Below are 922,746 nucleotides of genomic sequence, written 5' to 3'. Positions count from 1 at the left end.
AGCAGTCGGTTGATATTACTGAAGAAGAAGTGCGCGAATATTATGAACAGCGCCAACAACAGTATACGACAGAAGAAGAACGCCGTGTTTCTCACATTTTGATTGAGCATGACACTGAAAATGCGCAGCAGAAAGCGGAAGAGGCGCTTCAGGAACTACAAAATGGTGCTGATTTTGCTGACGTTGCTCAGTCCTATTCAGATGATACGTTCTCTGCTGAACAAGGCGGTGACCTTGACTGGATAGAGAAAGGCGTAATGGATGAAGACTTTGACGATGCAGCCTTTGCGCTTGAGAACGTAGGAGATACTTCTGGTGTTGTTGAGACCAGCTTCGGTTATCACATTATTAAGCTGACAGACTTACGACCTGGATCTGTGACGCCTTTCGATGAAGTCAAAGACGAAGTGAAACAGCAGTTATTGGCTCAGCAAGCGGAAGATCGCTATTTCGAGCTGCAGCAAAAGCTGGCGGAGATTTCGTTCGAGCAGCCAGACACGCTAGAACCTGCCGCTGAAGAGCTGGGTGTTGAAGTGAAGCGCACAGACTTATTTACACGAAACCGTGCTCCGACAACGCTGAGTGACGATGTCGTGCTGAACAATATTTTCTCTGAACAGCTCATTGAAGAGAAGTTGAACAGTGAAATTATAGAAACAACGGATGATCGTTCATTGGTTGTCCGTGTGACTGAGCACCAGCCAGAGCGTGTGAAAGATATGGCTGAAGTTCGTGATCAAATTGTCGAGCAATTGCGCGTAAAAAAGGCTCAGCAGCTTGCTTTGCAACAGGCACAGGCAACCGCTGAACAATGGCGAGCGGGTACAGAGCCGGGTGGAGAGGTCACTTTAGTGGATAGCATCCAACGGAATAGCCGTGAGTACTCAAGCACTTTAGTGCAGGAGCTGTTTAGGCTGACACCTAAAGCAAATGGCGAGCCTACTTATGAAGCCGTAACATTACCTAACGGGGATGCTGCAATCGTTGCATTAACCTCAGTAACAGCCGGTAACCCAGATGAAGCTCAAATGGATGGTTTAAAAGAGCAATTACAAAACCGTAAGGCTCAGGTAATGCTTCAGTCATTTATTGATACGTTAAAAGCGGATGCCGAAATTCGCAGAATGCGTCTTCAGTAAGTCACTACAGAGTAGTTGGAAGTTAAGAGCCCGGCTTTAGCCGGGCTTTTTTAGTTCTTAAGATGGGTAGAGTTGTGGCAAGTTTGAGTGTTGTCTTTTTACGTTCAAATTGTCTACTTGCTTTCTGACTTTCTGATAAAGCACTTTACCTTCTGTCCATTGAGAGCCACCAACATTGTATAGGGACGCCTGCAGTGGCGTTATTTCGTCCTCAATATTCAGATATTTAGCAATGTCCGCAAGGCTCTTAAAAGAACCGTCCAAATGCGTATGAGCCCAATTAATAAGGCTCTCTTGTGCTGCTTTAGCATCGTTGTTTTTGCAGGCTTTCTGAAAGTCTTGCCATGATTTACTGCGGTTTAAATTATCTGCACTTTCAGGCTTAACGGTTTTCTCCTGGCGTTTAACACTATTGCGCTTAATCAGCAGGTACAGGTTAAGCAGCAACGAAATGGCTAATCCGACCGCTAAGGCCCCGATGACCCAAATCGGAACCAACGGTTTAGGCGCAACCGTATTGCTGTTCGGTCTCTCAGAGGTGTTCGTAGTTTCAATACTTTCAGAGTCTGGCCTGCTGTCAGTCGGCGCAGCCTCAGTGATATCACTTTGCGTCATGCCCGCAGGCATGATCACGGGTAAGGTCATACTCTCCGTTTTAGCCAAGGTTCGTTGCTCGGTTTTGGTATTAAACCAAGGCAGCTCAAACTCAGGAATTGTTAAATTACCTGCTTGCTCTGGTACAAGCGCAAAACTGACGGTTTTTTGAGAAATCACCACACCATTTCGAGTGAAACTGTCGGTTTCATCGTTGTCTGGGTAGACTCTGAAGCTGCTCGGAAAATCCGGTGCTATTTCTGGTAGTTGCTCAGGTTTCACTCCCACTGCCGTCAGCATATAAGACAAGGTAATAGGCTCTCCAGCTTTGTACTCCTCCTGCTCTGGGCTTATTGATGCTGATAAGCTGACCAACTCGCTGGGTAACCAGTGTCCGGTCCATGAGTCCGGCACCGGTTGCACATTAACGTCAATGCCTTCGGCTATTGCGCTCACTGGTTGGGTGTTTGAAAAAGAGGAAAAGATTGAGCGCTGCCCCTGTGTGAAAACCTCACCGTCAAAACGAGCGCCGGGTATGGTGATAGAGCCTGATTTGTTAGGCGTTATTTGGTAAACGCGTTGGTAAACCTTATAACGGCGACCGTTGACCATTTGTGTGCTTTCTTCGTCACGGCCTATCTGTTGCACATCGGCATTGTCGACCTGAGGTGGCACCAGATTACCTTTATTTAAGTCGGCTGCCAGAAACAGGCGGGCAACATAGGTAATTGGCTGTTGAAAATAGACATTGGTTGAATCAATTTGCGCTTCAATAAAGGCAATTCTCTGCTCAGTGTTGCTGTCGCTTCCCTGTTCAAGCACACGCAAATTAATTGGTTTAGACGACACTCCTTTAATAGTAATTTCCGGAATGGTGTACTCGCCGGGAGACTGTGGAATCAGTACCGTGGTAAAGCGTGTTTGCTTGCTGAGGTTGCCATTTACCATAGAGGTCTGGCGGCTGACAGAAGTGCGGCCGACAACAAAGTCCTCGAGCAGTTTTGACGCCTCAAATGTGTTATTCGATACGTCATCGTTAACCGTGACTGTCAGCACAAAAGACTCGTTTGCGGTCACTGGGTTTCTGTCGACCGTTGCTGTTACCTCGGTTACATCAGCGTTTGCGAGGCCACTGATTAACATTAGTAAAACAACGAGCAAGTTTACGGCTCTTACCATTTTTTCTTCTCTCCTTGTGGCTGAGAAGCTCTACGCTGGTTGCGGCGCTGGCTTTCCAATAACATCTTATTTCTTAGCAGTATGCTGGGATCATCCGGTACACGGTTCATCCATTGCTCTAGTTGACGTGCTTTTTCAGGATCAATCTCTCCCTCTTTAAATTGAGCGTTTTGTTGCTCTGCTTGACCATCAGCACTGTCTTCTCTTTGCTCTTTCGCTTTTTTGCGCTCAGCGTCGTCCTGCGGCTCTTGTTCTTTCGGGTTTTGCCCCTGCTGTTGTTGAGCGTCTCTATTTTGGGGCTGCGATTGGGAATCTGAGTTGTCGCCTTGCTGGTTTTGGCCTTGGTTGTTGTTTTGGTTATTACCCTGATTATCATTCGACTGCTCAGAATTTTTATCTGACTCTGAGTTTTCATCGCCAGATTCACCAGACTGCTCTTGTTGCTGCTTTTCTTGTAGCTTTTTCACTACATCCAAATTTTCTTTGGCTTGTTGCCAGTTCGGGCGTTGCTCTAAAGCTTGTTGGTAAGCTTCTGACGCCTGCTCGAATTGCTGCTGCTGCGCCAGCGCATTACCCCGGTTATAATGAGCTTCGGCCGAGTTGCTTTGGGCAAAAGAATCAGCCGCTTCGGCATACTGGCCTTGTTTGTAAAGTGCAGCACCTTTTCGAAGCGGGTCAGAGCTGAGCTCCGATGCGCGCTCAAACTGTTCGTTCTGATAAAGCTGTTGGGCACGCTGTTCGTTGTTTAAAAATAGCGAACTTAGCGCACCCTCAGAGTTATTCGGCTTAGTCTCCTGAGCATAGGCCTTCGGGGTGGATAACGACATTGGTATGATGAATGTCAGTATGAGTGGCGTCAAAAGGGTACCTCGACGCCAGCTCGCCAGTAATAAAGGCAGAATGAAAAGGGCGAGATAAGGGCCCATATCTTTCCAGGCGTCTCCCCGCTGTTGCTGCTCGTTGTCTTTACCTTCACGGCTGAGTGGTGGCAATGCGGTGAGCGCTTCGATGTCATCGTTGGTTGATGTCGCCTGAACAAAAACACCGTTGGTTATTTGTGCTAAGTCACTTAACCGACCCGGAAACAGTTTCGCTATGACGACTCGGCCATTTTCTTTGACCAAACTGCCATTTGCGTTTCGCACGGGAGCTCCGTCTTCTGTTCCCACGCCTAAAATTGAGACTCTGTGTTCAATATCGCGCAAGTAGTCCGTTAATGGCTGTAGGTCGCGACTGCTGATACCATCTGTTAACCAGTAAATGTCGCCTTGCGGGTACCCGGCGTTCGCGAGAAGCTCGTTAGCCAGTTTAAGGGCGCGTAAGGGCTCACTCCCTTCCAACGGCATGATTTCCGGCGACAATGAGGGTATTAAGTTGATTAAATTTCGGTTGTCAGCGGTTAACGGGCTAATGGTAAATGCGTCGTCGGCATAGGCAATTAAGCCCGTATCGCCGTCAAGACCGGAGCGCACCAGATCAATGGCTTTAAAACGCAACTGGGTCAGTCGGTTAGGTGTAACGTCTTCGGCTAACAGTGACGGTGACATGTCCATAATAACCACCTGACCGGATTCTAACTGATAAACCGGTTGTGGCAGCTTTTCCCAAGTCGGTCCGGCAAGAGCCGCACTGGCAATAATTAGCATTAAAGCAAGTCGGTGAATCGGCCAGCTGGATGCTTTGCCTCCGGAGTTGACCAGCACCTTCGCTAAATGGCCAGGAAGAAACTGATTCCATCCGGCTTCATGTTTATTTTGTCTAAGCAGTCGCCAGTACATAAGGGCAACAGGGAGCAATGCAATAAGCCACCAGGGGCGAATAAAATGAAAGTCGCTCATTGTGACACCCTCCATGGCTTGTAGCGATTCAGGGCAAATGCCATTAAAGCAATAAAGCACAGTGAAAGCGGCCAGTGAAACAAACTGGCTCTGGGGCGAAGCTGCTGAGGGTCATCGTCCACGGGCTCCAGTTCATCCAGCAATGTATAAATATTTTCGAGCTCTTCGGTACTTCTGGCGCGGAAATATTCGCCACCGGTCTCGCTGGCTAACTTCTGCATTAAAGGTATGTCTAAATCGCGGCTTGGGTTAACCCGGCGCTGCCCGAAAAAGCTATCAACGACCACTTCTTCTGCGCCAACGGCAATTGGGTAAATAGTGACGTCATAACTTTTAGCCAGCTCTAAAGCTTGCTCCGGAGTTAAATTACCTGCGGTGTTTTGACCATCAGTGAGCAAAATGAGTACTCGATTGGTTTGCTCATCTTGCTGAAAGCGTTTAACCGCGAGGGCTATCGCATCGCCAATGGCGGTTCTTTCACCGACCAGCCCAAGTACCGATTCATTCAGCATTTGTGCAATAGTCTGTCGGTCATACGTCATGGGCGCCTGTAAATAGGCGGTGTCGCCAAATAAGATAAGCCCCAGACGATCGCCTTCGCGACGCGTAATAAAGTCGCTGAGCACATGTTTGACCATCGACAACCGGTCGACCGACTGGCCGTTAATTTCCATATCGGCAATTTCCATGCTGCCCGACAAGTCTACTGCCAACATCATCTCCCTGCCTTCAGAGCGGGTTGCAACCGGCTCACCTAACCATTGTGGACGAGCAGTAGCCGAAACGAGTGACACCCAGGCAATGGCTAGTAACGTTAAGAAAAGCCACTGGCTCTTTAGAGTTTGCTGCTCACTGGACAGCCCATATAAGTTGGGGAGTCGAATAGCTGAACGGGTGTTCTTGCGAGTGGGTATTAACCACCAGACCAACGCTGGCAGCGGTAAAAAAAGAAACATCCAGGGCCAGGCAAACTCAAACATTGTGTTCTCCCGGCATTTTACTCAGGTCTAACTGCAACCATTGGCAGCCAACTGCTTTGTATAGCTCACAAAATGCATTACTTGCTTGTCCGTATAGCTCGCTATTAATGTCGTACTGCTGTAATTCCGCGTTAAAGTGTTGCTGCGACTTTTCGCTCATACCTGAGAGTAAAAACGCGATCCACTCTTGTCCGTGTAAGTTAGAAACCGTTTGCTGAGGATAATATACAAGCGCCACGCGCTTAAGTAATCGGGTGATTTGCTCAGTGGTGGCTGGCGTTAATGTTTGTAATTGTTTGTAGGCTTCACGGCGAGCCCGTGCCCTTAACCGCCGTTGAACCAACCAATAACTAATGGACGCGACAATTGCGATGAATAGTAAGGCGGCACCAAGGCTCCACCAGGTCGGTGGCCACCAACTGGCATCAGCCGGCGGGACAATGTCATTGAGCTGACTGAGCGATGCTTGTTGTATCATGAAATATCGCTCCACTGTACTTCAATCGGTTGCGCACTGCTCACCGGTGTAAACAGCAGCTGCCGGTTTGCAAAACTCTTTTCAAGCGCCTGCCAGTGGCTCTGGGCCGCTTTTTCGTATGTGTCTGTCTGACGTTTATTGGTTAAGTCGATATCGACTTGTTGTTGACCACTAGACACAGCTAAAGGCTGAATGGAATGTCCTTGAGGAAGCGCTTTTTCCATCGGATCATAAACACCGTAGCAACGCACCATGTTATGTTTCGATAACACTTGCAGCCCATCAACAATGTTTTTGTCGGCATTATGAAAATCACTAATAACATGAATAATACTACCGGGCTTCACCAGTTGACGTAATCGCTTTAACGATTCGGACATCGGCTCTGCGGGAGCCGGCCCCTTTTTCTGCCAGCGCGCTAAGCTATCTTTACTCACGTCAACAAGACCGTGCAATAGCCGTAGTACGCCTTGTTGGCGCGCGGCCGGTTTAAACTCATTATGAAGCCAGCCATTGCTAATGAGTCCGCCGACACGGTCACCTTTGTGCTGCGCCTGCCAGGCAATGGCCGCAGCAAGGTGCGCAGCCTGGACCGACTTAAATACAAACTCACTGCCAAATAACTGAGACAATGACAAATCGACCCAAATGAACACGGGCTTTTCTTTTTCTTCCCGGTACAGCTTGGTATGGGCTTTACCGGTTCTGGCTGTTACGCGCCAGTCAATAGCACGAATGTCGTCGCCGGCCTGATAATGCCTCACTTCGTCAAACTCCATACCGCGCCCCCGAACTTTACTGAGTAAAGGGCCGGACACCGTTGTTCGCGGTAGCTTTTTTTTGTGCTTAGCAAAAGCGGCAATTTTACTGCGATAATACATAAGCTCCTGCATACCCAGTGAAATACCATCGGTATGCAGTTGTTTTAGCCATTGTGAAACGTCCAGTTGAGGCATTACGGCGCTGGCACCAGTTTCAGTATTGTATCGATAACTTGATCGTGCGTGACGCCGTCAGCTTCAGCCTGATAACTCAGTATGATTCGATGGCGTAATACGTTATGGCAAATGGACATAACGTCGTCCGGCGTGACAAAGTCACGACCTGCCAGCCAAGCTTGAGCACGTGCGCAGCGCTCTAATGAAATAGTGGCACGCGGGCTGGCGCCATAACCAATCCATGAAGCCAGGTTGGCGTCATAGTGCTGAGGTTGGCGAGTGGCGATAATTAACTGAACTAAATAATTCTCTACGGCGTCGTCCAGGTACACTTCCAACACTTCTTTACGAGCATTGAATAAGTCTGCCTGCGTCAGCGGTTTGGGCGCTGGCATTTGCTCGTTGAGCGCCTCCCCGCGGGTCAGTCTGAGAATTTTTTGTTCGGTTTCTGCGTCAGGATAGTCCAGCTTTAAATGCATTAAGAAGCGGTCTAATTGTGCTTCAGGAAGCGGATAGGTGCCTTCCTGCTCTAACGGGTTTTGTGTTGCCAGCACCATAAATAAGTCAGACAGCGGATAACTGCGTTGTCCCACGGTAATTTGGCGTTCGGCCATAGCCTCCAGCAACGCTGACTGAACCTTGGCCGGAGCCCGGTTAATCTCATCCGCTAAAATCAAGTTATGGAACAAAGGACCTTGTTGGAACTCAAAAGTCCCGGTCTCGGGACGGTAAATATCCGTACCGGTCAAGTCAGCGGGTAGTAAGTCGGGAGTAAACTGAATACGGTGAAAATCGCCCTCAATGCCATTCGCTAAACTCTGCACTGCGCGAGTTTTGGCAAGGCCTGGCGGTCCTTCCACCAATAAGTGTCCATCGGCTAATACCGCGATTAATAAATTACGGGTAAAGTCGGGTTGTCCCAGAACCTGCTGATTCAGGTAGTCTTGTAATTGTTGAAATGCTGTCGATGACATCTTGACTCCAGGCTGTCGAATCCGGTGAAAAGTGACTATGCTGTCAGTACCGTTTATGCAATGACAGTAACAATGTAGTCTTTGTTCCGAATTTTCAATTGTATTGCCATACTGTACCGAAAACGAAGGTTTTAATCTGCTCTATTAAGCGCTAGAATTTGTAACATATTTTGTGGTCAGACCAGTAATGGTTGATGAAGCGAGGAAAAGTTATGTCAGAAGCACAGCAAGTGCGTACCGTTAACGGTGAACGTATCGCCTTTGTGTCGGGGTTACGAACGCCGTTTGCTAAGCAGGCAACAGAGTTTCACGGCGTGCCGGCGGTTGATCTTGGCAAAATGGTCGTTCAGGAGCTGGTCAATAAAACCGGTATTGAAGGCGAGTGGGTCGAGCAGTTGGTATTTGGGCAAGTTGTTCAAATGCCGGAGGCGCCGAATATTGCGCGCGAAATAGTGTTAGGCACCAGCTTACCGGTGAACACCGACGCCTACAGTGTGTCACGTGCGTGTGCAACGAGCTTTCAGTCTGCGGTTAATATTGCAGAAGCAATGATCGCCGGACATATTCGTGGTGGTATTGCCGGTGGTGCTGATTCTTCGTCGGTATTGCCTATAGGTGTGAGTAAACGCTTAGCTCGCGCGTTGGTTGATCTGAATAAAGCCAAGACACTGGGTCAGCGCTTATCGATTTTAAAACGTCTTAAGTTTAAAGATTTAATGCCAGTGCCGCCTGCTGTGGCTGAGTACTCAACCGGTTTGAGCATGGGCCAGACTGCAGAGCAAATGGCTAAAACCCACAGTATTAGTCGTGCTGACCAAGACGAACTGACCGTGCGTTCGCATCAAAAGGCGCACGCAGCGTGGGAAGCAGGATGGTTGGACAGCGAAGTTATGACGGCCTACCCAGAACCCTATAAAAAGCACTTAAGCCGCGACAACAATATTCGAGGTGACAGCCAGGTCGACAAACTCTCAAAGCTGAAGCCAGTGTTTGACCGCAAGCACGGCTCGGTTACAGCAGCCAATAGTACGCCGTTAACCGATGGTGCTTCTGCCGTATTGATGATGACGGAAAGCCGGGCAAAAGAGTTAGGGCTACCTGTGCTGGGATATTTACGCAGCTACGCCTTTGCGGCGCTGCAGGTCGAAGAAGATATGCTGATGGGGCCGTCTTATTCTACGCCAGTTGCGCTCGACAGAGCGGGTATGACGCTAAACGATCTCGATTTAATTGATATGCATGAAGCTTTTGCAGCACAAACATTAGCCAATATGAAAATGTTTGCTAGTGACAAATTTGCGAAGGAAAAGCTAGGACGTGACAAAGCCATTGGCGACATTGATATGGACAAATTTAACGTACTGGGCGGCTCAATTGCCTATGGGCACCCGTTTGCAGCAACCGGTACGCGTATGATTACGCAAACGTTGAATGAATTACGTCGACGCGGCGGTGGTGTTGGTTTGACAACAGCCTGTGCCGCGGGTGGATTAGGTGCTGCAATGATTGTGGAGACAGAATAATGAGTCAGGATAAAGCATTCACGATGGATATACGCGACGACGGCGTAGCTGTTGTCACAATTGATGTTCCGGGTGAGTCGATGAATACCTTAAAAGACTCATTTGCGGATGAAGTTGGTTCGCTGCTGAACAAGCTGGAAAGCGACAGCTCAATTAAGGGCGTTGTTTTTATCAGTGGTAAACCCGGTTCGTTCATTGCCGGCGCTGATATTAATATGATCAACGACTGCGAAACCGCTGCGGATACAGAAAGCTTGGCTCGTAAGGGGCAGGCCATGTTTGACCGTATTGAGCAGTTGGATGTACCGGTCGTGGCCGCTATTAATGGTGCATGCCTTGGTGGTGGACTTGAGCTTGCTATGGCATGTCATGTCCGTGTTTGTACGGATAACTCAAAGACTGTGCTTGGTTTGCCGGAAGTGCAGTTAGGCCTTCTGCCAGGCAGTGGTGGCACGCAGCGTTTGCCGCGTCTGGTGGGTATTCAGCAGGGCTTAACCATGATGCTAACCGGCAAGCAATTGCGCGCTAAGCAAGCGAAGAAAGCGGGCTTAGTAACAGAAGTTGTGCCGCAAAGTATTTTACTGGATGTGGCGGTAGAGCATGCACTGAAACGCAAACCCAAAGCCAGTAAACCGCCTCTGAAAGGCTTTAGTAAATTGCTGGAAGCCACTAAATTTGGTCGCGATATTATTTTCAAAAAGGCGGGTGAACAGGCGCAGAAGAAATCACAAGGTAATTATCCGGCCATTGATAAGATCATACAGACAGTACGTGAGGGTGTTGAGAGAGGTCAGGAAGCAGGGCTTGACAAAGAAGCGCGCAGTTTTGGCGAATTAGCCATGACCCCTGAGTCGTATCAACTGCGCCAGATTTTCTTCGCAACCACCGAAATGAAGAAAGAAACCGGCGCTGATGGCGTCGAGCCTGATCCGATAAAACGCGTTGGGGTTCTCGGCGGTGGCTTGATGGGCGGTGGCATTGCCTATGTAACTGCGGCTAAAGCAAACATTCCTGCACGCATTAAAGACATTTCTGAAGACGGCGTGCGTCATGCCCTGCATTACAGCTACGAGCGTTTAATTAAGAAAGTGAAGCGCAAGCACATGCGCCGTGCAGAGTATGAGAAGACCATGCTGATGTTAAGCGGTACGCTGGATTACAGCGGTTTTGAACGCACAGACGTCGTCATTGAAGCGGTTTTTGAAGATCTTGAACTGAAGCAAAAAATGGTTGCTGACATTGAAGAGAATGCGAGTGAGTCAACGATTTTTGCCACTAACACCAGTTCTCTGCCAATTACGCAAATTGCGGCTAAGGCGAAGCGCCCGGAGCAGGTTATTGGTCTGCATTACTTCTCTCCGGTCGACAAAATGCCGCTGGCAGAAATCATTACGCATGAAGGTACCTCAGATAAAACCATTGCGACCACGGTGGCATTGGCTAAAAAGCAGGGTAAGACACCTATCGTGGTAAAGGATGGTGCGGGCTTTTACGTCAACCGTATCCTGGCGCCTTACATGAACGAAGCCGCACGCTTAATGCTTGCTGGTGAACCTATTGAGAAGCTGGATAAGACGTTAGTTAAGTTTGGCTTCCCGGTTGGCCCTATGACGTTATTGGACGAAGTGGGTATTGATGTCGCGGCGAAAGTGGCGCCTATTTTGGTCAACGAATTGGGTGATAGGTTCGAGGCACCAGAGGCGTTTGAAAAGCTGATTAATGACGACCGTAAGGGTAAGAAGAATCAGAAAGGCTTTTATAAATACGGTAAAGGCGTGAAAGGTAAGCCGGTGGACACGTCAGTTTATTCGTTACTGGGCGTTGACCCGAACGAAAGTAAATCAGCCGAAGATATCGTTGATATTTGTTTGCTACCGATGCTGAATGAAGCCGTTTATTGCTTGCAGGAAGGCATTATTCGTAGTCCGCGTGACGGCGATATCGGTGCCATTTTCGGTATTGGCTTCCCGCCGTTCTTAGGTGGACCGTTCCGTTATATGGACAGTCAGGGGATTGGTAGCATCGTTGCTAAGTTGGAAGCGTTAGCTGGCGAGCGAGGCGAACGTTACACGCCGGCGCCATTGTTAAAAGAAATGGCGAAAAACGGCGAGCGTTTCTACTCTTAAGTGAGCGGTTAAACGTCAATCACGTCTGCTGTGTGCTGTTTGATAAACTCAATAAAGTCGTCAGCAGGCATTGGTTTCGCATAATAAAAGCCTTGGATGTATTCGCATTCAAGGCTTTTTAATTGCTCCAGCTGAGCTTCAGATTCAACCCCTTCGGCAATCACTTTCAGACCCAGGTTATGAGCCATACCGATAATGGAGGCCACCATGCTGCGGTCTTTCGGGCTGGTGGTTATGTCATCAATAAAGGCTTTGTCTATCTTTAAGCTGTCCATCGGGAACCGCTTAAGGTACGCCAGTGACGAATAGCCCGTTCCAAAATCATCAAGAGCCAGCTTAACTCCCATATCTGACAGGTTCTCCATCATAATAATCGCGCGTTCAGGATCGCTCATGACCATGCCTTCGGTTATTTCAAACTCAACGTGGCGCGGCTGTAGGGACTCTTCACGCAATATACTCTCTATCTGCAATGCCAGACCTGATTGCATAAACTGACGAGCTGACAGGTTAATTGCAATGGTTTTTGGCGACCCAGCGTACTGCATGAAGGTTTTCATCGCTTGGCATGATTGACGTAAAACTTGTTCCCCAAGCTCAATAATCAGACCTGTTTCCTCCGCCAAAGGAATGAAGTCTGCCGGGCTTATCTGAGAGCCATCCTCACTTTTTATTCTTGCCAGCGCTTCTATACCGGCTATGTGTCCGGTATGCACTTCAATTTTAGGCTGGTAGTAGACTTCTACGCCGTTATTTTTTAACGCTGCGCGCAGTTGGTTCTCCAGCTTCAGTCGCTGCACGGCATTCTCATTCATTGACTGGCTGAAAAACTGATAGCAATTTCCGCCACGCTGTTTAGCGTGATACATCGCCATATCGGCCTTCTGCAGAAGTTCTTGTGAGGTAATGCCGTCATGTGGAAACAGGACAATACCAATGGAACTGCCAATAACAATATCGTGATTGTTAACAGAATAGGGCTCTGCAATGGTGCGGTTAATTTTGTGCGCTAAGTCACCAATAAGATGCAAGTCAGTACTGTCTTCGATCAATAAACCGAACTCATCACCACCCAGCCGGTACAGTGTGTCCTGCCGCCGACTAATATCCATAAGCCGCTCAGCGACCAGGCAGAGCAAGTCATCACCAACTTCATGTCCCAGCGAGTCGTTTATCTTTTTAAAGTCATCTAAGTCAAACAACAGCAGGGTGTGAGAGACTTTTTTACGCACTAAGTTCGAGTGACTTACCTGAAAGTATGAGCGGTTAGGCAAACCGGTTAAGGTGTCCGTATTTGATAAGCGGCGAAGTTCGCTTTCCGTGCGCTGGCGCTCAGTGACATCAGAGAAGCTGGCAACAATGAAAGATAAGTCGCCTTCATCATCGTGCACAGCGTCTAAGGTTAATTCCATTAAAAATTCGCTGCCGTCAGCTTTTAGGTCGCTTAACTCACCACGCCAGGTCCCTTCTTTAATAACCGTACGTTTAATCTGGTTAGTAAATTCTTCAGAGTATAAGTCGAGATGAAAGCTTTTACTCAACACCTGCTCCCGCGGGTATCCCAGTATGCGCTCAAAGGCTTTGTTGACCTCTACTTTCTTGAAGAAGCGATCGAAAATACAAATACCGTCAGAAATATTGGTAATGGACGCTGCCAGCATATCAATTCGGTCTTGTGAGCTGACGAGACTACTTATATCACTGAGTGTACCGTGCATGACCGTAGAGCTATTGCTACGCTCGAGACAACCCTGATCAAGCACCCAAAGCCAGTTGCCATTGTTGTTGATACGGTAAGAGCATTCATAATAATCAGACTCGCCGTTTAAATGTTTGTCCAGGGCGGACTGCATACGAAGAACGTCGCCGGGATGAATGTTCGATGCGGTACTTTCTGGTGACTTCAAGCGGCGGCCGTCGACGGGAAATGACGGGCACTGTGGCCAGATATACTGTCTTAAAAGTTCACCGGTCAATAAATCCCATTGCCAATATTGACTGCGACTAAACCGTAACGCTTTTGCCTGTCCGTCGAGAGAGGCAATAACGCTATTGATACGTTTCAATTTTTGGCGGTACAGGGCTACCACTATGACCAGTAGCAAGAAACTAATGGCTAAGTAACTAATATAAGCGTACGGCGTACCCCAGAATGAGTGAGAAATGCGATAACTTGTTTGGCTTTCAGTAGACCAATTTTCGCCATCCATAGAGGCCTGAACGGTTAACTGATAGGTGCCGGGTATTGATTGTTCAAGGCGCAGTGGTAACTCAGAATGAGTCAGATAAGCCCATTTGTCGGAGTCACTGTCGAGTCTGTAGCGATAAATGAGTTCGTCCACAGGACTAAAGAATGGAATGGAAAACCAGGCGTTGAGCGCCTGATTCGTTTGCGTTGTATCAATAGCGAGCGATGAATAGAACAATGATGGCGCATTATTTATTGTTTGTTTTGCGCCAATTTCTGAAAAGTCATCTATTGGGAACGCCGCTTTGTCAGAATGAAGCCAAAGTGTATCGCCTAGACGAGTAAGCCAAAAATCATCCATTGGAGAATGATTTAGGGGCATTTGCAGCCAGGTTTGGGTGACCGTGTTATACCGATACAGTTGATGACTTAATGTGAGTAAATACACATTGTCTGAGTAGGCTTCTATGTCTTTTAATTGCTCTTGGCTTGGAGGATTTACGATTTCGATGATTTCTTCTTTGGCGAAATCATAATGGACAATGCCTAAGTCGGATTCAACCCAATAATTATGATTGTTCACTCGGCTGAAAGTGCTTGCTTGTTTAAGCGGGCCAGGTAGGTAGGATTGAGTATTTCCACTCAGTCTATTGGGTCTCGTAAAACTTTTAAGGATGGCCGGCGCATAGTTTGTCGGAATTTCATAAAGCCCGTTAGACTCGGTTACAATGTATAAATCGCCGTTAACATTGAATGTTAACTTGCCCGTGATGTCGCCAGTCGTCAGCTGCTTTAATGCTCCGGAATTCAACGTGTAAACGGATTTTTCGGTTGCAATAAATAACTGCTTCTCGTGAACCTTTATATCAACAATAACTTCGTTGAGCTTTTCTATGGCTTTAGGCGTAGGCACTTTTCGTAGTTCATCATTGAGTACTTTGATGCCATTATCTGTCGCAAGCCAAAGGTTATCGTTAAAAGACGTCAAGGTGTATAGATTCGTTGCGTCGAGTTTGTCTGTAATCGGGTTGTTCTTTGTAATTGAAAATACATTTTTGGATGAGCCATCCCAAACGTAGATCCCGCCTGTCACCGTGCTTAACCAAAACCAATCGTTATGAAAATGGATAAAACGGATACCTGTAATGGATTGACCGCTGTACCTGAGTGGCTGCTCTTTGAAGGAGTGAGTTTGCGCGTCGAAAATAATCAGGTTTTCCGTTGTTGCTAAAAGCAGTCGGTTGTTCTTAGCTGAGCTGATATGGTTTAGCTGTACCGTCCTCTGGTTGTGGTTGGGCAAGGCGAATGAGGCCCATGAGCGATCCGATGATAGTATCCACAAGCGTTCTTTGTCTGCCGCCCATAGTCGGTCTTTAGTGCCCAACAAACGCGCTGAGGAAGGCTTTTCTATGGAATTAATATCGTTAGTTGAAGTAAACTTCTTGCCATCGTATCGAACAAGTTCTTTCGCTGTTGATACCCAAAGGAAGCCTTGAGGGCCGATCGTTACATCGTCCACATAGTTACTGGGTAACCCGTCAGCCGTCGTAATGAAATGTCCATTCTGTACCTGAAGGAGAGGTGGGACATCGGTCTCGGAATAGGCTAAGCCGGTAAACAAAAGTAAAAAGCATGCGTAGGTGCACTTCCACACCTTTGTTGGCAAAGTCATTATCACAAGAGATCCGATGGCCGTTTTAACGGCTCTTTTTGTTAGTTAAATGTTAATCTAATGGTTCGGCATTTTATTGTCAAAGCCTATTTTACTTGCCTTGCGAGGTAGTTTGAAGCCTTAACCATCCTGAATTTTGTGACAATTTTTGTTTTATGTCAGACAGCCAGTCAGCCAATTGATATTTGTCCAATGCGTCAAGGAGTCTTAATTGCCGATTAAATGAGGTGTCGCCGAGTTGTATTGCGCCCCATAAGCGCTGACTTTTAACTCGTAAACTTCTGTCTCGAGTGCGAATTTGTTGCTCCAGCACGGATTTACTGTGATGCCAGGCTTTCAGGGGTGTTGAGTCCAGTTGGACAAAGAGTTGCTCCAGACTGTTCAAAATTTCAGTCGTTAGTCTGTCGGTTGAAGCTGTGTTTGACTGAATAAAGAAGAGAATGCCTGGTAGTCGTTGTATCGGAAAATATTGACTTCCTGCTGCGTAGCCAAGCTGTTTCTTGGTGCGGATATCGTGAAAGAAGGGTTGATGCACCAGTTGTTGCAGCAGCATGTAGCACACCTGCTCTTGTTCACTGTCATTATTACCTTGTTGGTAAAACAACACGGCGTTATCCGAGTGAGAGCAGGGCACCTCCAGCGTTTTGCTCAGAAAATCGCCAACCCTTTTTACCGTCTCTCTGTCTTTTGCGGCCGGTTGCTGTGTGGGTAAGTTTTCACGAATAAGTGTTGCGAGTCTATCAGCCTGTTGGCTCTGCCAGTCTCCGTGCATAAAGGCCTGTACATAGACAGGTTCAAACATTTTTTCTAATGCCTGAGTAAACTCACGAAATGACAAAGACAGTAGCTGATTGGCCAGCTCAGGTAGTCTAAATAGTCCCGGCTGTAATTGTTGGTTTAGCTCTGCAAAGAGTTTGTTTAAGGGTTGATTTTGATGAGCCGACTGCCAATTGGCGACCAAAGTGTGTTTGATATCCCGGAAGCGACGATGAGCGAACTTTAATAGCAATGCTCGTTTCATTAAATGTGACATTAAAGGCAGTTGCCCTTCGGATAGCCCGGTAGTATGAATGACAATACCCTGTTGAGTGGGGTAGATATTAAAATGCAACCCGGCAACTTCAGCGTCGTAGAGGTCATCGTTTAACGCATCAATGATAAGCTCTGACCAAAGCCTTGCTATAGCAAAATAATAGGCTGAGCTAGTGACAGCTGGTAGCTTAAGGGCCAAGTAAATATGACCTTTTGGCACCCTAAATTCGTTATCTTGTAGGTGCCAAAGCTCCATTAAGTCCGAACTTGAAAGGCACGTGGGCAACGCATTTTCTGATTCCAGGGGTTGAGGGTGTAGCCGCTCGTTTATAAAGCGGTTACGTTTAGGCAACATGGCGTTGAAGTCACAGGGGGACCGAGTGAAAAGGTCTAACTGAGACTCGGTGAGCTTTGTTACGCTGTATTCGGTATCGTAAATGGGGGCCTTTAGGTTCGTTTCGACATCTGGCGAGATTAAGGTAATGCGGCTATGCGCTGGCGTCATGAGGGCTAAAAGCTTCGCTGCGTAATCATGATCGAGCCCATCCATTCGGTAATCGCCGTAAATGATATCGACTTTGCTGTAGTGAAAGGCGTTAATACTTAACTGACTAACTAATTCACCAACAGGAGTTGGCTCCTGATACAAAAAGCTCAGTTCTGATGTGACTTTCCTCTCTTGATAACGCCAGTCTTCAATTCCGTCGGTATTGATTTTGCCTAAGTAGGCGAAAACCCACTGGAGTATCGTCGTTATATTTTTGCGACCCGACTCCGTTAGCTGAATATTAACATTAAAGTCTTTAAAGTTACTGCCGCTAATACCGCCGCCGGCTGACAAAGAGTTTATCCAGCCTTTGTCACGTAAGCAGTTAAATAAACTGCCAGGCCCCTCGTACCCAACTATATGGGCGATAAAGCTGGTGGTCTTATTTCGGTAGTCTTGATCTATGCCTGGCAATGGAAAGGTGAGAATCAGGCGGTAGGCTTTTTTTAACGGTCTCACCTGCAAAAACAGTCCTTTTTGCTCGGCGGTATAAAGCGGAGCTTTAATCGATAGTTTGGGCTTTTTGTGGTTTTGTATGTCAGCAAAAAGCTTTTGAATGATATCCGCTAGCTTAGTTAATGATTGCGGTCCGGCAACCACCAATTGCATTTGATTGGCACTATAATGGTCCCGATAAAACTGAACTAATTTTTGTTGTAAGGTTCCGTGTTCATCATCTTTTAATGTATTCAGGTTCCCGACAGAGAACTGGGAAAAAGGATGGTTTTGATTTGCCGTGACTTTATGAACCTGGTAAAGCCGGCGTAGTTCATCTTTTTGCTTTAACCGAAACTCTGACTCGATCGATTGTTTTTCTTTTTGCACCCATTCATTAGAAAATAAAGGCTCTTTTAATATTGATGCGAAACGTTCTAAAGCGGCTTCCAAAGCGTTGGCGTTGCAGTCAAAATAAAAATTCGTGAACTCTGTACCTGTCCAGGCGTTATGCTGGCCGCCATGTGCACTAAGAAAGTCATTGAATGCACTAGGCTCTGGGTAAGACTGGCTGCCCATAAAAAACATGTGTTCTAAAAAATGAGCGAGACCTTGAGTATGAGATGGATCATCAAAGTGGCCTGCGTTTACGGCCATTGATGCGGCAGCCTTGGAACTATCAGGACAATGGACTAGCAGCACTTTAAGCTGGTTTTTTAAAACCAAGTGCTGATAGTCACGTTTGTCACTGGGACTTCGGACAACACGGACGAGCTCATCAGGTGTTGAGGAGTTCGCCATAATGCTCCTTAGTTCATGTTAGGGCTTATTATTGATCAAGAGGCTGATCAAATTGTTCTGATTTTGCAAAATCACCGCTTAAATCACTTAGCCGCTCGTTATTAAAAGTTAATATGAGCTCTTTACGGTATATTTTGCCTTCGTTCGGATTCATGTTGTAGAGGTAAACCCAACGGTCTGAGTCAAAACTGTTTTCAGCAACTGGCTTACCCAATACATAAATAACCTGCTCTTCGGTCATGCCAACACGAAGTTTATCAACATCGTCCTGCTCAAGGTAATTGCCCTGAGGAATATCAATTCTGTAAACCATACTATCAAGCACGGAGCAGCCGCCTAAACTCAGCAATGCGGCGATACAAACTGCAAATTTGGTCATGAAGTACCTATTCTTCTTTATTGTCACTGTATTCAACTTTTGACGATGATAAACAAAGCAGCCCCTGAACACCAGCACAGTCAGCGACTAACTTGCTAAAAGTTCTTTTGCGTTTGCTTTTGCCATATCGGTAACACTATCTCCGCCTAATAAGCGAGCAAGCTCTGTCACCCGCTCGTTATGACTGAGGGCGGTTACCGTCGTTTCTGTTTCATCATTGTCACTGTATTTACTGACCTGGAACTGATTATCAGCTTTTGCAGCAACCTGTGGTAAGTGAGTGACGCAAATAACTTGAGCGGTTTTTCCAAGCTCACGTAGCATCTTGCCAACAATAGCCGCAGTTGGGCCGCTTACACCAACATCAACTTCATCGAACATCATAGTTGGCACTGACTTCTGGGTTGCTGTCATGACTTGTATGGCAAGGCTAATACGTGAAAGTTCACCGCCCGACGCAACTTTACTGAGAGACTGTAGCGGCTGGCCTGGGTTGGTTGTCACTTCAAATTGAATATCATCGGTACCCAGACGAGATGCCTTTTTAGCCGAATCATGCTCGACATTAATAATAAATCGGCCATGAGGCATGTTGAGCTCATGCATTGACTGTGTAATTTTCTGGCTCAACTCATCAGCTGCTTTTTGACGACTGGAAGAAAGCTTCTGCGCCAATGCACGGTAATCCGTTTCAGCTTGTTGGCGATTGAGATCAAGCTGCTCAAGATTTTTATCAGCATTAACAATGTTATCCAGTTCGGCGTTCAACTTTTGATGGTGTTGCCATAAGTCGGCAGCTGCCACCTGATGCTTTTTCGCTAAGCTAATGGCTTTACTGAGGCGCTCTTCAACAATGTCCAGCTCAGCAGGGTCGAGCTCTAGTTCATCCTGATAATGCCTCAGTTCGAGTGCGGCCTCCTCAATATGGACTTTGGCCTGTTCCAATAACTGGCAAACTGGCTTTAGGTGCTGATCGATATCCGCCGCTTCTTCCAATCGTTGATTCGCTGAAGAGACCAGCCCTGTTGCATTGTTGTGCTCGCCCTCGTATAGCGCACTGATTGAAAAGGCACTGGCTTCCATTAAGTACTTACTGTGACTTAACTTTTTATGACGTAGTTCCAGTTCTTCAAACTCGCCTTGAGCAATCGCAAAGTCATTCAGCTCTTCTACCTGATATTGAAGTAATTGCCGCTGTGCTTCCAGTTCATCTTGTTGCTGAATAGAGTGTTTGTACTCTTTTTCAAGATCGAACCATTGGCGGTATTGCGCTGCAACCGCTGACAGCAGATCTGTGTGTCTTGCGTAGTTATCAAGTAGCTCTATTTGATGGTCTTCTTTTAATAATAATTGGTGTTCATGCTGCCCGTGGATATTCACCAAGAGCGGAGCCAACAGTTTTTGTTGGTTGAGTGCAACCGGGGTGCCGTTTATCCAGGCTTTTGAGCGACCATCGCGCTGAATGACACGCCGTAAAATACACTCTTCTTCCGAATCGAAGTCATTTTGATTAAGCCACTGGGCGGCTGGACTGTCTGAATCAACCGTAAAAACTGCGCTAATTTCTGCTTTGTCCTGACCTGGCCGAACCCAGCTAGCGTCTGCTCTGGCACCTAAACATAAGCTTAAAGCATCTAAAGCAATGGATTTACCCGCCCCGGTTTCGCCCGTGATGGCCGTCATGCCTTTTGCGAAATCGATATCTAAAGACTTTACGACAGCAAAATTGCGGATGTGTAACTGAGCTAACATAAATGCACCTTATATACGTGTACCTTCAGAGTACTGTTGATTTGTACAGTTTATACAGTATTTATACAGTACTATTTTTTTATTGCAAGCTCAGTTTGCTCGTCACGCTAAAATAGTCGGCTACCCCAGCCGAGTTTGTTACGCAGTACGTGGTAATAGTTATGGTCGACGGGGTGAATCATTTTTAACGCATGATCATGTTTTTTAAGAACAATATCATCGCCTGGATGCACTGCCATCCGCACGTGGCCATCGCAGCTAATTTGCAATAAATCGTTGTCGTAGGCGGCACGCAGCCGTATATGACTCTCTCCGTCGACAACAATAGGGCGGCTACTCAATGTATGCGGAAACATAGGCACTAACGTCATTGCGTTGAGGTTCGGGTGCAGAATAGGGCCGCCACCGGACAGTGAGTAGGCAGTAGAACCTGTAGGGGTGGCGCAAATTAATCCGTCGGAACGCTGACTAAAGACAAAGTGGTCATCAATATACAGCTCAAACTCTATCATATGAGCGACTTTGTCAGAGTGCAGAACAATTTCGTTAATGGCACGCCCTGCACCTGCAGGAGATCCGTTGCTAATCACTTCGGCGGAAAGTAGAAAACGTTTCTCAACATGGTATTCGCCTTCTAACACATTGAGTAAGTGGGTCATTACTTCGTCAGGGTCTAGGTCAGTCAAAAAGCCTAAATTCCCCCGATTCACACCAATAACCCCTATGTCGTATTCGCACAGGGCTCTGGCTGCTCCTAACATATTGCCGTCGCCGCCGACGACAACCGCAATATCAGCCCACTCGCCTAATTCAGAAAGACCTATGGTCTTTATTTTACCGGACTCGAGCAGCTTTTGAGGTAACTGTTCAGCGGTGCGGGATTCAAGTGCTATGTCATAGCCACGTTCGTTTAGTGCCGTCGTCACTGTTTCTAAAGTGAGTTGCGTGCCGCGGTCATTGACCTTACCGAGTAAGCCAATTCTTTGAAATGCGCTCATAATGACAGTTCCTGTAGTTTAGGCTGTTAACGCTAATATCAGGTGGAAAATTTATCAAGTCATAGAAAGCCCCTTGAAAGTAAAAAACTTGCCCCCATTAACTTGGCAACCTCAATTTAAACCCGACTGAAGAGAGTCAAATATGGCGGATAAGAAAGACCAACAGACTGAACAGAATGTTGACCAGACGGTTGAGCAACAGCAAGCAGAGCAGCAAGCTGCACAAGCGGCAGAAGACGCGTTGCAACAGGATGCTGCTGCAGCTGAAGCTGAAACAGCAGGCACATCAGCCGATCAAACTGACAAAATTGCTGAGCTTGAGCTCGCTCTGAGTAAAGCGGAAGCGCAGGTAAAAGAGCAGCGTGACTCAGTGCTTCGTACACAGGCGGAAATGGAAAATGTAAGACGCCGTGCCAGTCAGGACGTTGAAAAAGCCCATAAGTTTGCTTTGGAAAAATTCGCTAATGAGTTGCTCACGTCGGTGGACAATTTAGAGAGAGCGCTGCAACTGGCTGATCAGCAAGACGAATCAAGCCGGAACTTTATTGAAGGGATTGAGCTGACTTATAAAAGCCTTACCTCAACATTAGAAAAATTCGGCGTAAAAGCAGTGGGTGAAGAGGGCGAAGCCTTTAACCCTGATTTACACCAGGCAATGTCGATGCAAGAGTCAAGCGAGCACTCAAATAACACCATTATGGCAGTGATGCAAAAAGGCTATGAGTTAAATGGCCGCTTGCTACGTCCGGCAATGGTGATGGTTGCGCGTAATTCAGACTCAGGTGTTGATACGAAAGCATAACGATGAATCAAATATCCTGTTACAGGGTGTTGAAATCGAAATAGAGAGCCCCCAAATAAGGGGGAACGAAACAAATTTCATGAATCTGGAGTTGGAGACGAATCATGGGCAAAACAATTGGTATTGACTTAGGTACAACAAACTCTTGTGTTGCTGTACTGGACGGCGGTAAAGCACGCGTTATTGAAAACGGCGAAGGTGACCGCACAACCCCGTCAGTGGTTGCATTCACTGACGACGGCGAAATTTTGGTGGGTTCACCGGCGAAACGCCAGGCTGTCACTAACCCGAACAAAACCTTGTTCGCAATTAAACGTTTAATCGGTCGTCGTTTCCAGGACGACGAAGTACAGCGTGACATTGGCATTATGCCTTACAAAATTGTTAAAGCGGACAATGGCGACGCTTGGGTCGAAGTGGATGGCGATAAAAAAGCACCACCACAAATTTCTGCGGAAGTTCTGAAGAAAATGAAGAAAACCGCAGAAGAGTTCCTGGGCGAGAAAGTAACAGACGCCGTTATTACTGTCCCTGCATACTTTAACGACGCTCAGCGTCAGGCAACGAAAGACGCGGGTAAAATTGCAGGCTTGGAAGTTAAACGCATCATCAACGAGCCAACCGCTGCTGCTTTAGCTTACGGTATGGACAAGAAGTCTGGCGACAATGTTATTGCTGTCTATGACTTAGGTGGTGGTACCTTCGATATCTCTATCATCGAAATTGATGAAGTTGAAGGCGAGCACACGTTCGAAGTATTAGCGACTAACGGCGACACGCACTTAGGTGGTGAGGACTTCGATAACCGCTTAATCAACTACTTAGTTGAGCAGTTTGAAAAAGACCAGGGCATTGACCTGCGTAAAGATCCTTTAGCGATGCAGCGCTTAAAAGAAGCTGCAGAGAAAGCGAAGATTGAACTATCATCTGCTCAGCAGACCGAAGTTAACCTGCCTTACATCACGGCAGACAACACCGGTCCTAAGCACATGGCTATTAAAGTGACTCGTGCGAAACTTGAGTCGCTGGTTGAAGACTTAATTAAGAAGTCACTTGAGCCGGTTAAACAGGCACTGGCTGATGCTGACCTGTCAGTAAGTGATATCAACGACATTATTATGGTCGGTGGTCAGACGCGTATGCCGAAAGTGAGTGCTGCGGTGACTGACTTCTTTGGCAAAGAGCCACGTCGTGACGTGAACCCGGATGAAGCGGTAGCAATGGGTGCTGCAGTTCAAGGCGGTGTTCTTTCTGGTGATGTGAAAGACGTACTGTTATTGGACGTATGTCCGCTGTCACTGGGTATCGAAACCATGGGCGGTGTAATGACTAAGTTGATTGAGAAAAACACCACGATTCCAACCAAAGAATCGCAAACGTTCTCAACGGCGGAAGACAACCAGTCTGCGGTAACTATCCACGTTATCCAGGGTGAACGTAAGCGCTCAGCCGATAACAAGTCATTGGGTCAGTTTAACTTAGAAGGTATCCGCCCGGCAGCGCGTGGTGTACCGCAAATCGAAGTGACGTTTGACATCGATGCAGATGGTATCCTGCACGTATCGGCGAAAGACAAAGACACTGGTAAAGAGCAGAAGATCACCATTAAAGCGTCTTCTGGTCTGGATGAGTCTGAAGTCGAGAAAATGGTGAAAGACGCAGAAGCCCATGCTGAAGAAGACAAGAAGTTTGAAGAGATGGTGCAAGCGCGTAACCAAGCTGACGGCTTAGTTCATGCAACTCGTAACCAGCTGAAAGAAGTGGGTGACGCCCTGTCTCAGGAAGACAAGGATGCTATCGAGAAAGCGTGTGAAGAGCTTGAGCAGGCAGCTAAAGATGGCGATAAAGAAGCCATTGACGCGAAGTCACAAGCGTTGATGGAAGCGTCTCAAAAACTGATGGAAGCTGCTCAACAACAGCAAGCTCAGCAAGGTGCTGAAGGTGCAGCTGGCGGCGAACAGTCTTCGTCAAAAGCGGATGATGATGTTGTTGATGCTGAATTTGAAGAAGTCAAAGACGACGACAAAAAGTAAGCAGTAAGGCAACTTCGCTAATCAACACGGGTGTTGCCGCAAGGTAATGCCCGTGTATTCGTATCAGAGTAGGACAGAAGACGTAACATTATGGCGACACAAGATTTCTATCAAATTCTTGGGGTCTCAAAAGACGCCAGCGACCGTGATATTAAGAAAGCATACAAACGTATGGCGATGAAGTATCACCCGGATCGCACGAAAGGCGATAAAGACCTTGAATTAAAATTTAAAGAGATAAAACAAGCCTACGAGGTCTTATCTGACCCGCAGAAGCGCCAGATGTATGACCAATATGGGCACGAAGCCTTCGAACAGGCACGTCAGGGCGGTGGAGGCCCGGGCGCCGGCGGATTTGGCGGTGGTGCCGATTTTGCTGATATTTTTGGTGATGTATTCGGTGATATTTTTGGTGGTGGTAGACGGCAACAAGCACGTGCGCAACGTGGTGCGGACTTACGCTACAACCTGGATATGTCGTTGGAAGAAGCGGTACGAGGTAAAACCGTAGAGCTGAAAATTCCCACCTTGGTGGAATGCGAAGACTGTGACGGTAGCGGAGCCAAGAAAGGCAGCAAACCTCAAACCTGTGGTCACTGTCATGGTGCAGGCCAAATTCAAATGCGCCAGGGCTTTTTTGCGGTTCAACAAACCTGTCCGCAATGCCGGGGTACAGGTAAAATTATTAGTGACCCATGCCGTACTTGTCATGGACAGGGTCGCAAAGAAGAAACGAAGACCTTGTCAGTGAAAATTCCAGCCGGTGTGGATACTGGCGATCGTATTCGCCTAGCCAATGAAGGTGAAGCGGGCGAGCACGGCGCGCCGGCAGGGGATTTATATGTTCAAGTGCATGTCCGCGAACATCCAATTTTCTCTCGCGACGGTAACAACCTTTACTGCGAAGTACCGGTCAGCTTTACCAAGGCTGCGCTAGGCGGAGAAATAGAAGTGCCGACCCTGGACGGCAAAGTAAAGCTGAAAGTGCCTAAGGAAACGCAAACCGGCAAACATTTCCGTATGCGTGGCAAGGGCGTTAAGTCAGTGCGAACAGGAGCTGTCGGTGACCTTATCTGTAAGGTAGTGATTGAAACACCGGTGAACTTGTCTTCGAAACAGCGTGAAATGCTCGAAGAGCTGGAAGAGTCTATGGGAACCGGTGATGAAGCGGCAAAGTTCAGACCTAAGGAAAAAGGTTTTTTTGACGGCGTAAAACAATTTTTTGATGACTTACGTGGATAAATTAGCTATCTCTATAAGGTGTTAGTTAATGAACGGAGGCAGCAAATGCAGTTAAAAACAGCTTTGTTAGGCATTACCGCAGCAGTGACTTTGGCCAGTTGTGCGCAATCACCAACCGGCCGCTCACAATTGCAGTTATATTCAAGCAGTGAGCTGAACAAAATGGGCGCTGCCTCCTATGAAGAAATGCGAAAAGAAGGGAAGATCAACCAGGATGAGCAGGTTAACGCGTATGTACGTTGTGTAACGGATGCGTTGGTTGATACTTTACCTAATGAGTATTCTGAGAAAGAGTGGGAAGTGACGGTATTTGATGAGCCTACGGTTAATGCTTTCGCTTTGCCCGGCGGTTATATCGGTGTATACAACGGCCTTTTGGAAACGGCTGAAAATCAACATCAGTTAGCCGCAGTGATTGGCCATGAAATTGGTCACGTTATTGCTGAGCACAGTAATGAACGTATTTCCAGCAACATGCTGGTCGGCCTTGGTCTACAGATTGGCGGCGTTATCGCAAATAGCCAGCTTGATAGCAAAGAAGCGGGCTTGCTCATGGCGGCACTGGGTATTGGCGCGCAAGTGGGGGTTCTTTTACCGTATTCGAGAACGCATGAATCTGAATCTGACGAGCTGGGTCTTGAGTATATGGCTGATGCGGGTTTTCAGCTCGACCAGGCACCAGAATTATGGCGCAATATGAAGGCCGCTTCCGGCGGCTCTGCACCACCGGAATTATTGTCTACTCACCCGAATCCGGATACTCGTATTCGGGACTTAGAAGCGCAAATACCCTCGCTTCAAAGCAGGTATCAGCAAGCAGTTGCCGCAGGAAATACACCTAACTGTCAACGACCTGCATCGCTTGATAAAGTCTCCAAGTAAATTCTTCTTCTTTTCAGTATATAAAGCGCAGCTTGTTTTAGCTGCGCTTTTTTTATTTAAATGGTTATAAGGTATATCAACCGGTTCTTTCCCTTTAAACAGTGAGTCACTAATCTATCGCCCATTTATCCGACTAACGGGCAGTAGTATGTTAAAAGTGTGGTTTGCAATTCCATTTTGGCAGCGTGTTTTAGGCGCGTTTGTTGCGGGTATGCTGATTGGTGGATTGGCGCCGGACGTCGGTATAGCGCTTAAGCCACTTGGCGACCTGTTCATAAAAGCCATAAAGATGCTGGTGGCGCCGTTAATTTTTTGCGCCATTGTCAGCGCCATTACTGACCTAAACGACGGTAAAAAATTAGGACGACTGGGTGTAAAAACCATTGGTTTATTCATGTTCACAGCGGTTATTGCCAGTGCAATCGGTTTGACACTGGCGACCGTTATCGACATTAGCCCCGAAACCGTTTTGACCCCAACTGAACAAAATGAAAAAAACATTCCGAGTGTGTCAGACGTTTTTCTCAACTTTGTTCCTGATAACCCATTTGCGGCGCTGACAGAAGGTAATGTTTTGCAAATAGTGGTTTTTGCGGCGCTGGTTGGTATTGCGATCCAACGGTTAAGTCAAAAGGCAGAGCCGTTGCGTAAAACGATCAAATCGGGCGCCGAAGTTATGTATGAAATTACCCGCATGGTTTTGCAGTTAACGCCTATTGGTGTCTTTGGTCTGATGGCTTGGGTTATTGGTGAATATGGTTTTTCAACGTTGCTACCGCTGGCTAAGTTTGTTGGTGTTATTTACTTGGCATGCCTTATTCATATTGTGGTTGTTTATGGTGGTTTGGTTCGCACTGCCGGCGGTATGAGCGCCTGGCAGTTCTTTAAAGCCGTGTTTGACGCACAAGTTGTTGCGTTTACCACGTGCAGCTCATTCGGCTCGTTACCGGCCGCTCACAGAGCAGTAACGGAACGCCTGAAAGTATCAAAAGACTACGCAAGTTTCGTATTGCCGTTAGGTGCGACCATTAATATGGATGGCTGTGGTGGTATTTATCCCGCTGTTGCGTCAATATTTATCGCACAGTTGTATGGTATCCCATTAGAATGGATGGACTACGGGCTTATCATGTTAACCGCGACGCTCGCTTCTGTTGGGACAGCCGGCGTGCCGGGCACAGCTTTAGTTATGCTGACGGTGACATTGAATGTTATCGGTTTGCCACTCGAAGGCATTGCTTTTATTGCTGCTATTGACCGCATTATCGATATGGCGCGAACGCTGACAAATGTCACCGGTGATATGATGGTGTCTAGAGTAGTTGCACGCAGCGAAAACCTGTTGCAGGATGACAGCACAGCTAAAGTGGAGTCGTAATAATGTTGAAAGTTGGGGTTTTGGGTGCGTCCGGACGTATGGGACAAACGGTTGTTAGTGCGCTTAGCCAAAGTGAGAACGCGAAATTAACCGCTGCAGTTGTACGAGCAGCCAGTAGCTCCTATGGGAAAAAGCTGAAAGATGGACTTCAGTATACGTCGCTGCAAGACACTAACGCTCAGAATATTGACGTACTCATTGACTTTTCGTTACCTGAAGCGCTGGACGACAATCTTTCGTTTGCTTGCGAGAACGGTATTCCAATTGTTGTTTGCACGACAGGCCTGGACAATAATCACCAGCAACAGTTAATGAAAGCCTCTGAAGATATTCCGCTTCTCTACGCTCGCAACACCAGCGTCGGTATTGCGTTATTAGAGCAGTTAGTTGCTTTGGCGAGTGCTGCTTTATCAACGGCTGACATTGAGATATTTGAAGCTCACCACAAGCATAAGAAAGACGCACCATCCGGCACGGCTATTGCACTTGGAGAGGCCGCGGCAAAAGGACGCCATCAAGACTGGAGTACAGTAAATACTGGTGTGCGTGGTGATGGTGTCAGACAAGACGACAGTATCGGCTTCTCGGTCATGCGAGCCGGCGATATTATTGGTGAACATCAGGTGACTCTTGCCACAGAAGGTGAACGTATAGAACTGAGCCATAAAGTCAGCAATAGAAATACGTTTGCACAAGGTGCCGTCAATGCGGCTTTATGGTTACAAGACCAGAAGCCCGGCTACTATAGTATGCAGGACATACTGGAGCTCAATAAGGTGTTTAATCAGTTACTCAAGCAATAAATATAACTGGACGATTTGGGTAAAATTTCGTAGAATAAGTGCAATTTGCCTAAGTCAATTCGGGCAGTTAATTCAGTCAGTTAACGTGCTTTTGGATGTAACAGGCAAAATGCGCGGTTCAGGACGCAAGGCGGGCGAAGTCAAATTATTTGATTCACCCGTTTTTTTATGTACGGAGGTTGCCCTTGAGTATTCTAGCGAGTCAATCCGCTAAACGAGCGATTCTGGTGCTTGCCGACGGGTCCGTTTTTCGCGGAACCGCAATAGGAGCGGAAGGCTCCGCCGTCGGTGAAGTTGTCTTTAATACGGCAATGACAGGCTATCAGGAAATTCTTACCGACCCATCTTATACCGAACAAATTGTTACCCTCACTTACCCCCACATTGGCAATACAGGCACTAACTCAGAAGATCAAGAATCTGATAACGTCTGGGCGAAAGGTCTTATTATTCGTGATATGGCCATGAAAGCCAGTAACTTTCGAAAGGAAGAAACACTTAGTGCCTATTTGCAGCGCCATAATGTGGTGGGTATTGCTGATATTGATACGCGTCGTTTGACTCGAATACTACGAGAGAAGGGCGCTCAGAATGGCTGTATTATTGTCGGTGAGCTTGACGAGCAGAAGGCGCTGAAGTTAGCGCAAGAGTTTCCTGGATTAAAAGGCATGGATCTAGCAAAAGAAGTCTGCTGTGACCAGCCTTATGAGTGGAAAGGTGGCAGTTGGCAGTTGGGCGAAGGCTTCACCCAGCCAGAGCAGTCAAAATATCATGTTGTCGCATACGACTACGGCTGCAAACAAAATATCCTAAGGCTATTGGCTGACCGAAACTGTAAAATAACCGTGGTACCAGCGCAAACGACTGCAGAAGACGTTCTGGCTATGAACCCGGATGGCATCTTCTTATCGAATGGACCGGGCGACCCAGAGCCATGTGATTATGCAATAAAAGCCATTAAAACCTTTCTGGAAAAAGACATCCCAATTTTTGGTATCTGCTTAGGTCACCAGCTGCTCTCAATTGCCAGTGGTGCGCAGTCCGTAAAAATGAAGTTTGGTCACCACGGTGCGAACCACCCGGTTCAAGATCTTAAAACGAAGCAGGTTATGATAACCAGTCAGAACCACGGCTTTGCGGTTGATGAAGAAAATCTGCCGGCGTGCCTCGATGTTACGCATCGCTCATTGTTCGATGGAACCTTACAAGGCGTTCACCGTAACGATAAACCGGCCTTTAGCTTCCAGGGACACCCGGAAGCAAGTCCTGGTCCGCATGACGCCAGTGAGCTTTTCGACCATTTTATTGAATTAATGCAGGCTAATGCGTAATTCGTTGTTCAATAAGCAGTTACGTATAGCGAGAGGATAGACAGAGCGACTTATGCCAAAACGTACCGACATTAAAAGCATTTTGATTTTAGGCGCAGGTCCGATTGTTATCGGTCAGGCGTGCGAGTTTGATTACTCTGGAGCCCAGGCCTGTAAAGCGCTACGCGAAGAAGGATACCGAGTTATATTGGTAAACTCGAACCCGGCAACCATTATGACCGATCCGGAAATGGCCGATGCGACCTACATTGAGCCAATTCACTGGGAAGTGCTTGAGAAAATCATTGAGCGTGAGCGTCCGGATGCTATTTTACCGACGATGGGCGGGCAAACCGCACTGAACTGTGCATTAGATTTGGATCGTCATGGAGTGTTGGAGCGCTATAAAGTAGAAATGATTGGTGCCAACGCCGACGCTATTGATAAAGCGGAGAACCGAGATCGTTTTGACAAAGCCATGAAGGCTATTGGTCTGGAAACGCCCAATGCCGAAATGGCGCACAGCATGGAAGAAGCATTCGATGTCCTTGACCGCTTAGGCTTTCCTTGCATTATTCGTCCTTCGTTTACAATGGGCGGAAGCGGCGGCGGTATTGCTTATAACCGCGAAGAGTTTGAAGAAATTTGTCGTCGCGGACTGGACTTGTCACCAACGAATGAGCTTCTCATTGACGAGTCATTGCTTGGCTGGAAAGAATACGAAATGGAAGTGGTGCGCGATAAAAGCGATAACTGCATTATCGTATGTACCATCGAAAACTTCGATGCCATGGGTATTCACACCGGTGACTCTATTACGGTTGCTCCGGCGCAAACGCTGACCGATAAAGAATTTCAAATAATGCGTGATGCGGCGATGGCTGTACTGCGTGAAATTGGTGTGGAAACCGGTGGTTCTAACGTTCAGTTTGGCGTTAACCCCGACACTGGGCGCATGGTCATTATTGAGATGAACCCACGAGTGTCTCGTTCATCGGCGTTGGCGTCGAAAGCAACGGGTTTCCCAATTGCAAAAGTGGCGGCAAAATTAGCTGTTGGCTATACGCTGGATGAACTTGAAAACGAAATTACCGGTGGCGTTACACCAGCGTCGTTCGAGCCTGCGCTAGACTATGTTGTTACTAAAATTCCTCGTTTCAACTTTGAGAAGTTTGCGAACTGCAACGACCGTTTGACGACCCAGATGAAATCAGTCGGTGAGGTGATGGCCATTGGTCGTAACTTCCAGGAGTCCATGCAAAAAGCTCTGCGTGGCTTGGAGTTGGGGGCAGCTGGTTTTGACCCGGTTGTTGACTTACAGGCAGAAGACGCTCGCTCAAAGGTGATTCGCGAATTGAAAGAACCGGGTGCCGAGCGTATTTGGTACATTGCGGACGCCTTCCGTTTAGGTATGACGGTTCGCGAAGTATTTGAGCTGACACGCATAGACGAGTGGTACCTGATTCAAATTGAAGAGCTTATTAACCTTGAAAAAGAAGTTGATGAGCTCGGTCTGGCCGGACTGTCAGAAGAGGTCATGACCGTCCTGAAACGTCGCGGATTTGCGGACGCCAGAATAGCCGACGTACTTCATGTTAGCGAAGCCGAAGTACGTAAGAAGCGTCAACAGTTCAAAATACATCCAGTCTATAAGCGCGTCGATACTTGTGCGGCAGAATTCGCGTCAAGCACTGCATACATGTATTCAAGCTACGACGAAGAATGCGAAGCCGATCCGTCTGATAAAGAAAAAATCATGGTTATTGGCGGCGGACCTAACCGTATAGGACAAGGCATTGAGTTCGACTATTGTTGTGTTCATGCGGCGTTGGCGCTTCGTGAAGATGGTTACGAAACCATTATGGTGAACTGTAATCCGGAAACTGTTTCCACCGATTACGATACGTCTGACCGCCTGTACTTCGAGCCAATTACCTTAGAAGATGTACTGGAAATTGTTCGTATTGAGAAGCCGAAAGGCGTTATTGTTCAGTACGGTGGACAGACTCCGTTGAAACTAGCACGTGAGTTAGAAGCGAATGGTGTACCTATTATTGGCACCTCGCCAGATGCTATCGACCGCTCAGAAGACCGCGAACGCTTCCAAACAGCGGTTCGTCGTTTGGGCTTGAAGCAGCCTGAAAACGCAACTGTTACAGGTTTTAACGAGGCTCTGACCGAAGCGAAGCGTATCGGCTATCCGTTGGTCGTTCGCCCATCGTATGTTCTTGGTGGTCGCGCTATGGAAATAGTGTATGACGAGACCGACTTGCAGCGTTATCTGACTGATGCCGTAAAAGTGTCAAATGATGCGCCTGTGCTATTGGATAAATTCCTGGATAACGCAATTGAAGTTGATGTCGACGCCATTTGCGACGGTAAAGATGTGTTGATTGGCGGCATCATGCAGCACATTGAAGAAGCCGGTGTTCACTCAGGTGACTCGGCATGTTCGTTGCCGCCGTACTCTCTTAGTGACATCATTCAAGCGCAATTGCGTGAACAGATGCGTAAATTGGCGTTTGAATTGAACGTAAACGGCTTAATGAATGCACAATTTGCCGTAAAAGACGATGAAATTTATCTGATTGAGGTGAACCCTCGCGCCGCTCGTACCGTACCTTTTGTATCAAAGGCGACTGGTGTGCCGTTGGCGAAAGTAGCAGCGCGAGTTATGGTGGGACGTAGCCTGGAAGAACAAGGTTATGTAAAAGAAATTATCCCACCGTATTACTCGGTTAAAGAAGTGGTTATTCCGTTTGCGAAGTTCCAGGGAGTCGACCCAATTCGAGGTCCTGAAATGCGCTCAACGGGTGAGGTCATGGGCGTTGGCGAAAGCTTTGAAGAAGCTTACGCGAAGGCTAACCTTGGTGCCGGTGAAGCGTTGGCGAAAAAAGGTAAGGCGCTTATTTCTGTGAAAGACAGCGATAAACAGCGCCTTATGGATCTTGCTCGTGGTTTGTTAGCTTTAGGCTTTAGTTTAGAGGCTACCCGCGGTACCGCTAAAATGCTGGCAGAAGAGGGTATTGATTGCTCTATCGTCAACAAGCTTCAGGAAGGTCGACCAAATATTGTTGATGCCATAAAAAATGGCGAGTACAGTTATATCATTAATACAGTAGAAGGTCGTCAGGCGATAGAAGACTCTGTTTACATTCGCCGTGAAGCTCTATTGAATAAAGTGATTTACACCACCACATTAAATGCAGCGTTCGCGACGGTAAAAGCAAACACGGCGGACGACAGAGCAAGAGTAAGCTCAGTGCAAGAATTACATAAAAGGGTATCGTTAGTATGAACCAGATTCCAATGACGGAACGGGGCGCTCAGTTGTTAAGAGATGAGCTGAAGCGTTTAAAAACGGTAGAGCGACCTCGCATTGTTGAGGCGATTGCCGACGCACGAGAGCATGGCGACTTAAAAGAAAATGCCGAGTACCATGCAGCACGTGAACAACAAGGCTTTTGTGAAGGCCGAATTCAAGAAATTGAATCGAAGCTTTCTAACGCTCAAATTATTGATGTGACGAAAGTACCAAACAATGGCAAAGTTATTTTTGGTGCGACAGTCACTGTGTACAATACTAAGACCGACGAAGAGGTGACATACAAAATTGTCGGTGATGACGAAGCGGACATAAAATCGAATCTTATTTCTGTTAATTCACCGATTTCTCGTGCGTTAATTGGTAAAGAAATTGATGATGTTGCTACTGTTACTACGCCAAATGGTGAAGTTGAGTACGAAGTCGTTAAGGTAGAGTACAAGTAACACACTAAATTTCTTAAAGTTTTTAAGGGCTGGAAACTTAGGTTTACCAGCCCTTTTTGCTTTTTGGATCACGAGAGGTGGTTTTTTCGACAGGTTGTTGTATATTTCCGCATCTAATACAGGCTATTAACATTAAAAAAACAAAGAATCTAAACAATGGACACGGAAGCCCCTCAGTTCGATCCTCTCACTTATACTCAAATTGATGATTTGACCGTCAAAGAATGCTTTGAACGGCTTAAGCTCGTGACGAACAAAACAACTTACAAGGATATTGCCATATGGCTTGGTAAAACCCAGGCTGAGTATAATAATTGGAGACGGACGGGAAAATTGCCATGGCCTGATATCATTCGGGCATTATTGAAAGAGGGTATTTCATTAGATTGGTTTTGTGCTCCCGGTCAGCAGTTGAGTAAACCTCAATACAGCTACAGTATTGGTGACTATACCAAAGCGAGTGTTAGAGAGCATGAGCAGTGGCAGCGGTTAAACTTTCTCAATGCTCACCGTCGAGTTGTACCTTTGATGAAAAAATATGGGCTAGAAGGCAGCAGAAAAGCGGAGGCCTTTCTGCTGGACTGTTACTTATTGTCAAAAGACAACTTCCTGAACAAAGAACAAGCTGTTGAGCTTATTGCCAGAGCCTTAGCAATGCAGCCGCCGATACCTTCAGAAAAAAGCGAATAGATTAACGACGCGGTAGTTTTATTTGCGGCTCTTCAGCTTGCTTATACAGAATTTGAGTTTTACCAATAATTTGCACTTGCTCAGCGTCGGTATGCTGAACAATAGTTGCCATAATTTGCTGGCGTAACTCTTTGTCTTCTTCCGGCACTTTTACTTTTATGAGCTCATGGTGTTCAAGTGCTTGCTCTATTTCGGCAATAACACCTTCGGTTAATCCGTTTGCGCCTAATAACACAACAGGCTTTAACGGGTGAGCCAGTCCTTTCAAAAACTGCTTTTGTTTATTTGTTAATGACATTTGCTAATATTCCGGTTTACGACTTGAATTTTTGGTATTGTAACGCCAGATAAGGTGTTCTAGCCAGTTAATTGAGGAAACTTCGGTAAATCATGGGAAAAAAGCGCAGTGTCAGTAGTCAGCGTTGGCTGAAAGAGCATTTTGATGACCATTTTGTGCAAAAAGCGCAAAAAAAAGGCCTGCGTTCTCGGGCGGTTTTCAAACTGGAAGAAATTCAGCAAAAAGATAAGTTGATCAAAAAAGGCCAAACTGTCGTTGATCTAGGGGCTGCTCCCGGCGGTTGGTCACAATACGTGGCTGACTATTTCAATGGTGACGGGCAAATTATCGCCTGCGACATTTTGCCGATGGATCCAATCGCTGGTGTCGATTTCCTTCAGGGCGATTTTCGTGAAGAATCTGTACTGGAGGCGTTAACCGACAGAATTGGTGGCAAGAATGTCGATGTTATATTGTCGGATATGGCGCCCAATATGAGTGGTAATGGCACGGTTGATCAAGCTCGCTCTATGTACTTAGTCGAGCTTGCTTTAGATATGTGTCACCAAGTATTGAAACCTGGCGGCCATTTTGTCGTCAAAGTATTTCAGGGGCAAGGGTTCGAAGAGTTCCTGAAAGATGCAAGAGCCGCTTTTAAAACGGTCAAAACACGTAAACCAGATTCTTCTCGGGCTCGTTCCAGAGAAGTCTACTTGGTAGCGACAGATTATAAACTGTAGTACCCTGTTGGGTAGTGATTTTAATAGAGGTAATAGGCTTTGAGCGATATGGCAAAGAATCTCATCTTGTGGCTGGTAATAGCCGTTGTGCTGATGAGCGTTTTTCAGAGCTTCAGTCCAAGCGAATCGTCGTCTTCAACCATGGCGTACAACGAGTTTGTAAGTCAGGTTAACAATGGCAACATTCGCAAGGCTGAATTTGGTGATGACGGACGCACGATTTCAGGGGTAACTCGAAACGGACAATCTTATAAAACGGTTGTTCCAACCCAGTACGATCCAAAAATCCTGGACGATTTATTGGCGAACGACGTTCAAACACAAGGTACTCCTCCTGAGGAACAAAGTATTCTTGCGTCTATTTTCATTTCATGGTTCCCAATGCTGTTGCTTATTGGTGTATGGATATTCTTCATGCGTCAAATGCAAGGCGGTGGTGGCAAAGGCGCCATGTCGTTCGGTAAGAGTAAAGCCCGTTTAATGAGCGACGAGCAAATAAAAACAACGTTCAAGGACGTGGCTGGTTGCGACGAAGCCAAAGAAGAAGTAACCGAGTTGGTTGACTACTTAAAAGATCCATCGAAGTTCCAACGCCTGGGCGGTAAAATCCCGAAAGGCGTGCTAATGGTTGGTCCTCCTGGTACCGGTAAAACCTTGCTGGCGAAGGCAATTTCAGGCGAAGCCAAAGTACCATTCTTTAGTATTTCGGGTTCTGACTTCGTTGAAATGTTTGTCGGTGTTGGCGCCTCGCGTGTTCGCGATATGTTCGAGCAAGCGAAAAAGTCAGCACCATGCATCATCTTTATTGATGAGATAGATGCGGTAGGCCGTCAACGTGGCGCAGGCCTGGGCGGCGGTCATGACGAGCGCGAGCAAACACTGAACCAAATGCTGGTTGAAATGGACGGCTTTGAGGGCAACGAAGGTATTATTGTCATTGCCGCTACTAACCGCCCAGACGTACTTGACCCTGCATTACTCAGACCTGGACGTTTTGATCGTCAGGTTGTGGTGGGGCTACCTGACGTTCGCGGTCGTGAACAAATTCTGAAAGTACATATGCGCAAAGTACCTTTAGGTGATGATGTTAAACCAGAGCTGATCGCTCGTGGTACACCAGGCTTCTCCGGCGCAGATTTAGCGAACTTAGTGAATGAAGCTGCCTTGTTTGCTGCACGTGGTAATAAGCGTGTCGTTGCGATGGAAGAATTCGATAAGGCAAAAGACAAGATCATGATGGGCGCAGAGCGCCGCTCGATGGTCATGACCGATGATGAGAAAGCGATGACCGCGTATCATGAAGCGGGTCACGCGATTGTTGGTCGTTTAGTACCAGAGCACGATCCTGTCTATAAAGTATCTATCATTCCACGCGGTCGTGCGTTGGGTGTGACAATGTACTTGCCCGAGCAAGACCGGGTTAGTCACAGCAAGCAGCACTTAGAAAGTATGATTTCAAGCTTGTTTGGTGGTCGTCTGGCCGAAGCCATTATTTATGGCGATGAAAAAGTCACGACAGGCGCTTCTAACGATATTGAGAGAGCAACAGAAATTGCTCGTAAAATGGTGACTCAGTGGGGCTTATCGGAAAAAATGGGACCACTGCTTTATGCTGAAGACGAGAACGAGGTGTTCCTTGGTCGTCAGGTGACACAGCATAAGAATATGTCTGATGACACAGCGCGGGCTATCGATGAAGAAGTGAAATCTGTTATCGATAAGAATTACCTGCGCGCAAAACAGATTCTTGAAGAAAATGTCGATATTCTTCATGCAATGAAAGACGCGTTGGTAAAATATGAAACTATCGATGCAGACCAAATCGATGACTTAATGAATCGTCGTGAAGTTCGCCAACCTAAAGGCTGGACAGATAACAATAACGACGGTGACGGCACTAACGGTGGCGCTGCTAAAGCAGATGATACCGAAGAGCGTCCAAACAGACCTATCAATGTCGATAAGCCTGGTGACGCAACCTCGTAAGAAGTAGGTTAATTTAAAAAGCCACCGCAAGGTGGCTTTTTTGTAATAGGGAAGCAAATTGGGAGCTGCTATGCCTAAGAATCCAAAGCCTCTGCAAGTAATGGGTATTTTGAATGTGACGCCCGACTCGTTTTCGGATGGCGGTCGCTACAATCAATTAGACGTAGCCATCAGTCGAGCAAGTGAACTCATAGAGCATGGTGCCGATATTCTTGATATTGGCGGAGAGTCGACCCGCCCCGGTTCAGATGCGGTTAGTGAGGCTGAAGAGCTGGAGAGAGTTATTCCTGTTATAGAAGCAATAAAGCAGCGCTTTGAGATACCGGTTTCTATCGATACAACCAAAGCGGCGGTGATGACTGAAAGTGTTAATGCCGGTGCAAGCTTGATAAACGATGTGAACGCGTTAAGAGAAGCAGGGGCAGTTGAGGCGGCGGCTCGTTCTGGTGCAGAAGTGTGCCTGATGCACATGCAGGGCGAGCCGCGCACCATGCAAGAGCAGCCACATTATGACGATGTTGTCTGCGACGTTAAACGCTTTTTTCAAGAGAGAATCGATGTTTGCACGGCGGCGGGCATAGCAAGAGAAAAAATTTGGCTCGACCCCGGGTTCGGTTTTGGCAAAACACCCCGCCACAACTATCAGCTATTACAACGACTGCAGGCGTTTCATGAATTGCAACTGCCATTGCTCATTGGTTTGTCACGGAAAAGTATGATTGGTCATGTGACTGGTCGAGACGTGAGTGAACGATTGGCAGGCAGTTTAGCCGGTGCAACCATTGCAGCGATGAAAGGAGCACGTATAATTCGCGTTCACGATGTAAAGGAAACGGTTGATGCGATGAAAGTCGTCGCGGCAACATTAGAAGGAGAGCACATTTGAGTGAGCGTAAGTATTTCGGCACTGACGGTGTCCGTGGGCGAGTTGGAGACTACCCCATAACCCCTGACTTCGCGGTGAAATTAGGTTGGGCCGCGGGTCGAGCCTTAGCAGCAAAAGGCGCAAGTCGGGTATTGGTCGGAAAAGATACTCGCGTGTCAGGCTATATGCTGGAGTCAGCGCTTGAAGCGGGCTTGGCTGCTGCGGGTGTTGGCGTTGATTTTCTAGGGCCTATGCCGACCCCCGGAATCGCTTATTTGACCCGAACTTTTAGAGCGGCGGCTGGTATTGTGATTAGTGCTTCACATAATCCTTATTATGACAACGGTATAAAATTCTTTTCCGACAATGGTCATAAACTGCCTGATGCTACGGAGCTTGAAATAGAACGTCTTATCGATGAGCCGATGGACTGTGTTATTTCGGAAGAGCTCGGGCGTGCTCGGAGAATTAATGATGCAGCAGGTCGTTACATTGAGTTTTGTAAAAGCGTGTTCCCCAATGAGATGACCCTCGAAGGTCTGCATATTGTTGTCGACTGTGCCAACGGTGCAACCTATCACATCGCCCCTAATGTATTTCGTGAGTTAGGCGCAAAAGTGACGGAAATTGGTACAGAGCCGAACGGTTTAAATATCAATCATGAATGCGGTGCGACACACCTCGATGCGTTGCAAAAAACGGTGATTAAAGAGAAAGCCGATTTAGGCATTGCCTTAGATGGTGATGGCGATCGCATTATGATGGTCACCGAAAATGGACGTGCGATTGATGGTGATGAAATTCTGTACATGTTAGCAGTCACTGCGCAACAGCAAGGGCAACTGCAAGGTGGCATTGTCGGCACCTTAATGACTAATTTCGCTCTTGAACGCGAACTGAACAAGCGCAATATACCTTTTGTGAGAGCAAAAGTAGGCGACCGCTATGTGATAGAAGAACTGGTTAAACGCGACTGGTATTTAGGCGGCGAGAACTCCGGGCACTTAATCAATCGCCAACACCATACGACAGGCGACGGTATTATCGCCGGTCTGCAAGTGTTAGCGGCTATGTATCAGGAAGGAAAGTCATTAGAGCAGTTGAGTTGTGACTTTAAGAAAATGCCTCAGGTACTGGTGAATGTTCGTTTTGAAAAGGGGCAACAGCCACTTGAGTCATCGGCTGTGAAAAGTGTCGTTAAAGAAGTTGAGTCAGCTCTTGGTGACAAAGGCCGAGTACTGTTACGTAAGTCAGGCACTGAGCCGCTTATCCGAGTCATGGTAGAGGGAGAGGATGAAGGCAATGTGCGCGCTTATGCTCAACAAATCGCCAGCGAAGTTGAAGCGGCTACAAATTAAACACTTAGCGGCTTTGCTAAAAATGTTGCTTGTATCTTTGAGCGGGTTTCGCTACTATTCCCGCGCTCTGAAGTAGAGGACAAATTATGCCAAATGCATCGTTAGTGATTGCAAACTGGAAAATGAATGGAAATAAAGCGTTGGTCAAAGAAATGACGGCGTTTTTAAGAGATAACAAAGAGCAATTTAATGCTGTTGACGTTGTCGTTTGTCCTCCTTTTACGCTTATTTCTGATTTAACGCGTGAATGTTACTACGACGATATAGCCGTTGGTGCGCAAAATGTATCTGAGCATGAAAGTGGTGCTTACACTGGTGAAGTATCAACGTCCCAGTTAAAAGAAGCCGGTGTTGGTTGTGTGTTAATTGGTCATTCAGAGCGACGTCAGTTGTTTGCTGAAAATGATGAGCAAATTAACCGGAAAATTAAATCAGCATTGAGCGCGGATTTACAAGTGGTTCTTTGTGTTGGCGAAAATAAGTCACAAAGAGACGCAGGCGAAACCTGGAATGTGGTATCGCAGCAAGTGAAAAATGCATTGCAGGACGTCGCCACTGACAACGCAGGAAAAATTGTTGTTGCTTATGAACCTGTTTGGGCAATAGGAACAGGTGACACAGCAACACCTGAACAAGCTCAGGAAGTGCATGAAAATTTAAGAGCACTGGTTGTCGACTTGTTCGGTGAAATTGGCAATAAATTGCCATTGTTATACGGCGGTTCAGTCAAGCCTGATAACGCAAAAGAACTGTTTTCACAAAAAGACATTGATGGTGGCCTGATAGGTGGTGCAAGTTTAAAAACTGACGACTTCCTAAGCATCTGCCAGGCAGCACAAGGGTAATTTAATTATGTATGAATTTTTAATGATCGCATTTTTGGTCGTTGCCATTATCTTGGTCGGATCTATCATGATTCAACAAGGTAAAGGTGCAGACATGGGCGCATCGTTTGGTGCGGGTGCATCAAATACTGTATTTGGATCGTCAGGTTCGGGTAACTTCCTGAGTAGAACGACAGCGATCTTGGCCGTTGTGTTTTTTGTGTTGAGTTTGGCGCTAGGTAATTTATCAACGTCAACCGGTGAATCGACTGACGATTTCTCTGATTTATCGGTTCCAGAACAAGAAGAACAGTTACCGCCAGCGGAAAGTAAAGAAGACGAATCGTCGGACGTACCGCCGGTTAACTAAAGAATTTGCAGAAGTGGTGGAATTGGTAGACACGCTACCTTGAGGGGGTAGTGCTCTTACGGGCGTGCGGGTTCAAGTCCCGCCTTCTGCACCAATTAATTTCTCTCTGATTGTTGCTTCAGAGCTTGAAAATAAAAGAAAAAAACGTATAATGTGCAACAAGTTTCGGACGCGGGGTGGAGCAGTCTGGTAGCTCGTCGGGCTCATAACCCGAAGGTCGTAGGTTCAAATCCTGCCCCCGCAACCAAATTCAATGAAGTAGGACATGGTAATAGACTTCGTTGAATAACTGACAAAGGGTCCAGTGTTTAAAAAGCCCCGCAGCAGCTCGGGGCTTTTTGCTATGTGACCTTAGCTATCTTAAGATAGCCAGAACACTGGGCGCTTGCGCCCTTTTTTTGTTTTTAGGAGGCAGTAATTGGCAAATTTGCAGGAACGGTTAACAGACATTATTCGACCCGCGGTTGAAGCTCTGGATTACGAGCTATGGGGCGTTGAGTTTGTTCGCGCAGGTAAATTTTCGACATTGCGCGTATATATTGATCACCCCAACGGTATCAGTGTAGATGACTGCGCAGATGTTAGTTATCAGGTTAGTTCGTTATTAGATGTTGAAGACCCGATAAATGCTGAATATAACCTGGAAGTTTCTTCTCCCGGTATGGAAAGGCCGTTTTTTAATACCGAGCAAATGGTGCCCTATATCAATGAAACTGTTGCAGTACAGTTGATAGCCGCCCAGAAAAACAAAAGAAAATTTCAGGCATTATTGGAAGCAGTTGAAGACGACACACTGACTTTAACTGTCGATGACGATACGCTTCAGGTGAAAATGCGCGATGTAAAGAGCATTCACCTGGTCCCAAGATTTGATTAGATTGCGTTGGCGAGGCAGCACTCATGAGTAAAGAAATACTGTTAGTCGCAGAAGCGGTTTCAAACGAAAAAGCCGTCCCAAGAGAAAAGATTTTTGAAGCGTTAGAGTCAGCTTTGGCGCACGCGACTAAAAAGAAGTACGAAGGCGATATCGATGTACGTATTGATATTGACCGTCAAACCGGTGAGTTCGATACCTACCGTCGTTGGTTGGTGGTTGAAGATTCGGATGAAGGCTTGGAACATCCGTACCGCGAAATCAGTTTGTCAGCAGCGCAGTATGAAGATCCGTCACTGAATTTAGGTGACTATGTTGAAGAACAAGTTGACTCCATTCAGTTTGACCGCATCACCACGCAAACGGCGAAGCAAGTTATTGTGCAAAAGGTTCGTGAAGCTGAACGTGCACAAGTGGTTGATGAATATCGTGACCAAGTCGGTGAAATGGTCAGTGGTATCGTAAAGCGTGCTAACCGAGAGCATGTGATTTTAGATTTAGGTAACAATGCCGAAGCTATTATTTATCGTGACGAAATGCTGCCGCGTGAATCGGTTCGCCCTGGCGATCGCATCCGTGGTTTGCTTTACGATGTGAAGCCAGAAGCGCGCGGTGCTCAACTGTTTGTTAGCCGAACGCATCCTGAGTTTCTGTTAGAGCTATTCCGCATTGAAGTCCCAGAGATTGGCGAAGAAATGATAGAGCTTCGTGGTGCAGCACGCGACCCAGGCTCACGTGCTAAAATTGCTGTTAAGAGCAATGATAAGCGAATTGACCCGGTTGGCGCGTGCGTTGGTATGCGCGGTGCCCGTGTTCAAGCCGTTTCAGGTGAGCTTGGCGGCGAACGAGTTGATATTGTTCTTTGGGACGATAACCCGGCGCAATTTGTTATCAATGCAATGGCGCCGGCTGAAGTGGCATCTATAGTTGTTGACGAAGATGCCCACACCATGGATATCGCCGTGGCGGAAGATAATCTGGCACAGGCTATTGGTAAAGGTGGTCAGAATGTTCGCTTGGCAAGCCAGTTGACCGGCTGGACATTAAACGTCATGACAGAAGATGAGTTTAATGAGAAAAACGAAGCGGAAACGCAACGCTTGTTAAACTTGTTTATTTCAAGCTTGGATATTGACGAAGATTTCGCAACGGTACTGGTAGAAGAAGGCTTTTCATCGCTTGAAGAAGTCGCTTACGTGCCAGTTGCAGAGTTCCTTGAAATTGAAGGAATGGATGAAGATATTGTAGAAGAGCTTCGTGGTCGTGCTCGCGCTTACTTAACGACGAAAGCACTGGCTAACGAAGAGTCTTTAGAATCGGCTGAACCTGATGAAACCTTGTTAAACTTAGAAGGAATGGATCGCCACCTTGCTTACGTATTAGCAAGTAAAGGCGTGACCACCCTGGAAGAGTTAGCAGAGCAGGGCATTGATGACTTAGCCGATATTGAAGAACTTGATGAACAGCAGGCTGGCGATTTAATAATGAAAGCCCGCAATATTTGCTGGTTCAGTGAAGAACAGTAAAACGATCAGCGGAGGTACAACAGACTATGGAAGAAGTAACGCTCGAAAAGCTGGCCAAAGATGTCGGTACAACAGTTGATCGTCTGGTTCAGCAGTTCGCTGAAGCGGGCATGAACAAAAAAGCTGGCGACTCAGTTAATGAAGAAGAGAAACAAAAGTTGCTGGCTCACCTAAATCGCCAACATGGCGGTGGTGGCAGCTCTGAACCCAGCAAAATGACATTGAAACGCAAAACCAAGAGCACGCTGAGTGTTGGCGGTGGTCGTGATTCTAAATCGGTACAAGTTGAAGTTCGTAAAAAGCGGACTTACGTTAAGCGCTCAGCTGCAGAAGAAGCAGAGCGTGAAGAACAAGAGCGTGTAGCGAAAGAACAGGAAGCGGCAGAAGCGAAACGCCGCGAAGAAGAGCAAAAGCGTGAAGAAGAGCAGCGCAAAGAAGCAGAGGCAAAAGCCAAAGCGGAGCGCGAGAAAGCCGAAAAGGAAAAGGCTGAGAAAGAAAAAGCTCGAAAAGAGAAAGAAAAAGCACGCCAAAAAGCAGAAGCTGAAAAGCGTGCTGCGATGACGCCAGAAGAGCGTGAGGCGGCTGACAAAGCGAAAGAAGAAGCTGAAAAACTGAAACGTCAGCAAGAAGAAGAAGCCCGTAAAAAAGCGGAAAAAGAAGCGGAAGCGCAAGCGGAAGAAGCTCGTAAACTGGCAGAAGAGAACGCAAAACGCTGGGAAGAAGAAGAGCAAAAACGTAAGCAGCAAGAGCAGGAAGATGTGCACTTTACAACGTCTTCTACAGCTCAAGAAGCAGAAGACGCTCAGGACTTCGATGAAGAACGCAAAAGTCGCCGTCGTAATAAAAAACGTCGTCGTAAAGATGAAGAAAATGAAGACGCACCGCGTCGCGAGAAGCGTCGTAAGGGCGCTCGTAGAGGAGCTTCTTTGCAACAAGGCTTTAATAAACCCGCTCAACCTGTTGAGCGTGAAGTAAAAATTGGCGAAACCATTACGGTGGGCGAACTGGCAAACCGCATGGCGGTTAAAGCAGGTGACCTCATAAAAACCATGATGAAAATGGGCGAAATGGTCACTATCAACCAGATTCTGGATCAGGATACAGCCGCTCTGGTTGTTGAAGAGCTTGGTCATAAACCCGCATTGGTTAAAGACAATGCGCTTGAAGAAGAAGTGCTTTCTGATCGCCACGAAGGTGGTGAAGAAGCGCCGCGCGCACCGGTTGTCACCGTTATGGGTCACGTTGACCACGGTAAAACGTCACTGCTGGATTACATTCGTAAAGCGAAAGTGGCTTCTGGCGAAGCCGGTGGCATTACACAGCACATTGGTGCGTATCACGTAGAAACTGATCAAGGCATGGTGACTTTCCTGGATACTCCAGGACACGCTGCGTTTACGTCAATGCGTGCTCGAGGTGCAGGTGCTACGGACGTGGTTATTCTCGTTGTGGCGGCGGATGACGGCGTTATGCCGCAAACCAAGGAAGCTGTTCAGCACGCGAAAGCAGCTGGCGTTCCTTTAATTGTTGCTATCAACAAAATGGATAAAGAAGAAGCGGACCCTGACCGTGTAAAAAACGAGCTGTCTCAGTTGGATGTTATTCCAGAGGACTGGGGCGGTGATACCATGTTTATTCCAGTGTCCGCGCACAGCGGACTAGGAATTGACGAACTGTTAGAAGGCGTGTTGTTGCAGTCTGAAGTCCTTGACCTTAAAGCTGAAAAAACCGGCATGGCGTCAGGTATCGTGGTTGAATCACGTCTTGACCGTGGTCGTGGACCAGTAGCAACCATTCTTGTCCAGCGTGGTTTGCTGAAACAGGGGGATGTGGTTCTTTGTGGTCTTGAGTACGGCAAAATTCGCGCGATGCGTGACGAAAATGGCCAAGAAATTAAAGAAGCTGGCCCATCAATTCCAGTGGAAATACTGGGTCTGTCTGGTGTCCCTCAAGCAGGTGATGAAGCGACTGTTGTAAAAGACGAGCGTAAGGCCCGTGAAGTGGCAAACTACCGTCAAGGGAAATACCGTGAAGTGAAGCTGGCTAAGCAGCAGAAAGCGAAGCTGGAAAACATGTTTGCGAACATGGAAGAAGGCGATGTTTCAGAGTTGAATATTGTTCTTAAGTCAGACGTTCAAGGTTCACTCGAAGCAATTTCTGATGCATTGACCAAGCTGTCTACCGATGAAGTGAAAGTGAATATTATTGGTAGCGGTGTCGGTGGTATCACCGAAACTGATATTTCTCTGGCAAGCGCTTCTAACGCTATCGTCGTTGGTTTCAACGTTCGTGCGGAAGCAGCAGCCAGAAAACTGGTAGAGCAGGAAAACGTCGATCTCCGTTATTACAGTGTTATTTATGACTTGATTGACGAAGTAAAAGCGGCGATGAGCGGTATGCTTCAGCCTGAGTTCAAGCAGGAAATCATTGGTCTTGCTGAAGTTCGTGATGTCTTTAAGTCGCCTAAGCTTGGTGCTATCGCCGGCTGTATGGTCACTGAAGGTATTGTGAAGCGTTCAGCGCCAATTCGTGTCTTGCGTGACAACGTCGTTATTTATGAAGGTGAGCTTGAATCACTGCGTCGCTTTAAAGATGACGTTCAGGAAGTTCGTAACGGTATGGAATGTGGTATCGGTGTTAAGAACTACAATGACGTTAAAGAAGGCGACCAAATCGAAGTCTTCGAAACGGTTCAAGTTGAACGTAAGTTGTAAGGAAAGGTATGCCACAAGACTTTAGCCGCACCGAAAGGGTGCGGCATCAGTTACAACGTGAGATCGCACTCATCATACAGCGCGAGGTGAAAGACCCTCGCGTGAGCATGGTGACGGTTTCCGATGTAGAAATATCAAGAGATTTAGCGTACGCCAAAGTATTCGTTACCTTTTTCAATGATGACGAAGCAGAAACGAAAACAGCACTGAAAATTTTAAATCAAGCGACTGGTTTCATTCGTTCACTTTTAGGTAAGCGGATTAAAGCGCGCATTGTGCCAGAGCTGAAATTTCATCACGACACCTCCTTAAATGAAGGTATTCGTATGAGTAAGCTGGTGGCGGAAGCACGCGCACGTGACAACAAAAATAAGACCGATTCAGAGGACTAAGCAATGGGCAAAGCTCGTCCCCGTAAAGGGCGTCCTGTCTGTGGCGTAGTCTTTCTGGATAAACCGAAGGGCATGAGTTCCAATCATGCCCTTCAACGTGTTAAGCGCCTCTACAATGCTCAGAAGGCCGGCCATACCGGCGCTCTGGATCCTTTAGCAACCGGCTTATTGCCCGTGTGTTTAGGGGAAGCCACTAAATTTTCTCAATACCTGCTTGATGCGGATAAAAGCTATCGGGTTGAAGCCACTTTGGGTGTGCGAACAACGACGAGTGACGCAGAGGGCGAGGTAGTAGAGCGTAAGGCGGTCAATATTTCCGAAGACGATATTCGGAGAAAGCTGTCGGAGTTTATTGGGCAGCAACAACAAACTCCGTCTATCTATTCCGCGCTTAAGCACGAAGGCCGACCATTGTATTATTACGCTCGCCGCGGTATTGACGTCCCACAAAAAGTGCGTGAGATAACCATCCACTCCATTGAGTTTATTCAGTTAGTTGGTGAGGTTCTTGAGTTACAGGTCAGCTGCAGCAAAGGGACTTATATACGCACATTAATCGATGACCTGGGTCAGGCATTAGGGTGCGGAGCGCATGTTTCGTTACTGCATAGAAATGGTGTGGCGGATTTAAATGCGGACAATATGTTGGCTATAGAGCAGCTGGAGCAATTGGCTGAAGCGGGCGATCTGGACGCACAGCTCCATTCGGTTGATTGTCTGCTACATGCCTTACCAGAGCAAAAAGTCACTCGTTCTGAAGCAAGAGATTTACTTCATGGGCAGCCGGTAGATAATTGCTTAGATCGTGAGGTTGCCGTTGGCGATCAATGCCGTATGTGGAGTGAACGTATTGACGGAGGAAAAGAGTTTATTGGTGTCGGTGCTTTAAGAGATGATAACCGCTTTTGGCCAAAGCGCGTGTTAGCGCTTGAATTCTGCGAGTTCTCTCTCGATGATTTGAAATAATCATTGATTTTGGGCGCTGTCTCTATATAATACGCGCTTCTCCCGCCCCTGAATTAGTGATCGGAGGCGGATATTTCACATAATTAGGAGTTATTATGTCACTAACTGTTGAACAGAAAGCTGAAATCGTAAAAGAGTTTGGTCAAGGCGAGAACGACACAGGTTCTCCAGAAGTACAAATCGCTTTGTTGACTAAAAACCTGGCAGAGCTTCAAGACCACTTTAAATCGCACAAAAAAGACCACCACTCACGTCGTGGCTTGTTACGCATGGTTAGCCGTCGCCGTAAATTGCTTGACTACCTTAAGCGTAAAGACGAAAAGCGTTATTTATCAGTTGTTGAGCGTTTAGGAATCCGTCGCTAAGACACTGAACAAAGCAAAAATTTTGTAAGAAAGGGCTGAATTGAAAAATTCAGCCCTTTTTTGTGTTCTTTTTAGTCTTATGGGTCTTAATTTTGTCACAATTCCCTTATACTATGCGGCGAGACAAATAAAGAGAGAAGACGAACATCAATCCGGATGTTCTATATTTATTAGGTAAAGGAAAGACAACGTGAATCCAATTACGAAACAATTTCAGTACGGTCAGCATACAGTCACTTTAGAAACTGGCGTTATTGCACGTCAAGCCACTGGCTCCGTATTGGTCAGTATGGATGACACAACAGTTCTGGTAACTGTTGTTGCAAAAAAAGACGTCCGAGAAGGACAAAACTTTTTCCCGCTGACAGTTAACTATCAAGAAAAAACATACGCAGCAGGTAAAATTCCGGGTGGCTTCTTCAAACGCGAAGGCCGTCCAAGTGAAAACGAGACGCTGACATCGCGTCTTATCGACCGTCCAATCCGTCCTTTATTCCCTGAAGGCTTCATGAACGAAGTTCAGGTGGTTGCTACGGTTGTTTCAGTTAATCCACAAATTAACCCTGATATTGTTGCACTAATAGGTGCGTCAGCGGCGCTGTCAATTTCAGGTGTCCCATTCGCAGGCCCAATCGGTGCTGCGCGTGTTGGTGTGGTAAACGACGAGTATGTATTGAATCCAACCATGGATGAGCTGGAACAGTCTAAGTTGGATCTTGTGGTTGCAGGTACAGAAAACGCAGTATTAATGGTTGAGTCTGAAGCAGAACTGCTGTCAGAAGACCAAATGCTGGGGCTGTCATGTACGGTCATGAAGCCATGCAGGACGTTATCAAAGCCATTGAAGAATTTACTGCAGAAGCAGGTAAAGAAAAGTGGGACTGGAAAGCACCAGAGAAAAACGAAACTCTGCAACAGAAAGTTCGTGAGTTGGCAGAGCAAGGTATTGGCGAAGCTTACCGCATTACTGACAAAGCTGAGCGTAAAGGTAAGCTTGACGAAGTTAAACAGCAGATGACTGAAAAGCTGACAGCTGAAGACGAAAATGCTGACTTAGAAGAAGCTGGCGAGATTTTCCACGATCTTGAAAGCGAAATTGTTCGCAGCCGTATCATTGCTGGTGAAAAGCGGATCGATGGTCGCGACCCGGACATGGTTCGTGCTATTAGCGCAGCGACTGGTGTTTTACCACGCACTCACGGTTCTTCATTGTTTACTCGGGGTGAAACTCAGGCTTTGGTTACCGCAACATTAGGTACAGACCGTGACGCTCAAATGATCGACGAGCTAACTGGCACGAATACCAGCCGCTTCATGCTGCATTACAACTTCCCTCCATATTGCGTGGGTGAAACGGGCATGATGGGTTCTCCTAAGCGTCGTGAAATTGGTCATGGTCGTTTAGCGAAGCGTGGTATCCAGGCAGTAATGCCAAGCCATGATGAATTTCCATACACCATTCGTGTGGTTTCGGAAATTACAGAATCAAATGGTTCAAGCTCTATGGCGTCAGTGTGTGGCTCCTCACTAGCATTAATGGACGCAGGTGTTCCCATCAAGTCGTCTGTCGCCGGTATCGCGATGGGTCTGGTAAAAGAAGGCGACAAGCATGTCGTTCTGTCTGATATTCTGGGTGACGAAGATCACTTAGGCGATATGGACTTTAAAGTAGCGGGTAACAACGACGGTATTACTGCGCTGCAAATGGACATCAAAATCGACGGTATCACTCGCGATATTATGGAAAGTGCGCTGGCACAGGCGAAATCAGCTCGTTTACACATTTTGAAAGTGATGGACGAAGCGATTGGCGGACATCGTCAGGAGCTGTCTGCTTATGCCCCACGTTTTACCACAATCAAGATTGATCAGGACAAGATCAAAGACGTGATTGGTAAAGGCGGTGCTGTTATTCGCGAGCTCACTGAGTCGACTAATACCAACATCGAAATTGGTGATGATGGCACGATTAAAGTAGCTGCTAGTGACCAAGCTGATGCCGATGCGGCGATTGAGAAAATCAAGCAGCTGACGGCGAATGTTGAAGTTGGCAAAATTTATCAGGGTAAAGTCGCACGTATCGTAGACTTCGGTGCTTTCGTTACTGTGCTGCCGGGTAAAGATGGTCTTGTTCATATTTCTCAAATTGCAGAAGAACGTGTGAACGACGTAAACGAATACCTGAAAGTTGGTGATGTTGTTCCGGTTAAAGTACTGGAAATTGATCGTCAGGGTCGTGTTCGTCTGAGTATGAAAGAAGCGGTTGAGAAAAAAGAAGACGCTAACGACACAGCAAGTGGTGAGAGCAGTACTTCAGAAGAGAGCTCAACAGAAGAGTAATTTCTCAATTGACGAAGAAGCCCCGCTATTTTAGCGGGGCTTTTTTTTGCCTGAAAGGCGCTGAATGTGCTGTAATGTGGGCTATTGATAAATGAAAGGTATTATTATGCAGTTGGTTCGTTTCCATGCCGTCGTTGGCTTAGCTATTGTTTCGATGTTTCTATCCGGTTGCGCCTCGCTGGTGGGGCAACAGCCGTCGGCGATAAGTCAACTGGTTCTGGCTGAGCCAGAACGAGCCGAATTTCGTTATGAAATAGAATTGGCGCGGCTTGATCAAGTTTTAACGGAAGACTTAAGCCCCGAGCAACGCGCTGAACTGTACTATCGTCGTGGTGCTTTATATGATGCGGTTGGTCTTAGTACACTGGCCAGAATGGACTTTACGCGCGCCCTTGAATATAACCCACGGCTTGCCGATGCTTATAATTTTCTTGGCATTCAATACACTCAGCTACAAGAGTTTGACTACGCTTATGAAGCCTTTGACTCAGCGATAGAGTTAGAGCCTAAACATAACTATGCTTACTTAAATCGCGGTATAGCGGAATATTATGACTCGCGCTATGAGTTGTCGAAGGAAGATCTGGAATATCATCTGGAACGAGAACCTTCTGATCCATACCGAGTCATTTGGCTATATTTGACTAGCGTGGATATTAATGCCGAAAACGCAAAAAGTACGCTTCGCCAGAATATTAATGAGCTGGACAAATCTGATTGGGGTTACCAGATAGCGCAGCTATTCCTCGGTAACCTGCATGTTGATGAGTTCCTCGAAAAGATGACCCAGCAGCTTGGTGAAGATGAGCAACTGACAGAGCGCCTGTGTGAAGCTTACTTTTACCTTGGTAAGTACATGCAACTTAAAAATAAGCCGCTAGATGCGATGAACTACTTTAAGCTGGCACTTTCAACTAATGTGTATGAGTTTGTCGAACACCGGTACGCATCAGTCGAGTTAGATCGGATTCGACAGTCGCTTATCAATCGATGATAAAAAATTCACTCGCCGTTATTCTGCTTTTGGTGTTTGGTTATATCAGTCACCAATACCTCACTGAGGGTCAGGAACGCTATAGAAATGCGGTCAGCGGTAACATTCATGAACAACACATGCTAGCCAACGCATACTGGCAGCAAGGTAATAAAACAAACGCTTATTACTGGTGGGAAAGAGCGGCTCAGAAGGGGAGTGTAAAAGCCATTCACCAGTTAATGGCATACTTTCCTCAACAGACGGATGAATGGCTGTCGTTAGCTGCAAAAGCAGAAATACCATCAGCGATAAATGCAGTCGCAAAGCGCGAGCTTAACAGTGCAAGATTCTCTTTGGCAAGCTGGTTGACTCGTTGGGAGCAGAAGCAAACGACTTGGCTTGATAAGCAACGCAGCTTGCTGAACTCTTTTGAAAGCCATGGACAGTGTGATAGCACTTTGGCTGTCATTGGTCACAGCGACGCTCAAAAATCAGAGTACCTCAGAGTCTTGAGCGCATTGGACAACAGTGAATTTGAGCTTAACTGGTGTTCTCGCTGGGTGGTCGACGGGGCGCTTGAATGCACGCTTAAGGGGGAGAGAGACCGTGCAGAGTGCAATTCGGGTGAGCAAGCCGATTATCAAATCATTCTTGCTGATTCGGGGATTGCCAGTGCTTCCAGCCGTCAAATAGTATTAACGGAGCATAGCTCGCGCGCCGTCATTCAGCATGAGATTGCTCATTGGTTGGGATTAGCTGACGAGTACCCCATGTCAGGCGTTTTGGCGAAAAGATTTTGCCAGGGGCTTTATCAACATAAAAGTCTTAATGTCGTAGTAACCGATTCGACTGAGCAAGGTGTATCAGAGAGCGATATCAAAGCCTTATATCAACGCCTTCCCTGGCAAAATAGTCTAAGCTCCTGGAAAGACATTGCTCAGCATACCGGCCAATACTGGGTGTTGGGCTCCGATGCAAGCAAGCATAAAGTGGGGCTATTTAAAGCGGATACATGTAATGCTGAAGAGGGCTTTCAAGCCTGGAAGCCGGTTAAAGAAACTACCGCTATGGAACAGCATGCAACCGAATACTGGCCAAAGGTGTATCTGGAGCTAATAGAGGCTCAAAGCGAAACGGCTAATTGAGCCAGTATAATCACCGGACAGAAAGTCGCCATAAACCACAGTAAAGAACGCAGTTTGTCGTAGTTCGCTAAATAAGCAATATGGTAGAGCACTCGTAAAACGATAAAGGCGATAGCCAGAAACTCAATACGCTCTGTTACAGCGTTTGTTGCTATGGCCGCTAATAACGCAACTGCGTATAAAGGAAAGGCTTCATACGCGTTATAATGGCCAGCAACAGCGCGTGCACCGCGACCGATAAGCCGTTGTTGCTGAGCTCTTGGGTGTTTATTGTCGTAGCCGTTGTCGCGGTTTTGAAAGTAAACAACAGGCGCCTTGGCTAAAATAGGTAACAGCCCGGCAATGAGTAGACACCATATAAGTAAGCTCACAAAGCGCTCCTGTTGCTTTTAATGTTTTAACGAACGGTTTCACCAGCCGCTTGTAGATCGGCATGGTAAGACGAGCGGACCAACGGGCCACTGGCGATGTGTGAAAAGCCCATTTCTTCGCCAGCTACGCGCAGTTCTTCAAATTCGTCAGGGTGCACGTAACGCGCTACTGGTAGGTGATGACGGCTAGGCTGAAGATACTGTCCAATCGTCAGCATATCAACATCGTGCGCTCGTAAGTCTTTCATCACCTCAAGAATTTCTTCTTTGGTTTCTCCCAAGCCAACCATGAGTCCTGATTTGGTTCGAATGTCAGGGCGTGCTTCTTTATACTTTTTCAGCAAATCAAGTGACCACTGGTAATTCGCACCCGGGCGTGCTGCCTTATATAAGCGAGGCACAGTTTCCAGGTTATGGTTGAACACATCTGGTGCTTCGTCTTTTAAAATGTCTAAAGCAACTTGCATACGACCACGAAAGTCAGGTACTAAAACCTCGACTTGAATGTCGCCATTACAGTGGTGGCGAATTTCGCGAATGCAGTCAGCAAAGTGTTGAGCACCACCATCGCGTAAGTCATCACGGTCAACTGACGTGATAACCACGTATTTCACTTTCATGTCGCGAATGGTTTTACCTAATTTCTCTGGTTCTTCGGAGTCCGGAGGTAATGGACGACCGTGCGCAACATCACAGAAAGGGCATCGACGTGTGCAGATGTCGCCTAGGATCATGAAGCTGGCCGTGCCGTGATTAAAGCACTCCGGGAGATTAGGGCACGACGCTTCCTCACAAACAGAATGCAATCCGTGACTGCGCATCGCCTGCTTAATTTCGTCAATTCGCTCGGTTGAAGAGGGAAGTTTCACTTTCAACCATGATGGTTTACGCAGCATTTCGTCGCGCTCGGTTGGAATAACCTGCACGGGTATGAGGGCCATTTTGTCGGCGTCGCGCATTTTGACGCCAGGTTCAACTCTAACTGGCTTTGACATAATCTTGAGCGAGTCCTGTTTGTTGAAGAATGTTGCTGTATGACAGCGCATCTGTGAAATGCTTGATAACCGCATTTGCGGCTTCATCAAAACTTTGTGGTCCATTCATATCTTTCGTTTGGACCATTTGTATACCGGTTAAGCCACACGGGTTTATGCGGGCAAAAGGTTCCATATCCATATTAACGTTGAGTGCGAGACCATGGAATGAACAGCCTTTGCGAATGCGTAGTCCTAATGAACACACCTTGTCACCGCTGACATAAACGCCAGGCGCATCGCGTCTCGCTGCTGCCTCTATGTTATAGTCAGCAAGCATATCGACAATGGTTTGCTCGATGCGGTTGACCAGTTGTCTGACGCCATATTTTAAACGTCGAATATCCAGTAGAAAGTATATAACGACCTGACCAGGGCCGTGATACGTGACCTGACCACCGCGATCAACTTGTATTACGGGAATGTCTCCCGGGGCAAGGAGGTGCTCTTCTTTACCTGCTTGCCCTTGGGTAAAGACAGGATCGTGTTCAACCACCCAGAGTTCATCAGCGGTGGTTTCGTCACGTTGGTTCGTAAACGCCTGCATGGCGTGCCATACAGGTTCGTATGGCTGCCTGCCAAGTGTGCGTATGATAAGAGTGTCATTCATGCCGCAATTATAACGTTTGCAAAGCCCTACGGCTAGTCGTTACATCAAAGTACGTAACGAACGTCATCAATATCGGAAAGCGAACGGTACAATATTTCTATGTGCTCCTGACTTTCCACTCGAACCGATACAGACACTGAATGATAGTTTCCTTTGCTACTTGGCTTAATGGACGGTGTATAATCCCCGGGAGCATGCTCCTGGAGTACGGCTACTACTTGATCAGGTAAACTCTCAGTCGCGACGCCCATCACTTTAAACGTGAAGCGCGTCGGAAAGTCTACCAGTTTATCAAAGCGCGTTTTTTGCATGACTTAAACCTTTATTCTTCACTAAACTGTTGCTTAATATAGTCCATGATTTTTTTGAAAAAGCCGCCTTCCTCAACAGCTTGTAAGGTAACTAACGGGAATGATGCAACATCTTCGCCATTAAGCTGTAAATATACGGTGCCTACTTTTTGCCCCTTACTTAGTGGTGCTTGTAGCTTCTGGTCTAATTCGAAATTTGCGTTTAAATCATCTTTTTGACCGCGAGGCAAAGTGACAACAACATCCTCGCTGATACCTAACGCTACTTCGTCGATGTCGCCACCCCAAATGCGGTGCGCCACAAAGCTTTCACCGGCTTCATAGGCTTTTACTGTCTCGTAGTAACGGAAACCGTAGTTAAGTAGCTTTTTACTTTCTACTTTGCGTGCTTGTTCGCTGTTCGTTCCCATAACGACCGCAATGAGACGAGTGCCGTCTTCTACAGCAGAAGAAACCAGGCTGTAACCGGCTTCATTTGTATGCCCAGTTTTAATGCCGTCGACATTTAAACTTCTGTCCCACAACAACGAGTTGCGGTTGTACTGCTTAATGTTGTTATAGGTAAAGGATTTTTGCGCGTATAACTCGTACTCTTCTGGCGTTTCATTAATCAACGCGCTGGCCAAAGTTGCCATATCACGTGCCGATACGTACTGCTCTGGATCTGGCAGCCCATGGCTGTTTGCGAAGTGGCTGCTTGACATGCCAAGTTGTTGCGCGTAGTTGTTCATGAGGTCAGCGAAGGCGTCCTCACTACCGGCGATATGTTCAGCCATGGCCACACAGGCGTCGTTACCTGAAGAGATGATAATACCTTTGTTCAGCTTTTCGACAGGCACTTGTTTGCCAACTTCGATAAACATCTTTGATGACTCAGGAAAGTTCTTAGCCCAGGCATTCTCACTAATGGTGACTTGATCACTTGGTGAAATTCGGCCGGCAAGAATTTCTTTTCCAATAATGTAACTTGTCATCATTTTAGTCAGACTTGCAGGTGGTAAGCTTTCGTCTGCATTTTCTTGAGCCAGCACTTTACCGGTTGTGTGGTCAATCAAGATGTAAGCTTTCGCATTAACGGATGGTGCGCTAGGCACCAGAGATTGAGCTGCTGCTACGCTTGCAGTACTAAAGGTAATGGCAACGATGGCAAAAAAACGACAGATTTTTTTCATTGGAATTATCTTTTTAGTCAGGTGAAACAACATGTAAAACGCGAGTTTTAATTTAGCGCCGGATTATATCAGTTCTGCGCTGTCCCGTCAGGCGCAGCCGTAGTGTTTTGCGTTGCTTTTACACGAAAGGCTTTAGGGTAACCACTGGCTCTTACTTGTTCGAGTAGGTTGTGACTTTCGTGTTCCGGAACAGGCCCTAATACTAGTTTGTATAGACCATCATTTTGTTCGGTAGTTGCAATTTCTTTAAGCGTTGTCGGTAATTGGTCTTTTATTTGCGACAAACGTTGCTTATCGGACGATGCCACTAATTGAATATGGTAAGAACTCGTTGCTGGTTGCTCACCGGCACTGGCTAACGGTGTTTTCAGGTTTATCGCTTCGACCCGGACATGAGCGGTTCCAGAATCCAGCATATCAAGCTTATAAGCGGCGGCAAAAGAAAGATCAATAATGCGTTCGGGGTGGAAGGGGCCGCGGTCATTGACTCTTACGATAACGCTTCGTTCATTGCTTAGGTTAGTGACTTTTACATAAGTGGGTAAGGGCAGTCGAGTATGAGCAGCTGTCATACTGTACATGTCATAGTACTCGCCATTCGAGGTAAGATGGCCATGAAATTTATTGCCGTACCATGAGGCATACCCCTCTTCGACATAACCGTCGGCTTGCTCCATAACCTCATATTGTTTACCAAAAACTTCATAGTCGCGGTTGCCCTGAGGACTATGCGGCTCGGGAACCGGAACCGCATTTCTTAACTCTGCCTGAGTTGGTAAGCGAGTCGGCGCGCTATCGTGATGTTGGCTGTACCTTCCTGAGGGATCAGAACTGCAACCAACAACCAGAACAGTGATTAACGAGAAATAGAGCAGGCTAGCGGCGCGCATTTTTCAATTGCTCACTGAATTGGTAAACCGCCATGGCGTAGAGTGGGCTGTGGTTATAGCGCGTAATCACGTAAAAATTATTGTAGCCCAACCAGTATTCTGCAGCATTTTCAGTTTCAAACTCAAAGACCCGAACCTTGGTGTCCGGTGTCACGGTTTCGTTATTGGGTAAATCAAACCCTTGATTTTTCAGTGCTTGACGCGTGGTATTGGGCTTCATGCCCTTACTAATCACTTTTGACCAGTTCTCACTATGGTTCAGCGATTGAGCAACAGGCTGTCCCGCTTGCCATTTATGTTTTGCGAAGTAATTGGCGACACTGCCAATGGCATCGACCGGGTTGGTTAACAGGTTGCGCTCACCATCACCGTCAAAGTCGACGGCATAATGACGATAACTGGATGAAATGAACTGTCCGTAACCCATAGCTCCTGCATAGGAGCCTTTCGCTGAATTAATATCCCAATCCTCTTCAGAAGCTAACTGAAAGAACTCTGAAAGCTCAGAACGAAAGAATTTAGCGCGGGGGGGGTAATGGAAACCTAAAGTATAAAGTGAATCCAATATGGAATATTTTCCCATATAGTTACCATAAAAGGTTTCTACTCCAATAATTGCGACAATGATCTGAGCCGGAACACCGTACTCTTGCTCTGCTTTTTCGAGTGTGGCTTCGTGCTCTTCCCAAAACTTTAAACCGGCTTTTAGGCGTTTCTCAGTTAAAAAGATTGGATAGTACTGATACCAGGGTTTGGCTTCCCAAGGGCGCTGTATTGCTTCAAGGACTTCGTTGTTAACCTTGGCCTTGCTTAACCACTTATTCAATTGCTCTCTGTCAAGGTTATGCTGCTGAACTTGCTGCTCAATAAACTCATCAACACTTGGTATATTGTCCTGTGCTGCCAGACCAAAACTGAAAATAGATAGTGTAATGCCTGCTAATAAACGCATAACCAGCCTCTTTTTTAATTGTTTATAATGAGCCTGTGGTGAGTCGCTATCGACATTAATATGCCAAAACCTGCCATCAACGTCACCATTGAGGTGCCACCGTAACTAATTAAAGGTAATGGTACCCCAACAACAGGTAAGAGTCCTGAAACCATACCAATATTTACAAAAACATACACAAAGAAGGTCAGCGTTATAGAGCCGGCGAGCAACTTACTGAAAATATCCTGAGCGCGCATGGCAAGGATAAGGCCGCGCAAAATCACAAAACCGTATAAAGCCAGAAGCAACACAACACCGGTAAGACCGAATTCCTCGCTAAATACCGAAAAGATAAAATCGGTGTGCCGTTCAGGCAGAAACTCAAGTTGTGACTGAGTCCCCTGCAACCAGCCTTTGCCATCAATACCACCCGAGCCTATGGCTATTTGTGATTGAATAATGTGGTAGCCGCTACCAAGTGGGTCTCTCTCTGGGTTTAAAAAGGTCAGTACACGCTCTCGTTGATAGTCGTGCATGAGATAAAACCAAAGTACGGGTGCAAAGGCGGCGGCCGCTACAGCGGCGGTCATGACCAGTCGCCAACTGAGACCTGCTAGAAAAATAACAAACAATCCGGCACTGGCAACAATCAATGAAGTTCCTAAATCGGGCTGCTTCGCTATTAGTAATGTGGGTATCAACACAAGAAGCAGGCCGCCAAAAAGGTGAGTTAATGTGGGAGGAATTTGTCGTCTGTCCATATACCAAGCCAACATGAGTGGCATAGCAAGCTTCATTATTTCAGATGGCTGTATCGTTATGGGACCAATATCGAGCCAGCGTTGTGCGCCTTTACCCATTTCGCCAAAAGCAAGAACGGCCACCAGCAGTAGCACTGCCATAAGAAATAGCGGAACGGCAAGTCGGCTCAATGCCCGTGGTGGAACTTGTGCAAGAATAAACAGCACGACAAAGGACGCTAAAATTCGAACTGACTGACGCTGCATCATCGCTATATCTTGACCCGATGCGCTAAAAACCACGAATAAACTGACAACAGAAAGCGTAATAAGGGCCAAAAATAAAGGTCCGTCAATATGAATTTTTTTTAGTAGCGGGTTTCGCTGTCGTTCTTCAGTTGTCAGCATTGTCTTTCACCTGCTGGTTATCCTTTATCATGTAACGCGAATGCCATGCATCAAGCATTTTGCGAGCAACAGGAGCTGCCACGCTGCCACCACCGCCGAGTGAGTTCTCAATAGCAACAACGATAGTGACTTTTGGGTCTGTTGCCGGTGCATAACCAACGTACATAGCGTTATCGCGGTAGCGCTCTGCAATTTCTTCCGCATTGTACTCTTCGTCCTCGCCAAGGCTTCGAACTTGCGCCGTACCTGTTTTACCGGCTGAACTGTATTCAGCGTCTCTAAATGCTGAACGTGCCGTGCCGGTGTCACTCATGTTCACTTTCTTCATTGCGTCTTTAATAACTTGCCAGTGTGCCGTTTTTTCAATTTTTACGGGACGGTTATAAGTAATTAGCGCTTCTGATACTTGTTCCTCATCTAAAGTACCGCGAAGTAGTCGAGGAATAACATGTTTTCCTTCATTCGCCACAATGGCGGTGGCGACGGTCAGTTGAATGGGGGTCGCTGTCCAATAACTTTGTCCAATACCTACCGATAACGTCTCACCAGCGTACCAAGGTTGGCCAAATCGGGCCCGTTTCCAACCTCGGGACGGCATGAGTGCGGGGACTTCTTCGTGTATATCGATGCCTGTGATTTCACCAAACCCAAACTTTGTCATAAAGTCAGATATTTTATCGATACCGAGCTTGAGCGACATGTCGTAGTAAAATGTGTCACAGCTTTCGGTTATCGCACTGGTCACATCGACCCATCCATGCCCCCAGGCAAGCCAATCGCGGTAACGTCTGTCTACGCCTTTAATTTCGAACCAGCCAGGGTCCCAAATACGGGTATCTTTAGTAATGGTACCGTCTTCAAGACCGAGGAGTGCAATCTGCGGCTTAACGGTTGAAGCGGGCGGATAAGCGCCCTGAGTTGCCCGGTTGAGCAGGGGACTGTCTTTAGAATTCAATAAGGAGCGATACTGCTTGACTGAGATACCGTTTACAAACCAGTTCGGGTTATAGCTTGGGGTACTTGCCATAGCAAGAATAGCACCCGTATCGTTATCCATAAGAATAATTGAGCCTCGGCTTTCCCCAAGCAGCTCAACGGCCTTTTTCTGGAGTTCAATATCAAGCTCGAGAATCACGTCCACTCCAGGTTCAGGCGCTTCAATACTTAGCGTTCGAACGGCACGCCCCCGGTTATTCACCTCAACACTTTGATAACCGACAGTGCCGTGAAGCTGCTTTTCGTAATACTTTTCAATGCCTAGTTTACCGATGGTGCGACTGGCTGCGTAATTAGCAAGTTCGCCTTGTTCTTTAAGGCGATTGACGTCCTGTTGGTTAATTTTGGCAACGTAGCCGACAGCGTGGGTTAGTAAATCTGCATAGGGATAGCTGCGGATAAGGCGTGCTTCAAGGCTTACCCCAGGGAATTTATGTTGATGTGCTGCGAATGTAGCAAGTTCTTTTTCATTCACATTGTCGAGTAATGGAACATTGTTAAAGCGTCGTTGGCTTTTTAAGTTTTGTTCAAATTGCTCAAGAGTCTCATCGGGGAACCCTAGCAAACTCTGGAGGGATGTCAGGGTTGCGTCTAAGTCAGGTACTTCTTCCGGGGTAACATCAATACTGTAAATAGGCTTGTTTTCAGCTAATAAAACGCCGTTACGATCGTAAATCAGTCCTCGGTTAGGGGCTAAAGGAACAAGCTTAATTCGGTTGTCGTTTGAACGGGTTTGCAGTTCGTTATGTTCACTTACTTGTAAGTGGAACATATTGGATGCCAGCAATACGAATACAGCCACAACAATAACGATAGCGACCATCGCACGGCGGGCAAAAATAGCTGATTCGGCTTCGTGATCACGTATGGTTGTGCGCTGACGCATTATTATCGTTATTATTCTCTGTGATAAGGGTGATTATTATTCAAACTCCATGCTCGGTAAAGACTTTCAGCAACAATTAACCGAACCATTGGGTGTGGCAGCGTCAGCTTTGATAACGACCAACGTTGCTCCGCAAGCGCCAGACAGTCATTCGATAGCCCTTCAGGGCCACCAACCAGCAACGTAACATCGCGGCCATCCATTTGCCAGGCGGCGAGCTGTTGGGCCAGCTTCGGTGTATCCCACGCTTTACCGTTTACTTCCAGTGTAATGACTTTGTTGCCTTTGGGGATAGCTTGAATGAGCGCCTTGCCTTCTTCCTGCACAATTCGGTTCACATCGGCTTTCTTTGTACGCTTTTGAGCCGCAATTTCGGTTAATACAAATTTGCAGTCGTTAGGGAAACGCTTTTGGTATTGCTCAAAGCCTTCTTTTACCCAGGTTGGCATCTTAGTGCCAACCGCAAGTAACTGGATCTGCACTTACTGGCCCCAGAGCTTTTCAAGCTGATAAAAGTCGCGGATAGCTTCTTGCATAACATGCAAAACCACATCACCCAGGTCGACTAAAACCCACTCTGACTGCTCGCCGCCTTCAATACCGATAGGCGGGAAGCCTGCGTGTTTCGCTTCAGTTGCCAGATACTCGGCAATGCTTTTAACGTGCGTTTTTGAACTGCCCGAACAAATGACCATAAAGTCAGCAACGTCTGTTTTATCGTGAACATCTAAAACTTGAATGTCACGGGCTTTTATATCTTCAATTTTGTCGATGACAAAATCGCGTAATTCTTCTGCCTGCAAAGGAGGGTCTCCATTTGATTTAAAAAGGTTTTGCTTCAACCGGTAAGTTTAACAGAATATCGCAGGGCTGTTCAGCTACAAATACAGTTTGTTTGTTTTAATATACTCGTAAACCGAGGTTGGGATAGGCGGTGAAGCGGGACGCTCGTGTAATTGACTTCGAAGCTCTGTTGCTGAAATATCAATAAGTGGTGTTTGCGCTATATAAAGTTTACCGTCAGGACTATTTGCGAGGATACCGGGCTGATAAACTCGGTGTTGTTCAATGAAACGCTTCAGTTCACTGTCCTGCGGCTCAAAAGAAACACCGCTTCTTGGCATAACGACGATATGCGCATGCTTTATAATGTCGTGCCACTGATACCACTGATTTAAGCTCATTAGCGAGTCCATACCCATCACAAAAATGAGTGTGTCGCCTGGATAATGCTCAGAAAGTTCAGCGAGTGTCGATGCTGTGTAAGACGGACGTGTTTGCTTCAGCTCCCAGTCCTCAGCCTCAAAACCCGGATAGCCCTTGCAGGCAAGCCTGACCATATCGAGACGCTGCTTAGCTGAAGCTTCCGGTTGTGCACGGTGTGGAGGAGTGGCACTTGGCATGAACGCAAGGCGGTCAATTCCGAGCTCTTTCATTAGTGCGCTGGATGTCTCTAAATGCCCATGATGGATCGGGTCAAACGTGCCGCCAAAGACTGCTCTGATCATAATGAAATAAACGTATTTTCAAGCTGCAATGGTTGAGAGAACGGCTGCAAACTATGAGCAGCCGTTAAGCTGCTTTCCTTCTGACACAGCAGTCCAAGCAAGTGAACAGTAAGTACTAATGGCGACTCACCACTGTCCTGTTTTAATGCCATTTCTAAACGCTCAATGAGGTAGTGCAGTTGGTGCAGTGTTTCTACTGATAAAGACTCAGCTCGTTTAATATAACCTGGTTGTTGATTTGACCAAATCATATTACGACGAAAAAGAGCTGAAACGTCTGTGTTGCCAGCGTGACTTTTCAGCGTTGTCAGCAATTGAATTTCCCGTTGTAAGATCCAGACAAAGCGATGAAAATCGTTTTCCTCATCGAGTAAACGAGTCAGTTTGTGCAGAGCGTCTTTATAGTTACCAGCCTGAATACTTTCTTGCAGCGCAAACACATTAAAGCGGCTTGAGTCACTGCTCGCATCGGTTAGGAACTCGTGTGTAATAACGCCGGAATCACTGAGTAATTGCCATTTACGCAGTTCTTGATCAAGCGCTAACAAGTTGCCTTCAAACCAGTCAGACAGTAATTCAGGTACGCCTTCGGCTAGCGTCAGTTGGTACTTTTGGGCACGCTTATGAATAAACACCGGCAAACGAGCCTTATCGGGACTTTGGGTTCGAATAAGAGGGCCGTGTTCAGCTAGCGACTTAAACCAACGGCTATTCTGGTGCTCCTTTTTTAAGTAGCTTCCAATGACAACCAGTGTATGGTTTTCAGGCAGTTGATTTGCGTAACTGTGTAAAGCGTTTGAACCTTCTTTTCCGGGTTTGTTTTCCGGAAGCTCGAGTTCAATAAGTGTGTCGCTTCCGAATAAACTCATTGATTGTTCGAGTTCACTCAGTTGCTTCCATTCAAAGTCCTTTGACTGTATCCAATGATATTTTTCTGCGTCGTGGCCGAAATGTTGCCGGATAACGTCTATGGCATCCATCCGCAATAACAAGTCATCGCCAAACAGCAATAACACAGGGGGAACGCCTGAACGCTCAATGTATTGACTTAATTGTTCTGGGAACAATGTCTGCACTTAACGCTCCGTTATTGAGAGAGTTCAGAAACTATCTGCTGAAGGATAATTCGTGATGCTTCAGCGCGCATTTCATTCACTAGCATTTCTCGCTCACGCGTTTTTGCCAGTGCAAAGTTTGGATCATCCTGATAGTCTCTGGCTACTTCTGCTGTTCTCTCAACGATGACTTGATTGTCTTTCAACAGTTGGTAGCTGACCTGATACAACAGCTCGTATTCGGCAACCTGACCACTCTCAAAAAGTGATAGGGTGCGTCTCTCTAGCTTGTCAGAAAGCAGCGCTAATTGGTAACTGCTGTTTTTGGAAACGTTAATACCGGAGTGAACCAGTCGTTGCTCCATTTGAGAAGCAAGCTCTTTTGATACATTTGACTGTAATCGAATTGACTCCAGACTTTCCGGTAACTGATAATCGCCACGAAGCTGAAAGCCACACCCGGAGAGTATGGCTATCAATGAAAAACTCAAGAGTACCTGTGTGACTGTTCTCATCGAGGTTAACCAACAACAATGTTGAGAATTTTTCCGGGAACGTAGATTTTCTTACGAATCTCTTTTCCTTCAACGTGTTTTTGTACCGAATCGTCGTCAAAGGCTTGCTGTTCAACTTGCTCAGCTGACGCATCAGCAGACACGGTCAACTTAGCCCGAACCTTGCCGTTGATTTGAACAACAATCAGCTTTTCGTCTTCTACTAGGGCGCTTTCGTCAACGTTTGGCCACTTTGCGAATGACAATGGTTCTTCGTGGCCAAGTTCTACCCATAACTGCTCGCACACATGAGGGGTAATTGGCGCTAACATTCGAACCATTGCGTCAATGGCTTCGCCCAACACCTGGCGATCAGCGTTCGTCTCCATTGGCGCTTTCTGGAGGTGGTTTAGTAACTCCATTATTGCGGCAATAGCCGTATTAAAGTGCTGGCGTCTGCCCATGTCGTCGGTGACTTTGGCTATCGCTTTGTGCAACTCACGGCGCAGAGTCTTTTGCTGTGAATTCAGTGTTTCACCGGATGCATAGCCTCCGGCATTAATGAAGTCGAAAGTCAGTTTCCATAAACGACGCAGAAAACGTTGAGCACCTTCTACTCCGGAGTCAGACCACTCAAGCGTCATTTCTGGTGGCGCAGCAAACATCATAAACAGGCGAACGGTGTCGGCACCGTAACGTTCGACCATGGTTTGCGGGTCAATACCGTTATTTTTCGATTTTGACATTTTACTCATGCCACCAACTTCTACCGGTTTGCCGTCGGCTTTTAACGTAGCGCCGGAAATGGCGCCTTTATCGTCACGTTGAATATCGACATCTAATGGAGAGAACCATTCTTTACCGCCTTTTTCGGTGTCGCGGTAATAGCTGTCTGCTAACACCATGCCTTGGCATAGTAAGCGCTTAAACGGTTCGTCAGACTCTACTAAGCCGGTGTCACGAAGCAGTTTGTGAAAGAAGCGTGCGTACAGTAAGTGCAGTATCGCGTGCTCAATGCCACCGATGTACTGGTCGACAGGAAGCCAGTAATTCGCTTTCTCAGGATCTAACATTGCGTCGTGGGTTTGAGCACTGCAGTAGCGAGCGTAGTACCATGACGATTCCATAAAGGTGTCAAAGGTGTCTGTTTCGTGCTCAGCCGCTATGCCGTTGTATTCCGTTTTACGCCATTGAGGATCGGACTTGATAGGTGAGTTAACACCATCCATGACGACGTCTTCCGGCAATTTAACGGGCAGTTGTTCTTCTGGAACCGGCACGGACTCGCCATTTTCGAGGTTCAGCATAGGAATGGGTGTGCCCCAATAACGCTGACGAGAAACGCCCCAGTCGCGTAAACGGTAGTTGACTTTCTTCTCACCGATGCCTTTTTCGCTTAACTCTTTGGCGATAGCATCAAACGCGTCTGCAGAGCTCAGCCCGTTGAAACGGTCTGAATTGATAACGGTTCCTTTTTCCGTAATAGCAGCCTGGCTAATGTCACTGTCGCCTGAAAGTGGTTCAATAACGGGCTGAATCGGAAGTTTGTATTTGGTGGCAAACTCCCAGTCACGCTGATCGTGCGCCGGTACGGCCATAACGGCGCCTGAGCCGTAGTCCATTAGCACAAAGTTGGCGACCCATACCGGAATTTCTTCACCGGTCATTGGGTGAACGGCCTTGAAGCCGGTATCCATACCCAGCTTTTCCATGGTGGCGATATCGGCTTCTGCAACCTTGTTGTTTTTGCAGTCTTCGATGAATTCGGCCAGGGCAGTATTGTTTTTTGCCGCCTCTTTAGCCAGCGGGTGGCCAGCTGCAACACCCATATAAGTCACGCCATAAATAGTGTCAGGGCGCGTGGTGTAGACTGTTAGGGGCTGATCATAGCCATTGACTGAAAAGTCGACTTCAACCCCTTCAGAACGGCCAATCCAGTTGCGCTGCATGGCTTTAACCTGTTCCGGCCAGCCGTCAAGTTGGTCAAGGTCGTCCAGAAGCTCTTCGGCATAGTCAGTGATTTTTATAAACCACTGTGGAATTTCCTTTTGTTCTACGGTTGCCCCCGAGCGCCATCCTTTGCCATCGATCACTTGCTCGTTGGCTAAAACGGTTTGGTCGACCGGGTCCCAGTTAACTGTTGCGTTCTTTTTATAAACCAGACCCTTTTCATAAAGCTTAGTGAAAAACCATTGCTCCCAGCGGTAATAGTCAGGAGAGCAGGTCGCGACCTCGCGATTCCAGTCGTAACCAAAACCTAAACTTTTTAACTGGTCGCGCATGTAGTCGATATTTTGGTAGGTCCATTTCGCCGGTGCAGTCTTATTCTGTATTGCGGCGTTTTCAGCAGGCAAACCGAACGCATCCCAGCCCATTGGCTGTAAAACATTTTTACCTAACATGCGTTGATGACGACTGATAACATCGCCTAACGTGTAGTTGCGAACGTGCCCCATATGTAACTTACCGCTGGGGTAAGGGAACATTGATAGGCAATAGAACTTGTCTTTGCCAGGCTCTTCTTTCGCGGTAAAAACGTCTTGCTCCTGCCAGCGCTTTTGCATGGCAGCTTCAATTTTGCTGGGGTTATATTGTTCTTGCATAGTCCTGCTTACTTCCGTTGGTGCAATAAAGTGAATTAACTAATGGCGTACCACATGACCAGCATGACAACGATGCCAGCTAAGCCAAAAAAGCCATACTCAAACACAGAGCGTTGTTTGACTTCTGCAGGGGCTGACTTATCGATACCTAATAACATCAACCAGCTGCTTAGACCTAAACCGCCAGCGGCAACCAGAACGGCAAACAAAATAGCATCGAAGATATTTTCCATAATGATATTCCTGTAGAAAGTATAAATAATAACGGCAGATAAAGGCTCTGCTGACACACTGAATATACAGCTTAATAGTGTACTGATTTTAACGCGTTATGACTACGCTTGAGTTCGCTTATTGCGGGCTTTCGTTAAGCTGGCCGGCACCAGGCCGAGAAGTGCAAGTATTAACGCACCCCAAAGACCAAATTGTTTAAACCAGGTATTGCCGTTCACCGGATACAGCTCCGCAGAAACGGTGGTCGCCTTAAACTGCGGAGCTTTATCAATAAATTGTCCGAACTCATCCACTATCGCGGTGACGCCGTTATTCGTTGCCCGTAAAAGAGGACGTTGTAATTCGAGAGCCCGCATTCGGGAAATTTGCATGTGCTGCCACGGTCCGTGAGAGTCACCAAACCAGGTATCATTGCTTATGGTCACCAGAAAGTCGGTGTCTTCAAAGGTGTTGTCCCTAACTTGCTGAGGAAACGCAATTTCGTAGCAAATGGCCATTGAGAGCTTTCTGTTATTCGCTTCCAAATTAGGTTGTTGGTAACGACCGCGGCTAAAAGAAGACATGGGTAAATTAAATAGCGGGGCTATTGGGCGCAGAATATCCTCAAAAGGAACAAACTCGCCAATAGGCAACAGATGGTGTTTCTGATAACGGTTTTTGCCACTGTACTCATAGGTATCGTCATCAAGCACAATCACACTGTTATAGAAGGCGTCATTGAGTCTATCGTAATCGATGATGCCGGTGATCAGAGCTGAGCCGTTAACCGATGCCGATTGCTCCATAGTCGTTAAAACGTCTTGGGCATATGGTTCCAAGGCAGTGACTGCTGATTCTGGCCAAATCACAATGTCGTGATTAAATTTAGGTCGGGTTAAGTCGAGGTATCGCAAAATATTAGGCCACTGCTGTTCCGCTTGCCATTTTAGTGACTGCTGAATGTTGCCCTGTACCAGTAGGATGCTGGTTGACTCGGTGCTTCTCCAGGTTGGCTGTAATTTGTGACTGACTGACGACACCGTCATTAAAACCAGCGGGACAATGAATAGTAGTGGACGGTGGTACTTAATCGCCATAAAGATGCACAGTGCGGTCACCCAAAGGGCGACCGTAATGCCTGATTCACCGATAAGTGGCGCTAAATTGGCATAAATGCCGTCAGTTTGTGTATAGCCAAGGCTTAACCACGGGAAGCCAGTAAATAGCCAACCGCGAAGAAGCTCGAAACCCAGCCAAATGAGCGGTAATGAAAAGCGCCACTGGGGCTTTCTATGTGCGAGTTTCTGCCACAATCCAAATGCCATTGCTGGGAATAAGGACAGATAAAGAAACAGCAGCAAAAGGATTAATATAGTGGCATAGACGGGTAAACCACCGTACTGGTCGATACTGACGTAAATCCAGCTAAGGCCTGTTGCAAACCAACCCAGCCCAAAGGTTAGCCCCGCATAAAAGGCTCGCTTCGGAGCCATTGGCCAAATGATTTTTACAACAACGGGTAAGACAACAAACGGCAACCAGTGCCAGTTGAAAGGGGAGTATGCCAGCGTGAGCGATGCTCCTGACAATAATAGTAGCAGAGAGCTTAATTTACTCCCCCAGCGTTTTGTCATTATTCAGTACTCTCCGACGTCTCGACTTCCTGAATGCTGACCTGAAGCTGTTGAATCCTTCGCTTATCGGCGTTGGTGATGCGGAAAGTGAAGTTACCGAGCGTAATTTCTTCTCCGGCTTGTGGAAGGTGACCAAACCCATGAGCGACTAAACCACCAACAGTGTCGTGTTCTTCATCACTGAACTCAGACTTAAAGTAGTCGTTAAAGTCTTCGATAGTGGTTAGTGCTTTCACTGAATAACGGGTCGGACTTAAGCGACGAATATTTTGCTTGTCATCGTTTTCATTGATATCGGTTTCATCCTCAATTTCACCAACAATTTCTTCGAGAATATCTTCAATCGTTACGAGGCCTGAAACACCACCGTACTCGTCAACCACAATAGCCATGTGATAACGATTAGAGCGGAAGTCTTTTAGTAACACGTCAACCCGCTTGCTTTCGGGAACAATGACAGCCGGTCGCATGACCTTTTCTAACGAAAAGTCTTCTTCGTTTGAGTTAAAGCCATAACTGAGCAAGTCTTTCGCGAGTAGAATACCCTCAACCTGATCTTTATTATCCGTCACTACCGGATAGCGACTGTGTTGAGAGTCGATAACGATAGGTAAAAACTCTTCGACGCTTTGGTGCACATCAATAGTGACCATTTGCGAGCGCGGAATCATGATATCGCGAACTTTAAGCTCCGCGACATCGAGCACGCCTTCAATCATTTCTTTGGTATCGTTATCAATCAGATCACGCTCTTCAGCGTCCTGAATTAAATCGACGAGTTCTTCTCTGCTTTTCGGCTCACCGGTGAATATTTGTAATAACTTGGCTGCCCAAGATTTACCCGACGAGCCGTTGGCTGAGTGGGGGTTGTCGTCGCTCATTAAAGTGTATGCTCCGTGTTGCTTGTTGTTTCATATGGGTCTGGATAATCAAGAGAAGCCATAATTCGCTTTTCTATCGACTCCATTTCGACGGCATCTTCTTCTTGTATATGGTCGTAACCCAAAAGGTGCAGAGTACCGTGTATCACCATGTGCGTCCAGTGGGCGATAACGGACTTATTTTGCTCTTTTGCTTCGCGCTCAACGACGCTCTGACAGATGACTAAATCACCCAGTAACTGGATGGGTAATTCAACGGGACTTTCAAAAGGAAAAGACAGCACGTTTGTTGGGTAATTTTTGCTTCTGAACTGATGGTTGAGTTCAGCGGCTTCGCTATCTTTTACAACTCGAACCGTTAGCTCCACAGGCTTATCGATACTAAGGTGCTGAATAACAGCGTTGGCCGCAAGAGCAATGGTGCTTTCTTCCGGTGCGGCTTTAATACCTTCGGCAGTTTGATAATCCAGTGTGACCTTACTCATGAGCGCTTATCGAACTCGTCGTATGCTTGGACAATACGTTGAACCACTGGGTGCCTGACAACATCACCGGCCTGGAAAAAGGTAAAGCTGACATCGGATACTTTATTTAAAACTTCAATGGCGTGACGTAAGCCCGATCGTTGGCCGCGAGGTAAGTCGACCTGTGTAATATCGCCGGTAATTACTGCTCTAGAGTTAAAGCCGATACGAGTCAGGAACATTTTCATTTGTTCACAGGTTGTGTTCTGACTTTCATCCAGGATGATAAAGGCATCGTTCAAAGTACGACCACGCATATAAGCCAGCGGGGCAACTTCAATGACGTTTCTTTCAATTAGCTTCTCAACCTTTTCAAAGCCAAGCATCTCGAATAGCGCGTCATAAAGCGGTCTTAAGTAGGGGTCTACTTTTTGAGCCAAATCCCCCGGTAAAAAACCCAGTTTTTCGCCAGCTTCCACAGCCGGACGGGTCAGTAAAATACGGCGGACTTCCTGGCGTTCTAATGCGTCAACGGCACAAGCGACGGCTAAGTAGGTTTTGCCCGTTCCAGCAGGTCCAATACCAAAGTTTACGTCGTGTGCGAGAATGGCGCGGACGTATTCAGCTTGGTTATGGTTGCGTGGCTTAATCAGACCGCGTTTGGTTTTAATGTGTGTCATTTTTTCTGCGGCTGGGTCGCCCTTGTCGCGGTCTTGTTCAAGGACTTTGGCCTGTTGAATGGCTAAATGTACCTGCTCAGGCTCAATTTGACCGTCACGACCTTTCATTGGTGCCGTATCGACATATAAGTCAAGCAGCAACTTTTGCACAGCCGAAACCGTTTTAGCGTTGCCTATTAACCGGAACTGATGACCTCGGTGGGTTATTTCGACACCAAGGCGGCGCTCAATATGCTGCAGATTCTCGTCTAAAGGCCCGCAGAGGTTAGAAAGCCGACGAGAATCCGTCGGCTCCAATTCAAAATCTAGCGTTTGCGTTTGTGGACTCAATCGATTCCTCTTTAACTCGCTTGTGGAGGCATTTTTACAACACCTAATTCGTCAGGTTCGTTGACTTTGCCTCTTTGTAAAATCGTTTCTGGGGCGGTGTCGACACGCAGCCCCATGTCTTGTTCTTCACGGATAAGGTCGCCGCGAAGACTGTTCGGTAACACTTCCGTAATACGAACATCAACGAACTGACCTATCATATGGGGTTGTCCAACAAAATTTACAACCCGGTTGTTTTCTGTTCTTCCAGACAGCTCCATTGGGTTCTTTTTCGATGGTCCTGTCACTAATATTCTTTGCTCAGTATCCAACATACGTCGTGCATGCGCCATCGACTGCTGGTTCAAGCGTTGCTGCAAAATTTGTAAGCGTTGCTTTTTGGTTTCCTCGGAAACGTCATCAGGCAAGTCGGCGGCCGGAGTTCCCGGACGTGCGCTATAAATAAAGCTGAAACTCATGTCAAAATCAACGCTTTGGATCAAATCCATGGTTGCTTGAAAATCAGCATCGGACTCCCCCGGGAAGCCGATAATAAAATCCGATGACAAAGCAATGTCCGGACGTGCTTTCTTCAACGCTCGCATTTTGGACTTGTACTCAAGCGCAGTATGACCGCGTTTCATCATTGTCAGTACGCGATCAGAGCCGCTCTGTACCGGTAAGTGCAGATGACTCACTAGCTCTGGGATGGTTGTATAGGCTTCAATAATATCGTCAGTAAACTCGACTGGGTGCGACGTGGTGTATCGAATACGATCAATACCATCGATAGCGGCGACTAAGTGCAGCAGTTCAGCAAAGCGACACTGAGTACCGTCAAAGTGTTCGCCCAAATACGCGTTTACATTCTGACCTAATAAGTTAACTTCGCGTACGCCTTGATCTGCCAGCTGAGCGATTTCATAAATGACATCGTCAACAGGGCGGCTGACTTCTTCACCACGAGTGTAGGGAACCACGCAGAACGAGCAGTATTTGCTGCAGCCTTCCATAATCGAAACGAACGCGCTAGCGCCGTCTGCTTTGGGCTCCGGTAAACGGTCGAATTTTTCAATTTCAGGGAACGACACATCAACCATTGGCGCATGGGTTTCGCTGACCTGGTTAACCATTTCTGGTAAACGGTGCAATGTTTGCGGCCCAAATATAATATCGACAAAGGGGGCGCGAGAGCGAATTTCGTCGCCTTCCTGAGACGCCACACAGCCGCCAACGCCAATGAGCAAGTCTGGTTTTTTCTGCTTCAGGTTTTTCCAGCGACCTAACTGGTGAAAAACCTTTTCCTGAGCCTTTTCGCGAATGGAGCAGGTGTTCAACAGGATCAGATCAGCGTCTTCAGCTTCTTCTGCAACGTCGTACCCGTGTGTCGACTTAAGTAGATCAGCCATTTTCGCTGAATCATACTCGTTCATCTGACAACCCCATGTTTTGATATATAACTTCTTGCTCATGACTACTCGATGGTTGATAGGTTCTAATTAAGACCGCATATTTTATCGTTTATTGGGGCAAATTGCCAAACACGAATTTGTTAGCTCTTACGACGTGAACGTATCGCAAAATAGCCCGCCACAAATATAATCAGTGCGCCCCAGAGCATATGCCATGCAAGTGCTTCATCAAATAACCAAAAGCCCAGCAAGGCGGCGAAAATAACCGAACTGTAAGTGAAGACGCCGACTTTTGCGGGAGGCGCTATAGAAAACGCTTTTGTCATCGCCAGTTGACCGTAAACGGCAAGTAGACCAAGTGCGAAAACGCCAAGCCAATGATGACTGGGAATGGGCTCCCATAACCAAAGCAATGGCACACCAGAGGCAATGGTTGCTAACGTACTGAAGTAGAAAACAATTTTGCTGGTTGACTCGGTGCTCGACATACGCCGTATCACTGTTTTGGTAAAAGCGGCCAAGGCAGCCGCCAAAAACGCAACAGCAATAACCGGAGAGAGTTCACTGTTCATCGGGTCGAGGAAGATAAAGACGCCGACAAAACCGAGGGCAATGGCCAGCCAAGTTTGGCGGGCGACGTAGTCTTTTAACCAAAGCCAGCCAATGATTGGTATTAAAAAGGGCGATAAAAGTAGCACCAGTGTTGCCTGAGCCAACGGGATACTGGCTATGGCAAAGAAAAACAAGTACATGGCGGTAATGCCGGCAGCGGCGCGAATCAGATGCAAACCTAAACGGGTTGTTTTGAGCGACCCAGGTCCTTTTCGCCATAGCCAGGGCAGCAATACTAAAAATGCGGTTAGGTTTCTAAAAAACACCAGTTGTTCAAAGGGTTGGTCTTGGCTGATGAATTTTACCAAAGCACTGACACCGGCAAAGCTCGCCTCTGCGCTTAAAATTAAAAACGAGGCGAGAATAACGGCTTTTTGTGAGGTGTCTGTCGTTGCCATTGAGGTGCTCTTAAAAAATGTGGCATTTACACTGATGAATATGACTATGATAACGGAAATAAGACCGGAAATGTGTTATTTATAGAGAACTTATACTTACAGGCAATTCAGGTTCTATGCGAGATTTAACGGTTGTCATAAATGGCGGTGGCATGGTCGGTGCTGCGTCGGCGCTGGCATTTGCGAAAGCCGGGGCTTACGTCAAATTATTTGAAAGTCATCCACCAAAGCTCGAGGGTCAAACCAATGATTGGGATCTCAGAATTTCGTCCGTAAACTTAGCCAACTGGCAGTGGTTACGCTCACTGGGGGTTAATGAGGTCATTGCTCACAGCAAAGTAAGAGACTACCAGCGGTTAACGGTAACCACTCAGTCAGGAAAAAGCCTGACATTTGATGCCAGTGAAGTTGACCAAGCGTCACTGGGAGTGATGGTAGAAAATAACGCGTTGCAAACAGCACTTTGGCAGTGTCTGCGAGACTATGAAAATGTCGAACTTGTGACAGAGCAGCGTATTAACTCCTTGAATACTCATGACAGAACCGTCGAACTCACTCATGGTGAGCGGTGCAGCTTCGATGTCTTGCTGGGATGTGACGGTGCGAATTCCATTATTGCTCAGTTGACCCACACTGCTTACCGTGGCTGGGATTACGATCAACGCTGTTTGCTGGCTAATGTTGAGCTTGAACAGCCTGTTGCTTCCGAGACTTGGGAAGTTTTCAGACCACAGGGACCTTACGCATTACTGCCACTGTCTAACAATAAAGCTTGCCTTATTGATTATGACAAAAGAGCCGATATTCGCTCGCTTCAGCATGATAAAGCCGCGCTGCAAACTCATTTGACACAGTTGTTTGAGCCCCATATAGGACCATTTCAGTTGATAAAAGCCGCGAGCTTTCCGTTGCAGCGAAAGCATGCATTAACTTATTGTTCATATGGCTGCGTTGCGTTACTCGGAGACTCCGCGCATAGCATTCACCCGATGGCAGGGCAGGGCGTTAATCTTGGCTTCGCCGATATTCGTTGCTTGCTCAACGAATTATCAAACAAGCCAGTGACTCCAGCGCTTAACGCATACGAAAAACAACGAAAATTTGAGAACGCTAAAATGATGCGGTTAATGGATGCGCTTCAAATAAGCTGGCGCAGCAGCAATCCGATAGCTCGTCTATTGGCTGACGCCTCCTTGAGTGCCGCCAGAGCTCCGATATTGAAGCACTTCTTAATAAAGCAGGCCATTGGGGAAATAGAATAACTCGGGAAACGGGCACAAAAAAACCACCCTGAGGTGGCCATTGTCTGTTGTGGTGCGGAGGGAGGGACTTGAACCCTCACGTCCTTTCGGACACTAGCACCTGAAGCTAGCGCGTCTACCAATTCCGCCACCACCGCAACAGTAGTTAGTATGGCTGGGGCACCAGGGATCGAACCTGGGAATCGCGGGATCAAAACCCGCTGCCTTACCGCTTGGCTATGCCCCATCCAACTAAGGACAGCAATCACAAAATAAATTAAAGAAGCTAATGGCTGGGGCACCAGGGATCGAACCTGGGAATCGCGGGATCAAAACCCGCTGCCTTACCGCTTGGCTATGCCCCAATTTTAGCTACCCTGAGAGAGAGTTGGTGCGGACGGAGAGACTTGAACTCTCACGCCGTGAGGCACTGGAACCTAAATCCAGCGTGTCTACCAATTCCACCACGTCCGCACATTTCTCAGTTAAGTTGGTGGCTACGGCGAGATTCGAACTTGCGACCCCAGCATTATGAGTGCTGTGCTCTAACCAGCTGAGCTACGTAGCCAACTTTTTTAACTTTCCGCTCTCTGTGAGTGCGGCGCGTATTATGCAAATCGCTCCGCAACCCGTCAACCTATTTTTGAGAAAAAAAGCAATAAAGCAGCGCGTTTGTGCAAAAAAACAGTCATTTGATTAAAAAGGCGTCAAATCACCATGGGAGAGGGTCACCATTACTATGATAAAACTCGCCCGTCGACTCCATTGAGAGTTCGTCGATTCGCTGCATGAGTCGTTCGGCTGCGGTTTCTGCCGGAATATCGCCCGCATGGTTGACCATGTCGGTCTGGACGAAGCCTGGATGCAGTATCGCGACAGCAATACCCTTATCTTTCAAATCAATAGAAAGAGACTTGCCCGCCGCATTTAACGCAGCTTTAGACATTCTGTAACCATATCGGTTGCCTGATCCGTTATCAGCAATCGACCCCATCCGGCTGGTAATCAACGCAATTTTGCTGCCTTTTGATAAGTTATCCAGTAAAGCTTCGGTTACTCGCAAAGGCGCCAGTGCATTGACCTCAAATTGTGCCCGAATGGTACCAGCGTCCAGCTCACCTAAAACCTCTTTGTGCAGTAAACCAGCGTTATTAATCAAAATGTCCACTTTCTTGTCGCCTAATGTTTCTTTTAAACGCAACAAGTCTGAGGCTTTAGTAACATCGACACCTTCTATGATGTCGACATCCAATTCGGTCAGCTGCTTAGAGTTATTACGGCAAATGGCAGTGACTTTGTAACCTTTTTCGGCATACTGTTTGGCAAACTCAAAGCCGATGCCTCTGTTTGCGCCCGTTATAACGACGTGGGGTTGACTCATTCTACTGCTCCTTTAATCAGTTATTGGCTGACGCCACCTTCTGTTAGCTTTTTAGGGTCTAATAATTGTTCCAGGCGCTCACGACCTAAATCGGTCATTTCGTCTGCAACATCGATAATGGGGCGACCGTTTTGGTAAGCCTTCTTCGCTATCTCAGCCGCTTTACTGTAACCAATAACAGGGTTTAGCGCGGTCACTAAAATAGGGTTCTTAGCCAAGGCTTCATTAAGGCGATCTTCATTGACCTCAAAGTCCTTAATGGCTTTATCAGCTAAAGCATGACAGCTGTTTGTCAGAATCTCTATCGACTGCAGTAAGTTATAGGCCACAACCGGTAGCATAACGTTAAGCTGAAAGTTTCCTTGCTGAGCTGCCGTCGTAATCGTGGTGTGGTTGCCGTTAACTTGTGCAGCCACCATAGCGACGGCTTCCGGTATTACCGGGTTCACCTTACCGGGCATGATGCTGCTGCCGGGTTGAAGTGCTGTTAACTGAATTTCACCCAGGCCGGCTAGGGGACCGCTGTTCATCCAGCGTAAGTCATTGCTCATTTTTAACAGCGTCGTTGCCAGGGTGTTCAATTGGCCGTGTAACTGCAGGTTCAATTCTTGTCCCGCAATACCTGTAAATGGATTCGGGGATGCCTTAAATTCAGTACCGGTAAAGTCGCTGAGTTCTTTTGCAAAGGCTTCTGCGAACCCCTCTGGTGCGTTAATGCCAGTGCCTATTGCTGTGCCACCCTGAGGCAGAATACGGCTGTGTTGGAGCAGTTGTGGCAGTTGTTCAGCGGTGTGGCTGAGCTGACCCGCCCACGTTTCTAACTCCTGCGCTAGCGTCATAGGCATGGCATCCATCAAATGGGTGCGCCCGGTTTTTACGACGTCCCGAAGCTCGACAGCTTTACTCCGAATAACCTCCATTAAATGCTTAATGGCAGGCTGTAAGCGTTTTTCAATGGCTAACACGCTGGCCACTTGAATGGATGTGGGTATGACGTCGTTACTCGACTGGCTTTGGTTGACATGGTCATTCGGATGAACATCAACGCCGTTTCGTTTACACAAATTCGCGATAACTTCATTGACGTTCATATTCGAGCTTGTGCCAGACCCTGTCTGAAAAATATCAATAGGGAAGTGCTCTTTATGCTTGCCGTTAATAATTTGCTCGACCGCCTGAACAATCGCGTCTCGTTGCGTTTCTTCTAAACTACCGACCTGGGCATTTGCTTTGGCGGCGGCGGCTTTTACGCGGGCAATCGCTTTAATCATATCATCAGGCATTGTCAGCCCGCTTATCGCGAAGTTGTCGACGGCCCGCTGTGTCTGTGCCGCGTAAAGTGCCTCTTCCGGAACCTGAACTTCACCCATACTGTCGCTTTCGGTGCGATACTCTTGACTCATAAAGAAAACCTCCTGCGGCAAAGCATTTGTGTTTAATGTCATTTTAATAGGTATAACACATTACGAATTGACTGAGGTGAAGATCACGTTGTTGAAGATGAGAAAGTTGCGGAATTTGTGATGTGGGGTAATCTAGAGCTATCAATCTAAAATGGAGTGTCATTTGAGAGCACTTAAATGTCTGTTGGTCACTTTAGTGTGTTTGCTAACGGTTATGGAGGTTAACGCTGACGAATTGACTCTGACTATTGTCGATGAAAAGGGAAGCCCCTTGCCAAATGCTGTGATCATTGTTGATAACGCTTATGTTACTGACAAAGCAAAGCTTAAGGTCGAAAATAAGATCATTGATCAGGTTGATCGCCAGTTCACACCATTCATGACGGTTATAAAAGCGGGAAGTGAAGTCACTTTTCCGAATAGCGATAATATTCGTCACCACGTTTATTCGTTTTCTAAGCCGAAACCTTTTGAGCTCAAGTTGTACGCCAATGAAGAAAAACCGACATTGAGTTTCAATAAGCCCGGCTTAGTGACGCTGGGTTGTAACATCCATGATCAAATGATTGCCCATATTGTTATTACCGAGGACGAAACCGCCTGGATAACTGGCGAAAATGGTAAGGTGACGTTAGAACTAAATACAGCCGTTGAGTCATTGTTAAGCGCTCGTATCTGGCACCCGCTGATGAGTTCAGACTTAACGTCGGCGAAAGACGTCACTTTAGATAAGGTAAACGGCAAAACGCTAATGTTAGACGTAGTGAAGGAACAGGCCGATAAGGAGCCTAAGTCTCGTTTAGAGCAGCGCTTTAACCGAACGGGGAATTTATGATTCGGCGTTTTCGTACCAGACTGATAGTTATTCTCCTACTGCTTGTTTCAGGCTCTATAGCAATATCACTGTTCGCAATGAACTTCAGTGTAGAGCAACAGGCCGAACGCTCTATTGCTCAAGAGCTGAATGTGAGTGAACGAGTTTTCCGTGAACTTTTGAACAGCCGTAGTGAACTGTTGCTGCAGGCCGCACAAGTATTGACTGATGATTTTGGTTTTAAGCGAGCGGTGGCTACCGGCGATAAAGACACTATCGTTTCCGTATTGGTGAATCACGGGGAACGAATTAACACTGAGTTGATGGTGCTTCAAACGCCAGCAGGTGAGGAGATAGCTGCAACTCACCCTATCGGTAATGAAGTGACTAACGATTCACGTGGTCAGCAATTAGCTATTGTTGACGGTGAGCTGTTTCAATTGATAACGGTGCCAGTAAAGGCGCCACAACTGATTGCATGGGCAACTTTGGGTTTTCAAATTGACTCTAATTTAGCTGCTGAATTACAAAATTTAGCGAATGCTGATATCAGCCTCTGGCAGGAATCCTCGAAAAAGGTGATAGCGTCCAGTCTTGAGCCGGAGCTTCAGACTCATTTACAAAACGCACTTAAACGTAAAGGCTCGCTGAGTAACTGGCTTGAAGAACAAGCATTAGTGGGTAAAGAAACGTTGCTTGAAGCCTCCCAAGGCGATCAGGTACATGTGCTGTTGTCGTCGTCACTCGAGGAGGCAATGGCCGATGTTCACCGGGTTCAGTGGCAAATGTTGTTGATTGGTGCAGTGGCTGTACTGATTGCCGGCGCTGTTGCGTTACTAATGGCTCGCAGTGTTTCAAGACCGCTGTCGAGGCTAACTGAAGCGGCTAAACAATTGCAAAAAGGTGACTATGGCAACCTGAACCTAGAAAAACGAGCCGATGAATTTGGTGAATTAGCTATAACCTTTGAGTCAATGAAAGGGGCGGTGTCTGAGCGTGAGCGGCGCATATCTTTTCAAGCGACGCATGACCAGCTTACCGGATTACCGAACAGGGCTCAGTTTGCGGCGGACTTAGAGCGACTATTGAATAAAGGTTGTGAAGGAACGTTATTGCTCATCAATATCCGCAAATTCAGAACTCTCAATGACACACTCGGACAGGAGGTGGGCGATTTTGTGCTAAAACAAATTGCGCAGCGACTGATGGACTTTGGCGAACAAAGTCTTTCTGCCCGTATTGGAGGAGATGAATTTGCCTTGGTTTTTGAGGACAAGTTATCCGCTAACCACGATCTTATTAAAAGCCTTCGCTCATTTATAGAGAAGCCGGTAAAAGTCGGAGAAAGTGATTATCCGATACTGTTTAATACGGGAGCCGTGGAATTTCCCCGACAAGGTAGAGTCTTCGATACCTTGTTGCGCCGGGCACAGGTGAGTGCACAAGAAGCCAAGCGCCGGCAAGATTTCGTGTTCTTATACAGCGAGGGACTTGATGAACAGTACTTGCGTAAGCTCGATATTCTGGAGCATTTGAAGTACGCCGCTGATGAGAAGGAGCTGACCCTGCTTCTTCAGCCAAAAATAGAGACACAGACTGGAAAAACGATAGGTGCAGAAGCTTTATTAAGGTGGCACAACGAAAAGCTCGGCTTTGTGGGACCTGACGAGTTTATTCCATTGGCTGAACAGTCAGGGTTGATAAAAAGGCTGACAGAATGGGTGTTTAAGCAGTCAGTATCTTACTTAAAGCGCATCAATGCTGGAGGTGATTTTAGTTTAAGTATTAACCTCTCTGCTATTGATTTGTTGAGTGATGAAATTCTCTCTGTTATCGATGAGCTGGAGAGGGAAATGCCGGAACTCAATAAACACTTGATTCTTGAAGTGACGGAAAGTGCGATTGTGAGTGATCCGGACGCTGCAATTGAACGATTAAACTGGTTAAGGGGAAAAGGTTATCAGGTATCTATTGATGATTACGGCACCGGTTATTCTTCACTGGAACAGATGAGACGCTTACCGGTCACTGAATTAAAAATAGACCGAGCTTTTGTCCAGCCTTTGGTAAGCAGCGTAACGGATCAATCCATCGTTCGCTCAACGATTCAGCTGGCTCACGAGCTGGGCTTGAAGGTTGTCGCTGAAGGTGTGGAAGACGTTGAAAGCTGGAACTGGCTAAAAAATCAGAATTGCGATGTTTTACAAGGGTTCTATTTTAGCAAGCCGATTCCTTTTGATGATTTTAATGAAAGGCTACAGGGAGAGTCTCGTGACTAACCTACGATTATTGAGAAGTGCCGTTTTTGTACTTGCAGTATTCCCGCTAACAACGTTTGCGAATACCGGTTCAAAGTTACTGGCGACCGGCGGCGCGTCGACGATTGAAGGATCCGGTGGCGGAGGCATTGTTCCATGGGCGACGTTGAGTTCCTACGCTGATACTGGCGAGTGGGGGGCAACGGTTAATATGAGTGAAGTTGCCGTTGATGACTTTCGACTTAGCGTCCAGGGTGCCAGTGTTTCCTGGAACAATCGTGTCGAATTGTCTTATGCTCAGCAAACGTTTGATTTGTCGACGATTGGCGGAGAGTTGGAGCAAAACATCGTGGGTGCCAAAGTTCGCCTGTTTGGCAATCTGGTGTACGGTGACTGGCCTCAACTGAGTGTCGGCGCCCAACATAAGAAGAATAAAACGTTCACTCTACCTAGTGCCGTTGGGGCGTTAGATGATAGTGACACGGATTGGTATGTCAGTGCCGCCAAAGCTTGGCTAGATGGACCATTTCACCGAACCTGGGTGGCTAATCTAACGATGCGACGAACACGTTCAAATCAACTTGGTTTATTAGGATTTGGTGGCGATAAAGAGGCGGACTCAAAATGGGGGGCTGAGGCATCGGTGGCTGCTTTTTTAAACCGGTACTGGGCTGTTGGTGTGGAATTTCGCGATAAGCCTGACAATTTAAGCTTCGCTAGGGAAGAGGCCTGGAAAGATATTTTTGTTGCTTACTTTCCCTCAAAGCATGTCTCTCTTGTCGGTGCATATACTGAGCTTGGCTCTATTGCGGGCTTAGATGATCAAAGCGGTTGGTACCTGTCGTTGCAAGCGGCGTTTTAAAGGAAATAACTATGAGACGACTAAGTATTGTGTTTCTCCTCCTGTTATCGCCAATGGTGATGGGGCAAAGTCTTTATCAGCAATTGGGAGAAAAAGAAGGAATTTCTTCCATTGTCGAGGAGATGTTGTATCGCGTCGGTGGTGATGAACGCATTGTGCATCACTTCGACGGAGTAGATATTGTGCGTGTTCATAAACTTATTACTGAACAAGTTTGCGATGTGGTCGGTGGACCCTGTGAATACAGTGGTGAGACAATGAGAGTATCTCATGAAGGGATGGGGGTAACGCACGCCGATTTTAATGCGTTGGTAGAGCATTTGATTATTGCAATGGAAAAGCACAATATTCCTGTCTCTACTCAAAACCAGTTATTGGCAAAACTCGCCCCTATGTACGGGGATATTGTGGAACAATAAAAAAAGCCGCTCAACGGGAGCGGCTTTGAAGTAGAATTAATGTATTCTCAGACGTTAAAGCGGAAGTGAATGACATCACCGTCTTTAACGATGTATTCCTTACCTTCCAGGCGCCACTTCCCGGCGTCTTTTGCGCCTTGCTCGCCGTTGTTTTCGATGAAGTCGTCATAGCCGACAACTTCAGCACGGATAAAGCCTTTTTCAAAGTCCGTGTGAATACGGCCCGCCGCTTGTGGTGCTGTAGAACCGACTTTAACCGTCCACGCGCGAACTTCTTTAGGACCTGCTGTAAAATAAGTTTGCAGGTTCAAAAGCTCGTAACCAGAACGAATCACACGGTTAAGACCAGGTTCGTCCTGACCAATTTCCGATAGAAACTCTTCTTTATCGGCATCATCCAGTTCAGCGATTTCTGACTCAATGGCGGCACAAACAGGAACCACTACCGCATTTTCAGCCGCAGCAATTTCGCGAACAGTATCTAAGTGCGGGTTATTTTCAAAGCCATCTTCATTGACGTTGGCAATGTACATAGTTGGCTTCAAAGTCAGCAAGTTGTATGAGCGAATAGTCGCCCGGTCTTCTTTCGTTAACTCTACTGAGCGAGCCATGTGCCCCTCATCAAGAGCTGGTTTTAGCTTTTCCAAAACGGCAATTTCAGCCTTGGCCTGCGCGTCGCCACCTTTGGCTTTCTTACCTAACCGGTGTAGTGCCTTTTCGACAGAGTCTAAATCGGCTAATGCCAATTCGGTATTAATTGTGTCAATGTCATCAGCAGGGTTAATGCCGCCACTGACGTGTACAATGTTATCGTCTTCGAAGCAGCGGACAACGTGCCCAATCGCGTCAGTTTCGCGAATATTAGCCAGGAATTGGTTACCTAAACCTTCGCCTTTTGAAGCACCTTTTACGAGGCCTGCAATGTCAACGAACTCCATGGTCGTTGGCAGAACCTTCTCTGGTTTAACAATTGAAGCTAGCTTGTCCAGGCGTGTATCCGGAACCGGAACAACGCCGGTGTTAGGCTCAATCGTACAAAAAGGAAAGTTTGCTGCTTCAATACCCGCTTTGGTCAAGGCATTGAATAACGTGGATTTACCGACGTTGGGTAAACCAACAATACCACACCGAAATCCCATGATGAGTTAACCTTTCTGTTGAGGACGGTAGCTGTGGAGGCGTTGAAGCGCGTCCGTCCAGCCTTGTTCCATTAATGTGTCAATACTGCGACTGGCTTCATCGATACAATCATCAATGAGTCGCTGTTCAGTTGCTGGCGCCTTGCCGAGCACAAAACCGGTCACTTTCGATTTGTGACCCGGGTGTCCAATGCCAATTCGCAATCTGAGGAAATCCTGACTGCCAATTTGGGCGATAATATCTTTAATGCCGTTATGACCGCCAGCACCACCGCCTTTTTTAAACTTCGCTACACCGGGCGGTAAATCTAATTCGTCGTACGCGACGAGAATCGATTCAGGCGGAATTTTATAGAAGTTGGCGATATGTGCGACAGAAAAGCCGCTGCGGTTCATATAATTCTGAGGCATTACAATGCGCACATCGTGAGCGCCTTGTTGATAACGGCCAATTAATGCTTTTGATTTAGCGTCGACCGATAATGTAACACCGTGTCGCCTGCAAAAGTCGTCAACTAACCAAAAACCCGCGTTATGGCGGGTTTTTTCGTATTCGGGGCCTGGATTTCCCAGGCCCACTAATAGCTTAATGCTTGTTCCCATAGCTAGGACTAATGCTTACTCTTCGTCAGCGTCGTCTTTGCTCTTCTCTGCAGGAACTTCATCAGGAGCTACTGTTTCTTCTTCGTCTTCTTCTTTCTCTACACGTGGAGCAGAGATAGAAACAACTGCCTGGTCGTGGTCTTCGCCTTTAGTCAGCTCAACCAGCTCAACACCTTTAGGAAGGTTCAGGTCAGTCAGGTGAATCGTGTCACCAACGTTCAGTTCTGCAATGTCCACTTCCAGATACTCTGGTAAGTCTTTTGGAAGAACTAAAATTTCAACGTCATTGACGTGGTGAACAACAACACCGCCTTCTTCTTTAACGCCTTTCGCCGTCGTTTCATTCAAGAAGTGAAGAGGGACGTGAGTGTGCAGCTTCTGACCTTTCTCAACACGTTGGAAGTCTAAGTGAGTCAGCTTAGGCTTGAAAGGGTGACGCTGCATGTCTTTCAAAATGCACTGCTCTTTCTTGCCGTCGATGTCTAAGGTCAGAATGTGTGAATAGAAGGCTTCGTAGTCAGCCATGTTATTCACTTTGTTGTGATCCATTTCTAACGCTACTGGCTCACCTTTACCACCGTATAGGATGGCAGGTACTTTATCCGCATGACGCAGGCGGCGGCTCGCACCTTTCCCCTTGTCCGCGCGGACACTTGCTTTAATTGTGAAATCTAATTCAGCCATGATATTGGGCTCTCATTGTTAAATGTTTTAATTTGTCAGCACTCGCGACCAAGCTGCTGACCCAGATACTCAGAAACCGACGACGAGGCCGGTTTCCAAGGGCGCGCAATACTAGCACTGAAGTCTTAAAAAAACAACTGTATCAGTACTCGAACATTGCGGAGATAGACTCTTCGTTGCTGACGCGGCGAAGTGCTTCAGACAACATGCCGGACAGTGTCAGCTGACTGACTTTACCGGTGGCCTTCATTTCCTCGCTGAGAGGAATACTGTCGGTAACCACTAGCTCATCAATAGACGACTCTTCAATGTTTTTAACGGCGTTGCCAGAGAATACCGGGTGTGTCGCATAGGCGAAAACGCGTTTCGCGCCATGGCTCTTAAGCGCTTCTGCGGCTTTACAAAGCGTACCACCAGTATCAATCATGTCATCGACGATAATACAGTCACGCCCTTTAACATCACCAATAATGTGCATGACCTGAGAAACGTTAGCAGAAGGGCGACGCTTATCGATAATCGCCAAGTCAGTGTCATCCATTAATTTGGCAAATGCGCGAGCACGAACAACACCGCCGATATCCGGAGAAACAACCACCGGGTTGTCGAATTGTTGTTGACGCATGTGTTCAAGTAACACTGGGGTGCCGAATACGTTATCAACCGGAACATCGAAGAAGCCCTGAATTTGCTCGGCATGTAAGTCAACGGTGAGAACGCGGTCAACACCAACACTTGATAAGAAATCAGCAACGACTTTCGCCGTAATAGGTACACGAGCAGAGCGAACACGGCGATCCTGGCGGGCGTAACCGAAATAAGGCATTACCGCAGTAATACGACCTGCAGAGGCGCGACGCAGGGCGTCAACCATAACGATAAGCTCCATTAGATTATCGTTTGTCGGGGCGCAAGTAGACTGCAAAATAAAGACATCGGAGCCGCGGACATTCTCATTAATAGCGACACTGATTTCGCCATCACTGAAACGTCCAACAGACGCTTCACCCAGCTTAATGTATAAACGATCGGCGATTTTCTGAGCTAGCTCGGGGGTAGCGTTGCCAGCGAAAAGTTTCATGTCAGGCACAACATACCTCGACTTTTATTGGGTTAATGTTTGGAAAAGTGGTGAACGGTTCTGGCCTTGAGCGATAAATGAAAACAGTTCTCTGGGAACGTGTTTTTGAGCTTCCTCTGCCGCTTGCCTGCTCTCGAATGTCGAAAATAGACATGCTCCACTGCCAGTGAGCCGAGTCGGTGCGTATTCTAGCAAGGCATCACGTAATTTAGCAACTTCAGGATGCAGAGCACAGACCACTGGTTCGAACACGTTTTCGTGCTGGCTTATTTCCCAGGAAACAGGGGCAAGGGGGTTACTGTCTCGCTTTAGGTCAGGGTGATTAAACAGTTCAGCAGTGGATATATGTACGTTGGGTTTAACGATTAAATACCAGGGAGTGTCTGGTGAAACATCGGTAAATTGCTCACCAATACCTTCTGCGAAGCAAGTGTTGCCGTGAATAAATACGGGGACATCGGCACCTAGCTCCAGCCCTATCGCCTGGAGCTCTTCATTCGATAGTTTTTGCCCCCACAAGTAGTTAAGACCAACTAAAGTCGTGGCGGCGTCTGAGGAGCCGCCCCCCAATCCCGCACCTTGAGGAAGGTACTTTTTCAACTCAATTGTAACCCCGGGTAAGTTGCTCATGTCCTTTTTTAAGTAAGCACGTTGGAGTTGTTGGAGCGCTTTCCAAATCAGGTTGTCTTGCTTCGCCACATTAGAGCCATGATCGATCAGTTCGAATTGGTTTTCTGGCGCGGAATGGAAGTGTAACCAGTCTCCAAAGTCGAGGAACTGGAATACGGTTTGCAGCTCATGATAGCCGTCTTGGCGACGTCCGATTATATGCAAAAAAAGATTCAGTTTGGCTGGCGCAGGTAGTTTTAATTGTGGGTCTGCCATTCTTGCATTTGTACCTTTATTTTTAGTGTCGGGCTGTCAATATGGACTTGCTCTGGAAGAGGAAGCTCAGCGTTTGTTTGTGAATCATAAAACCATCGAATGCGCCATTGCTCATTATTTTGAACGACCGAGGCGCTGGCTAATGTACCGTTGTTATAATAGGTCAGGTTGTTCAGTCGAGCGGTTTTCTGGCCGATTAACCATTGGCGCAGCTGTTCAAATGGAATATAAACCTGTAACACATCTGCCAACAACACCGGTGCAGTCACTGCAGAGCGAGTGGCGCCATTAGAGTCTACTAGCGTTGCCTGGCGCTTGCTCACTGTTAGTTTCGCGAGCTGACCTTTCAGTGGATGCGAAAAACGAAGCTCTTGATACGTCGGCTGGTATCGCCAATTGACATAAAACGAGTCGCGTTCGTCGAGCTCTTTTTGTATTAATGCCATACGTCCGGACATTGACCAGTTATTAAAGGTGCTTAATTTATTTTGGTGGCTGTTAACTACGTCGATATTGACCTGGCGGCTGCTGTCCTGATGTGACGGCGTTGGTATTGAACAGCCCGTGACAAGCAATACAGTCAGCAAAACGGCTAATTTAGTAAGGTGTTGAATCATATTTTTCTATTGGCGTAATCGGTGAGTCGTTAGTTGACCAGAAAGCGCTGTGACTTTCAATGACTGGGGCTTTCACGTACAATCACTGCCACTTAAATATGATGACCGCGTTGAGATAACGAGTTACACAATCCGATGACCATTTCAGCTCTGGGAATAAACCACAAAACAGCCCCCGTTGATTTACGTGAGCAAGTTGCTTTTAACGCAGAGCAGCTGGATGCTGCGTTGCAGGCGGTTCGTGGTTTGCAAGGTGTACAGGAAGCGGTCATTGTATCCACCTGTAATCGTACTGAGCTGTATTGTCGCGGTGATGTATCCGATGACCTATTGTTAGGTTGGTTCACAGGCTTTCACAGTTTACCGCCCGATGCTCTGCAAAATCATCACTACCTGTTTAAGGATGACCAGGCGATTAGTCACTTAATGTCCGTTGCCAGCGGCTTGGATTCCTTAGTGCTGGGTGAACCCCAAATACTCGGTCAAGTGAAGCAGGCCTATCAAATAGCGAAACGACAGGCGGCTGTCGGTGGTATTTTAGAGCGTTTGTTTCAGCAAACATTCCGTGTCGCAAAAACCGTACGTAATGAGACAGCGGTTGGTCAAAACGCTGTGTCGGTGGCCTATGCCGCTGTGTCTATGGCACGACATATCTTTTCCAACTTAGCGAAATCTAAAGTCTTACTGATAGGCGCTGGGGACACCTCTGAATTAGTTGCCCAGCATCTAAAGCAACAGGGCGTAACCGACATAACCGTAGTGAACCGAACGTTGCAACGTGCCCGAGAGTTGGCTGAAAAAGTCGACGGTGCAGCACACAGTTTGTCAGAGCTTGCTGAGCTACTTCCTGATGCAGATATCGTGGTGAGCTCAACGGCAAGTACGCTGCCCATAGTTGGTAAAGGTACGGTTGAAAAGGCCCTTAAAAAACGTCGTCATAAGCCAATGTTGCTTATCGATTTAGCCGTTCCCAGAGACATCGAAGAACAAGTCAATGAGCTGGATGATGCTTATTTGTATACGGTCGACGACTTACAGAGCATTATCAGCGAAAACATAAGAAATCGTGAACAGGCGGCAAAAGAAGCGCAGGTGATTATTCGTCAGCAGGCGCAGGAATTTACCGACTGGTTACAGTCGCTCAATAGTGTCGAGCTAGTTCGAGCTTACAGACAGCATACTAAGGCCGTTGCTGACGAGCATTTGGAGCGGGCACTAACTCAGCTGCAGCAAGGTAAAGCGGCGGAAGAGGTGCTTAAACAGTTTAGTCATAGGTTGGTGCAGCAACTGACTCATCAACCCACCAATTTGTTAAAATCTGCCGGTGAAAATAATGACCAGTACACCCTGGCAGTGTTACAGCAATTATGGTCAGACGAGAGTTCTGACTCCTAAGAAGGCAAATAAAAATCTATGTTGAATCCATCCATTGAACGAAAACTTGAAGGTTTGCTTGAGCGTTACCAGGAAGTTCAGGCGCTGCTCGGTGAACCCGACGTTATTTCTGATCAGAACCGTTTTCGTGCGTTGTCGAAGGAATACTCGCAACTTGAGGAAGTGGTTGACTGCTTTGAAAAATATAAGCAGAACCAGGAAGACCAGATCGCCGCTAAAGATATGGCGGAGGAAGATGATCCTGAAATGCGGGAAATGGCTCAGGAAGAATTAAAACAAGCCAAGGAAAACGAAACTGAGCTTGAGCAACAACTGCAAATTTTATTATTGCCAAAAGACCCGAACGATGACCGCAACTGCTATTTGGAAATCCGGGCCGGAGCCGGTGGTGATGAGGCGTCGATATTTGCCGGGGACTTATTTCGAATGTATAGCCGCTATGCGGAAAAGCACGGATGGAATATCTCTGTAGTGAGCGCCAACGAAGGTGATCATGGTGGTTATAAAGAAGTGATTGCACAGATGAATGGTGACGGCGCTTATGGCCGTATGAAATTTGAGTCGGGCGGCCACAGAGTGCAGCGAGTGCCCGAAACGGAATCGCAAGGTCGTATTCATACGTCTGCTTGTACCGTGGCTATTTTACCAGAAATTCCGGAAGCGGAAGCCATAGAGATTAACCCAGCTGACTTACGAGTCGATACTTTCCGAGCATCCGGTGCCGGTGGTCAGCACGTTAACCGAACAGACTCGGCCATTCGTATTACCCACTTGCCGTCGGGCGTTGTTGTTGAGTGTCAGGAAGAGCGTTCACAACATAAAAACCGCGCCAAAGCGATGTCAGTTCTGCAAGCTCGATTACAGAAAATCGAGGACGAAAAACGTCAGCAGGAAGAAGCTAGCACACGTCGTAACTTGGTCGGCAGTGGGGACCGTTCAGAGCGTATTCGAACGTATAATTACCCGCAAAGTCGTGTCACCGACCACCGCATTAACTTGACCTTATATCGGCTCGATGAAGTGTTGCAGGGCGATTTGGATTTGATTATGGATCCGATTATTACTGAACATCAGGCGGATCAGCTGGCGGCATTGTCTGAAGGAGAAGAATGACCATAGAAGAAGCGCAACAGTGGGCGCGTCAGCAGCTAGCGCATATTGATGACGTTAGGGCTGACGTTTTTGCGTTGTTGGGCTTTGTGCTGGACAAAAACAAAACCTACCTAATGACTTGGCCGGAAAGAGCATTAACTGACGAACAGTTGGAACGCTTTGAGGTCGTGGTTCATGAGAGGGTTAACGGGAAACCGATAGCTTACATTACCGGACGTAAAGAGTTTTGGTCGTTAGAGTTGGAAACGAACGAAAGTACTCTCATACCCAGGGGGGACACAGAAACCCTGGTAGAGACAGCATTGAGTCTGGATTTGCCCGATAATGCTCGAGTACTGGATTTAGGTACCGGAACCGGTGCGATTGCGCTGGCTTTAAAGTCAGAGAGGCCGAACTGGCAGGTGTGTGGCTGCGATAAAAACGGTGCCGCGGTTGCTTTAGCCGTCCGTAATGCCATACGTAACGACCTCGACGTTGAGTTTTTTCAAAGTGACTGGTTTTCTCATGTTTCTGTCGGCAAGCCTTTTGACCTGATTGTTTCTAATCCGCCATACATCGAAGAAGCCGATCCTCATTTACGTCAGGGAGATGTTCGATTTGAGCCGTTAAGTGCTTTGGTGGCAACGGGCGACGGTTTAGACGATATAAAGAACATTATTATTCGAGCAAAGTCATATTTGGCGGACGGTGGTTGGTTACTACTTGAACAGGGGTGGCAGCAGGCTGACAGTGTCATTGAGCTACTCACAAAAAGTGGTTATAAAAAGGTTAACCGTTGGCAGGATTATGCTAGTGTAGAACGAGTATCAGGTGGACAATACGTCACGGCGGAGAGAGACAAGTAATGAGCAACCAGTTCATGTTTGCTGATGAAGCCAGCCAGCAAAATACAAAATTACCAACAGAATACTGGAAAATTCTAATTGTCGATGACGAGCCAGAGGTGCATGCGGTCACAAAACTGGCGTTGAACGACTTTAACTTTCTGGGACGCGGCCTAAAATTTTACAGTGCATTTTCTGGTGAAGAAGCCAGAAAACTCATTGATGAACATCCCGATGCGGCCATTCTTTTACTTGATGTTGTGATGGAAACGGATGACGCAGGTCTCCAAGTCGCTCGCTATATTCGAGAAAAAGCCGACAACCACTTTACTCGTATCATTTTGCGAACAGGACAGCCGGGGCAGGCGCCTGAACGTACCGTTATCGTCAATTACGATATTAACGACTATAAATCGAAAACCGAGTTGACCGCGCAGAAGCTATTTACGGCTGTTATGTCTTCATTGCGTTCATACCGCGACATTATGTCCATTGACCAAAGCCGCCATGGTTTGGAAAAAATCATTTCAGCGTCGACAAATTTGTATGCGCTGCAACCGATGAACAGTTTTGTTGATGGTCTGGTTCAGCAGTTGAGTTGGGTTATCGGTGGTGCTAAGCAAACGCTTTATGCAACAGCAAATGAAGACGGCACCTCTTATAAAGTATTAGCTGCGCACGGTGAAGATTCACAGGTTAGTGTCGGTCAAACGCTGCGCTCGGTCATTCCTTCAAAGGCATTAGCTGAGCTGGAGAACGTCATTGCAAATCATGGTTCGTTCTACGGAGAAGACTTTGTGCTGTTGTATTGCCGCAGTCATTGTCGTGCGCATGGCTCGGTTTTATTTATTGGTGGGCTTTCCCGCACGTTAACCGCTGATGACCACCATGTCTTGCAATTGTTTGCTGAAAATGTGCAGTTGGCTCAGGACAACGTTGTGTGCCTGGAGGACTCTGATCACTTCCTGGCACGCCTGGCGGATCAGCTGATGCTGCATCATGCCAATCATTTCAATAACGTCCTGGATGGCAGCAAAGAAGGGCGTATTGCTTATCGCCTGGCTCAGGCCGTTAATGCCGACGAAGCGGAAGCGACGGCTTTAGCCTGGTCGCTATTTGCACAAGCTCGTCCGCTGTTGGACTGTGCGTCGACACCTGTTGCTGCCAACGAAACAACTTGCCAACAACGTGTTGCTCGTTCACTAAGAGCGTTAACGCATGGTGAGCACGAAGCCACCCAAAAAGCGCATCGTGCGTTGATGGAGCGCTTGGAGCGCTGGGATGGTTTAGGCCTTCCAGAAGGAAAACAAGGCGGTGATATTGCACTGAGTACGCAAGTATTGTTGTTAACTGAACAGCTAGTGGACTGGTTTGAAGAAGACACCAGTGACGCGGATATCAAAACACGACTTGATGACGAAAAAGGTCGCTATTATTCGCCTGACTTCCTTGAGCAAGCATTGAAGCTACTGCCCGAACTAAGAAATATTTAATTCATTATAAAGGGGTTTTACTGTGTACGTTGTTTTTAAACACCTGCATGTTCTATTTGTTTTTATCTCTATCACTTTATTTCTATTCCGTTTCGTCTTGCGGTTGCTGGATTCTCCAGCGTTACAAAAAAAGTGGCTGAAAGTGGTACCACATATCAATGACACGCTTTTATTGGCGAGTGCCATTGGCATTATGGTGACGGTCGGTATGTATCCGATAGAAGTGCCTTGGCTGACGGATAAAGTCATCGGTGTTATTGGTTACATTGTTTTTGGTATTTTTGCCATGAAAGGTCAGTCTGCTGTGACTCGCTGGGTAGGCTTTCTCGGCGCGTGCGGCTGGATAGCTTTCTTATTGCACGTGGCTATGTCAAAAACAGCATTAATTGCTGGCTAGTTAAAAAGGATTTTGTTGTATGTTAGCACCGGAAACCGCCGTAACAGAAACGAGTGCGCTAATTACTAACGATGGCGTTATCATTGGCTTATTAATGGCCATTTTGGGTTTTGTTTTCTATACCAATAATAGTGACCATCCGGCGTTTAAGAAATTTTATCGCTTCGTACCCGCGTTATTGCTTTGCTATTTCCTGCCGTCGTTGTTGAACACTTTCGGTATTGTCGATGGCAATGCGACAGCCGTAACAGATATCACCATGGATTATCTGCTACCGGCCTGTATGGTGTTACTGACGTTGAGCTTGGATTTAAAAGCGATTTTGGGTCTGGGATCCAAAGCATTGATACTGTTTTTAACTGGTACCTTCGGTATTGTTATCGGTGGTCCCATTGCACTATTGCTGGTTTCTTTCATCTTTCCTGAAATGCTCGGCGGAGCAGGTCCTGATGCGGTTTGGCGTGGTATGACGACCATCGCCGGTAGCTGGATCGGTGGTGGAGCTAACCAGGCGGCTATGAAAGAAGTGTATGAAGTCGGTGGTGATATTTTCTCAGCGATGGTAACGGTCGATATTATTGTCGCTAACTTATGGATGGCTGTGTTGCTTTATATGGCAGCGAACGCTAAGCAAATTGATGCACGCACTGGCGCAGATACATCAGCTATTGACGCCATCCGTCATAAAGTTGAAAAGTACGAAGCCGAGCACGTTCGTAATCCAAGCTTGAGAGACTTAATGCTTATTTTAGCCGTTGGCTTCGGTGTGGCAGGCGTAGCTCATTTACTGGCTGACTGGATAGCACCGGCCATTGGCACGAACTACCCGGCTCTGAGTAAGTTCAGCTTAGACAGTTTGTTCTTCTGGGTTATTGTTCTTGCGACTGCGGGCGGTATTGCGTTGTCTTTTACCCGCGCTCGCTCGCTGGAAGCGGCTGGCGCTTCTAAAATTGGCTCTGTTTTTGTCTATGTTTTGGTGGCAAGCATCGGCTTGCACATGGACGTGACAAAAATTGTTGAAGCACCAAAATACTTCCTAATTGGCGCTATCTGGATGATTATTCATGCGTCGTTAATGCTGCTTGTTGCTAAAATTTTACGTGCCCCTGTTTTTTACATGGCGGTGGGCAGTCAGGCCAACGTCGGCGGAGCCGCTTCAGCTCCGGTAGTCGCATCGGCGTTTCACCCGTCACTGGCACCAGTGGGTGTTCTGTTGGCTGTTATGGGTTATGCGCTGGGGACTTATATGGCGTACTTCTCAGGCCAGGTGTTGCGTGTGGTTGGCAGTTGATCAAAAGGAATGAGCATGATTTCGAAGTTACATTTAAACGATATTGAAATAGCCAACGACCGTCCGTTTGTTCTTTTTGGCGGGATGAACGTACTGGAGTCGCGTGATTTAGCGCTTCGTATTGCCGAGCATTACGTTGAAGTGACGGATAAGTTAGGCATTCCTTATGTTTTTAAAGCGTCTTTCGACAAAGCCAATCGCTCATCGGTGCACTCATTTCGTGGACCGGGTCTCGAAGAGGGACTGCGAATTTTTGAAGACGTGAAACAGCAGTTCAATGTCCCGCTAATTACCGACGTACACGAGCCCCATCAGGCTAAGCCGGTATCGGAAGTTGTCGATATTCTCCAGCTTCCGGCGTTTTTAGCTCGCCAAACTGACTTGGTCGTTGCTATGGCTGAAACCGGTGCCATGATTAATGTCAAGAAGCCTCAGTTTTTAGCACCGCATGAAATGAAGCACATTATTAGCAAGTTCGCGGAAGCCGGTAACCAGAACATAATGTTGTGCGAGCGCGGTTCTTGCTTTGGTTATAACAACTTAGTGGTTGATATGCTGGGCATGGATGAAATGAAGACCATGGCGCCGGTCATCTTCGATGCAACCCATGCGTTACAGCGTCCGGGGGGCCGCACTGACTCTGCCGATGGTCGCCGTGCACAAGCCGCACAACTTGCTCGCTCTGGTATGGCGTTGGGTATTGCCGGTTTGTTTATTGAGGCACACCCTAACCCAGATGAAGCCAAGTGTGACGGGCCGTGCGCGTTGCCGTTACGCGCATTAGAAGGCTATCTAGAGCAGATGAAAGCCGTGGATGACTTAGTGAAGTCATTCAGCGCATTGGACACGTCTAATTAACCATGTCGCTTCAGGCCGGCAGCTCACTTAAGCAAACACCGCTTGATAAACGCCAGGCGGTGAAGCTCTTATTAAAAGCGGTCGGTGGTTTGCTGGCGCTGCTTTCTCTGGCGTTATTAGCACCATTTGTTATGGCCGTTATTAACGCGGAAAAGGAGCAGTGGACGTATTTAACATTGGCTATTATTGGTTTTGTCGTTGGTGTTGCACTTTTTCTACAGCCTGTGGGTGACGCCAAACTGAGAGCACGCCAGGTCTTTTTGTTAACCACCTTATGTTGGGTATCAGCCAGTCTTTTTGCGACGTTACCGTTTATTTTCGCTCAGCCTTATCTCGATTTTTCCAGTGCGTGGTTTGAGGCTATGTCGGCTATTACCACCACTGGAGCCACTGTTATTTCCGGGCTTGATGATCTGCCATCCAGTGTTTTGCTATGGCGGGCGATGCTGCAGTGGTTAGGCGGTATCGGGATCATCGTTATGGCCATGGCGATATTACCGTTTTTGCAGGTTGGCGGTATGCGACTGTTCCAGGCTGAATCGTCCGATATGTCGGGTAAATTTATGCCTCGCTCCAGTCACATGGTTTTAGCCATTGGTCGAGTCTACCTGATACTAACGGTTGCTGTTGTTGCGTTGTATCTTTTGGGTGGCATGACAAGCTTTGATGCCTTGGTTCATGGTATGACAACCATAGGGACCGCCGGTTTCTCAAATTATGACGCTTCTTTCGGTCACTTTTCCGATACACCGTTTTTGGTTATAACCGGTACACTGTTCATGGTGGCGGGGGCATTACCTTTTGTACTCTACATTCGAGTACTAAAAGGGGATTATGAACCACTTTGGAAGGACACCCAGGTACGCGCGTTTGTCACCTTTTTAATGATCGCCATTGTGCTTATTACTTTGGTGCAAGTGCTGAAAGGGCGCGAGGTCGGTGACGCTCTCATGCATACCGCATTTAATGTTGTATCTGTGGTGACCACAACAGGGTATGCGACGGAAGATTACGGCAACTGGGGTAGCTGGTCCCTGATGGTTTTCTTCTATCTCATGTTTATTGGTGGCTGTACCGGGTCAACCGCCGGTGGTATGAAAATATTCCGTTTCCAGCTTTCACAGTTACTGCTTAAAAAACAGTTTAGCCAACTCATTCACCCAAATTTAGTGCGGGTTGAAACGTACCAGGAACGACGAGTTAACGATTCACTGCTGGGTTCAATGGTTGCCTTTTGCTTCATGTATTTTTTACTGATAGCGGTTATTGCACTTGGTTTGTCATTGTTTGAGCTCGATTTTCTAACCGCTATTTCCGGAGCGGCATCCGCTGTGGGCAACGTTGGCCCTGGTCTTGGTGAAATTATTGGACCCGCAGGTAACTTTTCCAGCCTGGACGGTGGAGCCAAATTGCTGCTGATATTTGCCATGCTAGCAGGGCGTTTGGAGATTATGACGGTACTGATCTTATTTCATAGACATTACTGGAAGCACTAAAATAAATTTCAGCGAACACTTGCACGCTGAAACGACATGAATTAAATTAAACGCATGTTTAAATCATGCGTTTATTTATATCATGGCAGCACGCATTACGACTCAACAAAAAATACTCAACGCCGCTGAAGCGCTGTTTGCGCGAGACGGTTTTGAACAGACCTCTTTACGGCAGATAACCCACGAAGCGGGCGTGAATCTGGCGTCTGTTAATTATCACTTTGGCTCAAAAAAAGCGCTGATACAGGCGGTTATTGCCCGCTATTTAAGTGTTTTTATGCCGGCTCTAGAAGAACAGCTAAACGAAGCTGAAGCCCAAAAAGACCTTAAAACGCAAGCATTATTTGAGCGCTTCAAATTGCCACTGGCTAAACTGACCCAAATCAACAAGCGCGGCCCCGATACGTTTTTAAGGCTATTAGGTTTTGCTTATTCTGAAATACAAGGGCATTTGCGTAAATACACTCAGCAAGAATACGGCAATGTATTACAACATTTGCTGCAGCTTTTAAAGCGCACAAACCCGCATTTAGATGAACAGCAAATGTTCTGGCGTCTGCATTTTGTATTGGGCTCGGTTGTTTTCGCTCAGGTGTCCGGTCAGGCACTTATCGAAATAGCCCAAGCCGAGTTTAATCAGCAAATTGGCGCGCAGGATGTCATTGATCAACTTATTCCGTTTGTTTCGGGCGGACTCGAAAATTCGTAAATAAACTGTCGTAAGACGGAGTTTTGACTACACTTTTATTGTGATGGTGCACTGGAGATAACCATGGAAATTCTCATTTTGTTGTTGGTTTTAGTGGTACTGGTATTTGCAGTCGGAGATATCCGTCGCAGCCTTATCACGAAACCTGTTTTTGGTATTTTTAAGCGCATTCTGCCGCCTATGTCTGACACTGAGCGTGAAGCCATGGAAGCAGGGGACGTATGGTGGGACGGTGAATTGTTCAAAGGTCGCCCTGACTGGCAAAAACTGCTGGACATGCCGCAACCGAAACTGACTCAGGATGAGCAAGACTTCATTGATAACCAGCTGAACACCTTGCTGGATATGATCGATGACTTCAAAATTGTTCAACAGGACAGAGACCTGCCGAAACAAGTGTGGGACTTTCTGAGAAAGGAACGTTTCTTTGCCATGATTATTGGTAAAGAACACGGCGGTCTCGACTTCTCTCCGGCGGCAAACTCTTACATTGTGTCGCGTATTGCCAGCCGTTCAATTAGCGCCGCAGTATCGGTTATGGTGCCTAACTCATTAGGCCCAGGTGAATTGCTGACGCACTATGGGACGAAAGAGCAAAAAGAATATTGGTTGCCGCGTTTAGCGGATGGTACCGATATTCCATGTTTTGCCTTAACGGGTCCTGAAGCTGGGTCTGATGCGGGATCTATTCCTGATGAAGGTATCGTCTGTAAAGGCGAGCACGAGGGCGAAGAAGTTGTTGGTATTCGTCTGAACTGGTCAAAGCGTTACATTACTCTGGCGCCGTCTGCGACCGTGCTTGGTTTGGCGTTTAAACTGTACGACCCGGAAGGTTTAATGGGCGACAAAAAAGACATAGGCATTACTTGTGCACTTATTCCGACCAGCCACAAAGGCGTCGAAATTGGTGACCGTCACTTCCCGTTAAATCAGGCGTTTTTAAACGGTACAACGTACGGCAAAGACGTATTTATTCCGCTGAAATGGATTATCGGCGGCGAAGAGTATGCCGGTAAGGGGTGGCGTATGCTGGTCGAATGCTTGTCAGCCGGTCGCGGTATTTCACTGCCCGCGTTGGCGACAGCATCGGGCCACGTGACTCAGCGCATGACGGGTGCGTATGCTTACGTGCGTCAGCAATTCGGGCTGCCTATTGGTATGTTTGAGGGCGTGCAGTCATCAATGGGTAAAATTGGTGGCACGAACTATATTCTTGAATCCATGCGCCGCTTAACAATTTCATCACTGTGCCAGGGCATGAGCCCGTCAGTTGTGACGGCAATGACCAAGTACCACATGACGGAAATGGGGCGTGAAGTGATTGAACACGCAATGGACATTCATGCTGGTAAGGGCATTCAATTGGGGCCGCATAATTACCTGGGTCACAATTATATGGCAACCCCCGTTTCCATTACGGTAGAAGGTGCCAACATCTTAACCCGTAACCTGATGATTTTCGGTCAGGGGGCGACGCGTTGTCATCCGTATGTACTGAAAGAAATGCAAGCGGCCGCAAACCCGAATGAAGACGAGGGTATGCGCGAGTTTGACGGCTTGCTGATGAAACACATTGGCTTTGCTGCCAGCAACGTATTTGGCAGCTTATGGTTGGGTCTGACAGGCGCACGCTTTGGCGAGTCTCCGGTTAGCGGTGAAACCGCGCAGTATTATCGTAAATTGGGGCGCATGAGCCGTGGTTTGGCGCTAGCGTCAGACATCTCCATGCTGATGATGGGCGGTGATTTGAAGCGTAAAGAAATGATTTCAGCGCGCCTCGGCGATGTATTAAGTCATTTATACATGGGCTCTGCGGTGCTGAAGCGTTTTGAAGACGAAGGACGTCAGGTTGCTGACTTGCCGTATGTGCACTATGCATTACAGCACCACCTGCACAGTATTGCTGAAGCGTTCTATGGTTTCTTCGACAACTTCCCGAACCGTGCCGTCGCCTGGATGATGCGTTTAGTGATATTCCCTCTGGGTAATCACTTTAAGAAGCCAAAAGACGACACCCTGCAGGAAATTAGCCTAAGCATGATGGAGCCAGGCGTCACGCGTGACCGCCATACGTTCCTGTGTTACTGGAAAGACGACAAGAACGACCCGACCGGCCACATGGAAAAAGCGTTTTTATCAATGCTGGAAATGAAGTCGGTTTATAAAACCCTTCGAAAAGCACAGAAACGCGGTGAACTGTCGGCCAACCTAAACGGTCAGGAACTTGCCGATGCGGCTTTAGAAAAAGGCTTAGTGGATAAAGAAACGGCCGATAAACTCGCAGAAACCGAAGAGCTGCGCCTGCTTGCTATTGGTGTCGACAGTTTCGCGCCGGGTATTCTGGAAAATAACCAGTTTTATACGGCGAAAGGCGACTTAAGAAAAGCGGCGGTCAGAGACTGACCACCGCATTCATTGCAACTTAATAAAGTGTTCGACGTTTGTCTTTTAGGTTGAACACTGGGTCTACAAAAGAGCGCTGTTGAGCGCTCTTTTTCGTTTCTGCGCTGGCACTGGCTGTAGCCGGGCAACTGCCGGTTTCAATATAGCTGTATGCAGCGCCAGTCAGCGGATCTTGCCGACTTCCCCAATCAGCCCTAATTTGGTCCTGAACCTCGCAGGTAGGGACCAATCCGTTGTAATATTGGCCTTCACCCTCCGCATTAACCGTTTCAAAGTTAATAGCAAAAGTCACTTTGTCGCACAACGGTTCAGGCTGTTGGCCGACAGGTTTACCACAGGTGTTCTCACCAATAGTGACAACATTCACGTAAGGTTTTAAAGAGTTAATGATAATTTCCGAAGAAGAGCAGCTGCTGCCAGTCGTTAAAACATAAACGGTGTCTAAGTCGAGCTGCTGAGTGCCGTCGACTAAGCGAAATTGAAGGGTTTCGTTTTTATCGCTGTTTTGCTCATTAAAGCGGTAAGTCAAAAAGGTTTCGCCCAGTACGTTATTGCCTGCCGCCTGGCTGGAGGTTTGGTTGGCGTAACGAATGAGACCACCACCGTTGTAGCGCACATCGATAATTAAATGATCAACGCCTTCGTTAGCGAACAAGTCAAAAGCTTCGTTTAAGTCACTGCCCGTACGGTTAATGAAAGAGTCGAGAGTGAAGTAACCGGCGGTGTCTCCGTTATCGAGCGCCGTGGTTTGTGCGCCCATCACCGTGTTGGTTTCAACTTCCACTTTGCTGAGAATATCGGTTTGCTCTGGCTCTCCTGGTGTTTTCCAAGTAAGTTCTCTACTCAGACCTTCTTCGTTTGGCCCTAAGGCATCATCAAATTCGCCGTTGGCAAGCAGTTCAGAAACGGGGACACCATCAATAGCAATGAGCTCGTCAGCACGTTCTATACCTGCCGTAGCAGCCGGAGAGTCGTTATAAACAAAGCGAATTTTCACGCGAGTATCGCTTATCTGCTCCATTGAAAAACCGAAGCCAAAGTAGGTGGCGTTCACAAACAATTGTTCGTACTCTTCCTCGGTTAAAATGTAGCTGTAGCGGTCTTCCGGCACGCGTAACTCTTCAAGCACCGCGTAAACATCGTCAAATGCTTCCGGGTCAATACTGTCCTGTAGTTGGTCTGCCCAAAAGTAGTCCTCTTTCATATAATTGAAAAAGCGCTGGTTTTGGTCTTCGGCCGAGCACGTGGCGTAGCCGGAGCCTCCACCCGTACCGCCGGTGTCAGAGCTGCTGTCAGAGCCACCACAGGCTGATAATACCGCTGCCATGCTCAGTAGCAATAAAGGTTTCTTAAAGGTCATACTGCATCTCGCGTGTTATAAAAATGTTAACTCACAATTTAGCACAGAGAACGAAAAGATGAACATCCAGCGTGGCGCTTTTTACTGCATCGTGGCACACTGCCGACACTGACTATTTACCGTTAAACACAGACGGAGAACAACGACGTTATGGCACAAGTCATGATAGACATTGAGGGTACAGAGCTAACGCCAGAAGACAAAAAGCTATTGGCGCAGCCCTCGGTTAATGGGTTGATACTGTTTACACGTAACTTCGCATCGCTTGAGCAGTTGGCTCGATTAACCCAGGAAGCACGTATGGCGGCCGCTAAGCCATTACTTATTGCGGTTGACCACGAAGGCGGGCGTGTACAGCGATTTCGCGAGGGCTTTAGTGCGATTCCGGCAATGGGATCGTTACGCGGCATCGAGAATGCGGACGAACGCCACCGCGCTGCGCGAGACTTAGGATGGTTAATGGCAGCAGAAGTACAGGCGGTTGGCATCGATATTAGCTTTGCGCCAGTATTAGACGTTGATGATTGCAGCGAAGTGATTGCTGATCGCGCATTCTCTGATGTCCCCTCAGAGATTTCCGAGCTGGCATCGGCGTTTATAGAGGGCATGCATGAAGCCGGTATGGCTTCTACGGGCAAGCATTTCCCGGGTCATGGCTCGGTGCAGGCTGACTCACACATTGCCATTCCAGAAGACGACCGCACACTAGAGCAAATTCGTGCTCACGACTTAAAGCCATTTCTGTCATTAAGCCAAAAGCTCGATGGCATCATGCCGGCACACGTTATTTATCCGAAAATTGACCCACAGCCCGCTGGCTTTAGTGAGTTTTGGCTACAACAAATACTGCGCAACGAACTGCAATTTAACGGCACCATTTTCAGTGATGACTTGTCGATGCAAGGCGCCACGGTTGCGGGTGACATGCAACAACGCGTATTCGCCGCACTGAACGCAGGCTGCGATATGATACTGGTGTGTAATGACAGAGCAGGAGCCTTACAGGTTCTCGACGCAGAGCTTCCGGCAACAGAGCCTGAGAGTGCTCAGCGGGTGCAGCGTATGCTAATGAGCGAACCAGCGGTAGGCTTGGAAGCGTTAAAACGCACCGAGCGCTGGCAGCAAGCACAGCGCTGGCTTTCGGTGGTTAATTAAGCTTCGTAAGGAATGGGGTCTTCAACGCCGTTAGCAGCGAAGGCCTCTAACCGCTCCACACAGGCACCGCACTTACCACAGGCCTTGTCCCGGCCGTTATAGCACGTCCAGGTTTGGCTGTAGTCTAAGCCCATTTTCAGGCCGTCAGCTAAAATGGCGTTTTTATCGACGTCTAAATAGGGCGCATGAACCGCTACCGGTTCGTAATTGGCCATTTTACTGACCACATCCATTTGGCGCACAAACTCAGGGCGACAGTCCGGATAAATGGCGTGATCGCCTGAGTGCGCACCATAGTAAACCGCCGAAGCGTTTTCAGACACCGCATAACCAATGGCTAACGACAACAAAATCATATTGCGGTTGGGCACCACCGTCGACTTCATCGACTCTTCCTCGTAGTGTCCCTCGGGAATTTCAATGTCGTCGGTTAATGAACTACCCGCCAAAAGTTGGTTAATGGCAGTAATGTCGACCACTTTATGCGGAATTCCATGCTGTTTGCAGACGTTAGCGGCAACTTGTAGTTCTTTCACATGGCGCTGACCGTAGTTAAACGACAGTGCCAGCACCTCATTGCCTTCCTGCAATGCTTTGTGCAGCACCGTAAACGAGTCCATTCCACCTGAATAAATAACAACGACCTTTTGCGACATGCTGTAACTCTCCGTATAATCTGCGGTCTATTCACCTTAATAGAAGCCATTTTAACGAAAGCTATGTCTTACCGCATCAACGAAATTTTCGAGACCCTGCAGGGCGAGGGCACCTTTACCGGTGTGCCATCCATATTTGTGCGCTTGCAAGGCTGCCCCGTGGGTTGTCCGTGGTGCGACACCCAACACACCTGGGAAACCAACGACAGCGACAATGTCAGCGCCGACGAGATGATGGCAAAGACCGAAGCCTCATCGAAATGGGCAGAAATGACCGCCGAAGACATAGTCAAACGCTTTGAGCAAGAAGGTTACGCTGCCAAACACGTGGTAATAACCGGCGGCGAGCCCGCTATGTTCGACTTGCTGCCGCTAGGCGAAGCCTTAGAAGCTAAAGGCTACCAGCTGCAAATTGAAACCAGCGGCACCTTCGAGCTAAAAGTGACCAACAACACCTGGGTAACGGTGTCGCCTAAGTTGGATATGCCAGGCGGCTACCTGGTGCGGCCAGACTGCATGGCGCGCGCTAACGAAATAAAACACCCGGTTGCCATGCAAAAACACATAGACGCTTTAGACTCACTGCTAAAACGTTGCCCACCCAAAGCTGACGCAATTATTTGCCTACAGCCAATAAGCCAGCGCCCACGCGCCACTGAGCTTGCCATGCAAACCTGCATTGAGCGCAACTGGCGCTTGTCGGTGCAGATGCATAAATATCTTAATATTGAGTAAGGCTTCTATATTCCAATGACTGGCTGTTAAGTGCCAAGAGCGGACATTGGAGCCTCAATAACCGGCACGTGTTAGGCTCTCCGGCGCCGAAGGTGCGAAGTTAATTGATTTGTTAGGCTTTTTTGCATTTTGGGCACTCTATTACAACTAAGTTATCTCTAATGCTATACGCGTACGGTACCCAGTATGTTTTGCCTTCGATTGATACTGAATCATAGGCAAGACCATGTGGCTCATTTGGAAATACAAGAATATCCTTTAATTCCTCGTCATCTGGGTTATATATGTGTACTTCACCAGGCTGACGTTCATATGCCTCAATATTATCATCAGGTCTGCCGTACGCTATATCAAGCGCCTTGATCCAGTTAATAGTGTCTTGACCATCACAAGTATCAATAATTTTCTTTAAGGCTTCCTGTGATATTTCCCTAAGGTATTGCCCGTGTTTTTCACAATTGCCAACTTCTGCAAATGGGCCATAAGAGAAATTATAAGAAATGTCCCCTGATAAAAGAGGTAGTCTGATGTAGTTAGAAAGCTGAAATCCACCAAGCGTAGTATTGTCCAGCATTTCCATTAGCATGGAATAGAAACTGAGCAGACAGTCGCCATTATTTGGACGTCCAATGATTTCTGTTGAAGTCAGCTTATCTATATCAGGTGTTTGAAAGCAGCCTCGACTCCCATCAAATGGAACAATAAGGCCTTCATCTAGAATCACAACCGCATTAGGCCATTCGGTACTTGGCGCTTCAGCCATAAACTCTTTAATAGCATTTATGACCGTTAACCACTTAAGTGATGATTTATATGCAAATAAAATTCCGAACCCTCTTGTCGAGGGTGACTCAATAGTTAAGCCGTTTATTTTCTGTATTGCTTTTCCTGATTTCTTTAGCTTTTTAAATGATGCGATATTTCTTAATCCATCTTTAACTGTTTTTTTGTTTCTAAAGCAGGATTTTACTTGAATGACACCATGGACGTGTTCCACAGGGTAGAACTCTGAGCTTTGATATTTCAAAAGAGAAATGCTATTTGATTGGTCGTAGAACAATAAATCTAGCTCTTCGCTGTGGTGACCAGAACTTGATACAACTCGACCACTAGAAGAGGAAATCCCATATTTCTGTGGTATCAAGCCATAAGCAGAGAAAAAATTTCGCAGATAATCTTCTCGGGCATCACCACGATTTCCCGGATGCTTTAAACCAGAGGACTTTTCATATTCTCTTAGTAATTGTTCTTGGTATAGAAGAAACTCGCGTTCAAAGCCTTGGAATTCAAATACACCTTTCCTTAGCTCTGCGGCATCCTCAAGCATTTTTACTATGAATTCATTATCTGACATTGATACCTCAGTAGCCTAGCGCCTTGAATGATCCGCCAATTTGGAGCGGCTGCGGAAAATTGGTCGGCTTGATTCTCTGGTTAGCAGGGTTAAACATCCGCACCCTATTTCTTACTCAGCATAGATGTTACCCGGAAAATACCAAAGAATAGGTGATCCACTGTTATTGATGAGCGGAACTCTGGCATACCAAACACTTTAACCGAATATATCTTTTCATTCCGCGCATCTAGCTCGCCAAAATCCAGAAAATGCATCGGTGTTCCCGAATAGAGACGACTGATACTCTCTTTTAGAGCTCTGTACTCAGGGGTTTCATTATCATCTTTAAAATTATGATAGATGTGGGCTATAGAATAGGATTCAGGTAGTTGATTGTCACACGCCTTGTAGACTATCCCCATTGAAAGTGCGGTGAAAAAGTCATCAAATCGCTCTACATCAACACGGTATCGAACAGTGCCGTTGTCATAGCGCTCTGACCCTTTCAAAAGCATTTTTCTAAATACACTTTCGTTATATCCAAGTTGGGGGAGTATCTTTTGCGTGAAGATTTCACGCGCGCCATTGGATGGCGAAGCATTCATGCAGATATGAGCTAGAACATAAGTGTCGTCGTTTGTTTTAGAATTATTGTGAGACTTACACGAGGGAACGGTAAGAAGCTGATTTCGTTGATCCTTTGGGAAGAAAGCTTTAGGAGGAACGTGTTCCTTTGTGTCCGCTTCGTTATCGCAGCCTCTGTAGTAACAAGGCACCACTCATATCTCCTCTTGTCTTGCTAACCTTTGTATATTTTTCATGCATACTTTGTCATTCGTTAAGTTGGTAGTTAAATAGCTTTAAGTTACTGAGCTAAAAAATTCCAACCTTGAAACGCTCTGAATAAGCTACAACAATTTGAGCAAGCACAGTTACACTCTAACGGGCACACAATACCTAATTTTGATTTCCCATTATGTCATTGACAGTAAATGACTTAAATCCACAACACAACAAAAAAACGTGCCATATTGTAGAGATAAGTGTGCCGAGCCTGATTCCCGTCCCTCTTAGTTATTAATGGTAGGCGCGAAGTTCACTAGTTAAATTCGTGCAAAAAAACTAAGGTCTGTTCCTCGCTCATGGCGGACCGGCTTAACGCACTTCAGCCGGAAGTAAATGCTAGTTAATACTCCATTTAAATTTATTATCTCGATAAGCTTTGACTTTAGCGACTGTATCCTCGATGGATTTCACTTTATCTTTAAGAGGAATAACACCTGAATCATACTCAGCAGTTTCCTCAGCAACTTCTGATGCGAGAGTTTGTTCTCTCCTCTTCAAAGCATTTAGTAACTCATACGCGATCAAGTAATGTCTGGTAGCGATATCGGTGATTACTACAACATTCTCGTTCGGCCTGCTCCTCCAGTCATTTAGAGTTCGCAACTGAGTAGTGCGATGCTTCTTATAAATCATTTTAACCTTACCGAAGGGTAAAGCTCCGTTTTTCTCCTTTTTTCGTAACTCTCGACGCCAATCATTTTTGACACAATTCCTCAATATTAGGTCTGCTTCTGCCGTTCTGATTACGAACCCTTCGAGTGAAATCGAGACTTTTTCCTCCGGAATAAATCTGACTGAGGTATGAAGCGAGGGAATAAAATCTATCTCGTGCGCAAAGAAGTGCCGCAGAGCTTTTATTCCAAACCGCCAATGCTTAGCGGTATTGGTTAAATAATATTGCTTGATTTGCTTACTGTCAGTTAAGGACTGTGCAGATACGAAAAATGATTGAGCTCTCAACCAAAATGCTAAGTACTCATTCCTGCCTGCTAGTTGGTGAGTAGATTCACGAAACTCAGACAACATATGGCTTTCTAGCTCGATCATTTCGGCTATAGCGGCGGAAAGAACAAGGAGACGATTCAAAAGGCTACGATCTATAGAACTCATATATTATTAGAATTCCTTCGCTTTACTGAAATTGTCATAGTGTACAGCACGAACATTATCGAGAAAGGCAAAATTCAGCCTTTTGCTTATGCAAATCAGTCGGCTAAGAGCGAGCAGCGGATCTTCTGGCTCTCAGTATGCTCCAACTAGTGGCTAGCCGTCCCGTTATTAATAATTGTGGGTATCCTTAACGGTGCACGGCACATTCACTTCGGAAATATTGCTCGCTTTGTTATTGTGTTGTGTATTTAAGTCGTTTACTGTCAATGACATAACAAAAATAAAGGTTGGATATTGTGCGCTCGGTAGAGTGTAACTGAGCACGCTCAAATTGCCTTTGCTAACTCGGAACCTTTCAAATCAGGAATGGTTGCTTTAACAGTAAGTTATGAACCGAAAGTTATTAATTAGGCGAGGTTATAAATGCGCACGCACAATATACAAATGTTATACATCAATTCATTTATCAACATTCGAAAAGGAGTTTAAATGGAATCAATTTTAGATAAACTTGCTTCACTTTTAGATCACGCAAGCGTTGTGTCTGCCGTACTAGGGGTGTTCGTTTCGCTATTTAGCTCTTACATAACTACGAAAGCAGGACTAGTCCAGACAGTCGATAAGCTTATGAAATTAATCTCGAAAAGGCTTGTTAATCGAGATGATGAAACAGTAAGAGCTTATGACCGGTACTCTTCGGTTTATGGAATTATGTTTGCTCGGAGAATGAAAGAAGCAAACTTTGTTTCAGTAACTTTTTCTGTATTTATGGTTCTGTATTTGTCTTTCTCGATTTTTGCGGACAAGCCAATAGATTCAATAATTGTTTTCGTTTCTTTAGTTTTGTTGTTGCTACCTTGGGTGAAGATTGCAATAAGCGCTTATAGAGTAAGTAACGGATTCTTAGGGAATAGTGAATACGAAATACGACAGTTCCTTAAATATATAATTAGTGAAGCTTCGGACAATGATCTCAATGATGGAGATGGACCGAGAAAATTGATAGATCTGGATGAGTTTACAATTGAAAAAGCGCATAACTTTGGTAAAGGTGGAGTAGCTGCTCATGCCAAAGAGGTAGGAGTCTGATAATGAATAGGGATTTTAAAGATACTTCGTCAGATTGGATATCAAGAGCAATTGATATCTTATTTTGTACACACCCAAAAAGAACATCATTGGGTTTTGTGGTTGGCGCCCTGATTTACGTTATCGTGGGTGTTTTGTTCGCTCCGGTTTGGACAGGCATTCAATGGGTCAAATTATCGAGTTTGAAGTTGTGGCACTATCTCATCGTAGGCCTGTCTGTAATGCATATTCCAACCGTTAGAGAAAGTTACTCCAAAGATTCTGAATTGCCGAAAGAGATTGAGCAAGCATTATGCCTGATCAAAGATGCCGAAAAGAATGGTGTTCCAAAAAATGCGATTAAGAACATGCGGTTGGAACTATGTAACTCCTTAGTTAAGTCTTTGTCTATCAAACCTGAAAAAGGCGGAAAAAATAGCCAACAGAGAAATTAATTCTGTATAACCAGGCCATTATAGGGACATCGTATACTTCGCTGCGCTTTGGGGTGGCTTCGCTACTTTACCCCAAAGCTCCACTCCATAAACAATGCCCCATATGGCGGCGTTAACTGATTTGAAGAGGTGACTTTTGTATAGGAAGGAAGTCGAGAAACTCGAGAGTCAAACTTCACTGGATCTCAGATCTAGTGCGAGGTCGTATTACAAAATTGGCATAGATGCTTTTCATAACGCTAGAATGAAGGGTTGGGTTGATTTTCAGCCTGCAATTGGAAATTTGTGTATAAGTGTTGAGTTATTGCTGAAGTCGATCATTGCACATAAGTCGCTCTATATGCTTTATGCAGGCTTACCTGATGAAGCCAAGTTGTTATTGTGTTACCCGGAAAGCTTGACAAAAGAGCATAACTCCCTTTCTTACATTAATGACCTTAGGTATTTCTCATACAAAACCATTGAGCTAGATAAAGCTAGTTCTCTTTTCTTTCATTTTTACCCGGAAGTTAAACAGGAGTACAAAGGATTTCTCTCCTCGCTATCCTTAATAAGAAATGTAAGTGTGCATGCGTCAGTTCCTGACTTTCAAAGGTACGAACTGGAGAGCATTGCTTACCACTCAACGAAGTTGTTTCAAAAAATCTCTGAGTTAAGTGTCTTCAAATACTTTTCGTTTACGCCAGAGAAGAAAACCGCAAGCTTTTTACAACTTTACGAGGAAGAAAAGGTAAAGAAAGTTAAAAATGCCTTAGATAACGCTCGGAGAATTGTGAAAAGTGGGAAGTTTGGCGAGACATTTTATTACAGTGAGGATTGGACTCAGATGATGCAAGAGTGCCCTATATGTGGTGAAGGTGGTTTGTTTACAGGAGAGACAGAAGAGACCTCGGATGAGGATGGTATATCCCTTACCTTTCTATGTGAATCATTCCTTTGTGAAGCGTGCGGCTTGAAGTTGGACGATTTTGAAGAGCTAGAGCTTGCAGGTATGGAAACGAGTATTGATAGAGATAATGATGTTGAACAGTGGTGTCATGAAAACGGATACGATGATGATGATCGATGGTATTACAGTTAACAAGCAATTCAGTGCTAATAAGAGAGGAGAGCACCTTTGACGTTTAGTTATTTGATCAACCAGGTATTACTTCCTTTCGGAGGGGTTTCTGCCGTACTTATTGGTTTAGCATCGTTCCTCGCTCACATCAGCTCGAAGCGGATAATTAATGGCGAAGTAGCACGGCACAAACGGGACCTGGCAGAGTTTAAATCAACTGCAAGGCTGCAGATGGAAGCAATTAAGAGCGATTTTAAACTTGAGTTGCTGAAAAGCGAGAGCTACACGTCCATCTCTAAGGAAATGTACCAAGAGCTATTTAGCAAACGAATAGAGGCATACGAAAAGCTGATTAATTTAAAAAGGGATATCGGAAAATCACTCGTCGATAATGCTGAGTATATCGAGTTCCATGATGACGATCCAAGTTACTTTACAAACATCATAGAGAAGATAAATGCTGCTACTCGAGAGCACCCGATGTTGATATCAAACGATCTGGCAGAAATCTCTGATGAACTATATGAAAAGTCCATTCAGATCTTCTCGGACGCAAAAGTTAAGGCTTTCTATGCTGAGTTATCAAACTCTGGTGATGACTACGGAATGTACAACGCTATGATTGAAGCCGAGAATGACGAACTCCGTCGAATGCTTACTGAATGTGGCGACTTGTACGAAAAATGGCTGACCCAGCTTAATATTGATTTATCGAAAATTCGAGGTATTTTGGATTCGACGAATGCATTTCTGGAGTCAGAGCACTAACAATAAATCGCACGCGACCAGCAGTGTTGGCGCGTGAATGCGCGCGATAGGCAGAAAGGGTTAACAATGAGAAATAATGCTCTTTACTTTCCTTATATTTCGATTCCGGAAAGTCAATGGACAATAAAAACTTTACTTTATTGGGACAAGTTGAGCGCAATAGTTCCTATGGATCATATTGATAATCCAGAGCAACTAAGTCCGTTCATGAGAGCTTTATTGGAGAGAGATTTAGCTGAACAAATATTTCCGTCACAACACCTATATGAGATTCCTCAGTTCGAACAGAGTTTTATTAGATATTTAGAGCCTAAGGCTAGGGAGTATAGAGATAAGCCTATACGAGGAGTTTTTGATACTGGACGAATGCATGCAGAAAAATTTGGCTCTCGTATCCACCATGAAAAAATGATGCCAATGACAGGAATCCATGTAGAAAAAATGGGAGAACTCCCCCAGTATTTAATAGAAGAGGGCTTAGCCGACCAAGTGGATGGGACTTGGTTTAACGTGGATACCAGAGTTGCCAATATGTTTATGGCTTACTTAGCTATATGCTTAGGTGCTCTCAACACAGTAAGTGCAGCTCCTATTACAAGCGAAAGAAAGTACTCAAACTTTCTTGGTCACAACCTGTTTCAGCAACGAGATGCTAGATTTAACCATCACCGAAAGGCTCAGGATGTAGTGATAAACAATATCTTACCGACCCCTTCTGGGAAAATTGATTTAGATTTACTAGCTAAGTTTAAGATGGAGCATGGGCACCTTTTACCTAGATTGCGACAGAAGATCGAAAGTGAGACGGCCTATATTGCACTCTTAGAAAGTGCAGATGATCGATTAGACGCGACTAGTGACTTTATTCGGCGTTGTAAAGAAGACACTGATGAAATCATCGATGCAATGAAGCCATCCTGGTCAAAGATTATGTTGGGCTCCATTGCACCTTTATTCGGGACGGGATTAGCGATGGTAGCTGCTGAAACTGGAAATAAAGTAGCTTATGCAGGAGCTGGACTGTCCTTTGCTTCCACAGCATACCAAGCTTTAAATAGCATTCGCTCTGAGAGGAAAAAAGCGGAAGCATTACCATTGGCATATATTGCCCACCTTAAAATGCGAGCGGATTTTGCCTAACAAAGCATTTAAGACTGATTCCCAACGCTTGGCATTTTTCATTCCATCGTTGGGTTTTGTGTTTACGGCGGTATGGTTGAGATTTAGTGATAGCGTTGCTCACACCTTAATGCGGTGTTAACGTCCGCTCCTGGCACTAACCAGACAGTGGGGATGTCTGAGCCATCTGACGCAAATGTCTTACAAAAGCATCAGCATTAGGACTATATCAACAATAAACTTAGGGAAATAAAATAATTGGTTTTAAGGGAGAAAAGATATGCCAACAATTACAATTATTTCCGACGACGTGCTTTTAGGGAACTCAACTTATTCAAGAGTGCCATTTCGAGATGACGTTTTAATGCTTAATGAGGAGCCATATAGGGTTAGAAATGTTTTTTTGCTTGATGGTTCAACCAAAGATGTAGATGCATTAGTAAGTGTAGAGCCATTTAATAGCTGTAAAGAGTTACATTCGCCTATAACTTTAAATTAACGCATTAAATGCTCAATTATGAGGTGCTTTTGGCGTTGTAATTTATCTTCTTTAACGGTGTTGATTGCAATCATCTTGTTTAATTCGTGACTTTTTGATAGCGAACCCGGGCTGTTTTTGGGCTTGCGCTGCACTGGCGAAGACACCTGGTTCACTAGTTATTTATCCGCACTCAGTAAATAGCTTTCACGACTTTTAATGCTAAGTGCAAAGTTGTACTTTATTGATTTAACAATTAATAAGTTGTACCTTTGGTTAAGTAATATGTTAAAGGTACAACTCAATGAAAACGTTAAAGGCTATTTCAGAAAAACTCGTTGAAGAGCGAAAAAGAAGGAACTTGTCTCAAAAAGACATGCGCCTGCTTATTGGTATGTCCCAGCAGCAGTATCAACGGGTGGAGGCAGGGCAAGATATTCGACTGTCGACTCTGTTGCGCATATTGGCCGGGTTAGAGTTAGAGCTGGAGTTTAAAGACGCTAATTTAGTAGAAGTTAGAGAGCCGGAAACCGTTTATAACGAGTATGACTCTTGGGACAAATATCAAAAGCATTTAGAGGACTAATCGCCAATGGCGAGCATGAGAGTAGAAAAAGTCGAAGGGCTTCAAATAACACTGAATGATCAAAAAGTCGGTGTGTTGACGCATTACACAGGAGGGAAAAACATTCTTAGTTTTTCTCCTGACTTTGCCGTGCTCGATAAACGTGACCGTCCAATAGTTAGTTTCACTCAACTAATACGTGAGAACTATTTTGAGCTCCCTCAGGTGAGCACTCAACGCTTGTCACCAGTATTGTCAAACTTGCTACCCGAAGGCGCTTTACGAGAATTTATAAGTCGCGAACTGAAAGTCCACTCGGAAAATGAGTTTCCGCTTATGGTTCATTTAGGTGCGAACCTTCCGGGCGCACTTAAAGCGACTCCCATCGCTGCGGGAGAGCTACCGGCTTGGGCACTTGCCCATAGAGAGCAAGTAGAAGCTGTACAGGTTAATATCGACAAAGCCGTAAGCAAGCAGTCACTAGCAGGCATTCAAATGAAGTTTTCGTCGGTAAGGGCTCCTGACAAGCGTTTTAATATCAATGAAGAAGATAACTCTGACAGCTGGATTATCAAAGTACCGTCTAATGTTTATAAGCAAGTGCCGGCAAACGAATACACAGCCATGCGCTTAGCCGAGTCAGTGGGTATCGACATACCGGAAATACAGTTAGTGAAACTGACTCAGTTGCATAACCTACCAGACATTCGGCTACCCGATGAAGAATATGCCTATGCGATACGACGGTTTGATCGCAGTAAAGGTAAACGAATACATACCGAAGACTTTGCTCAGGTGTTTGAGCTGTATTCTCATGAGAAATATGAGAAGAAAAACTACGAGCAAATCGTTAACGCTATTTACCTGCACAGTCCGCAAGGCTTAAAGAATGCCCAGAAAATGGCGAAGCGTTTGTTGGTAAATATTCTACTTGCAAATGGTGATGCGCATCTTAAGAACTGGTCGTTGATATACCCAGACGGAATAACGCCTCAGCTATCACCGGCGTACGATATTGTGTCCACCTTGCCTTATGTGAAAGGTGAAAACGGGGCAGCGCTCAATATGGCGAAAGTTAAAAATTGGTATGAAACCAATATGGAGACCTTTAAAAAGTGGGCTGAGCGAGCGGATGTACCATGGCAACCTATAGCGGTTCACTTAAGTGAAACTATGGAGCAAGCAAGAGAGTTGTGGCCAACAATGCTCAATGAGTTACCTATGCTGGAGTCCAGTAAACAGGTGCTCAAAGAGCATTGGCGCGAATTGCATTCAGACTTTCGAATTGGCTGACGCTTTAGCTAACACCTTAACTAAAGGCCTAACGCACCGAATGCTTCAGTATGCGTGACTTCTGGCGTTGCCAGTCACGCTCTTTCACTGTGTCGCGTTTGTCGTGAGACTTCTTACCTTTGGCCAGGTGTATTTCCAGCTTGGCCCAAGGACCTTTCCAATACATGGCGGTTGCCACAATGGAGTAGCCTTCGCGCTCAGCGGCGCCAATAAGCTTGTCGAGCTCTCGACGTTTTAGCAGCAATTTACGGCTACGGTCAGGTTCGCAGTACACGTGTGAAGACGCCTGGTTCAGCGGTTGTATTTCCGCGCCCAGTAAATAGGCTTCGCCGTCTTTAATAATGACGTAGCTGTCGCTTATGTTCGCTTTACCGGCGCGTATACTTTTAATTTCCCAGCCTTGCAGACTAATGCCTGCCTCGAACTTGTCTTCGAGGAAATATTCATGGCGGGCTTTTTTGTTCAGCGCAATGGTATTAGACGATTGTTTTAGTTTCTTTTTGCTCATAAGCGCTATTATACCTATGCACACTGAAAAGAAAATTGCTTTAAGGGCTTCAAAGCATATCTGGTTGCGTTATTATTGCGCAGTTAAATTTTAGCGGTAGAGAAAAACATGCCCAGTATCGAAAAAAGTGCGTTAGTTTCATACAGTGCAGAGCAAATGTTCAACTTGGTTAACGATATTGACTCGTACCCGGAGTTTGTTCCGGGGTGCGCGGATTCGCGTGTGGTTGAGCAAAATGGCGACTATAAAGTGGCGTCGCTGCAAATAAGCAAAGCCGGCATTCAGAAAACCTTCACAACGCGCAATAGGTTGGTAAAGCCAGAGCGTATTGACATGGAGCTTGTCGACGGGCCATTTAAAAAACTGACCGGCGGCTGGGTATTCAAACCGTTGTCAGAGGACGCCTGCAAAGTAGAACTGAAATTAGATTTTGAGTTTTCCAGCAGGCTTTTAGGCATGGCGTTTGGCAAAATTTTTAGCGAAGTGACGTCGAGAATGGTCGATGCCTTTGTGAAGCGTGCAGACCAGGTATACGGAAACTAACATGGCGAATACGCTGACCATTGAAGTGGCCTACGCCACACCCGAGAAGCAACTCATTCTGACGGTGCACCCGCAAGAGGGCGCAACGGTAGAAGAGTGTATTTTACAGTCGGGCATTAAAGAGCACTTTCCGGAGATTGATCTTAGCACTCAGAAAGTGGGTATCTGGAATAAAGCGTCAAAATTAGATGCCACGCCGCGAGACGGCGATCGCATTGAAATTTATCGCCCGCTCATTGCTGACCCGAAAGCGGTACGCAAGCGCCGCGCCGAGGAAGCAAAGCAGTCTGGACGAGCTGACAAAGTAACCGGTGGCAGACCGGATGCTAAGCGCAAAGCGCAGGAGTCGAAACCCGAATGAAGCTGTACATAATGCGTCATGGAGAGGCTCACTACCCGAAAGGAAGCTATTCAGACAGAGAACGTCGCCTGACACCAGAGGGCGAGCGTGAGGTACTCACTACCACACGATGGCTGACAGATCTTCATCGTGAGGTGGACTGCGTCTTTGTGAGTCCGTATTTACGAGCGCAACAAACCGCAACGGTATTATTTACAGAACTGAAAACTAAGCATCGTGAAGACTGTGACGCGATTACACCCGACGGCCACGCCGCAGCGGTGGTCAGCTGGTTAGCGGCAGAAATTGAAACGCATGGCTATGAAAGCGTGGTGCTGGTGTCTCACATGCCGTTGGTCAGTTATTTGGTGCATGAGCTGGATGCCAGTGTACAGCCACCTATTTTCCCAACGGCAGGCATTGCGGTTATCGAATTTTCGCCAGAAACCTTAACGGGTAAGTTTCAGCAGTTAATGATTGCTGAAAAATGCGCCGGTTAATTGTCATTAACGCGAAGTAACACCAGTAACGACGCGTCGCCACCCCATTCACGAGGCGCCTGATGAAAGGCTCTGACTAGCGGGTGTTGCACCAACCAGTGTGGCACCTGTTGTTTTAACTTACCGCTGCCGTGTCCATGCATAATGCAGCAACAATCAATACGCTCTTTTTCACAGGCAATAAGCAACGCGGCGAGCTCCTGTCGGGCGGTTGCTAAGGTCATTCCGTGTAAGTCGAGCAGCAATTCTGGTGTATAGTCGCCACGCCTTAGCTGCTTGGTTAAGTAAGTCGACTCACCGTCGGCAGTAAATTGCATAGCGCCTTCGCTAAAATGTGCTTCAAAACCGTCTGAAAAATACTGGCTGGCTTCGCGGCTGGCTGCGGCTATGTCCTGAGGGCTGTTACCTTGTCTTTGTGTATTCCGTCGCTTTAATTCAGAAACTTTGGGTGGCTCGGGTGGTCGCTTGTCTTGCTCAATAGGAGCCGCGCCCTGAGCCGCCTCGCGAAAAAGCGCGATGTCGTCTTCTGAGAGCGAGGATGAAGAGCCTTTCTTTGCGACCATGAATAATGAAAACCGAGTAAAATTAAGGTATCTTTAACACCAATAAAGACCGTCAGTATAAAACATTCGTTGTTCAGGAGACAGCCCTTGCACGTTCGAAACCGGGAACAAGCTATTGAAGAGCTTCATAGTATCGATGATTTGATACGCTGGAGTGTCAGCCAACTTAACCAGTCCGATGTGTATTACGGGCATGGCACGGACAACCCTATTGACGAGACTCGGGCGCTTCTGAGTTATGCGTTACAGCTGACCACAGAGCAGTTGGCTGCGATGGGTCACTGTCGTGTGCTGACCAGCGAAAAACACGAGTTTATTGAGCTGTTGAACCAACGCATTGAACACAAAATGCCGGCTGCGTATTTAACTCATCAAGCGTATTTTGCCGGTTTACCTTTTTACGTGGACGAACGCGTTTTGGTACCACGCTCACCCATAGCCGAACTTATTGAAAACGCCTTCCAGCCTTGGTTAACCGAGCAACCTAAGCGAGTACTGGACTTGTGTACGGGCGGTGGTTGTATTGCGATTGCGTGCGCTTATGCGTTTCCTGAAGCCGAAGTGGATGCGTTGGACTTGTCGACAGAAGCATTGGAAGTGGCAGAGTTTAATATTAAGCAGCATGGGTTACTGAATCAGGTCACGCCTATTCAGTCAGACTTATTCTCCGCTGTACAAAATGAAAAATACGATCTCATTGTGACCAATCCGCCGTATGTGGATGCCGAAGACATGGCTGACTTGCCGGATGAATATCATCATGAGCCTGAGTTAGGTCTGGCAGCAGGCGAAGATGGCTTAATTCTGGTTGATAAAATGCTCATGGAAGCGGCTGACAGGCTTAATGACAATGGGCTTTTCGTCTGCGAAGTAGGCAACTCAATGCCAGCGCTGGCGCAAAAATATCCGCGCACGCCATTTACCTGGATAGAGTTTCAACATGGCGGTGATGGCGTATTTTTGCTGACTAAAGAGCAGCTTGAAGAACATAAGCAGCATCAATTAAATAACTCACAACAGGGCTAGCGCATGCCGGGAAATTCGTTTGGACAACTGTTTAAAGTTACAACCTTTGGTGAAAGCCATGGCCCGTCATTAGGTGCGGTGGTTGATGGCTGCCCGCCGGGTCTTGAGCTCTCTGAAGAGGACTTGCAGGAGGCGCTGGACAGACGTCGCCCGGGTCAAAGTCGTTATACAACGGCGCGTCGCGAAGCCGATGAAGTACGTATTCTTTCCGGTGTGTTTGAAGGCAAAACCACAGGTACGCCTATTGGCTTGCTGATTGAAAATACCGACCAACGCAGTCAGGACTACTCGAAAATTAAAGATACCTTTCGTCCGGGGCATGCAGACTACACCTACGAGCATAAATACGGCATTCGGGACTACCGAGGTGGTGGGCGCTCGTCAGCGCGTGAAACGGCAATGCGTGTGGCGGCCGGTGCTATTGCAGAAAAACTGTTAGCGCAGAAGGGCATTAAGATTCAAGCTGCGTTGACGCAAATGGGTAACATTAAAGCGGAGCAAATAGACTGGCAGGAAGTCAGAAATAACGAACTGTTTTGTGGTGACGTTAATGCTATTGAGCCTATGCAAACGCTTATTAAACAGCTATTAAAAGAAGGTGACTCCGTGGGTGCCCGCATTCGAGTGCAGGCAACTGGAGTGCCGCCGGGCTGGGGAGAGCCAGTGTTTGATCGTCTGGATGCCGACTTAGCCAAGGCGCTTATGAGCATTAATGCCGTAAAAGCGGTAAGTGTCGGTGACGGCTTCGATGTGGTGACCCAAAAAGGCTCTGAGCACAGAGATGAAATGACCAAGAACGGCTTTTTGTCGAACCATAGCGGCGGTGTATTGGGCGGTATTTCCAGCGGTCAGCCAGTTATGGCTGACATTGCACTGAAGCCGACGTCTAGCATATCCATAAGCGGACAAACCATCGACAAATGGGGCAATGACCAACCCGTTGTTACAAAAGGGCGTCATGATCCTTGCGTGGGTATTCGGGCGGTGCCGATTGTTGAAGCCATGACCTCATTGGTATTGGTTGATCACTGGTTGCGGCAACGGGCTCAGAACGCGCAGGTGAAAACAGAAACTCCCGATATTAGTCGTTAATCAATAGCATTTTAGACGTATGCCAAACGAGTCGACACATCATTATTCTTATTTAATTGATATATTTAGCGATTGTTTTCGTAATAGTTATGACACGGTCTTGGTGGCGGGTGATGACGAGCCATATTACCAACCAGGATCAGGCGATGAGCCGCATAAAGTGGTGTTTGCGCACGGCTTTTTTGCCTCAGCGTTACACGAAACCGCGCATTGGTGTATTGCGGGTGAACAGCGTCGGCAGCAGTTTGATTACGGCTATTGGTATGAGCCCGATGGGCGTAATGAGCAGCAACAGCGTGAGTTTGAGCAAGTAGAGCGAAAACCACAGGCGCTGGAGTGGCTGTTTTCGCTATGTGCTGGTTTTAAGTTTGACGTCAGTGTTGATAACTTAAGCGGTGTTGAGGTAGACAGGTATGCCTTTCGAAAAGAGGTTGCTCAGCAATTAAAGAGTTATTTGGAAACCGATTCGCTGCCACCAAGAGCAAAGACATTTGCAAAAGCGCTATGTAGGGCGTTTAATTGTGAATGGCCAAGCTGCCAAATGATTAAGGATTAACAAGGAGTTACTTATGTTTTTAAGAGCACTATTAGTTACTGTTGCTGTTTTAGGACTGAGCGCTTGTGAAACCATTGAAGGTGCAGGTCAGGACTTAGAAAAAGCCGGTGAAGCTATTCAGGACGAAGCAAACGAAGAGTAACAATGACAGCAGTAAACCGTTTAACGGTTGGCCTGGTGGTTAATCCGTACGCAGGTATAGGCGGCGCCATTGCTTTAAAAGGAAGTGATGGCGCCGATGTTCGTGAAAAGGCACTTAACGCGGGAGCAGAGCGTAAAGCAATGCAGCGTGCTGAAACGGCCTTGAAACTTCTTCAAAATTATCAAGAACAGCTCAATTTTGTCACTTGTGGTGGCGAAATGGGCGCAAATGTATTGAAGTCGCTTGGCTTTTCTTATCAAGCCGTATTTACCCCGAATGCTCAGGAAACGTCCCCGGAAGACACCAAGCAAGCGGTAAAAGCGATTGTTGATAAAGGCGTCGATATCTTGTTGTTTGCCGGTGGTGATGGCACGGCTCGCGATGTTTACTCTGTGGTCCCTGAAAACCAGTTAGTGTTGGGCATTCCCGCCGGCGTGAAAATACACTCGGGTGTGTACGCAATCAGCCCAACTGCAGCGGGTAGAGTCATTGAAAAAATCCTCAAAGGCGAGCTTTCAAGCATTCACGAGTCCGACGTGATGGACATAGACGAAAGCGCCTTTAGAGAGGGCATTGTAAAAGCACGGCGTTTTGGCGAGATGTCAGTACCGGCTGAGCTTGAATATGTTCAGGCAGTAAAAATGGGTGGCAAAGAAAGCGACGAACTCGTGCTGGATGATATTGCTGCGGAAGTCATAGAACGTGTTGAAGAAGAGCTGTTGGTCATGGGCTCGGGATCGACCGTTGCCGCTATCATGGATGAAATGGGAATTGAAAACACCTTGTTGGGTGTTGACTTGGTTCAGGACGACACCTTGATAAAAAGTGACGTCACAGAGAAAGAGTTGTTTGAGGCTGTTTCTAAAGTCAGCCCGAATGCATCAGGTTCTGTAAAATTGGTGATTACGCTGATAGGTGGGCAAGGGCACTTGTTTGGACGCGGTAATCAGCAGCTAAGCCCGCGGGTGATTCGTGCTATCGGCAAAGACAATATTTGGGTAGTGGCTACTAAGACCAAGCTGCAGTCCTTAAATAACCAGCCTCTACGAGTGGATACGGGCGACAGTGAGCTCGATAACGAGTTGTCGGGAACGATTCGGGTTATTACCGGCTACCACGATGAAGTGCTTATGCCCGTGGCAGCCGTCAGTTAATTTAAAACTGTGACTTAGGTAAATGAACGACTAAGCCGTCGAGTTCGTCAGTGACTTCAATTTGGCAACTTAGGCGGCTGTTATCCTGAGGCTCCATAACCATATCAATCATGTCTTCTTCTTGCTCAGATGGTTCTGGAATTTTATCCTGCCATTCTTTGGGAATGTAGCAGTGGCAGGTGGCGCATGACATAACCCCACCACACTCGCCAACAATACCGTCAATAAAATTATCGACAGCGGCTTCCATGACGTTGGTTCCGGCTTCTACGTCGGCTTCAAATTGGTTTCCGTCTGCATCAACAAAGTAAACTGTAGGCATGGTTAATTGGGTTTCCTGTAAATTATTTAAAAAGTGAACAACAAATTTTGTGCCAATTAGGATAAAATACCTGCCTTTTAACCACAACGCCTAACTTCAAGGTTTCTCATGTTGGAAAAACTGTTTTCGATAAAAGCCAGTGGCAGCACCATAAAGTCGGAAGTCATTGGTGGCTTAACGACCTTCCTGACCATGGCTTACATTATTTTTGTGAACCCCTCCATTTTAAGTGAAACCGGAATGGACTACGGTGCGGTGTTCGTTGCGACTTGTTTGGCAGCGGCTATTGGCTGTTTAGTCATGGGTTTTTGGGCAAACTATCCTGTGGCGTTGGCGCCTGGTATGGGCTTGAATGCCTTTTTCACCTATACCGTTGTTTTCAGTATGGGATACACCTGGCAGACGGCGTTAGGTGCGGTGTTCTTTTCGGGCTGTATTTTCTTTTTATTGTCGGCATTTCGTGTTCGTGAGTGGATTATTAAGTCCATTCCACCAACGCTTCGCTTAGCGATAGCGGCCGGTATAGGTGCGTTTTTGGCGTTAATTGGTTTGCAAAATGCCAATATCATCGTTGCTAATGATGCAACTATGGTGACTCTGGGTGAATTAGGTGAGCCTTCGGTGTTACTCGCGGCAGCCGGCTTCTTTTTAATTATTGGACTGGTTGCACGAGGGGTTCAGGGCGCAGCTCTTATTAGTATTCTGGCGGTAACTTTCATTGCCTGGTTGACAGGGTTAGTTGACTATAACGGTCTTGTATCTACACCACCGAGCTTAGCGCCAACCTTCCTTCAAATGGATTTAGCCGCTGCCTTCGATCTCGGTATGCTGTCGGTTATTTTTGCCTTTCTGTTCGTTGATTTATTCGATACATCGGGCACGTTACTTGCCGTTGCACAAAAGGCCGGTTTAGCGAAAGCCGACGGCCATATGCCTCGTTTGAACAAAGCGCTGATGGCGGACAGCACCGCGACCGTAGCGGGGTCAATGCTCGGCACATCGACTACCACCAGTTACATTGAGTCTGCGGCGGGGGTGGCCTCTGGCGGCAAAACAGGCTTAGCGGCAGTTGTGGTCGGTATCTTGTTTTTATTGGCGATGTTCTTTGCGCCATTGGCTGGAATGATTCCAGCTTACGCAACAGCGGGCGCTATTATTTATGTCGCCGTACTCATGCTTTTCACGTTAAAAGATGTGAAGTGGGACGACATTACTGAAGCAGCCCCCGTCGCTGTGGTTTTATTAATGACACCGTTGACGTTTTCGATAGCGGACGGTATCGCTTTGGGCTTCATTAGTTATGTGGTCGTGAAGCTTCTAGGTGGCAAATACAGTGACTTAACGCCAAGTGTGGTGCTGTTAGGTGCTTTATTTATCGCAAAATTCATTTGGTTAGGGTAGTAACATTATGGGATGGCATTCAAATCGCGAATTTTTTGTTTCATGGGAAGAATTACATCGAGCAACACGTGAGTTGGCGCGTCGGCAGTTACCAGCTGAACAATACAAAGGTATTATTGCGGTAAGCCGCGGTGGGTTGGTTCCCGCCGCTATTGTGGCTCGTGAATTGAACATTCGTGTGGTTGACTGTGTCGCTGTCAGCTCGTACGACCATGACGAACAGCGTGATGACTTGCAACTATTGAAAGACGTTACAGCAACCGGAGATGGTGAGGGGTTCTTAGTTGTGGACGATTTGGTTGATACGGGGAACACATTAAAGTTTCTGCGTGATCGTCTACCAAAAGCTAAGTTTGTGACTGTTTATGCAAAACCGGCGGGTATGGACTTAGTTGATGACTTTGTTGCCGACTTAGAGCAAGACACATGGATTCACTTCCCGTGGGACATGCACTTACACTATGTTGAGCCGTTAGCCGGGCAAGAGTCGTAAGAAATGCGTTTAAGTGCTTCATAAACAAAAAGGCCTGATGTAATCATCAGGCTTTTCTTGTTTTGGGTGTAGAGCGAATTAAGCGAATTGCTTAAGGACGAAATCAACACATTGATCAATGTCGACTTTCTGTTTCTCGCCACCGGCTCTAGACTGGTATTCAACCTGGTTTTCATCAAGGTTGCGCTCACCAACCACTATTTGATGAGGGACACCAATAAGCTCCATGTCGGTGAACATCACGCCAGGACGTTCTTTACGGTCGTCAAACAGAACATCAATGCCCTGAGACTTTAATTCTTCGTACAGCTTCTCAGCAGCAGTCTGAACGCGTGCAGACTTGTGCATGTTCATTGGCACAATAGCGACTTGGAATGGTGCTAATGCGTCCGGCCAGCGAATGCCTCGGTCGTCGTTATGTTGCTCAATAGCTGCTGCAACAATTCGGGACACACCAATACCATAGCAGCCCATGGTCAGCGTTTCGTGTTTACCGGTTTCTGAGAGCACACCGACTTTCATCGCGTCGCTGTATTTTTTGCCTAACTGGAAAATATGACCCACTTCAATACCGCGCGCAATTTTCACTTTACCCTTACCACACGGGCTGGGGTCGCCTTCAACGACATTACGAATATCAACGACATCAAAATCGTTAACATCGCGTTCCCAGTTGACGCCGGTTAACCACTGACCATTTTCGTTGGCACCACAGGCAAAGTCGGCTAAATGCGCAGCGCTTCTGTCGACCAATAACGGCAGTTTACTGTTCACTACACCAATGTACGCAGCTTCAACACCGGTTGCTTTCTCGGTTTTTGTCAGTACTTCTAGTGGTGCAGCGACTTGAGGTAGCTTCTCTGCTTTCACGCTGTTGAACTCGTGATCGGCACGCAGGACTAATTGAACGTATTCTGCTTCAATCTCGTCTGACGCTTTAACAATAACGGACTTAACCGCCTGTTGACTCTCAACTGACAAGGGTTGAAGTACAGCGGCTAATTCATCACCGTGTACTTCATGTTTAGCCATATCTTGAACACCCTCAGGGCGCTCGCCTGCAGGCGCCAGAGCTTCAGCCATTTCCACATTTGCTGCATAATCTGAGGCATCAGAGAACGCGATAGCGTCCTCGCCCGAGCTAGCTAAAACATGAAATTCGTGAGAGCTGTTACCACCAATAGAGCCGGTATCGGCAATAACCGGACGGAAATCTAAACCTAAGCGCTCGAATATACAGCTGTACGCTTTATACATTGCGTCGTAGGTTTTTTGCAGTGACTCCTGGCTCAAATGGAAAGAGTAGGCGTCTTTCATAATAAATTCGCGTGCACGCATCACACCAAAACGAGGGCGAATTTCGTCACGGAATTTGGTTTGTATTTGGAAGAGAGTTAAAGGCAACTGTTTATAGCTGCTGACTTCTTTGCGCACTAACTCACTGATGATCTCTTCATGCGTTGGACCCAGTAAAAAGTCACGCTGGTTACGATCCTTTAAGCGCAGCAGCTCTGGGCCGTAATCGTCCCAGCGACCAGATTCTTGCCAGAGGTCAGCCGGCTGAACCATCGGCATTAGTATTTCCAATGCATTAATGGCTTCCATTTCCTCACGGACAACCGCTTCCACCTTGCGCAGAACGCGCAAGCCCGTTGGAGTCCAATTATAAAGGCCGGCAGCGACTTTTCGTATCATACCGGCTCTTAACATCAACTTGTGGCTCGCAATTTCAGCGTCAGACGGAGTTTCTTTTAGCGTTGATAATAAATATTGGCTACTGCGCATAGTCTGGCAATTCTCTGCAAATTGGGTGGTCAAAAATTAGGGCGAAGTTTAGCAGTGTCTGTTGAAGGTCAAAAGCCTTTTACAGGGTATTTTGTATAATTTCTTCAACAAAAACCGTATTTTCCTCCACGTACCAACGAATATTATAGTCAAAAAGCGCCGTTCCGTAGCGTCTGTCGGTGCGTTTCTCTTTATGATACGCCGGACGGGGGTCTTGTTGAAGTACTTCGATTATAGCCGTCTCCAGAGCTTGAGGGGCGTTGGAGGTTTGCTCTAATTGATGTTTGGCGTTATCTAATAGCTGGACATTAAGGACATTGGGCGTGTTGTCAGCAAAACCACCTTTAGCATTGGGTACAGCGTCGACGTATGGAATATAAGGCTTAATATCGACAATAGGCGTGCCGTCCACAATATCAGCTCCGCGTACGGCTAACTTCACATTTGGGCTCGTTTCTACGCTAATAAGTTCAACAACAGACAGCCCTAACTGGTTGGGACGAAAAGGCGATCGCGATGCGAAAACGCCGACAGATTCGTTGCCCCCTAGTCTTGGCGGTCGCACCTTCTCTTGCCAATGGTTGTGTTGATGAAACTCGAACACAAGCCATAAATGTGAAAACTGCTCGATACCCTTTACGGCTTGGGCATGATCGTAGTCGCCGGTTAGCTCAACGGTCGCATAAATGTTAGGCGTAAGACGGCTTTGCCTGGGGACGCTGAATTTTTCAGGGTAGGGCGTTCTGATATGTGCAATAGGTGTCAATTCTTGCTGGCTTTTCATCGGTTTGCTTTGTCTGTCCAATAATAGTCGATTTGACCATATTATTGCGATTTTGCCTAACTTAAGAATTGATGTTTATTTAACATATTGAATTTTAAGAGTTAATTTTATTGGCACAGCGATTGCAGAATACCAGTAACCATTTGAGGTTATTACTGACTAATCATGAATACGTGCTACCAAAAAAGGAAAAGCAAAATGATGAAGCATAAAATTTGGCCGTTAACATTGGCGTTTATTGGTTTAGTGACTTTAAGCACAGCAGCCTTTGCGAAGGAAAAAGAATTATCGGAGAGCTATATCGTTGACTCTGAAACAGAGCTTCACATAGACGCTACGGTAGGAACGGTTGAAATTGAGCCGTCAGACAATGAAGCAGTAGAAATTGAGTTGCGCGTTGAGTCAGACGGTGACAGTTGGTTTACCAGCGGTGGTGACATTGACGCAGTGTTAATAAAAAGCGAAAGAAAAGGTAATAAGTTGATGGTATCGGCAACACCTGCGGACGATATGGTCCAGCACTGGGTGGTTCGAGTACCGAACGTTAAGCAACTGGATTTAGAGTTAGGTGTTGGCGAAATTAGCGGGCTTCTGCCTTTTGTAAACAGTGATATTGAGCTGGGCGTTGGCGATATCGACTTAGATCTGAGTGCTGGTGACTACAAAGAAGTGAAAGCATCGGTCGGTGTGGGTGATACGCGCTTGGATAATTTTGCTAACAGTAATGAGGAGCGCATGGTCGTGACATCTGAATCAAGCTATGAAGGCGCTGGCTCAGTGACGGTTGAAGTCGAAGTGGGAGTGGGCGACGTACGTCTTAGTAAGCTAGATAACTAAGACGTTTAATCGACCCACTGAATAGCACGCCCGGCGCAACTGACTTCACTATAACAAATGGAGTCCGCGTCGGGTTTTAAATGAAAACACTGTGTTTCAATAATGGCATCGGCTTTAAAGCGAGCCGCATCTGCTCTTAATGCTTTTAGTGCTTCGCTTTCTGACGCAGGTTCCGCTTTATACTCTCGCTGGCAACTTTCCCCATTAACAATACTGACCATTTTGTAGTTTGAACTGGGCAAACTTCCGAGCCGATAAATATCAGCGGAATGTGATGACCAACTCACAGGCGAACCAGAGCTGCTCGGTAGGATGGAGCAGCCTGTTAGTGTTATTAGTGGTATTGAAACTATCAGTAATGGAAAGCGCAATTTGTGTCCTTGCGTTTTTGTTTTTTCATAGCCTAATCAAGCTTTAGACTTTGTTCAACAAAAAGCGCTACTTAATTAAAAAAGACGCCAGCGGTTTGCCATTATCTAATGCCGTTTTCATCGGTTTTGGCATTCTACCTTGACCTGTCCAGGTTTGGCGGTTTCCTTCATCGTCGATGTATTCATATTTAGGTGGCTTCGGTGCGCGCTTTTTGGTGGTTTTTACGATGGGGTCACCACCTAGTTCTTGCTCAAGGATATCTGAAAGCTCAATACCGGCATCGGCCATGGCGGCTTTAAATTCTTTTATTTTTTTTGATTTTTCTTGTTGTTCCCGAAGTTTTGCGGCTTCTTCTTCTCTGCGCTTTGCGACGACAGAATCAAATTTTTCTTTTATTGCTTCTAACTCTTCAATTGAAAGAGACTTTAACGCCGACTTTAAACGTCTTTCGTGCCGAATAATATTTAAAAACTCACTCATACTGACTTTCCTAGTTTTAGTTATTTAATTATTTAGAATAATAACGCCTGATGAAAAAGGCAGCAATAAAATAAGGTCTAAAACAGAAAAAGAGCGATAAGCGCTCTTTTTCTATCTAATATTTAGTGGGCTTAAGAGATATTATTATTGCCATCCTTATTATCATCGTCACCTGAGTCATTATCCGAGTCGTCTTTCTTATCCTTTAGTGACTGACGCTTTTCTTTCATTTCATGTTTGCGTTTTTCTTTTTCAGCTTTCCACTTTTCTTTTTTCTCTTCTTTAGCGTACTTTCTTTTCTCTTTTTCTAATTTTCGTTCTTCTTTTTCATACTTCTGCTCTTCCTTACTTGCTTGCATTTCGGCTTTGTGTTCCGCCTTACGTTCCATCATCTCAGCCTTGTGCTCTTCATGCATCGCTTCCATTTCAGCTTTGCGTTCTTCACGCATGGCTTCCATATCAGCTTTTAGTTCCTGTTTATCTTGCTTCATTTCTGTTGTTTTTTTAGTTTCTTCCGCTTTTTGCTGAGCTAAAGCAGACCCGCTGAAAACCAATAAAACAGCGAAAATCGATGTTATTCCTAAATTGCTGTGTTTCATAATAGTCACCTCATTTCTTCGTCTTAATTAGGTTTAGTCCAGAACGTTTATTTCTACAAGCTCTAAAAAATAAAACACCCAGACATATAGCATGCCTGGGTGTTTTTATAAGTGACCTTTACAGAACAATTACATATTCGGGTAAGTTGGTCCGCCGCCACCCTCAGGAACGACCCACGTAATATTTTGGCTGGGATCTTTAATGTCACAGGTTTTGCAATGTATGCAGTTTTGGGCGTTTATTTGGAAAACTTCTTTTCCGTCTTCCTCGACAACTTCATACACTCCTGCTGGGCAGTAGCGCTGTGCTGGTTCAGCGTATACCGGTAAATTAACTTTTAATGGAATATCGTCATCTTTTAGTTTTAGATGACATGGTTGGTCTTCAGCATGGTTCGTATTCGATAAAAACACAGAAGACAGGCGATCAAAGGTTAATTTATTATCCGCTTTAGGGTAGTCAATAGGCTTAAAGTTGTCGGCTTTACCCGTTGCTTTATAGTCTGGTGTCCACTCTTTGAATTTAAACGGTAGTTTTCCGCCAAACCAGTTCTGGTCAACCATATTATAGGCACCACCGAGCATCGTACCGAGCTTATGAACCGCGCCACCGAAGTTGCGTGAGCGATACAACTCGTCGTACACCCAGGACGACTCAAAGCGTTCTGTGTACTGCGCTGCTTCAGTATTTGCGTTGCCAGCTTTTAATTCATCAAAAAGCGTTTCAGCGGCAATCATGCCTGACTTCATCGCGGTATGATTCCCTTTAATTTTAGAGAAGTTCAATGTGCCTGCGTTGCAGCCAACAATTAAACCACCAGGGAAAGTCATTTTAGGTAATGAATAGTAGCCACCTTTGGCAATAGCTCGGGCGCCATAAGAGACACGTTTACCGTTTTCGATAATCTGCTTAATCGCTGGATGCGTCTTGAAGCGCTGGAATTCCTGGAAAGGGTTCACGTACGGATTTTCATAGTTTAAATCGACAATCAGACCCAGGTACACTTGACCGTCTTCAGCGTGATAAAGGTAGCCGCCACCGTTCGCATGACCCTCTAAAGGCCAGCCGGCGGTGTGCACCACTTTACCGGGCTCGTGCAGCTCTTCAGGAATGTCCCATATTTCTTTAAAGCCAAGACCGTAGTGTTGTGGAGTGGCGTCTTTGTCTAGTTCAAACTGATTAATCAGCTGCTTGCCCAGATGACCGCGGCAGCCTTCTGCAAATACGGTGTATTTTGCTCTTAGCTCCATACCCGGCATGTAGCCGTCTTTTTCAGAACCGTCTTTTGCGACACCCATATCACCAGTTTGTACACCTGCGACAGAGCCGTCATTGTTGTAGAGTAGCTCTGCGGCGGAAAAACCAGGGAAAATTTCAATGCCTAACTGTTCAGCTTGTTCAGCCATCCAGCGGCACAGGTTTCCCATACTGGCAATATAGTTACCTTTATTGTGAAAGGTTTTAGGCACCGAAAAGTTGGGTAAACGACTGAAACTTTCTTCGTCTTTTAGTAACAGAATGTCGTCACCGGTCACTTCGGTGTTAAGCGGTGCCCCTCTATCTTTCCAGTCTGGAAATAGTTCGTTTAAAGCGCGAGGTTCAAATACCGCGCCCGATAAAATGTGAGCGCCAATGTCTGCACCTTTCTCAACAACACAAATCATCAGCTCTTGCTCGTTTTCCTGAGCCAGCTGACCGAGTCGACATGCCGTTGCTAAACCCGCAGGCCCAGCTCCAACTATAACGACATCAAATTCCATGCTTTCGCGTTCCACGTGAACCTCCACTTAATTCAGGCTATTTGTATTGGTATTAGCCCGTTGTACTGCTGTAATAATTGAGTCACTTGTTGAGCGGGAATAGGTTTGCTGAATAAGTAACCTTGACCGGTCGCGCACTCTCTATGCAGCAGGAACTCAACTTGTTCTTCCGTTTCAATGCCTTCTGCAACCAATTGGATATTTAAGTTGCGTGCTAAGCTAATAATTGTTTGAGTAATGGTCGCATCATCTTCGTTATCCGGTAAGTCTTTCACGAAGGAACGATCAATTTTCAGCGACGTTACCGGGAAGTTCTTCAAATAAGAAAGTGACGAATAACCCACACCGAAATCATCAATGGCTAATGACATGCCGTATTCACGCACTGAGTGCATAAAACGGGTGTGCGACTGTATATTCTCAATAAAAACTTGCTCGGTAAGCTCAAGTTCAACTTTATTTGGGGGCAGTTTGGCTTCCTTGACCTTTTCGATAACATCGTCGGCAAAGTCTGGCAGGTGCAGCTGCTTACCTGAAATATTAATCGCGATACTCAGCTCAGTGAAGCCAAGCTCATGCCATTGCTTCAGCTGTAAAAACGATTCGCGCATAACGTATTCCGAAATAGGAATGATTAAACCGGTATCTTCGGCTAACGGAATAAACTTATCCGGCGGAATGATCGAGCCGTCCTCACCTACCCAACGAACTAACGCTTCAAACCCGGTAATACGTCGACTACTAAGCTCGACTTTAGGCTGGTAATAGACAGTCAGCTGCTGTTTATTCACCGCATGACGTAAGCGTTTAACCAGTTCGAGTTTTTTAGTTAAATCTTTATGAATGGCTTTATCATAAATTTTGTAGGTATTACGTCCCTGTTCTTTAGCTTGATAAAGCGCGGTGTCGGCATTACGAATAAAGTACTCGGCATTAAAATCGGCGTCTTCAGCAAAGGTAATGCCAATAGAGGCGCTGATGAAAAGCTCATAAACATCGACAAAGAAGTGTGCATCCAAAGCCTGGAGTAATCGCTCTGCTAGTGTGACTACTTGTTCTCGACTTTCTGTGCTCTCAATTGCCAGCAGGAATTCGTCACCGCCAACACGGGCGAGTTGGCTGTCGGTTGGAGCCAGCTTATTAATTCGACGCGCAACACGTCTTAACAGCTCATCGCCGACTGTATGTCCCAGCGCATCATTCACCTCTTTGAATCGGTCGAGATCAATAAACAACAATGCTGAGTTTGTTCGGGTGTCGGTTCGCTCTAACCATTCGCCCAAAATACGTTTTAGTGCATTTCTATTAATCAGACCGGTAAGAGGATCGTGCTCTGCCAGGTAGGCCATTTGTTTTTCAACACGCTCACGCTCATCAATTTCACTGTAAAGCTCAATATTAGCATCCGCTAGTTGTTGTGCTTTAAAACGACTTTGCCCCAGTATATACAGTACAAAGGTCAGCGCTGCAGTGATAAACAATCCGGCAAGCAAAACCGCGATAGAAACGGCTCCACGAAGATCGCTCATGTGTTCAGTGGTTGGCCAAACCGACAGTTCCCAGCTATTGCCAACAACCTGCAAGCGGCGGCTGTGTGTCCAGTCATCTTTCAACGACGGGTCACCTGCAAATTCGTAGAGTACACCTGAATCGTTACTAATACTGACTTGAAAGCCTTCGCTGATATTGGTGCGAATGACGTTGTTGAACATGCTCTGCAAGCTTATGACAAAGCCTAAGAAACCTGGAGTGTCGGAACGTTGAACCCGAACAAAAATGGCAATATCACTGCTTAACTGACCCAAGTTCCCGGCATAGCCCATCATCGCGTGGCGGTTATTTTGTGATTGACTGAGCTGAGCGCTGAGTGAGCTACCGGAGAATACGGAGCCCACCAATGCAGTTTGTTCATTTCTTGGATACAGAAACTGGATTGTCTGGCTGTCATCAAGCCAAACCACATTCTGAACGTTGGGGTAGTAAAGCGTGACAATGTCTGCGTCAGCACTGCGTCGGGAGATCAAGTTTATTTCGCTTCGTTCCCACTCGCGAGCCAGCAGTTCAGCGACGAATAAATGTGACACAAGGCTCTGACGAATATCTCGCTGTAAACTATAGGCTTCCGTCTCAAGCGCTTCATGAGCCTGCTCATTTTCAGTGTATCGCAGATAGAAAAATGCGGTGAGAGTGACAGCCACTCCCACAACTGCCGCGATAACGGCTTGCCGCGACCCCTGAATAAACATCATTACTTAGCGTAGCTCCTCTCTGTCCCTGAAGTGTTCGAGTGCTTCAGGGTTCGCTAATGCGTCTGTATTTTTAACGGGCTCGCCATGAATCACATTGCGCACAGCCAACTCGACAATCTTACCGCTTATAGTACGGGGTATGTCGTCAACCTGCAAAATTACGGCTGGTACATGACGTGGCGTTGCGTTTGCCCTTATGGTCTTTGCAATAGTTTGCTTGAGGTCATCGTTAAGCTCAATACCTTCGCGTAATTTAACAAAAAGAACCACACGTTCATCGCCGTCGTATTGTTGTCCAACCGCAATACTTTCAAGTACCTCGTCAACTTTTTCCACCTGTCGATAAATCTCGGCGGTGCCGATACGAACGCCGCCAGGATTAAGAACGGCATCTGAACGGCCGTGGATAATAATACCGTTATGTTCAGTTAACTCAGCGAAATCGCCATGTGCCCAAGTGTTATCAAAGCGAGCAAAGTAGGCGTTAAAGTAACGCTCCCCGTTGTCATCGCCCCAAAAGCCTACAGGCATGCAAGGGAATGATTTTTCACAAACCAACTCGCCTTTTTCACCGCGTATGGGCTTGCCATTATCGTCATAGATATTCACTGCCAGGCCGAGACCACGACACTGAAGTTCGCCACGGTAAACGGGCAGAATAGGGCAGCCCAGTGCAAAGCATGAAATGATATCAGTGCCCCCTGAAATAGAAGACAAGCAGAGATCTTTTTTAATGTCCCGGTACACATAATCAAAACTTTCAGGTGGCAATACGGAGCCTGTTGTCAGTATGCTTCTTAGTTTTTCCAGTTGGTGGCTTTCTCTGGGTTTTACACCCGCTTTTTCAAGTGCGGCAAGATACTTAGCACTGGTTCCAAAAACAGTAATGTCTTCTTCGTCGGCTACATCCCATAGGAACTCCGGCTCTGGTGCAAACGGCGAGCCATCAAATAAGGTCAGGGTTGCACCAACCGCTAAGCCGCTGACGAGCCAGTTCCACATCATCCAACCGCAGGTGGTGAAATAGAAGAGGTTGTCTTCGGTGTCGAGATCAGTGTGTAAACCGTGTTCTTTCAGGTGTTGTAGTAATGTTCCTCCCGTGCCGTGGACGATGCATTTGGGAACGCCGGTTGTACCGGATGAGAACATGATATAAAGCGGGTCGTTAAAGTCGCGCTCGATAAACTCAATTTGAGTGGCGCTACTGTCGGAAAATTCGTCCCATGAAACGACGTTATCGCCGCTTAACGTTTCTTGTTGGTCACTGAAGTTAACAATGACGGTTCTTTCAATGCTCGGGATTTTTTCAACGATATCGGCCGTCTTGTCTTTTATATTGAGGTTTTTGCCGTTGTAGAAGTAACCATCTACGGTAATTAGCACCTTTGGCTCAATTTGACCAAACCGATCCAATACACCCTGCACGCCGAAGTCAGGTGAGCACGATGACCAAATTGCGCCCAAGCTGGTGGTAGCCAGCATACCAATAATGGTTTCGATGCAGTTCGGCATCATAGCCGCAACGCGGTCGCCAGTGGTGATACCTTGTTGACGAAGCCCGGCGGCAAAGGCAGCAACACGGCTATATAGCTCGGCGTAAGTCAGTTGCTGTCGAGCGCCATTTTCACCTCGGAAAATTAACGCAATTTTATTATCTTTATGTCGCAACAAGTTTTCTGCAAAGTTCAGCTTTGCATCAGGAAACCATCGTGCGCCAGGCATTTTATCTTTATCGGTGACAACGGTGGCGCCTTTTTCTCCAATGACATCAAAGTAGTCCCATATCATTGACCAGAAGCTTTCGTCATTATCAACCGACCATTGGTAAAGGTCGTGATAATTGGCCAAAGCGAGACCTTTTGCCGTATTAACTTGCTGCAGGAAATCAGTCATGCGGGCATCGGCAATGGTATCCGCTGACGGTTGCCATAATGCTTCTGAAGTCATTTTATTCCCCTTGTTTTGCTAATTCTGCAATAGCGACTTGCGAGCGAGGTCCGTGGTTGAGCTGTTTACAAATACCGGCGCCTGCAGCTATAAGCCTATTTAAATTGATGCCGGTTTTTATACCCATACCATTCAGCATGTAAACCACGTCCTCGGTAGCCACATTACCGCTTGCGCCTTTGGCGTAAGGGCAGCCACCAAGACCAGCAACGGCAGAGTCAATGGTTGCAACACCTAACGGTAGGCACGCCATGATATTGGCCAATGCTTGTCCATAGGTATTGTGGAAATGTAAGGCAAGCTTCTCCATCGGAACTTGGTCTGCAACCGCTGCCAACATTTCCTGAGCTTTAAGTGGTGTGCCGATACCGATAGTGTCACCTAAAGACACTTCATAACAGCCCATTTCATAAAGCGCTTTGGCGACTTTAACGACATTTTCCAGTGGCACTTCACCTTGGTAGGGACAGCCCAGTACGCAAGAAACATAACCCCGAACGGGTATGTTTTTCTCTTTTGCGGCGGCAATCACTGGCTCGAATCGCTCCAGTGACTCATCAATACTGCAGTTTATGTTTTTTTGTGTAAAGGCTTCCGAGGCGGCTCCAAACACGGCAACTTCGTCCATATTGGCAGCAACTGCCGCTTCAAAGCCTTTCAAATTCGGCGTGAGTCCGGCGTAAGTAACATCTGAACGGCGATTCACCTTTTCCATAACAGCAGTGCTGTCAGCCATTTGCGGCACCCATTTCGGGCTGACGAAGCTGGCGCTCTCAATGTAAGATACGCCAGCATCAGCTAAAGCCTCGATAAGAGCGACCTTAGCTTCAACAGACACAGTTGTTTCGTTCTGCAAACCGTCACGCGGGCCTACTTCAACAATTTTAATCTGTTCTGCAATAGCCATAGTTACTCCGTTTCGCTAACCGCAATGAGTTCATCGCCGTCGCTGACAAGGTCGCCAGCGGCAAAGAAAATATCGGTGATTTCGCCGTCATGGCCAGCGCGTATGGTGTACTCCATTTTCATGGCTTCCATAATGACAAGCGGCTGATCTTTTTCGACGGTGTCACCTTTCGTCACCAGCACCTCCATAATCGTGCCGTTCATAGGCGCAACGTGTCCGCCGTGCGCTGCATCATCAGAGAGGGTATCAGCTACGCGGTGGCGATGGAAAGTGACAGGACCATTGTCGGTAAAGACGGTAATTTGTTGGTCATCTGCGCTGACATAACGAGAGTAACGCATATCACCTGCGGTCAGTGTCAGCTTGTCATCGGTTAGGCTAGCCTGCCAATGAATCTTTTCTTCACTGATACGCTGGGTAAACTCACCATTTCCAACTTCTGTCAGTGAAATGGTGTAATTGTCATCATTGAATTGGAGCGGGATGCTGTGCGTCGCTGCTGAGTTCATTCTAAAGGCATTACCGCTTTGCCATGGAGAGCTGCCACGCTGCTGTTGGCGTTGAATAATATCGAACAGCGCCGCTTCCGTCGCAATTTGCTGATAGTTCACTGAGCTGTCAGGTGCTAAGTCGTTTTGGTGTTGTTGAATGAACTCGGTGGTTAAATTGGTATTCACAAACTCTGGGTGCGATGCCAAACGATGCAAAAAGTCGACATTGGTTGTCAGGCCAGTTAACCGGTATTCACGCAATGCTTTCTGCAGACGAAGCAGGGCGCGACTTCGGTCGGTATCCCAGACAATGAGCTTGGCGATCATGGGATCGTAGAAAGCTGAAATTTCGTCGCCTTCTTCTATGCCGGTATCAATTCGTACGCCGTTTACTTCAGCTGGTGTGCGTAAATGATTGATGGTGCCGGTGCAGGGTAAGAAGTCGTTGTCTGGATCTTCTGCATAAATACGCGCTTCGAACGCATGACCGTTAACCTGAATATCATTTTGAGCAAGCGGTAATGGTTGACCTGAAGCAACCAGTAATTGCCATTCAACTAAGTCCTGTCCAGTGATCATTTCCGTCACCGGGTGCTCTACCTGCAAACGAGTATTCATTTCCATAAAGTAGAATTCACCGCTTTGATCAAACAGGAACTCAACCGTACCAGCACCAACATAATCAATGGCTTGAGCCGCTCGAATAGCGGCTTCACCCATGTCCTTTCGGGTTTTCTCCGTGAGCGCCGGAGCAGGGGCTTCTTCCAGTACTTTTTGATGGCGGCGTTGGACTGAACAGTCACGCTCGGCCAAATAGACAGCATTGCCATGTTCGTCGGTAAATACCTGAATTTCTACGTGACGAGGGTTACGAATAAAGCGTTCCAACAGCACTTTGTCGTTACCGAAAGAGGACTTGGCCTCGCGCTTGGCTGAATTCAAGGCTTCGTCAAACTCACCCATGTTTTCGACGACACGCATGCCTTTACCACCGCCACCGTATGCGGCTTTCAGAAGCAATGGAAAACCAACTTTTTCGGCTTCTGCTTTGAGGGTGTCAGTGTCTTGCTCGCTACCATGATACCCCGGAACTAAGGGCACTCCGGCGTCCTGCATTATCGCTTTGGCGGCACTTTTCGAGCCCATTGCGGCGATAGAAGCAACCGGAGGCCCAACAAAGATGATGTCATTGGCCTGACAGGCGTCGGCAAAATCTTCGTTTTCTGATAAAAAACCATATCCGGGGTGTATAGCTTCGGCACCGGTTTGTTTGGCTGCGGCAATAATTTTGTCGCTGCGCAGGTAACTTTCTGTGCTAGCGGCAGGACCAATGTGAACGGCATTGTCAGCTAACTTAACGTGGCGGGCGTTACGATCGGCATCAGAATAAACGGCAACTGTTCGAATGCCCATTTTTTTTGCCGTTGAAATAATACGGCAAGCGATTTCACCACGGTTCGCAATCAGTAATGTGTTGATCATAATGGGACCTGTTTTTAATTCTTATTGAGCCAGGCAGCAGGGCGTTTTTCTAAAAACGAACTTAAGCCTTCCTGACCTTCATCCGATACGCGAATTTCCGCAATGGCTTTTATCGTATGTTCGCGTACGTCTTTATTAATAGGGCGCGAACCAACGTTGCGAATTAGTTCCTTACAGGCCGTTACGGCTTGAGGACTGTTATCTAACAGCGCATCGAGTAAATTATTTAGTGGTTCTTCAAAGTCGTCGACAACGTCACTCACTAAGCCGAGTTTCTGTGCTTCGTCAGCGAAAAAACGTTCTGCGGTGAGCATGTAACGACGAGACTGTCTTTCACCAATAGTGCGGACAACATAGGGACTAATAACTGCTGGTATGAGTCCAATTTTTACTTCACTTAAGCAAAAGCTGCTGCGTGGTTGCGCTAGTACCATGTCACAACAAGCGGCTAAACCGACGGCACCGCCAAAGGCGGCGCCTTGAACCAACGCAATACTTGGTTTGCTAAGCAAATCTAAACGCTCCATTAATAAACCAAGCTCACCGGCGTCTTCAACGTTTTCTTGATAGTTTTTATCCGCCATAGAGCGCATCCAGTTTAAGTCTGCGCCGGCAGAAAAGTTTTTGCCTGCAGAGCGTAGTACCAGAACGCGAGCCTGTTCACTCTCTTCGACGTCTTTTAACGCCTGAAGCAATTCTGAAATCATGACGTCGTCAAAGGCGTTATGAACCTCGGGACGATTTAATGTCAGCGTCGCAACACCCTTATCGTTGATATCAAGGTTGGTGTATTTTGCCATAATAAATAACCTCCGATTACATGCGGAAGACGCCGAAACGGCTGTCTTCAATCGGTGCATTTAATGAAGCGGCAAGGCTTAGTGCCAGAACTTCGCGTGTTTGTGCCGGGTCAATAATGCCATCGTCCCATAATCGGGCAGACGCATAGTACGGGTGACCTTGTTTCTCGTACTGCTCAACAATCGGCTTTTTCAGCGCTTGTTCTTTTTCTTCACTCAGGCTTTCGCCTTTACGGGCTAAATTATCTTTGGTGACCTGCGCCATAACGCCTGCAGCTTGCTCACCACCCATGACCGAGATACGGGCATTTGGCCACATGAACATCATGGTTGGATCATAAGCGCGACCACACATGCCGTAGTTACCGGCGCCATAGCTACCACCAATTAAAACGGTAAACTTAGGCACTTTCGCACAGGAAACGGCCATAACCATTTTCGCGCCGTGTTTGGCAATGCCTTCGGCTTCGTACTTTTTACCGACCATAAAGCCGGTAATGTTTTGTAGGAACACCAGTGGAATTTTTCGTTGGGCACAAAGCTCAATGAAGTGGGCACCTTTTTGTGCCGACTCGGAAAACAAAATGCCGTTATTCGCGACAATACCAACGGGGTAGCCGTCAATGCGGGCAAAACCCGTCACCAGCGTATTACCGTAGTTGGCTTTAAATTCATCAAAGTCAGAATCATCAACAATGCGCGCAATGACTTCGTGAACGTCATAAGGCTTGCGCAGGTCAGTACCAACAATACCGTACAGTTCCTTGGCATCGTAACGTGGCGGCTTCGCCGGTTGGCGATCCAATTGAGTTGGTTCACTACGGTTAAGACGTGCTACCGAACGGCGAGCTAACGCTAATGCGTGTTCATCGTTATGGGCAAAATGGTCGGCAACACCGGAAATGCGAGTGTGCACGTCGGCGCCACCAAGCTCTTCGGCGGAAACTTCTTCACCCGTTGCAGCTTTAACCAAAGGTGGACCTGCCAGGAATATCGTGCCTTGCTCTTTAACAATAACGCTTTCATCCGCCATCGCGGGTACGTACGCACCGCCAGCAGTACAAAGACCCATAACCACCGCAATTTGCGGAATGCCTTTGGCCGACATATTCGCTTGATTAAAGAAAATGCGGCCAAAATGTTCTTTGTCCGGAAAGACTTCGTCTTGGCGGGGCAGGTTAGCGCCGCCAGAGTCGACTAAATAGATACAAGGTAAGTGACAACGCTCGGCAATTTCCTGAGCACGCAAATGTTTTTTAACGGTCAGGGGGTAGTAGGTGCCGCCTTTCACGGTGGCATCGTTGGCGATGATCATGCACTCGGTGCCTTCGACCTGACCGATACCAGCAACGACACCTGCAGAAGGTACGTAGTCCTCGTAGCAGTCCCATGCCGCAAACTGACCCACTTCTAAAAATGGCGAGCCAGCGTCCAATAATTTATTAATACGGTCACGAGGCAGTAATTTACCGCGAGATAAGTGGCGCTCCTGATACTTAGGACCGCCACCTTGGTGTATTTGTGCTGCTTTTTCTTGCAAGTCGTCAACCACAGCCTGCATCGACTCGTAATTTGCAGTGTACTGCTCATCACGAGTGTTTACTTTACTCGATAAAATTGCCACAGCGCAGCCTCCCGTTATTTGGATTCGCTGAAGATTTCGCGACCTATCAGCATGCGGCGAATTTCTGACGTGCCCGCGCCTATTTCGTACAGTTTTGCGTCACGTAACAAGCGACCCGTTGGATACTCATTAATGTAGCCGTTACCGCCTAATAATTGAATGGCGTCTAGCGCCAATTGAGTGGCTAATTCAGCAGCGTATAAAATAGCGCCAGCTGCGTCTTTGCGAGTGGTTTCACCGCGGTCGCACGACTGAGCTACCGCATAAACGTAAGCTCGAGCCGCATTAGTACGAGTGTACATATCAGCAACTTTACCCTGGACTAATTGGAACTCGCCAATTTCTTTGCCGAACTGTTTACGGTCGTGAATATAAGGGACGCAAGCGTCTAAGCATGCTTGCATAATGCCTAATGGCCCCGCTGCCAGAACCGCGCGCTCGTAGTCCAGACCACTCATGAGTACAGCGACACCTTCGTTCAATTCACCCAAAATGTTATCTTCAGGAACTTCAGCATTTTCGAATACCAGTTCACAGGTATTTGAACCGCGCATACCCAGTTTGTCGAGCTTTTGCGCCTGGCTGAACCCAGGGGTGTCTTTTTCAACGATAAACGCAGTAATACCTCGAGAGTTTTTCTCAGGTTCCGTTTTTGCGTAAATGACGAAAACATCGGCATCCGGACCGTTAGTGATCCACATTTTGTTGCCATTCAGAATGTACTTGTCGCCTTTTTTCTCTGCGCGTAGTTTCATGCTGACAACATCCGACCCTGCGTTAGGTTCACTCATTGCTAGGGCGCCAACATGTTCACCAGTACATAACTTAGGTAAGTACTTTTTCTTTTGCTCTTCGTTACCGTTACGGTGAATTTGGTTCACGCAAAGGTTTGAATGTGCACCGTAACTCAGACCGACTGACGCTGAAGCTCGGCTAATTTCTTCCATAGCAATAACGTGCTCTAGGTAGCCCATACCCGAACCACCGTATTCTTCAGCAACGGTTAAGCCGAGCAGACCCATGTCGCCAAGCTTACGCCATAAATCGCTTGGAAACTCATTTTTCTCGTCGATGTCAGCTGCGCGCGGCGCAATTTCATCACGAGCAAAGGCATTAACTTGCTCACGGATCATGTCAGCGGTTTCGCCGAGGCCAAAATTAAAAGTGGTGTATTGACTAATCATAACGACTCCTGAGAGTGAACTTTGGATGTTGACTGCTGAATAACTTCAAGTTCGTCCTGGCACCGTTGTTCCAGACCGCTGAGTTCCGTCAGCAATACATTAATGTCTTCCATTTGTTGTTTGAGTGAGACTTTTTTCTCACTAATAAGCTCAAGTACCTTTTGTAGTTGTGCAGCGCTACTGTTATCTGCGTCGTAAAGCTCAAACAGGCGACGCGTTTCGGCCAAGGAAAAGCCTAAACGTTTGCCCCGCAAAATGAGTTTTAAACGGACTCTGTCTTTATTGGTATAGATGCGCTGTTGGCCCTGTCGCTTTGGTGAAAGCAGGCCTTCGTCCTCGTAGAAGCGGATGCTACGAGTGGTAATGTCAAATTGCTTTGCCAGTTCACCAATACTGTAGGTAATTTTATTGTTCATCGGTACTTGCTTTTTGGCTGCTCTGGGATCTAAGCTTAGAGGAAGTTTACGTTAACGTAAAGTGCATTTGGAGGAAAGATGTCAAGCGATTCCATCGTGATTGTGGCGGCTAACCGCACGCCAATGGGCGGTTTTCAGGGCAGTTTGAGTGATGTGGCAGCACCCAATTTGGGCGCGGCAGCGATAAAAGCAGCCCTTAGTAACAGCGGCTTAAGTGCCGATGATATTTCAGAAGTTATCATGGGTAATGTGTTACCCGCTGGCTTAGGCCAGGCTCCGGCTCGCCAGGCGATGCTATACGCTGATTTACCGCGTTCAACCGGGGCAACCACCATTAATAAAGTGTGTGGTTCTGGCTTGAAAGCCGCAATGATGGCGCACGACTTAATTAAGGCGGGGTCTGCTGATGTCGTGGTTGCTGGTGGTATGGAAAGCATGTCAAATGCACCGTATATGTTGCCAAAAGGCCGCAGCGGTTATCGTATGGGGCACGGACAGGTGCTTGATCACATGATGCTGGATGGTCTGGAAGATGCCTACGAGCATAAGGCGATGGGTGTTTATGCCCAGGGAACGGCCGATGATTATGGTCTTGACCGTGAGGCGATGGATGAATTTGCGATTCATTCACTGACTAAAGCTCAAACGGCGATTAAAGACGGTTTGTTTGAGGGGGAAATTACGCCGGTAACTTACTCGACTCGTAAAGGCGACGTGACCGTTGATACCGACGAGCAGCCAGGCAAAGCGCGTTTGGACAAAATTCCTGAACTTCGTCCTGCGTTCAAGAAGGACGGGACCATTACTGCAGCGAACTCAAGCTCTATATCCGATGGTGCAGCGGCACTTATTTTAATGCGGGAGGGTGATGCAAAAGCGAAAGGTCTTACGCCGTTAGCGCGGGTGATGGGTCACACGACACATTCGCAAGCACCTTCTGAGTTTACCATTGCCCCGATTGGCGCAATGAACTCGTTGTTGAAGAAACTGGACTGGACGAAGGACGACGTTGATTTATGGGAAATTAACGAGGCCTTTGCGATGGTTACCATGCTGGCAATTCAGGAAATGAAACTGGATGCGAGTAAAGTCAATGTGCATGGTGGCGCTTGTGCGTTAGGACACCCGATTGGCGCAAGTGGTGCTCGCTTATTAGTAACGCTGCTACATGCACTGAAACAAAAAGGCCAGAAACGTGGCGTCACCTCGCTGTGTATTGGCGGCGGTGAAGCCGTTGCTCTGGCTGTGGAAATGCTCTAATCGGCGTTGTTTATATAGGTTAGCGGGCGGGTTTTAGGTTTTGTACTCGCCCGGCTAACCAAACAGCCAGGACGATAACGGAAGCGCCAATGATTAAGCGGGTGTAGTCAAAAGACTGTTCCCAAAATAAGACGTTAACCAGAATTCCGGCAGGAATGAGCGCATTGTTCATGGTGGCGAGTTGCCCGGTGTTAACCCATTTGCTGGCGAGGTTCCAGCCAAGGTAGCCGAGGCCGGAGGCAATAATGCCAAGCCATAATAAAATGCCCCACTGGAGTTCAGTGGTGGGCAATAGGTTTAAGTCGGCGAACAGTAATACGCCAAGCCCGGCAATGACACTGGCGCCAAAGAAAAAAGCGGCAAACTGCTGACTTTGGGCGAGGGGTTTACCTGTCGGTAGACGTTTATAAGCAACTTGACCTAAGGCAAAGCACGCATTGGCTGCTTGAATTAAAAAGAAACCAGTGATGAAGTCGTCGGACAGTGGTTGATAGCGAATAATGGCAGCGCCGCCGACAGAGACCACTGCTGCTATCCACCATAGTAGGGGTAAGTGCTTGCGGTTGAGTATAAGCTCATCAATAAGAGTAATGTAGAGCGGCGTAAAAATAGTGAACAAAAGCACTTCAGCGACGCTCAAATACAAAAACGCGTGGTACAAGAATAAATACATGGCGCCAATTTGGATGGCTCCAATAATGGCAAGCTTGCCCAGTTGAGGCAGCTGCCCACTTTTGGGCGATAAGTGCCGCCAACGGAATAAGGGTAAAACGGTTAACAGTGCTAGAATCATGCGCACGAAAACAACAATGTAGCCGTCGACTTGTCCGGCAAGATAAACGCCAATGAGAGAAAAACTGGCGGCCCAAAGTAGAGTAATCAGAATTAAGAGGGTCACGTTAAAGGCTCACTTAACTAAATTCGTTCATTATGATGTGAACAAAATAACACAACAAGAAGGTGAATTATGTCTAAGAAAGTGCCTCTGTACATAGATGGCGAATTTGTCGCCTCGAAGTCGGAACAGTGGATTCCTGTCACCAATCCAGCGACACAGGAAGTTATCGCCGAAGCGCCCGTTGCTACTCAAAGCGAGATGGAAGCGGCGGTTGAGAGTGCGCGCGAAGCGTTTAAAACCTGGAAAGAAGTCCCTGTATCAGAGCGTGCTCGCGTAATGATGCGCTATCAGGCGCTGCTTAAAGAGCATCAGGAAGAAATTGCGGAAATTCTGGCTCAGGAAACCGGCAAGACATTTGAAGATGCGAAAGGCGATGTCTGGCGTGGTATTGAAGTGGTTGAACACGCAGCGAATATTCCGTCACTGCTGATGGGCGAAACCGTAGAAAACGTTGCTCGTAAAATTGACTCATACAGCTACACACAGCCGTTAGGCGTTTGCGCGGGGATTACACCGTTTAACTTCCCGGCAATGATTCCGCTTTGGATGTTCCCGTTGGCAATTGCCTGTGGTAATACCTTTATTCTTAAGCCGTCTGAGCAAGATCCTTTAACACCAACGCGTTTGGTTGAATTGTTTGAAGAAGCGGGCGCACCAAAAGGTGTTCTGCAAGTTCTACATGGTAACAAAGAGCAAGTTGACTTCTTACTTGACCACCCTGACGTTCGTGCATTGTCATTTGTGGGCTCAGTACCGGTAGCTGAGTACATTTACCGCCGGGGTACGGAAAACGGTAAACGTGTTCAGGCGTTTGCCGGTGCGAAAAACCACTGCGTTATTATGCCGGACGCAAACAAACAGCAAGTGATCAATAACTTGGTTGGTTCGTCGGTTGGCGCCGCCGGTCAGCGTTGTATGGCTATTTCTGTCGCTGTATTTGTTGGCGCAGCGAAAGAGTGGATTCCGGAAGTGGCTGAAGCTATTGCTAAAGTTCGCCCGGGTGCCTGGAACGATGAAAACGCCGCTTATGGCCCAGTCATTAGCCCACAAGCAAAAGAGCGCGTTGAAGCGTTAATTACTCAGGGTGAAAAAGAAGGCGCGACGCTTTTAGTCGACGGACGTAACTGTAAAGTTGACGGTTTACCAAACGGTAATTGGGTCGGCCCGACTGTGTTTTCTAATGTCACACCTGATATGGAAGTCTATAAAACGGAGATTTTCGGTCCGGTATTATGTGCGACTGAAGTCGACAGCCTGGAAGACGCGTTAGAATTGGTTAATAACAACCCTTACGGTAATGGTACATCTATCTTTACGGCCAGCGGTGCGGCTGCTCGTAAATATCAGCACGAAGTTGAAGTGGGTCAGGTCGGTATTAACATTCCAATTCCGGTACCTCTACCATTCTTCTCGTTTACTGGCTGGAAGCGTTCATTCTTCGGTGATCTCCACGCTTATGGCAAACAAGCGGTGCGCTTCTACAGCGAAACGAAGACTGTGACGGCGCGCTGGTTCGAGAGCGACATTGATGAAGTCGCGGGTCCAAATATGTCGATTAACCTTAGGTAGTAGGGAACAACGATGAATTTTGAACTGACAGAAGATCAACAAGCCTTTGTCGATACGGCAAAGGCCTTTGCTGAAAAAGAGCTGGCGCCTAATGCGGCAAAATGGGACGAAGAACACCATTTCCCAATAGAAGTGTTCCGTAAAGCGGGTGAAATGGGCTTTATGGGCATGTACACACCCGAAGAAGCAGGTGGTTTTGGTATGAGCCGACTCGACTCTGCTTTAATTTTTGAGCAACTGGCGGGCGGCTGTACGGCCACCACGGCGATGATGACCATTCACAACATGGTTACCTGGATGATTGGTTCGTTCGGTCAGCAGTCGGTAATCGACCAATGGGTGCCAGAATTGGTGACTGGCGAGAAGCTGGGTTCTTACTGTTTAACCGAGCCAGGCTCAGGTTCAGATGCAGCCAGCTTACGCACTAGTGCGAAAAAAGACGGTGACGAGTACGTTTTGAACGGTTCTAAAATGTTCATCTCTGGTGCGGGTGAGACTGACGTATTAGTCGTTATGGCGCGTACGGGTGAAGACGGTCCTAAAGGTATCTCGGCGTTTGCAGTACCTGCTGATGCAGAAGGTATCGTATACGGTAAAGCGGAAGACAAAATGGGCTGGAACGCTCAACCAACTCGCTTAGTGACGTTTGAAGATGTTCGTATTCCGGCAGAAAACCTGCTGGGTGAAGAAGGCGAAGGCTTTAAATTTGCCATGATGGGTTTAGACGGCGGACGTATTAACATTGCAGTTTGCTCTGTCGGTACCGCACAAGCGGCATTGAATACTGCTAAAGCCTACATGCAGGAGCGTACTCAATTTGGTAAGCCTCTGGCGGCATTTCAGGCATTGCAGTTTAAGTTAGCCGATATGGCTACTGAACTGGTGGCTGCGCGTCAAATGGTACGTTTAGCGGCGAGCAAAGTCGATAACAATGACGCAGATAAAACGACGTACTGTGCGATGGCTAAGCAATTTGCAACCGATGTTGGCTTTAAGGTGTGTAACGACGCACTGCAATTGCACGGTGGTTACGGGTACATCAAAGAATACCCACTTGAGCGCCACGTTCGCGATGTTCGTGTTCACCAGATTCTGGAAGGCACGAACGAAGTGATGCGTATGATCATTGGTCGCCGTATGTTGGCGGATAACGACCGCGAAATCTTGTAAGGAGACTCCATGCAAGACGTAGTAATTTTTGAAGAACTGAACGCCGGTGACAAAGTCATCGGCGTTGCTACATTAAATTCCGAGAAATCGCTCAATGCGCTGAGTTTGGCAATGGCTGAAAAGCTGCTACCACAACTCAAAAAGTGGGCAGAAGACGACAAAGTGGCTTGTGTCTGGTTACAGGGTGCTGGCGAAAAAGCATTCTGTGCCGGTGGTGACATTGTCGCTATGTATAAAGCTATGCAGGCAGAGCCTGGTAAACTGGTGGAGGAAGTGGAAAACTTCTTCACTCAGGAATATCAGTTGGATTACTTTATCCAGACATTCCCGAAGCCCTTCATTTGCTGGGGTGACGGTATTGTCATGGGCGGTGGTATGGGCTTAATGAACGGGGCCAGCCATCGTATTGTGACTGAGCGCTCGTTACTGGCCATGCCGGAAGTGACGATTGGCTTATACCCTGATGTTGGCGCAACCTATTTCTTGAATCGCATGCCTGAAGGCTGCGGGCTCTTTCTTGGAATTACTGGTGCCACAATGAATGCCAATGATGCACTTTACTTAAACCTGGCCGACCACTTTGTGGGGCACGACAGTAAAGAAGCTATTTTGACGGCATTAAAAGAGACTGAGTGGGGCGATACTGCGGCTCTTAACAAACAAAAAGTGACTGACTTATTAAGCTCAATTGCAAGCAGTGACACGACCGCATTACCGGCTCCTCAAGTCGAGCCGCACCAGTCGCTAATTTCGGAGTTAACATCAGGCAATGACATTGGCGATATTGTTGAGCGTATTGTAAATGATGAGACTGACGACAAATGGTTAGCGAGAGCGCGTAAAAACTTAGCGAATGGCTGTCCGTTCACCTCTCACTTAGTCTGGAATCAGTTGCAACAAGGCTCAGATTTGTCGTTAGCGGATTGCTTTCGTTTAGAGTTAACTCTGTCCTGTAATTGCGCGGTTCGCGGTGACTTTGCTGAAGGCATTCGAGCTTTGCTGATTGATAAAGACAAGAATCCACAATGGCAGCATAGCTCGGTAGCGGACGTACCCGCAGAAGAGGTTGATGCATTCTTTTTACCTCCATGGGGTGACAGAACGCATCCGCTGGCTGATCTTGATAAATAAAACGAATGAACAAGAAGGAGTGCCAACATGGCAACCGTAGGATTTATTGGTCTGGGTAACATGGGTGGCCCAATGGCCAGCAATTTGGCAAAAGCAGGCCACAAAGTTAAAGCGTTTGATTTGTCAGAAGAGGCGTTAAAAGCCGTTGTTGCAGATGGTGCGCAAGCTGCAAAAACCGCTGAAGAAGCTATCGACGGCGCTGAGTTTGTGGTTTCAATGTTACCGGCAGACCGCCACGTTAAAGGTGTTTATTTAGGTGACAATGGACTTATTAACAAACTGTCGAAAGAGCAGTTAGTTATCGACTGTAGCACCATATCTTCAGATACGGCGATGTATGTCGGTGAGGAGCTTGAGAAAGCGGGAATTGCTTTTATTGATGCACCGGTATCCGGTGGCGTTGGCGGTGCAAAAGCAGGTACGTTAACCTTCATTTGTGGTGGTACAGAGACAAATGTTGACCGCGCACGAACTGTGCTGAATGACATGGGTAAAAACGTGTTTCGCGCCGGCGATGTGGGTGCAGGGCAAATTGCCAAAATCTGCAACAACATGCTGTTATCGGTATTAATGGTAGGCACATCAGAAGCACTGCAGTTAGGCAAGGCGAACGGGCTTGACCCGAAGGTGCTGTCTGAAATTATGTTAGCAAGCTCGGGTCGTAACTGGACATTAGAGGTGTACAACCCATGTCCGGGCGTTATGGAAAACGTACCGTCAAGCAACGACTATCAGGGCGGCTTTCTGGTCGACCTAATGGCGAAAGACTTAGGCTTAGCACAGCAAACCGCATTAGAAAGTGGGGCGGCGACGCCAATGGGATCATTGACACGTAACCTTTACCACAGTTGGTCTGAACAAGGTCATGGTCGTCAGGACTTTTCCAGTATTTTTAACTATGTGGCGCCTAAGTCACAGAAGTAACTGAAGAATTGAGGAAACACATGCAAATTAAAGACAGTGTGATTGTAATTACCGGTGGCGCTCAGGGATTGGGTCTTGCAATGGCAGAAGACTTTGCCAAGCAGGGCGCTCAATTAGCGCTTATCGATATTAATGGCGACGTTCTGGGCGATGCTCAGGAGCATTGTGAGAAGTTAGGCGCGGCTAAGGTTGTCGGCTATGAGGTTGATATTACCGACGAAGAATCGGTAGAAACCGTTTTTGAACAAATTCAGCAAGAGTTTAATGGCATTGATGTATTAGTTAATAACGCCGGCTTGCTGCGTGATGGTTTATTGATTAAATACAAAGATGGCGAACTCAAGCAGAAAATGCCACTGCAACAGTTCCAGTCCGTGTTAGACGTGAACTTAACAGGTACGTTCTTATGCGGTCGTGAAGCAGCGGCGCAAATGGTTAAAGCCGGTAAAAAAGGCGTCATTATTAACATTTCAAGTGTTGCTCGCGCAGGTAATATGGGGCAAACCAATTACTCTGCAACGAAAGCGGGCGTAGTCGCTATGACCGTTACCTGGGCGCGTGAATTGGGTCGCTATGGTATTCGTTGTGGTGCTATTGCTCCAGGCTTTATTGAAACGCCAATGACCGCTCAAATGAAGCCGGAAGCGGTTGAACGCGCGTTGTCTATGGTGCCGTTAAAGCGCTGGGGACAGCCTAATGAAATCGCGCACAGCGCACGTTACATTATTGAAAACGACTTTTTCAGCGGCCGTGTCGTTGAAATTGATGGCGGCGTTCGACTGTAAATCGCATTAGATAAAGTAATGTAAATAGCCGAATGATGGGCGTCTCTGTTATAGTAGCGATTAATTAAAAACAGAGACGCTTTTTTATTGGCATGCGCAAATTACCTCCCTTAAATGCACTGAAATCCTTTGAAGTGGCCGCGCGTCATCTTAGCTTTACTAAGGCTGCAGAAGAACTATTCGTCACCCAGGCGGCAGTAAGTCATCAGGTTAAAGCACTAGAAGACTTTCTTGAGCTTAAGCTGTTTATTCGCCGGAATCGCTCGTTATTATTGACTGAAGAAGGGCAGGAGTACTATCTGGAACTCCGTGATATTTTTGAACAATTGGCGCAAGCTACGGATAAGCTACGTCTGGTATCAGAGCGCGGTGCGCTCACCGTCTCGGTGCCTCCCAGCTTTGCCATTTTATGGTTTGTTCCACGGCTAAGCAGTTTTCGGGAAGCTCACCCGGATATGGATATTCGTATTAAGGCGGTGGATGAAATTAGTGGCTCTCTCACTGATGACGTTGATGTCGCTATTTATTATGGGGACGGACGTTGGCCAGGCGTAAAAGCGTATCAGCTGCATGAAGAATACTTATGGCCGGTGTGTTCACCGTTATTGCTGAATAAAGCCGATATAAAAGAGCCTGCAGATTTATTCAAACAGACACTACTGCATGATGAAACACGTAATGCCTGGAAAGATTGGTTTCAGTTGGTTGGCTTGCCTCAGTATAAGGGCGATAACGGCCCAGTATTCAGCCATTCAAGTTTGGCATTACAAGCGGCGGTGCACGGGCAGGGCGTTGCATTAGCCAATAACGTATTAGTGAAACCTGAAATTGATAGTGGTCATTTGGTGAGAATATTCCCGCAGGCCTTACAGCGGAATAAAGCCTTTTATTTGGTTTGCCGTGACAACCAGGCCGAAATCGGTAAAATCGCGACCTTTCGACAGTGGTTGCTCGATATTGTGCAGCAGGAAGAGCGAGAGTTTAAGGAATGATGCGTTATCAGCGGCAAAACCCAGAGGGCACAATCCGGGTTGTGTTTTTACATGGCTCCGGCGGTGGTCCCGATACTGCGTTTATGAATTACTTTGCGGATCAGTGTGTAGCGCTTGGTGCCGAGGTTATACGACCTGACTTTCCATATTGGGAAAAAGTGCGGGAAACAGGAAAGCCCAGACCGCCAAACAGAATGCCGATATTAGTTGATGCGGTGGAAACGCTATTAAATGACTTGCAGCAAGACAATAAGCCTTTGGTGTTAATGGGCAAATCGCTGGGCAGTCGAGTCATGTTGCGGGTTGCTAATTCGTTCGACGCTAAGGCGGCTATTGCGTTAGGTTTTCCGTTCCATCCGCCACAAAAGCCTGAAAATTCGCGTCTGGAAGAGTTAGCAATGAGTACAGCGCCTGGCCTCATTCTGCAGGGAACGCGCGATCCCTTTAGCAAGCCTTTAATGAAGAAGAAAGAGCAAGGTGAATGTGTCACTTTGCCTGACAACTGGGCTCTGCATTGGCTGGAAGGGGCTGATCACAGCTTTGAAGCAACGAAAGCGAAATCGGCAGACACACCTGTAATTTGGCAGCAGGCGGCAACAGCAATTAAGGAGTTTATTCAATGAGTCAGTTATTTTTAATTGCAGCGGCTCTGCTAGGGGCAACGGGAGTCATACTAGGCGCGTTTGCAGCGCATGGCCTTAAGTCCAAGTTGACTGAAAACTTATTGAATGCGTTTGAAACCGGCGTTACGTATCAGTTTTATCACGCGTTGGCGTTAATGGCATTAGCCTTGTGGCTTAAACAATCCTCGTCAGGGTGGTTGGTCGCCAGCGGCTATTTATGGCTTGCTGGTGTTATTTTGTTTTCCGGCAGTTTATACGCGTTAGCGATTACCGGTATTAAATGGTTCGGGCCAATAACGCCGCTCGGTGGTCTATTATTTATAGCGGGCTGGATAAGCTTGCTAATTGGCGCAATAAAGTTAGGAGCAGTGAATTAATGAGCGGAATTATTTTATTGTGTCGCGCTGGTTTTGAAGGCGACTGTGCAGCAGAAATACAAGACAAAGCAACAGAACTTGGTATTTACGGTTATTGCCAGACACAGCCGAACCAGGCCTATGTCACTTATAACTGTCAGGCTGAAGAAGCGGAGCACATTGCGCGCAAACTGCCATTAAAGGACTTGGTGTTTGCCCGCGAAATGTTTGCGTTGTTAAGTCCGGTTAAACTGGCAGGTATTGAAGATCGCGCCAGTGAGGTCATAAAAGCGCTAGAGCCACACAGGGAAACCTTTGGTCTAGCTGGTGAGCTGCGGGTTGAAACGCCTGATACGAATGAAGCCAATCAGCTGTCGAAGTTTTGTCGTAAGTTTAGTGTTCCGCTTCGTCAGGCGTTGCGTAAAGAAGAGCTATTAAGCAATAAGCCTTTGGCAAAACGCCCTTTACTGCACGTGCTTTTTGTTAATTCTGCGCATGCCTTGGTTGGTTATTCTTATAGCTATAACCAGACCCCTTATGACGGTGGTATTTTACGTTTAAGAATGCCAAAGGACGGACCGAGCCGTTCAACGTTGAAGCTTGATGAAGCCTTTCAGGTTTTTGTGCCCGAAAATGAGCAGGAAAAACGTATCCAGCCCGGTATGAAAGCCGTTGATTTAGGGGCCGCGCCGGGGGGCTGGACCTATCAGCTGGTGCGTCGCGGCATGATGGTACAAGCGGTTGATAATGGTCCTATGGCTGACTCGTTAATGGAAACCGGGCAGGTTCAGCATATAAAAGAAGATGGCTTTAAGTTTCGCCCTAAGCGCAAAAATATTCACTGGCTTGTCTGCGATATGGTGGAAAAGCCTGCGAGAGTCGGCGAATTGATGACGAGCTGGTTGTTAGAAGGTGACTGTCAGGAAGCGATTTTTAACCTGAAGCTACCCATGCGTCAGCGCTACGCTGCCGTAAAAGAGTATTTGGATCAGATAAAAGATCAGCTACAAACAGAAGGCACGAAGCCTTTCGAAATTCAGGCGAAACACCTGTATCACGACCGTGAAGAAGTCACGGTACACTTACGTTGGTTGCCAAAGCAGTAAATGAAAAGAGGAAGCAGGCTTTCGCCAAGAAAGCCTGCTGTGTACTTATTAAAGGCGATCAATAACGGCTTGGGTAAAGTCCGTCGTACCGTGCGAGCCTCCGAGATCACGCGTGGTGCGGTCGCCAGACTCAATAACATCAGCCAAAGCCTTGGTAATTTTCTCAGCTTTGTCAGCCATCCCCAAATACTCCAGCATTTGAATAGAAGCCAGAATAACAGAGCTTGGATTGGCCAGGTTTTTGCCTGCAATATCTGGCGCGGATCCGTGTACGGCTTCAAAAATAGCGCAGTCTTTACCGATGTTAGCGCCTGGCGCCATCCCCAAACCACCGACTAAGCCTGCGCAAAGGTCGGATAGTATGTCGCCAAACAGGTTGGTGGTAACAATAACGTCGAACTCTTCCGGGTTCATGACTAGGCGCATACATGCCGCATCGACAATCATCTCGGCGGATTCAATATCCGGGTACTCTTCTGCAATTTCGCGAGCCACTTTCAGGAATAAACCCGACGTTGACTTCAAGATATTCGCTTTATGCACTGCCGTTACTTTTTTGCGACCTTCGCGACGTGCGGTTTCGTAGGCAAAACGTACGATACGCTCAGCGCCTTCGCGAGTAATTTTGCTGACGGCTTCGGCTTCGTTGCCGTCTTCTGAGACTTTTTGACCCAGGCCTGAATACATACCTTCGGTGTTTTCACGAATAGTGATGATATCAATGTTGTCGTAGCGAGCTTGGGTGCCTTTAAATGACAAAACAGGGCGCATATTTGCATACAGTCCGAAGTGTTTGCGCAAGCTAACGTTAATAGAGGTAAAACCTTCCCCTACTGGCGTTGTAAGGGGACCTTTTAAAGTAACACCGTTACGAGCTATGGCATCAAGCGTATTCTGAGGCAAAAGCTCACCAGTTTTTTCTAAAGCGGTTAAGCCAGCATCTACATATTCGTATTCAAAATCGCAACCTGCTTTATCAAGAATGGCTGTCGCCGATTTTACAATGTCGGGACCAATACCGTCGCCTGGAATAACTGTGATTGTCTTGCTCATTTAAAGAGTTCCTTCAAACCGTGTTACAACTAAATACAGGTAGTGATTCTACCACCCCTGCGGTTTATGTGACTAGAAAAGCATTATTCACTTAGTGAATAGGTGCTATAACGGAGAGTGACAGTGACTCTCAAACGCCGCTATTTTTTGAAACTTCTGCGCGTCACTAGTGGTTGCCGTTAACGCTTCATAACAAGAGTCTAGCAGCTTCTGAGCGGGTTCACTTAACGTTGCTTGTGGGTGATACACTTTAAGCGTAAGAAAGTGGGCAACGTAATACAATGCCGTCAGTTTTTTATCGGTTGTTTGCTCTGGATCAAGCAGCGCTTGTGTTTTACTGGATAACTGCCAACGAGCTGTCAGCTGACGGCTACGCCTAAAGTCTGCCGGGTCTAACGCGGAGCCAACCCAGCTAGTCGAGTAAAAGTGCTCTATTACTGAGACTTTTGGCCATTTAGAAGACTTCAACAACTCAGGATGGCGGAATAAATCGGACGCTGACAACAGCGCCAATAACGGGGCTGGCGTTGGCAGCTTAATACCACTGCTTTGACTGAGTGTTTCCAGTAAAGAGCACAATAAGTTAGTGCGTTGCATCAGTGCTTTGTGCAAAGGAATACTATTCTGTGCAAATTGATGCTGCAGGAACGCAGTGGCAAGAATAACCGAGGCACGCTTTGCTCCTAGCCATAAATAAGCTTGTTTGACGTCCATTTTCACCGCTTCGTCGTTGTTAATTCGCTCATTCTCAATAACGGATTGATGGACCGACTGACTTAAATAGGGGATTTTTCTAATTTGTTGAATGACCGCATTTAGTGAACCCGACGCATTGGCATATTGGTTGATGGCTTTAAGTAAAGGCTTGGGTGTTTGCAAGCTGGGAGCTGGGGCTTTTGCTGTCAGTAAAAAATCCCGGTGTTTAACCAGGGACTCCAGAACCTCTGAATCAATCGCTTCGGCACTTGGCTGCCAATGTGCTAGTTCCTCAACTCCTACATAAAAAGGCGTGTGGAGTTTATGAGGAAATGCCAGCAAAAACTGACCTTTTTGATAATCCATCAGAATGGCGGACCGTGATTTTTCAATGTGTTTAAATCGTTGACCAATAAAGTACCGGCAAAAATCGGAGCTTTGCTTCATTAACGGCCAGAGCTTGTATCGAAAAACGCTATTCAGGTGGGGGGCGAACTTAACTTCGGGCTTTGAACGCTGTTGTTGTACTGCCGACATAAGGCCAACCCAATGGCGGTAGAACGCAATATCATGTGAGTTAAAGTGCAACGGTTTGAGTGCCTCTAACCACAACGCTTGTCGCAATTGTTTCTCGCGCCAGTAGTCAACGCTTTCCTCAATGCAGCCGCTGAGACAGGCAGCCGCTAACACTCGTCGGTAATGCGTGTGCAGGGCTAACGTCTTACCGAGTTTCAAGGCATTAACGGCATTCGATAAGAACTCAACCAACGGTCTATTATCTACCGCATTAGTGTTAAAGCGAGACTCCGCGTAGCATGGCAGTAGTTCAGGCCAGCGATACTCCTGACACTCTTCGTCAAGTGATTTCACAAATTGATAAAGCTGGCGAATGTCATGCTTGTTCATTAGCCCGTAAGCTTTAGCACAACAATTAGCAAGCTTGTTCATTGCCGCCTCTGTGTATTTTGGAAGTCTCTGTACGAGTCATTGCCCCAGGCAATTAACTCATTGTTTTTAAAAACCAGAGGAGTGCATTCGTCTTTGGTGGTAATGCCATCCGATGTGACATGATGCGTTCGATAAAATAGAACCTGCATGTCACCTTCTTCAGACGACTTGGCTTCGTTAATATCAGGGGAGCCAAGCACGCGAATGACACTGTCTTTTGACATGCCTAAATCGAGTTGACCGATTTGACGTGCGTTATAAGTTTCGCGTTCCTGCCATTTAAGATCGGCCGGATCAGCCTGATAAAGCATCAGGACTAATCCGACTATCGCCAGGTAGCTTATAGCTCCAATGGCTAAAATGACAAAAACTTTGTTCTTCATAACGAGCTTAATCGGTAACGACTTTATAGCAAGGATAGTACACCGAACCCGGTAATTTCATACGTCCCTGTTCGACGAACGCTTGTAATAATACGTCCAGTCGTTTCATTAACTGGGTTTCGCCGTGAATGGTGAACACACCTTTATCGCGAATACGGCGAATACCATCATCTTTCACGTTACCGGCAACAATAGCGGAGAAGGCACGGCGCAAGTCAGCGGCTAATTCTTCTTTTGGTTGGTCAGGATGAAGGTTCAGCGCTGCCACATTATCGTGCGTGGGCACAAACGGACGCTGGAAATTGTCGTCAATGAACAGCGTCCAGTTAAAGTAATAAGCATCGCCTGAATCGCGGCGGTATTGTTTTACTGAAGCCATACCGGCGCTCATGTGCTGGGCAACACTGGCTGGATCCGCAATAATAATGCGATACAGCTGACGCGCTTCTTCACCAAGCGTCGCCACGATGAATTCATCCAATGCCTCAAAGTAGTCACGTGAGCTTTCCGGACCCGTCAGGATAACCGGCAGACTTTGCTGCTGGTTTTTAGGGTGCATAAGAATACCGAGTAAGTAGAGTAACTCTTCGGCCGTACCGGCGCCGCCTGGGAAAATAACAATACCGTGCGCACAGCGAGTAAAGGCTTCCAGTCGCTTTTCAATGTCCGGTAAAATGACCAGTTCATTGACAATAGGGTTCGGTGGCTCTGCGGCGATAATACCTGGCTCCGTTAGACCTAAGTAGCGACCACTGCGAATTCTTTGCTTGGCATGGCCTATAGTCGCTCCTTTCATTGGACCTTTCATAGCGCCGGGACCACAGCCTGTGCAAATATTTAAGCCACGCAGCCCCAGCTGATAGCCCACTTCTTTGGTGTACTTGTATTCGCCTTCGCTGATTGAGTGGCCGCCCCAGCAAACTACCATGTCGGGCTCCTGCATGGCCTGAACGGTACGTGCGTTACGCAGAATATCGAAAACCACATGGGTCAGGGTGGCGCTGTCAGCGCCCTTTAACTCTTCTTCTGAATAGCGTTCGCCGGTAAACAGAATGTCACGAAGTACAGACTCCAGCAGTTCGCGAATACCGACAATAAGTTCACCATCCACAAACGCTTCTTCTGGTGGCTCTATCAGTTCAATTTTAATGCCGCGCTCTTTGCGAATGATATTAACGGAGAAATCTTGATACTTGTCGTAAATTTCGGCACTGCTGTCAGTGTTACTACCGGCATTCAGGACCGCAAGGCAACAGTTTCTGAAAAGTTTATAGAGTTGGCTGTTTGAAGATTTTTTTAATCGTTCTATTTCTAACTGTGACAACAGAGACATCGTGCCTCTGGGAGAAATACTTGCTCTCATTATTATTTAATACTCCTTTACAAATAGTGACCCTTGTCACTTCATATGGCACCTCATCGTTCCTATCCGCCTGATGCCAACTTAACGTTATTTCGTCCGCTTTCTTTTGCCCGATACAGCGCTTTGTCTGCGCGCTCAAAAACGGAAACGGTGGTGTCGCTATTATTGTTAAACGACGCCACACCTGCCGATACCGTAATGCGAATATCGTCAGTTTTAAACTTAAATGGGATATTAGCGACTTTTTCTCGTGCTAATTCCATCTTTTCTTTTACTTGATTCTCATCAAGACAAAAGATAATAGCAAATTCTTCACCACCATAGCGACATACAAAGCCATCATTTTTCAATGCTTTGTTTAGCGTGCCCGCTATCACCTGAAGCGTTTTATCACCTGCAATGTGTCCGAAGCTGTCATTTATGTCTTTGAAAAAGTCAACATCGACAATGGCAATTGTTAGCGGTGTCTGACCATTCTGCCAACGAGAAAACTCCATATTAAGTCGTTCTTCAAACGCCGAACGGTTAGGAAGTTTCGTTAGCGAATCTTGTAAGCTACGGAATTTTTGTTGAGCTAACTCACGTTTGTAACGTTCAACTTCGGCTTCTGTCTCTCTCAGCTTAACTTCTAGTTCGGTGCTATTTTTCGTAAAGTTTTCGCGCTCTTGGTTTTGCAACAAAATATGCTGTTCTAGAGTAGCCCCTAACTGTTCAAGTCGGCTGCCTACATTTTCTTTTAACTCGAACAGTTCCGAAGCACCGTGCACGCAGTCTGAAATATCGGATACCCCAACTGTGAGTTGTTTGTTCAGCTTACTGCGCTGCTCGGCAAAGTAACCCGATGTACTGACGGTTGTGCCAAGAATATTGTTAACAGACTCCAGGGACGCGTTTAACTGTTGTAAGAAGCTCTGTGCCGACTTACGCTCTTCGTTGATACTGGTAAAAATAAGCCGCATGACTTTAAGACTTATGCCCATGAGCGTATCGAGGCTTTGAGGTTTCTGCAGAGCCGTTTTAACCTGCTGCAACGCCTCTGCCGAGTTACCACTAAACTCCACTTCACTTAACAGGTCAAATAACTGGGCTTGATAATTTTCAACCGGAACCGTTTCTGTTTTAGCGGTACTGCTATTCACTGCACACTGGTGCGATAAGTTCAGCAAGCGGTTGACCAATGGCAAGTAATGCATCAGTGCTGTGGTCGGCTTTTCAAACGCCGTGGCGATACTCGCAAACTCTCTTTCGGCCTGCCTTGTTGAGGGGGTTAGCTTCGCCAGAGTTTGTGAAATGGTATCTGTTGTTTGCCGGGTTTGTTGTTGAAACCGAATATTGTAATCAGCAATCGCATCGCTGAGTTTTTCAATTAGCGGGTCCAGTATGGCAGCCGACGCGTTTTGCTGAATTTGACTGCGAAGTTGATGAATAATAGTGTCGAGGTCGCTATCTACACCATTAAGCGCCAGACACAACTGATTAACAAACTCAGAATAGCGTTCTGAGTCGCGACGGTAATCGTCCTCGAGTTGTTTTCTGGACTGAATGCTTTGCTGCAACTTTTTGCTTAGGTGCTGCACCTGCTCTTGCGGTGTTTCAGGTATCGACACTACTCACCTTCTTACGTTTACGCTGATGGCTTAGGTTAATACGAACCTTAGGATGACAAAGTTTATCGTTTTCTGCATTAAATACTATTCACAGATTGTGGTAGTCTTGCCATTTATTTCCTAACAAAAAAGTCGAAAATAGCGGGGACGTACTGTGCGTATAAGCGTATTAGCATTATCGATTCTATTAACATCTTCTGCGGCGTGGGCAGATACTGAATATAAAATTGATCTCACTCAACCGGAGCACCAGCGAGGGGACGTTAGCATCACTTTTCCCGAAAGTGATGAACCGTTTCTGGATATTAAAATGCCGGCGTGGCGCACGGGCTATTACCGGATTTTAGATTTAGCCAATGGCGTCAGGGAGTTCACGGCTCAAACCGACGGGCAAAGCCTGCGCTGGGAAAAGGTGGATAAAAGTACCTGGCGTATCCATCTACCAAAAGATGCTGGGGAAGTGACCGTTAATTATGAAATTTACGCGGATCAGTTAGGGCGCAGAAGTCGCCACATCGATGACAGTCACGCGTATTTAGATGCTTCTGCAGTATTTATGTACGCTGATAAGTGGCGCAACGAGCCAGTAATAGTGTCTTTGAATGTACCGCAAGAGTGGCGCAGCTATTCTGGTATGGAGCGAGAAGGTGAACACCGCTTTTCCGCCGACAATTGGGATGTTCTGGTCGACTCGCCAATAGAAACCGGTATAAATAAGCACTTTGCCTTTGAACAGGACGGTCGTGACTATGAAGTGGTGTTCTGGGGCGAAGGTAACTATGACACTGAGCAAACCGTTGCCGATCTGGAAAAGTTAGTTGCTACCGGCGACTCTATTTGGAGCAGCTATCCTTACGAGCGCTATGTGTTTATGATTCATGCAACCTCTGGTGCCGGTGGTGCTACTGAGCATAAAAACTCGACAATTATTCAGCGCCCACGATATAGCTTCGCGAGCCGTGACGATTACTTGTCGTTTATGTCAACGGCATCACATGAGTTCGTGCATACCTGGAATGTGAAAGCGTATCGCCCCGACGGTTTGGTACCTTATGACTACCAAAAAGAAAACTACACTGATTTATTTTGGATAGCGGAAGGCTCCACCAGTTATTTCCAAAATCATTTGCTGCTGCAGGCAGGCATTATGGAGCCGGACGAATTCTTTGAACGGTTAGCGGGTAGCATTGATCGGCACAAAGCCAAGCCCGGTAGTCAAGTGATGTCGGTTGCAGAAGCTTCGTTTGAAGCCTGGATTGATCAGTATGGAGATCGAGGTCATAACGACTCGGTGAGCATTTACTCTGAAGGTGCTTTAGTTTCCTGGATGCTGGACAGCGCCTTACTTGAATCCACGGATGGCGAAGTCAGTTATCGTGACGTGCATGACGAGCTGTATCAGCGCTTTGACGCCGAGGAGCAGGGCTTTAAGGCCAGCGATGTGCTAGCCATACTCAAGGACTTGACCGGAAACTCCTGGCAGCAATGGTGGCAAGAGAATGTGGAAAACCCTGCAACCGATATCCCATTTGAAAAAATGCTGAACGATGCGGGCTTAGAATTGGTTTATGAAGAAAGCGAAGAGCCTAAGAATTGGACAGGGTGGCGTGCGTCAAAAGTGGATGGTGGCATGGAATTGACCCGGGTCAGTCGTGGTAGCCCGGCATGGGAAGCTGGTTTTAGGCCGGACGATGTGATTATTGCCTATGACGGACATACGGTAATGCATGGCCGCTTTGATGAAGCGCTTCAGGAATATAAAGCAGGCGATGAAGTTAAAGTCACGTTCTTCCGTCGCAATCAGTTGCATGAGAAAACGCTGAAGCTGGAACAAGCGCCGGCAACAGATGCGTCTATTAAGCCCTTAGAAGCGCCAACAGCAAAACAGCAAGCGCGCTTCTTACAATGGCTACAAACTCCGCACCCGAACGCGTAGTTTCACCAGCAACCGACTACTGACGAGCCATGCGCTGCATTTGCGGCGCTGGCTCAAAGTTAGAGCGGAACGGATTAATGTCCAGTCCGCCCCGTCGTGTGTAACGTGCGTACACACTCAGTTGACTAACCCCCAGAGCGAGTATGTCCTGAAAGATTCGCTCGACGCATTGTTCATGAAACTCGTTATGCCCCCGAAAAGAAACCAAATAGGCTAATAAGGCCGCTCTATCGATTTTTGGCCCTTGATAATGAATAGAGACTGAACCCCAGTCAGGCTGATTCGTAATAAGGCAATTGGATTTTAACAGATGGCTGTGAAGCTGCTCTTCCACCTGTCCCACATTGTTTTCAAGCTTCAGTAGCTCAGGGCGGTAATCGTAGTGCTCAACTCGGATATCCTGTGAATCGATACACTCGCCCTCGAAATCAGCAATTAATTCGTTCGTAACGTGACTTAACGGAGTGAGCCTGACGGATACTGAAGCACCGGCACAGGCGGATAAGTCGCTTTCCATGATATGTTGAACGTTTTCCCACGTATTGAAGCGGCTATCATTAAAGCTGTTTAAGTACAATTTGAAAGATTTTGACTCAATCAAATTAGGGCTTGAAGCGGGCACTTCAAAGTAGCCGATAGCCACTTGTGGTAAACCGTTAGCATTTAGCCATGAGAGCTCATATCCGGTCCATTGATCGACGCCGTCAAATGGCAGCTTTCCGGTAATACCGATAGGTTCACGATTCAATGAGCGAGGAACCGCCTGTAGCTGGTTTGCATCATATTGGCTGGGGTATTCAGTGTGCTGACCAAGGTTTAAATGGCTGAGAGCATCCTTTTTTGGCATTTGTATCACTCCATACGTACAATGACGCTATTGTAAAATGTCTGAGTAGGTAGTACCAGATGCAGAACTTAGAAAGTGCTTTAGACGACCTTATTGAACGCTATGTTGAGCAGCTGCCAATTCGTTACACCGAGTACGTTGCCGAATGGGATAGTCCCATTTATGGCTCTGTGATAGACGAGGACACGGTCGAGTGGGCTCCGGTAAAACAGACCTCTCCGTTATCTTTCAGTGAATTAGAAAGTGCGCTTGAAATAACCTTTCATGACAGCATAAAAGCGGTTTTTGGACGTTGGTTTGCCGGTGATTTATCGCTGGAATACGACGGGCATCCGGTTACTCTGCTGCAAGTCCAAAGCCTTGAAGACGGTGAACGTCTACTGGCAAATTTAACCGGCCATATCCTTATGAAGCGCCGCTTAAAGCAACCGGAGACGGTGTTTATTGGTTTAGGTGTTGAAAATGATGACTTACTCGTGTCAATTGATAACGCGACCGGTCAAGTTGGTTTAGAGTGGGTCGGCAAAGAGCAGCATGAATGTCTTGCAGACTCATTGGAGGAGTGGCTGGCTACTTGCCAACCGAAGAGCGAACTTTCTGATATTGAGTGACTCGACAGCCTGTTAAAAAAAGGTTAGCTTGACGTTTATCAAGAATAATTAAGAGGTTGTCTGTAATGCAGGGGCTGACAGAGGCTACAGAGCAGGAAATACAACACGCCAGCGAAAACGCGAGTAGTGACGTAAAAGGGGAGTTAACCTATTTGGTCGCTGAAGATTTGAAAATGGCAGCGTCACTGTTATTTCAAACGTACTACGATGATGCGTTATTACAGAAAATATTTCGTGCCGACAAACCGGATTACGATAAACGCTTGAGAGCGGCCATTCGAGAAGATTTGACGTCGTTTTGGGAGAGTGGACAGCCAATCATCGGTATTCGTGATGGTGGTACATTATTGGGTGTGGCTTGTCTGACCCGGCCCGGGAAAAGCTTTGGTCCTGGACGTTTTTGGCACTGGCGCATTAGCATGCTGATGACGGCTGGTTTTCTAAGCACCAAACAAGTCATGAAAAAAGAGCGCCGTATTCAGGAGGCTATGCCGGACGTGCCTTATCATATGCTGGCCTTTATTGCCGTAGCGCCACAGTATCAACAACAGGGCGTTGGTCATTTACTGGTTGAGGCCGCTAAATCAGCGTTTCAGGAAGATCCTGAATCTCAAGGTGTTGCCGTATTTGTGACCCGCGCCGACTACCAGGCGTTTTTCAAAAAGCGTGGCTACCGCCTGCAAGCGCAAATCGCGTTTGAAACACTGCCCGGAGAGTTACTGTTTTACCCGCGGGAGGAGGATGAGTAATGAGCTACTCGAGCTTTAAAGAGTTTTACCCTTACTATTTACAGGAGCACTCCGACACGCGTTGCCGAGCCTTACATTATATCGGTAGTACCCTGGTACTTATTGTACTCGCCTATGCGTTGTTCTCTCAAAACTTTTGGTGGTTGCTTGCGGTACCCGTTATTGGTTATGGCTTTGCCTGGCTGGGTCACTTTATATTCGAGAAAAACAAGCCCGCCACGTTTAAATACCCTTTATACAGCCTGATGGGCGACTGGGTGATGTATAAAGACGCGTGGGTTAAGCTATTGACCGGGCATTCGAAAGGGCGGTAGTTCCACACCGACTAACTTTTGGTTATGCAGAGTTAAGTCGCCTTCATAGCGAGTTTCACCATCACTGGAAAAACCAAGTTTAAAGGTGCTGCGCCAACCTGGTTGGTTGCCTTTAAACGACCAGCGAGTTTTGTCACGCCGAATGTCTAAGAACTGTAAGCCTTGCTGTTTGCAATAATATACCGCGTGTTTTTGAGCGCTTTCAGACTGCTGTCGGTGTTGCCAAAACACCCATACTGCAAGCAGTAAAACCAGAAAGATTATGACATCGAGTAAATTCATGCGCTTACTGCACCTGCGACTTCAAACGGTTTAGTGCCTGTTGTACTGGCTCCGATAATTGCTGCTGCGCAATCAGAGAAAGTAACTGAGGTCGTACAGTTGGCAGTGCGATGATGTCCTGGAAAAGCGTATCAAATAAGGTCATATCCAGTTTAGCAATAGCGTTGAGGTAGCTATTTAGGGTGGTTGGCTCTGCCAAAACAGGCCATAAACGAGCCGCTATCACGACCAGTTGGTCGGTGTTGGCGTTCTCAATCAGTGACGCAATTTGTTTCTGCACTCTTGGCTCATCTGATGTGCTTGCCAGTGCCCTTAACGCGTCTGTTGTGAGCTCTGAATCGTCTGTGTTGATCAGCTCCAGTAACGCGTTGCGTAAGTGCGCGGGTATGGACTGATGCTCGAGTGCTGCGGCCAGAGGCGAACGCACACCGCCGGGATAGCTCGCAAAATGCTCAGCAATAGCCGTACTGATATCGTTGTGTTGCATCAAACGTGCAGCAACATCATGAAGGCCTTGCAGGCCAATATTTTGCCAATCCAGACTATCGTTAGGATTTAGCAGATAGGCTTCTGCTGTTTCAAAATGAATGGAGGGCGATAAGTTATGTTGGCATTGAACGTGAGCGTGCAATGCGGCTCGCTGTGTTTCTGAGGGCGTCAATAAATACGGATTCTGCTGCAACTGCTGTTGTTGCTCCTCGGTAAGCTCGCCGGTAATTTCGTGCCCCAGAGCGTTAATGACATACTCAAGGTATTGATTTCTTGCTGCCAGGTTAAGCAATCCACGTTCATCTAATGGAAACTGGAGAAACCATAAATAGGGCGGTTGTTCGGCGCTTTTATGCTGAAACAACACGGCAATTTGTGCCTGGCGAGCAATAGGGTATGGGTAAGGCTGCTGCTGATGTTCTATAGCGTCGAACTGCTCTTGGGAGATCTCGGTCAAGCGGCGACCAATATCAAAGACTTGGTAATCGGTTTGGCCGGCTTTTAGAAAATCACCCAGGGTTGTAATGCTCTGCTCTGCCACAAAAACTCCATTTCACTTGAATTTTGGAACGTATTAAACCACTATTGCGCCATTATAACGATTTATAACCTTATGTGGTAACGGAGTCTGATATGGAGCAGTATCAGAAAGCGGCTCGGCTATTAGACAGGATTGAACGCGAGCTCAACAGTTTAGGTCTTTGGCAGTCACATCAACCGCCGGTTCAGGCATTGGAGAGTCAACAGCCTTTTGCGGTCGACACTCTGGAATTTCATCAGTGGCTGCAATTTATTATGATACCGAGAATGTGGTCATTAATAGACGGGCAACGGCCGCTCCCTGAAAGTACCTCTATCAGCCCAATGGCGGCTCATACCTACCGTAATGAACTGGAACAATACGAACAACTCATCGGCCTTATTCGTGAGTTTGACGTTCTGCTAAGTGGCACAGACCCTTTGCAGGATGATCTTTAATGCGCCCACCTCTGGATATTGTTTATCAGGATAATGATTTAGCCGTCATTAACAAACCCAGCGGTTTACTAGTTCACCGCAGTCGCATAGCGAGCGAGGCCAGAGAGTTTGCTATGCAAATGCTGCGCGACCAAATTGGTCAGCATGTGTACCCGGTTCATCGCCTGGACAGACCAACGTCAGGGCTTTTAATTTTCGCGCTAAGCAGTGAAGTAGCCACGAAAATGTCGGAGAGCTTTGCGACTAACCAAGTGAGCAAACAATACCACGCGGTTGTTCGTGGCTACTTGCCTGAAGAAGGTACTGTCGATTACCCGTTAAAAGAAGAGCTGGATAAAATTGCTGACGCGCAGGCCGATCAGAACAAAGAGGCTCAGGACGCTGTCACGCATTTCCGCTGCCTGGAGAAAATAGAGTTACCGTATAAAGTCAGTAAAAAGCACGATACCACACGTTATTCTCTGGTCGAGTTAACTCCTGAAACCGGGCGTAAGCATCAGTTGCGTCGACATATGGCGCATCTTCGCCACCCGATTATTGGTGACACGAACCATGGAGACGGTCGGCATAATCGCTTCTTTAGGGAGCATTTTGACAGTCATCGCTTACTATTAGCGGCAACGGCAGTAGAATTTAAACACCCGGTAAATGGCGAAATGATGTTTCTGACTGCGCCACTTCCGGATGAGTTTCTTAAGGTCTTTCAGCCAGCCGAAGCCGGCTGAGTTCCTGGTGTTTACTCTGCGCCCCGGAGGAGAGCATTGATTCCCACTTTGGCACGTGTTTTCGCATCAACGCGTTTAACAATAATAGCTGCATATAAGCTATGAGTGCCGTCAGCCGCTGGCAGTGACCCCGGAACAACAACCGCTCCAGCGGGTACACGACCATAGAGAATACGATCATTTTCACGGTCATAAATACGGGTGCTTTGACCAATGTATACGCCCATTGAAATAACGGCACCTTCTTCAACAATAACGCCTTCAACAATCTCAGAACGTGCACCGATAAAACAGTTGTCTTCAATGATAGTTGGGTTTGCTTGTAATGGCTCCAATACGCCACCAATGCCAACGCCACCCGACAAATGCACGTTTTTACCGATTTGCGCGCAAGAGCCGACGGTTGCCCAAGTATCGACCATGCTGCCTTCACTAACATAGGCACCAATGTTGACATAAGATGGCATGACGACAACATTACGCCCAATGTAAGCGCCTTTACGCACCATAGCGGGCGGTACGACACGCATACCCTCTGCACGGAAACGGGCGCTATCGTAGTCAGCAAACTTCGCAGGTACTTTGTCCCAAAAGCGCGTTTCACCGCCTTCAATTAAGTCATTGTCGTTCAGGCGAAAAGACAACAGAACGGCTTTTTTCAGCCATTGATGAACGACCCATTCACCCGATACTTTTTCGGCAACCCGAAGCTCACCACGATCGATCTCATCGATCACATAGCGTACGGCTTCTCGTAGCTCATCGTCATCGGTATTCGAGTTGATCTGGTCACGCTTGTCAAAAGCATCAATAATTAACTGTTTAATGTGTTCCATGGTTTTAATTTAAAACTCCAAGTCTTCGATAATCTGTTGTTTAAGCGCTTGTTTTTGTTGTTCATCCAGTGACGTATTATCTTCTGACGTGACAATGAACAAATCTTCAGCCTGTTCGCCAATCGTGGTGATTTTAGCCGCCAGCAGGGTCACGTTTTGTTGCTGTAAAATAGCCGCCAGTTTAGCAATAAGTCCCGGTCTGTCTAGTGTTACCAGCTCAAAAGTGGTACGGCCCTGATGTTTGCTGGGAATAAAGGATACCTCAGTTTTCACTGAAAAGTTTTTCATTCGGCGTGAAAGCGGGCGATTGGTTTTAGGAACCGGCACTCGTTTGTGCAATACGTCGAGCAGTTGTTGTTTGACCTCTTCAATGCGCTGCGGTTCGGTTAACGGCTTGCCGTCTCGCTGCAGAACAATGAAGGTGTCCATGACAAAACCATCGCGTGTTGCCAGTATCTGGGCGTCTAAAATACTCAGTTGCTGGCTGTCTAAAACCCCGGCAACAGACGCAAATAAATGGCTTTCCTCGTGGTGATAAATGAACAGCTCGGTGGTGCCGTAGTTGTTTTCATCGCCAATGAGGATGAGCGGCAATTGATCCGTCGGTAAATTAAGAATGTGTTGTGAGTGCCAACTAATTTGTTCTGCGGTGTGACGGAAAAAGTAGTCTGCAGTAAAGCGCCCCCAAAGGGCGTTAATGTTACCTTTATCAAAACCGGCACTGAGCAATAGTGCCATAGCGCTGGCTTTGTTTTCTTTTATTTTTTCACGGACATCCAGTGTGGGTTGGCTGCTATCTTGTTGCAGCAAATACGCAGTTGCGTTGTAGAGCTCCTCTAAAAGAGTCGCTTTCCAGTTATTCCACAATGACTGGTTGGTGGCACGAATGTCAGCAACCGTCAGGCAATAGAGAAAGTCCAGCCGTTCAACGGTTTGTACTTGGTTAGCGAACTCCTGAATCACTTCCGGATCATGAATGTCACGCTTTTGGGCGGTGACAGACATGGTTAAGTGGTGACGCACTAACCAGGCAACCAACTCGGCGTCATCTTCGGAATACCCGTGCTGATGACAGAAGTTGCGGGCGTCCATTTCACCAAGCTCGGAATGATCGCCACCACGACCTTTTGCGATATCATGGAATATGCCGGCCAGATACAAACAGTACTTACGTTCCATTTGCCCAACGATTTTTTCGCATAGCGGGAATTGATCGGCGTATTTTTCGTCGCTGTAACGATATAAATTTCGGACTAAGCGGAACGTGTGTTCATCTACTGTGTATGCGTGGAATAAGTCGAATTGCATTTGTCCGACTATCTGTTGCCATTGTGGTAGGTAACTGGCTAACACACTGTGGTGATGCATGAGTGAAAAAGCCAATCCGCAACCGCGCTCGTGCTGAATCAACTGATTAAACTTTTCACGACAATCGGGGTGATGGCTCAGTGGCTCGCCAAGCTGCCCGCGGGCGTTGCGAATCAGTCTTATCGTGTTCGAGTGAATCCCGGTTATTTGTGGGTACTCGGCAATACAAACGAAAGCGCGAATGAGATTAACTGGGTTATCGAAAACCTCATCGTGGCGTGCGGTTAATAGTGTATTTGAAATGGCAAAGTCGCGATCAATGAGCTCGGCATCCTGAAGGTCTTGTGTACCCAGAATGGCCTGATGAAAAAACTGCAGTAGCATTTGGTTAAGTTCACTGACTCGCAGTACGACTTTGAAATAGTCTTTCATCATGGTTTCGACAGACGATTTGCCTTCATTACCGTACCCTAAACGAACGGCGACGCCGGGTTGGAAATCGAACAGTAAGCGGTCTTCACGTTTTGCCGCTTCAATGTGCAGTGCAAAGCGAATGCGCCAAAGCCAATTCATACAGTCTCGCAGTTCGACGAATTCGTCAGCGGTCATGTAACCGTATTCAACCAGGTTTTCGTCCGAGTGAGTCTGAAAGTGTCGTTTAGCTATCCAACCGATGGTCTGGATATCGCGTAGCCCACCGGGACTCGACTTAATATTGGGTTCGAGGTTATAAGAGGTGCTGTGGTATTGTTGATGGCGCTGCTGTTGCTCGTCCAGCTTAGCTTGGTAAAAATCCCGGCTGCTCCATGGAAAGTCATTGATTAAGTGCTGCTGGAAGTCGTTGAATAATTCGTCTGACCCGGCCAGAAAGCGACTTTCTATCAGGTTGGTCGCAACCGTAATATCCTCAGCCGCTTGCTGAAAGCACTCATCGATAGAGCGAACAGAGTGGCCGATATCGAGATGTAAATCCCAGAGAAAGGTAATTAAACGACTCAGTTTGTCTTCAATCTTATGAAGCTGATTACTGGTGTTATCAATCAGTATTAATAAATCAATATCAGACCCCGGATGAAGGGTTTCTCGGCCATAACCACCGACGGCAATTAAGGTGGCGGGCTCTTCGGTAAGCTTAAATTGAGCCCATAACTGATTGAGCAGCTGATCAAAAAACGTCGCTCGATGATGCACCAACTCGTCAATGTCTGCGGTGACAAAGCGTGTGGCTGACCAGTTTTGGTAACTGGTCAGCAGCTCTTTATAATCCTTTGTCTGCGGGATGCTGTCGCGGCTTGGCCAATGGCCGTGAAAATCTTTGTCATTGTCAGCATTGACCATAAGCGTGACCTTTAATCGTTGTGTTCAATAACCCGCGGTAAGTCGGGCTCGTCATTGCGCAAAGTCAGTACTTCTACGCCGTTTTCTGTGACGAGCAAGGTATGCTCCCACTGAGCACTTAAACTGCGATCTTTTGTTAGTACGGTCCAACCATCTTTCATTAACTTGGTTTGGCGTTTGCCGGCATTTACCATCGGTTCAATGGTAAAGCACATGCCTGGTTTGAGTTCTTCACCGGTACCTGCTTGGCCATAATGAAGAATTTGAGGGTCTTCGTGGAATACCGCGCCAATGCCGTGCCCACAATATTCGCGTACGATTGAGTAGCCGTGGCCTTCTGCGTGCTTTTGAATAACTTCAGCAAAGTCACCAAGGCGAATACCGGGCTTCACCATTTCTATTGCTTTATATAAGGATTCTTGCGTAACGCGAATAAGGCGCTCAGCTAAAATGGAAGGCTTTCCAACGACGAACATTTTTGATGTATCACCGTGATAACCATCCAGTTTCACAGTGACATCGATATTCATGATATCGCCGTCTTTGAGTTTCTTTGGCCCTGGAATACCATGGCACACACAATGGTTAACTGAGGTGCAAATTGACTTAGGGAAACCGTGATAATTCAGCGGCGCAGGGTAAGCACCGTGATCGGTAATGTATTTATGGCAAATGTCATCAAGCTCTTCAGTGGTTACGCCGGGCTTTACATGCTCGCCTATCATTTCCAGTACACTGGCGGCGAGCTTGCCCGCTGCGCGCATCTTTTCAATTTCTTCCGGAGTCTTAATAGAGATGCTCATTTTGTTACTCGTCCATACCGCTCTTAAAAAACGACAGTTTAACAGCCGCAGCAAAACTTCGCTATGTTCGCTCACCAAGGGCTTTTAAAAACACGATTTAAGTGGTTTTTAGTTGTTGTTGCAGCGGCTTTATGGTATAAAACGCACGCTTTTTCGGTTGGCCGGATATTCTCTTTAATAAATGGTCACCGCAACGAGCAACTTAATAAACAATTGTATAATCCACACATACACCGGCACATAAGGCGGGGTGCTTAGTTCGACTAAGTCGTCTTATGGGGTGTATGGAGGCTTAACCCCTTACAAAAGGAAAATATTATGGCTAACGTGTCAATGCGTGACATGCTGAAAGCAGGTGTCCACTTCGGTCACCAAACTCGTTTCTGGAACCCGAAAATGAAACCTTACATTTTCGGTGCTCGTAACAAGATTCATATCATTAACCTCGAAAAGACTGTGCCAATGTTCAACGATGCGTTGAGCTACATGCAGCACGTTGCTTCAAACAAAGGTAAAATTCTGTTTGTTGGTACTAAGCGCGCAGCGTCTGAAGCGGTTAAAGAAGCAGCTAACAACTGTGGTCAGTACTACGTTAACCACCGTTGGTTAGGCGGTATGCTGACAAACTGGAAAACAGTACGTCAGTCTATCAAGCGTTTGAAAGACCTTGAAACAATGAGCCAAGACGGCACTTTCGACAAGCTTACTAAAAAAGAAGCGTTGGTTAACACCCGCGAAATGGAAAAGCTTGAGAAAGGTTTAGGCGGTATTAAGAACATGGGCGGCTTGCCTGACGTTCTTTTCGTTATCGATGCTGACCACGAGCACATTGCAATTAAAGAAGCGAACAACCTGGGTATTCCTGTTGTTTCTGTTGTTGATACTAACTCAGATCCAGACGGCGTTGACTACATTGTTCCAGGTAACGATGACGCAATCCGTGCGGTACAGTTATACCTGAACTCAGCTGCTGATGCGATTAAAGAAGCGCGCGTAGCACAGGTTGAAGCGAAAGACTCTGACGACTTCGTCGAAGCAAGTGAATAATCGAGGATAGAGATCATGGCAATTACAGCAGCTCAAGTTAAAGAACTGCGCGAGCGCACAGGCGCTGGCATGATGGACTGCAAAAAGGCATTGCAGGAAGTCGACGGCGATATGGAAGCCGCAATTGAACTGATGCGTAAAAGTGGTCAGGCTAAAGCCGCTAAGAAAGCGGGTCGTGTTGCCGCTGAAGGTGTTATCTTAGTTAAGTCTGAAGGCAGCCAGGCAACATTAGTTGAACTGAACTGTGAAACTGACTTCGTTGCTCGTGACGAAAACTTCTTAGGCTTCGGTGAGAAAGTTATCAACGCTGCGTTCGCTAACAAAGAAAACGACGTTGAAAAACTGAAAGCAACTGACATCGGTGGCGAAACAGTTGAGAAAACTCGTGAAGACTTAGTCGCTAAAATTGGCGAGAACATGAATGTTCGTCGCGTTCAAACGATTGAAGCTGGTGACGTTGTTGCAACTTACACACACGGTGCTCGCATCGGTGTTGCTGTTGCATTAACTGGCGGTGACGAAGATTTAGCTCGTGACCTGTGTATGCACGTTGCAGCAAGCAGCCCTCAGTTTGTTAAGCCTGAAGACGTAGACGCAGAAGTAGTTGAAAAAGAGCGTTCTATTCAGGTTGATATCGCTATGCAAAGCGGTAAGCCTAAAGAAATTGCTGAGAAAATGGTTGAAGGCCGTATGCGTAAGTTTACCGGCGAAATCAGCCTGACTGGCCAGCCTTTCGTTAAAGATCCATCAATGACTGTTGGTGAATTATTGAAGAAAGCTGGCGCAGACGTTGTTACTTTCGTACGCTTTGAAGTGGGCGAAGGCATTGAGCGTAAAGAAGAAGATTTTGCTTCTGAAGTTCAGGCTCAAGTGGCAGCAGCGAACAAAGGTTAATCTAGTGGTTTCGACCAACTTGATACCATAAAAATACAACCGCGTCTTGAGCGTTCAGGACGCGGTTTTTTTTAACCTAAATAAGAGTAGAGGCAATAATGACTACCCATCCTAAACCCAGTTATCGACGCATATTGTTAAAGCTCAGTGGTGAAGCGCTTATGGGCGATGAGCCATTTGGTATCGATGCCAAAGTGTTAGATCGCATGGCGCAAGAAATTAAAGAACTGGTTGAACTTGGGGTTCAGGTCGGTTTGGTCATTGGTGGCGGTAACTTATTCCGCGGTGAAGGTCTTGCAAAAGCTGGCATGAATCGAGTTGTGGGTGACCACATGGGTATGTTGGCGACGGTCATGAATGGATTGGCTATGCGTGACGCATTGCACCGTGCCTTTGTTAACGCTCGCCTTATGTCGGCCATTGAATTGACTGGTGTGTGCGACAGTTACAACTGGGCAGAAGCTATTAGCTTGCTTAAGTCTGGTCGCGTTGTTATTTTCTCTGCCGGTACGGGTAATCCGTTCTTCACAACGGATTCTGCAGCTTGTTTACGTGGTATTGAAATTGAAGCTGAAGCCGTTTTGAAAGGTACAAAGGTTGATGGTGTCTATTCAGATGATCCGGTTAACAATCCGGACGCCACTCTTTATAAGCACATAAACTATAATGATGTGCTTGAGAAACAGCTTAAAGTCATGGATCTAGCGGCATTCACTCTTGCCAGAGATCATGGTTTACCGATTCGGGTGTTTAATATGAATAAGCCCGGCTCTCTGCGATCAGTGATTCTTGGTGAAGAAGAAGGTACACTGATCAGTCACGATGCAGAATAAGACAGATTCTAAGATTAAAGGGTACAAACAGTGATAAAAGAAATTATTGAAGATGCAAAGTCGCGCATGGAAAAGAGTGTAGAATCACTGCGCAGTCAAATGTCAAAAGTACGCACGGGTCGTGCTCACCCAAGCATTCTTGATGGTGTCATGGTGAATTACTACGGTACAGATACGCCGCTTAAGCAGTTGGCTAATATCACGACTGAAGATTCTAGAACTCTGGCTTTAACTGTATTTGATAAATCATCATCACAAGCCGTCGAAAAAGCGATTATGGATTCCGACTTAGGTTTGAATCCAGCGTCTGCAGGTGCTGTTATTCGTATTCCGTTACCACCGCTAACGGAAGAGCGTCGTAAGGACTTAGTGAAGATTGTTCGTGCGGAAGCTGAACAAGGCCGTGTCGCCGTGCGTAACATTCGTCGTGATGCAAACGGTGACATTAAAGAGTTGTTAAAAGAAAAAGAAATCACTGAAGATGAAGAACGCCAAGCGGAAGATGAAGTTCAAAAGCTGACCGATAAATACGTCAAGCAAATCGACGAAGCGTTGAAAGCAAAAGAAGAAGACTTGATGGAAATATAAGCATCAGGCAATGACTTCATTGGTGTATGACGCCGTGTCAGGTATACTCGCACGGCGTTTTTTAATGTTCATGGCTGATACATGAAAGAACTACCGTCAATAAAACAGTTAGTCCCCAAACACGTTGCCCTTATTATGGACGGTAACGGACGCTGGGCGAAGCAACGAGGCAAAGCAAGGACATCGGGTCATAAGGCCGGTGCTGAAGCTGTGCGTCGTGCGGTCGCTTTTGCAAGGCGTAATGGCATAGAGTCGTTGACGCTTTTTGCGTTTAGCAGCGAGAATTGGAACAGACCAGCAACAGAAGTTTCGTTGCTGATGGAGCTGTTTATGTCGGTTCTCAAAAAAGAGGTCGTGAAACTCGACGAAAATAATATTCGGCTGCGAATTATTGGCGATAAAAGCCGCTTTTCTAAGCGTCTACAAAAACAAATTGCACAGGCGGAAGAAAAAACCGCAGGCAACGATCAGTTAACGCTGAATATTGCTGCCAACTATGGCGGTCAGTGGGACATTACACAAGCCTGTCGAGCCATGGCTCAAAAAGTCGAAAGTGGTGAATTAACGGCTGATGAGATAACAGGTGAAGCACTTGCGGACAACTTGATGCTGTCTAACCAAGCCACACCGGACTTACTGATTCGTACTGGTGGTGAGCACCGCATCAGTAATTTTCTGTTATGGCAACTGGCGTATGCAGAGCTGTTTTTTACGCCTGTATTATGGCCTGACTTTGACGATACCACCTTTGCAGAAGCCATTAACGACTTTGCACAGCGTGAACGTCGGTTTGGACTGACCAGCGAACAGCTAACTATGCTAATGCAAGACATAGATACTCGGACAGAGGAATAACACTTGCTAAAACAACGAATTTTAACGGCATTATTACTCATTCCAATTGCGCTCTACTGCGTCTTTTTGCTCCCACTTTGGGGCTTTTCATTGTTTATTCAGGCCGTCATTATGATGGGCGCCTGGGAATGGTCTCCGCTAATGGGGGTACGTCGTAAGTCAGCCAGAATTGCATACGTAGCCTTTATAGGAGCCATTATTGGTGTGTTGTCCTGGTTGGTACCCTTGGGCGATTTATGGGCGAACGACGGTGCATTAAACAGCGTGACTTATTACACAATCGTATTGGGCGGTGTTTGGTGGGTTGTGGCGTTGGCCTTAATCGTAAACTACCCATCAAGTCGCCGCGTTTGGTCCAGAACCCGCGCAATTGTTGGTGTTTTTGGGGTGCTTATTTTTATCCCTACGTGGGCGGCTTTAATGACCGTTCGCTCAATCAATTTTGAAGATAACCCTTATTTTGGTGGTTGGGTCGTTCTGTTTATTCTCTTACTGGTGTGGGCGGCTGACGTTGGCGCTTATTTTGCAGGTGTGCGCTATGGTCGCAATAAGATGATGCCCGCAGTGAGTCCTGGTAAAACCATGGAAGGGCTTTGTGGCGGCGTTACCTTGGCTTTTGTCGTGATGATGGTGGTTGCGCATTGGACAAAAGTACCTGCCGATCAATTTACCGGTTATTACCTGACCGGACTCTTTACTGTAGTCGCTTCGGTGTTTGGCGATTTAAACGAAAGTATGTTCAAACGCAGTGCCGGTGTTAAAGACAGTGGTTCAATTTTGCCCGGTCACGGCGGAATTTTGGATCGAATAGACAGTCTTACCGCGGCAGTACCGGTATTTACTTTGGCTTATCTGGAGTTTTTGCATTAATTCTATGCGCAGTATAACCATACTTGGAGCAACGGGCTCTATTGGGCAGAATACGCTGGACGTTGTGTCACGACACCCTGGTGACTTTTCGGTGTACGCGCTGACAGCCAATAGCCAGGTAGGTGCTATGGCTGAATTGTGCCTAACTTATAAACCACAATTCGCAGTGATGGGCTCTAAGAAAGTAGCGGACGAATTAGAGTCAGCGCTAAGTGGCAAGGTTTCAACTCAGGTTTTATACGGCGAGAAAGCATTAATCGACGTGAGTCAAAGTAACGAGGTTGATACAGTAATGGCGGCTATTGTTGGCTCCGCTGGCTTAAAGCCAACACTGGCAGCCATCGATGCGGGCAAAACTGTTCTACTTGCCAATAAAGAAGCTCTGGTCATGAGTGGGCAGCTGTTTATTGATCATGCCAATCGCTCAGGGGCGAAAATCTTACCCGTTGATAGCGAACATAACGCAATTTTTCAGTGTTTGCCTAAAGAAGCTCAGGAACAAGTTGGTTCAATGCAGTTGAGTGAACATGGTGTCGACTACTTACTATTGACTGGCTCTGGCGGTCCGTTTCGCGACTTGCCTGTTCACGAACTCGATAAACAAACCCCGAAAGCAGCCTGTAATCACCCTAACTGGTCAATGGGGCAAAAAATTTCGGTGGATTCTGCGACAATGCTGAATAAAGGGCTTGAGTATATTGAAGCGCGTTGGCTGTTTAATTGTTCAGAGTCTGAGTTGAAAGTGGTTATTCATCCACAAAGTGTCATTCACTCAATGGTGCAATTTACCGACGGTTCGGTTTTAGCGCAAATGGGGCAACCAGATATGCGCACCCCAATTGCACATACTCTGGGATACCCAGAGCGGTTACGAAGTGGCGTTGGAGGTCTCGATTTCAGTACGCTGAATGAACTGACGTTCAAACAGCCGGACTACGCACGCTACCCGTGTTTGAAGCTTGCTATTCAGGCGTGTTGGGATGGTCAATGGGCAACAACGACGTTAAACGCGGCCAACGAAGTCGCGGTGCAAGCTTTTTTGGAAGGCCATATCCTGTTTACTGATATCGCAAAAGTGTGTGATTACTCGTTGCAAAAAACAGAATCGGTTGTTGCTGACAACCTTGATGTATTGGCACAACTCGATGCCCAGTCTCGTCGGCAGGCCTCTAAGTGGATCAAGGAGTACGGGGTATGTTAGAGATTTTATGGTACGCCTTATCTTTCGTTGTCACTCTGGGCATTCTCGTTGCTTTTCATGAGTTTGGTCACTTTTGGGTGGCTCGTCGCTGTGGGGTTAAAGTACTGACATTCTCTATTGGTTTCGGGCGTCCTGTTTGGCAAAGAAAAGCAAAAGACGGCACAGTTTACCAAGTTAGCATAATACCGCTTGGCGGGTATGTCCGCATGCTGGATGAACGCGTTGATGACGTGCCAGATGCGTTAAAGGGCGTGAGTTTCAATGCACAGTCTGTCTATAAACGTTTCGCTATTGTTGCGGCAGGTCCCATCGCGAATTTTGTGTTAGCAGTGGCTGTTCTGTGGCTGATGTTTGGTGTTGGTGTTCCAACCGTTAAGCCCGTGGTAGGGGAAGTTGAGCCGGACTCTATTGCTGAAGAAGCCGGTATTCAAAAAGGCAGTGAAATACTTTATATCGACGACGTGGAAACTTATGATTGGCAGCAAGTCCAATTGGGTCTTATGTCAGCGATAGGCAATGAGCAGACAACCATAACGTTGCGAACGACTGACCAAGAAGAAGTTACGCGTGTATTAAATATCGAAAACTGGCAGTTTGATCCGGAAACTGAATCAACGTTTGGAAGTTTAGGAATTTCGGTGTATCAGCCAGAAGTTTATACCGTATTAGCTCGTGTTGAAGCTGACTCTCCGGCAGCTTTAGCGGGTTTAAAAGAGGGCGACGATGTCCTCGCTATTGATGGTCAGCGTATTGATGACTGGCGCTCCCTTCAACAGCGCATTGCTGAATCCCCGGGGGCTTTGCTTGACGTGTTAGTCCTTCGAGATGGGGAAAAAACAACCGTTCCAGTTAAAATTGGGGAACGCGATACTGAAAATGGTGTCATAGGGTATCTTGGCGTTGCGCCGAAAACGGACGCACTGCCGGAAGGGTACGTGTATAACCACCAATATGGGGTATTTAGCGGGCTCTTAAAAGGCGCTGAAAAAACTTGGGAGTTAATGGTTGTTAGCGTCAAAATGATAGGTAAACTGCTGACCGGTGATGTGTCAGTTAAGAATTTGGCAGGACCATTAAGCATTGCGGAAGGGGCCGGTGTTAGTGCAAGTAACGGCTTTGTTTACTTCTTGAGCTTTTTAGCCCTGCTGAGTGTCAATTTGGGGATTATAAATTTATTACCGTTGCCGGTTCTCGATGGCGGTCACCTGATGTTTTATTGCATTGAGTGGTTGAAAGGGAAACCGGTATCCGAAAGAGTGCAGGATATTTGCTATAGGATAGGCGGGATGTTGGTATTCGCGTTAATGGCGTTGGCAATATCAAATGATATCATCCGTTTTGCATTCTAAATCACGACATAAACAATAAGTAGCTAGTGATAATGACGTTTAAAAAGCTGTTAGTAAGTGCAATGATAGCGAGCGCTGTCGCTCCGGCTTATGCACAACAAGAAGAATTTGTTGTAGAAGATATCGAAGTTAAAGGGTTACAACGTGTCGCCTTGGGCGCTGCGTTAACTTACATTCCTGTGCGAGTCGGCGACGAAGTCAGCGAACTGCAAATTCGCAGCGCCATTCGATCTCTGTATTCATCGACTCATTTCGATTATATCGATGCAAGACGGGATGATAATACGCTTATTTTTAACGTTAGTGAGCGCCCAACGATTTCCGACATTACCTTTGACGGTAACAGCGATATTAAAGATGAGCAGCTACAAGAAAGCTTAACTGACAACAACATCGTTGTCGGGGAGCCGCTCGACAGAACGACAATTGCAGGTATCGAAAAAGGCCTTGAGGATTTTTACCACAGTGTCGGTAAATACAACGCGTCAGTTGAGGTTCAGGTCGTAGACTTACCGCGAAACCGTGTTGAACTGCGAATGACCTTTGAAGAGGGTGACGCGGCTGAAATTGCGCAAATTAATATTGTCGGCAACAAAGCGTTTTCTGATGCTCAGCTTCTTGACACCTTTGAGTTAAAAGATGATTTGCCTTGGTGGAACATTATCGGCGAAAAGCGTTATCAGAAGCAGCAGTTGAGTGGTGACCTGGAGACACTGGAATCCTTTTATCGCGACCGTGGTTACCTACGTTTTCAGGTAGAATCTGTTCAGGTATCTATGACCCCGGACCGCGAAGGCGTTTATATCACTCTGAATGTTAATGAAGGTGACAAATACAATGTCAGTGAAACGGATGTCATTGGTGATCTAAAAGGTCACGAGGAAATGATTACGCGTATCGCTCAGATTGAAGAGGGAACGCTTTATAACGCCGCGCAAATCACTTACATAGAAGACATGATAAGCCGCTTTTACGGGCGCTATGGCTATGCGTACCCAGAGGTACGAGCCATTCCGGAACATAATGAAGAAGAGAAAACGGTAAAAATTACGTTTTCCATAAATCCGGGTAAGCGCGTTTATGTGCGCCGTATTAAATTTGAAGGAAATAGCGCCACCCAAGATCGCGTTCTGCGCCGGGAAATGCGTCAGCTGGAAGGGGCATGGCTTTCGGATAGTAACGTAGAGCAGGGGAAAGTTCGTCTGGAACGTTTAGGTTTCTTTGAAACGGTTGAAACCTCAACAGAGCGTGTGGAAGGCAGTGAAGACGAAGTTGATATTACTTATAAAGTTAAAGAGCAGCCGTCTGGCTCATTTAATGCCGGTATCGGCTATGGTGACTATTCAGGTCTTCAGTTGAACGCTGGTGTACAACAAAATAACTTTTTAGGAACCGGTAACCGAGTTGGTTTTAATATCAGTACCAGTCGTTTTAATAAAAACGCTAATGTTTCTTACACCGATCCGTACTTCACCATTAATGGTGTGAGCCTTTCTGGTCAAATCTATATGAGTGAGTTTGACGCTGGGCGTGCTGAAAACTTAGTTCAGTATAACCAAAAAACTTACGGCGTATCGACAGGCCTGAGTTTTCCAATTGATGAAATTAATCGTCTAAACTTTGGCGTGGGATATAAAAACCAAGAAGTTGCTGCGGCTAATACAGATTCCTATGAGCAAATTAGTAATTTCTTTCAGCCGTTTTTAGATCCCGCAGCACCGGATGAAGCTGTCGGCTTTAATATTTACGAACTGAATGCGGGTTGGTCACGTGTAACATTAAACCGAGGAACTTTCCCTACCAGTGGGTCTTCGCAGCGTCTAGGGGTTGAAGTTGCGACACCATTGAGTGATGTGCAGTATTTTCGTTTTAACTACGACTATAAACACTACTTTCCGATTACTCGGGATCAACAATGGACTTTCTTAACCCGCCTGAATTTGGGCTACGGCAATGGTTACGGTGAAAGTGATGACGGTAATGAGTTTTTATTACCGTTCTGGGAAAACTTCCGTGTCGCAGGACAAGGTGACTTGCGTGGTTTCGAAGCTAACACCGTTGGGCCTAGAGCCGTGCAATTGGGTGGTGGTATGACGACACCTCCGGGCGTTGACGGCAGCCCTGGTGGCATTCCATCAACCAATCAGAGTGTCTTTGTCAGCCAATACGCGGTTGGTGGTAACGCCAAAGTTGTTGGTGGTTTGGAATTGATTGTACCGACACCGTTTATTGATGAAGGTATGCGCAATAGTGTAAGAACGAGCGTCTTTGTTGACTTTGGTATGGTTTGGGATACAGAATTCAATTACGATACCTATAAGGACCTGCCGATGAGCCCAAACAGTCGCTACGAATTAAGCGATTATAGCTCACCGGGAGACTTTAGAGCTTCTGCTGGTGTTTCAGTGCAGTGGATCTCCCCAATGGGGCCGTTAACCTTCTCATTAGGTCGAGCGCTTAAAGAAGTAGAAGGCGATGAAACCCAAGTGTTCTCATTTAACATTGGCACGACATTCTAATAATAAAGCTAAAATAGCAATTTGAAGGAGTAATATTTTGAAAAAGTTAATGAAATCAACAGCAGCAGCTGTCGCTATTTCAACCGCATTGTTTGCTGGTGCCGCTCAGGCGCAGCAGAAAATTGGTGTTGTTGACATGATGAACGTTTTTCAGCAGCTACCACAGCGAGAGCAAATTTCTGAAAGCCTGCAAAACGAATTTCAGGATCGCTTCGAAGAAATGCGTCAACTAGAGCAAAAAGTTCAAGAGCTTCGTCAGAAGCAAGAGCGCGACGCATCGATCATGTCAGAGGCCGAAAAAACTCAGCTGGCTCGTGAACTTGAGCAAACAATCTCTCAAGCTCAGCTTAAAAGCAAAGCATTGCAAGAGGATACTCGTCGTCGCCAGAACGAGGAGCGTAATAAGCTACTTGCTAAGGTTCAGGGCGTGATAACAGATGTTGCCGAAGAAGAAGGCTATGACATTGTTTTAGAAAGTAACGCAGTAGCGTATATGAAAAGCGACAACGACTTGTCAGACGAAGTTGTCGAGAAAATGTCTTCAGGAAATTAATATGTCTGAATACACATTGCAGCAGTTGGCTGACCATGTGGGTGGGGAGGTGCGAGGGAACTCGCAGCTCCCCATTTTGCGCGTGGCAACCTTGCAATCAGCGAGTTCTGATGCCATCGCATTTTTGGCAAACAGTCGCTATAAAAAACAGTTAGAAACAACCCAGGCCGGGGCGGTGTTAGTTAGCCCAAAGGATGATAACGATACAGTGGATAACGCGATTATCGTTAATAATCCGTATGCCGCATTTGCTCACATAGCTCAATTACTCGATACCACGCCAAAACCGGCAGAGGGCATCGCAAAAACCGCAGTGATCGCCGAGTCGGCGCACATTGGTAAAAATGTCAGTATTGGTGAGTATGCAGTAATTGAAGAAGGCGTTCATATTGGTGATAACACCCGTATTGGGCCACACTGTTATGTCGGGCGTGAAACAACAATTGGTTCTGACTGTACGTTATGGTCAGGAGTCAAAATTTATCATCAGTGCGTTATTGGTAATAACTGTCTTTTCCATTCCGGAGCGGTTGTCGGAGCTGATGGTTTTGGCTGGGCGCCAGAAGATGGTAAATGGGTTAAAATACCTCAGTTAGGTCGAGTCGTTATCAAAGACAACGTGGATATTGGCGCAAGTACCACCATTGATCGCGGAGCGTTAGACGATACCGTCATAAGCTCTGGCTGTATTATCGATAACCAGTGCCAAATCGCTCATAATGTCTTTATTGATGAAGACACCGCCATTGCAGGTTGTACGGTATTAGCCGGAAGCTGCCATATCGGTAAACGCTGCATGATTGGTGGCGCGTCAGCGATTAACGGACATATCAGTATTTGTGATGACGTCCAAATTATGGGCTTCGCCATGGTGATAAAAGAAATTACCGAGCCTGGTGTTTATGCATCGGGCATACCGGCAGCCAACCACCGTGAGTGGCGGCGCAACGGTGCGCGCTTTAGACAGCTGGATGACTTATTCAAGCGTGTAAAAGAGCTCGAGAAAAAAGCAGATTAACTTTCAAGGTGAATGGTTTGAAAATAAAGGACTCAGGATTTGATATTCAGGGCGTACTTGAGTTACTCCCGCATCGCTATCCATTTTTGCTCATTGACAGAGTTATTGAAACAAACTCAAAAGATTCGTTACATGCTATAAAAAATGTGAGCTTTAACGAGCCAATGTTTAATGGACACTTCCCGGAAAAACCTATTTTCCCGGGCGTTTTGCTGTTAGAAGCAATAGCGCAAGCCTGTGGTCTACTGGGATTCAAAATTACCGAAAGTAAGAAAAATGCGAACGACTTGTATTTGTTCGCGGGTATTGATAACGCACGTTTCAAACGCCAGGTTGTGCCTGGCGATACAATCGACTTTTATGTGACGTTTGAAAAAGAACGTCGCGGTATCTGGAAGTTTAGAGGTCGTGCCGAAGTCGATGGCGAAGTCGCGTGTACGGCTGACATTATCTGTGCAAGAAGAGAAGTGTAGTGATTCACGAAACAGCAATTATCGATCCTAAAGCACGTATTGGCGCGAACGTCAGTGTTGGTCCATGGACAGTTATCGGGCCGGACGTTGTTATTGGTGATAACTGTGACATTCGCTCTCATGTTGTTCTGAAAGGACCAACCACTATCGGGCAGAGTAATACGATTTATCAATTCGCCTCGGTGGGAGAGGACTGCCAAGATAAAAAGTACGCCGGTGAACCCACTGAACTGGTAATTGGCGATAATAACGTTATTCGTGAATCGGTGACCATTCATCGGGGGACAATTCAGGATAACAGTATCACTAAAATTGGCGATAATAATTTGTTCATGGCCTATGTGCATGTGGCGCACGATTGCATGATTGGCGACAACAATATCTTTGCTAACCAAGTGAGTTTAGCTGGGCATGTGCATATTGGTGACTGGGTTATTCTTGGTGGTATGACAGGCGTTCATCAGTTTTGTCATATTGGTTCTCATGCCTTTGCAGCCGTGAACTCCATTGTCGTACAAGACATTCCTCCGTTTGTGATGGCGCAGGGACATAATGCACGTCCCCGTACAATAAATGCAGAAGGATTGAAACGTCGCGGCTATACACCAGAGCAAATTCAAAATATCCGCCGAGCTTATAAGCTGCTGTACCGCGCGGGACACACGACCGAAGAAGCGCTAGAGCATATTGAAGCCTTAAATGAACCTGCTTTGGATGGCTTTACTGACTTTGTTCGCCATAGCAGTCGTGGCATTATTCGCGGCTGATTTGGCCGAGTTTATCCACCGGTAATTAGCGATCTTAAAATGAAAGATAGCACTGCACGCTCTTTGAAAATAGCGCTGGTTGCCGGTGAACATTCCGGCGACTTACTTGGTTCAGGTCTTATCAAAGCGTTAAAGCAACGACACACCAACATCGAGTTTATCGGTGTGGGCGGACCGTTAATGCATGAACAAGGCCTCGAGTCGTTTTTCCCGATGGATGACCTTGCCGTTATGGGCATTGCCGAAGTACTCAAGCAGCTTCCTAAGCTGCTAAAACACAGAAAGCAACTGGTTCAGTATCTTATTGATGAACAGCCCGATGTCATGGTGGGAATAGACGCACCAGACTTTAACCTTACGGTCGAAAAGCGTTTAAAGAGAGCCGGTATTCCTACCATACATTACGTCAGCCCTTCTGTATGGGCCTGGCGTGAAAACCGTATAAAAGGCATTAAGCAGTCGGTTAACCATGTATTGTGTTTGCTACCGTTCGAAAAAGAGTTTTACGATAAGCATCAATTACCGGCCACCTTTGTTGGTCATCCCCTGGCTGATGATATCCCTCTTGAATGGAGCAAAAACGACGCAAGAAATGAGCTGAACATAGAGCCACACGGAAAGTACTTAGCTATTTTACCGGGTAGCCGTTCTGGTGAAATTGAGCGCATGGCTCCTGTGTTTTTAAATGTAGCGAAACGCCTTGCTCAACAATATCCCGAGCTTAAGTTTGTTGCACCGATGATAAGCGAACAGCGGGCAGAGCAGTTTACTGAGCTAGTCAAGCAACACGCTCCGGAACTCGCAATAGATACGCCAATTGGTCATAGTCGTCTGACCATGGCGGCATCTGATTATTTACTGTTAACCTCGGGTACGGTTGCGCTGGAAGCGTTGTTAATAAAGCGTCCAATGGTTGTTGCATATCGCTTTCACTGGCTAAGTTATCAAATTATTAAGCGACTTTTTCATGCGCCTTTCTTCTCGTTACCTAACCTATTAGCGGGGCGCGAAATTGTTCCTGAGCTGGCTCAGGCTGAAGCGTCAGAAGACAACATTGAAAAAGAACTATCGAGCCTTATTGAGTCCGATAATCACGAGTTGTTAGAGCAGTTCACTCAGATACATCAGCAGCTTAAAGTCACCGCGAGTGAAAAGGCGGCGGATGTTGTTGAGTCCTTTCTATAATTTAGAATCTTAGCGCCGATAATCTAAACTCTTCTTTTGCCGTAATAACTTCTATTATAAGCGTAATGCTTTTAAAGGAGTTTATTATGGGTTTATTAGTTGATGGTCAGTGGCACGATAAGTGGTACGACACCAAAAAACATGGCGGTCGTTTTGTTCGTAGTGAGTCACAGTTTCGTTCGACCATAGAGAAAGACGGTGAGTTTGAGCCTGAATCAGGGCGTTACCATCTTTATGTATCTTATGCATGCCCGTGGGCGCATCGGGCGCTCATTTTTAGAAAATTAAAAGGCCTGGAATCTCATATTGACGTATCCGTCGTTAAGCCTCTGATGGTGGAAAATGGATGGGAGTTTGGCGAAGTACCGCTGAATGAGCCTTTGTATGGTCTCGACTTCATGTACGAGTTGTATTTGAAAGCGGACAGCAACTACAGCGGTCGCGTCACCGTGCCGGTGTTGTGGGATAAAAAGAAGCAGACCATTGTAAATAACGAATCTGCGGAAATCATTCGTATCTTTAATTCGAGCTTTAACGAGTTAACGGGCAACACGGAAGACTTTTACCCACAGCAGTTACGCAGCGACATTGATAGCGTCAACGAGTGGGTCTATCACAGTATCAATAATGGCGTGTATAAAAGCGGCTTCGCAACCACGCAGGAAGCGTATGAAGAAGCGTTCGATGAGCTTTTCACGGCTCTCGATCGTGTAGAAAGTATTTTATCGAAACAGCGCTATTTAGCCGGCAATCAAGTCACCGAAGCCGACTGGCGATTGTTTACTACGTTAGTGCGCTTTGACGCGGTGTATTTCGGACATTTTAAGACCAACAAAAAGCGCATTGTTGATTATCCGGCAATGTGGAATTACCTGCGGGAACTTTATCAGTATCCGGGCGTTAAAGAGACGGTGGTCATGGATCACATTAAAACGCATTACTATGCCAGCCATAAAACCATTAACCCGACGCAAGTGGTGCCGAAGGGGCCGGATATCGACTTTGAACAGCCACATAATCGGGAGACATTAAAGTGAGTGTCATTAAAAGCAGACATCGTGGTATGCCGGCGCAAGATGGTGCTGGCGTTAAGCTGACCCGGGTCATTAATCAGCCTGGCTTGAGGCATCAGGATCCGTTTCTGATGCTGGATGAGTTTCGATCAGACAACCCGGACGATTACATTGCGGGCTTTCCACCGCATCCGCATCGGGGCTTTTGTACGCTAACGTACATGCTGGCAGGCACCATGGAGCACAAAGACTCCGTGGGTAATACGGGGGAAGTGGAAGCCGGCGGCGTGCAATGGATGAAGGCGGCGAAAGGCATTATTCACGCGGAAATGCCAAAACAGGTCGAAGGTCTTATGTGGGGCTTTCAGCTGTGGGTTAATCTACCAGCCTCGGAGAAAATGAGCGACCCTGAGTGGTTTGACTTTCCTTCAGAGAAAATACCTGAAGTGCAAGCCGGTAACACAACACTGCGCTTAATCGCAGGCAATTACGGTAACGAGAAAGGACCGGTATCCTTGTCGGGTCGCGACTTTTTCATGGCGGACGTTAAGCTCAGTGGCGAGTTAGAGTTAAAGTCACAGCAACAGGAAAAGCGTTTAGCCTATGTTTACGAAGGCGAACTCGAATTAAACGGCGAGACCGTGTCTCGTGGCGAGCTGCTGCAACTCGACAGCAACTCCGATTTGGCGCTTAAAAGTGGCTCGGGAGCCGGGCTTATTGTGCTGGCTGCAAAACCCATTAAAGAGCCTATTGCACAATACGGTCCATTTGTTATGAATACGTCTGACGAGTTGGACTCGGCAATAAAAGACTATCAAAACGGAACGCTGGCTGCTAATCAGAAGCTTTAGCGCAGACCCAGCTCTTCGGTTTCTTCGAGTAACTGTTCGTAACGTTGTGTATGACTGCCGGAGAGCTGCAGCCCTTCGAGAACCTTAAAGCAATGCTCACATTCTTTTTTTAAAGTGGTTTTGTTGGCACTCGGGTTTTCTTCTGTAAATCGAACCGCGGCCTGAATAAAGTTCAGCGCAGCACCGCTATTGAGTGGCGCCAGTTCCATTGACTGACGAAAGTCATTTAACGCCTGTTGGTAAATGCCGGCTTGATACGCTTCAGCGCCTTGTCGATGAATTTTGAAGAATGCGTCCTGCTGTTGTTGAGCTGCTGCCATGCGTGATTTGAGAATTTTTAGTGTGTAACTGTCCAGCTTGACTTTCTCCGCTTGTTGGCCGGCTAGCATATTCGCTTTTTCGTATTCTCCAACGTCAAGCAATACGGCAATAACGTCGGGTAGCAAATTGCGGTCAATCTCACGGTTGTTGGCCAAATCTTCGCCGACCACTTCATTTAAGCGATGCTGAGCCTCGCGCAAACGCCCGTTGAAGGAATCAATACGGGAAAGGAGAATGGCTTCGAGGTCTTCAAAGGAAATGTTGGCGTGCAATAAATGCTCATCATAACGTGCGCGCTGAAGCTCCATCGTAGCCTCAGTCTGATACTTGCTGATTTGCTGCGGTGTGTCGCTGTTTTCGGCCGCATCGAGAATACTACGTAGATAGTTACATAAATGCTCCGCATTACGAAACACCGATTTACGCGCTATTTGTAGCACGTTATTCATGGCCTGTTTGGCTAAGTCAAAGTCGCCATTGTCGCGAGCAATGTGGGCCAGTCGGGTTTGTCTGTCGATTGAGAACGGCGCCATAGTAATGGCATCGCGAGCGCTGTTCAGTGCTTCCTCAAGCTGCTGTTGTTGTAAATAACATTCGGTTTTTAAATCCTGTGCTTCTATCGCGTGAGGCATCCGTTTAAGAATATGGTTAATAATATTCAATGCCTCTTCCGGGGAATTCTGTAGTAACCGAGTTTCAGCAAGCTTTAAAAACACCCAACTGTGAGAGTTATCCTCCAACAACTCTTTTATCGCCTTTTCTGCTTCGCGTAGCTGACCGGTTTTATTGTAGAGCTCTATTTGCAGCTTGCGGCAGTAATTACTGTAGCGGCTGTTCGTCGCAATGTGTTTTTCGCACGCCTTAATACAGTCTTCGTAATTATGAGAGGTAAGTGCCTGAAAGACATCTTTTAGCCACATACGGCGTTTGTAGGCACGGGTCAGACGAGAGCGTAGCACTCGGTGTGAGAATGGCTTCATTAAATAATCATCAGGCTGAAGCTCAAGGGCACTCAGTACCATAGGCCGTGAATTGTCGCCGGTAATGATAAAGAAAAGGGTATGTGGCTTCATCAGCCCACGCACTTGCAACTCTTCTAACACCTGACGGCCGTTTTTACCCGAGCCAAGGTTGTAATCGACCAATAGAATATCGTGTGGGTTCTTTACGTAGGCAGCAATGCCTGCTTCTCCCGTGCTTTTGACCTGGACCTCTTTTGCCCCCAAATTGAGCAGTGAGCCTTTAAGCATGACTTGAAAGGGCTTCTGATCATCAATCAGTAGCACACGCTTGTTATTGAGCTCCAGAGTTTTATCCATTCTTGTGGCAGGCACCTTTAATTAATCACTTAGCAACAGCATACTGTCTAAATACAACAATGTTAAGCAGCAACAGGATGATATATGCAAGCTTTACAACTGTCTGAAGGAAAAGTGCACTGGTCTGAAGTGCAGCCATTACCACAACCTGCCGGTAATGAGGTTACTGTCAAAGTGTCGAGCGTCGGTGTGAACCGAGCGGACTTAATGCAGATAGCAGGCAAATATCCACCGCCTCCGGGGGCATCTGACATACCCGGTTTAGAGGTCTCAGGCATTGTCGCAGAGGTTGGCTGCAGTGTGAGTAGTCTGCAAAAAGGGCAACGGGTTGCTGCTTTGTTGGCCGGCGGAGGTTTTGCTGAATACGTTAATGTGCCAGCTGAACAAGTGCTCTTTGTACCTGATAACTGGACGGATGAAATGGCCGCAGGTTGGCTGGAAACCTTCGCTACGGCCTATTTAAATGTCTTTATGCTGGCAAACCTGCAACCGAAAGAGTTGGTTATGACACATGCCGGGGCAAGTGGTGTCGGGTCGTCGCTTATTCAACTATGCAGAGAAAGTGGTAATCCAATAACAGCTGTTGTTGGCAGTTCTGATAAAGAGATCTTTTGTAAAGAACTTGGCGCCACGGACACTATTAATCGTTACCAGCAGGACATTATTGAAACCATGAAGGATATTGGCGGTGTCGATGTGGTGCTGAATCCAGTAGCAGGCGACTCCATCGGAAAAGATCAGCACTATTTAAACCAAGACGGTCGTATCATTCTTATTGGTTTGATGGGGGCGCGCGAAGGCACGGTCGATTTTGGGCGTATGCTTATGAAGCGGCAACGCATTATAGGCTCTACGCTGCGTTCTTTAGCGCCAGAGCGCAAAGGTGAAATACTGACACAAATGTGGCAGCAGTTTGGCCCTCAGTTTACGAGTGGTGCAATACAGCCAGTTATTGATAAAACATTTGAGCAGAAGGACATTCAGCAAGCACTTGATTATGTTGCTGCGAATAAAACACAAGGAAAAGTTATCGTGAAAATTGACGGGTAAGTCGAGAGAAATGAAAAGTGGTGGAGGGGGCAGGATTCGAACCTGCGAAGGCTGAGCCGTCAGATTTACAGTCTGATCCCTTTGGCCACTCGGGAACCCCTCCACTCAAGAGGCGCGTATAATAACAGCCAGAGCTGAGCTGTAAAGAGAAAACTTAAACTTTCCTGACTTTGGACGATAACAAGAGTATCTCAGGTTATTTTCTAAGGTCAGTATGAGCCAAGTTCAGTCGGTTCAGCACAGAGCATCGGACATTTTTGAGCAGCACGCGAGTGAAGCCGTTAATCATGGCTTCGCCGGCGAGTTTGCTTATTGGGTGTCGGTGTTGGGCGCTGACCCGGTCATTGAGGATAGCCAATACGACCAAACAAACTGGCAACGAACCATTGGTGCTGCTCGAGCTCGTCCTTTAGAGCCGAATGAAAACACAGTTTTAGCCAGCGGTATCTATAAGTCAGTCAGCCAACTGTCTGACTTTAAGCTTCAGGATGCCACACACCCTCAGCCGCTTGTGCAGGACGCAAGCCCTGACCGCTTGCCTATTGAGTTGCTTCATAATTTAGATTGGCGTGTGCGCCAGCGCGTTGAAAAGAAAAAGTCAAAGCAAGAAGAGTCAGAGCTGAACGATTATCGAAAGCGCGGCCCGGCGGGGCTTTACGATGTGCTACAAAAATTAGGTATTACGCACTAAGCATTTCATCGTTTCTCTGGTTCGGGCATAATGGCTGTGATGTTTCGCAACCAATAGCCTTGCAGCCACATGAAGCAATTACCTCCGGAAGACGAAGATCGCATTGATGCGTTTACTGAGCATTTATGGCTGCATCATGGCGCGAGTGAGAATACGCAAGCCGCTTACCGAAGTGATTTGCGCCGTTTTTGCGAGTATCTGCTTCCTAACAAAATACCGTTGCTTGAGGTTGATGAATTAACGCTTCAAGACTACTTGCTGTGGCGCCGCACTCAGGGGCTATCGCCTCGCAGTACTTCTCGCTTTCTAAGTTCGGCAAAGAAATTCTTTCAGTTCGCAGTAAAGCAGCAATGGGTATCGTATAACCCTACCGCTAAGTTAAAACGACCAAAGCTTCCACAGAATATTCCGCATTCATTGAGCGAGGCAGACGTTGAAAACTTATTGCAGGCACCGGAAGTTGATACTGCTATAGGTCTTCGCGATCGCACGATGCTGGAAGTGTTGTATGCAACCGGTTTGCGTGTCACTGAATTGGTTCGCTTGCAATATGATCAGGTAAGCCGACAGCAAGGTTTGGTGCGGGTGGTTGGTAAAGGCGATAAAGAGCGACTGGTTCCGTTAGGCGAAGAAGCGCTGGAATGGCTGGAGCGCTATTTAAAACACGGTCGCACCGCACTGACAGACAAACAAAGCCCCTGGGTGTTTGTGACCAAGCGTGGCTCACTACTGACTCGTCAGGCTTTTTGGTATCGATTGCGGTATTATGCGGAAACAGCCGGCATATACGCTCATTTATCGCCACATACGTTACGCCATGCGTTCGCCACTCACTTACTGAACCATGGCGCCGACTTAAGGGTCTTACAGTTGCTATTAGGACACAGTGACTTGTCGACCACCCAAATCTACACGCAAGTTGCCAGAGAGCGCCTGCAAGCCTTACACGCACAGCATCACCCGCGCGGATAATTGCATTTTAAGCGGTAACAGGGTAGGGTTCGGTCATCAATTATAAGAGGTATTTATGCAGTATTTGAAGACGTTATTGGCTGTATCTGCGATGGTTTTTTCGATGCTTTCTGCGCCAGTATTGGCTGACAAATTAGACACTCGCTATTTAAACCACAAGGGTATTGAAATCATCTCGACTGAGCCCGGCGAAATTGACGGCTATGTTCGCGCGGTAACGAATCAGGGCATATTTTATGTGTCAGAAGATGGTAAAAGGTTAATCAGTGGTAGTGTTTTTGATATTACAAAACCTGGGTATGAGAACCTGACAGAAAAGGGCAATGGAGCGGTTCGAAAAGAAATGCTAACGGACTTTGTAGACGATATGATCGTTTACAAAGCCGACGACGAGAAATACAAAGTAACGGTATTCACTGACACAACTTGCGGTTACTGCCAAAGACTGCATGAAAACCTCGACAGTTACTTAAGTGCTGGTATCACCGTTCAGTACTTAGCATTCCCGCGTGGCGGCCTAGATAGTAAAGGCGGTCAGGAACTGCAAGCTGTTTGGTGCGCAGACGACAAAAAGGCTGCAATAAGTGCTTTTAAAGACGAAGAAAGCTACCGTGGCAATAGCTCATGTAATAACCCGGTTGAAGCGCATTATGCTTTGGGTAAGTCGTTTGGTGTCACCGGGACGCCAGCAATTATTTTACCCGATGGCCGTTTAATTCCAGGTGCCGTGCCCGCCCGTCGCCTGTTGTCTGAATTAAGAAAGTAGTTCAGCAGTTACAATGACAGATTACACAATACGCCGTTACTCGACGGTCAGTGACGAGTTTCTGCCGCACAATGTGTCGCCATTGCTGCGGCAAATTTATGCACGCCGCGGTGTCAGTAACGAACAAGAACTTTCTCTTAAAGCTGCCGGGCTCACGCACTTTTCAAGTTTAAAAGGTATTGATTCTGCGGTTAATATCTTGGCAGATGCACTTGAAAAACAGTCACCCGTTTGTATTTGCGGCGACTTTGATGCTGACGGTGCGACCAGTTCAGCGCTTATGGTGTCGGCCCTAACTGCTTTTGGTTTCGCGCACGTTGGGTATCGTGTTCCCAATCGAATGACTGACGGCTATGGGTTGTCGGTATCTATGGTGGAAGAACTTGCCGCTAAAGACATTAAAGTTATTGTCACCGTTGATAATGGCATAGCGGCTCACGAGGCCATTGAACGGGCCAATGAACTGAATATGAAAGTGATTGTTACCGATCACCATTTACCTGCGCAGACTCTGCCTAATGCAGACGCTATTGTGAATCCAAACCAGCCCTACTGCTCGTTTCCCAGCAAAAACTTAGCCGGCGTTGGCGTTGCCTTTTATGTACTGCTGGCGTTGCGCGCCCATTTAAGAGAGAAACAGCCGACGCCAAATTTAGCAGATTGGCTCGATTTGGTGGCGTTAGGGACCGTGGCAGATGTTGTGCCTCTGGACTACAACAATCGGATTTTGGTCCATCAGGGGCTTGCACGAATAAAGCAGGGTCTTTGCCGTCCGGGCATTCAGGCACTGCTGGACGTATCTAATCGCAATGCCGCACAGCTTAATGCCAGTGATTTGGGGTTCGCGTTGGCACCTAGAATTAATGCGGCAGGGCGGCTGGATGACATAAGCCTGGGGATTGAGTGTCTGTTGGCAGAAAAGGAGCACGCACAGCGGCTGGCGCAGCAGCTGAACGAGCTTAATCTGCAGCGCAGAAATATTGAATCCGATATGCGGGAGCACGCTGAGGCTGTCGTTGCAAAATTGCAGTTCGATACTGGCCAGGTTCCTGACTTAGTGACCTTGTACCAGCCTGACTGGCATGCCGGCGTTATCGGTATTGTTGCCGGCCGAGTGAAAGAGCAGGTAAATCGTCCGGTTATTGCGCTGGCGCATGAAGATGATGAAGTATTGAAAGGTTCTGCACGTTCTGTCAGTGGTTTGCATATGCGAGATTTGCTTGAGCGCATACATACGCTTGAACCTAATATTATGGAACGCTTTGGTGGCCACGCGATGGCAGCAGGTTTAACCTTAAAGAAAAACAATTTAGAGCGGTTTTCGGAGCTAGCTCAACAAGTTGCCGGGGAGTGGCTGACGGAAGAGCAAAAGCAGCGTGTTTATTGGTCTGATGGAGAACTCACTTTATCAGAACTGTCGATAAACAATGTTGATATGTTGCAAAATGCTGGTCCCTGGGGGCAGCATTTCCCGGAGCCTATGTTCGACGGAGAGTTTGAAATAGTTGACCAGCGTATTGTTGGTGAGAAGCACTTAAAATGTGTGCTTAGGCACCCCCAGGGCGATGTGTTAGATGCGATTGCATTTAATGTCGATACCAACGAATGGCCGAATAATAGTGTCCAGCGCGTTGAGTTGTTATACAAGCCGCAATTAAATCACTTTCGCGGTAAAACTTCTGTGCAGTTGCTGGTAGAGCAAATTCGCGCAATACGTTAAACTACGCCCCTTTCAAAATTCAAAGAATTAGGTAGTCGAATGTTTGAGACCAACGCAACCTACAACAACATAAAAGAAATGCGTGAGCGCAGTGATGCGCTTAGGGGGTATCTTTGACTATGATGCTAAAGTAGAGCGTCTGGAAGAAGTTACCCGTGAAATGGAGCAGCCCGATGTCTGGGATGATCCGCAAAAAGCGCAAGCTCTGGGAAAAGAGCGAGCCAGTCTTGAACAAGTCGTCGAAACGCTAGACAAGTTACAGCAAGGCCTGGATGACGTAGAAGGTTTAGTTGACCTGGCGGTAGAAGCCGAAGACGAAGGCACATTCAACGAAGCCCAGGATGAATTGTCTGGCTTGTTAAAGCAGTTGGAAACGTTGGAATTCCGCCGGATGTTCTCAAAAGACAATGACAGTGCCGACTGCTATCTGGATATACAGTCAGGCTCTGGTGGCACTGAGGCTCAGGATTGGGCCAATATGTTATTGCGGATGTATCTGCGTTGGGCCGAAGCACATGACTTTAAAGCCGAAATTACCGAGCTGTCAGAAGGTGATGTAGCCGGTATAAAATCAGCAACAGTGCGAGTGGCGGGTGAATATGCTTATGGTTGGCTGCGTACCGAAACCGGTGTGCACCGTTTAGTTCGTAAGTCTCCGTTTGACTCGGGTAACCGTCGCCATACGTCGTTCGCGTCGGTGTTCGTTTATCCAGAAGTAGATGACGACATCGATATTGAAATTGATCCTTCAGACTTGCGTGTGGATACTTACCGTGCTTCGGGCGCCGGTGGTCAGCACGTCAACCGGACAGATTCTGCGGTTCGTATTACTCACGAGCCGACCGGCATTGTGGTGCAGTGTCAAAGTGACCGTTCGCAGCACAAAAACCGTGACTCAGCCATGAAGCAGTTAAAAGCGAAGCTTTATGAGTTTGAGTTACAGAAGCAGAACGAAGAAAAACAAGCGCTGGAAGACTCAAAAGCGGATATCGGCTGGGGCAGCCAAATCCGTTCGTATGTATTAGATGACGCGCGTATTAAAGATTTACGCACTGGCGTTGAAAACCGCAATACGCAAGCTGTATTAGACGGCGCTTTAGACCCATTTATTGAAGCCAGCTTAAAAAGCGGGCTGTAAGTTTAATTTAAGTATCCCGACAGAGGAAAATCGATAATGACTGATAAATCGCAAGCACCCGAAGTAGATGTAAACGAACAGATCGCGCAACGAAAGGCGAAACTGTCGGCGCTTCGCGATAAGGGCATCGCATTCCCGAACGATTTCCGTCGGGACTCGCTGGCAGCTGATTTGCACGCAGACTACGACAACGTCAGTAAAGAGGAGCTGGCAGAGAAGGGTATTCGCGTTAAGGTCGCCGGACGTATGATGACTCGCCGCATTATGGGTAAAGCAAGCTTTGCCACTATTCAGGACATGAGTGGCAAAATTCAGCTGTACGTTGCGCGTGACAACTTGGCGGAGGGTTTTTATAACAGCGAATTTAAGAAATGGGACTTAGGCGACATTATTGGTGCGTCAGGTACGCTGTTTATTACCGGTACCGGCGAGTTGAGTGTTCAGGTTGACGACGTTCGCTTGCTGACCAAAGCCTTGCGTCCGCTACCCGATAAATTTCACGGTTTGGCGGATCAGGAAACGCGCTATCGCCAGCGTTATTTAGATCTGATTACCAACGATGAGTCGCGTAATACTTTTGTCGTGCGCTCTCAGGTGATTGAATACATTCGTCGCTTCTTAAGTGAACGTCAGTTCCTAGAAGTGGAAACGCCAATGATGCAAGCTATTCCAGGTGGTGCGTCGGCACGCCCGTTCAGCACACATCATAATGCGTTGGATATGGAACTGTTCCTGCGTATCGCACCAGAGCTTTACCTGAAGCGCTTGGTTGTTGGTGGCTTTGAGAAAGTGTTTGAAATTAATCGTAATTTCCGTAATGAAGGGCTGTCGACACGCCATAACCCAGAATTCACAATGCTAGAGTTCTACTGGGGCTATGCTGACTACCATGATCTTATGGACTTAACGGAACAAATGCTTCGAGGTGCAGCCGAAGCGGTTCTTGGCTCTGCTCAGTTTACCAGTCAAGGCGTAGACTATGACTTTGGTAAGCCGTTTGAGCGTATGACCGTGCTTGAAGCTATTTTGAAGTACATGCCGGAAGTAAAGGAAGAGCAACTGAAACACATGGACAGCGCGGTAGAAATTGCCGAGCAGGTGGGTGTTAATGTCCAGTCTTCCTGGGGCTTAGGTAAAGTACAAATCGAAATTTTTGAAACGGTTGCTGAGCATCGCTTAATTCAGCCAACCTTTATTACGGCTTACCCGGCAGAAGTATCACCACTGGCGCGCCGTAATGACGAAGATCCGTTTGTGACGGATCGCTTTGAATTCTTTGCCGGCGGTCGCGAGCTGGCAAACGGCTTCTCGGAGCTTAATGACGCAGAGGACCAGGCTCAGCGTTTTCGTGAGCAGGTCGAGCAGAAGGAAGCAGGTGACGATGAAGCCATGTTCTATGACGAAGACTATGTTACCGCATTAGAGCATGGTATGCCGCCAACGGCGGGTGAGGGCATCGGTATTGACCGTTTAGTTATGTTGCTAACCGATTCAGCGTCTATTCGTGACGTACTGCTGTTCCCGCATATGCGTCCAAAAGTAGATTAAGCAATCGTTTATAAATTGCTCAAAAAACGCATTGGCTGTTATAGTCTTTTCTATAATTAGCTAATGCGTTTTTTTATGGACGGCTTTTATGTACTATTCTGAATTCTCTACCCCGCTGGGCACCATGTATGCGGTTGCCGATAGTCAACATATCCTTGGTTTGTACTATCAGGGACAAAAATACTGCCCGGATATGAGTCAATATCAATACGAACCAGAACAATGGTTATTAGAAGCCGCAACACGGCAGATTCAACGTTATTTTTCAGAGCCTGGTTACGAATTTGATCTTCCTCTAAACCCCAACGTTACCTCGTTTCAAAAGAGCGTCCTCGATGTACTTCAACAAATTCCTTCAGGGGAAACGTTGAGCTACCAGCAGGTGGCCTCGAAGCTTGGCAAACCAACCGCAACCCGAGCGGTGGCCAGTGCTATTGCAAAAAATCCGGTTATTATCGTTATTCCCTGTCACCGCGTTATTGGACAGGATGGCTCATTAAGAGGTTTTGCGGCGGGACTGGATCGTAAGCAGCAATTACTGGACCGGGAAAAGCAGGGGAGTAAGGCTGTAGCCTAAAACGAAAAAACCCGGCAAAAGCCGGGTTTCCTACAATGCTGTCAGCGACTTAGTGATCTTCGCCGTCAGTGTGCACGTGACCGTGCTCAAGCTCTTGCTCAGTTGCGTCACGTACTTCAACAACTTCTACGTCAAAGTTCAGGTTAACACCCGCTAATGGGTGGTTACCGTCTACAGTCACTTCGTCGTCTTTTACGTCAACGATAACAACAGACTGTTCGCCTTGGTCGGTGCTTGCGCGGAACTGCATACCAGGCTGAACTTCGTTGTCGCCGAATAAGTTACGTGGAACGGTTTGGATTAAACCGTCGTGACGCTCGCCGTACGCTTCTTCTGGCTTAACTTCAGCAGTGAAGCTATCGCCAGTTGCTTTGCCTTCCAGTGCATTTTCAAGACCAGGAATTAGCATTCCGCGGCCGTGAATAAAGCTAAGCGGGTTGCCTTCTTTAGACTGGTCCAGGGTCTGGCCATCTTCTGTTTTCACAGTGTAATGGATAGCCACGACTTTGTTCTGTGCAATGGTTTCGCTCATAAAATTTAACCTAATTGATAAGGCAGTGAGTGTATTTCCAGTAGACTTGCGTCGTCACCCTGAACTCGAATAGCGGTGTCAGCGTCAATGTCGCTGGGTAAAACCGCTAATAAGTCCGTTTGTGTGTCGGTGCGGTTCACTGCCATAATGACCGTACCTGCACGACGCCAGTTTTCACCAATGGCTTTCTCTAATTGTTGCCCCGGCTCCACAACTTGCGCTACTTTGCCTGACAATCGAAAGAGTGCCCGTTTCTGTTTGCCCAAGTATTTCATCCGGGCAATAGTCTCCTGGCCGATATAACATCCTTTGTCGAAACTGATTCCGTCCCACGCTTGTATGTTCAGCATTTGCGGCACAAACGCTTGACTGTTCTCTACTGTCAATTGCGGACGGACTCGTTCAATTTCCAACGCATCCCAAAAGGGCTGCGGATAGTCCGTAGATACTGCTTGTCGACTTAGTACAATAAATTGATCAGGTTGTTGACCAATGTGCAATGTCAGGCTGTCAGCAGGCAAAGCGTCTTTTGCCTTATTGCCTATAAAGCCGGCGATGTGCCAATCGTTGCTAACGTCCTGAATGTCGACTTTACTAAACACACCGTACTTTTTGAATTGTGCTAAAGAGCTCTCAAGAGCGCTTTTGTCCATGACAAAAAATGCAGTGTCGTCATGTTGAAACAACCAAAAGTTACTGAATGTTTTCCCCGTAGGGTCGCAATGTGCGCCATATAACCAATCTTCCTGGTCGAGTTTGCGCACATCACATGTCAGCTGTCCTTGTAAAAAGCTGTCAGTGTCTTCGCCAGAAACCGACAGGATACCATAGTCCGTTAGGTCAACGGAAAGGCAATCCTCATTCGAATCCATTAAAGCTTGTTTTAACTCGACCACAATGACTCCTTATTGGATAGCTTACATGCTAATATTAGGGCACTGGTTGAAATTACAAGGGCAATTGCTGCGGAGATTTTATGTTCCCGAAACAGTCTGAAGAAGTTTTAAAGGACAAGCGTCGTTTAATATGGGCCTGCCGCCGGGGCATGCTAGAGCTTGATGTGCTTTTTGAACCTTTTGTGAAAGAAGCTTACGACGAGCTCAGTGAAGAACAAAAAGCGGTATTCCGTCGTTTAGTAACCTGTGATGACCCCGATTTATTCGCTTGGTTTATGGGGCACAAAGAATGCCCTGATGAAGAATTAAAAGGGATGGTCGACTTTATGTTGTCACGCGTAAAGGTCTAAGCGCTGGACTTTTACTTACTCAACCGACCCCAACAACCGCTGTCTGGAAGCCTCTGTGGGCGTCATTGGTGGTGGCAGGGCATTGCCTGCAAATTGTTTGGCAAACCACTTGTCGTTGGAAATATATTGATTTTATTGCCGTTAGCGTCATTACCTGACTCTGGTGTTAATGTGAAATCGTGGGTGTGGATTTGGTGGTTTCGACAGCCGCCTGAGCAACAAGCACAGCTCAGACGGCAACTGTCACAACTAACTTAGTGATTTTTTAACGTGTTAGGTGTCAAGACCGTCGGCTCTGCTTCTTCCAGGGTGTCTGGATAATCTAACGTGTAATGCAAGCCGCGGCTTTCTTTTCGCTCTAATGCGCACCTGACAATTAGATCGGCCACTTGCACCAAGTTTCGCAGTTCCAGTAAATTATTACTGACTCGGAAGTTCGCATAATACTCGTGAATTTCTCGTTGCAGCAACTCAATTCTATGCAGAGCACGCTCCAAACGTTTTGTAGTACGCACAATACCGACATAGTCCCACATAAATAGACGCAGTTCGTGCCAGTTATGTTGAATTACAACCTCTTCGTCTGAGTTGCTTACCTGGCTTTCATCCCACTTGGGCAGGTGCGTTTGTGGTTTCTCTGACGACTGCTGAGATAAAATATCGTTCGCTGCAGCTCGGGCAAACACCAGACACTCCAACAATGAGTTGCTGGCCATTCGGTTAGCGCCATGCAAGCCTGTACAAGCCACCTCTCCAACGGCATATAAATTGGGCACATCCGTTTTTGCATTTAAGTCCGTACGCACACCACCGCAGGTGTAATGCGCCGCCGGCACGACAGGAATCGGCTCACGGCTCATATCAATGCCTAATGACAAGCATTTGTCCATAATGGTGGGAAAGTGCTGCTCGATAAACGCTTTGGGTTTGTGTGAAATATCAAGAAACATACAGTCAGCACCCAAACGCTTCATTTCATAGTCAATAGCGCGCGCAACAACGTCACGAGGTGCTAGTTCGGCTAGCTCATGAAAGTCTGGCATAAAACGGGAGCCGTCAGGGCGTTTTAAAACAGCCCCTTCACCACGGAGTGCTTCTGTTAACAAAAAGCTTTGCGCATTTGGGTGAAACAAGCAGGTAGGATGAAACTGATTAAATTCCATATTAGCGACACTGCAGCCTGCGCGCCAAGCCATCGCAATGCCGTCACCACTGGCGATATCCGGATTACTGGTGTACTGATAGACTTTACTGGCTCCGCCGGTCGCTAAAACCACAAAGTTTGCGGCAATCGTTTCCACCTGCTCTTCCATGCGGTTCCAAATGTAGGCGCCATAGCAGCCTGGCTGCTCACCAATACGCTGTCCGGTAATTAAATCGACGGCGTTGTAGCGCTCTAATACAGTAATGTTGGGGTGTTTAAGAACCTGCTCTTGCAATGTCGTTTGAACGGCGCGACCGGTCGCATCAGCCGCATGTAAGATACGTCGGTGACTGTGTCCGCCCTCGCGGTTCAAGTGGTACGTCGGCGACTTTCCGTTGCTTTTAACCTTGTCGAAGCCCACGCCAGCATCAATCAGCCATTGTAGACTGGCTCGTGCATTTTCTGTGGTAAACTTTACTGCTTCTGGGTCACAAAGACCGGCACCCGCTATAAGGGTGTCCTCAATATGGCTTTCAACGCTGTCGTTTTTATCAAACACAGCGGCAATACCGCCTTGAGCATAAAATGTTGAGCCCTCGGTGAGGGCGCTTTTACTTAATATTGTGACTTTTAACGTGTCGGCGAGCAGCAGGGCGGAGGTTAAGCCTGCGGCTCCTGAGCCAACCACCAGCACATCGCATTGATAATTTGCTGCAGGTTCCATAAAGTACTCATTAAGAATTTTGGATGATTTTACGCATTTGCTGAAATATTTGCGAACTTTTTACAAGCGGCTTGGTCACAGTCTGTACAAACAGGACGGGCCGCCAGTTCCAGCAGTTCCTGGGTAAAGGGAGAACAGGCTCGGATGAGCGAACAGGTGAACGACCAACAACTGGTCAAAAAAGTACAACAAGGTGACAATCGGGCTTTTGATCTGTTGGTAAAGAAGTATCAGCACAAAGTCATGAGTTTGATATCCAGGTACGTAAAGCAACCGGGAGACGTTGCTGATGTCGCGCAAGAAGCGTTTATTAAAGCGTATCGCGCACTGCCCAACTTCCGTGGGGACAGCGCATTTTATACTTGGTTGTATCGAATAGCGGTTAATACGGCGAAGAACCATTTAGTTTCACAAGGCCGGAAGCCGCCCGCATCAGACATTGATGCCGAAGACGCTGAATACTACGAAGGCGCCGGAGCGCTGAAAGACGGTGCATCACCAGAAAGCCATATGCTGACTGATGAAATCAGAAATGTGGTGATAAAAACCATTGAGGGACTGCCAGATGATTTGAGGCAGGCCATTACGTTAAGAGAAATTGAGGGGCTTGGTTACGAAGAAATCGCGTTAGAAATGGACTGCCCAATAGGTACGGTTCGTTCTCGTATTTTTCGTGCCCGAGAGGCCATAGATAACCAACTGAGACCGTTGCTGGAACGGTAAATTGAAGAGGGGCTTATGTCTCGAAAACTATCAGAAGTTACATCAGCTTTGTTTGACAGTCAGGACGTCGACGCAAAAGAGCTTGATGATGTATTAAATGATGAGCAGTCGACTCAAACGTGGCATCGTTATAGTGTTGCACGAGCTGCTTTGAAAAATGAATTAGATTCAAGCGTGGAGCTGGATATCAGCCAACGTGTAAGTGCAGCTATTGAAAACGAAAGTTCGAATGTTATAAAACCCGGTTTTGGTCAATCGAAAAGTCAAAGTAAAGCAGCATCAAAATGGTTCCAGCCGTTAGCAAAAGTAGCTGTTGCAGCTAGTGTTGCCGTTGTTGCGGTAATGACCGTTCAGGTTTATCAACAGCCTGTAACTGCCGACGGTGTCAGTGCAGAGCCCGCATTGTTGACTAACCCTATTGGTGGTCGTGAGCCGGTTAGTCTGAATCACGTTGAACCAATGTCACAAGTGAGTGACCAACAGCGTCGTCGTCAGGTGCAGTCGTATTTAATCGATCATCAGCAGCAATTAATGCTGCAGCAAAAAGAAAGCGATGAGAAAAAAGAGCAGGAGCTCAACAAAGGTAATTAATTCCATGATAACTCGGTTGTACCAGTCACTGATAGTCACTACTGCCATCGTATTTATGTCGCTGGCAAGTGCTCAGGAAACGCAAAAGGAACTTGACGGTGAGGGCTGGTTTGACCGTATGTCACAAGCACTGACAACCCTCAATTTTGAAGCCTCTTTAGTGCATGTTCATGGTCATCAGATAGAGCCTTATCAGTGGTTCCAGTCTGCTGATTCGCCGCAAAGTCAGGAGCTGCTCATTCGCATGAATGGCCCTGATTTTCGTATTTTAAGGCAAGGTAATCGTGTTGCCCATTTTCATACCTCGGCGAGTAACTACTCCTTAATTGCTGACTCCGTTTCTGTCATCCTTCCGGAGGCGTTCACTAAGCCTTTTGCGAATTTAAAAGACACCTATCAGGTAAGTATTGGTGGTGGTGCTCGAGTATTAGGTCGAAACGCTCAGCATCTGCGAGTGATTAGCCGCGACAACCAACGCTACAGCTATTCTCTTTGGGTCGACAGAGCGTCAGGCATGCTACTAAAAATGATCATGCATGATCAACGTGGTGATATTGTTGAGCAAATGCAGCTGACCAGCTTGTCTATTCGTCAGGACTCGCCTGGCGTTTTAAAAGAAATTACAAACTTGGAAATGCCGCCGTTACTAAGTGACATTCGCGTATTGAACAAACCTGGCTTTGCTGTTAAACCCAGTTGGCAACCTCAGGGTTTTGAACTGGTGAATAAACAAAGTCATCATCTTGTTTCGGAGTCGACATTGGTTGACCATTATTTGTATTCGGACGGTTTAACTGAATACTCTGTGTATATTGCGAGGCTGACCGAAGATATGGAAACGGATGTGGCGCTCTCTTCCTCACAAACTCTGTTCACAATGCGTTATAATGACTATTTAATTACCGTCGTCGGGCAGGTGCCGCTTAGCATCGCTCAGCGAGTAGCGCAAGAAGTGAAGTAATGAAAGAACTGGCAGAAGTGGTTGCCATCGACGGCAATCGGGTGACTGTAACTACGCAATTAAAAACCGCTTGTTCAGGCTGCGCACAAGTATCGACTTGCGGTGCGGGTATCCTTAGTAAAGTGTTTGCTGACCGAAATGCCCAATTTCATGTGGTGACAGACGAGCATGTTGCTGTTGGTGATCGAGTAGAACTCGATGTGCCGGAGCAAGCCGTTACTCAGTTCGCACTCATGTTATATGGTTTACCTATTGTCACTTTATTGGTTATTGCCATCGTGCTACAAAGCGCTGGGGCTGTTCATGAAGGCATTACCATTTTATTGTCCTTTGCGGGCTTCGCATTAACGTTTTTAGGCTTGCGGGCTTGGTTTCGGCGCAGAGACATTAAAATAAACCAGTTGGTACGAATAAAAACCGTATAACGTGGCTTTTTCAATTCTCACCAAATAAACCATAAAAACCTTTGTTCTTGCGCCTAACATGAGTATGATCGGGGCTAATTTTTGAAACTCAGAATTTAAGTTTTACAGAGGTATCATCAATGCCGGATAAGGCGTTCAAGCAAAGTAATATTCGCAACTTTTCTATTATCGCTCATATCGACCACGGAAAGTCCACACTATCTGACCGGCTTATACAGCATTGTGGCGGTCTGACAGACCGCGAAATGGCGGAGCAGGTCCTCGATTCCATGGACTTAGAGCGTGAACGCGGTATTACTATCAAGGCGCAAAGTGTAACGCTTTATTACACGGCAAAGGATGGTGAAACCTATCAGTTAAACTTCATCGATACCCCCGGGCACGTTGACTTTTCTTACGAAGTATCTCGCTCATTGGCTGGCTGCGAGGGGGCGCTGTTGGTCGTTGATGCGGCGCAGGGCGTTGAGGCACAAACCTTAGCGAACTGTTATACCGCTATTGAGATGGATCTGGAAGTGGTTCCGGTTCTGAACAAAATTGACTTGCCGCAGGCCGATCCAATGGCCGTGGCGCAGGAAATTGAAGAAATTGTCGGCATTGAAGCGGTTGATGCGGTTCAGTGTTCCGCGAAAACCGGCATTGGCATTGATGACGTTTTAGAGCGCATTGTGCGTCAAATACCACCACCGCAAGGCAGTGAAGAAGAGCCGCTACAGGCACTTATCATTGATTCTTGGTTCGATAATTACCAAGGGGTTGTCTCCTTGGTTCGTGTACGTAACGGTACGCTTCGAGCGGGTGAGAAAATGACCGTGATGTCCACGGGTCAGTCGTTCCAGATTGATAAAGTCGGTTATTTTGATCCCAAGCCTCACGAAACCGGCGTTTTACATACCGGTGAGGTAGGCTACGTTATTGCGGGTATTAAAGATATTTTAGGCGCACCGGTCGGTGATACTCTGACGAACACTCGAGCGCCAGCCAAAGAGCCTGTGCCAGGCTTCCAAAAAGTGAAGCCACAGGTCTACGCCGGTATGTTCCCAATTAGCTCTGACGACTATGAAGCATTCCGCGATGCGTTGGGTAAGTTGGCGTTGAATGACGCATCGTTATTCTATGAGCCTGAAAACTCGGCCGCGCTTGGTTTTGGCTTCCGTTGTGGCTTTCTCGGTATGTTGCACATGGAAATTATCCAGGAGCGACTGGAGCGAGAGTACAACATCGATCTTATTACGACGGCGCCAACCGTTGTGTATGAAGTTGAGAAAACCGATGGCTCGATTGTCAAAGTCGACAACCCCGTAAATCTACCTCCTGTTAATGATATTGAAACCATCTACGAGCCGATTGTGGAAGCCAGCATACTGGTGCCACAGGAGTTCTTAGGCAACGTTATTACACTCTGTGTTGATAAACGGGGTGTTCAAACTGGCATGACGTATCACGGTAAACAAGTGTCTGTGACCTACGAAATTCCGATGGCGGAAGTGGTGATGGACTTTTTCGACCGTTTGAAGTCCTGCAGCCGTGGTTATGCATCTCTCGATTATCAGTTCAAAAAATTTGAACCTGCGGACATGGTTAGGGTCGATATATTGATTAATGGTGACCGAGTGGATGCACTGGCAATGATAACGCACCGCGATCACGCAGAGGGGCGTGGACGTCTGTTGGTGGATAAAATGCGCGAGCTTATTCCACGACAAATGTTTGATATTGCTATTCAGGCAACCATTGGCAACCATGTTATTGCGCGTTCTACGGTAAAACAGCTGCGTAAAAACGTAACCGCGAAATGTTACGGTGGTGACATAAGCCGTAAGAAGAAACTATTACAAAAACAAAAAGAAGGTAAAAAACGCATGAAGAACCTGGGTAATGTTGAAGTACCTCAGGAAGCTTTCCTTGCGGTTTTAAAAGTAGGCAAATAGGAAATGGCCAATTATTTTTCATTAATTTTAACGGTAGTCACTATCGTATCGGGGCTGCTTTGGCTATACGACGCGAAGTTTTTAAAACCTAAACGTCAGGCAATAGTTGCTGAGGTTGAAAAGAAGACCACAAGTCCGCTGACAGAAGAGCAAGTAGAGCAGTTAGCACCGCAACCCAAATTAATGGAGCTGGGGCAGTCGATATTTCCGGTCATAGCCTTGGTTTTGGTGGTAAGAACGCTGTTGTATGAACCGTTCCAAATTCCCTCAGGCTCGATGATGCCGACGCTTCTGCGTGGCGATTTTATTTTGGTGCAAAAATTTGATTACGGTATCAAAGAGCCACTATTTCAAAACACCGTCATAGAGACGACTGAGCCTGAGCGTGGTGACATAGCTGTATTTAAATACCCTGAAGAACCAAGCATTGACTACATTAAGCGAGTTGTTGGTTTGCCGGGTGATCGCATTATTTACCGGAATAAAACCTTATACATTCAACCTGCGTGTGAAGAGGGTCGTCGAGATTGTCCTGAAATGACCGTTATTCGAACGCAATTAAAAGACGATGGTGCTTACTTTTCCGGCTCTTCACCACTTAAAACTTACGAAGAACGCTTAGGTGAGGTTAAGCATGACATTTTAGTCGATCCGAGAGTCGCATCACGTCGAGCCTTTTTCTATGACCAACCAGGTACCCAACGAGATGAATGGGTTGTGCCGGAAGGGCAGTATTTTGTCATGGGTGATAATCGAGACAACTCACGTGACAGTCGTTATTGGGGATTCGTGGACGAAACCTTGTTGGTGGGTAAAGCGGTATTTATTTGGATGAGTTTTGAAATGGACCGCGGCGGACAAGACAGTTGGTTGCCTTCGTGGGTGCCAACCGGTATTCGATTTGAAAGGCTAGGGAGTATCGAGTGAGTTTACCCAAACCACCGTTAACTGAACTGGAAAGCATTGTCGGGCATCAATTTCAAAAACAAGATGTGCTCAAACAAGCTCTCACGCACCGCAGTGCCTCATCAAACCATAACGAACGCCTGGAATTTCTGGGCGATTCTATTTTAGGCCTGGTAATAGCTGAAGCTTTATTCAAAAAATTTCCGAAAGTCGCTGAAGGTGACTTAAGCCGTATGCGCGCCGCTATTGTTTGTGGACGCTCTTTGGCTAAGCTTGGCAAAAAGATGGGTCTGGGGGACTTCCTGTCGTTAGGTCAGGGAGAACTAAAAAGTGGCGGCTATCGTCGGGAATCGATACTCGCCGATGCGGTAGAAGCCATTATTGGTGCTATCTATTTAGACAGTAATATGGATACGATTCGAGCCGTTATTCTTAAATGGTTTGAGCCACAGTTAAATGACATAAAGCCAGGCGTCAGCCAGAAAGATCCGAAAACACGTCTACAGGAATGGTTGCAGGCCAGACAGAAGCCTTTGCCGGAGTATGACGTTATCGCGACGCAAGGACAGGCACATAATCAACAATTTACGGTTCACTGTGTTATTGAGGGCTTAGAAGAGCCCTTCAAAGGCAGTGGAACCAGCCGTCGCAAGGCAGAACAAGCCGCCGCGACTTCAGCACTAGAACATTTACAGGAGCGTAAATGACGCTTGATATAGAACTCGACGACAACAAACACAGCGGCTTTGTCGCGATTGTTGGACGCCCGAATGTGGGTAAGTCGACGCTGATAAACCGCATACTCGGTCAAAAAATCAGCATTACCTCGAATAAGCCACAAACGACGCGCCATCGTATATTAGGCGTTGATACAGACGGTGACTGCCAGGCGGTCTACGTTGATACTCCTGGCATGCACATTGAAGAGCCACGGGCTATTAACCGGGTCATGAACCAAACGGCGTCCTCGGCGTTGAAAGACGTAGACTTAGTCTTGTTTGTTGTGGACAGCCTGAAGTGGCTGGAAGACGACAAAATGGTGCTGGAAAAAGTACAGCGCAGTAAAGCGCCGGTCGTATTGTTGGTCAATAAGGTTGATCAGGTTAAGAACAAAGAGAAGTTATTGCCGCATTTACAATGGTTAAGCACACAACATAAGTTTGCAGAAATATTGCCGATATCAGCCACCCACGGCGACAATCTTGATGAGCTGCGAAAAATTGTGCGCGGCCATTTGCAGCCTGGCTTTCATTACTTCCCGGAAGATTATGTAACGGACCGCTCGGTACGCTTCATGACCGCAGAAATTGTGCGTGAAAAACTGATGCGGTTTACCGGTGATGAGCTGCCCTATGAAACGACGGTGGAAATTGAGCAGTTCGGTCACTCGGAAAAAGGCACGACACATATTCATGCACTTATTCTGGTTGAGCGTGAAGCGCAAAAACGCATGATTATTGGTAAAGGCGGTGAGCGCCTTAAGACCATAGGCACTGAAGCACGCCGTGACTTAGAGCGCTTGCTTGACAACAAAGTACTGCTCAAGCTTTGGGTGAAAGTGAAATCGGGTTGGTCTGATGACGAACGTGCTTTAAAAAGCTTAGGGTATCGCGAGGACTAGGGCGTGATTCAGCGAGCCTTAGTGTTGCATCGCTGGGACTCTCAGGAAACCAGTCTGCTGCTGGACGTGTTCACAGAACAAAACGGGCGCGTCCGTCTTATTGCTAAAGGGGCAAAGCGCCCTAAAAGCCCCTGGCGAGGCTTGGCTCAGCCTTTTGTTCCCTTAAAAATTGAATATAAAGGCCGTAGCGACTTAAAAACACTAACGTTACTTGAACAAGACACTCAATTAGTTAATACAAGACTCAATGGTAACGCGCTCTATAGTGGTTTCTATTTAAACGAGTTATTACAGCGTCTTCTGCCGAACGAAGCCGAAGCTCAAGAGTTGTTTCAACACTACTGGTCTGCAATTGCAGCATTGGCTGAGTCAAGCTATGTCGAGCCAGCGCTGCGACGTTTTGAGTGGCAGCTACTTGAACATTTGGGCGCAGCGTTTGACTGGCATCACGACGCAGATACCGGCCAACCGTTAAAAGAGCTTGAGTACTGTTATTTCGTGCCTGATCATGGATTAGTGTCGGCGCCTCGATACAAAGGTGACAAAGCCTATGCTGTCAGCGATATTGAACGTATCGCTAATTGGGATATTAATGACGAACACCGCTTAAAACAGTTAAAGTGGATAATGCGCGAAGCACTTCACGTGTATCTGGGCGATAAGCCACTGCGCAGCCGCGAACTGTTTCAGCAAAGAAGGAAGTAATCATGAGAGCACTACGCTTAGGGGTAAATATCGATCACGTTGCGACGTTACGCAATGCACGCGGTGTACTCTATCCAGACCCGGTTGCGGCGGCCAGTATAGCTGAGCGAGCCGGCGCTGACGGTATTACTATTCATTTGCGTGAAGATCGCCGTCACATTACGGATCGCGATGTGGCGATGCTTAAGCAAACGTTAAATGTCCCCATGAATTTAGAAATGGCCGTGACCGATGAGATGCTGGAAATAGCCATAAAAACTCAACCAACATATAGCTGCTTAGTACCTGAGAAGCGCGAAGAGCTGACGACAGAAGGTGGTTTAGATGTTGCTGGTCAAGTCGAAAATATCGCTAATGCGACCAAGCGTTTAGCGGATGCAGGCATTCAGGTGTCTTTGTTTATTGATGCTGATCGCACGCAAATTGATGCGGCAAAAGAAGCCGGGGCTCCTATAATTGAATTGCATACAGGCCAATACGCTGAAGCCGATACGGAAGAAGAGCAGAAGAAAGAATTGGCCCGCTTGAAGGAAGCGGCAGAATATGCGGACTCTATTGGTTTGCAGGTTAATGCGGGTCATGGCCTTCACTACCACAACACATTCGACGTCGCCCAAATTCCGCAAATGGTCGAACTGAATATTGGTCACTCTATTATTGCCCGCGCAGTTTTAGATGGTCTGGATAAAGCTGTCCGCGATATGCGGGAAATACTTGATAAGGCAAGATAATGGCAATAGTAGGACTGGGTACGGACATTATTGAAGTGTCCCGTATCGAGAAGTCGTTAGCGCGTGGCGACAGTTTAACTAAGCGCGTACTGACGCCCAAAGAGCAGGAAGAAATGAGTGCATCGGTTGACGAGGCTGCGTATTTGGCCAAACGATTTGCCGCTAAAGAGGCTTGTGCTAAAGCCTTTGGGCGCGGTATTTCTGCAGGACTGTCTTTTCAGCATATGCAGGTTGTCCATGACGACTATGGAAAGCCCAGCTGGCACTTTACCGATACCGCTGCCGAGTGGATTAAAGAAATGGGGGTTGTTGCCAGCCATTTGTCCATCAGTGATGAAAAACATTACGCCGTGGCAACGGTTATTTTAGAGTCTGAATAAAATAGGTTAAACACAACCGAAATGGCGCAATTTTTTAAGCCGCAAAAGCGTGGCAAAGCCGTTAGTAAAACTCTTAAGGCTCAAGTCTCTGGGCTTGATCATCAGGCGCGAGCGGTGGTTCGCGGCTCTGGGAAAGAAGCGGGCAGAAAACCACAAACCCGTTTTATTATGGGCGCTTTACCCGGCGAGGTCATTCAGTACAAAACCACCGGCAAACACAGTGGTACGCTTGAACGCATTCTGGAGCCAAGCACAGACCGTCGTGATGCGCCCTGCAAATATTATGAGCAATGCGGTGGTTGTGACTTTCAGCATGTCGATGAAAGCTACCAACAGAGCCACAAACAGCAAGTGGTGGAAGAGTTGTTTCAGAAGTTCGGTGTGTTTGACGCTACGACTGAACCCCTTCCCTGGCAAGCACCATTAGTGAGTGAGCCGACTCGATATCGTCGGCGTGTCCGCCTGGCCATCCGCTGGCTCGGTAAAGAACAAAAACTACTTATTGGTTTTCGGGAAGCGCAAAGCCACCAGATTGTTGCGGTTGAAGACTGCTTAGTGGCTGAAGAAAGTTTATTGCAAGTAGTGAATAGGTTGTATCCAGTGCTAAACACCTCAAGTATTGCAACGAAGCTGGGGCATTTAGAAGCGATTCAAACGAATAAGCTGGTCATTTTGTTACGTATAACGGACGACCTGACAAAAGAGGCTATACAGTCACTTGAGAACTGGCAGGCAGAGCAGAATATCGATATATGGCTGCAAAGCGACAGCGAATTAACGCCTCTGAACAATGCAAGTTTACCTTTTGATACTTCCATAGACGGCGACAAGCTTTACTTTCAACCCGGAGATTTTTTACAGGTTAATGGTGGTATTAATGAACGTATGGTTCAGCAGGCGATAGACTGGCTTGCGCCGGAAAAAACACAACGTGTGTACGACTTTTTTGCGGGTATTGGTAATTTCAGCGTTCCTCTAGCGCGCCGCGCTCAGTCAGTGCTGGCTGTGGAAGGTGTGTATCGCATGGCGGAGCAAACGCGCAGTAACGCCGAAGTTAACGAGCTTACTAATTTAGATGCTTTAGCGGCAGATCTTAATGATATTACGTCGCCTGACTTAGCCGAACCGGCAGACTTATGGTGTTTAGATCCGGCAAGACCCGGCGCAGAAGGCGTTATGAAATTGCTGAAAAAGTTGAAGCCAGAACAACGGCCAGAGCGTATTGTTTACGTTTCCTGCGCGCCGGACACACTCGCGCGAGACGTTGCCGCTATTGTTGGTCTAAAAAGCAACAAAAAGACCTCCGACTACCGTATTAGCAAGCTCTGCACAGTTGACATGTTCCCGCAAACGCATCACATTGAAACCATGGTTTGTCTGGAGCGAGCGTCGTAAGTCATGGTCCATGTACGCAGTACCCACGTGGATGATCCCAAGTACAAAGACAGTGATCAGCATTGGCTGAGCGCTGTGAGTGATCCTGAGCCACTGGAAAGTACCTTAGAGCAGTTAAAACAACAATTTCCAAAAGAAGAAGCCGCACTGCTAAAAGGTCAGGAAATGGTCGAGATTCTGGCGCCGCTTAAGCTTGACGCGGAATCGCTGCTGGCAGCGCTGTACGTACCATTGCTGGAATCCGGTAAGCTCGACCTCGATAAGCTCACCGGCAAACAATCGAAAACGCTCATTGTGCTGTTGCGTAACGTACAGCAAATGCAAAGCATTGGTGACTTACAGCATTTTCAGCATGGTCAGCCAGACGGCACACAAATAGACAATGTACGACGTATGTTGCTGTCTATGGTGGAAGACGTGCGAGCGGTGCTCATTAAGCTTGCAGAACGTATTTGCTACCTGCGCGAAGTGAAAAACGCCGACGAAGAGACACGAGTCTTAGCTGCCAAAGAATGTTCAGAAATATACGCCCCTTTAGCCAATCGTTTGGGCATAGGTCAGCTTAAATGGGAGCTGGAAGACATAGCCTTTCGGTATTTGCACCCGAACACCTACAAAACCATAGCCAAACGCTTACATGAGCGTCGTACAGACCGAGAGCAATACATAGAAAACTTTGTTGCTGACCTGCAAAACGCGCTGGATGAGCAACAAATACAGGCCGAAGTTTATGGTCGGCCTAAGCACATTTATTCGATTTGGCGCAAAATGCAGAAAAAACATCTGCAATTTGAACAGCTATTTGACATACGTGCGGTCCGTATACTCACGCACAACTTAAAAGATTGCTATGCCGCGCTGGGCGTTGTGCATTCGCGCTGGCGACATATTGCGTCTGAGTTCGACGACTATATAGCCACACCCAAGCCGAATGGCTATCAGTCAATTCATACGGTAGTGGTCGGGCCCGAAGACAAAAGTGTCGAAATTCAAATTCGCTCGCATGAGATGCATGACGATGCTGAATTGGGGGTCGCCGCACACTGGATGTACAAGGAAGGTCCGGCAACCGGCAAACGTCACGGTTTTGAGGATAAAATTGCCTGGCTACGTAAGCTGCTGGCGTGGCATGAAGACATGGCCGGTAGCGAAGGCTTGGTTGACGAAATTCGCTCGCAAGTCTTTGAAGACCGGGTGTATGTGTTTACGCCGAAAGGTGAGGTTATGGACTTACCTATGGGCTCAACGCCGCTCGACTTTGCGTATTACATTCACAGCCAGGTTGGACATAAGTGCATTGGCGCCAAAATTGATGGGCGCATTGTGCCTTTTACTTATCAGTTACAAAACGGCGATCGTGTTGAAATTCTGACTCAGAAAAACGCACAACCACGCCGCGACTGGCTAAACCCGCAGCTGGGGTATTTACATTCCTCGCGGGCAAGAGCCAAGGTTCATACCTACTTTAAAAAAGAAGACCGGGATAAAAACCTACACGCGGGCAAAGAGCTGCTGGAAAACGAGCTACAGAAGTACGGCATTCCGCTGCATAAAGCCACAGACGTTTTAGCACGCTTTAATGTCAGTAACCTAGACGACTTATTGGCTGCCATTGGAGCCGGTGATGTGCGCTTGCATCAGGTTGTTAACCAGCTCAAGCCGGAAACAACCGAAGCTGAAAAAGTCGAGCAAATTAAGAAGCGCACTAAAGTCACCAAGCGTAAGGTCGGCAGCACGTCTGAAGTGGTTATTGAAGGTATTGGTAACCTCATGATGCAATTTGCGAAGTGTTGCGAGCCATTACCGGGCGAGCCAATACGGGGGTTTATTACGCAGGGGCGCGGCGTGTCGGTACACAGACGTGACTGTGAGCAGTTAGCGCACTTGCTGAATCAGCATCCGGAGCGGGGCATTGAAGTTAGTTGGCCCCGTCAGACGCATCAGGATTATCGAGCGGAGCTCCGCATTTCAGCGTTAGACCGCAGCGGGCTGCTGCACGACATTACCAGCGTGTTGGCAAACGAAAAAGCTGCTGTTATGCAAATGGACAGCGATGCTGACAGCCAGTCTCAAACCGCCACAGTAGTATTGGCTTTGGCTGTAAAAGATAACGAGAGCCTGCAGCGTATTAGTCAGCGCTTACGGCAAATTAATGGTGTTGAACAGGTACAACGGGTGTAAGCCCTAAAGGTTTTTTAATGACGAGTGAATTTAACGGTGTCGCCGAATTAACAGAAGTCATGCGTCGGTTGCGCGACCCCGAGGGCGGTTGCCCCTGGGACTTAAAGCAAAGCTTTGAGTCACTGCTGCCTTACACTATAGAAGAAACTTACGAAGTGGTTGACGCGATTCAGTCGGGTGACATGGCTGCGATTAAAGACGAGCTGGGTGACTTGCTGTTCCAGGTGGTGTTTTATGCACAGCTCGCGAAAGAGCAGGGCGACTTTGTGTTTGACGACATTGCAGCGCATACCGCCAATAAGTTGATTAGCCGCCACCCTCATGTATTTGGGAGTGATGCTGAACGCAACCTGTCTGACGCTGAAATTAAAGCCCAATGGGAACAAATAAAGCAACAGGAGCGTACTGAGAAAAACGCTCGTGGCTCCGTATTTGAAGACATACCCAGTCAATTACCGAGCATTTTAAAAGCCGCGAAACTACAAAAGCGTGCGGCCTCCGTCGGTTTCGACTGGCCAGAAGCTGAACCGGTATACGACAAAATCGAAGAAGAAATACAGGAAGTAAAAGACGCGACAGAGCAAGCGCATATTGAAGAAGAAATTGGTGACTTGCTGTTCGCTGTCGTAAACCTCGCACGCCACAAACAAGTGAACCCTGAAGCCGCATTACAACGCGCCAACGAAAAGTTCAAAAGCCGCTTCCAAAATATAGAGCAACGCCTCAGCGAGCAGGACAAACGCCCGTCTGACTGCAACTTGGATGAGCTAGAAGCCCTGTGGCTACAAGCTAAGAAGGTGTAAATTTTAATCAAAACCTGCCGATAATACGGTTACGGACTATACTGAAAGTCAGTGATAGCCGGTTTTGCAGGAACACCATCATGCCTATTAATCCAACCAACTCCGTAACAGGCTCTGGCAAGCCTAATCCTAATAGCGTAAGAGCAGAAGCTAACGCCGATAACCGCGATGTTAAAGACGCAAAAGCAGAATCGAAAAAAGCCTATAACGCTGCGATATTAGCGGCGCATGAAAAGGTCTCATTAAATAGTAATAATGATTCATTAAGCTTACTGTACAAGACCGCCCTCGAAGGTATTAATGCCGAGCTTGAGCCTGTCATGGGCAAGAACGCAGCTAAGAAAATTTACGAATCCGGCGTCGATACATCCCCTAAAGCCACGGCTGATCGCATTGTTTCCTTTGCCACCAACTTTTACAGCCGTTATAAAGAGTTAAATGAAGGCGACTCTACAGAGGAAACGCTGAATAACTTTCTGGAGCTCATAAAAGGCGGCATCGACAAAGGCTTTAAAGACGCGGTTACTATTTTGCAAGGCTTACAAGTCTACGAAGGCAAAGTGGAAAGCGATGCTGATGAAACCTATAAGCTAATAGAGCAAGGCCTTGAAAGTTTCCGCGAGCTGGTACTTGAAGAAGCCAAGAAACAGGGGGATTCTGATGGGGAAACTGACGACCAAAGATAGGTAGCCACCTGTTTGCTTTTCTGAGTCAAAGAAATTATCGTAGTTAACGTTTTTATAACGACTCGCTTAGCGCTTTATTTGTGCTGAGCGAGACTACTTTATACAGCACATAGGAAGTGGTATGACTAAACACTTTAGCGTTGTTTCTTTATTCAGCATTTTAGTAATTAGTGGCTGTGCAACCACTAGCTCTAACATTGAGTATCCCAACTTACCGGTTGTGGATAATGAACTTGGCAAATCTAAGTGGGCGCAATTAGAACGGTTCCCGGCAAGATATCCTCAGCAAGCCGTTATTAATTCGCTAGAAGGTTGCGCTACTGTTGAATACGTAATAACGCCTGAGAATAATATCAGAGACATCGTGGTTGTTAAGTCGACGAACAAACACTTCTCTACTGCAGCCAAAGACGTTGTTACTAACTGGAAGTGGGGTGAGCTGCCCAAAAACGTTACCTCTGAGCCAGTAAAAACACAAACGCGCTTCGATTTCTGTTTTGATAAAGCTAACCAGTCCTGCTCAACAATAGAGCCAGAATACTCTTGCCCGGGTGAAGATATTATTTATTCACGTGGAATGATGGTTCAGTAACAGGAGGAAGTAATGACGTCTTTAAAACAGCCTCTCTTGAATCTATTTGCGGGTATTTGTTTGCTTGTTTTTACTGTAGCAGTAATTGATATCGTGTTCTTTTGGCCTGATACCGGTTTTGACTGGATGTTTTTAGGTAAAAATGTGCTTTATGCAATTGCAACTGGCTATTGGGTCTGGAGGCTCTTAATTCAGCCTTATCGAAAATGAAAAGCACTTGAAGCGGAGAGTTCTTAGTGGAGATTATGAATACGTCAGGTTTATATCTGTTGGTGATAAAGGCAGGGGAATACCGTGTTTAACTTAACCCAGAAAGAGCTCAACTCAATTATTAAAAAACACACAGGGTTTGCTGTATTTCTAGCGGTAGTGCCTGTCGTTTTTATTCAAATCATTTCGATGTTTGCCGGAGATATGAATTACCTGCTTATTTTTCTGATGCCGATAATTATTGTTGGTGCATGTGCAAATTTAGTGAAGAACGTGCTAACGGATATTCGGGAGCATAGCCATGGGTGAACCAACTGCCCGACGGCCATTTGGGTCTACTATTGTACCTATTATTATCGCTGTGATTCTTACTGAAGCACTTATGTATAGCTTAGGTTCAAAATACAACCCACTCAGCGATAACTTTGATATCGCGAACTTCCTAATTGATTTAGGCGTGTTTGTGACAATTGCAGTGGCTGTCTCATGGCTATATCAGCAAGTATTTAAGTTGTTTCGAAGAAAAACTAAGAACAAGGAATAGTTAGAATATGACTATCCAGCTCAAACGCATCTATGACGAAGCATCATCTGACGACGGTTACCGAGTCTTAGTGGATAAGCTCTGGCCTCGCGGTATTTCAAAAGACGCAGCTAAACTTGATGAATGGATAAAAGACATAGCGCCGTCCGATGAGCTTCGTCAATGGTTTCATAGTAACCGCTCTGAGTGGGGCGAGTTCCGCAATCGGTATTTGTCTGAATTAAAAGAACACAAAGAGGACTTACGCGAGCTGGCCAGCAGGGCTAGTAGCGAAAAAGTCACACTGTTGTATTCTTCTAAAGATACTGAACACAACAATGCCGTAGTGCTGAAAGAGTATTTGAATAAGCTGCACTCTGAGCAATGTAACTAGGAGACTCTCATTAAATACCTCTGGGTAGTGATTTTTACCATAGTTTTAGTCTGGTCGGGTATTAACCCTAAAGACCCGTTTACCTGGTTGCTCGAAGTAGCTCCGGCGGTAATTGGGGCTGTGCTGTTGGCACTCACCTATAATTCATTTCGTTTAACACCTTTGCTGTACGCACTCATTCTGGCGCATTGTGTGGTTTTAATGGTGGGCGGACACTACACATACGCGGAAGTACCTTTTTTTGACGGATTATTCGGCGCAGAACGAAATAACTATGACAAGTTAGGTCACTTCTTTCAGGGCTTTGTGCCTGCGCTATTGGCAAGAGAAATATTAATTCGAAAAAATATTGTGAACGGGGCTGTCTGGCGCAACATTATTATAGTTTCAATATGCCTGGCCTTTAGCGCCTTTTACGAGTTACTGGAATGGTGGGTTGCCCTTGCAACCGGCGAGGATGCTGAAGCCTTTCTTGGTACTCAGGGTTACGCTTGGGATACCCAATCTGACATGGGGTTTGCCTTACTTGGCGCGATTCTTTCAGTACTTCTACTGTCGCATTATCACGATAATCAACTGAACAAGTTATAAAATTTATACGAGTGAACATTTAATTGTTCCTGAATCAAGATAATAAAAGGAGCGTCTTTATGGAACAACACGCACAATACGCCGGTTTTTGGATTCGACTACTAGCGGTCATCATTGATTCAATCATTATGCTCATTGTTTTCGCTTTACCAACATCGTTTATTTATGGACAGGTTTATTGGGAAGGCAATGAAATGATTTATGGTTTCTGGGACTTATTATTAAATTACATTTTACCTGTGGTTCTTACGGTTTTCTTCTGGGTGAAGTATTTAGGTACGCCGGGGAAAATGTTACTGAAGCTGCGCGTTGTTGACGAAAAAACGGGTGACAAGCTGAGCGTAGGTAAGGCAATTGGCCGTTACTTTGCTTATATTCCAGCGGCTATTCCGTTATTTTTTGGTTTTTTCTGGATTGGATGGGCGAAGCGCAAGCAAGGTTGGCATGATCTGTTAGCGGGCAGTGTGGTTGTCAGAAGTGAAACTAAAGGGCCGTTTAAATTCGAAGATATAGATCAATCAAACGACCAACTTAGTTAATACGATGTCGGGTGTTGGGTTTTTTAACCACAACACCCTGAAATATCGGCTTTATCACCTGCTTTTACTGCTCGCGCATCGCGAATAATGCGTATTGCAGAACGCAACACAACGACGGCAATTATTGTGGCTATCACTAAGTCGGGCCAGGCCATATTGAGCTGAGCGACCAAAAGCGCAGAAACAATGACACCGGTGTTCATGAGCATGTCGTTGCGAGAACATATCCAGCTGGCGCGAATATTAATATCACCGTTGCGGGAGCTGTAAAGAAGGGCAAAGCAAGCGACGTTAACCAGCAGTGCTAAACCCGCAATCCACAATATCATGTTGGCATTGGGTTGGCTGCCAAAAACTAAACGCTGGAGTACGTCTGCTAACACTAATAATGCTAATAAAGTTTGCAGCGTACCATTAAAAATAGCTGCGTTGGCTTTGTATTTAATGGCTTTACCAACCGCGTATAAACTCACGGCATAAACGAGTGTATCGGCCAGCATGTCAAGCGAATCGGCAATAAGTCCACTGGACTGTGCTAACCAACCGGCAATGAACTCCACGAAAAACATAACCCCGTTTAGGACTAACACCGTCCAAAGCAGTTTTCGCTGTGATTTATCGATATGATCTTGTGTGGTAGCACATGAACTGCCGCAGCAGGATGACATAAACGAACTCCTAAATAGACTTTTGCTGGCGGTATACTAGCAAATCGACGTAGTTAAAGACTAGGTTGCGTGCTTTTTCATTTGTCGTCATGACCGACTTTCGGTATACTACTTTCCCGTCTTAAAGCAATCCCAAATTCGACCTGACCAACTGGGTATCACATGGCGACAAACTATATTTTCGTAACCGGCGGAGTTGTATCCTCGCTGGGTAAAGGCATTGCTGCAGCCTCCTTGGCGGCAATTCTTGAAGCACGGGGCTTAAACGTAACTATCATGAAACTGGACCCCTACATTAACGTAGATCCAGGCACCATGAGCCCGACTCAGCACGGTGAAGTATTCGTTACCGTAGACGGGGCTGAGACCGACCTTGACCTTGGTCATTACGAGCGTTTCATTCGTACTCGCATGACCAGCAACAACAACTTTACCACCGGCCGTGTCTATGAAGACATTATTCGCCGTGAGCGTAAAGGAGAGTTTTTAGGGGCGACCATTCAGGTCATTCCGCACATCACCAACGAAATTAAGCGCCGTGTTATTGAAGGCAGCGAAGGCTTTGATATTGCCATCATTGAGATTGGCGGCACGGTAGGTGATATAGAGTCTCAACCTTTCCTGGAAGCTATTCGCCAGTTAGGCACGGAAATTGGTCGTGACCATACTTTATTTATGCACCTGACCTTAGTGCCGTTCTTAGGCGCAGCAGGTGAGGTGAAAACCAAGCCAACTCAGCACTCGGTAAAAGAACTGCGTTCTATTGGTATCCAGCCAGACGTTCTGGTGTGTCGTTCTGACCGTTCATTGCCGGCGTCTGAACGCTCGAAAATTGCTCTATTTACCAATGTAGAAGAGCGTGCAGTCATCGGCTTACGCGACGTTGACAGTATTTACAAAATCCCGTCTATGCTAAAAGCGCAGGGGCTGGATGAAATTGTGACGCACCGCTTCCGTTTAGACTGTCCTGAAGCTGACTTGCACGAGTGGGAAGAGGTTCTGTATCAGGAGTCGAACCCGAATGGTGAAGTAACTGTCGGTTTTGTCGGTAAGTACGTCGAACTGCCGGATGCCTACAAGTCGGTAAACGAAGCGCTGGCGCATGCGGGGCTTAAAAATCGCTTAACCGTTAATATTCGTTACATCGACTCACAAGACTTAGAAACCAAGGGTACGTCCAAGCTAGAAGATGTGGACGCGATTCTGGTTCCTGGTGGTTTTGGTGATCGTGGTATTGAAGGCAAGCTGATTGCCGCGAAATACGCGCGTGAAAACAATATTCCTTACTTAGGTATTTGTTTAGGCATGCAAGTGGCCATGATTGAGTTTGCACGCAACGTTGCGGGCTTAACGGGCGCGAACAGCACTGAATTTGACGAAAGTTGTAGCGATCCTGTTGTGGGTCTTATCACTGAGTGGATGGATGCAAACGGGCAGAAGGAACTGCGCGATAAGCACTCTGACTTAGGCGGTACCATGCGCCTTGGGTCACAGGAATGCCACTTGGAAAAAGGGTCAAAAGCGCTTGCAATGTACGGCAAAGAAGTGGTTGAAGAGCGTCACCGTCATCGCTACGAAGTGAACAATCATTACATTGAGCCGTTGGAAAAAGCGGGCTTAAAAATTACCGGTTACTCGCACGACAAGCAGTTAGTTGAAATTCTGGAAAACCCGAACCACCCATGGTTTGTGGCGGTGCAGTTCCATCCAGAGTTCACATCAACGCCTCGCGACGGACACCCGTTATTTAAAGGCTTTATTGAAGCCGCGGGTAAATTCCGCAAAGAGCGCATGGCTTAACTGAGTCACTTAACGAAACGTTACGCATTAAACAGGATTGAAGAATGAGCAAGATTGTTAAAGTTGTTGGTCGCGAAATTATGGATTCTCGCGGTAACCCAACCGTTGAAGCCGATGTGTATTTAGAGTCAGGTCACATGGGTCGTGCCGCAGCACCGAGTGGTGCGTCAACCGGCTCACGCGAAGCATTAGAACTGCGTGACGGCGACAAATCACGCTATTTAGGCAAAGGCGTACAGATAGCAGTGGCAAACATAAACGGCGCGATTGCTGAAGCTCTAATGGGCAAAGACGCTGACAGCCAGAACGCTATCGACAACATCATGTTGAAGTTAGACGGCACGGACAATAAAGAAAAGCTGGGCGCAAACGCCATTTTAGCGGTGTCTTTGGCGGTAGCTAAAGCAGCAGCGTTGAGTCAGGGCGTTGAGCTTTATGAGCACATTGCGAATCTGAACAACACCAGCGGTAAATACAGCATGCCACTGGCAATGATGAACATCTTAAACGGCGGTGAGCACGCAGACAACAACGTCGACATTCAAGAGTTTATGATTCAACCGGTCGGTGCGGACAGTTTTAAAGAAGGTCTGCGTATGGGCGCTGAAGTGTTCCATGCTCTGAAAAAGGTTCTGCAGAAGCGTGGTTTAAGCACGGCGGTGGGTGACGAAGGCGGCTTTGCACCAAACCTGGCATCGAACGAAGAAGCTTTGCAGGTTATTGTTGAAGCGGTTGAAAACGCGGGCTACAAAATGGGCAGCGACATTACGTTGGCATTAGACTGTGCAGCCTCAGAATTCTACCGTGATGGTAAATATGAGTTGTCTGGTGAAGGCAAATCATTTACTGCGGAAGAGTTTGCCGACTACCTGGCAGAGCTTTGCGACCGTTACCCAATCATCTCTATTGAAGATGGACTGGACGAAAGTGACTGGGACGGCTGGAAAGTCTTAACTGAAAAGCTGGGCAGCAAAGTTCAGTTGGTCGGTGATGACCTGTTTGTGACGAATACGCGTATTCTGAAAGAAGGCATCGACAAGTCGATTGCTAATTCAATTTTGATTAAATTTAATCAGATTGGTAGCCTGACAGAAACCTTAGCAGCTATTGCAATGGCACGTGAAGCAGGTTACACGGCGGTTATTTCTCATCGCTCTGGTGAAACCGAAGACGCCACTATTGCAGACTTAGCAGTGGGTACAGCCGCCGGACAAATTAAAACGGGTTCACTGTGCCGCTCTGACCGGGTTGCTAAGTACAACCAATTATTGCGTATAGAGGGCGATTTGAATGGCCAAGCGCCTTACCGCGGACGACAGGAAGTCAACGTTGGCTAATCAACAAGCTGACATATTTCAGCCGCTGGCACAGCAAGGCGACTTTGCCGAGCTGTGCTCTGCGCTGTATGAACGCGAATTGCAGCAACTGTCGCAAGTCGATGACATGCCGGTTGCTGCACTACAACGCCGTTTAGCCAGCTTACCTCACTATATACGTCATGCCGCTCACGGCTGTTTGAATGCCGCTAAGCAGTCTCCGCTAAAGCTGGACGTTCAAAATGCTAGTTGGCAGGCACCGCAGCCAACGAAAGTACCTTCATCGGGTACTTCAGCGGAAAAACAAATTCCCTGGTTCTCAAAGCATGCCGCGTTAGGTCTGGTGGTGCCGGTACTTTATAAAACTCCGGAATTTACGACTATCATGCTCGACAGCATTGATAGAGTGGATACAGACAAGCAGCGTTTGCGGTTGAACTACCGAGGCTGGCTAGACTTTGCCGGGCAGGGCGAGCACGCAGAAGACACCTTACTCAAACCCAATAAACGCATTATGACAGCTGCTTGCTGTGGACATCAGTGGAATCACAAAGGTCGAATTAACCCGCGCACTCTCACGCTGCGCGAGCTGTTATTGGTTGCTACTCTGGACTGGAAAAAGTTTCAGATGGCGTTGCGGATAGCTCATTAAGCCAGTCGGTCCAAACAGGCTGTAATCCTTTTGCCTTTATCGCATTAGCCACCTCATTAACTGAACGCCCATCGTCGATAGAAAACTGCTCTAGCTCCTCATTTTCATTAGCATACCCACCAGGCTGAGTTTTGGACTCTGCACTGACGGAAGTCACCCCTAAACTGAACAGACCATCTCGTAAACTTTGTTCCTCACGGGTTGAGAGGCTAAGCTCGACATCGGGAAACCGTAATCGATAGGCGCAAATAAGCTGTACCAGCTGTTTGTTGGTCATGTCTTTCACACCTGAAACGCCACCAGTACACGGGCGCAAACGAGGAAACGACAAAGAATACCGACTGCGCCAGTAGCGTTTACGCATATAGTCGAGGTGTATTGCCGTGAAGGTACTGTCGATACGCCAGTCTTCCAGTCCAATCAACGATCCAAGACCTATTTTGTCCATGCCACATGCACCGAGCCTATCCGGTGTTTCAAGCCGCCAACGGAAGTCGCGTTTTTTGCCTTTTAAATGGTGTTGGGAATAGGTGAAAGAGCTATAAGTTTCCTGGTATACCATTACTGCGTCTAAACCGTGTTGCCGAAGCTGGTTGTATTCATGAAAAGACAGCGGCTGAACTTCAAACATCACGTAACTAAAATAACGTTTAATAATTGGCATGGCTTGCCGGAAGTACTCGATGCCGACCTTGGTCTCGTGTTCTCCGGTCACAATCAAAATGGTATCAAAGCCCTTGGCCTTTATAGCGCGGCATTCTTGTTCAATTTCAGTCACCGACAAGGTTTTTCGTTTGAGCCGGTTGCTCATTGAAAAGCCGCAGTAGCTGCAATCGTTGGCGCACAAGTTGGATAAATACAAAGGAATGAAAAGCTGTAACGTATTACCAAAGCGTTGTCTCGTGAGCATTTGCGATCGCTCAGCCAAGGCTGGTAGATAACGCTCTGCTGCCGGCGATAGCAGCGCCATAAAGTCATCATTGTTTAGTCTGTTCTTATTGAGTGCACGCTCTACGTCATCAGCGTTTGAACTGTATAACTTGAGCGTCATGTCATCCCAGCTAAGCTGTTTCCAGACATCGTAAAAACTGTTGCTCATAACGTTTCTATAAACTCGGTCAGTGGGCTGGAGGCTTGGGCATGCATTGAGCTGTTGCGATTGTTCGGGGCTGTTCCCGAAACTATGCCCGAAAGGCCGGCTTCGAAGGCGGTTCTACCGGCATCAACGGTCTGACGAAACGCGTTGGACATCGCTATCGGATCATGTGCCGTTGCGATGGCCGTGTTGACCAAAACAGCGTCAGCACCTATCTCCATGGCTTCAGCCGCATGGCTGGGAGCACCAATGCCCGCATCGACCACAACAGGTACTGACGCTTGTTCGATAATAATGTTTAAGAAGTCCCGGGTGACCAACCCTTTGTTAGAGCCGATAGGGGAACCAAGTGGCATTACCGCCTCACAGCCTACTTCCTCCAACCGTTTGCATAACACGGGATCGGCGCCACAGTACGGCATAACAACAAAGCCTTCTTTAACCAGCTGTTCGGCTGCTTTCAGTGTCTCGATAGGGTCGGGCAGTAGGTAATTAGGATCAGGGTGTATCTCCAACTTCAACCAATGGGTTTGCAGTGCCTCGCGTGCCAATCTTGCAGCGTAAATGGCTTCGTCAGCGGTTTTTGCACCCGACGTATTAGGCAATATATCGAGACCCAACTCCTTAATTGGAGTGACAATGTCATCGGTTGGCTGATTGAAGTCAACGCGCTTTAAGGCCAGCGTAATCAGTTCGCTGCCGGACGCACGAATAGACGATTTCATTACGTCGGCGCTACTGTATTTGCCACTACCAATGAACAACCTTGAGCTAAAGGTTTTATTCGCAATGGTTAGCATTTTACCCTCCTGCAACCGCTTGAATAATGGTCAATGAGTCGTCGTGATTCAGCCTATGTTCATGCCAATTCTCACGATGGATAACAACGCCGTTGACGGCAACAGCAATAGCAGCAGTGTTGATTTGTTGATGTTCAAAAAACTCCGACAAACGCAAAACGCCATCGAATCGCATTGGTTTACCATTAACGGTTATTTGCATTTTCACCTCCGCAAATTGGGCACGTTGCTGACTTGGGTAATTCAGCTACGTGCCATTGGTGACCGAGACCATCAAATGACTGAAGCAACCCCCAGGGCAATTCGTGTTGTGTTAAGTATTGAATCGCAAGAAGCGACTGCATGGCGCCAATAATGCCGACGACAGGGGCAGCAATGCCGGCGTTACTGCAGTCCAGAGGTTCTTTAACTTCAGTAGGGTAAAGGCATTGATAGCACCCATGATCGTGACCAGGATGTAAAGCGACGACCTGTCCGTTAAAACCTCGGGCAGCGCCACTAATCAGTGGTTTGTTGAACCAATAGCAGTAACGGTTAATGAGATAACGAGTGTCACGGTTATCGGTGCAATCGAGCACGATATCGCACGTACCAATGTGCTCTCTCAGAGTATCTTCGGACGCCGCCTGCGATAATGTTGTTATATCGACGTCTGGATTTATATCGGCTAAGCGCTGTGCAGCTTGTGTGACTTTAGGTAAGCCAACATCCAAACCACTGTACAGCATTTGCCGTTGTAGGTTACTTAGCGATACTTTATCGTGATCCATGAGTGTCAGCTGGCCAACGCCAGATGACGCCAGATATTGACTGGCAGGAGTGCCTAAACCTCCAAGCCCAATAATGAGTACTTGGCTGTCCAGTAAACGTTGCTGTCCACTTTCTCCAATGGAGCCAATAAGTAGGTTGCTGCTGTAGCGCAGAGCTTGTTGATCAGTCAACATGGGCAGCCTCCAACTCTTGATGAAGTTCGTTAATGGCGGCTTCGGTGTTCGCGGCTTTTGTAATGGCGCTAACTAAAGCAATGCCGTTAACACCGGTTTGTTTGACTTTCGCAATGCGCGCTTTGGAAATACCACCGATAGCGACCGTAGGTATACCGGTCGGTTTTAATAAAGCGACATAACGTACCAAACGCTCCAGTCCTTGTGGTTTGGACGGCATCTCCTTAGTTTGGGTTGTGAAAATATGACCAAGCGCAATATACGATGGCGCGTATTGCAGGGCGATAAGAACCTCGGTGTAACTGTGTGTAGAAATTCCTAATCGAACTTCACTTGAGCGTAACGCTTCTAAATCCACCGTTTGTAAGTCTTCCTGTCCTAAATGGACACCGTAAGCACCGTGTTTTATGGCAAGCTGCCAATGGTCATTAATAAACAGTTGTGCTTGATACGAATGAGCCAGCTCGATACTGCGTTTTATCGCTAACTCAACCGCTTCCGTGGGGGCGGATTTTATCCGCAGTTGCAAGGTTTTTATGCCCAGCTGCAGCAAATGTTTAACCCACTCAAAGGAATCAACAACCGGGTATAGACTCGGTGACTTACTGAGCTTTGGAAATGCTGACGTTGGCGCTGGCAGGTTAGTAGCCCGTATATTCGGAAAGTGTTTAAGGTTGTTTGGCCAACGAGTATGAGCAACCGGGCCTGGGCCTTTGCCAATCCCCGCTGCCTCCAGTAAGCCCTTGTGAACATAGGCATTAGCCAGTGTCAGAGCGTCTTCCAGCGGATAGTCATGCGCTGAAACGGCGGCAATTGCTGATGAGAGGGTGCAGCCGGTGCCGTGGTCATGAATGGTTGTCACTTTCGTCTGTAAATAGGTCAGATACGGTTGGTCATAAATTGGCGTTTTAGGTACGTAAATATCAGCTATCGCTTCGTTATCGTGCAGCTCATCTTCGACGCCGGTTATCAGCACACCGTTTGCACCCAAGTTAACGAGTTTTGACGCAGCAGTTAAAGCATTTTCTTTATCGGAGACTCTAATGCCGCTCAGCCATGACACCTCATCAGTATTGGGGGTTATCAGGTCAACAAGCGTTAACAGTCTATGGCTTTGTTTTTGCGTTAAGGTCGACAACGGATCATTTTGGGTGGTGATCATGACCGGGTCCCAGACTACAAAAGGCTTCTCAACGTTTTTAGGCCAGGCTTTCAAAAATTCGACAATGGCATCCAATTGCTCGCTGTTACTGAGCAAGCCAATTTTAATGGCCGCTGGAGGCATATCCTTCAGCAGACAGTTAAGTTGTTGGCTAACCGCCTGATCACTTAATTCATACAACCCTGTTACTGCGACCGAATTCTGTGCCGTTACTGTAGTAATAACGCTGCAACCGTGGCAATCAAAGCTTCTAGCGGTGTGCAGATCGGCCTGAATACCCGCTCCACCACCGCTGTCAGAGCCTGCGATAGTCCATACCACAGGCTGTTCAGAGCGTGCGTCAGTCATGACTCAGCTCCAACTTCATCAGCCGCTGCATCTTTAAAGGTGACATCGATGCGCTCATTCGCTAAATGCCCTGAATACTGCCTTACCTCATGGGAAATTTTCATGGAGCAGAATTTAGGACCGCACATGGAACAAAACTGCGCCGTTTTATTGGACTCCTGTGGCAAGGTTTCATCGTGATAATTGCGCGCGGTTACAGGATCTAATGCGAGGTTGAACTGATCCTCCCAACGAAACTCAAAGCGAGCTTTGGACATGGCGTCGTCTCTTGCCTGGGCACCCGGGTGTCCTTTCGCTAAATCAGCGGCGTGTGCTGCAATTTTGTAAGCAATGAGCCCTTGCTTAACGTCTTCTTTATTGGGCAAACCTAAGTGTTCTTTCGGTGTAACGTAACAGAGCATGGCGCAGCCAAAGGCACCTATCATGGCGGCTCCTATACCGGACGTAATATGATCATAGCCGGGGGCAATGTCGGTGGTTAAGGGGCCGAGTGTATAAAAAGGCGCTTCATGGCAATGTTTGAGCTGCTCGTCCATGTTTTCCTGAATTTTGTGCATCGGGACATGGCCCGGACCTTCAATCATGACTTGTACGTCATATTCCCAGGCTATCGTAGTCAGCTCACCTAAAACACGGAGCTCAGCGAACTGAGCCTTGTCATTGGCATCAGCAATAGACCCCGGACGTAAGCCGTCACCCAATGACAGCGAAACATCATATTTTGCACATATCTCACAAATATCGCGGAAATGTTCGTACAGGAAGCTCTCTTTACGGTGCGCCATGCACCACTTAGCCATAATCGAACCACCGCGCGATACAATACCCGTCACTCGGTTAGCCGTCAGTTCGATAAAGTCATGTAACACGCCGGCATGAATAGTGAAGTAGTCAACGCCTTGCTCAGCTTGCTCCAAAAGCACTTCCTTAAATATCGGCCAGGTTAGGTCTTCGGCGATACCATTAACGCGCTCCAGTGCCTGATAAATAGGAACGGTACCAATGGGGACTGGGCTGTTGCGTAGAATCCATTCTCGGGTTTGGTGAATATTACGTCCGGTCGACAAGTCCATTACCGTATCCGCACCCCAACGAGTGGCCCAAATCAGCTTTTCAACTTCTTCTTCAATCGACGAACTGACCGATGAGTTGCCGATATTCGCGTTTACTTTCACTAAAAAGTTGCGACCTATGATCATAGGCTCAGATTCCGGGTGGTTCACATTGGCCGGAATAATGGCGCGACCTTTGGCAACCTCATCACGAACAAATTCCGGGGTTACCGGGTTGTCTAAATGCTCCCGACCCATGTTTTCCCGCAACGCAATAAATTCCATTTCGGGAGTCACAATGCCACGGCGCGCATAGGCTAGCTGTGTCACGCCGCTTTTGTCGGCATTTTTAGCCCTCGCGCTTATCCAGCCTGATCGCAGTGGTTTGAGTCCGGTTTTTACATCGACGACTGAGTTAGGATCACCATAGACACTGGATGTATCATAAACGTCGACGGGTAAATTGGGTGGTGGCGTTACGCCTGGTGTTGGCTGATGCAAAGTTTCGCTTAAATGAATACGGCGAAATGGCACATGAATATCAGGCTGACTGCCTTGAAGAAATTCACGGGTTGAATTAGGAAAATAGCTGCCCGAAACGGACGTTAAAAACGATTCTGCTTGTTGGCGGTTTTGACGATTAGTTGATGACATAGCATTCTCTCCAGCTAAAAATAACAGGGTTTAGAGATGCTTGTCAGGAGTGTTGAAAGGAACAATGGCGCTGAAAAGGGGAGACTCCCTGGCCACTGCTCTCTTGTTCCCTTCGCAGGTATTAGCCTGATCAGGTTCAACGGATCCCGCTTTTGCGGTCTCAGCCTGTTACTCTTTAAGCAACGAGGCACTCCGACAAGATTCTTTTTTAGTGGAACAAAATACGTAGCTTATTGCAACAACGAATGTGTGAACAGTTACTGCTGTATCAATTTATTAACGACTCTTCGGAACCTTCTCTTGGCTTGTTTAAATACTGCGAGCTTCGAGCTCAATTCGAGACGCCGCACCATAGATTTTGCTGGCATCACCTTGCAATTCACCTTCCGGAGTAATGGTCGGCCAAAGGTCTGTTAAAGACTTCAACACATTGCGAGTTTCATCAATAGCCGATGAGGCTTTTTTGGCTTCTTCGCTATTGATTCGCTCTAAGCGGTTCAGTGCAATTTCTTTAAAGCCGAGTGCGTCCTGATATTCATGTACTTGTGCAACTTTACCTTCCTGAATACCCACAGCGTACTCATCGGCGGTTGCCATTAGCATAGTAGCGACGCTTAATAGCACGCCTTTCGCTGTCATATCGGCGATAGGTTCGTGTGCGCTGATAGTATCAAGCAGTACGTTGTAATTATTCATGACAACGTCTTTGCTGTTGTCGTTAATAACGCTGTCAGCTAACGCTTCCAGTTCATCGGCGAAGCCCGGTTGTCCGCGGTCCGAAAAAGCTTTCTTGAGACCTGCGTAAAGTTCATCGCCAGGGTGCTTCATATGAGTTTTTGCCATTTCAATGTGGCCTTGCTCATAAAGCTTCATACCAACCCAAAGGTGGCCGCGAATAAACCCAAGCTGCGCTAAAAATGCGGTGTCATTGGAACTTAAGTCTATTTCAGGCGCGGCCATTTCGCCTTCCGCCATGGGGGCTGTCATAAAAGACGCCGGTGCTGCGTTTGGCTGAGTTAATGGCGCTGCATTAACGGTTGAGGCGGCTATTGTTGATGCTAAAACGCTGCCAACACCAACCCAAACTTTTTTCTTCTCAAACATAGAAAAACCTTATGTGCTTTTTTGAAAGAATGATCTGGTGTATATTTGCAGAAATGATAACTATTCGCAAGTTTAGGCTATGATATTTCACGTTCAAAAAGCGATTGATGAGGTCGTTATAGACAATCTCATTGCAGGACTGTCTGCAGAACAATTCAGTGACGGTAAAGCCACGGCGGGCTGGGCAGCCAAAGAGGTTAAAAACAATCAGCAACTGACCGGCAAAAAAGCCAAAGCAGCCACCGACTTATTGCTTGAAAAGCTCCATACTAACCCATTGGTGCAGTCGGCTATGCGACCAAAACATGTGGCTCGTTGCAGCATTAACCGCTATGAGCCGGGTCAGTATTATGGTACCCACATGGATGACTCTTTAATGAACGGTGTGCGTACTGACATTTCTTTTACGTTGGGGTTATCCGAACCTGAAGCCTTTGAGGGCGGTGAACTGGTTATTGAGGACTCCAGCGGCGAGCGAAGCTGGCGGCTGGGGAAAGGGGATATATTGATATACCCAAGCCACTACCTACATCGGGTTAATGAGGTGACCCAAGGGGCGCGTCTGGCAATGATAGGCTGGGTGCAAAGCGTGATAAAACACCCCAGCCACCGGGAGCTTTTGTTTGACGTTGAGCAGTCCTTGAAAGCCGAGTTTGAGGCGAACGGTAAGTCGGCAAACTTTGATCGGTTGGCGAAAGTGTTTCATAACCTAATGAGAGAGTGGGCGGACATTTAATGCCGCCCACAGTACTGTTTTAGCCCGCTAAGGTGACACCGCAAACTATTAGCAAAGCGATATTGGCGAACAGACCAATCATAAAAAAGTAACTGCGTGGACTTGGGTTCTTCTCAGTGGCAATAACGTAGTAAAGCACCATGTGAATAAGACGTGCACCCACAAATATCCAAACCAGCAGCGCTGTCCAGAACGCACTTGCGCCAACAAAGAACGCCAGAAAAGTCGTGCCCAGCATAAGAGGATAGTTTTCAAGTGAGTTCATGAAGGTTCGATGCGCACGAAAAACAAACGAGTCGTGACTCAGTGACTCGTTAATCTTTCCCGGCACGGCGCCGGGTTGTTTGGCTTTGCGTCCACTAGCGACCAGCCACTGAACTAGTAAAATAACCAGAGCTGCAAAAACGCCCCAGTAAGATAGTAAATAGGTTTCAGATCCGTTCATTGTTATCTCCTTCGTTATTATTTTTAATGCATATTTTCGTCAATTGGCTGCAGCACCGCAATTCCAGCAAACCTCAAAGGCTGAGCCGTTTAATTCCTGGCATTGGTTACAACGCCAGTCGTCACCATTTGCCTGTACTTCTATTTGCTCTATGAGTTTCTGCGCTGTGGCAAGTTGAGTGTCGTCAACTAACCAAAGCTCTGGCCACGTGTCCAGTGGCGCTAAGTCGCCAGCTGCACCACTTGAAAACTCATTTTTCATAACGGTTTCTATACCGTTCATGCGTAACACATTACGCACGTTTTCCACTAAAAGTTTGTTTTCATGGGTATAAATTAACGTCATGGCGACCTTCAGTTGGTTTACAGGCGAATACTTTGAGCCAATACACTCACACCGGACAGCATCATTAATCCGAGCGTTAATTGACGGAAACGATACTCGGAAACATGATGCTGGAGCTTGTGACCGACGGTTGCGCCAATCAGTGCGCCCGGCAATAGGCTCAAAATAAGGTAAAAGTGTGCTTCTGCGTAGATGGCCTGACGTGAAAAATTGAACACGTTAGCAATGGCAATACAGCAAAAAAACAGGCTTAAAGCGGCTCTGAACTGCTGCTTAGGAATACGGGCGTTTGCCAGAAACAGAACAATGGGCGGGCCTCCGAGGGTCATTAAGCCGTTTAAAATGCCTGAACTACTGCCTACCGCAATGTGACCTGGTGCGTGTTCTGCGGTTGGAAACTGTTTGCCGCTGGCAAGAGCAAGCGCCACTGCTAAAATAACACCACCAAGAACCAACTTAATGAGTTGGTCATCAATAGCGAGTAACAAGGAACCGGCAATAATTGATGTGGTAACGCCCGATATAATCAGCCACTTCCATTGTGACGGGCGGGCGGCTTCACGGTTTTTCCAATAGATCCAGGCACCTACCATGATATTTATGACCGACAAGGCTGGTGTCAGAACGCTGATAGGAAACCACAAAGCCAAAATGGGAACGGCGAGTAGGCCAGAGCCAAAACCACTAATGCCTTGCAGCATAGCGGCGAAAAAGAATACCAATGCGGCGGCAAAATACTCCAATTTAACCTCTTTTATCGCTAATGTTTGAAAACGGCTTTTCAGTCGCTGCAATAGTCTTCATAATGACAACAATAATAACAACGGAGCTGAGCATGCGGGTGACTCTGGTCGTGTTGTTGACCTTATTCCTGGCACTACAATACCGTCTCTGGTTTGGGAAAAACAGTTTGCCAGATTATTGGCGTTTGCAACAGGAAGTCAGCAACCAAAAAGTAACCAATGAAAATCTCGAACGGCGCAATCAACTGATTTACGCGGACATTGAAGACCTGCGTGACGGTGAAGATGCGCTGGAAGAGCGTGCTCGTAATGAACTGGGAATGATTAAAAAGGACGAAGTGTTCTTCCGTCTGGTTCCGGACAGAGCACAATAACGATATGACAAGCACCGAACCCACCGAACACTGCAACGTTAAAGCGGTTATACCGGCAGCCGGCCACGGCAGCCGAATGCAAAGCAATATTCCTAAACAGTTTTTAACCGTTGGCGGTAAAACCCTATTACAGTACAGCATTGAAGCGGTATGCGCTGATTCGCGTGTAACCGAAGTGATTGTTGCGGTGTCTGCTCCGGATTCAAATGACTTACCTGATGTTTCTGAGTTAGCGGTGTCGCAGACCGTTACTTATGTTCGTGGCGGCGAAACACGCGCTGAATCAGTGTGCAAAGGAGTTGAATACGCATTGGTTCAGGGGGCAACGCACGCACTGGTTCATGATGCGGCAAGGCCTTGCTTACCTAAAGAGGCGCTAGCCCGGGTCATTGATAGCGGGGTTGCCAGTCAACACGGCGCGATTTTAGCCATTCCGGTTCGGGACTCGTTAAAGCGAGCCATGTCGTTGAACAACAACGCTGCACATATTGAAGAAAGTGTTGAACGTGAGCACTTATGGCAAGCACAGACTCCGCAAGTGTTTCATGCACGAACGTTATTGAATGGTATTCATCACATGGGCGCGCACAATCCGCAACTGACCGATGAGGCCTCGGCAATGCAATGGTTGGGATATCAGCCGATTTTGGTTGAGGGCGCTTTTAAAAATCTAAAGGTCACTCACCCGGAAGACTTTGAATGTGTTGCCAACTGGCTGTTGGCACCCGTAACGACAGAATAAGGAAACAACTCAATGAAAATTCGAGTGGGTCATGGTTATGACGTGCACCGGTGGGGCGCTGACAAACCGTTGATTTTAGGTGGTATTGAAATTCCTCATTCACAGGGGCTGGAGGCACACTCTGATGGTGACGTGGTTCTCCATGCTGTGACCGATGCGTTGCTGGGTGCTATGGCATTGGGCGATATTGGCAAGCACTTTCCGGATACCGATGAACAATACAGAGGCGCGGACAGCGCGCAACTTTTAGAGCACGCTGTTAATTTGTGTCAGCAGAAAGAATTTCAGGTCGGCAATATTGATATTACCATTGTCGCTCAAGCACCGAAGATGGCCCCTCACATTGATGACATGCGTTCGCGCATCGCAGGCTGTTTAAAAACCTGCGTAGATAACGTCAATGTTAAAGCAACGACGACGGAGGAACTGGGGTTTGTTGGGCGGGAAGAAGGCATTGCCTGCCATGCAGTCGTGCTGATGGAGTCGTTTTAATGTTGGCACCAGACCAAGTGAATTGTCAGGCGTTAGCGGCTTTAAACGTCGGTGAAAAGCCAAATGCCGCTTCTAAAGCGTCGCCCGAAGACTTTCAGGTTATCGAACAACTCAATGTTGACGATGAGCAAGAGGGTGAGCATCAATGGCTATGGGTGAAAAAGAGGGGAGCTAATACGGCCTTTTGCGCTGAGAAAATTGCCCGTTTTGCTGGCGTGTCGCCAAAGCAGGTCAGTTATTCTGGTCTGAAAGACAGACAAGCGGTTACCTGGCAATGGTTCTCCATACAGCTACCGGGTAAAGATACGCTGGACTGGCAGCAGCTCAACGATAACGAAATGACAGTTGAGCGTGTCATCAGGCGCACGAAAAAGTTACGCAGTGGCCTACACACCGGCAATCGCTTTGTCATTCGCTTACACAATGTCAGCGATATGGCGCTTTTGAAAGACCGCTGGCATCAAGTCACACAGAGCGGTGCTATCAACTACTTTGGTGAGCAGCGCTTTGGCCGTTTCGGCGATAATGTGGCTGAAGCCGAAAAGTGGATATTGGCGAGTCGTCCTAAACGACTATCGAAAACCAAGCGAGGACTTTATTTATCGGCTTTGCGGAGTTATCTGTTTAATTTAATAGCGTCAGAGCGCGTTAAGCAATTGGGTGCAGATGCTTTATTAGATGGTGACTGTGCCGTATTGGCTGGTTCTAACTCGATGTTTACGATTGAGCAGTGGGACGATGAACTTAAGCAGCGGCTTACCAGTAACGATATTGAAATTGCATTGCCTCTGCCTGGTTCGGCTAAAAAGACGATGACTGCAGGTGAGTCAGCAGCGTTTGAAAATATGCTGCTGGCGCCTTACGAAAGCTGGATAGAGGCGTTAGCCAAGCTTCGGGTTGATGAAGGCCGGCGCGCCTGGAAAGTCATTCCCGCCGAAGCGGAACTCAATGAACTTGACGAAGCGACCGTTGAGCTGAGTTTTACTCTGCCTTCCGGTGCTTATGCAACAACGATTTTAAATGAAATTGCGACAATAAGTGGTGAACCCAAATGATGAAAATTTTGCTGAGTAATGATGATGGTGTGCATGCTCCGGGAATACGGGCGCTTTACCTGGCATTAAAAGAAGTAGCTGAAGTGCGGGTCATTGCGCCGGATAGAAACTGCTCTGGCGCAAGTAACTCGTTAACGCTGCACAATCCACTTCGTATTCGCAAGCTGGATAATGGCTTTTACTCGGTGAATGGCACACCAACAGACTGTGTTCACTTAGGCACGAACTCACCCATAGCGGAAGACGTCGATTTAGTGGTTTCGGGTATTAATGACAGCCCAAACATGGGTGACGACGTTTTGTATTCCGGCACGGTGGCTGCGGCGATGGAAGGGCGCTTTATGGGACTGCCGTCAATTGCTGTTTCTATGGGCGGTCGAGGTCACGATTATTATGAGACGGCAGCAAAAATTGTTGCAGATATTGTGTCTGACATGGAAAAAGCACCGTTGCGTTTAGATACCGTGCTTAACATTAATGTGCCATATACCACTTATGATAAATTGAAAGGTACGAAGGTAACGAAACTAGGACGTCGTCACCGTGCGGATACCATGGTGCACGATCGCGACCCTTTTGGTAACGAAATTTTTTGGTATGGTCCAATCGGACATCACACGAGTGATGAGCCTCAGACTGATTTTGCGGCAATTCATGACGGGTATGTGTCCATTACGCCGTTAAGTCTCGATATGACGGCTCAGCGCCATACCGATACGTTAACGGAGTGGTTAGATCAGAAAAAATGATGAAGACAATCAGTGGACAGGCGCGAGCCAAAAAGCTTATCCAGCAATTGAGCGATCTGGGTATTACCAACCAGCAAGTGTTGCAGGTTATTGCTGAAACGCCGCGCCATGTATTTATGCCGGAGTCGTTAGCCCATAAGGCTTACGAGAATACTGCATTGCCTATCGGTAACGGACAGACTATTTCGCAGCCGTTAATGGTCGCGACAATGACTCAGTTACTCATGCAGCATAATTGCCACAATGTATTGGAAATTGGTACTGGCTCTGGCTATCAAACCGCGATACTGGCTCAGTTGGTCGATAAAGTTTTTAGCGTAGAGCGCATTGCTCAGTTGCAATATCAGGCCAAGCGCCGACTACGTCAATTAGACTTGCATAATGTGTCAATGCGACATGGTGATGGTTGGAAAGGGTGGAGCAGTAAAGCGCCTTTTGACGGTATTATTGTCACGGCAGCCGCCAGCGAAATACCCTCTGACTTAGTGGCTCAGCTAGCCGACGGAGGCGTTATGATTATCCCTGTTGGCGGTACAAATGAAGCCCAAAGTCTGACGGTTATTCGTCGTTTTGGGGACAGCGTTGAACAGCAGCAAATTGGTGATGTTCGGTTTGTGCCTTTAGTGAAAGGAGAGCTCAGTTGAAGCTGTTTTCTGCGCTGTATGACAGAGTATTAAGTTGGTCTGAACACCCTCGGGCAAAAGCTATTTTAGCTTTACTCAGCTTTTCGGAATCCGTTATTTTTCCCGTTCCACCAGACGTCATGCTGGCGCCAATGGCGATGACGCAACCGGACAAAGCCTGGCGCTTAGCGTTCTTAACAACAGTAAGTTCTGCTGCTGGTGGGGTGCTTGGTTATTTTCTTGGGTTCTGGGCGTTTGAAACCGTGGTTTTGCCCGCCGTTGAAACTCTGGGTTATGAAAGTAAACTCGAGGTTGTTAAAAGTTGGTTTGCAACCTGGGGTTTTTGGATAGTCTTTATCGCGGGTTTCTCGCCGATTCCTTATAAGTTGTTTACGGTGACCGCGGGCGTTATGCAGATTGCGTTTTTCCCGTTTTTATTAGCGTCGGTTATTAGTCGCGGTTTGCGCTTTTATCTCGTGGCGTGGCTGCTTAAAACGGGTGGCCCTAAAATGGCTGTAAAACTTCGTGAATATGTTGATCGAATAGGCTGGTCACTGGTAATACTATTGATAGTAGCCTACATAGTGGTGCAATTGGTTTAGGGATGCGATTGAAAAACGGGATGTTACAGAGTCTTATAGTGCTTTCCTTGCTGCCAATTGTGCTGCAAGGTTGCAGCAGTCGCTCTCAACCGGCTCCCGTTGATACCTTGTATACTGGCAAAACATACCGGGATTTTCAGCCTGACTCGTTAGATGCCAAAAAGTACGAAGTACAAAAAGGAGAAACCCTTTATTCAATTGCGTTTCGCGCCAACATGGACGTTGATGACATAGCGAGGCTGAATAACTTAGCAAGGCCTTATACCATATACCCGGGGCAGACACTGGACTTAGTGGGCAGTGCCAAAAGTACTGGTACCAGTGAACCAACTCAAAGACCTCAAAGTAATAAACAAACAGCAAATCGCGCACAAAATAATATAAAAACGCCCGTTGCCAAGACTCAGAAGAAAGAGTATGGTCAAAAAGTAGACACGAAAAAAACAGTGAAAAAACAAACCGATACTCGCAAACAAAGGCGTCGAAAGCCGGTGCGGGTAAGGTCTGAAGCGGCAATGCCAAGTAATGCTGAGTTAGCCTGGCAATGGCCGTCGACAGGAAAAATTATAGAACGTTTTTCACTGAAAGACAGAGGAAATAAAGGGCTCGATTTTGCTGGTAACAGGGGTGACCCAGTAAAAGCCGCCGCAGCGGGTAAAGTGGTTTATGTCGGAAATGCGCTTAGAGGTTTTGGTAATTTAATCATTTTGAAACATAACGATGATTATATTACTGCCTATGCCCACAATGAGGACATTCTCGTCAAAGAACAAGAATGGGTGGACATAGGTGAAACGATAGCCCGCATGGGGGACTCAGGTGCAAAAGGTATTAAATTGCATTTTGAGGTTCGTTTCAGAGGTAAGTCGGTGAATCCTGAGCATTATTTACCGAGCTCTCGCTAGTGACGTGGAAATAATAATAACAAGATATGGAGGTCGACGTGTGCATTAACACGGTTTTCAGATTAACAGGAGCTTGTTATGAGCCAGATAAAGGAAGAAGCTGTCGACACTATCGAAATCAGCGAGGAAGAAGCGCTGCTTGAAAATGCAGATGAAGCGCAACAGTCTGCAACGAGCTCTGATGAGGAGTTAGAAGAGGCGCTATCATCGTCCTCAAGTCAATATCAAAAGAAAATGGATGCCACTCAGCTTTACTTAGGTGAGATAGGCTTTTCTCCATTACTGACCGCTGAAGAAGAGGTCTTTTATTCACGACGTGCGTTAAAAGGCGATAAAGCCGCTCGTCGGCGCATGATTGAAAGTAATCTTCGGTTGGTGGTTAAAATTGCCCGCCGCTATTCAAACCGGGGCTTAGCGTTACTGGATTTAGTGGAAGAGGGGAATTTAGGTCTTATTCGTGCGGTTGAAAAGTTTGATCCGGAACGAGGATTCCGTTTTTCAACCTACGCCACTTGGTGGATACGCCAAACCATTGAGCGGGCAATTATGAACCAAACCCGCACCATTCGTTTACCCATTCATGTGGTTAAAGAGCTGAATATCTACCTGCGCGCGGCACGTGAACTGGCGCACAAGCTTGACCATGAGCCAACAGCTGAAGATATTGCTAAGAGTCTGGATAAGCCGGTTGGTGATATTACTAAAATGCTGCGTTTGAATGAGCGCATAGCATCGGTCGATACGCCAGTGGGAGGCGAAAACGATAAAGCCTTGCTGGATATTCTGGCGGACGAAGATGATCACGGTCCTGAAGGTGTGCTTCAGGATGAAAACCTGAAAACGAATATTACTGACTGGCTGGAGTCACTCAACGATAAGCAAAAAGAAGTGCTTGCGCGTCGCTTCGGCTTGCTGGGATATGAAGCATCAACGCTTGAAGACGTCGGTCGTGAAATCGGCTTAACTCGAGAGCGTGTTCGTCAAATCCAGGTGGAAGCGTTAAGAAAGCTAAGAGATTCACTCAAGCAGCAGGGACTAACGTTGGACTCTCTTTTTGCCGGACAATAGTGGCTATTAGCTATCGGAGAAAGACGAAGGGCTCGGTATTTACCGGGCCCTTCTTCTTTTTATAGTTTACTTTTCCAACTAAAGAGTAACTCAAGCGCTTGCCTTGGACTTAAATCGTTTAAGTCGGTGGTTTGAAGGTGTTCGATAATTGGGTTTGGCCTTTCAGGTTCAAGCGGCAAACTCGGCTGCTTTTCATTGGGCTTTGCTGGCATTGATTTGTGGCTACCATGATGCGCTGTTTCCAACTCTTTTAACTTAAGTTTTGCTTGTTGAATAACATGCTCTGGGACACCGGCCAGTTTTGCCACTTGCAAGCCAAAGCTTTGGTTTGCCGCGCCCTCACTGACCGTATGCAAAAAGGCAATGGTATCGCCGTGCTCTTTAGCATTCACGTGAACGTTGCTGGTCGCAGGCAATTCGTCTGCCAGTTCCGTCAGTTCAAAATAGTGTGTTGCGAACAGCGTTAAGCATTGCAGTTTCTGCGCCAGATAATCAGCACAGGACCATGCCAGCGACAAACCGTCGTAGGTTGATGTGCCGCGACCAATTTCGTCCATAAGTACAAGGCTATTTGGCGTAGCATTATGCAAAATATTTGCGGTTTCCGTCATTTCAACCATAAAAGTCGAGCGGCCAGAAGCCAGGTCATCAGATGCTCCGATACGCGTGAAAATTCGATCAATACAGCCAATGCGAGCTGTCTTAGCCGGAACATAGCAACCCATATGCGCCAGAATCACAATAAGTGCGGCTTGACGCATATAGGTTGATTTACCGCCCATATTGGGGCCGGTGATCATGAGCATGCGCTGTGTGTTATTTAAGGCAACATCATTTGCTATGAATGGGGTTTCGCTAAGTTGCTCAATAACGGGGTGTCGTGCCTGTTCAAGCTCGACCAGACTGGAGTCGTCGGTAAGTTCAGGCCGGCAGTAGTCCCAATTGTTAGCCAGCTGGGCGAAGCAGCTGAGGGTATCCAGTTGCGCTAACGCTGATGCTGTTCTTTGCAAGTCAGCAACGTAAGGCATTAGCTGTTCGAAGAGTTGATCGTATAACCATTTTTCTCTTGCCAGTGATCGCGCTTGTGCGTTAAGAACCTTGTCCTCATGCTCTTTAAGCTCAGGCACAATGTAACGCTCTGTATTTTTTAATGTTTGGCGTCGTTGGTAATGATCAGGCACTAATTCCGCGTTTTGCCGGCTCACTTCAATAAAATAGCCATGCACCTTGTTATAACCGACCTTTAAGGTCGTAATACCGGTTTGTTGGCGCTCCCGCTGCTCCAGCTGATGAAGGTAGTCGGTGGCCCCGGTGGCTAGATCCCGCAGGTCATCCAGCTCACTGTCGTAGCCTTCGGCAATAACGCCGCCATCTCTAATCAATAAAGGCGGATTATCGATAACAGCACGCTCTAAGCGATCAACCACTTCAGGGAAAAGCAAAATAGCCTCGTTCAATTGGTTGAGGCTTCGGTGCTTTAATTGGCTTTTAATATCAGGCAGCTGCTTCAGACTGTCTCTTAAACGGGCAAAGTCTTTAGGGCGGGCGGTTCTTAAGCCAACCCGTGCAACGATACGCTCAATGTCTGATAGCGACTTCAGGCTGGTTTGCAAAGGCTCGTAAGCGTTATTTTCCAATAGGGCTGCAACCGCATCGTAGCGTTTATTTAAGGCGTACTGATTTCGAATTGGGCGCTGTAGCCAACGTTGAAACTGGCGGCTGCCCATGGCCGAGGCTGTTTTATCCAATACTGCCGATAAATGTGTGTTAGCGTCGCCCAGGCTTTGTTGTAATTCAAGGTTACGGCGAGTAGCTGCATCTAGAATAAGGGCATCACTAGGGTGCTCTGTAACAATCGACTGGATATGCGGTAACGCCGAGCGCTGAGTTTCTTTTACATAGTGAAGAATAGCCCCTGCCGCGCCTAGTGTTGGTTCGTCAGCTTTAAGCCCAAAACCTTCCAAGTGCTGCGTAGCGAACTGTCGAGTTAATAATTCGAATGCGGTTGTTTGTTCAAACTCCCAGGTTGGACGGCGTTTGCAGTTCGCCTTAGCAAGCGGTAATCCGGCCAGTGACATGGTATCGGGATACAGCAACTCGGCCGGTTCCAGACGTTGCATTTCTGCGGCAAGTTGTTCGTGGGAGTTAGCTTGCGTTAACCAAAAACGTCCGCTGCTAAGCTCTAGACTAGAAATTGCATACAGGTCGTCTTTCAAGGCCGATATAGCGACTAACAGTTTTTGTTGTCGTTCGGTCAGTAGCGACTCATCGGTTACTGTACCCGGCGTAACAATGCGAACGACCTTGCGTTCGACAGGCCCTTTGCTCGTGGCAGGGTCGCCAATTTGCTCACAAATAGCGACAGACTCACCTAAATTGACGAGTCGCGCTAAATAGTTTTCAACCGCGTGGTAGGGAACGCCGGCCATTGGAATGGGCTCGCCGTTGCTTTGTCCGCGAGCGGTCAGCGAAATATCGAGAAGTTCTGCTGAACGTTTTGCGTCGTCGAAAAATAGCTCATAAAAATCCCCCATACGATAGAATAAAAGCATGTCCGTATGTTGCGCTTTTATACGTAAGTATTGCTGCATCATTGGGGTATGTGATTGGATATGTTTTTCAGAAAAATCAGGCATAGTTGAGTTATTTTTATCTGGAGCCAATGTTATGGTAACAACCACAGTTATTACGCCGCAAACCTTAGAACTCGCGGAACAGCTCGGTCAATGCTTGTTGGAAAAACAGCAAACAATTGCCACTGCAGAGTCCTGTACCGGAGGGGGAATAGGATACGCTATTACGGAAGTGGCGGGAAGTTCTGCTTGGTTTAATGGCGGATTAATCACCTATACTAACGACCTGAAGCGACAGCTACTGAATGTGAGTCAGAGAACGCTTGAAAAAGATGGGGCTGTGTCAGCGGAGTGTGTGAAACAAATGGCACTTGGCGCCCAGGCTCAATGCAATACGTCCTGGGCTATTGCGGTCAGTGGTGTGGCAGGGCCCGGCGGTGGTACTGTCGAGAAGCCGGTGGGACTGGTTTGGATGGCTTTAGTTGGACCCGGTTGCGAGGAGGTTTGGTCGCAAACGTTCGCGGGGAATAGACAAAAGGTGAGAAGCCAAACCATCGATGAAGTCCTAACGAAGGCAATAAATCAGTTTTGATTACAGTAAGTTAGCTGTCACTTTATAAAACTTTTTAATGAACACTTGATACTGTAAAAACGTACAGTATACTGTGTATAAAACCAGTAATTAATGCGGAGCTTAAAATGAGCAATGATCGTCAAAAAGCGTTGGATGCAGCGCTCGGGCAAATTGAACGTCAATTTGGTAAAGGATCTATCATGCGGTTGGGTGACAACCAGACGTTGGATATTGCCTCTGTTTCAACAGGTTCTTTAGGGCTAGATATTGCTCTTGGCATTGGTGGTTTACCTTTTGGACGAGTGATAGAAATTTACGGACCGGAGTCTAGTGGTAAAACGACAATGACTTTAGAGGTTATTGCTGAAGCCCAAAAAATGGGGAAAACCTGCGCTTTTGTTGATGCCGAGCACGCACTCGATCCTATCTACGCTGAAGCTCTAGGCGTTAACGTAGATGACTTGCTTGTGTCTCAGCCTGATACGGGAGAGCAAGCACTGGAAATTTGCGATATGTTGGTTCGTTCCGGTGCTGTTGACGTTGTGATTGTTGACTCGGTAGCTGCCTTAACACCTAAGGCCGAGATAGAAGGCGAAATGGGTGATAGTCATGTTGGCTTGCAGGCTCGTTTAATGTCACAAGCGCTTCGTAAATTAACGTCAAATATTAAAAAGTCGAACACCATGTGTATTTTCATCAACCAGATTCGTATGAAAATTGGTGTGATGTTCGGTAACCCGGAAACCACAACCGGTGGTAACGCACTGAAATTTTATTCCTCTGTTCGTTTGGATATTCGCCGTACGGGTGCTTTGAAAGAAGGTGATGAAGTTGTCGGTAACGAAACTCGTGTGAAAGTGGTTAAGAACAAGGTTGCACCTCCGTTTAAAGAAGCAAACTTCCAAATTTTGTATGGTAAGGGCATCTCTAAAGAGGGTGAGTTGATTGACTTGGGTGTTAAACACAAGATGGTTGATAAAGCGGGGGCTTGGTACAGCTATAAAGGCGATAAAATTGGCCAGGGCAAAGCAAACTCAATGAAGTTCTTGCAAGAAAACCCTAAAATAGCGGATGAATTGGAAAGCAGAATACGTGAACTCTTGCTGTCTAAGCCTGAAAAGAAAACAAAAGAAGATCGTGAAGCAGAGAGAGCGGCTGCAAAAGAAGCAGAAAACTCTCCAGAGCCAAGCGATGACAATGTTTTGTAAGTTGAATTGTTAATGATGAAAGTAAAAAGGCCCTGGATGTATCCGGGGCCTTTTAAATTGAGGGATTTATTGCAAAGAGTTGTTGATACAGTTTTGCCGCATAAGCGTCGGTCATGCCGGATAAGTAATCTGAAATAACCCGAGGGGCATTGTTTCCATGCTCTTGCTCGTGCAGGTAGCGTAAGCGAGTATTTGCTGGAAGCAGTCTTTCTGGCTCGACAGAAAGCACATCAAATAGCTCCATGACTATTTGCTGCCCTTTAAACTCCTGCGCCTGCATTTCAGGTTTGCGAATAACCCACTTGAAAATGAATTCTTTTAATGCATTAAGCAGCTGCTTCTCGGCATCTCCAAGTGCAACTTGATACTGTAACAACGGACATTCAAAGTCGTTGTCTGTTTTTATCAAGGTTGCGGAAGTAACCAGGCGGTTGACCAAACTACCAATGGCGCCTTTGCGTTCATAATGATCATCAGAAAACAGTGCATGAGTCAGTGATTCAGCGTTAAAGCCAGACAGAGCGCTTTCTAAAGACTGCAACCTGTCAAACATATACTTCATCCAGTGCTCACGCTGAATAAGACCAACAACTATGGCGTCTTCTAGGTCATGTACACCATAGGCAATATCATCGGCTGCTTCCATAATAGACGCATCAACGCTTTTTAAAGCGCTGCGGCCGTGTTTAGTGGTTTGTGGCTCTGCTGAAAGTGACTGAAAGGCTTGTTTGTCACTAGTCGATAATGGGGCAAGCACCCAGTCTAATTGGGCTGTGTCATCGTTATATAAGGCTTTAGGGGGTAACCATTGCCGGGTCGGTAAATGCTTAAAGTTACTGACATCTTCAGGTAATTGTTCGCAGCGAACCTGGCTGGCTAGAACAGGGTATTTCAATAGCCCGAGTAAAGTACGACGGGTCAAATTCATGCCATGCTCTGGCGTGTAGGCTTCAAGTTTGGTGACTATACGGAAAGTTTGGCCGTTACCCTCAAAGCCACCGTTATTGCGCATCATGTAGTTCAAAGCAATTTCACCGCCATGTCCAAAAGGCGGATGTCCAATGTCATGCGCTAAGCACAGAGACTCTAATAATGGTTCTGAGAACTCAAGAGACGCTGAAAGCTCAGGGTGCCGGTGACTTAAATGAACAATAAGGCTTGCTCCAATTTGGCTAGCCTCTAATGAGTGGGTTAAGCGAGTTCTTGGAAAGTCGTGCATACCCACGTACATAACCTGAGTTTTTGCCTGCAGCCGTCTAAATGCTGCGCTATGCAATATTCTGGCTTTATCTCGCTGGAATGGGGTACGGGTGTCATTGGGTCGCGTGCTTGATGTGTTAACTTGACGGTCAGTCCAGGGCATAGATAGCTCAGGTAGGTTGTTGAAAACTCAGTAATCATAGTACGATACTTAAACAAATTAAAAAAGTGGGAAAAATCACATGTCGGAAGTGAAAGTTGCATTAGCTCTAGGCTCTGGAGCGGCTCGTGGTTGGTCACATATTGGGGTTATTAAAGCCCTCGAAGAAATGGGTGTGCGCATTAATATGGTGGCAGGTACCTCCATTGGCTCACTAGTTGGAGCGGGTTATGCGTCTGGCCGCCTGGCTGAAATAGAGCAATGGGTGCAGGGCATGAGTCGCTGGGAAGTTTTCAACCTACTGGACTTTGGCTTTAATCAGGGCGGCATTATTGGCGGTGAAAAAGTATTTAACCATGCTCGGGAGGAGTTCGGTCAACGAAATATTGAAGACCTGCCTATTACTTATGGTGCGGTGGCAACAGACCTCTACAGTGGCCGTGAAATTTGGTTACGTAAAGGGGATTTATACGACGCATCGAGAGCTTCCTGCGCTATGCCGGGCGTTCTCTCTCCCAAAGCGTTTGACGGGCGCTGGTTAATTGATGGTGGACTGGTTAACCCTGTTCCAGTGTCCCTGTGTCGCGCCTTGGGTGCTGACTTTGTTATAGCCGTGCATTTGAACTCTCAGTTGAACTCCCGGGCGGTAGAGAAAAGAGGTCGCAGTATTCCGCCGCAAACAGAGGCTGAACAACTTGAGAAGGAAAAAGCGGAAATAGAAAGACATGCGGAAGACGATAATGGCTTTTTCGATAACCTGTGGTCGGGCAGTAAAGAATACTTAGATAGCTTTAAAGAGCGTTTTAAAAGTAATGGGCATAAAGCTCCAGGTATGTTTAGTGTCATGGCAAGTTCTATTGATATTATGCAGGAGCGTATTACTAAGGCTCGTATGGCGGGCGATCCGCCGGATATTTTAGTGCAGCCCAAACTTGGCCACATCGGTATTATGGAGTTTTATCGTGGGCAGGAAGCGATTGATATTGGTTATGACACGACTACACGGATGCGTGATTTGATCATGGATGAAATTGAGTTATACCGAGAGCGCCGCGGTTAAGCGGCGCCCAAACTTTTAAACGTGTTCTTTAATAGCCAGCTGCGTGCCCGTCTTTGCGGCTTTCAGAGGCGCCAATATAAACATCCTGTTCGTGGTCTTTCCAAATAGCCTGATAGCCGCCATAAGGACCGACTGCTTCCTGCAGCGTATGTCCCATTTTTATCAGTTCGCGTCGAGTGTTCTTAGAGAAGCCGTTTTCCAGACTGACAACACCGCCGTCGGACATGACAGAGCCAGTTGGCTGGCTTGAACCTGTATGCAGAATGCGAGGCGCATCGCCGGCTTCTTGCAGGTTCATGCCAAAATCAATCATGTTAATAAGAATTTGTGCATGCATTTGAGGTTGTGTGGCGCCGCCCATAACGCCGTAACTCATTAATGGTTTCCCGTCTTTGGTCACAAAAGCGGGAATGATGGTGTGGAAAGGGCGTTTGCCTGGTTTAAACACATTGCGATGATTCGCATCCAGTGCAAACAGTTCGCCGCGGTTCTGCAAAACAAAGCCTAGGCCTGTTGGTGTCACTCCTGAGCCCATCCCCCGGTAGTTACTTTGAATGAGCGAGACCATATTGCCGTCTTTGTCAGCGGTTGTTAAATAAATGGTATCGCCTTCTGTCGGTGGATTACCCGGCTCGTATGAGCGGCCTGCTTTGTTTGGGTTAATGAGTTCAGCGCGCTCCTTGGCGTAACCTTTATCTAATAAACCTTCTACCGGCACATCGTGAAATGCTGGATCAGAATAGTATTTTGCACGATCCTCAAATGCTAGCTTCTTAGCCTCGACAAAATGATGAATATACTCAGGACTGTCAAAGCCCATGGCACTCAGGTCATATTGCTCAAGTATATTGAGTATTTGCTGCGCTGCTATACCTTGGGTGTTAGGAGGTAACTCCCAAAGATTATATCCGCGATAATTAGTAGAAACAGGGTTAACCCAAGTCGATTCATGCTCTGCTAAATCTTCGTATGACAGAAAGCCCCCGTGTTTCTCGACAAACTCGTCGATAGTACGGGCAATTTCGCCTTTATAGAATGCGTCACGACCTTTATTGGCCAACAGTTTGTAAGTGTTAGCTAAGTCGGGGTTTTTAAAGCGCTCGCCTTTTTCAGGGACGTCGCCGTCTTTCATAAACACGTCAGCGAACCCGGGTTGGTCAGCGAGTACTGCGGCGTTTCGATCCATGTAGTAGGCAATAACTTCAGTCACCGGAAAGCCGGACTCTGCGTAGTTAATAGCCGGTTGCAGCACGTTCTTCATGTCCAATTGACCGAAACGGTCATGAAGTTCAAACCAGCCATCGACGGCACCAGGAACCGATAGCGGTAGTACGCCACGAGGAGGAATTGACTCATAGCCGTTTTCTTTAAAGTACTTCAGCGACAAACTTTTTGGAGAACGGCCTGAGGCATTGAGTCCATAGAGTTTTTCTGATTCGGCATCCCATACAATGGCAAATAAATCACCACCTATACCATTTCCGGTCGGTTCAACTAAGCCGAGTACTGCGTTGGCTGCAATGGCGGCATCAATCGCATTTCCGCCTTCCTGCATAATATCCAGTGCGACTTGAGTGGCTAACGGTTGACTCGTCGCCGCCATTGCCGTTGGTGCCATAGCTTCCGAGCGAGTGGCAAAGTGATGACCTGTTATACGGTCACTGGCCGCAGCGGGTAGGGTAGACGCCGCGCATGTAAAAGCGAGAGCGGCTGAAGCGATAATATTCAATCGTGCCATAGTGTTTACCTTGTTAACTGTGTTGTATTCACTATAGACCGACAGTTAGAAACAAAAAAGACCAGCACGATAGGCTGGTCTTTTTATAGGTTTAAGGCCTGTTGTTATTTAGCCTTTTTTGTCACCGTGATAGTAATCATCGATAACGCTTTCCATTTCTTCGAACTTATCTTGTAGCTCTTTCTCTGGTTCAGCAGTGACTTTGCTGAAAATGATGATAGCCAGTGTAGATAAGATGAAGCCTGGTACAATTTCGTAGACGTAAGCAGATAGCTGTTCGCCACCGAAAGTTGGACCGTAAATCCAGAATAGCACTGTAATAGCACCTGCCAACATACCAGCAAGAGCACCATTACGGTTCATGCGTTTCCAGAACAGACTCAGAATAACCACAGGACCAAATGCGGCGCCGAAGCCGGCCCATGCGTTACTAACCAGGCTTAGAATGGTGTTCTCTGGGTTCCACGCTAACCAAATAGCCACTAATGAAACCGCCAATACAGACATACGACCGACGAATACCAGCTCTTTTTCACTCGCGTCTTTACGTAAGAAGGCTTTATAAAAGTCTTCCGTCAGCGAGCTCGAGCTAACCAGTAGCTGTGAAGAAATGGTACTCATAATGGCTGCCAGAATTGCCGCCAGCAGGAAACCACCAATTAATGGGTGGAATAAGAACTGCGAGAAAATAATGAAAATAGTTTCAGCATCCGGCAAACTCATTTTGGTTTCCGCAACATAGGCAATGCCGACGAAGCCTGTTGCCATAGCACCGATAATAGATACCGTCATCCACGAGATACCAATGCGGCGTGCGGCTTTCACATCACTGACTGAGCGAATCGCCATGAAACGCACAATAATGTGCGGCTGACCAAAATAACCAAGGCCCCATGCAAGCAGCGAGATAATACCTAAGGTACCCAGTATTTCGCCGGTTGCCCCATCCTTAAAGAATGCCAGGAAGTCAGGGTTAATCTCACCGACTTGGCCCACAACACTGCTGTATCCACCGAGCTCTGCAAAGGCGACAATAGGCACCAGAACCAGAGCGACGAACATAATGCAGCCTTGAACAAAGTCCGTCATGCTTACCGCTAAGAAACCGCCGAACAGGGTGTAAGCACATACCACACCGGCTGTTACCCAGAGGCCTGTGGTGTAGTCCATGCCGAATGAGCTGTCGAACAGCTTACCTCCGGCAACCAGACTGGCTGAAGTGTAGAGAGTAAAGAAGATAATAATAACCACAGACGAGAATATACGCAGTCTGCGGCCTTTATCATTAAAGCGGTTCGCAAAGTAATCGGGAATCGTGATGGAGTCGTTTGCGACTTCGGTATAGGTTCTTAAACGCGGTGCTACGATAACGTAGTTAAGATACGCGCCAATGACCAGACCCACTGCAATCCACAGCTGCGAGACACCTGAGACATAAATTGCACCGGGTAAGCCCATCAGCATCCAACCACTCATGTCAGATGCACCCGCAGATAACGCGGTAACGCCAGGACCGAGGCCTCGACCACCTAGCATGTAACCTGATACTGAGTCAGTTGACTTTTTGTAGGCGTAAAGACCAATACCTAGCATGACGATAAAATACGCTGCTAGTGATATCAGAGTACCTGTTTCCACATTAAACTCCTGTTGTTTTGGTTTTTAGTCAGCGATCTTTTTTGCTTTGTCGCTTTTGAATTTAATCTGCTTATTTAAGTGGTCATGCAGCAACTGATGAACATAAGGTTGCTGATCATCACCTAGTACTATGTCTGTTTTATCAAACACGATCATTTTACCACGATATAAAATTAATATCTTATCAGCAATGTGTTTCACGATTTGCGGTGAATGGGTCACTAAAATATACGAAATACCCATATCTTGCTGGAGATTGAGCATAAGGTTAATAATTTGAGCTCTAACGGATGGGTCGAGTCCAACCAAGGCTTCATCGGCAACGACAATCTGAGGCTCCAGAATGATAGCCCGAGCAATACAAACACGCTGCTTTTGACCGCTCGACAGCATATGCGGATAAAATTCACCGTGTTCAGTCAGCATTCCTACGCGACGCAGCGCAATGTCGATTTTTTCATTGCGTTCTTGCGCAGTTAAGTCCGTATTAAATTTTAACGGCTCTTCGAGTTGTTTACGAAGCGTCAAATGCGTATTCAATGAGTTTTCGCTGTCCTGGAAAATCATTCGAATATTATGACAACGCTGCTGATAATGCTGGTTATGGAGCTTTTGCCCATTTAACCAGAGCTCGCCTGAGCTGGGGCTATCAACGCCGGCAATGATCTTAGCCAGTGTTGATTTACCAGAGCCTGTCTCGCCCATTACCGCCAGTGTTTCGCCAGCCTCAATATGAAAAGACAAAGGCTCAATCGCCACGGATTTTTTGCTCCATGGCCACGCTTTGCGAGGGCGGTAGGTTTTCCCCAAATTTTTCACTTCCAGTAGATGGCTCATGATTCAGGCTCCACAAGTGGGAAGTGACAATGAAAAACCCGCTGTTGTTGGTGTGTTGCCAGAGGCGCTTTAACGCACTGCTTTTGAGCATAAGGACAACGCGGTCCGAGTCGGCAGCCAATGGGCATGTGACGTAATGTAGGAATAGCTCCGGGCAGAGTTGGCAAACGCGCTTTATGGGGCAGCTCCTGCTGAGTTTGTAGTGACATTCTTAACATTGAGTCAGTGTAAGGGTGAGCAGGGTTCGTTATGAGCGCTTCTGCTGGCCCGGTTTCCATGAGCTGACCACAATACAACAAGGTCAACTGTTTGGTTTCGGGCAAAATTGAGGTTAAATCCTGCGATATGAGCAGCACTGACATATCTTGGCTAACCGCCAGCCGGGCTAACAACCGATGAATTTGTAGTTTTGTCGATGGCTCCATTGCTGTGGTTGGTTCGTCCGCAATAAGAAGACGAGGGCGGTGAGCGATGGCAATAGCGATACTGACTTTTTGTGCGACCCCTTGTGAAAGCTCAAATGGGTAACTATCAATAACTGACTCGTGATCGCGAATACCTACGCGGTGCAATAATCGTTTAACACGTGTTTTTCTGTCCACACGGCGTCTCATAAAGGTACCGCGCACGTCGCCCTCAGGAATGGCTTCAACAATTTGCTGTTCGACAGTACTGTTTGGGTCTAAATAGGAATAGGGGTCTTGAAAAATCATCGCCATGTCACGGCCGGTAATGGCGCGGCGTTGTTTGGTGGTCATTGCTAATAAGTCCTGCCCATTCCACCAAAGCCTATCCGCAGTTACATCCCAGTTCGGGTTGGCAAAACCAACAATGGCTTTTGCCAGCAGGCTTTTACCCGAACCGGACTCGCCGACAAGACTGTGAATTTCGCCTTTACCAAGTTGTAAGTTCACTTTATCTAACACCCGGACGATGCCGTGCGGCGTTTTCATTTCAACGGTTAAATTGCGGATATCAAGTAACTGCATTAACTGTTCACCCTTTCGCTGAGCGCGCGGCGTAAGCTGTCGCCGACAATATTTATCGACATTATCGTGATGAATAGGGTAACGCCCGGCAACACCATTGACCAAGGCGATAAATAAACTTCGTCCAAGCTGCGGGCAAGCATGCTGCCCCATTCAGGCGTTGGGGACTGTATGCCAAGACCGAGGAAGCTTAGTGCCGCAATATCCATAATGGCAACCGATAAAGACACCGTCAGTTGCATGACCAATATGGGCGTTATATTAGGCAAAATCACCCGATACAATAGATAGCGTTTAGAGCAACCGTTAAGGCGTGAAGCGGTGACATAGTCTTTTTGCCATTCCTGATGCACGGCGTTGCGGGTCACGAAAATAAACTGCGGTATCAATGACAACGTAATGGCCAGCGCAACGTTAAATAATCCGGTGCCCAGTATTGCAATGATGATAAGCGCCATTAAAAAAGACGGAATAGACAGCAGGGTGTCAAATACCCGCGAAAATGTTTGATATTTAATGGTGCGGTCAATGCCCAACACAGCGCCGATAATCATGCCAACGATCGATGAACTGGCGACCATAAGAATAGGCAGTCCTAAACTGTAAATACTGCCAATGAGCAACCGAGACAACATGTCCCGACCCAAATCATCGGTTCCCATAAGGAACTGAATATTGCCTTGATCCGTCCAGGATGGCGGCAAAGACACTGCGTTAGCAAACTGCATGGAGGTGCTATATGGCGCAAGTAGGGGCGAGAAAATAACCACGAGAATCATTGCCAGCAGTATGTACAATGCCGTCATGGACAGCAGACGCTGATTAAAACGCCGCCATACTAACGTCAGCGGGCTTGGGTTCTCGTCTTTGTAGTAAAGGTTAATATGCGGCATGTTATTCGTGCCTTACAATAGGGAATCGCCATCCACGATAGAGATCCACGATTAAGTTAAACAGTAAAATGGTAAAGGCGATGATAAGTACACAGGCCTGTATGACCGGAAAGTCCCTTTCGAATATCGCTCGTACCAGCCAGTTGCCTATGCCGGGCCAGTTAAATATGGACTCAATAACAATACTGTTACTGAGTAGAAGACTGAAAATCAGTGGTACTTGCTGCAAAACCGATTGCGTTGCGTTGGGCACAGCGTGTTTTAATAAGACCTGAAACTCATTCAGACCACGTGCTCTTGCCGCTTTCACATAGGGTTTTTGTAGCATTTCCTGAGTGGCATTACGCATCAGCCTTAGCAGCAGCATCATTGGCATTATCGATAATATAATGACTGGCAGAATCAAGTGGTTGAGTGCATCCTGAAAGGCCGCTGCTTTATAGTCCGAGTCACTCAATGCGATATCAAACAAAATGGCTCCGGATTTAGGCGCAATGCCATACAGCGGGTTTATTTGTCCGGTTATAGGCAGCCAGTCTAGTTTGACGGCGAAAAATAAAATCAGTAGCTGAGCAAGCCAGAAGACGGGGATTGAATAGCCGGCCATTGCCAGGCTGATGACGCTTTTGTCAATGGGCCCTCGAAACTGAGTGGCGGCCAAAACGCCACTAGGTACGCCAATAATAACCGCCAGAATCAATGCGCCAATAATGAGTTCGAGCGATGCGAAGAGGTGTTGGTACGCCTGTTTAAAGACATAGTCACCTGAACTCAATGACGCTCCCCAATTGCCGGAGAGAAGGTGCTGCATGTAATTAATGTATTGTAAGGCAATGTTTTTATCCGTGCCTCTGGCCTCCGATAGGATCGGGTAGTAATCACTAAAAGTCCGTACCCCAGTCATGTTAGTGAGTGCGTCGCCAGGGAAGAAGAAGTTCAATGAGAAGGTGAATACCGTCAGCAAAAAGAACGCGATAATAAAGACAAATAAACGGCTGCTAAGGTAACGAATCATTGGGCGCTCTCCTCAGCCGGTGTCACTTTGGTGGCTAAACGAAAGTTAATGCCGCCATACGGCGGTAACTGCACACCGCGAACCGTTTTTTTCTGCGCCTGATAGCGACGTGAGTGAGCAATAGGCAAAAGGGGTAATTGTTGATTCAGAATGTGTTGTGCACTTTGATACAACGCTTTTCGCTCTGCGGCATCAGTGGTTGATATGGCTTCGTAGAGCAACTCATCAAAGCCTGGATGACACCAGTTGGCGCGATTTCCTCCGGTAGCGACGGCAGCGCAGCTTAGCAGTGGCCTGAAGAAGTTATCAGGGTCAGCGTTATCAGCGTACCAACCGATTAAAACGGTATCGTGCTCGCCCCGTGACAAGCGTCGTCTGAAGGTATTCCACTCATAAGAGACAATACGTGCATTGACGCCAATCTGGGCAAGATCTGACTGCATGAGTTCAGCCATGCGGCGTGCATTAGGGTTGTAAACCCGTTGTACCGGCATTGCCCAGATATTAATAGTTAATTGCTCATATCCGGCTTCTTCAAGTAGCTTTCTGGCTTTTTCGGGGTCGTAGCCGTATTGAATGCCCTGGTTGTCGTAAGCCCAGGATGTTGGGGGTAATATTGAGCGTGCCAGCTCTGCGTTACCGTAATAAATAGTGTCAATAATCGCCTGGCGGTTAATAGCATGACTAAGCGCCTGTCGAACTAACGGGTCATCAAACGGTGGCTTTTTTGTATTGAAAGCCCAAAAAGAGACATTAGGGCTTACTTCATTTGTGACCACAATATCGTCGCGATTGAGCGCTTGAAGCTCACTGATTAGCGGGTAGGGAATAACATCACATTCGCCGGTCACTAACTTCAGCATTCGCTTGTTGGCGTTAGGGGTAATTGAGTAAACAAGCTGCTCAATACCCGGACCCTCCCGCCAATATTCAGGGTGCTTTGTGTAGCGTATCAACACATCTTTGCGGAAGCTTTCGAAACGATAAGGCCCGGTGCCTATCGGCTTTAAGTCAATTAGATAGGGTACGTCTTTTACCGAGAGTTGTTGTGCATATTCCGCTGAGAGAATAATCGCAAAGTCGGTAGCCAAATTTGCCAAAAAGGAGCTATCGGCGTTATTCAGCACGATGTCGACTGTCATTTTATCGACTTTGATAACCTTCTGAATCAGTTTATCCAGACCGGTAGCGCTAAAGAATGGATAGCTGCCGCCACCGACGTTGTGATAAAGGCTGGTTTCATCAAGCCAGCGGTTAAAGCTAAAGCGAACGTCTTCTGCGTTAAAGTCACGGGTTGGTGAAAAGTAATCGGTTGAGTGAAACTTGACGTCTTCACGCAGATAGAAGCGATAACGGGTGCCGTTGTCGAGCGGCTCCCAGCGCTTGGCGAGCGCTGGTACAAAGGTTTGCTTTTCAGCGTCGTAGTCAATCAGTCGGTCATAAAGTTGGGCGGCGGTCGCATCAACAGTCGTGCCCGATGTGATGAGCTGTGGGTTGAAAGTGTCAGGGTTGCCCTCAGAGCAATAAATAATGCCTTCTGATAATGGCGTCACTTCTTCTGTACCAGGCTCGCAGCCAGCAAGTAATATCGTTGTTGCGGAAATGAGTAAAGAAAGCGCTTTAGTCATTATTTGCGGCTGCCCCGTCCAGCAGTTGGTATTTCTTTAAATAGCCTCTGAGCTGATGATAGGTTAAACCAAGATAAGATGCTGTCTTTTTTTGATTAAACTGCGATAGACGCAGCGCTTGTTTGAGTAATTCTTTTTCATAGTCCTGCGACAGCTGCTTAAATTCGACCGGCTCATCGGCTTTTAATACAGAAGTGACTTTTGAGTCATTAGCATCGCCAGGCGCTTCAGATGCTGAGCTCAGCGCTGACGAAGAAGCTGTGCGTGCCGTTGCTGAAACGCCGGGACGAAATGGGCTGTCAAACGGATCCAAGACAATATCATTGATAGGAACATGACCATTGCCTAAGCGGTAAAGGCTCCGTTCCACCGTATTTTTAAGCTCCCGAACGTTGCCGGGCCAATCATAATTCAGCATGATTTTACGCGCTTTTTCGGTAAAACCACTGAACAATTCTAATTCCATTTCCCGAGCCATAGACACCGCAAAATGCTCCGCTAACAACATAATGTCTTCACGTCGCTCTCTAAGCGGAGGCAGTGTTATAACGTCGAAGGCTAAACGGTCGAGTAAATCAGAGCGGAACTCACCTTGCGCTGCAAGCGTCGGTAAATCTTCATTGGTTGCCGCAATTAAGCGAGTATCGACTTTTACCGGCTGACGTCCTCCGACACGTTCAAATTGACCGTATTCGATGACGCGCAACAGCTTTTCCTGAACTCGTAATGATGTGTTCGCCAGCTCATCTAAAAATAAAGAGCCACCATCGGCTCTTTCAAAACGCCCTTCATGACGCTTAGCTGCGCCGGTAAACGCGCCGGCCTCGTGCCCGAACAGCTCGCTGTCTAATAAATTTTCGTTTAAGGCTGCGCAGTTGAGCGTTAGGTATTGTTGCTGCCAGCGTTGCGATAGGTAATGACAACGCGCTGCTATGAGTTCTTTACCGGTACCGCGTTCACCAATGATAAGTACGGGCTTATTCAGCGGAGCTATTTGCGAAACCTGCTCCAGAACTTCAACAAAGCTGTTGGATTGGCCAATTAAATTGTCTGACGGACGCGAGTTACTCATCGACTGAGCCTTAATTATAGTTATTTTTGCTAATTATTAGTCTATTTCACGAACCGAGGCAATACCCGACTCTGTCACAAAATATAAAAAACCTTAATATTCAGCTGATTACTAATTTTTTAAAAGTTGGCTCGATACTTGAATAATGTATGAGCGAATAAATCATTAGCTATGTAAGAGGTAATTTATTATGGGTATTTTTTCACGTTTTAGCGATATCGTGAACTCTAATATCAATGCGTTATTAGATAAAGCCGAAGATCCGCAAAAAATGGTGCGTCTGATTATCCAGGAAATGGAAGACACATTGGTTGAAGTTCGTTCAACATCAGCTCGACTGTTAGCTGAGAAAAAAGATATTCAACGCCAACAGGAGCGCATGGAAAAAGAAGTCGCGGACTGGGAAGCGAAAGCGGAGCTTGCTTTAAGTAAGGAACGCGAAGACTTAGCTCGCCAGGCGCTGATTGAAAAAAGCCGCGCGCAGGATAATGTTGATGCGTTACAGAATGAAATGCAGCGTGTTGATGAGTCGCTGGATAAACTGAACGATGAAATTGCGCAGCTTCAAGAAAAACTGGCTGATGCTAAGTCGCGTCAAAAAGCAATCCTTATGCGTCAGAAGACTGCAAGTAGCCGATTACAGGTGAAAAAACAGGTCGATAGCTCTAAAGTAGATGATGCCATGCAGCGTTTTGACCGCTACGAGGCAAAAATTGATGACTTAGAAGCACAAGTAGAGTCTTATGATATGGGTAAACGCAGCTTGCGCGACGAGTTTGCTGAATTGGAAAATGAAGGCAAAGTTGATGAAGAGTTGGAAGCTCTGCGCGCTCGCATGAAATCAAAGTCGTCTAAAGACTCTGAATAAATAGGCAAATCAAGATGGATATTGAAGCTATTTTCGGGATGTTAGTTGCGCCGCTGATTCTGTTTGTACTGATTGTTGCGCCAATTTGGATAATCTTGCATTACCGCAGCAAACGCCAAATGAACCAGGGGCTGAATGAGGAAGAGCGCGAGTCACTTGCGCTCTTAGCCGACCAGGCGAAACGTATTCGTGAGCGCGTGCAGACGCTTGAACGCATTCTGGATGCTGACTCACCAGGCTGGAGGGACAGACAATGAGTATTTCCAAGTCACGCAGGGAGCTGACTCGTGATGCAGAAAAAGGCAAAATAGCTGGTGTTTGCGCTGGCTTAGGGGACTACCTCAATATTGAGCCTTGGTTAGTACGAGTCGTATTCTTTACTGGGTTAATCTTTGCATCAGGCTTTTTCTTTGTGTTGTATTTAGCAGGGTGGTTGATTCTCGACAAAAAAAAGCCCGATATGAACTCGCACCGAGTCGACGTTAAAACCAGAGTTTGGCAAGGCGGTGAGCCACCAAGAGACGCCATACATGACATAAAGCGTGAGTTCGATGAGTTGGAGGCACAGTTGCAATCGATGGAAAAGTACGTAACCTCCAATCACTATAACCTTCAGCGAGAATTTAATCGTCTGTGAGCCGTATCAAGCAGTTTAAAAGCCAGACCCGCGATCTTATCCATCGCGGGTTTGATCGTCATATTAAGTTGGCCGTAACAGGCTTAAGTGGTGCCGGTAAAACCGCATTAATAACCGGTGTCTTAGAGCAGTTGCTGTATGCCAATGAGTCGCAAAACCTGCCTTATTTCAATGTACGCCAACATCAAAGGCTTATCGGTTGCCGGCTGCACACCAGCCCTAATTGGGATACTCCGCGCTTTGACTATGAAAAGGCAGTGGAGTGCCTGACCAGCGCACAGGGAAAGTGGCCGGCGTCGACCCGTGATGTCAGTGAAATTCGGGTGGAGCTGAAGTACCACCCAGAACGGGGAATTGCCGGTAGAGTGCTGGATGAGCGTCGCCTGACGGTCGATATTATTGATTATCCGGGCGAGTGGCTGCTTGATTTACCTTTGTTGTCGCTCACGTACAGGCAATGGTCCGAAAAGCAACGCACACTGATTGACTCAACGCCTCGACAAGAGATGGCTGAAGTGTGGTTAAAAAAGCTCTATGAGCTGAGTGAAGTCGCCACAGAAGACAACGCCGAAAATCAGTTGAAAATAGTTGCCAGTGCCTACCGAGCGTACTTATCTGAGTGTAAAACACGAGGACTGAAGCTTTTGCAGCCGGGGCGTTTAGTGTTACCCGGAGAGCTAGAGGGAACGCCGTCTCTGGACTTTTTCCCATGGCCATTAAAGCAACCCATACCCAACGCATGGCAAGGTTTGTTAGAACAGAAGTTTGAGTATTATAAAGAACACGTTATCAAACCTTTTTATCAAAACTACTTCAGGCATTTTAACCGACAGTTAATACTGGTCGATGTGCTGGGGGCACTTGAGGGGGGCGAGTCTCATTTTGACGAATTGAAGCTGGCGTTGACTGAAATCATGCAAAGCTTTAACTACGGTCAGAACAGTCTGTTAAAACGCTTGTTTTCGCCGCAGATTGATAAAGTGGCCTTTGTGGCGACGAAGACAGACAGTATTATTCCGAGTGATCATACAAAGTTAACTGGGTTGCTCAACGCACTGACATTGGAGGGAAGACAACAACTTCAGTTTGAACGTATTCCTTTTGAATTATTCAGCGTTGCAGGCGTGTCCACGAGCCAGTGGAAGCAGCTTAAAAACGGTACGAATGTGCTTGAAGGAATTGATGAATCAGGTGCGTTAGTTCGTGTCGGCGCCCCTCATGTTCCGGGTCGCTTACCTGCGAAAGATGATTGGCAACAAGGCTATGTCTATCCACATTTTCTTCCAAACTTTACGCTGGCCGATTCGCCGTTGCCGCATATTCGTTTAGATAAACTGCTGAATGCTGTCATTGGAGATAAATTACGATGAGCAAACATCGCGAGCTCACTTATTATTCCGTGGACGAGGACGCAGAGCCACGAGCAAATACCGAATCTGTTGATGAAACGGGCGACGTGCTATCAACGGTGCAAATGCAGACTAAGTTCGAGAGACAACTGCGTCGGTGGGGACGTTGGTTGCTGCTGGGCGTTGTCTTGGCATCGGTTGCCGGAATTATTGAGCTCGTGCTGGCTATTATTGAATCATGGCAGCAAAGTTGGGTATTGGGGACGCTATGGAGTGCTGGTTTTACATTAATACTGGGTTTGCTTGTCGGCTTTTTTGTCAAAGAATTCTGGCAGCTTCGCCAGTTAAAACGTCGCTGGCACGCTCAGAGTCAGGGTACAGAAAGTATTGAACAACAATTGAAGCTGCTGGATCATCCTGATTTAGAAGAACGCTGGATGCAGATCTACCAGCCCTACTGGTCTGACAGTGAAAAGCGTGAACGATTTGAATGCGATATTTTAAGTCGCGTTGACCAACAAGCCAGCCGACTTATCAGCCGTTGGTCCGCGGAAGCGGCTGCTATGATAGCAGTCAGCCCCTTTGCGGTCTTAGATATGCTGATTATTTTATGGCGTAATCAGCGCATGATTCATCGTATTGCCGGACTTTACGGCGTGAAACTAGGATACTTAGCGCGTATTCGGTTATGGCGGCAAGTGTTGGCGAATATCGCCTATTCAGGAATAAGTGAGGCTGCTGTCGATTTAGGCACACAATGGGTGAGCGCTGAACTGATAACGAAACTTTCCGTACGTGCCGGGCAGGGGCTGGGTGCGGGTCTTTTAACAGCAAGACTGGGTTATCAAGTAATGTCGCTGTGCCGGCCGCTGTCATTTCAGCACACCAAAAAGCCAGGATATGGGCAGCTTCAAAAAGACTTGCTGCGCCAATTAAAAGGCGTTCTTCCATCGCTGTATAAAGCCCAATTTTCTAAGGGTGTAAAGACGCCGGAGAGTAAAGTGGAAAACTAGCGTTACACTTTGTAAAAGGTTTGAGATAGCGCAAAGATTGCCAATATTGGGTTGCTCGTTGCACTCTGTTGCTCGTTAACATTTTACTGACAAACGAGTGCAATTTGTATGTCTGCCAAGAGCAACCACAATCATTCTAATAATAAGTGGCAACCTGCAACTCAGGTGATTCATGCTGGTGCGAACCATGACGACCCTCATGGTGCGCTGAGCAGTCCGTTATACCAAACATCAACCTTTGCTTTTTCCTCTTCAGAGCAGGGCTCACGCCGTTTCGCCGGAGAGGAAGAAGGCTATATTTACAGTCGCTTAGGCAACCCGACCACCAACGAACTTGAGCAACGCATGGCTGAGTTAGAGGGCTATGAAGCCGCTGCGGCTGCCGCCACTGGCATGGGAGCGATAGCGGCAACCACCATGGCGTTTGTGAAAGCTGGCGATCATATTATTGTATCTGATGCGATTTATGGTTGCAGTTTTGCGTTGTTTAGCGAGCTGTTCGAGCGTTTTGGTGTGCATGCTGACTTTATCGACTTAACGGATACCGAGCTCTTAGCATCTAGCATTAAAGACAACACGCGTCTGGTGTTTTTAGAAACACCCGCGAACCCGCATTTAAAAACAGTGGATATTGATGCTGTACATGCGGTTATAAAAGACAAAGACATTCGACTGATTGTCGACAACACCTTTATGACCCCGCTATTGCAGCAGCCGAAACAGCACGGTGCCGATATTGTGGTTCATAGTGCGACGAAGTTTCTTAATGGTCATGGTGATGTCGTTGCAGGCATTGTATGCGGAAGTGCCGAAGATATAGCGACAATTAAAGGTACGACATTAAAAGATATGGGCGCTACCATGAGTCCACATGACGCTTGGCTTATTTTGCGTGGTTTAAAGACGCTCGACGTACGCATGCAGCGACACTGCGAAAACGCCAATAAGGTGTATGAATTTTTAACTCAGCGCAGCGACGTAAAGACCATCTACTTCCCAGGGGCGCCTGATCATAATGCTCAGAAGCTGATGGGTCACCAAATGAAAGCGAACGGAGCGGTTATTGCGTTTGAACTGGATGGCGATGAAGCCATGGCGCGTTACTTTCTGGATCAGCTGCGAATGATAAAACTCGCCGTGAGTTTAGGGGATGCTGAAACGCTGATTCAGCACCCGGCGTCGATGACACATTCGCCTTATACGCCGGAAGCGAGGGCGAAAGCAGGCATCTCCGACACCTTAATTCGTATCGCTGTCGGCTTAGAGGCCGCAGACGATATTATCGCTGACATTGAGCAAGCGTTGGATGCGTGTAAAGCGCAGTGGCAACAGTCAGCGTGATTCTGAACTAATAATAACAATAACTATCAAAATTTAATGAGGAAGCAACAAGGTTGAATTATGGGTAAAGAAAGTCAATACGTATCGAAGCAACCGGACGAAAACGGTATTATTCACTGGACTGACGAAGAAAACGCGATATGGAAAGATCTCGTTGAACGTCAGCTAGAATGCATTCCGGGTAAAGCTTGTGACGAGTATATGAAGGGACTTGAATTACTCAACTTACCGAAAGATCGCTTACCGCAACTGCACGAACTGAATGAGGTTCTGGAGCGGGAAACGGGGTGGCAGGTTGCTGCGGTACCGGCGCTTATTCCGTTCGATGAGTTTTTCCGTCTGTTGGCGAATAAACAATTCCCGGTTGCGACTTTTATCCGAACTCGCGAAGAGTTTGATTACTTGCAAGAGCCGGATATCTTTCATGAGATATTTGGTCACTGTCCGCTGTTAACGAATCCAGCATTCGCTCACTTTACGCACCAGTACGGTAAACTCGGTTATGCAGCAACGCCGAAAGAACGTGTCTATTTGGCTCGCCTTTACTGGTTTACGGTTGAATTTGGGTTATTACAAACCAAAGAAGGCACGCGTATTTATGGTGGTGGTATCTTGTCATCGCCGGCGGAGACTGAGTATGCAGTGAACAGCGATAAACCGGAGCGGAAACCGTTAAAAGCGCTTGATGCGTTAAGAACACCGTACCGGATTGATATTATTCAGCCCATTTACTATACCATAGAGAGTGTTGATGAGCTGTTTGAAATTTCTGACATGGATATCATGTCACTGGTTCATGAAGCGATGGAACTTGGCTTATTTGAACCGAAGTTCCCGCCAAAAGATGCAGCTTAGTTTTGCCAAAATAAAGAACAACGAGGAGTAAGTTTAATGGCACAATTAGATCAAGAACGTTGTGAAGCTTGTCACGCTGACGCACCTAAAGTGAGTGATGACGAGCTAAAAGAGTTAATGCGTGAAATCCCTGATTGGACACCGGTCACGAATGACGGTGTGATGATGTTGCAGCGCGAATACAAGTTTAAAAACTTTAAGCAGGCTTTGGCGTTCACTAACCGTGTTGGTGAAATTGCGGAAGAAGAAAAGCACCACCCTGAAATTACTACTGAGTGGGGCAAAGTCACCGTAACGTGGTGGACTCACTCGATTAATGGTCTGCACAAAAACGACTTTATTATGGCGGCGAAAACCGACAAAGTAGTCGACGCCTAAGTAACTGCGTTTAATCAATCGATGTTAAAACCCCAAGTGAACGCGCTCGGGGTTTTTTGTTTTTAAATGCGCGTCTTTGGTGTATCATTTGCTTTACATTTAGACGGTAAAGCAAGGTGTTATGCGGCTAGAAATTACCTGTGATGATAGGCTTGGTATTTGTCAGGATGTCCTGCAGATTCTGCGTGATCACGAAATAGACCTACGTGGCATTGAAGTTGACCCTAAAGGAAAAATCTTTCTTAACTTTCCTGAGCTGGACTTCGATGATTTTCGTCATTTAATGCCGCAAATCCGTCGTATTCCTAATGTTATCGACGTAAAAACCATTCCATACATGCCGTTTGAACGAGAGCATTACGAGTTTAATCTGCTGCTTTCTACGTTACCGGATCCGGTTCTGTCCATAGACACCAAAGGCGTTATCGATATTATTAACGACGCGGGTTTGAAGCTGCTCTCGGACAGTCATGACGTGCTTAAAGGTGAGCCTCTTTCACAGTTTGTGCAGGGAATTGCACTACAACGCTGGCTCGATAAACAACCCAAAATGCCAATCTACGAAGCCGTAACCATAGGCAGTGATCAATATTACGCGCAATTGCTACCGATTTGGGTTAATGACGAGGAGGGGACGGAAGTCTTTGCGGGCGCCGTGATGACCTGCAAGTCGGAACCCGTTACCGAAAACTGGCAGCAAGCCAGTAATAAAGCGGCCTTTGATCGCCTGCTTACTGAAACACCTGCGATGAAACGAGTCATTAGCGACGCCCAACGTATGGCGGAGCTGGATGCGCCCTTGTTATTGGAGGGGGAAACAGGGGTGGGCAAAGAGTTGCTCGCAAAAGCTTGCCACTTGGCCAGCCCGCGCCATGAGCAACCCTTTCTAGCTATTAATTGTGCTGCACTGCCCGATAATGTTGCGGAGAGTGAACTGTTTGGTCATGCGGAAGGCAGTATTAGTGCCCAAAGCGCTAAGAAAACCGGAGTGCTTGAGCAAGCCGCCGGCGGAACCGTGTTGCTTGATTCTGTGGGTGAAATGTCGATTGGCCTTCAGGCAAAATTACTGCGCTTTCTGGAGGACGGTGTATTTCGCCGTATCGGCGAAGAGCAGGAAGTCAGTGTCGATGTACGAGTCATTTGTACGGCTCAGGGTAACCTTTTCGAGCTGGTTGAGAACGGTGATTTCCGGGAAGACCTGTACTATCGTTTAAATGTTTTAGCGCTAACGGTGCCGCCATTACGTGAGCGTAAAGCGGATATTGTTTTACTCGCTGAACACTTTGTCGCACAAGCGTGTAAAAAACTCGGGCGAAGCCAGGTCCAAATTAGTCGAACGGCGAAAGATCGCCTGAAAAATTATCATTGGCCGGGCAATGTTCGTCAGTTAGAAAATACCATGTTCCGCTCTGTTTCCATGTTGGAAGGGCAGACTCTGGAGCCTGCAGATATTCGTTTGCCGGAACTGGAAAGAAACGACGAGCGTCTGGCGGTAGATATTGAGGATATTAGCCTGGAAGAAGCGTTACGCCAGTTTGAAAGTCATATCATGAAGCGACTGTACCCGAATTACCCAAGTACCCGGCAGTTAGCGAAGCGCTTAGGACTCTCTCATACTGCCGTTGCCAATAAGTTGCGGGATTACGGTATAGGCAAGCAGCGCAAAGGACGTCCTAGAAAACCTAAGACGGAAACTTAACTCGTAAACTTAAAGTGCCAAAAAAGCTAGCTTGTACATTTAAGTTTACGCCAATAGCAGGATAAACCGTGATGCAAAGCAAGGATTTATCCTGTAATAATTACTTTACAATAAAACACTTTTGTTCAACTGACACTATTTCTTCTCTTAATTCGCATTGTTAGCACCTTTACGGCTACAGTCTTAGGGTTAATAAACGAATAACAAGAGGAAGTAATAATGTCAGAGCAAGTCACCAATCCCCTAAATACAGACGGTTTTGAATTCGTTGAGTACACAGCTCCGGATCAAAAAGGCATTGACGCATTAAAAGATTTATTCGATAAGCTTGGTTTTACTGAAGTAGCAAAGCATAAGTCAAAACAAGCGTGGTTATTCAAGCAAAACGACATTAACTTTGTGGTAAATGCGGAGCCAGGCGGTCAGGCTGAAGACTTTGCAAAAGATCACGGTCCGAGCGTATGTGGCATGGCATGGCGTGTTAAAGATGCTAACCACGCATTAACGCACTCTTTAGAGAACGGCGCTAAAGCTTTCCCTGAAGACAAAGGTGTTGTTGAAAACATTCCAGCGGTTTTTGGTATTGGTGAAAGTGCGCTTTACTTCATTGATAACTATGAAAACAATGAAATTTATAAGCAACATTTTGACTTCTACGACAACTGGGAAGGCAAAATGAAAGAGCATGCGGCAGGTCTTTATGAAATTGATCACCTGACGCATAATGTTTTCCGCGGCAACATGGATACCTGGGCAGGCTTTTATGAGCGCATTGGTAACTTCCGTGAAATCCGTTATTTCGACATTGAAGGTAAGCTGACAGGTCTTCTAAGCCGTGCAATGACCGCACCTTGCGGCAAAATTCGTATTCCTATTAACGAGTCGCACGACGACAAGTCTCAAATTGAAGAATACCTGCGCGAATACAAAGGCGAAGGCATTCAGCACATTGCACTGACGTCTGACAACATCTACAAAACCGTTGAAGACTTACGCTCAATCGGTATGGAGTTCATGGACACGCCAGACACGTACTACGAGAAAATCGACGAGCGTGTTGAAGGTCATGACGAAAACGTCGACGCACTGCGTAAGCAGCGTATTCTTATTGACGGTGCGCCAATGAAAGACGGTATTTTGCTGCAAATTTTCACGCAAACTGTGATAGGTCCGGTATTTTTCGAGATCATTCAACGTAAAGGTAACGAAGGCTTTGGTGAAGGTAACTTTAAAGCGCTGTTTGAGAGCATTGAAGAAGACCAAATTCGCCGAGGAGTACTAGACGATGCGTAAATGGATCAGCTTCCCGAAGCAGGAAGGGACGTCGTCACGACAAGCCCATGCTGACTTTCCGGAGCAGGCCATTTATGAGCGCGAAGCGGGTCGCAGCGGCTTTTTCGGCCCTGCGACACACTTCCATCATCAACATGCGCCGACCGGTTGGTCGGAATGGGAAGGTCCGCTTAAACCACGTGCCTTCGACTTTAATCAGCTTACCGAGCAAGCGCCGGAAAATCCGTGGTTGACGCCGGACTTGCTGTCAAACAGCAGTTGTAAGTTCCGTATTTGGCACTGTACTGAAAATATGCAGTATTTGGTGCGCAATGCCGACGGCGATGACCTGTTGTTTGTGCATGAAGGCAGCGGTCATTTGTATTGCGACTATGGCCATATTCACCTGGTTAAAGGTGACTACTTCTTAGTGCCGCGCTCGACAAACTGGCGCTTAGAGCCCGACGAGAAAATGGAACTGCTGATGATTGAAACCACCAATGGTTCGTATCAGCTGCCAGAGAAGGGCATTGTCGGTAACCATGCGGTATTCGACCCAGCGGTTTTGGATACGCCCGCCATTGATGACGAGTTTAAAGCACAGTACAGCGAAGACAGCTGGAAAGTGTATGTTAAGCGTCACCAGCAAGTCAGCGTTATTACTTATCCGTATAATCCGTTGGATGCTATTGGCTGGCATGGTGACTTAGCACCGGTGCGTTTGAACTGGCGTGACATACGGCCATTAATGAGTCACCGGTACCACTTACCACCGTCAGCACACACAACTTTTGTTGCTGAACGTTTTGTGGTCTGCACCTTTGTGCCAAGACCTATTGAGTCTGACCCTGGCGCACTGAAAGTGCCGTTCTACCACAATAACGACGACTATGATGAAGTGTTGTTCTACCACGAAGGCGACTTCTTTAGCCGCGATAATATTGACCGTGGTATGGTAACCTTCCATCCCGCAGGGTTTACCCATGGCCCACACCCGAAAGCTTTCAAGGCGGGCCGGGAACACAAAAAGAAATTCACTGACGAAGTCGCAGTCATGCTGGATACGCGCGACGCTCTGGAAATGAGTGACGCTGCGATGAAAGTTGAAAATCCAGATTATGTCTACAGTTGGCAGGAGAAATAACAACTTATGAAATTAGCCACTTATAGAAATGGAACGCGTGACGGCCAGTTAATGGTAGTCAGCAAAGACTTAACCCGAGCGGTTGCCGTACCGGCTATTGCGTCCTGTATGCAAGAAGCCATTGATAACTGGGATGACGTAGAGTCAAAGCTGAACGAGGTTTACACGCAGCTCAATAAGGGTAATGTTGATGGTGAAGTAACCTTTGAACAGGTTATGTGCGAATCACCGCTCCCTCGGGCGTATCAGTGGGCCGACGGTAGTGCTTATGTTAACCACGTCGAGTTGGTTCGCCGTGCGCGTGGCGCCGAAATGCCGCCAAGCTTCTGGGAAGATCCACTGATGTATCAAGGTGGCTCGGATGACTTCTTAGGTCCACATGATGAAATTCAGATGGGCAGCACCGAGTGGGGCATTGATTTTGAAGGCGAAATTGCTGTTATCACTGACGACGTGCCCATGGGCATTGATGCCAAGTCAGCGTCTAGTCATATTAAATTATTGATGCTGGTGAATGACGTATCACTACGTGGCTTGATTCCGGGCGAGCTGGGTAAAGGCTTTGGCTTTTTCCAGAGTAAACCATCGTCTGCGTTCTCGCCTGTGGCGGTAACACCGGACGAGCTGGGCAGTGCCTGGAAGGACAGTAAAGTTCACTTACCGCTGTTGTCAGAATATAACGGCAAGCCGTTCGGCAAGCCAAACGCAGGCGAAGACATGACTTTCGATTTTGGTCAGTTGGTTGCGCATGCCGCTAAAACTCGTAACTTGGGTGCTGGTGCTATTATTGGGTCGGGAACGGTGTCGAACAAGCAGGGCACAGACCACGGCACGTCAATTGAAGAAGGCGGTGTTGGGTACAGTTGTATCGCTGAAGTCCGCATGATCGAAACCATTCGTGATGGTAAGCCAACAACGGAATTCATGAAGTTTGGCGATACTATTCACATGGAAATGCAAGATGCCGATGGTGAGTCTATCTTCGGCGCGATTGATCAGAAAGTGGTGGAATATAAAGGACCTTCAGAATGATGAAGCTCTATGGATACTGGCGCTCTAGCGCCAGTTTTCGTGTCAGGCTGGCGCTTTATTTAAAAGAACTTGAATTTGAGTACCATCCGGTTCACTTGGTTAAAGACGGCGGCGAGCAACATACTCCAGAATACCGTAAGTTAAACCCAGCGGGCTTAGTGCCAACATTTGTCGATGACAAAGTCACGCTGAATCAATCGTTAGCCATTATTGAGTACTTGGATGAACGCTATGAGCAACATCCGCTATTGCCAAGTGCTACCGTTGATAAGGCCCGCGCAAGGGCTTTAGCCTATGACTTGGCGTGTGAGTTACAGCCGGTCACAAACTTGCGGGTGCTGAAATACCTTACTGGTGAACTGAATTGCAGTGACGAACAGCGCAATGACTGGATTCATCATTGGGTTCATCAGAGTTTCACCGCATTTGAACAGCGCCTGACCGAAACAGCGGGTGATTATTGCTATGGAGATTCGGTAACATTAGCGGATATCTGCTTGTTGCCTCAAGTGTACAATGCCGAGCGTTTTAAGGTACCGTTAGATAACTACCCAACGCTGGTGGCAGTGCATGACCGCTTACAAGAATTAAATGCGGTACAACAAGCACGCCCAGAGAATCAGCCAGACGCACAATAAGGAATAACTAAATGGTCAAATCACGTCTAGTGATGGCAATAGGGGCGGCATTAATGGCCGCCTCTTGCGCATCTACAACCCCTGCAAATGAAACCGCAAACACAACCAATGCAACGGCGCCACAGGTACAAACGTTAAGTGCTGACCCGCTAGCTTCCGCACAAGGCACTGCAGAACTTACCATGGAACAGATTATGGCTGACCCTGACTGGATGGGTCGCTTCCCGGAAAATGCTTTTTGGAGCATGGACGGTGAGCATATTCTGTTTTATCAGAAGCGCGAAGGCAGTGACATTCGCGACCTGATGATTATCAACAATGCTGAAGGCGAAGCCTCTAAAGTGGCACTGTCGGACTATCATCTTTACGTGGCCGATGAAAAAGAGCAATCGGTTGCTGGTAATTGGCTGTCCTACACTTACGAAGGTAACGTGTTTGCTCGCTTTGGCGACGGTAGTGTTAAGCAACTGACCCGCGACGAAGCCCGTCAGCATAACTTACAAGCCATGACGGATGGCTCTTTAAGCTATCAGCAAGGCAATGACTTTTATGTGGTTGACGTTAACTCCGGTCTGACGCGTCAGGTAGCCTCGATTAAATTTGAAGATGCGCCAAAAGCGAATGAAGAGCCAAAAGACTACTTAGCAAAAGAAGAGCAGCAGCTTATTCAGTACGTTCAGAAAGAGCGTAAAGCAGCTGAAGAGAGTTTTGAACGCCAACAGCAGCTGCAGTCGCAGAACTCGAGCCTGGCACCTAAGCCGTTTTATTTAGATAAGTCAAAAGAACTGGTCCAGGCGCGATTGTCGCCCCGTGGCGACAAAATTATTGCCGCTATTAGCGAGCCTAATAAGTGGCGTGAAGACGGCGATATCATGCCAAATTATATTAACGAAGATGGCCGTGTTTCCAGCGAACGCGTTCGTCGCCGTGTCGCTGATGCTCAACCGGATGAAGATCAGTTAGTGATTCTGGATTTAGAGAACCACACAGATACAGCACTGACTTACAATACATTGCCGGGCTGGAATGAAGACGTTCTGGCAGATGTTAAGCGGGAGAACCACGAGGCTCGTGGCGAAAGCTATGAGTCAGAAGAAAAGCCACGTCCTATTCACTTGATGGCTGACTGGGGCTGGGAAAACGGTGCGATTCAGTGGAATGAAAACGGCACTGAGTTGGCTGTGATGCTGGAAGCCTGGGACAACAAAGATCGCTGGATTGTGACTGTTGATTTTGCCGGCAAAAAATTAGTGCCACAGGATCGCCTGCACGATGACGCCTGGATTAACTACACCCATAACGAGTTTGGCTGGTTAAACGACAGTAGCTTATGGTTTATGTCTGAAGCCGATGGCTATTCGCATCTGTATGTTAAATCGTTGAATGGCGACACTCAGCAGCTCACTGAAGGCAACTATGTCGTCGAAACGGCGGAGTTAAGCAACGACGCTGAGTACCTGTATTTTCAGGCGAACATTGAGCACCCCGGTATTTACGAAGTTTACCGAGTAAAAACCGATGGTAGCGGTGAGCCGGAAGCTATGACCGATTTAGATGGTATGACCGCGTTTGAGTTGAGCCCGCAAGCAGACGAGCTGATTCTGACGCACTCAACGCCATTGATGCCGCCGGAGCTTTATCATAAAGAGGCTAACGTCAGCGATGCACCTGAGCGCATGACCCAGACGGTGTCTGAGAAGTTCTTAAGCATTGACTGGACAGCGCCGGACGTTGTCGGAGTAGAGTCTAGCCATGTTGATGAACCTATTTATACGCGTATATACACGCCGGAAGGTTTTGATGCCGAGCGTGCAGAGGAGTACCCAGCAGTCGTGTTTATCCACGGTGCGGGCTACTTGCAAAATGCGCACATGGGCTGGTCTGGTTACTTCCGTGAGTTTATGTTCCATAGCCTGCTGAACAAGCACGGCTACGTGGTTGCAGATCTTGATTACCGTGGCTCGAAAGGTTACGGACGCGACTGGCGTACGGCTATTTATCGTCAAATGGGCACGCCGGAAGTAGAAGATTTAGTCGACGTGGCGAGCTACCTGGAAACTAACCTGAATGTTGATGGTGACCGCCTTGGCACCTACGGTGGTTCCTATGGTGGCTTCTTAACCTTTATGGCGCTGTTTAAAGAACCCGGACTGTTTGAGGCTGGCTCTGCATTACGACCGGTAACGGACTGGGCTCACTACAATGTCGGTTATACGTCCAACATTCTGAACCTGCCGCAGGACGATACCATTGCGTACCGCCAAAGCTCACCGATCTACTTCGCAGAAGGACTTGAAGATGCGTTGCTCATTAACTCGCCAATGATTGATGACAACGTGTTTTTCCAGGACAGTGTGCGCTTAGTACAACGTTTAATCGAACTGAAGAAAGATGACTGGGAAACGGCTATTTACCCGGTTGAACCACACGGTTTCCGTCAGCCAGAAAGCTGGCTGAACGAATACCGTCGTATTTTCAAACTGTTCGAGGAAAACCTGAAGTAAGCGAAAACGCTTAATCTTTATGGGGAACGGCGTCGCTAATACGGCGCCGTTCTAGTTTATAAAGTAATAAAGCGGTTAATAGCCCTGCTGCATGAATGACGCTGACGTGCTGGCCCACGAAATGGTCGGGCTGCCAACCTAAAAGCTCAACAACCACTTTGCCGATGAGAGCAATAACAATGAGCCACATCCACTTTTTTCCGGCTTTTATGTCTTTAATTAAGCAATAGCCTAATAGTCCGTGCAGTACGCCGGACAGACCCACAAAAATAACCGTAAAGGGCAGCAGCCACAAAATGAGAGATGTGGCAGCCGAACTCAATAGTAATGCATTGACGAGCCAGCGCGTATTCCAGTACTCCCGCCAAATAACCACAATCAATGCTAGCCCGGCAAAGTTAAATAAGGCATGGGTCCAGTTTAAATGAATAAAGTGGGTGGTAATTAGCGGCCAGCCCTGTGACATAACGGTTTCACTGTGGAATGTGAGCTGTTGATGCCAATCGGGCATAAGCTGTAAAAAACAAGAAATGGCTAAAATGAGAACCAGACCAACCCAGTATCGATTTAAATAGTGCATCCAACTTCCTTTTCATTGCGTGGGCAAACTCAGCTTCGTATGATAGGGGAATTAAATGTGAATATGAATGAGGTTATATGAAATATCGCATTACTGCTTTAGCGGCGGCGTTACTAGCTGTTAGCGCCTGCCAACCCCAACAGCAGGAGGTTCGTGAGCCCGAGGCGGCGACTGGCTTTCAACAAAAACAATCCGTAAAAGCTGACGAGTTTATGGTTGCAGCAGCCAACCCGCATGCGGTTGAGGCTGGCTATAACGTTTTAAAGGCAGGGGGCTCAGCGGTGGATGCGGCTATTGCAGTTCAGGCAATGCTGGGTCTTGTTGAACCGCAGTCGTCCGGTATTGGTGGCGGTGCCTTTATTTTATATTGGGACAATGAGGCTAAAAAGCTGTATTCCATTGATGCTCGGGAAACAGCACCAATGGCGGCGACGGAAGCATTGTTTCTGGATGAAAACGGCAAACCAGCTAAGTGGATAGATGCCGTTGTTGGTGGACGCTCTGTCGGTACCCCGGGTATTTTGAGAGGGCTTGAGCTAGCCCATTCTAAGTGGGGTGAAAAAGAGTGGGGCAGCTTGTTTGACGACACGATTAAGCTGGCGGAACAAGGTTTTGAGGTATCGCCGCGTCTTGCTAAATTGGTCGAGCTGGAGATTAATCCCGGTGTTAAGAAAATGCCGGTAGCTAGTGACTACTTTTTTCCAAACGGTGAGCCGCTAAAAGCAGGTCAAGTTTTGAAAAATGAAGACTACGCCAATAGCCTGAGTTTGATCGCCTCGCAAGGCGTTGATGTCTTCTACCAAGGCGAAATAGCAAAAGACATTGTCGAGGCAGTACAAAACAGCTCAATTGAACCGGGCGTGTTAGCCTTAGATGACTTGGCAAATTACGAAGCGAAACTGCGTGAGCCGGTCTGCAGCGAATACCGTGCTTATCAGGTTTGCGGTATGGGGCCACCAAGCTCGGGCGGTATTACTACGCAACAAACCTTAGGTATGTTGGAAAACTTTGAAATTGGCAATTTAGAGCCGAACAGTGAAGAGTTTGTTCATCTGTTTACGCAAGCGTCTAAGTTAGCGTTTGCGGATCGAAACCAATGGATAGCTGATACTGACTTTGTGGAAGTTCCGGTTGAGGCGATGCTGAATAAAAATTACTTAGCTCAGCGGGCAAAGCTGATTACTGATTTGGATTTAGGCAAAGCGCAACCGGGTACCGAATTGCTGCCTAAATACCAGCAGGACATTGCTTACGAATTGCCAAATACCAGTCATGTTTCTATCGTGGATGATGAAGGTAATGTGGTGTCGATGACCACCAGTATTGAGATGGGCTTTGGCTCAACCGTTATGGTGAGAGGCTTTTTGCTGAATAACCAACTGACTGACTTTTCCTTAGCCCCCGGTGATGGTGAGAAAAAGTATGCCAATCGAGTGGAGCCGGGTAAGCGGCCGCGTAGCTCTATGGCACCGGCTATCGTGCTTAATGAAGAAGGTAAACAGGTGGTGCACGCCATAGGCTCACCCGGCGGTAGTCGCATTATTAATTATGTGACTCAAAGTCTGGTGGGACTTCTGGACTGGAATATGGATATTCAGGACGCTGTCAACCTGGGGCATGTGACCAACCGAAATGACTATACATCGCTCGAGAAAGGGCGCGACATCAGCAACTTAAAAGAGGCGCTTGAAGCTCGAGGGCATAACGTCAAAGTACTTGATTTAAATAGTGGTTTGCATGGTATAACCATAACTGACAGTGGCAAATTAATTGGCGCAGCTGACCCACGCAGGGAAGGTATCGCAAAGGGAGAATAAAATGAAAAAACTGTTAAGTGGTCTATTAATGGTTGGCGCTTTAATAAGCCTTGCGGGCTGTAGTGACGAAGAAGCGGTGGATTTAAATACAGCAACGCCAACAGAAGTCATTCAGGGATTTTATCAGGCGATTTATGAAGAGCGAGACTTAGAGAAAGCCAAGCGTTTTGCATCGCCACGCATGGTTGATCTGATTAACCACTACGCGGCTGTCAGCTCGGTACAGCGCTATGTGCTGGGGCGTTATTACGACAAAGTAGAGTTGGAAGTAGTCAGTGATTCACTGGGTGACTATCTCAACCATTCAGATGAACTTCGCGCGACAGTGCTGTTTGAAGGTGAATACAAAGGTGAGTACAACAAAGACAGCCGCGATGTTGTACTCATTGAAAACGGCGATAGCTGGTTAGTCGATAGAATTCTTGACCCCAGATACCGTCCTTGATTTAGCCCTGCTTCGGGGTGTCCGTGTACGGTGGCCAGCCAAGTGGTTTGCCTGCTAACAAGTGCAGGTGAATATGATAAACGGACTGGCCGCCGTGCTCATTACAGTTCATGACTAAACGATACCCGTCGTCGGCAACGCCGTATTGAGCAGCAAGCTTCGACGCAACCACATACAAATGTCCCACTAAATGCGCATTGTCTTCGTCAATGTCGTTAACGGTTGCGATGGGCTCTTTCGGAATAATCAAAAAATGTACCGGTGCCTGTGGGTTAATGTCCTTAAAGGCAAGCGCGCTCTCGTCTTCGTAGACGATATCCGCCGGGATTTCACGGTTTATAATTTTCGAAAAAAGGGTTTCTTCAGCCATGCCCAATTCCTTGTGTCTTAGTGTTACTTAATGGTAACCATAGCGCTGAAAAGGAGCAACTTTAGTTGAGGTTTTCGGCGAGTTTGTACTGTCCGTGTGACTTGCCGCAAAATACCAAGTCTATCATGGGGTGTTGAATTTCCTGCTCTGACAAATCGACATCCAGGCTGCTTTCACTAACATACGTTTGTATTGAAGAATTATTCACCAGGATATGATACCAAGGCTGTTGTTTGGAAGGCTTGGTAGTTGCCATTTTCTCATACCAACTGTCAGACAGGGTAAACTCGGGGTCGGCGTCAATAATAACACCGCGATATCCGTAAATTGAATGGGTTACCAGTTGTCCTATTGAAAATTTGGCCTCAACCATGATGACGGTTCCTTGTTATCCGATAATGTTTTTTTATCGGCCAAAGCGTGCTAAAACTGAAGTGACATTTACACTTTAATAACAGTTAAGGAAACTCATGCTTGAGTCGAATGACAATCGAAACTTTATGAGAATGTCGATAAACGCCGATGCGAAAGTCAGCTTTGATAAATCTGGCGAAGAACACTCTCTTGATGCGGTGTGTTTAGATTTAAGTGCGGAAGGACTGTCGTTGGAAGTACCGGTTGAACTGGAAAAAGGCCAGCAACTATCAGTGGCTATCGTTTCTAGTGGCGGGGTACCCTCGTTAAAAGCAACCGCTGAAGTCGTTCACAGCCAAAGACTGGACAACAACAGCGGCGATTATTTGCTAGGTTGTCGAATTATCTCAATGGATTAATCGACAGTGACTACATTACTCTCATGCCAGGTTTTGCGCCTTCGTGAGGGTTAAGAATGTAGATCTCATCTTTTCCAGGGCCTGCTGCTAATACCATGCCTTCAGACATACCAAAGCGCATTTTTCTCGGCGCTAAATTAGCCACCATAACAGTGTGCTGACCAATCAGCTCTTCAGGCTTATAAGCCGACTTAATGCCCGCAAAAACCTGACGCTGCTCGCCCCCCAAGTCCAACGTTAACTTAAGTAGCTTGTCTGCACCTTCAACGTGTTCAGCGTTTGCAATGAGTGCCACACGCAGGTCAACTTTGGCAAATTCATCAAACGAAATTTCATCGGCGAGAGGCTCTTTCTTTAATTCATCGTTTGCCACTGCCGGCTGCTCTGGCGCTTGTGGTTGTTGCTGTTTTGAATCTTCAATCATGGCGTCAATGTCTTTCATGTCAATGCGCTGCATTAGCGCTTTAAATTTGTTAATTGGGTGGTCAGTCAATGCGGTTTTATGACTTTCCCAAGTGAAGGTGTCATTCAGGAAGTGTTGAACGTCTGCTGAAAGCTTTGGCAGTACCGGCGTTAGGTAAACCATCAAAACACGGAATAAGTTAATACCTAACGAGCAAATTTCATGAACTTCCTGCTCGGCACCTTCTTTCTTAATAAGCTGCCAGGGTTCTTTGTCTGCAATGTACTGGTTGGCGCGATCAGCCAGCGCCATTATGTCGCGCATCGCTCTTGAAAACTCACGCTTTTCATAAAGCTCAGCAATATCTGAGCCTGCTGTTTGAAAGTCTTCCAGTAGTGCTGAGTCAGCGACACTAGAGGACAGTTTGCCGTCAAACTTCTTCTGAATAAAACCAGCGCAGCGGCTGGCTATATTTATGACTTTACCGACTAAGTCCGAGTTCACGCGTTGCGCGAAATCCGTCAGGTTCAGGTCTAAATCATCAATACGGCTCGTTAATTTGGCGGCAAAATAATAGCGCAAATACTCAGGATCTAAGTGATCGAGGTAGGTTCTTGCTTTTATAAAGGTACCTTTCGATTTCGACATTTTAGTGCCGTTAACGGTAATAAAACCGTGCGCCCAGACGTTAGTCGGTTGACGGAAGTCGGCACCTTTCAGCATGGCTGGCCAGAACAAGCTATGGAAATAGATAATGTCTTTGCCAATAAAGTGATACAGCTCTGCCTCGCTGTTGGCTTGCCAGTAGGTGTCCCAGTCAGCCTTGCCGGTTGTATCACAGTAGTTTTTAAAGCTACTCATGTAGCCAATTGGCGCATCCAGCCAAACGTAGAAATATTTGTTTTCGGTACCCGGAATTTTAAAACCGAAATAGGGGGCGTCACGGGAAATATCCCAACGCTGCAAGCCTTGCTCAAACCATTCGTTAAGTTTATTGGCCATTTCATTTTGCAGCGAGCCAGAGCGTGTCCAGCTTTTCAGCATGTCGCCAAACGCGGGTAAATCGAAGAAGTAATGTTCTGATTTACGCAGTTCGGGTTCTGCGCCAGAGACAACAGACTTCGGATTCTTTAAGTCTGTGGGGGCGTAAGTTGCGCCGCAAACGTCACAGTTATCGCCGTATTGGTCTTCCGCACCACAGTCAGGGCAGTCCCCTTTAACAAAACGGTCGGGCAGAAACATTTCTTTTTGCGGGTCATACAACTGCTCGATAACTTCGGTTTTTATATGTCCTGCCTTATCGAGACGGTTATAAATCGTTTCGGCCAGCTCTTTGTTTTCGTCACTGTGGGTGCTGTAGTAGTGGTCAAAGCCCACCAAAAAGTCGCTGAAGTCCGCTTCGTGTGAGCGCTGCATATCGCCTATCATTTGTTCCGGCGTAATACCCATTTGCTGAGCTTTCAGCATAATGGGGGTGCCGTGCGCGTCATCGGCGCACATGAAGTGACATTCATGGCCTCTTAGTTTCTGGAAACGTACCCAGATATCGGCCTGAATGTAGCCCAACATGTGGCCTATATGAATAGGTCCGTTAGCGTATGGTAATGCATTGGTCACTAGAATTTTTCGTGCGGATTGGCTCATGCGAAATTATGCTTCCGTATTCGTTAATTAATTTAAGTCAAACCCAAAGTTACTGTGACTCATGTTACCATAGCCTATGCTCGATACACAGCTACAACAGGACGTCCAATGGCAACTTTTTTCGACAGAATATTTCCGAACGGCATACCGAATGAGTGGGTAACTGGCTCTGGTAATACTCGAGTGCTGAATGTGCCTTTTGCAGCTGGTGAGCCGCTGTTAACGTCATTAAACGAGCAAGGCGAGCTGGCCGGGTTTGAGTGGGAAATAAACAGCCAAGTTGAAAAGCTTAAAAATTCGCAGCCCGATTTGCCGTTAACTACTGGTAATGTCATTGTGGTGTCGTCGGGCAAAGGCGGTGTTGGTAAGTCGTCTGTTAGCGTTAATTTGGCGCTCGCACTCAGTCAGCTGGGAGCCAAAGTGGGCTTGTTAGATGCCGATATTTACGGACCGTCTATACCAACCATGCTGGGTAAAGCTCATAAAGAACCTGAGCTAACCGCAAATAACAAGATGGTTCCCATGGAGCGCCATGGTATTTACGTGCATTCACTGGGCTATTTGGTGGATGAAAAAGACGCCACAATTTGGCGTGGTCCAATGGCCAGTGGCGCCTTGCAGCAGCTCTACAAAGACACTGCATGGCCCAATCTCGATTATCTGATTGTCGATATGCCGCCGGGCACTGGCGATATTCAGCTAACTATGGCTCAAAAACTGCCGGTAACCGGTGCGGTTGTGGTGACAACGCCCCAGTCGGTGGCGTTACGAGACGCTGAAAAAGGCATTGCCATGTTTAATAAACTGAACATTCCGATGATAGGCGTGCTGGAAAACATGAGTTATTATCAGTGTCCGAGTTGTGGGCATGAAGATCCCGTGTTTGGTGAGGGTGGCGGTGTTGCTATTGCCGAAGAAAATAAGCTGCCGGTGCTGGGGCAATGGCCGCTGTCGACAGAGCTACGCGACAGTCTGGACGGTAATGAACCATTACTGTTAAAACAGCCAGAGCACAAGTTAAGTCAATTAATTCTGGAGTCGGCACAATATGTTGCTGCCGAGCTCTATTATCAGCGGAAAAATTCGCTATAGTACGCGCTAGACAAAAGATAAAGACAACAGTCACAGGTGAATAAGAATGCGCTTAACCGATACCGAAATCGAACAACATTTAGCGGAAGGAAAAATAGGGGTAACACCGGCGCCTAAGGTGACGGATATTTCAGGTGTTACCCTGGATATCCATCTAGGTAATGAATTTCGGGTTCTGCAGGATCACGCCGCGCCATTTATTGACATCAGCGGCTCTCGGGAAGCGATTGAGGCGGCCATCCATGAGGTCATGAGTGATGAAATTAAACTCAAAGATGGTCAGGCGTTTTTCATCCATCCCGGCGAGTTTGCGTTAGCGGTCACGCATGAGTCTATTCAGCTTCCTGCTGACATGGTCGGTTGGCTTGATGGTCGTTCCTCATTGGCGCGCTTAGGATTAATGGTGCACGTTACGGCTCACCGCATTGATCCGGGTTGGTCAGGGCAGATTGTTCTTGAATTTTACAACAGCGGGAAACTGCCGTTGGCGTTGCGTCCTGGAATGAAAATTGGCGCCATCAGCTTCGAGCCGTTAGGGCAGGAATGTGCGCGCCCATATAATAAAAGGGATGACGCTAAATACAAAGATCAGCACGGCGCGGTTGCGTCACGCATTTCTGCCGACGGCGGTTAAGCGCTTTCCACCAGAAGCTGGTGTGCCGCCTGCTCTAAGGTATTCAGCAGGCTGTTGGTATTATGACGATAATGAACGTCGGTGTCGCTTGTCAGGCCGCCAATAACAGGTACTGGTAAACCCTTTTCTTGCTTGTTACTCAAAATTAGGTCAACTACCTGCTGGCCTAATTCAAATTTCATAAATTCCAGTTTTTCTGCTAGTGATAACTCGCCCGCAGGGCCATGCTCGTCGACCAAATTATCAATAAATACGATCTTCGCTCGAGTGTTTTTCAGCGCCTCACAAATTTCCGGCACTAATAGCGGTGGCATGACGGAGGTCATAAAACTGCCCGGTCCTATAAGAATGAGCTGACTGTTTTTAATATGGCGAACAGCCTCAGGGGTGGCTTTAACCTGACCAGAAAGCTCGAGTTTGTGAGGCATGCTGGGCAGTTTGTCGATATGAATTTCACCGTGACATTGAATGCCGTCACTAGTGGTTGCGATAAGATCCGTGGGGCATTCCGACATAGGAAGAATGCGGTTGTCGACATTAAGCAGTCGGCTTAAAAGCTGAATGCCATCGAGCGGGCGCGCGCTTAACTGATCCAGTGTATAGAGCAGTAAGTTACCTAAATTATGGCCTTTTAGCGCCGAATCCGAGTCAAAACGATAGTTAAGAACTTCGGCAGCCAACGGCTGCTCAACCAGTTGTGACAGGCAGTTACGAATATCGCCCCAGGCAATACAGTGCTGAGAGGCTCTGAGAAGCCCGGTGGCACCGCCATTGTCTGTTGTTGCAACAATACCAACCAGCTTATGCTTCATAAAAGACAACGTTGAAAGTACACGACCCAGACCGTGCCCGCCGCCAATCGCGGTGATACATCTTAAAGATTGAAGTTGCATGTGGCTCCTTTTACTGCCAAGGCCGTGCTGTTATTGTCTTTTAGCGCACCTTAGCTGATTCTTTGTTGGTTATGCAAGCCTCGTCTACTGTGTAACAATAGATACATCAGGAGGATGTATGCCACTACGTTTCGATAATCAATTCGCTGATAAGTTCCCTGAGCTGAGCCATGCTCAGTCAATACAACCTGACGGCAAAGGCCGCTTACGTTGGGTAAATGACACTTTGTGGAAGGCGTTGAGTGGTGGTGACAGTGTGCCGGGAGCCTTAGTGGATTGGGTTTCAGGTAACAAAGACTGGCCAGGTACTAAACCCGTCGCGCAGAAATACGCAGGACATCAGTTTGGTCACTTTAACCCTTATTTAGGTGATGGGCGAGGGCTCCTTGTCGGGCAGGTACAGGCGCCGGATGCTCTCTATGACTTACATGTTAAAGGTGCTGGGCCAACGCCTTATAGCCGCGGAGGCGATGGCCGAGCGGTTTTGCGCTCATCCATTCGTGAACTGCTTGCCAGTGAAGCCTTTTATGCGCTTGGTATTCCAACGACGCGAGCGCTGGCGTTAGTCTCGACTGAAGGTCAAATTCAACGAGAGACCGTCGAGCCCGGCGCTATGCTGGTTCGGGTTGCTCGCACGCACATTCGCTTTGGCCATTTTGAACATTGCCTTTACCGAAACTTAGAAGACAGTGCCAAGCGCTTGTGGCAACACAGTATTGAGTCGATATGGCCTGGCGCAGCAGACAAATCGGTATCTGAACAATTCCGCCATGTGGTCAAAGCTACCGCTGAGATGATAGCAAAGTGGCAGGCTTACGGTTTTGTGCATGGCGTGATGAATACGGACAACATGAGTCTGGCCGGAGAAACGTTTGACTATGGTCCCTATGCCTTCTTCGACGACTATAAGCCTGGCCATATTTTTAATCATACTGATCACGCGGGGCGCTATGGTTTTATGCAACAGCCTGGTGTGGGCTTATGGAACTTGAAACGACTTGCTCATGCGTTAGGGGGATTTGCAGACGACCAGTCTGTTAATAATGTACTGGAAGGTTATGAACCCGTGCTAAGAGAAACCTTTTTAAACGTTATGAAGCAACGACTCGGACTCACCGATGTCTCTAACAATGACACTTGTTGGTCGTTAATCAGTGGCTGGCTAATGCTCTTGGAAACTTATCAGCTTGACTATAACCTAAGCTACCGGGCTTTGGGCGCCGTATTGGAAGGTAATTGGCAGTCACTGAGCGGCAATTTAGGAGAAATCGCCCAGCGAATAAAGGAAAACGGGCAGAGCTGGCTGAATGATTACACAGAAGCCGTTGCGAATAAGCCCGATACGAACACAATGAAGCAAGTAAATCCACTGGTGATTTTACGTACTCATCATGCTCAATACGTTATTGAGCAGGCTGAACAAGGAAGTGATGAGGCTCTTAACGAGTATATTAACGCACTGATGACTCCATTTGAGGAAAAACATAAAAACACTCGCTGGGTTGTCCCTCCGGAGTCGGGGCAACCTCCTGCTGAGCTGTCGTGTTCAAGTTAATGAACATTGCGGTTAGCGCTGTGATAGGACAAAATCAATAAATAACGTCTAGCTCATTTAAAAAGGGAATACATCATGGGACGTATCAGCACGGGTTTAATGGCTATACTGGCCTTGGTGTCGGTATCGGCATGGTCTCAGCAGTGGTCAGTACCAGCACCTCAGCAGTTTGACAGAGCCGTGGCTTGCCTGGAAGGCGTTCAATCACCTCTGTTGGTTGAACTGGCCGATACTCAGGCTCAGCAGGCTCGTGGGCTAATGCAACGAGAATATTTAGGAAAATATGAGGGGATGCTTTTTCGATACGATCATAAACGACCAGGCTACGGTGGTTTTTGGATGTACCAAACCTTAATTCCTCTCGACATTGCGTATTTAGACAAACAAGGAAAAATCGTCAAAACTTTTACGATGAGACCTTGTGGTAGCAACGATCCAAACCAATGCAGAAGTTACTCGCCGGGTAAACCGTATTGGAGTGTATTAGAAGTGAATGCTGGTTTTTTCGAAGAGCACAATGTGCGCTTGGGCGACCGTATTTACTTAGCTGATGAAAACGGTTCGTGTAACAACAAGAAATAATAAACAAATAAAAGGAGATGCAATGAAATACGCACTAGCAGGTCTGATTGGCCTTACCGTATTAACCGGCTGTGGGCCGGCAAATGAAGAAGCTAAGCCGACTGAAAAGGCGACTGCTGATATTAAAGATTCCGCATTTAACCCTAATTATAAAAATTATCTAAAAACCTTGGCGTCAGATGAGTTCGAAGGTCGTGCGCCGGCATCAGAAGGCGGTGAGAAAGCGGTAAGCTTTATTGAAAACCATTTCCGCGAGTGGGGTTTAAAGCCATACGACGAAGAGAATAACTCGTATCGCCAGCCACTGCCGCTGGTTAAATTAATGCCTTATAAAGTCAGCTCGCTGAGTTTCTCGGGTGAGGCAGCTCCGGAGCCTATGCAATATCGCACAGAGATGATGGCGTGGACGCCTCGTGTTGTTGAAGAAGTGAGCTTAGATAACAGCGATGTTGTTTTTGTGGGTTACGGTATTGTCGCACCGGAATATGACTGGAATGACTACGAGGGGCTGGACGTAGAAGGCAAAACCGTGGTGATGTTTGTCAATGATCCGGGCTATGCAACAGGCGACCCGGAACTTTTTAATGGGAACGCGATGACTTACTACGGCCGCTGGACATACAAGTATGAAGAAGCGGCGCGCCAGGGGGCAAAAGCTGCTTTTGTCATTCACGAAACAGGTCCTGCTGGTTACGGTTGGGGCGTTGTAGCGGGTGGTTCACCTGTAAAATTTGACTTAAAGCGCGACAATAAAAATATGGATCGCGCCGCTGTTGAAGGCTGGATTACTGAAGAAAGCGCCAATGCCTTGTTTGCATCTGTTGGCAAAAATGTTGAGCAAATGAAAGAGCAGGCCATTAGCGGTAAGTTTAAGCCTCAGCCGCTGGGTATCCAGGCGTCCATGACCATCAATAACAAGTATGAATACTTAAATACTAACAACGTTATTGGTTACATTGAAGGCACTAAGTACCCCGAAGAGCACGTTATTTATATGGCGCATCATGACCATTTAGGTATGGATCCGGTGCGCGAAGATGATCCTATTTATAATGGTGCGCAAGACAACGCATCAGGTACGGCTGCATTGATGGCTATGGCAGAAGAGTTCTCGAAAGAACCTCGTCCTGAGCGCTCAATTGTTTTTGCCGCAGTGGGTGCCGAAGAGAGTGGTCTATTAGGCTCGGCCTGGTATGCCAACAACCCGTTGCTACCATTGGGCAAAGCTGTCGGCGGTATTAACATGGATGTGATGAATGTTTACGGTCCAATGAAAGACATGGTGGTTGTGGGTTACGGTAACTCAAATATGGATGATTACTTGAAACCTTACGTAGAGACCCAAGATAGATATATATCACCAGAGCCGACACCGGAAAAAGGCTTTTTCTATCGCTCTGATCATTTCAACCTGGCGAAGAAAGGTGTGCCAATGCTGTATGCAAAAGGCGGGAATGATCACTTCACGAAAGGACGTGAGTGGGGCGAAGAGCAGCGTGCTATTTTTAATCGCGATGCTTACCATAAGCCTGCTGACGAGTTTGATGAAAACTGGGATTTACGCGGCGTACAGCAGGATATGTCGTTATTTTATTCGGTTGGTAAAGAGTTAGCGAATTCACGTGAGTGGCCGAAGTGGGCACCGGGTAATGAATTTGAAGCTGCTCGTAAAGCGACTGAAGATATGCGCAAGTAAAACCGTAGATGACTTGGCTGGAACAGATATTCTGTCTTGTTGTCTTAACTGATGGAGAGTTGTAGGAGTCGTTATGACAGATAAACGAGATAAGCTTTATATACGTTTTAGCCAAGGCGGACAAAACAGCCGAACCGGAGGTTCACCGACCTCAGGAAACTGGCTTACCCGAATTCTTGGGTTATTACTGCTGATTGTTATTGTTGGCTTAGGGTTAGCTTTCGGTTTAGTGATTGCCGGAATTTTAGTGTTGTTAATGATTCCTGTGCTTTGGCGTCAGCGTCATACCATCAAGCAAGTGTGGCGTATGCGTAAACAAGCGAAACAACATTATCAAAGTCAACAACGCCAATATGAACAGCAGGAAAGTTATCGTCAGCAGAAAAATCATCAAAGTGATTATTCAGATGGTTCGGTTATTGACGGTGAATATGAAGTAAAAGATGACGACGAAACAAAACGTTAGTGCAATTTGTTTCGCATAAAAGAAAACCGGAGCTGCTAGCGCTCCGGTTTTTTTATGGCAGTTTATTGTTGGTTGCCGGACCTTGACTATTCTTCCGCTTCTTTCGGTGGGAAGATTTTTCTCACCACGTAGAAGAATAGCGGTACAAAGAAGATTGCCAGTACCGTTCCGCCTATCATACCGCCAATCACCCCGGTACCAATAGCGTTACGACTGGCAGCACCGGCACCATCACTTAACGCTAATGGCATAACGCCGAAGATAAATGCCAGTGAGGTCATTAGAATAGGGCGTAGACGCAATCTAACCGCTTCCATTGTGGCGTCGAGCAGTTCTTTGCCCTGAGCCTGTAAGTCTTTGGCAAACTCAACAATGAGTATGGCGTTACGTGCCGATACCCCGACAGTCGTTAACAGACCGACCTGGAAGTACACGTCGTTGGAAATGCCTCGTAGCATCACGGCGATTACCGCCCCCAAAATACCCAAAGGCACAACCAGCATGACGGAGAATGGAATTGACCAACTTTCGTACAGTGCTGCCAGGAATAGGAAGACAACGACAATAGAGACGGTGTAGAGTATCGGCGCAAAGTTACCCGATTGACGCTCTTGCAATGAGATACCCGTCCATTCAAAGCCAATACCTGGTGGCAATTGAGCAATAAGGTTTTCAATTTCGGTCATGGCTTCGCCGGTACTGATACCAGGCGCTGCCTGACCTTGTATTTCAAGTGCTGCGACACCGTTATAACTTTCGACACGTTGTGGACCATACGTCCATTCCCAGCTTGCGAAAGAGCTAAACGGCACCATATCGCCCTGGTTGTTGCGCACGTACCATTCGTTGATATCCTCAGGTAGCATGCGATCGTCAGCTTCCCCTTGTATGTAAACTTTTTTCACTCGACCACGGTCGATAAAGTCGTTGACATAGGCAGAGCCCCAGGCCGTACTTAAAGTGTCGTTAATACCGGCAATCGTTAAGCCCAGCGCTTGTGCTTTTTCAAAGTCGATATCAATGCGCAGCTGTGGCGCATCAGGCAGACCGTTAGGACGAACCTGTACTAATTTATCGCTTTGAGAGGCCATGCCCAGTAGCTGGTTACGCGCTTCAATAAGACCTGCGTGACCTATATTGCCACGATCTTGCAGGAACAGGTTGAAACCACTGGCTACACCAAGTTCCGGAATTGGTGGAAGGTTAAAAGCGAAGATCATGGCTTCTTTAATACCGGCGAAGAACCCAAAAGCCCGACCAATCACAGCTTCGACGCTCTGGCTCTCGTCACGTTCGCTCCAATCTTTCAAGCGAACAAACGCGATACCGTTGGCCTGACTACGGCCAGAAAAGCTAAAGCCAACCACTGAGAATACCGACTGGACGGCGTCTTCCTGATTGAGATAATAGTTCTCAATTTTGTCCATGGTGTCTACTGATTGCTGCAGCGTTGATCCAACAGGAAGCTGCATTTGCGTTAAGAAAACACCACGGTCTTCATCCGGTAGGAATGCGGCCGGCAGGCGCGTGAATAAGAAAATCAATACGCCAATAATACCTAAATAAATAAGCCCGAAACGCATCGTCCGGCGTAATATATAACCGACAGAGTTGGTGTACTTAACCGTCCACTTTTCCAGGGCACGGTTAAACCAGCCCAGTGGTCCCCAGCCTTCATTTTTGTCGTGTTTGACCGGCTTTAACAGGGTTGCACACAATGCTGGTGAGAAAATAATTGCGACAAGTACAGACAGACCCATAGAAGTAATAATTGTCAGTGAGAACTGTCGGTAAACGGCACCAGTTGAGCCGGGGAAGAACGCCATAGGCGCGAATACGGCTGCCATGACGACACCAATGGCTATCAATGCGCCGGTAATTTGTCCCATCGACTTAATGGTTGCCTGTTTAGGTGACAAGCCTTCTTCTGACATCAATCGCTCGACGTTCTCGACGACAACGATGGCATCATCCACCAGAAGACCTATCGATAACACCATGCCGAACATGGTTAGCGTGTTGATAGAAAAACCAGCCAGTGCCATAACGCCCATGGTACCAAGAATAACGACAGGTATAGCCAGCGTCGGGATAAGCGTTGCCCGCAGGTTTTGTAAGAAAACGAACATTAATAGGAATACGAGAATAATCGCTTCTATTAATACCTGAGCCACTTCCGAAATGGAGATTTTGATAAACGGCGTGGTGTCATAGGCCGTTACCATTTTCATGCCATCGGGGAAGAACGCTTGCAGCTCTTCTATACGAGCGTTAACCGCTTCAGCGGTTTCCAGTGCATTGGCGCCAGTTTGCAGATTAATTGCTAAACCGGTTGCTGGCTTACCGTTATAGTTCGCTTCAATTGAGTAGTTTTCAGCGCCTTTCTCAACGCGTGCTACGTCCTTCAAGCGCACTTGAGAACCGTCTGGCATGACTTTCAGAGTAATATTCTCAAATTCCGACGCTTCTGATAAGCGTGTTTGCGCAATAATCGTAGCGTTCAGCTGTTGACCGTCAACAGCCGGAGTCCCGCCAAGTTCACCCGCTGCCACCTGCGCGTTCTGTGCGCGAATTGACGACTTCAAGTCGTCCATGGTCATGCCATAGTTAACTAACGCTGAAGGGTCAACCCAAATGCGCATAGCGTAAGGCGCACCAAACAGTTGCACATTACCAACGCCGGTTGTACGGGCAATAGGATCCTGGATGTTTGAGGCGATATAGTCACTTAAATCGGTTTGATTATAACGATCATCAGTCGCAACCAAGGCTAAAACCATAAGGAAGGAGCTACTGGACTTACTGACGGTTATACCTTGCGCCTGAACTTCCTGAGGAAGCTGAGGCGTGGCCTGGGAGAGCTTATTCTGAACCTGAACCTGAGCAATGTCAGGGTCAGTGCCAGAGGCAAAGGTCAAGCTGATAGTCGCGTTACCAAAGTTACTTTGCGACGAGAAATAGAGCAGGTTATCGATACCTGTCATATTCTGCTCAATCACTTTAGTAACCGTATCGGAAACGGTTTCAGCGTTTGCGCCGGGGTAGTTAACTTGTATTTCTACGGCCGGAGGCGCAATAGTAGGGTACTGAGCTACCGGTAACTGAATGGTCGCGATAGCACCTGCCATCATGACTAATAGCGCGATAACCCAGGCAAATATGGGGCGATTAATAAAAAACTTAGCCATTGATGAATCCTTTACTGCTGTTCATTAGAGGCAGAGTTTGTAATTTGGACTGTCGCGCCTGGACGAACTTTTTGAAGGCCAGACACAATAATGGTGTCACCTTCTTTAACACCGCTGCTGATCAGCCAGTCACTGCCAATGGCTCGTTCGGTCGTTATCATGCGCTGCTCGACTTGGTTTTTGTCGTTAACCAGCATGACGTAAGGGCGACCACGCGGATCACGGGTGACGGCCTTTTGTGGTAGTAGGAGAGCCGTGTTAATAGTACCTTCACTGACTGCCGCTCTAACAAACATACCGGGATATAAGGTTTTGTCCGGGTTCGGGAAGACAGCTCTTAATAAAATTGCACCAGTATCTTCCTCAACGCTGACTTCTGAAAACAGCAGCTCGCCTTGCTGGTTAAAGTCTAAACCGTTTAGCTCTAAACGAACCGGCGCATTGCCTGATTCATTCGCTTCAATTCGACCGGACTGGATGTCAGCCTGAAGTTGCATGAATTGTTTGCTGGATTGGCTAATGTCTACGTAAATAGGGTCAAGCTGATTGATAGTAACCAGAGGTTCTTGCTGTGAAGCTGTCACTAAAGCACCTTCGGTAAAGTTTGAACGACCAATAATACCGTTAATAGGGGCATTGACCTTGGTATATTCAAGGTTGATACGAGCGTTTTTAAGTTGTGCTTCGGCTAATGCCACCGCCGCTTTATTTTGTAGATAAGTGGCTTCGGCACTGTCAAACTCGTCCTGACTGACCGCGTTTTCTTCGATAAGCTCCTGAAAACGGTTATAGCGAAGCTCTGAGCTGCGTAAAACCGCTTTTGCCCGTTGTACTTCCGCTTTGGCACTGGCTAATTCTGCTTCGTAAGTTGCCGGGTCAATTTGATACAACTGTTGACCTTTCTCGACAAAAGTACCTTCTTCAAAGGTGCGTTCTAGTAAAACACCGCTGACCTGTGGGCGAACTTCTGCAACGCGAAACGCGGCAGTACGGCCAGGCAACTGAGTGCTGAGCTCAAGAGACTCTGGTTGAACCGTTATCACTTCGACCTGTGGAGTCTGTTGCTGCTGGCTCTGCTGCGGCGCGTCACCACAGCCACTAAGGACGGCAGACGCTAAAATACCCGCTGCAAATAACGGCGCAATTTGAAAGCGCTTTTTCATCAAAATACCTCTAGCTGGTCTATTTTTAAGTACCGCAGAATTATACATACATTCATGTATGTTTGTAAAACTATTCCTCGACGGTTAAGACGATTTTGCCTATCGTTTTATGCGTTTCTAACGCCGCATGCGCCTGTTTCAAGTTTTCTGTATTCATTGAGCCAAGATTCTGGCCTAGCGTCGAGCGTATCTGATGGTTGTCGACTAAATTCGCTACCGATTGCAACAGTTCTTGCTGCTTTATCATGTCGGCGGTTGTGAACATCGAACGGGTATACATGAATTCCCAATGCAAACTGATGCTCTTCTGTTTCAATAAGCGGACATCCAAAGGCTCTGCGGGATCATCAATTAAGCTAAAGCGACCTTGGGGGCGATAAAGTCCATGCTTTGTTCGAAATACTGCTCGCTGTGCGTTAAACAGGCCACATCGGTTACCTGGCCAATATTGAGATTTTCAATTTGCTCACCCAGCGGCTTGCTGTGATCGATAACATGGTGTGCGCCCAAGGCTTTCACCCACTGTTGAGACTCAGGACGGGAAGCGGTTGCGATAACCGTAGCGTTTGTCAGTTGTACCGCCAATTGCGTAAGTATTGAACCAACACCGCCGGCACCACCTATAATGAGTAAGTTACGCTTCTCGTGAGGTGAGGGCGCATCAATCTGTAAACGGTCAAAGAGCAGCTCCCAGGCCGTAATAGTCGTTAGTGGCATAGCCGCCGCTTGAGTATCATCTAAAGTGCTAGGTGCGTGTGAGGCAATACGGTAATCAACGGCTTGATACTCTGCGTTACAGCCGGGGCGTGTTAAGTCGCCGGCATACCAGACACGGTCACCGGCGCTAAAGCCTTTCACCTTGCTACCTGTTTCAACCACTTCGCCAACAGCGTCCCAACCAATAACTTTATGACCGGACTCTGGCTCCGCGCGCATTCTGATTTTAGTGTCAACTGGGTTAACGGAAACGGCTTTCACTTTGACCAATAAGTCATGGTTACCCGCTGTTGGTTTGTCAATTTCAATGTCCTCTAAAGACTTAGGGTCATCAATAGGAAGAGATCGTTGGTATCCGACAGCACGCATCGTCTACTCCTTATTCTTGAGGTTAAATAGTTATATATACGCAGTTTAGGTCATAACGATGACTCTGCGATGAAAGAAATTAGAAAGGTTTAGGCAGAAAAGCCACTTTGTTCTAGCTCTTTGGCAAATGCGGAAAGGGCATCGACACCTTGAATATCTTCTTCTTGCAGATAAAGTCTGAAATTAGGCCACCGAGCAAACGTCTGCTCAATAGTCTCTAGATAGGCTCGCTCTTGTTCTTTACGCTTCGCCAGAAAACCACCGTCTGCTGACTCAGGTAAGATACGATTCACGACCACTCCTGAAACCGGTAGTTTTTCATCAGTCAGTGACAGTAAGGCACGTTGAGTTTCGTTAATTGGCAAACGCTCAGGCGTTAGCACGAACAAAATGCCGGTATAATTCGGGTCTTGTAACAGTCGGCGAGTACGTTGAAAAAGACGCTGTCGATTGAGTAGTTGTTCGGTAATCGCTTTGGTTTTATCCGACATTCCGTCACTGGCGTTGTCAGACGGGTTCGCCATAGGGTTATTAATGTCCTTACCGGCTTTCGGTGACAAATGCTCTAACACACTGTCGAATTCTTCTGAGCGCTTTTGCGAACGCAGCATGCCTTGTGTCCAGGCTGCCATAGCTTCGGGGAGCGATAATAAACGTAATGTATGGCCGGTCGGCGCAGTATCAAATATGAGCAAATCGTAGTCTTGCTCGGCCTGGTCAATAATGTTGCAAATGCGTTCGAGCATAGCGGCTTCCTGCGCACCCGGTGACTGCTGTGTCAATCGCATTTGCCGTTCAATTTCAGGAAATAGGTCGGGGTTGGTAAAACGCTTCATTTGCGAGCTAACACGAGCAATGTGCTCTTTCACTTCTTTATCAGGATCAATCTCCATAACCGTGAGGTTGTCAGAAACGTGGTGCAAACGATCACCGATATCCATATTGAAGACATCGGACAGGCTGTGAGCCGGGTCAGTGGATACCAGTAGCACTTTTTTGCCGTTCTTCGCAGCTAACATGGAAAGCGCGGACGAGACTGTTGTCTTGCCAACACCCCCTTTGCCGCCAACAAGTAAGATTTTTTTACTGGATAACTGCATACAACGAGCTCTTTAGTGGAGGGTGAAAAAATCGACTAGCAGCAACGGAAGTGGTCAAGCGGTGAGTGCTCCATCCCCATTCTTTTGTGCCATTCGTGAAAGCGTTCGAGCATTAACGGTTGTAATTCTAATGTGTAATAAGCGGCCGGATTCGGCACGCCCATTATCTCGGAGTAAACTAAGAGCATGAACAAGTCATCTTCGTCGCGTTTAGCGCGAGCGATGGCAGAGCGGTAGGGGGCGTTATAAAACTCGTTGACCAATTCGCCCGCTCGGCTGAACCATCGTTTTACCGAATGAATGTTCATGCTCATATCAATTACCCGTTACTTTTCTCAGCTTTTTGTTCCTTCTTAATCTTCGACAAGCTGGCACTTGCTTCCAGAGCAATCCAGATAGCTGCTACAAGAACCACAAGGTCAAGAGATAACAGGAACCAGTCGCCTTTATCGTAGAAGCCTTTCAGCTGAACGATAAGCGCGAATACCGTCATTATTAATAAGAAAATAAGCGGCAATAAGGTGTAATACATTGGACGGCCTAAACGTACCAACATAACGGTAATCACCAACAGTGTGAGCCCGGCAAGTAGCTGGTTAGTCGTACCAAACAGAGGCCAAATGACCAGACCGCCTGTACCGTCAGCTCCGCCGGCTCCGAAGGCTAGCAATAAACATGAACCGACGGCTAGTAAGGTGGCAGGCAAGGCTTTTTGCATCCAGCGAATGTTGTATAGACCTCCCCACTCCTGGAAAATATAGCGCTGCAGACGAAGACCGGTGTCCATTGTCGTACCGGCAAATAACACCGCCATGACGGTCAATAATGTTTCAGCAATATCGGCTTCCAGACCAATACCCTGACTAATAATGTTGGCACCACCTTCAACGAATGCCGAAACACCGCCTTGACCAAATGACGAGTAGACGGCTTCCCAGTCAGCCAGTGTCGCAAAACCTGCGGTAGCTGCAATAATGGTTGCCAGTGACAGCGAGCCTTCACCGATAGCGCCGAAATAACCAACAAAGCGTGCGTCCGTTTCTTTGTCCAGCTGCTTAGAGGTGGTTCCTGAAGCCACCAAACCGTGGAAACCGGAAATTGCACCACAGGCAATGGTAACAAAAAGCAACGGCAGCATGGATGGCGTGCCTTCAGGCGTATTGGTGTTAAACGCCGGAGCAGAAATCTCAGGCCCCAAGAGTAGGGTGGCGCCGTAAAGAAGAATCAGGCCAATAAATAGTTGCAGACCGTTAATGTAGTCACGTGGTTGTAACAGCACCCAAACTGGCAGTAACGAAGCAATAGCCGCGTAACCAAACAGAATAAGTACCCATTGCGCATTATCGCTGACACCCATAACGGTCTCAGGTAACTCCAGAGGCACTGATGGTCCAATCCAAATTAGTACGTACAAAGCGATGACACCAAGCACGGAAATCATGCCAAGCCCCATCCACTTGCGGAAAATGATTTGACCGATAATGAGCGCAACAAAGATGGCCCCCCATACCGGCACAACGGAGCTTGAGAATTTAATCAGCAAACCTGAAATTGCGGTGGCAAATACGGCGTTAACCATTAGCAATACCAGGAAAATGACAATCATAAATAATGTCTGCGAGCGTTTCCCAACAACATCACCAGTTAAATTACCGATAGACTTAGCTTTGTTGCGGTTACTTGCCCAAATGGCGCCAGCGTCATGAACACCCGCGAAGAAAATCGTACCAAAAACGACCCACAAAAATGCGGGAACCCAGCCCCAGATAACCGCAATTGCTGGTCCGATGATAGGAGCAGCACCTGCAACAGAAGTAAAATGGTGACCCCAAAGTACGTATTTATTGGTCGGAACAAAGTCGACGCCGTCTTCGAGTTCATGGGCGGGGGTTTTAAAATTAGGATCAAGCTTAAAGATTTTTTCGGCAATGAATTTTGAGTAAAACACATAACCGAGAAACATTGCGCCTAAACCTAAAAGCATCATGACGATAGCGTTCATGGCGTTAGCCTCGTTGTTATTGGGTTAGAATGACATTGATCAAATACAGTGCGCTAGTGTAGCGCATATTCAATAATAGTGTGCATTCGACCAATGTCTAATTGTTTGTCTAACCCCTTAATTACCTTCCCGATCCTCTCATGAGGCGAACAACCAGAGATATCGCAAACAGAATAATAAAGATATAGAAAATGATTTTGGCGATTTCAGCAGCGGCACCTGCAATTCCACCAAAACCAAATATCGCTGCGATGACAGCGACGACTAAAAAGATTAATACCCAACGTAACATAAGCACCTCTTTTTTATGAGATTTTAAGTGTCACTAGTTAAGGTAGACCAGGAATTTACGCTTTGCCAGCAAAGAAAATGTAAAGGTTGTGAGGAAAGAAGGATGATAGGGAAGAGATAAAAGACACTGCCTGGAATACCAGGCAGTGTCTGACTTTAAGGTTCTATGCAGACCTTAGTGTGATTGCGCCGCAGCTTCCTCATCCGCTGCTGCTTTATCTTTTAGCGGTTGTGCGTAAACGTCGATGCGATCGCCTAGGTAAATCGCATTGCTCAACAGTTTTGCTGTGCCCCAGAAATAAGCACGGAAGTTTACGTTATCCGTGAAAGCAATAACATGACCGTCACCAAAGCGATGTGCCGCAATGTTGGTTTTACCTTTCAGAATGTCGCGGTTGCGCTCGTCTGCATAGCCACTCAGTAAGAGTTTGTTGCTGTATTTAGCAACAGACACAAAAGGTGACTCTGGTGTTTCAAATGCTTCTAATGAGCTTTTGAATACCGGCATATTTTCGCGCGGGAAGCCATAGAACAACGGGTGTGAAGTGTCTACGTCCATCGAGAAAATAGCGCCGGCAATACGTTGCTCTGCGTAGAAGTCATCTCGCTCCTGGTAGGTCAGGCCGTCCTGTTTGAACGCATTTTGAAACACCTCGCTGTCCACATAGCGAGCGTGCAGCAAACCATTGTTTGACAGCCATTCAGCGCCGCCACGTTGACCAATAAGGACGCCACCTTGCTGAACCCACTGTTTTAGCTTCTCTTTGATGTCATCTGAAAGGTAACTGTTGTACCAGCCATCGACCATAATAATGTGGGAATAGCGGATTAAATCAACACGTGAGAGGCGATCGGTATCGACCATCGAAAGCGGAATACCCACATGGCGATCCAGGTAGTACCAAGCTTCGCCAGCTTCGTATAGGTTAACGCCGTCACCAGTCATCATCATCACGCTCGGCTTTTCGACCGGCTGAATGTTACGGCTGCCTAAATCGACGCCTTCAGGTGTCAGGCCTGTGCTAATTGAGGTAACCGCCACTTTGTGCTCTTTTGCCAGGGTGGCTAAAATGCGCTGCACCTGATGCCACTCTTTGTTCTGGTACGCCTTAGGCACAATAACCGCACCCGGCTCAAAAGTTTTACGTTGCCCCTGAGCTTTTACGGCAAATGACTTGGTTGATTGACGAGCGTGAATGTTGTTTTCAAGCAAGCTTTGTAACAGCGCCGGTGCATTGTAGTTGTCCCAGTTGAAAGCATAAGCGTAGGCGTCTTCCAATGTCGTTTGCTGTTGAACCGGCGCATCCCATGCGTTGTCTGCAATTTGGATGCGACCCCGGTGGGTCGTAAACGGTAAGTTGAACGCGTGCGCTAAGGTCCAGCCTGACACATCGTAGAAAGTGTTGTCGGGGAAGTCTTTGCGAGTGCTGAAGATACCCTGAATTAAGCCAAACTGGTCTTGCTTCGCTGGAATGAAGTAGCTTTGGCCAGCTTTGTACACTTCACCGTCTTTTTCGATGTCCTTTTCAATGCGATAGCCTTCGATTCCGTGCTGTTTCAAAATATCAACGAAGCCTTGCAGGCGTGAAGCGTCTGTTGCATCGCCAACCAGATAACCATCGAAGTTTTGGCTAGCGGCTGCTTCCAGTGCATTGTCGTACGCTTGCTCCTGAAAACGAATAAAGCGAGCTTTGCTTTTATGAGCGCCGTAAATGGTGCTAAGTGAGGCAACAAACTGATTGCGAATCGTGAATGGGAAGGCCACTTCACCGTTTACGGAATCCTGCAGGTGTCCACGACTTGATGCCTGCTCAAATAAAATACCAACGGCACCCTGAATATCAGGGTAGGTTGAACCTTTACCGTAATAGAAATCATCGAATGACTCTTCGGTATAATAAAGGCTACCAATATCATCCAGCGAGTCCGCATGCTCTGCTGCTAATATCTCGGTCAAACGTACATTCTCATCCGGTGTCAGCGGGTTTTTCCGTGACGGGATGCCTGGCTGAAAGAAGTAAGTGCTGTTAGTGCCCATTTCGTGGTAATCGGTGAGCACGTTTGGCTTCCATTTCTGGAAGTTAGCGATTCGAGCTCGTGACTCAGGGTGTTGCAACAGCAACCAGTCACGGTTCAGATCAAACCAGTAGTGATTCACGCGGCCACGAACAAACGGCTGTACGTGTTCACGACTTTGTGGGTCTGCGACCAGGTTTTGGCTTTTATGCTGGTTTGCCCATTGCGCAAAACGCGCCAAGCCGTCTGGGTTGAATGCCGGGTCTAAAAGCACCACTGAATCGTTTAATACAGCGTCAATAGCTTCGCCTTGCGCTGCCGCCAGGTAATAAGCCAATAAAATAGCCGCATTACTGCCACTGGACTCGTCACCGTGAATACTGTAGCCCATGTATAAGACTAAGGGCGTGTTGTTAGGATCGGCATCGCGAGAGGTATCAGCCGCCGCTAAGTGACGCTTGCGGACGTCTTCAATGTTTTTGTGGTTATCCGGTGACGTCACCGTTAGCAAGACTAACGGGCGCTGCTCATGAGTTCGTCCCGTTTCTTCAATGGTAATGCGATCAGACTCTTCCGCCAGTAGCTTCATGTAGTTAACAATCTGCTCTGGGCGAGCGTGCCAGTCGCCAACGTTATAACCCAGCGCTTCTTTAGGCTTGGTTATGCTTTCGTCATAGCTGACATCCGAGGGTAAGTAGTACGACAAGTTCTCGGCAGAGACTATCGATGGTACCGCAACGATAGCGACTGTGAGCGCACTGACGTAACGAATGCACTTTCGTAACATACGGGCTTCCTTCTTATTCTAGTGACTATTATGAGTGACTTTACCCTAACAGATACTGGTAGATAAGCGCTTCTTTTTCGGTGTTTCGTTTCATTCCTGAGGTAAATGACTAGACAGATTAAGGCTGCAAGTCACGTTTTATTGGCTGTTGTAACGAAATTAATGTTTCTGTTGACTGTATTTCTGGTATGGCTTGAATGCGGTTAATCAGAATATGCTGTAAGTCGTCAATTGAGCGGGTCAGTATTTTGATAAACACATTGTACTGACCGGTGGTGTAGTGTGCCTCGATGACTTCCTCTAACTTTTCAAGCTTAGCGATAGCAGCCGGATAATCACCGGCCTGACGCAAAGTAATACCAATAAAGCAGCATACTTCATAACCCAATGCTTTTGAGTTAACCAGCAAATGTGTACCGTCAATAATGCCTGCGGCGCGCATCTTTTCGACACGAACATGAATGGTTGCGGGGCTCACTTTGTAGCGCTTAGCGATGTCGCTGTAGGCTTTGCGAGCGTCGGCTAATAATTCTGACAGTATATTTTTGTCCAAATTGTCGATTTGATAATTTTGCGTTGCTTTTTTCATGATGCGTTAACGTTTTAATGAATATATTGGGTTTAATTTTAAATTATTCACAGTGAAACGCTAATTTTATTTTTACCTGTTGAATGCCTGTCGTTTTTTAGTGTTAATAAGTTAACAAACGGCGGGAGATACTTATGAAATATTCATTTTTAAAACGACAGCAACTCATTCGACAAATTAAAGCGCAATTTACCCAGGAACTGGCTGAGGCGCTCAACCTAGCTGAGGTTCAGGCGCCGTTACTAAGCGAGTGCGGAACCGGCGTGCAGGATGATCTTTCAGGAAAGGAGCAGTCCGTCAAAGTGTCCATAAAAGCGATTCCGAATAAAACCTACGAAGTGGTGCATTCGTTAGCGAAGTGGAAGCGACAAGTATTAGGTGAGTATGGCTTTAGCGAAGGTGAAGGCATTTTAACGCATATGACGGCGTTACGTCCGGATGAGGAAATACTGGGGCAAAAGCACTCCGTTTATGTCGATCAATGGGACTGGGAAAAAGTCATCACTGATAAACAACGAAGTGTTGGCTACTTGAAACACACGGTTGGGCTTATCTATTCAGCGTTGCTGAACACTATCGAGCGTATTCCTGACATTCGCTCTGTCGGGACAGCGTTACCAAAAAAGGTTTATTTTATTCACAGCGAAACCTTGGCTCAGCAATATCCGGAACTCAGCCCGAAGCAGCGCGAGCGAGCCATTACCCAAACGCAAGGCGCCGTATTTATTATTGGTATTGGAGCTCGTTTAAGTGATGGCAAACCTCATGATATGCGGGCACCTGATTACGATGACTGGAGCAGCATAGCCGAGACAGGTGAAACGGGACTAAACGGCGACTTATTGGTATGGCATGAGGCTATTGATGATGCGTTGGAGCTTTCGTCGATGGGAATTCGAGTGGATAAGAAATCATTGCAACGACAATTAGAGTTGAGCCATGTACCGTCTAAAGCAACGTTGCCCTGGCATCGCTCTTTGCTAGAGGGGAAGTTGCCATTAACGGTAGGTGGTGGTATTGGTCAGTCGCGAGTAGTGATGTTTCTAATGCAGGAAAACCACATTGCTAAAGTGCAAACCAGTGTCTGGCCTGACGACGTCCAACAAAGCGCAAAGCCGCCTCTTGAATTTAAACAGGCAACGCCAATATAAGAGGTATCAGTTATTGCTTTGAGTGGTTATGAAATATTCATTATTGGATTTAGCGCCGGTGACTGAAGAGGGAACCGTTGCTCAGGCATTGCAAAACTCGGCTGATTTAGCCCGGCACGCTGAAAAATGGGGTTACTCCCGTTTCTGGATGGCAGAGCACCACAATATGGAGGGCATAGCGTCAGCCGCAACGGCGGTGGCATTAAGTTATGTCGCCAGTAAAACAGAGCGTATCAGAGTGGGATCGGCCGGAATCATGTTGCCGAACCATGCACCTTTTATAGTGGCAGAGCAGTTTGGCACTCTAGATGCGCTATACCCGGGGCGAGTGGATTTAGGATTAGGCAGAGCGCCGGGCACGGATGGCGCGACACTACGAGCCTTACGCCGTAGCCCAAATGATGCGGAAAACTTTCCGCGCGATGTACAAGAACTGCTGAGTTACCTTGCTGAGGCTCAGCCCGCCGATGTCATAAAAGCGGTGCCGGGTTATGGGCAGAAGATACCCGTTTGGTTACTAGGCTCAAGTACCTTTGGCGCACAATTGGCTGCCCATTTAGGGCTGCCTTACGCCTTTGCCTCTCACTTCGCGCCGGATTATTTGCATCATGCATTAAAAGCGTACCGGGACAACTTTAAACCGTCACAATATTTAGATAAGCCTTACGCTGCCGCCGCGATGAACGTATTTGCTGCCGACACAGGAAACGACGCAAGGCAGATGATGACCTCTATGCAGCAACAATTTATTGCGCTTAGGCGGGGAATGCCAGGTAAATTGAAAGCACCAGTTTATGATATTAGTCGTGTTGGCTCACCTCAGGAAATTGCCGGCGCAAACCATGCGCTCACTTATACTGCCGTAGGTACCAAAGACACGGTCAGTCGTCATATGAATCAGTTTATCGAGGAAACCAGTATTGATGAGCTCATTGTAACCTGCCATGCGTACGACCATAAGGCTCGTTTAAGAAGCTTGGAGATTGCCGGTGAGATATTAAACGCGCGTTAAGCAAGAGGCTGATATGTGCTAAGCTGTCGGTCTTAATTTACCATTAGTTGAGTTTTCGATTTATGCGTATCGTTATTCGTTATTTCTTCCGCTTGGTTCGTCTTATTTTAATGCCGTTCATGATAATTGGCGAAAAGCTGACAACGCCAAAGGGTGTTGATCGCAGTGCAGAAGAGCAGAGTAAAGTGGACGAACAATGTAAAAGCCTGGCGTTATACCAATTTAAAACCTGTCCATTTTGTATAAAGGTCCGCAAAACCATTGCGCGTTTGTCACTACCTATTGAAACCCGTGATGCCCAGCATGATAAGACTCACAGAGCGGATTTGGAGCAGGGCGGCGGTAAGGTGAAAGTGCCTTGTTTACGTATTAGTGAAGATGACGGCTCAACTACCTGGATGTATGAGTCTGATGATATCAACCAATATTTGGAAAAGCGTTTCGGTTAAAGTGGCCACATTAACGCGGTCGGTTTGGACCTAACCAACGCTCTAACGCCCGTTGAAACTCTGAATTGCTTTGCACCGAGCTAATAGCGCTGTTCAGAGTTTCTATGGTGCGTTTACCCCATTCGTTTCGTGTACAGCCAACAGCGCCCTCTATGACCTCGCCGGCGTATTCTGCTATCGGAATAAAGCTGAGTTTATCACCGTCGTCGTGGGTGCGTTGATAGTAGGTTTTAACCATTTCGTAGTCGACGGTGTAGTCAATACGGTCGTTGAGTATCATGGCCAGGACATTAACATGCGATTGTTGTCCGCTAATGAAACTGAAATTACTGGCATTAAGCAGGTAGTCGTCGATAAATGGCTGTAATTTTCCATAGCGCCGTTCATCCGGTTGTCCAAACCGTAAATCAGTGTCTTTCGCAAGCTGTTCAAACTGAATCGGGTAACCATATTTGGCGGTGATGTACTGACCGGTGTCGCGATCGGTGATCACCCCATGTGGGGCATATTTGTGTGTCGTATCACTGTAGAGAAAAGTGGTGTTATAAGCGCTGTTTTTAATGACGCAGGGAAAGCACAGGTTCTTGTTGCGTTTCATTATCATGGTGATGCGTCGTGACGGAAGCTTTCTTATATTATGGACATGTTGGGGTAATTCTTGTTGAAACGCACTGACCAACGCATCGCAAACGCCAGCGTCTTTGTATTCACCATCGTAAATATGAAAAGGTGGTGCCGAGTTAACGCCCCAGGTAATATCGTTGTTCGCCACAGCGCTTGCCGACAGGAGGGCACCCGATAAAGCGGGTACTAACGCAAGTAGCGAGAAACCGTTTTTTATAGGCATAATCATCTCCTATGCGCACTGTGCTTTTTAGCTGAATCCATACTCTTAGTTTTAGCGTAAGTTAAACAAAAAATATAGGGCTTTGATATATGAATGTTGTTTTTAGTCATGGTAAGGAAAGTGGCCCATGGGGAACTAAAATCAAAGAAATGGCCAAGATTGCTGAAAGTAAAGGGTTTAAGGTAGCCAGTATCGATTATCAGGGCATTGATGATGTTGATAATCGTGTTAATAAACTTCGAGAAAAATTAACATTAGTTGATGGTTCTGTTGTTTTAGTTGGCTCCAGCATGGGTGGGTACGTGGCCACAGCTTGTTCCGAATTTTTGGCCTGCAAGGGACTGTTTGTTCTGGCACCGGCTTTTTACTTAGGTGGTAATGTGGACTTTGATGCGGTGACAGTACCTAAACGGACGACAGTTGTGCATGGTTGGCAGGACGATATAGTGCCCGTCGAAAATAGCTGGCGCTTCGCAAAGCAGCATTCAACAGAATTGCATATACTGAATGATGACCATCGTTTAATTACGACGCTACCTAAAGTTACTGAGTTGTTTTCTCAGTTTTTAGATGATATTGAGGCGTAAAACATTCAAAAGGAGTGATTGATGAGCGAATTTCCGATTGCAAAACCACTGCTCGAAGACAGTTATTTTTTAACGGACTGGCCATTGTGTCAGGTGAGGGTAATGGATGACGCTCAGTATCCTTGGTTTCTGCTCATTCCACGAGTGGAAGATGCCCGCGAAATCTGTGACCTGAATGAAGAGCAGCAACTGCAATTTTTGCACGAAAGTTCGTTTTTAAGTCATTGGCTAAAGGCTGAATACAAGCCCGATAAACTCAATGTGGCGGCATTGGGGAATAGAGTACCACAACTGCATATTCATCATATTGCGCGGTTTATTAGTGACGTTTCCTGGCCTGATCCGGTATGGGGCAAAAAACCAATGCAGCCGCTTTCTGATAAAGAAGTGGCGCGGCTGCAAGAGTTGTTTGCCGACATTACGTTTTAAACTGTTCCAGTTGTTTGCGAAGGCTATCAGCCAGTGACGACATTTGCTCGCACTCGCTATGGCTTTCGCGAACAGCTGTCGATACTTGTGTCGCAAAATCAGCAATGGACTGGATATTAGCCGCGACATCCTGACTCACTGACGCTTGCTCTTCTGTTGCGGTCGCTATTTGCGTGCTCATATCCGCTGTTTCCTGAATTAAGTTCACAAGTTCATTCAGTTTATTATCCGCATCGCTGAGTTTTTCACTGGTGCTTTGCGCTTGTTTACGATTATGCTCCATTGCTGAAACTGCATTGCGGGAGCCATCTTGTAAACGCGTTATTTTCTGGCGAATTTCTTCCGTTGATTGACTGGTTCGCTGTGACAAGGTTCTGACCTCATCAGCAACAACCGCAAAACCACGACCCGCTTCACCTGCCCGGGCTGACTCAATTGCCGCGTTCAGCGCAAGTAGGTTGGTTTGCTCCGAAATACCCTCAATGGTATCAATGACGGTCACAATGCTTTCGACGTCGTTGGCCAGGTTCTCTACCGAGCTAGCTGCTTTTTGCATCGAGTCGGACAACTCATGCATGGTATTGACCGCTTGGCGCAACTGCTCTTGATTCTGCTCGGTTGTCGAACGAGATTCTGACGCATGGCTGGCGGTTTGGTTCGCATTTTCAGCAATCTCACGAACCGTGGTTTCCATTTCATTCATAGCAACCGCGACTTGGTCTGTTTTGTTTTCCTGCTCATTCGATAAACCGTCAATTTGCGTCATCGATTTATCAATGGACGTGACTTTTTCATTGACTTCATACGCGGTATTGCGAACGTGGGTAATGATACTGCCCAGGTTTGCCACAAACGCATTGAACCCTTTTGCTAAGTCACCAATCTCGTCATTGCTGTCAATATCCAGTCGTTGCGTCAAGTCGCCGCCCTCGTTGGACATACGATTAAGGTTTTTGGCCACATATTTAATAGGGCGAACAATTTTCTTAGCGTAGAACCAGCTACCTACAACAAAGGCTGTGCCAATAACGATACTGAGAATAACAATGGCGGTAATGGTCTGGTTGAGGCCGGAATATAGCTCAGACTCTGGCATTTCAATAATAATGCGCCAGTTGGTGTTAGGCAGGTCAGTGCTGGCAACAATCCAGTCTTCACCTCCGTGAGAACTGTAGCCAGCTTCGAATTCGGAGTTGCTCAACATTTGATTGGCGACGTCAGCGTCTACTTCTGAAGAGAGACTTCTAAAGTCATTAATAGACGGGTGTACCTGAATTTTGCCACTTTCGTTAACGAGGTAAGCGATACCCGTCTGACCCACCTGAAAGTTCGCAATGGCGTCTTGTAATGCTTTCAAACTTTGCCCAATACCACCCACACCTAAAGTTTCACCATTGTCGCTAATGCGGACGTTCACAAAGACTGTCGGCGTGCCAGAATTTTCATCAACGTCAAAATTCAATGCTTGCTCGTCGTCACTTTCGACAAAGTTGTAAAACCAGTCATCGCGTTCTACCGACGGGGAGACTTGCTTTAAGATACCATCTGCGGTGTAGTAGTTTCGGCTTCGGGTACTGACTGCAAAGGCGGCAACAGCGTTTCTATTGGTATAGATGCGATTCAGGTACTGTGTGATGTCGTCCTGAACCTGTTTACTGTTGTCGTTTTTTAACGCATTAATAAGGTATTGATTGTTGGCAATTTCTTGTGAAACTAAGATGGGGGTATTAATCAGCTCGCTGATTTCACCTCTTATTTCACCTAAGGTAGCGGGTAATTCCTGCTCGATGACTCGCTCTTCAATCAGTGAGCGCATCATGTAAGTAGAAATACCGAGGGCGATAACGAGTAGCGTTGTTAAGGCAATGGCCATGCTCAGGGTTAATTTATTTTGCAAATTCATGCTTACCTCAATTAATACGAACTATTTGCTTGCCGGTGACGTATCCATTATTGATATCGGTCAAAAACGCCAAATGATTAGGAGAAGTTGCTGGTGTCATTCCCTGTACTAACTGAGCTTAGAACAAAGACTCAAAAACTGCACAGTCAGCTTGAACGAGAATCCGGTTTTAGTGACCTAATGAAAGCAACGGTAAGTTACGATCAGTACGTCAGCGCATTGAAAAATTTGCACTACTTCCTGTCAACGCTTGAACCCTCAATAGCATTCCATCTATCGGAGAACAAATACCGGTATCAGCGCCGCCTATGGTGTGTCGAAGCTGATTTAGCGTCATTAAATGGTTTGATTCATCCGACAATAGAGCCAACTGATTTGACTTATAACGAGGCGATTGGCGCTGCTTATGTTATCGAAGGATCGACTCTTGGAGGAAAGCTCCTGTATAAGCGGCTGCAAAAGCAGGATTTCATTGCTAAAGCCAGCGCCCTGAGCTACTTTAGTTTTTATAGAAAGAACACGTGGTCAGACTATATTGGGTGGTTAGAAAAACAGTCATTTAATCCTGAGGCAATTGATAGTATTTGCCTAGGAGCAACTCATGCGTTCGAGTTACTGCTCGAATGCAGCTCTACGGGGACAGGTCTATACAGCGCTAACCGGGAGTACGGCATTGACCGAACTGACTAAAGAACAACTGCAACAAGCGATGGAAAACTGTGCGACTGAGCCAGTGCACACGCCTGATGCCATTCAACCGCACGGTTATTTTCTAGCGTTCAATAATAATTTTGAGGTATTGACCCATTGCAGTGAAAATATTGAAGCGCTTCTGGGAGTTTCCGCGGAGCATTTGCTTGGACACAGTGCGCCCGATTACCTGAAATCCAGTTGGAAAGAGCACTTATTGAGGTTGCGTCAGTTAGCTTCTGACTCGGTGGGTTTTGACGATGAAATCAATAATAACGATGTTTATTGCACCATGTATGCCTCTGGTGACTCTATATGCGTTGAAGTTGAGCCTTTAGTTGGGCGTCTTAGCTCAAGTTTCTTGTCAGAGTTACAAGCGCATCAGGAGCAAATTCGGTTTTCAAACTCTCTTGATGAGACTTTAAATGCGTTGACGAAAAGTATCGGCGAGATTATCGGTTTTGAGCGTGTGATGGTGTATAAGTTCGATGAAGAGTGGAATGGTCAGGTAATTGCTGAGCTGTGCAAGCAGTCCACCATTCGTCGTTATTTGCATCAACGCTTTCCTGCGTCGGATATACCCAAGCAGGTACGAGAGCTGTACAGCAAAAACCCTTTGAGAAGCATTGTTAATTCAACTCAAAAGCCAGCTGGTATTATAGCCCACGAAGATAAACGGTCGTTGGATCTAACCAAAGGAGTATTGCGAGCAGTTTCACCGATCCACCTGACGTATATGCAAAATATGGGGCTTCACAGTTCGTTGTCGATTGCGATATTTCAGGAAGAAAAATTATGGGGACTGTTGTCCTGCCACGGACTTGAAGCACACCCGTTAAATATTCAACAGCGTCATGCAGCGCAGGCGTTAGTGACGCTTGCGAGCCAGAGGCTGATTTTACAGCAGCAATATGAGACGGCTGCGTTTTTCGAAGCCATTGAAAATACGCGCGGCGCTTTAATTAGTGACAATCAGGAAATTAATGAGCCTAAGGCGTTATTTGAAAGAGAAGGCAACAAATGGCTGGAATTGTTTAGGGGGAACCTCGTTGCGCTCGCCTATGGAAATAACGTACTGAAGTGCGGTGCTGAACTGCCGGATGAGCGTATTCTGGCATTTAAAAAATGGTTGAATAAGAAGTGTCGGCTGGTAGGCACTTTTGTTTCCCGGAACGTAATGGACTCAGAGGTTGCCGAGTACTTTGAAGAAACCGCTTTGAGAGGGGTTATGGCTATCGCTTTGCCGGCTGGGTCCAGCAGTCAGCAGGGGTGGTTGATGTTCTTTCGCCCAGAGCAAATAGAAGAGCTTGAATGGGCGGGAAGACCCAATAAAGACACGATCGAACATTATAAAGGTAAGGCCGTAATGTCACCGCGTACGTCTTTTGAAAGCTGGAAAGAAACCATAAAAGGGCAGTCATCGCTGTGGCTCGATAGTGAACGAAAAGCGGCCATTAGTTTAGCCGAAGACTTGGCTATCGCCTTATCCGCCTACGAGGTAGAAATATTGAATGAACAGCTCAGCGCGGCCAATGACAAACTGGAGCACTTGGTTCATACCGACGCACTGACCCAAATTTGGAATCGCTACCACATGGAATATGTGCTTGATGAGCAAATCAGTGCGGCGAAACGTTACAGCCATGAGTTGGGTGTTATCCTTTTTGATATCGACAACTTTAAAGACGTTAACGACAATTATGGTCACGATGCCGGCGATGCCGTGCTAATAGGCTTATCTAAGCTGCTTGAAAAAGAGTTGAGGGACACCGATGACTTTGGTCGCTGGGGTGGTGAGGAATTCATGATTGTCGCAAAGCATTCTGATTTAGAAGCCACTGTTGCGCTCGCTGAGCGACTGCGACAGCGCCTTGAGGCTGCAACTTTTGATGATGTTGGTGTCGTGACTGCAAGCTTTGGCGTTACTTTTTATAAAGGCGGCGAGTCCAGAGCGTCGCTGGTTAAACGCGTTGATGATGCCCTGTATGACGCTAAAGAAAATGGGCGAAATAGGGTAGTGGCGGTAGAATAATGGTAAATACTGAAGGTGTCTTGTCGACAAAAAGCGTTAATTTAGTGGCGCAAGTCAGTCATAAACTAGGGTATTTGGAGTGCTTGCTTGAGTATTCAGGTGCTGAACAGAAAAAATTAAGTAAAGCGACGTGTCAGAAAAAGCTAAATGCGTCTATTGGTATGGACCTGAATGCTTCACAGTTGACAGGGGTTTCCTTAGATGAAGCTTATGAGTCCTGTTCGCGCTGGCGCCTGAGCTCGGAGGAAAGTATTCAAGACGCTCACCGGAGTATTTATGCCGCGTTCTCTCCTGAAGCTGGGCGTTATCGCTCTGCAGGTATGGGCATTTACCAGTACAACAAGTTGGTTCATACCACAGCCCCAGCTGGGCAGGTTGCTAGACAGCTTCGCGCGTTATTGGCGTGGCTGGAGCAAGCCAATGATCACCCTCTGGTCAAAGCGGCGGTATTCTTACGCCAGTATGAATTCATTCAACCATTTTCGGTAGGTAATAGCAGTATTGGTCATCTCTGGGTCAGTTTAATACTGGGGCAGTGGCACGTTCTGCTGCGTTGGCTTAACTTTGAAAGTAAATTGAAAGAGCGGCGTGGTGAATATTACGATTGTTTGAGAGCGTCAATTGGTAATAATGATCTCAGTATTATGGTTGAGTTCGTATTACAGCGCTTAGATGAAGCCTTTGATGAACTTCTTGATGGGGTTGAAAAAGCAGCGAAAGATCAAAGTGAGCAATCAGGTTCACTAAAAAGTTCGGATTTAAGTTCGGTTATTGGTTCGGTGAATGTGCATTTCAAGGGAATAAAGCCTTATTTCACCACACGCGAAAATATTTTAGTACTACTGCAGGAGCATCCGGAGTGGAGTGCCGCACGATTATCGGAAATACTCGGAATTTCTGATCGTGCCGTTGAAAAACACCTAGCCAAATTAAAGTCTCGTGGACAATTAAAGCGAGTTGGCTCAGCACGAGGCGGATACTGGCGAGTGGTTGCGCCATTGAATGAACAATTGGGCTTGCTTCAGGGAGACAGTTAAAGGAAGAATTGGTCGGCGTGAGAGGATTTGAACCTCCGACCCCTGACACCCCATGACAATTCTCAAGTGAAAACCCATTAAATTTTTTCAATTGTCCCAGTTTAAAGAAGTTTGTCCTCTACAAGTAACCTCCTGATTAAGTTAGTGTTTTTGCTCGCTTTGCAACGGTTTTTACGTTGTCTCTATTCTAAGGTAAATGTCCCTTAGAAAGGCTCCGCATTAACTGTTGCAACACAGGTGAAACATAACTTGAGGATTTTAAAATGGGTGTGCAACATAGAAGCTCCGAGAATCAAATTACTCCGTCATTAGCGGCAACCGCGCAAACCACTACAATAACTAAGAAACTGACTAAGCACCTTTTGAATAAAGTTTCTGAAGAGGTAACCAGAATAAATGACCCTGAAATCCCCGGATTTCATGTTCGACTCGGCAGAGTAAATAAGCACGGTGTTAGATCCAAAGCGTTCTACCTTTACTACAGAACGAAAACGAAACCAGTAAAGTCGGTTAATTATCGAATAGGTGGAATGCCTGAAATTGATATTGAAACCGCTAAAAGCATGGCTAGAGAAAACCTGGAGAAAGTAAGGAATGGCATTGATATTCAGGTTGAACGAGAAAAGCTATCGTCAGGAAGTGATGCCTGGACAGTTGGAAAGCTTTACTCCGAATTTTTCAGAAATAAGATTTTGGGGAGAAAGCGTCCAGAGATTGTTGAAGCTAGCTTCAATAAGGATATATTGCCACGAGTAGGGCATGTACTACTTACTAATATTACCCGACACCAGCTTCATGAAGATGTCTTTAGCCCAATATTAGATAGGGGCGCTAAAAGCCAAGCTGGCAAAACACTTGCGTTGTTGAAGCAGATGTTTAGTTACGGCGTTGCAATAGGCTGTATGGACTTTAACCCTCTTGAGGGTGCGTCTAAATCAACCTACGCTAAATACACTCCGCGACGCAGAACGCCAAGCGTAGATGAGCTTAGAACAGCCTTAGAAGTCTTTTTAAGTGCAGGAATGTCAATTCAGAACTTCAATTGTTTTAAGGTTATTCTATTAAGTGGAGTAAGGAGCGGGGCGGCCATAACAGCTAAATGGAGTGATGTGGATTTTGAAAAGCGAGTTTGGTACGCAGTTAATGAAAAACACAGTACCAGAGATGAAGTTGTTTACCAGAAAGTCCCGATGTCAGACGAGCTATTGAAAGCTTTTCGAGATCAGGAAAGTCATAGTGCTTTACTCAAAAGCGAATTTGTATTCCCTGCAAAAAGAGATTCGGTGTCAGCGGTTAAAAGCATTAGCCATATGGATACTAAGACGCTGAATAGAAGTTTAAACCGAATTAGAAAGCAAGGAAAAGTTCAGGTACCGGAATTTCAGCCTCACGACATAAGGCGTTCCATTCGTAGTCATTTGATTTCAGTGAAAAGCGATAGTTCATCAGGTCGATATAATGCTTTTAGCCCTGCTTGCGCGGAAAAAATATTAGGGCATTCTTTAAGTGGTATGGAGAGGGTGTACGATCAGCATGATTACTTTGATGAAATGAAAGAGGCTTTGTCGTATTGGGGATCTCTTTTTAGTGATTTGGTTTAATTGAGATCTTGGCTAAAAGCTTTGCAGGTTCAACAAAAGACTTGGATTGTCTATTCAAAGTCGATGAGAAAGGCTCTGTTTAAGAGCCTTTTAACTTATTTCTATTTTTCATGCTTATGGGGTTTCAGGGGAGGGTGTTTAGGTTGATTTTCTGGTGTTACACGACGCCTTTTATCTCGAGTCCTGTCCTCTTTCCGTGGCTTAGGTCCTGGTTTTATGCTCATTCGAATAAGTCCTTCTAGTAATGATCTTCTAATAGAAGAGGTGGCGGAATGCCATGAACTTATATAGGACAAGTTTGGGTTATACTCAATTTTATGTGGTGTTCTTATTCTCTAATTAGGTCTGGCAGTCCGGTTTGTGCCAAGAGCGGACATATAAACTCATAAATAATTGGGTCAACTAAAGCAAGATCCTTATCCTCTACTGCAAACGCTAATAAAATCGGCGTGCCTCTACCATAAGTATTTGAATGGGGATCACCTTTAGGAAGTCGATACTAGTCTATCTATTCAGTTCACACTAGTAGTTCCTTTACTCAGCCATTTCTTTAGGCCAATAAATTTCGAATCTAGCTCCCTTGTCACTTGGAGCTAACTCGACACTTCCTCCAAACTTCTCTAGAATTCTTCTAACGATTGATAAACCGATACCACTTCCTTCAACCTCATCCTGAGATTTCAATCGAGAAAACATTTCAAATATATTCTGGCTATGCTTTTGAGGAATTCCCGGGCCATCGTCGGCAACAGTGAATAGATAACCGTGATTACTATCTTTAACCGTTAACCAAATATTCCCTTGACCAGTATCATGATGTTTCACCGCATTAGAAAATAAATTGCGGAGCACTATTTCAAACTCCTTAACTGGCATCCTTATAATTTCATCGTCAACATGAAGAGTAAATGCCCCGTTAGACGCACTCATGTTCAAGATATCCTTCGCGAAACCCTTGAGGTTGATTGTCTCATAGTCATGAGATACCTGGCTCATCGTGCTATACATTAGTAAGTCATTGAGCAGTTTTTGAAGTCTTTTTGCTCGAACTTTGATAATTTCAAAGTACGCTTTTACTTCGGGGGAAAATGAACTGGCATATTCGTTGTTTATCCATGTCACCACCTGTTCTATAGCAGCCAGTGGTGCTTTTAGATCATGAGAGGCAATTTGAGTAAAACTCTTGAGATCTTTGTTAGATTCCTCTAATTGCCGAATGGCCTCTTCTTGTCGAGTAATATCGGTCGCAATGCCAAGTATATAAAATTTTCCGCTGTCGGCTCTAAATCGTTTTTTCTTTGTCAAAAGTGTTCTTACTTTCCCATCAGGAAAAAAGATTGTTTCCACCGTCTCGCTATAGCCATCTTTAAAGGCTATTTTGTCATGATGAAGAAATGCGTCCCTGTCTTCTTTAGAGTATGACTCAACCGTCGTTGAGCCAATCACTGAGTCTCTTACATCGTCTGGGTAAAGGTTCAAAAAAGCCGTGTTGGCTTTTACGATTTCAAATGATTCATTTTTTACGAACGCCAGCCCCGGAATGGTGTTAAACACCAAAGAGAGAAATGACGAGCTATCTAGATCCTCATTAAGAGTATCAATATCTTCCATATTAGCCGCCCACCACTTAATCTGAAAACTAAAAGCAACCTACGCTAACCATTTTTGTTCAATCACATCGACTTCCGATGGCCGTCCAAAATAATACCCCTGAAGCCGATCAATATTTAGTTCGGCGCAAAGTTTGTGCTGCTGCTCGGTCTCAATGCCCTCAGCCACCGTTTTATAATTAAGTGATTTCGCGAAAGCGCAAACCGCTTTAAGCATGCACTCATCTTGCCCTGGCTTAGCCGATTGAACAAATGACTTATCGATTTTTAAAATCGAGAAAGGGTAAGCTTTCAAGTGCGATAATGAAGAGTAGCCAGTACCAAAGTCATCTAATGCAAGCTCGACGCCTATCTCAGCTAGTTCATTGAGCGTATCCACCGCATCAAGGCTGCTCACTAAGTTACTCTCGGTTAGCTCAAGTTCAAATCGCTTTGGTGGGATCTTGTAATGCTCAATACAATCTCTGCAGTAATCTATTAACCCTTTATCCTTTAATTGCTTAGCTGATAGGTTAACCGCGACTGAGAAATGAATTTCTGCTGTATTAAAACGCTCCAACCAATGGCTGAATTGCGCACAGGCAGTACGGATAACCCATCGGCCAAGCTCATTAATAAAATTCGACTCTTCAGCGATTGGAATGAACTCATCCGGGGAAATCATCCCTAACTGCGGATGTTGCCACCGAATCAACGCTTCAATTCCGACAAGCCGCTTCCCATCGACATCGACTTGAGGTTGGTAGTGAAGAATAAATTGGTCGTCATCAATAGCTTTTGATAAGTCTGTTTCTAAACGGGCTCGCTTTTCAATTTGCTCGTGAAAGTTTCTTGAATAATACTGAGCCTGGTTGCGACCAGCCTCCTTTGCACGATACATCGCAACATCTGCTCCCTTCATGAGCTCGACAGCGGTTTCGCCACATAGCGGAAACGTCGCTACTCCGATACTCGCGGATACGCGGATTGTTTCCCCCTCAATAACAAAAGGCTCAGCTAAGGTTTCTAACAGACGGTCGACCAGCAAACGAATGTGACTTGCGTGGGTAAGGGACTCAACCAAAATTGCAAATTCATCTCCCCCGAGGCGACACAGTCTGTCATCGGCTCGCAATGGGGTTTTGAGCCTTCGAGCAACTTGCTTTAATAACTCATCCCCAGCTAAGTGTCCTAAGGTGTCGTTGATGCTTTTGAATCTATCAAGGTCAATCATAATCAAGACGAGATTAGAGTTTTCTCTCTTCGCTCTCGGGATGGCATGTTTGAGCGATTCATCAAAGTAGTAGCGATTACTAAGCCCGGTTAAAGAATCCTCTTCAGCTAGCTTTCTCAACTGGTTGTGGCTTTTTTTTACTTGCTGCTCGAGTTCGTAGCGCTCTTTAGCCAGCAATATAGAGCGCTTTAACCGAGACGCAGTAACCTCTCCCTTCATCAAGAAGTCTTGCGCTCCTGCTTCGACACAACGGACTGCTAACTCCTCATCGTTACTGTGACTTACCATGACAATCGCAGAGGAAGATTCATTGCTTCCCCTGAGTTCACGCAGAACTTCGATTCCGTTCGATGGTGGAAGTTGGTAATCGAGAAGTATCAAATCGTAATTGTCTGTTGTGGCATAGTCCAACCCCTCGGTGGCGGTCGTCGCCTCAGTTATCGAGTCAATTGCCAAAGCAGAGTCTTGTAGAACTCTTTTCGTTGCCATGCGATCGACGACATCATCATCTACGATTAAAACGTTCATGTGCTCTTCCTGTTTGTTTCTGTTAATCCCTTACAGGCTTTGTCAGATTATTAACGAGCGATTACCCAGTGAATCACGAAGGTAACCCCCCGCGGGAGATTCTGCTCTATTTGGCAGCTACCGCCTCTTTTCTCCACTATCTTACGTACAATTGCTAATCCTAGACCACTTCCTTCTACTTCATCTCTAGGCCTTAATGTATGGAAAAGCTCAAATACCTTTTCCTTAAACTCTTCTGCAACTCCAGGTCCATCGTCGCTCACCCTAATCTCCACTCCTTTGTCAGTATAAGTGCTTGATACCGACACGGTACCGTTCTCTTTATCGTGGTGTTTGACCGAGTTGTTGATAATATTTCCTAAGACACGACTCAATGACTCTTTATCTGTCACTAGCTCACCAATATTGCTATCAAGCTCGAGTCGAAAACCTTTCGGAGGCGAATTTAAGTTGAATGTTTCCTCAACAAGCGCTTCGAAATCAATAACCTCTTCAGGTTGTTGCTTCTTATCGACCCGAGAATATTGAAGCAGTGCATTAAGAAGGCGTTCCAGTCTCAATATGCGGCTTCTTAATAAAGAGAAGTATTCCTTGGATGTAGCTGACAAACTGTTTTCTTTATCACTTTCAATCCACTCACTTAACTGCGCCACTCCTCTAAGGGGAGCCTTGAGATCGTGTGATGCCACAAAGGCAAATCTATCGAGCTCTTTGTTTGCCTCCACCAGCTCCTCATTTTGTTTAAGCAATTTACTCTTGGTTTTTTCTAGCTCATCTTTGCGCTTTTTCAAGTGTCGAGTTGTGCGCTCGGCTAACTCCGTTGCCTTATTTTTCGTTCGGGATAAAGCAATAAATAAAGCGATTAATAGGACATCGATAACGACACCTGTCACTAAGATTAGTTTGGGCTCTGAAGTTTCTGTTTGAGAAGTAAATTCAGGGGAAGACCTTAGGTTAAATGTCCAGGTTCTACCGTACATATCGATGTTTCTTGACTCACTGAACATGGGGCTGAAATCACCAACTTTGACTGAGATATCCTCATACAACTTGTCTTCCCCGTCATAGATGGAGAAACCAATTAAGTCGTTGAAGTTACTTAAAGTCCCCCCCATTAATCTCTCAACGATAAACGGAGCATAAACCAAACCAGCAAAGCCCGACTCTGAGTCTCCATAGTAAGGAGGAATAGAGTCGCTATACCAAGGTGCGAACAGCAAAAAACCAGGCGTTTTTCTTTGGTCTTGAACGAGTGTTATCGGGCCTGTCATCTGAGTCACTCGCTCATATCGTGCTTTCAAAGCCGCGGTATAGCGGTTTTCTTCATGTGCCATATCGAGCCCTACAGCTTTAGAGTTTGCTGACTCTGGCTCAATATAGGATATCGGCCACCATTCACTTTGATTATGGTCGGGATACGGTGCAAATCCCTCGAAGCTTTGTGTTTGCCAAGATATATAGCTATCTTGCTTATCTAGGGGAACATAGTGAATAACGCCAATACCATTAATGCCAGGAAACCGCTGCTCAATATTTAAAGACGCGGCGAAGGTGTTCCACTGTGCTCGTGTTACCGAGTCAGGCATTACGTGTAACATGGCGACACCTGCCCACAAGGCTTCTTCATACTTAGCCATGCGCTCATTTATGAGCTCGATAACTTGATCTGATTGAAACTTAAATCGATTATAGGCCTTTTCTTCGGCTTGTATTTTTGTCACCTGCCATGCTGTGAGAGTCAGGGCCAACGATAGAGCTACAACTAACCAGTGGTACCATTCTAGATAACGTAAAATATTCTTTTTCATTGCAGACTCAATCGGAAAATCATTTGATTAAAGCTCTAATCTAGCAAGCTCAGATTTCTAGGCAATCAAAAATTAAATTAAGCTCTTTAAACTGAGGACGTATTTTTAAGAAGTACTTGTCTCATTCTAGAGCGCCGCTCTATGAGCGTTCATTCATATTCTTGTGTTCTTACACTCACTGTGATTTATCCGCTCCTTAGTCAAAATTAGCAAATCAGCAGCGCCTCAATACCCTTAATTAGTTTCCAAACTTAGCCCTCCGCTATCAAATGGATGAACTACATACAAACTGATTTCGTCCATTGCCTTTCGCTAAATATAAATTTGAGTCGGCTTCGTCAACTAACGCTTGCCAGTCTTTGGGAGGGTGCTGATGTGTCACACCGCCGACGGACACGGTTACTTTTTCAAATGGAGACTCGTTATGAGCTATATTCAAACTTTCCACCGATTTTATCACTCTATTCGCTATCACATTCGCTCCTACGTCGTCAGTGTTTGGGAGGACAATGGCAAACTCCTCTCCGCCGAGTCTTGTGACAAAGTCTGTCGAGCGCTCCAAGCACTTTGTTAGGGCATCGGCCACTCTCACCAATACCGAATCTCCGGCGAGGTGACCGTATGTATCGTTGTATCGTTTGAACCAATCCACATCCACCATCAACGCAGAAACCTGAGGGCTTTCGAGGCGAGCATAAAGTTGCTTTGTCACTGATTCTAAGTATCGCCGGTTGAATACCTTTGTCAGGGAGTCAATCATTGCTTCATTGCGATAACGGTCGAGCATTTTTTGATATTTTAGGTGATGCTCTACACGCTTGATTAAGGTTGTTGGGTTAAACGGTTTTTTCACAAAGTCACTGCAACCTGCGTTCCAAAAGTCCAACTCGAGAGTAGCGTGCTCGTCACCTGTAACCATGAGGATAGGAGTTGACTCAAAACGGTTGTAGTCACGAAGTTCAGTACACAGCTCGATACCATTCTTGTTGGGAAGGTGGTAGTCGATAATTATTATATGAGGTTCAATGTTAAAAACCTTCTTTATAGCCTCCTCGGTCGAGTGACAGCGCTCTATCTTGCAGTAATCAGTTAACGCCCTGTCTACGACTGAAAAATCAACATCATTATCTTCGACAACTAAAACTGTACTTTCATCGATTTCCTCTTTGAGTTTAGACTCTATGTCGGGCGTATTAATTTTATCCACGGCAGTTTCCCCACAGTCAAATAGCGATAGGTTTACTGGTGAATTAAATATAGTCAGGCTATAGATGATATTCCAATCAATATAAAGATAGGGCAGCCCACTATTTAACTGAATTGCCTGTTGAGTGTTTCGACCGTATGGAAAGAGTTGGGCGATATTTTTAGCTAAAAATTACACTGACAAAGAAAATCGAAGGTTTCCCTTGAGGGGAGGGCCGAGAAAATTGAGATTCTATGAGTAGCCTGCTGCTCGCTCAAGGCGGACTTTTAATGGAGTGTTGTTGCGAGAGTTAAACAACTCAATTAAAGTTATTTAACAGGCACAAGAGGGCTAATTTTACTCGGATGGTAATATCAGCGATAGGATACTACTGAATGGAACACAGTAAAAAGGATATCGAACTATCGGCTAAAGTAAAAGAAGCCAGCGAGTTCGCGCGACACAAGAAATTTGATAATGCCATTAGGATCTTAGATGAATTGATTGGTGATTTACCCAATTACAATCTAGATCATTCTGCCATATGTGTGAAAATCATACCTTACTTTCAAAAGGCAGGACGTTTTCCTGAATTAGAAACGTATATTTCAAGTAAGCTCATTCCTGTGGCTATTGCTGTTCGTCAAAAGGCATTTTCGCACCAAAACGACATGATTCAAGACGCTTATTGCCACCTTTTACTTTCAGAGATATTTGATAAGGTTCGGTTGTGTGCCAAGAGGGAAAAAGTTGCTGATCTAGAAGCACTTTACAGTAGGAAGTCGAACGAGCACTATGAGTTTTATCTAAGCTCTTTAGAGAGAGGCGAGGCAGTTCAAAGTGAAGAGTCGGAAAAAGAACTTAAGAGAATTTTTGGGAGTGATAAATCTAAGTGGCCTGATTTGCTGAAATAGCGTTAATTAAATTCTTAGGATTTATACTGCATGAGCTCTCCCCCAGTCATGGAACCATGACTTAGGTTAGGTTTCCATTAAAATGGGTTAACTGGAGATCACAAAATGCCAAACCCGCGGGTGTACTTTGTCATTAGATATTTTAGGAAAACAGTTGAAAGACACTTTTGAAGAAATTTATAAGCGTATAGATAAAACGGCTAGTTGTAGATTCAATGCTAGCAATCGCATGCGGCGCCATAATATTTTATCTCTCGCGATTGTTATATTTTTTTCGCTGGGACTTATTTTCGTATCATTAGTGAGGGCCTTAGAGATAAACACTTCCATTAACGGACAGTCTCTAGATCTCATGTCTATATTTTTCAGTATTACTATTTTGGTAGTTTCCACAGCTTTAAGTAAAAGCGATTTCGGTATTCGATCCGAAAAGTTCCATGATTGCGGAAGAGAGCTTCACAGCTTGCTCATGAAGGTTAAAAAGAACTTAGATAACACCACTCTCCATACCGAACAGAATTACGATGACCTTCAAGCTATGTATGAGCGTGTGCTGGCTAAATACGATAACCACAAGCCAGTTGATTACTACCATGTTAAAGCGCAATGGACTGATTCATTTCAAAAACGATGGTATAGGGTCCCTGTAGCGCTTTTCCACAGCTTCCTTGAGTACTTTATTTATTTTATTCTTCTAATTATGGAAATTGTTTGGCTAGTCTATGTTTTTACATAATCGAACAAGTCAATAAACTAAGTGCCTATGCCGCCGGATTAGCTGAACCATACCGGTTATTTCGGGCGATAACCTTCACTTTTGGGATTAGGCAGTCAGACCGCGATGAGCTAGGGTTAGGATTTTTGCCTAACTCAACTGTTTATTCACCTCTCTCTTATTAGTAAGAGCGGGAGGTGAGAATCAGGAATGGCATACTTATCTCTGCAATATTGCGCGTTTTGTTATTGTGCTATGTATTTAAGTCGTTTACTGTCAATGACATTATAAAAAATCACAGTTGGGTAGTCTGCGCTTGTTAGAGTTTAGTTGATCATGCTCAAATTAGTTTTGCTGATTTATGGCGTTTCATGGTTGGAATCTTTTTAGCTCAGTAACTTAAAGCTAGGTACCGACCAATTTAATGGGTGACAAAGTGGGCACGCGCAATATACAAATAATGGTATGGACGCTCCCCTCTAAAAGTCCACTAAACTTGTTCCGTTAAGAACAGGGTTTTGAGGAGAGCGAAATGGACAAAGTTATATCGGTAATTGGAATTGATTTAGCTAAGAACGTGTTTCAGGTCTGCGCCGCTAATAATTCGGGTAAGCGCTTGTTCAACCGTTCGGTTAGTAGAGCTAAGATTTTACCTATGCTGGCTAATATTCCCAAATGTATTGTAGGAATGGAAGCATGCAGTAGTTCTCACTATTGGGCGAGAGAGATAGAGCAGTTAGGGCATGAAGTTAAACTTATGCCGCCGCAGTACGTTAAGCCTTATGTGAAGACGAATAAAAACGACGCAACTGATGCGGATGCTATTTGTGAAGCGGTCGTGCGACCCAGCATGCGTTTTGTCGCGATAAAATCAGTTGAGCAGCAAGCTCTTATGCTTCTGCATCGTGACAGAAGAGGATTGGTTCGGGATCGAACATCGCTGGTTAACCGGCTACGTGCAATGATGGGTGAGTTCGGCGTGATAGCACCAGTCGGTCTTCATAAGTTCAGGAGTTGGCTTAAAGAAGAATATGGCGCCGTTGAATCACAACTCCCCGAGCTATTGCGACGGCATATTCATGTGATGGTTTCTAGGCTTTGGGAAACGGACGAGCACATAGCGCTTCTGGAGTCAGAAATTCACGGAAACTCCAGTAGCGCGGAAGATTGTAAAAGACTGGGTGAAGTGCCGGGTATCGGCCCGTTAACGGCGTCCGCGCTGGTGGCCAGTTTCGGTGATATTAAGAGTTTTAGTAACGGCAGAGCGTTCGCTGCCTGGTTAGGTCTTGTACCTAAACAGCATTCGAGTGGTGGTAAAAGCAAACTACAGGGCATCAGTAAGCGCGGTGATAGTTACCTACGCAGTATGTTGATACACGGTGCCAGAGCGGTTATCCGTCACTTGAACCCGAAACGCACAGTAAGCCGGTGGCTCAGAGATTTACTCTGCCGACGACATAAGAATGTTGTGATAGTGGCGCTGGCCAATAAATTAGCAAGAATTGTGTGGGCGTTATTAAGTAAAGGAACAAAGTATCAGGAGTCATACTCCTGTTAAACAGCTCGCAACCGTGTTGCGCAGGTAAAAAGTAGAAGGCAAAGAGATGACATCGTCACTGGGTAAACCTGAACCTAACATAGCTCTAAAAAGAGCGTTCAAATGATTAGGCCCCAGTTCGCGAATACCGTCAGGGGCCGTCGAATAATCGACATCAAGAGCCCGGATAGATGGCTGCAACACACTCTTTTGGCTTCGATATTTTACTTGCACAATTGGGAGCGTCCATAGATGTTAGCAGTACCATGGAGTACAAATGAGTAACGGAAATATATCAGGAATAGATGGTGCTTTAGGTTTTTGCTCTGAGCGACTCAAGCACCATCAAATGAGATCACAATTGCACTTCATGTTTTCCTTAGCAGCATTAATTTTTGGTGGAATGGTTATATACCCCAGCTATGGGGTTGGCCCTGATGCGGCATCAACAAGTTCTACTTTAACTCTATCTGCATTCTGTGTTGTAGCTTTTGGAGTGCTAATGGCTCTTCACAGGTATCATTTAACCGAAATATCAAAGTATGAGCACTATAAATTGGCATTTGCTCGTTTAAATATCGCTCAGTCTTTTGATGAAAGAGCTATAGACCAAATTATTTCTTCACTAACTGTTGATGCCTTCAATGTTAAAAGTGGAGCTTCAAATAACGGTTCGGTTCAGAGTCCGTTGCCTGGTTATCCTACTTCTGACCTGTCGGCGCTGTTGGTAGGTAAGTTATTAGATAATGCAAAGGCTTCAGGTAGTACCGTTAACAAGCCAAACCAGCAGGGCAAGTAATTGTTGGCTTTTTGCTCCTGCGTCGCTAATTTTAGTCAACAATTATTTGCCTCTGTTTGGGGCGTTATAGGCTCAATGTAAGCGTCAGACCCAAACAATTTCTTAAATATCAATGTAGAGTTCTCTATGGCTGTAGCTGAAATGTTTTCTGATTTTCTGAATAATCTGAGAGTTGATAATGCTGACACTATCAGTTCACGTTACGGTGAAATTACATCCAGTCTCAATAAAAAGTTTAGGGACTCAGAATCAAAGACCAACAATAGCTTACAGGTAGGCTCTTACGGCCGCTGGACAGCCATTAAAGGCGTTTCCGATTTAGATATGTTGTATATTATGCCAGCAGGTCAATGGGATAAATATAAGAGTGGCGGCCAATCAAAATTACTGACCGACGCAAAGGATGCGATCAAGGCTAGATACCCGAAAACAGATGTACGCGTCGATAGGCTGGTAGTAACTGCAACTTACCAAAACTTTCACATAGAAGTGCAGCCAGTTTTCGAACAGGAAGATGGAAGTTTTAAGTACCCAGATACGTATAACGGTGGTCGCTGGTCGATCACCAAGCCTCGCGAAGAAATACGAGCAATGAAAGAGTTCGTCGAGCAAAAAAATAGAAATCTACGGCGATTGTGTAAGATGGCTAGGGCATGGAAAAACAAGCACGGAGTAGGAATAGGGGGCCTGCTTATTGATACTTTAGCACATAATTTTCTTAACTCTACATCTGACTACGATGGTAGAAGTTACTTGTATTATGATTGGATGGGCCGAGACTTTTTCAAATACCTGTCCGATTTGCCTGATCAAAGCCATTATAAAGCTCTTGGCAGCGGCCAGAACGTCAAAGTAAAAAGTAAATTTCAAAGGAAAGCTAAAAAAGCATATCAGCTTTGCTTAAGCGCTATCGAAGCCGGTGATTCGGATAGCGCCAATAACAAATGGAAGAAAGTTTATGGCCGTCCCTTCCCCGGCAAGACCCAGAAGGTTCAAGAATCTGCAGCGAAAAGTCAAAAAGCTTGGCGTGATACCGAGCAGTTTATTGAAGACCAATATCCCGTCGATATTCGGTATTCAATGACTTTGGAGTGCGAAGTTTCACAGCGCGGTTTCAGAGAGCACTATTTAACACACATGCTAGCAAAGGCGATACCACTACTGGCAAATAAAAAATTACTATTCACAGTGAAGTATTGTAGTGTGCCAGAGCCATATTTAATAAAATGGAAGGTTTTGAATAGAGGGGCTGAGGCTAAGAGAAAAGATTGCATCCGTGGTCAAATTTTTTCGGACGAAGGCTACAATAAGAGGAAGGAAAGTACAGACTTTAGAGGTGAGCACGTTGTAGAGTGTTATGCTATTAAAAATGGTGTTGTTGTAGCCAAAGACAGAATTGATGTTCCCATTCAGTGAAAAAAACTATGAAAAAAGATGAATTATTAAAAGCTATCGCTGAGACTGGTTATAATGTTGGGTTTGGTGCAAAAAAGCATTTTTCCACATATGACATAGTCGAGAAAACTCCTGGATTTATAAGTTTTTTTTCAATGGCTTTTGGCATTTATGCACTTGCGTTTGATGGTTTGTCGACCAAATTTCTTTCCGCTTCTTTTATAATTCTAGGCATCGTTGGGTTGTATATATCACTTTATGATAGCAATAAGTTAGAGTATGAGGTATCTGGAATAGCATTGACAAAGCTATACAATAAACTTGGAAATCTTTATCGAAAAGCAAAGAGCGCTGATGAAAAAGATATCACGGAGCTGGAAAATCAATTATCTGCGTTTCAGGCTGAATATTATTCATTGTGCCAAAGTAAACAAATAATGCTTAGCGATTGGTATGCTCATTATAAGTTTTTTTGGCAGCACCAGATAGATTGGGTAAATGAGCAAAAACAATTTAGTTTTTTTAGAGACAAAATTCCCCTGACCTTATCAGTCTTCGTGATCGGAATCTGTTTGGGAATCAGTATATGGTTTTTGAGTTGGGGAAGCTGACTTGTAAAATGGTTTCGCCTTGAGCAGCTATCACAAGTACAGGCATTGCGACGCCCACTACATTGCGTCTTCGGTTCCATTCCGTGGGCGCGTGTGCTGCAAGCGTTAAATTGAACATACACTGGATTCTAAAAGAAACTCTGAAAGGAAGGTCCGCAAGTGTCCGATAAAAACTCCTCACGCGATCCATTTTCTAACAGAAAGTTTGATGTCGAGCATGCCATTAGCATGTACGCATATAGCTACGTTAGCCTTCCTGCATGGGCAATCTATGAGTCCGATATGCTCGAACAGCATAAAGAAATCATCGACGCTTGCCACATCTACATGATCGGTTATGCACCTTCCATAAGCCTGCTGGCAGAGTCGCTTGAAGATAATATTTTGACAACTAGCTACTCAGTCCTTGGAGAAAACCACGAGTTAAAATGGCAAGCACCACATGGAGCAGAGCTGAAAGAAGATGGTGACCGTGTTTTTCTTCAGGACGCAGAAGGAAACACTTTTTGGCCTAACGATGAGCAAGTGGTGCTTCAATTGGGGCACCTAAGGAATATGGAATTTAACGTCAAGTATATAGGCCAAGCATACGGAAAAGACGGTTCAAGAAATGCTCTCGATCGACTATTAAGCCACGAAACACTTCAAAAAATATCGCTACGCGGTGTTCCTGATGGATATCAGTTGCGGGCTTTGCTAGTGCAGGTACAGCCCAACAATCAAATTGTTACTCAGTTCAATCCCAGAGCGGAAATCAAGGATTCCGGAGGCCTGCGTATACGGTCAGGATTAGACAAACTTTTCGGTACTGATGAGAAGGAAAGGGTCTCTCTATATGAGGCAGCTATGATCCGTTATTTTCAACCTGAGTTTAACAAAGAATTCAAAAACAGCTTCCCTTCCACGAACCTAAAGGTACTCCAAGATTGTTATGAAAAAGATTTCACAGGAGTTGTAGGTGAATTTTATTTGGAACCGTTTCCCTTTCAGTTATGTTCAGAAAAAGTGGAAAGCAAAGTTCATCATATTGCGTATTTCGATTTGCATAAAACCAGCGATAGGAAATCATTTTTTTCAATTTAACGAATATGTTAGCGGGGCCTGTTTGTTCCGCTGGCTCAGAACGAGCGCTTGAGCCAGACGCTAGACGGCTATCTACTTGAAACAAGGAAAAACATGTTAGTTTCATTTAACACAGTATTGGATTTCATTTGTTTGGCCGAGCCCAATCAGCTTAAACGTAAAGAAATAGTTGAAATAAATAAAGTTAAGCCTTTCACACACTATCAAGTGTGTGAGTTTAATCGTTTAAGAATAAAGCCAGAATCAGTTGTTAACACAAAGGACTATATTAGGTTTGTTGTCTCCAAGCAGATAAATGAATTTGATTGGAAAGAATACGAGCTATTCATGCAGGCTACTCATGAGGGTGTCACAGTTTCGATGGAAATCCGTGGGAAGTCTGTTGTTATTCACGATAGTAATGGCAGTGAACAAGGGTTTGAAACTGTTTTTATATTTCTTGAAATGGTTGGTTCCGAAATGGGGTGGCACAAACATCTTGAGGACCTTCTTAATATTAAAGTTATGTATATAGGACAAACAGAAATTACAGACGGACCTTATCTGAGATTTGACGTGCATGAAAAAATCAGCAAAGTCGCAAATGACATAATATCAAATAGACCGGAAAAAGAAGTAATTGTTAAGTTAATGTCATTTCAGCCACCGTTTGCTAGGGTGATGATGCTCCCGGAAATAGCAAGTGATGATTCTAGGAGTGACTGGATGCCCGGAAATGGGCTGTTAGAGGACGTTCCAAAAGAAGATTGGAAAACAGTAATTGAAGGAACCTTGATTAAATATTTTTACCCTGAGTTTAATGTTCACTATCGGGATAACTTCCCCTCTGATAAGCATACGAAGTATAAGTACTTTTACGAAAAAAATATTCGTTCAGTTTGTGTTGAACTTCATGAAGAATATCGGGCTTACATAACTAACAGTGGAAAAGTTGGCCCAAAGAGAATTCGTTTGATCGAATATGCTCTTAAAAAAGATGACTCAGGAGTGATGCTGGTAGACAATAGTAACCAAATGTCAGATAGCTTTTATGAAGCTATATCACCTAACAAATAACTGCACCGGAAAAACTTGGCGCTTAGCGAGCAATTTTTCCGGTGAGCTAGACGTTAACGTCTGTTCGTGGCACAAAACGACCTTTTTGAGGGGGAGCTATTTTTAGCTGCCTGCCTTTTGAAACAAAAAATTTTTGAGAAAAATCTGAAAGTTCATTTAGCTTTACGATCCAATATACATAGCTGTAATCTGTATTCGCTCATGTCCTAGCTCTCTGCTTAATTGCCTGCGAAATTTGTTATCAACCCCTTTCTCATCCGGTGACATTTCTCGTCTGGATTTTCCACCTCGGTGGGGACAACTGTAGCCGCTAATGTCTTCAAATCGATTTTGGGCGTAATGGTGTCGTAATCCGTGGTTTCTATTTAAACCTACACGACATGTTTCGTACTCATAAACTTTCATTTGTTCTTTAAAGTTACGGTTGTCAGCTATTAGCGACTTAGAGCCGAACTTTGCCTTAATTTCGTTGAGCAAATCTCGCTGCCCTTGAGTTTTTATAGGAACAGAACGGGCTTTGCCTCCTTTAGTCCATGTGCTTTTTAGATAAATGTGCTCCTCTTTATCAGCGTATGCTGCATTAAAGTGGATGCATTCAGCTTTTCGAAGTCCAAAGTGTGATTGGAGCAGTAAGGAGTATCTTGTTGGTATATCCTGAATACTTTGAAGCTTGGACATGTCCAGGTTGTGCGCTTTATTCGCCCCAACGAAGACCCTACGACTTATTGAGTATGCGTCATTCGTGCGATGGACGATATTAGGTTTACCTATTTGTGCACTGAGCCAGCGAAGCTCAGCCATTCTGTTTTTTATGGTGGCTGCTGAGAGCTCATTTTGACGCCACTTAGTCACCAAGTATTCTATGTGCTTTGGTTTGAGCTGATCAGGACTTTTTATCTTGTATCCTTTTTCAATAAGCTCTTTAGCTACTAAGTTTAGAATTCTCTTTGAAGCTGAACGAGTAGCGAACGATCCGCCTCGCTGCTTTTTTATTAGTTGATTCAGTGTATATCCAAGTTTGCTCATATGGGCTCCTAAATAAAAAAGAAAGAAAAGCCCGAATATTGAGTAATGTCAGTAGTAGGTGAGTTTTAAACCCCGCTATAAAGGCGCACCTTTAAAGCTATCTAAGATAAACAGGGGTAATTACTCAAGCGGCTAGCTAGCCGAAATATCTTAACGATATTATTTGGAAGGTTCGGGCGTTTTTTAGTATTTGTTTCTCCTTGTGGTGATTGCGACAGCCCGAGCGTCTTTTGTGATTATGCTATTAACTTAGCTTATTGACTTAAGAGCATCAACCTTTTTTATGCGGACATGTCCGCACAAATTATACAATCATTGTAAGACTTACTTTTATGTAAGTCATTGAAATATTTGACTTCTGATTAAAGTAAGACTTTACTTGTTTTTTCATGACTTTAAGAACCTCTATTTTTTTGCTTCTTCATTAACTTAATTTCCGCTCGACTGAGTCGCCACCGACTTGCTAGATATCGTGTTGTAAGAGTTCAGTTGGAACCGAGGATTACAGATCAAATGTACGCATCTAATGAAAGTCGAAAGCCTGCTATGTGCCAAAAGAGGACATTGGATTTTCTGACCTTACAAGGTAATGTAGCTTGCAAGGGAGCTGATCTCACACGATCGGTACAATACACTCTTAGGAACCGAAATGATTGATGTGCGCGAATCATACAAAGAAATGACATTGCGTATTCTCAGTAATTTCCAGTTACTGGAGCTGACGCTTAAGCTCTATATAGGGCGAGCCTATGAGTTTATCGACTTATCTCTGAATGGTCGTATGCACTTTGATTATTCGATATCAGACGTTGAGAACTTTCCCCTCGAAAGGCTGTTAAATGTTTTCGGCAAGCTAAACGGCAACAAAGAACTCCTGAAGCGCTTGAACAAGCTCAGAGCGCAAAGGAACCATGTGGCGCATGAGTCTCTCATCATCGTAACAGGCTCTGAATACAACAAAGAAGTCGTTCAGGAGAAGCATGGCGAGTTTTTCTACCTTGAAGATGAACTATCCGAATGTCTACAGCTTGTTGTTGAGGAAACAAAAGCCCTACACTTGGGCTTCGTGAAAAAGTAAGGCCTAACCATTCAATGAAGTCTTCTTCAACGGTAAGGTCCCTGTTTTCAGGGAGTACCGTTCAATGTGGGCGCAGTCTGTGAATGTATAAATTGAATCATCCGGTATTCACAAAGTGTCTCAAGACATTTCAGTGTTAGAGGATTTCATTGAGTATGTATTGTCTGGGATTCAGCCCAAAATTCGGGAACAGGTAGAGATTTTCATGCCGCAACGCGACTTAGGCAGGAACAAAGCTAACAATAGCCTCAGGGTTCTTTTTCCTGGCACAGTCGTTGATTTTTTTTGGGGGGTGTAGTGCCCGAAGGTAGGGACGCGAATAGTGATAGTTAAGCAAGATAAGTGGGCGTCGCCAACAAGCTGCTGCAGCGGAGAAATTTCGCTGCGCCCCATTTGCTGGCTGAGCGTTGGCTCTCTACTGTAGATAGCGTTAAGGGAAATTATGAAAACTGTATATGTCTTAGGTGCGGGGTTTTCGATTGATGCAGGCGGTCCTACTCAAGCTGAAATTATCCGTGAAGCCTTTAAGCTGCGTCAGGAACATCGAAATTACTATGATGATGCTAAATTCTCGGAATTTACCGGCTTCCTCAAGGAGCAGCTTAATATATCCGAAGATAAATTCGCTAGCGTAGATTTGGAAGATATTTTTACCCCTTTAGATAGGTGCTTAGGTGAAAGCTCTCAATTCAGAGGAATTGGTTTAGATAAAATAATGAAAGTCCGTGAATCGGTTTTCTATGTTGTTGGAAAGACGATTCAAATATTATTGAATAAAACTGATAAATCGAAAGATTATATAAATGAATTTGCCGAATTCTTAACCAAGAAATCTTCAGTGCGCGCAGACGTTAACTATAGAAGAAAAGATCCAGTAAGTGTGATAAGTACTAATTGGGACATTCTTCTTGATAATTCAATTTATAAGACTCTTCAGAGTAACCCGGAATATGACGGCGTAGTCGATTACTGTTGTTACATAAGCTCGAAAGATGAGAATGATGGTACGGTAAAGCCAGGGTTAGAAAAACTGGGGCAAGGAGGATTTAATGTTAAATTGCTAAAGCTGCATGGTTCACTGAATTGGTTGCAATGTCCTCGATGCTCTAGGCTTTATTCAAAGTTCTCAAGCAAGGAGGCAATGATAAATTATGATAACCCAACTTCATGCCGACATTGCGATAGAAACTTTCCAGAAGAAGGAGGCAACCATACCCTAGCTGCCAACTTGATAATGCCTACATATTTAAAGGATTTATCTAATCCTCAATATCGAATTATTTGGCAAAATGCTGGTATAGAGCTTTCTGAAGCTGATGAGATAGTTTTTATCGGTTATTCACTGCCTTACGCGGACTTTGAAATGCGACAGCTTCTGTCAAGGATGACAAGGAAAAACGCAAAGATTCACATTGTTGACTACCGTGAATCAGAAGAAAGAGAGGAATTAGAGAGTCATTGGAAAAAGTTTTTCGGTAATAGAAACATTACCTTCAGTTTTGGTGGCGCAAAGTCTTTCGTAAAAACATTAATGAATGAAGCTAACAACCCAATGCAGTTAAACGATACCGTGTCGGATGATTGAGAGGTTATGCAATGAAACTTAGAACCATTGAGGCTGGAAAATGAGAGAGTCAGGTTTATCATTTAGATTGGCGACTGAACATGATTTGGAAGCAATATATTCATGGCTTTTAGAGCACGCCCACCGGGATGTGCATGGCTCATTTTTATGCAATTGGGAATTAACGCAGCAAGTTCATGACGACCATCAGCTCTTCGTCGCCACTATCGAGGATGAGCCGGTTGCCTATATATGGGGAAATTTTGGCATACTCGAGGTTCGTGAAGACTTTAGAAAGAAGGGGATTGGAAAAGGGCTTGTAGAATATGCAATGCAATGTGCTATCAGCAATGGCAAAGTGGCTGTTTCCATCGAGTGTAACCCCGAATCGTCTATTCCTTTTTGGGAAAAAATGGGCTTCGAATTCCACAATGAAAACAAGGCGTCATTTGTTTTTGAAAAATCCTTGGATGTTCCTGCCGACGGTTCACCCGTAGACGTAGAGATAATGTTTTATCCAGAACAAGTAAAATGGATTACAGAAACGTTACCGATAAAGTTATATTCCCGAACCGCTGTGCTAGATCACCAGGGCACTATACACCTTCGAAATCGCGTGGCAGCCTATGTGGGGAGTGGAAACTATAACGGCGATGCGGTGATTAAAATATGCGTAGATAGTGAGCCTCTTTATTTTGATAAAGCCAAGTACTCCGAAGCAAGGGCAGTAGGGATTACCTATAACTCAGGCGCCTTTTACATAGACAAGGTGCATTACAAATCATTGCAGCGGAAAAGCCGCTGAATGCTGTGCTAACGTCCCTTCTTGGCACAAAGCCGAAGGTCAGCAATGAGCGAACAGCAGAGACCCGAAAACCTAAGCTAAGCGCCTTGTTAGAAATCACTCGGCCAACTCCATTAGTTCACTAACTGAGTAGTTCTTCGCTTCAGCATTAACATTAATCATCAAATTCAACTTTTCAGGAATTTCAAGATCATCAGAATATATAGTTACACTTGCTGATATTTGGCATGACCGCGAGATCTTAAGGCATAGATGTTCAGAGCATACTAGAGAATCTTTAGACTGCAGCTTCCCAAAGTCAAAATTGGCACGATAACCTTCAGGGATAGTCTTTATGCTTAAATAATAAATGGCAGGCGACATATTTAAATTATGTAAATATGGAATGTCAGTTTCTGCTTTTGGGCGATCCGGTAATTGACGCTCATGAAAAACAGCACTGCCTTCTGGTAATCCTTGGAAGTCCACTACTACTCTTACATCTCGAGCAACCAAATTCCCGTCATTTTTCACCCCGATTTTTAGGGCAAAAAACGATTGCATCTGCCTGAAGTACTCTGCGAATTCAGAGTAATACCCTTTGTTTTTACCTCCTAAAAGAGAAGACGTTATCGCAAGTGGGCGAAATTGGGTTGGATAAGCGGGCTCTCCATATTTCGGAAACTCGTCTTTTCCTGGAATGTTTGCAAGTATTACTGACTGTTCGATACTATCTAGTTGTATTTCATCATGCTCACCACTAACAATAAAAGCCTCTAGTTTCGGTGATTTTTTTACCTCACTATTGTCGCTTGAGCCCATACTTGCTATTTCGTCTGGAAGTGCAATCGAAGTGGATGATCCCCTCCTGACATAAACAGTGTTAGCCTTGAGACTAGAAAAATCCTTTTTAAGAAAAATTGGCCTGCCTTGAACGGGTATCGTAATGAGGGCTACTTTCTTACCTTCCACTTCTGTGGTTAGGTAGGAAAAATGTACTGGCTTATTGATTTTTGACTGAACAAACTGCTGCAATTGAGCATCATCAAGATCATCAGAAATCCCCTCAACTAAAGATTTTCCTCCTTTTATCTCTTTGACTCCGATAAGTATATACGCATCTGAACGCCTCCAGGCATTTGCGAACGCAACAATATCTTTTAGGAATTCAGCCTTTTCCGAGTCCTGAGCCTTCACAAACTTATATTGCTCAGACTTGAAATCAAGAGTGGTGCTTTCTTCTTCATATAGAAGGCTGTCAATAAGTTCTTCAGTGTTCATATACTTCTAACGCCCGCCATAAACGGCCGAGCGAAACGAGGTCCGGTGACCGAAGGGAATGAATGTAATGACTTTGTTAGGCATGCTCACAAGACATACCCTAGGTCACCTGCAAGGGCTCCATATTGTGAATCTCTATACCCAATTGGGTAAGTACTTTTCCCTGCTGGAGTGCGCTTAGCTTCCCCAATTATTTTAAATTCATCCTGTATGGCTTTAGCGTCTTCATTTGTAGAAACGCTTAATAAAAACCCACCACTAACCTTCGTTGCTGCCCACTCTCCGGTCAGATAGGCTTTGCACCACTCAACAAATAGGGCGTATGGTGTAGGAAGCTTTCTACCATTTTTATCAAGCTCTTGACCTTTCGGGAGGCTAGCCGAAACCCTAGCTATGAAAGTAATTCTCTTTGAGTGTTTTCCGACAAAATCGTTCCAACCAACTTTTGCCATCTATGATTCCCTCGTTTGATATGCCTAACGTCTGAAACAGAGGTACAGCTTGCTGTGTTCCAGTGCCTTGATTTGTTATGAATTACCCGGCTCGCTAACCAACTGAGCTAACTTTTGTTTTCGTTATGTCATTGACAGTAAACTACTTAAATACACAGCTCAATAACAAAACGTACAATAACGCAGGGATAGGATAATTGTTTCGTGGTTGATTCGCGCCCGCACTTACTAATGACAGGAAGGCGAGTAGCCAGTTCAGTTAGTCAAAAATCCTACGGTCCGATCCTCGCTCATAGCAGACTGCCCACTTCATGCTAAATGTTATTTGATACATCAGCTTAAGAGTAATCAAAGTTTAGTTTTATACCTTATTATTTTTCATGTCATTTGGACATCAAAAGTACATTTCTAAAATATCTGCTTACACTAATGAATTCGTTTGTTGCTAGTAAAGGATCTACCTTTCCCTTCTTACGCCAGTAGTCAGAGCTGTATTTCCAAACTGATTTTAGGTCTTCATATGTAAAATCAAACGACTCTTGTACTTGTTCGCTACCTATCGGCGAGGGATTTTCTAGTTCCAGTACTTGCCCAAACTCACTGATATACTGCCTCATATCGAATAAAAACTGCTCAGCCTCACGCTCTTTGCAAAAATCTAAAAAGTCGAAAATTGTCTTTTGACTGTTTTGCAACAATTTCATGAGACCTTCAAACTCTGCTATAGCAATATAGAACACATTCTCTAATTCAAATTCATCGCCGATCGCTTCATCAATTGTCGGTCCATAATCATTTCCAAGTAAGTTGCGAAGACGTAGACCGCTTCCAACAAAAAAGTCTTGATGGCTGATAACTAGTATGTAGCGACGTGACCTTGAAACTATGTTTTCGTAGCCTGACTGCTCTAGAGTAGAGGCACAAACTTGAGCTTGAACTAAAGCCCCTATCAGGTGATCTCTTAGCCTCTCCTTTATGCGCCTAGGCTCTTGTGTCGATAAAACTTCTTGTTTGGGTTCAACGGACTTTGCGTCGACGAATAGATTTTTATCATCAGTACTGTAAAAAAAATCAACGACTTTATTGTTTTTCATATCCTCGTCATACTTACCTTTCAATACGTGCTCTGGAACTACGTTAAGGTCGTATTCAATAAACAGTTGGTTGATGTACTTTTCAAACGCCATACTAAACGGTTTTCTAAAGACATTACCGCTGTTATCACAACTCTTTAAAGTTCGCAGGACAAACTCACATAAACCAATACATGCAATGTAGGAATGAGTTGTTGATATTCCTGACGGAAGTAGTAAAAGCGGCTTATCAAAAAGTAATGACTCCGAGAAATACCTTTCGGGGCGCGCAGGCCCAGCATGTGCTTTTCTAGACCTCACTATTTTTGACAATGTCTCAAAATCACCTCCCACCATACTTAGAAATCTAGCAAGGGTATCCAAGCTATAGCTTGGGTAAAGCTTAGTTAAAATGAACTCATACGTAATTTTGCTTTGTTTTTTTTCTAAAATGTTGCTGAAAATTACAGCGAAAAATAGGGAGAGCGTGAAGAAATCCTTAAGCTTTATACCTGTATTTTTTTCGAAAGCCTGAATCGGTTTCGGACTTGTGTTGTAATCCATTAAGATAAGTCGCATTCGAGATAGAAAATAGAGGTGAGTAACCTGACCTGATTGAAACCGCAATTGCTGAATCATGAAAGGACGCATTGTGAGCAGTATGTTTTTATCATCTTGAAATTGGAGAGCCTCATTTTGAAGCTCCCATAAGTCGTTTAGCAACTCTGATACCTTCCTGGAGTCTGCGTTTCGGGCGCCTCGCGCTTCATCTACTTCTAATATGAACTCCAGCATGATACAGCTTAACCAAGGGAGGCTCGCTTCCTCTACAAATGATGAATCTGGCGAGTGCAACCTCTTCATTAAATTTTCGATGAGAGAGGACCTAGTAAATTTTGATAGCCTACGCTTTATCGCATTGACTTTATTCGTGAAGCTCATGGGTGCCGTCTAAGTCCTAACTGATTTTTATGACTTCTAGATTGCTATAAAACCCAGAGCCAAGCAAACAAACTTCAGTCAGGAAACGTTTTAAAGTCTGTCCGCTTTGAGCGAGGAGCAGAAGTTCGATTTACTAAATCGCATACTAGGTTAAAGATTGCTATGGTAGGTCTGACGCAGGGAAAGTGTTGACGAATATCACGTTTTACCATCGAGGAGTATTCATGAGTAATGATTCTACTTGTCCGGAATGTGGACGCTCAAACTTGTACCTCAGCAAGGATATCTCGTCTGGAGGCGGCTATGCCCCCAACTATCTGCCAGGACTGGGCTCTTTTCTTTCGAGCGCCAAGTTCAGAGTGGTTGTGTGTGTCGACTGCGGACTTACTCGTTTCTTCGCCAGTAAAAAAGCGCTTGATAAACTTCCTGAGTCAAACGAATGGAATAAGCTCTGATGCATGGTTCAAACGTTAACGTCCGCTGTTGGCACGAAACCGAAGTTCAGCAACGCCCGAAAGCGGCTGTTGGATTTGTTGGCATTACACGGTAATCTAGTTTTCATAGCTCAAAGCCTGACGAGGTCCAGCTAAAACATTGTTAAATTACCTTGGAAGCGACATGGAGCACCTTCACTTAGACATTTACGACTCTAACCATGAAGAGCTATGCAGACTTTACTGGGAGGTTACCGACGAGGGTAAATTTTTGCTCAAAGTTTCTGAAGTAGCCAAAATGTTCGGAGTCAAACAATCAGATATAACAAAGATAGTCAAAAGTTCCTGTGTAACGTACTCACCCAAAACTCTATGCTGCGTATGCAAAAAACCAAGGAAGTTTGCATCCCGAAGTGAGTATCAAGCAAGTAAACCTAATCTCAGTTGGGAATGCAGTTACTGTAGTGTGGAAAGAGAACTTTCATTAGATGAAAAGAAACGTGAACTGCTTGGGAGATCTCTTAAAACAGCCTTATTAAATCCGCTAAATACTGATGAAATCGGATTTATGAGTGCTACTTTTTTCTTGGCTTTAGTCAGATATTCAGCAAATGAAAACTTAACAGAGATTAGTCCCCTCAGCGTTCGTCAAAAGGGCTTACTTAGTCCTCAATTTGATTTCGACATCAAAATAGTCAAGCACCTGTATCGAGAAGGAGTTATAGCTATTAGCCCTCTTTCGCCTTTAGATGCATTAGAGCTAAATGAAGATGGAGGGCTCGAATTTTACCTCGATCAAGTCGCATGGGAAGTACCGCTCAAAGATGATGATTCACTCTCAAAGGTTATAACTAGGATTGAGAAAAAGTTTGAGGAAATGGAATACATAGACAGCGAGTACGAGTCAGTAAAAGAAATCTGCCAAGAGCTTTGTCTACTAGAATGCTTGGAATATCTAGACCACGTTATAGAAGAGCATTATCTAAGCTTTAAAGTGGGGGAGAAGACGAAGTTAGTTTTGAATAGTGCTCTCGAAAAATTTTCAGTCGCTCAAGTCTATAATTTCATATGGCGCGCGGCAAAGGATGCTGCTGCATTCTATCTGCGATCTGGTGTAACCCGAATTCATGCTGCAAATACAATTGTTGGGAATATCCAAAAACAATACGAACGAGCGCTTGCAAACGGTTGGGATGTAAAAGCGTTTAGTCGCAATTATAATATGCCACAATCAATCATCAGTCAGGTCGTATTTAACTTGGCGCTTAAAACAGATGACGGCGGCTTTAATCAGCAAATAGACAAAATAATTTAACTTACTCCGTTGCCAATTTTTACAACGTTACCGCTTCTCAATTCAGCTTTTAACTGAGCATTTTCATTATTCAGCGTGGCGTTAATAGAAGTCAATTTACATATGTCTGATTCAAGCTGCTCTATGTATTCTCTAAGCTCTCTGTTCTTCGTTTTCTCAGACTTTAGCTTTTCATTTTTTTCATCCCGTTGAACCTTATGCGCTTTACCGGTGATTTCGCGTACCTTTGCTGCTATTTCTGGATAACGGTTATGAATAGCAGAGTCCGAGACGCCTGCTTCTTCTGCAAGCGCAGAGATGCTAATTTTGCGTTTTTTATCGACCACCTTAGGTCTGCCATGTTTGAGGCGCTTTAGAGCGTTCTGGAGTTCTTTTTCGGTTGAACTAACCATTAGACAATACCTTTTTCACTTCATCCCACAGACCAATATCCTTTAACACACGTTCACAACGCTCAATGTCTCGCTCTACACGTTGTTTTCCTGCCTCACCTATATCATCTATCTGCCTTAGCTCTATTTGTTGCATGTAGACACCTTTGAAATACGCACCATGGCGATTTTTCTCAATAATGGACTCCGAACAATCGACACAGGCAGTTCCCTCTATTAACGACCGGCCACCGCATCCTGCGTTATCAGATGTACACCACGAATGTCCCGTTGAACGTAAATGAACGGTATCTGAAATATGCTCTGCCATTTTTGCACGGCTATCAAAGGTTTTCACCGCTTCATTGCTTGAACGATATGAAATGAGCTTATTAGCAAGCCCGCCTGTAATGATCGTATCCTCATCTAAAAATTCTTCAACGCGAGCGACTTTGTAATTTTTTATCTGTATCGCAATCTCATCATAGAGCTCTTCGTCTTGGCTATTATTTGCAGAATAGAGTAAGGTCATATCCATTCCCCAATGCTTAAAATGTTGCTTAAGGTAGCGTAAGTCCCCATAAGCCGATCGGGCCACATAGACAGCAAAGGTGCGTCTAAAGCGGTGAGCGGTCAATCCCTTCACTTTTAATACATTACCAAGAGCTTTTAAACGCTTATAAAGAGCACTGCCAGTAATCACATTCACCTGGTTGCCCTGGCTCGGTGAACTAGTTAAAAAAAGATGATGTTTGAACCGTTCAATTTTTAATCCACGTGGGTCATGCGGGTCTTCTTTTAATAATGTCGATTGCTCGTGTAATAACCGCTCCTGAAATGGTTTGACATAGGCCTTTTGTACTTCAATCGCTTTGATCACAATCTCCGGCACCAGCCACTCGGTATAGCCTTCACCGGTTTTTCTGGAGTGGGACTTCAACCAATAATAGATATCCTCGTCATTATCTTCAATTCGATACGCATCGGTTTCAATAGCGCATAGTTCGTGAGCGCGAATACCACTGAATGTCAGAATAATGATGGCTGTTGCATCGGGAATACTTTCGTGTGAGCTGTTAAATTCTCTCAGCCCGGTGTAGCCTTTGGGTTTGAGAAAACGATTGCTGATGGCATTCATTATACTCGTTTCCGAATTAATGGTCTTAACCAACACACCTCTTTCGCGCGCTATTTCTGCTTGAAGCTTTATCAGGTCACTCGCCTGATTTAAAACCTTATTGCAATGGTTAATTAAAACCTTTAGCTCACCATCAGGTATGATTTTGGTTTTGGCAATTCGCTTACCTTGCCCCATTGTGCCGGCGAGGTAACCTGCTGAACTATCAACCCAGGGGTGCTCAAATGCCCATTGCGTGCCATTGAGATTGTGATAAAGACGTTCAACCGCTGAAAACCTCTGCATTAGTGCACTTTTAGACAGAGGCTTTTGGGTCTTTTTAGAGATGGTTTGCTTGCATTGATGAACATAGTTTGCACAATGCAGAGCGGTTATCGCTGCGGTGCTTTTCACATTAATGATGGATAAATAATTCAGAAAGGGTTCTAAAAATATGAAAGCATTACACAAAGTAAACCCTGATGGGCTGTGCTTAATATCATAGTGCTTTAGGGCGAATTTTACTGCATCGACAAACTGACTCGGTAGGGTATAGAAACGGAGTTTTTTTCGGCAATCTTTTACATTCGATGGAAAGCGCCCATCTTCTAACCGCCAGGTATTATCTCGATATTGACTGATAACCTGATACGTCCCATCGGGAAGCTGGTAAGACGATACAGGCAAGGCCAGAAGCTGGGCATTATCCATTTCATGCAATTTTTTAGGTCGACAATAATCGATAGCACTGATAGCCAGGACTTGGCTCATGCGACCTCCTCTAACTGACTGCGATGCTTCCATGCCGAATGAGGATTGACGTGTGCTTCAGCTTTGATGGTTTGCACATACACTTCATCAAACTGGGAGGCAATGTCTCTGTCAATGATACGAATTATATGCGCAAAATATCGACTCCAACGCTTCGCTCCAACTTGGTCACGCTCATGCACAATTAACCAGTAGAACGAGAACAGGCGATATAAGTCTTCTTTTGTTACCACCATATTTCGACAGCGAACACAGCTGAGAAAGTTGGTGCAGTAGATTTTTTTTCCATGCTCGTCTAAACGCTTTGAGGAGTCTGAGCATTTGGACACGGGCGTGTTGTTTTCAACAACCTCAACATTAATAAGTAACTCTTCGGTACGCACCTTGCCCATATAGTTGAAGTTTTTTTCTGCTTCTTTTGGGGCTTTGAGATAGTGGGTTTGCGACACTTTAACTGTATGGTTAGACAGTGCGGCGGTCACAAAAGGGTCACCACCGGAGAGCTCCCATATTCGGTTTTCAAAGGTCTTTCTAAAGCGTGAAACATTGACTTTCAGTGGGTCTCCATTGTCGTTTTTAAGTCCCTTTTTTTTGACCCACTTTAGGATATTATGAGATAGTCTAGTAGCTTCTAAAGTGGTGATTTCAACATAATTACTGTTCGCGTCTGGACGATAAGTAAACACTAAATCCGTACCGCTTTGCACTCGCACCGATTGGTTCATTTCAATAATATGCTGAACCATAACCGCAACATCTGCCAGAACCGTTTGCACGTTCTCTACACTAGATGAGCGACGAATACTCTGGATGTGAGTCGCATTTCCACGACGCTTATAAAGAACCAGTAGTTTGCGGTTATCCTTGAGTGGATGTGCTTGGATTGAGTCGGTGGTCATCTCCAAAAGCGGGGTGGTGTTCATTCCGCTGCGAAGCGCAATTGCCATTATAAAAATGGTTAGCTCATAACTCGTCAGTGGCTGACTTTTTTCAAGGATATGGTTCACATCGACGCGAAGCGCGTGAACCAAACGTTTACGCTCAGCTTTAGAAAAAGCAGGTTGTCCCTTTTTCTTTCGATTGGAGTTCGGAAAGGGGTTTTTGGGGAAATCGAAACGTTCAAGCCACCCTATTTGCTGCATTTTGACTAAAATAGATTTTATGTGGGTGTATTGGGTTCTAGCACTCACACTGTTAGGGGTATGCAACTTCATATGTTGAATGTAACACTCAATCAACTCAACGTTCACATCTGACAGTGTTAAATCCCGACCTAGTGCCTGAGTATAAATCTTTAAATAGTCGGCAAAGTATTTGAATCCACTTCTGCAATAACCTGATATCGTGCTCGGCTCTACGACTGACTCAGACAACATGATGTCAATGGTTTGCTGCATGGCGTTGGTAATGGCGTCAAAGCCTCGCCCATAGTACTTGGTAAAGTCGTAACTTCTAAGAGAACTATAATTTTTCGGCAAGGATAGGACTTTATTTTCAGGGATACCGGACTTTAAAATAGGCATCGTCATCAATACACCATCTTGGTCTTTGACCGGTGCTGATAGGGCTTGTTTAAAGTTTTTGCGCTTTTTCATGCTAAAGCCTTCGCTTCTTCACAGATTAGGTCAATATCCTGCTCATATTCAGTCATCAAGTCACCTTCTAGATCTTCAAGGTAATGCAGATAAACTTGGGTGGTGATAATACTTGAGTGCCCTAAGCGGTCTTGAACATAAACCAGCGGGTCTCCACGATAATTCGGGTTGTTTCCTAATCCATACAGCTTAAACGTAGCGTAGGTGTGACGTAGCTTGTGCAAGCTAACCTCTTTCCGCCCAACAATCTTTTTCAATTCGTTATTAAGTATTGTGCCTTTAACCGAATACGGTTGACCAAACCGGTTCAATAGTAAAGCCTTCTGGTCGCTGACTTCATTTATCATAAGCAGATGATTTCGCTCATGAAGCTTGTATTGCCAAAGTTGCTCATACAAACCTATCGGGATATGTATGGTGCGCTCTTTATTGCCTTTTGTACCGCCTTGGCCACTTTTAACTACCATGTCTTTAGAGCGCAGAACCACGGGCACTATCGCCTTGCCACGCTTTGCCTTTGGGTCTTGAATATAGCTATCCGGAAAAGTGAGCAGCTCTTCTTTACGCATTCCGGTTTGAAGGGCTAACCTATAAATTAAATGCTGAGAGATAAAACAAGGGTGATTCATTAAAGTCTTGACTTCTTGTTTCGTCAAAATCTGCAAAGCAGCTACTTTCTCTTTCAGCATCACATTGGCAGTGCTCTTCTGATTACCTGACTTATCGGTATGAGCCCAAAAACCTTTTTGCTTATTAATAACAACCGTTTCAATGTCATAAGGCACACACTCAACCCAGTGCTTTCTATAAGCAAACTGATAAAATTGAATAATAGTTCTTAAACGTCCATTGATAGTTTTAGACGATAGTCCGAGGCTTACCGACCAGTCTCGATAAGCAGCAATTACCGAGTGCTGAGAAGTAGCTAATCGTGAACGCCAATCTAAGCCGCTTCCTTCCAGGTAACCAAAGTAGTCATAGAGATCCTGTCCGTACCGCCACCATGTATTTTTACTTTCGACCCTTCCTCTCGTAATGCAAAAGTAGATTAAAAACTGATGAGCTTCTCTCACCAGATTCATTTCAGAGTCAACAATCAAAGGGAAGTCTTCGTAGGAGTGCCCGTGTAGTCGGAAGTCTGTTGTTGCCTTAATTAATCTCATAAAGAACGTATAGTTAAGTATATAATTCAACTATACATTGATAGTAAGGAATTAACAGCTACATATCATAAAAAATATCAAAAGAAAGAGTTGTTAAAATTACCGTCGAAGACAAAGGGAGTTCTTGATCAAGCGCTAGTAACAATCACTCAGAATAAAGCTTTGCATGTCGAGTATTCTTTATTATTTGCTGACGTAAATGATAGGCGAGCGGCACGAGAGATTATTACACGGTCAATTGATACAGAAGGAGGTACTTCACTAACGGTCATTGAAAAAAGCGTTTAACAGTTAATTCGACTTGAATAACCAGCTGTTGCGAAGTAGGTTGAAAACATAAAAGTATGCGGACATGTCCGCAAAAGGAGAATAGGAATGGAGCTTTTTGGTAAGTTTTTAGCCGCGGTTTTTGAAACGTTTGTAATGGATGATGCCCCGGAAGTTGAGGATAATGAATCGCTCTCAGATTCGTCTCCTGAAATGGTCAGAAGAGTCTCCGCTGACGGGGAGATAGAATGGGTTCCGATTGGAGAGGGGGTTGACTCTGGTTTGGATTAAAAAAGAGAGCTCAAGAAGAGCCCTTTGATTATTTACTGAAAAATTTTGATAGAAAACCTTTCATTGTTTTTTATGTCGGTTAAAAGAACAGCAGGAATAGTGTTTATCAGGTTGGTTGGATTGAGTTAGATGATAGGTACCAGGAAGCTTTTCAATATAAAAAGGTTGCGGACATGTCCGCATCGATCTTGTTGCCTCATTAGCTGCGATATTTGTAGCCCGCTTGATAGTTTTCTTGATGCAAGAACTTGAAACGAGTTACTAAGATTTCAAATGCGGACATGTCCGCATATTTTATAAATATTTAGGCTTTCTCCCAATTTTCACCATAATTTTATCGAGTTTCCCTTACTCGTAGTTTTAACCTGTGACATCAAAAAAGTGTCAATAAGAACTATAAACCTCTCTGATCACTTGCCCATCCCCTTAATTATTTTTCGTGAAACCCGCTGTTGAAGCGGCTTTCACGAATATGCTGCGCATCGTCCCTACCGAAAAGTAGGGACGATGCGAATTAAAAATAGTTCTATTTTTTCGCTTAAAAAACTCATAAAAAAACCCGCACCAAAAATTTCTCCGATTTTTGGAGGGCATAGATCTTCTGGATAAGATATATCCGTCCAACAAATGGAGGAAAGAATGGAAGACATTACATTACTCAAAAAAGTTCAGTTAGCTGAAAGGTTAAACACATCGGTTTCGTCAGTAGAGCGAATGATGAGGGATTACAACAGGCTATATCGTATTGGGCATAAATCTGATGCCAAGAGATGTTGCCCATCACCAATTTATTTATACGGAGGAGGGACAGTAAGGTTTAGTGTTCAAGATATTAGTCACTTTTTAAATCATTTAGACGACGTTGAAATTCTATAGGAGATAGTCATGAGCAAAGCTAAAAATTCAATGCAGCTAATAAGCGCACAAGACGTATGTGAGAAGTACTTCAATATAAGCCGTAAGACCTTGAGGCGCTGGCAAAAAGTTCGTGAAATGCACTTAGATGCGGGTCGGGTTGAAGAAGCAGATAAGGTATTGCCCCCTGCTAAACGCATACCGGGAAGCTCTAAGACTTTCTTTTTACTGGATGATCTCAGAGACTTCATTGCAAAGAACAAGCGAGCATGAGAATTAACTCAACTTTTTCAGAGGTCTCTCTGCCGGACTTCTTTAGTTCGGTAGTTGGTTACGAAACCAAAGCTCACAGGGACGTGAGGAGTTTATACGCTGACAAATTAAAGAAACATGTAGAAAAAGAGATAAGCTTTAAAGTTAAAAATAGCACTTTGTTCGGTTCGGTGAACTCGAAAAACATTAGGTCTTTGACTAAAAAATCATTCCGTGAAGCGGTTTATGGAAATCTAGACGTAGAAGATGATGATTTTTTAGGAGAAGAAGTTTTCTTCACTCCTAATGGTTTTTTTAGCGCTCCTATTTCAAGGATTGCGAGGTTGTCTGAGCTATGTTGCGTTTGGGTTGACCTCGATGTTCGAGATAAAAAGTTGGAAAGGAGACTCACGTTAATTGAAACGGCTCGTATACACAACTCTCTCTATACTGCTTTAGGTAGAGATGAAAACATACCTGAACCAGATTTAACTGTGGAGTCTGGCTCCGGAGGATTACATTTTTACTGGCTTTTCAAAACAGAAGAGGCAACTTCCAAAAATGTAAAACTTTGGTTTATGTTAAAAGAGCGACTTAATAGCCTATTTTTCGCTCTATGTATTGATAGAGAGCTGTTTGTCGATGATAAAGCTAATAAAAGCCCTAGAGGAGTGATGCGTCTTCCTGGGACGATAAACATTAAATATCACACAGCATGCAAGGCATATCGTAATAATAAAAGAAGAGAGAGAAGAACGCTTGGGAGCTTGATAGCGCAGTTAGGTATAAAAGATACTCAAAAGACCGTACCTAGAGTCTACAACAAGAACTTCAAACCTTCGCTAATTTCGTCTGAGGACTTCTGCCGAAACTATTTTCATGTTCCTGAGAGCTTAAGTAACCACCAGAAATGGTGCTTGAAATATGCGAACTTTGTAATTCCTATTCTTCTGAAAGGAAAAAGAGTAAAAGTTGGTTTTCGAGATCTAGTTGCTTACTCGGTTGTTGTTTGCTTAAAACAGCTGGCATGCCCACGTAACTTAATTAAAGAGCTTATTATTAAGATCAATAGGAGTTCAATTAAGCTACCACCGGGAACGCTTTTAAACTACATGTCTACGGTTATGATTAAGCGTTATCAGGCAAGCTCAGGGGAGTTCATTAAGAACTTCACTAAAGGTACAGGTGTATCTACTGGGCACTTAGTAAAAAAGAGAAAACCAAGTAAAAGGAATAGAGCGGAACATGCTCGGTATGTATCAAAGAAAATTAGAAAAGAATCAATGCATAAGGTTGTTGAAGCTATATCTAGCATTCAAAAGCAAGGTATTCCTGTTCATAAGGTACGATTAAAAAATGTTTCTGAGGCTTCTGGATTGGCGAACCAAACATTAAGAAACCTAGGTCTAAAGAAGTCTAACATCTGGGTTTGGTATTTGATTTGTAACCCCTCAACAAAGGCTCATAAGGTTTGTGATATTGAGATCACTGTGATGAAATCTGGTTACTATAGAATTAGACAAATATCTAATGCTAAAACTTAAAGTAGTTGTGTTTGAGAAAACGATGAGGTGTCGAGCAAATGCTTGGTCAGCCAACAGGATTAACTTTTATCCGCTTCTTTTCTGTCAAGCTTTGCAGCGAGAAACCATAACGAGGTTAACCCGATACACAGAATACCAACAGCAATAAAGAAGGCACCGTAACCAATTTCAAACAAGGTAAAGTCAAGTTCCATAAAATCCTCTCAGTCTCCTAGACTAAAGATACCTTACCTTAAAAATTCTAAAATATGTAGTTCTGAGAAAAAGCCAAATCCAGTTGCCTTATAGTGGGGGGAGGGGATTAATACCCAATAATACTTTCATAATTAGCAACGAATCAGTCTATAACCCTTTCAATTTAAGAGCTAGTAGAGAATCTTAGTGACGATACTGACAATACAGGGGAAACACATCCAAGTAACTTTATACACGATAAATTCTAATCTGAAGTAACTTTTAAAACGCGACACGAGAGCAACATTTCACTCTGAGAGACAATATTAGTGAAACATGGAATTTTAAAAGAGAGTTTGTAAGGTTCTGATATAAAAGAGATTAAACTAAGAAGAATTGGTCGGCGTGAGAGGATTTGAACCTCCGACCCCTGACACCCCATGACAGTGCGCTACCAGGCTGCGCTACACGCCGACCGAGGGAAGCTATCTTACTGTATTTGACGTATTACGCAAGCCTCAGCGGTCTGTTTGGTGCTCAACTGCTTCTATTTTCATCAATTTGCTGTATCTGGTGTTTCAGTAAAGCGTTTGAGATCTTTTAACGCATCAATTAATACCGGAACCGGTGGCTCGTCACCTTTCTTCAAAACGAATTCAGGGCTGCTGTATACGTTAAACTGTCCGCTGTTATCCAAAATGGTTATTTCAGCTTTGTCGTATATGACAATATAAGGGCTGTAGGTTTCTATCAGTGGCCATCTGTCTTTTTGTTCGCGTAAACTTTCGCCGTTTGTGTAGTTATTAAACGAGCCGGCGCACGAGATTCTGTCATCCAAAACGGTTGGAATAATATCCATAAGACCGGCAATAGGTTGCGTCGGTAACGGCATGTTCAATTGCCATAAAGGCACTGTCATATTTTCTAGCGCGAACTGTTCTTTCCCCAGTAACTCGGTTTTATTTTCAGGTGACAGGTAACTTACGAGCACCTGATGCTGTTTTGCTTTCTTCAGAATGTGGGTTAACTGCTTGGTATCATTAGCGGTCAGTAATATGACATTGATACGTTGATTATCGCGGCCATTAAAGCTGTTGAGGCTTTGTGGTTCAAATTCGCTGGCAAACTGTGACAATGAAAGACTTTCTTGCCAACTGTCACTGGTGTACCAATTCATTTCGATATTAAAGTCATTCAATGGTTTTAAATACGCAGGGGCGACTTTCTGACGCTCTATTGTGTCTTGATAAAAGTCAGGAAGTCCGTATAAAAACTGGAATAAGCCACCTTCTTGTTTCGGGTGAGCTAACATGCTGACCTCAGTTTCTCGTAAAGAAGTGGTAGCCAATACTGCGCTAATGTCTTGCGCGTACTCTTCAAACAGAATAATAGTCGCTGTTTGTTCAAAGTCTTTCTTAGAGCATAAAAGCGGTTGCTTAGGATACTTCAATTTAATTTTATCGGTCGCCATAAGCATTTGTTGGCGTGCCTGATAGCTTTCTACGTCAATAACCCCGTGTTTGGCCATTAATGTCTTGGCGGTTGTGGGGTAAGACAAAGGAAACATATCGTCCTGTTGAGTAATGGGGGTATATAAGGAGGCGTCTGCCCATACGTGAACGCTATGACTCACAAAAAAGCACAGAACAAATACCGCCGTTGCCGGCGCACCTATTTTTTTCCGCTGCAAGTCACTCAAGCGTTTCCAGGCAAGGTTAGCAAGCAGCAATTCGATACCGACAATGAGCAAGAAGCCTAAAAGCACGGCGGAAATAATGACAAAGCTAGCACCGGTAAATACCGCTTCAGCGTCTTTGGTCATTTGAGCCAGAGAGTAGGTGTTTAAGTGGTAACCGTACTGTCTGAAAAATAAGGCGTCGGCAATAAGTGCGATAAGTCCAAACGAGGCGACTAACGCAGCTAAGCCGCGCAATACCTTGGAGTAAGGAATAATAAGACAGAATGGGAATATGAGAATAATGAAGAATACGAATGGCAGGAAAGCGAAATGCCCCAACCAGCTGACCAGCATATACAAAGTACCAATAGCGGTAGATGACTCTGGTGACGCTTCGACATAGAGTAAACCAACAAATAAACACAGAATAATGTTGGCAAATGTGAACCAATGCCCCCAGCTAATCAGTCGCGCTATTTTGTCCCGGCGTTGGTATTTTCCGCGTTGGTCCTTTCCCATTGTTTACCAGTCTCGTGTTACAATCCGCTTATAGTAACACAGCAAAACAGCAAGGATAGTCCCTGATATGCAATTGCGAATTGAAGAAAGTATTATTCACCAGTTTTATCAAAATGACGGTCAGGTTGGGTTGCGGCTAGCACCTTCAGCGCTGAACGAAGATGAGCAATTGCATGATTTACTGGTCGAGCTAACTGACGTTTATACCAGTAAACCAGCTAAAGGTTACGCCAGTTTTCTGACCGAAAACGACGAGGGCGATGCCAGCCCGTTTCCTGAGCAACTGAAGTCCTGGTATGACAAAGCGCTCGACTTTGTCGAGTTCAGTCAGCAGTCGGCCAAGCTACTATTAGAGCAGCTGCAAAGTTATAACCTGCTGGAAGCCGGATTTTTACTGATTACCCGTTATCAGCATTTGAGTTCAGAGTACTTGTTGGTTTGTTTTCTGCCGGTAAAAGAAGGCGTGACTATCAGCCCGGACTTAGGGGTCGATCGCTCCTCACAGTTAGACATAAGTAAAGTGCAGTTGGCGGCCCGCATTGATTTGACCGAATGGCGAACTGCTCCAGATGCCGAGCGCTATATTTCTTTCATAAAAGGGCGCGCAGGACGCAAAGTATCTGACTTTTTCCTGGACTTTTTAGGTTGTACTGAGCGTGTGAATACCAAAGAACAGACTCAGCAGCTGGTGGATACCGTTCAGGAATACGCGAAACAATCGGGTCTGGAAGCTGAGCAGCGTCAGGCTTTGAGTAAAACGGCGTATGAATATTGTGATGAACAATGGAAGCAGGGTGACTCGGTCAAAATTAAGGACTTGTCGGAGCAATTCGCTGAGCAGTACCCGTCAGACAACTCTTTTGAAATGTTTTCTAAAGAGTTTGCTGAGCAGCGAGAAAAGGAAATTGCCGATGACTTTCCAGCTGATAAATCGACGCTGAGAAAGCTGGTTAAGTTTCAGGGCCAAGGTGGTGGTGTCAGTGTCGGTTTTGATCACACGGTTCTGGGAGAGCGAGTTCATTATGATCCAGCAACCGATACGTTGACTATTAATGGAACACCGCCAAATTTGCGTGATCAATTACGGCGCTACTTTGGTATTGATAGTTAAGTTCATTAATAGTTAGGGATAGTGAGAACTAAAAATAAAGGCGCAGATGAAGAGTCCGCGCCTTTATTTTGTTAAAGTTACCTCGGTTATTTTTCTGTGGAACCGGGAACAATGTTGGAGGCGTGCAAACCTTTAGGGCCTTCCTCTAGTTCGAACTCGACAGGCTGTCCAGCTTTCAGAGTGCGATAACCTTCCATTTCAATGGTTGAGTAATGTGCAAAGATATCGCCTTCGCGGTCTTCGCTCTCGATAAAGCCGAAGCCCTTCGAATTATTGAACCATTTGACTTTTCCGGTAGCCATACATCTACTTCCTTCTTTTGCAACAGACTATGTTTATTATTATTAAAGGTGTTAACTTGAAATTAAGCTGTTCAAACACCATCTTTAACTCTAGGTGACATGAGTTAATAGTCAAGCTTTTTTGGTTAAAAAATGCGCTCTGTTGTTAAAATTTTGAGTGGGTTTTTGCAAGTAATTACGAATTTTTAGACTACAATTTATGATAGGTTGTTAACAAATGAGTCAATTTGACCAACAACATCTTAGCGACACAGAGGAAAAGCAAGAGCTCAAGCCACCGTCCATGTATAAAGTCATTTTAAATAATGATGACTACACACCCATGGATTTTGTGATTGAAGTGTTGATGAAATTTTTTAAGATGGATCAGGAAAGAGCAACAGATACGATGTTGCAGGTACATTATAAAGGAAAGGCCGTTTGCGGTGTTTATTCTGCGGAAATCGCCGAAACAAAAGTAGTACAAGTCAACCAGTACGCTCGCGAAAATCAACACCCATTGTTATGCACAATGGAGCAAGAGTAAGTGAGTGAGACGGTAAGGAGTGGTGTATGTTGAACAAGGCCCTTGAACTGACGTTGAATGATGCGTTTCGGCTGGCACGAGAGCGCAGTCATGAGCTTATGACTGTTGAACATTTATTGGTGGCGCTTCTGGATAACCCCGATGCGTCGAAAGCGCTGCGTGCTTGTGGGGCTAATTTCCAGCAGCTTAAAGAAGAGCTGTTGAGCTATATTGACCGCAGCACTCCGCTATTTGGACCTGACGAAGAAGAACCGGACACACAGCCGACGTTAGGCTTTCAACGTGTTCTGCAGCGTGCGGTTTTTCATGTGCAGTCATCGGGTAACGCGGAAGTTACCGGGGCTAACGTATTAGTCGCCATTTTCAGTGAGCAAGAGTCGCAGGCGGTGTATTTACTGAACAAACACGACATTACTCGTCTGGATATTGTGAATTATATCTCGCACGGCATTTCACGAATTGACGAAGAGCCTGCGGAAGAGTCGCTGGAAGACGAAACTATTGAAACTCAGCAGGAAGAACAGCAGAGTTATTTACAAAAGTTCTGTACTAACCTGAATGAGCAAGCCAAAGAAGGCAAGATTGATCCGTTAATTGGTCGTGACTTTGAAGTAGAACGCTGTGCGCAAATACTTTGCCGTCGTCGCAAGAATAACCCTTTATTGGTTGGTGAAGCGGGGGTGGGTAAAACGGCCATTGCTGAAGGTTTGGCGTATCGTATTGTCAAAGGTGATGTGCCGGAGATTTTGCTGGACGCAAAAATTTACTCATTGGATATGGGCGACTTGCTGGCCGGTACTAAATACCGGGGCGATTTTGAAAAACGCTTTAAGCTCTTATTGAAAGAGCTGCAAAAGCAAGAGCACGCTATTCTGTTTATTGATGAAATTCATACCATTATTGGCGCAGGTGCCGCCAGCGGCGGTGTACTGGATGCGTCAAACCTCATTAAACCGTTATTATCGAGTGGTCAGCTGAAATGTATTGGTTCGACAACGTATAACGAGTTTAAGAATGTCTTCGAGAAAGATCGGGCGTTGGTGCGCCGATTCCAGAAAGTGGACGTAGTAGAGCCGTCGGTTGAAGACACGACTAAAATTCTGATGGGCTTGAAAGATCGTTACGAAAGCCATCATGGCATTCGTTATACGCAGCCAGCGATAAAAGCGGCGGCAGAGCTGTCGGCTAAATATATTAATGAACGTCATCTGCCAGACAAAGCCATTGATGTAATGGACGAGGCGGGTGCTTCCCAACGTTTGTTGCCGCCATCAAAACGCCGTAAAACGGTGGGCGTTTCTGACATTGAGACGATTATTGCAAAAATTGCTCGTGTACCCGAGCAATCGGTCTCTCAGTCTGATCAGGAAACACTGAAACAGTTGGATCGTAACTTGAAGATGGTCGTGTTCGGCCAAGATGAAGCCATTGATAAGTTAACGGCGTCTATTCGCTTGTCCCGATCCGGTTTGGCGAACGAGAATCAGCCTATTGGTTCGTTCTTATTTGCAGGGCCTACTGGCGTCGGTAAGACTGAGGTCACTCAACAATTAGCGAAAGCTATGGGTATAGAGTTACTTCGTTTCGATATGTCCGAGTACATGGAACGCCATGCGGTCAGTCGTTTAATTGGCGCTCCTCCAGGTTATGTGGGTTATGAGCAGGGTGGATTGTTGACCGACGCGGTTATTAAGAACCCGCATTGTGTTCTGTTACTGGACGAGTTGGAAAAAGCACATCCGGATGTCTTTAATATTCTGCTTCAGGTGATGGACAATGGTACGTTGACTGATAATAACGGCCGTAAAGCGGACTTCCGAAATGTCATTATTGTCATGACGACCAACGCCGGTGTTCGCGAAACCGTCAGAAAATCCATTGGCTTTAAACAACAGGATCACAGCCACGATGCCATGGCGGAAATTAATAAAACGTTCACGCCAGAGTTTCGTAACCGCTTAGATGGTGTTGTTTGGTTTAACCATCTAACACCGGAAGTATTGGAGCAAGTCGTCGACAAGTTTATTTGCGAATTACAGGCTCAGCTAGATAAAAAAGGCGTGTCGTTGGAAGTCGATCCGAGTGCGCATGCCTGGATAGCTGAAAAAGGTTACGATAAGGAAATGGGCGCGCGTCCAATGAGCCGCGTAATTCAAGAGCACTTGAAGAAGCCGTTAGCGAACGAAATTCTGTTTGGTCAGCTGTCCAAAGGCGGCAGTGTCAAAGTGAGTGTGTCTGATAAAGGCGAGCTGAAGTTTGATTACGACAGCAACAGCGAAACGGTGGAGAGTTAGAAGCAGTGCTTAAGGCCGGTTCGGTTGAACCGGCCTTAACCCCGAACGGATTAACGTGCGCGGAAGACGATGCGGCCTTTAGTTAGGTCGTATGGAGTCAACTGAACCGTTACTGTGTCGCCGGTTAAGATGCGGATGTAGTGTTTACGCATTTTACCAGAGATGTGTGCAGTAACCACGTGACCATTTTCCAATTCTACGCGGAACATAGTGTTGGGAAGCGTTTCCAGAACCGTTCCCTGCATCTCAATATTGTCTTCTTTCGCCATTAAAATCCTCTGATTTCTGTTAGTAGCCTAAAGTGTGTGCGATTTTAGCGCTTTTTTCCAATGATTGCCAACCAGTCGTTCATATGGGGCAAAACGAGTTTTGTAATTCATCTTATTGCAGGCATCGATTTGATACCCCAGATACAAATACTCAAGCTCTTGCTGACGACTGTATTCAATTAACTGTAAAATGGCATAGGTACCTAATGAACGCTTGTGAGCGGTTGGATCAAAAAACGTGTAAACAGCTGACAGCGCATTCGGAGTTTGATCGGCCACTGAGACCGCCAACAATTTTCCTTCGTGGTCTCGCCACTCAAAAATAAGTGGTGTCATCCAGTCACAGGATACCCACCGCCAGAAGTTGTCAGGATCAGGCGGGTACATCTCTCCGTCAGCATGACGCTGCTCGATAAACTCGCAAAATAAACGACTGTGTTCGTCGGTTGGCTCTGTCACTATCGTAAAGAACAAGTCTTTATTTTTGTTCGCGATGCGTTTCTGGTTTTTACTGGCCGTAAACTCGTTCACGATGACTCGCAGTGACTCACACGCACTGCATAATCGACAATGCGGACGGTAGACATCGTTATGGCTGCGTCTGAAGCCGTTTGCCATAAAGTACTCGTAAGCTTCAGGGTTTAGCCGTTGTTGTTCTTCAGGAACCGCAACAATCAGGCGTTCTTGCTTGTCCTTAAGATAGTTGCAGTTTGACTCATGGGTTAATCCGAACTGCATGTGGGGCTCCCGGAGGATTCTAGCTGTCTTGGTATCCAGAACTGACTAGGCATCGCCGATGTCTGCGAGGAGTGTAATTTTACCAAGAAGCGCTCACGAGAAAGCTCATGTGCACCTAGTGAGAATAAATGAGGGTTCCCGACCTGGCAGTCAATGAGCTGTCCGCCGTCACGATGAAAAGCGTTTGCAAACCGCATTAACGCAATTTTTGACGCGTTGGTGGCGGTATGAAACATACTTTCTCCGCAGAATGTTTGGCCAATTGAAACGCCGTACAAACCGCCAACCAAGTGTTCGTCCAACCACACCTCGACAGAATGAGCGTGACCCAAGTTGTGCAGATTTAGATAAGCGTTCATCATTTCGTCGGTTATCCAGGTGCCCTCTTTGTCTGCGCGTAGGCGAGCACAAGCATCGATAACGTCAGCGAAGCGGTTGTTTATAGTCACCCGCCAGGGTTTTTGGCGAGCGGCCTTAGCTAATGAGCGGCTAACGTGAATTTGGTCAGGATAAAATACAGCGCGGGGGTTGGGTGACCACCATAAAATCGGGTCGTTGTTTGAAAACCACGGGAAAATACCGTTTTGATAAGCGTACAGTAACCGTTCAGCCGATAAGTCACCTCCGACAGCGAGCAGCCCGTTTGGCTCGTGAAGTGCTGTCGCTGCAGGAGGGAAGCTTATCGATAATGGATCAAGCTGAACGATCACTGTTGTATCAGGACTTCGTTAACGCATCCAGATAGCGTTCAGCATCGAGCGCTGCCATACAACCAGTGCCGGCAGACGTAATAGCCTGACGGTAGACATGGTCCATAACGTCACCGGCTGCGAATACGCCTGGCACGCTGGTCGCCGTTGCGTTACCCTCTAAACCACTTTGAACACTGATGTAACCATTCTGCATTTCCAGCTGACCGTCAAAAATGCCGGTATTTGGCTGGTGGCCAATGGCAATAAAACAGCCTGCGACGCCCAGCTCTTCAGTGCCGCCGGTTTGTGTGTCCTTAATGCGGACACCAGTAACACCTGCATCGTCACCTAAAACTTCGTCTAAGGTTTTGTTCAAGTGGAAGATGATATTGCCGTTTTTCTCTTTTTCGTGCAGGCGATCAACCAAAATTTTCTCAGCACGGAACGTATCGCGACGGTGAATAACGTGAACTTCGCTGGCAATGTTGGACAAGTAAAGGGCTTCCTCTACCGCCGTATTACCACCACCAACAACACAGACCTTCTGTTTTTTATAAAAGAAGCCGTCACACGTTGCACAGGCTGACACGCCTTTGCCCATAAACGCTTCTTCAGAGTCTAAACCTAAATATTTCGCTGATGCGCCAGTACTGATAATCACTGAGTCCGCTGTATATTCACCCACATCACCTTTCAGTTGGAAAGGGCGCTTGGAGAAATCGACGCTGTTGATATGGTCAAACACAATTTCAGTGTTGAAGCGCTCTGCGTGCTGCTGCATGCGAACCATCAGGTCAGGGCCGGTTAAACCTTCGGCGTCGCCAGGCCAGTTTTCAACGTCGGTGGTGGTGGTTAACTGACCACCTTGTTGCATACCGGTCACCATGACCGGGTCTAAATTAGCGCGAGCTGCGTAGACTGCTGCGGTATAGCCCGCAGGACCCGAACCTAAAATTAATAACTTGCAATGCTTGGCGTCTGCCATTGATAACTCCTGACTGCTTTTATTCTTTTAATGTAAGATAAGTAGTGTATGGGGACTGATTGTAGGGTTTGCAAGCCTGTGGAACAAGTCAAAAATAAAAAAGCGAGGGTAAGTTAAACATGTTCGAGAGTATAAGGCGATGGACCGCAAACGTACCGTTAGGTTATCGCGCTGCGTTAATTACTGTAATCATTACAGCTGTTTTCTACTTTTGGGAATCATGGCCCTATTATTTGGGGGCGGCAATTATGTTATGCAGCTTTTTGTATGCACCGGAAAAATTTTTACTCGTATCAGATGAGCATAATGAGGTTAAAAACATTATGTCGCTGCTAGCTGTGCGAGGGGAGAACTTGCAAGTGGGTCTGGAACAGGTGCCAGCATGCAAATTAAAACGTGTGGCGTTGGGTGAATACAACAAACATTATGGGATTTTGCAATTTCCATTTAATTATCACATCAGTCATTCTCATATCTTTCCCATTCAGCAGGTGGATTCGGTTCGCGAATTTTTTAAAACGAACTACCCGCATGTTGATTTGATTATTTAGTCATAAAGAGAGTCTTATGTCGTTAACACATGAAACTACTTTTGGTTGTCCATACTGCATGGCACCGAACTCTTTAGAGGTTGATCCGATTAATGATCTTGGGCAACACCAAATTGTTGATTGCCAAGTCTGTTGTCAGCCGATTGAATTATGGATTCAGGAAACAGGCAATGGTGAGTTTGAAATTCAGGCGCAGACCGATGATGAATAAGTTATAAAAAAGCCCCGGTGAACGCATTCACCAGGGCTTTTTAGAAGCCTCTGAGTCGTTTGGGATCTGTTAACCCTGTAACGCTTCACGCGGATCTTGATAGTCAAGGCCTAGCTGTTCACCTAAGTCATCGTGAATCGCTTTGTAGGTGATTTTACCTTTGTGCATGTTCAGGCCCTTCAGCAAGTGATCGTTCTCCAGCATTGCTTTCACGCCCTTGTTGGCTAACGCAATACCATAAGGCAAGGTCGCATTATTCAGCGCGATAGTTGAGGTACGAGCCACGCCGCCCGGCATGTTTGCAACACAGTAGTGAACCACATCATCAATGACATAAACTGGGTCTTGGTGAGTCGTCGCTTTTGACGTTTCAAAACAACCGCCCTGATCGATAGCCACATCAACCAATACAGAGCCTGGCTTCATGTTTTTGATGTTCTCACGAGTGAGTAGCTTAGGAGCCGCCGCGCCTGGAATCAGTACCGCGCCAACGACTAAATCTGCTTCACGTGAATATTTGTCGATAGCATCAACGGTTGAATAAACGGTTTGTACGCGACCGGCGAAAATATCGTCCAGTTCACGCAGACGAGGCAGTGAACGGTCCAAAATAGTGACTTCTGCGCCAAGACCAATCGCCATTTTGGCTGCGTTAGTACCGACAACACCACCGCCAATAATTAATACTTTACCCGGAGCAACGCCTGGTACGCCGCCTAACAAAGTACCGCTGCCGCCGTGTGCTTTTTCTAAGTAGTGTGCACCCGCCTGAATAGACATACGGCCAGCAACTTCGCTCATTGGTGCTAACAGCGGTAAACCATTGCGGTTGTCAGTAACTGTTTCATAAGCAATAGCCGTACAGCCAGCCTTACCTAATAACTCGGTTTGAGTTGGATCAGGGGCTAAGTGCAAGAAGGTATAAAGAATTTGGCCTTCGCGCAGCATTTTGCACTCATTTGGCTGAGGTTCTTTTACCTTAACAATCATGTCAGCGCGTTCAAAAATTTCTTCAGGCGTATCGACAATGCTTGCGCCTGCCTCAGTATATTGTTCGTTAGTAAAACCGATTGCAGCGCCACCATTATTTTCAATAATAACGTCGTGACCGTTCTCAACGTATTCGCGAACCGCAGCTGGGGTTAAGCCGATGCGATATTCGTGGTTTTTAATCTCTTTTGGTACACCAATTAGCATTGTCTGCCTCTTACTTAGTTAACGGTTTTCGGTGAAATAATTTGGCGCAAATTATAGACGTAAAACTAAGTGCATGAGTTACTTTTTTTAAGTTATTTTTTAGTGTGATATTCTATAAATAAGCTAATTTTTCGAGATTTATTATGTTTAATGCTGAAATCCCCACAGAAATCACTGTTGATAAAATAGACAGGAAGATCCTGCGCTTGCTGCAAGAGGACGGGCGCATGTCTAATGTGGAATTGGCGAAGCGGGTCGGGCTCAGTCAAACCGCGTGTTTGGAACGAGTTCGCAAGCTGGAGCGTGAGCAGGTCATTGAAAGCTATCATGCCAAAATAAACCCTGCTAAATTAGGGGCTAACCTGATGGTGTTCGTGGAAATCACACTCACTCGAACGTCGGCCGATGCCTTTGCCGAGTTTAGTGAAGCGGCACGTAAAACCGATGAAATATTGGAATGTCATTTGGTGGCCGGAGACTTCGACTTCCTGATTAAAGCTCGTGTGCCCGATATGCGGGCCTACAGAAAGCTACTCGGTGAAACGTTGCTAATGATGCCGGGGGTTGATGAATCCCGCACTTATGTGGTGATGGAAGAGGTCAAACAAGAAAATAAAGTATTAGTAAAGGGGTAACATTAGGGCTGACATTCGCTACAATCATGCGATTATTAAAACAATAACTAACGAAGGCGCTACAACAGAATAATGACAGGTGTACAGAGAGTTCTAGAAGCCGGACTGCTTATTAGCGGTGCTTTAGCTATTTTTATTTTCTTGTCCTTAGTTAGCTTTAACCCGGCCGACCCTAGTTGGTCGCAAACAGGCTATGAGGGCAGTATTCATAATGCCGGTGGTGCGGTTGGTGCCTGGGTGTCTGATGTCCTGTTGTTTGCATTTGGTTTTGTTGCATACCTTATTCCCTTTGGCTTTGCGGGCTTAGGTTATTTGTTGTTCCGCAAAACCTACCATTTACTGGAAATGGATTATTTGGCGGTCAGCCTTCGGATGATAGGTGCGTTATTAGCGCTTATTGGCGCTTCTGCGCTTTCTTCCATTAACTTTGATGATATTTATTATTTTTCTGCCGGTGGCGTTATCGGCGATGTCATCGCTGCGTCTCTGCTGCCATATCTGAATTTTGTGGGCAGTACTTTATTGTTACTGACGTTCTTCTTTACCGGTATTACGTTGGTTACCGGCATTAGTTGGTTACACGTAGCGGATAAACTGGGCGAATGGGCCATTGTCGGCGTTTTGTGGTTGGTCGACAGAATTAAACAGACCTGGCAAAAGCGCGACAATAACGATGATGAGAGTGAGTCAGAAGAGAACACCACGGAGGCTTTAACTGATAACGAAGACAACGAGACAAAATCGCTCACCAGTGATTTATTCGGCGCAGATAAGCAAGAGCCTGTATTAAGCTTGCCGTCAATTAGTGCGGTCGACGAAGAAGAACCGGTGGAAGAAGAAAAAGCACCACGTTTTAGCAAAGAGGCCGCCGAACGTAAGCGTCAGTCGAAAGCCGTAAAGCAGGACGATAAAAGTGACGAGCCAGAAGTGGCAGAAAGCGATGTTGACCCCGAGGTGTTACCACCGTTGCCGTCAATTGAGTTGCTGGACCGTCCTAATAAAAAAGAAAACCCTATTACGCAGGACGAACTTGACCAAGTATCACGAACGGTTGAAACCGTTTTAAAAGACTTTGGTGTCGATGTTCGCGTAGCGCATGTTCAGCCGGGACCGGTCATTACTCGTTTTGAGCTCGACTTAGCACCAGGCGTTAAAGTATCAAAAATTTCTAACCTGGCTAAAGACATTGCTCGTACCTTGTCGGCTGTTGCTGTGCGCGTGGTTGAGGTTATCCCCGGGAAGTCATACGTGGGGCTGGAGTTACCGAATAAGCACCGTGAAATTGTGCAGCTGAGCGAAGTTATCAATAGTGACCAATTTGGTAATAGTCAGTCGCCGCTGACAATGATTCTCGGTAAAGACATTGCCGGCAAGTCCGTGGTTGTCGACTTGGCTAAAATGCCGCACTTATTGGTTGCGGGTACGACCGGTTCGGGTAAATCGGTGGGTGTGAACGTCATGATTCTAAGCTTGCTTTACAAGAGCACACCGGAAGACGTTCGTCTGATTATGATAGACCCCAAGATGCTGGAACTGTCAGTTTATGAAGGCATTCCACACTTATTGACGGAAGTGGTTACTGATATGAAAGATGCGGCCAATGCGCTGCGTTGGTGTGTCGGAGAAATGGAACGCCGCTATAAGCTGATGTCAGCCCTAGGGGTACGTAACCTAAAAGGCTATAACGCGAAGGTAAAAGCGGCAGAGGAAGCAGGGGAGCCGCTGCGTGACCCTATTTGGAAACCGGGCGATTCGATGGATGAGCTCCCCCCGGTGTTAGAGAAATTACCTAACATTGTTGTGGTTATCGATGAATTTGCCGACATGATGATGATTGTCGGTAAAAAAGTCGAAGAGCTTATTGCCCGTATAGCACAAAAAGCACGTGCAGCAGGCATTCATCTTATTTTGGCAACGCAGCGTCCGTCGGTTGACGTTATTACCGGTTTAATTAAAGCGAATATTCCAACGCGTATTGCGTTTCAGGTGTCATCAAAAGTCGACTCTCGTACTATTCTGGATCAGCCCGGCGCTGACCAATTGTTAGGGCAGGGTGATATGCTTTACTTACCACCAGGCAGTGGTTCACCAATACGAGTGCACGGCGCTTTTGTTGATGACCATGAAGTGCATGCCGTGGTGAAAGACTGGAAGAAGCGCGGTCGTCCTAACTACCTGGAAGAAATCCTCTCAGGTGATCAAGGCGAAGAGGCGTTATTGCCGGGCGAGCAACAGGAAATGGACGACGCCGAGTCAGACCCGCTTTATGACGAAGCTGTTGCTTTCGTTACAGAGACGCAACGAGTGTCGGTGTCGAGTGTTCAGCGAAAATTCCGTATTGGTTATAACCGCGCTGCACGCATTGTAGAACAAATGGAAATGAGCGGTGTCGTAAGTAGTGCAGGTAATAACGGCCAGCGCGATGTTCTGGCACCTAAACCACCAAGGGATTAATTCATGAAAGCAGTATGGTTCGCCGCCGTTATGGCGGTATCAATGAATGTATTTGCCAGCGACAATAACTCGGATAAACAAGAGCTGCAGCAGCTATTAGAGCAAACTCAAAGTTTATCGGCAGAGTTCGAACAGCAAGTGAAAGACGAGCAGGGCAATGTACTGCAAAGTTTAAGTGGTACTATGACGTTAAAGCGCCCGGCGAACTTGTATTGGCACACAATGCGCCCCGATGAAACGGTGATGGTCGCAAACGGAGAGAAGGTTTGGTATTACAACCCGTTCGTTGATCAGGTCACTATTTATGCGCAACAGGACATGGTTGATAACAGTCCGTTGCTGTTAGTATTGGACAGTAACACCAACCAATGGCAGAACTACTCGGTAACTTATACTGATGAGCGCTATCTTGTTAAACATAACAACGATAACAGCCAGTTAGAGTTGGCTTTCGATGGCAATAAGCTTAAAGAAATAACAATGATACAGGCGCATGGCGAGCGTACTGAACTGATATTGAACGACGTGGCATTAAATACTCAAATTGACGACCAGCAATTCACATTCAAAGTGCCAGCTGGTGTCGATGTGGACGATCAAAGCTAATTGTTGTGGCCAGTCTTGATCTAGATTTTCAGCCAGATTTCAAACCTCTTGCGGCGCGCATGCGTCCGCAAACCATTGAAGAGTATGTCGGGCAACAGCATTTATTAGCACCGGGGAAGCCGCTGCGAGTTGCGGTTGAACAAGGTCATTTGCACTCAATGATTCTCTGGGGGCCTCCGGGGACCGGTAAAACCACCTTAGCTGAGCTCATTGCTACCACCGCCAATGCCACTGTTAGTCGCATAAGTGCGGTTACTTCCGGTGTAAAAGATATAAGAAAAGCCATTGAGGAAGCAAAGCAGGTTGCCCAACAGCAGGGGCGCCGAACGATTTTGTTTGTCGACGAGGTGCACCGTTTTAATAAAAGCCAGCAGGACGCATTTTTACCACATATTGAAGACGGCACCATTGTGTTTGTTGGTGCGACGACAGAAAACCCCGGCTTTGAATTAAACAATGCGTTGTTATCACGTGCACGGGTGTATCGCTTGCAGGGGCTTTCAAAAGCAGACCTTGAGCTGGCCTTAAAACGAGCGCTGGAAGATACAGAGCGAGGCCTGGGTCAGCGTGGATTAAGGTTAGAAGGTGAAGCTCGGGCAAAGCTGTTGGACTTAGCGGGTGGTGACGCTCGCCGGTTGCTGAATTACCTTGAAGTAGTGGCCGACTTTGTTGAAAGTAGCAGTCAGCCTATTACGCCTGAGTTAATTACCGCCGCTATTGGCGAAAAGGCCACCGCATTCGATCATCAAGGTGACCATTATTACGATATTCTATCGGCGTTTCATAAATCGGTACGAGGCTCTTCTCCCGATGGCGCTTTATATTGGTACGCTCGGTTATTAACGGGTGGTGGTGATGCTCTGGTGATTGCGCGCAGGCTACTGGCCATAGCCTCTGAAGATATTGGTAATGCCGACCCAAGAGCCTTGCAGTTAGCGTTAAATGCCTGGGATACGTATCACAGAGTAGGCCCGGCAGAAGGCGAAAGAGCCATAGCTCAGGCCGTTATTTATTGTGCTTGTGCTGCTAAAAGTAACGCGGTGTACAATGCCTTTAAAAGCGCGATGCGGACAGCAAAAGAACACAGCGACGCTCCGGTACCTGAGCATTTACGCAATGCACCCACTAAAGTGCATAAAGAGCAAGGCTACGGGGCTGACTATCAATATGCGCACAACTACCCGAATGCGTATGTACCCGGTGAGCGTTATTTACCGTCAGAACTCGCGGAAATGACGTTTTATCAACCCGAACCTCGAGGCTTAGAAATTAAGTTGCAGGAAAAATTGCGCTGGCTGCAGGATATGGACGCTAAGTCAGACTGGAAAAGAGAACCCGATGAATAACTTATTGCTGCATTTTTTCTGCGTAGCCGCTGGTGGTGCTGTTGGTGCCTCGGGACGTTACGCTATTGGCCTTGCAATGCAATCAATTGGGCTGCGGGCATTCCCTTTTGCGACGCTGACCGTTAACATATTAGGCTCTTTTTTACTGGGGCTGTTATTGGCATATGGACAACAACAATCCGTGTCAGAGACAACCCGCTTATTCCTTGGTGTTGGCGTTTTAGGCGCATTTACAACCTTTTCAACTTTTTCGGTTGAGGTTGTAACGCTGGCCAGCCAGGGCGAAATGCTAAAAGCCGCCTTACACATAGGCTTAAACGTAATTATCTGTATTGCTGCTGTTGTTGCAGCAATGATGTTGTACTCAACAACGGTTAAATAGGACACTCATGCTAGACGCTAAATACTTCCGTGAGGAATTAGACAATACCGCAAAAGCACTTGCTAAAAGAGGCTTCGACTTAGACGTTGCTAAACTCAGCAAGCTTGAAGAGCAACGTAAAGAGGTACAGGTACGTACTGAACAACTTCAGGCTGAACGTAACAGTCGCTCCAAAGCGATTGGTAAAGCGAAAGCAGCGGGTGAAGATATACAGCCGTTACTCGATGCGGTGAGCGATTTAGGTGACCAGCTGGATAGCGCGAAAGAAGAACTTAAAGCCATTCAGCAGGAACTTAACGACATTATTATGGGTGTCCCTAATCTTCCGGCAGACGAAGTGCCGCAAGGTGAAGACGAAAGTAAAAACCAAGAAGTACTGACCTGGGGCGAACCTAAGTCGTTCGACTTTGAAGTAAAAGATCACGTTGATCTTGGCGAAGCGTTAGCCAAAGGGATGGACTTTGAAGCTGCAGCGAAATTAACCGGTGCGCGCTTTGTTGTTATGCGAGGTGGCATTGCTCGTCTGCATCGTGCACTGACTCAGTTCATGTTGGATTTGCACACACAAGAGCACGGTTATCTAGAAACCTACGTGCCTTATATGGTGAATCAGGATTCTTTGCTGGGAACAGGGCAGTTACCGAAATTTGGTAAAGACTTATTCCACATTGAGGGTGAATCGCAAGACCAAATTCCAATGTCACTGATTCCAACGGCCGAAGTCCCGTTAACGAATTTGTATCGTGACGAGATAGCTGATGAAGACGAATTACCGCTTAAGTTCACGGCGCATACGCCTTGTTTCCGCAGCGAAGCGGGTTCTCATGGTCGAGATACCCGTGGCCTTATCCGTCAGCATCAGTTTGATAAAGTCGAGTTGGTTTGGTTAGTAAAACCGGAAGAGTCAATGGATGCATTAGAGCAGTTGACCGGGCATGCTGAAACGGTTCTGCAGAAACTGGAATTACCGTACCGTAAAGTTTTACTGTGTACGGGTGATATGGGCTTTGGCGCCGCTAAAACTTACGACTTAGAAGTATGGCTACCAGCCCAACAGGCGTACCGTGAAATCAGCTCTTGCTCAAATATGCAGGACTTTCAGGCACGTCGTATGCAGGCTCGTTTCCGTCGTAAGGGCGCGAAAAAACCGGAGCTTATGCACACATTGAACGGCTCAGGTTTAGCAGTAGGCCGTGCATTAGTTGCTGTGCTGGAAAATTATCAGCAGGAAGATGGTTCAATAGTCGTTCCTGAAGTACTGCGCACTTACATGGGTGGTATTGACGTTATTAAGAGCTAAAGCCCTAAATACATTTAGCTGGTTTCGGCAGGCCCGCAATGCGTGTGGCCTGCTTAGCTGGGCCTTTGGGGAATAGTTTATACAAATAGCGACTGTTGCCTTTCTCTTCTCCCAGTTGCTTCTTCATGGCTTTTACCAGAACACGCATAGCCGGACTGGTATCGAATTCTCGGTAAAAGTCTTGTACAAAATTGACAACTTCCCAGTGTGCCGGTGTCATATCAATGCTTTCAAGCTCCGCAATATGCAGAGCCAGCTCTTCATTCCAGTCATCAATATTGGCTAAATACTCGTGCTTGTCGGTTTCGTATGTTTTACCGTTAAATTCAATCATGCTATTACCAGGTAACTTGTTGTTGAAAGCTGAGTACCAGCTCAACCCACTCTGCGTCGGATTTTAACACAAGGTAATTAGGTACGGTCGCTTTTGAGTTTTCAATATCACTTTTACGCGCATAAATAGTCTGCAATACAGGGGAACTGTCAGGAAGGGTTCCTAAAGCGCTTTCTGACACTAAAAAAGCATCTTCTTGCTCAAGCAGGTGGCTATGCATTTCTAACCATGCTGACAGTGAATTGTCCCGTATCCAATGCAAAGTTTTCATGAGAACTGCAGTACCTCGTCGAACTGATTCAGGTATTGTTTTAACTCTTCCTCGGTAATCCCGATAGCCTCAATATTGACTGGTAGGGCGTCAACATCAAACTCTTGGCTTGCACATATCGCAATAGGCTCAGCGTCTAATAAGTCCAACATGGCGTAGCGTTTTGATGGTGAGCTTAGTAACACGTCGGCAGCATCATCAATAAGAATAAGCTGCACTGGAGTATCAAAGCTTGCCAGTGCGAGGGCCACATCTAGCGCTTCGGTAGCTGTATCTGGATTATTACTGCTTTGTACTATGGCTATTTTTTTCATGGGGCTAAAATTGTAACGTCCGGTCACTAGTGGCTATGGCTTTGGATAGGGCGGTGAGTCCTGTCGCTTCAAAGCTAGGATGAAACTTATCGATACCCATACGCTCAGCCACGGTATGGCAAACGACCAAGGGAATGCCTGACTGGTTTTTAAAATCACTCCATTGCTGAATCAACGCCTCATTTTCTGCGGATGTTTGCGCAATAGCGTGATCAACCGCTTGGCGATAGAAGAATAGGCACGCTATTTCATGTCCTTTCTTAAGGGCGCTTTTTGCAAAGGTCAGAGCATCCAATGAACGCTTCTGATTCGATGCCGAGCTTTGAACAATAAGAGTGAATTTAGCCACACTTTCCACCCGTTAATAGCTTAGATACAAAAACGCCCCGCATTGCGGGGCGCATTACATTATGTGTAAATGACGATTACTCGTCGCCGCCAAATGCCATCAGTAATGTTAGCAAATTGACGAATAAGTTATAAATAGACACATACAAGGTAACGGTCGCCAGTATGTAGTTGCGTTCGCCACCGTTAATAATGTCGCTGGTTTGCCACATAATCAGCATAGCCATTAGCGGAATCATGATGGCTGACAATGCTAAGTGCAGTGCTGGCATTTGGAAGAACAGGTTAGCGATAGCCGCAACGATAACCATGATAATACCAGCTGTGACTAAACCGCCCAGTTTTGACATGTCTTTCTTCGTCGTCAGAACATAAGCTGAGGTCGCAAAGAAAGTAAGTGCGGTACCGCCTAGGGCCGTAGCAACCATTTCGCCGCCGCCTGGCATTGATAGAGCCATATTAATAATTGGACCTAAGGTGTATCCCAGGAAGCCTGTCAGAGCGAAGGTGAAAACCAAGCCCATAGCGCTGTCTTTGGTTTTATAAACACCAAACAGCAGACCAAAATAACCAACCAGAGTTAAAATCAACCCTGGGTGTGGCCAGTTCATTGCACTGCTAATAGCGGCAACAACAGCACTAAAGGCTAATGTCATTGCTAATAACGTGTAAGTGTTACGTAGTACCTTATTGACGGCCAGAGCCGATTCATTCTGACCGACATATACCTGACTGCGATTGTTCATAGATTTCTCCGTGTTGAACGACTGTCTGTTAAGACGCTTTATTATTAAAAAAGTTTCCTGAATACTACAGCATAAATGGGGGGTTAGGGCAGTAATTTCCAGTAAAAAGTAGACAGTTTGTCTAATAAACGCCCAAACAGTACCTTTATTTAAATTTTTACTTTACAAGCGGAATTTAGGTCTTTAATATTCGCATCGTTCTCAACGACACAGTCATTGAAAACAACAATTCGGAGAGGTGGCAGAGCTCGGTTGAATGCACCTGACTTGAAATCAGGCGTGGGTTCATACCCACCGGGGGTTCGAATCCCTCCCTCTCCGCCAAATTTAAACAAAAAAGCCCAGCTCATCGAGTTGGGCTTTTTTGTTTCTCGTCAGTAAGTGCTTCATTCGACAATTCCTTAATTGCTGATATATTTATCAAAAACGGAATTTGTCATGAACATCTCGACCCAAAACCTTTGTAAGAATTGCGATACAGAACTCCAGGGAGAGTATTGCCACCGATGCGGTCAGCAAGATAAGCAATATATGCGGAGTATTTTTGCTGTTGTCGGCGACTTGTTTGGTGAAATAGGTCACTGGGATTCACGCTTTTACCGAACGCTTCGCGGGCTTTTTCTTAATCCGGGCTTTTTGTCACTGGAATTCGTTCAAGGTCGCCACGCCTCTTACGTACCACCATTAAGACTCTATTTCTTTATCTCATTAATTGCTTTTATGGTGATGACGTCGTTAATTGATATCGATATCAGACCACCGACACCAGAAGACATCGAGCGCGTTAACCAAGTTCAGCAAGATGTGCAGGCATCGTTGCCGGATGAGGCAAAAGGATTGGTAGTAAGCAGCGCAGAGCCTTCTGAACCTTTACGGCTTTCTTTAGATGACACCGACATTCCCTTTCTCAGTGAGGCTGAAGAAGTTGAACTGGAAATAAAGCTAAGGCAATTAGCTGATAACCCAGCACAGTTTACGAAAAAGATCATTTCGATGACCCCTCAAATGATGTTACTTATGCTGCCGTTCTGGGCGTTGTTCTTAAAACTTATTTACCTATTTGGGCACCGCTATTACCTCGAACATTTGACGGTGGCGCTTCATACGCATGCCTTTATGCTGTTGACGTTAACACTAGTTACCATCATAAGTCAGGCCGTATCACCGCTTATTGGCGTTGCTGGTTGGAACTGGGTTGCGACCATCGGTGATTGGGTCACTGATTTGTTCATTATTTGGATTTTTGTCTACCTATTTATTACTCAGAAGCGCTTTTATCAGCAGAGCTGGCCCCTCACCGCGGTAAAATACCTCATATCTGGCATGGTTTATTTTGTGCTATTAACATCATCCTTTGTCATTATGGTGATAATTGGTATTCTTAATAGTTAATTCAAACAGCTGTTTAACAGGGAAGCACCATGCAATTTCATGAGACGTTAGCGTTAATAGAAAGTGACAAGAACAACCAAACGATAAGTCTGCCTGAAGGTTGGGCACAAGGGCGAGCGCTTTTTGGTGGTTTTAGTGCAGCAATAGCAGCACAGTTCTTATTGCAGCAATTCCCGAAGGATTATCACCTGCGTAGCTTTGCTATTTCTTTTGTTGCCCCGGCAGCACCGGGAGATGCAACGCTAAATTATCGGGTGTTGCGCCAGGGGTCCTCAGTTTTGCAAGTGGTCGTTGAGTTAACGCAAAACGATGACGTCATGCTTGCAGGGTTAGCGAGCCTGGGTAAGGGGCGCGAATCGTCAGTGTCTGTCAGCGGAGAAAATCCGCCTGACTTAAAGACGACTAACGATGGGCCCGGCCTGCCGGAAGCCGATATTGTTCCTGAGTTTGCTAAGAACTTTGACTACCGCATTACCTCCGGTGGCATGCCGTTTAGTGGGCAACCGGGCAGAACCTTTGGCGGGTGGGTGCGTTTTAGACAAGAGCAACAACAGCTGACCATTGCCGCTATTCTCGCTTTAGTCGATGCCTGGCCACCAGCTGTATTGCCGCACTTAAAGCAGCCGGCACCGGCGTCTTCATTGACCTGGACTATAGAGTTTCCGGATAAGCCACTGGAAAACTTCAATACTCACAACTGGTATCAGTACGAAGCGTTTATTGAGCATGCTGAAAATGGTTACGGGCACAGTCGAGCAGGCCTCTGGTCAGAAAAAGGCGAACTCCTAGCCATAAGCCGTCAAACCTTCACTGTATTTGCTTAACTCTATGCAAACAACTGCTCAGTCTATCAAGCAACACCTTATCGATACTCAACCAGGCTTCGATTTGGTGTTGTTACAATTGACGGAAAGAGCGCCGCTTAAGCCTTCAAATACTCCAGTCATTGACGCTTTACCGAGAATTATTATTCGGCAAATGCTGTCATTGAAAGCGTCTGCAACAATCATTGAACGCACTGAGAAAGAAGCAAAGTCGTTAGGCTTACAGTCGATTGCTTATTTACCAGCCGATAACCTACTAAATTGCGGAGTGAGTCGCACGAAAGCTGCCGCAATTCAAAGCGTTGCTCACTGTCAGCAAACCGAGCCGGAAAGAATTGCAAGCTGGGCGAGTATGTCCTCAGAAGAATTATTGAAAGATGTGACGAAGTTAAAAGGGATTGGTCCCTGGACAGCGTCAATACTCGCGATGTTTCATTTTGCACATGAAGACTTATTTCCTATTCAGGACTCCTCGCTAAGAAAAGCCATAGGTCAGCTTAAAGAGCAAGATGTATTGATTATTCCCGAAAGAGCCTCGCCTTACCGGACTTATTTAGCCTGTTATTTGTGGGACATATTAGACCAGTCACGCAGATAAAGCCCACGCCAACCGTGTTGTGTATAAACTCAGAGTTAAAGTTGTTGACGTAGGAACCGTGCAAATTTACGCGTTACCGTAAAGGTTTGTAAAAGCCATTTGCCAATCGTTAACAAACTGTTGAATATTCGCTCCCGAATTCGGATAAAGCGGTACGAGTTCATCAATTTAAGGACAATCATATTACCAATACGCGATAAGGAACGTGGCTAATGAACCGTATTATTTTGGCAATACCCAACCCGATTACCAGTGCCGGTATGGAAACGGTAATACAGCAGCATTTTCATACACAAATTGAAGTGGTTAGTTCTATGAACGAGCTGAGACAATGCTGCTATAAGTACGACGATGCACTGGTTATTCTCAGTAGTCAGCTATCAGGCGTTGCAACGGTTGAGCACTGGCGGCGCATAAAAAGGCGTCATGTCGACTTACAGCTCATTGTGTGGGGCAGGAGCCAGCAGGACATTCTCAATTTTCAATGCAGTGTGAGCCAGGTCGATGGCTATTTACTGGAGTCATCGAACAGTAAAGAGTTAGTGCAAGCGCTCAAGATGCTGAAAACCGGTAGTATTTATGTGGCAGCTCCCGTTGCTGAATACTTAGCGAGAAACCCTCGCAGTCGCCACAAACAAGATATGGTTGACTCTCTATCGGAAAGAGAGCTGCAAGTCGCGCAAATGCTGAGTCGAGGTATTCGCGTTCGAGAAATAGCGAAGCATTTATGCATCAGCAGTAAAACAATTAATACCTTTCGTTACCGCATTTTCTCTAAACTTGGCATTGATGGTGATGTACAATTGTCACATATGGCAATTCAATCGGGTCTTGTTGACCTAATCCAGTTTGAAGGTAATGACAGACAGCAATTCAATAACCTTTAATTACAAAGACTTTCTTCGGAACCTGACTCATCAACCGGGTGTTTACCGCATGTATGATGAGTCGGGTGACGTTATTTATGTTGGTAAAGCGAAGGATCTTAAAAAGCGGGTGTCCAGTTACTTCCGCGAAAAGGTCGATGCTGTTAAAACGCAAGTGCTGGTGAAGCAAATAGTGTCAATGGATGTTACTGTCACCGACACGGAAGCTGACGCACTGATTCTTGAAAACAGTTTCATTAAAAAGTACCACCCGCGTTACAACGTTTTATTGCGTGACGACAAGTCTTACCCTTATATTATTTTGACCTCCCATGAGCACCCAAGGTTAGGGTTCCACCGCGGTGCGCGGCGCGAGAAGGGCGATTACTTCGGGCCTTTTCCGAATGGCAGCGCGGTTCGCGAAAGCCTGAACTTAATGCAGAAGCTGTTTCCCATTCGTCAATGTCAGGACTCCTATTATCGTGCTCGTACGAGGCCATGTCTGCAGTATCAGCTTAAGCGCTGCCTGGCGCCTTGCGTAAGCAAGTGCACCAATGACGAGTACAACGAGCAAGTTCAACTGGCTAAGCATTTTCTCAATGGCAAGAACCAGCAGGTTATTGATGAGCTCGTAACTAAGATGGAGCAGGCCAGTGAAGCGCTGGAGTTTGAAAAAGCGGCTCGCTTTCGAGATCAAATAGCGGCACTTCGTAAAACTCAGGAGCGAAACTCGGTTACTGGGGCCCAACAAGAGCTTGACGTTATCGGTATGGCTCGTGGTAACGGCATGACAACTATTCAAATGATGTTCATTCGGGACAATCATTTGCAAGGGAGTCGCAGTTACTTTCCTAAAGTGCCAGCGGATACGAGTGACGAGGAAGTTTTGCGTGCATTCTTACTGCAGTTTTACCTTTCCGACAATGCGGGTCGAAAAACACCACGCGAAATTATCTTGCCAGATACGGTAGAGCCTGATGAAGTATTAGCCCAAGTGATGGGTCAGGCGCTGAATCGCTCGGTTAAAATGCAGAACAAGGTTCGTGGTGAACGCAAGCAGTATCAACAGCTTGCCGCTAAAAATGCCGTGAATGCGTTGGAAAGCCGTCTGAACCAGCAAAGCACCATGAACCGACGTACGTCGGCGTTACAGCAGGTGCTGGATTTTGGCGTTCCGATTCAGCGTATGGAGTGTTTTGATATCAGCCATACCATGGGCCAGCAAACGGTCGCTTCTTGCGTGGTGTTTGACCAAAACGGACCGAAAAAGTCTGACTACAGGCGCTACAACATTACTGGAATTACGCCAGGCGATGACTATGCAGCGATGGCGAAAGCATTGGCGAAGCGCTATGACAAAGCCCGAGAGCAGGGCAACATACCCGATATTCTCTTTATTGACGGTGGCAAAGGGCAGCTATCCCAAGCTGAAAAGTACTTTGAAGATTGGGGCAGTGACGCCCCCATGCTGATAGGGGTTGCTAAAGGCGAGTCTCGCAAGCCGGGGCTCGAGACGCTCATTATGGCCGGCAGCCACGAGACCATTGCGCTGAATAAAGACGCCAGTGCGTTGCATTTAATTCAGCATATTCGTGACGAGTCTCACCGTTTTGCAATAACCGGACACCGTCAGAAACGGGCGAAAGTACAGAAAACATCGACATTGGAGCAAATAGAAGGTATTGGTGCTAAACGTCGACAAACGCTTTTGAAAAATCTGGGTGGATTACAAGAGGTAAAAAACGCTAGTATTAGTAAACTTTCTAGCGTACCTGGTATTAGCCAGGCCATGGCGGAAAAAATTTATTACTCGTTCCGGGATGAGTAAAACCAAATAAGGAAACAGCGGATAATGAAGTGGAATATCCCTAATATTTTGACCAGCTTCCGGATTCTTTTAATTCCGGTGTTTCTGGTGGTGTTTTACTTGCCCTTTGAAGATGCACGCTTTTGGGCAGCGTTTATTTTCTGGTTGGCGGCTATTACGGATGCGTTGGATGGCTTTATTGCGCGTCGTTTTAATCAGTTCACTAAATTCGGTGAGTTTTTAGATCCCGTAGCCGATAAAGCCATGGTGGTGGCTGCGTTGGTGGTGATAGTTGAAGACTTTAACGCCGCTTATATAACGATACCTGCGTTGACTATGATTTGCCGAGAGTTAATTGTTAGTGCATTGCGCGAGTGGATGGCACAAAGTGGCAATCGTGGGAAAGTGGCCGTATCAAATTTGGGTAAGTTGAAAACCATTGCGCAAATGGTTGCGCTTATTGGTTTAATTTGGAACGCGAATATCTATATTTTCTGGATTTCTATTGTTTTATTCTATGGCGCTTTCGTTTTGACTGTGTGGTCAATGTGGGAATATTTGCGTGGCGCCAGCAAGGAATTGACTAGAAATTAGCAGCTTTGCCGTAAATTTGCGCAAACAGTCATAAATTTGATAAAAAGTCATTGACTGAAAAAGATTAAACAGTAGAATGCCTCGGCAGATGACGGTGCGGGAATAGCTCAGCTGGTAGAGCACAACCTTGCCAAGGTTGGGGTCGCGAGTTCGAATCTCGTTTCCCGCTCCAAATTCTGGCGGGTTGGCAGAATGGCTATGCAGCGGATTGCAAATCCGTGGATCTCGGTTCGACTCCGGGACCCGCCTCCATTATTCGAGAACACTTCTATGTAGTGCCCGGGTGGTGGAATTGGTAGACACAAGGGATTTAAAATCCCTCGCTGGTAACAGCGTGCCGGTTCAAGTCCGGCCCCGGGCACCAATTCCGATTTATATCTTAGCTGAAAAAAGAAGCACTAAGGCTTCTTCTTCCACTGGCCATCAACTTTCACGTAATGTCCTGACTGTGTGCGTTCAATGGCGCGTTTGCCAGCCAGTAGCTCAACATCAGCAACGGCAATGTCGTTTTCTTCTGCTATGCGGGCGTACTCCTGACGTCTGGCTTCATTTATTTGTTCTGCTATTTGCTTTGCCTGTAATGAAGACGCCACAACACCCAAATAACCATTAGGTTGTTCGCCAACCCAACCTTTATCTTTGGCTGCTGACAGCTGTTCCATCGCTTCTTGTAAGGTCATTTCCTGCGCGTAACTTGCTGTCGACACAGTCATACCCGAAATAGAGAGTAGGGCGACAAATGCGCTAATTGTTAGTTTTTTCATGTCACAATCCTTTGAAAATTAAAATAAACCGCTCGATTCTGAAATAACGTTGTCGAGTGCTTTGTCGACTTTGACGTAAATTTCGTGCTCAATTTTTACGTTCAAATTAATGGTTATCGGCTCTTTTGGAGCCGCCACCTGAACTGTTGGCGTACAGGCGGACATAAGCAGCGCAGATGCTGTAATGACTAGCAGATATCTCATATCGTCCTCTGGTTAATTGACCCGTTGCTGGATCCGTTTACGAATAACATCACTCACGCTATTACTCAGTTGTATGCCTTTTATTAACGCGGGCAAGTCTTCTTCTAATGTGACGTTTAATTTTACCTTACGACCATTCTCAACAGCCGGATTATAACCATTGAGCTGTAATTCTAAGGTTAGCTCACCGTTTTCGTCATAGCCAACAACGCTTGACAGCTCTTGGTAGTAAAAGTCTTCCAGTACGCTGGCAAGTGTTTTTAAGCTCGGGTTGCTACCAACGGCTGAGCGAAGCGCAGACGAATCAACTTTAAGGTGACCACCGGGTGCTAAGGCACTTAAGTAGCCTTTTTCTACCGTTAATTGCTGAGAGTCCCAGAGCAGAGGAATGATTCCCGATACCTCACCGTCAATAGCGATTCTATTAGTAGGGTATTGGCGCATCAGTTCGCCTAAGTTAATACGCTCGAAAACAACGGGAATACGCAATGGTTCAGAGAAATCATAGATTTGTTCAGGGATTCGGACGGAGCCCCCAACGCTTTAATGCTATGGTTTTTGAGAGTCATCGTGCTGTTTTGCAGGTTTCTATAAGGAACCTGCGCAGCGAGTTTGGCGCTAACTGGACCAATGGTGAAGCCCTGTTGGATACTGGCTAGAGACAAATTCGCCTGTTGAAGGCTTAAATGCTCTGAATTGGCAGTAAAGGTAGCGTGTAAGTTCGCATTGGTCACGGACGTTGTGTCGTATATTGCATTAACGTTATTTAAATCGACTTCTCCTTCATTAATTCTCCATTGGCCTGTCTTTAAGTTTCCTGACAATTTCAAGCTAACCGTAGCGTTGCCTTTGTCTAACGTGAGCAGTGGCAGGGTGTTTTGTAATAGCGGTGACAACTGTTCCTGTAGCGCTGTTTGCGTTAAATCGTTAAGGTTTATATCGACATTAGAGGTTAGGTCTTGTGTTGGTGTCAGTGTGCTGTGGTGATTTAGGCTAGCACCTCGCGCTAATTCAATGGTTCCCTGGGTGTTAATGCTGCCGCCTTTGTATTGAATTCTATGCGAGAGTTTAGGCTTTAAGCTTTCAAACTCTTCAACTTTTATAGCGACACTATTCACTTTCGTTGAGAGTTTTACGGTTGCCTCGTCGGGCGAAGCAAAAGGGATAGCGGCGGAAAACGTCGGAATTAAAAAGTTGGCGTTAGCAAACTGCGATTGAATATAAAGCGAAGACAGTTGTTCTGAGCTAAACATGACCTGGTCGTGTTCGACCATTATATCGGTGTTTAAGGCTAACTTAGTCAATGAACCAAGCGTTAGTGGATCCAAGGCATCGATACTAGTTGTTATGATCTTGTCGGCGGTTAACCTTGTTTTAGGGAGGCTGAGCCGAACAAACTGTGCGTCGCGTTGCATAACGTGACCAGCCATCGTTAGCTGAGCACCACTGATATCTTCTCCCTCAACGGCCAAACTGAGTTGAACCGGCCATTCGGTTTTACTGAACAGCTGCTGATAGTTTAATGGTTCAAGTGTCAGAGTATCCTGGCTGGCAAATTGCCACTTCACCGAGCTTATTTCTAAAGGTAGGGAAGGCCACTGAGTGAGCTCGCCACTAAGCTTTAGAGCGTAGTTTTCGATAACGCCACGATTAAAGTCAAGTCCCACATCGCCTTTGGAGACCAATGTCTCAACAGAAGCAACACCCGGTGAAGTGACATTAATGGGCTGTTGTAAACTGACAGTGAGTTTACCGGAAATGGCGCTAATGAGGCTTTCTGCACCTGTCATTTCAGTCTCTGGGGAAAGAGAGCCGTCAGCGCTGAGTGATAAGGCAATCTGTTCACTTTTTACAAACCCAGCTGCCTGAGCAAGATACTTTGTCGGTACCTTTGCTGACCCATTTATGTCCCATTGCCCGGTAGAAAAGCCATAATTGACGTTGAGGTTTCCTAGATCGTGGGTGATATCGGCTGATAACGTCGAATTAATGCGAGATAAAGTAACGATGAGTGTTTCAGGCTGAAATAGGTTTAAACTGACGTTTTGGTGTTTGGTATTCAATTTAAGTTCACCGTTAATTGGCGCGTACTGCTTAAATAACTCGCCTTTCAACGTTATGTGTTTAATAACGATAACCTTAGGCAGCCAGCTTGGTATCGGCGTGTTAAGTAGCTCTTTAATGGTAATCGGTGTGGCATTCGAGTTAGAAGTGAAAGATGACGGTAATTCGTTCATTGTCACGTTCAACTGCTCAATGACCACTCGCTCCCTGGACAGCGAGCCTATACTTATCGACCAGTCCTCGATACCGGCTTTTGCCAATTCACGGTCGGCTATCGACAGGACTATTAATAACGCAATACCAATAAACAGAACAGGCGTCAGCACAGCGCTGCCGGTAATGGCCAGTAATCGATAAACTCTGGAACTGGTGTTCGGCATTTACCTTACCCTAAACGTTAAATTAACACGCACATTCCCGGTCAAGGGATGTTGACCATCCGCCAACTTTTTAACTCCGTGGTATCGTAAGCGATCGGGTCCGCCCCAAACCAGAACGTCCCCATGTTGTAACGTAATTTTATGTGGGCTGCCACCGCGCTTTAGCCCGCCCCATAAAAAGGTGGCAGGCAAGCCCAGGGAGAATGAAACAATAGGTTGTGAGAAGTCGGACTCGTCTTTGTCCTGATGAAGTCCCATAGCAGCGCCTGGGTGGTAAACGTTAATTAAACAGGCATTGGGAGAAAATGATTCGAAGCCGCATTCCTTGGCAGCCGTTTCGGCAAGTTCTTTTAACTCTGCGGGCATAGCAGGCCAGGGCTCCCCGGTTATTGTATCGGTGTCTGTATAACGATAGCCTTTGCGATCGGTTATCCAGCCAAAGTCGCCACAGCTGCTGGTGCGTACTGACATTTTTCCGCCACCGGGAGTAACGAATTGCCGTAGTGGTGACTGTTTAATGACTTCCCGAAGCTGCTCTAAAATAGCGTTGGCATCACGTTCTACATAGCCGTGAAGTAGGTAGGCGCGTTCGCTAAACCGAGTCACATCGTTATTCTCACCTGCAAATAAGTCGAGAGACGCCATAGCTCACCAGAGAGGGATTAAAGTGTTCGGCGCATAATGAGACGGTCTTCGCCCGGACCGAGATAGTCCTTAACGGTGTTAACAGACTGAAAGCCAGCTCGCTTGTATAACTTTATTGCTGGCGCATTGTCGGGAGAGACGCTTAGTTCCAGCTCATGCCATTGATCTGCTGTGGCCGATTCTATCGCCTGCTCCAGCAAAACCTGACCGAGCCCCTGACCTTGAAAGCTTTTACCAATAAGCAAAGACATTAAAGTTGCCCGGCCGCCATCGAGCGGCACGACAAGGCTGTAACCGGCGACTTTTTCGTCACTTTTTATGGTTAAAAAGCCCTTCGGCCATTGGCGCAGGGCTTGATAAAAGAACAAGCTGGAGTAGGCGTCTTTGTCGTAAAGCTGTTTTTCAAAAAAAGCGATTCGGGCGATATCCTCGGAGGTAGCAATCTGCACCGTCACAAGGGGATCGCTTTTGTTCGCCTGAGGCAACGAACCCACACAAAGCCGGCACTCGTCGGTGTCAGGTGCAGAGCCCTCAACATACCGGAGTTTATGAGAGGCGCTCTCTCTGTTACTGGATACCTGATACACTCTATCTCGTGAAGGCGTGTCGCTGCTCATAAAGACCTTTGTGCTTTAAAAAGGGTGAACCCAACTGAGCCAGAAGAAATCAAGGCCGTCGTTAGGGCGCTTAATGTCACCATTAGAGTAATGAGTATAGCCAAAGTCAATGCGGGCGTCAGAGTTTTTACTGAACTGCCAGGACAATGAAATGCGATCTTCAAATTGGAATTTGGTCGAAAGGTTTCTGTTTCCAAGACTCGTCTTGTCGAAATAACTGCCGCCAATGCCTGCTTCTAAGTAAAGCGGGCGTTCTGAGCCGGCGATATGCCAAGAAACAACAGGGCTAACGGTAAATGCGGTAATGTTATCTGATGTATCATTCGAGTCTTGCCAATGATTTATCCCCATATCCACATACAGCTTAGGCGAGCCAAAAAAGCCGGGCATTTCTAGCGGGATGTCGGTAAACCGGTAGGCGACACGCGCGCCGCGAAACTGATCGGTTGAATAGGAAGCGGTATAGCTTATTTCATCAGCCAGCGCAGAAGCTGGCGCGAAACTACTTGATAATAATACGGCACTTAAAAGCGAAAGACGTCTTAACATGTCGCTCTCTTACTGGTTGGTGAAAAAAGTGCCCTTATTTTACATACAGTCATGACTGTATGTAAAATAATTTATTGATTAATTAACTGTAACCATTTGATAAAAGCGACAAGAGCAACAGACTGGCGTTTGCGCTTTTTATAAAATACTGAGAGTGGTGACTTAGTTGTTTGAGCATATTCTCTGAAAGGGGTTAAATGTGAAAATTGCGTTGTCAGCAAGCTGCTGTCAACTAAGGTGACCGCCTTTTCTGTTTGAGCTAAGTCCAGAGACATATAAAAGTCGTCACAGTGTATAATGCGTTGGTTTTTAAGTTTTGACTGGTAATGTTCCGTCAGCTTTAAGTGCCCAGGGTTGTCAGGGTTAATTATCCAATTTTGCTGGAAAGGCGTGTCATTGGTCGAGAGGCTCGAGACCGGCACCAGTTGTGTTTTCGATAAACGTTGGCTTTGTAGGTGCTTGTCGTTTATTGAGCCATAGCCTATTGCAATGTCCCAGCTTTGGTGTTGCACGGCTGATACCATATCGGCGACATGCTCACCTGAGAAATAGTCAGCGCAACGTGCAAAGTTTAATTGAATATGCGGATAAAGAGAGTGGAAGTCCTCAAGTTTATCGGCGAGCCAGAAGCGAAAACGCTCGGAACTAATAGCGACCGTTAGTTGTGTTGTTGTGTTGTCGCTGACACTTCGGGTACGCTCTATAGCACGTTCGAGTTGATCAAAGATTTGTTCAATTTGAGGAGCTAACTCAAGCGCTACCGGAGTTAATGAGTGTACTCGGTTATCGCGCTGAAAAAGTCGCATGTCGAGCTGCTCTTCAAGCGCTTGAATTTGTCGGGTAACCGCAGATTGAGTGACGCCGAGCTGCTGTGCAGCTTGCTTGAACGAACCACATCTGGCAGCAACATCGAACACTCTGAGTGCATTCAGTGATGGAAATTTGGTTTTTTTCATATTAATTATTTAGCATTTATAATTAACAAAATGTAACTCTAATTCTCGCAGGTAAGTTAATAGAAAACAAGGAAGCTCACATTGTCTTATTGGAATGAGTTTTTAACAATAGCCATCATTCATTTATTTGCGGTAGCAAGCCCCGGCCCCGATTTTGCGGTAGTGTCTCGTTATAGTTTGAGCTTTGGCCGTAAAGCGGGGTATTTGGTTGCGCTCGGTATAGCCGCTGGCATTATTATTCATGTTGCGTATTCATTAGTGGGCGTCGCCCTTATTATTCACCAAACGCCATGGTTATATCAGACGCTGCTGGTTATTGGTGCGTTGTATCTGGGTTTTATTGGTACGCAGGCGATAAAAGCGAAGCCGAGAACGTCTATGTCCGGCGATGAGTTTGAGTCAATACAACCGAGAAAACGTAAAGCTTTCATTGTGGGTTTTATTACCAATGGCTTAAATGTCAAAGCGACATTGTTTTTCCTAACGCTCTTTACCACCATTATTTCACCCGACACACCATTTTCAATTAAGTTTGGTTATGGAGTGTATTTGGTCATAGCAACCGGAACCTGGTTTTTATTTTTAACCTGGCTACTGACTCAGCCTGTCATTTTCAAACGCGTCTGGCGTTATAGTCACTGGGTTGATCGAGCAATGGGGCTGGCACTCATTCTGTTGTCGGCGAAATTGTTATGGGAATGGTTTTTACTTATCGAGCTTATCTGAGCCGTGCTTTCGGGTTATACTGAGTAAAATTTTAAAGAACTGAATGAGTCACCGTTTATATGCAGTTATTTGTGAATGACCTTACCGTTATCGATTGCTCTTACCTTTGTCCGCAGCGCGGTATTGTTGGTGAAAGCTGGATTGTCGATATTATTCTGGACGGAAACTTGAACGAGCAGTCGATGGTGCTCGACTTTGGTAAGGTCAAAAAGCAGGTGAAAGCCATTATCGATGACTCCGTTGACCATAAGTTACTGATTCCTGTTGAGCACTCCTACACGAAAGTCACTCACAATGACGATGACAGCTCTTATTGGGTTGATTTTAATCGCGATAGTTCGCGGTCAATACACTTATTTTGCCCGTCTGACTCGTTCGCGTTTATTGATGCCGATACGGTAAACATTGATACCGTAACGGATTACGTTAAAGCGGTAATAAAGCAAGAACTGCCGGTCAATGTGGAAGGGTTGAAGTTAACCCTGCGTCCTGAGCAAATTGATGGGTTTTATTACCACTACACACACGGTTTGAAAAAGCATGATGGCAACTGTCAGCGCATTGCTCACGGGCACCGGTCGAAGCTGCAGATATTTATTGATGGCATTCGCCAGCCGGCATTGGAAAAACAGTGGTGCGACAAGTGGGAAGACATCTACGTTGGCACGGAAGAAGATATTGTCGAGTTTAGTGAAATGACGCTGTCGAAAGCCGCCGGGTCTGTCGATGAGAGTACACATATTGCTTATAGCTATACCTCAATTCAGGGGCTGTTTGAACTGTTGTTGCCGCGCAGCGAAAACTACGTAATAAAGAATGATTCGACGGTCGAGTGTATTGCGCAGTATTTGGCGTCGACAATAAGCCAAGACTACGTTGGCAAGTCGATTGAAGTCAGAGCCTATGAGGGTGTTGGTAAAGGAGCTATTGCTTATGCTTAAACTGCGTATTTGGGGGCTATTGATTGGTCTAATAGCGTCGGCTTCCGTCTTTGCCAGCAACTCTTTGCCACTTGAAATAAAAGGGCCTTTCACTCAAGGAGCCCTGCATTTAGGTAAAACGGTTGCGGGGGCAGAAGTGACTTTAAATGGTGAACCCGTTGACGTAACCGATAACGGTTATTTTGTCTTTGGTTTTGGACGTAAAGCAAAGCTAGAGCACGAGTTAATCGTTTCCGCCAACGGAGAGACCCGCACTAAAACCCTTACACTCAGTGAACGGGAATACGATATTGATCGTGTGGACGGTGTTCCGCAAAAAACAGTGACGCCTGATCCCGAGCAAATCAAACGTGCCCGCAAAGAAGCTGAAAAGGTATGGCTGGCAAGACAAAAAGCGTCTCAAAATAAGCATTTTCTGACACCAATAGCGAAGCCGGCTGAAGGTCGCATTAGTGGGGTTTATGGCAGCCAGCGTATTTTTAATGGCGAGCCTCGTAACCCGCATTATGGTGAAGATATAGCGGTACCTACCGGCACACCGGTAACAGCGCCATGGACAGGTAAAGTGGTGTTAGCGGAGCCCGATTTATTTTACTCAGGCGGTACTATCATTATTGAGCACGGCTACAAGGTAAACACCACTTATTTGCACCTAAGTAAGTTGCACGTGGAAGCTGGCGATACAGTAAAGCAAGGTGAGGTTATTGGTGAGGTGGGGGCCACCGGACGAGCAACTGGCCCTCATTTAGATTGGCGGGTTAACTGGGGAAACACCCGGTTAGATCCGGCATTGCTCCCCCAATTATACGAAGATTAACTCTCTGGTGTTAGCCAACCATTCAATTTGCTGGCGTCTTTTATTGACAGCTTCCAGCAAGCTGGCGTTGGCTCTTCCCAAATTAAGTCCAGGGTTAACAATTCGTCACGGCGAAACGCATGGACGGTTACTTTTTCTCCCGGACGATAGCGTGATAATACAGACTTAACCGTCGCGTCAGTTACTTGCAGATGGTCGATGGCAATAATGCGATCATTGGCCGAAAGTCCCGCGTTGTAGGCGGTTTCGTCGTGATACACACTCATGAGTTCTAAGCCAGCAGAGGACGCTTTGTACTTCGCGCCTAAGCTGACCGATGCGGACTCGTCGGAGGCTTTTAGCGAGTTGTCATCCGAGGGGACCGATCGTGTTATTTGCAGCCCAAACTGATTGAGTAAACTCTCTAACGGTAAACTTTCTTTAGCGTAAAGCTGCTCTCGCAAAAAGTCGGCAATATCAATACCTGAATAACTGTCCAGCACATTCAGAACGGTGTCATCGGCAGTACCCACGCCGGTTTTGCCAAATTCATGCCAAAGTTTTTTCATCACGTGCGCCAGCGTCAACGAATGGCTGCTTTGTAAGCGCAACATTAAATCCAGACTTAGCGCTAAAAGCGCACCTTTAGCGTAATAGCTGACAATGCTGTTCGGCGCATTTTCGTTTTGCTGATAGAACTTCGTCCAGGTCAGGTAACTAGACTCTGTCACGCTTTGTTGGTACTGACCGGCGCCACGCTCGACCCGAGCTAAGGTTTCGGACAGCACGTTTAAGTATTGCTCGGCGCTGACTATGCCGCTGGCGTGTAAGAGGTAGTCATCAAAGTATGATGTCATGCCTTCATAAAACCAGAGCTGTTCGGTATAGCTTTCTTTGTCCAGCTGATAAGGAATAAACGCTTTAGGTTTTAGTGTTTTCACATTCCAGCTATGGAAATACTCATGGCAACAAAGACTCAAAAAGGTTTGATAATCGTCATTAACCTCGTGGTCATGCTCGCCAATAAGGCTCTTTCGGCTGCATAGAAGGGCGGTGGAGTTACGGTGTTCGAGCCCGCCAAAGCCCTCACCAACAACCATAGTCAGAAAGGTGTAGGACTTAAAGGGAGCTTCTCCAAACATCGATATTTGAGTTTCGCAGATGCGCGCTAAATCAGAGCAGATTTTGGAGGTGTCGGCAAAGTGGCGGCCGCTTAATACCAAAGAGTGTTTAATGCCGTGCGCAATAAATTCTTCAATGGTTAAGTCACCTATCAAAAACGGATAGTCGATAAGTGCGTCGTAGTTTTCTGCTTCGAAAGTTCCCCATGAATGAGGCTGCCCGGATACCCTCGGCATACCGGTCGCGACTTTCCAGTTAAATCGTTCAACGGGTGGGTGCAGAGTCAGTTGGCAGCGTTCATCTTCTTGCCCAACGACAGCAAGACACAAACTGGTATTATTAAAGAACCCTTGTAGCTGATCTAAATAGGCTGAGCGTACGGAGAGGTCCCACGCGTACACCTGATACTTCACCGTAACTTCATTAACAGCAGCGTTTTTAAGTTGCCAGCGGTTCTTGGTGATTTGTGTGACCGGGACAGGCTTTCCGTTTGACTCAGCATACAAACCGATAATGTGTTTGGAGAAGTCCCGGATTAAGTAACTGCCCGGAATCCAGTTAGGTAACCACAACTCCAGCTCTGGCTCGGGAGCATCAATGGTCAGAATGACTTCGAACAGGTGACCATGTAAATCGATAGGTGTTATATCGTAAGCGATCAAGAGCGTCTCCTTTGCTTGACACTGACTGACATCTAGCGATCATAGTAGCATACAGACAGCTAGCACGAGACCCGTATGAGCACCAAAAAAATCACTGAACTCGTTCCCGGACAAAGAATTGAAGTACAACTGACTAATTCAAACGTGCCCGCACGGTTTTTTACTGAGTTCATCGGCGCCTTAAAAGATCGCTGGCTTATTCTTAATATGCCGGATGCAAGAAAATACAGTGACTTACGGGACTATATCGAGGAAGCGATTCCCGTCGTAGTGCGATTTGTGTTAGAAGCGGGAAATGGGGAAATTTGTGCCTTTCGGAGTGACATCAATTACATCGTTTCACACCCAACGAAGATGCTGTTTATTCGTTGGCCTAACGAGGTTGAGTACCGTGTTATTCGAAAAGGTCGCCGTTTTGATGCGTTTTTACCAACCGTTGTTGAAGGACAGTCTACCGAAGGGGCTAAGGTTTCCTTAAAAGGTCATGTCTTGGATGTGTCGGAAACCGGTTGCCGGGTTAAACATGAGCTACCTCAGGATAATGACAAAGTACTGTGGGAAAACGGCAGTAAAGTCGACTTAGTTATTGAACAAAAGAATAATCGTCAAGTGACGTTAAAAGCCATTGTTCGTCAGGTGAAGCGAAATGACCACTATGAACTGGGTTTACAGTTTTTAGGCAACCAGAAAGACGAAGTGAATGCGTTGTTTTCCGGAAGCTTAGTTGACATTGAAGAGCTGTCTAAATTAGAGGCGTCAGGTAACGCATGAAGCAGTTGCTGAATCAGTGGCAAATGCTGATGGAAAATAGAAATCGATTCTTCTGGCTGTTACAAGCGGGTGGTTGGATTGGCTATGCGTTGGTGAATTATATTGGCTCACTGATGCATGAAATGCGCGATATTTACACGCTCATTATTATTCTCGGCGCGTATGCCGGCTTTCTTCTAACGATCCCTTTGCGATACTTTTATCGCAGAATATGGGAAATGGCACCACCGTTGATGGTGCTTATTGCTATCGTTGCGTCTTATGTTATCTCAGTGCTTTGGGCCATCATTGATAACGCAACTTACTGGGAGATTTATAAGTTTGGGTTCAGGCCTGACAGCCCATTCTTTTATTTAAAAAACAGCCTGGCGAAATTTTATATTATTTTAAGCTGGAGCGGTCTGTATTTTGGTATCAAGTATTACCAGATGCTGCAGGAGGAAAAGCAGAAAGCATTGTTGGCGTCGTCTATGGCTCATCAGGCACAATTGAAAATGCTGCGTTACCAGCTCAACCCGCATTTTCTGTTTAATACACTCAATGCAATATCAACGCTTATTCTGATAAAAGACTCAGACAAAGCCAACAAGATGGTTAATAAGTTGAGTCGATTCTTACGCTTTTCACTCGACAATGACCCGATTAAAAAAGTGCCTTTAGAAAAAGAGATTGATGCGCTTTTGCTGTATCTGGATATTGAAAAGGTTCGCTTTGACGAACAGCTGGAAGTTGATATCAGTCTGGACGAAGAAACTAAGCAGGCTTTGGTACCCAGCTTAATTTGTCAGCCACTAATTGAAAACTCAATTAAGTACGCAATAGCCCAGGTCGAGGGCGTTGGTAAAATAACGATTCGCTCGCGAAAAGTGGGCGACGATTTAGAAATTATTATTTGTGACAACGGTCCGGAGCTTGAATCAGATCCCAATAAATTATTCAGAAAGGAAGGGGTCGGTCTGAACAACACTCAACAACGCCTAAAGTCGCTGTATGGCAACAGTTTTACATTTAATATGAGCAGGAATGAAGGCTCTGGCCTTTGTGTCACCATGGTTATACCTTTTGAAACACTGGAGAAAGTATGAGTCAACGCTTAAAAACGCTTGTGGTTGACGATGAGCCTTTAGCACGAAAAGGGCTGTCAGTGCGCCTGGAGGCATTTGAAGAGCTAGAGCTAATGGCTGAGTGCCCAACAAGCCGTGCGGCAGTGGACGTTATTGTAAAAGACAAACCGGATTTGCTATTTCTTGATATACAAATGCCCGGACTTAATGGCTTCGAGGTATTAAAAGCAGTTAAAGAGCAGGGCGGCGACTTGCCGGCCGTTGTCTTTGTTACTGCTTATGACGAGTACGCCATTAAAGCGTTTGAAGTCAGAGCACTCGATTACCTGTTAAAGCCTGTAGATGACGAGCGTCTCAGAGAGTGTGTAGAGCGTGTTATTGCGGAGAACAATACACTCGACGCCGAGCACCATGAAAAGCTTGTTGGCCTGGTGGCGGAAGTAACAGGTCAAAACGCAGAGGATCTCCTGAAAACACTGTCTGAGGGGGGAGACATAGCAACAAACCAATATCCCGAGCACATTGCCATTAAAGACAGTGGCGAAATTACACGGGTCGCCATTAAGGATATTAAATGGATTGATGCTGCTGGCGACTATATGTGTATCCATGCGAATGAGGATACCTATATTCTGCGGCGCACTATGAAAGAGCTGGAAAGAGAGTTGAGCCCGCAGTTATTCCAACGTGTACACCGCTCTGCTATTGTTAATGTTAATCAAGTCGAGAAGCTGTGCAATCAACAAAACGGTGAATACCATTTGCGGTTAAAAAATGGTCAGCAACTGAAGGTGAGTCGCAGTTACAAGGACAAAATTAAACAACTGATTTTAGGTCAGTAAAAGGCGGCGACTATGCGCTATCTCGGTTTTACTCTGTTGGTTTTACTGATGCTATCCGGTTGTACCGCTAATATCGGTTATCAGTTTGCGGATACTCTGGTTGAGTGGCGGGTAAAAGAATACGTAGAATTAAATAGTGAGCAGGAAGAAACGCTTGCAAAGAAAGTCGATGAACTCCACTTATGGCATGCCCGCACACAAATTCCAAAATACCGCGAGGCGCTGTTCAACTTGCGTCAAAAGGTAAATAACAAAACCTTAGAAAAATCCGATATTGTTGAATTTGAGCGAACGCTTCTCGGCTTTTGGCAAAACTTACTGGACAGAGCCGCGGCTGAAACGGCACTCATCAATCAGTTATCAGTTACACAAAAGCAACAACTCGTTGAAAGAATTGAAGAAAAACAACAGGACCGTTTTGAGAAATTTGAAGAAAAGCAGTCCGAAAACCCCATTTTGCGGCAACTTGAACGCGCGAACGAAGTTGAAAGTGATCTGGAAGATATTATTGGTGACTTGACTGAGCAACAAGATAAGCTGCTGCGTGACTGGGTTTCGAACAGTCCCTCAATACAGGAAGACTGGCTGAATTATCGGGCAATGTGGTTAACAGAATTTGAAACGGTGCTGCTGACTGAACCAACCGATATTAATAAGTTGAGTGCTCTTATCCAGAACCCTAAGCAATTGCGTTCTGAAGCACTTCAGGAAAAGATAGAGCAAAGTAGCGACGCGAGAAATACGTTTTTGTGGAATATGTATGTAAGCTTATCTGACAAACAACGTAAGGCGGCGGTTGCAAAGGCCGATGAGTACATCGACCTTCTCGATGATATTACCGAAGACTTTAAAGGCTAGCTCACTTCAATAATCTTACAGGTATTGCTTGACCCAACGGTCTCCATGACGTCACCGTGAGTCAAAATAACCAAGTCACCGGTTTTTAAGTGGCCTTGAGACTTCAAAACCGCTACGGCTTCAAGAATAGGGTTTTCGGTTTTGGTTGAGTCAAAATTAATAGGGTAAACACCGCGATACATGGCCGACTTATTGCGACTTTCAGCATGACGCGATAATGAAAAAATGGGCAAGTGCGAGGTAATACGTGACATCAGCTTTGCCGTAAAGCCAGACTCCGTTAGTGCGACAATAGCGGCGACGCCACTTAAATGTGTTGCCGCATACATTGCAGACATCGCAGTGGCTTCAGTGATGCTCGAGAAAACTTCCTCCAGATCTTTATGATCCAGCTTGGCTGAAGGGTGAGTTTCGGCGCCGAGACATATTTCTGCCATGGCTTTAACTGTGGCAATCGGGTGTTTCCCCGCGGCTGTTTCCGCAGACAACATAACCGCATCGGTACCATCAAGCACGGCGTTGGCAACGTCCATCACCTCGGCTCGCGTCGGCATTGGGTTTTCTATCATCGATTCCATCATTTGTGTTGCCGTAATAACAACACGATTTAACTGGCGCGCACGGGAAATAATAAGCTTTTGTTTACCCACCAACTGAGCGTCACCAATTTCTACCCCTAAGTCACCACGAGCAACCATAACGGCATCCGAAGCGCGAATAATATCGTCCAACGCATGTTCACTGGCAACAGCTTCCGCGCGTTCTATTTTTGCGCAAAGTAGCCCTTTACCACCGGCATTACGAAGCAAATGACGAGCCTGGTTAATATCGTCGCCACTACGAGGGAATGAAACCGCCAGATAGTCGACACCAATTTCAGCCGCTGTTTTTATGTCAGCGAAGTCTTTTTCCGTTAATGCAGCCGCAGAAAGTCCGCCGCCTTGACGATTAATGCCTTTATTATTCGACAGGGTGCCGCCAATGGTTACGACCGTGTGAACTTTACTGCCTTCAATTTCTGTTACTTTCAGCTGTAAACGACCGTCATCAAGTAAGAGAATATCGTCTGGTGCAACGTCCTCTGGTAGCTGCTTATAGTCTAGACCAACGGCATGCTCGTCACCGGCGTCTTTGGGCATTTCAGCATCCAGCGTAAACTGATCGCCCGCATTTAAATTAACGTAGTCATTTTTAAAACGAGCGATACGAATTTTAGGTCCTTGCAGGTCGCCAAGAATAGCGACATGGGCATTTAGCTCAGCAGCTATTTCGCGAACCATAGACGCCCGTTTTTTATGATCATCTGCGTTGCCATGAGAGAAATTAAGGCGAACCACATTGGCTCCTGCCTGTATCAATGACCGTAGGGTGTCTTTTGAATCTGTGGCAGGACCAAGGGTGGTTACAATTTTGGTACGTCGAAGCATGCTTAACTCCAGCAATATGACAATATATGTAACAATAATTTTAGCATAGGCTTTATATCAGTAGTATGACATAACGCCTGTTTACCGAATAAATAAGGAGCGACTTATGGCGGAGAAGGACTGGAAAGACCTATCTGATGATGAATGGAAAAATAAGCTATCAGACGATGCGTATTATGTGTTGAGACAAAAAGGTACCGAGCGCCCATTCACCGGCGAATACATAACGGCGGATAAAGACGGAGTTTATCGCTGCGCAGGGTGTGGGCAGGCAATATTTTCAGGCGACACTCAGTTTGACTCGCATTGTGGGTGGCCAAGTTTTGATTCAGCGATTGAAGGTGCCGTTCGCTATGAAAAAGATACCACTCACGGCATGGTCAGAGTTGAGGTGTTATGCAGCCGCTGCGACGGACACCTGGGTCATGTCTTTGATGACGGACCGACGGAAACCGGCAAGCGCTACTGCATTAACTCGGTCGCTATGCGTTACGAAGACGAATAGCGACCTTTAAAGCGGCCTTCTTTTATTTGGTTAACGATGTCTTCAGCCTGTTCGTCCCAGTTATCGTATTCGTCTTCCGATGCGGTGACGATATTTTTCATGCTGCTTTTGTCGAGGTTCTCCTGACCCAGTTGCCAGGCGACTTGTGACCATACGTAGGCTTTTTCGGCTTCGCCTTCTTTAAGGTACATCGATACGAGCGTTGAAGGAATCTCCGGATTGATGCGGTCACCTTCTTTGTATAAGCGAAGTGCGTTATAAAGCAGCTTGAAGGTTTTCTCGGAATCTTGCTTCGTGTAGTAAGTCGCTAACGCCAGTTGCAGTTCTGGCGTTTGCAGACGCTTAGAGCCTTCCATCGCTAATAGTTTTTGAAGCGCCTCGTCATTGCCTTGGTTAGACCAATGCCAATATAACCAGAGCGGGTGTTCAGAGCTTCTGGTTTCGTTGGCGAGCGCTTTAATATTCTTCTGGGAATTTATATACGCTTCAATACGGTTAGACTGTTTTTGTTTTAGTTTTTTGTGCTCAATGGTTGACGCCAGTTCGATACATTTACTGTATTCCTGCAAGTCCTGCATCAGGTAATACTGATTTTCCGGGGTTTTGTTTTGACTGACACCGTAACGACTGAAAATTAGCTGGCGTCGCTCTGAGTTACACCAGTTATCATCGTTTAAATCACTGCACATAGAAGGCGTGTTTTGACAAATTTCCCGAACGGTAGGGGCACTGTCATAGCATCCCGCAAGAGGGAGTAGAGCAATAAGAGCTGCGTATTTTTTAATCATAGTCACCCGTTTACGGTATCATTAAAAGCGGATTTTCTCTTAAAGTTGGCTTCATGCCGACCTTTTCAGTACAATACTGCGGATTTTTAAGCGTAGCACTTTATTTGCTTACTGAACACGCTCACTGAACATTAAGTACAGAGGACAGGGCTCAATATGAATGCTAACCAGCAAGATCCTACTTTAGCAAGCTGGCAAGAACGCCAGGAATACGCAGAACAAATGCAGCCGATTCTCGGCAAGCTTTACCGTAACTTTGGAGTTGAAATCCTTGTTTACGGACGTTCTCTGCTGAACGTTTCAACCATTAATATCATTAAGTCTCATCGTTTAATTCGCCGTTACGAAGGTCAAAAAATTCGTTTACGTGAGAGCTTCCCATTTTTAGAAGCTATGGCTGAGTTGAAACTGTCTCCAGCACGCGTTGACTTAGGCAAGTTGGCTTATGGTTATCTGTTTGGCGGTAAAGCTGGCGACTTGTCAATTAAAGACTATGTGAAGCGTGAGCTGGCCGATATTATTGACAGAGAAGATGATATTGAGCCGCGTGACGTTGTTCTTTATGGCTTTGGTCGTATCGGTCGTTTATTAGCGCGCCAGCTTATTGAGCGTAATGGTGCTAACAATAAAATGCGCTTAAGAGCCGTGGTTGTTCGCGGTGGTCGTGACGGTGACTTGGAAAAACGTGCAAGCTTGCTACGTCGTGACTCTATCCATGGTCAATTTAATGGCTCCATCACGGTTGATCATGAAAACCAAAGCATTAAAGCCAATGGCACCAACATCAAAGTCATCTATTCTGACGGCCCAGATCAAGTCGACTATACTCAATACGGCATTAATAATGCGATTGTTATCGACAACACCGGTATTTGGAAGGACGAAGCCGGTCTTGGTCTGCACCTGAAATCAAAAGGTGTCAGCAAAGTATTACTGACAGCACCGTCAAAAGGCGATATCAAAAACATCGTATTTGGCGTTAACGACGGTGATATTGAAGACGGCGATGCGATTGTTTCAGCTGCAAGCTGCACAACTAATGCGATTACGCCAGTGCTAAAAGCCGTAAATGACAAATACGGTATTCGCAATGGTCACGTTGAAACCGTTCACTCATACACTAATGACCAAAACCTGATTGATAACTACCATAAAGCGGATCGCCGCGGTCGTTCAGCACCGCTGAACATGGTTATCACCTCGACGGGTGCAGCAAAAGCGGTAGCCAAAGCATTGCCAGAAATGGCAGGCAAGCTTACGGGGAACGCTATTCGTGTTCCAACGCCTAACGTATCGATGGCTATCATGAACCTGAATTTAGAAAAAGCGACATCTCGCGATGAGTTAAATGACTTTTTGCGTGACACCGCTTTACACTCGGAGCTGGTTAACCAAATCGACTATACTGCATCAACGGAAATTGTCTCTTCTGACTTGGTTGGTTCACGCCATGCGGGCGTTGTAGACTCGCAGGCAACGATTGTCGACGAAGACCGTGCTGTACTTTACGTATGGTATGACAACGAGTTTGGTTATAGCTGTCAGGTGGTTCGTGTCGCAGAATCTATGGCGGGACTTAAGGTTCCGAATCTGCCTAAATAACGTTAAAAGAGCGCCCGCCGGGCGCTTTTTTGTTGTACCGTATTGCTTTAATAAAGGTGAATTATGCGTATTTCTGCTCATTTCGATAGTGGCAACATTCAGGTTATCAGCGCGGACAGTGCCGACAACATCCGTCTCGCAATTAATAAAGACAATCAGTCTGACTTTTATCAGTGGTTCCATTTTAAACTGTTTGCCGAAGCAGGCACTGAGCATGTCATGGTTATCGAAAATGCCGCTGGCTCAGCTTATCCTGACGGCTGGGACGGCTATCAGGCATTAGCGTCTTATGACCGCGAAACCTGGTTCCGGGTACCGACAGACTACAATGGCAAAGAGCTCACAATTCGTCACACCCCGGAACAAGAAAGCGTTTATTACGCATACTTTGTTCCTTATTCTTATGAACGTCACCAGGACTTGATTCAATCCGCTCAACAATCTGTCGATTGCTACCACGAGCTGTTAGGTGAAACCATCGATGGTCGTGAGCTTAACTTATTGGTGATTGGTGAGCCGGCAGAACATAAAAACACTATTTGGGTTACCGCACGTCAGCATCCGGGCGAGTCTATGGCTGAATGGTTTATGGAAGGTTTCATTGGACGCTTATTGGACGACGAAGATGGTGTTGCTCGTAAGCTGCTAGACAACAATGTATTTTACGTTGTTCCGAATATGAACCCGGACGGTAGTGTCCGTGGCCATTTGCGCACAAACGCAGTAGGTACCAACCTGAATCGCGAGTGGGCGGAACCCAGCTTGGAAAAAAGCCCGGAAGTTTTCTACGTTCTAAAACGTATGGAGCAAACTGGCGTAGATATGTTTTTGGATGTGCATGGTGACGAAGCTTTGCCATATAACTTTGTTGCAGGATGTGAGGGTATTCCTTCTTACGATGATCGCCACAAAGACTTGGAAGACACATTCAAAGCGGCTTTATTGACCACAACGCCAGAGTTCCAAACCAAGTACGGTTACGAGCGGGATGAACCGGGTAAAGCAAACATGACGGTTGCTAATTCGGCGGTAGGTGAGAAGTTCAAATGCCTTTCTTATACGTTAGAAATGCCGTTTAAAGATAACGCTGACTTGCCGGATGAAGATTTTGGCTGGTCTGCTCCTCGTTCGCATCGCTTAGGTGAAGATGTATTAACCGCAATATTGGCAGTATCACCAAAATTGCGTTAAAACTAGAGTGAATTAACAATAATAACAACAAGAGGGGGTCTTCCTTGGAAGCGCTCAATAACTTTCTATTATGGATTGACGGTTTTTTAGGCTCTGCTGCCTATTTCCCGTTTATCTTACTTGGTGTGGGTCTATTCTTTACGTTATACCTTGGGTTTCCACAAGTAAGATACTTCAGACACGCATGGCGGGTATTAGCGGGCAAATTTGACCGTAAAGACTCACAAGGTGATACCAGTCACTTCCAGGCTTTATCGACGGCGCTGTCCGGTACCGTTGGTACCGGTAACATCGGTGGGGTTGCACTGGCTATATTCTTAGGTGGACCAGCCGCTATTTTCTGGATGTGGATGACCGCATTCTTGGGCATGACCACAAAGTTTGTTGAGGTGACTTTATCGCATAAATACCGTGTAAAAACCGAAGATGGGACTATGGCTGGTGGTCCTATGTATTACATGGATCGTCGCCTAAACATGAAATGGCTAGCCGTTATCTTTGCTATTGCCACTATTGTTAGCTCTTTCGGTACGGGCAATATGCCGCAAATCAATAACATTGCTCAGTCAATGGAACAGACTTTCCAGATCGATCCGGTCTGGACAGGCGCTATTCTATCAATACTGTTAGCGATGGTTATTATTGGCGGTATTAAACGTATTGCGGCGGTGACTTCAAAGATTGTTCCTATTATGGGGATTCTTTATGTTATCGGCTCTTTAAGCGTTATCTTCTTCAATATTGATAACATTGGTGAGTCATTCGTCTCTATTTTCAGAGATGCCTTTACTGGCTCAGCGGCTGCTGGTGGCTTCTTAGGCGCTAGTTTTGCGTACGCCTTTAACCGGGGCGTTAACCGTGGCTTATTCTCGAACGAGGCGGGTCAGGGTTCGGCACCGATTGCGCACGCATCAGCAAAAGCGAAAGACCCGGTTGCTGAAGGTCTGGTTTCAATTCTGGAGCCGTTCCTGGACACCATTTTAATTTGTACTTTAACCGGTTTGGTTATCTTATCTTCGGGGGTTTGGACCGAGAAGCATGAGAATAACTTTGCCCGCAGTGACCTAGACTTTATTGTAGGTCAGTACAATGATGTTGATACTGATGACCGTGAAGAGCTTTATAAGTACTTGAACGGCTTCAGTGATACTGAAATTGAGCGTTACTCCGGTAAGCTGGAAGTGGTTGATGGTGAAGCGCAAACAGCTGATGAAATCACTATTTTGCATGCACGCTCAGTAGCAGAAGATGTTCGTTTTATTATTGCTGGTGAAGATGCCTATAACGGCACCGTTGAGATTAAGAACGGTAACTTAATAAAAGAAGACATCGAAGTGGTTGGTAAGTCACTGGTGCACTCAGCAGCTTTAACCTCATTGGCCTTTGCTAACGGTTACTTCGGTGATTACGGACAATACATTATTCCGCTGACGTTACTTATGTTCGCGTTTTCTACAGCGATAGCCTGGTCGTACTATGGTGACAGGGCGGTTGTCTATCTGGTCGGCCAGAAAGGTGTTATGCCGTACCGCATTTTATACGTTGCGGGCTTCTTCTGGGCGTCATTTGCGGATACAACGCTCGTTTGGACAGCGTCAGCAGTTGCTATTGTACTCATGACCCTACCTAACTTACTCGGTATGTTGCTGCTTCATAAAGAAATGAAGTCAACGGTGAAGTCTTACTGGAAAGACTTCGGAGATGCCGATAAGAAGAAATAAAAGGCTATGAGCTCTCTAAAACGGTCAGTTATCGCTGGCCGTTTTTTTATTTTCTTATTCACTTTGCTTGAAATTCAGCGCAAAAGCCTTATATTGCAAGGACTGCATAAGAGGTAGGTTATGAAATTATGGCGTTAACGAAATGCCCATCTTGTAATAAGCGAATATCGTCAAAGGCGAGAGAATGCCCCCACTGCCAATTCGTTTTAGCTGGACAAAGTAAGGACGATATAGAGCGCGAACGGCGTCGCTTAAAGCAGGAAAAATCTGACAAGCTGGTATCCCGTTCCATGTTGGCTCTAATTATTGCCATAGCGGCTTTTACCTATTTGTTTATGCAACAGCCACAACCGCTGTCATGGGGTTATAGCATTGCTATTGGCGGCATTGTTGTCGGTTTAATATGGTTTGTTATAAACCGAGTACAGTTGATGTTCTTAAAGAAGAAGCAATAACTCATGCAGTTTGACGACTTAATTAATAGTATGACACCAGAGGTCTATGAGCGTTTGGTGCAGTCGGTAGAAACAGGCAAATGGCCGGACGGGAATAAACTGACCGAGGAACAACGCGAAAACTCGCTGCAGTTAGTGATGGCGTATCAAGCAAAGTTTGCTAATTCTGACGAGGCCTACACGGTTGGACCGGATGGGAATATTATTTCTAAGTCTAAACGTGAGTTAAAAGACCAGTTTCGTACTGGCAACGACACGGCTTCTATAGCCCGATTTAAGCTCGATAATTAAGTTGAATAAATGATGAAAGCGCAGTTGTATTCCGACCTTTTACGCCAGGCTCAAGCTATTACCGAAGGTGAGTCTAATCTCATTGCGAACCTTTCTAATATTTCCGCTCTTTTGTATGACGCAATTGATGATATTAATTGGCTTGGTTTTTATTTAGCTGACTCAAACGAAGAACTTGTTTTAGGTCCATTCCAGGGCAAAGTCGCTTGTGTGCGAATTCCCTTTGGAAAAGGCGTTTGCGGTGTTGGTGCTAAAACCCAACAGACACAGTGCGTTAAAAATGTTCATGAATTCGAAGGGCACATTGCGTGTGATTCAGCGTCTAACAGTGAAATTGTTGCGCCTATTGTTGTTAATGGAAAAACAGTGGCGGTGCTCGATATAGACAGCCCGTCTATTGGTCGCTTCGATCATGAAGACGCTGCAGGCTTTCAAAAAATAGCTGACTTTTGTAGCAACCTGAACTGGCAGAAGTAATCTTTATGTTTGCTGAGTTTGATATTCATAGCTATTTGGTTACGCGCGAAGACGCCGTGTTTTTTGATGACGACGCAGAAGAAGCGGCGGATCAAATCAATGAAATGCTGCATCATATTAATGCGCTGCGCACAGATGACGATAACACAGAACAATTAGAAGAGATGGTTCGTCGTACGTTGTATGACTGGATAGAAGAACCCGCTCTTTTAGAATTATCATTTGATGAAATGGACGAATACGTTCAAAACCTAATGGACGACGTTCGAGAACAGGAAGAAGAACAGAATGACTGAACCGGAAAAACTAACGAAGAGCAAAGACGTTATTGCCTACCTTGCAGAACAGTTCCCTAACTGCTTTTCGTTAAAAGGTGATGCCAAGCCATTAAAAATAGGCATTTTTGAAGACTTAGCAAAACGTTTAGAAGACGATGAAAAAGTCAGCAAAACTCGTTTAAGAACGGCGCTTCGTCACTACACCAATAGCTGGCGTTACCTTTACAGCATAAAAGCCGGGGAAGCTCGTGTTGATCTCGACGGTAACGAAGCTGATAAAGTGACCGAAGAGCATCAGGAACATGCACAAGAGTCATTAAAAGAGTCAAAAGCAAAAGCCGCTCAGAAAGCAAAAGAAAAAAATACTGCTAAGCCAAAAGCACCGGTGAAAAAGAAAAGTACTGAATCGGCGAAACCCAGCAAGCCTAAAGCGGCCAAGAAAAAGCCCAAACCTGAGTTAAAACTGGAAGAAGTGGAACTTAGCAAGCTGTCTGTAGGTCAACAAGTACAGGTTAAGGCTGGAAATCAGCCTATGACGGGAACCATTACTGAGCTGGATAAGAACGACGTTCAAGTTCAACTGGCCAATGGTCTCAGCATGAAAGTAAAAGCGGATAAGATATTTTTACGCGCTTAGGAGCATTGAATGAAACACTTGGCTGTAAGAAGTTATTTATTAGCGTTAGCTGTTGCTGTACCAACGGCTTACGCAATCCCCCCAAAACACAGTGTCGATGAGTTGCCGGAATTAGAGCAAGAGTCTCAACACGATACAGCCAGTGAACGAATCACCTCCTATTTTACTCGTTATCACTATAGCGGTATGACGCTTGATAACGAGTTGTCTGAGCAAATATACGATCGTTATTTTGAGATGCTAGACTACAGCAAAATATTTTTGCTGAAAGACGATGTTGAAAGTGCCGCTGAATACAAACACTTATTCGATGACATGTTGAAAAGCGGTGAACTCGATGTTGCCTACGATATTTATCAAAACAGTTTAGAGCGTCGCTTTGATCGATATACTTATGCGCTTTCTTTGCTGGACGACGAAAAGCCAATGGATTTTTCAGTCGAGGGCGATAAGTATTATTACGATCGTGAAGATGCGGAGTGGGCAACAACAGAAAAAGAACTTAATGATCTCTGGCAAAGCCGTGTTAAATACGATGCGCTTAATTTAAAACTAGCCGGTAAAGAGTGGCCTGAAATCGTTGAAACTTTGGGTAAACGCTACAACAGTGCTCTTAATCGTTTAACCAAGTCTAAGAGCGAAGACGTATTTCAGACACTAATGAATGCGTTTGCGCGTTCGGTTGAACCACACACTAGTTATTTGTCGCCATCAAACTCTGAGCGTTTCAAACAAAACATGAACCTCGAGCTTGAGGGAATTGGCGCCGTTTTACAGTCGGAATATGACTACACCGTTATTCGTAGCTTAGTGCCAGGCGGTCCGGCGGACAAGACAGGCAAGCTGTCACCGGAAGATAAAATTATTGCTGTCGGGCAGGGTGAAGGTGAGGACAAGGAAGAGTTTGTCGATATCATCGGCATGCGATTAGACGATGTGGTTGAATTAATCAAAGGGCCTAAAGGCACGACGGTGCGTTTGCAGGTGTTGAAAGCCAGTCAAGGTGCGGGCGGAACCCCTAACGTTGTCAAGGTTACTCGTGACAAAGTTAAATTGGAGGACCGTGCTGCAAAAGCGGAAGTGAAAACCATCGAAGAGGGTATTTACGAAGGCCAGAAGATGGGCGTCATTGAAATACCCGGTTTCTATAACAACCTGACAGCCGATGTTAAAAAGCTGATAAATGACATGCGCTCAGAGGACGTAGAAGGCTTGATTATTGACTTGCGCGGTAACGGCGGTGGCGCTTTAACAGAAGCGATTGGTTTAACGGGGTTATTTATTGATAAAGGGCCGGTCGTCCAGGTCAGTGACGGGCGCGGACGGGTTGATGTCAGCGAAGATAAAGACGGTAAAGTATTCTATTCCGGTCCCTTATTTGTCATGGTTGACCGTTACAGTGCATCGGCTTCTGAGATATTTGCAGCCGCAATGCAAGACTACGAGCGTGCACTTATATTGGGCGAAAACACCTTCGGTAAAGGAACGGTTCAGCAACATCGTGGCTTGGCACGTCGTTTTGACTTTTTTGATGAGCCGCTAGGCAGTGTTCAGTACACTATTGCAAAGTTTTACCGTATAGATGGCGGCAGTACGCAACTCAAAGGCGTTCAACCAGATATCGTATTTCCGTCTTTCGTAGAAGCGTCGGAGTGGGGCGAAAGCAAAGAAGACAACGCGCTACCCTGGGATAAAATTAAAAAGGCCGACTTTAAACCGCTCAATAGAGTTGGCGACTCCGAAGTTGAGCTACTTCAAACTCGCTTAAACAAACGCATTGAAAGCGAGCCTGAGTTTACGTTTATCTTTGAAGATATTGAACGTTACCGTTTAGAGAAAGATAAAACCTGGGTAAGCCTGGAAGCTGAAGATCGTAAGAACAAAGAAGACGAGCAAAAAGCTCGTCAGCTTGAACGGGTCAATGCCCGATTAAAACGAGCGGGCAAGAAGCCTGTTGAAGATATCGAAGACGCCCCTGAAGAAGTAACTGAGGTTGACCCTTACCTCGATCAGGCACTGCTTGTAGCGATGGACTTCATTAACGGCGAGGAACTTGCAGCGAATAATTAGTCGCTAACGCATAATTTAAATACCGCCTTAATTGGCGGTATTTTTTTAACGCAACCGACAACAACATAGGCGGTTGTGATATAACTCAATAAAATAACAACAATAACTAAAAAACAATGACAAACAATCAGACAATCTCAAGCCGCTGGTCTAGCCGGCTAAGTTTCATTCTCGCATCTTCCGCTGCCGCTGTTGGTCTGGGCAACATATGGAAGTTTCCGTATGTCATGGGAGAAAACGGCGGCGGTGCTTTCGTTCTTATTTACTTGCTATGTATTCTGGGAATTGGCATCCCTATCATGATTGCCGAGGTTATTATCGGTCGTCGAGGTCGGCACTCACCGGGGTACGCGGCAAAGTCGGTCGCGCAAGAATCAGGAAGGAGCTCTTTCTGGCAAAGCGCTGGCTGGTTAGGCATGCTGACGGGCTATTTAGTGCTGAGTTTTTATGCCGTCATCGCGGGCTGGGCGTTAGCTTATGTATTTAAAGCCGGCCAGGGGTTATTTGAAGGTGCTTCAGCCGAACAGGTGGGCAGTGTTTTCACTGGGCTATTGTCGTCTCCAGGCGAATTGATGTTATGGCACAGCCTTATTATTGTCGCCACCGTTTTAGTCGTTGGCAATGGCGTAAAAAATGGTTTGGAACGCTCTGTCCGTTTTCTATTACCAGCCATGATTTTGCTGCTTGTCGGCATTGCCGTATACGTAGGCAATATTGGCGACTTTTCCGCTGCAATAACCTTTATGTTCGAGCCGGACTTTAGCAAGCTGTCGGTAAACGGCGTAATGATTGCTTTAGGCCATTCGTTCTTCACATTAGGCTTAGCGTCAGGTGTGGTCATTATGTACGGGGCTTACTTGCCCCGTGAAACGTCGATAGTACAAACCAGCCTCTGGATAGCCGTTATCGATACCATTGTCGCGCTGCTGGCCGGCTTGGCGATATTTCCTTTGGTCTTTGGCTTTGGACTGACCCCGAGTGAGGGGCCCGGTCTTATTTTCACCACGTTACCTTTGGCATTTGCGGAAATGCCGGCTGGTACGCTGCTTGGTACCGTGTTTTTCATTATGCTTGTTATAGCGGCTTTTACATCGGCTATCGCGATGATTGAGTCTTCCGTGGCTTTTGTCGCAGAGAAGTTCTCTTTAAGCCGCTGGCCAGCAACGCTTGTTTCCGGTTTTGTGCTTTGGTTATTAGGGCAGCTAACCATCCACTCATTTGCAGGGAGTGAATGGGCTCAACTTAGCGGTGAGTGGCTGGGTAAACCTATTAACTCAATTTTTGATATTATTGACCTTTTGACGTCCAGTATCTTACTGCCATTAGGTGGGCTGTTACTGGCTATTTTGGCTGGATGGGTGATGAAGAGAGAGCACAGCGAAAATGAATTAGACAGCCACAAACCGATTTTTGACGTTTGGTTGTTGTGCGTTAAATACATTGCGCCTGTAGCCATTATTATTATTTTCTTGCAGTTAATTGGTTTTATAAAACTTTAGGTTAAAAATTAATGAGTCATACAACAAAACAACCAAGTTTATTCCAAGCTTTAGTTCCACTAATGGCGCTGATTGTCATGCTGGCTTCATCCGTTTATTTATTCGGGGAAGATTCGTCTTATGGGCCTAACCAAATTGCGCTATTAGTTGCATCAGGCATTGCCGTTATCATTGGTTTCCGCAATGGTTTTAGTTGGTCGCAAATAGAAGAGGGTATTACTGAAGGTATTTCCGTTGCGCTGGGCGCTATGCTAATCATTCTTGCGGTTGGCTCATTAATTGGAACTTGGCTGTTGTCGGGTACCGTACCGACGCTTATCTATTTTGGTCTAGAGCTTTTAAATCCCGGCCTGTTTTATGCTGCCAGTTGTATTATTTGCGGTATTGTCGCGCTTTCAATTGGGAGTTCATGGACAACAGCCGCGACCATCGGTGTCGCATTGATGGGGGTTGCTTCCGGTATGGGGCTTGAACCGGCTATTGCTGCAGGTGCGATAGTTTCAGGGGCATATTTTGGTGATAAAATGTCTCCACTTTCTGATACCACAAACCTGGCTCCCGCCGTTGCCGGTACAGAGCTGTTCGCGCATATTCGTTACATGGGATACACCGCCGGCCCGGCGTTTGTAATATCGGTTATCATTTTCCTTATTCTCGGTCTAAACGCAGATACTAACGTTAGCCTTCAGCGATTAGAGCAAATGCAAACTCAGCTTCAGGCAACCTTTAACATTGGCTGGGAAATGCTGGTACCACTTGCGATACTCTTATACTTAGCCGCAACCCGTAAACCGGCATTACCCACCGTATTCTTTGGTGCTTTATTAGGCGGTGCCTGGGCGCTTATTTTCCAGCCTGAGATGGTGACGCAAATTGCTGGTGAAGAAGGTTGGGTAGCCTCTCTGAAGGTGGTTTGGCTCGCGCTGTCCGATGGCACTATTGTTAGTACTGGCAGTGCTAATCTGGACTCTCTGCTAAGTGGCGGTGGCATGGTGTCCATGCTCAATACCGTTTGGCTCATTCTTAGCGCAATGACGTTCGGCGCTATTATGGAAAAAATAGGGCTGCTTGAGCGCTTTATTCGAGGCATGCTAAAAGCCAGCAAGTCGGTTGGTTCATTGATTACCGGAACACTGTTTACTTGCTTTGGCGCAAACGTTTTAACCGCAGACCAATATATGGCTATCGTTTTGCCTGGTCGTATGTTCCGGGAAGAGTATGAGCGTCGTAACCTTGATCCTCGCGTGCTATCTCGTACGTTAGAAGACAGTGGTACTATCACGTCAGCATTAATTCCATGGAATACCTGTGGTGCTTATATGTTCTCGGTGCTTGCGGTAAGCCCATTTGAGTATGGTATCTTTGCGTTCTTCAACTACTTAACACCGTTAATTGCTATCGTGTTTGCCTACACAGGATGGACCATTCTTTATAAAAAGCCAGAGCCAAAAGAAGCAACGGCCTAATCAGTACTGAAAGGAAGTTATGACACAGTTACCGAAAGCGAAGTATAGAAAAGATTATCAACAACCCGAATTTACTATTTCAACGGTTGATTTGACCTTTGAGTTACACCCTGAAAATACTCGGGTCACTAATGGCATGAAGGTTGAGCGCCAAGGCAATCACAGTAAGCCGTTGGTGCTTGATGGCGAAGACATAACGCTGAATAGCGTCAAAGTGAATAATGAGGTTGTTCCGGCCGAAAACTGGAAGGTTGAAAATAACCAATTGATACTCGAAACAGCGCTCGATAACTTTGAACTCACCATTGAGAATACCGTTAACCCAAGCGCCAATGAGGCGCTTGAAGGTTTGTATTTAGCCGAAGGAACTTACTGTACGCAATGTGAGGCTGAAGGATTTCGTCGCATTAGCTACTTTATGGATCGTCCCGACGTTCTAGCCAAATACCGCACAACGGTTATTGCCGATAAAGAAGGCTATCCATACTTGCTATCAAACGGTAATCGCGTTGAATATCGTGAGATAGAAGGAGGTAAACACCTAGCCGTTTGGGAAGACCCTCATCCGAAACCCAGCTATTTGTTTGCCTTAGTGGCTGGTAACTTCGACTTACTGGAAGATGCTTTCACAACCAAAGATGGCAGAAACGTAGAGCTTCAGCTGTTTGTCGATAAAGGCAACCTTCATCGTGCCCCACACGCCATGGAGTCGCTCAAAAATGCCATGAAATGGGACGAAGAGCGTTTTAACTTGGTTTATGACCTCGATATTTATATGGTCGTTGCAGTAGACTTTTTTAATATGGGGGCTATGGAGAATAAAGGCTTAAACGTCTTTAATGCCAAATACGTATTGGCGAATCCAGAAACTGCAACAGACCAGGACTTTTTGAACATTGAGTCGGTTATTGGTCATGAATATTTTCATAACTGGACGGGTAACCGGGTGACTTGCCGTGACTGGTTCCAGTTGTCACTAAAAGAAGGTTTAACTGTTTTTCGTGATCAAGAGTTTAGTTCCGATTTAGGCTCTCGCGCAGTCAATCGTATTAATGACGTCAAGGTCATTAGAAGTCATCAGTTTGCGGAAGACGCAAGTCCAATGGCGCATCCTATTCGCCCGGATAAAGTCGTTCAAATGAACAACTTTTATACCGTCACTGTGTATAACAAGGGCGCAGAAGTCATTCGCATGATTCATACCCTGTTAGGCGAAGAGGGCTTTCAAAAGGGCATGGCACTCTACTTTGAGCGCTTTGACGGACAAGCCGTTACCTGCGAAGATTTTGTGGCGGCGATGGAAGATGCCAATGGTGCTGATTTTAGCTGTTTCCGCAACTGGTATTCACAAGCGGGTACTCCAACCGTTTCCGTCGAGCAAGATTATGATGCACAACAGCAAAAATTAACGATGACCCTACGGCAGGAAACACCTGCTACGCCCGGGCAAAGCGAAAAGGCACCATTCCATATTCCGGTGAAATGGTCAGCGTATTCCTTAAAAGGGCAGCCGTTACAATTGTCTGATGATCAGCTGATTCACCTTAAAGATAAAGAGCTAACGCTAAGCTTCGAAAATGTTGCCGAACAGCCTGTTTTATCGCTGTTTGAGAACTTTTCGGCACCGGTGAAAGTGAAGCGCGACATCAGTGACGATGAATTACGTGTTCTAATGGCTCATAGCCAGGACGAATTTAGTCGTTGGGATGCTGCGCAAACCCTATTTTCACGTAAGGTTGAACAGTCGATATCAAGTGACACAACGGTAGAGTTAGATGAGCAAACCGTTACGTCTTGCCGAAACTTACTGCTTGGAGACAGCGACCCGGCTTTAATTGCTTTAGCGTTAACATTACCAACGCCTGCAACCATTGCTGAAAGCTTTAGTGTGATACCTGTTGAGCGAATTAACGAAAACCTTGATACGCTTAAACAGGAGCTCGCTGACGCGTTAAAAGAAGACTTTATTAGTGTTTACAATAAGTGTGCAACTAAACACCCTTATGAGTTATCAGCACAAGACATTGCGGCGCGACAACTCAAGAAAGTCTGTTTGAGTTATCTCGCATTAACTGATGGCAATAACGACCTAATTGAGCATGAATTTAATCAGGCCGACAACCTGACTGATCAGCTTGCGGCATTGCAGGCCGTAGTTTGGTCAAATCATTCGCTGTCGAAAACATTCCTGGAGGCCTTTGATAAGCAGTGGCGTGGGGAAAAACTGGTGATGGACAAGTGGTTTAGTACTCAAGCAGTTGCCAATAACGAAGCGACCGTCGAGCGGCTTACTGAGCTCATGTCGCACCCAGACTTCAGCATTAAAAATCCGAACCGCGTTTATTCCTTACTGGCTGCTTTCACACAGAACCAAGCGCAGTTCCATCGAGCTGACGGTAAAGGGTACCAACTGGTAGCGGAGCAAATTAAAGTATTGAATAACTTTAACCCTCAGGTCGCGTCACGCTTATTGTCTGCGTTTGTTAGCTGGCGTCGCTATGACGAAAAACGTCAAGAGCTAATGAAAGCTGAGTTGAAAGGCATTCAGTCTTTACCAAACTTAGCCAGCGACTTGTTTGAAAAAGTCGAAAGTTGTCTAACTGAATAATTATTTAAGGTAGGCGAGTAACGTGATCATCCAGTATGTCTTTAGTCTGTCCATGAGCTATCAGGAATACTGTGATGTTTACTATAACAAGGGCTTTCAACAGGTCGTTGTAACCACTGATAACGGCACGCGGGTCGCTATTCCCGCGGGCCGCTTTATAAAGTTTATTGATAGCCAGGGCATAAGAGGTCGCTTCTGCCTACAAGTCGATGAAAATCAAAAATTTGTTGATTTACGTCGTGTCTAAAGACTTCCATTCAGTTAAATAACATAGTTATTTCTCAATCCCCGAAATATCTGGTCTAAACACTGGTTTTTAATGCGAAATAGCGTTGAAAGCCTATGATAAATGTCCGACAATAACATCAATCATAGATTCATTGGCCGCGGGCCGCATTTGGCTTGCCTGCGACGTTTCACCAACAACCTCAAGGACTCTGTAATTATGTCGTTGGTCGATAGTCAATCTCCGGTTTTACTGGAAAAAGTCGTTGAATTGATAAATAAGAAAGTTCCAGCTCCTCAGGCGCATTTAGTTGCAGATTTTGCCAAACGGTTATACCGAAATATAGCGAGTGATGATTTAACCAATCGTCACGACAGCGATATGTACGGTGCTGTCTTAGGACTTTGGCATAGCTTTAACGAATATACTCCGGGCGATAAAGCACTCATAAAAGTTTATAACCCAGATGTACCGAACGACGGTTGGGAATCGCCGCATACTATCGTCGAAATTATCCAAAGCGATATGCCATTTATGGTGGACTCAGTTCGCATGGCGTTATCGCGTCTGGGCATAACATCACACTTGTTGTTGCATATGCCGATTAGCCACAAGCGCGACAAGAGTCATCAAGTTACAGAGTTACAGAAGCCGGGCACACGTAGTAACGATAACTACGTTGATACCGTATTTTTAATCGAAATTGACCGTCAAACCAGCAAAGACGAAATTAAAACACTGAAAAAAGAGCTGGTTTCTGTCATGGAAGAAATTAGCCTTGCGGTGGAAGATTGGAAGCTCATGCGTGAGCGTTTACAGGATGTCGCTAAAGAGCTCGATAACGATTTCTACCCAGGCGATAATGTCTACAAAAATGAAGCGAAAAAGTTTTTAAAATGGCTAGCTGACGACAACTTCACATTAACCGGTTACCGTAAATACGAGCTCAGCCCGGTAAAAGGCGACTATGAGCTAAAACAAATTAAAGATTCCAGTCTTGGCTTAATGAAAAATTCGGTCAGTGATAAAGGTCGCTTAGTGTCGTCACTGCCGGAAGATGCTCGTGAAATCATCCAGAATGATCGATTGTTACTGCTGACGAAGACGAATTCTAAATCAAGAGTTCACCGCCCAGCGTACTCTGACTATATTGGCATTAAACGTTTCAATGAAAAGGGCGAGGTTATTGGCGAGCACCGTTTTATCGGGCTTTACTCTGCCAGCTTCTACAATAATAGTACCTCCGATATTCCCCTGGTCAGTGAAAAAATCTCGCGCGTGTTGGAAATGTCAGGTTTTGCGCCACAGTCTCATGCGGCTAAAGCGTTACTGAATATTTTGGAAACCTATCCACGTGACGAGATAGTACAGGCTGAGGAAGACGACTTATTAGAGGTCGGACTTGGTGTGCTGCAAATGCAAGAGCGTGATATGACGCGAGTGTTCTTGCGTCGCGATATCTTTGGTCGTTTTATGTCGTGCATGGTGTACGTACCTAAAGAACGCTATAACACTTTACTGCGTGAGCGTACGCAAAGCATTTTAGCAAGAACATTCAAAACGGAATACGATGTTGATTTTACAACGTATTTTTCCGAGTCATCGCTGGCAAGAACCCACTATACGGTTCGCTTAAGCGATAGTCATCAGATGATTAACGTGAAAGATTTGGAGCAAAACTTGATTGAAGCAGCACGCACCTGGGAAGATAACTTCGAAAGAATTCTGCAGTCAACGTATGGTGAAGCTCAGGCGACACGACTCAATAAGCGTTATTCTTCCGCGTTCCCACGCGCTTACAAAGAAGATGTTCTGCCATCGGTGGCCATTTCAGATATTAAGCAGCTTGAGTCGCTAGACGACGATCACAAGCTGGGTATGGTGCTGTACCGAGCTCAGGAAGAAAAAGATGACAGCAAACATCTGCATTTAAAGCTATTCCATAAAGACGAACCGATTCATCTATCTGACGTGCTGCCAATGCTTGAGAACTTTGGCTTGCGTGTCATTGGCGAAAGCCCGTATCAAATAAAAGCAGCTGACGGCAATGTATTTTGGGTGCTGGATTTCCAAATGCTTCATACGGCTGGTTCACTTGATTTAGAAGAAAGTCGCGAAACCTTCCAGAATGCTTTTGCCAAAGTATGGGACGGGCAGCTTGAAGACGACGGCTTCAACCGTTTAGTGCTAGGGGCCGGGATGAATGGCCGCCAAGCGACCATTTTACGTATGCTGGCTAAGTACATGCGTCAAATTGGTACCACTTTCAGCCAAAGCTACATTGAAAGTACGTTCAGCAAATACCCGTTACTGGCTAAATTGGTTGTAAAAATGTTCTACACCAAGTTTGAGCCTGGCACAAAAGACGTTGATAAAAAGCTTGAGGCGTTGCATACGCGTATCAACACTGAGCTGGATAACGTTGCTAACTTAGATGATGACCGTATTATTCGTCGTTACGTCGAGTTAATTGACGCGGCGCTTAGAACAAACTTTTTCCAAAGTGATGAAGGTGGCAAAGACAAACCTTATATCTCACTGAAGTTTTTACCGGAAATGGTACCGGAAATGCCGTTACCATTACCGAAGTTTGAAATTTTTGTTTACTCACCGCGTGTTGAAGGTGTTCACTTACGTGGTGGTAAGGTAGCCCGTGGTGGCCTACGTTGGTCCGACAGACGTGAAGACTTCCGTACTGAAATTTTAGGCTTGGTCAAAGCCCAGCAAGTGAAGAACACCGTTATAGTTCCGGTCGGAGCAAAGGGTGGCTTTATTTGTAAGGCGCTACCGGAAGACCGTGAAGGATTCATGGCAGAAGGGCAGGCGTGCTACAAAACTTTCATTCGCGCATTGCTGGATATTACTGACAACATTGTTGAAGGCGAAATTATTCCGCCTAAAGATGTTGTGCGTCATGACGAAGACGATCCGTATTTAGTTGTTGCAGCCGATAAAGGAACCGCGACATTCTCTGATATCGCGAACGGCATTTCTGCTGAGTATAACTTCTGGCTGGGTGATGCGTTTGCCTCTGGTGGCTCAGTCGGTTATGACCACAAGAAGATGGGGATTACCGCACGCGGTGCCTGGGAATCCGTTAAACGTCATTTCCGTGAAATGGGCATTGACTGCCAAACCACAGACTTTACGTGTGTTGCGGTCGGCGATATGGGTGGTGATGTATTTGGTAACGGTATGCTGTTGTCGAAGCACACACGCTTGCAAGCAGCGTTTAACCATATGCATATTTTCATTGACCCTGAACCAGATGCAGCCAGCTCATGGAAAGAGCGAGATCGCCTTTTCAAAATGCCACGCTCAAGCTGGGATGATTACAACAGAGAGTTAATTTCAAAAGGCGGCGGGGTTTTCTCGCGGAGCGCGAAAGCCATCGAGCTGACACCTGAAATTAAAAAGATGATTGGCACCAACAAGAAGTCCATGACACCGAACGAGCTGATCAAAGCTTGCTTGACGATGGAGGTCGATCTTATCTGGAACGGCGGTATTGGTACTTACGTCAAAGGTAAAGCAGAAACCGATACTGACGTCGGCGACCGTGCTAACGACGCACTACGTGTGAATGGTCGCGAACTCAAAGCAAAAGTTGTGGGTGAGGGCGGTAACCTTGGCCTTACCCAACTAGGTCGTATTGAATTTGCACAAAAAGGTGGACGCATTAATACCGACTTTGTCGATAATGTCGGTGGCGTCGACTGCTCGGATAACGAAGTTAACATTAAGATTTTGCTGAACGGTCTGGTCAACAGTGGCGACCTAACACAGAAGCAGCGTGACAAGTTACTGTATGACATGACTGAAGAAGTCGCTGAGATTGTTCTGGATGACTGTAATCGCCAAACACAGTCGTTATCTGTCACTGCGCTGCGTGGCGCTGATCAAGTTAAAGAGTTGCAACGCTTTATCCACCAGCTGGAACGTGACGGTGCACTTAACCGCCAGCTAGAGTTCTTACCGGATGATGATGAGCTTGCTGAACGTCAGGCGTCGAACCAGGGCTTAACTCGTCCAGAGCTTTCAGTGTTGACCGCTTACGGTAAAATGGTACTGAAAGAGCAGTTGATCACTGACGAGATCACTGAAGATCCTTACCACGCGCGTGAGCTGTTTGATTCGTTCCCGGAACCACTGCGTGAGCGCTTCGCTGAAGCAATGACATCGCATCCGCTGAAAGGGCAGATCATTGCAACCAAGCTGGCCAACAACATTGTTAATGACATGGGGCCAAACTTTGTATTCCGTAAGCAGGAGGCGACAGGTGCTAGTGTTGCAGAAGTTGCCTCAGCTTATGTCGTTGCACGTGAGTGTTTTAAAGTTGAAGAGCTAACCGATAAAATTGAAGCGCTTAACAACAAAGTCCCAGCGGAAATTCAGAACGATGTTCTATTCCAACTACGCCGTATGGTACGCCGCGCAACTCGTTGGTTCCTGCGTCATCGCAACCCAACGTTAAATGGTATCCAGGAACATTTAGATTTCTACATGGGCGCGTTTGATGACCTTCGTAAAAACTGTCTGAAGTACATGATTGAAGACGAAGCGAAAGTTATTGAAGAGACCATTGAGAAATACAAAGAGCATGGCTTCCCGGCTGAACTCGCTAAGCACGTAGCTAGCTTGAGTACGATATTCTCGGCAATGGACTTAGCTGAAGTGGCAAATGATAGTGGACAAAACCTGAAGACGGTTGGAACGCTGTATTTCCGCTTAGGCGCAGAACTGAACTTGCACTGGTTCTTAACGCAAATTAATAACCAGCCTGTTGCTAATCACTGGCAAGCATTGGCGCGTGCCGCTTTCCGCGAAGAGTTGGATTGGCAGCAACGCTCGCTAACGCAGGTCGTACTAAAAGCAACGTCTAATACGAAAGATCCAGAGAATATGATAAGCGAATGGGTCGAGAAGAACGAAACCTTGCTGTACCGTTGGCAGCAAATGCTTTCAGACTTCAAAACCACTAAGAGTCACGAGTTTGCTAAGTTCTCAGTCGCGTTACGCGAACTGATGCTGCTTAGTCATAACTGTGCACCAAAAGTGTCCAGCTGATGTACGGAGTCATTCGTTCCTGGCTGTTTCGCCAAGATGCCGAGCGCACGCATGAGTTTGCGCTCGGTGTTTTAAAGCGTTGGCACAACACTCCGTTGTCATTACTTTGGAAACAAAGTGTTCCAGAGAAGCCCCGCGAGGTAATGGGTATTCGCTTTCCCAACCCAGTTGGTTTAGCTGCCGGGTTGGACAAAAATGGCGAATGCATTGACGCTTTCGGCCAAATGGGCTTTGGTTTTGTTGAAATAGGGACTATTACGCCGGTGGCACAGCCGGGTAATGAAAAGCCGCGCTTATTCCGATTGGTAGATGACGAAGCAATTATTAATCGAATGGGTTTCAATAACGAAGGCGTCGATAAGCTGTTAGAGAATGTTAAAGCGACGTCTTATAAAGGCGTGCTTGGCATTAACATCGGCAAAAACAAAGTCACCCCTGAAGAAGAAGCTATTAACGATTATCTCATTTGTCTCGAAAAAGTTTATCCATACGCTGATTATGTCACCATTAATATTTCATCGCCGAACACGCCTGGGTTACGAAACTTACAACATGGCAGTGCGTTGGATGACTTGCTGACGACATTGAAAAACTCTCAGTCAGAGCTGCATAAAAAGCACGGTTGTTATGTGCCATTGGTGGTAAAAATCGCGCCTGACTTAACAGGCGAAGAGATTTCAGTAATGGCAAAGTCGCTGCTTAATACCAATATTGATGGTGTGATCGCCACGAACACCACGCTGTCTCGTGATCATTTAACCGACTCACAAGCGTCTGAAGCCGGTGGCCTTAGTGGGCGTCCGTTGCAAGATAAGAGTTCCGATGTTATTCGACAACTGCACAGTGAGTTACAGGGTAAAATGCCCATTATTGGGGTAGGGGGTATCAATAGTGCCGCTGCTGCTAAAGAGAAGTTAGCTGCCGGAGCAAGTTTAGTTCAGGTGTATACTGGGTTTATTTATCACGGCCCCAAACTTATTAAAGACATTGTTAACGGCTTGTAATAGATACTTGAGTCTAGTATCTTTAGCCATATATCATTATTCGCATTCGAATCATTTCGCTCATATTAGAAGAATAAAGGGCAACAGCGTGGAATCACAACCGCATTGGTTATGGCTATACAATCAAGAGTCTGGTGAGCTTTTTGTGAAGCTTTCGGAAGACGATTCTCGTCAGATTGCTTATAAAGCCAGTCAACTGGTCAATATCCACTTTGAAAATTCAGAGTTAGATATTGAAGATGCGAGTGTGTTCCAATCAACTACCGAGTTATTAGAAGCTTATCCTAGCGACAAGCTCCCCTGTGCTATTGATAATGCAGCATTGCATGCAATGGCATGGAATCGCTTTGGTCGCCCTCAAATGCCACAAAGTTGGCACTTTCAAAAGTCAGACATAAGCGAATGGCCGGAAGAGCGTCGTTTATGTGAGCTCAACTCCGGGTTCGATCAAGGCTTGTTTATGATTATAGATGCGGATGATGAGTTTGCGTCCTGTGTCTTGCTTGACGAGTTTATGCAGTTGTCTGCCATTAAGACCATGCGCCAATTTCAAGTAATAAAAGTGACCTTAAATCGGTTACTACCTGCCACTATTGACTTAGCAATGTCATCACAGTCGTCCTGGGGACAACGCTTAGCATAAGGCTATTGCTTTAAACTTCAGAGATTCTTTTTGGAAGTGTGTTCGGAAGATTACTTAGGGATATTATCTTAAAAAGGAAATTGGTTGCGGGGGCAGGATTTGAACCTACGACCTTCGGGTTATGAGCCCGACGAGCTACCAGACTGCTCCACCCCGCGTCCGATGAGGCGAATACTATACCTGTCCTCCCCTTAGCGCAAGCCTTATTTTACTTAACCGCCTACTATTCAGCCAAATTCAAGTTAAGTGCTTATTAATTGCTCATTTAAGGTTATTTCCCGGGTTATTAAAGACAGCCAAGTGGCTCTCCGTTATAATTGCGGTTTACTGAATGAACAAGTCGGAATTTATGCATCGTTTTTTTATCGCCTGTGCCAAAGGGCTCGAAGAGCTACTTCATGAAGAATTACAGGCTTACGAATTACCTTATTTAAAACAAACAGTTGCGGGCTGCTATATTGATGCTTCTTTAGAGCTGGCCTACCGCATTGTGATGTGGTCGCGATTAGCCAGCCGTATGTTGCTGCAGTTAGGCGAGCACGAACCCAGCAGCCTGGACGATATAAAACTGACATTGACTCAGTTTAACTGGCAGCGAGTTTTTAGTAATAACGATACTTTTATTATCGACTTCTCCGGTAGTAATGACGATATTCGTCACACTCAGTTTGGTGCGCAGCTGGTTAAGGACTGTATTGTTGATCACTTCCGCAATAAGGGGCTTGCACGACCGAATATAGAAAAAGAGCAACCCGATATTCGTATTGCCGTCCGTCTGCACAAAGGAAAGCTCGTATGGTCGTTAGACTTTTCCGGTGACGGCATGCACAAGCGAGGTTATCGAACCGAGCAGGGCGCCGCGCCGTTACGAGAAACGTTGGCCGCAGCAATTCTTATTCGATCGGGTATAAAAACCGAGTTAGAAAAATCCCGACCTGCTATCTTTGATCCTTTTTGTGGCTCAGGCACTTTGCTTATTGAAGCGGCAATGATGGCCTGTGATCATGCGCCGGGTTTAGCTCGGGGCATTGGGGCTTTTTACGTTGGAAGGAGCATGATACCGCTGCATGGCACAGCGTGCTAGGTGAGGCCGAAGAGCGTTTTAAATTAGGAAAAGCGGCTTTCAATGGCATCATTAAAGGGTCTGACAACAGCGGACGAATGGTCTCAATTGCCCGCAGTAACGCCAGTCGTGTGCTACTTAACGACGTTATTGAGTGGGAAGAACGTGATGCAACAGACCTGGAAGCGCCCGCCGAGTCGGGTCTACTGGTGACTAACCCGCCTTACGGTGAGCGCTTGGGTGAGGTTGTTGAAACCCTGTTGCTTTACCAGCGTTTTGGCAAAACATTAAAAGAAAACTTCCAAAACTGGCATTTATCGATACTGGCTGGTGACGAACAGTTATTAAAACGCTTACGACTCAGAAGTCATAAGAAATATTCACTGTTAAACGGTGCAATTCCGGTTACTCTAGCGCTTTACGACTTAACAATAGAGCAGCCAGACTTTACGGAAAGTAAAAGTAACGATTTATTAAACAGGCTTAAAAAGAATTACTCAAAACTACGAAAGTGGGCAGAAAAAGAAGGGCTGGATTGTTGGCGAGTCTACGACGCTGATATGCCTGAGTACAATGCGGCTATTGATATCTACGGCGATTACTTAGTGGTTCAAGAGTATGCGGCGCCAAAAACTGTTCCTGACGGGGTCGCAAATGATCGTCTGTGGTTCATGCTTGAGACATTGAGCGAAGCCTTACCATTTGATGAAAGCAATATTGTGTTGAAGCGCCGCCAACGTCAGAGCGGTCGCCAACAATATGAGAAACGCTCTCAGGAAAGTAAAATACTGACCGTTCATGAATACGGTGCACGCTTCGAGGTGAACTTGACCGATTACCTGGACACCGGTTTGTTTATGGATCACCGGTTGGTGCGCAAAGAGCTTTTAGAAAAGTGCAATGAGCTCGATGTCTTAAACCTGTTTGCTTATACCTGCACAGCATCGGTTCAGGCCGCCAGAAGCGGTGCGAAACGAGTCGTTTCGGTCGACATGTCAAACACTTACCTTAAATGGGGTGAACGCAACTTCGAACTCAACAATTTGCGTGGTGATTATGACTTTATTCAAGCTGACTGCTTTAGCTGGATGCGAGAGCAAAGAGGGAAGCAAGCATTTGATGTGATCTTCCTGGATCCTCCAACGTTCAGTAATTCCAAGCGAATGAACGGTACTCTGGATATACAACGTGACCACGTTGGTCTTATAAAAACCGCGGCAAACTTGCTGCATGACGATGGCGTTATTTTGTTTTCCAATAACCGTAAGAAATTCAAAATTGACGTTGAAGACCTGGAAAAAGCCGGCTTTGAAGTCAACGATCAGACGCAGGCGTCTATACCTGAAGACTTCAAGCGTCATAAAGGCATACATCATTATTTTATTATTTCACGAGCGCACTAATGTCGGCAGTTTACCTATTAACTAAGCCCAATTGCCCATTATGCACACAGGCATTGCAAATGCTGCATCAGTTGGTATTAGAGGAACCAGTAGAGCTTGGGGTCGTCGATATTTCGGAACAAGACGACTTACAGGAAGAATATGGTTGGCTTGTGCCGGTGTTCGTAAAAGCCAGCGATGATAGTGAGCTTCGTTGGCCGTTCGATGAAAAGCAATTATTGGAGTTTATTGAGCAATGAGTTTATTGCGAGTTCAGGATGCTCATTTAGCCTTTGGTGCGGACGCTATTCTGGATGGCGTTGATTTTACGGTAGAAGCGGGTGAGCGTATTTGCTTGGTCGGTCGTAATGGCGCCGGGAAGTCGACGTTATTGAAGGCCATTGATGGTGAAGTCTTACTTGATGCGGGCAGCGTGCAAACAATAGGCGACACGAAAGTCGCCCGCTTACCGCAGGATCCCCCGGCTCAATCGACACAAACTATTTATGATTATGTTGCTGAGGGACTCGCCGACACCGGAAGGCTTTTGTCCGAATATCATAGGCTTTCAGAGCAACTGGCAGACGGAAGTAGCAATGATAAAACACTGCAAGACTTAGAGCGTGTTCAAACGGCGCTGGATGCTTGTAATGGGTGGCAAATGGCCACGCGCATAGAGCAAACTCTCACGCGTTTACAACTGCCCGCTGATGACACTATGGCATCCTTGTCTGGTGGTTGGTTACGGCGTATTGCACTGGCACGTGCGCTTGTGGTTGATCCCGATTTATTATTACTGGATGAGCCAACCAACCACTTGGATATTGATATGGTTCGTTGGCTTGAAGAGCAAATAGTCGCTTTTAAAGGTGCCGTACTGTTTATCAGTCACGACCGTGCTTTTATAAGACGCTTGGCGACTCGAATCATTGACTTAGATCGGGGCTTATTGACGAGCTACTCTGGTAATTACGACAATTACCTGGTTAAGAAAAATGAAGCGTTAGAAGTAGAAGCTGCTCAAAATGCGGAGTTTGATAAAAAGCTGGCGGAAGAAGAGGCTTGGATACGACAAGGTATTAAGGCACGTCGAACTCGTAATGAAGGGCGTGTGCGCGCTTTGCAGGATTTACGCAAGCAAAGACAACAACGCCGCGAGCTTCAGGGAAAAGCCAATTTATCCGTTAACGAGTCACAACGTTCTGGTAAGAAGGTCTTTGAAGGCGAGAATATGTCCTTGTCTTTCGACGACAAGCAAATTATCAACGATCTTGATTTGCTGCTGATGCGTGGTGACAAAGTCGCGCTGGTTGGTCCCAATGGCTGCGGAAAAAGTACTTTAATAAAAGTGATTTTGGGAGACCTGCCAGTTGATTCAGGTGTTGTGCGTTTAGGAACCAACCTGGAGGTTGCTTACTTTGACCAACACCGGGCGCAGCTCGACCCGGGTCAGTCGGTTATGGACAACGTGGGTGACGGCAAACAAGACATTGAGTTTCAGGGGCGTCCGCGACATATCTTAAGTTACTTGCAGGACTTTCTATTCACGCCGAAGCAGGCACGCACACCGGTCAGTGCGTTGTCTGGTGGTGAGCGCAACCGAGCTCTTCTGGCAAAAATACTGCTAAAGCCAAGCAACATTTTGGTACTCGATGAGCCCACCAACGATTTGGACATCGAAACACTCGAACTGTTAGAGCAGATAATTGCTAATTACGAGGGGACGGTTCTTCTGGTGAGTCACGACCGTGAGTTCGTTGATAATACCGCCACAAGTGTTCTTTACTTTGAAGGCGATGGCGTCATTACTGAGATTTTTGGTGGTTTTACCGAACTTGAACACTATTTAAAAAATAAAGCACCTTCTGGCTCCACAAATTCTTCCGCTTCAAGGGGAACCAAAGCACCAGTAAAAGAGTCTGAGTCCAACAAAAATAAAGAAGCGGACAAACAAACGTCTTCCAACGGTTCAGCCAAGCCACGTAAAAAGTTATCCTATAAGCTGCAGCGTGAGCTAGACGAGTTACCAAAAGTGATTGCTGAAAAAGAAGCGCGTCTGGAAGAATTACAAGAATTAATTAATGAAGCTGGGTTTTTCGAACAACCGCTAGAGAAAACGGAGCCTGTCATGAATGAAATTACAGAGCTGGAAGAGCAGCTGATGCAGGATCTTGAGCGTTGGGAAGAACTCGAAAACTTATCAGAATAGAGTCGTTATTAATAATGAAAAAATTTACAACAAAAGCTGTTACTGCCGCTATTTTGTCATCGCTATCACTGTCAGCTGCTGCTGATTTGTATCAGGTAGAAGAAGTACCGACAGCCGATAACTTCCGTCATAGCTTTCCTCGGGATATTAACGCGCAAAACTTTGTGGTGGGTATTTCGCGCTTGCCAGAAACTGCTGAGATAGATTTTGAACGATTAGGTATTGAAGATCCTGAATCTTTGACAGATGAGGAAATAGTTAACCTAATTCAAAGTTTGGCGAATGAGAGTACTTCAACTGCTCAGCAACAACGCATTGGGCTTAACCAGGCCTTCTACTTTGATACAACGACTCAAGCGGTAGAACCAATCCCTCCAGCAGGCGAACAATGGGAGGACAGTACGGACAGCTTCTTCTACGGCATAAATAACGCTAACTCAGCTGTTGGTTATAGTACTGCTCCTTATGAATTAATTGAGTATACCTACACTGACAGTAACGACGCAGAGCAAACCGTAGAGTACTTCGTTTCTGATTTTATTACCCGCGGCGTCTGGTTCAATAATGGTGAGATCACGCAGGTTACAGCGCCTGAAACGGAGTACCTTGGCGGTGAAACTGCATTAATGGATATTAACGACTCTGGTCTCGCAGCGGGTTATGCAAGTGTTGCCGTCAGCCCATTTGCGCAGGAGCGAATTGCGGAGTGTACACCTGAAGACGAAGAAGCCATTGTGACAAAGCCCGTACAGGTTTGTGCTTGGGAAACATGGTTTTCTTTGAAAAACAGTACCGCAAACAATATCGAGCCGTTCACGTACAGTTTTTACGCAAGAAGAAGCAGTGGCTCTTTTGGAGCTAACCGCTCTATTTACGATGTTCGTGGCTTTTTATGGCAGTTAGATGCCAGCGGTAACGTTATCGGAGAACCACAAGAGCTCGGTACTCTAATGCCTCGTGAAGACGATGATGAGAATGACTTTTCAAGCTATGCATATACCGTAAACAATAATGGTATCGCTGGCGGCCAGAGCTGGACATATCACCCAGACTTAGGCGCAATAAAAATGCCGGCTATTTTTATTGAAGGTGATGCGTTACCAGTGACAGATGATACTAAGTATCGCTGGGGCTCAGTTAATGACGTTAACGATAATAACGTTGCGACAGGCTACCTGGCCGAGATTATCTCGTCCAAGCTTAGGACAACAGGATTTATCTACAGCATTGATAACGAAGAGTTGACAACATTACCAGGGTTCTTCACCGGCTCATCCACCGTGGCGAATGCCATCAATTCTGATGGTATTGTCGTGGGAACCGGAGAAATTGAAGCAACCTTAGCTGCACGTGACAGAGCTGGCTTTATGTTTGACACCACGGAAGAGGGTGCCGAGTTTATCAACTTAAATAATACGATAAGCTGCGACGCCCCCTATAATATTATTGAAGCAAACAGTATTAATGACAGCGGTGTCATTGTTGCAACCGCTCTAAAAGCTGAAGAGTACACGGACAGTGACGGCGAAACACAAACTCGCGACGTGGTTGTTACTGTTAAGCTTGATCCATCGGCTGCAGACGGTGAGTTAAATGACTGTACTCAAAAAGAAAACCGAGTCGAAAGACAGGGGGCCAGTTTAGGCTTTGGGTCTCTGCTTGGCTTTATCAGCTTAGGTGCACTTATTTCTGTATTTCGTCGTAAATCGAAAACTAATAGCTAAACGTTCTATATAAAAAAGTGGCACAGTTTCAATTCGTTAAAAAATGTCAACTGAGACTCTGCCACTTTTACAATTGAACTCTCCCCAAATAAGTCTATCAATAGTAAAGAGGCATTAACAAAAAGCCTCTTGAAAAGAACAACTGTGAACAACAGGCGAGGATAGATTTATGAAAAGACAAAAACGCGATCGCTTTGAAAGAGCTCACACTCAGGGCTTTAAAGCTGGTTTACATGGGCGCTCAAAAGATAACTGTCCTTATCAAACTCAAGACGAGTTTAGATCTCATTGGTTAGGCGGCTGGAGAGACGCCATGGAAGCAAGGAATACCGGCTTGTTTCGCTAATTTGTCATTCCTTTAAAAGGAGAAAACGCCGATAGTAAAATAGCTATCGGCGTTTTTGTTTTCAGCAAGCTGTCGCGCTATTAAAAAGTAGAGGTATCCGTAAACAGCCCAACTTTTAAGTCTTTAGCAGTATAAATCTCACGACCATCGACTTCGACACGGCCGTCGCCAACCCCCATGAACAACTTGCGTTTTATGACGCGTTTCATATCGATGTAATAACTGACTTTCTTATGCTCAGGCAGAATTTGCCCCGTAAACTTCACTTCGCCAACGCCTAATGCACGACCGCGACCCGGGCCGCCTGACCATGCCAGATGAAAGCCCAGCAATTGCCACATTGCGTCTAAGCCGAGGCAGCCAGGCATTACCGGGTCTCCGATAAAGTGACACTGGAAAAACCAAAGATCAGGGTTAATGTCTAATTCTGCGTGAATATAGCCTTTACCATGGGCACCGCCGTCTTCGTTAATTTCAATGATTCTATCCATCATTAACATATCAGGGGCGGGCAGTTTGCTGTTACCAGGGCCAAACATTTCGCCACGGCTACATGCGAGTAGGTCCTCGCGGGTAAAACTCGACTGTTTCATAAACACCTTAAATAATTGAAAAATCTGTGCCGCAGTTTAGCGTACAGCTGTACGCTAAACAAATCCGACAAGTGCTTATGAACAAAAAATTATGAAAAAAGTCGACGCCAAAAGCCAATAGGTTGATCTGACGCATCATCTTCCAAGGTGTTTTCTTTCACTTTCTGGAAAAAATCATCCGCTCTACAGGAAGAGAGTATCTCTAACGCTTCCTCAACGTGAGCAACGGCGTAGATATGGAAGTTTCCGTGTTTTACCGCGTCGATAACTTCTTCGTTCAAGTTTAATTGGTGCTTATTGGAGACGGGAATAATAACACCTTGATCGCCGTTAAAACCCCGCTCTTTACACAGTGCATAATAACCTTCAATTTTTTCATTAACCGCGCCGATAGACTGCACGTTCCCAAACTGATCGACAGCGCCAGTTATTGCTAAAGACTGTTTCAGCGGAATATTAGCCAATGCAGACATTAAGCAGCACAGCTCACCTAAAGACGCGCTGTCACCGTCAACTTCGTAGTAAGACTGTTCAAATACAACCGTCGCTGACACCGACAGCGGTGCGTAACGCGCGAATTGATTGGCTAAATAGGCGCTTAGAATCATCACACCTTTAGTGTGAATGTTTCCCGACAGATCCGATTTCCGTTCGATATCGATAATATCGCCGTCGCCATAGTGAATGGTGGCGGTAATTCGGGACGGTTCCCCAAACTCGCTCCCCCCCATAGTGACAACGGTCAGACCATTAAGCTGGCCAATCGCTTCGCCGTGGGTATCTATTCTAACTTGTTGTTCAAGAATACTGCGGCGACTTAACTCGGCTAAGTTACCTTCGCGGTCACGCTGCTGCTGCAACGCATCCTCAATGGCCTGTTTATCAATCTCTGTTTGTTGACGCTCTAATGCACAACTGTTGGCTTCCCTTAACACCTGCAACAACCGCACAGAGTTGAGCGTGAGTTCTTGTTGGTAATCGGTGTATCGAGCACACACTTTTAATAATCCAGCATAACCACTTTGATTTAACGGCAATACGTCGGCAATTTGCCAAACATAATTCAGGTAACCAAAGTAGGGTGCCACCGGGTCGTTCTGCGTAGCGTAATGACCATGAAAGTCAGCCAGAAACGGAAAGAAATGATCAAAGTCTTCGTCGTATTCGCGCAATTGAGCGTATTCATTACGAGAGCCCAGTAAAATGACTTTCAAATTAACCGGAACCGGTTCTGGACGGTAGAAAAAGGCTGTGCCGGAATCTGGTTTCGGTGTTGACCAGTCTAATTCACCGCTCTCAATGACGTTTTTCAGGCGCTTCCAAAGCTTAATGTCTTCCAATAGCTCAGCAACTTCAATGGCCAACACGCCGCCATTCGCCTTGTGAATAAGGCCTGGCTCTATCAAGTGCAACTCAGAACGAACGGTTCCTTCAATTGCTTGGACACCAATATGACCAAACAATCGCTCTTCTGTCACTCGGTCGCAATAGTAATAAGGAGCAGGGTGCTTATGCGCTACTAAAATACTGGCCAGTTGTTCACCTTGTATCTCTTCAGGCGACACATCACGTATTTGCTGCATATAGTCCCGGAGCTTGTGCGTGTCATAAGCTTGGTTGATCTCTTTATAAGCCGTTTCCCGTTGGTCTTTTGGTAAATTAATAAAAGCCCACACCGCCTCTAAAAATGCCTCAGCCGAACCCGACGGAATATTGACCGCAATTGGTCGTAGCGCGTCGTTTGGGTTTGCCATATAAACCCAGTCGTACCAACTGGAGTGTTCCCACTGATGCTCACTAAAATAGGCGTTAAGCGCATCACGCTTTAAAATACCAGGCGAAAACAGCGCATAGATATTCGAATACGTGCCACGTTGCTGCAGCGCATCATCAAACGCCTTAGTTGCGCGAGACTGACCAACTAAAGGATTCTCGGTTAAGTTTGCCGGGAAGCTTTGCAACCAGCTATCAATATCTGGCTGCAACGCCAGGTGTTCTAACTTCATAAAATCATCTCTTAATTAGCTATGAACGCATGATACCAGAATTCTGGAGTAACCGATGATTTGGGCGCTAAAACCTCATACAACATCATTGCGTATAATGTATATTATGTTAAATAAGATATATAAATAGATAAACAAAGCGGTAAGCGCTAACTTTTGTAGGTCGGACGTGTCATTGTCATTTTTCGCACACCTTGTCATTCCACGTCTATATTTTCGGTGACTTTTTAGATGGGAGTTGTAACGACTGCGTCTGTAGCAACTATATTGATTGCTACCACACCGTTTTGGGTAGGCATATCAGCGAATAAGATCTGTGATTGGTAACTGTTAGTTTTAACGTGGTGTGTTTTTAGTCATGAGACATTTTTCGGCAGAAATTTAACTACAACAAAATTTAAGGCATTGATTTAACGATATATAAGGTTATTCAATGCCATAAATATTTCTCTTCGTATAAAAAGATAAAAGAAACCTGTTAATCCCCTGCTCTAAGGAGCAGTTTATTTTTGTGACTTTGGTGACTGAACTTGGTAAGCAATACAGGTGCAGGTGGTTGGTCTTTGATATCTGCAAACTTCTATGTTCCTTGAATTTAGTTTTATTATATTACAACTTATTGATTTTTATATTAAAAATAACTTAATACTTACAAAAATCAAAAGCTTACGCTTTTTTTTAGACTTGACCCTTGAATGAGGTCGAAAACCGCGTACGGTCTTTAATACACTTGCCGGAGACCTATATATGAACGAACGAAAGTTACCTACTTCGGGGCCCGACAAGCATATTGGCTACTTTTTCTCGGTAAAAAACCAATGTGCAGTTTACTGTGAGTCCCGAACAGAGTTAGCAGCCTGCATATTGCGTGAGCTTGACCCTGATGTGGTTGCGTATCAAACACAACCAATGACGGTCAGCTTTAAACACAACGGCAAGTTAGTACGTTACACACCTGACGCCTTGGTCCTTTGGAGAGACGGAGCGGTCTCTTTCGAAGAAGTAAAACCCCACAACTGGGTCGAGGATGAGGCGTTCCTCAATAAACTGCACTCATTTGAACTCTTTGTTCAACACAGGGTTAGGATTACACGTATCAAGTGTTCAACTAGATATTTTCAAAAGCTGAATAACGAATATTTGCGGTTCAAGATGAGTCGTCTGTTACACCCAACAGACATAGTTTGCGCGAGGCAAGCGACATGTTTAAACCAACTTTTGAGCAAGGAACGCAGGTAGAGCTTGATGGACAGAAGTATTCAATTGAAAAATTCGACACTGTTGATGATCTCGTTACTTTAACACAAACACACGGCTCAAGAAGCCGACTGTATTCCAGTAACGAATTAATCCAAGCCTGGCGTGATAGACGTTGTAAATTTCTGTCCAGTGACGTAGCGGCGCAGCCGGGCACAAGGTTTAGAGCAATGACAAGTGACCTGCTATTGCTATACAAATTGAACCCTGTGCTGCGACCTTTGTACCAGGTAATGCTTGAAGTTAATGTTGGGCAAAGCCTTAACAAGTTGCAACGAGCAAAAGAAATCTGCTTTTCCAGGTTTCCTAGTTTCAAGGATTCTGTTGAGTCGGACGAGTTTGATTTTCCGTGCGACAGAACCCTACTTCGCCATTCCTTAAAGCTTGGTACATTCGAGAAGCACGAACTGCCTTGCGCTACGCCGCGAAGAAGCAGCTTCTCTGAAGAATGTGAGCGATTCTATGTGGAAAATATAACTCGCATATATTGTACAAAGCTGAAACGCACACCGCGTTTTACTTGGCGAGAAATTAATCGCTTAGCCGTATCGAATGGTTATAGCCAAGTCAGTGAAAGTTATGTTCGTAAAGTTATATCAAGGCTATTCCCGATAGACGTAATGATTTCGAGAGAAGGGGCATTAAAGGCTCGGCGGTATTTTAAAGCTTATAAAAACTACGTTATTCCAGATTTCCCACTGCAAAAGGTTGAGTTTGATGCAGTCCACATACTTACGAAGGTTGAATATCAAGGGGAGCGCTTTCAAAAGGTCATTATTTTCGCAGCCCTAGATGTCTGCACTCGTTGTGTGGTCGGCCTATCGTTTTTACTCTGTAGAACGCGGAAGGATACCGAGTCATCGCCATCTGCAATAGAGTGTCTTCGTTCTATAGTTGACCACCCAGACGATATCGGGCATCGAAAAACAGGCTGGTTTGGACGTGGGCTACCTCATGAAATCGTCATCGACGCAGGTAGTGCGATGAATAACAAAGATATTCGTCATTTTTGCGAGTCTATCGGTGTCACGCTCTCTGTAACACCATCAGAAGACCCCACAGCAAAGCCTTTTATCGAGAGGTTCTTTAATACTTTGAGGAGCCGACTTGGATACATTCTTCCCGGTTACGTTAATAAAAGAAAAGTTCGAGGACAAGATGCATGCGAAATTCATAATGACCGCCCTATCAGCTTTTCAGACTTTAGAACTCAGATCCTCAGTCTAATATTTGAGGATTATCAATGCGCTCAACATAACGGACTCGAGGGTAGCACACCGAATGAAGAGTGGCTAAGGCTAAAGTCGTTTGTCCAGAGTTCCCCCTATGAAAATGGTGAGTTAGAGCTCTTCGCTGGGAGCACGCATGAAGGAGTAATCCAATTAAGACAAGGTATAGAAATCAATAGGCTATTTTATTCATCTAGGGAGCTCGTGCTTCTTAGGGAGCATATGATTGCGCGGTTTCCTCGTAAGAGCCCAAAAGTAAGTTTTCGTTTTAATGCGCTCGATGTTTCTAAAATAATCGTGGAAGTTCCTTCAGAACTGGTTGAGCAATTAGAACGCAATATCCTTGTTGTACCCTCCTCAAGGGATTTAGAAATCGGCACTGCGTTGGCTGACGTTAGAGGTATCCCTAAAGGTTCCTCGGTTCAAGTTCCGACCATTCCTTCGGAGCCAATGACATCAGTGGATAATTCAATTAAACGAATAATGAACGCTTTGGAAAACCGGCCATTCAACCACGAAAGTATTCCAACCCAACCCGCAACACCCGTTCAAGCAAGAAAACTAATCGATGACTTTGTTGAATCGAAGAAGGCACTTTACGAGAAACTTGATAACGGACCAAATGATGAAAGCGCTGATGTTGAACCTTTTGATGGAGATAAACCATGATAAGTGAATTACCCCTAGTTCGACATACAAGGTTCGAAGACGCATACAAGTATATTGAGAGGTGCCGTGATACCAGGCAGTCGAAGAGTAACAAGCTCGGATTTGTCTTGGGTGAGCCCGGTGTTGGGAAGTCGCGTCTTGTCTCAATGGTAAAGGATAAGTCACCGTCTACTCGATGTGGGATTGCTGACAAGGTACCTGTGGTGATACTGAAAGCACCGACTCGTTTTACCGAATCTGCATTCTACACTGAGATTCTAATTAGTATGGGGATTCGTCAAAAAGCGCGTGCTAAAACGAGTGAACTTAAAATACGAGTAAGGGAGCTCCTTAAGCAACATCATGTTGAATTAATCGTGCTGGATGAGGCGCAGGACGCGATTCCGTTGACCGGAGTTAAGGACAGGACCCAAGTTGTTAAAGCTCTAAAATTTATTGTTGATGACACCTGTGCTGCAATTGTTGTGATCGGAACCCTAGCTGCTAAACCTCTAGCTTTTGAGGAGGAGCAAATTGCATCCCGCTCTCGCCCTCCTTTCATTCTTCAAGAATTTCATTACACAACGAGAGAGGATCGAGTCTATTGGCGTCGTTTTATTAAAAGAGTTTTGCTTGAACTCGATTTGCCAATTCGCGAAACACAGGAACTGAGCGACCGGCTAATGTTGGCAACACGCGGCGACCTGCGTGCTCTTGAGCGGCTACTGATAGATATTCAAGCAGAAGACTTGGTTCAACAAGAGCAAGTATCTACCGCTGAACAGGCTTTGCTTTTGTTCGAAAATGTTTGGAGTAAAAATTTTTATGGTGGGCCTGGCCAAAGGTCTCCATTTGAACTTAGCAAACGTAGTCTTCGAAGTGCTCTTCGCGAAAACTTTGCATTAGAGCGTTAAAACGGGAAGGTCATTAAAATGAATAAACTAAGTGTTCGAGTGCCTCCACATGGCGGCGAGTCGCTTCCTGGATTTTTACTAAGGTTGGCCAAAGTTAATGGTTTCACACATGCTAGGCAGCTATTGAATGCGTGCGAGATTAGAAATGTACCCAGCTGGCCTCGTCTCGGCAATAAATCAACTGGCAAACTGATGTTTAGCCTTGCAGAAGTTTTGTCTCTTCCAGTTGAGACTATGTGTTCGGTTTTCAATACCGACCATAATCTCTCTTTGCATGATCCAGAAAGGTATATTCGAAACACTGATAATAAACGCTTTCAGTGTTGTCCAGGCTGTATGCAGGAAGCTGGTTACCACAAGGCACATTGGAATAATTTGTTTTCCACTTTTTGTCATCGTCACAAAAGAGCATTGATTGATTCGTGTCCCGCATGCGAAAGAAGCTTTAAATGGGAGTACTTCCAACTCGAAGGATGTCAGTGTGGTCTCAAGTATGAGGATATGAAAGCTCATGACGCACCGCTTGAATTCGAAACTCAGCTGGACAGCGAAATCAAGAGCAACAAGCAAAATCAGATCGATGCCCTTTGCAAAGTGCTCTGTCACGTGTTGAATAACTATGATCCAATGTTTGGCTCAATTGCTGACTTAGACATCCCGGTAAAGGCTCGTAGGCACATAATTAATTACGCATACGGTCTCATTGTGTGCGAGACGTTGCGTAGTCGGCACTGTGGTGAAATCGAGCGCCAACCAATATCTCATGAGGGGTTAGCACTGCGGAGGTGGCTGGAAAATCTAAACTTCAACAATAAGAATGTTGAGGTCTCTTGTGCCGACGAAAAATTAATTGATGACTATCAAGGTGTTATATCACCTAAAAGAGTAGACATCATAAACACGAAAGGGGTCCCCTCGTCTCATCACATCGGTGTGAATGAAACTTCCTTCCTACTCGGAGTCTCGCCGCTTGAAATTCGACTGATGGCTGAAGACAAGTCGGCTCTAAAGCCGCTCGCTACAGGAAAAAAGAATGAGCATATAATCTTTGATAAGGCTCAGGTTTACGGAATTACCAGCACACTGCTTGCTCTGTCCGGCAGAGAAACGGAACTTGTTGGTGACTTAGTTTCCTTGGATTGGGTTTCGAGCGTGTTACTACCCCTTTATAAAGCAGATATACGCGCCCTACTTTACCCAGCTCTGCGAGACGAAATCCCACTTTTTAAACCGGGCATCACTGGTGATTGGAGAAGACTTTTGATTCAAAGAAGCGTTGCACTTAAGGTTGCTGATAGAGCTTTTACCGATAATCAGTCAGAAAGAGCTGATATAGCCGAATTGTCTGAATTATTTGGTACAAATGAGTCAATAACACAGGAAATAGTTAGGCAAACGCCATTAATTTACTCCAAGTGGGCTCGAAACTGCCTAGCAATTGACTTATCTCTCGCCAAGCAGTTTTTAGACGAGCACATTTTGTTAAGTCGATATTGTGCTCTGAATGGACTGAATGAAGCAGAAGTAATCCCTCTGGTTTCAGGGCTTCCGGTTGAATACCCAAAACTGAGGCAGCAGAATTGCTATGTATTCAAAAGGTCCGCTCAAATAGAGGCTATTCTTGAGGATGCGAAACGGTTGGTAAATTGAGTTAGTTAATAAACTCCTAAAAAAGTTAGTTCCTTTGTCAGATTTCAACTATTAGTTCTAATCTGGCAACTGAAGGAGTTTAGAATGATTATCGTCAATTCGTACAGCGACATCCGCCCTTTTCAATTCATCGAGAGCGCGACAATTGAGGTTGAGTCTTTTAAAGGCTTTTATACCCGCAGGCATGGCAGCCCATTCGCTTCAAGCAGTTCGTTTCGATTGAAGCAGTTTGATGACTACTTGACCAAGCTCAACCAAACGAGTCAACGCGTCTTTTCGTCGATCAAACATTGCACGCTGGCAACCGGTCCGATTAATAGTGTGTTTGATGCGGTCATCTTCAATGTTCAGTATTTAGGTGATTTCTGGGACTTGGATGTCTTTGTGCGGGACAAGGATGGTAACCGAGTAGATTTACTGACAAAGTGGGACATTGACGACGAGTGGGATGACTTTTGGATGATGAGGTTAAATATCTCCGAATATCTCAGCAAGCATTTAGGCTTCCTGTCCCTCTCAGAGGGTCAGGAGCTGTGTTTGCAGTTAAGAGGAGCAATATTGCCTCTTGGCGCAGCCGTGGTAATGGGGACAGGCGTCGCGCTCGAATCTTCTGATGTATCTCCTAACTTGACACATTAAACAATTCTATTTAAGAGACCAAAAAATGAATGGAGTGATTGCGGGGTATGACCCCGGAGGGAACGGAGCCAATGGACTGGCACTTCTTTTCATAGCTGACGGTTTGATCACTACAGTTGAGAGTAAAACGGGGGAAACCGCACAGGATGTATTAAATCGTTTACTTGAGTTTGATAATTTGATTGGGATTGGTGTTGATACCCTAACGCAATGGTCGACAGGAAAAAGTGGTTGGCGAAACGCTGACTTAACGCTACGAGCAAAGTACCCTGTTGTTCAAAAAAGCGTAACCCCGCCTAATAGCCTATATGGGTCAATGGCTTTAAACGGTATGAGTGTCCTTATCAAGCTCAAACAGTTTGAACCGAACATCCGTATAACTGAGGCGCACCCAAAAGTACTCTTCCATGCATTGACCGGAAGCAAATATAACTATGCTGAAGAAAGGGCTGAGATGGATAGACTGCTCTCTAATTGGTTTAGAGTGCCCAACATAAAGACTGAGAGCGACCACGAGTGGGATGCGTTAATATCAGCCTACAGTGCTTATCAAGGAATGATAGGAAACTGGACTATGGACTTGCACACGCCCACACAGGGTGAATCAAGTAAGTCGGTGAACCCAATTGGTAAAACTCATTTTTATTGGCCATCAACCTTAGATACGGAGTAATTGTATGGGAGCGAAAACAGTTAAAAACATAAGCTTTGCGAGTGCGCTTTGGACTGCCATATTCACCGTTGTAATCGCTATCGCGATATACTTAAATGATTTTGCTGGAACCGTCTTAGGATTTGGTATAGTGCTCTACAAGGTCAACAAAATAAACTTTTTGCAGCTCGTCAATGCAGAAGAGACAAATCAGGCTCTTAATGAGTTAGCGAGTCGCAAGGATAGAAATTAGTTCTCACCGTTCATTATACCGGCTTTTAGTATTCGTTAAAGTCGGGTTCATATTCGTAAGACGCTTCAACTTCATCTCTTGCCTCCTGCAACTCATCTTCTGTGTATAGCTCAAAAAATTCAGCTGGAGTATATGTTGTTTTCTCTGAGAATGTGTCACCAAGACCGCACGCAGATAACTTCGAGTAGCCCGAAATCTTGAGCCCACAAGCTATGCATTCGAAACTTGAAGGTAACATGGATTGTCGTTGGATAACTTCATCGTCTCCCTCATTGATTTGAGTTGCGACTGCTCCAACTGGCGCCCCATGCAGTAGAGCGGTATTTGAACATGAGGGACATTTTACTCTGTGACCGGACTGTCTTGTTGCCCAAGTTACAGCCTGAAGCACAGCATTTTCTTTATCAGATTCAGACTTGTTTTCCCAAACCTTGGAGTGGGCGGCTATATCTTGCTTAACACTTTTTGATGCATCGTCACCCAACGATGTGATAAGTGATTGGGCATGACTTGCATCGGAGACGTAATCTTGCAAAGTCTTTCCCATAGATCTGAGCAAAACATCGCAAGACTGGTAAAAGCGAGGAAGCCACCGTGATGTACCGTTTTGGCCAAATATCACCTCACCAGAGTGAAGTTCCGCATTCCGATCGTCAGTATGTTTTGAGCAAAAGCCAGCCATTTCTTCCGTAAACTCGGGTAGTAACTCCTTCAATCTACCAAGAACTTCCTTTGTAGATATCGATATTGGGCTAAACTTCTTTACCGTTGGAGCGCTGCCTAGAGCAAAAGTAATATTTCTCCAGTTTTTTGAATCAGCAAGTAGCACTGGCGAAATATTTGATAATGCCGCTCTAGCCAACAACTCAAGACTTAGTGAAGACCACAATCCAAACTGCCAATCATCAGCTATACTCGCCTCCATTTGCTCTAGGTAGGTTAAAGACTTAGCAAAAAGCGCGTCTGAACTCCACGGGTTTTCTGTTGTTTTTTCGATCATTTCATAACTCTATTAATTAAAATAAATTCGTTCTAATTCTCTGTCGACACAATCAGACGAAACCTTTGAGCGCCCATGAAAATGTGAGTGATTGTTAAGAATTAGCGTGTCCCCAAAGTTCTTCAACTTTATATCTATAGCTAGGTCCCATACCTTTTTGCTTAACATTAAATCTCGTATTACGCTCGCACTTTCATTCACTGGCTCAAGAAAATGGGAATCCCAACGTATGCATTGCTCTTCATTAGTGTTGAACAGAAGCGGTAGTAAGCAGCACCGCCTTCCCCTAGTTTTTACAACTGCTCTTCGCAACCCATGGTCTTGCAAGATCTCCCAGATAATATTTAACGGAAGAACTTTTGTAGCTACTCTTTCATTACCGTTAATGCATCTCATCATTATATATTTAGGCGGCTTTCCCCAGTGGGCAAGATCAGTATGCAAGGGAAAAGCATTTAATCCAAATTCACCACTGTAATGACTTTTAATTGAGCTTTCCCTTTCCTTTGGCGTAACTTTTTGAACATCGGGGATCATTGAGTGATTTAAGTAATCAGAAATTTTTACGACTTTTCCCACATTACTTGCCAACTCATTTATAGAAAGCTCCAGTTTCCACCTTGGAATAAAAACGAACCCTTTTTCAGATAGCTCTTGCTTTACATCCAAATGAACACTACTCATTGACACATTAATCCCCATACAAAAACCGCTGAAAACCAACAAAGGTTTCGCGAATAACGTTAGGTGGGCCGAGCTCTTCTGAGGCGTCGCTAATGGTGTTGTATTTCAGCTCTATCAGGTTGCGCATTTTGCTGGTGGACAGTTCAGTCACGCCGTCTTCCACATATTTGCTGAGCACAAAGTTAATAAACTCCTGCTGTTTGTAATTCACATACGCTTCCCCAATTGCAGGATGCGCTCTACGCACACGCTCCTCACGGGTGTGGGTTTCGCTGGCCCAGGCAACATAAGCAAGCATGTCATACACATCGCTGTCTTTGGCATCAATAAGTGCTTTCATGTCGTCGAGCTTTTCTTCATCGTAACCAGCTTCGGCTAAATCTTCCATCAGCTTTTCGCGGGTATCCGGGTCACTCCAAATTTCGCGCAGCTGATCTTCGTCTTTGAAGAACTGCGGTAAGTCATCAAACAGACGCTCAATAAACTCTTTTGCGGTAATGGGCTTACCGTCCGGGCTCCAGTAAAGCGCTGATGAAATATGCTTAATGGTACGGGCTTTACCGTCCGACAATTTCAGGACAATTTTCTTCTCGCAAGCACATGGTTTTTGACCGCAATCAGGACACGGTTCGGGTTCCGGCTTTTCACAAATACAGGGCTTCTGACCACAGACCGAACACGCGCTGGGCTCTGGTTTCTCTTCCGGCGGACATACACAACGCACTTCACCGCATTGCTCGCACACATCCGGCTCTATGGGTTCGCCGTCCCATTCTGGGTCGGCAAAGTTGTAATGCGCCTTCACAAAGTCATAAACGGTAAAGTAGTCCTTACCCTCGTACATGCGTGTGCCGCGCCCGATAATCTGCTTAAACTCAATCATGTTGTTACAGGGCCGCATCAGCACTATGTGCCGTACGTTTTTAGCATCGACGCCCGTGGACAGCTTGCGTGAAGTCGTCAGTACCGTCGGTATGGTTTTCTCGTTGTCCTGAAAGGTATTCAAATCGTTCTCGCCGGAGACACCGTCATTCGCCGTTACTCGCACACAATAACTGCTGTTAGTTGTCCAGCCGCGCTCCACCGCATACTGATTAATAAAGTCACGCACCATACCGGCGTGCTCTTGCGTGGCGCAAAACACAATGGTTTTCTCACGCGGATTAAATAAATCCATCCAGTAGCGTACACGCATTTTTTCGCGCTCGGGAATGGTAATAATGCGGTTAAAGTCGCCTTCTTTGTAAACCTTGCCCGGCTCTGGTTCGCCTTTAACCACAGTGCCGTCGCCCGGCGTATATACGTATTCGTCCATAGTGCCGATAATGGGCAACACTTTAAAAGGCGTTAAAAAGCCGTCGTTAATACCGTCTTTCAGCGCATAGCTGTAAACCGGCTCACCAAAGTAACCATAGGTGTCGGCGTTAACCGTGCGTTTGGGCGTGGCCGTTAGGCCTAACTGAACCGCTGGCGAAAAGTAGTCGAGAATCTCGCGCCAACTGCTTTCGTCATTAGCACCGCCACGGTGACACTCGTCAATAATAATGAAGTCGAAAAAGTCCTCAGGGTACTCACCAAAATAGGGGGTTGGGTTGCCCTCCTCGTCTTCACCGCCGCTCATGAACGTCTGGAATATGGTGAAAAATACACTGCCATTTTTCGGTGGCCTGCCGTCCTTTTTAATTTCATCCGGGCTAATGCGTTTCACGGCGTCTTCACCAAAGGGCAAAAAGTCGCGAGCCGCCTGATTGGCTAATACGTTACGATCAGCCAGAAACAGAATGCGCGGACGGCGCTTGGCAGAGCTTGGGTTCTTGCTTGCCCTTAAACTCCAGCGACTGTGAAACAACTTCCAGGCTATTTGAAAGGCTATACAGGTTTTACCTGTGCCGGTTGCCAGCGTCAGTAGGACACGCTCATTCCCCTGAGCGATTGCTTCCAGGGAATTATTAATGGCGTTTTCCTGATAATAGCGAGGAGACCAGTCACCTTTAGCTTCAAACGGAATTTCGGCGAAGCGCTCACGCCATACTGGAGAATAGTCGGGCTCGTCCTCACCGCTTTCAGGATTAAAGGTTTGTTTCCAGAGCTCGTCCGGGTTTAAAAAGGCATCGACCAACTGCTCTTTGCCTGTCTGTAGGTCAATTTGGTAAATGTCGTGGCCGTTGGTGGCGTATCCAAACCGGCATTGCAGACGCTCGGCATAGTCTTTGGCTTGTCGTACGCCCTCGCTGTAACTGAGGCTTTCTTTTTTTGCTTCTATGGCCGCCAGCTTACGACCTTTGTACTCCAATACATAATCACTGCTTAGCTTGGCTGCACGTTTGCCGCCGCCAATAATGCGCCCCTGCGTAATGCTAACTTCCCGACGAATGTAGCTGTCGTCGGTAACACCCCAGCCCGCTGCCAGCAGCTTGGGGTCTATGAGTTCAGCACGGGTGTCCGCTTCGTTGCGCATGGGCATAGTGAATCCTTTACGTTGTGCTTTTGCGTTCCGCTAATCTTATTAATTGTTTATATCATGTTCAGGCAGCTTTTGTGAGCTCACCAGTAAATGCTTTTTGGAGCAGAGATTTTTTTAGTTCATCTAACGTCTCTAGTTTAGAGGAGTAGTTTTCGCAAAGATGTTTTGCATTTTCTGATACTGACGTTAATGCAGCTATTACCTTTTTTTGTTGGTCGACATTAGGCCTTTTAAAACGAAACGCTTGTATTTGTTTTCCGCTTATATGCGGAACCCCCAACCCCGTCTGAATAGACAATACATATTTTTCAAAAAGTTTGCTTCCCAATAAATAGTAGAGGTATTTCGGTAATAGCGTTTCTAAACACCTTAATCTGGCAACTCGTTGCACAAGCAAGGCAGGTAAATCATCAGAGTTTATAATCGCAAACTTCATACCTGCTTTTACCCATGTTCGATCCATAGCTAAAACCAAATCGTTTCGCTCTAAGTAATACTTCGAATACTCGCCCGAGCTTTCCATCGGCCAACGCTTGACTCCTTTCCAGCGTAAGCTGCCTTGGATAATGTTATCCCCTCTAACCAAGGGTATAGCATTAGCATCTGTAGAGTAGTCTTTGCTTTTAAAAGCAAAACCTGTAAGTAAATCGATTTCGTCTCCCAGATTTACTTCCTCCGCATCACAAAAGTGATCAGTAAGCACACTTTGCAAATAACTTTCAAACAACTCACGAGCATTTTCAAGGTTTCGCTCAGTCAGCGCTCGGGCTTTGTCGATATCGGCAAAGGCTTCGTCGAGAATGGCTACAATGCGTTTTTGTTCACTAATTGGTGGAATTGGTATTTCGATTTCTCTCAGTCGGCCTTGGTTCAACTTTGGTACAGTCATTCCAGAGATAAACGGACTGAGATCTGACGCATTTAAATAATAAATTAACCAAGAATCGAGAATTTTGTCTCGGTCGGGTCTTAAAACATGGGCATGATTATTGACCCAAGTTTTTCCCGAGATACTAAACGCCGAATTTTCACCCTCTCCCCACTTAGCGCCGTCTTCACCAAGTAAAACCAATTCTTCATCGAAAATGAAGTCATCAACATAGTCCAAAACCCCGCTAGCGCCAAAATACGGATAAGGCCCCGGAACTCTGTTTTTTTTGGTTATTGGTTTTCGCCTTTTATCCAAAATATCGCAAATCTGGCTCAGTTCTATATAGCTCCATCCCATCACACCAGCTCCCGAATTTTAGCCAGTATCGCTTCGCTTTCTTTATTCAATTCAATAATATCGGCGATAATTTCCTTTGGTTCGCGAAGCGGCGCTTCCTCTTTGACGTTAGGGTTTTTAACAGATAAGTCCCAAGTTGCTTGATCAATGTCTGATACGTTCACTGACCAGGACTTATCGGAGTCTTTTTTGTCTTTTTGCAGGCTGACAAATTCTTCCAAGTCATTATCGTTCAGCGGGTTTGTTTTACCCAAACTGCGGCCGGGGTCGAGTTGGTAATACCAAATGTTTTGCGTGGGTTCACCTTTGGTAAAGAACAGCACTACGGTTTTAACACCGGCCCCCAAAAATGTCTTGGCCGGGCAGTCGAGAATGGTGTGCAGGTTATGGTTTTCAAGCAGCTCTTTTCGCAGCGCTATGGAAGCGTTGTCGGTATTGCTCAAGAAGGTGTTTTTAATGACTATGGCCGCACGCCCACCCGGTTTGAGTATTTTCATAAAGTGCTGCAAAAACAAAAATGCGGTTTCGCCGGTTTTAATATTGAAGTTCTGCTGCACTTCTTTCCGCTCTTTGCCCCCAAACGGAGGGTTTGCCAGCACAATGTCATGCTGATTACTCGGTTGAATGTCCTGAACACTCTCGGCAAGGGTGTTGGTGTGCACAACGTTTGGCGCTTCAATGCCGTGCAGAATCATGTTCATAATGGCGATAACGTACGCCAGTGACTTCTTTTCTTTGGCGTAGAAGGTGTATTTTTGCAGGGTGTCGAGGTCTTTGGTCGACAGTTGTTTCTTCTCGCGCCCGCCTTGACGCAAATAATCGTATGCCTCACACAAGAAGCCAGCAGACCCGGCAGCGCCATCGTATATGGTTTCACCGATACTCGGATGAATAACGTCTATCATTGCGCGAATGAGTGGGCGCGGTGTGTAATATTCGCCTCCGTTACGCCCAGCGTTGCCCATATTTTTGATTTTGGTTTCGTACAGGTGGCTAAGTTCGTGCTTCTCTTCTTGTGAGCGAAAGCGCAGTTCGTCCACTTTCTCTAAGGCGTCGCGCAATGAGTAGCCGCTCTGAACTTTGTTCTTTATTTCACCGAATATCTCACCAATTTTGTATTCGATGGTGTGCGGATTCTCCGCCGCCTTTTTAAAGCTCTTCAAGTACGGGAAAAGCTCACCATCAACGTAGTCGATAAGGTCATCGCCGGTTAACGCGTTATTATGGTCAAAGCTGCCGTTAGCGTCTTTCGGTGCCGCCCACGTGCTCCAGCGATGCTCAGGCGCGATAATGTGGTTGTATTCTTTTGCTTCCAGCTGCGCATTCAGCTCGCGTTCACGCTCTAAGTCATCCAAATACTTAAGGAACAGCATCCAACTGGTTTGCTCAGTGTAGTCCAGCTCGCTTGAGCAACCGGCGTCCTTGTGAAGAATGTCATCGATATTTTTAAAGGCTTGTTCAAACATTTCTCGTCCAGTGAAAATAATTCAAGTTAGAAATAATACCACTAACGAAGCAGAGCGTCTCACCCTTCTGCCCTTCGTGGTTGTTGTACTTTCTCTCCCACTATCTCCCTACCAACAGTTACCGCTGACTCGAATATTGTCAGCAGTTCGCCTAACGCTTTTAGATCGCCTCCAGCATCTGCAACAACCCCGTCAGTCGAGATGTCCTGAACAACTGAATCGATTAACTGATGAAACCGGATTATTCTTGCGGATAGTTCTGGATGAAGAAGGCCAATCTTAGAAATATGCTGCTGATAAACCTGTGAGTAGTGCGCCGGGACTTTTACAGCAAACTGAACCTTCTTGTCGGGATTTTTCTTGAGATAATCGATTTCTTCCTTTAAATCATGAACGTACTCCCTACGCTCTATGACCTCTAACAAAGCAGATATTTCAGAAACAATTGCTATTTCTACAGAACGTTTCTCCAGCTTTGATTTCCTCTTCTCTAGAAGGAAACTAGGAAAGAAAGTAGAAACACCGCCAACGAAAGCACCACCAATAGCAGCTATAACTGGCAACCATTCGTTTTTCTCATCGGAGAACATCGACCGCAGAATGTCGATTGTCTGCGCAGCTTCCAGTAATTGTTGTGTGTCCATTCATACTCCATATGAAATATAAAAAGGTGATTCGATTTTAGAAGTCGAGAACATCGTCTTGTTGGATGTTTTCCGAAGTTTCATATGTGATACTCCTGATAATGAAAGTGCCGCTGTCGATCGCGTGCCTGATCAACTCCGGAGGGCATGCCGACACACCATGCACATCGCTAGCGTTCCGTCGAAATGAGCCCATAACGTAAGCGGCTTGATTGATCGCGCCTCGATAGTTTTGCCATAGCCTATTAACTTCGTTGCTATCATCTGTCATCTGGCTAAATTTGTCTCGGTAGGCGAGCTCTAAGACAGCAAATGACCGAGACACTCTCTGCTGATATGAGTCGTCATTAGGGTTTCCAAGATTATGTACTCTGTAGAGGTTGTTTGTGACTGCGTCTAATGCGCTACATACGGCGGTCATTGCACCCGAGTAATCTCCTTCGCCAAACCGGCGGTATGCTGTACGAAGAAGGTTTCTCACCTCTTCCGAAAAGTCTTTGACGGCATCATCGATTTGAAAGTCCAGCGGACGAAGCTGTCCATCAACTAATTTCCACCCAAACCTCTGTGCGCAATCTGAAATACGCGCTTCGAGATGGTTGTTTTGCTCAAGCATGGCGGCTACTAGATTCTGTATCGCCTTATCAGGATCAGGCTCTCTCGAAATTAGGCCATCCAACGCATCAAGAAGGTCCCCTTTTGATGCTCCCTTCGCTGGCAATGACTTCTGTTGTAGATGGGCTAACTCTTCAACCGGCAGCGCAGCCGCTGCGACTACATCCTTTGTCTCATTGAAGCTAAAGCCATATTTGACTGTTGGTCGCAGTGCACGCCAAACCTTTTTTATATCTGTTTTCATTGCTTCCCTTTTCTACCCTAACTTAGTAGCCACCATTCGGTCAGCTGCATTTAATTCTTAGCCATATGTATACCCATATTGATTTTATGATTCATAAGCGTCTTCTTCACCAATTCAATTGCATAACTTTCAGGCATGTCGTAATCAATTAATGACGAAGCAATTTCTTCAATTGAGTAATCTCCCGACTCTGCCATTTTGAGAATTTTCCCCCTAACTTTTTTGTCGAAATCAATGTTTTTTAGATTTCTTGACTTGTAATGGACTTCAGATTCTAAATCTCGAATTCGATGAGATAGGCTCCTCGTATTGTTTAATATCTCTGAAAGAATATCTTGCTCTGAGCGAGGCGGAACGTTTTCGTGCGGTGGGTTATCAGTCAAAGCTTGTTGGAACTGATCTTCAAACTGGGGCCAATACGTTTCGAAAACTTGATTTAATATACGTTCATCGAGGGCATCGTTGTCAAGGCAATCATTAATGGTTCGTGTTAGCTCCCAGACGCTACTTTTATCTGGAGTCGTATGATTGAATTGACCTAAGGGATCTTGTAAGTCTTCTGGGTTAAGGTCAATTAAGAATGTACACACCCTATTTGTGGTCAACCCTTTGGCTAAAGCGCCAGTTTCAAACAATATCCAAGGTTTATTTTTGTTTTCTTGAGTGAGGCAAACAACGCCAACTGATACATCTTTTAGTTTGTCACTTATTTCCGAAAACCAAATCGCGCCTCTATCTATGTCTCTAGTTGAGATCCAAGGTTGAGAAGCTTGGATGACGCATTTAAGCCAGTCACTCATCAGTTCAGCGACAGCTTTACTTCTCTTTCCCGACCAACTCACAAATATCTTCATTTCTTCTCCATTGTTAGCATTTTGTATTACTAACGATCGCACCATAGGAGCTATCATGCTAGCTTCCTAATTGACTGGCTTGTTAGGTCAGCTTTCCGCTGACCCTACGTTTTGAATACTCGGTTTCTTGGGCACATATTGACAGTGGTGCTCTAAAAACTTCGTTATCTTATCCACTTTTAAACCGTATTTTTTAACATCTTTTGGGTGTATCACTATTCGAATTCCATCACAAAACGAGCTGTCATTAATTGCTGCCAAAAAAGAAAGAGCTATCTCTTGAACGATTTCTTCTCTTGGCTCTGAAATTCTTGAAAACCCGGAACCAAGAACCGGAACATTCAATACAGATTTTTCACCATTCTCTGATAGATAGACCCAAAGAACACCCAAAGATGTTCGGAGATTTTCCATACTACTTTTAGCAACCCCTGAACTATTCATTTCAGCGATTGCGCAGAAATATGCAGTTCGACCATTACCCCGAACTGTAACAGTTGTGCCAAATTCAACTGGTCGGCTTGGCTGTTGAGCTATTATTTGGTCATTGATAGCTCTAATATCACTAAAATACCTGGAGGAGAACAAGCCCTGCACACTTGTGTTGGAAATGACTTCCTGACTGGTCTCAAGAGCTGTATTTGAGCCTACTATTATTGGGCCTTTTTCTTTAAAAATATCTCCAATAACAAGCTCAACTGAAATATCCCGACCATCAACTAGGTATGAAAATCGTTTTTTTGGCCAAAGCTTACAAATACAGATTGTTATACCTACAAATAAGAAAGCCCACCATAACGACTGCATTTTTTCAGCGCTTTGTTTACCCACGAAATACTCAATAATTTGAACCACCAACCAAAGTGCACCAAACACACTAAGAATTGTGGAGATTATTGTTTTTATCTTCTCCATACTTACAACCCTAGCTCTTGGTATACATTGTCTTTGTAATAATATGGCCCAGAGTGTTGTTGATCACGATGCTTTTTGTGGCTACTTGGCCAGTTATCTAAAGCATATCTAATAATTGACTGGTTAAAAGAGACGTAGATTGCAAGGGCATCCTTTACTGCTGGTGGGCACCTGCTTTCATCCTTCGACCGTTTGCCATTTAAATTAACTACTATAATTGGCAAATCTAATTTAATTGCCTGTTCAATTTCCCATTTCACGAATTTTGTTAAATAGCGGGTACTCTCACCGACCAGCAGAACAAATGCCTTTGAATTTGAAAAACGTGTGCGCAAATTCGCTTTTATTGATTGCTCTTGACTGCTATCACGAGATTTATTCAAATCATGCGCATCGTGAAAGTTAAAGCTATCGTTATCACGATCCCTCCAAGCCTTCATCAAGTAGTAGTACCGTATATCATTGTCTCCATCAAAAGCGACATAGGTTTTATTCCTATATGCCATTGCTCCTCCTTAGGTCTAGCGCCTAGCCTCAGCGGCCCGAACATTTTACGCACAGGCGGGTGGTATTTTTTTGTGCATCTCTGCAATATAAAGTAAAGCTCTTATTTCTTTTGACAATCAGAACTTGGTCATTAACCAATAAGCGATAGGCCGTCAACTTTTGCACTAGGTTTTAACAAAAATTGTGCCTAAAAACTTTTAAAAGGATGAGTATCTTGAAATGCACTCACCTCAGGCACTTTGTAACTTATTCAGCTGGCTACTAACAGATAATAAGCTATTGATTATAAAGCCAATAACGTGAAGTTCTAAAGTTACTCCAGAGTAAATTTGGAGTATCCTAAGTTACGTTGCAGCGAACGAGCCATACTTTTATTTTAGTTATTTAGTTGACATTAAACGACTTAAATTTACAAAACAATACGAAATTCAAAATATTACAGACATAAGCTTGCTATAATGTCAGCCGAGAAGACAGCTCAATCGTTTCGAAACGATGACATTTTATCGTGTGACTTTAAAAAAGTTGGTGTGTGACACTGGCCTTTAAGGCGGATGATTCAGGCTTTTTTAATGACAATGACACGTGTGACCTACACTTTAAAACGTGTGCTCTGCTACTTCAGGAAGTTTCTCTGCCAGAAAATCTATTAAGGTTCTTACCGCAGGTTTAAGTCCACGGCGATGAGAATATGTCATGTGCATAATACCAACCGGTAAGTTCCAGTTCGGTAGTAATTGAACAAGCAGTCCTTCAGATACCGCTTGCTGTCCTATGTAATTCGGCAATGCGACAATTCCCTGGTTATTTATGGCGGCTTCTTTTAAGAGCATCATGTCGTCACTAATAAGCTTCGGCTGGAAATTAATTTGCTGCTTGTCGCCTTGTTCATTCGTTAGCTGATAATGGTAACGCCCGCTGGTGTAATGCAGACTCAGTTGCGGGTGCTGTATTAAGTCCTGAGGCTCTTTAACCGGCTGCGCGTTTAACAGCTCAGGAGAAATAAACAAACTTGATGGAGACTCTGTTAACGGCCGCGCAATTAACGAGGAGTCTTCAATATACGGACGTACCCGAAGCGCAATATCAATATTTTCATCAATGAGGTTAACCGGCCTATTAGTCGCAATGACATTGAGCTGCACTTCTGGGTATTTCTCCATGAACTCAGGTAATACTTTCACCAATAAACTTTGGCTTATAGCATACGGACAACTCATATTCACACGACCTCTGGGCTTTTCTAACAATGCCTGAGTCACCATCTGCGCAGATTCCGCGGCATCAACTAAAGACTCGCAATGCACCAAAAATGCTTCGCCAACATCGGTAAGTTTTAACCCGGAACGCCCCCTATTAACCAAGCGTACGCCCTGCTCTTTCTCTAGCTGACTTAGCCGGCGACTTATGGTCGACTTTGGTAGCTCTAACTCTCTTGCAGCCGCATTAATACTGCCGGCACGCACCGTGCGCGCGAATAAATAGTAATTTGCAATATTAGGTATCGACATAAGTGTTCTAATTTTGGAACGTTTCATCCCATTTTATCGTCTTTTTATTTAATTCGGAACACGTAGTATTAACGCCAACATTATGATTAAGACCAGATTTAAAGGAGCTACCCTATGAACGTATTGCACTTAGACTCAGGTATTTTTGTTGAAGGTTCTGTGAGCCGTCAGTTAAGTGCTGACATTATTAAAAAACTACAAGCTGAAAGCGATATTTCGGTAAAACATCGCGACTTAGTGACTGACGCCATTCCGCACTTAGGTGCAGATGAGCTGCTGGCAGAAGATAAGCCACTTATTAATGAACTGGTTGAAGAGCTCAAAAACGCCGATGTGTTAGTTATTGGCGCACCTATGTACAACTTCACTATTCCTACACAGCTTAAAGCCTGGATTGATCGGGTATTACAAGCAGGCGTAACTTTCCGTTATACCGAAAATGGTCCTGAAGGTCTGTTAGAAGGCAAAAAAGCCTATATTGCGTCAGGTCGTGGCGGTGTCTATTCAACCGGAGATGCGAGCGCACTTGATCACCAGGAAGCTTATCTAAAAACCGCATTGTCTTTTATCGGCATTACCGATGTTGAAGTCGTTCGTGCTGAAGGTTTAAACATGGGTGATGAGTCACGAGAGCAAGGCTTATCGAATGCTCAGTCACAAATAGCAGACATTGCCTAGTTCCCAACCTGCCGACGGATAACCATACAGATACACAAAGTTAATCCGTCGGTCCCCTTTTTGCGTAAACTTTAGACAGGTTCCTAAAAGGCTTGTCTAAATGATGATAAAAACAACCGTACAGCCACGAGTCACTCTCTTGTTTTTTGCATGCGCATTACTGGCAAGCTTTGTCAGTCATGCAGCCACTAAGGTCGATGTGGTAAAAGTAAAAAAACAGCACGCGTATCAAACTCTCTCTGTTCCTGCTTCCGTTGCGGCTAAAAATAATAGCGAATTAAGCTTTGGTGTTTCCGGAAGACTATCGTCATTTGAATACGATGTTGGTGATAGCATCAATGCGAATATCACCATAGCACGCCTCGATACGCGGCAAATCGATGCAAGTATCGAATCGCTAAAGGCGCAGCAAGCCTCCTTAAAAGCAACCCTTAAAGATGAAAGACAGCAATTAGAAGAGCTTCAACGTCTTGCGAAAACCGATTTTGTCGCTCAAAGCGAGCTACGTCGAGCGCGCGCAGCCGTTGCTGTGGCGGAAGCCGATTTGGCTGAGGTGACTGCGCGTTTGAACGAGCGCCAAGTAAACCAAGATTATCATCAGCTCAAAGTTCCATTTAATGCTGTTATTGCCGAAAGGCTGGTTAATGTCGGAGAGTGGGTGACAGAAGATCAGCCCGCATTTCGGGTTATTCAAATAGACGATATGTATGTCGATGCTTATTTAGCGCAACGCTATTTACACGAAATCGATAGCTCAACAGATGTTTCTATAGAAAGCGAAGGTCGCAGTATTAACGCGACTATTAGCTCTACGGTTCCTTATATAAACCCAAATGACAGAACCTTTTTGATAAGGCTGACTCCTGAAAGCCCGGACGGACTGGTTATAGGCTCTGCTGTTAATGCGAACATCAAGTTGCGTAGTTCTTCTCCCAGGCTGACGGTGCCGCAAGACGCAGTTATTCGTTATAGCGATGGGCGGACGTCTGTCTGGGGTGTTGAAAATAATAACGGCAAACAAGTTGTTAGAGAAAAGCTGGTTGAATTAGGTCAGCAATTCGACGGCTGGGTCGTTATCGAGTCCTCTCTTACTGAGGGGGACAACGTCGTCGTGCGAGGTAATGAGTCATTGAAAGACGGAGAAGTCGTCACACCAACCTCTAGCGAGGACTACCAGTAAGCTTATGATTGAAGCTCTGATACGTCACAAGCATGTCACCATTGTTGCAGTCCTGATTCTTTGTTTGTTAGGCATTTCCGCCGCCTTAAAAATACCGGTGCAAATGATTCCTGACTTGGAAGTCAGGACAATATCGGTGCAAACCAATTGGCCTGGAGCAACACCTCAGGACATCGAAAAAGAGATTTTAATAGAGCAAGAAGAATACCTTCGCACAGTGCCCAACCTACAACGCATGGAAAGTAGCGCGAGTAACGGTCAGGCATCCATTGAATTGGACTTTCCGTTTGGAATTGATGTTACCGAAACATTAATTCTAGTTAACAATGCATTAAGTCAGGTTCCGAATTACCCTGACAACGTCGATCAGCCGCGCATCTTTGCGGCTTCTTTCTCAAGCAATGCCTTTATGTACTTCCGGGTGGCTCCCCTACCCGATAACCCTAAGAATATTGACATGGTCAGGATGCGCGATTACGTCGAGGATAATGTGCGTCCACGTATGTCTTCTGTTGCAGGTGTATCACAAGTTGAAGTCAGCGGCGGTGCTCAACGGCAAGTGCGCATTCAACTAAATCGCGAAGCATTGAGTCATTATGGCTTAACCGTTACCGATGTTCAGCAGGCGCTACAACGTCGTAATGTCGATACGTCAGCCGGTGAGCTCGAGCAAAACAAACGCCGCTATTTGTTGCGCACTGTCGGTCGTTTTGACAGCCTGGAGGAAATGGAACGTACCATTATTGAGCGTAATGGCGATCGCATTATCCGACTAAAGGATGTTGCCCGTATCGACCTGAACCACTTTGAAACGAACAGTGAGTCCTGGTTTAAAGACGAGCAGGTGTTAAGCCTACAAGTAAAACGCGAGTCTGGTTCAAACGTTATTGACATAAAATATGCCATGCTTGAAGAGGTGGAACGTATTAACGAAGACCTTCTGCGCCCTGCTGGCATGCAAGTAATCCTGAATTCCGATGACGTCCGTTACGTGGAAGCCTCCATTCAAAACGTGCTTTTTAATCTGGCTCTGGGCGCATTGTTTGCCACTTTAGTCATGTATGCCTTAATGCGTTCAGGTCGCGCCACGCTCATCGCCGTTATCGGTATTCCAATATGTACATTGGCCGGCTTTATTGGCTTACTTCTGCTCGAACGAACCATCAATGTTATTTCGCTGGCTGGTATTGCCTTTGCTATTGGCATGACATTGGATAACACCATTGTCGTGCTGGAAAGCATTGAGCTGGAGAGACAAAAAGGCGCCTCACCCAAAAAGGCCGCAATATTAGGTGTCCAGCGAGTATGGACAGCGGTTCTTGCGTCAACCTTAACAACCGTGATGGTTTTCCTGCCTATCCTGTTTATTGTCCAAGAAGCGGGACAGCTCTATTCGGACATTGCTATTGCCATCTCCTCCGCTATTATCGCCTCAATGGCTGTTTCAGTCACATTGGTTCCTTTACTTTCAGCCTATTTCCCGGCAAAAGCAAAAACCGATGTAACCGACAAACTATTGAATAGCGTCGATAAAATGGCGGAATCAACTTTAACCAGTAAAAGCCGTCAATTACTGACCGTAGGCATCACTTTTATTGCAGTAGTGGTCACCTGGCTGCTTTTAACACCGCCTGCGGAATACTTACCGGAGGGGGAAGAAGCGAAAACGTTTGCCTCAATGAATGCGCCACCGGGTTACAACTTACAAACCATGTCAGCGATCGGTGATGAAATCCGGGCGATCTTCGACCCGGCTCTTATTACCGAGAGTAACGACGTGCAAAGCCCCGATGGACTCACCATACCGGCATTAAAAACCATCAGTTACAGCGTTTCGCCAACTAATATGCGGATCATTGCTGAGACTCGAAACCCGGATCGTATCGAAGAGTTAATGGATGCGATAACCACGGTTTATGAGCGTTACCCGGGAATGCGCGCGTTTGCCACTAAAGGGTCTATTATTAGCAGCAATGACGGTGGGACCCGAAGCATTAACGTTGATGTTGGGGGCAGTAATTTAGCCGAGGTCTATGACGCTGCGCGTGCCATTTATTCGCGCTCCGAGAGCGTTTTTGGTAACCCTCGCATTCAAAGTAACCCCAGCTCTTTGACGTTACAGCAACCGTTACTGGAAGTGAAACCTAATTTTGACCGTTTGGCTGAGGTGAATAGCGATGCGGAGAGTCTGGGGTTTGCCGTTGCCGCTCTGACGGATGGCGCTTTTGTCGGTGAGTTCTTTCAGGGGGACGATAAAATCGATATGTATTTATTCAGTCAAGACGAAACCAACGTCAAACCGGATGACTTAAATACCATGCCCGTTCTTCAGTATCAGGGACGTCCCCTGCCGCTATCGGCGCTAGCCGAAGTCAAAGAAACAGTCGATACCAGCACGGTGCGTCGAGTCGATAGCCGCAGAACGGTCACCTTAAATATTATTCCACCCGATGATGTACCGCTGGAATTGGGGGTGCAGACCGTTCAAAGTGACGTGATTCAACACTTGCGTGAGCAAGGTGTTATTAGTAAAGATATCACAACGCAATTGTCGGGAGCGGCGGACCAGCTAGCAGAAACGCAAGCAGCTCTCAGTCAAAACTATCTGCTTTCGGTCGCCATCGTTTATTTACTCATGGTGGCAATATTCGCTCATTGGGGATACCCACTGCTTATTATGTTGACCATTCCAATGGGTATCAGTGCCGGCATTCTTGGTCTAGCGATAATGAATGGCGTTGGCGACTTACTGCCATTACTGGGGATGAAACCGTTGAGTCAACCGTTCGATATGATAACCATGCTGGGATTTTTGATACTCATGGGAACCGTTATCAATAATCCGATATTGGTCGTTGAGCGCGCTGTTTATTTGCGTGATAAAGAAAACTACGCGCTTATTGATGCTATAAAAGAAGGCCTACGCTCTCGTGTCCGACCTATCACGATTACCACTTTGACAACCTTGTGCGGGATTGCACCATTGGTGTTCATTCCTGGCGAAGGGACTGAGCTTTACCGTGGCGTTGGCATTATTGTGATGTTCGGTTTAATAGGCGCGGCTGTCGTTACTATTGTTACATTACCAGCGCTTTCTGCCCTACTATTGAAGGAGCAACGAAACGCTAAACCTGAATAGGATGCTTTTTAAACACGTTCTTTGACTTTGGTCTACTTTCCTTTGCGTAAAGAAAAGGTAAATTAAGACGATATAAAAACATAATTAAAAAAGTTAAGGAACGGCCATGAAGTTAATACAGCGTCTTAGCATTACCCAACGGCTTGTCACTTTGTTAGGAATCGCTGCTTTCGGCACCGCCCTAATGGTGGCGTTTATGATGTTTATTTTAAACGGACTTCTAATCGATGAAGAAAAGCGCAAGCTCGATGCTGTATTAGACGCCGCCCACACCATTGCTAGTTATTATCACGAACAGGCTGAAAGCGGCCAATTGACAGAACAGCAAGCCCGTCAGCAAGCTTTTAATCGCCTTGATGAAATTCGGTATGAAGGAGCGGAATATATTTTTACGCTTAACCGCCAAGGCGAAATGGTTCAGCACCCTTTCACTAAATCTCTAGTTGGTAAGAATGTGTTGTCCTACGAAGACCCTGAAGGTACTCGCTTATTCCAGGAGATGATCAATAAAGCGCGCTCTAGCGATCGAGGTACCGTCGAGTACATTTGGCAAAAAGGCAGCGATAGTAACAATTTGGTTTCTAAGGTCAGCCGAATTCGGGTTTTCGAGCCCTGGAATATCATTCTTGGCACCGGACAATACACCGATAACATTGCAACTATTTTATGGCAGGAGTTTTTTAAACTGGCCGGCTTAGCGTTGGTGCTGGCTGTTCCTTTGATGCTCTTGTTTATCCTCATCATCCGTTCGATTACACGACCGCTTAAAACCATTAACAACGCCATGGTCGATATAGCCGAAGGTGAAGGTGACTTAACTCGTCGCTTAAACGATACGGGGTCTGATGAACTGGCGAGATTGGCTGCATCATTTAATACCTTTGTACATAAAATACAACAGTTAGTGCAAAGTGTTCAGGAAAGTGCTCAACGTGAAAGTGAGGCCGCGAAAAAGCTGATAGAACTGTCTTCCAGCAGTAGTCAGCAGAGCGACGAGTTGAGTTCACAAACGGGCTCCGTCGCAACCGCAATTACTGAGCTTTCTTCGTCTGCGGCTGAGGTAGCGGATCATGCTCGTCAGGCTGCCGATTCTGCAAATACCGCTGATGAAGAAGCCGGTCGCTCTGCTGTCATTGTGCGCGAATCCGTGAATAACATTGAGGCACTGACAAAAGAGCTTAAGAAAGCGGGTGACCAAGCTCGTTTGCTTCAGGACGGTTCAGAAAAAATTGGTAATATTCTGGGTGTCATTGTCGCTATCGCTGAACAAACCAACTTACTGGCGTTGAACGCCGCTATTGAAGCCGCTCGTGCCGGTGATGCGGGGCGTGGGTTTGCCGTTGTGGCTGATGAGGTACGAACACTGGCAACACGCACACAACACTCAACCGATGAAATTTCCGGCATTGTTGACAGCATTCAGGGTGCCATAAAAGACGTTAGCCAAATCATTACGGACGTTGAAGGCCGTTCTGCTTCAACGAATGAGGAAGCGCTAAAAGCAGAACAGGCTATTAGTCAAATCCAGGAAGCTGTTGCAAACATCTCGACCATGAATGTTCAGATAGCTTCGGCCACAGACGAACAAAGCCGAGTCACCAAAGATTTGAACGAAAACATCACTGGTATTTCTGATCTTTCTCACGCAAATCAGGAAGCAAATGCCCAAGTTGCTGAAGTCAGTCAGGATCTTAATAAAAACAGTGTTGATTTAAGTCAACTTGTGAGCCGCTTTAAAACGCAATAACCTTGAAAGTTATGGGGATACTGGCAATATCCCCCTGTACCTTTTTGAACATAAAGCGTAAAATGAAGGTACTTTTACAAGGAGTGTGTCTGGTAAAAGTCTCCTTTTTCCTGATCTTAATCATTGCGGATTTAAAAGATGAGTCAAACTATTCCACAACAACCGAACGAATATAATATGAAGGTCGTCCGGCAGTTTACTGTCATGACCATTATTTGGGGTATCGTCGGTATGGCGTTAGGTGTGTTAATTGCAGCCCAGCTCGTCTGGCCTGAACTTAACTTTAATACACCTTGGCTAACCTACTCGCGTCTTCGCCCTCTTCATACCAACGCCGTTATTTTCGCGTTTGGTACCAGTGCGCTTTTTGCCACCTCTTATTATGTGGTGCAAAAAACCTGTAAAGTGAGTCTTTTCTCAGACAAACTTGCTGCTTTTACCTTTTGGGGTTGGCAAGCCGTTATTGTTGCCGCAGTTATTACGCTGCCACTCGGTTTAACCAGCACCAAAGAATACGCTGAGCTTGAATGGCCAATCGATATTCTTATCGCGATAGTCTGGATTGCTTACCTCATCGTATTTTTTGGAACATTAGCCATTCGTAAAACCTCGCATATTTATGTTGCGAACTGGTTCTACGGCGGCTTTATTGTCGTTATTGCGATGCTACACATTGTTAACAGCCTGGCTGTACCGGTAGACTTTACTAAGTCATACTCTATGTACTCAGGTGCTGTCGACGCTATGGTTCAATGGTGGTACGGGCACAACGCTGTTGGTTTCCTATTGACTGCTGGTTTCCTGGGTATGATGTATTACTTCGTACCTAAGCAGGCAGAACGTCCGGTTTACTCATACCGTTTATCCGTTGTTCACTTCTGGGCACTTATTTCACTGTATATTTGGGCCGGTCCTCACCATCTGCATTACACCGCTTTGCCTGACTGGACTCAGTCGGTCGGTATGGTCATGTCAGTTATCTTGTTCGTACCCTCTTGGGGTGGCATGATCAACGGTATCATGACACTCTCTGGTGCTTGGCATAAATTGCGTACTGACCCAATCTTGCGCTTCTTAATTGTCTCATTGTCGTTCTACGGCATGTCGACCTTCGAAGGTCCAATGATGGCAATTAAATCGGTTAACGCCCTGTCTCACTATACAGACTGGACAGTTGGCCACGTACACTCAGGTGCACTTGGCTGGGTTGCAATGATTACCATTGGCTCTATGTACTACTTAGTACCTCGCCTGTTTAACCAAAAAGAAATTCACAGCGTTAAGTTGGTGAATGTGCATTTCTGGTTACACACTATCGGTGTTGTTTTCTACATCGTCTCTATGTGGATTTCAGGTGTGATGCAAGGCTTAATGTGGCGCGCAACCAACTCTGACGGAACTCTCACCTACAGCTTTGTTGAAAGCGTTCAGGCGTCTTACCCGTTCTGGACTGGCCGCTTTATTGGTGGCGTCTTCATTGTCGTAGGTATGCTGTTAATGGCATATAACTGTTATAAAACCATTCGTGCTGGCCGTCGTGAGACTGCCGCAGGCAACGTCGTACAAACAGCCTGAGGGGGAAGAAAATGAGTCGCTTTAAACACGAATTTGTTGAAAAGAACTTAGGCTGGCTGTCTATTTTCATGATAATCGCAGTGTCTATCGGTGGTTTGGTTGAAATTACACCGTTGTTATTTCAAAACCAGACTAACGAGCCTATTAAAGGCTTGAAGCCATACACCGCACTTGAACTTGAAGGTCGCGACATCTACATGCGTGAAGGTTGTAACAACTGTCACAGCCAGATGATTCGTCCATTCCGTGCAGAAACAGAGCGTTATGGTCACTACTCATTAGCGGGCGAACACGTTTGGGAATTCCCTCACTTGTGGGGCTCTAAACGTACCGGACCAGATTTGGCTCGTGTTGGCGGTCGTTACAGTGACGAGTGGCACTATGTTCACTTAATGAACCCACGTAATGTGGTACCAGAGTCGAACATGCCGGCGTTTCCTTGGTTAGCTGAAAATAAACTAACTGGCGACAAAACTGCGAAGAAAATGGAAGTGATGCGTTCTCTTGGCGTTCCGTATACCGATGAAGATATTGCCGGTGCCAAAGAAGCTGTTCAGGGCGAAACTGAAATGGATGCGCTTATTGCGTACCTTCAGTCGCTGGGTACCGCTTTACAGCAGGCCGATAAATAATGGATTACGGAACTTGGCGCGGCGTGTTTAGCCTGATCATCCTGGCAATTTTCATTGCCATTGTGTTCTGGGCTTTCAGCCGCCGCAGTAAAAAACAATTTGATGAAGCCGCCAACTCTATTTTCGAAGACGAGGCTTCATCAACGACTAATAGCGACAAACCGGAGTCGAAGAAAGATGAGTAGCTTCTGGAGTGCATGGATCATTGTTTTAACGCTAGGCCTTTTATTCGTTCTAATCTGGCTGCTGCGTTGGAACATGAAGAACTACACACACATCGAAGAAGGTCAGGAAATGGACCACGAATTCGATGGCATTGTAGAAATGAATAACCCACTACCTAAATGGTGGACGTATCTGTTTTGGGCGTGTTTTGTTTGGGGCTTTATCTACTTAGCACTATATCCTGGTCTAGGTAACTTTCAGGGATTATTAGGCTGGAAAAGCTCTAACCAAGACGTTCAGTCGTTAGAAGAATCTCGTCAGGCAATGAAAGAAGCCAAAGAACAAGGCTTGATTGTTGAATATGACCGCGCGGTTCGTGACGCTGAAGAAAAGTATGGACCTATCTTTGAAGCTTATGCTCAACAGCCTATCGAAGAGTTGGCTCATAACGAAGATGCATTGGATGTCGGTCAGCGTTTGTTCTTGCAAAACTGTGCCCAGTGCCATGGTTCAAACGCAATGGGTGGTCAGGGTTTCCCTAACCTAACGGATGATGCTTGGTTATACGGTGGTTCTCCAGACGCTATTAAAACGACGCTATTACAAGGTCGTCAAGGCAACATGCCGGCATTTGGCGAGCAGTTCAGTGACAAGCAAATTACGGAGCTTGCTAACTATGTTGCGAGTCTAAGTGGTCGTGACCGTGATCCTGACTTGGTTGAAGCTGGCAAAGCCAACTTTGCAGTTTGTAGTGCCTGCCACGGCGCCGACGGTAAAGGTAATCAACAGTTAGGCGCTCCTAACTTAACCGATAACGTTTGGCTATATGGCGGTTCAATTAATAAAATTGAAGAAACGCTGAAGCATGGCCGTAATGGTGTTATGCCTGCCTGGAAAGATATTCTGGGTGAGGATAAAATACACGTTATATCGGCTTATGTTTACTCGCTCTCTGACGACGAGTAAAAGGAAATCACAAGCCCCGCTACGGCGGGGTTTTTTGTAAGAGGTTTACTATGCAACAACCTTGGTATAAGCAGTTCTGGCCTTGGTTTCTTATTTCCCTTCCTGTTACGGTAATGATCGTTTGCGGCGTTATTATTTATCTGTCCGTAAGCCAGGGTAATTTTTCAATGGTCGTTGATGACTATTACAAACGCGGCAAAACCATTAATGCAATTATTGAGCACGTTGAAGAAGCGCAGCGACGTGATATTAGCTTTGAATTCATCGCCAATAATGGTGTTTTTGAGCTGCGCTATAAAACTGGAAAGCCAAAAGAACTGAGCGCTTTGAAAGTCCATTTCGTACACGCAACACAAGCATCCAAAGATTTCGATTTAATGGTGACAGGCAGCGCAGGCGGAACCTACCGAGCGGATATTCCGGAAAATATTGATGGTAAATGGACCATTACGGTTGAACCATTCGATGGTGTCTGGAAAGTCAGCGAAAAATATCAGTTACCCAAAGCTGAATTTACGCCGTTGCGCCCTCTTTTATATGGCGTTTAAGCAATGGAATGTTTTCACTGTTTACAGCCAGTACCAAAGGGCGTCGATTTAACCGTCCGTTATAGAGGTGAAGAAAAAGCCGTTTGTTGTGCTGGTTGTGAAGCGGTGGCTAATACGATAATTCAGCACAACCTCGACGCGTATTATCAGCACCGCGATGAGAAACCTCTGGAAACACCGCTCCTTCCGGACGAACTCAAGCAGTTAACGCTTTATGACCACCCGGATATTCAAAAAGAATTTATTCGTGATGCCGGCGACAGCATACAAATAGCGACACTCACCGTTGAAAATATTACTTGCGGTGCCTGCGGATGGTTAATAGAACAAGAGTTGGTGCGCTTGCAGGGAGTACATAAAGCGGTCGTTAATGTTAGCAGCCGTCGTTTACAGGTACACTGGAACGATACCACGTTAAAGTTGAGTGACATACTGCAAACCTTAGCCCGTATTGGCTATAAAGCGCTTCCCTTCCAACCCAACGAAGCAGAACATCAATACGAAAAGCAACGTAAGGGATACATTAAGCGCTTAGGCGTTGCCGGTATCGCCACGATGCAAGTGATGATGGTGGCCTTTGGATTATATTTTGGTGTCGGCGGTGACTTATCGGAAAGCCTACAACGATTTCTTTGGGTTGTTAGCCTGGTATTTGCTACCCCCGTTATTTTATACAGTGCACAGCCATTTTATGCCGGTGCGTTGAGAGGCCTTCAGGCGAGTAAGCTGAACATGGATATTCCGGTGTCCATTGCATTATTAGGAGCCTACAGCGCCAGTGTGTACGCAACTATCACCAATACCGGAGAAGTGTACTTTGAGTCTATCTCAATGTTTACCTTCTTCTTATTAACCGGCCGCTTTTTAGAGTTATTAGCCAAAGAAAAGGCGTTACGTTTCGCGACAAACAGGCTAACGTTGCTTCCCAAGCTCGCCGTTCGCGAGGTTGGCGAAGGCACAGAAGAAATCGCAGTTCGCCAGTTAAAGGTCGGCGATATTATTCGGGTTAAGCCCGGAGAAACGCTACCAGCCGATGGAAACCTGCTCACTGACAAAGCGCAAGTAGATGAAAGCCTTTTAACCGGAGAAAGTCGTCCCGCGTCAAAGATAAAAGGCGACAAAGTGGTTGCCGGCAGTCTGAATCAGAGCTCTCCTATTCGTGTAGAAGTGACTGAGGTGGCTCAGCAAACGGTGCTTGCCGGTATCATTGCGATGCAAGACGCCGCTTTAGCCGACAAACCCAAAGTTCAACAAGTGATTGATAAAGTTGCGGGCTATTTCATTGCCGGTATTCTTTTAACCGCAACAGTTACCTTCTTAGCTTGGTGGTTTATCAATCCTGAGCATGCTTTGTGGGTGACATTGGCGGTATTGGTTGCCACCTGCCCTTGTGCACTGTCGTTAGCCGCTCCAACCGCGCTAACCGGCATTATTCATCGGTTGAATAATGATGGCATCTTGTTAAAAAATGCCGATGTGATTGAGTCGGTAAAAAGCTTAAAAACAGTATTTCTGGATAAAACCGGCACCTTAACCGAAGGTAAATTTAAGTTACTTTCAAAGCTTGATTATGCAAAGTCTCATCACAATGATGCTCTGACAGCAGGTCTTGAGAGTCACTCTGAGCACCCTATTGCCGCACCATTAAAGCAGCTTTCAGTACAGCCAGTCAGCTTCGAGAGCGTCGAGAACTACCAAGGTCTTGGGTTAGAAGGTATTGCAAACGGTGTTCGCTACCGCATTGGTAGCCGGACTTTTATTCAGCAGTGGCATCCTCAACACCAGCCTGAAGGTCAACATCAGGTTGTGCTTGCCAGCGAAGCGCAAGTGTTAGCCGAATACCATGTCGATGATCAGTTGCGCTCAGGTGCGTCAGAAACAATCACAACGCTGAAGCAACAAGGGTACACACCGATTATTGTCAGCGGAGACAGCAAAGACAGAGTTGAGAAAGTCGCTAACACGCTAGGTATCAAAAACTGGCATGGTGAAACAAAGCCTGAAGACAAACTTAGCTTGATTATTGATGCGCAAAGCAGCGGTCAAACGGTGTGGATGGTTGGTGATGGCATAAACGACAGCCCGGTGCTCGCGCAGGCTGACCTTTCTATGACCTTTTCAAGTGCGTCTGACCTCGCTCAAACGTCAGCGGATATTATTTTAATGGGTGAGTCGCTTTGGCAAATTGAAACGGTTATTAAGGGTGCGACAAAAGTACGCAGCATTATGCGGCAGAATTTCAGTTGGGCTTTGCTGTATAATGTCAGCATATTACCCTTTGCAGCGCTTGGCTTTGTTGCGCCATGGGCAGCCGCGTTGGGAATGTCACTAAGTTCCTTATTGGTTATTGCCAATTCATTAAGGCTTTATAAAAAATGAGTGTTATTTACGCATTAATTCCGGTAGCAATTATTTTTGTGATTATCGCTATAGCCATCTTTTTCTGGGCGGTTCGTTCCGATCAGTTTGAGGATATTGAGCGTCAGGGTCTTAATATTTTAATGGACGACGATAAGCCTAAGGGAACGGATAACGAAGAGTCAAACGAGCAAAATAAAAAGCCGGATAGTGATGATGACATCAAGCGCTGATTATATAACTGCCCTGATGATGGGCTTAGCGGGCGCCGGGCATTGCTTAGTCATGTGCGGTGGCATAGCCAGCGCAATTGGCGTCCGCTCTAAGCCTTATATGGTCTGGGTTTATAATCTGGGACGTATTACGTCTTACATTGTCATTGGGACGCTTGTTGGTGCTGCGATAGGGCTAATATCCCCCGACGGTTCATACACGACGGTCATACTCCGCTGGCTCGCCGCCCTATTTTTATTGTTGCTTGGTTTGTACTTTACCGGCTGGTTTTCCGGACTCGTTTATATAGAAAAACTTGCGGCTCCACTTTGGCGAAAAATACAACCGTTTGCAGGACGTTTAAAGAATAGGCAGGGTCTTGTTAATACCTTCTTGGCCGGTGCTTTATGGGGCTGGTTGCCTTGTGGCATGGTTTACACTGCATTAAGTTGGGCCGCCATTAGCGGTACTGCGCATGGTGGCGCGTTAACAATGGCTTTCTTTGGTCTCGGCACCCTCCCTGCCATGATAGCTGCCGGCCACTTTAGTCAATTTCTGCACAACTTTCTAAAAGCCCGTGGTGTCCGAATCGCAATGGGAATACTCCTGATTGTTTATGCTCTTTGGAGTTTCGTGACGCTGATCAAACCTTTTTTCCATTCAGCTGGTCATTAAAGGCTTCAAATTCGCTATTCATCAGCTATTCTTAAGTAAGAAGCATGACTCTCTAATTAAGGAATAAAGATGAATAGCTTTAATAAGTTACTGGTCGTCCTGGACCCTGCTGATGAACAGCATAAAGCACTCAAACGGGCGATGCATATGGCGCGTCTTAACCCCGATTGTAAACTCACTTTATTCCTTTCTATTTACGACTTTTCGTACGAAATGACCACCATGCTATCGAGTGAAGAGCGAGACATTATGCGCTCAAACCTCATCGCTGACAGGAAGGCCTGGATTGATGACTTACTCAGTGAGTTTGATACTGAGAATGTACAGATAGAGAAAGAAGTGGTTTGGCACAACCGTCCTTTTGAAGCGATTATCGAAGAAGTGCTGAAGAATAACCACGAACTTCTGATTAAAGGCACTCAGGTAAGCCCAAGCTTTCAAAACCTTCTGTTTACACCGACCGATTGGCATTTATTAAGAAAAGCGCCTTGTGCCGTGCTACTTGTGAAAGAACACGAATGGCCAAGCCATGGTCAAATTATCGCAGCCGTCCACACAGGCTCCGAAGACGAGCATCACCAACAGCTAAACAAACGGATTATCGAGCACGCTCAAGCCATGAGCAAAACACTGGATGCCAGCGTGCATTTGGTGAATGCTTATCCAAGCGCACCGGTGAACATTGCTGTCGAAATTCCAGAGTTCGATGTCACTGAATACTCCGACGCGTTGGAACAACACCACATTAATAGAATGGCGGCGTTAGGTCGTGAATTTGGCATATCCTCCCATGCACAACATCTTTCTCAAGGCTTGCCGGAACAAGTAATCCCCGATTTTGCGAAGCAACTGGATGCGGAGCTGGTGGTGTTGGGCACTATTGGTCGCACAGGTATTAGTGCCGCCCTACTTGGCAATACCGCAGAGCATGTATTAGACCAAATAAACTGTGATGTACTGGCAATAAAACCGGATGATTTTAAATGCCCTCTCGCTTGATGCGCAGCGCTTAGGTATAATCCGCGCGTTATTTTAAGCTAGTCGGGTAAACGGGAGCCACAATGGCAAACAGCAGTCAGTACAGTTTTAATAAGCTGCAAAAACGAATTCGCCGCGAAACGGGTAAAGCCATTCAAGATTTTGGTATGATTGAAGACGGTGACCACATTATGGTTTGCCTGTCCGGCGGTAAAGACAGCTACACCCTACTCGATACCCTTATGTACTTGCAGCGTGTGGCGCCTATTCAGTTCTCTCTCGTTGCCGTTAATCTTGACCAGAAGCAACCTGGCTTCCCAGAGCACGTATTGCCTAATTACTTAAATTCACTTGGTGTCGACTACCAAATTGTTGAAGAAGACACTTACAGTATCGTTAAGGACAAAATCCCTGAAGGCAAAACAACTTGCTCGCTATGCTCTCGCTTGCGACGTGGGATATTGTATCGAACGGCGAAAGAGCTAAGGGCCACCAAAATAGCGCTGGGTCATCATCGCGATGATATGATCGAAACCCTGTTTTTGAACCTGTTTCACGGCGGCAAGCTAAAATCAATGCCCCCAAAACTTGCCAGTGATAACGGGGAGCATGTTGTCATTCGACCGCTTGCGTATAACAAAGAAAAAGACATTGAGCAGTACTCGCAAGCCATGGAATTCCCTATTATTCCGTGTAACTTGTGCGGATCTCAGGAAAACTTGCAGCGTAAACAAATAAAACAAATGCTAAACCAGTGGGATAGACAATTTCCCGGACGAATAGAAAGCATTTTTACAGCAATGCAAAATGTCGCACCTTCTCACCTTGCTGACAATAATCTGTTTGATTTTCTGGCGGTAATGGCTGATGGCGTAGCAAAAGAAGATGGCGATAAAGCCTTTGATAATGAACCGATTCAAAATAATAACTTTGCAACGGCAGTCGACACAGAAACCAGTGTAAAGAGTATCAATATAAAACAACTGGCCTGAATGAGTTCTACTGTTGCCCAATAAAAAAGCCCCTGTCGGGGCTTTTTTGTTTTGTCGCGGATGAGGCTACTGCGGCGCCGCCTCACTGCTCGCTTCCGTATCTAACTGCTGACGTACTTCATTGACAATCGGACGGTTGATACGAATCATCGCTCGTAACTCTTCAATGTACTCAACGCCTCGCTCCGAGTAGCTTTCGAGCCCTACAATGAGGTCACTTGCTGTAATCGCCTCATTCTCGAGACGTTTTTGCTCTCGTAATAAACGCAAGTCTAAATAAGCACCGTGAGTATTTATGTTACGCATGTAACTTTTTACCGAATCATTCACTGAGTCGAATTTAGCGACTTCGTGACGACCGTCTTCTTCACGGCCCTTAGGAACAAGCCCACAACCTCTGACGTAACACCATTGGCCAAACAAATTAAGTCCCATCCGAGAGAAACGAGAAGTTCCCCAGCCTGACTCATTAGCCGCCTGAACAAGAACCATCATCTCCGGAATAATGTCCATACGACGTTTCAACAAACCAAACAGGTTGTCATCGACTTCAATGTCTTCTTCCAGACGGTAGTAATCTATCCACTCGTCAATTTTCTGCTGATCTTCGGCTGTTAAATTGCCCTCTTTATAGCGATTATAAACGTCTTTTAAATAAGCACGCTCGTGCAAAATGCGAATATTCTCCGCTTCAACCATTGGCAGTAAAAACCGGAAAAATGATTCCTTTTTCTCCGACACATCCGTCATTGCCGAAAACTCTGGCATCGTCGTCTGCGTTTTCACCTCAGGAATTGGCGGTAAATGCGCAACCACTGAAGCGTCTTCCTCTTTAGCTGGCTCCTTTGGAATAAACCAAGGCGTTAACAGCGCCGCAATACAAAGAACAATGAATAAAATTATCGTAACTATTCGCATATATTCCTCAAATAAGCCTTAAATAGAAATATTGTCAGACGGCTCTGGGTCATCGTTATTAATAATAGTTACGCCAATAATATCTTTATAGACCACACCAATCAGGTTATAAATCATTGGCAACATCCAAATCAAACCTAAGCCAAATGGAATAATCGCCAAAAACAAAGCACCCATAATGAGTAAAAAGAGCACAATAAATTTTGGCAACTTGTAGTGGGTAATGCGGAAAGAGTAATACAGTGCATTCAATGGGCCGGTACCACGCTCGATAACCAACGGCATAGCTAAAGCCAGAACCACGGTTAAATACAGCGAGCCAAGTAGCCCTAAATTCGGATGTAATTGCCCCAGTAGCAAAGTCAGAATAATATTTAAAACGGTCGCAATTAATGAGACTACAATAAGCGGCATTAAGCGCTGAAAACCGTCAAATACTTGTGTCGCTTTTGTTTTTATATCAACGCTGTGTTTTATGCCCATCAGCATAAGGCCACCGAGCAATGGCGCATTAATAACCGCTTGAATAATACTGGTGACAAACTGCAGTTCCAGCGAGTTTTCAAAACTTTCCAACGAGAAGAAATTAATCAGCACCAGTACCATTAACACGTTAATGCCGAATAAAATTAAAAAGCCGCCTAACAAAGAGCCAAGATGGTTCTTAGTGACATTAAATGATTGCTCTATGACACTTTTTAACGAAAAATCGTACTTACCAGTTAACGCATCGGTTAATGAGCCGCCTACTATTAGCTTGTTATCATTCACAAAAATTACCACACTTTAATTGCTGAGTCGGTTAAAATAGCGCCCGCTATACTAGAGCATACGCATCGACAATCCAATAAATTCGATAACCCCTGAAGGAGTATCATGCAGAAAAAGCGTAAAGAACGTCCTGCGAACCCCAAATTGGTTTTGCTTAATAAACCTTACGGTGTTCTATCGCAATTTAGTGGTGAAGCTGACGATGATACCTTAAAAAATTATATTCCTCATAAGGATGTTTATCCTGCCGGGCGTCTCGACAAAGATAGCGAAGGCTTGCTGCTGCTTACCAACGACGGTGTCTATCAGGCGAGACTTGCGAACCCTAAGTATAAGGTATGGAAGACATATTGGGTTCAAGTCGAAGGCGAGCCGACTGAAGAGCAACTGGAAGCACTTCGTCACGGTGTTGAGCTAAAAGATGGCCTAACCCGCCCGGCAGAAGCTTTTGTTATGCCCGAGCCGAATAACTTATGGCCCCGTAACCCGCCGATTAGAGAGCGAAAGTCGATTCCGGACACATGGCTTTGCATAAAAATAAGAGAAGGCAAAAACAGACAGGTTCGTCGCATGACAGCACACGTTGGACTACCAACGTTAAGGTTGATAAGAGCCGCAGTCGGCCCTTTTCAGTTAAAAGGATTACAGCCGGGACAATGGCGTGAAGAGCCTCCGGTTTGGTAAACCTTTGACTACCGCTGTGACGGTGAAAATGATAGAATACGCGCCAATTTTAGTACGCCAAAACGTCCGAGCAAATTTATGAGTGAAGCAGTAAAAAAAGTCATTGTCGGAATGTCCGGAGGAGTCGACTCCTCTGTCTCAGCATATCTTCTAAAACAACAGGGCTACCATGTTGAAGGCCTGTTTATGAAAAACTGGGAAGAAGACGACACGGACGAGTATTGTGCGGCCGCCGACGACTTGGCTGACGCTGAAAAAGTCTGTGAAACATTGGGTATTGAGCTGCACACCATTAACTTTGCTGCGGAATACTGGGATAACGTGTTTGAGTATTTCCTGGAAGAGTACAGAGCCGGCCGTACTCCGAACCCGGACATCATGTGCAACAAAGAGATTAAGTTTAAAGCCTTTCTTGAGTTTGCTGCCGAAGCGCTGGACGCCGATTATATCGCCACAGGCCATTATGTTCGCCGCCAATATGACGGCAAAAAATGGCAAATGCTGCGTGGATTGGACAATAACAAAGATCAAAGCTACTTCTTGTATACACTGAGTCATGAGCATATCGCGCAGACGCTATTTCCGGTTGGCGAACTGGAAAAGCCTGAAGTTCGACGTATTGCCGAGGAACAAGGCTTAGTAACGGCGGATAAAAAAGACTCTACCGGTATTTGTTTTATTGGTGAACGTAAGTTTAAAGATTTTCTACAGCAGTATCTGCCGGCTAAGCCTGGTGACATCGAAACCGTCGACGGTGATGTTCTTGGGCAACATGAAGGCTTGATGTACCACACGCTTGGTCAACGCAAAGGTTTACATATTGGTGGACTGGCTAACGCTTCTGACGACCCTTGGTATGTGGTCGATAAGGACGTTGAACGTAACGTACTGATTGTTGCACAAGGCAAGAACCACCCTCGCCTGTACTCTAAAGGTTTAATTGCCGGCCAGCTGCATTGGGTGAACCGGGAAGCGCCTGCGGAACCGTTCCGCTGTGCCGTAAAAACGCGTTATCGTCAAAACGATATCGCCTGTCAGGTAACACCATTAAACAATGGTGACGTTCATGTTGAGTTTGACGACCCCGTTGCGGCAGTTACACCAGGCCAGTCAGCGGTGTTCTATATCGATAACGTCTGCCTTGGGGGCGGTATTATTGAAAAACGCCTGACCGATTTTGAGGTAAAACTATGAACGACTGGCAACAGCGAGTTATTGCATTAGCCGGTATGTCATTAAGTGCCGCTGCGGTACAAAAAATAGCGCGCAGCGGCAGTTTGTATCCAGAATCCATTACCGACACATTAGTTCACAGTGTGTTACAACAGTCGCCCGACTCCATCGAACAGGTTTACGGTGGATTAGCGAATATCCAGCCTGGTTTACAGACATTTGTTCGCCAAATTGGCAGCAGTTCCCAAAAAGACGTTGAGGTGACGCGCTATTTAATTGGTATGCTGCACCTCTCAAGACGCTTATTGAAAGAACCCAAAGTTTTGGACGAACTGGGTCAGCGCATTTCACAAATAAAGCGCCAAAAAGAAGAGTTTGGCTTTGAACAATACCGCATTTTAGAGAGTATGGCTGGCGTATACCGTGAGTTAATAAGCCCACTAGGTCAGCCTATTCGAATCAATGGTAAACCAGAGGTGTTAAAATCCGATGCTAATCAGCATCATATCCGTGCCCTGTTACTTGCTGGCGTACGCAGTGCCATACTCTGGAATCAAGTCGGTGGTAAGCGTCGCCATTTCATTTTTTCAAGAAAACAGATGCTGAAAGCCGCTCAGCAGCTACTTCAACTTGCTTAATATATAACTCGGAGAACCTTGTATGTTGCCCTTATCTTCACTCACTGCGATATCCCCTGTTGACGGTCGATATGCGTCAAAAGCTGAAATGCTACGCCCTATTTTCAGCGAATATGGTCTGATCAAGTTCCGAGTAACCGTTGAAGTGCGCTGGCTACAATTGCTAGCAACTGTCGATGGCATTAAAGAAGTGCCCGCATTAAGCGACGAAGCGAATGCAGTACTCGACGGTATTGTTGAAAACTTCTCTGTTGAAGATGCGGAACGCATTAAAGAAATTGAGAGAACGACCAACCACGACGTTAAAGCGGTTGAGTACTTTTTAAAAGAGTCTGTGGCATCAAACGACGAACTCAATAATGTGTCTGAGTTCATTCATTTTGCGTGCACCTCGGAAGACATCAATAACCTGTCTCATGGTTTAATGCTGGCAACGGCACGAGACGACGTACTAGTGCCAATGATGACACAGCTCCTCAATGACGTAAAATTCAAGGCCAAAGAGTACCGAGCGGTGCCAATGATGGCTCGCACCCATGGTCAACCGGCAACGCCAACGACCATGGGTAAAGAATTCGCCAATGTAGCCGTTCGCTTAGAACGTCAAATTGAGCAATTTAAAGCGGTTAACATTATGGGTAAAATCAACGGTGCGGTGGGTAACTACAATGCTCACCTTGCCGCTTACCCGAACGTCGACTGGCATGGTATTTCTGAGCGTTTTGTTGAGTCTTTAGGCTTGAACTGGAACGCTTATACCACTCAAATCGAACCGCACGATTACATTGCTGAGTATTTTGACGCCCTGTCACGCTTTAATACTGTACTTATCGACTTTGATCGCGATGTCTGGGGTTACATTGCTCTGAACCACTTCAAACAGAAAACGATTGAAGGCGAAGTCGGCTCTTCAACCATGCCTCACAAAGTTAACCCAATCGACTTTGAAAATTCAGAAGGCAACCTGGGCATTGCCAACAGCATTATGCAGCATTTAGCGCAGAAGCTACCTATCTCACGCTGGCAGCGTGACCTGACTGACTCAACGGTATTGCGCAACTTGGGCGTCGGCTTAGCTTATGCGGTAATTGCTTATCAGGCGACACAAAAAGGTTTGAGCAAATTGGAAGTGAATGACGCTAAACTGGCCGCCGAATTGGATGACAACTGGGAGCTAATGGCAGAGCCAGTGCAAACCGTTATGCGCCGCTACGGTGTTGAGAAGCCTTATGAAAAGCTCAAAGCGTTAACTCGCGGTAAACGCATTACACCAGCCGATCTGAGTGATTTTATTGACGCGTTAGATATTCCTGACGCCGCCAAAGATGAAATGAAAGCACTAAGCCCGGCAAACTACATTGGGCGTGCCATTCAATTCGTTGACGACTTAGTATGACATTAAATCTCGATATAAAAGAGTTTCTGGCGAATAGCTGGCAGAAAAAGCCTTGTTTAATTAAACAAGGCTTTACTGCATTTTCAGACCTTATTAGCCCGGAAATATTGGCCGGGTTGGCCATGGAAGAAGGCGCTGACTCCCGTATTGTGCAAACGAATACGGATACCGAATCAGGCTGGCTGGTCACTCACGGTCCGTTCGAGGAGTACGACTCGTTCGGCGAAAGCGACTGGACCTTACTGGTCCAGTCCGTGAATGAATGGGTACCTGAGGTTGGTAAGCTGTTGCAGCCGTTTCGCTTCCTGCCTGACTGGCGCCTGGATGATGTCATGGTGAGCTTTTCCTGTGAAAACGGCGGCGTAGGTCCGCATGTTGATCAGTACGATGTGTTCATTATCCAGGGCGCAGGCAAACGACGCTGGCGCGTTGGTGAGCGTCAAAGACTTCAGCAGTCACAGCCAACTGAAGATCTTTGCTTAGTTAATAACGATTTTAGCGTTCTTATTGACGAAGAACTCGAAAGCGGTGATGTACTTTACATTCCCGCCGGCTGCCCGCACGACGGCATCGCACTTGAACCCTCGCTAAACTATTCCGTTGGTTTTCGAGCGCCGTCACAAGCAGAGCTTCTGTGGCAACTCGGCGACAGTGCTATGGCGAATGATGTTCTGACTAAACGTTACACCGATCCTGACAGCTCCGATTTATCGCCAAGCTATGACATTACAGCACCACAGCTCGACGCCATGAAGTCATTATTGATAGAGGCTATTCAATCTGATGACGCCAACGACATTATTGCTCGTTTGCTGTCTCAGTCTAAACGTCCACTCGTCGAACCTGAGCTGCCGGTAACCGCCGAGCAAATACCCGCTATGCTGGAGCAAAGCAACGCGTTTATTGAACGTGCACCGGGTGCCCGCCTACTGCGACTGGACAATGACAGCTTCTACTTAAACGGTGAAAGGCTCGATGTACCTGAGCCAGCACAACAAGCGGCGATTCAGCTTGCTGAAATGCATGGTAGCTGTGGGGTTTCCGAGCTAAATGAAACCTTTTTAATCGCCGAAAGCCAGGCACTTTTGGCTGACGTTATCAACTTAGGTGGATACTACTTCTTCGTCGAAGAAGCCCCTGAATAATTCTGTAAAGAGAAGTTGATAAACACCTGTTTGAATACGCGTATTTATTGATTTTATTCAGTAGCGAACGGTTGCCCTACGTGGTAATGTTCGCGCAATTTTTTAAGCAATAAGGAATTAGAATTCATGTCTCTATTCGAGCATCCTGAATTTGATAATCACGAGCAAGTTGTATTCTGTCATGACCAGGAATCTGGCTTGAAAGCAATTATTGCTATTCATGACACTACATTAGGTCCAAGCCTTGGCGGTACTCGCCTTTGGAACTATAGCTCATCAGCTGAAGCACTAACTGACGTACTGCGCCTGTCTCGTGGTATGACTTACAAAAGCGCAATGGCTGGCTTGCCGTTGGGCGGTGGTAAAGCCGTTATTATTGGCGACGCTAAGAAGGTTAAGAGCGAAGACCTGTTCCGTGCGTATGGTCGCTTCATTGAGTCGTTAAGTGGTCGTTATATTACCGCAGAAGACGTCAACATCCGTACTGAAGATATCGACATTGTGGCCAAAGAAACCAGCCACGTTGCCGGTACTGCTGACAAAGCCGGTGACCCTTCCCCGCATACAGCTTTGGGTACTTATCTGGGCTTAAAAGCAGCGGCAAAACACCGCTTGGGCAGCGAAGACTTAAAAGGCGTAAAAATTGCTGTGCAAGGTTTAGGCTCGGTCGGTTATGACTTTGCTAAGTACTGTGCAGAAGACGGCGCTGAGCTTATCGTTACCGATATAAACGAAGAGTCTGTTGAGCGTGCAGTTAACGAGTTAGGCGCAAAAGCCGTTGGTTTGGATGAAATATACAGCGTTGATGCTGATATTTACGCACCTTGTGCATTAGGCGCAACCATTAATGATGAAACGCTGAAGCAGCTAAAAGTGAAAATTATTGCGGGCAGCGCTAACAACCAATTAGCAAATCCTAAGCATGATCAGGCAGTCAAAGACATGGGCATTTTGTATGCACCAGACTATGTCATTAATGCTGGCGGTGTTATTCATGTCTGTTCTGAAGCGGCAAACATGAGCTTAGAAGAAACGGATAAGCGTGTTCGCGCTATTCACGACACGCTAGACAAGCTGTTTGCACGAGCTAAAGAAGAAGACCGCCCAACCGGCGTTATTGCTGATGAAATGGCAAGAGAGATAATCGCCAAAGGTAAGCAGTAAAACCTATAAAAAGCCTGGTGATTAAACCAGGCTTTGTAAGATAACTTCAAGCGGGTGTTTCACCCGCTTTTTTTCTACCCGCTTAACTTGCGAGCGGCAGGAGAACCCCGTTACCAAAACTCCTGAACTACCGTAACGTTGAACCGCGTCGTGCCAACCCATGTGATACAAGCCCATACTGTCATCCAGGTTTTTAAGCTCATGACCGAACGTACCGGCCATACCGCAACAACCGACATTAACAATATCCAGGGTGAGGCCCAGCTTAGCGAACAGCGTTTGCCATTGTTTCGCTGATTCAGGAACGAAGCTTTGTTCAGTGCAGTGCAGCAGCAGTCCATAGTGACTCGATCGCTTTTGATCGTGCGGCTCAAAATCCACAGACATAAGCCATTCAATCACGGTGCTGACATTGACTGGTGGTAACTCGCCATTACAGGCTTTTCGGTATTCATCCCTAAAAATCAGTGCTGTTGACGAATCTGGGCCAATTAAAGGAATACCCGCCTCTGAAAGCGCTTGTAACTGTTTAGTGACCTTTCGCGCGGTTTCATCAAAGTCTTTTAAAAAGCCTTTCACATGTTGCGCTTTACCATGCCCTGCAAAAGGCAGTAGTACTGGTCTATAACCCAACTTCGATACCAAGTGACCCAAAGCTAAAACAAACTCGGCTTCGTAAAAACTGGTAAATGGATCCTGAACAATAACAACCGTTTGGCTTATTTCCGTTTCACTTAACGCCAGAATATCGCCAGTATCTAAAATATCGAAGCCGCTTTGGCTCCACCCCGTTAGTAAATCCGGCGTCGAAAAGCTCGGCGTATCAACATAACCCACAATATGTTTAAGCACCCAGCGAGAAACGGGGTTATTAATTAGCACATTACTGGCTGTTGGGTAGCGGCTGGCTATGTGTCCGGTTTTCTCGACGTTCTTGACCAGGTAGTCTTTTAATGGACGGAAATAGCGGCTGTAGTAATGTTCATAAAAACGCGCCCGAAACGTCGGCACATCGACCTTGACCGGACACTGATTGGTACACGCCTTACAGGCTAAGCACTTATCCATGGAGTCTTTCACTTCATGGTTAAAGTCATCCGATGTCTTAAGTTGACGTGAAAGCTTCTCAAAAAAGTGGCTTTGCTGAGGGGATTGCGCTGCATCGTAGCCTTCTTTCTGAGTCAGTCGTAACCATTCACGCACGAGACCCGCCCTACCTTTCGGAGAATATCGTCTGTCGCGAGTGACTTTATAAGACGGACACATAGCCGACGACGTGTCATAGTTAAAACACAAGCCGTTACCGTTACAATCCATTGCGTTTTGGTAGCTCTCGCGCGTAGCTACGGGGATTTGCCGGTCATAGTAGCCACGTTTTATTGCGTCGACAGAAACCAGCTCTGCTTCCGTATTTAGTGGTGTACAGATCTTACCGGGATTCAACTGGTTACAAGCATCAAAGCTGGCTTTTATTTTTTGTAGCTCTTTGTAGAGATCGTCACCGAAGAACTTAGGGGCATATTCCGAGCGGTAACCTTTGCCATGCTCTCCCCACATCAAACCGCCATACTTTTGCGTCAGCTTAGCGACTTCGTCACTGACCTCACGCAGTAAACTCTCATCAGCCGGCTCTGTTAAATCGAGTGCCGGACGAACATGCAGGACTCCGGCATCAGCGTGTCCAAACATGCCATAATCCAAACCTTTGCTATCGAGTAATGCTCGGAATTCATTAATAAATGGCGCCAGTTTTTCAGGCGGAACGGCCGTGTCTTCTGCAAAAGCAACCGGCTTGCGGCGTCCTTTTGTTGCGCCCAGTAGACCAACTGACTTTTTACGCATTGCGTAAATCAGTTGTATGCTCGGCAAGTCATCACAAATTTGATAGCCAATAACGCCCTGATTGTCTTTACTCTTAATGAGTTTCTCCAGACGCTGACAAAGTGTGTTGACCTTGGTATCAATGTCATTTTGGTCAAGTCCGGTAAACTCGACCATGTTAATACCGTCCATACGCTTGCCTTCAACATCTTCAAGCAAGTGCGAGACCGACTTCCAAATAATGTCTTCCCGCGCAAGGTTCAACACTTTACTGTCAACGGTTTCAACCGACGTTGCGTTTGCTTCCACCAGGAATGGCGCATTTTCTAAGGCAGCCTGGAAATTGGAGTACTTAACGTTAACCAGCACACGATGCTTAGGAATCGGCGTAATATTTAGACGCGCTTCGCTGACAAAGCCTAACGTCCCTTCTGAGCCGGCAATAATTCTTGAAACATCAACAACCTGCTCTTTCGGGTTGTAGGCGTGTTTTAAATCGTAACCGGTAAGGAAACGATTCAGCGGCGGGAATTTATCCGCTATTAACTGCTCTTCGCCAACACAAGTGTCTATGACCTGCCTATAGATTCTGGCTATGCGGTCACTCCCTTGTGCAATGCTTTCTGCTTGCTCAAGTGATACCGGCCCGCTGTCCAGAACGTTACCGTCCAATAACACGGTTTTCAGTTCCAGGATATGATCGCTGGTTTTGCCGTAAACCAAAGAGCCCTGACCAGACGCATCGGTGTTAATCATACCACCTAAGGTTGCTCGGTTACTGGTCGACAAATCAGGTGCGAAAAAATAGCCGTGCGGGCGCAATGCATCGTTTAACTGATCTTTTACGACCCCCGACTGCACCCTAACCCAGCCTTCCTCAGCATTCACTTCGAGCACTTTGTTCATGTGTCGGCTCATATCGACGACAATGCCAGACGTTAATGACTGGCCATTCGTACCAGTGCCACCGCCTCGTGGGGAAAACTGAATATCAGAAAACGCATCTTGTCCGGCAAACTTCATCACCAGAGCCAGATCAGATTGCTTTTTAGGGTATAAAACGGCTTGTGGGAGTTGTTGGTAAACACTATTGTCGGTAGCGGCAATTAGCCGCCCCGAGTAGCTCACATCAATTTCGCCGGAGAAACCAGAGCCTTTTAATGCTTTTAAAAAGCTCTGGTAATTGTCCGGTAACGCACTTTCCGCTGAAACGTTCGGTAATGCGGTCATACTTATAGGTGTTCCGACAGGTACATCCAGGTTTCAATAACGGTATCAGGGTTTAGTGATACGGAATCAATGCCCTGTTCAACCAGCCAAGCAGCAAAATCGGGATGATCCGACGGTCCCTGGCCACAAATACCAACGTATTTGCCTCGCTCCTTAGCCGTTTGAATGGCCATAGCGAGCAGCTTTTTAACGGCTTCATTGCGTTCATCAAATAAATGCGCAATCACACCCGAGTCACGATCAAGCCCCAGAGTTAGCTGAGTTAAGTCGTTAGAGCCAATAGAGAAACCGTCGAATATATCGAGGAATTCGTCAGCAAGCAGCGCGTTCGACGGCAACTCGCACATCATGATGACGCGCAGGCCATTTTCGCCTTGTTTTAAGCCTTGCTCCTCCAGAAGCTCGATAACTTTGCGGCCCTCTTCCAGCGTGCGGACAAACGGAATCATAATTTCGACGTTTGTGAGTCCCATGTCATTACGAACCCGTTTGATGGCTTCGCACTCTAATGCAAAGCAGTCACGGAATTCCTCTGAGATATAGCGGGAAGCACCGCGGAACCCAAGCATAGGGTTCTCTTCACCCGGCTCGTATTGACTACCACCAATAAGGTTCGCGTACTCGTTTGACTTAAAGTCAGACATGCGAACAATGACACGTTCGGGTGAGAAAGCAGCACCTAAAGTGGCAATGCCTTCCGCCAAACGCGCTACATAGTATTCGCGAGGAGTGCTGTAACCCGCCATCATTTGATCGATAGTAGCTTTCAAGTCATCACTTTGTGCATCGTAATTTAACAGCGCTTTCGGGTGCACGCCTATCATGCGGTTAATAATGAACTCTAAGCGTGCCAGGCCAATACCAGCATGAGGCAAGCCAGCAAAATCAAACGCGCGATCCGGGTTACCTACGTTCATCATAATTTTCAGCGGCAACGACGGCATCGCATCAATGCGAGACTCGGTGACATCGAAATCAAGTTGTCCTTGATAGATATACCCGGTATCGCCCTCAGCACAAGAAACAGTCACTTCCTGGCCATTAGCAATATGGTCAGTGGCATCACCACAACCGACAACCGCAGGAATCCCTAATTCACGTGCGATAATAGCCGCATGACAAGTACGACCACCGCGGTTAGTTACAATGGCAGCCGCGCGCTTCATAATAGGTTCCCAGTCAGGATCCGTCATGTCTGTTACCAGCACATCGCCCGGCTGCACTTTATCCATTTCACTAATGTCATTAAGAACACGCGCAACACCTCGACCAATACGCTGACCGATAGCACGTCCCTGGCATACTACGTCACTTTTACTTTTTAGAGCGAAGCGCTCTATAGCCTGACCTTTCTGGTTTGACTGCACCGTTTCAGGACGTGCCTGAACAATATACAACTTGCCATCAACACCATCCTTCGCCCATTCAATATCCATTGGACGACCATAGTGCTTTTCAATAATAAGCGCTTGTTTGGCCAGAGCTTCAACTTCGTCGTCAGTAATTGAGAACGTGCGGCTTTTCTCTGTATCGATGTCCTCAATTAATGTCTGTTTACCGTGCGCGCGGTCTTCTGAGAAAATCATCTGGATTTTTTTGCTGCCCAGCGTACGTCGTAATACCGACGGACGGCCGGCTTCTAACGTTGGCTTATGAACGTAGAATTCATCAGGGTTAACTGCGCCTTGAACGACCATTTCGCCCAGTCCAAAAGACGAGGTAATGAAGACAACATCCTCGAAGCCTGACTCAGTATCGATACTGAACATAACGCCCGAAGACGAAATATCACTACGCACCATACGTTGAATACCCGCCGAAAGCGCTACACCCCGGTGGTCATAACCTTGGTGAACTCGGTAAGAAATTGCCCGGTCGTTAAATAATGACGCGAAGACATGTTTAATGGCTTCCATCACATTGTCTAAGCCACGAACGTTCAGGAATGTTTCCTGCTGTCCGGCAAATGATGCATCAGGCATGTCTTCAGCCGTCGCTGAGCTACGTACAGCGAAACTGAATTCGTCGTTGTTTTCGCTCAGCGTTTCAAATGCTGATTTAATGGCATTTTCAAACTCGCTCTGGAATGGCGTATCTATTATCCATTGGCGAATTTTTTGACCGGCTTGCGTCAGTGCTTGAACATCATCGACATCGAGGCTGTCGAGCAAATCGTGAATGCGATCGTTAAGACCACTTTGCTCCAAAAACTGATTATAAGCTTCGGCTGTGGTCGCAAAACCTCCGGGAACTTCAACGCCGGCGCCCGATAAGTTGCTGATCATTTCACCCAGAGAGGCGTTTTTGCCCCCCACACGATTAACGTCCTGCATTCCCAGATCTTGGTACCACACTACGTATTCTTGCACGTCACAGTCCTCAATTAATTTTTTAGGCATGGAAGTGTCGGGTATTTTACACTTTATAGCTCAACAAGTTAATATCGCTGTATTAATCCTTTGTAAAAGAGACTTAACGTGCGCTACGCCTTTTATATTTCTGACGGCACGGCACTGACCGCTGAGGCCTTTGGTCATGCCCTGCTCTCAATGTTTCCGGTAAAATTCGAGCATAAAACGCTGCCCTTTATTGATACACAAAAAAAAGCAGAAAATGTCTGTAAAACCATTCAAAAAGCAAAAGAAGAGAGCGGCGAGCCGCCGCTGATATTCCATACCTTCGTTAATGAAACGCTAAAGTCAAAAATAACGAATTGCGGGGGCGTTTGCTATGACTTCCTGGATCACTTTGTGACACCAGTAGAAAAAGAGCTTAACGTTAAAGCCGAACCGAAGACCCACCGCACTCATGGTGTTCATAAGAATTATAATTTCCGAATAGATGCTATTAACTACGCCCTTGATAACGACGACGGTAAACGTCTCAACCAGCTTGATAAGGCGGATCTTATTCTGGTAGGTGTCTCAAGAACGGGTAAAACGCCGACAAGCCTTTACTTGGCTATGCAATACGGTATTAAGGTCGCCAACTATCCGCTTACCGACGACGATGACTTTGAACGTTTGCAGTTACCCAAAGAGCTGAAAATGCACAGGCATAAAATTTTTGGTCTAACGCTCAGCTCTCAGCGCCTGCATGAAATACGCAGTCAGCGTAGGGAAGGCAGCCGTTATGCATCGTTAGCACAGTGTCGGTTTGAGTTGGCTGAAGTCGAAAAATTGTACCGCCGGGAGGCAATACCGTTTATCAATTCGACCCATTATTCAGTGGAAGAAATTGCCGCGAAGATTCTTGCGAAGACCAACTTAGAACGGCACCGCTATTAGTGCCGTTCTGTCATTAACGCTTATTTTGCGCTTATTTTGCGTTAGTACTTTCAAAGATTTTGTCTGCTGAAGCCGCAACAAAACCCGTGTAAAGTTTACCCGGCTCAATTTCGTACCGCTTCGCAAACTCATAAAAACAGCTTGGAATACTGACCGTTTTGTCTGAGAACTCAACGTCATGACGGTCAGCCATTGTTGACGACTGCTCGAGGTAAACCTCTGGCGAGCCTTTAATTTCGCCACCTGAACTATTGAGTGTAAAGCCATTATCCTTCAGCCTCTGGTTTACCTGCTCTAATGATTCGTAGCCCGGCAACTGATTAACACTCACCGTAAAGTGGTTAGCGCAGTAACCGAACGCCGACATCCAGGCAGCGTATTCACTTTCTTCTAACAGCGCCAGATAGTCTTCGTGGCTAACTTTCCAATGGGTGCCTGAGTACAGGAAGTCAGACTTTTTCGTATCGGCTTCCGATACTTGCGCCACCATCTCTTTGACTTTGGCTTGCAATTCGTCAGAAAACTCGCTGGTCATTAATTCGCTGATGAACACTTTAGGCAGCTCAGGGTCATCATGCTCGAAGTGTTTCGCACGAAGCTTCTTAGCCTCGAAGTGGTAATCGCCGCCTTCTTTGTAACCTAAGTCCAGAAAGTGCTGTGCCAGAACCTCTAAGCCAACCGGAGCAATATCGAATGTTCTGAAGGCGACGTGATCGTTAATGATCGGATGCCCTTCACCCAGTATTTTGTGAACTTTTTCTGCCGATGGCGTGCGAGATAAGTAATCTTGCCACAAATTCTCAAATAACTGCTCTACCTGCTGTGACATACAACGGTTGTCCTCTTATACGTTCAATGAAATAGAAAATTAGCCTTCGCCATTGCGCGCAGCTTTAAGCGACTCGGCCACTAAAAACGCCAATTCTAACACTTGATCGGCATTAAGTCGTGGATCGCATTGTGTACGGTAACGACTCGACAGGTCTTCTTCGCTGATTTTATAAGCTCCACCTGTGCATTCTGTGACGTCTTCCCCGGTCATCTCTAAATGAATACCGCCGGGATACGTGCCTTCTGACTGGTGAATAGCAAAAAACTGTCTCAATTCTTTATGAATGGCGTCGAAAGAACGTGTTTTCAAGCCATTGTCCGCTTTTATCGTGTTGCCATGCATTGGATCGCTGGACCAAATAACGTTGCGACCTTCTTCTTTAACTCGACGTACCAGACGTGGCATATTTTCAGCCAGATTATCTGCTCCCATACGGGTAATGAGCGTTAAGCGCCCCGCTTCGTTATCCGGGTTAAGCGCATCGATTAAGCGAATAAGCTCATCTTCAGGCATTTTCGGTCCGACTTTTACGCCTATTGGGTTATTAATGCCGCGCATAAATTCGACATGCGCATGATCTAACTGACGCGTACGCTCCCCTATCCAAACCATATGGGCAGAACAGTCGTAGGGTAAGCCGGTTAATGTATCTGTACGAGTTAACGCCTGCTCATAAGGCAACAATAAGGCCTCATGAGAGGTAAACAGCGAGGTTTCGTGGATGGTCGCATTATTATCTGCATTGATGCCCAATACTTCCATAAAACGCAGCGCTGACTGAATTTCTTCCGCGATTTGCTGATAGCGTTCTTTCAACGGGTTTGACGCAATGAAGCTTAAGTTCCACTTATGAACCTTATGTAAGTTTGCCAAACCGCCCTGTGCAAACGCCCGCAACAAATTCAGCGTCGCCGCCGAATGATGATACGCCTTAAGCATACGCTCAGGATCCGGCTCTCGAGACCTCTCTGTAAACTCAGAGCCATTAATAATATCGCCGCGATAACTTGGCAGGTTAACACCATCAACAGACTCAAAGTCACTGGAGCGCGGCTTAGCATATTGCCCCGCCATTCGTGCGACTTTGGTTACCGGACACGACCCCGCGAAGGTCATTACAATGGCCATTTGCAGAATAACTTTAAAAGTGTCTCTTATTTTTGGGGCATTAAAGTCGCTAAACGACTCAGCGCAGTCACCGCCCTGGAGCAGAAAACCATTTCCCTGACAGACATCGCTTAGTTGATTTCTCAGCGCACGAATTTCTTCCGCGAACACTAACGGCGGGAACTGGCTTAGTTGCCTTTCGACATCATGCAGCTGTTGTTCGTTTTGGTAGCTGGGTTGTTGTTGAATTGGCTTATCGCGCCAGCTGCGCGCACTCCACTGTGCCATAAAATTAACTTCCGACTTTTTTCACTGTATAAGATGTACGAATGTACGGTGTCCGCCATTGAAAAGCAACGACTAACGCCGTTGCTCAAGTGCATGAATACGCTCTTCCAAAGGCGGATGACTCATAAAGAGTTTACCAATCGTTGAGCGTTTTCCCTTAATGCCGAAAGCTAACATGGTACCGTCCAGCTCTGATTCGCGGCCTTGTTGTAAGCGACGCAACGCTGCAATCATTTTCTGTTTACCCGCAATATCTGCGGAACCAGCGTCTGCTCGGAACTCGCGCTGACGGGAGAACCACATCACTATGACACTGGCGAGAATGCCAAAAACAACTTCCAGTAACATGACCAAACCGAAGTACGCGAGTCCGCCACGTTGGTTATCACCGCGAGCGATGGCGCTGGCGATGATCCGCGCAAAGAACATTACAAAGGTGTTCACCACGCCCTGAATTAACGTCAGCGTGACCATGTCGCCGTTCGCAATGTGACTGACTTCGTGCGCCAACACCGCTTCAACTTCATCTGCGTTCATGCTTTGTAACAAGCCAGTGCTGACCGCAACCAGTGAATGGTTTTTGCTGCGTCCGGTGGCAAACGCATTGGGCGACGGTGACTGATATACAGCAACCTGAGGCATCGGTATGCCGGCTTTTTGCGCCTGCTGCTGAACCGTTCTTAACAGCCATTCTTCAGACTGATTCTGTGGACGCTCGATAACCCGTGCTCCAGTTGAACGAATAGCCATCCAACGGGAAATCCATAGTGAAACAAAAGCACCGCCAAAACCAAACAGCGCACAGAAAATTAACAACCCTGCAGAGCCACGAGCGTCTATACCCGTTGCTGCAATAACGATATTAAAAACAACACTAACGACCAATAAAACAGCAATGTTAGTGGCTAAAAATAGCAGGATCCTTTTCATCCTAGTCTCCGTTAAGAATGTCTACGCTAACTGATATGTAGGCGCCTCACATTAAGTTCAATGCACGAGTGAAAATTTACCGGCGAAATTTTGGCTTTGCCAGCCAGGCATATAAGGCAATGTGGCAATTGGCTCGGACTTCAGGATGCTGATTAATGTCTCAAGGTTTTCTTTTTGCCTGGGCATTGGCGTTTCGTCGGTCTGCACGGCAATCCAGCCTGCGAGTTCGCAGCCCGATGCTTGAATCGACTGGGCGCTAAGTAACGCATGATTTAAGCAGCCCAGCTTTAAACCAACCGTGAGAATAACTTTGGCGGACAGTTGCTCAACCAACTCTGGCATAAAGAACGTATTCGATAACGGTAATTGCCAGCCACCGGCGCCTTCTATCACCAAAACATCAGCACCGATTTGACGAATCTCATCAACGGTCTTTTGAAGCCTGTTGATATTGATTTCAACGGCCTTTTCGGCCGCTGCAATATGAGGCGCTATGGCTGGCTCAAACGTGTAAGGGTTTACCTGTTGATAGGGTTGTTTAATATTCGCAACCTTCATTAATGCTAAGGCATCTGAATTTTTTAATTGCCCATCGAGCATTTCGCAGCCAGAAGCAACAGGCTTCATAACAGCCACTTTGCGACCACTGTTTACCAAGTATTGCACAAAGCCACAGGCTGCCACGGTTTTACCTGCGTCAGTATCGGTACCTGTTATAAAATAAATATCCATATTAACTATTAATCAACCCTACTTAACCAAAACGATATTAATAACTTGCCATTCCAGTGGTAAGCCCTGGCTTTGTCGACAGGTTTCATAGCTTTTTTCTAAGTTTTGAAGCTTTGATCTCGTCATCAAACCAGACGAGCTTTCCCGTTTTACTAAGCTTGCACCAACACCTTTAATACTGCCCAGTAGTTCTCTCAAATTATTAAAATACTGGGTATAGCTGTAGTCATGAAAGCCGGCACTTGACCAAGCGTGTTTCTTAACCGCAGAGACAACATCGGTTAATAGCGGGAACTGGTTAATATGACGCCGGCTATCGACTCTTGCCCAGCTTTCCTGCAATGACGAGAAGGTGCCGGGTAACAATGTATTCACCGTTGCAACACCACCGGGTTTAAGAATACGGTAGACCTCGTTAAACGCACAACTCAAGTCATCAACCCACTGCAACGACAAATTCGCAAATGCCCAATCGGTACTCCCACTTGCTAATGGTAACTCAGTCCAGTGTCCATGCGACCAATTCAAGTTTGGGTATAACCGACGCGCCTGTACCAGCATGGCCGGGGAAATATCAATGCCGATATACTGTTGGCAGCGGCTTAGCAATGCGGCGGTTTCAGCCGCAGGGCCACAACCAATATCAACCAGTGTTCCCGTATGTTGAGAAATAGCTGGATTCGCGCAAGCCAGGAGATCGTGGGCCGCTCTTCTTTGAATTTCATCGTGTTGAGTATAACTGGTAGCGGCACGGTCAAAGTGCTGCGCCACAGCTTTATCAAAATTTAGCGGTTTCATAGAGCCCTATTCGATTCCAGTAGCTCATCAGCCACATGCCAAAACTGACTGATGTGCGCCGATTGCATGTTACTGTTCAGGCTAAAGCGAATTCTTGGCAAATGCTTAGGCACCGTGGGATAAACAATCGCTCGGCACAAATACCCCAGGCTCGTCAGCTCTCTTGCAATGCGCCTCGCGGTCTCTTCACTTTCAAACGACCAGGTTTGAATAGGCGTTGAGGACTCTATATACGCTAAGCCACGACGAGACATTTCCAGCTGAAACTGTTGCGCTAGCTGTGCTAAATGATCTCGCTTCTCTCGTCCTTCGTTACTGCGAATAACCGTTAGTGCGGCGCTGGCTGCGGCAGCTTGTGCGGGCGGCATGGCCGTTGAATAGATGTATTCCCGACAAAACTGAATTAACGCTTCAATGGTGTCGTTATCAGCACAGACAAACGCCCCACCAACGCCGAATGCTTTGCCAAAGGTTCCCGTCATGATGTCTATCACGTTCAAGTTGTCCGCCAGAGCGCCTTTCCCCTCTTGACCTAAAACACCAATGCCGTGTGCGTCATCGACCATAAATGTCGCGTCTGGCTGTTGTTTTTTCAGCTCGGCCAATTGCGCAATACCGCCGTCGTCCCCGTCCATACTGAAAACCCCTTCGGTGACAAGCCAGTCTTCGGGTTGTAGCATGCCAGCAATGGTTAACGGCTGACTGTGATCATAGCGCTTAAAACGTTGACGACTTTGTTTGATACCATCAATTAAAGACGCGTGAACAAGCTTATCTGCGTATATTTTGCCGCTTTCACCTGTCAGGGTATTTAACACCCCTGTGTTTGCCGCAAAACCGGAGGAAAATAAAAGCGCAGCCGGCTTTTCAAGCCACTCACACAGCTCAGATTCAAGCCGTTGGTGCTCACGACAATAACCACTTAATAACGGCGACCCTGTGCTGCCAACGCCCCATTGATTCGTTGCATCGATAAAGCGTTTAATAACCTCTTCATGCTGACTTAAACCGAGGTAATCGTTTTTCGAAAAGTCGACAACGACACTGGCTTCTTTTGCGGCACGACAACGACGTCGACGCATTTGTGTCGAGGCCATACGTTGCTTCAATTTCTCCTTAAGAGCGTCATGCATTGTTCGATCGCTTAGGAGGCGTCGTAGAAACGAACCGGTTGCTCTTGCTCTGCAATGGCATCTTCAATAACAGCGGTATGCACTTCGTCATCATAACCATCAGCTTGCTCCGGTGTTATACCCAAACGCTCAAATAAACGAAGATCAGCGTCGGCTTCCGGATTCGCCGTTGTCAGTAGCTTTTCACCATAAAATATCGAGTTAGCTCCGGCCAAAAAGCACAGCGCCTGCATTTCATCGTTCATGTCTTCACGACCGGCCGATAAGCGCACATGCGATTGCGGCATAAGAATACGTGCCACGGCCACTGTACGCACAAACTCAAAGTTATCTAAGTCTTCGAGTTTAGCAAACGGCGTTCCTTCAACTTTCACCAACATATTAATTGGCACACTTTCCGGGTGCTTGGGTAAGTTAGCAAGCTGCACCAATAATGAGGCGCGATCTTTCACACTTTCTCCCATACCCACGATACCGCCGGCGCACACTTTCATGCCCGCGTCGCGAACATTAGCCAGCGTATCAATTCGATCCTGATAGGTGCGCGTGGTAATAATGTCACCATAGAACTCAGGCGAGGTATCGAGATTATGGTTGTAGTAATCAAGCCCGGCTTGTTGCAGCAACTTCGCCTGTTCAGCAGACAGCATCCCCAGCGTCATGCAGCTCTCTAGCCCCAGCTCTTTAACACCTTTGATCATTTCCATAATGTAAGGCATGTCACGGTCTTTCGGGTTACGCCAGGCGGCGCCCATACAAAAACGGCTCGCTCCCTTGTCTTTGGCCGCTTGCGCCTCTTGCAATACTTTCTCAACGGCCATCAGACGTTCTCGATCAAGCCCGGTGTGATAATGAGCACTTTGCGGACAGTATTTGCAGTCTTCCGGACACGCGCCGGTTTTAATCGACAGAAGCGTACTGACCTGTACTTCATTCGGGTTAAAATGCTCTCGGTGAACACTCTGGGCTTTAAACATTAGGTCATTAAACGGCAATTGTAGAAGTTGTTGAACCTCTTCAACGGTCCAGTCGTTGCGAATGGCTGGCATAATAGAATCTCGTGTTTTGAACAGTTAATGTTGCATAGAATATGCGTTATCATTGCCCTGTCAATTTACGCAACCATGCAAACTTTACAACTGAGTATTTTATGACCTCATCAAGTCGTTTGAGTAACGAAGAATTCGATCGCCAACATTTATGGCACCCTTATACGTCCATGAGCAACCCCTTGCCTTCCTATGAAGTAAGCTCTGCGAAAGGCGCCACCATTACCTTAAAAAACGGGGAGCAACTCATAGACGGTATGTCTTCCTGGTGGGCGGTCATTCACGGTTATCGTCACCCAAGACTGGATAAAGCTGCGCACCAGCAGATTGATACCGTCAGCCACGTCATGTTCGGCGGCCTTACTCACGAACCAGCGATAAAATTGGGTCGACAGCTCGTCGACATGTTGCCAAAACCGCTGGAAAAAGTATTCATTGCTGACTCTGGCTCTATTAGTGTTGAAGTCGCCATAAAAATGGCGTTGCAGTACTGGTTGGCTCAATCACGCCCTGAAAAGTCCAAGCTGTTAACCATAAAAGGTGGTTATCATGGCGACACTTTTAAAGCCATGTCAGTGTGTGATCCGGAAAATGGCATGCACAGTTTTTTTAATAAAGCCATTGCCACCCAGATTTTTGCTGACGCGCCGGAATTAACACCTGCCGATGAATGGGATGAAGCCTCAGGTCAGCAGTTGACACTATGGTTTGAACAATTCCATAAAGAAGTAGCCGCCGTCATACTCGAACCAATTGTGCAAGGCGCCGGTGGTATGCGGTTTTATCACCCCAATTACCTGAAACTCATTCGTGCTCTTTGCGATAAATACGATGTACTGCTCATTGCCGATGAAATTGCTACCGGGTTTGGTCGTACCGGAAAGTTGTTCGCTTGCGAACATGCGGGGATCACCCCTGACATTATCTGTTTGGGTAAAGCGTTAACGGGTGGCTATATCACTCTGGCCGCAACCGTAACCACTGAACAGGTGGCGAATACTATTGGGCAAGGTCCGGCCGGTGGTGCACTCATGCACGGACCAACCTTTATGGGGAATCCATTGGCTTGCGCCGTCGCCTCAGAATCGCTTGCTATTATCAATGAAGGCACTTGGCAGCAGCAGGTAAGAGCAATAGAAGCACAGTTGAGAGAACAACTGCTTCCGTTACATGAGTTACGTTCAGTGCGCGATGCCAGAGTTTTTGGCGCTATTGGAGTGTTGGAGATGGAACAGACAATCGACGTCGCTGAAGCCCAGCGTTTATTCATTAAACGCGGTGTTTGGATACGCCCGTTCGGTAGACTGCTTTACATCATGCCGCCTTACATTATTAGCAAACAGGAGTTGTCAGCTTTGTGCTCTGCCATGGCGGAATACGCCAAAAGCATTCAGAAGCCGAAGAAGTAAAGCGACAAACCGCCCAGGCAGCTTAAAACGAGTATCACCAGGTTCACCCAAATATGCTGTTTATGTTGCCGGAAGAGCACAAAGTTGAGTGCCAAGCTTATCAGGCTAATGATCAAACCAATACAAAGTGTGATCACAAACAGGTCACCCAGTGTTATATGCCAGTAATCCCGGACCGGAATACCGAAGATTTGCGTCAGTATGGTGTTACGCTCTGGCTTGGCGTAGTTAAAAACAATGGTGGCTATAACAAATATAACCCAGCCAAAAATACATAATAAGCCAAGCACCCTCGACCAAAACGGTACTTTTTTTAAGTCATCTATAGAGCCCCTTTTCATAATTTTTCTCTCTGTTGACGGGGTTATACTTGAGTCTGCGCCAATCCGAGGTAACATAGCAACCTTTGATTCGCAAAATAGTGTAAATTTCGGAGAATAGAAACCCATGTCGTATGCTTCTGTAGTGGATATTCTGGAAGGCAAAATCCCGGTCGACGAAACCGTTACGGTTCGCGGTTGGGTACGTACACGCCGTGACTCCAAAGCGGGAATTTCCTTTATTAATGTACATGACGGCTCTTGCTTTGAAGCAGTTCAAGCCGTTGTACCTGCTGAACTTCCAAACTACAGTAATGAAGTGCAAAAGCTGACAACCGGTTGTTCTGTTGCTATTACCGGCGTCGTGGTTCCATCTCAGGGTCAGGGGCAGTCATTTGAGCTGCAAGCCACTAAAGTGCATGTGTATGGCTGGGTTGAAGATCCTGACACTTACCCTATGGCGCCAAAACGCCATAGCATGGAATATTTGCGCGAGTACGCACATTTACGACCGAGAACCAACATTACCGGCGCGGTTATGCGTGTTCGTAACACGTTATCTCAGGCGATTCACCGTTTCTTTCACGAAAACGGTTATTTATGGGTTAGCACCCCTATTATTACCACTTCTGATTGTGAAGGTGCCGGAGAAATGTTCCGTGTGTCGACACTCGACCTGCTCAATGTGCCTAAAACGGACAAAGGTGATGTTGATTTTTCACAGGACTTTTTTGGTAAAGAAGCCTTTTTGACCGTATCGGGTCAGTTAAACGTTGAGTCTTATGCATGCTCACTGTCAAAGGTTTACACTTTCGGCCCGACCTTCCGCGCTGAAAACTCGAACACCAGCCGTCACTTATCTGAGTTTTGGATGGTAGAACCTGAGCTTGCCTTTGCATCACTCGATGATGTCGCTGACTTAGCGGAAGACATGCTGAAGTATGTGTTCAAAGCAGTTCTTCAGGAGCGACCAGACGACATGGAGTTTTTCGCTAAACGCATTAACTCAGAAGCCGTTAGCCGTTTAGAAGCGATTGTGAACAGTAACTTTGTGCACATGGATTACACCGACGCTATTGAGATTTTGAAAGGCTGCGGCAAGAAGTTTGAATACCCGGTTGAATGGGGCGTTGATTTGCAATCTGAGCACGAACGGTATCTGGCAGAAGAGCACGTTGGCGCACCGATTATTCTGAAAAACTACCCGCGTGATATTAAAGCGTTCTACATGCGTCAAAACGAAGACGGAAAAACGGTAGCGGCAATGGACGTGCTGGCGCCTGGCATCGGAGAAATCATTGGCGGATCTGCTCGTGAAGAACGTTTAGATATTCTTGATAAACGTATCGAAGAGATGAACCTGCCAATGGAAGAATATGAGTTCTACCGCGACTTACGTCGTTATGGCACAGTTCCTCATGCCGGGTTCGGCTTAGGTTTTGAACGTCTGGTGGCTTACGTTACCGGCGTACAAAACATTCGTGACGTTATTCCATTCCCACGCGCACCAAAAAGTGCTGAGTTTTAACTCAGCACTTTGTCTTTTGCTGACACAAAATACGGTTCAGCGTCCTTTTCAGGTTTTATTGGCGTAGGTACAGCAGGTGTGCCTACGTACAAAAAACCAACAACAGCATCGTCTTCAGCGAGTCCCAGTTGCTCTTTGACGTAGTCGTCTTCCGCAGTCCAACCGGTACGCCAGATTGCCCCAAGCCCCTGCACAAAAGCCGCTTGCTGCATGCCGTGAGCAGCACAGGCAACAGTACAAAGCTGCTCTTCACGGGGTACTTTTGGATGCTCTTGATACCTTAGGCAGGCCGCTATCACCAAAGGAGCACGGAACGGTAACTGCCCCGCTTGCTCAACAATCGTGTCAGAAAAATCATTAATACGCGCCGCCTGCTGATAGATGTCAGCCAGGATTCCACGATCCTTTCCCTGAAATTGTATAAACTCGTATGGCGCTAAGGACATGTGATCGGGCGCTCTCACCGCAGCCTTTTTTATTAGCTCTAATTGTTCGACATTGGGCCCAGGCTCTATCAGACGTGGCATTGAAGAACGCGTTGTTAATAATTCTACTGCATCCATATATCAACCTTTCTCATTATGTAACGGTTCGTTACATTCTCTAGCTAGCTTGCATAGGTCACTTTCGATATGCTTAAGACATTTCTTAAATAACAATGAGTGATAGCTATGCGTTCAGTGAGCTCAATCTTTAAATATATTTGGCGAATAATCAACGGTACCCGAAAGGTTATTATTAATTTGGTCTTCTTTATTGTTTTGGCTATTTTCCTGGCCAGCATGATAAGTGGTGATGACCCTATTGAAGTGCCAGAGAATGGTATTATGGTGCTTAACCCGCACGGCATTCTTGTTGAGGAAGAAACTTGGGTCGACCCTGTTGATAAATTCTTCTCGGAAGCATTCGGCGGCGGCGACGAAGTGCCAGAGGTTCTGGTTGCTGATATCGTTGAAAGTATTGAGATGGCTCAAAACGATGATCGTATAGGCGCCCTTTATTTGGATCTGCAGGATCTTTACCCCAGCGGCATTAATAAACTCAATGCCGTTACAGAAGCGCTGGAAGAGTTCAGAACCTCAGGCAAGCCAATTATCAGTAATGCCGATTACTACGGGCAACACCAATACTATATTGCGGCACACGCCGACCAACTGTACCTAAACCCAATGGGTGGCGTTGTTTTTGAAGGACTCGACTACACTCAGGTCTACTTTAAAGAGTTGCTCGAAAAGCTAAAAGTGAAGCCGCACGTGTTTAAAGTCGGTAAATTTAAAGCGGCCGTAGAACCGTTCATTCGCAATGACATGTCAGACGAAGCTCGTGAAGCTAATGAAACGCTGTATAACGAGCTATGGGAAGAGTTTCGTGGCAGTGTTACCGCAACGCGCAATATTAATCCGCGTCTTACCAGCGGTAAAATTGACGACTATATGGCGGCCTTCAACGAAGCTGATGGTGATATAGCCCGTATGGCGTTAGATAACAACTTAGTCGATGCATTGAAAACACGTACTGAAGTTCGTAACGAGCTCATTAACCTGGCTGGTTTAGATGAAGAAAAAGAAACCTTCAAACACATTACTTTTGATAACTATCTGACCGCACAAAAACCGCCGATGCCAGCACCAAAAGCGAAAGATAAACCCAAAGTAAGCGTTGTTGTGGCGCGCGGACAAATAGTGGATGGTTCACAAAAAGCCGGCATGATTGGTGGCGACAGCACCGCTAAGCTAATTCGCGATGCACGCACCGATGAAAATACCAAAGCCATTGTACTTCGCATTGATAGTCCGGGCGGTAGTGCGTTTGCCTCTGAAATTATTCGTCAGGAGTTGTTGCAGGCAAAAGAAGACGGTATACCTGTGGTGGCATCAATGAGCTCCGTCGCAGCGTCAGGCGGTTACTGGATTGCTGCCGATGCAGACAAGATCATTGCCTCCCCTACGACCATTACTGGCTCTATCGGTGTATTTGGGTTATTAATGAACCTCGAGGACAGCCTGGCTGCGATTGGTATCCATAGCGACTCTGTCAGCACCACAGAAATTGAATCCATAAACCCGCTGGAAGAAATGACTGACTACCAGCAAACAATGATTCAGAAGTCCGTTGAAAACACTTACGACAACTTCTTAAGCCTGGTCGCCAATGCTCGTAATATGAGTAAAGACGACGTTCACGAGATTGCACAAGGACGTATCTGGACGGGTCGTCAAGCAATGAAACGAGGCTTGGTTGATACGTTAGGTGACTATGACGACGCCATTAAACTCGCCGCTGAGTTAGCCGCTATTGAAGACTACGATGTGACTATTGTTAAGCAAAAGCTGTCTCCGCAAGAGCAATTTTTGGCTGAGTTATTCAGCAATAGTGCTGCAAGCGACCTGTTACCTAAAGTAAGCCGTGATAACAGCAGTGACTGGCTATTGAAGTTATTCAGTGACGTGCAGTCTGAAACAGCCGTGCTGAGAAACTTCAACGATCCGAAAAACATTTACTCTTACTGTGCACTGTGTCCACAACCGCGTTAGAATAATCGACATTCGTTCTTAAGAATGTCGACAGGAGACGCAAGTGCCTCGTAAAAAGATATATGTCGCTTATACTGGCGGAACCATAGGTATGAAAAAATCGGAACAGGGATACGTTCCGGTCGCGGGGCACTTAAGTGATTGTGTACAAAAAATGCCGGAATTTTTCAGGGAAGAAATGCCGGAATTTGTTATCCACGAATACTGTCCTTTAATGGACTCGTCAAATATGACCCCGGCAGATTGGGTCACCATAGCTCGCGATATTGAAAACAACTACGCTGAATATGATGGTTTCGTGATTTTGCATGGTACTGACACCATGGCCTACACCGCCTCTGCACTGTCGTTCATGCTACAAAACCTAGCGAAACCGGTCATCGTTACTGGCTCTCAAATTCCTTTGGCCGCGCTGCGCTCAGACGGTCAAACTAACTTGCTGAATGCGCTATATGTTGCGGCTAACTACCCTATTCCCGAAGTTGGCTTGTTCTTCAACAATACACTGTTCCGTGGCAACCGGTCGACTAAGTCTGATGCTAACGGCTTTAATGCATTTTCGTCCCCTAACTTCCCGTCACTGCTGGAGGCAGGCATACAAATTCGTCTTAATGCAGGTCAGTTAACAGCGGCACAAGAACAACCGCGTAAACTGAATGTTGTAGAAATGACGCCTCAGCCTATTGGTGTCGTGATGCTTTATCCCGGTATTTCACCAGACATTATCGACAATCAGTTAAAGCAACCAGTAAAAGCGCTTATTTTACAAAGTTATGGTGTCGGCAATGCGCCGCAAAACGATGCTCTACTTTCTGTATTAAAGCGCGGTATCGATAACGGTATTACCATTTTAAACTGCACCCAATGCTTTAAGGGCCGGGTCGATATGGATGGTTATGCGACGGGTAATGCATTGGCTAAGCTCGGATTAGTATCCGGCTCTGATATGACCATTGAAGCAGCATTGACCAAGTTGCATTATCTGCTTTCGCAAGACATTTCTCATAGCGAGATTCAAAAACTGTTACAGAAGAATTTACGCGGCGAATTAACTCCGCCATAATCGAGCACTGACTTTAATCAATAATAATAACAATATCATCATGGCTAAAAATACGTCTCCGGCTTTTGCCTCGCGATTAGGCTTTATTCTCGCTGCTGCCGGCTCCGCTGTTGGAGTAGGCAATATTTGGGGCTTTCCAACGCAGGCAGCCAGTAATGGTGGCGGTGCGTTTTTGTTGGTTTACCTCGTTATGATCGCGATTCTTGCTTACCCTATGCTTGTGGCAGAAGTCACCATCGGTCGTATTCGCCAGAACAACCCGATTGAGGCGCTAAGAAACCTGTCTGACAAAGCTTTTTTCCGGGGGACCGGTGCTATCGCCGGCGTTGTTGGTCTTGTCGTGTTGAGCTTAATTTTAAGCTTTTATGCGATTGTTTCGGGTTGGCTGATCTCCTACATGATATCGCCACTACTTGTCTTTGTCGGTTTGCCCGAGACTGCTGCCTGGTTTGTCGAGTTTTCCGAAGCTCGCAACATGGCCACTATGATATTTTTCATGCTGCTGACCGTTTATGTTGTGCGCTCAGGTGTGAATAATGGCATTGAGCGCTGGTCACGTCGGCTCATGCCGATGTTGTTTATTTTGCTTATTGGGATGTCAGCATACATTTTGACCCAAGACGGCGCTATCGATGGCCTCAAAATGTATTTAGTTCCAGACTTCTCTCAAATTAGCGACCCACAACTCATTATACGCGCCATGGGTCAGGCCTTTTTCTCGTTGTCATTGGGCGTATGCGTGATGATGACTTACGGCGCTTATCTATCAAACAAAGAAAATATTCCTAAAACGGCTGCCTGGGTGGCCGGTATCGATACCAGCGTAGCCTTTTTAGCGGGGCTTTTAATTCTACCGGCTATGTTCGTTGCTCAGTCCAATGGGGTTCAAATATACGCCGATGACGGTACCCTACTTTCAGCTGACACACTTGTATTCACTGTATTGCCCGCCATGTTTGATACCCTGGGTACTGCCGGTTTATTTGTATCCTTTGGCTTTTTCCTACTCATGGTTATTGCCGCTATTACGTCGTCTATTTCAATGCTGGAAGCACCAGTTAATGCATTACGTGAGGAAGCCCGCTGCGACAGAAGCTCCGGTGTATGGATAGTGACACTGGTGGTTACGGCGATCTCCACAGCGATTATCTATAATTTCGAGTCACTTTTTGGCGCCGTGGTCACTTTTAGTACCGTTTATATGCAGCCAATAATGGCTCTTTTTTTTGCTGTTATGCTAACGTGGGTTTTACGTCAAAACCACCTATTGAAAGCCTTGAAACAAGGCTCTCCGGATATTGATAAAAGTCTATTCTGGAAAATTTGGCCCTGGTACGTAAAGTTTGTTTGTCCAGTGCTTATTCTACTGATTATTTGGCAAGGCTGATAGTTAACCGGGCGGTACTTATCACTTGCACCGCCCTTTTCGTTCGACACTTATTTGACTAAATAACCCATTTGTCCATAAAGGTATCCACAGCTAATTGGTCAAACGTCGCTTCATCGGTCGTGCAGAGTGAAAATATTTCATCCGCATGACTGGCTGGAAAACGCTTTCTCAAGCTGCTTTTAAACTTCTCTTTTAAAACCGGTATGCCCTCGTCACGGCGTTTACGATGACCAATCGGGTATTCGACAGCCACCTTCTCTGTTTTACTGCCGTCTTTAAAAAACACCTGCACCGCGTTTGCAATAGATCGTTTGTCCGGATTGAGGTAGTCTTTGCTGTACTGCTCGTCCTCTTCAACAAACATTTTTTCCCTAAGCTCGTCGATTTCCGGGTGTGCACTATGAAAGCTGTCTTCATAATGATCCGCATTCAACTCGCCCCAAATGAGAGGCACGGCTGTCATATACTGCAAGCAGTGATCCCGATCCGCGGGATTAGCAAGCGTACCTTCTTTAGAAATAATGCGAATCGCTGACTCATGCGTGGTAATCACGATCTTTTCTATGTCGTCAATTCGACCTTTTACATCAGAGTGAAGTGTTACGGCAGCTTCACAGGCTGTTTGGGCATGAAACTCAGCGGGGAAAGACAACTTGAACAAAATGTTTTCCATAACGTAGCTGCCGTAGTCGCGCTGAAACTTAAACTCTCTGTCTTTTTTATCCTTAAGTTTCTGATCTCTATTCGTTTTACTGAACAGCACATCGTAAAAGCCCCACTGCGGTGCTGTTAAAGCGCCGGGAATACCCATTTCTCCGCGTTGGGTAATGTCTGCCAGTCGAACGGCTCGTGACGTTGCGTCGCCCGCAGCCCACGACTTACGCGACCCCGCATTTGGGGCGTGACGATAGGTTCTCAGCGACTGACCGTCTACCCAAGCCTGAGACAGCGCAGCCATAATTTGCTCTTTGCTTGCGCCCATTAACCAACTGACCACCGCAGTTGAAGCGACTTTTACCAGTACAACATGGTCGAGTCCAACCCGGTTAAAGCTGTTCTCAATCGCCAGGTTTCCCTGAATCTCATGCGCTTTAATCATTCCTTCCAGAACGTTCTTTATTGTCAGAGGCGCAAGTCCCCGACTTCGGCGTTGCTGAGAAATAAAGTCAGCTGTCGCTAATATACCACCCAAATTGTCCGACGGATGACCCCATTCCGCCGCCAGCCATGTGTCGTTAAAGTCTAACCAGCGAACTATACAACCAATGTCCCAGGCAGCTTTAACCGGATCTAATGTGAACTGGGTTCCGGGAACCCGGGCACCATTAGGCACTGACATTCCCTGAACCATAGGGCCTAAATGCTTCGCACATTCGGGATAGCCTAATGCCAACATTCCACACCCCAACGTATCCATCAAACAATACCGGGCTGTGCTCCAGGCTTCTTCGCTGGTGACTTTATAGTTCATGACATAGTCGGCAATATCGACGATAACCCTGTCGTAATCTGGACGTTTGTTTTGTTCAACAGTCGTAGACATTATCACTCCTTAATTCAAAGGCTTACTCAAACAGCTACGGAATCGGTCGGTTGATTGATCGCTTTTTACGTTTATTTTGGATAAAAAAAACCCGGAACCAATCCAGATTGTTCCGGGTATAGGGGAATGGCTCATGGGATGAGCCGTGCGCTAACTCATGGTAAAACAGTCTCATTTATCCTGCTTAAAATTCATCCAACAATTTTTAGTGTAGACAATAATTGATGGATGTCTAATTTTTTTACAGTTTCTTTTAACTTAATGTTTTTGAAGTACTAAAGTCCTTTTACTCACAAGTTACACACAGCTCATTAAGAGGCTTTGAACAGCTTATAAAAGTTCTCAGTCGTGACTCTGGCGACCTCTTCAAGCGTCATACCTTTAACGTCAGCAACGCATTTAGCGACCTCAGTTACATAAGCAGGCTGGTTCACTTTTCCACGATGAGGTACCGGCGCTAACCATGGGCTGTCGGTTTCAATGAGCAGCTTATCAAGTGGTAACGCTTTGACGGTATCGCGTAGCTCTGATGCATTTCGAAAAGACGCAATGCCGGAAATAGAAATATAAAAGTCCAACGCGTCGATGGCTTCTTTTGCCATCTCATAAGATTCAGTAAAACAGTGCAGGACGCCACCGGGCTTGTCGGCATGACCCTGCTTTAACATTGCCAGAGTATCTTCGCGTGCGTCACGAGTATGAATAATAAGGGGTTTATTCAACTCCCCTGCTACGGCAATATGTTGCTCAAAGTTGTTCTGCTGCTTTACTTTTGAGTCCGGATCATAGAAATAGTCGAGACCAGTTTCGCCAATCGCCACCACTTTCGGCTCACTGGCAAGTTCAGTTAACGTTGCCGCCATTTCATCGGCGTTATGACTCTCTTCATTAACATAAAGCGGATGCACGCCACAGGATAACGAAACATTGTCATACGCTGATACCGTGTCACGCATCTTAGGATACTCATCCAGCGTTACACAAACACACAACATGTGCTCAACGTTGTTTTTGCGGGCGTTCTCTACTAAGCCGGCCAAGTCTGTCCCCACTTTGTTCGGGTCAATACGATCTAAATGGCAATGCGAATCAACAAACATCCAATGCTCCGTTGCAATTAAGTTGCGCAAGAATTTATTAACGAATAAAACAGTTTACCATATTCGGCTTTGTACTGGTTAGTCAGGTAACTCAGTCGATGCCCGGTGGCGATGTCTTGCGGTAATAGGCTTATAACATAAGGAAAAGATTTGTCATCAAACAGCCAGGATACCTGGGCACTGAAGTGAAACGGCGATGCCGCTATGTCAGGTAAAAACAGCTCAACATCAACGCTCTTGCCTAATACGTAATCGCCATCATCAAGCTCTGTTACTAAAAATGAGACATATTTAAAGAAAGGCACCGTTCGTGCCGCTAATTCACGAACTGAATCAATATCAATGCGAACCGTTTTAGACATAAGACCCCTTTTATAAAATCCGGAGCCTTATTCCTCACCTAAAAGAAAGTTTGACCAGCGGCTCCAGGCAAGGGTTAATAATAACGGCAAATTAATGCCTGGTGAGCCCTGATATATCTGACGTAACTGTCGGCATTCTGATACCCATTCGCTTAAATGGCGCGCATCCAGCCATGAGCACTGTACCAATCTCTTGTCGTTATCGAGTAAGCCAGGAAAGTAAAAACGCTCTTCCGGGAGGCGGTTTAACTCAGCTAACATATCAGAAACCAAGCGCTCAGAGAGCATCAACCAGTCAGCAGCCATTGCTTTGTCCTTTAGCTCGGGTAACGGCGCTAGTTTATGCAACGCATCAAATAATTCGGCTGCCTGTGCGTTTTGCTCTTCCGTTTGTGCCGCCTCGGGGTAAGGGATGTTTAGCCATTGCATACGGCTTCGCAGGGTTGGCAGTAGTTGCTCTGGTTGTTTTGTTGATATCAGCCAGCAGGTGTCTTCTGGTGGCTCTTCCAGCACTTTTAGCAACGCGTTAGATCCCTGCTCAGTCATTTTCTCAGCTTGCAAAATTACCGCAACTTTAAAGCCCCCCTGATTCGCTTTGTTGACAATGTTTTTTTGCAAGTCCCGAATTTCATCAACACCTATCCGACTGGTTTCGTCTCCATCAAGTGTCCATGTATCCGGATGGTTTCCGGCGGCGTACAACAAGCATGACTTGCACTGATTACAGGCACTTTTTCCTTTTGCCTGACAAAGCAGGTACTTGGTGAACTGTTCAATGAAGCGGTTACTGCCATGTGCCAAGTTGTGCTTTAAATAGTAAGCATGAGCCAATCTATTGCTTTCATAAGCATTGACTAACCGTAACCATGCATCTCGTAGCCAGGGAGCCGCCATTAAAACAAGTTCTCCTCTAGAGTTCGTAGAATAGCTTCGTGAACTTTTAACATCGGTTGGTTTGCATCAATTACAAAAACAGAAGGGTCTTTCGCTGCAATGTTTAAGTAGGCTTGTCGAGTTCGTTTAAAAAACGCCAAATCTTCTTCTTCAATTCTATCCAGCTGTCCTCGCTCCCGCGCGCGCTTTAAGCCAACTTCCTCGTCAACGTCCAGTAAAATGGTCAAGTCTGGGTAAAAGTTTCCCAATGTTATCGTTCTAAGCTTTTGCAATAAATCATCTCCAAGCTGGCGGCCGCCCCCTTGATAGGCCCGGGAGGATAAATCGTGTCTGTCGCCAATAACCCATGTTCCATCCATCAAGTGAGGCTTAATAATATTCTCCACCAATTGAACACGGCTGGCGTACATTAACAACAACTCAGTTGTCGGCACTACGGTTTCATCCCATTTTTTCTTAACCAAGTCCCGCAAAGACTCGGCTAGAGGAGTTCCACCTGGCTCTCGAACCGATTCTGTCTGAATACCTTTCGCTTGCAAATGAGTAATGACATTAGCAATAGCAGAGCTTTTACCTGCCCCTTCCAGGCCTTCAATAACAACAAACTTCCCTTTCATATTCACTCTTTATTTAGTTGGTAGCGGCGCACCGCTTTATTATGCTCTTCCAGCGTTTCTGAAAATACGTGACCACCAGTGTCATCAGCGACAAAGTAATAAAACGGCGAGTCATCTGGGTTAGCGGCAGCCTCAAGCGAGGCCTTGCTTGGCATAGCAATAGGTGTCGGAGGCAAGCCATTAATTCGATAGGTGTTATAAGCCGTTTTCTCACGCAAATGTGCACGGGTTAAGTTGCCGTCAAAATCCTCAATGCCATAAATTGTGGTTGGATCGGACTGCAGCCGCATACCAATAGCCAAACGATTAGCAAAAACGCTGGCAACCAAACTTCTTTCACCCGATATACCTGTCTCTTTTTCTATTATTGACGCTAAAATCAGAAGCTCATAAGGAGATTCTACCGGACAAGCTTCAGAGCGACTGCTCCAAACGTCGGCTAACGTTTTTTGCATTGACTCATAAGCATTTTTTAAAATACCGGAAACCGTCGAATAGGCTCGGTAAGTATAGGTTTCCGGCAATAATAGACCTTCTAAAGAATCAACCGTTGGTCCAAGACTTTCTTGTAGGGCATTCGCTGCAGATTTTGCGTCGCCACTCAAGTAAGGCGCCGAATTGAGCGTGAACAACCATTGTTGCAATGTATGACCTTCTACAAGAGTGACTGAAAATTGAAGCTCGTCACCGTTTGAAACCATGGACCAGACGTCAAACCAATTATGTTCCGGCTTAACCTCATAAACCCCCGCCCGCAAATGGCTTACACCACCCAATAGCCGACTAAAACCATAACGCAGCTGTTTATTATCCAATATGGACTCACCCAGAGCGTAATGCTTACTGACTTGTGTAATGACATACCGAGCATGTTTGCCTTTGGGAAACTCCAGTATTAACGGCTCATTTACTGAACTACTGGTAAAGGGCTGGGACAAATAGTAATAACCATAACTAAGCGCGCCAGCACCAATGACACCAAAGAAAAAAGCAATAACAAACAAACGTTTTAGCAAAGTCATAAAGCCAGGCGTTGTACTTTTTCAGGTAACGGAAGATTTTCAAATACTTTACCATTAAATGAACGAACAGGGACAGCGCCTCGGACACTGTTACAAACGAAAATTTGCTCAGCGTGTTCAAGGTCAGTCACTCTTCCCTCTTTTATATCGAGGTTGCCAAGAGCGTTACTGTTAATGATGTGTTGTCGCATGACTCCGTCTATACCTGCTGTAGTCAGCGAGGGAGTCTGCCAGCGGCCACGCTTCTTCCAAAAAAGGTTTCCCTGCACAGCCTCTATAACACGTCCGTCATTGGTACAGACGACTAAGTCATCAACGCCTTTCTCTGATTTCTCAGCACTCAGCAACACCTGTTCTAAACGGTTAAGTGTTTTAAGCCCTGCCAGAACGGTTTGCTCGGCTAAAGTCACGTTAGCAAGCCCTACGTCAAGTGGGTTCTGAGGTTCCGGTAACGTACTGATCTGGATGTATTCGTTCGCTTCTATGCGGTGATCATACCCATAGCCTTGAGCACTATTGCCACGAGTAACAATGACCTTGCACACTCCTTGTTCAACGTCTTTCGCCAGTTCTGTCAGTCGATTTCTTAAGGTCGTAAAGGTCGAATGGTGAATGCGAAGGGTCCTATTCGCATGAACTAATCGGGCAAGGTGGGCTTCTAAATGTTCGGGTGTACCATTAAGAATACGAAGTGTTGTGAAATGACCATCACCAAACTGAAGCCCTCTATCAAGAGCACCAGTATCAGTGGCTTGAGTATTAAAAAACTGTTTTATCAATGTCATAACGAAAATAGGCGGAACCAAAGTTCCGCCTATTGTCTCAATAATTCTCTGAAAAATTAATCGTCAGAGTGATTATTTACGTAATCAATTGCTGCTTGAACAGTTTTGATTTTTTCAGCTTCTTCATCAGGAATTTCAGTTTCAAATTCTTCTTCCAAAGCCATTACCAACTCAACTGTGTCCAAAGAGTCAGCACCCAGGTCATTTTCAAATGACGCTTCAGGCTTAACTTCTTCTTCTTTAACACCCAGTTGTTCAACAATGATTTTCTTTACGCGTTCTTCGATAGTACTCATTTATAAAATCCCTCAAATAGTCGTCGCGAGAGTGAAAGTTGGCCGTAGTTTAGTGAAACCAGCCTCATTAATAAAGTAAAAATTCGGATAAAATTAAGAGGTCGTACCGCTGACCACTTAAACCATCGCCATTCCGCCATTAACGTGAATGGTTTCACCCGTAATATAAGCTGCGCCATCGGACGCCAAAAATGTCACTGCAGACGCAATTTCATCGGGTTTACCCAGTCTTGCAGCAGGAATATTAGCAAAAATACTTTCTTTTTGCTCCTCCGTTAAGGCCTTTGTCATGTCGGTATCAATAAACCCTGGCGACACACAGTTCACGGTTATTCCGCGTGCAGCCACCTCTTTGGCCAGCGACTTACTGAAGCCGACGAGCCCAGCTTTTGCTGCACAGTAGTTGACTTGACCGGGGTTGCCTGTCGTGCCAACAACCGAACTGATATTAATAATGCGACCATGACGACGTTTCATCATGCCGCGAACCACCGCCTTACAAACACGGAAAATAGCCGTTAAGTTGGTATCGATAACAGAGTTCCACTCGTCATCTTTCATACGCATCATTAAATTATCACGGGTGATACCGGCGTTATTGACCAGGATATCGATGCTGCCAAACTCTTTTTCAAGGGACTTGACCGTTTCCTGCACACTATCTGCATCGGTCACATCCAACGCTATACCCTTACCGTTGTCGCCCAAATAGTCAGAAATCGCCGAAGCGCCTTTGTCAGAAGTCGCGGTACCAATTACTTTAGCACCCCCTTGAACGAGCTGCTGCGCAATCGCTTTACCAATTCCTCGACTGGCACCTGTTACTAAAGCAACTTTATTCTCAAAGCTCATGAATTACTCACCTTCTAAATTGAATTCAATGCATCAGCGGTGTTCAGTGCTGAACAACTAAATGATTTTGTTATACGCTTATTTAAGCCCGTTAATACTTTCCCCGGACCCACTTCAAACGCGCTTTCCACGCCCAGTTCTGCGGCTTTTTCAACAGACTCAGTCCAGCGTACTGGACAGTAGAGCTGTCTGACTAACGCATCTTTTATAGCAGCTGCGTCTGTTTCGATATTCACATCAACATTGTTGATCACATTCACAACAGGCGATTTGATAGTTATTTTTTCAAGTTCCGCTTTCAACTTATCCGCCGCCGGCTTCATTAATGCACAATGAGACGGCACACTCACAGAAAGTGGCAATACCCGCTTAGCACCAGCTTCTTTTAGTGCTTCTCCTGCACGGGAAACCGCTGAGGCATGACCCGCTATAACCACCTGCCCCGGCGAATTGTAATTCACCGGAGTAACAACTTCGCCCTGGGTCTGCTCTTCACAGATTTGCTTAATAACATCGTCGTCTAAACCGATAACCGCTGCCATAGCACCTTTGCCTTCAGCGACAGACTCCTGCATAAACTTGCCGCGAGCTTCGACGAGTTTAACCGCATCTTTAAAGTCAATGGCGCCGGCACAAACCAAGGCTGAATATTCCCCAAGGCTATGTCCTGCCATAACGACATTGTCACCTAAACCTTTATCTTTAGCTACGCGGTACAACGCAACGCTGGCGGTTAATAATGCGGGCTGAGTAAATTGCGTATCATTAAGCTGATTGTTGGGATCTTGCTGCACAAGTTCCCACAAATCATAGCCAAGCGCGTCGCTTGCTTGTGCGAAAGTCTCCTTTATTATCGCGAACTCATCGGCTAACTCGCCAAGCATACCAACGCTCTGAGAGCCTTGTCCCGGGAAAAATAACGCCGTTGTCATAACTACCCTCTTAATATCGAATTAATGCTGAGCCCCAGGCGAATCCGCCGCCAAAGGCTTCTAATAACAAATTATGTCCACGTTTCACTCGACCATCTTTAACCGCCCAGTCTAACGCAATTGGTACCGATGCGGCAGAGGTATTACCGGTTTTGTCTAAAGTAATCACCACTTGTTCCATCGACATCTTTAACTTTTTTGCGGTTGCTTTAATAATGCGTAGATTCGCCTGATGCGGTACTAGCCAATCTAAGTCTTCAGGCGACATATCATTTGCCGCTAACGTGTCCGTCACCAGACTGCTTAATTTAGCCACCGCAACTTTGAACACTTCGTTGCCTTTCATGTACATCCAGGCATCGTTTTCGAATTCTTTTATTCGGCTTGCCTGCTTGGCGCCCAGTAAATGGCTGTACTCACCTGCGCTGTATAAATGAGTAGAAATAACACCAGGCTCATGACTCTCTTCTAATATAACCGCTCCAGCACCGTCACCGAACAATACCAATGTATTTCTGTCGTTCGGATCACAAAGTCTGGCAAGTACATCGGTGCCTATCACCAGCGCACGCTTATATTGACCGGTTTTTATAAAGTTGTCGGCCACTGACAGCGCAAAAATAAAGCCGGAACACGCCGCGCCAACGTCAAAAGCAGGAATATTGGTCACATTTAGCATACGCTGGATTTCACAAGCGGCGCTTGGAAACGCATGCTCCGCAGAGGTTGTCGCAACCACAATAACGTCGATGTCATGAGCGTTTAATTGGCTACTTAGTAATGCTTGCTTGGCTGCTTCGGCGCCCAGCGTTGCCGCCGACTCAGTAGAAGAAGCAATACGGCGTTCCTTGATACCTGTGCGTTCCGTAATCCATTCGTCTGAGGTATCAACACGGCTGGCAAGGTCATTGTTTGTAAGACGTTGCTCCGGTAAATAGTGACCGGTACCAACGATTCTTGAGTATGTCATAACAACTCTGCGTTTTAAGGCTGTTCAGATAAGACCGCTTCGACCCTGTTCTTAATTCGGTCAGGAAGCTGCTCGTGCGCCTCCGCTACAGCTTGTTGAATTGCACTGTAGAATGCTTCCGCATTGGCACTTCCGTGGCTTTTAATAACCACATGGCGCAATCCTATCAAACTTGCTCCGTTGTAGTGGTCGGGCTTCAGCCTGTCCCAGGACTTGTGGGTACGTCGTTGCAGAAACTTGAAGAAAAAACGATAGAGCCAATGAGAATTCAGCGTCTCTCTCATTTGCTCTATAATAAAGGTTGCTAAGCCTTCGCAGCTTTTCAACGCAATGTTACCGACAAAGCCATCGCAAACGATAACGTCTGAACGACCGCTGAATAAGTGGTTGCCTTCAATAAAGCCGTTATAGTTCAACCCTTCGCACTGACTCAACCTAGCGGCGGCATTGCGGACAACATCGCTGCCTTTAATATCTTCCTCGCCCATGTTTAACAGGCTGATTTTCGGTCTTTCTATACCCAGTAAATGCTCCGCGGCAACCGATCCCATCACACCAAACTGAAATAAGGTGTCGGAATCGCAGCTGGCGTTTGCACCCAAATCCAATAAAAACGACTTTCCCCCAACCTGATTAGGAATCGCCGTCATGAGGGCAGGCCTTAAAACCCCGGGTAAGGTTTTCACCGTAAAATACGCATTAGTCATTAAGGCGCCAGTATTACCACCACAAACCATTGCATGGCATTGCTCATTGGCAAGTGCTTGTAGGGCAAGACGCATAGACGAATTCGGCTTGCTACGTAACGACTGACCGGGTTTGTCATCCATGAGAATGGTTTGTTCAGCATGAACAAAGCTGACAGCAGTGCTTTCATTAAGCTTGTATTGCTTTAAGAGCGGGTTAATTTGGTCTTCGTGACCAAAAACTGTGAAGTGAGTATTGGGGTAAGTTGAAACAGCTCGTTCCAGAGCTTCAATAACAATAGAGGGGCCATTATCGCCCCCCATTGCATCAATCGCTATATTAAGCTCAGGCATAGCCTGTCTTACTTGTTAACGACCTTGCGACCTTTATAATAACCGTCGGCTGTTACGTGGTGACGACGATGAGTCTCACCAGTAGTTGAGTCAACCGACAGTGTTGGGCCGTCTATCGCATCGTGTGAACGACGCATGTCGCGTCTTGAACGACTTTTCTTACTTTTTTGAACAGCCATTTACGCTATCTCCTGATTATTTACGCTTTAATTCTTGTAATACGGCAAACGGGTTATCAGATTCGTCTTTCTCAGACTCGTCGATTTCACCCCATGTCATCGCATCACGGTCTACCTGACAAGACTTAGCATCGTGCTTGGGTACTAAAGGCATTGCCAGAATTAATTCATCTTCAATAAGCCCATGCAGATTGACCTCACCAAACTCATTCACCTTGATAGCTTCATAGCTTTCCGGGAAATCGTCGGCCACCTGCCGCTTAGTGACAGGAGCATACGCAAATTGCGCACAAATATCAACTGTTAAAGGCGTATTGCAGCGTTCGCAAAGCACCTGAATCTGTACTTTTGCGTCACCTGCAAAATAGCTTATGCCTTGTTCATCAATACCAAATTCAACCTTAACGTCAGGATCAGGACATGGCTCTACCAGTAACTCCTGAAACCGGGTTAACGTTTTTGCTGGTACTAAGCCCTCGTAAGTGACCTTTTTATTGGCACATTTTACGGGGTCTACCGTTACGGGAATACGAACCTTTTGCATAGCGCGCGAATGTTACCTTAAGTTGGTGTCAAGTGACAAGATAAATCGGGCTTGTTTGCCTATTATCTTCAATAATTAGTTCAATGGGTTAATCCCTTGAGATCTTAGCATATCCAGTAGCGCAATAGTGGGAAGTCCTATCAACGTATTGGGATCATTCCCTTTCATTTCACTAAACAGACTTACGCCTAACCCTTCACTTTTAAAGCTGCCAGCACAGTCCAGCGGTTGTTCAAGCTCGACATAGCGTGTAATTTCGTTGTCGGTAAGGTTGTTCCGAAATGTCACGAAGAAAGGCTCAATACGGACTTCACACTGTGATGTTTTTGAATTTAATACCGCAAGTCCGGTGTAGAAAGTGACGGTTCTGCCAACGAAGCTTTTTAATTGCTCAATAGCTTTCTGCGTGGTTCCCGGTTTTCCCAGAATATTACCGTCACATACGGCTACTTGGTCAGAGCCGATAATAATAGCCGGTTCTCCGTTGAGTTTTTTTGCTACCGCTTGCGCTTTTTCTTCTGCCAAGCGTCCGACCAGCTGCTCTGGTTGCTCTTCATTAACCGCTGACTCATCAATATCAGGCTTCACGACATTATAGATTAAATGCAGCTTATCCATTATCGCCCGGCGATATTTTGAACCCGAGCCAAGCACCAGTGGGAGTGTCATAACCTCTCCTTTAAAATAAAGTTAGAAAGTTCCGTCAACGATGACGCAATATACTTTGCTCCAGCCGCTTCTAACTGTTCTGCTTGATGGGCGCCCATCGTCACACCGATTGGAAACACGCCTGCAGCAGAAGCCATTTTTATGTCATGGACTGAGTCACCGACCATAACGGTGTCCCTGGGGCTGTGTCCGGCCTCATCCATAAGTTCAAACAACATATCTGGGTTGGGTTTGCCCTTTGATTCGTTAGCGCATCGTGAGTGAGGAAAGAAAGCAGCCATATTTGTTTCCTGCCAAACTCTATCCAAACCTCTGCGTGCTTTCCCTGTCGCTACTGCAAGTTTCAAATTATTCTCTCTCAGCCGCTCCAGTGTCGTAATTGCATCACCGAATAAAGGCGAGGCTACCTTATTTAACGTCACATATTCGTCTTTGTAACGATCTAAAAACCGTTGTTTTTGCGCTGAATCCAATTTCCCAAATAAGGCTTCAATAGCCGGCTCCAAACTTAATCCAATAATGTCTTTTGTTGCTTGCTCAGAGGGCGGTGCTAGGCCAACGTACTCCGCGGTTCGTTGCATTGAAGAAACAATGCGCCCGATGGAATCCATTAAGGTGCCGTCCCAGTCAAAAATAATGAATTTAAATTGCGACATGACTACTACTCAGTTGATTACGGCGTTATTGCTTTGTTAATTGAGACAACGCCAGCGTTAAATTTTCATCTAAGGGCGCTTCAAACTGGATGTTTTTGTCGGTTTCCGGATGCTTAAACGCAAGTTTCCAGGCATGTAGAAACAATCGAGTGAGCCCTTTCGACGCGATTAACTCATCAAAGTCAGTGTCACCATATTTAGGATCTTTAGCGATAGGATGACCAGCATGCTGGCAATGCACACGAATTTGATGCGTACGGCCTGTTAACGGTGATGCTTCAATAAGTGTTCCTTCAGCATAACGCTGATGAATCCGAAAGCGCGTTTGTGATGGTTTTCCTTCCGCACTCACCCGAACAATTCGCTCACCAGATAGCAGTGTGTTTTTCTGCAATGGCGCTTCGATTAACCTCACCCGCTTCTGCCACTGACCACGAACCAATGCTAAATACTGTTTATTCATTTCTTTATTACGCAGTTGCTCATGCAGCGCTTTCAGTACAGAACGCTTTTTTGCAACGAGCAAAATACCGCTGGTATCGCGGTCGATTCTGTGAACCAGCTCAAGATGCTTGTCCTTAGGTCGTAGTGCTCTTAGGCCCTCAATAAGCCCGAAATTCAAACCTGAACCACCATGAACCGCCAGACCTGATGGTTTATTAACCACAATCAAAGAAGCATCTTCATAAAGAATATGCGCTTCAAGCTTCGCTATTTTATCGAGCTTTGCCGAGGGCAGAGGCGCTTTTTCAGCGACTTTCACCGGAGGAATTCGGATTAAGTCACCACTGTTAATTTTATAATCTGGCTTCGCGCGCTTTTTATTGACCCGCACCTCACCTTTGCGAATAATTCGATAAACCAACGACTTTGGTACTTTGTTTAATTGGGCAATAAGGAAATTGTCCAAACGCTGACCCGATTCATCGGTCAGAACAGTATGCCAACGGACTTTTTGTTGAATGCTTTTCATGGCGGTATTTTAACACGCTTCCTAGTAATATTCAGTGAAATTAGCGCTTGTATTTTCGGCGTTTTTCGTGAAATAATTAAGTGTCAAAGTCCATCGTGGATGGCAGACAGAGAAACTAATTCGCGCAATCGTGTCAACAGAGCGACGCATTATCCACATCAGCGTACGGTTGAAAAGTCTTTCAAAGACAATAAACAAAATCCGAGATGTTGATGGCACGGAAAAAGAACAGAGAACCTCGCTCAAAAGAAAGAGCGATTGCAGACGTATAATATAGCGACAATATGACACCGGACATAATGGTGTTATCGGCACAGTCAAAATCATTTTAACCACACGTTTCAATAACGGGTGGCACAGGTCATAAGCCTGTACAACAGACGAATTCGATAATCGCACGGACACCAGAGTGCGTGTGTCATATTGTGGCCCGAAAACATTGAGTCACAGTAATGAAAAGAATGCTAATAAATGCCACGCAATTAGAAGAGTTGCGTGTGGCACTGGTAGATGGCCAGCGCCTTTACGACCTGGACATTGAAAGTCCGGGACATGAACAGAAAAAAGCAAATATCTACAAAGGTAAAATAACCCGCATAGAGCCTAGCCTAGAGGCCGCTTTTGTCGACTATGGCGCAGAGCGTCACGGCTTCCTTCCATTAAAAGAAATTGCCAAAACCTATTTTCCTGAAGGCTATACCTTCCAGGGACGTCCAAACATTAAAGACGTTGTTTCTGAAGGTCAGGAAGTTATCGTTCAAATTGATAAAGAAGAACGTGGCCAAAAAGGCGCTGCACTCACCACGTTTATTTCTCTGGCGGGTAGCTACCTTGTATTAATGCCGAATAACCCTCGGGCTGGGGGTATTTCTCGTCGTATAGAAGGTGACGAACGTTCAGCATTAAAAGAAGCCTTATCGGAAATTAATGTACCCAAAGAAATGGGCCTTATTGTCCGTACCGCAGGCGTTGGTAAATCTAAAGAAGAGTTAGAATGGGACTTAAATGTTCTTATTCATCATTGGGAAGCGATTAGCAAAGCCGCTACTGAACGCCCTGCCCCATTTCTAATTCATCAGGAAAGTAATGTTATTTTCCGCGCCCTTCGTGACTATTTACGCCGTGACATTGGCGAAGTGCTTATCGATAGCCCAAAAGTCTACGAACAGGTGCGTAACCATATCCAAATTATTCGCCCTGACTTCTTGCAGCGCGTTAAGCAATATGAAGGCGATGTCCCTTTATTCAGCCATTACCAAATTGAGAGTCAAATTGAATCAGCGTTCCAACGTGAAGTTCGCCTACCTTCAGGTGGTTCAATTGTTATTGATCCGACCGAAGCTCTAACCTCAATTGATATCAACTCGTCTCGTGCGACCAAGGGCGGTGACATTGAAGAAACCGCTTTGCAGACAAACCTGGAAGCAGCTGAAGAAATTGCTCGTCAACTGAGACTTCGTGATGTTGGTGGCTTAGTCGTTATTGACTTTATTGATATGACACCAGCCAGACACCAGCGTGATGTCGAAAACCGTTTACGTGACAGCCTTGCGCAAGATCGGGCACGCATTCAGGTAGCCCGCATTTCTCGCTTTGGCTTAATGGAGATGTCGCGTCAACGGTTGCGCCCGTCACTGGGTGAGTCTGCCAATAACGTTTGTCCACGCTGTAACGGCCAGGGGACCATTCGTTCAAGCGACTCTTTAGCGTTGTCTATCTTGCGGCTTATTGAAGAAGAGGCGCTGAAAGACAACACGATACAAGTTCATGCGCAGGTGCCCGTTGACGTTGCGACCTATTTACTGAATGAGAAACGTCAGTCGCTGAACCATATTGAAAAACGCCATGACGTTAAAATCGTTATTATTCCAAATCATCATTTAGAAACGCCACACTTTGAAGTACTGCGTATTCGCGATGATGAAGTGCCGGAAGCGGCCAGCTTTGAACTGGTTCAAAAGCCCGAGCAACACGAATCACCGGTTTCTATTACGCTAACCCAAGAGTCCGCTAAATTTGATGAGCCAGCTCTTAAAGGCCTGCAGGCACCAAGTGCCGCACCGACTCCAGCACCGGCGCCGAAGCGACCTGAAAAACCTTCTTTATTGAAGCGCTTATCAACTTGGTTGAGCAAGCTGTTTGAAAGCGAAGAAGAGAACGACAAAAATAAGCAGAGTTCAAATCAACGTCGCCCTAATCAACGTCGCAACAACAATAACCGACGTGGCCGAGGCCGTCGCCCTGCTAACCGCCAGCAGCAAGGTCGTAATAACCCAGCCGATAAGACGGCTGAAGACTCTGCTAAATCCGATAAAAATACGGACGATACAAAAGGGTCTAATAATAAGCCGAACCGCAACAGAAATGATCGCCGCCGTCGCGGTGGCCGCAATCGTAATCAACAAAACACACAAAATGCTAGTGCTCAAAATCAGCAACAAACGTCTGAGCAAAACGCTCAATCACAAGCTGTTACGGAGAAGACACAGGAAGTTAAACCTCGCCGTCAACGTAAACCGATGGACAAATCCGTTCGCGTAAAAGGAGATGAGAGAGGTTTAGAGCAACAAGTACAATCGTCTCCGGCAAAGCAGGAGGAACCTGCGGCTAAGAATGTTGAGGCTCGCCAAGCGCCTGAACAAAAAGCCGATTCAACTAGCGTTAAGAAAAACACTGAGTCCGAAAAAGGCAATAGCGAAGCGACTCAACAACGCGCGTTAGATCCTCGAATGAAGGCAGCGGCGGAACTTGTTGAAAACAACGAACACCTGCCAGTAAATGAGCAGAAGCCTGCTGAAGAATCGGCTGCTGAATCTGGTAAAGACTCCGACGAACAAACAGCGGACCACTCTACTCCGGAAGAAGTCGCGACTAAAGCCGAACCCACTCCAGAGCCTGATACTCAGGGAGCGACGGATCAAACGCCTGAAACTGGCAGCGAACAGACAAAGGCTTCTGAGTCAAACGATGCGGTTGAGTCAGAAACAACGGAGTCTGAGAAAGAAGCGCCGTTGAAAGGTGACTCAACAGAGTCTGCTGAGAATACGCCTCAAAGTGATGCCGAAGAGAAAAAGGCACGCAACCGAGCACGTCGCTCACCAAGACATCAGAGGGCAGCTGGTCAACAACGCAAGCAAAATCGTGAAAATAAAGAACAAGACGATGCGCCTATTATTCCGGCACGTAAGTTGAGCGGCTCTGCATTTTCTCCAATGACTAAAGCCTCAGCCGTTGAAAGACAAGCACCTTTTCAAGCACTAAACGTTGCCTCAGAGGAAACACGTTTAGCGTTCGTGAAAGATGAACAAACTGCAGGCTATGCAAATGCCCGCTCACGTTCATTTTCTGAAATGACAAAATGTGACTAACACAAAAAAGCCAGTAAACATTCCCTGTTTACTGGCTTTTTTTATTCTCTTCATTATCACTAATTCAAACGAATATTGTCGCGATTCTTCTCAAGCGTTTTCAAGCCTATTCCTTTTACATCTAATAACTGCTCTAACTCGGTAAACCCACCTAGCTGCTCTCGCATTTCAATCAGTTTTTCTGCTTTTGTAACGCCAATACCGACCAATGCTGACGCTATTTCCTGAGCCGAAGCAGTATTAATGTTTACGCCGGTTTGAGCTTCTGCTTGCAAAGCAATTGGCGAGGGAGAAACGATGGGTACTGCCTGAACTGAAAAACCAATAAATGAAGCCACAACAATTGGTAGCATTTTTAATTTCATAGTATGTTCATCCTTTTTGAAAACCACTGCGTCACTGCAGTGGCCATACTATAAACGGTTTTTGCTGAGGCTAATTCAAATTACGACTTATAAGACAGATTGGTAAGTCACTAAGCTATACTCGCAAGTATATCGTCCACTGCCTTTGCCGGGTCTGAGGATTGTGTAATAGGTCGCCCTATCACCATGTAATCAACCCCCGCGGAGACTGCTTCAGGAGGCGTCATCGTACGACGCTGGTCATCTTTATTGCTGCCTTCAGGACGAATACCAGGGGTCATAAGTTTAAAGTCCTTACCGCAAACTGCTTTCAACATCTTTGCTTCCTGAGCGGAACAAACTACCCCTTGCAAACCTGATGATTTGGCCAAACTCGCTAAGTATTCAACTTGCTCATTAATTGTCTTAGAAATGCCCAACTCTTTTAAATCATCTTCGTCCATACTGGTCAATACTGTAACAGCGATTAACAACGGCTGAGCATCTAAACCTTTTAGAGCTTCTGCAGCCGACTTCATCATGCGGCTACCACCACTGGCATGCACGTTAACAACGTCGACTCCAAGCTTAGCCGCCGCGGTAACGGCTTTCGCGACGGTATTAGGAATGTCATGAAACTTTAAATCCAAAAAAATAGAAAAGCCTTTTTGTACAAGTCCTTTCACCCACTCCGGACCAGCAGATGTAAACAACTCTTTCCCAACCTTTAAGCCTACTTTCCCTGGAGCAAGCTGATTGATCAATAGATCTGCGTCGGACGCATTTTGGTAATCGAGAGCAACATAAACTTTCGGTAATTCCATTCGACTATTCACCATCTAATCCAAATATCGGTTTTGTTGTTGACCAGCTTTTACATGACGGGCACTGCCAATACAGTGTGTGTCCTGAAAAACCACAGTGATAACACTTATAATTTGGTCGCTGAACTATATGTTCGTGCACCATTCTTTGCAATCGTTTAAGACTGTCTCTGGCGCTGCCTATGTCGGCTGCCTGTATATGAAGCCCCATCAAATGGTGGAAACCGCGCATCGTTGGATGTTTCTCCAATGCAGTCGCCATAAAGCTTTCGGCATCTTCAATACTTTGCGACTCAGCCATTTTTTCCGACAACTTGATAACCGCAGTAATACCCGCCTCCCGTTCGACACAGGTATGCAAGTAGTCGACAAAGCCATGACGGTTTTTCTTAGCTTCAAATGCTTGCTCTAACAACGGAATAGTTTCGCAAACGTACGCCTTGTCTTGTTCAATTATTTTCGTTAAATGCTCTATTGCTAGGTTATTTTCGCTCTGCTCCAGATAGATTTTCCCCAGCGATAACGACGCCCGTACACACCCCGAATCTTGCTTTAACGCTTTATTGAAGTACTTTATTTTACCTGAAATCGGGTCGACAGTTTCAGCCACTTCGCAATATAACTGGCCCAATGTCACTTTTACCGCTGCGTCCTGCTTTATCAGCTTTAACGCAACAATAATAGCTTTGTCCCACTCATGGGTAGCTTCATAAAGCTCGAGTAAATGCTTCTGGCTGCGTTCTTTAAAAAGCTTATTGCTTTGTAAACCATGAAACATTTTCTCTGCACGATCATAGATACCCGCCGCTAAATAATCTTTGCCTAACTCGTACATTGCAGTAAGGCGGTCGGTTTCAGACAGGTTAGGTAATGATGTCAGATTCTTATGTATTTTAATCGCCCGCTCTACTTCACCCCGACGACGAAATAACTTACCCAACGTCCAGTGTGTCTCTATGGTTTCACTATCGACATCAAGCAACTCGACAAATAAATCGACCGCTTTATCAGGCTGATCAGAGAGTAGTAAGTTAATACCGGTTGCGTATTGTTTTGAAAATCGCTTTTGCTCTCTTCTTTCTTCTGTACGCACACTGTTGCGCCCCATGAACCAACCATAGGCGGCAGCAATTGGAAGAAGCAAGAAAAGAAGCTCTAACATTCAGCGCTGTCTCACTTACTTTGCTGTTTAGACAACAGCTTTGAAAGTTTTCGACAGCGATAACGCCAATATAAATTGGATAACAACATCGCCAATAATCCGACTAATACACCGCTACCAAAGAAGATTGCCAATAACGACGCAACGGTCATGTCGGCATTCAGAACCAATAAATTGACATTTATGACTTGCGTATTTTGGGCTCCAAACGCCAAGGCTAAAAGGAATATAGCCAAAACGGGAATAAGAATAAGCAACTTCCTGAGCATGTTCGCTTACCTGTTATTTATAAAAAAACGGCATGCCAGTATAGCATGCCGTTTTTATCAATCGAGCGTAAAAACCACTTTATAAATCGACGCGCTCACGCAGCTCCTTGCCAGCTTTAAAATGAGGAACGTATTTCCCATCTAAGTTTACCGGTTCCCCTGTTTTCGGGTTACGGCCAACACGTGGCGCACGATAATGCAAAGAGAAGCTTCCAAAACCTCGAATTTCAACGCGCTTCCCTTGAGACAGGGACTGCACCATTTGTTCGAGAATTTCTTTAACAGAAGCTTCAACTTGCTTAGGAGGCAACTCATGCTTCAAAGTTAACCGTTCAATTAGCTCTGATTTTGTCATAACTTACCTCCTGATAAAGCCGTTTATTCCGACTAAAAACTGTCTTAGTCGTCAGTTTTTGCCGCTTTGAACGCGTCAGCCATAGCGCTGTTGATACCAGAGCTGTCTTGCTGTTTGTTAACGCTTTCTACCGCTTCTTTCTCTTCAGCTTCGTCTTTCGCTTTGATAGACAGGCTCAGAGTGCGGTTTTTGCGGTCAACGCCCATAAAGCGAGCTTCGATCTTATCACCAACGCTTAATTCAGTGCTTGCATCTTCAACGCGGTCGCGTGCGATGTCTGCTGCACGTACGTAACCTTCAACGCTTTCTGCTAATTCAACTTTAGCACCTTTAGCGTCAACTTCAGTTACTGTACCTTCAACAATAGCACCTTTTTTGTTAGCTGCCAGGTAATTGTTAAACGGATCTTCTTCTAATTGCTTGATACCTAGAGAGATACGCTCACGCTCTGCGTCAACTTGCATGACAACAGCGGTAACTTCTTCGCCTTTCTTATAATCGCGAACCGCTTCTTCACCTGGAGTGTTCCAGCTGATGTCTGACAAGTGAACCAAGCCGTCGATGCCACCGTCCAGACCAATGAAAATACCGAAGTCAGTGATTGACTTGATTTTACCGGTAACTTTCTCGCCTTTATTGTGGTTCTTAGCAAACTCTTCCCAAGGGTTAGGCTTGCACTGTTTAAGGCCAAGAGAAATACGACGACGTTCTTCGTCAATTTCCAGAACCATAACTTCAACAGTGTCATCAAGGTTAACCACTTTAGAAGGATGAACGTTTTTGTTAGTCCAGTCCATTTCAGAAACGTGAACAAGACCTTCAACACCCTCTTCGATTTCAACGAAGCAGCCGTAATCAGTCAAGTTCGTAACACGACCAGTTAAACGGTGACCTTCTGGGTAACGGTTTGCGATATCTGCCCACGGATCTTCGCCTAATTGCTTCAGGCCAAGAGATACACGAGTGCGCTCACGGTCAAACTTCAATACTTTAACTGTGATTTCATCGCCAACGTTCACGATTTCGCTTGGGTGTTTAACACGTTTCCAAGCCATATCGGTGATGTGCAATAGGCCGTCTACGCCGCCTAAATCTACGAATGCGCCGTAGTCAGTCAGGTTCTTAACAATACCTTGTACTTCCTGACCTTCTTGCAAGTTCTCAAGCAGCTCTTCGCGCTCTGCGCTGTTTTCTTTCTCGATAACAGCACGACGAGAAACAACAACGTTGTTGCGCTTCTGATCAAGCTTGATAACTTTGAATTCTAAGTCTTTGTTCTCAAGGTGGGTCGTTTCACGTACTGGACGTACGTCAACCAATGAACCAGGTAAGAACGCACGAACGCCGCCAAGGTCAACTGTGAAGCCGCCTTTAACTTTACCAGAGATGTAACCGGTAACTGTTGCGTTTTCTTCGTGTGCTTTTTCCAGCTGCAGCCAAGCTTCATAGCGCTTCGCTTTTTCACGTGAAAGAATCGTTTCACCGAAGCCGTCTTCAACAGCGTCAAGGGCTACGTCAACTTCGTCACCGACGTTGATTTCAAGCTCACCTTCAGCGTTGCGGAATTGTTCTGCAGGAATCGCACTTTCAGACTTAAGACCTGCATCAACTAATACTAAGTCTTTTTCGATAGCAACGATTGTGCCTTTTACGATAGAGCCCGGACGAGTTTCGACTTCTTTCAGGCTTTCTTCAAACAGCTGTGCAAAATTTTCTGACATAATAATTAACTTCGCTTAATAAATGACGTCCACTGAAATTCCGTATGCAGCGGGGTTATTAAAAATGTTCACCTGTATCCTTACTGTGAACCCCTAATTAGGGCCAGGCCCTAGCTAGTTTCTGAGAGTTTGCTGTGGGCAAACGTCAATACTTGTTCCAATACGTCTTTAATCGGCGTATCAGTAGAATCTAAATACAAAGAACCCTCCGCGGGCTTCAATGGCGCCACAGAGCGATTCATATCGCGATCATCGCGTTCTTTAATTTCGTTTACTAACTGATCAATATTAGCATCAAAGCCTTTTTCCTTCAATTGATCAAAGCGTCTTTGGGCGCGTTCTTCGGCGGACGCGGTTAAAAACACTTTTGCGTCGGCGTCAGTGAACACCACGGTTCCCATATCGCGACCATCAGCGACTAAACCAGGCAATTCCTTAAAGCCGCGTTGACGACGCAATAACGCCTCGCGCACACGCGGTAGGGCCGCAATCTTCGATGCCATATTACCGACTTCTTCTGTGCGTATAGTTAACGTAACGTCTTCGCCTTCCAAAATAATATGTGTCAGTGACTTTTCTTCGTCGGCTTCAAATTTAACATCCAAATGAGCGGCTAAAGCCACCAGGCTTTCCTCATCTTCCGGCGTGAAGTCGTGATGTATCGCAGCCAAGGCCAAAACACGGTAAATTGCACCGCTGTCGAGCAAGTGCCACCCCAGCTTTTCTGCGAGTAACCGACTGATAGTGCCTTTCCCTGCACCACTAGGACCATCAATTGTAATGACGGGGATATGCGTTGCCATAAAATCCTCAATTTGCTGTGCGTATTGCAGCTTTTAGCGGCGCAATTATACGCATTTGTAAAAAAATTGCATTAATCAGACGCACGAAATAACAGGAAGGCTGAGTTTAATCAGTAACTTTGACAGATTCGTGAAAACTCTTGGAAATAAGTGGGATACGTTTTACGGCAACAGTCAGGATCATTAATAGTGATACCAACGGGAGAAAAAGCGACCAACGAGAAGCACATGGCCATCCGGTGGTCGTTATAGGTATCTATTTCAGCGCTTTGCCATTGCTGAACCGGGTGTATCTTTATGTAATCAACACCCTCTTCTACTTCTGCCCCCAGCTTTCGTAACTCTGTCGCCATTGCCGATAATCGGTCTGTTTCTTTTACACGCCAGTTAGCAACGTTGCGAATAATGGTCGGTTTGTCGGCAAATAACGCTAACGGAGCAACCGTCATTGCAGCGTCCGGAATAGCATTAAAGTCTTGCTCAATACCTTTAATATGTCCGAAGCCTGTTACTGTCATTTGGTGCTGGCCCATATCAACGTTGCCGCCCATTGCCTGAATGACCTCAGTAAACGCTTTATCACCCTGAATAGAAGCAGCGCCGACACCTTCGATAGTAACCGGTCCCCCACCGAGCAATGCCGCAGCCATCCAGTAGGAAGCACCGCTGGCATCACCTTCAACATGATAATTACCGGGAGATACATAAGACTGGCTGCCTTTTATATGAAAACGGCTTTCAGACACACGCTCTATTACAATTCCAAAATCAGCTAACATTTTTAACGTGAGTTCGATATAAGGTTTCGACACCACCTCACCCACCAACGTTAAGGTAGAGTTGCCTTTTAGCAGCGGTAATGCCATGAGCAACGCGGAAATAAACTGGCTGGAAACGGAGCCGTCAATAGAAAAATCACCAGCGTTCAGGCCCGGTTTAATTAGAACAGGGGGAAAGCCGGACGCCTTTTTATAGCTTACCTCTGCGCCTTGTGCTTGCAACGCTTCGACCAGATGCTGAACAGGCCGTTCTTGCATGCGAGAGTCGCCGGTGAGCTCAACTTGCTGATTCGCACTTAATGTTGACGCCAAAGCCGCTATTAATGGTCGCATGGCAGTTCCGGCATTACCTAAATGCAATGATGTTTCGGCAGGTTTCCAACGACCGGAAAGCCCGGTAACCACCATCGTCTTATCGACTTTTTCACACTGAACGCCCAAGGCAGTCAGCGCATTGAGCATATGTTCCGTGTCTTCGCTGTTGAGTAAATTATGTAACCGGACAGGTTCAGAGCAGAGCGCTGACATTAACAGCGCTCTGTTGGCAATACTTTTAGAGCCCGGAAGCACAACGGTTCCGCTGCATTGACTCCGGGATTCAAGGAAGATCGATTCAGCCACGCAGCTTTTTCATCGCCTTAATAAACGCATCGTTTTCTTCGGGTAAACCGATACTGACACGCAAATGGTTCGGCAACTCATAGCCAGTAACCGGACGAACAATCACGCCTTCGTGCAGCAGCTCACCGTACAGTTTTTCTGCATCCGGACCGACTTCAATGGTCAGGAAGTTACCGTAAGAGGGAATATAGTTGAAGCCTGCATCTTCACAAAAGTCTGTTAGCTGTTTCATACCATGCGCATTAATTTCAACTGCTTTTTGCAAGTAAGCATGATCATCCAACACGACTTCTGCCGCTTTTAAGGACAGAGAATTCATATTAAATGGCTGACGAATACGGTTTAATACATCAGCAATGCTTTCATGGCTTACTGCATAACCTGCGCGTAATCCAGCCAACCCGTAGGCTTTTGAAAACGTGCGGCTGACGACAAGGTTCGGGTATTCTTTAATCCATTCAACCGACGGCGCGCGCTCACCTTCAGGTACGTATTCGTAATAGGCTTCATCCAACACAACAATAACGCTCTGAGGCACTTTATCCAAAAACGCTTTAATCGCCGCTGTCGTTAAAAAAGTGCCCGTTGGGTTATTCGGGTTAGCGATGAAAATCATCTTCGTCTTGTCGGTTATGGCTGCTGCCATACCATCAAGATCGTGACCGTAGTCAACCGCTGGTACGGCAACAGGTTTTGCACCAATAGCCTGAGTGACTAGCGGATAAACCACAAACGCATGCTGTGAGAAGATGACTTCGTCCTGATCTGAAACGAACGTCCGTGCCAGAATTTCCAAAACATCGTTAGAGCCATTACCCAGAGTAATTTGTTGCGTTGTCACGGAGTTCAGCTCAGCCAGGCGACTTTTCAGGTAATACCCGTTTGCGTCCGGATAACGAACCAAATCATTCAGCTCGGCTTCCAGCGCCGTCTTCACTTTTTCACTTAACCCCAGAGGGTTCTCGTTTGACGCCAATTTAACAACGTGTTGCAAACCCAATTCGCGCTGCAATTCAGACACCGGTTTTCCCGCTTGATAGGGACGGAGCTGTTTTACACCAGGGTTAACTAATGACAATGCATCAAAATTACTCATAATTCTCGTAAGCCTTTTGTCTTATTATTTTTGGAACTTAACTCTATTGTGAGCCTAGCTTTGGCTTCTCTCAAATTCCGCCATAAAGTTTAGTAACGCTTTAACACCGGCTACCGGCATTGCGTTATAAATACTGGCTCGCATACCGCCTACAAAACGGTGCCCTTTCAAGCCTTTGAAACCTGCTGCTTCGGCCTGAGCTAAAAACTCAGCATCCAGTTTGTCATCAGCAAGCTGGAAAGGCACATTCATAATAGAACGATAATGCGGGTTAACGGTATTTCGGTAAAAGTCAGACTTGTCGATAAAGTCATACAATAACTGCGCCTTTTCATGGTTGATTCGACCCATTTCGGACAAACCACCTTGCGCCTTAAGCCACTTGAACACCAACCCAGCTAAATACCAGGCAAAGGTGTTAGGCGTGTTGTACATAGACCCGTCTTTCGCCTGAAGCTGATAGTCCATAATCGATGAAACCTGCTTCTGTGGTGACCCCAGCAAGTCTCGTTTAACGATGGCAATAGCGAAGCCTGACGGACCTATATTCTTTTGAGCGCCGGCGTAAATAACGCCGAACTTAGAAACATCCAGCGGCTCTGACAAAATATTTGACGACATGTCTGCCACAATGGGTGCATTAACATTAGGGATATCGTGAAGTGCAATACCATCCACGGTTTCATTGGGACAATAATGAAAATACGCTGCATTGTCAGACAACTGCCAGTCATTCGGAGACTCAATTTCCTTGCCTTTAACGCCCTCTTTCACCTGCCCGGCTACATTGACTCTAGCGACGAACTTCTCAGCTTCTCGTATAGCAAAACCAGACCAAATACCGGTATCCAGGTAGTCGACCGTTGAATCAGGCGAAGCGATATTTTGCGGAACGGCTGAGAATTGGCCGCGCCCGCCACCTTGCAAAAACAAGACGTCGTAGTCATCCGGAACGTTCATTAAGTCACGTAAGTCTTGCTCTGCCTCTCGTGCCATACGTACATACGCCGGATCACGATGCGACATTTCCATCACAGAAACGCCTTGGTTATTCCAATTAAGAAGTTCTTCCTGAGCTTGCTTTAACACATCGACCGGCAACATTGCCGGTCCTGCTGAAAAGTTAAATACGTCACTCATTATTCTTCAGACGCTCCTTCTTCGTTGGCTCCGTCTTCTTCGCCATTATCGGCAACAACGTCACCTTCAATCAGCTCTTCGTCTTCATCAATTTCATCGATGCGCTGCAAGCCAACGACTTTTTCGTCATCAGCGGTGCGAATTAAGCGAACACCCTGAGTGTTACGACCAACAGTAGACACTTCATTAACACGAGTTCTAACCAGTGTGCCTTTATTACTAATAAGCATAATTTCATTGCCGTCGATAACTTCCATCGCACCGACCACAGAGCCATTACGCTCACTCACTTTTATCGAAACGACACCTTTGGTCGCACGACTCTTCGCTGGATACTCAGTCAGCGGCGTACGTTTACCGTAACCATTCTCCGTAACCGTCAGAACGGCCGCTTCCTGTTCTTCGTATTCACGCGGCACTATGAGTGACACAACACGTTGGTCTTCTTCTAAACGAATACCACGAACCCCTGTTGCGGTACGACCCATTGAGCGAACTTGCTCTTCCGCAAAGCGAACCACTTTACCCGCATCTGAGAACAGCATAATATCGCCATTACCATCGGTAATATCAACACCGATAAGCTCGTCACCATCCACCAGGTTCAGGGCAATAATGCCACCGTTACGTGGGCGAGAATACTCAGGCAATGGCGTTTTCTTAATCGTGCCGTTCTTCGTTGCCATCACCACAAACTTATCTTCCGGATAGTCACGAGTTGGCAGAATAGCGGTAATACGCTCATCTTCTTCAAGCGGCAGCAAGTTAACAATCGGCTTACCTCGCGACGCACGGCTGGCTAGTGGTAGCTGATACACTTTCATCCAATAGATACGGCCACGAGTCGAGAAGCACAAAATGGTGTCGTGCGTGTTAGCAACCCACAGACGCTCAATGAAGTCTTCGTCCTTCATTTTCGTTGCGGCTTTACCTTTACCGCCACGGCGCTGTGCTTCGTACTCAGTCAGCGGCTGATATTTCACATAACCTTCATGAGAGAGCGTCAACACAACGTCTTCTTCGTTAATAAGATCTTCCATGCTGATATCATGCGCTGCAGAAGTAATATCCGTCTTACGCTCGTCACCAAAGTTATCTCGAATTTCGACTAACTCTTCGCGAATCACTTCCATTAGGCGCTCTGAGCTACGCAAAATATGTAGCAGTTCAGCAATTTGCTCTAACAGGCCTTTGTATTCGTCGAGAATTTTCTCGTGCTCTAAGCCTGTGAGTTTGTGTAAGCGTAAATCAAGAATGGCTTGCGCTTGAGCTTCGGTCAGGTGATAGTTATCACCTTTAATGCCGTACTCTTCCGGTAAGTGATCCGGGCGTGCCGCATCGACACCTGCCGTTTCCAGCATGGCGGCTACATCACCCAGTTTCCACGCGCGGGAAATAAGGCCGGCTTTCGCTTCCGCAGGTGTTGGGGAACGACGAATTAACTCAATAACTTCATCGATGTTCGCCAGCGATATCGCCAGGCCTTCCAAAATATGGGCACGTTCACGTGCCTTACGTAACTCGTAAACCGAGCGGCGAGTTACCACTTCACGACGGTGACGGATGAAGCAGTCCAGCATGTCGCGCAGATTAAATAGGCGGGGTTGGTTTTTATCCAGCGCCACCATGTTAATACCAAACACCACTTGTAATTGGGTGTTTGCGTATAAGTGGTTCAGTACCACCTCACCAACGTCACCACGGCGTATTTCGATGACAATGCGCATACCGTCTTTGTCAGACTCATCACGCAGTGCACTAATACCTTCAACGCGCTTCTCTTTGACTAATTCAGCAATTTTTTCAATCAAACGCGCTTTGTTCACCTGGTACGGAATTTCCGTAACAATGATGGTCTCTTTGCCTGTTTTCTCGTCGACTTCAACTTCCGCTTTCGCACGTAAGTGAATGCGACCTCGACCCGTTTTGTACGCTTCAACAACGCCGCTGCGGCCTGAAATTGTTGCAGCCGTTGGGAAGTCAGGCCCCGGAATGTATTCCATTAAACCATCAACATCGATGTCCGGGTTGTCTATCATCGCCAAAGAGCCATTGATGACTTCTGTGAGGTTGTGCGGCGGAATGTTCGTTGCCATACCAACCGCGATACCGGAAGAGCCATTGACTAACAGGTTAGGAACACGAGTTGGCAGTACGTCAGGAATGCGTTCAGTGCCGTCGTAGTTATCGACAAAATCAACCGTTTCTTTGTCTAAATCGGCCAGTAATTGGTGAGAGATTTTGGCCATGCGAATTTCGGTGTAACGCATCGCCGCTGCCGAGTCACCATCGACCGAGCCAAAGTTACCCTGCCCGTCAACCAACATGTAGCGTAATGAAAAGTCCTGCGCCATACGAACAATCGTGTCGTAAACCGCACTGTCACCGTGCGGGTGATATTTACCGATAACGTCACCGACCACACGCGCTGACTTTTTATAGGGTTTGTTGTAGTCGTTACGTAACTCGTTCATCGCGAACAAGACACGTCTGTGTACCGGTTTTAGTCCGTCCCTGACGTCAGGCAATGCACGCCCGACGATAACGCTCATCGCATAATCGAGATAAGAGCTTTTTAATTCATCTTCGATATTAACCGGTGACACTTCTCTGGCTAGATCGCTCATAGTTCAGTCCCTAAAATAAAAATCCGCATATCTTTGTTATTTTGATGCAGTCATTGTACCCATCCGAAACGAGTCTCGCACCCTCTTTTTCTTATTCTTTAGCTAGGGTAGACTAGCGGCGTTATTTATCGCTCACAACAGTGCACCACATGACCCAAGAAAACCAAAATACTGAACAAAAAAACGTCGATTTAGAAGAGATCGCTAAGTTCTCCGCCCTCGCCTCGCGTTGGTGGGATCCGGAAGGCGAATTCAAACCGTTGCACCAAATTAACCCGGTGAGGCTGTCTTTCATTGAGCAACACGCTAATGGCTTATTTGGCAAAAATATTCTCGATGTTGGTTGTGGTGGTGGTCTGCTAAGTGAAGCTATGGCAGAACGCGGCGCTAAGGTTACCGGTATTGACTTAGCCGAAGAGTCATTAAAAATAGCGCGCCTACATGCACTGGAAAGCGAAGTTTCTGTCGATTATCAATGTGTCGCCGTTGAAAATCACGCGGCCGAACATGAGGGTCAATATGATGCGGTAACTTGCCTGGAGATGCTGGAGCACGTCCCTGACCCAGCGTCCATTGTAAATGCCTGCACACAAGCGGTTAAACCAGGCGGCCTGGTGTTTTTTTCTACCTTAAATCGCAACGTGAAATCATGGCTGTTAGGCATTCTAGCAGCCGAACACATACTTGGCTGGGTGCCGAAAGGAACACACCAACATCAGCGTTTTATTAAGCCGTCGGAACTCCTTCGCATGACCGATGAAGCCGGACTTAATGAGATTGATATTAATGGATTAACTTTCCATCCATTAAAAGGATTCACTTTGTCAGAAACCGACATAGACGTGAATTACATTACCGTTTTACAAAAGCCGTTGACATAGCTCATGACGAATCTCGCAAACAACCCGAAGCTTCCCGAAGGCGTGCTGTTTGATCTTGACGGCACCTTGCTGAACACGGCGCCTGATCTTGGAGCCGCACTCAACAATGTGTGCGCTTTATATGGTAAAGAACCTGTTCATGAAAGCATTTACACTCCGGTTGCTTCCCATGGTTCCAGAGGCTTGCTAAAGCTGGCCTTTTCAGAGGAGCTGCAGACCCATGAAAGCGAGTTACGGAAAGCTTTTTTGGACGCCTATTCGAACAGCATTGCCGCTAGAACCCATGTATACGAAGGGGTTGTACCGCTACTTAATACTCTGATTCAAGCCCGGGTAAAAGTGGCGATTGTTACGAACAAACCTAAGCAGTTGACCCAAGAATTACTGCCTAGCTTTCCCGAGTTTAATGTCTTTGAGTCGGTTGTCTGCGGGGACACTCTAAGTGTATCAAAACCTGACCCTGCACCTTTGCTTCTGGCCGCGGAGCAGCTGGGGGTTAACCCTAAAAGCTGTATCTACGTGGGTGACGCTGAACGTGATATTCAGGCTGGCCGTAATGCTGCAATGACAACGGTACTGGCCCATTATGGGTATATTAGTGACAGTGACTCACCAGCCGACTGGAAAGCCGACTATGGAATTAGCACGCCATTAGAATTATTGGATATTATTGGACTACCACAACCTTGATCTATTAACCCATTTTTAAAGACAAAAAAGTTATAAAAAGCCGAGGTCCTCGCAAACTCACGTCTATTAAAGGCTAGAAAAAAATCAACAATTAAACGTCAAATTTCTTTTCATTTTCTCGATAAATTCGCTTGATCAAAGTCTGACTAAGACCTAGCATACTGAAAAATCAAAGACACTAGATATTGTGTGAATTTCACTCTGTATAACTAATGACCACAATATCTTGTGGCTACATCTCTATAACAAAAAGCTAAGAGTCGGCGCAAAATGAACGAGCAACTGTATGTCACCAAACGTAGCGGCGAACGTGAACCGCTAAACCTAGATAAAATTCATCGAGTGATCATGTGGGCAGCGGAAGGTCTGCATAATGTTTCCGCTTCTCAAGTCGAAATTAAGTCTCATATTCAGTTTTACGATGGTATTAAAACCGAAGACATTCACGAGACCATTATAAAGGCGGCAGCTGATTTAATCTCGGAAGAAGCTCCTGACTATCAATACATGGCAGCCCGTTTGGCCATTTTCCATTTACGCAAACGCGCTTATGGAAAGTTTGAGCCACCTCGTTTATTTGATCACGTCAAGAAAATGGTGGCAGAGCACCGTTATGACGAGCACTTACTGGAAGACTACAGCGAAGCCGAGTTCGACCAAATGGATGAGATTGTCGACCACTGGCGAGACATGAACTTCTCATACGCAGCGGTCAAACAGCTTGAGAATAAATACTTGGTTCAAAACCGTGTGACGGGCGATATTTATGAAAGCGCCCAGTTCCTATATATTTTAGTCGCTGCCTGCTTGTTCGCGAACTATCCGAAAGCAACTCGCATGGATTACATCAAGCGTTTCTATGATGCAACGTCTGAGTTTAAAATTTCACTACCAACCCCCATTATGTCTGGCGTTCGTACACCAACACGTCAGTTCAGTTCATGCGTATTAATTGAAACGGGCGACAGCCTGGACTCTATTAACGCGACCGCCAGCGCCATTGTGAAGTACGTTTCTCAACGCGCCGGTATTGGTATTAATGCCGGTCGCATTCGTGCGCTGGGCAGCCCAATTCGAAACGGTGAAGCGTTCCACACTGGCTGTATTCCTTTCTACAAATACTTCCAGACAGCGGTTAAGAGCTGTTCGCAAGGCGGTGTTCGTGGTGGCGCAGCAACTCTGTTCTACCCACTATGGCATTTAGAAGTAGAAAGCTTGTTGGTGCTTAAGAACAACCGTGGTGTTGAAGAAAACCGTGTTCGTCATTTGGACTACGGAGTTCAATTCAACCGCTTGATGTATCAACGTTTGATTAAAGACGACTACATTACGCTATTCAGCCCTTCTGACGTACCGGGCCTGTACGACGCGTTCTTCGAAGATCAGGAGAAGTTCGAGCAGCTGTACGTTCAGTATGAGCAAGACGAAAGCATTCGTAAAAAACGCATTAAAGCCATTGAGCTATTCAGCCTGTTTATGCAGGAGCGTGCCAGCACGGGGCGTATTTACGTACAAAACGTTGACCACTGCAATACGCATAGCCCGTTTGACTCGAAAGTGGCGCCTATTCGTCAAAGCAATCTGTGTCTGGAAATTGCTTTGCCAACTAAGCCATTACAACACGTCAATGACGAAGAAGGTGAAATTGCGCTGTGTACCCTGTCAGCATTCAACTTGGGTAAAATTAGCGACTTAGGCGAGTTTGAAGAACTGGCTGACTTAGCCGTTCGTGCGCTCGACAGCCTACTGGATTATCAGGAATACCCAGTTCCAGCAGCGTATAATGCGACTATGAACCGTCGTACTTTAGGTATTGGTGTCATTAACTTCGCTTATTACTTGGCTAAGCACGGTGTTAAATACTCTGACGGCTCGGCGAACAGTCTGGTTCACAAAACCTTCGAAGCTATACAGTATTACCTGATGAAAGCCTCAATGAACCTGGCAAAAGAAAAAGGGTCGTGTCCGAAGTTTAACGAGACTACCTACTCGCAAGGCATTATGCCGACAGATACTTATAAGAAAGAACTGGACAGTGTTTGTAATGAGCCTCTGCATCTCGACTGGGATCAACTGCGCGCAGATATCAAGCAGCACGGTATGCGCAACTCTACCCTTTCAGCGCTTATGCCATCTGAAACGTCGTCGCAAATTTCAAATGCGACCAATGGTATCGAGCCACCACGCGGCTTTGTCAGCGTGAAAGCGTCAAAAGACGGCGTTACGAAGCAGGTAGTGCCTGACTACGAGACGCTTAAGGATAAATACGAGCTGCTGTGGCAAATTCCGAATAATAAAGGTTACTTAGAGTTAGTCGGTATTATGCAGAAGTTTGTTGACCAAACTATTTCTGCGAACACCAACTACGATCCAGGCAAGTTCGATGCGGGCAAAGTACCGATGAAACAGTTGCTACAAGACCTGCTAACGTCATACAAACTGGGCGTTAAGACCCTCTATTATCACAACACGCGCGACGGTGCAGCCGATAACCAGTCAGATATCGCAGCCCGTAAAACAGCAGAAAAGCCTGGTGCACAGCCATCCGAAGTCATCATTGAAGAAGATGACGATTGTGCCGGCGGCGCTTGTAAAATTTAAAAGAAGGATTTTGCGAAATGTCGTACTCAACGTTTAACCAGGAACAAACGAATCCGTTAACCGAGCCTATGTTTTTAGGTAATTCGGTTAATGTGGCTCGATACGATCAACAAAAGCACAGTATTTTTGAAAAGCTTATAGAAAAACAAATTAGCTTTTTCTGGCGCCCTGAAGAAATTGACGTAAGCCGCGATCGAGTCGACTTTAATAAACTCACTGACAGCGAAAAGCACGTGTTTATTTCAAACCTGAAATATCAAACACTGCTGGATTCTATTCAGGGCCGTTCACCAAATATTGCGTTGTTGCCGATTGTGTCCATTCCAGAGTTAGAAACCTGGATTGAGACCTGGTCATTCTTTGAGACCATTCACTCTCGCTCATACACGCACATTTTGCGTAACTTGTTTACTGACCCAAGCGAAGTGTTTGAAGACATCGTTATTAACGAGCAAATTAAAATTCGTGCGAACGATATTTCGCAATACTACGACGACCTTATTTTCTACACGCAGCTATGGCAAACCCACGGTGAAGGTGAAGTAACGGTCGACGGTGAAACATACAATGTGACTCAGCGCGAAATTAAAAAGAAACTGTTCTTGTGCATTAACTCGGTGAACGCACTGGAAGCCATTCGTTTCTATGTCAGTTTTGCTTGTACTTTCGCATTCGCTGAGCGGGAGCTCATGGAAGGTAACGCCAAAATCATTAAGCTGATTGCGCGTGACGAAAACGTTCACCTAACCTCAACGCAGCATATTCTGAACTTATGGCAGTACGGCGAAGACGACCCGGAAATGAAAGAAATTGCCGAAGAGCTGCGCGACGAAGCCTATGACATTTTCATGACCGCAGTGAAGCAGGAAAAACAGTGGGCTCACTACCTATTCAAAGACGGCTCAATGATTGGTCTGAACGAGAGCATGTTATGTCAGTACGTTGAGTACATCGCTAACTTACGTATGCAGGCCATTGGTTTTGACGCTCCGTTCGAAAATATGCGCTCTAACCCATTACCGTGGATGAACAAGTATTTGGTTTCTGACAACGTGCAGGTGGCTCCTCAGGAAGCGGAAATTACCTCTTACCTGGTTGGCCAAATTGACAGTGAAGTCAATGCTTCTGATCTTGGGGACTTTGATCTCTAAGCCATGACTAAAACCTTTAAAGTCAAAGTTAACGGCGGGCCTGAGCTTGCCGTTGACGCGACTGAAGGAACATTGCTGGAGACACTGGAAAAACACCAGCTGGAAATGCACTACCATTGTCGTAGTGGATTTTGTGGTGCATGCCGGACTAAACTAAAATCTGGTCAAGTACGTTATACCACTGAGCCGTTAGCTTACGTTCGAAAGGGCGATATTTTGCCCTGCTGTTGCGTGCCGGAATCCGACCTCGATATTGAACACTAGCACAGAGCGTATTGGCTATTCACAGAATCGATTACAGTCATCGGTAAGAGCCATTTGTTTTTATGCCTAAAAAATGGATAATTCCCGATAACACTGATTAAGGAAGAGGTATTTCATGTTTACAGTAATTTTTGGACGTCCTGGCTGCCCGTTCTGCGTACGCGCAAAAGAAGTTGCCGATCAATTAAAAGCAGACCGCGATGACTTCGATTATCGCTACGTTGATATTCACGCAGAAGGCATTTCTAAAGCGGACTTAGAAAAAACGGTTGGGAAGCCGGTACACACAGTACCTCAAATATTTGTCGACGAGTCACACGTTGGCGGCTTCACTGAGTTTGAAGCATACGCAAAAGAGAACTTAGGCCTATACACGGCTTAATATTTCGAGCATTAGCTTAAGAAAGGCGGCTTATTTCAGCCGCCTTTTTTGATCGTTTCTATTGCCTGCTTCACTCGCTTCTCAGACACTGGATATTTCGTTCCTAACGTCTGAGCAAAGAACGAAACTCTCAGCTCCTCTATCATCCAACGAATTTCAGCCACATCTTCAGGAATCAAAGCGCCGGTTTTATAACGTTTTAAGACCGCACTATAGGCTTCCTGTAAATTACTAAGTGCTATGGTCATTAAGCGGTCTTTATTCGGGTCCACCGGCAGTTTTTCCAAACGACGTTGCATGGCTTTTAAGTAGCGCACAATATCGTCGAGCCGTCGTTCACCAAACCTCGAGACAAAGCCCGGAAAAATTAAATTATCCAGCTGATCCTGAATATCGCCTCGCGACTGAATTTGATCGAGCGGAATTTTACCTTTCAGCGCTTTTCGAACATCCTGCGAATGTGTCAGACATTGCTCGACCCTAAGGGCTATCTGTTCAACTCGTTCATTTAATTCACCACGAACTTGCTCTTTCAGCCGCTCAAAACCTTGTTCGCTTCGCAACCTATTGCCCACTTCAAGTTGTTCATCAATCACCGCATCCACAGCCGCAGCAATACAGTCCTCAATCAGTGTTTCTACCTTACCCCAGGGGTTAAAATACATCGCCAGCTTCGCTTTATTCGATAGTGACTTTTGCAAATGCTTTACTGGCGACGGAATTTGCTTTAACAACAGTCGACGCAAGCCCTGTCGGTGCTGCTGTTCGGCTTCTTCTTTCGAGTCAAACAACTGCAACGCAACCTCACGGCTACCTTTAATCGCTAAGCCAGGATAGGCCTTAATTTCAAACCCCTGCTGCGCTTCCGTCACCACCTCCGGCAAATCGTCAAAGTCCCAGCTTTCAACATCATCGCGGCTGATGTCATCACCGGCAGCCTTTTCCAGACGTTGCTGAACTTTCCCGGACAGCTCGTCTTGTAAACGTTGTAAATCTCTGCCCTGCTTTATGAGCTTTTTGCCATCTAACACTTTAAAGTTCATACGTAAATGCAATGGTAAGCTGCTTTCGTCCCAGCTGTCATCCGGTACGGTTACACCGGTCATACGGCGAAGTTTGTGTGTCATGGCTTCTAACAGCGACGTTTCAAAGGGCTCAACGTCGGCCATTATGGCGCCAGCAAAGTTAGGGGCAGGCACAAAGTTTCTGCGCAACGCCTTAGGTAGTGACTTAATTAAATGAGCAATGCGCTCTTCGCGCAGTGCCGGTATATGCCAATCAAAGCCTTCTGGTTTTACCTGATTAAGCACCCCTAATTGAATATTGACGCTCACCCCATCATCAACCGCATTAGGCTCAAAGTGATAGGTTAATGGCAAACGCAAGTTACCCTGTCGCCAGAACTCCGGATAATCGTTCTCGGTAATGTGTTCGGTCTCACCGGCGATGAGATCATCTCGTTCAAAAAACAATAGCTTCGGCTCTTTTTTGGCGGCTTTATGCCACCAACCGGCTAACAGCTTTTCGTTATAAATGCCTTCCGGTATGTGCCGTTCATACGCTTCAAAAAGGACTTCCTCGTCCACCAGAATATCGCGGCGCCGCGACTTCGCCTCCAGGGCCTGAACATCTTGAATCAGTTTCAAGTTGTGTTGAATAAACGGCAACTTGCGTTGCAACTGACTGTTAACCAAGCCCTCGCGGATGAATATCTCACGCGCCTTAGTTGGTGCTACAGGGCCATACTGAACACGTCGTCTTGGCACTAACACTAAGCCCAGCATAGTGACCTGTTCGTCTGCCACCACACTGCCTTTTTTCTTCTCAAAGTGCGGCTCTAAATAGCTTTTCTTCACCAAATGAGATGCCGCTTCCTCCACCCATAAAGGATCGATATCCGCATTAATGCGCGCATACAGCTTCGAGGTTTCGACAAGTTCAGCGGTAACCACCCATTTAGGCGGTTTACCAAAAAGTCCTGAGCCTGGAAAAATATGAAACTTAGTTTGACGTGTCCCCTGATATTCATGCCGGTCTTCTTTCATCCCCACTTGCGACAACAGGCCAGAAATGAGCGCACGATGCACTTGTTCATAAGTCGCTGGCTCTTCATTAATCGAAAAACCCAGTTCCCGCACCGTCTGGCGACTTTGTGTGTAAATGTCCTGCCACTCGCGCAGCCGCATGAAGTGAATAAATTCGCGCGCCACTTGCTTGCGAAACTGATTACCGGAAAGCGCTTTTTGCTTGTCTTTTATGTAATTCCACAGGTTCAGATACGCCATGAAATCGGAATGTTTATCGTGGAATCGCTGATGCCACTCATCAGCTTTTTGTTTAAACTCATGCGGACGCTCACGCGGATCCTGTATACTCAACGCTGCTGTTATCACCAGCATTTCCCGCACACAGCCATACTGTTTGGCGGCTAACACCATTCGCGCCAACCGAGGGTCTAACGGTAAACGAGAAAGCTGCCGTCCTATTTCCGTGAGCCTTGGCTTCTCTCGCTTTTTACCCGGCTCTATGGCATTGAGCTCTTCCAGCAGATTCAAACCGTCTTTAACAAAGCGCTCATCCGGCTTTTGTACAAACGGAAAGTCTCTAATGTCCCCAAGACGCAACGCCGACATTTGAAGAATAACGGCAGCTAAGTTCGTCCGTAGTATCTCCGGGTCGGTATATTCCGGGCGCTGTAAAAAATCGTCTTCGCTGTACAAGCGAATACAAATGCCCAGGCCAATACGTCCACAACGGCCTTTACGCTGATTCGCGCTAGCTTGAGAGATTGGCTCAATCGGCAAGCGCTGAACCTTAGTTCGGTAGCTGTAACGACTGATACGTACTGTTCCCGGGTCGATAACATAGCGAATGCCCGGCACCGTCAATGACGTTTCCGCCACATTGGTAGCAATGACAATACGGCGCTGAGAATGTGACTGAAACACTCGGTTTTGCTCGTGAGAGGACAACCGGGCATAAAGAGGCAGTATTTCGGTGTTTCTCAGTTTTAAATCACCAATAGCGTCGGCATAATCACGAATTTCCCGCTCTCCACTGGCAAAAATGAGAATATCGCCGTCCCCTTCACTTTGCAGCTCTTCTACCGCATCGCAAACACCTTGCAAAATATCCGTTTCAGAGGTTTTATTCCCTTCTGACGGGTCTCGATAACGCACTTCCACCGGATAAGTCCGACCGCTGACCGTTAACACCGGTGCGTCGTGGAAGTGTTTAGAAAAACGTTCTGTTTCGATAGTTGCGGAGGTAATAACAACTTTTAAGTCCGGACGTTTGGGCAGCAAGGTGTGTAAAACACCGAGCAAAAAGTCGATATTTAACGAGCGTTCGTGCGCCTCATCGATAATAATGGCGTCGTATTGCAGTAATAACGGATCCTGCTGCAGCTCGGAAAGCAGCATACCATCGGTCATTAGCTTCACAGCAGTCGTCGGTGCCGTTTCATCCTGAAAGCGAATTTTGTAACCGACTTGCTGTTTAGCGTAATCCTGAAGCTCTTCACCAATGCGCGCAGCAACACTTCGAGCCGCTAAACGTCGCGGTTGTGTATGGCCGATGACACCTTTGCAGCCATAGCCAAGCTCCAGTAGCATCTTCGGTAGCTGAGTCGTCTTACCCGATCCGGTTTCACCAGCGACAACAACGACCTGGTTTTCCTCAATGGCATTTTTAATATCATCTCGCTGCTGCGCAACCGGTAAGTTTTCAGGATATTCAATATGAAAAGACTGCTCGCAGCGCTGTAAGTAGTTCAACTCGGCCTGCTCAATGTCTGCCTCAATGGCTCTGAGCACTTTTTGCTGCTTCTTTTCATCCTTTACTTTCACCAGCCCACGCAAACGACCGCGCAGTTGCGCGGCCTTTTGGTACGTACATTGCTCTAATTGAGACTGATATTTTTTAACGAAAGGGTTGGTATTCGTTTTGTTACGACTCATAAACTCCGAACTTATTCTTCCTCGTTATAAATAGCAATGTGCGTGTTACCGTCGCCTTTAAAGTAGCCACGATACATACCTTCGGTATTGAACGGCATGGCCACATTGCCTTCGGCATCAATAATAATCACGCCACCGGTACCTCCGGCTTGCTCCAGGACACCATGAATGACTTCGTCGCCGGCTTCACTGACCGAAAGGCCTTTGTACTTAACCCGCGAACAAATATCTGCCGCCACGTGAAAGCGAATAAAATACTCACCGTGCCCAGTAGCTGATACCGCACAACTGTCGTTATCCGCCCAAGTGCCAGCACCAATAATAGGGGAATCACCTATTCTACCATAACGCTTCGCCGTCATGCCGCCTGTTGACGTACCAGCGCTTAATAAACCGTTTTTATCGACCGCTACAGCGCCAACCGTGCCGTATTTATAATCTAAATCGAGATACTCCCAGGCTTGCTGCTCTGGCTGCTCACTTGCCTTAATTTTTTCTTTGGCTTTTAACAGCTGTTGATAGCGACGTTCCGTATTAAAATAGCTGTTATCGACCTGCTCTAAACCTTGCTGTCTGGCAAACTGTTCAGCGCCTTCACCACTGAGCATGACATGTACGGACTCTTCCATCACTTCACGTGCCAGTTCAATAGGGCTTTTCACGGTTTTTACACCAGCAACTGCGCCGGCGTTACCCTTTTCGCCTTCCATTAATGACGCATCCAGTTCGTGTTCACCGTCCCAGGTATAAACAGCGCCCTTGCCCGAGTTAAATAACGGAGACTCTTCCATCACTTGGATAGCCGCAATAACCGCAGTGGTGCTGTCACCACCGTCTTTCAATACAGCCCTACCCGCTTCCAACGCTTCGTTGAGTTTGTCTTTGTAGGCTTGCTCTTGTTCATCCGTTAAATTCGCACGCGTAATGGTTCCGGCACCACCGTGAATCGCCATTGCGTATTCAGCACCGTGGTCATCCGCCTGCAACGGCGCTGATCCAATCAGTGCGCCAGCCAGTACCGATAAGAGAAGTGTTTTTTTCATAACCAATATCCCCTGCTTTTTATTGTATTTCGTCTAGTCTTATTAGAGGGGATAAACACGCATTTAGCAATGCGATTGATGGAGGGATTATGCCAACTTATCGTGTTAACTATGAACACATCGGTTCAAAAGGCGACATTACCGTTGAAGTGCCAACCAAGGCCTCATCGGGCGACCAGCAGCAGTTAGAAGACGCCATTGCCCGTCGCGTAGGCGAACGAGTGTTACCACATGCGGAGCTTGCCTTTCGTCATGACGACAACAGAACACTGACAGAAAAATTGAAGAAAGCTTACGACTTGATTATTGAGGATTATGAGCGGGTTTAATGCGCTATTTTGATAACCTCGGCTTAATAAGTGACTGAATTTAGTATTGAGCTCATGCTATAGTTTTTCTTTTCTATAGAGCAGCGTAAGCTTAGGTTATGGCACAAAACGAACAAGAGACCTTTTACTGGCACGACTATGAAACTTGGGGAGCCAACCCATTAGTTGACCGTCCGGCGCAATTTGCTGGGCTTCGCACCGACACGGACTTTAATGTGGTTGGACGTCCGTTAACACTGTATGTGCAGCCTACGCCAGATTTTCTGCCTAACCCTGAGGCGACGTTAGTGACCGGCATAACACCACAGTTGGCACTAAAACAAGGGATCAGTGAGGCTGCGTTCAGCAAAGCCATTGCCGAAGAGTTTCAAAAGCCAAACACCACCATTATTGGTTACAACAATATTCGCTTTGACGACGAAGTAACCCGTTCCCTGTTCTATCGCAACTTCTATGACCCTTATGAATACAGCTGGCAAAATGGCAATTCCCGGTGGGATTTAATTGATGTCACCCGAGCCTGCTTCGCATTGCGGCCTGAAGGTATTAACTGGCCAGACAATGAGGACGGCCAGCCTAGCTTGAAACTCGAGCATTTAAGTGTCGCTAATAACATTGAACACGGCCAAGCGCACGATGCAATGTCCGACGTCTACGCGACCATTGGACTGGCTAAACTCATTAAAGAAAAGCAGCCAAAGTTATGGCAGTGGGCGTACAGTATTCGCCGTAAGCAAAAGCTGCTTAACCTTTTTAACTGGCAAGCACCTGAACCTCTAGCACACGTCAGCGGCTTTTACGGCACCGTAAACCGGTATTTGTCCGCCATATTGCCCCTGGGCTTTCACCCCAAACAAAACAGTAATGTTATTGCCTGGGACTTGCGCATTGATCCTAAGCTCTTTGCCGATAAGTCAGTCGATGAACTTGTTGAACTGACTTACACCAGCCGCGAAGAGCTGGAAGCTCAAGGGCAGCAAAAAAGTGGTCTACAAAACATTCATCTAGGCCGCAGTCCGTTTCTTGCGCCTATTAAAACAATCTCTGAGGACGCTTCTGCACGAGCTGACCTCAATATGGAAACCGTAGCTGCAAATGCGCAGTGGCTGCAGGAAAACAGTGCGTTCAGAGACAAGCTAATGCAAGTGTTCGAGCAAACCAAAGAGTTTGCCCCAAGAACCGATGTTGACCACAAAATTTACGACGGTTTTTTCTCGCCGCAAGACAAAAAGCACATGGAAATTATTCGATCATCAGAGCCGCAACAATTAGCTGGGCTGGATTTAGCCTTTGAAGACCCGCGTATGGAAAAGCTGCTGCTGAGATACCGTGCTCGTAACTATCCGTCGACATTAACGGACAAAGAGCTGAATCAGTGGCGTCAGTTTTGTCAGCAACGTCTCATTGACCCGCCGCAAGGGATGCTCTCTGCGGACGCTTTTGCGTTGCGCCTGGAAGAGTTGGCTAACCAGCATCAGGAAGACGCCCACAAGTTGCGCCTTTTAAAATCATTGTATGACTACGTCGCCTCACTCTAACACTCAAAAGTCATACGACTACATTATTGTCGGAGCCGGCTCTGCCGGCTGTACGCTCGCCAATAGGCTTACTGAAAGCGGTAAATACAGCGTTTTGCTATTAGAGGCCGGAGCATCGCACGGTGGGCTGTTTTCTGACATGCCATCCGGCTTCGCCCGCTTTATGCACAGCCGCAAATTTAATTGGCTGTATCGCGCCGAAAAAGAACCGCATTTAACCTCGGCTAAAGGCAGCTACACGCCACGCGGAAAAATGCTGGGTGGCAGCAGTGGTATCAATGCCATGATATACACTCGCGGTCTTGCATCCGACTATGATCACTGGGTCGCTTTAGGAAACCGTGGCTGGGGTTATAACGACTTACTGCCCTACTTCATTAAAAGTGAAAACAACAGTCGCGGAGCTAACGCTTATCATGGAGCTGAAGGTCCGTTACATGTTTCCGATGTCACGCCTTACTACTGCGTTTCAAGACAATTTCTAAGCGCCTGTCAGGAATACGGTTTACCCCGAAATACAGACTTTAACGGCGCGCAATTAGAAGGTCATGGCCCTTATCAGTTTACGATGAAAGATGGCAAGCGCTGCAGTACCTATCATGCTTACCTAAAGCCCGCGTTGCATAGAACGAATCTAACGGTGTTAACCGACTCCCTCACTGAGCGTGTTCTATTCTGCGGAAAAACTGCCACCGGCATCGCCTATCAAAGGTCTGGTGAGTCTTATATCGCAATGGCGAATAAAGAGGTTATTTTAAGCGCTGGCACTTTTAACTCACCGCAGATTCTAATGCGCTCTGGTGTTGGTCCGGCTAATGAAATAGAGAATGCAGGTATTAACCTCGTTCATGAGTTACCCGGTGTAGGTAAAAACTTACAAGAGCACGTCGACATCAGTCTGCATTACAAAAACAAAGCCAAAGACGGATTGACTCTGACGCCCTGGAATTTACTGAAGCTTTCGGTGCCTTTCTTAAAATACCTGTTTACCGGTAAAGGCCAATTGGCGCATTCGATTGCTGAAGTTGGCGCGTTTTATCGTTCATCAGAGGCGGTTAACGAGCCCGACATACAAGTCCACTTACTGCCCGTAATGTTCAATGACAGTGGTTATGACTGGCTACCCACGCTAGTCAACGGCTTCACCTGTCACGTCTGCCTGCTTCGGCCTAAGTCTCGTGGCCAGGTTCAGTTAAATCCAGATAGTCCAATGGGAAAGCCGACAATTACTTATGGCTTTCTAAAAGAAAAAGACGATCAACAAGCGCTGTTACATGGAATAAAAAAAGCCTTTGAGATAATGAAACAACCAGCGCTCGCAAAACACAATGGTGGACGTTTATTCCCAACCGAAGGGGCGACAAACGATTCGCTACTACTTGAAGAAATTAAGTCGAGGACAGGGCTTATTTACCACCCAGTCGGCACGTGTAAGATGGGTCCTGACAATGATTCAGAAGCCGTTGTCGATGCGTCGCTGAAAGCACATGGCATTAAGCGTTTACGGGTCGTCGATGCGTCAATTATGCCCACGGTTATTAGCGGTAACACCAACGCCCCCACTATCGCCATTGCAGAAAAAAGCGCCGACTTAATAAAAGCCGACGCTTAGGTTTTTCCACCATTTTTCCGTTAACCGAAGTTACTGCTCGTTTTTACTGCCTACTCGGAATAAACGCGCCAATGCCGGAATAAGAATGAGCGCACCCAACATATTCCAAAGGAACATGAAGGTCAGCAGTATGCCCATATCCGCCTGGAATTTAATGGGCGAGAATATCCAGGTTGCCACACCTATTGCCAGAGTAAGCCCCGTAAAACCAACGGCCTTACCCGTATTATCCAGCGAATATTTATAGGTGTCTTGCAGTGACATTCCCTGCTGTAAGCCTTCTTTCACTTTACTGTAAATATAAATGCCGTAGTCAACACCAATACCGACACCCAAGGCAATGACCGGTAAGGTTGCGACTTTAATGCCAATGCCCAGCACGGCCATTAAGCCTTGACTCATGACGGTGGTAAACGCCAACGGTAAAATGATACAGGCAACAGCTCTTAAGCTGCGGAAACTGATGAAACAAAGCACAATAACCACACCATACACCCACAACAGCATTTTGTTCTGAGCTTTGGAGATAACATCGTTCGTTGCCGCTTCAATACCCGAATTACCGGCAGCCATGAGTAAATCTAGCCCTTCCTGTTGGTAACGGTTATTGAAGCTTTCCACTGAGTCGACAACGGTTTGCAGAGTTTTTGCTTTGTGATCATCCAGATAAATGATGATAGGCGCCATTGAGCAATCGTTATTAATTAAACCATCCGGAATACGGCTTAATGATGCGTTAATAACATATTTGTTGCGGTTCAGACTGAACCACTTCAGGTTCCCCTCATTAATACCGAACATGCCCATCTTTGACACGTAGACGACGGATTTAACGTCTTGCACACCAGGGGTGTTTTCCATGTGCCAACTAAAGCGCTCCATTAGCTCCAGATTGTCATAAGCAATGCATTGCTCTGGCGCTGACGCTGCCATAACAACAAAGATATCAGTACTTGAGCTGTAGTTGTCGACAATAAAGGCGTTATCCTGATTGTAACGACTGTCAGGACGCAACTCTGGCGCCCCTTTATCAAGGTCGCCAATCTCCATGTTCTGGCTATTAATTAAGCCCCAGGCCAACATTGCTAATGCAACGGCTACTGCGGAATAAGCCCATTTAGGTTGAGTGAACTTAGCAAACAACTCAAATATGGGGTGACGTTCGCCTTCTATGCGCTTCTCATACTCTACGCCATTTTTAGAAGTGCCCAGGTACGACATTAAAATTGGCAGTAGACCCAAGTTAGTCAACACGACAACCGCAACACCAATACTTGCGGCAATCGCCAGCTCTTTAATGACTTCTATGTCAATAACCATGAGTGTGGTAAAGCCAATGGCGTCACTTGCCAGTGCCGTTAGACCCGCAACATAAAGCCCGCGGAACGCTAGCTTGGCAGATTCAAGCTTGTCAAAACCGGCAACGCGGTTATGACTAATCGCATTGATAACCTGAACACCGTGCGATACTCCTATCGCAAAGACCAGGAATGGTACCAGCATCGAATAGGGGTTAATACCACTGCCTATCAGCTTAATAATGCCCAGCTGCCAAAGTACCGCGATAATAGAGCAGCCAAGTACCGTAAAAGTACTTCGCCAGCAACGACTGTAGGCGTAAAGCATCGCTAACGTAATAGCAATAGCCAGCAAGAAGAACAAACCGACCTGCTCAGCGCCTTCAATGAGATCACCAATGAGTTTGGCGAAGCCGGTAATATGAATGGCAATGTCTTCACTTTGGTATTTTTCGCGAACCAAGGTTTCCAGCTTTTCTGAAAACTCCTGATAGTCGAGCTTCTTGCCCGTTTCCGGATTCACTTCGTCAAGTGGCACGTAAATAATGGTCGACTCAAAGTTATTCGCGACTAAGTTCCCTACCTCACCCGATCGCAGGACATTTGTGCGCAGCTGTTCTAACGACTCTTCACTGCCATCGTAACTGTCCGGAATAACCGGGCCACCCACAAAGCCTTCTTCGGTCACTTCCATCCAGCGGACATTAGGCGTCCATAAACTTCTTAAGCCTGAACGATTAACGCCCGGAATAAAAAAGACCTCATCCGTAATTTCCTGAAGTTTCTTTTGAAACTCGGCATCAAAAATATCACCGTTTTTATGTTCAACAGCAATACGGACAACGTTACCTAAGCTGGCAAGGTCATCCTGATACTCAAAATAGTTTTGAATAAACGGATGATGCGTTGGAATCATCTTGGTCAGGCTGGCATCGGGACGAACCTGCGCCGCGTTGTAACCAAGAAAAACGGTAATCAGTAAGAATATGACGAGCCAGGGTGCACGAAATCCGAAAAGTAACTTCTCGATAATTCCCGCCGGCTTTTTCGATATTGGATTATCCATCGTTACTGCGCTCCTTGTTGAGATGCCAACGCTTCGTCCTCAGTCACTTTAGCAGGCCAATGCAATAACCCGCTACGTCCTGTCATTAACCACTTTCCGTCGCTAACGACGACAATGTCTGTCATTACTGAGCCACTAGGGTGTCTGAGCGCCTCAACATTGAGATCAGTATCGACTTTTAAAATCGTCCCAGAATGCCCGACAATGAGCTGATCGCCCGACTCCGTTGCAACACCAGCAGACAGGTTAACGCCAGTGCCCGTTTCAATTTGCTCAAAAGACTGACCTTTGTCCGACGAAACATAAGCGTTCCCACGAAGACCATAAATCCATAAGTTATCCGCATTATCTAAATGTGCGCCAAATAGCGAGCCCCTGTAGGGCGACTCTAAACGCGTCCAGTTTTCGCCTTTATCGTCACTGCTAAATAACAGTCCTGCTTCGCCAACAATGAAAAAGTCATCGCCACGAGCAATAATGGCATTTAAATGATAACCACCGGGGTTGTCCAGCTTGTCGGAAATAACCTGCCAGTTTGCTCCACCATCAGTGGTTTTCAGGAAGGTTCCGTATGCGCCAATAGCAAACGCCGTTTGTCCATTGAGTGCCAGTATGTCTAAAAATGGTTTGCTGGGACCTTCTTCCTCTGCCACTTCAATATTACTGATTTGAAACTGCGCTTCTTCCAGCTGCCACTCAAGTTCGCCAATAACCTCTGGATCTTCCTCTTCTTTTATTTGAGCTTGAAGAGCTGAGACTTTCGTCTGATAAAAGGCTTTTTCCAACGCCATGAGTTGAAAACCGTCCAATTGACGCGTCCAGCTTTGACCGCCATCCTCAGTTGTTAAAATGACACCATGATGCCCAGTCGCCCAGCCCTTTTCAGCGTTCGCAAAATCAACACTGGTGATGAGTACACTACTATCAACGTCTGCCTGCACCCAATTGCCATTACTGTCCTGACGAATCACATTCCCGTGTGCGCCAACAGCAACCAGTTGTTGACCATTAGAAGCAATTTCAATAAGTACTTCACTTTGTATTTCATCAGACGACAGCGCTGGTGCACTGATAACTTCGTAGTCAGTGTTTGTTGTTGTATCGCCGTCCTGGGCATATACCGCGGTGCTAAAAAACGCCCCCAACAACAGCCCGGACAGGGCAAAAGACGAACGCATGGAACCTCCTGGGTACTCAAAATGTCATAGGATTGTATAAGCTCAAGATAATTTGAAAACCTTTTTTCGTTAATTTCATGCTTTTTTTCGTTAAAGTATTGCCTGAGAGGTCAGTCCTCTGGCAAAGTGATGTTGGAAAGTAGAACAACAAGGAAAATCATAATGAATAAACTGATGCTAAAAGCTGGCGTTTTCGCCATGTCGGTGATTTCCGCGAGCGTTGCGGCTAAAGTATCACCTGAAGAAGCCGCACGGCTTGGTCAAGACTTAACCCCTATTGGTGCTGAGAAAGCAGCAAATGCCGATGGTTCTATCCCCGCGTGGGACGGTGGTTACTCTGATCACTCCGTAGAAGTTGTTCGCGGTAATGACCCGTTTGCTGACGAGAAGCCATTATTTACAATTACTAACGACAACCTGGCTGAGTACAAAGACAACTTAACGCCGGGTCAAGTGGCAATGTTCGAGAAGTATCCGGACTATAAAATGCACGTTTACCCTACACACCGTACGGCGACTTACCCCGACGAGCTGTGGCCAAAAATCAAGTCAAATGCTGAAAACGCGGAAATGGTTGCCGGCGGTAACGGCTTGGAAAACTTCGATACGACTATTCCATTCCCTATTCCTCAGAACGGTTTAGAGGTTGTCTGGAACCATATTACTCGTTATCGCGGTGGTGCAGTCACACGTAACATTGCACAATTTCCAGTATTGGCGAATGGTGATTACGTAACCGTTGAACTAAAAGAAACACTGGCATTTCCTGAATACTTAGAAACAGGTCGCCAAGAAGCTGACGACAACATCCTGTTTTACTTCATGCAGGAAGTTGAAGCACCTTCTCGCTTAACCGGTACCGTTCTGTTGGTTCATGAAACCATTAACCAGGTTAAAGAAGGTCGTCGTGCGTGGATTTATAACGCAGGACAACGCCGCGTTCGTCGCGCACCTAACGTTGCGTATGACGGTCCGGGTACCGCGTCCGATGGTCTGCGTACCTCAGACAACCTTGATATGTACAACGGTGCTCCTGACAAGTACAACTGGGAGCTTAAGGGTAAAAAAGAGATTTATATCCCTTACAACAACTTTAAGATCATGAACCCTGAATTAAATTATGAAGATATCATTCAGGCTGGTCATATGAACCAGGATCTTATTCGTTACGAAAAACACCGTGTCTGGGTCGTTGAAGGCAGCCTGAAAGAAGGCGAACGCCACATCTACTCAAAACGTACTATGTACATTGACGAAGATAGCTGGACAGCGTCTATCATCGACCATTATGACGGTCGTGGCGAGCTATGGCGTGTTGGTGAAGCTCTGAATACTCAGTTCTATAACCAAGACGTACCATGGATGGCTGCCGAAGCACTGTACGACTTAAACTCTGGTCGTTACATTTCCCTTGGCTTGGGTAACGAAGAAGACCCATACATGGAGTGGGATATTGAAGTAAGCCGTGACGAGTTCACTACTAACGCTCTGCGCCGTAAAGGCTTCAGATAAGCCGTCACGGTAACAAACCACAAAAAAGGAGACTCACATGAGTCTCCTTTTTTATTATCCGGTGTTCTTTTTGGATATCTCACCTGATGCAATAGCATCACGCTACTTCAGTTATGTTATTTTTCCAGGCGGGCTAGAAGGCTTGAGGTATCCCAGCGGTTGCCGCCCATCTTCTGTACGTCAGCGTAAAACTGATCGACTAATGCAGTTAATGGCATGGAGAGACCTTGCCTGTCGGCTTCGTTCAACGCAATTTTTAGGTCTTTGCGCATCCAGTCTACCGCAAAGCCATGTTCATATTCGTTATTCCACATCGTTTTATAACGATTCTCCATTTGCCAGGAGCCCGCAGCGCCTTGACTTATTGCAGCAATAAGTTTGTCAGGATCTAATCCCACTTTGCGCGCTAACTGTAAACCTTCCGACAAACCTTGAACCACGCCGGCAATACAAATTTGGTTCACCATTTTAGCTAATTGCCCGGCACCAGCGTCGCCCATTAATTCACGTGTTTTGCTATAACACGCCAATACATCGCTGGCTGCATCAAAAGCCGCCTGTTCACCGCCAATCATTGCCGTTAACACGCCATTTTCAGCACCAGCTTGTCCACCAGATACCGGCGCGTCCATAAAGTGACCTCCTTGTTGGACGACAGCTTCATTAAGCTCTCGGGCCAACTCTGCCGACGCGGTGGTATGGTCAATAACAATAGCGCCATTTTTTAAGCCAGCTAAAATACCATCGTCTCCATAAAATACACTGCGCACATCGTCATCGTTGCCAACGCAAACCAAAACAACATCCGCACTTTTAACCGCTTGTGCCGGTGTTTCACCATAGCGCCCCTGGTACTCGTTTACCCAGGCTTTCGCTTTGCTCTCCGTACGGTTATACACACACGTATCAAAGCCCTGCTTTTGCAAATGGCCCGCCATTGGGTAGCCCATAACACCTAAACCAATAAATGCGCACTGTTTTGTCATTGTTCGTTCTCCGGTTTTCTTATCAACCAATGTTGGTAGCGCCCCAAGTCGCGATAAGGGGGTTGCTGGTTATATTTCAATTCAATGGCGAGCAGCTCGTCGAAACGCTGCTGATCATCAAGGTTTCTCAAATAGTCATGAAAGCAACGAACCCCGGTTTTTTGGGTCACTTCCAGCCCAAGCTTATGCACGATGTTTTCAACCTCTTCCGGCACCAACGGGTTCTGCGGACTTAACCGCACCGTTTTTTTCACCTTTAAGCCTCGCTCGATATAATCAAAGTTACCGTAAACCGCATTAGCAAACAGTTTGGCATTACGGTTGTAAAACATCAGTGAAAGTGTACCGCCCGGCTCTAGCAACGCATTCAATTGAGCCAATGCTGTTTCGGCATCTGGCACCCATTCCAAAACTGCGTGGCAAAGCACTATTGGAAATTGGCTTTCATTACTTGCTAACGTCGCTAAATCGGCAATTTGGTAGCGGCAGTTACCGGCTAACCCGAGCTCTTCATGACGCAGCCGAGCTGCTTCAACCATTTCTTCAGAAATGTCCGTATGCAACACATCGAAGCCTCTTTCTAAAAACCACTCGTTCGCCTGACCAAGGCCCGCGCCGACATCCAACACGTGACGCGGCTGACCGCTCAAAAAAGGCTGTAAATCTCTTTTGAGAACCGCCATTCTCAAGCGCCCTTTTGTGCTGTCATAAATGTTCTTAGAAAACTTTTTGCTAATACCACTAAAGTCGCCACGTTGACGTTTTTCGTTGTTCATTCATGCATCGCCTAGGCCGGACTGTCTATATCGATAAAGCGTACATCCAAACCAAACTTGCCAGCAAGATGTTCACCCAGTGCTTTCGCGCCATAACGCTCAGTGGCATGATGCCCTGCGGCATAAAAACCAATACCCTGCTCGCGAGCGCTATGAATTGTCGGCTCTGAGACCTCGCCAGTAATAAAAGCGTCGACGCCCAATGCGGCGGCCCTGTCGATAAAGCCTTGCCCACCGCCGGTACACCAAGCTAATCTCTGAATAGGGCGAGTCGGCTCTACCCAGCACGTGAGTGGGCGTTGTAATTTGCTCTCAAGTTCATTTGCGAATAGCTGCCCTGTCATTGATTCACTTACCGAACCAATCACTAAAGGACACGCCGGGTCACTCGAGTCGACCGGCCCATCCATTTGCCACCCCATCAGCTTTGCTAACTGAGCGTTATTACCTACCTCAGAATGAACATCGAGCGGTAAGTGATAGGCAAACAAGTTAATGTCGTGCTTCAGCAATTGCTTTATACGGTTTTTTTTCATGCCGGTTATAGGCTCAGGTTCCCCCTTCCAGAAATAACCATGATGCACGAGAATAGCATCGGCCTGCTCTTCCACGGCCTTATCTATGAGCGCCTGACACGCTGTCACTCCAGTAATGACTTTACCAATAGATTCGGTACCCTCCACCTGTAACCCGTTTGGGCAATAATCTTTTATTGCTCCACTGTTTAAATACGAATTTAAATACTGGTGAAGTTCAGAACGCTTAACTGTCATACTGCTTTCTCGCTTAAAAGGCCTGAAAAAACGTTATATTAACGTAAATTAGACAATAATCCGAAAAAACGGTATAAACAAAGTGTGAAGCTTTTTTAAGCAGAGTTTTAAAGTAACCCTTGAATAAAGGAAAATTTGCATGAGCAAACTGGATAAAGAAAAGGTACTGGCGGAATATACCGAAGCTTACGAAAAAGCTCATGGTAAAAAGCCAAAAATTGAAGCAAGCAACGGTTGGTACAGCGTTGATGGTGGCAAAAACGTCCGCTTGGCCCAGCTTGACGAAGAAGCCAAAGCGTTAGCGAAAGGTAAATCGGCTAAAGCTGAGAAAGCCGCGCCTAAAAAGGCAACGGCGAAAAAGACGGAAACTAAGTCTGAAAGCAAAAAAGCAGCCCCTAAGAAAAGCGCTACTAAGAAAGAGACTCCTAAAAAAGCGGCCGCGAAAAAGCCTGCTGTTAAAAAATCAAACTCTGGTGGCTTAACTGCGAAAGAACTGTGGAAACAGAAATTAGATGACAAAGGCACTGACTGCCGTCTACCCCGCGGTAGCGCATAAACACAGCGCTCTAACCCAATAAAAAAGCGACATTCAATGTCGCTTTTTTATTATTTAATACATTATCTATTACAGAACGTCTGGATTTTTGCCCGCCACACGGTCAATCGGCACCTTAATTTTTCGGTAACGATGCACCAAAAAGTCGCTGCGTTTGAAAATGACTTGCTCAGAGCCAAAATCTGCCTGTGACACTAAATAACGCTCGTTATCCATGACCTTAGCAATAATGCCAAGCTTGCCCTGATGAGGGCCTCGCTTGATAAATACTGTTTGCCCCTGAATACGCGGGTTATTGTAGGTAAATGACGGATAATTAATTGCCACAGCCGATTCCCAGATTACAGTTTAACACTAACGTGCATTATACGTTTGTTATCGGCTTATGACAGGGTTTCTTAACCTTTATTTTTTACCAATATAAAGCGTGATTTCACCAACCGGAATGCCCCACTTATACATGTTGGTACGGTTGATCATATTATCTTCATCAACCAAATACAGCCAGTCATCTAAAGTCAGTACCAGAGGCTCGCCGTCCATTTGTACTTCTAACTGATACTCCCAGTTAAGAACGTTACCTGCGGTTGTACCTTTTGCCACGCCCTCAACGTCATCGGCTCGCCCTTCATAACTGTTTTCACCGGTTTTGGTAATGTACCAAATACGACGCTGTTCACGGCCGTCGGCGTAGGTAAAATATTCGTCTAGCTTCCCTTCGTTACCGTCCCAGGTTCCAGTCATTTCAACAGTGAAGCGTTGTATCACTTCACCGCTGTAGTCCTGAACCATGCCATAAGCCACTAAGTCGCCTTTAAAAAACTCTTCGAGCTTTAATACAGGCTTGGCTGACTTGTAAGTGTCTATGCTAGTTGAGCAAGCGGCTAACAAGGCAGCAACACTGACCAGAACAAGTACTTTTATTAACTTAACCATTATTTTGCTCCCACAAGTTCGTTACGCTCTTCTTTGAAGCGACTTTCCGGAGACAACCATATCGCTAGAAACTGATCGGTAAACGCCTGGCTCTCAACTGTGCCTAACAGATCTTCGCCCTGATAAAACTCTGCATAGCCGTTATCACTTTCCACCAGAAGAAGGCAGTCGCCCTCTTTAATGTCCGGCCAGATAGCCTTTAATTTTGCTAACCATTCATCATGCTCTGAAGCGTCCAACTCCAATTTTTGCCATTCTTCTTCAGTGGTTTCGATGAGCTCATCGGCGTCAATATCGCGCAAATAATTCAGCTTGAGCGCCTGACGTTCACTTTTTTCATACGCACCCGATGGGCTATAAAGCGCTGCATCATAGACATCCCAAAACAAAACACTGAGCCGGGTTTCACCCACTTTAGAAAAGTCCCCGGGCACCGACGCCTCGCAACTGGCCGCCAACGCAGAAGCATTCACGGCACTTAATAGCAGCGTCAATGCAGCTGTCAGAAAACGTTTCATGGCAATATCTCCTTACGTTCATTAGGCTTAGACGTCATAAGATAGACAAAGTAGCCCATCATCAATGACCAGACAGCGGCATAGGTCACCACCGTTAACAGCGTTGACTCAATAGTGGCGGCACCAAACTGAACGCCGGTCATATAAGTCACCGGTCCTGAAACTGCTCCCGCGATCAACGCCAACCACGCCTTTTTTGCCAGCCAGTCAAGAGCAACTGGTGCCATGGCTGCAAAACCAAGCCACAATAGAGCGAGCCATAGTGGAAAGTAACCACCTTCGAAATCAATGACGCCCAAACTAATGCTGATAGCTTCCAATAAAAGGCCCACCGCAAACAAGCGAGCCATAACTGTCCAGTGAGTATTGCCAATACGCAAGCTATAGACGACTTGTATCAGCACTAACGCAACTGTCAGCCAAAGGTAATCACCACGTCCTACAACCGCGCTGAACCAAATACCATTGAACAGAACAAAACTAATAATCTTGTGCATAAATACCTTCCGCCCAGGTCTTAATTAAAGCTGACTCTTGTCCGCAACAACTTGCACGACCGACACGCGCTTTTCCAAGAAGCCACCTTCGCAATAACTGAAGTAATAGTTCCACAGTCTTGAGAAACGCTCGTCATAACCAAACTTGGCTAACTCATCTGCCTTTGCATTAAAGTTCTCCGCCCAGATATTCAGCGTTCTCGCGTAGCTTAGACCAAAGTCAAACGTATCTCTGACCACCATGTTGGTATGCTTTTTAAACAACTGAGTCATCTGGCTTAGCGACGGTAGAAAGCCACCCGGGAATATGTGCTTCTGAATAAAGTCGACAGAGCGGGCATAAGCTTTCTCACGCTGATCCGCTATGGTAATGGCCTGCAACGCCATTTTACCGTGCGGCTTTAATAATCGGTTGCAAGTTTTGAAGAAGGTTGGCAAATACTGCTTACCGACCGCCTCTATCATTTCAACTGACACTAACTTGTCGTACTGACCCTCTAAGTCCCGATAATCGCTTTTAAGCAAAGTCACTTGCTTTTCTAAGCCTTCTTTCTCAACCCGAGCTTTTGCATACTCGAACTGCTCTTCTGAAATAGTCGTGGTGGTTACTTTGCAACCGTAATTTTTAGCCGCAAAAACGGCCAATCCACCCCAGCCGGTACCAATTTCCAGTAAATGATCGTCTTTTTTTAGCTCCAAAACGTCGCACAGACGTTTCATTTTGTTTTGCTGCGCGGTATCTAAGGTGTCTTCTTCACTTAAAAATAACGCACTGGAGTACTGCATCGCGTCATCCAGAAAACGAGTGTACAGTTCGTTACCCAAGTCATAGTGAGCCGAAATGTTTTTCTTTGCTTGTGACTTATGGTTTCGGTTTGACCAATGTTGGTATTTATTAAACGGGTACGTAAGCCACGCCAGCCGCGTTTCAAGCTTGTCCAGTGCGGGCAGGTTACGGGCAAACACGCGAATAACGGACGTTAAGTCATCGGTTTCCCAACTCCTATCAATATAAAGCTCGGCCGCACCTATGCTTCCACCGGTCACTAAGCGGCGATAAAAGTCTGCGGACAGCACGTTAATTGTCGCGCTTAAGTCAGCGTTTTTCTCACCAAAACGCTCTATCGTGCGTCCGTTCTCGGCGATAACCAACTCGCCTTTTTTTAAATGGCGTAATAACGTAAACGCCACGTTGCGAAATTGATTATTCCAAAACCCGCGCTGAACTTGAGTTTCCAATGCCACTTCACTGCCAGGCATAATACTTTCCTTTACTAAGATTATTTTCCTGGATGACCGTAGAACGGTACCCGCTTTATAAATAGCTTTAACGCTTCCCAATAAATACCGCCGATTATTTTCAAAGCCATAACAGGCGTTTTCTTTAATACGCTATGGATACTTTCTTGGTTTAGCGAAGAACGTAATAAATTCATACCGGCCACAAAGTCCTTTTCTTCCTGATGCGCACTTATTTGCACAAACAGTTTTTCTGCCGGCGGCATGATGCGCCAGTGGTAGGTCATATCGATGGGGTTAAAAGGTGATACGTGAAACACCTTTTGGCTTGTGGGTTCCTTTTCGCCTAAATCGACTAAATAATAATGCCTCTGCAGCCAGGGGGTATTGCTGACTTCAGCCAGCATATAGGTATAAGAGCCCTGCTGCTCTAAAAAATAAAGGTTAATCGGGCTGAAAAACAGACCGAAGGTCCGAATGTTGCCGACAAACATAACCCGGCCATCTAGCTTTCTGCCCGCCAGCGCTGACATTTTAGACAGCGCTGCCTCATGTAAAGTGCCGGGCTCTTTTTTAAGGTAGTCTTTTCGCCGAAACCACAGCGGAGCAAAACCTTTACACGAAAACCAACGACTCAACTGATGAGCCTCTTTCAGCTCCGACAAATCAATTGCCCACTGAAAGAATTTATAATGGAACTCATGCTTTTTAGGTTTGTATCGGGCGTGGAATAGATCCCCCAATAAATGCCACTTTTCATTGATTGGGAACCTGCTCGCTATTCAAGCGGTTAACAACGTCGATGGCGCTGCGCACCCCGTCTTCGTGAAACCCGTTGTACCAATATGCGCCACAAAAATGCGTATTGCGCTTACCACAAATTCTGTCGCGCTGCCCGCGAGCTTTCATTGACGACACTGAATATTGTGGATGGTCAAATGTCATGGTTTTTATGATCTTCTCAGCGTCTATCATTGACGTGTTGTTGAGCGTTACACACAAGGTATCCTCGCATTGAATACCCTGAAGAATATTCATGTTGTAGGTCACAGAGCTGGGCTGCTGTTCAGCCCCCTCATCGGTTCTCAGTAAATAGTTCCAGCTAGCCCAGGCACGCTTTTTCTTCGGTAACAAAGCGGTATCGGTATGCAGCACCACTTCATTCGGTTGATAAGGAATACCACCGAGAATCACTTTTTCATCGTCAGTTGCGTCACCCAGTAATTGCAATGTCTGGTTGCTGTGACAGGCAAAAACAACCTCATCGAAAAACTGTTGTTTGCCGTCAGAAAACGTCAGTGTCACCTGATCGGACTGACGCGTGACCGCGGTAATTTCGCTGCCCAAGTGTATACGCTCTGCATAAGGCTCTGTGAGCATGGGAATATAGGCTTTTGAACCACCAACAAGCGTATGCCATTGCGGTCTGTCGCTCACGTTTAACAAACCGTGATTATTAAAAAAGCGCAGAAAAAATCCTAACGGGAACGCTTCTGCGTCGGCCAGTGTAGACGACCAAATGGCCGACACCATGGGTAGCAGGTAATAGTCCGACACTGCCCGTGGAATATCGTTTTTGCTTAAAAACTCGCCCAAAGTGACTTTATCAAGCGTCTCGCTGTCTTGCTCATACGCTTTTTTGGCCGCTTTATTAAAGGCCAATATACCCGACACCAGACGGTAAAACTTAGGGCTGAAAAGATTACTGCGTTGCGCAAACAGTGTGTTTAAATTGTGACCGTTGTATTCAAGCCCCGATTCGGGATCAGTCACACTGAAACTCATTTCAGTGTCTCGCCACGCCACTTTTAACTCCCGCAATAACCGCTTAAAGCGTGGATACGTTTTGTCATTAAAAACAATAAAACCGGTATCCACCGCGTACATCGTATTATTGACTTTTACGTCATTAGTGCAGGTGTGCCCGCCAATGCGGTCTCTCTTCTCAAACACACTGACTTCATGTTCTCGACTTAAATAATAGGCACAGGTTAGCCCTGCAATACCACTACCTATAACTGCAATTTTCATTTACTGCTTCCTTGCCATGTATTCGGAAAGCTTCACTTGCATGCCTTCCGGAAGAAGTCCCATAAACTTGAGCATACCACTGAAAAGCTTCGGAAATGCGATATCTCTTTTGTTTTTGTCAATGCCGTTAATAATGGCTTTCGATGCGGTTTCTACGGTAACGCGCATTGGCATTTCAAAGTCGTTTGCGTCGGTCATCGGTGTTTTAACAAAACCGGGGGAAACACTTTGCACTCGAATACCGCGTTTTTTCAGATCCACTTCCAGGCTGCGCGTAATGTAGTGCATGGCCGCTTTCGAGCCACCGTAAGCCTGTGCTTTGGTGAAGGGCAGCAACCGTGCCAAACTATCCACAATGACAAGCTTTGAGCCCTGCGCCATTTTCGGTAACGCCGCTTCCACGCAGTTCATGGTGCCAAATACGTTCACCCGGAATACGCGCTCAAACATATCTGCGTCGAAGCTATTAGTATCCAAATACTCACAGACACCGGCACACAAAATAACGCGGTTCAACGTCTCAACACTACTCAAAGCCTCAATTGTCGCGTTCTTATCGGTAATATCAAACGCCAATGTGTCGATGAACTCAGGGTATTCAGACTGTACTTCTTCAAGTGCTTCCTGATTGCGTCCACACACAATGACGTGTTCACTTCTTGCGGCGTAGTCCAATGCCAGTTGACGGCCGATACCTGACGACGCGCCGGTAATTAGAATGCTCATTCGCTGACCAACCTGCTTTTAATTTTATCAATAACGTAGCCAACCAACGGCACGTGTTCATAAAGCATTGCACCCAAGTCATAATAGTCGCGCTGCTCACGAATTTTGCCGTCTTCGAAGCTAATATAAGAAACGCCCGGCAGAATAATTTCCATACCATTGCCAATTTTGGGATGTGAGTAGCGCATCTGCCACGACAAATAGGCTCTTTCTTCGCTCACGCACTCATCATCAAATGTGAAATGACAGTACTCAACGTTCTCCATCGTGCCTTTAAAGTATTTCTTTAAGTCCTCTAGTCCAACAACCTGATGAATCGGGTCAGTGAAACTGACCTCGTCGTGATACATATCGTCCATGTCATCAAGGTTGTCGGTTTTTAATTCGTCGTAAAAAGACTTTAATGCGTCGACCAACTCTTTGTTATCCATGTTTCACCTGCTTAAAGGTTGTTAAAAAACGTTCGCGAGCCGCTTTGTGCTCGACGATCGGCGGATAATACTCATTATTACTCTTATTCTTGAGCCACTCATGTGGCCAATGGATGTGCTTATCCGGCACACTATCGAGCTCTTTAACCCATTTACGAATATAGGCCCCCTGCGGATCAAACTTTTCGCTCTGCCTAACCGGGTTAAACACACGAAAATAAGGCACCGCATCAGTACCTACAGAGGCGCTCCACTGCCAGCCTCCATTATTCGCCGGAAAGCTTCCGTCTATTAGATTTTGCATGAAATAAGCTTCGCCTTTGCGCCAGTCAATAAGTAAGTCTTTAACTAAAAAGTTAGCCGTTATCATGCGTAAGCGGTTATGCATCCAGCCAGTTTCATTCAGCTGGCGCATACCCGCATCAACAATCGGGTACCCGGTCTTTCCTTCGCACCATGCGATAAACCCTTTTTCGTCATCGCGCCATTGAATACTGTCCGTTTCTCGCTGGAAGCTTTCCCCTTTCGACAGTCTCGGCTCAAAGTCCATTAAATGCTGATAAAACTCTCGCCAGGCCAGTTCGGCAAGCCAGGTATCGGGACCTTCCGGTAAACCATAAGGAAACTCCGGCGAGAATTGCTGTAAGGTTCTGGCCGCCGTCACTGGAGAAATAGCTCCAATCGCAAGATAGGCAGAAAGCTCAGAGGTGTGGTTCTCATCAGGTCGGTCGCGACCAGTCTGGTAAACTTCTACCGAATGCCCTACAAACTGCCCCAGCTTACTTAAAGCCGCCTCTTCGCCTGCTGGATAATGTGATGAATCCTGAGCTTTCAGCGAAACGTTCGGTAAAGGTTCGGGGTTAATGTTCGGGAAGAGGTTCGGTTTAAGCGATGTAACGTCTATTTCTTGAGCTAAAACCGCTCGCCAGCGCTTATTAAAAGGCGTGAACTTTTTATAGTACTCACCCTGCTGAGTTTTCACCATGCCAGGCTTAATAAGCAGGTTTCCATGGTGCTTACTTACCTCAACACCGTCATTTTTTAAAACCGCGGTTACCGCCCTATCGCGATTTTTTTCATCCAGCGCGTATTCGGCATTAAAATACAGCTTATTGATATTATGCGTTTTACAAAATTCGCGAAGCGCACCACCTGTTTTTGAAAACTTACCAATATTTTTAATATGGAGTTTGATACCCAATGCCGCCAACTTTTCGTTGAGCACTTCGAGAGTACGCCACAAAAAGTCCTGCTTAATTGGCGCCCAATGGTGACACTGCCAGGTGTCCTCGCACACCAGAAAAATCGCTTCAGGAGCTACCTCTGACTGGGTCGCCAAATATAATGCTTCGTTATCTAACGTACGTAAGTCGCTTCGAAACCAAATTGCCTTTTTCATTGGTTCTGCCCTTTATAGACCATAACGAAGTTTCAAATCGACCGGATACGGGTTCAAGTACCATTGGTTATCGAGATACGCTTTCGGAAACTCACGTAGATAGTGCTTTATCAGTGTTAACGGCGACATTAACGGTAGAATGCCATCGTGATACTGCAAAATAATATCGCTGAGTTCTTCACGTTGTTGGGGGTCTAAGTCGCCTTTAAAATACCCTTGAATATGTTGTAGCACATTGGTGTGGTTACGACGCGATGCGGGTTCCGATAATGCCTCCATGACGTCCCGAATATACTGCGTAGCAAACTCAGCATCGACAACCTCGGTCTCGCCAAGTCTTTTGCCCAGCTCTCTATAGCGTTGCTGATTGTGTGCTAACAGCAAAAGCTTGCAGGAACTATGGAAGCTCAACAGGTTATTCTTCGTTGGCGTGTCCTCAATTTGCTTCCATTGTCCATACACATAAACCCGCATAATAAAGTTTTCTCGCAGATGCGGGTCGTTCAAGCGACCGTCTTCCTCTAATGGCATGGCCGGGTTGTTTTCTTGCAGACGAGAAGCAAAAATACCAGTAGCCTCTTTGCGAGCATGTCCAGTTTCAGGATCATAAAGCTTCACACGCTCCATTCCACAACTGGGTGACTTTGCGCAAAGAATATAGCCGCTCAGATCTTTTGCCTTAATCTGAATTTTGTCGGCAAAATCAGACAGCTCCGTTGTGACGATTTCACCGGTTTTCGGTACGACCGCTTCAACGGTTTCGCTGCCATTGCTACCGTGCTTTTCCAGCCGAATCGTGGGTCTGGGGACTGGCATGCCAATACCCACCTCTGGACAGAACCGAACTAAATCAATATGACGAGTCAGTTCATCGGTCGCAAACGCAGAGCGCTTATGACCGCCATCAAAGCGCACTTCATCGCCCATAAGGCAAGAGCTAATACCAACTTTTAAACGCACTGTGCTTCCCTCTTATTAACGTCATTCCAGTATTGTGCTGGTTTAATTTACGGCGCTTTGTAAAAAATAGTTTCGTTTCTTGTAACAAAAATAGATCCAACTTTGATTTAACGCACGTAGAAGGAGTTAATTCACACGAGTTCAGCGGAAAGAGGTGTTATGTCGTTGTCTGAGCAGTTACCGATTTTTCCCCTCACCTCTCAAGTCTTACCTGAGGGGCGTATGAAGCTGCGTATATTTGAGCCTCGCTATATTCGTTTGGTTAAGGACTCATTGCAACGCGACGCAGAGTTTGTCATAGCCATGTTTGATAACGACAAGTCACCGGCGGAAGACGACTACATTCGTCCTTATGGCACTTCGGTAAAAATCATCGATTTTGAGCCACGCGACGACGGTTTGCTTGGTATTACTGTCGAAGGTCAGAGCCGAGTTCGCATTCTTGGCCATTGGCTAGAGTCTGATAATTTGAGAATTGGCAACATTGAACACTTACCAGCTTGGCCACAAGCAGCTTTGCCGGACTCTTGTATAAACCTAAAAGAAAAACTTCAGGAAGCTTATGAAACCTATCCTGAGCTCTCTGAATTGCTGCCAGATTTAAGCTACGACAGGCTTGACTGGCTTTGCTCGCGCTGGCTTGAAATTCTCCCACTCGACACAGACACGAAACAATCTTTAATAAAAGAGGAAAGTTGTCTAAAAACGCAGGAATATTTGCTAGACTTAATGGGCAAATAAATAAATTTCTGTCATCGAGTGATCCGAATATTCGGAGCTTAAGTATTAATTGGTACATTGTGGAAAGATAGCAGGTCTAATTATGCAGATGGTGTCAGGAAGAACATCGACTCGGGGGTCTATGAATACCACCCAAACAGACGCTGCAGAACGTGCAGCCGAACTGCTTGCAAGTATAGCTGAAACTCGAAGCCGAGCGGCTTTCAGTGAACTGTTTCGACATTTCGCGCCCAAACTGCAATCTTACGCAACACGGCAATTTGGCAACGAACAAACCGCCATGGATCTGGTTCAGGAAACCATGACGAATGTTTGGCATAAAGCGCATTTGTTTAAGCCAGATAAAGGTTCACCGTCAACTTGGATATTTACCATTGCTCGTAATATTCGTTTTGATCTTTTACGTAAAAACAAAAAACGTAAAGATGACATCAGTGCCGATGAACTTTGGCCTATTTTGTCAGAGCAGAACGACAATTTAGACGATGGTTACAGTTTGGACAACGACGTGTTGATGCAGGAAATTTCGCAATATTATGCGCAACTTCCAGACGCTCAACGTATTGTCATTGAAAAAATTTACATTGAAGGTAAGTCACAGCAGGAAGTTTCTGATGCTCTTGGCGTGCCTTTAGGGACTATCAAGTCCCGAACTCGTTTAGCACTTAAGAAATTAAAAGAGTTGATAGTCAATGGTGATTAAATCGCACCCGGGCGAAGCCCTTTTATACCAATATGCTGCAGGTGATTTAAGTGCAGCCATGACGATAGTCGTAGGGACTCACGTCGATATGTGTAAGGCGTGTCGTCGAACGGTGTGCGACATTGAACAGAAATTGTGTGAGGATAACCTGGACACTATTGTCAATGTGGCTAACCACGCGATGACCAAAAGTCAGTGTGACCAAATGCTCGAAGCTATTTTTCAGTCTTCGGTTTGCAACAAAGTAGAAAACGAGCCTAGCGATATCTTATATCTTGAAGGTCGCCGTTTCACACTACCGAGAACCTTGGCGCACAATAGTCACCGTATTGGCGACTGGTCAAAATTGGTTGGGAAACTATGGCGAGCGCCGCTGACGCTTGAAAATGGTAACCAGACGAACCTAATTTATATGGCGCCTGGTGCCAAAGTTCCTGAGCATACACACAAGGGTCAGGAAGCAACACTGGTGTTGGATGGTGTGTTTAATGACGAAAAAGATGAGTATAAAGACGGTGACTTTGTGTTGCTTGATCCATCAAAAACACATACACCTGAAACTCAAGAGCAAGACTGTCTGACGTTAGCAACTCTGGATGCCCCACTGCATTTCACCTCAGGCATCAGTCGGTTACTTAATCCATTCAGCAGCCTATTCTTCAGAGCTTAATTTCTTACTCTTCAAATAAAAAAGAGCCTGATTTTATTCAGGCTCTGCATTCTCTACACGACTCTTAAACTTTTGACCTGGCTTAAAGCTCACCACTCGGCGAGCCTTAATCGGAATTTCTTCACCGGTTTTAGGGTTTCTTCCCGGACGTTGGCCCTTGGTTCGCAACTCGAAATTACCAAAGCCCGATAACTTCACTTGCTCACCACTTTCCAAAGCAGTGCGTATTTCCTCAAAAAAATCTTCAACAAGCGCTTTTGCGTCTTGCTTACTAATACCGTGTTTCTCAAACAGGACTTCCGCCAATTCTGCTTTGGTTAGCGCCATAGTTTAATCCCTCAATGTTGCATTAAACTCACTTCTTAAGGTGTCTATAAATTGAGTCATAATGTCAGTGACGTCGGCCTCTTCTAACGTCTTGTCAGCATCCTGTAATGTTACAGACAACGCCAAGCTACGTTTGTTTTCAGGCACGCCGTCGCCCTCGTATACGTCAAATAAGTTTAGGTCAACTAACTGTTTTACGCCAATATTTTCCATCGCAGCCAACAGTTCACCCGCCGCAATGTGCTTATCAACAATAACGGCTAAGTCACGACGAATACTCGGGTAACGCGACACAGGCTGAGCTGCCGGAATACGACGAACAGCTATTGCGTCCAGCTCAATTTCAAACACAAAAGCACGCTGATTTAAGCCTAACGCCTTTTCATGCTGCGGGTGTAAAGCGCCCATAAAGCCGACTTTGCGTTCACCTTTATAAATTGCCGCAGATTGCCCTGGGTGCAATGCATCGTGCTGGTCAGCAACAAAGCGGAATAAATTCGCCTCGCCGGTCTTTTCCAATAAGGCTTCAACGTCGCCTTTTACATCGAAAAAGTCGACCGCACGCTCACCTTCTGACCAGTGTTCGGTATGTGCTTTTCCGGCACGAATGCCGCCGAGCACCGGCTCCTGACGAACGCCATTTTCCGCGCTTTCATCTGGAATAAAACGTAAGCCCGTTTCAACAAACGCCAATACGGCTTGCTGACGTTTCTGGTTGTGTGCAACAGCCCCCGCCAACCCAGGCCACAAGCTGACACGCATAGACGACATATCGACCGAAATGGGGTGCGGCAAGGTTAATGCTGCAGTTTCGTTAAACAACATGGCCTGATGCTTAGGATCAACAAAGCTGTACGTAATAGCTTCCTGATAACCGCGTTCAACAAGTGCATTCGTTAGGGTATGGCGACTCACTGAAGCTTCTTTGCGATCAGTCATGCGAAGCTGCGCTGCTGGCGCCGCTGCTTTAATCGCATTGTAACCATATACACGCGCCACTTCTTCAATTAAGTCTTCTTCAATGGCAATATCAAAACGGTATGACGGAACCTGAACCTGCCATTCACCACTGTTATAGGTAGCTTCCAGACCCAGACGCTGAAGAATTTCTGTTACTTCGTCATCAGCTATTTTTACGCCCAGCACTTTCGCCAAACGAGCGCTGCGTAATTTGACGTTAGCACGCTCTGGCAGGTGCTTCTCAGAAACGGCTTCAGTAACCGGTCCTGCTTCACCGCCACAAATGTCCAGCAATAGCTGCGTTGCACGTTCCATAGCCGTGCGTTGCAATTGTGGGTCAACTCCACGCTCGTAGCGGTGCGATGCGTCCGTATGCAGGCCAAAACGACGTGCTTTACCTAAAATAGCATCCGGCGCAAAAAACGCACTTTCTAAGAAAATATTTTTGCTTTCAACCGTCACACCGCTGTCTTTACCGCCGTAAACGCCTGCCATTGCCAACGCTTTTTGTTCGTCGGCTATCACTAATACGTCTTCATCAAGCTCAACTTCTTCACCATCTAGCAGCGTCAGCTTTTCTTTAGCCGCCGCCAAACGCACGTGGATATCACCTTCCAGTGTATCTAAGTCGAACGCGTGCATTGGGTGCCCCAACTCGAGCAATACGTAGTTGGTAATATCGACCACAGGGTCAATACTACGGATGCCACTGCGACGCAGCTTTTCACTCATCCAGATAGGTGTTGGGCGTGACACATCAATGCCTTTAATAACACGACCTAAATAACGTGGGCACTGCTCCGGTGCGTCTAAATGAATCGCTTTTTGCTCATCAACTTTGGCTGCAACGTCCTTAATTTCAGGCTCGTTAACATCCATTCGATTCAATACACCCAGCTCACGAGCAATACCACGAACACTCAAACAGTCACCGCGGTTTGGTGTTAAATCGATATCAATGCTGTGGTCTTCAAGACCTAAATACTCTCGGTAATCTTTGCCTACTGGGGCATCTTCCGGCAGTTCAATGATGCCTTCATGTTCGTCAATTAAGCCCAGCTCTTTGAACGAGCAAAGCATACCGTATGACGGATGCCCACGTAGTTTCGCTTTTTTAATTTTAAAGTCGCCCGGTAAAACCGCGCCAACCTTAGCAACAACCACCTTAATACCCTGACGACAGTTTGGCGCACCACACACAATGTCTAGCAGCTCACCGTCGTTAGTATTCACCTTAGTGACTTGCAACTTGTCCGCATCGGGGTGAGGACCACACTCAACCACTTCACCCACCACAACCGTATGGAAGTCAGCTGCTACGGGCTCGACACCGTCAACTTCAAGGCCAGCCATGCTCAGCTGCTCGCTAAGCTCGTTACTGTCTACGGCTGGGTTAACCCACTCTCTTAACCACTGTTCACTTAATTTCATGCTGCAAATGCCTTCTGAATTCTGTATTAGTTGAATTGTTTTAAGAAACGTAAATCGTTTTCAAAAAACGCGCGCAGGTCAGTTACGCCGTAGCGCAACATGGTTAGGCGCTCAACGCCCATACCAAAGGCAAAGCCGGTGTATTTTTCCGGATCAATGCCAACCGCTTTCAACACGTTAGGGTGTACCATGCCGCAGCCCAGTACTTCTAACCATTTGCCGTCTTTACCCATGACATCCACTTCTGCTGAAGGCTCTGTAAACGGAAAGTAAGACGGACGGAAACGCACTTGCAATGACTCTTCAAAAAAGTGAGTCAGGAAATCTTCTAAAATGCCTTTTAACTGTGTAAACGACACATCGGTATCAACCATCAAGCCTTCAACCTGATGAAACATTGGCGTGTGGGTTTGATCGTAGTCGTTACGATAAACACGACCAGGCGAAATAATACGCAGTGGCGGCTTTTCCACTTCCATAGTACGAATTTGAACACCCGAGGTCTGCGTACGCAGCATCGTTGAGGGAGTAAAATAGAAGGTATCGTGGTCGGCACGAGCCGGATGGTTCGCCGGAATATTCAATGCATCGAAGTTATGGAAACCGTCTTCCACTTCTGGACCTTCTTTAACACTAAAACCTAAGTCACCGAAGAACTGTTCAATACGGCGAATAGTCTGCGTAACCGGGTGGACACCACCAACCGCAGCGTTTCGACCTGGCAAGGTGACATCAATTCGCTCTGCTTCTAGCTTGGCCTTTAGCTCTTCCGCTTTTAACAACTCTTTGCGCGAATTGATGCTGGTTTGAACCTGTTGCTTCGCTTCGTTAATTTTTTGGCCGGCTTCGCGACGCTCTGACGGGTCAAGTTTTCCTAAACCTTTTAACAGCTCTGTTAATTGGCCTTTTTTCCCCATGTATTGAACACGAACGTCATCCAACGCTTGCGGGTTATCCGCATTGGCGATGGCCGCTTCGGCTTGTGCGACGATTTCCTCTAATTGCATTGTTTCCCTCAACACTGACAATAGGCTTTTATAGCGTGATTTTTAAAGGCGTTATTCTATCAGAAAAACGATCAAAAAAGGGAGCCTAATGGCTCCCTTTGAAATCTGTTTAAACGAACTTAAAAAGTCGTTATTTACAGTGCGCCTTTCGCCTTCTCAACCAAAGCAGCAAAGCCGTTTTGATCGTGAACTGCGATATCAGCAAGGATCTTGCGATCGATTTCTACTGATGCTTTCTTAAGGCCGTTGATAAAGCGGCTGTATGACAACCCGTTTTGACGTGCCGCAGCATTGATACGCACAATCCATAATTGACGGAATTGACGTTTCTTGTTGCGACGGTCACGGTATGCATATTGACCTGCTTTAGTGACTGCCTGTACCGCAACGCGATAAACGCGACTACGGGCACCATAATAACCTTTCGCCTGCTTCAGGACTTTCTTGTGACGCGCTCTCGCGATTACACCACGTTTTACTCGTGCCATTTGCTAATCTCCCCTTATGCGTACGGTAACATACGATCGACTAATTTAATGTCCGCTTCGTGGACCATGCTCTTAGCACGCAGCTGACGCTTACGCTTAGGAGTTTTCTTAGTCAGAATGTGACGCAAGTGAGATTGCTTGCACTTATAACCGCCTGAAGCAGTCTTTTTGAAGCGCTTAGAAGCGCCTTTGTTTGATTTCATTTTTGGCATGAAATTAAACTCCGCATTGTTGATTGAAAGTGTGAAAGGGTGAGACAGCTAGCTGCCTACTTGTAGACCACGATCACTTCTTAACCGGTGCCAGAACCATAATCATCTGGCGACCTTCAGCCCTTTTAGGGAACGACTCAACAGTTGAGATTTCTTCTAAATCCGCTTTAACACGGTTTAGCAAGTCAATGCCCAGCTCTTGGTGTGCCATTTCCCGGCCACGGAAACGGATAGTGACTTTGGTTTTGTCACCTCCCTCGAGGAAGCGACGCAGGTTGCGCAGTTTTACCTGGTAGTCGCCCTCATCTGTGCCAGGTCGGAATTTCACTTCCTTAACCTGAATCTGTTTCTGCTTTTTCTTCTGTTCTTTCTGTTCTTTACTCTTCTCGAAGAGGAACTTGCCGTAATCCATTAAGCGGCAGACCGGTGGCTCTGCGTTAGGGCTCATCTCCACCAAATCAACACCAGCTTCCGCTGCTGCATCAAGAGCCTCGTTAATACTGACGACACCAGCTTGTTCACCATCGGTTCCGATTAAGCGAACTTCATCAACACCGGTAATTTGGTCGTTGATACGGTTTTTATCTGCAGCTTTTTGAGTTCTTTTTCCGCCTTTAATGGTTTATTCCTCCAAGTAATTATTAAATTTTGCGAGTACGTACTTCGTCTTCAATTTTTGCAATGAAGTCTTCCAGAGCCAGTTTACCCAGGTCTTCACCGCTACGAGTACGAACCGCAACCTCACCAGCCTCGACTTCTTTGTCGCCGACAACCAGCAAATAAGGAACTCGTTTAAGAGTATGCTCACGGATTTTAAAGCCAATCTTCTCATTTCTCAAGTCAGCCGTGGCACGAATTCCCTTTTCATTCAGTGATTTTACCACCTTTTTCACATAATCGCTCTGATTATCGGTGATATTCATCAAAACAACCTGTGTCGGTGCCAACCAAACCGGGAAATGTCCTGCGTACTCTTCAATAAGAATACCCATGAAACGCTCCAGTGAGCCTAAAATGGCACGGTGAATCATCACCGGCGTATGGCGCTCATTGTCCTCGCCCACGTAAGTCGCACCTAAGCGCCCAGGTAGCGCAAAGTCCAACTGAATAGTACCACACTGCCAAGCACGGCCTAAGCAGTCGAATAACGTGAATTCGATTTTCGGACCGTAGAATGCGCCCTCGCCTGGCAAGTATTCAAAATCAATGTCATGCGCTTTCAGCGCGTCAGCCAGGGCTTTTTCACTACGATCCCAGGTTGCATCATCGCCTAAACGCTTTTCAGGACGCGTCGACAGTTTTACATCGATTTTGTCGAAACCAAAGGTTTCATAAGTCTCGTAAACCATCTTGATACACGCCGCCACTTCAGGCTGCACTTGATCTTCAGTACAGAAAACGTGTGCGTCGTCCTGAGTAAAGCCACGTACACGCATCAGACCGTGCAATGCCCCCGAAGGTTCATTTCGATGGCACGAGCCAAACTCAGCCATACGTAAAGGTAAATCACGGTAAGACTTCAACCCTTGGTTAAAGATTTGCACGTGTCCCGGGCAGTTCATCGGTTTAACGGCATACTCACGGTTTTCTGACGCCGTTGTGAACATCAAGTCAGAGAATTTCTCCCAGTGGCCTGATTTTTCCCACAACACGCGGTCCATCATCATTGGACCTTTCACTTCCTGATAATCATATTCACGCAGTTTTTCGCGTACAAAGTCTTCCAGCTCGCGGAAAATAGTCCAACCGTTGTGGTGCCAGAACACCATGCCCGGCGCTTCTTCCTGCCAGTGGAATAAGTCCTGGTTCTTACCAATTTTACGATGATCGCGCTTTTCGGCTTCTTCCAAACGCTTCAAATAGGCTTTTAATTGTTTTTTGTCTGCCCATGCAGTGCCGTAAATACGCTGCAACATTTTGTTGTCAGAGTTGCCACGCCAATACGCGCCAGCCATTTTCATCACTTTAAAGTGCTCGCAGAACTTCATGCTAGGCACATGCGGGCCACGGCACATATCAATATATTCTTCGTGGTGGTAAAGCGCTGGTCGAGAATCGGTTGGAATGTTCTCGTCTAAAATCTCTATTTTGTAAGGCTCATGACGGTCAACAAAAGTTTCACGCGCCTCTTTCCAGCTGACGTTGTTTTTAACGACCTGATAGTTGGTTTTCGCCAACTCTTTCATTCGCTTTTCAATTTTTTCTAAGTCTTCTTCGGTGAAGGTATGGTCAACGTCGATATCGTAATAAAAACCGTTGTCGATAACCGGACCAATCGCCATTTTCGCGTCAGGCCACAGCTGTTTAACCGCATGACCCATTAAGTGCGCGCACGAGTGGCGAATAATATGAACACCGTCATCGTCTTTCGGCGTGACAATTTCTACTTTGGCGTCGTGTTCAATCTTATCGCAGGCATCGGCCAACTCGCCGTCGATGCGACCAGCAACAGTCGCTTTCGCCAGACCAGGCCCGATATCCATAGCGATATCCATGATTGAAACCGGTTGTTCAAATTCGCGTTGACTTCCGTCAGGGAGAGTAATTACAGGCATGAAACTTCCTTCCTATCCAGTGGTGACACCTACCAAGTGCCACATGCTCTATTTATTGAAATTTGGTGCGTTCGGTACCATCGAACGCAAGACGCTACTATAATCGACCGCTTACTTTTGAGCAACCTTAGAGCCTTTCAATGTCAGAGTTTACGGCCGAAATAACCGGACAACTTGCCGCCTTACTGGCCGCTAGCTTTTGGGCGGTCGCTACGATTTTATATCACCGTGCGGGTAGTCATTTTTCGCCACTACAAATGAACTTGGTTAAAGGCGTTATTGCTACCCCCCTATTGCTAGTCATCAGCCTGTTTCTCGGTAGTTCATTAACAATAACCTATGGCCTTTGGCTGTTAGCGCTAAGCGGTATTATTGGCATTACCATTGGTGACAGCTGCCATTTTGCGGCACTGCGCAGACTCGGTCCGTGGCACGCCATGCTACTTGAATATTTGGCTCCGCCACTCGCAGCTTTTATGGCCTGGCTCTTTTTAGCCGATAGTCTCTCCGCCATTGAAATAACGGGTGCTGTGGTCACGCTAAGTGGCGTATTATGGGTGGTCAGCGAAAAAGCCCCGGACAAACAACCCGTGTTGTCATTATCAGGAGTACTATTCGGCTGCGGCGCTGCATTATGTCAGGCAACCGGTTTGGTCATGGCCTTTTCCGTATTACAAAGCGAGCAAATGAATGCCATTGACGCGGCCTTTGTTCGACTTGCCGCCGGCTCGGTTCTGCTAGCCGCTATCGTCGGGTTCTCTCAACGTGGCGCTTATTTCGCAATGATTAAACAATTCCGCGCTATAAACCCTTTGCCACTGTTGGGAGCCATTATTTTCGGCACTTTCCTGGCTATTTGGTTACAGCAGGTGTCTATCGCCAATATTAACCCAGGCCTGACTCAAACGTTACTGTCGACCGCGCCGCTCTTTTTAATACCGATTTCTTTTCTGAAAAAACAACGAATTACCGTGCGTTCAGTCGCAGGTGCTTTAGTCTCATTAGGCGGAATTGGCATTTTATTTCTATAGTTACAGAAAGACTCAATAAGCGGGACACAGCAATGAACGAAGAGAACCTAAAAAGTGTGCCAGTGAAATGCCCGCATTGCGGCCACAATACCTTTTTAGATATTGATGCTTCCGAGGGAAACCAGGACTATCAGGAAGAGTGCTCCGCCTGTGGTGATCTCATTCACGTGCAATTACAAGTCGATGAAATTAACCAACAGACGCGCATTAAAGTCGACGGTAACGATGAACAATTTTACTGACGTTTCGCCAACACTCGCTCTACCGTATCAACCGTTGTTATCGTCTGCTGGTCAAGCTCTATATTGACTTCTGAGCCCGCTTCGCACTCACCTAAGTTGGTAATGCGCAGAGTTTCGGGAATGAGGTGCAATGAAAAACAATTTCCCTCAACCCGGCCAATGGTCAAACTGGCGCCATTAACGCTGATAAACCCCTTGTCGAACAGGTAACGGCTGTGTTTTTCTGGTATTTGGATCCACATCGCACAATTATTTTCTGACAATTCCACATCAGTTACTTTGCCTGAACAATGAATATGTCCAGACACACCATGACCGCCAATTTCATCACCAACCCGCAGTGAGCGCTCAAAGTTAACCTTGTCACCTTCTTTCAACTTGCCTAAATTCGTTAAACGTAAGGTTTCATCGATAACATCAAAATGCACTTGCGTATCACTGAATTCAACGACCGTTAAACAACAACCGTTAATCGCTATACTGGCACCAATGGCTAAATCTTTTAAAAACTTAGGTTCAGTTTCGACCACAATATGTCGAAAAGAAGCTTGGTCAGAAACCGAAAATATCGTAACTTGTGTTTGTACAATACCTGTAAACATTAACCACCCGTGTGACAAGGAACCGGAGAAATGACTCGAAGTGTACTTATTTTTAGGCCCGTTGGCTATGCACTCATTGCCTTTAGCGCACTGGGTATGGTCGCTTGCTCAGACAATCCAGGGTTAACCGAGTACGCGGACAAACTGCACAACGACGTGCATGACACACTTGAGTTACCGGCCCGCTCTATTACTCCAAACAAGCCAACGCTTCAGTATCCCGCAAAAAGCGAACTCAAACGTGACGTTGAACGCACCAGTCTTGGTTTTATCGACAGTATGCGTCTGAATCACTGTCGGCTGGGTCAGGAAATTGCAGAAAACAACAGCTCGTTGGGCAAGTTAAAAGACGGCTTCAGTAAATACCACGCCGACTTAACCATGATACAGGCGTTGGAAGAGTGCATTGAGCACCCTGAGTCTGCTAACGTGAAAAAGCAATTAGAAGAGGCGCTAGCGCACAAAAAGTCACAGTTAAGCGCCAGCCTTGCCAATGCTTTCGCATTTGAAGACGGACTTCGTAAAGCGCTGTCTATAGGCAATAACTCTCTACCGAAAATTCATGTCACCGAATATAACTACGCCGTTAATGCTCTGGAGCGTTTCACCCGAATTTTGGAACGCTGGAACTATACGAAAGAAGCGGATGACCCGTCCGAGATGATAAAAATGCTGGGACGACTTGAGCGCAGTAACTATCTACCCGACTTATTCAGAACCATGCTGGACTACGCACATAAGCTAGATGCCATGCATGACCAGTTACCGGAAATTCCAGAAGCCCTGCACTGCCCAAATGGCAGCGCTCCCAAAAAAGCAGAACAGTTGAGAGACGCGTTTAACAAAATATACATTAAAGAAATGCAGGGCGACATTGCAGAAGTTATTGAGCAACATCAGCGGCTGTTAATGACCCTTGAAAACTTACAAGGAATAGCTCCGCAGCCAGCGCTGAAAGACTATATTGCAGAGCTCGGTAAACTCAGCAAAGTGTTGACCGATGCCACCGTTCATTTTGTTCGCCCCTGGCAGCGTTTTTACAGCGCGTGTAATTTCACCCCTGCGCCTGACTAGAAATTCGACAAACAGTGACTTTTTGCAAAAAATGACTTGCACGAGCGGCCGCAAATAACTAATATACCGCCCGTCTTCACGACACACCTCAAAATGTGCGTCCTTAGCTCAGTTGGTTAGAGCGCTGCCTTGACATGGCAGAGGTCGGTAGTTCGAGTCTACTAGGACGCACCACTTTTCTAGTCTCTTCATAAAGAATTATGGCCACTGCCTCTTGGCGTGTAACAAAGCTAGTATGATTAGTTTATCCGCACTCAGCTGATAAACGATTATATAATTTGAGGACACAACGAATTCTAGTGTTTCCTTTACTCTGCCTATTTTTCCTGCTTTAGGATGAGCTTTTAATAGTTCGACACTGTCCTCAATAATCTCAATAAACGCTTCAGCTGCCAGCAAGTTCTCTTGTGAAATATATTCTACTATGGCAATAAAATCCTTTTTAGCAGACTGCTTCCATTCAATTTTTAGCACCAAGCTTCCTTTCCACTAGTTTTTTAGCATCTTCCATGACACTTTCATTCGATACTGTTGGCAAGTCACTCAACAACGCTTGCTCTACTTTTTCTTTAAACCAACGGTCATAAGCGGCATCGTCTGTTGTTAAGCCTACTGGCAAACCGCCTTCCTTTGTAACTCTAGTTAAAAGAATACGTACTGCGTCAGATATCGTTAAACCAACATTAGCTAGTTTTTCTGATGCTTCTGACTTTAACTTTTCATCAACCCGAACATGTAGCATTGAGGTATGGGGCATTGTTTTCACCTACGTTTAAGAAACTTAAAATATTATGTATCTCAAATGAGATACGGTCAAATATTGATATCAACAAGCCTAACCTTTCTATTAAGCTAGCATACGATCACATCCCTAGTTCGCAACTAAGCCATAACGTCAAACAATCTCAGCGTTTTCTTACCAGAACGCCTGTTTTAACCAGTATTCGTTAAATTCAAACACCCGTTTATTTTTCTTTTACGTATACAAGCCACAGCGTTATGCTAACGGCACTCAATAAAGACGTAATAAGGAGCAACATGACAACCTATAAAGCGATAAACTTGGTGAAGCGCCCTAACCCGGGTCCGGTCAGTGCCGATGTTTTTGAGGTAGTGGAGAAGGAACTGCCAACGGTTAACGATGGCCAACTACTAATAAAACAAACCCACATGTCGCTCGACCCCGCAATGTTCGGCTGGATGAGCCCGGATACCGAAAGTTACATCCCACCGGTTGAGCTTAACACTGTCATGCGCAGTTCAGGCGTGGGTAAAGTAGTGGAAAGCAAACATCCGGACTTTGCCAAAGGTGACCGCGTGATGGGCATGATGGGCTGGCAAGAATACGCGCTGAGCGACGGTCAGGGCATTAATAAAGTACAAGCTGACGTGCCCGACGAAATGGTGCTGTCGGTGTTCGCCCTACCCGGACTAACCGCCACTCAAGGTTTATTTAACGTCGGCAAACCTAAATCAGGTGAAACACTGGTGGTCACCGGCGCGGCTGGCTCAGTCGGATCTATCGTCGGGCAACTCGCGAAAGCCGACGGTTTACGGGTTATCGGTGTAGTCGGCAGCAACGAAAAAGCCGACTGGATTACCAACGAGTTAGGCTTTGACGGCACCATTAACTACAAAACCGATGACTTAGACGCCAAACTAAAAGAGCTGACACCTGACGGTATTGATTTATATTTTGAAAACACCGGCGGCCCGATTCAACATCATGTTATGCAGCACATGAACGCCCATGGCCGTATTGTGGTGTGCGGCATGATAGCCGACTACGACAAAGCCGAACCAGCGCCCGGCCCAAGCTGGATCCCCATAATTAAAAAGCGCCTAACAATTCAGGGGTTCACCATGCCCGATCACTTCCATGAAGTGCCTAGTCTACTGGAAAAACTGACCCCGTATGTCATGGGCGGCAAAATCAAATACCGCTCGCATACGCTGGAAGGGCTCGAATCTGCTATTGAAGGCTTAAACCTGTTCCTAACCGGGGACAATAAAGGGAAGTTGCTGGTTAAACTGTAATATTAGTAATAGATGTTATACCACCATCTTGTTCATGAATTGCCCGTACTTTACGTGCGGGCTATCAGTAACCGTCCGGCGCTGAAAGATGCTATACCATAATAAATTTATCTAAGTTCGTTATTTCCGCTGAACAGCGCTAACGCGCAGCCCGTCCCTTTTATCAGTTGTGTATTAATCTCCTCTTACATTAACAAACCGTAAAGAATTTCACGAACCCTAAAAAACCGCTAAGCTTGTACCAAAACCCGAACTAAAAAGCAGGCTTATGAAAAAAATACTGAATTACTTTCTTAAAGGCTTGGCGATTTTACTGCCAATAGTCATTACCGTTTACCTCATTCGCTGGTTGTTGGTCACCATTGAGCAGTCCCTGAAACCGGTTTGGATGGCACTTGGTGGTGACGCTTACTATTTCCCGGGCCTTGCGTTTATAAGCTTTTTAGTACTTGCCCTACTCGTCGGCTTCAGCTCACGCTGGAACCTGTTCAACTCAATCTGGCAGCTACCGGGCAAGCTCATGAACAAAATGCCATTGCTTCGCAGCTTATACGGCACGGTTAATGACGTTTTTGAAATGATGTCAGGTAAGGACTTTGCCGATGAGTCCGTTGTGATGGTGACATTACCGAACAGCAATACGAAGCTGATAGGTATAGTCACGAAAAAGCCAGGAGCCAGTGACGATAAGTTATCCGAAATTCTCGATAACGAACAAGTCGCCGTCTTTTTACCGATGAGTTACAACGTTGGTGGTTACATGATTATGGTACCAAAGGACTGTATAGAGTCCCTCGATATGAAACCGGCCGAAGCCTTGCAGCTAACCATTAGTGCCGGTATTGGCAAAAACCACAAAAAAAGCGGCGCTAAGTCATAGCGCCGCTTCTGTCTTTTTTGAGTGTTTTGGCTTATTTCAGGTCAAAGCGATCCAACTGCATCACTTTTGCCCATGCCTGAACAAAGTCGTTGGCGAACTTCTCGTTAGCGTCGCTCATTGCGTACACTTCAGAGACTGCACGCAGTTCAGAGTTTGAGCCAAAGATAAGATCAACCGGGCTTGCTGTGAATTTCAATTCGCCCGTTTTGCGATCATAACCTTCATACACCGCTTCGCTGTTTTCTGACTTCTTCCACTCGTTATCCATCGTTAGCAGATTAACAAAGAAGTCATTATTCAACGTACCCGGTTGGTCGGTTAATACGCCGTGCTCAGAGCCGTCGTAATTCGCTCCAATGGTGCGTAAACCACCAATCAGGACTGTCATTTCAGGTACCGTCAGAGTCAACTGATCCGCTTTGTCGACCATCATTTGCGCCGGTGACAAGCGGTTGTCTTTACCAAAGTAATTGCGGAAAGCATCCGCTTTTGGTTCCAGGAAAGAGAACGAATTGACATCGGTCATTTCCTGAGTGGCATCAGTACGACCCGGCTCGAATGGCACTGTTACATCGTAGCCCGCGTCTGCAGCCGCTTTCTCAATAGCTGCGGCACCGCCCAACACAATAACGTCAGCCAGTGACACGTACTTGTCGCCTGACAGGTCATCATTAAAGTCCTCGTGTACTTCTTTCAGTGTTGCCAGAACCTCTTTCAGCTCTTCCGGGTTGTTCGCTTCCCAATTAATTTGCGGCTCTAAGGCAATGCGTGCGCCGTTTGCACCGCCACGCATGTCCGTTCCGCGGAAGCTCGACGCCGACGCCCAAGCAGTACGTACCAACTGCTGAATCGTTAGGCCTGAATCCAGTAATGCTTCTTTCAACTCAGCTACATCGTTTGAGTCAATCAGTTCGAAATCAGCATCTGGAATAGGATCCTGCCAAATCAAATCTTCTGTTGGTGCCATGTCACCCAAGTAACGCTGGTTCGGCCCCATGTCACGGTGAGTCAGTTTAAACCAGGCTTTTGCAAACGCCTTTTCAAACTCTTCCGGATTTTCATGGAAACGTTTCGCAATTTTGCGATACTCAGGGTCAAACTTCAGTGACAAGTCAGTGGTAAACATAATTGGCGCATGACGTTTACCTTCTACGTGCGCATCCGGCACCAAGTTAGACGCCTGGCCATCAACAGGAATCCACTGAATAGCGCCCGCCGGACTCTTAGTTTGTTCCCACTCAAAGCCAAACAGGTTATCCAGGTATTGTGTCGTCCATGCGGTTGGATTGACTGACCATGCACCTTCTAAGCCACTGGTAATAGTGTCTTCAGCGTTGCCTTTACCACATTTGTTTTTCCAGCCAAGGCCCTGCTGCTCAACAGGGGCAGCCGCTGGCTCAGCTTCTAAACATTCTTCTGGCTTATGCGCACCGTGTGCTTTACCAAAGGTATGGCCACCGGCAATAAGCGCCACAGTTTCTTCGTCATTCATTGCCATGCGACCAAAAGTATCACGAATGTCCTTTGCCGCTAAAAGCGGGTCAGGTTTTCCATTAGGACCTTCCGGATTGACATAAATGAGTCCCATCTGTACTGCTGCTAATGGGTTTTCCAGCTTACGATCACCTTTGTAGCGTTTGTCGCTGCCAAGCCACTCAGTCTCTGGACCCCAGTAGACAATATCCGGCTCCCAGGCATCTTCCCGGCCACCAGCAAAGCCATAGGTTTCAAAGCCCATCGACTCTAAAGCAACGTTTCCTGTTAACACCATTAAGTCAGCCCACGACAAGCTGCGACCGTATTTTTGTTTCACGGGCCACAATAAACGGCGCGCTTTGTCTAAGCTGACATTGTCCGGCCAGCTGTTTAGTGGCTCAAAACGTTGTTGAGCACCAGCGGCACCACCGCGACCATCTTGCACACGATAAGTACCAGCACCGTGCCAAGCCATACGAATAAAGAAAGGACCATAATGACCATAGTCAGCTGGCCACCAGTCTTGGTCAGACGTCATTAATTCTTCAATGTCTTTTTTAACCTCTTCAAGGTCTAGTTTGCTAAACGCTTCTGCATAATCAAAGTCGTCACCGTAAGGGTCTGACTCAGGACTGTGCTGACGCAGTGGCTCAAGATTCAACTTGTTAGGCCACCAGAATTCATTGGGTTTAGGCTCTGGCTTGTTCACATCGTAAGACATATTGTCCTGTGCACTAGCAACACCAGAAGCCACTGACAACGATACCGCAATTGATACCGCAGAAAGTAAAGGAAGTGTTTTCTTAAACATGGTTTATTACCTTTTTGTTAAACACCAGTTTGGGCGCAAATAATAATAGACCAAACCAGCAATTTCGGTAGGTTCAAATAGATTCGAAAAATAGATTGGGTTAATCGGAAGGCGCTCAATTCACCTAAGTTGTTACTAAACGATTAAGTGGAGTTAGATGAAATTGATCAGGACATCGACACTATCGGTGCGAGCGTTCGTTACAGCTTCTAAATAACCGACAAACTGGCGTATATGTGCTTATACGCCAGTCATTTGCTTCTTTGTTCATCAGTTATTTGAAAAACAATTCTAATTTCCTACCGATCTAACTTTAAGAATTCTCCGTAGCTTCTATACTCTACTCATGAATTTAAAAATAAAGCTTTAAATTCAAATGCGTAATAGCGCCTATTTTTAATAAAGGGGAAGCTAAATGACCAAAAAAGAAGAAGAGGTACTGCGCGGCGACAAAGATGTAGAACGAGAGCGCCAAGCGTCAGACCCAATGATTCCAGACGGGGAAGTTAACCCCATAAATACGGACTACCAAATTGGACAAGACAACGTGGTCATGAAAGTAGGTCCATTCGGGCTTGATTTTCATAACCGCGTTTTTGCTATTTCAGGGCTAGCCATTATCGCTTTCGTATTTATTACGTTAGCATTTCAGAATCAGGCAGAGCCAATATTTACCAGCACGAAAAACTGGTTAACAGCGAATTTAGACTGGTTCTTTATTGGGGCTGCAAACATATTTGTCTTACTTTGTTTGTTCTTAGTATTTTCCCCATTAGGAAGAGTCCGAATTGGGGGTACAGAAGCAAAACCTGACTTCTCTTACCTGGGCTGGTTCTCAATGTTATTTGCGGCAGGCATGGGTATTGGACTCATGTTTTATGGTGTGTCCGAGCCTATAACGCACTTCAGTACCGCTCTTGGCGGAACGGAAGTTAACGCGGATGGTATTCGCACCGACTGGGCGCCGCTTGGCGCTGCCGGAGGAAATGAAGAAAAAGCCATTGCCCTTGGTATGGCTGCAACCATTTTCCATTGGGCTTTACACCCTTGGGCCATATACGCAGTTCTGGCTTTAGGCCTGGCACTGTTCTCTTTTAATAAGGGATTACCATTAACCATTCGCTCTATTTTCTACCCCATTTTGGGAGAGCGTGTTTGGGGCTGGCCAGGCCATATCATTGACATCATTGCCATTTTGGCTACGTTGTTCGGCTTAGCTACATCACTGGGTTTAGGCGCTTCTCAAGCGGCTTCCGGCTTTAACTTTTTATTCGGTTGGGACCAAGGCAGTACAACTCAAGTGTTGCTGGTTATCGGTATTACCGCTATCGCTTTAGTCTCTGTTTTAGCCGGCCTTGAATCTGGTGTTCAGCGTTTATCGCAAATTAATATGACACTCGCCGCACTGTTAATGCTCTTTGTTATTATAGTGGGACCAACGGTTGCTATTCTGACTGGTTTCGTCGATAACCTGTATAACTACGTTGTGAACTTACCGGCGCTGTCTAACCCAGTCGGGAGAGAGGACTTAAACTACTCACAAGGCTGGACTTCATTCTATTGGGCGTGGTGGATAGCATGGTCACCTTTTGTTGGCATGTTCATCGCCCGTGTTTCTCGCGGTCGTACTGTACGTGAATTCTTGATTTCAGTGCTATTGATTCCATCACTGGCTTGTGTGTTCTGGATGAGCGTATTTGGTACCGCGGCTATTGAGCAATTCCTTGCCGGCGCAGAAAAGGTCGCAGAAGTTGACTTATCATTACAACTGTTTGTGATGTTGGAAGGCCTGCCCTGGACGGGCATCACCTCCTTCGTAGCCATTGTCCTTGTCATGGTGTTCTTCATTACGTCATCTGACTCTGGCTCATTGGTTATTGATACCATCAGTGCGGGCGGTAAAGTTCACGCACCAACCACTCAGAAAATATTCTGGTGTACTTTTGAAGGGTTAGTCGCTATTGCTCTAATTCTCGGTGGTGGGCTTGTAGCCTTGCAGGCGATGGCGGTATCAGCAGGACTTCCATTTACGATCGTTCTGCTCGCGGCGTGTGTTGCGCTAGTCCAGGGCTTGCGCTCGGAACCACGAGTTGGTAAAACCACAAAATAATCGACCACGAGCGGCGCCTCTGGGTGTCGCTCACCTTTTAAGGTGCTTATATGGAAGCTGAGCACGTAGAAATACTGAACTTCTTACGCAAGTACTCTCCTTTTAACGAGTTACCGGAAGAAGAACTTCAATTAACGGCACAAAACACCTCTGTTGCTTACTTTAAAGCGGACACTCAAATCCTTGAATTTAATCAACACATTGATGCACTTCACGTTGTCAGAAGTGGCTCTATAGAGACTTATCACAAAGACGGCTCGTTGTTTAACCGCTTAGATGAAGGCGGTTTTTTTGGAGAAGCCGGCTTACTTCGCAAAGGCCGAGTCCGCTTTCCCGTAAAAACCATTGAAGACACTTTGCTCTACTATATCCCGGGCGATTTATTCAATCGTTTTTATGACGAATACGATGCTTTTGCCGACGCCGTTGAAGTTGAAGAGCAACGTCGGGTCAGTCACGCAGTAAAAACACATGAAAGCCGCAATCGTACGTTGTCCGCTCGAGTGGAAACGTTAATTACGCGCGAGCCAATCGCGATTAATAAAAGTGCATCCATACGTGAAGCTGCCTGCTTAATGACCGATGAGAAAGTTTCGTCATTGCTTATTTATGACGATGAAAAGCGTGATATTCCTGCTGGGATAATCACCGACAAAGATTTACGCAAGCGCGTACTTGCGGTCGAGAAAGACGCCTCCGATCCAGTGGCCGACATTATGTCGGAAAATTTAGTTTTTGTTCAGCATAATAATCGGGTTTTTGAAGCGTTCTTGACGATGCTACGCACCAACTTACACCACTTACCGGTATTACGTCAGTCCAAAGTCATAGGTGTTATTGCTTTGTCAGACGTAGCGAGACATGAATCACAAAGCAGTCTGTACATTGTGTCGAGTATTTTTAAACAAACCAGTATTGAAGAACTCTCCCAATTAGTGCCAGATGTCCACAAAAGCTTTGTGCGTATGGTTGAAGAAGACGCGAACTCTCGCATAATCGGGTCGGCCATGGCGACCATTGGGCGCAGCTTTAAACAACGCTTATTAGAGTTGGCTGAGGAAAAGTATGGTCCGCCTCCTGTACCATACTGTTTCCTAGCTCTCGGCTCCATGGCTCGTGATGAACAAACCGTTGTGACCGACCAGGACAATGCAATGGTTCTGGATGACAGCTTTGAACCTAAATTGCATGACAAATACTTTTTAAATATTGCGCAGTTTGTTTCTGACGGGTTAAACGCTTGCGGTTATACGTATTGCACAGGCGACATAATGGCAACCAACCCTAATTGGCGTCAGCCGTTATCAAAATGGAAAGAATACTTCACCGACTGGATAGAAAACCCGTCACCAGAAAAGCTTCTGCATTCGTCCATTTTCTTCGACTTAGATGGCGTCAGTGGTGAGATGCGTTTTGCAAAAGAATTAAACCAGCTCATTCGAAAAAAGGCGCCGAAACATAAGCGTTTTTTGGGATCGATGGCTCGCAATGCGTTAAACCGTACTCCCCCACTCGGCTTCTTTAAAGACTTTGTCATGGAGAAAGACGGTAAGCACCGTGACAGTATAAACACAAAGCGTCGCGGCACGGGGCCGGTAGCGGACTTAATTCGTGTACACGCTCTAGCTATTGGTGCACAACGGCAAAATTCGTTTGCTCGTCTCGAAGAAATTATTGATGCCAATATCTTACCCAAAGGTCGCGGTCCTGATTTACGGGATGCATTGGAATTAATTTCTATGGTTCGAATTCGTCACCAGGCGCTGGCTCTGGAGGCAGGTGATACGCCAGATAACAATGTGGCACCTGAAGACCTTTCTGACTTTGAGCGTAAAAACTTGAAAGACGCTTTCCAAATTCTCAGTAATGCGCAGAAATACCTGCGTTATAAATACTCTGGAGGCTAATTATGCTGTATTTGCCACCAGACGCCGAGAATAAGCAGAGAAGAAGCACGGTAAACTGGCCAAGGCGATTTCAGGAACTTGCGGAGAAAGCAAAGCACCCCGCCCTTAAGCGCTACTACGAAGCCGCAATTGCTGCGGCTGAAACACCAATTAAAGACGTGCCGATGGTTGCTGTTGACTTCGAAACGACCGGTCTTGATCCTGACAAGCACGGCATTATTAGTATCGCGGTTATTCCTATGACACTGGGACGAATCGACATGAGTCAGGCCAGGCAATGGGTGGTAAAACCCCGACGGTTATTAACCGAAGAATCGGTCACTATTCACGGCATAACGCACAGTGAAATAGAGCGAGCACCGGATTTAGCCCAAGTCATTGACCCACTTCTAGAGGCTGTCGCCGGCAAGGTATGGGTGGTTCACTACAACGGTATTGAGCGCCCTTTTTTACAAGGGGGCTTTAAAGAACGTTTAAACGAGACCATTCATTTTCCAGTTATCGATACGATGGAAATTGAAGCACGCTTCCATCGCCAAAAGCGAAGTTTATGGGACAAAATAACCGGTAAAAAGCCCGTATCTATCCGTTTAGCTGACAGTCGGCAGCGCTATAACCTGCCCTTTTATGCTCCCCATGATGCCATGACAGACGCGCTTGCCTGTGGTGAGTTGCTGCAAGCACAAATTGCGCATCACTTTTCGCCAGAAACCGCCATTGGAGATATTTGGCTGCCCTAGGCTACTTTTATCTGAGAGCGACCGGCTGATTTTGCTTGATACAATGCATTATCTGCCTCACGCATAATATCTCGAAGTTCTGTAGCCGCCATTTGTGATGACACGCCGATGCTTGTTGTACATTGCAATGTATCTTTAAAGTACAGCGCTTTCACGCTGCTCACTGCTTTATAAACTCCGTTTGCAAAGCCTAACTTTTCCCGTTTCTCTGTTTCATGGAAGGCGATAGCAAACTCTTCACCGCCCATACGCCCCACCACAGTGCCATCACCGGAAAATGAAAGAAGCTTTTGCCCGATTGCCGCTAGTAACGTATCACCAGCTTCATGCCCATAGCTATCATTAATGTCTTTAAAATAGTCCAAGTCGAGAATCATTAAGCCCAAACTGGCTGATTTTGGAAGGCTTTTTCGCAAATTATCCGCGTACATAAAAAATGCGCGGCGATTATATAGCTGAGTTAAGCTATCCACTTCTGCGAGAAATTTTAATTCCTTTTGCGTTTCATGCAGTTGCTCTTCTACGCTCTTACGCTCAGTAATATCTGTTGCGACTTCTAGTCGCACTTGGCGTCCGTCATGCCACCGAATCAAACGGTCACGACATTGATACCAGCAATTATTTCGCGTGTTCTTGAACTCCCAAAGATACGTATCACCGTTTTTAGGAAGTAAAGTGTTCGTACAAAAGTCACAAGGGCTCTTTTGCCCCTTTTGTAAAACCTCAAAGCAACGCTTTCCTCTAATATCATCAAACTGATTTACCCCACCAATATTTTTTAGCGCATACTTATTCATAAAAAGCAGCTCATGAGTTTCAACGTCAGATACGTACACAACGGCGTCGAGACTATCCAGAATATGTTGGAGATCGGAAATTTCGGTTACTGCACTTGGTATCATAAGTTTACGTAAAAGTACTGGCATGTGCCTTTGATTCATGTCAGGTTTTACTTTCTCATATAATTCAAAATTAAACATTATCCAATGGTCTAAAAATGAAGAATATTGTTTTTCTTACGTCAATTGCCGTCGCAAGCTTTGTTCCTTTTAGCTCTGCTCAAGTTATAAAACCGGCACCACAGGTGACAACCCAAGCCCAGGCTGAATTTTTTGCGGCCATTAATGAACATTGCGGGAATTCATACGCTGGTGAGGTGACTGTTGATACGCCGGCCAGCGACGGTTTTGAAGGCCCACTAATTATGCATGTGCGCAAATGCGGCGACGCAAAAATAGAAATTCCTTTTCACGTTGGAAGTGACCATTCACGTACTTGGATTCTAACCCAAACAGGCTCTGGTATTAGCCTTAAGCATGACCATCGCAAAGCGGACGGAAATTATGATCCGTTAACGATGTACGGAGGACATACGATAGATAAGGGTTACCCAACTGCTCAGTCTTTCCCTGCTGACGCCTATTCAAAGGAATTATTTATTGAACTCGGAGTACCTCAATCGAACACGAATATTTGGCAAATGTATATTCATGACGACACTTTTACGTATCGCTTAATTCGCGAAGGCAGAGAGTTTCGGGTTGATTTTGATTTAACAGAAACAGTTGATACACCGCCTACTCCATGGGGCTATGCAGAGTAGCTTTAATTTCTGTCACTCCAATGCGTATTTTTATTATCTCGTTCTTCCTTTTCCATAAGCACTAAGGTGAGATAAATTTTGGTGGGCAGCGATAAAATAATACCGATGGCATTCATCGCTGCCCCCAAAATATAACCACGAAAATCAATATCATCATTACCAAAGGTCACTACCAACACCACGTGACCTAATAAAATCAGGCTGATACCTGTAATCATGGCAACTTTAAGCAGTTTGACTTGCGTGGTTTGCTTCATTTAAAGAACGTCACCCGGAATACGGACGTTGCCTTCCATTAAGACCCGCGCGCTGCGGCTCATAATGGCTTTTATGGCGGCCCATTGACCGTTAACCTGTTTGCACTCAGCGCCCACCTGTAAGGTACCTGAAGGATGACCGAAATTAACCATGGTACGGTCATTGCCACCCGCCGCTAAATTCACTGTCGTACCGGGAATCGCTGCGGCGGTTCCAATAGCCACTGCTGCCGTGCCCATCATGGCATGATGCAGTTTCCCCATCGACATCGCACGTACCAGTAAATCGACCTCAGTCGCTCTAATCTTCTTACCACTGGAAGCGATATAGTCTTTCGGCGGCGCGACAAACGCCACTTTCGGCGTATGCTGGCGATTAGCTGCTTCTGAAACATCGTCAATCAGCCCCATTTTTACGGCACCGTACGCACGAATAGTTTCGAAACGCTCCAAAGCCGCAGAGTCGCCATTAATGGCTTCCTGTAATTCGGTACCGTCGTAGCCAATTTCTTCCGCATTCAGAAAAATGGTTGGGATACCGGCGTTAATCAACGTTGCTTTTAAGGTACCGATACCAGGAACGTCTAAATCATCGATCAGATTACCGGTCGGAAACATCGACTCGCCATCTGCTGATGGGTCCATAAATTCCACCGGCACTTCCGCTGCCGGGAAAGTAACCCCATCCAGAATAAAGTCACCGGTTTCCTGTACTTCACCATCCACCATAGGCACTTTATTAACAATCGTTTTGCCAATATTCGCCTGCCAAATACGGACTTCGCAAATACCGTTTTCGGGGATGCGTTCAGGCGCTACCAAACCATTCGCAATGGCAAAAGGGCCTACCGCTGACGATAAGTTACCGCAGTTACCACTCCAGTCGACAAATGGCTTATCAATCGACACCTGACCAAACAGGTAATCAACATCATGATTCGGCTTTTCGCTCTTAGAAACGATGACCGTTTTACTGGTGCTCGACGTCGCCCCGCCCATGCCGTCAGTGTGCTTAGCATAAGGATCCGGGCTACCAATGACACGCAATAAAATTGCATCGCGGACTGCGCCGGGTTGCTGTGCAGTTTCGGGCAAGTCCTGCAAACGGAAAAACACACCTTTCGAGGTCCCGCCACGCATGTAGGTGGCGGGAATTTTAATTTGTGGTTTAAACGCCATAGCTCAAACTCCTTAGCTTGCTTCCGCTTCTAAAAAGTCCTGCGCAAAGCGCTGTAATACACCACCGGCCTCGTAAATAGAGACTTCCTCTTTGGTGTCCAGACGACAAATAACCGGAACTTGCTGTGACACCCCGTCTTTACGGTGTATGGTCAGCTGCAACACCGCACCCGGCGCTGGCGTTCCTTTCACGTCAAAGGTTTCCGTACCATCAATATTCAACGTCTTACGTGTGGTGCCTTCTTCAAACTGCAATGGCAACACACCCATACCAATTAAGTTGGTACGGTGAATACGCTCGAAGCCTTCGGCAACAATGACCTCAACACCCGCTAAGCGAACACCTTTCGCCGCCCAGTCGCGTGACGAACCCTGACCATAATCCGCACCCGCAACGATAATCAGCGGTTGTTTATTGGTCATGTAATGCTCAATCGCTTCCCACATGCGCACAACTTTGCCTTCTGGCTCAATCCGCGCCAGCGACCCCTGAATCACGTCACCGTTTTCGTCACGCACCATTTCATTAAACAACTTAGGGTTAGCAAAAGTGGCACGCTGTGCGGTCAAGTGATCACCACGGTGAGTAGCGTAAGAGTTAAAGTCCTCCTCCGGCACGCCCATTTTCGCCAGATATTCCCCCGCAGCACTGTCAGCCATAATCGCGTTGGATGGCGACAAGTGGTCGGTGGTGATGTTATCGCCCAGTACTGCCAGCGGACGCAGACCCGTTAAGGTATTTTCCGCAGCCAATGCGCCTTCCCAGTATGGCGGGCGGCGAATATAGGTGCTCATTTCACGCCACTCATACAGTGGGTTGTTCTTCTCACCGTAATCAACGCTCAAATTAAACATGGGATCGTAAACCTTGCGGAACTGCTCTGGCTTAACGCTCTGCTTAACAATAGCGTCTATTTCTTCATCACTTGGCCAAATGTCTTTCAGCGTTACAGGGTTGCCGTCCGGATCAATACCCAACACGTCTTTTTCAATATCAAAGCGGATGGTGCCCGCAATCGCATACGCTACAACCAACGGAGGCGAAGCCAGGAAAGCCTGCTTAGCGTATGGGTGAATGCGTCCGTCGAAGTTGCGGTTCCCCGACAATACAGCGGTTGAGAACAGATCACGATCGATGATCTCTTGCTGAATTTTCGGATCCAACGCACCACTCATGCCGTTACAAGTGGTACAAGCAAACGCCACCACACCAAAACCTAAATCTTCCAGTTCCGGCAATAAGTCAGCCTCTTCCAGGTACATTTTGACGGTTTTGGAGCCAGGCGCCAGAGACGATTTAACCCAAGGCTTACGCGTTAAGCCTAGTTTATTAGCGTTACGCGCAATTAAGCCAGCTGCAATCATATTGCGAGGGTTACTGGTATTGGTACAACTGGTAATCGCCGCAATAATGACTGCGCCATCCGGCATTTTACCGTTTTCAGGGTCTTCAATATGCTTAGCTACGCCGCGCTCAGAAAGCTCTGCTGCTGGCAGCAAAGCGTGCGGGTTAGACGGTCCAGCTAAGTTACGTTCAACTTTCGATAAATCAAAACGTAAGACACGACCGTACTCTGCGGTTTTCAGACTGTCGCCCCACAAGCCGGTTTCTTTGGAGAACTTCTCGACCAATTCGACCTGGTCATCATCACGGCCGGTCAGTTTTAAGTAATCGATGGTTTGATCATCGATATAGAACATCGCCGCGGTTGCCCCGTACTCCGGCGTCATGTTCGAAATAGTCGCACGGTCACCAACGGTCAATGCTTCTGCGCCTTCACCGAAGAATTCAAGGTAAGCACCAACCACACGTTCGCGACGTAAGAATTCAGTGAGCGCTAAAACCAAATCAGTACCGGTAATGCCCGGACGTAATTTGCCGGTCAACTCGACACCGACGATATCCGGCAGACGCATATAAGAGGCACGGCCTAGCATGACACTTTCGGCTTCAAGACCGCCGACACCAACAGAAATAACCCCTAAAGCGTCCACCATTGGCGTGTGGCTGTCAGTACCAACACAGGTATCAACAAAGGCCACATTGTCACGCACCTGCACCACTGGCGACATTTTCTCCAGGTTAATCTGGTGCATAATCCCGTTACCGGGTGGAATCACGTCAACGTTTTTAAAAGCCGTTTTGGTCCAGTTAATAAAATGGAATCGATCGTCGTTACGACGGTCTTCAATGGCACGGTTTTTCTCAAACGCGTCTTTTTCGAACCCTGCGTGTTCAACTGCCAATGAATGGTCGACAATCAGCTGTGTGGGCACAACCGGGTTTACTTTGGCTGGGTCACCGCCCTTCTCTGCAATCGCATCACGCAGACCGGCTAAGTCAACCAATGCCGTTTGACCCAAAATATCGTGACAAACCACACGCGCCGGGAACCACGGAAAATCATGCTCTTTTTTGCCGTAAATTAGCTGCTCTAGCGACTGCGTTAGAATCTCAGGCGGGCAACGACGAACTAAGTTTTCTGCCAATACACGCGAGGTGTACGGCAGTTTTTCGTAGGCGCCCGGTTCAATAGCTTCAACGGCAGCCCGAGTATCAAAATACTCGAGCGTCGTGCCGTCTAACTTTTTGCGATACTCATTATTCATATTAACGGTCACCAATTGCAGGTACTGGACGTGCCTCTGGACCGGTGTAATCCGCCGACGGACGAATAATACGGTTGTTCGCACGTTGTTCTTTAACGTGTGCTGTCCAGCCGGTTACCCGCGACATAACAAAGATTGGGGTAAACAGTTTGGTTGGAATGCCCATGTAGTTATAAGCCGACGCATGGAAGAAGTCCGCATTCGGGAACAGTTTCTTCTCGCGCCACATGACTTCTTCACAACGCACAGACACGTCATATAAACGGCTGTCACCGACTTCTTCAGACAGTTTCTTAGACCATGCTTTGATGATGTCGTTACGGGGGTCAAACTCTTTGTAAATGGCGTGACCAAAGCCCATGATTTTCTCTTTGCGCTCCAGCATGCCCATCAGCGTTTTCTCAGCATCTTCCGCGTCTTTCATGTCTTCGATTAATTCCATTGCTGCTTCGTTCGCACCGCCGTGCAGTGGGCCACGTAATGAGCCAATTGCACCGGTAACACACGAATGAATGTCAGATAGTGTTGAAGCACAAACACGCGCCGTAAAGGTTGATGCATTAAATTCGTGCTCTGCATACAGAATTAATGACGTGTTCATGACATCGGCATGCAATTGCGACGGCTTTTTGTCGTGCAATAAACGTAAGAAGTGCGCGCCGATAGATTCTTCTTCTGAGTCCGTATCGATACGCACGCCGTCGTGAGTGAAACGATACCAATAAAGCACGATACCCGGGAAGGTCGCTAGAAAGCGCTCAATGTGGTCGTCGGCTTCATCAAAGCTTTCTTCCGTTTCCAAGTTACCCAGCATTGAGCAACCGGTACGCATAACGTCCATAGGGTGTGCTGATTTAGGAATGCGCTCCAGCACGTCTTTTACTTCTTGTGGTAATACGCGCAGTGATTTTAAGCGTTTGCGGTAATCGTCAAGTTGCGACTGAGTGGGCAATTCACCTTTTGCCAGAAGGTAGGCCACTTCCTCAAAGCTGACTTTTTCAGCCAGTTCTTTGATGTCATAACCTCGGTAGGTTAAGCCTGAGCCACTTTTGCCAACAGTACATAATGCCGTTTCGCCGGCTGATTGTCCGCGCAAGCCTGCGCCACTTAGTTTCTTCTCTGCCATGATTTTTCCCTTCTTAATTTTGTTTATTTTTTAAATAATTGATCGAGTTTTTCTTCAAAATCGTGATAGTTCAAAAAGTCATACAATTCCGCTCGGGTTTGCATGTCATCAACAACGGCTTTTTGGTCGCCGTTTTCTAAAATACTATTGTAGACGTTCAGTGCCGCTTTGTTCATAGCTCGGAAGGCACTTAATGGATAAAGCACAATCTCAACGCCGACATCGGCCAACTCTTGTTTATTAAACAACGGCGTAGCACCAAACTCAGTAATGTTAGCCAGTACCGGCACGTCTAATGCGTCTGTAAAGGCTTTATAGTGCTCCAGCGTGTGCACCGCTTCAGCAAAAATGGCATCCGCACCAACATCAACACAAGCTTGTGCGCGCTCAATTGCCGCATCGATACCTTCCTGTTGGAACGCGTCCGTACGCGCCATGATGTAGAACTGATCATCGATACGCGCGTCAACAGCCGCTTTAACGCGGTCAACCATTTCCTGCTGGCTGACAATTTCTTTATTAGGACGGTGACCACAACGCTTTTGCGCGACCTGATCTTCAATATGGAAGCCAGCAGCACCAGCGCGGCTCATTTCTTTAACCGTACGGGCAATGTTGAATGCGCCGCCCCAACCGGTATCAGCATCAACTAAAAGTGGCAAGTCGCTGGCACCGGTAATACGACGGATGTCTTCACACACGTCGTTCAATGAAGTCATACCCAAGTCAGGTAAGCCAAACGAAGCGTTAGCAACACCTGCACCGGACAGATAAAGCGCTTTATGACCCACCTTTTCTGCCATCATGGCGGTGTAAGCATTAATGGTACCGACAATTTGTAGTGGACTCTCATCGGCTACGGCTTGGCGCAATTTAGCGCCTGGGCTTTGTAAATGACTCATGATACTTCCTTATGTGCTTGTAGTTTTGTTTCAATGTTTTTGCGTGATGCACTGATATGCCGGCGCATCAACAAATCGGCAAGTTCACCATCGCGGTTAGCAATGGCCGTAATAATGGCTTTATGCTCGTCAAAGGCACGCGACACCCGCGGCCCATTCATTCCCAACTGCACACGATACATGCGAACCAAAAAATACAGCTCGTCACACAACATGTTAATTAAGTATTGGTTTTTACTGGCAAGAATAATGCGGTAATGAAAGTCGACGTCGCCCGCTTCTTGATAATAGCTTTCGCCCTCGCGCACTCGCTGGCTTTCCAAGTGCTGCTCTAACAACTTAGACAGCGCCTCAATTTCATCATTAGCCATTTGCTCTGCCGCAAGCCGACAGGCTAAACCTTCCAGCTCCTCCCGTATTTGATACAAGGCAATTAGGCCTTCGTAGGTCAGCGTGACAACGCGAGCGCCGGCGTTTGGAGTACGTTCCACCAAATGACAGCGTTCTAACCGCGCCAGTGCTTCACGCAACGGCGCCCTACTCACATTAAACTGTTTAGCAAGGCCCGCTTCGCTGATTTTGCTTCCCGCAGCAATATCGCCTTCAACAATGGCTTTTTGCACCGCAACTAAAACACGATCGGCTGACGTGACGGGTGATCTGAATGAGTACGGCTGATCGTAAAAGGTCTGCATAGGTTATTTCAATTAATAAAAACGTCTTGGTTGTCGACAATGCAACTAGGGTAGTCGAAATAACTGCATTTTTCAATTCGGTTTGATTGATATTGTCGACAATTTAAATGGCTTAACTTTTCGTAAATTAAGCGTGTCTAAGCCTTCCAATGATCTGATAAGATGCTTTTATGAATGACGTTTTAATGAACTTTTTTGATTTGGGGCAATACGCACAGGCCCCACTCCCCGGCAATTACAATCACTGGCTGGTTGTTTTGTCTTACCTCGTTGCCTTTATCGCGTCATTTACTGCATTAAAGATTTTTGAACGTGCGCACCGGCACCGCTCTGTCAGTCAACAAAAAACCTGGACTCTGATTACGGCAATAGTCGCCGGTATTGGCGTATGGAGCATGCATTTTATAGGCATGATTGCTTTTCAGTTACCTGTCATGGTTTCTCACAGCGTGGGACTAACCCTGGCGTCTATTGTTCCTGCTGTTATCGGCAATTATTACGCGTATTCACTCCACCTGTCAGAAGACAGGTTGGCAAACTTCAAAAAAACGCGTGCTCGGGTCTCTTTAAAAACAAACATTCTCTCCGGCACAATTTTAGGCGCAGGCATTGGCCTAATGCACTACATGGGGATGGAAGCCATGCAGCTGACTCCCAAGCTGCTCTATTCGCCGGTATGGTTCGCCGCCTCAATTCTCATAGCAGTCGTTCTTGGCATATTCGCCATGAGCACCTACAGCCGCTCGAGCGCAATTCGAGGTGCAAAAAACGAACTCCGTAAAATCCAGTTTGTTACCGCGTTGATTATCGCTGCAGCAATTAGTGGCATGCATTACGCGGCTATGCTGGCCGCTCGCTTTTACCCGACAGCCTCTACGGAAATTCTACCAATAGGTTCTCAACACCAACACTTATGGCTGATCTACGCCATCGTCGTTGCTGTCACTCTGATCGCACTGATTTCCTGGGTATCATCCGTTATTGATAAACGTTTCCAGCACAACTACCGGGCTATCAAGCAGTCAGATAAGCGTATTCGGGAGTTAGCCTTTAATGATGCATTAACCGGCCTTCCAAACCGCCGCTCATTGCTTGATTACTTATCGCAACAACAGCAGGAAACGCCAGAAAACGAACACTTAGTCCTGTTCTTACTCGATATCGATAAGTTTAAAGTGCTGAATAACACGCTTGGACCGACGTTAGGTGATTTATTATTGCAGTCCGTTACTCACCGACTAGAGCGTGTTGCATTAAACGTACACATGGTGGCTCGCCCCAGCTCCAACGAATTTGCCGTGGTCGCCCGGGTACAGAAAAGTAACAATCCGGTACAAGCGCAGTCTCACGCGCTCAGTATGGCCAAAACGTTGCAACAAGAATTGCAAGCCCCCTACTCGCTCAAAGACTACCGTCACCAGTGCTCAATGAGTTTTGGTGTCACTGTTGTTGATAGTTTTAAAAAGTCGTCTGAGGACATTCTTGTTCAGGCTGCGCTGGCCTTAGCAGAGGCAAAACGTAATGGTATGGGTGAAATTCGCTTGTATCATCCTGAAATGGCCGACGCGATAGAAAAGCGCGTGAAACTTGAAGCAGAATTGCGCCAGGCTATAGAAACACGCGATGGGCTGGAACTGTATTTACAACCCCAACTTGATATAAACCGTCAAGTCATTGGCGCAGAAGCACTGATTCGCTGGCACCATAGTGAACGAGGCATGGTGTCGCCAGCAGAATTTATTCCACTGGCGGAGGAAACTGGACTTATCATCGGCTTGGGTGACTTAATTAATGAACAGGCCTGCCAGATTATACGTCAGTGGCAACAGTTAGGGCTGACCGACTTGGTACTTTCAATTAATGTCAGTGCCCCACAATTCCAGCAAATGGATTTTGTCGACAAATTAAACTCTCTGCTAAAACAGTATGAAGTGCCTGCTGGTCAACTTAAGCTTGAATTGACAGAAAGCGTACTAATGCAAAACCTGGATGACGTTATTCATAAAATTAAGGAGTTGAAGCAGCTGGGTATCCAATTTGCGCTAGACGATTTTGGAACAGGCTATTCATCACTATCCTACTTAATGAAACTGCCGTTCGATGTGCTAAAAATCGATGTGTCTTTCGTACGTGATATGTTTCAGTCCGTACAGAAAGAAGCCATTGTTCAAACGATTGTTCAGTTGGCACATAACCTGGGTCTTAAAGTAGTGGCTGAGGGCGTTGAAACAGAGAAGCATTTTGACTACCTCTCTTCACTTGGCTGTGATTACTTTCAGGGCTATTTATTCAGTAAGCCAGTTGCAGAACCCGACTTTCGTAAGCATAGTAAGCACTTCAAATAACAACTCTCTCGGGTGCTTTTATGTTTGAATGGGTAACAATGCCAGAGGCTTGGATAGCTCTTGCTACTTTAACTGCCCTGGAAATAGTGCTGGGTATTGATAATATCATCTTTATTTCAATACTGGTTGGTCGCTTACCGGAATCTCAAAGAGATAAAGCAAGAACCCTTGGTCTCGTATTAGCAATGGTCTCGCGCTTGTTACTGCTCTTTTCTCTTACTTGGGTGATGACTCTAACCGAACCGCTCTTCACTGTGTTTTCAGAAGAAATATCCGGAAGAGACTTGATTCTCTTACTCGGGGGGCTTTTTCTCTTAGGAAAGTCGACGTTAGAAATTCACCACTCGCTTGAGGGGCCTGACGAGACAAAGACAGCCATCGTTTCAGCGTCTTTTGTATCCATCATCGTTCAAATATCCATTCTGGATATTGTTTTTTCCCTTGACTCTGTCATTACAGCAGTTGGTTTAGCTGAACATTTATCCGTCATGGTTATCGCTGTTGTTATTTCCGTCGGCGTTATGCTGCTCGCCGCCAAATCGGTGAGTGAATTTGTCGACCAACACCCAACGATTAAAATGCTTGCGCTGAGCTTTTTGATTCTTATTGGTATGACACTGGTAGGTGAAGGTTTTGGTTTCCACGTACCAAAAGGCTACGTTTACTTCGCTATGGCGTTCTCGCTTACGGTAGAAATGCTAAATATAAAAGTTAGAAAACGCCGCTCTAAACGAGAACCCGTCAAATTACGCAAAGGAATACCGGGCGACGCATCGTGAAAACTAACGAATTCGTCGTTTTCGGTTCCATTATATGGCGACCACTAGTAAAGTATTGCCACCTTTTTCGACTCCGACTTTAGTCGAATAAGCTAAAAATAGACATAACTATTTGATGTTAAATAACAAAATGGATAACAAGAATGGATCCTAAGAATATAGTCGATAAAGACTCAAGCTTTTTCGGACAGCCAGGGGGATTACAAACCCTGTTCTTTACCGAAATGTGGGAGCGCATGAGTTACTACGGCATGCGCGCGCTGCTCGTTTTATTCATGACCGCCAGTTTGCAAGAAGGTGGCCTTGCAATAACCGTTGCCTCTGCAACGGCTATTTACGGTCTATACACCGGCGCTGTCTATTTCATGGGCTTGCCGGGTGGCTGGATCGCTGACCGCTTGTTAGGTGGTCAACGCGCAACTTGGTACGGCGGTATCATCATTATGCTTGGCCACATTGTTTTGGCCATTCCTAGTGAAGCCGGCTTCTTCGTTGGCATGATTTTAGTGGTACTGGGTACAGGCTTATTGAAACCAAACATTACCGCTATGGTCGGGCAACTGTACAGCTCCGATGATGACCGTCGAGATGGCGGCTATACCCTGTATTACATGGGTATCAATATTGGTTCAATCATCGGTTACTTCGTCACCGGTTACCTCATGGAGAATGCAGGTTACCATTGGGGCTTTGGTGCAGCAGCTGTTGGTATGGCATTCGGTCTTATTCAGTACAAACTGACTCAACCTAAGTTGAAAGGCGTTGGTGAGAAACCGCCTAAACCAATGAGCCCAAAAGCGACTAAGCGTAGCTGGAGCATCATTTGGCTATTACTAGCGGGTTTAGCGGTTTATACCTTTTTAGCCTTGAATGACTACGTCACAATTGATCCAACCGTCGTTGCCGGAAACGTTGCCATTATTTTCACGGTGATATTTTTCCTGTACTACCTGTCCGTTTTTATCTTCGGAAAGCTGACTCGAGACGAAATGAAGCGACTCGGTGCACTATTCCTGGTGTGTATTGCTTCAACGATGTTCTGGGCAGGCTTTGAACAAGCAGGCTCTTCATTCAACCTGTTTGCCCGCGACTTAACCGACCGCATGGTCGGTGACTTTGAAATACCAACCACTTGGTTCCAGTCGCTGAACTCAATATTCCTGGTCATTATGTCACCGTTCTTCGCTGCGCTTTGGATCAACCTGAGCAAGCGTATGATCAACCCATCCTACGGCTTTAAGAGTGCTATTGGCCTTATCATTATGGCGACAGGCTTCATTGTCATGTTCTTCGCCTCACAAGCCGCTGCCAGCGGACTTAAAGTGGCGCCATATTGGTTGGTTGCGGTGTACTTTATTCATACCGTTGGTGAGCTATGCTTAAGCCCAGTCGCCCTGAGTGCGGTGAGTAAGTTGTCACCGAAGCGTATGGCAGGCCAAATGATGGGTATCTTCGTACTCACCTACTCTATCGGTAACGTTGTTGCCGGCTTATTGGCTGGTGGTCTCGACCCAGAGAATCCACAGGCCATGCCTGAGCTATACTGGACTATCTTCCTGTTCGGTGTGAGCGTTGGTGCGGCGGTCTTCGTATTGGCTCTGTTTACTCGTAAATGGGAAAAACTGGCGCCGGACGATGGCGAAGACGAGCACCCTGGTGCAGTTATTGATGCTAACGAACCGGTTAGCAAGCCTTAATAAAGGTTAAGAAATTAGCATGTAAAAAAGAGGGACCTTCGGGTCCCTTTTTATTATGCCCGATTTATTTCTTAGGCTTTTCCGACACGTAGATAAAAATCTCACCAGCAGCAACCACAGTACCATCATCCCGTTTCGCTTCCACGGTTATCGGTTGTTCACCCACTTGCCAGGTCTGCTCTGATGCCTTCGCCTCAATAGTCACGTCACTGTTTGTTTTTGCCAAATACTGAACATTCATCCCCTTAGGTATCCAACGCAGATGCTTTGGAATAGAAGCCTCAGCAAGCGCACCCATGGCCATTTCCATGCCGTTACACACCGCAATAGCATGCACCGTACCAATGTGGTTCTGAACGGCTTTGCGCTTTTTGAACGTAAGCTGACAAAAATTAGGCTCTAATTCAGTAATAAGCGGCTTTATGGTTGCAAAATAAGGCGCTTTTCGAGCAAACATGGTTGAGAAAACCTTGCGCCCAAACGGCATTTTTAAACAGCGTTCGTATAAGTTTATTAAGTAGTTGCCATTGGCCACTATTCTTTCTCCCGGAAGTCGAATTGACAAAGTATGGGCATTAAAAAAGCAGGCCGAAGCCTGCTTCTTATTCGCTTAGTTGACTCAATTATAAGCTAGCTAAGGTTTCATTCAATACAGAGCAAGGACGCATTGCTGCAGACACTTTCTCTGGGTTTGGCTGGTAGTAACCGCCAATGTCCACTTTCTTACCCTGAACGCCATTCAGCTCGTCAATAATCGCTTGCTCATTGCCAGACAGCTTTTCAGACAACTTACTGAAGCGTTCGTTAAGCTCAGCGTCGTCGTTTTGATTCGCCAACGCTTCTGCCCAGTACATTGCCAGATAGAAATGAGAACCGCGGTTATCAATTTCACCAGCTTTACGCGACGGTGACTTGTTCTCGTCTAAGAACTTAGCCGTTGCAACGTCAAGACTGTCAGCCAGAACTTGTGCACGCTTGTTATCAAACGTACGGCTTAAGTGTTCAAGAGAGGCCGCTAACGCCAGGAACTCACCTAAAGAGTCCCAACGTAAGTGGTTTTCTTCCACAAACTGCTGAACGTGCTTCGGTGCAGAACCGCCAGCGCCTGTTTCAAATAGACCACCACCATTCATCAGAGGCACAATTGACAACATTTTCGCTGATGTACCCAGTTCCAGAATTGGGAATAAGTCGGTCAGGTAGTCACGCAGAACGTTACCGGTTACAGAAATGGTATCTTTGCCTTCTTTCACACGTTGTAGTGTGTGGCGAGTGGCTTCTACCGGCGCCATAATTTGGATATCAAGACCGTCGGTGTCGTGCTCTTTTAAGTACTCTTCGACTTTCTTAATTAACTGAGCGTCGTGCGCACGGTTGCTGTCCAACCAGAATACCGCAGGCATGCCGCTTAAGCGTGAACGGGTCACTGCCAGTTTCACCCAGTCGCGAATAGGAGCGTCTTTTACCTGACACATACGCCAGATATCACCTTCCTCAACGTTATGTTCGAACACAACATCACCGGCCTTATTCAGCACTTTTACAACGCCGTCAGCTGGAATTTCAAACGTCTTGTCATGCGAACCATACTCTTCCGCTTTTTGTGCCATTAGACCAACATTAGGTACGGTACCCATAGTCGATGGATCAAAAGCGCCATTTTCTTTGCAGAAGTTAATGGTTTCTTGATAAAGACCGGCATAGCAGCGATCAGGAATCATTGCTTTAGCATCTTGACGGCTATCGTTTTTGTCCCACATTTTGCCCGAATCACGGATCATCGCAGGCATAGACGCATCAATAATGACGTCACTTGGAACGTGCAGGTTCGTAATACCTTTGTGCGAGTTAACCATGGCTAACTCAGGCTGGCTTGAGTAAACCGCTTCTAGGTCAGCCTCAATCTCAGCGCGCTTATCTGCATCCAATTTCTCAAGCTTGTTATACAAATCGCCAATACCGTTGCTGGCGTCAAACTCAATGTCTTTCATCACGTCGGCATGCTTTTCAAGAACGTCTTTAAAGAAAACACGTACCGCATGACCAAACATGATTGGGTCAGACACTTTCATCATGGTCGCTTTTAAGTGCAGAGACAGTAAAACGCCTTCTTCTTTTGCCGCAGCGGTTTCCTTTTCAAAGAACGCCTGCAATTGCTTTTTGCTCATAGTGGCTGCATCAACCACTTCACCTGCTAACACAGGCACAGACTCTTTCAGTACTTTTTGCTCACCATTCGCTTCTAAAACAATTTTGAAGCTGTCATCGGTAGCCGATGTCATTGATTTTTCACTGCTGTAAAAGTCGCCATCGCTCATGTGCGCAACGTGAGACTTCGAGTCTTTTGACCACTCCCCCATGCGATGTGGGTTCTTTTTCGCATAATTTTTTACTGCACTTGGTGCACGGCGATCAGAGTTACCTTCACGCAACACTGGGTTTACTGCACTGCCTTTTACTTTGTCGTAACGTGCACGAACGTCTTTTTCTTCGTCTGTTTGCGGGTCAAACGGAAAGTCCGGCAGTTTGTAACCTTGTTCCTGTAGCTCTTTAATACACGCTGTCATTTGTGGAATAGACGCACTAATGTTTGGCAGCTTAATAATGTTTGCTTCTGCAGTTTTCGCCATTTCGCCCAGCTCAGCTAAAGCGTCTGACTGACGTTGTTCTTCGGTCAGGTACTCCGGAAACTGCGAAATAATACGACCAGCCAAAGAAATATCGCGGGTCTCCACTGAAACACCGGCCGCTTTTGTGAAAGCTTCAATAATCGGTAATAACGAGTATGTCGCCAAGCGTGGCGCCTCGTCCGTTTCAGTGTAAATAATCTTTGCTTTATCAGTCGACATAGTCATTCCTATTCGTTGGACCTAAAGTAAATATGCAAAAAAAGGTGGCAAGATTATAGGCGATTTAGCCCTCAATTACCATGTACCGATATTCTCCATTGACGCCCAGGGTTCTTGTTCCGGAAGGCTTTCGCCTTTTTGGAGTAGTTCGATAGAAATATTATCGGGTGAACGGACAAACGCCATGTGACCGTCGCGCGGCGGACGATTAATAATAACCCCGTTATCTTTCAACTTCTGGCAAAGATCATAAATATTATCTACCTCGAACGCTAAGTGTCCGAAATTACGACCACCGCTATAGGTTTCAGGATCCCAGTTATAGGTCAGCTCCAGTTCAGGAGAACGTTCGCTTTCAGCGCGCTCATAATCATCTTCTGCGGCAAGATAAACGAGGGTAAACCGCCCCTTCTCAACTTCCTTGCGCGACACTTCTTTCATTCCGAGTAAATTGCAATAGAAGTGCAATGAACGCTCCAAATCGTGCACTCTAACCATGGTATGTAAATACCGCATTACCTGCTCCTTGAACACTTTTCTTGATCTATATTAAAGACACATATAAAACGCACTTATTAAACATGCATTAGGAATGTTTATTATGAAACCTCTAACACTGTTAAAAACCTCTAACACCTCTATGGTAGTGTTTTTATTGCTTTCAATTGTTGTGTTTTATTTGGCCTGGTTTCAGGAAGAAAACCTGCCACTTATGCTGCTGGTATTTTTGCACTTATCACAAGTTATTTTAGCGGGCTTATTTAAAGTTGCTTATGTTTTCAGACTTATTGCGCAAAATCAGCTAGGACAAGACCTTCGCTAACTATTGAGCCGATGTTTTCGTTTTCGCCAGTCGGGTAAATAATGATCCATAAGGCTGTAAAACCGCTTGTTATGGTAACGCTCATATAGGTGTGTGAGTTCGTGCACGACCACGTACTCCAAGCTTTCCGGCGCTTTCGAAATTAAGTCAAAGTTTAACCAAATTTTATGAGTACGGATGTTGCAACTGCCCCAACGAGTCTTCATTTTTCTCACACCAAAGTCACTGGCGACAACCTCCATAATGGGTTGCCAATGTTCCAGTAACTGCGCGATACGCTCTTTTAACTGCGCGCGAAGCCATTTATCTAACTGTTTTTTACGGGCATCTAAGTTGGACGGATCAGACAAGCTTAAGGTTAATGTCTTTTTTTTATGGCAAAGCGTCACTACGCCAAGGTGAGGAAAAGCACTTTTAAGTACCGCATTCAAGCGATAGCTTTGCCCTTCAAAAAATACTTCTGCATGATCTTCATAGGACTGAAACCGAGGGGTTGCTAATTGCCGCTGCAATAGCTTTTGTTGCTGCTCTTTTATCCAATCACTTCTCGCTTCTAAAATTGACTGAATATAACCTCCCGGCCAATGCTTTGGCGCCGAGACCTGAACACAGCCGGGTTCTTTCATCCTTAAATAAAGATGTTTTATGCGCTTGCGGGTAATTTCAATTTTGCAGCCGCCGATTTGCATAACTTACTCGGTGTTCTGCCGTTGAGCCTGCAATAGCAATTTAAGCTCACGAATCTCATCCTGCAGTTCACGCATGGTCGGCTCAGGCCCCTGCTCTTCCTCAAGCTGCTGGCGCAGTTCTTCTGCTTCAGCCTGACTCTCTTTGTCCATGACATTAACAACAATACCAATAACCATATTCAGAAAAGCAAAAGCGGTCAGGAATATAAACGTCATATAAAACAGCCAGCTCCATGGATACACTTCCATGGTTTCGTATTGAATATCTGTCCAGTCTTCAAACGTCATGACCCTAAAAAGCGTTAACATAGACGTCGCAATGTTATCCCATAAAAACGGGTTAATATCTGCAAACAGGTAACTTCCAACTGCGGCGTAAATATAGAAGATGATAAACATCAGCAAAACCACATAACCCATTTGCGGTAAAGCTTTCAAAAGAGAGGTAATAAGGGTGCGAAGCTCAGGGATAATAGAAATCATCCGAAGCACTCGGAATATTCGCACTAAGCGGGCTAAAAGCGCCAGTTCTGAATCATTTATTGGTATCAGGCTGACCACAACAACTAAGGTATCGAAAACATTCCAGCCATTTTTAAAAAAGTTCTTTTTGTCATGGTCAGCAATAAAGCGAATGCTAATTTCCACCACAAAAAAGACAGTAATAAACCAGTCCAAGCCCAACAATAGGTTATTAGCGATGCCCGGAAGTTCATAAGTTTTCGCACCAATTTCCAGTGCAGAAATGATAATGACAGCAATAACTGCAAACTCAAAAATACGATTGCTTTTAAGCTCAAATAATTGTTTTTTTAGGTTCTCGTACATGGTTTACACAAACACCCAAAATAGGACAGCCGCAAGCACCAGGCGGTAAATAACATATGGCCACATGCCAAAATCATTAAGCCACTTCAAAAAGAAGTGAATGGCTGTAATTGCCGTTACAAACGAAGCCACGCCACCCACAATAAAGCCATGCCAGTCAACAGCTATCCCTTCGCTGTAGATGCTAAGCAGCTTAATTAAAGCGGCCGCTGTGGTAATGGGGATGGCCATAAAAAAGGAAAACTTTGAAGCCGTTTCGCGATCAAGCCCCATGAATAATCCGGCAGTAATGGTCGCCCCGGAGCGCGACGTGCCGGGAATAAGCGCAACGGCCTGAGCCAGACCGACAATAATGGCGTCTTTAAGGCCAATAGCATCAAGCTGGCGACTGCCGCGTCCCCAGCGGTCAGCAACGGCAAGTAGCACTGCAAACACCACCGTGGTGGTGATAATCACCCACACCGCTCGTAATACCGTGTCAATATAGTCAAGCAGCAGCACGCCGAAAACGCAGGCAGGGATGGTGGCAATAACGACCATCCAACCCAATTTGCTTTGTCCGACATTTTGGCGAGCAGGAATTGAACGAAGCCCGTCCGTAAACAATGCGGCAACGTCTTTACGGAAATAGAGAATCACCGCCAGCAAGGTACCCACATGCACTGATAAATCAAAGCCTACACCCTGATCATCCCAGCCGGTCAGCACTGGCATGAGAATTAAGTGCGCTGAACTGGAAATGGGTAAAAACTCGGTAATGCCCTGCACTATCCCTAGTATGATGGCTTGCCACAGCTCCATTGAACGACTCGCTCTTTGTCTTTAATTGCCCAAAAATTGGCGAGCATTATAAACCGAAGTAGGCACTACCGTCATAGTTTTGCATGAAGTTTTTTAATGATGTTTTCCGCCTTTTCGTCAGCAACCAAAAAGCACAGGTTATGCCGACTGGCTCCCTGACAAATTAAGCGTATAGGCACCGGCGATGCAGCCTCTAACACCCAGGGAGAAATATCGCCAAAGTGACCAATATCGTTGCCAATGACCGCAATTAGACTCAATCCCTGTTCAATCGTTACGGTCGCAAATTCCCGCAACTCATCCAGCATAGCCTCCGGTAACATTGACAATCCATTTGCCTGAGACCCTTCTTCGTCAAGAGTTAATGCAATGCTGACCTCAGAGGTTGTCACCAAATCGACACTAATGTCATAGCGTGCCAGAATGTCAAATAGACGTGCTAAAAAGCCAGTTGCATGCAACATATCGACACTATTCACCGTCAACAGTGTCTGATTTTTACGTCGCGCCAGTGCACGAATAGAGGGTCGTTCATCGGGCTCAGGCAAAATAAGCGTGCCGCCTTTTTCCGGGTAACGACTATGACCCACAAAGACCTTAATGCCGCTTTCAATAGCCGGTTTTAGACTCTTCGGATGCAGCACTTTTGCACCAAAGGTCGCCAATTCTGCCGCCTCGGCAAAGCTAATTTGCTCTAAAGGTCTCGCCTCTGAGCAAATACGCGGATCAGTTGTGTAAATGCCAGCCACATCCGTCCAGATATTCAACTGCTCCGCGTCCAGCGCGGACGCCAGTATTGCTGCACTGTAGTCACTGCCACCGCGTCCTAAGGTAGTAGTATTGCCTTCCTCGCTGGAACCAATAAAGCCCTGAGTCACCACTCTGGCGCCTTGACTTAACTGTTCCCGTAAATCTGCACAGTGCTCTCGGGTCTTTCCTATATCGGGGGACGCATTACCAAAATGACTATTAGTGACTAACAAAGAGCGCGCATCAGCAACTTCAACGTCTGCCGCCGTTTGTGACCAGTACGTCGCAAACAATCGCGACGAACAACGCTCACCAAAACTTAACAACTCATCCCGCTTTTGTCGTTGATGACTCTCCAGTGTATCAGGCGCTTGTTGAACCAACATGTGTAACAGCTGATGCAACTGCGCGAGATGATGATGCACCGCATTTTCTTTAGGTAATGCGGACGCCGCCTGGCAATGAATATCGACAATCTCATCGAACAAGCGTTGCCGTTCTGTTTGCGTATGAGAATAGCTTATTGCCACTAAACGGTTGGTGACACCGGCACAGGCACTGACCACAACCAGACTTGGGTTGTTCTGGCGTTCGACAACCTCGACACAAGCTTGTATCGATTCGGCATCAGCCATACTGGTGCCGCCGAACTTTGCAACATGAATGGGTAACATAGTTTCCCCTGAACTGAATACAACAACGTTCAGAGAGCTTAAAAAGGAGGGTCTCCAGAAGCTCTCCACCTATCGGTGACAGCCGCAAGTGTTCAAACTCGACGGCCGACGCAAGCCATTCCATGCACTTGCGTCTCGGCGGTTACTCCCCTCGCTTAGCTCTTTGGTAGATGCTTGCTAAGCTGCCTGAGTTCCGCACCTCTTCCAGACATTAGTAAACCACAAAATGCGGTTTATATTCAATCTACGACTGCTTTAATGTGTCCATATCAATGACGAAGCGGTACTTCACATCGCCTTTTTTCATGCGTTTGAACGCGTCATTGATGTTCTTGATATCCAGCATTTCAACGTCGCAATGAATGTCATGCTCGGCACAAAAGTCGAGCATTTCCTGCGTTTCAGGAATACCGCCAATGAGCGATCCTGCCAGTACACGACGCTTCATCACCAACTGTCCGGCCTGCAACGCTGGATCAACCGGTTCCAACAGCCCCACTAAAATATGCGTGCCGTCGACTTTCAGGCAGTTAATGTACGGATTTAAGTCATGCTGAACGGGCACCGTATCTAACAAGAAATCGAACGTTTCCGCCGCCGCTTCCATTTGCTTTTCATCGGTCGATATAATGACATGGTCGGCGCCTTGCTTTTTTGCTTCGCTGACCTTGCTCTCCGAGCGAGTAAAAATAGTGACTTCAGCCCCCATGGCTTTGGCAAATTTTACACCCATGTGACCTAAGCCACCCATACCAATAACACCAACTTTATGGCCTTCTTTCACGCCAAAATGACGCAGCGGTGAATAGGTAGTAATGCCCGCACATAACAGGGGAGCCGCTTTTGCCGCATCCAGTTTCTCAGGCACGCGCACCACGAAACGGTCACTGACAACGATTTTTTCGGAATAGCCGCCGTAGGTAATGCTTTTATCGTGCAGGTCTTCTCCGTTATAGGTTGGCACCATACCGTTTAAGCAGTATTGCTCTAAGCCCTGGTCGCACGAACTGCACTCTCGGCATGAGTCGACCATACAACCAACACCAACCAAGTCGCCTTCTTTATAGTTGTTGACATCTTTACCAACAGAGGTCACACGGCCAATAATTTCATGACCCGGAACCACTGGGTAAATAGTGCCGCCCCAGTCATTTTCAGCATAGTGAATGTCGGTGTGACACACACCACAATAAAGAATATCAATAGCAACGTCGTCACTTCTCAATTCACGACGCTCAATACCATAAGGGGCTAAACCTGACTGTTCAGATTCCGCTGCGTATGCCTTAGTCATAAAAACTCCTTCTTAAAACGGTGTAATACTTCTACTGTTCGTTTTGCCTTTTGGATTGCACCTTAACAGCCAAACACCTAGTATTTTAGCAACAATAATGACAATGAAAGGTTCAACGATGAAAAAGGCACTGATTGCGGTTTCTATCTCTTTACTTCTTGGTGGCTGTGGCGAAGCGACGAACAATTCAGGCTCTGAAAAAACCAATTCAGTTATTAAACAATCGTCTGTCTCTGAACAGCTCGATGCCATTTACAACGACTACTTTGAACAGAACCTGAAGCTTAACCCGCTATTAGCGACTTACATTGGCGACAGTCACTATAACGACCAGCTGCCCAATTACTTGTCCGAACAACACATTGCAAAGCAACGTCAGTTAAACCAACGCTTTCTGGATAAAATATCCGGCATTAATCCCGAGCAACTCTCACGCAGCCAACGCATCAGTTACGACATTTTCAAACGTAAAATGGCGTTAGAGCTTGAAGGGCTGCAGTACCCGGAGCACCTTATTCCAATTAATCAGTTTTATAACCTAGCGGGTCGTTTAGCTATGTTGGGCTCTGGTGAGTCGGCGCAACCGTTTAAGACGGTTCAGGACTATGAAAATTGGGCATCGCGAATGGAACAAATTCCGCGCCTATTCGAGCAAGCCATTACCAACATGAAAAAAGGCGTGGAGAAAGACATTGTTCAACCGCGCATATTGATTGAAAAGGCCATACCGCAAATTACTGCACATATTGATAATAAAGTGGAGAACACCCTCTTTTGGACGCCCATAACCAATATGCCTGAGACTATTTCAGGGGCAGAGGCAGATACATTAAAGCAGCGCTATAAACAGGTGTTAAACGATACCGTTATACCGGCCTACAGAATGTTGGCCACTTATTTGAAAGAAGATTATTTACCCCATACTCGCACCGACAGTTTTGGTCTTGGCCAATTACCCGGCGGCGATGCTTGGTATCAACATAAGATAGAAGCCAACACGTCAACGCAACTTAGCGCCGACCGTATTCATAAAATAGGCAAAAGCGAAGTGGCGCGCATTCATTCACAAATGCGCGACATTATGGAGGAAATTGAATTCGACGGTGACCTGGCAGAATTCTTTGACTTTATGACCAACGATCCTCAGTTTATTTACGAAAGTCGTGAAGCAATGATCGAGGACTACCGAGCATTACGCAGTACAGTTGATGAACGTGTTAGTAAGCTTTTCAATATTTTCCCGGAAGCGGACTACGAAGTCAGAAAAGTAGAAGAGTTTCGTGAACAGTCGGCAAGTTCAGGCTCCTACCAATCAGCACCCGTAGACGGTTCACGCCCGGCGATATTCTACCTCAATACGTACGACTTAGGCTCACGCCCTAACTGGGCAAAAACCGCCCTGTTTTTACACGAAGCAGCGCCGGGACACCACTTCCAAATTTCCATTCAGCAAGAACTTGAAGATTTGCCCGAGTTCCGCAAATATGGTCGTGAAACCGCTTACACTGAAGGCTGGGGACTGTATTCCGAAGCACTCGGTTACGATTTAGGCTTATATGAGGACCCGTATCAACGATTTGGTCAACTCGCTGCCGAACTTTGGCGCTCTATTCGATTAGTCGTGGATACTGGTATCCATTCGAAAGGCTGGACGCGACAAGAAGTGCTCGACTACATGTACGAAAACGCACCAGTTGCTGAATCACGTGCCGTTTCGGAAGCAGAACGTTTTATGGCATTGCCAGGGCAAGCTCTTGCCTACAAAATTGGCGAGTTAAAAATCAGCGAGTTACGTCGCCGCGCCGAAAACAAACTCGGCGACAAATTTGATATTAAGGCGTTTCACCGGGTGATCTTAGAAGACGGCGCTGTGCCACTTGTCATTCTGGAACAAAAAGTCAGACGCTGGATAGCCGAACGACTTTAGAGTAAATGGTCCACCGGCAGACGCGCGGTCAACCAAACCGTTAAGCGTCTGCCAATACCAGCGCCGGGCTCTTTATAGAGCTTTTGCGCCGGAATTTGACTTTTGTCCAACCAATACAGTTTATAAAAACGATTCAATCTTGCTTCATAAGCACGCATAGGAAGCTCATGATCAAACATTGAATTAATGCGCTGTGCCATAGCGACCGATTCAATGATAATTCCCGATTCTGTATTGATCTGTGCTGAGCGAGGGTCGAAGTTAAACGAACCAACGAAGACTTTGCTGCCGTCTACAGTAACGGTTTTGGCATGCAGACTGGAGGCAGAGCGACGAAAGTAAGGCTTCATGTCTTTTCGCAGCTTTTTCTCTTCCGTTAGACGCAATTCAAACAACTTGATGCCTGCCAACAACAAACGACGACGACGTCGCTGATACCCTGCATGCACGGCCGGCACATCGGTAACGGCTAATGAGTTTGTCAAAACGCGGACTTCAACGCCTTGTTCAGCTAAGCTTTCTAATTCTTTTACACCGGTTGCCGTAGGGACAAAGTATGGAGACACCAACAAGATAGACTGAGTCGCCGAGCCAATGGTTTTGGCTATTTGCTGCGTTAACGATCGTTTAGGCTTTGAGGCCAGGTCCGCTTTTAAAGGGTCATCACTGACCACCTGCGCTGATGCTGAAAATTCAGGCAATGCTTTGGTTTCATCATTTAACTGTTCATCCGACAACACATACTTGTTTAAATCTTGCGTTTCCGGCTTGGACTCAAACACTTTCCATATTTCTTCAAACAGTCGACTACGATGGCTTCGCTTTATTAAACCAACCGATTTAGACAACGCGCATTGCCAGTAATGACGCCAATCTTCCAGCACTTTCGTAACCACCGGGCCTCGAACAATAACATCCAAGTCAGAAAAAAGCTGACCGGCATGTGTCCCGAAGTACTCATCACCAACATTACGCCCGCCCACTATCGCTATTTGCTGGTCAATTACCAACGCTTTGTTATGCATACGTCGGTTCATGCGCTTGAAATCAGTCAACCAATTCACCCAGCGCCAGCGACGATGTCGAAACGGATTGAAAAACTTCACGTTAAAGTTGCTACGGCGGGATAAGTCACGCAACAATGGCTCTATGGGCCTGCTGTGATGATCATCCAGCAGCAAGTCCACAGTCACCCCCCGTTCTACCGCATTCAACAGCTCCTTTAAGAGTGTTAACCCACTGGTGTCCGGCCGCCACAGGTAGTATTGCATCGCAATATGTTGCTTTGCGGAGCGCAGCAGTTTCACCCGCTCTATCAACGCCTGATGCGCATCTGACAGCAGCTGAAACTGACTTACCTGTGCAACGTTAACCTTAGGTGTCATCGTAGCTTTTCCATCGCCTCTTCAAGCCCTTCAATAGTCAGCGGGTACATGCGACCAGCCATTAAGTCGTTTATCATTCGAACCGACATGTAGTACTGCCAGTATTGCTTAGGTTGGGGATTCAGCCAGGCCACTTTATCGAAATGTCGAGTTAAGCGCTCCAGCCATGCCTGACCCGGCTCTTCATTCCAGTGTTCAACACTTCCGCCCGGGTAAGCTATTTCGTAAGGGCCCATGGTGGCATCTCCCACAAACAACAGCTTATAGTCCTCACCGTACGTTTGTATCAGCTGTTGGGTCGGTATTTGCTCTTCCCGGCGGCGACTGTTCGCACGCCATACCCCTTCGTACACGCAGTTATGGAAATAAAACAGCTCTAAATGCTTAAACTCATTTTTCAATGCGGTAAACAGCTGTTCACATTGATAAATGTAGTCATCCATTGAGCCACCAACATCCAACAGCAATATGATTTTAACGGCATTGTGACGCTCTGCCCGCCATTTTAAATCAAGTAAACCGCCTTTTCTTGACGTTGCAGCAATGGTTTCATCCAAATCAAGCTCTGATGCGGCACCGGTTCGAGCAAACTGCCTGAGTTTACGCAACGCGACCTGGAACCCTCGTTGTTCTAATCTGGCATTCCGGTCCAGGTCTTTAAACTCACGCTTATCCCAGACTTTGGAGGCACTGCGATTACGATTCCCTTCCTGACCAATGCGAATACCGCCGGGGTGATATCCGTATGCGCCAAATGGAGACGTCCCCCCGGTACCTATCCATTTTGAGCCCCCTTGATGCCGCTTTTGCTGCTCTTTTAAGCGTTCATGGAAGGTCTTGATCAACTCATCCAAACTGCCCAGCTGCTGAACTTTCTGTTTTTCTTCTTCACTAAGCTCTCGCTTTAACGCGTTTTCAAGCCAGTCGTTCGGGATTTTTTCAGCAACATCGGTTTTTGATACCTTTTCAACGTACTCGCTGAACGCCCGGTCAAACTTGTCGTAGTAAGACTCGTCTTTCACCAGTATTAACCGAGACAAATGGTAAAACTGATCAACATCAGCAAACGCCAAATTAGCTTTCATGGCCGCCAGCAAATCCAGCCATTCGGTAATGCTGGTTTTTAAACCATGCCGCCGTAAAGTTTGAAAAAACTCAACAAACATGGCAACTACCGGCGTTTCATGCTGGCAATTTCAGTGACTCGTTCAATGTCCTGCTCGTGCTTCAATAACGCCCCCGACAACGGCAACAGGTCCCCAGTTTGCTGACTTTGCTGTAATTGTTCAGCATTGATATCTTCTGTCAGCAACAGGCGCAGCCAGTCAAGCAACTCAGACGTTGACGGTTTTTTCTTAAGCCCCGGCACTTCACGCAAATCAAAAAATAGGGACAATGCCGTATCTATCAGCTCTTTTTGAATGTCCGGATAATGCACATCGACAATTTGTTTTAGCGTTGTCTCATCAGGGAATTGAATATAATGGAAGAAACAGCGTCTCAGAAACGCATCCGGCAACGCTTTTTCGTTGTTAGAGGTGATGAGTACAATCGGCCGCACCCTGGCCTTAACCTGCTCGCCGGTTTCATAAACATGGAAGGCCATTTGGTCCAACTCATGCAGTAAATCGTTAGGAAACTCCACGTCGGCTTTATCAATTTCATCAATTAAAAGCACAGGACGTCTGTCCGCGGTAAATGCCTGCCACAACTTACCCGGGCGAATATAGTTGCTAATATCGTGCACCTTGTCGCTGCCTAACTGGCTGTCGCGCAGGCGTGATACCGCATCGTATTCATACAGCCCTTGCTGAGCTTTGGTCGTTGATTTGATAGACCAGGTTAATAATTCGGTATTTAAAGCATCGGCTAACTCTTCAGCCAAACGTGTTTTTCCGGTACCTGGCTCGCCTTTTAATAGTAAAGGTTTCTCCAGTGTTACTGCTGCATTGACGGCTGTCGCCAGCTCTTTAGATACGACGTAAGAACGACTGTTAAACTCCATTCGGCGATCCTATTATCTGTTCTGACTTAAAAGTGATGCACATACTATCGCAAACGTTTGTGCAAGTGCGAGTTCTGACGAGCTTCGTAACGCTTAAGCGCCTCCGCAATATCCATTTTTACAAAGGGTTTAGTGACATAATCATCCATACCAGCGTTCATCGCTTGCTTGCGTGTTTCCGGGAAGGCATCCGCGGTTAGCGCCACGATATAGGGTTGCTTAATAGTCATTCCCCGCAACTTCTGTGTCGCCTGCATCCCATCAATACCCGGCATGTGTACATCCATAAAGAGTGCATCGTACGAATGTGTCGCAAACAATTTAAACGCTTTCTTCGCATCACTAACAATTTCCACTTTTTGCCCTAGCGATGTCAGCATTTCTTTAATAATTAATTGATTAACTCTATTGTCATCAACAACCAACACTCGGTGCGTGGATAAATTCGGTAACTCTCTTTTAAGCGTATACGCACTAGCGCCGCTTTGTGTTCTCATAGGCAGTTCAACCGTAAAGCAAGACCCCTCACCCGGCGCGCTATCCACTCTGATGGTGCCATCGAGCAATTGCACAAGACTACGAACAATAGCCAGACCCAAGCCACTACCACCTTTTGGCCTATTCAACCCGTACTGTTCCTGTTCGAACAATTGCCAAATACGCTGTGTATCTTCTATACCCAAGCCGGTATCTTTAACTTCTATAATGAGTTCGCCCGCATAATTCGACTCTTCGTTCCAGCGAGCCGAGAGACTAATTTCACCGGTTTCAGTAAACTTCATCGCATTATTAACCAAGTTACTGACAACCTGAGCTGTGCGCGACTGATCCATCTGTGTCACTACCGGAATGTCATCGGCTATATTCAAAGTAAACTTGACGCCCTTATCGGTTATTGGCTTTTCGAATAAGTGCGCAATGTGTTCAAGCACCTTTTTCGGCGAGTGAGAGCCCAGCGCCAGCTTTAACTGTCCTTCTTCTGCTTTAGTCAAGTCCAGAATATCGTTTAGGGTGGTCAACAGGTAATCACCGCTATCTTTTATCGTTTCGATCAGCTCGCTTTGCTTACTATCAAGCCCGGACGCTTCCAGAACCGAGGTCACACCCAAAATACCGTGCAGCGGTGTTCGTATTTCATGAGACATATTCGCCAAAAAGACATTTTTCGCGTGCGCCGCGCGTTTCGCATCAAGCTCAGACCGCTTTTGCTCGGTCAAGTCAGTCACGGTTCCGGTAAAACGGATTGCTCTGCCATTTTCGTCGTGCTCTATGACCTTCCCCCGGTCTAATACATACACCCAGCTGCCGTTCCTATGGCGAATACGATGCTCGCTCTCGTAATAAGGCGTTACCCCATCAAGATGATTTTTAATTGACTTCCACACTTGCTCGTAGTCGTCCGGGTGTAAAATGCTGGACCAGTTGGCTACGTGCGCTTCCAGCTCGTGTAACTCCCACCCGAACATCTGCGCCCAGCGCTCGTTATACAGAGTTACACCTGTTTGCGGATTCCACTCCCAAGTACCTAAGCGGGTTGCATCCAATAGCAGCTTTAAGCGGTTGCGCTCAGTTTCTAACGCCAGTTCTAATTGTTTGCGCTCAGTAATATCAATAAGGTAACCGTACAGATTATTAATCCCGTTATCATCGGTGATAACAACGGTGGTATCAGACACCCAAATGTCGTGTCCCTGCGCATGCTTCAAACGATAGTCTTCATGCGTAATAGACTCACCAGATTCAAGGCTGGTAAGCCGTTCAACTTCTTTCAAAACTCGCGGCAAATCCTCCTCGTGCACCAGTGACTTATACTCAATTTCCCGGTTTACCAGCCGGCTTTTAGAGTAGCCTAATAAAGATTCAACGTTGTCAGAAACAAATAACACGGGCCAGCCGGGCACGTCTTCCCAGATAAAAAGACTCAGCCGCGTCCCCGCATTCAACAATGCAGCAAGGTTGTCGTTTGAAATTGGCGTTTTCATGAAAGCGAGAATAGTCCTTATGAGTCAGGCAGTTTGCCCACTGAAAAACATAGTGTACACTGACGCCAACAATAACATAAAAATAACCAATTCCGGATGAGTCAGGCGAACGTCAACGAGTGGCAAAATGCATTATTACAACAGGTTGATCAGCTCATTGAGCTGGCCAAAACTCGCCTGCCCGCTAAAAATAGACCCACAGTTCGCGGTCCTGAGTACTGGCAACGCTTTGCTAAACACCACTACGTACGAGCAGCCGATTTAATGAAAGAGGGTCAGGGGTTTGAAGCCGCTAAGCATTTTCGCCGCGCCGCACTGTTCGGACACAGTAAAGCCATGCTGTATTTAGGCCAAATGTTTATGCAAGGCCGCGACTTACCCCACAGTATTTTTCATGCCTGTTGTTGGTTAACATTGGCAGAAAATGCCGGTGAAGAGGGAGCAAGCGAACTGCTGCAGTCACTGGTTCATCAATTAACCGCAAAACAACTGAACAGCGCCCGACGCCTAGCGGCCGAACGCTTCGAGCAGTTATGCGATGCCAGTTTTGACACTCACGGGCTCTAAGTTAGCAAAGTACTAGGGCGTCCACAGCTTTACTTTTTCTCTTAACTTGCCGTTTTCTACCCAGTCTTGTAATTGGTCGCCCATTCGACGTCCCGCGTCAATGGCTTTGCGCCAGTAATTCATGCGGGTTTCTGCATCTAAATTAGCAAAGTCGGTTCGGTCCGGAATTTTTCCGTAAGGTAATGACTTAATAAACGCTTCAGACGGACTAATGAAGATAACGTTTGGCCACTTCTTACCCGTGGTTCGACGCCAGGTCAATCGCTTGTCGAACCACCCGGGAATAACGTCACGGTTAAAATGCGGGTACAGTACCAAGCCATCAACATTGCTGAAGTCGAGGTCAAAGTGATAGTCAGTCACGCCGCCGTCACGATAAATGCCCTTGGGTGCTCCAGGAATGTCTTTAACGCCGTCCAATACCAGAGGAATTGAGCCTGTTGCTAAAATAGCGGGCTGGAAGTTCTCCTGGCTCAGCGCGACTCGGGTAGTGGGTAAATCATTCCAGTCTTTTGTAAACGCGGCATCAGAGTCCGGATGGTGGAAAATAACACGCTCGTAAAAGCGGCCTAACCAACGTCGACTAATGCCATTAGCTATCGCTGAGTTTAACAACCCAACCAGTTGTCGGCGTGACTCCGAGGCTGTCCAGCCACGACACCTGGCAACAATAAAGTGGTGACGGAACGCTGACTGCCCCAATATTTCTTCAACGGCTTTGTCAGAAATGTACTTATCGAGCAGTATTTTGGCTTCGCTGGTAATTTCCGCCCGATCAGGCTTTTCGCTGTAGGTCTGTGTGCTGTACAGCTGACAAAACAAGTCACTGGCAGCGACTGGGTCCTGCTGACCAAGCGCCGCAAAACGCCATGCACCTGCCGAGGTTCCAAGCGTATTCAAAGGTTTTTCATTGTTTTTAAAAAAGTCGCCGAACATCCAACGGTCAATGCCCTGCAGCACAAACCACTTAGGCCCACCAGAGGCCCCCAACAACAAGCCTACGTCGTCAGCGGTAAGTTGTTTTTCCTGAATGTGCTGATACGCTTGCGCACCGGCTTTTATATCAATCCAGTCGCTCATACTACTGTTCCTGATTTATAATTGTTTCTTTCGTTCGGCGAGAATACCCAGCAAAAAGACAATGCCTATAGCACTGACGGCGACAAATTGAAGCGGTATTTGATGCAGCCAGCCGGCTAAAACCGGTGTAAACCAAACCAGCAGCCAACCATAGCCGAAGGCGCACACCACTACAAACACTAACGTTCTGAAAATGAAGTGCCAATGCGCAACCTGGCGCTTTACCAGTTTATTAATTTCATTACCGTAAATGACCAGTAAAGTGGCCACAATCATCATCGCAATTTCATAAAAATGCGGACGAATCATCATTCCTAAATTATTAAGTAGCTGCTGCACGTCTTATTCTCCCTACCTAACGCCCGCCCGAGTATACGAACTTTCTTATATTTTCGCATCCCAAGTTTTTCTCTGCTTATGTTATGCTTTTGGCAAAATTGCATGACGACAGGACACTCAATGAAAGTAATATCATTCAATATCAACGGTATTCGCGCACGTTTGCACCAACTTCAGGCCGTTATCGATAAACACCAGCCTGATATCATCGGCCTGCAGGAAACCAAAGTCCATGACGACCAATTTCCTCTGGCTGACGTCGAGGCGATGGGTTACCACGTCATTTATCACGGCCAAAAAGGTCACTATGGCGTGGCTATGCTCAGTAAAAAACCGCTGGAAAATCCACAGTTCGGCTACCCGACTGACGACGAAGATGCACAGCGCCGAATGATCATGGGCGACTACCCACTTGAGAACGGTAAGCGTGTACGTGTATTGAATGGCTACTTCCCACAGGGTGAAAGTCGTGACCACCCCACCAAGTTCCCGGCAAAAGAAAAGTTTTATCAGGACTTAATGAATTACCTAAATACCGAGCTTTCTGCCGACGACCCGGTGATTGTGATGGGCGATATGAACATTTCGCGCATTGATCATGACATTGGTATTGGCGAAAACAATGCCAAGCGCTGGCTTCGCACCGGTAAATGCAGTTTCTTACCAGAAGAGCGCGAGTGGATTCAAACACTCATGAACTGGGGTTTCCAGGACACTTACCGCCTGCTGAACCCGGACACGGACAACGAATTTAGCTGGTTTGACTACCGTTCTCGTGGTTTTGACGACAATCGTGGTCTGCGCATTGACTTAATCTTAGCCACCGAGTGCCTGGCAGAGAAATGCGAAGATACCGGTATTGACTACGAGTTAAGAGGTATTGAAAAACCGTCAGATCACGCACCGGTTTGGTCGACTTTCAACGTTTAACGTTAATGCTCATGCGGCGGGAGCTGATCAAGCGCCTGTCGCAACACAATCGCTAAGTCCATATATCGAGGCGCTTTATTATTGGTTATTTTAACCACAATGCCTTGCGCCTCAAGCTTTTTCCTAAGTTCAAAATACCAACGCTTCAGCTGTGGCTTCAGCTGTTGTTGCGAACGCCAACCTAACCAATAGATTCCCTGCAAGGGTAAACTCAGCATGATCAGTGACAGCATAATGCCCGTTGCCAGCTGTTCCTGTGGCAAAAACTGCCAGGTTAACACCGCATTAATTACTGCTATGCCGGGTACCCACTTTACCCCTTTGCGGGTCATAGGAATTACTCTGGATTCCGTCATTGCCGCCACCACCGAGTGGTGAGGCCACTTTTCGGAATAAGCTTTTCCGTCACGAAGTGTTTGAAAAAACGATTGACTCAACTGGATAACTCCTGAAAACGCTGCATAAATGATCAATTTACTGACTACTGTACGATATTCGACCTTTAAAAATAATCCTTATTTTTCATTACTTTGCGCTGTTACAACCGTGTAGTGCACAAAGATATCCACAGATAATGTGGATACAGTTGATAAGCTACCCGCGCTTTGTCACTATACTCTTAAAATTAACACCATAAGAGGCTCAAACCCAGTGCCCCAACCTAAGCTTCCATTGATATACGCACCAATAACCGGGCGGGTTCAGTCGGCTCATTCAACCTCCGCTATTGCCGGAAGCGAACTGCTTGGCAGTGGTCTGCAACTCAGCATAACAGGCAGTACCTTGTATGCGCCAGTATCCGGTGAATTACTGCACTTAAGCCAGAGCGGCGATTACATTGCTATTAAAATTAACGAGCACTTTTCTGTGCAACTCATTTGGGGCTCTGGCGAACAGTACTTAACACATGATGCGCTAAAAGTGCTCTGTCGACACGCAGAACAAGTGGAGCAAGGCACACCGTTAATGTCTGTAAATTTACCCCGACTACGCAGTTTACCCCACTCACAGCAAGGGCTAAGCGTGTTATTATCGGCATTAACTGAACAAGCTTGTGAATTACCGATACACTGGCAACAAACGGGACGTGTTGTAGCCAATGAAACCTGTCTTAATGAAGAACCGGAGTAATAGAAGTATGTTGACCATTTACGGAATTAAAAACTGTGACACTGTTAAGAAGTCGCTGAAGTGGTTAGATAAACACAGCGTTGACTATCAGTTTATTGATGTTCGTGAGCAACCTCTGGAAAAAGAAACGGTTCTGGACTGGCTGAATGAATTACCCGCCGACCAGCTGATTAATAAACGCAGCACCAGTTGGCGCAATTTGTCAGATAACCAGAAAACGCTAAAGGATAATGATGCGTTAGCTGAATTAGTCGCTGAACAACCGACGTTATTCAAGCGCCCGCTAGTAAAAGACAACGAGGGCTATCACTGCGGGTTTAAAGAAGCCGAGTGGAGTGACCGCTACTTATGAGCTCAGAAACACTCTCGTTAGCCAAAGAGCTCATTGCGCGCCCGTCTGTCACACCAGAAGACGAAGGTTGCCAGCAAGTCATAGGCGAACGCCTGGCGGCACTGGGTTTTGAATTGGAAACCATGGTGTTTGAAGACACTACGAATTTGTGGGCCCGCCGGGGTCATGGTCGTAAGGTGTTTTGCTTTGCCGGACACACTGACGTAGTGCCACCGGGTGATGTTAATGACTGGCAATTTCCGCCGTTCGAACCCACGATTCATGATGGTTATTTATATGGCCGTGGCGCTGCTGATATGAAAGGCAGTTTAGCCGCCATGATTACGGCCACTGAAGCGTTTATCGCCAAATATCCGGATGTTGATACCGACATCGCTTTTCTTATTACCAGTGACGAGGAAGGTCCTTTTATTAACGGCACCAAACGCGTCATTGAAACTTTGCAAGCGCGTGACGAACCCATTGAGTGGTGTATTGTCGGTGAGCCGTCGAGTACCGAAAGGCTCGGTGATGTGGTCAAAAACGGGCGCCGTGGCAGCTTAACCGGTGACTTAACGGTGTTTGGTATTCAGGGGCATGTTGCTTATCCACACCTGGCTGAGAATCCGGTGCATAACGTTGCTCCTGCATTAACTGACTTAGTCAACGAGCAATGGGACAAAGGCAACGCCAGTTTCCCCCCCACAACCTTTCAGGTATCTAACATCAACGCCGGAACCGGAGCGGGTAACGTCATACCAGGTCGCATTGACACTCAGTTTAACTTTCGCTTTTCCACTGAGGTCACTGCTGAAGAGCTGAAGCAGCGCACTGAAGCAATTCTGGATAAGCATCAGTTAAAGTACTCACTAAAATGGAAGCTTAACGGTCCACCTTTTTTAACCGAGTCGGGCAGCTTAATCGAAGCGGTCACCCAAGCGATAAAGGCTGAATGCGGTTTTGAGACAGAGTTATCCACTGGCGGAGGCACCTCCGACGGCCGTTTTATTGCACCAACCGGAGCACAGCTTGTCGAGCTGGGACCAGTTAACGCCACCATTCACAAAATCAATGAACGGGTAAAAGCAGAGGACTTAGACAAACTCAGTACTGTTTATCTGCGTTGCATGGAGAATTTACTGTGTTAAGTCTCAGGCACATTACCGGAGCCACCGAATCGCATTTAATTGACATAGAAAACCAACGTTTGGAAGAGCAGACAGCCCGAGCCTACATGAAGCTTAAGCAGGCGGCCTTAGATAACGGGGTTGATATCCGTATTGCGTCAGGCTTTCGTTCACTGGAACGCCAGCTGTCGATATGGAACCGAAAATGGCGAGGCGAGTTGAGCTTACGCGATAAAAATGGCGAGATTATTGACGTTAATGCCTTGAACGACATTGAAAAGCTGTGGGCAATACTGCATTGGTCAGCGCTGCCCGGTGGTAGTCGTCATCACTGGGGAAGCGACCTCGACGTATACGACCCATACCCTTTTGACACAGACAAAAGCCTTAAACTGGAATTAGTGCCTGGCGAATACGTCAATGAATCCGGACCTTGCTATACTTTGTGGCAATGGCTAACACAACATGCTCATGAATACGGCTTCTTCTTTCCTTATGCCCGTTACCAGGGCGGTGTTGCGCAAGAGCCCTGGCACTTAAGTTACCGGCCGGTGTCTAGTCAGTGTCACAAGCTGCTGTCACTAGACGTTCTGGAAGCCACGATTAGTGCGCTCGATATTGAAGGCAAACCCTGTATTCTGGATAACCTGCCAACGATAAAAAAACAGCATATCGATACAATAACAGAGGATGAAGGATGGACGAACATCTGGTGTGGTTACTAATCGCCCTAGTCATAGGCGTCATTGTCAGTAACCTGATGGTCTTAAAATACAGCGCTAAATTTAAATGGCCCGGTACAAAGTCGTCAGAGAAAAAAGACGACTCTGAAGCGGACCATAACGATAAGCCGGATTAAATATCTGCGCCTAAGCGCTTAGCCACTTCACGATACGCTTCAACAACACCACCAAGACCCTGGCGGAAACGATCCTTATCGAGCTTTTCGCGGGTTTCGGCGTCCCATAAACGGCAGCCATCCGGACTGAATTCGTCGCCTAACATGATTTCACCGTTGAACACACCGAATTCCAGCTTGTAGTCGACCAGTAACAGACCGGCATCAGCAAATAGCTTTTTCAGAACATCGTTGACTTTAAACGTCAGTTCTTTCATTTTTTCAATTTGCTCAGCCTTAGCCCAACCGAATGCCTGAATGTGGTACTCGTTTATCATTGGATCGTGCAATGCATCATTTTTCAGGAAAAACTCGAAGGTTGGCGGGTTCAACTCCATTCCCTCTTTAACGCCTAAACGTTTAACCAAAGAGCCCGCAGCGTAGTTGCGCACCACACACTCGACCGGAATCATGTCGAGCTTTTTCACTACCGATTCGGTGTCGCTGATACATTCATCCAACTGTGTTGGAATGCCGGCTTCTTCCAGCTTGCTCATAATAAAGTGGTTAAACTTATTGTTCACCTTGCCTTTGTCGGCAAGCTGTTCAACCTTTTCACCGTCAAAAGCCGATGTATCGTTACGAAACTCCAGAATAAGACGATCTGGATCATCGGTGTGGTAAACCGTTTTCGCCTTACCCCGGTACAACTCACTGCGCTTTTCCATTGATTATTTCACTCGCACTTAATTACAGTTTACTTTGCTGTTTAACAGCTGCTCGGAAGTTTTCGTAAATGCTTTCCAGCCATTGCTTAGAGACCATTGTATCATCTTGATAGACACGTACAGCAGTATTATCTCCAGACTCAAGCAATCTAAACTCGTATTCGCCTTCTTCAATACCCAGCGCTTCGTAATCGTCGCCCCCAATAAATAAGAAACCACTGTCTGGCTCGCTGTAGCTGACAAAATAAGTACCGGTTTCACGGTTTAAATCTTCCACTTCAAAGCCCATGCTCTGTAGCGCCAGGTTCACTAATGGCCATGCTTGTTCAAAGTCATCTTCAACCAACAGGATATTCTCGCCAGCTTCAGACTGAGTCAACTGCGTATCAATGCCTTCGGCCTTCATTTGCGCGACGGCTTGCTGCTGTTTACGATTCACTTCAGAAATAAACACATTCAGCAGTTCCGTTTCAAGGTTATTTCTGACAACAGGCGCAACGTCTACCGTGCGACCATCGACACGTTGAGTAAAGTCATCAATAGCCACTCGCAGCGAAGTTGTACGCTTATGCGATTCAGTTTCCTGAATAATTTCGTAACGAAAAGTACGCTCCTGCAGTTTATCTTCCTCACCACCAAAGCCAAGAAAACCACCCTCACCGTCTACTGTTTGTTGAAGACTCATGGTTTCTGTTAGCCAATGACCGTCACTCTGTTCGTCGTAGCTAATACCGCGGCGTTCAAGTACAGTTTTAACCGCCGCTTCTACAAATTCCGTCACAGAATCACCCATACCTTCGACAATATCGAAATACACGCGTGTTTCTGTTTCCGTTTCGAGCACACGACTGCCTAAGCCTAACGGACGCACTTGCTGAGGAGCTGTAATATTGACACGCTGACCAACCGGCGCATTTTTCACATCGGTTTGAGGGACAGCGTATTCGGAATCTCGTTCAGGACGTTCAAGGTCACCAGGCAACGTCAATGTATCGGTTGGTTGAATATTGACGTAATCAAAACCACCACTGGCTCTTTCTCTATCCGCCGCGGAGCAACCCGCCAGCGTTGCTGCGGTTAGCGCCAGGGCAAGGTAGGACAATTTCATTATGACTCCTGAGTATTTATAAGGTTAGCTTTTTCCAACACCGCTTCGATAATGGCTTGATTCGCCTCTTCCGGCGGAGTTAACGGGAGACGATAATTGGCACTACACCATCCCATGAGCGCTAACGCCCACTTTACTGGAATAGGATTCGACTCAATAAAAAGCATTTCATGCAAGGGAGCAAGTTGCTCATCGATTTTATTTGCCGTATCGGCATCACCATTTACCGCAGCATCGACCATCGCTTTGATCTGTTCAGGTGCAATGTTGGCGGTGACACTGATAACACCATGGCCCCCTGCAAACATGAACTCACGAGACGTTGGGTCGTCCCCACTTAATAAAATAAAGTCGTCGCCGCAGCGCTTTTTCAGCTCAGCAACTCGACTGACATCACCGGTCGCTTCTTTCACACCGACAACGCCCGGGATTTGTGCCAGCTTTTCGATAATATCCGGCGTCATGTCCGAGCAGGTCCGACCCGGCACATTATAAAGAATTTGAGGTTTATCAGTAACATCCGCGCAGGCTTCGAAGTGCGCCATCAGTCCGGCCATAGAAGGCTTATTGTAATAAGGAGTGACATTTAAAAAGCCATCAACGCCGGCTTGAGTCATCTTTTCAGTCAGTTGCACGGCTTCACTGGTTGAGTTAGAGCCGTTCCCGGCAATAACGCTAATACGCCCAGCGCTCAGCTCCACCACCGCATTGACCACATTAATATGCTCTTCGTGAGTTAATGTCGTTGACTCGCCTGTTGTTCCCACGGCAACAATAGCGTCGGTTCCTGCTTTTATATGTTGTTCTACCAGAAACTCAAGTTCGCTGTAGTCCACATTACCGTATTTGGTAAAAGGAGTGACCAGTGCAACGATACTGCCTTTCAGCATACCTTCTCCAAGTCCTAAATTTTGGGCAACAATGTTAATGCCAGCCCTAACGAAACACAAGAGATAGGAACGTATCTTAGTCAGAAGGTTCCGTAAACCTAAGAAAAACCGGACTAAGCTTTCCTAACGTATAAGCTGTTGGTTAAGATACCCCTATTCATTTATTGGAATACTAAGGAGACCGTCATGAATACATTGCAAGCTGGCGACAAAGCGCCTGAGTTCACACTACTCGACGCAAATGAAAACGAAGTGTCGCTAAAAGACTTACTAAAAGAGCACCGTGTACTAGTTTACTTTTACCCGAAAGCCATGACACCAGGCTGCACCGTGCAAGCTCAGAACTTGCGGGACCAGCGTGACGAGTTGGCGAAACATAACGTTGTTTCAGTGGGTATTAGCCCTGACGCTCCTAAGCGTTTGGCGAAGTTCACTGAACGTGATGAATTGAACTTCACCCTGCTTAGCGACGAAGACCATAAAGTTGCTGAAGACTTCGGTGTTTGGGGCCTTAAGAAATTTATGGGTAAAGAATACGACGGTATTCATCGTATTAGCTTTTTGGTTGAACAAGACGGAACCATTTCAAAGGTATTCAATAAGTTCAAAACCAAAGAACACCACGACGTGGTCTTAGAGCACCTGAAAGGCTAAGCCCGACTGGCATTCAATACAAAGCCTCGTCCATTATGACGAGGCTTTTTTGGCTTCCTCTACTGGTGGCTCTATTCCGCTTGCTCCGGTGTCCCATGCGGTAATGACCGCCTTGACCAGACTGGCCAATGGAATAGCAAAGAACACGCCCCAGAACCCCCAAATACCGCCGAATATCAATACCGCCGCGATAATATAGACCGGGTTTAGGCTAACGGCTTCGGAGAACAGCAAAGGTACTAATAAATTACCGTCAAGCGCCTGAATAACGAGATAAGCAACCGTTACCCACACAAACGGTGCCGTCGGTCCAAACTGGAACAACGCCACTAACACCACCGGAATAGTGACTACCGCCGCACCAATGTAGGGAATAAGCACCGAGAAGCCGACCAAAATAGCTAACAACAAGGCGTACTGAAGCCCAAACAGGCTGAAAGTGACAAAGGACACTATCGCCACGACAATAATTTCAATCACCTTACCACGAATGTAATTCATGATTTGCAGGTTCATTTCCTGTCCAACCTGAGTGATAAGCGCACGGTTAGACGGCAGTAACTTACTGAAGTTAGCCATTAACACGTCGCGATCTTTCAGCATGAAGAAAATAAGCAGGGGGACGACGATTAAATACACCAGCATCGCCATCAGGTTTACCAAGGACGTCAGCGAGACAGTCACCAAACTTTCCCCAAAGCCAACAACACGGTTTTTCAGAGACTGCGTCAGTTCATTAATTTGGCTTTCATCAATAACGCTTGGAAACATTTCCGGTAGTTTATGCAGCCATATCTGTAAGTTGCCTATCATGTTTGGCAATTCTTGAATAAGAGTCATACTTTGCTGCCAAATCACCGGAACCAGTGTTAACAGCACAGTAATGGCCAGCGCCAGAAACGCCACAAACGTAATAACAGTCGCACTTAAGCGAGACATGCCCATATACATAAGGCGGGTTACCGGCCAGTCTAGTAAGTAAGCCAATGCAATAGCAACAATCAGAGGGGCCAGTAAGTTACCAAACAGAACAATGACAACGACTGTCACCACCAGCAACAGAAATAAGGTGACTGCGTTAGGATCGGCAAACTTACGTTGATACCACTGCTTTATGTAATCAAACATGAACTGTTATCTCCCGGAGATTCTTACAAGGATAATATCAGTCCTTGCAATCTTTCCATAACCCCATAGAGTAAAAAGGAACTAAAGATGAGAAAATCACTCTTATCAGTGACAAAACCTGAGTATTTGTAACTTCATTAATTGAGTCGTCGATGTATAAAACGCTGCTAAAAACTTTGTTGCCCGCTGTTGTCGCTGTTACCACCTTTTTTACTGCATTTGCATACAGCGCACAAGACAGTCGCAGACTTCCGGAAATAGGCACCACGGGTGCAGCCTTTCTGAGCATTGAACGCGAACAAGTGGTTGGCGACTTTTACATGCGTCAGGTAAGAGCGCAGGCCCCCATTCTTTACGATCCGGTACTCGATAGCTACTTAAGCAACTTGGGACAACGTTTGGTTCGTCACAGCAGCGGCGTCAAATACCCATTTAACTTTTTCTGGATACGTAATAAGCAAATTAATGCATTTGCCTTTATGGGCGGATATGTCGGTGTTCATACGGGGCTTATAGAAGAAGCCCGCACCGAGTCAGAACTTGCTGCCGTCTTAGGTCACGAAGTGGCACACGTAACGCAGCGTCACATTGTTCGGCGCATGCAAGAACAGCAACAAAATATGCCAATGACCATTGCCGGTGTTATTGGCTCCATTCTATTAGGCATGGCAAACCCAGAAGCCGGCATGGCCGGTCTGTACACCACACTCGGCGCTACCAGCCAGTCACAAATTAATTACACACGACTTTATGAAAAAGAAGCGGACCGTATCGGCTTATCAGTGTTGCTGGCGGCCGGCTTTGATCCGATGGGCGCACCCGATTTTTTTGGCCGCCTGGCGGAAAAGTATCGTTATGTCAGCAAGCCACCAGAGATGTTGATGACGCATCCGCTGCCTGAATCCCGTATCGCTGATACCCGAGCACGCGCTGAATCTATGCGCCGTGCCGACGTTAAGCCAAGTCTTGAATTTGCGCTGGCTAAGGCTCGCGTGCAAGCTCGTTACACCCAAAACCCTTCCGTATCCGATTTTCAGGACATGGCTGAGAGTAACAACCCAATCACACAACGCGCTGGTGCCTACGGCCTGGCTATTATTGCCTTGGATCGCGGTCAGTTAAATACGGCTTCAGAACATATGGAAACACTGCTCCGGGACGACCCCAGCAATCCATTTTATATTGACGTTCAAACCGATATTTTACTGGGGCAGGAAAACTACCAGTACGTTATGGATTGGTTAGAAAGCAAATACATTCGTCAGCCAACCGAACCGGTTATTACCATAAACTTCGCCAATGCGGCACTTACGTCCGGTAACGGGAAGCTGGCAGAAAAGCTGTTGCGCGAATTTCTGCTGCAAAATCCAAGTCACCCACTTGCGCTGGACTTACTGACCCGGGTCTATGAGAAAAGCGGCAAACGAGCGGCCATGTATGAAACACGCGCTGAAGCGTTAGCATTACGAGGTAATTTCTCACTGGCCATTAACCAGCTTCATACCGCCCATAATCACACCGACAATGACGTCACCCGTAAGCGCATCAACGCCCGTATTGACCAGCTGCGGGCAATGGAAAATCAAGCCCGTAACATGATGTAAGTTTATTCAGCCCCTACTGCGTTCTTAAGCGAGCCCAGCGTCTGCTCGCCCATTAGTGGGCCATCGACACTGCCATCAGACCGAATCACGTAAGTTGCCGGCAACATATTCGGACGTTCAAAAGGGAAAGCGGGAGCGGGCTGAGTTAACACGAGCGGAAACTCGATGCCGTGCTTTTCTTTCAATGCAGCTAAGTCTTCGTTCGACATTGGATCAAAACTCACACCTATCAATTCGACATTGTCAGGCTTTTGGTGATGAAACTCGTTAAGCTCTGGCAACTCTCTTAAACAAGGCGCACACCACTCGGCAAAGTAATTCACAACAACCGTCTTTCCGTGCATCGACGACCAGTCGTAGGTTTTTCCATTATCCGTAGTAACATTGGCCTGCTCAGAGCAGCCCAACAGCAGAAAAGAAGCAGCGAAAGCAATGACCGCGAGTTTCATTCTTAACCCCGTTTAGTTAGTATTAGTGCATTACAAGAGACTACAAGGTACGACAAAAATGAGCGAAGTAACAATTTATCATAACCCACGTTGTTCAAAATCAAGACAAACCCTTGAGCTTCTCAAAGAAAAGTCTATTGAACCAGAGGTTGTGGAATACCTCAAAACCCCGCCAAATGCTGCGGAGTTAAAGGATATTTTAAATAAACTTGGTCTTTCTGCAGACGAACTGATGCGCAAAAAAGAAGCCATCTACAAGGAGCTGGGGCTCGCTGGCGTTAGCGACGAAAACGAGTTGATAACGGCTATGGTCAATAACCCTAAACTCATTGAGCGCCCTATCGTGATAAAAGGCGACAAAGCCGCGATTGGCCGTCCGCCTGAATCGGTACTGGATATTCTTTAATGACACAGGTTTTAATCCTCTATTACAGCCGCGGTGGTGCAACTCAACAATTGGCCGATGCCATTGCAGAAGGAGTAGCCAGTGCCGGCGGAGAAGCATTGCTGAGAACGGTTAATACCGCCAGTGACGCCGCCAGTGAGCGTGATTTAGAGGTCAACACAAAAGACCTTGAGCAGTGCGATGCACTCATTCTCGGCAGCCCGACACGCTTCGGGCATATGGCTTCTGGGTTACAGAATTTTTGGGAAAGCACCTCAGCACAATGGCTATCAGCAACGTTAGCAGACAAGCCAGGTGCGGTATTTACCTCGTCCAGTTCTTTGCATGGCGGCCAGGAATCAACATTACTGAGCCTTGCTTTGCCATTGTTGCACCATGGCATGTTATTAGTCGGTCTGCCCTACTCTGAACCGGCGTTACACCAAACGGATTCCGGCGGGTCACCGTATGGTGCCAGCCACGTTGACCATTCCGGCAAACTCACCGATCACGAACGTCAATTGGCTGTTGCTCTGGGTAAGCGCGTTGCCTCTGCCGCTCAAAAGTTAATGTCTTAGGATTGATAAATGCCAACATCCCCACAGTTTTATCGAGTATTAACTCATTTATGTTACTGGCCACTACTGATTTTAGTATCGCTTTGGCATAGCCTGCCCGATTCCGCGCCGGCGTCTTTACCCACAACCTTATCTTTATTGTTTTGGGTATTGCCATTGTTATTTCCGTTACCCGGCCTTATTCGCGGCAAGCCTTACACTCACGCCTGGGCTAACTTTATTTTAATGCTGTATTTTTTACATGCGTTAACCACCCTGTGGACCCATCCCGATGAACGTATCTGGGCGGCATTAGAGCTACTTTTTGCAGTAGGCGCATTCATTGGGGCAACGGGGTTCGCACGCTATAAAGGACGTGAATTAGGTTTGGGTCTGAAAAAACTGAACGATCAGGACTAAACGGCCAGAATTTTTTTAATAAAAGGAATGGTTAACCGGCGTTGGTAAGTAATCGACGCCTTATCCAGCTCATTCAGCGTGCTCATCAACTCTCGCATCGAGCGGCCTAAGCGTTGAATCATAAAAGCCGCCACGTCATCCGGTAACTCAAGCCCTCGAAACTGCGCTCTTAGCGACAACACCTGAGCTTTGTCCTCATCGGTTAGAGGCTGCAGCTGAAAGGCGGTTGCCCATTGAAAACGGGACTGTAAGTCCGGCAAGCTTACCGCGGTTTTTAACGCCGATTGTTTCGCCGTCATCACCAACCGACTGTACTCGTTATCTGTCACTCGGTTAATCAGTGCAAATAATTCATAACACCAGCTCTCGTCCTCAGTCACCTTATCGACATCATCCAGGCAGATAATACTGGCCTGCTCAGCACCTTGCAGCACCGCCGCTGGCTCTACGTCACTCAGCTCTTTTAAAGGAAGGTAAAAAACACGGCTGGTTTCAGAGGAGGCACCGACTAAGCTATGCAATAAGTGGCTTTTACCAACGCCCTCAGGACCTGAGAGCCAAGTCAGTTGCTCGCTTATGTCGAGTGGCGCTTGCTTTTCCGGCAGCACTCGCAGCCATTTTAGCGCGGTACTGTTGTCGCCCTCGTGAAACGTCTCAAAGGTTTCATCGTCAGGAAGTTGAACGGCTAATGGCAACTGCTGCGGCGGCATTAATTGTCCCCACGCCATTCATAAGTTTGTACCTGGTTTTCACTCATACTCACAAACGGCCCCATGTCTCGAATTTGCAAGCGACCATCAAGATTTATCGCTTGAATAACATGATCGAGCGAACCGTTAATAACGATATCGAACTCAGACAGGTCTTGCGAGTAATGTTTTAAGGCAACATCCTCAACCGACACAACACTTCTCAGAAACGACTCCAGTGCTAAAACGTGCTGGAGCTTATTTAAGCCCTCCACTTTAATAGTCATGGTTTGGCTGACACTGTCATCTGACGCCGTAACACTGTATATGGAAGACAGTTTAGCCATCAGCTGTTGCATAAGCGGCTCCGCCAGCCAGTCTTTACTGGTCGCTGAAACCTGACCGTATAAGCGTCTGTCACCTACCTCTACCGACCAGTCTAGCTTCCATGGCTCTTCGCTTTCAGCATGATGGGTGATTTTTCCAACGAAAATACCGTCAGTACCATAGCGCTTGGATGTGTCTTTTATTGGTTGCATAAAACGCGCCCAAACATCCATAGCGGAAATAGTGAAAGAATCGGTTAAATCCATTAACGGCCGGCGAATAGGCAGGCTGAATTGACGCGAATAAAATTCGAGCTGCTGCTCAAAAACCGATTGCCCAAAGCTGTCCAGAATAATGCGACGCCCGTCGTCATTTTCAGCAGCTATCCACATTAAAAGCTCTGGCCGACGACTGCCCCAATAAGGTAACTGGTGTTCTGCCAACAACGAACGAATTTTCGTACCATCAAACGTCGCGCTTAATGTACGCTGCCCCTGATTGTCACTATAGCCATACTGAATCAGGTAATTACTGACACTACGCAATGCTCGCTTTACGGCTTCATGCTCAATAGACTCCGGTTGTCCGGTTACTTTCAAAATAACCCGTTCAAAGGCTTCCCGAATGGCTTGCTGGCGATGCGCATTGCTCTGTGAAGCAACTTCCACCTCTGCCGAGTACAGGTTATCAACCAGCTTTGCCTGAGCAGCGCCGTTGTATAGCATTGTCAGCAATGTAATTGACGCAATAAACGCAAAGCGACTTAGCAACCGTGACATGACATCATCCTAATGAGACTTTGAGAGCATATTAAACAGCCAAAACCAGAACAGCAAGTAACAACTTGTGGATAAGCTTGTGGGAATCTTCCCTATGAAAAAAAGGCAACTGACGCTATTATTGCCCTAAATTCAAAAACAGCGGTAAAGACATGCTAAAACAACAACTTCGGGGAATCAGCTCATTGCTTACCAGCATCAGTCTCATTGGTGTTGTCGTAGGGATGACCAGTACCCTGTTAAGTTTACGTGCCACTATTGAAGACTTCGGCACACTGGTTACCGGTTTTATCATGTCAGCCTATTTCATTGGCTACCTGTTTGGGTCAACCCGTGCCCCTAAAGACATTCGTCGTGTTGGTTATATTCGATCGTTAGGCGGTCTGGCCGCACTCGCAGCAGCAAGTATCTTAGTCCAGGCTATTTGGGTCGACCCTATTGTCTGGTTTGTTATGCGTTTCATTACCGGCTTTGCTATCTCCGGTATTTTTGTGATTGTCGAAAGCTGGTTGAACACCATGGCGGACAACAAAAGTCGCGGCACGCTGCTTTCTATCTATTTAGTCATTATTTACAGCGGCTTAATTGCCGGTCAGCTCATACTGGGCGTTGCCGACCCGGCGGGCTTTGTCGCCTTTGCTATTGTGGCCCTACTTATTAACTTGGCGCTTATCCCTATTTTGGTCAGCGTGACCGTTGAACCGACCACTCATGAAAACAAAAAAGTGCCGGTTTCCCTGTTATTAAAAACGGTTCCGTTAGGGGTGGTAAACGCCTTTATCATGCAAGCCTGCTACGCAATGTTCTACGGCATTGGTCCCATGTACGCGTCTTACATTGGTTTGAGTGTTTTCCAAATTACTCTATTTATGGCGGCCTTTATTTTGGGCGGTCTCATTTCACAAACACCATTTGGTTTGCTGTCTGACCGTATTGACCGTCGTTTCGTTATTGCCATTTGTGCCGCTGGCGGTACCGCTATAGCTGTACTGCTTTCCCAGCTCGGTGCCTCTAACGCTATTTTAATTTACATAGCAGTTGGGCTATTGGGCGCCTTTATCTTGCCGCTTTACTCACTCGGCATGGCGCACACCAATGACTATCTGGAAAAAGATCAAATGGTTGGCGCCACTGGAGCCATTATCAAAATTGGTGGTGCGGGCTCTATCATTGGGGCACCAGCCGTTGCCGCACTTATGCAGTTTGGTGCCATTAATTTCTTCTTCTTATTATTGGCCAGTCTTACCGCGCTAGTCTGTTTATATACGCTGTACCGCGTCACTCGCCGTGCAAAAGCAGAAGACCAGTTGCACAGCAACTTCGCTATTTTGGCTCCGTCACAAACCTCTGACGAGCTATTAACATCAATGGCGGAAGAAGCGCCTGAAAGTCCAGAAGAAGACGAAGAAGAAGAGGATAGCGAAATCGAAAGTAACGCTATCCTCCGTTAGCCAGAAGATTATTTTGCCGCCAGTAAGTCGTTGACCCATTCAGCGGCTTGCTGGAGTATCGCATCTAAATGCTCGTCACTGACAAAGCTCTCAGCGTAGATCTTATAAACCGGCTCAGTGCCTGAAGGTCGCGCTGCAAACCAGCCGTTCTCTGTGGTCACTTTAATGCCGCCAAACTGTGCGTCGTTCCCTTTGGCTTTGGTGGTAATATCGGTCACGGCTTCGCCAGCAAGCTCCGGTAACTTCACTTTATAGGCACGGATACCTTTAAAGCCCTGGTTCATTTCAGCAGACGACGCGGTATCAACGCGGCGATAAAACGACGTACCATGCTGCTCGCACAATTCATCATAGTACTGACTGGGGTTTTTGCCGGTCATTGCCTGAATTTCAGCAGCCAGCAAGGCTAAGACAATGCCGTCTTTGTCGGTTGTCCAGGTGTCACCATTGCGATCCAACATGGTTGCTCCGGCACTTTCCTCACCGGCGAACGCAATGCTCTGGTCGGCTAAACCTTCTGCGAACCATTTGAAACCCACCGGTACTTCCATCAGTTTACGGTCATTCGCAGCAACAACACGGTCAATCATTGCACTGGATACCAGCGTCTTGCCAATAGCGGCCTCGGCGGACCAGGAGCGGTGCTTACACAAATAGTCGATAGCGACCGATAAATAATGGTTCGGATTCATTAAGCCATGTGTTGGCGTCACAATACCGTGGCGGTCATAGTCCGGGTCGTTCCCCATTGCTAAGTCGTATTTGTCTTTTAGCTCCAACAAGGACGCCATGGCATGAGGTGACGAGCAGTCCATACGAATTTTCTCGTCTTTGTCGAGCGACATAAAAGAAAAAGTGGCATCCACTACCGCATTTTTTACGTCGATATTCAGGCCATAATGCTCAGCAATTTGCAGCCAATATTTTGCGCCCGAGCCGCCCATCGCATCGACGCCAAGCGTTAAGTTGGCTTTGGCAATCGCGTCCATATCAACGCAGTCAGTTAAATGCTCAATGTAGTCTTTGCGCCAATCCACAAAGGTCAGCCCGGGATGCTCGAGAACATCTTCGCTTTCGCACGTGTTCACGCCAATAAGACCGGATGACAGCAGCGCATTCGCATATTTTTCAATCGCTCTTGTGGCATCGCCGCCAGCAGGCCCACCGTGGGGCGGGTTATATTTGAAGCCGCCGTCTTGTGGCGGATTGTGCGACGGCGTAATAACCACACCGTCGGCCTTAGCATTGTTTTTCTTATTCCATTGAATAACCGCCCGGCTCAGCACCGGCGTCGGCGTATAATCGTGCTCTGCCTGAACATGCACTTCCAGGCCGTTACCTAAAAACACATCCAACGCACTTAAGTAAGCCGACTCTGACAGCGCGTGCGTGTCTTTAGCCACAAAAATAGGGCCGGTAATGCCCTGCTCTTCACGGTAGGCACAAATAGCCTGTGCTATCGCTAAGATATGCGCTTCGTTAAATGAGCGCTTCAGTGAGCTGCCACGGTGCCCGGACGTGCCAAAACTGACTTTCTGATCAGCTTTACGAGCGTCAGGTTCGTACACATAGTAAGCACTGGTCAACTGTGCAATATTGGTTAAATCATTAGCTTGCGCCAACTGCCCGGCGCGGGATGAATGTGCCATTATAAAAAATCCCTTATTTTTTCTGCGTCGGCAGCGCTGTAGCCTAATGCCTTTGCTACCTGCGTCAGCATTGATTTTTTCTTGGTCGTATTGGTGTTGGTTATCACCCAAAACGGCGCATCGGGTATTTGCTTCGGATTGGTGCTGTTACCCGTACTCAGCAGCGCATCTTCACTACGGGCAAAGTACTGGCGGTCACGACCGCGTATGTCCAGCACCTCGGCAAAACGGTCAGTGTGACTTTTGTACAGCATGCTTAATATGTATAAAAAGCGAGCCACCACACTTTTTTGGATACGCACGTCCTGCTCATTTAAGCGATTAAACACGCTGTCAACTTTCGCCTTTTCTGGTTTGGAAGGCACCGGCTTACTGGCTTTTTCAACATTCAGCAAACGCCGCAAAATATCCGAAGCGCTCTCACCAATTTCCTGAGTGTGGCTTGCTATATAGGTGTACAAATCGTCGTCAATGTCTATCCGTTTCATTATTTATGACCGACCTCTAATAAACCATTAGGTATGGCTTTGTCGCTTGCATCGGCATCACAAAGCCTTGAAAATAGAACGCAAAGTTTATCACTAAAGGCGACTCGATGGCAGACTCTAAACAATTGAATCATGAAACGCTTGGTAACTCTAAAAACCCTGCAGTCATCATCATTCACGGACTTTTTGGCGACAAAGACAACCTGAAGCGTTTAGCACGTGATCTTGAGCCCGACTTTTACTGCGTGTTGCCCGACGTCAGAAATCACGGCGACTCATTTCACAGCAACGACATGACCTATCCCAGCATGGCCAAAGACATTATTGCGCTTGCCGACGACCTGAGCCTCGAGTCGTTTCATTTAGTCGGTCACTCGATGGGTGGAAAAATTGCTATGGAAGTTGCTATGAGCGCTCCCAAACGAGTGTTGTCAGCGGTGTTCGCCGATATATCGCCTGCGGCTTATGAAGGCACCCATGACCGCATTATGGAGGCACTTTGCGCGCTTGACCTGTCACAGGTGAACAGTCGAGGTGACGCCGACAAACAACTAGCCGACGCCATTGCCGAAAAAGGGGTGCGGCAGTTTCTATTGAAAAATTTAAAACGTACCGACGACGGCTACCAGTGGCGCCTGAACCTGAATGCGCTTAAAGAGTGCTACGGCGACATATCCGGTGCGGTGAGTGAAAAGACTTACGACGGAAAAACGCTTTTCATTAAGGGCGGAAACTCGAATTATCTGACAGAAAAACACGAAGCCGCCGTGAAAAAACGTTTTTCCAACGCATCCGTTAAGGTTATTGATGACACAGGTCATTGGCTGCATGCCGAAAAACCACGGATATTTAACCGTTTAGTGCATGACTTTCTAACGGCCTGAGGTCGCTAATTTACCGACTTTATGCTATTCTACGGCGGCTTAAAACAAGTCCCGTAATAGTCGCAGATTCCAGCAAGGAGTAGTTGTATGTTGGCTGAATATTATGAACAACTGGAAATTCTTGGCACCAATATCACGCTGGGAATTCTCTTCTTGCTAATTGGTCTGGCGATACGCGACGTTTTAAAACGCTCCTCGGTACCCAGGTTTGGCCAAATTATTGTTTGGTTAGTCCTATTTCTGGGCTGCTTTGGCTTCATTGCCAAAGGCATTATTCAAGTCCTGTGGGAGTCAGGTATTTAAAAATTATTTACGTCACTGAATGCGGTTCGTTATTCAAAGTACACGCAAATCCATTCAGTATTGTTGATTCGTATAAACAGGTGAAAATAATTTATGGCAACGGTTGGAATTTTCTTTGGTAGCGACACAGGCAACACAGAAGCTGTCGCTCAGATGATTCAAAAAGAGCTTGGAAAAAAGCTGGTCGATGTAAAAGACATCGCTAAATCCAGCAAAGAAGACATTGCCAGTTACGATTTACTGCTGTTCGGTATCCCGACGTGGTACTACGGCGAAGCTCAGTGCGACTGGGACGACTTCTTCCCAGAGTTAGAAGAAATCGACTTTACCGACAAATTAATCGGTATTTTTGGTTGTGGCGATCAGGAAGACTACGCAGAATACTTCCTTGACGCTATGGGTATGGTGCGTGACATTGTTGAAGCCAAAGGCGGCATCATTATTGGTCACTGGCCAACCGAAGGCTACAACTTTGAAGACTCTAAAGGTTTGGTCGATGACGCTCACTTTGTCGGCCTGGGTATTGACGAAGACCGTCAGCCAGAACTGACGAAAGAGCGCGTCACTAAATGGTGTCAGCAAGTCTACGAAGAAATGTGCCTGGCAGAACTGGCAAATGACAGTTAATACAGGGTATGCTGTTAACTAAGTTTGACTGAGATTAAGAATAATTATGGCGAGTAACGACGAACAGTTAAAAAAAGCAGGCTTAAAAGTCACGTCTCCACGCATGAAAATTCTGGAGATTCTGAAAAAGCCAGAGAACCAGCACATTAGCGCTGAGGACGTGTACAAAATCCTGCTTGAGCAAAAAGACGAAATCGGCTTAGCCACGGTTTATCGTGTTCTGAACCAGTTTGACGATGCGGGCATTATTACTCGCCACCACTTTGAAGGTGGTCGTTCGGTTTTCGAGCTGAGCGCTAAAGAGCACCACGATCATCTAGTGTGTCTAACCTGTGGCCATGTCTTCGAGTTTGAAGACGACGTCATAGAGGAACGTCAGGAGAAGGTAGCCGCAGCTAATAAGCTAACGCTGACCAACCACAGTTTGTATTTGTACGGTGAATGCCAGCGTGGCGAAAACTGCGAATACAAACTGGCCATAGAGGCGGAATAGTATGGCATTGCGATGGCTCATTTATGGTGCCTACGGGTATTCAGGAAAGCTCATCGCACATCAAGCCAAACGACGCGGTTATCACCCAATTCTCGCCGGTCGTAATGAAGCGTCACTGGAGCCAGTGGCGCGTCACCTCGAATTTGAATACCGCAGTTTTTCACTCGACAATATCGACACGGTAAAAAGCCAACTGACCGATGTCGACTTAGTTCTGAACTGCGCTGGTCCATTTAGCAAAACGGCCGCTCCGCTTATTCAAGCGTGCATTGATACCCAAACACACTATCTGGATATAACCGGGGAAATTGACGTATTTGAGTATGCACACTCCAAGCATCAAAAGGCCAAAGAGGCGGGTATTGTGCTGTGTCCCGGTGTCGGCTTTGACGTTATTCCTACCGACTGTGTGGCGGCGCGTTTAAACGCACAAATGCCGGAAGCGACGCATTTAAAGCTCGGGTTCGATTCCGGCTCTCGCATGAGTCGCGGTACTGCTAAAACCAGTATTGAACGCCTCGGTCGTGGCGGCGCTGCACGTGTCAATGGGCAAATTGTCGATGTACCGCACGCCTGGCATTCGCAATGGATAGACTTTGGTAATGGTAAAAAATGCGCCATGACCATTCCATGGGGCGACGTTTCAACTGCCTACTACACTACGGATATTCCCAACATTGAGGTGTACATTCCGGCCAGCCCGCGTTTGGTTAAGAAAATGCGCCGCATGAACTGGTTCCGCCTTGTCTTTAACTGGAAGTGGGTGCAGCGTAAACTGAAGCAAAAGCTCGAGTCTCAGCCAGCCGGTCCGGAAGAGAAAGAACGAAAAGACAACCCGACCTATGTTTGGGGTGAAATTTCTGATAGTCGCGGCAATACAAAAGAGCTGCGAGTGAAAGTGAAAAATGGGTACTCGTTAACGGCCGAAGGGGCTGTTGAGTTGGCTGTACATACCTTAAGCCAGAAACACACAGGGGGCTTTTACACCCCCTCTCGTTTATACGGCGCTAAGCTACTGGACCAATTTACGATTCAGTAGCCTGTTGCTGCTCTATTTTCGCCCAGCTGTCGCGTAAGCCGACCGTTTGGTTGAAAATAAGACGCCCTTCTTTCTCGGCATCTGTATCTAAGCAGTAGTAACCCAGGCGTTCAAACTGGAAGTTTTCACCCAGTTTTGCATTTTCCAGGTTCGCTTCCACAAAACCTTTCTTAATAATCAAAGACTCTGGGTTCAGCGTCGAGAATAAGTCTTCTTCGGCAGCCGGGTTTGGCACCTGGAATAAGCGGTCGTACACGCGGAACTCCGCTTCTTTCGCTGTTTCTGCCGATACCCAGTGAATGACACCTTTGACTTTACGACCGTCCGCCGGGTCTTTGCCCAGCGTATCTGCGTCGTAGTGGCAGTAAATGGTCGTGATATTACCGTCAGCGTCTTTTTCGACTCTATCAGCACGAATAACGTACGCATTTCTTAAGCGCACTTCTTTATCCAACACCAGGCGTTTAAACTTCTTATTCGCTGACTCGCGGAAGTCTTCACGCTCTATCCACAGTTCGCGGCTGAAGGTAACGTCTCGCTCGCCCATTTCCGGCTTATTCGGATGGTTTGGCGCATTCAGTGACTCGGTTTGGCCTTCCGGATAGTTTTCAATAACCACTTTAACCGGATCCATCACTGCCATTGCACGCGGCGCATTTTCGTTTAAGTCGTCACGGATACAGGCTTCAAGCATGCTCATTTCAACCTGGTTATCCATTTTCGTGACACCAATACGACGACAGAACTCGCGAATAGACTCTGGCGTATAACCACGGCGGCGCAAGCCGGCAACGCTAGCAACACGCGGATCGTCCCACCCCGTGACTTTGCCTTCTTCTACCAGCGTATTAATAATGCGCTTGCTCATGACCGTGTATTGTAGGTTTAAGCGCGAAAACTCAATTTGCTGCGGGTGGCAGTCAATGCTGATGTTGTCCAACACCCAGTCGTACAGACGACGATTGTCCTGAAACTCCAACGTACATAAAGAATGCGTAATGCCTTCCAGCGCATCGGAAATACAGTGGGTAAAGTCGTACATTGGGTAGACACACCATTTGTCACCGGTTTGGTGATGATGTGCAAAACGCACACGGTAAATCACCGGATCACGCATACACATAAACGGCGAGCTCATATCGATTTTGGCACGCAGCGCCGCTTTACCTTCTTCGTACTTACCTGCGGTCATGTCGGCAAAGTGCTTCAGGTTCTCTTCCACTGAAGTATCACGATACGGACTGTTTTTACCCGGTTCTTTCAAGGTGCCACGCATTTCACGCATGTCTTCCTGCGACGAAAAGTCGACATAGGCTAAACCTTTCTCGATAAGCTCTACCGCGTAGGCATGCAGCTGATCGAAGTAATTTGACGAATAACGCGGATCGCCTTCCCACTGATACCCAAGCCACTCAACGTCCTGCTTAATCGAATTAACGTAGTCGACCTTCTCTTTCAAAGGGTTGGTATCGTCAAAACGTAAGTTACACGTACCGTTGTAGTCTTCCGCAATGCCAAAGTTCAGCACGATTGATTTGGCATGACCAATATGCAGGAAACCATTCGGCTCCGGCGGAAAACGGGTATGCACCGTTGAGTGTTTACCACTGGCCAAATCTTTATCGATGATTTGGCGAATAAAGTTACTGGGACGAGAATCGGTATCAGCCATTAAATTGTTGTCTCCGCTACAGAATGAACACGGGAAATTAGAAAGGCGCTATGATCGCAGGTTATCGCCGCCCTGACAAGGCAGACGCACATTAAAAAACTGATAAAAGCGGCGCAATTGCTGTTGTGCGACCGACGCATCTACACGAGTGAAACGCACTTTTTGGCCCGGCTGTAATTGCGCCAACTTTCCTAAGTCGACCGGGTTAATAACACCCAGCTTGGGGTAACCACCCAGCGTTTGTCGATCGTGCATCATAATAATGGGCTGTCCGTCTGAAGGCACCTGTACCGAGCCAATGTTAATTCCCTCTGAAACCAAGCCCTTTTCCGGCGTTTCCAGCGATTTACCAGCTAAACGAATACCCATGCGGTTACTGTCTTTACTGACTTCAAAGTCTTCGTAGCAAAAGGCTTCTCGTGCCGACATTGGGAAGTCGTCATACTGATAGCCTGGGATAAGCCCCAGCACGGGTGTTTTTGTATAGTCACTGCGGTAAGCCCAGCTCACACGCCTGGACGGCTGCGGTGTGTCACAGTGAAAGCGCAGGCTATCGCCGCTCTGTAACGCCGAGCCGTCACCCGACAAGCCGCCCACACTGTCGCGCTCAACGGTAGCGCAACTGCCCCATTTCGATTCAACTTGAAAGCCCCCTTGCACCGCCAGATACAAGCGTAAACCGGCTTTCGCGTAACCTATCTTCAAACGCTGACCGGCTTTCACTTCAAAATTTTGCCACAGGGTTAGCGGTTCATCGTCCAGGTGCGCATCGGCATCAGCGCCAGTCAATGCAAAACAACCGTCTTGCTGAAACTCAACTTCCAGACCTCCTAAGATAATTTCCAACTGTGCTGCGTTAAAGTTATTACCAAGCAACCGATTCGCCCATAAAAACGCATTCTCGTCCACCGGACCACCGCGGGTTAAGCCTTTGGACAAATAACCGAACCGGCCAAAATCCTGCACAACCGTTTTCATACCCGCATCAAGAACTTTCATCATGATAACGACTCCAGTGAGCCACCGGCTTGCTCAAATTCTTCTTTCGACACGGCTTTGAACTGCACTCTGTCACCTACTTTCATTGGGCTAATGTTGTCGGCTTTAGGGTCATAGAGGGTTTCTGCCGTGCGGCCAATAATGTTCCAGCCACCCGGTGACGCCGACGGGTACACCGCCGTTTGAGCCTCGGCTATGGCCACGCTGCCTGCTGGAACCTTGGTTCTTGGGTTATCTAAACGCGGCAACCGCAGCTTTTCGGGTAGCTCACCTAAATACGCGAAGCCCGGCGCAAAGCCCATAGCATACACCCGGTACTCTTGCTCGGTGTGTAATTGAATAATGTCATCAATCGACAAGGCGGTTTGCTCGGCCGCGCGTTCCAAATCAGGTCCAACGCTGGAGTCATAATAAACGTCAATGGTATGCAGCGTGCTCTCTGCGGAAGCGTTGTCTGCAAACCCATTTTGCGCTAGCTCATCAACAAGCTGTCGTACCTGTTCACGCAGCTCGTCTTCAGAAAGTGACAGTACGTTGTAGTAAATCATTAGTGAGTTGTAGGAAGGAACCAGATCGTAGAGTTTGTCACCTAATGATTCGCCCACACGAGTTGTTAACGCCATGACCCTGTCGTTAACTGTTGGATCAATCCCTTCGCCCAGATACACCAAAATGGCGTCAGCGCCGGCGGTGACTATTTTTGGAAAATCGCTTTCTGCGTTACTCATCACTTCCTTTTACTATCTGTCTCAACTGTTTCACGGTGTCAATGGCTCTTGGGTTGTCACCATGCACACATAACGAATCAATTTGAATACTCAGTGACGTGCCGTTAACACTGGTAATGGGCTTACCTTCAGTAAACGCTTGTGCCTGCTCCAGCATCGCGTCTTTATCGCTGTGTACGGCATCGTCGTGCTTACGCGAGCGAAGCTTGCCGTTGTCGTCATAGGCACGGTCAGCAAAGCCCTCAAACCACAAGGTCACACCAAACTGTGCGGCGCGTTCTTTCCAGGCATGGTTTTCCGGCGTCGCCATCATCATAAGCGGCAACTCGTCGTTACCTTGTAATGCCGCAATTGCCTGACATACCGCGTCGAACAGCGGACCGTCGTTCAGCATGTCGTTATACAGTGCACCGTGTGGCTTTACGTATTCCACTTTGGCACGCTCTCCGGTACAAATCCCCTGTAACGCCCCTACCTGATACTGCACCATTGCGGTAACTTCTTCCGGCTTACAGGCCATGTGCCGACGCCCAAAACCGACCAGATCAGGGTACGCTGGGTGCGCACCAATTTTAACGCCATACTCCTTCGCCAAACGCACCGTATTTTTCATGGTTAGCGGGTCGGACGCATGAAAGCCACAGGCAATATTCGCACAATCTATATGCGGCATAATGAGCTCGTCGGCACCCATTGTCCAGGCACCGAAGCTTTCACCAATGTCTGCGTTAAGCGTTACTTTCTTCATTTACGACTCTTTATTTATGACTTTTTCTCTTTCTCTGAACTGCGTGCTTCTATGTCACCTAACAGGCGCGTCAAACTGACCGCAAACAAATACAAGCCAATACCGACAGCGCCTAACTGCAGAGGCGGCAACGCCAGCACAAACAGCTGGTGTTTCACATAAACCGCCACACCACCAATAATGCCCATGGTCGTTATCGCGCTAGCAACTAACACGACTGGTGGTAACCACGACAACAACCAACGAAATTTCAGCAGCGCACACACACCGCCCAGTACCACACCCCAGGCAATAGGTAAGCCCAGCTGATACCAGCCCAGGTTGTAGTCTGCAATAACACTAATGAGCTGTTCTTGAGTGGCTGAATAGAAAAATAGCCCCACTGCACCGGCTAAAATGACAATCCGCTTTTTTAAATCCATGAATAATTCCCGATGTCCTAATTAGGCTCTTAAACAAAGAGGCTGATAATAAAAATAATAATCGCAATAATGGGTATCCACAAAATAGGTGACTGATACCATTTCAACGGCGCTGTCTGGCCTTTTGTGTCCAGCGAGCTCAGCGTTGGTTGGCGGTACAGCCAAATAATGCCCACCAACATCAATGCCGCACCGGCCAAACGAACATTGGTATCGTTGTCACTTACCACACCCAAAACCGCCATTAACAGCCCGGCTATTAGTATTAAAAGAGCCAATACTCTTTGCCACATACATCCCCGCGTTTTGTTCTTATAGTTGTTCTTGTTGTTAATCGCTTTATACTAATCGTTTTCCTGTAATGACTCTATACTGTATCAGCTTCTGAGGCCATATGTTAAAACGAATTCTACTACCAATTGCCGCCATTATTATTACTGTCGGCGTTATTCTCGGCAGCGCGGTTATTTATCAAAAAACGACCATGCAGCCCGACTTACCCACCGATGAAGACTGCGATATTCAGCAGCTGGTGAATAATGGCGACGGTTCATTAGAAGCGCATACTTATTGGTGTGAGCGTGGTAGCGACAAGCAGTGGCAAGGACATGAAGTGTGGCTTTATGAGCCGCGTGTCGAAAAGTGGCAACGCTTACTAACGACCGAGCACGACGGCTGCATGAAATTAACGCTGAATGAGCAGCAATTGGACATTAACCACGATGGCGACCGCGCTGATATGAACTTAGTGGAACCTGTATTTTTGTATAACGACGCCAACGGAGTGAGTCAGTCACTGTCGGTGCAGGTGTCTACCGCCGGCGACGCCATTTGTTCTGGTGAATAACCGAGAGTTAAGCCAGCTTTAACACCCATTTCAATGGCAGGCGTTTCATTAGGAATGCCATTAACGCCCAGGGCCAGTAAGGGACATAAGCTTTTACTGGCTCTTTATTAATGGCTTTTGCCAGTAAGCGACAACCTGTTTCCGTATCCACCATGAATGGTGTGTTTTTCACTTTTTCATTAATTTCAGAGCGAATGTACCCTGGATAAATGGTCGACACTTTTATCGGGCTATTACTGCCGTAAGTTTTCATTAAATCCGCACGAGTACCTTCGGTTAACGACGCCAGCCCGGCCTTGGTTGCTGCATACACCGTCATGGCCCGTGGCATACCACGGAAGGCACTCATGGACGAAATAGTCACTAAATGCCCGCCTTTTTGCTCGCGCAGAATCTCCATAGCCGCTTCACATTGCGCCAACGCCGCCACAAAGTTGGTTTCTGCCGTGGCTTTATTCGCCTCGAAGTAACCCGTACCTAACGCCGCACCTTTGCCCATACCCGCGTTAATAATAAAGCGGTCAATGTGGCCCTGCTCTTGTTTGAACTCCTGAAACACTCGGAATACGTCTTCGTGGACGTTTACGTCCAGCGTTTTAATGCTGACGGTTATGCCTGAGTGCTTGTCTTCCAGCTCGGCTTTGAGGGCTTCTAAGCGATCTAACCGACGGGCGCACAGACACAAATTTTTGCCTTCAGCAGCAAACTCACGTGCCATACCCTGCCCTAGGCCTGAGCTGGCACCGGTAATTAAAATGGTTTTCCGTTCTTGCGGCATTATTGAGCTCTCTTTTTATTATAATTCGTTACGCTTTTGCGATACGGCGACGGCAGCGCCACAGCAAATAGTTCACCAAAAACCAGAAGTTCTTAAAGGCTTTGTTCGTGGTTTGTTTATGGTGGTACCGATAGTAAATTTGCTGCGCAATAACCGCCAAGCGGAACAAGCCAAACACCTCATAAAAGGCAAAATCTTTCACCTTAGTGCCAGTGCGTTCGCAGTAATAATCGATAATTTCTTTGCGCGTTAGCATGCCCGGATAGTCGCTGGGTTGGCGTTTGGTCGCGCGCGCCACTTTGTCATCGCCCGCTTCTATCCAGTACGCCAGCGAATTACCCAAGTCCATTAACGGGTTGCCTAGGGTCGTCAGCTCCCAGTCGAGAATACCGATAATATCGGTTGGGTCTTCCGGATTCAGAATCAGGTTATCTAACCGAAAGTCGTTATGAACCAGGCATATTTTTTCGTTCTCTGGCTGATTTTCTTGTAGCCAGCGCATGACTGACTTAGCCCCAAACACATTCCAGGTTTTCGCCTTTTCATAACGGCTGCACCAGCCATTGACCTGACGCTCGGTATAACCTTTACCTTTGGCTATTTTACGAAGCCTTGTGCTGTCTAAGTCGACATTATGCAATTCAATAAGCTTGTCGAGTGCATTTGTACAAAGCTGGCGAGCCTGCTCGGCGGTTAAGTCCAGCCCTTTGGGAAAACGGCGGCGCGGAATAATGCCAGTAAGGTGCTCCATAACGTAAAACTCAGCACCAATAACCGATTCGTCCTTGCAGTGCGCCAGCATACGGGGCACATAAGGAAACGCCGGACGCAAACGTTTTTGCAGACGGTACTCGCGCCCCATGTCGTGGGCTGACTTCGCTTTTGTGCCCTCCGGCGGGCGACGCAATACCAGCGCCAAACCGTCATAGTCCAAACGGTACGTCCAGTTCGACACACCGCCAGTGTACTGCGTAATTCTGAGTTCACCTCGGTTGTCCGGTAGCTCACTTCCTATGTTCTCAGCCAGCCAGTTGTCCAGTGCTTCAACCGGCAACGCTTCCTCTTCGCGAACCTCGCTAGCTTGATCCGTTATTGTTGACGCGTCAGTCATTAATACGCCCTTTCCACTGTTTTAATTCGTTTTTTGCAATGGTCGCACGGTGAACCGCATCGGGTCCATCGGCAATACGTAGTGAACGAGCCACCGTCAGTAAGCCCGGTAGTGGTGTGTCGTGGCACATAGATGCGCCACCAAACAGCTGCATGGTTTCATCCACCACTTTCTGCAATACGTTAGGCGCCACCAGCTTAATGGCAGATATTTCCTTAATGGCTTTCATAGCGCCAATATTGTCGATTTGCCAGGCGGCGTGCAGGGTCAATAGACGCGCCTGATCAATGGCCACACGCATATCCGCCAACCGCTCACTGTTGCCGCCCAGCTTCAATAACGGTTCGCCGAAGGCAATGCGTGACGTACCGCGCTCAATGAATAGCTCCAGCGCCCGCTCTGCCGCGCCAATAGCGCGCATGCAATGGTGAATACGCCCCGGGCCTAAACGCCCCTGCGCAATTTTAAAGCCCGCCCCGGGACCGACTATAATGTTCTCTTTGGGTACACGCACGTTGTCGAACACCACCTCACCATGACCATAAGGCGCGTCGTATTCGCCTAACGCGGGCAGCATGCGCTCTATATTAACGCCCGGAGTGTTTAGCGGTACCAAGACCATAGAATGACGATGATGTTTGTCAGCGTCTTCGTCGGTCAGCCCCATCACAATAGCGACTTCAGCCTCAGGGTGCCCTAAACCGGTACTCCACCACTTACGGCCGTTAATAACCCAGTCGGAGCCATCGGCAACGATGGTGGTTTGCATATTGGTGGCATCGGAGGACGCGACATCAGGCTCTGTCATACAAAACACCGAGCAAATGTCGGCGTTTAAAAGCGGTGTTAACCACTGCTCTTGCTGCGGATCATCACCAAAATGATACAGCACTTCCATATTGCCGGTGTCGGGCGCGTTACAGTTGAACACCTCAGGCGCTAACAGGCTACGGCCCATACGCTCGGCTAACGGCGCGTATTCCAAGGTTGTTAAGCCTGCACCCAGTTCGTCGTCCGGCAAAAACAGGTTCCAAAGCTCCTGCTCTTTCGCTAACTGCTTAAGCTCCGCCACCCTTGGCGGCACCTGCCACTCACGCCAGTTCGGCGTGCTATTCAGCCGATAATTCTCTTTTTGATACTGGTCTTCATACGGCTCGATATACTCACGCATAAACGCGTCAAGCCGCGCCAAGTAGTCCTTTGTTTTCGCACTGTAGGAAAAGTCCATAATGCCCGCTCCCAACGAATAATTAACAGCATTGTAGACTTGAAACAGTTGGTGGTACAACCAGAGTTAGAGGGGGAGCAAAACAAATGATCTGAGTTTGGGGGTGCTGCCGCCTTTCAGCCTAGATATTCGTATAAATTATTCTCAGAACCGTACAATTCTATTGTCTCTTTGAATCTGAAACCAATAATTTCTAGCAGCTTATTTGATCTAACGTTTTCGGGAAGGGTGACAGCAACAACTTCGTCGACTGAACAGGTTTTCATAACGGTCTTTAAGGTATTTTCCGCAGCCTCTCTCGCATAACCTTTACCGCTGTATTCTGGTAAAAAAGCGTAGCCTAAATCCGGATTTTCCAATTCGTCTCGCTTCAATAAGCCACACATGCCAATTGGTGTACGGGGTTCTTTTAGGCACACCAAGTTAAGGCCGAAGCCGTGTTTCTCATAGCTAGCCATAGGGCCAGCTTTAAGATAGTTAATTGCGTCTTCGTGCGTACGAACGTTTTTATCGCCGATGTACCGGATAAATAAGTCATCGTTGAGTATGCGGGTAATAAAAGGTGCATCGCGTAACTCAAACTGCCTTATAGATAATCGTTCTGTTTCACAGAGTACTTTCATAAGGCCGTGCTCTCCGATTGTTTTACTGACGTTATAGCAGTCACACAGTTTTAGCAAAGCGCGGTAAGCCCGATCCTGTCATTTTAAGACCATCACGCATATTAAGGCCCATCAGTACTAAATTGACTGCACCAGCGACTAATTCAATTCCTTGCACGATATAAAACGTTGTATCAAAGATACCAGAGGTTGCCCAAATACTTAAAAATATTGCACATGGCGTGAGAATGAACAGCCCGTTTAACGCAATGAATGGCATCCGTTTTTTCTTGACGTTAACCAGTCGCCCTTTTCTGCTTTTTCCAAGAGAAAAACCGCTACCAGCGACGATTACCATAGCCGGAATTAAAATGAATAACCCAGGGGTTACGATTAAAGATTTTGTTGACGCGATCATATCGAGCGAACCAAACAACTCAACAATAATTGTTGATATAAAGAAAACCGCGATGCAGAGCGTCGCTACTACGGCGGCGAGTAAGTGTATTTTCCGTTTCATAAATTACCTTCTTGAGCCATAATGACAACATATTGTCATTATGGAGTAAAGCAATGCAGCACACGCAAAAAGGCAGCAAGCTAACGGAAGTCTTTCTGGAAGTTTTTAAACTGAATGGGCTATTGGTGACGACTGGTGATCAACTCATTAAAGATCTGGGAGTCACCAGCGCTCGTTGGAAAGTTCTTGGAGCACTTTCTTACAACGAAAGCACTATGACGGTGCCAGATATCGCAAGAGCAATGGGACAGACAAGACAAGCGATACAACGACTCGTTAATGAGATGATGGACGACGAGTTGCTTGAAACACTCGATAACCCAAAGCATCGGCGAGCAAAACTGATAAGGCTCACCCACAAGGGACAAGAGACGTTTAGAAAAGTGATGGAAAAACAAATACCGTGGGTCAACGCCATGGCCCAGGAAATAAAAGAAGAAGACCTAAACTCTGTTGCAGCTACATTAAAGCTTTTAAACGACTACTTGAGTTAGCGTTTTGGTAAAAACCGATTACTATTTGGGTGTTTCATAGGACAAACTTTTTACACCCACGGCTTTATAACGGAGGCGAACCTTCAACGAAGAACCGTAGGTTTTCCCCTAGCAGCTTGTTATGTGCTTGCTAACCAGTTGATACGCTCGCTATAGGCACGTATTACTAATTATTGCTTTTTGTTTTTCTATTTCACTCGTGTTTTTATCTTCTTCGGCTATGGCTAAGTCAACTTTAGCCTGAGCACACTTATCAGCCAGCTCTTGACGCGCGAGGTAACTTTGATCTTTTTGATATTGCATCATACCTTCCACACCAGAGTATTGGTCTCTCGCCTCAGGCGATCTATCTTTTTGATACGGTGGTGCTTGAGTTGCCCCGCAAGCCGATAGCAAAACTATCAGAGTTACTGGAATTAATTTACTAAACATACTTGATACTCCTTGTATATATATATCGCCAATGATAAGCGGCGCCCGACTAGACGTCCGGTGGACGGCCACAGGCCGGAACGAACTTGATTGACTTATTACTTGTTGCCAGCGATTTCCCCCGAGACCTTTCTAATGCGGGAGTAATCGCTTTTCGCAAGCGCGTAACCACCAAAAGTTACGCCCCCTAAATATTCTTCGCAATCAAATCCGCTTTCAAAAGCCCACCTTTAGTAAACAGCTTGGCTGAGAATTTAGGGTTTCTGCGCGACTTATAAGCTTCCAGTATTTTCTTCAGGCCAGCCGCTTCTAATAGTGAAATATTCACTTCTGTATCCATTTCAGCGGACTCAACAAAGTCATTAGAAAAGCTAGGGGCAACAATGAGCACTTGTGCAACTCGCTTACCAGCACCTTCGCAGCGGGTGACGTAGGCTTTCACTTGTCGAGAGGTCGTTGAGTACTTAGCAAAGTCCCCTTTCTTCGAGGTTTTCGCTTCGCCGATAATAATATCGTCTTCACTCAATGACAGCAGGATGTCAGCTTTGTCTTTGGCGGTATTAATGTCGCGGCGCAAATCTTCGTCAACCGTTAAGCCAAGCTCTTCAAATATGGCCTTGGTGACTTCTTCAAACTTAATGCCGATGTCGGCTTCGGCTATCTCAATATTCTTCTGCTTCAGTGCTGCTAAATCGCGCCTTGCTAGGGCTTCGTAATTCTCTACCAGCTTGTCTGTCGCATCCGCAAAGCTTTCAAGAATCACCTGTCTTGGGTCGCCTCTGCGCGTTATACCCATATCAGACTTCAGGCTCTTTACCTGCTCGTTCGACAGCATAAACAGGATATCGTATGGGGTTATCGCAAGCGCGCGAAGCTTTTCAACGTCTATGTCCTGATTAGGCTCAAGCTCAAACTCGTCCTTTGCCATTTTCGGCAATTGCGGAAGGTGCTGGCTTAGCGTTGAAAACAACGACTTGTACCCGGTTGCCGATAAAATATTAAATTCATGCTCTGTAGAGGAATTCAGCGCGCCAATAATTAGGCTGCAACGCTCCTCGAGAGTAGTGCCAAGCTTTTCTAGTGCAAGCTGCAAGTCATCAATAAGTGTTTTCAAACGCTCTTTTTTCTCAGTCACGCCGGACTGTTCGCCGTGCATGTCATGACTCAGAATTTGACTGACCGATAAGCCCATTTTGAAAACGGTATCAATTTTATCGTCACGACTGACACCGCGAATACGCTTGTCATGGCTTTTCAGAATATTTGAGAGCTCTGCATCAGAGAATGTCCGCAGTATTCGCAGAAGATGCTTGTCGGCAAGCTCTTTAGATTGAATACGGTGCAACAACGCAACTATTTCATCGGGCACATAAACGGTCTGATGCTTCTTAGATACGAAAACAATGCCTATTTCACGTAGCTGGTTCAGACAGTCAGAAACGCCCGTTTTGGGAATGGGATCAATTAAATGCTCAATGGCAACACGGTTGTCGGCAGTAACATCCAGTTTGTGAGCGAGCACATTCAGTATTCCGCGTTCCTCATCGGTAATTTTACCTTCGCGGTTCGAACGCTCGTCATTATGCAGTGCCTCGTTCAAACAGGCGTAGTAAATGCCCAGACGTTTCGGTTCGTCATAAACCTCTGTTTGTTCAGCTTCATCGAAAAGCGTTTTCAAGCTCTTCGCCTGAGCGTCAATTTGCTTCCATTCTTTTTCGTACAGCTGTTCTATCCAGGAAACACGTGCCACACAGTTGCCGTCACGACTAAGAATATTCACCAAAAGCGCGGCCTGAACCCCACTTAATGCAAGTTGTGACTTTACTTCTTTTTGGAAAAGCGGCTGAGCAAGCCTGAATAGTTGGGTAACTTCACCACTGGGAGCATTTTTGATTTGACCATCAATGTTCTTGAACTGTTTTGCCACTTGCTTGTTGTGGGAGCTGGCTTCCGTGCATATGCGGTCAAGAAAGTTAATGAATTTGGATTTTTCAATTTGATTAACAGTAGACAGAACATTGGAGAGTTTCATTACGTACCGTTCCTTGGTTAGGTCAATTATTCACCAATTACGTTACTCCTTTATAACAATATTGCAACCCAAGGTTACGAAGCTGATTTTAATTGAACAATATAGAAGGCCTCTAAGAGCTAAGACGATAAATTTATAATATGATGTTTAAATTAATCGATAACGCTTACGAGAAAACGAATAATGGACGAATTAATCGCGAACGGATTCACCAACTTGGTTGAACACTATAAACAATCAATGAATGTATTCCGTCCCTGTAAACCCGGTGGCGAAGTAGTTGAACAAAATTTAGTAACCGCGTTTTTGATGGGCTGTTTAAAAAAGGCACCAGAAGCTCACTGGGGTTTAGAAATTCCGTTTGTGGGCGAGAAAACATTGCCAGTTCACAATGCCAATTCAGGCCATGCTAATGACGGATTTGACCTCACTAGTAAATCAATCCTCTCTAAGAAATGGAGAAATCATTTAGACGGCTACATTTACGCTAATGAAACCCTGTATTTAATCGAAGCAAAACGCGACTACCCCGCAACAGGGTTTTTAAAACAGATTAAAGCCGATTATGACCGCCTTCATTCAAAGCAACTCGCTCTAAGCTTTCATTCAATGCTTCATCGGCCAAGTATATATGGAAAACCATTTGGAAATATAAAACAGGTTAAGGCGGTATTACTTGCGGACACTTGGCGTCCAACCAACTTCAAGCTATGGGAGGATGCTTTTTACAAACCGAGAGGTCATAAAAATGCTTATGACTTATCTTGGTTAAATGCAATGCAAAGACGAGCATGTGAGTTAGGCTTTAAATCCTCTCAATCCGCTAGCGAGTCTTATTCCCTATTAATTGCTCAGACGGATGAGCTGTTGGGTAGTAAAGAGATTATTAATAATGGACTTTGATTTATACACTGACTTTATAGAACCTTTTTACGGTGAAAACACGCATTTATTGTCGTCGGTAAAAAGTCTCATACGAGAACTAGAATTAAGTCAGGCTGACTACTGCTTTGCAGGTGATTTGCCTTTTTCACTTTACTGCGTTCAGCAAATGACCACAGGCTTGGATATTTTTATTGCCGAGCCACATTGGCACCTTTTTAAGACACAATACCCCCACTCCGATACTGAGAATACCATTAGTATTACTGAGGAGCTGGTACCGTTTGCAGATAAAGCAAAGTCGTTGGTTTTCACTATAAACTTAATAAAAATTTCTGAAGAACAATTGAGTCAACTCGATCTCGAATACACACTCAGTGCGTTTTTGACGAACAGTCTCCCCGTTGTCGCTGAACACAAGTTGCCAACGATGGTTACAATACTTAAAAATAAACTCAATCTGTCCGGTTCAAAATCTATGCACTTTGACGCACGGTTGTTGCAAGCAAAAGAAAAACACGAATTAGGAAAAGTTGACTCAGGTTATGCAATGTCTTGGGGAGAGCTTCAAGCTCTTAAGCAAAAGACTCAAAAGCAGTAGGTATTAATTTTGTGGCTTTAAATGAAATGCCACAAGCGTACCTTTCGTCTAGAATACGAACCTTACCACCATCAAAGTGAAAGCTCATCCATGAGCTTCAATCACTAAACTTTGAAACGACTGACAAGCGTCCGCAAAGTATTTGCTGTTTCTGCCAGCTGGCCGCTCGCAACAACGGTTTGCTCAACTGAATGATCACTGCTTTCCGCAATATCATTGATTCGTGTGACGCTGGCATTAATTTCTTCCGCCACGGAGGATTGCTCTTCGACTGCTGTAGCTACCTGTGTGTTAGTGTCTTTTATCGACGCTACCGATGCCATTATTTGCTCTAAGGCCACAACGGTATTATCACCTTCAGTTACTGCTTCAGAGGACTTCTGCTGGTTTCCTTGCATAACCTGCCCTAAGTCCTTAGTGCTGTTCACAATGCTGTCGATAATTTTTTCTATTTCGACGGTAGAAGTCTGTGTTTTTTGTGCCAGTGTTCGAACTTCGTCTGCAACAACTGCAAAACCTCTTCCAGCTTCACCGGCACGAGCAGACTCAATAGCGGCATTTAACGCCAGTAGGTTTGTTTGCTCGGCAATATTTCGGATAACTTCAAGAACACTAGCAATAGCACCGCTGTTATTTTCAAGCTCCGTCATACCTGTAGCCGCTTGTTCGACGTCATCAGCTAACTGATTAATTCGTTGCACACACGACTCGACCGTTTTTTTCCCGATACTTGCGGTTTCACTGGTTTGTTCTGCGTTCGTTGCTGCACTGTTAGTATTTCGTGCAATTTCTTGAATTGAAGTGGCCATTTCGTTAACTGCCGTTGCCACTTGGTTCAATTCGTCCCGCTGCTGCCGGACCCCTTGTTTTGTTTCACCAGCAATAGCATTCAGCTCGTCAGTTGCGGTCGCCATTTGTATTGCTGCATCGGTCACTTCTTTTACTAAGTCCTGAATTTTGCTAACAAACCGATTGTAGCTCTCTGCCAGCTCGCTGAGCTCGTCTGAACCTTCAGTATCCAAACGGCGCGTCAGATCACCTTCACCTTCCGCAATATCATTCAAATTTCTCACCGTCGTACGGAGGGGGCTAACAATACTTTTTGCCAACCAAGACGCGATAAGCAACGAAACAGCAATGCCTACAATTGCCAGAACAATGACGAAAGTACGTGTTGATGCAATGCTATCGGCGTAATATTCGCGATTCATGGCAATTTCCAAAACCGCTATCGGATTCCCGCTGAAGTCATCAATAACTCGAGTGTAAGTGGCATACGGCGTGTCGCCTATTTCGTTGTATCCAATTTTTTCGTCCCCACGCCATGCTTGCATTACACTCTCGCCATTTACCAACGTTTTTCCATTTATCGTGCTAGCAAGGACATTCGTTTTGCTTCCTTGTACTCCATGAATAGCGAGCTTTGCTCCATAGTCCTCTGTAAATAGTTCAGCGAATGCATCACCAAGGTTTAACCCAAACTCAATAGAGCCTCGATGTTGGCCTTGACTATTAATTGGATAAAGGCCCCGAATACCTATACCCGCAACACCGCCATCTAATCCTTTCACGGGTTGCTTCGTCTCGTTTACCGCTACTATAGTCGGTCTTAAGGAGGTTAAATCGTCACCGTACTTTTCAAGCCTATGAAGGCGCAGGAAAGAGCGGGCTGGAGGTGTATGGAATTGAAACTGGGCAATACCGTAGTCTTCATGCAGAACGTCATAAATACCGCTGTAGGTGTTGATTAAGCCCTCCCTATCACCTTGCGCTAAAGTTTCCGCTGTATCTGGATGTAGTGCGACAATAGCACTCATTCCCTCAGCGAAGCGAGCTCGAGTATCAATTTGCGAGCGTGCGGCTTGGTATAAGTTTTCAAGCTCTCTTTGCTCGGCTTCTCGAATGACCGAGTTAGAATTAACCAAATAAAATACCGACATCGCGACAATAATTACGGTTACCACGACACCAAAGCCAACGGCAAGTCGCGTTCCGATATTTATATTTCTGAACATAGAAGCTCCGAATTTTCGTATTCTTGGTAAGTTATCGTTCGTTTATAAGAAAAATATAGAAAAAATAAGAATAAGTTGCACAGCTTGGTTTAATGCGTTGCCAGTTAGTCTACGGTAGAATGGTCGCTCCTATCACTAATATTTGCCCCACTACATGACATTTTCTGATCTCAAACTTTCCCCTGAAACACTTACTGCCCTTTCACGTCAAGGTTACAGCAAACCCACGCCCATTCAGGCACAGGCTATTCCTTTGGTGCTAGCAGGGAAAGATGTCATGGCGGCCGCGCAAACAGGCACGGGAAAGACAACGGCTTTTACGGCACCTATTTTAGAGCGCCTGAAAGGTAACGAACGTGCCAAAGCCAACACAGCACGTGCGCTTATTTTAACGCCAACTCGTGAGTTAGCGGCTCAGGTAGGCGAAAACGTTGCAAACTTAAGTGCGGGTCTGCCATTGAATTACACGGTGGCGTTTGGTGGTGTGAAAATTAATCCGCAAATGATGAAGCTTCGCAAAGGCGTGGATATTCTGGTGGCAACGCCGGGCCGCCTGCTGGACTTATACAAACAAAACGCGATTCGCTTTCCTAAGTTAGACGTTCTGGTGCTGGATGAAGCCGACCGCATGCTCGACATGGGCTTTATTCACGACATTAAGAACATTATTAAGTTACTTCCGGCTAAGCGCCAAACTCTTCTGTTCTCGGCAACCTTCTCTAACGACATTCGTGCGCTGGCTAAAGGCTTGCTGAAAAGTTCGGTCGAAATTTCGGTGGCACCACCCAACGCCACTGCCGAGCCAATTGAGCAAACTGTGTATGAAGTACAAAAAAGCCAAAAGCTGGGTCTGTTATTAAAGCTATTGAAAAGTCTGGAGTTACGCAAAGTGCTGGTATTTTCACGCACTAAACAAGGCGCTAACCGGTTAGTTAAGCAGCTGGATAAAGCCGGCTTCTCGGCAGCGGCTATTCACAGCGCTAAAAGCCAAGGCGCCCGCACTAAAGCGTTGACTGACTTTAAAGGTGGCAAGGTGCAAGTGCTTGTAGCAACTGACATTGCCTCACGCGGCATTGATATTGAAAAGCTGCCGTACGTGATTAATTACGACCTTCCCCACGTTGCTGAAGACTACATACACCGTATCGGTCGAACCGGTCGCGCCGGTCAGGCTGGCCATGCTATATCGCTGGTTACAGGCGAAGACGCTGACGCCTTGAAAGCGATAGAAGAACTTATAGGCGAACGGATTGAGCAGCGTGAGTTATAACGATTTGCCCGGTAAATAGTCCTTTACATTGGTAGAGGGTTTACCAAAAAGATACCCCTGGAAATGCTGACAGCCCATATTTTGTAAACGCTTGAACTGCTGCTCTGTTTCTACGCCCTCCGCAATAACGGTAAGGTTCATGCTGCGACCCAGGCTAATAATAGTTTCCGCTAACAAAGCGCCTTTACTGTGCCGACCTAAATCATTCACAAAAGCTCGATCAACTTTTAGCTCATTGAGAGGCAGACGCGTTAAGTAAGCTAAAGATGCGTAACCCGTGCCAAAATCATCCAAAGAAAAAGACACACCAAGTTTGCGCAAACTCTCCATTTGTTCAACAACGTCATCTATATCTTCCGCTAAGAGACTTTCTGTCAACTCAAACCGCAATTTACTGGGGGTTGCTCCACTGCTATTGAGTATATTTTTAACGCGCTCGACAAAATCCCCTCGACGGAACTGCAGTGAGCTGACATTGACAGAAATCCCCAAGTGCTCAAACGCCTTTTCCTCGTTCCAGTGAGCAAGCATTTGACAACTTTTTTCCAGAACCCAATCGCCAATACTTATAATGCTTTCAGTGGCTTCTGCAATCGGAATAAAGTCGTTAGGAGAAACGGCTCCCAGTTCTGGATGCTGCCAGCGCAGCAAAGCCTCAAAACTGACAGTCTCACCCTGCGCATTGACCTGAGGTTGTAAAGCTAACGCTAACTCGTTGTTCTCGACAGCATGATTAAGGGCTTGTGATATTTCTAAGTGCTTTTTTACAGAGGACTCCATTTGCTGATCGAAAAAGCTAATATCAATGGTGTTGGAACGCTTCGCCATTTTGAGGGCGATGTCTGCCTGACGCAACAGCTCATCCGCAGGTGTTGCCTCAGGGCAACGAAAAAGCGTAATACCGATACAAGCGTCAACTTGGTGTGATCGCCCATCCAAAAGCATCGGTGTTTTTAACGCTCGAATAATTTGCTCTCCCAGCTGCTCAGCCTCAGTTGCCGCTATATCTAAAGATGGCGCAGTGCATGGTAGAAAAACAGCAAATTCATCTTTACCAAGACGAGCTAAAGCATCTTGAGAAGAGCTAAAACGTTGCAAACATTCAGCACAATTTAAAAGAACCTGATCACCAATTTCATAGCCTAGGCTCTCATTAATACTGTGAAAGTTATCAATGTCGACAATAAGTAAAGCCGCAAACGAGCTTTCAACGGTTGTATTACGCGTTACGCTAGTTATCCGTTCAAGCATTAAACGTCGGTTAGGTAGATCGGTAAGCGAGTCGTAATAAGAAAGCCGTTGGACCTCTGCTTCAGCCATTTCTAATGAACGCATATCCGCATCCATACAGAACATGATGGGTTCATCATTCGGTAGTGAAACGACGGTGTGGCTTGAATAGACTGGCACAGTGGTGCCATCCTTATGTTTTAGGTTCAGTCTAGCCGGCGGAATGCCCTCTTCGTTGTCAAACATCCAGGCAACGGCTCGCTTGACCTCATCGCGCATCTCATGAGGGATAATTAAGTCATACAGGCTGCGCCCAAGCGCTTCGCTCGTGGAATAACCGTATATTCTTTCTGAAGCGGCATTCCAATAAACAACTGAACCGTCTACGCGATAGCCTTGAATAGACATAGCTTGTGTATCATCAAAGAGCTTATGGAACCGTGCTTCGCTAGTTTGCTTGTCGCGGTTATTCGTCATAGAAATTGACCGTTGCTTAATTTATCGGTGAGAGACGTCGAACTTACATTAAGCATAGAAGATAATTGATGAAATTGTTAACCAGGCACAGCTTTTGTGACTCAAATAATCAATCGCAGCTAAAAAATGTTATTGAGAGCCTGTCTCAACAGTCTCCAATAAGTTGTGCTGGAATTTAGATAGCAGTTTGTTCAGCATTAATTTCTCGTCCTTAGAGAAGCCCGCCATAACTTCGCCCGCCAGCTGAAACCGTTGCTGTGTCACCGACTCAATCACCGAAAAACCTTTTTGAGTTAACTGAATTGGCTTTGACCTTTGGTCTTTGTCTGCGGCTAAGCGCACAATTAAATCCCGGTCAATTAATCGGTTCAGACATGTCGTCAGTGCCCCAGACGTAATTCTCACCTCTTTCAACAGCTTTGAGGGAGTCACTTTAAAGGGTTGCCCCTGGCGCATCGCGCACGCCAGGACATCGTGCTCTGTCTGACGCAGATCATAAGGTTTTAGGTTTTCCAAACCCACGCGATCAGCATTTGCCCCAGCACCTATTAACTGACCAATAAGCGCCGCATCGGCAACCGGCAACTCCGGGTAAATCGCTTTCCATTCTCTTTCTGCACGTTGCAGTAGCAAAGGCACCTGATTGATCTTATTCATCGTCGACTCCTTACTTTTGCAGCTTTCCCACTAACCAGTTGTCGTTAACGATAATCACCATATGCTCTTGGTTCACTTCAATTTGAACCTCGTTGGTGTACGTTAACCCCAGGATCCCGTTGTCCTTTTGCGCCAATAACTCGTCATTAAGAAACAAACGACCATCAACTTCTTGTAGCGTCATGCTGTTGGTGTCGGTCATTAGGTGTTTATTCAGCTGTCCGGCATCAAACACGTATGTACCAAGAAACGCCTCATAGCGGCTTGGTTTCGCCAGCATACCTTCATCGGGTATGTCGTAATCCATGTCATTGATAATCAAAAACAGTCCTGCCATAAGCTTTAAAATAGGGGTGTTTCCCCAATTGGATGTAACTGCTATAAAGTCGTCAGACTCAGGCGCTCTGACTAAAACGCTTTTTGTGCCATAGCCGCTGCCAGATGCAAACCATAAAATTTGTTCGCCAAATGGTTTAAGCGTCCATCCGTAGCTTGAAAAGTCACCGCCACCCATCTCAACCTGAGGCTTAAACATTAACTGCCTGGTCTTCTCAGAAAGTAATTGATTCTTTTCGAGCGATGTGACAAAGCTATAGAGATCACTCACGGTAGAGTACATGCCACCACCGGCATTCTGACCGAGGTGTTTGGTACGCTGCGCCATTGCCACGCCATTGGTGGTCATTCGGTAAGGTACTGCCTGGCGGGCAACGACACGCTGGCCTACGTAGACTCCGGTATTCGCAAGCCCCAGTGGGTCGATAATGTGGTTATTCATATACGCTGAGAATGGCTCGCCCGATACGTTTTCGATAATACGCCCAAGCAGCGTAATGCCTGAATTTGAATATTCGTAGCGCTCCCCCGGAGAAAATAACAGCGTCTGCTGGTTAATCAGTTGCTTTACTTGCTGTTCGAGCGACAGCTCGTCGTACCATTGAACACCGGATTCACGCGGAAGTCCGCTAGTATGGGTCAATAAATGATGAACAGTAACTTTGTCTTTCCATTCTGTATCCAGTTCCGGAAGATAATTATCTATGCTTTGGTCCAGCCTAATCTTATTACCCTCAACCAGTTGCATAACAGCTACCGCAGTGAAGGCTTTCGATATTGAATTGATAGAAAAACGGTGATTGACGCTATTCTCAATATTGAAACTGCGGTCAGCTAAGCCATAACTTTTTTCAATAAGTGGCTGACCCGCTTTTACAATTTTTACCGTGCCGGAGAATCCGTAGACAGCCTGGTAGGCGCTAGCGAGTGAGTCGAGCCGTTGTTGATAGTCTTCCGTTTTCACTTGCTTTGCTACTGACGATGAACAAAAAGCAATGACCAACGTTAACGCCATGGTGAGTTTATAGAACATAGTTGTCCCTGGTAGTAATTAACATAGCGTCAGTATACTCAGGATTTTATCTTTACATAAAGATAAATTGTAAGAATACGTAACATTGCCATATTAAGTCGATAGGCATTTACTATTGAGAGCGAATAAAATTGAGCGCCAGTTCAAGGCTACTTACTGAATGATCAGGAACAACTCCGCGAGGCTCTTTATTACCGTTAGGCCGAATGATGTGCGCTTTAGGATAGCCTACCCGAATGCCGGTATTATCCAATGTAAAATGCTCCATAGAAGCGTAGGTTGTCGCTAAATCTGCGGTTTCCTCCCCCAATATCGTGCCAAAATCATAGTCCTGAATAATAGCCGCCACCGATACAGCATTACTAAAAGAGCTTTTATCAACAAGCGCGTACACTGCAACTGGCAAATGGGCGATGCTCTTTTCCCTTTCATTGGGTTGCGATAGCTCAAGCGGAAACGATGCTATTTCACCGTTGTTACGACGCTCGTAAAAAGTCTCAAGCTGCTTGTTCAGTGCGCTGGGATTACTGCTGTTAGTCATACGTTCAGTATTGGCTTTGCGCGATAATTGAGACACTTTCACTTTAAAATCAGAAGCAAATTTAAAAGGCTTATCGGCAAACCAAGCAACCATCAAATCACTGAAGGTATTGGAACCGCCGGGATTGTTTCGTAGGTCAATAAGCACAGAATGGACGTTTTTCTCGATAAAGTGCGTAAACGCATTATCGATAAATTGCTCGAATGTCTCGTTATTCCAGGTGTCATTACCTGCATTCGTGTCGATATTATAAAATGGGCCGGGCTTTAGGTAGCCAACGTCATCAATAATCTTAAATTCACGCGGCTTAGATTCTGGCTTCTGATTACTCTGTTTCAGACCATTACGGTGTTGCTCAAAGGCAAGTGTCGGTTGCTCCAACTCGTAAAGCTTATTGTCCGCAGTTCGACGCAAGGTCATTTTATAATTGGATAATTCACCCTCATGCAGCCAAACGTAGGGGGCGAAACCTTCCTCCAACGCGGTATTAGCCAGAAACGCATTATCGGCGGCAATATATTGTTGTAGCTGCTGAACCCAAGAGTAAGCATCGACACCATTAACGGTGAGAATTTCATCACCTACAGCGACGCTTTCGGATATACCGTAGTAATCGTCTACAAAAACCGAGTTTTCTTTTAACGAAATTGATATCGGTAGCAGTTTACCGCCGTTAGATAGGTGAGCCATTAGCAAATCAATCGGGTACTCAATTTTGGTGTGGGCAATATTAGCCAATGCCGTAAAACGCATAAACTGCTTGTGCGCTTCAAGGTGAGTTACCGGTCCATTAACTGATGTCAGCCACGCGTTAAACTCTGATTCAAAAACCGATTTAGGTGTGCGAGCGTAGAGATCATAACTCGCATTCTCCAGGCCGGTATAAAGCTGACGAAAATCAGCTTTTATTTCGTTAGGCGTATACGTTTTATCTACGCCAGCAGACGCAAAAAATGAGAACAGCAACAAAATTGATAAATAAAAAATTTTCATAATAAGCTGACCGTTAGTTAAACAAGACACTACCTTAACCTCAGCCAATGAAACTATCCTGACAAAGTGCTGTTTTTAATCGGACAAAACCCTGACAAAGGCTCTGCAATCATGTTCAGCCTTTAATTTTTGATTAAGGTTTCGGCAGAGTTCAACGGCTTTTCCGTGCTCTCCACTGTCAGCCAATACGCGCGCCAATGCCAAGGTGCTACTTTCATGCAGCGGTGTGTAAAACAATGCTTGTCGATACCAATACTCCGCCTGACCATTAGCGTTATTCTGCCGGTATTGATTGCCGATGAGCTCAGCGACATCGCTTATCCATGGTCGTATTTGTACTTCGTTTTGCGGGTAAGTCTGCTGCATGGCAACAAAAGCTCGTTCAAAATAGTCTATCGCTTTGGTTTTGTCGTTTTGGGCACCTGCAAGCTCACCCAAATTTATGAGTACTGGCCAGGTATTAGGTGATTGCTCCAACGCGCGTTCATAGAAAGTTATCGCCTCATCGAACTTCCCTTGTGCCGATAAAACAAACCCCTTCGCCTTTAATGCGACGCTACTATCGGGCTCTAACTCGACCGCTTTTTCTGCATAACGCATTGCACGGTCTAGTGCGGATTGCGCTTCAGGGCTAGACAACGCCCCCTCACTTAAGCTTTGGGTCAGTGATGTAAATACATGATTGTCGTCGAACCAACGCAGGGTTCGCTGTACAAGAGCATTAGCTAACCCTGCATAAGCATGTGCAGAGTCTGGTTGAACGCCAAGGTGCTGCTCGTAGAGGGTAATCGCCATTTCATTATCGGCAAGCCGCATTTGGTGGTAAAAGTCATCTGCCTGTTGCAATCGTTGAGCGCCAACTTCCTTTTTATTTGTTGGTATTAGCCAGAACAACAAAAGCAAAAGAATAATCAGACAAAGAGCTACGGTGGTAATACGCTGAAACTTTTTGTCTTTAGCTAACGCTTCTGACCTAACAGGGTCTTGGACTTCTTTTCCGCTAATTCTCTCAACGGGAGCTATCAGACGGTATCCGCGCTTGGGCACTGTTTCGATATAACGAGGTGATTTAGCTTGATCTCTGAGTGCCGCACGCAGTCTGGATACGGTTCGGCTAATAGTGTCATCACTGGCATAGCTCCCGGGCCATACTTTATCGATTAACTCTTCTTTTGTGACAACTTGGCCTGCATTTTCAGCCAGAACTGCAAGCATTGAGCACGCTTTCGGCTCAAGCCGAGTCGACTCTTTAGGTTGCTCTGTTGCTTGCGCTCGGCTACACACGCCGCTCGATAGGTCAACAATCCATTCACCCAGTTGTATTGAGTTCAGTTTTTCTACCATAATGCTTATGTTTGTGATGAGTCATTTAGAATACAGAATCAATCGTGGCGCAGCCATTGTTTTGTACAAATTCATACCGTTAGGACATCAGCCATGCCAGATAACTTAAAACTCTACGAAGCCATTATGCTGCTCGCATTGTGCGAAGAAAAAGGCACCATGAGTGGTATGTACGTGGAATACGCCACCGCCGGGGCCATAGCCGCTGAGTTACTAATGTTGCGCCGGATAAAAACTGATGAAGACAATAAAAATAAAGTTGCGGTGCTCGATGACAGCCCTACTGGCGACGCACTGTTGGATGAAGCCCTCACGATGATTACTGAAGCCAAGCGTCCACGAAAACTAAAAGACTGGGTCCATAAGCTTGGCGGTATTAAGAGCCTGAAACATAAAGTTGCACAAGCACTCGCTGATGATGGCATTGTGTCTCATGAAAAAAAGAAAGTGTTGTGGCTATTTGAACGCCAAGTTTACCCGGAAGTTAATCCGCAACCAGAGCAAGAATTGCGTCAGGCCATGCGTGATGCGGTACTAAGTGACAGTGAAGATATTGAGCCTCGCGTCGCTATTGCTGTTGCGTTAGCCAATAGTACCAAGTTGTTGCCGCAGGTATTTAGTAAACAAGAACTCAAAGATCGCAAACAACGCATAAAACAGATAGAAAATGGTGAGCTAGTGTCTAAAGCCGCCAAAGAAGCCGTTCAGGCTATTGAAGCTGCGGTCATGATAGCCGCTATTATGCCCGCCATAACGGCAGCCTCAGCACCTACTTCCGGGGGTTGCTGAGGTATCAGCAACCCTATAGTTTTTTGTTCAGTCTTCAACAAATGTCTCGAGGAACCTTAACGCCAATGGGTTCTTCTCAATGTGTGCGCCAGTCAAACTATTTATTTCGAACCTCAGACCATCAGTATTTCCAAGTGCGACTAACGTTACCCCAGAATCAGGGACTTTTAGTAAAAGCCCGGCATAGGCATCTGGCCACCAACCTCCGTGCCAAACTAATTTATGACCCTGCCAGTTCTGGACGAACCAACAATAGGCATAAGGCATCGGATTACCCTCTTTGTCACTCGCCGGGGACCACATTTTATCCATCAAGTCTTTAGATAAGATACGTCCCTCGTCCAAAGCAATAGAATAATGAGCAAGTGCTTTTGCACTGGCGATTATGCCGGAACTGGCGTTGAGTTCGGTGTTCGGTAATACGGAATTAGCCAGTCCGTCGGACTCTTCCGGCGCATGGCGAAACGGCGGCGCAATATGAGCCAGTACCTCACTGGCAGCCGGATCTCGCCACCCAGCCGCGATACCCTCTAAATCTCCCGCTTCAATAACGTAGTTATTCACCCAATAACGCCAGCTTTTACCCGTATTCTCCTCTACCCAGTTAGACAAGCGGCCGAACACAATAGGGTTATAGAAAAAGCTCATGCCTGGTTCGCCTTGTACCTGGTGTTGAAGCACATGACGCAACGTAATGACTTGGTCACACTGTAAATCAGGTACCCGATAACCGTTATCCAGCGTTCCACCACCAAATATATTGCCGCTTGTTGTCAACCAGTGACAACGTCTGTCCCAGTCACTTAAGGTCGTAAAGTCGGCATCGAGATCGATGTGACCATCTGCTTCCATAGCCAACAAAGTTGCGCCAGTGAATGTCTTTGTAATGGATGCGGCAAGATACGAGGTGTCTTCCGTTGTTGGCTCTTCGGCGTCGTGGTCCTGAAAGCCTATGCTCTCGAGCATAATAATTTCATCGTCTTTTACCACCGCAACGGACAAGCTCGGGATCAGGTTTTCTTTTCTAAACTCTTTTAGGTAAGCCTGAAATGCCTGCATTTTTTCATTCGTAACCTGAGACTGTGCTAGCGCTTCACGTGCTGAAAAACAGGCAAGCGTCGCCAGCAGCAAATAATAAATTATTGCTTTCATGATGGTTCCTTTATTAAGTAACTTTAAATGAGAGGTTTGGCGCTCAGCCGCGTGTGCCGAGAAAAGGAATACTGGGGTAAAAATATTTCTGTGCTTTTATCACAGCGATAACGTTAGCCAGCATTACTATGGCGGTATAAGGGATAACGGCTATAAAGAATAAAAAGCCAAAACCTTCGACACTAAGCAATGCAATAAATGCAAGTGCGTATATGAGTGTCATAGTTATTTGAAAGTTGATAACCGCACGCCCATGAACATCGTACAGCGAGTTGTCTTCACGTTTGTGAATCCAAATGAACAAAGGGCACAAGATATTAAGAAATGGCATCAGAAAGCCAATAAATGGCGATGAGTGCATTAATAGCAGCCACTTAGTCTGAATATTCTCTTCGCGGGGGTCATCTAGCTGCAGCAATTCATCCACATCGACTTCAAGCGCGGCAGCCAGCAGCTTCACCGTTCTTAAATGAGGAGTGACTTCGCCTTTTTCTATGCGCTGGATAGTCCGAACCGTTACTTTTGTTCTATCCGCGAGTTGTTCCTGCGAAAATCCTTTCAGCTTACGTTGATAACTTAAGCGTTCTGCAAATTGGGTATTTTTCATTGTTGTATTCAGCTCTCTTGCCCGATAGTTCGGGTAAAACTTTACCCAGAAACACCGGACATTGTTACGACATTGCCATGTCATGTTGCTGTCATTTGTGTTAATCAATAAAGTACACGACTAATACGACCAATAATATACCGGTTGGGATGCTCATAAACCATAAACCAGAAGTGAAAAAAGCAGTTAGCAGACATGCGCCCAGTATCGAGGCTGACAAAGTAATGGCCCGTCGCTTCTTCCACAGAAATATTCGCCACCTACTTCTTAAACTCAGAAATTCATTCACTGTCCGACACCTTTATTCGCTTTTCCGCTTTTAGTATATGTGTTTTAACGGTACCCAACGGTAGTTCTGTAAGCCCAGTTATTTCTCTATGCGAGTAACCGTACACTCTACTCATAACATAAACGTCGTACTGAACCCGACTTAACGCTTTTGCACTTTTGTTAAAATCAATCAAAACATCAATGTCTGCGGTTTCTTTATATGCCTTTGGTTGCCGAAACAGAGACTCTTTGAGTTTTTCGAAAATCCCCGCTTTTCGGGTGAACTGCTTATATTCGTTTACCGCAATAGAAAATAACCAAGTAGAAAAAGCGGCGTCTAATTGAAACTGACTGATTTTAGTAAAAGCTTTGATATACGTTTCTTGAATGACGTCATCAGCCACTGATTCCTGCATACGGCTCTTTAAAAAGCCTTTCAACTTCGAATGGTACCGGCGAAACAAAACATCAAATGCTGTGTGATCTGCACTTGATTGAATAATGGCAACAAGTTGCTCATCCGAAAGCTGTTTCATTCCAGTTTATTTATCTCGTTCGACGTAAAATAAAATTAGATAAGCGATACCAGCCAAACACGGAAACAAAGCAATTCCATTCAACCCCGTATTTAAATCGAGATTGCCACCGGTTCTGAAATCAACCATAAAAGAGAAGCCCCAAATTGCCAGCGACACAACAAGCAGGAAAATGCCTTTGCGTAAATCATTCTTTGATGAAAAAAATAGGCGCCCTACCACCCTTATAGATTCGGGCTGCATATCGTTATGCTTGTCGACCAGCTGTATAAACCAACGCTTTTTGAGTAATTGATAGGCCAAAATCAGACCTATCAAAATAACAACGGAAGAAAAAAATATTAGTGGCACCGCAATGTCTTGATTACTCATTCTATTACCTTCTGTTCCAGAGCTCTGAGCCTAAATATAACCTTGGTAAAACCTGTTCCATAACCGGTAGCGAATTATCGCCATTCATAAGCAGTACATAACCGTTTTTTGATTTTGGAAAAAACAGCGCTAATGCATTGACGCCAGGGTCTTTCCCCGTATGCAAAACAGCGTACTCACCGTTTTTAAACCCCGATAATATTTCCCAACCTAAACTGAAATATTGTTTTTTTCCAAGCTTACGGCTCTTCGCTACCATTAACGCATATAATTCTGGCATCAACTGCTGTTGCTGGAAAATATACTGCATAAACAAGGTGTAATCACGAGTAGTTGTGATTAAGTTCGCTGCTGCATTCGCTTCGTAGTGCTTATTTAATGGGTAAACGTCCCCATTTTCATCAAAATTATGAGCATAACGACTTTCATCAACTTGCCCATCCCACCAGAAATGTGTGTCATGCATTCCGGCAGGTTCAAATACGTAACGCTTGGCTAGCTGCTCTAGCGGTTGATCAAATTTTCTTTCAAGTGCCTTACGTAAATACTCGAATCCCTCGCCGGAATAACCAAAACCTTTACCGGGTTCGTAATTAAACGTTAGCTTTCCGCTTTTTGACAGACGACGCCAGTTATCAAAACCAGACTCATGTGACAAAATAATTCTTGGTGTTAAAAGGTGCCCCCAGTCATGGTCTTTAATATCAGGATCAACCCAATATTTAGATAACGATTCGTCGAGCGATAGCTTACCTGCATGAACCAGTTTTAACGTCACTAAAGTGACAATCGGTTTAGTTAACGAGGCAACTTTAAATAACGTATTCTCAGGTGCCGGAACTGATCCATTTAACGTTCCAAGTACGTTGGAAGATTTCATCTTCCCATTCTCTAAAACTCCAATGCCTAACGCAGTAACACCCGCTTTCTTCATGGTTTCTAAAAGCGCTTTTTCGTCACTGTCTGGCGATTGGTGGTCATAACTCAGTGCTGATGACAGCTTCCAAGAGCCATTATTTAAAAGCCAGGTATGCGTGAACCTTGCGGTACTGGTGAGAGTCATTTCATTATTCTGTTTTAAATAAAAAGCATGCTCTCCATGTTGAATAGCGCCGTATAAGTCACCATTTTTATAAAGCGGAAAGTTCTTTAAAGACCCGGGGCTTCGCTTTCGGATAGGTTTCAATTTAGAACCTGAACAAATATTTTTCTCGACATTTTTTAAGAAAAGCTCAGCAGTCTGCTGACCACTTTGATCATGATAAAAAACCAAATCATTAGAAATATGCTGTTTTAGGTAATTCATATCACACTCATTGAACGACCGCTGAAAGAAGGTCTCGTCCAACCGCATCATTTCTGTTTCAAAATCCTCAGCACCTTTTGCCAATAACGTGAATGGTAGAGCCAATAATAACCAACTGACGTAATGCATTTTGCTTGTCCTTTTTTACTGAATTGCTACTTAGATGCACGCAGTTGGTTATTTGGATTTAATAAATAATGAGAAAACCTAAAAACTTGAAAAACAAGACTTAAGTTCTACGGTTACTAAGTACTATAGAAAATTCTGCGACAGTGGAGGTTCAGTTATGAACGGCAGCTTTACTTGGAATGCAGACACACTGTTCGTCTTTAGCCTTAACGAGAACCAGCGAGTTTCTTATTGCCCGAATAATATGCAAGGCTTAATGCAAAAGGAAAAAGACGATCTACTACAGCAGCCACTTGATGCGCTTGTTGATAATGATGCCTTACCCGACAAAGTCATTAAAGAAGTCAATACGTCACTTAAGCGTGAAATGCCGTGGAGAGGCATTGTGCCTTTTGTTGTGCCAAATCGCGGAACCGTTTGGTTTGATGTGATTGTACGCGGCATATTTCGTCGCGGGAAAATTACGGGGAGTCAGTGGCTCATGCATCAGGCCGACAGTCACTACGAGCAAGCAGCTAAGCGAGTCTATAAGCGTCAAGGCGGTTGGTTTAATTGGTTAACCAAGCCCTTTAATCATTGGCGTAATAAGCGCAAATGGGCTAAAGAGTTGGCTAACGCCGATGGTTCAACCGCAAAAACTCAACACCGCATATTTGGAGACGGTTCACCCATGGGCAAAGTCATGTATGAGCTTGCACTACGCGAATCATCATTGCTGGCGCTTACCACCCGCTTGGGTGAAGGTAACGACGTGTTAGCGGAAGCCGTTAATTCAACATCTGAAAACGCGTCAAAAACTGCCGACGCCACCGAACAGACGGTTGAGGATATTGAGCAAATTGCTGCTTCTATGGAAGAAATGGGACAGACCGTTGATGAAATTGCCCGCAACGCAAATGACTCTTCAAGTGCGTGCAATGATGTTAGCGACCAAACAAAAAGTGCAGCCGACTTTATCGCTGACAGTAGCAAGAAAATTACTCAGTTGGTGAATGTCGTTAACGAGAGTGCTAAGCAAACTGAACAACTCTCTCGTAATGCCGATTCGGTAAAAGAGGTCAGTGAGAAGATTGATGCTATCGCTGAGCAAACGAACCTGTTGGCATTAAATGCTGCTATTGAAAGTGCCAGAGCCGGTGAGCATGGTCGTGGATTTTCCGTTGTCGCCGATGAAGTGCGCGCCCTTTCTCAGAAGACACAGCAAGCTGTCGACCAAATTGAAGAGACGGTCAACCGTATGACGCAATCAATGACCACTTGGCGTAATAAAATGTACGAACAACGAGATTTGGCTGAGGAATGCGGAGAACTAGGCCGAAAATCTGAGCAACAGGTCTACGAAGTGACGGAAGCCGTAACGGGAATCAATGATCGAATGACGCAAATTGCCGTTGCCGCTGAAGAACATACCAGTGCGGTTTCCGAAGTGAAAGACAGCATGATGTCCATTAACGACAACGTGCGCAGTGCAAATAAACTCACCCGTGATACAGAAGGTGAAGTTAAAGCGATTAAAACCCGCTTGCGCGAGTTTCGATCGCTGGTTGAAGCCTTTGAGGAAGATTAGCTTTTCAGTTCTCCAGAGGACGACTCTATGTGCGCTCGGACGAACCACTGGAACTGCTCGAGCTCTGCTAACTGCCCGGTTAACATGTCTTCTGATACCGGGTCGAGCTCAGCCAGTGTTTCCATCGCTTCCCGGTGATCACCATTGACGCCGTTGTAGACTTTGTCCAGAGCTACTAAATGCTCTGCCACTAACCCTTTGCCTAAAGAGTAATCTTCCCATCTGCGACGCTCTGCAATTGCTTTCGGTGTACCGACAGGAACGCCACCTAACGTCGCTATTCGCTCTGCAATGGTATCGGTCATTTCACGTACAGCTTCGACCTGAGGGTCTAACATTTCATGCACACCAATAAAATTTGGTCCAACAACGTTCCAGTGCACATGTTTTAGTGTCAATTGCAGGTCAAGCAATGCGACTAAGCGATCATCAAGAATTGCTATGACTTTATCCGCCGACTCACTTTTCATTCCCGGTGCTGTAAAGTCTGCAACTTGGCTTGCATTATTGCTACTCATATTGCCTCCTGATTTATTAACGTATCAATTAAGCTTACGCATAAAATACACAGGAAGATCGCTTTGTGACTGCGCGCAGTAAAGGCGAAATAAGACAAGGGCTGGTGCCCGGTGTTGTAGTTCTGTCATGTCAGGGTGTCGAAGGCCATGGATGGCCTTCGTCAAGCTCACACGGACGTGCTAGTAGCGCCCCTGACATAACAGAACTACAACACCCAACCGGCTCTTGGCTTATTCCGCCTTTATTCCTTAGAGAGCAGACACAAAAAACCCGGCGCGAAGGCCGGGTTTTGTTTAAGCGTTGGCGGGATATTACCAGCCAGTTTTCTCTGCAACAGCTTTGCCGATGTCAGCCAAGCTGCGTACAGTTTTCACGCCTGCTGCTTCAAGTGCAGCAAATTTCTCGTCAGCAGTACCTTTACCGCCGGCAATGATGGCACCAGCGTGGCCCATACGTTTTCCTGGAGGAGCAGTAACACCAGCAATGTAAGAAACAACCGGCTTAGACACATTGTTTTTAATGTACTCTGCCGCTTCTTCTTCTGCTGTACCGCCAATTTCACCGATCATAACGATAGCTTCGGTTTCTGGATCTTTTTCGAACAGTTCCAGAATATCGATGAAGTTAGAACCCGGGATAGGGTCGCCACCGATACCAACACAGCTAGACTGACCAAAGCCTGCGTCAGTCGTCTGCTTAACCGCTTCGTACGTCAATGTACCTGAACGTGACACGATACCCACTTTACCTTTCTTGTGGATGTGGCCAGGCATGATACCGATTTTGCACTCGTCCGGAGTGATAACACCCGGGCAGTTTGGACCGATCATGCGCACGCCTTTGTGCGTCAGGTATTCTTTAACGTAAAGCATGTCCAGCGTCGGGATACCTTCAGTAATACAAACAATCAGTTCGATACCAGCGTCTGCTGCTTCGATGATTGAATCCTTACAGAAAGGAGCCGGTACGTAGATAACGGATGCCGTTGCGCCAGTTGCTTCTACCGCTTCTTTTACGGTATTGAATACAGGCAGACCTAAGTGCTCTTGACCACCTTTACCTGGGGTAACACCGCCAACCATTTGCGTACCGTAAGCAATTGCTTGCTCAGAGTGGAAAGTACCCTGACCGCCAGTGAAACCCTGACAGATTACTTTGGTGTTTTTATCGATCAAAATGCTCATTATTGACCTCCTGCCGCAGCAACCACTTTATCGGCAGCATCAGACAAGCTTTCTGCAGCGATAATGTTCAGGCCACTTTCGTTCAATTTCTGTGTACCCAGTTCAGCGTTGTTACCTTCAAGGCGAACAACCACTGGTACTTTAACGCCCACTTCTTCAACCGCGCCGATGATGCCTTCTGCGATCATGTCGCAACGAACGATACCACCGAAAATGTTAACCAATACGGCTTTAACAGAGCTGTCAGACAAGATAATTTTGAACGCTTCAGAAACACGCTCTTTTGTCGCGCCGCCACCAACGTCAAGGAAGTTAGCTGGCTCGCCGCCGCTCAGCTTAACGATGTCCATAGTACCCATCGCCAAACCTGCGCCGTTAACCATACAACCGATGTTACCGTCTAACGCTACGTAGTTCAGTTCCCACTTAGCCGCTTCCGCTTCACGAGAGTCTTCTTGCGACGGATCGTGCATTTCCTGGATTTTCGGCTGACGGTACAATGCGTTGCTGTCGATGCCGACTTTCGCATCCAGGCAGTGCAAGTTGCCTTCGTCAGTGATAACCAACGGGTTAATTTCCAACAGCGCTAAGTCATAAGTTTCAAACATGTTCGCCAAGCCTAAGAAGATTTTGGTGAACTGCTTAACTTGATCTGGCGTTAACCCCAGTTTGAAACCTAATTCGCGACCTTGGTATGGCTGAGGGCCAACCGTTGGGTCAATTTCAACTTTCAGAATTTTCTCTGGCGTTTCTTCAGCAACGGTTTCGATTTCTACACCGCCTTCAGTTGACGCCATGAACACGATTTTACGTGAACCACGGTCAACAACTGCGCCTAAGTAAAGCTCGTCAGCAATGTCAGTGCAGCTTTCAACCAAAATCTTAGCAACCGGTTGACCTTTCTCGTCGGTTTGGAAAGTTACTAAGTTTTTGCCTAACCACTGTTCTGCGAATGCACGAACTTCGTCTAAACTTTTAACCAACTTCACGCCGCCCGCTTTACCGCGACCGCCTGCGTGAACCTGACATTTTACGACCCAAATGTCGCCACCAATACGTTTTGCCGCTTCTACAGCTTCATCAGCTGTGTCGCACGCAAAACCTTCAGATACTGGTAAACCGAACTCTTTAAAGAGTTGCTTACCCTGATACTCATGCAAATTCATGATGCTCTTCCGATTCGTTGAAACAACAAAAGCAGCTTACCTGCTGCCTACCCGAATACCGCGCCGAATTTTAACGTGAACGGCGCAAAATTAACAGCCGCAAGCTAAATTAGCATTGCGGCTGGTTCTCAGCGTCTTTAGATATCCAGGATAAGACGTTGAGGATCTTCTAACAGCTCTTTTACGGTGACTAAGAAGCCAACCGATTCTTTACCATCGATAATACGGTGGTCATAAGAGAGAGCTAAGTACATCATTGGCAAGATTTCAATCTTACCGTCGACAACCATTGGGCGCTCCTGGATTTTATGCATACCCAGAATGGCGCTTTGAGGTGGGTTCAAAATTGGCGTAGATAACAGTGAACCAAAGACACCACCGTTGGTAACCGTAAAGTTACCGCCTTGCATTTCTTCAAGGGTTAATTTGCCGTCACGACCTTTAATGGCCAAGTCGCGAATGCCTTTTTCCATGTCTGCAATTGACATTTTGTCGGTGTCGCGCAGAACGGGGGTTACCAATCCGCGCGGAGTCGAAACTGCAATGCTTACGTCAAAATAGTTGTGATAAACAATGTCATCACCATCGATAGACGCATTTACGTCCGGGAAGCGTTTCAGTGCTTCAGTCACAGCTTTAATATAAAAGCCCATGAAGCCTAAACGTGTGTCGTGCGTTTCTTCAAAGACGTCTTTGTATTTTTTACGCAAGTCCATGATTGGCTTCATGTTGATTTCGTTAAACGTGGTCAACATAGCCGTGTCATTTTTCGCTTGTAACAGACGCTCAGCAATACGCTTACGCAGACGTGTCATTGGTACACGTTTCTGGTCACGGTCGCCTGAAACCGCAGGCTGTGCCGACTGCTGCTTGCTGCTGTCAGAAGACTTAGACGCTGATTTAGAAGAACCTTCTTTTACATGCTTCTCAACGTCTTCTTTCGTGACTCGGCCACCTTTACCTGTGCCTTTAACGTCACTTGGTTTTAAGCCGTGTTCACCTAATAAACGACGTACCGCAGGACCCGCAACTTCGCTGTCACCGCCGTCGTCTTTGCTTTCTGCTGAAGACTCAGATTTGCTGTCGTCTGACTTACTTGAACCGCCATCTGAAGAAGCGCCCGCTTCAACAATACCGATAACGTCATCCGCACCAACCGTTGCGCCTTCGTCGTGTTCAATTTTAACTAACACACCGTCAGCAGGAGCAACGACTTCCAGAACCACTTTGTCGGTTTCAATGTCGACTAAGTTCTGATCGCGCTTAACTTCGTCACCTTCTTTAACGTGCCAAGCTGAAATCGTTGCATCAGAGACCGACTCTGGTAATTGAGGAACGGTCACGTTCATCTTTTCACCTGAGCCTTTCTTCTCAGAAGAATCTGACTCTTTCTTGTCATCCTTCTTGTCGGCCTTTTTGTCAGCTTTTTCGTCGCCGTCGTCTGACTTCTCTTCTTTCTCTGAGTCAGAGCTTTCAGCGCCATCGCCTTCTTCAATTTTGCCGATCACTTCTTCAGCCGTAACAGTTGTACCTTCATCGGCAATAATTTCGCCGAGTACACCGTCCGCTTCTGCGACAACTTCAAGCACTACCTTATCGGTTTCGATGTCCACCAAATTTTGGTCGCGCGACACTTTGTCGCCAGGTTTTACGTGCCACGTTGCGATAGTAGCATCTGCAACAGATTCGGGTAATTGAGGAACTTTAATATCAATCGCCATGGTTCATCTTCACCTATTTAATGGTTAGCGCTTCGTCAACGAGTTTTTGTTGCTGTTTGTTGTGCTCTGATAAATAACCCACCGCTGGAGCCGCTGACGCGTCCCTACCACGATAAGTTAATTGAGCACCGGAAGGTATCGCAGCCCAGAAGTTGTGCTGGCTACTATACCAGGCACCTTGGTTCTGCGGCTCTTCCTGACACCAGACAAAGTCCTTGACGTGTTGATAATCTTGCATGATATCGGCTACTTCTTCCGCAGGGAACGGATATAGCTGTTCGATACGAATAATAGCCACATCGTCTTGTTCACGGTCGCGGCGTTCTTTCAGTAAGTCGTAATACACCTTACCTGAACAAAGCACCACGCGTTTTACTTTTTTCGGATCCAAAGAGTCGATTTCACCAATCGCGTTTTGGAAGCCTGTATTTTCTAACTCGTCCATCTCTGAAATAGCCAGAGGATGACGGAGCAATGATTTTGGCGTCATGACAATTAACGGGCGGCGAACCGGACGTAATTGTTGACGGCGAATCATATGGAATACTTGTGCCGGGGTAGTCGGTACGCACACTGACCAGTTGTGGTCGGCCGAAAGCTGCAAGAAGCGCTCCAGACGCGCTGATGAGTGCTCAGGCCCCTGACCTTCATAGCCATGAGGCAATAACAACGTCAGTCCGCATAAACGACCCCACTTCTGCTCACCAGAACTGAGGAACTGGTCAATAACAACCTGAGCTCCGTTAGCAAAGTCACCGAATTGGGCTTCCCACATAATGAGTGATTTTGGCTCGGCTGTGGCGTAGCCATATTCGAAAGCCATTACGGCTGCTTCTGACAAAACGGAATCATAAATTTCGATTTGCCCCTGGCCCTCTCTAATGTGGTTCAACGGCATATAAGTGCTACCATCTTCCTGGTTATGCAATACCGCATGACGGTGGAAGAAAGTACCTCGGCCGGAATCCTGACCGGTTAGACGAATATGTACGTCCTTATCAACCAAAGTCGCGTACGCCAAGCTCTCTGCAAAGCCCCAATCTAAGGCTTTGTCGCCTTTCGCCATTTTTTGGCGCTCTTGGTAAACCTTCGCAACGCGGGAGTTCAGCTTATGCTCTTCAGGATACTGGGAAATTTTCTCCGCGAGTTCTTTCAGCTTCTTCGCTGATACTTTGTAGTCGTATTCTACGTCCCAGTCATTACCGACATAAGGTGACCAGTCCACCGAGTGCGCCCGCATTGGGCGGTGCTCTTCAACAACCACCTCACCTTTATCTAAGGCATCACGGTAGTCCTGCACCCATTGTTTCGCGTCGTCTTCACTGACTGCGCCTGACTCGTTTAAGCGTTCTGCATACAGCTCGCGCGCTACCGGATGCTTTTTGACTTTCGCGTACATTAACGGCTGCGTTGCGCTTGGCTCGTCCGCTTCGTTATGGCCGTGACGGCGATAACAAACCAAATCAATCACTACGTCACGCTTAAAGGTGTTTCGATAATCGAGCGCTAATTGTGTAACGAAAACAACCGCTTCGGGGTCGTCTGCATTTACGTGGAAAATCGGAGCCTGAACCATTTTCGCAATGTCAGTACAGTATTGTGTCGAACGAGCATCTTCTCGTTTCGATGTGGTGAAACCTACTTGGTTATTCACAACAATGCGCACTGAACCACCGACCTGATACGCTCGGGTCTGCGACATGTTAAACGTTTCTTGTACCACACCCTGACCAGCAATAGCCGAGTCACCATGAATGGTAATCGGCAGGACTTTCTCGCCTACCTTATCGCCTAAGCGATCCATACGAGCACGAACAGAACCGACAACCACTGGATTCACAATTTCTAAGTGTGACGGGTTAAAAGCCAGTGCTAAGTGCACGTCGCCGCCTGGGGTGGCAAAATCTGAAGAGAAGCCCATGTGATACTTAACGTCACCAGAGCCCTTGCTTTCACCATGTTTCCCCGCAAACTCATCAAACAAGTCTTGTGGCTTCTTACCTAAAACGTTAACCAATACGTTCAAACGTCCGCGGTGAGCCATACCAATGACGACTTCTTTTGCGCCCTGCTCGCCTGAGCGAGAAATTAACGCTTTCAGCAGTGGTACTAAGCTGTCGCCACCTTCCAATGAGAAACGCTTCGCGCCCGGGAACTTAGAACCTAAGTATTTCTCCAGACCGTCTGCAGAAATGAGTTCACGCAGAATCTTTTTCTGTTGCTCTTTATCGAACTTCGCTTTACCTAAATTGCCTTCTAGGCGCTGCTGAATCCAACGTTTCTCTTCGGTAGAAACGATGTGCATGTATTCAGCACCGATAGAGCCACAGTAAATGTTCTCAAGAACATTGTGGATGTCTTTAAGCTTCATCGTCTCACTGCCAACCGCCAGCGAGCCTACGTTAAACTCACGATCTAAATCGTCTTTTGATAACTCATGAAAATCGAGAGAAAGGTCAGGAACGGTGTCTTGCTTCCACAATCCAAGCGGGTCGAGGTTAGCGTGTTGATGACCGCGGAAACGATACGCGTTAATCAGCTGCAAGACTTTAACTTGCTTTTGGTCGCTGACCGAGCTGCCGCCACCAGACTGTTTGAGTTTATTCTTCGCTGCTTCGCGGAACTGTTCGCGAACATCACTCATTTTCGTATCTGTTGCCTTGCCATCGCTAGGCAGTGCGTCAAACACCTTACGCCATTCGTCGCTGACAGCGGTTGGATCATCCAGATACGCCTCAAACATTTGCTCAATGTAGGCAACGTTCCCACCGGCTAGATGCGAAGTTTCTAGCCATTCACGCATTACACCGTCTTGCATTGCGTTTCCTTCACCTAAATATGTAAACCGATTTTATAAAAAAATAGCCATCCTTTGTGGGATGGCTATCCACAACATAAACCGTTCAAATTGACACGCAGTGAGTCTTAGACCGCGCGATTCAACAGCATCGATTTAATGTGGCCAATAGCCTTAGTTGGGTTCAACCCTTTTGGACAAACATTGACACAGTTCATAATACCGTGACAACGGAACACGCTGAATGCGTCGTCTAAGTCATCCAAGCGCTCGTTGGTTGCAGTATCACGGCTATCGATTAAGAATCGATACGCGTGCAACAAGCCTGCCGGACCGATGAACTTGTCTGGGTTCCACCAGAACGATGGACATGAAGTTGAACAACATGCACACAAAATACATTCATACAGTCCATCAAGCTTAGCACGCTCTTCTGGAGACTGCAGACGCTCACGAGCTGGTGGCGTTTTTTCGTCGTTAATCAGGTACGGCTTAATTTTCTCGTACTGCTGATAGAACTGGCTCATATCGACAATTAAATCACGAACAACCGGTAAGCCAGGTAACGGACGAATGACAATTTTACTGCCTTTCAGTGCCGATGTTGGCGTGATACACGCCAACCCATTTTTACCATTGATATTCAGGCCGTCAGAACCACAAACGCCTTCACGGCATGAACGCCGGAACGCCAACGACGGATCTTGCTCTTTCAATTTGATAAGCAAGTCCAGCACCATCATGTCTTGGTTTTCTTCCACCTCTAAGGTGTAGTCCTTCATGTACGGTGCGTCATCAACATCCGGGTTGTAACGATAAATCGAAATATTCAATGTTTTCATCGCTTTAACCCCTTAATTAGTACGTACGAGCTTTCGGAGGGAAAGCTTCGCGCAGTTTCGGTGCCATATTAACCTGACGAGTCACCATGTCTTCAGATTCTGGGCGGTAAACAGAGTGAACCAACCATTTTTCGTCGTCACGGTCAGGATAGTCAGCACGGCTGTGCGCGCCACGGCTTTCAGTACGGAAGTTTGCTGCAACCGCAGTTGAGTATGCCGTTTCCATTAAGTTATCAAGTTCCATACACTCAACACGCTGAGTATTGAACTCTTTCGACGTGTCGTCTAAACGTGCATGTTTTAGGCGCTCACGAATTTCTTTCAATTCTTTCAGACCTTCTGCCATTGCGTCGCCTTCACGGAAGACCGAGAAGTTCATTTGCATGCAGTTTTGCAGGTCTTTCTTAATTTGCGCCGGATCTTCGCCTTTTTGCGTGTTTTCCCAACGGTTGTAGCGAGCCATGGCCGCTTCAACATCAGACGCTGACGATTCACGCGCTTCGCTGTTAGCCGCCAGTGTCTGACCTAAATGCATACCCGTCGCACGACCAAATACGACAAGGTCAAGCAGTGAGTTACCGCCCAAGCGGTTTGCACCGTGAACCGATACACAGGCAATTTCACCACAAGCAAACAGACCTGGTACTGGCTTGCTTTCACCTTTGTCATCAACAGTCAGAGCCTGACCGTTAACGTCGGTTGGGATACCACCCATCATGTAGTGACAGGTTGGAATAACCGGAATAGGTTCTTTAACCGGGTCAACGTGAGCAAAGGTACGAGACAGGTCACAAACACCCGGCAAACGGCTTTCCAGCGTTTCTTTGCCTAAGTGATCCAGTTTCAATTTAAGGTGTGTACCCCAAGGACCGTCACAACCACGACCTTCACGAATTTCGGTCATCATTGAACGAGCAACAACGTCACGCGATGCTAAATCTTTTGCGTTTGGTGCGTAACGCTCCATGAAGCGTTCGCCATCTTTGTTTAACAGGTAACCACCCTCGCCACGGCAACCCTCGGTTACCAGACAGCCTGAACCGGCGATACCGGTTGGGTGGAACTGCCACATTTCCATGTCTTGCACAGGAACGCCGGCACGTAACGCCATGCCAACACCGTCACCGGTATTGATGTGTGCGTTCGTGGTTGAAGCGTAGATACGACCAGCACCGCCAGTTGCTAAGACAACCGCTTTGGCTTTCACGTAGTAAACTTCACCCGTTTCCATGTTCAGAGTAGTTACACCAGTAATAGCACCATCTTGGTTCTTCACCAGATCCAGCGCATACCACTCAGAAAACACAGTCGTTTTGTTCTTAACGTTTTGCTGATACAGCAAATGCAACAGTGCGTGACCAGTACGGTCGGCAGCTGCTGCGGTACGAGCGGCTTGCTCGCCACCAAATTCTTTTGACTGACCACCAAATGGACGCTGGTACACTTTACCGTTCTCAAAACGTGAGAAAGGTAAACCCATGTTTTCCAGTTCCAAAATAGCTTCCGGACCGGCTTTACACATGTACTCGATAGCGTCCTGGTCACCAATGTAATCCGACCCTTTAACGGTGTCGAACATGTGCCATTGCCAGTCATCTTCGTGTGCATTACCTAAAGCAACGGTAATACCACCTTGTGCAGAAACCGTGTGAGAGCGCGTCGGAAACACTTTGGACATCAACGCACAGCTCATTCCCTCTTGGGAAATTTGCAGCGCTGCTCGCATGCCGGCACCGCCAGCACCAATCACCACTGCATCAAATTCTAAAGTTTTAACGTTCACTTAAACACCCCACAGTACGAATAAGCCAGTGAGCCAAACAGCGATGAGACCAACGCTGAAAACTAGCTGAATGAAAGCACGTAAGCCAGCGGCTTTTACGTAGTCAGTCAGTACCTGCCAAATGCCAATCCAACCGTGGATAAGAACCGCAGTCAGAACCAACATTGTGGCTACTTTCATCCAAATGTTAGCAAATAACCCACTCCAAACTTCATAGGTGACATCTGGCGTAGAAATGAAAAAGCCCGCCATGAATAAAGCGTATAAACAAATAACGATAGCGCTGGCACGAAGAAGGATAAAATCGTGCGAGCCACTGCGTCCGAAAGTAGCTGCTGCTGTTACCATAGCCAAACTCCTACTAGCACGGAAAGAAGAATAGAAAGTGCAATTGAAACAACCGCACTGGTTCTTCCCGAATCAAGCTCTTCCCAGTAGCCCATATCCATCACTAAATGGCGCAGGCCTATAATTAAGTGAAATCCTAGCGCTGTCAAAATACCCCAGCCAATAAATTTAGCGATAAAGCTGGTCATCAGGTTTTCAACTTGAGCAAAGCCTTCTGGTCCACTAAGGGAAACAGCAAACGCCCAAATAAGGAAAACAAGAGACACCAGCATTACGACACCTGAGATACGGTGCAAAATAGATGCTTTGGCAGCGGCAGGAAATTTAATAGTTGATAAGTCTAAATTAACAGGTCTTTCTTTTTTCACGATAGATTGCCTTTTAATAAAGCACAAAAGAAATGTCTTTCACGTGTGTGCAACAAGATATTTGTTACAAATACGGTGAAAGAGTATATCGACCCAAGCCACATTTTACAACGACAAAACAACGATTCGATAAGTGAACTGTTTAGTCATGCGACTAAAGTCTAACTTAACTCAAAAATGAGTAATCTTTTCTTCATCTTCACTACGTATACTTTGCTAGAATTAGTTCACGTTCTGCGAATTAAATTGACATTTACGGGCATGATCGAGTTAAATTAGCCCACTTTTTCAAAGTAAACAGTGAGGAGATTTCCTTATGGCTGATCGTAAAGCCACTTTACAGATTGACGGCCAATCCATTGAACTGCCAGTACTTTCACCATCGGCAGGTAAGGATGTAGTTGACGTCCGAACACTGGGAAAACACGGTTACTTCACTTTTGACCCAGGGTTCCTGGCTACGGGCTCTTGCGAGTCGGCTATCACCTACATCGATGGCGAAAACGGTGTACTTTTGCACCGCGGCTACCCTATCGGTGAACTGGCAACCAAAGCGGACTACTTAGAAGTTTGCTATATGTTGTTGCATGGCGAAGCGCCAAACGAAGAACAATATCAAGAGTTTAAGAGCACGATTACTAAGCACACGATGGTGCATCAGGGCATCCATAATTTCTTTAATGGCTTCCGTCGCGACGCGCACCCAATGGCGATGCTTTGTGCAGTCACTGGTGCCTTGTCGTCGTTTTACCACGATGATTTAGACATCCATGATGAAAACCAACGTCTGCGCAGTGCGTATCGCTTAATTGCTAAAATTCCAACGATTGCAGCAATGGCTTACAAATTCAGCATTGGTCAGCCATTCGTTTACCCACGTAACGACTTAGGCTACGCAGAAAACTTCCTGAACATGATGTTCTCTGTACCGGCCGAAGACTACAAAATTAGTCCAGCTGTGGCTCGTGCTATGGATCGTATCTTCACGTTACACGCAGACCACGAGCAAAACGCATCAACTTCAACCGTGCGTTTAGCAGGCTCTTCAGGTGCTAACCCTTATGCGTGTATCGCAGCGGGCGTTGCGTCACTATGGGGACCGGCTCACGGTGGTGCTAACGAAGCGTGTTTGCGTATGCTGGCTGAAATTGGCTCTGTTGAAAACATTCCTAAGTACATTGAGAAGGCAAAAGACAAGAATGACCCATTCCGTCTGATGGGCTTCGGTCACCGTGTTTACAAGAACATGGATCCTCGCGCAACCGTTATGCGTGAGTCTTGCCACGAAGTGCTGAAAGAGCTTAACCGTGACGATCCATTATTGGACGTTGCAATGGAGCTGGAGCGCATTGCGCTTGAAGACGACTACTTCGTTGAGAAGAAACTGTTCCCGAACGTCGACTTCTACTCAGGTATCGTACTGAAAGCTATCGGTATTCCAACGAACATGTTTACCGTTATCTTTGCTTTATCACGTACCGTTGGCTGGGTGTCTCACTGGCACGAAATGATGGGCGAAGAAAACCAAAAAATTGGTCGTCCACGTCAGTTATACACTGGCTACACACAGCGTGAATTTAGCCCAATTAAAAAGTAAGGCTAACGGCTGTTCGAAAAGGCGCTCAATGAGCGCCTTTTTTATTGGCTAAAATTCAACAAATTTACCGAAGATGTCGACAATTAGTTCGTGTACGTTGCTTTTTATTCCCTACAAAACGTGCAACTAGCCTTCAATTTATTTATACTACGTCGCATTTCGCTGGCCACCCATAGCGACAAGGCCGATTTCATTTTCAGTGAGTGCTCGCCACTGACTGCAGATAATTACAGAGAGGCTTATGCAGCAAGTAGTTAACGTACAACAACCCATCATTAAACCTCGTCGATTCAAGGTTTATCAGCACAGACAGCTTGATAAAATCGAAGCACTAAAAAAAGTGCCGGATGATATGCGTTTTGAAATGAAAGTCGTTGCTAACGTACTACCATTTCGCGTCAACGAATATGTGTTCAACGAGCTTATTGATTGGGAAAATGTACCCAACGATCCGCTGTTTCAGCTAACTTTCCCACAAAAAGACATGCTTGAGCCGTCTGCGTTTCAGCGCATGGCTGACTTAATGTCGGGTAAGCATACAACGAACGAAGTGTTCGACTTGGCGACACAGTTACGTGAGGAAATGAACCCGCATCCGGCCGGGCAAATGCAGATGAACGTACCTCATGTCGACGGTGAACCATTACCCGGTATGCAGCACAAATACCGTGAAACGGTTCTGTTTTTCCCAGCTCAAGGTCAGTACTGCCACTCTTACTGTACCTTCTGTTTCCGCTGGGCTCAGTTTGTGGGAAAAGCGACTCGCTTTAATTCTAACGACGCTGATCAACTGCACCGCTACTTAGCGCAGCACAAAGAAGTCACCGATTTACTGGTAACTGGCGGCGATCCAATGGTTATGCGTACCCGCAAACTGGCTGAGTACCTTGAAGGTCTGCTGAAGCCTGAGTTCGAACACATTAAAACCATTCGTATTGGCACTAAGTCTCTCACTTTCTGGCCGTATCGCTTCATTACCGACCCGGATGCGGATGAAATGTTGCGATTACTTGAGCGTCTGGTTGAAGGCGGTAAGCACGTGTCGATTATGGCGCACCTTAACCACCCAAATGAACTGCGTACCGAAGTCTGTCAGGAAGCCATTCGCCGTTTACGTAGTACCGGCGTACAAATTCGTTGCCAGGCGCCTCTGCTACGCCACATTAACGATGACCCGGACGCATGGGCAAACATGTGGACGAAGCAAGTGCAGCTGGGCATGATCCCTTACTATATGTTCGTTGAACGTGATACCGGTGCGAAACGCTATTTTGAGGTGCCGCTGGAACGCACTTGGGAAATCTTCCAACAGGCGTACCAACAAGTCTCTGGTATTGCGCGTACCGTTCGTGGACCGTCAATGAGTGCCGGACCAGGTAAAGTCGAAGTGCAGGGCGTAACAGAAATTGCCGGTGAGAAAGTGTTTGCACTGCGCTTTATTCAGGGTCGTAACCCTGACTGGGTACAGCGCCCATTCTTTGCCAAATACGATCCGGACGCAACCTGGCTCCATCACCTTAAGCCGGCGTTTGGGGAAGAGAAGTTTTTCTTTGAAGATGAGTATGCGCAAATGTCCAAAATGGACTAGCAGATTCCGCAAGGCCAGCTTAGTCGCTGGCCAATGCTCTCGCCCGCTGCAAGTCGGCTTCAGTGTCGATACCTGCCGCGGGCGTTTTTATTGCCTCAGCGACATGAATACGCTCACCATGCCAAAGCACGCGTAGCTGCTCTAACGACTCAATATGCTCTAATGGGCTGCTTTCCCAGGTAATGTAGTCCAATACAAAACCAGCACGATACGCATAAATACCAATGTGACGTTGATAACGTTCAACAATCTCGGGGGGCAACGGCTGCTCTTTAGCAAAGTCGTCCCGGCTCCATGGTATCGCTGCACGGCTGAAATACAGTGCATAACCGTTGCTGTCAGTCACCACTTTGACTGCATTTGGGTTAAAGATGTCTTCCGCGTCGTTTATTGGTACAGAAAGCGTCGCCATGCGCGCAGCCGTCTGGTTAGCCAGGTTATCAGCTACCTGGCGGATGATTTCCGGCGGGATAAAGGGCTCGTCGCCCTGTACGTTGACGACCACTTCGGACGTTTCAATAGCCAGTTTATTAATCACTTCGGCCAGACGCTCGGTGCCCGAATTATGCTCTGGTGAGGTCATTAATACCTGACCGCCAAAGGCTTCTACTGCGCTTTCTATTCTGCTGTCATCAGTGGCAACGATAACCCGCCCTGCACCACTTTGTTGTGCGCGCTCATAAACATGCTGAACCATGGGCTTGCCGCCGATATCAGCTAAGGGCTTACCGGGTAAACGACTTGACCCATAACGGGCCGGAATCACTACGGTGAAGCTCATGAAGGAACCTTTTCTAACTCTTCACTGCTGATTTCACGTGCTTTGTCGGCAATTAGTACCGGAATATCTTCGCTAATCGGATAGGCAAGCTGCTCACCTCGACAAACCAACTCGTCTTTTTCCACATAGTGAACCAATTTCCCCTTGCACTTAGGGCACGCCAGTATATTTAACGTTTTAGCTTCAATGGGCATTTCGTTTCCTTTCCAACTCTTTCAGTAACTGCTCTTTAAGCGAATCGGGCAGTTTGGTTGCTATTGGCTGATAATACCAATTATCTAACGCGAACGATTGGCATTTTCCAGCGTCTTTTTCTGTCATTAATAGGGGGAATTCTTTCAGGCCGCTAAAATCACTTTCAACAAACTCATGATGATCATTAAAAGGTACGGTTTGCTCTAGTTTAAAGCCTTGGTCCTTCAAGGAGTTGAAAAATCGCTGCGGGTAGCCGATAGCTGCCACTGCGTTATAAGTCTGCTCTTTATCCAGTTCGATGCGCTCATTATTGTTCACCCGATACCATTGACCATTTTCGACTTCCGTGACATACCGGGCAAATGGGTGGCGACCATAATTTGACACTACCCATTGAGAGCCTTTTAAGCGCCATGGTCCCTCTCTCAGCGGTCCTGCCGGTAACAACCAGCCATTACCAACACCACGTTCAGCGTCCAGCATAATCAGTTCAATATCGCGTTTAAGCGCATAGTGCTGGAGACCGTCATCGGAAATAATGATATCGACGTCAGGGTGTTTCTCCGCCATATACTCTGCGGCCTCAACCCGCTTGGGGGCAATAACCACGGGGCTCCCTGTTCGTTTATGCATCACCAACGGCTCGTCACCCGTTCTTTCCGCATTATCGCTCTTAGTAACAGAATGAGGAAAAGGGCCTTTCGCCCCATAGCCACGGCTAACAATACCCGGCGTCCAGCCTTCTTCCTTTAGCCACTGACAAAGCGCAATAACCATCGGTGTTTTGCCGGTACCTCCAACGCTGATATTACCCACCACAATAACCGGAAGATCCACTTTGTGACGCTTAAATAGCCCTAAAAAATAAAAACTACGGCGCAGGTTTGTCAGCAGCCAAAACAGCAATGACAACGGCGCTAGTAACAATAAAAGCGGATGAATACGCGCCTTATACCACTGCTGTTGAAGCCACATTAGGCGCCTCCGTGAAACTGTAAATTATACAGTTGGGAATAAGCGCCCTCCTGATCGAGAAGCTGTTGGTGAGTACCTCGCTCGATTATTTCACCATTATCCATCACCAAAATTTCATCGGCATTTTCGATGGTCGATAAGCGGTGCGCAATAACGATAGCTGTACGGTTTTTTCGTAACGCCCCTAAGGCCTGCTGAATATGACGCTCAGACTCCGTATCAAGTGCAGAGGTTGCTTCATCGAGAATAAGTATTGGCGCGTCTTGCAATAATGCTCTGGCTATCGCAATACGCTGACGTTGGCCGCCTGACAACATAACACCGTTTTCACCCACCATGGTATCCAGACCTTTCGGCATATTATCCGTAAACTCAGTGACGTACGCTTGCTCGGCCGCTTTGATAATGTCGTCTTTTGACACATCTTTTGACGCCCCATAAGCGATATTGTTAGCAATAGTGTCGTTAAATAACGTGACGTGCTGGGAAACCAGAGCAAATTGTCGGCGTAAGCATTTCAACTTGTAGTCATTAATATTGTGGCCATCGAGTAAAATGCGCCCCTGTTCAACATCGTAGAAACGGGTCAACAAGTTCGAAATTGTTGACTTACCACTCCCTGAGCGTCCTACCAGCGCTATCGTTTTGCCTGGGGCAACATTGAAGCTGACATGCTCTAAGGCTAAGTCATCGCCCTGCTGGTAACCAAAGCTCACATCATCAAATTCAATCTGCCCGGCCGCGCGATCAATCACTTTTGAGCCCTTATCAATTTCAATAGGCTCATCAAGGATAGTAAATACACTCGTTGCCGCAGCAATACCGCGCTGAAAGTCACTGTTCACATTGGTGAGTTGCTTTAATGGGCGTAATAGCATGATCATCGATGTCAGCAAGGTCGTGAACGCACCGGCCGATAGCTCTCCCAGCATTTCCGGGAAGCTCGCTATAACCAGAACCATCGACAAACTCAATGACGCAATGAACTGAATAACCGACGTACTAATAACGCGCGTATTCACCAGTTTCATGTTCTGGTTACGCGTCGTATTATTAATTTCAGAGAACCGTTTTGACTCTTTCTTTTGACCCTCGTGCATCACCACCACTTTGTGGCCATTAATCATTTGCTCGGCGGTGGTTGTCACATTCCCCATGGCGGTTTGAATACGGCTGCTGACTTTACGGAAACGCTTAGACACGACGGAGACAACTTTGGCGATAAGTGGTCCAACAACCAAAAAGACCAGCGATAACTGCCAGCTTTGGTAAAACATGAGACCCAGTAGTCCAATAACAAAAGCGCCTTCACGAACTAAAACGAGCAAAGCCCTGCTACTGGCTTCCGCCACTTGTTGTGTGTCATAGGTGATTTTTGAAATTAAGTCGCCGGTAGAATGCTGGTCGTGGAATGAGACTGGCAACTTCATTAAATGATCAAACAGCTGTTGTCGCATTTTTGTGACAACTTTAAAGCCCACCCAATTTAAGAAGTAGCTTGAGGCAAAATTAAAAAAGCCCCGAATAATAAAGAAAAACGGGACGAAAATGGCACCATAAATGAGAATATCGGAATTTTGCTCAGTTAACCCGTCATCAATAAGGGTTTCAATTTGCGAGAAGAATAATGTATCAACGCCAGCATATCCGATCATACCAATAACTGCGGCGATAAAAGCGAGTTTGTAAGGTTTGATATAACCAATTAAACGCTTAAAAGTCGTCTGTTTTTTTTGCTGAGAATCCATGTAGTCTCATATAAGTCATTAAAACTTTGTGCATTCTACCTGTTTTCATGAGGTAACTCCAAACTCCATGAGTACCCATTACTGGTAATGGTGATTTGCCCCACCTCTTGCGTGCCGAACCAAGGCGCACCGGTACGCTGTAAACGACCTATCGTATATCGGTGCGGGAAGTTATAGCCACGATGCTTTCCATAGCTAATAACGTACGCTTCAGCATCTACCGCCTGCAACAATGGCCAACTTGTTGACGTTTTACTGCCGTGGTGAGGAATGGTCAGAATCGTTGAATTGAGCACCTCATTTGAGCGAACTGACGTCAATAACGATTGTTCTGCTCCCATTTCAATGTCGCCGGGAAAGAGCATGGTAAATTCATGCCAACGTAACTGTACAACACACGATTCATTGTTACGGCTAAGCTGACCGCTTTTTTTATATGACGCTGTTGGCCAGTACGTGTGCAAAGACAGTTCATTCCAATAGTTCGTCTGCCCAGCCAGGCATGGCTTGCCGGTTGTCGCGCCAAACCACTTTATTCCGGGATAGCGTTTTTCTAAATAGGCTTTGCCGCCACTGTGGTCGTTGTCTTTGTGGCTGATAATAGCAAGCTCGGGGACTAACCCGTGGTACCGCAAAAAGGGTTCAATGACCTGCTCGGCCATACTGAACCCGCTGTGATAAGAAACCCCGGTGTCCATTAACAAAGCACGGCCATTTCTCTCAACAACAATCGCCTGACTTTGCCCGACATCTAACACATGGATTCGCAGTTGCCCGTCTCGCTGATTCAGTAAGACAAAGATACAGAGCGGTAAACAAACAACAAGCAAGATCCGCTGCCAAACGCGCACAACAGGGACCGTAAAGACAATAATTAGCGCCCATAACGCCCCAAAACGAGCCTCCCGGGTCGCTGCCAAAGTGTCTATTGCCATCCAATTCCAGGGATGAACACTGAGCTGATTTAAGTAAGGCATTATGTAAACGAGCGGCTGTTCTGCAATGTACCATAGCCACTGAGCGTAACGGCTACCGTCAAATAAGCTACACAAGGTTCCAATAAGTGATAGCGGTAAAATCCAAAAACTGATAAGCGGTAAGACCAGCAAGTTAACCAGTGGTGCAAACAGAGAAAAACCGCCGAATAAGTAGACCGATAACGGCGCCATGATAATTAACAGCACCCACTGGATGAACCAGAGTTGTCGCAGGTTGGCCATGCGTCCTGCTTTCGAGCGCCAACGCCAATGGCTAAAAAATAACGTGGTGACGGCGCAAATTGACAACCAAAATCCAGCATCCTGCCAGGCAAACGGATCAATAACAAAAACCCCAAAGCTCGTTCTTAGCAGCAACTGCAAGGGGGTAACCCGCACACCAAGTAATTTGTGCATAAGTACAATGCCGGCAAGAACAAGCGCACGAACCGTCGATATGGCAAAGTTTGCTAAAAATGCGTAAAACACCGCCACTAAAATACCCACACAGGCACATATCAACCGTTTGTTATAGCGTTCGCGAAAAACGGGGCTCACCGGTAGATACCGAAAACAAAACGAAACAAACAGAAACACCGCCCCAACCACCATACCGATGTGCAGCCCGGATATCGCAAGGCTGTGAGCGAGCCCAGTCTTTTGCCAAACGTCTTTTACCTCGTGTGACAGAAGGCTGCGTTCGCCAATCGTTAAGGCTGCAATAACACCGCCAAACTCTAACTCTGCCTGCTTTAAGGCATCAAAAACCTGCTGACGAATAGTAGGGGAACGGCGTACCACGGATACATTTTTGATTGAGCCGGTGGCGCTTATTCCCTGTCGCATTAAGTACGATTTATAGTTAAAGCTGCCATCGTTACGGTAACTCTTTGGTACTTTGAAGGTCGCAGTGCCTCGTATCGTATCTCCCGCTTTAAGGACGATACGTTCGTCGTAAGTGTAAAGGTTTAACTGCACTTTTATATGTTGGTACCAGGCGGGTGAGAACGCTTTTGTACGCAAAATTCGTCCCGTAATGCGCGTATGATATTGATAGACTTGAGGGATTTCATCGAGAGTCATTTGAATATCATGCTCTGAGTCAAAGTATTCACTGGGTAATGACTGAAACTCTTGCCAATAAAGGTTGGCATTCACCCAAGAAATGCCGCAAAATACAACAATAAGTAGTAACCTGATGGTTTTTAAATCCATCGCTTGCTCCCTCCCTGGAGCAAATCGAAACAGGTAATAAACATCACATTATGGCCAGACGCTTTATTCAACGCTTTATGCCTGACCACCAAAAAGTGCGTGAGTCTAAGGCAATAAGAATATTTGGCAGCCTATTGCATGATGCAAATTTATGGCACTTAAATCGGCGATCAGCCTCCGGCGCGTTCGCTGTCGGCCTGTTCTGCGCGTTTGTCCCTGTTCCTTTTCAAATGTTATTAGCGGCCGCCTCGGCCATTCCTTTCCGAGTTAATCTGCCGCTGTCCGTTGGTCTGGTTTGGGTATCGAACCCGATTACCATGCCTCCGATGTTTTATCTGTGCTACTTGGTGGGTAATGCCATTTTGGCTGAACCGCCACAGCCCTTTGCGTTTGAATTGAGTTGGGAGTGGCTGGGACATAGCATTTCGACCATTGGTCCCGCCTTTATTCTCGGCTGCTTAATTTTAGGAACACTGTCGAGTTTAATTGGCTATATTGCGATTCGCTTACTTTGGCGGCGCTCGGTCGTTAAAGCATGGCGCAACCGTCAAAGTGACTAGCCCCTGTCGTGCAGCGCCTTAGCAGGTTCTACTTTTATTGCCCGCCAAGCCGGGTAGATGGTTGCCAACCAACTCATGATAAGTGCAACAGCGCTCACTAAAACAACATCATTCCACTGCCATTGTGACGGTATGTCACTCACGAAATAGATACCGCCATCGAGAATATCGATATTAAATAACGACTCGATAAAACGCATAATGCCCGGCATGAACTGTCCTAGTAGTATACCAATACCTGCGCCCCAAAGTACGCCATAAAGCCCGTTCATGATTCCCTGCAGCATAAAGGTCAGTAGCAATGTTCGGTCCTTCATGCCCAGCGTTTTCAACATCGCAATTTGGCGACGTTTTTTCGCAACCGTCATTACCAACGTCGATACAATGTTAAAACACGCCACAGCCATTACCAGTACCAACACCAGATAAACGACCGAGCGAACCAGCTCAATATCTCTGTATAGATGCCCATGGGTGCGCGTCCAGTCATTCAGGTACACCAACTCAGGCAATTGATTACCGACCTCCTGGGCGACTGCCGGCGCGGTGAAGACATCGCTCAATGCGAGTCGAACGGAAGTGACCCCGTCGGCAATGGTTAATTCGTGCATCGCCGTATCGAGAGACACGTAGGCATTTAAGTGATCAATTTCACCACCGAATTCAAACAACCCAGTTATCTTCAGTCGTTTGCGTTTAGGAGACTGAAAGCCTCTTTGTGACTTTTCAGGAAACAAAATAGACAATGAATCGCCGACCTTGACATTCAGTTTCTCAGCGATGCCAGCGCCGAGCAAAATGCCGCCTTCAGAAGTCCAACGCTGCCAGTCCTTTTGACTGACGTAATTGGCCAGCTCAGACACCGTATTTTCTTTGGCAGGATCAATCCCTTTAAGTTGAATACCGTGAAAACTGGTATCGGTTTGCACCATAACCGTACTATTAATACCGGGTGCTGTTGCCGTCACGCCGGGGTGCTCTAACGCAATTTTGCTGATGAGCTCCCAATTTTTAAGTTCACCTTCCACAGCGCTGTATTCAACATGAGGCACCACAGACAACAACTTGTTCTGTAACACATTTTGAAAACCATTCATCATCGATAATGCGGCAATAAGCACCGCACAACCCAATGCAATACCTGTCGTTGACGACGCTGAAATAAACGATAAAAAACCCTTTTTATCGCGGCGACTGCGGAATCGTTTTGCCAAGAGCCAAGCTAAACTCATTGATGACTCACCTGTGCATCGTTATTAGACCGTTTAGCATCCAGAGTACCGTCAACTAATCGCTCAACCCGATGCAGCTGCTCGGCCAATGTGTTGTCATGCGTCACCACAATAAAGGCTGTGCCTTTTTCTTTATTCAGTTCGAGCATTAATTGATAAATACTGGCCGCCGCTTCTCCATCTAAATTCCCTGTTGGCTCGTCCGCCAGCACAATATCCGGGTTATTAACAAAAGCCCGGGCAATCGCTACTCGCTGTCGCTCACCACCAGAAAGCTGCGAAGGGCGATGTGACAAACGATGACCTAATCCAACTCGTTCTAATAAAGTTTGTGCCGTTTGCTTAGCGTTTTTTGCCTTTTCTCCGGCTATTAATAGCGGCATAGCCACATTTTCCAGTGCCGAAAATTCCGGTAATAAATGATGGAATTGATACACAAAGCCGAGGTTGCTGTTGCGCCAGCTGGACAGCTTGTCAGAAGACCAGCTTGTCATGTCCTGATCATTAAACATCAACTCACCTGTCGTTGGCTTTTCCAGCCCGCCCAGTATATGCAGTAAGGTACTTTTCCCTGAGCCTGACGCCCCAACAATAGCAACCATCTCGCCGGCAGCAATGGAAAAGTCGACTGACTTTAATACGTTAACCTGGTTATCGCCGTCCTGATAGGTCTTACTCAGTCCGCTGCAATGCAGTAAATCAGTCATATCGAAGCGCCTCCGAAGGTTGCGTGTGAGCCGCCCGTAACGCTGGGTAAACCGTCGCTAAAATGGTTAATGCAATAGCGGCGACTGCTATCAAGAAAATTTGTCCTGCTTGAATGGATACGGGTAAACCGCCGCTGCCAACGGTGAAACCGCCCCCCACTAACGCCATAATGTCGTTCAAAAACAAGCTCACCAAAAGCCCGAGAATAATGCCAATCATTGAGCCTACGACACCGTTATAAGAACCCTGCATAAGAAACACAGAGCGAATGCTTTTATGAGAAAGACCAATCGTTTGCAAAATAGCGATATCGTGGCGTTTGTCGTTAATTACCATAATAAGTGCCGACAAGGTATTAAACGCGGCCACCGCTATAATGAGTGCCAACATCAACCACATCATGCGTTTTTCCATCCCCACCGCTTCAAACAGTTGTCCGTAACTCGAACGCCAGTCAGACACCGTGAACTCAGTTTCATTGCGAATTTGCTCAGCGACAATAGGTGCCTTAAACGCATCATCTAAGTACAACTGTAAACCGGTTACGGCATTATTGGGTAAGCGAATAAGCCGAGCAATGTCATCGCCGTGCGCGAAAACCACTGAGTCATCGACTTCAGAACCCATCGAAAATATACCGCTAACGACAAATCGACGTTGCGAAGGCACTAAGCCAAACGGCGTATAAACGCCGCCTTCAGCCGCAACTAAACGGACGGTATCGCCGGGCGTTAAACCTTGTCGCTGCGCCATTCGCTCGCCAATAATAAGGTGGTAGTCTCCCGCGTTAAGTGAGTTCCAGTCGCCTTGAGTAAGTTTGCCTTTCATTGGCTCGGGTAAGCCCACATTAAGCGGATAAACCCCTTGTACTTGTGCCACCGACAGTTTGTCACTTAACTGCACAATGGCCTGAGTTTGAACATAGGGAAGTATTTGCTGAACGGCTTTAATATCCGGCAAGGCTTTGCGGGCTTCCTGCCAACGGGTCAGTTGTCGAGAGTTGTCAGAGTCATGAACCGTGACCTGAGGTACGGCCCCCAAAATGCGTTCTTTCAGCTGACCTTCAAAGCCATTCATTACTGACATCACCACGACAAGCGCCATAACGCCCAGCGCGATACCGATAAACGCAAAGCGATTTATAAAAGCGGTAAAGGGTGATCCCTGTCGTGAGCGACTGTAACGCAGTCCGATAAACAGCTCGACGGGCTGAAACATGTTCCCTCAATGTTTTTGTGGTTGCTAATTCATTACGAGCAAGCATAATGACTTGTAAACAGCCTGACAACTAAAAGCAGAGGCAATGATGCAATCGCAGACATCGATGACAGCACCAATAGGCGATTTCTTCACCATACAGGACGACTTCCCGGTGAACTTGGTTCCGCTCGACAGTGCTGACCAACTGCCAAGCGATGAGGAATTTGAAGCGCAAATTCCGGAGCTGTTTTTGATTGCCTCAAGCATGGCCGAAAGTGACACCCATAAAATTCAAGCCATTAAGGTTGAGCAGCCTGCCGGGAGCGCTTTAGTTGACTTTCTTGAACAGCAACACAAGCGTTTGAATATTCTACTTGGCTATATGCTTCGTAACGAGGACGATGCGGCGCACCGGTTCTCCGGGAAGGAATACGGTGGTGGCGGTATCCGGGTTGTTTCTGACGCTCAGTTGGAAGTCGGTCAAATGTTTCAGGCGAAACTTTTTTTCAAACAAGAAGCGTTGGCTATTTACTGTTATGCACGCCTTGAGAGCTCAGAACCACTTGATAACAGTGACCAATTTCTTTGCACTCTAAGCTTTGAGCGTATCCGCGAAGAAGATCAGGAGCTTCTCATAAGAGCAAGCCTGCACGCACAAAGCCGTCAATTAAAAGAGCGCTCCAGGCAACGCCGTGAACAAAAAAGTAATGCTGAGGAAAAAGCAGACGACTCATCCAATTCTTAGTCATTTTCAGTATAATACTGTCGTTCGCGCAGCTTTTACTGCAACCTTTTTAACGTAACTATTGAGTAGTCATGACTAAGGCATCTGTATTACGACCGCCCTTTCCTTCATCTAAAGACAAAGACATTACCTGGCAGGAGCTGCAAGGCAGTTCACCGGCACTTGCTCTGGCCAAACTGATTGACTCGACCCCGGGCCGGGTTTTGGTGGTCACTGCCGATGCCAATCAGGCCTATCGCCTTGAGGAAGAAGTTAAGTTTTTTGCCGGCGAACACACCGAGTATCATGACGACATAACGCTCTTTCCAGACTGGGAAACTCTGCCCTACGACAGTTTCTCGCCGCATCAGGATATTATCTCTGACCGCCTGTCAGTGCTGGCACGTCTGCCGTCTGCTAAGCGCGGTGCGCTTATTGTCAGCGTTAATACCTTGATGCACCGCATTGCCCCAACCTCTTATGTGTCAGGGCAGGCACTGCAAATAGAAAAAGGTCAGCAGCTGGATGCCATTAAGTTGCGGGAAAAACTTGAGCGAGCAGGCTACCGGCATGTTAACCAGGTTATGGAGCACGGTGAATTCAGTGCGCGTGGCTCCATTTTAGACTTGTTCCCGATGGGCAGCGAAACGCCCTATCGACTGGATTTTTTTGATGATGAAGTCGATACCATTCGTCCGTTTGATCCGGAAACTCAGCTGTCAAAAGACCCGATAGACGATATTAACTTATTGCCGGCACACGAGTTCCCGATGACCAAAACCGCGATTGAGCGGTTCCGCGCCCAATATCGCGAGCGTTTTGAAGCCAGTACGGAACGCGAATCTGTGTATCAACAAGTCAGCAAAGGCCAGCTGCCGGGTGGTATCGAATACTATCTACCATTATTTTTTGAGGAAACTTCCTCGCTGTTTGACTATTTGCCGGAAGACACGGTACTAGTGACCTTTGGCAACATTCAGGCAAGTCTTGAACGACTCTGGCAGGACATTAATCACCGTTACGACCAGCGTCAGTTCGACCCGCTGCGTCCATTGCTGCATCCGAACGAGGTGTTTTTACCGGTTGATGCAATTCACGCTAGCTTTAAGCAGTACCGCCGCGTGCGTGCCAGCGTTCCTGCAGAGATGGCACAACCGGGCCCGGTTCAGTTTCACTCGCAGTCGGTGTCCGACATAGCCGCCGACCACCATCAAAAAGCGCCTTTTGAAAAGCTCAACCGCGTTATTACCAACGCTTTAGAAAAATCAGAGCGGATTATTCTCTCCGGAGAAACCGCTGGACGCCGTGAAGCACTGCGGGAGATTATTGCCAAGCTGGGTCATAAAGTGACGCTGTGTCAGCATTTAGGAGACGCGCCTGCAAAAGGTGTTGGGTTAATTATAAGCCCCATCGTCAACTCCTTTTACTTACCCGACGCCAAACTCTGGTTCATTACCGAGACAGAGCTTTTTGGCAGCCGAGTGGTGCAAAGTCGCCGCCGCGAGCAAAAGGCGACGGTCAGTGCCGATACACTCATTCGTAACCTGGCGGAGTTGCAACCCGGGCAACCCGTCGTTCATATCGATCACGGCGTCGGTCGCTATCAGGGTCTGACAACACTGGATGCCGGTAATGTCACTACAGAGTTCGTGACTATTGAATACGCAGGTGCCTCAAAGCTTTATGTGCCGGTAGCCAACCTAAACGTGTTAAGTCGGTACAGCGGCGGCGAAGAAAGCCATGCACCATTACACAAACTGGGCAACGATGCCTGGGAAAAAGCCAAAAAACGGGCGGCTGAAAAAGTACGGGACGTTGCTGCTGAACTGCTCGACATCTATGCTCGCCGGGAAGCTAAGCCCGGTTACCCATTCAAAATTAATGACGAAGACTACCAGCGTTTTGCCGCTGGCTTCCCGTTTGAAGAAACTATTGACCAGCATACCGCTATTGAAGCGGTTAAACATGACATGCAGCAACCTCGGGCGATGGATCGGCTGGTGTGCGGTGACGTTGGCTTTGGTAAAACGGAAGTGGCCATGCGCGGCGCCTTTATTGCGGTAAACGAAGGTAAACAAGTCATGGTGTTAGTGCCCACCACGTTGTTGGCACAACAGCATTACGAAAACTTCAGTGACCGTTTCGCCGATATGCCAGTACGTGTGGAGGTACTTTCTCGGTTTAAAACGACCAAGCAGTCTAACGCCATTCTTAACGACCTTGCAGACGGCAAAGTCGATATTATTATCGGCACACACAAGTTGCTGCAGGATACCGTGAAGTGCCGCGATCTCGGCTTACTCATTGTCGATGAAGAGCATCGATTTGGCGTACGCCAGAAGGAAACCATTAAGCGACTGCGAGCCGATGTTGATATTCTGACATTAACCGCAACCCCGATTCCGCGAACACTGAACATGGCCATGAATAACATTCGTGACCTGTCAATAATCGCAACGCCACCAGCGAAACGCCTGGCCGTTAAAACGTTCGTGCGGGAGTATGACGAACCGACGGTGCGAGAAGCGATACTGCGTGAAATCCTACGCGGCGGTCAGGTGTACTTCCTACACAACAACGTAGACACCATTGAAAAAACTGCCCGCGACATTGAAGAGCTGGTACCGGAAGCCCGTGTCACTATTGCCCACGGGCAAATGCGTGAACGTGAGCTTGAACAAATTATGTCAGACTTTTACCACCAGCGTTTCAACGTATTGGTGTGTACGACCATTATTGAGACCGGCATTGATATTCCCAGCGCCAATACCATTATCATGGATCGCGCTGATCATCTTGGTCTGGCGCAAATGCACCAGCTTCGAGGCCGTGTCGGACGTTCGCATCATCAGGCGTATGCTTATTTGTTAACCCCGCATCCTAAGCGTATGACTAAAGACGCCGCTAAGCGCCTAGAGGCCATTTCTCAATTAGAAGACTTGGGCGCGGGCTTTATGCTGGCCACCCATGACTTAGAAATTCGGGGCGCTGGTGAGTTACTGGGCGACGACCAGAGCGGCCAAATTGAAAGCATCGGCTTCACTTTATACATGGACATGTTGGAACAAGCCGTTGATGCGTTAAAAGCAGGTAAAGAACCGTCACTGTCGCAATTACTGCATGAGCGTTCAGAAATTGACTTGAAATTACCGGCACTGCTACCTGATGACTATATTCCGGATATTAATAATCGTCTTAGCCTGTATAAGCGCATTGCTAATTGCGAAACCAATAAAGAAATTGATGATATTCAAGTGGAACTAATTGACCGATTTGGACTACTGCCTGACGCGGCTAAGAACTTGTTGCGTCAAACCAGTCTAAGGAACCATGCCGAACAATTAGGTATTCGCAAAGTGGATGTCGGTAATCAAGGCGGTGTCATTGAGTTTGCGGATAACACCAAGATAAACCCGGAAGTAATTATCGGGTTAATTCAAAAAGCCCCGAACCATTACAAACTGGACGGTCCAAACCGGCTGCGCATCAGTCAGTCGCTTGAAGATACTCAAAGTCGCTTAAAACTGATAGAGTCTTTACTTGATGAGTTTTCTGAGCAGTCGGAAGCCTAGTGCACAAGGAGAGCAAATTAATGGCGTCAGTCACCAGTCTGATTAAACACAGTTTAATTGCTGCTATTGTCGTTGCAGCCACTTACCCGGTGAGTGCAAAGGCGCTGCCGGATAAGGACTACTGGCGCTGGTTTGAAGTCGAAGTTTTGGTGTTCAAGCAACGTATTGCTGATCAGTCCAGCGAACAATTCCAGCTGTCGCCAACTCGTATCGACGCACGCAAAAAACGCGACTTGCTGACTTCTTTCTTAATCAATAAGCCACGAGCATTAATCAGCGGATTACCCATTTGTGAGCCATTAGACGACACTCAACTAATTGACTTAGCCTGTCGCTATGAAAACGAAGAGCAATGGATTCCAATTGCGGGTAACCCTTTAGCTCCGCCAGCGCCGCTTATGGCATTGCCTGAAACCCCGGTTGTCATTGACGGCAAAGGTGGCGACATTAATACGGCAGCCGCCCCGTTTTTAGTGCCGGCTGAGAAGCTGGAGCTGAATGAAATTCGCACTGAACTGCTCAAAAAAGGCCAGGCTACGCCGCTGCTGCACCTGGCCTGGCGACAGCCGGTTTTCAAAAAAGGTGTGGGACCCAAATACCGCTTATTTGCCGGAACCAATTACTCAAATGACTTTTTTTACGACGGTTTTCCTAAGCAAGACGAGGAATTTGTCGCGCCGTTAAGAAACCCAAATGTCAATAACGTCCGGACCGATATCGAACAGTTATTTAATCTAATAGAAAGTGGTCAACAGCCGTTTAAACCTGTCAGCAAACTGCCACAGCCTGAGCAAACACCCTCACTCAATCGGAAGCACCCTCTGGTTTGGGAGTTCGATGGCCTTATCGACATTTATCTGATTGGCAATTACTTACACATTGACGGTGAGTTTAACTTGCGAGAAATGGACAGCCTAAAGCGCATTGGTAACAGCATTGAAGAGCAAGCAACACTGGCATTAGCCGGCGCGCAAACCGATACTGAGTTTTTACGCAGTTATTACTTTTCGCAACTGCGCCGCGTGATTAGCCATGAAACACATTATTTTGACCATCCGAAACTCGGCGTTGTTGTCCAAATTCGTCGGACTGATCTGTCTGCGCCACGATACTAATACGGAGGCCGATAATGGAAAAGTATGAAGAGCTTCTGTTAGCACTTAGAAAAGTGATTAGAGCCATCGATTTATACTCAAAACAACTCAACAAATATTCCGGGCTCACTGCCCCGCAGCTGCTTATTCTAAGAGAAATTAAAGCCGCCGATGGCATTACCGCCAGTAAAGTGGCTCAAAACATTAACTTAAGTCCGGCCACGGTTTCTAACGTGATTGAGCGGCTCGAACATCGTCGACTTATTCATCGGCACCGCAGTGAGCAGGACAAGCGACGTGTATCGCTGTACCTGACCGATAGCGGTATGGAGCTGCTGAATAAGGCCCCGCAACCGCTACAGGAAGACTTTATTGAAAAGTTTCAAGGGTTAGAGGAATGGGAACAGTCCTTACTGCTTTCCTCCATGCAACGCATTGCCAACATGATGGACGCTGAGCGACTCGACGCCGCCCCGGTTTTGGAAGTCGGCAGCTATCACAAACTGGATCATTAATTATGACAGCCTCACTGTTTAAAAAAACGTCGTTAATAACGGCTTTAGCCGCCGCCATTTCGCCTATTGCTGCAGTCGCTGATGTCTGCCAAACCGACAACCCAAACATTACGCCCATTAATATTGTTCAAGGCAGCGGTTTTAGCTCGCCGAAAGCGAGTGAAACGGTCACCGTCAGAGGCATAGTGACAGCGAGCTGGCAGTCTGAAAATGAACTGGGTGGCTTTTTTATTGAAAGCGCGCCGACTGACACGGATGACAATTTGGGTACGTCTGAAGGCTTATTCGTGCAAACCAGCAAACACATTGGCAAAATAGAGCCGAAAGACACCATTGTGCTTACAGGTGTCATTCAGGAAGTTGACGAACTTACTACGCTAACCGACGTAAGCGACTTAACCTCCTGTGGCTCAGTTGATGCGCTACCGAAGCCCACTCCGTTCACTCTACCCGTTGTCGATAAAAAGCACTTTGAACGTATCGAGGGTATGCGCGTCAAGCTTTCCAGTGGCAACAATGAAACTCTCACTATTTCAGGGAACTACAACTACACGCGATATGGCTTTGTTGACGTATCCGCAGGTCGTTTGTGGACACCCTCACAAATTGTGCAACCCGGCGAAGAAGCTCGCGAACTGGCAGCAAAGAATGAGCTGAATCGCATTCAAATGGACGACAACAGCAATAAAAGAGCCCCCCGTCCATTGCCTTTTGAAGAGCTATTTTCAGGCCCTCACAACAGTTTACGGACAGGTACCGAAATTGAGCCGTTGGTTGGTATCGCCAGTCAATTTAATCGCCGCTACCGGTTTCAACCTTTAGAAACGCCTCAGCTGAAGTCAGCAGCGAAAACGGTCGCTTATAACGCTCCCGACAAAGCCGGAGGCACGCTGAGAATCGCTAGTTTTAATGTTTTAAACTTCTTCAATGGTAATGGCATGGGGCAGGGCTTCCCTACCCCACGTGGCGCCGACACGCCTGACGAAATGAAACGCCAGCAGGCCAAAATCGTGTCGGCAATAAACGCACTAAACGCCGATGTTATCGGCATTATGGAAGTTGAAAATGACGGCTTCGGAGAACATAGTGCCATTCGTCAATTGGTCGATGCGTTAAACGATTCCGGCCCGGTCACCTATTACATCTCTGAACCACAAGCTCAGCGTATTGGCGGCGACCAGATAACCGTTGGACTGATATACAACAAAGACACCGTTAGCGCCTCTTCTCATGCGCTAGTGAACACCGCTGGTGCATTCGCCTGGGGCAGCCGACCACCATTGGCACAAACACTCACCGATAAAAATACCAGCGAACCGTTTACCGTTGTGGTTAACCATTTTAAGTCCAAAGGTAGTTGCCCCGAAGACGAAGAAAGTCCTAATAGCAACCAAAACGACGGCCAGGCGTGTTGGAACGCCCTACGCCTTAAATCCGCTCAGCAATTAAGCAAATGGATAGCGGAGGAGTCCTTCCCAAACACGGTGTTACTCGGAGACTTTAATGCCTACTTTATGGAAGACCCGATTCAATACCTATCGAACAACGGGTATTACAACCCGTCAAAAGCAACGGACTATTCGTATGTTTATGACAGCCAAGCCGGAGCACTTGATCACGTTTTTGTTGAAAATGAACTGAAAGACAATATCTCAGGTGTGTATCACTTACCGTTTAATGCTGATGAGCCCTGGATTTATGACTACCGCAATGCCGAGTTTTACGAGCCAACACCTTATCGTTCGTCAGACCACGATCCATTAGTGTTGGATTTACGTTTTTCTGCATCGGGCATGTAGGCGTTTGTCGTTCCAAAGTGAACCTCAAACTCAATACCCACTAACCATTGGCCTTGCCGTTGCTCTTGCAAGTGGCTGCGAGGCCAGTGATACCCCACCCAGCTTTCCACAAAAAACCATTCTCTTAAATAGCGCTGTCTGTTGAGTAAACGAAGGCCATAGTCGCTGACTGGCACTTCATGGTCCGTTTGCCCCTCTACCCAGGTTTCTGTCGCCCAGGCTTTATCCTCGTTGTATAGGTGATATAGGCGTGCCGTTGAGCTCCAGCGTAAGCCTTCCGTTTCTTCTGCAAAGGTACCTAACGCCCCCCATTGCAGCAACCAGCGCTCATTCAATGCCGACTCATAGTTAAAACGTTGAGACACGCCAAAACCATCGCTGTCTCGCCAAAATGCCGCTGACTGCAGTTTTAATTGTTGCTTATCGGAAATCACAAAGCCCGTCATATAGCGTGCCCTGACGTAAGTATCAAAACGCAGACCACCACGAATGCCAATACTGTAAGAAACCCGATGCCCTTCGTGAATTTCAGGATCAAACCCCAACCCAACCAACCATTCTCGGTCAGATTCCGGGGAGCGTATCACCGACGGTTTACCGGTTGACTCTTCGTCTAAAAACTCGTCATCATCCACACGCCCGATAAACGCTGACACATTGTCTTTCAGGTTAGGCAATGCGACACGAGCTCGAAAACGCGACTTTACTTCGAAACCGTCGTATTCGTCCCATTGCGGGGCGACCGACAATCGCCCATACGAACGATGGTATTCATTTTCAAATTTTCCGTCACCAAACAAACCGTCAAACCACAGCGCCGTTGCATCAACCGTATCGCCTAGCCCCACTCTGAAACCGTCCAACCAAAAGTCGTCGTCTTTTTGCTCCTGAGCGATAGCGATACAGGGCAAAGTACAACTTAAGGTGAGAATGATTGAGTAAGTAATCTTTTTCATAAAAATTGGTCTATAAAGTAATAACCTTGGCGTTTGGAGTTTGTCATGAAAAAGCTCATTACGATTGTTAGTGCTACACTGTTATTTTCTTGTTTCAGCATGGCACAAAATAACGAGCCAACAAAGCAAAATAATGAAAAAGTGGCCACTCTTGCCGGTGGCTGTTTCTGGTGTGTCGAAGAAGCTTTTGAACAGCTTAGTGGGGTACGAGAAGTCGTCTCGGGTTACGCTGGCGGTACCGAAAAGAACCCAACCTATAAGCAAGTTTCTTCCGGTCGAACCGGCCACACGGAAGCTGCGCAAATTTACTATAACCCTGACATTATCAGCTATGCAGGTCTATTGCAGAAGTTTTGGCGCATTATGGACCCTACGGACGCGGATGGTCAGTTTGTTGATCGTGGAAAACAATACCGCCCCGAAATATTCGTTCACAACGAAGAGCAGCGCCGTATTGCACAAGCATCCAAGCAGTGGCTGGCCGAAAATGGCCCGTTTAACGAGCCAATTATTGTTCCCATAACTGACTTTACCTCTTTCTACAAAGCCGAAGAGTACCATCAGGACTATTACGATAAGAACCCTATTCGCTACAAAGTCTATACCTACAACTCAGGACGCTATGACTTTGTCGAAAAACATTGGGGTGAAACCTCAGACGTTGACTACCAACGCTTCACTAATGATACCCCCGGTGGCGAGCTTCAATCCGTCAAATCCAACAATAAGCCATGGGTGAATTTTAAAAAACCTTCTAAGCAACAGCTGCGTGAACAGTTAACCCCTATTCAATACGCCGTCACACAGGAGGATGAAACAGAGGAAGCTTTCAACAACCCCTATTGGGATAATAAACAGCCCGGTATTTATGTCGATGTGGTTAGCGGTGAGCCGTTATTTTCTTCTGCGCATAAGTATAAGTCCGGCACTGGTTGGCCAAGCTTTACGCAACCCATAACCTCCAATGCCGTGGTTGAGAAAGAGGACAATAGCTGGTTTTATACCCGCACTGAAATACGCAGTCGATACGCTGACTCTCATGTTGGGCACGTGTTTGAAGACGGTCCGGCACCAACTGGCCTGCGTTACTGCATGAATTCAGCCGCCTTAAAGTTCATTCCACTGGAAGACATGAAAGAGAGAGGATACGGTGACTACATCTCTGCAGTCACCGGTGAGTAAGGGATTAGAAAGCTAAGCAGTCCAGCCGAGTTCTTTTGCTCGCTGTTCTGCTTGCTGAGGGACGTCGGTTGCGACAAAGTGGTGGTGTAACACCTGAACACCCAGCATGTGGTTAATCACAGCGTCCAGCTGTACACGTTCTTCGTTAGGCACACTTTCGTCCTGATGACGTTCAAAGGTTCTAACCACTTCGTCATAGTCGAGTAACCCTGCTGACTCTACTGCGTCTTTACTTAAAAACTGTTCAGCCAGCTTCTCTACGGCTTTCCACTTCTCGGGGTCGGTATGCGCCGGTGGTGCCATAAAGGCAAATTTTTCGCGTTTATACAGGGTTTCCGGTAATAAACCTTTCATCGCTTCGCGCAGTACGTACTTTTCTTTGTTGCCTTTAATGCGTAAATGCGGCGGCACCGTAAACGCATACTCCGCTAAATGGTGATCAAGAAACGCAGGACGCGCTTCCATCGAGTTTGCCATATCGACGCGGTCACCACCCCAGGTGAGTATCTGCCCTTCCAGCATAGTTTTAATCCAAACATACTGGGCTCTGTCGAGCGGATGACGCCCTTCCAGCATGCTCTCGTCCAAAGTATCCGCAATTGCTTCGCTCGGATCATAACTCTCGACTTCTTGTCGCTTCTTCGCCGACATCAAGGGTAAGGCTACGGAAGAGCAGGACAACCAAGGCTGCACACAGCTTGGCGTAAAGCCCATTTTCTTATTAAACGCCTCACTGACAAACTCTTCACGAGCCAGCATTGCTCCTTTAAATAAAGCGTTGTTCTTCTCCAACAACTCCTGCCATTCAACTCGCTCAACTTCCGGCAAGTGATCCAGTCCATGCAAAAACATGTCTTTGCGGAACGCCGGGTAGCCAGCAAATAATTCGTCAGAGCCCTCACCCGTCATCACCACTTTGTAGCCTGCTTCGTGCACTTGTTGACTCATCAGGTATTTAGCAACACCCAGAGTGTTATAGATGGTTCGCTCGGTATGCCACAGCGTTTTCACAAAGTGATCGTAAAGGTCGTTGGCATTCAGGCTCATAATGTGGTGGTCAGCATTGGTTGCTTCGGCCATTTCTTTCGCTATTGGCGTTTCGTCATAGTCGTCGGAATCGAAACCGATGGTAAACGCTTTTACGGAAGTTTGCGTTGACGCTGAAGCCAGACCCAATATCGAGCATGAGTCGATGCCACCTGACAAATAACAGCCTACCGGCACATCGGCGGTCATTCGATGTTGCACCGCTTCGAGTAACTTGGCACGGACGCCTTCAATGTATTCGTCTTCATCAACATCAGCGCCCGGATAACTGTGCTCAGGCGGGAAATCGACGTCCCAGTATTTGTGTTCTGACGCAACCACTTTGCCGTTTTTACGCTGCAATTTAACAACATAGCCCGGTTGCACCTGATTAATGCCCTCAAACGCTGTCGAGCCGGGCACCATGACCTGGATTAATTGGTGGTACAAGCCCTCAGCTGAGAATTCGCGCTTAACGTCCGGGTGCGCAAACAGCACCTTCAATTCCGAGCCAAACACTACTCCGTGCTCGGTTTCCGTCCAGTACAATGGTTTGATGCCGAAACGGTCGCGCACTAAATACAGACTGTCGTCTTTGGCATCAAACAAACCGAATGCAAACTCGCCACGCAGCTCTTTTAGCGTTTCTTCCAGTCCATAACGCTCGAACAAGTGCAGAACAATTTCTGAGTCGCTTTTACTGTTAAAGCGTGCACCGCGTGCCGTTAAATCAGCCCGAATACGTTTAAAATCATAGAATTCGCCATTATGTGTCAGCATTAAGCGTTTATCTGCCGACATAAAAGGTTGCCGTCCCCGGTTTTCATCGAGGTCAATAATAGATAAGCGAGCGTGACTAAAGCCTACGCCACGCTCTGGTTGAATCTTGTAGCCAAACCCATCAGGCCCGCGATGATGCATAATCGCCGCCATGTTAACCAGGGTTTGAGGGTTAATGTCTCTTTCCGTTTGGTGATGAAAAACGCCAGCAATTCCGCACATTCTTTGCTTTTCCTCGTATTAAACGACATCAATGACGCGCTCAGCTCGCTGAACCATGCAGGTCAGTAGCGCCATACGTAAAAACACTGCCCCTCTGGCCTGACTGAAATACCAGTTATGAGGCGTATGATCTAAGTCCGTTGAAAGTTCTTCACCACGCGCCAGTGGATGCAAAATAATGGCGCTTTCTTTCAGTGGCGACTTTGCCGACAAATGAAATTCACTGCCGTACGTATTCACTGAGTTACCTTCCCATGAAATGGCATTGATATAAACCACATCAAGCTCTGGTAATACCTCATCGAGATCTCTGGTGCTGCGAATCTTAATACCCGCCTGCTCTACCTGTTCTTTTTGTTCGCTACCAAATAGCTGCTCTGTTGACGCTTCATCGTGGATGATGACCACTTCATCGATAGCTTTCGGAAACTTGGTTAAACACTTTATAAAGCTTCGCACCGTACGCATTTTATTGGGCACACCGATAATACCGACTTTTATAGGCGCTTTTTCCGCTTCTTCAGTGACTAAATCAGGGCGCCATTTAAATATCGCGTACATATCTGACAGTGCTTGCGTCGGGTGCTCGTCGGCACCATTGCCAGCATTGATAATTGGAATACGCAGTGAATCGATCATTTCCTCTAACGAGGTCTCGTTGTTGTCCCTCAGCACCACGCAATCGCCGTAGTTATTGAACATTTCAGCGATGTCCGACAAACACTCGCCTTTTGCGATACCAGTAGTTGAGCGGTCGGTTATTGACATAATATCGCCGCCTAGCCGATGCCATGCACTTTCAAAAGAGAGCCGCGTACGAGTGCTGGGCTCGTAGAAAGCACTGATTAGAATCTTGCCCTGTAACGACGTACTAAAACGACGCGGGTTAGCTTCATACTTTGCCGCCAAGCGAAACAACTGCAACATGCCTTGCTGAGAAAACTGATCAGCCGACACGATGTGTTGATTCGCCAATTTCAGTAGGTAATCGCCGTCCTCCTGAATAGCTTTTAACAACGCCTTCGGGTGGGCATCACCACAGACATCTGGGCGCTCACGTTCGAAGGATACATCCTTTATATTCATAGAATTACCATATTGTTTTTGAAATTAAATCTTTTACCCAGAGCACCAGAAGTATTACAGGCGCTAAGCAGCTGAGGATCAATGCGATGATGATCATCCACTCGAATACCAACTCACTCATTATCATGTGCGTCTTCCTCCCGCAGTTGGTTCCAGTCAAAGCTGTCTTGGCTGGTCATAATACCCACAGCACATATCACGCCCGATACGGCACACGACACCAGCGCAGCCACATAAAACCCGATGATGAAATACCCTATCATGCCGCATGCGGTGCCAATAGCCATTGCTATGGCCGCATAGGTGCCTGTCAGCTTTTTGTGATAGAGCCCTAACAGTATGGGCCAGATAGTGCTCGCCACAAATGCTCCAGCAAAATTCAGTAATGCCCCCAGAGTGGCAATTTTTGGCAGGCAGAAAAGCCAGGTCACAATACCAAGCCCTAAAATACAGCTTCTGTTAAACCGCATCAGGTTTCTATCTGACGCACCTGGTTTTAGCTTTTTATGATAAATATCCTGTGTAACCAGGTCTGAGGTCGCTGCCAGTAAAGAGTCAAGACTGGACGCTAAGGCTGAAAATATCACGATGAAAACGATAACCGCGCCAGCTTTCCCTAAAACGGCAGCTGCAACCGTGGGGCCTATCATGTCCATGCTCGGCGGAAATATACCCAGCTGCGGTGCCGCCAAAGCAATAAAACCAGTAACAATAGGTATAGGAAGCCACATTAATCCGCCCGTCAAATAGGCTTTATAAGCGACACCTTTTTTAAACGACAATGCCCGTGACCACCATACGTTGGAGTGAAATATCTCACCCAGACCAAAGAAAATATTATTAAATAAGAACATAACGGCGGCAGGAAATAAGACATCCAGCAGTTTTGGGTGCTCCGCTGTCAAATTATCATGAATGCTGCCAAGACCGATATTGTCGATAAGCCAATAGGCAATAAAGCTGACCCCAGCGATAATAATGAGAGCCTGGATAAAGTCGGTTGCGATAACCGCGCGCATGCCGCCAAACAAGGTATATCCCACACAAATGACCAAAATGGTCGTCATACCAATGTGGTACTCAAGACCGGTCAAAGACTCCAAAAGAATACCGCCCGCCATGCCCAGACTGATTAACCAGCCGAATGCATAGACCACAGAAATAATCATGAACACGACCCAGGCAAACTGACCATAGCGCAGTCGGATAAAGTCACCTGAGGTATAACCGTTGGGCAACAACTCTTTAATGCGTTTTGCCATAGGGGCAAACAGAATGAGGCCAAGCGCCGCGAATGAGTAGCCAATCATACCCCACACGCCAAACTGGAACGTCAGTTGCGGTGCAACCAGTGTGGTGTTGCTGGTCACCCAGGTTGCCATTGCTGTAGCAGCTGCAAACGCAAAGCCAACATTTCGACCGGCCAGCGCAAAATCTTCGTGGCTTTTATTTTTACGCCCGAGCCAATAACCGAAGCCTATCCAAAATAGGCCGAAAAGCACAATGATGAGAATGCCGGTACGAGTGTCCAGTGCAAATTCAGTCATGAGAATGGTGCCGTGAGTGTGTCCAGTTACGGTGAAATAGAAGCAACGTCGTTACGACGGCCACAAAAATAATTAAACCAATAAAAAATAGTGTCAGCGCCTGCCATAACGGGTAATGCTCAACTGTGACTTGAATGACATTACTGACCAGTACATCGCCGTCCGAGGTTTCGGCTCTGGCTCTTAAATGATAAAGACCATCTGAAAAACCAGTCAGTGAAATGGTGGAAAAATCCCCTAATGCAGGAAACTGTTTTTTATTCTGAGTGAAGTCGGTATCGGTCGCGACTTCAATCGTAAGCTTATTAAGCTTTTGCTTATCAGACTTTGCAGACACTGAGACATTAAAGTACCCTTCTTTAATAACCGAGCTTGGCCCTTCAATGGTAAGCTGAGAAGAGGATTCATCGGCAAGGGCTGTCGTTGGCAGAAAGCCAATAAAACAAAATAAAAACAAGATATAACAATAGTTAACGCTTTTTTTGTTTTTTGTCATTGAGACATCTGCTCGCCAACGCAAGTTGAAATTTCAGGCTATCAGCCAATTATAGCAATTTCAACTGTTTCAGGCGGCATCCGTTTTACGCTGTACACCGTATATGACACAACATATTTTTTACGTTTAGTGGCTTTTACTTATGAAATATTTATGCAGTCTGGGGTCGAACATCGATCCTGAAATGAATATCCACCACGCAAAACAACAGTTACAGGCGTTGAACAGTAACTGCTTATTCAGTCAAAACATAGCCACGAAGCCGGTTGATATTGATACACAAAACGGGTTTCTCAATGCCTTGTTTATTATCGATACATCACTTAGCTCACATGAGCTTAAACAACGGTTTAACCAAATAGAGGAAGCTCTGGGACGCGATCGCAGTGATCCAGAAAGAAGCATAAAAGACAGAACCATCGATATCGATATTTTAGGACCTCTTGATGAGGGGCCGGAAGTGCCAGATTACTTACAATCACTCACAACAGAATTGGGGCTTGCATCATGACAAAAACCGCACTAGTGACAGGTGCTGGACGCCGCTTCGGATTTGAAGTCGCCAAAGCACTGATAGAAGACGGCTACAAAGTTTTTGCGCATTACAACAGCTCAAAAGACGGTGTTGATGAACTGAGTCAATTAGGTGCAGAGCCCATTCAAGCGAACTTTGCCCGCCAGCACGACGTTAAAGAGATGGTTACTCAAATTAAGAAGCACAGTTCCAAACTGGATCTGTTGATTAATAATGCGTCCTGTTTTTTCGACAACGACACCGTAGACAACGATTCAGAAGCGCTTGAAGCCATCTTTCAGGTACACAATATTGCTCCCTATTTGCTCATAACGGGTTTGCAACAGCAACTGTCGAATTCCGACAATGGGCTTATAATCAACATTACGGATATCTACACTGACAAACCGTCCACTAATTACATTGCTTACTGCGCAGCGAAAGCCGGCTTAGCCAATATGACTCAGGCCTTTGCAAAAGCATTAGCGCCGGATGTACGTGTGAACGCCATTCAACCAGGACCGATTTTATTCCTGCCGGAACATGACAACGAACATAAAATGCAGGTGCTAGACGAAACACCTTTACGTGTAGAAGGTGGATTAGAGCCAATGATAGACACCGTCCGCTTTTTACGTGACAACCCATTTCTAACCGGCGAGTCGATAAAAGTTGATGGTGGCAGAGCGCTTAATTTGTAGTGCCGTTACCTGTTAACAGCCAATAAAAAAACCCCGGCTAAGACGCCGGGGTTTTGTCGTACTAGATAACGATTACTTAAGCATTTGGCGCAGTACGTAATGCAAAATACCGCCATTCTTGTAATAGTTCATTTCGTTACCAGTGTCGATACGACATTTCACCTTGAACTTAGCCTCTGAACCGTCTTTGCGTTTTGCAACAACGTCCAGCATTTGACCCGGTTTAAGGTCATCGCTCAGCCCCAATACCGAAATTTGCTCTTCACCAGTGAGTTTGTGATCCTCAACGCTCTCTCCGTCGGCAAATTGCAGCGGCAGAACGCCCATGCCAACCAGGTTAGAACGGTGAATACGCTCGTAACTTTCTGCGATAACAGCCTTAACGCCCAGTAACCGAGTACCTTTTGCTGCCCAGTCTCGGCTAGAGCCCGTACCGTATTCCTTACCAGCCAACACGACTAAAGGTGTGTCGTTTTCCATGTACTTCATGGCAGCGTCGTAAATTGGCATTTGCTCGCCGGTCGGAATGAACTTAGTAAAGCCACCCTCAACATTGTCGAGCATTTGGTTCTTGATACGAATATTGGCGAATGTGCCGCGCATCATGACTTCATGATTACCACGACGCGAACCATACGAGTTGAAGTCTTTCACTGCCACACCGTTTTCCTGCAAGTATTTGCCCGCAGGAGAATCCGGCTTAATAGAACCCGCTGGCGAAATATGGTCAGTGGTAATCGAGTCGGCAAACACCGCTAAGACATTTGCGTCTTTTATATCGCTTGGCCCTTCTAATGGCTTATCAATACCTTCGAAGAACGGTGGGTTCTTAACGTAGGTCGACTCATCCTGCCAATTATAGGTTTTACCCTCAGCGACACTAATGTTCTGCCACTCTTCGTCACCAGCAAAGACTTCAGCGTACTCTTTGCCGAACATTTGGTTATCAACCGTTTTCACCGCTTCCGAGATTTCGGCGCTGCTTGGCCAAATGTCTTTCAAGAATACGTCGTTTCCGTCTTTGTCTTTACCAATAGGGTCTTTAGTTAAGTCAGTACGAGTTGTCCCGGCTAACGCATAAGCAACGACTAGCGGTGGTGACGCCAACCAGTTTGCCTTAACTTCTGGGTGAACACGCCCTTCAAAGTTGCGGTTACCCGACAACACCGAAGATACGGTTAAATCACCCTCTTGAATCGCTTCGGTAATTTCATCGTCCAATGGACCCGAGTTACCAATACACGTCGTACAACCGTAACCCACTAGGTGAAACCCAAGTTTATCAAGGTAGTCATCTAAACCAGCTTTCGCCAGATAATCAGTCACGACTTTAGAGCCTGGCGCAAGCGATGACTTAACCCACGGCTTACGCATTAACCCTTTTTCTATCGCTTTTTGAGCTAATAGACCCGCTGCCATCATAACGCTTGGGTTTGAGGTGTTGGTACAAGAGGTAATAGCGGCGATAACAACGTCACCATGTGACAAGCTGTAATCCTTGCCTTTTACAGGTACTTCTTTATCTTTTTCAGCCGATTGACCATTTGTCTCAAGAATCAGGTCAAAGTTACTACCTAACTGCTCCATGTTGACGCGATCTTGTGGACGTTTAGGTCCAGCAAGCGATGCCGTCACATCACCTAAGTCTAACTCCAACGAGTCGGTATACTCAGGTTCGTTGTCGTTGTCACGCCATAAGCCCTGAGCTTTGCTGTACTTTTCAACCAGTTCAATGGTCTCTTCGTCACGACCTGACAGGCGGAAGTAACGCAATGTTTCATCATCCACCGGGAAGAAACCACAGGTTGCACCATACTCTGGTGCCATATTTGATATGGTCGCACGGTCTGCCAGCGGCAGGTTGTCTAAACCTGGACCGTAGAATTCAACAAACTTACCAACCACACCTTTTTCACGCAGCATTTGCGTAACGGTTAATACCAAGTCGGTTGCGGTAACGCCTTCGTTGAGTTTACCAGTTAAACGGAAACCAACCACTTCTGGAATCAGCATAGAAACCGGCTGGCCCAGCATTGCGGCTTCTGCTTCAATGCCGCCAACACCCCAACCTAATACACCAATACCGTTGATCATGGTGGTGTGTGAGTCAGTACCAACTAGAGTATCCGGGAATGCAAACGTTTTACCGTCTTCCTCTTTAGTCCAGACACTTTTACCTAAATATTCCAAGTTTACCTGGTGACAAATACCTGTGCCTGGCGGCACTACGCGGAAGTTTTCAAACGCGCCCTGCCCCCATTTCAGGAACTCGTAACGCTCTTTGTTGCGTTCCATTTCAATGCGAACGTTCTCTTTAAACGCTTCAGGACTTGCGTACTTATCAACCATTACCGAGTGGTCGATAACCAAGTCGACCGGTGACAACGGGTTAATGGTTTCCGGATCGTGCCCCGCTTTATCAACCGCGTCTCGCATGGCGGCTAAATCGACGATGCCAGGTACACCAGTAAAGTCTTGCATCAGTACGCGCGCCGGGCGGTACTGTATTTCACGGTCAATTTTCTTTTCTTTCTGCCAATCGACCATGGCTTTTAAATCGTCTTCATTCACTGTGCTGCCGTCTTCATTGCGCAGCAAGTTTTCTAACAACACTTTCATTGAAGCCGGAAGTTTTGAAATATCCCCTAGAGCTTCTGCCGCTTTGGGCAAACTGTAGTAATGAAAGGTTTTTCCGTTAACCTCTAATGTACTTAAGTTTTTCAGACTGTCGTTGCCTGACATAGATACTCTCCCTTTCGCTTCTTAAGCGTTTTGTTAAGCCAAACGATACTTCTAATATAGACAAACAGAATCGTTTGAGCCACATAAAGTGCTTTCTATGCAAACACAAATCTAAGACTTGTGCCAACACACCGCACGTAAAATGTTCACTTAATCTACTATAATCGTTATTTTCTTACTTTATATTACATAGTCCGAAAAAACCGTTTAAGATCAATAAGACTTAAGTTTAAATCAGCACTACAGGACGCAGGAAATGAGCAAGGTACTCGACGATTTATTGAACCTATTGACACTGGAAACCATTGAAGACGGGTTATACCGCGGTCAAAGTCAGGATTTAGGCTTTGGTGCTGTATTTGGCGGCCAGGTCATTGGTCAGGCGCTGTCTGCGGCAAAAGAAACATTACCGGCCGAACGTGTCTGCCACTCGTTTCACAGCTACTTTTTGCGTCCGGGCGATGCTAAAAAGCCCATTGTTTACGACGTAGAAAACATTCGCGACGGTAAAAGTTTTTCAGCGCGGCGGGTACAAGCCATTCAGTACGGCAAGCCTATTTTCTATATGACCGCATCGTTTCAACAGCAGGAAAGCGGTTTTGAACACCAGGACGTCATGCCGGAAGTTCCCGGACCAGAAGGCTTGATATCAGATCTGGATATTTACCGCGAACACGAAGAATTGATTCCGGCGCCACTTCGCAATAAATTTATTTGTGAAAAACCAATAGAAATGCGTTTTGTGACGCCCTATAACCCATTTAAACCGGAAAAGGACGAACCAAAGCGTTATGTTTGGTTAAAAGCCAACGGCAATATGCCCGCGGACACTCGCGTGCATAAATACCTACTGGCTTATGCGTCAGACTTTAACTTTCTTCCAACCGCGTTACAGCCTCATGGCGTTAGTTTTGCGCAACCCAATATGCAGGTTGCGACCATTGACCACGCCATGTGGTTCCATCGTGATTTCCGCATGGATGACTGGGTCTTGTACGCAATAGACAGCCCATCGGCCAGTGGGCAGCGTGGCCTGGTACGTGGTCAAATATATACCAGAGACGGTATGTTGGTCGCATCGACCATTCAGGAAGGTGTCATGAGAGACCGCAGTTAATTGCGGCCTCTCGTTTTTTATTAGGTTAGAGAAACAAAGAACCCAGCAATAGCGGCACTCATCATATTTGCAAGCGTCGCGGCTAAAAGCGCTCTCATACCCAGTCTGGCTATGTCATGACGGCGACTTGGCGCCATACCACCAAGACCACCAAGCAAAATAGCAATGGATGAAAAGTTCGCAAAGCCACATAGCACGAACGTCACAATCACCTGCGAGTGCTCGCTCATTTGCTCTTTGTAATTCACAAAATCGAGATAAGCAACAAACTCATTTATAACCAGCTTTTGGCCAATGAAACTACCGGCAAGGTTCGCTTCATCCCAGCTGACGCCTAACACATACGCGACCGGCTGAAAGACATAACCAAATACTTCCTGCAAGGTTAAATCAGCGTAACCAAACCAGCTACCAACCCATCCGAAAATCCCATTAATTAACGCAATAAGCGCCACAAACGCCAGCAACATTGCGCCCACATTCATCGCCAGTTGTAAGCCACTGGACGCACCTTGCGCTGCCGCATCAATAACGTTAGCTGAGTTATCATCCACTTCTATTTCTTCAAGATCGTTACGTGGCTTTTCACACTCCGGAATCATCATTTTGGCCATAAGGAAGCCAGCTGGAGCTGCCATGAAGCTTGCCGCAATTAGGTATTTTAGCTCCACGCCAACCCCTGCATAACCCGCTAAAACGGATCCGGAAACGGACGCCATGCCGCCGACCATTACGGCAAAAAGTTCAGAGCGTGTCATGGTGCCGATGAAAGGCCGCACCATCATGGGCGCTTCTGTCTGCCCCACGAAAATATTTGCCGCCGCTGACATTGATTCCGGACGACTGGTGCCCAGCAGTTTCTGCAGACCACCACCGAGTATGCGGATGACCCACTTCATAATGCCCAGATAGTAGAGCACGGAAATAAGTGAAGAGAAAAAGACAATCACGGACAGCACTTGAATGGCAAACACAAAACCAAAGTCTTCGGATGCTAAGTTGCCAAACAAAAAGTCGATACCCGCTTTGGTGTAGCCAATAACAGTCGATACGCCCTGTGCGAAACCAAACAGCATTTCACGACCAATAGGCACGTAAAGTACGAAGCCAGCAAGAACAACTTGAATAGCAAACGCACCGAGAACGGTTCGCCAGCGGATAGCTTTGCGGTTTGTCGAAACCAGATAAGCAACGAGAAAAATAATGGCAATGCCAAGAATACTATTCATAAGAAAACCAGTTTATTCCGCCAGCAACTGACGTATTTTTGTTTTTATAATGTCAATGGCTATTTCGTTCTGGCCACCACGAGTGACAACAAGATCAGCGTATTGCTTAGATGGGAAAATGAAGTCAAAAAACGCCGGGCGCACATACTGTTCGTATTGCTCTGTTACCGACTGTAAATTTCTGCCACGCTCTTCAATATCGCGTTTAATACGACGCAGCAAGCAAATATCAAGGGGGGTATCCATAAATACGGAAATATCGAACTGTTCCCTCAGCTTTTCGTCCGTCAGTAATAAAATACCTTCAACCATAACCACCCTTGCCGGGGCCACTTTAATGGTTTCGGGAAGGCGGGTGTGCGTTTTATGGCTGTACTGCGGCATTTCAACTGCTTCGCCAGCCTTCAACTGTTTTAAGTGCTTCATGAGCAAGTCATGCTCGAAGGCCGCCGGTTGGTCATAGTTGGTCAGAACTCGCTGTTCCATCGTCATATGACTCTGATCACGGTAGTAGGCATCCTCGGCGAGAATGGCGATACCGTCAGTGCCCAACTCCGCAACTAACTCCTGATAAACCGTCGAGGCAAACAAACTTTTGCCTGACGCTGAAGCCCCCGCTATTGCTATAACTGTCGTCTTATTCACCGTCTTATTCACAAGATACCGTATCTATTTTCTGCAAATCGCGCGCAATTATCCTTGATTGTCTGCGTAATTAAAAGACTTGACTGAAACCTTATTTATCACAAAAAACAGTGGGCGGTTTCAATATGTTTAATTTCGTTACAATTTAACAGGTCATTTATCGGGCACACCCCGTTGGGGTTTCGTATAGTAGAGGGGCTTATAAAAACAATATTGGGAATAATTATGAAAATGATGAAAACCCTCACTGCAGTCGCAGTGACGACGGTTCTTTTAGGTGGCTGCCAGTCAACAACATCGGTTAGTAATACAACCGCTGTTAGCCAGTCTCAGTTTCCTGAAGTAAAGGTTAACTATGAAACCTTTACCTTAGATAACGGGTTAACGGTTGTCGTTCATGAAGACCGCAAAGCCCCCATTGTTGCCGTTAACGTCTGGTACGCCGTTGGCTCTAAGGACGAGAAACCTGGTAAAACGGGTTTCGCGCACCTGTTTGAACACTTGATGTTTAATGGTACTGAAAACTACGACGACGAATACTTTGGTCCCTTTGAACGTGCCGGCGCCACTGAAATGAACGGCACCACCAACAACGACCGCACCAACTACTTTGAAAATGTCCCGACTCCTGCGCTTGATATGGCGTTATGGATGGAGTCGGACCGCATGGGTCATTTGTTAGGCGCTGTTACTCAAGAAAAGCTCGACGAACAACGTGGCGTTGTACAAAACGAGAAGCGCCAGGGTGAAGCTCAGCCATACGGTAAAGCCTGGAGCTACATTGCCGAGCAAACGTTCCCGGAAGGTCATCCTTATTCATGGTCGGTTATTGGCTCGATGGAAGACTTAAATGCAGCGACACTGGACGACGTACACCAATGGTTTAAAGACTACTATGGTGCCGCCAACGCTGTACTCGTCTTAGCGGGTGACATTGATGTTGAAACCGCGAAAGAGAAGGTCACCAAATACTTTGCTGACATCGACCCAGGCAAACCGTTGAAAAAACAAGAAACCTGGGTCGCAAAACGCGATGAAACCAAACGTGCGACCATGGAAGACCGTGTTCCAGCCGCTCGAGTTTATAAAGTTTGGAATACTGCACAAATGGGTACAGCCGACTCCGAATATCTTGAACTATTTGCTGACATCCTAGCTAATGGTAAAAACTCACGTCTTTATGAGCGCTTAGTATACGAAGAGCAAATTGCCAGCTCAGTCGGTGCGTTCCAATATGGTCGTACTCTTGCCGGGCAGTTTATGATTACCGCCGATGCCAAAGCGGGCGTTGAACTCGAGCAAATTGAAGCCATCATTAATGAAGAACTGTCACGCCTAATTAATGAAGGCCCGACACAAGCTGAGCTGCAACGCACTAAATTCAGTAATACAGCGAATTTTGTCCGCCGTGCCGAAAAAGTCGGTGGCTTCGGTGGTAAGTCTGACATTCTCGCCTCTGGTGCCGTCTACCACGACGACCCTGGTTTCTATGCACAGGAAATGGAGTGGACGAAACAGGCAACCGTCAGTGACCTTCAAAATGCCGCTCAAGAATGGTTATCCAATGGTGACTTTGTTCTCAATGTTGTGCCTCAGCCAAACTATATGGCACAGGAAACGGATGCGGATCGCTCTGAACTCCCTAATGTTGGCGACTTACCTCAGCTGGAGTTACCGGAGGTTGAGCAGTTTGCATTGTCGAATGGTTTAGATGTCTATTTGGCACAACGTACTGATACACCCACCATTGAAATGAGCTTAGTTTTTGACAGCGGTTATGCGTCGGATGTTGGCGGTAAATTAGGTACCGCAAGCTACACCATGTCAATGCTGAAAGAAGGAACTGAAAGTTTGGGCTCGTTAGAATTAAGTGAACGCTTAGAATCTTTAGGTACCAACCTAAATGCGTCAGCCAGTCTGGATAGTTCCCGCATTAGTATGGACACCCTGAGCGTTAACTTTGCAGAAAGCATGGCACTCATGAATGACGTACTGCAAAACCCAGCTTTCTCAGAAGAAGAAATTGAACGTAAGCGCTCAAACTGGATAGAGGGTATTCGCAAAGAGGAAGCTCGTCCTCAAACTCAGGCTCTGCGTGTTTTACCTGGCTTAATGTTCGGTGACGGTCATGCATATAGCCAGCCACTGACGGGCTCTGGTACGGTCGAGTCAATTAAGTCTCTGACGCGTGAAGACTTAGTTGAACATGCACAAACCTGGCTACGTCCGGACAATGCAAAACTGGTCATTGTGGGTGATACCACAGTAGAACAAGCTAAATCACTGCTGGAAGCGCAATTTGCCAGCTGGCAGGCTCCGGCAACACCTAAGCCTGAAAAAACATTGGACGCGTCTGCAGCGTCAACCAACAGTCGCGTTTTCCTGATTAATAAACCGGGAACACCTCAGTCATTAATTATTGCCGGTCAGCTTGCACCGTCAGGTCAAGTCGACAACGCCGACACGATTGACGTGATGAATACGATTCTTGGCGGCAGTTTCACCAGTCGTTTAAACATGAACCTTCGTGAGGATAAGGGGTGGTCTTACGGTGCCCGTTCTATCTGGCTGGACAATGAAGGTCCCGGGCTATTAATGGCACTTGCGCCGGTTCAAACGGACAAGACTCAGGAGTCCATTCAGGAAATTGTCAAAGAGTTTACTCAATATGAAAACGGTAAGCCGGCAACCAACGATGAACTAGCCAAAGTTAAAGCCAACAAAACCGCCAAGCTTCCTGGCGCTTATGAAACCAAAGGCGCTTTGCTGAGCGGGTTGGTGAATACCTTTAACAAAGGCAAGGATGTCGAGTATCTTGAGTCCTATGGTCAGCGCATCAATGCAATTACTCTGGATGATATCCAGCAAAGTGCAGACAATGTCTTAACGCCAAACGCAATGACCTGGGTTATTGTTGGTGACTTAGCTGAAATCGAAGATAAAGTTCGCGAACTGAATCTGGGCGAAATCACTATTCTTCAAAGTGACGAAGAATAAAAAGTAAAACAGGCTCAATAAAAAGCCCCGGCTTAATGATGAAGCCGGGGCTTTTTTTATGCCTTAACGCTAACTAATGCCTTGAACCGCTAAGCGCCAAATAACTGCTCGGCGCGACTATGCAGAATCCAGCTGGTGAGAATGTACTTATCATTAGATACCGGCGTTCTGCCGCGGTGAGTATGGGTGAAGTAAGCTGGGGCAATGACCATTTGCCCGGCTTTGGGCTTTAACGAACGTTTCTGATAGTAAAAGTCAGTCTCACCCCCCTCTTCCACATCGTTTAAATAGTACATAAATAACAAAGCTCGATGCAGTGGCTCGGTTGAGCCTTTTTGTGGAAACGTCTCACAATGCCAGTAATTGTAGTTACCCTCACCTTTTCGGTATCGCTGCATTTGAATAGCACCAACTCGAAACAACTTTTGCATAATAGCCATTTCATTGCCTTTGGCTATTTCATCGAAGTTTTCATGAGTCAGAGGCGTTGGCTTTTGGGTTTTAGGGTGTTGCAGTGTCAACGCAACCGGCGCAATTAACGCAAAGTGATATTTCTTAAAATACTGCAAGGCATGGTCTGCCGTCGTTTTTTGAATTTTCAGCAGTAAGTCTTGATACTCCGCGTGAGAGTTAAGCATTAAGTCTGTACTCGACTTTTTCTCCACATCCACGCCACCGCCAGTGCGGCCTTGAAAGGTGTGTCTGGAGCTCTCAAACGTATCAATCAACTGCTTACAAAAGTCTGACGACAATGCATTATCGTAAGTTTCTATAAAATCAGTCATAGGAAAATCAGTTTAGTAGTCGGTTTACTTCAGGACTTGGTTTGCCAATGTAGTAGCCTTGCAGGTACTCAATGTTCTGGCTACACAGATAGCTGTTCACTTCTTCGTTTTCAACAAACTCAGCCACAATAGGAATATTCAATTCCTTACAAATGCTAATCATGCCATTCAAAATGCTAGCACTGGTCTCATCATATAAAACATTCTGAACGATACTACCGTCAATTTTCAGGTAGTCCGGACGCAGACTAATTAATCGGGAGAAATTCGAATACCCTACACCAAAATCATCAATCGCAATTTGACCGCCCAACTGCCTTACCTCTTGCGCAAACGTCTGAACTTTTTCAAAATCTTCAGTCGATTCCGTTTCGGTGATTTCAAATATCAGCTGCGCTTTTTTGTGTTCCATGAGCACGTACTGTATGAAATTCACGGTTTTGTCGTTGAGTATGTCTTCAATGGACAAATTCACCGATATCGCAACGCCAAATTCTTCAGACGCTAACACCGCTTGCTCTATAACTGAACGTGTAATTTCACAGTAATAACGCGTCGTTTTTGCTTTATCGAGAAACATTCCCGGAGGTAAGTCACTGTTGTTGTCGCGCATTCTCACCAGTGCTTCATAATAACTCGGACGCTCGTTCGAGGTGCTTTTAATTGGCTGGTAATAGTTCACAAAACGATGATCAGTAATAGCCGATTGAATTTTAGGAATCCAATTAACCCTGTTTTCCTTTAAGAACTCGCGTTCTCGCACGACTTCTATTTTGTGCCCGGAATAAATTGCCTTGGCTTTTGACAAAGCACTCTCGGCGAGCTGCAGGTGCTTGCTGTCGCCAACCCCCATTCCTATGGCCACGTCCAAATTCGCCTCTACGTCACGCACTTGCAACTTAAGGTCAGACAAGGCTTCATAAAAGTGCAGTAAATGACTTTCAAACAACGTGGGTATCATTCGAAAATCAGGAATCAGTGCAAACTTGTCACTGTACAAGCGATAAATATTAATATGGTTTGGCTTTAGCTGCTTTTGTGCCCATAAACTGAATTTACGAAGCAGTTCGTCACCAAAGTCTAAACCATAAAAGTCCGCATAACTGCGGAACTTTCGTATATCAAGTACGGCAAGACATTGTGCTTTTACACGTTTCAGGTCGTTTAATAAATCAACTCTCGTTGGTAAGCCGGTTACCCGATCATAGCGCGCTTCTTGCAGCAGTTCATCGAGGTGAACTTCTCGGGAGATATCCTGAAACAACAGAACCAATTCATTTAGCGTACCCGCTTCGTCGTATAGTGGAATGGTCATACAACGACACCAGTTCGTGCGTGTATTGCTTTCAAGGCAAACCGTACCGTTCCAGCTGTTACCCGATTCAATTGCATAGCTTATAACTTCTGTTACATGCTGTCTGTTGTCAGGGTGCAGGAAATCACGAAACGCTGTGGTCTGTTTTAGGTAGTGAATATCGAGCAGCTTATGCATGGAGTCACTTAACCAACGAATGTGACCAGACGGCGACAGTCGGGCACAAAGCGCAGTAGACTCTAACGTATTTATGTACTGCTTTAACAAAAATTGATCACGCATTCGCGCTTGATTACCTCAGCGACTCAGTAGAGATGTTAGCTTTTTGTAATGTAACGAATTCGATTGAATAATAACAGCCCGCAATCGCAGATATTTCTTTAAATTTACAGTCCAGCTTGCGTATAATCGCTCCGTTTTTGCAAACTTGACTAAAATTTAGGCGCTTTATCCATGAAACACATCGTTTTCTCTTTACTCATTCTTTTAGCTTTGCCTTTTTCAGCAACCGCAGAAAAGTATTGGTCAGACACCAGTCTCACCTACTTAAATGGTAGTGACTATGAAGTTGGCGACCCTGACCGCCAGGTTATCACTCTTGAATACGTTGGCGGGTACAGTTGGGGCAAAATTTTCTCTTTCGCCGACCGCTTAGAGTCTGATAACGGCGATACCGAAACCTATATTGAGATCTCTCCGGAAATCTACTTCGTCCAGTTTGAAGACAACATCGTCAATAACTTAAGCGTTACCACGACCGCAGAAGTTGGTGACGGTTTTACTCACTACCTTTATGGCATAGGCGCAGCTTTTGATGTACCCGGCTTTCAGTTTTTTGAAGTTGATGCGTACAAGAGAAACAACGATGGGTTTGACAACAACTACCAAGTGACCTTGTCCTGGGGTGTGCCTTTCTCCATTGGTGAAACCCAATGGATGTATGACGGCTTTTTAGATTATGCCTCTGGTATTAGCGGTATCGGCCCGGCTAATATGAATTTTACGTCTCAGCTCAAGTGGAATTTGGCGCCTTATTTTGACCTGTCTGCGCCACTTTACGTTGGGCTCGAGTACGTATACTGGCGCAATAAGTTTTATATTGACGGGGTTAACGAGAAAAACCCGAACTTATTGATTAAATGGCACTTTTAAGTGCCATTTTTCTATAAATGATACACCCCTTGATAATCCGCGACATCGACGTCGAAAGGCGTCGTCTGCATAAGGTGATCGCGGAATGTTTCGAGAGCGTCAGGCTCGCCATGCACCAACTGAATCGCCGTATTGGGCTTTAATTCAGACTGCTTCAACCACTGTGTAATTTCTTCATAATCCGCATGCCCTGACAGCCCCTCTAACGCTCTTATACGAGCCTTAACCGGCAGCCACTCGCCATGCAGTTTAATCGACTCAACACCTTGTAGCATTTTTGCACCGCGTGTACCGCCTGCCTGGTGACCGCTGAACAGCACCGTTGCGCGATGATCGGCCAGCCAATGCTTGAAATGATGCAAAATTCGGCCACCTGTTGCCATACCGCTACCGGCAATTATGATATGCGGTCCAGTTTGAGAGGCTATCGCCTTTGAGTCATCAACTGAACGCGTGTACTCCACTTTGTTAAAAGTATTTTGGCACTGAGCATCCGACAACTTATGCAAGTCATGAAACCGTTGATACAAGCCGGACACATTAATGGCCATGGGAGAATCCAGGAAAATAGGTTGCCTTGGAATCCGCTTTTCATCCATTAATTTTACCAACAAATACTGTAACAACTGGGCGCGGCCTACTGAGAAACTCGGTATTAAAAGGACACCACCGGACTGAGAGGTTTCATTGACCACTTCCGCTAATTGTTCTTCTGCACTCTCGGTTGCCTGATGACGCCGGTCTCCATAAGTCGATTCCAACATCAGTAAATCAAGTTCAGGCAGCGGCTCCGGCGGATACATCATAATGTCATTTGGCCGACCAAGATCACCGGAAAAGCCAACCCGCTTACCGTCAGCTTCCAAAATAACGCTGGCAGCACCTAAAATGTGGCCCGCTTTTCTTAACGTAATAGTAATATCGCCAATGGAAAATTGTTGATGATATTCAACGCCTTGAAATAACGTCATAGACGCTTTCGCCGTGGCTTCGTCGTAGAGAGGTTCAGGTTTTTCATGCCGACTAAGCTTATGTTTACCAAGGTACTTGGCGTCCTCTTCTTGTATACGGCCACTGTCCGCCAGCAAAATATCACACAGACCGACCGTTGCGTGATGCGTAAAAACAGGACCACGGTAGCCATTTTTATACAAAACCGGAATAAAACCGGAGTGGTCTAAATGCGCATGTGTCAGAACCACACCGTCAACATCCTGAATACCCATTGGCAAAGGCTGCCAATTGCGGCGTCGTAGCCACTTGTAGCCCTGAAATAAGCCACAGTCGATCAAGAGTCGGGTGGAATCGGTTTCAACTAAGTATTTAGAGCCCGTTACGGTTTCTGCACCGCCAAGAAATACAATTTTCATACAGCGTCCTTTTCTATGCGATCACGGCCGTTTCGCTTTGCTTGTAATAACGCCCTATCGGCCCGGTCAACAGCGACCATAATATGTTCATCTTTTGATACCTGTGCTACACCAAAGCTGCATGACAAACGCTCTGCAAGTGATGGTATGACTATTTTCGATATGCCTTCTCTCAGTTTATGCGCAACACCCACGGCACCGCTTTGATCGGTATCAGGAAGTAAAATCATAAACTCGTCGCCACCAAAGCGACCGAGTACATCCGACTCCCGCAACTGCGCATTGACCGCATTGGTAATTTCAACAAGCGCTGAGTCACCAACAATATGACCGTAAGTGTCGTTAATTGCTTTGAACTTATCGAGATCAAACATAATGACTGAAATAGGTTTGTTACGTCGCCGAGCCATTTTCAGTAATAAGTCCGCTTGTTGCATAAAGTGTTCACGAGACGCTGCGCTTGTTAAACCGTCTTGCGACACTTGATGCGTCAGGTATTGATTATGTGCGACTAGCGCCGGAACTGTTAATCCAAACCAAGCCGTTGACGCTATAACAGTGACCGCAAACTGATACACGATAGCGTAATCCATCAACCCTAATAGGCCAATAGAGAAGGCCGTAATGGTACTAAAGACGGCAAGTGCTATAGCGGTTTTTAAAGGCGACTCGGTATAGGAAACCCAAAGCAAAGGTAAAATTAAAAAGAAGACCAGAAAGGCAGCCTCTTCGTAGCTGGAAAACATAGAAATGACTAAGCAAACTGCCAACATAATGACAATAATCAACAACTTTGTAGAGAAGGACGACCAGCTGCCTCCGCCTTCAGTAAACTTTAAGCCGCCTAACCAACGTTCTATTTGTGGGTAACGCCAACTTACCAACGCAATAAAAATAGGCGTGAGCACGATAACCCCGCTCAAGTCCCCTATCCACCAAGGCAACCAGGTGTACCAAAGCGCCTCAGCTTGAAGCAAGTTACCGGCAACCATGACCTCAGTACCCAGCCACGCCGCACAAAATGACGACAGTGCAGCAATACCTAAAAACGCCATAATGGTGCTCGACAAGCCGTGGCTGCCTAAGCGAAGTAATTTAGAACGCAGCAACCAGGCGCCTAAGAAATAAGGCGCCGTATGCGCAACCCCAAAAATCAAACCAGTAACGAGTAACTCATTGACCGGTGTTTGGTCACCGTATAAATCAGATACCCATAACGTTGTCACGATACTGCCAAGCAGTATTGCGGGAAAGGCTCGCCAGCTCATAACCAGAAATGCAGCGAACGTCAGCCCCGCTGGCGGAAACCAAATACTGGCGTGCGGCGCGTATTCCATTATTCCTGCAACACGCCACAAAATTATCCAGGCAAGCGCTAACAGTAATGTTCTTATAATTATTTGGCGCAATATAAACCGTCTTATTATTTTTTATTATGTCTCTTACTGTTATCAAAAAACCCTCAAAAGGCAACCTTTAGTCTATTGACGGGGCGAATTTATCTTGCTTCACTCAACATTAATAAGGAGTGAAACATGACGCCACAATACCCAAAAGCCAATGAGTTCATGGCCAGCACGCATGAGGTTGAAAACCAGCCTGAGCCTTTAGAAAACTATAATCTGTATTTAGCTGACAAGGCACTTCAGGCGGCGGTCGAACGTGAGGGAGCCAGCTGGGCCTATTCTGACCTTATTGCTTTTGGTGCACTGGCCGGTCAACGTGAAAGTATTGAGCTTGGGTTTCAGGCAAACAAATATCCGCCGGAGCTAAGAACTCACGACCGCTATGGGCATCGTATTGATCAGGTCGACTTTCACCCCAGTTATCACCAATTAATGACAACCGCCATTGAGCATGGGTTGCATGCCAGCCCCTGGAGCGACCCTAAACCGGGAGCTCATGTGGCTCGCGCCGCAAAATATTACCTGCATACTCAAGTTGAAGCCGCGCACGGCTGCCCTATTACGATGACCTTTGCCGCTCTTCCGGCTCTGCGCCACCAACCCAATTTACTCAAAGAATGGGCGCCTAAAATCACAGCCCGCGTTTATGACCCAAGCAACCGACCCCATACCGAAAAAAGCGCCGTGACGATTGGTATGGCGATGACCGAAAAGCAAGGTGGCTCTGACGTGCGTCGAAACTCGACTCGCGCTTACGCCATTGGTCAACAAGGTTCGGGGGAAGCCTATGAGCTCATTGGACACAAATGGTTTGTTTCAGCACCTATGTGTGACGCTTTTCTTGTGTTAGCACAAACGACAAACGGTTTATCGTGCTTTTTAGTCCCCCGTTGGCGCCCCGATGGATCTAAAAACCCGCTACAAATACAACAGTTGAAACAAAAAATGGGCAACGCCGCCAACGCTTCCAGCGAAACCGAGTTGCGCGGAGCTTTGGGCTGGATGGTCGGCGAAGAAGGTCGCGGTGTTCGCACGATTATCGAAATGGTCGCTACCACTCGCTACGACTGCATGATAGGTTCGTCGTCCGGCATGCGCCAGGCGGTGGCTCAAGCCATCCATCACGCCTCTAATCGCAAAGCTTTCGGTGCCCGGTTAAGCGAGCAACCGCTCATGCAAAACTTACTGGCTGACCTGGCAATAGAAAGTGAAGCGGCCATGACATACACCATGCGCATTGCCCGAGCAATGGACAACCAGGACAACGAGCACGAAAAGTTGTTGTCCCGCATTGCCACACCCATTGGGAAATATTGGATTTGCAAGCGTACACCAAACCATGCCTACGAGGCGATGGAGGTTATTGGTGGCAGCGGTGTGATGGAAAACCATATTATGCCGCGTTTATTCCGGGAGTCACCTGTGAATGCGATATGGGAAGGCAGCGGCAATGTTCAGTGCCTTGATATTTTGCGTGCAATTGAAAAGCAACCGGAGGTTCTCGACGCTTACTTTACTGAATTAGCGAAGGCTCAGGGAGCGGATCAACGCTTTGATACCTTTGTGCGTAGCTTAAAATCGGAATTTAGCGATATAAACACTCTGCAATATAGAGCAAGGACTATTGCAGACAAAATGGCGGTAGGCTTACAGGGTGCTTTATTGCTTCAACACGCCACAAATGATGTTGCTGACGCCTTTTGCGCAAGCCGCCTAGCGTCCAATAGCGGCTTGAATTATGGAACCATGCCGAGTGGACTTAACTGTGCGGCGATCGTCGAAAGGGGCGCGCCAACAAACGAATAAATAGTTCACCGACAATAGCGAGTACTAAACCGCAAACCAAGCCAAATAGGATAGCGCCCGGATTCAACTTAACCGTGTAGGAAAAGTCAATTCTGACTTCCTGTTGTATGTCTGGTACGGGAGAAATAAAAGCCTGAGTGTAAGCATTCCAGGCGTTTTCGTTAAATTTATTCAGCGCACGGAGTAATAACTGATGGCGCGTGTAAATAGCGCTAATGCTTTGTCCTCCTTCCTGGAAGACGATATCGTCACTGGCCTCATAGTGAGCAATGAGCTGTTCGATATCACCATCGAAAAACTTCTCTGCTTCGTCTCTGAATGCATCAAGGCTTTTTTCTGACTCTATTAGATGAGCATTAAGGCTTTTGCCGTATTGATCAACAAAGCCCGGTAATTGAATACCAGCCAGTACGCCCAGAATCAGCAAAATAATTCTCAGGTAAGATGTGACAACACCCATGCTCTCTCCTTACGCAGTCTAAAACAACTCTAGGCTAGACTATGGGCAATAATCAAACAAAATTACACGACTTAACGCAAGACTCACTAACCCGTCAGAACAACGGCGTTCTTGCCTTCCTTTTTAGCCTGATACATAGCCCGGTCTGCCCGCGCCATAATATTTTCAACAGTGTAATGCTCTGACGGTTTGTCGCATTGGCATAAACCAATAGACAAGGTGACTGGCAACTTTGCATGCCCTATTCCGCTGACTAATTCAGCTCTTAAACGCTGCATCATTTGCTCAGCGTCACTTGCTGCAATCATCGGATGAATAGTCGCAAACTCGTCGCCGCCAATACGAGCGACATAATCAGTATGCCGACTGTGCAAACGAATAAGTTCAGCAATCTTTTGTAGGACTTCATCACCATACTGGTGACCGTACTCGTCGTTAATTTCTTTAAAGTCATCAAGATCAATAAAGCTAACGGCGAACGGCGTTCCATGCTGCTCCAACTGCGTAATTTCATCGGTCAACTGCGCTGTAAACGCTCGTCGGTTCATTATGCCAGTTAAATGATCCGTCAGCGCCTGACGTTTTTCAAACTCCAGCTCCAAACGAATTTTATCTTCCGCTTTTTTTAGCAGCGTGTAATCGCGAGCTATCGCAATGCCAAACAGTTCACCATCAATTTCCATCTGGTTCAGCATAATATCAACATAAAACTTAGAACCATCACGGCGAACGGCGGGAAAAATTAGGCCATTTCCCATTGAGCGCCGCCCAGGGTGTTTAAAAAACTTAACCAGGTGTTCATCGTGCTTTTCCCGAAATTCTTCGGGCAATAAGCAATTTAACGGCATTTCCAACATGGAAGACGACGAATAACCAAACATTGTCGCTGCTGATTGATTCACAGCGACAATCACCCCTTCAGTGTTTATAACGACTGCACCATCGGGAATAATCTCAAGAAAATCGGTAAAGGCTTGTTTTACTTCCATGGCGCAACTCTCTTACTAAGTTAAACTTCACAATAACACCCTTTTGCAACCGCATTAATCCATGCGGGGGCTTCACCTTCCATTAAAACTAAAGGAATCAGTTCTTCGACGAAACTGCTGTTCGTAGTACAGAATGCGCCATCAGCATAAGGCCCAAGGTAAATCAGCTCTGAAGAATTATTAAACATAATAACGGCAGGTGTCGCCGGAACGAACCGCTTCAACTCAACAACTTGATCTACGTCAATACTATAATTTTCGCCACCAAACTCAGTGACTTGTCTTTTCACTTTACCTATATGACCCGCACTGCGCCAGTTACATCGACAGCCTTGTGATGAAATGTGGAAAATACTGCCTTCGACATGAAACCCGCTATTCTTTAATGCCAGCTTCAATGACCGCCCAAGGTCGCCACTATCGGACATCTCAATTAACTGGCCCTCTGAATCAAACCATACCAAACGTTGCTCTAATAAGTAGCTTAAACCCCATAAAGCTATTGCAAACCATAAAAAAACAGTCACAACTACCCACTGAGGGCGACCTTTGTTGAGTAACTTATTCGACAATGAAACGCCCGACCTCTGAGTCAAGTTGAGCCGATGTTGCTTTCAGAGCATTAGCATTAGTTTGTCCATTCAACAGTAATTTAGTTTCCGCTTCTGACAGCTCACGCATGGTCTGTGCTGAGCGAGAAATATCTTCGCTCGCGTTCCTTTGCTCTTCAGTTGCTGCCGCGACCGAAGTCACTTTTTGAGCCACATCATTAATTCGCTCGGCAACAGCACTCATTGATTTCCCTGACTCTGTTGAGTAATCAACCGCTTCATCGATTTGTTTAACGCAAGCATCCATAGAAGCCACGGCTTCTGTAACCTCTGTCAGTATATCTTTACTTATCTTACTTATCTGCTCCGCGTTTTCTCCGGTATTCGTCGCTAGTGCTCTTACTTCGTCAGCTACCACCGCAAACCCACGACCTTCCTCACCAGCTCGGGCCGCTTCAATTGCAGCGTTTAATGCTAATAAGTTGGTTTGCTTAGTAATATCATTAATTGCACCTACAACATCAGAAATGTGACGGCACTGTTCGTCGAGAGTTTTTAACTTAGTATGCGTATCCAACACATTAGACTTTAGGGAACCTATTGCAGTCGCTGCCGCCTTTGAGATCTCAGCCGACTCGTTTGAACGCCTTATTGACTCTTCCGATGCTTCCTTTGCCTCATTTGCCTGCTCTGAAATACTACTGATAGTCATCGTCATTTGCTCTATGGCACTCGCTATACTTTCAACTTCTTGAGAGCTATTCTCACGGCTTTTTATAAGCTCTTCAGTCTCATAGAAAAGAGTCGCTGAAACAGCCTGAACATCCTCAGACAAGCCCCTGGTACTTTGAATATTCTTCCTAAACTGGGCCAGTAAGTTCTTAAAAGCAGCAACCTCGCTTGTTTCTCCGTCCACATGAACCATTAAGTCCAATTTATCTGAATATTTGACGATATCCGCAATGCTATTGCGCAAGGCCTGAGCACTAACAGCTTCTTTATCACTCTGCTTTGCAATAACACAAAGCACGGCTGCTTCAGCAATAGCAAAGCCAGCGTGAATAGCGAGAATAGATAAAGTCACATAGCCTTCAGCAAAAATATAAACGTCAGCGCCATTAGACTGTAAGATGAAAAAGAGAATATGGTGAACAGCAACAACCCCAACACTCGTGACCACAACCCCCCAGTCTCTGTAATAAATAAGAAACGCCATAACAACAAAAATTTCAAAATGCATTTCGACCAAACCCATCGTTTGATCAATATGAACCGCGGTTATAAGTTGAATTGCGGCGGCTATCACATGGCGTGTCAGCTTGCTTTGCCCCAAGGTTTTAATAAGAAGCAACGGTAAAGAGACAATAAACAATGACAACAAAGTGGGAACAAACCATTCATCGGTAAAAAATGCGATAAAAATGGTAATAAGCAACTGAACAAGTAGTACACCGGTAAAAACCCGGTTCGCAGATACTACCCAGGGACGGTACAGCATAAGATTTCCTTAAAACGCTTTACATACAATCTAATCATCGCGAATAATGCGCTCATTTTTTGATCAACTCAAACAAAATTAATTCTTGTACGCGTTTTTCTAAATAAAGGTTTAACTCGGCCTGTGATATCATGAGTGCAAAATCACAGTTAATGTGACGCCCACTTCCTATAATTCCCGGAGCTTCATGTCCACAGAACAAAATCAGAGCTCGTTCCAGTCACTAGGACTGAACGACAATATCTTACGAGCTGTAAATGAATGCGGTTATACCACCCCTACCCCAATTCAAGAGCAAGCCATTCCGACCGTAATGAAAGGTCATGACTTACTGGCAGCGGCACAAACCGGAACCGGGAAAACAGCAGGTTTCACGCTTCCTTTATTGCATAACTTGTCTTTGACGAAGACAGAAGGTAAGCCTGTTATTCGAGCGCTAATATTAACACCGACACGTGAGTTAGCAGCTCAGGTTGAGGATAACCTCAACACGTACGCAAAATACACGGGCCTCAAATCGCTGGTCATTTTCGGTGGCGTTGGTATCAACCCACAAATTAACGCGTTACGTCGAGGTGTCGATATCTTAGTTGCGACACCAGGACGACTGCTTGATCACAGCCGTCAAGGAACGGTCGACTTGAGCAAGATTGATGTATTGATATTAGATGAAGCCGATCGCATGCTCGACATGGGTTTTATTCATGACATTAAGAAAGTCATGAAGCTGATTCCTGAACAACGTCAGACACTGCTGTTCTCGGCGACGTTTTCTAAAGAAATTAAAGCGCTGGCTCAGCAGTTCGTGCACCAACCTAAACTGGTGGAAGTTGCTCGACAAAATGCCACCGCTGACACAATTGAGCAACGCGTTTATCCGGTTGATAAGAAACGCAAACGTGAGTTACTAAGCTACCTGATTGGCAGCAGAAACTGGCGGCAAGTATTAGTCTTTACCCGTACCAAGCACGGGGCCAATCGTTTGGCGACTCAACTTAGCGACGACGGTTTACCAGCAATGGCTATTCACGGCAATAAAAGCCAGGGCGCCAGAACCAAAGCTTTAGCGCAGTTTAAAGCAGGAAAGTTACGTGTTTTAGTCGCAACCGACATTGCGGCACGTGGCATTGATATCGATGAATTACCGCACGTTATCAATTTCGAATTACCGCAGGTTGCCGAAGACTACGTACACCGAATTGGTCGAACCGGGCGTGCCGGCAGTGAGGGTGAAGCGGCTTCTTTGGTCTGTGTGGACGAGCACAAGTTGCTGCGCGACATTGAAAAGCTGACCAAAAATGAGATACCCAAAGAAGTGGTTCCGGGCTTTGAGCCTGATCCAAGCATAAAACCAGAGCCTATCCAAAAACCCAGAGGTAGCCGACCAAATAATTCGCGCCGCGCACCACGACAAAAACGTCCGGCGACACGGCGCTCATAACCTTACTGGTCGCGGGGGGTTACTTTAAGAAATCCAGCCCACCCGTTACCGCAGCGACCTGAGCTTCAATACATTGCTCAGGCGTTGCTTTGGGGCTGTCGGGGTAAACTTCTGTGGTTGTGGCGTACTCAGCTTTACTGAAGCTAATGCAAAGTCCCAGCTTAGACGTTGGCAGTAAAATAACACCGCGCTGCGCAATGTCTTCACCAATCAGTTTATTCTCTTCGTCAGCGTCAGCTATGTGTGTGACTTTCTCGACAGAGCCCAGTACCGCTTTTTGGAATTCAGGATAAGGCTTCTCAGCATTCCCCACCAAATAAAAACCGTCAGGGATATTCCAGTTGGTATTCACGATACCGTCCATTGCGGCTTTTGCCGGACGAAACTCACTGTTGTCAGTATCGGTCGTTTCATGCAAGTCAATGTGCGCCAGTATATCTACGCCTAAATCTGCGACATACTTCATAATATGCGCGCACTCACCTGCTGGAGACTCAGCAACAAATGAACGGTTCGGATCAATAGCGGCTGGGTTCCAACGGTTAATGGTTTCATAACCCCATGGGCTTAAACATGGCGCAACAACGACATTAAAGTGCTCGGCATAACTATTGGCTTTGGTTTCGATAAAACGCAGCGCGCCGTGAACACCACTGGTTTCGTAGCCGTGTACACCGCCAGTGACTAATACCGTCGGTTTATTACTGTCCCAACGCTTAGTTTTCACCGCGAACACGGGGTAAGTAGCACTTTCATAAGCCAACTCACCATATTGTTCAACGTCAAAGTCGTCTTTAAATGTTTCTATCTTACTGACAACATCATCAAAGTATGAACGCTTTTGAGTTTGCTCCGCTAACCATTGCGCTTTTTCTTCCGCACCCCATGGTTTACCCGGAGTACCAATGTGGTAAATCGTTTCTTGCGTCATAGTCTGATCCTATCCATTACGTCTTTGAAAGAGGCAGCTATACTACCAAAATCTTTGCAAGCACCAAAGCTACGCCGCTTTGCTCGACTCTTTACTTTCTGCTTTATTGTCAGCTTTCTCTGCCGGTGCTTTTTCCGCTTTCGGCTTTTTCGGCTTCTTAGCGCCCAGAGCAATTAATACATTCTCTCGTTCCTTCGCTAAAAACATCGCCATATCTTCAAGCTGTTTATCGTCAGTAAAAAGCTCACTGCCCTCTATCAGCGGCGTTAGCGCTTCTGCCATATCCAACATTTTATCGTGTGCATCGGCTTCGGCTTTCGAGGTAAATGTCATTTTTTCGGCTCCATCGCGAATCACTACGTATTGGGTTACTACAGCCATGGTTATGTCCTTTGCTGAGGTCTACAGATACTGGTTATTTATACAGTTATTAGTAAGTAATTGCAATAGTAGCCACATTCGCTAAACTGCGCACTCTTAACAAAGACGATAAGTACAGGAATACAGCCAGCCTCATGACTCAGTTCTCCAAAGCACAAGTTCGACTGGCTATATTTGCCATGGCCATTGGCAGTTTTGCTATTGGTATCGGTGAGTTTGTCATTATGGGGTTACTGCCTGACGTCGCTACCGACTTTAATACGGACACGCGAACAACCGGGCACTTGATCAGCCTTTACGCATTAGGGGTTGTCATCGGTGCGCCGCTTATTACCATCCTCTTCGCGCGCTTTCCGCGTAAGCCTATGCTACTGGTACTGTTGTTCGTTTTTGCTATTGGTAATTTTGCCAGTGCATCGGCAGACAATTACGTTTTGCTGCAAGTTTTAAGATTCCTGACTGGCCTCCCTCACGGTGCGTATTTTGGCATAGCCTGTTTAGTCGCTGCCGATATGGTGGGCCGAAACCAGCGCGGTATGGCTGTTACTATGGTGATGATGGGTCTTACCATCGCCATTTTAGTTGGCAACCCTCTTGCCACCTGGCTCGGGCAACTCATCGACTGGCGCACGGTTTACCACACTGTTGGCGCGTTGGGGTTAGTTGCACTGGTTATGATTGCTTTTGTGGTTCCACAACACCCGAACGAGCAAAAGACCTCTGCCCGAGGTGAAATGAGAGCCTTACAAAACCCTCAGGTATGGTTAACGCTGGCGATTGGCGCTATTGGGTTTGGCGGCATGTTTGCGGTTTTAAGCTACATAGCGCCTACCCTAATTAACGCAACAAAGCTCGCCCCCCACTGGATACCTATTGCATTGCTTATTTACGGTATCGGATCTCTGGCAGGAAGTTTGGTCGGTGGTTGGGCCGCGGACAGAAGCCTTAAGTTAACAATAGGCGGCTCACTTATTTGGTCTGCGGTTATATTAGGTGTCTTTCCGTTTACCCTTGAAAGCATTTGGAGTGTCATGCCAATGGTCTTGTTACTGGGTAGTGCCGCGGCTCTTGTGCCGGCTCTTCAGGTTAGGCTTATGGACGTCGCAGGAGAGGCACAAACCTTAGCCGCATCGCTGAATCACTCCGCTTTTAATGCCGCCAATGCACTTGGGGCATGGCTTGGTGGCTTAGCTATTGTTTCACCACTGAGCTGGCAAGGTACCGGCTGGGTTGGCTGCGGTTTGTCTTTAGCCGGTCTGTTGCTATTTTGGGTTACTAAAAAACACAGCCGTAAAGTACCGGATATTATCAGTCTTTAACTTCACCGCTGGTTGTCAGCTCCTGAAGCTCTTCGTCAGGCTTGGCGTATGACAAGCGTGCTGCGCGTGAGGTCGAGTGGTAACCATCTAATCCGGAAATGGCCATGGTACCGAGACTTTCAATGTCGATATAGCCATCACTTTGCACTGCATCTTCTTGCACATCGACCCAACGCACCTCGCCAACAATAAGTGCCGTGTCGTTATGTTGTATCGGAATAATTTCAACCAATTGCATACCAATGCGCAAAGAACTTTCAGCGACATAAGGTGCATGGAACCCATCCATAAACTCAGGCGTCAAGTCACAAGCATCAAACTCGGACTGCTCTCTGGAATAGCGCGCGGACGTTTGATGGGCTTGTTTAAAAAAACTCTCGCCAACATGATTAATGGTATACACACCACTTTCCTCAATATTCTCCCAGGTATGCCGTGTCACTGACTGTGGACGCATAACAAAGCCAAGAAACGGCGGGTTGCTTCCAAGGTGCACAACCGAACTCACAATAGCCAAGTTATCCTGCTGACGCCTATCGCGTGTGCCTATTACATTGGCACTCTTAAAGCCAGAAAGACAGTTCACAAATCGGGCACGTTCCCTATCTTGCATTTGGGCTAAATCGTTTTGTTTATAGTGTTTCATAGTAACCTCAAGATTTATCTTTAATCTGTATTACGCAGGAAAAGCCACTTTTGATCGTTGGAAAGACTCTTTACAAAAAACATTATTGCGAACAGTTATCATTTGCGTTAACTTATTTTCAGCAACGACCAAAAGGAAAAGTGATAAAAATGAAAAATGCCTACACTGGTTACTTTAGCAGTCAGGAAAACCTGCAAAAAGCCACCCAGTACCTACAACAGAAGAACTATTACAGCGCCGACTCAGTGCTGTCAGAAGCAATTGAAGATGCACGTTATGCTGCAAAAGAAGTCGTTTTGGCAGCCAATGCAATACAAATCTACACGACGGCGTCGATTTTACTCATTGCGGTTTATATTCGGATGAATAAACCGCTTCTCGCTCAGGAACAACAAGAGAGTACAAACCGGCAACTTCAGAAATGGCGCACCAATACAACCTCCGTACAAATTAATGAGTTGTGCCGCTACTGCTGCCAGTTATTGATTACCGGATGTCAGCACTCTCGCTGTGTTGGACACTACACTCAGCAACTTGAGGAGCTAAACCATGCGCAGGAACAAACCTGAACGTTTGCAACTGTCCATGAGCAAAGAGCAGTTGAAACATCTACTGTTAGAAAAGCGAGTTGTCGCAAGTGACATTCGTTGCTGCGACTACTGCAGCCAATGCGAATTAAAGGAACTTATACTGGAATGTGCCCGAATATCGTGCTCAAGTGAGACGAGAGATGCTGGTGGTTAAAACTCTTTTTTGCGAAGCACCTTTTTCTGGCCGTGCTGCTTCTTCTTATTCAAGCGCTTCTCTTTTGCTGCCCGGCTTGGTTTGGTCGGAATACGCTTTTTCTGTGTTTTCGAAACGCTTCGAATGAGCTCTGTCAGTTGCTCTAAGGCAAGTTCTCTGTTCCTTGCCTGACTACGTGTTTCCTGACTTTTAATAATCACTTTGCCACTTTGAGTAATACGGTGATCATGCTTTTTAAGCAGTCGTTGTTTATAAAAATCCGGTAGTGACGAAGCCTGAATATCAAAAATAAGTTGAGCGGCGGTAGCCACCTTATTAACATTTTGCCCACCGGCCCCGCTGGAGCGGATAAATTGCCACTCTATTTCACTTTCCGCAACTTCAACACGCTGAGAAATATTAATCATCTAAGACGGTTATCTCTTTCTGAAGGTGAATAAATACATGAGAACCTTTGTTGAACCTCGTTTAGGATAAATTATTACCCACGGCTTTGAAACAAGCGGACATGTCTCCTGTCTCGTCGGTGTCATCCGATTGTTAAAAAATATGGTATATTACTGCGCAACTTTTTACTCGAGCAGGATTAACTTATGGCAGCTTTTGGCTCTGTATTTATGCCACAAATGGCGTTAGCAACATATGAAAACTCAAATTGGAGCACGCCTGAACTTGTTCCATCCGACGCTATTCAGTTGCACCCTGGTGCCCATGTTTTGCATTATGCTAGCACTTGCTTCGAGGGGCTAAAAGCTTTCCGGCATGAGGACGGCTCAATTAATATTTTTCGGATGGATAGAAATGTAAAACGTATGCAACAGAGCAGCGAGCTGCTGTCATTGCCTGCGTTCAACGAGTCTATGCTCGAGCACATGATTATCGATGTTGTAAAACACTTTAGCGAAGAAGTCCCTGCTCCTCCGGGCTCTATGTATATTCGGCCAACCCATATTGGCACCGAAGCCGCAATTGGTAAAGCCGCTTCTCCAACACATTCTTCAATGCTTTATGTGTTGTTATCACCTGTCGGCGATTACTTTTCGGGCGGCGATAAATCACTGCGACTGTTGCTGGAAGAAAACGGCTCCCGCTGCGCGGCGCACATGGGGATGGTGAAAAGTGGTGGTAATTATGCCAGTGCACTACAGCCTATTTTAGAGGCGCGTGCCTCTGTCAATGCTGACCAAGTATTGTTCTGTCCAAACGGCGACGTTCAGGAAACCGGTGCGGCAAACTTTTTGCTAATTGATGGCAATGAGATCATAACCAAAGCACTGGATACCAGCTTTTTGCACGGCGTCACTCGTGACTCTATTCTCACCATTGCTAAAGACTTAGGAATGACAGTGTCAGAGCGGGAACTAAGTGTTGAAGAATTATTAGAGCGCGCAGCAAAACCAAACTGCGAGGCCGCTCTATCAGGTACGGCAGCCGTTTTAGCACCAGTTGGTACTCTTATTCATGATGGTCAGGAGTTCTCAGTCGGCAATGGCAACACAGGCGAAACCACACTGAAGCTCCGCAAGGCCTTAAATGATATTCAATGGGGCAAAGCAGAAGATACACATGGTTGGCTAACCAAAATCTGAAATATGTAGCACTTTTAGGTCGTTTTTCCAGGCGGTAAGACAACCCACTCTGGATCTTCGAACTCCCCTAAGGGCGTGATCTCGCAAAACGGCGCAGCGCCGCGGATAATCTCAGCAACGTCTGGGTTGTGTTGATTTTCCATTGCATCCCGCTGCGCCTTCGAGTCCCAGGATGCAATAGCAATCAGTGTTTTATCATCGCCAATTTTACGGTGGAGCTCGGTGCCTCGTGCGCCCGGAGCACGCTGAATAATTTCACTGGCTTTAACCCAGGCTTCTGCATAGTCTTCTGCTGTGTACCCTTCTTTTATACGCACCTGAAAAATATATTTCATTACTCTCCTTTATGCGGTTATAGGTACGGTTATTTGCGCTTTTTCTCCGCCTTCACCATTTTTATGTAAAAAAATACGGCGTAGAAAAAACACATACCAATAACAATAGCCAGCCCACTAAAAGAAATAAAGATAACAGGGTCACTAAAAAACTCTCGCCATAAACTCATAACGAATACTCCTATTTTGTTTTCATCAGTTTATGAGAACGCAGCAAACCCGTTATTGAGCTAAATCAACTTCTTGAATATCACTTTATATTTTGTGGGTATTTTGAAAAACATCTGTAAAGAGCACCATAAACATAAATTATTGTCCTATATTTAATAGCGTTAGTATTTTAGTTAACACTGGAGGTTAGTGATGAAAAACGTAAAAGCCGCTTTATTCGCAAGTTTAATTCCATTGTCACTGCTGGCGCTGTCTGGTTGTAGTGAGCAAGAAGCCGACAAAGCAGAGTCTGAAGTTGAGAGTAAAATGGAACAGGCTGAGCAAAAAGCAAAGGAAACCATGGACGACGCTCAGGAAAAGTCAGAAGACGCTTGGAATGAAACCAAAGAAACGTCTGAAGATGCCTGGAATAAAACCAAAGAGGAAGCTCAGGAAGCTGGCGACTACGCTGAAGAAAAAGCAGATCAAGCGGGTGACTACATCGATGACTCTATCATCACCACTCGCGTTAAGGCCGTTATTTTTGAGGACGACAACCTCAATAGCATGAATATTAGCGTTGAAACCAATAACGGTATTGTTCAGCTGTCAGGTTTTGTTGAAAGCGACGCTGATATTGATACCGCTGAAAACTTAGCTTCTACCGTCGAGGGCGTGAAAGACATTGAAAACGACCTTCAAGTGAAGAAGTAACGTCGTCACTTAGCGTCAAAAAGAGCGGCAAATTTGCCGCTCTTTTTATTTGTATCAAAGCATTTCAGGCACTAGCAGGAGACTTAAAAGCTTGCTAACTTAAGGTCCAACAACAATAACAAGCAGCCTGTCATGTCTACCAGTTCATTTTCAAACGAGACAATCGAAAGCAGCAGCCTTCCTAAAGCTCGTGAACAACGATTTTTACCGTTAAGTCCAGCCTACGTTAAAGTTAATTTACTTTGCCGCTTACTGCTTTGGCTTGTGATTTTAGTCGCCTTGGTTGTCGTTTACTGGCAGCCTTGGTTTGAACTGCCCAGCCCTATGCAAAAAGCAATTCCCGGCTTACTCATTGCCATTGCTTCATTAGGGCTGTTGCTATCCGTTTACGGCGTTATTGGCGACAAAATAAAAGGCTATGCGTTACGAGAGCATGACTTAAGTTACAAAAGTGGCGTTATTTTTAAGTCCATTATCAGTCAGCCCATCTTACGAATACAGCACGTTGAATTAAAACATGGGCCAATCGATCGTCACTTTGGGCTTGCCTCTTTAGAGGTATTCAGTGCCGGCGGCGCTATGCATACGTTCGCTATTCCTGGCTTACCCGAAGAAAAAGCCCGCGAACTACGTCAGTATATACTTGAGCACGGTGATATTGCGGCCAATGAATAACGAGCAAATAATGGGTATTAACAATTCGACAGAAGAGTATCGCGATAAATGGCTAAAACTGTCGCCCGTCGCGATTATTTATTTTGCTATTCAGTTTATTAAAAATACCGCCAGTAACTTCGTTTATTTAATTCCGGCATTCGTCATTGGATACCAGAAGCTGGCAGACAACATTATTTCTATTATTGTTGGTGTCATCGGGATTTTGGTGTTTATTGCTGTTAGTGCGTTGGTTAAATTTTACTTTTATCAATACCGAATTACCGGACAGCGAGCACAAATTCACTCAGGGGTTTTTCAAAAGAAGCACATAGATTTACCCTTTGAGCGCATTCAAAACATTCGCTTTGAGCAGCCTATTTATTACCGTTTTACTGATCACGTCTGCATGCTGCTCGACACTGCTGGTTCGAGTAAGGCGGAAGCAAAAATCATCGCCCTTCCCAAGCCCGTCGCCGAAGCGCTTAAACAAGAAATACTGCTGTTTAAAGATCACAAGACCAACACTGAAGATCATCCAGAACCCGAACAAAAGCAAGAAGATCGAGAAACAGTTCTTAATACTCGTTCAGTAAGAGATCTCGTTATTCACGGCCTAGCAAGCAACCGTATTTGGATTGTCTTAGGGGCATTAGCGCCCTTTTTTAATTCGATTTCTGAACAAGTGATTGAGGGAATAGAAAGCTTCGGCGTCGATCTGGAAGCACTTATGTCCTCCACCCAATACGCTATGTGGCAATACATCCTGGTTATAGCCTCGGCCACCTTCGTTATTATTGCGCTACTAGCGCTAGTTTCTGTCATTGGTTCGGTCATTACCTTTTACGATTTTCGCTTAACTCGATCCGGCGACCGCTACATTCGGAGAAACGGTCTATTTACCCGCCATGAAGTGGCAATGCGACTGCGCCGACTACAGATGATCGTGTACCAACAAAACTGGCTTGATCGTCTGCTACAGCGTGTGAACCTGAAATTCGAACAACTCAATGCCAGTATTGAACGTTACAGCGCTTCGACGACCGGCGGAAAAATCATGGTGCCTTCAGTGACTCTGAAAGAAGCAGAGGGACTGGCCGCAAACGCTTGGCCAAAGCACCAAATGGGCACTATTAATTTTCACCCGATAAGCAAACGGCTTATGGCTCGTAATCTATTAATCGCCTTTTGGTTGTTGATTGTACCCTCCATTACCTTTAGCTACTTTGGTTACTACGAAGTGTCACTTGGCTTGGGTGGCCTGTTTTTACTCCTTATTCCTCTTATTGCTCTACGTTGGAAGCGCTGGGGCTATGCAAACGATGGTCAGTTTATTTACATTCGCAAAGGTCTCATTGGGGTTAATTATCGCTGCTTCCCCATTCACAAAGTTCAACAAACCTCGTTTTACCAAAGCTGGTTTATGCGGCGTTTCAAATTGTGCACTGTCGGCTTTGTGCTCGCTTGTGGTGGACAATCCATTCCTTTTATTAAAGAAATCTCTGGTGACACATTAATTGACGAAACGTTACATCAGGTTGAGTCATTGAAAAAATCCTGGATGTAAAACACGGCCTGTTTTTTGTTAGAGTACCAGGTACTAATGACAACAACTGGGTCAGATTTTATGGAGCTGCCTTTCTCACAAGCTTGTGAAAACAATAAAAAGCCAATACTTGATGTTCTGACAGTCGCTTTTGCTAAGGCTGCACATGTTTTGGAGGTAGGCAGTGGCACCGGACAACATGCGGTGTACTTCGCTAGACAACTCCCTCATATAGAATGGCAGGCAAGTGACCAACCGGCCTATTTATCGGGCGTAAAAGCCCGAATTTTAAAGGAAGGGGTACCAAGCCAGCCTTTGCCGGTTGAGTTCGATGTGTTTCAGTCAGCCCCTGATGGTCAGTTCGATGCTTTATTTACCGCCAATACCTGCCACATTATGCCTAAAGAAGGAGTGAAAGCACTGTTTGAGCATTTGGGAAACAGCCTTAAGTCGGTAAAGCGTTTATGCATTTATGGACCATTCAATGACAACGGTCAGTTTACCAGTGAAAGTAACCGCTCATTTGATGAATCATTAAAAGCGCGTGACAGCCAAATGGGAATACGTGATAAACAATGGATTGCAAAGCTTGCCGGACAACAGGGGTTTAGCTTGAAGAGCACCCATGCTATGCCGGCAAACAATCAAATTCTGGAGTTTCAGCGTTAAACGTTACCGCTGAAGCTTATTTGGTATTGGGGACAATTCGCAGCTCAACGCGGCGATTGAGTTGACGTCCGCTTTCTGTGTCATTGTCTGCTATTGGCTGACTTTCACCATACCCTTCGGTTGTCACCCGACGAGTGTCAACGCCATTACCCACTAAATGGTTACGCACCGCGTTAGCCCGGTTTAACGACAACTGCTGATTATATTCAGCGGTGCCTGTACTGTCCGTGTGCCCCTGAATAAGCATGGTGGTTTTTTCATACTTTTTCAGCACTCGAGCAACGTCGTCTAAAACCGGGTTGAAGCTCTGCGAGATGGTTGCGCTACCTGTGGCGAAAGTTATGTTACTTGGTAGCTGCAGACGGATATTATCGCCTTCACGTATGACTTTAACGCCGCTGTCAGCCAGCTCTTCCCTAAACTCTTCTTCCTGCTTGTCCATATAGGAACCAATAGCACCACCCGCTAATGCGCCAACTGCCGCCCCCCATACATAACGGCTTTTATCGTGGTCGCCGGTACCTTTACCAAGCAATGCACCAGTTACAGCGCCAATGGTTGCGCCCTTCTGGGTATTACTCATATTTTCACAGCCCACTAAAGCGAGCGAGGTCATTATCGTTAATAACGCTAACTTCTTCATACCGTTTTCCTTTTTAACGCTTTGAGTACTCATAAAATTAGCATTAATTCAGAAATTCGCTAACGCCATTTGCAGTTCTTTTACGCAACCCAGAGCTAGATATTAGGCTTATACTCAAAGCCTTCTTCTGCCTGAGAATCAGAAAACGTTTTTATTTTTTCCTTACGGTTCAGCATGGCATTAACCAGTGAGTTCGGAAACACTTCAATGCCATTATTAAAGTCTTCCACGTTTTGGTTAAAAATACGAATCGCTGCGCCAATGTTTTCCTGTTGGTCGGTAATTTCGCGCATGAGTTTCTGATAGGTTTCTGACGCTTTCAATTCAGGGTAATTTTCAACGGTGACATTTAAGCTTTTTAGTAACTCACCCGTTTTTGCTTCAGCCTGTTCCAGTTTTGTGGTATCAACTTTCCCGCTATCTAAGCCCTGTAGCGCACTGCGAAGCTCGGTGACTTTAGTCAGTGTTCCCTGTTCAAACTCTTTGTAATCTTTTACCTCATCCTCTAAATGCGGAATGATTTTATTCTTCTGGCGCTCTTGCGTAATAACGTTTGCCCAAGCCCGTTCAACGGCATTCGCCCGGTTAATAATGGCGTTATAAATGGCAATAATGGCTATCACCAAAACTACCGCAATACCAACCGCTATCCATATTCCAGTCATTTATTTGCTCCTAAAAATTACTGTCCAATTTAGTCATTACATAATGAACATGACTCAGTGTCGCTCTTAGTTTTTCAAGTTCCTGTTCGCCTTCCAACGCATCAATAAAGGCGTCAAATTCGCTAATTTTTACTCTATTGGGTGTTACAATAAGATCTTTGTCGGCAAATGAAAGACATAAATCGGCCGCGTCATTCACCTCGAAGTTTATTTTCGATAGTACATTGCTAAGTTCTTCAAAGGCGACAACAACCGTCGGCTTCATGGCTTTAGCCGCTTCAATCTCACTAGCAGCGACCACCTTAAACATTTTATTAAAACGGTTAGATGCAGGCTTGTAAGTTGCTTTACCCGCTCCGGGAAGGTTAAAACCAATAACCACAAAATTACGCAGTAAGCCAAAAGGTAAAATCAGACCATAGCGATCATAATGATCGTACTCGCGACGAGTGCGCGTTCTTACCCGGCCGTTACTGTCAGTGTAGGTTTCGGTAACAATACGCTCATCGACGTAATGAAAATGGTAATAGTGATAGTCAAACGAATATTCATCGCCCTGGTAACTGCCTTTAAACAGTTCTTTAATTTCACGGCTGTAGTTGCCTCGGTGAAACTCGCTAAAGCGTTGCTGAAACTGTTGAGCGGTAGCTTTGCCGTTAAAGCTTACCAACGTCAGGTTGTTGTCGAGCAGGCCGTCGCGCTGCAATAAAGCATGAGACACTTTCGACATAAGACGATGAGGATAATAGGCTGTAATACCAGCAAGCACCGTTAACAAGCCACCAACGGCAATAATAATCCAGGTGCTTTGCTGAAAATGCTGTCGCTGGGACCAGTCCCAGTAACCCAATAGCCCGGTCACCAATAATAAGACGGTAAAAATAATCCAATAGACTTTTGTTTTAAGCTGATAACTACCGGGAAAGGATTTGAGCTCAGAAATAACCGCGTCCAACTCTTTCCTGGAGCGGCTTAGCGATACTTTGTTTTTAATACTTTTCAGCAGCGAAATAAGTGCTTTGTTGTTTTTATAGTAGAGCACGGTTGGCAATGTCAATTTGTTTGAATTGGGTAAGAAAGCTTAATGTTTCTTCCTCGCTAGTACCAGCAAAACTTGGAGTTAATGGTAAGCTATCGATAAACCAACGATTATTGTCTGCAGCAGGAGTTTTTATGAAAGCGGTAATTTTAGATAACAGCAGTTTGGGAACTGGTGTTGATTTATCTCCTATTGAAAATCAAGTCGACGAGCTCGATTGCTATTCGTTGACCTCGCCCGGGCACGTCGATCAGCGCATTCAAGATGCCGACATTGTTATTACCAATAAAGTGGTTCTGAATGAAGACAGTTTAAAACAGGCAAAACGGCTGAAACTGGTTTGTGTTCTGGCTACCGGGATGAACAATATCGACTTAAAAGCGGCTGAAAAGTTGGGTATTCCGGTAAAAAACGTTGAAGCGTACGGCACACCTAGTGTGGTGCAGCATACATTAATGATGATGCTGTCATTGGCAACTAAAATGCCCGTAATGCAGCAACGGATGGCTGCAGGCGAGTGGCAAACGTCACCATTATTTACCCTGCTTGACCCCCCTACCTATCAATTAGAAGGTAAGCACTTAGTCATTGTTGGTTCGGGCGAGCTTGGGCAGGCAGTGAAGAAGCAGGCTGAAGCACTGGGAATGCGTGTCACCTTTAGTGCACGCCCTGGTAAAGCAGACGGCTCACGCCCAAGCTTTGACGAACTGTTACCTCAAGCGGACGTTATTTCTTTCCATTGCCCGCTAACGGATGACACGAAAGGTTTGCTTAACCGCAACAATATCAAACATTGCCAGCCTCACACTTTAGTCATTAACAATGCCCGAGGTGGCGTAGCTAATGAGGAAGATGTTTTAGATGCGCTTCGCAATGAAAACATTGGCGGCTATGCAACCGATGTTCTGCCACAAGAACCGCCAAAAGATGGCCACCCGTTACTTGATGCACTAAATGAACCACTGAACTTGATTGTTACACCACATAACGCCTGGACTTCACCAGAAGCGAGACAACGCATTATTGAGTTAACTGCCGAAAATATCCAAACGTTAAAGTAACCAAGCTCTTATTCTAGACTGAGGGCTAATTTGCACCAGCTCGCAATTTAGTCCTTTTCTTTGTAAAAGTGCCAAACACCACCGGCAATATGTAAAGTAACCAGCACTGGTAATACATACGTACCTAATACTTTATGTATTTCTTCTGAGGGCTCATGCAGCCATGGCAATCCACTTAAGTCCATGGATACGCTGAACCATCCAAATACCGATAAAGGATCATTTTCGGTAAACAGATAAAGAGGCCCTGTTACAATTAAGACCAACATAGTTAGTAATAAAGCATAATGAAGATATCTGACGAGTTTGTCTTTTACCGTTGTGGTTGACTCAGGAAAACCTTGATAAAAGCGCAAAACAATACGCCAGGCAACAATAAAGAAAACAAAAAAACCAACACCAATATGAGCGGCTTCGGAATAGTGTTTAACCTCTCTGGAGTCAGCAAACACCATCATAAAACCAAGTGTCAGTATGGTAAAAATTGATAACGCCCCAAGCCAATGAAGTGTGCGCGATAATGGTGTGTATTTACTGTTCATACGTTACTCCTTACGTTTCTTCACGCCAGAGTAAACACGAATTCTTAAGCGAGCATTAAAAGATGAGTGAAGACGGTTTATTACTCTCCTTCTTTATGATGTCGATCAACTTTTACGATGAAATCGCCATCTTGATGCTCGAATGTCAGTATTAAACCGAGCTGCCGAGCCAGGTTACTTACGATACTTAAGCCGAGCCCAGAGCCTCGTTCACGCAACTGTCCCCCGCGATAAAAACGTTCAGTGAGGCGTTGAACATCAATATGATGTGTCGCTTCTACCGAATTTCGAATGACAAACGCAGAGCCATCAAAGGCAATATCTACTGTTGATGCCGGTCGGGCATATTTAATCGCGTTATCAACCAAATTGCTGAATAATACCGCCAGATAACTTTCTTCAGAGCGCCAGTCAACGGTATCAGGCAAATTCACCTCTAGCGACAACTGCAGGACTTCTGCTTTTGGATAATAGTCAGAAATTACTTGCCGAATAACCGCCGCAGCATTCACTTGTCGCCACTGTTCAGGAGGAAGCTCTGTTTTTGATAACAATAGTAAACTTTCAACCAGACTCACCAGTCGCTCAGTACTTTCCAGTAGCGACTGGAGCTCAGACTTTTGCTGATCGGTCGTCGCTTTGACTATCTGATTTTGTAACTGAGCCTTCAGGCTTGCCAGCGGCGTTCGTAGTTCGTGTGCTGCATCGGCAGAAAACTGCTTTTCCCGTAAGAATGTTTGCTCAATGCGATGTAAATAATGGTTCAGTGCAGTTTTAACTAACGCGACCTCTTCAGTATCGTTGGACTCTGAAAACGGTCGGTAGTCGTCTGAGCGTTTGCGTCTAAGTGCTCCGGCTAACCGTCTGAAGCTCGCGAAGTTGCGATTTATTGTCCACCAGCCTAGCCACAGCATCAATGGTAATAGTGTGATAATAGGTATCACGGTATCAACCGTCAGATCATTGCGAATTTCAGAGCGGAATTCATCCTGCTGCAACAGCAAAATGCGGTAATCGCCTGCAGCCGAATATAAACCGAAGCTATGCCACAGCTCGTTATTGATCATTTTAACCGCAAAGCCTTCGTTAAAGGTAATCACTGACGGATCCAGCGAGCCTTCTGTTTGCAATAGACTCTCACCAGAGGTGGTTTCGATACGATAAGAGAGTTTGTCCTCATATGAATGTGCATTAATACGACTAATGGTAATGTCGCGATCCGCGTACTCATTATTTTGGGGTAAAAGTGCAAGCAAGGTTTTCGCCTGCTGCACCATTTCAGCGTCAAACAACTCATCGACTTCATGACTGATTTCGGCATAAATCCACGTGGCAGAGACGGCCGAACTCAATAAATAGACAGCCGATACCGCAACCAGAATGCGCCGACGTATGGAGTTTAGTTTTGTTCTTATACGGCTAATTATTTGCATGCCAGGCGATACCCTACCCCTCTAATGGTCTGAATCCACTCCTTATTGCCGAGTTTCTTTCGCAGATTATGTACATGCACTTCCAACGCATTGCTTTCCACTTGCTGTTCGTTACGAAACACCACTTGCTCTAACTTATCACGGCTATGCACACGTCCCGGTGACGTCATTAACGCGCGTAACAGCTCAAATTCACGTCGGGATAAGTTAATCGGCTGTTCATCGACCAAAACCTGAAAGTTAACTTCGTCAAGACGAATAGGTCCAACCACCAGTTCAGCCGACGCCTGTCCGCGCTGACGCCTAACCAACGCGCGCAAGCGCGCAGCCAGCTCATTCATATCGAAAGGCTTAACCATATAGTCATCCGCCCCCAGATCTAACAATTTAACGGTCTCGGAACTATCGTCGCGCGCGGTTAACACCAACACTGGCATCAGCTGACCTTTTTTACGTAACGCAGACAACACTCGGCTACCATCCAAATCGGGTAGCCCGAGGTCCAGTACAACGGCGTCATAAGGCGCCCGCTGACTTTCACTGATAGCAGCCGCTCCGGTCCTTACCCACTGCACCGAAAACTGACGTTCAGACAGGCCAATTTCAACAGCCTGTCCCAACATCCCGTCATCCTCGATTAACAATAGATCCATGCACCCTATACCCCTGTATTACTGTTCACGTTTTATTCTGGCCAAGAGCTGTTCCACTTCTTTCCGCCGAAATTCGTCAGCAAGAGGTCGGTCAGGTCGTGGTGCTGCGGCAAGCGCCTTATTCGCATAGCTTTCCGCTTTTACGTACTCACCCTGTTCAAACCAATAATCAGCGTAAAAGTAATTTGGGTCAATGCCATTAGGGTTAATTGCTAGTGCTTTTTCCAATAGCTCTTCCGCTTTATCATCATCACCAAACCCAAACGGCCAGCCGGGCACTTTATAATATAAGGTACCCAATGACGCATAGGCTGAGCCGCTTAGTGCATTTGGATCGATTTCCAACGCTTTCTCCAGAGACTTTCGCGACTCCTTCGCCAAGCTCAATGCCCCAAGCCCTCCTTTTGCACCCGCGTAGGTACTTTTTACAATACCCAGCCAAATATGTGCGGGCGCGGACTCAGGCTCTTGTTCAACCCACTGTTGGGCATCTGCAACCAATTGCTCAAACGCTTTTTCCTGGGCGTCGTCCTTAAGTGTATAGTTAACAGTGGCCCAGCGTTGTTGCAGATCATGCAGCCGCTGTTGACTGTTAACGCTGGAATAGAGCTCAGCAGAGAAAACGGATAGGCTTAAAAAGCCAGCGATAAAGAATGCGATTACTTTAGTTTTTTTCATGATGATTTTCCTCAATTAATTGATACAACGTATCTCGTGTTTTACGCAAGCTGCGACTGACCAGCTCCGACCACAATCCATTAAGACGAACGAATAGTCGTTCGGGCCAGCCCAACGTTTGTATCTGCTTCTGCCGTTGAATTTGTTTAATTAATTGCAGTGCCACTTGTTGCGGCGGATCTTGCGGTGTCTTCAAGCGTTGGTTTAATTGGCTTAACAAACCTTGATTAAGCGATGTTTTGATAGCACGCGGAGCCGCGTACATAATGCAGGCATCGTGTGCCTTCAATTCACGCTGTAGTGCTTGTGTAAAGCCCCGCAAACCAAATTTGCTGGCGCAGTACAACACTTGCCCCGGAAAGCCGATAGCACCAAACACCGACCCCACATGTAATACCCACCCCTGCTGAACTTTCAGTAACGGAAGTAGTTGGCGGGTCAGTGCGACAGGCGCTGTCAGGTTAGTGGAAATAACTCGCTCTATATCGGTTTCTGTTGCCTCATTAAAGAGGCCCTCATGCGTGACCGCAGCATTATTAATAAGCCCGGTCAATGATGACTCCTGTCGCTGTAGAAACTGAACTAGCCGTTGTCGGTCATCCGCTTGAGTCATATCAGCGACAAACGATGTTTGTTGCAAACGAGTTGCCAGCGCGTCCAGCTTTTCCGCCGAGCGTCCAACCAAGACTACGCGAGCGCCACGTTGACTAAGTGCTTCTGCCAACGCTTCACCAAGCCCACCGGCGGCTCCTGTTAGCACAATCGTTTGTCGAGACCAATCGATGACGTTAACGTTATTTTTCATACAGGTTCCTCAGCCAGTTCAGGCAAGGCGCGGAACATGTCACCATAAAGCCGATAGACATTTTTTGCGGTCCGTATAATCACTCGCTGTGCATTTTCATCGGTCACCTTATTCATCAACTGTTCAAAAAAGTGAACGTGCTCCTGATCAAGGTCTCCGTGCGACAACAAATAGCTGAACGCTGAATCTGGTAGTCCCAGAGCTGCTTTAATTTTTCCCGCAGCTTGTGTCGCCAATTTAACGCTCGTTCCCTCCAGCACATGCGCCATACCAAAAAACGCCGCCGGATGTTCATTATCGATAGCGTGGTAAACTAATGACACCATTGCCTGAGTGGCTGTATGTGGCTGACTATTTTGTACTGCCTGCGCATCACCACCAGCCGCTTGAATATCATTTAAAATCCAACGCTCGTGACCGTACTCTTCATTGATATACTCGATAACCGCTTTACGTAACCATTCATCGGTGAACGAGAGCTTGCTGCCACAGCGCATGAGTAACGGTGTAGTATGCTTTACGTGATGGTAAGCCTGCGTTAAAAATGCACCATAGCGCTCGGCAGTGATGTCGCCTTGTAACGCTTGTTGGATGGCCGGTGCGCTCAATAGATAATGCTGTTCGCTTTGAGTTTGTTCACATAACGTATTAAAAAATTTCATCATTTACCTCGTTAGTCGATGCGGGATCTTTCAATTCAAAAAACGCTTGGATAGCCTGACGCCGCAATCGTCCGGTTCCAGTTAATAAGCCATTGCTTACCGTAAAAGGTTCGGTCATTACGATATATCGCTGAATACACGCATAGTCCGGCAACTGTGTATTCACCTGACTAACCGCAGTATCAGCCTGTGCGGTGGTTGTGGAGGGCATTAGTACTAATAAAGCGGTCAAAGGTGTTTGTTCATCACCTAGGACGGCTGCCTGTGCAATACAGGGCTGACTGCAAAGTTCTGATTCAACCCATTCAGGATCAATATTGCGGCCGTACTCCGTCACGATAATGTTCTTACGGCGTCCTAAAATAATCAGGCGTCCCTTATCATCCAGAGCCCCGAGATCACCAGTATGAATTTGTGCAGGAAACCAACTGCTTCTATCATCCCAGTACCCCAGCATGGCATTGCCTTGCACGACAACCTCGCCATTCTCAAACGAAACCCGTGCATGCTTTAGCGGCGGTCCAACTGTGCCAGGTTCGCTATTTGAAGGCGCATTGAGCGCTACCACAGAGCCGAATTCCGACAAGCCATACCCCTGAACAATAGGTAGTTTCAGCGCCAGAGCCCGTTCTTCCAATGTGTCGCTTAAGCGGGCTCCGCCAACGGCCAGTAATTTGAATTGTCGGGCATTGATAAGTCCGCGCTCCACACCAGTAACTAATACGTCCAACAACGCTGGTGTCAGAATCAAACTGTCGGGTTGATACTGAGTCAGTGCGGTAAAAAACGGATTGAACTGCAACGACGACGAACCTTGTAACCCAAGTGTTTCACTTCTCAGCAGCACGACCTCTGCGCCGAGCCATAACGCCAGGTAAACACCCGCCACATTTTCCAGCAACACCGACAGCGGCATAATAGCCATGTGTCGCTTTACGCAAGAACCGGCAACCCGCTCAGCTAATGCAGCTACCGTAATCAGTTGGTTATCAACGGATAAACAAACGCCTTTGGGTTCGCCGGTACTGCCAGACGTAAAGGTCACTTTTGCGGTTCCTGACGGTAACGGCTTATTTGCACTCACTTTCGTCTGCAAATAAGTTTGCTGTTGCTGACCAAAAAATGGCGGCACCGGAATGCATACTTTGTCGGCCAGCATCAACGCTAAATCTTCTATTACCCAAGTTACCGGGGCAGTTTCCTTCAATAAAAAGAGTCGCTGAGGTTGTTGGCGCAATTGCTCCGCCCGTTGCTCAACGGATTGCAGCAGCTCTGAGTAGCTGAGTTGTCTTCGTTCTGAGCGAATAGCAATCGCTTCAGGGTTCGTATTGGCGTGCGCTTGTAGACGTTCAAAGAACACGTTCATATCGCAACCTCTCGCTGCTGAGACAACACGTACTGGCAGGATGTAGTCATTTGCTCAAAGACGTTCCCGTCCGTTAACCAGCCAGCAAGCACCGTCGGTTGGTGCTGATAATAGTTGCCCCAAAGATCACGCACCGATTCAGGCAATGCACTTTTATGTGCCGTTTCTAATTCAGTTAACGCAACGCCTATGCGACGAAAATATTTTTGCAGAGCTCGGGTCGCTGTAAAAATAACCACATCACGACCTTTATCGTCCAATAACCGCACAACAGCTCGAAATAAATGTGGCAAGTACGTCGGAGTTAACGCCGCCATAGAACCAACTTCAGCCAGGTTTTCTGATTGAGGCAGCGGTTTGTCGCTAACACGATAGTTCTCTAAAGGCTGGGTTAGGTAAGCTTGGGAGAATAGAGCTTGTTCGTCGGCTAATTGCACCCCGCACGCAGCCACTAATCGACTCTCTTCAAATACAGCAATCAATAAACGGGGCAATGTGCGCAAGCAGGCATGGAAGTTTAACCAATAGCGTTCACAAATAAACGTTTCAACCTGTTCGCGTAGCGGATGTTCAGGCAGGATCCAACAGTGATGCATATCTACTCCTTAAGTCAGCCAGCTGGCTGCAACAGCGTCAATGCAGTCACTTTATTAATAAAGACTTAAGGAAAACTTAAATTGATCTCCGGAATGATGGTTTGCGCAGACCGTTAAAAGTTCCAATTTTTATTCCATTAAAAAAATAAAATCGTTACCCAGGTAACCATTAACAGTATCAATGCAAAGAAAACAGCAGCTGAAGCAATGTCCTTGGCACGCCCGCTGAGCTCATGGAATTCTGCTCCGATTCGATCAACAACAGCTTCTACTGCGGAATTTAGTAATTCAGTAATCACCAAAATAAATAAACTCGTAATAAGCAGTAAGCGCTCTACAATCGAAGCCTCAACCAACAATGCCACCGGAACCAATACCGCACAAAGCAGTGCCTCCTGGCGAAAGGCTGCTTCATAACGCCAGACTACTTTTATTCCGCGCAACGAGTTAAACGTTGCTTTCCAAATGCGCATCATACCGGTATAGCCTGGTTTCATTGTTTTTCCTTTCCTGCAATTGATAAATTAAACAGACAGAGTTTATTAAATCAATCTTAAGCTTAACTTAAGAAATAATTGTTAGCGTCTTCACAAAGAATGAACTACCGGAAGAACTAACACTCATGCCTGCAGAAAGATCACAGAATACGTTATGGCAAACACTGGCGCTTTTTAAGCCGCTATTGTACTTTTTTCTGCTAGCGCTGGCGTTGCTGAGCAGTTCCCGATTAATGCTGGCGTGGCTCTACTCCGATAGAGTTGACAACGCTATTAGCTGGTTTGACTTTATATTGCTGGGCATTCGAGCAGATGTCGTCCAAATCGGCTATTTTGTTCTCATTCCACTGTTGCTGTTATCGCCTATGGCGTTCGCACTGCATAAGCCACTAATGCAGCTGTGGTGGCGACGTATATGGATCGTATGGAGTCTCATTTGTGTCGTCGTATTCTGGTTTATGGAAATTTCTACACCGGCATTTTTAGCACAATACGATACTCGTCCAAACCGATTGTTCTTTGAGTATCTTGCCTACCCTAAAGAGGTATTTTCAACTTTAATTAACGGGTTTGCAGGTTGGTTATTTATTGGCATCGCCTCTACGACAATCGTTATTTTTGTTGCGTACCGTTGGTATAAAAGAACCGATAACCGTTTTAACACTCGAACGATAAAACGTCGCTATCTTATCGGTGTCATACCGATCTTAATAATTTGCACGCTGTTTGGTATACGTTCAACACTCGCGCACCGACCCGCTAATCCGGCATTTTTTGCTGTCACCTCCGATGCCATGGTGAATTCATTGATTTTAAACTCCACCTATACGTTGGAGTACGCACTCTGCAACCTTAAGCACGAAGCACAAGCCAATCGTGTCTATGGCTCGCTCAGTAATGACAAAGTCATTAGCGAGATTCGGCAAACTGAATATTTAAGAAACACTGAATTCCCGTATGACAACTACCCGACTGTTCATTACCAACAGGCGTCAGTTAGCCGCTCCCAACCGCTGAACATTGTTATCATTCTGGAAGAAAGTTTGGGAGCAACTTTTGTTGAGTCACTGGGGGGCAAGCCGTTAACGCCTAATCTTGAACACCTAAAAAGCCAGGGTTGGTGGTTCGAGAGCCTGTACTCTACTGGAATACGCTCAGTTCGCGGTATCGAAGCAGTTGTTTCCGGTTTTCTACCAACGCGGGCTCGTTCTACGGTTAAGCTGTCCGGCTCTCAACGGCAGTTTTTCACGCTTGCAGACGTTCTAGGTCGTCAGGGTTACCACACCGAGTTTATTTATGGTGGCCAGGCGCACTTCGACAATATGGCGAGTTTCTTTGTCGGCAATGGCTTTCAGTCCGTCACCGATCAGGACGATTACGAAAACCCTCGCTTCGTTGGCAGCTGGGGAGTCAGCGATCAAGATTTATTCGACAAGTTACACCAACGATTAGTGAATACAGACGCTTCCACACCACAGTTTACGTTGGCATTTACCTCATCGAATCACGAGCCATTCGAATTCCCTGACGGGGAAATAAACTTGTCCGAGCAACCGAAACAAACTGTTCACAATGCGGTTAAGTATGCGGATCATGCACTCGGTGAGTTTTTCGCCAAGGCAAAAAAAAGTGACTACTGGCATAATACACTATTTCTAGTGGTCGCTGACCACGACACCCGCGTTTATGGCGAAGAACTTGTTCCGGTGCAAAAGTTTCATATTCCGGGATTAATTTTGGGCGCTGATATTCAACCAAAAACAGTATCTACAATTACCAGCCAAATTGATTTGGCTCCGACCTTGCTTTCTTTAGCCGGCACTTCCGCCTATGTTCCAACTATCGGGCAGGACTTGAGTCAATCAGATGTTAAACCGGCTAATCGAGCCATGATGCAATTTGAGGACAATTATGGCTGGTTGCAAGGCAGTAAAGACGGGCAAATATTGACGGTACTTCAAGTCAAGAAACCCGCAGAGCAGTTTCTCTACTCCCCGGCACAGAACGAGCTCACGCCACTCCGTAAAAATTTGAGCGAAAAGCACCTACGCAAAGTGGTTGCACATGCCATGCTACCGTCTATTCTCTATCAGGGGCGCTCGTATTATGTCCCCTTACAGAACTAAGACTCCACACATACGCAATTCCGACCGGCTTTTTTCGCTTCGTATAACTGCCGGTCAGCCCGTCTAATCGCATCAGCCGCTGACTCATCTGAATGAATAGTAGCCGCCCCCATACTTATTGTCAGTATCGACAACTCAGCTGTCTTAAAGTCATGAGGAATGGCCAAAGTCATCACCGCTTCACGCAGCTCATTCAACTTTTTATCAATAGATTCAGCTGCGGGGATAATAATAGCAAGCTCTTCTCCCCCATACCGATAGACTTTCAGTGGCGTTCTTTCAAGTAGACAGTCGGCTATTTTTTTCAATGCTCTGTCGCCAGCCTCATGTCCGTAGTTATCGTTATAGGGCTTAAACTCGTCTATGTCTGCCATCATTAAATAATAAGGCTTTCTTGATTCAATCGCAGCTTCCAGATCACGATCAAACGCCCTGCGATTGAACAGCCCTGTTAGCCCATCCATGTGCGCCAGCGCGTCAAGTTGCCTGTTTGCTTCGGCCAACTCCTCCGTACGAGCCTCAACCTGCTGCTCCAAGTCATTTTGAGCGGCAATGAATCGTGAGGCCATTGTTTTAAAAGCATCCAAAGCCTGTTTGACCTCACCACGCGCTTCTATTGATGCGGCACGGTGAGACAAAGCTTCTTGATAGTTTCGCTGACCCATAAGTGATGCCACAGTAGCAACTTCATGCAATGGCTTGGAGACTTCTCGCTGGATCAGCCAATAGGTCATCAACAATGTCATTATCACTAAACCAACACCCGCGGCAACCAGTTGAAGCGGTAAAATGATAGCCTGCTTGCGTATTTCCTCAAGCGGATAAGCGGTTATGTGCCACCAATCAGGGCCAGCTATTTTATCAATAATAAGCAATTGATCATCTACTGCATTTTCCAACGTTATAGAGGTGTCATTAAGCTCTGCCTCCATCACCAGATGACTCAACTGTTGATACAAAGGCTCATCATAAGTTTGTGAAGTCAGCGTTGAGCGCTCAATGATTGAATCCTGAGACAAGTTGGATGCTGCAATTAAGTCTCCCTTTGTATTCAAAACAATGTGTTCTGATTTAGGTCTCTTTTTCTGTGTTAAATCACTCAGCAAACTGCCTAACGCAACATCAAAGCTCGCATTCGCTAAATGCTGTCCATTTAAGTCTATCGGTTTTTGGTAGGTAATCGTCCAGACATCGGCAGAGAGGTCGTAATACAACCCTGTCCAGTTTGGCTTCCGCTCAGGATTCTTACTTCGCAATGTCGATTTAACCACCGAGAAGTCGGTTATAATCAAGTCTTTGTCAGCCAGCAATCCCCACGGAGACTCTTTTGAGTACATCAAAAGAATGTTTTCAGGCATTGAAAAGTGCGTGTTCGCAACATCCTTTTGCCATGCCGGGGCAAGCTCGTTTAACGTAAACTGCGCAGCAATCACACGTGATTTTAATTCATCATTTATGGGTTTCTCTCGAGGTCCAAGAAAGGCACTTAACGATTCAAAGTAGTCCCCATTAAACGATACCCCCGGTTAAAAGCCGGCTTTAGCCGAAAAACACCCGGCGATGTCTCCTGATACCATTGATTAAACCACTCATTGGTGGATTCGTTACTTTTCATCAGTTGATATTGAGAAAGAAACTCTTCCGCTAAAATATTCGCGTTACTTTCAATACGCTTGAATAAGGCCTGGTTGCGTTCAAGCGTTGGAGATAAGTCTTGTTGCAGCAGGTGTATTACCCGTTCCCGAGCATTACTATAAGTTGTCAGGAACGTAATTGCAGAAGCAATAACGACAAGGGAAATTGCCCAGATACTGATTTTGACCAATAGAGCTGTCGTCAGCTTTTCATGCCGCCGCAGCCGGCGATCGTCTTTTCGTCTTTCCAAAATAATCAACCGTTGTCTTTTTCGTAAATCTAACAACTATTTTGAACAAATGCTATTATCAAAACACACGAAACAACAATCAAAACCAAGGTCGAAATGATGAAAGAAATAAAATGGGGCTTAATTTTCGTTGCAGCGATTATTTTGTGGCTGATCATTGAGAGGCTAACAGGCTTACACACTCATAATATCGAGTATCACGCGATATTTACCAACGTGTTTGCCGTGGTGGCCATTGTCATTTATATCATTGCGTTACGCGATAAAAGAGCGTCATTACCCAATCAGGAAATGACATGGTTACAAGGTTTTATTAGCGGTTTAAAAATTGCGGTTGTGGTGGCGGTGCTATCGCCCGCTGTGCAATTATTGGTTCACTATGTTATTTCGCCGCAGTTCTTTCCAAATATGAAAAGCCACGCCATTGCATCTGGCATGATGAGCGAGACTCAAGCTGAAAAGTATTTTAACCTGACATCGTACATGATGCAGTCAGCTATCGGCGCCTTGGTGATGGGTGCTATCACCGCCGCTATTGTGGCTTTCTTTCTAAAACGACGCTCTTAAGGGCGTCGTTATTTCACCTTGTCACTTAGATAAAACCAGCGGCCTTGCTCGCGCACAAAGTCGGAATGCTCTTCCATAAACCCTACGTCAGCGCCCTCTTTATAAAACGCCCGGAAGTGTACTTTGCCTTTATCACCTGTTTGTTCAGAAGACATGACTTGTAATTTTAGCCAATCAGGTGAGTCCGATAAGTCAAGCGACATGGGACATGTACTGGGATGCCAGGTTTTCAGTAGATAATTGGTAAGCTGTTTTACAAAGGCACAATAACGCGAGCGCATGAGTTGCTCTGGGGTTTGAGCAACTGAATGACCATTGTGAAGTTTTTCACAACACTGCGCATAGCTATTCCCGCTGCCACATGGACACTGTTCGTCTGTCATCCTTTACGCCTAGCTGTTTTCCAAGAAGGGTTGAGAAGCTCCGTTTTATCATCTATTAGAATCATAGGCAACGAAGCGCCGAACTTAAGATCCGGCGCTATCGTCTCGTCTGAGGCTTTTCTAGAAAGTAACCGTCACCCCCATCCATAAATTACGGGCTTTATCTTTGACGTTATAGTCATCAGTAAAAACAACTTCACTCACTGCGCCACGTCCCGTGACGTACTCATATTCACCGTCGCCGTTTAAGTCGGTGTAGGTCGTTGAATAGGTTGTAAAGTCGCGATCGAGCAAATTATTCACACGCAAGTTTACCTGGGTATAGTCATTCAGTTGGTAACTTAGTCCCAAGTTCAATAGGCTATAGTTTTCATAGTACTGCTGTTCTTCAAGCACTGCGTCATAGCCTCGATAGCGATCTGAACGAATTTCTCCCTGCAGATAAATGTTCAAGTCATCTGCGGCTTGCCACTCTAACCAAAGGTTAGCCATGTGTTCCGCTGTGTTAGTTAATGGCTGACCAGCCTGGCTGCCCGTTACCTGCTCACTGTCCGTCCAGGTGTAGTTACCCCGAACCGTCCAAAACTGACTAATGGCATAACGTCCGGCGACTTCAACGCCTTGCAAATCGACTTCATCAATATTGATAACCTGACTAAACGAGTCATAACCCAACGCCTGATAATCGCCTAAGTTAACGCAAGGACGCTCGCCACCAGTAATATCGCAACTAGGAACCGTATCACCACGCCCAATTTTGTCTTCAAACTGAGTATTGAAGTAGGTAATGTTGAAGTTGTGATCAGCCTGTTGAGAGTTCCAGTACAAGGCGATTTCAGAGTTAACACTGGTTTCAGGCTCAAGATTCGGATTGCCGGCGAAAGGAATCGTTCCTTGCCCGCCAAAACCCGTTACTCCGTCGTACAGGTCAGTTGTTTTAGGTGTTTTATAACCGGTACTCACGCCGCCCTTCACTACCCAGCTTCGTGACACGTTATAAACGGCGTATAACCGGGGAGACACCTGACTACCAAAAACATCGTGCTCGTCATAACGCACACCACCGGTTAGAGTAAAATCAGCAATAGGCATCCAGTTATCTTCAACAAAAAGAGAGTACATTTTTTGCTCTTGAATAGCGCCAGCATTTCCGTTTTCCAAGCCAAAAACACCATCTTTTAGCTCGCCGTCAATAAGCTGACCGCCAACAACCAGGTTGTGATGCCCCGCAACATTTTCAACAGGAATATCAAAGCGCACGTCAACCGTATACTGACTGCTTTCTAAAGGTCGAGCCGGACGTGGCAGGAAAGTATCTTCCGCAATTTGACGCCGCTCTTGCTCAGTGAGCCCTTCGTATTCACCTGTACCGTCATACATTTCCTGCAGTCTCAAACGCTCGTCGACGCTTAGCGGTAATGTCCGACCATTATTTTGCGTATCAACATGCGACACTGAGAATAAACTACTACCAAACGACCATTCAGCGTCGTGAATTAATGACCACCAGGTGCGGTCATAAGATTGATTTTGAGCATAGCCAGCTCTTGGTGCGACATTTCCTCCACGATCCTGCCACAGTGACTCAATACTGTCTTTTGTTCCCAGCGGATAAGTAATAGTACCGGTTTCTAAGTCATAGCTTGGCGTGTTGTCATACGACTGATGCGAGTCGTCAAAATTGAACTTCAGATTTTGGTTTTCAGCAGGCGTAAATGACAACGAAAAGCCGTAATGCTCGTCGGTATTGTCAACAGTACGGCCGCCGCTGCCGAAACCGAGTTGACGTACATGAACGGTGCCGTTGGGGTCTACTGCTGGCTCGAACTCAGGGTTAGACGCCTGCTGGTCATAGAGACTACCACGAATACCCATAGTCAAAACGTCTTTAATAATAGGTCCACTAACATGAAAGTCAGTGGTAAAGTCATCGCCGAAATCATCGTCGGTTTGTAAGCTGCGACCAAAGCTAATTGAGCCATTCCATTCGTTGGCATGTTTCTTAGTAATGACGTTAATAACACCACCTAGCGCATCGGCTCCGTATAATGTCGATGCCGGGCCTCTTATCACCTCAATTCTATCAATTGCAGTCAGTGGCGGAATATGATTGAACGCATTGCCGCCAAAATTATTCGGATAAATATCACCATGATTGTTTTGCCGCACTCCGTCGACCAGTATGAGAGTGTACTCGCCAGTTAGCCCTCGCATACTGATGCTGCCCTGATCTGTTTTATCACGAGACACACCAATATCAACACCTTCCTGGAATTTCACCGCATCAAGCAAAGAGGTAAATGAGCGCAAGCGCAGATCTTCATTTGTAATGACAGAAATGCTGGCGGGCGCCTCAGTTAGCTTTTGCTCAAAACCTGACGCCGTAATTACCATACGCTCAATATCGTCCATGTTTATAGCTGCGGTTTCGGCGATAGCGCCGTGCGAGAAAGTAGCAGCGAGAGAAAGTGCAACAGCACTCGGCAGAAACCTTTTCATGTGTTCATCCCCTTTTGTATGTTTTAGCGGCGCTCATCATACTCAGGGGACTTAAAATAGTAAATGCGAATTATTCTTATTTTTATCTATAATTTCTAATAACTATTTCCAGATACCTTAAAGTAACAAGGCTTCCTCAAACAGAAAGTAATAGCTATACGCTGCTATAAATGCTGGTATGGCCGAGTATACCGTTGCCAAAAGTGCTGCTTTCGGGGCTAAAGCTATGGCAGGAAAAAGCGCATCGCCGTCGTTACTTATGGCATTACCAAGTTGGGCCGAAAATGGAATAGACCCATTTATGTACAGGCTTGTCACGAGTATTTGGGGACCACACCCCGGTAAAAAACCAATAAGTACAGCCATCAATATAACTACCGATCCCCAAGACTCGAATAGCCCGGCGAGGTCAACTCCCAACAACTTCACCGGCAATTCAAACGCTAAAAATGCGAGCACCACCCAGCCGGTTACAAATTGAGTATCCAGAACCGATTTATTCAGCCAACCCTCATGATGTGTCGTGGGCTCTTCGCTAGTTATTGCCGAATAGCCGGTGAGATCGGACGTAAACGCCCATAACACCAAGATAAGAAAAGTCACTGTTGCGGCAATGGTCTCAACCGTATTAGAGGGTAAGTTTAACGGCTCGTTAAGCTCAAGTTGAAGTGCAACCGCTACTGCCCCGATAAGTGCGGGTATAAAAATAATTTTCCAAAAGCGCACAGACCAGCGCAGCACGGTTTTGCGGGTTCTGCTTGGTTCGGGTCCGCATAGGCTTTCTTTGCTCTCAGAAGCCCCTTTACTCAGCAGCCAGTCGGTTTTTCCTTTATGAAACAGATTAACGATATACCCACTGATGGTTCCAATCACCAAACTTATTGCGACAATAAGTAACGCATCGGTAGGTTTTTGTGCCAGCAGTAAAAACGCAGCATCGCCCATAGTACTAGTTAACACAGCAACGACCGCACCAAAACTTGTCAAACCGCGAGTGAACTGTGTTACGACAATAATCGCGCCGCCACAGCCGGGTAACGCGCCCAGTAACGCTGCTATAGCAACTTCCTGTAATGGATGCCGTTGCATATAACTGGCTAAACGCTCTTTATCGAGGTTGCGAGTTAAACTGTAATACAACGCCAGCGACGCAAAGACAAACACCGACACCTGCAAAAACGCGTCCGACAACACTTGAAGTGTCACCGCACGAGTAACAGGCACAAGCAACAAAATGGCAAGCAGAATAGGAAGGATGATACGTAGGTTCGGCTTAAGCTGACCTTCCTTGCACTCCATCATGAGCTCGTTAAATTTTAATTTTGAATCCATTAGTCCAGCCAATACCCCACAACCATATTTGAACTGCACAATTTAGCAGGTTATGCCAAACTGACAAACGAACAATAATAAAAATGGAACGATGCTATGCTCAAATTCTCATCGCTAATTTCTTTATTCAGTACGTGCCTTCTGTTGTTTTCGTTCAATAGCAACGCTGCGTTAAAGCCCGAAATTAGTCAGGGACGGGTCATTCAGTCAGCAGACCTGTTTCAGGTGATCCCCCACCGCGACCGAGTTTCCCCTGTTAATGAAATGACCATTAATAGGCTTGACCAACTACTCCCCGAACTGATGAAAGAAGCTGGCCTTGATATGTGGTTGGTCATTAATCGTGAGTACGCTGAAGATCCTGTCTACTTCACTTTAGTACCACAACCGACCTTTGCAGCCAGACGTACGACCATGCTTGTATTTAATCGTTTGGAAAGCGGGGAGGTTGAAAAGCTTTCCGTTAATACTTATCCGTTCGGTGAGCCTTATGAGTCCGCCTGGTCGGGTGGCGACTTAAGCCAGCAATGGAACGCCCTTGCACAGCTTATTGTGAACAAAGACCCTAAACGTATTGGCATAAATGTATCCCGAGACTGGCCAGTTGCTGACGGTTTAACAAAAGGGCTTCATCAACGCCTTATTGAGGTATTACCGGAAGACTATCACCAACGGCTAACGTCAGCAGAGCAGCTTGTCGTACGTTGGGTTGAAACTCGAACTCAAAAAGAAGCCAGCACTCTCAGTACCGCGGTATCACTCGCCCGTGGAGTTATTGCCGAAGCTTTTAGCTCAAAGGTGATTACACCGGATGTGACACACACAGACGATGTTGCCTGGTATATTCGTCAACGATTTGAAGAGCTAGGCCTTGATGCTTGGTTTATGCCCTATGTGACGTTCCAGCGCGAAGGCAATGAATGCAGTGACGACATGCCATTCTGCAGTAACGGCAAGGGCGTTATTGAGCGTGGCGATGTGCTCCATACCGATGTGGGTATTTGTTATTTATCAATGTGTACTGATACGCAGGAGATGGCTTACGTGTTGAAGTTAAATGAAGACAGTGCTCCTCAGGGTCTAAAGAACGCTTTAGCCACAGGTAATAAATGGCAGGACATACTCACTGAGCAGTTTGCTGTTGGCCGGAGTGGTAATGAAATACTTGCCGCAACGCAAGCCACGAGTTTAAAAGAAGAAATAAAAAGCAGCACCTACACCCACCCTATTGGCTTCTTCGGACATGCGCCCGGACCGACTATTGGCATGTGGGACAACCAAGGCCCAACGGCTATTCGTGGCGACTGGGCAATGTATGCTAACACCGCGTATGCGATTGAAGGCAATATCAAGCAAAGCGTCCCAGAATGGGACAACCAAACCGTTCAAATTATGCTGGAACAAACGGCGTTCTTTGATGGAGAGACCGTTATTTACAGCGCCGGTCGCCAGACACGTTGGCACTTAATACGCTGAATGTATCGCCTAAGGTTGCATGTCATAGCAGCCTTAGGCTTTTTCAATAAGTTGGAAACGCGGCTTTTCTATACCATTAACATCTACCGACTCGGTGAACATTTCATAAGGTCTTACCCATAGTTTTTGTTCACCATACAGCGGCTGATACAGTACCAGCGTTTCCTCGGTTTCACTGTGCGTTACCGTGTCTATCACTCGGTAACGGTTGCCTTTGTAGTGTTCGTAAATACCTGGGGTTACTGTCATATCTTTGTCAGTTAGGTTTCTTTGTTTTTTATGATCATATAGGCTTTCACTCTAACAACAAGCTGCAAGTTGAAGTAATGGCGTCAAATAAACAAACACTTCTTCAGTTTCTATCTAAAAATAAACCAGTAACCGTACTAACAGGTGCAGGCTTAAGTACCGCTTCGGGTATTCCTGACTACCGTGACAGTAACGGCAACTGGAAAAGTGCCCCGCCTATGCAGCATCGCGACTTCATGACCAACGAGCTACTGCGCAAGCGTTACTGGGCGCGCGCATTACATGGTTGGCCGGTGCTTTATAATGCGCAGCCAAATGACTCACACTTGGCATTAGCTAAGATGCAGAGGGAAGGCTTAATTGGCATTATCATTACTCAAAATGTAGATGGCTTACACCAAAGAGCCGGAGCCACTGACGTGATAAATTTACACGGCTACGCGAATGACATGATTTGCATGAGCTGTGGTGCGCAATCGCCTCGTTTGGAAATGCACGAACGCTGTCTGGCACTGAATCCAGAGTTCGCAGAAATGGATGCCTCCGCCCTACCCGACGGCGACGCAGACATTGAAACCGACTTTTCAACCTTCCAAATAGCCGACTGCTTAAAGTGCGGCGGTATTTTAAAGCCGGACGTCGTGTATTTTGGCGACACCGTACCTAAAACTCGAGTTGCAGAAGCAAAACAGGCGCTAGCTGACAGCGGAGGGTTATTGGTTATAGGCTCATCATTAATGGTATTTTCGGGTTATCGCTTTGCCCGCCAGGCCGCTGAAAATAATCAACCCATTGCCATTTTAACGCGCGGTAAAACCCGCGCTGACGACCTAGCTACATTTAAAATAGATGACGATATTGAGCGTGTATTGGTGTAAAAAGGTCATAAAAAGCGAGCACAACTTGATTTTATACCTACGAGTTTATTAACTTACCCTATATAGACTAAAAGAACCTAAGCGATAGACCTTATGCTTTCAGACAATAACCCGGTACTCTCTACACTATACTTTACACTGATTTTGGTTGGTGGTTACTCAGTTGCCGCTATGTTCGTCGCTTACTTTCAAACTGGGGAGTTTACCTGGGGACACGCCGGCGTTTTACACTTTGCCACAGCTTTCACCATTTCGTTGGTTTATCACGTGTGGAAAAACCATCGTCATAAAAGGCTCGAACAGTAATACCTATGTCATTTAATACACTCATCACGGAAGCGGCTGATAACCTTTCCAGTCAGGAACCAAAGGCTGGTTTTTGCCGTCGTGGTACAAGTGAATGTAGTGACTATCGATAAGATCGAGACACAGGCAATCGTCGACAGCTATCAAGTCATCTTTATGCAATTGTTCCGCACCAGCTAACCCTCTGTTAAGCACCTGAGCTTTAGCTTGCTGTTTAGCCGCTTGAATAGATTCGGCCACAACAACAGTAAAATCATGAAACTCCGCCAACTTACCGTCAAAGTAGCCACCAAAATTCACGAAATAAAGCTTTTTAGCGCAATCCAATTGTCGCTCTTGTGCAAGTTCAATACGATAACCATCGACATGATGCAACTGAACATAGCTATCCAGATGCAAACCTTTTTGCGTACCGAACCAGCCTGCTCGAATGGCCGAATAGGTATGCTCAATAGCTTCCCCCACAACAAAACGAACATCATGTAGCTCAATATTCGCGCCGGGAGCAGTGCCGCCAACATAGGTTAAATAGAGTTTTTTCATGAGACGTTTCTTATCTGTTGCAGTAATTCATCGGTTTTATACAAAGTAACGGAGCCCAAACCAATCCACGAGAGTTCTATCACGTTAAATTCCAAAATCATCGAAACGGATACGACTGCGATTAATGCCGATATCGGTAAGCGCTTTGAGCGTAGCCTTAAGCATTGGCGGTGGTCCGCAGACATAAACATCTACTGCATTAAGGTTCTCATTGGCAAGCCAAGCCAAAGCAGCTTCGTGTATAAAGCCTGTTTTACCTGACCACCCATCGGCTTTAGTTGTCTCCGAAAGCACTGGTGTATAAGCAACACCATCATAAGCCTCAAACTCATCCCGGTAGCACAATTCATCCTCATTTCGGGCTCCGTAGAAAAAGACACTGTGCCGCGGCTGCTGTTTCGCCTGCTCCGCCTGAATAAGCGAACGTAAGGGAGCAATGCCGGCACCACCGCCAATAAACACTTGAGTATTATTATTCTGTTCAGTCAACTGGAAGTCACCGAAGGGCCCAGTCGCATCAACATTGGCTCCCACTTCTAAATGGCATAAATAATTAGAACCAACTCCGGGGGGAACGCCCTCTTGAGGAGATGTCATTTGCCGTACGTTAAAGACAAGCTTGTTTAAGTCTGGGCGCGTTGCCATCGAATAATGTCGTATCAACACCTCATTTAGGTGTGGAATACGAAACTGCATAAACTGTCCCGCATGGTAGGTAAGATTCCCGGGGCTGGTAAACGTCAGCTCAACAATCGATGGTGTTAGTTGCCGCTTGTTGACTAATGTTAAGCGAGTGTCACTCACCGCTTTATCAGCCAACTCAACACTGTATGCCGTAGAAACTTTGTGTTGGCAGGACAGCCTCACGCCGGCGTTCAGTTCGTCACGGTTCAGCAACGCAGTCTCAGAGTCATTTGGCTCAGGAAGGTTATCGCCTTTCAACGTTACTTTACAAAGCCCACACGTGCCGCCACCACCACAACTGCTGGCAACCGGGTGCCCTTGCTGTTGAAATTGCTCAAGCCACGTCTTCTTGCGCCCGGGGTTGAAGTCGCCATTAATAAGGTTACGTCCAAGTAATATCAGCCCTGATAACGAAAACCAAAGCGCCAATAACCCTGCACTCCAAATCAATAAATGGTTGAAGCTACGACCACCGCTGTAGTCCATAAAATGCAAACGGAAAGCCCAATCAGCAATCGTCCACGGGGTATTTCGATGCTCAACCACCTGAGCAGACGCCATATCAACGTATATTCGCGTATTGAGATCATCCGCCATATTGATACGAAAGCCCGGATCAGTCCATCCATTGACTTCATTACTACCGGTTACCCGCTCAACAGATTCAACCGAGCCTGGTCCACTGTAACTGAGAAGTGCCAATCGCGTTGCCAGCGCTTCATCGGTACTCCAGTAGTCTCCAGTGTTTGCATCAATGTAAATAACATCATCCGGTAATGTCACCTGATACTGACCAACCCCGGCTACACTAACCAACTCAACAGAATGAGCATTTGGAAACCATTGTTTTATTTCTTCAAAGTCGACTTTTGCTGCCACTTTCCTCAGTTCAGTAAACGTTTTTTGAGGCACCATATATTGATGTCCAGACATGCCTTGATGCCCGGTTAGCGCAAAAAAGAAACCACTGATTAACCACAATACAACCTGAACGACCAGAATAAGACTGACCCAACGATGCAGCCACTGCATAAATCGCATTATTGGGAACCTCCGGCCGGCGTTCGTTTAAAGCTAATGGCATAAACCAGTAAAACAATACCCGTTACCATCAGAATGAACGTGCCAATAATAAAGCCTTTTAACCACCAGGTTTCTATATCCACACGCTCTTCATAGTCCATAATGTGCAACATCCAGGCGATATCGAAGCCACGCCAGAAATTGTGTCGCTTGACCAACAAGTCTCCCGTCGTTTCTGACAGATAAAGGCTGGTATTACCAAAGTCGTCATAATTGACTTGCCACACCGGCAGCAGTTTTTCACTAATTTCCGTAGGCGGGTTATCAGTCATATAAACAACCGATTCAATATTCGCTTGCTCTGGAGCGTAATAACGATTGGCAAGCGCTTTAATGTGCTGCTCATTCAACTCAATAAGCCGCAACGACTCGGCGTTGACCAACAACGAGCCTTTGGCCGTTTCCAGCTTGTAAACCGTCTGTAGTGTATTGTCGAGCCAGCGGGTTTCAAGGGAAACCGAGCGCGTCTCAGGGTAGGTGGCGAACAACTCATCGAGGCTCGCAATATGGGTATGTTCAGGCAAAGGTTGACTAATATCCTGAACCAGATGATCACCATGGATATAATCCAAGTCAAAGAACACCATGTAAGCACCGCTTAGTGCCCAAACGACCATCTGTACGCCAAAAATTAAAGACAACCAACGGTGCCAAACTCGCCAGCGACTTGAACGTTTCTTTTGCGCCATATCCCGCCTCAGTAATATGAAATAGCTAAAAGTCCTCTCAAATAGCGCACGTTACTTGCGTTACCTGAATAGAGCAGGCAGTTGTTTCTAAGAATCAGTTTTCCTAAGTGGTCATTATCGTGAGAGAGAAAACCAATAACACTCAGTTCGGCACAAACCGTTTACTTTTTTGCAACATGAGCGAACTTAGTCTACCGTCATTATGAACCCTGTCAAACAAGGCGGTTTTATGATGGATCACAATATGTTTACTAATATGGGCTTTCTGTGGATGCTCATTGTGGGGATTGTTTTTGTCATTCCTGCCTGGAAAATATGCCAACGTATTGGTTACCCCGGTCCCCTTGGGCTGTTAATTTTAATCCCCTTTGCCAATATCGTTTTGCTGTACTTTATTGCGTTTGGGCCCTGGAAACTCAATTCAATTGACGAATAAAGTCAGCCCTTAACCGGTGGCTGTGTGAGGAAAAGAAAAAGCCGCTCAGATGAGCGGCTTTTTATGGAATTGGTGGAGCTGGCGGGAGTTGAACCCGCGTCCGCAATACCTACATCCTCGGTCCTACATGCTTAGTCAGTCTTTTGTTTAACCTATGCGACGCCGACTAACAGGCTTCGTTCATAGGTGAGTCCGATTGAATTTAACGCTTCAGCTCCGGACAAAGCATCCACGCGAGTCTACCTTAGGTCGAGCCGTCCTGATCCAGTCTCGTAGACAAAGCGCTGGGGGACGGGCTTAGCGGGTTATTAAGCCGCTAGAGCGTAGTTGTCGTCGTTTGCAACTATAACGTTGAGGCTTTTTACGAGGCCAGCCTCACCTCGGCATGCACCTTGGGTTTCGTGTATCCCGTCGAATCCTGATCAGCCCCAAAGTTTTCTGTCAGTTCTTAATGACGTAATGTCGATACTATAACTCAGACACCGTTTAAGCGCTATAAGTTCCGCGCTTAAACGGTGAATTATTAGGCTTTCATACCTTAAGCGGCCATATAAAGCACTTTTTCTACCAATTTGCGAATGCCCTCTTCCGCATCCGCTAAGTTGTCTGCCAACATATATGCCGGTGTTGTCACCAGTTTGTGCTTGTCGTCCACCACGATATCGCGCACGCCACAGTCAACATGTTCGCCACCCATTGTATTAATTGCGCCAGCGACTTCTTGGTCATTCCCCACAGTCACTTTCACACCGCTGCCATAAATATGTGGCAGTAAAACAGGCGCAATGCACATATAGCCCGCAGGCTTCTCTGCATCAACAAAGGCTTTACCAACTTTAAGAACTTGCTCGTTAACGGTCATTTCAGCCCCGTTCACTGCAAAATCACAAAAGTTCTTCGCAACACCAAAGCCCCCCGGTAACATCAAGGCATCAAATTCCGATGCATCCAGTTCGCTTAATGGTTTCACCTCTCCTCGAGCAATGCGTGCGGCTTCTTCCAGTACATTACGTTTGTCGCCACTTTCTTCGCCTTTCAAATGATTAATGGTGTGCATTTGCTCGACGTCGGGAGCGAAACACTGATAAGCAGCACCTTGCTTGGTAAGGTGCAACAGAGTTAATACCGCTTCATTCACTTCAGCGCCGTCAAACACACCGCAACCTGACAATAGTACCGCTACTTTTTTCATAAAAACCTCTACTTAAACGTCAGTTTATTTATCGTTTATATGTTTATCGTGCTCAGTTCGCCATTTCCACTCATTTTCAAGCGTTGCTGTCGGCTGCAACATGGCGAAGTCTAAATCTTCAATTTTGTCACCTGACTTCAAACGCTTAGGGAGATCAGGGTTTGCCAACGCCGCTTTAGCCACTGCCATCATAGCGTTCGGATAATGCGCGGCTACGTGTTCATAATTGGTCTGGTCAATTCCACCGTTAACTATCAACGGAATATCGCTGAATTCCTGCACAACTTCCGCCAGCGTCTTCGCACTGCCACCTTTAAATGGCTTACGATTTACGTCGGTGTCCGTTGTATGAATATAGTCTATTCCAGCCTCTTTCAAGGCTTTCACCAGCTTTATCATAGCGTCTTCGCCTTCCGGCCACTGGTAATCCGGGTCGGTCACCGTAATTTGGCCCAGGCGAATACCAACAATGAAATCATCTTTTGACGCTGCTTTCGCCGCTTTTGCAACCATTTCAACAAACTTAATACGCTTACCAATATTGCCACCCCATTGGTCTTCACGTTGGTTGAAATAGTCACTTAAAAATTCATTCAGCAAGTAACCATTGGCGGCATGCAGCTCAATACCGTCAAACCCTGCCTCTTCTGCGCGCTTCACGGCGCCAACGAAGCCTTGCATGACCGCATCGAAGTCGCTTTCGTCCATTGCTTTCACTTCTGGCCAGCCGTCAGTTTCACCATATAAACTCAATGGCTCACCTTTAGGCTGTACGGCACTTGGCGCGATCGGCGTGTCCGTATATTCATTGTGTTGGAACTGGGCGCCTGCGTGCATCAGCTGTAAAATAAATTTGCAGTCGTGCTCATGTACTTTTTCAACAATTTCTTTCCAGGCATCGGTTTGCGGTGCATCAGTAATACCCGGCTGATTAATATAGCCCTGGCTTGCCTGACGGTCGGTATAAACACCTTCACTGATAATCATACTCCAGCCACCTTTAGCGAACCGCTCGTAGTATTCACCCATAAGCTCGGTTGGCTTACCTTTTTTATCAGCACTGGTGCGGGTCATTGGCGCAACCACAAAGCGATTATCAAACTTGTGGCCTTTTAACTCGAAATCATCAAATGCAGAGCTCATACGGAATCCTTTTTTGTTAGGAACTAAACTATGACTTTGTGCATATTTACGGAGATTTCAAGGTGATTTGATCACTTTACCTATTTTTAACCGACAGAATCACCGCCGCTTTTTGCTTCTTGCCGCCATATCCAAAGGCTTTACTGAACGTTTTGACCGGTATCGGTAGGTATTGTCTTTCTGTCGGCGACTGCCACGGTAAGGTATCGTAATCTGGGTCATTAATATAAACAAAATCGTCGTCTGCGGCGCATATCAAAACCCAATGGGGTGCTCGAATACCGTCAAATAAATAGGTTGAAATAAGCGCCATGACCAACGACCCAGCCGCCAAGTCATGACACAACGACTCTAGTGTATAATCGCCTACGGATACGGCTACATTTCTCTCACGTAAATAGCCGATATCGACTTGCTGTATTCGTTCAATAACGGCTTTCTTCTGCTCATGCCTTACCGAGTCGACAAACAATGGCTGATCGGTATTCACCTCAACACGAACATTCAAGCCTCTTTTTAACGCGGCCCGAGCTAATCCATAAGGTCCGCAACCGCCGTGTCCAGAGGTCATATAAATCGTGGTTGCTTCGCGCCAAATTTCCAGCTCTTCAGATTGAGGGTCATGACTTGGGTAGCCAAAGTAATCGAGCGCCATTAATAAGCTTGCCGGCCCACAGGTAAACTCTGTCGACTGGGTTAACATAGGAACGTAGGTTTCGGTAGCGCCCACACCGGCATCTTCGCCGAGTTCATAGCGTGGCAGGAGTTTTTGCAGCACAAGCGCGTCACTCGACTGTGCCTGAGTCACCGGAAAGTAGGCTTCTCGCAACTCTATAGAGTGAAACCCATCACCAATAAGTAGCTTTTGAGCGACCTTATTAGACACCGCCACTTCGGTACGTAAAAATAGAGAATGCCGTTCGTCAGCTAATTCTTCACCTTTATGAAGCAATAAACGCCCGTAGCCTTTATGACGATAACGTTCACTGACCACCAGCGCATACAAACGAGCCAAGTTGGTGTTGTTGCGATACAACACCACAACATAACCTTCGACGTTGCCGTTCACTTCAAGTACAAAAAAGTCGGCCGTTTCCGACTCAATAAAACGGCGGAAGCTACGTTTGCTGATAGCATCTTCAGGGTAGGTTTTCGCTTCTAGCGTTGCCACGGCATCCAGATGAAGCGATTGAGCACAGGTTATTTTATAGCTTTGAGAAGCCATACTTAGAGCGCACCTCGTAATAAAGTTCCTGAGCTAATAACCTCAGGCTTCAGACTACCTTTTGTACCACAAATCGTGTTAAACTTGCGCGCAAATTTTTTGCCTGTCGGGATAATTCTGTGAGCGATAACAAACCTTCTTTAAGTTACAAAGACGCGGGCGTCGATATTGACGCTGGTAATGCATTGGTTGACCGTATCAAGGGCGTGACGAAACGCACGCATCGACCAGAAGTAATGGGTAACATTGGTGGGTTTGGCGCACTTTGTGAAATTCCAGCAGGATACAAGCAACCCGTTTTAGTCTCAGGTACGGACGGTGTTGGTACAAAATTACGTTTAGCTATTGACCTTAAACGCCATCGCGGTGTCGGCATCGACTTAGTCGCGATGTGTGTTAACGACCTTATTGTGCAAGGCGCAGAGCCGCTGTTTTTCCTAGACTATTACGCAACAGGAAAACTGGATGTTGAGGTTGCTGCTGACGTCGTCGCAGGCATTGGTGACGGCTGTGAACAGTCAGGCTGCGCACTTATCGGCGGAGAAACGGCAGAAATGCCGGGCATGTACGAACATGGCGACTACGACTTAGCGGGCTTTTGTACTGGGGTTGTCGAAAAGTCAGACATTATCGACGGCACCAAAGTTGCTGACGGCGATGCCTTAATTGCACTGGCGTCAAGCGGCCCGCACTCAAACGGCTACTCACTGATTCGTAAGATTATTGAAGTAAGTGGTGCCGACTTAGAGTCTCACCTACAAGGCAAAACGCTAGCGGATCATTTATTAGAGCCTACTCGCATTTATGTTAAGTCGGTGCTTGAACTGATTAAGCATGTTCCTGTGCATGCCTTGTCACACATTACCGGTGGCGGCTTCTGGGAAAACATTCCACGAGTCCTTCCAAAGGGCAGTAAAGCCGTTATTGACGGTAACAGCTGGGACTGGCCAGTTATTTTTGACTGGTTGAAAGACAACGGCAACGTCAGTATGAAAGAAATGTACCGCACTTTTAACTGCGGTGTGGGTATGGTTATTGCCGTGCCTAATGACCAAGCCGATAAAGCCATTCAGATACTGACCGACGCTGGCGAAGATGCGTGGAAAATCGGCCGCATAGCCAATGCGTCGGAAGGTGAAGAGCAAGTCGATATTCTGGCCGACGAGACGCACTAATGAAACGCATTGTTGTACTGATATCAGGCACCGGCAGTAATATGCAGGCCATTCAACAAGCCTGTGAAGAGGGTAAAGTTGCCGGTGAAGTGGTTGCGGTCATTTCTAATAAAGCTTCCGCGAAAGGTCTGGAAAAAGCCGCAGCCAAGGGTATTAGCACGGAAGTGCTGAGCCACAGAGAATTTGATTCACGCGAGGCTTACGATGCTGAACTTAAAGCGTTAATTGATAGTTACCAGCCCGATTTAGTCGTCTTAGCTGGCTTTATGCGCATACTGACCGGTGACTTCACTCGTCATTACGAAGGTCGCATGTTCAACATCCACCCTTCTCTTTTGCCGAAATACAAAGGTGTAAATACCCATCAACGGGCATTAGATGCTGGCGACACCGAGCATGGCGTAAGCGTCCATTTCGTCACCGAAGAACTCGATGGCGGTCCAGTCGTATTGCAAGCCAAAGTACCTATTTTTGAAGGCGACACAGTCGACGAAGTTCAAGCCCGAGTGCACGAACAAGAGCACCGTATTTATCCACTCGTGGTCAACTGGTTCTGCCAGGAGCGCGTAAAACTCGAAGGCGGCCGCGTTACTTTAGACGGTGAAGTCTTGGGCGCTCAGGGCTACGCCTCGGAGTAAATTGATCACATATCTAAACTTCTCAAAGACATGGTGGCTTGTTCGTCACCTTCTTTGAATTGCTGCATTTTAACCATCACGTAGTTTAATTCGGGGGCAAACCAAAAAAACGTCTGGCGGCGGTTATTGTCGCGAACGCGACCTACTTTTATCGCTTCAACTTCTCCATATGGCAAGGACAGAACCTGACTCTCGGCCATCACTCTGAAACGGTACTCGTCTTCTTCACCTTTCTCATTAACCACCCGGTATTTAAACTGCTCTGCTCCACCCGCTACATCAATGCGTAACTGTTCAATGACATTCGCTTCATCAAACAACGCATTTTCCCAATTTATATCCAGCATACGACCGGTATCGACATTGCGGACCTTCTTATCATCTGCTCGGAATTCACCATGAAAAGACTTGTCTGATCCGGTTCCCGTACGCATGTAAATAAACTCGCGGGGCTCCAGTCGGTTATTTTCATCATCCACAATAAAGACAGACCGAGCTTCTCTTGTGTCCGACAAAATGAACCAGGAAATGTCAGATTTTGTGCGCAACTGCCACTCGTTGTCAGGCGACACTTCTAAGTATCGATAGCCCTCACCATATTCACTATCGCCACGTGTAATAACGTAGTTTGCTTCATACGGTTTCATGGTATCGTTAATGCCCTGAGTTGCTTTTGCCGTATCGTCTGCGTGAACTGGCGCAAGCTGAGAGAAACTCAGTACAGTGGAAGCCATTAAAAAATACATTGTCCGTTTTAACATCACTACTCCATTCACCGTGACAACTGGATACTTACATTGACAGAAAATTCAAACGCGCGTTCAAATTTTTCTTGAAAATAATGTCTGGTTGATCTAACTTGCACAGTATAACTGGTCAGACCTCCAAATCGGAGTATTACACTATGAGTATTGCACTTTGGATTATCGCTACCGTTATTGTTGCGGCAGCTCTCATTTACAAGCGCGCTAGCCTACTGTTATTCAGCGTGGGCATGGTCGCTATGTTTGCTATTGGTAACGTACTGGAAATTGTCGGCCCTGTGCTGTGGACAATTCTTGCCGTTATCTTAATTCCTCTTAATTTAGCACCCGTTCGCATGAACTTGCTAACTAAGCCAATTCTTAAAGCGTACCGCAAAGTCATGCCAGAAATGTCTGACACCGAGCGCGATGCGTTGGAAGCCGGTACAGTTTGGTGGGACGGCGACTTATTCAGCGGCGATCCTGACTGGAAAAAGCTATTAGATGTGCCAAAAGCAGAATTAACCGCAGAAGAGCAAGCGTTTTTAGATGGTCCATGCGAAGAAGTCTGCAAAATGCTGGATGATTGGGAAGTCACGCATGAGCTAACCGATATGCCTGAGCACGTATGGCAGTATCTGAAGGACAATAAGTTCTTCGCGATGATCATCAAAAAAGAATACGGTGGTCTGGAGTTTTCGGCGTACGCTCAGTCTCGCGTTCTGCAGAAGCTTGCCGGTGTTAGTACGGTTTTAGCCTCGACGGTCGGTGTACCTAACTCATTAGGCCCGGGCGAGTTGCTTCAGCACTATGGTACCAAAGAGCAGCAGGATCATTACCTGCCACGCCTGGCAAGTGGTGACGAAATTCCGTGTTTCGCATTAACCAGCCCGGAAGCAGGTTCTGACGCCGGAGCGATTCCTGACTCAGGTGTTGTCTGTAAAGGCGAGTGGAACGGCGAAGAAATCGTTGGTATTAAGCTGAACTTCAATAAGCGCTATATCACACTGGCGCCGGTTGCGACCGTATTAGGTCTGGCTTTCAAAATGTACGATCCTGACGGCTTAATCGGCGAAGAAAAAGAACTGGGCATTACCTGTGCACTGATTCCTCGTGACACCAAAGGCGTTGAAATTGGTCGTCGTCACTTCCCGCTGAACGTACCGTTCCAGAATGGTCCGATTCGCGGCAATGATGTATTCGTACCGTTAGACTATATTATTGGCGGTCAGAAAAATGCCGGTAAAGGCTGGCGTATGCTGGTTGAGTGTTTATCCGTAGGCCGCTCTATTACTCTGCCATCAAACAGTGCCGGTGGTATTAAATCTATTGCTCTGGCGACCGGTGCGTACTCACGCATTCGTCGTCAATTCAAGCTACCGATTGGTAAAATGGAAGGTGTTGAAGAGCCAATGGCTCGCATCGCAGGTAACGCATATCTAATGGACGCGGTGACGACTCTGTCCACCAAAGGTATCGACTTGGGTGAGAAGCCTTCCGTTATCGGTGCTATCGCTAAATACCACATGACTGAGAAATTGCGCGCCTGCATGGACGACGCGATGGATATTCATGGCGGTAAAGGCATCTGTTTAGGTCCAAATAACTACTTAGGTCGTGGTTACCAGGGCGTACCGGTTGCCATTACCGTTGAAGGCGCGAACATTCTGACTCGTAACATGATGATTTACGGTCAGGGCGCCATTCGCTGCCATCCTTACGTATTAAAAGAAATGGAAGCGTCAGCAGAGCAAGGCCTTGAAGCGCTTAAGAAGTTCGATAACGCCTTGTTTGGTCATATCGGTTTTGCCGCAAGCAACTTTATGCGCTCAGTGTTTTACGGCTTTGGTGGTCATCGCTTAAGTTCAGTGCCTGTAAGCGGTCCTGCACGTAAGTACTACCAGCAAATGAACCGTTTCAGTGCCAACATGGCATTGCTGTCTGACGTCGCTATGGGCGTGCTTGGTGGCAGCCTGAAGCGTAAAGAGCGTGTATCGGCCCGCTTAGGCGATATGTTGAGCTACCTATACATTGGCTCTGCAATTTTGAAACGTTTCCATGATGAAGGGCAAATTAAAGAAGACTTGCCACTGATGCATTGGGCTATGCAGGATACCTTGCACAAGCTTCAGGAAGCTCAACTGTCTATGTTGGATAACTTTGGTGGTGTTGGCTCTGTCATGCGCGCCATTATGTTCCCGCTGGGTCGCATTGCGAAGCGTCCAAGCGACAAGAACGATCACAAAATTGCGCGTATGCTGATGTCTCCAAATGATGTTCGCACTCGTCTGGGTAAAGGTCAGTTCCTGAGCCCTGAAGGTCACTTTGGTTTCTTAGAGGAAACACTGCAAAACGTCATTGCTGCCGAGCCACTGTACGACAAAGTTTGCAAGGCAGCCGGTAAACGTTTCAGCTTTACTCAGTTAGATCAGATTGCCGCTAAAGGTAGAGAATTGGGCGTACTAAGCGATGACGAAGTCGCCCTTCTGGAAAAAACGGAAGAAGGCCGTTTACGTACTATCAATGTTGACGACTTTGCGCCGGAAGACTTACTAGCGGGTAAAGCGGCGTTTGATTATGCGCTGAAAAACTTGAAAGAGAGTGACGCAGCTTAAAACGTTAAGCACTCGAAAACCAATAAGGCGACTCTGTTTTGCAGAGTCGCCTTTTTTTTATGCTAGAATTCGGTGCTGATTTTTAAATTATGACGTTAAAATAATAAAGGCGAAAGCTATGCAGTCTTCCAATAATGGCTATTCAGAGACAAGTAAGCGCGGCTGGTTTACCCGATTCCTCGATATGGTTGAATGGTTAGGCAACTTGTTGCCTCACCCTATCACCTTATTCGCAATTTTTTGTTTACTGGTTATTGTTGCCAGCGGTGTGGCCGCCTATTTTGGCGTTAGCGCTATTGACCCTCGCGACGGCGAAACGGTCATTCAGGCGGTTAGTCTTTTAAATGCCGAAGGCATACAAAAAATTGTGACAAACCTGGTCACTAACTTTACTGGTTTTACGCCATTGGGAACGGTGCTTGTCGCTTTATTAGGTGTTGGTGTGGCTGAGCGTTCCGGGCTGATTTCTGCGGCTATGCGTGGCTTGGTTATGAAAGCCCCGCCTAAGCTTATTACGGTGACGGTCGTTTTTGCGGGCGTTATTTCGAATACCGCATCAGAGTTAGGTTATGTTGTTCTCGTACCTTTAGCGGCTATGATCTTCTATGGCCTGGGTCGCCACCCACTCGCTGGTCTGGCAGCCGCGTTCGCTGGCGTTTCGGCGGGCTATAGCGCCAATTTATTAATAGGTACCGTTGACCCATTACTTTCCGGCATCACTCAGGAAGCAGCAAAAATAGTCGACGAAAACTATACCGTGGGCGCTGAAGCCAACTGGTATTTTATGATGATAAGTACCTTCCTTATTGCCATTATGGGTGCGGTAATTACCGACAAAATCGTTGAACCTAAGCTGGGTAAATACAATAAGGACGAAGCGTCCATTGATTTATCCGATCAGTCATCGATGGAACCACTCAATATTATGGAGAAACGCGGTTTGAAGCTGGCCGGCGTAAGCGCGTTAGTCCTAGCTGGTATTCTTGCATTAACAGTGGTACCTGAATGGGGTATTCTTCGCCACCCTGAAACCGGTGATGTGAAAGGCTCTCCGTTCTTAAAAGGCGTTGTGGTTTACATTTTCTTCTTCTTCGCCATTCCAGGTTTCGTTTATGGTCGAGTCGTAAACACCATGAAAAACGACCGTGACGTCATTGATGCGATGTCGCACAGCATGGGCACCATGGGTATGTATATCGTGCTGGTCTTCTTCGCCGCTCAGTTCGTTAACTTCTTTAAATGGACCAACTTTGGCACCATTTTCGCTATCAATGGCGCGGAGTTTTTAACCAACATCGGCATGACTGGACCACTCATTTTTGTGTTTTTCATTATGGTCTGCGGATTTGTAAACCTAATGCTGGGCTCAGCGTCCGCGCAATGGGCCATCACTGCCCCAATTTTCGTACCTATGCTGATGCTTATTGGTTACTCACCAGAAGTGATTCAAGCGGCTTATCGTATCGGAGACTCGGTCACTAACGTGATAACGCCCATGATGAGTTACTTTGGTTTAATACTGGCTGTTGCTGCCCGCTATAAGCAAAACTTAGGTATTGGCACATTGGTCGCTATGATGCTGCCTTACTCAATGATTTTCTTCTTAGGATGGACCGTGTTGTTCTTTATTTGGGTATTTGGCTTTGGACTACCGGTTGGTCCGGCAGCCCCCACCTATTACGGATAACTTGTTATTCTGGCCGGCGCATTACACGGTACGCTAGTACTGCTAATAAGCCGGCCACGCCTATTACCCATGCCATTGCGTAGTCCGTGAAGCCCCCCGCTTGGCTCACACCGGCTGACACTAAACCTGCAATTAAGAACTGTAAACTTCCGGTAACCGCAGACGCTGAACCAGCGCGCTCCTGTTGCTCCGCTAGGGCACCTGCCATAGCATTCGGAAAGACCAAACCCAGCGTTGAAATATAAGCGAATAAAGGCAGTAAAATGCCCCAAAAGCTGGCATTAATATAGGCCATGACACACATAACGGTCGAAACAATTGCCAGTATTGGCAAAGAAACATTCAATATTTTCCGGGAAGAATAGTACTTCAATAACCAGCCATTTAACTGAGAAAAGCCGATAATACCAATGGCATTGACACCAAATAGCCAACTGTAATGCGTCGGATCCAGCCCAAAAATTTCAATAAACATTTTCGGTGAGCCGGTAATGTAAGCAAATAATCCGGACTGGGCGATAGCACCGGTAAGAGAATAGCGCAAGAAGGAAGGGTCTCTGAATACCGCCCAGTAAGTAGTGCCGGTATGGCGCATACGCACGTCATAACGGCGACCGCGAGTTTCCGGCAGCACAAAGTGAATTGTCACTGCGGAAGCGACACCTAAAGCAGCGACAATGAGAAACAGAGCTCGCCACCCCATCCATTCGGTAATATAAGCACCGAACAATGGCGCCAATATAGGCGCAACCCCCATGACAAGAATTAAAAACGAGAAGACTCGTGCTGACGCTTGCGGTGTATAGAGATCACGCACGACAGCTCGGGCAATGACAATACCTGCACAAGCGCCTATCGCCTGGAAAAAACGCAGCACAATCAACCACTGAATATCTGGGGCATAAGCGCACGCAATAGAGGTCAACACATAGATGGCCAAGCCGATATAAAGCGGGTTTTTGCGACCAAACTTATCCGTTGCCGTGCCGTACAGTAGTTGCCCGATAAACAAGCCAAAGAAAAACGCAGTCAGTGATAATTCAACATGATGCGTGTCGGTCGCGTAGTCACTGGCAATCGCGCTAAACGCCGGCAAGTACATATCAATAGACAGCGGCGCAAACGCCGTAAGTAACGCCAGAATGACAACAATAAAATCGAATCTGGCGTTATCGGAGACCGGTCTTGGCTCAAATGAATGAGCCACTATTTACCCTCTAAAGGGGTGTAGGATTGAGTCGCGAACTCATCAGGCCGCTGCAAGACTTCCTGCGCTCGCGCGTAATTAACTAACGACTGGGCATAGTCTATGCCAGTATTACGGGCGCGGCCTCGCTCACTGACACGATAAAATGTGTCCCAGCCATCCTGACCACCGGCAATAAAACTATTCGTCACCAGAATATAAGTGGCTCGCGCCGACATCGGCTGCCAACTCCGGCTGCCTTTATCCCACACTTCCAGGTCCGATACGCGGGAACCGGTTTCTTCGGTTAAATCGACTGAGTAGCGAATACCAGCCCCGTATGGGTATGCTCCCTGGGAGCCACCATCGGAAACGGCATAGGCTAAGGCTTCTTCCATTGCCTGCTTAAACTCGGAGCCTGTCAGCTCTAATTTCACTAAGGTATTTGCAAACGGTAATACGGTAAAGGCATCACCCACCGTAAAGTCGCCTTCGGCAATGTCAGAACGAACTCCGCCACCATTTTGAATCGCAAAGTCGGCTTCCGGTACCGAGTGTAGAAACGCTTCAGCCACCACTCGGTGAGCGCCTGAGCTGATTACCTGCGCACAGCCAGGCCGACGGTTTCTATCAACTTGCTGAGAGCAAATTTGCTGAGGCACATCTGCAATAACTTCTGCTGAAAAATCGTCAACTTTGCTTCGATAGTCTTCTAATATGGACTGAAGCTCGGCATCGGGTTCAACGAAGCTGTAAACACCACTCTCTTTTAACGCAGTTTTAATCGGTTCATAGGTCGTCACAATACCGTCAGATACCTGAATGTCTTCGCCCAATAAATAATGAGGCCGACCGCCGCACTCGGCTATTTTGTCGCCATCAAATGTTGCTTTTAACTCGCCCACCACCAACGAATATTGATACGCATGAGCAACGCAGACCTTTTCGCCGTTTACATTGGTAAGCTCTGTCGGATAAGGACCAGCGGCGGTCATTCCAAATTCACTAAAGTCGCCCAGTAAAGTATGTGAATCTCCACCAACGACAACATCAACCCCCGGCAGCTGTTGAACCAGTTCCATGTCACGCTCATATTGGATGTGCGTCAACAAAACAATTTTTTCAACGCCCTGCTGCTGAACCTCAGCAATGTATTTTTGTGCCGTTTCAAGTTCGTCTAAAAACTCAGTACTTTTATCCGGCTGTGAAGATTTTTTGGTTTTACTGGCAATGGTTAAACCAATAATCGCCACCTCTTCACCACCACGCTTAACAATGGTGTAAGGCTTAAACATTTGCCATTGATTATCTGGCGTCAGCGGTGACTGACCCACTTCGGGTTGTATATTCGCACTCAGTTTGGCCGTCTGACACTGAGGTGATCCTAACTGCTGTAAGAACTTGGCAAGACCGGCGTCCCCCGTGTCAAACTCGTGGTTGCCTATGGTAAACGCATCGAAGCAAACGTTATTCATCATGCGGGCGTCGGCTTCACTACCAAACAAGGTAAAATACAAGCTGCCGGTTACCGCGTCTCCGGCATGCAGGGTAAGAACATGATCATTAGCGGCTCTTAGCGCTTTTATCTGCGCGCCAATACGAGGAAAACCACCGGCTTCTACCTGCCAATCCTGGTCAGCCCATACCAGCGTTTGCTGCTTTGCGTCTAGCGTTGAGTGGTGGTCGTTGACATGCAACACCGTCAGCTCAAAATTTTCGCTTTTGGGCATTGGTTCAGGTGCAGACGCACAACTGAGCACGGCCGCCGAGCCGAAAACGATAGTCATACCACGCGCTAGCTGACTGAAAAGACGCTTGTTCTTATTCACCTGCATACTCCTTCGTGTGGATTGCTATTAGTCTTTAATCAGACCAATTTCACGCAAACGCTGCATTAAATAATCATCGGCCGTAATCGGCTCGTCTCGCTGCGGGTTTTCGGCTGTAATACAGCTCTCAAGCGGCGTTATCATTACGTCCGGATTAAAGTGTAAAAAGAACGGAATTGAGTAACGCGACTTTTCATTATACGGCGCAGGCGGATTAACCACTCGGTGCGTTGTAGACGGTAATACATGGTTGGTTAAACGCTGCAACATGTCGCCCACATTACAAATAATCGCACCTTCGATAATCGTCACAGGTACCCAGCTGCCGTCTTTTGCTAAGACTTCTAACCCAGGCTCCCTCGAACCAACCAATAAAGTCAGTACATTAATATCTTCGTGTGCGCCTGCACGCACGGACGGCGTGTCTTCATCAATAATAGGCGGGTAATGCAGTGGGCGCAAAATTGAGTTGCCGTTATTCACTTTGTCGCGAAAAAAGTCTTTAGGCTGGCCTAAATATACAGCCAACGCATCCAGCACCTGGTTACCCAGCTTATCCAGTGCTTCATAGATAGCTAGCATGTCGTCTTTAAACTTTGGTAACTCTGCTGGCCAGACATTCGGTAATAGTTGCGGATACGCAGGCGTACCCTCTACTTCTCGACCAACGTGCCAGAATTCTTTTAAGTCCACGTGCTCTGCGTCTTTGGCTATTTCTGTGCCAAATGGCGTATAGCCGCGCGCGCCACCTTCTCCGGGACGGTGATATTGTTTTTTCACTTCGTCCGGCAGTGCGAATAACTCACGACACGTGTCCAACGCACGTTCAATAAGCGCAGTATCAACACCATGCTGGGTGAGGGCAATAAAGCCATATTTTTCATAGCCCTGACCAACATCCTGAGTGAAGGCATCGAAATTATCGTGATAACGTCGCATATCGACGTGAGGAATAGACTGCATGGTGGTGTTCCAACTTATCAATTTAGAAATAACGGAAAGAGCCGATATTTTAAGGCTTGGGAGATAAAATCACAAGTTAGCCAAGGCCTCACGAACCGGCTTATAGTCTCGCCGATGAATAGGACACGGTCCATACTTTTTTAATAACTCAATGTGGCGCGCCGTTCCGTACGCTTTGTGCTTATGAAACTCGTATTCCGGATAGCGCTCGTGCCATTCGAGCATTTGCCGGTCCCGCTCAACTTTCGCCAAAATAGAGGCGGCGGCAATACAAGCTTCACTGGCGTCACCGCCCACAATAGCTTCGGCGGGTACATTCAATTCGGGAACGCGGTTACCATCAATCAGTACCTTACTTGGGGCCACCGGCAAGGCTTCCACGGAACGCTGCATGGCTTTCATCGTTGCCCAGAGTATATTGATTTGTTCAATCTCGTCCGGGTCAGACTGCGCTATCGCCCAGTACAGGGCTTTTTCTTTTATCTCTGTGCTGAGCTTTGCACGCTTTTTCTCACTCAACTTTTTCGAGTCATTGAGCCCTTCAATAGGACGTTCAGGATCAAGAATAACCGCAGCGGCGACAACCGGCCCTGCAATAGGACCTCTGCCCGCTTCATCGACACCACAAATCATGGGGAAATTTTCACCTTGTTGCTTTGTTCAAACACTAAATAATGGTTATGATACCTGCGGATAATAATTAGACCAATAAAATAACAATCAGGAATATACCATGGCTCAATCTCCTCAACCGGATCGTTCGCAAAAGGAAAAACCGAACAGTCTGCTCAACCGCATGCTCGACGGCGTAGAAAAAGTTGGCAACAAGCTTCCTGACCCAGCCGTTATGTTTTTCGGCTTACTCATTATTGTTTGGGTCATGTCATGGGCGATGTCAGGCGTTAGCTTTGACGAAACACACCCACTGACCGGCGAGGCCATTAGCGTTACTAATTTGCTGAGTGGCCCTGAAATAACAGCGTTCTTGGCGAACATGGTCGATACCTTTATGGGCTTTGCGCCATTAGGCGTTGTATTGCTGGCAATGCTGGGGGTCGGTGTGGCCGAACGTTCAGGTTATATCGACGTAGCCATTAAACTTATGCTGAACGTAACACCAAAAGCCTTACTCACGCCAATGCTTATTTTGGTGGCTATTGTCAGCCACACGGCAGTCGACGCGGGCTACGTGTTGGTCATTCCATTAGGCGGAGTTATCTTCTATGCGGCAGGTCGTCATCCATTAGCCGGTATTGCAGCCGCATTCGCCGGGGTTTCCGGTGGTTTCAGTGCTAACTTTGTGCCTTCCGCTATTGACCCATTGCTGCAGGGTTTTACCCAAAGCGCGGCGCAAATTATTGATGCTGACATTCAACTGAACCCGTTGAATAACTACTTCTTTACGGCTGCGTCTTCTATTGTCGTGGTGGCTATCGGTTGGTTCTTAACTGACAAAGTCGTTGAACCTCGCCTTCGCGGTGCCGAAATCGACGGACATCCTGACGATATGCCGGCGGTTGATGATGTTTCTCCACGTGACCGCAAAGCGTTTTACGCCGCTTCTCTCACCATGTTGGCTGGCATTGTTCTACTGTACTTTTCAGCGACAGCAGAAAATTCGCCACTGGCCGATCCACAAACGGGTGAATTAGCTTCTTTGGGCGCACCACTAATGGGCATGATTGTCCCGTTAATATTCCTGTTGTTTATCATTCCGGGCATTGTTCACGGGTACGTATCAGGTAACTTTACGAACTCGCAAGACGTTATTGGCGCGATGAGTAAATCGATGGAAGGCATGGCTTATTATATGGTCATGGCGTTCTTCTGTGCGCTGTTCATTAAAGCGTTCGGCGATTCTCAGTTAGGAACACTTATTTCAGTAAAAGGCGCTAACTTCCTTGCCAGCTTAGAGCTGTCAGGTGGCGTTACCATGGTGGGTATTGTCTTCTTGGTCGCGTTTATCAACTTGTTTGTGGGGTCAGCGTCGGCTAAATGGGCGCTTATTTCACCTATTTTCGTGCCTATGCTGATGCAACTAGGTTACTCGCCCGATTTAACGCAAGCGGCTTATCGTGTGGGCGACTCGTCCAGCAACATCATTACGCCATTATTGCCGTACTTCCCTCTGGTTGTCGTTTACTGCCAGCGTTACGTTAAGAAGACCGGCATAGGCACGCTGGTTTCCATGATGCTGCCATACACCGTTTCACTACTGGTGTTGTGGTCGGCGTTCCTGGTGATTTACTGGACTCTGGGTATTCCTCTGGGCTTCCAGGCTAGTTATACCTACCCGGCAGGCTAACCAATGACTGCTATTGCGAATAAGACAGTCTGGCTAACCGGTGCTTCTTCAGGCATCGGTTTAGCGCTGGCGCATCAACTCGCAGAAAAAGGTGCGAAGCTTATTCTCACTTCGCGTCGCGAATCTCAGCTGGAGGAGTTGCGCCTGTCACTGCCAAGCCCAGATGCTCACAGCGTCTTAGCCCTCGACTTAAGCCACCCGGAAAAAGCAAAAGAAACGGCGTCGTCAGCATTAGCTAATAAAACAGTCGATATTTTAATTAATAATGCCGGCGTTTCTCAGCGCAGCCTAGTCGTGGAAACAGAGCTTCCGGTTTACCGAACACTAATGGAAGTCGACTACTTCTCGGTAGTCGCGTTAAATCAAGTCGTACTTCCAGGTATGATTGAACGTCATAACGGGCACATCGTCACCGTTTCCAGCGTCGCCGGAAAAGTGGGCACCAAACTTCGTAGCGGTTATTCCGGTGCTAAGTTTGCTGTTATTGGTTACATGGACTGTTTACGAGCTGAAATGGCTGAGCATGGCGTGCAGTGCACCACCATACTTCCAGGCTTTGTACATACTCAAATTGCCCATAACGCTCTAACCGGAGACGGTTCACTACGAGGCAAGGAAGACACCGACAACGCAGGCGGTATTAGTCCTGAGCAATGTGCATCAGATATTATTCAGGCAATAGAAAACAATAAAGCGGAAGTGGTTAGCGGCAAAGGCATGAGCAAATTAGCGCCACTGTTGCAGCGCTTTATGCCAGGATTACTAAGGAAAATGCTAGCTAACCGTTAAGCTTGCTAGGAAAGATGACTGACGGCGTTAACAACATTCGTTGCACCTTCGTCTATCTCATCCATTACCGCTTTCACTTTTTCTATTTGCTCTTGTCCTCGTTGTGCCATCTCTTGAATATCGTCAATCGATAAGGAAATGGCTTCAGAAACTTCAGAGCTGCGCTGCATCACGCCTGATATTTCGCTAGTGGCCTGAGTGGTTCGAGTCGCCAGGTTTCGTACTTCGTCAGCAACGACGGCAAACCCGCGACCATGCTCTCCTGCTCTGGCCGCTTCAATCGCCGCGTTTAGCGCCAGTAGATTCGTTTGATCAGCCAGAGCATTTATCGTTTTCACAATGTCTTCAATACTATTCGCCTGTTCTTGCAACTGCTCAATAATGGCATCCGTTCTCTGGCTTTTAGCGAGTATTTCACTCGACATTTCCACCGAAACATCCATAGAAGCTTTACCGTCTTTCACTATCATCGCCGTTTGCTGAGACGTTGAATACGCAATTTCCGCCGCTTCTGTGGTTTGCTCGGCTTTTAGCACTTGCTCCGTTACGTCGCTGGCGAACTTAATAACCTTCACAACTTGACCGCTGCTATCAAAAATTGGGTTATAACTGGCTTCCAGCCATATCGGTTGCCCCTGCTTGCTGACCCGCTTAAAACGCCCAGTTTTAAACTCGCCTTTAGCAAGCTCACGCCAAAACCCTGGGTTCTCATCGTAGAAGCTTTGCTCACAAAATAGCTTGTGGTGTTTTCCGGTAATATCGCTTAACGAATAACCTACTGTGTTCAGAAAGTTATCATTTGCCCAGGTAATCATTCCGTCAGGTGAGAACTCAATCGTCGCCATTGACTTATTAATTGCTGTATTAATAGCGGTTTGCTGCTCTAAGGCTGTGACTTCATCGGTGACGTCACTGGCAATTTTCGTAATGAAAACCACCTCGCCTTTCTCGTTTTTAACGGGAAAGTACGTCGCTTCTAACCAAATAATGTCGCCATTACTGCGAATGCGCTTAAATCGCTCACGTTGCGACTTGCCCTCTGCCAACTGCTGCCAAAACGTTCGATACGCTTGAGAAGACGAATAGCTCGATTCACAAAACATTTTGTGATGCTTAGATATCACATCATCCAGACTATAACCCATCGTTTCTAAGAACTGATTATTGGCGTTCAAAACGTAGCCCTGAGGGGTAAAATCAATGCGTGCAACGTTACTGTCAACTGCATTCATTAATTGTTTGTACTGCTCAAGCTCTTCGGTGGTCTTGGCAAGCTGGTGTTTCGTTTTAGCGCAGAGCATCTGGGCATTCCTACTACAAATAAGGGCATCTGAATGCAGTATTTTACGCGTCGTCGTCTGTATCAGATCAAAACAAATTCTATTTTAGAGTAAATACTCACATATATTTAATCTAAATCAAAACAACAACTTTAACCAAGACTAGGAGCTCCACTCCGGATTCCAGGTAACTTCCCAAATATGGCCGTCAAGGTCTTTGAAGAAACCGCCGTAGCCACCCCAAAATAATTCTCTAGCCTCATGAAGAGTGGTTGCTCCTGCCAATTTCGCTTCATTCATGACTGTATCAACTTCAGAGCGGGAACTGACATTGTGGCTCAGCAGTACCTCATTAGCATTTTTAGCGACATCAACTCCCATTTCAGCAGCAATGCTTTTACGCGGCCACAAAGCCAACCTTAAGCCGCTCGGCAGTTTAAAGAAAACAACCGCTCCATTCTCAAGACCTTCACCGACTATGCCATCCGTTTCCCATCCTAAACCGTCCTGATAAAAAGCGAGCGCACGCTTTAAGTCATCAACGCCCAGCGTAATAACACTAATACTTCGGTTCATAGAATCTCACTGTCGCAAAAGTTACAGTCTTACTTTAATTAACGCTTAAGCCATGGTCAAAGTATGGACGCAACATTGCTGGAACACTATAAAAATACCGACTACTGGTTTGTCGTGGATGATCGAAAAATCACTCTGTCCGTTGGCGACATCAGCAGCGATTTTAATTCACTATGTCATGACGTTAATTGTAAAACCGGAGCCTTTATTACCGCCTTTAATCCACACAGTTCACTTTTAAGTACTCACGAGAATAGGCACCGAAACCTACTTTTAGAAGCAGATATTAGCAATTTAAAAGGCATTCGTTACTTTTACGGCGCTGGAGAAGATCGCGACAATCAATGGCTCGCCGAAGAAAGCTTTATGGTTTTAGGGTTGAGTCAACAAACAGTCATTGACCTTGCCCGCCGATATCAGCAGAATGCCTTTCTCTGGATTGAACACCAACAAGCTGCAGTGCTCATCGACGTATGAGTTAAGGGGGCGCCATGCCATCACACCATAGCCGCTGATAAACTCGCCTTTATCTACGCCATTATCGCCGTTTTACTATGGTCGACGGTCGCTACGGCGTTTAAAATCACACTAGAGTACATGACGCCGTTACAGATGGTGACAGCCGCCAGTGCGGTATCTTTTGCTGTTTTAAGCCTCGTCTGTGTGATTCAGAAAAAATCTCACTTGTTGTTGCTTGAACTACGAAAAATGCCCTTGTACTACGTACTTATGGGCCTTATTAACCCTCTTATCTACTATTTGGTGCTCTTTCAGGCCTATAAACTGCTACCTGCCTCCGAAGCTCAGCCCCTGAATTACACCTGGGCAATAGCACTTAGTATTATGGCGGCCTTGTTTTTAAAGCAACATATCCGTCGCCGCGACTGGGTAGCCTGCGCACTGGGCTATTTTGGTGTGTTAATTATAGCAACGCGTGGTGACTTATTAGGGCTAAGCTTTAGCAACCCCTGGGGTGTTTTATTAGCCTTAATATCAACCTTCCTGTGGGCCGGTTACTGGATACTGAACACCCGGCGCAATGCTGATTCTGTTGTTAGCCTGGTTTTATCCTTTGGTTTAGCTCTGCCGGTTTTAATTGTTGCCAGCTTTATCTGGAGCGACTGGTCGAATATCCCCTGGCAAGGCTGGGCGGCTGTCAGTTATGTCGGGTTATTTGAGATGGGTATTACGTTTTTGTTTTGGCTAAAAGCCATGAAAACAGCCACTAACACCGCACTTATTAGCAACCTGATTTTTGTATCGCCGTTTATTTCACTGCTACTACTGTCAGCAATTATTGGCGAAACCATTTATGTCAGCACTATTGCAGGCTTAGCGCTCATCATTACCGGATTACTCGTACAGCGTATTCATTTTAAGAAAAAGCTTAAGCCATAGCCTTTTTGACGATTTCATCGGCAGCTTCTTTGTCCTCTTCGTCAGGCGAAGGACCGTCATTAATACCATTTTCACCGGGCGCAAGAGCCAGTTCCGTTAGTAGCGGGAAGTGGTCAGAGCCAAATCCAGGCAGGCGAGTCATTGAGACCAGCGCAAAGTGGTGACTATGAAAGATATGATCAAGCGGCCAGCGAGCAAACCAATAGTCCGCGTGGAACGTGTTAAACATGCCCCGCCCCACACGCGGGTCTAACAGACCGCTTACCTTTCGAAAGAGCAGTGTCGTTCTCGACCACGCCACATCGTTCAAGTCGCCAGTAACTATCGTTGGATGCTTATCAGGCTCAACCTGTCGGGCAACCAAAAGCAGCTCACCGTCACGTTCTTCCGACTCCTCATTTTCCGTTGGACTCGGCGGCGCCGGATGCACAAAGTGTGCTTTGACCCTCTGGCCTGTTGGCAATTCAATAAAGCAATGTATCGACGGCTTATCGTCTTCAATTAAGTATTCAACACTAACGTCAGACAATGGCAACCTCGAGTAGACGTGCATACCATAAAGGTTGTCCAGAGGCACCTTAACCGTATGAGGGTAGTTCTCTTCAATAGCTTCTAATTGCTTACCCCACCATGCATCAGACTCAAGCGTCACCAGAACATCCGGCGTATAATCCCGAACTAACTGAATAAGTCGGTCACTGTTACGATTAGGCGTCAGGACATTCGCCGTCATTACCCGAAGCCGACCACCCGCCTCACGCTTATTAAGCGCTTTCACCTCTTTGGGAAAAAATACCGTGTAAGGCACCACCCACCACAGCTGACAAACAAGACAACCAATAATAAGCCCCATAGCCACCGCAGTAACCGACGTCCAGTCACGTATAACCACAAAGCCGACTACCAGCAGCATACTTAGCACCACCGAAAGCTGTAACCTGGGAAAATCCAGCCCACGAATCCACCAAACCTGCGACCACGACAACGGCGCTAACGTTAGAACCGCCAGCAATATCGCTAAAGAAAGGTAAATAATTTCAAACATCTTGGCTCTCTATGCTTCTCAGATATGAAAACCATAACATAGCTACATAAAAGAAGGGGAAAGGAAGTGTTAAGGTCTCAGTAAACGAGGCTCCGCGGGCATTGTGTGTAGCGCTAAGCGTTAAGGCCCGCTGATACAGGAGTGTCGAAGGCCATGGATGGCCTTCGTCAAGCCCTCATGGATGAGCTCGTTGCGTCTCCTGTATCAGCGGGCCTTAGCTCCAAGCGAAGCACTATGTCCGCGGAGCCTTTCCGTTATCTCAGACCATGTTAACCAGCATGCTGGTTGGGTCTTCGAGGTATTCCTGCCAGAGTTTGTTGAAACGAGCAATGGTGCCGCCGTCGATAATACGATGGTCGCCTGACCAGCTTACCGTCATTATCTTACGGGCTACCACATTGCCGTCTTCGTCAAAGCGCGGTAACTCCTGCACTTTACCTAAGGCGACAATGGCTGCTTCTGGTTTGTTGATGATAGGTGTTGCCACCGTACCGCCAATAACACCAATGTTAGAGATACTAATAGTACCGCCTTTCATGTCAGCCTGAGGTACTTTACCTTCCCGAGCAGCTTGCGTTAAACGAGTTACTTCATTAGCCACGTCGATAATGCTTTTGTTCTGTACCTGTTTTACGTTAGGCACTAACAAGCCAATTTTGGTATCGACTGCCATACCGATGTTATGGTCATCGAAATAAGTAATTTCTGTGCAGTCTTCATTCACCTGCGCATTCATTACCGGAAACTCTTTTAGTGCCAACGACAGAGCTTTAATAAAGAACGGCATGACAGTTAAGCGTACGCCTTTTTCTTTGTATTGCTCTTTCAGCTTTTCACGCAGCTCAATCAGGTTCGTTACATCGAATTCATCAGCGTACGTGAAGTGCGGAATAGTACTGACAGAGTTCATCATCTGCTTAGCCATTGCCGCTTTCACGCCACGAATCGCTTCGGTGCGCGTGCCCCCAGTAGTCGCAACAGGCTGCTGAGCCGGCTTACTGTCTGTGCTAGCAGTAGAACGTTGATCACCCGATTTGAAGCCTTCAATGTCTTTTTTCAGGACACGGCCTTTTTTACCAGAGCCAGGAACGTCAGCGATATTAATATCATTCTCGCGAGCTAAGCGACGCACTGCCGGGCTGGCAATGGCTTTACCCTGACGCGCTTTCGCTGGTGGTTCAGCTTCCGCCTTTGTGCTTGCTTGTGGTTTCGACTCTGCGCTGTTCTGTGACGAGCTACTTTGAGCGTTATTGCCAGAACCCGAAGCCTGAACACCACCGGCTGGCTGTAACGCGAACAATGGTTTGTGTACTTCAGCAATATCGCCTTTTTTGTGATACAGCTTAACGACTTTACCGTCATCTTTCGCTGGAATCTCCACCGTGGCTTTGTCGGTCATCACCTCAACCACTGGCTGGTCTTCTTTCACTTCGTCGCCTTCAGAAACTAACCATTCGACAATCTCACACTCAACAATACCTTCACCGATATCCGGCAAGATAAAGTCAGTCGTCTCACCGCCCACCGCTTGATTATTCTCTGGCTTGCCCTCAGATTTTGAAGGCTCTTTTTCAGCAGGCTTGTCTTCTGCTGACTCGCCAGCATCACCGTCAGCGTTGACGCGGAATAAAGGCTCATGGACTTTAGCAATATCACCTTTTTGGTAATACAGCTTTTCAACCACGCCGTCATCTTTTGCCGGTATCTCAACCATGGCTTTGTCAGTCATGACTTCAACAACCGGCTGATCTTCTTTCACTTCATCGCCTTCGGCTACCAGCCACTCAACGATTTCGCACTCTACGATCCCTTCGCCGATATCGGGCAGAATAAAATCTTTACTCATGTCGATGGGTCCTTAGTAGTTCATTGAGCGTTTGATGGCTTCATAAATCTTCAGGTGATCAGCCATGTACTCTTTCTCGTGACACAACGGATACGGTACATCAATACCTGATACACGCGCGATCGGCGATTCAAGGTAAAGGAAGCACTTATCCTGAACAGTCGCCGCAATTTCACTGGCAAAACCACCGGTGATTGGAGCTTCCTGCGAAATCACTAAACGTCCGGTTTTTAGTACCGACTGAGTGACTGTTTCAACATCCCACGGCAAAATCGTCCGTAAGTCGATCACCTCACACGACACCCCGTCTTCTTCGGCTTTTTCGACCGCTTTCTCGGTCATTTCCATCTGTGCGCCCCAGCCCAAGACGGTAATATCCGTACCTTCTTTGACGACGTCGGCTTTGCCCAATGGAATGGTATATTCTTCTTCAGGCACCTCACCCGTCGATGCACGATACAGGCGCTTCGGCTCCATAAATAACACTGGGTTTTTATCAAAAATGGCGCTCAGCAATAACCCTTTAGCTTCGTATGGGTTACGCGGCGTCACAATTTTCATGCCCGGTGTATGCGCGAAATAGGCTTCCGGCGACTGCGAGTGATAGTGACCACCCGCAATACCACCGCCGTATGGTGTACGAATGGTTAAACCGCCTACATCAAACTCATTACCTGAGCGATAACGGAACTTCGCCGATTCGTTAACGATTTGGTCAAACGCCGGGAAGATATAGTCACCAAACTGAATTTCAGCAACGGCGTAGCTGCCTTGTGACGCTAACCCGTTCGCAAAACCGATGATGCCTTGTTCAACCAGTGGTGTATTAAAGTTGCGATGCTTGCCGTATTTTTCGGTCAAACCTGAAGTTGCGCGGAATACACCACCGAAACCACCGGTGTCTTCACCAAAGCTGTATACGTTGTCGTGTTTGGCCATCGCCAGGTCGAGTGCGCTGTTGATGGCTTGTAGTAAATTCATTTTAGCCATTAGTCGATTCTCCCTGACGTTTTCGGATACGCATCCGGATACTTACGAATATGCTCTTTCAACTCTTCCAATTGCTCTTTCAGCAACGGTGTTGGCTCGTCATATACGTCATTAATCAGTTCGTCGATATGTGGCGCAGGTACTTTTTCGGCTTCTTTTAACGCAGCCAATACTTTGGCTTTAACGTCGGCATGATGCTCTTCAACATGGTCTTTATCCAACCAGCCTTCGTTCATCATCCATTTTTGCAGACGATCAAGCGGATCTTTTACTTTCCAGTCATCTTCTTCTTCGCGCGTACGGTAACCCGTTGGGTCGTCCGACGTTGAGTGACCCGACATACGGTACGACATGGCTTCAATTAATACCGGCTCGTTCTCTTCAACTGCTAAGCGACGCGCTTCTTGTGTCGCTCTTAGTACGGCAAACACGTCATTACCGTCGATACGGATGGTCTTCATGCCATAACCAATACCGCGTGGCGCAATGCCATCACCGCCATACTGCTCGCCTTGCGACGGCGTTGAAATGGCGTAACCGTTGTTACGACAAAAGAAAATAACGGGCACTTTATAAACCGATGCCATGTTTAAGGCTGCATGAAAGTCACCTTCAGAAGCTGCACCTTCACCGAAATAGCAAATGGTGCACTTGCCGGTTTTATCCATCTTCTGCCCGAACGCATATCCGGTCGCTTGTGGTATTTGTGTACCCAGCGGCGAAGAAATGGTCATAAAGTTTAAGTCAGCACAGCCATAGTGAACCGGCATTTGACGACCTTTACCTAAGTCTTTTTCGTTCGAGAATAGCTGATTCATGAACTGTTCAACGGTAAAGCCACGGTACGCCAATGCGCCCTGCTCGCGGTACTGCCCCATGATCATATCGCCGTCATCTAATGCGGCTGCAGAAGCGACACTTTCAGCCTCTTCACCACGCGAAGCCAGGTAGAAGCTAATTCGTCCCTGACGCTGCGCAGCAATCATGCGCTCGTCCAACGTACGAATGAACTGCATGGTGTCATGGATTTTTACGATAAGGTCTTTATCGTATTCAGGCATGTCAGCGCCTTTATGGAAGCTACCGTCCTCTTTGAGGATTTGCAGCATTGGAATTGTGACTGATTCACCGTCAAACCATTGCGGTTTTGTCACAATTTCTGTGTTGTGTTTTTTATCCTTTGCCATAACCTTCTCTTTCGGTTGCAAGCTGGGTGAAATTTGCCGCTACTTTACCTTTACGTAAAGTGACATGCAAACCACAAACTAACGAAAAGTTAACGCAGTAAGTGTAAATAGAAACGAACAGGATTAACAATAAAGCCTGACTACTAAGACCAGTATAGGCTATTCCAATTCGAGCGATTCTGTTGGCACTCTTACTACGGTTAATAACGCTCTTTGTCCCAAAGCCACGTTAGCATTCGGGAAAATAATATGTTCGCCGTCATGAAGTGCATAAAGGTTCTTATCACCGTCTCGCGCCAATAAGTCGCCCTTGTCAAAAGACGTAAAGTTGGCCACGTCATCAGCAAAGTTAAGCTCAAAATCTTCATTCATGCGATTAATTGTCTGAGCTTCTTTAAAGATAAAATGTTTATTAGGGTCAAACTCACCAAAATCGACCGAGTCTTCACTAATTAACCGACGTAGCGTTTGCTCTGAGGCAGCGAACTTCGAACGGTCATTCTTGCCAAACGGGCGTACTTTCCCCAATTCAACAGTAAACGCGTGTGCATTAAATTCATTCACGCTGAAATAGGAGAACGTGGTTGTCGGTGCTTGATTTAACAACACAGTATCGACACCACACGCTAATAGGAATTGAAGCTGATGCTTGTTGTACGATTTCCCATGAGTAAATGGATAAACAGCGAATTTTTCACGTTTTGAGTCACGTATGGCCGTGTGCAAGTCATAGTGTAAACGCTCTCGCTCGCCCTCTGGGGCAGTTTCATAAAAGCGTCTTACATACTGTTCAATTTTAGCCGCGCGCTCGCGCTCTTTGTTGTGTGCCTTACCGTTGCCATGAGCCCCACTGAACAACCGATTCATGTTTTCTTCAACGAAGCGTTCACCTTTATTAATAGATGCCGGATTCGCAATCAAAAATAAGGTTCTATGAACGACTGTCTGCTTTTCAGTGATAATGTCATTAATAATATCGCGGCATATTTCAATAGGCGCGGTTTCATTACCGTGTACCGCACAAGATAAAACAATATCTTTTTTCCCGGGCTTTGATGGCGTAACTTCTAAAACACCGCTGTCCCATATGGACAGGGTGACACCGTTATTCAATGTCTTTTTCTGAGTCTCTTCACTGCCCCATTCATTGGCGCAGGTCCAACCTAAAAAGTCCTCAAATGCCTTATTCAAACCAAACTCCTATGATTTTTTCCCGGGTACAAAGCCTTTTGTCGCCAACAACTCACGTAGCACCCGCGAACGATACTCACGACGATAAAGAACGGCAACAACAATGAGACTTGAAATGACTAACATTGCGGGATGCAAAAACCACGACAAATAGGCCAACGCAAAGTAATACGTACGCAACCCTTTATTGTATTCATGCCCCGACTGATCCAACACTTTTGCGGCGTGGCGGGCAAAACGATCTCGTTCTTCTTCTGTTTTATTTTCCTGATGAAATTCAACCGATGCACCAAGTAGCACAGAGACAAAACCAAACTGACGTATCGACCAAGTGAATTTGAAAAACGCATACACAAAGATGAGCGCCAGTACTGCCAGCTTAAACTGTACAAGCAGCGCATTCGTGTTCGGGCTTAACGGAATCTCATTTAAAACTGTCACAACTTCCTCGGCATGTGCCAGTACCGTTATAACACCGGCCAGTACAAGGATAGTAGACGACGCAAAAAAGGTTACCGTGCGCTCAACGTTACCAATTAATGATGCATCAGCGACTTGGTTTTCTTTATGAACCACGGTGTTAAACCAGTCAATTCGCAAAGAACATAAAATACTCGACAGGCAATGGGTGGTTTTGGCGCGCTTACGGGCAAAAAGAGAGTAGCCTATCCAGCAAAAGAAGAACAAAGCCAATGCAAAAATATCGAGGAATGACAGCAACATGTGAATGACCCGAAGCCTCAAATAATGTCTTAAAGTTATAGCATCAAGTTTACCAGTTTATGACAGCACATACGACAAAGCCGGCGCATTTTGCCCCGGCTTTGTGTTCTTATGACCTAACATTAATAGTCTTTCAATGCTTCCTCTGTTGTCATGTCTTTAGGCTCAGGCGGCTTCGCCAGTCCGTACCAGGACAAGAAGGACTGAGTATTGCGTTTTGCATCCGCCAATATCAGGTACAGACATGGTATTAATAAAAGCGTGATAATCGTCGCAAAAATAATACCGAACGCCAGTGATATTGCCATTGGAATAACAATTTTAGCCTGCAGACTCTTTTCCAGTACTATTGGTAATAAACCGAAGAAGGTCGTCAATGACGTCAAGGTTATAGCACGGAAGCGTCGGCAACCTGCGTCCAGTACCGCATGACGCAGGTCGGTACCGGCTTCTTTCGCTTTGTTGACGTAATCGACCATCACCAGGCTGTCGTTAACCACAACGCCAGACAGCGCGATGATACCAAACAGACTCAAAATACTGACCGGCATACCCAATATCCAATGCCCTATAACCGCACCGATAATACCAAAAGGAATAACCGACATTATGATAAGCGGCTGACTATAAGACTTCAGCGGAATCGCCATTAATGCATACACGGCCAGCATTGCCAGCAAACCACCTAAGGCTAAAGAGTCTGTCGCTTCAGCTTCGTCCTGTGTAGCGCCTTGAAGCTTAAAGCCAACGCTCGGATATTGGTCCAGAATGTTAGGTAATTTCTGCTCTCTCACTTCATTTACTACACGGAAGGGCTCAACACGATCCTTATTAACTCGAGCTCGCACATTCACAGAACGCTCGCGATCAATACGAGTAATGGTCGAATAGCCCTCAGCAAATTCAATATCCGCCAACTCAGTAAACGGAATTTCTGAACCGTCTGCCATACGCAACTTCATGTCCTGCAAGTTACCAACCGATTGGCGTTGCTCTTCAGGGTAACGAACCATGACTTTCACTTCTTCGTCACCACGTTGTATACGCTGAGCCTCAGCGCCATAAAACGCATAACGCACCTGAGTCGCCAATTCCGCTAGGTTAATACCCATTGCTTCGGCTAACGGCTTGGTTGTTACCAATACTTCGTCTTTTCCGTCACCAAAGGTATCTTCAATATCAAATACACCATCGTACTCACCCAGAACCGCTTTCAATCGTTCAGCTGCAGCTTTGAGTTCATCAAGGTTATCTCCGACTAACTGGAACTCGATGTCGAAACCGCCACCGCCGCCAATACCACCTTGGAAATTAATGGTACGCACGCCAGCTAACTCAGGGACAGACTCGCGCCACTGATTAACGATTTCATAACCATCAATATTTCGGTCTTCGCCTTTTTTCAGCTCTGCGAAAACAGTACCGGCTTCGGTTCCATTCATCCAGATGTTTGTATGGCGCACGACCTTGCCGCCTTCATTAGCTTCAGCCCTTTCATCAACCTGAGCTAAGCCTTTAGACACACTCTCTAATACTTCAATGGTGCGCTCTTCCGAGGTGCCCGGCTGCATTTCAACATTAGCCTGAATAAAATCACTTGGGATATCAGGGAAAAAGACCCAGCGCACAATACCGCCACTCATCAAACCTATCATCAAAATCATCATGCCGAAAAACGCAGCCAGCGTGGCATAGCGATAATGCAGGCATTTCTTCAAAAACGGACGGTAGTATTTATAAACAAAGCGCTGAATAGCATCGGCGAACTTATTACGAAAACGCTGAAATGCATTTGGGTTTTCGCTGCCATCTTTCGAATACTTCATTTGCGCAATGTGAGCCGGCAAAATCCATTTTGACTCAATCAACGAGAAGGCCAGCGCAATAATCACCACGAACGCAATGGACTGCCATATAGCGCCCATCCCGCCTTCTACCATCAACATTGGTATAAATGCCACCATTGTGGTCAACACGCCGAAAGTTGCAGGAATAGCGACACGCTTGGCGCCAGCAACAACGTTATCGACACTCTTACCCTTCTCTTCAATTTCGGTATAGGCACTTTCACCTATAACAATAGCGTCATCGACCACTATCCCGAGAACCAATATGAAGCCAAATAAGGAAATCATGTTGATAGACACATCAACCATCGGCAGCGGCAGTAACGCGATGGTTCCCAGAAAGCACACAGGAATACCAATCATGACCCAGAACGCCAAACGCAACTGCAAGAATAGCGACAGCATTAGGAATACTAGCAAGCCACCAATCCACATGTTGTTTAACATGAGGTCCAGCCGACCCTGCAGGTAATAAGAAGAATCCCCCCAGGCAGCTAACTGAATTTCATCAGGCAGTTCCTGTTGCTTGCGATCGACGTAGTTTCTTACGTACTCAGCTATTTTCAGGTCGTTTTGATCACCCACCGAGTTAACTCGAATAAATGTGGCTGGCTTACCATCAAAACGCGTGAACGCTTCGGTTTCGACAAAACCGTCTTCCACTGTTGCAATGTCACCCAAGGTTAAACGAGTACCGTCAGGGCGACTAATGAGAACAATTTTCTCAAATTCGCTGCCATAGTACGCTTGGTTATTAGCACGCAAAAGAATATCGCCATTGGGTGTCTTTATAGAACCACCGGCAACATCTATCGACGTACCTCGAACCGCGTTAACAATTTGCTGGAAAGTTAAGCCGTAACGCTCGAGATCCTGCTGCGAAATTTCAATCGCAATTTCGTAATCTCGCGCACCGACCACTTCCACTTTGGTTATGCCACCAACGCTTTTAAGTTCATCTCGAATACTCTTCGCCAACTCTTTACGAGTGCGCTCATTAGCGTCACCAAATACCGTCATCCAAATAACGTCGCGGTTAGGTCGGACTCGGTAAATATTCGGCTTTTCAATTTGCTGAGGGAAGTTAGGAATCGCATCGACGAGCATTTTAACTTCATCCATGACGACCTGAACGTCATAGTCCGGCTCAACTTCCAGAGTAACGCTACCAATACCTTCACGCGACCGAGATGTCATCTCTTCAATGCCGTCAACGTCTTCAATAGCGTCCTCAATGAGCATAATGACGCCTTGTTCCACTTCCTGTGGTGCAGCACCAGGGAACGGCACTTGAATACTGATAATATTGAGCTCAATTTCAGGAAACATCTGCTTGCGAACCGTGAATACCGACAGCGCTCCGGCAACCAGAATGACTATCATTAATAGGTTCGCAGCGACTGGATTATTCGCGAACCAAGCGATAATACCTTTTTGCTTTTCGTTTTCCATGACGCTTACTCACCCTGTTCGTTATCGTTTGCAGCAACTGTTTCTTCATTGTTTGCAGACGTTTCCATTTGCTCTGGCAACGGGTCGCCTTCCAAACGAATTTTCATGCCATTCAAAGCATTTTTCAGCTGAGTGAGTACGACCAGGTCACCCTCTTCCAAGCCATCGCTAACAATACTGGTATTTGCCTGAGTCCGAATGACTTCAATCTCTTTCTTCTGAAGCTTGCGTCCATCGGCAACAGTCCAAACAGTGCCGTCGGGGTTTATTGCATAAGTTGGGACTTCCATAACCCCACTGACTTGCTGGCCTTCTATCTGCGCCTGCACAAAACGACCAAAACGCAACGGCTCTTCGTGTGTTTGTCCTTTAAGGTTATAAGGGTCTTCTACTTGAACTACGCCGTAAATAACTCGGCTTGCTTCATCCAGCACACCTTCTGTTCTGACCAGCTTTCCTAGCCATTGCGCATCGACACCAGACACCTGTGACTCCAGTAACACTCTAGGTTCAGTTTGAGACTCTTCCGGCAGATTAAGGTAAGTAACATCCAGGTCACTAAGCGGCAAACGAATTTCTGCCACTTCAGTGCCGAACAATGTAGCAATTTGCGCCCCCGCTCCAACAAACTGACCCAAGTCAGCCTGCTTGCTTCTCATGACACTGTCATAAGGCGCTTTTATAGTGGTTCGCTCTAAATTACGCTCCGCCATAGCTAGGTTGGCTTCTGCCGATTCTAAAGCGGCTAACGCGCTAGCTAACTGGGGCTTGCGTAAGCCCAGTGCCGGCGCTTCGCCTTCAGTAAACTGTGACCACTCTTCTTCAGCGACTCGTGCCCGGGCTTTCTCTTCTTCCAACGCGGCCTGAGCTTGCAACAACTGCGCTCGAGCCTGCTGAACCGCCACCTCATAGTCAGAAGGGTCAATTTGTAAAAGCATCTCGCCTTTTTTAAAAAAGCCACCAGCGTTGTATTTGTCTGCGACATCGACTATTTGTCCGCTGACTTCTGCCAACAGTGTGGTTGAGTATTTGGGCGTTGCTGAGCCTTGCGAATCGACCAGGAAGGTCATATCGCGGGCTTCCATTTCTTTAACTTCTACCATGACAGCAGGCTTTTGCTGCTGTTTCTTTTCTGGTGGTTTAGCAGCCATGCTCGCTAACACAGCAAGCAAGATTGCCAAAAGAATAATGAGAGGTGGTATAAAAGCACGTTTTTTTAGTTTCATCACAGTTCGCTCAGCTTTAGTTAATTTTAAAATTTCTGATAGTGTTATTATCAACCTAACAAATGTAAATTGTTAGACCTTAACTGTTGCGAACTGTGATTTTTCCCTAATAAGTTGTAACGGACTATTACAAAACTAAATTATCCCTCCAATAACCAACGCTCAGCCGCCTCTACATAGCGCGGTTTTCCGACTAACAGAACCACGTCTTGAGATTCAAATTCGGTGGCATCGTCCGGGTTAGGATACTCTTCATCGTCCCGGCGTATCGCTTTAAGCTGAACATTATGCTCCTCCCAATTTAGAGACGCGACTGTTTTGCCGTTCGCCCAAGCGCCCTCCGGTAACGTTACCGCGCGCAAGAACTCCAGTTTATCCACCATTTCAGGCCCCATATCGGTTTCTGACCCCTGGAAAAACCCGTGCATTTCCCCGTAATGATTACGACGCTCTTTGTCCAGACGCGCCAAAATACGGCGAATCGGGATGCCGCTGTGGCTTAATACATGAGAAATAAGCATTAGACTGGCTTCGAGTGTGTCCGGCACAACCTGAGAAGCTCCGGAATTTTGCAAAGCGCTTAGGTTTTGATCGTCCCGACTGCGCACAATGACATAGGCGTTCGGGTTAAGTAAGCGCAGCTCTTTTAGGACCTCAATTGCGCGAAGATCATCCGCAAAACTGATAATAACCAAGTCAACTTTCTCAGCGCCAACCGCCCGTAATATGTCTTTACGAGCACTGTCACCAAAATAAACGCGCGCTCCGCCAGCCACTGCTTCCTGAACACGCAACGGATCGTTATCAACCGCAATGTGCGTAATCCCCTCAGCGTCCAGGAAGCGACTAATCGTCTGCCCAGTGCGCCCAAAGCCACAAATAAGTACCTGATTTTCCAGTCCGTCCCCTTTTGGTATGCGCTGACTTTCTATTTGCTCAATAGGGTCAGGTGTGCGAATAATTGCATCGACTAAAGGCTTCAGGCGGTGAATAATGATTGGCGTTATCGCCATACTAAACACACCAATACCTATCATGCTGGTCACAATTTCCGGCGACAAGAGGTTGTGATTATTGGCCAAAGCCACAATAACAAAGCCAAACTCGCCCATTTGAAACAGCGATATTGCACTCCCCAGGAGTCGGTATCTCGCTCCCCCATCAGCCTGGCAACAGAACTGATAATGGCAATTTTAACAATGGACATGATCAAAACGGCCAGTAAGATCCAGTGCAGGTTGTTTACAAAGCCATCCAACTGTAACTGCATGCCTATGGTCGTGAAAAACAACCCCATTAGAATGTCACGGAACGGCCTAATATCAGCCTCTAACTGATGCTTATACTGGCTCTCGCCCAACATCATACCGGCCAAAAACGCGCCCAGAGCCATCGACAAGCCAAATAAATGCGTCATACCACCGGCAACCAATGCAACCAGCAACGTTGCCAGTACAAACAGCTCGTCGGTTCTTTGCTTGGCTATTTCTTTAAATAAGTACGGTAGTACCCATTTACCCACAGCCATCAATACAGCAATAACCGCTGTGCCTTTTGCCAGCGCAAGCAATAAGGTGTATCCAATACTGCCGGAATCTGACGCCAGCAACGGAATAATAATTAGTAACGGAACAACCGCAATGTCCTGGAACAGCAAAATGGCTACCGTCATTTGCCCTCGTCGAGTTGCAGTTTGTGCACTTTCTTTGAGCTGTTTAATAACCACGGCAGTCGATGACAACGCCAGCGCCCCGGCAATCGCGAGTGACGCCGCCCACTCACCAAGCCACAGAAATCCGATGAGCATAAACACCAGTAACGAGCCAATGACTTGGGCTGCACCTAAACCAAATACCCAACGACGCATTGCCATCATTTTGGGCAAGGAAAATTCCAAACCAAGAGAGAACAGCAGGAAAACAATACCCAACTCTGCAACCAAGTGGTAATCGTCAGGATCCTTAATCCAACCCATGATTTCCGGCCCGGCTATAATTCCAGCCACCAGATACGCCAGTATTGCGGGTAGTTTTACTCTTCGGAAGAGCCATACAAGCACTACCGCTACCGCCAGTAACATCAATAAGCTGGAAAACGTGCCGTTCATTCAGTCCCTCTTTGTTTTAAATATTGCTGTCAAAATATTAACACTGTTTTGTTTCAGAAAAACTGACTTTATAACCAGTTGTTTTGATTGTAATTTTTAATATTGGCTTGAATTTTGCTTAACGATATTCAGACAAAATTCACTGGAGTCAAAGAGCACATGTTAGGTAAAGCTGTAATTAGAGATCGCTTAAACTCTGCTATTAACAAAACTCAGGCGTTGGTCAGCCAACTCACCTCAACTGACGACATTAGAACAAATTCAACGTCGTTGAGCGAGAAGTTACAGACAACGCTTGATATTACCTCTTTGCTGTCAATTTACAGTCATGCCGTTTTAGAGCGAATGCCTGTCAAAGCGATGCAATTTGTCTCCGATGATCAAGTAATTAACTTATGCGGTCAATACGACGAAAGTAACTTTGAATATGCGGTTATGCTTTACGCTGACGACCAATATCTTGGACAGATGCTTTACCAATTCAAGCAACCGGCGTCGTACGCTGTAAAACTTCGCCTTGAGCAAATGCATAAACAATTGACTTTCCCGTTGCGCAACTCCATGGCTTATTCCAAAGTTCGTCAGGCGGCGGTTAAAGACCACCTAACCGGCGTTGGCAACCGATCGCTGCTCGATGAAACTCTGGCACACATCACCGCCAAACTTAAGCGCGACCCTCAAAAAGATGTGAGTATTGTGCTTATCGACATGGATAACTTTAAACAGGTGAATGATAACTTTGGTCATCAACAGGGTGATGAAGTATTACAGCAGTTCGCTCAGCTTATTAAACATCAACTCAGGGACACCGATCGCGTTTTTCGCTACGGCGGCGATGAGTTCGTTTTGGTTTTGGAAGATACGCCCAAAAGCCAGGTGAGTGAAATTATTGAACGTATAAAGAAAGCCATTAGTCGCGATTCAAAGTTGATGTCTTTAAATGTTGCTTTTAGCTCAGGTGCTATACAGATGGAAAGCTTCCACTCGGCAGACGATGTTCTTGACGAAGTGGATAAGCGTTTGTACGAGGCAAAGTCATTGCGCTCTAGGGTGAACTAATCATTTAGCCATTGTAGCGACGTTTCCCAGCTTGGTTTTAACGTCGGCGGTTTGTGGTTTTCGGGATCTGTGAGCAACCAGCCTGTGACAGGTGTCCAGATACAGTTGTCGCCAGATTGTAAAACTGGCACCCGCTGCCTCAACCAGGGCGCTAAACCTCTTTCTTTCAGCCAGTCTATTAACTTCTTGCGTCCGCTCCGCCCAGGCTTGCCAAGTTTGCTTTTCGGATGGATGCAACTGATGGTAAGTCGTTCCGACTCCGCCAATAAGCTTTCAGGAACCCGCAAACTTCCCCACTCGCCAAAATTTGTCAAGGGCTTGGAAATGGCTACTTCGAAAATAGCTTCCGGAGCACCGTCATCAACCCATAGAGCGTTCTGAAAATACCGAACCCAATAACCTTGGCAGCTAATTTCCAGCTGACTGTCTGAACGAACGTTCAAACTTTGCCGCCTTATTTGCTCGAGTTGCTCATAACTCGGCAAACTTTTGCCGAGCGTTTGAAGCCAGGTGCGCAGTAATGCACGTTGCATTGCCGCCGATGCGCCTTCGAGTATATTTAGAGGAAAACAATCAGAGCTCTTCTCTTGCTGAGCCACCTGTAACTTTTCCAGAAGCAACTCATTCATGACATCCTGCTGTTCGGCACACAGCCTGGCGGCACGAATGACACTCATACCAAAGTGTGGCCAGCGTTTTTCTAATGTAGGAATAACGTCATGCCTTAAGAAGTTACGCTCAATTGTCGTGTCGTAGTTGGTGTCGTCTTCAATCCAGGTTAACTGATTAGACTCGGCGTACCCTAAGATTTCATTTTTACTGGTACTCAATAACGGTCGACAAATCGTGCGTTCCCCTTCCCATGGCTGAATCTCAGCCATGGACGCTAAACCCTTAGGACCACTACCTCGTTTTAATTGCAGCAAAAAGGTTTCTATTTGATCATTCTTATGTTGCCCTAGCAGCAACACCGCATTAGATTCGGTCAGCTCTGCCAAACGCTTATAGCGAAGCTCTCGACCAATAGCTTCTTTGCTCACTCGACTTTTCATGGGAACTTCAAGAAGCTCAAAAATGGTATCAACCCCATAAGCCTTTGCAGCTTCGTGAATAACGTCTGACCATCGGCCTGAGTCTGGATGAAAGCTATGATCCAAATGAATAGCTAAGTAATTGTACTGCGGGTTGTCGCGCCGAAAGCGCATCAATAAATCGAGGATGGTTTGTGAGTCGGCTCCACCACCTAAGGCAGCAACAATTTGCTGCCCCGGGCGCAGAGATAGTCGGTTAATAACCTTTAGGAAGCGCTCATAAAGCGCATCAGTGGACATTATGCTTAGCAGTACCCAAACGACATCAGTTTTTTGTAACGCTGATCCAAACGCTCAGACTTACTCAGTCCTTCCAATGATTTCACGTCTGACAGCAGCTGCTGCTTCAAACGGCTCGCCATTTCCTCTGCGTGGCGATGCGCCCCGCCCAACGGCTCTGGAATAATGGCATCAATAAGGCCAAGCTCTTTACTCCGCTGCGCGGTAACCCCCATGGCTTCTGCCGCTAATGGCGCTTTACTGGCACTCTTCCATAGAATAGACGCACACCCTTCGGGTGAAATAACCGAGTAAGTGCTGTACTGCAACATATTCACTTTATCGCCAACACCAATCGCTAATGCACCACCTGAGCCTCCCTCACCAATTACCGTACAGATAATGGGCACATTCAGTCGCGACATAACTTTTAAGTTACGTGCAATGGCTTCACTTTGTCCGCGCTCTTCGGCACCAATGCCCGGGTAGGCTCCTGGGGTGTCGATGAATGTAATAATAGGTAAATTAAAACGTTCCGCGGTTTCCATTAATCGCAGCGCTTTTCGGTAGCCCTCTGGTTTTGGCATACCAAAGTTACGGCGAATTTTCTCTTTGGTCTCGCGTCCTTTCTGCTGGCCAATCACCATCACCGGTGTGCCATCAAGGCGTGCCATACCGCCAACAATAGCTTCGTCATTCGCAAACGTTCTATCACCCGCCAGCTCATCAAACTCGGTAAAAATCATCCGAATGTAATCGAGTGTATACGGTCGTAATGGATGGCGAGCCAACTGCGCAACCTGCCAGGCGCCTAAATCAGAAAAGATTTTTTCTGTGAGCTCCTGGCTCTTCTTTGTTAAACGCTGAACTTCTTCTTCAATATTAATGTCAAGTTCGCCGCGCTTACCGACTGACTTTAATTCTTCGATCTGCGCTTCGAGCTCAGCTATTGGCTGTTCAAAATCCAGAAAATTAAGGCTCATTCGCTGTCATTTCCTTTAAAATTCGAGTGAAACCTGCTGATTCCCCAGCAAGCTCTGTAATTCGTCTATTAATTCATCCGATGGCGTCACATACCAATTCGCTTCCACTGACAATTCTGCCTTCGCATACGACGAGTTATAACGAAGCTTTATTGGGCAGGTTCCTTTCGCATAAGGCGCCAGCACTGTTTCCAGCTTACCTGCCACACCGTTCTCAAGTGCGTCTTCAGTCAGCGTAATCGACAAACTGCGTAAATAACTCTCACGCGCTTGCTCAATGGCCATCACTTCTCTAGCGGTCATTGTATTGCTATTACTAAAGTTATCAAATCTGACCTCACCTTTTATCCACAAAATTCGGTCTTTTTCGAGCAATTCTTGATAACTTTCGTATTCATTGCTGAATAATCGTACATCCATGCGCGCCGTCTTGTCATCTAACGTTACTATAGCAAAACGTTGGCCACGTTTGTTTGTCAGCACGCGAATATCTATTACGAGCCCCGCAATAGCAACACTTTGGTCTTTTGGTGTTGGTCCCACATTAGACAAAGTATTTGACACATAATGCGTCAACTCACTTCTAAAGCGGTTAATGGGGTGTCCGGTGAGGTAAAGCCCAAGAGTTTCCCGTTCACCTTCCAACCACACGGCCTCCGGCCATTGGCGTACCTGCACAAACTCCTGTTCGACCGCTTCTGGCTCGGTAGTCAGCACACCAAACATATCGGACTGACCAATTTGCTCTGCCTGCAAATGCTGCTCTGCCTGGCGAATGGCTTTTTCCAGCGTCGCCATAAGCGCCGCGCGGTGTGGTCCTAAATTATCCATAGCACCTGCTCGTATTAGCCGCTCCAGAACCCGCTTATTCATTTTTTTCAAATTCACCCGACAACAGAAGTCGAACAAATCTTTGAACGGACCACCTTCATTTCTAGCTTGAATAATAGACTCAATCGGCGCCTCGCCAACACCTTTAATAGCCCCAATGCCATAAACAACACGCTGTTGTTCATCAACAGTAAACTTATAGGCGCCCTTATTGACGTCTGGCGGCAATAATTCAAGACCCATTCGCTCACACTCATCCGCCAGCGTAACAATTTTATCGGTGTTATCCATATCCGCTGACATCACCGCAGCCATAAATTCAGCCGGATAATGAGTCTTCATCCACAACGTTTGATACGACACTAAGGCATAAGCGGCCGAGTGCGATTTATTAAACCCATAGCCGGCGAACTTCTCTACCAGATCGAAGATTTTCATCGCCAATTCAGGGTCAATATTATTCTTCGCTGCCCCTTCCCGGAAAATCTCGCGCTGCTTTGCCATTTCCTCGGGCTTTTTCTTACCCATAGCTCGACGCAACAAATCAGCGCCGCCCAGCGTGTAGCCCGCCAGTACCTGTGCAATTTGCATAACCTGCTCTTGGTACAAAATAACGCCGTATGTCGGTTCGAGAATCGGCTGCAAGCTGTCGTGCTGATACTTAACATCCGGATAAGAGATTTCTTCACGACCATGCTTTCGGTCAATGAAGTTATCGACCATGCCCGACTGCAACGGTCCCGGTCGGAATAGAGCAACCAATGCGATGATGTCTTCAAAGGAGTCAGGCAAAAGCTTCTTAATTAGCTCCTTCATGCCTCGCGACTCCAACTGGAAAACGGCGGTTGTTTCGGCCTTTTTAAGTAATTTGAAACATGCCGGATCGGTTAAATCGATAGCGGTGATATCGATAAGCTCTTCGCCTGCTTTCTCCTTGCGGGCATTCACCATATCGACGGCCCACTGAATAATGGTCAGTGTTCGCAAGCCTAGAAAGTCAAACTTGACCAAGCCTGCCGATTCAACATCGTTTTTATCGAACTGGGTGACCGGGTTTTTGCCTTCATCGTCACAATACAGCGGTGAGAAGTCGGTAATAGTGGTTGGCGAAATAACCACGCCACCGGCGTGTTTACCGGCATTACGTGTGACCCCTTCTAGAATCCTGGCCATATCAATAATGGCTTTGACCTCACCGTCCTGATCGTACAATTCTCCCAGCTGAGGCTCTATTTCAAATGCCTTCTCCAGCGTCATCCCCGGGTCACCGGGCACTAACTTCGATATGCGATCCACAAAGCCATACGGGTGTCCCAGGACACGCCCTACATCACGTATTGCGGCTTTCGCAGCCATGGTGCCAAACGTAATGATCTGCGATACCGCTTCGCGACCGTACAAATCGGCAACGTGGTCAATAACCTCATCACGGCGATCCATACAGAAGTCCACATCAAAGTCCGGCATAGAGACCCGTTCAGGGTTCAGAAACCGTTCGAAAAGCAGGTCAAACTCGAGCGGATCCAAATCGGTAATTTTCAGTGCGTAAGCAACTAACGACCCCGCACCCGACCCTCGCCCCGGACCAACGGGTATGCCATTGTCTTTACTCCACTGAATGAACTCCATAACGATGAGGAAGTAGCCCGGGAAGCCCATCCCATTAATGACGTTAAGCTCTTCTACTAGACGCTCATCATATTCTGGACGTTTAGCCGCGCGTTCCTCCTCGTCAGGAAAAAGAAATTCAAGACGCTCTTCTAAGCCTTCTTCAGACACTTTGACCAAGTAGTCTTCCGTCGTCATATCTCCGGTCGGAAATTTCGGCAGAAAGTATTCGCCCAAGCGGACTGTCACATTACATCGCTTAGCGATTTCAACGGTATTTTCCAACGCTTCAGGAATATCGGAGAACAGCTCCGCCATTTCTTCGGCCGTTTTTAGATACTGCTGCGGCGAATATTTTTTGGGGCGGCGGCGATCTTCAAGCTGGTAACCGTCATGAATAGATACACGAATCTCATGGGCGTCAAAATTTTCTTCTTTCAGAAAAACGACTTCATTGGTTGCAACCACGGGGATCTGTGTTTCACCGGCTAGTTTTACTGCCTTGTGCAAGTAGTCTTCTTCTTTAGGACGCCCGGTTCGCACCAATTCAAGATAAAAGCGGTCGGGGAAATACTCTTGATAAAAATCCAATGCCGCATCAAGTTCTTTATCATCGTTTCTTAATAATGCATGGCCGATATCACCTTCACGGGCACCGGAGAGCAAAATAATCCCTTGGTTGTGCTCTTTTAGCCAATCCTTATCAATAACGGGTTTATCCGCTATGTGCCCTCGCAAATAAGCTTTCGACATTAACTGTGTAATTTGCTGATAACCGTCGTTATCCATAGCCAAAGCCGTCAAACGGAATATCTCACCTTCGGGGTAGCTGTGCTGTACCCAAAAGTCACACCCGATAATAGGCTTTAATCCCAGTTTATGCGCCGTACCGTAATAACGAACCAGGCCGCAAAAGTTCATTTGATCGGTTATTGCTAATGCCGGCATACCCGCGTCAGCTACAGCATCACATATCGGGCCGACTTTGGCTAAGCCATCGACCATGGAGAAGTCACTGTGAATGCGTAAATGGATAAAGTTTGGTGCTGTCATTTCGCCGTGTCAGTCTACTTTTTGCTTCTAATGTCAGACGCCATATTGTGCCTGATGCGACTACTGAAGTATATCGTCAATGCAACTTCAGACGGGGTTTTACCGCATGGTTTAGCTTGTCCACCAACAGAATTAAAAACATTTTCCACCAACCATGCAACGCTCGCTGATGCATGCGATACAAGCTCGCGTAGGCCCATCGTGCCAGTGTGCCTTCAATCGACATAGACACACTTTTGCTTTGCATTAAATTACCAACCGCCGAAAAGCGACTCAGCGAAACTAGCGAGCCTCTGTCTTTGTAACGAAAAGGTTTGGGATCGCGGCCAGCGTATTCTCGTGAAATATTTTTGTATAAACATTCGGCCATCTGATGCGCAGATTGAGCACGCGGCGGCACCCAGCGTTCGTCGTCAATCCGGCAGGCCGAGCAATCGCCCATTGCGTAAATGGACTTATCTGAAACGGACTGAAGGTACTCATTAACTTCTATTTGATTGTTTTTTCTAAGTTGTAAATTCCAGGACTGCGTAATATCCGGCGCTCTGACACCTGCTGCCCATACCATCATATCGGCCGTTATTGGCTCCCCCTCCGAGAGGCAAAGCTGCTGTTTCGTCACCTCTTTAACCGGGTTATTCAAGATGACTTCCACACCCAACTTACGGAGTTTCTTCAGAACTGAAGTGGATAAACGTTCCGGTAAAGCCGGTAATAATCTCTCTCCAGCCTCAATCAACTGAACCTTAAAATGGCTTCTATTGAGATGTTTGAGTCCGTAAATAGACAATAAGGACACCGAGTGCACAAGCTCGGCGGCTAACTCGACACCAGTCGCACCGCCGCCAACAATAGCCAATGACAATTCAGCCTCTTTACCGTCTTCGAGAGCTTGGTTCACTCTTAAGAACTCATCGAGTAGCTCAGCATGAAACGCGTCCGCTTGTTTTAAAGAGTCCAAAAAATAGCAATTTTCTTTAACTCCAGGGGTACCGAAATCGGCGGTCACACTGCCAACGGCTAGAATCAAACGATCATAAGGCACGTTTCTTGTACTCAGAACTTCCTCACCTTCACTATTATTAATGGCCGCAAGGGTGACCGTTTTCGCATCTTTATCAACATGTTCCAACGTACCAATCAGAAACTGAAAGCCTTCCCGGGCGCTTTGTCCTCGATAATCAACCTCCGCCAACCTTGAGTCTAAAGCGCCAGAAGCAACCTCATGCAATAGCGGTTTCCAGAGATGCGTTGTATTGCGATCAATCAAGGTAATTTGAGCTTTACCTTTACGTCCCAATTTACGACCTAGCTGTGTCGCTAACTCGAGTCCGCCTGCGCCACCGCCAACAATTACGATCCGTTCCTTCATTACCGACCTCATCCTGTAGATACAAAAAAGCCACTGGCGATGATAACGCCAGTGGCTTTTTATAGCGACTATTCAGTCATCTTTTATCGCTGTTTAGTCGATACTTGGATCCGTCAGACCTCGACGCTCCAATAACGCTTCGACGGTTGGTTCTTGACCACGCCAATCGATGTACTGCTGCATTGGATCTTTACTGTTACCTTGCGACAGAATCTCTTTACGGAATGCTTGGCCATTTTCCAGCGTTAAACCACCATTGTTGTTCATATGTTTAAACGCGTCAGCTGCTAAGACTTCACTCCACATATACGCATAGTAACCTGCAGAATAACCACCGGCGAATACATGCGCAAAATAAGTCGAACGGTAACGAGGAGGCACCGCCTCAACTAAGACACCGTTACGCTCTAACGCATCTTTTTCAAACGCTTGTACGTCTTTAATTTCAGTACCCGGTTCAACCGTATGATATTCGAGATCCAGTAACGCAGCCGCTACATACTCTAGAGTATCAAAACCTTGATTGAAATTGCGCGCAGCTAGTATCTTGTCCAACAACTCTTGTGGAATTTGTTCACCCGTTTCATAGTGCTTCGCAAAGTTATTAATCACTTTTTCATTCAACATCCAGTCTTCCTGGAACGTTGAAGGGAATTCGACATAGTCACGAGATACCGATGTACCCGCTAATGAAGGGTAAGTCACATCTGAGAACATGCCATGAAGCGCGTGTCCCATTTCGTGGAACATCGTCGATACCTCATCAAAGCTCAGGAATGTCGGCTCACCATCTGGCGCTTTGGTGATATTCATGTTGTTCAGAATAACCGGCTTCTGGTTCATCAGCTCAGACTGAGTACGGAAAGAGCTCATCCATGCGCCACCACGCTTACTGTCACGTGCATAATAGTCAGCGTAGAAAAGGCCTAAACTGCTACCGTCAACGTCAAAGACTTCGTAAACTTTTACATCTTCCTGATACACAGGAATGTCTTTACGCTCTTCAAACGTAATACCGAACAGCTCACCCATTGCATAGAAAACACCGTCTTCTAACACACGGTTAAATTCGAAGTATTTTTTCACTTCATCAGAATCGAGTGAATACTTCTCAGCACGCACTTTCTCAGCGTAGTAGAACCAGTCCCAAGGCTTCAATTCGAAATCTTTACCGTCGGCGTCAATCGCAGCCTGAATTTCCGCCGCTTCACGCTCTACATTTGAAACTACCGCCGGCACTAAGTCGCGCAGCATTTTCTTCGCCGCATCAGGGTTACCTGCCATGTTCGTTTCCAGAACATAGTCACCCCAAGAGTTGTAGCCCAAAAGTTGCGCTTTATCAGCACGCAGCTTGACTAACTGTTTAACCAACGGGTTTTGATCGGTTTCCGTGTTGCCAGTACCACGGTTTGCCGACGCTTCCCAGATTTCCTGACGAAGCTCACGATTTTCCAGTTCAGCTAAGATAGACTGGCGAGTCGTATTCGTCAGAACAATCGCGTACTGGCCTTCTTTATCGCGGCTTTTCGCTGCATTCGCCAGACTCTCAATACGGCTGTCACTTAAGCCTGTCAGTTTCTCTTTATCTTCAACAAACACAACGGTTTCTTGGGTCAGAGACATTAAGCCATCGCGGAATTCGTTAGTCAGGCTTGAAAGCTGCTCATTGATTTCACGAATTTGCGCTTTCTGTTCATCGTTAAGCTGTGCGCCAGCGCGAATGAACTCTTTATAAGTTTCTTCCAGTAAACGCTTCGCTTCACTGTCTAAATCCAAATCATTACGCTGTTCATGCAATGTTTTAATGCGCGCGAATAAATCAGCATTTAAACGAATGTTGTCACTATGTGAAGCCATCTTAGGCGCCAGCTCAGCTTGCAGTTCGCGAATTTGGTCATTCGAGTGTGACGAAGACAAGTTATAGAATACAGAGCTTACACGACCAAGGATTGCGCCAGACTTTTCCATGGCAACAATAGTGTTTTCAAACGTTGGCTCTTCAGAGTTGGTCGCAATGGCTTTAATTTCTTCCATATGCTCTTTCATGCCACGCTCAAAAGCAGGTTTGAAGTGTTTAAACTCAATGGCATTGAAGTCAGGCGCTTGATAAAGCAGTGAGCTGGCTTCGAAGAATGGGTTCATTGCCGTTGCTTCCTGGCTACTTTCAGCTTGTGCAGAACCGTTTTCAGTATTTGATGGCTTGCTCGCATCGCTGCAAGCGCCGAGTGATACCGCTGCACCAATTGCGACGGCTAATAATGTTTTACGCATGGATAACTCCCACTGTTTCTTGTCATTGTGATTTTTGTGCCATTACTCTAGCCCTGTATGAGCGCTTGCTCAAGGGGTAAGCGTCAAAAAGCCAATTCTTAGAGGTAAAAAGCAGGAGGTACAAGTCGAATGCGAAAACGATTCAGCCAAACCAAGCAAGACCGGCTTTGGTGGTATCTAAAAAAATAATTGGTGATGCTGCACAGATTTGCGCTTAAGAAAAATGGCGGAGTGGACGGGACTCGAACCCGCGACCCCCGGCGTGACAGGCCGGTATTCTAACCAACTGAACTACCACTCCGCAAAAATTCGGGGGATGTACTAAATGGCGGAGTGGACGGGACTCGAACCCGCGACCCCCGGCGTGACAGGCCGGTATTCTAACCAACTGAACTACCACTCCGCATCAGTACTGCGTTGAAGTATGTCCCTCAACGCGGCGTGCATATTACGAGTGAGGGACAAATGAGTCAACACTTTTTTTAAAGATTTTTTCTGTTTGTCTGATTTATATTCAGTTTTGCGGTTTTTTAACCACTAAGCGTCATTTTTATCAGTTTTCTTCTTTCTGAACTTAAACCACCACAGTGCAAAAAGCGCGATAAAAATTATCAATAGGTTCACTATGACAATGATAATTAAGTTCATCATTGCCTGCTTTTCCTTTGCTTCACGCTCTTGTCGTTCAACTTCCCTCTGACGCTCTGCTTCAATACGCTGCCGCTCTGCTATTTCCGCGGCTGTGGGTTCAGGTGGCGGTGGCTCTGTGGAAATAAAACTAAAATCATCAAGCCTGGCTTCAAACTCACGTCCGGCCAACGTGGTCGCAAAAATATCAATATCAATTAAGTGTTTACCGAATGCCAAATTCGCAATAGGCACCTGATACGGAAATTCATCAACCTGGCTAAAGGTAAATTTGCGCACTTCACCATTGGGGAATTGCGTTTCCCCATTAACCACCAAACTACCTGGGTCTATTTCGTTCTCATTAACCGTTACAATCAGTTGGTGGTCATCTTCTACAGCGTCAGACTCTATCACTTCAAAATCAACGGGTAACGGCTTAACCACTAAAGGACCAAATTCAAAGACTCGCTCATAAAGCGGCGTGGTCATTTCATAAGTCGCCATCCATTCGCCGGGTTCAACATCTAAGTTAAAAAAACCGGTAAACACGCCGTCACCAACACGCTCGTCATGACCGCGCCCATTATCCAGGAACTGCGCCACTCGCACTGGTGTCGCGCCAAAGTTATCAAAATCGGCGTTATTGGTACTGATAAAAAGCACATCGAGAGTCACCGTCTGTCGAAAACGTGCTGTTTCGACAATGTCTTCTCCATTATAGAGTCGACCTTCTACTTTCAGCTCTTCGTTCTGATACAGCGGCTCTGGCAACGGATCAGCTTCGAAGCGAATATCAGAAACGACTAAAGCCTTATTCTCTTCATCAATGCGTCCTGCCGCCTGCCATGGACCGGGCTGCGGTTTTTTAATGCGAATAATGTCGAAATTTGGATCGGTATACCAGGTCACTTGGTCGGTAGGGTAGCGGCTGTCATACCACTTGCTACCGTCAGGCTTAATTAATATTAAGGGCTTACTGCCCGGCTCCCGAAAAAATAGCAAGGTGATTTCATCAACGTTTTCATCAATTCGAAAGCGCTGCCCGTCGATAGGAAGTTTGTTGCTCATGTCACCATCGATGAGCGACATCGCCTTTTTAAGAGCGTCGTCCTTAGATGACGCGTCCGATGTTTGCTGTACTGCGGTCACTGAACTGGTAAGCAGAACAAATGCCAGCGCAGCCCAGACAAGCTGAGTTATGAATCTAGCCACAAACAGCGCCCACCCTCTTCTTTAACTTTATCAAGCCGTTGTTGATGTAATACTTCTTCATCGGCTGATGCACGCAAAACCTTTAATTGTGGACGGTTTTCAATGGCCTGATGCTGTATTTCACCGGCAACACCCGACGCGGACTTTTTGTTTTCTGACAAGTTGAGGGCTCTTTGCCCACCGGTCATCATTAAGTAAACGTCAGCCAGTATTTCCGCATCGAGTAGGGCCCCGTGCAGCTCACGCGACGAATTGTCGACATCATAAGCACGACACAAAGCGTCCAGGTTGTTCTTTTGACCCGGCCGCATTTCCCGGGCGAGCTGCAAAGTATCCAGTACGGTACTGAAATCGCTGGTCAGACCCGGGAAAGGCTTCATTCTCGAAAACTCAGCGTCCATATGGCCGACGTCGAACGGTGCATTGTGAATCACCAGCTGAGCGCCTTTAATAAACTCAATAAAGTCGTCACAAACCTGAGCAAATACCGGTTTATCGATCAAGAAATCGTTAGTAATACCATGAATTTTTATGGCTTCTTCTTCCACCACTCGCTCAGGGTTGATGTACACATGAAAGTGATTCCCGGTGAGCTTCCGATCAATAAGCTCAACACAGCCTATTTCAATTATTCTGTGCCCTTTCTGAGGGTCTATGCCCGTGGTTTCCGTATCTAAAACGACCTGACGCATTTAAAATTCCTGATATACTGGCTGAAACTTTTCAATATAGTACCAATTAACATGCCCAACTCAAAAACTGTTCACATCTATACTGACGGCTCATGCCTTGGCAATCCGGGGCCAGGGGGGTATGGCATTGTTATGGAATATGGTTCTCACCATAAAGAAATGAGTCAGGGCTATCAGTTAACCACGAATAACCGTATGGAAATGCTGGCAACCATTGTTGCGCTAAAAGCGTTAAAACGCTCGTGCGAGATTGTCCTTTCGACAGACAGCCAATACGTTAAACAAGGCATTGAACAGTGGATGACCAAGTGGCGCAAAAACGGTTGGAAAACAGCCGCAAAGAAGCCGGTCAAAAACCAGGATCTCTGGGTGCAGTTAGACGAGCAAGTTCGCAATCATAAAATAAAATGGCAATGGGTAAAGGGTCATTCCGGACACCCTCAAAATGAACGTTGCGATGAGCTGGCCCGCGACGCTGCCAGTCGCGAGCCTTTGCTCGAAGATACCGGGTTTACACTTGAATAGTCGAGTTACTCACCCGCCACGACTGGGCGCTTTTCTTCCTGCCATGCCGTCATGCCGCCATCAACGCTATAAACATTATTAAAGCCCATACGCTCAAGGCTTTCAGCAGCTAGCGCCGAACGCCCTCCGGTTTTGCAGATAAGATACAGGGGCTTTTGCGAGATACGCTCTAATGCATCATCGTACCCAGCAACGTCGGGGTGTTGATTCAGCTGCATTTCCAACACGCCGCGCGGCATATTCACCGCTTCGCGAATGTGACCCTGACTGTATTCCGCCGGTTCGCGCACATCAATCACTCTGGCGCCCTGCTCTATCGCTTTTTGAAGTTCTTCCGTATTCGCTTCCTTTACGTTTGCTTTCGCTTTTCCACATAATTCTTTTGCTGTAATCATACTTTACCTCTTCGACTTATCTAATTTAAAACTGTCCGATGTCATTGCTGTTGCTGGCCGTCGCCCTGACAGGCTGATCTTTCGTCGTGTTGATACTGAGTTAATTCGACCAATCAATGTCTGCTTGGTTGCCACTAATAAATACGCTGCACTAAACGGTTTAACTTTTTCACAGAGTGCACTGGACCAGTCGTGTCCTTGAAATTCAGCTTTATGCAACAAATGCGGGACGAAATACTCGCTGTATTTTACGTCGAACCCCAATAGCGCCAGCCAGTCTTTCATTCTTGCTATTGAAAAATAACGTCCGCACCAGGGAAATGGTTTTACATGGCGTAAGAAAAAACCGCTTACCACCGCTGGACTTAGTGGGTTAAATCCCATTAATACCAAGACACCATCGTCATCCAGAACCCGTGTGTACTCTCTTAAAAGTTGATGGGGATGTTGATGGAATTCAAGGGTAAAAGGACTAATTAAAGTGTCAACACTGTCGGTTTTTATTGGCAACTCGGTCAGTATTCCTAACATATCCGCCTGTCCCGATGGTGCAACTGAAACCCTCTCCATAGGCTCTTCTTGCTGAAGCTCCGCCCCCAAATGACCGACAATGACCTGGCAACCGGGCTTCATCTTACGCTCATAACGGCGCATAACCTCACGAGTTTGAGACTTAATGAAGTCTCCGCAAGCCAGACTGCTCCACTGTGTAGGTGTCTTTAACGGAACCTTAGAATATGCCGGTTTAATAAACACTGCGTCATCCTGTATTATGGGAGCATTCTGTCACTATCGCTAACTCATCATAGCTTAGCGTTATCGAGGTTTCTATGCGAGTTCACCCTATTTGTGCGTTTGACGACAATTACATTTGGGCTATTGAGACAAACACAAACGATGGCGTCATTATTGTTGATCCCGGCGAGTCCTCTCCCGTTTTTGAATGGCTGAAAGAAAATAGTAAAACCATTACCGCTATTTTTGTCACGCACCATCACTATGATCATACTGGCGGTATTGCTGACTTGCTCAAAGAATACGCATGTCCGGTTATTGGCCCACACAACCCCGAGATAAAAGCCATTACCCAGCCGGTCCAAGAAGGTGAGCGCTTTTCAATGGCTGGCGTTGAATGGGAAGTCATGGAAACTCCAGGACACACACTTGATCACATTAGTTTTTACACGCCCGGATTTCTGTTCTGTGGGGACACGCTATTTTCCGGTGGCTGTGGACGTATGTTTGAGGGAACACCAGAGCAATTTAGTCGATCGTTACTTAAGCTTCGTCAACTTCCCGGGGATACTCGGGTGTTTTGCGCACATGAATACACACAAGCCAACTTAGCCTTTGCGCAAAAAGTAGAACCTAATAACGCGACACTGAAGAGTTATGCCGAAAAGGTCAAAATGCTACGCGAACAAAATGAAATTACTCTGCCGAGCACACTACAACTGGAGCTTGCGATAAATCCGTTCCTTCGGTTTGATCAAAAAACGGTGATAGAAGCGGCATCTGAATACTCCGGAAGTGTAAAAAATGCCCCTGAGGACGTTTTTTACACTATTAGACAGTGGAAAGATAACGGCTGATTCTTTAAACTTCACCAAGTTTTAACATATTCAGGGTTTTATAATTCATGGTAATCAATAAAAGCAGCAAAACTTGGCTAAAGTTGAGTGTACTGACCAGCGCTATCGCTCTCTCAGGGTGCCAAAGCACTGGTCTTTTCTTTGCTGAGAAACAGCAAGAAACTAACCATGAAAAGCCCTCTTTAGAGTTAACTCCGGTACCTGAAGAAGTCGTTGCCGATACCCAAACAACAACGAAGAAAAAGCCTGAACCGGTTCAATTAACACCGCAAGAACAAGAAGACTTATGGCAGCGTGTTCGTCAGCAGCTGGTCTTTGACGTACCAAATGTGCAGCGAGTCCAAAGTCAACGAAATTGGTACGCCAGTCACCCTGAATATTTAGACCGGGTTGCTAAACGCGCAGAGCCTTATTTGCATTTAATTGTCGAAGAGTTAGAGCGCCGTGAAATGCCGGTCGACCTCGCGTTACTACCTATTGTCGAAAGTGCGTTTGACCCATTCGCCTACTCTCACGGCAGTGCGTCGGGAGTTTGGCAGTTTATCCCCGGTACAGCCCGTCAATATGGATTAGATATCAACTGGTGGTACGACGGTCGCCGCGATGTCTACGCAGCGACGCATGCCGCGCTGGATTATTTAGAGGCCCTGCACCGTTACTTCGACGGCAACTGGATGCACGCGTTGGCAGCCTATAATTCCGGCGAAGGTCGTGTTGGAAATGCAATTCGCAGAAACAAACAAGCCGGTAAACCAACCGATTTTTGGAGCCTGGACTTACCGCGTGAAACGCGCGCTTATGTTCCTAAATTATTGGCGTTGGCTGATATCCTTGCCAATAGCGAGAAGTACGGTATTACCTGGTACCCAATTGAAAATCAGCCCATGCTTGAAATTGTCGAAGCACCAGCACAAATCGACTTAGCCTTAGCGGCTGAAATGGCTGAGTTATCACTTGAGGAACTGCATCAGTTTAATTCTGGTTATAACCGCTGGGCGACGGCACCCGATGGCCCTCACCGCTTTTTATTGCCGGCAAGCAATGCGGAGCTATTCAGTCAGGCGTTGAAAGAAACCGAGCCTAAAGACTGGCTAACCTGGACGCGCCACAAGGTGAAGTCAGGAGAGAGCTTGCTAACGATATCAAAAAAATACAATACGTCCGTTGATGTCATCCAGCAGCTTAATGACATTAGCAGTCACATCATTCGCGCTGGTGAGCACCTGCTGGTGCCCGTTGCCACTCTAGGTGAAGAAAGTTACACATTGTCGCAAGATCAGCGCCGCGAAAACCGCCAAGATCAAAAACGCGACGGTAAACGTATTGATTATATCGTCCAGTCGGGCGACACTCTGTGGGATATCAGCCGTGCTTACGATGTCAATTTAAGGGACTTGGCCCGCTGGAATTCGATGGCGCCCGGCGACTACTTAAGACCTGGTCAAGAGCTTGTTGTTTGGACCGAAGCTGAGCCTTCTTCTGTTGTTCGCAGTAGTGTTAACAGCATTATTCGGACAGTGAATTACCGTGTACGGTCAGGAGATTCTCTTGCAAGGATAGCTAATAAATTTAACGTGACCATTCGCCAAATTGAGCAATGGAATAACATTCAACGCAACCGTTACCTGCAACCTGGACAGATGCTGCGACTGAAAGTAGATGTAACCGAGGTGAGTAGTTGAGGCCCGTTATGAAACTGTTTAAATACGCTATTACTTGTATTGCTTTAATATTCAGCACCCAAAGTCTGGCAGACTGGGAAGCTAAAGGGGAAGGCAAGGTGATTTACCCATCGGGTAGAACTGAGCCTCTGAACTTCGGTTTTGAATATAAGAAAGTCTATGACACCGTGGTATTTACCGCTGGTAAATCACAAATGCGCACTTCTGAAATGCCACCTAACTACATTCTCAATATGTTCGTGAATGATAAAGGCCAGGTGTACGTTGCTGAATTCGCCGAGGGCTTTTTCAAAGGCTTTGAGCTTGCTATCGGTAAGCACAATATTGTAGTCGAGCACAGACGTGAATTTGATGAAGAAGAGCCGTTATCACACCTGAGGGTTCGCATTAATGATCGCAGTTACCTGCTTGATACCACACACCCGACTATCAAATTCGAGTTTGACGAAGAAGACGGTATCGCCGACATTAGCGGCTCAGGCCTGTTAAAAGACCTGAGCACCCGCAGCCGCTAACTCTTTAACAGCTCTTTTAGTTCGTCTTCGGACAGTATCGAAAGCCCAAGCGACTGGGCTTTCGTCAGTTTTGAACCGGCGCTTTCTCCGGCAATTAGCGCGGTTGTTTTCTTAGACACACTCCCACTGACTTTCGCTCCTAACGCTTCTAGCGCCTGTTTGGCTTCGTCCCGGGTCATTGTCGACAACGTACCGGTAATGACGTAAGTATTTCCGGCTAAACGGTCGCTTTGTATGTCGCCCGCATCTTCGCCTTCTGGCCAATGAATAAACTCACGTAGCTCTTTCACGACGTTTTCGTTATGCGGTTCGCGGAAAAAGCGCACAATGTGTTCAGCCACGACCGTGCCAACATCAGGGACTTCCTGCAATTGTTCACTGCTAGCGGACTGAATCGCCTCAAAGGTTTTAAAGTGTCTGGCTAAGGCCTTTGCAGTCGCTTCACCTACCTCTCTAATACCTAACGCATAGAGAAAGCGAGCCAACGTTGTCTCTCTGGTTGCTGCTATTGCGCTTTTTAGATTTTCAGCGGATTTAGTCGCCATTCTTGGCAAGGTGGCCAACTCGGCTTTACTCAAACGGTATAAGTCAGCTGGGGACTTTATCCAGCCCTTTTCAACCAAGACATCAACCAGTTTGTCTCCTAACCCGTCGATATCCATGGCTTTACGCGAGGCAAAGTGCTTAATTGCTTCTTTGCGTTGAGCCGCACAATAGAGTCCGCCACTGCAACGAGCTACGGCCTCGCCCTCAATGCGCTCAACGTCAGAATCACACACGGGACAATGTGTCGGGAAAATAATGTCCTGCGCATCCATCGGACGCTTGTCTTTTAACACACTGACGACTTGTGGAATGACATCACCGGCGCGCCTGATACTCACTGTGTCCCCAATTTGCACACCCAAGCGCTCAATTTCATCGGCGTTATGCAGGGTTGCATTCGATACGGTAACACCTCCCACACTTACCGGTTTCAAGCGAGCGACTGGTGTAATTGCGCCAGTACGTCCTACCTGAAAGTCGACGCCAGTAATAATCGTCAGTTGCTCTTGTGCCGGGAATTTTCGGGCAATAGCCCAGCGAGGCGCTCTAGCAACAAAGCCAAGCGTTTCCTGCAGTGCGATGGTATCTATTTTAAAAACCACCCCATCAATGTCGTAATTCAGCGAATCTCTGCGCTCAAGAATTTTTTCATAGTAACTGTCACAACCTTCAACAGAGTCTACCCGTTCAATTTCACTGTTAACGGGAAGCCCCCATTCGGCTAATTGCTGCAGACGTTCATAATGACTGTCGGGCAGTACCGTATGTTCAGACACTAACCCCAGGCTATAAGCGTAAAAATGCAAAGGCCGCTTGGCAGTTATTCGGGAGTCCAGTTGTCTTAAACTGCCCGCCGCCGCGTTTCTTGGGTTAGCAAATACTTTCTCTCCCTGTTGACGCGCCTTGTCGTTAAAGCGATCAAAGGCGCCAATCGGCATTACGACCTCGCCTCTGACTTCCAGTCGGTCAGGAACATCGCCTTTTAACTTGAGGGGAATGTTGCGAATGGTTTTGACATTTTCAGTAATGTCCTCGCCACTTTCACCGTCACCACGGGTTGCGCCACGCACTAGTATTCCTGACTCATACAGCAAACTCACTGCAGCACCATCCAGCTTGGGTTCGCAACAGAAAGTGACTTTAGTTACTTCATCCAGCTTTTGCCCAATGCGCTTAGAGAATGCCGCAAACTCTTCCGCAGAAAACGCATTATCTAAAGACAACATCGGCACTTCATGTTTTACCGTATTAAATTTGGCTAACGGCTTACCGCCCACTTTAGCCGTTGGCGACGTCTTACTTTTTAAGTCTGGATTTTGCTTTTCCAGTTCCTGCAATTCACGAAATAGTTTATCGTACTCAGCATCGGGAACCGACGGCTCATCATTTTCGTAATATTCTTTGTTATAGCGATTCAGTAATTGTTCCAGCTCTTGCATTCGCTGGGCAGTAGATTGACTCATAACACCTAATTCTATGCTGAATGTTGACGTTCAAACTCACGGATAGTTTGTCGCGCTTCGTGAATCGACTGACGGGTTAACAGTTGTCGCTGACCATCTAAAACCTGCCCCTGAGGTATTTCAGTCGCCAGCTTTTTGGCGGCGTTAAGCATCATGTTAAAGGCTTGTTGGCCGTCAAACTTCATCGGCAAGGTCATGAAAAACGCAACGCCTTCTGTTTCAAAGTTTTCCAGGTTGTCCAAGTCAAAGGTTCCTGGGTTAAACATATTGGCAACACTAAAGATTAACTCGCCCGTACCTGCCGTATTTTCATAACGGTGAAAGATACCTAAATCGCCAAACTTACAGCCCAGTTCGGTCATCATTTGCAGCAGCAATGCGCCTTGGACAGAGCCTTTTACATGCAGCGCTATTACTTCTTCAGGCTCACCGACGTCTAAACCAGGTTGCGTTTCTGACTCTGCTGGTTCATTTGACGCGTCTGAGTCTTGAGGTGTCTCTTTTTCTGAAGGTTCTAGCGACAATTCCGTTTGCTCAACTTCTTCGTTTTTCTCCACCCGCATAGAGGGCAACGGCGAGTCTATTTCGTCATTAACTTCCAAATCCATCGCCATTTGCTCGGCCGCAGAAAGAGGCTGACTCGGTTTCTCCTGAACTTTTTCTTGAAGCTTTTCTTCGCGCTTTGACCTATTCGGCTCAGCAATAGAATCTCTGACACTCGTGTCTTCATCGTCAGCTGAAACCGAGTCCGCAGTGTCCGGCGTTTCAGAGGGCGCCTGACGAACCACCCTAACTTCACCTATGCCATCGTCGTCAAAACCACCGCTTTGTTTCTGGCGCTTTTCAGCAACACGCTGTTCTTGTTGACGTTGCTGCTGGTTCCCTTTACGAATTTTCCATAGTCCGTGCGCGATAATACCGGCAATGGCCAGTACCCCTAAAATTCCGAGCGTCAGTTGTAAATTGCCCATGTGCTCTATCAACCTTTTTATTATCGTCAGGCTTCCGTCATAGCGACGGCCTGCTCTACATCAACGGCAACCAGGCGCGACACACCTGCTTCCTGCATTGTCACCCCGGCAAGGTGTGACGCCATTTCCATAGCCACTTTGTTGTGACTGATATATATAAACTGTACCGATTCCGACATTTCACTCACTAACCGGCAAAAACGCCCCACATTTGCGTCATCGAGCGGCGCATCAACCTCATCTAACAAGCAAAACGGTGCTGGGTTCAACCGGAAAATGGCAAACACCAATGATAATGCGGTCAATGCTTTTTCTCCACCACTTAGCAGGTGAATCGTACTATTCTTTTTACCCGGAGGCCTTGCCATAATGGTGACGCCCGTCTCCAGTAAGTCGTCATCGGTGAGTTCCAAACTCGCGCTACCACCGCCAAACACTTTTGGAAACAATACCTGTAAGTCACTGTTCACCGCATCAAAAGTTGTTTTAAAGCGATGCCGGGTTTCTTTATCAATTTTTCGTATGGCTGTTTCCAGCGTTTCTAAAGACGATGATAGGTCATCCACTTGCTGATCCAGATACTGTTTACGCTCTCTTTGCGCTTCAGCCTCTTCAATGGCGGCCAGGTTAATAGCACCCAAGCGCTTAATTCTGTTCTGCACGCTCTCCAGGTTAGTCTGCCACGACTGCTCCTCAGCTTCCTGCGGCAACTCCTGCAGTAAGGTTTTCAAGGTCATGCCGGTCTCTGCCAGTCCCTCAAGCACACCCTGGCTGCGCTCTTGCAACTTGGCCTTTTCTATCTCAGTGCTTTGCAGTGCTTCTTTGGCTTGCGCAATACGCATTTGAACAGCCGACTGACCTTGATTAAGCTCTGACAATTCATCTTCTAACTCAGACAGTTGCGCGCGCTGCTCCTGCAAAACGGCTTCCTGCTCCTGACGCTGGTCAAGAAGCTCTGTCAGTCGCTCTTCCAGTTCCTGCTTATTGTCTTCACTGTCAGAGCTTTGTTGCGTGGTCTTTTCATCCAATAACTGCTGATAACGCTGTTCGCTGCGTTGTACGACCGTGTCGAGTTGCTGTACCTGAACAGTAATGTTTTGTTGCTGCATAGCCAGCTGCTGTTGCTTCGACTTTAGTGCCTGCAGCTGCTCTCTCTTGTCGCTGGCCAACCTTTCTAACTCATCGCCTGAGTCGTCATCCGCCGCGTCACTCTCCAATAACCGTTCGTTCAGCTCTTCGCGCTGTAATGCCACTTCCTCAATACGCTCATTAAGCTCTTCTGCTTTTTTCTCCAGCTCTGATTGTTGCTCGCTAAGCCTCTCCAGTTGTTGCGTATACTGTTGTTGCTGTTGCTTAGCCCAGCTTAACTGCTGCTCCGCTTTATTTATGTCATTCTGCGCGGCCTGTTGCTGTTCTTGCTCTCGCTCCAGTTCCTGCTCAATGTCTTTTTGAGAAGCGCGCGCCTGTTCCAATTTTTGTATTGTTGTTTCTAGCGAACCTTCTAACTCTTCTTGTTCACGTTTCAGACTTTCACACTGACTCTGCAACTGCAGTTGGCTGGTGTTGCTATCAATTCGCGATGACATAAACCCGTTAGGCCAGTGCCAGTTACCCTGTTTTGACACAGCAAACTCAGCATCACCGTCTAATACCTGCTTTTGTGCTTGCTCATCACTGTCAGCCACAGCACACAATTGCAACGGCGGCCAATATCTTAATGCACCCGAGACTTTGCTCGCCAAAGTACCGGATTTAGGCTCTCCGGCGCTTGGCCATATCAGCTTCAGGCCAGCTACCGACTCAGTTCGCTCAGGTGCGCTTTCAAGAACCGCGGCATCCAGCCACTCATACAAAAACTGCTCAACAGCCAACTCCCAGCCAGGCTCAGCTTTCAGAACGTCACGGACTCTCGGGGTATTTGGATAATGCGTTTCAAGCCACTCATCCGCACTGTTATCGCCTGACTGATGCTTGATGAGTAACTGCTCAATGGCTTGCTGGTTCGCCTGTACTTTATTTTGTTCTAATTCAGCACTGCGCTTCGCTTCCTGGGCCTGCTCAACCTGCTCGCGACTATCCGTTAACCGTTGTTTTGTTGTTTGAAGCCGCTCAATAGCGATGTTTAGTCGCTCATTAGCCTCATCAAATTCGCGTTGCAAGCTGTCTGACGATACCTCACCAAGCTGCCTTTTAAGGTCTTGTTGCTGGTGGTTAATTTGATCTAACTGTTGTTTAGTGTAATCACGGCTTTGCTGAAGCTGTTGTTCTTTCAGCTGCGCCTGCTGATGCTGTTGTTCAATATCACGAAATTTTTGCTGCTGTGAGCGTTGTTGCTGCTGCCAGCTTCGGTAGTTTTCATCAGCCTGTTGCGCTTGCTCAGACACCTCTTCAACCTGCTCAGCTAACTCTTCAAGCTGCGGTTCAAGCATCATTTCCTGCTCAACCAACTGCTCCTTTTGCAGTTTATCTTCGTCAAGTTGCGACTCAAGTTGCGTCAGTTCGCTTTGAATTCGCTGCAAACGCTCTTCGCGCTGCGCTTTAATTTCATGCTGATGCTTTAGAGTTTGCTCAATGCGGGTCACTTCATTACCCAAGGTGAACATTGTCTCTTGCGATTGCTCAACTTCAGAGCGCAGCGCTTCTGCTCGCTCTTTCAATTCTATTGCGCCACGTTCGTCGCCGCTTTGCTGCGCTTGCCACTTTTCAAGTTCGGCCTGCTGCTCAGAGTATTGGGCATCAAGTTGCTGCCGCTGGTTATCTAACTTTAACCAACGCAGCGCCTGCAGCTCGCCTTTCAATTGGCGCTCTTGTTTCTTCAGTTCTTTATAGCGAATTGCCGCAGCCGCCTGACGCTCTAACTTATCCAGCTGCTGGCCCAGTTCTTCACGCACATCACTCAAACGCTCCAAATTTTCGCGCGTGTGATTCATCCGATTTTCTGTTTCGCGGCGACGCTCTTTGTATTTGGAAATACCTGCCGCCTCTTCAATAAACACCCGCAACTCCTGCGGTTTTGATTCAATCAATCGGGAGATCATACCTTGTTCAATAATGGCGTAGCTGCGCGGTCCAAGTCCTGTTCCGAGGAATAAATCAGTAATATCGCGACGGCGGCAACGACTGCCATTCAGAAAATAATTGGACTGCCCGTCTCGGGTGACTAATCGTTTTACAGAAATTTCATTGAAGGCAGCGTATTCTCCCTGAATGCGTCCGGCGCTATTATCAAATACCAGCTCAACACTGGCTTGAGAAACAGGTTTACGGGCGTTAGAGCCATTAAAAATAACGTCAGTCATGGCGTCGCCACGCAGGTTTTTTGCCGAACTTTCTCCCAGCACCCAACGTACCGCGTCAATGACATTGGATTTGCCACAGCCGTTCGGACCTACAACACAGGTCATTTGATCAGGAAAAGGTACTTTGGTTGGGTCGACAAACGATTTGAAGCCCACGAGTTTGATGTGTTTCAGTCGCATTCGGCTGTTTTTATAGTTATTACTGACGTTATTTATAATCCAAAGACTCTAGCAGATCCCGTAGTCATTTGTAACAATTTCAACGACACATAAGGGTGGTTTTGCCCTATTATGAGCAACAAAAGTGACAGCAGGAGTTCGCATGCACAAACCGATCTACAGTGAGTCGGGAATATCCTATATAGGAAGGGGCTTACAGCTCATTCGCACCAAAGGGCTACGCCGCTACGTTATTGTCCCTATTTTGGCCAACCTGATTCTCTTCACCATTGCCTTCAGCTGGCTGTACAGCGAAGCTGACTACTGGCTTAATAAGTTTATGGCTTGGCTACCCGACTTTTTCCAATGGTTGGAATTTATCTTATGGCCACTGGTGGTCATTGTGATGGTCGCCTTTTTCTCCTTTATTTTTACCAGCATTATGAACTTTCTGGCGGCGCCGTTTAATGGTCTGCTCGCGGAGAAAGTCGAGCGCTATGAGAGTGGTGAGGCATTAGGTGATGAAGGCTTTATGGGGTTAATTAAAGACATACCAAGAACCGTTGGCCGTGAATTCCAGAAGTTGATGTATTACCTGCCACGGGCTATCGGCTTCTTCTTGCTATCGCTTATTATTCCAGTGTTTGGGCAAATTCTCTGGTACGTTTTTGTCTGCTGGATGATGTCCATTCAATACCTGGACTACCCGTTTGACAATCATAAGCTGTCCTTCAAGCGTATGCGTTCGGAACTAAACCAGCAGCGCGGACGCACGTTTTCGTTTGGCCTAGGCATTACCCTACTGACCATGATTCCTCTGGTAAACCTGATTATTATGCCGTTGGCGGTTTCTGGCGCAACGGCGTTGTGGGTTGACCATTACCGACGGAGCGCATTAGAGCCGCGCTAAAACGTTAATGACGACTGAGCGCATTGCTCAGTCGTCATGTTCGGTGTCACTCTCTAAGTAGTCTGAATTTAACCGTTTATTGGTTTGCACACCCATCTGACGGAATTTATCGACCCGCCCAATGAGGTTACCTCGCCCGGTACTTAGCTTTTTCATAGCTTCCTGGTAGCGGTTATCAAGCGTTTGTAAGCCGTTACCGATTTTTTCCAAGTCTTCCACAAAGCCCACAAACTTGTCGTACAAACGTGCGGCGTCGGTAGCAATTTTCTCAGCGTTTTGATTCTGGTATTCGTATTGCCAGATATTATGAACCGTGCGCAGCGCAACCAGTAAGTTCGTTGGGCTCACCAACATGATCTGATTGTCCAGTGCCAACCGAATAAGTTCTGGATCACGATCAACAGCCAACAAAAACGCTGGCTCAATCGGAATAAACATCAACACGTAATCCAGCGTGCGCAGCCCTTCCAGTTGGTGGTAACTCTTCTTACCCAACTGTTTAATATGCTGCTTCAGTGACTGAACGTGTTCATTCAACGCGCGCTCACGCTCAAGGTCATCGTCCGAATTAAAGTAGCGTTCATAAGCCGACAAACTGACTTTCGAGTCAATCACCACGTCTTTTTTATTCGGCAAGTGCACAATAACATCCGGTTTAAAAGACTTTCCGTCTTCATCTCGATGATGTGCCTGGGTTTGATATTCGTGCCCTTCACGCAAACCCGATTGCTCCAGAATACGCTCGAGTACGACTTCGCCCCAGTTACCCTGTTGCTTCGTATCGCCTTTTAAAGCTCGGGTTAGCGCTTCAGCCTCAGACGCCATTTGGCGATTCAAATCCTTAAGCGACATCACCTCATTTTTAAGTGCTGAACGCTCTTTGGTTTCGTCCGTATACTGCTGAGTAATTTGCTTTTTAAAGGCTTCAATTTGCTGTTTAAACGGCTCTAGCGTTGCCTGCAATGACTGCTGATGGTGCTGTTGCATGCCTTTCGATTTTTCTTCAAAAATGCGATTAGCCAGGTTTTCAAACTGCTGCGTCAGTCGCTCCTCGCTCGCTTTCAACAAGTTCAGTTTTTCTTCTGCGGTTTTTTGCTCATGATCAGCCCGGGCGAACGTCTCGCGAAGGCGGCTGTCTTTTTCATAAACCTCGTGTTGAAGCTCATCAATGCGTTCGCGAAGAATCTCAGCGTCTTGCTCCAGTACCGTATTTTGTTGCTCTGCTTGTAAGCGCAAACGGCGCTGCTGTTGCCAAAGCAACAACAACGCCGTAATGACCGTCACAACCGGCACACCAATTATTGCCATCCATTGCCACAGTGCCAGCGACATCATTAAGCTCCTAGTTTTTCATTCAAGTCAGCAATTTTCGCTTTCCAAATAGCAGGACCTTGAGTATGTGCATTTTGACCGTCGCTATCGACAGCGACTGTGACCGGCATGTCTTCCACTTCAAACTCATAAATGGCTTCCATACCCAAATCTTCAAACGCGACGACTCTGGCTTTCTTAATAGCCTTAGCAACTAGGTACGCAGCACCGCCCACCGCCATCAAGTAGACGGCTTTGTGTTTGCGAATACTCTCTACGGCTTCTGGTCCGCGTTCAGCTTTACCAACCATGCCAATAATGCCGGCTTCTTCGAGCATCTGATCAGTAAATTTATCCATACGCGTTGACGTTGTCGGACCTGCCGGACCCACAACCTCGTCACCCACAGGGTCAACCGGACCAACGTAGTAAATAAAGCGATTGTTGAAATCTACCGGTAACTCTTCACCGTTATCCAACATACCTTTAATGCGTTTATGAGCCGCATCACGCCCGGTCAGTAACTTACCAGACAAGAGCACGGTCTCACCCATTTTCCAATCCTGAATGTCTTCTTTAGTGACTTCGTCCAAATTCACACGACGCGCGTCATCACCTAGCTCAAAAGTGACATCCGGCCAATCTTCTAATTTCGGCGGGGCTAAATCGGCAGCGCCACTGCCGTCCAACGTAAAGTGGACGTGACGCGTTGCCGCACAGTTTGGAATTAAAGTGACTGGTTTAGAAGCCGCATGGGTTGGCAATGATTTAATCTTCACATCCAACACGGTTGTTAAACCGCCCAGTCCCTGAGCACCGATACCTAAGGCGTTCACACGATTAAAAATCTCTAAGCGCAGCTCTTCTTCGGCGTTTTGCGGACCTCGCTCTATTAGCTCATGAATATCAACAGATTCCATCAATGATTCTTTGGCCAGCACCGCTGATTTCTCGGCAGTACCGCCCACACCAATGCCCAGCATACCTGGCGGACACCAGCCCGCGCCAATTTTCGGCAAGGTCTCAACAACCCAGTCGGCAATCGAATCGCTGGGGTTCAACATGACCATTTTCGATTTATTCTCAGAACCGCCGCCTTTCGCGGCAATCATGACTTCAATTTCACTGCCCGGCACCATATCAATATGCACCACGGCCGGAGTATTGTCGCCGGTGTTCTTGCGAGTGCCTGCAGGGTCGGCCACAATTGAAGCGCGTAGCGGGTTGTCCGGGTTGTTGTACGCACGACGTGTGCCTTCATCCACCATTTGCTGAACGGTCAGGTCGGTTTTGTCCCATTGCACACCCATGCCCACTTTCACAAAGCAGGTCACAATACCAGTGTCCTGACAAATCGGACGATGTCCTTGTGCCGACATCCGCGAATTCGTCAGCACCTGCGCAATGGCATTCTTTGCCGCTTCGCTCTCTTCACGCTGGTACGCCTCGTCCAGTGCTTTAATAAAGTCCAATGGGTGATAATAAGAAATGTACTGCAGCGCATCGGCAATACTGTCAATAAAATCCGCCTGACGAATGGTGGTCATGGCCTTACCTCTTTGCTTTTTATATCGAACGATGCCGATATTGGTTCTGATAAACGTGGCGCTATAATAGCGTTTTCACCGACAACTGACCAGTGTAACTAACCGAGTCAGTGCCACTGTGATAGAATGGTTTTTATCGGTAAATTCGAGATCTCATTAAGTAACTCAAGGGGCTGAGTGTGAGCATTTTTCCTGACGTGTGTGCCGTAAAATTGGAAACATCCCTGACCGCACTAGAGCTGTTTGAACGCTGCCAGGATGAGCCTTATGCACTGTTTCTGGACTCAGCCTCAAAGACGCACGAAGACGCCCGTTATGACGTTATCTTTCGAGCCCCCGAATGTGTCATCAGCAGTAAAAACAATAAGCTAACCGTTTCGGGTAATAACCAGTCAGACCTTCCTAAGGCACCAACTCACGCTACCGATATGTTCGATTATGCTGAACAACTAATGGCGCTGGCGGGTCGTTATGAGGGGCCTGACCACCTACCTTTCCAGGGGGGCTTCGCCGGTGCGGTAGGATACGATTTTGGTCGTTGCCTGGAGGTAATACCTGAGTTTAACACCAATGAATACAAATCCAGCGATGCGGCACTGGGTTATTACTCGGAAGCGGTCATTTTTGACAAGAGGCGTAATGAGGTTTGGCTGGTTGCGCCTGAACAGGGGTTAAATAAACAGAAAGCCTATTGGGAGCAGTCACTAACACCTACCTCAAAGAACCCGTTAAAACTGACCAGTGCCTGGCAAAGCAATATGTCAGAGGCTGAGTACCATACTAAATTTAACGCGGTGCAAGCCTATTTGCTCAGCGGTGACGCCTATCAGATAAACTTAGCCCAACGCTATCAAGCGAGTTATCAAGGTTGTGAATGGGCAGCCTACAAGCAGTTACGGGCGTCGAATAACGCGCCGTTTTCGGCTTTTATGCGCACGCCTCAAAGCGCTATTATCAGCGTTTCTCCTGAGCGTTTTCTCAGCACCAGTGCCGCGGGGGAAGTACAAACTAAGCCGATAAAAGGCACCCGTCCACGTTATGAAGACAGCAACAAAGACATCGCCAGCCGCCAGTCATTGTTGAGTTCTGAAAAAGACCGTGCGGAAAACCTCATGATTGTGGATTTACTGCGCAATGACTTAAGTAAAAACTGCGAACCTGGCTCTGTCACAACGCCAACACTGTTTGCTATTGAAAGCTTTCCGGCGGTACACCATTTGGTATCAACCATCACCGGTAAACTTAAGCCGGATTGTTCTGCATTAAGTCTGTTTAAAGGCGCATTCCCCGGCGGCTCAATCACTGGCGCCCCCAAAATTAGAGCCATGCAAATTATTGAAGAGCTCGAGCCGAACCGCCGCGGCATTTATTGTGGTAGCATCGGCTACTTCTCACAGCATGGACAAAGTGACACCAGTATTACGATTCGTACGCTACTCGCCGAAGAAGGTCAGCTATACTGCTGGGCGGGCGGCGGTCTGGTCTCAGACTCTCAAGCAGCAGACGAATATCAGGAAACCAAAGACAAAGTGTCCCGTATTTTGCCGGTATTAAGCTCATGACGATCAAAAGCCGCGCCGAGTTTGTCAGACGCTTTAGCCTCACGCCCTCGCCGTCCGTCAACCGACAGCTTGACGAGCCTTTGCGCAAACGTTTGCGACCAGCAGCCGTACTTATTCCTATTGTTGAGCGCCCACATGGCTTGTCGTTAATACTGACTCGACGCTCTGCGTCATTAAGAAAACACGCCGGACAAATCAGTTTCCCGGGAGGCCGCTACGACAAAACAGACAACGACTTATTAGAAACCGCACTAAGAGAAACAGAAGAAGAAATCGGTCTTCCCCGCTCGCAAGTCGACGTTATTGGACGTTTGCACGACTACCCCGTGTTGTCTTACTTTATGATTCGTCCATACGTGGCATTTGTGTCTCCCCAACAAGCACTGGTGGCGCAGGAAAGTGAAGTGGCCGAGATATTTGAGGTGCCCTTAGCCGATATTATCAATCCCAGTAACCATTACGTTTACCGTATTCGTAAGTTCATTTATGACCGGGTTTACTTTATTCCCTGGCAGCATCGAAATATCTGGGGAGCAACGGCGGGCATTCTGCGTGAGTTAGCCGAGCAGCTTCAACCTGACCAGAAAAGCCACTTTAAACCACTCAACTGACCAGTTATTTCGCTATAAAGCTTGCCAGCCCCCACACAATTCATGCGACAATACTATAATTAATACAAACAAACGCGACAGGTAAGGATAAGTATGATCAGCGTTTTTGATATTTACAAAATTGGTATCGGCCCTTCAAGCTCGCACACGGTGGGCCCGATGAAGGCTGCATTTGATTTTCTGCAGGCCGCTAAAGAGGCTGGCCATTTAACGCAGGCCGACGGCGTTAAAGTAGAATTGTTCGGCTCTTTAGGGCAAACCGGTAAGGGTCACGGAACCGGTAAAGCGGTTATTTTGGGGTTAGCGGGCGAATTACCGGAAACAGTTGATACCGACAACGTTGAAAACTTTCTTGAACAAACTCGTAAAACCGAAAAGCTGGCGTTATTAGGAGATCATGAAGTCACCTTCCCATCTGAAGGCGCTATCACGTTCCATCGTCGCAAAACCATGCCAAAGCACGCTAACGCGATGGAGCTTAAACTGCTTAAAGGCGATGACATTATCTACAGCGACCTGTATTACTCAATTGGTGGCGGCTTCATTGTTCGTGACGAAGACTTTGATGAGACTCTAGAAGAAGCCATTGAGCAATCGTCTAAGCCCATTCCTTATCCGTTCGACAGTGCCGCTGAATTATTAGGGCATTGTAAAGAGCATGGACTGCGCATTAGCTCATTAATGATGGCGAACGAAAAAGTGTTCCGCAGTGAAGACGAAATTCGCGACGGCTTAATGAAAATTTGGCGTACCATGCAACAAAGTATTACCAACGGTATTACCACCGAGGGTATTTTGCCAGGCGGTTTGAAAGTGCGTCGTCGTGCATCGTCGCTTTATCAGCGTCTTAAAAAAGAAAAGTCGAGCGACGCCATGCAAGTCATGGATTGGGTTGACCTGTTTGCCTTGGCCGTCAACGAAGAAAACGCCGCGGGCGGCCGCATTGTCACGGCACCAACTAATGGTGCAGCAGGCATTGTTCCAGCCGTCATGAGCTATGCGGACAAATTCATTGAAACACTGGACGAAGACTCCGCCGTTCGCTTCTTATTAACCTCGGCTGCTATCGGTATTTTGTACAAGAAAAACGCTTCCATTTCCGGCGCTGAAGTGGGTTGTCAGGGTGAAGTGGGCGTTGCCTGTTCTATGGCTGCGGGCGCACTGGCCGAATTTATGGGCGGTGGTCCAGAAACCGTAGAGAACGCTGCTGAGATTGGTATGGAGCACAACCTTGGCTTAACCTGTGACCCTGTAGGCGGTCTGGTTCAGGTGCCGTGCATTGAGCGAAATGCCATGGGCTCTGTTAAAGCCATTAACGCCGCTCGCTTAGCCATGCGTGGTAATGGAGACCATAAAGTATCTCTCGATAAAGTCATTAAGACCATGTGGGATACTGGCAACGATATGAAAACCAAGTACAAAGAGACCGCCCGGGGCGGCTTGGCAGTTAATATCATCGAATGCTAGGCAATTAAGCCGGTGCCTAGCGCACCGGCAATTCACACCCCTCAAATAAGGCGTCAATCTCTTCTTGAGTTTTCAGCTGAGCCGCTTGTTGCACTTTTTCCCGAGTCAGATGCGGCGCAAAGCTTTCAATAAAGTCATACATATAAGTTCTTAAAAACGTTCCGCGACGGAAACCAATTTTCGTCGTACTCGCTTCAAACAAGTGGCTAGCCGGAATCGCGACTAAATCAGGATCTTCCTCAGCGTTATAGGCCATAGATGCCAACACACCAATACCTAGTTCCATTCGGACGTACGTTTTTATGACGTCAGCATCGGTTGCGGTAAACACAATTTGTGGTTCTTTACCTGCTTGCGCAAAGGCCTTGTCCAACTCTGAACGACCGGTAAAACCATGGACGTAGGTCACAATTGGATATTTAGCCACGTCTTCAATGCTAATGCTCTGCAATTTCGCCAATGGGTGTGACTTAGGCACGACAATTGAACGATTCCAATGGTAACAAGGCAACATAATCAAATCCTGATATAGATGCAGTGCCTCTGTCGCTATCGCAAAATCGGTGCGTCCTTTTGCCGCCGCTTCGCTAATTTGCTGAGGTGAGCCTTGGTGCATATGCAAAGAAACACGTGGATACTGACCGATAAACTGTTTAATAACCTGAGGTAACGCATAACGTGCCTGAGTATGGGTTGTGGCAATCGTTAACTTCCCCTGATCAGGCTGAGTGTGTTCGGTTGCAACCGTCTTTATCGACTGCACATTATCGAGCACTTGTTTCGCAACTCGAATAATATCCTGCCCGGCGGGCGTGATATGCGTCAGGTGCTTTCCCGTACGCCCAAAAATTTGAACCCCTAACTCATCCTCTAGCATTCTTATTTGTTTACTAATGCCAGGTTGCGATGTAAATAAACTTTCAGCCGTGGCCGAAACGTTTAAATTATGATTCATCACTTCAACAATATATTTTAATTGCTGTAATTTCATAGCAGGACATGCCACTCGGTTTGCGAATTGTGATATAAAAAAATAGTATAATAATCTTAATAACTATGACAAATAGAAAAGCTGGCAGGTATTAGCAGCTGAAACCGGAACTTCAACGATGACACAGCCTACATTCGACTTTTCTGCGGTACTCGCCTCTTCCGCCCACGACATGAAGAATTCGCTATGCTTGCTGATTCAATTGATTGAACAGGTTTCAGAGCAAGTACCAGAAGGCAGTGCAACAGAAAACATGGCAAAAGTCCATTACGAAGCGCAACGCATTAACTCAGGGCTCATACAGCTGCTGACACTATACCGCGAACAGCACGGCTCCCTCCCTCTCAATATTGAAGAGCATCACTGGGATGACGTATTTGAAGAGCTATTGCTTAATAATGAAATGTATCTGGAGCAGCGCGGTATCGATGTGACCACTGACATTGACGATTCGGCTGTTGGCTATTTTGACAAAGACCTCATCAGCCACTTACTGAACGACGTTATTATTAATGCTATGCGCTATACCGCCGATAAACTCTTTATTACAGTGACAGTCGACGAGGATAAGGGATGTCAGGTTTCGGTGCACGATAATGGCGAAGGTTTTCCAAACGGCATGCTAAAACAAGCACAAGCACCCATGCAGAAGCTGGATATGAATAAAGGCCGTACAGGTTTAGGGCTCTATTTCGCCCACCTAATAGCACAAGCCCACCAAAGAAACGATAAAAAAGGTTTTATCGAACTGAAAAATAATGGACACTTAGGTGGTGGTGTTTTTTCTCTGACATTACCTTAAAAATAATAACAACCTAATGAGCGTTATATGATTTACACCATTGTTATAGCACTGATTATTCTTCTGATAATACTGGCGATTGTCGTCGGTTCAGTGCAACAACATAAGCAGCGTCAGGAACTTGAGCGACGCAAAAAACTTGCCCGTTACAGAAACGCTCTGGAACAAATTGAAGATCTTATTCATATGTCCAGTTTCTTCCCTATTGGTAAGTCGATGCTGGCTGTGCTGAATATGCGCGCATATGAAGTATTGCAAAACATGTACGCTGTATCGCCAACCAAAGACTTTAAATCACGCCTTGAAGATTACAAAGAAAGAATGGAAGGCATTGATCCTAAAGACACATCGCTGATCAGCGAAGAGTTTGAAATTCCGCAAAACAATAAACAAATTATTGCGATGATTAACGCGCTGAAACGTTTAAAAGCAACGCTAAGAAGTGAGCACGCTCGTGGTCGGGTTGACAGTAACGTCTTTAGTGTCGAGGATCAGCGTTTAAGCAAGTTGCAGTTAAAAATCAGTATTGAAACACTCATTCGTCGTGGTCGTCACGCTTATGAGAGCCATATGCTAGGTTCAGCACGTCAGTATTATGAAAAAGCGTTGCGCACCATTGAAGAGCAAAGCTTTTCTGACGACTACACGACATCTCGTCAAGAGTCGATCAAAAACGCGTTAGAGCAAATTGCGCAAGAACTGAAAGACGCACACGCAAGAGACAAAGCCAAACACAAAAAAGAAGACGATTTGGAAGAACTCTTTCAACCGAAAAAGAAGTGGTAGTCTATGTCTGACTGGAAAGATCAACTCAGCCAAATGGTATATTCGACAGACTCAGGTCGTATTGAGCCTGACGAGGAGCCTGAGCAGATACCAGAAGGCGACGGTATCGTAAGACTAAAAAGGGAAACCAAAGGCCGCAAAGGTAAGGGAGTGACTATTGTGACTGGCCTTGCTCTACCAAAAGATGAATTGAAAAAGTTTGCGAAGAAGCTCAAACAGCAATGTGGTGTTGGTGGCTCAGTCAAAGACTATGACATTGAATTGCAGGGTGATCAGCGAGACAGTATTGAGGCTTATCTAAAAGCAGAAGGTTATAAAGTTAAGCGATCGGGAGGTTAAGGTCGTACTCAATGTATAAGCATTGGCCTTCGTCTTTCCATTCATAATAGCGGGAAAAGTTTTTAATCAGCTGCATACCTCGACCGTGCATCTTTTCTTCATCCAATACCGGAGAAAACTCATCAGCCGGATACCCGTTTTCTCCGTTAGAGCGAATGCCAAAACAAATCAGGCTATCAATGGGTTGGTAGTTAACATCAATCGATACTTCAATATCTTCAAGGCTACCAAGACGACGTTCTCGCTCTGCATAATAGCGTTCAAACCCTTCACTTTCTTCTTTCACATCGGAATTTAACCGTAAAAGATTGTGCTCCAAAATATTATTAAACGCTTCCGCTAATAATAAATACAGCGTTGTTTTATGGGCTTTTATCCCTTCCAGGTGCGATAATGAATCGACAAGCCGGGTCACAGGATCTTCCCCTACAATATTTTTTTCGCTGAGTCGTACTTTCAACTCAAAAGGAAGGTGAGTGATAGAATGGTCATCTTTTTTAACGGGCAGTTGAGTCGGTTCACAACTGACAACAATCAACGAAATATCGTCACTTTGCTTAGTGCCCTTCTGAAAGCTTTCGAGCGAATTCACCAACTGGTCAAACTGTTGTTTTCTGCCAAACTGTTTTAGCTTTTTTTCAAAACCACTCTCGTTAAGACGCTGCCCCTGAGTGTTTATCATTTCAATAACACCGTCAGTGTACGCAACCAACCGTTGCCCGGGCTCGATAAAACAGTGACTCAACGAACTATTAAATTCTTCTGGCGGCAAAATCCCTAACGCCAGGTGCTCTGACGGCAAACGGTAAGTAACTCGTCCGTTGTTATCAATGAAAAGTGCGTCCGGAATACCACCGTTCCAATAACTGAGCCGGTCACCACCGGCTGACAACTCGGCGACAAATGCGGCACAGAACATGTCGTCAGGCAACAACTTCACTAACCGACGATTAAACTCTTTTACCATGGTGGCCACCGACAAGCCTCTCTCCGCTAAATCAAAAAACGTTTGTGCAACGGGTAACGCCCCTGTCGCAGGAGCCAGTCCGTGACCGGTAAAGTCTCCAACAAAAATGTAGTAGTTCCCCAGAGGCCCGCCTTTCGACAATACCAAATCGCCATTAAACTCAGTCGCCGGAGACAAGTAAGTGTGCAGGAAATCAAACGTTAATTCATTTTCTAAAAGCGCATTACTCAACATGTGGCTGACCACATTTTGCTCGCGCTCCATACGGTTTGAATGGTAAGCCAGTGCTTCGTTTTTTTCTTTTAATTTAAAACTGAGCTCCCTAACGCGCGCATGTGCGTCGAGCTTTGCTTGCAGAACAATGGGTTCCGGAGGTGTGCTGATAAAATCGTCGCCGCCAGCATCAAGACATTCTAGTAGTGTCTTTTGGTCATCCAGTGCCGTAATGAACAATATTGGAAGGTGAATATCACCACTGAGTTGCTTTAGTCGTTTAGCCGTTGCCAGACCGTCCATGACCGGCATCATCACGTCAAGCAAGACAATGTCTGCCCCCGTGCTACTAAACAGTTCCAGCGCCTGCATACCGCTTGATGCGCAGCTTACATTGTGGCCAAAACGCTCAATAAGGCCTTTTAGCATTACCCTATTAGCGGCTTGATCATCAACGATGAGTACGTGCATTAGGCGATAGTAAACATCTTATCAAAACGGGATATATCCAGAATACGACGAACATCAGGCTTTGCATTTATCAACTGAATGCCTTTTACACTATTACCCAAAGACTTTCGCATATTGAGTAGCATACCTAACGCCGAGCTGTCCAAGTATTCTGTTTCTCTCAAGTCAATAATTACCGTCGGCTGAGAGTCGCCAATGTGGCTATAAGCCTGCCGAAACTCCTGCACCAAACTAAAATCAAATTTACCCTGGATGGCAATAATAAGTTGCTTGCCATCATTTGAAAACTCGCGACTGACGCTCATAGGTACCCCTCTTTTTTCATGAGCCTAACACAATTTTATGATTGAGTTTATTGCTTGAATACCCTAATCTTTGCTACATCATAAACTCATTTTGACCGATTATGGCGATAGCCTTCGACGAACTCCGAATTTTGCTCATCGAGCCTTCCGATGTGCAGCGTAAAGTCATTACCCAACACCTTAATCAAGCTGGTATTCAGCATACCAGAGGTGCTTCTACTATAGCGGAAGCTAAAGAAGAAATCCTGCGTTGGCAACCTGATATTGTGACTAGCGCCATGTACTTCGAAGATGGTACGGCACATGAACTCATTCAGTTCATCAACCGCAACGACCTGCACGATACCCTGCATTTTATGTTGGTATCGTCTGAACACCGCGCCGACCAACTCGAACAATTTAAACAGTCCGGTATTATTGCTATTTTACCGAAACCTTTTACCCCGGAACAATTGCAGCGCGCTATTACAGCGACTATGGATTTAATGGAGCCTGAGCCACTGACTCTTGAGCTCTATGACATAGAAGACTTACGAGTTCTTATTGTCGATGACAGCCTCACGTCACGCCATGTGTTGCGCCGTGTTTTTGAAAACCTTGGTGTTGAGATATTTGTTGAGGCTGAAAATGGGCAGCAAGCCATTGATATTCTGGAAGAGCATCAGTTCGACTTAATTGTTACTGATTTCAACATGCCTGAAATGAATGGCAGAGAATTGACTCAGTACATTCGCAACAGCTCGTCGCATGCGCACACACCGGTACTTATGGTAACGGCGCGGGCGAACGAACCACAGTTGGCAAATATAAAACAAAGCGGTGTCGATGCTCTGACCGACAAGCCGTTTGAGCCTGCCACCATAAAAGGCTTAATTTCACGTCTGCTTGACCAACAGTAACCAATAAAAGAAAGCCCCTGGCGCGTTGTGTGGCGTCAGGGGCTTTTTTGTACCGTAAACTAGCTGAAATTAATTCGCCGGTTTTTCCTGATACTTATTGTAGAGTTCAGTATGACGGCTTTCTAAACTGACATTGCGACCGTCAATAAACATATGTGTTAAGCTTTGGCCAATAGGATCCAGTAAGTCACCCTCTGACACAATCAGCGACGCACTTTTGCCGACCTCTAACGAGCCCAGCTTATCAGCTACGCCCATAAACTTAGCCGGCTGAAGTGTGATAGCCTCCAGTGCCTTTTGCTGATCTAACCCAAAAGCAACCGAGTGTCCGGCCGCAAAAGGCAGGTTACGGACATCCCAGTAGCCCGGATACGAAATAGCAAAGTTAACACCAGCGTCGGCTAATTTAGCAGGGGTAGAGAAGTCTTGATCATAGCCTTCGTCGTCACGCCCCGGTAACCCGAAAGGTGAACCGAAAACGACTGGCACTTCAAGCTCTGCCAGTTTGTCAGCAATACGCCAGGCATCTCTCGCCCCCATTAGAACAAGCTCAAAGCCATACTCACGACTCACATCGATAGCTTGCTCCAATTGACGTTTGTCGTTGGCATGCACATACAGTGTTTTGCTGCCATCGAATAATCCCATCATCGCTTCCCAGCGCTGATCCATGTCAATGTCTCTGTCTGCTTTCTTCGCATCAAAATAAGCTTTGGCGTCGGCAAACACGTTCATCAACTCTTTACGAGCTTCCTCATTGGCTTTGCGTTGCTCTTCCGGAGAGCGGCGCTCCCACCACGTATTAATCACATACGTTCTCGGCCAATTCACATGCACACCCATTTCGCCGGAAACCAATGCGTCTTGGTAATTCCAGCCATCCAGGTGCAGCAATGACGACTGCCCCATAACCAGTGAACCTTCTGGTACCACTTGCGCATGAGTAATACCGTTATAGCGTACGGTTGGGATAATTTCCGAGTCCGCATTAAAGGCAATATGCCCAGCAACTTCCGGATGCACTTCGCCTACTTCACGAGCGTCACGCGTTGCTCGTACCGCTTCAATTTCATTCAAGCCTAACGTGGTATCCATCGCAATAACGCCCGGATAAACATGCTTACCGGACACATCGATGACTCGAGCATTATTGGGAACGTCCAGGTCCTGACCAATAGCGGTAATTTTACCGTCTTCAAAAACCAAGTCTGAGTCGGTTAACACGCCATTGCTCACAGTATGCAAGGTCCCGCCTTGCAGAACGATGGGCTGTTGTTGCGTCTCGCCGGGAACTTCGTCATGAGCAACGGCTGTCGATACGGTCACTGCAGCAATCAGCGCAGCACTCAATGTGGATAATAAAGTCTTCATTAGTGTTGTCCTCCATGCTGATGCGCTTGCGTGGTGAAGTGATCCAGCCAGAAGTCGTGTTCTGTATCACAATGCCAAGTTGGCTGTGCCTCTTTATAGCCATTAGTGGCGCCTTTAAGCGCTTCATCCCCGGCTGCAAGAACTTTCTGAATCAGTGCGTTTTTCTCTTGTTTTACCGCTTCTTGACGTTGTTTGTCTTGTTCGCGGTCAAAGAATTTACGTCCATTTATCCAGGTTTGTTCAGCACGGGCATAGGCACTTAACGGATAATGACTCCACAGTACAAAGTCAGCATGTTTGCCTTCTTCAATAGAACCGACGTAGTCATCAACTTTCAGTTGTTTTGCTGGATTAATCGTCACCATTTTAAAGGCTTCATGCGGATCCATGTCGCAATAACGAACTGACTTGGCCGCTTCCGTATTCAAACGGCGCTGCAAGTCATTACTGTCCGAGTTAATGCTGGTGAGCACACCTCTGTCATGCATTAAGCAGGCGTTTTGAGGAATCGCGTCATATACCTCAAATTTATATGCCCACCAGTCAGCGAATGTCGATCCACTAGCACCATGCTCAGCCATTTCGTCGGCCACTTTGTAACCTTCCAGAATGTGAGTGAACGTATCCAAAGTGAATCCATAATCTTCCGCCACTTCCATCAACATGAGAATTTCAGAAGCAACGTAAGAGTGGGCATGAACAAAGCGTTCGCTGTTTAGAATTTCGATCAGTGTCTCCAGGCGATAGTCAGGACGTGGTGGTGCTGTCTTTTTCTTTTCTGAGCGACTCATGCGATCATAGGCTTGTTTACGTTGCTGGTATTCTAACGCCGCCTGGAAGCCATCACGAACAATAGTTTCAACGCCTAAACGCGTTTGTGGGTAACGAACCGTCATGTTGTCACCCCAGTTGCTTTGCTTAACGTTTTCACCCAGCGCGAACTTGATAGACTCAGGCGCTGCATCAAACTTCATAATGTTAGCATCTGTTCCCCAACGCAGTTTAATGACCTGCGCCTGACCACCAACCGGGTTAGCCGATCCGTGCAGTAACTGAGCCATGGTGGTGCCACCAGCGAGTGAGCGATAAATATGAATGTCGTCCGGGTTGACCACGTCGCCAATACGTACTTCTGACGTAATCGCTTCAGAGCCTTCATTCACACCACCGTCAATCGCAATGTGTGAATGCTCATCAATAATGCCCGGCGTCAAGTGCATACCCGCGGCATCAATGACTTTGACACCCGACGGTGCGCTCAGGTTTTTACCCACTTCGGCAAATTCACCGTTACGGACAAGCACATCCGTTTCTTCCAGAATGCCTTCATCACTGGCAGTCCAAACCGTTGCGTTACGAATTAATACATCTTGTCGCTCAGGCAAACCATCTAAACCATAAGCAACATTCGGGAAGGTCAACTGACTGACGTATTCAGCTGTATTACTGCTGCTACTTTGAGTGTCGTCCGCCTGGCTGTCTTGTGAGGCGACCTGCGCAACAAGCGAACTGGACTCCCCTTGCGGAGAGACCGCTTCCAGAGTGAAGTTTTGCTGAGACGCGGGTGTTAACTGAAAGCGCCACGTACCTGCCGGCTGAGTGTCCATATCAGCAACAAATGACACGGTATCATCGGTGCGCTCCACATTACGAAGGGGTTGAGTGCTCTCACCGATCGTGAGTTCGCCGCTTAAAACCGCACCGGGCTTCAATGTCAGCGAGACATTCTGACCATTCCAGTCAATGGTATAGTGACCGGCAAAGTCGACCAGCTCACGAGAAACCAACTCGTTTTCTTCACCTTGTAACCAGACCGACTGTATTTCGCCGTCTTCAAAAATATCACCTTTCACCATCACAAAGTCGGCCATGTAACCACTGGCTAATTTACCCACTTTGTCATCAACACCGGCAATTTTGGCTGCAGTAGTCGTTAAAGCTGCCAGCGCTTTTTCTTTACTCAGGCCATGCTCCACCGCTTTACGCAGATTCGGCCAAAAGTCTTCCGACTTTTCCAGTTCGCTTAAGGTTAACGCAAAGTTGACATCTGCGTTTGCCAGCATCGCCGGATTTGAAGGCGCGCGTTCCCAGTGGCGTAATTTCGCCAAGTCGACATCAAGATGTGCATCGACGCCACTGACATTTGGTGCTGCCGGGAAGTTCAGCGGTAAAATCAAATCACTTTCAGTATTCTTAACCGAGTTCAGACGAGCGTATTCATAACCCGAGCCAACATAAACGCTTGGCACGTTAAACTGATCAAAGACATCGTCCGCTCGCAGCAAAGTTTTCTCATCTGAGACTTTGAACACAATGCCTTCAGATTCAATATTTTTCAGTGAATCAAGCGCCGCATTAAACTCAACCGGTTGATTATGTGATTGCTTGCCGTAGGCATTTTCATACCAATTTGCGTCAGACAGAGTCTGCCTCACCAGCGCAATACTGCCCATTAAAGAAGACGGATACTGTTGCTGGGAGCTGCCTTTGTCAAACGAGCCAAAATGCTTTGATTCACTTCGGTAAATCACATCGTTAGCAATTTTATCGGCAAGCGAAACAGTCGCTGCCTGACCTTGAAAAATACCATCGAGCTTAGCTGTTTGTACGCTGGTAAAACCCTCAGACACCCACTTCTTGGCATTCTCAGAGTTGGTTTTGAACGCTGCGTACCAATCTTTCTCCGCACGAATAGCATCGTTTGCGGCATTACCGCCTTCACGTTCATTGTTATAAATAGGTGTGTCGCTATCCGTTTTTGCGTAAGTAACGTCAATACCGTAACTGCTGTATGGGTCAATAAAGCCTGGGTAGATTGTATAGCCCGTACCATCAATGACCCGTGCGCCAGCCGGCGCACGATTACCGCTTTCTACACTTTTAACTTTGCCGTTTTCAATAATGAGCGTTGCGTTACTGACAACCTCACCGGGCTCCGTCACAACCGTTGCATTTTGAATAGCCGTTAGGCTCGGCGTGTTGTCCCGCATACCATTCGTCCGGGACGTTTGATCAGCACTCGTTGGCAACGCTAACACGGATGTCACCGCTAACGCTGCCGCACTAAGCTTGTGCATTGTCTTCATGAGTTTGTTCCCCATTCTAATGAGATTTTCTTTTATTATTTCGTCTACCAGTTAAAGCCTTAATTATGTTAGAAACAAGCACGAACCGATAAATCGTGTATTATTAACGGTAAGTGCACGATAATAAGGAGAATATCCAATGAAAAAATCACTGTCCGTACTTTTTGCGAGCGTTGCTCTTAGTTTATCTGCCAGCACTATCGCTAACGAGCACGCATTTAACGACGGCGAAAAGGCTGTTGAGTATCGCCAAAAAGCCTTGTCTATTATGCAGCAGAACTTCGCGGCTATGGCTGAAATGGTGAAAGGCGAAGTGAACTACGACGCACAGGTCTTCACGAACCGTGCAAAAGACTTCGAAAGTTTAGCAGGTATTCCATGGAGCGGCTTTGCGGTCGAAGGCGCTATGCCAGGCGACAATACCGATGCGCTAACGGCTATCTGGGATAACTGGGAAGATTTCCAGCAACGGTCGAATGACTTACAGCAATATGCATCAGAGCTCGCCGTTGCCGCTGAAACAGGCTCAATGGATAACATCAAGCCTGTATTTATGAACGCAGCACAAACCTGTAAAGGCTGTCACGACGAATATAAAGACTGAATTACAGCAATAACATAAAGAGCAACCACACAGCTATTGCCAGCAGTAAACCTTGCCATCCTGGCTTTAATTGCGGCGCCGGCTGTGTGGTATTTTTATAGCCGTGAACCATCGCACCAACCAATTTAATGCCCTTCAGGCGATACATAGCAACCGCTAAAATATGGAATGCGATAACAACTAATATCGCGTCAAACTGAGTTTTATGCCAGTCAGTCAGCAATTCTTGTGTGTCAGACGACACCCAGCTCGCTAACGGTCCTGAAAATAAAATGCCATCACTAGAGAAAAGCCCGGTCACGGCCTGAGCAATAAGCAAAGCTAACATTAGCAGCACGGCCCAGCCACCGGCTGTACTATGCGTCGTTTCCGGCTGGTATTGACCATTAAAAAGTGTTTTCAAATGAGAGGGAATACGTAAAGGAGAACGCACAAAGGCCTTAAAACGGGCGTTATTACTACCAAAGATCCCCCACGCAACTCGCATGACTAACAGCGACAAAATGGCGACACCAAAGTCTTTATGCAAGTCCATACGACCGTTATCAGCGGTCCACCATAACCCAATCACCAATAAAATGATCATCAGATGAAAAAGGCGTACAAAGCTGTCCCAAACCTTTACAGAATTTTCTTTCTGAATCATCGTGTTAACTCCAAAACACTAGGAAAACTCGATACCAGGTGCTAGGGTATAGTTAATTCAATGAAAAAGGTAGTAGGCATGACGAAAGTTTTAATTGCTGACGATGACTTTATTAGTCTGGAAGTCCTAAAAGCGATGCTCGGTCAATACAATGTCGAGATTCTTACCGCAACCACTGGTGAAGAAGCACTGACTCAAGCCAAAGCAATGCCCAACCTCATTTTCCTTGATTACGAAATGCCCGATATGTCGGGTGCTGAGGTTTGCAAAACCTTACGTGGTCAGCCTGAATTTGAAAATACGCCCATTATCGCCATAACCAGCCACCAAAGCGCCAGTGAAATGACAGCGTGCCGCGAGGCTGGCATGGACGCTACGTTGCATAAACCGGTTTCTCCCGAAGCATTGGAGGAGCTGTTCAACGAGTATGTGAAGCCTTAATATTATTTAAAGCGTTGATCATCAGCCAACTGAACCAGTGCTTCACTCTCTTTTAAAAACTGCTGTGAAAAATCACCAAAATACGTTTGTGCTTCGCTGTATAAGTGTATTAATTCGTCCTTATTGCCTTCTTTAAGCACTTTCAGCAACTCTGAAAACAAGTTCAGATAACGACTGATGGACTCAGTGCGCTCGCCATGAGACAACATAATATCGGCATACAGTTCTGGGTTCTGCGCGAAGAGTCGACCGACCATCATTAGCTCCATTCGGTAAATGGGCGAGCTAACATTAAGCAGATTCTCTATATCGACATTTTCTTTTGCCATGTGCAGACCATACACGAAGGTGCTTAAATGTCTGAACGCTTGTACCCAGCCCATGGCTTCATCATGCGCCTCAGCGTCGGTTTGGTATAAATGAGCTCCCCAATTAGACAGCTGCTCCATGAGCCATTGGTACTCTTCGGGTCTACGCCCCGGTGTAACCACTATTAACTGTTTTGCGAAGGTCTTTATTGTCGGACCAAACATTGGGTGCAGACCCACCACCGGACCAGCGTGAACGCTCAGCATTGCGTTAAGCGGACCTTCCTTGGTACTTGTAATATCAGCCAGAACACAGTCATCGGGTAGCTTCGGTAATGACGCGATCACTGTTTCTGTTTGATTAATAGGAACGCTGATAACAACCAACTGTGTGTGATTTAAAGCCTCGTCATCCGGCCAGGCGTCGCCTTTATCGACAATAATGGTTCGGTAACCGGTTTGCTGAAAGAACTCAACAAACTTAGCGCCTAAGGCTCCTTTGCCGCCAACGACAATAACCGGCCTTTCCGGAGTGGATGAAGTTTGACTAGCCTGTCCGGTTTGGGTTTGGTAGGAGTTGCGAATAACTCGGCGTAAAATGTCTTCAACAAAATCTTCCGACACGCCAAGTTCAATCGCCCTTTTTTTGCGCGCCTGTATCATTTTGTTTTCCCGCTCAGGAACATAAAGCGGCTGCCGCAAGGCCTTTTTAACATCACCGACTTCGGCGGTTAATGCCTCGCGCTTCGCCAGTAAGCGGATAAGTTCTTCGTCGGTGCTGTCTATCGACTGCCTTAGCTCGTCTAATTTTTCTTGCGGTGTTTTATTCATGGGTATCGTTTTAATTAAGGCTGATTAAAATAGCGCGGTACGCTTTTTGAACATTTTGCATCTTAGCAACACTACCGCCTTTATCGGGGTGGTATTTATGTACCAGGCGGCGGTACTGCTTTTTTACTTGTTTTTCGGTCAACGGCGGTATTAATTCCATCACTTCACAAGCTTCGTCGGTCGGCATCAGTTGCTTAGTGGAAAAATCTTGCCCCATTCTTTCCCAAAAGTCATTAAGCATCGACTCTACATCGGTTTCAGAAGTATTGCTCAGTTGACTTAAGTCTAAATAATACTCCGCCAGAGAGTCGTTTTCGGCTAGCGTTTCTTCACCCTGCTGCCATGGCTGACATTCAATATTCAGCGTATGAATGAATAACTCGTATTTCTTTTGCAAACGCCAACGTTCACGCAGCTTATATAAGCTGTGGAACAAAATGAAATGCGTTTGAAACAGGTTTAGGGGATCGCGCAGCGCCGTTTTATCAAAAAACTGGTACGGCTCAGCTTGCAAAGCCTCAATGAGTTGATGCTCTGTCCAGTGATGCTGGGAGTCCAAACATTCAGCCAAAATTTGGATAAGTATTTCAATGTCTTCTTCCATAGCAATTAGGCTAACAAAAAACCCAGCTCAAGGCTGGGTTTTTCTTTGCTATTTCGATTTTTAATCGCGTTCTTAAGAAAGCTTCTCACGAATACGTGCAGACTTACCTGAACGCTCACGCAAGTAGTAAAGTTTCGCGCGACGAACTGCACCGCGACGCTTCACTTTAATGCTATCTACCAATGGGCTGTGCGTTTGGAAAGTACGCTCAACACCTTCACCATTCGATACTTTACGTACCGTAAATGCAGAGTGAAGACCACGGTTACGAACACGGATAACAACACCTTCGAACGCCTGCAGACGTTCACGGTTGCCTTCCTTAACTTTTACATTTACAACAACAGTGTCACCTGGTGCAAACTCAGGTAAATCTTTTTTCATTTGCTCTTCTTCAAGAGCTTTAATGATATTTTGGCTAACTTTTGCCATTTTTATATCTCCTATCCTAGATAAACTGTCCGCTGTTAGCTGGATGACCGTTGTTCAATAAATTCACTCAACAAGGCTTCCTGCTCGTCAGTCAGAGCTAGGTCTTTAATTAACTCCGGACGTTGCAGCCATGTTCGCCCTAAGGACTGCTGCAACCGCCAGCGACGTATTTTGTCATGGTTTCCACTCAATAGTACTGAGGGAACCTGCTGCTCGTTATAAACTTCCGGTCTCGTGTAATGCGGGCAATCCAGTAAACCATTTGCAAAAGAATCTTCCTCTGCAGAGTCCCGATGCCCCAACACGCCGGGCACTAATCTTGAAATAGCATCAATCAGCACCATTGCTGGTAACTCACCGCCGCTTAACACATAGTCCCCAATTGACCATTGTGCATCGACATACTTTTCAATAACGCGTTCGTCAATGCCTTCATAACGGCCAGCAATTAATATCATTCGATCATTACCAGAGAGCGACTGCACTCCTCTATGATCCAATGTTTGCCCCTGAGGTGACAGATAAATAACCGGCGTATCCTGACCAAGGTCGTTTTTAGCGGCCTCAATAGCATCAACCAAAGGCTGTACCATCATCAGCATGCCAGGTCCCCCACCGTATGGTCTGTCGTCGACCGTGCGATGGCGATCGTGAGTGAAATCACGAGGATTCCAAACACTCACCTGTAATAAACCTTCCTTTATGGCTCTACCAGTAACACCGTAATCGGTAACGGCAGAAAACATGTCAGGAAATAAGCTAATAACACCAATTTTCAATGGGACTTCCATTAGAAGTCAGACGGCCAGTCAACCTGAATACGCTTCTCTTCCCGATTAATCTCAGTGATATATTCACTTTGAATAAACGGAATAAGACGCTCAGACTTTCCAAACGCATCATTGCTATTTGCTTTTACCACCAATACATCATTCGATGCGGTTGGCATTATCTGTTCAACCACCCCCATGTCATAGCCTTGAAGGTTCACCACTTGCAAACCAATTAGGTCGTGCCAGTAGAACTCATCATCAGCTAATTCAGGCAACTCATCCGCAGTTATGCAGATATCCGCTCCGGTCAGGCGCGCAGCTTGATCGCGGTCGGACACACCTTCCAGTCGAGCAATCAGTCCCTTATTGTGGCGACGCCACTCAGCGACTTCGATAGTTTGCTCGCCTTTTTGTTTGAGCAGCCAAGGGCTGTATTCAAATATTGACTCAGGGTCTTGCGTAAATGACTGTACTTTCAGCCAACCTTTTACGCCATACACCGCACCTAAGCGACCTATAACGATATGTTCTGACTGAGCCATCATTAACTACCCTGAACAATTAATGCTTACGCCGCAGCGCTTGCATCTTTAACTAATTTAGCAACGCGCTCAGATAATTGTGCGCCTTTGCCTACCCAGTGCTCGATGCGGTCAACATCAACACGAAGTTTTTCTTCCTGACCACGAGCTAGTGGGTTAAAAAATCCTACGTTCTCGATGAAACGACCGTCGCGTGAACGGCGACTGTCAGCAACTACCATTTGGTAGAAGGGGCGCTTTTTCGCACCGCCACGTTGTAAACGAATGGTTACCATTGCGTTCCTCAATATAACTGTTGTTTAAATGTAAAAAATAGCAAAGCCCTCCGACTGAGTCGGAAGGCTCGGCAATTCTACTGATTTTTCGTTGAAATGCAAGCTTGACGCGCTTTTTCCTAACGGCCTGGAAACATTCCCGGAGGCAGTTTCCCACCCATACCGCGCATCATTTTCTGAAGACCGCCGCCTTTCATCTTTTTCATCATTTTTTGCATCTGCATAAACTGCTTCAGTAACTTGTTCACGTCCTGAACTTGCGTTCCTGAACCCGTCGCAATACGGCGTTTACGAGAGCCTTTAATGACATCGGGGTGACGCCTTTCCTGTGGGGTCATTGAATTAATAATCGCTTCCATACGAAGCGTCATTTTATCATCCATTTGACCTTTAATTTGGTCGGTCATTTTACCCATGCCGGGCATTTTATCCATGAGCCCCATCATGCCGCCCATCTCACGCATTTGCACAAGCTGGTCCCGAAAGTCTTCCAGTGAAAACTGGCCTTTTTTCATAACTTTCTTGGCGACTTTCTCAGCTTTCTCCTTGTCGACCTTCTGTTCGACTTCTTCGATGAGCGACAGCACATCGCCCATACCAAGAATACGTGACGCAACCCGATCGGGATGGAAAGCCTCCAGGGCATCCGTTTTTTCACCAACACCAAGAAACTTAATAGGCTTGCCAGTAATATGGCGAATCGATAATGCAGCACCACCACGAGCGTCACCATCGGTTTTCGTTAAAATAACACCGGTTAACGGCAATGCATCACTAAACGCCTTTGCCGTGTTCGCCGCGTCCTGACCGGTCATCGCATCAACGACAAACAGCGTTTCAATAGGCTTAATGCTTGAGTGAAGCTGCTGAATCTCCGCCATCATGTCTTCATCGACCGCTAAACGACCTGCCGTATCGACCAGAACCACATCGACAAACTGTTTACGCGCAGCCGCTATGGCCGCATTGGCGATATCAACCGGCTTTTGTTCGGTAGACGACGGGAAAAAATCGACTCCCACCTGTTCTGCAATGGTTTCCAACTGTTTAATGGCCGCCGGACGATACACGTCGGCACTAACCACCATGACTTTCTTTTTCTCGCGCTCGGTCAAAAACTTGGCGAGCTTACCCACACTGGTCGTTTTACCCGCACCCTGCAAGCCTGCCATTAGTATCACAGCCGGTGGTTGTGTATTCAGTTGCAAAGGAGCGTTGCCTTCGCCCATCGCCGCTTCTAATTCTGACTGGACGATTTTGACGAACACCTGACCCGGTGTCAGGCTTTTATTGACCTCAGTACCAACCGCTCGTTCTTTTACCTTTGCGATAAAATCTTTTACAACCGGTAACGCAACGTCAGCCTCAAGCAGCGCCATACGCACTTCACGTAACGTTTCCTTTATATTATCTTCTGTCAGCCGACCTCGGCCACCGATAGAACGCATCGTCTGCGATAGGCGTTCTGATAAATTTTCAAACATATCGGTCGTCTCTTTTAATTTCGGAATTCTGGCGTACAAAGTGAATGGGGGCAGTATATCCGAATTGCAAGAAAGTTTCGCCCCCGAAGTATTGGGTTTACCCGTTTGACAACGTATACTCAACATCAAGAACAACAAACATCAGGGAAACTGAGCGCGTGATGCTCTTTATATTGCTGCTAATCAGTGTCGTCGGCTATTCGGCTAGTGCTTTCATCATTTTGCAAACCGTATTTAACGGTAAAGAGCATAAGCCAGCGTCACAAATTATTCCCGCAGGTATCGCTATCATTGCGCATGGTTGGCTTATTGTTCAGCAGCTCGCTGTTGATGACTTTGACCATATTAATCTGTCGTCCAGTCTGAGTATGGTCGCCCTATTTGTCACCGTGACCTCATTCATTCGCTTCCAGCGCTTCAGTAATTTGTTTCTTAAGCCCATTATTTACCTGTTTTCAGCGTTGACCTGTGTATTGTTGGTATTTACCCCGGTTCATCTCGGGGCAGACATTAGCTCAAAACATGCGTTATTTATTCATATTGCACTGTCGCTAATTGCTTACGGCATTCTTGCGCTGGCCACGCTATACGCAATACAAACCAGCTACTTAAGCCGTATTTTAAAACGACGTAAAAATCACTCGCTACTCAACAAGCTTCCGCCACTAATGACCATAGAAAGAAACTTTTTTAATTTATTGGCACTTGGCACCGTAGCGTTGTTTGTTGCTTTGGGCAGTGGCTTTTTATTTCTAGAAGATATGTTTGCCCAGAACCAAGCACATAAAACCATATTAACCAGCCTGGCAGCCATCATTTACCTAATTGCGCTTGTTTTACATCGGGTTTCCGGCCTGCGTGGGCGGCTCATTGTCCTATTGACGCTGACGGCTAGCACGTTACTTACGCTTGGGTATTTTGGAAGTCGTTTTGTGAAAGACTTCTTAATAGGCTAAACAACCCTTGACTTCATCGCTCAGCACTCTAAATTGTCACCTTCTAATTTAACGTAAGGAAATAACCGTTGGACGAGATATCAACGAGCCTGTTGCTCGTTATTTTAGCCGTACTGATATTTTTATCCGCTTACTTTTCAGGCTCTGAAACCGGGATGATGTCGATTAACCGATATCGCCTAAGACATCTGGTGCAAAGTAATCACCGCGGAGCCAAGCGCGTCCAGCATTTATTAGATCGCCCCGATAGGCTCATTGGTCTTATTCTTATTGGCAACAATTTAGTCAACATTGGTGCCTCAGCGATAGCCACTATTATCTGTTTGCGTTGGTTTGGTGACGCCGGTATTGTCGTCGCTACTTTCGGACTGACTCTCATCATCCTCATATTCTCAGAAGTTACCCCGAAAACGATCGCCGCGCTGCACCCGGAAGAGATCTCTTTTCCAAGCTCATTGATCTTGCTACCACTTCTCAAAGTCATGTATCCGGTGGTCATTGGTGTCAATGCGATAACCAACTCATTTATGAAACTTCTCGGAGTCAATCCTAAGCAGTCAGGTATGGCTGATGCACTCAGTACCGAAGAGCTTCGGACAGTGGTTAATGAAGCCGGAAATTTAATACCCACTTCTCACCAGGAAATGTTAGTCAGCATACTCGACTTAGAAAAGGTCACCGTAGAAGACGTGATGGTGCCACGTAATGAAATTATCGGCATCGACATTAATGATGAGTGGAAGTCTATCGTCAAGCAATTGTCTAATGGCCAACACACCAGGGTATTGCTTTACCGTAACGAAATAGACGATGCCGTCGGTTTCCTGCATGCCCGCGATGTCATGCGGCTAATGACAAAAAACCAATTTAACGCAGACAAGTCTATATTAGTGCGCGCCGCACGGGATATTTACTTTATTCCAGAAGGCACGCCACTCAATGTCCAACTATTAAAATTTCAGCGTAGTAAAGAGCGCATAGGGCTGGTAGTTGATGAGTACGGCGATATTCAAGGCCTGGTAACGCTGGAAGATATTCTGGAAGAAATTGTCGGTGACTTCACAACGACCATGGCACCGGCGCCGAGCGAGTCGGTGACTCAAGAAAGCGACGGTGTTTACGTCGTAGACGGGTCAGCAAACTTGCGCGAACTGAATAAAGAAATGGATTGGGACTTCCCAACGGACGGTCCGAAAACACTCAGCGGTCTTATCATCGAACAGTTTGGCGATATACCTGACTCGCGCTTATGTCTGCGCCTTGGCGGCTACCCGGTAGAGCTGGTTGAAGTCGGAGATACTATGATTAAACAAGCTCGCGTTCTGCCTGAGCTCTACAAGACACCGACAGAAGCCCAAAATGACTAACCAAAGAAAAGACGCCACAACCAACCTTTTTGCAAATCTTCTTCACAAGTCTTGAGCTGCGTCGCATAGGTTAATGAGCGGCGCTTAACAATTTTTGATACGCGAACAAGCCACGGCTTTTTCAAGTAACTTTTCCGTTGATAGCCGCCCCACCCCTCATGATAATTCAGGTATTGTCCGTAGGCGTCCCACTTTGAAACGCCATTGACTTGATACGTTTTATAGATAAACCAACCCATAAAATCGATTGCATCTTCAAATGAAGAGCGACTTGCCCAACTGTTGCCTGTTTCTCGTTGATAGTCTTCCCAAGTCATGGTTTTTGCTTGCGAATACCCGTAAGCGGAACTGACCCGTCCCCATGGAATGAAGCCTAATAAATAATCTCTGGGCGGCAACGCATCATGCTTAAACGAGCTTTCCTGATACATCATAGCCATAGGAACATGGATAGGGACGCCCCAACGTTCGCGGGCGTCTTCGGCGGCGTCGTACCAATCGCGATGCTCTTCAAAAATAGCACAAATGTTCTCTGGATTTTCAGGGGGCGGGGTTGCACAACCACTTAACAGAACAGCAAAAGCCGCTGCTGTAAAAGTGATTCGATTCATTGGCTTAAAAAAATGTATTTTCATTGAACTTTCTTCAAATAGGTTACTCTGAATATATGAACACATTGAGAGTTAACGTATTTGTTCATCCCCTGAACGTTTTATTTGACGCAGCCAACATTGGCTGCGTTTTTTTATGCGTCATATAAAACAGCTAACGACCCGGCTGCTTCGCATTTTCAAAATAATTCATTAAAAAAGTGTCAAAGTCGACCTTATTGTCTTGTTCATATCGATCATTGAATGCAGTTTCTGACCTCTGGGCCCATTCACTAAAGTCATTCTGACTGTATAACTCAAGACCAGAACTTATCATTTGCTGACGATATTGCTTCGCTAAAAGCATGCCTATGCGGCTGTTGTCCCAGTTTTCAGACTTTAGCTGATGCATGATTTGCCCGGAAAGTGTTCGCTCCGGGTTTAACACCCATTCGTACAAGTCCGCCAGATCATTCTGATAGTCCTTCGAATGACTCGAGTTGTCCAGCGTTTTTGCCAACAGTGAAAAATCGGCAAACAGCTCTTCAAGCCAGTCAGCCATTAGTCTGTCGATACCATTATGCGCCAGACTTAAGCGTGGGTTACGGCCTTGCATAACCACTTTGGTAAAATTCTTATCCGCTTGTTGTTGCTGCTCCCAAGTCATCTCGTCACTTGGCTGCAACAAACAGTGCAGTAATAACAAATCGAGGAAGCGCATTTGTTGAGCGGTAATCCCCACGTCGCTAAATGGATTCACATCCAGCGCTCTTATTTCAATGTACTCAACCCCACCACGCTCTAACGCTTGACTTGGCGTTTCGCCATCCCGGGCAATCTGCTTGGGCCGAATTGGCGAGTAAAACTCATTTTCTATCTGCAAAATATTGTCGTTTAATTGACGGTATTCGTCGTCGACTTTTACACCTATTTTCGAAAACTGCTGAGACTGGGTCGTTATTGCTTTACGCAAACCTTCTACGTACTCTCCCAAAGAGTTATAGGTAATTTTTAACGTCGCCTGCTCTTTATTGGTGTAGCCCAAATCACTCATGCGCAAAGACGTACCATAAGGCAAAAACACCGTTCCTTTACCAACCGTGTCAAAGTCCCACTTGTTCAACAACTCTTCATTATTGGTCTGGGTAAAAAACGACTTACACAATGCCGGCGATGCACCAAACAAGTAGGGAATAACCCAGGCAATGCGTTTGAAGTTACGAATTAAACCGAAATATCTTTTACTGCGATAATCACTGTCATTCACTTCGCCGTCCATTTGCGCGAGCTGATCCCACATCTCATCGGATACTGAGAAGTTATAATGAACACCAGCAATGACTTGCATGGTCGCTCCGTAGCGGTAAGTTAACCCTCGCCGGTATAAACTTTTCATTCGCCCGGAGTGAGAGTCTCCATATTTAGCAATACGAATGTCCTTATCGGAGCCCAGATAGCACGGCATACTCATCGGCCATAACAGTTCTTCTCCGATAGCGTTATAAGTGACCCGGTGAATATCACGTAATTGCTTTAATGTGGTATCAATATCCGTTGCTACTGGTGTAATAAACTCCAGAAGGTTCTCAGAATAGTCTGTTGTGATGGTTGGGTGAGTCAAGGTACGGCCTAACTTACCTGGGTGATCGGTCGTTGCGAGCGTGCCATTTTCATTAATACGCAAGGCTTCGCGCTCGATACCACGTTTTATTCCCTGCCAAACATTCGGCTTATCACTTTGCTTAAGCGTTTCTACAACTGATTGAAATGTGGCTTGCAAGAGACTACTCCACTGACAAAAACGGATTATTTTCTGCTGCTAAGCTTACTGGTAAATACTTTAAACGTCCATGATAGAGGTGGTAATTTTCCTGATATTGCTTGGCGATTCACCATCAACATGGCAGACTAACGCACGTATACAACCCTCTTTCGGTTATGGATTACCATGAGCTCATTCTGGACGTTTTTACAGCTGATTTTTGTTGTTCTGCAAGTATCAAGCCTTGTGCTTTACGCGCTGCTGCCCTCCCCCTGGAGCGACACCGTTCTGGTCGCAATGATAACGTTCAGCTTAATTATAGGCATTGCTATTTGGTGGTGGTCACGCCGTAACGCGTTAACCGCGCCTTTCCGCCAGCCGTTTTTGTCATCTGATTCAATGCAGCTTTTTGAACAAGTTTTTAATGACTTGCCGACTCGAGTTTACTGGCGCGATTCTGAGCTAAATTTACTCGGTGGCAACGAGGCTTTTGCTAAAGACTTGGGTCTTGCGCCAGACGCAATTACCGGGAAGTCCGATAGTGATATTCCGATACTCGCCAATAACTTAACTCTCCGGAAGAAAGACCAGAAGACCTTTGCAGAGCAACACCCCTCAACCAACGAAGAGTTGGAGTTAACCCTTGCTCAGGGGAGTCGTTGGGTTGAGCATTCCAGTGTACCGCTGCACGATGACGACGGTAACATCATTGGTATTTTAGGCAGCTACTACGACATTTCCGGCATTAAATCGGTTGCCGAGGAAATGGAAAAAGCCAAAGAAACCGCAGAAAATGCGAACCGCTCTAAGGGCGAATTTCTTGCTAATATGAGTCATGAAATTCGCACACCGATTAATGCCATTGTCGGTATGGCTAACTTGTGCCTTAAAACGGAGTTGAATCAGAAGCAGAAACGCTACATCAAGGTCATCGACTCGTCCTCGCAAGCGTTGTTAGGTGTGATTAATGACATCCTCGACTTTTCAAAAATTGATGCCGGTAAACTGACCGTTGAAGAAATACCGTTTGATTTGCAAGACGTACTGACGTCGTTAGCCGACATGTTTGCCTATCGCGCCTACGACAAAGATCTCGAGTTCATTATTAATTTACCGGCCAATATTCCCACCAAGCTGATTGGTGATCCACTGCGCTTAAACCAGGTACTTGTGAACCTCATTAGCAACGCCATAAAGTTCACCGAAGACGGCGAAATCAATGTCGCAGTTAACTTGCTCGACAGCTCAGACAACGACGTTCTGCTGCGTATTTCAGTCACCGATACCGGTATTGGCATGGACGAAGAACAACGAGCCAATTTATTTAAAGAGTTTACTCAGGCCGATACCTCAACCACACGCAAGTATGGTGGCACCGGGCTTGGTCTTGCGATATCCCGTCGACTCATTCTCTTGATGGGAGGTGATATCGGTGTGACAAGTGCCGTTGAACAAGGATCGACTTTCTATATCGAGATACAGCTGCCGGTGCAGCGCGAGCAAGACAACAGCCACCACGAATATCTGCTCAAGCACTTAACCGACAAACGAATTTTGGCGGTTGATGACAATTTGAGTACTCGCGAAATGCTTTATGAAATGCTGCGCAGTTATAAAGTTGACGTCAAGGTGTGCCGCACTGCCGAGCAAGCGCTTAAAGTCTTTGACGAATCCGTTCAGGAAGGCAACCCATACGAGTTACTGCTCGTTGACTGGCGACTGCCGGGTATGGACGGTTTGCAATTGTGCGAGAAAATAACTCAGACTTACGATGCCGATATACGTCCTAAGCTAACGTTAGCTACCGGCTATTACGCTGAAGAACTGTCGGAAAAAGCCAAACGTGCGGGTGTAAACGATATTTTATCGAAGCCATTTACTGCATCGACACTCGGACGCAGTTTAACCTCAACACTTCTGCACCGGGATATTGACGAAGAAATCAGCCCGGAACCATCCGGTAGTATTCCTGATAATCTGATTGGCGCGCCCGTATTGGTTGTGGAAGACAACGAAATTAACCAACAGGTAGCACGTGAGATACTCAGCAGTCATAAGTTTCAGGTTGATATAGCAGAGAACGGTCAGCTTGCTGTAGAGGCGGTGCGCAAAAAAAATTACGCCATCGTACTTATGGATATTCAGATGCCAGTAATGGATGGACTTAAAGCCGCACAACAGATTCGAACTGAATTCACATACAAACAACTGCCCATTCTGGCCATGACAGCCAATGCAATGAGCGGCGATGAAGAGCGTTCGCTGGCGGCGGGTATGCAAGGCCATATACCTAAACCCATTGACGAGAAAGTGCTACTAAAAGCCATTTCGAAATGGGCAGTTCCCGGTGACTATTCGGATGAGAACGCCAACGATACTGGATCTGTAGATGAGCAACCGGAACCTACTGCCAATACGCCAATAAAAATACCACAAGTCAAAGGGATTGATTTTGAGTCTGCCCTCGCTCGACTACAGTACAACGTTGAATTGTATTTAAAACTGGTGGAGCAGCTTTACGAGAGCTATCAAGGTAGTGCGACCAAGGTGTCGGACTTTATCACGCGCGGCCAACATGACAGCGCCAAACGTTATTTTCACTCATTGAAAGGCGCAGCAGCTAACTTAGGCTTTACGCAACTTAAAAATAAAGCCGCTGATTTAGAGTCTTTTATGGCGGAAGGTGAAATTGACAAAGTCGCTGACCAAATAACCGAACTTGAAAAACGCTTGCGTTTCGCACACCAGGCAGCACAAGATCTAGAAACTATTCAGCAGCATCAATCGTAAGGTTAATTATGATACGTTACTTTTTTCTAATCCCCCTGCTGCTCAGTCTGCTTTGGTTGCTATACCTTAAGACGAATGGCTGGACGATTAAGCAAGGGTACAAAGGATTTGTCTATATCGCCGTTATAAGCGCAGTCATCGCCGCTTTTTACACGGCGATGATGTTTATTACAGGGCGTTAGTCATTAGGGAGCAGCTGGACTAAACCAGCGCAAGCAGTATGCCGGCAGCCACAGCTGACCCCAGCACACCGGCCACATTAGGCCCCATAGCGTGCATTAACAGGAAGTTCTGTTGATTCGAGTCCAAGCCCACCTTATTCACAACACGCGCAGCCATGGGAACTGCAGAAACACCTGCCGCACCAATAAGCGGGTTGATAGGATCTTTACTAAACTTCGCCATTAACTTCGCCATAAGCACCCCACTTGCCGTACCTATCGCAAAAGCAATTGCACCAAGTAATAAAATACCCAATGTCTGGAAGCTTAGAAACTGATCCGCCTGAAGCTTTGAGCCTACGGCTAAGCCTAAGAAGATAGTCACGATGTTAATCAGCTCATTTTGGGTTGTCTTAGTAAGCCGCTCAACAACTCCTGATTCACGCATTAAGTTACCTAAACAGAACATGCCAACCAACGGCGTTGCCGACGGTAGAAATAATAATGTTAAGGTAATTGCGATAAGCGGGAAAAACAGCTTTTCACGACGTGCGACGGGTCGTAACTGCTCCATTTTAACCTGGCGCTCTTCTTCAGTAGTAAGCAGCTTCATAATTGGTGGCTGAATAATAGGCACCAACGCCATGTAAGAGTACGCTGCAACCGCAATGGCACCTAATAAATCCGGAGCTAATTTTGACGCCAGAAATATTGCAGTGGGCCCGTCAGCACCACCGATAATTGAAATAGCAGCCGCATCTGACATTGAAAACTCAATGCCCGGAACAATGTTCAAAGCAATGGCTCCAAACAATGTTGCGAAAATACCAAACTGAGCAGCACCGCCCAGAAACAGCATCTTAGGGTTTGCCAACAACGGACCAAAGTCTGTTAATGCTCCGACCCCCATAAAAATCAGCAATGGAAACACGCCAGTGTCAATACCGACCGAATAGACGTAATACAACACTCCGCCCGGCTCAGTAAACCCAGCCAGCGGAATGTTGGCCAGTATCGCGCCAAAGCCGATTGGCAATAGCAGTAACGGCTCAAATTTTTTCGATATCGCTAAGTACAACAATAACCCGCCGACCAATATCATGCTGAACTGGCCCAGCGTCATTGCGGAAATACCGGTGGTTTCCCACAAAGTCATTAACTTATCCATGTTAACCCACCGTTACTAAGCTATCGCCCACTGTTACCGCATCGCCTTCTTTTACATGAATCGCGTTCACGGTGCCGTCATTTTCCGCTTTAATATCGGTTTCCATTTTCATTGCTTCCATGACCAGAACGACATCTCCGGCTTTAACCTGACTGCCTTCCTTTGCAACGACTTTGAAAATATTTCCCGCTAACGGCGCTTTAATCGTTGTTCCTTCACCGCCGCTTGCACCATCACTTGGGGATGCCGACGCTGACTGTTTGTTACCTGAACTTTGCGCTTCTACTGAGTCAACCTGACCAGAAGGGCCCACTTTTACACTGAACTTCTGACCGTCGACTTCCACATCATAAAGCTCGACACCGCCACTTGATTGTGCCGGAGCGGGCTGCGCTTGCTCTCCTTCAGATGAACTTTCACCAGGCTCTTTCGGGGCTGGCTCAAAGGCATCCGGGTTGTCGCGGTTTTTCAGGAACTTAAGACCGATTTGTGGGAACAGCGCGTAGGTCAATACGTCATCTTCGACATTATCAGCTAGACGAATGTCCTGTTCTTTCGCCGTTTTCTTGAGCTCTTCAGTCAGCGCGTCCATTTCATCGTCAATTAAGTCAGCCGGACGACAGGTAATAGGCTCATTACCATCTAACACACGTTTTTGCAGATCTTTATTCACTTCTGCCGCTGTCGCACCGTACTCGCCTTTCAGAACCGCTGCAGTCTCTTTTGAAATATTGGCATAACGCTCACCGCTCAATACGTTAAGTACCGCCTGTGTTCCCACAATTTGAGAAGTTGGTGTCACCAATGGAATAAAACCAAGATCTTCACGGACTTTAGGTATCTCTTCTAATACCTCATCAAACTTATCAATGGCGCCCTGCTCTTTCAGCTGATTTTCCATGTTCGTCAGCATACCGCCAGGCACCTGAGCTAACAGAATTCTAGCATCCACGCCTTTCAGAGAGCCTTCAAACTGAGCGTACTTCTTACGAACATCGCGGAAGTATGAAGCAATTTCCGCTAAATCGGGTAGTGACAAGCCTGTATCTCTATCCGTGCCTTCGGTCATTGCCACCAATGTTTCCGTTGGTGAGTGACCATAGGTCATGCTCATCGACGAAATAGCAGTATCGAGCATATCAATACCTGCATCAATGGCTTTCTGATAAGTCGCCACACTCAAACCCGTCGTTGCATGACATTGCATAGAAATGGGTAGGTCCGTCTTTTCTTTCAACGCATTGACTAAATCGTAAGCATCATTCGGTCGCAGTAAGCCGGCCATGTCTTTAATGAATAACGAATCACAGCCCAAGTCTTCAAGCTCTTGCGCCATCTCAACCCACTTATCCAACGTATGCACAGGACTGACGGTGTAAGCCAAGGTACCCTGGGCATGCCCTTCAACATCCTTCGCTGCTTTTATCGCTGTTTTTAAGTTGCGAACGTCGTTCATTGCATCAAAGATACGAAAGACATCCACACCATTTTCTTTTGCTCGTTCTACAAAACGGCGAACAACGTCATCGGCATAGTGGCGATAACCTAGTAAATTCTGCCCGCGTAGCAGCATTTGCTGGCGCGTGTTCGGCATTGCTTTGCTGAGCTCTCTAATACGTTCCCACGGATCTTCGCCTAAATACCGAATACAAGAGTCAAAGGTTGCTCCGCCCCAGGACTCCATTGACCAATAACCGACTTTATCCAGCTTTTCCGCTATTGGTAACATGTCATCTAAGCGCATTCTGGTCGCTAATAAAGACTGGTGAGCATCTCTTAAAACAAGCTCAGTTAACAGCAAAGGCTTACTCATTTAGACATCTCCTTGTTTTCTGCGGCCGAATGGCGCTGACGATATTGATGTACGGCAGCTGATACTGCTGCAACCAATGTCGGTGACTTCCCTGCGGAAGCGTCAGAGCGAGTTTGACTCGGTGTCTGTGGTGCTAGAGAAGGCGTCGGTATCAACCATTTCATGACGGCCATACAGACAACTAATATGCATAAAAAGACAATGACAGCACCCATACCAACGAGCATGAGCTGAGCTGCTTGGGTAAGTAGTTCTTGCAAAAGACACCTCGGAACGACTGCAAATTGTTATAAATTTATTAAATACTATGGTAGCAAGTCGCGCAAGAATTTGCAGTGCGAAATAATCGGTATTCAAGAGCTAAATAAGCGAAATAGCAAAAGAAATAAGAAAGTAGATGATAAGGGTAAGCAAAAGAAATGGCGCGCCCGAGAGGAGTCGAACCTCTAACCGCCTGGTTCGTAGCCAGGTACTCTATCCAGTTGAGCTACGGGCGCATTGCCTGAAGTGTTTTTATGTGAAAATGGCGCGCCCGAGAGGAGTCGAACCTCTAACCGCCTGGTTCGTAGCCAGGTACTCTATCCAGTTGAGCTACGGGCGCTAATTTTCACTTAACGAATGGCGGAGAGGGAGGGATTCGAACCCTCGATAGGGCTACAAACCCTATACTCCCTTAGCAGGGGAGCGCCTTCAGCCACTCGGCCACCTCTCCAAATCGTTGTGGCGTGAATTCTAGCGATGTTGGCAATAATGTCAATTGGTTTTTTAAAAACAATGGTTCAAGTGTGGGATAATTGACCATCTCGTTGGATTTTTCCACAAATTAAGCAGAAAGTATAAAAAAACCGGCAAAAGCCGGTTTTTTCTAATCATTCTTTCTCGTCATGTTCATCGTCTTTTTCAGACTGAATGCGCATGTAAATTTCTTCTCGATGGACGGAAACATCCTTCGGGGCATTTACACCAATACGTACTTGGTTCCCTTTTACGCCAAGGACAGTGACCGAAACATCATCACCTATCATTAGTGTCTCACCTACACGGCGTGTCAAAATTAGCATAATTGCTCCTTCAATACTGTCCCGATGTTACCGCAACAATCGAACGTTTCCCTGAATTGATGTAAGCAGTCTACCAATAATGATAGCGATTACACTATAACGAAACTCATAAATCTAAGTTACGATAAATGCTGCTCTAACCAGGTTGTTGCCGTAGCCAAGGCTTCATTTAAATGTTCAGGCAGTGAGCCTCCGGCTTGCGCCATATCGGGTCGACCACCACCCTTACCACCAACCACATTTGCGGCTTGATTGACTAAATCCCCTGCTTTGACTTTAGCCGTTAAATCGCCAGTTACCCCGGCAATCAAACTCACTTTTGAGCCATTCGCAGTTCCTAGTAATACGACACCAGAACCAATTTGGTTCTTCAGGTCATCAACTAATTCACGCAGCGATTTAGGGTCTGCTTGATCAAGTTCAGCAATAATCACTTTGACACCGCCAATTTCAACGGCTTGTGACACCAAACCACCTCCAGCCTGAGAGGCGAGCTTCTTCTGCAGCTGATCATTCTGACGCTCTAATTCACGTTGTTTCTGCAGTAACTGCTGAACTTTCTCAATTAAATTGTCTGGTTTGGCTTTAACTTCTCCAGCAACTTGGTTCAGTAGCGCCTGCTGTCCTTGAGTATAACGCACTGCGGCTTCGCCGGTTACCACTTCAATACGACGAACACCAGACGCAATGCCGCTTTCTGAAATAATACGGAATAGACCGATATCACCAGTAGAACGAACATGCGTACCGCCACACAACTCCATTGAGAAGTCGCCCATACGCACGACACGAACCTGCTCATCGTATTTTTCACCAAACAAAGCCATTGCGCCAGCGGCTTTTGCTTCTTCAATGTCCATTAACTGAGTTTCAAGCGACAAGTTAGCGCGGATTTGCGCATTCACCTCACGCTCAATTTGAGCAATTTGCTCGGTTGAAACCGGCTCAAAGTGCGAAAAGTCAAAGCGCATTTTATCTGCTTCAACCAAGGACCCCTTCTGAGTAACATGCTCCCCTAACAGATTTCGCAGTGCGGCATGCACTAAGTGCGTCGCCGAGTGATTCCGCTTAATATTTTCACGGCGCTCAGCATCAATTTCAGCTTTTACCGAATCATTGAGTTGAATAGTCGATAACGCTTTACCATGATGCCCAATCGCTTTGCCAATATACTGCGTATCCGTCACTTCAAACACACCACCATTCGCAACCAATTTACCGGTATCGCCTGTTTGGCCGCCGCTTTCTGCATAAAACGGTGTTTCTGACAGCACAATAATGCCACTTTCTCCAGCTTCTAAGCTCTTAACAGGTTTTCCTTCTTTGAACAGTTCAACGACCTTAGAATCGCCATCTATTTGTTCGTAGCCTGTGAACGCTGTTTTATGCTCAGACTTAATTTGCTCGTTATAGTCCATGCCGAACTGAGAAGCTTGCTGTGCTCTTTGTCTTTGTTCTGCCATGGCGTTTTCAAAGCCTGCCTCATCAACGGTTAACTCTTGCTCACGCGCAATGTCAGCGGTTAAGTCAACCGGGAAGCCATAAGTGTCGTAAAGCTTAAAGACCACGTCACCCGGAATAACGGTGCCATCAATCTGCCGGATCTCATCAGACAGTATTGCCAGACCGCGCTCAAGCGTGCGGGCAAATTGCTGCTCTTCACGCTCTAATGCATCTTTAATAACGGCCTGTTTTTCTACCAGTTCCGGATACGCGTCCCCCATCTGGTTAACAAGCTCATCAACCAGCTGGAAGAAAAACGTTGCTTTCGCACCCAGTAAGTGACCGTGTCGCACTGCTCGGCGAATAATACGGCGCAAGACATAGCCACGTCCTTCATTTGAAGGCATGACACCATCGGCGATTAAGAACGAACATGAACGGATATGGTCCGCAATAACACGCAGTGATTTATTATCTAAATCGTCCGTACCAATAATTTTCGCTGCTGATTGAATGAGAGCCTGAAACAGATCAATTTCGTAGTTACTGTGCACATTCTGCATAATGGCAGAAATACGCTCTAACCCCATGCCCGTGTCTATTGAAGGGTTTGGCAACGGCTCAAGCGTACCGTCAGCCTGACGGTTGTACTGCATGAAAACCAAATTCCAAATTTCAATGTAGCGGTCACCGTCTTCTTCCGGCGTCCCCGGAGGCCCCCCCCAAACATCCGGGCCATGGTCGTAAAATACTTCCGAGCATGGACCACAAGGGCCAGTATCACCCATCGACCAGAAATTATCTTTCTCACCAATGCGAGAGATGCGATCTTCCGGTACACCAATATCTTTTGCCCAGATATCGTAAGCTTCATCGTCTTCTGTAAAAACCGTCACCCACAGCTTTTCAGCCGGTAGTTTCAACTCACTGGTGAGAAAGTCCCACGCGTATTCAATCGCTTGCTTTTTAAAGTAGTCGCCAAAGCTAAAGTTCCCCATCATCTCAAAAAAAGTATGATGACGTGCGGTATAACCGACGTTTTCCAGATCATTATGTTTACCTCCGGCACGCAGACAACGTTGTGCCGAAGTCGCTTTGTCGTAACGGCGCTTATCGGTTCCCAAAAATACATCTTTAAACGGCACCATACCCGCGTTAGTAAATAACAACGTTGGGTCATTGCCCGGTATCATTGATGCCGAAGGCACTCTTTCGTGTCCTCGCTTCGCAAAATAACTGAGAAATGTTTCACGAATTTGGGCACTGTTCATGCTCATAGTTTGTCCTACTCGCTTTTTCAAAAGACTGTGGGTTTAATTACTAATATCCTGTTAGATTATCACGAAGTCATTGCTCAGCCTAGCTTTCTGGTCGATCGACACACGCGAATATTTGCTCTGAGTTAAAGCCTCGTTGCTGCAGAAAGCGGACTTGTTTCATCCATTGCTTTTGATCTTTCGGTGGTTCATCGCCAAAACGACGCTCCTTCAATTCTGAGCACAAATTAAACCAGTCTATTTCCATTTCTTCCAATAACCGCTCGACAAGTTCTATCGACAACCCTTTTTGCTGGGTAGCTTGCGCCAGAATTTTAAGCCGTCCTTGTTTTTGAGACACCTTTTCACGTATAAAAATCTCAGCAAACCGTTCGTCGCTTTGCCAGCCTTTTTCTTTAAAGTCCGCCAATATCTCGTCCACCATTTTAGTGGGCCAGCGCTTTTGAATTAGCTTTCTTCGCAGCTCCTGATAGCTTTGTTCACGACGACCTAACAGGCGAAATACCGAGTCTCGCAGTGCGTTTTCATCATATTCTTCTGAACTTTCACCCATGACCTATACTCCATAGCTAAGCGTTATGGGAATTCTATACAGGGACACTAATCATGACCAAGAGTTACTTAAAATCAAGCGTTCTTTCGGTTTGTCTGTTAGTTCTTACAGCCGGATTCCACCAAGTCACACAAGCAGCAGAGCAACGCATCACAGCGACCGGCAATGGCAGTGTCAGTGCGGTGCCCGATTTAATGCGAGTGACCTTTTGGGTTGAAGAGCGTGGCAATAAGCTCAGCTCACAAAAGACGGTGGTCGACAACACCACTGAGCGCCTGTTAAACGATTTAATAAAAAAAGACATAGCTGAAAAAGACATTCAGTCTTATCAGCTGCAAATATATCCTCAATACGAACAAGACTCTGACGGTAAAACCAAACAAAGTGGCTTTATCGTGCGACGAGAAATAAAGGTCACTCTCCGTAACCCCGAAAACTATGACAATATCATTGATTTAGCATTGTCGCGGGGGGTCACCCGGGTTGGACAAATTCAGTTTGAAATTAGTAACCAACAGGCGCTTTATCAACAAGCACTCATTCAGGCCTATAAACAGGCACAAATGAAATCGGAACAGCTGGCTGAAACCGCGGGTCTTGCTCTCACCGGAACGTTAAGTATTACCGAACGCTCAATTTCACGCCCTTTTATGATGCAAATGGCTGAAGCCAGCGTTCGCTCGGACAAGGTGTCGCTACCAGGTCAACAAACAATAGAGGCATCCGTTGAGGTCGTTTTTTCTGTCAAAAACGTACAAAATAAAAGCAACTAACCAATTGCGTCGATCACTCAGTCGGGTAGAATGCTTAAAACATTCTATTAACAGAAAAGTATCTATTGGTTTCTAAGTTGCGGTTCACCTACGTCGTATTGTTGTTACTGTCGTTGCCACTCTTTGCGCAAGAGTGGCAACAGCAGCGCATTGACGCAAGCAGTAATCCAAATGAGTGGATAACGAAAACAAACCAGTGGATAAACCAATATGACCAGAATCGTCAATTTGAGAAACTCGCACTAGCCTATGCTCTGCAATCAGAGGCTTATCGTTATTCAGGTAATGAAACTAAGCTCATTGAGACAGTAAAAGAAGGTTTGCGCTTCGCCAAACTGGCAGACTCCAACATTGCCTCCGCTCTCCTTCGTATTAACCAAACCTGGTACCACCTCCAACGAGGTCAATTGCAGCAAGCTAACGCCAGCGTAATTTATGCCATTGAGCACGCAAAAGCGTCCGGGAATGAAGACTTATTCATTGAAGCAGAAATTCTCCACGCTCAGGTCATGCAAAATGCGGGCGACATTGCTCAGGCTCTAGAGATTCTCGAAGAACTTAACCGAGACGCCAATAGCTCAATTCCCAAGCTACAAGTCGAGTTCCACTCGCTTATTGGTATTATTTACACCGATGTGGGCGCTTATGATATTGCTATCGAGCACACAAAAGATGCGCTTGAAATAAGCAAAAAACATTTAGGCCAATGGGATGTTTCTGTTCTTCAATACAACCTTGCCCGAATTTATCAGCAAGCAGGTACATTTCCAAAAGCAAAAGAGCACTTTGAGAAAGCGCTCGCCATAAGTCATGAAATTGACGATGAGCTAGGGGTGGCTTACGCCATGTTCAGGCTCGGTACACTGGAATTAGAAGAGCAGCATTACGAACGTGCTATTGAAAACTTTGAACAAGCATTACCCCAATTCAAAGCGGCTGGTGCTCACCCAATGGAAGCAGAGACCCGCCTAAGTAAAATTTCGGTGTATTTAGCAACTAAACAGTTGAAAAGCGCCAAACAAGAATTACAAGCAGCAACATCACTTATCAATACACTCGATAGCCAAGAACTCAGCCAACGCATTGAAAGCCAATGGTCTCTTTACTATGAGCAAACCGAGCAGTTTCAGCAAGCTCTCGAGCACTACAAACGTTCCGTTGATGAAATGAAAGCGGTGCAAAAAAGTCGTCAGGACAAGCAAGTACAGGAGATTTTAGTTCGCCTCGAAATTAAAGAGCAGGAAACAACGAATCAATTACTCCAAAAAGAGAACCAATTGCAGCAACTCGCATTGCAGGAGCAAAAAACCTCCTATTATTTACTTGTTTGGATAATTATTTCCGCAATATTGTTAGTTGTTGTGATTTCAGCGTTCCTTATACAACAGTGGCGAGCGCATAAAAATTTCGCCGCACTTGCGCTCAAAGATGACTTAACCCAAGCCCCTAACCGAAGAGCCATTGTACAGCGCTGCAAAAATGAACTAGAGCAGTCTCATACTCAAAATCGCAGCCTTGCTCTAGCCGTTATTGATTTTGACTACTTTAAAAGTATCAACGATAAATTTGGCCACGATGCGGGTGACCATGTTCTTCAGCGCTTTGCTGAAGTTGCAGAAGACAGTCTTCGTGAACAAGATGGTTTTGGTCGCTTAGGCGGTGAGGAGTGGTTACTGCTCTTCCTTGATGCCTCCAAAGAAGACGCCGAACGAATCTTCAACCGGCTCCAGGAGGGGCTGAATAGCGATCCGATTGAAGGAGTCCCAGAGGACTATCAAATCACCTTTAGTATGGGCTTTACTGAAGCGCAGTCCGGTGACTCCTTTGATGATCTATACAAGCGTGCTGATGATGTGCTTTATGAGGCGAAAAAATCAGGGCGCCAACGTTTGGTCATTGCGTAAGCCCGCAAGATTGTGACTAATGCAGTGCAATCCACCACCACCAAGCACTAATTCCCGAGCCGGTGCACTCAATACCGGTTTATCACCAACCGCTTTTCGTATTGCCGACAGTGCTTCAACGTCTGAAGGTAAGTCAAATTCCGGCACGATCACAACAGAGTCTGTCTGAAGCACATTAATATAACTGCATAGTAAAGGAACCTCTTCGGTTCTATTTAAACTGGTTTGGAGCTGTTCCAGATCGCCGCGCTCGGCGGCAGTCGGTCGCTGAGGTTTAGGTAACGGAACCGGCACCTTCCGAATAGAGTCCGGCAGCTGTTTGACAAACTCCGCTATTCGCATACAAGTCTTATAGTCAGGGTGTCTACTGTTGCTGGTTGTAGCATAGATAAGGGTGCTTTCATTAAGAAACAACGCCATATTATCCATATGACCATGGGTTTCATCGGCTACCAGTGCCCCTTCAAAGAAATACAGGGATTCGCCTGAGAAGCAGTCGGTTAACTTACTCTTAATCGCTTCTTTCGAGATGCTAACATTACGCTGCATGATGCTGGACAAGCCAACCAACCAAGTACCCTGGCCATTATGCGTAAAAGCCCCGCCTTCGCTAATCAGCGCTTGTGTCGATAACGGGCGCCTTAGTTTTGAGGAAACTTGCAGCGCTAAGCTTTTATCAAACTGCACCACTGACTGCACGCCGCCCCAGCCATCAAATTGAAAGACACAACCGGACGTTTCTTCATTCTGATAAAGCCATAGCGGCAGCGTATCACGTAGCCAAATATCGTCGTATGCCTCGACGGTAATAGAACAATATTCATTCAGCCCAGTTGGTATAGAATGCAGGTAGTCCGGGTGAACCAGTAATGTGACAGGGGTATAGTGACTGACCAGGCGTACTAACTCAGCAATAACGTCGCGAGCAGGCACCGCATTATCTCGCCAAACGTCTTTACGATAAGGCCAGGCTAAGAGTAAACGTTGATCACCAGAAAAATCTGCCAACCAACGCTTTGCAGAGCCCTTCATTATTTGCGACGCTTATCCGTCTTCTTATGTTGACGATGTTTTGCTGTTGCCCGGCGTATTTTGGCAAATTTTCGCTGTCTGGACTCCTGGTGCCGCGGATCGATAAATGAACGCTCTTCAGGCGGCAATTTCACTTGCTTCCTCAACACATTCACCTGCTCCAGCGGCATTTCCGACCAGCCACCTTGTGGTAATCCCTGCTCAAGCGGAATATCACCGTAACGAACACGAATAAGGCGGCTCACCTGCACTTCCTGTGATTCCCACAAACGGCGCACTTCACGATTACGACCTTCGCTAATGGTTACGTGGAACCAACGGTTCATGCCATCACCACCGGCAGGCTTTATCGAATTAAAGTGCGCAGGGCCGTCTTCTAACTGTACGCCCTTTTTAAGACGACTCATCATTTTATCGTCGACTTCACCGAAAATACGTACGGCGTATTCGCGCTCAACCTGCTGACTAGGATGCATTAACCGATTAGCTAATTCACCATCGGTAGTAAATAACAGTAAGCCCGACGTATTAACATCCAACCTGCCAACGGCAACCCAACGTGCGCCGCTCATGCGCGGTAAGCGGTCATATACCGTAGGACGCCCTTCCGGATCTTTGCGCGTACACAATTCGCCTTCGGGCTTGTGGTACATCAAAACCCGGCAGATAACCTCTTCTTCAGGCTTTATTTCAACTTCATGACCATCGATACGAACTTTTGCGTCTGCATCAACTCGCTCGCCCAGCTGTGCGACCATTCCGTTGACACGAATGCGTCCAGCCGCAATTTTGGCTTCAATTTCTCGTCTCGAGCCATGTCCTGAGCGGGCTAATACCTTTTGTAACTTTTCGGTCATTCTTACTGTTCTCTCTCGTTAATCGCTGTCTCAGCGGTACGTTCATCGTCTTCATCAAGCGTATCGATATCCGGTAATTCGGATAAATCGCTTAAATTAAAATCATCTAAAAACTCTTTTGTACTGGCATACAGTTGTGGACGTCCCGGCACTTCTTTGTGGCCCACCACTTTTATCCAGTTTCGTTCCTGTAGTGTCTTAATAATATTACTACTGACACTGACGCCACGAATTTGTTCGATTTCACCACGCGTAATGGGCTGCCTGTAGACAATCAGTGCCAGCGTTTCCAACAAGGCCTGAGAATACTTCTGTGGTTTTTCCTGCCATAACGACGCTAAGCGTTGTCCCAATTCTGCACGTGTCTGGAATCGGTAACCAGAGGCGACTTTGATTAACTCAATACCACGCTCCTGGTAATCGGTTTGCAGTTCTTTCAGTAAGCCTTTCACCGTAGTCAAAGAAGCTTCGCCTTCACTCAACAACAATTGATGAAGCTGCTCCGCCGATAATGGCTGTGGGTGGGCAAACAACGCCGCTTCTATAAGTTGCTTAAGCTGTAACGGATTCATCCTGCTGACGATTTCTCAAACTGATACGAATATCACTCATGGGTTCAACTTGTGACAATTCTATCATTGATTCCTTCACAAGTTCTAAAATTGCTAAAAAACTGACCACTGCGCCCGCACGTCCCTCTGAACGTTTAAACAACTGACTGAAGGCAACGTACTTTTTCTCTGACAACAGCTCTATAACCTGACTCATCCGCTGACGGGTCGACAGCTGCTCACGTTGAATATGATGATGTGCATTGAGCTCAACCTGCTGCAACACCCGGCTAAACGCAAGCGTTAAGTCTTCGATGGTCACTTCTGGTGGTGGGGTTGTCACATGCTCGCGCGCATCCGTTGCCACTTCGCTTAATAGAATATCCCGGCCGACCTGCGGCTGTCCTTCAATATGCTCCGCCCCTTCGCGTATCGCCTCATACTCTTTTAAGCGCCGTACCAGCTCTGCTCGCGGGTCTTCCTCTTCATCGTCTTCCTGCGGTGGTTTCGGCAACAGCAACCGGCTTTTAATTTCCGCTAATATCGCCGCCATCACCAAATAGTCAGCCGCCAGTTCCAGCTTCAGTTCTTTCATCATTTCTACGTACTCGACGTACTGTCGGGTAATCGTCAGAATGGGCATATCAACAATATCGAGCTTTTGCTTGCGAATTAAGTACAACAGCAAGTCCATAGGGCCACTGAATGAGTCTAAAATCACTTCCAGTGCGTCAGGAGGAATGTAGAGATCTTCCGGTTTTTCAATAACCGGCTCGCCACGAACAAACCCCAGTGGTAACGACTGTTGTTCAGCCATTTAATTCGCCTTAAAAATCAAATGGTTCTGTCTCACCAGAGCCTTCACGACGTATCACCGGCGCTCCTTCTGACAGATCAACAACCGTAGTCGGTTGTTCCCCTAAGTGACCGCCATCAACAATTAAGTCGACTAATTTCTCAAGTTTATCGCGAATTTCTTCAGGGTCAGACTCAGCCAGTTCCCCATCTCCGAGAATAAGGCTGGTCGACATTAACGGCTCATTTAGCTCTTCTAAAAGCGCCATTGCAATGCGGTTGGTTGGTACACGAATACCAATGGTTTTCCGTTTTGGGTTCAACAGACGCTTGGGCACCTCTTTCGTGCCTTTTAAAATGAAGGTGTATGGTCCCGGCGTGTTGTTTTTCAGTAACCGGAATGCATCGTTGTCGACACGGGCATAAGTTGATAATTCCGAGAGGTCACGGCACATCAACGTAAAGTTGTGTTCTTTATCGATATCACGAATACGGCAAATACGATCAGCGGCGGATTTGTCACCAATTTGGCAGCCAATCGCGTAGCCTGAGTCGGTTGGATAAACCACAACTCCACTCTGGCGAATAATTTGTACGGCTTGTTGAATTAAACGCGCCTGAGGATTTTCCGGATGAACTTCAAAAAATTGACTCATGAACTCCCCCAACCTTTTCTAGTGTGACCAATGCTCCCATATTGGCACACAGTCGGCTGGCAGACAAAGGTTTTTACCGAGCTCACGCCAATTACCCGGGTAATGAAAGTCAGAGCCCTGAGACGCTTTTAACCCATATTCCTGACTCATTTTAGCCAGTGCATCACGGTGTCCCGGTGACTGCTGGCTCAGGCTGACTTCCATACCGTCAAGACCCCATTCTTTGCCTTCTATCAGCAAACGACGCAGCCATTTATTCGACATTTTGTACGCATGAGGATGCGCCAGAATTGCCTGGCCACCCGCCTTATGAATGGATTCAATAGCCTCAGGAATATCACACCACTGCGGCGTCACGTAAGCGCTGTTGCCCTTTCCAAGGTAATGATCAAACGCTTTTTGCGGATGACTGACAATGCCTTTTTCGACCAGGGTATCGGCTATGTGTTTGCGTGTTGGCATGCCGTCAACCTGACATTCCTCAGCAGACAACATGACACCACGCTTTTCCAGCTTTTCTAAAATGGCAGCAAAGCGGTCATAGCGACGCTGTTGTTGCTGCGCCAGCAAACCTTTTAAATGTTCGTTGTCGGGGTCAAAGTTCAAACCAACAATATGAATTTCAAAACTTTCCCAACGGCAGCTAATTTCCACGCCGTTGATAAACCGAAGCGGCAGCTGTTCTTTTTCGATCAGTGCTTTCGCCTCAGCAATCCCTTCAATGCAGTCATGGTCGGTTAACGCCAGTACATCGACGTTGTACTCACAGGCACGGTGCAGTAGCTCTTTGACCGACAAAGAGCCGTCTGAATGCGTACTATGACAATGCAGGTCGTATAAAGTCATTAAATCCTTGCTGCCAACTCGGTTCCCTGGCGAATGGCGCGCTTCGCATCCAACTCGGCCGCAACATCAGCGCCACCAATTAAATGCACTGACTGACCAGCCGCTTCCAGTGCGTCGTGAAGTTCACGCTGAGGCACCTGACCGGCACAAATAACGATATTATCAACTTCCAACAACTGCTTTTCGCCATTGCGCTCTATTTCAATGCCTTCCGGCACAATGCGATGATAAGTCACACCGTTCCACATATTCACGGACTTGCTCTTCAATTCGTTACGATGCACCCAGCCAGAGGTTTTACCTAAGCCTTTACCAACCTTGCTTTCTTTACGTTGCAACAGCCACACCTGGCGCGGACTTGGTTCAGGCTGCTGAGGTTTTAAGCCGCCGCGGTCACTGTAGTCTTTGTCTATACCCCAGCGCTCAGACCACTCTTTTTCATCCAGCGTCAGTGATTTTTCCGTCGTTAAGTATTCAGACACATCAAAACCAATACCGCCGGCACCAATAACGGCTACTTTTTTACCGACGGCTTTGTGATCACGCAGCACATCTAAGTAACCCAGCACATGCGGCAAATCAACACCCGGAATATCAACCTTACGCGGGCTGACGCCGGTTGCCAGAATCACATCGTCGTATTGCTCTGCCAGCAAGCCTTCACAACTTTGCTCCTGACCTAACTTAAGCTGCACATCAGTGTCTTCAATACGGTGTTTGAAGTAACGCAGCGTTTCGTAAAACTCTTCTTTACCCGGAATTTGCTTAGCGTAGTTAAACTGACCGCCAATTTCTTCCGACTTATCGTATAAGTCAACCTGATGCCCCCGCTCGGCCGCATTGCAAGCAAAAGCTAAGCCCGCAGGCCCTGAGCCAATAACAGCCAAGCGCTTTTTCTTGTCAGCGGGCTTCATCACCAACTCCTGCTCATAGCACGCTCTTGGGTTAACTAAGCAGGACGCTCTTTTATTCTCAAATACATGGTCCAGACAAGCCTGATTACAGGCGATACAGGTATTAATGCGCTCAGACTGACCTTGTTCAGCTTTCTTCACAAACTCGGGGTCAGCCAGTAACGGCCTCGCCATCGAAACCATGTCGGCCTGGTTGCTTTCTAATATATGCTCGGCAATTTCCGGCGTATTAATACGGTTAACCGCAACCACTGGCACAGAAAGTTCTCTGCGCACACGCTCGGTTATCCAGCTGAAGGCGCCTCGTGGCACTGAGGTGACAATGGTCGGCACACGCGCTTCGTGCCAACCAATACCCGTATTAATAATAGTCACACCAGCCTGTTCCAGCAGCTTTCCTAGTTTTAATACTTCGTCCAGTTGGTGACCATCTTCCACCAAATCCAGCATCGACAAGCGGAAAATAATAATCGACTTTTCGCCCACTGCCGCGCGCACGGCTTTAACAATTTCTAATGGGAAACGCATGCGGTTTTCAAAACTACCGCCCCAACCGTCCGTGCGTTTATTCGTTCTTGGACACAAAAACTGGTTAATCAGATAACCTTCTGATCCCATAATTTCAACACCATCATAACCAGCTTTCTGAGCTAACTTAGCACCACGGGCATAGTGTTTAATGGTTTTGAGAATTTGCCGTTCAGACATGGCTTTAGGTTTGAACGGATTGATAGGTGCTTTTATCGCGCTCGGCGCTAACGAAAACGGATGGTAGCTGTAACGACCCGCGTGTAGAAGTTGCAGACAGATTTTACTGCCATACTTATGAACGGCATCGGTCACCTGACGGTGTTTTCCCACGTGCCAGGGCTTGGACATTTCACTGCCAAAAGGCGCCAGCCGACCACGGAAGTTTGGACTAATACCGCCGGTGACAATCAGCCCGACACCACCTTTAGCGCGCTCTTCATAAAAGCTGGCTAATTTACTAAAGCCATTTTTTTCTTCTTCCAGGCCAGTATGCATTGACCCCATCAAGACTCGATTCTTTAACGTTGTAAAGCCAAGATCCAGGGGTTTTAGTAAATTTGGGTATGAATTTGCCACTCCAACCTCTTATTTTAAACGGGTGTTTAATTTTTCCTAACTGTACTTCGTAAACCCGTTTAACTCAAGTTTAGAACGCCATAGCTTCACGCAATAAAAACCTGGAAAGCGCCATACTGTCTACCTGCAAGCTTGAGTTGCCCCTACGCACTTGTTCAATCACTTGCTCGAGAATTGGCCAGAGAAGCTCTTTCACCTGGGCATCAGGGTCTTGCATTGACTGTAAGTCGGTTAACGCCAATTCATCCACGTGAACACTGAGAATCGGCTCACCTTTATCAAACAAATTAATAGTGACATTGTCCATCATCCATTCATCAACTTGCCAGCGAAGCGGCACTGAGTTGATTTTTTGCACCTTCATACCACTCATTTGCTTTAAAAACTCATGCAAATTTGAGCGCCCGGTACCATAATAAGAAACGGTTAGCTGCGCGTCGGACACCGCGATTTTAGAGATATCGACACGACGACTGCCTAACGCCTGCCAGTTTCCTGTTAGAACAAGCTGTTTCGCTAGCAATAGCTGATTCTCCGGCTCTGACAATTCATCAACACGAGTCGCCAAGCGTACTTTGTTCGCCGTCAGACCATCCGTCAATGAATTGACCTGTAATTCACCGACGTCTAAATCAGCGTTTAACTGCTCTGATGCCATCGTTTGTAAGCCATCTTTCATTGCGTCGGACAGGCTTTTGGCAGACGCCGCTATGCTGCTCAGTGACAATAAAAGGCCACACCCCGCAGCCACTAGTTTGTTTTTCATCATTGTTAATCTCTAAAAACCCACTCTTTTAAAAAACGAGACTCAATACTAGAGTCCAGTCGCAGGAATAAACCCAATAATCGCATAACCTTTGACTCTTTAAAGTAATTATTTGTTAATCTGAGACAACATTATAAAAACGGAGAACAATCTCATGCGAAAGAGTCTTGCTTTAATTGCCTCTTTGTCACTGATGGGTTGCTCGGTAGTATCAGCACCTGTTGTTGCCGAAGAAAGCTCAACCAACCATAAACGCATGCTGCCGGTCGACACCGAGGTCGTTACCGAACATAGCGTTGAAATTAATGGCGAAACTGTTGACTACACCGCCACTGCAGGCACTCAGCCTGTATGGGACGAGGAAGGTAACCCAACGGCTTCATTATTCTATACGTATTATGAGCGCCAGGACGTCGACAACCGTGAATCACGTCCAATTGTTTACTCGTTCAATGGTGGCCCCGGATCTGCGTCAGTCTGGATGCACATCGCCTACACGGGCCCCAAAGTCTTAAACCTAAGCGACGAAGGCTATCCGGTGCAGCCTTACGGCGTACAAGACAACCCCCACTCCATTCTCGACGTCGCTGACATTGTTTTCATTAACCCGGTCAATACTGGTTACTCGCGCGTTCTGCCCAATGAAAAAGGCGAAATGCCGTCTCGCGAGAAGCAAAAAGACATGTTCTTCGGCGTTAATGCCGACATTAAGTATTTAGCCGAATGGATGAACACTTTCACGTCTCGCATGGATCGCTGGCGCTCACCAAAGTATTTGATTGGTGAAAGCTACGGTACAACACGCGTGTCTGGTCTTGCACTGGAGCTGCAAAACAGCCAGTGGATGTACCTCAACGGCGTGATTCTGGTTTCACCGACAGATATCGGCATTGACCGCGACGGCCCGGTAAAACAAGCTAACCAACTGCCTTATTTTGCAGCAGCGGCCTGGTATCACGATGCACTGCCAGACGCTTTGCAAAACAAAGACCTGGAAGAAATGCTTCCGGAAGTGGAGCGCTTCGCCCTTGAGCAGTACCTACCTGCACTAGCGAAAGGCGCTATGCTAACTGGTGAAGCCCGCGAACAAATGGCTGAGCGTGTAGCCTATTATTCTGGTTTATCGAAACAAGCGGTACTGGATAATAACCTAGCGCCAAGCACCTGGTACTTCTGGAAAGAGCTACTGCGTGACCGCGACCGTACAATTGGCCGTCTTGACTCGCGCTATTTAGGCCTGGACGAGAAGCGTGCTGGTGACCGCCCTGACTACAACGCTGAGCTCACGTCATGGTTACACTCATTCACCCCAGCAATTAACTATTACTTAAGTGAAGAGCTCAACTTTGAGACCGACATCAAATACAACATGTTCGGCCCGGTTCACCCGTGGGATCGCTCAAATAACAACACCGGTAAGCAGTTACGTCAGGCGATGGCTCAAAACCCTTACCTGAATGTACTGATTCAGTCAGGTTACTTTGACGGTGCGACTAACTACTTCGATGCGAAGTACAATATGTGGCACTTAGATCCGAGCACGCAAATGAGTGATCGTATTGACTTTAAAGGCTATCGCAGTGGTCACATGATGTACTTACGTCGTGCCGACCTGGAGAAAGCCAATGACGACTTGCGTGAGTTTATTCGTCAGTCTGACTCTAAAGGTCAGCCGGCTGAATATAAGTAATTATTTGCATACACAAGTCAAAACAACTGTTGACAGACTCTCTCACAAGCGTTAGTTTGTCAGCATTAACGCGAATTAAGAGAGCTATACAACTTATGTTTTTACGCACAACAACCCAACATTGGTGGTGGCACTTCCCGAACGAGCGGGTGGTGTAGTTGTGCGTGTAACGTAAATAGCTTCACTTTGAGAAACCCGCTCCTTTGAGCGGGTTTTTTATTGCCGTTTCACTGGAGCAGGTTTAAAAATCAACAAGAAAACACGAGGTCTGAGGTGGACAACCTGACAACTGAACAAGACGGCAATTTAGAGACACTGAGAGTGTCACTGCCTTATCAAGCAGAGCCGCTGCAGGTTTATCAAAATACCTGCCATCCCAATGGGGCTCATTTATTGCTGGATTCGGCTGATATTGGCACTAAGCAACAAGTCAAAAGCTTACTGCTGATAGATGCCGCGTTGCAGCTTACCTGTAACGAGCAGCAAGTAACTATTCAGGCGCTGACAGACAATGGTAACGCCCTGCTTCCGTGGATTCAGAAAAAGCTCGATGGGTTTGCAACGGTTACCACGCTTGATAACGGCTTAGTCGCGGACTTCACCGTTAATGCCTCCTCACAAGGGGACGTACCGGTAGATGAGGATTCCCGGTTGCGTCAAATCAGCAATATGGAGCCATTACGCATTCTTCAGCAGCAATTAATCAAAGCAAACGACACAGCTCAGCAGCACCCATTTTCAGTGTTTCTTGGCGGTGCCTTTGCCTATGACTTTGTTGCCAGCTACGAGCCATTACCACAGGTTGAAGAAGGTGAGAACGACTGCCCCGATTACGTTTTTTATTTAGCTGAAACACTGCTCATTATTGATCATCAAGCGCAAACCACCGAACTGCTTGGCAGTGTGTTTGGGGGCAAAGACCATGATAAACGTTACCAGACCATGAGTCAGCGCGTTGGTGAACTAGCGGCGCGCTGCCAGTTACCGGCAATAACACCCAACCCACTGCCGGTTGACGTCGAAGTAACCGCAACACCTTCGGCCGATGAGTTTGCTTCCATTGTTACCCAACTGAAAAAGAACATCGTCGCTGGAGATATTTTCCAGGTAGTGCCATCACGCCGATTTAAAATGCCCTGCCCGGAGCCTCTGGCCGCCTATAATCAGCTAAAGAAAAACAACCCGTCACCTTATATGTTTTTCATGAGCCACCCGGACTTCTCTCTGTTCGGCGCTTCACCAGAGTCAGCCCTTAAGTACCAAAAAGATTCGAACCAAGTCGAGCTCTACCCTATCGCCGGTACGCGCCCACGGGGAAAAAATGCCGACGGCAGTATTAACCCAGACTTAGACAGCCGCATGGAGTTAGAATTAAGACTTGACCAAAAAGAGCTGGCTGAACATTTGATGTTGGTGGACTTAGCTCGTAACGATCTGGCGCGTATTAGTGAAACCGGCAGCCGTTATGTTGCCGACTTACTGCAAGTGGACCGTTATTCACAGGTCATGCATTTAGTATCACGCGTTGTGGCGAAGTTAAGAGACGACTGCGACGCTTTGCACGCTTACCGAGCTTGCATGAATATGGGCACTTTGGTCGGCGCTCCCAAAGTCAGCGCCGCGACGTTAATTCGTCAGGTAGAAAAGCAGCGTCGCGGCAGTTACGGCGGTGCGGTTGGCTATTTGGCCGGAAATGGCGACATGGATACCTGCATAGTCATTCGCTCAGCCTTCGTTAAAAACGGTGAAGCGATAGTTCAGGCTGGCGCTGGTGTCGTCCACGATTCAAACCCTGACAGCGAAGTTGCCGAAACGGAAGGCAAAGCCAAAGCGGTTATTTTAGCGATTCAACAGGCGCATTCAGGTCAGCAAAATAACGTTCAACAAGGAGTGCAATCATGACGCAACCGGCTCGTATTGTACTCATTGATAACGTTGACTCGTTTTCTTACAACCTAGTTGATGAACTAAGGCAACTGGGTTATCCGCTGGTGGTCTATCGTAATCAACTGGCTGCTGAAGACGTCATAAGACAACTAGACAAGTATCAGGGACAGCAACTGGTCTGTCTGTCGCCGGGACCGGGACATCCCGCTAATGCCGGTAACTTAATGGACATTATTCGTTTTTGCAGCGGTCGTATCCCAATGCTGGGTATTTGTCTGGGCTTTCAGGCACTGGTTGAAAACGCGGGTGGTCGAGTCGATACCTGTGGCGAAATTGTTCATGGCAAGACGGCTATTATCACTACCCTACAACACGCCGTATTTACTAATGCGACTGACAACAACCAATGCGTTGTCGCTCGTTATCATTCGTTAAGTGGTTACGATCTGCCAGAAAGCGTAAAAATCATTGCTCAAATTAACGGTCCCGAAGGCAGTATTCCCATGGCGGCAGAATTTCTTGATAGTCACGGCAACAGCGACGCTATTGGTTTTCAATTCCACCCCGAGTCGCTGCTAACGCCAAAGGGAAAACAATTACTTAGTAACAGCATTCACTATTTATTGAAAGGAGCACAGCCATGAAGGCCCTACAAACTCTGATGTCCGGTGAATCTCTGACACAAGATCAAACCCGTGAGTTTTTCCAGCGCCTGATTAAAGGCGAGCTCAACGACACTCAAGTCACCGCTGCTTTGATAGCAATGAAAATGCGCGGGGAGACACCTGCAGAATTAGCTGGGGCTGCGGAGGCCATACTCTCCGCCGCTAAACCTTTTATACGACCGGACACAACGGTTATTGACAGCTGCGGTACCGGCGGCGACGGCAGTAACACGATGAATATCTCGACGACCGCCGCTTTGGTGGCAGCTAGTATGGGTCTTGCGGTTGCCAAACACGGTAATCGTAGCGTGTCCTCGCGCTCAGGTTCGGCAGACGTTTTAGAGTCGTTAAAACTGCGCGTCAACTTAGACCCGTCTGACGCTTCTTCGCAACTGGCTGATAACGGTTTTTGCTTTCTGTTTGCGCCACACTATCACCCGGGTATTAAACACGCGATGCCGGTAAGACAAACCTTAAAAACACGCACGCTGTTTAATTTAATTGGGCCGCTAGTGAATCCGGCACGCCCTGACGCACAACTTCTGGGCGTGTACAGCGATGAATGGGTACAACCAATGGCTGAAACCCTACAAAGATTAGGCGTAAAGCGTGCTATGGTTGTCCACGGCAGTGGTCTGGACGAACTGGCTTTACACGGGCCGACCCGAGTTATTGAGCTACGCGACGGTGAACTTAACGAATATCAGGTCGAGCCAGCTGACTTTGGTGTTCCGTCTGCGCCACTGAACGAATTAAGAGGCGGAGATGCCGATTTTAACGCACGCATACTCGAAGATATTTTGGCCGGCGGAGGCAGTCCGGCTCAGCGCCACTCAGTTGCCATGAATGTGGCCGCCTTGCTGTATTTAAGCGGACAATATAACGATATGAAAGCAGCTACTGCGGCGACGCTGGAACATTTGGACACAGGACAGGCGCTGCTGCACTTACGCCGTGTTCAGGACGCTCAGGAGACGTATCATGTCTAATGCGATATCACTGCAAAAAAACGTACTGAAAACCATTGTGGAACGCAAAGTTGAGCAAAACAAAGTTCAGTCTGAGCTTATGCCACTGAGTGAGATAAAGCCTCAACTAAGCCCCAGCGACAGAAGCTTATATGAAGCTTTGAGCGGCGAGCAAACGGGCTTTATTCTTGAATGCAAAAAGGCGTCACCGTCAAAAGGTCTCATTCGTGCCGATTTTGACGCTCCTGAGCTGGCAAAGAGCTACGCCCCCTACGCAGCGGCCATTTCTGTTCTGACTGAGCCCGAGTTTTTTCAGGGGCGTTTGGATTACCTGACCGCCGTACTTCAGCAGGTAAAGCAGCCAGTGCTGTGCAAAGACTTCTTTATTGATGAAGAACAGGTTTACCGTGCTCGCTACTTTGGCGCGGACGCTATTTTGCTGATGCTGTCAGTGCTCAATGACGAACAATACATCGCGCTTCGTGACGTTGCAGAGTCGCTGAACATGGACGTACTGACTGAAGTCGCTAACGAACAGGAAATGCAGCGCGCAGCGCGGTTGGACGCCAAGATTATTGGCATTAACCACCGCGATTTAACCGACTTAAGCATTGACCCGAACCGCAGCGCAGAGTTATCGCCGTTAGCACCGCAGGGTGCGCTGCTAGTCGCGGAATCAGGCTTTTCAACACATGCCGACATTCGCCGGGTTGCTCCTTACGTTAATGGCTTTTTAGTCGGCAGTGCCTTGAGCGCACAACCCAATGTCGATTTAGCCTGTCGCAAGCTGCTTTTTGGGCAAAACAAAGTTTGTGGTTTAACGCGCGCAGAAGATGCCATTAACGCACGCTCACAAGGCGCAGCCTACGGCGGCTTGATATTTGTCGAGCATTCCGCTCGTTATATTAATGTCGACCAGGCTCAGCAAATAACTTCTGAAGTCAACGGCCTGAATTACGTTGGCGTATTTGCTGACACCGCCTTGCAGAAAATAATTGACGTTGTTTTTAAGGTCGGTCTGTCAGTGATTCAATTGCATGGACACGAAGACATCGATTACATCGTGCAGCTGCGCCAGCAACTGCGTGAACAAGGCCTTAGTGCTGTAAAAATATGGAAGGCACTGGCTATTGAGACACCAGCCCAATTACCTGACTTACCCGTCGATGGCTTTGTACTGGACAACCGCAAAGGCGGTAGTGGCCAGACATTTGACTGGTCATTATTAGCGAGTTTAACGCGCCAGCAGCGCCAGCGCTGCCTACTGGCAGGCGGTATTGGTCCTGAAAGTATTGATGAAGCATTAACACTTGGCTTTGCAGGTGTCGATATGAACTCTCGCGTGGAATGGACGCCGGGCATTAAAAATAGCCAGAAGGTATCGCAAACATTCATGAAAGTTCGCCATTATGGACGATTTTCAGAGCAACAAGTTTCTAAACGCATTCAACAGGAGGCTGTATGAGTCAGTCATTACCCGCTTATTTTGGCGATTTCGGCGGCCAGTTCGTTCCTGAAATCTTATTACCGGCGCTTGAACAGCTCGAGCAAGCTTTTATTGACGCCCAGCAAGATGACGAGTTTCAGGCGGAGTTTCGGGGGTTACTGAAAAACTACCTTGGCAGACCAACACCGCTGAGCCTATGCCGTAATTTGCCGCTGGAGAGCCCAAACAACACCAAAATTTATTTAAAACGTGAAGACTTACTTCACGGCGGAGCCCACAAAACCAACCAGGTGCTGGGGCAGGCATTACTGGCTAAGCGCATGGGTAAAACCCGTATTATTGCGGAAACCGGCGCCGGTCAGCACGGTACTGCGACGGCCCTTGCCTGCGCCCTGCTCGATTTAGAGTGCATAATTTACATGGGGAAGAAGGACGCCGAGCGCCAGCAACCCAATGTCTTTCGTATGGAGTTAATGGGCGCAAAAGTTGTGTCCGTCGATACCGGCAGCGGCACTTTAAAAGATGCGGTAAACGAAGCCTTACGCGACTGGACGGCCAGTTACCCCAATACTCATTATTTGTTAGGCACCGCAGCCGGTGCACACCCTTTCCCGACCATTGTGCGTGAATTCCATCGTATGATAGGTGAAGAAGCGAAGGCTCAGATTAAAGAACAGGCCGGACGCTTACCGGATGAAGTCATTGCCTGTGTTGGCGGTGGCTCCAATGCGATTGGTATGTTTGCAGACTTCATTGATGAGGAAGGTGTTGACTTAGTCGGTGTTGAGCCTGCGGGTAAAGGTGTCGAAACCACGCATCATGGTGCGACGCTTACTGCAGGAAAACCCGGAATCTTACACGGATGCCTGTCGTTCCTAATGCAGGACACCGAAGGGCAAATTGAAGAATCGTATTCCGTTTCAGCCGGTCTCGACTATCCGGGCGTTGGTCCGCAGCACGCACACTTGAAAGCCATTGGCCGCGCTCGCTATGAGTCGGTGACGGATGAAGAAGCCTTAGAGGCTTTTAAACTATTGTCGCGTCATGAAGGTATTATTCCAGCGCTGGAGTCGGCGCATGCATTAGCTTATGCATTAAAACGCGCCGCAGAGCCTGACGCTCCTGAAATTCTGCTTATTAATTTATCGGGTCGTGGTGACAAAGACATCGATCATGTTCGTCGTATTTTTAATGCCCAGGAAAAAACCACGGAGGGACAGCAATGAGCCGTTATGAAACTTGTTTTGCACAATTAAAAGCCGATAATCAAGGCGCTTTTGTTCCTTTTGTCACGCTTGGCGACCCAACACCTGAGCAAAGTCTGGAAGTGATAAAGGCGCTCATTGATGGTGGCGCTGACGCGTTGGAGTTAGGTTTGCCATTTTCCGATCCTGTCGCCGACGGACCAGTGATTCAGCGTGCCAACTTACGCGCGCTGGAAGCAGGCACTAACTTTAGTGGTATTTTGAAGATTTTAAAGGCTGTTCGCGATTATTCACCGCAAATACCCATAGGTTTACTGGTTTATGCGAATTTGATATACGCTAAAGGCGTTCGCGAGTTTTACCAACAAATGAAAGATGTTGGCGTCGATTCAGTACTTATTGCCGATGTTCCAACCAAAGAAGCGAAACGGTTTGCGGAAATAGCTCAGGAAGTTGGCATTGAGGCTGTCTTTATTGCCCCACCCGATGCCAGCGACACATTACTGCAAACCATTGCAAAGCAGTGCTCAGGCTATGTGTATTTACTGAGTCGCTCCGGGGTTACCGGCGTAGAGACACAAATGCAAGTCCCTGCTTCAGAGCTTATCGACAAGTTAAAAAATGCCGGAGCGCCTCCTATTTTGCTCGGCTTCGGAATATCACAACCTGAGCACGTCGAAAAAGCTCTGGCTGCGGGAGCCGATGGTGCCATTAGCGGCTCAGCTGTGGTTGCGCTTATTGAGAAAAACCTCGACAATAACGCGCAACAGATAGCGGACTTAAAAGCGTTTACCCAAAGCATGAAAGCCGCCACATCGCTGAAGTAAAGAAAACCGGAGTAATCAATGGCCCTGTTATTAGAATATATACCGATAATCGCCTTTTTTGTGTTCTACAAAATGGCGGACATTTATGTCGCAACCGGTGTTTTAATGGCAGGGACAGTGGTTCAGTTGCTTGGCCTGAAACTTCTCCGGCAGCCACTAACCACCCGACACTGGGTTTTGTTGGCTGTTGTTATGGTGTTCGGCGCAGTCACTCTACTCCTACGTGATGACTGGTTTATTAAAATGAAAGTGTCGGTTGTCTATGTCGCCATCGCACTGTTGCTCTTGGGCGGCTTGTTTTGGAAAAAACGCAGTCCGATACAGTCTATGATGGGTAAAGACATTCAATTGCCAGATGCCGCCTGGTTAAAGTTAACCTACGCTTGGATAGTGTTCTGCCTGGCGTTAGCAGCGCTTAACTTATATATCGCAGAGTTTTGGAGTCAGGAAGCTTGGGTAAACTTTAAGGTTTTCGGTATTTTAGGCATTACATTAGTCTTTACTATTGGCACCGGCCTTTATATGTACCGTCATGCCAGTGAAGAGGAGAACACGCAATAATGTGGTTCGTTATTTTTGCAGAAGATCACCCGGACTCACTGGAAGCACGTAAACGAGCGCGCCCTGCTCACCTTGAGCGACTCAAAGCATTGCAAAACGACGGGCGTTTACTGGTCGCGGGGCCATGTCCGGCGATAGCCGAACTTGACCCGGGGGTGCTGGGTTATACTGGCTCTGTGGTGATTGCTGAGTTCGACACCCTGCAAGACGCTGAGCAATGGGCAAATGACGATCCTTATTGGGAAGCCGGTGTTTATAAACAAGCTTCGGTAAAGCCCTATATCGCTGCGCTTCCAAACTAACCCGCTATTGTCGTTATGTCGAAAAACATGAAGAGTATCGAGCTCACGGACAATAATCGCTACTTACACTGTGTAAGGTTCGAGCCACAAACCAAAATTAAAGCCACTGTCGTCATAGCTGCCGCCCTTGGCGTAAAACAACGTTTCTACCAACCCATTGCGCGTTGGCTGAGTGAGCAGGGCTATCGGGTTATTACTTTCGACTACTACGGCATTGGTCAGTCCGTCGATAAACCATTAAAACAGATCAAGTCTGACATTATTGAATGGGCTGAGTTAGATATTAAGTCAGTGCTCGACTACGCCCAGTCCTGCCAGCAAGGTGAGCCGTTAATATGGCTGGCGCATAGCCTGGGCGGTCAAATTGTTGGTCTGGCTCCAAACAGTGACTGTATCGACAAAATGGTCACAATTGCCAGTGGCACGGGTTACTGGTTAAAGGCTAGCAAACAAGTTCGCTGGACATCTTGGTTGTTGTGGTATTTTGCCGCTCCCATCAGTACGCCCATAGCCGGCTACTTCCCCGGTAAACGCTTGAACATGGTGGGTGATATGCCTGCGCCAGCCATGATGCAATGGAGCCGTTGGTGCCGCAGCAAAGATTATCTATTTGACAACATCTCCGCCGAACAACAAGAGCGTTACAACCACTTTTCAGCACCTATTCGCGCATTCCATATTACCGACGACGAGCTACTCCAGCGCTCAAATATTGAGAGTTTACTGAGTCACTACCCAAATGCCGAAAAGTCGTTAACGGACTTAACCCCCGACATGACTGACAGCAAAGGCATTGGTCACTTCAACTTCTTCCGCAGTCAATTTAAAGAGTCGCTTTGGCGTAAAAGCTTGCTAGACGCCCTGTAGGTCAATTAAAGTCTTTGTATTGACGAAATAATCAGGGATTCTTAGACCGTGCATTATCAAATGGAAATGGCACTTTCATTACTGGCAGCGCTTGCTTTAGGTTTGATGATAGGCATTGAGCGAGGTTGGTCGGGTCGTGACAGCGAAGAAGGTGCTCGCGTTGCTGGGGTGCGCACGTTTAGCCTTATTGGTTTAAGTGGCGGCGTATTCGCAATACTAGCTCAGCAGTGGGGTGTCTGGCTGATTATTACCGGCTTTGTTGTAGTCGCCATTCTTATTGCTGCGTCATACATTAGCCACAGCAAGCTTTCAGACGATGCCGGTATTACCACTGAGTTTTCTATGTTGCTGACCTTCGCGTTAGCTATTTGGGCCGCTTCTGGCGATCCGCTACCGGCTCTAAGCTGCGGAGCTGTCGTCGTTGCGCTTTTGGGCCATAAGAAAAACTTACATAAATTACTCAAACGCATTTCTCCTAAGGCCTTTTATTCTGGCATTACCTTACTGCTTATTTCCGTGGTGGTGCTACCGCTGCTGCCCGACGAAGGGTACGGTCCATGGCAAGCGCTAAACCCTTACTGGCTATGGTGGATGGTGGTGTTAATCTCCGGGCTGTCATTTATTGGTTACTTATTTACCCAACTGCTCGGCGAAAAGAGAGGCACGCTCATTACCGCTATTGCAGGAGGCTTTGCGTCGTCCACCGCCGTTACTCTGACCATGGCCCGCTTCGCTAAAAGAAACTCTCACACCGCTATTTATGTGAGCGGCATGTTACTGGCTTGCAGCATTATGTTTCCGCGAGTGCTGATAGAAGTCTTTGTTGTCAATCATCAACTTCTGGGAATACTCTGGCCCTCGATTACGCTCATGTTTTTAGGGGCGCTGGTCGTGATGGTGATGATATACCGCCAGCAAAAGCAGAAGGCTCCCTCAAATGCCTCTGATATCACTATTAATAATCCGTTACAGTTAGGTACCGCCATACAGTTTGGCGTGCTTTTGGCCGTTATCTTGTTATTGTCAGAGGCCATGAAGCAGTGGTTTGGCGACGCGGGTATCTACAGCCTGGCTATTATTTCAGGCTTAATGGACGTCGACGCTATTACGTTATCGCTTTCCCGATCGGCTCAGAATGAACTGTCTCCGGAAGTGGCTGTTATGGGTATCATCCTGGCCTGCGCCAGTAACACCCTACTGAAAGGCATTATGTTTGCATCTGTTGCCGGCATAAAGCTGCATTATAAATACGCCGTTTACATGACTTTGGCCATCGTTCCCGGACTGCTTTACGGCTTCTTGAACGTACTTTAAAGGAGGAGTTTTGCTGCCACTACCTAGTTTTGATGACGTCGCTGCCGCCGCTGAGCGTATTCGCCCATACGCCCATAAAACTCCCGTTTTGACGTCACGCACAGCGAACGAAAAGTTGGGCGCTGAACTCTTCTTTAAGTGCGAAAATTTCCAACGCATGGGCGCGTTTAAATTTCGCGGCGCCATGAATGCGCTACTGCAGTTTGATGAAGCGCAGAAGAAAGCCGGTGTCATTGCATTTTCCTCGGGGAATCACGCACAAGCGATAGCCTTAGCAGCTCAGTTGCTCGATATTAAAGCAACCATCATCATGCCCGAAGACGCGCCAAAGGCGAAAGTGAACGCAACCCGAGGCTACGGTGCCAACATAATTCACTACGACCGCTATACCGAAAATCGCGAACAAATCGGCAGAGAGCTCGCTGAGAAGCACGGTTATACGCTCATACCGCCTTACGACCACCCGCATATTTTGTCAGGGCAAGGCACTGCCGCAAAAGAGCTGTTTGAGGAAACCGGGGAGCTTGACGCGCTATTTGTATGTTTAGGTGGCGGCGGGTTGCTGTCCGGCTGTGCGTTAGCGGCGCGCCACTTCGCACCTGACTGCAAGGTTTACGGTGTCGAACCCGAAGCCGGAAACGACGGTCAGCAGTCGTTCCGTAAAGGGGAAATTGTCCGTATTGAAACACCCAAAACCATCGCTGACGGCGCTCAAACACAGTATTTAGGCGAGTATACCTTCCCTATCATTCAAAATAATGTCGACGATATTCTAACCGTCAGCGATTCAAGCTTAGTTGAGTCAATGCGGTTTTTCGCCGAACGAATGAAGATGGTTGTTGAACCCACGGGGTGCCTCGGTTTCGCTGCGGTGGAGCAGCTTAAAGATGAGCTGCAAGGCAAACGTGTTGGCGTTATCATTAGCGGTGGCAATGTCGACATAAGCCGCTATGCAGAACTCTTAAGCGCTTAACAAGCAGGATGATTAAATGACAGTACCTCAGTGGATAGATACCCTCGATACGCCTTATTTGCTGATTGATGAAGCCATTCTAAAACGCAATATCGCGCATTTGAAAAACCGCATTGAATCACTGGGTAGTCACTTACGCCCTCACCTGAAGACGTTGCGCACGTTAGAGGCTGCCGGTTACTTACTCGCGGATAAAATCAGACCCGCCACAGTGTCAACATTGGCAGAAGCGGAAGCCTACGCAAACGCTGGCTACACCGACTTGCTTTACGCCGTAGGCATTGCACCGGCAAAATTGGAGCGCGTCGCTCAACTGCGTAAGCGCGGTATTAACCTACATGTTCTGCTCGATAATATGGCGCAGGCAAAGGCAGTAAGTGACTTTGCACAAAAACACCAACAGGACTTTTCCGTTTTCATTGAAATAGACAGTGATGATCATCGCGGCGGTATTAAGCCCGAAGCGCCGGAGCTTATTGATATTGCGCAGCAACTTGGTCGACACTTTACCGGACTCATGACCCATGCCGGTGGCTCATACAATTGTCATACCGCAGACGCTTTAAAAGCATTCGCTAAACGAGAGTGTGATGCGGTTCGCAATGCCAAAAGCCGACTAGAAGCATCTGGCATTCATTGTTCAATAACCAGCGTCGGCTCAACACCAACCGCGCATTACGGAGAAGACTTTAGTGATATTGCCGAGGTTCGCGCCGGCGTTTACACGACTTTTGACTTAGTCATGAAAAATATCGGCGTGTGCGACTTTTCTGACATCGCCATGTCAGTGGTGACAACCGTTATCGGACACAACAAAGAGAAAGGCTGGGTACTGACTGACAGCGGCTGGATGGCACTGTCCCGAGATCGCGGTACTGCAAGCCAGAGTATGGATTTTGGCTATGGACAAGTCTGTAAAACAGATGGTTCTATTTTAACTGGCTTATGCGTTAACAGCACCTCACAAGAGCACGGCGTTATCGAATTAAACGACGTTTACCAATTAGACAACTTTCCCGTTGGTTCGCAGTTGCGCATATTGCCCAACCACGCCTGTGCAACCGCCGCCATGCATCCGCTTTACCATGTACTAATGAGTAATGGTTCACATAACACCTGGCAACGTATTATCGGTTGGTAAAAACCGTGAAGCTTATCGAATAACTTCAGTGCTCACTTCAATAATCCCGGCATCCAAATCAGCGATTTCGCCAAACGCAGAGCGCGATAGGTCGATGATTCTGCCGTCAATAAAGGGGCCTCGATCATTAATTTTAACCACAACGCTTTTGCTATTAGCGATATTGGTGACTCGAACTTTGGTACCAAATGGCAAGGTTCTGTGAGCGGCGGTGTCTGCGAAATGGTTATACCGCTCACCGCTAGCTGTGGTTCTGAATTGGTATTTCATGGCGTAATAAGACGCCTTTCCTGACTCCTGTTTACCAATTAAGTTACCGGGACTCTTGGCCGGAATGGCGCTACAACCACTAAGCGCCAGTACGGATAAACTGACGCCTAACATAAGATTTTTAACGGAGTGTGTGTTTTTTGCTTTCATTCCTTAATCTTAACGGGTTCTGAAGACCCTGTCCGTTAAGGAAATAAAAAGGCACCGTAAAGATTTACACACTCACCAGAAAAGCTTCACGCACAGTTGGATACTTGAATTCAAAGCCATGGTTCCGCAGTTTGTCTGGCACCACAGCTTGCCCTTTAAGCAACATCGACGACATTTCACCCAAGCCAACTTTAAGCACAAATGCGGGTACTCTCATGAAGTGCGGTTTATTCAGTACCGACGCCAAAGTCCGGCTAAAAGCTTCATTCGTAACGGGTCCCGGAGAAGTCATGTTAACAGGGCCCGACAAATTGTCGTGCTCCAGTAAATACTGGATGGCCCGAACCATATCCTCAAGCTGTATCCAGGACATCATTTGCTTCCCATCGCCCAAAGGGCCACCTAAACCAAACTTATAGGGGGTGATCATTTTCGCCAAAGCGCCCTCGCCCTTTGCTAAAACCACACCGGTGCGCAGCAGAACCACCCGGGTTACTTTTTCTGCAGCTAGAGCCCGACGCTCCCATTCTTGGCATAAGGTCACTGCGAAATCAGTACGCTTAGGGCCATCGCTCTCATTGACGGGCTGAGCGTCACGCGGGCCATAATAACCAATAGCAGAGCCGCTCAGAAATACCTTAGGAGGCTTTTCGGCCGCTTTGATCATAGCCGCCAGCTTTTCGGTAACCTGCCAGCGGCTGTCTTTTAACGCCTGTTTGCGGGAATCGCTCCAGCGCTTGTCGGCAATACCCTCGCCCTGCAAATTGATGACCGAATCAAATTGGCCGATATCCGCCACCTCGTCCACTGAGGACAATAAGGTAACATCGTCGCCCAACAGCTTTCTGGCCCGCTCTTTATTACGCGTAGTGACCGTGAACTTATGATCACTTCGGTATTTGCGAATAAACGCAGAGCCAATTAAGCCAGTACCACCTGTCATCAAAATATTCATCAGCCACCTCCTGAATCAATCACTGCTGGCGCAAACTTACGCAAGCTTGCGGATAAGCTGCGCCGTATTGCGTTTAATTAAGCGATAACACGACAAGCGACCTAAAATAGCCACCACCAAAGCGCCGCAAAGCGGTCCTACAAGCCATAACTTCCAGTGGATTACCGGCGTCATGTTAAATACTTGGTTTTGCAATATGAACAAGGATATTTCCATCGCCAGTGTGGCTATTAATCCGCTAATAGCACCCAACACCAAAAACTCGTAAGTAATGCTACGACTCAATAATTTACCAGGCGCACCCAGCGTCCGCAGAATCACAAGTTCTTTCTGCCGTTCTTCCATGCTCGCCTGAACCTGTGCGACCAAGACCAGTGAACCTGCGATTATCACGAGAACCAACACAAACACTATCGCCAGACTAACTTGCCCAATCACCTCTCGTATCTGATCAATCATCGCATCCAGATCAATCAACGACGTTTGTGGGAAAGGCTTAAAGAGTTCATAAAGCTCACTCTTACGTTCTTCGCCTAACCTAAAACTGGTGATATAGGTCGCCGGAAAGTCTTCCAATGTCGAGGTGTTGAATATCATGTAAAAGTTCGGCTGCAGCGTATTCCAGTCGGCTTTTCGTAAACTGGTCACCGGCACAGTGAACTCCTGCCCCCCTAAATTAAAGCGTAGTTCATCACCCACTTTAATATCCAGTCGCTCTGACACATTCAGCTCAACAGACACCTGAGGTTTTGCGTCATCGCCCCACCACTGACCGGCGGTTAACTCGTTGTTAGGAGGTAGGGTATCGCGCCATGTCAGCGACAGCTCCCGACCAATCCCTTCACGCCCTTCTGCGTCTTCGTCATCACGGTCCTCCTTGGTGACTTCATCACGTAGCTTTTCACCATTAATGTGAGTTAAACGACCCGGAACAATCGGGTAGAGATCAGTCGACGGAATATTTTCGCGCTCAAACATTGCCTGCATATCATCAACATTGTCCTGAGCAATATTAATGGCAAAGTAGTTCGGAGCGTCTGCTGGTAACTGTCGTTTCCAGTCTTCCAGTAGGTCGTTGCGTAAAACAATCACTAATAACAGCAACATAATGGCTGTTGAGAAGCTCAGCATTTGCACGCTGTTTTGCGCCGCCCGACGTTGCAGACCCGCCATAGCCAGGCGCCAGCTACTCCCCGCCTGCATACCGGCCTTGCGGCTGGCTGAAATAAACAAACGACCCAACCCTAGCAGGATAACAGCGGCAACGGCGCCACCGGCAAACAAGGCGGTCGATAACCACCATTGCTGACTGTAAATCACCAACAACGCATAAATGGTGCCACCACTTAGTACCCATTGCAGCCAACGAATGGCGTTACCCGCGGTTAACTGACGGTGCAGCACACGCAACGGCGGTATCGCCACCAAGCGGAACAGCGGATACAAGGTAAACATAACCGCACTGATAACACCAGTTGCTGCCGCCAGTGCGTATGGTTGCCAGCCAGATTGCGGCAAGGTTGCATCAAGCTTTTGAGAGACCCACTCAATCACAAAGTACTGAATAGCCCAGCCCAGCAGCATACCAATAGCGACACTCACTGCGGTTAATAACAACAAGTGCAGAATGAAAATACGCCGTATTTGCTTTTTGTCAGCCCCTAAGGTTTTAAAAATAGCGACCACGTCGTAGTTTCGCTGACAATAACGTTGCGCAGCCACAGCAACAGCGGTAGCAGCTAATACCACGCCTAATAGGCTTGCCAACATCATGAAGCGCTCAGCACGGTTTAATGAACGTGACAACGGGCTGTCACCATCTTCAATACTACGCCAGCTGTGCGTATCGTCATTAAGTCGAGGTAGCAGCCAGTCTTCGTACGCATCAATAGCGTCTGATTTACCGGCCATTAACACGTTAAAACGCACTCGGCTGCCCGGTTGAATGAGCCCTGTTTCATCGAGTTGAGAATGACGAATAATAACATTGGGGCTGTCGGTAAAGACCGAAAAACCGACATCAGGCTCGTAAGTGACGACCTTAGTCACTTTAAAACTGCTGTTGCCCACCTCAATCGAGTCACCAATATCCAGCTGTAAAGCTTGAAACAGTTGTGATGCCACCCAAGCCTCGCCTTCAGCAGGCAGTCCTTCAGCCACATACCCTTGCCCAAACGGCTGGTCTGCAATTTCCAGTTCCCCCCGTAACGGATAACCGTCGCTGACTGCTTTGACGTCCACCAGGGTCATGCTCTCACCAGAGAACGCCATGGAGTTGAATACAACTTTCCAGGCCGTTTGCAGCTCCATTTGTCCGGCTTGGTCAAGCCATTCCTGAGGTATGTCACGACGAGAGCTCAAAACACGATCCGCGGCCAAGAACTCACTGCTGCGCTCCGTGAGTCCGGCTTGTAGACGGTCACTGAAAATAGAAAGAGACAACACGGCGGTCACCGACAAAATAATCGCCAGCGCCATAATTGTCAGCTCACCTCGTTTCAGCTCCTGCTTAAGCAAACGAAACGAAATTTTATGCCACATCCTGTGCTGCCTCCGATAACTGCCCTGCTTCCATTTGCAGCACGCGCTGACAGCGCTTCGCCAACTGTTGATCGTGTGTCACCATAATCAACGTTGTGCCGTAGTCTTTGTTGAGGTTGAATAATAATTCTTCGACCTTACCACCGGTTTTAGCATCAAGATTGCCAGTAGGTTCATCGGCAAACAAAATTTTTGGCTGACCGACAAATGCACGCGCAATAGCAACACGCTGTTGTTCACCGCCTGACAACTGGTTCGGATAATGGTGCCAGCGATCTTCCAGCCCGACTTTGGCTAATAGTTCTCGGGCTTCTTTCTCTGCGCCTTTATGACCGGCCAATTCAGCCGGTAGCATGACGTTTTCCAGCGCACTTAAACTTGGCACCAATAGGAACGACTGAAAGATAAAGCCAACTTTGTCAGCACGAACTTTCGCGCGCTGCTCTTCATCCAATTCGCTGAGTTTTTCGTTTTCTATAAGAACCTCTCCGGAGGATGCGAGGTCTAATCCCGCAAGCAGCGACAATAACGTCGATTTACCGGAGCCTGACGCGCCGACAATGGCAACAGTCTCGCCAGCATTGATACTGACGTTAATTGGCTGCAGAATCTGTAATGGCCCCTCAGAGGTGTCTACGGTTTTTTCCAGTTGTTGAGCTTGAATGAGCATAAAATGAAAAACTTCCTTTTGAAAACATGTCTATTTTTATCACTGTTGTTAGTTATACGCAGTGTTTCCGCAAATGTCTCACTTGTCGTTTTAGGTGACAGCCTAAGCGCTGGTTACGGCCTTTCACAGGAGCAAACCTGGGTGGCCGAACTTGACCGTCGCTGGAACAGCTCTCACCCCGATATTAACATCATAAACGCCAGTATTAGTGGCGAAACCACTCGTGGTGGTTTGAGCCGCTTAGAAGGCGTTTTAGAGCGTCACCAACCCGACGCATTATTTATAGAGCTTGGCGGCAACGATGGACTTAGAGGCTTTGACCTCAACACAGTTCGGTCAAACTTGAAACAAATGATCGATAAAGCAAAGGAACAAGACGTTAAAGTAGCGTTGAGCCAGGTTATGGTGCCACCCAACTATGGTCAGAGATTCGCCGAACAGTTTCGACAAGTTTTTGAGGAGGTTGCGAAAGAAGAAGGCGTTAAACTCGTGCCGTTCTTTATGGAGAAAATAGCGACTAACCCAGACTATGTGCAGAACGATGGCATTCACCCCACCGCGGAAGCCCAGCCAAAAATCGCTGACTTTTTAGAGCCCTATTTACTCGAATTGGCAAAATAAAGGCACAAAAAAACCGCCTTCGGGCGGTTAATGTATTGTCCTGAAAAATGGCGTCCCCTAGGGGATTCGAACCCCTGTTACCGCCGTGAAAGGGCGGTGTCCTAGGCCTCTAGACGAAGGGGACCCTGGACTGTTTGATGTGAGCTGTGACTCTCTTAAAAGAGATGGCGTCCCCTAGGGGATTCGAACCCCTGTTACCGCCGTGAAAGGGCGGTGTCCTAGGCCTCTAGACGAAGGGGACGCAATAATCACTTTGCATCACGGTATTTGACTGGCGTCCCCTAGGGGATTCGAACCCCTGTTACCGCCGTGAAAGGGCGGTGTCCTAGGCCTCTAGACGAAGGGGACGCAACCAAATACTTTTACTACTGTCGGTGCTCTACCGAAAACAACGTGGTGGAGCTAAGCGGGATCGAACCGCTGACCTCTTGCATGCCATGCAAGCGCTCTCCCAGCTGAGCTATAGCCCCGCACCTGGCAATCACAGACTGCCTTGACAGCGGGGCGCATTCTATTTCGAGCGGCGCTAATGTGTCAACTATTTTTTGAAAAAATAAGACTGTTTGGCTGTTTTTATGGCAGTTTGTTCAGTTATTCATCAAAAACTATTTTTTCAGGCCGGCCGGCAGTTTTTGGTGATAAACATGATACACCTCTTCCAACCCTTCCCGACTTGAAACAGACACATTCATGTCATTCACTAAACCGTTATCCAAACGATAAACCCAACCATGTAACGTAAGAGGTTGTTCTCTATCCCAGGCTTCCTGAACAACATTTGTTTTAGCCAGGTTTTTTACCTGCTCTATGACATTCAATTCGCACAGACGATCAACTTTTTGAGAGTCTTCCAGAGCCGCTATTTCATCGGCATGCTCCCGGTACACGTCGCGAATCGGATACAGCCAATGGTCAACCAAACCATGAGGTTTTGACTCCATGGCGGCTTTGACACCGCCACAGCCATAATGACCCACGACCAACACATGACGTACTTTGAGGGTTTCTATCGCAAACTGAATCACAGACAGGCAGTTAAAGTCTGTCTGAATAACCTGGTTTGCCACATTCCTGTGAACAAACAACTCGCCAGGATCCATACCTACAATCTGATTCGCCGGCACTCGACTGTCAGAGCAACCAATCCATAAGTACTCTGGAGCTTGCTGCCCTACCAAACGTTTAAAGAAGTCAGGATCCCTTTGGATCTGCTCTTCCGCCCACGCTTTATTGTTTTCAATCAAATGCTTAATGTCTGGCATGATGTATCCTGAAGCCGTTTTAACGCAATGTTACGCACTCTCACGCTGAGCTATAAATTCTAAAGCAAGGTCAATTCGCGCCAAAACGGTTTTTTGGGGTATTAATTCCAGAGTTTCACCTAACGAAGGAGAGTTACCTCCACCGGTAGCGGCTACCCTTAAAGGCATACCTACTTTGCCCATTCCGACATCCAAATCAGCGGCCGTTTGATTAATTGCGGCCTGAATCGTATCAGCACTCCAGTCGTTCACTGCTCCAAGCAGTTCTTTTGCTTTCAGTAGTGGTTCTTTCGCCACCGGACGTAAATGCTTCTTCGCCGCTTTTTCGTCAAACTCTTCTACTGACTCAAAGAAATAGCGGCTAATAGCAGCCATTTCTTTCAAGGTTTTCACCCGATCCGCTTGCAAACCAACCACTTTTTCAAGAGCAGGGCCGCTGCTGGTATCCACGCCAATTTGGTCAAACTGCCACTGCAGTTGTGGCGCCACTTCTTCAGCCGGCAGTGTTTTCATATAGTGCTGATTTAGCCAATTCAGCTTTTCGGTATTAAAGGCAGATGCTGCTTTATTCACATCATCCAGTTTGAAGTATTCAATGAGTTCTTCGCGACTGAATATTTCCTGATCACCGTGAGACCAGCCCAGGCGTGCCAAATAGTTAACGACCGCTTCAGGTACATAGCCGTCATCACGGTATTGCATGACACTGACCGCGCCGTGACGTTTAGAAAGCTTCTTACCGTCGTCACCTAAAATCATGGAAACGTGTGCGTAATGCGGTACGGGCGCTCCTAATGCTTTTAAGATATTAATCTGGCGCGGTGTGTTGTTAATGTGGTCTTCACCACGAACAACATGCGTAATATCCATGTCCCAGTCATCTACGACAACACAGAAGTTATAGGTCGGCGTGCCATCGGTTCGGGCAATGATCAAATCATCCAGCTCAGTATTCGCAAATTCAATACGCCCGCGAATGTGATCATCGAAAACCACGCTACCTTCTTGCGGGTTACGAAAACGAATAACGTATTTGTCACCGCCAACGTTAGGGTTATCACGGCAATGACCGTCGTAGCGAGGCTTTTCACCGGCTGCCATTTGCTCTTCACGCATTTTTTCCAAGCGCTCGGCAGAACAATAGCACTTGTAAGCTTTATCTTCTTCCAAAAGCTTATCAATAAGCTCTTTGTAGCGGTCAAAACGTTGAGTTTGATAATAAGGACCACGATCCCAGTTTAACCCTAGCCATTCCATGCCTTCTAAAATTGCATCAATAGCAGGCTGTGTTGAGCGCTCACGGTCGGTGTCTTCAATACGTAATACGAACTCACCGCCTTGTGCCTTGGCAACTAACCAAGAATATAAAGCGGTACGAGCACCACCGACATGCAAATAACCTGTTGGACTGGGAGCAAAACGCGTTACCACACTCATGTTTTTTCCTTTCATTTAAACCGGTCAAAATAATGGCGGCAAGTTTATCAAGACTGAGCGCTCAGCGCATCTGCTAATCGAAATGATTAAAATGTCAGCAAACAGCACAAAGTTCGCAATTTTTATTTGACAGTTTTTATCTGATCCCTATAATGCCTCCTCGCAACGACGCAGAAGTGTCACAGTGAGAATGGTTGCTTAGCTCAGTTGGGAGAGCATCGCCCTTACAAGGCGAGGGTCACTGGTTCGAGCCCAGTAGCAACCACCACTTCTCTTCTTCCCCTTAGTTGCAGACCTTCAGGATGGTTGCTTAGCTCAGTTGGGAGAGCATCGCCCTTACAAGGCGAGGGTCACTGGTTCGAGCCCAGTAGCAACCACCACTTTTTTACTCCCGCTTATTTAAGATTTTCAAGCAAATAATCTAACAAAACTCTGACTTTCGGAATCACTTGCCTGTTTTCGGGATACAGGGCCCAAATACCGTCGTCTTCTTGTCGAAATTGTCCCAAAACCTCTTTCAGTTGACCGGTTTCCAATGCCTCTGTCACGTAGTAGTCCGGCAGCATTGCTAAGCCTAAGCCTTTTATCGCTGCGTCTCTAAGCGCCAAACCGTTGTTACAATGCAGGTAAAGCTCAGGTCGGAAAGTCTCAGAACGCCCTTCTACCTCAAAACGCCACTGTTTAACCGTGCCCGTAAAACAACGATGGGCTTCCAGTTCATTTATCGTTTCAGGCTCCCCAAAGCTTTTAAAATAACTCGGTGCGCCCACAACATAGTGACGACGAGTCCCCAACTTACGCGCCCTTAATCTTGGGTTCCCCAGTTGCCCTAAGCGTATCGCCACATCATAACTGCCTTCAATTAGGTCGACCTGCTCGTTGCTCAATTGCAAATCAAGCCGACAATCCTGATAAATTTGCAGAAAATCATTCAATAGCGGGGCGATAAAGCGTTCGCCATAATAGACAGGTGCGGTAATGCGAATTAATCCTTGTGGCTGTTGTGTGCGTTGCTGAATGGCTTGATCGGCATCCCGGAGACTGGCGACCAAATGCTGACAATGCGGTAAGTAGAGTTTGCCCTCCTCTGTCAGACTGACACTCCGAGTTGAACGATACAGAAGCTGCATCTGCAATCGGCTTTCCAACGCCGCAATATTCCGACTGACCTGCGCGACAGACAGTCCCAACTGCTTAGCTGCCGCCGTAAAACTTTGTTTTTCTGCGACGGCTGCGAACTCACTAATACCCTGCCAAAGCTTCATTTCAACCCATTATTTCATATATGAAAAAGTAATTTGTAAAAACATAAGATTACCTGCTTATGAGAAAAAGTTAAACTTACGCTAAGATTTTACGTAATTCATTTACCAAGTTGACAGGAAAAGGACGCATCATGGAAACAATTAAGTCTCGCGCAATGGTTGCCTGGGGTCCGGGCGAGCCACTCAAAGAAGAAGTTATTGATGTTGCACCACCGAAAAAAGGCGAAGTGCGCGTTCGCATCATTGCAACCGGTGTCTGCCATACTGATGCCTACACTTTGTCGGGTAAAGATCCGGAAGGTATTTTCCCATCAGTATTAGGCCACGAAGGCGGCGGCATTGTTGAGTCTGTCGGCGAAGGCGTCACTTCAGTTGAAGTCGGTGACCATGTCATTCCTTTATACACAGCAGAATGTGGTGAATGTAAGTTCTGTACCTCGGGTAAAACCAATCTGTGTCAGGCGGTTCGTGCCACTCAGGGTAAGGGGTTAATGCCGGACGGTACCAGCCGTTTCTCAAAAGACGGCGAGACCATTTATCACTACATGGGAACCTCGACCTTCTCTGAATATACCGTTCTACCTGAAATTTCACTGGCTAAAATTCCTAAAGAAGCACCATTAGAAAAGGTCTGCTTATTGGGTTGTGGCGTTACTACCGGCATGGGTGCGGTTAAAAACACAGCCAAGGTTCAGGAAGGCGATACCGTTGCCGTATTTGGTCTGGGCGGTATTGGTCTGGCCGTTATTATTGGCGCTGTGCAAGCTAAAGCCTCGCGCATTATTGCTATTGACGTGAACGATGACAAAAAAGCGATTGCTCAAGAGTTGGGCGCGACTGACTTTGTGAACCCAACCGAATACGACAAACCGATTCAGGAAGTCATCGTTGATATGACCGATGGCGGTGTCGATTTCTCGTTTGAGTGCATTGGTAACGTTGATGTTATGCGCGCCGCACTTGAATGCTGTCACAAAGGCTGGGGCGAATCCGTTATTATTGGTGTTGCCGGCGCCGGTGAAGAAATTTCTACCCGTCCGTTCCAGTTGGTGACAGGTCGCGTATGGCGCGGCAGTGCTTTTGGGGGCGTGAAAGGTCGTACCGAACTGCCTGACTATGTTAAACAATACATGGACGGTAAGTTTGACTTAGACACCTTTATTACTCATACCATGCCATTAGAAGACATTAATAAAGCGTTCGATTTAATGCACGAAGGCAAATCAATTCGTTCAGTTATTCATTATTAATGGAGTCTGTAATGAAACAAGTTAGCGAAACCCGCTGTTTTGGCGGCCGTCAGTTACGCTTTGAACATGACTCTGAAGTACTGAACTGCGCTATGCAGTTCAGTGTCTTTTTGCCATTGCGCTCAGAAAAAACGGAAGTGCCGGCGGTCTATTTTTTATCGGGGCTAACCTGCACTGATGAAAACTTTTCCACTAAAGCCGGGGCGCAGCGTGTCGCAACAGAGCTGGGTATCGCGTTGATTATTCCCGATACCAGCCCGCGTGGAGACGATGTCGCCGACGATGCCGACGGCGCTTATGACTTAGGTTTAGGCGCTGGCTTTTACGTCAACGCGACCGAAGAGCCGTGGAAGTCAAACTATCAAATGTATGACTACATTGTGAAAGAGCTGCCGGAACTAGTTGAAGCGGAGCTGCCAGTTAATGGCAAGCGCGCTATCGCGGGTCATTCCATGGGCGGTCACGGAGCCTTGGTTATCGGTTTACGTAACAGTGACCGCTACACCAGTATTTCTGCATTCTCGCCGATTACCAACCCAACACAATGCCCATGGGGTGAAAAAGCCTTTAGCGCGTATTTGGGCGATGATCGCGAACAATGGAAGCGATACGACGCCGTTGAGATCATCAAATCTAAAGGTCAGACACTCCCCATTCGAGTTGATCAGGGCTTAGCTGACGGATTTTTAGAAGAACAGTTAAAACCGGAGAACTTAAAAGACGCCATTAGCGAAGTTAACGGCGGCGGTACGGTTCATTTACACGACGGTTATGACCACAGCTATTACTTCATCTCGTCATTTATCGAAGCTCAGCTTCGCTTCCATGCGAAATACCTGACCGCGTGATACGTCATATCATACGGTAAATTTTATAACCGCCTGACGCAGCTGCTCAGTTTGTTGACGAACCTGAGTGACTGCGTCAGCGTTCGACTGTGCATCATTTGCCGCTTCCACACCGGCATCCCGAACCCGGGTAATATTTCTTGCGGTTTCGTCGACAACTGCAGACTGCTCCTCAACCGCAGTAGCAATAGAGGCCGAACGGTCGTTAATTTTAACCAGTTCAGTATGAATGCGGTTGAATAGCTCATCGGATTCAGTAGAGTGCTGCGCACTCTCTTCACCCAGCTCATTACACTCTTGCAGGGTATTCACAATAATCTGAGTTTGCTGGTTCAGTTGACTAGTAATTGACTCTATCTCACCAATAGACTTCTGAGTACGGGAAGCCAGTGTACGGACTTCATCCGCCACCACGGCAAACCCGCGCCCCTGCTCACCTGCGCGGGCAGCTTCAATAGCCGCATTAAGCGCCAATAAGTTGGTTTGTTCAGCAATACCATTAATCACCGTCACAATTTGTGTAATAGAGGCACTGCGCTCTGCCAACGTATTCGCTTCCGTTACGCTACTGTTCAACCGTTCTGCTAAATAACGCACTTTCTCAACGCCGGCCTGCACCGAGGTACTACCATGTTTCGCCTGTTCAGAAAGACTGTTCACCTGCTCAGCGGTATCTTCCGCATCATTCGCTATAGTATGCGCCGTGCTACCCATTTCATTAATAGCAGCAGCGACCTGATCCACTTCATGCGACTGCATATCCAAGTTTTGAGACGTATGGGTCACCGTATCAGACACTTGCTGTGTCAGGCTATTCACCGTTTCGACAGACTGGTTTATTTGCTGAATAACACTGCGGAAATAACTTAGCAGTTCATTAAAGCTATCAACTAAATCGCCAAGCTCGTCATCACGGAACTTCTCCGAGGACAACGTCAGGTCATTACTCGTCTGAACCCTTTGCATGTCTTCACGCAATTGGGTCAGCGGCTGATTAATGGAACGTATCACCCAGAACAGCATTGCAATAACAATGAGTGCGATAACAGCAAATACAACGACAGGTACCCACTTCATGGTTGCCTGACGAGAGGCGAGCAATTCGCTCAGCTCTTTATCTAACTGCTCAAGCGACGCTTCCATATTGCTGGCAATAGTTCTGACCTCGCCCTTTATTCCAGACTCTTCATCCAGCCCTATTTCTTTTGAAAGTGCTGCATAACGACCAAAGTCACGGCGGTACGCATCGACTTTTTCCGCAAGTTCAGGCGTTGCAGATAACTCTCTTTTTAATTCGTCCAGCAAGCCCTCTACCCGGCCGAGATACTTGTCGTCAAAACGCAACATAAAGTCCTTTTCGCTACGACGAACCTGCAACAAAGTAACCAAAAGCTCAGTCCGACCGGCCGTATCAATCGCTTCTTCTAACTCATGAGTTGCTGAGCGCAGCGCGCCATAAGCGCCGCTATTTTCATTTAACCCGCGCTGCTGAAATGCGTTGACCAAACGCTCAAAGCTTTTGCTATAACGTTCTACCTGGCTTTCTAACTGTCCAATCAGTTGAGAGGAAGCTTCATCATCAACCAGAGCATTAAGCTGCTCAAGCCGATTGTCAGTTATGGCAGCTTGTTGAGCTAACTTCTCTGAGTAGCTCTTATCCATTCGTAACAGAAAGTCTTTTTCCGCACGGCGCAATTGCAGCAAGCTATTGTGTACGGACTCTCGAAGTTCACTCGCACGATGTAATTCACTCACTTGTGACTGGAAAAGCATCATTAAGGCAAGCAACAAAATAAAGGCCGCTGTGGCGATCAAACCAACAGAAAGAAGCTTATTACGAATTGACATAGCAAACACCCAACAATAAAAGTGGCGGAATAATAGACAGTGGTCAATAATTCCGCAATGATCAATTTTGTTAATGATATGAACTTTTTATGACAACTGTATGACAGGCAAAATAAGTATCACTTACTGGGTAAATACCCTCACACGCAAAGCGGTTATACTTCTGATCTCGCTCAATACTTCTCGCTAAAAAGGAAGCCGTAATGAAAGTTAATTCAGCTGCAGAAGCGCTCTCGATTATTAACGATGGTGATGTTATTTGGTGTCAGTCGATGGCGGCCACACCCTATAAATTACTGGAAGGTCTGAAAGAAGTCGCAAAACAACGAAAAGACCTAACACTACTGCAGCTGCACACGGAATACAGCGAAATACTTTGCGACCCGGAGCTTAAAGGACACCTTCGCCAGCGCGCTTTTTTCGTTGGCGCTTCAACTCGTCAAGCCGTGAATCAAGGGCTAGCCGACTATGTCCCTATTTTCCTGTCTGAAATTCCTAAGTTATTCCGCTCAGGTGAGCAGCCGCTAGATGCCACTATCGTTCAAGTGTCGCCACCGGATAAACACGGCAATTGCAGTTTAGGAATATCCGTCGAAGCAACCCGAGCCGCATTACAAGTTGCGAAGAAAGTCATTGCCTGGATAAACCCCAATATGCCTCGCACACACGGTGACGCATTGGTTTCATTGAAACGGTTTGATCGTTACTTTGAGGAAACCGCCCCTATTCCACTGCATCAACAACCGCCACAAAACCCTGTTACACAAAAAATTGGTGAGCGCGTTGCCGGTCTCATTGACGACGGTGACTGTCTGCAAATGGGCATTGGCGCCATACCCGATGCGACACTAGCGTGTCTGCATCATCATAAAGACTTGGGCATTCACACCGAAATGTTCTCTGACGGGGTATTGCCCTTAGTTGAGCGTGGCGTCATAAACAATAGCCGTAAGCGTAAGCACCGGGGACGCATCGTCACCACTTTTGCGATGGGCACTCAGGCACTTTATGACTTTGTTGATGATAACCAGGAAGTGTTTTTCCTCGATGTTGAGTACACCAATGACACCTCGGTTATTCGCCAGAATAAACAAGTTATGTCGATAAACAGTGCTTTGCAGGTCGACCTAAGCGGACAAGTCTGCGCCGATTCTATTGGTACCAAGATATACTCCGGCGTAGGCGGGCAAATGGATTTTGTGCGCGGCGCCAGCTTATCGGAAGGCGGGCGCTCAGTGATTGCTCTGCCCTCAACGGCCTGTGGAGGAACCGTATCACGCATTAGTTCATTACTTGCGCCGGGCGCCGGCGTGGTCACCACCCGCGCCCACGTGCATTACATTGTCACTGAGCATGGCGTGGCTAACTTACGCGCTAAGAGCATGAGTGAGCGGGCGCGAGAGCTGATTCATATTGCCGACCCGAAGTTCCGTGAAGAACTGGCAAAAGCGGCTTATGACGATTGGGGTTTAAACATAACCTAAATAAATTCTGTCTAGGTCATTTATTAACTTCACACCATCGTTATTGTAGGCTATTTTTACGTGCACACTGGCGGAGGTATCGATGAAAACAGTCGGCATTATTGGCGGTATGAGCTGGGAGTCCACCAGTACTTATTATCGCCGTTTAAATCAATTAATTAATGAGCGGTTAGGCGGTCTGCATAGTGCTGAAATTTTGCTTGCCAGTGTCAACTTTGCGCCTATTGAAGAAATGCAGAGCAGAGGTGACTGGGAGGCTGCCGGAAGCGCTCTAGTGACGAAAGCCCGACAACTTGAAAAGGCTGGAGCTGACTGTATTGTTATTGCAACCAACACGATGCACAAAGTCGCCCCTGAAATTGAGGCAGCCGTTTCCATTCCGCTTATCCATATTGTTGATGCTCTGGCCAACCATCTTAAAAAGAATGAAATTGAACGAGCTGGACTTTTAGGCACTCGTTTTACTATGCAACAGCCATTTTATAAAGAACGTCTTAAACAGCGAGATATAAGGGTTTTAATACCCAAAGAGGATGACAGCAAAACTGTAGACAGCATCATTTTTAAAGAGCTTTGTCACGGTCAATTTACCGATGATGCACGGAAACAGTATCTAAAAGTTATTGATGACCTGTCAGCTAAAGGCGCACAAGGTGTTATTTTGGGCTGCACCGAAATCGGCTTACTCGTGCAGCAGGAACACTCTGCACTACCACTATTTGATACCACCGAAGTTCACTGCCAAGCCATAGCTGATTGGATGCTAAATTAAAACTCTTGAATCAAAGAGCTCCTAGCTGCATATTATTAAGGTGTTAATTCCTCGTTAATTAGCACCTTAGGATATAACAACAACAATTGGAGTTTTTTATGGATCCTGCAGAAGTCAGTCCGCACAGTCGCGTTGTTTTGGCGATTGTTTGCTTTTTCCTGGGTAGTTTAGGTATTCACCGCTTTGTCGTTGGCAAGGTAGGCACCGGCATTTTAATGCTTCTGACCCTGGGTTTCCTAGGTCTTTGGACGCTTATCGACTTTATCGTTATTCTGGTTGGCGGCTTCCGCGACAAGCAAGGTCGATTGGTTAGAAATTAAGCAATAGAGCGTGCCTGGCGCACGCTTCTATCTCCTAACGATTTCTGCACAAGGTTACTAACCAATCCCCCAAGGCTTCTAGCCCCGGACTTTTTGCGGTTGATGACGGATAGACAAAATAGAAGCTGTCATCTGTACGAATACTATGGAAAGGCAATTCAAAGAGACTATTTTTCCGCTCTTCTTCGGTGGTCATAAACTCATTTAAAAGCGCAATGCCTTGTCCGTACTTAGCCGCTTCAGCCGCTAACAATAAATGACTAAAATGATGCACTCTGGCGGTTTTAGGAAGGCGCGATGACACTTTTTCAAACCAGCGCTGCCAATCCGTGCCAGGCTTACCGTTTGCGAAAGCAGAAATTGCTGAAAGCAAAGGAAAACGAGCCAATTCAACAGGCTCGGTAATGCGATGCGCTTCGGTCCAAACCGACTTAGAACAGTAAGGTTTCAGTGTTTCATCGTACAAATGATAGCGTTGGTACCCCGTACCCGGCGGTTGTGTGGTAATAAAACAGTCCGCCCACTGACTATCGAACTGACCATCCTGAGTCAGCATTTGCAAGGTTAAATCAATATTTGGGTACCGCTCTCTGAAGTCATCAAGTGCTGGAATTAACCATTTAACAGCCAATGATCCATGAATGGCCAAGCGTACTTGCCGCGTGTCATTTTCTTTCACGTTGCGTGTTGCGCTTTCGACTAACTCCAGCGCACCAACCACTTCTTGGAAATAGCTCTGTCCAACCGCGGTAAGCATAACGGTGCGGCCTTTGCGGACAAACAGTGGTTTATCCAAATAGGACTCTAATAATTTAACCTGATGACTGACTGCACTTTGAGAGACATGCAACTGCTCAGCAGCCCTGGAAAAACTCTGTAAACGGGCCACTTCAACAAAGTAATGTATCGCTCGGAACGGAACACTCACTATCTAAATATCTCATATAATGATTATTTAATATCATTATATTTTATATAAAGTGTTTCGTACAATGCTCACACTTTCAAGCAATTTAACGGAGGTGTTGGTATGGATCGTTCCCTGATATTAGCGGTATTGCTTTTGGTTCTTGGCAATAACGTGGTCATTCTGTCTGACTCTCTCATTAAACTGCTTGATGGTTTCGAGGCACCATTTCAATTTGTGCTGTTCCGGCAGCTCAGCGCAACGCTTATCTTATTGCCGGTCATTCTTTATTTTCGCAGACCCTTATTGCCTAAAAACCTGCGTTGGCACGCAACCCGCGCGCACATATTTTTAGTGGGTACAGTCTTTATGGTGGTCTCTTTAACGACGCTACCGCTGGCAACCGCTAACGCGATTTTTTACGCAGCGCCATTAATTACGGTCGTTTTTGCACGCCTGTTATTTAAAGAAAGAGTGACCATTATTTCTTTGGCAACAGCCGCTTTAGGCATGGTGGGCGTCATGGTTATATTGAACCCGAGCGGCGCCAATATCTTTGCCTTAGCGGCACTAGTGGTGGCGACCACGCTGGCTCTTAACAACTTGCTTATTAAGAAACTACCGACGCAACACGGTATTATCGACACTTTATACCTGACAAATTTGTTAGGTATTCCAACCGCTCTGATTCTAGCGCTGATTGAGTTTGCGCCTTTTGACTGGAATGTCCTGTTAATTGCGGTGGGCTCGAGTTTATTTTCAATGATTTATGCGGCAACCTGCGTTTATGCCTACCGTGCAGCGGACAGTAACCAAGTCACCAGCGCAGAATACACAGGGCTACTCGGAGCGGTATTTTTCGGTGTTGTGTTCTTTGCCGAGCAACCCGATATGCGCTTTTACATCGGCTCTATGTTGATTGTGGTGCCACTAACGGTGCTAACGACAATGAACTCTCGTTCGAGAGTAGTCAAAGCCGACTAGGCGTAGAAGACGAAACAAAAACACCATTATTCTCTCTAAGCTGCTGTTCATAAGAGGCTTTGCTCAGTGGCTTAGAGAAATAGAATCCCTGAAATTCAGAAAATCCAATCTTGACCAATGAGTTTAGCTGTTCCTGCATTTCAACACCTTCAACAACACAATTTATATCTAACTCTTCACAAATCCTGTGAATTCCTTTTACTAAATTATATTGGCGATTAGACAGGTGAATTTGACGAATCAGAGTGCGATCGAGCTTTAGCTTTTTAATTGGATAATAAGCCAAGCGCGTAATACTCGAGTAACCAACCCCAAAATCATCAACAGAGACTTTAAATCCCCATGATTGCAGCTCTTCAATAATATTTAGAGAGTCAACGACATCAGACTCTAAGCACGACTCTGTCAGCTCTAGTTCTATTTGGGTAGGCTTCACAGAGAAGTCAGCCAAATGTTTTACAAGCTTCGATATAAAATCAGGTTGGGAGAAATCAAGGAACGAAATGTTTATCGCGACAGTGGGTAAAGGCATATCTTGTTCCCGCCAGCTAGCAATAACCGCACAAACTTTTTGCACAACGAGATCAGTTAGTCGGCTGATCATTCTGTACTTTTCTGCGATAGGGATAAACTTAGCGGGTGAAACATGCCCCAAAAGCTGGCTATTCCAGCGTGCCAAAGCCTCTAACCCTACGCACTTTCCGCTACTGTCAACTTTTGGTTGAAAGTGGACATCCAATTCACTCTGCGATATTGCTTCGTCTAAAAGAATAGAAATTTCATGTTGCTCAACAAAGTCTTCCGAATTTTCAGCATCGTAAAGACTAAAAACTTGATTGTTTGAAATAAACTTAAGCGACTCATTAGCAAACGAGACTAACTCACCGGAAAGCTTGCTGTGCTCTGGAAAGCTAGCCACTCCAAATTTGAAGGATTGTTGAGATCGCACTCCCTGTGAAACGTATTCTCTGTCTAAGGTATCTTTTAACTCTGAAAGAATATTACTCAGATTATGACTGAGCTTACCTGGCAGTATGAAAACTAATTGATTGAGTGAGATACTCGCAATTAAACAGGGGTTAAGTGAATTTTTCTTTAGCCTGTTGTAACTGGATACTAAAAATTGCTTAACGACATCATCTCCATGTTTTAAACGAAGGTAATCCGTGCTTTCACTTTGAGCAACGACAACGTAAAAGTCTCTCCCTGACTTTGTTATGAGTTTACTGCACTGTAGTTCAAACCACTCTTTGTTCGGTAAGTTTGTTTGCGAATCGATATATCTAAGTCGCTTATTTTGGTTTTCTAACTCCGTTAAATGGCCTTGTAAGCGCTTTTCTTGAGTACAGTCTACAAATTCATACACATAAGACTGAGCATCAGGTATCAATAGCTTAGCTACTCGCTGATAAGTATTCTCGTGCGAAATAATTTGGTGACCTGAGTTTAAGCTTTCCTCACTCAGCTCAGAGAAAAGCTCTCTAATAGAAACATCGCTGCTTTTTAAGTTCTCATTAAGAAAAAATACTTCTTTTGCTCTTCTGTTAAAATCAATAATTATTCCGTCACAATCAGCAACGATTTTAGGGCGTCGTGATTCGGCAAAAAAAACGCGATATAAAATGTTTTTGTTTTTTAACCCCTCGTTAACTTGTATAACCTGATCATTCAACCTTTTAGCTGCGACTATGGTTCTCCCAAATGCTAACGGTATACACACGTTAAAAAAGACAAACATGGTTCCCGAGATGTACCAAGTCACGTTAGGAAACTGAACTTCAGGTTGCGCAAAAAAAGCGAGGTTAATATTATTCGAAATAAGAAGAAATGGGATGATATTAATCACGCCATAAAATAACGCAACGCGGCCGCTTATGAGCATCAAGGCAATTAAAGGGCAAGCATACATCAGCATAGAACCGATTTGAGCTAACCCGGGGTCTGCTAAAAAAAGATTACAAGCCGTACTGGCTCCAACTATCGTTAACAATAATAAATGGGCACAAAAACGATAGTAGCCGCTGCTAAGCCATAATAAGCCAAGCATCGCAATGAGAAATGAAGACGTTATTACCAAAATATGGGCCAAGTTTGCGTCGACTGCGTCACTAAAACTGTTAAGAAAAACAGCGAGACAGAGAATCATTCCGGAAAAAAGAATAATTCTTAATGCGCTAACTCTCCAGTAAGGAACATTACTATCCGAGTTCCCTTCTTTATAAAATAAGAAAAAACGATTTAAAAAGCCCATATAACAACTTGTTCGTTAACGAGTCACCATTAAAGAGCTTTATCTTAATGAAATCAATCTTTTATTGTTTTCTAAATGTTACTTAGGTGGGAGCGGTAAAAGCGCCAGCGGCGAGAGTTTAATAAATACCAAATACAAATAAACCAGCCAAATACGATAGCGGCACGTCCAAACGAAAACGCGCCGTAACTCTCGACAAAAAGCCAGCCAATGAGCACTGCATCAACCAGTAAAGAAAGCATCAATAACGGCTGGGCAAATCGCATGACAGCATTTGCCCAGTTGCGGTCGTCTTCAGCCGCAAAAGCGGTTGCTAAAAGCACAACTAAAGCGGGTAAGCCCACCAATAACATGACACCAAACTGCTCGGTGTTGGTATAGAAGAGTTTGAGAAGTCGAGTGCGGTCTTCCGCGAAAGTGATGGAAATAATGCCAGCCACATAACCGCGCATTTGAAACAGAATGACAAGCAGGAGCGAGAGCGGGAAGCTCGCTCTGCCCTCTTTATCCAAGTAACGTGCTTTCTCGTACAGTTGCTGTCCGGCGCTTATCTGTGCGCTGCCAGATTTTTTCATGGAAATAATAACCTACTGTATTCACTAACGGTTCTATCAGCGCCACTGCACCTCCAAGAACCACATCGCCTGTCATCAACCACACCACACTAAATGCAATAGCGAAGTGCATAATACCAAATGAAACGGTTTTCGCTGCGTCTTTCATAAATTCCTCCCGCATGACTTTTACTCTATTCTGGTCGATTGGGAGGTTTGTATCTAACAGATAAAACCGATAAAGCTGTTCGCTACCATCAATGCGCTTACTAGCAAATTATACGGCGCGTTTTAGCTGTTCTCGCAACTGTGCAATGTCATCTCGCAACTGCCCGGCTTTCTCAAACTCGAGATCCTGCGCGGCTTGATACATTTGCTTCTCTTTGTTCTCAATTTCTTTTAATAACGATTTTGTGTCTTTAATAACAACGGTGCGGGCATCATAGCCTGACGCGACCTCCGCCAGAGCTTTGTCCGCTTTACTCTTACGAGCAGACGCACTGCCCTGCCCCAAATCCATGACATCGGTAATTTTCTTATTCAACCCCTTCGGCGTGATGCCATGCTCTTTGTTAAACGCAATCTGCTTTTCACGGCGGCGCTCGGTTTCATCAATCGCCCGCTGCATTGAGCCGGTAATGCGGTCACCGTACAAAATCGCTTTACCATTCACGTTACGCGCCGCTCGGCCTATCGTCTGAATCAGAGAACGATCTGAACGTAAGAAACCTTCTTTATCAGCATCAAGAATAGCCACCAGCGACACTTCCGGCATATCCAAACCTTCACGCAACAAGTTAATTCCGACCAGAACATCGAACTCGCCTAACCGTAAATCGCGAATAATTTCCATACGTTCGACAGTATCAATATCCGAGTGCAAGTAGCGAACTTTAATACCGTGCTCATCCAAATAATCGGATAAATCTTCCGCCATTTTCTTGGTCAATGTGGTTGCTAATACGCGTTCACCCTGCTCTGTGCGTAAACGTATCTCTGACATCAAGTCATCAACCTGCGTCGCTACCGGCCGTACTTCAATCGTTGGATCGACCAGCCCTGTCGGTCTAACGACCTGCTCAACCACCTCGTTACTGCTTCGTTCGAGTTCGTACTTACCAGGCGTTGCTGAAACATAGATAGTTTGCGGTGCTATCGCTTCAAACTCATCAAATTTTAACGGACGGTTATCCAACGCAGACGGTAAACGGAACCCGTATTCCACCAGGTTTTCTTTACGTGAGCGGTCCCCTTTGTACATAGCGCCAACTTGCGACACTGTTACGTGAGACTCATCAATAATAAGTAAGGCATCGTCCGGTAGGTAATCCATCAATGTCGGGGGCGGCTCGCCCGGCGCGCGTCCAGACAAGTAACGGGAGTAGTTTTCAATGCCCGAGCAGTAGCCGAGCTCTAGCATCATTTCAATATCAAACTGAGTTCGTTGATTAATACGTTGCTCTTCTATCAGCTTATTTTGCTTCAGTAATATATCACGACGCTCTTTCAGTTCGTCTTTAATCTTATCAATCGCTTTGACAAGCACTTCACGCGGCGTTACATAGTGTGTTTTGGGGTAAATGGTTGCACGGGCGACGTCCTTCTCTGTGACTTGCCCGGTCAATGGCTCGAAGAAGCTGATTCTGTCAACTTCGTTGTCAAACAACTCAACACGTACCGCCATTTCTTCCGATTCGGCCGGAAAAATGTCAATCACTTCACCACGAACGCGATACGTACCACGCTCAAAAGCGGCATCATTTCGCTTGTACTGGAGCTGAGCTAAACGACGCAAAATATCGCGCTGGTCAATAATGTCGCCGCGACGCAAATGCAGCATCATTTTCATGTATGACTCAGGGTCACCCAAACCATAAATGGCCGACACTGACGCCACCAGGACAACATCCCGGCGTTCCATCAACGCTTTAGTCGCCGACAAGCGCATTTGTTCTATATGGTCATTAATGGAGGCATCTTTTTCAATAAAGGTATCGGTCGTTGGGACGTAAGCTTCTGGTTGATAGTAATCATAGTAAGAAACGAAGTACTCCACTGCGTTGTTCGGGAAGTATTCTTTCATCTCACCATAAAGCTGAGCTGCTAGGGTTTTATTGTGCGCCAGTATCAATGTGGGCCGCTGCGAACGCTCAATGACATTCGCCATAGTGAAGGTTTTTCCCGAGCCAGTAACCCCCAGTAAGACTTGATGAGCTAAGCCTGCATCCAGGTTGTCGAGCAAACTATCAATGGCTTTCGGCTGGTCGCCGGCTGGTTTATATTTAGAAACCAACTGAAATGACTTAGCCATGCTCCCTCCTGAGTTCTTTTGAAAACCATACATAGGCAATGGTTGCCGTTAGCAGGTTTGCCACAACGCCGCCAATAAAGAGACCGGTTAAATCCGCTAGTAAACTGCCTAAATAGGACAATGGTACGAACAATACAAACAAGCGAATAATGCTCAGCCACAACGCATTCATCGGCTTGTGAACTGCATTAAAGCTCGAGTTCGTAAGAATAATGACGCCCTGTAGTCCATAACCCAACGGCATAATATAAATAAACAGCTTAACAATGTCGGCCACCGCCTTTTCTTCGGCAAAAGCCATCGCTATCCAATGCGCTGTCGCCAACATCAACAGGTAAATAACAGCCTGGATAATCAGCACTGACTTTAATGCGGTACGATACGCCTGCTGCACCCGATCAATTCTGTCAGCTCCATAGTTTTGGCTGATTAACGGCGGTAGTGACATCGATAAAGCCAATATAATAACGCTCGCCAGTGATTCTAAACGCGACCCAACTCCAAAGGCGGCGACGGCAGGCGCACCATAAGCGGCAACAATCGCTGTCATGACCGACATAGCCAGTGGGGTGAGCATATTCGCACCGGCGGCGGGCATGCCAATTTTTAAAACCTCTCTTGCGGACTTCACCCATGCGGCTACAAAACTCAACCCATTAGCCGGCGTAAAAGACACCAACTTATTACGACGCAACAGCCAGAAAACTAAGAATACTCCGCTAAACCACGATATAACGCTGGCTAATGCGGCTCCTTCAACGCCCATCGCTGGTATTGGCCCCCAGCCGAAGATTAAAATCGGATCAAAGATGGCATTTGCCAGACCGCCTGAGGCCATAATTAATGAGGGCGTTCGGGTATCGCCTGCCGCCCGTAAAACCGCGTTTCCTACCATTGGCGTAACTAACATAACGCAACCAAAGAACCACAGCGTCATATACTCCCGAATAAGCGGCATCAGTCTGGTTTGAGCTTGCAGCAGACTGAAAATAGGCTCCATCAACACATAACCAATGACTGCCAGCGCAGCAACCAGCAACGCAGAAACAGAGAGTGCCGAGAAACCGTCAAAATGGGCTTCATCGGGTCGATCAGAGCCATACTTTCGGGCAATAACAGCGGATGTACCAATGCCCAGACCAATGGCCAGGCTGACGACAGTAAAGGTGACGGGAAAGGTAAAGCTAACAGCCGCTAATGGGTCGGTGCCCAATAAACTGATAAAGAAAGTGTCGACAACATTGAAGCTGATAAGGGTGGCCACACCGAAAATAACAGGCCAGGTCATTTCCCAAAGCTTCTGTCCTACCGGCGCGCTGATAAGACTTCGAGATGCGTCGGCAGCTGCCATTCTAATCCTCCTCAGTTAAGTAGCCCAGTAGTGTAACTCAGACCGCTGTTTGTGGCTACGGAGAATAGACTTTAACCGCCCTAATCCGTATAGTATTGGGCAATTCTCCTCTATCTGAAAAACAGGATCTGAACGTGGATTATCAACTCTCCGACCGTATCAACTCGATTCAACCATCACCGACTTTAGCGGTAACTCAAAAGGCAAATGAACTTCGCCAGCAAGGCAAAGACGTTATTGGTCTGGGTGTGGGTGAACCTGATTTTGATACGCCAGAATTTGTTAAAGACGCAGCCATTCAGGCCATTAAAGACGGTAAGACAAAATATACCGCGGTCGATGGTATTGTTGAGCTAAAAGATGCCGTTATTAGAAAGTTAGAGCGGGACAATCAGTTAAGCTACCAACGTAACGAAATTATTGTTTCATCGGGCGGTAAGCACAGCATCTATAACCTACTCAGTGCTTGGCTGAACCCCGGCGACGAAGTCGTTATTCCTGCGCCTTACTGGGTGTCTTACCCAGATATGACCAAGCTGGTAGGCGCTGAGCCCGTTATTGTACAGGCGGGCATTGATCAGCGTTTTAAGATCACGGCCGAGCAATTACGTGCCGCACTGACAGACAAAACGCGCCTAATGTTTATTAACAGTCCGTCAAATCCAGCGGGCACTGCCTACACGGCAGACGAGTTAATAGCGTTAGCAGACGTATTGCGTGACTATCCGAATGTGCTTATCGCAACCGATGATATGTATGAACATATTCTCTGGTCTGACTCAGCTTTTGCTAATTTACCTATGGTTGCCCCCGATCTTAAAGATCGTACGGTAATTCTTACCGGCGTATCCAAAGCCTATGCCATGACAGGTTGGCGAATTGGCTACGCTGCAGGCCCGGCGCCAATTATAGCTGCGATGAAAAAAATGCAATCGCAAAGCACGTCGAACCCAGCCAGTATCAGTCAATACGCCGCGGCCGCCGCTCTCGACGGTGATCAAAGTTGCATAAAGACAATGGTGACCGCGTTTAAAGAACGTCACGATTATTTAGTCGACGCCTTAAATGCAATTGACGGTATCGATTGTGTACCAGGCGATGGTACGTTTTATGCGTTTGCACACATCGAAAAACTGATGAAAAAAGCCGGAACCGCTGACGACGTCTCGTTTTGTGAAAAATTACTCTCCGATGCTAATGTTGCACTAGTGCCAGGCTCCGCCTTTGGTGCTGATGGCTATTGCCGGTTGTCATTTGCGACAGACCTCAATACGCTAAAAGAAGCGGTCAAGCGCATTAGAGCGTTTGCAGAAAACTTATAAAAAATAGGGTTTTGGTGCTAAACAATATTCTAAGTGCCAAAACCCTTCTCTTTTCTGACTTTATTTATCCCTATCTGTTAAATTTCTCACTTATTTTCATTTGACGCTTTTATTACAAATTAACAAAATTCACTACGATCCTTTCCGCGCCTTTTCTTTAAGTGACTTACAGGAAGTCAAGAGAAAAACCGCAAAAAATTGATGGTAAACAGGACCAATTTTCGATCAATTTAACTAAGAAATACACAAGTTGCTGATTCTGTACGCATTGCTTGTCGAACAATCCAGCAAACTGAACAAATGTTCATCGATATTTTATAAGTATATGATTTATATAAATATATTTTTATTTAGGCAATTTTTGACCACTCCGAAAATGGCGCTCAACACCGCGTAAACCGTATTATTTAACAGAGTTAAACACAGGGTTATCCACAGATTCCGTGGATAAGATCCTACAGCCTTTAACCAACGGGCAATTCAGTGATCTGTGGATAATCACATCAGCGATCAACTTATATCTAATGTTATAATCGCGATTATGACCAAAGCTTGACATTGTTAACAGCGAGGTATAGGCAGTTGTTTCGAACAATTTGGACCATTTTCCTAAATTGTTGAGTTTTTCAGCAGACGAGCCCATTTCCCTAAAAAACCTTGATGGAACAGTTGACAGTCTAAGACAGTAGCTTTAATATTCGCAGCCGTTAAACGTTGTTCCCCAGTAGCTCAGTTGGTTAGAGCGGTGGACTGTTAATCCATGTGTCGTTGGTTCGAATCCAACCTGGGGAGCCAATGCAACGTTTACAGAACTTATCTATTCCCCAGTAGCTCAGTTGGTTAGAGCGGTGGACTGTTAATCCATGTGTCGTTGGTTCGAATCCAACCTGGGGAGCCAAGTTTCTAAGAACTCTTTCTGCTAAGGTTCGCTAAATCCCCCATAGTCTTTTACTTAAATCCCGAACCGACTCCTTTGCACCGTCAGTTATCCAATTTGCCAAATGTTTAGCAACGTTAGGCCATTGTATGTGGGTGCTTTGACGGCTCTTTAGCGCGTGCTCAATAGCAATGCAACTCACGCTTGTCAAAACCGTCGCCAGCCCTTTTCGCGCTAATATTTCAGCATTTTTCTGTTGCTCAAATTGACCAACCAGCGGCTTAATGATGAGCGCCTTCCCTTCTCTTAACGCTTCACAACTCGTTTCAAAGCCGGCATTTGAGATAACCGCTGAAGCCCGGCTAAAGTGATCTGAAAACTGCTGCCTGGACGGCGCAAAGCACTCAATATGCCCATAGCTGCACCGCGTTAACTTCGGATGAAAGACTGAGAACTCATAATCATCCAGAGGGTAAAGCGCATTAATGATCACTTCAGGATCTTCAAACGGCAAGTACACGACAATTCGTTGCGCTAAACCGCCCTCAAAACTGTCATCAGACTCTTTAACGACTGGAGGTATTGCATTGCCGCACTCTACCCAATGCATGCCAACAGCTGTGGTACAAGGTGCAAATTGCTTAATAATTTGTCGTTGCCACAAACTCAGTGTTTTATAAAGATCGGGTTCAAGAAATGCGTACTGACGCCCTAAGCCAATACAGCGAACTCCTGCGCGTTTTGCTGCCCAGGCACTAATAGGCTCATAGTCAGTAATAACCACGTCGTACGATGTCACATCCAACGCCTTAACATCCTGATAAAACTGCTTCCAATTATTCGAAGAGATGGTTTTCCGACGTTTTAACGCCCCATTTTCAGTCACAAAAGACAAGCCATCAAAGCTCTGATAGGCACCAAAAACATCCATATCAAATAACCCGGTATTTCGGCGTCCGGAAATCAGGTAGTCAACATCAATAGGCTGTTGTTTTAAGTAACCTGCCAGAGTATGGCTTCTGGACAGGTGTCCGTTCCCTGTTCCCTGAATGCCGTAAAGAATTCTCATAGCACAAGCTCCCAAATAAACATAGCAAGCAAAGCACCGGCTACAATATCCGAAGGAAAATGCACACCCACAATGACTCTTGAGAAACCAATGGCTGAGGCCCACACGTAGCAAAGAAAGCCAAAGTCGGGAAAGTGCAGCCCGGTTATCCCGGCAAATATAAAGGCGGCTGCGGTGTGCCCGGATGGAAAGCTGAATTTATCGGAAGCGACAATCAACGCGGCGAGTGATAAGCCTAAGTCGCTGGGTCGGCGTCGTTTGAAGCTGCTTTTTAATAACCAGTAAATGGGCAGTTCAATGAGAAAAGCGAGCAATAAGTGCTTGAAATACGCCGTTCCAGAGTCATGGAGTAATACGCTGCTCAGCGCGATAGCAAAGTAGGCATAGCCATCACCTGAACGCGAAACCCAGACCGCGAATCGTCCGGCAACTGGACGCGCTCGTATCCCTGAAAACAAACAATAACAGTAGGTATCGAAACGCTGTAAATAACTGAGCAGTACCATGGCTTTTATACCGTTTTAGCCCCAGTTGCAGTCACTTTGCCAGCCATTTATGACGCTTTTTATGCGTTAGCGTGACAATAAAGTGACAATTTACCGATATTCACCGATAAACCCCGCCCAAAGGCGGTTGTTTATAAACCACAAAACACCGATAATATGCCCTCTTTATTTTTCACTGTTGCGGACTGCTCAATGACCGACTATTTGCTGCTATTAATTGGCACAGTATTGGTAAATAACTTTGTGCTCGTTAAGTTTCTTGGCTTGTGCCCATTTATGGGTGTGTCCAATAAACTCGACACCGCTATTGGTATGTCCGCTGCAACGACTTTCGTATTAACTCTGGCGTCGGTTTGCAGTTATTTGGTGAATGAGTACTTACTCGAGCCATTAGGGCTTATGTCACTGCAAACGTTGAGCTTTATTTTGGTGATTGCGGTGGTGGTTCAGTTCACTGAAATGGTGGTGCATAAAACCAGCCCGACTTTATACCGTTTGCTGGGTATATTTTTGCCACTCATCACAACTAACTGCGCGGTATTGGGCGTGGCTTTGTTGAATATTAATGAACAGCATAACTTTGTTCAGTCTATTGTTTATGGGCTGGGCGCTGCCATTGGTTTCTCGCTGGTTCTTATTCTTTTCTCAGCGTTGCGTGAGCGCCTGGCTGCAGCCGACGTACCGGTCACGTTTAAAGGCTCTGCGGTTGCAATGATAACAGCGGGCCTTATGTCTCTTGCCTTTATGGGCTTCAGCGGATTAGTGAGTAGTTAAATGAGTGTATTGGGAGCGGTAATTACACTTGGCATTCTAGCGCTGATATTCGGCGTCATTCTTGGCTTTGCTGCTGTTAAGTTTAAGGTAGAAAGTGATCCTATCGTTGACCAAATTGACGAAGTTCTGCCGCAAACCCAATGTGGTCAATGCGGCTACCCCGGCTGTCGTCCATACGCAGAAGCCATTGCAAACGGTGACGATATTAATAAGTGCCCTCCCGGTGGCGAGGCGACCATAAAACAGTTAGCCGATTTAATGGGCGTCGAGGCGAAACCGTTAGACTCAGCCCACGGTGAAGAGGACGTAAAAAAAGTGGCCGTCATTCGTGAAGACGAATGCATTGGCTGCACCAAGTGTATTCAAGCTTGCCCGGTCGACGCGATTCTAGGTGCCGCCAAACAAATGCACACCGTTATCGAACACGAATGCACAGGTTGCGACCTATGTGTTGAACCTTGCCCAGTCGACTGCATCGACATGGTCGCCGTGAAGGCTAGCCCGGAAACTTGGCAATGGGATCTCGATACCGTTAAAGAAAACATCAAAAAGAACAGCATTCCGGTGAAGGTGGTTGAATGAGCCATTCAGATAGCAACACCATTTATGTATCGAGCAACGTCTCCGGACATTTCCCTGGCGGCATACACCCACCGGAGAGAAAAACGCCAGCGTGCAACAAACCAATACGCTCACTACCTTTACCTGACGAGTTAATACTGCCAGTACGTCAGCACATTGGTCCATCGGGTAATTTACTGGTTGAGCCTGGTCAGAGCGTTGATAAAGGCCAGCAGCTAACCGAAGCCAGTTTAAGCCTGGGGCTACCGCTGCATGCTCCGACGTCCGGTGTTATTCATGCGATTGAAGAACGCCCAACGGCACATGCCTCAGGGCTACCCGAACTTACCATCGTCATAAGGCCCGACGGCGAAGATCGGTGGGGCAATAAACACGCCATTCCGGATTACCGGGAAGTTGAAGTTTCTCGCTTGCTTGAACTGATTCAGCAAGCTGGCATCGCAGGTTTGGGTGGGGCAGGTTTCCCAACCGCACAAAAACTGGCACAGCAAAAGCCTCTACGTCACCTGATTATTAATGGCGTTGAGTGCGAACCTTATATTGCCGCTGATGATGGCTTAATGCAGGAGTACGCTGAAGACATAATCGCGGGTGTGAAAATTCTACAGTACATCACCCACTGTGACTCTGTGCTTTTTGCCATAGAAAATAATAAGCCTAAGGCTATTGATGCTATTCGCGCTGCTATTGGGGACGATTCACAAATAGCATTGAAGGTTGTACCAACCAAATACCCTTCTGGCGGCGAAAAGCAGCTTATTGAACTTCTCACCGGTGAGCAGGTTCCCAGTGGCAAGTTGCCAATGGATATCGGTTTCTTAATGCAAAATGTTGGCACTGCTTATGCCGTCAAACGCGCTATTATTCACGGTGAACCATTGCTGGAGCGTGTTGTGACGATGACCGGCGACGCTATCGCGAAGAAACGCAATGTCTGGGCATTGTTGGGGACTCCCATTGAGCACTTGTTGAAAGAGTCAGAGTTTACGGCCGAGACCAAACAACGCGTGATTATGGGTGGGCCAATGATGGGTTTTACACTACCGAGCATTGAAGTTCCGGTAATAAAAACCACTAACTGTATTTTGGCTCCGACAGAGGAAGAGCTTCCTGCGCCGGGACCTGAACTTGCCTGCATTCGCTGCGGTGCCTGCGCCGATGCATGCCCAGCAACCCTACAACCTCAGCAACTGCAACTATTAGCCAAAGCCAAAGACTATGACGCGCTAGACGAGCAGAACCTATTTGACTGCATAGAATGCGGCGCATGTGCCTATGTTTGCCCCAGTGAAATTCCGTTAGTCCATTATTACCGTAAAGCGAAGGCAGAGATTCGCAACATTGCTCGCGAAAAAGCCAAAGCTGAGCATGCGCGTCAGCGTTTTGAAGCTCGACAAGAGCGTTTAGAGCGTGAGAAGGAGGAGCGCTTAGAACGTCATAGAAAAGCAGCCGAGGCGCGTAAAAAGGCTCAGGCTGAAAAAGCCGAGACGCCAGGTTCGGACACTAAAGAAAAGCCGGAGTCAGGCGGCAAATCGGCAGCAGTTGCAGCCGCTATCGCTCGCGCTAAAGCTAAAAAAGCCGCCCAGGCGCAAAAAGCCGATGAAGAAAGTAGCTCAGCAAAAGGAAATGAGTCATGAGTTTTAAAATAGCATCGTCTCCTCATGGGCACAGCCAACACAGTACTAGCAGCATGATGCGCTGGGTGTGTTACGCGCTGGTGCCCGGTGTGTTGATACAAAGTTACTTCTTCGGCTTCGGTGTTTGGTTTCAAATCATTCTGGCAGTCATTACGGCGTTGCTCGCTGAATCTGCCTGCATTATTGCGCGTGACCGCCCTGCCATGTCGGCTCTGCGCGATAACACAGCCTTGGTTACGGCTATTTTATTGGCCATCAGTATTCCACCGTTAGCCCCTTGGTGGATCATTGTTATCGGTACGCTGTTTGCTATTGTTGTTGTGAAGCACGTCTACGGTGGCATGGGACAAAACTTGTTTAATCCGGCGATGGCGGGTTACGTTTTATTGCTGATATCTTTTCCGGTACAAATGACCAACTGGCTACCGCCATCGACAATAGGTGAGCATTCACTCACGCTTTGGCAGACGCTACACACCATACTGTTTGAATATACGCCGGCGGGTTACAGCGTCGAACAACTGCGAGCCGGTATTGACGGCGTTACTATGGCAACTCCTTTAGATGCCATAAAAACAGGCTTAACACAGGGTTTCACACTAACCGAAGTATATACCAAGCCCCAGTTTAGCTTTTTAGCAGGTGCTGGCTGGCAATGGGTTAACCTCGGCTTTCTCGTTGGTGGCTTGTTACTCATACAACAACGTATTATCAGCTGGCACATTCCTGTCGGGCTCATCGCAGGATTGTGTGTGCCGGCTTTCTTTGCTTATCTGTTCGCACCGGATTTAATGGCGGGCCCTATCGTTCACGCACTGAGCGGCGCCACCATGCTTGGCGCATTTTTCATTGCGACCGACCCAGTGTCTGCGGCTACATCGAACCGGGGCCGTTTTATTTTCGGCATGTTAATCGGTGTATTGGTGTTTATTATCCGTAGTTGGGGTGGGTACCCTGATGGTGTTGCCTTTGCAGTACTATTAGCCAATATGTGTGTGCCTATTATTGATCGTTATACAAGACCAACCGTTTATGGTCATGGAGAACGCAAATGACCATTAATAGTATGCAGAAAAACGGCCTTATACTGGCCGCCTTTGCGGTTATTGCTACGGCTTTAGTGGTAGGCGTACAGGTGCTGACCAAAGATAAAATTGCACAACAACAGCAAGCCCAGGTGCTCCGCACTTTGAATCAGCTTATTCCGCCCGCTATGCACGACAACGATCTGTATGCATCCTGTCGTCTGCTGACTCATGCCGCTCTTGGCAGCAACGAACCGCACCCGATGTATCGGGCCTGGGTTAATGATGAACCCAGCGCACTAGCCGCGGAAATTGTTGCACCCGACGGTTATTCAGGTGCCATTCGCTTATTAGTTGCTGTAAAGCCCTCCGGGGAGCTACTTGGTGTCAGAACATTACGACATCAGGAAACGCCGGGGCTCGGCGACAAAATAGAAATAGAGAAAAACGATTGGATTACGTCGTTTTCTGGCAAGCGAGTGAAATCCGAAGACGATGAGCGTTGGGCGGTAAAACGTGACGGTGGTATGTTTGATCAGTTCACAGGAGCAACCATTACACCACGAGCCGTGGTTGGCGCTGTTAAACGAGCCACACTGTATTTAGAAGAAAACGCAGGCACATTATTCAATGCTGAGCTTCAGCGCTGTCAGGAGGCCGCACAATGAACGAATACAAAGAACTGACTTGGCAAGGGCTTTGGGACAACAATCCAGCGCTGGTACAATTACTGGGGTTGTGCCCGTTGCTAGCGGTCACCGCCTCAGTAACCAATGCGATGGGACTTGGCTTAGCCACACTCTTCGTTCTTATTGGTTCCAATGTGACCGTTTCACTGGTGCGTAGCTTCGTGCCTCAGGAAATACGTATTCCAGTCTTTGTTATGGTCATTGCTACCTTTGTGACCGTTATTCAACTGCTCATGAACGCTTATGTATTCGAGCTGTACCAATCGCTCGGTATTTTTATTCCGCTTATTGTTACAAACTGCGCCATTATCGGCCGTGCTGAAGCTTATGCGTCTAAAAACCCGTGGCAGAAAGCGGCATTCGACGGGTTGATGATGGGCATCGGTTTTGCATTGGTACTGATGCTGCTCGGTGCTATGCGTGAAATTATTGGTAATGGGACGTTGTTCGACGGTGCTGAGCTGCTACTTGGGGACTGGGCTGCCCAATTACGAATTGAGTTATTCACCGTTGACTATCCGCTTCTGCTCGCTATATTACCCCCAGGCGCCTTTATCGGCATGGGCTTTATCATTGCCTTGAAAAACCGGATTGATGCCATAAAAGCAGAGCGAGCAGAGAAGAAAACCGTCACCCGCGCCCGTGTAACCGCACAACAGTAATAATTAATTATGAATAAAACTAAGCGCTACGAAATTTTAAGCCGTCTTCGCGACAATAACCCAAACCCAACCACAGAGCTGGAGTACGACACACCATTTCAGCTGCTTATTGCTGTGCTATTGTCTGCTCAGGCCACCGATGTCGGGGTTAATAAAGCAACACGTAAGCTATTTCCCGCCGCTCCAACGGCTGAGGACATGCTGGCACTGGGTGTGGATGGGATAAAAGAGTACATAAAAACCATTGGTTTGTTTAACTCGAAAGCCGAGAATGCCTACAAGACCTGTAAGATTCTGGTGGAGCAGTACGGTGGTAACGTGCCGGAAGACAGAGCCGCGCTGGAAGCTCTACCGGGGGTCGGACGTAAAACGGCTAATGTCGTTTTAAATACCGCGTTCGGCTGGCCGACCATTGCCGTTGATACTCACATCTTCCGCGTTTCTAATCGAACCAAATTGGCACCAGGGAAGAACGTGAAAGAAGTGGAAGAAAAACTGATAAAAGTGGTGCCAAAGGAATTCAAAGTCGACGTACACCACTGGCTTATTCTGCACGGTCGCTACACTTGTATTGCCAGGAAACCTCGTTGCGGCTCGTGTATTATTGAAGACTTATGCGAGTTTAAAGACAAAACCAGCGATTGAGCCGGTTAAAGCTCAATCCCTGAGGGTTTTGCGAGCTGTACGATAACCCGGCGGTTTAACTGTCGGTTAATCTCGTTGTCATTTGACTTAATCGGTCGATCCTCACCGTGACCAACCGTTTTTATACGATCAGCCGCTATACCACGCTCAACAAAAAACGTCTGTATTTCTTTGGCTCGCTGCTCTGTCAGCTCCTGGTTTGGTCCCCGCGCACCGAGCGAATCTGTGTAAGCATCGACAAGGACAAGTTCAAGATCATTATCGACTTTCAAATAATCGCTAATTTGCTTTAGCTTACGCTGTGACGATACGGTCAGTTTTTCACTGCCATCTTCATGATTCAGCACCGTGTAAGCAATATCTTCAAAGCTAAACGGGAGTAACGCGTTAACACAACTTAAGAAGTCATCGTATTTATTACGGAAATTCACCGAGGACAACGACACAGCCACCTGATCACGGTTGTTATACCAGTCGTCGTAGAAAAACGTCGGATACCGGCCTTTTTCCAGCTCGCTCAACAGTGTCCAGGCTAATTGCTTTTGTAACTCGCCATTAAACTGCTTATAAAGCTGCATAGAGCCAATTTGGTAACTTGCTTCCCCGGACGCCAGCGAGGTGGCACAGACTCAATCGCCGAAACACCATAGCTGTCTGGCAACTTTCTCATGTCCATTTTCATACGCAAGTTGAGCTGTTTACTTGCTTCGCTTTGAAAGCGAACTTTACCGTAGCGCGGAATTTCATGCTCTAACGCACATTCCAGCCGAGTATCTTCACTTAGCTGCCACGACGAGCTATCAAGATCAGCGCTGTAATGCCTAACTGCATTGGCGTTTGCCTGGCTTGTTGCCAGCAACACTGAAGCTGCAGCCGCAGTTAACATCGGCCAGTTTTTCATAGGCACTCCGGTTCAAAGTTCGAATACGCTTTTATCGGCATTTATTCGCCGCGCTTTAGCGTTTCTCTCAGCATTATCGATATATCTTTGGCATAATAGACCCAATTGAGATAACCACTTAAATAACGAAAAGGTCTTTATGTCTGACACTTCTGAGTCGCTAATGAAGAAACGGTTTCGTGGCTATATGCCGGTCGTTGTTGACGTCGAAACAGCGGGTTTTAACGCAAAAACAGACGCCCTTTTAGAAATAGCGGCGGTACTGCTGGACTTTGACAGCGACGGTACGTTAAAGCCGGTTGATTCAGTGCATTATAACGTCGAACCTTTTGAAGGCGCCAACATAGAACAAGCGGCTATCGATTTTAACGGCATTGATCCCGATAGCCCCCTGCGCGGCGCAGTCGCAGAGTCAGAAGCATTACGCGAACTGTTTAAACCCATTAGAAAAGCACAAAAAGCAGCAGGTTGTCAGCGCTCAGTTCTGGTCGGTCATAATTCGAATTTTGACCATAGTTTTGTCATGGCTGCGGCTGAGCGAGCCAATTTAAAACGTAATCCGTTTCACCCCTTTGTAAGCTTTGACACTACGTCATTAGCGGCTTTGACACTGGGGCAAACGGTACTGATAAAAGCTTGCCAGGCTGCCGGAATTGAGTTTGATGGGAAACAAGCGCACTCCGCTCTTTATGACACAGAGCGTACGGCGGAGTTATTCTGCTGGATGGTCAACCGTTGGAGAGATTTAGGTGGCTGGCCACTGGCTTCTAATGACTAACTTTAGAAACACAAAACAAAAAAGTCGCTCCGAGGAGCGACTTTTTTACTATCATTAAACGCTTATAGTTTGTCAGCGTTTTTAGACAGGTAAGAAGCAACACCTTCAGGGTTGTCTTTCATGCCTTCTTTACCTTCTTCCCAACCTGCTGGGCAAACTTCACCGTGCTTCTGGTGGAAGTTCAATGCGTCAACCATACGCAGCATTTCGTCGATGTTACGACCTAATGGTAAGTCGTTAACAACTTGGTGACGAACCATACCGTCTTCGTCGATCAGGAATGAACCACGGAACGCAACGCCTGCTTCTGGGTGCTCAACGTCATACGCTTTACAGATGCTGTGACGTACGTCAGCAACCAATGGGTATTTCACCTGACCGATACCACCGTCGTCAGTTGAGGTGTTACGCCATGCGTTGTGCGTGAACTGAGAATCGATAGAAACACCGATAACTTCTACGCCACGCTTATTGAATTCTTCTAAACGCTTGTCAAAAGCGATTAGCTCAGAAGGACATACGAAAGTGAAGTCCAATGGGTAGAAGAAAATAACTGCTTTTTTGCCTTTGATATGGTCAGACAATTTGAAATCTTCAACAATTTCACCTGAGCCAAGTACCGCTGCTGCAGTAAAATCAGGTGCTTTACGACCTACTAATACAGACATTGATTCTCTCCATTTCAGTTAAAGTAAATGAAACCTTCACAATCGGTAATGGGGATAGCCCAGGTTAAAAACAAGGGCTCTGTCAAAACTTTTGACCGATTGCTTACTATTTGTTCAGCTATTTTACTCTGCTGACGGTTCCGGGTGGCGTTCTGCTACCTCTGTAATCAGCTGCTGCAATTCACCATTTTGGAACATCTCAATGATAATATCACAACCACCGACTAATTCACCTTCAACCCAAAGCTGTGGGAAGGTTGGCCAGTTTGCGTACTTTGGCAGTTCCGCACGAATGTCTGGGTTCTGCAAAATATCCACATAAGCAAACGCCTGACCACATCCCATAAGAGCCTGTGATGCCTGTGACGAAAAGCCACAGCTTGGCAGTTTCGGCGAGCCTTTCATGTATAACAAAATGGGATTTTCTTCGATTTGTTGCTTAATTCTGTCAACCGTTTCCATAACACCTCTGCTCTACATAATGGTTGATTAAAACACTCAAGTATTCTAGCACAGCAGAAAAGATTTGCCTAAATTGAAAGATTTCCTTGAAAAGCAATCTAACCAACCCTATATAACGTAGATACAAGAATAAAATTCGTCTTCTGGCGATTATAAATACGTGTCGCCAGATACTAAGTTGCCTTAAAAGAAAAACTACGGAGAGAGACTATGGCATTTGAACTACCCGCTCTTCCTTATGAGAAAAACGCATTAGCGCCTCATATCTCAGAAGAGACTTTAGAGTATCACTATGGCAAGCACCACGCGACTTACGTCAACAAACTGAACGATGCCGTCAAAGGTACTGACCTTGAAAGCAAGTCGTTAGAAGACATCATTAAGTCAGAAAAAGGTGGTTTGTTTAATAACGCTGCTCAAGTCTGGAACCACACGTTTTACTGGAACTGTTTGAGCCCAAATGGCGGCGGCGCTCCAACTGGCGCTATTGCTGACGCTATCAATGACAAATGGGGTTCTTTCGAAAAGTTCCAAGAAGAATTCAACACAAGCGCAGCAGGTAACTTTGGCTCAGGTTGGACTTGGTTAGTGAAAAAGTCTGACGGCTCTGTTGATATCCTGAACACCGATGATGCAGACACTCCAGTCGCACACGATGGTGTTGAAGCTCTATTAACTGTCGATGTATGGGAACACGCCTACTACATCGATTATCGCAACTCTCGTCCTAACTACCTGGAAGCATTCTGGAAGCTGGTAAACTGGGACTTTGTGAACAAAAACTTAGGTTAATAGTTCCGAGTTTTGCAGATAGAAAACAAAAAGGCGCCTCTGGCGCCTTTTTTATTGTTCAAATTCAATTTTAAAGCCAAGGACAATGCCCTTTTAAAACCAAGGACGATGCCCCTGTACATAAGTTTCCTCGAACTCGTCGTCTGGCTTAACGATATAAATAATAAATTCGACGAACGCAATAATGCCAATAATAATCGACGGAAAGCCTAAAAGAATAAATCCAAACAGGAACACCAGCAACATAATGACGCCTTCTTTGGTATACCCTAAGTAGAATTTATGCGCACCAAAAGCACCTAAGAAAAAGGCCAATACAGCCGCTGCAATTTTCTTCGAAGACGTACTGCTATTTGCCGTTACGGAGTCCGGATAGACTGCCTCCGCTTTGTCGCCGGTAACCGCAAAGTCAACTTTAGTTCCCGCTTTTGGCAACTGAGTTCCTTTCCACTCTGAAATATCAAGAGTATAACGGTTACCATCTTCACCAGAGATAATGCCGTTACGGTTGCCCTCGTCAAAATCTAATACTGTTCCCTTCATTTTATTATCTTCCTTTTGGCTATTAGGTCGGTATCAGCTAATAGGTTATAGAATTGTAAATAGCTAAGCAACGCAAAAATTAAGATCATAAAAAAAGCGCCTTTCCGGCGCTTTATTCGACTAGGTTATTGGGCATATCGCCTCGTAAACCGTGCCATATTTCAGCTGATTCATAGCCATAGCGACGCACCAGGTTTACCGACTCGTTATAGTCACCCTCTTTAGCGCAGTTCACTAAATTTTCATAATAGTCGCGTGCCAGTTGGCGGGCCTCAGGTGAAGAAAAGTAGTACTGACCGATGCGTGAATACAGGCCTTTAAATCCGTTTAACACCAATACATAAATCGGGTTTCCGGAAGCCATGGCTAAGTCGTGGTTTAGCTGATAGTCAAACTCTGCGAAGCTCTTTTCATCGTCCTCAAGCTCTTTCGCTGCTTCTATCAACTCAATGACGCGGCCTGGGTTATGACGAATGGCTGCGCGGATATAAATAGCACTAATATTGGTACGGGCAGATAAGAGTTGATCAACCAATTCTGGCATGCCATCTTCATCAAGGCGCGCTAAGGTTTCCAGTATATTTAACCCGGAAGTTTCCCAGAAATTATTCACTTTCGTCGGCTTACCATGTTGAATGGTCAACCAACCATCACGAGCCAAGCGTTGCAAAACTTCCCGTAACGTCGTTCTAGTAACGCCAATTAGCTCCGATAATTCACGTTCTGCGGGTAAAATGGTTCCTGGCGCAAAATGCCCGTTCCAAATAGACTTAACGATATACTCTTCGGCAAATCCCGCCGGACTTTTGGCTTTTATAATCATTTTCCCGCCCAAATGCTGAATGATAGAGTGATTCTAGCAGCCTTATACGAGGTCGGACAAGATAACTTCTGCCTTTATATCGACATTCACGAAGCATTTGGGTATGGTTTCATCGTTTTTACACTTTCTTAAGGAATAGAGTGATGCTGTCTATTGGTCAGTGGCCGACCAAACCGTTTGCCTGGCTTCTTCTTTTTCTGGGGTGTGCCGCACTTTTAGGAGCCGCACTGTACTTTCAGGCTGTATTAGGTCTTGAGCCTTGCGTTAAATGTGTTTATCAGCGCATGGCTGTTGTTGGCATTGCCCTTTCTGCCATTATCGGACTCATCGGGTCAAGTTACGCGTTACTACGCTGGATAGGGCTATTTGGTTGGTTATACAGCAGCTTTGAAGGGCTGCGTATTGCTTACGACCACTGGGACTTACAAACTTCTAAGAACGCCTTTTTCGCCGTATGCGAAAGCGCGCCAAATTTTCCAAGCTGGGCGCCGCTACATGAGTGGTTTCCTGGGTTGTTTGCTGCACCAGGCTTATGCGGTGATATTGACTGGCAGTGGCTTGGAATGGGAATGCCCGGCTGGATGACATGGATATTTGGTGGGTTACTGCTCTTAGGTGTTATTGTCACGCTAGCCCACTTCATTGGCTTATTTAAAAAGCGTAAAGGCTTAGTGCTTTACCATAAATAGATCTTAGTTGAGCGGCCAGGTAACGATTCTGTCCTCCAGATCGCCACTGTATTTCCGTTCACTGATGCATTGGCCGGCAACACAATAGCCGGCTTTTTTCATGGGCTCTTTGCTACCGTTATGCTTTAACGGATGCCATTTGGGCAAAGGTTGTCCTTGCGCCCTCAAGCGATACGCGCAAGTCGCAGGCATGAAGTAAACATCTTCAATGTTTTTCGGCGTTAACGTAACACAGGCAGGCACACGCTGACTTCGGTTTGCATAATCGGTACAGCGTGCTGTCTCGGTATCGAGCAACTGACAAGCGACATCCGTAGAGTAGAGGTTGTCTTCCTCATCGATCAGTTGGTTGACGCAACACTGGCCGCAACCATCACAAAGCGCTTCCCACTCGGATGTGGTCAGCTCCTGCAATGGTTTTTCGTACCAAGCCATTAAACTGCCCATATGCAGCTTCGATAACTACCGAGGAAAGCGGATGCGATCGGACAAGTATCCCACTGCAGCCACAAAGTAATGCGAGCGATTCCAACGCATTAACGCATCGTAATTTGCATAAGCCAGATACACTCGCCCTTCTTTGTCATCCGGAATGACCACAGATGCTGTAATATCGTCTCTCTGCGGAAGCTTTGAGCCATCATATCGCGTCACGCCTAAGTCAGCCCATTCGCTTAGCTTTTTCTTCGTGTCCAGTCCCGACAGAGAAGCATCAAACCCTTCTGGCAGTTGCACTTGGCGGCCCCAGGTAACATCGTCGCGCCAGCCCACCGAGCTCAAATAGTTAGCGGCAGAAGCAAACACATCCGGATAGCTCCCCCAAATGTCTTTACGCCCATCACCATCATAATCGACCGCGTAATTCATAAACGAGCTTGGCATAAACTGAGTCTGCCCCATAGCGCCCGCCCAGGAGCCCTGCATTTTTTCCGGGGCAATATGCCCATCCTGGATAATCGTTAACGCGTGCCATAGTTGCTTTTTGAAAAACGCTTCGCGCCGTCCATCAAACGCCAGCGTGGTCAACGCGGAAATTACGTCGAAACCGCCCGTATAAGAGCCAAAGTTTGTTTCAATTCCCCACAACGCGACAATAAAGCGTGGCTGAACACCGTATTCTTTGCCTACTTTTTCAAGCAGCTCTTTATGCTCTTCATATTTTTCTTGCGCCTTTTTGGCTTTCCACTCTGGAACCGCTCTTGGCAAGTAAGTATCCAACGTCAATTTAAATTCTGGCTGGTTTTTATCAAGCTCTACCGCACGTTGATAATACTTCACATTAGCAAACGCTTTTTCCAGGGTCTCGTCGCTATAGTCATTACTTCGGGCTTCGTCTTTCAATGCTTCCACGTAGTCAGAAAACTTCTTCTCAACATTCTCATCCTGCGCAGAGACACTCATGCTGACCAAGGCCAAAACTCCAATTAATGCACGGCTAACTATTTTTTTTAACATGAAATGTCCTCTTGCTTAGGTGGAAGCTGTAGATAAAAACCATCGTTATCAAGGCGTTCAGTTAACTCTTTGACGCTCAAGCGCGCCAATTGTTCACGAGTGGTTAAATTTATGGTCAATATTTTTTCAGCTTTACCAAAGCTTTGCACAAGCGCATCCGGTAATTCACTGAAATCTTCACCATGAGGAAGGTAAATATAGGTATCCGCTTTGCGGGAACTGCGATACACATCGCACAACATAAGTGTCTCCGAAGCTATAACGAAACAATAGCCCGTAATTCTGCCCCAATTGCCGCATTTCGCCAACCCGTCAGTAAGTCTGGTTGCGGCAGACGTTCCTGTTGCTGCGGCGAGTATTGCCAGAAAAAATTAATCAGGTCATTTATTTGTTTTCGTGATGCCACTAATGATACAGGCACATCAAGTGACTCAGCGAGCTCGGTGACTTTTTGCTTTATCGCTTTAAACGTCTCCTTGTAGCCCGGCATATCGTCCAATCGGCTTAAGGGCTTCAGCGATTTAGAAGTCGCCTGCTCTTCGGCTTTTCTAATGACTGTAATCATTTCATTGCCGGAATACTTTTTTGATAACGGCGGTAAGTCACGAATGTGATTTAGATCGCTTTGTGATTTGGGTTTGCGTCTGGCCAGTTCTAACAATGCGCCGTCTTTAGCGATAAAGCCTAATGGAATGTTTTTCTTTCTAGCCTTGTTGAATCGCCAACTGGCCAACTCTTGTAAAACCGCTAACTGCTCATCATTGAGTTGCCAGGCATTACCCACTTGCAAATATAAGAGATCGTCAGGAATGCGAGTCGTTCGCTTACGAACCTGAAGTACCGATTCTTCGTAGACGATATCCAAACAGCCCTTTTCTTCGCAAAGTGCTTTCAAATAAGGATACATAACAGCCAGATAGCTGGCATCAGCGGCAGCGTAATCCAGTTGTTCAGGGCTTAAAGGCCGTTTTAACCAGTTTGTGCGGGAGAGGCTTTTGTCGAGTTCCACATTATCAAATAGATCGCTGACTAAGCGAGCATAGCCCATGGACTCACCAATACCACAAAACCCGGCAGCTATTTGGCTATCAAACACACGGCTTGGTTGAGCACCGCCACTTTCATAGAAAAACAGCTCAATGTCTTCGCCACCGGCATGCAAGACGGTTTCAATGCTATCCGAAGAAATGAGCGACCATACTGGCGCTAAATTAATATCCGCCAGCGGATCCACGATAACCGTGTCACCGCCAGCATGCATCTGTAACAGTCCAAGATTCGCGTAAAAAGTCCGTTCTCGCACAAACTCAGAGTCGATTGCAAACCAACCCGTCTGACGAGCTTTAGAGCAGAAATCGGCTAATTCATCGGTAGAAGAGATGAGCCGGTACTGACGCACCGACTCCGGAAGTTCAAGCTGCGTCAAGAGTTTTCCTCGTCACGCAGCTCTTTACGTAGAATTTTGCCAACATTCGATTTCGGCAACTCGTCACGAAACTCGACAAGCTTGGGCACTTTATAAGCAGTCATATTCTCGCGCGAGAAATCGATAACTTCTCTTTCTGTTAACGACTTATCTTTTGCCACAATAAACACTTTAACGACCTCGCCTGACGACTCGTGCGGTACGCCAATAGCCGCAGACTCGAGTACTTTCGGATGATCTGCCAACACGTCTTCAATTTCATTCGGATAGACGTTAAAACCAGACACCAAAATCATATCTTTCTTACGGTCGACAATTTTAAAGTAACCACGGTCGTCAACCGTCGCCATATCGCCGGTTGCAAACCAACCGTCTTTAATAGATTCAGCCGTATCTTCAGGGCGGTTCAAATAGCCCACCATAACCTGGGGGCCTTTTACTTCCAGTTCACCTGGCTCACCCATTGGCACTTCTTCGCGCGTTTCAGGGTCAACAATACGAACATCGGTACTAGGAACCGGTAAGCCGATGCTGCCCGTGTAGTGCTCAATATCATAAGGATTCACCGTAACAACCGGAGCGCACTCGGTAAGGCCGTAGCCTTCCAGAAGGCGGGATTTAGTGACCCGTTCCCATTCTTCCGCAACGGCTTTTTGTACCGCCATACCGCCGCCAAGCGCCACTTTCAGGTTAGAAAAGTTAACGTCCTTAAACCCTTTGGTGTTGAGCAGACCGTTAAATAACGTATTAACCCCTGAAATCATTGAGAACGGGTACTTATTCAACTCTTTCACAAAATTGGGCATGTCGCGCGGGTTAGTAATTAGCACGTTTTTACCGCCGTGCTTTATAAAGGTCAGGCAGTTCGCCGTTAATGCAAAAATATGGTACAGCGGCAGCGCAGTAATAATCACTTCTTCACCATCGCTCATAATTGGCGTGATGCATGCAGATACCTGCTCTAAATTGGCAACCATATTACGATGAGACAACATAGCACCTTTTGCTACGCCAGTGGTTCCGCCGGTGTATTGTAAAAACGCAATATCGTCACCAGTCACTTCAGGCCGCTGATATTCTGTCTGGGCACCTTTTGCCATTGCCTGATTCAGGCTAATGGTATTTTTAAGGTTGTGAGACGGCACCATTCGTTTAATGTGCTTAACCACAAAGTTGACGATAAACCGCTTAGGAAACGGTAGTTGGTCACCAATTTGAGTGGTCACAACCACATCAAGCGGTGCCTCGTCTTTTATTTTAGCGTAAGTGTGCGCAAAGTTTTCTAAAATAACCAGAGCTTTTGCCTGAGAGTCAGTCAGCTGATGCTTTAATTCGCGTGGCGTGTATAAAGGGTTTACGTTCACCACCGACATGCCGGCGCGCAAAATACCGAATAAAGCAACAGGGTACTGCAACAGGTTTGGCATCATTACCGCAACCGCATCGCCTTTTTTCAAACCCTGACTTTGCAAGTAGGCGGCGAATTCACGAGATTTCAGTCCCAATTCTTTGAAGCTCATCTCTGAGTCCATATTTACGAATGCGGTTTTCTCGCCGTACTTCTCGATGGACTGTTCGAGAATATCAACCAGCGAAGAAAAATGATCCGGGTCAATAGTTTCCGGAACACCCGCTGGATAGTTTTTCAGCCAAATCTTTTCCATAAAAGGCTCTGCCTCTCACTCTTAAATTTTATTTTGTTAACACTTTATCTTCGCATATCCGACCAGTTAATCCTAGTCATACAGCGCTGCTAACCGCTTGATTTTAGCAACTCAGCTATTTTTTCTGGTTGCTCCATGTGAACATGATGCCCACCATTCAGTGTTATTAAGCTTAGATCAGCAACGTGATGCTGCCACCTTTCAATAGCTCGAGACAGATTTTCATGACCGTTATCTCCTCTTACAACGGTCACCGGCATGTTCAAGCCCTGAAGAAGTTCATCGACCGCCGTTGAGTGCAAGCGGTAAGGTGAAACAGACTTAACCCGTGGGTCGGCGCGCCAAGAAAACGAATGGTCGGACGTTTTATTCAAGCCTCTATCAACCAGCAGCGCTACTAAGTCTCTGGAAAAGTCAGCCTGAGCAGCGCGTGCATCAATCGCTGTTTCTATCTCCGTATAACCGCGCCAGCGACCACTTCGTTTTTTATAACGACTGGCAAAGCCTTTTATCAATTGCTCCCGAGCGTTCATTTCATCAGAAACCAGCAACCCGAAGGCCTCGACCAATATCAGTTTGTCGACTTTTTCAGGGCAAAGAGACGACACCACATTACTGACAAAGCCCCCCATCGAGTGCCCTAATAAGGTGACAGGGTTGCCAATATGATGAGTAAGAATTTGCCAGAGGTCGTAGGCGTAATCGATAAAGTGATAGTGGGTTCCGAGCGGGCGGTGATCACTGTGCCCGTGCCCTGCCCAGTCAAGTGCAACCAAACCGGCGTCATCATCATTCCAGTGTTCAGCTATAGGCAGGAAGCTGTGACAATTATCGAGCCAGCCATGGGTCGCAATGGTATTTATGTTTTTCGAGTCGCCCCAGCATAAGCCCCGGACAACGCCCCACTCTAATTCATAGCTGACGGGTGTCGCTTTCGCCACCGTTGTCCGGAAACTCATTAATACTAATTACGTTCTTTTGCCGGAGTACCAGAGTTGTCCTCAACTCGTACACGTACCGGAACTGGATAACGGTAAGGATAGTACGGTGAGTAAAAGTTGTGACGGAACCACAGAGGTGAATAGTCTATTTCGACGTGACTTTTCTGCGCTTTTGGCTTCCATAAATAGTGATTATCCGCCTCGATTACCGGATAAACATAAGTGTACTCATCAATTTTACCTTGTTGCGTATTACCTATGGTGCCAACAAAGCTAATTGCCCGGCCTTTTTTATACACTTCCGGATCGATAAAGCCATCAATAACCGCTAAAAAACGACCATCGCTATCGTCGCTCACTTCAGGGCGTCCCCAGCGTTGGAGAGGAAAGCTCACGACTTCAAATACAGTCTTGTCTTCCGTATTGCGTACATCGGCAATAACACCACCCCATCGCGCAGGCTGGCCAGCCACTTTATCCTGTTGCACTTTCGCTTGCTTATACTCAACCAGCGCATCCTCGTTAGGCGTCTCCAGTTCGGTAGGAACGGACGCGCAACCGGCTAAACCGATGGTGAGTAAAAAACATGTCATTAATCTCATAACAGACCTCTCTTTAGGCATAAACATCGACACCAAACATTGACGCAACTTCTTCACGTTTTTCATTCAAAGCCACCGCCTGATAAGCGCCCAATGCCTTTTGTGAACGCTGCGGTGGTTCATCATACACCGTGTTTAAAGACTGCCAACGCTCAGCCTGACGGCGACTTTGTTTCGCGTCCGGAACGACCTGCCGTAACTCCACAGCATTAGACACGGCGGCATTTTTTTGCTGCTCGTTGTCTCTTTGCACCGTCTGTTGTGATGCCTGCTGCTGGTTACCTAGCGGCTGTACCGTTTGCGGATTTATCTGCACGTCAATATGGGCTCATCTGTTATGTAAGACAGGATCTATTATGGCGAGTTCCTGAGCGTTCAGCAAGTTATCGACCCGGTAACTTTTTCCAGGTTACTTCATTACGCACATAGAGTGGCTCAAGTTGCTCGGCCTGGACCGGTTCAACACCAGCACCGTTCACTACTGTCAGCATATCCTCCGCCAACGGTAGCCGGCTATTATCGCTATGCTTTAGTTCATGATGTTCATCAAGAATATCGGCATAGGCATCCCAACCAGTGCCTGCCGTTCCCCAACCTTTCAGACGTCCTATATCAATAAGGTTAGTGTCCGGTTTGGCCACAGCCGGCTCTGACTGAGCCAGGGCAACTCCGTTCTCATTCGCATACAGAGCGTAATACACCTCTCCCATACGTGCATCAATACAAGCGACCACACCAGCGACATCGTTTTTGCGGATGGCTTGCTGTGCCAGTGCCTGCAAACTGCACACGGGGTAAACGGGTAAGTCAGCGCTAAATGCTAGCCCCTGCGCCATAGACACGCCAATACGCACACCTGTAAAACTACCTGGGCCAGCGCCAACCACCAGCCCGTCCAGATTGCCTAAAGACACGCCGGCACTGTCGAGCACCTCTTCCACAAAAGGCAGCAGCTTTTGTGAGTGCTCCCGGGGGCTTTCAATATCACGGGTTGTCAACTTGCCATCATGAACAAGCGCGACAGAACAATTTTCAGTTGATGTATCTATAGCTAATAACGACTTCATACACTTTGCTCTTCTGTAGAACTTTTATGCGCCAGAAATTCAAGCGCAGTATCTAAGCTACGGGTGCGACTCATAGCTGGTAGGCTGGCCAAAAACTGCTTACCATACTGGCGTGTGACCAGCCGGTTATCGCAAACCACCAGAATACCCGAGTCGTACTTATCTCGAATAAGACGCCCCGCCCCCTGTTTTAGGGCAATAACGGCTTGCGGAAGTTGGATAGTGCCAAAGGCATCCACACCTCGCAGGCGTGCGTCTTCCACCCGAGCATTCAATAAAGGATCATCCGGCGATGCAAACGGCAGTTTATCAATAATCACACAACGCAGCGCATTACCTCTGACATCCACACCTTCCCAGAACGACGAGGTGCCTAACAGTACAGCGTTGCCGGCTTTGGTGAAGCGTTCTAACAACTCACCCTTATTCGACTCGCCCTGCACCAAAATTTCATTGTCGACGTGCTCTCTTAGAATTCCTGCCATTTGTTGCAGCATTCGATGGCTAGTAAATAATAAAAACGTTCCGCCATCGTTATGCGTTATACATTGCTTGGCAATGTCCGTCAGCATTTCGTGGCGATTGCGATCATTGGCGTCCGGTAAGTAACGAGGCAGGCATAAGGTGGCCTGCTTTTTAAAGTCAAACGGGCTTTCAAGGACCAGGGTGTCGGCTTCTTCAATACCCAGTCGACGTGTAAAAAACTCAAAGTTGCCATTAACGGCTAATGTCGCCGAGGTGAACACCCAACTCATATTATTGCGCTTAATATAGCCACCAAAGGTTTTAGCCACACTTAATGGCGTTTGGTGCAAGCTAATTTGTCGTGGCGTAGTCTCGAACCAAAAACTGTAACCGGTGCGTTCAACGTCCATCAACTGACGCCAAATGATGCGATGTTGCTCTGCTCTCTCTAATAAATTGTCGAGATCCTTGTTCCGACCCTGCGCTGTTTTTAGCACATCAATAAGCAGGGTTAAACGTTCGTCGAGACGATCCGTCACTTCGACAATATCTTCTTTATTGCGCCATTCGCGCCAGTTGCCGCGCATCGGATCATGAGGAAACAACAACCGAAAGTCGCGCAGTGATTGCAGCAACGTTCGCGCCATCGCACTGGCCTGTGACAAGTCTTTTAATTCCGTCAGGCACAAGCGCTGAATTTCCTCACACATTTCACTCAATTGACGGGTCGACACCGTTTCACCAAAGTACTGACTGGCAATATCGGGTATTTGGTGGGCTTCATCAAATACCACAGTATCAACAGCCGGAATGAGCTCGCCAAACCCAGTATCTTTTAACGCCATGTCCGCAAAAAACAAGTGATGATTCACCACCACAACATCGGCTTCTAAAGCTTGTTTCCGCGCTTGCACTAAATGGCAGTCATCGTAAACCGGGCAATCTCGCCCCAAACAATTATCCTGCGTACTGGTCACCTGAGGTAAAACCGCCGCCCCTTCAGGAAGCACATTCAGCTCACCCATATCACCGCTGCGAGTTGTCGTTGACCAACGCGTCACTGTAATGAGCTGGTCCTGAATCTCTTTAGGGAGCTGTCCCGCCTGCTGCTTCGCTTGTTCCAGGCGATGCAAACATAGGTAATTCGAGCGCCCTTTCAGCAAGGCCACCACTTTTTGCGGCGCCAGCCTTTTTCGTAATACGGGCAAGTCCCGGTGAAACAGCTGTTCTTGCAGGTTTTTCGTGCCAGTAGAGACAATCGCCTTACCTTTGGAAAGCAAAATAGGCGCAAGGTAAGCAAAGGTTTTGCCGGTACCGGTCTCAGCTTCAACAACGAGTTGGCTTTTCTTTTTCAGCGTTTTTTCAATGGCTTGTGCCATTGTCGTTTGCGACGGACGAGGCTGGAAGTTGTCTATTGTTGAAGCCAGCTCACCATCGGGCTGAAAAATGGAGGAAACGGTCGGCATAATTCGCGCTAGTTAATGATAATTAGCGCGCATTATGACATAGAAAAAGAGTCAGGCGTAGGTGTCTATATGACCCGAATTGCTATCCAAACTGTCCTCTGTTGACTCTTCCTGAGTCACCTCGGGTTCAGACTGCTGCTGTTCAGAAGACTGCTGTTGCCGTTGCTTCTCTCGGTTAGGATCATTATCAATAGTAGTGCTTTCCTCATCGCTAATCGCTTGAAGCTCTTTGGTTTTCTCAATTTGATTAACCCTCATTTGGTCCTGAGAGTGGTCAACCGGTACCCGGGTATCCTTTGGTATTAATGGCACCATTGCATCAAAGTTTGCCATGAGCGTGCTCCGCTGTTTCCTTGCTTTTTTTACCGACGTTGCCGTCTTGATTATACAACCACCGATTAAATATTAACCTACTATCGACCCGTAAAGGAATAAATTTACGCTTGCATTACAAAATCAACCTGTTAAGGTATTATACAACTTTACGAAATACAGCGTACACCATTGGAGTCAACAAAATGAAATTCGTTCATCACCATCATGCAGATCATTGGATTTTATGGGCTAGCTGAGAGCGAGTTTCTGGCTAGCCGAATAAGCGCTAGCCTTTCGATTGACTATACAACCTCCGAAAGGCAACTTTCGGAGGTTTTTTAATTTTTAGGAGTAATTATGACTAACCGTTTAACGATAGCGATACAAAAATCTGGCCGTCTGAGTAAAGAGTCAATGGCATTATTAAATGCCTGCGGTGTAAAGTTTAGCATTAATGAAGCCCGCCTCATTGCCCATAGCACCAGTCATCCTATCGATTTACTCCGGGTGCGTGACGATGACATTCCCGGCTTAGTCATGGACGGTGTTGTCGACCTAGGTCTGGTAGGCGAAAACGTGCTAGAAGAAGCGCGACTTGAGCGCATAGCCAGTGATACAGCAGCAGTATTTCAACCACTCAGAGCGCTGGAATTCGGTCAGTGTCGTTTGTCCATTGCGGTACCGCGTGAGCTCTCTTACCAGTCACAAGCTGACTTAGACGGAATGCGAATTGCCACAACGTACCCTCAACTTCTAAAACGTTATCTGAAAGACAATGGCATTAATGCCCGAGTTGTCATGTTGACGGGCTCAGTCGAAGTCGCCCCGAGAGCAGGTTTAGCCGATGCGATTTGTGATCTGGTATCAACAGGGGCAACACTGGAAGCTAACGGTCTCGTCGAGAAAGAAGTGATATTCCGTTCACAGGCGCAGCTTATTCAAAACTCAGAAACATTATCTGATGAAAAACAAGCAACGATTGATCAGCTACTGCCGCGTATCGATGGCGTGCAAATGGCGAAGGAAAGCAAATACATTATGCTCCACGCGCCCAAAGATAAGCTCGAGGAAGTCGTTGAACTATTGCCGGGTGCAGAAACCCCGACCATTTTGCCGCTCAGTCACACTGACAAACAAGTGGCTGTGCACATGGTCAGCACAGAAAAGCTGTTCTGGGAAACCATGGAAGATTTAAAAGCAAAAGGTTGCAGCTCGATACTTGTTCTGCCAATTGAAAAAATGATGGGGTAATTATGCAAAACCTCAATATTAACGTTGAGTGCTGGGCAGACTTGTCTGCCGACGAACAAGAGCAACGGCTCTCGCGTCCCCGTCAGGCGACAGCGACAAACACGCAACAAACGGTTAAAAAGATCCTTGCCGATATTCGTGACAACGGTGACAGTGCACTGCTGAATTACACTCGACAGTTTGATTCTTCTGATGCGACCTCATTGCGTGTATCGCAACAGCGTATAGAGCAAGCCGTGAAACGTCTCGACAAAAAAGTGGCGGAGGCGATTGATACCGCTTACGGGACGATTCGTCGTTTTCACCAGGCACAAGTCCCTGAAAACCTTGCTGTTGAAACCATACATGGTGTTCAGTGTGAACTTCGCTATGCGCCACTAGATGCCGTTGGGCTTTATATTCCGGGGGTAGCGCGACCTTGCCATCCACTGCACTCATGCTCGGCGTGCCCGCTCAACTAGCCGACTGTCAACGCGTTGTGTTGGTCAGTCCGCCGGACAAAAGCGGTGACTTACCAGATGCGCTCTTGTACGCTGCAAACCGTTGTGGCATTACAGAAATATACACCTGCGGCGGCGCTCAAGCAGTTGCCGCCTTAGCTTATGGTACAGAGTCCATCGCCCCTGTCGATAAAGTATTTGGCCCGGGCAACAGTTTTGTCACCGAAGCAAAGCAACAAGTGAGCAATGACGCCAGTGGCTGTGCTATCGACTTACCCGCGGGTCCTTCTGAATTACTGGTTATTGGTGATGACACAGCTAACCCGGCGTATATTGCGGCCGACCTGTTGTCTCAAGCCGAGCACGGCCCTGACTCACAAGTTATTCTGGTCACACCATCAAGCACACTGGCAGACAGGGTGAAACAAGCTCTCATTGAGCAGTGTCAGCAGTTACAACGTGCTGATATTGCAGCCCAGGCGTTAGCCGAAAGCCGTTTACTGGTTGTCGAGACGATAGATGAAGCAATAGCCATTAGCGAACGCTATGCGCCAGAGCACTTATCCATACAAACGGACAATGCGCGCTCATTGCTGCCGAAACTGACCCGGGCGGGCTCTGTTTTCGTGGGGCACTATACACCGGAGTCTGGTGGTGACTACGCAACAGGCACTAACCACGTATTACCGACCTACGGTTATGCGCGCAATTACAGTAGCTTGGGACTATTGGACTTTTACCGCCGTTACACCGTACAAGAAGTCTCCTACGAAGGCTTAGCGACGTTGTCAGAAGCTATTACAACCCTGGCGAATGTTGAGGGGCTCGACGCACACGCTAAAGCTGTCACCATTCGCATGGAGGACCAATAATGTCATTAGTGGAACAGTCTCAGCGCCAGCACCTAAAAACACTGACGCCTTATGCGTCGGCCAGACGCAGTATGAGCGGTGGTAATGTGTGGCTGAACGCCAATGAATCACCTTTTGATAACGGTTACGGCTTTGACGATGCCGCTCTGAATCGATATCCACAGTTTCAGTCAGAAACGCTTAATAGAGCATATGCTGACTACGCTGGTGTGCAACCTAATCAGGTGTTAAGTACTCGTGGCTCTGATGAAGGTATCGAATTGTTAATTCGTGCGTTTTGCGAACCCGGTCAGGACAGTATTCTCATTTGCCCGCCGACTTACGGTATGTATGCGATATCGGCTAAAACTTATGCCGTCGATACGATTGAGGTGCCGCTAATAGATTCAGGGGAACGAAAAGGCCAACTCAATGTTGAGCAGGTGATCACGCAGGCAAGGAGTTGTAAGGTCGCGTTTCTGTGTTCACCGTCCAACCCCCTCGGGAACACGCTAAATGCAGCAGACATTAAGCAAGTGCTGGATGCCTGCCCCAACACAGTTATTGTGGTTGACGAGGCCTATATTGAATTCTGTTATGACGACAGCAAAGCATCTTGGCTGACAACCTACCCTAACCTGGTGGTGTTGAGAACATTATCAAAAGCCTTTGCGCTTGCCGGCATTCGCTGCGGCTTTTTACTCGCCAATGATGACATTATTGAGCTAATGAAAAAGATACTCGCGCCCTATCCGCTGCCGGAGCCTACCATTAATATAGCAACGCAGGCTCTGAGCCCGGACAATATTGAGCGTATGCAGCAGCAGGTCGATACACTTATCGGCGAACGTGAACGGCTTGTGAAGTTACTCGGTGATTTACCACTAACGCTGGAGTTTGACAGCGTAACGAATTTTTTACTGTATCGTTGTGATACCACCCAAACCAATGCGGCCGACATTGTCAGTACACTGCAACAACAAGGTGTGTTGATTCGGGACCAATCTAAACAGCTCGGGTTAGACGGTTGTATTAGAATAACGGTAGGTAGCCGCGAAGAAAATGACGAGCTGGCACAACGATTAAAAGGGTATTTTTCATGACACAGCAATCCATACTTTTTATTGACCGCGACGGTACGTTGGTTGAGGAGCCGCCCGTCGATAAGCAGCTCGACAGTGTCGACAAGCTTGTTTTTGAGCCGAGTGTGATACCGGCACTGTTAAAGCTGCAAAATGCGGGGTACCGATTGGTCATGGTGTCTAACCAGGACGGGCTGGGTACCGAGAGTTTCCCGACGGACACCTTTGAGGCTCCGCACAATTTAATGATGTCGGTATTTGAGTCTCAAGGGGTTCGTTTTGATGATGTATTAATTTGCCCACATTTTGACGAAGACAACTGCGCCTGTCGTAAACCTAAACTGGGGCTTGTGCAGCCCTATCTAACGGAAGGCAAAGTCGACTTTGCTCACTCTTTCGTGATTGGCGACAGAGAAACTGACTTACAACTGGCACAAGGCATGGGCATTCGCGGTATTCGCTACAACCGGGAAGAATACAGCTGGGACGACATTGTCCACGAAATTGTTGACCGTCCCCGTACCGCCAAAGTGTCTCGTAAAACTCATGAAACTGACATTAATATCGCCATTGATCTGGACAGCTCTGCACGCGGCACATTCAGCACCGGCATTGGCTTTTTTGACCACATGCTGGAGCAGATAGCTACGCACGCAGGTATTAATATGAGCGTAGTGGTCGAAGGTGACTTGCACATTGATGATCACCACACCATTGAGGATACAGCTTTAGCACTGGGTCAGGCCTTGCGTTCGGCGCTTGGCGACAAACGTGGTATTGGTCGCTTTGGCTTCGCGCTGCCGATGGACGAATGTAAAGCAGAGTGCTTGATTGATTTATCCGGTCGCCCTTACTTGAAGTGGCAAGCGGACTTTAGTCGCGACAAAGTCGGTGAACTGTCAACAGAGATGGTTGAACATTTCTTCCGCTCGTTGACCGATGCTATGGCGATTAGCCTGCACCTCTCAACAACCGAAGGCAACAGTCACCACCAGGTAGAAAGCCTGTTTAAAGTCTTTGGTCGCGCGTTACGTCAGGCAGTCGCTAAAACCGGCGACCAGCAACTGCCATCGAGTAAAGGTATGCTGGCATGAGGGTGGTGATTGTTGATACTGAGTGCGCGAATTTAACGTCAGTTCGTTTTGCTATAGAACGGTTGGGATACTCATGCACGGTAACCGACGATGCAGACGCGATTCGCGCCGCTGGTCGTGTCATTTTGCCCGGTGTGGGAACCGCTGCGGCGGCGATGCGTAACCTACAAAGAAAACAATTGGTAGACCTGCTTAAGTCACTCGAGCAGCCAGTGCTCGGCATTTGTTTGGGAATGCAACTCATGACATCGCATTCAGAAGAAGGTGATGTCGAGTGCTTAGGGTTAATTCCGTCATTGACTAAACGGCTTGAGGTTGGCGAACTGCCGCTGCCGCACATGGGCTGGAATACGTCGGTGCCAACCAATAATAATCCGCTTCTGAAGTCTGCCGAACAATACTGTTACTTTGTTCACAGCTATGCGGTTGCCGTTGATGAATATACCATTGCCGAAGCGGAGTACGGTCAACGCTTTGCATCCATGATTCGCCATAACAACTACTTCGGCGCGCAATTTCACCCAGAACGCTCAGGCAAAGTGGGTGAATCAATTTTACGTGAGTTTCTGGAGGCTAAGCTGTGCTAATACCTGCGTTAGACTTAATTAATGGCACCGTTGTACGACTGTACCAAGGTGACTTTTCTCAGAAAACTGAATATCAGTTTTCACCGGTTGAACAAGCTCAGAGCTACGCTAAAGCTGGCGCAAAATGGCTTCACTTAGTGGACTTAGACGGCGCCAAGGATCCTAAGCAGCGTCAAACAAAGCTGTTGGAAAAACTGATCAAAGCGTCAGGTATGAGTTGTCAGGTCGGTGGCGGTATTCGCACCACCGAAGACATCGACGCTCTGTTGGCTGTTGGCGTTACGCGTGTAGTGATAGGCTCAACCGCTGTCAGTTCACCAGAGAAGGTGCTCGAATGGTTTAAAACCTACGGTCCTGAAAAGATTGTGCTGGCGCTGGATGTCAACATTCAACCCAACGGTCAGGCGTTAGTGGCAACGCACGGCTGGCAAGAGTCTTCAGGCAAGGCCCTGGAAGATGTTTTAGACCAATACCTTGAAGTAGGCTGCCAACACGTATTGTGCACGGACATTAGCAAGGACGGCACACTCAGCGGCAGCAACGTCGAACTGTATCAAAAGTACAAAAGTAAGTACCCAAACGTGCAGTGGCAAGCGTCGGGTGGCGTAAGCAGTTTAGACGATATAAAAGCGTTAAAAGCCATTAACTGCGACTCTGTGATTCTGGGGAAATCGCTGCTAACCAACCAATTCACTCTGGAGGATGCACTGGCATGTTGGCAAAGCGAGTAATTCCCTGCCTGGACGTTCGTGACGGTCAGGTCGTTAAAGGCGTTAAATTTCGCAACCACGAAGTCATTGGTGACATTATTCCGTTGGCTCGCCATTACGCCGAGAGCGGTGCCGACGAGTTGGTTTTCTATGACATTACCGCTTCGTCCGATGGGCGCACGGTGGATAAGTCGTGGGTAGAGCGAGTTGCCAAAGAAATTAACATTCCGTTTACGGTCGCCGGCGGTATTCGTTCAGTGGCACAAGCGCAAGAACTGCTGTCAAAAGGCGCTGATAAATTGTCAATTAACTCCCCTGCATTACTGGACCCGTCACTTATCGACACGTTGGTGGCAGAATTCGGTCAACAGTGCATAGTTATCGGTATTGACAGCTTCTTCAATGAAGAGACCGGTACCTATGAGGTGCACCAATTTACCGGCGACGAGGAAAAGTCACGCAAATCGGCATGGCAAACCAAAGACTGGTTACAGGAAGTGATTAAACGGGGCGCCGGTGAAATTGTCTTAAACTGCATGAATCAGGACGGCGTACGCAAAGGATACGATATTGAACAACTGGCCGCTTTACGCGATTACTGTTCAGTACCCATAATCGCCTCTGGTGGCGCTGGTGAAATACAGCATTTTGTCGATGTTTTTAATGACGCCAAAGTTGATGGAGCTCTGGCAGCTTCAGTCTTTCATAAGAACGTATTTTCAATCGCCGATGTGAAAAGCGCAATGCACAACAATGGCATTGTCGTGCGTCCAATTGAACCCTAAGGAGTGACAGTGAGAGTCGACAAGCAAAATTTAAACAGCCTTGACTGGGCAAAAATGGACAACCTGCTTCCCTGTGTTGTCCAGCACGTTCTGACCGGCGAGGTCCTGATGCTGGGTTACATGAACGACAAGGCACTTGAAAAGACATTAGTGTCAGGTCAGGTCACTTTTTACAGCCGCAGCAAAGAGCGTTTATGGACTAAGGGTGAAAGCTCTGGGCATGTTCTTGAGTTGGAAGAGGTTCATACCGACTGCGACAGTGACGCACTGCTAATTAAAGCAACCCCAAATGGGCCAACCTGTCACCTAGGCACTCAGAGCTGTTTTGCTGACACGTCAGGGTCTTTTTTACACCACTTAGAGGGAGTTATTAATTCAAGAAAAGGCGCCGATGCCGGTGAAAGTTACACTGCCAGCCTCTTCCAGAAAGGCATTAAACGCTGCGCCCAGAAAGTCGGCGAAGAAGGCGTCGAAGTGGCATTGGCAGCAGCAACCAACGACAAAGACGAACTGCTCAACGAAAGTGCTGATCTGCTGTATCACTTATTGGTGGTACTGAGCGCCAGCGACTTATCGATGAGCGATGTGCTTAAGGTATTGAAACAGCGCCATAATTAGTGCAATGCTATTTAAGCGCTATTCAGCTGCTCCTGAAAGTGGCGGCGTTTGTAGGCTTTTGATACTTTCTTCAGCCTGACAGACAGCAGTACAGCCGCCACACTCAGGCCACTAATAAAACCTATCCAAAAACCTGCGGCGCCCATTGCCGGCACCACTAAGTCGGTTCTGCCAAGTACATAGCCCACGGTTAAACCAAAAGGCCAATAAGATATAAACGCTAGTATCATTGGCAGTGTCGTGTCCTTGTAGCCTCTGAGAGTGCCCATTGCGACCACCTGGAAGGTGTCAGACAAGGTGAAAATAGCAGCTAACCCCATCAAGGTCGCTGCTAAGTTAATGACTTCTGTGTTGGGTGTATACAAGCTAGCCAGAAAGCTGCCACCTAAGTACATAATAAGACCGTTAACGGCTGCAAAGACGCCGCCAAACCATAGGGCAATTCTGAAGTTTCGCATTGCGTTATCCGGGTTTCCGGCACCTAGTGCAAAACCAACACGTAAAGTCACCGCCATAGAAATACTGAGCGGGACCATATAAACCAGTGAACTTATGTTTAAGGCTATTTGGTGGGCGGAGACCACAGTAGGACCTAACGGAGCAATTAATAGCGCAACCGCGGCAAATAAGCTCACCTCAAAAAACAGCGACATTGAAATGGGAAACCCCAGACGAATAACATAAGTCACGTCATCCCAACTCGGCTTGTACCAGCGGCGCAATAACTTTAATTCTTTATAGCGCTTGGCTCCGAATGTATAAATGGCCATGGAAATTGCCATTCCCCAAAGCACAAGGGCTGTTGCCACACCACAGCCAGCACCACCAAGTGCCGGCATGCCAAATTCGCCGTACACGAAAATGTAGTTCGCCGGAATATTGATGATTAGCCCAATAAAGCCAATAATCAGCGACGGCATGGTATTCGACATGCCCTCACAAAAGTTTCTCAGAACGGCATAAATAACAAAGCCGGGAATGCCCCAGGCAATATAAAACAGGTAATCGAGCGTGACTTGACGGAACTTATCCTCTACTTCCATTAAGTCGAGCAGCCAGGGCGCGGAAGACATCCCTACTAAGGTAATAACTCCGACTATGGCACAAGCATAAAACCCCTGCTGCAGCATGTTCGCCATTTTCCGATGACCACCGGAGCCGTCGAAATGAGAAATAATGGGTGCAAGCGCCAAAGCAAGACCGAAAACCAATAGTGTCGCCGGTACAAAAATACTGCCGCCAACGGATACCGCGGCAAGATCAATCGCGCTTTTTCGACCGGCCATTACCGTATCAACAACGCTCATCAGCATCTGTGTAAGTTGTGCGATAAGTATTGGACCAGTAAGTCGAGCCAGTTTGATCACTTCGCTTTTATTGTCTTGCCAGGATTTCACGGTTGGTGTGTCTCGCTAATTTAAGCTGTATTGCACGTGTGGCGTTAGCTGTTGATGTATTGTACTAACTTCTCATTCACCTCTGCCGGATGCGTCAGAGGTCCCATGTGTCCAGCCGCAATGGACTCACGCCGCAGGTGGCTAATAACCGTCGAGAGCGCATCCGCCACTGCCTTAGCACTCCGACGAGTATGCTCCCCCTGAACCATCAACACCGGCTGCTCAAGACCAGCATAATCGTCCAGGCGCTTAGGTTCGTTAAGCAGCGCATCAAAGTCCAGTGCGACCTTGGCTGCCTGCTTCACCATCAACGCTTGTATTTTGAACGGCAAAGCGTCGAAGTAGCCAGGACGGTTCCAGTAATCGACAAAGGTGCGGGTACACTCTTCAGCGTCTTTGCCATGCATCGCCTGGCTGATTTCTTGTATTTCAATCATTCCAGGCGAGTCATCGGCTAACACATGGAAAGCCACAGGCTCATAAACCGCCAGTTTTGAGATGGTAAAAGGCTGCTCCAAAGCCAGTTTCAACGCCAAGGCACCACCGTAAGAGTGACCAATCACATCAATTGCAGTATCTATTTTTAAGGCCGAAATCGCCTCGACGACCCGAGGGACCTCGTCTGCTAAGCGAAAGTTTGCCACAGCCTCAGGCTGTGGTGCTCTCCCATAACCGAGTAAGTCAACGGCAATAACAAAACGAGTTGGGCTAAGCCTTTGAATTAAGTCTCGCCACTGAGAACTCGCGCTTTGTGAGCTGTGAAGCAACAATACCGGTGGGTTGTGCTTCTCACCAAAAACATACACTCCGGAACCTAACTCTGACATTTTGTTTCTCTACAGCAAGCTAAAGCCAATGAACTGACCGACACAAATTCCCGCACTGAATAACAGAACGGCGAAGGTACCCAGAACACCAATAGTGCGAAAGATGCTTGGCCCTATTGTCTTAGTTAAACCAATAGCATGGCTTATACGGGCAATGAGCGTAGCAATGCCAATTCCGTGAACCAGCTCAGTTGAGGTCCCATTAGCTTCAACCATACCAAGCAAAATAAGAATAAACGGAACATATTCAATAAAGTTACCGTGGACTCGTACCGCCACTTTCAGCTCGTCTTCTCCACCGGTACCAATACCAACACGATACTTCCAGCGTAAGCGAACAATTCGAACCGCCAAAATTAAATAAAGTACTGCCAGTAAGCCAGCGTAAAAACCGGTGATGCGAATATCCATTTTGTCGTCCCTTTATTCAAAAAAGGCCCACTAAGTGAGCCTTTGTGTTTATTTTTTTAGTAGCTCACCAAGTTGGTCGCTAACTTTTTCAACCGGCTGTGTGCCATCGATTTTGTAATACTCCGTTTTGCCTTCTTCCGACAATTTCTGGTAATACTCAACCAGTGGTTCAGTTTGTTCATGGTATACCGACAGGCGTTTACGTACCGTTTGCTCTTGGTCGTCCGGTCGAATAACCAGCTCTTCGCCAGTTTCATCGTCCTTGCCCTCTTCTTTGGGCGGGTTATGCTCAATGTGATAAACACGGCCTGAGCCGGGGTGTACGCGACGTCCGCTCATGCGCTCAACGATCACTTCATCCGGCACATCAAATTCTAGTACGTAGTCGATCTCAATGCCGTTATCGCGCATTGCATCAGCTTGCGGAATTGTGCGAGGAAAGCCATCTAACAAAAAGCCGTTTTGGCAGTCTGGCTCAGCGATACGCTCTTTCACCAGTTCAATGATGATGTCATCAGAAACAAGCTGACCAGCATCCATTACCTGCTTGGCCTTTTTTCCTAACTCCGAGCCCGACTTAATTGCTGAACGCAACATGTCACCTGTCGAAATTTGAGGAATGCCAAATGTGTTCATCAGGAACTGAGCCTGCGTGCCTTTGCCTGCCCCCGGAGCGCCCAATAAAATAATGCGCATAAGAAACCTCTTTGCGTGATTCAAAAGTCTGCCCCGAACTTTACCCTGACAGGCAAGGTATTACAAGCACAGAGAAGTGCTGCGGCCAATGGTATGACCGCAGCAGAAGGGTTATGCGTTAAGCATTAACTTATTCAGTTTCGTCACAAATGAGGCTGGATCTTTCAGATTTCCACGCTCTGCGAGTGTTGCTTGATCGAGTAATACATCAGCCCACTCTTTGAAGGTTTCGTCGTCTTTTTCCAGCATTCTCTGAACCAAAGCGTGCTCAGGGTTTACTTCAAAAATGTACTTGGTTTCGGGTACCGCCTGACCTGCCGCTTCCATCAACTTCGCCATTTGTGTGCTCATATCATGCTCGTCAGTGATGATACACGCCGGAGAGTCCGTTAAGCGGTGCGTTACGCGAACCTTTTTCACTTTGCCCCCCAACGCTTTCTCAAAACGCTCAAGACTTTCTTTAAAGGCTTCTTCGGCTTTTTCCTGCTCTGCCTTATCTTGTTCGTCGTCGAGCTCACCAAGATCCAAATCACCTCGAGTGACCGACTGTAACTGCTTTTCCTTAAACTCAGTTAAGTGGCTCATGAGCCATTCATCAATACGGTCGGAGAGCAACAGAACTTCTATACCTTTCTTGCGGAATATTTCCAATGCGGGATTATTTTTCGCCGCTTCATAGCTGTCCGCCACAATGTAGAAAATCTTATCCTGACCATCCTTCATGCGCTCAATGTAGTCATCAAGACTAACGGACTGAGCAGTACTGTCGTTATGAGTCGATGCAAAGCGCAGTAGCTCAGCAATGCGCTCACGATTACTGTGGTCTTCTGCTGGACCTTCTTTCAAGACATTACCGAAGGTGTCCCAGAACTGCTGATACTCTTCCTTGTTGTCTTTCGCTAGTTTCTTCAGAATTTGTAGCACTTTTTTAGTGCTGCCGTTACGCATAGAACGAGTAATTTTGTTGTCCTGAAGAATTTCGCGAGACACATTCAACGGCAAGTCGTTTGAATCCACCAAGCCGCGCACAAAACGCAGATAAGTCGGCATTAACTGCTCTGCGTCGTCCATAATGAAGACGCGCTTAACGTAAAGCTTTACGCCATGCTGCTGCTCGCGGTTCCATAAATCCCATGGAGCTCTTTTCGGAATGTACAGCAAGTTTGTGTACTCCGTGGTACCTTCGACTTTGTTATGCGTCCACAGCAGCGGTTCGTCAAAGTCGTGGGCAACGGTTTTGTAAAACTCTTTGTATTCGTCGTCAGTAATTTCTGACTTATCACGCGTCCAGAGCGCCTTGCCTGAGTTAATGGTTTCCCATTCACCGGGCTGCGCTTCAATTTTATTGCCTTCACTGTCTTCAGATTCAGCAACCGGTTCTTTCCACATTTGCACTGGAATGCTCAAGTGCTCTGAGTATTTATTAATAATGCCTCGCAGGCGGTACTCGTCTAAGAATTCTTCGGCATCATCTTTCAGGTGCAAGATGATATCCGTGCCGCGACGTGCCTTTTCAATGTCAGCAATTTCAAATTCCCCTTCGCCACGCGAATGCCATTCAACACCCGCAGTGTCATTACCTAACGCTGAGCGAGTGCGCACGGTCACTTCATCTGCAACAATAAATGCGGAGTAGAAGCCGACACCAAACTGACCAATAAGCTGACTATCTTTTGCCTGATCACCAGAAAGCTGGCCAAAGAACTCAGCTGTTCCCGACTTAGCGATAGTGCCCAGGTTATTCATAACATCGTCACGCGTCATGCCAATACCGTTGTCACTGACAGTAACGGTTTTAGCTTCCTTATCGACCGAGATACGGACAAACAGCTCATTGTCGTCGCCGTATAAAGAGTTGTCACTCAGCGCCTTAAAGCGCAGCTTATCCGCCGCATCAGACGCGTTGGAAACCAATTCGCGCAAGAAAATTTCTTTATTGGAATACAAAGAATGGATCATCAAATGAAGCAACTGTTTTACTTCTGTCTGAAACCCGTGTTTTTCCATTTGACCGGCTTCCGCCATAGTGTTTTCTCCTACTGTTTAAAACGTACAGTGATACCTAACGTTTTAAAATGGGGATGACACTATGGTTTTCAAGTCAGCGAGAGAATTGTTTTCGACCGGTAAACGCGTGACCCAGTGTGGTTTGGTCAACATAACCCAGCTCACCGCCTACAGGAACACCGTGAGCGATGCGAGTCGTGTCAATGTTATGCTGATCCGCCATGTCTGCAATGTAATGCGCTGTCGCATCACCTTCGACGGTAGGGTTGGTGGCCAGTATAATTTCTTCGATATCGTCGGATTGAAGCTGCTCTTCGAGCTTATCTAAGCCAATGTCTGAGGGGCCAACACCATCGAGCGGCGATAAGTGACCCATTAACACAAAATAGCGACCTTTAAACTGGGAGGTTTGCTCAATGGCTAACACATCGGCCGGCGTTTCAACGATGCAAAGCACACCACTTTGACTCCGGCTTGAGTCCAGACAAATAGGGCAAAGCTCGTTTTCCGTCAATGTACGGCAACGTTCACAATGTCCGACAGTTTCAACCGCGTGCTTTAAGGCGTCAGACAAGTTTGATGCGCCCGGTTTATCTCTTTCCAATAAGTGAAACGCCATACGCTGCGCCGTTTTCTGACCAACACCAGGTAAACGCTTCAAGCTTTCCACCAATTGTTCGATAGCCGGGCTTAACTTCACTACTGTCGCTCCGCGTTAAAACGGCATTTTAAAGCCCGGAGGTAAACCCATACCGCCGGTAATTTCTGACATACGTTCTTTACTGGTTTCTTCGACACGGCGCACGGCATCGTTCGTCGCCGCTGCCACTAAGTCTTCCAGCATTTCCTGGTCGTCGTCCATAAGGCTTGGATCAATGCTCACGCGTTTGACGTTGTGGTTGCCCAACATTGTGACTTTTACCATACCAGCACCAGCTTCGCCGGTGACTTCCATCGTTGCGATTTCTTCCTGGGCTTTTTGCATGCGCTCTTGCATTTGCTGCGCCTGCTTCATCATATTTCCCATTCCGCCTTTAAACATGTTTACTTCCTCATCTCTTATTTAATTCGTTAAAGCGCTTGCACCGATTCTTTATCAATTTGTGCGCCAAAGCGTTTTTTCAACTCCATTACGCCATTATCTTTTTCCAAGCGTTCTAGAGCGCGCTTATGTCTGTATTCATTAATACGTTGTTGCAACATAAGTGGCGTAGGCTGCGTCGGCGTTCCTATCGAAAAAGACACCGTCGTATGTTGTCCCAACACTTCTAGCAAAGACTCCCTTACAGCCTGTTCGGTTGCGCTATTTAACAACGACTGTTGGTCACTATTAACCAGAATCGTCCAATTATCATCGCTACTTTGCCGTAACTCCGAGTTCAGTAATACCTGTCGCGCCAAGCCAGAAATGTCCATGCCCGCTATCATTGCGCTCCAGCTATCAATATCCGCCGCCTCTTTTATATCGTCGGTAATTTCCGGATAGTCGTAGTTGTGCTCTGCGGTAACCACCGGCTGCGGCGTATCACTGCGCGCAGCATTGTCGTGTGGTCGTTCAGAAGTCTCTACCCGGTTTAATTCCCACTTTGATTCAGGTGTTGCCGCTGCGGCTCTAGGTTGAGCCGTTGACTCCTGATGGCTTGACGCTTCAGAAGTGCCTTTCGATGCTACTTCACCGGGCTTTTTTTTTTGCATTAAATCTTGCCGCATTTGCAGCAAATCATCTAAACCGGATACCGGAGTCTCAGTTTGAGAGAGGGGCTGCTCATTCTGCTCTGGTTCAGGTGGTTGTCGATAGGTATCAACATCCGAAAGTTCACTGCCTAGCTCTTCATGTGGTTGGTACGAGTCTACTAGCTCATCATTGTGTGAAAAGCTCGCGGAGCTTTCATTGACTTCGTTATTGTGCTGTACATCTAGTGCCGCACCGGACTCGACTGGAGGCTGCGACGTTGTCGGCGCGCTCATCTCGTTTTGTTCATTTGACGCGGTAAGGTCTGACGACGCCTTTTCTAAAGGCTTTCCAGATAAAAGAGATTCGTCGGAGGAGTTATCCTTTGAGCTCACCGTTTTGGGACGAAACGCCAATAAACGCAGTAACGTCATTTCCAGACCACTTTTGGCATCCACAGCATACGGCTGCTCTCGGCGCCCTTCCAACACAATTCGATAGAATACTTGTATCAACTCAGCGGGCATTTGTCGCAGCAGTGGTTGAAGCGTATCGACATTATCGAAGGCTTGCTGCGATTCCGGCAGTTGTTGCATCAAGGCCAATTGATGCAACACGCTCTGCATTTCAACCAATACTGAGCTTAAATCAGGAACCACAGCGACCATGTTATCAACGCGCTGCATTAACGAAACGGCGTCATTATTCAATACATCATTCAATAAGCCAGCAATATCGGCGGTGGGTACATTTCCCAACATTTGCCGGACACTGTCTAACAACACTTCACCATGCCCCTGGGCAATAGCTTGATCGGTTAGACTGAGCGCGTCGCGCATACTGCCATTAGCGGATCTTGCCAGCAAAGAAAGCGATTCCGGATCCGCCGAAATACCTTCCTGCTGTAAAACATGTTTAAGCTGACCAGCAATGTCTTCCTTTGACAAAGCCTTTAAATTGAATTGTAAGCAGCGAGACAGTACGGTTACCGGCAACTTTTGTGGATCAGTTGTCGCCAGCAAAAACTTAACATGCTCAGGCGGTTCTTCGAGCGTTTTCAATAACGCGTTGAAGCTGTGGCGCGATAACATGTGAACTTCGTCAATAAGGTAGACTTTATAACGCCCACGCGTCGGGCGGTACTGCACGTTATCAAGAAGTTCTCTCGTGTCTTCTACTTTCGTACGCGACGCCGCATCGATTTCTAACAAGTCGACAAAGCGTCCTTGATCAATTTCCTGGCAAGCTGAGCATTGACCGCAAGGGGTTGAGGTAACACCTGTATCACAGTTCAATGCTTTGGCTAAAATTCGTGCTATCGTGGTTTTTCCGACGCCGCGAGTTCCTGAAAAGAGGTAAGCGTGATGAAGCCTTTGCTTCAGCAGTGCATGCTCTAATGGTTTCAATACATGCTGTTGCCCAACCACCTCAGAAAACTGGGACGGTCGCCACTTTCTTGCCAGAACTTGATAACTCATAAGGCTCTCAGGTTGAAGTTTTCAGAATTGACACAAGGTATAGCATGCAATACCCGCTTGCCGCAATTTATCCTCACCGCCAAGCTCAGTTAATGAAACGACAAACGCCACCTCTTTTACCGACGCTCCAGTTGAACGAATCAGCTTCTCAGCAGCGAGAACCGTACCACCAGTCGCCAGTAAGTCATCAATAATTAACACATTATCATTAGCTGACAAGGCATTTTCGTGAATATGAAGCTCATCACTACCGTACTCCAATTCATAACTTTGGCAGACCGTTTTGCCCGGCAGCTTGCCAGGCTTTCTTAGGAGAGTGACACCGCAATCTAGTGCATAAGCAAGTGCGGCACCAAATAAAAAACCTCTTGCTTCAATAGCCGCTATTTGGGTAATTCTTTCCCCTTGGTAACGCTTTTTAAAAGCCTCAATGCTGCTTTTGAACGCACTTGGATTTTGCAGTAACGGAGTAATATCCCGAAAGATAATACCTGGCTTCGGATAATCCGGAATAGCGCCGATTGAATCTTTCACTTCCTTTAGACTTGCTTCCATAAACCTTTGCTCTTTATTTATGCAACCGCTTTTGCTGACCAATTATTTACAGAGTCAATTAAATACTCCGCATCCAGTGGCTTTGACAAACACTGTGTCGCACCGGCCGCCAGCGCTTTTGGTTCAACTTCAACTAATGAATCTGTCGACATAAAGAGTAACGGCGCATTGCGATAGTTCTCCAGCTCTCGAAGATTCTTCAATAGCGAAAGACCATCCATAACCGGCATTTTATGATCAATAAGAATAAGATCGTAGTAGTCTTTTTTGGCCTTACTTAAGCCATCCAAGCCATCTTGAGCAGTTTGAATATCGAGCTTCAAAGGCTCCAACATTCTACGAATTGTCTGAAGCGTATTATATTTGTCTTCGACAATAAGCATTGAAATGGACATAACTGTCACTTACACCTTAAGCCTTTTACAGCTTGACTATTAGGCAGATAACACTTGTATTAAGCGCAGCACTAGTGGCAAGCAGCCTGCGATAACAAACAATACAATAGCGAATAACAAATAACCGAACCCAGCAGGCTCTTTGAACGACTCTGATGACATGACATCTACCTCCTAAATAAGTCGGGGCAGATCATACTTGATCCTATGCGCTGATAAAAGCAGTTCAACCAATAAAAAACCCGACCTGATTAGGCCGGGTTTTATTCTGCTAATTAACGCTATCAGGTTAAATTATAATTCAATGCCTTTACGTTTCGCAGTTGATTGAATATAACCTTTCCAGCTGCGAGCGCTGCGACGTTGTCCGTCGAATTTAGCCGCTTCATTAACGTATCTCATCGCCTGGCGGTAATCACCGCCGTAGAAATACGCTTCCGCTAACGACATATAAACTCGACCTTCGTCACGACCTTCTAAATAATCCAATGCTTTTTTCAAAGGTTCTGCTGCTGCAATGTACTGTTCGTTTAGCAACATAATATTGCCGCGCTTACGATAGTACTCACCTTTGTCATCCGCATCTTCTGCAGCTTCTGCTGCTCGAAGGTACCATTCAACGGCTTTATCCAGAGTTTTCGCTCGGTGATAGCTGTTCGCTATGGTGGCGAAATTCTTAGCGGTTTGCTCGATGTCACCTGCTTCCACATGCTTTTCCATGGTGGTAGCTGCTTTATAAGGAATACCTTCGTTATCATAAAGTTGAACCAGCATTTTAAACTGATTCTCTTTGTCTAGGTATCCCGCTAAATAAGCTATCTCGATAGTTTGAAGCGCTTTAGGCAGGTTTTCTTCGAGCATATAAAATTGAGCTAACTGCGGCCACCATTGAGTCACTTCAGGAAGCTTATTCAAGCCTTCCTCAAGTACCCTAATTGCATCCGAGTACATTTTACGCTCAT

873 protein-coding genes, 28 tRNA genes, 1 other RNA gene, 7 pseudogenes, 2 riboswitches and 1 other annotated feature (2 of these 912 cut by a window edge) are annotated in these 922,746 nt (G+C 46.6%); of the genes and pseudogenes, 433 read left to right on the top strand and 476 right to left on the bottom strand.

What is annotated here, in order from left to right:
* Nucleotides 1-1,139: the 3' portion of a SurA N-terminal domain-containing protein gene (locus CEW91_RS08380; protein ID WP_088768544.1), read on the top strand. Its footprint begins 730 nt before the window's first position; the window shows 1,139 of its 1,869 coding nt (coding positions 731-1,869); its start codon lies off the left edge, out of view; its stop codon occupies nucleotides 1,137-1,139.
* Nucleotides 1,140-1,196: 57 nt separating this feature from the next.
* Here the strand turns inward: CEW91_RS08380 and CEW91_RS08375 are convergent, their stop codons facing one another.
* Genes CEW91_RS08375 through CEW91_RS08350 form a run of 6 tightly spaced genes read right to left on the bottom strand, consistent with a single transcriptional unit; the run spans nucleotide 1,197 to nucleotide 8,120 of the window.
* On the bottom strand, nucleotides 1,197-2,912 hold the full coding sequence (locus CEW91_RS08375) for a BatD family protein (RefSeq protein WP_088768543.1): 1,716 nt from the start codon (nucleotides 2,910-2,912) through the stop codon (nucleotides 1,197-1,199).
* Nucleotides 2,906-4,750: a vWA domain-containing protein gene (locus CEW91_RS08370; RefSeq protein ID WP_088768542.1), complete on the bottom strand. Its 1,845-nt coding sequence runs from the start codon at nucleotides 4,748-4,750 to the stop codon at nucleotides 2,906-2,908. Before CEW91_RS08370 ends, CEW91_RS08375 begins: the two co-directional genes overlap by 7 nt.
* Nucleotides 4,747-5,730, bottom strand: coding sequence for a vWA domain-containing protein (locus tag CEW91_RS08365; RefSeq protein WP_088768541.1), 984 nt, complete (start codon nucleotides 5,728-5,730; stop codon nucleotides 4,747-4,749). Before CEW91_RS08365 ends, CEW91_RS08370 begins: the two co-directional genes overlap by 4 nt.
* Nucleotides 5,723-6,208: a DUF4381 domain-containing protein gene (locus CEW91_RS08360; RefSeq protein WP_088768540.1), complete on the bottom strand. Its 486-nt coding sequence runs from the start codon at nucleotides 6,206-6,208 to the stop codon at nucleotides 5,723-5,725. Before CEW91_RS08360 ends, CEW91_RS08365 begins: the two co-directional genes overlap by 8 nt.
* Nucleotides 6,205-7,164, bottom strand: coding sequence for a DUF58 domain-containing protein (locus CEW91_RS08355; RefSeq protein WP_088768539.1), 960 nt, complete (start codon nucleotides 7,162-7,164; stop codon nucleotides 6,205-6,207). Before CEW91_RS08355 ends, CEW91_RS08360 begins: the two co-directional genes overlap by 4 nt.
* On the bottom strand, nucleotides 7,164-8,120 hold the full coding sequence (locus CEW91_RS08350; protein WP_058579430.1) for an AAA family ATPase: 957 nt from the start codon (nucleotides 8,118-8,120) through the stop codon (nucleotides 7,164-7,166). The genes CEW91_RS08355 and CEW91_RS08350 overlap by 1 nt, the downstream gene beginning before the upstream one ends.
* 212 nt (nucleotides 8,121-8,332) lie before the next feature.
* Between CEW91_RS08350 and fadI the strand changes: the two genes are divergently transcribed.
* Together fadI and fadJ are read left to right on the top strand one after the other, a co-directional pair.
* Nucleotides 8,333-9,643, top strand: coding sequence for an acetyl-CoA C-acyltransferase FadI (gene fadI / locus CEW91_RS08345; protein ID WP_088768538.1), 1,311 nt, complete (start codon nucleotides 8,333-8,335; stop codon nucleotides 9,641-9,643).
* Entirely contained in the window at nucleotides 9,643-11,769 is a 2,127-nt protein-coding gene (gene fadJ / locus CEW91_RS08340) for a fatty acid oxidation complex subunit alpha FadJ (RefSeq protein ID WP_088768537.1), read from the top strand. The genes fadI and fadJ overlap by 1 nt, the downstream gene beginning before the upstream one ends.
* An 8-nt stretch (nucleotides 11,770-11,777) precedes the next feature.
* Here the strand turns inward: fadJ and CEW91_RS08335 are convergent, their stop codons facing one another.
* The 5 genes from CEW91_RS08335 to nadK all read right to left on the bottom strand — a co-directional run bounded on the left by CEW91_RS08335 (nucleotide 11,778) and on the right by nadK (nucleotide 21,573).
* A complete protein-coding gene (locus CEW91_RS08335) occupies nucleotides 11,778-15,629 on the bottom strand; it encodes an EAL domain-containing protein (protein ID WP_088768536.1) in 3,852 nt (1,283 codons plus the stop codon).
* A gap of 91 nt (nucleotides 15,630-15,720) precedes the next feature.
* Nucleotides 15,721-18,444 carry an insulinase family protein gene (locus CEW91_RS08330; protein WP_088768535.1) on the bottom strand — a complete coding sequence of 908 codons (2,724 nt, stop codon included), beginning with the start codon at nucleotides 18,442-18,444 and terminating at the stop codon, nucleotides 15,721-15,723.
* 28 nt (nucleotides 18,445-18,472) lie between these two features.
* Nucleotides 18,473-18,823 (bottom strand): outer membrane protein assembly factor BamE, encoded by a 351-nt coding sequence (locus CEW91_RS08325; RefSeq protein ID WP_088768534.1) that lies wholly within the window; start codon nucleotides 18,821-18,823, stop codon nucleotides 18,473-18,475.
* An 87-nt stretch (nucleotides 18,824-18,910) separates the two neighbouring features.
* On the bottom strand, nucleotides 18,911-20,575 hold the full coding sequence (gene recN / locus CEW91_RS08320; RefSeq protein ID WP_088768533.1) for a DNA repair protein RecN: 1,665 nt from the start codon (nucleotides 20,573-20,575) through the stop codon (nucleotides 18,911-18,913).
* A 107-nt stretch (nucleotides 20,576-20,682) separates the two neighbouring features.
* Complete coding sequence (gene nadK, locus CEW91_RS08315) at nucleotides 20,683-21,573, bottom strand: NAD(+) kinase (protein ID WP_088768532.1); 891 nt, start codon at nucleotides 21,571-21,573, stop codon at nucleotides 20,683-20,685.
* 142 nt (nucleotides 21,574-21,715) lie between these two features.
* Here nadK and grpE point away from each other — a divergent pair, with 142 nt between their 5' ends.
* From grpE to CEW91_RS08265, 10 genes are all read left to right on the top strand, one after another.
* Nucleotides 21,716-22,375, top strand: a complete 660-nt coding sequence (gene grpE / locus CEW91_RS08310; protein ID WP_088768531.1) for a nucleotide exchange factor GrpE — start codon at nucleotides 21,716-21,718, stop codon at nucleotides 22,373-22,375.
* Between the two features lie 104 nt (nucleotides 22,376-22,479).
* Complete coding sequence (gene dnaK, locus CEW91_RS08305; RefSeq protein ID WP_088768530.1) at nucleotides 22,480-24,408, top strand: molecular chaperone DnaK; 1,929 nt, start codon at nucleotides 22,480-22,482, stop codon at nucleotides 24,406-24,408.
* Nucleotides 24,409-24,498: 90 nt separating this feature from the next.
* Nucleotides 24,499-25,650, top strand: coding sequence for a molecular chaperone DnaJ (dnaJ, locus tag CEW91_RS08300; RefSeq protein WP_088768529.1), 1,152 nt, complete (start codon nucleotides 24,499-24,501; stop codon nucleotides 25,648-25,650).
* Between the two features lie 45 nt (nucleotides 25,651-25,695).
* On the top strand, nucleotides 25,696-26,532 hold the full coding sequence (locus CEW91_RS08295) for a M48 family metallopeptidase (RefSeq protein ID WP_088768528.1): 837 nt from the start codon (nucleotides 25,696-25,698) through the stop codon (nucleotides 26,530-26,532).
* A 148-nt stretch (nucleotides 26,533-26,680) separates the two neighbouring features.
* On the top strand, nucleotides 26,681-27,910 hold the full coding sequence (locus CEW91_RS08290) for a dicarboxylate/amino acid:cation symporter (protein ID WP_088768527.1): 1,230 nt from the start codon (nucleotides 26,681-26,683) through the stop codon (nucleotides 27,908-27,910).
* A gap of 2 nt (nucleotides 27,911-27,912) precedes the next feature.
* Entirely contained in the window at nucleotides 27,913-28,713 is an 801-nt protein-coding gene (gene dapB / locus CEW91_RS08285) for a 4-hydroxy-tetrahydrodipicolinate reductase (RefSeq protein ID WP_088768526.1), read from the top strand.
* Between the two features lie 185 nt (nucleotides 28,714-28,898).
* The gene (gene carA / locus CEW91_RS08280) at nucleotides 28,899-30,044 is read left to right on the top strand and encodes a glutamine-hydrolyzing carbamoyl-phosphate synthase small subunit (RefSeq protein ID WP_088768525.1); all 1,146 of its coding nucleotides are present in this window, start codon (nucleotides 28,899-28,901) and stop codon (nucleotides 30,042-30,044) included.
* A 52-nt stretch (nucleotides 30,045-30,096) separates the two neighbouring features.
* Nucleotides 30,097-33,321 (top strand): carbamoyl-phosphate synthase large subunit, encoded by a 3,225-nt coding sequence (carB, locus tag CEW91_RS08275; RefSeq protein WP_088768524.1) that lies wholly within the window; start codon nucleotides 30,097-30,099, stop codon nucleotides 33,319-33,321.
* Nucleotides 33,318-33,794, top strand: coding sequence for a transcription elongation factor GreA (gene greA, locus CEW91_RS08270; protein ID WP_088768523.1), 477 nt, complete (start codon nucleotides 33,318-33,320; stop codon nucleotides 33,792-33,794). The genes carB and greA overlap by 4 nt, the downstream gene beginning before the upstream one ends.
* 156 nt (nucleotides 33,795-33,950) lie before the next feature.
* Complete coding sequence (locus CEW91_RS08265) at nucleotides 33,951-34,484, top strand: hypothetical protein (RefSeq protein WP_088768522.1); 534 nt, start codon at nucleotides 33,951-33,953, stop codon at nucleotides 34,482-34,484.
* Nucleotide 34,485: 1 nt separating this feature from the next.
* Here the strand turns inward: CEW91_RS08265 and yhbY are convergent, their stop codons facing one another.
* The gene (gene yhbY, locus CEW91_RS08260) at nucleotides 34,486-34,782 is read right to left on the bottom strand and encodes a ribosome assembly RNA-binding protein YhbY (RefSeq protein WP_088768521.1); all 297 of its coding nucleotides are present in this window, start codon (nucleotides 34,780-34,782) and stop codon (nucleotides 34,486-34,488) included.
* Nucleotides 34,783-34,874: 92 nt separating this feature from the next.
* Between yhbY and rlmE the strand changes: the two genes are divergently transcribed.
* From rlmE to CEW91_RS08175, 17 genes and pseudogenes are all read left to right on the top strand, one after another.
* Nucleotides 34,875-35,501: a 23S rRNA (uridine(2552)-2'-O)-methyltransferase RlmE gene (gene rlmE, locus CEW91_RS08255; RefSeq protein ID WP_088768520.1), complete on the top strand. Its 627-nt coding sequence runs from the start codon at nucleotides 34,875-34,877 to the stop codon at nucleotides 35,499-35,501.
* A gap of 39 nt (nucleotides 35,502-35,540) precedes the next feature.
* Complete coding sequence (ftsH, locus tag CEW91_RS08250; RefSeq protein ID WP_088768519.1) at nucleotides 35,541-37,487, top strand: ATP-dependent zinc metalloprotease FtsH; 1,947 nt, start codon at nucleotides 35,541-35,543, stop codon at nucleotides 37,485-37,487.
* A gap of 70 nt (nucleotides 37,488-37,557) precedes the next feature.
* Entirely contained in the window at nucleotides 37,558-38,373 is an 816-nt protein-coding gene (folP, locus tag CEW91_RS08245) for a dihydropteroate synthase (protein ID WP_088768518.1), read from the top strand.
* The gene (glmM, locus tag CEW91_RS08240; protein ID WP_088768517.1) at nucleotides 38,370-39,710 is read left to right on the top strand and encodes a phosphoglucosamine mutase; all 1,341 of its coding nucleotides are present in this window, start codon (nucleotides 38,370-38,372) and stop codon (nucleotides 39,708-39,710) included. The genes folP and glmM overlap by 4 nt, the downstream gene beginning before the upstream one ends.
* Nucleotides 39,711-39,796: 86 nt before the next feature.
* Nucleotides 39,797-40,555, top strand: a complete 759-nt coding sequence (gene tpiA / locus CEW91_RS08235) for a triose-phosphate isomerase (RefSeq protein ID WP_088768516.1) — start codon at nucleotides 39,797-39,799, stop codon at nucleotides 40,553-40,555.
* Nucleotides 40,556-40,562: 7 nt separating this feature from the next.
* A complete protein-coding gene (secG, locus tag CEW91_RS08230; RefSeq protein ID WP_088768515.1) occupies nucleotides 40,563-40,904 on the top strand; it encodes a preprotein translocase subunit SecG in 342 nt (113 codons plus the stop codon).
* Between the two features lie 7 nt (nucleotides 40,905-40,911).
* Nucleotides 40,912-40,998: transfer RNA gene (locus tag CEW91_RS08225), tRNA-Leu, on the top strand.
* Nucleotides 40,999-41,074: 76 nt separating this feature from the next.
* A tRNA-Met gene (locus CEW91_RS08220) sits at nucleotides 41,075-41,151 on the top strand.
* A gap of 171 nt (nucleotides 41,152-41,322) precedes the next feature.
* Nucleotides 41,323-41,781 carry a ribosome maturation factor RimP gene (gene rimP, locus CEW91_RS08215; RefSeq protein ID WP_088768514.1) on the top strand — a complete coding sequence of 153 codons (459 nt, stop codon included), beginning with the start codon at nucleotides 41,323-41,325 and terminating at the stop codon, nucleotides 41,779-41,781.
* A gap of 23 nt (nucleotides 41,782-41,804) precedes the next feature.
* A complete protein-coding gene (nusA, locus tag CEW91_RS08210; protein WP_088768513.1) occupies nucleotides 41,805-43,304 on the top strand; it encodes a transcription termination factor NusA in 1,500 nt (499 codons plus the stop codon).
* A 26-nt stretch (nucleotides 43,305-43,330) separates the two neighbouring features.
* A complete protein-coding gene (infB, locus tag CEW91_RS08205; protein WP_088768512.1) occupies nucleotides 43,331-46,018 on the top strand; it encodes a translation initiation factor IF-2 in 2,688 nt (895 codons plus the stop codon).
* A gap of 8 nt (nucleotides 46,019-46,026) precedes the next feature.
* Nucleotides 46,027-46,410, top strand: a complete 384-nt coding sequence (gene rbfA, locus CEW91_RS08200; protein ID WP_088768511.1) for a 30S ribosome-binding factor RbfA — start codon at nucleotides 46,027-46,029, stop codon at nucleotides 46,408-46,410.
* 3 nt (nucleotides 46,411-46,413) lie between these two features.
* Nucleotides 46,414-47,376, top strand: coding sequence for a tRNA pseudouridine(55) synthase TruB (gene truB / locus CEW91_RS08195; protein WP_088768510.1), 963 nt, complete (start codon nucleotides 46,414-46,416; stop codon nucleotides 47,374-47,376).
* A gap of 95 nt (nucleotides 47,377-47,471) precedes the next feature.
* Nucleotides 47,472-47,741, top strand: a complete 270-nt coding sequence (gene rpsO / locus CEW91_RS08190; RefSeq protein WP_053952810.1) for a 30S ribosomal protein S15 — start codon at nucleotides 47,472-47,474, stop codon at nucleotides 47,739-47,741.
* Between the two features lie 190 nt (nucleotides 47,742-47,931).
* Nucleotides 47,932-50,081, top strand: a pseudogene (gene pnp, locus CEW91_RS08185) (polyribonucleotide nucleotidyltransferase).
* A 91-nt stretch (nucleotides 50,082-50,172) separates the two neighbouring features.
* A complete protein-coding gene (nlpI, locus tag CEW91_RS08180; protein ID WP_232506944.1) occupies nucleotides 50,173-51,075 on the top strand; it encodes a lipoprotein NlpI in 903 nt (300 codons plus the stop codon).
* Nucleotides 51,072-52,202, top strand: a complete 1,131-nt coding sequence (locus tag CEW91_RS08175; protein ID WP_088768509.1) for a peptidase — start codon at nucleotides 51,072-51,074, stop codon at nucleotides 52,200-52,202. The genes nlpI and CEW91_RS08175 overlap by 4 nt, the downstream gene beginning before the upstream one ends.
* Here CEW91_RS08175 and CEW91_RS08170 read toward each other — a convergent pair.
* The 22 genes from CEW91_RS08170 to CEW91_RS08065 all read right to left on the bottom strand — a co-directional run bounded on the left by CEW91_RS08170 (nucleotide 52,181) and on the right by CEW91_RS08065 (nucleotide 72,817).
* Nucleotides 52,181-52,573, bottom strand: a complete 393-nt coding sequence (locus tag CEW91_RS08170; RefSeq protein ID WP_088768508.1) for an MAPEG family protein — start codon at nucleotides 52,571-52,573, stop codon at nucleotides 52,181-52,183. The two genes, CEW91_RS08175 and CEW91_RS08170, sit on opposite strands and share 22 nt — an antisense overlap.
* Nucleotides 52,574-52,599: 26 nt before the next feature.
* Nucleotides 52,600-53,568, bottom strand: coding sequence for a lipoyl synthase (lipA, locus tag CEW91_RS08165; protein WP_088768507.1), 969 nt, complete (start codon nucleotides 53,566-53,568; stop codon nucleotides 52,600-52,602).
* Nucleotides 53,552-54,217, bottom strand: a complete 666-nt coding sequence (gene lipB, locus CEW91_RS08160) for a lipoyl(octanoyl) transferase LipB (protein WP_088768506.1) — start codon at nucleotides 54,215-54,217, stop codon at nucleotides 53,552-53,554. The genes lipA and lipB overlap by 17 nt, the downstream gene beginning before the upstream one ends.
* 44 nt (nucleotides 54,218-54,261) lie before the next feature.
* Complete coding sequence (gene ybeD, locus CEW91_RS08155; RefSeq protein ID WP_088768505.1) at nucleotides 54,262-54,528, bottom strand: DUF493 family protein YbeD; 267 nt, start codon at nucleotides 54,526-54,528, stop codon at nucleotides 54,262-54,264.
* A gap of 11 nt (nucleotides 54,529-54,539) precedes the next feature.
* Nucleotides 54,540-55,700, bottom strand: coding sequence for a D-alanyl-D-alanine carboxypeptidase family protein (locus CEW91_RS08150; RefSeq protein WP_088768504.1), 1,161 nt, complete (start codon nucleotides 55,698-55,700; stop codon nucleotides 54,540-54,542).
* A gap of 68 nt (nucleotides 55,701-55,768) precedes the next feature.
* Nucleotides 55,769-56,590: a septal ring lytic transglycosylase RlpA family protein gene (locus tag CEW91_RS08145; RefSeq protein WP_088768503.1), complete on the bottom strand. Its 822-nt coding sequence runs from the start codon at nucleotides 56,588-56,590 to the stop codon at nucleotides 55,769-55,771.
* Nucleotides 56,577-57,542 (bottom strand): lytic murein transglycosylase B, encoded by a 966-nt coding sequence (mltB, locus tag CEW91_RS08140; protein WP_088768502.1) that lies wholly within the window; start codon nucleotides 57,540-57,542, stop codon nucleotides 56,577-56,579. Before mltB ends, CEW91_RS08145 begins: the two co-directional genes overlap by 14 nt.
* 14 nt (nucleotides 57,543-57,556) lie before the next feature.
* Nucleotides 57,557-58,672 carry a rod shape-determining protein RodA gene (gene rodA, locus CEW91_RS08135; RefSeq protein WP_088768501.1) on the bottom strand — a complete coding sequence of 372 codons (1,116 nt, stop codon included), beginning with the start codon at nucleotides 58,670-58,672 and terminating at the stop codon, nucleotides 57,557-57,559.
* Nucleotides 58,659-60,554, bottom strand: a complete 1,896-nt coding sequence (gene mrdA, locus CEW91_RS08130; protein ID WP_088768500.1) for a penicillin-binding protein 2 — start codon at nucleotides 60,552-60,554, stop codon at nucleotides 58,659-58,661. The genes rodA and mrdA overlap by 14 nt, the downstream gene beginning before the upstream one ends.
* 11 nt (nucleotides 60,555-60,565) lie before the next feature.
* On the bottom strand, nucleotides 60,566-61,036 hold the full coding sequence (gene rlmH / locus CEW91_RS08125) for a 23S rRNA (pseudouridine(1915)-N(3))-methyltransferase RlmH (protein WP_088768499.1): 471 nt from the start codon (nucleotides 61,034-61,036) through the stop codon (nucleotides 60,566-60,568).
* Entirely contained in the window at nucleotides 61,037-61,357 is a 321-nt protein-coding gene (gene rsfS / locus CEW91_RS08120; RefSeq protein WP_088768498.1) for a ribosome silencing factor, read from the bottom strand.
* Between the two features lie 75 nt (nucleotides 61,358-61,432).
* Nucleotides 61,433-62,062, bottom strand: a complete 630-nt coding sequence (nadD, locus tag CEW91_RS08115; RefSeq protein WP_088768497.1) for a nicotinate-nucleotide adenylyltransferase — start codon at nucleotides 62,060-62,062, stop codon at nucleotides 61,433-61,435.
* Nucleotides 62,059-63,138: a DNA polymerase III subunit delta gene (gene holA, locus CEW91_RS08110; RefSeq protein ID WP_088768496.1), complete on the bottom strand. Its 1,080-nt coding sequence runs from the start codon at nucleotides 63,136-63,138 to the stop codon at nucleotides 62,059-62,061. The genes nadD and holA overlap by 4 nt, the downstream gene beginning before the upstream one ends.
* A gap of 11 nt (nucleotides 63,139-63,149) precedes the next feature.
* Nucleotides 63,150-63,632, bottom strand: a complete 483-nt coding sequence (locus CEW91_RS08105; RefSeq protein ID WP_088768495.1) for an LPS-assembly lipoprotein LptE — start codon at nucleotides 63,630-63,632, stop codon at nucleotides 63,150-63,152.
* A 5-nt stretch (nucleotides 63,633-63,637) separates the two neighbouring features.
* Nucleotides 63,638-66,214, bottom strand: a complete 2,577-nt coding sequence (gene leuS / locus CEW91_RS08100; RefSeq protein WP_088768494.1) for a leucine--tRNA ligase — start codon at nucleotides 66,212-66,214, stop codon at nucleotides 63,638-63,640.
* Between the two features lie 35 nt (nucleotides 66,215-66,249).
* A complete protein-coding gene (locus CEW91_RS08095; RefSeq protein WP_088768493.1) occupies nucleotides 66,250-66,447 on the bottom strand; it encodes a hypothetical protein in 198 nt (65 codons plus the stop codon).
* Between the two features lie 102 nt (nucleotides 66,448-66,549).
* Nucleotides 66,550-68,061, bottom strand: a complete 1,512-nt coding sequence (gene lnt, locus CEW91_RS08090; RefSeq protein WP_088768492.1) for an apolipoprotein N-acyltransferase — start codon at nucleotides 68,059-68,061, stop codon at nucleotides 66,550-66,552.
* Complete coding sequence (gene corC / locus CEW91_RS08085) at nucleotides 68,061-68,942, bottom strand: CNNM family magnesium/cobalt transport protein CorC (protein WP_088768491.1); 882 nt, start codon at nucleotides 68,940-68,942, stop codon at nucleotides 68,061-68,063. The genes lnt and corC overlap by 1 nt, the downstream gene beginning before the upstream one ends.
* The gene (gene ybeY / locus CEW91_RS08080) at nucleotides 68,942-69,427 is read right to left on the bottom strand and encodes an rRNA maturation RNase YbeY (protein ID WP_088768490.1); all 486 of its coding nucleotides are present in this window, start codon (nucleotides 69,425-69,427) and stop codon (nucleotides 68,942-68,944) included. Before ybeY ends, corC begins: the two co-directional genes overlap by 1 nt.
* Nucleotides 69,424-70,416, bottom strand: a complete 993-nt coding sequence (locus tag CEW91_RS08075) for a PhoH family protein (RefSeq protein WP_088768489.1) — start codon at nucleotides 70,414-70,416, stop codon at nucleotides 69,424-69,426. The genes ybeY and CEW91_RS08075 overlap by 4 nt, the downstream gene beginning before the upstream one ends.
* Nucleotides 70,417-70,427: 11 nt before the next feature.
* Complete coding sequence (miaB, locus tag CEW91_RS08070) at nucleotides 70,428-71,867, bottom strand: tRNA (N6-isopentenyl adenosine(37)-C2)-methylthiotransferase MiaB (RefSeq protein ID WP_088768488.1); 1,440 nt, start codon at nucleotides 71,865-71,867, stop codon at nucleotides 70,428-70,430.
* A gap of 80 nt (nucleotides 71,868-71,947) precedes the next feature.
* Nucleotides 71,948-72,817, bottom strand: coding sequence for a DMT family transporter (locus CEW91_RS08065; RefSeq protein WP_088768487.1), 870 nt, complete (start codon nucleotides 72,815-72,817; stop codon nucleotides 71,948-71,950).
* A 116-nt stretch (nucleotides 72,818-72,933) separates the two neighbouring features.
* On the opposite strand from CEW91_RS08065, the gene CEW91_RS08060 reads away from it, so the two are divergent.
* Nucleotides 72,934-74,079 (top strand): FAD-dependent monooxygenase, encoded by a 1,146-nt coding sequence (locus CEW91_RS08060; RefSeq protein ID WP_088768486.1) that lies wholly within the window; start codon nucleotides 72,934-72,936, stop codon nucleotides 74,077-74,079.
* A 50-nt stretch (nucleotides 74,080-74,129) separates the two neighbouring features.
* Here the strand turns inward: CEW91_RS08060 and CEW91_RS08055 are convergent.
* The 7 genes from CEW91_RS08055 to CEW91_RS08025 all read right to left on the bottom strand — a co-directional run bounded on the left by CEW91_RS08055 (nucleotide 74,130) and on the right by CEW91_RS08025 (nucleotide 76,842).
* Nucleotides 74,130-74,216: transfer RNA gene (locus CEW91_RS08055), tRNA-Leu, on the bottom strand.
* Between the two features lie 14 nt (nucleotides 74,217-74,230).
* Nucleotides 74,231-74,305 (bottom strand) — tRNA-Gln (locus CEW91_RS08050).
* A 43-nt stretch (nucleotides 74,306-74,348) separates the two neighbouring features.
* Nucleotides 74,349-74,423, bottom strand: a tRNA-Gln gene (locus tag CEW91_RS08045).
* 24 nt (nucleotides 74,424-74,447) lie between these two features.
* Nucleotides 74,448-74,532 (bottom strand) — tRNA-Leu (locus CEW91_RS08040).
* A gap of 17 nt (nucleotides 74,533-74,549) precedes the next feature.
* Nucleotides 74,550-74,626, bottom strand: a tRNA-Met gene (locus CEW91_RS08035).
* 144 nt (nucleotides 74,627-74,770) lie between these two features.
* Nucleotides 74,771-75,439 carry an SDR family oxidoreductase gene (locus CEW91_RS08030; protein WP_088768485.1) on the bottom strand — a complete coding sequence of 223 codons (669 nt, stop codon included), beginning with the start codon at nucleotides 75,437-75,439 and terminating at the stop codon, nucleotides 74,771-74,773.
* Nucleotides 75,440-75,459: 20 nt separating this feature from the next.
* The gene (locus CEW91_RS08025) at nucleotides 75,460-76,842 is read right to left on the bottom strand and encodes a class II fumarate hydratase (protein ID WP_088768484.1); all 1,383 of its coding nucleotides are present in this window, start codon (nucleotides 76,840-76,842) and stop codon (nucleotides 75,460-75,462) included.
* A gap of 163 nt (nucleotides 76,843-77,005) precedes the next feature.
* On the opposite strand from CEW91_RS08025, the gene CEW91_RS08020 reads away from it, so the two are divergent.
* Genes CEW91_RS08020 through CEW91_RS08005 form a run of 4 tightly spaced genes read left to right on the top strand, consistent with a single transcriptional unit; the run spans nucleotide 77,006 to nucleotide 81,195 of the window.
* Nucleotides 77,006-77,677 carry a methylamine utilization protein gene (locus CEW91_RS08020; RefSeq protein ID WP_157776079.1) on the top strand — a complete coding sequence of 224 codons (672 nt, stop codon included), beginning with the start codon at nucleotides 77,006-77,008 and terminating at the stop codon, nucleotides 77,675-77,677.
* Nucleotides 77,674-79,935, top strand: a complete 2,262-nt coding sequence (locus tag CEW91_RS08015; protein WP_088768482.1) for a putative bifunctional diguanylate cyclase/phosphodiesterase — start codon at nucleotides 77,674-77,676, stop codon at nucleotides 79,933-79,935. The genes CEW91_RS08020 and CEW91_RS08015 overlap by 4 nt, the downstream gene beginning before the upstream one ends.
* Nucleotides 79,928-80,776: a DUF3034 family protein gene (locus CEW91_RS08010; protein WP_232506943.1), complete on the top strand. Its 849-nt coding sequence runs from the start codon at nucleotides 79,928-79,930 to the stop codon at nucleotides 80,774-80,776. The genes CEW91_RS08015 and CEW91_RS08010 overlap by 8 nt, the downstream gene beginning before the upstream one ends.
* An 11-nt stretch (nucleotides 80,777-80,787) precedes the next feature.
* The gene (locus CEW91_RS08005; RefSeq protein ID WP_088768481.1) at nucleotides 80,788-81,195 is read left to right on the top strand and encodes a group I truncated hemoglobin; all 408 of its coding nucleotides are present in this window, start codon (nucleotides 80,788-80,790) and stop codon (nucleotides 81,193-81,195) included.
* A gap of 47 nt (nucleotides 81,196-81,242) precedes the next feature.
* Here CEW91_RS08005 and ychF read toward each other — a convergent pair whose 3' ends face one another.
* The 6 genes from ychF to lolB all read right to left on the bottom strand — a co-directional run bounded on the left by ychF (nucleotide 81,243) and on the right by lolB (nucleotide 86,204).
* Complete coding sequence (gene ychF, locus CEW91_RS08000; protein ID WP_053952779.1) at nucleotides 81,243-82,334, bottom strand: redox-regulated ATPase YchF; 1,092 nt, start codon at nucleotides 82,332-82,334, stop codon at nucleotides 81,243-81,245.
* Nucleotides 82,335-82,340: 6 nt separating this feature from the next.
* Complete coding sequence (gene pth / locus CEW91_RS07995; RefSeq protein WP_088768480.1) at nucleotides 82,341-82,937, bottom strand: aminoacyl-tRNA hydrolase; 597 nt, start codon at nucleotides 82,935-82,937, stop codon at nucleotides 82,341-82,343.
* 15 nt (nucleotides 82,938-82,952) lie between these two features.
* Nucleotides 82,953-83,621, bottom strand: coding sequence for a 50S ribosomal protein L25/general stress protein Ctc (locus tag CEW91_RS07990; RefSeq protein WP_088768479.1), 669 nt, complete (start codon nucleotides 83,619-83,621; stop codon nucleotides 82,953-82,955).
* Between the two features lie 142 nt (nucleotides 83,622-83,763).
* Nucleotides 83,764-84,711 (bottom strand): ribose-phosphate pyrophosphokinase, encoded by a 948-nt coding sequence (locus CEW91_RS07985; RefSeq protein ID WP_088768478.1) that lies wholly within the window; start codon nucleotides 84,709-84,711, stop codon nucleotides 83,764-83,766.
* A gap of 15 nt (nucleotides 84,712-84,726) precedes the next feature.
* Complete coding sequence (gene ispE, locus CEW91_RS07980; protein ID WP_088768477.1) at nucleotides 84,727-85,587, bottom strand: 4-(cytidine 5'-diphospho)-2-C-methyl-D-erythritol kinase; 861 nt, start codon at nucleotides 85,585-85,587, stop codon at nucleotides 84,727-84,729.
* Complete coding sequence (gene lolB / locus CEW91_RS07975) at nucleotides 85,569-86,204, bottom strand: lipoprotein insertase outer membrane protein LolB (protein WP_088768476.1); 636 nt, start codon at nucleotides 86,202-86,204, stop codon at nucleotides 85,569-85,571. The genes ispE and lolB overlap by 19 nt, the downstream gene beginning before the upstream one ends.
* 135 nt (nucleotides 86,205-86,339) lie before the next feature.
* Between lolB and hemA the strand changes: the two genes are divergently transcribed.
* From hemA to CEW91_RS07925, 10 genes are all read left to right on the top strand, one after another.
* Nucleotides 86,340-87,599, top strand: a complete 1,260-nt coding sequence (gene hemA, locus CEW91_RS07970) for a glutamyl-tRNA reductase (RefSeq protein WP_088768475.1) — start codon at nucleotides 86,340-86,342, stop codon at nucleotides 87,597-87,599.
* A gap of 18 nt (nucleotides 87,600-87,617) precedes the next feature.
* Nucleotides 87,618-88,712, top strand: coding sequence for a peptide chain release factor 1 (gene prfA / locus CEW91_RS07965; RefSeq protein ID WP_420038561.1), 1,095 nt, complete (start codon nucleotides 87,618-87,620; stop codon nucleotides 88,710-88,712).
* Complete coding sequence (gene prmC, locus CEW91_RS07960) at nucleotides 88,709-89,557, top strand: peptide chain release factor N(5)-glutamine methyltransferase (protein WP_088768474.1); 849 nt, start codon at nucleotides 88,709-88,711, stop codon at nucleotides 89,555-89,557. Before prfA ends, prmC begins: the two co-directional genes overlap by 4 nt.
* On the top strand, nucleotides 89,557-91,029 hold the full coding sequence (locus CEW91_RS07955; protein ID WP_088768473.1) for a DUF3369 domain-containing protein: 1,473 nt from the start codon (nucleotides 89,557-89,559) through the stop codon (nucleotides 91,027-91,029). The genes prmC and CEW91_RS07955 overlap by 1 nt, the downstream gene beginning before the upstream one ends.
* A 22-nt stretch (nucleotides 91,030-91,051) precedes the next feature.
* Nucleotides 91,052-91,426: a SirB2 family protein gene (locus CEW91_RS07950; protein ID WP_088768472.1), complete on the top strand. Its 375-nt coding sequence runs from the start codon at nucleotides 91,052-91,054 to the stop codon at nucleotides 91,424-91,426.
* Nucleotides 91,427-91,445: 19 nt separating this feature from the next.
* A complete protein-coding gene (locus CEW91_RS07945; protein WP_088768471.1) occupies nucleotides 91,446-92,717 on the top strand; it encodes a DUF819 family protein in 1,272 nt (423 codons plus the stop codon).
* Nucleotides 92,718-92,732: 15 nt separating this feature from the next.
* Nucleotides 92,733-93,575, top strand: coding sequence for a 3-deoxy-8-phosphooctulonate synthase (kdsA, locus tag CEW91_RS07940; RefSeq protein WP_088768470.1), 843 nt, complete (start codon nucleotides 92,733-92,735; stop codon nucleotides 93,573-93,575).
* A gap of 2 nt (nucleotides 93,576-93,577) precedes the next feature.
* Nucleotides 93,578-95,071, top strand: a complete 1,494-nt coding sequence (locus CEW91_RS07935; RefSeq protein ID WP_088768469.1) for a TrkH family potassium uptake protein — start codon at nucleotides 93,578-93,580, stop codon at nucleotides 95,069-95,071.
* A gap of 82 nt (nucleotides 95,072-95,153) precedes the next feature.
* Nucleotides 95,154-95,780 (top strand): TetR/AcrR family transcriptional regulator, encoded by a 627-nt coding sequence (locus CEW91_RS07930; RefSeq protein WP_053952765.1) that lies wholly within the window; start codon nucleotides 95,154-95,156, stop codon nucleotides 95,778-95,780.
* 63 nt (nucleotides 95,781-95,843) lie between these two features.
* Complete coding sequence (locus tag CEW91_RS07925; protein ID WP_088768468.1) at nucleotides 95,844-98,183, top strand: acyl-CoA dehydrogenase; 2,340 nt, start codon at nucleotides 95,844-95,846, stop codon at nucleotides 98,181-98,183.
* A 19-nt stretch (nucleotides 98,184-98,202) separates the two neighbouring features.
* Here the strand turns inward: CEW91_RS07925 and CEW91_RS07920 are convergent, their stop codons facing one another.
* Nucleotides 98,203-99,543, bottom strand: a complete 1,341-nt coding sequence (locus CEW91_RS07920) for a S41 family peptidase (RefSeq protein ID WP_088768467.1) — start codon at nucleotides 99,541-99,543, stop codon at nucleotides 98,203-98,205.
* Nucleotides 99,544-99,693: 150 nt separating this feature from the next.
* Between CEW91_RS07920 and nagZ the strand changes: the two genes are divergently transcribed.
* The gene (nagZ, locus tag CEW91_RS07915; RefSeq protein ID WP_088768466.1) at nucleotides 99,694-100,698 is read left to right on the top strand and encodes a beta-N-acetylhexosaminidase; all 1,005 of its coding nucleotides are present in this window, start codon (nucleotides 99,694-99,696) and stop codon (nucleotides 100,696-100,698) included.
* Here nagZ and queC read toward each other — a convergent pair.
* A complete protein-coding gene (gene queC / locus CEW91_RS07910) occupies nucleotides 100,695-101,354 on the bottom strand; it encodes a 7-cyano-7-deazaguanine synthase QueC (RefSeq protein ID WP_088768465.1) in 660 nt (219 codons plus the stop codon). The genes nagZ and queC overlap by 4 nt on opposite strands.
* 63 nt (nucleotides 101,355-101,417) lie before the next feature.
* Here queC and queE point away from each other — a divergent pair, with 63 nt between their 5' ends.
* A complete protein-coding gene (queE, locus tag CEW91_RS07905; RefSeq protein ID WP_088768464.1) occupies nucleotides 101,418-102,089 on the top strand; it encodes a 7-carboxy-7-deazaguanine synthase QueE in 672 nt (223 codons plus the stop codon).
* Between the two features lie 112 nt (nucleotides 102,090-102,201).
* Here queE and CEW91_RS07900 read toward each other — a convergent pair whose 3' ends face one another.
* The 3 genes from CEW91_RS07900 to CEW91_RS07890 form a co-directional block, all read right to left on the bottom strand.
* Entirely contained in the window at nucleotides 102,202-103,443 is a 1,242-nt protein-coding gene (locus CEW91_RS07900) for a DUF6602 domain-containing protein (RefSeq protein WP_088768463.1), read from the bottom strand.
* 104 nt (nucleotides 103,444-103,547) lie between these two features.
* Entirely contained in the window at nucleotides 103,548-104,204 is a 657-nt protein-coding gene (locus CEW91_RS07895; RefSeq protein WP_198400862.1) for a hypothetical protein, read from the bottom strand.
* 403 nt (nucleotides 104,205-104,607) lie between these two features.
* Nucleotides 104,608-105,381, bottom strand: a complete 774-nt coding sequence (locus CEW91_RS07890; protein ID WP_088768462.1) for a hypothetical protein — start codon at nucleotides 105,379-105,381, stop codon at nucleotides 104,608-104,610.
* A 489-nt stretch (nucleotides 105,382-105,870) separates the two neighbouring features.
* Here CEW91_RS07890 and CEW91_RS07885 point away from each other — a divergent pair, with 489 nt between their 5' ends.
* The 8 genes from CEW91_RS07885 (at nucleotide 105,871) to CEW91_RS07850 (ending at nucleotide 112,187) form a co-directional block, all read left to right on the top strand.
* Nucleotides 105,871-106,470, top strand: coding sequence for a hypothetical protein (locus CEW91_RS07885; protein ID WP_088768461.1), 600 nt, complete (start codon nucleotides 105,871-105,873; stop codon nucleotides 106,468-106,470).
* 2 nt (nucleotides 106,471-106,472) lie between these two features.
* Entirely contained in the window at nucleotides 106,473-106,904 is a 432-nt protein-coding gene (locus CEW91_RS07880; protein ID WP_088768460.1) for a hypothetical protein, read from the top strand.
* 244 nt (nucleotides 106,905-107,148) lie between these two features.
* On the top strand, nucleotides 107,149-107,985 hold the full coding sequence (locus CEW91_RS07875) for a hypothetical protein (RefSeq protein WP_157776078.1): 837 nt from the start codon (nucleotides 107,149-107,151) through the stop codon (nucleotides 107,983-107,985).
* Between the two features lie 36 nt (nucleotides 107,986-108,021).
* Entirely contained in the window at nucleotides 108,022-108,732 is a 711-nt protein-coding gene (locus CEW91_RS07870; RefSeq protein ID WP_088768458.1) for a hypothetical protein, read from the top strand.
* A gap of 66 nt (nucleotides 108,733-108,798) precedes the next feature.
* On the top strand, nucleotides 108,799-109,872 hold the full coding sequence (locus CEW91_RS07865) for a DUF6236 family protein (RefSeq protein ID WP_088768457.1): 1,074 nt from the start codon (nucleotides 108,799-108,801) through the stop codon (nucleotides 109,870-109,872).
* A 259-nt stretch (nucleotides 109,873-110,131) separates the two neighbouring features.
* Nucleotides 110,132-110,350: a hypothetical protein gene (locus CEW91_RS07860; RefSeq protein ID WP_088768456.1), complete on the top strand. Its 219-nt coding sequence runs from the start codon at nucleotides 110,132-110,134 to the stop codon at nucleotides 110,348-110,350.
* Between the two features lie 283 nt (nucleotides 110,351-110,633).
* Nucleotides 110,634-110,915, top strand: a complete 282-nt coding sequence (locus tag CEW91_RS07855; RefSeq protein WP_088768455.1) for a helix-turn-helix domain-containing protein — start codon at nucleotides 110,634-110,636, stop codon at nucleotides 110,913-110,915.
* Nucleotides 110,916-110,921: 6 nt separating this feature from the next.
* Nucleotides 110,922-112,187: a type II toxin-antitoxin system HipA family toxin gene (locus tag CEW91_RS07850; protein ID WP_088768454.1), complete on the top strand. Its 1,266-nt coding sequence runs from the start codon at nucleotides 110,922-110,924 to the stop codon at nucleotides 112,185-112,187.
* Nucleotides 112,188-112,215: 28 nt separating this feature from the next.
* Here the strand turns inward: CEW91_RS07850 and smpB are convergent, their stop codons facing one another.
* A complete protein-coding gene (smpB, locus tag CEW91_RS07845; protein WP_053952746.1) occupies nucleotides 112,216-112,695 on the bottom strand; it encodes an SsrA-binding protein SmpB in 480 nt (159 codons plus the stop codon).
* Nucleotides 112,696-112,803: 108 nt separating this feature from the next.
* Between smpB and CEW91_RS07840 the strand changes: the two genes are divergently transcribed.
* The 3 genes from CEW91_RS07840 to sixA are packed head-to-tail and all read left to right on the top strand — an operon-like array spanning nucleotide 112,804 to nucleotide 114,078.
* Nucleotides 112,804-113,238: a type II toxin-antitoxin system RatA family toxin gene (locus CEW91_RS07840; protein WP_088768453.1), complete on the top strand. Its 435-nt coding sequence runs from the start codon at nucleotides 112,804-112,806 to the stop codon at nucleotides 113,236-113,238.
* Between the two features lies 1 nt (nucleotide 113,239).
* A complete protein-coding gene (locus CEW91_RS07835; RefSeq protein ID WP_053952744.1) occupies nucleotides 113,240-113,599 on the top strand; it encodes an RnfH family protein in 360 nt (119 codons plus the stop codon).
* Nucleotides 113,596-114,078 (top strand): phosphohistidine phosphatase SixA, encoded by a 483-nt coding sequence (gene sixA / locus CEW91_RS07830; protein WP_088768452.1) that lies wholly within the window; start codon nucleotides 113,596-113,598, stop codon nucleotides 114,076-114,078. The genes CEW91_RS07835 and sixA overlap by 4 nt, the downstream gene beginning before the upstream one ends.
* Here the strand turns inward: sixA and smrB are convergent.
* A complete protein-coding gene (gene smrB / locus CEW91_RS07825; protein ID WP_088768451.1) occupies nucleotides 114,075-114,641 on the bottom strand; it encodes an endonuclease SmrB in 567 nt (188 codons plus the stop codon). The two genes, sixA and smrB, sit on opposite strands and share 4 nt — an antisense overlap.
* Nucleotides 114,642-114,728: 87 nt before the next feature.
* Between smrB and prmB the strand changes: the two genes are divergently transcribed.
* From prmB to CEW91_RS07800, 5 genes are read left to right on the top strand one after another with little or no spacing between them, the layout of a single operon-like run.
* Nucleotides 114,729-115,667 (top strand): 50S ribosomal protein L3 N(5)-glutamine methyltransferase, encoded by a 939-nt coding sequence (prmB, locus tag CEW91_RS07820; RefSeq protein WP_088768450.1) that lies wholly within the window; start codon nucleotides 114,729-114,731, stop codon nucleotides 115,665-115,667.
* 3 nt (nucleotides 115,668-115,670) lie between these two features.
* Complete coding sequence (gene aroC, locus CEW91_RS07815) at nucleotides 115,671-116,759, top strand: chorismate synthase (RefSeq protein WP_088768449.1); 1,089 nt, start codon at nucleotides 115,671-115,673, stop codon at nucleotides 116,757-116,759.
* A gap of 19 nt (nucleotides 116,760-116,778) precedes the next feature.
* Nucleotides 116,779-117,315: an elongation factor P hydroxylase gene (locus tag CEW91_RS07810; RefSeq protein ID WP_088768448.1), complete on the top strand. Its 537-nt coding sequence runs from the start codon at nucleotides 116,779-116,781 to the stop codon at nucleotides 117,313-117,315.
* 13 nt (nucleotides 117,316-117,328) lie between these two features.
* Complete coding sequence (locus tag CEW91_RS07805; protein WP_088768447.1) at nucleotides 117,329-117,457, top strand: entericidin A/B family lipoprotein; 129 nt, start codon at nucleotides 117,329-117,331, stop codon at nucleotides 117,455-117,457.
* Nucleotides 117,458-117,459: 2 nt separating this feature from the next.
* Nucleotides 117,460-118,611, top strand: a complete 1,152-nt coding sequence (locus CEW91_RS07800) for an ATP-NAD kinase family protein (protein ID WP_088768446.1) — start codon at nucleotides 117,460-117,462, stop codon at nucleotides 118,609-118,611.
* A gap of 1 nt (nucleotide 118,612) precedes the next feature.
* On the opposite strand, the gene CEW91_RS07795 is transcribed toward CEW91_RS07800, so the two are convergent.
* On the bottom strand, nucleotides 118,613-118,933 hold the full coding sequence (locus tag CEW91_RS07795; RefSeq protein ID WP_053952997.1) for a 2Fe-2S iron-sulfur cluster-binding protein: 321 nt from the start codon (nucleotides 118,931-118,933) through the stop codon (nucleotides 118,613-118,615).
* Nucleotides 118,934-119,041: 108 nt separating this feature from the next.
* On the opposite strand from CEW91_RS07795, the gene CEW91_RS07790 reads away from it, so the two are divergent.
* Both CEW91_RS07790 and gpt read left to right on the top strand, forming a co-directional pair.
* A complete protein-coding gene (locus CEW91_RS07790) occupies nucleotides 119,042-120,334 on the top strand; it encodes an NCS2 family permease (RefSeq protein ID WP_088768445.1) in 1,293 nt (430 codons plus the stop codon).
* Nucleotides 120,335-120,341: 7 nt separating this feature from the next.
* Entirely contained in the window at nucleotides 120,342-120,827 is a 486-nt protein-coding gene (gpt, locus tag CEW91_RS07785; protein WP_053952736.1) for a xanthine phosphoribosyltransferase, read from the top strand.
* A 78-nt stretch (nucleotides 120,828-120,905) separates the two neighbouring features.
* Here gpt and CEW91_RS07780 read toward each other — a convergent pair whose 3' ends face one another.
* Complete coding sequence (locus CEW91_RS07780; RefSeq protein WP_088768444.1) at nucleotides 120,906-122,612, bottom strand: proline--tRNA ligase; 1,707 nt, start codon at nucleotides 122,610-122,612, stop codon at nucleotides 120,906-120,908.
* A 79-nt stretch (nucleotides 122,613-122,691) separates the two neighbouring features.
* Nucleotides 122,692-123,396, bottom strand: coding sequence for a tRNA (N6-threonylcarbamoyladenosine(37)-N6)-methyltransferase TrmO (gene tsaA, locus CEW91_RS07775; RefSeq protein WP_088768443.1), 705 nt, complete (start codon nucleotides 123,394-123,396; stop codon nucleotides 122,692-122,694).
* Between the two features lie 198 nt (nucleotides 123,397-123,594).
* Between tsaA and CEW91_RS07770 the strand changes: the two genes are divergently transcribed.
* Complete coding sequence (locus tag CEW91_RS07770; protein WP_088768442.1) at nucleotides 123,595-124,233, top strand: hypothetical protein; 639 nt, start codon at nucleotides 123,595-123,597, stop codon at nucleotides 124,231-124,233.
* A gap of 5 nt (nucleotides 124,234-124,238) precedes the next feature.
* On the opposite strand, the gene rcsF is transcribed toward CEW91_RS07770, so the two are convergent.
* The 12 genes from rcsF to CEW91_RS07710 form a co-directional block, all read right to left on the bottom strand.
* Complete coding sequence (rcsF, locus tag CEW91_RS07765; RefSeq protein WP_088768441.1) at nucleotides 124,239-124,520, bottom strand: Rcs stress response system protein RcsF; 282 nt, start codon at nucleotides 124,518-124,520, stop codon at nucleotides 124,239-124,241.
* Nucleotides 124,521-124,671: 151 nt separating this feature from the next.
* Nucleotides 124,672-125,085, bottom strand: a complete 414-nt coding sequence (locus tag CEW91_RS07760; RefSeq protein ID WP_088768440.1) for an H-NS family histone-like protein — start codon at nucleotides 125,083-125,085, stop codon at nucleotides 124,672-124,674.
* Nucleotides 125,086-125,216: 131 nt separating this feature from the next.
* Nucleotides 125,217-125,684, bottom strand: coding sequence for a hypothetical protein (locus tag CEW91_RS07755; RefSeq protein ID WP_088768439.1), 468 nt, complete (start codon nucleotides 125,682-125,684; stop codon nucleotides 125,217-125,219).
* A 129-nt stretch (nucleotides 125,685-125,813) separates the two neighbouring features.
* Nucleotides 125,814-127,460 (bottom strand): electron transfer flavoprotein-ubiquinone oxidoreductase, encoded by a 1,647-nt coding sequence (locus CEW91_RS07750; RefSeq protein ID WP_088768438.1) that lies wholly within the window; start codon nucleotides 127,458-127,460, stop codon nucleotides 125,814-125,816.
* Between the two features lie 17 nt (nucleotides 127,461-127,477).
* The gene (locus CEW91_RS07745; RefSeq protein WP_088768437.1) at nucleotides 127,478-129,694 is read right to left on the bottom strand and encodes a putative bifunctional diguanylate cyclase/phosphodiesterase; all 2,217 of its coding nucleotides are present in this window, start codon (nucleotides 129,692-129,694) and stop codon (nucleotides 127,478-127,480) included.
* A gap of 3 nt (nucleotides 129,695-129,697) precedes the next feature.
* Nucleotides 129,698-131,641 (bottom strand): acetoacetate--CoA ligase, encoded by a 1,944-nt coding sequence (locus CEW91_RS07740; RefSeq protein WP_088768436.1) that lies wholly within the window; start codon nucleotides 131,639-131,641, stop codon nucleotides 129,698-129,700.
* A 1-nt stretch (nucleotide 131,642) separates the two neighbouring features.
* Nucleotides 131,643-132,548, bottom strand: a complete 906-nt coding sequence (locus tag CEW91_RS07735) for a hydroxymethylglutaryl-CoA lyase (RefSeq protein WP_088768435.1) — start codon at nucleotides 132,546-132,548, stop codon at nucleotides 131,643-131,645.
* Between the two features lie 2 nt (nucleotides 132,549-132,550).
* Entirely contained in the window at nucleotides 132,551-134,521 is a 1,971-nt protein-coding gene (locus CEW91_RS07730; protein WP_088768434.1) for an acetyl/propionyl/methylcrotonyl-CoA carboxylase subunit alpha, read from the bottom strand.
* Nucleotides 134,522-134,535: 14 nt separating this feature from the next.
* A complete protein-coding gene (locus tag CEW91_RS07725) occupies nucleotides 134,536-135,321 on the bottom strand; it encodes an enoyl-CoA hydratase-related protein (protein WP_088768433.1) in 786 nt (261 codons plus the stop codon).
* A gap of 16 nt (nucleotides 135,322-135,337) precedes the next feature.
* Nucleotides 135,338-136,945: a carboxyl transferase domain-containing protein gene (locus CEW91_RS07720; protein WP_088768432.1), complete on the bottom strand. Its 1,608-nt coding sequence runs from the start codon at nucleotides 136,943-136,945 to the stop codon at nucleotides 135,338-135,340.
* 14 nt (nucleotides 136,946-136,959) lie between these two features.
* Entirely contained in the window at nucleotides 136,960-138,129 is a 1,170-nt protein-coding gene (locus CEW91_RS07715; RefSeq protein ID WP_088768431.1) for an isovaleryl-CoA dehydrogenase, read from the bottom strand.
* Complete coding sequence (locus tag CEW91_RS07710) at nucleotides 138,126-138,545, bottom strand: MerR family transcriptional regulator (RefSeq protein WP_088768430.1); 420 nt, start codon at nucleotides 138,543-138,545, stop codon at nucleotides 138,126-138,128. Before CEW91_RS07710 ends, CEW91_RS07715 begins: the two co-directional genes overlap by 4 nt.
* Nucleotides 138,546-138,623: 78 nt before the next feature.
* On the opposite strand from CEW91_RS07710, the gene CEW91_RS07705 reads away from it, so the two are divergent.
* Nucleotides 138,624-139,805 carry an acetyl-CoA C-acyltransferase gene (locus CEW91_RS07705; protein ID WP_088768429.1) on the top strand — a complete coding sequence of 394 codons (1,182 nt, stop codon included), beginning with the start codon at nucleotides 138,624-138,626 and terminating at the stop codon, nucleotides 139,803-139,805.
* A gap of 19 nt (nucleotides 139,806-139,824) precedes the next feature.
* Here the strand turns inward: CEW91_RS07705 and CEW91_RS07700 are convergent, their stop codons facing one another.
* The gene (locus tag CEW91_RS07700; RefSeq protein WP_088768428.1) at nucleotides 139,825-140,703 is read right to left on the bottom strand and encodes an EamA family transporter; all 879 of its coding nucleotides are present in this window, start codon (nucleotides 140,701-140,703) and stop codon (nucleotides 139,825-139,827) included.
* A 69-nt stretch (nucleotides 140,704-140,772) separates the two neighbouring features.
* On the opposite strand from CEW91_RS07700, the gene CEW91_RS07695 reads away from it, so the two are divergent.
* The 9 genes from CEW91_RS07695 (at nucleotide 140,773) to rlmM (ending at nucleotide 149,359) form a co-directional block, all read left to right on the top strand.
* On the top strand, nucleotides 140,773-142,272 hold the full coding sequence (locus tag CEW91_RS07695; protein ID WP_088768427.1) for a CoA-acylating methylmalonate-semialdehyde dehydrogenase: 1,500 nt from the start codon (nucleotides 140,773-140,775) through the stop codon (nucleotides 142,270-142,272).
* 12 nt (nucleotides 142,273-142,284) lie between these two features.
* The gene (locus CEW91_RS07690) at nucleotides 142,285-143,442 is read left to right on the top strand and encodes an acyl-CoA dehydrogenase family protein (protein WP_088768426.1); all 1,158 of its coding nucleotides are present in this window, start codon (nucleotides 142,285-142,287) and stop codon (nucleotides 143,440-143,442) included.
* Nucleotides 143,443-143,451: 9 nt separating this feature from the next.
* Nucleotides 143,452-144,573 (top strand): enoyl-CoA hydratase/isomerase family protein, encoded by a 1,122-nt coding sequence (locus CEW91_RS07685; RefSeq protein WP_088768425.1) that lies wholly within the window; start codon nucleotides 143,452-143,454, stop codon nucleotides 144,571-144,573.
* Between the two features lie 27 nt (nucleotides 144,574-144,600).
* The gene (mmsB, locus tag CEW91_RS07680; protein ID WP_088768424.1) at nucleotides 144,601-145,497 is read left to right on the top strand and encodes a 3-hydroxyisobutyrate dehydrogenase; all 897 of its coding nucleotides are present in this window, start codon (nucleotides 144,601-144,603) and stop codon (nucleotides 145,495-145,497) included.
* A gap of 20 nt (nucleotides 145,498-145,517) precedes the next feature.
* The gene (locus CEW91_RS07675; RefSeq protein ID WP_088768423.1) at nucleotides 145,518-146,282 is read left to right on the top strand and encodes an SDR family oxidoreductase; all 765 of its coding nucleotides are present in this window, start codon (nucleotides 145,518-145,520) and stop codon (nucleotides 146,280-146,282) included.
* Nucleotides 146,283-146,374: 92 nt separating this feature from the next.
* Complete coding sequence (locus CEW91_RS07670; protein WP_088768422.1) at nucleotides 146,375-147,274, top strand: transcriptional regulator GcvA; 900 nt, start codon at nucleotides 146,375-146,377, stop codon at nucleotides 147,272-147,274.
* Complete coding sequence (locus CEW91_RS07665) at nucleotides 147,271-147,897, top strand: alpha/beta fold hydrolase (RefSeq protein WP_232506942.1); 627 nt, start codon at nucleotides 147,271-147,273, stop codon at nucleotides 147,895-147,897. The genes CEW91_RS07670 and CEW91_RS07665 overlap by 4 nt, the downstream gene beginning before the upstream one ends.
* Nucleotides 147,894-148,274 (top strand): DUF423 domain-containing protein, encoded by a 381-nt coding sequence (locus CEW91_RS07660; RefSeq protein ID WP_088768420.1) that lies wholly within the window; start codon nucleotides 147,894-147,896, stop codon nucleotides 148,272-148,274. Before CEW91_RS07665 ends, CEW91_RS07660 begins: the two co-directional genes overlap by 4 nt.
* Nucleotides 148,274-149,359: a 23S rRNA (cytidine(2498)-2'-O)-methyltransferase RlmM gene (rlmM, locus tag CEW91_RS07655; protein ID WP_088768419.1), complete on the top strand. Its 1,086-nt coding sequence runs from the start codon at nucleotides 148,274-148,276 to the stop codon at nucleotides 149,357-149,359. Before CEW91_RS07660 ends, rlmM begins: the two co-directional genes overlap by 1 nt.
* Before the next feature lie 48 nt (nucleotides 149,360-149,407).
* On the opposite strand, the gene CEW91_RS07650 is transcribed toward rlmM, so the two are convergent.
* The 5 genes from CEW91_RS07650 to CEW91_RS07630 form a co-directional block, all read right to left on the bottom strand.
* Complete coding sequence (locus CEW91_RS07650) at nucleotides 149,408-150,412, bottom strand: isocitrate dehydrogenase (RefSeq protein WP_088768418.1); 1,005 nt, start codon at nucleotides 150,410-150,412, stop codon at nucleotides 149,408-149,410.
* Nucleotides 150,413-150,517: 105 nt separating this feature from the next.
* Entirely contained in the window at nucleotides 150,518-152,056 is a 1,539-nt protein-coding gene (locus tag CEW91_RS07645; RefSeq protein ID WP_088768417.1) for a hypothetical protein, read from the bottom strand.
* Nucleotides 152,053-152,439 (bottom strand): DUF3192 domain-containing protein, encoded by a 387-nt coding sequence (locus CEW91_RS07640; RefSeq protein WP_088768416.1) that lies wholly within the window; start codon nucleotides 152,437-152,439, stop codon nucleotides 152,053-152,055. Before CEW91_RS07640 ends, CEW91_RS07645 begins: the two co-directional genes overlap by 4 nt.
* 7 nt (nucleotides 152,440-152,446) lie before the next feature.
* Nucleotides 152,447-153,802, bottom strand: a complete 1,356-nt coding sequence (ppnN, locus tag CEW91_RS07635) for a nucleotide 5'-monophosphate nucleosidase PpnN (RefSeq protein WP_088768415.1) — start codon at nucleotides 153,800-153,802, stop codon at nucleotides 152,447-152,449.
* A 62-nt stretch (nucleotides 153,803-153,864) separates the two neighbouring features.
* Nucleotides 153,865-155,409 (bottom strand): GGDEF domain-containing protein, encoded by a 1,545-nt coding sequence (locus tag CEW91_RS07630; RefSeq protein WP_088768414.1) that lies wholly within the window; start codon nucleotides 155,407-155,409, stop codon nucleotides 153,865-153,867.
* Nucleotides 155,410-155,563: 154 nt separating this feature from the next.
* Between CEW91_RS07630 and CEW91_RS07625 the strand changes: the two genes are divergently transcribed.
* Nucleotides 155,564-157,345, top strand: coding sequence for a M61 family metallopeptidase (locus CEW91_RS07625; protein WP_088768413.1), 1,782 nt, complete (start codon nucleotides 155,564-155,566; stop codon nucleotides 157,343-157,345).
* A gap of 16 nt (nucleotides 157,346-157,361) precedes the next feature.
* Here CEW91_RS07625 and queF read toward each other — a convergent pair whose 3' ends face one another.
* Nucleotides 157,362-158,192, bottom strand: a complete 831-nt coding sequence (queF, locus tag CEW91_RS07620) for an NADPH-dependent 7-cyano-7-deazaguanine reductase QueF (RefSeq protein ID WP_088768412.1) — start codon at nucleotides 158,190-158,192, stop codon at nucleotides 157,362-157,364.
* Between the two features lie 59 nt (nucleotides 158,193-158,251).
* Between queF and syd the strand changes: the two genes are divergently transcribed.
* From syd to CEW91_RS07605, 3 genes are all read left to right on the top strand, one after another.
* Complete coding sequence (syd, locus tag CEW91_RS07615) at nucleotides 158,252-158,803, top strand: SecY-interacting protein (protein ID WP_088768411.1); 552 nt, start codon at nucleotides 158,252-158,254, stop codon at nucleotides 158,801-158,803.
* Nucleotides 158,804-158,868: 65 nt separating this feature from the next.
* The gene (locus CEW91_RS07610) at nucleotides 158,869-159,552 is read left to right on the top strand and encodes a GNAT family N-acetyltransferase (protein ID WP_088768410.1); all 684 of its coding nucleotides are present in this window, start codon (nucleotides 158,869-158,871) and stop codon (nucleotides 159,550-159,552) included.
* Nucleotides 159,552-159,866 (top strand): DUF962 domain-containing protein, encoded by a 315-nt coding sequence (locus tag CEW91_RS07605; RefSeq protein ID WP_088768409.1) that lies wholly within the window; start codon nucleotides 159,552-159,554, stop codon nucleotides 159,864-159,866. Before CEW91_RS07610 ends, CEW91_RS07605 begins: the two co-directional genes overlap by 1 nt.
* On the opposite strand, the gene CEW91_RS07600 is transcribed toward CEW91_RS07605, so the two are convergent.
* Both CEW91_RS07600 and CEW91_RS07595 read right to left on the bottom strand, forming a co-directional pair.
* Nucleotides 159,837-160,148, bottom strand: a complete 312-nt coding sequence (locus CEW91_RS07600) for a DUF3301 domain-containing protein (protein WP_088768408.1) — start codon at nucleotides 160,146-160,148, stop codon at nucleotides 159,837-159,839. The two genes, CEW91_RS07605 and CEW91_RS07600, sit on opposite strands and share 30 nt — an antisense overlap.
* A gap of 4 nt (nucleotides 160,149-160,152) precedes the next feature.
* On the bottom strand, nucleotides 160,153-161,178 hold the full coding sequence (locus tag CEW91_RS07595; protein WP_088768407.1) for a DUF3549 family protein: 1,026 nt from the start codon (nucleotides 161,176-161,178) through the stop codon (nucleotides 160,153-160,155).
* A gap of 92 nt (nucleotides 161,179-161,270) precedes the next feature.
* Here CEW91_RS07595 and CEW91_RS07590 point away from each other — a divergent pair, with 92 nt between their 5' ends.
* Both CEW91_RS07590 and truC read left to right on the top strand, forming a co-directional pair.
* Complete coding sequence (locus CEW91_RS07590; protein ID WP_088768406.1) at nucleotides 161,271-161,615, top strand: YqcC family protein; 345 nt, start codon at nucleotides 161,271-161,273, stop codon at nucleotides 161,613-161,615.
* The gene (truC, locus tag CEW91_RS07585; RefSeq protein WP_088768405.1) at nucleotides 161,615-162,340 is read left to right on the top strand and encodes a tRNA pseudouridine(65) synthase TruC; all 726 of its coding nucleotides are present in this window, start codon (nucleotides 161,615-161,617) and stop codon (nucleotides 162,338-162,340) included. The genes CEW91_RS07590 and truC overlap by 1 nt, the downstream gene beginning before the upstream one ends.
* Before the next feature lie 11 nt (nucleotides 162,341-162,351).
* Here truC and dapD read toward each other — a convergent pair whose 3' ends face one another.
* From dapD to map, 3 genes are read right to left on the bottom strand one after another with little or no spacing between them, the layout of a single operon-like run.
* Nucleotides 162,352-163,176 (bottom strand): 2,3,4,5-tetrahydropyridine-2,6-dicarboxylate N-succinyltransferase, encoded by an 825-nt coding sequence (gene dapD / locus CEW91_RS07580; protein ID WP_088768404.1) that lies wholly within the window; start codon nucleotides 163,174-163,176, stop codon nucleotides 162,352-162,354.
* 9 nt (nucleotides 163,177-163,185) lie between these two features.
* Nucleotides 163,186-165,822, bottom strand: a complete 2,637-nt coding sequence (gene glnD / locus CEW91_RS07575) for a [protein-PII] uridylyltransferase (protein ID WP_088768403.1) — start codon at nucleotides 165,820-165,822, stop codon at nucleotides 163,186-163,188.
* 11 nt (nucleotides 165,823-165,833) lie between these two features.
* Entirely contained in the window at nucleotides 165,834-166,625 is a 792-nt protein-coding gene (gene map, locus CEW91_RS07570) for a type I methionyl aminopeptidase (protein WP_088768402.1), read from the bottom strand.
* Nucleotides 166,626-166,943: 318 nt separating this feature from the next.
* Between map and rpsB the strand changes: the two genes are divergently transcribed.
* The 16 genes from rpsB (at nucleotide 166,944) to CEW91_RS07490 (ending at nucleotide 182,641) form a co-directional block, all read left to right on the top strand.
* On the top strand, nucleotides 166,944-167,672 hold the full coding sequence (gene rpsB, locus CEW91_RS07565; protein ID WP_053952693.1) for a 30S ribosomal protein S2: 729 nt from the start codon (nucleotides 166,944-166,946) through the stop codon (nucleotides 167,670-167,672).
* Nucleotides 167,673-167,687: 15 nt separating this feature from the next.
* Complete coding sequence (gene tsf / locus CEW91_RS07560) at nucleotides 167,688-168,566, top strand: translation elongation factor Ts (RefSeq protein ID WP_053952692.1); 879 nt, start codon at nucleotides 167,688-167,690, stop codon at nucleotides 168,564-168,566.
* A 98-nt stretch (nucleotides 168,567-168,664) separates the two neighbouring features.
* Nucleotides 168,665-169,399, top strand: coding sequence for a UMP kinase (gene pyrH, locus CEW91_RS07555; protein ID WP_088768401.1), 735 nt, complete (start codon nucleotides 168,665-168,667; stop codon nucleotides 169,397-169,399).
* A 30-nt stretch (nucleotides 169,400-169,429) separates the two neighbouring features.
* Nucleotides 169,430-169,987 (top strand): ribosome recycling factor, encoded by a 558-nt coding sequence (frr, locus tag CEW91_RS07550; protein WP_088768400.1) that lies wholly within the window; start codon nucleotides 169,430-169,432, stop codon nucleotides 169,985-169,987.
* An 81-nt stretch (nucleotides 169,988-170,068) separates the two neighbouring features.
* Nucleotides 170,069-170,842, top strand: a complete 774-nt coding sequence (gene uppS / locus CEW91_RS07545) for a polyprenyl diphosphate synthase (protein WP_088768399.1) — start codon at nucleotides 170,069-170,071, stop codon at nucleotides 170,840-170,842.
* Between the two features lie 3 nt (nucleotides 170,843-170,845).
* A complete protein-coding gene (locus CEW91_RS07540) occupies nucleotides 170,846-171,712 on the top strand; it encodes a phosphatidate cytidylyltransferase (RefSeq protein ID WP_088768398.1) in 867 nt (288 codons plus the stop codon).
* Between the two features lie 4 nt (nucleotides 171,713-171,716).
* Nucleotides 171,717-172,913 (top strand): 1-deoxy-D-xylulose-5-phosphate reductoisomerase, encoded by a 1,197-nt coding sequence (ispC, locus tag CEW91_RS07535; RefSeq protein ID WP_088768397.1) that lies wholly within the window; start codon nucleotides 171,717-171,719, stop codon nucleotides 172,911-172,913.
* Entirely contained in the window at nucleotides 172,907-174,262 is a 1,356-nt protein-coding gene (gene rseP, locus CEW91_RS07530) for a sigma E protease regulator RseP (RefSeq protein ID WP_088768396.1), read from the top strand. The genes ispC and rseP overlap by 7 nt, the downstream gene beginning before the upstream one ends.
* 32 nt (nucleotides 174,263-174,294) lie before the next feature.
* The gene (gene bamA / locus CEW91_RS07525) at nucleotides 174,295-176,781 is read left to right on the top strand and encodes an outer membrane protein assembly factor BamA (RefSeq protein ID WP_088768395.1); all 2,487 of its coding nucleotides are present in this window, start codon (nucleotides 174,295-174,297) and stop codon (nucleotides 176,779-176,781) included.
* 37 nt (nucleotides 176,782-176,818) lie between these two features.
* Nucleotides 176,819-177,334: an OmpH family outer membrane protein gene (locus CEW91_RS07520; RefSeq protein ID WP_088768394.1), complete on the top strand. Its 516-nt coding sequence runs from the start codon at nucleotides 176,819-176,821 to the stop codon at nucleotides 177,332-177,334.
* A gap of 1 nt (nucleotide 177,335) precedes the next feature.
* Nucleotides 177,336-178,352 (top strand): UDP-3-O-(3-hydroxymyristoyl)glucosamine N-acyltransferase, encoded by a 1,017-nt coding sequence (lpxD, locus tag CEW91_RS07515; protein WP_088768393.1) that lies wholly within the window; start codon nucleotides 177,336-177,338, stop codon nucleotides 178,350-178,352.
* 17 nt (nucleotides 178,353-178,369) lie between these two features.
* Nucleotides 178,370-178,825: a 3-hydroxyacyl-ACP dehydratase FabZ gene (gene fabZ, locus CEW91_RS07510; RefSeq protein WP_088768392.1), complete on the top strand. Its 456-nt coding sequence runs from the start codon at nucleotides 178,370-178,372 to the stop codon at nucleotides 178,823-178,825.
* Nucleotides 178,825-179,592, top strand: a complete 768-nt coding sequence (gene lpxA / locus CEW91_RS07505; RefSeq protein ID WP_088768391.1) for an acyl-ACP--UDP-N-acetylglucosamine O-acyltransferase — start codon at nucleotides 178,825-178,827, stop codon at nucleotides 179,590-179,592. Before fabZ ends, lpxA begins: the two co-directional genes overlap by 1 nt.
* A gap of 39 nt (nucleotides 179,593-179,631) precedes the next feature.
* Nucleotides 179,632-180,777 (top strand): lipid-A-disaccharide synthase, encoded by a 1,146-nt coding sequence (gene lpxB, locus CEW91_RS07500; protein WP_088768390.1) that lies wholly within the window; start codon nucleotides 179,632-179,634, stop codon nucleotides 180,775-180,777.
* An 86-nt stretch (nucleotides 180,778-180,863) separates the two neighbouring features.
* Nucleotides 180,864-181,814 carry a glutathione S-transferase family protein gene (locus CEW91_RS07495; protein WP_088768389.1) on the top strand — a complete coding sequence of 317 codons (951 nt, stop codon included), beginning with the start codon at nucleotides 180,864-180,866 and terminating at the stop codon, nucleotides 181,812-181,814.
* Complete coding sequence (locus CEW91_RS07490; RefSeq protein ID WP_088768388.1) at nucleotides 181,811-182,641, top strand: pirin family protein; 831 nt, start codon at nucleotides 181,811-181,813, stop codon at nucleotides 182,639-182,641. Before CEW91_RS07495 ends, CEW91_RS07490 begins: the two co-directional genes overlap by 4 nt.
* Here CEW91_RS07490 and CEW91_RS07485 read toward each other — a convergent pair.
* Nucleotides 182,638-184,281: a tetratricopeptide repeat-containing response regulator gene (locus CEW91_RS07485; protein ID WP_088768387.1), complete on the bottom strand. Its 1,644-nt coding sequence runs from the start codon at nucleotides 184,279-184,281 to the stop codon at nucleotides 182,638-182,640. The two genes, CEW91_RS07490 and CEW91_RS07485, sit on opposite strands and share 4 nt — an antisense overlap.
* Before the next feature lie 84 nt (nucleotides 184,282-184,365).
* Here CEW91_RS07485 and CEW91_RS07480 point away from each other — a divergent pair, with 84 nt between their 5' ends.
* The gene (locus CEW91_RS07480; RefSeq protein WP_088768386.1) at nucleotides 184,366-185,331 is read left to right on the top strand and encodes an NAD(P)H-quinone oxidoreductase; all 966 of its coding nucleotides are present in this window, start codon (nucleotides 184,366-184,368) and stop codon (nucleotides 185,329-185,331) included.
* An 18-nt stretch (nucleotides 185,332-185,349) separates the two neighbouring features.
* Here the strand turns inward: CEW91_RS07480 and CEW91_RS07475 are convergent.
* A tRNA-Tyr gene (locus CEW91_RS07475) sits at nucleotides 185,350-185,434 on the bottom strand.
* Nucleotides 185,435-185,545: 111 nt separating this feature from the next.
* On the opposite strand from CEW91_RS07475, the gene CEW91_RS07470 reads away from it, so the two are divergent.
* The 7 genes from CEW91_RS07470 to CEW91_RS07440 all read left to right on the top strand — a co-directional run bounded on the left by CEW91_RS07470 (nucleotide 185,546) and on the right by CEW91_RS07440 (nucleotide 192,743).
* Nucleotides 185,546-186,022: a VC2046/SO_2500 family protein gene (locus CEW91_RS07470; RefSeq protein ID WP_088768385.1), complete on the top strand. Its 477-nt coding sequence runs from the start codon at nucleotides 185,546-185,548 to the stop codon at nucleotides 186,020-186,022.
* Between the two features lie 69 nt (nucleotides 186,023-186,091).
* Nucleotides 186,092-186,994: a site-specific tyrosine recombinase XerD gene (gene xerD / locus CEW91_RS07465; RefSeq protein ID WP_088768384.1), complete on the top strand. Its 903-nt coding sequence runs from the start codon at nucleotides 186,092-186,094 to the stop codon at nucleotides 186,992-186,994.
* A 55-nt stretch (nucleotides 186,995-187,049) separates the two neighbouring features.
* Nucleotides 187,050-187,760, top strand: a complete 711-nt coding sequence (locus CEW91_RS07460; protein WP_088768383.1) for a thioredoxin fold domain-containing protein — start codon at nucleotides 187,050-187,052, stop codon at nucleotides 187,758-187,760.
* A 13-nt stretch (nucleotides 187,761-187,773) separates the two neighbouring features.
* On the top strand, nucleotides 187,774-189,480 hold the full coding sequence (recJ, locus tag CEW91_RS07455; RefSeq protein ID WP_088768382.1) for a single-stranded-DNA-specific exonuclease RecJ: 1,707 nt from the start codon (nucleotides 187,774-187,776) through the stop codon (nucleotides 189,478-189,480).
* A gap of 39 nt (nucleotides 189,481-189,519) precedes the next feature.
* Nucleotides 189,520-190,618 (top strand): peptide chain release factor 2 gene (prfB, locus tag CEW91_RS07450; protein WP_096761347.1). Its coding sequence is split into 2 segments (ribosomal slippage): nucleotides 189,520-189,594 and nucleotides 189,596-190,618, totalling 1,098 coding nucleotides; the frame shifts between segments, so codons are not numbered across the junction.
* A 36-nt stretch (nucleotides 190,619-190,654) separates the two neighbouring features.
* Nucleotides 190,655-192,166, top strand: a complete 1,512-nt coding sequence (gene lysS, locus CEW91_RS07445; protein WP_088768380.1) for a lysine--tRNA ligase — start codon at nucleotides 190,655-190,657, stop codon at nucleotides 192,164-192,166.
* An 88-nt stretch (nucleotides 192,167-192,254) separates the two neighbouring features.
* A complete protein-coding gene (locus CEW91_RS07440; RefSeq protein ID WP_088768379.1) occupies nucleotides 192,255-192,743 on the top strand; it encodes a methylated-DNA--[protein]-cysteine S-methyltransferase in 489 nt (162 codons plus the stop codon).
* Nucleotides 192,744-192,792: 49 nt separating this feature from the next.
* Here CEW91_RS07440 and CEW91_RS07435 read toward each other — a convergent pair whose 3' ends face one another.
* Together CEW91_RS07435 and ygfZ are read right to left on the bottom strand one after the other, a co-directional pair.
* On the bottom strand, nucleotides 192,793-193,275 hold the full coding sequence (locus CEW91_RS07435; RefSeq protein ID WP_088768378.1) for an FKBP-type peptidyl-prolyl cis-trans isomerase: 483 nt from the start codon (nucleotides 193,273-193,275) through the stop codon (nucleotides 192,793-192,795).
* A gap of 5 nt (nucleotides 193,276-193,280) precedes the next feature.
* Nucleotides 193,281-194,171 carry a CAF17-like 4Fe-4S cluster assembly/insertion protein YgfZ gene (gene ygfZ / locus CEW91_RS07430; protein ID WP_088768377.1) on the bottom strand — a complete coding sequence of 297 codons (891 nt, stop codon included), beginning with the start codon at nucleotides 194,169-194,171 and terminating at the stop codon, nucleotides 193,281-193,283.
* A gap of 80 nt (nucleotides 194,172-194,251) precedes the next feature.
* Here ygfZ and CEW91_RS07425 point away from each other — a divergent pair, with 80 nt between their 5' ends.
* Nucleotides 194,252-194,521, top strand: coding sequence for an FAD assembly factor SdhE (locus tag CEW91_RS07425; protein ID WP_088768376.1), 270 nt, complete (start codon nucleotides 194,252-194,254; stop codon nucleotides 194,519-194,521).
* A 254-nt stretch (nucleotides 194,522-194,775) separates the two neighbouring features.
* On the opposite strand, the gene nadB is transcribed toward CEW91_RS07425, so the two are convergent.
* The gene (gene nadB, locus CEW91_RS07415; protein ID WP_088768374.1) at nucleotides 194,776-196,389 is read right to left on the bottom strand and encodes an L-aspartate oxidase; all 1,614 of its coding nucleotides are present in this window, start codon (nucleotides 196,387-196,389) and stop codon (nucleotides 194,776-194,778) included.
* A 144-nt stretch (nucleotides 196,390-196,533) separates the two neighbouring features.
* Here nadB and rpoE point away from each other — a divergent pair, with 144 nt between their 5' ends.
* The 22 genes from rpoE to CEW91_RS07305 all read left to right on the top strand — a co-directional run bounded on the left by rpoE (nucleotide 196,534) and on the right by CEW91_RS07305 (nucleotide 213,277).
* Entirely contained in the window at nucleotides 196,534-197,112 is a 579-nt protein-coding gene (rpoE, locus tag CEW91_RS07410; RefSeq protein WP_088768373.1) for an RNA polymerase sigma factor RpoE, read from the top strand.
* Between the two features lie 15 nt (nucleotides 197,113-197,127).
* Nucleotides 197,128-197,703 (top strand): sigma-E factor negative regulatory protein, encoded by a 576-nt coding sequence (locus CEW91_RS07405; RefSeq protein ID WP_088768372.1) that lies wholly within the window; start codon nucleotides 197,128-197,130, stop codon nucleotides 197,701-197,703.
* 4 nt (nucleotides 197,704-197,707) lie between these two features.
* Nucleotides 197,708-198,664, top strand: a complete 957-nt coding sequence (locus CEW91_RS07400; RefSeq protein ID WP_088768371.1) for a MucB/RseB C-terminal domain-containing protein — start codon at nucleotides 197,708-197,710, stop codon at nucleotides 198,662-198,664.
* Nucleotides 198,664-199,089: a SoxR reducing system RseC family protein gene (locus tag CEW91_RS07395; RefSeq protein ID WP_088768370.1), complete on the top strand. Its 426-nt coding sequence runs from the start codon at nucleotides 198,664-198,666 to the stop codon at nucleotides 199,087-199,089. Before CEW91_RS07400 ends, CEW91_RS07395 begins: the two co-directional genes overlap by 1 nt.
* Before the next feature lie 119 nt (nucleotides 199,090-199,208).
* Complete coding sequence (gene lepA, locus CEW91_RS07390) at nucleotides 199,209-201,020, top strand: translation elongation factor 4 (RefSeq protein ID WP_088768369.1); 1,812 nt, start codon at nucleotides 199,209-199,211, stop codon at nucleotides 201,018-201,020.
* Between the two features lie 3 nt (nucleotides 201,021-201,023).
* A complete protein-coding gene (lepB, locus tag CEW91_RS07385; protein WP_088768368.1) occupies nucleotides 201,024-201,947 on the top strand; it encodes a signal peptidase I in 924 nt (307 codons plus the stop codon).
* Complete coding sequence (gene rnc, locus CEW91_RS07380) at nucleotides 201,944-202,633, top strand: ribonuclease III (RefSeq protein WP_088768367.1); 690 nt, start codon at nucleotides 201,944-201,946, stop codon at nucleotides 202,631-202,633. Before lepB ends, rnc begins: the two co-directional genes overlap by 4 nt.
* Entirely contained in the window at nucleotides 202,630-203,547 is a 918-nt protein-coding gene (gene era / locus CEW91_RS07375; RefSeq protein ID WP_088768366.1) for a GTPase Era, read from the top strand. The genes rnc and era overlap by 4 nt, the downstream gene beginning before the upstream one ends.
* Before the next feature lie 3 nt (nucleotides 203,548-203,550).
* Nucleotides 203,551-204,252, top strand: coding sequence for a DNA repair protein RecO (gene recO / locus CEW91_RS07370; RefSeq protein ID WP_088768365.1), 702 nt, complete (start codon nucleotides 203,551-203,553; stop codon nucleotides 204,250-204,252).
* A gap of 2 nt (nucleotides 204,253-204,254) precedes the next feature.
* Nucleotides 204,255-204,983, top strand: coding sequence for a pyridoxine 5'-phosphate synthase (pdxJ, locus tag CEW91_RS07365; RefSeq protein WP_088768364.1), 729 nt, complete (start codon nucleotides 204,255-204,257; stop codon nucleotides 204,981-204,983).
* Nucleotides 204,983-205,363, top strand: a complete 381-nt coding sequence (acpS, locus tag CEW91_RS07360; protein WP_058579302.1) for a holo-ACP synthase — start codon at nucleotides 204,983-204,985, stop codon at nucleotides 205,361-205,363. The genes pdxJ and acpS overlap by 1 nt, the downstream gene beginning before the upstream one ends.
* Nucleotides 205,364-205,384: 21 nt before the next feature.
* Nucleotides 205,385-206,758, top strand: coding sequence for a 23S rRNA (uracil(1939)-C(5))-methyltransferase RlmD (gene rlmD / locus CEW91_RS07355; protein ID WP_088768363.1), 1,374 nt, complete (start codon nucleotides 205,385-205,387; stop codon nucleotides 206,756-206,758).
* A gap of 3 nt (nucleotides 206,759-206,761) precedes the next feature.
* A complete protein-coding gene (relA, locus tag CEW91_RS07350; protein ID WP_088768362.1) occupies nucleotides 206,762-208,939 on the top strand; it encodes a GTP diphosphokinase in 2,178 nt (725 codons plus the stop codon).
* 17 nt (nucleotides 208,940-208,956) lie between these two features.
* Nucleotides 208,957-209,742, top strand: coding sequence for a nucleoside triphosphate pyrophosphohydrolase (mazG, locus tag CEW91_RS07345; RefSeq protein WP_088768361.1), 786 nt, complete (start codon nucleotides 208,957-208,959; stop codon nucleotides 209,740-209,742).
* A gap of 80 nt (nucleotides 209,743-209,822) precedes the next feature.
* The gene (locus tag CEW91_RS07340; protein ID WP_088768360.1) at nucleotides 209,823-210,428 is read left to right on the top strand and encodes a DUF5610 domain-containing protein; all 606 of its coding nucleotides are present in this window, start codon (nucleotides 209,823-209,825) and stop codon (nucleotides 210,426-210,428) included.
* A gap of 121 nt (nucleotides 210,429-210,549) precedes the next feature.
* Nucleotides 210,550-211,020: a TonB family protein gene (locus tag CEW91_RS07335; protein ID WP_088768359.1), complete on the top strand. Its 471-nt coding sequence runs from the start codon at nucleotides 210,550-210,552 to the stop codon at nucleotides 211,018-211,020.
* A 12-nt stretch (nucleotides 211,021-211,032) separates the two neighbouring features.
* On the top strand, nucleotides 211,033-211,230 hold the full coding sequence (locus CEW91_RS07330) for a hypothetical protein (protein ID WP_088768358.1): 198 nt from the start codon (nucleotides 211,033-211,035) through the stop codon (nucleotides 211,228-211,230).
* An 84-nt stretch (nucleotides 211,231-211,314) separates the two neighbouring features.
* Nucleotides 211,315-211,539, top strand: coding sequence for a hypothetical protein (locus CEW91_RS07325; protein ID WP_088768357.1), 225 nt, complete (start codon nucleotides 211,315-211,317; stop codon nucleotides 211,537-211,539).
* Nucleotides 211,532-211,774 (top strand): hypothetical protein, encoded by a 243-nt coding sequence (locus CEW91_RS07320; RefSeq protein ID WP_088768356.1) that lies wholly within the window; start codon nucleotides 211,532-211,534, stop codon nucleotides 211,772-211,774. The genes CEW91_RS07325 and CEW91_RS07320 overlap by 8 nt, the downstream gene beginning before the upstream one ends.
* A 7-nt stretch (nucleotides 211,775-211,781) precedes the next feature.
* On the top strand, nucleotides 211,782-212,147 hold the full coding sequence (locus tag CEW91_RS07315) for a DUF488 domain-containing protein (RefSeq protein ID WP_088768355.1): 366 nt from the start codon (nucleotides 211,782-211,784) through the stop codon (nucleotides 212,145-212,147).
* Nucleotides 212,148-212,156: 9 nt separating this feature from the next.
* A complete protein-coding gene (locus tag CEW91_RS07310; RefSeq protein WP_088768354.1) occupies nucleotides 212,157-212,738 on the top strand; it encodes a DUF2238 domain-containing protein in 582 nt (193 codons plus the stop codon).
* Between the two features lie 59 nt (nucleotides 212,739-212,797).
* Nucleotides 212,798-213,277, top strand: a complete 480-nt coding sequence (locus CEW91_RS07305) for an RDD family protein (RefSeq protein WP_088768353.1) — start codon at nucleotides 212,798-212,800, stop codon at nucleotides 213,275-213,277.
* Nucleotides 213,278-213,300: 23 nt separating this feature from the next.
* Here the strand turns inward: CEW91_RS07305 and CEW91_RS07300 are convergent, their stop codons facing one another.
* Nucleotides 213,301-213,945, bottom strand: coding sequence for a cation transporter (locus tag CEW91_RS07300; RefSeq protein WP_088768352.1), 645 nt, complete (start codon nucleotides 213,943-213,945; stop codon nucleotides 213,301-213,303).
* Between the two features lie 162 nt (nucleotides 213,946-214,107).
* Here CEW91_RS07300 and CEW91_RS07295 point away from each other — a divergent pair, with 162 nt between their 5' ends.
* The 3 genes from CEW91_RS07295 to CEW91_RS07285 are packed head-to-tail and all read left to right on the top strand — an operon-like array spanning nucleotide 214,108 to nucleotide 217,713.
* Nucleotides 214,108-215,745: a CTP synthase gene (locus tag CEW91_RS07295; protein ID WP_088768351.1), complete on the top strand. Its 1,638-nt coding sequence runs from the start codon at nucleotides 214,108-214,110 to the stop codon at nucleotides 215,743-215,745.
* Nucleotides 215,746-215,789: 44 nt separating this feature from the next.
* On the top strand, nucleotides 215,790-217,082 hold the full coding sequence (gene eno / locus CEW91_RS07290) for a phosphopyruvate hydratase (RefSeq protein WP_088768350.1): 1,293 nt from the start codon (nucleotides 215,790-215,792) through the stop codon (nucleotides 217,080-217,082).
* A complete protein-coding gene (locus CEW91_RS07285) occupies nucleotides 217,036-217,713 on the top strand; it encodes a hypothetical protein (protein ID WP_088768349.1) in 678 nt (225 codons plus the stop codon). Before eno ends, CEW91_RS07285 begins: the two co-directional genes overlap by 47 nt.
* Here the strand turns inward: CEW91_RS07285 and thiH are convergent.
* The 7 genes from thiH to CEW91_RS07250 form a co-directional block, all read right to left on the bottom strand.
* Entirely contained in the window at nucleotides 217,664-218,812 is a 1,149-nt protein-coding gene (gene thiH, locus CEW91_RS07280; protein ID WP_088768348.1) for a 2-iminoacetate synthase ThiH, read from the bottom strand. The genes CEW91_RS07285 and thiH overlap by 50 nt on opposite strands.
* Nucleotides 218,809-219,609, bottom strand: a complete 801-nt coding sequence (locus CEW91_RS07275; RefSeq protein WP_088768347.1) for a thiazole synthase — start codon at nucleotides 219,607-219,609, stop codon at nucleotides 218,809-218,811. Before CEW91_RS07275 ends, thiH begins: the two co-directional genes overlap by 4 nt.
* Nucleotide 219,610: 1 nt before the next feature.
* Nucleotides 219,611-219,811 carry a sulfur carrier protein ThiS gene (thiS, locus tag CEW91_RS07270; protein WP_088768346.1) on the bottom strand — a complete coding sequence of 67 codons (201 nt, stop codon included), beginning with the start codon at nucleotides 219,809-219,811 and terminating at the stop codon, nucleotides 219,611-219,613.
* On the bottom strand, nucleotides 219,795-220,553 hold the full coding sequence (locus CEW91_RS07265) for a HesA/MoeB/ThiF family protein (RefSeq protein ID WP_088768345.1): 759 nt from the start codon (nucleotides 220,551-220,553) through the stop codon (nucleotides 219,795-219,797). Before CEW91_RS07265 ends, thiS begins: the two co-directional genes overlap by 17 nt.
* Nucleotides 220,543-222,063, bottom strand: coding sequence for a thiamine phosphate synthase (thiE, locus tag CEW91_RS07260; RefSeq protein ID WP_088768344.1), 1,521 nt, complete (start codon nucleotides 222,061-222,063; stop codon nucleotides 220,543-220,545). Before thiE ends, CEW91_RS07265 begins: the two co-directional genes overlap by 11 nt.
* Entirely contained in the window at nucleotides 222,060-223,769 is a 1,710-nt protein-coding gene (thiC, locus tag CEW91_RS07255; RefSeq protein ID WP_088768343.1) for a phosphomethylpyrimidine synthase ThiC, read from the bottom strand. Before thiC ends, thiE begins: the two co-directional genes overlap by 4 nt.
* Nucleotides 223,770-223,859: 90 nt before the next feature.
* A riboswitch (TPP riboswitch) is annotated at nucleotides 223,860-223,974 on the bottom strand.
* Between the two features lie 104 nt (nucleotides 223,975-224,078).
* Nucleotides 224,079-224,873: a hypothetical protein gene (locus CEW91_RS07250; RefSeq protein ID WP_088768342.1), complete on the bottom strand. Its 795-nt coding sequence runs from the start codon at nucleotides 224,871-224,873 to the stop codon at nucleotides 224,079-224,081.
* Between the two features lie 79 nt (nucleotides 224,874-224,952).
* Here CEW91_RS07250 and CEW91_RS07245 point away from each other — a divergent pair, with 79 nt between their 5' ends.
* Nucleotides 224,953-225,609, top strand: coding sequence for a Fe2+-dependent dioxygenase (locus tag CEW91_RS07245; protein ID WP_088768341.1), 657 nt, complete (start codon nucleotides 224,953-224,955; stop codon nucleotides 225,607-225,609).
* 19 nt (nucleotides 225,610-225,628) lie between these two features.
* Here the strand turns inward: CEW91_RS07245 and CEW91_RS07240 are convergent, their stop codons facing one another.
* From CEW91_RS07240 to CEW91_RS07230, 3 genes are read right to left on the bottom strand one after another with little or no spacing between them, the layout of a single operon-like run.
* A complete protein-coding gene (locus CEW91_RS07240; protein ID WP_088768340.1) occupies nucleotides 225,629-226,054 on the bottom strand; it encodes an MAPEG family protein in 426 nt (141 codons plus the stop codon).
* 39 nt (nucleotides 226,055-226,093) lie between these two features.
* A complete protein-coding gene (locus CEW91_RS07235; protein WP_088768339.1) occupies nucleotides 226,094-226,399 on the bottom strand; it encodes a putative signal transducing protein in 306 nt (101 codons plus the stop codon).
* Between the two features lie 17 nt (nucleotides 226,400-226,416).
* Nucleotides 226,417-227,193 carry a sulfite exporter TauE/SafE family protein gene (locus CEW91_RS07230; protein WP_232506941.1) on the bottom strand — a complete coding sequence of 259 codons (777 nt, stop codon included), beginning with the start codon at nucleotides 227,191-227,193 and terminating at the stop codon, nucleotides 226,417-226,419.
* 41 nt (nucleotides 227,194-227,234) lie between these two features.
* Here CEW91_RS07230 and ftsB point away from each other — a divergent pair, with 41 nt between their 5' ends.
* From ftsB to rpoS, 9 genes are all read left to right on the top strand, one after another.
* Nucleotides 227,235-227,516, top strand: coding sequence for a cell division protein FtsB (gene ftsB, locus CEW91_RS07225; protein WP_053953517.1), 282 nt, complete (start codon nucleotides 227,235-227,237; stop codon nucleotides 227,514-227,516).
* Between the two features lie 4 nt (nucleotides 227,517-227,520).
* On the top strand, nucleotides 227,521-228,258 hold the full coding sequence (gene ispD / locus CEW91_RS07220; protein WP_088768337.1) for a 2-C-methyl-D-erythritol 4-phosphate cytidylyltransferase: 738 nt from the start codon (nucleotides 227,521-227,523) through the stop codon (nucleotides 228,256-228,258).
* A 12-nt stretch (nucleotides 228,259-228,270) separates the two neighbouring features.
* Nucleotides 228,271-228,750 carry a 2-C-methyl-D-erythritol 2,4-cyclodiphosphate synthase gene (gene ispF / locus CEW91_RS07215; RefSeq protein WP_088768336.1) on the top strand — a complete coding sequence of 160 codons (480 nt, stop codon included), beginning with the start codon at nucleotides 228,271-228,273 and terminating at the stop codon, nucleotides 228,748-228,750.
* Entirely contained in the window at nucleotides 228,750-229,805 is a 1,056-nt protein-coding gene (truD, locus tag CEW91_RS07210) for a tRNA pseudouridine(13) synthase TruD (RefSeq protein WP_088768335.1), read from the top strand. The genes ispF and truD overlap by 1 nt, the downstream gene beginning before the upstream one ends.
* Nucleotides 229,802-230,554, top strand: coding sequence for a 5'/3'-nucleotidase SurE (gene surE, locus CEW91_RS07205; protein WP_088768334.1), 753 nt, complete (start codon nucleotides 229,802-229,804; stop codon nucleotides 230,552-230,554). Before truD ends, surE begins: the two co-directional genes overlap by 4 nt.
* Nucleotides 230,551-231,198: a protein-L-isoaspartate(D-aspartate) O-methyltransferase gene (locus tag CEW91_RS07200; protein WP_420038560.1), complete on the top strand. Its 648-nt coding sequence runs from the start codon at nucleotides 230,551-230,553 to the stop codon at nucleotides 231,196-231,198. The genes surE and CEW91_RS07200 overlap by 4 nt, the downstream gene beginning before the upstream one ends.
* Nucleotides 231,195-231,779: a YqaA family protein gene (locus CEW91_RS07195; RefSeq protein ID WP_088768333.1), complete on the top strand. Its 585-nt coding sequence runs from the start codon at nucleotides 231,195-231,197 to the stop codon at nucleotides 231,777-231,779. Before CEW91_RS07200 ends, CEW91_RS07195 begins: the two co-directional genes overlap by 4 nt.
* Nucleotides 231,780-231,799: 20 nt before the next feature.
* Entirely contained in the window at nucleotides 231,800-232,684 is an 885-nt protein-coding gene (locus CEW91_RS07190) for a peptidoglycan DD-metalloendopeptidase family protein (RefSeq protein WP_088768332.1), read from the top strand.
* A gap of 78 nt (nucleotides 232,685-232,762) precedes the next feature.
* The gene (gene rpoS, locus CEW91_RS07185; RefSeq protein ID WP_088768331.1) at nucleotides 232,763-233,752 is read left to right on the top strand and encodes an RNA polymerase sigma factor RpoS; all 990 of its coding nucleotides are present in this window, start codon (nucleotides 232,763-232,765) and stop codon (nucleotides 233,750-233,752) included.
* Nucleotides 233,753-233,811: 59 nt separating this feature from the next.
* Here the strand turns inward: rpoS and mutS are convergent, their stop codons facing one another.
* Nucleotides 233,812-236,388 carry a DNA mismatch repair protein MutS gene (gene mutS, locus CEW91_RS07180; protein WP_088769378.1) on the bottom strand — a complete coding sequence of 859 codons (2,577 nt, stop codon included), beginning with the start codon at nucleotides 236,386-236,388 and terminating at the stop codon, nucleotides 233,812-233,814.
* Between the two features lie 31 nt (nucleotides 236,389-236,419).
* Between mutS and CEW91_RS07175 the strand changes: the two genes are divergently transcribed.
* The gene (locus CEW91_RS07175) at nucleotides 236,420-236,917 is read left to right on the top strand and encodes a CinA family protein (protein WP_088768330.1); all 498 of its coding nucleotides are present in this window, start codon (nucleotides 236,420-236,422) and stop codon (nucleotides 236,915-236,917) included.
* A 107-nt stretch (nucleotides 236,918-237,024) separates the two neighbouring features.
* Nucleotides 237,025-238,107, top strand: coding sequence for a recombinase RecA (gene recA, locus CEW91_RS07170; protein WP_088768329.1), 1,083 nt, complete (start codon nucleotides 237,025-237,027; stop codon nucleotides 238,105-238,107).
* 52 nt (nucleotides 238,108-238,159) lie between these two features.
* Here recA and CEW91_RS07165 read toward each other — a convergent pair whose 3' ends face one another.
* Nucleotides 238,160-239,470, bottom strand: coding sequence for an anti-phage deoxyguanosine triphosphatase (locus tag CEW91_RS07165; protein ID WP_088768328.1), 1,311 nt, complete (start codon nucleotides 239,468-239,470; stop codon nucleotides 238,160-238,162).
* A gap of 79 nt (nucleotides 239,471-239,549) precedes the next feature.
* Here CEW91_RS07165 and rssA point away from each other — a divergent pair, with 79 nt between their 5' ends.
* Complete coding sequence (rssA, locus tag CEW91_RS07160) at nucleotides 239,550-240,527, top strand: patatin-like phospholipase RssA (protein WP_088768327.1); 978 nt, start codon at nucleotides 239,550-239,552, stop codon at nucleotides 240,525-240,527.
* A gap of 28 nt (nucleotides 240,528-240,555) precedes the next feature.
* Here rssA and ggt (CEW91_RS07155) read toward each other — a convergent pair whose 3' ends face one another.
* From ggt (CEW91_RS07155) to pspF, 8 genes are all read right to left on the bottom strand, one after another.
* Nucleotides 240,556-242,265: a gamma-glutamyltransferase gene (gene ggt / locus CEW91_RS07155; protein ID WP_088768326.1), complete on the bottom strand. Its 1,710-nt coding sequence runs from the start codon at nucleotides 242,263-242,265 to the stop codon at nucleotides 240,556-240,558.
* Between the two features lie 108 nt (nucleotides 242,266-242,373).
* Nucleotides 242,374-243,903 (bottom strand): sodium/proline symporter PutP, encoded by a 1,530-nt coding sequence (putP, locus tag CEW91_RS07150; RefSeq protein ID WP_088768325.1) that lies wholly within the window; start codon nucleotides 243,901-243,903, stop codon nucleotides 242,374-242,376.
* A gap of 24 nt (nucleotides 243,904-243,927) precedes the next feature.
* The gene (locus tag CEW91_RS07145; RefSeq protein WP_088768324.1) at nucleotides 243,928-244,740 is read right to left on the bottom strand and encodes an ATP-binding cassette domain-containing protein; all 813 of its coding nucleotides are present in this window, start codon (nucleotides 244,738-244,740) and stop codon (nucleotides 243,928-243,930) included.
* The gene (locus CEW91_RS07140; RefSeq protein ID WP_088768323.1) at nucleotides 244,737-245,729 is read right to left on the bottom strand and encodes an oligopeptide/dipeptide ABC transporter ATP-binding protein; all 993 of its coding nucleotides are present in this window, start codon (nucleotides 245,727-245,729) and stop codon (nucleotides 244,737-244,739) included. The genes CEW91_RS07145 and CEW91_RS07140 overlap by 4 nt, the downstream gene beginning before the upstream one ends.
* Complete coding sequence (locus CEW91_RS07135; RefSeq protein ID WP_088768322.1) at nucleotides 245,729-246,622, bottom strand: ABC transporter permease subunit; 894 nt, start codon at nucleotides 246,620-246,622, stop codon at nucleotides 245,729-245,731. Before CEW91_RS07135 ends, CEW91_RS07140 begins: the two co-directional genes overlap by 1 nt.
* A 1-nt stretch (nucleotide 246,623) precedes the next feature.
* On the bottom strand, nucleotides 246,624-247,637 hold the full coding sequence (locus CEW91_RS07130) for an ABC transporter permease (protein WP_088768321.1): 1,014 nt from the start codon (nucleotides 247,635-247,637) through the stop codon (nucleotides 246,624-246,626).
* On the bottom strand, nucleotides 247,634-249,265 hold the full coding sequence (locus CEW91_RS07125) for an ABC transporter substrate-binding protein (RefSeq protein ID WP_088768320.1): 1,632 nt from the start codon (nucleotides 249,263-249,265) through the stop codon (nucleotides 247,634-247,636). The genes CEW91_RS07130 and CEW91_RS07125 overlap by 4 nt, the downstream gene beginning before the upstream one ends.
* Nucleotides 249,258-250,337, bottom strand: coding sequence for a phage shock protein operon transcriptional activator (gene pspF, locus CEW91_RS07120; RefSeq protein ID WP_088768319.1), 1,080 nt, complete (start codon nucleotides 250,335-250,337; stop codon nucleotides 249,258-249,260). Before pspF ends, CEW91_RS07125 begins: the two co-directional genes overlap by 8 nt.
* Nucleotides 250,338-250,527: 190 nt before the next feature.
* Here pspF and pspA point away from each other — a divergent pair, with 190 nt between their 5' ends.
* From pspA to CEW91_RS07050, 14 genes are all read left to right on the top strand, one after another.
* Nucleotides 250,528-251,205: a phage shock protein PspA gene (pspA, locus tag CEW91_RS07115; protein WP_088768318.1), complete on the top strand. Its 678-nt coding sequence runs from the start codon at nucleotides 250,528-250,530 to the stop codon at nucleotides 251,203-251,205.
* Nucleotides 251,206-251,219: 14 nt separating this feature from the next.
* Nucleotides 251,220-251,462: an envelope stress response membrane protein PspB gene (gene pspB, locus CEW91_RS07110; RefSeq protein WP_088768317.1), complete on the top strand. Its 243-nt coding sequence runs from the start codon at nucleotides 251,220-251,222 to the stop codon at nucleotides 251,460-251,462.
* The gene (gene pspC / locus CEW91_RS07105) at nucleotides 251,459-251,842 is read left to right on the top strand and encodes an envelope stress response membrane protein PspC (protein WP_088768316.1); all 384 of its coding nucleotides are present in this window, start codon (nucleotides 251,459-251,461) and stop codon (nucleotides 251,840-251,842) included. Before pspB ends, pspC begins: the two co-directional genes overlap by 4 nt.
* The gene (locus CEW91_RS07100) at nucleotides 251,839-253,212 is read left to right on the top strand and encodes a YcjX family protein (protein ID WP_088768315.1); all 1,374 of its coding nucleotides are present in this window, start codon (nucleotides 251,839-251,841) and stop codon (nucleotides 253,210-253,212) included. The genes pspC and CEW91_RS07100 overlap by 4 nt, the downstream gene beginning before the upstream one ends.
* A complete protein-coding gene (locus CEW91_RS07095) occupies nucleotides 253,209-254,204 on the top strand; it encodes a YcjF family protein (protein ID WP_088768314.1) in 996 nt (331 codons plus the stop codon). Before CEW91_RS07100 ends, CEW91_RS07095 begins: the two co-directional genes overlap by 4 nt.
* Nucleotides 254,205-254,312: 108 nt before the next feature.
* A complete protein-coding gene (megL, locus tag CEW91_RS07090) occupies nucleotides 254,313-255,545 on the top strand; it encodes a methionine gamma-lyase (protein ID WP_088768313.1) in 1,233 nt (410 codons plus the stop codon).
* 60 nt (nucleotides 255,546-255,605) lie between these two features.
* Entirely contained in the window at nucleotides 255,606-256,400 is a 795-nt protein-coding gene (gene phhA / locus CEW91_RS07085; RefSeq protein WP_053953543.1) for a phenylalanine 4-monooxygenase, read from the top strand.
* Between the two features lie 36 nt (nucleotides 256,401-256,436).
* Nucleotides 256,437-256,778: a 4a-hydroxytetrahydrobiopterin dehydratase gene (locus tag CEW91_RS07080; protein ID WP_088768312.1), complete on the top strand. Its 342-nt coding sequence runs from the start codon at nucleotides 256,437-256,439 to the stop codon at nucleotides 256,776-256,778.
* 121 nt (nucleotides 256,779-256,899) lie between these two features.
* Nucleotides 256,900-258,477 (top strand): transcriptional regulator TyrR, encoded by a 1,578-nt coding sequence (gene tyrR, locus CEW91_RS07075; protein ID WP_088768311.1) that lies wholly within the window; start codon nucleotides 256,900-256,902, stop codon nucleotides 258,475-258,477.
* Nucleotides 258,478-258,696: 219 nt separating this feature from the next.
* Nucleotides 258,697-259,770, top strand: a complete 1,074-nt coding sequence (gene hppD / locus CEW91_RS07070; protein WP_088768310.1) for a 4-hydroxyphenylpyruvate dioxygenase — start codon at nucleotides 258,697-258,699, stop codon at nucleotides 259,768-259,770.
* Entirely contained in the window at nucleotides 259,763-260,893 is a 1,131-nt protein-coding gene (locus CEW91_RS07065) for a homogentisate 1,2-dioxygenase (RefSeq protein WP_088768309.1), read from the top strand. The genes hppD and CEW91_RS07065 overlap by 8 nt, the downstream gene beginning before the upstream one ends.
* A gap of 6 nt (nucleotides 260,894-260,899) precedes the next feature.
* On the top strand, nucleotides 260,900-261,925 hold the full coding sequence (locus CEW91_RS07060) for a fumarylacetoacetate hydrolase family protein (protein ID WP_088768308.1): 1,026 nt from the start codon (nucleotides 260,900-260,902) through the stop codon (nucleotides 261,923-261,925).
* A complete protein-coding gene (gene maiA / locus CEW91_RS07055; protein ID WP_088769377.1) occupies nucleotides 261,925-262,563 on the top strand; it encodes a maleylacetoacetate isomerase in 639 nt (212 codons plus the stop codon). The genes CEW91_RS07060 and maiA overlap by 1 nt, the downstream gene beginning before the upstream one ends.
* Nucleotides 262,564-262,574: 11 nt before the next feature.
* Nucleotides 262,575-265,067, top strand: coding sequence for a S9 family peptidase (locus CEW91_RS07050; RefSeq protein ID WP_088768307.1), 2,493 nt, complete (start codon nucleotides 262,575-262,577; stop codon nucleotides 265,065-265,067).
* A gap of 10 nt (nucleotides 265,068-265,077) precedes the next feature.
* On the opposite strand, the gene rrtA is transcribed toward CEW91_RS07050, so the two are convergent.
* A complete protein-coding gene (gene rrtA, locus CEW91_RS07045) occupies nucleotides 265,078-265,647 on the bottom strand; it encodes a rhombosortase (RefSeq protein ID WP_088768306.1) in 570 nt (189 codons plus the stop codon).
* A gap of 77 nt (nucleotides 265,648-265,724) precedes the next feature.
* Here rrtA and ggt (CEW91_RS07040) point away from each other — a divergent pair, with 77 nt between their 5' ends.
* Nucleotides 265,725-267,464: a gamma-glutamyltransferase gene (gene ggt, locus CEW91_RS07040; protein WP_088768305.1), complete on the top strand. Its 1,740-nt coding sequence runs from the start codon at nucleotides 265,725-265,727 to the stop codon at nucleotides 267,462-267,464.
* A 1-nt stretch (nucleotide 267,465) separates the two neighbouring features.
* Nucleotides 267,466-267,909 (top strand): hypothetical protein, encoded by a 444-nt coding sequence (locus CEW91_RS07035; protein WP_088768304.1) that lies wholly within the window; start codon nucleotides 267,466-267,468, stop codon nucleotides 267,907-267,909.
* A gap of 1 nt (nucleotide 267,910) precedes the next feature.
* Here CEW91_RS07035 and CEW91_RS07030 read toward each other — a convergent pair whose 3' ends face one another.
* Nucleotides 267,911-268,279 (bottom strand): histidine triad nucleotide-binding protein, encoded by a 369-nt coding sequence (locus CEW91_RS07030; RefSeq protein WP_088768303.1) that lies wholly within the window; start codon nucleotides 268,277-268,279, stop codon nucleotides 267,911-267,913.
* A gap of 61 nt (nucleotides 268,280-268,340) precedes the next feature.
* The gene (gene hspQ, locus CEW91_RS07025; protein WP_088768302.1) at nucleotides 268,341-268,652 is read right to left on the bottom strand and encodes a heat shock protein HspQ; all 312 of its coding nucleotides are present in this window, start codon (nucleotides 268,650-268,652) and stop codon (nucleotides 268,341-268,343) included.
* Nucleotides 268,653-268,749: 97 nt separating this feature from the next.
* On the opposite strand from hspQ, the gene CEW91_RS07020 reads away from it, so the two are divergent.
* A complete protein-coding gene (locus CEW91_RS07020) occupies nucleotides 268,750-269,052 on the top strand; it encodes a PilZ domain-containing protein (protein ID WP_088768301.1) in 303 nt (100 codons plus the stop codon).
* Between the two features lie 10 nt (nucleotides 269,053-269,062).
* Here the strand turns inward: CEW91_RS07020 and metG are convergent, their stop codons facing one another.
* Nucleotides 269,063-271,099, bottom strand: a complete 2,037-nt coding sequence (gene metG / locus CEW91_RS07015; protein ID WP_088768300.1) for a methionine--tRNA ligase — start codon at nucleotides 271,097-271,099, stop codon at nucleotides 269,063-269,065.
* A gap of 108 nt (nucleotides 271,100-271,207) precedes the next feature.
* Between metG and apbC the strand changes: the two genes are divergently transcribed.
* On the top strand, nucleotides 271,208-272,191 hold the full coding sequence (gene apbC, locus CEW91_RS07010; protein WP_088768299.1) for an iron-sulfur cluster carrier protein ApbC: 984 nt from the start codon (nucleotides 271,208-271,210) through the stop codon (nucleotides 272,189-272,191).
* Nucleotides 272,192-272,237: 46 nt separating this feature from the next.
* Entirely contained in the window at nucleotides 272,238-272,825 is a 588-nt protein-coding gene (gene dcd, locus CEW91_RS07005) for a dCTP deaminase (RefSeq protein WP_088768298.1), read from the top strand.
* Here the strand turns inward: dcd and CEW91_RS07000 are convergent.
* The gene (locus CEW91_RS07000; RefSeq protein WP_088768297.1) at nucleotides 272,822-273,718 is read right to left on the bottom strand and encodes a gluconeogenesis factor YvcK family protein; all 897 of its coding nucleotides are present in this window, start codon (nucleotides 273,716-273,718) and stop codon (nucleotides 272,822-272,824) included. The two genes, dcd and CEW91_RS07000, sit on opposite strands and share 4 nt — an antisense overlap.
* A gap of 118 nt (nucleotides 273,719-273,836) precedes the next feature.
* Here CEW91_RS07000 and CEW91_RS06995 point away from each other — a divergent pair, with 118 nt between their 5' ends.
* The 4 genes from CEW91_RS06995 (at nucleotide 273,837) to CEW91_RS06980 (ending at nucleotide 278,017) form a co-directional block, all read left to right on the top strand.
* Entirely contained in the window at nucleotides 273,837-275,273 is a 1,437-nt protein-coding gene (locus CEW91_RS06995) for a protein adenylyltransferase SelO (RefSeq protein ID WP_088768296.1), read from the top strand.
* A 75-nt stretch (nucleotides 275,274-275,348) separates the two neighbouring features.
* Entirely contained in the window at nucleotides 275,349-275,855 is a 507-nt protein-coding gene (locus CEW91_RS06990; protein WP_198400861.1) for a DUF192 domain-containing protein, read from the top strand.
* 22 nt (nucleotides 275,856-275,877) lie between these two features.
* Entirely contained in the window at nucleotides 275,878-277,551 is a 1,674-nt protein-coding gene (locus CEW91_RS06985) for a M28 family metallopeptidase (RefSeq protein ID WP_088768295.1), read from the top strand.
* Nucleotides 277,552-277,624: 73 nt separating this feature from the next.
* Nucleotides 277,625-278,017 carry a hypothetical protein gene (locus CEW91_RS06980; protein WP_088768294.1) on the top strand — a complete coding sequence of 131 codons (393 nt, stop codon included), beginning with the start codon at nucleotides 277,625-277,627 and terminating at the stop codon, nucleotides 278,015-278,017.
* Between the two features lie 86 nt (nucleotides 278,018-278,103).
* On the opposite strand, the gene CEW91_RS06975 is transcribed toward CEW91_RS06980, so the two are convergent.
* The 9 genes and pseudogenes from CEW91_RS06975 to asnC form a co-directional block, all read right to left on the bottom strand.
* Nucleotides 278,104-281,205, bottom strand: a complete 3,102-nt coding sequence (locus tag CEW91_RS06975) for an efflux RND transporter permease subunit (RefSeq protein WP_088768293.1) — start codon at nucleotides 281,203-281,205, stop codon at nucleotides 278,104-278,106.
* Between the two features lie 11 nt (nucleotides 281,206-281,216).
* A complete protein-coding gene (locus CEW91_RS06970) occupies nucleotides 281,217-282,368 on the bottom strand; it encodes an efflux RND transporter periplasmic adaptor subunit (RefSeq protein ID WP_088768292.1) in 1,152 nt (383 codons plus the stop codon).
* Nucleotides 282,369-282,438: 70 nt separating this feature from the next.
* Nucleotides 282,439-283,454: pseudogene (locus CEW91_RS06965) on the bottom strand (zinc-binding alcohol dehydrogenase family protein).
* Between the two features lie 89 nt (nucleotides 283,455-283,543).
* Nucleotides 283,544-284,554 carry an ArsA family ATPase gene (locus tag CEW91_RS06960; protein ID WP_088768291.1) on the bottom strand — a complete coding sequence of 337 codons (1,011 nt, stop codon included), beginning with the start codon at nucleotides 284,552-284,554 and terminating at the stop codon, nucleotides 283,544-283,546.
* Nucleotides 284,555-284,589: 35 nt separating this feature from the next.
* Complete coding sequence (locus CEW91_RS06955; protein ID WP_058579233.1) at nucleotides 284,590-284,862, bottom strand: cory-CC-star protein; 273 nt, start codon at nucleotides 284,860-284,862, stop codon at nucleotides 284,590-284,592.
* 11 nt (nucleotides 284,863-284,873) lie between these two features.
* Complete coding sequence (locus CEW91_RS06950) at nucleotides 284,874-286,556, bottom strand: carbon starvation CstA family protein (protein ID WP_088768290.1); 1,683 nt, start codon at nucleotides 286,554-286,556, stop codon at nucleotides 284,874-284,876.
* A gap of 121 nt (nucleotides 286,557-286,677) precedes the next feature.
* On the bottom strand, nucleotides 286,678-286,848 hold the full coding sequence (locus CEW91_RS06945; RefSeq protein ID WP_088768289.1) for a DUF1328 family protein: 171 nt from the start codon (nucleotides 286,846-286,848) through the stop codon (nucleotides 286,678-286,680).
* Nucleotides 286,849-287,022: 174 nt separating this feature from the next.
* Nucleotides 287,023-289,650 carry a M14 metallopeptidase family protein gene (locus CEW91_RS06940; RefSeq protein ID WP_088768288.1) on the bottom strand — a complete coding sequence of 876 codons (2,628 nt, stop codon included), beginning with the start codon at nucleotides 289,648-289,650 and terminating at the stop codon, nucleotides 287,023-287,025.
* Between the two features lie 118 nt (nucleotides 289,651-289,768).
* The gene (gene asnC, locus CEW91_RS06935) at nucleotides 289,769-290,239 is read right to left on the bottom strand and encodes a transcriptional regulator AsnC (protein WP_088768287.1); all 471 of its coding nucleotides are present in this window, start codon (nucleotides 290,237-290,239) and stop codon (nucleotides 289,769-289,771) included.
* Between the two features lie 134 nt (nucleotides 290,240-290,373).
* Here asnC and asnA point away from each other — a divergent pair, with 134 nt between their 5' ends.
* The 3 genes from asnA to CEW91_RS06920 all read left to right on the top strand — a co-directional run bounded on the left by asnA (nucleotide 290,374) and on the right by CEW91_RS06920 (nucleotide 292,851).
* Entirely contained in the window at nucleotides 290,374-291,390 is a 1,017-nt protein-coding gene (gene asnA / locus CEW91_RS06930) for an aspartate--ammonia ligase (RefSeq protein WP_088768286.1), read from the top strand.
* Between the two features lie 28 nt (nucleotides 291,391-291,418).
* Nucleotides 291,419-292,402, top strand: coding sequence for an LLM class flavin-dependent oxidoreductase (locus CEW91_RS06925; protein WP_088768285.1), 984 nt, complete (start codon nucleotides 291,419-291,421; stop codon nucleotides 292,400-292,402).
* A gap of 62 nt (nucleotides 292,403-292,464) precedes the next feature.
* A complete protein-coding gene (locus tag CEW91_RS06920) occupies nucleotides 292,465-292,851 on the top strand; it encodes a glutaredoxin family protein (RefSeq protein ID WP_088768284.1) in 387 nt (128 codons plus the stop codon).
* 10 nt (nucleotides 292,852-292,861) lie between these two features.
* Here the strand turns inward: CEW91_RS06920 and CEW91_RS06915 are convergent, their stop codons facing one another.
* Nucleotides 292,862-293,698 carry a hypothetical protein gene (locus CEW91_RS06915; protein ID WP_088768283.1) on the bottom strand — a complete coding sequence of 279 codons (837 nt, stop codon included), beginning with the start codon at nucleotides 293,696-293,698 and terminating at the stop codon, nucleotides 292,862-292,864.
* 89 nt (nucleotides 293,699-293,787) lie between these two features.
* Here CEW91_RS06915 and CEW91_RS06910 point away from each other — a divergent pair, with 89 nt between their 5' ends.
* Both CEW91_RS06910 and CEW91_RS06905 read left to right on the top strand, forming a co-directional pair.
* The gene (locus tag CEW91_RS06910) at nucleotides 293,788-294,285 is read left to right on the top strand and encodes an alpha/beta hydrolase (protein ID WP_088768282.1); all 498 of its coding nucleotides are present in this window, start codon (nucleotides 293,788-293,790) and stop codon (nucleotides 294,283-294,285) included.
* Nucleotides 294,286-294,306: 21 nt separating this feature from the next.
* Nucleotides 294,307-294,714 carry an HIT domain-containing protein gene (locus tag CEW91_RS06905; protein WP_088768281.1) on the top strand — a complete coding sequence of 136 codons (408 nt, stop codon included), beginning with the start codon at nucleotides 294,307-294,309 and terminating at the stop codon, nucleotides 294,712-294,714.
* Here CEW91_RS06905 and CEW91_RS06900 read toward each other — a convergent pair.
* A complete protein-coding gene (locus CEW91_RS06900; RefSeq protein ID WP_088768280.1) occupies nucleotides 294,704-296,617 on the bottom strand; it encodes a methyl-accepting chemotaxis protein in 1,914 nt (637 codons plus the stop codon). The two genes, CEW91_RS06905 and CEW91_RS06900, sit on opposite strands and share 11 nt — an antisense overlap.
* Nucleotides 296,618-296,710: 93 nt before the next feature.
* Here CEW91_RS06900 and CEW91_RS06895 point away from each other — a divergent pair, with 93 nt between their 5' ends.
* The 4 genes from CEW91_RS06895 (at nucleotide 296,711) to CEW91_RS06880 (ending at nucleotide 301,977) form a co-directional block, all read left to right on the top strand.
* The gene (locus CEW91_RS06895) at nucleotides 296,711-297,307 is read left to right on the top strand and encodes a biliverdin-producing heme oxygenase (RefSeq protein WP_198400860.1); all 597 of its coding nucleotides are present in this window, start codon (nucleotides 296,711-296,713) and stop codon (nucleotides 297,305-297,307) included.
* Nucleotides 297,291-299,339, top strand: coding sequence for a sensor domain-containing diguanylate cyclase (locus CEW91_RS06890; RefSeq protein WP_198400859.1), 2,049 nt, complete (start codon nucleotides 297,291-297,293; stop codon nucleotides 299,337-299,339). Before CEW91_RS06895 ends, CEW91_RS06890 begins: the two co-directional genes overlap by 17 nt.
* Nucleotides 299,339-300,376, top strand: coding sequence for a Fic family protein (locus tag CEW91_RS06885; RefSeq protein ID WP_088768277.1), 1,038 nt, complete (start codon nucleotides 299,339-299,341; stop codon nucleotides 300,374-300,376). Before CEW91_RS06890 ends, CEW91_RS06885 begins: the two co-directional genes overlap by 1 nt.
* Before the next feature lie 263 nt (nucleotides 300,377-300,639).
* Nucleotides 300,640-301,977 (top strand): tyrosine-type recombinase/integrase, encoded by a 1,338-nt coding sequence (locus CEW91_RS06880; protein WP_088768276.1) that lies wholly within the window; start codon nucleotides 300,640-300,642, stop codon nucleotides 301,975-301,977.
* A gap of 534 nt (nucleotides 301,978-302,511) precedes the next feature.
* Here the strand turns inward: CEW91_RS06880 and CEW91_RS06875 are convergent.
* The 4 genes from CEW91_RS06875 to CEW91_RS06860 all read right to left on the bottom strand — a co-directional run bounded on the left by CEW91_RS06875 (nucleotide 302,512) and on the right by CEW91_RS06860 (nucleotide 308,343).
* On the bottom strand, nucleotides 302,512-303,588 hold the full coding sequence (locus tag CEW91_RS06875) for a sensor histidine kinase (RefSeq protein WP_088768275.1): 1,077 nt from the start codon (nucleotides 303,586-303,588) through the stop codon (nucleotides 302,512-302,514).
* Nucleotides 303,589-303,627: 39 nt separating this feature from the next.
* Nucleotides 303,628-305,328 carry a putative bifunctional diguanylate cyclase/phosphodiesterase gene (locus tag CEW91_RS06870; protein ID WP_088768274.1) on the bottom strand — a complete coding sequence of 567 codons (1,701 nt, stop codon included), beginning with the start codon at nucleotides 305,326-305,328 and terminating at the stop codon, nucleotides 303,628-303,630.
* Between the two features lie 50 nt (nucleotides 305,329-305,378).
* Nucleotides 305,379-307,136, bottom strand: a complete 1,758-nt coding sequence (locus tag CEW91_RS06865) for a CHASE domain-containing protein (protein ID WP_088768273.1) — start codon at nucleotides 307,134-307,136, stop codon at nucleotides 305,379-305,381.
* A gap of 265 nt (nucleotides 307,137-307,401) precedes the next feature.
* Nucleotides 307,402-308,343, bottom strand: a complete 942-nt coding sequence (locus tag CEW91_RS06860; protein WP_088768272.1) for a GGDEF domain-containing response regulator — start codon at nucleotides 308,341-308,343, stop codon at nucleotides 307,402-307,404.
* A gap of 374 nt (nucleotides 308,344-308,717) precedes the next feature.
* On the opposite strand from CEW91_RS06860, the gene CEW91_RS06855 reads away from it, so the two are divergent.
* The 8 genes from CEW91_RS06855 to CEW91_RS06820 all read left to right on the top strand — a co-directional run bounded on the left by CEW91_RS06855 (nucleotide 308,718) and on the right by CEW91_RS06820 (nucleotide 316,432).
* The gene (locus CEW91_RS06855) at nucleotides 308,718-309,236 is read left to right on the top strand and encodes a hypothetical protein (RefSeq protein ID WP_088768271.1); all 519 of its coding nucleotides are present in this window, start codon (nucleotides 308,718-308,720) and stop codon (nucleotides 309,234-309,236) included.
* Nucleotides 309,237-309,363: 127 nt separating this feature from the next.
* Nucleotides 309,364-309,972 carry an SLATT domain-containing protein gene (locus tag CEW91_RS06850; protein WP_157776077.1) on the top strand — a complete coding sequence of 203 codons (609 nt, stop codon included), beginning with the start codon at nucleotides 309,364-309,366 and terminating at the stop codon, nucleotides 309,970-309,972.
* Between the two features lie 511 nt (nucleotides 309,973-310,483).
* Nucleotides 310,484-311,509 carry an IS110 family transposase gene (locus CEW91_RS06845; protein WP_088768269.1) on the top strand — a complete coding sequence of 342 codons (1,026 nt, stop codon included), beginning with the start codon at nucleotides 310,484-310,486 and terminating at the stop codon, nucleotides 311,507-311,509.
* 256 nt (nucleotides 311,510-311,765) lie between these two features.
* On the top strand, nucleotides 311,766-312,287 hold the full coding sequence (locus CEW91_RS12290; RefSeq protein WP_157776076.1) for a hypothetical protein: 522 nt from the start codon (nucleotides 311,766-311,768) through the stop codon (nucleotides 312,285-312,287).
* A 126-nt stretch (nucleotides 312,288-312,413) separates the two neighbouring features.
* Nucleotides 312,414-313,703 carry a nucleotide-binding domain-containing protein gene (locus CEW91_RS06835; protein ID WP_088768267.1) on the top strand — a complete coding sequence of 430 codons (1,290 nt, stop codon included), beginning with the start codon at nucleotides 312,414-312,416 and terminating at the stop codon, nucleotides 313,701-313,703.
* Nucleotides 313,704-313,711: 8 nt separating this feature from the next.
* Nucleotides 313,712-314,293, top strand: a complete 582-nt coding sequence (locus CEW91_RS06830) for an SLATT domain-containing protein (protein ID WP_088768266.1) — start codon at nucleotides 313,712-313,714, stop codon at nucleotides 314,291-314,293.
* A 159-nt stretch (nucleotides 314,294-314,452) separates the two neighbouring features.
* On the top strand, nucleotides 314,453-315,376 hold the full coding sequence (locus CEW91_RS06825; protein ID WP_088768265.1) for a hypothetical protein: 924 nt from the start codon (nucleotides 314,453-314,455) through the stop codon (nucleotides 315,374-315,376).
* 93 nt (nucleotides 315,377-315,469) lie between these two features.
* Entirely contained in the window at nucleotides 315,470-316,432 is a 963-nt protein-coding gene (locus tag CEW91_RS06820; RefSeq protein ID WP_088768264.1) for a hypothetical protein, read from the top strand.
* A 162-nt stretch (nucleotides 316,433-316,594) separates the two neighbouring features.
* Here CEW91_RS06820 and CEW91_RS06815 read toward each other — a convergent pair whose 3' ends face one another.
* Nucleotides 316,595-317,458, bottom strand: a complete 864-nt coding sequence (locus CEW91_RS06815; RefSeq protein WP_088768263.1) for a phage integrase N-terminal domain-containing protein — start codon at nucleotides 317,456-317,458, stop codon at nucleotides 316,595-316,597.
* A gap of 649 nt (nucleotides 317,459-318,107) precedes the next feature.
* Between CEW91_RS06815 and CEW91_RS06810 the strand changes: the two genes are divergently transcribed.
* The 3 genes from CEW91_RS06810 (at nucleotide 318,108) to CEW91_RS06795 (ending at nucleotide 320,905) form a co-directional block, all read left to right on the top strand.
* Nucleotides 318,108-318,536: a hypothetical protein gene (locus tag CEW91_RS06810; protein ID WP_088768262.1), complete on the top strand. Its 429-nt coding sequence runs from the start codon at nucleotides 318,108-318,110 to the stop codon at nucleotides 318,534-318,536.
* Between the two features lie 442 nt (nucleotides 318,537-318,978).
* Nucleotides 318,979-320,121 (top strand): hypothetical protein, encoded by a 1,143-nt coding sequence (locus tag CEW91_RS06800; RefSeq protein WP_088768260.1) that lies wholly within the window; start codon nucleotides 318,979-318,981, stop codon nucleotides 320,119-320,121.
* A 40-nt stretch (nucleotides 320,122-320,161) separates the two neighbouring features.
* The gene (locus tag CEW91_RS06795; protein ID WP_088768259.1) at nucleotides 320,162-320,905 is read left to right on the top strand and encodes a GNAT family N-acetyltransferase; all 744 of its coding nucleotides are present in this window, start codon (nucleotides 320,162-320,164) and stop codon (nucleotides 320,903-320,905) included.
* 96 nt (nucleotides 320,906-321,001) lie between these two features.
* On the opposite strand, the gene CEW91_RS06790 is transcribed toward CEW91_RS06795, so the two are convergent.
* The 3 genes from CEW91_RS06790 to gapS1 all read right to left on the bottom strand — a co-directional run bounded on the left by CEW91_RS06790 (nucleotide 321,002) and on the right by gapS1 (nucleotide 324,632).
* A complete protein-coding gene (locus CEW91_RS06790) occupies nucleotides 321,002-322,165 on the bottom strand; it encodes an AlbA family DNA-binding domain-containing protein (protein WP_088768258.1) in 1,164 nt (387 codons plus the stop codon).
* A gap of 86 nt (nucleotides 322,166-322,251) precedes the next feature.
* Nucleotides 322,252-322,617 carry a hypothetical protein gene (locus tag CEW91_RS06785; RefSeq protein ID WP_088768257.1) on the bottom strand — a complete coding sequence of 122 codons (366 nt, stop codon included), beginning with the start codon at nucleotides 322,615-322,617 and terminating at the stop codon, nucleotides 322,252-322,254.
* A 383-nt stretch (nucleotides 322,618-323,000) separates the two neighbouring features.
* Nucleotides 323,001-324,632, bottom strand: coding sequence for a GapS1 family protein (gapS1, locus tag CEW91_RS06780; protein WP_420038559.1), 1,632 nt, complete (start codon nucleotides 324,630-324,632; stop codon nucleotides 323,001-323,003).
* 224 nt (nucleotides 324,633-324,856) lie between these two features.
* On the opposite strand from gapS1, the gene CEW91_RS06775 reads away from it, so the two are divergent.
* Together CEW91_RS06775 and CEW91_RS06770 are read left to right on the top strand one after the other, a co-directional pair.
* Nucleotides 324,857-325,087 (top strand): hypothetical protein, encoded by a 231-nt coding sequence (locus CEW91_RS06775; protein WP_088768255.1) that lies wholly within the window; start codon nucleotides 324,857-324,859, stop codon nucleotides 325,085-325,087.
* Nucleotides 325,088-325,532: 445 nt separating this feature from the next.
* Nucleotides 325,533-326,381, top strand: a complete 849-nt coding sequence (locus tag CEW91_RS06770) for a hypothetical protein (protein ID WP_157776074.1) — start codon at nucleotides 325,533-325,535, stop codon at nucleotides 326,379-326,381.
* Here CEW91_RS06770 and CEW91_RS06765 read toward each other — a convergent pair.
* The 4 genes from CEW91_RS06765 to CEW91_RS06750 are packed head-to-tail and all read right to left on the bottom strand — an operon-like array spanning nucleotide 326,378 to nucleotide 331,398.
* Nucleotides 326,378-326,773, bottom strand: a complete 396-nt coding sequence (locus CEW91_RS06765) for a TetR family transcriptional regulator (RefSeq protein ID WP_088768253.1) — start codon at nucleotides 326,771-326,773, stop codon at nucleotides 326,378-326,380. The two genes, CEW91_RS06770 and CEW91_RS06765, sit on opposite strands and share 4 nt — an antisense overlap.
* The gene (locus CEW91_RS06760) at nucleotides 326,766-328,640 is read right to left on the bottom strand and encodes a tyrosine-type recombinase/integrase (RefSeq protein ID WP_088768252.1); all 1,875 of its coding nucleotides are present in this window, start codon (nucleotides 328,638-328,640) and stop codon (nucleotides 326,766-326,768) included. Before CEW91_RS06760 ends, CEW91_RS06765 begins: the two co-directional genes overlap by 8 nt.
* On the bottom strand, nucleotides 328,637-330,235 hold the full coding sequence (locus CEW91_RS06755; protein WP_088768251.1) for a phage integrase SAM-like domain-containing protein: 1,599 nt from the start codon (nucleotides 330,233-330,235) through the stop codon (nucleotides 328,637-328,639). Before CEW91_RS06755 ends, CEW91_RS06760 begins: the two co-directional genes overlap by 4 nt.
* The gene (locus CEW91_RS06750; RefSeq protein ID WP_088768250.1) at nucleotides 330,232-331,398 is read right to left on the bottom strand and encodes a tyrosine-type recombinase/integrase; all 1,167 of its coding nucleotides are present in this window, start codon (nucleotides 331,396-331,398) and stop codon (nucleotides 330,232-330,234) included. Before CEW91_RS06750 ends, CEW91_RS06755 begins: the two co-directional genes overlap by 4 nt.
* 375 nt (nucleotides 331,399-331,773) lie before the next feature.
* Here CEW91_RS06750 and CEW91_RS06745 point away from each other — a divergent pair, with 375 nt between their 5' ends.
* The 4 genes from CEW91_RS06745 (at nucleotide 331,774) to CEW91_RS06735 (ending at nucleotide 334,607) form a co-directional block, all read left to right on the top strand.
* On the top strand, nucleotides 331,774-331,956 hold the full coding sequence (locus CEW91_RS06745; RefSeq protein ID WP_088768249.1) for a hypothetical protein: 183 nt from the start codon (nucleotides 331,774-331,776) through the stop codon (nucleotides 331,954-331,956).
* Nucleotides 331,957-332,595: 639 nt separating this feature from the next.
* Nucleotides 332,596-332,832, top strand: coding sequence for a hypothetical protein (locus tag CEW91_RS12285; RefSeq protein WP_157776073.1), 237 nt, complete (start codon nucleotides 332,596-332,598; stop codon nucleotides 332,830-332,832).
* A gap of 9 nt (nucleotides 332,833-332,841) precedes the next feature.
* Nucleotides 332,842-333,084: a hypothetical protein gene (locus tag CEW91_RS06740; RefSeq protein WP_088768248.1), complete on the top strand. Its 243-nt coding sequence runs from the start codon at nucleotides 332,842-332,844 to the stop codon at nucleotides 333,082-333,084.
* Complete coding sequence (locus CEW91_RS06735; protein WP_088768247.1) at nucleotides 333,081-334,607, top strand: hypothetical protein; 1,527 nt, start codon at nucleotides 333,081-333,083, stop codon at nucleotides 334,605-334,607. The genes CEW91_RS06740 and CEW91_RS06735 overlap by 4 nt, the downstream gene beginning before the upstream one ends.
* A 59-nt stretch (nucleotides 334,608-334,666) precedes the next feature.
* Here CEW91_RS06735 and CEW91_RS12445 read toward each other — a convergent pair whose 3' ends face one another.
* The 3 genes from CEW91_RS12445 to CEW91_RS06725 form a co-directional block, all read right to left on the bottom strand.
* A complete protein-coding gene (locus tag CEW91_RS12445; RefSeq protein ID WP_269766164.1) occupies nucleotides 334,667-334,801 on the bottom strand; it encodes a hypothetical protein in 135 nt (44 codons plus the stop codon).
* A 377-nt stretch (nucleotides 334,802-335,178) separates the two neighbouring features.
* Nucleotides 335,179-335,255: transfer RNA gene (locus CEW91_RS06730), tRNA-Pro, on the bottom strand.
* A gap of 82 nt (nucleotides 335,256-335,337) precedes the next feature.
* Nucleotides 335,338-336,978, bottom strand: a complete 1,641-nt coding sequence (locus CEW91_RS06725) for a DUF3413 domain-containing protein (protein ID WP_088768246.1) — start codon at nucleotides 336,976-336,978, stop codon at nucleotides 335,338-335,340.
* Between the two features lie 67 nt (nucleotides 336,979-337,045).
* Here CEW91_RS06725 and yejK point away from each other — a divergent pair, with 67 nt between their 5' ends.
* Nucleotides 337,046-338,089 (top strand): nucleoid-associated protein YejK, encoded by a 1,044-nt coding sequence (yejK, locus tag CEW91_RS06720; protein WP_088768245.1) that lies wholly within the window; start codon nucleotides 337,046-337,048, stop codon nucleotides 338,087-338,089.
* Between the two features lie 86 nt (nucleotides 338,090-338,175).
* Here the strand turns inward: yejK and cspD are convergent, their stop codons facing one another.
* Nucleotides 338,176-338,391 (bottom strand): cold shock domain-containing protein CspD, encoded by a 216-nt coding sequence (gene cspD / locus CEW91_RS06715; RefSeq protein WP_053953580.1) that lies wholly within the window; start codon nucleotides 338,389-338,391, stop codon nucleotides 338,176-338,178.
* A 217-nt stretch (nucleotides 338,392-338,608) separates the two neighbouring features.
* Here cspD and clpS point away from each other — a divergent pair, with 217 nt between their 5' ends.
* The gene (gene clpS / locus CEW91_RS06710; RefSeq protein ID WP_088768244.1) at nucleotides 338,609-338,917 is read left to right on the top strand and encodes an ATP-dependent Clp protease adapter ClpS; all 309 of its coding nucleotides are present in this window, start codon (nucleotides 338,609-338,611) and stop codon (nucleotides 338,915-338,917) included.
* 26 nt (nucleotides 338,918-338,943) lie between these two features.
* The gene (clpA, locus tag CEW91_RS06705; RefSeq protein WP_088768243.1) at nucleotides 338,944-341,211 is read left to right on the top strand and encodes an ATP-dependent Clp protease ATP-binding subunit ClpA; all 2,268 of its coding nucleotides are present in this window, start codon (nucleotides 338,944-338,946) and stop codon (nucleotides 341,209-341,211) included.
* 50 nt (nucleotides 341,212-341,261) lie between these two features.
* Here clpA and infA read toward each other — a convergent pair whose 3' ends face one another.
* From infA to trxB, 4 genes are read right to left on the bottom strand one after another with little or no spacing between them, the layout of a single operon-like run.
* Entirely contained in the window at nucleotides 341,262-341,480 is a 219-nt protein-coding gene (gene infA / locus CEW91_RS06700) for a translation initiation factor IF-1 (protein WP_053953583.1), read from the bottom strand.
* A gap of 27 nt (nucleotides 341,481-341,507) precedes the next feature.
* Nucleotides 341,508-342,218, bottom strand: a complete 711-nt coding sequence (locus CEW91_RS06695) for an arginyltransferase (RefSeq protein WP_088768242.1) — start codon at nucleotides 342,216-342,218, stop codon at nucleotides 341,508-341,510.
* Nucleotides 342,203-342,928 (bottom strand): leucyl/phenylalanyl-tRNA--protein transferase, encoded by a 726-nt coding sequence (aat, locus tag CEW91_RS06690; protein ID WP_088768241.1) that lies wholly within the window; start codon nucleotides 342,926-342,928, stop codon nucleotides 342,203-342,205. Before aat ends, CEW91_RS06695 begins: the two co-directional genes overlap by 16 nt.
* A 7-nt stretch (nucleotides 342,929-342,935) precedes the next feature.
* Nucleotides 342,936-343,895 carry a thioredoxin-disulfide reductase gene (trxB, locus tag CEW91_RS06685; RefSeq protein ID WP_088768240.1) on the bottom strand — a complete coding sequence of 320 codons (960 nt, stop codon included), beginning with the start codon at nucleotides 343,893-343,895 and terminating at the stop codon, nucleotides 342,936-342,938.
* Nucleotides 343,896-344,014: 119 nt separating this feature from the next.
* On the opposite strand from trxB, the gene CEW91_RS06680 reads away from it, so the two are divergent.
* Complete coding sequence (locus CEW91_RS06680) at nucleotides 344,015-344,446, top strand: hypothetical protein (protein WP_088768239.1); 432 nt, start codon at nucleotides 344,015-344,017, stop codon at nucleotides 344,444-344,446.
* Between the two features lie 16 nt (nucleotides 344,447-344,462).
* Nucleotides 344,463-344,657: a CPXCG motif-containing cysteine-rich protein gene (locus tag CEW91_RS06675; RefSeq protein ID WP_088768238.1), complete on the top strand. Its 195-nt coding sequence runs from the start codon at nucleotides 344,463-344,465 to the stop codon at nucleotides 344,655-344,657.
* Nucleotides 344,658-344,726: 69 nt separating this feature from the next.
* Here the strand turns inward: CEW91_RS06675 and ald are convergent, their stop codons facing one another.
* A complete protein-coding gene (gene ald, locus CEW91_RS06670; protein ID WP_088768237.1) occupies nucleotides 344,727-345,854 on the bottom strand; it encodes an alanine dehydrogenase in 1,128 nt (375 codons plus the stop codon).
* A 143-nt stretch (nucleotides 345,855-345,997) separates the two neighbouring features.
* On the opposite strand from ald, the gene lrp reads away from it, so the two are divergent.
* The 6 genes from lrp to serS all read left to right on the top strand — a co-directional run bounded on the left by lrp (nucleotide 345,998) and on the right by serS (nucleotide 352,577).
* Nucleotides 345,998-346,489, top strand: a complete 492-nt coding sequence (gene lrp, locus CEW91_RS06665) for a leucine-responsive transcriptional regulator Lrp (RefSeq protein ID WP_088768236.1) — start codon at nucleotides 345,998-346,000, stop codon at nucleotides 346,487-346,489.
* A gap of 72 nt (nucleotides 346,490-346,561) precedes the next feature.
* Complete coding sequence (locus CEW91_RS06660) at nucleotides 346,562-348,943, top strand: DNA translocase FtsK (protein WP_088768235.1); 2,382 nt, start codon at nucleotides 346,562-346,564, stop codon at nucleotides 348,941-348,943.
* A gap of 3 nt (nucleotides 348,944-348,946) precedes the next feature.
* On the top strand, nucleotides 348,947-349,549 hold the full coding sequence (gene lolA, locus CEW91_RS06655) for an outer membrane lipoprotein chaperone LolA (RefSeq protein WP_088768234.1): 603 nt from the start codon (nucleotides 348,947-348,949) through the stop codon (nucleotides 349,547-349,549).
* A gap of 59 nt (nucleotides 349,550-349,608) precedes the next feature.
* Nucleotides 349,609-350,895, top strand: a complete 1,287-nt coding sequence (locus CEW91_RS06650) for a replication-associated recombination protein A (RefSeq protein ID WP_269766174.1) — start codon at nucleotides 349,609-349,611, stop codon at nucleotides 350,893-350,895.
* On the top strand, nucleotides 350,888-351,277 hold the full coding sequence (gene crcB / locus CEW91_RS06645) for a fluoride efflux transporter CrcB (RefSeq protein WP_088768232.1): 390 nt from the start codon (nucleotides 350,888-350,890) through the stop codon (nucleotides 351,275-351,277). The genes CEW91_RS06650 and crcB overlap by 8 nt, the downstream gene beginning before the upstream one ends.
* A 7-nt stretch (nucleotides 351,278-351,284) precedes the next feature.
* A complete protein-coding gene (serS, locus tag CEW91_RS06640) occupies nucleotides 351,285-352,577 on the top strand; it encodes a serine--tRNA ligase (protein ID WP_088768231.1) in 1,293 nt (430 codons plus the stop codon).
* Nucleotides 352,578-352,581: 4 nt separating this feature from the next.
* Here the strand turns inward: serS and CEW91_RS06635 are convergent, their stop codons facing one another.
* The 5 genes from CEW91_RS06635 to CEW91_RS06615 all read right to left on the bottom strand — a co-directional run bounded on the left by CEW91_RS06635 (nucleotide 352,582) and on the right by CEW91_RS06615 (nucleotide 354,590).
* Nucleotides 352,582-352,911: a TusE/DsrC/DsvC family sulfur relay protein gene (locus CEW91_RS06635; protein ID WP_088768230.1), complete on the bottom strand. Its 330-nt coding sequence runs from the start codon at nucleotides 352,909-352,911 to the stop codon at nucleotides 352,582-352,584.
* 4 nt (nucleotides 352,912-352,915) lie between these two features.
* A complete protein-coding gene (locus CEW91_RS06630) occupies nucleotides 352,916-353,182 on the bottom strand; it encodes a hypothetical protein (protein ID WP_088768229.1) in 267 nt (88 codons plus the stop codon).
* A complete protein-coding gene (locus tag CEW91_RS06625; protein ID WP_088768228.1) occupies nucleotides 353,179-353,496 on the bottom strand; it encodes a DsrE family protein in 318 nt (105 codons plus the stop codon). The genes CEW91_RS06630 and CEW91_RS06625 overlap by 4 nt, the downstream gene beginning before the upstream one ends.
* A 4-nt stretch (nucleotides 353,497-353,500) precedes the next feature.
* Complete coding sequence (gene tusD / locus CEW91_RS06620) at nucleotides 353,501-353,845, bottom strand: sulfurtransferase complex subunit TusD (protein WP_088769375.1); 345 nt, start codon at nucleotides 353,843-353,845, stop codon at nucleotides 353,501-353,503.
* A 76-nt stretch (nucleotides 353,846-353,921) separates the two neighbouring features.
* Nucleotides 353,922-354,590 carry a Bax inhibitor-1/YccA family protein gene (locus CEW91_RS06615; RefSeq protein WP_088768227.1) on the bottom strand — a complete coding sequence of 223 codons (669 nt, stop codon included), beginning with the start codon at nucleotides 354,588-354,590 and terminating at the stop codon, nucleotides 353,922-353,924.
* Nucleotides 354,591-354,822: 232 nt separating this feature from the next.
* Here CEW91_RS06615 and CEW91_RS06610 point away from each other — a divergent pair.
* From CEW91_RS06610 to CEW91_RS06565, 10 genes are all read left to right on the top strand, one after another.
* A tRNA-Ser gene (locus CEW91_RS06610) sits at nucleotides 354,823-354,914 on the top strand.
* A 207-nt stretch (nucleotides 354,915-355,121) separates the two neighbouring features.
* Complete coding sequence (locus tag CEW91_RS06605) at nucleotides 355,122-355,982, top strand: DUF3667 domain-containing protein (protein WP_232506939.1); 861 nt, start codon at nucleotides 355,122-355,124, stop codon at nucleotides 355,980-355,982.
* 29 nt (nucleotides 355,983-356,011) lie between these two features.
* A complete protein-coding gene (locus tag CEW91_RS06600) occupies nucleotides 356,012-356,806 on the top strand; it encodes a thioesterase family protein (RefSeq protein WP_088768225.1) in 795 nt (264 codons plus the stop codon).
* 4 nt (nucleotides 356,807-356,810) lie between these two features.
* Entirely contained in the window at nucleotides 356,811-357,404 is a 594-nt protein-coding gene (locus CEW91_RS06595) for a DNA-3-methyladenine glycosylase family protein (RefSeq protein WP_088768224.1), read from the top strand.
* Nucleotides 357,405-357,616: 212 nt separating this feature from the next.
* Entirely contained in the window at nucleotides 357,617-358,291 is a 675-nt protein-coding gene (locus CEW91_RS06590) for a LuxR C-terminal-related transcriptional regulator (protein WP_088768223.1), read from the top strand.
* A complete protein-coding gene (uvrC, locus tag CEW91_RS06585; RefSeq protein WP_088768222.1) occupies nucleotides 358,263-360,098 on the top strand; it encodes an excinuclease ABC subunit UvrC in 1,836 nt (611 codons plus the stop codon). Before CEW91_RS06590 ends, uvrC begins: the two co-directional genes overlap by 29 nt.
* Nucleotides 360,099-360,122: 24 nt before the next feature.
* Complete coding sequence (gene pgsA / locus CEW91_RS06580) at nucleotides 360,123-360,671, top strand: CDP-diacylglycerol--glycerol-3-phosphate 3-phosphatidyltransferase (RefSeq protein WP_088768221.1); 549 nt, start codon at nucleotides 360,123-360,125, stop codon at nucleotides 360,669-360,671.
* A gap of 96 nt (nucleotides 360,672-360,767) precedes the next feature.
* A tRNA-Gly gene (locus CEW91_RS06575) sits at nucleotides 360,768-360,843 on the top strand.
* Between the two features lie 6 nt (nucleotides 360,844-360,849).
* Nucleotides 360,850-360,923: transfer RNA gene (locus tag CEW91_RS06570), tRNA-Cys, on the top strand.
* Nucleotides 360,924-360,948: 25 nt separating this feature from the next.
* A tRNA-Leu gene (locus CEW91_RS06565) sits at nucleotides 360,949-361,035 on the top strand.
* A gap of 34 nt (nucleotides 361,036-361,069) precedes the next feature.
* On the opposite strand, the gene CEW91_RS06560 is transcribed toward CEW91_RS06565, so the two are convergent.
* The 7 genes and pseudogenes from CEW91_RS06560 to CEW91_RS06525 all read right to left on the bottom strand — a co-directional run bounded on the left by CEW91_RS06560 (nucleotide 361,070) and on the right by CEW91_RS06525 (nucleotide 366,850).
* The gene (locus tag CEW91_RS06560; RefSeq protein WP_088768220.1) at nucleotides 361,070-361,435 is read right to left on the bottom strand and encodes a YdbL family protein; all 366 of its coding nucleotides are present in this window, start codon (nucleotides 361,433-361,435) and stop codon (nucleotides 361,070-361,072) included.
* Nucleotides 361,436-361,453: 18 nt separating this feature from the next.
* Nucleotides 361,454-361,639 (bottom strand): YnbE family lipoprotein, encoded by a 186-nt coding sequence (locus tag CEW91_RS06555; RefSeq protein WP_088768219.1) that lies wholly within the window; start codon nucleotides 361,637-361,639, stop codon nucleotides 361,454-361,456.
* Nucleotides 361,640-361,651: 12 nt separating this feature from the next.
* Nucleotides 361,652-363,876: pseudogene (locus CEW91_RS06545) on the bottom strand (YdbH domain-containing protein).
* Nucleotides 363,877-364,083: 207 nt separating this feature from the next.
* Nucleotides 364,084-364,728, bottom strand: a complete 645-nt coding sequence (gene alkB, locus CEW91_RS06540; RefSeq protein WP_088768216.1) for a DNA oxidative demethylase AlkB — start codon at nucleotides 364,726-364,728, stop codon at nucleotides 364,084-364,086.
* Nucleotides 364,729-364,745: 17 nt separating this feature from the next.
* Nucleotides 364,746-365,345, bottom strand: a complete 600-nt coding sequence (locus CEW91_RS06535) for a GNAT family N-acetyltransferase (RefSeq protein ID WP_088768215.1) — start codon at nucleotides 365,343-365,345, stop codon at nucleotides 364,746-364,748.
* A gap of 15 nt (nucleotides 365,346-365,360) precedes the next feature.
* Nucleotides 365,361-365,894, bottom strand: coding sequence for an acyloxyacyl hydrolase (locus CEW91_RS06530; RefSeq protein ID WP_088768214.1), 534 nt, complete (start codon nucleotides 365,892-365,894; stop codon nucleotides 365,361-365,363).
* A gap of 71 nt (nucleotides 365,895-365,965) precedes the next feature.
* Nucleotides 365,966-366,850 carry a LysR family transcriptional regulator gene (locus CEW91_RS06525; RefSeq protein ID WP_232506937.1) on the bottom strand — a complete coding sequence of 295 codons (885 nt, stop codon included), beginning with the start codon at nucleotides 366,848-366,850 and terminating at the stop codon, nucleotides 365,966-365,968.
* An 81-nt stretch (nucleotides 366,851-366,931) separates the two neighbouring features.
* Between CEW91_RS06525 and CEW91_RS06520 the strand changes: the two genes are divergently transcribed.
* Genes CEW91_RS06520 through CEW91_RS06510 form a run of 3 tightly spaced genes read left to right on the top strand, consistent with a single transcriptional unit; the run spans nucleotide 366,932 to nucleotide 369,334 of the window.
* Entirely contained in the window at nucleotides 366,932-367,576 is a 645-nt protein-coding gene (locus CEW91_RS06520; RefSeq protein ID WP_088768213.1) for a LysE family translocator, read from the top strand.
* 59 nt (nucleotides 367,577-367,635) lie between these two features.
* Nucleotides 367,636-368,517 (top strand): 6-carboxytetrahydropterin synthase, encoded by an 882-nt coding sequence (locus CEW91_RS06515; RefSeq protein WP_088768212.1) that lies wholly within the window; start codon nucleotides 367,636-367,638, stop codon nucleotides 368,515-368,517.
* Nucleotides 368,510-369,334: a M23 family metallopeptidase gene (locus CEW91_RS06510; protein WP_088768211.1), complete on the top strand. Its 825-nt coding sequence runs from the start codon at nucleotides 368,510-368,512 to the stop codon at nucleotides 369,332-369,334. The genes CEW91_RS06515 and CEW91_RS06510 overlap by 8 nt, the downstream gene beginning before the upstream one ends.
* On the opposite strand, the gene CEW91_RS06505 is transcribed toward CEW91_RS06510, so the two are convergent.
* Nucleotides 369,331-371,097, bottom strand: coding sequence for a M61 family metallopeptidase (locus tag CEW91_RS06505; protein ID WP_088768210.1), 1,767 nt, complete (start codon nucleotides 371,095-371,097; stop codon nucleotides 369,331-369,333). The genes CEW91_RS06510 and CEW91_RS06505 overlap by 4 nt on opposite strands.
* A gap of 75 nt (nucleotides 371,098-371,172) precedes the next feature.
* Here CEW91_RS06505 and CEW91_RS06500 point away from each other — a divergent pair, with 75 nt between their 5' ends.
* From CEW91_RS06500 to CEW91_RS06485, 4 genes are read left to right on the top strand one after another with little or no spacing between them, the layout of a single operon-like run.
* Nucleotides 371,173-371,868, top strand: a complete 696-nt coding sequence (locus tag CEW91_RS06500; RefSeq protein WP_088768209.1) for a flagellar brake domain-containing protein — start codon at nucleotides 371,173-371,175, stop codon at nucleotides 371,866-371,868.
* The gene (locus tag CEW91_RS06495) at nucleotides 371,865-372,953 is read left to right on the top strand and encodes a sensor histidine kinase (RefSeq protein ID WP_088768208.1); all 1,089 of its coding nucleotides are present in this window, start codon (nucleotides 371,865-371,867) and stop codon (nucleotides 372,951-372,953) included. Before CEW91_RS06500 ends, CEW91_RS06495 begins: the two co-directional genes overlap by 4 nt.
* Nucleotides 372,950-373,774, top strand: coding sequence for a LytR/AlgR family response regulator transcription factor (locus CEW91_RS06490; protein ID WP_088768207.1), 825 nt, complete (start codon nucleotides 372,950-372,952; stop codon nucleotides 373,772-373,774). The genes CEW91_RS06495 and CEW91_RS06490 overlap by 4 nt, the downstream gene beginning before the upstream one ends.
* Nucleotides 373,775-373,786: 12 nt before the next feature.
* On the top strand, nucleotides 373,787-374,632 hold the full coding sequence (locus CEW91_RS06485) for a DUF6279 family lipoprotein (protein WP_088768206.1): 846 nt from the start codon (nucleotides 373,787-373,789) through the stop codon (nucleotides 374,630-374,632).
* On the opposite strand, the gene pyk is transcribed toward CEW91_RS06485, so the two are convergent.
* A complete protein-coding gene (pyk, locus tag CEW91_RS06480) occupies nucleotides 374,629-376,059 on the bottom strand; it encodes a pyruvate kinase (protein WP_088768205.1) in 1,431 nt (476 codons plus the stop codon). The genes CEW91_RS06485 and pyk overlap by 4 nt on opposite strands.
* A 106-nt stretch (nucleotides 376,060-376,165) precedes the next feature.
* On the opposite strand from pyk, the gene msrB (CEW91_RS06475) reads away from it, so the two are divergent.
* Nucleotides 376,166-376,564: a peptide-methionine (R)-S-oxide reductase MsrB gene (msrB, locus tag CEW91_RS06475; protein WP_088768204.1), complete on the top strand. Its 399-nt coding sequence runs from the start codon at nucleotides 376,166-376,168 to the stop codon at nucleotides 376,562-376,564.
* Here the strand turns inward: msrB (CEW91_RS06475) and CEW91_RS06470 are convergent.
* Nucleotides 376,549-377,352, bottom strand: a complete 804-nt coding sequence (locus CEW91_RS06470) for a DUF2989 domain-containing protein (RefSeq protein ID WP_088768203.1) — start codon at nucleotides 377,350-377,352, stop codon at nucleotides 376,549-376,551. The genes msrB (CEW91_RS06475) and CEW91_RS06470 overlap by 16 nt on opposite strands.
* A 156-nt stretch (nucleotides 377,353-377,508) precedes the next feature.
* On the opposite strand from CEW91_RS06470, the gene CEW91_RS06465 reads away from it, so the two are divergent.
* The 16 genes from CEW91_RS06465 (at nucleotide 377,509) to CEW91_RS06390 (ending at nucleotide 398,587) form a co-directional block, all read left to right on the top strand.
* Nucleotides 377,509-378,954, top strand: coding sequence for a glyceraldehyde-3-phosphate dehydrogenase (locus CEW91_RS06465; protein WP_088768202.1), 1,446 nt, complete (start codon nucleotides 377,509-377,511; stop codon nucleotides 378,952-378,954).
* 63 nt (nucleotides 378,955-379,017) lie between these two features.
* Nucleotides 379,018-380,145, top strand: coding sequence for a M14 family metallopeptidase (locus CEW91_RS06460; RefSeq protein ID WP_088768201.1), 1,128 nt, complete (start codon nucleotides 379,018-379,020; stop codon nucleotides 380,143-380,145).
* Nucleotides 380,146-380,189: 44 nt separating this feature from the next.
* Nucleotides 380,190-381,866: an alanine/glycine:cation symporter family protein gene (locus CEW91_RS06455; RefSeq protein WP_088768200.1), complete on the top strand. Its 1,677-nt coding sequence runs from the start codon at nucleotides 380,190-380,192 to the stop codon at nucleotides 381,864-381,866.
* Between the two features lie 128 nt (nucleotides 381,867-381,994).
* The gene (locus CEW91_RS06450; protein WP_088768199.1) at nucleotides 381,995-382,321 is read left to right on the top strand and encodes a hypothetical protein; all 327 of its coding nucleotides are present in this window, start codon (nucleotides 381,995-381,997) and stop codon (nucleotides 382,319-382,321) included.
* 3 nt (nucleotides 382,322-382,324) lie between these two features.
* Nucleotides 382,325-382,612, top strand: coding sequence for a YeaC family protein (locus tag CEW91_RS06445; RefSeq protein ID WP_088768198.1), 288 nt, complete (start codon nucleotides 382,325-382,327; stop codon nucleotides 382,610-382,612).
* A 9-nt stretch (nucleotides 382,613-382,621) separates the two neighbouring features.
* Complete coding sequence (locus tag CEW91_RS06440; RefSeq protein ID WP_420038558.1) at nucleotides 382,622-383,089, top strand: GAF domain-containing protein; 468 nt, start codon at nucleotides 382,622-382,624, stop codon at nucleotides 383,087-383,089.
* Between the two features lie 5 nt (nucleotides 383,090-383,094).
* Nucleotides 383,095-383,385 carry a hypothetical protein gene (locus CEW91_RS06435; RefSeq protein WP_088768197.1) on the top strand — a complete coding sequence of 97 codons (291 nt, stop codon included), beginning with the start codon at nucleotides 383,095-383,097 and terminating at the stop codon, nucleotides 383,383-383,385.
* Nucleotides 383,378-384,004 (top strand): RNA chaperone ProQ, encoded by a 627-nt coding sequence (proQ, locus tag CEW91_RS06430; protein ID WP_088768196.1) that lies wholly within the window; start codon nucleotides 383,378-383,380, stop codon nucleotides 384,002-384,004. The genes CEW91_RS06435 and proQ overlap by 8 nt, the downstream gene beginning before the upstream one ends.
* Before the next feature lie 9 nt (nucleotides 384,005-384,013).
* Entirely contained in the window at nucleotides 384,014-386,074 is a 2,061-nt protein-coding gene (prc, locus tag CEW91_RS06425; RefSeq protein ID WP_088768195.1) for a carboxy terminal-processing peptidase, read from the top strand.
* A 116-nt stretch (nucleotides 386,075-386,190) separates the two neighbouring features.
* The gene (locus CEW91_RS06420; RefSeq protein WP_088768194.1) at nucleotides 386,191-387,573 is read left to right on the top strand and encodes a sodium-dependent transporter; all 1,383 of its coding nucleotides are present in this window, start codon (nucleotides 386,191-386,193) and stop codon (nucleotides 387,571-387,573) included.
* 11 nt (nucleotides 387,574-387,584) lie between these two features.
* Complete coding sequence (gene nhaC, locus CEW91_RS06415; RefSeq protein WP_088768193.1) at nucleotides 387,585-389,039, top strand: Na+/H+ antiporter NhaC; 1,455 nt, start codon at nucleotides 387,585-387,587, stop codon at nucleotides 389,037-389,039.
* Nucleotides 389,040-389,058: 19 nt separating this feature from the next.
* Entirely contained in the window at nucleotides 389,059-391,647 is a 2,589-nt protein-coding gene (gene pepN, locus CEW91_RS06410; RefSeq protein WP_088768192.1) for an aminopeptidase N, read from the top strand.
* Nucleotides 391,648-391,669: 22 nt separating this feature from the next.
* Nucleotides 391,670-391,894: a DUF2835 family protein gene (locus tag CEW91_RS06405; protein WP_053953635.1), complete on the top strand. Its 225-nt coding sequence runs from the start codon at nucleotides 391,670-391,672 to the stop codon at nucleotides 391,892-391,894.
* 198 nt (nucleotides 391,895-392,092) lie between these two features.
* On the top strand, nucleotides 392,093-396,940 hold the full coding sequence (locus CEW91_RS06400) for an NAD-glutamate dehydrogenase (RefSeq protein WP_088768191.1): 4,848 nt from the start codon (nucleotides 392,093-392,095) through the stop codon (nucleotides 396,938-396,940).
* Complete coding sequence (gene pyrD / locus CEW91_RS06395) at nucleotides 396,940-397,944, top strand: quinone-dependent dihydroorotate dehydrogenase (protein WP_088768190.1); 1,005 nt, start codon at nucleotides 396,940-396,942, stop codon at nucleotides 397,942-397,944. Before CEW91_RS06400 ends, pyrD begins: the two co-directional genes overlap by 1 nt.
* Before the next feature lie 88 nt (nucleotides 397,945-398,032).
* Nucleotides 398,033-398,587 (top strand): cell division protein ZapC domain-containing protein, encoded by a 555-nt coding sequence (locus CEW91_RS06390; protein ID WP_088768189.1) that lies wholly within the window; start codon nucleotides 398,033-398,035, stop codon nucleotides 398,585-398,587.
* An 81-nt stretch (nucleotides 398,588-398,668) separates the two neighbouring features.
* Here CEW91_RS06390 and CEW91_RS06385 read toward each other — a convergent pair.
* Nucleotides 398,669-398,745: transfer RNA gene (locus tag CEW91_RS06385), tRNA-Met, on the bottom strand.
* Nucleotides 398,746-398,936: 191 nt separating this feature from the next.
* Here CEW91_RS06385 and rlmKL point away from each other — a divergent pair.
* The 5 genes and pseudogenes from rlmKL (at nucleotide 398,937) to rmf (ending at nucleotide 405,311) form a co-directional block, all read left to right on the top strand.
* Nucleotides 398,937-401,053: pseudogene (rlmKL, locus tag CEW91_RS06380) on the top strand (bifunctional 23S rRNA (guanine(2069)-N(7))-methyltransferase RlmK/23S rRNA (guanine(2445)-N(2))-methyltransferase RlmL).
* A complete protein-coding gene (locus CEW91_RS06375; RefSeq protein WP_088768188.1) occupies nucleotides 401,053-401,292 on the top strand; it encodes a glutaredoxin family protein in 240 nt (79 codons plus the stop codon). The pseudogene rlmKL and the gene CEW91_RS06375 overlap by 1 nt, the downstream one beginning before the upstream one ends.
* On the top strand, nucleotides 401,289-403,241 hold the full coding sequence (uup, locus tag CEW91_RS06370) for an ATP-binding cassette ATPase Uup (RefSeq protein WP_088768187.1): 1,953 nt from the start codon (nucleotides 401,289-401,291) through the stop codon (nucleotides 403,239-403,241). Before CEW91_RS06375 ends, uup begins: the two co-directional genes overlap by 4 nt.
* Nucleotides 403,242-403,255: 14 nt before the next feature.
* Nucleotides 403,256-404,965 carry a DUF3466 family protein gene (locus CEW91_RS06365; protein WP_088768186.1) on the top strand — a complete coding sequence of 570 codons (1,710 nt, stop codon included), beginning with the start codon at nucleotides 403,256-403,258 and terminating at the stop codon, nucleotides 404,963-404,965.
* Nucleotides 404,966-405,134: 169 nt separating this feature from the next.
* A complete protein-coding gene (gene rmf, locus CEW91_RS06360) occupies nucleotides 405,135-405,311 on the top strand; it encodes a ribosome modulation factor (RefSeq protein WP_053953642.1) in 177 nt (58 codons plus the stop codon).
* A gap of 80 nt (nucleotides 405,312-405,391) precedes the next feature.
* Here the strand turns inward: rmf and fabA are convergent, their stop codons facing one another.
* The gene (gene fabA / locus CEW91_RS06355; RefSeq protein WP_198400858.1) at nucleotides 405,392-405,904 is read right to left on the bottom strand and encodes a 3-hydroxyacyl-[acyl-carrier-protein] dehydratase FabA; all 513 of its coding nucleotides are present in this window, start codon (nucleotides 405,902-405,904) and stop codon (nucleotides 405,392-405,394) included.
* 89 nt (nucleotides 405,905-405,993) lie between these two features.
* Nucleotides 405,994-407,910 carry an AAA family ATPase gene (locus CEW91_RS06350; protein ID WP_088768184.1) on the bottom strand — a complete coding sequence of 639 codons (1,917 nt, stop codon included), beginning with the start codon at nucleotides 407,908-407,910 and terminating at the stop codon, nucleotides 405,994-405,996.
* 747 nt (nucleotides 407,911-408,657) lie between these two features.
* On the opposite strand from CEW91_RS06350, the gene CEW91_RS12490 reads away from it, so the two are divergent.
* The 7 genes from CEW91_RS12490 (at nucleotide 408,658) to CEW91_RS06315 (ending at nucleotide 415,152) form a co-directional block, all read left to right on the top strand.
* Entirely contained in the window at nucleotides 408,658-409,149 is a 492-nt protein-coding gene (locus CEW91_RS12490) for a TnsA endonuclease N-terminal domain-containing protein (protein ID WP_088768183.1), read from the top strand.
* Nucleotides 409,113-411,065, top strand: a complete 1,953-nt coding sequence (locus CEW91_RS06340) for a DDE-type integrase/transposase/recombinase (RefSeq protein WP_088768182.1) — start codon at nucleotides 409,113-409,115, stop codon at nucleotides 411,063-411,065. The genes CEW91_RS12490 and CEW91_RS06340 overlap by 37 nt, the downstream gene beginning before the upstream one ends.
* Nucleotides 411,062-411,958, top strand: coding sequence for a TniB family NTP-binding protein (locus CEW91_RS06335; protein ID WP_088768181.1), 897 nt, complete (start codon nucleotides 411,062-411,064; stop codon nucleotides 411,956-411,958). The genes CEW91_RS06340 and CEW91_RS06335 overlap by 4 nt, the downstream gene beginning before the upstream one ends.
* A gap of 18 nt (nucleotides 411,959-411,976) precedes the next feature.
* Complete coding sequence (locus tag CEW91_RS06330) at nucleotides 411,977-413,608, top strand: TniQ family protein (protein ID WP_088768180.1); 1,632 nt, start codon at nucleotides 411,977-411,979, stop codon at nucleotides 413,606-413,608.
* 84 nt (nucleotides 413,609-413,692) lie between these two features.
* Nucleotides 413,693-414,247 carry a hypothetical protein gene (locus CEW91_RS06325; protein WP_088768179.1) on the top strand — a complete coding sequence of 185 codons (555 nt, stop codon included), beginning with the start codon at nucleotides 413,693-413,695 and terminating at the stop codon, nucleotides 414,245-414,247.
* 25 nt (nucleotides 414,248-414,272) lie between these two features.
* Nucleotides 414,273-414,920 (top strand): DUF429 domain-containing protein, encoded by a 648-nt coding sequence (locus CEW91_RS06320; protein ID WP_088768178.1) that lies wholly within the window; start codon nucleotides 414,273-414,275, stop codon nucleotides 414,918-414,920.
* A 4-nt stretch (nucleotides 414,921-414,924) separates the two neighbouring features.
* Entirely contained in the window at nucleotides 414,925-415,152 is a 228-nt protein-coding gene (locus CEW91_RS06315; protein WP_088768177.1) for a hypothetical protein, read from the top strand.
* A gap of 25 nt (nucleotides 415,153-415,177) precedes the next feature.
* Here CEW91_RS06315 and CEW91_RS06310 read toward each other — a convergent pair whose 3' ends face one another.
* From CEW91_RS06310 to CEW91_RS06260, 11 genes are all read right to left on the bottom strand, one after another.
* Nucleotides 415,178-416,152: a hypothetical protein gene (locus tag CEW91_RS06310; RefSeq protein ID WP_232506936.1), complete on the bottom strand. Its 975-nt coding sequence runs from the start codon at nucleotides 416,150-416,152 to the stop codon at nucleotides 415,178-415,180.
* A gap of 12 nt (nucleotides 416,153-416,164) precedes the next feature.
* Entirely contained in the window at nucleotides 416,165-416,842 is a 678-nt protein-coding gene (locus CEW91_RS06305; protein WP_157776072.1) for a hypothetical protein, read from the bottom strand.
* 1 nt (nucleotide 416,843) lies between these two features.
* Entirely contained in the window at nucleotides 416,844-419,300 is a 2,457-nt protein-coding gene (gene hsdR / locus CEW91_RS06300; protein ID WP_088768175.1) for an EcoAI/FtnUII family type I restriction enzme subunit R, read from the bottom strand.
* Between the two features lie 61 nt (nucleotides 419,301-419,361).
* Nucleotides 419,362-420,528, bottom strand: a complete 1,167-nt coding sequence (locus CEW91_RS12280; protein WP_232507049.1) for a restriction endonuclease subunit S — start codon at nucleotides 420,526-420,528, stop codon at nucleotides 419,362-419,364.
* Nucleotides 420,528-421,994 (bottom strand): class I SAM-dependent DNA methyltransferase, encoded by a 1,467-nt coding sequence (locus tag CEW91_RS06290; RefSeq protein ID WP_088768174.1) that lies wholly within the window; start codon nucleotides 421,992-421,994, stop codon nucleotides 420,528-420,530. The genes CEW91_RS12280 and CEW91_RS06290 overlap by 1 nt, the downstream gene beginning before the upstream one ends.
* Before the next feature lie 59 nt (nucleotides 421,995-422,053).
* A complete protein-coding gene (locus CEW91_RS06285) occupies nucleotides 422,054-422,638 on the bottom strand; it encodes a hypothetical protein (protein WP_088768173.1) in 585 nt (194 codons plus the stop codon).
* A 37-nt stretch (nucleotides 422,639-422,675) separates the two neighbouring features.
* Nucleotides 422,676-423,497, bottom strand: coding sequence for a hypothetical protein (locus CEW91_RS06280; protein WP_088768172.1), 822 nt, complete (start codon nucleotides 423,495-423,497; stop codon nucleotides 422,676-422,678).
* Between the two features lie 50 nt (nucleotides 423,498-423,547).
* Complete coding sequence (locus tag CEW91_RS06275; RefSeq protein WP_198400857.1) at nucleotides 423,548-424,408, bottom strand: toll-Interleukin receptor; 861 nt, start codon at nucleotides 424,406-424,408, stop codon at nucleotides 423,548-423,550.
* 30 nt (nucleotides 424,409-424,438) lie between these two features.
* Nucleotides 424,439-425,266, bottom strand: a complete 828-nt coding sequence (locus tag CEW91_RS06270; protein ID WP_088768171.1) for a macro domain-containing protein — start codon at nucleotides 425,264-425,266, stop codon at nucleotides 424,439-424,441.
* 2 nt (nucleotides 425,267-425,268) lie between these two features.
* A complete protein-coding gene (locus CEW91_RS06265) occupies nucleotides 425,269-425,772 on the bottom strand; it encodes a TIR domain-containing protein (protein ID WP_088768170.1) in 504 nt (167 codons plus the stop codon).
* Between the two features lie 600 nt (nucleotides 425,773-426,372).
* Nucleotides 426,373-427,284 (bottom strand): LysR family transcriptional regulator, encoded by a 912-nt coding sequence (locus tag CEW91_RS06260; RefSeq protein WP_088769370.1) that lies wholly within the window; start codon nucleotides 427,282-427,284, stop codon nucleotides 426,373-426,375.
* Nucleotides 427,285-427,398: 114 nt separating this feature from the next.
* Between CEW91_RS06260 and CEW91_RS06255 the strand changes: the two genes are divergently transcribed.
* The 14 genes from CEW91_RS06255 to ttcA all read left to right on the top strand — a co-directional run bounded on the left by CEW91_RS06255 (nucleotide 427,399) and on the right by ttcA (nucleotide 443,130).
* Nucleotides 427,399-427,962: an FMN-dependent NADH-azoreductase gene (locus tag CEW91_RS06255; protein WP_088768169.1), complete on the top strand. Its 564-nt coding sequence runs from the start codon at nucleotides 427,399-427,401 to the stop codon at nucleotides 427,960-427,962.
* A gap of 100 nt (nucleotides 427,963-428,062) precedes the next feature.
* Nucleotides 428,063-429,142: an efflux RND transporter periplasmic adaptor subunit gene (locus CEW91_RS06250; protein ID WP_088768168.1), complete on the top strand. Its 1,080-nt coding sequence runs from the start codon at nucleotides 428,063-428,065 to the stop codon at nucleotides 429,140-429,142.
* Nucleotides 429,143-429,146: 4 nt separating this feature from the next.
* Nucleotides 429,147-432,281 carry an efflux RND transporter permease subunit gene (locus tag CEW91_RS06245; protein ID WP_088768167.1) on the top strand — a complete coding sequence of 1,045 codons (3,135 nt, stop codon included), beginning with the start codon at nucleotides 429,147-429,149 and terminating at the stop codon, nucleotides 432,279-432,281.
* A gap of 106 nt (nucleotides 432,282-432,387) precedes the next feature.
* Entirely contained in the window at nucleotides 432,388-434,028 is a 1,641-nt protein-coding gene (locus CEW91_RS06240; protein ID WP_088768166.1) for a methyl-accepting chemotaxis protein, read from the top strand.
* 138 nt (nucleotides 434,029-434,166) lie between these two features.
* Nucleotides 434,167-435,603: a cytochrome-c oxidase, cbb3-type subunit I gene (gene ccoN, locus CEW91_RS06235; RefSeq protein WP_088768165.1), complete on the top strand. Its 1,437-nt coding sequence runs from the start codon at nucleotides 434,167-434,169 to the stop codon at nucleotides 435,601-435,603.
* A gap of 11 nt (nucleotides 435,604-435,614) precedes the next feature.
* A complete protein-coding gene (gene ccoO, locus CEW91_RS06230) occupies nucleotides 435,615-436,235 on the top strand; it encodes a cytochrome-c oxidase, cbb3-type subunit II (RefSeq protein WP_088768164.1) in 621 nt (206 codons plus the stop codon).
* Nucleotides 436,235-436,420, top strand: coding sequence for a cbb3-type cytochrome oxidase subunit 3 (locus tag CEW91_RS06225; RefSeq protein ID WP_053953649.1), 186 nt, complete (start codon nucleotides 436,235-436,237; stop codon nucleotides 436,418-436,420). The genes ccoO and CEW91_RS06225 overlap by 1 nt, the downstream gene beginning before the upstream one ends.
* Nucleotides 436,413-437,366: a cytochrome-c oxidase, cbb3-type subunit III gene (gene ccoP, locus CEW91_RS06220; protein ID WP_088768163.1), complete on the top strand. Its 954-nt coding sequence runs from the start codon at nucleotides 436,413-436,415 to the stop codon at nucleotides 437,364-437,366. Before CEW91_RS06225 ends, ccoP begins: the two co-directional genes overlap by 8 nt.
* A gap of 50 nt (nucleotides 437,367-437,416) precedes the next feature.
* Nucleotides 437,417-437,914 carry a FixH family protein gene (locus CEW91_RS06215; protein ID WP_088768162.1) on the top strand — a complete coding sequence of 166 codons (498 nt, stop codon included), beginning with the start codon at nucleotides 437,417-437,419 and terminating at the stop codon, nucleotides 437,912-437,914.
* Nucleotides 437,915-437,917: 3 nt separating this feature from the next.
* Nucleotides 437,918-440,293 (top strand): heavy metal translocating P-type ATPase, encoded by a 2,376-nt coding sequence (locus CEW91_RS06210; protein WP_088768161.1) that lies wholly within the window; start codon nucleotides 437,918-437,920, stop codon nucleotides 440,291-440,293.
* A complete protein-coding gene (gene ccoS, locus CEW91_RS06205) occupies nucleotides 440,290-440,505 on the top strand; it encodes a cbb3-type cytochrome oxidase assembly protein CcoS (protein WP_088768160.1) in 216 nt (71 codons plus the stop codon). The genes CEW91_RS06210 and ccoS overlap by 4 nt, the downstream gene beginning before the upstream one ends.
* Nucleotides 440,486-441,160, top strand: coding sequence for a sulfite exporter TauE/SafE family protein (locus tag CEW91_RS06200; protein ID WP_232507038.1), 675 nt, complete (start codon nucleotides 440,486-440,488; stop codon nucleotides 441,158-441,160). Before ccoS ends, CEW91_RS06200 begins: the two co-directional genes overlap by 20 nt.
* Nucleotides 441,161-441,229: 69 nt before the next feature.
* A complete protein-coding gene (uspE, locus tag CEW91_RS06195; protein WP_088768159.1) occupies nucleotides 441,230-442,159 on the top strand; it encodes a universal stress protein UspE in 930 nt (309 codons plus the stop codon).
* A gap of 62 nt (nucleotides 442,160-442,221) precedes the next feature.
* Nucleotides 442,222-443,130, top strand: coding sequence for a tRNA 2-thiocytidine(32) synthetase TtcA (ttcA, locus tag CEW91_RS06190; RefSeq protein WP_088768158.1), 909 nt, complete (start codon nucleotides 442,222-442,224; stop codon nucleotides 443,128-443,130).
* A gap of 66 nt (nucleotides 443,131-443,196) precedes the next feature.
* Here ttcA and CEW91_RS06185 read toward each other — a convergent pair whose 3' ends face one another.
* Nucleotides 443,197-444,048: a glucosaminidase domain-containing protein gene (locus tag CEW91_RS06185; protein ID WP_088768157.1), complete on the bottom strand. Its 852-nt coding sequence runs from the start codon at nucleotides 444,046-444,048 to the stop codon at nucleotides 443,197-443,199.
* 18 nt (nucleotides 444,049-444,066) lie between these two features.
* Nucleotides 444,067-444,819: a hypothetical protein gene (locus CEW91_RS06180; protein WP_088769368.1), complete on the bottom strand. Its 753-nt coding sequence runs from the start codon at nucleotides 444,817-444,819 to the stop codon at nucleotides 444,067-444,069.
* Nucleotides 444,820-444,924: 105 nt separating this feature from the next.
* On the opposite strand from CEW91_RS06180, the gene CEW91_RS06175 reads away from it, so the two are divergent.
* From CEW91_RS06175 to CEW91_RS06150, 6 genes are all read left to right on the top strand, one after another.
* A complete protein-coding gene (locus CEW91_RS06175) occupies nucleotides 444,925-445,503 on the top strand; it encodes a pseudouridine synthase (RefSeq protein ID WP_088768156.1) in 579 nt (192 codons plus the stop codon).
* 78 nt (nucleotides 445,504-445,581) lie between these two features.
* Entirely contained in the window at nucleotides 445,582-446,697 is a 1,116-nt protein-coding gene (mnmA, locus tag CEW91_RS06170) for a tRNA 2-thiouridine(34) synthase MnmA (protein WP_088768155.1), read from the top strand.
* Entirely contained in the window at nucleotides 446,694-447,314 is a 621-nt protein-coding gene (gene hflD, locus CEW91_RS06165; protein ID WP_088768154.1) for a high frequency lysogenization protein HflD, read from the top strand. The genes mnmA and hflD overlap by 4 nt, the downstream gene beginning before the upstream one ends.
* A gap of 25 nt (nucleotides 447,315-447,339) precedes the next feature.
* The gene (gene purB / locus CEW91_RS06160) at nucleotides 447,340-448,710 is read left to right on the top strand and encodes an adenylosuccinate lyase (protein ID WP_088769367.1); all 1,371 of its coding nucleotides are present in this window, start codon (nucleotides 447,340-447,342) and stop codon (nucleotides 448,708-448,710) included.
* A complete protein-coding gene (locus tag CEW91_RS06155) occupies nucleotides 448,707-449,855 on the top strand; it encodes a cupin domain-containing protein (protein WP_088768153.1) in 1,149 nt (382 codons plus the stop codon). Before purB ends, CEW91_RS06155 begins: the two co-directional genes overlap by 4 nt.
* 126 nt (nucleotides 449,856-449,981) lie before the next feature.
* The gene (locus CEW91_RS06150) at nucleotides 449,982-451,019 is read left to right on the top strand and encodes a Glu/Leu/Phe/Val dehydrogenase dimerization domain-containing protein (protein WP_088768152.1); all 1,038 of its coding nucleotides are present in this window, start codon (nucleotides 449,982-449,984) and stop codon (nucleotides 451,017-451,019) included.
* Nucleotides 451,020-451,040: 21 nt separating this feature from the next.
* Here the strand turns inward: CEW91_RS06150 and ydiJ are convergent, their stop codons facing one another.
* On the bottom strand, nucleotides 451,041-454,070 hold the full coding sequence (gene ydiJ / locus CEW91_RS06145) for a D-2-hydroxyglutarate dehydrogenase YdiJ (RefSeq protein WP_088768151.1): 3,030 nt from the start codon (nucleotides 454,068-454,070) through the stop codon (nucleotides 451,041-451,043).
* A gap of 2 nt (nucleotides 454,071-454,072) precedes the next feature.
* The gene (ppsA, locus tag CEW91_RS06140; protein ID WP_088769366.1) at nucleotides 454,073-456,439 is read right to left on the bottom strand and encodes a phosphoenolpyruvate synthase; all 2,367 of its coding nucleotides are present in this window, start codon (nucleotides 456,437-456,439) and stop codon (nucleotides 454,073-454,075) included.
* A gap of 108 nt (nucleotides 456,440-456,547) precedes the next feature.
* Between ppsA and ppsR the strand changes: the two genes are divergently transcribed.
* Nucleotides 456,548-457,357 (top strand): posphoenolpyruvate synthetase regulatory kinase/phosphorylase PpsR, encoded by an 810-nt coding sequence (gene ppsR / locus CEW91_RS06135; RefSeq protein ID WP_088768150.1) that lies wholly within the window; start codon nucleotides 456,548-456,550, stop codon nucleotides 457,355-457,357.
* Between the two features lie 31 nt (nucleotides 457,358-457,388).
* Here the strand turns inward: ppsR and CEW91_RS06130 are convergent, their stop codons facing one another.
* The 7 genes from CEW91_RS06130 to bioB form a co-directional block, all read right to left on the bottom strand.
* Nucleotides 457,389-458,186 carry a DUF1338 domain-containing protein gene (locus CEW91_RS06130; protein WP_088768149.1) on the bottom strand — a complete coding sequence of 266 codons (798 nt, stop codon included), beginning with the start codon at nucleotides 458,184-458,186 and terminating at the stop codon, nucleotides 457,389-457,391.
* Between the two features lie 39 nt (nucleotides 458,187-458,225).
* Complete coding sequence (locus CEW91_RS06125) at nucleotides 458,226-459,584, bottom strand: class II 3-deoxy-7-phosphoheptulonate synthase (protein WP_088768148.1); 1,359 nt, start codon at nucleotides 459,582-459,584, stop codon at nucleotides 458,226-458,228.
* A 72-nt stretch (nucleotides 459,585-459,656) separates the two neighbouring features.
* On the bottom strand, nucleotides 459,657-460,514 hold the full coding sequence (gene htpX, locus CEW91_RS06120; RefSeq protein WP_088768147.1) for a protease HtpX: 858 nt from the start codon (nucleotides 460,512-460,514) through the stop codon (nucleotides 459,657-459,659).
* A 57-nt stretch (nucleotides 460,515-460,571) separates the two neighbouring features.
* Nucleotides 460,572-461,246, bottom strand: coding sequence for a dethiobiotin synthase (bioD, locus tag CEW91_RS06115; protein WP_088768146.1), 675 nt, complete (start codon nucleotides 461,244-461,246; stop codon nucleotides 460,572-460,574).
* An 18-nt stretch (nucleotides 461,247-461,264) separates the two neighbouring features.
* On the bottom strand, nucleotides 461,265-462,044 hold the full coding sequence (locus CEW91_RS06110; protein ID WP_088768145.1) for a methyltransferase domain-containing protein: 780 nt from the start codon (nucleotides 462,042-462,044) through the stop codon (nucleotides 461,265-461,267).
* Nucleotides 462,041-463,153 carry an aminotransferase class I/II-fold pyridoxal phosphate-dependent enzyme gene (locus CEW91_RS06105; protein WP_232507037.1) on the bottom strand — a complete coding sequence of 371 codons (1,113 nt, stop codon included), beginning with the start codon at nucleotides 463,151-463,153 and terminating at the stop codon, nucleotides 462,041-462,043. The genes CEW91_RS06110 and CEW91_RS06105 overlap by 4 nt, the downstream gene beginning before the upstream one ends.
* A gap of 35 nt (nucleotides 463,154-463,188) precedes the next feature.
* The gene (gene bioB / locus CEW91_RS06100; RefSeq protein ID WP_088768143.1) at nucleotides 463,189-464,226 is read right to left on the bottom strand and encodes a biotin synthase BioB; all 1,038 of its coding nucleotides are present in this window, start codon (nucleotides 464,224-464,226) and stop codon (nucleotides 463,189-463,191) included.
* Between the two features lie 101 nt (nucleotides 464,227-464,327).
* Here bioB and bioA point away from each other — a divergent pair, with 101 nt between their 5' ends.
* The gene (gene bioA / locus CEW91_RS06095; RefSeq protein WP_088768142.1) at nucleotides 464,328-465,635 is read left to right on the top strand and encodes an adenosylmethionine--8-amino-7-oxononanoate transaminase; all 1,308 of its coding nucleotides are present in this window, start codon (nucleotides 464,328-464,330) and stop codon (nucleotides 465,633-465,635) included.
* Here the strand turns inward: bioA and CEW91_RS06090 are convergent.
* Nucleotides 465,617-465,976, bottom strand: a complete 360-nt coding sequence (locus CEW91_RS06090) for a hypothetical protein (RefSeq protein WP_088769365.1) — start codon at nucleotides 465,974-465,976, stop codon at nucleotides 465,617-465,619. The two genes, bioA and CEW91_RS06090, sit on opposite strands and share 19 nt — an antisense overlap.
* Before the next feature lie 106 nt (nucleotides 465,977-466,082).
* On the opposite strand from CEW91_RS06090, the gene asnS reads away from it, so the two are divergent.
* Nucleotides 466,083-467,483, top strand: coding sequence for an asparagine--tRNA ligase (asnS, locus tag CEW91_RS06085; RefSeq protein ID WP_088768141.1), 1,401 nt, complete (start codon nucleotides 466,083-466,085; stop codon nucleotides 467,481-467,483).
* Here the strand turns inward: asnS and CEW91_RS06080 are convergent.
* On the bottom strand, nucleotides 467,480-468,046 hold the full coding sequence (locus tag CEW91_RS06080; protein ID WP_088768140.1) for a nitroreductase family protein: 567 nt from the start codon (nucleotides 468,044-468,046) through the stop codon (nucleotides 467,480-467,482). The genes asnS and CEW91_RS06080 overlap by 4 nt on opposite strands.
* Before the next feature lie 108 nt (nucleotides 468,047-468,154).
* Between CEW91_RS06080 and sppA the strand changes: the two genes are divergently transcribed.
* The 3 genes from sppA to CEW91_RS06065 are packed head-to-tail and all read left to right on the top strand — an operon-like array spanning nucleotide 468,155 to nucleotide 472,467.
* Nucleotides 468,155-470,017 carry a signal peptide peptidase SppA gene (sppA, locus tag CEW91_RS06075; protein ID WP_232507036.1) on the top strand — a complete coding sequence of 621 codons (1,863 nt, stop codon included), beginning with the start codon at nucleotides 468,155-468,157 and terminating at the stop codon, nucleotides 470,015-470,017.
* A 43-nt stretch (nucleotides 470,018-470,060) separates the two neighbouring features.
* Complete coding sequence (ansA, locus tag CEW91_RS06070) at nucleotides 470,061-471,080, top strand: asparaginase (RefSeq protein WP_088768139.1); 1,020 nt, start codon at nucleotides 470,061-470,063, stop codon at nucleotides 471,078-471,080.
* Nucleotides 471,081-471,120: 40 nt separating this feature from the next.
* The gene (locus CEW91_RS06065) at nucleotides 471,121-472,467 is read left to right on the top strand and encodes a sodium-dependent transporter (RefSeq protein WP_088768138.1); all 1,347 of its coding nucleotides are present in this window, start codon (nucleotides 471,121-471,123) and stop codon (nucleotides 472,465-472,467) included.
* 58 nt (nucleotides 472,468-472,525) lie between these two features.
* Here the strand turns inward: CEW91_RS06065 and CEW91_RS06060 are convergent, their stop codons facing one another.
* From CEW91_RS06060 to rluC, 17 genes are all read right to left on the bottom strand, one after another.
* A complete protein-coding gene (locus tag CEW91_RS06060; RefSeq protein WP_088768137.1) occupies nucleotides 472,526-474,013 on the bottom strand; it encodes a bifunctional 2-methylcitrate dehydratase/aconitate hydratase in 1,488 nt (495 codons plus the stop codon).
* Nucleotides 474,014-474,324: 311 nt separating this feature from the next.
* Complete coding sequence (locus CEW91_RS06055) at nucleotides 474,325-475,113, bottom strand: TatD family hydrolase (RefSeq protein ID WP_088768136.1); 789 nt, start codon at nucleotides 475,111-475,113, stop codon at nucleotides 474,325-474,327.
* Between the two features lie 17 nt (nucleotides 475,114-475,130).
* Entirely contained in the window at nucleotides 475,131-475,475 is a 345-nt protein-coding gene (locus tag CEW91_RS06050) for a hypothetical protein (RefSeq protein ID WP_088768135.1), read from the bottom strand.
* 27 nt (nucleotides 475,476-475,502) lie between these two features.
* Complete coding sequence (locus tag CEW91_RS06045) at nucleotides 475,503-476,369, bottom strand: DNA polymerase III subunit delta' (protein ID WP_088768134.1); 867 nt, start codon at nucleotides 476,367-476,369, stop codon at nucleotides 475,503-475,505.
* A complete protein-coding gene (gene tmk, locus CEW91_RS06040; RefSeq protein ID WP_088768133.1) occupies nucleotides 476,369-476,986 on the bottom strand; it encodes a dTMP kinase in 618 nt (205 codons plus the stop codon). The genes CEW91_RS06045 and tmk overlap by 1 nt, the downstream gene beginning before the upstream one ends.
* 2 nt (nucleotides 476,987-476,988) lie before the next feature.
* Nucleotides 476,989-478,008: an endolytic transglycosylase MltG gene (gene mltG / locus CEW91_RS06035; RefSeq protein ID WP_088768132.1), complete on the bottom strand. Its 1,020-nt coding sequence runs from the start codon at nucleotides 478,006-478,008 to the stop codon at nucleotides 476,989-476,991.
* Complete coding sequence (gene pabC / locus CEW91_RS06030; RefSeq protein ID WP_088768131.1) at nucleotides 478,005-478,793, bottom strand: aminodeoxychorismate lyase; 789 nt, start codon at nucleotides 478,791-478,793, stop codon at nucleotides 478,005-478,007. The genes mltG and pabC overlap by 4 nt, the downstream gene beginning before the upstream one ends.
* A gap of 56 nt (nucleotides 478,794-478,849) precedes the next feature.
* Nucleotides 478,850-479,089, bottom strand: coding sequence for an acyl carrier protein (gene acpP, locus CEW91_RS06025; RefSeq protein ID WP_088768130.1), 240 nt, complete (start codon nucleotides 479,087-479,089; stop codon nucleotides 478,850-478,852).
* Between the two features lie 117 nt (nucleotides 479,090-479,206).
* The gene (gene fabG, locus CEW91_RS06020; protein ID WP_088768129.1) at nucleotides 479,207-479,941 is read right to left on the bottom strand and encodes a 3-oxoacyl-ACP reductase FabG; all 735 of its coding nucleotides are present in this window, start codon (nucleotides 479,939-479,941) and stop codon (nucleotides 479,207-479,209) included.
* Nucleotides 479,942-479,955: 14 nt separating this feature from the next.
* Nucleotides 479,956-480,873, bottom strand: a complete 918-nt coding sequence (gene fabD, locus CEW91_RS06015; RefSeq protein ID WP_088768128.1) for an ACP S-malonyltransferase — start codon at nucleotides 480,871-480,873, stop codon at nucleotides 479,956-479,958.
* A gap of 10 nt (nucleotides 480,874-480,883) precedes the next feature.
* Entirely contained in the window at nucleotides 480,884-481,843 is a 960-nt protein-coding gene (locus CEW91_RS06010; RefSeq protein WP_088768127.1) for a beta-ketoacyl-ACP synthase III, read from the bottom strand.
* A 14-nt stretch (nucleotides 481,844-481,857) separates the two neighbouring features.
* Nucleotides 481,858-482,883, bottom strand: coding sequence for a phosphate acyltransferase PlsX (plsX, locus tag CEW91_RS06005; RefSeq protein WP_088768126.1), 1,026 nt, complete (start codon nucleotides 482,881-482,883; stop codon nucleotides 481,858-481,860).
* A gap of 8 nt (nucleotides 482,884-482,891) precedes the next feature.
* A complete protein-coding gene (rpmF, locus tag CEW91_RS06000; RefSeq protein ID WP_011234590.1) occupies nucleotides 482,892-483,062 on the bottom strand; it encodes a 50S ribosomal protein L32 in 171 nt (56 codons plus the stop codon).
* Between the two features lie 16 nt (nucleotides 483,063-483,078).
* Nucleotides 483,079-483,606: a 23S rRNA accumulation protein YceD gene (gene yceD / locus CEW91_RS05995; RefSeq protein WP_088768125.1), complete on the bottom strand. Its 528-nt coding sequence runs from the start codon at nucleotides 483,604-483,606 to the stop codon at nucleotides 483,079-483,081.
* Nucleotides 483,607-483,681: 75 nt separating this feature from the next.
* Entirely contained in the window at nucleotides 483,682-484,275 is a 594-nt protein-coding gene (locus CEW91_RS05990; RefSeq protein WP_088768124.1) for a Maf family protein, read from the bottom strand.
* Nucleotides 484,272-484,931, bottom strand: coding sequence for an HAD family hydrolase (locus CEW91_RS05985; RefSeq protein ID WP_088768123.1), 660 nt, complete (start codon nucleotides 484,929-484,931; stop codon nucleotides 484,272-484,274). The genes CEW91_RS05990 and CEW91_RS05985 overlap by 4 nt, the downstream gene beginning before the upstream one ends.
* 25 nt (nucleotides 484,932-484,956) lie before the next feature.
* Entirely contained in the window at nucleotides 484,957-485,904 is a 948-nt protein-coding gene (rluC, locus tag CEW91_RS05980) for a 23S rRNA pseudouridine(955/2504/2580) synthase RluC (RefSeq protein ID WP_088768122.1), read from the bottom strand.
* Between the two features lie 452 nt (nucleotides 485,905-486,356).
* Here rluC and rne point away from each other — a divergent pair, with 452 nt between their 5' ends.
* Entirely contained in the window at nucleotides 486,357-489,272 is a 2,916-nt protein-coding gene (gene rne, locus CEW91_RS05975; protein ID WP_088768121.1) for a ribonuclease E, read from the top strand.
* Nucleotides 489,273-489,331: 59 nt separating this feature from the next.
* On the opposite strand, the gene CEW91_RS05970 is transcribed toward rne, so the two are convergent.
* The 11 genes from CEW91_RS05970 to gyrA all read right to left on the bottom strand — a co-directional run bounded on the left by CEW91_RS05970 (nucleotide 489,332) and on the right by gyrA (nucleotide 501,013).
* Nucleotides 489,332-489,637, bottom strand: a complete 306-nt coding sequence (locus CEW91_RS05970) for a ComEA family DNA-binding protein (RefSeq protein ID WP_088768120.1) — start codon at nucleotides 489,635-489,637, stop codon at nucleotides 489,332-489,334.
* Between the two features lie 110 nt (nucleotides 489,638-489,747).
* Nucleotides 489,748-490,440, bottom strand: coding sequence for an orotidine-5'-phosphate decarboxylase (gene pyrF / locus CEW91_RS05965; RefSeq protein ID WP_088768119.1), 693 nt, complete (start codon nucleotides 490,438-490,440; stop codon nucleotides 489,748-489,750).
* Nucleotides 490,441-490,444: 4 nt separating this feature from the next.
* Nucleotides 490,445-491,602, bottom strand: coding sequence for a lipopolysaccharide assembly protein LapB (lapB, locus tag CEW91_RS05960; protein ID WP_088768118.1), 1,158 nt, complete (start codon nucleotides 491,600-491,602; stop codon nucleotides 490,445-490,447).
* Nucleotides 491,603-491,613: 11 nt separating this feature from the next.
* Nucleotides 491,614-491,871, bottom strand: coding sequence for a lipopolysaccharide assembly protein LapA domain-containing protein (locus tag CEW91_RS05955; RefSeq protein ID WP_088768117.1), 258 nt, complete (start codon nucleotides 491,869-491,871; stop codon nucleotides 491,614-491,616).
* Nucleotides 491,872-491,950: 79 nt separating this feature from the next.
* Nucleotides 491,951-492,226: an integration host factor subunit beta gene (locus CEW91_RS05950; RefSeq protein WP_088768116.1), complete on the bottom strand. Its 276-nt coding sequence runs from the start codon at nucleotides 492,224-492,226 to the stop codon at nucleotides 491,951-491,953.
* A gap of 44 nt (nucleotides 492,227-492,270) precedes the next feature.
* The gene (gene rpsA / locus CEW91_RS05945; protein WP_088768115.1) at nucleotides 492,271-493,947 is read right to left on the bottom strand and encodes a 30S ribosomal protein S1; all 1,677 of its coding nucleotides are present in this window, start codon (nucleotides 493,945-493,947) and stop codon (nucleotides 492,271-492,273) included.
* Between the two features lie 110 nt (nucleotides 493,948-494,057).
* On the bottom strand, nucleotides 494,058-494,750 hold the full coding sequence (gene cmk / locus CEW91_RS05940; RefSeq protein ID WP_088768114.1) for a (d)CMP kinase: 693 nt from the start codon (nucleotides 494,748-494,750) through the stop codon (nucleotides 494,058-494,060).
* A 110-nt stretch (nucleotides 494,751-494,860) separates the two neighbouring features.
* On the bottom strand, nucleotides 494,861-496,150 hold the full coding sequence (gene aroA, locus CEW91_RS05935) for a 3-phosphoshikimate 1-carboxyvinyltransferase (protein WP_088768113.1): 1,290 nt from the start codon (nucleotides 496,148-496,150) through the stop codon (nucleotides 494,861-494,863).
* Nucleotides 496,143-497,246 (bottom strand): histidinol-phosphate transaminase, encoded by a 1,104-nt coding sequence (gene hisC, locus CEW91_RS05930; protein WP_088768112.1) that lies wholly within the window; start codon nucleotides 497,244-497,246, stop codon nucleotides 496,143-496,145. The genes aroA and hisC (CEW91_RS05930) overlap by 8 nt, the downstream gene beginning before the upstream one ends.
* Nucleotides 497,247-497,300: 54 nt before the next feature.
* Nucleotides 497,301-498,386, bottom strand: coding sequence for a 3-phosphoserine/phosphohydroxythreonine transaminase (gene serC, locus CEW91_RS05925; protein ID WP_088768111.1), 1,086 nt, complete (start codon nucleotides 498,384-498,386; stop codon nucleotides 497,301-497,303).
* Nucleotides 498,386-501,013, bottom strand: coding sequence for a DNA gyrase subunit A (gene gyrA / locus CEW91_RS05920; protein ID WP_088768110.1), 2,628 nt, complete (start codon nucleotides 501,011-501,013; stop codon nucleotides 498,386-498,388). The genes serC and gyrA overlap by 1 nt, the downstream gene beginning before the upstream one ends.
* A 149-nt stretch (nucleotides 501,014-501,162) precedes the next feature.
* Here gyrA and ubiG point away from each other — a divergent pair, with 149 nt between their 5' ends.
* From ubiG to CEW91_RS05890, 6 genes are all read left to right on the top strand, one after another.
* The gene (ubiG, locus tag CEW91_RS05915) at nucleotides 501,163-501,894 is read left to right on the top strand and encodes a bifunctional 2-polyprenyl-6-hydroxyphenol methylase/3-demethylubiquinol 3-O-methyltransferase UbiG (protein WP_088768109.1); all 732 of its coding nucleotides are present in this window, start codon (nucleotides 501,163-501,165) and stop codon (nucleotides 501,892-501,894) included.
* Nucleotides 501,895-501,897: 3 nt separating this feature from the next.
* Entirely contained in the window at nucleotides 501,898-502,584 is a 687-nt protein-coding gene (locus tag CEW91_RS05910; protein WP_088768108.1) for an HAD family hydrolase, read from the top strand.
* Nucleotides 502,585-502,854: 270 nt separating this feature from the next.
* Nucleotides 502,855-505,185 (top strand): class 1a ribonucleoside-diphosphate reductase subunit alpha, encoded by a 2,331-nt coding sequence (gene nrdA, locus CEW91_RS05905; RefSeq protein ID WP_088768107.1) that lies wholly within the window; start codon nucleotides 502,855-502,857, stop codon nucleotides 505,183-505,185.
* 17 nt (nucleotides 505,186-505,202) lie between these two features.
* Entirely contained in the window at nucleotides 505,203-506,336 is a 1,134-nt protein-coding gene (nrdB, locus tag CEW91_RS05900; RefSeq protein WP_088768106.1) for a class Ia ribonucleoside-diphosphate reductase subunit beta, read from the top strand.
* A 3-nt stretch (nucleotides 506,337-506,339) separates the two neighbouring features.
* On the top strand, nucleotides 506,340-506,600 hold the full coding sequence (yfaE, locus tag CEW91_RS05895; protein WP_088768105.1) for a class I ribonucleotide reductase maintenance protein YfaE: 261 nt from the start codon (nucleotides 506,340-506,342) through the stop codon (nucleotides 506,598-506,600).
* Nucleotides 506,601-506,715: 115 nt separating this feature from the next.
* Nucleotides 506,716-506,982 carry a GrxA family glutaredoxin gene (locus tag CEW91_RS05890; RefSeq protein WP_053953811.1) on the top strand — a complete coding sequence of 89 codons (267 nt, stop codon included), beginning with the start codon at nucleotides 506,716-506,718 and terminating at the stop codon, nucleotides 506,980-506,982.
* A 35-nt stretch (nucleotides 506,983-507,017) separates the two neighbouring features.
* Here the strand turns inward: CEW91_RS05890 and hrpA are convergent, their stop codons facing one another.
* On the bottom strand, nucleotides 507,018-510,941 hold the full coding sequence (hrpA, locus tag CEW91_RS05885) for an ATP-dependent RNA helicase HrpA (protein ID WP_088768104.1): 3,924 nt from the start codon (nucleotides 510,939-510,941) through the stop codon (nucleotides 507,018-507,020).
* Between the two features lie 11 nt (nucleotides 510,942-510,952).
* On the bottom strand, nucleotides 510,953-511,984 hold the full coding sequence (locus CEW91_RS05880) for an isoaspartyl peptidase/L-asparaginase family protein (RefSeq protein ID WP_088768103.1): 1,032 nt from the start codon (nucleotides 511,982-511,984) through the stop codon (nucleotides 510,953-510,955).
* Between the two features lie 89 nt (nucleotides 511,985-512,073).
* On the opposite strand from CEW91_RS05880, the gene CEW91_RS05875 reads away from it, so the two are divergent.
* The 3 genes from CEW91_RS05875 to CEW91_RS05865 all read left to right on the top strand — a co-directional run bounded on the left by CEW91_RS05875 (nucleotide 512,074) and on the right by CEW91_RS05865 (nucleotide 515,463).
* A complete protein-coding gene (locus CEW91_RS05875; RefSeq protein ID WP_088768102.1) occupies nucleotides 512,074-512,313 on the top strand; it encodes a hypothetical protein in 240 nt (79 codons plus the stop codon).
* Between the two features lie 98 nt (nucleotides 512,314-512,411).
* Nucleotides 512,412-513,851, top strand: coding sequence for an exodeoxyribonuclease I (gene sbcB / locus CEW91_RS05870; RefSeq protein WP_088768101.1), 1,440 nt, complete (start codon nucleotides 512,412-512,414; stop codon nucleotides 513,849-513,851).
* Nucleotides 513,829-515,463 (top strand): GMC family oxidoreductase, encoded by a 1,635-nt coding sequence (locus CEW91_RS05865; RefSeq protein ID WP_088768100.1) that lies wholly within the window; start codon nucleotides 513,829-513,831, stop codon nucleotides 515,461-515,463. The genes sbcB and CEW91_RS05865 overlap by 23 nt, the downstream gene beginning before the upstream one ends.
* 30 nt (nucleotides 515,464-515,493) lie before the next feature.
* Here CEW91_RS05865 and CEW91_RS05860 read toward each other — a convergent pair whose 3' ends face one another.
* The gene (locus CEW91_RS05860; protein WP_088768099.1) at nucleotides 515,494-517,827 is read right to left on the bottom strand and encodes an efflux RND transporter permease subunit; all 2,334 of its coding nucleotides are present in this window, start codon (nucleotides 517,825-517,827) and stop codon (nucleotides 515,494-515,496) included.
* A gap of 2 nt (nucleotides 517,828-517,829) precedes the next feature.
* The gene (locus tag CEW91_RS05855) at nucleotides 517,830-519,005 is read right to left on the bottom strand and encodes a WD40/YVTN/BNR-like repeat-containing protein (RefSeq protein WP_088768098.1); all 1,176 of its coding nucleotides are present in this window, start codon (nucleotides 519,003-519,005) and stop codon (nucleotides 517,830-517,832) included.
* Between the two features lie 162 nt (nucleotides 519,006-519,167).
* Between CEW91_RS05855 and CEW91_RS05850 the strand changes: the two genes are divergently transcribed.
* Nucleotides 519,168-520,517, top strand: a complete 1,350-nt coding sequence (locus CEW91_RS05850; RefSeq protein ID WP_088768097.1) for a DUF1329 domain-containing protein — start codon at nucleotides 519,168-519,170, stop codon at nucleotides 520,515-520,517.
* Nucleotides 520,518-520,633: 116 nt separating this feature from the next.
* Here the strand turns inward: CEW91_RS05850 and CEW91_RS05845 are convergent, their stop codons facing one another.
* From CEW91_RS05845 to CEW91_RS05835, 3 genes are read right to left on the bottom strand one after another with little or no spacing between them, the layout of a single operon-like run.
* A complete protein-coding gene (locus CEW91_RS05845; RefSeq protein ID WP_088768096.1) occupies nucleotides 520,634-521,503 on the bottom strand; it encodes an NAD(P)-dependent oxidoreductase in 870 nt (289 codons plus the stop codon).
* Complete coding sequence (locus CEW91_RS05840; protein ID WP_088768095.1) at nucleotides 521,500-522,279, bottom strand: methyltransferase domain-containing protein; 780 nt, start codon at nucleotides 522,277-522,279, stop codon at nucleotides 521,500-521,502. Before CEW91_RS05840 ends, CEW91_RS05845 begins: the two co-directional genes overlap by 4 nt.
* An 11-nt stretch (nucleotides 522,280-522,290) precedes the next feature.
* Nucleotides 522,291-523,052, bottom strand: a complete 762-nt coding sequence (locus tag CEW91_RS05835) for a Nif3-like dinuclear metal center hexameric protein (RefSeq protein ID WP_088768094.1) — start codon at nucleotides 523,050-523,052, stop codon at nucleotides 522,291-522,293.
* Nucleotides 523,053-523,191: 139 nt separating this feature from the next.
* Between CEW91_RS05835 and CEW91_RS05830 the strand changes: the two genes are divergently transcribed.
* The gene (locus CEW91_RS05830) at nucleotides 523,192-523,608 is read left to right on the top strand and encodes a hypothetical protein (RefSeq protein ID WP_088768093.1); all 417 of its coding nucleotides are present in this window, start codon (nucleotides 523,192-523,194) and stop codon (nucleotides 523,606-523,608) included.
* A gap of 69 nt (nucleotides 523,609-523,677) precedes the next feature.
* Here the strand turns inward: CEW91_RS05830 and CEW91_RS05825 are convergent, their stop codons facing one another.
* From CEW91_RS05825 to CEW91_RS05775, 11 genes are all read right to left on the bottom strand, one after another.
* A complete protein-coding gene (locus tag CEW91_RS05825; RefSeq protein WP_088768092.1) occupies nucleotides 523,678-523,935 on the bottom strand; it encodes a DUF3912 family protein in 258 nt (85 codons plus the stop codon).
* 78 nt (nucleotides 523,936-524,013) lie between these two features.
* Nucleotides 524,014-524,544 (bottom strand): DUF3833 domain-containing protein, encoded by a 531-nt coding sequence (locus CEW91_RS05820; RefSeq protein ID WP_088768091.1) that lies wholly within the window; start codon nucleotides 524,542-524,544, stop codon nucleotides 524,014-524,016.
* Nucleotides 524,544-525,062: a chalcone isomerase family protein gene (locus CEW91_RS05815; protein WP_088768090.1), complete on the bottom strand. Its 519-nt coding sequence runs from the start codon at nucleotides 525,060-525,062 to the stop codon at nucleotides 524,544-524,546. The genes CEW91_RS05820 and CEW91_RS05815 overlap by 1 nt, the downstream gene beginning before the upstream one ends.
* Nucleotides 525,059-525,559, bottom strand: a complete 501-nt coding sequence (locus CEW91_RS05810; protein WP_088768089.1) for a DUF2878 domain-containing protein — start codon at nucleotides 525,557-525,559, stop codon at nucleotides 525,059-525,061. Before CEW91_RS05810 ends, CEW91_RS05815 begins: the two co-directional genes overlap by 4 nt.
* Nucleotides 525,560-525,583: 24 nt before the next feature.
* Nucleotides 525,584-526,819, bottom strand: a complete 1,236-nt coding sequence (locus CEW91_RS05805; RefSeq protein ID WP_088768088.1) for an SAM-dependent methyltransferase — start codon at nucleotides 526,817-526,819, stop codon at nucleotides 525,584-525,586.
* Nucleotides 526,820-526,839: 20 nt separating this feature from the next.
* The gene (locus CEW91_RS05800) at nucleotides 526,840-527,541 is read right to left on the bottom strand and encodes a DUF1365 domain-containing protein (protein ID WP_157776070.1); all 702 of its coding nucleotides are present in this window, start codon (nucleotides 527,539-527,541) and stop codon (nucleotides 526,840-526,842) included.
* Between the two features lie 13 nt (nucleotides 527,542-527,554).
* On the bottom strand, nucleotides 527,555-528,829 hold the full coding sequence (locus tag CEW91_RS05795; RefSeq protein ID WP_088768087.1) for an NAD(P)/FAD-dependent oxidoreductase: 1,275 nt from the start codon (nucleotides 528,827-528,829) through the stop codon (nucleotides 527,555-527,557).
* Complete coding sequence (locus CEW91_RS05790) at nucleotides 528,830-529,555, bottom strand: SDR family NAD(P)-dependent oxidoreductase (RefSeq protein WP_088768086.1); 726 nt, start codon at nucleotides 529,553-529,555, stop codon at nucleotides 528,830-528,832.
* Nucleotides 529,552-529,986, bottom strand: coding sequence for a nuclear transport factor 2 family protein (locus tag CEW91_RS05785; protein ID WP_088768085.1), 435 nt, complete (start codon nucleotides 529,984-529,986; stop codon nucleotides 529,552-529,554). Before CEW91_RS05785 ends, CEW91_RS05790 begins: the two co-directional genes overlap by 4 nt.
* Nucleotides 529,979-531,385 (bottom strand): deoxyribodipyrimidine photo-lyase, encoded by a 1,407-nt coding sequence (phrB, locus tag CEW91_RS05780; RefSeq protein WP_088768084.1) that lies wholly within the window; start codon nucleotides 531,383-531,385, stop codon nucleotides 529,979-529,981. Before phrB ends, CEW91_RS05785 begins: the two co-directional genes overlap by 8 nt.
* Nucleotides 531,386-531,397: 12 nt before the next feature.
* Nucleotides 531,398-532,345, bottom strand: a complete 948-nt coding sequence (locus tag CEW91_RS05775) for a YbgA family protein (RefSeq protein WP_088768083.1) — start codon at nucleotides 532,343-532,345, stop codon at nucleotides 531,398-531,400.
* A 159-nt stretch (nucleotides 532,346-532,504) separates the two neighbouring features.
* Here CEW91_RS05775 and CEW91_RS05770 point away from each other — a divergent pair, with 159 nt between their 5' ends.
* From CEW91_RS05770 to CEW91_RS05760, 3 genes are all read left to right on the top strand, one after another.
* Nucleotides 532,505-533,086, top strand: a complete 582-nt coding sequence (locus tag CEW91_RS05770) for an LON peptidase substrate-binding domain-containing protein (protein ID WP_088768082.1) — start codon at nucleotides 532,505-532,507, stop codon at nucleotides 533,084-533,086.
* Nucleotides 533,087-533,168: 82 nt separating this feature from the next.
* Nucleotides 533,169-533,789 (top strand): sigma-70 family RNA polymerase sigma factor, encoded by a 621-nt coding sequence (locus tag CEW91_RS05765; RefSeq protein WP_088768081.1) that lies wholly within the window; start codon nucleotides 533,169-533,171, stop codon nucleotides 533,787-533,789.
* Complete coding sequence (locus tag CEW91_RS05760) at nucleotides 533,779-534,459, top strand: ChrR family anti-sigma-E factor (protein WP_088768080.1); 681 nt, start codon at nucleotides 533,779-533,781, stop codon at nucleotides 534,457-534,459. The genes CEW91_RS05765 and CEW91_RS05760 overlap by 11 nt, the downstream gene beginning before the upstream one ends.
* A 33-nt stretch (nucleotides 534,460-534,492) precedes the next feature.
* Here CEW91_RS05760 and CEW91_RS05755 read toward each other — a convergent pair whose 3' ends face one another.
* The 7 genes from CEW91_RS05755 to thrS form a co-directional block, all read right to left on the bottom strand.
* Nucleotides 534,493-534,786, bottom strand: a complete 294-nt coding sequence (locus CEW91_RS05755) for an integration host factor subunit alpha (protein WP_088768079.1) — start codon at nucleotides 534,784-534,786, stop codon at nucleotides 534,493-534,495.
* A 3-nt stretch (nucleotides 534,787-534,789) separates the two neighbouring features.
* Complete coding sequence (gene pheT / locus CEW91_RS05750; RefSeq protein WP_088768078.1) at nucleotides 534,790-537,177, bottom strand: phenylalanine--tRNA ligase subunit beta; 2,388 nt, start codon at nucleotides 537,175-537,177, stop codon at nucleotides 534,790-534,792.
* Nucleotides 537,178-537,203: 26 nt separating this feature from the next.
* A complete protein-coding gene (pheS, locus tag CEW91_RS05745; RefSeq protein WP_088768077.1) occupies nucleotides 537,204-538,184 on the bottom strand; it encodes a phenylalanine--tRNA ligase subunit alpha in 981 nt (326 codons plus the stop codon).
* Nucleotides 538,185-538,318: 134 nt separating this feature from the next.
* On the bottom strand, nucleotides 538,319-538,672 hold the full coding sequence (gene rplT / locus CEW91_RS05740; RefSeq protein ID WP_053953835.1) for a 50S ribosomal protein L20: 354 nt from the start codon (nucleotides 538,670-538,672) through the stop codon (nucleotides 538,319-538,321).
* A gap of 14 nt (nucleotides 538,673-538,686) precedes the next feature.
* Nucleotides 538,687-538,884, bottom strand: a complete 198-nt coding sequence (rpmI, locus tag CEW91_RS05735) for a 50S ribosomal protein L35 (RefSeq protein ID WP_053953836.1) — start codon at nucleotides 538,882-538,884, stop codon at nucleotides 538,687-538,689.
* A 73-nt stretch (nucleotides 538,885-538,957) separates the two neighbouring features.
* Nucleotides 538,958-539,503 (bottom strand): translation initiation factor IF-3, encoded by a 546-nt coding sequence (gene infC / locus CEW91_RS05730; protein WP_088768076.1) that lies wholly within the window; start codon nucleotides 539,501-539,503, stop codon nucleotides 538,958-538,960.
* 22 nt (nucleotides 539,504-539,525) lie between these two features.
* Nucleotides 539,526-541,439, bottom strand: a complete 1,914-nt coding sequence (gene thrS / locus CEW91_RS05725) for a threonine--tRNA ligase (RefSeq protein WP_088768075.1) — start codon at nucleotides 541,437-541,439, stop codon at nucleotides 539,526-539,528.
* A gap of 140 nt (nucleotides 541,440-541,579) precedes the next feature.
* Here thrS and CEW91_RS05720 point away from each other — a divergent pair, with 140 nt between their 5' ends.
* Nucleotides 541,580-542,470 carry a DMT family transporter gene (locus tag CEW91_RS05720; RefSeq protein WP_088768074.1) on the top strand — a complete coding sequence of 297 codons (891 nt, stop codon included), beginning with the start codon at nucleotides 541,580-541,582 and terminating at the stop codon, nucleotides 542,468-542,470.
* A 32-nt stretch (nucleotides 542,471-542,502) separates the two neighbouring features.
* On the top strand, nucleotides 542,503-542,712 hold the full coding sequence (locus CEW91_RS05715; RefSeq protein WP_088768073.1) for a CPXCG motif-containing cysteine-rich protein: 210 nt from the start codon (nucleotides 542,503-542,505) through the stop codon (nucleotides 542,710-542,712).
* Here CEW91_RS05715 and CEW91_RS05710 read toward each other — a convergent pair.
* Nucleotides 542,706-543,314, bottom strand: coding sequence for a riboflavin synthase subunit alpha (locus tag CEW91_RS05710; RefSeq protein WP_088768072.1), 609 nt, complete (start codon nucleotides 543,312-543,314; stop codon nucleotides 542,706-542,708). The two genes, CEW91_RS05715 and CEW91_RS05710, sit on opposite strands and share 7 nt — an antisense overlap.
* 30 nt (nucleotides 543,315-543,344) lie before the next feature.
* On the opposite strand from CEW91_RS05710, the gene CEW91_RS05705 reads away from it, so the two are divergent.
* Both CEW91_RS05705 and CEW91_RS05700 read left to right on the top strand, forming a co-directional pair.
* A complete protein-coding gene (locus CEW91_RS05705) occupies nucleotides 543,345-544,388 on the top strand; it encodes a DUF3080 domain-containing protein (RefSeq protein ID WP_088768071.1) in 1,044 nt (347 codons plus the stop codon).
* 97 nt (nucleotides 544,389-544,485) lie between these two features.
* Nucleotides 544,486-544,562: transfer RNA gene (locus tag CEW91_RS05700), tRNA-Val, on the top strand.
* 24 nt (nucleotides 544,563-544,586) lie between these two features.
* On the opposite strand, the gene CEW91_RS05695 is transcribed toward CEW91_RS05700, so the two are convergent.
* Nucleotides 544,587-544,862 carry a type II toxin-antitoxin system RelE/ParE family toxin gene (locus CEW91_RS05695; protein ID WP_157776069.1) on the bottom strand — a complete coding sequence of 92 codons (276 nt, stop codon included), beginning with the start codon at nucleotides 544,860-544,862 and terminating at the stop codon, nucleotides 544,587-544,589.
* Nucleotides 544,849-545,145, bottom strand: coding sequence for a type II toxin-antitoxin system RelB/DinJ family antitoxin (locus CEW91_RS05690; protein ID WP_088768069.1), 297 nt, complete (start codon nucleotides 545,143-545,145; stop codon nucleotides 544,849-544,851). Before CEW91_RS05690 ends, CEW91_RS05695 begins: the two co-directional genes overlap by 14 nt.
* Nucleotides 545,146-545,426: 281 nt before the next feature.
* On the opposite strand from CEW91_RS05690, the gene CEW91_RS05685 reads away from it, so the two are divergent.
* Both CEW91_RS05685 and CEW91_RS05680 read left to right on the top strand, forming a co-directional pair.
* Nucleotides 545,427-546,425, top strand: a complete 999-nt coding sequence (locus CEW91_RS05685; RefSeq protein ID WP_088768068.1) for an NADP-dependent oxidoreductase — start codon at nucleotides 545,427-545,429, stop codon at nucleotides 546,423-546,425.
* A 268-nt stretch (nucleotides 546,426-546,693) separates the two neighbouring features.
* A complete protein-coding gene (locus CEW91_RS05680) occupies nucleotides 546,694-547,305 on the top strand; it encodes a DUF502 domain-containing protein (protein ID WP_088768067.1) in 612 nt (203 codons plus the stop codon).
* 31 nt (nucleotides 547,306-547,336) lie between these two features.
* On the opposite strand, the gene katG is transcribed toward CEW91_RS05680, so the two are convergent.
* Nucleotides 547,337-549,592, bottom strand: a complete 2,256-nt coding sequence (katG, locus tag CEW91_RS05675; RefSeq protein ID WP_088768066.1) for a catalase/peroxidase HPI — start codon at nucleotides 549,590-549,592, stop codon at nucleotides 547,337-547,339.
* A gap of 415 nt (nucleotides 549,593-550,007) precedes the next feature.
* Here katG and CEW91_RS05670 point away from each other — a divergent pair, with 415 nt between their 5' ends.
* The 3 genes from CEW91_RS05670 to CEW91_RS05660 are packed head-to-tail and all read left to right on the top strand — an operon-like array spanning nucleotide 550,008 to nucleotide 554,349.
* On the top strand, nucleotides 550,008-551,702 hold the full coding sequence (locus CEW91_RS05670) for a BCCT family transporter (protein WP_088768065.1): 1,695 nt from the start codon (nucleotides 550,008-550,010) through the stop codon (nucleotides 551,700-551,702).
* 50 nt (nucleotides 551,703-551,752) lie between these two features.
* Nucleotides 551,753-553,609: a DUF294 nucleotidyltransferase-like domain-containing protein gene (locus CEW91_RS05665; RefSeq protein ID WP_088768064.1), complete on the top strand. Its 1,857-nt coding sequence runs from the start codon at nucleotides 551,753-551,755 to the stop codon at nucleotides 553,607-553,609.
* 2 nt (nucleotides 553,610-553,611) lie between these two features.
* The gene (locus tag CEW91_RS05660) at nucleotides 553,612-554,349 is read left to right on the top strand and encodes a 3'-5' exonuclease (protein ID WP_088768063.1); all 738 of its coding nucleotides are present in this window, start codon (nucleotides 553,612-553,614) and stop codon (nucleotides 554,347-554,349) included.
* On the opposite strand, the gene CEW91_RS05655 is transcribed toward CEW91_RS05660, so the two are convergent.
* Nucleotides 554,346-555,329, bottom strand: a complete 984-nt coding sequence (locus CEW91_RS05655) for a sensor domain-containing diguanylate cyclase (protein ID WP_088768062.1) — start codon at nucleotides 555,327-555,329, stop codon at nucleotides 554,346-554,348. The genes CEW91_RS05660 and CEW91_RS05655 overlap by 4 nt on opposite strands.
* A gap of 17 nt (nucleotides 555,330-555,346) precedes the next feature.
* On the opposite strand from CEW91_RS05655, the gene CEW91_RS05650 reads away from it, so the two are divergent.
* Nucleotides 555,347-555,952, top strand: coding sequence for a hypothetical protein (locus CEW91_RS05650; RefSeq protein WP_088768061.1), 606 nt, complete (start codon nucleotides 555,347-555,349; stop codon nucleotides 555,950-555,952).
* A 2-nt stretch (nucleotides 555,953-555,954) separates the two neighbouring features.
* Here the strand turns inward: CEW91_RS05650 and CEW91_RS05645 are convergent, their stop codons facing one another.
* From CEW91_RS05645 to CEW91_RS05620, 6 genes are read right to left on the bottom strand one after another with little or no spacing between them, the layout of a single operon-like run.
* Complete coding sequence (locus CEW91_RS05645) at nucleotides 555,955-556,209, bottom strand: hypothetical protein (RefSeq protein ID WP_088768060.1); 255 nt, start codon at nucleotides 556,207-556,209, stop codon at nucleotides 555,955-555,957.
* Nucleotides 556,210-557,388, bottom strand: a complete 1,179-nt coding sequence (prpF, locus tag CEW91_RS05640) for a 2-methylaconitate cis-trans isomerase PrpF (RefSeq protein WP_088768059.1) — start codon at nucleotides 557,386-557,388, stop codon at nucleotides 556,210-556,212.
* Nucleotides 557,389-557,400: 12 nt separating this feature from the next.
* Nucleotides 557,401-559,998 carry a Fe/S-dependent 2-methylisocitrate dehydratase AcnD gene (gene acnD / locus CEW91_RS05635; RefSeq protein WP_088768058.1) on the bottom strand — a complete coding sequence of 866 codons (2,598 nt, stop codon included), beginning with the start codon at nucleotides 559,996-559,998 and terminating at the stop codon, nucleotides 557,401-557,403.
* A 1-nt stretch (nucleotide 559,999) separates the two neighbouring features.
* A complete protein-coding gene (gene prpC / locus CEW91_RS05630; RefSeq protein WP_088768057.1) occupies nucleotides 560,000-561,124 on the bottom strand; it encodes a bifunctional 2-methylcitrate synthase/citrate synthase in 1,125 nt (374 codons plus the stop codon).
* A gap of 23 nt (nucleotides 561,125-561,147) precedes the next feature.
* Nucleotides 561,148-562,026, bottom strand: a complete 879-nt coding sequence (gene prpB, locus CEW91_RS05625; RefSeq protein WP_088768056.1) for a methylisocitrate lyase — start codon at nucleotides 562,024-562,026, stop codon at nucleotides 561,148-561,150.
* Complete coding sequence (locus tag CEW91_RS05620) at nucleotides 562,023-562,721, bottom strand: GntR family transcriptional regulator (RefSeq protein WP_088768055.1); 699 nt, start codon at nucleotides 562,719-562,721, stop codon at nucleotides 562,023-562,025. The genes prpB and CEW91_RS05620 overlap by 4 nt, the downstream gene beginning before the upstream one ends.
* A 170-nt stretch (nucleotides 562,722-562,891) precedes the next feature.
* Between CEW91_RS05620 and CEW91_RS05615 the strand changes: the two genes are divergently transcribed.
* The 3 genes from CEW91_RS05615 (at nucleotide 562,892) to CEW91_RS05605 (ending at nucleotide 567,542) form a co-directional block, all read left to right on the top strand.
* A complete protein-coding gene (locus CEW91_RS05615; RefSeq protein ID WP_088768054.1) occupies nucleotides 562,892-565,066 on the top strand; it encodes a putative bifunctional diguanylate cyclase/phosphodiesterase in 2,175 nt (724 codons plus the stop codon).
* A gap of 20 nt (nucleotides 565,067-565,086) precedes the next feature.
* Nucleotides 565,087-565,845 carry a TerC family protein gene (locus CEW91_RS05610; RefSeq protein ID WP_088768053.1) on the top strand — a complete coding sequence of 253 codons (759 nt, stop codon included), beginning with the start codon at nucleotides 565,087-565,089 and terminating at the stop codon, nucleotides 565,843-565,845.
* A 143-nt stretch (nucleotides 565,846-565,988) separates the two neighbouring features.
* Nucleotides 565,989-567,542: a peptide MFS transporter gene (locus tag CEW91_RS05605; protein WP_088768052.1), complete on the top strand. Its 1,554-nt coding sequence runs from the start codon at nucleotides 565,989-565,991 to the stop codon at nucleotides 567,540-567,542.
* A gap of 64 nt (nucleotides 567,543-567,606) precedes the next feature.
* On the opposite strand, the gene CEW91_RS05600 is transcribed toward CEW91_RS05605, so the two are convergent.
* The 3 genes from CEW91_RS05600 to gloA form a co-directional block, all read right to left on the bottom strand.
* Nucleotides 567,607-568,029, bottom strand: a complete 423-nt coding sequence (locus CEW91_RS05600; protein WP_198400901.1) for a hotdog fold domain-containing protein — start codon at nucleotides 568,027-568,029, stop codon at nucleotides 567,607-567,609.
* A 136-nt stretch (nucleotides 568,030-568,165) separates the two neighbouring features.
* Nucleotides 568,166-570,391 carry an NADP-dependent isocitrate dehydrogenase gene (locus CEW91_RS05595; protein ID WP_088768050.1) on the bottom strand — a complete coding sequence of 742 codons (2,226 nt, stop codon included), beginning with the start codon at nucleotides 570,389-570,391 and terminating at the stop codon, nucleotides 568,166-568,168.
* A 75-nt stretch (nucleotides 570,392-570,466) separates the two neighbouring features.
* The gene (gloA, locus tag CEW91_RS05590; RefSeq protein WP_088768049.1) at nucleotides 570,467-570,907 is read right to left on the bottom strand and encodes a lactoylglutathione lyase; all 441 of its coding nucleotides are present in this window, start codon (nucleotides 570,905-570,907) and stop codon (nucleotides 570,467-570,469) included.
* 85 nt (nucleotides 570,908-570,992) lie between these two features.
* Between gloA and CEW91_RS05585 the strand changes: the two genes are divergently transcribed.
* Entirely contained in the window at nucleotides 570,993-571,214 is a 222-nt protein-coding gene (locus CEW91_RS05585) for a hypothetical protein (protein ID WP_088768048.1), read from the top strand.
* Here CEW91_RS05585 and CEW91_RS05580 read toward each other — a convergent pair.
* From CEW91_RS05580 to CEW91_RS05560, 5 genes are all read right to left on the bottom strand, one after another.
* Nucleotides 571,211-571,903, bottom strand: a complete 693-nt coding sequence (locus CEW91_RS05580; protein ID WP_088768047.1) for a M48 family metallopeptidase — start codon at nucleotides 571,901-571,903, stop codon at nucleotides 571,211-571,213. The two genes, CEW91_RS05585 and CEW91_RS05580, sit on opposite strands and share 4 nt — an antisense overlap.
* A 3-nt stretch (nucleotides 571,904-571,906) precedes the next feature.
* The gene (locus tag CEW91_RS05575; RefSeq protein ID WP_088768046.1) at nucleotides 571,907-572,731 is read right to left on the bottom strand and encodes an ion transporter; all 825 of its coding nucleotides are present in this window, start codon (nucleotides 572,729-572,731) and stop codon (nucleotides 571,907-571,909) included.
* Nucleotides 572,732-572,734: 3 nt separating this feature from the next.
* Entirely contained in the window at nucleotides 572,735-573,532 is a 798-nt protein-coding gene (locus CEW91_RS05570; protein WP_088768045.1) for an undecaprenyl-diphosphate phosphatase, read from the bottom strand.
* Nucleotides 573,533-573,603: 71 nt separating this feature from the next.
* Nucleotides 573,604-574,956, bottom strand: coding sequence for a lysine-sensitive aspartokinase 3 (lysC, locus tag CEW91_RS05565; protein ID WP_088768044.1), 1,353 nt, complete (start codon nucleotides 574,954-574,956; stop codon nucleotides 573,604-573,606).
* Nucleotides 574,957-575,006: 50 nt separating this feature from the next.
* Nucleotides 575,007-575,168: riboswitch (Lysine riboswitch) on the bottom strand.
* A gap of 32 nt (nucleotides 575,169-575,200) precedes the next feature.
* Nucleotides 575,201-576,250, bottom strand: coding sequence for an NAD(P)-dependent alcohol dehydrogenase (locus CEW91_RS05560; RefSeq protein WP_088768043.1), 1,050 nt, complete (start codon nucleotides 576,248-576,250; stop codon nucleotides 575,201-575,203).
* Between the two features lie 118 nt (nucleotides 576,251-576,368).
* Between CEW91_RS05560 and CEW91_RS05555 the strand changes: the two genes are divergently transcribed.
* The gene (locus CEW91_RS05555; RefSeq protein ID WP_088769363.1) at nucleotides 576,369-578,177 is read left to right on the top strand and encodes a DUF885 domain-containing protein; all 1,809 of its coding nucleotides are present in this window, start codon (nucleotides 576,369-576,371) and stop codon (nucleotides 578,175-578,177) included.
* Here the strand turns inward: CEW91_RS05555 and CEW91_RS05550 are convergent.
* From CEW91_RS05550 to CEW91_RS05535, 4 genes are read right to left on the bottom strand one after another with little or no spacing between them, the layout of a single operon-like run.
* The gene (locus CEW91_RS05550) at nucleotides 578,174-579,562 is read right to left on the bottom strand and encodes a phospholipase D-like domain-containing protein (RefSeq protein WP_088768042.1); all 1,389 of its coding nucleotides are present in this window, start codon (nucleotides 579,560-579,562) and stop codon (nucleotides 578,174-578,176) included. The genes CEW91_RS05555 and CEW91_RS05550 overlap by 4 nt on opposite strands.
* A complete protein-coding gene (locus CEW91_RS05545) occupies nucleotides 579,559-580,728 on the bottom strand; it encodes a vWA domain-containing protein (RefSeq protein ID WP_088768041.1) in 1,170 nt (389 codons plus the stop codon). The genes CEW91_RS05550 and CEW91_RS05545 overlap by 4 nt, the downstream gene beginning before the upstream one ends.
* A 5-nt stretch (nucleotides 580,729-580,733) precedes the next feature.
* Complete coding sequence (locus tag CEW91_RS05540) at nucleotides 580,734-581,567, bottom strand: AAA family ATPase (RefSeq protein WP_088768040.1); 834 nt, start codon at nucleotides 581,565-581,567, stop codon at nucleotides 580,734-580,736.
* 44 nt (nucleotides 581,568-581,611) lie between these two features.
* A complete protein-coding gene (locus CEW91_RS05535; protein ID WP_088768039.1) occupies nucleotides 581,612-583,549 on the bottom strand; it encodes a hybrid sensor histidine kinase/response regulator in 1,938 nt (645 codons plus the stop codon).
* 96 nt (nucleotides 583,550-583,645) lie between these two features.
* Here CEW91_RS05535 and CEW91_RS05530 point away from each other — a divergent pair, with 96 nt between their 5' ends.
* Nucleotides 583,646-584,116 (top strand): hypothetical protein, encoded by a 471-nt coding sequence (locus CEW91_RS05530; protein WP_088768038.1) that lies wholly within the window; start codon nucleotides 583,646-583,648, stop codon nucleotides 584,114-584,116.
* A gap of 12 nt (nucleotides 584,117-584,128) precedes the next feature.
* Here the strand turns inward: CEW91_RS05530 and CEW91_RS05525 are convergent, their stop codons facing one another.
* Together CEW91_RS05525 and CEW91_RS05520 are read right to left on the bottom strand one after the other, a co-directional pair.
* Complete coding sequence (locus CEW91_RS05525; protein ID WP_088768037.1) at nucleotides 584,129-585,196, bottom strand: alpha/beta hydrolase; 1,068 nt, start codon at nucleotides 585,194-585,196, stop codon at nucleotides 584,129-584,131.
* A 15-nt stretch (nucleotides 585,197-585,211) separates the two neighbouring features.
* Nucleotides 585,212-585,535: a DUF3392 domain-containing protein gene (locus CEW91_RS05520; protein ID WP_088768036.1), complete on the bottom strand. Its 324-nt coding sequence runs from the start codon at nucleotides 585,533-585,535 to the stop codon at nucleotides 585,212-585,214.
* Nucleotides 585,536-585,655: 120 nt separating this feature from the next.
* Here CEW91_RS05520 and xthA point away from each other — a divergent pair, with 120 nt between their 5' ends.
* A complete protein-coding gene (gene xthA, locus CEW91_RS05515) occupies nucleotides 585,656-586,465 on the top strand; it encodes an exodeoxyribonuclease III (protein WP_088768035.1) in 810 nt (269 codons plus the stop codon).
* Between the two features lie 2 nt (nucleotides 586,466-586,467).
* Here the strand turns inward: xthA and yfbV are convergent, their stop codons facing one another.
* The gene (gene yfbV / locus CEW91_RS05510) at nucleotides 586,468-586,902 is read right to left on the bottom strand and encodes a terminus macrodomain insulation protein YfbV (RefSeq protein WP_088768034.1); all 435 of its coding nucleotides are present in this window, start codon (nucleotides 586,900-586,902) and stop codon (nucleotides 586,468-586,470) included.
* Between the two features lie 214 nt (nucleotides 586,903-587,116).
* Between yfbV and CEW91_RS05505 the strand changes: the two genes are divergently transcribed.
* From CEW91_RS05505 to CEW91_RS05485, 5 genes are read left to right on the top strand one after another with little or no spacing between them, the layout of a single operon-like run.
* Nucleotides 587,117-587,596: a PTS glucose transporter subunit IIA gene (locus CEW91_RS05505; protein ID WP_157776068.1), complete on the top strand. Its 480-nt coding sequence runs from the start codon at nucleotides 587,117-587,119 to the stop codon at nucleotides 587,594-587,596.
* A gap of 7 nt (nucleotides 587,597-587,603) precedes the next feature.
* Nucleotides 587,604-587,948 carry an arsenate reductase gene (locus CEW91_RS05500; RefSeq protein WP_088768032.1) on the top strand — a complete coding sequence of 115 codons (345 nt, stop codon included), beginning with the start codon at nucleotides 587,604-587,606 and terminating at the stop codon, nucleotides 587,946-587,948.
* Nucleotides 587,945-589,075 (top strand): succinyl-diaminopimelate desuccinylase, encoded by a 1,131-nt coding sequence (dapE, locus tag CEW91_RS05495; RefSeq protein ID WP_088768031.1) that lies wholly within the window; start codon nucleotides 587,945-587,947, stop codon nucleotides 589,073-589,075. The genes CEW91_RS05500 and dapE overlap by 4 nt, the downstream gene beginning before the upstream one ends.
* Nucleotides 589,069-589,779 carry a M15 family metallopeptidase gene (locus tag CEW91_RS05490; RefSeq protein ID WP_088768030.1) on the top strand — a complete coding sequence of 237 codons (711 nt, stop codon included), beginning with the start codon at nucleotides 589,069-589,071 and terminating at the stop codon, nucleotides 589,777-589,779. The genes dapE and CEW91_RS05490 overlap by 7 nt, the downstream gene beginning before the upstream one ends.
* The gene (locus CEW91_RS05485) at nucleotides 589,752-589,913 is read left to right on the top strand and encodes a DUF2897 family protein (RefSeq protein ID WP_088768029.1); all 162 of its coding nucleotides are present in this window, start codon (nucleotides 589,752-589,754) and stop codon (nucleotides 589,911-589,913) included. The genes CEW91_RS05490 and CEW91_RS05485 overlap by 28 nt, the downstream gene beginning before the upstream one ends.
* Here CEW91_RS05485 and purC read toward each other — a convergent pair.
* From purC to dapA, 3 genes are read right to left on the bottom strand one after another with little or no spacing between them, the layout of a single operon-like run.
* Nucleotides 589,910-590,620: a phosphoribosylaminoimidazolesuccinocarboxamide synthase gene (gene purC / locus CEW91_RS05480; RefSeq protein WP_088768028.1), complete on the bottom strand. Its 711-nt coding sequence runs from the start codon at nucleotides 590,618-590,620 to the stop codon at nucleotides 589,910-589,912. The genes CEW91_RS05485 and purC overlap by 4 nt on opposite strands.
* Nucleotides 590,621-590,642: 22 nt before the next feature.
* Nucleotides 590,643-591,728 (bottom strand): outer membrane protein assembly factor BamC, encoded by a 1,086-nt coding sequence (bamC, locus tag CEW91_RS05475; RefSeq protein ID WP_088768027.1) that lies wholly within the window; start codon nucleotides 591,726-591,728, stop codon nucleotides 590,643-590,645.
* Nucleotides 591,728-592,618 (bottom strand): 4-hydroxy-tetrahydrodipicolinate synthase, encoded by an 891-nt coding sequence (dapA, locus tag CEW91_RS05470; protein WP_088768026.1) that lies wholly within the window; start codon nucleotides 592,616-592,618, stop codon nucleotides 591,728-591,730. The genes bamC and dapA overlap by 1 nt, the downstream gene beginning before the upstream one ends.
* A gap of 186 nt (nucleotides 592,619-592,804) precedes the next feature.
* Between dapA and bcp the strand changes: the two genes are divergently transcribed.
* Complete coding sequence (gene bcp / locus CEW91_RS05465; RefSeq protein ID WP_088768025.1) at nucleotides 592,805-593,272, top strand: thioredoxin-dependent thiol peroxidase; 468 nt, start codon at nucleotides 592,805-592,807, stop codon at nucleotides 593,270-593,272.
* Between the two features lie 33 nt (nucleotides 593,273-593,305).
* On the opposite strand, the gene CEW91_RS05460 is transcribed toward bcp, so the two are convergent.
* Nucleotides 593,306-594,400: an AI-2E family transporter gene (locus tag CEW91_RS05460; RefSeq protein WP_088768024.1), complete on the bottom strand. Its 1,095-nt coding sequence runs from the start codon at nucleotides 594,398-594,400 to the stop codon at nucleotides 593,306-593,308.
* A gap of 152 nt (nucleotides 594,401-594,552) precedes the next feature.
* On the opposite strand from CEW91_RS05460, the gene CEW91_RS05455 reads away from it, so the two are divergent.
* A complete protein-coding gene (locus CEW91_RS05455; protein WP_088768023.1) occupies nucleotides 594,553-596,004 on the top strand; it encodes a beta-barrel assembly-enhancing protease in 1,452 nt (483 codons plus the stop codon).
* A gap of 2 nt (nucleotides 596,005-596,006) precedes the next feature.
* Here the strand turns inward: CEW91_RS05455 and CEW91_RS05450 are convergent, their stop codons facing one another.
* Nucleotides 596,007-596,453, bottom strand: a complete 447-nt coding sequence (locus CEW91_RS05450; RefSeq protein ID WP_088768022.1) for a TlpA disulfide reductase family protein — start codon at nucleotides 596,451-596,453, stop codon at nucleotides 596,007-596,009.
* Between the two features lie 58 nt (nucleotides 596,454-596,511).
* On the opposite strand from CEW91_RS05450, the gene arsC reads away from it, so the two are divergent.
* Genes arsC through CEW91_RS05435 form a run of 3 tightly spaced genes read left to right on the top strand, consistent with a single transcriptional unit; the run spans nucleotide 596,512 to nucleotide 597,815 of the window.
* The gene (gene arsC / locus CEW91_RS05445) at nucleotides 596,512-596,859 is read left to right on the top strand and encodes an arsenate reductase (glutaredoxin) (protein ID WP_088768021.1); all 348 of its coding nucleotides are present in this window, start codon (nucleotides 596,512-596,514) and stop codon (nucleotides 596,857-596,859) included.
* Nucleotides 596,859-597,416 (top strand): NAD(P)H:quinone oxidoreductase, encoded by a 558-nt coding sequence (wrbA, locus tag CEW91_RS05440; RefSeq protein ID WP_088768020.1) that lies wholly within the window; start codon nucleotides 596,859-596,861, stop codon nucleotides 597,414-597,416. Before arsC ends, wrbA begins: the two co-directional genes overlap by 1 nt.
* 9 nt (nucleotides 597,417-597,425) lie before the next feature.
* Entirely contained in the window at nucleotides 597,426-597,815 is a 390-nt protein-coding gene (locus tag CEW91_RS05435) for a DUF2069 domain-containing protein (RefSeq protein WP_088768019.1), read from the top strand.
* Here the strand turns inward: CEW91_RS05435 and hda are convergent.
* Both hda and CEW91_RS05425 read right to left on the bottom strand, forming a co-directional pair.
* Nucleotides 597,812-598,543 (bottom strand): DnaA regulatory inactivator Hda, encoded by a 732-nt coding sequence (gene hda / locus CEW91_RS05430; RefSeq protein WP_232507034.1) that lies wholly within the window; start codon nucleotides 598,541-598,543, stop codon nucleotides 597,812-597,814. The two genes, CEW91_RS05435 and hda, sit on opposite strands and share 4 nt — an antisense overlap.
* A complete protein-coding gene (locus CEW91_RS05425) occupies nucleotides 598,525-599,610 on the bottom strand; it encodes a DUF2066 domain-containing protein (protein ID WP_088768017.1) in 1,086 nt (361 codons plus the stop codon). Before CEW91_RS05425 ends, hda begins: the two co-directional genes overlap by 19 nt.
* Nucleotides 599,611-599,762: 152 nt before the next feature.
* Here CEW91_RS05425 and CEW91_RS05420 point away from each other — a divergent pair, with 152 nt between their 5' ends.
* On the top strand, nucleotides 599,763-601,061 hold the full coding sequence (locus tag CEW91_RS05420; RefSeq protein ID WP_088768016.1) for an MFS transporter: 1,299 nt from the start codon (nucleotides 599,763-599,765) through the stop codon (nucleotides 601,059-601,061).
* Between the two features lie 8 nt (nucleotides 601,062-601,069).
* Here the strand turns inward: CEW91_RS05420 and pgm are convergent, their stop codons facing one another.
* Nucleotides 601,070-602,710, bottom strand: a complete 1,641-nt coding sequence (gene pgm / locus CEW91_RS05415; protein WP_088768015.1) for a phosphoglucomutase (alpha-D-glucose-1,6-bisphosphate-dependent) — start codon at nucleotides 602,708-602,710, stop codon at nucleotides 601,070-601,072.
* A complete protein-coding gene (locus CEW91_RS05410; RefSeq protein ID WP_088768014.1) occupies nucleotides 602,710-603,198 on the bottom strand; it encodes a replication initiation regulator SeqA in 489 nt (162 codons plus the stop codon). Before CEW91_RS05410 ends, pgm begins: the two co-directional genes overlap by 1 nt.
* 107 nt (nucleotides 603,199-603,305) lie before the next feature.
* Here CEW91_RS05410 and CEW91_RS05405 point away from each other — a divergent pair, with 107 nt between their 5' ends.
* From CEW91_RS05405 to CEW91_RS05385, 5 genes are all read left to right on the top strand, one after another.
* On the top strand, nucleotides 603,306-604,082 hold the full coding sequence (locus CEW91_RS05405; RefSeq protein WP_088768013.1) for an alpha/beta fold hydrolase: 777 nt from the start codon (nucleotides 603,306-603,308) through the stop codon (nucleotides 604,080-604,082).
* Nucleotides 604,083-604,169: 87 nt separating this feature from the next.
* The gene (locus CEW91_RS05400; protein WP_088768012.1) at nucleotides 604,170-604,385 is read left to right on the top strand and encodes a DUF2788 domain-containing protein; all 216 of its coding nucleotides are present in this window, start codon (nucleotides 604,170-604,172) and stop codon (nucleotides 604,383-604,385) included.
* 93 nt (nucleotides 604,386-604,478) lie between these two features.
* Nucleotides 604,479-605,012 carry a flavodoxin FldA gene (fldA, locus tag CEW91_RS05395; protein WP_088768011.1) on the top strand — a complete coding sequence of 178 codons (534 nt, stop codon included), beginning with the start codon at nucleotides 604,479-604,481 and terminating at the stop codon, nucleotides 605,010-605,012.
* A 46-nt stretch (nucleotides 605,013-605,058) separates the two neighbouring features.
* The gene (gene fur, locus CEW91_RS05390) at nucleotides 605,059-605,505 is read left to right on the top strand and encodes a ferric iron uptake transcriptional regulator (RefSeq protein WP_088768010.1); all 447 of its coding nucleotides are present in this window, start codon (nucleotides 605,059-605,061) and stop codon (nucleotides 605,503-605,505) included.
* Between the two features lies 1 nt (nucleotide 605,506).
* Nucleotides 605,507-606,544 (top strand): saccharopine dehydrogenase family protein, encoded by a 1,038-nt coding sequence (locus CEW91_RS05385; protein WP_088768009.1) that lies wholly within the window; start codon nucleotides 605,507-605,509, stop codon nucleotides 606,542-606,544.
* Here the strand turns inward: CEW91_RS05385 and glnS are convergent.
* The 6 genes from glnS to CEW91_RS05355 are packed head-to-tail and all read right to left on the bottom strand — an operon-like array spanning nucleotide 606,531 to nucleotide 611,448.
* Nucleotides 606,531-608,216 (bottom strand): glutamine--tRNA ligase, encoded by a 1,686-nt coding sequence (glnS, locus tag CEW91_RS05380; RefSeq protein ID WP_088768008.1) that lies wholly within the window; start codon nucleotides 608,214-608,216, stop codon nucleotides 606,531-606,533. The two genes, CEW91_RS05385 and glnS, sit on opposite strands and share 14 nt — an antisense overlap.
* A 48-nt stretch (nucleotides 608,217-608,264) precedes the next feature.
* Entirely contained in the window at nucleotides 608,265-609,218 is a 954-nt protein-coding gene (locus CEW91_RS05375; RefSeq protein ID WP_088768007.1) for a biotin-dependent carboxyltransferase family protein, read from the bottom strand.
* Nucleotides 609,215-609,943: a 5-oxoprolinase subunit PxpB gene (pxpB, locus tag CEW91_RS05370; RefSeq protein ID WP_088768006.1), complete on the bottom strand. Its 729-nt coding sequence runs from the start codon at nucleotides 609,941-609,943 to the stop codon at nucleotides 609,215-609,217. Before pxpB ends, CEW91_RS05375 begins: the two co-directional genes overlap by 4 nt.
* The gene (locus tag CEW91_RS05365) at nucleotides 609,936-610,691 is read right to left on the bottom strand and encodes a 5-oxoprolinase subunit PxpA (protein ID WP_088768005.1); all 756 of its coding nucleotides are present in this window, start codon (nucleotides 610,689-610,691) and stop codon (nucleotides 609,936-609,938) included. The genes pxpB and CEW91_RS05365 overlap by 8 nt, the downstream gene beginning before the upstream one ends.
* Nucleotides 610,692-610,705: 14 nt before the next feature.
* Entirely contained in the window at nucleotides 610,706-611,113 is a 408-nt protein-coding gene (locus tag CEW91_RS05360) for a hypothetical protein (RefSeq protein WP_088768004.1), read from the bottom strand.
* 29 nt (nucleotides 611,114-611,142) lie between these two features.
* A complete protein-coding gene (locus tag CEW91_RS05355; protein WP_269766173.1) occupies nucleotides 611,143-611,448 on the bottom strand; it encodes a DUF3040 domain-containing protein in 306 nt (101 codons plus the stop codon).
* 59 nt (nucleotides 611,449-611,507) lie between these two features.
* Between CEW91_RS05355 and CEW91_RS05350 the strand changes: the two genes are divergently transcribed.
* Nucleotides 611,508-611,960, top strand: a complete 453-nt coding sequence (locus CEW91_RS05350) for a hypothetical protein (protein ID WP_088768002.1) — start codon at nucleotides 611,508-611,510, stop codon at nucleotides 611,958-611,960.
* A gap of 7 nt (nucleotides 611,961-611,967) precedes the next feature.
* Here the strand turns inward: CEW91_RS05350 and CEW91_RS05345 are convergent, their stop codons facing one another.
* The 5 genes from CEW91_RS05345 to CEW91_RS05325 form a co-directional block, all read right to left on the bottom strand.
* On the bottom strand, nucleotides 611,968-612,738 hold the full coding sequence (locus tag CEW91_RS05345) for an SDR family oxidoreductase (RefSeq protein WP_088768001.1): 771 nt from the start codon (nucleotides 612,736-612,738) through the stop codon (nucleotides 611,968-611,970).
* 28 nt (nucleotides 612,739-612,766) lie between these two features.
* Nucleotides 612,767-613,849: a phosphotransferase family protein gene (locus CEW91_RS05340; protein WP_088768000.1), complete on the bottom strand. Its 1,083-nt coding sequence runs from the start codon at nucleotides 613,847-613,849 to the stop codon at nucleotides 612,767-612,769.
* The gene (locus CEW91_RS05335) at nucleotides 613,842-615,077 is read right to left on the bottom strand and encodes an acyl-CoA dehydrogenase family protein (protein WP_088767999.1); all 1,236 of its coding nucleotides are present in this window, start codon (nucleotides 615,075-615,077) and stop codon (nucleotides 613,842-613,844) included. Before CEW91_RS05335 ends, CEW91_RS05340 begins: the two co-directional genes overlap by 8 nt.
* A gap of 116 nt (nucleotides 615,078-615,193) precedes the next feature.
* Nucleotides 615,194-615,700 (bottom strand): GNAT family N-acetyltransferase, encoded by a 507-nt coding sequence (locus tag CEW91_RS05330; RefSeq protein WP_088767998.1) that lies wholly within the window; start codon nucleotides 615,698-615,700, stop codon nucleotides 615,194-615,196.
* A 40-nt stretch (nucleotides 615,701-615,740) separates the two neighbouring features.
* The gene (locus tag CEW91_RS05325; RefSeq protein WP_088767997.1) at nucleotides 615,741-616,199 is read right to left on the bottom strand and encodes a hypothetical protein; all 459 of its coding nucleotides are present in this window, start codon (nucleotides 616,197-616,199) and stop codon (nucleotides 615,741-615,743) included.
* Between the two features lie 53 nt (nucleotides 616,200-616,252).
* On the opposite strand from CEW91_RS05325, the gene CEW91_RS05320 reads away from it, so the two are divergent.
* Complete coding sequence (locus tag CEW91_RS05320) at nucleotides 616,253-616,693, top strand: MarR family winged helix-turn-helix transcriptional regulator (protein ID WP_088767996.1); 441 nt, start codon at nucleotides 616,253-616,255, stop codon at nucleotides 616,691-616,693.
* A gap of 150 nt (nucleotides 616,694-616,843) precedes the next feature.
* On the opposite strand, the gene CEW91_RS05315 is transcribed toward CEW91_RS05320, so the two are convergent.
* Complete coding sequence (locus CEW91_RS05315) at nucleotides 616,844-617,125, bottom strand: hypothetical protein (RefSeq protein ID WP_088767995.1); 282 nt, start codon at nucleotides 617,123-617,125, stop codon at nucleotides 616,844-616,846.
* A gap of 187 nt (nucleotides 617,126-617,312) precedes the next feature.
* Entirely contained in the window at nucleotides 617,313-619,157 is a 1,845-nt protein-coding gene (locus tag CEW91_RS05310; protein WP_088767994.1) for a hypothetical protein, read from the bottom strand.
* Nucleotides 619,158-619,340: 183 nt separating this feature from the next.
* On the opposite strand from CEW91_RS05310, the gene CEW91_RS05305 reads away from it, so the two are divergent.
* Together CEW91_RS05305 and CEW91_RS05300 are read left to right on the top strand one after the other, a co-directional pair.
* Nucleotides 619,341-620,060: a hypothetical protein gene (locus CEW91_RS05305; RefSeq protein WP_088767993.1), complete on the top strand. Its 720-nt coding sequence runs from the start codon at nucleotides 619,341-619,343 to the stop codon at nucleotides 620,058-620,060.
* The gene (locus tag CEW91_RS05300; RefSeq protein WP_088767992.1) at nucleotides 620,050-620,640 is read left to right on the top strand and encodes a hypothetical protein; all 591 of its coding nucleotides are present in this window, start codon (nucleotides 620,050-620,052) and stop codon (nucleotides 620,638-620,640) included. Before CEW91_RS05305 ends, CEW91_RS05300 begins: the two co-directional genes overlap by 11 nt.
* Nucleotides 620,641-620,744: 104 nt before the next feature.
* Here the strand turns inward: CEW91_RS05300 and CEW91_RS05295 are convergent, their stop codons facing one another.
* A complete protein-coding gene (locus CEW91_RS05295; RefSeq protein ID WP_088767991.1) occupies nucleotides 620,745-622,655 on the bottom strand; it encodes a methyl-accepting chemotaxis protein in 1,911 nt (636 codons plus the stop codon).
* 154 nt (nucleotides 622,656-622,809) lie between these two features.
* Here CEW91_RS05295 and CEW91_RS05290 point away from each other — a divergent pair, with 154 nt between their 5' ends.
* Nucleotides 622,810-623,925, top strand: a complete 1,116-nt coding sequence (locus CEW91_RS05290; RefSeq protein WP_088767990.1) for a DEAD/DEAH box helicase — start codon at nucleotides 622,810-622,812, stop codon at nucleotides 623,923-623,925.
* Here CEW91_RS05290 and CEW91_RS05285 read toward each other — a convergent pair.
* The 5 genes from CEW91_RS05285 to CEW91_RS05265 form a co-directional block, all read right to left on the bottom strand.
* Nucleotides 623,920-625,632: a putative bifunctional diguanylate cyclase/phosphodiesterase gene (locus tag CEW91_RS05285; RefSeq protein WP_088767989.1), complete on the bottom strand. Its 1,713-nt coding sequence runs from the start codon at nucleotides 625,630-625,632 to the stop codon at nucleotides 623,920-623,922. The two genes, CEW91_RS05290 and CEW91_RS05285, sit on opposite strands and share 6 nt — an antisense overlap.
* Nucleotides 625,633-625,761: 129 nt before the next feature.
* Nucleotides 625,762-626,289 (bottom strand): MarR family transcriptional regulator, encoded by a 528-nt coding sequence (locus CEW91_RS05280; protein ID WP_088767988.1) that lies wholly within the window; start codon nucleotides 626,287-626,289, stop codon nucleotides 625,762-625,764.
* 10 nt (nucleotides 626,290-626,299) lie between these two features.
* Nucleotides 626,300-627,658, bottom strand: coding sequence for a serine hydrolase domain-containing protein (locus CEW91_RS05275; protein WP_088767987.1), 1,359 nt, complete (start codon nucleotides 627,656-627,658; stop codon nucleotides 626,300-626,302).
* A 112-nt stretch (nucleotides 627,659-627,770) separates the two neighbouring features.
* The gene (locus tag CEW91_RS05270) at nucleotides 627,771-629,192 is read right to left on the bottom strand and encodes a S41 family peptidase (protein WP_157776067.1); all 1,422 of its coding nucleotides are present in this window, start codon (nucleotides 629,190-629,192) and stop codon (nucleotides 627,771-627,773) included.
* 75 nt (nucleotides 629,193-629,267) lie between these two features.
* The gene (locus tag CEW91_RS05265; RefSeq protein ID WP_088767985.1) at nucleotides 629,268-630,536 is read right to left on the bottom strand and encodes a winged helix-turn-helix domain-containing protein; all 1,269 of its coding nucleotides are present in this window, start codon (nucleotides 630,534-630,536) and stop codon (nucleotides 629,268-629,270) included.
* 93 nt (nucleotides 630,537-630,629) lie between these two features.
* Here CEW91_RS05265 and CEW91_RS05260 point away from each other — a divergent pair, with 93 nt between their 5' ends.
* On the top strand, nucleotides 630,630-631,325 hold the full coding sequence (locus CEW91_RS05260) for a GOLPH3/VPS74 family protein (RefSeq protein WP_088767984.1): 696 nt from the start codon (nucleotides 630,630-630,632) through the stop codon (nucleotides 631,323-631,325).
* A gap of 27 nt (nucleotides 631,326-631,352) precedes the next feature.
* Here the strand turns inward: CEW91_RS05260 and CEW91_RS05255 are convergent, their stop codons facing one another.
* From CEW91_RS05255 to CEW91_RS05235, 6 genes are all read right to left on the bottom strand, one after another.
* Complete coding sequence (locus CEW91_RS05255; protein WP_088767983.1) at nucleotides 631,353-632,477, bottom strand: serine hydrolase domain-containing protein; 1,125 nt, start codon at nucleotides 632,475-632,477, stop codon at nucleotides 631,353-631,355.
* Nucleotides 632,478-632,520: 43 nt separating this feature from the next.
* Entirely contained in the window at nucleotides 632,521-633,084 is a 564-nt protein-coding gene (locus CEW91_RS05250; protein ID WP_088767982.1) for a helix-turn-helix domain-containing protein, read from the bottom strand.
* Between the two features lie 104 nt (nucleotides 633,085-633,188).
* Complete coding sequence (locus tag CEW91_RS12275) at nucleotides 633,189-633,344, bottom strand: hypothetical protein (protein WP_157776066.1); 156 nt, start codon at nucleotides 633,342-633,344, stop codon at nucleotides 633,189-633,191.
* A gap of 21 nt (nucleotides 633,345-633,365) precedes the next feature.
* Nucleotides 633,366-633,890 carry an RNA polymerase sigma factor gene (locus CEW91_RS05245; RefSeq protein WP_088767981.1) on the bottom strand — a complete coding sequence of 175 codons (525 nt, stop codon included), beginning with the start codon at nucleotides 633,888-633,890 and terminating at the stop codon, nucleotides 633,366-633,368.
* A gap of 6 nt (nucleotides 633,891-633,896) precedes the next feature.
* Complete coding sequence (locus tag CEW91_RS05240) at nucleotides 633,897-634,262, bottom strand: hypothetical protein (RefSeq protein ID WP_088767980.1); 366 nt, start codon at nucleotides 634,260-634,262, stop codon at nucleotides 633,897-633,899.
* A 4-nt stretch (nucleotides 634,263-634,266) separates the two neighbouring features.
* Entirely contained in the window at nucleotides 634,267-635,697 is a 1,431-nt protein-coding gene (locus CEW91_RS05235; protein ID WP_088767979.1) for a serine hydrolase domain-containing protein, read from the bottom strand.
* Between the two features lie 157 nt (nucleotides 635,698-635,854).
* On the opposite strand from CEW91_RS05235, the gene CEW91_RS05230 reads away from it, so the two are divergent.
* Nucleotides 635,855-637,264 carry a methyl-accepting chemotaxis protein gene (locus CEW91_RS05230; protein WP_088767978.1) on the top strand — a complete coding sequence of 470 codons (1,410 nt, stop codon included), beginning with the start codon at nucleotides 635,855-635,857 and terminating at the stop codon, nucleotides 637,262-637,264.
* On the opposite strand, the gene dps is transcribed toward CEW91_RS05230, so the two are convergent.
* From dps to sdhC, 9 genes are all read right to left on the bottom strand, one after another.
* Nucleotides 637,261-637,782, bottom strand: coding sequence for a DNA starvation/stationary phase protection protein Dps (gene dps / locus CEW91_RS05225; RefSeq protein WP_088767977.1), 522 nt, complete (start codon nucleotides 637,780-637,782; stop codon nucleotides 637,261-637,263). The two genes, CEW91_RS05230 and dps, sit on opposite strands and share 4 nt — an antisense overlap.
* Nucleotides 637,783-638,094: 312 nt before the next feature.
* A complete protein-coding gene (gene sucD / locus CEW91_RS05220; protein WP_053952366.1) occupies nucleotides 638,095-638,967 on the bottom strand; it encodes a succinate--CoA ligase subunit alpha in 873 nt (290 codons plus the stop codon).
* The gene (gene sucC, locus CEW91_RS05215; protein ID WP_088767976.1) at nucleotides 638,967-640,133 is read right to left on the bottom strand and encodes an ADP-forming succinate--CoA ligase subunit beta; all 1,167 of its coding nucleotides are present in this window, start codon (nucleotides 640,131-640,133) and stop codon (nucleotides 638,967-638,969) included. Before sucC ends, sucD begins: the two co-directional genes overlap by 1 nt.
* Before the next feature lie 137 nt (nucleotides 640,134-640,270).
* On the bottom strand, nucleotides 640,271-641,854 hold the full coding sequence (odhB, locus tag CEW91_RS05210; protein ID WP_088767975.1) for a 2-oxoglutarate dehydrogenase complex dihydrolipoyllysine-residue succinyltransferase: 1,584 nt from the start codon (nucleotides 641,852-641,854) through the stop codon (nucleotides 640,271-640,273).
* 13 nt (nucleotides 641,855-641,867) lie between these two features.
* Nucleotides 641,868-644,672, bottom strand: coding sequence for a 2-oxoglutarate dehydrogenase E1 component (sucA, locus tag CEW91_RS05205; RefSeq protein ID WP_088767974.1), 2,805 nt, complete (start codon nucleotides 644,670-644,672; stop codon nucleotides 641,868-641,870).
* A 107-nt stretch (nucleotides 644,673-644,779) separates the two neighbouring features.
* On the bottom strand, nucleotides 644,780-645,493 hold the full coding sequence (locus CEW91_RS05200) for a succinate dehydrogenase iron-sulfur subunit (RefSeq protein ID WP_088767973.1): 714 nt from the start codon (nucleotides 645,491-645,493) through the stop codon (nucleotides 644,780-644,782).
* 16 nt (nucleotides 645,494-645,509) lie between these two features.
* Complete coding sequence (gene sdhA, locus CEW91_RS05195; protein ID WP_088767972.1) at nucleotides 645,510-647,276, bottom strand: succinate dehydrogenase flavoprotein subunit; 1,767 nt, start codon at nucleotides 647,274-647,276, stop codon at nucleotides 645,510-645,512.
* Entirely contained in the window at nucleotides 647,277-647,624 is a 348-nt protein-coding gene (sdhD, locus tag CEW91_RS05190; protein WP_053952372.1) for a succinate dehydrogenase, hydrophobic membrane anchor protein, read from the bottom strand.
* Nucleotides 647,618-647,992: a succinate dehydrogenase, cytochrome b556 subunit gene (sdhC, locus tag CEW91_RS05185; RefSeq protein ID WP_088767971.1), complete on the bottom strand. Its 375-nt coding sequence runs from the start codon at nucleotides 647,990-647,992 to the stop codon at nucleotides 647,618-647,620. The genes sdhD and sdhC overlap by 7 nt, the downstream gene beginning before the upstream one ends.
* 316 nt (nucleotides 647,993-648,308) lie before the next feature.
* Here sdhC and gltA point away from each other — a divergent pair, with 316 nt between their 5' ends.
* Complete coding sequence (gene gltA, locus CEW91_RS05180; protein ID WP_088767970.1) at nucleotides 648,309-649,589, top strand: citrate synthase; 1,281 nt, start codon at nucleotides 648,309-648,311, stop codon at nucleotides 649,587-649,589.
* Between the two features lie 241 nt (nucleotides 649,590-649,830).
* Nucleotides 649,831-651,177, top strand: a complete 1,347-nt coding sequence (locus tag CEW91_RS05175) for a KamA family radical SAM protein (protein ID WP_088767969.1) — start codon at nucleotides 649,831-649,833, stop codon at nucleotides 651,175-651,177.
* Nucleotides 651,178-651,196: 19 nt separating this feature from the next.
* Here CEW91_RS05175 and kdsB read toward each other — a convergent pair whose 3' ends face one another.
* The 5 genes from kdsB to CEW91_RS05150 are packed head-to-tail and all read right to left on the bottom strand — an operon-like array spanning nucleotide 651,197 to nucleotide 657,068.
* On the bottom strand, nucleotides 651,197-651,958 hold the full coding sequence (kdsB, locus tag CEW91_RS05170) for a 3-deoxy-manno-octulosonate cytidylyltransferase (RefSeq protein ID WP_088767968.1): 762 nt from the start codon (nucleotides 651,956-651,958) through the stop codon (nucleotides 651,197-651,199).
* On the bottom strand, nucleotides 651,955-652,152 hold the full coding sequence (locus tag CEW91_RS05165; RefSeq protein ID WP_088767967.1) for a Trm112 family protein: 198 nt from the start codon (nucleotides 652,150-652,152) through the stop codon (nucleotides 651,955-651,957). Before CEW91_RS05165 ends, kdsB begins: the two co-directional genes overlap by 4 nt.
* Complete coding sequence (lpxK, locus tag CEW91_RS05160) at nucleotides 652,142-653,128, bottom strand: tetraacyldisaccharide 4'-kinase (RefSeq protein WP_088767966.1); 987 nt, start codon at nucleotides 653,126-653,128, stop codon at nucleotides 652,142-652,144. Before lpxK ends, CEW91_RS05165 begins: the two co-directional genes overlap by 11 nt.
* On the bottom strand, nucleotides 653,128-654,876 hold the full coding sequence (gene msbA / locus CEW91_RS05155) for a lipid A export permease/ATP-binding protein MsbA (RefSeq protein WP_088767965.1): 1,749 nt from the start codon (nucleotides 654,874-654,876) through the stop codon (nucleotides 653,128-653,130). Before msbA ends, lpxK begins: the two co-directional genes overlap by 1 nt.
* A gap of 35 nt (nucleotides 654,877-654,911) precedes the next feature.
* Nucleotides 654,912-657,068, bottom strand: a complete 2,157-nt coding sequence (locus tag CEW91_RS05150; RefSeq protein ID WP_088767964.1) for a DNA internalization-related competence protein ComEC/Rec2 — start codon at nucleotides 657,066-657,068, stop codon at nucleotides 654,912-654,914.
* 50 nt (nucleotides 657,069-657,118) lie between these two features.
* On the opposite strand from CEW91_RS05150, the gene CEW91_RS05145 reads away from it, so the two are divergent.
* Nucleotides 657,119-657,628: a DUF2062 domain-containing protein gene (locus CEW91_RS05145; RefSeq protein ID WP_088767963.1), complete on the top strand. Its 510-nt coding sequence runs from the start codon at nucleotides 657,119-657,121 to the stop codon at nucleotides 657,626-657,628.
* On the opposite strand, the gene CEW91_RS05140 is transcribed toward CEW91_RS05145, so the two are convergent.
* Genes CEW91_RS05140 through CEW91_RS05130 form a run of 3 tightly spaced genes read right to left on the bottom strand, consistent with a single transcriptional unit; the run spans nucleotide 657,625 to nucleotide 660,786 of the window.
* A complete protein-coding gene (locus tag CEW91_RS05140; protein ID WP_088767962.1) occupies nucleotides 657,625-658,860 on the bottom strand; it encodes a lipoprotein-releasing ABC transporter permease subunit in 1,236 nt (411 codons plus the stop codon). The genes CEW91_RS05145 and CEW91_RS05140 overlap by 4 nt on opposite strands.
* Nucleotides 658,857-659,567, bottom strand: a complete 711-nt coding sequence (gene lolD, locus CEW91_RS05135; protein ID WP_088767961.1) for a lipoprotein-releasing ABC transporter ATP-binding protein LolD — start codon at nucleotides 659,565-659,567, stop codon at nucleotides 658,857-658,859. The genes CEW91_RS05140 and lolD overlap by 4 nt, the downstream gene beginning before the upstream one ends.
* Nucleotides 659,560-660,786, bottom strand: a complete 1,227-nt coding sequence (locus tag CEW91_RS05130) for a lipoprotein-releasing ABC transporter permease subunit (RefSeq protein ID WP_088767960.1) — start codon at nucleotides 660,784-660,786, stop codon at nucleotides 659,560-659,562. The genes lolD and CEW91_RS05130 overlap by 8 nt, the downstream gene beginning before the upstream one ends.
* 85 nt (nucleotides 660,787-660,871) lie before the next feature.
* On the opposite strand from CEW91_RS05130, the gene CEW91_RS05125 reads away from it, so the two are divergent.
* From CEW91_RS05125 to CEW91_RS05105, 5 genes are all read left to right on the top strand, one after another.
* On the top strand, nucleotides 660,872-661,513 hold the full coding sequence (locus CEW91_RS05125; protein ID WP_088767959.1) for a PilZ domain-containing protein: 642 nt from the start codon (nucleotides 660,872-660,874) through the stop codon (nucleotides 661,511-661,513).
* 71 nt (nucleotides 661,514-661,584) lie between these two features.
* Nucleotides 661,585-665,064 (top strand): transcription-repair coupling factor, encoded by a 3,480-nt coding sequence (mfd, locus tag CEW91_RS05120; protein ID WP_088767958.1) that lies wholly within the window; start codon nucleotides 661,585-661,587, stop codon nucleotides 665,062-665,064.
* 20 nt (nucleotides 665,065-665,084) lie between these two features.
* Complete coding sequence (locus CEW91_RS05115; protein WP_088767957.1) at nucleotides 665,085-666,179, top strand: CsiV family protein; 1,095 nt, start codon at nucleotides 665,085-665,087, stop codon at nucleotides 666,177-666,179.
* 14 nt (nucleotides 666,180-666,193) lie between these two features.
* On the top strand, nucleotides 666,194-666,673 hold the full coding sequence (locus CEW91_RS05110) for a MarR family winged helix-turn-helix transcriptional regulator (RefSeq protein WP_088767956.1): 480 nt from the start codon (nucleotides 666,194-666,196) through the stop codon (nucleotides 666,671-666,673).
* Between the two features lie 2 nt (nucleotides 666,674-666,675).
* On the top strand, nucleotides 666,676-668,472 hold the full coding sequence (locus CEW91_RS05105) for an ExeM/NucH family extracellular endonuclease (RefSeq protein ID WP_088767955.1): 1,797 nt from the start codon (nucleotides 666,676-666,678) through the stop codon (nucleotides 668,470-668,472).
* Here the strand turns inward: CEW91_RS05105 and CEW91_RS05100 are convergent.
* Entirely contained in the window at nucleotides 668,409-669,428 is a 1,020-nt protein-coding gene (locus CEW91_RS05100) for a hypothetical protein (RefSeq protein ID WP_088767954.1), read from the bottom strand. The genes CEW91_RS05105 and CEW91_RS05100 overlap by 64 nt on opposite strands.
* Before the next feature lie 45 nt (nucleotides 669,429-669,473).
* Between CEW91_RS05100 and msrB (CEW91_RS05095) the strand changes: the two genes are divergently transcribed.
* Nucleotides 669,474-670,610, top strand: a complete 1,137-nt coding sequence (msrB, locus tag CEW91_RS05095) for a peptide-methionine (R)-S-oxide reductase MsrB (RefSeq protein WP_088767953.1) — start codon at nucleotides 669,474-669,476, stop codon at nucleotides 670,608-670,610.
* A gap of 12 nt (nucleotides 670,611-670,622) precedes the next feature.
* On the opposite strand, the gene asnB is transcribed toward msrB (CEW91_RS05095), so the two are convergent.
* The 4 genes from asnB to CEW91_RS05075 form a co-directional block, all read right to left on the bottom strand.
* Nucleotides 670,623-672,638 (bottom strand): asparagine synthase (glutamine-hydrolyzing), encoded by a 2,016-nt coding sequence (gene asnB, locus CEW91_RS05090; RefSeq protein ID WP_088767952.1) that lies wholly within the window; start codon nucleotides 672,636-672,638, stop codon nucleotides 670,623-670,625.
* Between the two features lie 18 nt (nucleotides 672,639-672,656).
* Nucleotides 672,657-673,724 (bottom strand): aspartate/ornithine carbamoyltransferase family protein, encoded by a 1,068-nt coding sequence (locus CEW91_RS05085; RefSeq protein ID WP_088767951.1) that lies wholly within the window; start codon nucleotides 673,722-673,724, stop codon nucleotides 672,657-672,659.
* Between the two features lie 113 nt (nucleotides 673,725-673,837).
* On the bottom strand, nucleotides 673,838-675,271 hold the full coding sequence (locus tag CEW91_RS05080; protein ID WP_088767950.1) for a sodium:solute symporter family protein: 1,434 nt from the start codon (nucleotides 675,269-675,271) through the stop codon (nucleotides 673,838-673,840).
* Nucleotides 675,264-675,767, bottom strand: a complete 504-nt coding sequence (locus CEW91_RS05075; RefSeq protein WP_088767949.1) for a hypothetical protein — start codon at nucleotides 675,765-675,767, stop codon at nucleotides 675,264-675,266. The genes CEW91_RS05080 and CEW91_RS05075 overlap by 8 nt, the downstream gene beginning before the upstream one ends.
* 142 nt (nucleotides 675,768-675,909) lie before the next feature.
* On the opposite strand from CEW91_RS05075, the gene folK reads away from it, so the two are divergent.
* Nucleotides 675,910-676,278 (top strand): 2-amino-4-hydroxy-6-hydroxymethyldihydropteridine diphosphokinase, encoded by a 369-nt coding sequence (folK, locus tag CEW91_RS05070; RefSeq protein WP_088767948.1) that lies wholly within the window; start codon nucleotides 675,910-675,912, stop codon nucleotides 676,276-676,278.
* Nucleotides 676,275-676,982, top strand: coding sequence for an SDR family NAD(P)-dependent oxidoreductase (locus CEW91_RS05065; RefSeq protein ID WP_088767947.1), 708 nt, complete (start codon nucleotides 676,275-676,277; stop codon nucleotides 676,980-676,982). Before folK ends, CEW91_RS05065 begins: the two co-directional genes overlap by 4 nt.
* Nucleotides 676,983-677,054: 72 nt before the next feature.
* On the opposite strand, the gene acnA is transcribed toward CEW91_RS05065, so the two are convergent.
* Nucleotides 677,055-679,724 carry an aconitate hydratase AcnA gene (acnA, locus tag CEW91_RS05060; RefSeq protein WP_088767946.1) on the bottom strand — a complete coding sequence of 890 codons (2,670 nt, stop codon included), beginning with the start codon at nucleotides 679,722-679,724 and terminating at the stop codon, nucleotides 677,055-677,057.
* A gap of 256 nt (nucleotides 679,725-679,980) precedes the next feature.
* Between acnA and tesB the strand changes: the two genes are divergently transcribed.
* The gene (gene tesB / locus CEW91_RS05055; RefSeq protein WP_088767945.1) at nucleotides 679,981-680,841 is read left to right on the top strand and encodes an acyl-CoA thioesterase II; all 861 of its coding nucleotides are present in this window, start codon (nucleotides 679,981-679,983) and stop codon (nucleotides 680,839-680,841) included.
* A 20-nt stretch (nucleotides 680,842-680,861) separates the two neighbouring features.
* Here tesB and CEW91_RS05050 read toward each other — a convergent pair whose 3' ends face one another.
* Together CEW91_RS05050 and udk are read right to left on the bottom strand one after the other, a co-directional pair.
* Complete coding sequence (locus tag CEW91_RS05050; protein ID WP_088767944.1) at nucleotides 680,862-682,070, bottom strand: NupC/NupG family nucleoside CNT transporter; 1,209 nt, start codon at nucleotides 682,068-682,070, stop codon at nucleotides 680,862-680,864.
* 12 nt (nucleotides 682,071-682,082) lie between these two features.
* Entirely contained in the window at nucleotides 682,083-682,715 is a 633-nt protein-coding gene (gene udk, locus CEW91_RS05045) for a uridine kinase (RefSeq protein ID WP_088769362.1), read from the bottom strand.
* A 225-nt stretch (nucleotides 682,716-682,940) separates the two neighbouring features.
* On the opposite strand from udk, the gene CEW91_RS05040 reads away from it, so the two are divergent.
* The gene (locus tag CEW91_RS05040; protein ID WP_088767943.1) at nucleotides 682,941-685,712 is read left to right on the top strand and encodes a M16 family metallopeptidase; all 2,772 of its coding nucleotides are present in this window, start codon (nucleotides 682,941-682,943) and stop codon (nucleotides 685,710-685,712) included.
* Nucleotides 685,713-685,801: 89 nt separating this feature from the next.
* Here CEW91_RS05040 and CEW91_RS05035 read toward each other — a convergent pair whose 3' ends face one another.
* Together CEW91_RS05035 and CEW91_RS05030 are read right to left on the bottom strand one after the other, a co-directional pair.
* Entirely contained in the window at nucleotides 685,802-686,497 is a 696-nt protein-coding gene (locus CEW91_RS05035; RefSeq protein WP_088767942.1) for a 2OG-Fe(II) oxygenase, read from the bottom strand.
* Between the two features lie 7 nt (nucleotides 686,498-686,504).
* A complete protein-coding gene (locus tag CEW91_RS05030) occupies nucleotides 686,505-688,094 on the bottom strand; it encodes a sensor domain-containing phosphodiesterase (RefSeq protein WP_088767941.1) in 1,590 nt (529 codons plus the stop codon).
* Between the two features lie 171 nt (nucleotides 688,095-688,265).
* Between CEW91_RS05030 and CEW91_RS05025 the strand changes: the two genes are divergently transcribed.
* Complete coding sequence (locus CEW91_RS05025; protein ID WP_088767940.1) at nucleotides 688,266-688,964, top strand: nucleoside-binding protein; 699 nt, start codon at nucleotides 688,266-688,268, stop codon at nucleotides 688,962-688,964.
* Nucleotides 688,965-688,975: 11 nt separating this feature from the next.
* Here the strand turns inward: CEW91_RS05025 and CEW91_RS05020 are convergent, their stop codons facing one another.
* Together CEW91_RS05020 and CEW91_RS05015 are read right to left on the bottom strand one after the other, a co-directional pair.
* On the bottom strand, nucleotides 688,976-690,334 hold the full coding sequence (locus CEW91_RS05020) for an MBL fold metallo-hydrolase RNA specificity domain-containing protein (RefSeq protein ID WP_088767939.1): 1,359 nt from the start codon (nucleotides 690,332-690,334) through the stop codon (nucleotides 688,976-688,978).
* On the bottom strand, nucleotides 690,331-691,743 hold the full coding sequence (locus CEW91_RS05015; protein ID WP_088767938.1) for a GGDEF domain-containing protein: 1,413 nt from the start codon (nucleotides 691,741-691,743) through the stop codon (nucleotides 690,331-690,333). Before CEW91_RS05015 ends, CEW91_RS05020 begins: the two co-directional genes overlap by 4 nt.
* Nucleotides 691,744-691,869: 126 nt before the next feature.
* Between CEW91_RS05015 and CEW91_RS05010 the strand changes: the two genes are divergently transcribed.
* Nucleotides 691,870-693,546 carry an isovaleryl-CoA dehydrogenase gene (locus CEW91_RS05010; RefSeq protein ID WP_088767937.1) on the top strand — a complete coding sequence of 559 codons (1,677 nt, stop codon included), beginning with the start codon at nucleotides 691,870-691,872 and terminating at the stop codon, nucleotides 693,544-693,546.
* Here CEW91_RS05010 and CEW91_RS05005 read toward each other — a convergent pair.
* The 4 genes from CEW91_RS05005 to CEW91_RS04990 all read right to left on the bottom strand — a co-directional run bounded on the left by CEW91_RS05005 (nucleotide 693,500) and on the right by CEW91_RS04990 (nucleotide 697,044).
* Nucleotides 693,500-694,006 carry a DUF2937 family protein gene (locus CEW91_RS05005; RefSeq protein ID WP_088767936.1) on the bottom strand — a complete coding sequence of 169 codons (507 nt, stop codon included), beginning with the start codon at nucleotides 694,004-694,006 and terminating at the stop codon, nucleotides 693,500-693,502. The genes CEW91_RS05010 and CEW91_RS05005 overlap by 47 nt on opposite strands.
* A gap of 86 nt (nucleotides 694,007-694,092) precedes the next feature.
* Nucleotides 694,093-694,995 (bottom strand): sensor domain-containing diguanylate cyclase, encoded by a 903-nt coding sequence (locus CEW91_RS05000; protein ID WP_088767935.1) that lies wholly within the window; start codon nucleotides 694,993-694,995, stop codon nucleotides 694,093-694,095.
* A gap of 20 nt (nucleotides 694,996-695,015) precedes the next feature.
* A complete protein-coding gene (locus CEW91_RS04995; RefSeq protein WP_088767934.1) occupies nucleotides 695,016-695,567 on the bottom strand; it encodes a DUF6436 domain-containing protein in 552 nt (183 codons plus the stop codon).
* A complete protein-coding gene (locus CEW91_RS04990; protein WP_088767933.1) occupies nucleotides 695,557-697,044 on the bottom strand; it encodes a methyl-accepting chemotaxis protein in 1,488 nt (495 codons plus the stop codon). The genes CEW91_RS04995 and CEW91_RS04990 overlap by 11 nt, the downstream gene beginning before the upstream one ends.
* Before the next feature lie 187 nt (nucleotides 697,045-697,231).
* Here CEW91_RS04990 and CEW91_RS04985 point away from each other — a divergent pair, with 187 nt between their 5' ends.
* Complete coding sequence (locus CEW91_RS04985; protein ID WP_088767932.1) at nucleotides 697,232-698,485, top strand: DEAD/DEAH box helicase; 1,254 nt, start codon at nucleotides 697,232-697,234, stop codon at nucleotides 698,483-698,485.
* 19 nt (nucleotides 698,486-698,504) lie between these two features.
* Here the strand turns inward: CEW91_RS04985 and CEW91_RS04980 are convergent, their stop codons facing one another.
* Both CEW91_RS04980 and CEW91_RS04975 read right to left on the bottom strand, forming a co-directional pair.
* Nucleotides 698,505-699,416, bottom strand: coding sequence for a M14 family metallopeptidase (locus CEW91_RS04980; protein WP_088767931.1), 912 nt, complete (start codon nucleotides 699,414-699,416; stop codon nucleotides 698,505-698,507).
* 69 nt (nucleotides 699,417-699,485) lie between these two features.
* On the bottom strand, nucleotides 699,486-699,797 hold the full coding sequence (locus CEW91_RS04975) for a YebG family protein (protein ID WP_088767930.1): 312 nt from the start codon (nucleotides 699,795-699,797) through the stop codon (nucleotides 699,486-699,488).
* A gap of 134 nt (nucleotides 699,798-699,931) precedes the next feature.
* Between CEW91_RS04975 and CEW91_RS04970 the strand changes: the two genes are divergently transcribed.
* On the top strand, nucleotides 699,932-701,116 hold the full coding sequence (locus CEW91_RS04970; RefSeq protein WP_088767929.1) for an MFS transporter: 1,185 nt from the start codon (nucleotides 699,932-699,934) through the stop codon (nucleotides 701,114-701,116).
* Here CEW91_RS04970 and CEW91_RS04965 read toward each other — a convergent pair.
* Entirely contained in the window at nucleotides 701,106-701,762 is a 657-nt protein-coding gene (locus CEW91_RS04965) for a flavin reductase family protein (protein WP_088767928.1), read from the bottom strand. The two genes, CEW91_RS04970 and CEW91_RS04965, sit on opposite strands and share 11 nt — an antisense overlap.
* Nucleotides 701,763-701,911: 149 nt before the next feature.
* Between CEW91_RS04965 and CEW91_RS04960 the strand changes: the two genes are divergently transcribed.
* Nucleotides 701,912-702,331, top strand: a complete 420-nt coding sequence (locus tag CEW91_RS04960) for a hypothetical protein (protein ID WP_088767927.1) — start codon at nucleotides 701,912-701,914, stop codon at nucleotides 702,329-702,331.
* On the top strand, nucleotides 702,312-702,506 hold the full coding sequence (locus CEW91_RS04955) for a hypothetical protein (RefSeq protein WP_088767926.1): 195 nt from the start codon (nucleotides 702,312-702,314) through the stop codon (nucleotides 702,504-702,506). Before CEW91_RS04960 ends, CEW91_RS04955 begins: the two co-directional genes overlap by 20 nt.
* Here CEW91_RS04955 and arfB read toward each other — a convergent pair.
* A complete protein-coding gene (gene arfB / locus CEW91_RS04950; RefSeq protein WP_088767925.1) occupies nucleotides 702,503-702,913 on the bottom strand; it encodes an alternative ribosome rescue aminoacyl-tRNA hydrolase ArfB in 411 nt (136 codons plus the stop codon). The two genes, CEW91_RS04955 and arfB, sit on opposite strands and share 4 nt — an antisense overlap.
* Nucleotides 702,914-703,099: 186 nt before the next feature.
* Between arfB and CEW91_RS04945 the strand changes: the two genes are divergently transcribed.
* The gene (locus tag CEW91_RS04945) at nucleotides 703,100-704,095 is read left to right on the top strand and encodes a branched-chain amino acid aminotransferase (protein WP_088767924.1); all 996 of its coding nucleotides are present in this window, start codon (nucleotides 703,100-703,102) and stop codon (nucleotides 704,093-704,095) included.
* A gap of 14 nt (nucleotides 704,096-704,109) precedes the next feature.
* On the opposite strand, the gene CEW91_RS04940 is transcribed toward CEW91_RS04945, so the two are convergent.
* Nucleotides 704,110-704,430 carry an antibiotic biosynthesis monooxygenase family protein gene (locus tag CEW91_RS04940; RefSeq protein WP_088767923.1) on the bottom strand — a complete coding sequence of 107 codons (321 nt, stop codon included), beginning with the start codon at nucleotides 704,428-704,430 and terminating at the stop codon, nucleotides 704,110-704,112.
* Between the two features lie 29 nt (nucleotides 704,431-704,459).
* Complete coding sequence (locus CEW91_RS04935; RefSeq protein WP_088767922.1) at nucleotides 704,460-704,600, bottom strand: DUF3149 domain-containing protein; 141 nt, start codon at nucleotides 704,598-704,600, stop codon at nucleotides 704,460-704,462.
* A gap of 193 nt (nucleotides 704,601-704,793) precedes the next feature.
* On the opposite strand from CEW91_RS04935, the gene CEW91_RS04930 reads away from it, so the two are divergent.
* The 4 genes from CEW91_RS04930 (at nucleotide 704,794) to CEW91_RS04915 (ending at nucleotide 708,163) form a co-directional block, all read left to right on the top strand.
* Nucleotides 704,794-705,294 (top strand): BON domain-containing protein, encoded by a 501-nt coding sequence (locus CEW91_RS04930; RefSeq protein WP_088767921.1) that lies wholly within the window; start codon nucleotides 704,794-704,796, stop codon nucleotides 705,292-705,294.
* A 132-nt stretch (nucleotides 705,295-705,426) separates the two neighbouring features.
* Nucleotides 705,427-705,969, top strand: a complete 543-nt coding sequence (locus CEW91_RS04925; protein WP_088767920.1) for a PH domain-containing protein — start codon at nucleotides 705,427-705,429, stop codon at nucleotides 705,967-705,969.
* 10 nt (nucleotides 705,970-705,979) lie between these two features.
* Nucleotides 705,980-707,515, top strand: coding sequence for a PH domain-containing protein (locus CEW91_RS04920; protein WP_088769361.1), 1,536 nt, complete (start codon nucleotides 705,980-705,982; stop codon nucleotides 707,513-707,515).
* A 36-nt stretch (nucleotides 707,516-707,551) separates the two neighbouring features.
* Complete coding sequence (locus CEW91_RS04915; RefSeq protein ID WP_232507033.1) at nucleotides 707,552-708,163, top strand: DUF938 domain-containing protein; 612 nt, start codon at nucleotides 707,552-707,554, stop codon at nucleotides 708,161-708,163.
* 16 nt (nucleotides 708,164-708,179) lie between these two features.
* On the opposite strand, the gene CEW91_RS04910 is transcribed toward CEW91_RS04915, so the two are convergent.
* The 3 genes from CEW91_RS04910 to CEW91_RS04900 form a co-directional block, all read right to left on the bottom strand.
* Nucleotides 708,180-708,806: an OmpA family protein gene (locus CEW91_RS04910; protein WP_088767919.1), complete on the bottom strand. Its 627-nt coding sequence runs from the start codon at nucleotides 708,804-708,806 to the stop codon at nucleotides 708,180-708,182.
* Nucleotides 708,807-708,901: 95 nt separating this feature from the next.
* Nucleotides 708,902-709,471 carry a LemA family protein gene (locus CEW91_RS04905; protein WP_088767918.1) on the bottom strand — a complete coding sequence of 190 codons (570 nt, stop codon included), beginning with the start codon at nucleotides 709,469-709,471 and terminating at the stop codon, nucleotides 708,902-708,904.
* Nucleotides 709,472-709,481: 10 nt separating this feature from the next.
* On the bottom strand, nucleotides 709,482-710,513 hold the full coding sequence (locus CEW91_RS04900; protein ID WP_232507046.1) for a hypothetical protein: 1,032 nt from the start codon (nucleotides 710,511-710,513) through the stop codon (nucleotides 709,482-709,484).
* A gap of 131 nt (nucleotides 710,514-710,644) precedes the next feature.
* Here CEW91_RS04900 and CEW91_RS04895 point away from each other — a divergent pair, with 131 nt between their 5' ends.
* Nucleotides 710,645-711,571, top strand: a complete 927-nt coding sequence (locus tag CEW91_RS04895; RefSeq protein WP_088767917.1) for a D-2-hydroxyacid dehydrogenase — start codon at nucleotides 710,645-710,647, stop codon at nucleotides 711,569-711,571.
* A 47-nt stretch (nucleotides 711,572-711,618) separates the two neighbouring features.
* Here the strand turns inward: CEW91_RS04895 and CEW91_RS04890 are convergent, their stop codons facing one another.
* From CEW91_RS04890 to CEW91_RS04850, 9 genes are all read right to left on the bottom strand, one after another.
* A complete protein-coding gene (locus tag CEW91_RS04890; protein ID WP_088767916.1) occupies nucleotides 711,619-712,113 on the bottom strand; it encodes a cytochrome b in 495 nt (164 codons plus the stop codon).
* A gap of 80 nt (nucleotides 712,114-712,193) precedes the next feature.
* Nucleotides 712,194-713,546: a histidine kinase dimerization/phospho-acceptor domain-containing protein gene (locus tag CEW91_RS04885; protein WP_232507032.1), complete on the bottom strand. Its 1,353-nt coding sequence runs from the start codon at nucleotides 713,544-713,546 to the stop codon at nucleotides 712,194-712,196.
* Nucleotides 713,537-714,199, bottom strand: a complete 663-nt coding sequence (locus CEW91_RS04880) for a response regulator (RefSeq protein WP_088767915.1) — start codon at nucleotides 714,197-714,199, stop codon at nucleotides 713,537-713,539. The genes CEW91_RS04885 and CEW91_RS04880 overlap by 10 nt, the downstream gene beginning before the upstream one ends.
* An 18-nt stretch (nucleotides 714,200-714,217) precedes the next feature.
* Nucleotides 714,218-714,877 (bottom strand): tetratricopeptide repeat protein, encoded by a 660-nt coding sequence (locus CEW91_RS04875; protein WP_198400889.1) that lies wholly within the window; start codon nucleotides 714,875-714,877, stop codon nucleotides 714,218-714,220.
* Nucleotides 714,864-715,682 carry an SDR family oxidoreductase gene (locus CEW91_RS04870; protein ID WP_088767914.1) on the bottom strand — a complete coding sequence of 273 codons (819 nt, stop codon included), beginning with the start codon at nucleotides 715,680-715,682 and terminating at the stop codon, nucleotides 714,864-714,866. The genes CEW91_RS04875 and CEW91_RS04870 overlap by 14 nt, the downstream gene beginning before the upstream one ends.
* Entirely contained in the window at nucleotides 715,679-716,347 is a 669-nt protein-coding gene (locus tag CEW91_RS04865; protein ID WP_198400888.1) for a TenA family transcriptional regulator, read from the bottom strand. Before CEW91_RS04865 ends, CEW91_RS04870 begins: the two co-directional genes overlap by 4 nt.
* The gene (locus CEW91_RS04860; protein WP_088767912.1) at nucleotides 716,331-717,710 is read right to left on the bottom strand and encodes an AMP-binding protein; all 1,380 of its coding nucleotides are present in this window, start codon (nucleotides 717,708-717,710) and stop codon (nucleotides 716,331-716,333) included. The genes CEW91_RS04865 and CEW91_RS04860 overlap by 17 nt, the downstream gene beginning before the upstream one ends.
* On the bottom strand, nucleotides 717,707-718,306 hold the full coding sequence (locus CEW91_RS04855) for a thermostable hemolysin (RefSeq protein WP_088767911.1): 600 nt from the start codon (nucleotides 718,304-718,306) through the stop codon (nucleotides 717,707-717,709). The genes CEW91_RS04860 and CEW91_RS04855 overlap by 4 nt, the downstream gene beginning before the upstream one ends.
* A 137-nt stretch (nucleotides 718,307-718,443) precedes the next feature.
* Nucleotides 718,444-718,803 (bottom strand): diacylglycerol kinase, encoded by a 360-nt coding sequence (locus CEW91_RS04850; RefSeq protein ID WP_088767910.1) that lies wholly within the window; start codon nucleotides 718,801-718,803, stop codon nucleotides 718,444-718,446.
* A gap of 125 nt (nucleotides 718,804-718,928) precedes the next feature.
* Here CEW91_RS04850 and CEW91_RS04845 point away from each other — a divergent pair, with 125 nt between their 5' ends.
* Complete coding sequence (locus CEW91_RS04845) at nucleotides 718,929-720,929, top strand: LTA synthase family protein (RefSeq protein WP_088767909.1); 2,001 nt, start codon at nucleotides 718,929-718,931, stop codon at nucleotides 720,927-720,929.
* Here CEW91_RS04845 and CEW91_RS04840 read toward each other — a convergent pair.
* Both CEW91_RS04840 and CEW91_RS12350 read right to left on the bottom strand, forming a co-directional pair.
* A complete protein-coding gene (locus CEW91_RS04840) occupies nucleotides 720,926-722,362 on the bottom strand; it encodes a GGDEF domain-containing protein (protein WP_198400887.1) in 1,437 nt (478 codons plus the stop codon). The genes CEW91_RS04845 and CEW91_RS04840 overlap by 4 nt on opposite strands.
* A gap of 53 nt (nucleotides 722,363-722,415) precedes the next feature.
* Complete coding sequence (locus CEW91_RS12350) at nucleotides 722,416-722,814, bottom strand: hypothetical protein (protein ID WP_198400886.1); 399 nt, start codon at nucleotides 722,812-722,814, stop codon at nucleotides 722,416-722,418.
* Nucleotides 722,815-722,910: 96 nt separating this feature from the next.
* Between CEW91_RS12350 and CEW91_RS04835 the strand changes: the two genes are divergently transcribed.
* The gene (locus CEW91_RS04835) at nucleotides 722,911-723,381 is read left to right on the top strand and encodes a DUF4199 domain-containing protein (protein WP_232507031.1); all 471 of its coding nucleotides are present in this window, start codon (nucleotides 722,911-722,913) and stop codon (nucleotides 723,379-723,381) included.
* Between the two features lie 8 nt (nucleotides 723,382-723,389).
* Here CEW91_RS04835 and CEW91_RS04830 read toward each other — a convergent pair whose 3' ends face one another.
* From CEW91_RS04830 to CEW91_RS04820, 3 genes are all read right to left on the bottom strand, one after another.
* The gene (locus tag CEW91_RS04830; protein ID WP_088767907.1) at nucleotides 723,390-723,764 is read right to left on the bottom strand and encodes a YchJ family protein; all 375 of its coding nucleotides are present in this window, start codon (nucleotides 723,762-723,764) and stop codon (nucleotides 723,390-723,392) included.
* A gap of 120 nt (nucleotides 723,765-723,884) precedes the next feature.
* Complete coding sequence (locus CEW91_RS04825; RefSeq protein ID WP_088767906.1) at nucleotides 723,885-726,263, bottom strand: TonB-dependent receptor domain-containing protein; 2,379 nt, start codon at nucleotides 726,261-726,263, stop codon at nucleotides 723,885-723,887.
* A 117-nt stretch (nucleotides 726,264-726,380) separates the two neighbouring features.
* On the bottom strand, nucleotides 726,381-727,595 hold the full coding sequence (locus CEW91_RS04820; RefSeq protein WP_232507030.1) for a putative manganese transporter: 1,215 nt from the start codon (nucleotides 727,593-727,595) through the stop codon (nucleotides 726,381-726,383).
* Between the two features lie 96 nt (nucleotides 727,596-727,691).
* Between CEW91_RS04820 and CEW91_RS04815 the strand changes: the two genes are divergently transcribed.
* Nucleotides 727,692-729,071 carry a M24 family metallopeptidase gene (locus CEW91_RS04815; RefSeq protein WP_088767904.1) on the top strand — a complete coding sequence of 460 codons (1,380 nt, stop codon included), beginning with the start codon at nucleotides 727,692-727,694 and terminating at the stop codon, nucleotides 729,069-729,071.
* A gap of 33 nt (nucleotides 729,072-729,104) precedes the next feature.
* Here the strand turns inward: CEW91_RS04815 and CEW91_RS04810 are convergent, their stop codons facing one another.
* Nucleotides 729,105-729,320 (bottom strand): DUF1653 domain-containing protein, encoded by a 216-nt coding sequence (locus tag CEW91_RS04810; protein ID WP_088767903.1) that lies wholly within the window; start codon nucleotides 729,318-729,320, stop codon nucleotides 729,105-729,107.
* Nucleotides 729,321-729,397: 77 nt separating this feature from the next.
* On the opposite strand from CEW91_RS04810, the gene CEW91_RS04805 reads away from it, so the two are divergent.
* Complete coding sequence (locus tag CEW91_RS04805) at nucleotides 729,398-730,198, top strand: NAD-dependent protein deacetylase (RefSeq protein WP_088767902.1); 801 nt, start codon at nucleotides 729,398-729,400, stop codon at nucleotides 730,196-730,198.
* Between the two features lie 330 nt (nucleotides 730,199-730,528).
* On the opposite strand, the gene CEW91_RS04795 is transcribed toward CEW91_RS04805, so the two are convergent.
* From CEW91_RS04795 to CEW91_RS04785, 3 genes are all read right to left on the bottom strand, one after another.
* A complete protein-coding gene (locus CEW91_RS04795) occupies nucleotides 730,529-731,047 on the bottom strand; it encodes a DUF1543 domain-containing protein (protein WP_088767900.1) in 519 nt (172 codons plus the stop codon).
* 84 nt (nucleotides 731,048-731,131) lie between these two features.
* The gene (locus CEW91_RS04790) at nucleotides 731,132-732,772 is read right to left on the bottom strand and encodes an FAD-binding oxidoreductase (protein ID WP_232507029.1); all 1,641 of its coding nucleotides are present in this window, start codon (nucleotides 732,770-732,772) and stop codon (nucleotides 731,132-731,134) included.
* A complete protein-coding gene (locus CEW91_RS04785; RefSeq protein ID WP_088767898.1) occupies nucleotides 732,772-733,503 on the bottom strand; it encodes a PepSY domain-containing protein in 732 nt (243 codons plus the stop codon). The genes CEW91_RS04790 and CEW91_RS04785 overlap by 1 nt, the downstream gene beginning before the upstream one ends.
* Before the next feature lie 229 nt (nucleotides 733,504-733,732).
* Here CEW91_RS04785 and CEW91_RS04780 point away from each other — a divergent pair, with 229 nt between their 5' ends.
* The gene (locus CEW91_RS04780; RefSeq protein ID WP_088767897.1) at nucleotides 733,733-733,939 is read left to right on the top strand and encodes a hypothetical protein; all 207 of its coding nucleotides are present in this window, start codon (nucleotides 733,733-733,735) and stop codon (nucleotides 733,937-733,939) included.
* 70 nt (nucleotides 733,940-734,009) lie between these two features.
* Here the strand turns inward: CEW91_RS04780 and ssrA are convergent.
* From ssrA to CEW91_RS04760, 4 genes are all read right to left on the bottom strand, one after another.
* Nucleotides 734,010-734,369, bottom strand: a transfer-messenger RNA (tmRNA) gene (gene ssrA, locus CEW91_RS04775).
* Between the two features lie 108 nt (nucleotides 734,370-734,477).
* The gene (elbB, locus tag CEW91_RS04770; protein ID WP_088767896.1) at nucleotides 734,478-735,131 is read right to left on the bottom strand and encodes an isoprenoid biosynthesis glyoxalase ElbB; all 654 of its coding nucleotides are present in this window, start codon (nucleotides 735,129-735,131) and stop codon (nucleotides 734,478-734,480) included.
* Between the two features lie 24 nt (nucleotides 735,132-735,155).
* Nucleotides 735,156-736,274: an NADH:flavin oxidoreductase gene (locus tag CEW91_RS04765; RefSeq protein WP_088767895.1), complete on the bottom strand. Its 1,119-nt coding sequence runs from the start codon at nucleotides 736,272-736,274 to the stop codon at nucleotides 735,156-735,158.
* A 76-nt stretch (nucleotides 736,275-736,350) separates the two neighbouring features.
* Nucleotides 736,351-737,499 (bottom strand): peptidase C39 family protein, encoded by a 1,149-nt coding sequence (locus CEW91_RS04760; RefSeq protein ID WP_088767894.1) that lies wholly within the window; start codon nucleotides 737,497-737,499, stop codon nucleotides 736,351-736,353.
* 119 nt (nucleotides 737,500-737,618) lie between these two features.
* On the opposite strand from CEW91_RS04760, the gene purM reads away from it, so the two are divergent.
* Nucleotides 737,619-738,674 carry a phosphoribosylformylglycinamidine cyclo-ligase gene (gene purM / locus CEW91_RS04755; protein WP_088767893.1) on the top strand — a complete coding sequence of 352 codons (1,056 nt, stop codon included), beginning with the start codon at nucleotides 737,619-737,621 and terminating at the stop codon, nucleotides 738,672-738,674.
* Nucleotides 738,674-739,312, top strand: a complete 639-nt coding sequence (gene purN, locus CEW91_RS04750) for a phosphoribosylglycinamide formyltransferase (protein WP_088767892.1) — start codon at nucleotides 738,674-738,676, stop codon at nucleotides 739,310-739,312. Before purM ends, purN begins: the two co-directional genes overlap by 1 nt.
* A gap of 5 nt (nucleotides 739,313-739,317) precedes the next feature.
* Here purN and CEW91_RS04745 read toward each other — a convergent pair whose 3' ends face one another.
* Nucleotides 739,318-740,073 (bottom strand): DUF3108 domain-containing protein, encoded by a 756-nt coding sequence (locus CEW91_RS04745; RefSeq protein ID WP_088767891.1) that lies wholly within the window; start codon nucleotides 740,071-740,073, stop codon nucleotides 739,318-739,320.
* Nucleotides 740,074-740,216: 143 nt separating this feature from the next.
* Between CEW91_RS04745 and fadE the strand changes: the two genes are divergently transcribed.
* Nucleotides 740,217-742,670: an acyl-CoA dehydrogenase FadE gene (gene fadE, locus CEW91_RS04740; protein WP_088767890.1), complete on the top strand. Its 2,454-nt coding sequence runs from the start codon at nucleotides 740,217-740,219 to the stop codon at nucleotides 742,668-742,670.
* Nucleotides 742,671-742,788: 118 nt separating this feature from the next.
* A complete protein-coding gene (locus tag CEW91_RS04735) occupies nucleotides 742,789-744,357 on the top strand; it encodes an AbgT family transporter (protein ID WP_088767889.1) in 1,569 nt (522 codons plus the stop codon).
* Between the two features lie 4 nt (nucleotides 744,358-744,361).
* On the opposite strand, the gene CEW91_RS04730 is transcribed toward CEW91_RS04735, so the two are convergent.
* The 4 genes from CEW91_RS04730 to rnhB all read right to left on the bottom strand — a co-directional run bounded on the left by CEW91_RS04730 (nucleotide 744,362) and on the right by rnhB (nucleotide 748,968).
* Nucleotides 744,362-745,564: a multidrug effflux MFS transporter gene (locus CEW91_RS04730; RefSeq protein WP_088767888.1), complete on the bottom strand. Its 1,203-nt coding sequence runs from the start codon at nucleotides 745,562-745,564 to the stop codon at nucleotides 744,362-744,364.
* Nucleotides 745,564-747,372, bottom strand: coding sequence for a bifunctional metallophosphatase/5'-nucleotidase (locus tag CEW91_RS04725; protein WP_232507028.1), 1,809 nt, complete (start codon nucleotides 747,370-747,372; stop codon nucleotides 745,564-745,566). Before CEW91_RS04725 ends, CEW91_RS04730 begins: the two co-directional genes overlap by 1 nt.
* Before the next feature lie 27 nt (nucleotides 747,373-747,399).
* On the bottom strand, nucleotides 747,400-748,335 hold the full coding sequence (locus CEW91_RS04720) for an isopenicillin N synthase family dioxygenase (protein ID WP_088767886.1): 936 nt from the start codon (nucleotides 748,333-748,335) through the stop codon (nucleotides 747,400-747,402).
* A 69-nt stretch (nucleotides 748,336-748,404) separates the two neighbouring features.
* Complete coding sequence (rnhB, locus tag CEW91_RS04715; protein ID WP_088767885.1) at nucleotides 748,405-748,968, bottom strand: ribonuclease HII; 564 nt, start codon at nucleotides 748,966-748,968, stop codon at nucleotides 748,405-748,407.
* 100 nt (nucleotides 748,969-749,068) lie between these two features.
* Between rnhB and CEW91_RS04710 the strand changes: the two genes are divergently transcribed.
* On the top strand, nucleotides 749,069-750,640 hold the full coding sequence (locus tag CEW91_RS04710; RefSeq protein WP_088767884.1) for an AbgT family transporter: 1,572 nt from the start codon (nucleotides 749,069-749,071) through the stop codon (nucleotides 750,638-750,640).
* Between the two features lie 3 nt (nucleotides 750,641-750,643).
* Nucleotides 750,644-751,429, top strand: coding sequence for an SDR family oxidoreductase (locus tag CEW91_RS04705; RefSeq protein ID WP_088767883.1), 786 nt, complete (start codon nucleotides 750,644-750,646; stop codon nucleotides 751,427-751,429).
* 5 nt (nucleotides 751,430-751,434) lie between these two features.
* On the opposite strand, the gene CEW91_RS04700 is transcribed toward CEW91_RS04705, so the two are convergent.
* Together CEW91_RS04700 and CEW91_RS04695 are read right to left on the bottom strand one after the other, a co-directional pair.
* A complete protein-coding gene (locus tag CEW91_RS04700; protein WP_088767882.1) occupies nucleotides 751,435-752,730 on the bottom strand; it encodes a methyl-accepting chemotaxis protein in 1,296 nt (431 codons plus the stop codon).
* Between the two features lie 141 nt (nucleotides 752,731-752,871).
* A complete protein-coding gene (locus CEW91_RS04695; protein WP_088767881.1) occupies nucleotides 752,872-753,285 on the bottom strand; it encodes a VOC family protein in 414 nt (137 codons plus the stop codon).
* Between the two features lie 63 nt (nucleotides 753,286-753,348).
* Here CEW91_RS04695 and CEW91_RS04690 point away from each other — a divergent pair, with 63 nt between their 5' ends.
* Nucleotides 753,349-753,762 carry a DUF3293 domain-containing protein gene (locus CEW91_RS04690; RefSeq protein ID WP_088767880.1) on the top strand — a complete coding sequence of 138 codons (414 nt, stop codon included), beginning with the start codon at nucleotides 753,349-753,351 and terminating at the stop codon, nucleotides 753,760-753,762.
* 27 nt (nucleotides 753,763-753,789) lie between these two features.
* On the top strand, nucleotides 753,790-754,683 hold the full coding sequence (locus CEW91_RS04685) for a DMT family transporter (RefSeq protein WP_088767879.1): 894 nt from the start codon (nucleotides 753,790-753,792) through the stop codon (nucleotides 754,681-754,683).
* Here the strand turns inward: CEW91_RS04685 and CEW91_RS04680 are convergent.
* From CEW91_RS04680 to CEW91_RS04640, 9 genes and pseudogenes are all read right to left on the bottom strand, one after another.
* Nucleotides 754,673-755,728 carry an endonuclease/exonuclease/phosphatase family protein gene (locus tag CEW91_RS04680; RefSeq protein ID WP_088767878.1) on the bottom strand — a complete coding sequence of 352 codons (1,056 nt, stop codon included), beginning with the start codon at nucleotides 755,726-755,728 and terminating at the stop codon, nucleotides 754,673-754,675. The genes CEW91_RS04685 and CEW91_RS04680 overlap by 11 nt on opposite strands.
* Before the next feature lie 259 nt (nucleotides 755,729-755,987).
* The gene (locus tag CEW91_RS04675; protein ID WP_088767877.1) at nucleotides 755,988-757,574 is read right to left on the bottom strand and encodes a dihydrolipoyllysine-residue acetyltransferase; all 1,587 of its coding nucleotides are present in this window, start codon (nucleotides 757,572-757,574) and stop codon (nucleotides 755,988-755,990) included.
* A gap of 12 nt (nucleotides 757,575-757,586) precedes the next feature.
* The gene (locus CEW91_RS04670) at nucleotides 757,587-758,564 is read right to left on the bottom strand and encodes an alpha-ketoacid dehydrogenase subunit beta (RefSeq protein ID WP_053952456.1); all 978 of its coding nucleotides are present in this window, start codon (nucleotides 758,562-758,564) and stop codon (nucleotides 757,587-757,589) included.
* Nucleotides 758,564-759,751 (bottom strand): thiamine pyrophosphate-dependent dehydrogenase E1 component subunit alpha, encoded by a 1,188-nt coding sequence (locus CEW91_RS04665; RefSeq protein WP_088767876.1) that lies wholly within the window; start codon nucleotides 759,749-759,751, stop codon nucleotides 758,564-758,566. Before CEW91_RS04665 ends, CEW91_RS04670 begins: the two co-directional genes overlap by 1 nt.
* Before the next feature lie 159 nt (nucleotides 759,752-759,910).
* Nucleotides 759,911-760,942 carry a succinylglutamate desuccinylase gene (astE, locus tag CEW91_RS04660; RefSeq protein WP_088767875.1) on the bottom strand — a complete coding sequence of 344 codons (1,032 nt, stop codon included), beginning with the start codon at nucleotides 760,940-760,942 and terminating at the stop codon, nucleotides 759,911-759,913.
* A 9-nt stretch (nucleotides 760,943-760,951) separates the two neighbouring features.
* Nucleotides 760,952-761,665 (bottom strand): DUF599 domain-containing protein, encoded by a 714-nt coding sequence (locus CEW91_RS04655; RefSeq protein WP_088767874.1) that lies wholly within the window; start codon nucleotides 761,663-761,665, stop codon nucleotides 760,952-760,954.
* A 122-nt stretch (nucleotides 761,666-761,787) separates the two neighbouring features.
* Entirely contained in the window at nucleotides 761,788-764,964 is a 3,177-nt protein-coding gene (locus CEW91_RS04650) for an efflux RND transporter permease subunit (protein ID WP_088767873.1), read from the bottom strand.
* Nucleotides 764,965-764,969: 5 nt separating this feature from the next.
* Nucleotides 764,970-766,190 carry an efflux RND transporter periplasmic adaptor subunit gene (locus tag CEW91_RS04645; protein ID WP_088767872.1) on the bottom strand — a complete coding sequence of 407 codons (1,221 nt, stop codon included), beginning with the start codon at nucleotides 766,188-766,190 and terminating at the stop codon, nucleotides 764,970-764,972.
* 140 nt (nucleotides 766,191-766,330) lie between these two features.
* Nucleotides 766,331-768,297, bottom strand: a pseudogene (locus CEW91_RS04640) (cation:proton antiporter domain-containing protein).
* A 159-nt stretch (nucleotides 768,298-768,456) separates the two neighbouring features.
* Here CEW91_RS04640 and CEW91_RS04635 point away from each other — a divergent pair.
* Nucleotides 768,457-769,356 (top strand): GGDEF domain-containing protein, encoded by a 900-nt coding sequence (locus CEW91_RS04635; RefSeq protein ID WP_088767871.1) that lies wholly within the window; start codon nucleotides 768,457-768,459, stop codon nucleotides 769,354-769,356.
* Here the strand turns inward: CEW91_RS04635 and tilS are convergent.
* The 9 genes from tilS to dnaQ form a co-directional block, all read right to left on the bottom strand.
* Nucleotides 769,353-770,687, bottom strand: a complete 1,335-nt coding sequence (gene tilS / locus CEW91_RS04630; RefSeq protein ID WP_088767870.1) for a tRNA lysidine(34) synthetase TilS — start codon at nucleotides 770,685-770,687, stop codon at nucleotides 769,353-769,355. The genes CEW91_RS04635 and tilS overlap by 4 nt on opposite strands.
* Before the next feature lie 5 nt (nucleotides 770,688-770,692).
* Entirely contained in the window at nucleotides 770,693-771,649 is a 957-nt protein-coding gene (accA, locus tag CEW91_RS04625) for an acetyl-CoA carboxylase carboxyl transferase subunit alpha (RefSeq protein WP_088767869.1), read from the bottom strand.
* A gap of 15 nt (nucleotides 771,650-771,664) precedes the next feature.
* On the bottom strand, nucleotides 771,665-775,141 hold the full coding sequence (dnaE, locus tag CEW91_RS04620) for a DNA polymerase III subunit alpha (protein ID WP_088767868.1): 3,477 nt from the start codon (nucleotides 775,139-775,141) through the stop codon (nucleotides 771,665-771,667).
* A gap of 76 nt (nucleotides 775,142-775,217) precedes the next feature.
* Entirely contained in the window at nucleotides 775,218-776,513 is a 1,296-nt protein-coding gene (locus tag CEW91_RS04615; RefSeq protein ID WP_088767867.1) for an NAD(P)/FAD-dependent oxidoreductase, read from the bottom strand.
* Nucleotides 776,514-776,606: 93 nt separating this feature from the next.
* Nucleotides 776,607-778,784, bottom strand: coding sequence for a M3 family metallopeptidase (locus CEW91_RS04610; RefSeq protein ID WP_088767866.1), 2,178 nt, complete (start codon nucleotides 778,782-778,784; stop codon nucleotides 776,607-776,609).
* A gap of 224 nt (nucleotides 778,785-779,008) precedes the next feature.
* A tRNA-Asp gene (locus tag CEW91_RS04605) sits at nucleotides 779,009-779,085 on the bottom strand.
* 25 nt (nucleotides 779,086-779,110) lie between these two features.
* Nucleotides 779,111-779,187: transfer RNA gene (locus CEW91_RS04600), tRNA-Asp, on the bottom strand.
* A 134-nt stretch (nucleotides 779,188-779,321) separates the two neighbouring features.
* On the bottom strand, nucleotides 779,322-780,626 hold the full coding sequence (locus CEW91_RS04595) for a TIGR03503 family protein (protein ID WP_232507027.1): 1,305 nt from the start codon (nucleotides 780,624-780,626) through the stop codon (nucleotides 779,322-779,324).
* Nucleotides 780,611-781,318: a DNA polymerase III subunit epsilon gene (gene dnaQ / locus CEW91_RS04590; protein WP_088767864.1), complete on the bottom strand. Its 708-nt coding sequence runs from the start codon at nucleotides 781,316-781,318 to the stop codon at nucleotides 780,611-780,613. The genes CEW91_RS04595 and dnaQ overlap by 16 nt, the downstream gene beginning before the upstream one ends.
* Before the next feature lie 51 nt (nucleotides 781,319-781,369).
* Between dnaQ and rnhA the strand changes: the two genes are divergently transcribed.
* Nucleotides 781,370-781,843, top strand: coding sequence for a ribonuclease HI (gene rnhA, locus CEW91_RS04585; RefSeq protein WP_088767863.1), 474 nt, complete (start codon nucleotides 781,370-781,372; stop codon nucleotides 781,841-781,843).
* A 5-nt stretch (nucleotides 781,844-781,848) separates the two neighbouring features.
* Here rnhA and CEW91_RS04580 read toward each other — a convergent pair whose 3' ends face one another.
* Both CEW91_RS04580 and CEW91_RS04575 read right to left on the bottom strand, forming a co-directional pair.
* Nucleotides 781,849-782,238, bottom strand: a complete 390-nt coding sequence (locus CEW91_RS04580; protein ID WP_088767862.1) for a rhodanese-like domain-containing protein — start codon at nucleotides 782,236-782,238, stop codon at nucleotides 781,849-781,851.
* Between the two features lie 3 nt (nucleotides 782,239-782,241).
* A complete protein-coding gene (locus CEW91_RS04575) occupies nucleotides 782,242-782,994 on the bottom strand; it encodes a methyltransferase domain-containing protein (protein WP_088767861.1) in 753 nt (250 codons plus the stop codon).
* A gap of 74 nt (nucleotides 782,995-783,068) precedes the next feature.
* Between CEW91_RS04575 and gloB the strand changes: the two genes are divergently transcribed.
* From gloB to CEW91_RS04560, 3 genes are read left to right on the top strand one after another with little or no spacing between them, the layout of a single operon-like run.
* Nucleotides 783,069-783,830, top strand: a complete 762-nt coding sequence (gloB, locus tag CEW91_RS04570) for a hydroxyacylglutathione hydrolase (RefSeq protein ID WP_088767860.1) — start codon at nucleotides 783,069-783,071, stop codon at nucleotides 783,828-783,830.
* A gap of 47 nt (nucleotides 783,831-783,877) precedes the next feature.
* Entirely contained in the window at nucleotides 783,878-785,512 is a 1,635-nt protein-coding gene (locus CEW91_RS04565) for a lytic transglycosylase (RefSeq protein ID WP_088767859.1), read from the top strand.
* An 8-nt stretch (nucleotides 785,513-785,520) separates the two neighbouring features.
* Complete coding sequence (locus CEW91_RS04560; RefSeq protein ID WP_088767858.1) at nucleotides 785,521-786,027, top strand: hypothetical protein; 507 nt, start codon at nucleotides 785,521-785,523, stop codon at nucleotides 786,025-786,027.
* Here CEW91_RS04560 and ligA read toward each other — a convergent pair.
* Genes ligA through smc form a run of 3 tightly spaced genes read right to left on the bottom strand, consistent with a single transcriptional unit; the run spans nucleotide 786,024 to nucleotide 792,486 of the window.
* Nucleotides 786,024-788,036, bottom strand: a complete 2,013-nt coding sequence (gene ligA, locus CEW91_RS04555; RefSeq protein ID WP_088767857.1) for an NAD-dependent DNA ligase LigA — start codon at nucleotides 788,034-788,036, stop codon at nucleotides 786,024-786,026. The genes CEW91_RS04560 and ligA overlap by 4 nt on opposite strands.
* 11 nt (nucleotides 788,037-788,047) lie before the next feature.
* Nucleotides 788,048-789,007, bottom strand: coding sequence for a cell division protein ZipA (zipA, locus tag CEW91_RS04550; protein ID WP_088767856.1), 960 nt, complete (start codon nucleotides 789,005-789,007; stop codon nucleotides 788,048-788,050).
* A 26-nt stretch (nucleotides 789,008-789,033) separates the two neighbouring features.
* Nucleotides 789,034-792,486 carry a chromosome segregation protein SMC gene (gene smc, locus CEW91_RS04545; RefSeq protein ID WP_088767855.1) on the bottom strand — a complete coding sequence of 1,151 codons (3,453 nt, stop codon included), beginning with the start codon at nucleotides 792,484-792,486 and terminating at the stop codon, nucleotides 789,034-789,036.
* A gap of 142 nt (nucleotides 792,487-792,628) precedes the next feature.
* On the opposite strand from smc, the gene cysZ reads away from it, so the two are divergent.
* Nucleotides 792,629-793,375 (top strand): sulfate transporter CysZ, encoded by a 747-nt coding sequence (cysZ, locus tag CEW91_RS04540; RefSeq protein WP_088767854.1) that lies wholly within the window; start codon nucleotides 792,629-792,631, stop codon nucleotides 793,373-793,375.
* A gap of 27 nt (nucleotides 793,376-793,402) precedes the next feature.
* Here cysZ and rmuC read toward each other — a convergent pair whose 3' ends face one another.
* A complete protein-coding gene (gene rmuC, locus CEW91_RS04535; RefSeq protein WP_088767853.1) occupies nucleotides 793,403-794,710 on the bottom strand; it encodes a DNA recombination protein RmuC in 1,308 nt (435 codons plus the stop codon).
* A complete protein-coding gene (locus CEW91_RS04530; RefSeq protein WP_088767852.1) occupies nucleotides 794,710-796,233 on the bottom strand; it encodes a fumarate hydratase in 1,524 nt (507 codons plus the stop codon). Before CEW91_RS04530 ends, rmuC begins: the two co-directional genes overlap by 1 nt.
* Nucleotides 796,234-796,412: 179 nt before the next feature.
* On the opposite strand from CEW91_RS04530, the gene pabB reads away from it, so the two are divergent.
* From pabB to CEW91_RS04515, 3 genes are all read left to right on the top strand, one after another.
* Nucleotides 796,413-797,795, top strand: a complete 1,383-nt coding sequence (gene pabB / locus CEW91_RS04525; RefSeq protein ID WP_088767851.1) for an aminodeoxychorismate synthase component I — start codon at nucleotides 796,413-796,415, stop codon at nucleotides 797,793-797,795.
* Nucleotides 797,792-798,406 (top strand): CoA pyrophosphatase, encoded by a 615-nt coding sequence (locus CEW91_RS04520; RefSeq protein WP_088767850.1) that lies wholly within the window; start codon nucleotides 797,792-797,794, stop codon nucleotides 798,404-798,406. The genes pabB and CEW91_RS04520 overlap by 4 nt, the downstream gene beginning before the upstream one ends.
* 93 nt (nucleotides 798,407-798,499) lie before the next feature.
* Complete coding sequence (locus CEW91_RS04515) at nucleotides 798,500-799,873, top strand: L-serine ammonia-lyase (protein ID WP_088767849.1); 1,374 nt, start codon at nucleotides 798,500-798,502, stop codon at nucleotides 799,871-799,873.
* A gap of 16 nt (nucleotides 799,874-799,889) precedes the next feature.
* On the opposite strand, the gene cysB is transcribed toward CEW91_RS04515, so the two are convergent.
* Entirely contained in the window at nucleotides 799,890-800,864 is a 975-nt protein-coding gene (gene cysB / locus CEW91_RS04510) for an HTH-type transcriptional regulator CysB (RefSeq protein ID WP_088767848.1), read from the bottom strand.
* 118 nt (nucleotides 800,865-800,982) lie between these two features.
* On the opposite strand from cysB, the gene CEW91_RS04505 reads away from it, so the two are divergent.
* The 3 genes from CEW91_RS04505 to yciH are packed head-to-tail and all read left to right on the top strand — an operon-like array spanning nucleotide 800,983 to nucleotide 802,791.
* The gene (locus tag CEW91_RS04505; RefSeq protein WP_088767847.1) at nucleotides 800,983-801,666 is read left to right on the top strand and encodes a sensor histidine kinase; all 684 of its coding nucleotides are present in this window, start codon (nucleotides 800,983-800,985) and stop codon (nucleotides 801,664-801,666) included.
* A 27-nt stretch (nucleotides 801,667-801,693) separates the two neighbouring features.
* A complete protein-coding gene (locus CEW91_RS04500) occupies nucleotides 801,694-802,452 on the top strand; it encodes a hypothetical protein (RefSeq protein ID WP_088767846.1) in 759 nt (252 codons plus the stop codon).
* Between the two features lie 3 nt (nucleotides 802,453-802,455).
* Nucleotides 802,456-802,791, top strand: a complete 336-nt coding sequence (yciH, locus tag CEW91_RS04495) for a stress response translation initiation inhibitor YciH (protein ID WP_088767845.1) — start codon at nucleotides 802,456-802,458, stop codon at nucleotides 802,789-802,791.
* On the opposite strand, the gene CEW91_RS04490 is transcribed toward yciH, so the two are convergent.
* On the bottom strand, nucleotides 802,772-804,442 hold the full coding sequence (locus tag CEW91_RS04490) for a PP2C family protein-serine/threonine phosphatase (RefSeq protein WP_088767844.1): 1,671 nt from the start codon (nucleotides 804,440-804,442) through the stop codon (nucleotides 802,772-802,774). The genes yciH and CEW91_RS04490 overlap by 20 nt on opposite strands.
* Entirely contained in the window at nucleotides 804,442-804,747 is a 306-nt protein-coding gene (locus tag CEW91_RS04485) for an STAS domain-containing protein (RefSeq protein ID WP_088767843.1), read from the bottom strand. Before CEW91_RS04485 ends, CEW91_RS04490 begins: the two co-directional genes overlap by 1 nt.
* Nucleotides 804,748-804,848: 101 nt before the next feature.
* On the opposite strand from CEW91_RS04485, the gene CEW91_RS04480 reads away from it, so the two are divergent.
* The gene (locus CEW91_RS04480) at nucleotides 804,849-805,646 is read left to right on the top strand and encodes a response regulator (protein WP_088767842.1); all 798 of its coding nucleotides are present in this window, start codon (nucleotides 804,849-804,851) and stop codon (nucleotides 805,644-805,646) included.
* 69 nt (nucleotides 805,647-805,715) lie between these two features.
* Here the strand turns inward: CEW91_RS04480 and CEW91_RS04475 are convergent, their stop codons facing one another.
* Together CEW91_RS04475 and CEW91_RS04470 are read right to left on the bottom strand one after the other, a co-directional pair.
* Complete coding sequence (locus tag CEW91_RS04475; RefSeq protein ID WP_088767841.1) at nucleotides 805,716-807,017, bottom strand: amidohydrolase family protein; 1,302 nt, start codon at nucleotides 807,015-807,017, stop codon at nucleotides 805,716-805,718.
* Complete coding sequence (locus CEW91_RS04470) at nucleotides 807,017-810,103, bottom strand: amidohydrolase family protein (protein ID WP_088769356.1); 3,087 nt, start codon at nucleotides 810,101-810,103, stop codon at nucleotides 807,017-807,019. The genes CEW91_RS04475 and CEW91_RS04470 overlap by 1 nt, the downstream gene beginning before the upstream one ends.
* 139 nt (nucleotides 810,104-810,242) lie before the next feature.
* Here CEW91_RS04470 and CEW91_RS04465 point away from each other — a divergent pair, with 139 nt between their 5' ends.
* Entirely contained in the window at nucleotides 810,243-810,707 is a 465-nt protein-coding gene (locus CEW91_RS04465; protein ID WP_088767840.1) for a c-type cytochrome, read from the top strand.
* A 1-nt stretch (nucleotide 810,708) separates the two neighbouring features.
* Here CEW91_RS04465 and CEW91_RS04460 read toward each other — a convergent pair whose 3' ends face one another.
* The gene (locus CEW91_RS04460; protein ID WP_088767839.1) at nucleotides 810,709-811,353 is read right to left on the bottom strand and encodes a cytochrome b/b6 domain-containing protein; all 645 of its coding nucleotides are present in this window, start codon (nucleotides 811,351-811,353) and stop codon (nucleotides 810,709-810,711) included.
* 78 nt (nucleotides 811,354-811,431) lie between these two features.
* On the opposite strand from CEW91_RS04460, the gene CEW91_RS04455 reads away from it, so the two are divergent.
* Nucleotides 811,432-811,794 carry a response regulator gene (locus CEW91_RS04455; RefSeq protein WP_088767838.1) on the top strand — a complete coding sequence of 121 codons (363 nt, stop codon included), beginning with the start codon at nucleotides 811,432-811,434 and terminating at the stop codon, nucleotides 811,792-811,794.
* 2 nt (nucleotides 811,795-811,796) lie between these two features.
* Here the strand turns inward: CEW91_RS04455 and tyrA are convergent, their stop codons facing one another.
* The 7 genes from tyrA to ffh form a co-directional block, all read right to left on the bottom strand.
* Nucleotides 811,797-812,933 carry a bifunctional chorismate mutase/prephenate dehydrogenase gene (tyrA, locus tag CEW91_RS04450; RefSeq protein WP_088767837.1) on the bottom strand — a complete coding sequence of 379 codons (1,137 nt, stop codon included), beginning with the start codon at nucleotides 812,931-812,933 and terminating at the stop codon, nucleotides 811,797-811,799.
* Nucleotides 812,934-812,943: 10 nt separating this feature from the next.
* Nucleotides 812,944-813,537 carry a DNA-J related domain-containing protein gene (locus CEW91_RS04445; protein WP_088767836.1) on the bottom strand — a complete coding sequence of 198 codons (594 nt, stop codon included), beginning with the start codon at nucleotides 813,535-813,537 and terminating at the stop codon, nucleotides 812,944-812,946.
* Between the two features lie 72 nt (nucleotides 813,538-813,609).
* On the bottom strand, nucleotides 813,610-813,969 hold the full coding sequence (gene rplS, locus CEW91_RS04440) for a 50S ribosomal protein L19 (RefSeq protein WP_088767835.1): 360 nt from the start codon (nucleotides 813,967-813,969) through the stop codon (nucleotides 813,610-813,612).
* A 35-nt stretch (nucleotides 813,970-814,004) separates the two neighbouring features.
* Nucleotides 814,005-814,748, bottom strand: coding sequence for a tRNA (guanosine(37)-N1)-methyltransferase TrmD (gene trmD, locus CEW91_RS04435; protein WP_088769355.1), 744 nt, complete (start codon nucleotides 814,746-814,748; stop codon nucleotides 814,005-814,007).
* A gap of 11 nt (nucleotides 814,749-814,759) precedes the next feature.
* Nucleotides 814,760-815,284 (bottom strand): ribosome maturation factor RimM, encoded by a 525-nt coding sequence (gene rimM, locus CEW91_RS04430; RefSeq protein ID WP_088769354.1) that lies wholly within the window; start codon nucleotides 815,282-815,284, stop codon nucleotides 814,760-814,762.
* A 26-nt stretch (nucleotides 815,285-815,310) separates the two neighbouring features.
* A complete protein-coding gene (rpsP, locus tag CEW91_RS04425) occupies nucleotides 815,311-815,559 on the bottom strand; it encodes a 30S ribosomal protein S16 (RefSeq protein ID WP_088767834.1) in 249 nt (82 codons plus the stop codon).
* Between the two features lie 119 nt (nucleotides 815,560-815,678).
* Nucleotides 815,679-817,043, bottom strand: a complete 1,365-nt coding sequence (gene ffh, locus CEW91_RS04420; protein WP_088767833.1) for a signal recognition particle protein — start codon at nucleotides 817,041-817,043, stop codon at nucleotides 815,679-815,681.
* 161 nt (nucleotides 817,044-817,204) lie between these two features.
* Here ffh and CEW91_RS04415 point away from each other — a divergent pair, with 161 nt between their 5' ends.
* The gene (locus tag CEW91_RS04415; RefSeq protein ID WP_088767832.1) at nucleotides 817,205-817,999 is read left to right on the top strand and encodes a cytochrome C assembly family protein; all 795 of its coding nucleotides are present in this window, start codon (nucleotides 817,205-817,207) and stop codon (nucleotides 817,997-817,999) included.
* Between the two features lie 68 nt (nucleotides 818,000-818,067).
* The gene (locus tag CEW91_RS04410) at nucleotides 818,068-819,366 is read left to right on the top strand and encodes an HlyC/CorC family transporter (RefSeq protein ID WP_088767831.1); all 1,299 of its coding nucleotides are present in this window, start codon (nucleotides 818,068-818,070) and stop codon (nucleotides 819,364-819,366) included.
* On the opposite strand, the gene CEW91_RS04405 is transcribed toward CEW91_RS04410, so the two are convergent.
* The gene (locus CEW91_RS04405; protein ID WP_088769353.1) at nucleotides 819,363-819,977 is read right to left on the bottom strand and encodes a transglycosylase SLT domain-containing protein; all 615 of its coding nucleotides are present in this window, start codon (nucleotides 819,975-819,977) and stop codon (nucleotides 819,363-819,365) included. The genes CEW91_RS04410 and CEW91_RS04405 overlap by 4 nt on opposite strands.
* A 154-nt stretch (nucleotides 819,978-820,131) precedes the next feature.
* The gene (gene gshA, locus CEW91_RS04400; RefSeq protein WP_088767830.1) at nucleotides 820,132-821,736 is read right to left on the bottom strand and encodes a glutamate--cysteine ligase; all 1,605 of its coding nucleotides are present in this window, start codon (nucleotides 821,734-821,736) and stop codon (nucleotides 820,132-820,134) included.
* A gap of 168 nt (nucleotides 821,737-821,904) precedes the next feature.
* Between gshA and CEW91_RS04395 the strand changes: the two genes are divergently transcribed.
* Nucleotides 821,905-824,508: a response regulator gene (locus tag CEW91_RS04395; RefSeq protein ID WP_088767829.1), complete on the top strand. Its 2,604-nt coding sequence runs from the start codon at nucleotides 821,905-821,907 to the stop codon at nucleotides 824,506-824,508.
* Nucleotides 824,509-824,709: 201 nt separating this feature from the next.
* On the opposite strand, the gene CEW91_RS04390 is transcribed toward CEW91_RS04395, so the two are convergent.
* The 9 genes from CEW91_RS04390 to CEW91_RS04350 all read right to left on the bottom strand — a co-directional run bounded on the left by CEW91_RS04390 (nucleotide 824,710) and on the right by CEW91_RS04350 (nucleotide 831,984).
* Entirely contained in the window at nucleotides 824,710-825,837 is a 1,128-nt protein-coding gene (locus tag CEW91_RS04390; RefSeq protein WP_088767828.1) for a sodium ion-translocating decarboxylase subunit beta, read from the bottom strand.
* A gap of 1 nt (nucleotide 825,838) precedes the next feature.
* Nucleotides 825,839-827,650, bottom strand: a complete 1,812-nt coding sequence (gene oadA, locus CEW91_RS04385) for a sodium-extruding oxaloacetate decarboxylase subunit alpha (RefSeq protein ID WP_088767827.1) — start codon at nucleotides 827,648-827,650, stop codon at nucleotides 825,839-825,841.
* Nucleotides 827,647-827,910, bottom strand: a complete 264-nt coding sequence (locus CEW91_RS04380) for an oxaloacetate decarboxylase subunit gamma (RefSeq protein ID WP_088767826.1) — start codon at nucleotides 827,908-827,910, stop codon at nucleotides 827,647-827,649. Before CEW91_RS04380 ends, oadA begins: the two co-directional genes overlap by 4 nt.
* Nucleotides 827,911-828,070: 160 nt before the next feature.
* Nucleotides 828,071-828,147, bottom strand: a tRNA-Arg gene (locus CEW91_RS04375).
* 27 nt (nucleotides 828,148-828,174) lie between these two features.
* A tRNA-Arg gene (locus CEW91_RS04370) sits at nucleotides 828,175-828,251 on the bottom strand.
* A gap of 18 nt (nucleotides 828,252-828,269) precedes the next feature.
* A tRNA-Ser gene (locus CEW91_RS04365) sits at nucleotides 828,270-828,362 on the bottom strand.
* Between the two features lie 157 nt (nucleotides 828,363-828,519).
* Nucleotides 828,520-828,711, bottom strand: a complete 192-nt coding sequence (csrA, locus tag CEW91_RS04360; protein ID WP_053952511.1) for a carbon storage regulator CsrA — start codon at nucleotides 828,709-828,711, stop codon at nucleotides 828,520-828,522.
* A gap of 119 nt (nucleotides 828,712-828,830) precedes the next feature.
* Entirely contained in the window at nucleotides 828,831-831,431 is a 2,601-nt protein-coding gene (gene alaS, locus CEW91_RS04355) for an alanine--tRNA ligase (RefSeq protein WP_088767825.1), read from the bottom strand.
* A gap of 82 nt (nucleotides 831,432-831,513) precedes the next feature.
* Nucleotides 831,514-831,984 carry a regulatory protein RecX gene (locus CEW91_RS04350; protein WP_088767824.1) on the bottom strand — a complete coding sequence of 157 codons (471 nt, stop codon included), beginning with the start codon at nucleotides 831,982-831,984 and terminating at the stop codon, nucleotides 831,514-831,516.
* A 53-nt stretch (nucleotides 831,985-832,037) separates the two neighbouring features.
* Here CEW91_RS04350 and CEW91_RS04345 point away from each other — a divergent pair, with 53 nt between their 5' ends.
* Together CEW91_RS04345 and CEW91_RS04340 are read left to right on the top strand one after the other, a co-directional pair.
* Complete coding sequence (locus CEW91_RS04345; protein ID WP_088767823.1) at nucleotides 832,038-832,757, top strand: SIMPL domain-containing protein; 720 nt, start codon at nucleotides 832,038-832,040, stop codon at nucleotides 832,755-832,757.
* A gap of 77 nt (nucleotides 832,758-832,834) precedes the next feature.
* Nucleotides 832,835-834,661 carry a tetratricopeptide repeat-containing diguanylate cyclase gene (locus CEW91_RS04340; protein ID WP_088769352.1) on the top strand — a complete coding sequence of 609 codons (1,827 nt, stop codon included), beginning with the start codon at nucleotides 832,835-832,837 and terminating at the stop codon, nucleotides 834,659-834,661.
* Here CEW91_RS04340 and CEW91_RS04335 read toward each other — a convergent pair.
* From CEW91_RS04335 to CEW91_RS04300, 8 genes are all read right to left on the bottom strand, one after another.
* Nucleotides 834,632-835,693: an agmatine deiminase family protein gene (locus tag CEW91_RS04335; RefSeq protein WP_088767822.1), complete on the bottom strand. Its 1,062-nt coding sequence runs from the start codon at nucleotides 835,691-835,693 to the stop codon at nucleotides 834,632-834,634. The two genes, CEW91_RS04340 and CEW91_RS04335, sit on opposite strands and share 30 nt — an antisense overlap.
* Nucleotides 835,693-836,550: a 23S rRNA pseudouridine(2605) synthase RluB gene (gene rluB, locus CEW91_RS04330; RefSeq protein ID WP_088767821.1), complete on the bottom strand. Its 858-nt coding sequence runs from the start codon at nucleotides 836,548-836,550 to the stop codon at nucleotides 835,693-835,695. The genes CEW91_RS04335 and rluB overlap by 1 nt, the downstream gene beginning before the upstream one ends.
* A gap of 2 nt (nucleotides 836,551-836,552) precedes the next feature.
* Nucleotides 836,553-837,122 carry an SMC-Scp complex subunit ScpB gene (scpB, locus tag CEW91_RS04325; protein ID WP_088767820.1) on the bottom strand — a complete coding sequence of 190 codons (570 nt, stop codon included), beginning with the start codon at nucleotides 837,120-837,122 and terminating at the stop codon, nucleotides 836,553-836,555.
* Complete coding sequence (locus tag CEW91_RS04320; protein ID WP_088767819.1) at nucleotides 837,103-837,918, bottom strand: segregation and condensation protein A; 816 nt, start codon at nucleotides 837,916-837,918, stop codon at nucleotides 837,103-837,105. The genes scpB and CEW91_RS04320 overlap by 20 nt, the downstream gene beginning before the upstream one ends.
* A gap of 10 nt (nucleotides 837,919-837,928) precedes the next feature.
* Complete coding sequence (locus CEW91_RS04315) at nucleotides 837,929-838,552, bottom strand: L-threonylcarbamoyladenylate synthase (RefSeq protein WP_088767818.1); 624 nt, start codon at nucleotides 838,550-838,552, stop codon at nucleotides 837,929-837,931.
* A gap of 18 nt (nucleotides 838,553-838,570) precedes the next feature.
* The gene (locus tag CEW91_RS04310; RefSeq protein WP_088767817.1) at nucleotides 838,571-839,398 is read right to left on the bottom strand and encodes a PHP domain-containing protein; all 828 of its coding nucleotides are present in this window, start codon (nucleotides 839,396-839,398) and stop codon (nucleotides 838,571-838,573) included.
* The gene (locus tag CEW91_RS04305; protein ID WP_088767816.1) at nucleotides 839,398-841,419 is read right to left on the bottom strand and encodes an NADPH-dependent 2,4-dienoyl-CoA reductase; all 2,022 of its coding nucleotides are present in this window, start codon (nucleotides 841,417-841,419) and stop codon (nucleotides 839,398-839,400) included. Before CEW91_RS04305 ends, CEW91_RS04310 begins: the two co-directional genes overlap by 1 nt.
* 70 nt (nucleotides 841,420-841,489) lie before the next feature.
* Nucleotides 841,490-842,188 carry a hypothetical protein gene (locus tag CEW91_RS04300; RefSeq protein WP_232507026.1) on the bottom strand — a complete coding sequence of 233 codons (699 nt, stop codon included), beginning with the start codon at nucleotides 842,186-842,188 and terminating at the stop codon, nucleotides 841,490-841,492.
* A gap of 151 nt (nucleotides 842,189-842,339) precedes the next feature.
* On the opposite strand from CEW91_RS04300, the gene CEW91_RS04295 reads away from it, so the two are divergent.
* The 13 genes from CEW91_RS04295 (at nucleotide 842,340) to CEW91_RS04235 (ending at nucleotide 856,032) form a co-directional block, all read left to right on the top strand.
* Nucleotides 842,340-843,875 (top strand): S10 family peptidase, encoded by a 1,536-nt coding sequence (locus tag CEW91_RS04295; protein ID WP_088767815.1) that lies wholly within the window; start codon nucleotides 842,340-842,342, stop codon nucleotides 843,873-843,875.
* Between the two features lie 116 nt (nucleotides 843,876-843,991).
* Nucleotides 843,992-844,096: a sequence feature (Trp leader region), on the top strand.
* Between the two features lie 52 nt (nucleotides 844,097-844,148).
* Nucleotides 844,149-845,777, top strand: coding sequence for an anthranilate synthase component 1 (locus CEW91_RS04290; protein WP_088767814.1), 1,629 nt, complete (start codon nucleotides 844,149-844,151; stop codon nucleotides 845,775-845,777).
* On the top strand, nucleotides 845,774-846,406 hold the full coding sequence (locus CEW91_RS04285; RefSeq protein ID WP_088767813.1) for an anthranilate synthase component II: 633 nt from the start codon (nucleotides 845,774-845,776) through the stop codon (nucleotides 846,404-846,406). Before CEW91_RS04290 ends, CEW91_RS04285 begins: the two co-directional genes overlap by 4 nt.
* Nucleotides 846,403-847,416, top strand: a complete 1,014-nt coding sequence (gene trpD / locus CEW91_RS04280) for an anthranilate phosphoribosyltransferase (protein WP_088767812.1) — start codon at nucleotides 846,403-846,405, stop codon at nucleotides 847,414-847,416. Before CEW91_RS04285 ends, trpD begins: the two co-directional genes overlap by 4 nt.
* Nucleotides 847,409-848,860 carry a bifunctional indole-3-glycerol-phosphate synthase TrpC/phosphoribosylanthranilate isomerase TrpF gene (gene trpCF / locus CEW91_RS04275; RefSeq protein WP_088767811.1) on the top strand — a complete coding sequence of 484 codons (1,452 nt, stop codon included), beginning with the start codon at nucleotides 847,409-847,411 and terminating at the stop codon, nucleotides 848,858-848,860. Before trpD ends, trpCF begins: the two co-directional genes overlap by 8 nt.
* On the top strand, nucleotides 848,857-850,068 hold the full coding sequence (gene trpB / locus CEW91_RS04270; RefSeq protein ID WP_088767810.1) for a tryptophan synthase subunit beta: 1,212 nt from the start codon (nucleotides 848,857-848,859) through the stop codon (nucleotides 850,066-850,068). The genes trpCF and trpB overlap by 4 nt, the downstream gene beginning before the upstream one ends.
* Nucleotides 850,065-850,874, top strand: coding sequence for a tryptophan synthase subunit alpha (gene trpA / locus CEW91_RS04265; protein WP_088767809.1), 810 nt, complete (start codon nucleotides 850,065-850,067; stop codon nucleotides 850,872-850,874). Before trpB ends, trpA begins: the two co-directional genes overlap by 4 nt.
* Nucleotides 850,875-850,892: 18 nt before the next feature.
* Nucleotides 850,893-851,435, top strand: coding sequence for a septation protein IspZ (gene ispZ / locus CEW91_RS04260; RefSeq protein ID WP_088767808.1), 543 nt, complete (start codon nucleotides 850,893-850,895; stop codon nucleotides 851,433-851,435).
* The gene (locus CEW91_RS04255; protein WP_088767807.1) at nucleotides 851,435-851,737 is read left to right on the top strand and encodes a YciI family protein; all 303 of its coding nucleotides are present in this window, start codon (nucleotides 851,435-851,437) and stop codon (nucleotides 851,735-851,737) included. Before ispZ ends, CEW91_RS04255 begins: the two co-directional genes overlap by 1 nt.
* A 15-nt stretch (nucleotides 851,738-851,752) precedes the next feature.
* Nucleotides 851,753-852,604 carry an alpha/beta hydrolase family protein gene (locus CEW91_RS04250; protein WP_232507025.1) on the top strand — a complete coding sequence of 284 codons (852 nt, stop codon included), beginning with the start codon at nucleotides 851,753-851,755 and terminating at the stop codon, nucleotides 852,602-852,604.
* A gap of 48 nt (nucleotides 852,605-852,652) precedes the next feature.
* Nucleotides 852,653-853,918 (top strand): MgtC/SapB family protein, encoded by a 1,266-nt coding sequence (locus CEW91_RS04245; RefSeq protein ID WP_088767806.1) that lies wholly within the window; start codon nucleotides 852,653-852,655, stop codon nucleotides 853,916-853,918.
* Nucleotides 853,919-853,928: 10 nt separating this feature from the next.
* Nucleotides 853,929-854,891, top strand: a complete 963-nt coding sequence (locus CEW91_RS04240; RefSeq protein WP_088767805.1) for a threo-3-hydroxy-L-aspartate ammonia-lyase — start codon at nucleotides 853,929-853,931, stop codon at nucleotides 854,889-854,891.
* A gap of 16 nt (nucleotides 854,892-854,907) precedes the next feature.
* Nucleotides 854,908-856,032, top strand: a complete 1,125-nt coding sequence (locus CEW91_RS04235; RefSeq protein WP_088767804.1) for a DSD1 family PLP-dependent enzyme — start codon at nucleotides 854,908-854,910, stop codon at nucleotides 856,030-856,032.
* 12 nt (nucleotides 856,033-856,044) lie between these two features.
* Here CEW91_RS04235 and CEW91_RS04230 read toward each other — a convergent pair whose 3' ends face one another.
* From CEW91_RS04230 to CEW91_RS04215, 4 genes are all read right to left on the bottom strand, one after another.
* Nucleotides 856,045-856,452, bottom strand: coding sequence for a septal ring lytic transglycosylase RlpA family protein (locus tag CEW91_RS04230; protein WP_088767803.1), 408 nt, complete (start codon nucleotides 856,450-856,452; stop codon nucleotides 856,045-856,047).
* A gap of 64 nt (nucleotides 856,453-856,516) precedes the next feature.
* Entirely contained in the window at nucleotides 856,517-857,407 is an 891-nt protein-coding gene (locus tag CEW91_RS04225) for a TIGR01777 family oxidoreductase (RefSeq protein WP_088767802.1), read from the bottom strand.
* Nucleotides 857,408-857,443: 36 nt separating this feature from the next.
* The gene (locus CEW91_RS04220; RefSeq protein WP_088767801.1) at nucleotides 857,444-859,948 is read right to left on the bottom strand and encodes an ABC transporter permease; all 2,505 of its coding nucleotides are present in this window, start codon (nucleotides 859,946-859,948) and stop codon (nucleotides 857,444-857,446) included.
* Entirely contained in the window at nucleotides 859,938-860,618 is a 681-nt protein-coding gene (locus tag CEW91_RS04215) for an ABC transporter ATP-binding protein (protein WP_088767800.1), read from the bottom strand. Before CEW91_RS04215 ends, CEW91_RS04220 begins: the two co-directional genes overlap by 11 nt.
* A gap of 3 nt (nucleotides 860,619-860,621) precedes the next feature.
* Here CEW91_RS04215 and CEW91_RS04210 point away from each other — a divergent pair, with 3 nt between their 5' ends.
* Entirely contained in the window at nucleotides 860,622-861,239 is a 618-nt protein-coding gene (locus tag CEW91_RS04210; RefSeq protein WP_088767799.1) for an arylesterase, read from the top strand.
* A 48-nt stretch (nucleotides 861,240-861,287) separates the two neighbouring features.
* On the opposite strand, the gene CEW91_RS04205 is transcribed toward CEW91_RS04210, so the two are convergent.
* The 6 genes from CEW91_RS04205 to gltX all read right to left on the bottom strand — a co-directional run bounded on the left by CEW91_RS04205 (nucleotide 861,288) and on the right by gltX (nucleotide 863,938).
* Nucleotides 861,288-861,363, bottom strand: a tRNA-Glu gene (locus CEW91_RS04205).
* 41 nt (nucleotides 861,364-861,404) lie between these two features.
* A tRNA-Glu gene (locus tag CEW91_RS04200) sits at nucleotides 861,405-861,480 on the bottom strand.
* Nucleotides 861,481-861,511: 31 nt separating this feature from the next.
* Nucleotides 861,512-861,587, bottom strand: a tRNA-Glu gene (locus tag CEW91_RS04195).
* A gap of 46 nt (nucleotides 861,588-861,633) precedes the next feature.
* Nucleotides 861,634-861,709 (bottom strand) — tRNA-Ala (locus CEW91_RS04190).
* 135 nt (nucleotides 861,710-861,844) lie between these two features.
* The gene (gene can / locus CEW91_RS04185) at nucleotides 861,845-862,501 is read right to left on the bottom strand and encodes a carbonate dehydratase (RefSeq protein WP_088767798.1); all 657 of its coding nucleotides are present in this window, start codon (nucleotides 862,499-862,501) and stop codon (nucleotides 861,845-861,847) included.
* A gap of 30 nt (nucleotides 862,502-862,531) precedes the next feature.
* Nucleotides 862,532-863,938 carry a glutamate--tRNA ligase gene (gene gltX / locus CEW91_RS04180; RefSeq protein ID WP_088767797.1) on the bottom strand — a complete coding sequence of 469 codons (1,407 nt, stop codon included), beginning with the start codon at nucleotides 863,936-863,938 and terminating at the stop codon, nucleotides 862,532-862,534.
* Between the two features lie 192 nt (nucleotides 863,939-864,130).
* Between gltX and CEW91_RS04175 the strand changes: the two genes are divergently transcribed.
* Together CEW91_RS04175 and CEW91_RS04170 are read left to right on the top strand one after the other, a co-directional pair.
* Nucleotides 864,131-864,206: transfer RNA gene (locus tag CEW91_RS04175), tRNA-Val, on the top strand.
* 36 nt (nucleotides 864,207-864,242) lie between these two features.
* Nucleotides 864,243-864,318, top strand: a tRNA-Val gene (locus CEW91_RS04170).
* Between the two features lie 15 nt (nucleotides 864,319-864,333).
* Here CEW91_RS04170 and CEW91_RS04165 read toward each other — a convergent pair.
* Nucleotides 864,334-865,203: a LysR family transcriptional regulator gene (locus CEW91_RS04165; RefSeq protein ID WP_088767796.1), complete on the bottom strand. Its 870-nt coding sequence runs from the start codon at nucleotides 865,201-865,203 to the stop codon at nucleotides 864,334-864,336.
* A 131-nt stretch (nucleotides 865,204-865,334) separates the two neighbouring features.
* Here CEW91_RS04165 and CEW91_RS04160 point away from each other — a divergent pair, with 131 nt between their 5' ends.
* Both CEW91_RS04160 and fghA read left to right on the top strand, forming a co-directional pair.
* Entirely contained in the window at nucleotides 865,335-866,453 is a 1,119-nt protein-coding gene (locus CEW91_RS04160; protein ID WP_088767795.1) for an S-(hydroxymethyl)glutathione dehydrogenase/class III alcohol dehydrogenase, read from the top strand.
* A gap of 11 nt (nucleotides 866,454-866,464) precedes the next feature.
* Nucleotides 866,465-867,301: an S-formylglutathione hydrolase gene (gene fghA / locus CEW91_RS04155; RefSeq protein ID WP_088769349.1), complete on the top strand. Its 837-nt coding sequence runs from the start codon at nucleotides 866,465-866,467 to the stop codon at nucleotides 867,299-867,301.
* Between the two features lie 9 nt (nucleotides 867,302-867,310).
* Here the strand turns inward: fghA and CEW91_RS04150 are convergent, their stop codons facing one another.
* Entirely contained in the window at nucleotides 867,311-869,149 is a 1,839-nt protein-coding gene (locus CEW91_RS04150) for a methyl-accepting chemotaxis protein (RefSeq protein ID WP_088767794.1), read from the bottom strand.
* A gap of 203 nt (nucleotides 869,150-869,352) precedes the next feature.
* Between CEW91_RS04150 and CEW91_RS04145 the strand changes: the two genes are divergently transcribed.
* The 3 genes from CEW91_RS04145 to CEW91_RS04135 all read left to right on the top strand — a co-directional run bounded on the left by CEW91_RS04145 (nucleotide 869,353) and on the right by CEW91_RS04135 (nucleotide 871,725).
* Nucleotides 869,353-870,633 (top strand): acetyl-CoA hydrolase/transferase family protein, encoded by a 1,281-nt coding sequence (locus tag CEW91_RS04145; protein WP_088767793.1) that lies wholly within the window; start codon nucleotides 869,353-869,355, stop codon nucleotides 870,631-870,633.
* An 82-nt stretch (nucleotides 870,634-870,715) separates the two neighbouring features.
* Nucleotides 870,716-871,405: an aspartate/glutamate racemase family protein gene (locus tag CEW91_RS04140; RefSeq protein WP_088767792.1), complete on the top strand. Its 690-nt coding sequence runs from the start codon at nucleotides 870,716-870,718 to the stop codon at nucleotides 871,403-871,405.
* Between the two features lie 98 nt (nucleotides 871,406-871,503).
* Nucleotides 871,504-871,725, top strand: coding sequence for a TM2 domain-containing protein (locus tag CEW91_RS04135; RefSeq protein WP_088767791.1), 222 nt, complete (start codon nucleotides 871,504-871,506; stop codon nucleotides 871,723-871,725).
* A gap of 34 nt (nucleotides 871,726-871,759) precedes the next feature.
* Here CEW91_RS04135 and CEW91_RS04130 read toward each other — a convergent pair whose 3' ends face one another.
* A complete protein-coding gene (locus tag CEW91_RS04130) occupies nucleotides 871,760-872,653 on the bottom strand; it encodes a LysR substrate-binding domain-containing protein (RefSeq protein WP_088767790.1) in 894 nt (297 codons plus the stop codon).
* A 102-nt stretch (nucleotides 872,654-872,755) separates the two neighbouring features.
* Between CEW91_RS04130 and CEW91_RS04125 the strand changes: the two genes are divergently transcribed.
* Nucleotides 872,756-873,616 carry a DMT family transporter gene (locus CEW91_RS04125; RefSeq protein ID WP_088767789.1) on the top strand — a complete coding sequence of 287 codons (861 nt, stop codon included), beginning with the start codon at nucleotides 872,756-872,758 and terminating at the stop codon, nucleotides 873,614-873,616.
* Here CEW91_RS04125 and CEW91_RS04120 read toward each other — a convergent pair.
* From CEW91_RS04120 to CEW91_RS04100, 5 genes are all read right to left on the bottom strand, one after another.
* A complete protein-coding gene (locus tag CEW91_RS04120) occupies nucleotides 873,603-875,867 on the bottom strand; it encodes a bifunctional diguanylate cyclase/phosphodiesterase (protein WP_232507024.1) in 2,265 nt (754 codons plus the stop codon). The two genes, CEW91_RS04125 and CEW91_RS04120, sit on opposite strands and share 14 nt — an antisense overlap.
* Nucleotides 875,868-875,938: 71 nt before the next feature.
* Entirely contained in the window at nucleotides 875,939-876,442 is a 504-nt protein-coding gene (locus CEW91_RS04115) for a DUF2919 family protein (protein WP_088767788.1), read from the bottom strand.
* A complete protein-coding gene (locus CEW91_RS04110; RefSeq protein ID WP_088767787.1) occupies nucleotides 876,372-876,590 on the bottom strand; it encodes a DUF2061 domain-containing protein in 219 nt (72 codons plus the stop codon). Before CEW91_RS04110 ends, CEW91_RS04115 begins: the two co-directional genes overlap by 71 nt.
* Nucleotides 876,591-876,698: 108 nt before the next feature.
* Nucleotides 876,699-878,732, bottom strand: coding sequence for an excinuclease ABC subunit UvrB (uvrB, locus tag CEW91_RS04105; RefSeq protein WP_088767786.1), 2,034 nt, complete (start codon nucleotides 878,730-878,732; stop codon nucleotides 876,699-876,701).
* On the bottom strand, nucleotides 878,725-880,083 hold the full coding sequence (locus tag CEW91_RS04100; protein ID WP_088767785.1) for an MATE family efflux transporter: 1,359 nt from the start codon (nucleotides 880,081-880,083) through the stop codon (nucleotides 878,725-878,727). The genes uvrB and CEW91_RS04100 overlap by 8 nt, the downstream gene beginning before the upstream one ends.
* A 134-nt stretch (nucleotides 880,084-880,217) precedes the next feature.
* Here CEW91_RS04100 and CEW91_RS04095 point away from each other — a divergent pair, with 134 nt between their 5' ends.
* The 3 genes from CEW91_RS04095 to CEW91_RS04085 all read left to right on the top strand — a co-directional run bounded on the left by CEW91_RS04095 (nucleotide 880,218) and on the right by CEW91_RS04085 (nucleotide 882,303).
* A complete protein-coding gene (locus CEW91_RS04095) occupies nucleotides 880,218-881,405 on the top strand; it encodes a pyridoxal phosphate-dependent aminotransferase (RefSeq protein ID WP_088767784.1) in 1,188 nt (395 codons plus the stop codon).
* Nucleotides 881,406-882,123: 718 nt separating this feature from the next.
* A tRNA-Asn gene (locus tag CEW91_RS04090) sits at nucleotides 882,124-882,200 on the top strand.
* A 26-nt stretch (nucleotides 882,201-882,226) separates the two neighbouring features.
* A tRNA-Asn gene (locus CEW91_RS04085) sits at nucleotides 882,227-882,303 on the top strand.
* 31 nt (nucleotides 882,304-882,334) lie between these two features.
* Here the strand turns inward: CEW91_RS04085 and CEW91_RS04080 are convergent.
* The gene (locus CEW91_RS04080; RefSeq protein ID WP_088767783.1) at nucleotides 882,335-883,351 is read right to left on the bottom strand and encodes a glycosyltransferase family protein; all 1,017 of its coding nucleotides are present in this window, start codon (nucleotides 883,349-883,351) and stop codon (nucleotides 882,335-882,337) included.
* Nucleotides 883,348-883,857, bottom strand: coding sequence for a phosphatase PAP2 family protein (locus CEW91_RS04075; protein ID WP_088767782.1), 510 nt, complete (start codon nucleotides 883,855-883,857; stop codon nucleotides 883,348-883,350). The genes CEW91_RS04080 and CEW91_RS04075 overlap by 4 nt, the downstream gene beginning before the upstream one ends.
* 192 nt (nucleotides 883,858-884,049) lie before the next feature.
* On the opposite strand from CEW91_RS04075, the gene rsxA reads away from it, so the two are divergent.
* Genes rsxA through nth form a run of 7 tightly spaced genes read left to right on the top strand, consistent with a single transcriptional unit; the run spans nucleotide 884,050 to nucleotide 889,871 of the window.
* The gene (rsxA, locus tag CEW91_RS04070; protein WP_053952646.1) at nucleotides 884,050-884,631 is read left to right on the top strand and encodes an electron transport complex subunit RsxA; all 582 of its coding nucleotides are present in this window, start codon (nucleotides 884,050-884,052) and stop codon (nucleotides 884,629-884,631) included.
* A complete protein-coding gene (gene rsxB, locus CEW91_RS04065) occupies nucleotides 884,632-885,213 on the top strand; it encodes an electron transport complex subunit RsxB (RefSeq protein WP_088767781.1) in 582 nt (193 codons plus the stop codon).
* Nucleotides 885,210-886,850, top strand: a complete 1,641-nt coding sequence (gene rsxC, locus CEW91_RS04060) for an electron transport complex subunit RsxC (protein ID WP_088767780.1) — start codon at nucleotides 885,210-885,212, stop codon at nucleotides 886,848-886,850. The genes rsxB and rsxC overlap by 4 nt, the downstream gene beginning before the upstream one ends.
* On the top strand, nucleotides 886,847-887,905 hold the full coding sequence (gene rsxD, locus CEW91_RS04055; protein WP_088767779.1) for an electron transport complex subunit RsxD: 1,059 nt from the start codon (nucleotides 886,847-886,849) through the stop codon (nucleotides 887,903-887,905). Before rsxC ends, rsxD begins: the two co-directional genes overlap by 4 nt.
* Nucleotides 887,902-888,543 carry an electron transport complex subunit RsxG gene (rsxG, locus tag CEW91_RS04050; protein WP_088767778.1) on the top strand — a complete coding sequence of 214 codons (642 nt, stop codon included), beginning with the start codon at nucleotides 887,902-887,904 and terminating at the stop codon, nucleotides 888,541-888,543. Before rsxD ends, rsxG begins: the two co-directional genes overlap by 4 nt.
* The gene (locus CEW91_RS04045) at nucleotides 888,540-889,226 is read left to right on the top strand and encodes an electron transport complex subunit E (RefSeq protein WP_088767777.1); all 687 of its coding nucleotides are present in this window, start codon (nucleotides 888,540-888,542) and stop codon (nucleotides 889,224-889,226) included. The genes rsxG and CEW91_RS04045 overlap by 4 nt, the downstream gene beginning before the upstream one ends.
* Nucleotides 889,227-889,235: 9 nt before the next feature.
* Complete coding sequence (gene nth / locus CEW91_RS04040) at nucleotides 889,236-889,871, top strand: endonuclease III (RefSeq protein ID WP_088767776.1); 636 nt, start codon at nucleotides 889,236-889,238, stop codon at nucleotides 889,869-889,871.
* A 5-nt stretch (nucleotides 889,872-889,876) separates the two neighbouring features.
* Here nth and CEW91_RS12470 read toward each other — a convergent pair whose 3' ends face one another.
* Together CEW91_RS12470 and CEW91_RS12465 are read right to left on the bottom strand one after the other, a co-directional pair.
* Nucleotides 889,877-890,218, bottom strand: a complete 342-nt coding sequence (locus CEW91_RS12470) for an OmpA family protein (RefSeq protein WP_332455495.1) — start codon at nucleotides 890,216-890,218, stop codon at nucleotides 889,877-889,879.
* A gap of 87 nt (nucleotides 890,219-890,305) precedes the next feature.
* Nucleotides 890,306-890,757: pseudogene (locus tag CEW91_RS12465) on the bottom strand (OmpA family protein); the annotation flags it as partial.
* Between the two features lie 154 nt (nucleotides 890,758-890,911).
* Here CEW91_RS12465 and rnt point away from each other — a divergent pair.
* The gene (gene rnt / locus CEW91_RS04030; RefSeq protein ID WP_088767775.1) at nucleotides 890,912-891,550 is read left to right on the top strand and encodes a ribonuclease T; all 639 of its coding nucleotides are present in this window, start codon (nucleotides 890,912-890,914) and stop codon (nucleotides 891,548-891,550) included.
* A gap of 62 nt (nucleotides 891,551-891,612) precedes the next feature.
* Here rnt and CEW91_RS04025 read toward each other — a convergent pair whose 3' ends face one another.
* Together CEW91_RS04025 and CEW91_RS04020 are read right to left on the bottom strand one after the other, a co-directional pair.
* Nucleotides 891,613-892,218, bottom strand: a complete 606-nt coding sequence (locus tag CEW91_RS04025) for a peroxiredoxin (protein WP_088767774.1) — start codon at nucleotides 892,216-892,218, stop codon at nucleotides 891,613-891,615.
* Between the two features lie 123 nt (nucleotides 892,219-892,341).
* Nucleotides 892,342-892,680: a Grx4 family monothiol glutaredoxin gene (locus CEW91_RS04020; protein ID WP_088767773.1), complete on the bottom strand. Its 339-nt coding sequence runs from the start codon at nucleotides 892,678-892,680 to the stop codon at nucleotides 892,342-892,344.
* A gap of 210 nt (nucleotides 892,681-892,890) precedes the next feature.
* Between CEW91_RS04020 and CEW91_RS04015 the strand changes: the two genes are divergently transcribed.
* Nucleotides 892,891-893,472: a superoxide dismutase gene (locus CEW91_RS04015; protein ID WP_088767772.1), complete on the top strand. Its 582-nt coding sequence runs from the start codon at nucleotides 892,891-892,893 to the stop codon at nucleotides 893,470-893,472.
* Nucleotides 893,473-893,565: 93 nt separating this feature from the next.
* Here the strand turns inward: CEW91_RS04015 and CEW91_RS04010 are convergent, their stop codons facing one another.
* Together CEW91_RS04010 and fadR are read right to left on the bottom strand one after the other, a co-directional pair.
* Complete coding sequence (locus CEW91_RS04010; protein ID WP_088767771.1) at nucleotides 893,566-894,015, bottom strand: TM2 domain-containing protein; 450 nt, start codon at nucleotides 894,013-894,015, stop codon at nucleotides 893,566-893,568.
* 112 nt (nucleotides 894,016-894,127) lie between these two features.
* Nucleotides 894,128-894,838, bottom strand: coding sequence for a fatty acid metabolism transcriptional regulator FadR (gene fadR, locus CEW91_RS04005; protein WP_088767770.1), 711 nt, complete (start codon nucleotides 894,836-894,838; stop codon nucleotides 894,128-894,130).
* Between the two features lie 143 nt (nucleotides 894,839-894,981).
* On the opposite strand from fadR, the gene dsbB reads away from it, so the two are divergent.
* Nucleotides 894,982-895,527, top strand: coding sequence for a disulfide bond formation protein DsbB (dsbB, locus tag CEW91_RS04000; RefSeq protein ID WP_088767769.1), 546 nt, complete (start codon nucleotides 894,982-894,984; stop codon nucleotides 895,525-895,527).
* A gap of 3 nt (nucleotides 895,528-895,530) precedes the next feature.
* Here the strand turns inward: dsbB and CEW91_RS03995 are convergent, their stop codons facing one another.
* The 11 genes from CEW91_RS03995 to CEW91_RS03945 all read right to left on the bottom strand — a co-directional run bounded on the left by CEW91_RS03995 (nucleotide 895,531) and on the right by CEW91_RS03945 (nucleotide 904,946).
* The gene (locus tag CEW91_RS03995; protein WP_088769347.1) at nucleotides 895,531-895,962 is read right to left on the bottom strand and encodes a YcgN family cysteine cluster protein; all 432 of its coding nucleotides are present in this window, start codon (nucleotides 895,960-895,962) and stop codon (nucleotides 895,531-895,533) included.
* 27 nt (nucleotides 895,963-895,989) lie between these two features.
* Complete coding sequence (locus tag CEW91_RS03990; RefSeq protein ID WP_088767768.1) at nucleotides 895,990-896,982, bottom strand: lytic murein transglycosylase; 993 nt, start codon at nucleotides 896,980-896,982, stop codon at nucleotides 895,990-895,992.
* On the bottom strand, nucleotides 896,976-897,224 hold the full coding sequence (locus CEW91_RS03985) for a YcgL domain-containing protein (RefSeq protein WP_088767767.1): 249 nt from the start codon (nucleotides 897,222-897,224) through the stop codon (nucleotides 896,976-896,978). The genes CEW91_RS03990 and CEW91_RS03985 overlap by 7 nt, the downstream gene beginning before the upstream one ends.
* 14 nt (nucleotides 897,225-897,238) lie before the next feature.
* Complete coding sequence (rnd, locus tag CEW91_RS03980) at nucleotides 897,239-898,408, bottom strand: ribonuclease D (protein WP_088767766.1); 1,170 nt, start codon at nucleotides 898,406-898,408, stop codon at nucleotides 897,239-897,241.
* Nucleotides 898,405-900,072, bottom strand: coding sequence for a long-chain-fatty-acid--CoA ligase FadD (gene fadD / locus CEW91_RS03975; RefSeq protein ID WP_088767765.1), 1,668 nt, complete (start codon nucleotides 900,070-900,072; stop codon nucleotides 898,405-898,407). Before fadD ends, rnd begins: the two co-directional genes overlap by 4 nt.
* 89 nt (nucleotides 900,073-900,161) lie before the next feature.
* Nucleotides 900,162-901,031 carry an alpha/beta fold hydrolase gene (locus tag CEW91_RS03970; RefSeq protein WP_088767764.1) on the bottom strand — a complete coding sequence of 290 codons (870 nt, stop codon included), beginning with the start codon at nucleotides 901,029-901,031 and terminating at the stop codon, nucleotides 900,162-900,164.
* 5 nt (nucleotides 901,032-901,036) lie between these two features.
* Nucleotides 901,037-901,615 (bottom strand): Slp family lipoprotein, encoded by a 579-nt coding sequence (locus CEW91_RS03965; RefSeq protein ID WP_088767763.1) that lies wholly within the window; start codon nucleotides 901,613-901,615, stop codon nucleotides 901,037-901,039.
* 13 nt (nucleotides 901,616-901,628) lie between these two features.
* Nucleotides 901,629-901,931, bottom strand: coding sequence for a hypothetical protein (locus tag CEW91_RS03960; RefSeq protein ID WP_088767762.1), 303 nt, complete (start codon nucleotides 901,929-901,931; stop codon nucleotides 901,629-901,631).
* A gap of 67 nt (nucleotides 901,932-901,998) precedes the next feature.
* Nucleotides 901,999-902,682 carry a tRNA (adenosine(37)-N6)-threonylcarbamoyltransferase complex dimerization subunit type 1 TsaB gene (tsaB, locus tag CEW91_RS03955; protein ID WP_088767761.1) on the bottom strand — a complete coding sequence of 228 codons (684 nt, stop codon included), beginning with the start codon at nucleotides 902,680-902,682 and terminating at the stop codon, nucleotides 901,999-902,001.
* Nucleotides 902,679-904,613, bottom strand: coding sequence for an ATP-dependent DNA helicase (locus CEW91_RS03950; RefSeq protein WP_088767760.1), 1,935 nt, complete (start codon nucleotides 904,611-904,613; stop codon nucleotides 902,679-902,681). Before CEW91_RS03950 ends, tsaB begins: the two co-directional genes overlap by 4 nt.
* A gap of 51 nt (nucleotides 904,614-904,664) precedes the next feature.
* Nucleotides 904,665-904,946, bottom strand: a complete 282-nt coding sequence (locus tag CEW91_RS03945) for a hypothetical protein (RefSeq protein WP_053952578.1) — start codon at nucleotides 904,944-904,946, stop codon at nucleotides 904,665-904,667.
* Nucleotides 904,947-905,285: 339 nt separating this feature from the next.
* Between CEW91_RS03945 and hisG the strand changes: the two genes are divergently transcribed.
* The 8 genes and pseudogenes from hisG (at nucleotide 905,286) to hisIE (ending at nucleotide 912,346) form a co-directional block, all read left to right on the top strand.
* Nucleotides 905,286-906,179, top strand: coding sequence for an ATP phosphoribosyltransferase (hisG, locus tag CEW91_RS03940; RefSeq protein ID WP_088767759.1), 894 nt, complete (start codon nucleotides 905,286-905,288; stop codon nucleotides 906,177-906,179).
* 2 nt (nucleotides 906,180-906,181) lie between these two features.
* Nucleotides 906,182-907,491 (top strand): annotated as a pseudogene (gene hisD, locus CEW91_RS03935) (histidinol dehydrogenase).
* Entirely contained in the window at nucleotides 907,491-908,573 is a 1,083-nt protein-coding gene (gene hisC / locus CEW91_RS03930; protein ID WP_088767758.1) for a histidinol-phosphate transaminase, read from the top strand. The pseudogene hisD and the gene hisC (CEW91_RS03930) overlap by 1 nt, the downstream one beginning before the upstream one ends.
* Nucleotides 908,570-909,646 (top strand): bifunctional histidinol-phosphatase/imidazoleglycerol-phosphate dehydratase HisB, encoded by a 1,077-nt coding sequence (gene hisB / locus CEW91_RS03925; protein ID WP_088767757.1) that lies wholly within the window; start codon nucleotides 908,570-908,572, stop codon nucleotides 909,644-909,646. Before hisC (CEW91_RS03930) ends, hisB begins: the two co-directional genes overlap by 4 nt.
* On the top strand, nucleotides 909,643-910,233 hold the full coding sequence (gene hisH / locus CEW91_RS03920; protein WP_088767756.1) for an imidazole glycerol phosphate synthase subunit HisH: 591 nt from the start codon (nucleotides 909,643-909,645) through the stop codon (nucleotides 910,231-910,233). The genes hisB and hisH overlap by 4 nt, the downstream gene beginning before the upstream one ends.
* Nucleotides 910,227-910,964, top strand: coding sequence for a 1-(5-phosphoribosyl)-5-[(5-phosphoribosylamino)methylideneamino]imidazole-4-carboxamide isomerase (hisA, locus tag CEW91_RS03915; RefSeq protein WP_088767755.1), 738 nt, complete (start codon nucleotides 910,227-910,229; stop codon nucleotides 910,962-910,964). Before hisH ends, hisA begins: the two co-directional genes overlap by 7 nt.
* Nucleotides 910,946-911,728, top strand: a complete 783-nt coding sequence (gene hisF / locus CEW91_RS03910; RefSeq protein WP_088767754.1) for an imidazole glycerol phosphate synthase subunit HisF — start codon at nucleotides 910,946-910,948, stop codon at nucleotides 911,726-911,728. The genes hisA and hisF overlap by 19 nt, the downstream gene beginning before the upstream one ends.
* A gap of 9 nt (nucleotides 911,729-911,737) precedes the next feature.
* On the top strand, nucleotides 911,738-912,346 hold the full coding sequence (gene hisIE / locus CEW91_RS03905; protein WP_088767753.1) for a bifunctional phosphoribosyl-AMP cyclohydrolase/phosphoribosyl-ATP diphosphatase HisIE: 609 nt from the start codon (nucleotides 911,738-911,740) through the stop codon (nucleotides 912,344-912,346).
* Nucleotides 912,347-912,357: 11 nt separating this feature from the next.
* Here hisIE and CEW91_RS03900 read toward each other — a convergent pair whose 3' ends face one another.
* The 12 genes from CEW91_RS03900 to CEW91_RS03850 all read right to left on the bottom strand — a co-directional run.
* Entirely contained in the window at nucleotides 912,358-913,743 is a 1,386-nt protein-coding gene (locus CEW91_RS03900) for an MATE family efflux transporter (RefSeq protein WP_088767752.1), read from the bottom strand.
* Between the two features lie 44 nt (nucleotides 913,744-913,787).
* Nucleotides 913,788-914,570: an alpha/beta fold hydrolase gene (locus CEW91_RS03895; protein WP_088767751.1), complete on the bottom strand. Its 783-nt coding sequence runs from the start codon at nucleotides 914,568-914,570 to the stop codon at nucleotides 913,788-913,790.
* Nucleotides 914,571-914,579: 9 nt separating this feature from the next.
* Nucleotides 914,580-914,981 (bottom strand): MAPEG family protein, encoded by a 402-nt coding sequence (locus CEW91_RS03890; RefSeq protein ID WP_053952589.1) that lies wholly within the window; start codon nucleotides 914,979-914,981, stop codon nucleotides 914,580-914,582.
* A 48-nt stretch (nucleotides 914,982-915,029) separates the two neighbouring features.
* On the bottom strand, nucleotides 915,030-915,677 hold the full coding sequence (adk, locus tag CEW91_RS03885) for an adenylate kinase (protein WP_088767750.1): 648 nt from the start codon (nucleotides 915,675-915,677) through the stop codon (nucleotides 915,030-915,032).
* Between the two features lie 111 nt (nucleotides 915,678-915,788).
* Nucleotides 915,789-917,702: a molecular chaperone HtpG gene (htpG, locus tag CEW91_RS03880; RefSeq protein ID WP_088767749.1), complete on the bottom strand. Its 1,914-nt coding sequence runs from the start codon at nucleotides 917,700-917,702 to the stop codon at nucleotides 915,789-915,791.
* 76 nt (nucleotides 917,703-917,778) lie between these two features.
* Nucleotides 917,779-918,384 (bottom strand): recombination mediator RecR, encoded by a 606-nt coding sequence (gene recR / locus CEW91_RS03875; RefSeq protein WP_088767748.1) that lies wholly within the window; start codon nucleotides 918,382-918,384, stop codon nucleotides 917,779-917,781.
* A gap of 15 nt (nucleotides 918,385-918,399) precedes the next feature.
* The gene (locus tag CEW91_RS03870; protein WP_088767747.1) at nucleotides 918,400-918,726 is read right to left on the bottom strand and encodes a YbaB/EbfC family nucleoid-associated protein; all 327 of its coding nucleotides are present in this window, start codon (nucleotides 918,724-918,726) and stop codon (nucleotides 918,400-918,402) included.
* Between the two features lie 29 nt (nucleotides 918,727-918,755).
* Entirely contained in the window at nucleotides 918,756-920,834 is a 2,079-nt protein-coding gene (gene dnaX, locus CEW91_RS03865; protein ID WP_088767746.1) for a DNA polymerase III subunit gamma/tau, read from the bottom strand.
* 21 nt (nucleotides 920,835-920,855) lie between these two features.
* Nucleotides 920,856-921,389: an adenine phosphoribosyltransferase gene (locus tag CEW91_RS03860; protein WP_088767745.1), complete on the bottom strand. Its 534-nt coding sequence runs from the start codon at nucleotides 921,387-921,389 to the stop codon at nucleotides 920,856-920,858.
* 17 nt (nucleotides 921,390-921,406) lie between these two features.
* Nucleotides 921,407-921,784, bottom strand: a complete 378-nt coding sequence (locus CEW91_RS03855; RefSeq protein ID WP_088767744.1) for a response regulator — start codon at nucleotides 921,782-921,784, stop codon at nucleotides 921,407-921,409.
* 39 nt (nucleotides 921,785-921,823) lie between these two features.
* On the bottom strand, nucleotides 921,824-921,946 hold the full coding sequence (locus CEW91_RS12440; protein ID WP_268762555.1) for a hypothetical protein: 123 nt from the start codon (nucleotides 921,944-921,946) through the stop codon (nucleotides 921,824-921,826).
* Nucleotides 921,947-922,078: 132 nt separating this feature from the next.
* On the bottom strand, nucleotides 922,079-922,746 hold the 3' portion of the coding sequence (locus CEW91_RS03850) for a tetratricopeptide repeat protein (protein WP_088767743.1). It continues 625 nt past the right edge of the window; the window shows 668 of its 1,293 coding nt (coding positions 626-1,293); its start codon lies beyond the right edge, outside the window — the gene reads right to left on this strand; its stop codon occupies nucleotides 922,079-922,081.

This window comes from Idiomarina piscisalsi (genome assembly GCF_002211765.1).
Classification (GTDB): domain Bacteria; phylum Pseudomonadota; class Gammaproteobacteria; order Enterobacterales; family Alteromonadaceae; genus Idiomarina; species Idiomarina piscisalsi_A.
This window is presented reverse-complemented; position numbering and strand designations above follow the sequence as displayed.

Excerpts from the sequence above, each read along its gene's own strand:
- asnC (WP_088768287.1), bottom strand. The coding sequence starts at position 290,239 with ATGAAAAAAGCAACGCAAAATTATCAAATCGACAATTTGGACAAAAAT.
- alkB (WP_088768216.1), bottom strand. The coding sequence starts at position 364,728 with ATGGCGTCTCTCGACTTATTTGCAGGTGAGAATAACGATGTGACTCGG.
- CEW91_RS05175 (WP_088767969.1), top strand. The coding sequence starts at position 649,831 with ATGCAGCAAGTAGTTAACGTACAACAACCCATCATTAAACCTCGTCGA.
- rodA (WP_088768501.1), bottom strand. The coding sequence starts at position 58,672 with ATGCTGACAACTGAAGAACGACAGCGAAACCCGCTACTAAAAAAAATT.
- CEW91_RS05240 (WP_088767980.1), bottom strand. The coding sequence starts at position 634,262 with ATGAGTAATCAAGACATTGCGGTGCCACTAATATTTTTTTCTTCCGTT.
- rnhA (WP_088767863.1), top strand. The coding sequence starts at position 781,370 with ATGCCCAACTCAAAAACTGTTCACATCTATACTGACGGCTCATGCCTT.
- bioD (WP_088768146.1), bottom strand. The coding sequence starts at position 461,246 with ATGGATATTTATTTTATAACAGGTACCGATACTGACGCAGGTAAAACC.
- ppnN (WP_088768415.1), bottom strand. The coding sequence starts at position 153,802 with ATGAGAGCAAGTATTTCTCCCAGAGGCACGATGTCTCTGTTGTCACAG.
- msrB (WP_088768204.1), top strand. The coding sequence starts at position 376,166 with ATGGCGGAGAAGGACTGGAAAGACCTATCTGATGATGAATGGAAAAAT.
- CEW91_RS07840 (WP_088768453.1), top strand. The coding sequence starts at position 112,804 with ATGCCCAGTATCGAAAAAAGTGCGTTAGTTTCATACAGTGCAGAGCAA.
- CEW91_RS06835 (WP_088768267.1), top strand. The coding sequence starts at position 312,414 with ATGGCTGTAGCTGAAATGTTTTCTGATTTTCTGAATAATCTGAGAGTT.
- CEW91_RS04565 (WP_088767859.1), top strand. The coding sequence starts at position 783,878 with ATGGTAATCAATAAAAGCAGCAAAACTTGGCTAAAGTTGAGTGTACTG.
- CEW91_RS06080 (WP_088768140.1), bottom strand. The coding sequence starts at position 468,046 with ATGGATGCAGTAGAATTATTAACAACGCGTTCTTCAATGCCACGTCTG.
- CEW91_RS04080 (WP_088767783.1), bottom strand. The coding sequence starts at position 883,351 with ATGAGAATTCTTTACGGCATTCAGGGAACAGGGAACGGACACCTGTCC.
- CEW91_RS06090 (WP_088769365.1), bottom strand. The coding sequence starts at position 465,976 with ATGAAAAGGGGCTCTATAGATGACTTAAAAAAAGTACCGTTTTGGTCG.
- CEW91_RS04455 (WP_088767838.1), top strand. The coding sequence starts at position 811,432 with ATGACGAAAGTTTTAATTGCTGACGATGACTTTATTAGTCTGGAAGTC.
- CEW91_RS07925 (WP_088768468.1), top strand. The coding sequence starts at position 95,844 with ATGGAAATTCTCATTTTGTTGTTGGTTTTAGTGGTACTGGTATTTGCA.
- CEW91_RS07945 (WP_088768471.1), top strand. The coding sequence starts at position 91,446 with ATGTTAGCACCGGAAACCGCCGTAACAGAAACGAGTGCGCTAATTACT.
- hisF (WP_088767754.1), top strand. The coding sequence starts at position 910,946 with ATGTTGGCAAAGCGAGTAATTCCCTGCCTGGACGTTCGTGACGGTCAG.
- CEW91_RS08375 (WP_088768543.1), bottom strand. The coding sequence starts at position 2,912 with ATGGTAAGAGCCGTAAACTTGCTCGTTGTTTTACTAATGTTAATCAGT.
- CEW91_RS03895 (WP_088767751.1), bottom strand. The coding sequence starts at position 914,570 with ATGTCAGAGTTAGGTTCCGGAGTGTATGTTTTTGGTGAGAAGCACAAC.
- CEW91_RS05330 (WP_088767998.1), bottom strand. The coding sequence starts at position 615,700 with ATGAAAGTACTCTGTGAAACAGAACGATTATCTATAAGGCAGTTTGAG.
- CEW91_RS05460 (WP_088768024.1), bottom strand. The coding sequence starts at position 594,400 with ATGTTTGATTACATAAAGCAGTGGTATCAACGTAAGTTTGCCGATCCT.
- trpD (WP_088767812.1), top strand. The coding sequence starts at position 846,403 with ATGAAGGCCCTACAAACTCTGATGTCCGGTGAATCTCTGACACAAGAT.
- CEW91_RS07330 (WP_088768358.1), top strand. The coding sequence starts at position 211,033 with ATGACGTCTTTAAAACAGCCTCTCTTGAATCTATTTGCGGGTATTTGT.
- CEW91_RS07955 (WP_088768473.1), top strand. The coding sequence starts at position 89,557 with ATGAGCAACCAGTTCATGTTTGCTGATGAAGCCAGCCAGCAAAATACA.
- CEW91_RS06635 (WP_088768230.1), bottom strand. The coding sequence starts at position 352,911 with ATGATTGAATTTAACGGTAAAACATACGAAACCGACAAGCACGAGTAT.
- CEW91_RS07435 (WP_088768378.1), bottom strand. The coding sequence starts at position 193,275 with ATGAGCGAAACCATTGCACAGAACAAAGTCGTGGCTATCCATTACACT.
- CEW91_RS07660 (WP_088768420.1), top strand. The coding sequence starts at position 147,894 with ATGAGTCAGTTATTTTTAATTGCAGCGGCTCTGCTAGGGGCAACGGGA.
- CEW91_RS07685 (WP_088768425.1), top strand. The coding sequence starts at position 143,452 with ATGCAAGACGTAGTAATTTTTGAAGAACTGAACGCCGGTGACAAAGTC.
- CEW91_RS07610 (WP_088768410.1), top strand. The coding sequence starts at position 158,869 with ATGCAGGGGCTGACAGAGGCTACAGAGCAGGAAATACAACACGCCAGC.
- recJ (WP_088768382.1), top strand. The coding sequence starts at position 187,774 with ATGACAGATTACACAATACGCCGTTACTCGACGGTCAGTGACGAGTTT.
- dnaJ (WP_088768529.1), top strand. The coding sequence starts at position 24,499 with ATGGCGACACAAGATTTCTATCAAATTCTTGGGGTCTCAAAAGACGCC.
- CEW91_RS07240 (WP_088768340.1), bottom strand. The coding sequence starts at position 226,054 with ATGAACGGATCTGAAACCTATTTACTATCTTACTGGGGCGTTTTTGCA.
- lepA (WP_088768369.1), top strand. The coding sequence starts at position 199,209 with ATGCCGGATAAGGCGTTCAAGCAAAGTAATATTCGCAACTTTTCTATT.
- pgm (WP_088768015.1), bottom strand. The coding sequence starts at position 602,710 with ATGGCACATTCATCCCGCGCCGGGCAGTTGGCGCAAGCTAATGATTTA.
- CEW91_RS05030 (WP_088767941.1), bottom strand. The coding sequence starts at position 688,094 with ATGCGTGATCAATTTTTGTTAAAGCAGTACATAAATACGTTAGAGTCT.
- CEW91_RS06210 (WP_088768161.1), top strand. The coding sequence starts at position 437,918 with ATGGAATGTTTTCACTGTTTACAGCCAGTACCAAAGGGCGTCGATTTA.
- CEW91_RS05715 (WP_088768073.1), top strand. The coding sequence starts at position 542,503 with ATGAACGAAGAGAACCTAAAAAGTGTGCCAGTGAAATGCCCGCATTGC.
- rmuC (WP_088767853.1), bottom strand. The coding sequence starts at position 794,710 with ATGATGTCGCTGGCACTGTGGCAATGGATGGCAATAATTGGTGTGCCG.
- CEW91_RS07300 (WP_088768352.1), bottom strand. The coding sequence starts at position 213,945 with ATGTCATCCTGCTGCGGCAGTTCATGTGCTACCACACAAGATCATATC.
- CEW91_RS05255 (WP_088767983.1), bottom strand. The coding sequence starts at position 632,477 with ATGAAAGCAATAATTTATTATTTGCTGCTGGCGACGCTTGCCTGTTTT.
- sucD (WP_053952366.1), bottom strand. The coding sequence starts at position 638,967 with ATGAGCATTTTGATCGATAAAAACACCAAAGTAATCTGTCAGGGTTTC.
- CEW91_RS06750 (WP_088768250.1), bottom strand. The coding sequence starts at position 331,398 with ATGAGATTAATTAAGGCAACAACAGACTTCCGACTACACGGGCACTCC.
- rsxB (WP_088767781.1), top strand. The coding sequence starts at position 884,632 with ATGAGTGTATTGGGAGCGGTAATTACACTTGGCATTCTAGCGCTGATA.
- mltB (WP_088768502.1), bottom strand. The coding sequence starts at position 57,542 with ATGCGTTTATTAGCAGGCATTACACTATCTATTTTCAGTTTTGGTCTG.
- hspQ (WP_088768302.1), bottom strand. The coding sequence starts at position 268,652 with ATGGTTGAGGCCAAATTTTCAATAGGACAACTGGTAACCCATTCAATT.
- CEW91_RS03965 (WP_088767763.1), bottom strand. The coding sequence starts at position 901,615 with ATGAGATTAATGACATGTTTTTTACTCACCATCGGTTTAGCCGGTTGC.
- CEW91_RS05570 (WP_088768045.1), bottom strand. The coding sequence starts at position 573,532 with ATGGAGCTGTGGCAAGCCATCATACTAGGGATAGTGCAGGGCATTACC.
- pgsA (WP_088768221.1), top strand. The coding sequence starts at position 360,123 with ATGAAGTGGAATATCCCTAATATTTTGACCAGCTTCCGGATTCTTTTA.
- accA (WP_088767869.1), bottom strand. The coding sequence starts at position 771,649 with ATGAGCCTTAATTTTCTGGATTTTGAACAGCCAATAGCTGAGCTCGAA.
- CEW91_RS05670 (WP_088768065.1), top strand. The coding sequence starts at position 550,008 with ATGACCAAAAAAGAAGAAGAGGTACTGCGCGGCGACAAAGATGTAGAA.
- fghA (WP_088769349.1), top strand. The coding sequence starts at position 866,465 with ATGAAACAAGTTAGCGAAACCCGCTGTTTTGGCGGCCGTCAGTTACGC.
- CEW91_RS07880 (WP_088768460.1), top strand. The coding sequence starts at position 106,473 with ATGAATAGGGATTTTAAAGATACTTCGTCAGATTGGATATCAAGAGCA.
- CEW91_RS06755 (WP_088768251.1), bottom strand. The coding sequence starts at position 330,235 with ATGAAAAAGCGCAAAAACTTTAAACAAGCCCTATCAGCACCGGTCAAA.
- CEW91_RS04785 (WP_088767898.1), bottom strand. The coding sequence starts at position 733,503 with ATGGCGCAAAAGAAACGTTCAAGTCGCTGGCGAGTTTGGCACCGTTGG.
- nrdA (WP_088768107.1), top strand. The coding sequence starts at position 502,855 with ATGAACGAGCAACTGTATGTCACCAAACGTAGCGGCGAACGTGAACCG.
- xerD (WP_088768384.1), top strand. The coding sequence starts at position 186,092 with ATGAAGCAATTACCTCCGGAAGACGAAGATCGCATTGATGCGTTTACT.
- CEW91_RS04390 (WP_088767828.1), bottom strand. The coding sequence starts at position 825,837 with ATGGATAAGTTAATGACTTTGTGGGAAACCACCGGTATTTCCGCAATG.
- zipA (WP_088767856.1), bottom strand. The coding sequence starts at position 789,007 with ATGGGCAATTTACAACTGACGCTCGGAATTTTAGGGGTACTGGCCATT.
- rsxC (WP_088767780.1), top strand. The coding sequence starts at position 885,210 with ATGAGCCATTCAGATAGCAACACCATTTATGTATCGAGCAACGTCTCC.
- CEW91_RS06950 (WP_088768290.1), bottom strand. The coding sequence starts at position 286,556 with ATGAACGCTATCGTCATGATGCTTTTAGGTTTAGGCGCAATGTTTCTC.
- CEW91_RS07760 (WP_088768440.1), bottom strand. The coding sequence starts at position 125,085 with ATGAGTGAGTTTTTAAATATTATTCGGCACGAAAGACGTTTAAAGTCG.
- CEW91_RS05145 (WP_088767963.1), top strand. The coding sequence starts at position 657,119 with ATGGCCAGACGCTTTATTCAACGCTTTATGCCTGACCACCAAAAAGTG.
- CEW91_RS08325 (WP_088768534.1), bottom strand. The coding sequence starts at position 18,823 with ATGACCAAATTTGCAGTTTGTATCGCCGCATTGCTGAGTTTAGGCGGC.
- CEW91_RS04010 (WP_088767771.1), bottom strand. The coding sequence starts at position 894,015 with ATGAAGGGAACAGTATTAGATTTTGACGAGGGCAACCGTAACGGCATT.
- fadE (WP_088767890.1), top strand. The coding sequence starts at position 740,217 with ATGAGTATTGCACTTTGGATTATCGCTACCGTTATTGTTGCGGCAGCT.
- CEW91_RS08370 (WP_088768542.1), bottom strand. The coding sequence starts at position 4,750 with ATGAGCGACTTTCATTTTATTCGCCCCTGGTGGCTTATTGCATTGCTC.
- CEW91_RS05575 (WP_088768046.1), bottom strand. The coding sequence starts at position 572,731 with ATGTACGAGAACCTAAAAAAACAATTATTTGAGCTTAAAAGCAATCGT.
- lpxD (WP_088768393.1), top strand. The coding sequence starts at position 177,336 with ATGTCTGAATACACATTGCAGCAGTTGGCTGACCATGTGGGTGGGGAG.
- CEW91_RS07000 (WP_088768297.1), bottom strand. The coding sequence starts at position 273,718 with ATGCAACTTCAATCTTTAAGATGTATCACCGCGATTGGCGGCGGGCAC.
- ttcA (WP_088768158.1), top strand. The coding sequence starts at position 442,222 with ATGGCAAACAGCAGTCAGTACAGTTTTAATAAGCTGCAAAAACGAATT.
- yciH (WP_088767845.1), top strand. The coding sequence starts at position 802,456 with ATGTCTGACTGGAAAGATCAACTCAGCCAAATGGTATATTCGACAGAC.
- CEW91_RS04345 (WP_088767823.1), top strand. The coding sequence starts at position 832,038 with ATGACCAAGAGTTACTTAAAATCAAGCGTTCTTTCGGTTTGTCTGTTA.
- CEW91_RS05250 (WP_088767982.1), bottom strand. The coding sequence starts at position 633,084 with ATGAAAAATACCCAATTTGCAGAACGCTTAAGTTATCAACGTAAGCTG.
- CEW91_RS07705 (WP_088768429.1), top strand. The coding sequence starts at position 138,624 with ATGTCAAGCGATTCCATCGTGATTGTGGCGGCTAACCGCACGCCAATG.
- CEW91_RS07670 (WP_088768422.1), top strand. The coding sequence starts at position 146,375 with ATGCGCAAATTACCTCCCTTAAATGCACTGAAATCCTTTGAAGTGGCC.
- CEW91_RS04230 (WP_088767803.1), bottom strand. The coding sequence starts at position 856,452 with ATGAAAGCAAAAAACACACACTCCGTTAAAAATCTTATGTTAGGCGTC.
- CEW91_RS05325 (WP_088767997.1), bottom strand. The coding sequence starts at position 616,199 with ATGAAACGGAAAATACACTTACTCGCCGCCGTAGTAGCGACGCTCTGC.
- lysC (WP_088768044.1), bottom strand. The coding sequence starts at position 574,956 with ATGTTACCCATTCATGTTGCAAAGTTCGGCGGCACCAGTATGGCTGAT.
- rpsA (WP_088768115.1), bottom strand. The coding sequence starts at position 493,947 with ATGTCAGAAAATTTTGCACAGCTGTTTGAAGAAAGCCTGAAAGAAGTC.
- lnt (WP_088768492.1), bottom strand. The coding sequence starts at position 68,061 with ATGACAAAACGCTGGGGGAGTAAATTAAGCTCTCTGCTACTATTATTG.
- CEW91_RS06955 (WP_058579233.1), bottom strand. The coding sequence starts at position 284,862 with ATGAACATTCATTCGGTAAAACGATGGTTCAGCCGAGCGGGCGAATTG.
- CEW91_RS05615 (WP_088768054.1), top strand. The coding sequence starts at position 562,892 with ATGAATGACGTTTTAATGAACTTTTTTGATTTGGGGCAATACGCACAG.
- CEW91_RS04815 (WP_088767904.1), top strand. The coding sequence starts at position 727,692 with ATGCTCAAATTCTCATCGCTAATTTCTTTATTCAGTACGTGCCTTCTG.
- cysZ (WP_088767854.1), top strand. The coding sequence starts at position 792,629 with ATGCACAAACCGATCTACAGTGAGTCGGGAATATCCTATATAGGAAGG.
- CEW91_RS04870 (WP_088767914.1), bottom strand. The coding sequence starts at position 715,682 with ATGAAAAATAACGTTAACGTCATCGATTGGTCTCGACAAACGATTGTG.
- CEW91_RS03890 (WP_053952589.1), bottom strand. The coding sequence starts at position 914,981 with ATGGATATTCGCATCACCGGTTTTTACGCTGGCTTACTGGCAGTACTT.
- CEW91_RS05860 (WP_088768099.1), bottom strand. The coding sequence starts at position 517,827 with ATGGATAATCCAATATCGAAAAAGCCGGCGGGAATTATCGAGAAGTTA.
- CEW91_RS04675 (WP_088767877.1), bottom strand. The coding sequence starts at position 757,574 with ATGAGTAAAGATTTTATTCTGCCCGATATCGGCGAAGGGATCGTAGAG.
- CEW91_RS05530 (WP_088768038.1), top strand. The coding sequence starts at position 583,646 with ATGAGTCAGGCGAACGTCAACGAGTGGCAAAATGCATTATTACAACAG.
- CEW91_RS05065 (WP_088767947.1), top strand. The coding sequence starts at position 676,275 with ATGACAAAAACCGCACTAGTGACAGGTGCTGGACGCCGCTTCGGATTT.
- yfaE (WP_088768105.1), top strand. The coding sequence starts at position 506,340 with ATGACTAAAACCTTTAAAGTCAAAGTTAACGGCGGGCCTGAGCTTGCC.
- fadI (WP_088768538.1), top strand. The coding sequence starts at position 8,333 with ATGTCAGAAGCACAGCAAGTGCGTACCGTTAACGGTGAACGTATCGCC.
- CEW91_RS05810 (WP_088768089.1), bottom strand. The coding sequence starts at position 525,559 with ATGCACAAGATTATTAGTTTTGTTCTGTTCAATGGTATTTGGTTCAGC.
- pxpB (WP_088768006.1), bottom strand. The coding sequence starts at position 609,943 with ATGAGTAACGCAGAAAGCGATTTTCCAAAAATAGTCACCGCCGGCGCT.
- CEW91_RS04825 (WP_088767906.1), bottom strand. The coding sequence starts at position 726,263 with ATGAAAAGGTTTCTGCCGAGTGCTGTTGCACTTTCTCTCGCTGCTACT.
- queE (WP_088768464.1), top strand. The coding sequence starts at position 101,418 with ATGTCTTACCGCATCAACGAAATTTTCGAGACCCTGCAGGGCGAGGGC.
- rluC (WP_088768122.1), bottom strand. The coding sequence starts at position 485,904 with ATGAAAAGCATTCAACAAAAAGTCCGTTGGCATACTGTTCTGACCGAT.
- CEW91_RS05010 (WP_088767937.1), top strand. The coding sequence starts at position 691,870 with ATGACGCCACAATACCCAAAAGCCAATGAGTTCATGGCCAGCACGCAT.
- CEW91_RS06055 (WP_088768136.1), bottom strand. The coding sequence starts at position 475,113 with ATGTTTGTTGATTCGCATTGCCATTTAGATCGTATTGACCCGAACAAA.
- CEW91_RS05865 (WP_088768100.1), top strand. The coding sequence starts at position 513,829 with ATGACTACGTCGCCTCACTCTAACACTCAAAAGTCATACGACTACATT.
- phhA (WP_053953543.1), top strand. The coding sequence starts at position 255,606 with ATGGGTAAAGAAAGTCAATACGTATCGAAGCAACCGGACGAAAACGGT.
- CEW91_RS07030 (WP_088768303.1), bottom strand. The coding sequence starts at position 268,279 with ATGGCTGAAGAAACCCTTTTTTCGAAAATTATAAACCGTGAAATCCCG.
- CEW91_RS08330 (WP_088768535.1), bottom strand. The coding sequence starts at position 18,444 with ATGGCGAACTCCTCAACACCTGATGAGCTCGTCCGTGTTGTCCGAAGT.
- CEW91_RS06630 (WP_088768229.1), bottom strand. The coding sequence starts at position 353,182 with ATGAAAACTTTGCATTGGATACGGGACAATTCACTGTCAGCATGGTTA.
- crcB (WP_088768232.1), top strand. The coding sequence starts at position 350,888 with ATGAATAACTTATTGCTGCATTTTTTCTGCGTAGCCGCTGGTGGTGCT.
- CEW91_RS05970 (WP_088768120.1), bottom strand. The coding sequence starts at position 489,637 with ATGAAATTAAAAATGCTACCAATTGTTGTGGCTTCATTTATTGGTTTT.
- CEW91_RS05320 (WP_088767996.1), top strand. The coding sequence starts at position 616,253 with ATGCAGCACACGCAAAAAGGCAGCAAGCTAACGGAAGTCTTTCTGGAA.
- CEW91_RS07400 (WP_088768371.1), top strand. The coding sequence starts at position 197,708 with ATGATAACTCGGTTGTACCAGTCACTGATAGTCACTACTGCCATCGTA.
- sdhD (WP_053952372.1), bottom strand. The coding sequence starts at position 647,624 with ATGGTAACAGCAGCAGCTACTTTCGGACGCAGTGGCTCGCACGATTTT.
- purC (WP_088768028.1), bottom strand. The coding sequence starts at position 590,620 with ATGGAAAAGCGCAGTGAGTTGTACCGGGGTAAGGCGAAAACGGTTTAC.
- CEW91_RS06110 (WP_088768145.1), bottom strand. The coding sequence starts at position 462,044 with ATGAAACCGCTAAATTTTGATAAAGCTGTGGCGCAGCACTTTGACCGT.
- CEW91_RS05545 (WP_088768041.1), bottom strand. The coding sequence starts at position 580,728 with ATGTTTGTTGAGTTTTTTCAAACTTTACGGCGGCATGGTTTAAAAACC.
- CEW91_RS06800 (WP_088768260.1), top strand. The coding sequence starts at position 318,979 with ATGAAAACTGTATATGTCTTAGGTGCGGGGTTTTCGATTGATGCAGGC.
- CEW91_RS06870 (WP_088768274.1), bottom strand. The coding sequence starts at position 305,328 with ATGAACGTTTTAATCGTAGATGATGATGTCGTCGATCGCATGGCAACG.
- CEW91_RS06660 (WP_088768235.1), top strand. The coding sequence starts at position 346,562 with ATGACAGGTGTACAGAGAGTTCTAGAAGCCGGACTGCTTATTAGCGGT.
- rne (WP_088768121.1), top strand. The coding sequence starts at position 486,357 with ATGAAAAGAATGCTAATAAATGCCACGCAATTAGAAGAGTTGCGTGTG.
- CEW91_RS05335 (WP_088767999.1), bottom strand. The coding sequence starts at position 615,077 with ATGGACTTTTCCTACAGTGCGAAAACAAAGGACTACTTGGCGCGGCTT.
- dnaX (WP_088767746.1), bottom strand. The coding sequence starts at position 920,834 with ATGAGTTATCAAGTTCTGGCAAGAAAGTGGCGACCGTCCCAGTTTTCT.
- ggt (WP_088768305.1), top strand. The coding sequence starts at position 265,725 with ATGAAATATCGCATTACTGCTTTAGCGGCGGCGTTACTAGCTGTTAGC.
- prc (WP_088768195.1), top strand. The coding sequence starts at position 384,014 with ATGAAACACTTGGCTGTAAGAAGTTATTTATTAGCGTTAGCTGTTGCT.
- CEW91_RS05130 (WP_088767960.1), bottom strand. The coding sequence starts at position 660,786 with ATGTTTCAGCCCGTCGAGCTGTTTATCGGACTGCGTTACAGTCGCTCA.
- CEW91_RS07095 (WP_088768314.1), top strand. The coding sequence starts at position 253,209 with ATGAGCAAACATCGCGAGCTCACTTATTATTCCGTGGACGAGGACGCA.
- smpB (WP_053952746.1), bottom strand. The coding sequence starts at position 112,695 with ATGAGCAAAAAGAAACTAAAACAATCGTCTAATACCATTGCGCTGAAC.
- tilS (WP_088767870.1), bottom strand. The coding sequence starts at position 770,687 with ATGTCCACTGATGCGCTTTATGAGCGCTTCCTAAAGGTTATTAACCGA.
- CEW91_RS05020 (WP_088767939.1), bottom strand. The coding sequence starts at position 690,334 with ATGAAAATTGTATTTCTTGGCGGTGCAGAAACCGTAACGGGCTCTAAA.
- rnt (WP_088767775.1), top strand. The coding sequence starts at position 890,912 with ATGTCTGACACTTCTGAGTCGCTAATGAAGAAACGGTTTCGTGGCTAT.
- CEW91_RS08335 (WP_088768536.1), bottom strand. The coding sequence starts at position 15,629 with ATGACTTTGCCAACAAAGGTGTGGAAGTGCACCTACGCATGCTTTTTA.
- CEW91_RS07245 (WP_088768341.1), top strand. The coding sequence starts at position 224,953 with ATGATATTTCACGTTCAAAAAGCGATTGATGAGGTCGTTATAGACAAT.
- prpC (WP_088768057.1), bottom strand. The coding sequence starts at position 561,124 with ATGGCAGAGAAGAAACTAAGTGGCGCAGGCTTGCGCGGACAATCAGCC.
- CEW91_RS04955 (WP_088767926.1), top strand. The coding sequence starts at position 702,312 with ATGCGCAGGAACAAACCTGAACGTTTGCAACTGTCCATGAGCAAAGAG.
- CEW91_RS05710 (WP_088768072.1), bottom strand. The coding sequence starts at position 543,314 with ATGTTTACAGGTATTGTACAAACACAAGTTACGATATTTTCGGTTTCT.
- CEW91_RS07060 (WP_088768308.1), top strand. The coding sequence starts at position 260,900 with ATGAAATTAGCCACTTATAGAAATGGAACGCGTGACGGCCAGTTAATG.
- CEW91_RS07405 (WP_088768372.1), top strand. The coding sequence starts at position 197,128 with ATGTCTCGAAAACTATCAGAAGTTACATCAGCTTTGTTTGACAGTCAG.
- CEW91_RS04350 (WP_088767824.1), bottom strand. The coding sequence starts at position 831,984 with ATGGGTGAAAGTTCAGAAGAATATGATGAAAACGCACTGCGAGACTCG.
- CEW91_RS03985 (WP_088767767.1), bottom strand. The coding sequence starts at position 897,224 with ATGTTGTGCGATGTGTATCGCAGTTCCCGCAAAGCGGATACCTATATT.
- rlmM (WP_088768419.1), top strand. The coding sequence starts at position 148,274 with ATGAGCGGAATTATTTTATTGTGTCGCGCTGGTTTTGAAGGCGACTGT.
- CEW91_RS04810 (WP_088767903.1), bottom strand. The coding sequence starts at position 729,320 with ATGACAGTAACCCCAGGTATTTACGAACACTACAAAGGCAACCGTTAC.
- CEW91_RS07800 (WP_088768446.1), top strand. The coding sequence starts at position 117,460 with ATGACAGCAGTAAACCGTTTAACGGTTGGCCTGGTGGTTAATCCGTAC.
- CEW91_RS04980 (WP_088767931.1), bottom strand. The coding sequence starts at position 699,416 with ATGACGCAAGAAACGATTTACCACATTGGTACTCCGGGTAAACCATGG.
- metG (WP_088768300.1), bottom strand. The coding sequence starts at position 271,099 with ATGAGCCAATCCGCACGAAAAATTCTAGTGACCAATGCATTACCATAC.
- serC (WP_088768111.1), bottom strand. The coding sequence starts at position 498,386 with ATGAGTGACGTATTTAACTTTTCAGCAGGACCGGCAATGTTGCCGGTC.
- ccoP (WP_088768163.1), top strand. The coding sequence starts at position 436,413 with ATGAGTAGCTTCTGGAGTGCATGGATCATTGTTTTAACGCTAGGCCTT.
- CEW91_RS04945 (WP_088767924.1), top strand. The coding sequence starts at position 703,100 with ATGGCAGCTTTTGGCTCTGTATTTATGCCACAAATGGCGTTAGCAACA.
- CEW91_RS05790 (WP_088768086.1), bottom strand. The coding sequence starts at position 529,555 with ATGAGCATTCTAATTACCGGCGCGTCGTCAGGTATCGGCCGTCAACTG.
- CEW91_RS04215 (WP_088767800.1), bottom strand. The coding sequence starts at position 860,618 with ATGCTCATTCAAGCTCAACAACTGGAAAAAACCGTAGACACCTCTGAG.
- ccoO (WP_088768164.1), top strand. The coding sequence starts at position 435,615 with ATGAGTCGCTTTAAACACGAATTTGTTGAAAAGAACTTAGGCTGGCTG.
- CEW91_RS07740 (WP_088768436.1), bottom strand. The coding sequence starts at position 131,641 with ATGACTTCAGAAGCATTATGGCAACCGTCAGCGGATACCATTGCCGAT.
- lolD (WP_088767961.1), bottom strand. The coding sequence starts at position 659,567 with ATGACTGATTTACTGCATTGCAGCGGACTGAGTAAGACCTATCAGGAC.
- CEW91_RS04975 (WP_088767930.1), bottom strand. The coding sequence starts at position 699,797 with ATGGCTGTAGTAACCCAATACGTAGTGATTCGCGATGGAGCCGAAAAA.
- CEW91_RS12445 (WP_269766164.1), bottom strand. The coding sequence starts at position 334,801 with ATGGAACTTGACTTTACCTTGTTTGAAATTGGTTACGGTGCCTTCTTT.
- CEW91_RS06945 (WP_088768289.1), bottom strand. The coding sequence starts at position 286,848 with ATGTTACGTTGGGTATTAATCTTTTTAGTCGTCGCTGTCATCGCAGCG.
- nth (WP_088767776.1), top strand. The coding sequence starts at position 889,236 with ATGAATAAAACTAAGCGCTACGAAATTTTAAGCCGTCTTCGCGACAAT.
- mrdA (WP_088768500.1), bottom strand. The coding sequence starts at position 60,554 with ATGCGTCAGCGCACAACCATACGTGATCACGAAGCCGAATCAGCTATT.
- CEW91_RS04120 (WP_232507024.1), bottom strand. The coding sequence starts at position 875,867 with ATGGGCTTTTTAAATCGTTTTTTCTTATTTTATAAAGAAGGGAACTCG.
- lpxK (WP_088767966.1), bottom strand. The coding sequence starts at position 653,128 with ATGTGGCTTCAACAGCAGTGGTATAAGGCGCGTATTCATCCGCTTTTA.
- CEW91_RS03945 (WP_053952578.1), bottom strand. The coding sequence starts at position 904,946 with ATGGCAAACTTTGATGCAATGGTGCCATTAATACCAAAGGATACCCGG.
- CEW91_RS05275 (WP_088767987.1), bottom strand. The coding sequence starts at position 627,658 with ATGTTCTATAAACTCACCATGGCGTTAACGTTGGTCATTGCTTTTTGT.
- CEW91_RS04915 (WP_232507033.1), top strand. The coding sequence starts at position 707,552 with ATGACAACAACTGGGTCAGATTTTATGGAGCTGCCTTTCTCACAAGCT.
- CEW91_RS05595 (WP_088768050.1), bottom strand. The coding sequence starts at position 570,391 with ATGTCGACTGATAAAGCAAAGATTATTTACACTGAAACGGACGAGGCG.
- rlmD (WP_088768363.1), top strand. The coding sequence starts at position 205,385 with ATGGCGCAATTTTTTAAGCCGCAAAAGCGTGGCAAAGCCGTTAGTAAA.
- CEW91_RS06440 (WP_420038558.1), top strand. The coding sequence starts at position 382,622 with ATGATGAAAGCGCAGTTGTATTCCGACCTTTTACGCCAGGCTCAAGCT.
- CEW91_RS04335 (WP_088767822.1), bottom strand. The coding sequence starts at position 835,693 with ATGAAGGGCTCTGCAAAGCGTTGGTTGGCAGATTTTTCTGGTGATCAA.
- CEW91_RS04990 (WP_088767933.1), bottom strand. The coding sequence starts at position 697,044 with ATGCTGTACCGTCCCTGGGTAGTATCTGCGAACCGGGTTTTTACCGGT.
- CEW91_RS05835 (WP_088768094.1), bottom strand. The coding sequence starts at position 523,052 with ATGACAGTTAAGCGTTCTGAACTTCACCAGTATTTAAATTCGTATTTA.
- CEW91_RS04415 (WP_088767832.1), top strand. The coding sequence starts at position 817,205 with ATGCTCTTTATATTGCTGCTAATCAGTGTCGTCGGCTATTCGGCTAGT.
- dcd (WP_088768298.1), top strand. The coding sequence starts at position 272,238 with ATGCGCTTAACCGATACCGAAATCGAACAACATTTAGCGGAAGGAAAA.
- CEW91_RS06910 (WP_088768282.1), top strand. The coding sequence starts at position 293,788 with ATGAATGTTGTTTTTAGTCATGGTAAGGAAAGTGGCCCATGGGGAACT.
- CEW91_RS06810 (WP_088768262.1), top strand. The coding sequence starts at position 318,108 with ATGATTGATGTGCGCGAATCATACAAAGAAATGACATTGCGTATTCTC.
- acnA (WP_088767946.1), bottom strand. The coding sequence starts at position 679,724 with ATGTCAGGCAACGACAGTCTGAAAAACTTAAGTACATTAGAGGTTAAC.
- CEW91_RS05855 (WP_088768098.1), bottom strand. The coding sequence starts at position 519,005 with ATGCGTTCGTCTTTTGCCCTGTCCGGGCTGTTGTTGGGGGCGTTTTTT.
- uppS (WP_088768399.1), top strand. The coding sequence starts at position 170,069 with ATGAAAGAACTACCGTCAATAAAACAGTTAGTCCCCAAACACGTTGCC.
- CEW91_RS07770 (WP_088768442.1), top strand. The coding sequence starts at position 123,595 with ATGATGAAGCATAAAATTTGGCCGTTAACATTGGCGTTTATTGGTTTA.
- plsX (WP_088768126.1), bottom strand. The coding sequence starts at position 482,883 with ATGCCTGAGCTTAATATAGCGATTGATGCAATGGGGGGCGATAATGGC.
- htpG (WP_088767749.1), bottom strand. The coding sequence starts at position 917,702 with ATGGCGGAAGCCGGTCAAATGGAAAAACACGGGTTTCAGACAGAAGTA.
- fadD (WP_088767765.1), bottom strand. The coding sequence starts at position 900,072 with ATGGAAAAGATTTGGCTGAAAAACTATCCAGCGGGTGTTCCGGAAACT.
- CEW91_RS08015 (WP_088768482.1), top strand. The coding sequence starts at position 77,674 with ATGATTCGGCGTTTTCGTACCAGACTGATAGTTATTCTCCTACTGCTT.
- CEW91_RS07295 (WP_088768351.1), top strand. The coding sequence starts at position 214,108 with ATGGCGACAAACTATATTTTCGTAACCGGCGGAGTTGTATCCTCGCTG.
- CEW91_RS05270 (WP_157776067.1), bottom strand. The coding sequence starts at position 629,192 with ATGAAAATTTTTTATTTATCAATTTTGTTGCTGTTCTCATTTTTTGCG.
- CEW91_RS04645 (WP_088767872.1), bottom strand. The coding sequence starts at position 766,190 with ATGAAACTAAAAAAACGTGCTTTTATACCACCTCTCATTATTCTTTTG.
- CEW91_RS05450 (WP_088768022.1), bottom strand. The coding sequence starts at position 596,453 with ATGAAACTCGCGGTCATTGCTTTCGCTGCTTCTTTTCTGCTGTTGGGC.
- CEW91_RS04150 (WP_088767794.1), bottom strand. The coding sequence starts at position 869,149 with ATGTCAATTCGTAATAAGCTTCTTTCTGTTGGTTTGATCGCCACAGCG.
- CEW91_RS04225 (WP_088767802.1), bottom strand. The coding sequence starts at position 857,407 with ATGAATATTTTGATGACAGGTGGTACTGGCTTAATTGGCTCTGCGTTT.
- CEW91_RS04710 (WP_088767884.1), top strand. The coding sequence starts at position 749,069 with ATGGCTCAATCTCCTCAACCGGATCGTTCGCAAAAGGAAAAACCGAAC.
- hppD (WP_088768310.1), top strand. The coding sequence starts at position 258,697 with ATGTCAGAGCAAGTCACCAATCCCCTAAATACAGACGGTTTTGAATTC.
- CEW91_RS08105 (WP_088768495.1), bottom strand. The coding sequence starts at position 63,632 with ATGAGAACAGTCACACAGGTACTCTTGAGTTTTTCATTGATAGCCATA.
- cysB (WP_088767848.1), bottom strand. The coding sequence starts at position 800,864 with ATGAAATTACAGCAATTAAAATATATTGTTGAAGTGATGAATCATAAT.
- CEW91_RS07745 (WP_088768437.1), bottom strand. The coding sequence starts at position 129,694 with ATGATGTTTATTCAGGGGTCGCGGCAAGCCGTTATCGCGGCAGTTGTG.
- CEW91_RS05315 (WP_088767995.1), bottom strand. The coding sequence starts at position 617,125 with ATGTTTAGTAAATTAATTCCAGTAACTCTGATAGTTTTGCTATCGGCT.
- CEW91_RS06435 (WP_088768197.1), top strand. The coding sequence starts at position 383,095 with ATGTTTGCTGAGTTTGATATTCATAGCTATTTGGTTACGCGCGAAGAC.
- CEW91_RS04795 (WP_088767900.1), bottom strand. The coding sequence starts at position 731,047 with ATGAAAAAACTCTATTTAACCTATGTTGGCGGCACTGCTCCCGGCGCG.
- rseP (WP_088768396.1), top strand. The coding sequence starts at position 172,907 with ATGTTAGAGATTTTATGGTACGCCTTATCTTTCGTTGTCACTCTGGGC.
- CEW91_RS06525 (WP_232506937.1), bottom strand. The coding sequence starts at position 366,850 with ATGAAAAAAACCAAATTTCCATCACTGAATGCACTCAGAGTGTTCGAT.
- CEW91_RS05100 (WP_088767954.1), bottom strand. The coding sequence starts at position 669,428 with ATGAAAAAGATTACTTACTCAATCATTCTCACCTTAAGTTGTACTTTG.
- CEW91_RS05560 (WP_088768043.1), bottom strand. The coding sequence starts at position 576,250 with ATGACTAAGGCATACGCAGCGGAATCTGAACAGTCAGGTTTAGCCCCT.
- CEW91_RS08030 (WP_088768485.1), bottom strand. The coding sequence starts at position 75,439 with ATGAGTCAACCCCACGTCGTTATAACGGGCGCAAACAGAGGCATCGGC.
- greA (WP_088768523.1), top strand. The coding sequence starts at position 33,318 with ATGAACCAGATTCCAATGACGGAACGGGGCGCTCAGTTGTTAAGAGAT.
- CEW91_RS07900 (WP_088768463.1), bottom strand. The coding sequence starts at position 103,443 with ATGTCAGATAATGAATTCATAGTAAAAATGCTTGAGGATGCCGCAGAG.
- CEW91_RS05680 (WP_088768067.1), top strand. The coding sequence starts at position 546,694 with ATGAAAAAAATACTGAATTACTTTCTTAAAGGCTTGGCGATTTTACTG.
- yejK (WP_088768245.1), top strand. The coding sequence starts at position 337,046 with ATGCAATTGCGAATTGAAGAAAGTATTATTCACCAGTTTTATCAAAAT.
- CEW91_RS05845 (WP_088768096.1), bottom strand. The coding sequence starts at position 521,503 with ATGACAAAACAGTGCGCATTTATTGGTTTAGGTGTTATGGGCTACCCA.
- CEW91_RS05645 (WP_088768060.1), bottom strand. The coding sequence starts at position 556,209 with ATGAAGCAAACCACGCAAGTCAAACTGCTTAAAGTTGCCATGATTACA.
- CEW91_RS06045 (WP_088768134.1), bottom strand. The coding sequence starts at position 476,369 with ATGGCGGCTCCCTGGCTACGAGATGCATGGTTACGGTTAGTCAATGCT.
- CEW91_RS05785 (WP_088768085.1), bottom strand. The coding sequence starts at position 529,986 with ATGGATAACAAAGAGTTGGTCGACGCATTAAAGTCTTTTTACGACGAA.
- gloB (WP_088767860.1), top strand. The coding sequence starts at position 783,069 with ATGCGAGTTCACCCTATTTGTGCGTTTGACGACAATTACATTTGGGCT.
- CEW91_RS04115 (WP_088767788.1), bottom strand. The coding sequence starts at position 876,442 with ATGAAAAAATCTGGCAGCGCACAGATAAGCGCCGGACAGCAACTGTAC.
- trpCF (WP_088767811.1), top strand. The coding sequence starts at position 847,409 with ATGTCTAATGCGATATCACTGCAAAAAAACGTACTGAAAACCATTGTG.
- CEW91_RS07865 (WP_088768457.1), top strand. The coding sequence starts at position 108,799 with ATGAGAAATAATGCTCTTTACTTTCCTTATATTTCGATTCCGGAAAGT.
- rrtA (WP_088768306.1), bottom strand. The coding sequence starts at position 265,647 with ATGCACTATTTAAATCGATACTGGGTTGGTCTGGTTCTCATTTTAGCC.
- kdsA (WP_088768470.1), top strand. The coding sequence starts at position 92,733 with ATGATTTCGAAGTTACATTTAAACGATATTGAAATAGCCAACGACCGT.
- CEW91_RS06490 (WP_088768207.1), top strand. The coding sequence starts at position 372,950 with ATGAGTCAACGCTTAAAAACGCTTGTGGTTGACGATGAGCCTTTAGCA.
- syd (WP_088768411.1), top strand. The coding sequence starts at position 158,252 with ATGCAGAACTTAGAAAGTGCTTTAGACGACCTTATTGAACGCTATGTT.
- ispZ (WP_088767808.1), top strand. The coding sequence starts at position 850,893 with ATGGCCCTGTTATTAGAATATATACCGATAATCGCCTTTTTTGTGTTC.
- lepB (WP_088768368.1), top strand. The coding sequence starts at position 201,024 with ATGGCCAATTATTTTTCATTAATTTTAACGGTAGTCACTATCGTATCG.
- CEW91_RS04965 (WP_088767928.1), bottom strand. The coding sequence starts at position 701,762 with ATGAAACACTATAAACAAAACGATTTAGCCCAAATGCAAGATAGGGAA.
- serS (WP_088768231.1), top strand. The coding sequence starts at position 351,285 with ATGCTAGACGCTAAATACTTCCGTGAGGAATTAGACAATACCGCAAAA.
- elbB (WP_088767896.1), bottom strand. The coding sequence starts at position 735,131 with ATGAAAAAAGTAGCGGTACTATTGTCAGGTTGCGGTGTGTTTGACGGC.
- CEW91_RS07335 (WP_088768359.1), top strand. The coding sequence starts at position 210,550 with ATGACTAAACACTTTAGCGTTGTTTCTTTATTCAGCATTTTAGTAATT.
- ispC (WP_088768397.1), top strand. The coding sequence starts at position 171,717 with ATGCGCAGTATAACCATACTTGGAGCAACGGGCTCTATTGGGCAGAAT.
- CEW91_RS05650 (WP_088768061.1), top strand. The coding sequence starts at position 555,347 with ATGAAGAATATTGTTTTTCTTACGTCAATTGCCGTCGCAAGCTTTGTT.
- CEW91_RS06485 (WP_088768206.1), top strand. The coding sequence starts at position 373,787 with ATGCGCTATCTCGGTTTTACTCTGTTGGTTTTACTGATGCTATCCGGT.
- CEW91_RS04250 (WP_232507025.1), top strand. The coding sequence starts at position 851,753 with ATGTCGAAAAACATGAAGAGTATCGAGCTCACGGACAATAATCGCTAC.
- CEW91_RS12280 (WP_232507049.1), bottom strand. The coding sequence starts at position 420,528 with ATGGGATGGAGCTATATAGAACTGAGCCAGATTTGCGATATTTTGGAT.
- trxB (WP_088768240.1), bottom strand. The coding sequence starts at position 343,895 with ATGGCAGACGCCAAGCATTGCAAGTTATTAATTTTAGGTTCGGGTCCT.
- tsaA (WP_088768443.1), bottom strand. The coding sequence starts at position 123,396 with ATGAAAAGCCAGCAAGAATTGACACCTATTGCACATATCAGAACGCCC.
- CEW91_RS06215 (WP_088768162.1), top strand. The coding sequence starts at position 437,417 with ATGCAACAACCTTGGTATAAGCAGTTCTGGCCTTGGTTTCTTATTTCC.
- CEW91_RS05555 (WP_088769363.1), top strand. The coding sequence starts at position 576,369 with ATGAAAAAGGCACTGATTGCGGTTTCTATCTCTTTACTTCTTGGTGGC.
- folP (WP_088768518.1), top strand. The coding sequence starts at position 37,558 with ATGCCTAAGAATCCAAAGCCTCTGCAAGTAATGGGTATTTTGAATGTG.
- CEW91_RS04875 (WP_198400889.1), bottom strand. The coding sequence starts at position 714,877 with ATGAAAAAAACTAAAGTAATCGCATTCTTTATCGCTGGCTTTTTAAGC.
- CEW91_RS04025 (WP_088767774.1), bottom strand. The coding sequence starts at position 892,218 with ATGTCTGTATTAGTAGGTCGTAAAGCACCTGATTTTACTGCAGCAGCG.
- dapA (WP_088768026.1), bottom strand. The coding sequence starts at position 592,618 with ATGCTGAAAGGCAGTATCGTTGCACTGGTCACTCCTTTTACCAAATAC.
- CEW91_RS04475 (WP_088767841.1), bottom strand. The coding sequence starts at position 807,017 with ATGAAGACTTTATTATCCACATTGAGTGCTGCGCTGATTGCTGCAGTG.
- ligA (WP_088767857.1), bottom strand. The coding sequence starts at position 788,036 with ATGAGTCAATCTACTGCCCAGCGAATGCAAGAGCTGGAACAATTACTG.
- CEW91_RS04255 (WP_088767807.1), top strand. The coding sequence starts at position 851,435 with ATGTGGTTCGTTATTTTTGCAGAAGATCACCCGGACTCACTGGAAGCA.
- rimM (WP_088769354.1), bottom strand. The coding sequence starts at position 815,284 with ATGGCTCAGTCAGAACATATCGTTATAGGTCGCTTAGGTGCGGTGTAT.
- bamA (WP_088768395.1), top strand. The coding sequence starts at position 174,295 with ATGACGTTTAAAAAGCTGTTAGTAAGTGCAATGATAGCGAGCGCTGTC.
- CEW91_RS04485 (WP_088767843.1), bottom strand. The coding sequence starts at position 804,747 with ATGAGCGTCAGTCGCGAGTTTTCAAATGATGGCAAGCAACTTATTATT.
- CEW91_RS06375 (WP_088768188.1), top strand. The coding sequence starts at position 401,053 with ATGTCGGCAGTTTACCTATTAACTAAGCCCAATTGCCCATTATGCACA.
- CEW91_RS06995 (WP_088768296.1), top strand. The coding sequence starts at position 273,837 with ATGCCACTACGTTTCGATAATCAATTCGCTGATAAGTTCCCTGAGCTG.
- CEW91_RS05230 (WP_088767978.1), top strand. The coding sequence starts at position 635,855 with ATGAACGGCAGCTTTACTTGGAATGCAGACACACTGTTCGTCTTTAGC.
- htpX (WP_088768147.1), bottom strand. The coding sequence starts at position 460,514 with ATGAAAAGGATCCTGCTATTTTTAGCCACTAACATTGCTGTTTTATTG.
- phrB (WP_088768084.1), bottom strand. The coding sequence starts at position 531,385 with ATGAAAAAGGCAATTTGGTTTCGAAGCGACTTACGTACGTTAGATAAC.
- sucA (WP_088767974.1), bottom strand. The coding sequence starts at position 644,672 with ATGCAAGACGGTGTAATGCGTGAATGGCTAGAAACTTCGCATCTAGCC.
- CEW91_RS06735 (WP_088768247.1), top strand. The coding sequence starts at position 333,081 with ATGAGAATTAACTCAACTTTTTCAGAGGTCTCTCTGCCGGACTTCTTT.
- CEW91_RS06915 (WP_088768283.1), bottom strand. The coding sequence starts at position 293,698 with ATGCCTATAAAAAACGGTTTCTCGCTACTTGCGTTAGTACCCGCTTTA.
- CEW91_RS06605 (WP_232506939.1), top strand. The coding sequence starts at position 355,122 with ATGCGGAGTATTTTTGCTGTTGTCGGCGACTTGTTTGGTGAAATAGGT.
- CEW91_RS08365 (WP_088768541.1), bottom strand. The coding sequence starts at position 5,730 with ATGTTTGAGTTTGCCTGGCCCTGGATGTTTCTTTTTTTACCGCTGCCA.
- CEW91_RS05525 (WP_088768037.1), bottom strand. The coding sequence starts at position 585,196 with ATGAGCGACTGGATTGATATAAAAGCCGGTGCGCAAGCGTATCAGCAC.
- pheS (WP_088768077.1), bottom strand. The coding sequence starts at position 538,184 with ATGCAATTAGAGGAAATCGTCGCACAAGCCGAAGCGGCCATCGCCAAT.
- pth (WP_088768480.1), bottom strand. The coding sequence starts at position 82,937 with ATGGGAACAAGCATTAAGCTATTAGTGGGCCTGGGAAATCCAGGCCCC.
- apbC (WP_088768299.1), top strand. The coding sequence starts at position 271,208 with ATGGCAACTTTTTTCGACAGAATATTTCCGAACGGCATACCGAATGAG.
- fabG (WP_088768129.1), bottom strand. The coding sequence starts at position 479,941 with ATGAGCTTTGAGAATAAAGTTGCTTTAGTAACAGGTGCCAGTCGAGGA.
- rpsP (WP_088767834.1), bottom strand. The coding sequence starts at position 815,559 with ATGGTAACCATTCGTTTACAACGTGGCGGTGCGAAAAAGCGCCCCTTC.
- CEW91_RS07850 (WP_088768454.1), top strand. The coding sequence starts at position 110,922 with ATGGCGAGCATGAGAGTAGAAAAAGTCGAAGGGCTTCAAATAACACTG.
- CEW91_RS05385 (WP_088768009.1), top strand. The coding sequence starts at position 605,507 with ATGGCATTGCGATGGCTCATTTATGGTGCCTACGGGTATTCAGGAAAG.
- pheT (WP_088768078.1), bottom strand. The coding sequence starts at position 537,177 with ATGAAATTAAGTGAACAGTGGTTAAGAGAGTGGGTTAACCCAGCCGTA.
- CEW91_RS04580 (WP_088767862.1), bottom strand. The coding sequence starts at position 782,238 with ATGATTACAGCAAAAGAATTATGTGGAAAAGCGAAAGCAAACGTAAAG.
- CEW91_RS07675 (WP_088768423.1), top strand. The coding sequence starts at position 145,518 with ATGCAAATTAAAGACAGTGTGATTGTAATTACCGGTGGCGCTCAGGGA.
- CEW91_RS06290 (WP_088768174.1), bottom strand. The coding sequence starts at position 421,994 with ATGTTTGAACAAGCCTTTAAAAATATCGATGACATTCTTCACAAGGAC.
- CEW91_RS04665 (WP_088767876.1), bottom strand. The coding sequence starts at position 759,751 with ATGGCAAAGGATAAAAAACACAACACAGAAATTGTGACAAAACCGCAA.
- CEW91_RS05040 (WP_088767943.1), top strand. The coding sequence starts at position 682,941 with ATGAAAATGATGAAAACCCTCACTGCAGTCGCAGTGACGACGGTTCTT.
- CEW91_RS05300 (WP_088767992.1), top strand. The coding sequence starts at position 620,050 with ATGGACTTTGATTTATACACTGACTTTATAGAACCTTTTTACGGTGAA.
- CEW91_RS06350 (WP_088768184.1), bottom strand. The coding sequence starts at position 407,910 with ATGAAGTTAGAACACCTGGCGTTGCAGCCAGATATTGATAGCTGGTTG.
- pdxJ (WP_088768364.1), top strand. The coding sequence starts at position 204,255 with ATGAGAGCACTACGCTTAGGGGTAAATATCGATCACGTTGCGACGTTA.
- CEW91_RS07480 (WP_088768386.1), top strand. The coding sequence starts at position 184,366 with ATGCAAGCTTTACAACTGTCTGAAGGAAAAGTGCACTGGTCTGAAGTG.
- CEW91_RS05265 (WP_088767985.1), bottom strand. The coding sequence starts at position 630,536 with ATGGTAGAAAAACTGAACTCAATACAACTGGGTGAATGGATTGTTGAC.
- CEW91_RS07990 (WP_088768479.1), bottom strand. The coding sequence starts at position 83,621 with ATGGCTGAATTAGATTTCACAATTAAAGCAAGTGTCCGCGCGGACAAG.
- pspB (WP_088768317.1), top strand. The coding sequence starts at position 251,220 with ATGGATATTGAAGCTATTTTCGGGATGTTAGTTGCGCCGCTGATTCTG.
- CEW91_RS05805 (WP_088768088.1), bottom strand. The coding sequence starts at position 526,819 with ATGCCTGGCAGTGAAGTGGCATTGGAAACTCAAGTTCAGCGCGGGTTT.
- thrS (WP_088768075.1), bottom strand. The coding sequence starts at position 541,439 with ATGCCTGTAATTACTCTCCCTGACGGAAGTCAACGCGAATTTGAACAA.
- purN (WP_088767892.1), top strand. The coding sequence starts at position 738,674 with ATGAAACGCATTGTTGTACTGATATCAGGCACCGGCAGTAATATGCAG.
- CEW91_RS12285 (WP_157776073.1), top strand. The coding sequence starts at position 332,596 with ATGGAAGACATTACATTACTCAAAAAAGTTCAGTTAGCTGAAAGGTTA.
- msrB (WP_088767953.1), top strand. The coding sequence starts at position 669,474 with ATGAAAAAGCTCATTACGATTGTTAGTGCTACACTGTTATTTTCTTGT.
- CEW91_RS05890 (WP_053953811.1), top strand. The coding sequence starts at position 506,716 with ATGTTTACAGTAATTTTTGGACGTCCTGGCTGCCCGTTCTGCGTACGC.
- CEW91_RS06200 (WP_232507038.1), top strand. The coding sequence starts at position 440,486 with ATGATGACATCAAGCGCTGATTATATAACTGCCCTGATGATGGGCTTA.
- dapD (WP_088768404.1), bottom strand. The coding sequence starts at position 163,176 with ATGGAACACATTAAACAGTTAATTATTGATGCTTTTGACAAGCGTGAC.
- miaB (WP_088768488.1), bottom strand. The coding sequence starts at position 71,867 with ATGAGCAAGAAGTTATATATCAAAACATGGGGTTGTCAGATGAACGAG.
- CEW91_RS06245 (WP_088768167.1), top strand. The coding sequence starts at position 429,147 with ATGATTGAAGCTCTGATACGTCACAAGCATGTCACCATTGTTGCAGTC.
- CEW91_RS05820 (WP_088768091.1), bottom strand. The coding sequence starts at position 524,544 with ATGGTTAAGTTAATAAAAGTACTTGTTCTGGTCAGTGTTGCTGCCTTG.
- thiS (WP_088768346.1), bottom strand. The coding sequence starts at position 219,811 with ATGCAAATAACCGTTAATGGTAAACCAATGCGATTCGATGGCGTTTTG.
- CEW91_RS05235 (WP_088767979.1), bottom strand. The coding sequence starts at position 635,697 with ATGCATTACGTCAGTTGGTTATTATTGGCTCTACCATTCACGTTATTG.
- CEW91_RS06335 (WP_088768181.1), top strand. The coding sequence starts at position 411,062 with ATGATAAGTGAATTACCCCTAGTTCGACATACAAGGTTCGAAGACGCA.
- CEW91_RS05760 (WP_088768080.1), top strand. The coding sequence starts at position 533,779 with ATGGTGATTAAATCGCACCCGGGCGAAGCCCTTTTATACCAATATGCT.
- CEW91_RS06765 (WP_088768253.1), bottom strand. The coding sequence starts at position 326,773 with ATGGTTAGTTCAACCGAAAAAGAACTCCAGAACGCTCTAAAGCGCCTC.
- CEW91_RS07600 (WP_088768408.1), bottom strand. The coding sequence starts at position 160,148 with ATGAATTTACTCGATGTCATAATCTTTCTGGTTTTACTGCTTGCAGTA.
- mfd (WP_088767958.1), top strand. The coding sequence starts at position 661,585 with ATGACTAAGGCATCTGTATTACGACCGCCCTTTCCTTCATCTAAAGAC.
- tesB (WP_088767945.1), top strand. The coding sequence starts at position 679,981 with ATGAGCAAGGTACTCGACGATTTATTGAACCTATTGACACTGGAAACC.
- CEW91_RS07730 (WP_088768434.1), bottom strand. The coding sequence starts at position 134,521 with ATGATCAACACATTACTGATTGCGAACCGTGGTGAAATCGCTTGCCGT.
- CEW91_RS07810 (WP_088768448.1), top strand. The coding sequence starts at position 116,779 with ATGCCAAACGAGTCGACACATCATTATTCTTATTTAATTGATATATTT.
- CEW91_RS06185 (WP_088768157.1), bottom strand. The coding sequence starts at position 444,048 with ATGCGAATAGTTACGATAATTTTATTCATTGTTCTTTGTATTGCGGCG.
- CEW91_RS07035 (WP_088768304.1), top strand. The coding sequence starts at position 267,466 with ATGAAAAAACTGTTAAGTGGTCTATTAATGGTTGGCGCTTTAATAAGC.
- era (WP_088768366.1), top strand. The coding sequence starts at position 202,630 with ATGACGCTTGATATAGAACTCGACGACAACAAACACAGCGGCTTTGTC.
- scpB (WP_088767820.1), bottom strand. The coding sequence starts at position 837,122 with ATGAATCCGTTACAGCTTAAGCAACTTATAGAAGCGGCGTTGTTTGCC.
- CEW91_RS04705 (WP_088767883.1), top strand. The coding sequence starts at position 750,644 with ATGACTGCTATTGCGAATAAGACAGTCTGGCTAACCGGTGCTTCTTCA.
- CEW91_RS05705 (WP_088768071.1), top strand. The coding sequence starts at position 543,345 with ATGACTCGAAGTGTACTTATTTTTAGGCCCGTTGGCTATGCACTCATT.
- CEW91_RS06285 (WP_088768173.1), bottom strand. The coding sequence starts at position 422,638 with ATGGACACACAACAATTACTGGAAGCTGCGCAGACAATCGACATTCTG.
- CEW91_RS04515 (WP_088767849.1), top strand. The coding sequence starts at position 798,500 with ATGATCAGCGTTTTTGATATTTACAAAATTGGTATCGGCCCTTCAAGC.
- lipB (WP_088768506.1), bottom strand. The coding sequence starts at position 54,217 with ATGAATGACACTCTTATCATACGCACACTTGGCAGGCAGCCATACGAA.
- CEW91_RS07065 (WP_088768309.1), top strand. The coding sequence starts at position 259,763 with ATGCGTAAATGGATCAGCTTCCCGAAGCAGGAAGGGACGTCGTCACGA.
- CEW91_RS06990 (WP_198400861.1), top strand. The coding sequence starts at position 275,349 with ATGGGACGTATCAGCACGGGTTTAATGGCTATACTGGCCTTGGTGTCG.
- grpE (WP_088768531.1), top strand. The coding sequence starts at position 21,716 with ATGGCGGATAAGAAAGACCAACAGACTGAACAGAATGTTGACCAGACG.
- CEW91_RS04560 (WP_088767858.1), top strand. The coding sequence starts at position 785,521 with ATGAAACTGTTTAAATACGCTATTACTTGTATTGCTTTAATATTCAGC.
- folK (WP_088767948.1), top strand. The coding sequence starts at position 675,910 with ATGAAATATTTATGCAGTCTGGGGTCGAACATCGATCCTGAAATGAAT.
- CEW91_RS06830 (WP_088768266.1), top strand. The coding sequence starts at position 313,712 with ATGAAAAAAGATGAATTATTAAAAGCTATCGCTGAGACTGGTTATAAT.
- CEW91_RS05720 (WP_088768074.1), top strand. The coding sequence starts at position 541,580 with ATGTCAGAGTTTACGGCCGAAATAACCGGACAACTTGCCGCCTTACTG.
- CEW91_RS04790 (WP_232507029.1), bottom strand. The coding sequence starts at position 732,772 with ATGCGATTTATGCAGTGGCTGCATCGTTGGGTCAGTCTTATTCTGGTC.
- CEW91_RS06500 (WP_088768209.1), top strand. The coding sequence starts at position 371,173 with ATGAGCACCAAAAAAATCACTGAACTCGTTCCCGGACAAAGAATTGAA.
- nlpI (WP_232506944.1), top strand. The coding sequence starts at position 50,173 with ATGAAAGGTATTATTATGCAGTTGGTTCGTTTCCATGCCGTCGTTGGC.
- trpB (WP_088767810.1), top strand. The coding sequence starts at position 848,857 with ATGAGTCAGTCATTACCCGCTTATTTTGGCGATTTCGGCGGCCAGTTC.
- CEW91_RS08095 (WP_088768493.1), bottom strand. The coding sequence starts at position 66,447 with ATGGAAAATATCTTCGATGCTATTTTGTTTGCCGTTCTGGTTGCCGCT.
- CEW91_RS06595 (WP_088768224.1), top strand. The coding sequence starts at position 356,811 with ATGCAAACAACTGCTCAGTCTATCAAGCAACACCTTATCGATACTCAA.
- CEW91_RS04850 (WP_088767910.1), bottom strand. The coding sequence starts at position 718,803 with ATGAAACCAGGCTATACCGGTATGATGCGCATTTGGAAAGCAACGTTT.
- CEW91_RS04395 (WP_088767829.1), top strand. The coding sequence starts at position 821,905 with ATGAGCTCATTCTGGACGTTTTTACAGCTGATTTTTGTTGTTCTGCAA.
- fur (WP_088768010.1), top strand. The coding sequence starts at position 605,059 with ATGGCGAGTAACGACGAACAGTTAAAAAAAGCAGGCTTAAAAGTCACG.
- CEW91_RS12440 (WP_268762555.1), bottom strand. The coding sequence starts at position 921,946 with ATGTCATCAGAGTCGTTCAAAGAGCCTGCTGGGTTCGGTTATTTGTTA.
- trpA (WP_088767809.1), top strand. The coding sequence starts at position 850,065 with ATGAGCCGTTATGAAACTTGTTTTGCACAATTAAAAGCCGATAATCAA.
- CEW91_RS04315 (WP_088767818.1), bottom strand. The coding sequence starts at position 838,552 with ATGAGTCAATTTTTTGAAGTTCATCCGGAAAATCCTCAGGCGCGTTTA.
- CEW91_RS05405 (WP_088768013.1), top strand. The coding sequence starts at position 603,306 with ATGGCAGACTCTAAACAATTGAATCATGAAACGCTTGGTAACTCTAAA.
- infA (WP_053953583.1), bottom strand. The coding sequence starts at position 341,480 with ATGGCGAAAGAAGACAATATTGAGATGCAGGGAACGGTTCTGGAAACG.
- glnD (WP_088768403.1), bottom strand. The coding sequence starts at position 165,822 with ATGGTCAATGCTGACAATGACAAAGATTTTCACGGCCATTGGCCAAGC.
- CEW91_RS04865 (WP_198400888.1), bottom strand. The coding sequence starts at position 716,347 with ATGATGAAATTTTTTAATACGTTATGTGAACAAACTCAAAGCGAACAG.
- CEW91_RS04015 (WP_088767772.1), top strand. The coding sequence starts at position 892,891 with ATGGCATTTGAACTACCCGCTCTTCCTTATGAGAAAAACGCATTAGCG.
- CEW91_RS05110 (WP_088767956.1), top strand. The coding sequence starts at position 666,194 with ATGGAAAAGTATGAAGAGCTTCTGTTAGCACTTAGAAAAGTGATTAGA.
- relA (WP_088768362.1), top strand. The coding sequence starts at position 206,762 with ATGGTCCATGTACGCAGTACCCACGTGGATGATCCCAAGTACAAAGAC.
- truD (WP_088768335.1), top strand. The coding sequence starts at position 228,750 with ATGTTGGCACCAGACCAAGTGAATTGTCAGGCGTTAGCGGCTTTAAAC.
- CEW91_RS05815 (WP_088768090.1), bottom strand. The coding sequence starts at position 525,062 with ATGAAACGTTTTCTGACAGCTGCATTGACGCTGCTATTAAGTGCCGTG.
- ydiJ (WP_088768151.1), bottom strand. The coding sequence starts at position 454,070 with ATGACCGCATTACCGAACGTTTCAGCGGAAAGTGCGTTACCGGACAAT.
- CEW91_RS05105 (WP_088767955.1), top strand. The coding sequence starts at position 666,676 with ATGACAGCCTCACTGTTTAAAAAAACGTCGTTAATAACGGCTTTAGCC.
- CEW91_RS05085 (WP_088767951.1), bottom strand. The coding sequence starts at position 673,724 with ATGAATATAAAGGATGTATCCTTCGAACGTGAGCGCCCAGATGTCTGT.
- CEW91_RS07165 (WP_088768328.1), bottom strand. The coding sequence starts at position 239,470 with ATGCCCTGGACTGACCGTCAAGTTAACACATCAAGCACGCGACCCAAT.
- CEW91_RS07780 (WP_088768444.1), bottom strand. The coding sequence starts at position 122,612 with ATGCGCAGTAGCCAATATTTATTATCAACGCTAAAAGAAACTCCGTCT.
- CEW91_RS08295 (WP_088768528.1), top strand. The coding sequence starts at position 25,696 with ATGCAGTTAAAAACAGCTTTGTTAGGCATTACCGCAGCAGTGACTTTG.
- CEW91_RS04765 (WP_088767895.1), bottom strand. The coding sequence starts at position 736,274 with ATGAGCTCTGCATTTGATGATTTCGAGTTAAAAGGCCACAAGTTTGAT.
- asnS (WP_088768141.1), top strand. The coding sequence starts at position 466,083 with ATGTCGTATGCTTCTGTAGTGGATATTCTGGAAGGCAAAATCCCGGTC.
- CEW91_RS05340 (WP_088768000.1), bottom strand. The coding sequence starts at position 613,849 with ATGACTGACGCGTCAACAATAACGGATCAAGCTAGCGAGGTTCGCGAA.
- sbcB (WP_088768101.1), top strand. The coding sequence starts at position 512,412 with ATGGCACAAAACGAACAAGAGACCTTTTACTGGCACGACTATGAAACT.
- CEW91_RS05605 (WP_088768052.1), top strand. The coding sequence starts at position 565,989 with ATGGATCCTAAGAATATAGTCGATAAAGACTCAAGCTTTTTCGGACAG.
- CEW91_RS04470 (WP_088769356.1), bottom strand. The coding sequence starts at position 810,103 with ATGAAGACAATGCACAAGCTTAGTGCGGCAGCGTTAGCGGTGACATCC.
- CEW91_RS05550 (WP_088768042.1), bottom strand. The coding sequence starts at position 579,562 with ATGACACCTAAGGTTAACGTTGCACAGGTAAGTCAGTTTCAGCTGCTG.
- pyrF (WP_088768119.1), bottom strand. The coding sequence starts at position 490,440 with ATGGAATTACCGAAAGTTTATGTTGCTCTCGATTACCAAAATGCGTCC.
- dapE (WP_088768031.1), top strand. The coding sequence starts at position 587,945 with ATGAGCTCAGAAACACTCTCGTTAGCCAAAGAGCTCATTGCGCGCCCG.
- bioA (WP_088768142.1), top strand. The coding sequence starts at position 464,328 with ATGACCTCATCAAGTCGTTTGAGTAACGAAGAATTCGATCGCCAACAT.
- CEW91_RS07050 (WP_088768307.1), top strand. The coding sequence starts at position 262,575 with ATGGTCAAATCACGTCTAGTGATGGCAATAGGGGCGGCATTAATGGCC.
- CEW91_RS05005 (WP_088767936.1), bottom strand. The coding sequence starts at position 694,006 with ATGGGTGTTGTCACATCTTACCTGAGAATTATTTTGCTGATTCTGGGC.
- CEW91_RS05025 (WP_088767940.1), top strand. The coding sequence starts at position 688,266 with ATGAAACACATCGTTTTCTCTTTACTCATTCTTTTAGCTTTGCCTTTT.
- CEW91_RS06460 (WP_088768201.1), top strand. The coding sequence starts at position 379,018 with ATGCGTATTTCTGCTCATTTCGATAGTGGCAACATTCAGGTTATCAGC.
- CEW91_RS04695 (WP_088767881.1), bottom strand. The coding sequence starts at position 753,285 with ATGAACCGAAGTATTAGTGTTATTACGCTGGGCGTTGATGACTTAAAG.
- CEW91_RS04895 (WP_088767917.1), top strand. The coding sequence starts at position 710,645 with ATGAAAGCGGTAATTTTAGATAACAGCAGTTTGGGAACTGGTGTTGAT.
- CEW91_RS05400 (WP_088768012.1), top strand. The coding sequence starts at position 604,170 with ATGTTGGCTGAATATTATGAACAACTGGAAATTCTTGGCACCAATATC.
- CEW91_RS06855 (WP_088768271.1), top strand. The coding sequence starts at position 308,718 with ATGGAACACAGTAAAAAGGATATCGAACTATCGGCTAAAGTAAAAGAA.
- CEW91_RS04960 (WP_088767927.1), top strand. The coding sequence starts at position 701,912 with ATGAAAAATGCCTACACTGGTTACTTTAGCAGTCAGGAAAACCTGCAA.
- CEW91_RS07930 (WP_053952765.1), top strand. The coding sequence starts at position 95,154 with ATGGCAGCACGCATTACGACTCAACAAAAAATACTCAACGCCGCTGAA.
- CEW91_RS06745 (WP_088768249.1), top strand. The coding sequence starts at position 331,774 with ATGGAGCTTTTTGGTAAGTTTTTAGCCGCGGTTTTTGAAACGTTTGTA.
- clpA (WP_088768243.1), top strand. The coding sequence starts at position 338,944 with ATGTTGAACAAGGCCCTTGAACTGACGTTGAATGATGCGTTTCGGCTG.
- CEW91_RS05295 (WP_088767991.1), bottom strand. The coding sequence starts at position 622,655 with ATGTTCAGAAATATAAATATCGGAACGCGACTTGCCGTTGGCTTTGGT.
- tpiA (WP_088768516.1), top strand. The coding sequence starts at position 39,797 with ATGCCAAATGCATCGTTAGTGATTGCAAACTGGAAAATGAATGGAAAT.
- mazG (WP_088768361.1), top strand. The coding sequence starts at position 208,957 with ATGACGAGTGAATTTAACGGTGTCGCCGAATTAACAGAAGTCATGCGT.
- CEW91_RS04530 (WP_088767852.1), bottom strand. The coding sequence starts at position 796,233 with ATGACCACCATTCGTCAGGCGGATTTTATTGACAGTATTGCCGATGCG.
- CEW91_RS06225 (WP_053953649.1), top strand. The coding sequence starts at position 436,235 with ATGGATTACGGAACTTGGCGCGGCGTGTTTAGCCTGATCATCCTGGCA.
- rpoS (WP_088768331.1), top strand. The coding sequence starts at position 232,763 with ATGAGCCAGATAAAGGAAGAAGCTGTCGACACTATCGAAATCAGCGAG.
- CEW91_RS05345 (WP_088768001.1), bottom strand. The coding sequence starts at position 612,738 with ATGCCGCAAGAACGGAAAACCATTTTAATTACCGGTGCCAGCTCAGGC.
- CEW91_RS05290 (WP_088767990.1), top strand. The coding sequence starts at position 622,810 with ATGACATTTTCTGATCTCAAACTTTCCCCTGAAACACTTACTGCCCTT.
- CEW91_RS07795 (WP_053952997.1), bottom strand. The coding sequence starts at position 118,933 with ATGCCTACAGTTTACTTTGTTGATGCAGACGGAAACCAATTTGAAGCC.
- ubiG (WP_088768109.1), top strand. The coding sequence starts at position 501,163 with ATGACCCAAGAAAACCAAAATACTGAACAAAAAAACGTCGATTTAGAA.
- CEW91_RS07715 (WP_088768431.1), bottom strand. The coding sequence starts at position 138,129 with ATGATTAGTCAATACACCACTTTTAATTTTGGCCTCGGCGAAACCGCT.
- CEW91_RS05200 (WP_088767973.1), bottom strand. The coding sequence starts at position 645,493 with ATGAAAACATTGAATATTTCGATTTATCGTTACAACCCGGATGTTGAT.
- CEW91_RS04855 (WP_088767911.1), bottom strand. The coding sequence starts at position 718,306 with ATGCATCACTGTTGGATCCTGCCTGAACATCCGCTACGCGAACAGGTT.
- queF (WP_088768412.1), bottom strand. The coding sequence starts at position 158,192 with ATGCCAAAAAAGGATGCTCTCAGCCATTTAAACCTTGGTCAGCACACT.
- CEW91_RS07140 (WP_088768323.1), bottom strand. The coding sequence starts at position 245,729 with ATGCAGTTACTTGATATCCGCAATTTAACCGTTGAAATGAAAACGCCG.
- CEW91_RS04670 (WP_053952456.1), bottom strand. The coding sequence starts at position 758,564 with ATGGCTAAAATGAATTTACTACAAGCCATCAACAGCGCACTCGACCTG.
- mutS (WP_088769378.1), bottom strand. The coding sequence starts at position 236,388 with ATGCCTGATTTTTCTGAAAAACATATCCAATCACATACCCCAATGATG.
- CEW91_RS04505 (WP_088767847.1), top strand. The coding sequence starts at position 800,983 with ATGACACAGCCTACATTCGACTTTTCTGCGGTACTCGCCTCTTCCGCC.
- CEW91_RS05075 (WP_088767949.1), bottom strand. The coding sequence starts at position 675,767 with ATGACAAAAAACAAAAAAAGCGTTAACTATTGTTATATCTTGTTTTTA.
- CEW91_RS03870 (WP_088767747.1), bottom strand. The coding sequence starts at position 918,726 with ATGTTTAAAGGCGGAATGGGAAATATGATGAAGCAGGCGCAGCAAATG.
- clpS (WP_088768244.1), top strand. The coding sequence starts at position 338,609 with ATGAGTCAATTTGACCAACAACATCTTAGCGACACAGAGGAAAAGCAA.
- CEW91_RS04125 (WP_088767789.1), top strand. The coding sequence starts at position 872,756 with ATGGATCGTTCCCTGATATTAGCGGTATTGCTTTTGGTTCTTGGCAAT.
- CEW91_RS06795 (WP_088768259.1), top strand. The coding sequence starts at position 320,162 with ATGAGAGAGTCAGGTTTATCATTTAGATTGGCGACTGAACATGATTTG.
- CEW91_RS06470 (WP_088768203.1), bottom strand. The coding sequence starts at position 377,352 with ATGATTAAAAAATACGCAGCTCTTATTGCTCTACTCCCTCTTGCGGGA.
- bamC (WP_088768027.1), bottom strand. The coding sequence starts at position 591,728 with ATGAAATTGTCCTACCTTGCCCTGGCGCTAACCGCAGCAACGCTGGCG.
- CEW91_RS07710 (WP_088768430.1), bottom strand. The coding sequence starts at position 138,545 with ATGAACAATAAAATTACCTACAGTATTGGTGAACTGGCAAAGCAATTT.
- CEW91_RS05875 (WP_088768102.1), top strand. The coding sequence starts at position 512,074 with ATGCCAACTTATCGTGTTAACTATGAACACATCGGTTCAAAAGGCGAC.
- dnaQ (WP_088767864.1), bottom strand. The coding sequence starts at position 781,318 with ATGCGTCAGGTCGTTTTAGATACGGAAACCACGGGCATAGACCCTCAG.
- dps (WP_088767977.1), bottom strand. The coding sequence starts at position 637,782 with ATGAGTAGCAATAATGCAAGCCAAGTTGCAGACTTTACAGCACCGGGA.
- CEW91_RS06970 (WP_088768292.1), bottom strand. The coding sequence starts at position 282,368 with ATGAAAAAGCGCTTTCAAATTGCGCCGTTATTTGCAGCGGGTATTTTA.
- ispE (WP_088768477.1), bottom strand. The coding sequence starts at position 85,587 with ATGGCAGACCCACAATTAAAACTACCTGCGCCAGCCAAACTGAATCTT.
- CEW91_RS06310 (WP_232506936.1), bottom strand. The coding sequence starts at position 416,152 with ATGATCGAAAAAACAACAGAAAACCCGTGGAGTTCAGACGCGCTTTTT.
- CEW91_RS04320 (WP_088767819.1), bottom strand. The coding sequence starts at position 837,918 with ATGGCTGAACAACAGTCGTTACCACTGGGGTTTGTTCGTGGCGAGCCG.
- CEW91_RS06960 (WP_088768291.1), bottom strand. The coding sequence starts at position 284,554 with ATGCAGTTATCCAGTAAAAAAATCTTACTTGTTGGCGGCAAAGGGGGT.
- prmC (WP_088768474.1), top strand. The coding sequence starts at position 88,709 with ATGACCATAGAAGAAGCGCAACAGTGGGCGCGTCAGCAGCTAGCGCAT.
- hisC (WP_088767758.1), top strand. The coding sequence starts at position 907,491 with ATGTCATTAGTGGAACAGTCTCAGCGCCAGCACCTAAAAACACTGACG.
- nadD (WP_088768497.1), bottom strand. The coding sequence starts at position 62,062 with ATGATCAGAGCAGTCTTTGGCGGCACGTTTGACCCGATCCATCATGGG.
- CEW91_RS07425 (WP_088768376.1), top strand. The coding sequence starts at position 194,252 with ATGTTCCCGAAACAGTCTGAAGAAGTTTTAAAGGACAAGCGTCGTTTA.
- map (WP_088768402.1), bottom strand. The coding sequence starts at position 166,625 with ATGAGCATCTCTATTAAGACTCCGGAAGAAATTGAAAAGATGCGCGCA.
- CEW91_RS06130 (WP_088768149.1), bottom strand. The coding sequence starts at position 458,186 with ATGTCACAGCAGGTAGAGCAGTTATTTGAGAATTTGTGGCAAGATTAC.
- arsC (WP_088768021.1), top strand. The coding sequence starts at position 596,512 with ATGAGCGAAGTAACAATTTATCATAACCCACGTTGTTCAAAATCAAGA.
- CEW91_RS05305 (WP_088767993.1), top strand. The coding sequence starts at position 619,341 with ATGGACGAATTAATCGCGAACGGATTCACCAACTTGGTTGAACACTAT.
- CEW91_RS04100 (WP_088767785.1), bottom strand. The coding sequence starts at position 880,083 with ATGGCAGCTGCCGACGCATCTCGAAGTCTTATCAGCGCGCCGGTAGGA.
- CEW91_RS06495 (WP_088768208.1), top strand. The coding sequence starts at position 371,865 with ATGAAGCAGTTGCTGAATCAGTGGCAAATGCTGATGGAAAATAGAAAT.
- CEW91_RS06940 (WP_088768288.1), bottom strand. The coding sequence starts at position 289,650 with ATGTTACGAAAGTGCATTCGTTACGTCAGTGCGCTCACAGTCGCTATC.
- maiA (WP_088769377.1), top strand. The coding sequence starts at position 261,925 with ATGAAGCTCTATGGATACTGGCGCTCTAGCGCCAGTTTTCGTGTCAGG.
- hda (WP_232507034.1), bottom strand. The coding sequence starts at position 598,543 with ATGGCGTGGGGACAATTAATGCCGCCGCAGCAGTTGCCATTAGCCGTT.
- CEW91_RS05420 (WP_088768016.1), top strand. The coding sequence starts at position 599,763 with ATGCTAAAACAACAACTTCGGGGAATCAGCTCATTGCTTACCAGCATC.
- rnhB (WP_088767885.1), bottom strand. The coding sequence starts at position 748,968 with ATGATTTGTGGTGTCGATGAAGCGGGCAGAGGTCCTATTGCAGGGCCG.
- bioB (WP_088768143.1), bottom strand. The coding sequence starts at position 464,226 with ATGCCAGCCATTCGCAACGACTGGACCGTTGAAGAGGTTCAACAACTT.
- CEW91_RS05685 (WP_088768068.1), top strand. The coding sequence starts at position 545,427 with ATGACAACCTATAAAGCGATAAACTTGGTGAAGCGCCCTAACCCGGGT.
- fldA (WP_088768011.1), top strand. The coding sequence starts at position 604,479 with ATGGCAACGGTTGGAATTTTCTTTGGTAGCGACACAGGCAACACAGAA.
- rplT (WP_053953835.1), bottom strand. The coding sequence starts at position 538,672 with ATGGCACGAGTAAAACGTGGTGTAATCGCGAGAGCGCGTCACAAGAAA.
- CEW91_RS06675 (WP_088768238.1), top strand. The coding sequence starts at position 344,463 with ATGTCGTTAACACATGAAACTACTTTTGGTTGTCCATACTGCATGGCA.
- CEW91_RS07695 (WP_088768427.1), top strand. The coding sequence starts at position 140,773 with ATGTCTAAGAAAGTGCCTCTGTACATAGATGGCGAATTTGTCGCCTCG.
- CEW91_RS07235 (WP_088768339.1), bottom strand. The coding sequence starts at position 226,399 with ATGACGTTAATTTATACCCATGAAAACAAACTTTTAGTGGAAAACGTG.
- ccoN (WP_088768165.1), top strand. The coding sequence starts at position 434,167 with ATGAGTCAAACTATTCCACAACAACCGAACGAATATAATATGAAGGTC.
- CEW91_RS04160 (WP_088767795.1), top strand. The coding sequence starts at position 865,335 with ATGGAAACAATTAAGTCTCGCGCAATGGTTGCCTGGGGTCCGGGCGAG.
- CEW91_RS07725 (WP_088768433.1), bottom strand. The coding sequence starts at position 135,321 with ATGGCAAAATACACCAACCTTGATATCAACGATAAGGGTGTTGCGACG.
- CEW91_RS07315 (WP_088768355.1), top strand. The coding sequence starts at position 211,782 with ATGACTATCCAGCTCAAACGCATCTATGACGAAGCATCATCTGACGAC.
- nusA (WP_088768513.1), top strand. The coding sequence starts at position 41,805 with ATGAGTAAAGAAATACTGTTAGTCGCAGAAGCGGTTTCAAACGAAAAA.
- CEW91_RS05990 (WP_088768124.1), bottom strand. The coding sequence starts at position 484,275 with ATGACACTCCCACTGGTGCTTGGCTCGGGTTCAAAATATCGCCGGGCG.
- hflD (WP_088768154.1), top strand. The coding sequence starts at position 446,694 with ATGAACGACTGGCAACAGCGAGTTATTGCATTAGCCGGTATGTCATTA.
- CEW91_RS06315 (WP_088768177.1), top strand. The coding sequence starts at position 414,925 with ATGGGAGCGAAAACAGTTAAAAACATAAGCTTTGCGAGTGCGCTTTGG.
- fadJ (WP_088768537.1), top strand. The coding sequence starts at position 9,643 with ATGAGTCAGGATAAAGCATTCACGATGGATATACGCGACGACGGCGTA.
- CEW91_RS04860 (WP_088767912.1), bottom strand. The coding sequence starts at position 717,710 with ATGAACGTGTTCTTTGAACGTCTACAAGCGCACGCCAATACGAACCCT.
- hsdR (WP_088768175.1), bottom strand. The coding sequence starts at position 419,300 with ATGCCCATGCGCAACGAAGCGGACACCCGTGCTGAACTCATAGACCCC.
- CEW91_RS04910 (WP_088767919.1), bottom strand. The coding sequence starts at position 708,806 with ATGAAGAAGTTAGCGTTATTAACGATAATGACCTCGCTCGCTTTAGTG.
- CEW91_RS08145 (WP_088768503.1), bottom strand. The coding sequence starts at position 56,590 with ATGCGCGCCGCTAGCCTGCTCTATTTCTCGTTAATCACTGTTCTGGTT.
- rmf (WP_053953642.1), top strand. The coding sequence starts at position 405,135 with ATGAAAAGACAAAAACGCGATCGCTTTGAAAGAGCTCACACTCAGGGC.
- CEW91_RS06450 (WP_088768199.1), top strand. The coding sequence starts at position 381,995 with ATGGCGTTAACGAAATGCCCATCTTGTAATAAGCGAATATCGTCAAAG.
- CEW91_RS06680 (WP_088768239.1), top strand. The coding sequence starts at position 344,015 with ATGTTCGAGAGTATAAGGCGATGGACCGCAAACGTACCGTTAGGTTAT.
- ybeD (WP_088768505.1), bottom strand. The coding sequence starts at position 54,528 with ATGCAAAAAACGCGCTTTGATAAACTGGTAGACTTTCCGACGCGCTTC.
- CEW91_RS04690 (WP_088767880.1), top strand. The coding sequence starts at position 753,349 with ATGGACGCAACATTGCTGGAACACTATAAAAATACCGACTACTGGTTT.
- rplS (WP_088767835.1), bottom strand. The coding sequence starts at position 813,969 with ATGGCAAAAGTTAGCCAAAATATCATTAAAGCTCTTGAAGAAGAGCAA.
- CEW91_RS04635 (WP_088767871.1), top strand. The coding sequence starts at position 768,457 with ATGTTAGGTAAAGCTGTAATTAGAGATCGCTTAAACTCTGCTATTAAC.
- CEW91_RS04460 (WP_088767839.1), bottom strand. The coding sequence starts at position 811,353 with ATGATTCAGAAAGAAAATTCTGTAAAGGTTTGGGACAGCTTTGTACGC.
- arfB (WP_088767925.1), bottom strand. The coding sequence starts at position 702,913 with ATGATTAATATTTCTCAGCGTGTTGAAGTTGCGGAAAGTGAAATAGAG.
- pyrD (WP_088768190.1), top strand. The coding sequence starts at position 396,940 with ATGTACGGAGTCATTCGTTCCTGGCTGTTTCGCCAAGATGCCGAGCGC.
- lipA (WP_088768507.1), bottom strand. The coding sequence starts at position 53,568 with ATGTCAAAGCCAGTTAGAGTTGAACCTGGCGTCAAAATGCGCGACGCC.
- tyrA (WP_088767837.1), bottom strand. The coding sequence starts at position 812,933 with ATGAATAAAACACCGCAAGAAAAATTAGACGAGCTAAGGCAGTCGATA.
- CEW91_RS05310 (WP_088767994.1), bottom strand. The coding sequence starts at position 619,157 with ATGAAACTCTCCAATGTTCTGTCTACTGTTAATCAAATTGAAAAATCC.
- CEW91_RS06985 (WP_088768295.1), top strand. The coding sequence starts at position 275,878 with ATGAAATACGCACTAGCAGGTCTGATTGGCCTTACCGTATTAACCGGC.
- prpF (WP_088768059.1), bottom strand. The coding sequence starts at position 557,388 with ATGGCGTTTAAACCACAAATTAAAATTCCCGCCACCTACATGCGTGGC.
- CEW91_RS05375 (WP_088768007.1), bottom strand. The coding sequence starts at position 609,218 with ATGATGAAAGTTCTTGATGCGGGTATGAAAACGGTTGTGCAGGATTTT.
- sucC (WP_088767976.1), bottom strand. The coding sequence starts at position 640,133 with ATGAATTTGCATGAGTATCAGGGTAAGCAACTCTTTAAAGAGTTCGGT.
- CEW91_RS04650 (WP_088767873.1), bottom strand. The coding sequence starts at position 764,964 with ATGGAAAACGAAAAGCAAAAAGGTATTATCGCTTGGTTCGCGAATAAT.
- CEW91_RS07860 (WP_088768456.1), top strand. The coding sequence starts at position 110,132 with ATGCCAACAATTACAATTATTTCCGACGACGTGCTTTTAGGGAACTCA.
- cspD (WP_053953580.1), bottom strand. The coding sequence starts at position 338,391 with ATGGCTACCGGAAAAGTCAAATGGTTCAATAATTCGAAGGGCTTCGGC.
- CEW91_RS04145 (WP_088767793.1), top strand. The coding sequence starts at position 869,353 with ATGAAAGTTAATTCAGCTGCAGAAGCGCTCTCGATTATTAACGATGGT.
- CEW91_RS07885 (WP_088768461.1), top strand. The coding sequence starts at position 105,871 with ATGGAATCAATTTTAGATAAACTTGCTTCACTTTTAGATCACGCAAGC.
- CEW91_RS07265 (WP_088768345.1), bottom strand. The coding sequence starts at position 220,553 with ATGTTGACTGATCAACAAGCTCTGCGCTACAGCAGCAACCTACTTATT.
- CEW91_RS04655 (WP_088767874.1), bottom strand. The coding sequence starts at position 761,665 with ATGTTGCTGTCATTCCTCGATATTTTTGCATTGGCTTTGTTCTTCTTT.
- CEW91_RS06885 (WP_088768277.1), top strand. The coding sequence starts at position 299,339 with ATGGTAAATACTGAAGGTGTCTTGTCGACAAAAAGCGTTAATTTAGTG.
- glnS (WP_088768008.1), bottom strand. The coding sequence starts at position 608,216 with ATGGCTGATACCGATTCTCGTCCCAGTAACTTTATTCGCCAAATCATC.
- kdsB (WP_088767968.1), bottom strand. The coding sequence starts at position 651,958 with ATGAGCTTCACCGTAGTGATTCCGGCCCGTTATGGGTCAAGTCGTTTA.
- CEW91_RS05080 (WP_088767950.1), bottom strand. The coding sequence starts at position 675,271 with ATGACTGAATTTGCACTGGACACTCGTACCGGCATTCTCATCATTGTG.
- CEW91_RS06925 (WP_088768285.1), top strand. The coding sequence starts at position 291,419 with ATGAAATATTCATTATTGGATTTAGCGCCGGTGACTGAAGAGGGAACC.
- CEW91_RS07130 (WP_088768321.1), bottom strand. The coding sequence starts at position 247,637 with ATGATTCGTTACCTTAGCAGCCGTTTATTTGTCTTTATTATCGCGTTC.
- CEW91_RS03860 (WP_088767745.1), bottom strand. The coding sequence starts at position 921,389 with ATGGAAGCAAGTCTAAAGGAAGTGAAAGATTCAATCGGCGCTATTCCG.
- CEW91_RS07080 (WP_088768312.1), top strand. The coding sequence starts at position 256,437 with ATGGCACAATTAGATCAAGAACGTTGTGAAGCTTGTCACGCTGACGCA.
- ald (WP_088768237.1), bottom strand. The coding sequence starts at position 345,854 with ATGCTAATTGGTGTACCAAAAGAGATTAAAAACCACGAATATCGCATC.
- CEW91_RS05585 (WP_088768048.1), top strand. The coding sequence starts at position 570,993 with ATGAAACCTCTAACACTGTTAAAAACCTCTAACACCTCTATGGTAGTG.
- CEW91_RS08350 (WP_058579430.1), bottom strand. The coding sequence starts at position 8,120 with ATGTCATCGACAGCATTTCAACAATTACAAGACTACCTGAATCAGCAG.
- CEW91_RS05600 (WP_198400901.1), bottom strand. The coding sequence starts at position 568,029 with ATGCCGTTTGGGCGCAAGGTTTTCTCAACCATGTTTGCTCGAAAAGCG.
- CEW91_RS07645 (WP_088768417.1), bottom strand. The coding sequence starts at position 152,056 with ATGAACAAGCTTGCTAATTGTTGTGCTAAAGCTTACGGGCTAATGAAC.
- CEW91_RS07320 (WP_088768356.1), top strand. The coding sequence starts at position 211,532 with ATGGGTGAACCAACTGCCCGACGGCCATTTGGGTCTACTATTGTACCT.
- CEW91_RS06560 (WP_088768220.1), bottom strand. The coding sequence starts at position 361,435 with ATGAAAAAACTAACAATTAGCGCATTTGTCGCCCTACTCTCTATTTCG.
- CEW91_RS07890 (WP_088768462.1), bottom strand. The coding sequence starts at position 105,381 with ATGAGTTCTATAGATCGTAGCCTTTTGAATCGTCTCCTTGTTCTTTCC.
- CEW91_RS04020 (WP_088767773.1), bottom strand. The coding sequence starts at position 892,680 with ATGGAAACGGTTGACAGAATTAAGCAACAAATCGAAGAAAATCCCATT.
- ffh (WP_088767833.1), bottom strand. The coding sequence starts at position 817,043 with ATGTTTGAAAATTTATCAGAACGCCTATCGCAGACGATGCGTTCTATC.
- CEW91_RS05165 (WP_088767967.1), bottom strand. The coding sequence starts at position 652,152 with ATGCCCATTGAAGCTAAAACGTTAAATATACTGGCGTGCCCTAAGTGC.
- CEW91_RS07835 (WP_053952744.1), top strand. The coding sequence starts at position 113,240 with ATGGCGAATACGCTGACCATTGAAGTGGCCTACGCCACACCCGAGAAG.
- CEW91_RS06815 (WP_088768263.1), bottom strand. The coding sequence starts at position 317,458 with ATGAGCAAACTTGGATATACACTGAATCAACTAATAAAAAAGCAGCGA.
- lolA (WP_088768234.1), top strand. The coding sequence starts at position 348,947 with ATGAAAGCAGTATGGTTCGCCGCCGTTATGGCGGTATCAATGAATGTA.
- CEW91_RS05360 (WP_088768004.1), bottom strand. The coding sequence starts at position 611,113 with ATGGATTTAAAAAAGCGGATTGTCATTTTAGCCGGTGCAGTGGGGCTA.
- CEW91_RS05245 (WP_088767981.1), bottom strand. The coding sequence starts at position 633,890 with ATGAAACAGCTTTCGGATGAGCAACTTGTTGCCATTATTCAATCAAGT.
- truB (WP_088768510.1), top strand. The coding sequence starts at position 46,414 with ATGGGCAAAGCTCGTCCCCGTAAAGGGCGTCCTGTCTGTGGCGTAGTC.
- pspA (WP_088768318.1), top strand. The coding sequence starts at position 250,528 with ATGGGTATTTTTTCACGTTTTAGCGATATCGTGAACTCTAATATCAAT.
- nadK (WP_088768532.1), bottom strand. The coding sequence starts at position 21,573 with ATGAGCGCATTTCAAAGAATTGGCTTACTCGGTAAGGTCAATGACCGC.
- CEW91_RS06695 (WP_088768242.1), bottom strand. The coding sequence starts at position 342,218 with ATGCAGTTCGGATTAACCCATGAGTCAAACTGCAACTATCTTAAGGAC.
- CEW91_RS04905 (WP_088767918.1), bottom strand. The coding sequence starts at position 709,471 with ATGACTGGAATATGGATAGCGGTTGGTATTGCGGTAGTTTTGGTGATA.
- CEW91_RS05000 (WP_088767935.1), bottom strand. The coding sequence starts at position 694,995 with ATGGAAGTAAAACAAGCCTTTACCGATTTTCTTGAGATTATTCCCGAT.
- CEW91_RS07285 (WP_088768349.1), top strand. The coding sequence starts at position 217,036 with ATGGCCAAGCGCCTTACCGCGGACGACAGGAAGTCAACGTTGGCTAAT.
- CEW91_RS04445 (WP_088767836.1), bottom strand. The coding sequence starts at position 813,537 with ATGGAAGAAGACATTGAAATACTTATCCAAATTTTGGCTGAATGTTTG.
- CEW91_RS05580 (WP_088768047.1), bottom strand. The coding sequence starts at position 571,903 with ATGCAAATCGGCGGCTGCAAAATTGAAATTACCCGCAAGCGCATAAAA.
- tyrR (WP_088768311.1), top strand. The coding sequence starts at position 256,900 with ATGCGGCTAGAAATTACCTGTGATGATAGGCTTGGTATTTGTCAGGAT.
- prpB (WP_088768056.1), bottom strand. The coding sequence starts at position 562,026 with ATGAGTCATTTACAAAGCCCAGGCGCTAAATTGCGCCAAGCCGTAGCC.
- hisB (WP_088767757.1), top strand. The coding sequence starts at position 908,570 with ATGACACAGCAATCCATACTTTTTATTGACCGCGACGGTACGTTGGTT.
- CEW91_RS04075 (WP_088767782.1), bottom strand. The coding sequence starts at position 883,857 with ATGGTACTGCTCAGTTATTTACAGCGTTTCGATACCTACTGTTATTGT.
- gltA (WP_088767970.1), top strand. The coding sequence starts at position 648,309 with ATGGCTGATCGTAAAGCCACTTTACAGATTGACGGCCAATCCATTGAA.
- CEW91_RS04220 (WP_088767801.1), bottom strand. The coding sequence starts at position 859,948 with ATGTGGCATAAAATTTCGTTTCGTTTGCTTAAGCAGGAGCTGAAACGA.
- mnmA (WP_088768155.1), top strand. The coding sequence starts at position 445,582 with ATGAGTGAAGCAGTAAAAAAAGTCATTGTCGGAATGTCCGGAGGAGTC.
- rpsB (WP_053952693.1), top strand. The coding sequence starts at position 166,944 with ATGGCTAACGTGTCAATGCGTGACATGCTGAAAGCAGGTGTCCACTTC.
- asnA (WP_088768286.1), top strand. The coding sequence starts at position 290,374 with ATGAAATATTCATTTTTAAAACGACAGCAACTCATTCGACAAATTAAA.
- uvrB (WP_088767786.1), bottom strand. The coding sequence starts at position 878,732 with ATGGCTAAGTCATTTCAGTTGGTTTCTAAATATAAACCAGCCGGCGAC.
- CEW91_RS06790 (WP_088768258.1), bottom strand. The coding sequence starts at position 322,165 with ATGAACACTGAAGAACTTATTGACAGCCTTCTATATGAAGAAGAAAGC.
- CEW91_RS08005 (WP_088768481.1), top strand. The coding sequence starts at position 80,788 with ATGAGACGACTAAGTATTGTGTTTCTCCTCCTGTTATCGCCAATGGTG.
- CEW91_RS04880 (WP_088767915.1), bottom strand. The coding sequence starts at position 714,199 with ATGGATCTATTGTTAATCGAGGATGACGGGATGTTGGGACAGGCTGTT.
- CEW91_RS06155 (WP_088768153.1), top strand. The coding sequence starts at position 448,707 with ATGACATTAAATCTCGATATAAAAGAGTTTCTGGCGAATAGCTGGCAG.
- CEW91_RS05985 (WP_088768123.1), bottom strand. The coding sequence starts at position 484,931 with ATGTCGCAATTTAAATTCATTATTTTTGACTGGGACGGCACCTTAATG.
- CEW91_RS06775 (WP_088768255.1), top strand. The coding sequence starts at position 324,857 with ATGAGTAATGATTCTACTTGTCCGGAATGTGGACGCTCAAACTTGTAC.
- CEW91_RS05540 (WP_088768040.1), bottom strand. The coding sequence starts at position 581,567 with ATGGAGTTTAACAGTCGTTCTTACGTCGTATCTAAAGAGCTGGCGACA.
- CEW91_RS04930 (WP_088767921.1), top strand. The coding sequence starts at position 704,794 with ATGAAAAACGTAAAAGCCGCTTTATTCGCAAGTTTAATTCCATTGTCA.
- CEW91_RS04680 (WP_088767878.1), bottom strand. The coding sequence starts at position 755,728 with ATGTTTGAAATTATTTACCTTTCTTTAGCGATATTGCTGGCGGTTCTA.
- CEW91_RS04615 (WP_088767867.1), bottom strand. The coding sequence starts at position 776,513 with ATGAAGGAACGGATCGTAATTGTTGGCGGTGGCGCAGGCGGACTCGAG.
- yhbY (WP_088768521.1), bottom strand. The coding sequence starts at position 34,782 with ATGTCATTAACAAATAAACAAAAGCAGTTTTTGAAAGGACTGGCTCAC.
- pyk (WP_088768205.1), bottom strand. The coding sequence starts at position 376,059 with ATGCTTCGACGTACCAAAATTGTAACCACCCTTGGTCCTGCCACAGAT.
- CEW91_RS06260 (WP_088769370.1), bottom strand. The coding sequence starts at position 427,284 with ATGTCGATACCTAATATTGCAAATTACTATTTATTCGCGCGCACGGTG.
- CEW91_RS04140 (WP_088767792.1), top strand. The coding sequence starts at position 870,716 with ATGAAAACAGTCGGCATTATTGGCGGTATGAGCTGGGAGTCCACCAGT.
- CEW91_RS03995 (WP_088769347.1), bottom strand. The coding sequence starts at position 895,962 with ATGGCTTGGTACGAAAAACCATTGCAGGAGCTGACCACATCCGAGTGG.
- CEW91_RS06250 (WP_088768168.1), top strand. The coding sequence starts at position 428,063 with ATGATGATAAAAACAACCGTACAGCCACGAGTCACTCTCTTGTTTTTT.
- CEW91_RS05755 (WP_088768079.1), bottom strand. The coding sequence starts at position 534,786 with ATGGCGCTAACCAAAGCAGAATTGGCGGAAGTCCTGTTTGAGAAACAC.
- CEW91_RS04940 (WP_088767923.1), bottom strand. The coding sequence starts at position 704,430 with ATGAAATATATTTTTCAGGTGCGTATAAAAGAAGGGTACACAGCAGAA.
- adk (WP_088767750.1), bottom strand. The coding sequence starts at position 915,677 with ATGCGCATTATTTTATTGGGCGCTCCGGGGGCAGGCAAAGGCACGCAG.
- CEW91_RS04045 (WP_088767777.1), top strand. The coding sequence starts at position 888,540 with ATGAACGAATACAAAGAACTGACTTGGCAAGGGCTTTGGGACAACAAT.
- CEW91_RS04970 (WP_088767929.1), top strand. The coding sequence starts at position 699,932 with ATGACTCAGTTCTCCAAAGCACAAGTTCGACTGGCTATATTTGCCATG.
- rpoE (WP_088768373.1), top strand. The coding sequence starts at position 196,534 with ATGAGCGAACAGGTGAACGACCAACAACTGGTCAAAAAAGTACAACAA.
- nadB (WP_088768374.1), bottom strand. The coding sequence starts at position 196,389 with ATGGAACCTGCAGCAAATTATCAATGCGATGTGCTGGTGGTTGGCTCA.
- CEW91_RS04885 (WP_232507032.1), bottom strand. The coding sequence starts at position 713,546 with ATGCAAATAATTAGCCGTATAAGAACAAAACTAAACTCCATACGTCGG.
- hisC (WP_088768112.1), bottom strand. The coding sequence starts at position 497,246 with ATGAGTAATTTTGATGCATTGTCATTAGTTAACCCTGGTGTAAAACAG.
- gltX (WP_088767797.1), bottom strand. The coding sequence starts at position 863,938 with ATGAGTGTGGTAACGCGTTTTGCTCCCAGTCCAACAGGTTATTTGCAT.
- CEW91_RS04925 (WP_088767920.1), top strand. The coding sequence starts at position 705,427 with ATGTCTACCAGTTCATTTTCAAACGAGACAATCGAAAGCAGCAGCCTT.
- fabA (WP_198400858.1), bottom strand. The coding sequence starts at position 405,904 with ATGAAACAGTCGAGTTTTACCCGCGAGGACCTACTCGCATGTAGCCGT.
- CEW91_RS05410 (WP_088768014.1), bottom strand. The coding sequence starts at position 603,198 with ATGAAACGGATAGACATTGACGACGATTTGTACACCTATATAGCAAGC.
- rsxA (WP_053952646.1), top strand. The coding sequence starts at position 884,050 with ATGACCGACTATTTGCTGCTATTAATTGGCACAGTATTGGTAAATAAC.
- CEW91_RS07920 (WP_088768467.1), bottom strand. The coding sequence starts at position 99,543 with ATGACCTTTAAGAAACCTTTATTGCTACTGAGCATGGCAGCGGTATTA.
- rpmI (WP_053953836.1), bottom strand. The coding sequence starts at position 538,884 with ATGCCAAAAATGAAATCAAACAAAGGCGCTTCTAAGCGCTTCAAAAAG.
- acnD (WP_088768058.1), bottom strand. The coding sequence starts at position 559,998 with ATGAATAATGAGTATCGCAAAAAGTTAGACGGCACGACGCTCGAGTAT.
- mmsB (WP_088768424.1), top strand. The coding sequence starts at position 144,601 with ATGGCAACCGTAGGATTTATTGGTCTGGGTAACATGGGTGGCCCAATG.
- sppA (WP_232507036.1), top strand. The coding sequence starts at position 468,155 with ATGCGTTCAGTGAGCTCAATCTTTAAATATATTTGGCGAATAATCAAC.
- dnaE (WP_088767868.1), bottom strand. The coding sequence starts at position 775,141 with ATGACAGCACCAAACTTTATCCATTTACGCATTCACAGTGACTTCTCC.
- CEW91_RS04110 (WP_088767787.1), bottom strand. The coding sequence starts at position 876,590 with ATGAAAGACGCAGCGAAAACCGTTTCATTTGGTATTATGCACTTCGCT.
- CEW91_RS06535 (WP_088768215.1), bottom strand. The coding sequence starts at position 365,345 with ATGAGCAGCGACACGCCTTCACGAGATAGAGTGTATCAGGTATCCAGT.
- CEW91_RS05535 (WP_088768039.1), bottom strand. The coding sequence starts at position 583,549 with ATGAAAACGCCAATTTCAAACGACAACCTTGCTGCATTGTTGAATGCG.
- CEW91_RS04735 (WP_088767889.1), top strand. The coding sequence starts at position 742,789 with ATGCAGTCTTCCAATAATGGCTATTCAGAGACAAGTAAGCGCGGCTGG.
- CEW91_RS04480 (WP_088767842.1), top strand. The coding sequence starts at position 804,849 with ATGGCGATAGCCTTCGACGAACTCCGAATTTTGCTCATCGAGCCTTCC.
- CEW91_RS05665 (WP_088768064.1), top strand. The coding sequence starts at position 551,753 with ATGGAAGCTGAGCACGTAGAAATACTGAACTTCTTACGCAAGTACTCT.
- CEW91_RS06270 (WP_088768171.1), bottom strand. The coding sequence starts at position 425,266 with ATGGAGAAGATAAAAACAATAATCTCCACAATTCTTAGTGTGTTTGGT.
- tsaB (WP_088767761.1), bottom strand. The coding sequence starts at position 902,682 with ATGAAGTCGTTATTAGCTATAGATACATCAACTGAAAATTGTTCTGTC.
- CEW91_RS04920 (WP_088769361.1), top strand. The coding sequence starts at position 705,980 with ATGGGTATTAACAATTCGACAGAAGAGTATCGCGATAAATGGCTAAAA.
- ispD (WP_088768337.1), top strand. The coding sequence starts at position 227,521 with ATGACAAGCACCGAACCCACCGAACACTGCAACGTTAAAGCGGTTATA.
- recA (WP_088768329.1), top strand. The coding sequence starts at position 237,025 with ATGAGCAATGATCGTCAAAAAGCGTTGGATGCAGCGCTCGGGCAAATT.
- fabD (WP_088768128.1), bottom strand. The coding sequence starts at position 480,873 with ATGACAACGGCGTTATTTTTCCCGGGACAAGGCTCTCAGAGCGTTGGT.
- tmk (WP_088768133.1), bottom strand. The coding sequence starts at position 476,986 with ATGAAAGGGAAGTTTGTTGTTATTGAAGGCCTGGAAGGGGCAGGTAAA.
- can (WP_088767798.1), bottom strand. The coding sequence starts at position 862,501 with ATGCCAGACATTAAGCATTTGATTGAAAACAATAAAGCGTGGGCGGAA.
- CEW91_RS06880 (WP_088768276.1), top strand. The coding sequence starts at position 300,640 with ATGGGTGTGCAACATAGAAGCTCCGAGAATCAAATTACTCCGTCATTA.
- CEW91_RS08150 (WP_088768504.1), bottom strand. The coding sequence starts at position 55,700 with ATGAAAAAAATCTGTCGTTTTTTTGCCATCGTTGCCATTACCTTTAGT.
- CEW91_RS05610 (WP_088768053.1), top strand. The coding sequence starts at position 565,087 with ATGTTTGAATGGGTAACAATGCCAGAGGCTTGGATAGCTCTTGCTACT.
- CEW91_RS04135 (WP_088767791.1), top strand. The coding sequence starts at position 871,504 with ATGGATCCTGCAGAAGTCAGTCCGCACAGTCGCGTTGTTTTGGCGATT.
- gloA (WP_088768049.1), bottom strand. The coding sequence starts at position 570,907 with ATGCGGTATTTACATACCATGGTTAGAGTGCACGATTTGGAGCGTTCA.
- CEW91_RS03950 (WP_088767760.1), bottom strand. The coding sequence starts at position 904,613 with ATGCCGACCGTTTCCTCCATTTTTCAGCCCGATGGTGAGCTGGCTTCA.
- CEW91_RS07250 (WP_088768342.1), bottom strand. The coding sequence starts at position 224,873 with ATGTTTGAGAAGAAAAAAGTTTGGGTTGGTGTTGGCAGCGTTTTAGCA.
- CEW91_RS04235 (WP_088767804.1), top strand. The coding sequence starts at position 854,908 with ATGACAGTACCTCAGTGGATAGATACCCTCGATACGCCTTATTTGCTG.
- CEW91_RS06010 (WP_088768127.1), bottom strand. The coding sequence starts at position 481,843 with ATGACATACTCAAGAATCGTTGGTACCGGTCACTATTTACCGGAGCAA.
- CEW91_RS04985 (WP_088767932.1), top strand. The coding sequence starts at position 697,232 with ATGTCCACAGAACAAAATCAGAGCTCGTTCCAGTCACTAGGACTGAAC.
- msbA (WP_088767965.1), bottom strand. The coding sequence starts at position 654,876 with ATGGATTCTCAGCAAAAAAAACAGACGACTTTTAAGCGTTTAATTGGT.
- CEW91_RS05795 (WP_088768087.1), bottom strand. The coding sequence starts at position 528,829 with ATGAAAATTGCAGTTATAGGTAGTGGTATTGCAGGGCTAACCTGTGCC.
- hemA (WP_088768475.1), top strand. The coding sequence starts at position 86,340 with ATGACCATTTCAGCTCTGGGAATAAACCACAAAACAGCCCCCGTTGAT.
- fadR (WP_088767770.1), bottom strand. The coding sequence starts at position 894,838 with ATGATTATAAAAGCCAAAAGTCCGGCGGGATTTGCCGAAGAGTATATC.
- CEW91_RS07470 (WP_088768385.1), top strand. The coding sequence starts at position 185,546 with ATGAGCCAAGTTCAGTCGGTTCAGCACAGAGCATCGGACATTTTTGAG.
- CEW91_RS04610 (WP_088767866.1), bottom strand. The coding sequence starts at position 778,784 with ATGCGTAAAACATTATTAGCCGTCGCAATTGGTGCAGCGGTATCACTC.
- CEW91_RS05285 (WP_088767989.1), bottom strand. The coding sequence starts at position 625,632 with ATGACGAATAACCGCGACAAGCAAACTAGCGAAGCACGGTTCCATAAG.
- smc (WP_088767855.1), bottom strand. The coding sequence starts at position 792,486 with ATGCGACTGAAACACATCAAACTCGTGGGCTTCAAATCGTTTGTCGAC.
- CEW91_RS08360 (WP_088768540.1), bottom strand. The coding sequence starts at position 6,208 with ATGATACAACAAGCATCGCTCAGTCAGCTCAATGACATTGTCCCGCCG.
- ccoS (WP_088768160.1), top strand. The coding sequence starts at position 440,290 with ATGAGTGTTATTTACGCATTAATTCCGGTAGCAATTATTTTTGTGATT.
- CEW91_RS08025 (WP_088768484.1), bottom strand. The coding sequence starts at position 76,842 with ATGAGTCAAGAGTATCGCACCGAAAGCGACAGTATGGGTGAAGTTCAG.
- CEW91_RS07690 (WP_088768426.1), top strand. The coding sequence starts at position 142,285 with ATGAATTTTGAACTGACAGAAGATCAACAAGCCTTTGTCGATACGGCA.
- CEW91_RS06420 (WP_088768194.1), top strand. The coding sequence starts at position 386,191 with ATGACAAACAATCAGACAATCTCAAGCCGCTGGTCTAGCCGGCTAAGT.
- CEW91_RS06265 (WP_088768170.1), bottom strand. The coding sequence starts at position 425,772 with ATGGCATATAGGAATAAAACCTATGTCGCTTTTGATGGAGACAATGAT.
- CEW91_RS07935 (WP_088768469.1), top strand. The coding sequence starts at position 93,578 with ATGTCGCTTCAGGCCGGCAGCTCACTTAAGCAAACACCGCTTGATAAA.
- CEW91_RS06175 (WP_088768156.1), top strand. The coding sequence starts at position 444,925 with ATGCAGAAAAAGCGTAAAGAACGTCCTGCGAACCCCAAATTGGTTTTG.
- CEW91_RS06555 (WP_088768219.1), bottom strand. The coding sequence starts at position 361,639 with ATGAGATATCTGCTAGTCATTACAGCATCTGCGCTGCTTATGTCCGCC.
- CEW91_RS07805 (WP_088768447.1), top strand. The coding sequence starts at position 117,329 with ATGTTTTTAAGAGCACTATTAGTTACTGTTGCTGTTTTAGGACTGAGC.
- acpP (WP_088768130.1), bottom strand. The coding sequence starts at position 479,089 with ATGAGTACTATCGAAGAACGCGTAAAGAAAATCATTGTTGAACAACTG.
- CEW91_RS06325 (WP_088768179.1), top strand. The coding sequence starts at position 413,693 with ATGATTATCGTCAATTCGTACAGCGACATCCGCCCTTTTCAATTCATC.
- CEW91_RS06725 (WP_088768246.1), bottom strand. The coding sequence starts at position 336,978 with ATGGGAAAGGACCAACGCGGAAAATACCAACGCCGGGACAAAATAGCG.
- CEW91_RS05425 (WP_088768017.1), bottom strand. The coding sequence starts at position 599,610 with ATGTCACGGTTGCTAAGTCGCTTTGCGTTTATTGCGTCAATTACATTG.
- nrdB (WP_088768106.1), top strand. The coding sequence starts at position 505,203 with ATGTCGTACTCAACGTTTAACCAGGAACAAACGAATCCGTTAACCGAG.
- CEW91_RS04890 (WP_088767916.1), bottom strand. The coding sequence starts at position 712,113 with ATGAACAGTAAATACACACCATTATCGCGCACACTTCATTGGCTTGGG.
- CEW91_RS05350 (WP_088768002.1), top strand. The coding sequence starts at position 611,508 with ATGTTAAAACGAATTCTACTACCAATTGCCGCCATTATTATTACTGTC.
- CEW91_RS05365 (WP_088768005.1), bottom strand. The coding sequence starts at position 610,691 with ATGAAGAAAGTAACGCTTAACGCAGACATTGGTGAAAGCTTCGGTGCC.
- CEW91_RS06975 (WP_088768293.1), bottom strand. The coding sequence starts at position 281,205 with ATGGCTAAGTTTTTTATTAATCGCCCCATATTTGCCTGGGTTATCGCG.
- CEW91_RS07665 (WP_232506942.1), top strand. The coding sequence starts at position 147,271 with ATGATGCGTTATCAGCGGCAAAACCCAGAGGGCACAATCCGGGTTGTG.
- CEW91_RS07440 (WP_088768379.1), top strand. The coding sequence starts at position 192,255 with ATGTACTATTCTGAATTCTCTACCCCGCTGGGCACCATGTATGCGGTT.
- pspF (WP_088768319.1), bottom strand. The coding sequence starts at position 250,337 with ATGAGTAACTCGCGTCCGTCAGACAATTTAATTGGCCAATCCAACAGC.
- CEW91_RS06920 (WP_088768284.1), top strand. The coding sequence starts at position 292,465 with ATGCGTATCGTTATTCGTTATTTCTTCCGCTTGGTTCGTCTTATTTTA.
- CEW91_RS06060 (WP_088768137.1), bottom strand. The coding sequence starts at position 474,013 with ATGTCTACGACTGTTGAACAAAACAAACGTCCAGATTACGACAGGGTT.
- lysS (WP_088768380.1), top strand. The coding sequence starts at position 190,655 with ATGACTGATAAATCGCAAGCACCCGAAGTAGATGTAAACGAACAGATC.
- csrA (WP_053952511.1), bottom strand. The coding sequence starts at position 828,711 with ATGCTAATTTTGACACGCCGTGTAGGTGAGACACTAATGATAGGTGAT.
- alaS (WP_088767825.1), bottom strand. The coding sequence starts at position 831,431 with ATGAGCATGAACAGTGCCCAAATTCGTGAAACATTTCTCAGTTATTTT.
- hisG (WP_088767759.1), top strand. The coding sequence starts at position 905,286 with ATGACTAACCGTTTAACGATAGCGATACAAAAATCTGGCCGTCTGAGT.
- CEW91_RS06600 (WP_088768225.1), top strand. The coding sequence starts at position 356,012 with ATGCAATTTCATGAGACGTTAGCGTTAATAGAAAGTGACAAGAACAAC.
- CEW91_RS07605 (WP_088768409.1), top strand. The coding sequence starts at position 159,552 with ATGAGCTACTCGAGCTTTAAAGAGTTTTACCCTTACTATTTACAGGAG.
- CEW91_RS03970 (WP_088767764.1), bottom strand. The coding sequence starts at position 901,031 with ATGAGTTTCCGGACAACGGTGGCGAAAGCGACACCCGTCAGCTATGAA.
- cmk (WP_088768114.1), bottom strand. The coding sequence starts at position 494,750 with ATGGCAACGCATATCCCCGTCATTACAATTGATGGTCCTAGTGGTGCA.
- sixA (WP_088768452.1), top strand. The coding sequence starts at position 113,596 with ATGAAGCTGTACATAATGCGTCATGGAGAGGCTCACTACCCGAAAGGA.
- CEW91_RS06465 (WP_088768202.1), top strand. The coding sequence starts at position 377,509 with ATGAATGCTAACCAGCAAGATCCTACTTTAGCAAGCTGGCAAGAACGC.
- CEW91_RS06340 (WP_088768182.1), top strand. The coding sequence starts at position 409,113 with ATGTTTAAACCAACTTTTGAGCAAGGAACGCAGGTAGAGCTTGATGGA.
- acpS (WP_058579302.1), top strand. The coding sequence starts at position 204,983 with ATGGCAATAGTAGGACTGGGTACGGACATTATTGAAGTGTCCCGTATC.
- CEW91_RS06510 (WP_088768211.1), top strand. The coding sequence starts at position 368,510 with ATGCTTAAACTGCGTATTTGGGGGCTATTGATTGGTCTAATAGCGTCG.
- uvrC (WP_088768222.1), top strand. The coding sequence starts at position 358,263 with ATGACAGACAGCAATTCAATAACCTTTAATTACAAAGACTTTCTTCGG.
- CEW91_RS06785 (WP_088768257.1), bottom strand. The coding sequence starts at position 322,617 with ATGGCAAAAGTTGGTTGGAACGATTTTGTCGGAAAACACTCAAAGAGA.
- pyrH (WP_088768401.1), top strand. The coding sequence starts at position 168,665 with ATGACTACCCATCCTAAACCCAGTTATCGACGCATATTGTTAAAGCTC.
- megL (WP_088768313.1), top strand. The coding sequence starts at position 254,313 with ATGTCTGCCAAGAGCAACCACAATCATTCTAATAATAAGTGGCAACCT.
- CEW91_RS05910 (WP_088768108.1), top strand. The coding sequence starts at position 501,898 with ATGACGAATCTCGCAAACAACCCGAAGCTTCCCGAAGGCGTGCTGTTT.
- CEW91_RS07135 (WP_088768322.1), bottom strand. The coding sequence starts at position 246,622 with ATGCCGCATATTAACCTTTACTACAAAGACGAGAACCCAAGCCCGCTG.
- dsbB (WP_088767769.1), top strand. The coding sequence starts at position 894,982 with ATGCTGTCTATTGGTCAGTGGCCGACCAAACCGTTTGCCTGGCTTCTT.
- CEW91_RS05485 (WP_088768029.1), top strand. The coding sequence starts at position 589,752 with ATGGACGAACATCTGGTGTGGTTACTAATCGCCCTAGTCATAGGCGTC.
- smrB (WP_088768451.1), bottom strand. The coding sequence starts at position 114,641 with ATGGTCGCAAAGAAAGGCTCTTCATCCTCGCTCTCAGAAGACGACATC.
- CEW91_RS07495 (WP_088768389.1), top strand. The coding sequence starts at position 180,864 with ATGGGTTTATTAGTTGATGGTCAGTGGCACGATAAGTGGTACGACACC.
- rssA (WP_088768327.1), top strand. The coding sequence starts at position 239,550 with ATGTCGGAAGTGAAAGTTGCATTAGCTCTAGGCTCTGGAGCGGCTCGT.
- CEW91_RS03855 (WP_088767744.1), bottom strand. The coding sequence starts at position 921,784 with ATGTCCATTTCAATGCTTATTGTCGAAGACAAATATAATACGCTTCAG.
- CEW91_RS06760 (WP_088768252.1), bottom strand. The coding sequence starts at position 328,640 with ATGAGCCAAGTCCTGGCTATCAGTGCTATCGATTATTGTCGACCTAAA.
- CEW91_RS06320 (WP_088768178.1), top strand. The coding sequence starts at position 414,273 with ATGAATGGAGTGATTGCGGGGTATGACCCCGGAGGGAACGGAGCCAAT.
- CEW91_RS05880 (WP_088768103.1), bottom strand. The coding sequence starts at position 511,984 with ATGAAAAAAACACTTCTCTTATCGGTACTGGCTGGCGCACTGATTGGA.
- truC (WP_088768405.1), top strand. The coding sequence starts at position 161,615 with ATGCGCCCACCTCTGGATATTGTTTATCAGGATAATGATTTAGCCGTC.
- gapS1 (WP_420038559.1), bottom strand. The coding sequence starts at position 324,632 with ATGAGCTTCACGAATAAAGTCAATGCGATAAAGCGTAGGCTATCAAAA.
- CEW91_RS04165 (WP_088767796.1), bottom strand. The coding sequence starts at position 865,203 with ATGAAGCTTTGGCAGGGTATTAGTGAGTTCGCAGCCGTCGCAGAAAAA.
- CEW91_RS06650 (WP_269766174.1), top strand. The coding sequence starts at position 349,609 with ATGCGTCCGCAAACCATTGAAGAGTATGTCGGGCAACAGCATTTATTA.
- CEW91_RS04845 (WP_088767909.1), top strand. The coding sequence starts at position 718,929 with ATGCCTGCAGAAAGATCACAGAATACGTTATGGCAAACACTGGCGCTT.
- CEW91_RS05620 (WP_088768055.1), bottom strand. The coding sequence starts at position 562,721 with ATGCAGACCTTTTACGATCAGCCGTACTCATTCAGATCACCCGTCACG.
- CEW91_RS08355 (WP_088768539.1), bottom strand. The coding sequence starts at position 7,164 with ATGCCTCAACTGGACGTTTCACAATGGCTAAAACAACTGCATACCGAT.
- rsxG (WP_088767778.1), top strand. The coding sequence starts at position 887,902 with ATGACCATTAATAGTATGCAGAAAAACGGCCTTATACTGGCCGCCTTT.
- dnaK (WP_088768530.1), top strand. The coding sequence starts at position 22,480 with ATGGGCAAAACAATTGGTATTGACTTAGGTACAACAAACTCTTGTGTT.
- dapB (WP_088768526.1), top strand. The coding sequence starts at position 27,913 with ATGTTGAAAGTTGGGGTTTTGGGTGCGTCCGGACGTATGGGACAAACG.
- CEW91_RS08265 (WP_088768522.1), top strand. The coding sequence starts at position 33,951 with ATGGACACGGAAGCCCCTCAGTTCGATCCTCTCACTTATACTCAAATT.
- CEW91_RS12290 (WP_157776076.1), top strand. The coding sequence starts at position 311,766 with ATGAGTAACGGAAATATATCAGGAATAGATGGTGCTTTAGGTTTTTGC.
- CEW91_RS06330 (WP_088768180.1), top strand. The coding sequence starts at position 411,977 with ATGAATAAACTAAGTGTTCGAGTGCCTCCACATGGCGGCGAGTCGCTT.
- CEW91_RS05455 (WP_088768023.1), top strand. The coding sequence starts at position 594,553 with ATGTATAAAACGCTGCTAAAAACTTTGTTGCCCGCTGTTGTCGCTGTT.
- mltG (WP_088768132.1), bottom strand. The coding sequence starts at position 478,008 with ATGACTTTGCTAAAACGTTTGTTTGTTATTGCTTTTTTCTTTGGTGTC.
- hisH (WP_088767756.1), top strand. The coding sequence starts at position 909,643 with ATGAGGGTGGTGATTGTTGATACTGAGTGCGCGAATTTAACGTCAGTT.
- CEW91_RS06150 (WP_088768152.1), top strand. The coding sequence starts at position 449,982 with ATGTCTCTATTCGAGCATCCTGAATTTGATAATCACGAGCAAGTTGTA.
- CEW91_RS04405 (WP_088769353.1), bottom strand. The coding sequence starts at position 819,977 with ATGAATCGAATCACTTTTACAGCAGCGGCTTTTGCTGTTCTGTTAAGT.
- queC (WP_088768465.1), bottom strand. The coding sequence starts at position 101,354 with ATGTCGCAAAAGGTCGTTGTTATTTATTCAGGTGGAATGGACTCGTTT.
- CEW91_RS06875 (WP_088768275.1), bottom strand. The coding sequence starts at position 303,588 with ATGGAAGATATTGATACTCTTAATGAGGATCTAGATAGCTCGTCATTT.
- corC (WP_088768491.1), bottom strand. The coding sequence starts at position 68,942 with ATGAGCGACGACAACCCCCACTCAGCCAACGGCTCGTCGGGTAAATCT.
- CEW91_RS06255 (WP_088768169.1), top strand. The coding sequence starts at position 427,399 with ATGAACGTATTGCACTTAGACTCAGGTATTTTTGTTGAAGGTTCTGTG.
- CEW91_RS07125 (WP_088768320.1), bottom strand. The coding sequence starts at position 249,265 with ATGACTAAAGCGCTTTCTTTACTCATTTCCGCAACAACGATATTACTT.
- tsf (WP_053952692.1), top strand. The coding sequence starts at position 167,688 with ATGGCAATTACAGCAGCTCAAGTTAAAGAACTGCGCGAGCGCACAGGC.
- CEW91_RS06905 (WP_088768281.1), top strand. The coding sequence starts at position 294,307 with ATGAGCGAATTTCCGATTGCAAAACCACTGCTCGAAGACAGTTATTTT.
- CEW91_RS06275 (WP_198400857.1), bottom strand. The coding sequence starts at position 424,408 with ATGATAGCTCCTATGGTGCGATCGTTAGTAATACAAAATGCTAACAAT.
- CEW91_RS08065 (WP_088768487.1), bottom strand. The coding sequence starts at position 72,817 with ATGGCAACGACAGACACCTCACAAAAAGCCGTTATTCTCGCCTCGTTT.
- CEW91_RS06515 (WP_088768212.1), top strand. The coding sequence starts at position 367,636 with ATGCAGTTATTTGTGAATGACCTTACCGTTATCGATTGCTCTTACCTT.
- ychF (WP_053952779.1), bottom strand. The coding sequence starts at position 82,334 with ATGGGATTTCGGTGTGGTATTGTTGGTTTACCCAACGTCGGTAAATCC.
- CEW91_RS07190 (WP_088768332.1), top strand. The coding sequence starts at position 231,800 with ATGTTACAGAGTCTTATAGTGCTTTCCTTGCTGCCAATTGTGCTGCAA.
- lrp (WP_088768236.1), top strand. The coding sequence starts at position 345,998 with ATGTTTAATGCTGAAATCCCCACAGAAATCACTGTTGATAAAATAGAC.
- CEW91_RS04520 (WP_088767850.1), top strand. The coding sequence starts at position 797,792 with ATGACGATCAAAAGCCGCGCCGAGTTTGTCAGACGCTTTAGCCTCACG.
- ftsB (WP_053953517.1), top strand. The coding sequence starts at position 227,235 with ATGCGGGTGACTCTGGTCGTGTTGTTGACCTTATTCCTGGCACTACAA.
- CEW91_RS07145 (WP_088768324.1), bottom strand. The coding sequence starts at position 244,740 with ATGAGCCATCTACTGGAAGTGAAAAATTTGGGGAAAACCTACCGCCCT.
- pspC (WP_088768316.1), top strand. The coding sequence starts at position 251,459 with ATGAGTATTTCCAAGTCACGCAGGGAGCTGACTCGTGATGCAGAAAAA.
- CEW91_RS05435 (WP_088768019.1), top strand. The coding sequence starts at position 597,426 with ATGCCAACATCCCCACAGTTTTATCGAGTATTAACTCATTTATGTTAC.
- secG (WP_088768515.1), top strand. The coding sequence starts at position 40,563 with ATGTATGAATTTTTAATGATCGCATTTTTGGTCGTTGCCATTATCTTG.
- CEW91_RS07855 (WP_088768455.1), top strand. The coding sequence starts at position 110,634 with ATGAAAACGTTAAAGGCTATTTCAGAAAAACTCGTTGAAGAGCGAAAA.
- gyrA (WP_088768110.1), bottom strand. The coding sequence starts at position 501,013 with ATGAGCGATCTAGCCAGAGAAGTGTCACCGGTTAATATCGAAGATGAA.
- nagZ (WP_088768466.1), top strand. The coding sequence starts at position 99,694 with ATGGCACAAGTCATGATAGACATTGAGGGTACAGAGCTAACGCCAGAA.
- CEW91_RS07275 (WP_088768347.1), bottom strand. The coding sequence starts at position 219,609 with ATGCTAACCATTGCGAATAAAACCTTTAGCTCAAGGTTGTTCATTGGT.
- CEW91_RS05830 (WP_088768093.1), top strand. The coding sequence starts at position 523,192 with ATGAGCAAACTGGATAAAGAAAAGGTACTGGCGGAATATACCGAAGCT.
- eno (WP_088768350.1), top strand. The coding sequence starts at position 215,790 with ATGAGCAAGATTGTTAAAGTTGTTGGTCGCGAAATTATGGATTCTCGC.
- CEW91_RS06280 (WP_088768172.1), bottom strand. The coding sequence starts at position 423,497 with ATGAAAACAGATATAAAAAAGGTTTGGCGTGCACTGCGACCAACAGTC.
- CEW91_RS05840 (WP_088768095.1), bottom strand. The coding sequence starts at position 522,279 with ATGAACAACGAAAAACGTCAACGTGGCGACTTTAGTGGTATTAGCAAA.
- CEW91_RS08060 (WP_088768486.1), top strand. The coding sequence starts at position 72,934 with ATGCGAGATTTAACGGTTGTCATAAATGGCGGTGGCATGGTCGGTGCT.
- CEW91_RS05150 (WP_088767964.1), bottom strand. The coding sequence starts at position 657,068 with ATGGATTTAAAAACCATCAGGTTACTACTTATTGTTGTATTTTGCGGC.
- CEW91_RS05690 (WP_088768069.1), bottom strand. The coding sequence starts at position 545,145 with ATGCCCCATACCTCAATGCTACATGTTCGGGTTGATGAAAAGTTAAAG.
- CEW91_RS06900 (WP_088768280.1), bottom strand. The coding sequence starts at position 296,617 with ATGAATTTGCAAAATAAATTAACCCTGAGCATGGCCATTGCCTTAACA.
- CEW91_RS07485 (WP_088768387.1), bottom strand. The coding sequence starts at position 184,281 with ATGGATAAAACTCTGGAGCTCAATAACAAGCGTGTGCTACTGATTGAT.
- CEW91_RS04760 (WP_088767894.1), bottom strand. The coding sequence starts at position 737,499 with ATGGCTTCTCAAAGCTATAAAATAACCTGTGCTCAATCGCTTCATCTG.
- CEW91_RS04210 (WP_088767799.1), top strand. The coding sequence starts at position 860,622 with ATGAAAAACTTCCTTTTGAAAACATGTCTATTTTTATCACTGTTGTTA.
- CEW91_RS07305 (WP_088768353.1), top strand. The coding sequence starts at position 212,798 with ATGGAACAACACGCACAATACGCCGGTTTTTGGATTCGACTACTAGCG.
- CEW91_RS06865 (WP_088768273.1), bottom strand. The coding sequence starts at position 307,136 with ATGAAAAAGAATATTTTACGTTATCTAGAATGGTACCACTGGTTAGTT.
- proQ (WP_088768196.1), top strand. The coding sequence starts at position 383,378 with ATGACTGAACCGGAAAAACTAACGAAGAGCAAAGACGTTATTGCCTAC.
- CEW91_RS08290 (WP_088768527.1), top strand. The coding sequence starts at position 26,681 with ATGTTAAAAGTGTGGTTTGCAATTCCATTTTGGCAGCGTGTTTTAGGC.
- CEW91_RS05280 (WP_088767988.1), bottom strand. The coding sequence starts at position 626,289 with ATGAATAAGATCAATCAGGTGCCTTTGCTACTGCAACGTGCAGAAAGA.
- CEW91_RS05260 (WP_088767984.1), top strand. The coding sequence starts at position 630,630 with ATGCCAGATAACTTAAAACTCTACGAAGCCATTATGCTGCTCGCATTG.
- asnB (WP_088767952.1), bottom strand. The coding sequence starts at position 672,638 with ATGTGCGGAATTGCTGGCGTTTTTCATCACCAAACGGAAAGAGACATT.
- xthA (WP_088768035.1), top strand. The coding sequence starts at position 585,656 with ATGAAAGTAATATCATTCAATATCAACGGTATTCGCGCACGTTTGCAC.
- CEW91_RS04310 (WP_088767817.1), bottom strand. The coding sequence starts at position 839,398 with ATGACTTTATACGACCTGCATTGTCATAGTACGCATTCAGACGGCTCT.
- CEW91_RS04830 (WP_088767907.1), bottom strand. The coding sequence starts at position 723,764 with ATGACAGACGAACAGTGTCCATGTGGCAGCGGGAATAGCTATGCGCAG.
- oadA (WP_088767827.1), bottom strand. The coding sequence starts at position 827,650 with ATGAGTAAGCCTTTGCTGTTAACTGAGCTTGTTTTAAGAGATGCTCAC.
- wrbA (WP_088768020.1), top strand. The coding sequence starts at position 596,859 with ATGACACAGGTTTTAATCCTCTATTACAGCCGCGGTGGTGCAACTCAA.
- CEW91_RS07640 (WP_088768416.1), bottom strand. The coding sequence starts at position 152,439 with ATGAAGAACAAAGTTTTTGTCATTTTAGCCATTGGAGCTATAAGCTAC.
- leuS (WP_088768494.1), bottom strand. The coding sequence starts at position 66,214 with ATGCAAGAACAATATAACCCCAGCAAAATTGAAGCTGCCATGCAAAAG.
- pepN (WP_088768192.1), top strand. The coding sequence starts at position 389,059 with ATGACACAGTTACCGAAAGCGAAGTATAGAAAAGATTATCAACAACCC.
- CEW91_RS06530 (WP_088768214.1), bottom strand. The coding sequence starts at position 365,894 with ATGTTAAGACGTCTTTCGCTTTTAAGTGCCGTATTATTATCAAGTAGT.
- thiC (WP_088768343.1), bottom strand. The coding sequence starts at position 223,769 with ATGTCATCAACTAATCGTCAAAACCGCCAACAAGCAGAATCGTTTTTA.
- infB (WP_088768512.1), top strand. The coding sequence starts at position 43,331 with ATGGAAGAAGTAACGCTCGAAAAGCTGGCCAAAGATGTCGGTACAACA.
- CEW91_RS05125 (WP_088767959.1), top strand. The coding sequence starts at position 660,872 with ATGATGCAATCGCAGACATCGATGACAGCACCAATAGGCGATTTCTTC.
- CEW91_RS07755 (WP_088768439.1), bottom strand. The coding sequence starts at position 125,684 with ATGAAACACAGCAATTTAGGAATAACATCGATTTTCGCTGTTTTATTG.
- CEW91_RS05655 (WP_088768062.1), bottom strand. The coding sequence starts at position 555,329 with ATGTTTAATTTTGAATTATATGAGAAAGTAAAACCTGACATGAATCAA.
- lapB (WP_088768118.1), bottom strand. The coding sequence starts at position 491,602 with ATGTTAGAGCTTCTTTTCTTGCTTCTTCCAATTGCTGCCGCCTATGGT.
- CEW91_RS05950 (WP_088768116.1), bottom strand. The coding sequence starts at position 492,226 with ATGACAAAATCAGAGCTAATTGAACGGTTAACTTTGAAGCATGAGTTG.
- CEW91_RS05500 (WP_088768032.1), top strand. The coding sequence starts at position 587,604 with ATGTTGACCATTTACGGAATTAAAAACTGTGACACTGTTAAGAAGTCG.
- CEW91_RS07460 (WP_088768383.1), top strand. The coding sequence starts at position 187,050 with ATGCAGTATTTGAAGACGTTATTGGCTGTATCTGCGATGGTTTTTTCG.
- rsxD (WP_088767779.1), top strand. The coding sequence starts at position 886,847 with ATGAGTTTTAAAATAGCATCGTCTCCTCATGGGCACAGCCAACACAGT.
- prfA (WP_420038561.1), top strand. The coding sequence starts at position 87,618 with ATGTTGAATCCATCCATTGAACGAAAACTTGAAGGTTTGCTTGAGCGT.
- CEW91_RS05770 (WP_088768082.1), top strand. The coding sequence starts at position 532,505 with ATGTCGTTGTCTGAGCAGTTACCGATTTTTCCCCTCACCTCTCAAGTC.
- CEW91_RS06050 (WP_088768135.1), bottom strand. The coding sequence starts at position 475,475 with ATGTCTAAAACGGTTCGCATTGATATTGATTCAGTTCGTGAATTAGCG.
- CEW91_RS05050 (WP_088767944.1), bottom strand. The coding sequence starts at position 682,070 with ATGAATAGTATTCTTGGCATTGCCATTATTTTTCTCGTTGCTTATCTG.
- thiE (WP_088768344.1), bottom strand. The coding sequence starts at position 222,063 with ATGACTGACGCACGCTCTGAACAGCCTGTGGTATGGACTATCGCAGGC.
- CEW91_RS08175 (WP_088768509.1), top strand. The coding sequence starts at position 51,072 with ATGATAAAAAATTCACTCGCCGTTATTCTGCTTTTGGTGTTTGGTTAT.
- rlmE (WP_088768520.1), top strand. The coding sequence starts at position 34,875 with ATGGGAAAAAAGCGCAGTGTCAGTAGTCAGCGTTGGCTGAAAGAGCAT.
- rpsO (WP_053952810.1), top strand. The coding sequence starts at position 47,472 with ATGTCACTAACTGTTGAACAGAAAGCTGAAATCGTAAAAGAGTTTGGT.
- katG (WP_088768066.1), bottom strand. The coding sequence starts at position 549,592 with ATGTTTAAGAAAACACTTCCTTTACTTTCTGCGGTATCAATTGCGGTA.
- CEW91_RS06445 (WP_088768198.1), top strand. The coding sequence starts at position 382,325 with ATGCAGTTTGACGACTTAATTAATAGTATGACACCAGAGGTCTATGAG.
- CEW91_RS04285 (WP_088767813.1), top strand. The coding sequence starts at position 845,774 with ATGACGCAACCGGCTCGTATTGTACTCATTGATAACGTTGACTCGTTT.
- bcp (WP_088768025.1), top strand. The coding sequence starts at position 592,805 with ATGAATACATTGCAAGCTGGCGACAAAGCGCCTGAGTTCACACTACTC.
- CEW91_RS04820 (WP_232507030.1), bottom strand. The coding sequence starts at position 727,595 with ATGGATTCAAAATTAAAATTTAACGAGCTCATGATGGAGTGCAAGGAA.
- CEW91_RS04720 (WP_088767886.1), bottom strand. The coding sequence starts at position 748,335 with ATGCAGTCTATTCCTCACGTCGATATGCGACGTTATCACGATAATTTC.
- yceD (WP_088768125.1), bottom strand. The coding sequence starts at position 483,606 with ATGCAAAAGGTTCGTATTCCCGTAACGGTAGACCCCGTAAAATGTGCC.
- CEW91_RS04490 (WP_088767844.1), bottom strand. The coding sequence starts at position 804,442 with ATGCACGTACTCATCGTTGATGATCAAGCCGCTAATAGGGTAATGCTA.
- rluB (WP_088767821.1), bottom strand. The coding sequence starts at position 836,550 with ATGACCGAAAAGTTACAAAAGGTATTAGCCCGCTCAGGACATGGCTCG.
- CEW91_RS05115 (WP_088767957.1), top strand. The coding sequence starts at position 665,085 with ATGGCGTCAGTCACCAGTCTGATTAAACACAGTTTAATTGCTGCTATT.
- CEW91_RS07175 (WP_088768330.1), top strand. The coding sequence starts at position 236,420 with ATGGTAACAACCACAGTTATTACGCCGCAAACCTTAGAACTCGCGGAA.
- CEW91_RS05660 (WP_088768063.1), top strand. The coding sequence starts at position 553,612 with ATGCTGTATTTGCCACCAGACGCCGAGAATAAGCAGAGAAGAAGCACG.
- CEW91_RS05955 (WP_088768117.1), bottom strand. The coding sequence starts at position 491,871 with ATGCTCAGGAAGTTGCTTATTCTTATTCCCGTTTTGGCTATATTCCTT.
- CEW91_RS04300 (WP_232507026.1), bottom strand. The coding sequence starts at position 842,188 with ATGATGAAAAACAAACTAGTGGCTGCGGGGTGTGGCCTTTTATTGTCA.
- CEW91_RS07590 (WP_088768406.1), top strand. The coding sequence starts at position 161,271 with ATGGAGCAGTATCAGAAAGCGGCTCGGCTATTAGACAGGATTGAACGC.
- uup (WP_088768187.1), top strand. The coding sequence starts at position 401,289 with ATGAGTTTATTGCGAGTTCAGGATGCTCATTTAGCCTTTGGTGCGGAC.
- rbfA (WP_088768511.1), top strand. The coding sequence starts at position 46,027 with ATGCCACAAGACTTTAGCCGCACCGAAAGGGTGCGGCATCAGTTACAA.
- CEW91_RS07395 (WP_088768370.1), top strand. The coding sequence starts at position 198,664 with ATGAAAGAACTGGCAGAAGTGGTTGCCATCGACGGCAATCGGGTGACT.
- lpxB (WP_088768390.1), top strand. The coding sequence starts at position 179,632 with ATGAAAGATAGCACTGCACGCTCTTTGAAAATAGCGCTGGTTGCCGGT.
- ggt (WP_088768326.1), bottom strand. The coding sequence starts at position 242,265 with ATGGCACGATTGAATATTATCGCTTCAGCCGCTCTCGCTTTTACATGC.
- CEW91_RS06400 (WP_088768191.1), top strand. The coding sequence starts at position 392,093 with ATGTCGTTGGTCGATAGTCAATCTCCGGTTTTACTGGAAAAAGTCGTT.
- odhB (WP_088767975.1), bottom strand. The coding sequence starts at position 641,854 with ATGGCGATTGATATTAAAGTTCCTCAATTACCCGAATCTGTTGCAGAT.
- aroC (WP_088768449.1), top strand. The coding sequence starts at position 115,671 with ATGCCGGGAAATTCGTTTGGACAACTGTTTAAAGTTACAACCTTTGGT.
- CEW91_RS07650 (WP_088768418.1), bottom strand. The coding sequence starts at position 150,412 with ATGAGCAAGACAATCACAGTTATTCCAGGCGACGGTATTGGTCCCGAC.
- CEW91_RS05140 (WP_088767962.1), bottom strand. The coding sequence starts at position 658,860 with ATGAGTTTAGCTTGGCTCTTGGCAAAACGATTCCGCAGTCGCCGCGAT.
- CEW91_RS04745 (WP_088767891.1), bottom strand. The coding sequence starts at position 740,073 with ATGTTAAAACGGACAATGTATTTTTTAATGGCTTCCACTGTACTGAGT.
- CEW91_RS04805 (WP_088767902.1), top strand. The coding sequence starts at position 729,398 with ATGGCGTCAAATAAACAAACACTTCTTCAGTTTCTATCTAAAAATAAA.
- CEW91_RS04500 (WP_088767846.1), top strand. The coding sequence starts at position 801,694 with ATGATTTACACCATTGTTATAGCACTGATTATTCTTCTGATAATACTG.
- ybeY (WP_088768490.1), bottom strand. The coding sequence starts at position 69,427 with ATGAGTAAGGTCACACTGGATTATCAAACTGCCGAAGGTATTAAAGCC.
- CEW91_RS07875 (WP_157776078.1), top strand. The coding sequence starts at position 107,149 with ATGAAGGGTTGGGTTGATTTTCAGCCTGCAATTGGAAATTTGTGTATA.
- nhaC (WP_088768193.1), top strand. The coding sequence starts at position 387,585 with ATGAGTCATACAACAAAACAACCAAGTTTATTCCAAGCTTTAGTTCCA.
- CEW91_RS06980 (WP_088768294.1), top strand. The coding sequence starts at position 277,625 with ATGACAGATAAACGAGATAAGCTTTATATACGTTTTAGCCAAGGCGGA.
- CEW91_RS06845 (WP_088768269.1), top strand. The coding sequence starts at position 310,484 with ATGGACAAAGTTATATCGGTAATTGGAATTGATTTAGCTAAGAACGTG.
- CEW91_RS06740 (WP_088768248.1), top strand. The coding sequence starts at position 332,842 with ATGAGCAAAGCTAAAAATTCAATGCAGCTAATAAGCGCACAAGACGTA.
- CEW91_RS04700 (WP_088767882.1), bottom strand. The coding sequence starts at position 752,730 with ATGCTCTGCGCTAAAACGAAACACCAGCTTGCCAAGACCACCGAAGAG.
- surE (WP_088768334.1), top strand. The coding sequence starts at position 229,802 with ATGATGAAAATTTTGCTGAGTAATGATGATGGTGTGCATGCTCCGGGA.
- CEW91_RS07340 (WP_088768360.1), top strand. The coding sequence starts at position 209,823 with ATGCCTATTAATCCAACCAACTCCGTAACAGGCTCTGGCAAGCCTAAT.
- recN (WP_088768533.1), bottom strand. The coding sequence starts at position 20,575 with ATGTTAGCTCAGTTACACATCCGCAATTTTGCTGTCGTAAAGTCTTTA.
- rpmF (WP_011234590.1), bottom strand. The coding sequence starts at position 483,062 with ATGGCTGTTCAAAAAAGTAAGAAAAGTCGTTCAAGACGCGACATGCGT.
- CEW91_RS04465 (WP_088767840.1), top strand. The coding sequence starts at position 810,243 with ATGAAAAAATCACTGTCCGTACTTTTTGCGAGCGTTGCTCTTAGTTTA.
- CEW91_RS06625 (WP_088768228.1), bottom strand. The coding sequence starts at position 353,496 with ATGAAAAAAATAGCCATAGTACAAAGCAGTAATAATCCAGATACAGCT.
- CEW91_RS06240 (WP_088768166.1), top strand. The coding sequence starts at position 432,388 with ATGAAGTTAATACAGCGTCTTAGCATTACCCAACGGCTTGTCACTTTG.
- CEW91_RS03990 (WP_088767768.1), bottom strand. The coding sequence starts at position 896,982 with ATGTTAAAAAAAATAGTTAGCCGTGCATTAATTGGAGTTTTGGCCTTG.
- uspE (WP_088768159.1), top strand. The coding sequence starts at position 441,230 with ATGAATAGCTTTAATAAGTTACTGGTCGTCCTGGACCCTGCTGATGAA.
- CEW91_RS05035 (WP_088767942.1), bottom strand. The coding sequence starts at position 686,497 with ATGACTGATTTTATAGAAACTTACGATAATGCATTGTCGTCAGACTTT.
- CEW91_RS07735 (WP_088768435.1), bottom strand. The coding sequence starts at position 132,548 with ATGGCTATTGCAGAACAGATTAAAATTGTTGAAGTAGGCCCGCGTGAC.
- CEW91_RS04780 (WP_088767897.1), top strand. The coding sequence starts at position 733,733 with ATGATGGATCACAATATGTTTACTAATATGGGCTTTCTGTGGATGCTC.
- pabC (WP_088768131.1), bottom strand. The coding sequence starts at position 478,793 with ATGACATTGATAAAACAGTTTTTTAATACTCAAGCCACTGATACTGGT.
- CEW91_RS07020 (WP_088768301.1), top strand. The coding sequence starts at position 268,750 with ATGCTTGAGTCGAATGACAATCGAAACTTTATGAGAATGTCGATAAAC.
- CEW91_RS06125 (WP_088768148.1), bottom strand. The coding sequence starts at position 459,584 with ATGGCACAGTGGAGTGCGCGCAGCTGGCGCGATAAGCCAATTCAACAA.
- CEW91_RS12490 (WP_088768183.1), top strand. The coding sequence starts at position 408,658 with ATGAACGAACGAAAGTTACCTACTTCGGGGCCCGACAAGCATATTGGC.
- CEW91_RS04935 (WP_088767922.1), bottom strand. The coding sequence starts at position 704,600 with ATGAGTTTATGGCGAGAGTTTTTTAGTGACCCTGTTATCTTTATTTCT.
- CEW91_RS04835 (WP_232507031.1), top strand. The coding sequence starts at position 722,911 with ATGATGAAAGAAATAAAATGGGGCTTAATTTTCGTTGCAGCGATTATT.
- carB (WP_088768524.1), top strand. The coding sequence starts at position 30,097 with ATGCCAAAACGTACCGACATTAAAAGCATTTTGATTTTAGGCGCAGGT.
- CEW91_RS05850 (WP_088768097.1), top strand. The coding sequence starts at position 519,168 with ATGAATAAACTGATGCTAAAAGCTGGCGTTTTCGCCATGTCGGTGATT.
- CEW91_RS07200 (WP_420038560.1), top strand. The coding sequence starts at position 230,551 with ATGATGAAGACAATCAGTGGACAGGCGCGAGCCAAAAAGCTTATCCAG.
- CEW91_RS05765 (WP_088768081.1), top strand. The coding sequence starts at position 533,169 with ATGCAGATGGTGTCAGGAAGAACATCGACTCGGGGGTCTATGAATACC.
- thiH (WP_088768348.1), bottom strand. The coding sequence starts at position 218,812 with ATGAGCAACAGTTTTTACGATGTCTGGAAACAGCTTAGCTGGGATGAC.
- CEW91_RS07790 (WP_088768445.1), top strand. The coding sequence starts at position 119,042 with ATGTTGGAAAAACTGTTTTCGATAAAAGCCAGTGGCAGCACCATAAAG.
- ispF (WP_088768336.1), top strand. The coding sequence starts at position 228,271 with ATGAAAATTCGAGTGGGTCATGGTTATGACGTGCACCGGTGGGGCGCT.
- hrpA (WP_088768104.1), bottom strand. The coding sequence starts at position 510,941 with ATGAGTCGTAACAAAACGAATACCAACCCTTTCGTTAAAAAATATCAG.
- CEW91_RS06820 (WP_088768264.1), top strand. The coding sequence starts at position 315,470 with ATGTTAGTTTCATTTAACACAGTATTGGATTTCATTTGTTTGGCCGAG.
- CEW91_RS06365 (WP_088768186.1), top strand. The coding sequence starts at position 403,256 with ATGAAAAAATTTACAACAAAAGCTGTTACTGCCGCTATTTTGTCATCG.
- gpt (WP_053952736.1), top strand. The coding sequence starts at position 120,342 with ATGGGATGGCATTCAAATCGCGAATTTTTTGTTTCATGGGAAGAATTA.
- CEW91_RS06615 (WP_088768227.1), bottom strand. The coding sequence starts at position 354,590 with ATGAACAATCGCAGTCAGGTATATGTCGGTCAGAATGAATCGGCTCTG.
- CEW91_RS06065 (WP_088768138.1), top strand. The coding sequence starts at position 471,121 with ATGGCTAAAAATACGTCTCCGGCTTTTGCCTCGCGATTAGGCTTTATT.
- lolB (WP_088768476.1), bottom strand. The coding sequence starts at position 86,204 with ATGATTCAACACCTTACTAAATTAGCCGTTTTGCTGACTGTATTGCTT.
- CEW91_RS06590 (WP_088768223.1), top strand. The coding sequence starts at position 357,617 with ATGAACCGTATTATTTTGGCAATACCCAACCCGATTACCAGTGCCGGT.
- CEW91_RS04295 (WP_088767815.1), top strand. The coding sequence starts at position 842,340 with ATGCGAAAGAGTCTTGCTTTAATTGCCTCTTTGTCACTGATGGGTTGC.